The organism is Serratia sp. FGI94, from assembly GCF_000330865.1.
GTDB classification, from domain to species: domain Bacteria; phylum Pseudomonadota; class Gammaproteobacteria; order Enterobacterales; family Enterobacteriaceae; genus Serratia_B; species Serratia_B rubidaea.
In genome coordinates this window covers 3,434,017-4,356,762 of sequence record NC_020064.1, presented here as the reverse complement: position 1 = coordinate 4,356,762, position 922,746 = coordinate 3,434,017, and the positions used below count along the sequence as shown (strand labels likewise).

Genomic DNA, 922,746 nt, shown 5'->3' with positions numbered 1-922,746 from the left:
ACGCGCTACACAAGCCATGCCGTCGGCGTTAGGGTAAAGCCATCAGATAAAGCAGATAAAACGGCTTATTCAGCGCCGTTTTGTCACTCAATAATTAACGTCTGTATCCATGGGGTGACTGAAAAGTGAATGCAGGAGCAACTTCGGTAAAAACAGAACAGGCTGATATCGCGCAGGCGGCGGAAATTACCGCTCAGCTGCTGGCGGATATTACCGCGATGTTAAACGCAGAGAATATTTACACCAATGAGGTGCAACAGCAAATGCTGGAGTCGCACGTGCGTGCGATGGTCTTGCGATCTATTACCGGCGAGCCGCTGCCGGAGGTGGATAAATCTCTGTTTGATGAAATTTCCTCGCACTCGATGCAGCTGGCGCAGCGGGTGGTGGACCAATTAAAAACCTTGCCCGTCGAGGAAGCCTATTTGCTTTCCGTGCATTTCGAAGTGGCAAAAGATAATAACCAATAATTAATTACCAATGATTATCAATCAGGAGAATATTTCATGAGTCAAATTACCGTAGTGATCGGCGACCGTCTGGGAAAAGGGCAGAAAGTGGGCCAGGGCGTTGAAAATGCAGGCGGAAAAGCGGTGGTCATTCCCGGCGTGGCGGCGGATATGAAGCTGGGTGATGTGATGAAGGCGGAAAACGCGCAGCTGGGTATTTCGTTCTGCGGTAGCGGCGGTGCCGGTGCGATTACGGCGCAGACCAAATATGGTTATAAGGCAAAATACGGCATGCGTTCTATTGAAGAAGGCGTCACGGCGATTAACGAAGGCTGCAACGTACTGGGCTTCGGCTTTATGGACAAAGAAGAGCTGGGCCAGAAACTGGTGGAAGCCTATATCAAAAAACATGGCGCGGCATAATGAAGGAACAATATACCACCTCGGTCACCGTTGCGGGCAAAGGCGACACCAAGGCCAAAGCCTTTGCCGCCGCATTGGCAAGCGTACAGGGCGCGGTATTAAAGTCCACCAGTAATATTCTGCTGCGTATTGAACCGCAGGATGTCAGCGTATTAAGCGCGGAAGAAAAAATCACCAAAGAAAAGTTTCTGTTTTTCTTCCTGCCGCGGGAAAGAAAAAGCTATGCAGTGTCATTGGAAGTAACCATAAATGTGACGATCATCAACACTGAAAAGGTGGTCTTCACTACAAGATAAAAAACTGACAGATACCCGGAATGATTCATGTTACGGCGTTGTTGGCTTTAATTTGCAATTAATCGGGTATAAGTGGAGAGATAAACAGATGTTTCTCATAATCTTATTTAAGTCGATTATTATCGGCGGGCTGGTGGGCGTCGGCGTCGGTGCAGGCGCCGCGCGTATGTTCCATGCCCCGACGACACAGGGAATGGGTGCTTTCCGTACTTTAGGCGAGCTGAACTCTTGCGAGGGCGATCCGGCTTCGCACTTTTCATTTGGTTTGGGCTTCTTCTTTAACGCCTGGGCTTCCTCCGTGGCGGCCGGTGCCTTCACGCAGGATGTCGACCACCGCATTATTCCCAACTGGGGCGCCGCAGCGCTGATGATCAAAAACCGCAACGTGGCGGAAACGCTGCACGATCCGAAGAAAATGGCGATCGCCTGCGGCATCATCGGCATGATCGTGGTGGCCTTCCTGAACTCGACCGCCTCTGCGGTGCCGGCTGCGCTGCAGGTCACGGCGATCAAGGTGCTGGTGCCGGCGGCCAACCTGCTGGTCAACACCGTGATGCCGGTGATCTTCTGGCTGGCGGCGATCGACGCGGGCAAACGTTCCGGCTTCTGGGGCACCATTTTCGGTGGCCTGGCGCAGTTGATCATGGGTAACGCCGTACCGGGCCTGGTGCTGGGGATCCTGATCGGCAAGGGCGTGGAAGAGAGCGGCTGGAATAAAGTCACCAAAATCATGATGGCGACCATCGTGCTGCTGTTCGTGCTGAGCGGCTTCTTCCGCGGTTTCGATATGGAACTGCTCAAATCGTTCAGCCTCGGCGTGCCCGGCTGGCTGGATGCGATTCACAACGGCCTGAGCGGTAAATAAGGAGTGCAGTGATGGAAGAACAAGTCCAACAAAAAGGCTTCTGGTATGCCGACTGGTCGTTCCCGATTTTTGTCGGTCTGCTGTCCGCCGGCGTGTTTGCCGGGACGCATATGTATTACCTGTACGGTATCGGCGCGTTTAACGAAGTGGCGTTTGTCTCAATGCTGCGCGCCGGCATGGATACCGGCGTCTACGGCGCGGTGGCGGCGTTTGGCGCCAGCTTCCTGTTCGCGCGCATTATCGAAGGCTCGCTGGTGGGGATCCTCGATATCGGCGGCGCCATCCAGACCGGGGTAGGGCTGGGCGTACCGGCGCTGCTGCTGGGGGCCGGGTTCGTGTTCCCGGTGGCCAACTTTGCCGCATCGCTGGTGACCGGCCTGGTGATCGGCCTGGCGATTGGCTATCTGATTATTCTGGCGCGTAAATTCACCATTAATCAGAGCAATTCGACCTACGGCGCCGATGTGATGATGGGGGCGGGCAACTCCTCCGGCCGCTTCCTCGGGCCATTGATTATTCTGTCCGCCATGACCGCGTCGATTCCTATCGGCATCGGCTCTCTGCTTGGCGCTTTGCTGTTCTACATCTGGGGTAAACCAATCACCGGCGGCGCGATCCTCGGCGCCATGGTGCTGGGGGCGATTTTCCCGGTCGCCATTGCTTGACGTCCGGCTGTACCCGCAGCAAGACAACCAACGTATACCCTGGCCTCACGGCGCGTACTGCGGCGTGAGGTCGGCAGGGTATAAGGAGTAATGAAGTATGTATGACCTGATAATCCGACGCGCCAGACTGGCGGACGATACCCTGACGGACGTGGCGATCGCCGACGGCAAAATTGCCGCGGTCGGCCAGCTGCCGGCGGAGATGTCCGCCAGCCGCAGCTGGGATTTGGCGGGCAACTACCGTCTGAGCGCCGGCTGGATCGACGCCCATGTGCACTGCTACCCCTCCTCGCCGATCTATCACGATGAACCGGACCGCGTCGGTGTCGATAGCGGCGTCACCTCGGTGGTGGATGCCGGCAGTACCGGCAGCGACGACATTGATGAGTTCTATACGCTGACGCGCAGTACCAAAACCAACGTTTTCGCCTTCCTGAATATTTCGCGTATCGGCCTGCTGCGGCAAAACGAACTGGCCGATATGAGCGATATCAACAAGCAAGGGGTGAAGAGCGCCATCGAGCGTCACAGCGGCTTTGTCATCGGCATCAAGGCGCGGATGAGCAGCAGCGTGGTGGGGCCGAACGGCATCAAACCGCTGGTGCTGGCGAAAGAGATCCAGCAGGAAAACCAGCAGCTGCCGCTGATGGTGCACGTCGGCAACAACCCGCCGGATCTGGATGAGATTGCCGACCTGCTGACGCGTGGCGACATCATTACCCACTGTTATAACGGCAAACCGAACCGCATTCTGACGCCGGCGGGCACGCTGCGTGAGTCGGTCCAGCGCGCGCTGAAGCGCGGCGTGCTGCTGGACGTCGGCCACGGTACCGCCAGCTTCAGCTTCGAGGTGGCGCGCCAGGCGATTGCGCTGGGCCTGCTGCCGCACACCATCAGCTCGGATATCTATTGCCGCAACCGCATGGCCGGCCCGGTGCATAGTCTGGCGACGGTGATGTCCAAATTCTTCACCCTGGGCATGACGCTGCCGCAGGTGATCCATTGCGTGACGGAAAATGCCGCTTCGGCGCTGCGCCTGCAGAGTAAAGGGCAGATCAAACCGGGCTTCGACGCCGATTTAACCCTGTTTGAGGTGCGTCAGGGGCCGCAGGTATTTGCCGATTCTGAAGGGCAGTCCGCCGCGGGCGAACAATTGCTGGTTCCGCTGGCTGCGGTGGTGGCCGGGGAAGTCCTATTAACCGATGAAGGGAAGGCCGCTCATGTCTTCGATTTATGAAAAATATAATTTAAAACAGGTGATTAATACCTCCGGCCGCATGACGATTTTGGGCGTTTCCACGCCGAGCCAGACGGTGATCGATGCGGTGGATTACGGCCTGAACCACTACTTTGAAATTAAAGACCTGGTGGATAAAACCGGCGCGTATATCGCCAAGCTGCTGAACGCGGAGGATGCGGTGGTGGTGTCCTGCGCCTCGGCCGGCATCGCTCAGTCGGTGGCGGCGGTGATCGTACGCGACAACGCCAACCTGCTGGTGAACCTGCACTCGTCGCCGGTCAATGAACCGCGTGAGATCGTGCTGCCGCGCGGGCATAACGTCAACTTCGGCGCGCCGGTCGACACCATGGTCGCCTTGGGCGGCGGCAAGGTGGTGGAAGCAGGCTACGCCAACGAGTGTTCGCCGCAGCAGCTTGCCGCCAGCATTACGCCGCAGACGGCGGCGATCCTGTACGTCAAGTCGCACCACTGCGTGCAGAAGAGCATGCTGTCGGTCGAGCAGGCCGCCGAGGTGGCGCGCCGGCATAACCTGCCGCTGATCGTCGACGCCGCAGCCGAAGAGGATCTGACCAGCTACTACCAAATGGGCGCGGACCTGGTGATCTACAGCGGCGCGAAGGCGATCGAAGGGCCGACCAGCGGGCTGGTGATCGGCAGGAAACAGTACGTCGCCTGGGTAAAACAGCAGTCCGGCGGCATCGGCCGCGCGATGAAGGTCGGCAAAGAGGGCATTCTGGGGCTGACGCAGGCGATCGAAAGTTACCTGACGCAGGAAAAAACCAGCGGCGCGCAGATGGTTGAACGCATGTCGGCGTTTATCACCAACCTGAATACGCTGCACGGCGTCAGCGCGCAAACCGTCTGGGACAGCGCCGGCCGCGATATCGCCCGCGCGGAGATTACCTTTGACGAAGCCGCGATCGGCATCTCGACCACGGAGCTGGTGCAGGCGCTGAAGAACGGCGAGATCGCCATTTACTTCCGCGGCTACAAGGCCAACGAGGGCAAGATCGAAGTGGATGTGCGCAGCGTTGATGAAGCGCAGCTGATGACCGTATTTACCTGTATTAAACGTTTACTGGAGAAACAAGCATGAAGCTGAAGCCAAACTATTACCGTGACCGCGTTTGTCTCAACGTATTGGCGGGGTCGAAGGACAACGCGCAGGAAATCTACGACGCGGCGGAAGGGCACGTGCTGGTCGGTGTGCTCTCCAAGAACTATCCGGACGTCGCCAGCGCGGTGGCGGATATGCAGCGCTATGCGCGCCTGATCGACAATGCGCTGTCGGTGGGGCTGGGCGCCGGCGACCCTAAACAGTCGGCGATGGTCAGTCTGATTGCGCAGCAGGTGCAGCCGCAGCACGTCAACCAGGTGTTCACCGGCGTCGGCGCCAGCCGGGCGCTGCTGGGGCAAAATGACAGCGTGGTGAACGGCCTGGTGTCGCCGACCGGCCGCGTCGGTCAGGTGAAGATCTCGACCGGGCCGCTGAGCGCCACGGCGCCGGACGGTATCGTGCCGGTGGAAACCGCCATTGCGCTGCTGAAAGACATGGGCGGCAGCTCCATCAAGTATTTCCCGATGGGCGGCCTGAAGTGCAAGGACGAGTACCAGTATGTGGCGCAGGCCTGCGCCGAGCATGACTTCATGCTGGAGCCGACCGGCGGCATCGATCTGCAGAACTTTGAAGAGATCGTCGAGATTGCGCTGCGCGCCGGCGTGAAGCAGGTGATCCCGCACATTTACAGCTCGATCATTGATTCCGCCAGCGGTAATACCCGCCCGCAGGATGTGAAGACGCTGTTGGCGATGACCAAAAAGCTGGTGGGTTAAACCCCGGCGTAAAGACGGCGCCGCTGCGTGCGGCGCCCCGTATTAATGGGCGTGGTCGGCTGTGCCCCCTACCTGGATCAAGGATAAATATGCGAAACTGGGTTACCCTGCGAAGCGCTCCGTTACTGGGCGCAGTATCCCTGGCGCTGCTGGCGATGGCTAGCCCGGCGCTGCAAGCTGAGGACGCCATGACGACCACCTCATCCCGTTTTGCCTATATCGGCACCTACAATCCCAACGGCGAAGGCGTATACCGCTTGCGCGTTGACGCCGCCAGCGGCGCGCTGAGCGATAAAACGTTGGTCAGCACGCTGGCCAATCCCGCTCAGTTGACGGTCGACGCCCGCGGCAGGACGCTGTACGTCGCCAGCGAGGTCGGCACGGCGGATGACGGCAAGCACGGCACCATTGCCGCGCTGCGCATCAATGCCGAGGACGGCAGCCTGACGCCGCTCAATCAGGTGGATTCGCAGGGGGCGGGGCCGGTGTACCTTTCCCTGACGCCGAACGGCCACCATCTGCTGGTGGCCAACTACCAGAGCGGCAGCGTGGCGGTGTTCCCGGTGGATGCGCAAGGCCGGCTGGCGGCGGCCAGCTCGGTGCAACAGCAGCAGGGGCCGGCCGGCGCGGCCAAGCCGGCGGCGGCGGTGAACGGCAGCTTTGCCGTCAGCGATCATAACGGGCCGCATGCGCATATGATCGCCAGCGATCCGAGCGGCAAGTTTGTGTTTTCGACGGATCTGGGGCTGGATCGGATCTATCAGTGGCGTTTTGACGACGTCAGCGGCCGGCTGACGCCGAACGATCCGCCGTGGATCGCCGCCTCATCGGCCGGCGCGGGGCCGCGCCATTTCGTTTTCCATCCTGACGGCACCACGCTGCTGCTGGTGAACGAGGAGGCGTCCACGCTGACCAGCTACCGCTTTGACGCGCAGCGGGGCACGCTGAGCCAGCTGCATGCGGTATCGACGCTGCCGGCGGATTATCAGGGCACCAGCTTCGCCGCCGGGCTGGCGCTGAGCCGGGACGGCAATCACCTGTACGTCGCCAACCGGTTGCACAACAGCATCGCGCAGTTTAGCGTCGGCAAGGCGGGCGAGCTGACGCCGGTGGCGGAAACCTGGACGCGGGGCGATTACCCGCGCACGGTTACTCTGGATCCCAGCGGGCGCTATCTGTACGCGCTCAATCAGCGCAGCGACAACGTGACGCGCTTCGCCGTGGATCCGCACAGCGGCAAACTCAGTTTTATTGCAGGATATACGCCGGTGGGCAGCCCATCGCAGATGGTGTTTGCGCCGGCGACGCAGTAACTCTCTGGTCGGTTTAGCGCGACCCGCCTCGCGCTGGGGCGGGCGCTTAACATTGGAATGACAATGGTGAGATTTCCTTATCCTCGTTTAGCTTATCTGTTTGATGCGTTGCAATCGGAAACCCTGCCGCAGGATGAACTGGCGAAACGCCTGGCGGTTTCCACCCGGACGGTGCGTGCGGATATCACGGCACTGAATGATATTTTGGAAAAATACGGCGCCCGTTTTGTACACAGCCGCGGCGCGGGCTATCGGCTGCAGGTGGACGACGCCAAGTTGTTCAACGCGCTGCAGCTGCAGGAGCGCAGAAAGCATGTGACGCCGCGCAGCGCGCAGGAGCGCGTGCATGCCCTGCTGGTGCGTTTTCTGACCTCAGCGTTTTCTCTGAAGCTGGAAGATCTGGCCGATGAGTGGTTTGTCAGCCGCGGTACCCTGCAAAACGACATGGCTGAGGTGAGAGAGCGGCTGGCCGGTTACCAGCTAACCATTGAAACCAAACCGCGCTACGGCATGAAGCTGTTCGGCGCCGAAATGGCGATTCGCGCCTGCCTGACCGACCTGCTGTTCCAGCTGGATCAGGAGGACGCGGAAAATCCGCTGCTGAACAACGATATCCTGCTGCAGCCGCAGGTGGCGACCTTCGCCGGTCTGCTGCACCCGCTGCTGTCGCAATACAATGTCCGCCTGACGGACAAGGGTGAACAGTACCTGATTTTCTACTGCGCCGTGGCGCTCAAGCGCATCAGCGACGGTTATCCGCTGCCGGAGTTTGATGTGGAAGACGGCGATGAGGCGGTGCGCAAGGCGTCGACCTGGCTGGCGGGCGAGCTGAGCAAGGCCGCCGGTAAAGAGGTTTCGGCGGCCGAAGAGGCGTATCTGCGGGTGAATATCGCCGCGCGGCGGGTGCAGGAAGTGCGGCCGACCGAAATCAACGCCGACGATGAAGAAGCGCTGGTGGATTACATCCTGTCTTATATCAACACCCACTATAACTACAATCTGCAGGGCGATAAGCAGCTGCGCGCCGATCTGCTCACCCATATCAAGACCATGATCACCCGGGTGAAATACCAGATTAATATTCCCAATCCGCTGCTGACCAATATCAAGCAGCACTACCCGATGGCCTACGACGTGACGCTGGCGGCGGTCTCCAGCTGGGGAAAATATACTCCCTACACGCTGAGCGAGAACGAGATCGGCTATCTGGTGCTGCATATCGGCGTCGGGCTGGAGCGGCATTACAACATCGGCTATGAGCGTCATCCGCAGGTGATGCTGGTGTGCGACACCGGCAACTCGACGGTGCGTATGATTCAGGCGCAAATCGCCCGCAAGTATCCGCAGCTGGTGGTGACGCGCACCGTTTCGCTGCGCGATTACGAAATACTGCCGCATATCGACGAAGATTTTGTCATTTCCAACGCCCGCGTCAGCGAGAAGAACAAGCCGGTGGTGGTGATGTCGCCGTTCCCGACCGAGTATCAGCTGGAGCAGCTGGGCAAGCTGGTGCTGGTGGATCGCACCAAGCCGTATATGCTGGAAAAGTTCTTCGACGCCAACCACTTTATGGTGGTGAATGAACCGCTGACTCAGGAGCAGCTGTTCCGCAGGGTGTGCACGCAGCTGGAGCAGGAAGGCTATGTCGGCGAGGATTTTTATCCCTCGGTGGTTGAGCGTGAAGCCATCGTGTCCACCCTGCTCGGGGAAGGTATCGCCTTGCCGCACTCGCTGGGGCTGCTGGCGAAGAAAACCGTGGTGGTGACGCTGCTGGCGCCGCAGGGCATCGACTGGGGCGACGGCGAAATGGCGCACGTGATCTTCCTGCTGGCGATCAGCAAAAGCGACTATGAAGAGGCGATGGCGATTTATGAGCTGTTTGTCACCTTTGTCCGCGAGCGGTCGATGAGCCGGCTGCTGGGCAGCAGTGATTTCGCCAGCTTTAAGGCGGTGGCGCTGGATTGCCTGAGCCGGATATAAACCGGTTATTTCTGAGTGTCCGGCTTCACAGACGCGCCGTTTGCACATTGACCCGCGACCCTATGGTCTTAAAAATCAAAGGCTCTCTTTGCTGACAGGAGTCACAAGATGGCCGCTTTTTCCCTCCGGCCTGTTGAACCCGGTTACTGCGTTGTTGAAACGCCGGGTTCGTTAGCCTTTCAAGGACGTCTGCTGTTTGCCAACCCACGCAGCGCCGCCGCCCGTTATTTTATGCAGCTTAATGCCGATACGCCGTGGCTGAAGCCCGGGCAGATAGTGATTGTTGCCGATCCTGAGCATACACATCAGGATGCGTTGTTACGGCAGTTATATCAGGCAAAGCGGACGGTTAACCGGGCGATGGAGCCGATTAACGTTGAGCAGGCAGATTTCCTCCAGCGTCATTATGTCGCCATTGCGACCATACTTAACGGCACCAGCCGGGGAATGGGAATAGCCAGCGATGCCGGCAAGCAGTATTTTATGCGCATCGAAAAACTCCTTAAACAGATCGAGGCCAGCTACCAAAATCAGTTCCGGACTCAGGGGACGCTGATTGGCCAGCAGTTTTTTGTTGAAAGGCAGCGGCTGTTTAATGAGTTGAAAATCCTGCTGGATAAACCGATTTTTAGCCGGCTCACGCGCAACATCCTTAACCTGCGTCCCTATGAGAGCATCAAGCGTGCGCTGAACCTCTCCAGCCGTTCCATCGTGCATGAGTGGTCAACGGTGGGCGTTGGGGCAATAAAAGGCTACTCGAGCTACCTCGAGGGCGCCGGTAAGGCGGTAAAGTTTATGAAAGGTGCGGGCTGGATTGGTATAGCGCTCTCCGGAACCAGCACGACCAATGATATTTATCATGCTTGTACCCTTGGTCGTGAGAAGGAATGTGCGCGGGTGGCGTTAACAGGGTATGGTGCTTTTGGTGCGGGCACTGTCGGAGGAATATATGGCGGAGCCCTAGGAAGCTTGGTTGGTGTTGGAGTTTGTACGGCATTGGGGATTATCAGCGCTCCAGCAGGAGGGGCGGCCGGGTTGGCCTGTGCGATTATCGGTGGTACGGCAGGCGGTTTGGCAGGTGGTGGCACAGGGGAATATATCGGTGAGAAAGGTGGAGCTTTTGTTGCAGACATGCTTTTAAAGTAACAGAGGATAGGGCGTGATGAGCTTTTATTTGATGTTGATTGGCTCGGTGCTGGTATTTTCGGGCATTGGTTTTTTTATATTTATCATGCTGTACTTCGGCGTAACGAAAAAGAAATACGAAACAATCGTATCGGGCTACCTGTCCCGCGCTCTGCCGATGCCTGATGTTTATACCGTTTTTTATCATGGCGGTTTTTTCACCAGCTTTTTGCTGGTGAGATTTATGAGGCAGGTGTTACTAGGGAAAAAGATTGGGCTAGGTAAGAAAGGTTATTGGCTCCCCGCCGAGTCATATGACTATTTCAACACGTTGCCGAATGAGCTGATCGTCTGGATAAAAAAGTATTACATGCTGCATATCATCGAGCTGTCGATCATCATCTCTGGATCGCTCTTCATTTTGTTAGACAGCCTGTTAGGGGCTGTTGTACCCGGATATGCGGCATATTCCGGGTAAACGATCCAAAGGCGTGTCCGACGCTTAATCTTCGTCGAAGCCGGAATTAAACAGCGCGATCACCGCATCCAGTGCCTGCTGGGCCTGCGGTCCGCTGGCTTCGACTTCAATATGCCGGCCCTGGGCGGAGTCCAGCATCAGCAGCGCAATCACGCTGCTGGCCTCGGCTTCGGTGCCGCTGTCGTTACGCAGAATCACCTCGGCGTCAAAGCTCTGCACCAGTTCAAACAGCTTCATCGCCGGGCGGGCGTGCATGCCCAGCCGGTTCTTGATTTCTACCGTTTGTTTGATGGTCATTGCTTGCGTTTTTCCAGCGTGCGGTGACGCGACTGCACGTTCTTGCCGCGCGAGCGGAAATAGTCCGCCAGCTGCTCGGCCACGTACACCGAACGGTGTTTACCGCCGGTACAACCGATGGCGACCGTCAGATAGCTGCGGTTGTTAGTTTCCAGCATCGGCAGCCATTGTTCCAGGTAGCTGCGCGTCTGGTAGATAAAGTTATGCACTTCGGTATGGCGATCCAGGAATGACGCCACCGGCTTGTCCAGGCCGGTCATCGGGCGCAGCTTCGGATCCCAGTGCGGGTTCGGCAGGAAGCGGACGTCGAACACGTAATCGGCATCGATGGGAATGCCGTGTTTGAAGCCGAAGGACTCAAACACCATGGTCAGCTCACGTTCGCGTTTGCCCAGCAGGCGGGTGCGCAGCATCTCCGCCAGCTCATGCACCGACATTTCGGAGGTGTCGATAATCAGATCGGCGCGCGAGCGCAGCGGCTCCAGCAGGTCGCTTTCTTCATCGATAGCGCTTTCCAGCGACAGGTTTTTGCTCGACAGCGGGTGCAGGCGGCGGGTGTCGCTGTAACGGCGGATCAGCGTATTGCGGTCGGCGTCCAGGAACAGCAGTTGCGGGGAGAAGCTGTCCGGCAGTTGCGTCATCGCATATTCGAACACTTCCGGTGACTCCGGCATATTACGCACGTCGATGCTGACCGCGGCGGAGCTGTTGCGTTCCGCCAGCGTTTTGGCCAGCTCCGGCAGCAGCACCACGGGCAGGTTATCAACGCAGTAAAAACCCATATCTTCCAGCGCCCGCAAGGCGACGGATTTCCCTGAACCGGAACGGCCGCTGACAATCATCAGCACCATGTGGCAACTCCCCCTGGCATCTCAGCGGCGTTTATGCCGCCGTTGGAAATATAAGCCCGGCGACGGCCGGGATCCATGACAGACAAACAGTATCGTTATCGCCGGCGGAAGTCACGCCGGCAACCGCTTATTCCGTAATGATCTGATAAAGTTCTTCGTCGCTCTGCGCGGCGCGCAGGCGGCGGCAGACGGTTTTATCGGCCAGACGCTTGGCAACCAGCGACAGCGTGTGCAGATGGGTCTTGCACTGGTCGGCCGGCACCAGCAGGGCAAACAGCAGGTCGACCGGCTGGTTGTCGATGGCGTCGAAGGCGATAGGTTGGTCGAGACGGATAAACACGCCAACGGCCCGCAGTGTGTCCTCTTCCAGCTTGCCATGAGGGATCGCGATACCGTTGCCGATACCGGTACTGCCCATGCGTTCACGGGTGAGAACCGCGTCAAACACCACCTGCGGCGGCAGGTTGAGCTGTTTGGCTGCCAGTTCGCTGATAATTTCCAGAGCGCGTTTCTTGCTGTTGCAGTGTACGGAGCTTCTGGTGCACTCGATGTTGAGCACCGAGCTTAATTGCATTGTTTCGTCGTTCATCTCATCTTCACTTAAAATCACACGCTTAAGCTTGCTTAGCGCTGGTTTGGCGGCGGCGTTTGCCGCCAAACGCTGTGCGACGTCGTTGCTTAACGAGGCGATTTTTCGTCTGTTAAACCCTGATGGCTTATCGGCGCGTTATTCCGTGGAATAACACGCCGATGGCAGCCCGGTAGCGCGAAGGCTCCGTGCGGGCCGCTGCCGCGGACGGTAGCGGCCCAGATTGTCAGTGTTGCTTCAATTTGTCTTTATGTTTGTTCAATTGCCGCGCCAGTTTATCAATCAGGCAGTCAATTGCAGCATACATATCTTCTTTTTCCGAGGTGGCGTGCAACTCGCCTCCATTCACGTGCACCGTTGCTTCCGCAATCTGCTGCACTTTTTCCACGGTGAGCACGACATAAACCTGGTTAATGCGGTCGAAATACTGTTCGAGCTTGGCGAACTTGGTATTGACGAACTCACGCAACGGCTCGGTGATGTCGATGTGGTGTCCGGTAATGTTGAGCTGCATAATGTCTTCCTTCTCTATTGAGGTCAAACCAACTGTTTACGCTGGTTCGACGGCGGGATGGACAAAGACTCTCGGTACTTGGCGACGGTGCGCCGCGCCACCATGATGCCCTGATCGGCAAGCAGGGTGGCCAGTTTGCTGTCGCTAAGCGGTTTGGCGGGGTTTTCCGCCGCGATTAATTTCTTCACCAGCGCGCGGATCGCCGTGGAGGATGCCTCGCCGCCGCTGTCGGTGTTGACGTGGCTGGAGAAGAAATATTTCAGTTCGAAGATGCCGCGCGGGCTGTGCAGGAATTTCTGCGTGGTCACGCGTGAAATCGTCGATTCATGCATCTCCACGGCCTGGGCGATATCCGCCAGCACCATGGGCTTCATAAACTCTTCACCTTGTTCAAAGAACGCCTCCTGCTGCTCGACGATGCAGCGCGTCACCTTCAACAGCGTATCGTTACGGCTTTCCAGGCTTTTGATCAGCCATTTCGCTTCCTGCAGGTTACTGCGGATAAACTGGCCGTCGGCTTCGTTACGCGAGCTGTTGCCCAGAGCGGCATAGTGCTGGTTGATCTTCAGACGCGGAATGCTGTCGGCATTCAGTTCGACCGTCCAGCGGTTGTGCACCTTGCGCACCAGCACGTCGGGAATGACATATTCCGACTCGCCGGTATTGATCGACTGCCCCGGGCGCGGGTCGAGCGACTGAATCAGCAGCATCGCTTCTTTCAGTGTATCTTCTTTTAGCCGGGTTGATCGCATCAGGCTGCGAAAGTCGTGGTTGGCCAGCAGATCCAGGTGGTCGCTGATGATCAGCCGGGCTTCGGCGAGGAACGGCGTTTCTTTGGCGTATTGGGACAGCTGAATCAGCAAACAGTCGCGCAGATCGCGCGCCGCGACGCCGATCGGGTCGAAACGCTGCACCCGCTTGAGCACCGCTTCCACTTCATCCAGCGTAACGTCTTCAGCGCCGACGCTTTCCAGAATATCTTCCAGCGACACGGTGAGATAGCCGGTGTCGTCGACGGCGTCGACGATCGAGGTGGCGATGGCGGCGTCGGTATCGGAAAACGGCGTCAGATCCACCTGCCACATTAGGTAATCCTGCAGCGTCTGGGTGGTCTCCCCTTGGTAGACCGGCAGTTCGTCATCGCGGTAATCGGTGCCGGTGCCCGATGGCGTGCCGGCGGTGTAGATTTCATCCCAGGTGGCGTCCAGCGGCAGTTCGTCCGGCATATCCTTCTGCTCCAGCGCTTCGCGGGTATCCAGACCTTCGGTGTCAGCGCTTTCTTGCGCGTCGATCTCGTCGTGCGGGTCGGTTTGCTCAAGCAGCGGGTTGCTCTCTAACGCCAGTTGGATCTCTTGCTGAAGCTCAAGCGTAGACAGCTGCAGCAGGCGGATCGCCTGCTGCAGCTGGGGAGTCATCGCCAATTGTTGGCTGAGCCTGAGTTGCAAACCTTGCTTCATAATGTTCTTTCTATTTTTCCGTTAACCGCTGCGTATCGCTGACGCAGGGCATTACAGGCGGAATTCTTCGCCCAGATAAACGCGTTTCACCTGTTCATCGCTCAGAATCTCTTCCGGCGTGCCGTGGGCGATCAGTTGCCCCTGGCTGACAATATAGGCGCGTTCACAAACGTCCAGCGTTTCACGCACGTTGTGGTCGGTGATCAGCACGCCCAGGCCGCTGTCGCGCAGGTGCTCAATGATTTTTTTAATATCGATAACGGAAATCGGGTCAACCCCGGCGAACGGTTCGTCCAACAGGATGAATTTCGGGTTGGCGGCCAGCGCGCGGGCAATTTCGACGCGGCGGCGTTCACCGCCGGACAGCGCCTGGCCCAGGCTGTCGCGCAGATGGGTGATATGGAACTCCTCCATCAGCTCGTTGGCCCGGTCGGCGCGCTGTTCACTGCTCAGATCGTCGCGGATTTCCAGCACCGCCATCAGGTTGTCGTAGACGCTCAGGCGACGGAAGATCGAGGCTTCCTGCGGCAGATAGCCGATGCCGCGGCGCGCGCGGGCGTGCAACGGCAGGATGCTGATGTCTTCATCATCGATGACGATGCGTCCGGCGTCGCGCTGCACGATGCCGACCACCATGTAGAAGGTGGTGGTTTTACCCGCGCCGTTCGGCCCCAGCAGCCCGACGATTTCGCCGGAGTTCACTTTCAGGCTGACGTCTTCAACGACTTTACGGCCCTTGTAGGCTTTCGCCAGATTTTCTGCGATGAGTGTTGCCATAAGTGATTAGTTACTCTTCTGACCGTTTTTGTCCTGCAACTGCGACGGCACCAGCACGGTCTTCACGCGTTTGCCCTTGTCGCCGTATGCCTGCATTTGCTGCTGCTGCACCAGATAGGTGATGCGCTCGCCCTTCACGTTGCTGTCGAGCTGCTCCAGATAGGCGTTGCCGGTCAGGGTCACCAGCTGCGGCGCCACGTCGTAGCGCACTTTCAGCGAGTGTCCTTTTACCGGTTTGCCATTGTCCTGCATCTGGTAGAAGGTTACCGGCTTACCGAAGGCTTCGATATAGGTTTTGTTCTGATCGCCGCCCGGACGGGTGACCACCACTTTATCGGCCTTAATCTCGATGGTGCCCTGCTTGATCACCACGTTGCCGGTAAAGGTGCTGACGTTGCTCTGCATATCCAGAGACTGGTTCAGCGAGTCGATGCTCACCGGCTGATTGGCGTCAGACTTCAGCGCCAAGGCGGGGGCGCTGGCGGCCAAAACCAGGCTGCCGATCAACAGACTACGGAGTGGTTTTTTGTGTTTGAATTTCATAGTTGGTCTTAACCTTATCAATCAGCTCAGCGGTTTTGTCCCGCAGGTTCCCGCGCATTTTCATGCCGTTAGAATTAAAATTCGCGCCGTACAGCGTTACTTCGTCATCGGAGGACACATCCTGGGTCACCAGATTAACCTGAGCATTGTCCGTTTTGATTTTTTCCAGTTGCGAGGTGGTGGTCAGGCTGTTCACCTCGACGTGACCGTACAGATACAGCATCCGGTCTTTAGTCAGCTTGGCGCGGTCGGAACGTACCGACCAGGTGGCGACGGCGTTTTCGTTAAACAGCGTCATCACCGGCTGGGTAAACCAGCTCAGCTCTTCGGCGGTATAGTACTTGGCGCTTTCCGCCACCAGCTTATAGTTTAATTTACCGGCCGGGTTATAGACGACGGTGACCGTTTGCTGGCTCTGGTAAGTCGGATCCGCCGAGTTTACCGGCCCGGCCGTCGGTTCGTCATCGTAATCCGCCATATTCCAGCCGATCAGGGCCAGAACGATCAGCGCCAGTATAATGGTGATCCAGCGTTTGGTTTTGCTCATATCGACAGCCCTTTGGCGTCCTCCAGCTTGTTCTGAGCCAAAAGAATAATGTCGCACAGTTCACGCACCGCGCCGCGTCCGCCGGCGATGCGGGTGACGTAGTGGGCGCGCGGCGTCAGCAGCGGGTGGGCGTCCGCCACCGCCACGGCCAGGCCGACCCGCGCCATCACCGGCCAGTCGATCAGATCGTCGCCGATATAGGCCACCTGATCTGCCGACAGCGACAGTGTATCCAACAGTTCACGGAAGGCCAAAAGCTTATCGGACTGCCCCTGATACAGATAGCGGATGCCCAGGGTTTTTGCCCGGTCTTCCAGCAGTTTGGCGGAGCGTCCGGTGATAATGCCGACCTCAATGTCAGAGGTCTTCAGGCAGCGGATGCCGTAGCCGTCGCGCACGTTGAAGGCTTTCAGTTCTTCGCCGTTGTTGCCCATATAAATCAGGCCGTCCGACAGGACGCCGTCGACGTCGCAGATCAGCAGGCGGATTTTCCCGGCCCGCGCCATCACGTCTTGCGTTACCGGCCCGTAGCAGGTTTCAACCATACTCATTGATTTTCCTAATTATTCTGACAATAGCGCGGCGTTTCTCGCCGCCTGTCGCCGCTAAAAACTCACACCACGCCGGCGCGCAGCATGTCATGCATATGTACCACACCCAGCAGTTGGTCGCCATCCGCAACCAGCAGCGCGGTGATATGGCGCTGCTGCATCAGGTTCAGCGCGTCTACCGCCAGCGTATGCGGGCGCACGCGCACGCCGCCGCGCGTCATGACGTCGGCGATTTTGGCGCTGTTCAGATCGATGCCCAGATCGAAGATGCGGCGCAGGTCGCCGTCGGTGAAGATGCCGGCGATGTGCATCTGCTCATCGCAGATCACCGTCATCCCCAGATTTTTGCGGGTGATCTCCAGCAGGGCGTCGCGCAGCGTGGCGTCGGCGCTAACGTGCGGAATATCGTCGCCGCTGTGCATAATGTCGCTGACGCGCAGCAGCAGGCGGCGACCCAGCGCGCCGCCGGGGTGCGACAGCGCGAAATCTTCCGGCGTAAAGCCGCGCGCCTTTAGCAGCGCCACCGCCAGCGCATCGCCCATCACCAGGGTCGCCGTGGTGCTGGTGGTCGGCGCCAGGCCCAGCGGGCAGGCTTCCTGCGGCACCTTGATGCACAGGTGGATGTCCGCCGCCTTGCCCATTGAACTTTCCGGGTTGTTGGTCATGCAGATCATCGGGATCTGCTGGCGCTTGAGCACCGGGATCAGCGCCTGAATTTCACTGGATTCGCCGGAGTTGGAAATGGCAAGTACGATGTCCTGCGGCGTAACCATGCCGAGATCGCCATGGCTGGCTTCCGCCGGATGCACGAAGAATGAAGGGGTGCCGGTGCTGGCGAAGGTCGCGGCAATCTTACAGCCGATATGGCCGGATTTGCCCATGCCCATCACCACCACTTTACCGCTGCAGGCGGCGATTTTTTCGCAGGCGCGGGTAAAGTCGTCGTTGATGTAGCGGTCGAGCTGGGCCAGCCCGTCACGTTCGATCTGGAGCACTTCTTTACCGGCCTGTTGAAAATCAAAGCCAGGTTGCAACTCAATATTCGACATGCTTTTTCTCGTATTCTTAGCCAAAGGTAGCGAATGGGTTGAAAAACAGCAGCGCAAGATACGCAATAAAACCACATAATAACAGAGCGCCCGCCAGATGGCCGATGCGATGTTTGCGCCCGATGCACAGCGCGCTGAGCGCGAGGCTGGCCGCCAGCATCACCCAGTAGTCGCGCTGGAAGGCGGCCGGGTCGAGCCGGCTGGGCGACAGCAGGGCGGGCACGCCGAGCACGATCGCCATATTGAAAATATTCGAGCCGATAATACTGCCGATCGCCATGTCGTCTTCGCCTTTCAGCGCGCCGGCTATCGACGTGGCGAGCTCGGGCAGGCTGGTGCCGACGGCGATCAGCGTCAGGCCGACCGCCAGCTCGCTCATGCCGAAATAGTGGGCGATCACCGTGGCGTTATCGACCACCATCCGCGAGGCGAGCGGCAGGATAATAAATGCCAGCACCAGCCACAGCGTGGCGACGGTAGAATTGCCGTTCTGTGGCAGTTCGGCGAGCTGTTCCGTGGTCAGGCTGTCGCAGCCTTCGCGCTGGGCCAGTCGCGCTATTTTCAGCATCAGGGCGATAAAACCGGCGGCGGCGGCCAACAGCAGTACGCCGTCCAGCCGGCTGAGCTGGTTGTCCATCAACACCAGGCCGCATAATACTGTGACCGCCAACATCAGCGGCAGTTCGCGCCGCAGTACCTCCGAGCGGGCCGCCAGCGGGTGAATAAGCGCGGCAACCCCTAAAATCAGCAGGATATTGGTAATATTGGAGCCGATGACGTTACCGACCGCCATATCGCTCTGGCCGTTCAGCGCCGCGGTGACGGACACGAACAGCTCCGGCAGCGAGGTGCCGATGCCGACGATCGTCATGCCGATAATCAGCGGCGGCACGCCCAGCGAACGGGAGATCACCGCCGCGCCGTAAACCAGCCGGTCTGCGCCGTATACCAGTAAACACAAGCCAACGATAAATAATGTTATTGCGAGAAACATGCGAGTCCTTTGCGGGCACTATTCCCCAGACCTTCCACTGACGATCGCCGGCCAGCGCCGGAACGCAGGGCAGCGACGTGAAAGCGACAGGGGCCCGGTTCGTTGGTCTGACCTGGCCGTCATAACTGGCCTGCGCCGGTGGTGGGGCGCTATCGCCAATCTGTGTCGTTATTTTTCGTGATGTGACTAATTTTGACCCTGCGCAGCGTAAAAGTAAAACTAATGGCATCATTGGTAGGGAAATGGCGGTAAGTTTTTGTAAAAATGCGCCGTATGGCGCCCGGTAGATTATTATCAGCGGGTAGCAAAGCCCACACAGCCGTACAAGGATCCAATAACATGCACCAGCAGGCAGATAATCTGGTCGAAGTGCGCGGTATGACGTTCTCCCGCGGCGATCGGCTGATATTTGAAGACATCAACCTGACGGTTCCCCGTGGTAAAGTGACGGCGATTATGGGGCCGTCCGGCATCGGCAAGACCACCTTGCTGCGCCTGATCGGCGGGCAACTGGCGCCGGATAGCGGTGAAATCTGGTTCGACGGAGACAATATTCCCGCGCTGTCGCGGCATAAGCTGTACGATGCGCGCAAGAAGATGAGCATGCTGTTCCAGTCCGGGGCACTGTTTACCGATTTAACCGTGTTTGAGAACGTGGCCTTCCCGCTGCGCGAGCACAGCCAGCTGCCGGAGGCGCTGATTCGCACCACGGTGCTGATGAAGCTTGAGGCGGTGGGGCTGCGCGGCGCGGCGGATCTGATGCCGAACGAACTGTCCGGCGGCATGGCGCGGCGTGCGGCGCTGGCGCGGGCCATCGCGCTCGACCCGCAGCTGATCATGTTCGACGAACCGTTTGTCGGGCAGGATCCGATCACCATGGGCGTATTGGTGAAGCTGATTGATGAGCTGAACCACGCGCTGGGGATCACCTGCATTGTGGTATCGCACGATGTGCCGGAAGTGCTGAGCATTGCCGACTACGCTTATATCGTGGCGGAGCACCGCGTGATTGCCGAAGGAACCGCACCGCAGTTACAGAACAATCCTGATGCGCGCGTGCGCCAGTTCCTGGATGGTATTGCCGACGGGCCGGTGCCGTTTCGTTATCCGGCCGGTGATTACCAGGCCGCATTGTTAGGCTAAGGGAGTAGATATCCTCATGTTATTACAGGCGTTAGCGTCTCTTGGACGCCGTAGCATCAATATCAGCACCGCCTTCGGGCGCGCCGGTCTGATGCTGTGGGGCGCGCTTATCGGACGGCCAGAGCCACGCAGGCAGTGGCCGCTGCTGATCAAACAATTACACAGCGTCGGCGTACAGTCGCTGTTAATCATCATGGTTTCCGGGCTGTTTATCGGCATGGTGCTGGGTCTGCAGGGGTATCTGGTGCTGACCACCTACAGCGCCGAGGCGAGCCTCGGCATGATGGTGGCGCTGTCGCTGCTGCGTGAACTGGGGCCGGTGGTGACCGCGCTGCTGTTCGCCGGCCGCGCAGGCTCCGCGCTGACCGCAGAAATCGGCCTGATGAAGGCCACCGAACAGATCTCCAGCCTGGAAATGATGGCGGTCGACCCGCTGCGGCGCATTGTGGCGCCGCGTTTCTGGGCCGGGATGATCAGCATGCCGCTGCTGACGCTGATTTTCGTCGCCGTCGGCATCTGGGGCGGTTCGATGGTGGGCGTGGATTGGAAAGGCATCGACAGCGGCTTCTTCTGGTCGGCGATGCAGGGCGCCGTCGAATGGCGTCAGGATCTGCTGAACTGCGTGATCAAGAGCGTGGTATTTGCGATAACCGTGACCTGGATTGCTATCTTTAACGGTTATGATGCGGTGCCGACCTCTGAAGGGATTAGCCGGGCAACGACCAGAACGGTGGTACATTCGTCTCTGGCGGTGTTGGGATTGGATTTTGTGCTGACAGCACTGATGTTTGGGAATTGATTCGATGCAAACGAAGAAGAGTGAAATCTGGGTTGGGGTATTTATGCTGATCGCGCTGGCCGCCATCATCTTTATCTGCCTGCAGGTAGCCAATGTGAAATCCATCGGCAACGAGCCGACCTACCGTATCTACGCCACCTTCGATAATATTGGTGGCCTGAAGGCGCGTTCGCCGGTGAAGATTGGCGGGGTGGTGATCGGCCGCGTAGCGGATATCGAGCTGGATCCGAAAACCTATACGCCGCGCGTCGCATTGGATATTCAGGACAAATACAACCAGATCCCGGATACCAGTTCATTGGCGGTCCGCACGTCCGGCCTGCTGGGGGAACAATTTCTTGCCCTGAACGTCGGTTTTGAAGACCCGGAAATGGGCACCGCCATTCTTAAGGACGGCGGCACCATTCAGGACACGAAATCAGCGATGGTGCTGGAAGATCTGATCGGCCAGTTCCTGTATAAAAGCGGCGGTCAGGATGAAGCCAAGCCGGATGCAACTGCTGCACCGGCAGCCGCCCCGAGTCATTAAAAGAGGATACCTGCATGTTTAAACGTTTATTGATGGTTGCCCTGTTGGTGGTTGCACCGCTGGCGAGCGCGGCGGACCAGACCAACCCGTACAGCATGATGCAAGAGGCGGCGGAGAAGACCTTTACCCGTCTGAAAACCGAGCAGCCGAAAATCAAGCAGGATCCGAACTCTCTGCGCGCCATCGTGCATGAAGAGCTGATGCCGTACGTTCAGGTGAAATACGCCGGCGCGCTGGTGCTGGGCCGCTATTACAAAGAAGCGACGCCTGCGCAGCGTGAAGCCTACTTCACCGCGTTCCAGGCTTACCTGGAACAGGCGTACGGCCAGGCGCTGGCGCTGTACCACGGCCAGACCTACCAGATTGCACCGCAGCAGCCGCTGGGGGACGCCAACATCGTGGCGATTCGCGTCACCATTATCGATACCAACGGCCGTCCGCCGGTGCGCCTCGATTTCCAATGGCGTAAAAACAGCAAAACCGGCCACTGGCAGGCGTACGACATGATTGCCGAAGGCGTCAGCATGATCACCACCAAGCAGAACGAGTGGGCGTCAACGCTGCGCACCAAAGGCATCGACGGCCTGACCCAGCAGCTGCAGGCGGCGGCCAAACAGCCGATTACGCTGGATCAGAAACAGTAATGGCCGAGTCCCTGCGCTTTGACGATCAGCCGCAGACGCTGGTGCTGCACGGCGATCTGGACCGGGAAACGCTGCTGCCGCTGTGGCGGCAGCGCGCCGAGCTGCTGAAGGGAAAAACGGCGATTGACGTGGCGCAGCTGCGCCGCGTGGACTCCTCCGGTCTGGCGTTGCTGGTGCATCTGCGCGCCGAACAGTTGCATAACGGCGTGGAATTGAAAATTTCCGGCGCGACCGACCGCCTGAAAACGCTGATTGCCCTGTACAATCTGCAGGAGATAATGCCTGTCGAGACGCAGGGTTAGGCGCGATTTGGCGGTGCGACGGTAACAACATCTCTGAAAGCCCCTGTTCTGCAGGGGCTTTTTCTTTAGTTTAAGAAAGCGCCGTATTCCTCTAAGATATCAGGCTGATTATGATCCTTTGCTGCAGAACGGGATACCATGGAAAATAGCGAAATTAAAGACGTGCTGATGAACGCATTGGCGCTGGAAGAAGTACAGGTAACGGGCGACGGCAGCCACTTTCAGGTGATTGCGGTCGGTGAACTGTTCGGCGCCATGAGCCGCGTCAAACAGCAGCAGGCGATCTATGCGCCGCTGATGGAATACATTGCCGACAACCGTATTCATGCCCTGTCGATCAAGGCATACACCCCTGAAGAGTGGAAGCGGGATCGCAAACTCAATGGATTTTAAGGCTGCGGGCCTTTCGGGCCGGCAGCGTTGATACCCGGTAGACCAACGGCGCAGGTCAGGGAGCGCGACGGCGCGCCTGCGGGCGGCCAGTGTGCGGCGGCGTGGGTCGCGGGTATTGTGGACGAGACAACAGAGAGTCATTAGATGGATAAATTTCGAGTGCAGGGCCGTACCCGCCTGAGCGGGGAAGTGGCTATTTCCGGGGCGAAAAACGCCGCCCTGCCGATTCTGTTTGCCGCGTTGTTGGCAGAAGAGCCGGTTGAGTTACAGAATGTTCCCAAACTGAAAGACATCGATACCACCATCAAGCTGCTGAGCCAGCTGGGCGTGAAGATTGAACGCAACGGTTCGGTGTTTGTCGACGCCGGCAACGTCAACGAACTCTGCGCGCCTTACGATCTGGTGAAAACCATGCGTGCTTCCATCTGGGCGCTGGGCCCGCTGGTCGCCCGTTTCGGCTACGGCCAGGTTTCTCTGCCGGGCGGCTGCGCTATCGGCGCGCGTCCGGTCGATCTGCATATCACCGGCCTGGAACAGCTGGGCGCCGAGATCAAACTGGAAGAAGGCTATGTGAAAGCCTCCGTCGACGGCCGTCTGAAGGGCGCGCATATCGTGATGGACAAGGTGAGCGTGGGCGCCACCGTCACTATCATGAGCGCCGCCACGCTGGCGACGGGCACCACCGTGATTGAAAATGCTGCGCGCGAGCCGGAAATCGTCGATACCGCCGAGTTCCTGAATACGCTGGGGGCGAAAATCAGCGGTGCCGGCACCGACAAGATCACCATTGAGGGCGTTGAGCGCCTGGGCGGCGGCGTGTACCGCGTTCTGCCTGACCGTATCGAAACCGGCACCTTCCTGGTGGCGGCAGCGATCTCCGGCGGCAAGGTGCTGTGCCGCAATACCCGTCCTGATACGCTGGATGCGGTGCTGGCCAAGCTGCGTGAGGCCGGGGCGGACATCGAAGTCGGTGAGGATTGGATCAGCCTTGATATGCACGGCCAGCGGCCGAAGGCTATTACCGTGCGCACCGCGCCGCACCCGGGGTTCCCGACCGATATGCAGGCGCAGTTCAGTCTGCTGAACCTGGTGGCCGAAGGCACCGGCGTTATCACCGAAACCATCTTCGAAAACCGCTTTATGCACGTGCCGGAGCTGATCCGCATGGGCGCACACGCGGAAATCGAAAGCAACACGGTGATCTGCCACGGTGTTGAGCAGCTGTCCGGCGCGCAGGTGATGGCGACCGACCTGCGTGCGTCCGCCAGCCTGGTGCTGGCCGGCTGTATTGCTGACGGCGTGACCATCGTCGACCGTATTTATCATATCGATCGCGGTTATGAGCGGATCGAAGATAAACTGCGAGCGCTGGGCGCGAATATTGAGCGCGTAAAAGGCGAGTAAATAAAAAATGCATTACGCCTCCGCATGACGTAATGCATAATTATTGAATTTATTTATAAAAGTGCACCTTGCCAGGTGCACTTTTTATTAATAAGTATGGGCCTCTGAATTATTTACCCATCGTTTCGCGATAGCTTTGTGCATAATCGGCGACGGTATCACGATCGGTCAGAAGACCCATTGCGCCACCGACGAGTCCGCCGATAATGGGGGCAATGACAACGCCAACCAGTTGAGCGAAGGCGCCAAACATGATGCTGCCGCCGGTCGCGAATTTAGCCATGCCGGCGCCGCTGGCGATGCCGTCCATGATGCCCCAGATCATGCCATCGAATGTACCACCGCTGACGGTAGTCAGTTCTTTATTGTTTAATTCACGCATGTAATGTCCTTATATTTAAATATCAATAAATTTATTTTTTATATAGATACAGCTTTCCAAGTGTCGGGAAATAGGATTACTCTAGAAGTTGCGTGTTTAAAAATACAAGAGAATAAAAAACAAATAAATACTTCGGTATGAAAATAATGATTTATTTTTCACTAATAAAATTGAACTGAATATGTTTCTGTTTTGGTATTTATTAAATTTATTTAAATGAACGATAAACTTATTATGCTGCTGATTATCTTTAACATTTGCTACGCGGCGGTTGCCGCCGGCGGAAACTGAGGGGCGGCAAATGTGCTGCGCCGGCTGAGGTATCAGCCAGCGCTAATTGTTGTCTTCCGGGAACTCACCCACCGTCATTTGCAGCGTGATGCGTTTACCGTCACGCAGCACGATCACCGGGATGGTGGTGCCGGGGCGGATTTCCGCCACCTGATCCATGGTTTCCAGCACGGAGACCGCCGGCTTGTTATTGACGTTGATAATAATGTCGTTGATATGGAAATTGGCGTTGGCCGCCGGGCCGTTCGGCGTAATTTCGGTCACGATAATCCCCTGCAGGCGGTCGATACCGCTGTTAGAGGTGCGTAGCGGGATAATCTCTTTGCCCTGGATGCCGAAGTAGCCGCGAATGACGCGGCCGTCGCGGATCAGCTTATCCATAATCTTGCTGGCCAGCTCGGTGGGAATGGCGAAGCCCAGCCCCTCCGGCGTTTCCCCGTTGGTGACCTTGTCATAGGTCAGGGTGTTGATCCCCATCAGCTCGCCCAGCGAGTTTACCAGCGCGCCGCCGGAGTTGCCGCGGTTGATGGAGGCATCGGTTTGCAGGAAGGTTTGGCGGCCGGTGGTGCTCAGACTGATGCGTCCGGTGGCGCTGATAATCCCCTGAGTGACGGTCTGACCAAGGTTATACGGGTTGCCGATCGCCAGCACCACGTCGCCGATATGCGCGATACGCTTGGTGTTGATGGGAATGACCGGCAGATTGCCCGGGTCGATCTTCAGCACCGCCAGATCGGTCAGGCTGTCGGAGCCGACCAGCAGCGCTTCGTAGCGGCGGCCGTCCTGCAGCACCACGGTGATCTGTTGCGCATCCTTGATCACGTGGCGGTTGGTCAGGATATAGCCGTGGTCGTTCATGATAACGCCGGAACCGAGGGACAGCACATTGGGCGCGCCGTTCATGTTGCGGTTGTAGATATTGACCACCGCAGGCGCAGCGCGGCGCACCGCCTTGTTATAGCCGGCCGGGGTTTCGTCGGCGGTATTCTCCACTTTCTCTGCAAACAGTTGATTGGAATAACGCAGCACGGGAAGCGCTGCCAATAGCAGGCCGGCAACGATCAAACCAATAACAGCGGAACGCAAGAGCTTAGCAAACATGGAGTTTTAACAGATAAAATAAAGGATGAACGGAGAATAGCACGAGTTAACCGGGCACAGTATGGCACTGCCCCCGGTTTTTGTACAAATTAACGCATTAGCAGATAAATGGTTTCACCGCCGCGGACGATGTTCAGCGCCATGACCGGCGGCTTGGCCGCCAGAACTTTACGCAGCGCGGTAATGCTTTCGACGCGCTGGCGGTTGATGCCGATAATCACATCGCCTTTTTGCAGGCCCATCTGCGCCGCCGGCGTACCTTTGCCGACGTTGTCGATCTTCACGCCTTTCTCGCCGCCCGGCAGCGCGCCGTTGCTTAGCGCCGCGCCCTGCAGGGCCGGAGACAGGGTCTCAGCGCTGGTGGAGGCGGTTTCGCTGTTGTCCAGCGTGACGGCCACCTCTTGCTGCTTGCCGTCGCGCAGCAGGCCGATTTTGATGGTTTTGCCCGGCGCGGTGGTGCCGACCTTGGCGCGCAGTTCGGCAAAGCTGCCGATCGGCTTGCCGTCGACGGAGATCAGAATATCGCCGGCTTTGATACCGGCCTTGGCCGCGGCGGATTTCGGCAGCACTTCGCTGACGAAGGCACCGCGCTGCGCGTCGGTATTAAAGGCTTTGGCGATATCGGCGGTCATCTCGCTGCCCTTGATGCCGAGCAGGCCGCGTTTCACTTCGCCGAATTCGATCAGCTGCTGGCTCAGGTTCTGCGCCATATTGCTGGGGATGGCGAAGCCGATGCCGATATTGCCGCCGCCCGGCGCCAGAATGGCGGTGTTGATGCCGATCAGCTCACCGTTCAGGTTCACCAGCGCGCCGCCGGAGTTGCCGCGGTTAATCGAGGCGTCGGTCTGGATAAAGTTCTCCAGCCCTTCCAGGTTGAGGCCGCTGCGTCCCAGCGCGGAGATAATGCCGGAGGTGGCGGTTTGCCCCAGGCCGAACGGGTTGCCGACGGCAACGGCGAAGTCGCCGACGCGTAACTTATCGGAGTCGGCCATTTTCACCGCGCTCAGGTTCTTGGCGGTGATCTGCAGCAGCGCGATGTCGGTCTGTTCGTCGCGGCCCAGCAGCTTGGCGTCGAACTCGCGGCCGTCATTGAGCTGCACCTTGATTTTGTCGGCGTTGGCGATGACGTGGTTGTTGGTAAGGATATAGCCTTTGGCTGCGTCGATAATCACGCCCGAACCCAGGCCTTCAAACGGACGCGAACTTTGCTTCTGTGTAGGGAAATTAGGGCCGAAGAAATATTTGAACTCTTCCGGCAAACGTTGGCGCTGCACCTGAGTTCCTTCAATATGCACGCTGACCACGGCGGGTAAGACTTTTTCCAGCATCGGCGCCAGGCTCGGCAGCTGCTGCCCTTGAACGGCGGGCGGCAAGGCCGCGTTGGCTACCGGTACGGCGGTAAGCGTCAGGCCAACACTCATTGCTAATGCACTAAGAATTAACGACTTTTTTTTCATTGATAATAACTCTCTCATTACCTGCCGGTGAAATTAATTAACCACTAAAGGTAAGGTTAAGACCGTGAATTTACGTCAGAAGTTCACCGCCAACATCCATTTAAGGCTTTAGGATAGCGCAGGAATTGCATCGGGGGGAGGGGGGAAGGTCAAAAGCCCGCGCAAAATTTACGCGGGCTGAAAAACGACGGTTAGTCGCGGCGCGGCGCACCACGCAGCAGACCGGAAGCGCCTTCGGAGTAGTCGCGCGGCATTTCAACCGGCGCCTGATCGTTATCCGCTTCGGATTCGCTCAGACGATAGCGGAACGGATTCTCCTGCATCGGCAGGTCCGGCAGCAGGTTGTTGGAGCTTTTCGCCATATGCTGATAGAGCTGACGATAGTCGCGCGCCATGTTGTCCAGCAGTTCCGCACTGCGGGCAAAATGGCCGACCAGTTCCTGACGGTACTCTTCCAGCTCGGTTTTGCTTTTATCCAGTTCGTTTTGCAAAACCTGTTGTTGACGTAGTTTACGGTTACCAAAGCGCATCGCTACCGCACCGATGACGATACCGACCACCAAACCAATCAGCGCATACTCCCAGGTCATGATGACTCCTATTGTGACTTCGTTGTTCCGCAGGGATTTTTCACTTAATAATATCCACTATAACCGTTAACCTTGTCCGAGTGGAATCCTGAAGCGCTTTTACCTTGGCTTTTCCGGGGTTTTCAGCGGGCCGCAATGCGGGAAAATGTGGCGATAACCGGAAATCTGACCGGTAACGCGCGGCTAAAATGGGCTAAATAAATTCTTTATCCGCGCTGCGCGCCAGCGGGGGCGGACGGAGCGATTGCAGGGAACATTAGGCAACATGTATTCACCATCACCGTTAACACGTTACCAGCAGGCGCTGGACGCCGGCGACTATCAGCCCGATGAGGTGCAGCGCCGGGCGGTCAGCCAATTGGACGCCATTTATCAGCAATTGGTGCAACAGACGCCCGAGACGCCGGCGGCGGCCGGCGGTCTGCGCGGCACGCTCAGCCGCTGGCTGAGGAAAGACAGCCGCCCGGCGGCGCAGCGCCCGGTTCAGGGGCTGTATATGTGGGGCGGCGTCGGGCGCGGCAAAACCTGGCTGATGGATATGTTCTTCCACAGCCTGCCGGGGGATCGCAAACTGCGGCTGCACTTTCACCGCTTTATGCTGCGGGTGCACGAAGAGCTGGCGCAGCTGCAGGGGCAGGAAAACCCGTTGGAGATTGTCGCCGACGGCTTCAAGGCGCAGGCGGACGTGCTGTGCTTTGACGAGTTCTTTGTTTCCGACATCACCGACGCCATGCTGCTGGCGACGCTGCTGCAGGCGCTGTTCGCCCGCGGCATTACGCTGGTGGCTACCTCGAACATCCCGCCGGACGAGCTGTACCGTAACGGCCTGCAGCGCGCGCGCTTCCTGCCGGCCATCGATCTGATCAATGACTATTGCGACGTGATGAACGTGGACGCCGGCATTGACTATCGCCTGCGCACGCTGACCCAGGCGCACCTCTACCTGACGCCGCTGAATGCGCAGACCGGGCAGGCGCTGGACGATATCTTCGACAAGCTGGCGGGCAAGGGCGGCGACGCGGCGCCGGTGCTGGAGATCAATCACCGGCCGCTGCAGGCGCTGCGCGCGGCGGACGGCGTGCTGGCGGTGGATTTCCACACGCTGTGTGAAGAGGCGCGCAGCCAGCTGGACTACATTGCGCTGTCGCGCCTGTACCACAGCGTGATCCTGCATAACGTGCGGGTGATGGGGCCGTTGAAGGAGAGCACCGCGCGCCGTTTCCTGGCGCTGGTGGATGAGTTCTACGAGCGTCACGTCAAGCTGGTGATCGCCGCCGAGGCGCCGATGTTCGAGATTTACCAGGGCGAACGGCTGAAGTTTGAATACCAGCGCTGCCTGTCGCGCCTGCAGGAGATGCAGAGCGAAGAATACCTGAAGCTGCCGCACCTGCCGTGACACCCCGGCGGCCTCCGCGCGGCGGGGGCCTGTCCGGCGGCGCTAAAATGCATTTTTCCTGCAAAAACTGTTCGATCTTTGCGGGTGACTTCTCTATAATCTTGCGACCCCACGTTACAACAAAGTTTTTTTTCCCAAAAACTTTATAGTGCCGGCAATGGCTATTCGAAGGGGTAGGTTTGCTGGACTTGATGGTCGTGTGAGCCTCAACTGTTTTCGAGCGTTTGGGTGTTCACCAACGTGTAACTAATTATTGGGTAAGCTTTTAATGAAAACTTTTACAGCTAAACCAGAGACCGTAAAACGCGACTGGTACGTTGTTGATGCGAACGGTAAAACTTTGGGCCGTCTCGCTACTGAACTGGCTCGTCGTCTGCGCGGCAAGCATAAAGCGGAATACACCCCGCACGTTGATACCGGTGATTACATCATCGTTCTGAACGCTGACAAAGTTGCTGTAACCGGCAACAAGCGTAACGACAAGATGTACTACCACCACACCGGCCACATCGGTGGTATCAAAGAAGCGACCTTTGAAGAGATGATTGCCCGCCGTCCTGAGCGTGTGATTGAAATCGCGGTTAAAGGCATGCTGCCAAAGGGTCCGTTGGGTCGTGCAATGTTCCGTAAACTGAAAGTTTACGCGGGCACCGAGCACAATCACGCGGCACAGCAACCGCAAGTTCTGGACATTTAATCGGGATTAATGGCAATGGCTGAAAATCAATACTACGGCACTGGTCGCCGCAAAAGCTCCGCCGCTCGCGTCTTTATCAAGCCGGGCAACGGTAACATCGTTATCAACCAGCGCAGCCTGGAACAGTACTTCGGTCGCGAAACTGCCCGCATGGTAGTTCGTCAGCCGCTGGAACTGGTCGACATGGTTGGCAAACTGGATCTGTACATCACCGTTAAAGGTGGTGGCATCTCTGGTCAAGCTGGTGCTATCCGCCACGGTATCACCCGTGCGCTGATGGAATACGACGAGACTCTGCGTTCTGAACTGCGTAAAGCTGGCTTCGTCACTCGTGACGCGCGTCAGGTTGAACGTAAGAAAGTCGGTCTGCGTAAAGCACGCCGTCGTCCGCAGTTCTCCAAGCGTTAATTTTTTCTGCTGCGGCAGAACAAATTATGCGAAAAACCCGGTGTTTCACCGGGTTTTTTTATGCCTGCAATTCCCCTCTGCCGTAGAGAAATCTGCGCGCCGCCAGACAAATAGTGATGAAATCACCGCCCGCTCCCCACAAAACGGGCAAAATCTGGTAAACTATCATCCACTTTTGCGCCTGTTCGCCGAGCAGTTGCCGCCAGTTACCTCCGAGGCCGCTTTCCAGACCCAAGGTTACCTGCGTGCTGCTGGCCTGCGGTCAAGATCATTCAGGATAGCGGCCTGATATTCCCATGCGTTTTCACTTTGCCGGGGGCAAGGTGCACGCTGCGGGGCTAAGTTGGCTATTCGCAGTATTTTCTAGATAAAACTTGGAGGTTTTCATGGCTGTCGCTGCCAACAAACGTTCGGTAATGACGCTGTTTTCTGGCCCGACCGACATTTTTAGCCATCAAGTACGTATCGTACTGGCGGAAAAAGGTGTCAGCGTCGAGATTGAGCAGGTTGAACCGGATAACCTGCCGCAGGATTTGATCGACCTCAATCCTTACCAAACGGTGCCGACGCTGGTCGATCGCGAACTGACGCTGTATGAGTCCCGCATCATCATGGAATACCTGGACGAGCGCTTCCCGCATCCGCCGCTGATGCCGGTCTATCCGGTGGCGCGTGGTGAAAGCCGCCTGATGATGCTGCGCATCGAAAAGAACTGGTATTCGCTGATGTACAAGATCGAGCAGAGCAGCGGCCAGGAAGCTGAGTCTGCCCGTCGCCAACTGCGTGAAGAGCTGCTGGCCATCGCGCCGATCTTCGGTCAGGCGCCGTATTTCATGAGCGAAGAGTTCAGCCTGGTGGATTGCTACCTGGCGCCGCTGCTGTGGCGTCTGCCGCAGCTGGGCATTGAACTGAACGGTGCCGGCTCCAAAGAGCTGAAAGGCTATATGACCCGCGTCTTCGAACGTGATGCGTTCCTGGCCTCGCTGACCGAAGCCGAGCGCGAAATGCGCCTGCACACCCGGGGTTAACCATGGATATGTCGCAGATGACGCCGCGCCGCCCTTATCTGCTGCGGGCGTTTTATGACTGGCTGCTGGACAACCAGCTGACGCCGCATCTGGTGGTCGACGTAACGCGTCCGGACGTGCAGGTTCCCATGGAGTTCGCGCGCGATGGTCAGATCGTACTGAACATTGCGCCGCGCGCGGTCGGCAACCTGCAACTGGGCGACAACGAAGTGAGCTTTAACGCGCGCTTCGGCGGCGTACCGCGTCAGGTTCTGGTGCCGTTGGCCGCCGTGCTGGCGATTTACGCCCGTGAGAACGGTGCGGGAACCATGTTCGAACCGGAAGCCGCTTACGATGAAACCGACGGCGCTTTCGACGAGCTGGAGACGGTGCCTTCCGAAAGCCTGATGTCGGTCATCGACGGCGATCGTCCTGATAACGCTGACGATAACGATCCGGACGATGAGCCGCCGCAGCCGCCACGCGGCGGGCGCCCGGCGCTGCGCGTCGTGAAGTAACAGCAACAGGCCCGTAAGGGCCTGTTTTGATCTGTGCGCCGCGCGTCAGGCGGCACAGGCCGCCTTTTTCCCCTTTCCCCATCCTGTGGTACCATAATTCCGTTGTTACTGGCCGCTACGATTAATCATAATGGACGCTATGAACGCATTTGATCCGCAAGCCGAAGAGTCTTCAACCGTGATGGGCCGCAGTCTGCGCCGCCGTCCGCTGACGCGTAAAAAACTGTCGGAGATGGTGGAGGAAGAGCTGGAGCAGATGATTCGCCGCGGAGAGTTTGCTGAAGGAGAGTCGCTGCCCTCTGAGCGCGAGCTGATGGCGTTTTTTGACGTCGGCCGTCCGTCGGTGCGTGAAGCACTGGCCGCGCTGAAGCGTAAGGGCCTGGTGCAGATTAACAACGGCGAGCGCGCCCGCGTCTCGCGTCCCTCGGCGGATACCATTATCAGCGAGCTGTCCGGCGTCGCGAAGGATTTCCTTTCTCACCCCGGCGGCATTGCCCACTTTGAACAGCTGCGCCTGTTCTTTGAGTCCAGCCTGGTGCGCTATGCGGCGGAGCACGCGACGCCGGAGCAAATGGCGCAGCTGACGCAGGCGCTGGACATCAACAGCCGGTCACTGGATGACAATACGCTGTTTATCCGCTCCGACGTCGAGTTTCACCGCGTGCTGGCGGAAATCCCCGGCAACCCGATCTTTATGGCGATCCACGTTGCGCTGCTCGACTGGCTGATTGCGGCGCGGCCAAAGGTGCCCGAGCAGGAGCTGCATACGCACAATAACCGCAGCTATCAGCAGCATATTGCGATCGTCGAGGCGATCCGCCAGCGCGATCCTGACGCCGCCGATCGCGCGTTGCAGACCCACCTTAACAGCGTATCCGCAACCTGGCACGCCTTCGGCAACGACGCGCCGCCGCATAAGTAATCCCCGCCGTCACGCGTCCGTTTATCGCGATCCCAGGATTGCGATAACGATCGCAGTCGTTTCCGATCCCACTAGAAAATACCGATCAATAGGGTGAGGCAGATCGCACTATAAGCGTTCTGTATTGTATTGCTGCTTATTTAGTCTGGTATAACAGGTATAAAGGTAGGTGGTTGCATCATCAACAGAGGTCGTTATGACAAAAGAATTAGCAGGAGTAATGCCGGCGTTGCTGACGCCGTTCGACAACCAACAGCGGCTGGATAGCGAAAGCCTGCGCCGTCTGGTGCGGTTTAACATTGAGCAGGGGATTGACGGCCTGTATGTCGGCGGCTCTACCGGCGAGGCGTTTGTCCAGAGCCACGCGGAAAGAGAGCAGGTCCTGGAAGTGGTGGCGGAAGAGGCGCAGGGAAAGGTGAAGCTTATCGCCCACGTCGGCGCGATTAGCACGCAGGAGAGCCAACAGCTGGCAAACGCCGCACAGCGTTACGGCTATGACGCCGTCTCCGCCGTCACGCCGTTCTATTACCCGTTCAGTTTTGCGGAACATTGCGATCACTACCGGGCGGTCATCGATGCGGCCGAGGGGCTGCCGATGGTGGTTTACAACATTCCCGCGCTGAGCGGCGTCACGCTGACGCTGGATCAGATTGCAACCCTGGTCACACTGCCGGGCGTCAGCGCGCTGAAGCAAACCTCCGGCGATCTTTATCAGATGGAGCAGATCCGCCGGGCGCACCCCGAGCTGGTGTTGTACAACGGCTATGACGAGATCTTCGCTTCCGGACTGATGGCGGGGGCCGACGGCGGCATCGGCAGCACCTACAACATTATGGGCTGGCGCTATACGGGCATCGTACAGGCGCTGCAGCGGGGCGATATCGCCAGCGCGCGCCGGCTGCAGACGGCATGCAATACGGTTATCGATTTGCTGATTAAAACCGGCGTGTTCCGCGGGTTGAAAACCGTTCTGCACTATATGGACGTTGTTTCCGTGCCGCTATGCCGCAAACCTTTCGCGCCGGTTGATGAGCGCTACCTGCCGGCGCTGGCGGCGTTGGCGCAACAGCTGCAGCAGGAGCGGGAGCAGCTCGGCAACGGATGAGTCAAACCTGGCGGGCTTGCTCGCCGGGAGCTTGACGGCAACGATACCGTCAGCCGGAGCGGCCAGGGCGCCCCCCGGCGGTCGCCTGTCCAAGGCCCACAACGGGAGAGTGACATGAGCATCACAACCCGCAGCACCCCGTGGTACCGCCACCTCAACCGAGCGCAGTGGCGGGCGTTCTCCGCCGCCTGGTTGGGGTATTTACTCGATGGTTTTGATTTTGTGCTAATCGCCCTGGTCCTGACTGAAATTCAGGGCGAATTCGGTCTGACGACGGTTGAGGCGGCCAGCCTGATTTCAGCGGCGTTTATCTCGCGTTGGTTCGGCGGCCTGCTGCTGGGCGCAATGGGCGATCGCTACGGCCGTCGTCTGGCAATGGTCACCAGCATCGTGCTTTTTTCTCTGGGGACGCTGGCCTGCGGATTTGCGCCGGGTTACGCCACCATGTTTGTCGCGCGTCTGGTGATCGGGATGGGCATGGCGGGCGAATACGGCTCCAGCGCCACCTATGTGATTGAAAGCTGGCCGAAACATTTACGCAATAAGGCCAGCGGCTTTCTGATTTCCGGCTTTTCGGTCGGCGCGGTGGTCGCGGCGCAGGCCTACAGCCTGGTGGTGCCGCTCTGGGGTTGGCGGGCGCTGTTCTTTATCGGCATTTTGCCCATCATCTTCGCGCTGTGGCTGCGGAAAAATATCCCCGAGGCGGAAGATTGGCAGGAGCAACATGCGGGTAAAGCACCGGTGCGCACCATGGTGGATATGCTTTACCGCGGAGATCACCGCGTACTGAATATCATGATGACGGTCGTCGCTGCGCTGTCGCTGTGGTACTGCTTCGCCGGAGAACTGCGTACGGCCGGCGTGGTGGCAGCGCTGGGGCTGATATGCGCCGCGATTTTTATCAGCTTTATGGTACAAAGCAGCGGCAGGCGCTGGCCGACGGGCGTCATGCTGATGGTGGTGGTGCTGTTTGCATTTCTCTATTCATGGCCGATTCAGGCGCTGTTGCCAACCTACCTGAAAACCGAGCTGGCCTATGATCCGACAACGGTCGCCAGCGTGCTGTTCTTCAGCGGTTTTGGCGCGGCGGTGGGCTGCTGCGTCGGCGGCTTTCTCGGCGACTGGCTGGGCACCCGCAAAGCCTACGTGTATAGCCTTCTGGCTTCGCAGCTGCTGATTATTCCGGTGTTTGCGATTGGCGGCGCGAACGTATGGGTGCTGGGGCTGCTGCTGTTCTTCCAGCAGATGCTGGGGCAGGGGATTTCCGGCATTTTGCCCAAACTGATCGGCGGCTATTTCGATACCGACCAGCGGGCGGCAGGGCTGGGATTCACCTACAACGTCGGCGCGCTGGGCGGCGCCCTGGCGCCGGTGCTGGGTGCGCTGATCGGCCAGCGTCTGGATCTGGGCACCGCGCTGGGGTCGCTCTCCTTTGGGCTGACGTTTGTGGTGATTGCGCTGATTGGCCTGGATATGCCGTCCCGCGTACAGCGCTGGCTGCGTCCGGAAGCGCTGCGCACCCACGACGCTATCGACGGCCAACCGTTTAGCGGCGCGTTGCCACGGGGCGCGGAGAAACGGCTGGTCAAGACAAAGGGCGCCCGGCCGTGATGGCGGGTGATTGGCGTGACATAGGAGACGCTCCGTTGCCGGAACAACGACAGATTACCACGCTGGCGATCGATCTTGGCTGCACGAAGCTGGCCGCCGCCCTGGTGGATGAGCAATTACAGATCCGCCAGCGGTGCGAGCTGCCCACGCCGGCCAGCGATCGGCCGGATGCGTTACGGGCCGCGCTGCGGACCTTGGTACAGCCGCTGGCGGCGGATGCGCAGCGCGTCGCCATCGCTTCGACGGGTATTATCCGCGACGGCCTGTTGCAGGCGATCAACCCGCAGAATCTGGGCGGCCTGCTGCATTTCCCGCTGGTAGCGACGCTGGAGGCGTTGACCCGGCTGCCGACGCTGGCGATCAACGATGCGCAGGCGGCGGCGCTGGCGGAATATGCGCGGATGCCGGACGGCGGCGACATGGTGTTTATTACCGTCTCCACCGGCGTCGGCGGCGGGGTGGTGTGCCGCGGGGAGCTGCTGACCGGCGCCGGCGGTCTGGCGGGCCATCTGGGGCATACGTTGGCGGATCCGCACGGGCCGCGCTGCGGCTGCGGGCGTATCGGCTGCGTCGAAGCCATTGCCTCCGGCCGCGCGATCGCCGCGGCGGCGCAGGGCGATCTGGCGGGGTGCGATGCCAAAACCATTTTCGCCCGGGCGGCGGCGGGCCATCCGCAGGCCGACGCGCTGATTCAGCGCTCCGCCGCGGCGCTGGCGCGCATGATTGCGGATGTGAAAGCGACGACCGACTGCCGGCAGGTGGTGGTCGGCGGCAGCATCGGGTTGGCGCAGGGGTATCTGGCACGGGTGAGGGCGTGTCTGATGCAGCTGCCGTCGCCGTATCAGGTGACGCTGACGGCGGCTTATTACCGGCATGATGCCGGCCTGCTGGGGGCCGCGCTGGCGGCGCAGCGCCAGGGATAAAAAAAGCCGGACGGGCGTAGCGCCCCTCCGGCTTTTTGACAGCGCCATGCGGCGCCGGCGCTTACACTTCCAGGTAGTTCAGGATGCCGTCGGCGGCTTTGCGCCCTTCGGCAATCGCCGTCACCACCAGATCGGAACCGCGCACCGCATCGCCGCCGGCGAAGATTTTTGGGTTGCTGGTCTGGAAGGCGTTATCGCTGCCTTCCGGCGCCACGATGCGCCCCTGTTTGTCGAGCTGGACGTCGTGCGCCGCCAGCCAGTTCATCGCGTGCGGACGGAAGCCAAAGGCCATCACCACCGCATCGGCATCCAGCACGTGCTCGGATCCCGGCACCGGCTCTGCCGCCTGACGGCCGTTGGCGTCCGGCTCGCCGAGCTGGGTGCGCACCATTTTCACGCCGGCGACGCGCCCGGCGGCGTTCAGCTCAATGCTGAGCGGCTGCAGGTTGAACTGGAACTCGACGCCTTCCTCACGCGCGTTGGTCACCTCGCGCTTGGAGCCTGGCATATTCGCCTCGTCGCGACGGTAGGCGCAGGTCACCTGGGTGGCGCCCTGACGGATGGAGGTGCGTACGCAGTCCATCGCGGTATCGCCGCCGCCCAGCACCACCACGCGCTTGCCTTCCATGCTGACGTACGGCTCCTGCTCACTGCTCGGGTAGCCCATCAGCTGCTTGGTGTTGGCGATCAGGAACGGCAGGGCGTCATACACGCCCGGCGCTTCTTCGTTCTCCAGGCCGCCGCGCATTGACTGGTAGGTGCCGACGCCGAGGAACACCGCGTCGAACTCGTCGATCAATGCCTCCAGCGTGACGTCCTTGCCGATTTCCGTATTGAGCTGGAACTCGATGCCCATCTCGCTGAAGATTTCACGGCGCTTGATCATCACCTCTTTCTCCAGCTTGAACGCCGGGATGCCGAAGGTCAGCAGGCCGCCGATCTCCGGGTGACGATCGTAGACCACGGCTTGCACGCCGTTGCGGGTCAGCACGTCGGCACAGGCCAGGCCGGCCGGGCCGGCGCCGACGATCGCCACGCGCTTGCCGGTCGGCTGGACGTGCGACATATCCGGTTTCCAGCCCATTTCGATGGCTTTATCGTTGATATAGCGCTCGATATTGCCGATGGTCACCGCGCCGAACTCGTCGTTCAGCGTACAGGAGCCTTCACACAGGCGATCCTGCGGGCAGACGCGGCCGCACACTTCCGGCAGGCTGTTGGTCTGGTGCGCCAGATCCGCCGCCTCCATGATGCGGCCCTCGTTCGCCAGCTTCAGCCAGTTCGGGATGTAGTTGTGCACCGGGCACTTCCACTCGCAATACGGGTTGCCGCAGGACAGACAGCGGTCCGCCTGCGCTTCGGCCTGCGAATCCGAAAACGGTTCGTAGATCTCCACGAAATCGATTTTACGGATCTTCAGCGGTTTCTTCGGCGGATCAACGCGCTGCAGGTCGATAAATTGATAAACATTCTGACTCATTATGACCTACCTCTTACTGCGCCTGAACCCGCAGCTCGGCTGCGGAACGACTACGGTGACCCAACAATGCCTTCACATCGCTGGACTTTGGCTTGACCAGTGCGAACTTCGCCACCCAGGTCGGCCAGTTGGCCAGCATCTCTTCCGCGCGGGAAGAGCCGGTCGCCTGTACGTGCTCGGTGATCAGGCCGCGCAGGTGTTCTTCGTGAATTGCCAGCTGATCGACTTCCAGCACTTCCACCAGCTCCGGGTTGACGCGCTTGCGGAATTCGCCGTCCTCATCCAGCACATAGGCGAAGCCGCCCGTCATGCCGGCGCCGAAGTTGATGCCGGTTTTACCCAGCACGCAGACGATGCCGCCGGTCATGTATTCACAACCGTTATCGCCGATGCCTTCCACCACGGTGATGGCGCCGGAGTTACGCACGGCGAAACGCTCGCCGGCGCGGCCCGCGGCGAACAGCTTGCCGCCGGTAGCGCCGTACAGGCAGGTGTTGCCGATGATGCTGGCTTCATGGCTGCGGAAGGCGGAGCCCAGCGGCGGACGCACCGCGATGCTGCCGCCGGCCATGCCCTTGCCGACGTAGTCGTTGGCGTCGCCGGTCAGGGTCAGCTCTACGCCGCCGGCGTTCCAGACGCCGAAGCTCTGGCCCGCGGTGCCGGAGAAGTGCGCCTTGATCGGATCGGCGGCCATGCCCTGATCGCCGTGTACGCTGGCGATGGCGCCGGACAGGCTGGCGCCGACGGAACGGTCGGTATTGCGGATATCGAAGTAGAACGCCTTGCTATGCTTCTCTTCCACGTACGGCTGCGCCTGCGCCAGCAGCTCTTTGTTCAGCAAACCGTGGTCGAACGGCGGGTTGCTGCCTTCGGTGCAGTACAGCGCCTTGCCCGGATGCGGCGTGGCGGTCTGCAGCAGTGGCGACAGATCCAGCTTGTTCTGCTTGGCGGAAATGCCGTCCAGCTCGCTGAGGAACTCGGTGCGGCCAATCAGATCCACCAGTTGGCTGACGCCCAGCTGCGCCATAATCTCGCGGGTTTCACGCGCGATGAAATGGAAGTAGTTGGTGACGCGTTCCGGCAGGCCGTGATAGTGATCGCGACGCAGTTTTTCATCCTGGGTCGCCACGCCGGTCGCGCAGTTGTTCAGGTGGCAGATACGCAGGTATTTACAGCCCAGCGCCACCATCGGCCCGGTGCCGAAGCCGAAGCTTTCCGCCCCCAGAATCGCCGCCTTGACGATATCGACGCCGGTTTTCAGGCCGCCGTCCACCTGCAGGCGGATTTTATGACGCAGGCCGTTGGCCACCAGCGCCTGTTGGGTTTCCACCAGGCCCAGTTCCCACGGGCAGCCGGCATACTTCACCGACGTCAGCGGGCTGGCGCCGGTGCCGCCGTCATAGCCGGCGATGGTGATCAGATCAGCATAGGCTTTGGCAACGCCGGTGGCGATGGTGCCCACGCCCGGTTCGGAAACCAGCTTGACCGAGATCACCGCCTTCGGGTTCACCTGCTTGAGGTCGAAAATCAGCTGCGCCAAATCTTCAATCGAGTAGATATCGTGATGCGGCGGCGGCGAGATCAGCGTCACGCCCGGCACCGAATAACGCAGTTTGGCGATGTACGGGGTGACCTTATCACCCGGCAGCTGGCCGCCTTCGCCCGGCTTGGCGCCCTGAGCGACTTTAATCTGGATCACGTCGGCGTTCACCAGGTAGGCTGGGGTGACGCCGAAGCGCCCGGAGGCCACCTGCTTGATGCGCGAGACCTTGTTGGTGCCGTAACGTGCCGGGTCTTCGCCGCCTTCGCCGGAGTTGGAGAAGCCGCCGAGGCCGTTCATCGCCACCGCCAGCGACTCGTGCGCTTCCGGACTCAGGGCGCCGATCGACATCGCCGCAGTATCGAAGCGGGTAAACAGCGCTTCGGCCGGCTCGACCTGATCGACCGGAATCGGCTCGCCCTGCGGGGTAATCGCCAGCAGATCGCGCAGCGTGGCGACCGGGCGCTCGTTAACCAGTTTGGCGTAGCGCTGGTAGTCGGCATAGTCGCCGCTGTGCACCGCCTGCTGCAGGCTGTTGACCACGTCCGGGTTGTAGGCGTGGTATTCGCCGCCGTGGACGAACTTCAGCAGGCCGCCCTGATCCAGCGGCTTGCGCTTCAGCCAGGCGCGCTTGGAGAGGTTCTGCAGGTCCTGCTGGAAGTCGCTGAAGCTGGCGCCGTTGATGCGGCTGACCACGCCCTGGAAGCACAGGTCGGACAGATCGCGGTGCAGGCCAACGGCTTCAAACAGTTTGGAGCAGCGGTAAGAGGCGATGGTCGAGATGCCCATTTTGGACATGATCTTGTACAGCCCCTTGTTGATGCCGTTGCGGTAGTTCAGCATCACTTCGCGGTATGGTTTGTCGATGGTCTGGTTGTCCACCAGTTTGGCCAGCGTTTCATAGGCCAGGTACGGATAGATGGCGGTGGCGCCGAAGCCCAGCAGCACGGCGAAGTGGTGCGGGTCGCGCGCGCTGGCCGTTTCCACAATGATGTTGGCGTCGCAGCGCAGGCTCTTGTCCACCAGACGCGTCTGCACCGCGCCGACCGCCATCGGCGCCGGTACCGGCAGGCGGTTCGGGGCGATGGCACGGTCAGACAGCACCAGCAGCACCGCGCCGTCGCGTACTTTCTGTTCCGCCTCGTCGCACAGCGCGCGGATTTTCTGTTCCAGCTCCTGCTCGCCCGGGTCAAAGGTCAGGTCGAGCGTGTCGGCGCGATAGTATTCGCCTTCCAGCGTGGTGAGCTGTTTGAAGTCGGAGTACAGCAGAATCGGCGATTTGAAGCTCAGACGGTGCGCCTGACCTTCCGCTTCGCAGAACACGTTCATCTCGCGGCCGATGCTGGTGGCCAGCGACATTACGTGCGCCTCGCGCAGTGGGTCGATCGGCGGGTTGGTGACCTGCGCGAACTGCTGACGGAAATAGTCGTAGATAATGCGCGGACGGCTGGAGAGCACGGCGAACGGCGTATCGTCGCCCATCGAGCCGGTGGCTTCCTGGCCAATCTCACCCAGCACGCGGATCACCTGGTCCAGCTCTTCGCTGCTGTAGCCGAACTGCTTCTGGTAGGTCTCCAGCAGCGCATCGTCCAACTGACGGCTGCCCACCTGTTCTTCCGGCAGGTCTTCGAACGGCACCAGACGCTTGACGTTCTTCTCCATCCACTCTTTATACGGGTGGCGGCTCTTCAGGTCGTTATCGGTTTCGGCGGAGTGCAGGATGCGGCCGCTGCGGGTGTCGATCACCATCAGCTCGCCCGGGCCGACGCGGCCCTTTTCCACCACTTCGTCCGGCTGATAGTCCCAGATGCCGACTTCAGAGGCACAGGTGATCAGCTTGTCTTTGGTGATGACGTAGCGCGCCGGGCGCAGGCCGTTGCGGTCGAGGTTACAGGCGGCGTAGCGGCCGTCGGACATCACGATGCCCGCCGGGCCGTCCCACGGCTCCATATGCATGGAGTTAAAGTCGAAGAAGGCGCGCAGATCGCCATCCATCTCCGGGTTATTCTGCCAGGCCGGCGGCACCAGCAGGCGCATGGCGCGGATCAGATCCATGCCGCCCGCCAGCAGCAGCTCCAGCATATTGTCCATCGAGCTGGAGTCGGAGCCGGTTTCGTTAATGAACGGCGCGGCGGATTGCAGGTCCGGGATCAGCGGCGTCTGGAATTTATAGGTGCGCGCGCGCGCCCACTGGCGGTTGCCGGTAATGGTGTTGATCTCGCCGTTGTGCGCCAGATAGCGAAACGGTTGCGCCAGCGGCCAGCGCGGCACGGTATTGGTGGAGAAGCGCTGGTGGAACAGACAAATGGCGGATTCCAGACGCAGATCGGCCAGGTCGAGATAAAAACGCGGCAGATCGGCCGGCATGCACAGGCCTTTGTAGATGGTCACCAGGTTGGAGAAGCTGCAGACGTAGAAGCTGTCGTCCTGAATACGTTTTTCAATGCGGCGGCGGGCCACGAACAGGCGGCGCTCCAGATCACGCGGACGCCAGCCGGCCGGGGCATTGACAAAGATTTGTTCGATACGCGGCAGCGACGACAGGGCGATCTCGCCCAGCACGTCCGGGTTGGTCGGCACTTCGCGCCAGCCGACGATCGACAGCGTTTCATTCTGCAGTTCTTCTTCAACGATGCGGCGGCTGGCGCGGGCTTCTTCCTCGTTTTGGCTGAGGAACATCATGCCGACGGCATAGTTTTTGGCTAAACGCCAGCCGCGCTCTTCCGCAACCATCCGGAAGAAACGATCGGGCTTTTGCAATAACAGGCCACAGCCGTCGCCGGTCTTGCCGTCGGCAAGGATGGCGCCACGGTGTTGCATACGGGCCAGTGCGTGGATCGCGGTACGCACTACCTTGTGGCTAGGTTCGCCTTCTATGTGGGCGATCAGGCCGAAACCACAGTTGTCCCTCTCTTGGGATTTATCGTACAACATATCAGTGAACCTCCCCAGGCTCTGCATGACTCTCACAACCTACTGCGAGGGGGCTTCCCAACTTCAGGCGAACGCCGACGGCTTATCCCCCCATGAAAGACATCATGATGGTGAATAATCCAATCTGCTTTTGTGCCCTCCGTTAATGGCCTCTCGTGACGGTTATCACAAGTGGTGACTACTTGTTTTAAGAGGGAGTCTTTAAATTACTGCATAATTATGACGAGTCGTTTACCCGTCCAGAAAGCTTCCAGCGGACTTCCAACTTAATCCAGAAAGAATACGCAGGTCAAATATGGGCTTAAACCGCCTTTACATTCGCCTTTAGTGGTTTATATAACTGAAATATTTATATTTTTATGGGGATTTACTGGCGTGAGGGTGCGCTGATGCCGCCGAAGAAATGTGAGCTGTCTCACTATAGTGCAAGGTTCGAATCTCTGCACCATGCTAGTGCGGGCGCTAATATCAGAGCATTATGCTGATGTGTAAGGCTATTCCAATGTTTATCACTATTTTTCATCGTCTTGTCATATAGCGCTAAATAACTGCTAAGGAATTAGAAAAATTCATCGCGGGCGGGGTGATTTTATTTGCGTTTATAATGAATAGTTATGCCGAGGTGCGCCTTTGAGAAAAAGCGTTGATCTCTGTCATCGTGGGAAAAGTCGTTTCTTATTAGCATCGGCGGCTTTGAACACAGAGAACCATCCAGAATATGCAGTTGCCGCAATTAGTCAATATGTTTGGCGCCGATCTCCAGCGGCGCTACGGAGAAAAGATCCATAAACTGACGCTGCACGGCGGCTTCAGTTGCCCGAACCGCGACGGCACGCTGGGGCGCGGCGGCTGCACGTTTTGCAACGTGGCGTCGTTTGCCGATGAGCAGATGCAGCAACAGGGCATTGCCGAACAGCTGGCGGCGCAGGCGCAGAAAACGCAGCGTGCCAGGCGCTACCTGGCGTACTTTCAGGCGTATACCAGCACCTATGCCGAAGTAGAGCGGCTGCAGGCGCTGTACGGTCAGGCGCTGGCGCAGAGCGCGATGGTGGGGCTGTGCGTCGGCACCCGGCCGGACTGCGTGCCCGCCGCGGCGCTCGACCTGCTGGCCGGCTATCGCGACGCCGGCTATGAAGTCTGGCTGGAGCTGGGGCTGCAGAGCGCGCGCGATAAAACGCTGAAACGCATCAATCGGGGCCATGATTTCTGCTGTTATCAACAGACCGCCAGGCTGGCGCGCCAGCGGGGGCTGAAAGTGTGCTGTCACCTGATTGTCGGCCTGCCGGGCGAAACGCCGGCCGACCATTTGGCGACGCTGCGGGCGGTGGTCGACGGCGGCGTGGACGGCATTAAGCTGCATCCGCTGCATATCGTCAGCGGCAGCACGATGGCCCGTGCCTGGCGGGCCGGCCGGCTGGCGACGCTGACGCTGGACGAGTACGCCGCCAGCGCCGGTGAAATGATTCGCCATACGCCGCGAGAGGTGGTGTTCCACCGTATTTCGGCCAGCGCGCGTCCCCCGACGCTGCTGGCACCATTATGGTGCGCAAACCGCTGGAGCGGCATGCAGGCGGTCGGCGGCTATCTGCAGCGGCATGGCGGCCAGGGCTCGGCGCTGGACTTCGCCAATCATTACCATCCCTGAGCGCCGTTTTGCCGTCTTTTCCACACTTCCGCCGACGTAATCTCTGTTACGGGACGATTTGCGGTATGATTTAAGCCATATGTCTGTAGGGAGCCGTTCATGAAGCAAATCCGGGTGTTGGCCCAGTACTACGTTGATTTAATGGTGAAGCTGGGGCTGGTGCGCTTTTCGCTGCTGCTGGCTTCGGCGCTGGTGGTGCTGGCGATGGTGGTGCAGATGGCCGTGACTATGCTGCTGCGCGGCGAGGTCGAGAGCATCGACGTGGTGCGCTCTATCTTCTTTGGTCTGCTGATCACCCCGTGGGCGGTCTATTTCCTGTCGGTGGTGGTGGAGCAGCTGGAGGAGTCGCGTCAGCGGCTGGCGCGGCTGGTCGACAAGCTGGAGGAGATGCGCCATCGCGATCTGGAGCTGAACCAGCAGCTGAAAGACAACATCAGCCAGCTTAACCAGGAGATCGCCGACCGCATCAAGGCGGAAGAGGCGCGTCTGCAGGTGATGGACAAGCTGAAAGAGGAGATGGAACAGCGCGAACTGGCACAGGTCGAGCTGGGCCAACAGTCAGCCCTGCTGCGTTCGTTCCTCGATGCCTCACCGGATTTGGTGTATTACCGCAATGAAGACAAAGAGTTTTCCGGCTGCAACCGGGCGATGGAGCTGCTGACCGGCAAAAGCGAAAAGCAGCTGATTGGCCTGACGCCGAATGACGTGTATGAGCAGGACATTGCGGATAAAGTGATTGAAACCGATGAGAAAGTGTTCCGTCACAACGTTTCGCTGACCTACGAGCAGTGGCTGGTGTATCCAGACGGGCGTAAGGCCTGCTTTGAGTTGCGCAAGGTGCCGTTTTACGATCGGGTCGGCAAGCGTCACGGCCTGATGGGCTTCGGGCGCGATATTACCGAGCGTAAGCGCTATCAGGACGCGCTGGAGAACGCCAGCAGGGAGAAGACCACCTTTATCTCCACCATCAGCCACGAGCTGCGTACGCCGCTTAACGGCATCGTCGGCCTCAGCCGTATTCTGCTGGATACCGAGCTGAACGACGAACAGCTGAACTACCTGAAAACCATCCACGTCAGCGCGATTACCCTCGGCAACATTTTCAACGACATCATCGAGATGGACAAAATCGAGCGGCGCAAGGTGCAGCTGGATAACCAGCCGGTCGATTTCACCGGCTTCCTGGCGGATCTGGAAAACCTCTCCGGCCTGCTGGCGCAGCCGAAGGGGCTGCGCTTTGTGCTGGAGCCGCAGGCGCCGCTGCCGCAAAAAATCCTCACCGACGGCACGCGCCTGCGCCAGATCCTGTGGAACCTGATCGGCAACGCGGTGAAGTTTACCCAGCAGGGAAACATCACGGTGCGGGTGCGGCGTGAAGGGCAGGAGAAACTGGTGTTTGACGTGGCAGACTCCGGCATGGGCATTCCGCAGGATGAGCAGGACAAGATCTTCGCCATGTATTATCAGGTCAAGGACCAGCGCGGCGGCCGGCCGGCGACCGGCACCGGCATCGGCCTGGCGGTGTCCAAGCGGCTGGCGCAGAGCATGGGCGGCGACATCACCGTCAGCAGCCAGCCGGGCCACGGCTCCTGCTTTACGCTGACCATCAAGGCGCCGGCGCTGGAAGAAGCGGTGACGGAGGAGGAAAGCGAAGAGGCGCTGCCGCTGCCGGCGCTGCATATTCTGCTGGTGGAAGACATTGAGCTGAACGTTATCGTTGCGCGTTCGGTGCTGGAGAAACTGGGCAACAGCGTCGAGGTGGCGATGAACGGCCATGATGCGCTGGCGATGTTTGACCCGGACGAGTTTGACCTGGTGCTGCTGGATATCCAGCTGCCGGATATGACCGGGCTGGATATCGCCCGCGAGCTGCGCGAGCGCTATGCCGGGCAGGCGCTGCCGCCGCTGATTGCGCTGACCGCCAACGTGCTGAAAGACAAAAAAGAGTACCTGGAGGCGGGCATGGACGATGTCCTGAGCAAGCCGCTTTCGGTGCCGGCGTTGACCAAAATGATTCAGCACTACTGGGATCATCAACCCATTCATGCCACAAAGAAAACGGAGCACAACGCGATGCAGATTAACGAGTCGTTACTGGATACCGCCATGCTGGAGCAGTATATGGAGCTGGTGGGGCCGCAGCTGATTCATCAGAGTCTGGAGATGTTTGAGCAGATGATGCCGGGTTATCTGGCGGTGCTGGATTCCAACATGACGGCGCGCGATCAGAAAGGCATTGCCGAAGAGGGGCATAAAATCAAAGGCGCGGCGGGCTCGGTCGGTCTGCGTCATCTGCAACAGCTGGCGCAGCAGATTCAGACGCCAACGCTGCCGGCGTGGTGGGATAACGTGCAGGATTGGGTGGATGAGCTGAAGCAGGAGTGGCAGAACGACGTCGCGATGCTGCGCGCCTGGGTAGAGAATGCGGAAAAAAAATGACCCCGACCGAGGCCGGGGTGCGCGAATATTGCGCCAACACCAGGGAAAACGTGAACCTGCGTATTGGTTTTAAGTTTCTGCTTGCGCAGGTTGTAGAAAATTCTGAAGCCTCCGGGGAGGATTCCTATACATCATACAGCCAACAACATACCAAATGTAAGCGCTCTTGTTAGAAGATTCATTAAAATGTGTGATGTAGATTAGTGTTTGTCAACTTGGCGCACTAACTCATTGACAATATTGGTGAGGAGAACGGCGATGAAACAGGTTGGGGTAGTGCTCAGCGGTTGTGGAGTTTATGACGGTACGGAGATTCACGAGGCGGTGCTGACGTTGCTGGCGCTGGATCGCGCTGGGGCGCAGGCGGTGTGTTTTGCACCGGATAAACCTCAACTGCATGTAATTAATCATTTATCTGGGAATGAGACCGGTGAGCAGCGTAATGTGCTGGCGGAGTCGGCGCGGATTGCCAGAGGCCAGGTGCAGCCGCTTTCTGCCGCGCGCGCCGAGCAGTTGGATGCGTTGATCGTGCCGGGCGGTTTCGGCGCGGCCAAGAACCTGAGCAGCTTTGCCACACAGGGCGCCGAGTGTGAGGTGGATGACGATCTGGTGAGATTGACGCGGGAAATGCATAAGGCGAACAAACCAATTGGTTTTATGTGTATTGCCCCGGCGCTGCTGCCGAAGCTGCTTGACCAGCAGGTCAGGCTGACCATTGGTAACGATCCCGATCTCGGGGAAGTGATTGATACCATGGGCGGAGAACCGGTGATTTGTCCTGTTGACGATATTGTGGTCGACGGCGAACACAAAGTGGTGACCACGCCGGCGTATATGCTGGCGCAGTCCATCGGCGAAGCGGCCAGCGGAATTGATAAGCTGGTTTCACGCGTACTGGACCTGACCGAATGAGAAAAAAGGCGGCGCGCAGGTCGCTGTTATCTCTGCCGTGGCGCTGGTTGAAGCGCGGGGTGCTGACGCTGCTCGGCCTGTGGCTGGCCGGCATTGTGCTGTTTGCGTTCCTGCCGGTGCCGTTTTCCGCCGTGATGGCGGAGCGGCAGGTCAGCGCCTGGCTGCGCGGCGACTTTGGCTATGTGGCGCACTCCGACTGGGTGGCGATGAGCGAGATCTCACCCAATATGGCGCTGGCGGTGATGGCCGCCGAGGACCAGAAATTCCCGCAGCACTGGGGGTTCGACGTCTCCGCCATTGAGAAGGCGCTGGACCACAACGAGCGGCGTCCGGCGCGCATCCGCGGCGCTTCAACCCTGTCGCAGCAGACGGCGAAAAATCTGTTCCTGTGGGACGGGCGCAGCTGGCTGCGTAAAGGGCTGGAAGCGGGGCTGACCGGCGGTATTGAGCTGGTATGGAGCAAACGCCGCATTCTGACGGTGTATCTCAACATCGTGGAGCTGGGCGACGGCGTGTTTGGCGTTGAAGAGGCGTCGCAGCGTTACTTTAATAAGCCGGCCCGGCGTCTCAGCGCTTCCGAAGCGGCGCTGCTGGCGGCGGTATTGCCGAACCCGCACCGCTTCAAGGCCGATGCGCCGTCGGCGTACGTGATACAGCGTCAGCAGTGGATTTTGCGTCAGATGCGGCAGCTGGGCGGGGAAAGCTTCCTGAAGGCCAACCGGCTGGATTGAGCAGAGAGCGGGGCGAGGCGTTGGCCTCGCCCCGTGGGGCATTACTTCACGTAGGTAAAGGCGGTGGTGACGTGCTTGACGCCGCTCACCTGGCTGGCGATCTGCGCCGCCGACTGCCCTTCCTGTTCAGTCACCAGGCCGAGCAGGAACACTTCGCCGTTCTCGGTGGTGACTTTGACGTTGGAGGATTTGACCGTGTCGCTGGTCAGGATCTGCGAGCGCACCTTGGTGGTGATCCAGGTATCGGCAGACGCGGTGCTCAGGCTGACCGGCGTGCCCTGACGGATCTCGTTATACACCTCGGTAGCGCCTTCCACGCCCATGGCGATCTGCTTGGCGCGGGCGGACAGGTCAGGATTTGGCGCCTGGCCGGTCAGCAGCACCTTGCCCTGATAGGCGGTAGCCACCACGCGGGCGTCTTTCTTCAGTTGTTGATCCTTGCTCATCGCATTTTCGACCCGCGCTTCCAGCGTGCCGTCGTCAACCTGCGTACCAATGGTGCGCGGGTCGGTGGCGGTTTTGGTCGCCACCGCTGCGCTGCCGACCACCACGGCCGGTACGCAGCCTTGCAGCATCAGCGCGCCTAGCAGCACGGCGTAAACAGTATGAAGCTTCATTCGAACTCCTTAATCAATCGTCCTGGTGGGGAAACAGCGTATTATCAATCAGGTCGCATAGGCAGTTTACCGTCAGCATATGCATTTCCTGAATTCGTGAACTGCGGTGTGATGGAATACGGATTTCTACGTCCTGCTGGCCCAACAGGCCGGCCAGCTCCCCGCCGTCGTACCCCGTCAGCGCGACGATGGTCATATCGCGGGTGACTGCGGCTTCAACGGCCTTAACAATATCACGGCTATTGCCGCGGGTGGAAATTGCCAGCAGCACGTCGCCGGTCTGGCCGAGCGCGCGTACCTGCTTGGCGTACACTTCATCATGCAGACGATCGTTGGTGATAGCGGTCAGCACCACATTATCCGCGTTCAGGGCGATCGCCGGCAGGCTGGGGCGTTCGGTTTCGAAACGGTTAATCATGCTCGCCGCAAAATGCTGGGCGTTGGCGGCGGAGGTGCCGTTGCCGCAGCACAGGATCTTATTGCCGTTGAGCAGCGACTGCACCAGCGTCATCGCCGCCCGGGAAATGGCGTCCGGCAGCGCTTCCGCCGCCGCGATCTGGGTCTGAATGCTTTCGGTAAAACAGGTTTTGATTCTTTCTAACACGTTGTCATTATCCAGGCCGGCTGCACCGGCAACGTAGAACTTATCTCATCGGCTCATGCCCGCGCGCGGAGGTTTAATCCGCATTGAAGGCATTGGGTATCCATGCTAACTGGCTGCCGGTGAAGGCCAAAACGTCAAAACGGCAGGGCGACGTGTCGAAACTGGCGCCTCGCCCCGCCAGCCAGACGGCGGCGGCGTGCAACAGGCGCTGTTGCTTGCGATAGGTGACGCTGGCGGCGGCATCGCCAAAGGCGGCGTTGCGCCGGTAGCGAACCTCCACGAACACCCAGGTCTGGCCGTCGCGCATAATCAGATCGAGCTCGCCGCCGCGCACCGCCACGTTGGCGGCGACGAAGACGAGCCCGGCGCGTTCCAGATAGCGGCGGGCCTGTAATTCATAGCCCGCCCCCTTGGTGCGTTGGCTCAGGAGGCCGGAACGATCTGACCCTGACGATATTGCAGCCAAGGCAGCTTCCTGTTGATCACGCAGTTAGACGATGCGGTCAGCGCGCCGGTGGCACCGGACAGCTGGAACCCCGGCAGCTGACGCATTTCGGAGAAGTGGTTAGCCAACTGCCAGGCGTCCACGCCCATGGCGTACAGACGCATCAGGGAGTAGTCGTTGCGGAACTTGGCGCCGGCCTGACGCATCAGCTGCGGGTTGGCGCCGGCCATCATCGGGATATCGCTGAACTGCAGGCCTTCCATTTCCAGACGGAAGTCCGGGCCGGAGCCGGCCTGGTAGCTGCGTGAGCTGGCGTACAGCGACGGCTTGCCGCGACCGTTGATATTCATATCGATCATTGGCTTGATCAGCGTCAGCTGCGAGCGGTTGGCGACGATGTAAACCGCGTCGACCCGGCCGCCGGTGGCCGCCGGAATATCGCTCGGCGGCGCCGGGATGGTCAGGCCGGCGACGGTGACCGACTGCTGCGCTGGCGCGCTGGCGGCGACCGGGGTGCCGGACAGGCGGATGCCGGAGCGTACCGACTGACGCAGTTCATTCACGGAGCCAATGTTCTGCTGCAGCACGGTGCCGCCGCCCTGCTGTTGCCACTCTTCGGCAAAGGCTTTGGCGACGCGGTTGCCGAATGCGCCGTGCGGCACCAGCAGCAGCGGCTGGCGCTTCTGTTGTCCCCAGATATGGCGGGCGGCGTCGCGCGCCTCATCTTCCGGCGACAGGGCGAAGTAGCAGACGTTCGGGTTGTCGCGTGGCGTTTCCGGCTGGTTGAGCGCCAGCACGTTCAGCGTGGTGCTGGTGTTGGCCAACTGGTCGACGTTGTTTTTCAGCAGCGGGCCGACCACCAGGGTCGCGCCATCCTGCTGCGCCTGCGCCAGCAGGGCAGACAGCGGCTGGCTGGAGGTGTCATACACCTTAATCTGCGCGTTGCTCATCGGCGGCTGGGCCGGCGCCGGCGTTGCGGCCGGTGCGCTTGGCTGTGCGGTGCTGATTGGCGCGGCGGCGTCTTCCTGCGCCGGTGCCGAGGTGCTGACCGCGCCGTTGGCGTTGATATCGCCGGACTGCGTGTCAGGCGCGGTTACCGGCTGCTCGGCGCTGCCTCCGGCTGGCTGTGCTGGCGGCTGGGACGGAGCCGGGGCGCCGGCGGTGCCGTTCTTCGCCGCTTCAAAACCCTGCTGGATGGCGTCGGCAAACACCTTCGCCTGGCCGTTCATCGGCAGCAGCAGGGCAATGTTGGAGGTAGAGGCCTGGGTCAGGTTCAGCGCCTGGTTCAGCTGGGTCGGCAGCGACTTGGCGGCCGGGTTTTGCGGATAGCGGTTCTGCCAGTCCTTGATGCCGGCTTTCAGCATATCCGGATCCTGGCGGTTTTCCTGATAGACGCGCAGCAGATCCAGCCAGCCCTGCAGGACGTTTTCATCGGCGTTGATCACCAGGTTGTTCATATCCTGCGGCGTCAGTCCCAGCAGGGTTTTCCAAGTCTGGTCCAGATTATCCTGGTGCGCCTTGTCGTTCAGCAGCGGCTCCTGCGCAATATAGGCGCGGATCAGCGGCAGCGAGGCTTTGCCCTGGTTGGCGGCGATCTGCGCCTGATAGAAGCGCACGCGCTGGTTCGGCGACAGCGTGTTGTTGTCGATGCCGTTCAGCGTATTGCGCGCGGCGCTGAGATTTTTGCCTGCGATCTGCAGCTCGGCGTTCAGCAACTGGCGTTCTGTCTGCCGTTCGCCGCTCAGGTTCTGCGGCAGCGCGCCCAGCTGTTGGTTGGCCTGCGGCAGTTTCCCTTCGCGCAACAATGCGCGAATAGCAAGTAATTGCCAGTCAGCCTTGTTATCATCGCTGCTCTGCTGCATTTGCTGCAGATAGTAATCGGAGCTGGCGCTCGCCTCGTCCTGAATATTGGCGGGCGGAGTCTGCGGAGCCTGGCCTGGACAGCCTGCAAGCAGCAGGGTGGCCACGATAACAGGCATAAAACGCCCTGCTTTGGTACGAACGAATTTTGAGGAAAGCATACTGTATCCAGTGATGTTTTTTTCAAGATGCTCAATATTAAATCGGCAATCCGGATGAAACAATGAATCAACACCAACAATCAGTCATTTCTGCATCAACGCTGTACGTGGTGCCCACCCCGATCGGCAATTTGGGTGATATCACTCAACGCGCGTTAGCGGTGCTGGAAAGCGTTGATCTGATCGCGGCGGAAGACACGCGCCATACCGGATTGTTGCTGCAACACTTCGCGATTAACGCGCGGTTGTTTGCCCTGCACGACCATAATGAACAGCAAAAGGCTGACCAACTGCTGGCAAAACTGCAGGAAGGTCAAAGTATAGCCCTGGTTTCCGATGCCGGGACGCCGTTAATCAACGACCCTGGCTACCACCTGGTGCGGCGCTGCCGCGAAGCGGGCATCCGCGTGGTGCCGCTGCCGGGCGCCTGCGCCGCCACCACCGCGCTGTGCGCCGCCGGCGTCGCCTCGGACCGTTTCTGCTACGAAGGCTTCCTGCCGGCGAAAACCAAGGGGCGTAAGGATACGCTGCTGGCGCTGGCAGAGGAACCTCGCACGCTGATTTTCTATGAATCCACCCACCGCCTGCTGGACAGCCTGCAGGATATGGTGACGGTGTGGGGGCCGGATCGCTACGTGGTGCTGGCGCGCGAACTGACCAAAACCTGGGAGTCGATTTACGGCGCGCCGGTCGGCGAGCTGCTGGCCTGGGTGCAGGAAGACGAAGTGCGCCGGCGCGGTGAGATGGTGCTGATCGTCGAGGGGCACAAGGCGCAGGAGGATGCGCTGCCGCCGGAGGCGCTGCGCACGCTGGCGCTGCTGCACAAGGAGCTGCCGCTGAAGAAAGCGGCGGCGCTGGCGGCGGAAATCCACGGCGTGAAGAAGAATGCGTTGTATAAATACGCGCTCGAGCAACAGGAAGGGTGACAAATCGGACGTTATGTCCTATCATCCGCGCCGGAGTTGACCAGACAGTCGCCGCTTCACTGCCGTCCTCATTGGGGAGACAGGTGGAGGGGAGGAAAGTCCGGGCTCCATAGGGCAGGGTGCCAGGTAACGCCTGGGGGGCGCAAGCCTACGACTAGTGCAACAGAGAGCAAACCGCCGATGGCCCGCGCAAGCGGGATCAGGTAAGGGTGAAAGGGTGCGGTAAGAGCGCACCGCGCGGCTGGCAACAGTTCGTGGCACGGTAAACTCCACCCGGAGCAAGGCCAAATAGGGGTTCACATGGTACGGCCCGTACTGAACCCGGGTAGGCTGCTTGAGCCAGTGAGCGATTGCTGGCCTAGAGGAATGACTGTCCACGACAGAACCCGGCTTACCGGTCAACTCCACTCCTCTTCAGACAAACGGGCTGGCGCGATGCGTCAGCCCGTTTGCTTTTGTCACGCTAACGGCGCGTTCTCACCACCTGATAGCGACGGGTAAAGTACTCCACCGGCGCGCTCCAGACGTGCACCAGACGGGTGAACGGAAACAGCAGGAAGATGGTCATGCCGAGCACCAGATGGATGCGGAAGATCGGCGCGACGCCGTCCAGATGCGCCGAAGCGCCGCCCTGGAAGGTGACCACCGCCTGCGCCCAGCCCACCAGTTTCAGCATTTCGCTGCCGTCCATATGCTGGGCGGAGAAGGGAATGGTGGACAGCCCCAGCAGGCACTGAATCAGCAGAATGCTGAGGATCAGGATATCGGCGGTGCTGGAGGTGGCGCGGATGCGCGGATTAAACAGCCGGCGCACCAGCAGCATGATGCCGCCGACCAGCGTCAGCACGCCGCACACGCCGCCCAGCACCATCGCCAGCTGCTGTTTGACGGCGATCGGCAGGAACCAGGCGTACATCCAGTGCGGCGTCAGCATACCGAACAGGTGACCGAAAAAGATCCCCAGAATGCCGATATGAAACAGGTTGGAGGCCAGGCGCATGCCGCGTTTGTCCAGCATCTGGCTGGAGCCGGCGCGCCAGGTGTATTGCCCGTAGTCATAACGCAGCCAGCTGCCGAGCAAAAAGACCGTACCGCACAGGTAGGGATAGATGTCGTAAAAGAAGACGTTCAGAAACTGGATCATTTCGGGCCTCCTGAACCGACGTCGACATACTGCGGCGCGACGTCCTGGCTAAAGCGCCGTTGGTAACTCTGCTGCGGCGAGCTGTCGCAGGCGGCGCTGTTGTCGTCGATAAACTTCACCTGTTCTTCTTCCCACACCGCGTCCATCGCCTGCGGCGTATCGTCGCGCTCCTCCGCCGCCGCCTGACGGCTGGCGTTGTCGCTGCGCAGCGGACTGCCGGCCAGGGCCAGTAACGCGTCGAACAGCGGCTGCCATGCCGCGCCGCGCTGTTGCAGCCGGGCGCCGAGCAGCGCCAGAATCGGCGCGACGTTCTGCAGCCCTTCCTGCGCTTGCGCGGGGGGAAGAATGCTGAGGTATTCCAGATAGAGCGGCAGATAGTCCGGCAGCTCCCGGCGGGCCAGCTGCAGACCCTGCTGCTGGTATTGGCCCATCAGTTCCACCATCGCCTGGCCGCGGTCGCGGGATTCGGCGTGCACGTGCTCGAACAGCAGCAGTGAGGTGGTGCGCCCGCGGTCGAAGATCTCGCACCACTGCGCCTGCCGCTCCAGCAGCGGGGCGCTGAACAGCGTGCGGGTAAACGGCAGCAGCTCGGGCGCCCGTTGCTCGACCAGCGGGATGACCTCGTCGGCGGCAGCCCATAGATCGTCGTCCGGGTAGTCGATCAGCAGGCCGATGACTTTCAGGATTTGCATCACTTGCCCTCCGCCTTGTCCTGCACTTCGGTGATGTTGATGGCGTCAATGCGGCTGCTGTTGAACAGGTTGAACTTGGTGTCGGAGCCGTGGCAGCCGTCGCCGAAGGTAAAGCCGCAGCCGTTGCGTTCCGGGAAGGCGTCTTCGGCCATTTCCCGGTGGCTGGTGGGGATGACAAAGCGATCCTCATAGTTGGCGATCGCCAGGTAGCGGTACATCTCCTCCACCTGCTCGACGCTGAGGCCGACCTCCTCCAGCGCGCGGGTGTCCGTTACGCCTTCCACGGTTTGCGAGCGTTTGTAGTGGCGCATCGCCATCATGCGCTTCAGCGCGCGCAGCACCGGGCCGGTATCGCCGGCGCTGAGCAGGTTGGCCAGATACTGCACCGGGATACGCAGGCTCTCCACCGCCGGCAGAATATTGCCGTTGTGCGGCAGCGCGCCGGCGTCGGCCACCGATTGAATCGGCGACAGCGGCGGCACGTACCACACCATCGGCAGCGTGCGGTATTCCGGGTGCAGCGGCAGCGCCAGTTTCCAGTCCATCGCCATCTTATACACCGGCGACTTTTGCGCTGCCTCGATCACGTTTTGCGGGATCCCCTGCTTCAGCGCCTCTTCGATCACCGTCGGATCGTGCGGATCGAGGAACACTTCACACTGGCGCTCGTACAGATCGGTTTCATGCTCGGTGCTGGCCGCTTCTTCGATGCGGTCCGCGTCATACAGCAGCACGCCCAGATAGCGGATACGGCCGACGCAGGTCTCCGAACAGACGGTCGGCTGGCCGGATTCAATGCGCGGATAGCAGAAGATGCACTTCTCGGACTTGCCGCTTTTCCAGTTAAAGTAGATTTTCTTGTACGGGCAGCCGCTGATGCACAGCCGCCAGCCGCGGCACTTGTCCTGGTCGATCAGCACGATGCCGTCTTCTTCCCGCTTGTAGATCGCGCCGCTCGGGCAGGTGGCGACGCAGCTGGGGTTGAGGCAGTGCTCACACAGGCGCGGCAGGTACATCATGAAGGTGTTTTCAAACTCGCCGTACATCTCTTTCTGCATGGCCTCAAAGTTTTTATCGCGGGCGCGTTTTTCAAACTCGCCGCCGAGCAGCTCCTCCCAGTTGGGGCCCCACTCGATGTTGTCCATGCGTTTGCCGCTGATCAGCGAGCGCGGCCGGGCGGTGGGCTGATGCTTGCTTTCCGGCGCGCTGTGCAGGTGCTGATAGTCGTAGGTAAAAGGCTCATAGTAGTCGTCGATGCCGGGCAGGTTCGGGTTGGCGAAGATCTTGGACAGTACGCCGACGCGGCCGCCGAGGCGCGGCTCCAGCTTGCCGTTGATCTTTCGGATCCAGCCGCCCTGCCAGGTATCTTGATCCTCCCAGTTTTTCGGGTAGCCGATGCCCGGCTTGGTCTCCACGTTGTTAAACCACGCGTACTCCATCCCTTCGCGCCCGGTCCAGACGTTTTTACAGGTGACCGAGCAGGTATGGCAGCCGATGCATTTATCGAGATTGAGCACCATGCCCACTTGTGAACGTATTTTCATTTTTTCGGCTCCTGTACCTGATCGTGGCCTTCACCGTCCAGCCAGTTCACGTTTTTCATCTTGCGGATCATGATGAATTCGTCGCGGTTCGAGCCGACGGTGCCGTAATAGTTAAACCCGTAGGCCAACTGGGCGTAGCCGCCGATCATATGGGTGGGTTTGGGGCAGACGCGGGTGACGGAGTTGTGGATGCCGCCGCGCATGCCGGTCACCTCGGAGCCGGGGATATTCATAATGCGCTCCTGGGCGTGGTACATCATGGTCATGCCGGGCGGCACGCGCTGGCTGACCACCGCGCGGGCGGTCAGCGCGCCGTTGGCGTTGAAGGCCTCGATCCAGTCGTTATCCGCAATGCCCAGCTCGCGCGCGTCGGTTTCGCTCAGCCAGACGATCGGCCCGCCGCGCGACAGCGTCAGCATCAGCTGGTTTTCGCTGTAGGTGGAGTGGATGCCCCATTTCTGGTGCGGCGTCAGGAAGTTCAGCGCCTTTTCCGGGAAGCCGTTGGGCGGCACGGCGCGCATTTTGCTGACGCTCTGAGTATCGATCGGCGGCCGGTAGGCCACCAGGCTTTCGCCGAAGGCGCGCATCCACGGGTGATCCTGATACAGCTGCTGACGGCCGGACAGCGTTCGCCACGGGATCAGCTCATGGACGTTGGTGTAGCCGGCGTTATAGGAGACGTGCTCGCTCTCCAGCCCTGACCAGGTCGGGCTGGAGATGATTTTGCGCGGCTGCGCCTGAATATCGCGAAAGCGGATCTTCTCATCTTCTTTATTGAGCGCCAGATGGGTGTGATCGCGGCCGGTAAATTCGCCGAGCGCCTGCCAGGCCTTCACCGCCACCTGGCCGTTGGTTTCCGGCGCCAGCGTCAGGATCACCTCCGAAGCGTCGAGCGCGCTGTCGATCAGCGGCCGCCCCTTGGCCGGCCCGGCGGTTTTGGTGTAATTCAGCTTGCCGAGGAACGCCACCTCGTTCTGCGTCTCCCAACTGATGCCCTTGCCGCCGTTGCCGAGCTTATCCATCAGCGGGCCGAGCGAGGTAAAACGCTCATAGGTGGCGGGGTAGTCGCGCTCCACCGCCACGATATTCGGCGCGGTCTTGCCGGGGATCAGGTCGCATTCGCGATGGCGCCAGTCCTGAATGTCGAACGGCTGCGCCAGCTCCGCCGGGGAGTCGTGCTGCAGCGGCTGCAGCACCACATCGGTTTCCTGTCCCAGATGGCCGACGCAGGTTTCGGAAAACGCCTTGGCGATGCCTTTATAAATTTCCCAGTCGCTGCGCGATTCCCAGGCCGGATCGACCGCCGCCGACAGCGGATGAATAAACGGATGCATATCCGAGGTGTTCATATCGTCCTTTTCATACCAGGTGGCGGTCGGCAGCACGATATCGGAGAATAGGCAGGTGCTGGACATGCGGAAATCGAGGGTGACCAGCAGATCCAGCTTGCCTTCAATGGCCGCCTGCTGCCATTCGACCTCTTCCGGCTTCACGTCGGCGTCACCCAGCGCCTCGCCCTGAATGCCGCTGTCGGTGCCGAGCAGGTACTTCAACATATATTCGTGGCCCTTGCCGGACGACCCCAGCAGGTTGGAGCGCCAGACAAACAGGTTGCGCGGGTGGTTGCCGCCGCTGTCCGGCTGTTCGCAGGCGAAGCGGATATCGCCGCTTTGCAGCGCCTGCACGGTGTAGTCCACCGGAGAGGCGCCGACGGCGTCGGCCTGCGCCTTGATGCCGAGCGGGTTAACGTTCAGCTGCGGGGCGGAGGGCAGCCAGCCCATGCGTTCGGCGCGCACGTTGAAGTCAATCAGATGGCCGCTGAAGCGGCCGGCGTCGGCCAGCGGGGAGAGCAGCTCCTGCGCGGTCAGTTTTTCATAGCGCCACTGGCTGGCGTGGTTGTAGAAGAAAGAGGTGCTGTTCATCTGCCGCGGCGGGCGGTTCCAGTCCAGCGCAAACGCCAGCGGCAGCCAGCCGGTCTGCGGCCGCAGTTTCTCCTGCCCGACGTAGTGCGCCCAGCCGCCGCCGCTTTGCCCCACACAGCCGCAGAACACCAGCATATTGATCATGCCGCGGTAGTTCATGTCCATGTGGTACCAGTGGTTGACCCCGGCGCCGAGAATAATCATCGAGCGGCCGTGGGTCTTATGCGCGTTATCGGCGAACTCCCGGGCGATGCGCTCGATATGCTGCTGCGGCACGCCGGTGATCTGCTCGGCCCAGGCCGGGGTATAGGCTTTGACCTCCGAAAAATCCCGGGCGCAGTGGGGATCGCCCAGCCCGCGTTCCAGCCCGTAGTTGGCCAGCAGCAGGTCGTACACGCTGGCGACCCGCGCCTCGCCGCCGTCGGCCAGCGTCAGGCGTTTGACCGGCAGCTGATGCACCAGCACCGGCGTTTGCGGCACGCTGCGAAAGTGCGGGTTCTCATTGCCGCCGAAATAAGGGAATGCGACGCCGGCCACCTCATCGTGTTCGCCCAGCAGGGACAGCCGCAGCTCGGTTTCCGCGCCGGCCGCCAGCGGCTCCAGGTTCCATTTGCCTTTTTCACCCCAGCGGAAGCCAATGGAACCGTTCGGCGCCACCGGCTCACCCGCCTGGCTGAACGCCACCGTCTTCCACTCCGGGTTGTTGCTCTCCCCCAGGTTATCGACCAGATCGGCGGCGCGCAGCATGCGGCCCGGCGCGTAGCTGCCGTCTTCGCGCGGTTCCAGCAGCACCAGCATCGGCATATCGGTATAGCGCCGGCAGTAGTTGAGGAAATAGTCGCTGGGATTATCCAGGTGGAAGGCTTTTAAAATCACGTGCCCCATCGCCATGGCGAGCGCGCTGTCGGTGCCCTGTTTGGGCGCCAGCCACTGGTCGCACAGCTTGGCGACTTCAGAGTAGTCCGGCGTGATGGCGATGGTTTTTGCGCCCTTGTAGCGCACCTCGGTAAAGAAGTGCGCGTCCGGCGTGCGGGTCTGCGGCACGTTCGAGCCCCAGGCAATCAGGTAGCTGGAGTTGTACCAGTCGGCGGATTCCGGCACGTCGGTCTGCTCGCCCCAGGTCATCGGCGACGCCGGCGGCAGGTCGCAGTACCAGTCGTAAAAACTCAGGCAGGTGCCGCCGATCAGCGACAGATAGCGGGTGCCGGCGGCGTAGGAGACCATCGACATCGCCGGGATCGGCGAAAAGCCGGCCACGCGGTCCGGGCCGTAGTGTTTGATGGTCCAGACGTTGGCTGCGGCAATCAGCTGGTTCAGCTCGCGCCAGTTGGAGCGCACGAAGCCGCCGTGGCCGCGCGCCTGTTTGTAGCCGGCGGTTTTTTGCGGATCGCTTTGAATCGCGTCCCAGGCGGCGACCGGATCGCCGTGCTGCTGCAGGGCTTCGCGCCACAGCTCAATCAGGCGCTTGCGCACCAGCGGGTACTTCAGGCGGTTGGCGCTGTAGAGATACCAGGAGTAGCTGGCGCCGCGCGGGCAGCCGCGCGGTTCGTGGTTGGGCATATCGGGGCGGGTGCGCGGGTAGTCGGTCTGCTGGGTTTCCCAGGTCACCAGACCGTTTTTGACATAGATCTTCCAGCTGCAGGAGCCGGTGCAGTTGACCCCGTGGGTAGAGCGGACGATTTTGTCAAACTGCCAGCGCTGCCGGTAACTGTCCTCCCAGTCCCGGTTGGTGTTCATCTCCTGGCCGTGGCCGTCCGCAAACGTGTCGCCTTTTTGCTTAAAGTAGCGAAAGCGATCGAGTAGCTTACTCATGACATTTCTCCTGACAGGGCTGCTCACACCCTGTGGTTACACTGCTCACAGATTGCTGATAGGGCCCGCTGCAACGGGTCGATTATTTCTTGGCGGCTGAGCGGCGACCGTAAACCAGCCAGGTCACCAGCACGCAAACGATGTAAAACACCAAAAAGACTTTCATCGCGCCGACCGGCGAGCCGGTCATCGCCAGTGAGGTGCCGAAAGCTTTGGGGATAAAGAAGCCGCCGACGGCGCCGATGGCGGAGATAAAGCCCAGCGCGGCGGCGGTATCGGTCACCGCTTCGCGCTGCGCCTGCTCATCGCTGCCGCCGCGGGCCTTCACCCTGTCGAGGGTGATGCGGCGGAAGATCACGGCAATCATCTGGAAGGTGGAGCCGCTGCCCAGCCCGGCGGTGAGGAACAGCCCCATAAACACCAGATAGAACGCCAGGAAGCTGCCGGAACCGCTGCCCGGCAGGGTCAGGAACAGCAGGGCGGTAAACAGCGCCATAAAGATGAAGTTAATCAGGGTGACGCGCACGCCGCCCAGTTTGTCGGAGATCACGCCGCCCAGCGAACGCGCCAGCGCGCCGATAAACGGGCCGAAAAACGCCAGCTGCAGAATATCCACCTCGGGAAACTGCGTCTGGGCCAGCATGGCGAAGCCGGCGGAAAAACCGATAAACGAACCGAAGGTCGCCAGATACAGCAGCCCTAACAGCCACAGGTGCAGACGCTTTAACACCGGCAGCTGCTCGGCGATCGAGGCCTTGGAGCTGGCGATATCGTTCATGCCGACCCAGGCGGCCAGGGTGGCCGCCAGCAGCAGCGGCACCCAGATCCAGGCGGCGTTGGCCAGCCACAGCGTGGGGCCATCCTCCTGCGCGGCGCCCGGCACGCCAAGCAGGGCGAAAAGCGGCAGCAGGATCACCAGCGGCGCGATCATCTGCATCACGCTGACCCCTAGGTTGCCCAGGCCGCCGTTAATCCCCAGCGCGCTGCCCTGCCGGGCTTTAGGGAAGAAAAAGCTGATGTTGCCCATGCTGGAGGCAAAGTTGGCGCCGGCGAAGCCGCACAGCAGGGCGATAATAATAAACACCCAGTAAGGCGTGGCGGGGTGTTGAATGGCGATGCCGAGCGCGATGCAGGGGATCACCAGAATCACGGTGCTGATCACCGTCCAGTGGCGGCCGCCGAATATCGGCACCATAAACGAGTAGGGCACGCGCAGCAGCGCGCCGGAGAGCGAGGGCAGCGCGGTTAACAGAAAGAGCTGGTCGGTGGTAAAGTTAAAGCCCACCTTGTTCAGGTTGACGGCGACGGCGCTGAACAACATCCAGACGCAGAACGCCAGCAGCAGACAACAGACGGAAATTACCAGATTACGACGCGCAATGCCCTTACCTTTATTGTTCCAGAAAGCCTCATTCTCCGGCCGCCAGTCACGCAAAAGATAGGGATTATCTTTCTCAGTTTGTTGCGACATATGCCCTCACTAAATGGCTAACTTAATGAAAACAAGCTTGAATCTTAGAATTTGCCGACAGGCTATTTTTTGACCTGCGAAACAGGTTTTAGATTGAAGCGTAGATGAAGAATGCGGGTTATGTGGTATATCGACTTATTTAGTAAGGTTATGCATGTAAATTTTTGTAACCGTGGAAGGGGTGATAGCGGGCCGGGGGCGATGCGACGCACTGACGCGAAGCGTGATTTCACCGCCGGCGTTGGGTTATGGCCTTGATGTCGATTGGCAACATTGTTGCGTGGCAAGTTCAGAAACCACAGTCGCTCAGCCCCGGATGCTCGTCCGGGCGTCGGCCCTGCGGCCAGTAGAAGCGGCGTTCGGCGGCGGCTATCGGGCTGTCGTTAATGCAGGCGAAACGGGTGGTCATTAACCCCTGCGCATTAAATTCCCAGTTCTCATTGCCGTAGCTGCGATACCAGTTGCCGGAATCGTCATGCCACTCATAGGCGAAACGCACCGCAATTCTGTGCGCGTCAAACGCCCACAGCTCTTTGATCAGGCGATATTCCAGCTCTTTGTGCCATTTGCGCTGTAAAAACTGCACCACTTCATCACGCCCGTTGACGAACTCGGCGCGGTTGCGCCAGCGGGTGTCCGGCGCGTAGACCTGCGATACCCGCAGCGGATCGCGGCTGTTCCAGGCGTCTTCGGCCAGGCGGACTTTTTGCCGGGCGCTGTCCAGCGTAAAGGGCGGCAGTGGGGAACGGGTTTCCATCATCATTTCCTCGCGGTATGTAGACAGAGTTGTCTACATGCGCAGATTATCCGATGTAGACAGACCTGTCTACATATTGCGATAATATCCGCCAGGAGGCAGCCATGACCACAACCGATTTACGCAGCGCGCGCGAGCGCATTATTGAAACCGCCCACGACCTGTTCTACCGCGACGGCATCCGCGCCACCGGTATCGACCGGATTATCAAGCAGGCCGGGGTGACCAAAGTGACCTTTTATCGCCATTTTCCCGCCAAAAACGACCTGATCCTGGCGTTTTTACGCTACCGGCATCAGCGCTGGATCGGCTGGTTCCGTGAGACGCTGGCGCGGGAGATGACGAGCGGCGGCACGCTGGTGCAGGCGTTGCCCGCTACGCTGGCGCAGTGGTTCGCCACGGCGGATTTTCGCGGCTGTGCGTTTATCAATACGGCGGTGGAAATGGCTGACAGTCTGCCGGAGACGCTGGCGCTGGTGCGTGAGCATAAGCAGGATATGCGGCTGGCGATTGCCGCTTTTCTGCCGGGCGACCAGCAGGGCGCGCGTACGGCGCACAAACTGGCGTTGCTGGCCGACGGGGCGATAGTGATGGCGCAGCGCGGGGAAAACGGCGACGAGACGCTCTCTTTGCTGCGCGACTGTGTGGCGGACAGCCTGAGAGGTTAGGCGCAGGCGTCTGGCCGTTACTCCGGCAAATCAATCAGCAAGGCGCGCAGCGGCGTTGCGGCGCGCAGCGTGAGCCGGGTTTCGTTATGCACAAAAGCGCCGTCGCCGCAGGTCAGGTGCTGCGGCGCATGATGCTCGCCGTGGGCGGAGCAGGCGCCGTGGATTGACTGCAGGTAGGCGCGCGCGCCGTGCAGCGGCAGCGTCAGCGTTTCACCCGGCGGTAAATCCAGGTGATGGACCCATACCTGCTGGCGCAGATGCAGGCTGCCCTGCGCGCCGTCCGGCGAGGCCAGCAGCTGGTGCGGCTGCGGTTGCAGCGCTAGGCGCTGAATCCGCTCGTTGCTGCGTTCCGGGCAGGCGTCCAGCCACAGCTGCATGCGCGTCAGCGGCGTATCGGCGCCAAGATTCTGTTCGCCGTAGCTGACGCCGGCGTGCGCCGCCAGCAACAGGGCTTCGCCGGCGGCGGCGCGCACGCTGTTGCCGTCGTTATCGCGGTACTCGGCTTCCCCCTGCAGGATCAGGTTAATGATATCGACGTTGGGGTAGGCGCGCGGCTGCAGAGCGGCGCCCGGCGCCAGCACTTCCTGGTTCAGCACCCGCAGCGAGGCGTAGCCCATCAGTTTGGGGTCGAAGTAGTGTCCGAAAGAGAAGGTGTAGCGAGCCTGCAGCCAACCAAAGTCAGCTTGCCCGCATTGTTCTGCTGTTCTGCATGTAATCATGGCAATGGGCTCCCTAATTTCAATCTGTATACCCTAAATAATTCGAGTTGCAGGAAGGCGGCAAGAGAAGGAATCCCGATGAGCTGACTCGGGTCAGTGATTCGGGTGACTGAGCGCAGCCAACGCACCTGCAGCTTGAAGTATGATGGGTATAAATGGTAAGCATCTGGACGGCAGATTGTTAGCCAGTTAATCTGGTTGCCATATTCAAATTTCCTGACAGAGAGATGCAATGGCCAGAGATCGGGCGTTAACGCTTGAGGCGTTAAGGGTGATGGATGCCATCGATCGCCGCGGCAGTTTTGCCGCGGCGGCGGATGAGCTGGGCCGGGTGCCGTCGGCGCTCAGCTACACCATGCAAAAACTGGAAGAGGAGCTGGACGTGGTGCTGTTTGACCGCTCCGGACACCGCACCAAATTCACCAACGTCGGGCGCATGCTGCTGGAGCGCGGCCGGGTGCTGCTGGAAGCGGCCGATAAGCTGACCACCGACGCCGAAGCGCTGGCGCGCGGCTGGGAAACCCATATCACCATCGTCAGCGAGGCGCTGTCGCCGCCCAGCCTGCTGTTCCCGCTGGTCGACAAGCTGGCGCTGAAGGCCAATACCCAGGTGTCGATTTTCAGCGAGGTGCTGGCCGGCGCCTGGGAGCGTCTGGAACAGGGGCGGGCCGATATTGTGATCGCGCCGGATATGCACTTTCGCGCCTCGTCGGAAATCAACACCCGCAAGCTGTACAAGGTGATGAGCGTCTACGTGGCGGCGCCGGATCATCCGATCCATCAGGAGCCGGAGCCGCTGTCGGAAGCCACCCGGGTGAAATACCGCGGCATTGCGGTGGCGGACACCGCGCGCGAGCGCCCCGTGATTACCGTACAGCTGCTGGATAAGCAGCAGCGGCTGACCGTCAGCACTATCGAAGATAAGCGGCGGGCATTGCTGGCCGGCCTGGGGGTGGCGACCATGCCGTACGCCATGGTGGAAAAAGATATCGCAGAGGGGCGGCTGCGCGTGGTGGGGCCGGAATACAGCCGCGAGGCGGACATCATTATGGCCTGGCGGCGCGACAGCATGGGCGAGGCGAAAGCCTGGTTCCTGCGTGAAATCCCGCGACTGTTCGCACAGAAATAGTGAAAACCTCGCCGAGCGGCGAGGTTTTTTTATTAACGGAAACGCTGGTCGCGGCCGTGCGGCTCATTCAAATCCTGCGCCGGGCCGATGGAGATAATGCCGTACGGATTGATGGTGGCGTGACTGCGGTAATAGTGATGGCGGATATGCGCCATATCGACCGTCTCGTCGACGCCCGGCAGCTGATAAATATCGCGCAGGAAGCCGTACAGGTTCAGGTAGTCGCTGATGCGCCGCTTGTCGCACTTAAAGTGGGTGACATACACCGGGTCGAAACGCACCAGCGTGGTCCACAGGCGTAAGTCCGCCTCGGTCAGCCGGTCGCCGGTCAGATAGCGGTGCTGGCCGAGGATCTGCTCCAGCCGCTCCAGCGAAGCAAACACGCCGCTTACCGCCTCATCATACGCCTCCTGGCTGGTGGCGAAGCCGGCTTTGTAGACGCCGTTGTTGACCGTGTCGTAAATCCAGCCGTTCAGTTGATCAATTTTTTCGCGCAGCTCGGCCGGGTAATAGTCGCCGGCGCGTGCGCCGACGCCGTCAAAGGCGCTGTTGAACATGCGCAGGATGTCGGCGGACTCGTTGCTGACGATGGTCTGCCGTTGTTTATCCCACAGCACCGGTACGGTGACGCGGCCGCTGTAGTGCGGGTCGGCGCGCAGATAGAGCTGATACAGGAAGTCGGCGTGGTACAGCGGATCGCCGCTGGCGCCGGGGAAGTCGTCGGCGAAGGTCCAGCCGTTTTCCCGCATCAGCGGATTGACCACCGAAACCGGAATGATCTGCTCCAGCCCTTTCAGCTTGCGCATCAGCAGGGTGCGGTGCGCCCACGGGCAGGCGAGGGATACGTACAGGTGGTAGCGATCTTTTTCTGCATTAAAGCCGCCGTCGCCGTGTTCGCCGGGCTGTCCGTCGGCGGTGATCCAGTTGCGGAACTGGGAGGTGGAGCGCTTGAAGCGGCCGCCGGTGGATTTGGTGTCGTACCAGACGTCTTGCCAAACGCCGTCAACGAGTTGTCCCATGGGAGTCTCCTTCGTCTTGGATGACAGAGAGGGAGCCAGGCATGCCTGGCTCCCTTAAGGTTAGTTTACCACTTCTTGTTCAGCAGGCGGTCGATGCTGAAGGCGCCCGGTCCGGCGACCGCCAGTACGATATAACCGCCGGCGATGGTCAGGTTTTTCATAAACATCAGCTGGTTAACGCCATCTGCAAAGTTGGTGTGGAACAGCAGCGCGGTCAGGATGGTGAAGCCGGCGGTGAACAGCGCGGTAGTGCGCGTCAGGAAGCCGAACAGAATCGCCAGGCCGCCGCCAAACTCCAGCAGGATGGTCAACGGCAGCAGGAAGCCCGGTACGCCCATCGATTGCATGTACTGCTGAGTGCCGGCGTAAGCGTCGCCCATTTTGCCGTAGCCGGCGACGATAAACAGGATTGGCATCAGAATACGCGCCACCAACAAACCGGTATCTTCTAATTTTTTCATCATTCACTCCAAAAGTTTTTTTGCGCCACGCTGGCTGTGTTATGTCATCCGGCGGTGCGCATAGCGTTGTTCTGGCGCGCCGTCCGTTTCGATGGAATGAATGTTAATCGTGAAGCGTACACTTTGTTAGCAAGTAAAATTGCTATAATCTTTCAAAAATCATGAATATTTAGCGGGCTAACATTTTGAGATGAATATGCGGCGCAATGGCGCACGACGGCCGCCGCGAGCGGCAGCACGGAGTGCGGACAGGAAAGGGCGGACGGAAAGGATTAACGAGAGAGGGTTTTACGCAGCAGCCGCACGGTGCCCCAGGCGCTGAAGGCGCGACGCGACCAGCGGATCAGCTTGCCGGGGTGGCGCATGCCGTACAGGGCGACCGCGCCGGAGCCGAGCAGCAGGTACTTGCGCATGCCGAACAGGGTTTGATAACCACGGTCAATGTGTTCGGTTTTATCCAGCCACTGCGCGGCATTGTCGCCCAGGTCGGCGCGCTGCTGCTCGATCCGGTTAATCAGCTGCTGTTTTCTGACGGCCAGCGCCCGGCGGCGGCTCATTTTTTCCCCTCCAGCGCGGCGCGGTCCTGCTCCAGCTGTTTGCGCGTTTCGGCCAGCAGCGTGGTGCGCTTCACTTTCACCAGCGTCCAGATCACGCCCACCACGGCAAGAAACAGCAGCACGCCGGTCGTCGTGCCCAGTGCCATCACGCGGTAGGCCGGGTCGATCGCCCAGAACAGCAGGATCAGCAGGCTCATCAGGCCGAAAGCGGTGAACAGCAGAGTAATGCCCACCAGCAGCATCAGCTGAATCAGGTTGGCTTTTTCCTCTTCCAGCTCGACGACCGCCAGTTTCAGCCGTGACTCCACCATGCCAACCAGGATGGTGATAATGCGCTGGCCGATGTCCAGGACCCCTTTGGCGGGGCCCTGCGCACGGGATTGCTCGTGCTCGCCCATATTAACGACGCGCCAGCAGCACGCCCAGCACGACGCCGACCGCAGCGCCGATGCCGATGCCGGTCCACGGGTTGTCGCGCACATAGTCGTCAGCCTGGCCGGCGATCTGCTTGGTCTGGCTGGCCAGCTTGTCGCCGGCGTCGCCCAGGCGGGCGCGGGTGTCTTTCAGCGCGCCTTCCGCTTTGGAACGCAGCTTTTCCAGTTCAGCCTTCGGCTTATCGGTGGAAGAGTTAAGCACCTCTTCCAGGGTATCGGCTAAGGACTTCAGTTCAGCGCGTAAGTTTTCTGCATCTTTTGCCATTTCTCTAACTCCTTAACGTTAACTGCAAGATATCCCAACATAACGGATTTTTTGGCGGCAGCAAAGCGAACGGGTGGCGAATATCACTGTGGAAACGATTATTTTCCTATGAATATTCCGAACCCGGCGCCTGTCGCCGGTGAACATTATTATTCCGCCTGCGCCTGTTTCAGCTCGGCTTCAGCTTCCGCCAGCTTCTGCTGTTTTTTGGCGACTTTATCCAGCTTGCCGCTTTGCTGAGCCTCTTTCAGCTCCTGACGGCGCTCTGCAACTTTGTGCTGCTTTTCTGCAATTTTTTGCTGCCGTTCGGCCTGCAGGCCGGCGTCAGTGCAATGAGCCTGCACTTCACCCAGCGCGGTTTTCAGCCCGGCGACGCGTTGGCTGTTGCCGTGCTGAGTGGCGTAATCAATCTGCTGCTGAATCTCCTGCGCTTTGGCGGCGCAGCCGCCCCCAGCCGCCATCGAAAACGAGGCGAAGGCGAAGAGGGAGAGGGCTAAAGGGGCGGTATAGCGTAATTTCATCTGTCGGTTCCTTGTTAATGGGATGCATGGGGATGTATCCGTTTCCTGCTGGGCGATGGAGGATTACGCGGCTGCCATCGCCATTATTCAGCATAGTCACTAAATTGTCCGGATAGCAAAGATCCACGCTGAAATGTCAAACGATTGTTGATTAAATGAACAGCTGCGCGCCTATCCCAGATCCTGCGGCGTCCTGGTCAGTTTGCGTATCCAGTGGCTGGGGGCGGGGAGTTCGCTCAGCGCGATGCTGTAGCCGGGGGGCAGAATGGCCTGCAGCGTTTCCCGCGCCAGCAGCTGCTGCTGCGGGGAGTCCAGGCGGATCACCAGGCCATCGCCTTCCGGGGTAATGCTTTTAATACGGATGCCGCGCGCATCCAGACGCTGATAAACGTAGAAACCGTCCGGCAGCGACAGGCCTTGCTGGGTGGAGCGGATGCGCAGTTCGGTTTCGGTGCGCACCATGGCGGGCAGGAAAAATACGCACAGCGCCAGCAGGGCCAGCGCGACAATCAGTGCATACTGCCAGCGGGAACGCGGCGTGGTCACGCGCCGTTGCCCGTGTTTTGGCTGGCGCGCTTCTTACGCCACAGCACAATCAGCGAGCCGACCAGGCCGACCACCAGCAGCACCAGCGGCAGCATCATCAGGCAGAACATCAGCTGATCTTCGTATTTGCGGAACACCGGCGTTTTGCCGAGCGCAAAGCCGAGGCTGGTCAGGATCACCACCCACAGCAGGCCGCTCATCCAGTTGAAGAACTGGAAGCGGGCGTTGCTCAGGCCCGACAGGCCGGCGATGGTAGGCAGCAGCGTACGCACGAAGGCCAGAAAGCGGCCGACCAGCAGCGCCGACAGGCCGTGGCGGTGGAACAACTGGTGCGCGCGCTGGTGGTAGTGGGCGGGCAGGTGCGACAGCCAGCCCTGCACCGTGCGGGTATTGCCCAGCCACTTGCCCTGTATATAACTGACCCAGCAGCCCAGACTGGCGCCGACGGTGAGAATAAAGATGGTGAGCGGGAAGTTCATGGTGCCTTTGGCGATCAGTACGCCGACCAGAATCAACAGGCTGTCGCCGGGCAGGAAAGCGGCGGGCAGCAGGCCGTTTTCCAGAAACAGAATCATAAACAGCAGCACGTACAGCGTCCACACCAGCGAGGGGTTCGCCAGCGTTTCGAAGTCCTGCTGCCATAAGGCATCCAACAGTTGTTTAATGATGTCCATCCAGTGTTCCTAAAACGTCTTTGCCTGATTTCTCTTAGCGGCCTGATTACCGGAATGCCGGCGCCGCAGGTGAACGGTGAGGTGTTTTTGCTTGTGAGTGATTACCCTACCGGTCATGAGTGGTAAGTCAGCGTTCCTCGGTACAGCATGTTGCTCGCTTGCCAGCCGCCGACCCGGCTTTGCTGGTGGGAGGAGCGGAGCATCCAGTTAACCTGTTCGAGGCGGTTGGATGCCGGCGCCGTCTGGCGCGGATAGCGGCTCTCTCGCCGCGCCTCTGTTAAAGCATAGGCGGGGATCGGTGAAACAACAGAGAGCGAAGAGATGTAGCTGGACGTGTTGCGCGGCAGCAGCAGCGGCCATTTTTTTCCCGGCGCCTTACGGCGCAGGTCGGCCGGCGGGCGCAGCGCCTGCGGGTAGTCGTCCTGGGCGGTTGCGTTGTGGTTGGGTTGGGCGTTTGGCTGTGCCGGTTGCGTCGTATAGAGCTGCTGGCCGGAGACCGCGCCGGTCCAGCAAAAAAGAGCAATCAGCATGGCAAACAACCAGCGCATGAATTCGCGTTCCGCCCCCGCAGTAATAAGGCTAAAAAAAGTGGTCCGATTTTAGCAAAGCCGCCCGATCGGCAACAGGGAAATATCTGTTGCCGCCGGTGAATTATTACACGGGAAACGGCGCCGACGGCATTGATTCAGCGTATTTTACAATACCTGACATAAGGTAAGATTATTTGACCGCCGTCGACGATTTGTTGCCGCCGCTCGCGCTGTCCAGCTGCGGCAGCGGGTTCTCGGCAAACAGGTAGCGGTCAACGTTATATTCGAAGTCGTCGGTGGTGGCGTTGAACAGCATCTGCTTGGTGTTTTCCAGGTGCTGCCACATCGCCAGCTTGGCGGCGGCGGGATCCTTGCGCATCAACGCCTTGAGGATCTGGTCATGGTCGTCGCACCAGCTGTCGATCGAGCGATCGTCAATATGTTCGTGCAGCTTGATCCAGTAAGGGTTATGCACCCGCTGGCTCCACATTTTTTCGACGATGGTCGCCATCGCGGTGTTTTGCGTGGCGAGCGCGATCTGTACGTGGAATTTCAGGTCCCACTGCGAATCGCGGAAGCGATCTTCCCGCCGGGCGTTTTCCTGAATCTCCATCAGCTGCACGATATCCTGTTTGGTGACCTGGGTGGCGGCGAACTCGGCGATGTTGCTCTCAATCAGCTGACGCGCCTGCAGCAGCTCAAACGGCCCGACGCTGGCGAATTCGATGCTGTCCCCCGGCACCACCAGGTGCTTTTGCTGGTTGGAAATCACATGGATCCCGGAGCCTTTGCGCACTTCGACGTAGCCTTCCACTTCCAGCATGATAATCGCCTCGCGCACCACGGTGCGGCTGACGTTCATCTCTTCGGCGATATAGCGCTCCGCCGGCAGTTTGTCGCCGACCGGATAAACGCCGCCTTCAATGCGTTGTTTCAGTTCGGCGGCCAGTTGCTGATATAAGCGTCTGCTTTCGGTGAATTCCATAATGAGTGCTCTGCGCTAGGAAAGGCGGGTTGCCAACAGATTTGTTATACCACTTATCCGGTTTTGCCGCCAGTGAATGGCGGCGGGCCGCCCGGCGCTCGGACCGGGCGACGCGCGGGATCAACCGCCTGCGGCGGCGGTGTGCAGCGCTTCTTTTTCCCCGGCGGCGGCCGGGCGGTTTTGCAGCACCGTCCAGATAACGATGGCGCCCAAAATATCGAACACCGACAGGGCGGCGAACAGCGGGCTGAAGCCGAGCGTATCCGCCAGCGCGCCGACCACCAGCGCGAACAGGGTGCTGGCGGTCCAGGCGGCCATGCCGGTCAGGCCGTTGGCGGTCGCCACTTCGTTACGGCCGAAGACGTCGGAAGAGAGCGTGATCAACGCGCCGGACAGCGCCTGATGGGCAAAGCCGCCGACGCACAGCAGGGCAATGGCGACATACGGGCTGGAGAACAGGCCGATCATGCCGGGGCCGATCATCAGCAGCGCGCCAAGGGTCACCACCAGCTTGCGGGACACGATCAGATTCACCTTGAAATACTTCTGGAACAGCGGCGGCAGGTAGCCGCCGACGATACAGCCGAGATCGGCGAACAGCATCGGCATCCAGGCGAACATGGCGATTTCCTTCAGGTTAAAGCCGTAGGCTTTAAACATAAACAGCGGGATCCAGGCGTTGAAGGTGCCCCAGGCCGGCTCCGCCAGAAAGCGCGGCAGCGCGATGCCCCAGAACTGCCGGTTGCGGACGATCTGCCAGGCGGACATTTTTTTGGCGTTGCTGGTCTGGTGCTGGGCTTCCTGGCCGTCCAGGATGTAGCTGCGCTCCTCGGCGCTGAGTTTCTTCTGGTCTTTCGGATGCTTATAGAACAGCAGCCAGCAGATGGCCCAGATCAGGCTCAGGACGCCGGTGATGATAAACGCCATTTCCCAGCTGTGGGCGACGATGGCCCACACCACCAGCGGCGGTGCGATCATGCCGCCGATTGACGAGCCGACGTTAAAGTAGCCGACGGCGATCGAGCGCTCTTTGGCGGGAAACCACTCGCTGCTGGCCTTCAGCCCGGCGGGGATCATCGCCGCCTCCGCCATGCCGACCGCGCCGCGCGCCAGCGCCAGCCCGCCCCAGCTGTTGGCCAGCGCGGTGCCCATGCAGAACAGCGCCCATAAAATGGCGAACATCGCATAGCCCACTTTGGTGCCCAGCACGTCGAGCACGTAGCCGGCCACCGGCTGCATCACGGTATAGCAGGCGGAGTAGGCGGCGACGATATAGGAATATTGTTGGGTGGTGATATGTAAGGTGTCTTCCAGCGTCGGCGCGGCGACGGCAATCGCGTTGCGGGTCAGGTAACCCAGTACCGTGCCGATGGTCACCAGCCCGATCATGTACCAGCGTAACCCTTTGATTTTGCGCATGAGAAATCTCTCCCCGTCTTTAGCAATCGTCGCGCCCGTTGATGCTGCGCAACGTGGATAATGGTGATTTCCTGTCTGTCGTGGTGTAAGGCGTGTTCGGCTCGCCGGCGCTTTCCGCCGCGAGGTGAAGAGGCGAGACAATAACTTGTCATACAGATTTAAAAGTTGAGTGACATCACAAAAGTCATTATTCAGTTACGCAATAATATGAAGGCCATGCTGAGGTTTTTTTGCGATGAAACCCGCAGTTATCGCGCCTTGAAGCGCCTTTTTTACCGTAAGCATGGCGAAAAAAACCTGGACGCCGTAATTAATTGGTGTGATAACTTTTAAAGCAATGAGGCGACAAAAACCCGCTACGCAAGCTGAGGACCTGATATGGCCACGTTTTTAAGCGAAGATTTTTTACTGGATACGGAATTTGCCCGGCGTTTGTACCATGAGTATGCGGCGCAGCAGCCGATTTTTGACTATCACTGCCATCTGCCGCCGGCGCAGATTGCCGAGAACTATCGCTTCAAAAACCTGTATGACATCTGGCTGAAAGGCGACCACTACAAGTGGCGCGCCATGCGCACCAACGGCGTGGCGGAACGTCTTTGCACCGGCGACGCCGGCGATCGGGAAAAGTTTGACGCCTGGGCGGCGACCGTGCCGCATACCATCGGCAACCCGCTCTATCACTGGACGCACCTGGAACTGCGCCGGCCGTTCGGCATTACCGGCACCTTGCTGTCGCCGGCGACGGCGGACGATATCTGGCAGCGCGCCAACGAGCTGCTGACGCAGGATGCGTTCAGCGCGCGCGGGATCATGCAGCAGATGAACGTGAAAATGGTCGGCACCACCGACGATCCGATCGACGATCTGCGCCATCACCGGGCGATCGCCGAGGACGGCGGCTTTGATATCAAAGTGCTGCCGAGCTGGCGGCCGGACAGGGCGTTCAACATTGATGCGCCGGCCTTTAGCGATTACCTGCAGCGGCTGGCGGCCGCGGCGGACGTGGAGATCCGCCGCTTTGACGATTTACGCCAGGCGCTGAGCAAGCGGCTGGATCACTTTGCCGCGCACGGCTGCAAGGTGTCGGACCATGCGCTGGACGTGGTGGTGTACGCCGACGCCGACGAGGCGACGCTGGATGCGATCCTGAGCCGACGCCTCGACGGCGCGCAGCCGGATGAAACGCAGAGCGCGCAGTTCAAAACCGCCGTGCTGGTGTTTCTGGCGGCGGAGTATCAGCGCCGCGGCTGGGTGCAGCAGTATCACATCGGCGCGCTGCGTAATAACAACAGCCGGATGTTCGAGCGCATCGGCCCGGATATCGGCTTCGATTCGATCAACGATCGGCCGCTGGCGCAGCCGCTGTCGCGTTTGCTGGATGCCCAGGCGCGCCAGGGCGGGCTGCCGAAGACCATTTTGTACTGCCTGAACCCACGCGATAACGAAGTGATCGGCACCATGGTGGGCAACTTCCAGGGCGAGGGGACGCCGGGCAAGATGCAGTTCGGCTCCGGCTGGTGGTTTAACGACCAGAAGGATGGTATGCAGCGGCAGATGACCCAGCTGGCGCAGCTGGGCCTGCTGAGCCGCTTTGTCGGCATGCTGACCGACAGCCGCAGCTTCTTGTCTTATACCCGCCATGAATATTTCCGGCGCATTCTGTGCCAGATGATCGGGCGCTGGGTGGAAGACGGCGAGGCGCCGGCGGATCTGGCGCTGCTGGGGGAGATGGTGAAAAACATCAGCTTCGACAACGCCAAAAACTACTTCGCCATTGAACTGGCTTAACCGTCGCCTACAGGTGTCTTATGCAGAGCTTTATTAAGATTCATGCGCAGGACAACGTGGCGGTCGCCCTGCGCGATCTGGCCGCCGGGGAAACCCTGCAGTTGGATGAGGCGCGCTGCCTGACGCTGCCGCAGCCGGTGGCGCGCGGGCATAAGTTTGCGCTGACGCCGATCGCCGCCGGCGGAACCATCGTTAAATACGGTCTGCCGATCGGCCACGGGGTGGCGGCGATTGCGCCGGGGGAACATATTCACGCGCAGAACGCCAAAACCAACCTGAGCGATCTGGACGACTATCAGTATCAGCCGGACTTCCCGGCCGTGCCGCCGCAGGCGGCGGATCGCGAGGTGCAGATCTACCGCCGCGCCAACGGCGAGGTCGGCATCCGCAATGAGCTGTGGATCGTGCCGACCGTCGGCTGTGTCAACGGCATCGCCCGCCAGATCCAGCGACGTTTTCTGCAGGAAACCGCCGATGCCGAGGGCATTGACGGCGTCCATCTGTTCAGCCACCCGTTCGGTTGCTCCCAGCTGGGGCAGGACCATGAAAACACCCGCACCATGCTGCAGAATATGGTGCGCCATCCGAACGCCGGCGCGGTGCTGGTGATTGGCCTGGGCTGTGAAAACAACCAGGTCGATGCGTTTCGCGACACGCTGGGCGCGGTCGACGACGCGCGGGTACGCTTTATGGTATGCCAGCAGCAGGATGATGAAGTGGAGGCCGGGCTGGCGCAGCTGCATGCGCTGTACCGGACGATGCGCGCCGATCGCCGCCAGCCGGGCAGGCTCAGCGAGCTGAAGTTCGGCCTGGAGTGCGGCGGCTCCGACGGGCTGTCCGGCATTACCGCCAACCCGCTGCTGGGGCGTTTTTCGGACTATGTGATCGCCAACGGCGGCACCAGCGTGCTGACCGAAGTGCCGGAGATGTTCGGCGCCGAGCGCATTCTGATGAGCCGCTGCCGCGACAGACAGACCTTCGACAAGACCGTCGCTATGGTCAACGACTTCAAAAAATACTTTATCGCCCACCAGCAGCCGATTTATGAAAATCCGTCGCCGGGCAACAAGGCCGGCGGTATCACCACGCTGGAAGAAAAGTCGCTGGGCTGCACCCAGAAAGCGGGGCAGAGCCAGGTGGTGGACGTGCTGAAATATGGCGAGCGCCTGCGCCAGCCAGGGCTGAATCTGCTCAGCGCGCCGGGCAATGACGCGGTGGCGACCAGCGCGCTGGCCGGCGCCGGCTGCCATATGGTGTTGTTCAGCACCGGGCGCGGCACGCCGTATGGCGGCTTTGTGCCGACGGTGAAGCTGGCGACCAACAGCGAGCTGGCGGCGAAAAAGCCGCACTGGATTGATTTTGACGCCGGACGGCTGATTCACGGCATGCCGATGGAACAGCTGTTGACGCAGTTTGTCGATGAGATTGTCGCCATCGCCAACGGCAAGGCGGCGAAAAACGAGCTGAACGATTTCCGCGAGCTGGCGATCTTTAAGAGCGGCGTCACATTGTGAGTGCTGTCGGCCGAATGAATCAGGGGGCCGATATGGCCCCCTCAGACAGCTGACAAAGCCTGTTATTAGGGAGAGCGTGGCGATGGGGTCGTAGCGGCGTAAGCCGCCGGAGCGCCCCTCGTTACGCTAGGCCCGAGTATCTCGGATTTTCAGACAACTTTGTCATCAACTCCAGGGGGCCGATATGGCCCCCTGCTTGGCAGGTACTTCTGATGCCGCCGTTGTTTAGCGCATTTTCAGCGGGTCTTCGTCCGCCAGCCGCTGGTCTTCCGCCATACAGGCGGCGGCGGTGAACAGCACGTCGGTAGAGGAGTTCAGCGCGGTTTCCGCAGAGTCCTGCAGCACGCCGATAATAAAGCCGACCGCAACTACCTGCATGGCGATATCGTTCGGGATGCCGAACATATTGCACGCCAGCGGGATCAGCAGCAGCGAGCCGCCGGCCACGCCGGATGCGCCGCAGGCGCAGACCGCCGCGACCACGCTCAGCAGCAGCGCGGTCGGAATATCCACCGCAATGCCCAGCGTGTGCACCGCCGCCAGCGTCAGCACGGTGATGGTGATCGCCGCGCCGGCCATATTGATGGTGGCGCCGAGCGGAATGGAAACCGAATAGGTGTCTTCATTCAGATTCAGCTTTTTGCACATCTCCATATTCACCGGAATATTGGCCGCCGAGCTGCGGGTAAAGAAGGCGGTAACGCCGCTTTCGCGCAGGCAGGCGAATACCAGCGGATACGGGTTGCGGCGAATTTTCCAGTAGACGATCAGCGGGTTGAGCACCAGCGCCACCAGCAGCATACAGCCGATCAGCACCATCAGCAGCTGGGCATAGCCCCACAGCGCGTCGAAGCCGGTTTCCGCCAGCGTGGACGCCACCAGCCCGAAGATACCCAGCGGCGCACAGCGGATCACCGCCCGCACCACCAGCGTGACGGCGTGCGATGCATCGGTGATCAGCAATTTGGTAGTGTCGGCGGCGTGGCGCAGCGCTAACCCCAGGCCGATGGCCCAGGCCAGAATGCCGACGTAGTTGGCGTTGATCAGCGCGTCGAACGGGTTGGCCACCACGTTCATCAGCAGGCCTTTCAGCACCTCGGTGATGCCGCCCGGCGGGCTGATATCGACATTGCCGGTCACCAGCGCCAGATTGGACGGGAAGGCGAAGCTGAGCAGCACCGCCACCAGCGCGGCGGCGAAGGTGCCCAGCAGGTAAAGGAACAGGATCGGGCGGATATTGGTTTTCTGCCCCTGTTTATGGTTGGCGATCGATGCCATCACCAAAACCAGCACCAGTACGGGGGCTACCGCCTTCAGCGCGCCGACGAACAGCGCGCCGAGCAGGCCCACGGCCGAGGCGGCGGCGGGGGAGATGAATGCCAGCAGAATGCCGGCCACCAGGCCGACCAGAATTTGTTTAACCAGGCTGCCCTGTGTAATGCGTGTCAGTATTTTATGCATGATGCTTATTTAGCGTTTCCGCTTCCTGATGATGTTGCGTAATGGGTGCCGCGCCTCGGCAGGAACCGTGCCGGGCGAATTTTATGCGCACCTGTAACGAAGTGTGTTTGCTCTTTCAGTATTCAGTAAACGCGCGGGGTTGGGAAGTCTCTGATGTGAAATTCTGCGGGCGGATCAACTCTTGATAACATCCTGATTACATTTGTGTGATCGCAATAACATTTGGCGTTTAGCGCGATGAACAAACGATTATGGGGCGGAAAACCGCCCCGGGTAACAGATTATGGCGCCTTGCGCGCCAGCCGGTCGTTGCGATGGTTGACCCAGGCGTTAATCGCCAGCGTCAGCAGCAGGATGCCCGCCACCACGCCTAACGAAATGCCGATCGGAATATGGTAGAAATCGACGATCAGCATTTTGACGCCGATAAACACCAGAATCACCGACAGCCCGTACTTCAGCATCGAGAAGCGTTCGGCCACGTTGGCCAGCAGGAAGTACATGGCGCGCAGGCCCATAATGGCGAACAGGTTGGAGGTAAGGACGATAAACGGATCGGTGGTGACGGCGAAGATGGCCGGAATGCTGTCGACCGCGAAGATCACATCGCTCAGTTCCACCAGGATCAGCACCAGCACCAGCGGCGTGGCGAACAGCAGGCCGTTGCGGCGCACAAAGAAGCGCTCGCCTTCCAGGTTATCGGTCATGCGCAGGTGGCTGCGTAGCCACTTCACCAGCGGCTTGTCGCCGATAGCGCCGTCGTCCTCTTTCGCCAGCGCCATTTTGATACCGGTAAACAGCAGGAAAGCGCCGAACAGGTACAGCAGCCAGGCGAACTGGGCAATCAGCCAGCTGCCGGCAAAGATCATGACGGTGCGCAGCACAATCGCCCCCAGCACGCCGTAAATCAGCACGCGGCGCTGCAGGTTGGCCGGCACGGCAAAGTAGCTGAACAGCATCAGCCAGACAAAGACGTTATCCACCGCCAGCGCTTTTTCAATCAGATAGCCGGTGAGGAAGGCCAGCGCCTGCGTATCGGCCACGGCGCGGCCGGCGGTTTCGCTCAGGTAGTACCAGAAGCCGAGGTTGAACAGTAACGAGAGGGTGACCCACACCAGTGACCAGCAGGCGGCCTGCTTCATCGACATGGCATGCGAGCCTTTGCGGCCCTGCAGCAGTAAATCAATGGCGAGCATCACCACGATAACGGCGGCGAAGCTGCCCCATAACCACGGGGTGCCAACGGTATTCATCATTATGTATCCTTCAAAAACAAAAACGGCCAACGTCGGAAGGACGCCAGCCGCTCTGTGAACGCTGCAAGCAAACCTCGCCTTCCGGCAAGGTCTCACTTACAACGTCGATGAAGGTGTTACACCTTGACCATCGGGTTGCCCGGTAACCGGATGCTTGCGCATCGTAATGACGATTAACCGGCAATGAAGTTACTCCCCTTTGCTGACGTAAAAAGTAATGCAAAATGTGTCAGCGGTCAATGTCTAATCCTCATCCGGCCAATGCCTGCTGCGCGCCGAGGCTGACGACAAACCCCTGCAGCAGCAGCCTGCTGAACGGCGTATCGTCCACCTGCCGTTGTTTTTGCTGGTATTCCGCCTGCCGCACCGGCTCCATCTCGGCCAGCCAGTGCAGATAGTGGCGCATGATCGCCGCGTCGAACTCCGGGTGAAACTGGGTGGTCAGCGCATTATCACCATAGCGCAGGATCTGGTAGTCATCCTGCGTCGAGCGGGCCAGCACCTCGGCACCCGGCGGCGGCGTCAGCACGCTTTGCGCGTGGATCAGGTTGGCCTTGAAGCGCGGCGGCAGCGTCATCAGCCGGCGGTCGTTCGCGCCGGCCGGCAGCAGCTCAATCTCCAGCGTACCGACCTCCATCCCCTGCGGGTGATAGCCCACCTTGCCGCCGAGCGCATGGGCCAGCAGCTGGTGGCCGTAACACACGCCGAAAATCGGCAGGCGGATCGCCATCGCCTGACGCAGCCATGCGGCCGCCTGCTCGCTCCACGGCAGCCGCTCCGTCACCATCGCCGGCGAACCGGTGATCACCACGCCGCAGTAGTCAGCCGGCGCCGCCGGCCGCTCCCCGGCGGGCAGGTGGACGATCTGCACGCGTTCGGCGGCCATGCGCCCCTGCTGCATAAACATCTGTTCAAAATTGCTTTGCGCCTGGCGGATGGCGTCGGGCGCATCGCCGGTTTGCATCAGTAACAGCGGCTTCATGGTGTTTCTCCATCGGCGGGGAAGGCGACGCCGGTTTGCCGGCGGATTTCGCTCAGCAGGGCGGCGACGATACGTGAGTTTTCCAGCCCGGCATGCTCAACCTGACGTCGCGCCACCAGATCGGCAAAGACTTCGGCCTCATAGCGCATGGTGTTGTCATGCTGCGGCCGGCTCAGATCCTGCAGGCTGCCGCCACGCGGCAGCAGCGCCACGCCCTGGCACTCCGAGATTTTCTCGATCAGCAGCGCGCCGTCCTCACCCTGAATTTCACTGGCGAGCGCCGAGTCGCTGACTTTGGAGTGGCAGATCGTCACGTCAAAATCGCCGTAATTGAGGCAGACGGTGCCGTGGGCGTCCACGCCGCTATCCAGCAGGGCGGCGCTGGCGACCAGCGACTGCGGCGCGCCGAACAGCGCCACCGCGCTGGCCAGGCAGTAATAGCCGATATCCATGATCGAGCCGTTGGAGAACTGCGGGTTGAAGGTGTTCGGGTTCTCACCCGCCAGATAGCGCGGGTAGCGGGAGGAATACTGGCAGTAGTTGAACAACGCCTTGCGCAGCTTGCCGACCTGCGGCAGCGCCTGGCGCAGGGTGAGAAAGTTGGGCAGGTGGGCGCTTTTGAAAGCTTCGAACAGCACTACCTGCTGCTGCCGCGCGCAGGCCAGCAGCTGCTCCGCCTCCTGCAGATTGGAGGCCAGCGGCTTTTCGCAGATCACATGTTTGTGATGGCGCATAAACAGCAGCGCCTGCGGGCAGTGCAGCGAGTTCGGGCTGGCGATATACACGGCGTCAAAGGTATCGGACTGCGCCATCGCCGTCAGGTCGTCAAACAGCTGTTCAACCTGATAGGGCGCGCCGAAGCTTCTGGCCTGTTCCAAGCGGCGGGAATAGACGGCGGTCAACTGCATTTTGCCGCTTTGATGGGCGGCGTCGATAAAGCGTTCGGTAATCCAGTTGGTGCCGACGACGGCAAAACGAATCATAGCTAACTCCGGTGGCCTGATACTGATAAATCAGAGTATCACGCCGCCAGCAGAAGGCGAATATTTGTCAATAATACCTTAATTATCAATCATCAACGTACAGACCGCCGAACAGCGACAGATGGGTGAGATACAGCCGGGTGTCAAATTCCAACTGGTGATAGTCCGGCTCCATATGGCAGCACAGCTGATAAAATGCCTTGTTGTGATCTTTCTCTTTCAGGTGCGCCAGCTCATGCACCACGATCATGCGCAGGAAGGCTTCCGGCGCGGTCTTGAACACCGTCGCCACGCGGATTTCCGCCTTGGCCTTCAGCTTGCCGCCCTGCACGCGCGAGATGGCGGTATGCAGCCCCAGCGCGTGTTTCATGACGTGGATCTTGCCGTCGTACGCCACTTTGCTGATCGGCTGGGCGTTGCGCAGATAGTGGTTTTTAATCTCGGTGGTGAACTGGTACAGCGCCTTGTCGGTGGTGCAGCTGTGCACCTGCGGATAGCGCTGCAGCAGCACCTCTCCCAGACGCCGCTGCTGGATCAGCTGTTGTACCTGCGTTTGCAGATGGGCGGGGTAGCCTTGCAGATAGGTAAGTTCGGACATGGCGCGATAATCTTCAGTAGCCGTTCGGCCGGTTATTGTATGCGGTTTTTTCGCACAAATCCGGCAAAGGGCGGTGAATAGCAAAAAACATTTTACTGACGGACGTTTTTAGGGGATAAACAGCGCAAATTTATCAGTCAGGAGGGGCAATGAGCCAACTCGATCTGGGAACACAGCAACTTGAGCTGGAGCGTTATCCCCAACAAGAAGGCGCCGCGCCGCTGCAGGCGTGGGAAGCGGCGGATGAATATCTGCTGCAACAGGTGGAAAATCAGGACGTTGCCGGACGCCCGGTGCTGATTTTCAACGACAGCTTCGGCACGCTGGCCTGTGCGCTGCACGCCCTGCGGCCCTACAGCGTCAGCGATTCCTACATGAGCCAGCTGGCGACGCGCCACAATCTGGCGTTAAACGGGCTGGATGCGCAGCAGGTGACGCTGCTCGGCAGCCTGGATGAGCTGCCGGCCGCGCCGGCGCTGGTGTTGATCAAGATCCCGAAGGCGCTGGCGCTGTTGGAACAGCAGCTGCGCGCGCTGCGCAAGGTGGTCGGTCCGGATACCGTGATTATCGGCGGCGCCAAGGCGCGCGATATTCACACCTCGACGCTGCAGCTGTTTGAGCGCGTGCTGGGGCCGACCCGCACCAGCCTGGCGTGGAAAAAGGCGCGTCTGATTTACGGCCAGGTGGCGGACATCGTGCCGCCGGCGGCGGCGGAAACCACCAACTGGCAGCTGGACGGCAGCGAGATGCTGATCCACAACCACGCCAACGTGTTCTCCCGCGGCGGTCTGGATATCGGCGCGCGTCTGTTCCTGGAGCATCTGCCGAGCGATCTGGAGGGTGAGATTATCGACCTGGGCTGCGGCAACGGCGTGGTGGGTCTGAAAGCGCTGCTGCAGAACCCGCAGGCGCAGGTGACCTTTGTCGATGAATCCTATATGGCGGTGGCGTCGAGCGAACTGAACGTGCGCCATAACCTGCCGCAGGACGTGGAACGCTGCCGTTTCGTGGTCAACAATGCGCTGGCCGGGATGGAAGGCGGCAGCGCGCAGGCGGTGCTGTGCAATCCGCCGTTCCACCAGCAGCATGCGATTACCGATGAAACCGCCTGGCAGATGTTCCTCGACGCCAAGCGTTGCCTGAAGGTGGGCGGGGAACTGCTGATCGTCGGCAACCGCCATCTGGACTACTACCAGAAGCTGAAGCGCCTGTTCGGCAACTGCGTGACCGTGGCGTCCAACCAGAAGTTCCTGGTGCTGAAGTCGGTGAAAACCGGCGCGCGCCGCTACTAAGGCGCATTCAGGGGCGCAGCGCGCGCCCCTGACGGTTTACAGCGCCATCGCCAGTCGGGTGCCCTGCTCGATGGCGCGGCGCGCGTCCAGCTCGGCGGCCACGTCCGCGCCGCCAATCAGGTGGACGCTTTTCCCCATCGCCAGCAGCGGCTGCTGCAGTTCACGCCGCGGTTCCTGGCCGGCGCAGATCACAATGGTGTCCACCGGCAGGCAGCTGGCCTGTTCCTCACGCACGATATGCAGCCCTTCGTCGTCAATGCGCTGATACTGCACGCCGTTCAGCATTTTCACGCCGCGCATGCTCAGGCTGGCGCGGTGGATCCAGCCGGTGGTTTTACCCAGCCCTTCGCCCACTTTGCTGGTTTTACGCTGCAGCAGGAAAATCTGTCGCGCAGAGCGGGGGACGTCGGCGCCGTCCGGCGACAGGCCGCCGCGCTGGCGCAGCTGCGTATCGATGCCCCATTCATGATTAAACGCCTGCAGATGCAGGCTGCTGGATTCGCCGTTCTGGCTCAGGTACTCGGCGGTGTCGAAGCCGATGCCGCCGGCGCCGATAATCGCCACCCGCTGGCCGACGGGCTTTTTGTCGCGCAGCACGTCCAGATAGCTCAGCACCCGGGCGTTGTCGATTCCGGGGATCGCCGGCGTGCGCGGCACGATGCCGCAGGCCAGGATCACTTCGTCAAACTCCTGCAGATCCTGCGCCTCAACCTGGCGGCCGAGCCGCAATGTCACCTCGCGCAGCGTCAGCTGACGCTGAAAATAGCGCAGGGTTTCATGGAACTCCTCTTTGCCCGGGATCTGCTTGGCGATATTGAACTGGCCGCCGATAACCGGCGCGGCGTCAAACAGCGTCACCCGATGGCCGCGGCTGGCGGCGGTGACGGCGAAGGCCAGCCCGGCCGGGCCGGCACCCACCACCGCCAGACGTTTGGGGGATTGCGCCATCGTCAACGGCATTTCGCTCTCCCGGCAGGCGCGCGGGTTGACCAGACAGGAGGCCAGCTTGCCGTCGAAGATCTGATCGAGACAGGCCTGATTGCAGCCGATGCAGGTGTTGATCTCGTCGGCCCGTCCTTCGGCGGCCTTACGCACGAACTCGGCGTCGGCCAGAAACGGCCGCGCCATCGACACCATATCGGCGCAGCCGTCCGCCAGCACCTGTTCCGCCACCGCCGGATCGTTGATACGGTTGGTGGTAATCAGCGGAATGCCGACTTTACCCATCAGTTTGCGCGTTACCCAGCTGAAACCGGCGCGCGGCACCATGGTGGCGATGGTCGGGATCCGCGCCTCATGCCAGCCGATCCCGGTGTTGATGATCGTCGCGCCGGCCTGCTCGATCGCCTGCGCCAGCCGTTCGATCTCCTGCCAGTCGGAGCCGTCCTCCACCAGATCGAGCATCGATAGGCGGTAGATCAGAATGAATTCGCGCCCCACCGCCTGCCGTACGGCGCGCACGATCTCCACGGCGAAGCGCATGCGGTTGGTGAAGCTGCCGCCCCATTGATCGTCGCGCTGATTGGTGCGCGCGACCAGAAACTGGTTGATCAGATAGCCTTCGGAGCCCATCACCTCCACGCCGTCATAGCCGGCCTGTTGCGCCAGCGCGGCGCAGCGGGCGAAGTCGGCGATGGTCTGCTCGATCTCCTGCGGCGTCAGCGCGCTGGGGCGGAACGGATTGATCGGCGCCTGCAGCGCGGAGGGCGCAACGGGGTGCGGCTGATAGCTGTAGCGCCCGGCGTGCAGGATCTGCAGGGCGATCTTACCGCCCGCCTGGTGCACCGCCTCGGTGATGGTGCGGTGATGCGCCACCTGCTGCGGCTGCTCCAGCGTAGACGCGCCGCGGTACACCACGCCCTGCCGATTGGGCGCGATGCCGCCGGTGACGATCAGCGCGACGCCGGCCGCTGCGCGTTCGCCATAGAACGCCGCCATTCTCTGCGGCCCGTCGGGCAGTTCTTCCAGACCGGTATGCATCGATCCCATCAGCACCCGGTTTTTCAGGGTGGTGAAGCCAAGATCCAGCGGCGCCAGCAGGTGTGGGTATAAGCTCATTGCACTCTCCATGGTTTCTTCCCGAATCTTGGGCACGTTCGGCTGTTATTATTATGTCTGACCGCAAGTGGTCGGATGAGATAAATCTAGCCGCTGTCTTGCCGCTTGGGAATCCGCGTTGCGCTGAATGTGATAGCCGTCATGAATCTTCCTCCGTGTTTGCATATTGAACGGCAGATCGGTTAGCATTTGCGCGTTATTTATCCATTCTCTCTGCGGAGCCTTAACCAAAATGAACAATCACGCCTGTTGAATCCGGTCCCATGCTGAGCAGCCTTGCTGCCGGATGGGGTGCTATTGATTTCATTCAGGAGTGCCTATGGCTCATTTTGCGTCATCCCCTTATCTCGTTATTCATCAATTAACCTGTCGCTTTGCCGACGGTGAAACGCTGTTTGGCCCGTTAAACCTGAGCCTGGACCGCCGCCACTGTGCGCTGGTGGGGCGCAACGGCGTGGGCAAAAGCCGTCTGCTGCGCCTGCTGGCCGGGCGGGAGCCGCCGGCGGACGGCCATATCGAAACCCGCGGTCTGGTGGCCTGGGTGCAGCAGCAGTCGGCGGTAGAGCCCGGTGTTACGCTGGCGCAGTGGCTGGGCTACGGCGAGGTGTTCGCCGCGCTGGCGCGCGTAGCGTGCGGAGCGATGCTGGCTGAAGACGTCGAGCGGCTGGAAGGGCGCTGGGATCTGGCCGAACGGCTGCAGGCCGCGTTTGCCGAGGCCGGGCTGAGCGGCTGCCATGCGCAGCGCCCGGCCTGTGAACTCAGCGGCGGCGAACGTATGCGCGCGGCCTTGTGCGGCGCGCTGCTGTCCGGCGCGGATTTTCTGCTGCTGGACGAACCGAGCAATCATCTGGATGCGGCGGGGCGCGACTGGCTGTACCGCCAGCTGGCGCAGTGGCGCGGCGGCCTGCTGGTCGCCAGCCATGACCGGCAGCTGCTGATGCGCATGCAGCGCATCGTTGAACTGACGCCGGATGGCCTGCACAGCTACAGCGGCGACTACCAGGCGTTCTGCCGCCAGCGTGAACAGGAACGGCAGGCGGCGCGTCAGGCGCTGGATCATGCGGAACAAGCGCGTAAACGCGCTCGCGCCCGGCTGGTGAAAGAGCATGACGCCAGCCAGCGGCGCGCGGCGAAAACCCTGCGGGAGGTGGATAATCTGAATATCGCCTCTTTCGAGCGGGTGAAGTACAAAGGCGCCGCCAAAGAGAGCCTGGGCACGCTGCGCCGGCAGCATCAGCAGCAAAAAAGCGCGCTGGACAGCGCGGTGCATCAGGCGCAGCAGCGGGTCGAGACGGAAAATCCGGTGCTGTTCACCCTGCCGGGCAGCGCGTTGGCGGCGGGCAAACAGGTACTGACGCTGGAGCAGCTGCGCCTGCCGTTCAGCACGCTGCCGCCGCTGGACTGGCGGATGGACGGCCCGATGCGGGTGGCGGTCTGCGGGCCGAACGGCTGCGGCAAATCCACCCTGCTGCGCACCATTCTCGGCCAGCTGATGCCGAGCGACGGCCGCTGCCGGCTGGCGGTGAACGCCGCCTACCTGGACCAGACCCTGAGCCAGTTCGACCTGCGTCGTTCACTGATGGACCATCTGGCATTGGAACGGATGCCGATGGCGGCCGGGGAGCTGCGCACCCGGCTGGCGCAGCTGCAGCTGGGGGCCGAGCGCCTGACGCTGCCGCTGGCGATGCTGAGCGGCGGGGAGCGGCTGAAAGCGGCGCTGGCCTGCGCGCTGTGGCGCGAAAGCCCGCCGCAGCTGCTGGTGCTGGATGAGCCGACCAATCATCTGGATCTGGCGTCACTGCAGGCGATTGAGGCGGCGCTGCACGGCTATCCCGGTGCGCTGCTGGTGGTGTCCCACGATGAGGCGTTCCTGCAAGGGCTGGGGCTGACCCACCGGCTGCAGTGGCGGCCGCAGGGCTGGTTAGCGCAGGTTCTCTAGGATGCAGGCCAGCAACTGCTCAAACGCGGCGGCCATCTGCTCTTCCGGCACGCAGGCAAAGCCCATCAGCAGGCCGCGCCGGCGGGTCGGCAGCATGTAATAGCGCGACAGCGGGCGCACCAGCACGCCGCGCGCGCCGGCGGCGGCGGCAATCGCCACGTCGTCGGCGCTGTCCGGCAGGTTGAGGATCAGGTGCAGACCGGCGTTGTTATTGAATTCGCTCAGCGCCTGTTTACCCAGATGCTGTTCGATCAGCGCGGTGAGAAAGGCGCGCCGCCTGGCGTACAGCAGCCGCATGCGGCGAATGTGCGCGGTGTAGTGGCCTTCCTGAATAAACTGCGCCAGCGCCGCCTGGATCAGCAGGTGACCGCCGCGGTACAGCTCGGCGTGCGCGGTTTTCAGCGCCGCCGTCAGCGGCTTCGGCAGCACCACGTAACCGAGCCGCAGCGCCGGATACAGCGTTTTGCTGAAGGTGCCGATGTAGATCACCGGCGCGTCGGCCTCCAGCCCCTGCAGCGCGGGGATCGGCTGGCCGGAGAAGCGGAATTCGCTGTCGTAATCATCTTCGACGATCCAACCGCCGGTGTGGCGCGCCAGCGCCAGCAGACGCTGACGGCGCGCCAGGCTCAGCACCGACCCCAGCGGATACTGGTGCGACGGCGTGACGAACATCAGCCGCGGCGCGCCGCTGACCTGTTCCGGCGGCACGATGCCGGCCTCATCCACCGGCAGCGGCCGGATATCCAGGCTGTTCATGCGCAGAATATTGCGGATGCCCCAGTAGCCCGGTTCCTCAATCCACACTTCATCATCCGGGTTGCACAGCATGCGGGTGACCAAATCGATCGCCTGATGAATGCCTTCGGTAATCAAAATCTGTTCCGGCGAACAGCGCACCGAGCGGGCGACGCGCAGGTAATCCACCAGCGCCTGCTGCAGCTCCGGGCTGCCGCCCTGATTGCTGTAGGTCAGCCGCTGCGGCGCGGGGCGGCGGCTGATGCGCGCCTGAATCTTGCTGAACAGCTGGTGCGGGAAGGCGTTGACGTCCGGCACGCCGGGAATAAACGCGCCCCACTGTTTGGGGCTGGCGCTGGCGTGCAGCAGCAGCGCGTTGCCGCGCTGCGACAGTTCAACCGGACGTTGTTCGCCGTCGCTGCCGACAGGCGCGCTGGTAGTGGATAAACAGCTGTCCGGCACCGTTTCTGCGACGAATGTTCCACTTCCCTGACGAGAAAGCACATATCCTTCTGCCAGTAGTTGTTCATAAACGGTTAAAACCGTGTTACGTGAGAGGCTCAGTTCCTGCGCCAGATCGCGCGACGCCGGCAGGCGGCTGGAAGGCGGCAGGCTGCCGTCCAGAATGCTGGTGCGGATGGCGTTATACAGGCGTTTATGCAGCTTGTCATCGGGCTGTTCGCCGAGACGCTGCAGCAACAGATCGCCGCTGATTGAGCGCAATTGGATCCCTCAATTATTCGTAACTGGCACTCGATTATAGGGCCACATCCTGTGTAAATAAACGGCATTGTTTCAAGAATGTGAACAAACAGTTGAACGGCTATTGACCGGAGAGCAACCATGAAAAACGCAGAACTGAACCAACGTCGTCAGCAAGCCACGCCACGCGGGGTGGGAGTTATGTGTGGTTTTTACGCAGAGCGGGCGGAAAACGCCACCCTGTGGGATGTGGAAGGCAATCAAGTTATCGATTTTGCGGCCGGCATCGCGGTGCTGAACACCGGTCACCGTCATCCGAAAGTGCTGGCAGCGATTGAGCAACAGCTGCAGGCCTTTACCCATACCGCCTACCAGATCGTGCCGTATGAAAGCTACGTCTCACTGGCCGAGCGCATCAACCAGCGCGCGCCGATCGACGGGCCGTGTAAGACCGCCTTCTTCACCACCGGCGCCGAAGCGGTCGAAAACGCGGTGAAAATCGCCCGCGCTCATACCGGCCGTCCGGGCATTATCACCTTTGGCGGCGGCTTCCACGGCCGCACCTATATGACCATGGCGCTGACCGGCAAAGTGGCGCCGTACAAACTGGGCTTCGGGCCGTTCCCCGGCTCGGTGTTCCACGGCCAGTACCCGAACGCGCTGCACGGCATCAGCACGCAGGACGCGATGAACAGCCTGGAGCGCATCTTCAAGGCGGATATCGACCCGAAACAGGTGGCGGCGATCGTGCTGGAGCCGGTGCAGGGCGAGGGCGGCTTTAACGTTGCGCCGGCGGAGTTTATCCAGGCGCTGCGCACGCTGTGCGATGAGCACGGCATCCTGCTGGTGGCGGATGAAGTACAGACCGGCTTTGCCCGTACCGGCAAGCTGTTCGCCATGGAGCATTACGACAGCAAACCCGATCTGATCACCATGGCGAAAAGCCTGGCGGGCGGCATGCCGCTGTCGGCGGTGGCGGGCCGCGCCGAGGTGATGGACGCGCCGGCGCCGGGCGGGCTGGGCGGCACCTATGCCGGTAACCCGCTGGCGGTGGCCGCGGCGCATGCGGTCATGGACGTGATTGATGAAGAGCAGCTGTGCCAGCGCGCGCAGCGTCTGGGTCATCATCTGGTGGAGGTGCTGCAGCAGGCGCGCGCCAGCTGTCCGGCCATCGCCGAGATCCGCGCGCAGGGGTCGATGGTGGCGGTCGAGTTTAACGACCCCGCCAGCGGCCAGCCGTCGGCGGAATTCACCCGTCAGGTACAGCAAAAAGCCCTGCAGGAAGGCCTGCTGCTGCTGAGCTGCGGCGTACACGGCAACGTGATCCGCTTCCTGTACCCGCTGACCATTCCTGAAGAACAATTCACCAAGGCGCTGGGCATTCTTTCCCGCGCGTTGGCTGAATAAGGAGCGCATGATGATGAAACTGAGTAACCCCGAGCTGCTGCGCAGCCAGTGCCTGATCGACGGCGAGTGGTGTGCGGCGCAGAGCGGCAAGCGTGAAGCGGTGATCAACCCGGCGACCGGCGAAGAGCTGGCCACCATCCCGCTGCTCGGCAGCGCAGAGACCGAACGGGCGATTGACGCCGCCCAGCGCGCCCAGCAGAGCTGGAAGCAGCAGACCGCCAAACAGCGTGCGGCGCTGATGCTGGCCTGGGCGGAGCACATTATGGCGGCGCAGGAGGATCTGGCGCAGCTGATGACCGCCGAGCAGGGTAAATCGCTGGCGGAGGCGCGCGGCGAAGTGGCCTATGCGGCGTCGTTTATTACCTGGTTCGCCGAAGAGGCCAAACGGGTGGACGGCGCGGTCCTGCAGGCGCCGCAGGCGTCGCAGCGGCTGGTGGTGATCAAGCAGCCGATCGGCGTGTGCGCGGCCATCACCCCGTGGAATTTCCCGGCGGCGATGATTACCCGCAAGGCGGCGCCGGCGCTGGCGGCCGGCTGCAGCATGATCGTCAAACCAGCGGAACAAACGCCGCTGACCGCGCTGGCGCTGGGCAAGCTGGCGCAGGACGCCGGCATTCCGGCCGGCGTGCTGCAAATCGTCACCGGCGAAGCGGCGCAGGTCGGCAAGGTGCTGTGCGACAGCCCGGTGGTGCGCAAACTGAGCTTTACCGGCTCGACCGAAGTAGGGCGCATTCTGATGGCGCAGTGTGCGCCGACGATTAAAAAGCTGTCGTTGGAGCTGGGCGGTAACGCACCGGTGATCGTGTTTGACGACGCCGACCTGGATGCGGCGGTGGCCGGCATTATGGCCTCCAAATTCCGCAACAGCGGCCAGACCTGCGTTTGCGCCAACCGTATCTACGTGCAGGCCGGCATTTACGATCGCCTGGCGGCGAAACTGGTGACGGCGGTCGAAGGGCTGCAGGTGGGCGACGGCGCGGCGGAAGGCACCACGCAGGGGCCGCTGATCGATAAGGCGGCGGTGGAAAAAGTGCAGAGCCATATCGACGATGCGCTGATCAAGGGCGCGCAAATCGCCACCGGCGGCCAGCCGCACGCGCTGGGGAGAACCTACTTCCAGCCGACGGTGGTGACCGGCGTGACGCAGCAGATGCGCTTTGCCAGAGAGGAAACTTTCGGCCCGGTGGCGCCGCTGTTCCGCTTCCAGGATGAGGATGAGGCGGTGGCGATGGCCAACGATACCGAATTCGGTCTGGCGGCCTACGTCTTTACCCAGAACGCCGCGCGTCAGTGGCGGGTGCCGGAGGCGCTGGAATACGGCATGGTCGGCATCAATACCGGCCTGATATCCAACGAAGTGGCGCCGTTCGGCGGCGTGAAGCAGTCAGGGCTCGGACGCGAAGGATCGCGCTATGGCATTGAGGAATATCTGGAGCTGAAATACCTGTGTATCGACGTGAACGCGTAACCACCGGGAACTTAACCCCGCCCGGCGGCGCTGTTCGCCGGGCCGCAGAGGATGACTTATGCCTGCTGAAAACATCACATTCTCTCCGGCGCTTGCCGCCGGGGAGCGAGCATCTGCACCCGCCAAATCGCTGAGTTTCCTTGAGGGCGTGGCGATGATTGTCGGCACCAATATCGGCGCCGGCGTATTGTCGATAGCCTATGCCTCCAGCAAGGCCGGCTTTTTACCACTGCTGTTCTGGCTGGTGTTGGTGGGCTGTTTGACCACCATCACCATGCTGTACGTGGCCGAGTCCACGCTGCGCACCCGCACGCACCTGCAGCTGAGCGGCCTGGCCAAGCGCTATGTCGGCGGCTTTGGCTCCTGGCTGATGTTCGCCTCGGTCTGCGTCAACAGCATCGGCGCGCTGACCGCCTATATGACCGGCAGCGGTAAACTGCTGCAATCTTTGCTGGGGATCTCGCCGGCGATCGGCAGCCTGCTGTTTTTTATCCCGGCCGCCGGGGTGCTGTATCTTGGCCTGAAAGCCATCGGCCGTGGGGAGAAGTTTATCAGTATCGGCATGGTGGTGATGCTCAGCGTGCTGGTGATCGCCACGCTGCTCAAAGACACCACCCAGATGGGGCGCCTGCTGGAGGGCGACTGGCGTTTTATGGTGCCGGTATTCAACGTGGTGGTGTTCTGCTTCTCGGCGCAGTATATCGTGCCGGAAATGGCGCGCGGCTTTGCCGATAAGCCGGAGCAACTGCCGAAGGCGATTATCGTCGGCATGGCGACCACCTTTGTGCTGCTGGCGGCGGTGCCGCTGTCGGTGATTGCGCTCAGCGGCCTGGATAATATCTCCGATGTGGCCACTATCTCCTGGGGGCAGGCGCTGGGGCAGTGGGCGTTCTTCTCCGCCAATATCTTCGCGCTGTGCGCCATGCTGACCTCTTACTGGGGGCTGGGCGGTAGCTTCCTGACCAATATTTTCGACAAGTTCCGCCTGGGCAACGACGAACTGCCGCTGCGTCGTTTCGGTGTGCTGCTGCTGGTGGTGCTGCCGCCGTTCGTGCTGGCGTACAGCGGTTTTGTCTCATTTGTGAATGCGCTGTACTTTGCCGGCGTGTTCAGCGGCGTGGTGTTGTCGGTCATGCCGATGCTGATCTTGCGCGGCGCACGCAAACACGGCGATATGACGCCGCGCTGGCAGTGCAACTGGATCACTCATCCGCTGCTGCAGGCCAGCATTGTGCTGCTGTATCTGGCCAGCGCGGTGTATGCCATTGCCTCATTGCTGGGCTATCTGCCGGCGGGTTGGTAACAGACTCCCTCAAGTGGTGTGTTTTTTCTCTGGATTGAGAACGGCGGCGTCGTGGCCGCCGATTTTTTTATGATTTTCCCGCAGAGAGTGCCAGCCAGGCCTGCAGAGACGGATGCTGCCACTGTCGTTGCACATAGCGTTGCAGCGTGTCCGGCAGCGGGTCGCCATTCATGGCCAGGCGGTTGAGCATCAGCGCCAGATCGCTGTCGGCAATGCACCAGTCGCCAAACAGATTTTCCTGCCCGTGTGCCAGCAGCCCGCCGGCGACGGCGATCAGTTTTTCCGCCGCGGCCTGCCCGTCGGCCGACAGCGCCGGCCGTTTCTCACCGTTAAAAATCACCTCGGTCGGCCGTTCTGCGCGCAGCGGCGCCAGATCGCTGCGCAGCCAGGCCTGAACCTCACGCGCCTGCGCGCGCAGCCTGACGTCAGCCGGGTACAGCGGGGAGTGCGGGAACAGCTCTTCCAGATATTCATCAATGGCCGACGATTCGCACAGGGTAAAGCCGTCGTGCGTTAGCGCCGGTATCCTTTGGAGCGGGGAAATATCGGTATAGGCGGCATGCTGATGTTCACCCCGGGACAGATCGATCGGCTTGACGGCGAAGGGAATATTTTTCTCGTGCAGCGCGATAAATACCGACATGGCATAAGGGCTGAAAAAGTTGGCATCGGTATAAAGTACGGTGTCGGGTTGGCTCATGGTGGGTCCTGTGATGTTGTGAGTCGATATCCCGCATTAATGCCGAATAAATCATCATAAATCAATGACAAAAACTAATGACTCATTAGTGGTGTTTATGTATATGTTATTGTTACAGTTCGGTATTTCAGTCTGCTTCACAGAATTGGTTAATTTCCCTCACTAATCATTTACCCCCAGCTAAAAGTGCGCTAGAAGTTACGATAGGTTGTTTTTTATTCTGCCATCTTCCTTTGGGTTGTAGCTTATGTTGGATCGAATTCGCGCGCACACGCCTCTTGGCCCCGATGAACTGATGTTCTGGTCGCTGCAGGGCAGCGAACAGCTCAGTCGTCCCTATGTTTTTCAGGTTGATCTGCTTAGCCAGAACTTCCATATCGACCGGCGCTCGCTGCTCGGTCAGACCGTCACGCTGGAAATCCCCACGCAGAATCTGCTGACGCCCCGTTACCTGAATGGCAAGGTGACGGCGGCAGCGGTGCGCAGCGAGGAAATCAATGATACGCGCTATGCGGTTTATCAACTGAAACTGGAGCCGGATATCTGGCCGATGCTGCGTGACCGCAACTTCCGTATCTTCCAGCAGCAGACGGTGCCGGACATCGTCAAAACCCTGCTGGCGGAGCAGAGCGTCGCCTGCGAGGACCAGCTGACCGGCAGCTACCGTCAGTGGGAATACTGCGTGCAGTACCAGGAAAGCAGCTACAACTTTATCAGCCGGCTGATGGAGTTGGAGGGCATCTACTATTTCTGGCGCCATGAAATGGGCAAACAGACGCTGGTGTTGATGGATGCGCCCCAGCAGCATAAGCCGTTCGAAGGTTACGAAAGCATTCCCTATCACGTTACGCCTTCCGGCGGTAGTACCAGTGAAGAAGGCGTCAGCCGCTGGGCGGTCAACGATGTGGTCACGCCGGGGATTTACAGCATTGACGACTACGACTTCCGCAAACCGAACGCCTGGCTGTTCCAGGCGCGGCAGAACCCCGCCTCGCCGCAGCCGGGGCAGATTGACGTCTATGACTGGCCGGGGCGGTTTGTCGATCACCAGCACGGCGAATTTTACGCGCGCGTGCGTCAGGAGTCCTGGCAGGCGGAGCATCAGCAGATCAGCGCCACGGCGACGGCGCTGGGCATTGCGCCCGGGCACACGTTTACCCTGCGCAATGCGCCTTACGCCGCTGATAATGGCCAGTATCTGGTGACACAGGCGGAATATCACCTGCGAGAAAACCGCTACGCCAGCGGCGGAGAGAGCAGTGAGCACCGCATCGACTTCAACGTGATGCCGGCGGATGTGCCTTTCCGGCCGGAGCAATTGGCCGAGTGGCCGAAGACCTGCGGGCCGCAGACCGCCAAGGTGGTGGGGCCGAAGGGGGAATCGATCTGGACCGATAAATATGGCCGCATCAAGGTGAAGTTCCACTGGGATCGGCTGGCGGCGGGCGACGACACCAGCTCCTGCTGGGTACGTGTTTCCAGCGCCTGGGCCGGGCAGGGCTTCGGCGGCGTGCAGATCCCGCGCGTTAACGACGAGGTGGTGATCGACTTTATTAACGGCGATCCGGACCGGCCGATCGTGATCGGCCGCGTGTATAACGAAGCCAGCATGCCGCCGTGGGCGCTGCCGGCGGCCGCCACCCAGATGGGCTTTATGAGCCGCACCAAAGACGGCACGGCGGACAACGCCAACGCCCTGCGTTTTGAAGACAAGGCCGGTTCAGAACAGGTGTGGATCCAGGCCGAACGCAATATGGACACCAACGTTAAAAACGATGAGAGCCATACCATCGGCAGCAACCGCACCAAAACCGTCGGCGCCGATGAAACCAGCCATATCAAACAAAACCGCAGCAAAAATGTCGACGGCAATGAGACGGTGGCCATCGGCCAGAACCGCACCAAAACCATCAGCGGCAATGAGACCACCACCGTGAAGCAGAACCGCACTGAAACGGTGGAGGGCAGTGAAACCCTGACGGTGCAGCAGAGCCGCAATGAAACCATCACCGGCGATCATTCCGCCACGGTGAAAAGCAACCATACCTCGACGGTGGAAGGTAATCAGGTGATGACGGTCAATCAGGATCGCACTCGCACCGTGAACGGCAATGAGAAAGTCAGCGTGGTGAAAAACCGCGACGTGGTGGTGCAGGGCCACCAGACGCTGGGCATTACCGGCAACCGCACGGCATCGATTAGCGGCGATGAGAACAAGGTGATCACCAAGAAGCAGGATGTCAGCATCGGCAACGGTCGCAATATCGTGATCGCCGGCGGTGATACGCGTTATACCGACGGTGCGGTAAGCGACGGCGCGTCGCAAAGTTTCAATATCAGCGTGGGTGACTCTGCCGGCATCTCGATTTTGCCCGGCAGCATTGAGATTGTCGCCGGCGGCGCCAGCATCACCATCAACGGGAGCGGTGTTATGGTCAACGGCACCAAAATAGAACTCAATGCCTGAGCAGATATCCATGATGCAGAGCCATGCAAGAAACCCCACCGAGCAGTTGATGGCCCAGTTGGAAGGGCAGTGGCTGGAGGCCAGTGAAGATCCGGCTGCGCGCCTGTTTATCTGGCGGGTCAGGGCCAATGCCGAAAGTATCGTGCATGCGTTTATCGCGCTGCAGCAGCAGCCGCCGAGCGACTACAGCGCGCCGGACCTGTTTATCGGCTTTATGGCGCCGTTCGACACCGGCTACGGCTACAGCCGGGCGCTGGCGGATGAGCTGATAGAGCGTTACGAGGCCAGCGAAGACGCGCACGGTTGGGATTTTGAGTCCCGTTTACCGTGTTTTAGCGCTGCGCAATGGCAAACCTTACTCGGTGATTTTGCCGAGCATCACCGCGAGCAGTTGCGCTATGTGGTGGCGGTGATGACGCCGGAACATATCAGTGATGAGGCGGCGCTGCAGCGCTGGCTGCAGCAAAACGTCGAGCGCATTGCTGCCGGGGTGCGCGTGATGCTGATTGATACGCTGGAACAACCGACCTGGCAGGCGCTGCAGCAGGCATTTCCCCAGCGCGTACGGCTGATAACGCCGGATATTGACGGCATGTCACTGATGCAGCAAACCGCCAGCCAGCTCAGCGATCGTGATGGCGACCGCCTGCGCTGCCGGCAGTTTATGACCGATGCGGTGCTGCTGCTCGAGCGCGGCACGGCACAGCAGGTTGAGGCGCGAGCCGGAATGGCGCTGGCGATTGCGCGAAAAAAAGGATGGCTGGAGCAGCAGGTGGTGATGCACAACATCATTGGCGGCGGCTGGGTAAAGGGCAATGCCGCTGCTAAAGCGGTGGAGGAGTACAGTCTGGCACAGCAGGTTGCGCAGGGCATCGGCGATTCGTCACTGCGCGCCACGCTGCAGATGCAGAGCGCATTCGGCGAGGGCGGTGCCTGGTTCAGCGCCGGCGAGTATCAGAAGGCGGCCGGCGCCTATCGACTGGCGGCGGGGTTGGCGCACATGGCGGGCAACCGCATGCTAACTATTGAAGGGATGCGGATGGCGGGGCGCTGTTTGGTGCTGGGTGGTGAGGAGAGTCAGGCGATGGCGGACTATGCGCAGGCGATCCACGCCGCGCGGTCGTTGTCCGCCGAGGAGCGCGCGCAGACCACTTTGCCGCTGGCACTGCAGGATTTACTGCATATTCAGGATGATAAACGCGCCCAGGCGCTGGAGCACTGCGCCGAAGAGTATCAGCAGCGCAAGCAGCAGCTGATTTTACGTGCGGAGGGCGAGGTGGCGCAGCAGGGGGCAACGCCTCAGGCGGTGAAGCTGGCGGAGAACCGCCTGCAGCAGGGGCTGGAACAGAGCTTCCAGCAGGCGCGCAGCCAGCGTGAACAGCTGATCCTTGAAGGCTATCCCGGCTTTCGTCAGGCGATCGCCATCGGCCGTCAGTATTTGCATCTGCACTGGAACGGCCTGCCGGAGATCGCCCATCCGTTTGATGCGCCGACCGGCGAATGGTCGCACATGCCGCAAAGTATGGCGCTGTCGTCGGAAGATGCCGCCAGCGAGTTTATTCAGCAAAACGAAGGCAAGGAACAAGCATGAGGAAGGTAGTGATTATTGTGGCGATCACGCTGTTGGTGGTCGGTTTTATCAGTTTGTCGGACAGTGAGCTGGCTAACGAGGCGCGTAATTTCCTGCGCGCCTTGCTGCGGGCGCTGTTCTGACGTCGGAACCAGGGAAGGTATAGCCGATGCATTCCAGTTCGCACTTTGATCCTCAGTTGGGGATCGATATCCATACCTATCCGTTCGGACCGCTGCCGACGCCCCATATCGGCCTGGTGTTCGACGTCTTTGACTACATTCCGATTATCGGCACGACGGTGAACGTCAACGGTATCAAGCGCGCCAGCGCCGGCACCGGCGGCATGGCGGTGCATATCCCGATCGGTGGCGTGTGGCTGCCGCCGCTGCGCGCGCCGGGCGGCCCGCAGCTGGGGGATGACGAGCTGTTTATGGGCAGCCGCACGGTGCGGGCGGACGGTGAACCGTTCGCCCGCATCACCATGCCGGTGCTGAGCTGCAACATGCTCGGCATGATGCCGCCGTTCCGTCCGAAGCGCGCCGCCGAGCCCAAGCCGCTGTCGCTGATGATGCCACTGACCCTCAATCTGGCGATCCCCAGCCGGGTGATCGTCGGCGGGCCGCCTACCGTCAACGTGATGGCACTGCTGATGCGCGCCGGCCTGAGCGGCCTGGGCAAGGGACTGAAAAAGCTTAAAAAAAGCGCCGGCTACGGCAAGTTTATGAAGCAGTTTCAGGCGCTCCGCCAGAGGCTGTTTAAAAATATGGACTCCGGCTTCCTCAAGTGCAAGGTGCTGCGGGCCGAGCCGGTGGATATCCGCGACGGCAGCGTGGCGCTGGCGCAGCAGGATTTTTTACTGCCGGGGCGGCTGCCGCTCTCTTGGACGCGCAGCTACTCGTCGGCGGATATCGACGAAGCCGGTTACTGCGGCCACGGCTGGGCCACGCCGGCGGATATCACCCTGACGCGCGATGCGGGCGGGCTGATGCTGCTGATTCGCCCAGAGGGCATGACCGCCTTTGGCGACCTGCCGGCGCAGCCGGGGCGCGAGCACGCGGCGGTGGGCCTGCCGGACGGCGGGCAGCTGTGGTGGCAGCAGGAGGAACGGCAGCGCCGCTGGATCTACGAAGACAGCGACGGCGTGCATCATCATTTTGATGACGACGACGGCGACACGATGCCGCTGGCGGCGCTGGGCGACCGCAACGGCAACCGCTGGCAGTTTGTGCGCCGGCAGGGACAACTGACGCGGCTGATGGAGTACGCCGGTGAGGCAGTGACCGGGCGCGAGGTGCATGTCACCGTCGAGCACGGGCGCATCATCGCCATGCGCCTGTACGAGGCGGCCAATGACGCCTACTCGCCGCTGACCCGCTATGAGTATGACGGTGAGGGCCAGCTGGCGGCGCAGATTGATGCGCTGGGGGCGGCGCGGCGCTTCGGCTATCAGCGCCGGCGCATGACGCAGCACCAGGACCGCAACGGCCAGCGTTTTTATTACGACTACGACGCCGACTGGCGGGTGGTGCACGCCTGGGGCGACGGCGGGCTGTACGACTACCGCTTTGTCTATCACGATGTGCTCAATGAAGTGGCGGTCACCGACTCGCTCGGCCACACCTCGCATATCCGCTTCGACAGCGGCGGGCTGCCTATTAGCGAGATCGACCCGCTGGGCGGCAACACGGTGTTTACCTATGACGACCTCGGACGGCCGCTGAGCGTGACGCAGCCGGACGGGCGACGCTACCAGTGGGAGTATGACCCGCAGGGGCAAATCGCGGCGGAGATCGGGCCGGACGGCAGCCGGCTGAGCCTGGAGTATAACGCGCTGGCGCAGCCGGAGACGGTGATAGACGAGAACGGCGCGCAGTGGCGGATGGCGTACGATGCGCGGGGCAACCTGCTGTCGCAGAGCGATCCGACCGGGGTGACCCGGCGTTATCGCTATGATGCGACGGGGCAGCCGGAGGAGTATCTGGGGGCCGACGGCGAACGGCAGACGCTGGAATATGACCGCTACGGCTTCCCGCGGCGGGTGACGAGCAACCAGAGCGGGACGCTGCAGCTGCGCTTTGACGTGCGCGGCAACCTGCGGCTGAAAACCGATGCGCTGGGGCAGCAGACCCGCTATGAGTATGACGCGAAGGATCGGCTGACGGCGCAGCTGTCCGCCTCGGGGGCGCAGGTGGCGATCGACTACGACCGCGAAGATCAGCCGCTGTGCTACCGGGATGAGGCAGGGCGGGAGACGCGGCTGCGCTATAACGGCACCGGGATGGTGACGGAGTGCCGGACGGCGGACGGCGAGCGGGTGGCGTACCAGTATGACACCGAAGACCAGCTGACGGCGGTGGTGAACCCGCTGGGGCAGGCGTGGCGGCTGCAGCGCGACGCGCTGGGGCGGGTGACGGAGGAGCGTGACTACTGGGGGCAGGCGACCGGTTACCGCTGGGATGCGGGCGGCAGCCTGCTGCAGCGCACCGATGCGCTGGGGGGTACGCTGACGTACGCCTACGACCGGGCGGGACGGCTGCAGGAAAAACGCAGCGGCGGCACGCTGCTGACGCGCTACCGCTATGCGGCGGACGGGCAGCTGACGCAGTGCGAGAACCGCTGGCGGCAGCTGGCATGGCGCTACGACGCGGCGGGCCGGCTGTTGGCGGAGTCGCAGGACGGCTTTACGCTGCGGCACCACTACAATGACGCCGGGCAGCGTATTCTGCGTGAGAGCGACGGCGGACACCGGGTGGCGTTCAGCTGGAGCACGACGGGGCAACTGGCGGCGATAGGGCTGAATGACGATGCGCCGGTGGCGCTGGGCTATGACGCGGCGGGCCGGCTGTGCCGGGAGCAGCTCGGTGAAGGGCTGGTGCGGGAGCTGACGTATGACGGCGAGGGGCGGCTAACCGCCCAGCACACGCTGCAGGGTGAGCTGCCGCTGTTCTCGACCGGCTACCGCTACGACCTGCAGGGCAACCTGACGGCGCGGGAGGACAGCGGCTGGGGCACGGACCGCTACCAGTATGACGCGGTGGGACGGCTGCTGGCGCACGTCGACCCGGCGGAGCGGGTGCGGCGGTTTATGCACGACGCGGCGGGCAACCGGCTGGCGCTGACGGTGCGGGCGGTGAACGAGACGGCGGAAGGGTGGTTCCGCGAGGGCTGGCACAATGATACGCGCTACGTGTTTGACCGTGCGGGCAACCTGCGGCAGCGGCGCTATACTGACGGCAGCCGGCAGGATTTTGTCTGGGATGAGAGCCAGCAACTGGTGGCGGTGCACCAGGGCGAGTCGGTCACGCACTACGCCTACGACGGGCTGGGGCGACGGATAGGCAAGCAGACGGCGACGGAGAGCCGCTGGTTCTACTGGCAGGGCGACGCGCTGCTGGCGGAGGTGGCGGAGCCGGGCGGTGAGCCGCTGCGTCCGCTGGCGCTGTACGACGTGGCCGGTCGGCTGCAACGTGAGAAGCGGCAGGCGGCGCTCTTTAACAATCTGCGGGAATACGTCTACTACCCCGGGAGCTTCCGGCCGTTCGCGCTGCTGACGCAGCAGGAGGGGGGACGCAGTAGCTACCACTACCACTGTGACCCTAACGGCGCGCCGGTGCGGCTGACCGACGTGCAGGGCGGGCTGGTGTGGTCGGAACAATGCGGAGTCTGGGGCGAGCCGGGGGCGGTGCATGCAGACCGGGTGGCCAACCCGCTGCGCTTCCAGGGGCAGTACTTTGATGCGGAAACGGGGCTGCACTATAACCGCTACCGCTACTACGATCCGCAGATCGGGAGCTATATCAGTCAGGATCCAATAGGGCTGGCTGGGGGGAACAACCCGTATAGTTATGCGCCGAATTCTCTTAGCTGGATAGATCCTCTAGGGTTATCAGGGACAGGAGTACCGCATGGTTTTAAAAGTTTTGGACAATTTAAACAATTTGGCCAAGCATTACAGGCTGGAATGAGTAGATTAGGATATCCCGGCACTGTCTCATATATGCAAGGAAGTTCAGTGTCTGGTGTAAGCTTTTCTACAGGGCAACCTTTTGATGTTGGTCGTGTTAGTGATTTTGATGTTGCTATTTCACACCCAGAGCTATATCAGAGAGCAGAACAGTTAGGGATAGGAAAAGGTGGTCGAACTGGGCCAATTGATATGGGTAGTGATATGGCTAAGAAATTAGGTATTGATGATACTTTACAAAAATTGTCTAGAATGTCAGGTGGTAGACCTGTAAATGCTATGGTTTTTGAGTCTCCTGCTGAAGTCAAAGCGAAGGGGAAAGGAACTAGAATTCCTGGGCAATGTGGTGGGTGATAAATGAAAAAATTATACTTCCTAAAATACGGTAGTGATAAATCTAAAGAAGAAATAAGCGAATTACTGGATAATAAATGGGATATAACTTGCTCTGAACATGATAGCTCCTATTTTGGCGTATACCTCTCTTATTCTGGTCTTTATGCAGATAAATTAACTATCACGGATAATTATATCCTAGCATCCGAAGAATGGTTGGATGAGGAAAATAAGCACTTTAACACATTAGTAAAAGTATCTTTTATCAATGGGAAAAATGCTGACAAACTGAGCAGGTATAAATTTTTGAAAAGCTCGTTTAAACAGATGGATATACTATCGCTTATCAGTGATGAATGCCTTGAAGAAGAGTAATTAACATTAGATAAGTTGCCTGAAAGATCTCTCCTGGGTCTTTCAGGCTATATTTATTATTTTCTACGCCAACATATATTCTGTCGTACCTGAATCATCATCTTGTCGGGTATCACGCTAATCGCCAACGGTTTCCCGGTCAGGTCGATTCACGTAGACACATGCCGCATGCCAAGATAAATCATCCCATTAGAAGGGGTATTTTAAGAAAAAACTCAATTCATAAATTAGAACTGTATAAGGATAATGCACGAAAATAACTGGTATTCTATACCGCCAGTGTGGCAGTGCATCGACGACCGGAGATTTTTCCGGGACGTTATGATGCCGGCTGGAAAAATAGCGAGTAAGTGCCGATTGTCTGTGAGCTGAGTTTTTATCCTCGGCGGATATATGTTTACCGCCGCACATTTAATTTCATTAGGGATTTTTATGCGTTTATATCATCTGGCGTTAATACCTCTGCTGGTGATTACTGCCTGTAATCAATCAACGAGCCCCCCTTCCAGCGTACTCTCGACCGTACCCTATCAACGACAGGTGGTTGTTGATAACTCTCGGTTAGAAATATCTAAAAGTGCGCTGGAATACAATATCCATAAGATTCAGACGCTGCTTGGGGATAAAACAACGCTGTGCGCTATTTTAAAAGGTGATGCCTATGGTCACGATCTCTCGCTGGTCACGCCTGTCATGATTGAAAACAATGTCTCCTGCATTGGCGTTTCCAGCAATCGGGAGTTGAAAACCGTGCGTGAACTCGGCTTTAAGGGCCGTTTAATGCGGATGCGCAGTGCTAACGAGCAGGAAATGCGCCAGGCTATTGAGTATGATACGGAAGAGTTGGTAGGCAATCTGGATATGGCGAAACGCCTGGATGCTTTGGCCGCCCAGCAAGGTAAAACGTTGCGTATCCACCTGGCACTTAATTCTGGCGGCATGTCACGTAACGGGCTGGAGGTCAGTGCTCAGGCCGGCCTGGATGAAGCAAAAACGATTGCTCAATTACCGCACCTGAAGATTATCGGCATTATGTCGCATTATCCGCAAGAGGATGCGGCGGCGGTGCGCCAAGATCTTGCCCGTTTCAAGGTGCAGTCCCAACAAGTTCTCGCTATTACCGGTCTAAAACGCGATGAGGTGATGCTTCATGTCGCCAATACCTTCGCTACCCTTACCGTGCCGGAGTCCTGGCTTGATATGGTGCGCGTTGGCGGCGTGTTTTATGGCGACACCATTGCCAGTAATGATTATAAACGCGTGATGACGTTTAAGTCCTCGGTGGCTGCGGTTAACCATTATCCAAAGGGGAATACGGTGGGTTATGACCGTACTTATACACTCAAGCGCGATTCGGTATTGGCTAACATTCCTGTCGGCTACGCCGATGGTTACCGCCGGGTATTCAGTAATGCCGGCCATGTCCTGATTCATGGGCAGAAGGTGCCGGTGTTAGGTAAAACCTCAATGAATACCATTATGGTGGACGTAACGGATGTGAAAGGCGTGGTCTCCGGGGATGAGGTTGTGCTATTCGGCAAGCAAGCGGGAACGGAAATTACCGCTACTGAGGTCGAAGATATCAGCGGCGCGCTGTTCACCGAAATGTCAATTCTCTGGGGAGCCACCAATCAGCGGGTGCTGGTAGATTAATCGACGGTGGCCTGCGTCATTTTATTGCCACTGGAATACAGAACAACAAAAAAGCCACTCGTAGGAGTGGCTTAATTATATGATTTTAAAACTAAAATTTGGTGGCCCCTGTTGGGTTTGAACCAACGACCAAGCGATTATGAGTCGCCTGCTCTAACCACTGAGCTAAGGGGCCATGCGGCAAGGATTATACGGTAGGGGATAGCGCAGGTCTACAGGCAGAATGTTGTGTGGTGCTTTTATACACAGCTGTAGCCTGTTGTAATTACTGACGGATTTTGCGATAACCAACGCTATGACTTGCTAAGGACTGTCGACATTATGGAACTTTTGGCGCCCCATCTGCGGGTGGTGTTTTGCGGCATCAATCCCGGCCTTTCTTCTGCCCATCGTGGCTATCCGTTTGCCAATGCCAGCAACCGTTTCTGGAAGGTGATTCATCTGGCGGGATTTACCGCCCGTCAGCTGGCGCCGGAGGAGTGGCAGCAGCTGCAGGAGTACGGCTGCGGCATTACGGCGCTGGTCGCGCGCCCGACGGTGGCGGCCAGCGAGCTGGCGCGTGAGGAACTGCGCCGCGGCGGCGAGGCATTAAGCGATAAAATTCTGCGCTGTCAGCCGCGCGCGCTGGCGATCCTCGGTAAACAGGCGTTCAGCGATGCCTTCGGCATCCGTAAGGTGAGCTGGGGGCGGCAGGCGCTGACGATTGGCGATACCGAGGTGTGGGTGCTGCCCAATCCCAGCGGGCTTAACCGCGCGACGCTGGAGTCGCTGACGGACAGCTACCGCCAACTGGCGTCGGCGCTGGAAAACGGACAATAAAAAACCCCGGCATGCCGGGGTTTTTTTCATGGACCGATTAGTCGTCCAGGAAGCTGCGCAGCACTTCAGAGCGGCTCGGATGACGCAGCTTACGCAGCGCCTTCGCTTCGATCTGACGGATACGCTCGCGGGTAACGTCGAACTGTTTACCCACTTCTTCCAGCGTGTGGTCGGTGTTCATATCGATACCGAAACGCATACGCAGTACTTTCGCCTCACGCGCGGTCAGGCCGGCCAGCACGTCGTGCGTTGCGGAGCGCAGGCTTTCCGAGGTGGCGGAATCCAGCGGCAGCTCGAGGGTGGTATCCTCGATGAAATCGCCCAGATGTGAATCTTCATCATCACCGATCGGCGTTTCCATCGAGATCGGCTCTTTGGCGATCTTCAGCACTTTGCGGATCTTGTCTTCCGGCATCAGCATACGTTCAGCCAGCTCTTCCGGCGTCGGCTCGCGGCCCATTTCTTGCAGCATCTGGCGCGAAATACGGTTGAGCTTGTTGATGGTCTCAATCATATGCACCGGAATACGGATGGTGCGCGCCTGATCGGCGATGGAACGGGTGATCGCCTGACGGATCCACCAGGTGGCGTAGGTCGAGAACTTATAGCCGCGACGATATTCGAACTTGTCTACCGCTTTCATTAGGCCGATGTTGCCTTCCTGGATCAGATCGAGGAACTGCAGACCGCGGTTGGTGTATTTCTTGGCGATAGAAATAACCAGACGCAGGTTGGCCTCAACCATCTCTTTCTTGGCGCGGCGCGCCTTGGCTTCGCCGATGGACATGCGGCGGTTGATATCCTTGACCTGCTCGATGGTCAGACCGGTTTCTTCTTCGATCTGGCGCAGTTTCTGCAGGCTGCGCTGCACGTCTTCGGCGACGTCTTTCAGTTTTTCCGACCATGGCTTGGCCATTGCCAACGCGGCTTCAAACCAGGAATCGCTGGTTTCGTTGCCGGCGAACAGCGTGACGAAGTTTTTCTTCGGCATTTTGCACTGCTCAACGCACATCTTCATGATGATGCGTTCCTGGGTGCGTACGCGGTCCATCATGGTGCGCATGCTGTTGACCAGGAAGTCGAACTGCTTCGGTACCAGGCGGAACTGTTTGAAAACCTCAGACAGCTTCAGAATTTCTTCTGCGGACTTGGCATGGCTGCGGCCGTTGGCCTTGATCACCTGACGCGTCGCTTCGTACTGCTCGCGCAGTTCGGTGAACTTCTGACGGGCAACTTCCGGATCGATGCTGTTATCGTCTTCGGAATCGTCGTCTTCATCGTCCTCATCGTCGTCATCGTCCTGCTCTTCGGTCGACAGCTCGGAGCCGATATGGGTGGCGGTCGGCGCAAGGTCCTCTTCCGCGTTCGGATCGACGAAGCCGGTGATCAGATCGGACAGGCGAGATTCGCCCGCTTCAACGCGATCGTACTGTTCAAGCAGATAGGTGATGGCTTCCGGGTATTCGGCAACCGAGCACTGCACCTGGTTAATACCGTCTTCGATGCGTTTGGCGATGTCGATTTCGCCTTCGCGCGTCAGCAGTTCAACGGTACCCATTTCACGCATGTACATGCGTACCGGGTCAGTGGTGCGGCCAATCTCGGACTCAACGCTGGAGAGCACCTGAGCAGCCGCTTCTTCAGCATCCTCATCGGTGTTGTTTGAGTTTTCAGCAAGCAACAGGTCATCGGCGTCCGGCGCTTCTTCCATCACCTGGATGCCCATGTCGTTAATCATCTGGATGATGTCTTCGATCTGATCGGAGTCGACGATATCTTCCGGCAGATGGTCATTGACCTCAGCATAGGTCAGATAGCCTTGCTCCTTACCACGGGTGACAAGTAGCTTAAGCTGTGACTGCGGGTTTTGCTCCATAAGACGGTATCCACACTTCAGAGTATTTGGGTTGGTGTCGGTCGGCGAAACCGCCAACAATAGCATTTGGGGCGTTTTTGTTATTGCCGCGGCCCACTATGGCAGCATCTTGCAGGGCTTTGCCCTCGCTTTTAGCGGCACTTAAGCCGTTTGGTATTCAGTCTTTCTTCGCTAACGCCAGCTGCAATGACCACAGCTCCTGGCGCTCAGCGGCGTTCAGGCCGTGCGTTCTGTCACGGGCTATCAGCTCTTCCTGCCGCTGTTCCAGCACTGAGTCATAAAGATTCGTTAGCGTGTCAATAAAATGTTGTTCAACCATATCCTCAACGATCATATGGTTCCATGTGGCCAGCGTTTCAAGCTGCTGGCTGAATTTGTTGTCGCGATACAGCTCCAGAAGCTGTCCGGTGGTCAATCCCGGCTGCGACAAACAGGTTTGCACCAGTTCGACAAACAGCGGCAGCCCCGCCTGTTTGGTCTGCTCCAGCCCGTCCAGCGACGGCACCAGCGCGGCGAGCTGCGGATTTTGCACCAATAATCCTATCAGTATACGCATGGTTGTGCGTTTTAGCTGGGGCGCCTGATAAGTATTGGCGTTTTCAGCCTGTTTGGGCATTAATCTGTCGAGCTGGCTGTCGTCCAGCAGCCCCAGCTTGTTGCCGAGCTGCTGGCGCAGATACAGGCGCAGCGTTTCGCCGGGCACCTGGCTAATCAGCGGCAGCGCCAGCGCGCTCAGCTTGGTGCGTCCGTCCGGGCTGCTCAGGTCAACCTGCGGCAGCAGGGTTTCGAACAGGAAAGTGGAAAGCGGCTGCGCCTGCTCCATCCGCTGTTCGAAAGCCTCTTTACCTTCCTGGCGCACCAGCGTGTCCGGATCTTCACCGTCGGGTAAAAACATAAAGCGCAGCTGCCGTCCGTCGTTCAGGTAGGGCAGTGCGGTTTCCAGCGCGCGCCAGGCCGCTTCTCGGCCGGCCCGGTCGCCGTCATAGCAGCAGACCACGTTGTCGGTGGCGCGGAACATCAGCTGAATGTGTTCCGCCGTGGTCGAGGTGCCGAGCGAGGCGACGGCATAATCGATGCCGAACTGCGCCAGCGCCACCACGTCCATATAGCCTTCCACCACCAGCAGGCGCTGCAGCTGCTTGGGGTGGCTCTGCTGTGCTTCATACAGGCCGTACAGCTGACGACCTTTATGGAATACTTCGGTTTCCGGCGAGTTCAGGTACTTCGGCATGCCGTCGCCCAGTACGCGACCGCCGAAGGCGATCACCCGCCCGCGCTTGTCGCGGATCGGGAACATGACGCGTTCGCGGAAACGGTCGTAAGAACGCCCTTGATCGTTAGTCACCAACATGCCGGCATCGTTCAATGCGGTGCGGCCGTCGCGCTCGCGACCAAAGCGTTTTAATGCGTTATCCCAGCCGGCGGGGGCGAAACCGATGGCGAAATGGCGGATAACCTCGTCACTTAATCCGCGCTGCTGCAGGTAATCACGCGCCTGCTTGCCGTTCGGTTGCTGCAGTGACTGCTGATAGAACGTGCTGAGCTGTTCCATCAGTTGGTAAAGACTCTGCCGCTGATGGCGTTCGATCTGGCTTGGCCCGGTGCCGGCCTCGTAAGGCACTTCCAGCCCGTGCATGGTCGCCAGTTCCTCGATGGTTTCGACAAACTCGAGTCTGTCGTAATTCATCAGGAAATCGACGGCGTTGCCGTGCGCGCCACAGCCGAAACAGTGGTAAAACTGTTTTTCACCGTTCACGGTGAACGAGGGCGTTTTCTCGTGGTGGAACGGGCAGCACGCGTGGTAGTTCTTGCCCTGCTTCTTCAGCTTCACCCGGGCGTCGATCAGATCGACGATGTCGGTGCGCGCCAGCAAGTCATTGATAAATACACGCGGGATTCGTCCAGCCATAAGCCTCGGTTCGACTGCCTATAAACGAGAACAAGCCGCGCATTCCTTTCGGAAAGCACGGCCTTCGTATGCAACTACTCGGTCTGCGTGTTCTTGAGAAAGAAAAAAATCACGCGGCGGGGTTACCCCCGAAGGATTAATACAGACGAGTGCGGCGTGCGTTTTCGCGAGCCAGTTTCTTCGCGTGACGTTTCACAGCGGAAGCTTTAGCGCGCTTACGTTCGGTAGTTGGTTTTTCATAAAACTCACGACGACGAACTTCAGCTAAAACGCCTGCTTTTTCGCATGAACGCTTGAAACGACGCAGAGCAACGTCAAATGGCTCGTTTTCACGTACTTTAATTACCGGCATGTGCCTCTCACCTCAATAGAATTCGGTTTGCTGCTGGCCAAGCGCCAGCCTTTTCAAAATGGTGCGGAATTTTACTCCAACGGATGCTGCTTTGTAAAGCATCAAGTCAAAGAGAAAGCCGTCCGCCGGCGGGTGCTATCCGAATCAAGCTGCGCAATTTTGCGTCGGCCGCTGATTATAGACTAATCAGAAAAAATTGCCCGTTTTTAATTGCCGGCACATTTTTCGAGAGAATCAGCGACATAGCGGCGGGGCGTGGCTAAAGCGCGTGCGGCTGGCAGAAAATCGCGGCGATTGTGCTAAACTGGCGGCCGCACGTGAATGATGGGAAAGGTAATGCGAGTACTGGGTATAGAAACGTCCTGCGATGAAACCGGAATCGCAGTGTATGACGATCGGGCCGGTTTATTAGCCAATCAATTGTACAGCCAGGTGAAGCTGCATGCCGACTACGGCGGCGTGGTGCCGGAGCTGGCGTCACGCGATCACGTGCGCAAAACCGTGCCGCTGATTCAGGCGGCGTTAAAGGAAGCGAATCTGAGCGCGGCGGATATTGACGGCGTCGCCTATACCGCCGGCCCCGGCCTGGTGGGCGCGCTGCTGGTCGGCGCCACCATCGGGCGTGCGCTGGCGTTCGCCTGGAACGTGCCTGCGGTGCCGGTGCACCATATGGAAGGCCACCTGCTGGCGCCGATGCTGGAAGACAATCCGCCGGCGTTCCCGTTTGTGGCGCTGCTGGTGTCCGGCGGGCATACCCAGCTTATTAGCGTGACCGGCATCGGCGAATACACTCTGCTGGGCGAGTCGATTGACGACGCGGCGGGGGAAGCCTTCGATAAAACCGCCAAACTGTTGGGGCTGGACTATCCCGGCGGGCCGATGCTGTCGAAAATGGCGCAGCAGGGCCAGGCGGGGCGCTTTACCTTTCCGCGGCCGATGACCGACCGCCCGGGGCTGGACTTCAGCTTCTCCGGCCTGAAAACCTTTGCCGCCAATACCATTCGCGGCAACGGCGACGATGCGCAGACCCGCGCCGATATCGCCCGTGCGTTTGAGGACGCGGTGGTGGATACGCTGGCGATAAAATGCAAACGCGCGCTGGAGCAGACCGGCTTTAAACGCCTGGTGATGGCCGGCGGCGTCAGCGCCAACCGCACCCTGCGGGCGAAACTGGCCGAGATGATGCAAAAGCGCGGCGGTGAAGTGTTCTACGCCCGTCCGGAGTTCTGCACCGACAACGGTGCGATGATTGCCTATGCCGGCATGGTGCGGCTGAAAAACGGCGCCAACCCGGAACTGAGCGTATCGGTGCGGCCGCGCTGGCCGTTGGCGGAACTGCCGGCGGTATAAACCGCGGCGTTGCTGACAGATATTGCAAAACAGGGGCCGGATCATCCGGCCCCTGTTTATTGTGATTACTCTTCCGGCTTGTCGGCGTCCGCGGCATCGCCCTTGTTCTTGCGGAACTTTTTCCAGATTTTCCCTTCCTGCCCGCGCCACAGGCGCTGGATATTATCGTGGTGACGCATCAGGATCAGGCAGGAGAGCATCGCCACCGGGAAGGTGAACTGCGGTTTGAACCACCAGACGTAAAAGGGAGCAATCAGCGCGCTGACGATGGCTCCCAGCGAGGAGTAGCCGCTGAGCAGCACGGTCAGCAGCCAGGTGCCGGTCATCAGCCCGGTCAGGTCCCAGCCGATGGGCGCAATGGCACCGAAGGCGGTGGCGACGCCCTTGCCGCCGCGGAAATGGAAGAATACCGGATAGATATGACCCAGGCAGGCGGCGATCGCCGTCAGCCCCAGATAGAGTGGCGGTACGTTGAGCTTATACGCCAGCCACACCGGCAGCATCCCTTTCAAAATGTCGAATACCAGCACCGCTGCCGCTGCAACGCGGCCGCCGATGCGCAGGACGTTGGTCGCCCCGGGGTTTCCTGAGCCATGTTCGCGCGGATCTGGCAGCCTGGCGATCCGGCAAACCAGGATCGCGCTGGAGATGGAGCCACACAGATACGCGAAGATAATCATGCCAAGCGCGGTAGCACTCATAACGCGGTTCCGTTTAATAATGGTCGTTTTAATCTCAACATCTATGGATAATACGCATATTCCGCTGGAAGTGGTATCCGGCAAGGCCAAAAACAGAGAATGACGTGATGGATATCGTATTTATTGAGGAACTTACCGTAATCGCCACCATTGGCGTTTATGATTGGGAACAAACGATTCGCCAGAAACTGGTGTTCGATATCGAAATGGGCTGGGATAACCGCAAGGCGGCCGCCAGCGATGACGTCAACGACTGTTTGAGCTATGCCGATATCAGCGAAGCGGTGATTCAACACGTTGAATCCGGGCGCTTTGCGCTGGTAGAGCGTGTTGCTGAGGAAATATCCGAAATATTGCTCCAGCGCTTTAAATCCCCATGGGTCCGTATTAAGGTCAGCAAGCCGGGCGCGGTGGCGCAGGCCAGCCGGGTTGGCGTCGTGATCGAACGAGGCCGGCGTCCGGCGTGATAACTGTCATGCTGATGCAACGAAAGGCCATTAACGTGGTCTGAAACGCAGAATTGTTTTAGCGGCAATGTCTTAAGCACTGCCGCTTTTTTATGTTTATAGCGGAAGAATTGTGGGGTAAGCGCGCACATGGCGGACATGCATTCACTGTTTGTGGCATTTGTTCTTGGGGTCGTTGAGGGATTAACGGAGTTTCTGCCGGTGTCTTCAACCGGGCACATGATTATCGTGGGCGAGTGGCTGGGCTTTACCGGCGACAAGGCGAAAACCTTTGAAGTTATCATCCAGTTAGGGTCGATCCTGGCGGTGGTGGTGATGTTCTGGCGACGTCTGTTCGGCCTGATCGGCATCCATTTCGGCGGCAAGCCGGTGGCGCACGAGGGGCATACGCCGGGCCATCTGAAGCTGACCCACATTCTGCTGGCGATGGCGCCGGCAGTGGTGCTGGGGCTGCTGTTCCATGATGTGATTAAATCACTGTTCGAGCCGAAAAACGTGATGTATGCGTTGGTGATCGGCGGCGTACTGCTGCTGACGGCGGAATGGCTGAAGCCGAAAAAGCCGCGTGCGGTTGGGCTGGATGATATCACCCACCGTCAGGCGTTTATGATCGGCTGTTTCCAGTGTCTGGCGCTGTGGCCGGGCTTCTCGCGCTCCGGGGCGACCATCTCCGGCGGCATGCTGGTTGGCGTCAGCCGCTATGCGGCTTCCGAGTTCTCCTTTATCCTCGCGGTGCCGATGATGATTGGCGCCAGCGGGCTGGACCTGTACAAGAGCCTGCACTTCCTGACGTTGGCGGACCTGCCGATGTTTGCCGTCGGTTTTGTTACGGCTTTCTTGGTGGCACTGGTGGCGATTAAGACCTTCCTGACGCTGATTAAGCGCATCTCGTTTGTGCCGTTCGCCATTTACCGCTTTATCGTTGCGGCTGCGGTATACGTGGTATTCATGTAAGCCGCAGGTTGGTGATAGAATAATAAAAAAACCTGCATAGCGGGGTTTGAGGTTAATGACAAAGTGGTCTGAGAGTCCGAGATACTCGGGCCTAGCGTAACGAGGGGCACTATGGGACGCATCCCTGCGTCCCACCCTACGGGCCAGCCTGGCGGCTGTTCAAATTTGCTCCCGGCAAATTTGTCCGGCGGCTTACGCCGCTACGACCCCATCGCCACGCTCTCCCTAATAACAGGCTTTGTCAGCAGCCTGAAACCCCGCATCGCGGGGTTTTTTTATGGGGGCTACGGCTGGGGCTGCGCCGCTTTCCAGGTTGCTAGCGCCTGTCGGCGTCGGCGCTGCACTTCCTCACGAATCGCCGGGCCCTGCAGGCCGCTGGCCACCACCTCTTTCACCGATACGTCGCTGGCTATCCGGTAAGCCTCGCGCAGATAGTCGCCCTGCGGATACGGCTGTTCCTCAAAGCCGGTGCGGCCGCGCGCGTCGGCCTCGCTGGTCAGAATGATTTGCTCCAGCCGCTGCGGCTTGCGCCAGACGTCAATGGCGTCGAACAGCTTAAGCAGCGTTTCCGGTCGCAGTTTGTTTACCGTATGAATCAGATCGTGATATTCGGCCACCAGTTTGGCCAGATCGCGCAGCGGGTTCGGCACCCTCAGACGCTGGCACATGGCTTCGACCAGGCGCACGCCTGCCGGCCCGTGGCCGTGGTGATGCGGCCAGTATTCTTTGGGCGTCAGCCCCTTGCCCAGATCGTGACACAACGCGGCAAAGCGCACGTCCGTCTCCGGACTGAGCCGTGCGGCGATCGCCAGCGTCATCAGGGTATGGATGCCGGTGTCGATCTCCGGATGCCATTTCTCCGGCGCGGGTACGCCGAACAGCGCGTCGATCTCCGGGAACAGTACGCCCAGCGCATGGCAGTCGCGCAGCACCTGGAAGTACACCTGCGGGCTGCGGCTCTGCAGCGCTTTTTCCGTCTCTTTCCAGACGCGTTCGGCGGTCAGCGCCGCCAGTTCGCCGCTGTCGGCCATCTGGCGCATCAGCGCCGCGGTTTCCGGCGCAATGGTGAAGCCCAGGTGGGCAAAGCGGGCGGCAAAGCGCGCAACGCGCAGTACGCGCAGCGGGTCTTCGCCAAACGCCGCCGAAACGTGGCGCAGCACGCGGGCGTTGAGATCCTGCACGCCGTGATAAGGGTCGACCAGTTCGCCCTCGGTGGTTTGCGCAATGGCGTTGATGGTCAGATCGCGCCGCAGCAAATCCTCTTCCAGCGTCACATCGGGGGCGGCATAGCAGGTAAAACCGGTATAGCCGTGGCCGGATTTGCGCTCGGTGCGCGCCAGCGCGTATTCCTCATGGGTTTGCGGGTTGAGAAAGACCGGAAAATCTTTACCGACCTGCTGGTAGCCCTGCGCCAGCAACTGTTCCGGCGTCGCGCCGACCACCACCCAGTCGCGGTCGACCACCGGCAGTTCCAGCAGGCTGTCGCGCACCGCGCCGCCAACCAGGTAAATTTTCACTGTCGTACTCCTGCGGTTAATACATTCACTATCAGATTACATGAATTGATCGCGCGCTGCCGCGCCAATAAAAAAGGCCGCCGCGGCGACCTTTCAGGCTGCGATAAAACGTTAGTTCATCCAGCGGTTGTTATTTTTACGTCGCGGCAGCAGGTGCGGTAACAGCAGGCCGAGCAGCAGACCGATGCCGGCGACGCCGCCGCCGTACATAAACCACTGCAGGATAATGGTGCGCTGCTTGTCGTCAAGCTGCAGGTTGACCGCATTCACCTTCTTCTGGGCGACCTGCAGCTGATTTTTCAGCGCCTGGTTTTCTTCCTGCAGGCCGCTGATGGTGCTGTCGCTGGCGGCCACTTTCTGCTGCATTTCGGCCGTGCGCTGGTTCCAGCTATTATCAATATTAGCCAGCTTGTCCGTCAGGGTCTGCACCTGCTGCTCCAGCTCCGGCACGCGGGTGCGCAGGCTTGGCGTATTGCTGAGCTGGTCAAGCGGGATCCACACGCTGCGGCCTTTGGCATCGCGGATCTGTCCGTACTTGGTGCTGTCGTTTACGCTGAGCAGCGTGACTTCATCGCCGGCGTTCAGCGTGCCGACAATGCGGTATTGGTTGCCTGGGCCGCTGTGCACGTAGGTGTTCAGTTCATCGGAGATATAGCGTTTATCTTCGGCATGTGCGCCCCAAGTGATGCTGAAGCTCAGCAGGGCGAGGAAAATCAGGCGTAATTTCTGCATTTTTTTCATCGTTTCTGTATGAATTTATGGAACGATAGTAGAGATATCAGTCCGTTGACGCAACGGTAAAACCACAATGTTCACGTCAGAATTGTGACGGATTCCGCGGGTTGCGCATCGTTCTATAACATAACAGGTTTTTTCTGCACCCAACAGGGTTCAGATGCCGTGAATCGCGGTAAGATAATTATTACCGCACGTCGTCGGGCGGGGCAGGTTTGATGCCGCATCCGCCGTGAAGAGCGACGCGAATACGCAACTTATTGGTGCAAAAATCTTATGACCGTTGAAATTGAACTGAAATTTATTGCCACGCCGCAGGCGGTTGCCGCGCTGCCCGCGCAGATGGCGGCCTGGCCGCATCAACACAGCGCACCACAGCGGTTAACCAATATTTACTTTGAGAGCGCCGATAATTTCCTGCGCCGTCACGATATGGGGCTGCGCATCCGTGGTTTTGACGACCGCTATGAAATGACGCTGAAAACCGCGGGCACGGTGGTCGGCGGCTTGCACCAGCGGCCGGAATACAACGTCGCCATCGCTACGCCGGAACTGGCGCTGTCACAGCTGCCGGCGGACATTTGGCCGCAGGGCTGCGACGTCGCGGCGTTGCAGCAGCAGCTGCAGCCGCTGTTCCGCACCGACTTCGTGCGTGAAAAGTGGGTGGTTACTTACAACCAGAGCCTGATTGAGGTTGGCCTCGATCAGGGCGAGGTGCGGGCGGGCGAGCTGACGGAAGCCATTTGCGAAATCGAACTGGAGCTGCAGCAGGGCGAAACGCAGGACGTGCTGCTGCTGGCGGCCGAGCTGGCGCAACAGGGCGGGCTGCGTCAGGGCAGCCTGAGCAAGGCGGCGCGCGGCTATTATCTGGCGCAGGGCGCGACGGCGCGCGAGGCGCGCCCGCTGCCGGTATTACACGCGCCGGCCAAGGCCAGCGTAGAACAGGGCATGATCGCCGGTTTTGAACTGGCGCTCGACCATTGGCAGTATCACGAAGAGCTGTGGCTGCGCGGCGACGCCGCGGGGCGGCTGGCGATTGCGGATGCGCTGGTGCTGATACGCCAGGCGCTGGTGGTATTCGGCGGGCTGGTGCCGCGCAAGGCCAGCGCCGGCTTGCGCAGCCGCCTGTCCGAGCTGGAGCCGCTGTTGGATGCGGCGGACGCCGAGGCGCAGACGTTGTGCTACAGCCCGGCTTATCTGCAGTGTAAGTTGGCGCTCACATCGTGGTTGGTCAGCGGCGCCTGGCGCGCATTTATTGACGCCAAGGCGCAGGCCAAGCTGGACGGTTCCTTCAAGCGCTTTTGCGACATTATGCTGGGGCGCAGCGCCGCCGACCTGAAAGAGGGCTTTAGCCGTCCGCTGAGCGACGACGAGTTCCAGGAGCAGCTGCCGCGTCTGAAGCGCCAGCTGGCGGCCTTTACGCTGCTGTCCGGCGCCTATGCCGATGCGCTGTCCGAGCCTTATCTGAACGGCTGGCGCGAGCTGCTGGCGGCGCTGTCCGGGCGTCGTCAGGGCTGGTACGAAAGCTGCCGCAAGCAGGCTTTATCCCATGCGCCATTCTGGCTAAACGGCGCGGTTCGTTAATTATTCAGGCCTGTCGCCGGCGGGCCGTTATCAGGGGCATTCAGCATGTCGCCACTTTCAGTCGCATTACAGGCTCAGGCGCTGCAGGTTGTGCAGCGCTTTCAGGACGTTAACGGTAACGAGTGGGTGTTTGACGAGCGGGAGCAGCAGGCTCTGGCATCGAGCGATTTCATCAGCGATACGCTGCTGAATCATCCGGACTGGCTGACGACGCTGCGCCGGCAGCCGCCGACGGCCGAGGAGTACCAGCATTACGCCGCCTGGCTGCAGGACGCGCTGGAAGAGGTGAGTGATGAAGCGGCGCTGATGCGCGAGCTGCGCCTGTTCCGGCGGGAAACGCTGGTGCGCATCGCCTGGGCGCAGGCGCTGAACGTCTGCAGCACCGAACAGACCCTGCAGCAGTTGAGTGCGCTGGCGGAAACGCTGATCGTCAGCGCGCGCGACTGGCTGTATCAGACCTGCTGCCGCGAATGGGGCACGCCGTGCAATGCCGACGGCGTACCGCTGCCGCTGCTGGTGCTGGGCATGGGCAAGCTGGGCGGCGGCGAGCTGAATTTTTCATCCGACATCGACCTGATTTTCGCCTATCCGGAAAACGGCCAGACCGTGGGCGGCCGCCGCCAGCTGGATAACGCCCAGTTCTTTACCCGTCTTGGGCAGCGGCTGATCAAGGCGCTGGATCAGCACACCATTGACGGCTTCGTTTACCGGGTGGATATGCGCCTGCGCCCCTTCGGCGACAGCGGCCCGCTGGTGATGAGCTTTGCTGCGCTGGAGGATTACTACCAGGAGCAGGGGCGCGACTGGGAGCGCTACGCGATGGTTAAGGCGCGGCTGATGGGCGGCTTCGACGATCCTTACAGCGCCGAGCTGCGCGGCATGCTGCGGCCGTTTGTATTCCGCCGCTATATCGATTTCAGCGTTATTCAGTCGCTGCGCAATATGAAAGGCATGATCGCCCGCGAGGTGCGGCGGCGCGGGTTAACGGACAATATCAAGCTGGGCGCCGGCGGCATTCGCGAAATCGAGTTTATCACCCAGGTCTTCCAGCTGATTCGCGGCGGGCGCGAGCCTTCGCTGCAGGGGCGCTCACTGCTGCCGACGCTGCAGGCGATCGGGGAGCTGGGGCTGCTGCCGGAGTCGCAGATTGCGGAGCTGGGCGCCGGCTATCTGTTTTTACGCCGGCTGGAAAATCTGCTGCAGGCCATCGCCGACCAGCAAACCCAGACGCTGCCGCAGGATGCGCTCGACCAGGCGCGGCTGGCCTGGGGCATGGGGCTGGCCGACTGGCCGACGCTGCAGTCCCGGCTGGACGCGCATATGCGGGCGGTGAGGGCGGTGTTTGACGATCTGATTGGCGATGACGGCCCGGATGCGGAGGACGATCCGCAGTGCCAGCACTTCGCCGGCCTGTGGCTGGACGCGCTGGATGAACAGGAGATCGCACCGCTGACGCCGCACCTCGGCGAAGAAGAGCGCCGCATGATGCTGCGCAGCATCGCCGAATTTCGTCAGGACGTCGATAAACGCACCATCGGCCCGCGCGGCCGTGAGGTGCTGGATCAGCTGATGCCGCGTCTGCTGGCGGAAGTGTGCCCGCGCAGCGACGCGCCGACCGCGCTGGCGCGGCTGACCCAACTGCTGCTGAGCATTGTCACCCGTACCACCTATCTCGAGCTGCTGGTGGAGTATCAGGCGGCGCTGAGCCACCTGATCCGCCTGTGCGCCGCTTCGCCGATGGTGGCCAGCCAGCTGGCGCGCTACCCGCTGCTGCTGGACGAACTGCTTGATACCAACACGTTGTATCAGCCGGTGGCGCCGGATGCCTACCGCAGCGAACTGCGGCAGTATCTGTTGCGCGTGCCGGAGGAGGATGAAGAGCAGCGGCTGGAAGCGCTGCGCCAGTTCAAGCAGGCGCAGCAGCTGCGTATTGCCGCCGGCGATATCGCCGGCGCGCTGCCGGTAATGAAAGTGAGCGATCACTTAACTTACCTGGCGGAAGCGATTATTGACGCGGTGGTGCAGCAGGCGTGGAACGATATGGTGGCGCGCTATGGCCAGCCGACGCACCTGCACGAACGCGAAGGGCGCGGTTTTGCCGTGATCGGCTACGGCAAGCTGGGGGGCTGGGAGCTGGGCTACAGTTCCGACCTCGATCTGGTGTTCCTGCTGGATTGCCCGCCGGAGGTGATGACCGACGGCGCGCGCAGTATCGACGGCCGTCAGTTTTATCTGCGGCTGGCGCAGCGGGTGATGCACCTGTTCAGCACCCGCACCTCATCCGGCATTTTGTATGAGGTCGACGCGCGCCTGCGTCCTTCCGGCGCGGCCGGCATGCTGGTCAGCACCATCGAGGCCTTTGCCGAGTACCAGCGGCATGAAGCCTGGACCTGGGAGCACCAGGCGCTGGTGCGGGCGCGTATCGTGTACGGCGATACGGCGCTGCAGCAGCGCTTTGACGCCATTCGCCGCGATATTCTCTGTCAGCCGCGTGATGACGACACCCTGCGGCAGGAAGTGCGCGAGATGCGCGAGAAGATGCGCAGCCACCTTGCCAACAAGCGGCGCGAACTGTTTGATATCAAAACTGATGAAGGCGGTATTACCGATATCGAATTTATCGCGCAATATCTGGTCTTACGCTATGCCGCGGATGAGGCGCGCCTGACCCGTTGGTCGGACAACGTGCGGATTTTCGAGCTGATGGCCAATTACGACATCATGGCGGAAGACGAAGCCGCCGCGCTGACGCAGGCCTACGTCGCCATGCGCGATGAGATCCACCATCTGGCGCTGCAGGAGCACTCCGGCAAAGTCAGCAGTGAACGCTTCACCGCCGAGCGGGAGCAGGTGCGCGCCAGTTGGCATCGCTGGCTGGGCCAGCGGTAAGATTACCTTTATGCCGGTATTAGCCAGGTCTGTGATAATATCGGCGCCATTAAATTTATGACCTGTTTGGAGTTAACGGATGAAAGTTACGCTGCCTGATTTTCGCCGCGCCGGTGTGCTGGTGGTTGGCGATGTCATGTTGGATCGCTATTGGTATGGGCCGACCAGCCGTATTTCACCGGAAGCCCCGGTGCCGGTGGTCAAGGTAGATACGATTGAAGAGCGTCCCGGCGGTGCGGCTAACGTTGCGATGAACATCGCCTCGCTGGGCGCCAATTCGCGTCTGGTGGGCCTGACCGGCATCGATGACGCGGCGCGGGCGCTGAACGCCAAGCTGGATGAAGTCAACGTGCGCTGCGATTTTGTCTCGGTGCCGACGCATCCGACCATCACCAAACTGCGTATCCTGTCGCGTAACCAGCAGCTGATTCGCCTGGATTTTGAGGAAGGCTTCTCCAACGTGGATCCGCAGCCGATGCTGGAGCGCATCCAGCAGGCGCTGCCGCAGATTGGCGCGCTGGTGCTGTCCGATTACGCCAAGGGTGCGCTGAGCCAGGTACAGGGGATGATCCAACTGGCGCGGGCGGCCAAGGTGCCGGTGCTGATCGACCCGAAAGGCACGGATTTTGAACGTTACCGCGGCGCTACGCTGCTGACGCCGAACCTGTCCGAATTTGAAGCGGTCGTCGGCCATTGCAGCAGCGAAGAGCAGCTGGTGGAGCGCGGCATGCAGTTGGTGACGGACTTTGAACTGTCCGCGCTGCTGGTCACCCGCTCCGAGCACGGTATGACGCTGCTGCAGCCGGGACGCGAGCCGGTGCACCTGCCGACGCAGGCGCAGGAAGTGTTTGACGTCACCGGCGCCGGGGATACGGTGATCGGCGTGCTGGCCGCGGCGCTGGCCGCCGGCAATACGCTGGAAGAGTCCTGCTTCCTGGCGAACGCCGCCGCGGGCGTGGTGGTCGGCAAGCTGGGCACCTCGACCGTTGCGCCGATCGAGCTGGAAAACGCCATCCGCGGCCGGGCCGAAACCGGCTTTGGCGTGATGAACGAAGCACAGCTGAAAAAGGCGGTGGCGCAGGCGCGTCAGCGCGGTGAGAAAGTGGTGATGACCAACGGCATCTTCGACATTCTGCACGCCGGCCACGTCTCCTACCTGGCCAATGCGCGCAAGCTGGGCGACCGCCTGATCGTTGCGGTCAACAGCGACGCCTCCACCAAACGCCTGAAAGGGGAAGCGCGGCCGGTCAATGCGCTGGAAAACCGTATGGTGGTGCTGGGCGCGCTGGAAGCGGTCGATTGGGTGGTGCCGTTTGAAGAAGATACGCCGCAGCGGCTGATTGCCGACGTCCTGCCGGATCTGCTGGTGAAGGGTGGCGATTACAAGCCTGAAGAGATTGCCGGCAGTAAGGAAGTGTGGGCGAACGGCGGCGAAGTTAAGGTGCTGAACTTTGAAGACGGCCTGTCGACCACCAATATCATCAACGCGATCAAAGGCGGACGCGGCTAAATTGGCGGCGTAAGCGCGATATCGGGCGCGGGCATATCAGCCCGCTGAATACGGTGGTTGTCAGTGAGCGGACTGAAGCAGGAACTGGGGCTGGTGCAGGGCGTAGGGCTGCTGTCCACCTCGTTATTGGGCACCGGCGTGTTTGCGGTGCCGGCGCTGGCGGCGCAGCTGGCGCAGGGCGACAGCCTGTGGGCCTGGCCGCTGCTGATTGCGTTGGTGTTTCCCATCGCCATTGCCTTTGCGGCGTTAGGGCGGCATTTTCCCAGCGCCGGCGGCGCGGCGCACTTTGTCGCTATGGCGTTCGGTCCCCGGATGGGGAAGGTCACCGCCTGGCTGTTTTTGTCGGTGATCCCGGTCGGCCTGCCGGCCGCCTTACAGATCGCCGCCGGCTTCTGGCAGTCGACGCTGGGGTGGAGCGCCGGAGGCCTGCTGCTGGTCGAGGTCGCCACCCTGCTGCTTATCTGGCTGCTCGGCACGCGCAGCGCCGGCTCCAGCGCCAATATTCAGACGCTGATCGCCGTGCTGGTGGTGGCGCTGGTGGCCGCCATCTGGTGGAAAGGCGATATTGAGCCGGCCGAGATCCCGTGGCCGGCGCTCGGCGATGTCGCACCGGGTAATATGTTTCGCGCGTTGGCGGTGATGTTCTGGTGCTTTGTCGGGCTGGAGGCCTTTGCCCACCTGGCGACCGAGTTCCGTAACTCGGCACGCGATTTTCCGCGCGCGCTGCTGCTCGGCATGCTGCTGGCCGGCCTGGTGTATTGGGGCGGCACCGTGGCGGTGCTGCATTTCCATGCCTATGGCGAACATCAGGCGGCGGCGGCTTCGCTGCCGGGCATTGTGGTGCAGCTGTTCGGGCAACATGCGCTGTGGGTGGCCTGCATTATCGGCTACCTGGCCTGTTTCGCCAGCGTAAATATTTATACCCAGAGCTTTGCCAGGATGGTGTGGTCGCAGGCGCAGAGCAAACCGCATAGCGCCTTGGCCAGGCTGTCATCTGCACAGACGCCGGTTAACGCCCTCAGCCTGGTGGTGGGCTGCTGCCTGCTATTTACCTTGCTGATTTATATGCTGGATTTGCCGCTGGATACGCTGCTGGTCTACGCCAACGGTATTTTTGTGCTGATCTATCTGCTGTGCATGCTGGCGGGGTGCCGGCTGCTGGCGGGCCGTTCGCGGCTGATGGCGCTGGTGGGGGCGCTGCTGTGCGTGCTGCTGCTGGTGATTATCGGTTGGAAAAGCGCCTATGCGCTGGCGATGTTGGCGCTGATCTGGCTGCTGCTGCCGCGGCGGGTCAGGGTACGCGCGGAACAGTAAGGGGCTGAGCCAGGTCAGCCCGCTGTGATTCAGGCAAGCGCGGCGTCGGGCTTACTCTTCTTCCTGCTTCGGCGCGTCGGCCTGTTTGCCTTCCAAAGCGGCAATGCGCTGTTCCAGCAGCGCCAGCTTTTCGCGGGTGCGCAGCAGCACCTGGGTCTGTACGTCGAATTCTTCACGGTTCACCAGGTCCAGGCGACCTAACTGCGCCTGCAGAACCTGACGCACTTTCTTCTCTACGTCTTCCCCGAATTCGCGCACGCCTTTTGGCATGGATTCATGCACCTGACGTGCGATCTGTTCAATTTTTTTCGGGTCAATCATGGCGTATCCCTTTCAGAATGTAATGGCTGTTGTTTAGTGTAATGCGAGTTGCGCGCCGGATAAACCACTACCTGATGTTTACGTTGCGCTGCGTCACAGCGCTGCGGCTCATAGCTTGAAAGGTGCGGGTGATAGCGTTATAGTCGTTCTGCTTATTCTCAGGGCGGGGTGAAAGTCCCCACCGGCGGTAAATCACCTGTTACGGTGAAAGCCCGCGAGCGCTCAGCCAGCCTGTAAGGCCGGTTAGAGGTCAGCAGATCCGGTGTAATTCCGGGGCCGACGGTTATAGTCCGGATGGGAGAGAGTAACGGTATCTGCCGGGCATACGCCCGCTTGCGTTATTTTTGGCTATGGCAATATAGCCACTCCTCAAGATCGCCCTGGTTCTGGTAATCCATAAATTTAATGAGGTTTTTTTACCATGAATCAGACGCTACTTTCAGACTTCGGCACGCCGGTAGAACGCGTTGAACGCGCGCTGGATGCACTGCGCAACGGGCGCGGCGTAATGGTGCTTGATGATGAAAATCGTGAAAACGAAGGTGATATGATCTTCGCCGCAGAAACCATGACCGTTGAGCAGATGGCGCTGACCATTCGCCACGGCAGCGGCATTGTCTGCCTGTGCCTGACCGAAGAACGCCGTCAGCAGCTGGAGCTGCCGATGATGGTGACCAACAACTCCAGTCAGTTCCAGACCGCCTTCACCGTGACGATTGAAGCGGCGCAGGGCGTGACCACCGGCGTTTCCGCCGCTGACCGCCTGACCACCATCCGCGCGGCGATTGCCGATAACGCCAAGCCGAGCGATCTGAACCGTCCGGGCCACGTATTCCCGCTGCGCGCGCAGCCGGGCGGCGTACTGACCCGTCGCGGCCATACCGAAGCAACCATCGATCTGGTGGCGCTGGCGGGCCTCAAGCCGGCGGGCGTACTGTGCGAACTGACCAATGACGACGGCAGCATGGCGCATGCGCCGGAAGTGATTGAATTCGCCAAACAGCATGAGATGACCGTGCTGACGATTGAAGATCTGGTGGCCTACCGCCAGATGCACGAAAAGCAGGCGAGCTAAGGCGCGCTTTAGCGTTACCCGATGAAAAAAGGCTGAACTCTGTTCAGCCTTTTTTATTGCGCGGCGTTTAGCCCAGTCCGCCGCTTTGCAGCAGCGTCAGGCTAAAGCCCATCACCGCCATGCCGCACAGCACGCCATAGCTGGGGTTGTTGTGAGGATCGATCTTTTTCGCCAGCGGCATCAGCTCATCCACCGACAGCGCCACCATAATGCCGGCCACCGCCGCCATAATCGCCGCCATCATCACCGGCGAAATCAGCGGCCCCAGCAGCACAAAGGCCAGCAGCCCGCCGAGGATCTCCGCCAGGCCGGAAATTCCGGACCACAGCAGCGCCTTGGTTTTGGAACCGGTGGCGGCATACACCGGTCCGGCGACCGCCAGCCCTTCGGGAATATTGTGAATGGCGACGGCCAGGGCAATGCCCATCCCCAGCTCCAGATCGGCGCTGGCGGTGACAAAGGTGGCGATGCCTTCCGGGAAGTTATGCAGGCTGATGCCCAGCGTTAGCAAGATGGCGGTGCGTTTGAGATTGTGCGGTTTGATTGGTTGCTGCATCAGATCCTGTGGGTGCTGGTGCGGCAGCATGCGGTCGAGCGCAAAGTAGCCCAGCAGGCCCAGCATAAACATGCCGTAGCCAAGCATGGGCGACATGCCTGGCGTATGCAGCGCGGCGGGCAGCATTTCCATCAGTGAAATCAGCAGCATAATGCCGGCCGCGAAGCCGAGGGCAAAGGCCAGCAGCCGGTTGGACGGCTTCTGGCCGATAATGCCGAACAGCGCGCCCACAAAGGTGGCGCCGCCGGCCAGCAGGGTCAGAATCAACGGTACCGACATCGAGCGTCCTCTTTCGTATGCTAATGATAATTATTTATATTCAGATACTAACAGAGTAAAAGCATAAATCGAGCGGATTTGCCTGATTACTGGCATTGTTTTCACCGTTCAAATTTCTTGAATATCATCATCACGCTTACCCCACTGTGTCGGACAAATAAACGGCGTAAGGTAGTCGCATAACCTTGATGACTCCGTAAAGGGGGAAGTGATGACGATTTCTCGTATGCCGGCGCTGTTCCTGGGCCACGGCAGCCCGATGAACGTGCTGGAAGAAAACCGCTATACCGAAACCTGGCGCCGGCTGGGGGAAAGCCTGCCGCGTCCGCGGGCGATCGTGGCCGTTTCCGCCCATTGGTACACCCGCGGCACCGCGGTGACCGCGATGGAAAGGCCGAAAACCATTCACGACTTTGGCGGCTTCCCGCAGGCGCTGTTTGATACCCAGTATCCGGCACCCGGCTCACCGGAGCTGGCGGCCCGCCTGCAGCAGCTGCTGGCGCCGACGTCGGTGCTGGCGGATCGGGAGTCATGGGGGCTGGATCACGGCAGCTGGGGCGTGCTGATCAAGATGTATCCGCAGGCGGATATACCGGTGGTGCAGCTGAGCATCGACGGCACCCAGCCGGCGCAGCACCACTATGCGCTGGGGCGCAAGCTGGCGGCGCTGCGGGAACAGGGCGTGATGATTGTCGCCAGCGGCAACGTGGTGCACAACCTGCGCATGGCGCGCTGGCAGGGCGACGGCAGCCCGTATCCGTGGGCCGAATCGTTCAACCGCTACGTACGCGATAACCTGCGCTATCGGGGCGACGATCATCCGCTGGTGAACTTTATGCAGCATGAGGGCGCTGCGCTGTCGAACCCGACGCCGGAGCACTACCTGCCGCTGCTGTATGTGCTGGGCGCCTGGGACGGTACAGAGCCGATTAGCATACCGGTGGACGGTATCGAGATGGGGTCGCTCAGTATGCTGTCGGTGCAGGTCGGATAAAGCAAAAACGCCAGCGTTAAGCTGGCGTTGGCGTATGCAGGGCGGAGCCGGTTTAGCCCAAAATGATATGCGGGTAGAAGCGCGACAGATCCTGAGTAATCAGCTCGCGGTCTTCGCGCAGGCCGATACCGCAGGCCTGATCGTTGATCAGCCAACTGCCAATCAGCGTGTAGTTACCTTCAAACTGCGGCAGCGGGTGGAACTGCTGCACAATCATGCCTTCTTCACCGTAAGGACCGTCGACGTTGGCCACTTCCTGACCGTTCTGCACGATGCGGATATTGGCCCCCTCGCGGGAGAACAGCGGCTTGACCACGTAGTGATCCAGCGGCGGGTGCTCATCCTCGGCAAAATAGGCCGGCAGCAGGTTGGGATGGTTGGGGAACATCTCCCACAGCATCGGCAGCAGCGCCTTGTTGGAAAGGATGCTCTTCCAGGCCGGCTCCAGCCAGCGCACGCCGGCGTCCTCCAGCTTGGTGGAGAACATTTCGCGCAGCATAAACTCCCACGGATAGAGCTTGAACAGGTTGCCGATCACCTGGTTCTGCAGATCGGTAAACTGGCCCTTTTCCCCCAGGCCAATCTCTTCCATAAACAGGAACTCGGTGGGTACACCGGCTTCCTGCGCGCAGTCCTGCAGGTACTGCACCGTACCGCGATCCTCTTCGCTGTCCTGGCAGCAGGCCATATGCAGCAGGCCGAAGCCGTGATGCGCCTTCAGCTCGGCAAAGCGTTCGATCAGCTTTTCCTGCAGGCTGTTGTACTGATCCGCCTGCGGATCCAGCTTGCCGGCGTTGATCTGATCTTCCAGCCAGATCCATTGGAAGAACGCCGCTTCATACAGCGAGGTCGGCGTATCGGCGTTGTTTTCCAGCAACTTGGGCGGGTTAACGCCGTCATAGGCCAGATCGAGGCGTGAATAGAGCGACGGCGCGTTGGTGCGCCAGGCGCTGCGTACAAATTCCCAGGTATGCTTCGGAATGCGGAACTTGGCCATCAGCGCATCGCTGGCGACCACTTTTTCCACCACCTGCAGGCACATCTGGTGCAGCTCTTCGGTGACGCTTTCGATCTCTTCGATCTGCGCCAGCGTAAACTGGTAGTAGGCGTCTTCACGCCAGTATGGCTCGCCGTACATGGTGTGAAAATTAAAGCCGAACTCCGCCGCCTTGGCCTGCCAGTCCGGGCGCTCTGCAATGGTAATGCGTTTCATCGGTTAGCCACCCATGCTGCGGGAGGAGGTGCCGGAGGCCGCGCTGCGCTGCATGCTGGTCTGTTTGGCGACGGTTTCGCCAAAGCCGCCGCGCGTAATGGTGTTGGTGACGGCCGGTTTCGGCGCCATGGCGGTTTTCGGCACCGTCATGGTGCGGCCGCCGGCGGTGGCCGGGCCGTAGCTCTTGCCGGTGGCGTCAACGAACTTGCCGTTGGCCGGGCTGGCCGGGTTTTTCGAGGAGAACAGCGGCTGCTGCGCGAAGCCGGAACCGCCCATCAGGCGGCCCATCATATAGCCGGCCATCAGCGGCATCCAGAAGCTGCCGCTGCTTTGCGATTCTGCCGCCATACCGGCCTGGGCCGGCGCCTGCGTGCACTGCGCTTCGCCGAATTCGGCCACGCAGTCTTCACGGCTGGCGTACTTCGGCGCGGTTTTTTCCGCTTCTTTCAGCGCGTTGTTGTAGGCGGTGGTGCACTGTTCGCTCATGGACGGATTGGCGCGCGAGCAGTCGTCGGCGTTTTGATACAGCGAGACGGTCTCGTCGCTCTTTTCACAGCCGGCGAGCATAAATACGGCGCTGATGGCCAGCGCGACCGGCGCCATGCGGTAGCTGCGCCAAGACTTGCGGAACGTCTCTTGGTTGATGTTTTTGGTCCGTTTCATCGTGGTAAATCCCATCTCATGCGGGCTATGTTGCCCTTTCCCAGTAGTGGCGTAAGGATAGGGGAAAGCTGGTCAAAATTAAAGCTGAAACGCCGGTTCAAAATGCTATTTACGCAGCTATACACAAAATTGCCGGGTTGGTCGGCAACGGACGGAAATATGCGTCGTTTGTGCCGGTTCGTTCGCGGAAAGTCCGCGCCTCTTGTTCCATACTGAAACCTCGGCAGGCGCCAAAAGCGGCGTCATTTGAAGGAGGCCAAGGTGAAAAAGCTGATTAATCAGGTTGAATCGGTGCTGGAGGAGCAGTTGCTCGGACTGGGCGAGGCGCATCCGGAACTGCTGGTGCAGCGCGATCCGCTGTTTGTCTGCCGCGCAGACGGCCCGGTGACGGGCAAAGTGGCGCTGTTATCCGGCGGCGGCAGCGGCCATGAGCCGATGCACTGCGGCTTTGTCGGCGCAGGCATGCTGGACGGCGCCTGCCCGGGAGAAATTTTTACCTCGCCGACGCCGGACAAAATGTTCGCCTGCGGGCTGGCGATCGACGGCGGCGCCGGCGTGCTGCTGCTGGTCAAGAACTACACCGGCGACGTGCTGAATTTTGAGACCGCCACAGAACTGCTGCATGACAGCGGCGTGGCGGTGGCGACGGTGCTGGTGGATGACGATGTGGCGGTGAAGGACAGCCTGTTTACCGCCGGGCGGCGCGGCGTCGCCAATACGGTACTGCTGGAAAAGCTGCTCGGCGCGGCGGCGGCGCGTGGTGATTCGCTGGATGAACTGGTGACGCTGGGCCACCGGTTGAACAACCAGGGGCACTCCATCGGCATTGCGCTCGGCGCCTGCACCGTGCCGGCGGCCGGCAAGCCGTCGTTTACGCTGGCGGATAACGAGATGGAGTTCGGCGTCGGCATTCACGGCGAGCCGGGCATTGAGCGGCGGCCGTTCAGCGGTCTGAATCAGGCGGTGGATGCGATGTTTCATACCTTGCTGGATCACGGCCGCTACCAGCGCACGATCCGCGTCTGGGATCGGGTGCAGGGCGAGTGGCGGGAAGAGCTGCAGACCAAGCGGCCGTTGGCGCGCGGCGACCGGGTGATTGCGCTGGTGAATAACCTGGGGGCGACGCCGCTGTCGGAGCTGTACGGCGTCTATCACCGCCTGGCGGAGCGCTGTGCGGAAACCGGGCTGATTGTGGAGCGGAGCCTGGTCGGCGCCTACTGCACCTCGCTGGATATGCAGGGCGTCTCTATCACCCTGTTGAAGGTAGACGACGAAGCGCTGTCGCTGTGGGATGCGCCGGTCAATACGCCGGCGCTGCGTTGGGGTTGCTAAGGAGGAAGCATGGCGTTAACAAAACAGCAGCTGGTTGACTGGCTGATGCGCTGCAGCGAGATATTTCGTCGCGAGCGCGACTATTTGACCGAGCTGGATACGGCGATCGGTGATGCCGACCACGGCCTGAATATGAACCGCGGTTTCGAGCAGCTGGCGGCCAAACTGCCGTCGTTGGCGGAGCAGGATATCGGCGCAATATTGAAAAGCAGCGGCATGACGCTGTTGTCCAGCGTCGGCGGCGCCAGCGGCCCGCTGTTCGGCACCTTCTTTCTCCGCGCGGCGCAGGCGACGGCCGGTAAACAGAGCCTGGAACTGGCCGACCTGCAGCAGATGGTGCAGGCCGGCGCGGAGGGCGTGGCGGCGCGCGGTAAGGCGCAACCGGGTGATAAAACCCTGTGTGACGTCTGGCTGCCGGTGGCGGACAGCCTGAGCCAGTCGCTGGCGCACTCTCTGGACGTCAGGGAAGCGCTGCAGCAGGCCGCGCAGCGGGCGCAGCAGGCGGCGGAAAGCACCGTTCCCATGCAGGCGCGCAAAGGGCGGGCCAGCTATTTGGGAGAGCGCAGCATCGGTCATCAGGATCCCGGCGCGACCTCGGTGATGCTGATGATCCAGGCGCTGGCGGCAGCGGCGGAGTAAGCGGGAGGCGAGATGATCAATATCGTAGTGGTGTCGCACAGCGCGCTGTTGGCGCAGGGCGTGGAGGCATTGGCGCGGCAGATGATGCGCAGCGACGGCTGTCGGCTGGCGTTGGCGGCGGGCGTGGACGATGAGCAGAACCCGATCGGCACCGATGCGCTGCAGGTCATGGCGGCGATTGAGTCGGTGGCCGACGGCGACGGCATCGTGGTACTGATGGATCTGGGCAGCGCGCTGCTGAGTGCGGAAACCGCGCTGGAGCTGCTGGATCCCGCGCTGGCGGCCAAGGTAACGCTCTGCGCCGCGCCGCTGGTGGAGGGCACCTTGGCGGCGGTGGTGGCCGCCAATGCCGGCGGCGGGCTGGAGCAGGTGCTGGCGGAGGCGCGAGGGGCGCTGCAGGCCAAGCAGGCGCAGCTTGGCGAGACGGCGTCGGCGCTGAACGCGGCCGACCTGCCGCCGACACAGGGCAAAAGCGCCAGCTGGCGGGTGCAGAATGCCCACGGCCTGCACGCGCGTCCGGCGGCGCGCCTGGCGGAAGCGCTGGCGCATTTCGACGCTGAACTGGTGCTGGAGAAGGGCGGTCAGCGCATCGATCCGCGCAGCCTGAATCAGTTGGCGCTGCTGCAGGTGGGCCATGGTGACACCATCCGGCTGAGCGCCGACGGCCGGCAGGCCGATGAGGCGCTGGCGGCGTTTAACGCGCTGGCGCAGCAGCACTTCGGGGAAGCGGTTTCCGGTGAACAGCCGCTGTCGCTGCACGGGGTGCCGGTGGCGGAGAGCGTCAGCAGCGGGCCGATTCTGCAGTGGCGCAGCGTCTGGCCGACGCTGCCGGCGCGGCATACCGGCGTCGATGATATTTTGCATGAACAGCAGCGGCTGCGACAGGCCCTGCAGCAGACGCTCGGCGACCTGAACCGGCTGGCGGAGCGCACCGCGACGCTGATCGGCAAACCGCAGGCGGGGATATTCGGCGCGCACAGCATGCTGCTGGACGACCCGGATTTACAGCAGGCGGCCTATACGCGTATCGCCCAGCAATGTTGCAGCGCCGAGCAGGCGTGGCGGCAGGAGCTGGAGGCCGTTGCGGCGGATTATCGCGCGCTGGATGACGACTACCTGCGGGCGCGCGAGCTGGACGTGCGCGATATCCTGCGGCGCACCCTCAGCTATCTGCAGCAGCAGCCGATTGCGCCGATTACCCTGTCGGAGCCGGTGATCTTGGTGATGGACGAGATAATGCCGTCGGAGGTGGTGATGCTGGACCGGCGGCTGGTGCTGGGCATTTGTCTGAGCGGCGGTAATGCGCTGTCGCACAGCGCCATTCTGGCCAAGGCGATGGGGATGCCGATGGTGGTCGGCATGAGCGACTGCCTGACGCAGACCCGCAGCGGCCAGACGGCGATGCTGGATGCGGCGCGCGGCGTGCTGCAGCTGAGCGCATAAAAAAGGCGCGGCAGATGCCGCGCCCGGAGTACGTGTTGTCAGGCTGCGTCCGTCAGTTGCGGAACGGATTACGCGGCTGGCTGCCGGTTGCCGCTGCCGGAGCCGTAGGCTGCGGCGTTGCGCTGTTGACGCGGTTGGCCGGTGCCGGCGCGGTAACCTGCTGCATCGGCGCGTTGTCCTGATAGCCGTCGGCATAGGCGTCCTGGCCGCGGTTCTGCGGCGCGACCGCGTCCGGCGCGGTTGAAACCGGTTGGCCCAGCGCGCCGTTCAGCGTCAGCAGGTCATTCTGGTTCAGGGTGCCGAGCGCCGACTTGATGTTCAGCTGGTTGATCAGGTAGGTGTAGCGCGCGTCGGACAGCTGACGTTTGGCGTCATACAGCGTGGTGGTGGCGTCCAGCACGTCGACGATGGTGCGGGTGCCCACCTGGTAGCCGGCTTCCATCGCATCCAGTGAGCTCTGCGCCGAGATCACCGCCTGTTTGTAGGCGTTGATGCTGCTGATTGAGGCGTTGACGTTGTTGTACGAGGAGCGCACGGTCTGCACCACGGTGCGGTGCGAACTTTCCAGCTGCTCGCTGGCGCCGACGAAGCTGTATTGCGCCTGTTTCACCTGCGAGTTGGTGGCGCCGCCGCTGTAAATCGGCAGGTTAAAGCTGACACCGATTTTGTTCTGGCCGATGTCGGAATCAGGGCTGGTGTTGCGTGAGCCATTGTTTTTGGTATTGGTAATGCCGGTGGAGGCGCTCATATCAATGGTCGGCATGTAGCCGGTTTGCGCATATTTGATCTGCTCACGCGCCAGATCCTGGCTCAGACGCGCCGAGAGCAGGCTCAGGTTGCGCGCTTCCGCCTCTTTCAGCAGGTTGTTGACCGCTTCCGGCCGCGTGGTGGCGAAACGTTCGGTATTCAGCGAGGCCAGCTGCGGATAGAAGGTGCCGGTCACCTGGCGCAGCGCTTCCAGCGCGTTGTCCAGCGCGTTGCGGGCGTTGACTTCGCTTGCCAGCACGGTGTCGTAGTTGGAACGGGCGTTCTGCACGTCGGTGATCGCCACCAGGCCAACGTTAAAGCGCTGGGTGGTCTGATCCAGGGTGCGGTATACCGCGTCTTTCTGCGCCTGGGTGTAAGACAGGGTGTCAATCGCCTTCAGCACGTTGAAATAGGCGGTGGCGGTGTCGAGGATCAGCTTCTGCTCCGCGGTCTGGAAAGTCACGTCGGAGATGCCGGCGGTTTTTTCCTGCAGCGTCAGCGCGCGCCATTTGGACATATCGAAAATGGTCTGGGTCAGCGCCAGCGAGCCGCTGGTGGTGTCGGTATCAATGTTTCTGGAATCGCGGTAGCCGCTGCCGTAGGTGTAACCGGCGGTCAGCCCCAACTGCGGCAGCAACGGGCTGCGCGACTCGTTGATTTTTTCGAATGCGGCATCGCGGTCAGCGGCGGATTTGCGCAGATCCGGGTTACTTTCCCTCGCCTGTTTATAAACCTGCAGCAGGTTCTCTGCCTGGCTCATTGCACTGAAGCCGCCCAGGCTCAGTCCGATAAGAAGGGGGAGCAGTTTCTTCATTTGCATTCCTTGTTGTGCAGCAATATTGGTATGTTAGCGCTGACGATAGTCTAAATAGTTGTCAATTCTAGCAGAGTCCGCGCTGAGCATAAGGTGGCTGAACGTGCCATCCGGCGGATCTTTTCGCGTTTGACCTGCCCTGTGAGGCACCGGCCATCATGTCCGCGACCGTGACTCCTGTTATCATGGTCAATAATCTACCACAACGCGCGGCGGGGGAAAGTCTCGCCGCTTCTGTCATCAAAACTGTTTATTTCACCGGCATACTCACGCAGGAGAACCGCGTTTATGAGCAACTTACGGCCTACGCCCGTTACTTTCGACAAAAATGATGTAGAAATTATTGCACGGGACACGCTGTACCGTGGTTTTTTTTCACTCAATTTATACCGTTTTCGTCATAAATTGTTTAACGGCGGCGTGAGTGACGAGATTACGCGCGAGATTTTCGAACGTGGCCATGCGGCGGTGTTACTGCCTTACGATCCGCAGCGCGACGAAGTGGTGCTGATTGAACAACTGCGCATCGCCGCGGTCGATACCTCAGACTCGCCCTGGTTACTGGAAATGGTGGCGGGTATGATCGAAGACGGCGAAAGCGTGGAAGACGTGTGCCGCCGCGAGGCCGAAGAGGAGGCCGGCGTGACGGTCGGGCGCTGCAAGCCGGTGCTGAGCTATCTGGCCAGTCCGGGCGGCACCAGCGAGCGGCTGTCGATTATGGTCGGCGAAGTGGACGCCGCGACCGCCGAAGGCATTCATGGATTGAGTGAAGAAAATGAAGATATTCGTGTCCATGTGGTCAGCCGCGAACAGGCCTACCGCTGGGTGGAGGACGGTACGATTGATAATGCGGCGTCGGTGATTGCCCTGCAGTGGCTGGCGTTGCACCATGAATCGCTCAGAAAAGAGTGGGTCAACCCATGACAAAGCGCTATACCCCTGATTTCCCGGAAATGATGAGAGTGTGTGAAACCAATTTCGCGCAGCTGCGGCGTTTGCTGCCGCGCGACGACGCAACCGGGGAGACGGTGACTTATCAGGTGAACGGCGCCCGCTATCGGCTGACGATTGCGGAATCCACGCGTTACACGACGCTGGTGACGATTGAGCAGACCTTTCCGGCGGTCAGCTATTGGAGCCTGCCGGCGATGACGGTGCGGCTCTATCATGACGCGATGGTTGCGGAAGTGTGTGCCAGCCAGCAGATCTCTCGTTTTAAAGCGCGCTATGATTACCCGAATAAAAAGTTGCATCAACGCGACGAAAAGCATCAAATTAACCAGTTTCTTGCTGATTGGCTGCGCTACTGTTTAGCGCATGGTGCGATGGCGGTTCCTGTTGTGTGATACCCGAGCGACGGTAAGCACGCTTGAAGTATGACGGGTAGAGACAGACTGAGATAACAAAGGACACCATTTGGAGAGCCTGTTTAAACTGCCCGTGGCGAGTGGGGCCAAGGTCAGGATTTTACAAATAACCGATACCCACCTGTTTGCCGGCGAGCACGAGACCTTGCTGGGCATTAACACCTACCGCAGCTACCATGCGGTGCTGGACGCGGTGCGCGCCCAGCAGCGGGAGTTTGACCTGGTTGTCGCCACCGGTGACCTGGCGCAGGATCACACCCCCGAGGCATATCGGCACTTTGCGGACGGAATCTCGCAGCTGCCCGCGCCCTGCGTGTGGCTGCCGGGCAATCATGATTTCCAGCCGGCGATGGTCGACGCGCTGGCCGCCGCGGGCATTACCCCTTCCAAGCACGTGCTGCTGGGCGAGCACTGGCAGGTGATCCTGCTGGACAGCCAGGTGTTCGGCGTGCCGCACGGCGAGCTGAGCGAATACCAGCTGGAGTGGATGGAGCGCTGTCTGCAGGCCTACCCGGATCGCTACACCCTGCTGCTGTTACACCACCATCCGCTGCCTTCCGGCTGCACCTGGCTTGACCAGCACAGCCTGCGCAACCCGCATATGCTGGGCGCGGTGCTGCTGCGCTACCCGAAGGTCAACACGCTGCTGTGCGGGCATATCCACCAGGAGCTGGATCTGAGCTGGCAGGGACGGCGTCTGCTGGCGTCGCCGTCGACCTGCGTGCAATTCAAGCCGCACTGTACTAATTTTACCATCGACGATGTTTCTCCGGGCTGGCGCTATCTCGATCTGCTGCCTGACGGACGCGTGGAAACCCAGGTGTGCCGTCTGGACAACGATGATTTCCGCCCCGATATGGATTCGGACGGCTACTGATGTCAACGCTGCTTTACCTGCACGGTTTTAACAGTTCGCCGCAGTCGGCCAAGGCGTCGGCGTTTAAGGCGTGGCTGGCCGACCATCACCCGCAGATCGAAATGCTGGTGCCGCAGCTGCCGCCCTATCCGGCGGAGGCGGCCGAACTGCTGGAGGATCTGGTGATGGCGCGCGCCGGCAGCACGCTGGGCGTGGTCGGCTCTTCGCTGGGCGGTTATTACGCCACTTGGCTGTCGCAGTGTTTCGCGCTGCCGACGGTGGTGGTTAACCCGGCGGTGAAGCCGTTTGAATTGCTGATTGATTATCTCGGGCAAAACGAGAACCCCTACACCGGCCAGCAATATGTGTTAGAGTCTCGTCACGTTTACGATCTGAAAGTCATGCAGATCGATCCTCTGGAGTCGCCGGATTTAATCTGGCTGCTGCAGCAAACGGGCGATGAAATTCTCGATTACGGCCAGGCTGTCGCCTATTACACTGCCTGCCGGCAGACGGTGGAGTCGGGAGGAAACCACGCCTTCGTCGGTTTCGACCACTACTTCCCCCAGATTGTGGATTTTTTAGGGCTCGCCCCAAAATGACAGACGTTGTGGCCAGACGACAAACGTGATGGCTCCAGGCGCGAAGGGAAACATGCGGTCTGAGCAGGCCGTTCGGCGCCTTCCTTTAACCACGAAAATATAATCAACGATGACTCAATCCAGCTATAACGCTGATGCCATTGAAGTACTCAGCGGCCTAGAACCAGTGCGCCGTCGTCCCGGTATGTATACCGACACGCAGCGCCCGAACCACCTCGGCCAGGAGGTGATTGATAACAGCGTCGATGAAGCGTTGGCTGGCCATGCAAAACGCATTGACGTGATCCTGCACGCCGATCAATCGCTGGAGGTGATTGACGACGGCCGCGGCATGCCGGTGGATATCCACCCGGAAGAGGGCGTGCCGGCAGTAGAGCTGATCCTGTGCCGGCTACACGCCGGCGGTAAATTCTCCAGTAAAAACTACCAGTTTTCCGGCGGCCTGCACGGCGTGGGCATCTCGGTGGTCAACGCCCTGTCAAAACGGGTGGAAGTGACCGTCAAGCGCGGCGGCAACGTTTACGATATGGCGTTTGAAAACGGCGACAAGGTGCAGGACCTGACGGTCAGCGGCACCTGCGGCAAGCGCAATACCGGTACCCGCGTCCACTTCTGGCCGGACGAACAGTTTTTTGACAGCCCGCGCTTTTCCGTTTCGCGCCTCAGCCATCTGCTGAAAGCCAAGGCGGTGCTGTGCCCGGGCGTGGAAATCTACTTTACCGATAAGGTGAACAATACCGAGCAGCGCTGGTGCTACCAGGACGGCCTGACCGACTACCTGATGGAAGCGGTTAACGGGCTGATCACTTTGCCGGAAGCGCCGTTTGTCGGCACCTTCTCCGGCGACACCGAGGCGGTGGACTGGGCGCTGCTGTGGCTGCCGGAAGGCGGCGAACTGCTGACCGAAAGCTACGTCAACCTGATCCCGACCATGCAGGGCGGTACCCACGTTAACGGGCTGCGCCAAGGGCTGCTGGAGGCGATGCGTGAGTTTTGCGAATTCCGCAATATTCTGCCGCGCGGCGTCAAACTGTCGGCGGAAGACATCTGGGACCGCTGCGCCTACGTCTTGTCGGTGAAAATGCAGGATCCACAGTTCGCCGGCCAGACCAAAGAGCGCCTGTCGTCGCGCCAGTGCGCGGCGTTTGTCTCCGGCGTGGTGAAAGACGCCTTCAGCCTGTGGCTGAACCAGAACGTTCAGGCGGCGGAGCAGCTGGCGGAAATGGCGATTTCCAGCGCCCAGCGCCGCCTGCGTGCGGCGAAGAAAGTAGTGCGCAAGAAGCTGACCAGCGGCCCTGCGCTGCCGGGCAAACTGGCGGACTGCACCTCGCAGGATCTGAGCATGACCGAACTGTTCCTGGTGGAAGGGGACTCGGCGGGCGGCTCGGCCAAGCAGGCGCGCGACCGCGAGTATCAGGCGATCATGCCGCTGAAGGGGAAAATCCTCAACACCTGGGAAGTGTCGTCGGACGAAGTGCTGGCGTCGCAGGAGGTGCATGATATTTCGGTGGCGATCGGCATCGACCCGGACAGCGACGATCTCGGCCAGCTGCGCTACGGCAAAATCTGTATCCTGGCGGATGCGGACTCGGACGGCCTGCACATCGCCACGCTGCTGTGCGCGCTGTTTGTGCGTCACTTCCGCTCGCTGGTGCAGGGCGGCCACGTGTATGTCGCCATGCCGCCGCTGTACCGCATCGACCTCGGCAAGGAAGTGTATTACGCGCTGGATGAGGAAGAGAAGGCCGGCGTGTTGGAACAGCTGAAGCGTAAGAAGGGCAAGCCGAACGTCCAGCGCTTTAAAGGCCTGGGTGAAATGAACCCGCTGCAGCTGCGCGAAACCACGCTCGATCCGAACACCCGCCGTCTGGTGCAGTTGACGGTCGACGATAACGACGTGCAGCAGACGCTGGCGGTGATGGATATGCTGCTGGCCAAGAAGCGTTCGGAAGATCGCCGTAACTGGCTGCAGGATAAGGGCGATACCGCCGAGCTGTCGGTATGACAAACCAGATCTGCCGAATTGTGAACGGCTGATTTGTCGAGCAAGGATGCTCATGTAATGTTGGTTCTGGAAAGCCGACATATCGCTTGTTCTTCCCATCATATAATATGTTTTTGCCGCCATTAAGATCTGATGGCGGCCCCCCTCCTTAATCTATCCTGAAATCTCAATCTTACTCCTAAAATAGATAATTAATTTGTATATATAATGATTGTTATTCCTTTGTGTCATGGGGGAGTCAGAATGAATTTTTCTTGAGAGAGATTAGTTCATCGTAGCAGAAGTAATAATGCTGGATAGATAAATGAGTTTATTTTAATTTATTATCTTTATAGTTATTGGTTTCCTCCTAGAGGGCTGTTCTGTAAATATGTTGCATAACTATATTAACTTATTGATATTAAATTGGTTATTTGTTTTGGTGAGTTTTTGTTGAAATTTACTAAATCAAGCGTATTATGTGATTAGTTAATTTTTAATGTTATTTACTAAATTTATTGTTTTGGAGATACCAATATGTCTAGTCAAGCTTTTGTGGAGTTAGCCTTAAAAACCCTTTCGTGTAGCCAAAAAATTTTAGCAGAGAAACTCGGTGTCTCGCCCGCACAAATTAGCAAATGGAAGAAAGGGGAGTATATGTCTGATGATATGGAGAGGAAAATGCGGAAAATAACAGGAGTAGGGGAAGTTGAGCCTGATTTCGTTCTCTTGGCAGGCTCATTGGAAAATGCAAGGAAATGGGAAAAGACCATTAGTTATCTTGCTGAAATAGCGGAGGGCAATGCAGAGACAGGTTATGTGACGGAGCCATTAACCGATCCCTACGGTACATTATGCTCAAAGACCTTTAATGCCCTAAATGAAATGGGCATTGTTTTACCAGCTAAGTTCCCACAAGAACTGGATGTTGATTATGACGATCCAGACGGTTTTGATTGGGAATTACTTGAGGGAAATCAGCACTTTTATATTATTTATCAAATGTATAATTCTTTGAATGATGTTTATGGTTTTTATGCTGCATATGTTTCTGAGCTGATGGATGACCTCCATGAAGAATTGTATGACACCGATACTGGCAATATCGAACCATGTTTATTACTGTTGGCCTCAAGCAAAATAGAGGTAGGTAGTGCTTTCGCACCTAAATTCAAAGAGTTCAAGTATCGTATAACCTCTGATTATGAAAGATGGCTATCTATTGTCAAAAATGCCGCTTTTCGTGAGGGGTATCCATTAAAAACTGAGTTACTAGACTTGGCATTCGCTTCTCACGATACTTTAGGACATGAAGCTGAGGCGGAGAATCTGGGATTTAATAAAACACGTCTACATCCTGATGTGTATATGAATGAGTTGTTGGTAGGGATGAGAATGATTCATCAAGTTTTACCAGCAATTATGAAGAAATTGGGTATGGAAGATGAATTTAAGTTAGATACATCTGAGCTGCGTATATAGAACTAGATTCAACATCGTAATTTCATTTCCATAATGAAACCCCACCATGTCGTTTGTGCGTGATTAACCCAATCCAATGGATGGAAAATATATGGTAAGAGAGGAAGGTTTACGGGTTGCGCTTTCGCCTGTTCAACTGGCGGCGATCCTGTCAGACAGGAGTGTCACTGAAGGGGAAACCCTAAGCAATCGCCTATTTGGCGGCCTGGGGCTTGCCGGTGGTGTTGTTGAACTTATTGGTGCTGGGGCGATGTGTTATGTACCAGACCCCACGTTGTTAACAAAAGTCGGTTGCGTCATTGTTGGCACTCACAGTCTGGACAGCATCAAGGCTGCTTCTAATCAGATCATTACCGGTCAGCCGACAACTACTGATACTTACCAATCAGCTGTCGCACTGGCTAAAACCCTAGGGGCGGATGATGATACGGCTTACAATGTTGGGCTTACGGTCGATATTGCTGTGCCGTTGATGTTTGCGACAGCGATAAGCGCAGTACGTGTTGCCTCTGTGCGTATGGGCAAAATAAGGTTGATTGAGCACGAGTCAATGGCGGGAGGGAAGCCTGGTGGCCACACAATCGTTCGCCATGTAGGGTTATCCAAGGCAGCTTTGTTACAGCGGTTGGAGGAGACTAAATTCGGGCGTTTTCCTCCACGTTCTATCAGTTCATTTACGAATCTTACGATTGCTGAAAGAGCAATCTCAAGCGCTATGAACGCCAATCACACACTAATAAAAAATTGGGCTAAATACCCATTTCGTAATCTTGTCATAACTCATAGGGCTGCGAATCACGTGGGATATTACATACAGCGAGGTGCTTCTGAGGTTGTGAAAACCTCCAACCTTAAAGTTGTCATTGAGCATGGCTCTTTTAACGGTAAGCCTTACTACATACTTACCGCATACCCAATCCCCTAGGAGCGAACAATGAAAGATTATCCATTACTGGACAACCTCATGGGGGGATACTTTAATCAGGATGCAGACCTGATTACGGGTTCAACCGAACTGGAAGGAATGATTGATTATTACCTACAGGGGGCATCTAAGAATTTGCTGCGAAATTTAATCAGTGAAATGGACGATTTTCAAACAGCATATTCCGACGATCTGGACAAAGCGTTTTGCGAGCGCTATCCCGGAGATCTGGACATGTCGCCTGTCGGTGAATTTTTTGATGTTTTCCGGCGACGGATCCAGACAGTATTAGGGCAAGATTAATAAGCGTGAGCCTGCAAAAAGCCCGGCGCAGTGGCCGGGCTTGTTGATTACAGCGCTTCTTCCAGCACCTGGATATTCACATCCAGCACGCTGTCCTTGATGGTGGCGCGATGCCGATGCATATGCTCCATCTCAAGGTGTTTTTCCAGATGCGCGATGCTTTCCCATTTTTCCAGCATGAACACCGAATCCGGCAGCGACTGTTTCCACGGTACCTGCGCCTTGATATCGACCAGCGGCTGGTAGCCGCCGCAGCCCTCTTCCGCCAGCACTGACGGGATCAGCTTCTCAATGGCTTTCAATACCGTCTCACGGTGGCCCGGTTTGACTTTGATTTCTGCAATTACGGTGATCATGACAACCTCTTTAACAAACGTGCGAAGGGTAAGTTAAGCAAATGTTTTCGCCAGATGCTCGCGATATCGTGCGATATCGTTTTGAATATCCGGCTGTTTAATCACGTCGTTGCAGATAAAGGTCGGCAGCGCTTCCATCCCCAGGAACTCGTTGGCCTTATGGAAGTGCAGGTAAACGCCGTCCACGCCGATGCCGTGGAAGAACTGATCGGGGTCGGTAAAGGCGTCCAGCGGCGCGTTCCAGGTCAGGCTCAGCATGTGTTTTTTACCCTGCAGCAGGCCGCCGGAGCCATATTTTTTGCTGGCGTCCGAACGGGTGCGGCCGTCGCTGGCGTACAGCGAGCCGTGGCCGGCGGTAAACACTTCATCGATGTATTTTTTCAGGATCCAGGGTTCGCCCATCCACCAGCCGGGCATCTGGTAGATTACCGCGTCGGCCCACAGATATTTTTGCACTTCGGCGTCGATATCGTAACCTTGATCGACGACGGTCAGCTGGACGTCATGGCCGGCGTCACGCAGAAAAGAGGCGGCGACATCGGTCAGGGTGTCGTTCAGCTCGCCATTGGAGTGACCAAATTTTTTACCGGCGTTGATTAAAAGGATATGACTCATCGGGTTTCCTCTTGCGAATTGGCCCTGCGTCTTGTTCAGGCGGCGTGAACGCGCGGCATGAAACCGGTCAGGGGTGATAAAATGATGAAGAGAAGTTTACCCGCGCGCGCAGGTGAGAAAAATGCGCGCTGAGTCACATAACTTTTGCTGATTTGGCAATAATCCGCCGCTTAATGGCGGCCAACATCGCCCGCGATACCGACAATGCTGTGACAGCATACGGCCAGATAAGGTACTATCGCGGGCAACAAACGACGAGCAATCACGGGCACTGCTTTTTTTGTGAACGACAGTCCTTTGCCCCAATGTCTAGGGATTGCCATGCCACGGTCTGAGGATAATTGAGTAATGAGTGATCTGACTCATGACGGTGTAGAGCGTTTACCGCTGCACACATTCACTGAAAACGCCTATCTGAACTACTCCATGTACGTCATCATGGATCGGGCGCTACCGTATATTGGCGACGGCCTGAAGCCGGTCCAGCGCCGCATCATCTATGCGATGTCCGAACTGGGCCTGAGCAACAGCGCCAAATTCAAAAAATCCGCGCGTACCGTCGGCGACGTGCTGGGTAAATACCACCCGCACGGCGACAGCGCCTGTTATGAGGCGATGGTGTTGATGGCGCAGCCGTTTTCCTATCGTTACCCGCTGGTGGACGGCCAGGGGAACTGGGGCGCGCCGGACGATCCGAAATCTTTTGCGGCGATGCGTTATACCGAATCCCGCCTGTCGAAGTACGCCGAAGTGCTGCTGTCCGAACTGGGGCAGGGGACGGTGGACTGGATCCCCAACTTTGACGGTACGCTGCAGGAGCCGAAGATGCTGCCTGCGCGTCTGCCGAACATCCTGCTGAACGGCACCACCGGCATCGCGGTGGGTATGGCGACCGATATCCCGCCGCACAACGTGCGCGAAGTGGCCGCTGCCGCCGTGGCGCTGCTGGAGAAACCGGGCGCCTCGCTGGATGACCTGCTGGCGTTTGTTCAGGGGCCGGACTTCCCGACCGAAGCGGAAATCATCACCCCGCGCGACGAGATTCGTAAAATCTACCAGAACGGTCGCGGTTCGGTGCGGATGCGCGCGGTGTGGAAAAAAGAAGACGGCAGTGCGGTGATTACCGCACTGCCGCATCAGGTCTCCGGCGCCAAGGTGCTGGAGCAGATCGCCAGCCAGATGCGCGCCAAGAAGCTGCCGATGGTGGAAGACCTGCGCGACGAGTCGGACCATGAGAACCCGACGCGTCTGGTGATCGTGCCGCGCTCCAACCGGGTGGATCTGGAGCAGGTGATGAACCACCTGTTCGCCACCACCGACCTGGAGCGCAGCTACCGCGTCAATATGAATATGATTGGCCTGGACAACCGTCCGTCGGTGAAGGGGCTGGTGGAGATTATCACCGAATGGCTGGCCTACCGCCGTGATACGGTGCGCCGCCGTCTGAACCATCGCCTGGAAAAAGTGCTCAAGCGGCTGCACATTCTGGAAGGTTTGCTGGTTGCGTTCCTCAACATTGATGAAGTGATCCATATTATCCGCAGCGAAGATGAGCCGAAGCCGGTGCTGATGCAGCGTTTCGGCATCAGCGAGACGCAGGCGGAAGCGATCCTCGAACTGAAACTGCGCCATTTGGCGAAGCTGGAAGAGATGAAGATCCGCGGCGAGCAGGACGAGCTGGCGCAAGAGCGCGATCGCCTGCAGGCGCTGCTGGCGTCGGAGCGTAAGCTGAACACGCTGATCAAGAAAGAAATCCAGGCGGACGCGCAGACCTACGGCGACGACCGCCGTTCACCGCTGGCCGAGCGCGAGGAAGCCAAGGCGATGAGCGAGCACGATTTCGTGCCGTCCGAGCCGGTGACCATCGTGCTGTCGGAGATGGGCTGGGTGCGCAGCGCCAAGGGCCATGATATCGATCCTGCCGGCATGAACTATAAGGCGGGCGACAGTTTCCGCGCCGCCGCCCGCGGCAAGACCAACCAGCCGGTGGTGTTTATCGACTCCACCGGGCGCAGCTACGCGCTCGACCCGCTGACCCTGCCGTCGGCGCGCGGGCAGGGTGAACCGCTGACCGGTAAACTGACGCCGCCGCCGGGCGCGACCATTGAGCAGGTGCTGATGGCCGCGGATGACCAGAAACTGCTGATGGCCTCCGATGCCGGCTACGGCTTCGTGTGCACCTTCAACGACCTGGTGGCGCGCAACCGCGCCGGCAAAGCGATGATTACCCTGCCGGAGAACGCCAAGGCGCTGCCGCCGCTGGAAATTCACGGCGACGACGATATGCTGCTGTCGATTACCCAGGCGGGCCGCATGCTGATGTTCCCGGTGGCCGATTTGCCGCAGCTGTCGAAGGGCAAGGGCAACAAGATCGTCTCTATTCCGGCGGCGCAGGCGGCCGCGGGGGATGACAAGCTGACCTGGCTGTTTGTGCTGCCGCCGCAGACGTCGCTGACGCTGTACGTCGGCAAGCGCAAGCTGACGCTGCGCCCGGAGGATTTGCAGAAGTTCCGCGCCGAGCGCGGCCGGAAAGGCACGCTGCTGCCGCGCGGTCTGCAGCGTATCGATCGCGTGGAGGTGGATTTGCCGCAGCGCGCATCGGCCGGGGATAGCGAAGAGTAAGTTCGGCGGGTGCCGTTTCCCAGGCGGCGCCCGCATCATTCACCGCTTTCCGTATTTATTTTCAAATAATTAACATTTCTGCGTATAAATTTATTGTGCGGATGCCCGGCCGGCAGGAAAATAGCGACAAGGCCGGGTATCATCGCCAGCGGGCGTGATGCCCTGCGCGCAAATAAAAATGATGGAAGGTATCTGCGCAGCGAATCAGGCTGCGTCGGCAGTGTGCTAATGAGGTTGTTATGTTATTAATTTTGCGTGCCGTTTTCGTCACTCTGTTCTGTATTCTGGTGTGCATTTTCGGTTCCATCTACTGTTTGTTCAGCCCGCGTAATCCTCGCCACGTTGCGACGTTTGGCCACCTGTTCGGCCGCCTGTCGACGGTATTCGGCCTGAAGGTTGAGATCCGCAAGCCGGCCGATGCGGCGCAGTACGGCAAGTGCATCTATATTGCCAACCACCAGAACAACTACGATATGGTGACGGCGTCCAATATCGTGCAGCCGCGTACCGTGACGGTAGGGAAAAAAAGTCTGGTGTGGATCCCGTTTTTCGGCCAGCTGTATTGGCTGACCGGCAATCTGCTGATAGATCGGGATAACCGGGCCAAAGCGCACGGCACCATCGCTCAGGTGGTGGATCAGATTAAGAAAAAAGATATTTCCATTTGGATGTTTCCGGAAGGAACCCGCAGCCGCGGTCGTGGCCTGATGCCGTTCAAGACCGGCGCATTCCATGCGGCGATTGCCGCCGGCGTGCCGATCGTGCCGATTTGCGTGTCGAACACCAGCAATAAAATCAATCTTAACCGCCTGAACAACGGCGAGGTGATTGTCGAGATGCTGGAGCCGATCGATACCACTCAATACGGTAAGGATCAGGTGCGCGAGCTGGCGACCCACTGCCGCGAGCTGATGGCGGAGAAAATCGCCCGCCTGGATGAAGAAGTGGCGCAGCGCGAAGCCGCCAAAAAATAATACGCTTTCACCGACGGCGGTAATTTTTTAACGGCTTCAGGTCGTTAATGCCCGGCTTCCTGCTACGCTTAGTGGCACTATCCGCCGCCGGGCTTTTGCATACGGTTTAGCATTTGTTTTCATGGAGAAAATATGTCACTCAGTCGACGTCAGTTCATTCAGGCATCGGGTCTGGCGCTGTGCGCGGGAGCCGTGCCGCTGAGGGCTGAAGCGAGCGGAGCGCAAATCCCGTTACCGGTTCCCCCGCTGTTGGAGTCTCGTCGCGGCCAGCCGCTGTTTTTAACCCTGCAGCGCACGCACTGGCCGTTTATCGCCAACCGCAAGGCCTCCGCCTGGGGCATCAACGGCATGTACCTCGGGCCGACGGTGCGGGTATACAACGGCGACGACGTTAAACTGATTTACAGCAACCGTCTGGCGGAACCGGTGTCGATGACCGTCAGCGGTCTGCAGGTTCCGGGCACTCTGGTGGGCGGCGCGGCGCGTCTGATGTCGCCGGGGGTGGACTGGTCGCCGGTGCTGCCTATTCGTCAGGCGGCGGCCACCTGCTGGTATCACGCCAATACGCCGGAGCGCATGGCGCCGCAGGTTTACAACGGCCTGGCCGGCATGTGGCTGGTGGAAGATGAGGTCAGCAAATCGCTGCCGCTGCCTAACCACTACGGCGTGGATGATTTCCCGCTGATCGTGCAGGACAAGCGGCTGGATAACTTTGGTACGCCGGAATACAGCCCGCCGTCGCAGGGCGGCTTCGTCGGCGATACGCTGCTGGTGAACGGCGTGCAGAATCCGTACGTTGAGGTGTCTCGCGGCTGGGTGCGGCTGCGTTTGCTGAACGCCTCCAACGCGCGCCGCTATATGCTGCAGCTGAGCGACGGTCGTCCGCTGACGGTGATCGCCAGCGATCAGGGCTTTCTGCCTGCGCCGGTGGCGGTGCAGCAGCTCTCTCTGGCGCCAGGCGAACGGCGTGAGGTGCTGATCGATATGTCGAAAGGCGAAGAGGTGACGCTGAACGCCGGCGAGGCGGCGGGCATTATGGACCGTCTGCGCGGCCTGTTTGAGCCTTCCAGCCTGCTGGTGTCCACTCAGGTGCTGACGCTGAAGCCGACCGGCCTGCTGCCGCTGGTGACGGATAACCTGCCGATGCGCCTGCTGGCGGACCAGCTGTTGGACGGCAGCATCAGCCGCACGCGGGAGTTCCGTCTGGGTGATGACGTGGCGGGGATTAACGGTGCGGTGCGCGATGTGAACCGCGTCGATCTGCAGACCCAGCAGGACAGCTGGGAGCGCTGGGTGATCCGTGCCGATACGCCGCAGTCGTTCCATATTGAGGGCGTGCAGTTCCTGGTGAAGAGCGTGAACGGCGCGCAGCCGATGGTTGAGGACCGCGGCTGGAAGGATACCGTCTGGGTCGACGGCGAGGTGGAGCTGGTGGTGCACTTTACCCAGCCGTCCTACGATCACTTCCCGTTCCTGTATTACAGCCAGACGCTGGAGCTGGCCGACCGCGGCAGCGCCGGGCAGTTTGTGGCGCAGCCAGCAGGTTGATTAATGGTGTTATTGACATGGTTTTCTGTAGAGAGCCGTGTCACTGGAATTGCCGTAAACGTGCGGTATTTCTCTGTCACTGAGGTGAACGGCAATTGCAGGGGCCGTAGGCGCGGCCCCTGCACCCGCGCCCGCGCTTAGGCACGTTCTGCCCTTCGGGTACCCTCACGGCGTCACCGTCGCCGGGCGGGTCGGCTCTACAGGCATCCCTGCCTGTGCCGCCTCAACCGGACATCCCTGTCCGGTTGCCCCTGGCTCGGGTTCCTTGTTCGGCAGCCCGTGATGCGCGCTAAAGGTCAACACCCGAATCTGTAATTACCGGGCGAGTTGGCGTATGGTTTTGACGGTCTGATCGATATTTTTCGAGGTGGATGCAATATGGCTGGGAGCCGAGTTTTCGGCTCCTGAGTGAGTGGTTATCTCGCTTAAGCGAGATCTATCTGTGGATCATTAACGCATTGGCCTTATGCCTCCGGGAAGCGCTGGCGCAGCTGCGCCCAGTCCGGCGCGGCGTCGGCGCCGCGGCTGGCCACCACGCAGGCGGCGACACGGTTGGCCAAGTCAACGGCCTGCGGCAGCGGCCAGCCGGCGGAAAGGGCGGCCAACAGGCCGGCGCTGTGGGCATCGCCGGCGCCGATCGTGTCCACCACCTCCACCGGATAGGCGGCGATATGCTGCGGCGGGTGCTTGCCGTCACAGATCCAGGCGCCGTCGCTGTCGAGGCGGCAAATCAGGGTGAAATTGCGGGCGGCGGCGTAGCGCTGCGCCGCCTCGACCGGATCACCGTCGCCGCACAGGGTGGCGACCTCGTCGCGGTTGAGCGTCAGCAGGGTATGGCTGTCGCTCAGCATAGCGAAGAACTCCTCGCCGAGCAGGCCAACGCGCGGGCCGGCATCGATCAGCCGGTACTGGTCGTACGGCAGGCGGGTCAGCCATTCGCGTAGCGCGGCGCCCGGCTCGCCCACCAGCTCATAGCCGTTGGCGTAAACCAGCGTCTCCGGCGTCAGCGGCAGAGTCGCCAGCTGCGCCTTGTTCCACTGCGCTTCACAGCCGCTGACGGTGATAAAGGTTCTTTCGCCGTTCGGCTCGGCCAGCGCCAGACACCAGCCGTTATCCATCTGTCCGTGCCGCAGCAGCACCGGCAATCCCAGCGCCTGCATCGCTGCCTCTACGGCGGCGCCCCATTCGCCGTTGCCGACCGGCATACCGTTTACCACCGGCACGCCCAGCCGGCACAGCACGCGGGCGACGTTAAAGGCGCAGCCGCCAATCTGCCGCCCCTGCGGCCGGGCTTCGATATCTTCGCCGCTGACGGGCAGGCGCGGCAGCGTCATAACCAGATCGCCGACGGCAGCGCCCAGCACCAGCACCGGCGTGACTGCAGAAAATTCACTCATTTACTTACGTTCTCTGCCCGCGGCCAGAAACAGGCCGTAGGCGACAAGGCTAACCAGGAAGGAAACAAACAGCCCGAGGCTGGAATCCGCGAACAGGCCTTTGGCCAGCGGCCCGTCGATAAAGCCGCTTTTGGTGACCATCAGTCCGCTGAGGGCGCCGAGGAACCAGCAGCACAGCGGCACCGTACGCACGCCGCGATTCTGACCGTTCAGGCCGTACAGCGCGTTGCCGTCGTAGCCATGATGGCGGCGCAGGCGCAGGTAGTCGAGGATGAATATCGCTTCCCAGGCGGCCAGAAACACGCCGCAGAACACCAGGAAGGCGATAAACGGCCCCATAAAATCGCCGGAGACGAACAGTACATAGAGGGCGATGGCCAGCACCAGCAGCGCATCCAGCGATACCGCCAGCGACTGTTTGACCTTGACGCCGATGGTCAGCAGGTTAAGGCTGGCGGAGTAGAGGCTCAGCACCGCAATGGTGACGATGCCGGCGGTCGCCGTCAGCAGATAGGGGATCGCCATCCAGGTCGGCAGCACCGAGCCAATCAGGGCGATCGGGTTGGCCGAAGAGGCCAGATCGGGCAGCTGCACCGACAGCAGAATGCCGGTAAACATCAGCAGCACCAGCGGCAGGCAGGCGCCGCTCATCACCGCGGCGAAGATGCTTTTATTCGAGCTTTGCGGGCTTTGGTAGCGGCTGTAGTCCGCGCCGGCAATCGCCCAGCCGATGCCGGTGCCGGCGGCGATGATTGATACCGCCGGCAGGAAGCCGGTCAGCCAGCTGCCGGCGGGCAGCGCCAGCACGCGCTGCCATTCGGTGGTGAAGGCGATATACAGCACCACGACCAGCGTCATGCTGCCGAAGATGCGGCTGAACCAGGTCTGCAGCCAGACCACGGTGTTTTGTCCGAGCAGGCTGACGACGATGGTCAGGCCGCCGAACAGCAGCAGGCTGACGCCGGTCAGCAGCGGGCTTTCCGCCAGCCCCATCGCCTGGAACAGCGCCGCCAGCGTCAGCGTGCCGGTAATGACGTTCACCGCCTCCCAGCCCATCAGGTTGATCCAGCTGAAGGCGGTGGGGGCGATATTGCCTTTTAGGCCGAAGATGACCCGCGACAGCGTCAGCGTCGAAGTGCGGCCGCGTTTGCCGGCGAAGCTGGTATAGCCGACCAGCGCAAAGCTGGCGACGCCGACCAGCGCGGCAAGCACCGACTGAATAAACGACAGGCCGAAGCCGACGATCAGCGCGCCGTAAACCACGCCGAGGATGCCGATATTGGCCGCTGACCATACCCAAAACAGCTCGATGGGCTTACCGGTTTGCTCCGCCTCGGGCACCAGATCGATGCCGGTGCTTTCAACTTTCCATGTTTCACTGCGGTTTATGTCACTCATGCTGCAGATTTACCCTTGGTTGCGCAACGCCTCCAGAGCCGCTGCATATGGTTGAAAATCAATCTGATTCGCCTGGTTCAGTGTTTCAATCCATTGCGCCGGAAATGCTTCAATGCCGCGCAGCGCGCCGCAGATTGCCGTCGCCATCGCGCCGATGGTATCGGTATCACCGCCAAGGTTGGCGGCCAGCAGCGCACAACGCACCGGATCGCCGTCCGCCAGCTCGACCAGCGCCAGCGCGCAGGGAATGGACTCGATGGTGTCCATGCCGGCGCCGACGGTGTGGTAAAGCTCGGCCAGCGCCTCGCTGTCCGTCAGCGGGCGCACGCGTTCTGCCACGTCCAGCGCCCATTGAATGCGACGGCTCAGTGACGGGCTGAAGGTGGTGATCTGCTGTTGCTGCATCTGTTCCACCCGCGGCGGCAGCGCCTGTTTAATCGCGTGCCAGTCGTCGCCGTCGATGGCGCGGCTGACCGCCCAGGCAATCGCGAAGGCGCCGGCCACGGCGATATCAGATTTATGCGTCGGGCTACAGGCCAGACGCACGGCATCCATAAAGTAGCCTAAATCATTGGTGGATAACAGACATCCCAGCGGTGCGATGCGCATGGCGGCGCCGTTGGTTACGCCGTTGGCGGTGATTTCCGCGATAGGTTTACCGGCGCGGATGGCGTGCAGCGCGGCTTTGGAGGTGGGGCCGAGAATGTTTTTATTGAAGGCGTCGACCTGTTCTGCCCACAGCATGATGTGGTGGGCGATGCGTTCGGGTTCAATCTTGCCGTGAGCGGCGAGTAGCGCTTCCATCAGCGCTACTGCCTGCTGTGTGTCGTCGGTGTATTCGCCGGCGACAAACCCCGTCGCGGCAATATTCTCATCCGGGCCAGGCAGAAAGCGATCGATCCAACCAAAATAATCGCGTACCTGCCGTAGCGGCCACAGTTCCGACGGCATCCCCATCGCATCGCCAGCGGCTTGGCCATACAGCGCGCCAAGAATGGCGAGGTGAGGATTTTTTCTTATTGTCATGGGTATTCCCTGGTGTTGGTGCATGTTGAATTAAACACGTCAACGGTATCACCATAATGGCAAAATGGATCCAATGAAAGTCCATTACGCCAAAAATGTGATGCCAATCTAGATCCATTGCACAACTCTCGGCACAAATTTCCTGCAGCGACAGCAAAATATGATAAAAGCTATCGCCAGAGAGGGCGCCGATATTGAGAGAGCAGTCTGATGAGTGATTTTAATGTGTGGCTGCGTCAGCAGCTGGCGCAGGCGGTTGCCGCACCGCGCTATATGCAGTTGGCGGCCACGCTGGAGACGGCGATCAAACAGCGGGTGCTGGCCGCCGGCGATTTTCTGCCGCCCGAACGCCTGCTGGCCGAACAGCTGGCGGTGTCGCGGGTGACCGTCAGCAAAGCGCTGAAATTGTTGGAAGAGAAGGCGCTGATTTCACGCCAGCAGGGCGTGGGCACCCGGGTGGCGGTGTATATGGATTATTCGCTGTCGCAGGAGCAGGGCTTTACCGCTCAGGTGACGCGCAGCGGCGGTGCCGCCAGCAATCAGTGGCTGCTGCGTACCCGCGTGACGCCGCCGCCGGAGATTGCGCAGGCGTTAAATCTGGCCGAGCATGAGCCGGCGGTAAAGCTGCGCCGCCTGCGGCTGGTGGACGGCAACCCGGTCTCGCTGGAAACCACCTACATCCCGCCGCGTTTTTTGCCCGACCCCGAGCGGCTGGAGCATTCGCTCTACGCGCTGTGGCGCGAACGCGGCATCGTGCCGGAAGGGAAGCACTTCCTGCTGAAGGCGATCGCCTGCAGCGATGACGTCGCCGGGCTGCTTAACGTTGCCAGCGGCGCGCCGCTGCTGCAGGTGACGCAGACCAGCCGCAACGCGCAGGGCGAGGTGCTGGAGGTCAGTGAAGTACTGTGCCGCAGCGACGTGTACGAATTTGAAGTCAGCAGCTAGCGGGCCGGCGCGCAGAAATAACCCTGCTCTTTTTGCCGATAGTGCGTATAATCGCCGCCCGGCGATTAATTAACCTGCAAAAGAGCACTGTCGAATGAGCACCACCAGCCTGATCCAACCGGATCGCGAACTGTTTTCCTATAAGCCTTACTGGGCCGAATGTTACGGCACCGCACCGTTTTTACCGATGTCGCGCGAAGAGATGGATCAACTGGGCTGGGACAGCTGCGATGTAATTATTGTCAGCGGCGACGCTTACGTCGACCACCCCAGCTTCGGCATGGCGATTATCGGCCGCATGCTGGAAGCGCAGGGGTTCCGCGTCGGCATTATTGCCCAGCCGGACTGGAGCAATAAAGACGACTTTATGCGTCTTGGCAAACCGAACCTGTTTTTCGGCATTACCGCCGGCAATATGGATTCGATGATCAACCGCTATACCGCCGACCGTAAACTGCGTCACGACGACGCCTACACGCCGGGCAACGTCGGCGGCAAGCGCCCCGATCGCGCCACGCTGGTGTATACCCAGCGCTGTAAAGAAGCCTACAAGAACGTGCCGATCGTACTCGGCGGCATCGAGGCCAGCCTGCGCCGCATCGCCCACTATGATTACTGGTCGGATACCGTGCGCCGCTCGGTGCTGGTGGACTCCAAGGCCGATATGCTGATCTACGGCAACGGCGAGCGTCCGCTGGTGGAAGTGGCGCACCGCCTGGCCGCCGGCGAGAAGATCGCTGATATCCATGATATCCGCAACACCGCGGTGATGCGCAAGGCGCCGCTGCCGGGCTGGAGCGGGGTGGATTCCACCCGTCTGGATAAGCCGGGGCGTATTGAGCCGATCCCCAATCCTTACGGCGAAGACCTGCCCTGCGCCGACGGCGCCCAGCCGGAGCCGGAGGCCAAGCCGGTCACCGTGCGTGCCGCCAAGCCGAAGCCGTGGGAAAAAACCTATGTGCTGCTGCCGTCCTTTGAGAAGGTCAAGGCGGATAAAGTGCTGTACGCTCACGCTTCGCGCATTTTGCACCATGAAACCAACCCGGGCTGCGCCCGCGCCCTGATGCAGAAGCACGGCGACCGCTACGTGTGGATCAACCCGCCGGCGATCCCGCTGAAAACCGAAGAGATGGACAGCGTGTTCGCGCTGCCGTACCAGCGGGTGCCGCACCCGTCCTACGGCGAGGCGCGCATTCCGGCTTACGATATGATCCGTTTCTCGGTCAATATCATGCGCGGCTGCTACGGCGGCTGTTCGTTCTGCTCGATCACCGAGCACGAAGGGCGCATTATCCAGAGCCGTTCCGAAGATTCGATCATTCGCGAAATTGAAGAAATTCGCGACAAGGTACCGGGCTTTACCGGCGTGATCTCCGATCTGGGCGGCCCGACCGCCAATATGTATATGCTGCGCTGCACCAACCCGCGCGCCGAGCAGACCTGCCGCCGCGCCTCCTGCGTGTATCCGGAAATCTGCACCTATATGGATACCAACCACGAGCCGACCATCAAGCTGTACCGCCGCGCGCGTGAATTGGCAGGGGTGAAGAAGATCCTGATCGCCTCCGGGGTGCGTTACGATCTGGCGGTGGAAGATCCGCGCTATATCAAAGAGCTGGCCAGCCACCACGTGGGCGGCTATCTGAAGATTGCGCCGGAGCATACCGAAAGCGGGCCGTTGTCGAAGATGATGAAGCCCGGTATGGGCAGCTACGACCGTTTCAAACAGCTGTTCGACCACTACTCCAAGCAGGCCGGCAAAGAGCAGTACCTGATCCCGTACTTTATCTCCTCGCATCCCGGCACGCAGGACGAAGATATGGTCAATCTGGCGCTGTGGCTGAAGAAAAACCGCTTCCGTCTCGATCAGGTGCAGAACTTCTATCCGTCGCCGATGGCGAACTCCACCACCATGTATTACAGCGGTAAGAACCCGCTGGGCAAGGTGGGCTATAAGTCGGAAGAGGTGTTTATCCCGCGCGGCGATCGCCAGCGCCGCCTGCACAAGGCCCTGCTGCGCTATCACGATCCGGCCAACTGGCCGCTGATCCGCGGCGCGCTGGAAGATATGGGCCTGAAGCACCTGATCGGCAGCCGCCGTGACTGTCTGGTGCCGGCGCCGAGCATTGACGAGCAGCGCGAGAGCAAACGCCTGCAGCGCCGCACGCGCCCGGCGCTGACCAAGCACAGCGATATTCAGCGCCAGCGCTCACCGTCCAATAAGCCGCCGCGCAAGCCGATCCGCAGCGCTGGCGCCAAAGGCAAGGCGTAACCGCTGCTCGGCGCAGGCTAATGATGCCGGTCAGTGACTGACCGGCATTTTTTTCGCCGTATTACAGCCGGGCGTAGGCCGCTTCCACCTTCGCCAGGTAGCGCGGCGCCTGCGCCGACGGATGATGTTGGCGCACGTGCCACCAGAACGCCTCGGGAGACAGGCTGTTAATCATGCTGACCGCCTGGCGACGGTTGGCGGAAAAGGTGCGCAGCAGCGCGCCGGCGCCGTTGACGTAGGCCACTTCGGTGGCGTAGCGCAGCGTCACCGGGTTATCAATCCCCCGCAGCTGACGCTGCAGCGAAGCCAGATAGGCGGCGCCCAGATCGATATTGGTCTCCGGGTCGAGCAGGTCGTCATCGTCCGGGCAGCCGCTTTTCCCCTTAAACTGGTAGGCGTCGCAGCCGGCGGTGGAGGCCTTCAGCTGCATCAGGCCGACGGCGTTGGAGCGGCTGATCGCCGCCGGGTTAAAGCCGGACTCAACCTGAATCATCGCGGCGATCAGTTTGGCGTCGACGTCATACTCGTCGGCGGCGTCGGCGATGGCGCTATCAAAGCTGTGGCGGTCGTAGCTGGCGGATTTGTGCTTGCTGGAACAGCCGACGAGGATCAGTAGCGCCAGCGGGATGGCCAGGCGCGAGCAGGCGGCGATCGAAAATTTCATAGTGCTCCGTGCGGTGGGAAGGTTTCAGGCATTGATAGTGCCATCATCGCCGGCGGGCAGGCAAAGATTTTGACCAAAAGCGCTACGGCGCGCACGGGGTGGAAAAAGGCCCGCGCGCGGCGGGCCGGGGAGAGAGAGGTTCAGCGGGTGGCGGGATCCGGCCCCAGACGCTTGCCGCTGTCGAGTTTGGCAATCTGGCCCAGCTCATCCTTATCCAGCTTAAAGTCGAACACCGCAAAGTTTTCGCGGATGCGCGACGGCGTGACGGATTTCGGAATCACCACCAGGCCGTTATCCAGGTGCCAGCGCACCACGATCTGCGCCGGGGTTTTCTCATATTTTTCCGCCAGATGCTTGATCACCGCCTGGTCGAACACGCCTTCGCCGCCCTGCGCCAGCGGGCTCCAGGATTCGGTGGCGATATGATGCATGGCGTTCCAGGCGTGCAGCTGGCGCTGCTGCAGCAGCGGATGCAGCTCGACCTGGTTGATCACCGGCGTGACGCCGGTTTCATCCTGCAGGCGCTGCAGGTGCGGGATATTGAAGTTACAGACGCCGATGCTCTTCGTCAGGCCCTGTTCGCGCAGCTTGATCAGGCTGCGCCAAGCGTCGACATACCGATCCTGCGCCGGCCGCGGCCAGTGGATCAGGTACAGATCGACATAGTCCAGCCCCAGTTTTTTCAGGCTGGTCTCCAACGCGGCCTGCGGGTCACCCTGATCGTCATCCCACAGTTTAGTGGTGACAAACAGTTCACTGCGCGGTACCGAGGCTGACAGCAGCGCACTGCCGACGCCTTCCTCGTTTTTGTAAATAGCAGCGGTATCAATGGAGCGATAACCAACCTCCAGGGCTTTCGCCACGGCATTGGCTGTCTCTTCAATGCTCGCCTGCCAAACGCCGAGACCCAACTGCGGCATCAGATTACCGTCGTGGAGTTTGATGATGGGTTGCGTTGTCATGCGTATCTCCTTTTGACCTGATTGCCGACGTTAACCACGTCGGAAAGCTTGCTTTAATTTTAGACCCTGCGGCGCGGTTAACGTTGCAGCGCTTGAGCCTGGCCGCAGCGGTACGGCGTCGGGGTCGGTGGCGACTGTCAGGAGTGCCGAAGGTTAGCGGTGCGTCGGCGATCCTGCGGAACCTGCTGTCATGCGTCTCCTCCGGTAAATGCGCCAAATGGCGAAAACAGAACTGACGGAGGCGCCGTCGGCGCGGGGAAAAGCGCCCGGAACGTCCGGGCGCAGGCAATACGTTATTGTGAGGCCGGGCGGCCAATGGCTGGCGCCTATGGCGCCGCAAATTGATCGGCCCGGCCTATAAGACTAGCAGGAAATTGGCGGCGTGCGCTTAACGCGCCGCCTGATAGATGCGCTCGCTGACCTCGAGCGTGATGTCCTGATGCTCGCCCAGCGCGGTCATGCCGTGCTCACGCAGCTTTTCCAGCAGCGCGGGGATGCTGCTGCCGTCGAGCTGGTAGTCGGCCATCCGGGTCGGCACGCCCATTTTTTCGAAGAACTCGGCGGTGGCGGCAATGGCGGCGTCGATGCGCCGATCGTCATCACCGTCGCGCAGTCCCCAGACGCGCTCGGCGTACTGCAGCAGTTTGTCGCGTTTTTGCGCCTTTTTCTCCCGCAGCAGCGACGGCAGAACGATCGCCAGCGTCTGCGCGTGATCCAGGCCGTGCATCGCCGTCAGCTCGTGGCCGAGCATATGGGTCGCCCAGTCCTGCGGCACGCCGGCGCCGATCAGGCCGTTCAGCGCCATGGTGGCGCTCCACATCACGTTGGCGCGCACCGCATAATTTTCCGGTTCCGCCAGCGCGCGCGGGCCATCTTCCAGCAGCGTCAGCAGCAGGCCTTCGGCGAAGCGGTCCTGCACTTTAGCGTCGACCGGGTAGGTCAGATACTGCTCCAGCGTGTGCACAAAGGCGTCCACCACGCCGTTGGCGATCTGGCGCGGCGGCAGCGAATAGGTGACCTGCGGATCCAGCACGGCAAACTGCGGCTGCACCAGCGGCGAGAAGAAGTGCTGCTTGTCACCGCTGCTTTTGCGGGTGATCACCGCGCCGCTGTTGGATTCCGAACCGGTGGCCGGCAGGGTCAGTACGCAGCCCATCGGCACCGCGCGGGTGATTTCACTGCCTACGGTCTGCATGATGTGCCAGGCGTCCGGGGAGGCGCTGTAGTCCGCCGCGGCGGCGATAAATTTGGTGCCGTCCACCACGGAACCGCCGCCGACCGCCAGCAGGAAGTCAATCTTCTCGGCGCGCACCACGTCGACCGCCTTCATCAGCGTTTCAAAGGTCGGGTTCGGCTCAATGCCGCCGAACTCGCTGACGCTGCGCCCCTGCAGCGCGGCGTGCACCTGATCCAGGACGCCGTTTTTCTTCACGCTGCCGCCGCCGTAGGTAATCAGAATACGGGCGTCGGCCGGAATTTGTTGGCCCAGTTCGGCAATCTGGTCTTTACCGAACAGAATTTTGGTTGGGGTATGGAGAATAAAGTTTTGCATGGTTTACTTGTCCAGTTTAAAGCCTTGTTGCTGAATGGCCGGAAGCACATTCGGGAAATAGATATGCTGGTAATAGCTGGCGGTATTACGGCTCCAGTCGTCGCCGTCCGCGCGGCCGGTCTGCTGCCAGTAGTCGCTCAGCGTCTGGTTATAGGCCTTGATGGCGTCCGGCAGGGCTTCGCGCTGATAGCGCTCTTCATGACGGAAGCTGCCGATCGGCAGGCGCGGTTTCTGCTGCGCGCCCCGATCGACATGGCCGATCACCAGCCCGGCGACCGGGAAGGTCAGTTCCGGCAGCTGCAGCAGCTCGATCAGCGCCTGAGGATCGCGACGGATGCCGCCGATCGGCACGATGCCCAGCCCGTGCGAGCGGGCGGCGGTCATCAGCGCGCCGAGCGCGATGCCGACGTCGGTGCTGCCGGAAATCAGGCTCTCAATGCTCTGGTGCGCCGTTTGCTGCTGGCCGCCCATGGCGATGCCCAATCGGGTTTTGTGCATATCCAGCACCACGGTGATAAACACCGGCGCTTGGGCGATCCACGCCTGACCGCCGGCAATCTCGGCGATGCGCGCGCGCTGAACGGGGTCGCGGGTGACAACCAGCGAAACCTGCTGGGAGTTGACCGAGGTCGGTGCCAGATGGGCGGCGGCGATAATACTGTCGAGCACCTCATCGGCGATCGGCAGGTCGAGATAGCTGCGCTCGCTGCGGTGCGACGTCAGCAGGTCAATGGTCTGGTTCATGGTCAGGCTGCCTTATCCAACTCCGCTCCGGTTGGCAAAACGGCGTCGGCCGCGCCCTGAAGGGACGGAACGACGGTTGCTGGGCAGAGGGGAGCGTTTCAGATTGACGACGGGAGCGGCCTCTTGCCTAAAGCTGTAAGGAAGATGGCGCCCGCTAATTTGTGGGGACTATTGTCAGTGACAGGCAGCGGTATTAACAATGCACATTCCTGCCTGATGCTTGCCTATTTCTACAAAACGCTGTAGGAACGGGCGGCGTTTTATTATGCTTTATACCGCATGATTCTTCATCATATCGGAGGCAGCGTGAGCGACATTGACGAACTTCGGCGCCGGATGGCGCAGCAGGCGGCGCGCTTTGCCGTGGGCAACGGCTTTACGTCGTCGCCGGTGCCGCAGGTGGATATTCTGTATGCCGACCGGCACTACCCGCGCCAGCCGGTGATGTACGATCCCAGCATTGTGATTATTTTTCAGGGGCACAAGGTGGGCTACTGCGGCAGTAAGGTGTTCCGCTACGATCCGCGTAACTATCTGCTGATGACGCTGCCGCTGCCGTTTGAGTGTGAAACCTTCGCCAGCCCTGAACAGCCGCTGGTGGGGATTTCGGTGCGGATTGATACCCAGATGCTGCAGGATCTGCTGATCGATATCGGCGACGACGACTATCTGACGGCGCCGCACGGCGAGAGCTGCGGCATCAACTGCGCGTCGCAGCATGATGAGATGCTGTGCGCCACCGAGCGCCTGCTGGACGTGATGGAAAAACCGCTGGATGCGCGGGTGCTGGGGCCGCAGATCGTGCGTGAAATCCTCTATTACGTGCTGTGCGGCCGCAGCGGCGCGTCGCTGCAGGAACTGGTCAGCCGGCATACGCACTTCAGCCAAATCGCCAGGGCGCTGCGGCGTATTGAAAAGCAGTATGCGGAGAACCTGAGCGTGGAGGCGCTGGCCAGCGAGGTGAATATGAGCGTGTCGGCGTTTCACCATAACTTTAAGGCGGTGACCGACACCTCGCCGCTGCAGTACGTGAAATCCTACCGTCTGCATAAGGCGCGGCTGCTGATGCTGCATGATGGTCTGAAGGCCAGCACGGCGGCGATGCGGGTGGGTTATGAAAGCGCCTCGCAGTTCAGCCGCGAGTTTAAGCGTTTCTTCGGCGTCACGCCGAGCGATGAAGTGGCGCGGGTGCGGGATAACTACGCTGCCTGACGGCCGACGCGACGGCCGTCAGACGGAGGGTCAGGAAGCCCGGCGCTTTTTACGCCAGATCACCAGCATGGCGCCGATCAGCCCGAACACCAGCAGCGCCAGCGGCAGGATCATCAGGCCGGCCATCACCTGGTCCTCATAGCGTTTGACGAGGGGAATCTGGCTGAAGGCGAAGCCCAGCCCGACCACCGACACCACCCACAGCAGGGCGCTCAGCCAGTTGAAAAACTGAAAGCGGGTATTGCTCAGGCCGGAGATGCCCGCCATGGTCGGCAGCAGCGTGCGCACAAACGCCAGAAAGCGCCCCACCAGCAGCGCCGTCAGGCCGTGGCGGTGAAACAGCACGTGCGCGCGCTGGTGGTACTGCGCGGGCAGCTGCAGCAGCCATCCCTTGACCAGCCGGGTATGCCCCAGCCAGCGCCCCTGCAGATAGCTGAGCCAGCAGCCGAGGCTGGCGGCCAGCGTCAGAATCATCAGGGTGGGTACAAAGGACATCACGCCCTTGGCGATTAAGGCGCCCGCCAGCAGCAGCAGGCTGTCACCGGGCAGAAAAGACGCCGGCAGCAGGCCGTTTTCCAAAAACAGGGTGATAAAAAGCACCGTATAAACCACCCAAATCACGCTGGGATCGGCCAGAGCCGTAAAATCCTGTTGCCAAAGCGCGTGAACAATCTCTTTTAATACATCCATTTTCTGTCCCGTTGCGCCAGGTTCACCTTACTAAGCAAATATGATGCGGATTAGTGTACCCCGATTAGCGTAACCGGACATTAAATGACGCATAGAAATATGCTTGCGATGGATAATTTTCTCCATTATCCGGCAAATTTTTATCGGCTGCCGGCCTGCAGACGTTCAAAGCCCGCCGCCAGATCGTCGATCAGGTCCTGTACGCTTTCCAGGCCGATATGCAGCCGCACCAGCGTGCCGGAAAAGTCTACGCCGCCGGCCGGGCGGATCGCCTCCAGTTCTTCCGGCTGATTCGCCAGGATCAGGGACTCATAGCCGCCCCAGGAGTAGGCCATGGTGAAATGGCGAAAGTGGTCGAGATAGTCGGCCAGCTGCGTCTCGCTCAGGCGCTGCTTCAGGACAAAGGAGAACAGTCCGTTACAGCCGCTGAAGTCGCGCCGGTAAAATTCATGCCCTTTGCAGGCGGGCAGCGCCGGGTGGTTGACGCGGGCGACTTCCGGCCGCTCGGCCAGCCAGCGGGCGACGGCGATGCTGCTCTGCTCATGCTGTTTCAGTCGTACGCTCAGCGTGCGCAGGCCGCGGCTGGCCATATAGGCGGTATCGGCGTCCACCATCTGGCCCATCAGGTAAGAGTATTCACGCAGCTGTTCCCAGCAGCGGGCGTTGGCGACCGCGGTGCCAAGCATGTAATCGGAGTGGCCGATGATGTATTTGGTGCCGGCCTGAATGGAAATATCAATGTCAAACTCCAGCGCCTTGAACAGCACGCCGGCGGCCCAGGTGTTGTCGATCATAATGACAATCTCCGGATTCACCGCGCGTACGGCGCGCACGATGGCCGGAATATCCTGTATTTCCAGGGTGATCGACCCCGGCGACTCCAGGAACACCACGCGGGTGTTCGGCTGGATCAGCTCGGCGATGGCCTCGCCCAGCAGCGGATCGAAATAGGTGGTGGCGACATTCATCCGGCCGAGAATATGCGTGCAGAAATCCTGCGTGGGCTCATACACCGAGCCGGTCACCAGCACGTGGTCGCCGGCGCTGACGAACGACAAAATGGCGTTGGAGACCGCGGCGGCGCCGCAGGGATAGAGCACGCAGCCGGCGCCGCCCTCCAGCTCGGTCATCGCCTCCTGAAAGGCGAAGTGGGTCAGGGTGCCGCGGCGGCCGTAGTACAGTTCGCCGTGGGCGCGCTGCGCCGTGGCGTGCTTTTTATCGGCTACGCTGTTGAACACCAGCGAGGAGGCGCGCTGCGTCACCGGGTTGACCGCGCCTTGGGTGTAACGCTTGCTACGGCCGGCGCCGATCAGCGTGGTTTCGAGATTCTTGGACGTCATACGGCTTACCTGCTGGTTATGCATAGTGGAAACGGTGATGCGCACTACGTTAGCATGTTGGTAAATAGCCATCCAGACGTTTTTACTTCTGTTTTCGAAACTGGCCGTCATTCACTGGTTAACCGTCGCTGCGGCGAGTAATACGCTGCATTAGCGGATAAAAAAAGCCCGTTTCTCGGCAAACGGGCAAACAGGCAACGTGAAAAGGGCGGCAGAGACGCGGTTCAGCCGCCCATTACGCCAAACAGATGCGGCAGCCACAGTGAAAGGGCGGGAATATAGGTTACCAGCAGCAGCACCAGAAACAGCACGCAGTAAAACGGCAGCATGGCTTTGACCACCGCCTCGATTTTCTGCTTACTGACCGCGCTGGCGACGAACAGCACCGAGCCGACCGGCGGGGTGATCAGGCCGATGCCCAGATTGACCATCATGATCATGCCGAAATGCACCGGGTCGATGCCCAGCGCGTTGGTGACCGGCAGCAGTACCGGCGTCAGGATCAGGATCAGCGGCGCCATATCCATCAGCGTGCCGAGCGCCAGCAGCATGATATTGATGCAGATGAGAATGACGTATTTGTTGTGGGAAATGGCGGTGAAGAACTCGGTGATGCGCAGCGGCAGCTGCATATAGGTCATCACCGCGCCGAAGCAGGCGGCGAAGCCTATCAGGATCATCACGATGGTGACGGTTTTGATAGTGCGGTACATCAGGTTGGGCAGCTCAGACCAGCGGTAGTCGCGGTAGATAAACATGGTGACGAAGAACGCCCACAGGCAGGCTACCGCCGCGGATTCGGTGGCGGTAAAGATACCGGACATGATGCCGCCCATGATGATTACCACGGTCATCAGCCCCCACAGCGTATCGAGGCAGATTTTCAGCGCCTGACGCAGCGGGATGGCTTCCCCCTTCGGGTAGCCGCGTTTGTGGGCGAAGCCGACGCACATCACCATCAGCGAGACGCACAGCAGCAGTCCCGGCAGAATACCGGCGACGAACAGCGAGGCGATCGACACCGTACCGCCGGCGGCCAGCGAATAGATCACCGCGTTATGGCTGGGCGGGATCAGGATCGCCTGCACCGAACCGCTGGCGGTGACCGAGGCGGCGTAGTCGCGCGGGTAGCCCTTTTTCTCCATCTCCGGCACCATCACCGAGCCGATCGAGGCGGTATCCGCCACCGAAGAGCCGGAGATCGCGCCGAAGAAGGTGGAGGCGACAATATTGACCAGCGACAGGCCGCCGCGCACAAAGCCGACGAAGATATAGGCGAAGCTGACCAGCCGGCGGGCGATGCCGCCTTCCGCCATAATGGCGCCGGCCAGGATAAAGAACGGGATCGCCAGCAGGGAGAATTTGTTGACGCCGCTGGTCATCTGAATCATCAGCGCCTCCAGCGGCAGATCGATCCACAGCGCGCCGGCGATGGCGCTCAGCCCCACGGCGTAGGCCACCGGCACGCCGATGGCCAACAGCAGGGCGAGAGAGGCAAGCAGAATAAAGGCGTCCATAGCGCAGGCTCCGTCAGGTATTGCCGAGCATCACCAGTGCACGGTGGTGCTGCGGGCCGAAGAGTAACCGCTCAATCACGAACAGCAGCGTCACGGCTGAGCCAATCGGCAGCGGCAGATAGGCCTGGCCGGCGCTCAGCAGCGGGAACTCCGCCACCGGCTGCAGCCACAGCTGGCTGCACAGGCCGTAACCGTAATAGAGAATAAACAGGCAGATTACCGTCATCAGCAGGTCCGCCAGCCGGCCGCAGCAGCGCTGCCAGAACGGTGGCAGGCGGTCGGTCAGCATATTGACGGCGATATGCGCGCCGGCGCGGTAGCTAACGGCGGCGCCGATAAAGGTAAAGGTCACCATGCACAGGATGGCGATCGGCTCCGGCCAGGCCGCGCCCTCATTGAGCACGTAGCGGCTGAAGATGCCCACCGGTATTACGGTGACCATCACCAGCAGCGCCGCGCCGGCCAGCCACATAGCGAGGCGGTACAGCAGATCCATCGCCTGATGATAAGCGTGCGCCATCAGCAACCTCCGACCAAGCAGGAAAAAGGGCGGTTATTGCACCGCGTTAATGCGGGCGATCAGATCCTGATGCGCCTTGCCGTACTGGTCGCGCACCGGCTGGGTCATCTTGTAGAACGCTTCGCGGTCGATGTCGTGGAACTGCACGCCGCCGGCCTTCATTTTTTCCAGCGCCTGTTGGTTATAGGCGGCCCACAGGGTGCGCTGCTCGGCCTGCGCCTCTTTCGCCAGCTTGAGGATCAGCTGCTGGTCGGCCGGGGTCAGTTTGTCCCATTTGACTTTGGAGTAGAGGAACAGCTCGGGAATAATAAAGTGGCGGCTCAGGGTGTAGTTTTTGGTTACCGGCAGATAGTTGTGGGCGATAAAGGTCGGCGGGTTGTTCTCCGCGCCGTCGATAACGCCGGTCTGCAGGCCGCTGAACACCTCGCTGACCCCCATGCTGACGGCGTTGGCGCCCATGGCTTTCAGCGTCGCCAGCGCAATCGGGCTGCCCTGCACGCGGATTTTCATCCCCTGCAGATCCTGCGGCTTCACCACCGGCTTTTTGGTGATCAGATTGCGGGTGCCGGAATCCATCCAGCCGAGGAACACCAAACGCGAGGCGGGGTCGTTGGTGATCTTGTCGCCGATCTCCTTGCCGATCTCACCGTCCAGCACCTTATGCAGATGCGCTTCGTCGCGGAAGATGTACGGCAGGGTGAACACGTCGATCTCCGGCAGAATCGCCGCCACCGGCGCCATGGAGACGCGGATCATATCAATCGCGCCAATCTGCGCCTGTTCAATCATCTGCTTTTCATCGCCGAGCATGCCACCGGGGAAGGTTTTCAGCTCCAGGCGATCCTGCGTGGCGGCTTTCAGCTTGTCGCCCAGGTGTTGGACCGCAACGACATTGGGGTAGCCTTCCGGGTGGACGTCGGCGGCTTTGATTTGTTGCGCCAGTGCGGCCTGGCTGCACAGTAACGTGCAGAGCGAGAGGCACAAACCTGATAGGGCGTGGGGCAGTTTCATCGCAGATCTCCAGAGTGTCGGGCATCGGTTATTGTTTTTTCATCATCCCAGGCGCGCAGCGTGAACGGGAAAGGGGCGCTTCAGGCCGGGTTCGCGCTGCGTCAGTACAAAAGATAAACATAGTTGAAACCTGCTTGCTACATAATTGAAAAGCCGTTTTAAAAATAATTGATCGACGTCACTGTGAGGGGAAAAAAGCCCGCGCGTTTCGTGATGAGGTTAAAAAAAAGACTAAACGGTGACGGGGTTGTTGGCGTTTGCGCGGGTAAATGTTACACAGCGGCGGGCGATAGCGCTGCGGCTGGCGCGGGTTAACGGTTTTTTGGACCGGAGATGCGTTATTGAGTAAATAATAATGATAACTACTATCAATCCGTGATTGGTTTGATATGATCGCACGCTGAATTCTGTTTAATTTTGATCGGTAATGGTTGGAGGCGCAGCGTGAAAACGGCTGGCAAGACTATGAATCAAAGAGCCCGCGGCGCTGGCCGGGGACAGTGGGGCGCCGCATTCGGGCGCGGTTTGATCGCGTCCATGGTGCTGGTGGCCGGGCTGGCCGGCAGCGCGCAGGCCGCGCCGGAAACTCAGCCGGCTGCTACCGAGAGCGCCTCTGCGGCGGCAACGCCGGCGCCGTCCAGCGCTGCGCCGCAGTCCGTGACGCCGGTTAACCCGGCGCCGACCATTCAGCCGCCGGAAACACGCGGTATGGATCTGTCCGTCTGGGGCATGTATCAGCACGCCGATGCGGTGGTGAAAACCGTGATGATTGGTCTGGTGCTGGCATCGATCATCACCTGGACCATTTTGTTTGCCAAAGGCAGCGAGCTGACGCGCGCCAAGCGCCGCCTGCGCCGTGAGCATCAGCAGCTGGCCGAGGCCCGCTCGCTGGATGAAGCCAGCCAGATGGCACAGGGCTTCCAGCCGGAAAGCATCAGCGCCGTGTTGCTGAATGACGCGCAAAACGAGCTGGAGCTGTCGGCGGAATCCAACGACAACAACGGGATTAAAGAACGTGCCGGTTTCCGCTTTGAGCGCCGGGTGGCGGCCTACGGGCGTCAACTGGGCAAAGGCAACGGCTTCCTGGCCACCATCGGCGCGATTTCGCCGTTTGTCGGCCTGTTCGGCACCGTTTGGGGCATTATGAACAGCTTTATCGGCATCGCCCATTCGCAGACCACCAACCTGGCGGTGGTGGCCCCCGGCATCGCAGAAGCGCTGCTGGCTACCGCTCTGGGCCTGGTCGCCGCTATCCCGGCGGTGGTGATTTACAACATCTTTGCCCGCGTGATCGGCGGCCACCGCGCGCAGGTTGGCGACGTGGCGGCGCAGGTGCTGCTGCTGCTGAGCCGTGACCTGGATCTGGCGGCGACGGCGGAAGCCAAGCGCGCACAGCACGCACACCAGCTGCGGGCGGGGTGATCTATGGCGATGCGCTTAAATGAAGATTTGGACGACAGCGGCGAACTGCACGAAATCAACGTAACGCCGTTTATCGACGTTATGCTGGTGCTGTTGATCATCTTTATGGTGGCGGCGCCTCTGGCTACGGTGGATATCCGTGTCGATCTGCCGGCTTCGACGGCCAAGCCGCAGCCGCGCCCGGAAAAACCGGTGTTCCTGTCGGTGAAGGCTGACAAGCAGCTGTACGTCGGTGACCAGCCGGTGACGGCGGAGCAGCTGACCTCGGTGCTGGACAGCCGCACCCAGTCCAACAAGGAAACCACTATCTTCTTCCAGGCGGACAAGAGCGTGGATTACGCCACGCTGATGAGCGTGATGGATACGCTACGCAACGCCGGCTACCTGAAAGTGGGGCTGGTGGGGATGGAAGGGGCATCGAAGTAACGCACGTTCCCTGTTTGCTATCGGCAGGGGCGGGCGCTGTTCTCATTAACGGCCATCGGTCAGCGTAGTGCTGGTTTTTCGGTCGTTAACCGTCTGCAGATCTATGCTGCCTCGGTGACGCGACCGAGTCAGGGGCCGAAGACGCGGCCCCTGACCACCCGCGCCCCCGCCAGGCCAGGCGGTTGGCTGCGCCAACTGCCCTCACTCCCTCTCTGCGCATCACGGCCGGCTGCGACAAGCGTCCCTGCTTGTCTCGCCTAAAACCGCCGTCCATGGCGGTTTTGCCTATGCGCCGTTCCTGCGTTCGGCGCCTTCCATGGCGGTCAGCAGCGTGCACGCCTCGGCCATCTCATCGTCGGTGAAGTATCGCTGTCACAATCCTGAGGGAATGATTTCGGCGATGACCGATTCGGGTGACCTGTAGCCTGCCTAAGCGCGCGCATGCGCCGCCGCGCGGGCAACCTGCTCATCGCTGGGGCGTACGCCGGTATAGAGAACGAACTGTTCCAGCGCCTGCAGCGCAATCACCTCCGCGCCGGTAATTACCGCTTTGCCCTGCTGGCGGGCGTGGCGAATCAGCGGCGTCTCCGCCGGCAGCGCTACCACGTCAAACACCCGCTCGGCGGCGGCGATGCAGTCCGGCTCAAAGGCCAGCTGTTGCGCCTCTGCGCCGCCCGCCATGCCGATCGGCGTGACGTTAATCACCATCTGCGGCCGCAGGCTGCCCATCTCCGGCTGCCACGCATAGCCGTACTGCTGCGCCAGCGCCCGGCCGGCGCGCTCGTTACGCGCGATAATATGGCCGTTGCGCAGGCCGGCGTCGCGCAGCGCGGCGGTCACCGCTTTAGCCATGCCGCCGCTGCCGCGCAGGGCAAACGAGGTGGACGGTGCGACCTGATGCTGCGCCAGCAGTTTGGCAACGGCGATATAGTCGGTGTTGTAGGCGCGCAGCAGGCCGCCGTCGTTGACGATGGTGTTGACCGAATCGATGGCCGTGGCGGAGGGATCCAGCTCATCGAGGAACGGGATGCAGCTCTCTTTGAACGGCATGGACACCGCGCAGCCGCGGATGCCCAGCGCACGCACGCCGCCGACCGCCGCCTGAATATCCTGGGTGGTGAATGCCTTGTAGATAAAGTTCAGCCCCAGCTGCTGATACAGGTAGTTGTGAAAGCGGGTGCCGAAATTGCCGGGACGGCCGGCCAGCGACATGCACAGCTGGGTATCTTTGTTAATTTCTTGCAACATGGGCGCTCCGTAGTAATTAGCGTTGGCCAAGCAGCGTCAGCGAACCGGCGTGACGCCAGTGAATGCTGCCGGGCAGGTATAGGGCGTTGCGTTCCGGCGGACGCTCGTCGATCAGCTGCGTCGCCAGCTCGAAGCTGTGCTGCGCCAGCCCGCGACAGTCCTGCGCCACGGTGTCGATTTTCAGCGTCATGCAGTCGAACAGGTAGTGGTCGTCAAAGCTGCACAGGTGGATATCGCTGTCCATCAGCTGATGCTGGGTGAGATAGCGCAGCACCCCTTCCAACAGGCCGCAGGCGGCGGTAAACAGCGCCTTCGGCGGGCGGCCGAGGCGCGCGCACAGGCCGGCGATCATTTCATAGCCGGAGCTGGGGTGATAGTTGCCGCTGATGATCCACTCATCCCGGGCGCTGACGCCGGCGTTTTCCAGCCCCTGACGGAAGCCGGCCAGACGATCGCGCGTCGGCGACAGGCGCGGCTGGCCGCCAAGGAAATAGAACTCGTCAGGATGCTGCCGGGCGACCGTTTCCACCAGCTGCGCGGTCGATGACACCGAATCGGTGATCACCAGCGGCAGCGACGAACCGTTAATCACCCGGTCCATCTGCACCACCGGCAGGCTGGCGTTAATCTTCTGGTATTCCGCGTCGTTTAGCTGGCTGGAGGCGACGATCAGCCCGTCAACCTGGCGCCGCACCAGATTGTTCACCGCCATCATCTCCTGCGCCGGATTTTCATCCGAGCAGGCAATCAGCAGCTGCAGACCGGCCTCGCGGCACAGGGTTTCCAGTTCGCGGGCGATAACCGCAAAGCCGTAGTTGGTCATTTCCGGCACCACCAGCCCGAGGGTATGGCTGCGGGTCGAGCGCAGCGAGCGGGCGTGAATGCTGGGTTGGTAGTGGTGCTCGTTAGCCAGCGCCAGGATGCGATCGCGGGTATCGTCGGAGACGCGGTATTGCTTGCTGCGGCCATTAAGCACCAGGCTGGCGGTCGATTTCGACACGCCGGCCAGCCCGGCAATATCACTGATGGTTATGCGTTTATTCTTTTTCACTAACGGCATCTATGTTCATCGTAGGATGCCTTATTCTAACATGCATGGCCGCAGCGGCCAGTATTGCAGCGCCAGCGACGCGGCGCCGTGCAGCCGCAGGTCTGGCGGCGTTGCAGGGAAGTAGCGCGAGCTCATCACTGCGGCGCCGCGGTTGATAAAGATCTCCACGCTGGAGCGGTCAAACAGCAGCTGCAGCTCCCGGAGATCGCCACGCCAGTAGCGGTGCTCCGCCGCGCCGCTGTGCAGGTTAGTGCGCGTCAGCGTCAGTCGTTCGCCGTCCCAGGTCAGCTGCATGGCGTCGCCGAAGCCGGCGCGGAACGGGCCGTGCGGCGTTAACCACAGTTCGGCGCTGCCGAGCGCCAGCGGCGGCGCGTCGTCGGCCGCCCCCTGCCAGCGGGTCAGTTCCCCGCGCAGCTGCTGCAGTTCGGCGACCGGTTGCTGATACAGCCGGCCGTCGCGCAGCGTCAGCTCGCGCAGGCAGGTCATGGTGTGCAGCCAGCCGTAGCGCGTCGTCGGCTGCAGCTGCTCGTCCTGTTCCGGCACCCCCATCCAGCCCACCAGCAGCCGGCGGCCGTCTTCCGCCAGCGTGGTTTGCGGCGCATAAAACTCGAAGCCGGCGTCCAGCTCGTGAAAATCACCGTGGCTGAAGCGTGCCGCCGGGTAATCCAGCTCGCCGACGAAATAACCGGCCTGATAGACGTTGAGATAGCGCTCCGACTGCGCCGCCAGCCCCTGCGGGCAGCAAATCAGCACTTCGCGCCCGGCAAGGCGGAACAGATCCGGGCACTCCCACATATAGCCGAAGTCGCCCAGGCCGTTCAGGTGCGCGCCCGCGATCTCTCCCAGCAGTGTCCACTGACGCAGGTCAGCGGAGCGCAACAGCAGCACCTTGCCGCGATCCTGCAGGTCGCGCGCACCCAGCACCATGTACCAGCTCTGCTCATGGCGCCAGACCTTCGGGTCGCGCACGTGGCCGCTGTAGCCGTCGGGCAGCGGCAGCACCGGGCCGAGCTTGCGGTATTCGCCGCGCTCATCCTCCTGCGCCAGACATTGGTAGGCGGTGCGCGAACCGTCGGGGAATTTCACATTGCCGGTATAGACCAGCATGATCTTGCCGTCCGCCGCCACCGCCGAGCCGGAATAGCAGCCGTGGCTGTCGTAGCAGGCGTCGGGCAGCAGCGCCACCGGCTGGTGCTGCCAGTGCAGCAGATCGCGGGACTGCCAGTGGCCCCAGCATTTGCGGCCGTGGTCGCAGGCCAGCGGGTTCCACTGATAAAACAGGTGGTACACGCCGTTGTGCTGAATAAACCCGTTGGGATCGTTGAGCAGCCCGACGCTGGGCGCCAGGTGCCACAGCGGGCGGTGAGGATCGGCGGCGGCGCGCGTCTGGCCCTGCATCAGCGCCAGCGCGGTGTGTTTCATCAGGCTCAGCGCATCCATTATTTATCGTCCGTTTGGTATTTCAGCAGCAGGGAAAGGCCAAAGGCGCTGCCGAAGGCGATCGCCAGCCCGATGGCATAGCTGAGCAGCCCGCTGGCCTGTACGATGGCCATGCCGGGAATGGCGGTCAGGCCGACGGCGTTCATGCCGACGTGATTGGCGACCACCCAGGCGCCGCCGAGCGCGCCGCCGGCCAGCGCGGCGAGGAAGGGTTTGACAAAGCGCAGGTTGATGCCGAACAGCGCCGCCTCGGTGATGCCGAGCATGGCGGAGAAGCCGGAAGGCACCGCGATCGCCTTGATTTTGGCGTCGCGGGTTTTAAAGTACACCGCCAGACAGGCGCCGCCCTGCGCGATGTTGGCCATTGACCAGATCGGCAGCAGGAAGTTGACGCCGATATTTGGGTTGCCCAGCAGCCCGGCCTCGATGGCGTGGAAGCTGTGGTGGATGCCGGTGATGACGATCGCCGAATACAGGCCGCCGAACAGCAGCCCGGCCAGCCAGCCGGCGTGGGCGATCAGCGTGCTGAGCAGCAGCGAGATGCCGTCGCCGAGCGCGCGCCCCGCCGGGCCGATAAACAGCATGGCGACGAAGCCGGAGATAATCACCGTCAAGAACGGCGTCAGGATCAGATCGAGCGCATCAGGGATTGCTTTGCGCAGCTGCTTTTCCAGCGTGCTCATAAACCACACCGCCAGCAGCACCGGGAACACCGTGCCCTGATAGCCGATCATGGCGATCTCCAGCCCGAAGAAGTTCATGGTGGAGAAGCCCTCGGCCACGCCCCAGGCGTTGGTCAGCGCCGGATGGGTCAGAATGCCGCCCAGCGTGGCGCCGAGATAGGGGTTGCCGCCGAACTCACGCGCGGCGGTGAAGCCGATCAGGATCGGTAGAATGATAAACGCCGCCGAGCTGAACATATCGAGCATCACGAACAGCGCATTATCAGGGCTGGCCCAGCCGTAGGTTTTCATCATGCCGAGCAGCCCCATCAGCAGGCCGGAGGCGACGATGGCAGGGATGATCGGCACGAAAATATTCGACAACAGGCGGGCGATGCGCTGCAGCGGGTTGAGCTTTTTCGCCGCCAGATCGGCGGCTTCCGCTTTGCTGGATTCATTGACGTCCGCCGCCTTGATAAATTCGGCATGCACCTTGTTCACCAGGCCGGTGCCGAAAATCACCTGAATTTGTCCGGCGTTGCGGAAGCAGCCTTTCACCCCCTCCAGTTGCCCGATGGCGGCGGTATCGACCCGGCTGTCGTCCAGCAGCACCAGGCGCAGGCGCGTGGCGCAGTGAGCCGCGCTGGCGATATTGTCTTTCCCGCCGAGTAGCGGCAGCAGCGCCTGTGCGGTTGCGGTGACGTTCATGTGTTCTCCCTTTTAAATGCTAACAATGCCGCGCCGCAGCGCGGCCGGTGGTTCAGAAAAAGTATTTGAATCTGGCGCGCAGGCCGTAGCGTTTATCGTTATCGCCGTTGGCGATCTTATTGTCGGCGTCGGCCTCCAGCATGGAGGCATAGGCGCCGAGATACAGATTGAAGTTCGGCATCGCCATAACGTTGGGGATTTGGTATGACGCGTGAAGGGTGTGAATGTCGTAGCGCCCCGGCTCGCTAAGCGGGTTGTCGATCTGCGCCGCCATGCCGTCGGTGGAAAACTCTTTGATGGTATTGTGGGCGTAGATATAGCCCAGCTCGAAGCGGCGCCACAGTACGTTGGCGCCGGCGGAAAAATCCTGTTCGCCGGCGGCGTCCAGATAGGCGGCGCTGAGGTTGGCGACGATGCCGTTTTCGGCGTCGTCGGCCAGGTTGTTCCAGCTGAGCGTCATGCCGTAGCCGTTACGTTTGGACTGGTCGACCCACTGGCCGCGCGCGTCCTGATAGCCGTAGGCGTTGCTGACCACGTTGCTCTCCATCGCCAGCGCGGCGCTGAAGCGGTCTTTTTTCCAGGCGACAACCGGGCGCAGATAGGCAACATTCTTTTTGTTTTCCAGCGTGTTGCCGTGATAGCTGCTTTCCTGGAACAGCGAGGTGCCGTCCTCCACCAGGGTGTTGAGTTCGAAATACCAGTCGCCGGCGGTTTTGCTCAGCATCAGGTTGCCGCCGCTGCTGCTGCGGCCGCGCCCCTCTTTCATCATGTAGATATAGCCGAAGCCGTCGGCATACAGATCGTTGGCGGTATTGCCGGAATATTCGATAAAGGTGTCCTGATTGAGCGGGAACATATCGTAGGCTTCAAAACGGCCGATTTTGGCCTGCCAGTCCTGCTCCTTGCCGAAGAAGAACGCGGCGTCATCCAGGTTCATTTTACCGCTCATGTCCGCCAGCGGCTGGACGCGAAAGCCGGAGAAGCGGCCGTCCGGGTTGCGGCGGTAGCCGTCCAGCCCGACCAGAATGCGGCCGTTAATGTCCCAGCGCTCGTTATCGCCGGGCTTCCAGTTTTTGTTATCGCGGGTTTTCAGCGAGGTCAGCTGGCCGCTGCGGCTGGCGCCGTCGAGGTTGAATTCCACATCACCGTACAGTTTCAGATCGCTGAAGTGGCTGAGCTGGAGGCCGGTGGCCGTCGCAGCGGCGGCGGGCTGCGGCGCGGGGGCCGGCTGAGCGCGTTGCTGTTCGACGCGGGCGGTGCGTAGCTCCAGGCGCTGGGCCTGTTGTTCGGCGCGTTCACTACGCTGTTCCAGACGCTGCGCCCGCCGCTCGGCGTCAACGGCGCGTTTTTCCGCCTGCGTGGCCCGCCATTCCGCCTGCTGCAGGCGCTGTTCCAGCGCGCTGAGGCGGGCTTCGATGCTGTCGTTGGCGCTGACGGCCAGCGCGGGGGCGGTGATGAATAATCCTGTCGTTACAGCCAGATAGCGTAGGTTTTTCATGGTGTTCTATCATCCAGAAAGGTCATTATTATTGTTTGCTAAATTGCTAAACCGGTTTTTCTGGCGGAACGATAAGCGAGAACGCAAGCAGAAGGCAACGGAGTTGGCTAACCCGATTCAGCTATTGTGATCGAGTGCGCATTATTCGCGGAAACTGGGCGGGCTGGCGGCCCGCCCGTGAAGGTCAGGCAGGTTGTAACAGCAGCGTCGCCAGTTCATCGGCGTGCGGCAAGGCGGTCATTGCCCCTTTGGCGGTGGTCGCCAGCGCGCCGCAGGCCTGCGCCTGGGCAATCACGCCCGGCCACTCATCGGTCTGCGGCAGGCGGCCGAGCGCCGACAGCGCGGCCAGCAAACCGGCGACAAAGGCGTCGCCGGCGCCGGTGGTGTCCACCGGTACGACCGGCGTGGCCGGGAAGTGGCGCAGCTCACGGCCGTCATGGACGCAAACGCCGTCTCCGCCCTGCGTCACCAGCAGCAGGCGCAGCGGGAAGTGGGCGAGCATCCAGTCAATCGCGGCGTGCATCTCATTGAGGTGGCTGATAAAAAGCAGCTCGTCCAGTGAGATTTTCACCACGTCGGCCAGCAGCAGCGCCTGCATCAGGCAGGGGCGGAGTTCTTCCGGCAGCCGCCAGACGTCAGCGCGGATATTGGGATCGAAGCTGACCCAGCCGCCGGCGGCGCGGATACTGGCCATGGCCGCCAATGTGGTGCTGCGGCTCGGCTCCTGTGACAGGGCGATCGAACAGGCGTGCAGCCATTCACCGGCCTGGAAGGCCGGCAGATCGTCAGGTTGCAGAAACAGATCGGCGCTGGGGGTCACCATAAAGGTGAAGGAGCGTTCGCCGTCGCCGGTCAGATCCACCACCACGGTCGAGGTATGGTGCTCGGCGTCGGCGAACATCTGCGTGGTGTCGACCCCTTCGCTGTTCAGCACCTGGCGCAGAAAGGCGCCGAAGCTGTCGTCACCGACGCGGCCGATAAAGCCGCTGTCGCCGCCCAGCCGGGCGACGCCGACCGCGACGTTGGCCGGCGCGCCGCCGGGACACTTCAGATAACTGTTTGAATTTTCAGGAACCAGATCGACAACGGCGTCTCCCAGAACCCAGACTCGGTTTGCCATGTTTTACCCCGTTATTACTGTGGCTGATGGCGAGCTAAAATAGAAGAACCGGTTTAGCTATGCAACAGAAAAAATCGCCATGCTGTCGGTGCAGGCGGGAGGATAAAGCGTGCGGTATGGCGCCGTACCGGTGTGCCGACGGCGAGAAGGATGGTCATCACGGTGGATATTTTAGTGAGATAAAGAACGTTAAATTTTAAATTAATCAAGCAGCGTTTTGCTATGAGCAAGGGGAATTGATTATGCCATTGCTCGTCCGTTTATTGCGTTATTTTCCATCTTGATGTTTTATTTTTTTATAGCTTATAGATTAATGATTATGAATGGTGAGGCTGCAACCTAACGAGCATATTGGGTAATTATGTTACTCGTTGACTAAGCATTTTCTTTACGAGGGTTGGGGGTTTTCTTGTTTGTTGCATTAGCCGTTTTTTTTACCGCTTGTCCGCATGAAATCCGCGCGCTGATTGGCTATCATCCCATCGCTGACCCTTCAGGCTGGTAGGCGTTGGGGCGTGTGCGTGTCGCTATGGCCGTTCGCTATCTGCTTGAATAAATGGAAAGAGGGAATTAGTTAGGTAGCGAATGGTTATTTAAGGATGATGGAATGAAAAAATCAGCACTGATCGGCGCTATCGTTGTCGCTTTATCTACGCTTATGCCGGTACAGGCAGAACGCCACACCGTAATTTTTGATTATGCGCGCGCCCAGCTTGATAATTTCAGCGACCTGGACGGCATTAATATAAAATATCGTTATGAGTGGGGCACCGCCTTGAGTTTGATGAACTCTTTCAGCGCGTTGGGCGGCGATAACCACAGCGCGAACGGCGGTAAAACCGAGTTGCATTATTATGCCTACAGCGTGGGGCCTGCCTACTATCTGAATCGCTATATGGTGATTTACGGGCTGGTGGGGCTGAGCCACAGCAATGTGAAAAACTCCGCCGCCTGGGCGACGGAGCAAAACAATGGCAGAGCACACGGCAGCCGCGGCGCCAGCTCTGCATCGGCCTTTGCCTACGGCGCCGGCCTGCTGTTTACCCCCCGGGAAAATATTGTGCTGGACATCGGTTACGAAGGATCGCAGATCGATATCGGCGGCCTGAGCCGCGATGTGAATCTGTTTACCGTCGGCGTTGGCTATCGTTTCTGACCTTGAATCGCCGCCGGCACTTCAGGATTGGCCCATCAGCGGATCGCTGACGCTGTGCCGGCCGTTCTCAAGCCGTCCGGCCAGCCGGCGTAGCCAGCCCTGTTTATCCGTCAGGCTAATATCATACCAGCCGCCGCTGGCGCCGACGTCGAGTGACAATGCATGTGTTGCGCCGGCTGCCAGCGAAATACGTTGCGCTTCCCGGCTGCCGTAAGGGCAGCGCGCCAGCGTTATTTCCTGCGCCTGCGCGCCGGGGTTCAGCAGGGTCAGGCGCAGGCTGTCCGGCTGGCTCTCCAGCCGTACCTCCGCCTGTGAATGCTGCAGATTGCCGCGCAAAGCGCGGTGGAAACCGTTCGGTCCCAGCAGCCACAGATCGTAATCCCCGTTAACCTGCCATTCGTCGCTCAGCGCTTTACCCGCCTCAACGGTATAGCGGCGCGGTATCTCGTCCAGTCGCAGCCGGTCGTAAACGTGGAACACCGCGCCCTGGCTGCCACTATTGATCATATTCAGCGCCAGCAGCTGCTGGCGGGGGTAGCCGTTCGCTTCTACCTGCAGCTGATAGGGCAAAGCGCGCGACGGACGTGCCTGGCGTTTTTGTTGCGGCAGCTGCTGCCGTTCAGCGGCGGGCAGCGGCACCGGCGGCAGTTGCTCCTGGCGCTGACGCAGCGCGTCGGCGGCGTGGCGGCTGGTGGTGTGCAGCGTCGGCAGTGTTTCATGGTTGGGATCGACAAAGTTAAAGGCCGAGGTCAGATCGCCGCAGACCGTCCGCCGCCAGTCGCTGATATTGGGCTCCCGCACCTGAAAACGCTTTTCCAGAAATTGCAGCACCGAGGTATGGTCAAAGACTTGGGAGTTCACCCAGCCGCCGCGGCTCCACGGCGACAGCACCAGCATCGGCACCCGCGGGCCGGGGCCGTAAATGCCGGCGTCCGGCGGCGGCTGATCCGTGCTGCCCGGCGGCGCCGGGTGTTGGAAGATTTCCGTTTCAAAAGGCACGGTGGATTTACCGGCGAAGCTGCCGTCGCTGCGCAGCGACGGCGCTGACGGCGAAGGCAGGTGATCGAAAAAGCCGTCGTTTTCATCGTAGGTGACGAACAGCACGGTTTTACTCCATACCTCCGGCCGTTCGGTTAACGCATTGAGCACCTCCTGAGTAAACCAGCCGCCCTGTACCGGGCTGGAAGGGTCAGGGTGCTCGGAGTAGGCCGATGGCGCGATCAGCCAACTGACCTGCGGCAGCTTACCCTGCCGTACGTCGTTGCGGAACCCGGCCAGCATCGCCTCCAGATCGCCGTCGCCGCCGGCCGGCAGGGTATTGCCGTTGCCTTTATACAGCGGCGCGACGGCGTTGATGTGCTCGCTATACGGCACAAAGTCCCTGAACTCTTTCGGCGGATTGGCCGGGTTGCCGGCCCTGATGCTGGCGGCGCGGTACTGGCGGAAGCCGGCCAGCGGGTTATCGCCGAAGTTATCCGGCAGATACTGGTAGATTTTCCAGCTGACGTCGCTCTCTTCCAAACGTTCCGGGTAGGTCTTCCAGCGGTAGCCTTTGTCCTCGCTGCCGGGATGATCCCACTCGTTGAGCACCACGGCGCTGTTATCCGGGCCGGGGCCGTTGCTGCCGGTCCACAGAAATAGCCGGTTGGGGTTGGTGCCGGCGTGCATCGAGCAGTGATAGGCGTCGCACAGCGTAAAGGCATTGGCCAGCGCGAACTGAAACGGCAGCTCCGGCTCGCGGTAATAGCCCATGGAGGTCGGCGTTTTGTGGCTCGGCCAGGCGCTCATGCGGCCGTTATCCCAGGCGGCATGCGCATCGGGCCAGGTGTGCGGCGTACCGCTGACGCGCTGGGCGTTGCCGCGCTGCGCATCCAGATGATAGGGCAGCACCAGCCGCTCCGCTCCCTGCTGCTGCCACACGCTGCGGCCGTCCGGCAGCGGGATGGTAAAGCGGTCGCTAAAGCCGCGGACGCCGGGCAGCGTGCCAAAGTAGTGGTCGAAGGCGCGGTTTTCCTGCATCAGAATCACCACGTGCTCCACATCCTGAATGCTGCCGGTGCGGTTGTGGGCGGGGATCGCCAGCGCTTTGCGAATCGAGGCCGGCAGCAGCGAAAATGCCGAACCGACGGCCGCCGCCTGTAACAGTTTTCTGCGTGAAAGGGTGGGCATGCGTCAGTAGGCTCCCTGCAAGTGAACGGCCGGCGGCATCAGCTGTGCCGCCGTTGACTATCGGTAATAAGTTTAGCTTATCGGCTGATTAATAAAGGGAAGTGTTATTTTTATGACAACGCTGTGACGGTGCGCGGCCGCGCACCGTGCCGAGGGCGGTTAAAACGGCGCCAGCGTCTCCGGGTTGACCGGCTGCGCCTTGCCGCCGGATAGCATCACGATGCGCTCGGCGCTGCGGATGGTTTCCGGGCGGTGGGCGATGATGATGCGGGTGACCGACATATTGCGAATGGCGTCGTTAATCAGCATCTCTTTCTCCACATCCAGGTGGCTGGAGGCTTCATCCAGCACCAGGATCGACGGATTACGGTACAGCGCGCGCGCCAGCAGTACGCGCTGGTTCTGCCCGCCGGACAGCGACGAGCCCATGTCGCCCACCAGGCTCTGATAGGCCATCGGCATTTTCATAATATCATCATGAATCTGCGCGATTTTAGCCGCCTGCTCGATGCGTTCCTGGTCGGCTTCCTGGCTGAAGAAGCAGATATTATCGGCGATGGAGCCGGCGAACAGGATGTCATCCTGCATCACGCAGCCGATGCGCTCGCGGTATTGGTACAGCCCGACGTCCTGAATATCGACGCCGTCGATCAGAATGCGCCCGGACTCCGGCGTCAGCAGCCCCAGCAGCAGCTTGGCCAGCGTGGTTTTGCCCTGGCCGGACGGCCCGATCAGCGCCACGGACTCCCCGGACTTAATTTCGAACGAGCAGCTGTCCAGAATCATCGGCTCGGTTTCGGCATAGCGGAACGATACGTTGTCCAGCGTGATGGTCGGCGATGTCCGCACGATATTACCCGCGGTTTCTGCATCGTGGCGGCCGTCTTGTTCCTGTTCGGTCAGTACGATATCCGCCAGGCGCTCACCGTGTAGCCGCAGCATGCGGAAATCGATCCAGGCGTCCACCAGGCCGGAGCCGCGCGAGATAAACTGGTCGGCGAACGACATAAAACCGATCAGCATGCCGGCGGAGAAGTTGCCGTCCAGCACCTGCAGCGCGGCCAGCCACACCAGCGCGATACGCCCGATGCCGGCGATAATGCCGTGGATAGTGCTGAAGCTGATGCTCAGACGCTGCACGACGATATTTTTGTTGGTGGTTTCCACCAGCGCGTTGGCGTAGCTGCTGACGCGGATATCCTGACGGTTATTCAGCTTTAGGGTTTTGGCGCCGCGCACCGACTCCAGCAGAATCGACTGCGCTTTGGCGGCGGTGATGATGTGGTCTTCATTGGCGTTGCGAAACGGACGATAGGCGATCCAGCGGATGGCGGCATACAGCAGAAACTGCAGCACCACCACCGCGGCGAGCATCCTGTTATAGGTGAACAGCACGCCGAGCGTCACCACCGCCATGATGCCGTCCAGCACCGAGCTGATAAAGCGCGTCGTCAGCGTTTCCTGAATGGTGCTGACCGAGCCGAAGCGGGAAATAATATCGCCCACGTGGCGCGATTCGAAAAACGACAGCGGCAGCCCCAGCAGATGCGAGCAGACGTTGGTGGTCCACTGCACGTTCAGCAGGCTGGAGAACCAGGTCATCACCCAGGAGCGCAGGGCGGTGATCAGGTTCTGGAACAGGAAGACGAAAATAAAGCCGACGCTCAGCAGCGTCAGCAGATCGCGGTCGTCGGAGACCAGCACCTGATCCATCACCCACTGCATGTAGAACGGCGTAATCACGCCGAATACCTCCAGCGCCACGGATAGCAGCAATATCTGGGTTAACGCGGCACCGATGCCGGTGACGCTGCCGATCAGGCGGAGCATCGACAGCGACTGCTTCTCCACCGCCGGCTTGAACGACGCCGACGGCAGCAGCTCCAGCGCCACGCCGGTAAAGCTGCTGGACACTTCCTTCATCGACACCACGCGCACCCCGCTGGCGGGGTCGTGAATGACGATGGCGTTTTTCTTCACCTTTTTCAGTACCACAAAGTGGTTCAGGTTCCAGTGCAGAATGCAGGGGCGGCGCAGCTTGTTCAGCTCTTCAATCTCCAGGCGCAGCGCGCGGCCCGCCATGCCCAGGCTGCCGGCGACGCGCATCACGTCGGCCAGCGTGGCGCCTTTCATCGAGGTGGAGAAGCGGCGGCGCAGGCTGATCATGTCGATGTTGTATTTATAGTAATTGACCACCATCGCGACGCAGGCCAGGCCGCATTCGGCCGCCTGCGACTGCTGGATCACCGGCAACCGTCGGCCGAAGCCGAAGTGAAGGTTCTTTAAAAATTCCATTGGAAAAATATGACTCCCTGTTAACAAGCGCAGTGATTACAAGCGGTGGCCCAAAGCGTAGAGAGGCTCAAATACCCACTCGATGATCCGTCGCTTCTCAATCAAAAAATCCGCCTCCAGCTTGATGCCCGAGCGCAGCGCAACGTCCTTGCCGTACAGGTTGATGGATTGCTTGTCGAGTTCGACCACCACCTGATACAGCCGCTCATGCACGTTTGGGTCGCCGGTGATGGTCATTACTTCCTGCGGAGAGAGCGCGGCGGTTGATACCTCGACTACCCGCCCGCGCTGGACGCCGAATTTCTGATAGGGGTAGGCTTCATAGCGCAACATCACCTGCTGCCCCGGATTGATAAAGCCGATGGCGCGGCTGCTGACCATAACCCTGGCCTGCAGCCGGCTGCCCTGCGGCAGGATGTAGAGCAGCGGCTGGCCGCTGGCGACCACCTGGCCCTGTTTGACCAGCGTGGCGCCGATGGTGCCGGTTTCCGTCGCCTGGATGTAGACGGCGCGGTGCGACTCGTTCTCCGCCAAGGCGCGATCCACATCCGCCTGGCTGCGATCGATTTCATTCTGCCGCTTGGAGAGGGCGAGCGGTAGCTCCCGCAGCTGTTGGCGCAGGGCGATGATCTTCTGCTCCAGATCCATTACCAGCCGGTCGGCGTCCTGCAGCCGGGCGCCGACCTCCAGCACGGTGTTTTGCTGTTCATCCACCTGTTGATTAGAGGCGAAACCCTGGCTGCGCATCTGCTGCAGTTTATGCAGCTGATTGCTGGCCAGGTTCAGCTGCTGCTGACGCTTGACCTGCTGCTTTTTCAACAGCCCGATCTGCGACTCCAGCGAGCCGAGCTGCTTTTTCAGGCCGCTCATGGTCTCGGCGTGCATGCGGTGTTCGCTTTCCCGCTCGGACTGCAGCCGCTCATTTTGCAGCGTCAGCTGATCGTGCACGAACTGACGGGTTTGCCCCATGGCGGTGGACAGCTCTGAGGAAATGGTCATCAGCACGCTGTCCCTCTCGACCTCGCTGCCTTTTTCCACCTGCATGTCGGTGATGGTGCCGGCCACCGGCGCGGTAATGTTGTAAATGCCTTTGCTGGGCAGCAGGTTGCCCGTTGCGGTCTCTTTCCTGGTATAGCTGCCGAAGACGATAAACAAGACGATCAGCGTCACCAGACAGCTCGCCAGGGAGATGACCAGCCAGCGGTACGGCGGCGAATAGAGGGAAACGGTCCCCATGACCTTGTTGTTATTGGCATCCAGCGCTTCCTGGCGAAAAAGTGACTGTGTCATCCTGAATCCTGGCGAGAAGTTATTGCGAGCAGCTAATCTGCGCGATGGCGGTATGGCCGAGATCGCCGGTCGCCCTGGCCTGGGAAACCTTGGCCATCAGCAACTTGTAGCGCGCTTCGGCGTTGTTTTTTACCGCTTCGTAGTAACTTTGGTAGGCGTTCAGCTCATCCATTTTGGTGCGTAGCCCCAGCTTCTTGCCGGTGGCGGTAGAGCGGATTTTGTTCTGTTCCGAGCGGATCATCTGCTGGGTCGAGGTGACCAGCGAGCGGCTGTTGGCCACGTTCAGCAGGGCGTTGTGCAGCTCTTCCTTCACCTTCTGCTGGGCGTCGATCAGGCTGTAGCGCGTCTGCTCGCGGGTATAGATCGCCTCGCGCGACTGCGACATCTGCTGGCCGCCGCTGAAAATCGGTACCGAGACGGAGACGCCGAGATGGGTGTTGGTGCTTTTCGAGGTGGTGCCGAACATTTCGTCGAGCAGGTTGCTGTCTTCGGCCCGGCTCCAGTTGGTGCCGTACGAGGCCTGGAAGTTGACCGTCGGCAGATGGGCGCTGTGCGCCTGATAGACGCCGGTTTTGGCGATTTCCCACTGGGCGCGCGCGCTGCGGATCTGGCTGTTGTGAGCCAGGGCGCGCTGGTAGAGATCCTGCTCTTTCCCCGCCGGTGCCCCCTGCAGCAGGCAGGCGGCGCTGATTGGCGTGATGGCGTCGTGCTCCAGACCGGTCAGCCGGCGGTACTTGGTGGCGGCGGCGCTCAGATTATTGTGCGCCTCGATCTCTTTGGCGCGGAACAGATCGCGGTTGGCCTGTGCTTCATCGACGTCGACGCGGGTGGCGTTGCCCAGCGAGATCGCCAGCGTGGTTTGCTGCAGCTCGTTTTCGTAAACCTGCGTGGCCGCCCGCGCGGCCTGGTGCACTTCATTCTGGTACAGCACGCCGGCATAGGCTTCGGCGACGTCATAGGCCAGCGTCTCCTGCGCGCGCAGCAGGTCGATATCGGCGCCGTCGGCTATTGCCTTGCCGCGCAGATAGTCGGCGTATTTGGACAGATCGAACAGCGGCTGGTTGAGCGAGATGGCGTAATTATGGCGCGTCACCTTGGCAGCGTAGGTCGCCTTTGGTTGATCCTGTTGGTTGTAGCCGCCGCTTAACTGAATGGTCGGCAGCAGGCCGGCCAGGCCCTGACTGCTTTTTTCACCGCCTGCCAGCTGGCGGTACATCGCCGCCTGCAGTTCCGGGTTGACGGCGCCGGCGTTGCGGATCGCCTCCAGCAGGGTGGTGGCGTTAACGCCACAGGGGAATAGAGCGGCAGCCAGTAACAGCGGTTTAAGAGGGAGCAATCCTTTGATTGAATGCATATCGTAGCCCATGTTAATCATGCAGTCCCTGCATAGATTTAAGTAATCATCGAAGATATTCGTTCGAATGAGATAAATAGAGAAAATACGCGCCCTGGCATAAATGTATCGCCATGGGGTTTATGCAGAAATAAACGTGCGCTAATAGTATTGTTAATATTATTTATCAGATAAAACTATAAATATAACAAATAAGGTTTCAGCAATGCATTCATCACCTTTGATGGTGGCGAACTTGCTGGTTTTTTGTTTTATTTCAGTGTGTTCTATCTATTTTCTGCGCAGAGAATAATACTAAAAAAATAGCGCTGTCAATAACCCGCACTTTTAACGGTAAAATGCGGGTTATTTGTCAGAAATATCCATGTTTTTTATTCTTTTATATTTGTTTGATTTGTTGCTGGTTATGCTGTGGTATTGGTTTTTTCTTGTATTCATTCGGTATTTTTTAAGTGAAAAAGAGGTTTTTCGTCAGAGGGCTTCTCCCTGCCGGCGGCGCGACGTCCCAATCCCGCGGATCGTCCATCACGGACGGTGTTATCCGACTATAATTTCAGGAGTTAGTTGGGAAACTCGTCGATCACAAGGAGTCGCATATGTTGAATATAGGAAATGGTCATTTATCCGCGCTCGATCCGCAACGGGTGAAAAAGCAGCGCAGGCTGTTGCAGGTGCTCTCGCTGCTGTTGTTGGTGGCGGGGCTGTTCTGCTTGTTCAGCCCTTTCGCGTCTGGCGCAGCGCTTAGCGCGGTGATGGGGATCTTTTTACTGCTGAGCGGGATCGGGATGATTGTCGGCATGATCGTTAACCGAGCGCAAAATACCTGGCCGATGATCGGCGGTATCCTATTGGGCATCGCCTATCTGATTATCGGCTATGTGTTTATCACCCGTCCCGCCGTCGGCATTTTTACCATGGCGGTTTATCTGGCGGCGCTGTTTGCGCTGGGGGGCGTCTTCCGCCTGCTGGCCGGTTATCAGCTGCGCGCGATCCCGGGCAGTTGGATCCATTATGTGATTGGCGTGCTGGATCTGGCGATCGCCTGGATGCTGCTCAGCGCCGATGCGGCCACCTCGGTGATCCTGGTGACCACCATTGTCGGCATTGAAATGCTGTTCAGCGCCTTTGGCCTGTTTATGGTGACGCGACGCGTCCGCTGAGATCCCGCGGCCAGCGCCACCTTTCCGATACAAGACCGCAATGAGATGATAACGCTATGGAATTTAAGGACTATTATACCATTTTAGGCGTTAAGCCCGAAGATGACCTCAAGGCGATAAAAACTGCCTACCGCCGCCTGGCGCGTAAATACCATCCTGACGTCAGCAAAGAGCCGGACGCCGAGGCAAAGTTTAAGGAAGTCGCCGAAGCCTATGAGGTGCTGAAGGATGACGAGAGCCGCGCCGAATACGATCAGCTGCGTCTGCACCGCAACGATCCGCACTTTGGCCGGCAGGCGCAGCACAACGACAGTTACAACGCCGAAGACTTTTCCGACATCTTCTCTTCCATGTTCGGCGAACGGGCGCGGGCGCGCCAACAGCGCCAGCACCATGCCATGCGCGGGCAGAACCTGGAGATTGAAGTGGCGGTGTTCCTGGAGGACATTTTTGCCGAGCAGACGCGCACCATCAGCTATCACGTGCCGGTATACAACGTGTTTGGCCTGGTAGAACAGGAAATCCCGAAAACGCTCAACGTGAAAATACCGGCCGGGGTCAGGGAAGGGGAGCGCATCCGGCTGAAAGGGCAGGGATCGCCGGGGATCGACGGCGGCGCCGATGGCGATCTCTACCTGATCGTCCGCATCGCGCCGCATCCGCGGTTTGATATCGTCGGCGATAATCTGGAGGTCGTCCTGCCGCTGTCGCCGTGGGAAGCGGCGCTGGGGGCCAAAGTGCCCGTGCCGACCGTCCAGCAGCAGATTCTGCTGACCGTTCCCGCCGGCACGCAGAGCGGCCAGCGGCTGCGTATTAAAGGCAAAGGGCTGCCGGGCAAGGGGCAGAAAGCCGGCGGCGACCTGTATGCGGTGGTGAAAGTGGTAATGCCGCCGAAGCCGGACGAACGGAGCGCGGCGCTGTGGCAGCAGCTGGCGGAAGCGCAGTCGGATTTCGACCCGCGTAAAGAGTGGAGTAAGTAATATGGCCAATATCAATATCACCTTTACGGTGACGGAGTTTTGTCTGCACGCCGGCGTATCGCAGGATGAGCTGGTTGAAATCGTCGGGCTGGGGGTGATCGAGCCTTGTCGGCCGGCCGGCGATGAGTGGCTGTTTGACGATGGTGCGCTGGCGGCGTTTCACCGTGCGCAGCGGCTGCACCGCGAGCTGGCGCTGGATTGGCCGGGCATCGCGGTGGCGCTGACGCTGCTGGATGAGGTCGAACAGCTGCGCGGGGAGAACCGGCAGCTGCGCCAGCGGCTGGCGCGTTTTAGGGAAAACGTCTGACTCACCGCCGGCGCGCCGGCGGGTTGAACGCTTTATTCGTGGAAAATGGCGTGGCCGATCGCGTGCGCCTTCTCCAGGCAGCCCTCAGGGCTGCCCATCTCCGGCATCAGCAGCACTTCGCATGTCCGCAGCGGCGCGCCGCAATAATCGAAAATACCGTGCCCGATCTGGGTGTTAAAGGCGTCGGCGTAGCCGCGTTTGACGAAGGTCTGCTGATTAACCGCCCCCAACGCCACCAGATGCACCGGCAGGTGGGTCAGTTTTTTCACCACGCGCTCGCCGGAGGTATCGTCATAGGCCCAGCCGTTGGTAAATACCCGATCGATCCAGCCTTTCAGCAGGCCCGGCATGGACCACCAATAAACGGGGAACACCAGCACCAGCGCATCGGCGCGGTCGATGCGCGCCTGTTCGGCGAGCACGTCGGGCGGCACGGCGCCGGTTTGCTGAAATGCCGCCATATCTGCGGCGGAAAACGTCGGGTTGAAGCCTTCCTGCGTCAGGTCAGCGATTTCAACGCTGTGCGCCGGATCGGCCGCGGTGATGCCCTGGGCGATGGCGGCGGCGCTACCGTGCGTCAGGGAGTGCTGCAGAGGATGAGAGACCACGATCAGTGCATGCATGGGGAGACTCCTGTTGCCATTAAACGGGAACGGACGTAGTGTTGAGGGATTAACTTAACCTACCATTGGTAAGTTACCTTTAGTATATAGTGCCGTCGGCAGGAGAATCAGGGTATGTCTGCGCAGCGTCCGCGCCAGCGTTTATCGAGAGAACAGCGTCGCGCGCAACTGATCGACGCGGCGTGGAGTATCATCCGCGAACAGGGGACGCAAGCGCTGACTCTGGGCCATCTGGCTGAGCAGGCCGGCGTCACCAAGCCGGTGGTCTACGACCATTTCACCAACCGCTCCGGTCTGTTCGCCATACTGTATAAAGAGTTCGATCGTCGACAGACGGCGCTGATGGATGAAAATATTCGTCAGACTGAGCCGACGCTGGAGAAGCTGGCGGCGGTGATCGCCACATCCTACATTGATTGTGTGTTGCTGCAGGGGCGTGAGATGCCGAGCGTACTGGCGGCGCTGAGCGGCACGCCGGAGCTGGAGCAGATCCGACAGGAATACGCCGTCGGCTTTACGGAAAAATGCCGCGCGCTGTTTGTTCCGTTCTGTGACGGACAGCCGCTGCATGAGGCGGCGCTGCGGGGGATGCTCGGCGCGGCGGAGGGGCTGTCTTATGCCGTGGTGAACGGCGTAGTGAGCGAGCGGCAGGCCAAAGATGAGCTGTTGCAGGTGATTATCGCCATGGTGCAGCGCTCTGCCGGAAAGGGCGGAAAAGGATGAATAAGCCAACCAGGACCGCGCTGGTGGTGGCGACTCTGCCTGCCGTTCCGGCACTGGCCGAGGGGCTGTCCGGTATGGCGTGGTGCGCCTGCCTAACGAAAAATGTTAAAACGCGTGCTTGATACGGGGGGACCATGCGTGCTGTGATAGGTTGGTAGGGTGCCCGTTGACTGACGCCGCCTTACTCTTTTGGGATTAATCGGTCATGGAGATTGTGATGCGGAAATATGTTTTGCTGATGTGTGCACTGTTACTGTCGTTTTCTTCTTTGGCGATGTCTTCGGCGTCCTCGTTGCAAAAAAATAAGGACGCTGCCGCGGCTTATTGCGATGCGCAGTTCGCGGTGGTGAAAAGCGCCTGGTCGGAGACCAACGACGATGAGAATATTGCTCGCTCGATTGTTCAGCTGGAAGATAAAGGTTATCAGTTAGCGGATTTTGGTATTGATAAGGAAGAGTATTCGCGCGACTTGAAAACGGCGATTGCCGGAGTACGTGATAATAAATCTGCCTATCATAACCAACAGGAAGAATTTAATCGTGCGCTGGTTGCCCAGATTGAAGCCTGTAAGGTACAAGCAGAGCATCGGTTAAACAGCAAATAATATCATTGCTCCCTCTGAGCGCGCGATCTTATCGGGCGCTTTTTATTTTTCCTGATGGCTTTAGGTTGTTGCACGCCTGTTATTACAAGCATATATCAGCTGATATAAAAGGGTGAATTAACGTCGGGGTAGCCATTGCTCTAATCGACGTATTTAATATATGCCGACTCATTCGCCTATTATCTCGGCAGTTCTTGAATACCTTTCATTCATTTGAATATGTTAAGTCCCGATTTCGCTCATGCATTAATTTTATGTGTGCTGATGATCTGCGTTTATACGCCATAGCGTATCATCAGTCTGTTACCGGGGCCACGGCACATCACATCAAGCAAGATTTGGCTCTTGCGGTAGGACAGCGTGACTTTCGGCGGCGATTTCCAGCTCAGCCCTGCTCAGGATAAAACTGTCCTGAGCGGCTTGCCGGAAGGGGCTATTTTCATCAAAGATTAACATCGTCTTCATTGTGGTATTTACGTTACATTATTAATAAACCGGTAAATATGTCACTTCCTGTCTGTGACATACGGGAGACTATGCCGGCTCGCTGATTCTGACCACCACTTTGCCGAAAGCGCCGCTCTCCAGACGCGCCAGCGCCTGCGGCAGGGCATCCAGCGGATAGACACTGTCGATCACCGGTGCGAGGCCGCCGGCGTCGAAGGCGGCGCACATCTCGCTTAATGCCCGGCGATGGCCGGTGCCGATGCCATAAATCGTCAGATCCTTAAACAGAATCGGCTCCAGCGGTGACGATACGGTAAAGCCTTCCAGCGCGCCGATCAGGTGGATTTTCCCGCCGATGGCGCACATCGCCGCCGCCTGTCCCAGGTGCGCACCGCCCGCCAGCTCGAGCACGTGATCCACGCCGCGATCGGCGGTCAGCTGCAGAACGGCGTCGATCATGCCTTCTGCGTTGCGATCGATCACCGCATCGGCGCCCAGCCGTTTTACCGCCGCCATTTTGCCGGCGCTGGTGGCGACAAGGGGGCGGGCACCCAGCATATGGGCGATTTGCAGGCCGAACAGCGCCACGCCGCCGCTGCCTTCGATCAGCACGCTTTCCCCCGGCTGCAGTTTGCCGCGCTCCACCAGCGCAAACCAGGCGGTCAGCGCCGCGCAGGGCAGCGTGCTGGCGGCGTCATGGCTGAGCGAGGCGGGTTTCGCCACCAGCCAGTCTGCTTTCATCGCCACATATTCCGCCAGTACGCCGGGGTAAAAGCCGCCCAGAGTGCGGTAAGCCAGCTCGCGGGCGTTGCCGGGGCGCGCGCCGTCCAGCCATTCAGGCGCAAAGACTGAAATCACCTCATCCCCCGGCGTAAAGCGGCTGACCCGGCTGCCGGCCGCCACCACGCGGCCCGAGAGATCGGAGCCGGGGGTAAACGGAAAGCGCAGCGACAGGCCACGGCCACTGTCGATCACCCAATTATCGCGGTGGTTCAGGGCGACCGACATCACCTGCACCAGCACCTCATCCTCTGCGGGGCGGGGCATCGCCGCCGTTTGCAGCGCCAGCGACTGGCGCCCGAAGCCGTTCATTTCCCAACGTCGCATCGTGTTCATAAATGGTTATCTCCTCTGATAGCTGAGGCGTTTATTGTGTCGCAGGCGTAAAGGTGAATTAATACCCTATAATTCGCATGAACTGATGAATAGGGCACAACAGTATGAAAGGGGCCGATTATGCCGAGCTGGCCGTCTTTATGGCGGTGGCGAAAGAGCGAAGTTTCCGCCGGGCGGCGCAGCGACTGGGGCTGTCGCCGTCGGCGGCGAGCCATGCGATCCGTGCGCTGGAGCAGCGGCTGCACGTCAGGCTGTTTAACCGCACCACGCGCAGCGTCGCGCCGACGGAGGCCGGCGCACGGCTGATGGCGCAGCTGGAACCGGCGATGGCGGCGCTGGAAAGCGCGGTGCAGGGGGCGGGAGAAGCGCAACTGACGCCGCGCGGTACGCTGCGCATCAACATGCCGCGCCTGGCCGGCCATCTGGTGATGGTGCCGGCGATCGAGCGCTTTATGGTGCGCTATCCGGATATTCGGCTGGAGCTGCTGCTGGATGACAATCTGCAGGATATTGTCGCCGCGGGGTTCGACGCCGGCATTCGCGCCGGCGACCGGGTGCCGAGGGATATGATTGCGGTCAGGCTGACGGCGGATCTGCAGATGGTGGTGGTGGCCGCACCGGGCTGTTTTCAGACGCAACCGCCGCCGGCGACGCCGGATGAACTTGGCCGCCACCGCTGTATCAACTACCGCTGGAGCGGCAACGGCGCCCAGTATCGCTGGCGCCTCAGCCGCGCCGGCGAGAGTGTCGAGGTGGATATCGTGCCCTCCCTGACGGTTAACGATATCGATCTGCTGCTGGCCGCTGCCGAGCAGGGCGCGGGGCTGGCGCTGCTGGAGTCGCAGTGCGTAGCACCGGCGCTGCGTCGGGGTACGCTGGTGCGGGTGCTGCCACAGTGGTGTAAACCGGTGGCGGGGTTCCACCTGTATTACCCGCGCAACGGGTTTATGACGCCGCAGATGCGGGCGTTTGTTGATTTTATGCGGCTGGATACGGCGGCAGGAACGCGGCAAGAGTAGTGTGCATCACAAAACAGAATGAGTTGGCGTGATATATATAAGTGAAAGCTAAGCTCTGCCTCTGATGGCGAGCATAGACAGATCGTGAAGAATCTGGTGGTTTAATATAACAGCAAGGAGCGTAAAATGAGGAAGATAATCAGCACGGCGGTGGCACTGGGTCTACTCTGCGGTTCGCTGCCGGCCTATGCCGCGCAGACGCTGGAGCAGCAGCCGCAGCTGAAAATTATCAGCTATAACGCCTACTGGGGCATGAAGTCCGACACCTCGAAGGGGAAACAGAAGTTTGCCGAATGGGCCAGGCAACAGGATGCCGATATTATCGCCTGGCAGGAGATGAATCACTTTACTCGCGAAACGCTGGAAGCCTTTGCCCAGAGCTATGGTCACCGCTATGCGGTGCTGCTGAAAGAGCCGAAGGTGGTGGGCGACGATGAATTTTTCCCAACGGCAATCACCTCCAAATACCCGATCGTCAACGTGCGCAAGGTGGTGGATAACCTCTGGCACGGCGCGCTGTTTGCCGATGTGGGCCGCTATCACTTTGTCGTCACCCATATGAACCCGTTCCGCACCTCGCAGCGGATTGATGAGATGAACCTGATTCTGGACTCCATCAAATACGGCGCGGATCCGGACGGCAAATGGATCATCGCCGGCGATCTCAACTCGTTCTCACCGCTGGATAAAAGTGGCTATAACGAAAGCGAGATGGTGAAAGATCTGCAGGACAAAGAGGCCAAACGGCCGGTGCTGCACAATCTGGTGGACGGCAAGATGGACTACACCGTACAGCAAAATATCTTGTCGCGCGGCTTTATTGACGTGCTGAAGCAGAAGTATCCGGATACGTTCGTCGCCACCGCGCCGACGAAAATTTTCTACGATCAGGCCAAAACGCCGCTGCGCTATGACTATATTTACGTCTCGCCGGCGCTGAAGAACGACGTGGCGGAGGTCAAGGTACTGCGGGATGCGTTTACCGACCAATACTCGGATCACTATCCGGTGCAGATGATTATTAACAACCGTTAAGCGGGCCGATTCTCAGCGTTGGTAGCGGCGGGCGAAGCTATTGCCCGCCGTTGATGCTTGCCAAAACGTTTACGCCGCATGCCGCGCAGACTATTTTCCCGTCTGATTCCGGTCAGTCCCTCTGTTGTCTCCTCTCCACATTGTTATTCCGATTTCTATATGACGTAATAAATGACGACTATTATGCGACTCTGTGCGGCGCCAAAGGCGTGGCGGCGGAAAACTGGCGGCGGCGCGGCCGGCAGAAGCCGCTGTACACAGATAGAAAGCGCCTTTCCCCGGGTGAGGGATGCTATTATTGCCTTGGGAAACGGGCAATAACGGCGGCATAACGTCCGCTGACGTTTAATCCATGCCATAACACCGGCCACAGGATCGCTGCGGCCGGATACAAAGCGTTTGGTTACGCCATCCCCCCGCGGCGCTGCTTTTTCTGTGGCGCAGCCCCGTCCAATAAAAAAGAAATACTTTGCAAAAAAGGATTGACCTTGACGTTAGGTCAAGGTTGACGATGGAGTCCAACTTACGCAAGGAGCCATGTATGGATCCTTTACAGCTGCATATTCCGACGATGAAGTGCGGCGGCTGCGCCGCTTCGATCGCCAGCGTTGAGTCAGACTGAACAGCAAAAGGAGCGCCCTGCGCTATGGCGGGGCGCTGTAGTAGGAGGAGTTTGTTATGAGCACCCATTTGACGCCATCCCGATCCGGTGAGTCCACCGCGATCGATTTCCCCGTCGTCGGCATGAGCTGCGCCTCGTGCGTGGGGCGCGTGGAGCGTGCGCTCAAGGCCGTGCCCGGCGTCGTCGATGCCAGCGTTAACCTGGCGACCGAGCGCGCATTCGTCACCTTCAGCGGCGCGCCCGACGTGGCGGCGGCGGTGAAGGCGGTGAATGACGCGGGCTATACGGTAGAGCAGGAAACCATCAACCTGTCGGTGACCGGCATGACCTGCGCTTCGTGCGTGGGCCGGGTTGAACGCGCGCTGGCCGCGGTCAGCGGCGTCGAGCAGGCTACGGTTAACCTGGCCACCGAACGCGCGCAGGTGCAGGCCGCCGCCGGGGTGGATCCCCAGGCGCTGATCGCCGCCGTCGCGCAGGCGGGCTATGAGGCGCAGCCGATCGCCGCCGATAAGAGCGATACCGCCGATCAGGCGCTGCGTCAGGCGGCGGAACTGAGTTCGTTGAAAAAGGCGTTGCTGGTGGCCGTTTGCTTCGCGCTGCCGGTGTTCGTGCTGGAGATGGGCTCGCATCTGGTGCCGGGCATGCATGCCTTTATCGATCGCACCATTGGCACGCAGAACAGCGGGTACCTGCAGTTTGTGCTGACCTCGATCGTACTGTTCGGCCCCGGGCTGCGCTTCTTCCAGAAAGGCATTCCGGCCCTGCTGCGCGGCGCGCCCGATATGAACTCGCTGGTGGCGACCGGGGTCAGCGCCGCCTACGGCTATTCGCTGGTGGCCACCTTTGCGCCGCAGTGGCTGCCGGCCGGCACGGTCAACGTTTACTATGAAGCCGCCGCGGTGATCGTCGCGCTGATTCTGCTCGGACGCTACTTTGAAGCCCGCGCCAAGGGCAGTACCTCGGAGGCCATCAAGCGGCTGGTGGGGCTGCAGGCCAAAACCGCCCGCGTGCTGCGCGACGGCAAGGCGGCGGAGGTGGATATCGCCGAGGTCAAACGTGAGGACATTATTGAAGTTCGTCCCGGCGAGCGCATTCCGGTGGACGGTGAAGTGCTGGAGGGCGAAAGCTTTGTCGATGAGTCGATGATCAGCGGCGAGCCGGTGCCGGTTGAGAAAAAAAGCGGCGCCGAAGTGGTCGGCGGCACGGTCAACCAGAACGGCGCGCTGACGTTTAAGGCGACCAAAGTCGGCAGCGACACCATGCTGGCGCAAATTATCCGCATGGTGGAGCAGGCGCAGGGCGCCAAACTGCCGATCCAGGCGCTGGTGGACCGTATCACCATGTGGTTTGTGCCGGCGGTGATGAGCGTGGCGCTGCTGACGTTTCTGGTCTGGCTGTTCTTCGGGCCGTCGCCGGCGCTGTCGTTTGCGCTGGTGAATGCGGTGGTAGTGCTGATTATCGCCTGTCCGTGCGCCATGGGGCTGGCGACGCCGACCTCCATCATGGTGGGCACCGGACGCGCGGCGCAGCTGGGCGTGCTGTTCCGCAAAGGGGAGGCGCTGCAGTCGCTGCGTGATGCGGCGGTGGTGGCGGTGGATAAAACCGGCACCCTGACCAAAGGCCGCCCGGAGCTGACCGATCTGGTGCTGGCGCCCGGCTTTGAACGCGCGCAGGTGCTGGGGCTGGTGGCGACGGTGGAGGATAAATCGGAGCACCCGATCGCCCGCGCCATTGTCGATGCCGCACAGCATGAAAACCTGCCGCTGTCGACCATCACCCGCTTTGAGTCGGTCACCGGCTTTGGCGTGAACGCCGATATTGAAGGGATGACCATCGCGGTGGGCGCGGATCGCTATATGCAGCAGCTGGGGCTGGAGGTGGCGCAGATGGCGACAGACGCCGAGCGGCTGGGCGACGAGGGTAAAACGCCGCTGTACGTCGCCATCGACGGCCGGCTGGCGGCGATGATGGCGGTGGCCGACCCGATTAAGGACACCACCCTGCCGGCGATTAAGGCGCTGCACGAATTAGGGCTGAAGGTGGCGATGGTTACCGGCGATAACCGCCGCACCGCGCAGGCGATTGCCCGTCAGCTGGGGATTGATGAGGTGGTGGCCGAAGTGCTGCCGGACGGCAAAGTCGCGGCCATTGAGCGTCTGGCCGCCGAATATGGGCCGGTGGCCTACGTCGGCGACGGCATCAACGATGCGCCGGCGCTGGCCGCCGCGCACGTGGGCATCGCCATCGGCACCGGGACGGATATCGCCATTGAGGCCGCCGACGTGGTGCTGATGTCCGGCGATCTGGGCGGCGTTTCCAGCGCGATTGCGCTGTCGAAAGCCACGCTGGTGAATATCAAACAGAACCTGTTCTGGGCCTTCGCCTATAACGTGGCGTTGATTCCGGTGGCGGCGGGCGTTCTGTATCCGCTGAACGGCATGCTGCTGTCACCGGTGTTCGCCGCCAGCGCCATGGCGTTGTCCAGCGTATTCGTGGTGAGCAACGCGCTGCGGCTGCGCCGCTTTACGCCGCCGCTGCGGCAGGCGGAAGGGCTCTGAGCCTGAGGTAGTCAATGACCAAGGCACGCCGGCGACGGCGTGCCTTATTTTTTTCCGTCCCGCCTTACTGCACCAGATTATGGCTGATGGCGTACTTGACGATATCGGCATTGGCGCTGAAGCCCATCTTTTTCATCAACCGCGATTTATAGGTGCTGACGGTTTTATTGCTGATGGCCAGGGTATCGGCGATGGCGTTAATCGACTCGCCGTGGGCCAGCATAATCATTATCTGCCGTTCGCGCAGGGTCAGATTCTCGTGGGGCGCGCTGTTGCTCTGATACTGGGCGAAGACGATCTTCTGCGCCAGCTCATGGTCGATATAGCGCGCGCCGCCGGCGACGCTGCGGATGGCGTTCAGCAGCGCCTCCGGGTTGCGATCCTTGGTGATATAGCCCAGCGCGCCGTGTTCCAGCATGCGCTGGGCGATCTGCGGCTCATTAAACATGCTGAGCACCAGGATCTTCAGATCGGGGTGCTGACTGCTGATGCGGTTGATCAGATCTTCGCCGCTGATCCCCGGCATGGAAATATCCAGCAGCAGCAGATCGACGTCGCCGGCGCGCAGCCGTTCCAGCACCCGGCCGCCGTCCGCGGCTTCGGCGACCACCTTGATGCCGGCATCCAGCAGGAACAGCTGCTTCAGACCTTCGCGCATAATGGCGTGGTCTTCGGCAATCATTAAACGTATTGGCTGGGTCATGTCTTTCTCGCTTTATTATTTATCAAGATTTTGTCGGTTGAGCGGGAAGTTGAGCCGTACGCGGGTGCCTTCGCCCGGTTTGCTGTCGATGGTCAGCCAGCCCTGCAGCATTTCCGCCCGCTCCTTCATCCCCGGCAGTCCCCAGGCGTTGGAGCGCACGCGCTGCTGGTCGAAGCCGCGGCCGTTATCCACCACTTCGATCTCCAGCTTCTCGCCGCGCTGGCGCACAAAGATATAGACGCTGCTGGCCCTGGCATGGCGGGTGACGTTGGTCAGCGACTCCTGCACCACGCGGAAGGCGGCGGTGGTGCTAGGGTCGTCCAGCTGCAGCTTTTTCTCCGTGGTGGCGATCAGAATGCAGCGGCACTTCTGCTGGCGGTTAAACTCATCGCGCAGCCACTCCAGCGCCGGCAGCAGCCCCATATTGAGCATATTCGGCCGCAGCCGGGTGGAGACGTCGCGCACCACCTGAATGGTGCTGTCCACCAGATGCATCAGATTTTCCACCTGCAGGTGGACGGCGGCGTTATTTTCCGGCGACTGCATGCGGATCAGCGACAGCCCGACCCGCAGCGAGGTCAGGTGCTGGCCCAGCTCGTCATGGATTTCGCTGGCCAGGTATTTGCGCTCCGCCTCGCGCCGCGCTTCCTGATTGCGCGCCAGCAGGCGCAGCTGCTGGTGGGCGTCGCGCAGCTCTTTTTCCGCCAGCCGGATGCCGGTGATATCGCGGCCGATGGCCAGCACGCTCTCCAGTTCGCCCTCCAGATTAAACTCCGGCACGCTGCGCACGTGCAGCACGCGTTGCTGGCTCTGATGCTCCAGCGCGATCTCGCCGTCGGTAGGGGTGGAGCTGCTCATGGTATGGGCGATCAGGCGCAGCAGCTCCATGCCGGCGTTATGGTGCGGCACGCTTTCGGTCAGCTTCCAGCCGAATATCTGGCTTTCGCTGCGGTTAAACCAGCTCAGCACGCGCGGATTGACGTAAATACAGCGGAAGGAGAGATCGAAGCGCGCCACCATATCCGGCGAGTTCTCGACCAGCGCGCGGAACTGTTTCTCCCGCAGGTGCTGAATCGCCTCCTTTTTCTTCAGCTCGCGGACATCGCTGACGATGCACAGCGCATGCGGCCGGCCGCCGTGCTGATAGCGGCTGGAGCTGACCTGGACGGCGATGATCTCGCCGTTGCGATGCTGGTGCTGGGAGGTAAAGGTGATGCCCTCCGGGCGCATCGTCAGCTTCCACCACAGCGCGGCGACATCGCCGTCCGCCAGTTCAGGGGCAATGGCGGCAAAATTGCTGCTGAGCAGCGCTTTTTTGCTGTATCCCATCAGGTTACAGGCGCGTTCATTGACGTATTTTATGGTTAAATCCTGATCGAGCAGGTAAATAGCGTCGTGAATGCGGTTGAGCGCAATGGACGATAAGGATTCCGTTGCCGTCAGCGAGGGATCGAGCCAGTGGAAAAAACGCTGCAATAGATCATCTCCTTGTTATCGCGCCGTTGCCGTCATGGCGCCAGCGCGGCTAATGCCGTGTATTAACCGCAGAGTAACGTAGCATTTTCTGAAAAAATAGGATTGCTTTTTTCGTTTGCGCCGTTCCTTACGGCGCACGGCGGTTATTTATTTTAGTTCGGATTTTCATTATTTTTATTTGAACGTTATTTTTATCGGCTATTTTCCCTGGCGCATCGGCGGCAATCAGCGGAATACCTGGCTTTTCAGCGTTTCTCTGGCGCGCGACAGACGGGAGCGCACGGTGCCGATCGGGATATTCAGCTGCTGGGCGATATCCTGATAGCTGCCGTCATCGCCGATTAAAATCGTCAGCATATGTTTAATTTCTTCCGGCAGCCGGTCAATCGAGGTCAGGGCGGTGGTGAGCAGCCGCTGATGCTCGGTCAGCGCGCTCGGATCGTCGTCATGCAGCAGATTTTCCAGCACCTCATCATTCAACGTATCAAACAGATAACGGTGCTGCTGACGCTTGTAGTGGTTGCGGATCAGATTGATGGCGATGCCGAACATCCAGGTTTCCGGCAGTGAGGCGCCGGTAAATTTATGCCGGTTGCGCAGCACTTCCAGGCAGGTCATTTGCGCGATATCTTCCACATCCTCCGTACTGGCGACTCTCCTTCGAATGAAATTAATCAGCTTTTTGTTCGATTGCTTGAAAATACCTTCCCAGTCCACCGGTATATCTATGGCGTTGTTCGGCATTGCGCTGGCAGTGAATGAATTCATCATTTTTATTTCTCCTTAAATAAAATCGCAGTGAGTTCACTGTTAAATAGCAAGCGCTGTGCCACTCTTATTCCGCAAATAGCGTGTTGTTTTTATTTGCCTTTGTTTTTGTGTTCGGAATGTTCCGAGAAAAAAGCCGCAAAAAAACAAAAATAGTTGTGCAAGGATTGGCACTAATTTCATTTGGTTATTATTTGAATTTCCAATAACTCAATTCTTTTATTTTTTTCGGAACCTGAAGCCGGCCGGCGCCACAGAAAGAGGGTCATCTTGATGAGGAACCGGCAATGTTGAAATCCTCCAGTCTGGCGTTTACGCCAAACCCGCTGCGCGCCCTGATGAAGCAGGGAGAGGTCGGACAGAATAAAAACGGCGGCAAGGCCGCTGGCTATACCGCCGCGGGTGCGGCCAGCGCCGACGATATCAAGGAAGAAGCCGGACTGATGTTTGGCGAAAAGGCGGAAAGCAAGAAGAAGGCCGAGCAGCGTCGCCTGAACCAGCATCACGTGCGCCACCGCCACCTGCTGAATAAAATCGAACTGCACAAAATGTACGCGATGCTGGATGCGCGCGATGCCGGGCGTCAGCAGGCGTCGCTGCAGCGGCTGCGCGACGCCTTAAAGCGCAAGGCGGAAACCGACGAGCTGCTCGCCATGCTGGACGATGACCCGGCGCGCTGCGACCTGCTGCTGCGGGTGATGGAGCGCGAGGCGCGCAGCGACGGCGATGAAGAGCTGCGCCAGACGGTGGAGCAGCATCTGGAGACGCTGGAGCAACACCATGGCGAACGGCTGCGGGCCGGGCTGAATATTGCCGGGGCGATCGCCGAGCTGACCGACAACCCGCAGCACAAACAGAGCCTGCGGACTCTTTATTACGACAGCATCGTGCATCAGCAGTCGGCGATGGCGATGGTGGATCTGCTGCTGGGGCATTTTGCGCCGCAGGATTTCACCACCGGGCTGCGCACGCTGCAGCGCGCGCTGGCCGACGATATCGCCGCGCTGGCCTCGTCGATCGGCGCCGGCGCGCTGCGCCATATTCAGACCGGGCTGTTCGAGGCCGGTCAGGTCAATCACACCCTGGAAGAGAGCCGGACGCTGCTGGATCGCATGGCGGGCAAAATGGCGCTGGGCGACATGGATCACGTGGAGCTGGCGCGGCGGCTGCTGCATATCTGCCACAACGGTGCTTTTCAACAGGACTTCAGCCAGCTCGGGCACGACGTGGTGCCCGATGCGCAGCCGCGCCATCTCTCCATTTTCTTTAACGGCGTGCTGCCGCTGGTGCGCGATCTGCCGATCGGGCTGTGGAAAATCAAGGACGGACGCCAGACGGCGCTGAAACTGCTGGAGAACCATAATACGGCGCTGCTGAAGGACGAGCGTCGGCAGGCCAGACGCGAATCGAAGCGCTAAGGGAGCGTGATGAACAGCCTATTTGCCATCCTCAATAAAATTGCTATCAGCGCGATGCAGCGTTCGGAGATCGTCGGCGCGGCGTTTGCCCTGGCGCTGGTGTTTATGCTGATCGTCCCGCTGCCGCTGGGGCTGATCGACATGCTGATCGCCGTCAATATCTGCCTCTCCTCGCTGCTGATCGTACTGGCGATGTACCTGCCCAAGCCGCTGGCGTTCTCTACCTTTCCGGCGGTGCTGCTGCTGACCACCATGTTCCGGCTGGCGCTGTCGATCTCGGTGACCCGCCAGATCCTGATCCAGCAGGACGCCGGCCATATCGTTGAAGCGTTCGGCAACTTCGTGGTGGGCGGCAATCTGGCGGTGGGGATGGTGATGTTCCTGATCCTGACGGTGGTGAACTTCCTGGTGATCACCAAAGGATCGGAGCGCGTGGCGGAGGTGGCGGCGCGCTTCACGCTGGACGCCATGCCGGGCAAACAGATGTCGATCGACAGCGATCTGCGCGCCGGACTGATTGACGTGCACCAGGCGCGCAACCGCCGCAACGAGCTGGCGAAAGAGAGCCAGCTGTTCGGCGCGATGGACGGGGCGATGAAGTTTGTCAAAGGCGACGCCATCGCCGGGCTGGTGATCCTGTGCATCAACCTGATCGGTGGCTTCAGCATCGGCGTGCTGCAGCTGGATATGGCGCCCGGCGATGCGATGCATACCTACTCGATCCTGACCATCGGCGACGGCCTGATCGCCCAGATCCCGGCGCTGCTGATCTCCCTGACCGCCGGCATGATCATTACCCGCGTCTCTTCGGAGAGCGACAGCACGGAAACGCCGAACGTCGGCCGCGAGATCGCCGAGCAGCTCACCAGCCAGCCCAAGGCGTGGATCCTGGCGTCGATGGGGATGATCGGCTTTGCGCTGGTGCCCGGCATGCCGGGCGTGGTGTTCTCGCTGCTGGCGCTGATCACCCTCGGCGGCGGCGGTTTTCAGGTGTGGCGCGCGCGGCAGGAAATGCTGCTGGCGAAGCCGCAGATCGAAAACGAAGTGATCCCGCCGGAGCTGAACGGCCGCGAGGATCTGCGCCAGTTCAACCCAACGCGTCCCTGGCTGATCCAGTTCCACACCTCGCGCCGCGGCGCGGCGGAGACGCTGGATCTGGTGCAGGAGATCCGTCGGCTGCGCAACCGCATCGTTTACCACTTTGGTTTTACCCTGCCGGCGTTTGATATCGAATTTACCGATAAGCAGCCGGTCGATGAGTTCCGCTTCTCGGTGTACGAGATCCCGAAAGTGGTCGGCACCTTCGACAGCGCATTAACGGCGCTGGACGTGCGGCAGCTGGAGAGCCTGAGCGAGGCGGAGAGAGAAGGCGCCGTCCCCGGCGACGAGGCGCGCGGCGAAGAGGATTATCTGTGGCTGGCGGCGGGTCATCCGCTGCTGGCGCGTGAGGATCTGACGCGTCACAGCGCCGGCGAGCTGCTGCTGACGCGTATGGAAGACGCCATTCATGCCAGCAGCCCACACTTTATCGGCCTGCAGGAGACGCGGGCGCTGATGAGCTGGCTGGATGCCGAACAGCCGGAACTGGCTCAGGAGCTGCAGCGGGTGATGCCGCTGACGCGTTTTTCCGGCGTGCTGCAGAAATTGGTGGCGGAGCGCATTCCGCTGCGCTCCGTCCGCGCCATCGGCGAGGCGCTGATCGAACACGGCCAGCACGAGCGGGACGTCAACCTGCTGACGGAGCAGGTGCGCATCACGCTGAAAACCCACCTGTGCCACCAGTACGGCCAGCCTGACGGCATTCACGCCTGGCTGTTGACGCCGGAGCTGGAAGAGGCGCTGCGCGACAGCCTGCGCCAGACCCAGAACGACATCTTCTTCGCCCTGAGCCAGCAGCAGATCCAGCTGATTCATCAGGAGGTGAAGCAGGCCTACGCGCCGGGTCAGGACAAACAGGCGGTGCTGCTGGCGGCGCAGGATCTGCGCGGGCCGCTGCGGGCGCTGATTCAGGAGCGTTTCCACGCGGTGCCGGTGCTCTCTTTCGCCGAGCTGGAGCCGGCGCTGGCGGTTCAGGTGCTGGGGCGTCTCGACGTCGATCCGGCCTTCTATTCACTCACCCCCTGGGAGGATTAACGGATGTTTGAGCTGCGCGTACTGTCCGGCTACCACTGCGGCGCCGCCTTGCCCCTCAGCGGCGCGTCATGGCGCATCGGCGGCGATCCGCAGGCCGATCTGCGCCTCGACGGCGTGGACCTGGCCGGCCTGAGTTACCTCCTCGGCTGCGACGACGGGGTCTGGCGGCTGAGCACGGAGCCGGCCTCGCAGGAAACCTGGACGCTGGAGGCGGATACGCCGTTCCAGTTGGCCGACGTCTGGCTGTGTGTGGCGCGCGCTGAAACGCCGTGGCACGAGGCGGCGGCGCTGCCCGCGCCGGCTGAGACCAGCCCTGCGCCGCCGCCGGCCGCCCGTCGCCGGCTGTCCGGCGCGATGCGCGGCCTGGTGCTCGGGCTGTTCCTGCTGCTGAGCATTACGGTCGCCAGCTGGATCCTGCAGCCGACGATGGCGCAGACCTCCGCCGGCGAGGGGCGCACCGCCAGCTGGAACAGTGTGGAAGAGCTGCGCGCGCCGCTGCAGCAGCAGCTGCGAGAGCGCGAACTGATCAAACAGATCCGCATCAGCAAGCAGGGCGACGGCCTGCTGCTGAGCGGCGAATTAAGCAAGCCGCAGATGGCGGTGTTTGAACGCATGATGGCGCGCTTTTACGCGCACTATGGCGCGGCGGCGCCGGTGAAAAGCGCGGTGCGGCCGCAGGAGAAGAAACTGCCGTTTCGCATCGTGCAGGTCACCACCGGCCAGCGGGCCAATATCGTCACGGACGACGGCCAGCGGGTGTTTATCGGCGATGAGGTCGCCGGCCTGCGGCTGGCGGCGATCACCGACGATCGGATCGAATTCAGCGGCCGCGATCCGCTGACGGTGAAGTGGTGATGACGGAGATCGCCGGCGGGATCGCCGCCTGGGCCGATCGTCAGCGGCGGCGCCTGCAGGCGGCGGACGCGGTGACGGCCTACGGCCGGGTGACCGGCATCAGCGGCATCCTGCTGGAGTGCAGCCTGCCGCGCGCGCGCATCGGCGATCTGTGCCGCATCACGCGCGGTGAGCAGGAGAGCGTGCTGGCGGAGGTGGTGGGTTTTAACCCGCAGCATACGCTGCTGTCGGCGCTGGGGCCGCTGGACGGCATTGCCCGCGGCGCGCGGGTGACGCCGCTGTGGCTGCCGCACAGCATCAGCGTGTCCGAGGCGCTGCTCGGCAGCGTGCTGGACGGCTTCGGCCGGCCGCTGGATGAACAGAGCGTCGGCGCCTTTGCGCTGCCGGGGAGCGGCGTTGATACCGTGCCGGTGGTGAGCGACGCGCCGCCGCCGACCGCGCGTCCGCGCATTGCCCAGGCGCTGCCGACCGGCGTGCGCGCCATCGACGGTCTGTTGACCCTCGGCGTCGGCCAGCGGGTCGGCGTGTTTGCCGGCGCCGGCTGCGGCAAAACCACGCTGCTGGCGGAGCTGGCGCGCAATACCCCCTGTGACGCCATCGTTTTCGGCCTGATCGGCGAGCGCGGCCGCGAGCTGCGTGAGTTCCTCGACCATGAGCTGGATGAAGCGCTGCGCAGCCGCACGGTGCTGGTGTGCGCCACCTCGGATCGCAGCAGCATGGAGCGCGCCCGCGCGGCCTTTACCGCCACGGCGATTGCCGAAGCGTTCCGCGCGCAGGGAAAAAGCGTGCTGCTGATCCTCGACTCGCTGACCCGCTTCGCCCGCGCCCAGCGTGAAATCGGCCTGGCGCTGGGGGAGCCGCCGGGGCGCGGCGGGCTGCCGCCTTCGGTGTATACCCTGTTGCCGGGGCTGCTGGAGCGGGCGGGGCAGACCATGACGGGCAGCATCACCGCCCTGTATTCGGTGTTGATTGAAGCGGATTCGATGAACGACCCGGTGGCGGACGAAGTGCGCTCGCTGATCGACGGCCATATTGTGCTGACCCGCCGGCTGGCAGAGCGCGGCCACTATCCGGCCATCGACGTGCTGGCCAGCCTCAGCCGCACCATGAGCAACGTGGCGGAGCGGGAGCAGCTAACCGACGCCACCCGGTTGCGCCGCCTGATGTCGGCCTGGCAGCAGGTGGAGATGCTGATCCGGCTGGGGGAGTACGAGCCGGGGCACGACGCGATGACCGACGCCGCGGTGGAGGCGCAGGGCGCCATCAACGGTTTTTTACGCCAGGAGACGCGCGCCCCCTGCGCCTGGGAAGAGACTTTGCAGCAACTGACGGAGGTAAGCGGCTATGCGCCGGAACAGCAACATTGATCATGAGCCGCAGCCGGACGACGGCGATCGGGCGCTCGGCCAAGCGCTGGCGTTGATGCTGCCGATTCGCCGCCAGCGTCTGCAGCGCAGCGAGCGCCGCCAGCGGCGGGAAGAGCAGCAGCTCAGCGCCTGCCGGCGGCAGCTGCAGCAGACGCAGAGCCAGCTGGCGGCAACGCGGCAGGATTATCAGCGGCGGCGGGAACAGTTTGACCGGCGCTATCTGGGCCGGCAGCCGCTGGAGCGTCTGCAACACGGCCTTGATGGCGAACGCAGCGCGGCGGCGGCGGTGGAGGCGGGTCAGCAGCAGCTGCTGGCCAGCCAGCGGCGCAGCGAAGAGCAGCAGCAGAAACTGCAGGCGGCGCAGGCCGAGGCGCGTCGCCGCCAGCGCGAGCTGGAGAAGCTGGAGTGTCTGCTGCGGGAACAGGAGGAGGCGCCATGATCTCCCCGACGCAGCAGGAACACCGCGCTGCCCGCGAGCGCGCCAAACAGCGGGAACCGGAGCCGCAGCGCCCGGCGGCGCAGCGGCGTCAGGAAGCGGCGGCGCGTCAGCCGCATAGCGGGCACGCGCCGGCCGGCGACGGCCATCATCCGCTGCGTAAGGAACGCCCGGCGGGGAAAAGCCCCGCGCGTACGCCTGAACGCGGACGCGCGGCGGCCGAACGTCCGGCGCTCGCCGGGCTGCCCGCCGCCAGACGGGATGAAGAAACCGCCGCGGCGACGCCGGACGGCAACCTGTTCAGCATGCTGATGGATCGCGATGAGGCGTCCTTGCCCGGCGCGCTGCACGTTGCGCCGCACGCCGCCGCCACGCCGCATCCGGCGGCAACGCCGGCAAGCAGCGGCGCCGGCGCGCCGATGGCGCTGTGGCAGCCGCTGGAAAATGAGCTGGACCGGGCGCTGGTCAATCCGCCGGCCGGCCCGGTCTCCGTCACGCTGCTGCTGCCGCGCCTGGGGGATGTGGACGCCCGGCTGCAGGCGCTGCCGGCGGGCGGCTGGGACATTGCGCTGCGCTTTGCGCCGGCGGCGCTGGACGCGCTGGCGGCGCATGAAGAGCGCTGTCGCCACTCGCTGCGTCGCCGCCTGGCGTGCCGGGTGCGCCTGCGCTTTGAACAGCGGGGGGAGTGGGCATGAGTACGCCGCTGCGGCTGCGGCGGCAGAGCGCCGCCGATGCCTGGACGCGCGGCCTTATCGGCCATGGGCTGTGCCTGCCTTTTCAACTGGGCGACAACGCCGGCGAACTGCGTATCGGCCTGGACGCCGGCGGGCGGCGGGCGGCGGGCACGGCGCTGCGCTGTGCGGCCGGCCCGCTGTGGCTGAGCGAGGCGGAAGGCGTCTGCGGGCTGCTGTCCGACTGCCCGTCGCTGCCGACCGGCAACGATGAGGATCGCCTCTGGTATTGGCCGCTGTTCAGCCATGGGCTGAGCGCGCCGCTTCGCGCGCTGTTCGGCGAGCTGAGCGCCGCCGACGGCGAGCCGCCCGCCGGGGCGCTCAGCGTGCGGCTGACGGTGACGCTGGGCGAGCTACGGGCGCAGAGCGCGCTGACGGCGGCGCCCGAAGTGTTATCCGACCTGCTGGCGGCGCCGGGCTGGCAGAGTGAACAGAACGACGCGCTGGCGGCGCTGCCGCTGACCCTGCCGTTTTGCGTCGGCGCGCTGAGCTTATCCCTCGCCGAACTGGCGCGCCTGCGGCCTGATGATGTGCTGCTGCCGCGTGAGGACACTTTCACCCCGCACGGTGCGGGGACGCTGCGTTTCGCACATTTCCGCGCCCAGGGCGAACTGGTCGGCGCGGAAGGGCGAAGCACTGGTTTTTATCTTACCGATCTGGAGACAACATCCGTGACATTTCCCTACAACGATAACGAGACAGAAAGCGACGTACAGGACGAGAGCAGCGTGGAATGGAGCGCCGATTCAGAGCCGGCCGGCGTAACGCTCGATCCTCTACCGCTGGCGCTGACCGTGCGCTGTGGGCATCTGCACCTGACGGTGGGCGATCTGCAGCGTCTGGCGCCGGGCGCCACCATTATGGTGGAGCATGTCCAGCCCGGTGAAGCGCTGCTGTGTCACGGCGACTACCCGCTGGCGAAAGGCGAGCTGGTGGATGTGGAAGGGCGGCTGGGGCTGCAGATTACCCATATGCTGCCGGGCGGCGTCAACCCGCTGGGACAGGGGCACTGAGAGTATGGAAGCGCAGTCGCTTAATCCGATGATGCTGGCGCTGTTTCTCGGCGCGCTGTCGCTGGTGCCGATGCTGATGATCGTCTGCACCTGTTTTCTCAAAATTTCCATGGTGCTGCTGTTGACGCGCAACGCGATGGGCGTGCAGCAGGTGCCGCCCAATATGGCGCTGTACGGCATCGCCCTCGCCGCGACGCTGTTTGTGATGGCGCCGGTGTTTAACGATATGAGCCAGCGGCTCAAGGCGATGCCGCTCGACTTCAGCAATATGGAGCGGCTGGAGTACACCTTCGGCAACGGCGCCGAGCCGCTGAAGGCGTTTATGACGCGCAATACCGACCCGGACATTCTGACCCACCTGCAGGAGAACGGCGCGCGCATGTGGCCGAAAGAGATGGCGCAGTCGCTGACGCCGCAAAGCCCGCTGCTGGTGATCCCGGCGTTTGTGCTGTCGGAACTGCAAAACGGTTTCAAGATCGGCTTTCTGATCTTTATCCCCTTCCTGGTGATGGATCTGATCGTCTCCAACGTGCTGCTGGCGCTGGGGATGCAGATGGTGTCGCCGATGACGGTCTCGCTGCCGCTGAAGATCCTGCTGTTTGTGCTGGTCAGCGGCTGGACTCGGCTGCTGGACGGCCTGTTCTATAGCTATCTGTGAGGCGGCGATGGATATACTGAGCTTTTTTCGTCAGGCGATGCTGCTGGTGGTGCTGCTTTCCGCGCCGCCGCTGATCGTCGCGGTGCTGGTGGGGGTGATTACCTCGCTGCTGCAGGCGGCGATGCAGCTGCAGGATCAGACGCTGCCGTTCTGCCTGAAACTGGTGGCGGTCGGGGTGACGCTGGCGCTGACCGGGCGCTGGCTCGGGGTGGAGCTGCTGCAGCTGACACAGAACGCCTTCGCCATGATGTCGCGGGTCGGCGGCTGATGCTGTGGGGCGATCTGCTGGATCAGCTGTTCCAGTATCTGCTGGCGCTGCTGCTGGGCATGGCGCGTATTTTCCCCTGCGTGCTGCTGACGCCGATCTTCTCCTTTAATGTGATCAAAGGGGGGCCGCGCGCGGCGATCGTGGCGGCGCTGGCGCTGTTTATCGCGCCGGGGCTGCAGGCCGCCATCGCCGCCAACCCGCCGGAGCTGCTGACGCTGACGGCGCTGGGGCTGAAAGAGCTGATCCTCGGCGCGCTGCTCGGGCTGGTGCTGGGGCTGCCGTTCTGGATGATGGAGTCGGTGGGGGCGCTGTTTGACAACCAGCGCGGCGCGCTGATGGGCGGCCAGCTCAACCCGCTGCTGGGGCCGGACGTGACGCCGCTGGGCCACCTGATGCAGCAGTCGATGATTCTGCTGCTGATGGTGGGGCCGGGGCTGGGCACCATCACCCAGGTGCTGTGGGACAGCTACCGCCTGTGGCCGGCGCTGGCGTGGATGCCGCTGCCGGGCGAACAGGGCTGGGGCGTCTGGCTCGGCCTGGTGAAAACTACCTTTGTCGACATGGTGCTGTACGCCGGCCCGCTGGTGGCGCTGCTGCTGCTGATGGACTTTGCCGTCGGTATCATCAGCATCTACAGCCCGCAGATTCAGGCCACGGTGCTGACCATTCCGGTGAAGTGCCTGCTGGGGCTGCTGTTCTTCGTCCTGTACCTGCCGGTGCTCAACCATCTGGCGGGCGAGCGGCTGTTTGAGCTGCGCGATCTGAGCGCCATTCTCGGCACGCTGCTGCCGCCTGCGGAGGTCGGCCGATGAGTGAAAAAACCGAACAGGCCACGCCGCAGAAGCTGCAGGAGTCGCGTAAGAAGGGGCAGGTCGGCCAGAGTCAGGATATCCCGAAGCTGCTGATCTCCATCGGCATTCTGGAGGCGATCTTTGCGCTGGTGGAGGACGGCATGCAGCGGATGGAGTCGATGATGCTGCTGCCGCTGTTGCGCCTGCGCGACCCGTTCGGCCATGCGATGGAGGAGGTGCTCAGCGACTCTCTGCTGGTGCTGGCGCTGTTTTCCGCCATCGTCTGCAGTATCGCGTTGTTGCTGCGGGTGCTGGGGGGCTGGATCCAGTTCGGCCCGCTGTTTTCGGTGGAGGCGCTGCTGCCGAAGCCCGAATCGCTCAACCCGGTGAACCATTTCAAGAATATGTTCTCCGGCCGGCAGATGGCGCAGCTGCTGACCAGTATTATCAAGGCGGCCGCCATCGGTCTGGTGCTGTGGCTGTCGCTGGCGCCGGAGATGGGCAACCTGGCGCGTCTGGCCCAGAGCACGCTGGACGGTTTCTGGCACGGCGTGCTGCAGCTGTTTATCAGCTGCGCGCGCCGGGTGCTGCTGGTGCTGCTGGCGCTCAGCCTGATGGATTTCGGCGTGCAGCGTTTCTTTTTCCTCAAGCAGCAGCGGATGAGCCACGAAGATATCCGCAACGAATATAAGCAGAACGAAGGCGACCCGCATATGAAAGGGCACCGGCGTCAGGTGGCGCAGGATATCCTGAACGAAGAGCCGAGCGCGGCGCGCAACGTGGCGGTGGAAGAGGCCGACGTGCTGCTGGTCAACCCGACCCACTATGCGGTCGGGCTCTATTACCGTCCCGGCGAAACGCCGCTGCCGCGCCTGGTGTTCAAGGCGCACGGCGACGACGCGCACTATCTGGTGGATCAGGCGCAGCGCGCCCATATTCCGGTGGTGCGCTATATCTGGCTGACGCGCACCCTGTACCGCACCACGCCGGAAGGCAGCTGGATCCCGCGTGAGACGCTGAAGGCGGTGGCGCAGGTTTACCGCCTGCTGCGCGAACTGGAGGACAGCTATCTGAATGAGGTGATTGAACTGGAAGAGGAGCCGTTCCCGTAACGGCTTCGATATTGATAACAATGTCGTCTGATAGATCGAGATACTCGGGCCTAGCGTAACGAGGGGCGCTTCGGCGGCTAACGCCGCTACGACCCCATCGCCACGCTCTCCCTAATAACAAGCTAATCAGTTGTCTGAGGAGCCGTTCCCGTAACGGCTCCTGAGGACGGTCAGGCGACGGGGCGCAGGCGCTCCAGCAGATCCGGCATAAAGTCGCGCACCTGGTGGCCGCGTTCGATAAAATCGTTAAGCAGCAGGGCGAAGCCGGCGTGATCCAGCAGGCTCAGCGCACGGCGGTTGCACAGGCGCAGGTTGCCCGCCGGATCCAGCGCCAGCCAACTGCCGCCCATCGCGCCGATCTCAAAGTTCATCGTCAGCAGCGTCTGCAGCATGGTCGGCGTTTGCCAGGCCGGATCGGCGGGCAGAATCAGGCAGTGCAGCATCAGCACCTCGCCCGGCGGCGGCAACTCCAGTACCGCCAGTTCCCGGCCGCGTTCATCCTGCAGGGCGCAGACGCCGTTTTCCAGCTGCAGTTCGGTGTTCAGGCCCGCGCCGTAGCGGGCCAGCAGTTTTTGGATATAGTGCGTTTCCACGGGTCTCTCCTCGGTGTTATGCATCTTTCAACAGTCGCCCCTGCGCCCACGCCCGGTTCAGCGGTTCGCTTAACGACGCGTTCTGGCGGTCGGCGAGTTCGCCTTCCAGGCTGTAGCTCAGCGGCGTGTTTTGATCGACGCCGTAACTGAAGCCGATCTTGCCCAGCTTGCGCTCTTTCTCGATGCTGACGCTGCTGCCGCCGCCGATCAGAAAGCGCGGGGAGGTAATGCCGTCGCCCTTGGCCTTGCTTTCGACAAAGGCGATGGATTTGATGCGCATGTTGCTGCGATCCTGCAGCTGGCGCTCCAGATCCTGCCGCTGGATATTGCCGTGCAGCCAGTTCTCCACCAGCCGGCGACGGGCCTCGTCTTTCAGCTCCAGCGTCACCTCGGCCTTGGTGTCGGTGCTGAGCTGCATCTGGCGGATAAGCCCGGCGAGGCGCGGATCCTGCGTCATCATGGCGCCGATGCGGTTGGCGTTGCTGTTGGCGTGGTTGTCGTCCTGCATCTCAAAGCGGAAGGCATCATGGATCCAGTGCGGCAGGCTGTTGCTGTCCACCTTGGCCAGGTTGTTGTAGGTGGACTGATATTCCAGCGCGCCGGGCAACGGCACCTTGTTATCCATGGCCTCGCGCTGGTGGATCAGTTTCTGTAGATCGCGGATCGCCGCATGCTGGCTGTTGTTCAGCGTTTTGCCGCCGAGCAGATGAGAGCGGAAGTGCTCACTCAGTTCCGCCAGCCGGGCCTGCGGCGAACTGTCGCCGGCGCTGCCCTGCACCGCGCTCAGCTTCCGGCCGTCGGCCGGGCTGGTAAAGGCCTTGCCGAGGCTCTCCGCGATCTTGTCGATATGGGTGTGATCCAGCGTCTGCGGCTCCGCCAGCTCCATATTGATTTTCTTTTTGGTGCGGCCGTCAAAGGTGTAGCGCGCCGCCAGCGCGCTGGTCGCCATAATCGGCTCGCGCGCGTGCTCGGTTTTGCTGCTGACGCCGACGGGCACCATAATGCGGGCGTCCAGATTGCCCTGATTCAGGTAGCGCACCCGGTTATCGCTGCGGCTGACTTTGCTGCCTTCCGCGTTGTGCGCATCGCTGCGTTCGCGCTGGCCGTGAAGCAGGTTGGCGCCGGCCGACAGGCCGCCGCCGAGGCGGGCGCTGGCGACGTTGGTGGTCTCGCTTTTGTTGGTCATCGGCAGGCCGAGGCTGGCCTGCGCCGAGGCGTTGAGATCCAGGCTTAGGTTCCAGACGTTGCCGTTTTTCACCTTGTGGTCGATGGCCTTGTCCAGCATATCCATCGGCCTGAGCTGATTGGTGGTCAGCTGCTGCAGAAACTGCGGCAGCTCGTTATCGCTCAGGCTGAAGGTCATGCTGTTTTGCGACTGGCGCTGCAGGTTCAGCGGCAGCGACGCGCCGAAACGCACCACCGGCGACAGTTTGTGGTTGCCCTCCGGGCCGAAATCCAGACTGTCCTCATTCAGGTGGCCGGTCAGCACGTTGAAGCCGGCGGCGCCGAACACGTTCAGGCTGCCGCCGCCGTTGCGGGCGACGGTCACCGTCAGCCCGCTCTCCTCGCGGGTGAAGGCCAGGCTGTAGTCACGATCCAGATTAACCCGCGCGCCGACCGAACCGATAATCTGGTCGCCGGGAATGGTGACGCTGGAGACAAAGCCGCTGTGGCCGTTGCCGAAGGTCAGCGCCTCGCCGTTTTTCAGCGCCAGCAGCTCTTCGCCGAGCCGCTGCGTCAGCTCCTCACGGTTGCCGGTCTGGAACAGCGTACTGGCGGTGACGTAGGTGCCGTGGTGCTGCTTGGAGAAGGCCTTGACCGTTCTTTTCATGCCGTCGTAATAGGCTTCAAGCTGGCGGGTGTTCTGGAAGCCTTGATCGGAAAGTTTCTTTACCGGGTGCTGATCCCACTGTTCATCGCGCAGGTTGCGCACGGTGTTGCGCAGGGTGTTCAGGCGCTGCGGGTCGGACGCCGGGGCGGCCTGACAGTCGCTCAGCGCCTGATGCAGCTTTTCCTGCGTCAGCAGATCGAGAAACAGGCGTGATTTCAGCAGGCCGATATCGTCGTGATAGTCGCGTTCGTCCTTCAGGTGGTTGATCACCACGCCGTTATTCTCCATGGCGCTCAGGGTATGCAGCGCGTCCTGCGCCGACTGCGAGCGGTGGTTGCCCAGCAGGTGCCGTAGGGTGCCGGCCAGCTGCGGATCGCGCTGGCTGTGGCGGTTAAACTGGCCGCTGCGGGTGTGCAGCAGCGTTGTCGGGTTATCGATCACCCGGTTGTGCTCATCCACCACGCCGTAATGTTTGCCCACCGCGGCGCTGTGCAGGTTCAGGCTGCGCCCCAGCATCTCACTGAAGCCGGCGATCTCTTTATGCAACTGCTGGTGGCGGGCGTCGTCGCTCTGCGCCAGCCCCAGCGCGCTGAGGCGCGTCTCCAGCGTTGGCAGACTGTTGAGCTCGGTGCCGCTGTCTGCGGGCGCCGCCGGTTTGGCGGCGACCTTGGCGGTGATGTCGGCGGAGATCTGTTGCTGGGCCTGATAGCAGGGTTTGAGTCCCTCGCGGCCGCTGGCGCGGTGGATAATTTCGTTGCCGAGATTTTTCAGCGGACGCGGCATTTTGCCCTGGGGCTTAAACAAAAAGGCCTGCATGCGTTTTTTAAACGGGTTGTTCACCTGGCGGGTATTATTGCCGCCGGCGCCGAACACCTCGAACTCGCGTTTATAGGTGATGCCGGTGCCGGGGATACGGCCGCTTTTACCGCTGGCGCCCAGCCGGTCGAAGGTCTGCTGCGAGGCGTCGTTGCGGTAGGAGACGGGCGCCGCCTCATCGGTAGCTTGCCAGCTGCCGTTGTGCCAGGTGGCGGAGCGGCCGGCGTCGTCCGCCGCCACCAGGCGGCCTTGCGCATCGTTGTGCAGACTGGTCAGCGCGCCGAGATTCGGCGGCGGCGTCACCGGCTGCCAGGCGGCCGCCGCCTGACCCTGCTGCCAGTTGCCCGAGCGCAGCGCCGGCGGCAGCCAGCCGGCCGGCTCCAGGCAAAACAGCTGCCCGTTGCCGGTCAGGCCGAACAGCTGATGGCTGGCGTTGCCGGCCAGGTCTTTCAGCTTGCCGGCCGGCGTTTGGGCGTCGGGCAGGCCTTCACGTTTGATAGGGAGCGGCGGCATACGCTCGCGCCGCGCGCCGGGGATGATTTGGTGCAGTTGTACGCTGCCGTCTTCCCGCAGCGAGGCCAGACGTCCGTTGCCCAGCGCGGTGACGGTTTGGGTCTGGCTGTTCTTGTCCAGCCCGGTCAGGGCGAGGTCGGCCTCCACGCTGTTGCGCACCCGCGTCAGATGAAACAGGTTGCCCTGGAGTGAGGCCTTGTTGCCGGCCTGATTGATCTTCAGCGGTTTGACTTCGCCGTCCTCCACTTTATACGCCTGGCCATCCTGGCCGCGGATCAGGCGGTCGGCCTTTTCTTCGCTGGCCTCCCAGTGGCCGGTGACCTCATCGCGAAAGTGCACCTTGCCTTCAATCAGCGCCAGCTTGCCCAGCCGGCCCAGATCGACAACGTTGTGCGGCCGCGGCGTGCTGAGGCGCAACCCTTTCTGATAGTCCATCACCATGCTATCGGTCAGGTTCCAGCCGGGAGTGACGCCGGTGTCGCCCAGTTGGCAGCTGAATTCGTGATTGTGGCGGTTTTTCACCAGCGCGTGGATGCGATCGTCGCCGTCGTTCAGCAGCGCGGTCAGCTGTGCGTCAGGGTCGGAGAACAGATGGCGAATCTGGGTATCGCGGCCGTCCTGCTCCAGTTCCAGGGTCGGCGGCATGTCGCCGTCCGGCAGCGCGGCGCGATGCAGGCGACCGCCGTCGTCGAACGCCAGCAGTTCATTGCCGCGCAGGGCGATGGCGGCGGGGTAAAACGGTTGCGGTTCGCCGTTGCCTTCTCTATCCACCTGCAGCTGCAGCGGTCGGGGCGCGCCCTCCGCGCCCGCGGCGCGAAACAGCAATTGCTGCTCACCGGCGGCCTTGTCCGCCGTCAGCGCCAGCAGCGCGCCGTGGCGGTTGAGCGCATAGGCGGAGACTTTCTGGCTGAAGGTATGTTCGGTGCGGCCGCTGCTGAGGTTCAGCAGCCGTTTGTCGTCCTGCAGCGCAAACAGCTGGCCGTTGCCCTGGCGACTGAGCTGGCTGAAGGGTTTGGCGTCGATATCGTGCATCAGCTGCCATTCGGCGGAGGTATCGGGCGCATAGCGGTATAAACGATCGCCGTGCAGGCGCAGCGCCTGCTCACCCTGACCGGTGCGGTAGATGCCGGTGAGTTTTTCCCGCAGCGCCTGCGCCGGCTTGGCGACCGTCTTCGGTTCGTCGCCGCCCCAGCTGACGCTGCCGTTATGGCCGGCGACGGGCGTCTGCTGCTGCGGCACCGACAGCCGGTGGCTGAAGGCGGTAAACGCCAGCGGATCTTCGTGCAGATTAATCAGCCGGTTCTGCCGATCGAGCAGCATATGGCCGTGTTCAGTACCGTTGTCATGCCAGCGGTAGCGCTGGTTATTGGCGTTGAGGGTGTTTTCCAGCAGCGGGCCTAAGGCTTCGCCGGCGTCGATATTCAGCGTGCCGTCGTCCCGGCGGCTCAGCCCCGTCAGCTGGGCGGCGGGCGCCTGGGACTGCCACTGGTGCCGGGTGCTACGCTCCATCTGGCGACGCTGCGTCTGCCTTTGCGTCAGCGCCGCCTGCTCCTCCGGCGTAAGGGCCGGCGGCTCTTCGGTTGCGCCGCCGATGTCGCCGAGCCGGCTGTTGAGCTGCATCGCCCAGTCGCCGGCCTCTGAGGACAGCGCGCTCAGCTGCGGCGCGGCGTTCGGGCGCTGGCGCAGGCCGGCCGGCGAGCGGGACGTCGCAGGCAGCGGGGCGCGCTGCGTTGACGGGGCGGTGTTGCCGCGGACGGTGTTGCCGCTGCGGGCGGCGTTCTCGTCGCCGGTCCGCCGCACCCGATTGAACCAAGCGCCGATGCTGCCGCTGATGGACGTCGTCATAGCCTCTCCTTATCTCGATCTCGCAGATAGCCGCCGCGTGCGGAGGACGGGCCTCCGCCGCCGCCGTCAGGGGTTAACCTGCACCCGGGTATAGTCGGTCGGACCGTTGCGCAGGTCCGGCTGCCACCAGATGGTCAGGCTGTTGTCGCCGGACTGCGGCCGGCACTCGACGCTGGCGCAGCCAGGCGGCGCTTTCGGTGCGCAGGCGGCGAGCAGCATGGCCGCCAGCAGGGCGGCGATATAGCGGATAACCATAGTCTTCTCCTTAGCGGGCGCTGGCGATCAGGGAGGCGCGCCCCGGCCTGACCACGGCATTTTTTTCAAACGCGACGTACACCTCTACCGATTCGCCGGGGCGCAGCTGCGAATGCGGCCAGGCGGCGACGGCGAGGGTGCGGTCGCTGCGGCAGGCGGCTTCATCAAAGCGCCGGGTGACGTTGCTGGTATTGGTGATCACCCCGACGGCGATTTGCACCGAACGGTTGCCGTACCACTGGTGGCGCTGCGCATCGTTGCTGAAGCCGGACGGGATGCGGCACAGCGTGCTCAGGGTCTGGCCGCTGCCGCCGGCCGTCATGCCGCTGGGCTGACGGTTTTCCGCCAGATCGCGCATTGCGGACTCCAGCATGCCCTTCATGTCGGTGTACTTGTGACGGCGGTTGATCTCTCCCATGGCGCTGTTGAGCTGGTCGCGATTTTCGCTGGCGATATAGCGGGAAGGATCCACCTGATCGCCCACCAGGTGCGGCGTGATGATAAACAGCCGCTCGCGCTGCGAGGTTTCATGTTGCGAGGTGGTGAACAGTTTGCCGATCAGCGGAATGCTGCCGAGGATCGGGATGCGCCGCTCATGATCGCCGCTCTCTTTGGTGTGGAAGCCGCCCATCACCAGCGAGCGTTTTGCCTGCACCAGCGCCTGGGTGCTGATGGCACCGTTGCGGGTGCCTTCGGCGTCGCCGTCGTCGTTTTTATTCAGTTTGCCGTCCTCAACGTCGACGATCAGCTGCACCGACGAGGTGGCGCTGCTTTTCCCGCCGATGGCGCGCGGCGTCACGCGCAGGCTGGTGCCGGCGGTAACCGCCTGGATATCCGCCACCCGCTCGCCGATGGCGCGCACAAAGGCGGTGTCGCTGAAATCGATCACCGCCGGCTGGTTCTCCAGCGTCATAATGGACGGGTTGGCGATAATCGACGCGGTGCCTTCGCCCTCCAGCGCCTGAATATCGGCGAAGAAGCGGCGAAAATCGGTGACGAACAGCGTGCTGGGGCCGGAGAGCAGCGTCGAACCACCGGTAACGTTGCCGAACTGGCCGGCCCAGCTGCTCGACAGGCGCGCCATCTCGCTGCGGTCGATATCGACGATCAGCGCGTCGATCTCGATCAGTTTCTGCGGCACGTCGATCATGCTGACCAGCGACTGATAGGCGCTGCGGTACTCCGGCTTGTCACGCACCAGCAGGGCGTTGTTGCGCACGTCCGCCGAGACTTTGCCGGCCAGGTTGCCGAGCGGATTTTTATCGCCGGCGCGGCCGTGGCTGGTGCCGCGTCCCACCAGTTGGTTAAGGATCCCCTGCGACTGGGCGCGCATCTGATCCATCTCACTTTCGCCGCCCTGGCTGCTGTTCATGCCGCTGGCGCTCGGGCTGCTGCTTTGTCCCAGCAGCTCATTGAGGATGGTGGCCACCCCCGGCACCAGCAGGGTCTGGTCGCGGTATTTGATGTTGCGGTCGGCCACCGAGGCGTACTTCAGCGGGAACGACATCATCTCTTTGTTATCGTCCTTGGGCTTTTCCGATTTTTTGGTGAAGTCGGCGATCATGGCGACATATTCCGGCGGCCCGGTGACCAGCACCACGCCTTCGTCCGGCAGTTCGCCCCAGCCGAAGCGCGGGTCGAGCAGGCCGACGCCCTTCAGCGCCTGTTTGATATCCGGCGCCGCGTCGGGCGAGATTTCCAGCCGCCGCGATACCTGCGCCGACTGCGCGCTAACGTAGAGCGTGTCGTTATAGACAAACCATTGAAAACGGTATTCCAGCGCCAGCCGGTTCAGAAATGCCTCCGGGCTGCCGGAGCGCAGTTTGCCGGTAACGTTGGCTTCGGGCAGCGAGCTGTCGTACAGCGTCACGCCGAAGCTATCGGCAAAATCTTCCAGGATGATGCTCAGCGGCGTGTTGTCGGCGGAATAGGCGTAAGCGCCGTTCTTCCACTCGCCGGGCGTAGCGGCCTGTACGGTGCCGATGCCGGCGCACAGCAGCAGCGCCGCCAGCGCCAGACGTCGCAGATGGGGTATCGCGGGCAGGGTTAGCACCACTCCTTACTCCTTGCTGTCCATGGTTGAGATGGGTTCAGACGATAAAAAAACGGCAGCCTGGCGCTGCCGTGGGGGCCGTTAGTTAATGGCGTCGATAATGGCTTTACGCATACCGAACTTGAACTGCGTGTACTGCGAGCTGGCCCAACTGGTGTTGGACATGTCCTGCAGCTGGTTCTGGAAGGCGTACATATCGCTGAGGCTGTAAGGCTCGCCCGACATCTCTTTGGCGAACTGATAGGTCTCGTTGTGGCTACGGTTGGCGGTGCTGGCCAGGCGGCGTTGTAATAAATCGTCGGAATACATAACGGGCTCCTCGGGATGAAAGGTTCCTCGTTGAGTGGCGTGCGTGGTGCGGCGGTTCCATCCGCAAAAAAAATTCTTCAGCCGGCCTCGGCGTCCGCCGCGCCCAGCGCCTGACGCAGCGCCTGCCAGCTGATATGCAGTTCGCCCTGTTCGGTGGTCAGCAGCAGGGTGTCCGGCGGCAGCGCGTCGTCGACCGCCGGCTGCCAGCGCAGCTCCGGCCGCTGCGTCAGCCAGTGCGCCGCCGCGGCGTGCCGTTCGCTATGGCAGTACAGCGTGGCGGCGACGGCGGACGGCTGTTTGGCGCGCAGCTGCGTCAGCAGGATATCCAGCTGCCCGGCCGGCGGCACCTGGTCCAGCAGGCGGCCGAGCGCCTGCGCCAGCAGCGCGTCGGCGGCGTCGAGCAACTGCTGCTGCTCGGCGCGGCGCTGTTGCTGCCAGTCGCTAAACAGCGTCTGGGCCTGCTGCCAGAAGGTCTCCTGCGCGCCCGCCAGCACCGCGTCGCGCTCTGCTGCGGCCTGTTGGCGCAGCGCGTCGGCCTGCGCCCGGGCCTGGTCGAGCAGGGACTGCGCCTCGCGCTCGGCGTCGGCGATCAGCTGCTCGGCCTGACGGCTGACGGCCAGCGTGTCGCGGCCGAGCAGCACGGCCTGCGGCGCCGGCGGCTGACGCAGGGGAATTTTTCTAAGTTGCCACATACTGATGCTCCTCGCTGTTCTCCGCCAGCACGCGCTGACACTGCCACAGCGCCGCGTCCCACAGCGGCTGCAGCCGCCGTGGCTCCAGCGCCGGCGGCGACGGCGGACAGCGGCTGACGTCATCATGTTCAAACGCCATGCGCAGGCGCGGCCAGCAGTCGGGGTAGTGCGCCTGCAGCAGCGTCAGGCTGGCGATCGCCGGCGGCTGGCCGGCGGGCGGCGTCGGCAGCCAGCTTTCCGGGCGCAGCCCTTTGGCCAGCCGCCGGCACCAGATTTTCAGATCGCCGGGCAGCGCCGTCTCGCCGGTGCAGATTTCGGCGACCAGCGTCAGCAGCAGCGCGCGGGCGTCGGCGTTAAGGGCGAGCAGCGTCAGCAACTGCGGCTGCGGCCGGGGCAGCGGCGTATCCGTCACCCCAAGTCGCCGGCGCAGCGCCGCGCCGTGCACGCGCGCCAACGCGGCGGCCGGCGCGGGGAACGGCAGCGTTGGTCGCCAGCTGGGGTGCGCGTCGCGCCAGAAGCCGCTGTGCCACCAGTCGAGCCAGCGCAGCGTGACGTCGGCGTCACTCATGAGGCTTTGCCCGCGTTCGCCGTTGCGCCTTTTTTCGCCGTGCGCCGCAGCGCAACGATGCCGAGGCCGATCAGCAGCAGCAGGCTCAGCACGCTGAACAGCGTCTTCACCAGCGAATACTGGCCGGGCGTCAGGGCGAAGGGGCCGAGATTGACCACCGGCGTCTGGTCGCGCCAGGCCTTGGCCGGCACGAAGACGATCGCCAGATCTTTATCTTCCCGCCCCACCAGGCCGGGAATGCTGGTGGCCACCAGACGGCGGATGCGCGGTTCGATGCTGTCGGGATCCAGCGAGTCGGCGTATTTGATAAACACCGAGGCGGAGGCCGGCTGCACCGGCTCCCCCGGCGCGATGCGCTCCGGCAGCACCACGTGCACCCGGGCGACCACCACGCCGTCAATCTGCGACAGCGTCGATTCCACCTCCTGCGACAGGGCGTAGATATAGCGGGCGCGCTCCTCCATCGGGCTGGAGATAACGCCGCTCTTCTGAAACACTTCGCCCAGGTTGGTGCGCGCCTTGCGCGGCAGGCCGGCGGCGTCGAGGATGTTTACCGAGCGCTCGATATCCGCCGCGGCGACCAGCACGGAAACGCCGCTCTTCTCCACGCGCTTGTCGGCGGCGATATGGTAGTGGTTCAGCGCCGCGACGATGTCGTTGGCGTCGCTCTCGGACAGGTTGCTGTTGAGCACGGTTTCATCACCGCAGCCGCTCAGCAGCAGGGCGCACAGCGCCGCCAGCAGGTATTTCACCAGAGGTTGTCCCATAGCCGTTACTGTAGGTTAGTGAGTTTATCCAGGGTTTGCGTGCCCTTGGCGATGATCTTGGCGTTCATCAGGCTCTGAATGTAGTAATCGGACAGGGCGGCGTTGGCCTGGCTGAAATCCGTCGGGTTGCTGGAGCGGGAGGCAACCTCCAGGTTGCGGAACGCCTGCTGCTGCGCGCGCTGATTATCGCTGATGGCGCCGCCGAGGCCGCTGAGCAGGTTCTCCTGACCGTCGCCGGCCGGCGCATTGAGCGCGGCGCTGAAGGCGTGCATATCGTCCTGATTGGCGTCGGCGACGCCGTCGGCGGGAGTGGTGAGCGGAGCGCCGGCCAGTGATGGGCCGTTATGGGGTATTTTCATCGCAGATTCGCCTGTAACGAGGGGGAAAAGCAGGAGGACGCGGCTGCGCCCTCCCGGCGCGGCATCAGTACTGAATTTTGACCTGCGCGGCGGCAGAGCCCGCCTGAGCCGCACTGTCGGCGATGCCGTTGATGCGCTGGTTTTCCGCATCCAGTTTGGCCTTGTCGACCTGGTTTTGCTGCATTTCCGCCTGCACGCCCTGCATCTGGCTCATAAAGCTGCTGCCGCTGGTGGCGCCGGCCAGTTTGGTGAGTGCGCCGGCACCGCCGGTGATGCCGTTGGCCAGACCGGTGCCGATCGATGGTAATGACATAAATTTCATAACGTTTCCTCTCATATCATTGGATGATAATACGGGTACTTCGCTGATTGAGTGGCGGAGGAGAGGGGGCGGTTCCGGCGGCGAGCGATTTTTTTTCCGGCGACCCGCCGCACGACGGCGGCGTGGTTCGTCAGGCGTGTATATTGAGCTGCTTCAGGCGGTGGTAGAGCGTGCGGCGCGGGATGCCCAGTTCGTGCACCACGTCGTCGATGCGGTGGTCGTGGCGGTGCAGACAGTCGTGGATCAGGCTGCGTTCGATGCGTTTGAGACGCTCCTTCAGCAGCACCGCGCCGCTCTCCTGCGGCAGCGCCTGGTTGAGCGGCGGCAGGCCGAGGATAAAGCGTTCGGCCGCCGCCTTCAGCTCGCGCAGATTGCCGGGCCAGCAGTGCAGCAGCAGCGCCTCGTCCAGCGCGGTGCTGCGCGGCGGGTGCGGCATGCCGAGCCGCAGCGCCGACTCGATGGCAAAGCGGCGGAACAGCGGAATAATCAGTTCGGGGCGCGAGCGCAGCGTGGGCGTCTCCAGCTTGATGGTGTTCAGGCGGAAACAGAGATCGCGGCGGAAACGGCCCGCCTCCACCAGTTGCTCCAGCGGCGTCTGCGCGGCGACGATCACCCGCAGGTGCAGGCTGATGGGTTTGGTGCTGCCGAGGCGCGTAATGGTGCGGGTTTCCAGCACGCGCAGCAGTTTGGCCTGCACCGTCAGCGGCATGCTGTCGATTTCATCGAGGAACAAAATGCCGTTGTTCGCCGTTTCGAGATAGCCGGCGCGAGCGTGGCTGGCGCCGGTGTAGGCGCCGGCCTCAACGCCGAACAGCTCGCTTTCCGCCAGGCTTTCCGGGATGGCGCCGCAGTTAACGGGGACAAACGGCCCGTTGCCGCCTGACAGCTCATAGATGCGCCGGGCCAGCGTATCTTTGCCGGTGCCGGTTTCCCCTTCGAGCAGGACATCCACGTGCAGCGGGGCGACGATTTTGGTTAACTTATGCAGATAGCCGTGGATATCGTCGGGCGGCGGCGCGTCTGAGGCAGACGCGTGTGAGGCGTGACGTTCCCTGGCGCAATCGGCCGGTGCCCGCACGGGCATTCTGGAATCAACAGGCTTAACCATAACTTCTCCGATTATTCTAAACCAGCGCAGAGCCAGCAGGTTTACGCTGGTTTAATTGTTGAGCTTCCTGAATCTTTTTTGACGACGCAAGACTGACAAAACATTACAAAGTATTAGCGTTTGGTTACTTTCCTCTATTGCCTTCCCTGACAGCTATCAGTCCAGGATGATTGTTCAGTAGTCTTTTTCCTGCTTCTTGTAGTCTTTTCCCTACAGCGGTGCGGCAATGCCCGCTGGCGCGCCGCTTGTGCGCGCGTCCCCGCCACCACTGCGCTGTCAGATGAATTTTTTATGTCTGCGCCCTGCGTCACGTCGAAATCCGGCAAAGATGGAACCTGCGCGGCGGTAATGACACTCAGCTAGCGAGCCTCAGCCCGTTGAACGTCATAAATGTCAGGAAATTGTAAGTGTGTTCTGGCGGGGATAGCTCGATACTTTTGCGGAGTTAATGATTAACCGGAGGTCTTATGAACGCGAGGTTGACTGGCAGTATGGCTGGAGAACGGAACGTCCGCGCGCCCGTAACGGGCGGCGCCGGTTGGATGCAGAACAGAGGAGGGTAACCTGATGACACTCAATATATCCGGTTCAGGCGGCACCCCGCCGCTGGTGGGGCAGCTGATTGAAAACGCCAGTGAAAGCATAGAAAAACTTGAACAGGCCGTCTCGCTGTCGCAGCAAAACGGGGCGGTGAAATTCAGCAATGGCGGCAACGCGGAACTGATGCCGCAGATGACGGCGCGTGAGGGGGCGGCGCAGCCTGCGCAGCAGGACGGGCTGATGCAGAAACTGCTGATGCTGCTCGGCCTGCAGCAGCTGTTGGGCGGCGGCCAGACGCAGCCGGCCGAGCAGACGTCACGCCAGCCGGAAAACAGTGCGCCGGCCGGGCAGTCGTCGTCATCGGGCGGCGTGGGCGGCGTGATCCAACAGGTGATGCAGATGATGCAGCAGCTGATGCAGATGATCCAGCAGGTGATGGGCGGTAAAGGCGCGCAGGGCGCTGACGGCGTGCAGAACGGCCAGAATGGGCAGCCGGCAACGTCGGCCCGCAGCCAGCCGGAGGCGCCGGCATCCGGCGGGCAGTCTCAGGGCGGCGTGAACGGCCTGGTCCAGCAGCTGATGCAGATGATGCAGCAACTGATGCAGATCATGCAGCAGCTGGCGGGCGGCGGGCAGAAGAGCGCGACGTCGGGCGAGGGCGGCAATGCGGAGTCTAACAGCGCCGCTCAGCCGGCACAGCAGCAGGGCGGCAACATGCTGAGTAAACTGCTGGGGCCGTTGCTGCAGATGGTCGGGCTGGACGCGTTGATGTCGAAACTGGGCGGCACGCAGAACAACGGAGGCTAACGTTATGGTGAGCAATATCTCCGGCCAGGGGGTGTTTCCCCGTCAGGCCGGCCAATCGCTGGAGAACCCGGCAGAGGGCCTGAGTGAAACGCTGCAGACGCCGCAGCTGCGCATCGGGACGGTGAATTTCGGCAATGCGCCGGCGCAGCAGGCGGAGCAGCCGGAAGCGATGCCGCAGAGCGGCGGCCTGTTCCAGCAGTTGCTGATGCTGATCGGGCTGCAGTCGCTGCTGCAAAGCCCGCAGGCGGATATGTCGGCGATGTTTGGCGGTCAGGAAGGCGTCAGCGAGACGGAAAAGGACACCAGCGTGCCGCCGACCGATGACAACCTGCAGGGGCGGCCGGCTGGCGATACCCGCAGCGCGCAGGAGATTATCGACGCCAACCCGGTGCTGAAGAACCTCGGCGACCAGAAGGATATCAAGCGCGACGAGCTGAAAAAGCGCTTTGGCGACTGGACCGAGGATAACCCGGATCCGGCCAGCCGCGCCGACGCTGCTTACAATATGGCGCGGGTGCTGAACAGCATCAAGGGACTGAACAACCGCGAGGGCGGCTCGCGCGGCGATTTGGCGGACAACGGCAAGATTGACGGCATCACCAAAGACGGCGACGCCCGCCACGGCACCGAAGCCGGCGTACTGAAAGATATCGCCGAGCAGGGGCTGAAGGCCTTGCCGAGCAACGGTAATCTGCCGCAGACCAACGACAGCCACGTCCGGCTGGACGGCACCAACAAGGATAACTTCCAGTGGGCGATGGGCGAGATCGGCAAGGCGCTGTCCAATATTCCGATCCTGAAATCCGTGCTGGCGCCGATGTTCAACAATATGGGCGAAGCCCGTGGTCTGGGGGATGTGTTTACCGGCGCGCTGAAGGGGATTGGCGAAGGGGCGATGAGCGCCGCCCGCGGCCCGGTCGGCTGGGCGGTGACGGCCGCGACGGATACCGCGCAGATCGTGATAGATAATGTGAAAAATAAGAAATAAGTCGTTAAGGCACCGGGGAAAATGCCCCTGTACGGCAACGTGCAGGGGCTTTTTTGGGCGTGCGTCAGGCCGGCAGTTCGCCCTGACCGGTTTTGATGATATTGGCGAAGTTCAGCACCTTATCGACGTAGGTAGCGTCACCGGTGCCGGTTTTGGAGATATCGCTCAGATCGTTGAGGTTGACGTTGTTCGGGCCGGAATTGTAGGCGCGCAGCGCCGCGCCCATATTGCCGTCAAAGGCGTTCAGCTGCTCCTTCATGTACAGCGCGCCGGCCATAATGTTATCCCGAGGGCTGTTCGGGTCGGCGTCCGGCCCCAGCAGGTCGGGGTTTTTGCGCTGCAGATCGGCAAAGGTATTGCTGTTGACCTGCATCAGCCCGCTGTCCTGCAGGCCGTTGCCGCCGTTCACCGTGCTGGCGCCCAGGCTGCCGCGCGACTCCTGCCAGATTTGCGCCGCCAGCACCTCCGCCGGCACGCCGGTTTTATCGGCGGCATTCTGGATATCGTCTTGATACGGTTTCAGCGACTCAGGCAGATGCAGACTGCCGGACGCGCCGGAGGTGGACGTGGTGCTTTCCGTCGCGCCGCTTGCCGGTTGCTGGCTGGTTTGCTCCGGCGCGGTCTGCGGGGTAACGCCCGGCGTTGACGAGCTGCCCTGCTGCGGCGTCTGCGCGCCGCCGTTCTGGCCGTTGGACAGTAGCTGCTGCGCCAGCTGCATAAACTGCGGCATGATCTGGTTGAACAGCATTTGCAGCAGGGTGGTGGAAATGGCGCTTTGCAGCTGCTGCTGGATATCGCCGCCGCCGAGCAGGCTGTCCATGTCGGTGCCTTGGGCACCGCCGTAGCTGATCGGCAGCGGCGCGCCGCCGTCTGAGGCGTTGAGCACGGATTTCTGCGACAGATTGTCGCTCAGGTTACTGAAGTCTCCGTTCTGCCCGAAGGGCTGCGGGACCGGGTTGGATGATACAGAGAGCATCGGTGTCTCCTTGCTGCGGGTGGGTATCGTGGTTGAGTGGCCGCCGTGGGACGCGGGTTCCCGCCCGGCGGGGCGTCAGGCCTTGCCGAAGGTGACGTCCAGCGTCATGGCGTCGGTATGGCGCATCGGGTTCTGGCCCTCCGGCAGTCGGTCATCGTCCGGATGCATATAGGTCATGCCGGTGCCGAGCGTGTCGGTCATAAACTGGCCGCCCTTGCGCATGGTGTCGCTGGAGCCGTCGTAGTAGCCGGCAATGGTTTTATTGCCGGCGGAATCGGTGCTGACAATATCTGCCGGTGCGCGGTCGGCAATGCTCTGCCGATCGCCGATTTCAAATCCCTGATGGTCGGTGGCGTGGATGGCGGCGTTGCGGCCGTCGATATCGCTGGTATTGACGAAGCCGTTATAGAACTCCAGGCGGCTGGCGTCGTCCCGGTAGTTGCCGTCGGCGTCAGCCTGTTTCAGCAGGCCGGTAAAGTCGTTCTGATAACGCATCTGGCCGCTTTCCCCGGGCTTCAGGGTGATCTCGCCAACCAGCTGATTGTGCTGATCAAACTGGCCGATATTGATGTCGTGATCCTGCGTATTGGTGATATTGAAGGCGCGCGGCCCGCTGCCGGCCGACGGGCCGCCGGCTCCGTTGGTGGAAGATGACTGTGTCACCGGCGTGGCGGCGTGGTCGTTATTCAGCGCCGCTGCGTCGTTGCCGGATGAGGGCGAGGTTGCGGAGGCGTTGGTATTGTGCGGCGTCGTTTCCTGCGCGCCGCCGCTCTGGCCCTGCATCATTCGCGACAGCTCCGCCATCAGCTGGTTTATCAGCGTGCTGACCAGCTGGCTGAGGGGATCGTCGGGGTTGGATTGCCCGTCGGTCGGCGTCGACGAGGCGCCGGTCAGTGGCGCGCCGAAATTGACGCTGTGCCCGGAACCCGGCGTGGCGAACTGCACCGCGCCGCCGGAAGCGGCCTGCTGGGAGAAGTCGGCGGAGGTCCAGGCATCATCCGCGGCCGGAGCGCCCGGCCATCCCGTGCCTGGGCGGTAGAGGGAAGAGATGTCGACAGACATGATGAGATCCTCGGGTTGGTAAATAGCCATAGTGAGTGGCGGCAAACCGGGGGCGGGTTCCCTAGGCGGGTTGAAACTGTGGGGGATATCTCAGGGCGACGCCGTGTCGGCGGATAGGCGTGAGGCCGCAGAGCGTATCTGCGGCAGGATGGTTGCCGGGCCGATGCCGGTCGTGCGCTTAGGCGTTGATAAACTCGGCGATCGCCGCAGGCACGCTGGGGCGGCCGTTTTCCAGACAGGTGGCGACGAAGGTGGCGTCGGCGTAGACCTGGCCGTTAACCCGGATCTGCTGCACAAAGTTCACCCGGTTGCGCTTATCGTTTTTCGCCAGTTCGCAGGTGACTTCCATCTTGTCGCCCTTGGTCAGGCTTTTGCGAAAGCGCAGGCTGTATTCCAGCACCATATACAGCCGCCCCTGCTTAAATTCCTCTTCGATATCGATGCCCAGCGCCTCTTTCATAAAGGCGTGACGGGTCCATTCCATATAGAAGGGGTAGTAAAGGCCGTCAACCACGCCCTGAAAATCGATATGTTTTTCGTCAACGTCATAATTTTTTATGTACATGGAATAATCCCTTGGTGTTCGTGATGTTGGTAATTTTGCTCACAAATTAAATCACGATTGGGCATCGGCGTTAAGCAAACTTCACCTTATTTCATGCTATTGACGGTGACGGACAGGGGCTGTGCCAGCGCGGCGGAAAGCCGCGCGTCATACAAGGTAATGTGGGGCGTCAGCTTTTCTTCACAAACTCGGACTTCAGTTTCATCTGGCCGAAACCGTCAATTTTGCCGTCGACAGTGCGATCCTCTGTGAGCTGATGGGCGCTTTCTACGTAGGGTATCTCCCGTCAGGATGAGCAGCTAGTCATTAAGCGTGAGCGCTATGTATTGATATTATTTGTCGCCAGCCGATATTTTCGGTGGATTGCCAGCAGAAAACTCACCCATTATTTTTATATGTAACTTGCGCGTTAATTTTTATGTTCGCATGTGTCTGTGAGGAAAATCACCAATAAAGGATTTTTCTTGTATTTGCTGTTATTTGTCTAGGGTTTTTCCTGTAATCATTCTCAACTTGTCACTCTTTTATCATTCTGTGATATTTTCACTTCCATTTTCTGATTGTTTTTTGGAACGCTATGGCTCGCTGGTGCTTGGTTTGTCCCCTATTATGATTTTTACGAACGGGAAGTCGGGTACGTACCGGTAATATTTATTTTGTCAATTGGTTTTGTGAGTCTCATTTGTTTTTTAAATAAGTTGTCTGTATGGAATGGGCAGTGCGGATTTCCAAAATCATGCTGACGTTTTAGAACGCGATGTATTTGAAAACCTGTCTTAGTCAGGTGTGCATAACAATGGTTTCAGCGACCTGATGGGCCTTGGTTGACGGTTATGGACGGTAGTTTTGTCAACTATAACAATGTGGCGGGGAGTGCGTTGGGTTGGCGGTTGAGGGGATTTGAGCATGATTTCGGTCGCGACCTGCTGATGAGGGCTTCTTCCTGGCATACCGATGTGCGCATTTATTTGGTGAGTGTATTTACTATGATGCCAGAATGAATGTGGTCAATATTCGTTATCAGCGCGTAGGAGTAACGTATCGCCACGGCTGAAGGTCACCGTGCTTGATGGGATGCAGGCGCCATCATAATAAAAAATTATCCGTAATATAGTACGTATTCAACGTGATATTACTCTCCCGCAATCAATAAACATAGTGATTGCCCATTGGATTTAATGGACATTAATCCCGATAATATACCGAGAATGATTATGCAAAGTAAAAATATCTATGTGACGCAGCCCTATTTGCCGGACTTGAAAGAGTTTATCCCTTACATGGAAAGTATTTGGGACAATAAAATACTGACTAACGGTGGGCCGATGCATGAGCGTCTTGAAAAAGAATTATGCGATTACCTGGGGGTGAATGAGGTAGCGTTATTTAATAACGGAACGATCGCTCTCCTGACGGCGCTGCAGGCGTTAAGAATCACCGGTGAAGTGATTACTACACCCTACTCATTTGTCGCCACGGCACACTCGCTGTTGTGGAACGGCATAAAGCCTATTTTTGTTGATATTGACCCCGTTACGCTAAATATGGATCCGGATAGCATTGAGGCGGCGATCACTCCACAAACCACGGCCATTATGCCGGTGCACTGCTACGGTAATCCTTGCGATGTGGATAAGATTCAACGGATAGCGGATAATTATAATCTTCGGGTGATTTATGATGCTGCGCACGCTTTTGGCGTTAATGATGCGGGGGGCAGCGTGTTGCGTCACGGTGACCTGAGCACTATCAGCTTCCATGCGACAAAAGTGTTCAATACGTTTGAAGGCGGCGCAATTATCTGCCCGGATAAAAAGACCAAGACCCGGATTAATAATCTGAAGAACTTCGGCATTGTTGATGAAACTACCGTTGTTGCTCCGGGAATCAACGGAAAGATGAGTGAGATTAACGCCGCATTTGGGCTGCTGCAGCTCAAGCATGTTGATAGCGCGATTGCCAGAAGAAAAGAGATCGATATGTATTACCGGGAGGCGTTAGCCGGGGTTGACGGTATTACTCTTATTGCACCGACCGGACAGCTGCGCGCCAATTACTCATATTTTCCTATTTTGATTGAAGACGATTTCAGAATGGATCGTGAAGCACTATATAGCTTCCTGAAAGCGCGGGATATTTTCTCTCGTCGTTATTTTTTTCCGTTGATCAGCGAGTTCCCGATGTATCGAGGAATGCCGTCATCGGCCAAAGAGAATTTGCCGATGGCGAATAACGTGGCCAGGCGTGTGTTATGCCTTCCTATTTATCCAGACTTAAGTCATAGCGATCAGACGCGAATCATCTCATTAATCAAGGGGTAAAGGATGACAGGTTTAATCAATGGAGCGGATGAGCGGTATGGAAAATCAGCGTAAAATCGTCCATCTGTGTCCTGACGATAAGTTTATTGATAATGCTATCAGGATGTTTGAGGACGCGTTCCCGCAAGAGAATATTGTCTGCGTTTATACGAAAGGGCGTCCGGCTAACTATGTCAAAAACGGCATAGACTATCACGTTGGCGTGAAGGACGTCCTGTTGGGCATTAATAACGGTGTGATGAACCATGCCCGGATCGTGGTGGTTCACTCGCTGAGTAGCGCATGGTATCGGACTCTTGAGCGCTTGGCCAAAAATGTCCCCATTATATGGTTGGGCTGGGGGGCGGATTACTATGATATTATTTCTCCTCATTGCGGGATGCTGCTCGATCAAACCGCTGAGCTTGAAGGCAGAATACGGTCAGGGAAAAATAAAACGATTAAGGCGTATATTCAGCTGTTGTTTGATTCGAGGTACCGCAAGGTCAAGGTCATCGAGCGTATCAATTATTTTGTCCCGGTGATACCTAACGAGTACGACACGTTAAAATCAGCGAGGAAGTGGAGGGCGTTTCCTGCTCAGGCCGATTGGAACTACAGTCCTACTGGTCAGGAACTGGCGGATTATGTCAAGGCTCATGGCGTGGCAGAAGAAATGGGGCGCGATATCCTGCTCGGCAATAGTGCCACCAGTTCTAATAATCATATTGAAACATTTGATATTATTGAAGGTTTTAATTTCTCCGGGCGGAAGTTGGTGGTGCCGCTGAGCTACGGGGATGCGCAGTATGGACGTGAAATAAAGCATATTGGTGAGGCGCGCTTTGGTGAGGGGTTTGATGCGCTAATTGACTATATGCCCATTGATACTTACATGAAAAAGATAGCGCGATGCGGGTTTGTCGTTATGAACCACGTGCGGCAACAGGCCGTCGGTAATATTATCATTATGCTTTATATGGGGGCTAAAGTATTTCTGAGAGCCGAAAACCCGACGTATCGCTATTTCAAATCGATCGGCTTGACCCTGTTTTCTGTACAGGACATGGCAACAGATCCCTCTCATTTTGATACGCGGCTTACGTCAGAAGAGGTCATAAAAAATCGTATAATTCTCGACAGGTTTTGGTCAAATCATGCTTTGCTTGAAAAAACAAAGATATTGATAGCGACGGCTGCCGGCCCAGGGGCGATACGGTGAACGCTAAAAAAATCTCTGCATTTGCTGTGGGGCCCGTAGGCGCGGCGCTGCTTGGTGTTATCACACTGCCATTGATGACCTGGCTGTATTCTACGGAGGATATAGGGCGAATCGGCATACTCAATATTGCCATATCATTTGTCGTGCTGCTGTTTGGTTTAGGGTTGGATCAAGCTTATGTCAGGCAGTACCATGAGGAAACGGTGAAGCCCGCGTTGCTAAAACTATCTCTGCTTCCTGGGCTGCTGCTTTTGCTGGCGATCTTCATTCTTTTATTTTTTACCCCGTTAAGCTTGTCTTCCGTTCTCTTTGATCTTCATGACCCTGCGGTTGGCACGCTCTGTGCGTTGATACTGCTGGCGTGTTTTGTCTCTCGCTTTTTATCACTGGTTTTGCGCATGCAGGAACGAGGGGGGGCCTACTCTCTCAGCCAGGCGCTGCCGAAGTTAATGATATTGATGGTTATCGGCTACTTTTCGCTGGCGTATCGCCAGCATGACTTTATTCAGCTGATGCTGGCCAATACCGTTGGATACTGCAGCGTCTTATTGATTTTACTCTGGTCGACCAGGCATGACTGGCTGCCGGCGCTCAAAGAAAGGTTTGATTACGGCAAGTTGCTGGGGATGCTGAAGTTTGGGTTTCCTCTGATTTTAGGCAGCCTGGCATTTTGGGGAATAACCGCCATGGATCGCGTTTTCCTCAGGGCATTTTCGACTTTTGAGCAACTGGCGGTATTTACCGTTGCCGCCAGTTTCTCCAGCGCGGCAAGTATTGTACAGAGCGTGTTTTCTACCGTTTGGGCGCCGATGGTTTATAAAATTGCCGATGATAAAGCGCAGGGGATTAACCTGGTAAATACCGTCTCTAAATATATGCTGATGGTCGTTGTCACTTTTTTCTGTCTTGGAGGGCTTTTCTCCTGGGTTGTGGATTGGTTTTTGCCTGAAAACTATCGGGAAGTTAAATATATTGTTATCGCCTGCCTGGGGTTTCCACTGCTATATACCCTGTCTGAGGTGACCGTCGTCGGCATCGGCATTAGTCGCAGAACGGTGTATTCAATGCTGGCCTCATTGTTGGCCCTGCTGGCTAACTTAGGGGTCAATGCATATATGGTGCCCAGGTTTGGCGCGGCTGGCGCTGCTGTCAGTACGTGTTTTACCTTCTGGTTATTTTTAATCCTCCGGACCGAATTTTCTATCATTAGCTGGAATACATTCCCCAGAATGGAGATGTACCTGTTTAGCGGCTTGTGCGTGGTGGGCGCGTCTCTGGGCGCGCTGTTTGGCGATGCCATACGCAGCGAGTTGATTGGCTACTGGCTATTGTTGCTGGTTTTATTCATGGTCAGAAATTGGCGTCTTATGGTGACTACGGTGAAAAAATACCACCTGATTTAAATCAGCGTCGGGTTTATTGTCGGGAAGATGACATTCTTAACTTCCCTTGGTCGGGATAAGCTTTTGGATATGGACGTAAGCATAAAAATGAAGAGTCAGACTTATAATATTGCCGCTACAAGGAAGTTTGAATTTTATCACGCGCTTTATATTGAGAGCATGCTGGCGAAATTCTACGAAAGGGTATACTTCGCCGTCATTACGCTGCAGCTTATTTTAGGCATCGTGATCATTTTCATTGGCCATCAGTCGGGGGGGGCCGGTGTTTTGTTGCTTGCATTGGTCACAGTGATGATGGTCGTCAATCCACAGAGGAGATCGCTGAAGGCGAGACGCCGAGAAGCGCAGTATGTCGATATGATCGCCCTGATAGACACGTACAGTGATGATGAGCTAAGTGCCCATATTTGTGCGATTACCCGGGGCAACGCCTGTGGGCGAGGGCTGGTTGAAAAAGCTGCCTATCTGCAGGCCGCCCACTACTTCGGAGCCACGGAGCTTGCCGCTGACGTTAAGAGGCAGCTTGGCTGTACCGATAAACTGGTTGCGTCACTTGCCGGCGGGCTTCCTTTATAGGTAGCCCGCATAGCAGTTGGTCAATGTACGTATGCTAACGATGTTGTTATGCAATACCGATGTAAACCGGCCTTTTATGGCCGGTTTTTTTTCGTCTGTTCAGCGGCATATCGGTGATTTTTACAGTCGTTAGTTTTTCTTCACAAACTCGGACTTCAGTTTCATCTGGCCGAAACCGTCAATTTTGCAGTCGATATTGTGGTCGCCTTCCACCAGGCGGATGCTTTTCACGCGGGTGCCGATTTTCAGCGTGGATGAGCTGCCTTTCACCTTCAGGTCTTTAATCACCGTTACCGCATCGCCGTCGGCCAGCAGATTGCCGTTGGCGTCTTTCACTACCAGCGCATCGTTATCGGCTGCGGGTTCGGCGTCGTTCCATTCGTGCGCACATTCCGGGCAGACATACAGGCCGTTATCGACATAGGTGTATTCTGACTGACATTGCGGGCAGGCTGGGAGTTGCATAGTTATGGCCTCAATTTTGGTTAATAACAAGTCTAATCAAGATGTTAATCGGGGACTTCCCCTGCGCCGCCGCTATCGGGTTCGGCAGCGGGCGATAATGTGTCTGATGGTAACATTAAATGTGCATGACATTATAATGTTATTGGGATTATCATGCCCGATTGAAAGATAACCGAGAGCCAGACAACGTCATGACGGAACCGATCCGCCCGGCGGCGATTGCCCAGGTTTTACCGCACCGTTACCCCTTTCAACTGATCGATCTGGTGCTGTCGGATCCGCATGAAATGGCGCAGGGGCGGGTGAGAGCGCTGAAAAGTATCAGTGCCAACGATGCCTTACTGCAGGGCGGCGTGCTGACCGCGGGCTGTTTTCCTTCCGTATTGCTGCTGGAGGCGCTGGCGCAGGCGGCGGGGATGCTGGTTCATCATCGTCTGACGCTGCTGGAAGCGGGGCAGCCCTGTTATTTCGCCGCGATCCGGCGTGCGCACTTTTACGCAGCGGCCCGGGCCGGCGATCGCCTGCATTTGGATGTTCGTCTACTGCGCCAGCGCCGCAATATGGTGCGCTTTTCCGGCGTGGCGACGGTGGCGGGGAAGCGTCTCTGCGTGGCTGAATTTACCTGCGCCAGCTGATGGGCGCGTATTGTCAGGGGACCCCGTGACTCGCATTGTTGATGAGATTTTGCAAACGCTGCTGGACAGGGATCCGCCAGGGCAGGAGATTCACCGTGAGGTGGATGAATACGGCGATATTATCGTCACCGAACACAAGCAGTATCGCATGCTTCGTTTTGATGAGCTGTATGAGCAGAGCAAGGTGAGCATGCGCTCGCCCGCTTCGCCGATACATCACTATATCAAAGCGATGATGATGGCGATTACCTGGCGGGAAGAGGGCGACGTGCTGCTGCTGGGGTTGGGCGGCGGCAGCCTGCTGCGGGCGCTGCACGCTTACGATCCTGACCGGCGGCTTGATGTGGTGGAACTGCGCTCTCGCGTGCTCGCTGTAGCCCGCAGTTATTTCACGCTGCCGGAGGCCGGCTGCGTGAACTATCACATCGATGACGCCGGTCTCTATCTGCGGCGGGTGCCGACGCGCCGCTACGGGTTTATTTTTTCCGATCTCTATTCGGCGTTCAGCATGTCGCCGCAGCAGGGCACCGAGGCGTTTCTGGAACGCTGCCGCGACGCGCTATGCGACGGCGGCTGGCTGGTGCTCAACTATCTGGAAATGCCGCACAGTCAAACGCTGCTGTACCATGCCCTGTACCGGGTGTTTACCGACGTCTTTTTCTGCGAAACCGGCAGCGGCAACGTGGTGATCTACGCCAGTTACGCAACGAATGCCTACCGGCTGCAGGCGCTACAGACGCAGGCGCTGCGGCTGAGCCGCGACGGCGTGGCGGAGGTGGGCCATCTGGCGCGTTATCTGACGCGGCTGTAGTTTTCTGGCGAAGTTCGGCAGGGATGGTATTATAATTGGATTATCATAATCAGGATGGTAACACCATGGAAAAGAAGACCGCGCGTTTAACCGTTTTGATCGATCCGGAGAAGAAAAAAGCTCTGGAGACGCTCTGCCAGCAGCAAGATGTTACCCCCTCGCAGGTGGTCCGGCAACTGATCCGGGATTATCTGCAAAAACATCACGTTGACTACCCTTCCCAGACCTCTCAGGCCAATCCCAAGGTCGAGACGCGCTGATTGCCAGGGCAACTACGCCGATTGGCCGGGGACGTTGCGTCCGCCTGCCGCTGTCGGCGCCGTTGCCCCTTGTACACTGTCTGAATGTTCTTCTCAATCCGACATTGTCTTGGTGCCGTTAGGCATCTTCCCTGGTGGCCAGCGCCTCCGGCAGCGTTGAGTAGAAGGCGAGCCGGCCGTCAATCGGCCGTATGCGCGCCCGCGCCAGCGTTTTCAGCGGCTGGAAGGGAATATCCGTCACGATCAGCTGCTTACCCGGCGGCAACGCATCAATAAAGCGCTGCAGGGCGCTCAGCCCGCCAGCGTCCAGCACCGGCACCGCATCCCACTGCAGGATCACCGTCTGATACGCGTCGCTGCGCGCCAGCACCTCATCAAACACGCGTTCGGCGGCGGCAAAAAACAGCGGGCCGTTCACGCGCAGCACCAGCGCATCCGCATCGTCGCTGAGCGTGCTCAAGCGCGTCATCCGCGCGATGCGGCGCATAAACAGCAGCGAGGCCAGTACGATGCCGACGGTAATGGCGATCACCATATCGAACAGCACCGTCAGCGCCATGCACAGCAGCATCACGATAATGTCATCCTTGGGCGCCCGGCGTAGCAGATCGACCACCTTGTGGGCCTCGCTCATATTCCAGGCGACGAGCAGCAGCAGGGCGGCCATCGCGGCCAGCGGCAGAAAGGAGAGCCAGGGCGCCAGCAGCAGCAGGGCCAGCAGCACCAGCAGCGCGTGGATCACGGCGGCCAGCGGCGAGGTGGCGCCGGCGCGCACGTTGGCCGCCGAGCGGGCGATGGCGGCGGTGGCGGTAATGCCGCCAAAGAACGGCGCGATTAGGTTGCCCAGCCCCTGGCCGAGCAGCTCGCCGTTGGCGCTGTGTTTCTTGCCGGTCATGCCGTCCAGCACTACCGCGCACAGTAAGGATTCGATAGCGCCGAGCATCGCCATGGAGAAGGCGGCGGGAAGCAGGGCGGAAAGCGTCTGCCAGCTCAGCGTCATCGGCCGGCCGTCCGCCGCCGGCAGCGTCCACGGCAGCTGCAGCTGGGGTAAAATGGCGGGAATACCGGCGCCCTGGCTGCCGTCGGCCAGCTGATAGCTGAAGCTGGAGCCGATGGTGGCGACCTGATGGCCGGCCAGGCCAAGCAGCGCCATCACGGCGGCGCCGGCCGCCAACGCCGGCAGGTGGCCGGGCACGCGCAGCCCCAGCCGCGGCCAGACAATCAGCACCAGCAGCGTCACGGCGCCAATCAGCGTATCGCCGATATCCGCCGCGGGCAGCGCCTGCAGCAGGGCGCCCAGCTTATCCACATAGCCGGCCGGCAGCGCCGTAAGCGGCAGGCCGAAAAAATCCTTCACCTGCAGCGTGGCGATGGTGATGGCGATCCCCGAGGTGAAGCCGAGCGTAACCGGCAGCGGAATATACTCAATCAGACGGCCGACGCGGGTCAGCCCCATTATCACCAAAAATGCGCCGGAGAGCAGGGTGGCCAGCAGCAGGCCGGCCAGGCCGAACTGCTGCGCCACCGGATACAGGATCACCACGAAGGCGGCCGTCGGCCCCGAGACGCTGTAGCGCGAGCCGCCGGTGACGGCGATCACGATGCCGGCAACCGCCGAGGTGTATAAGCCGTACTGCGGCGGTACGCCGCTGGCGATAGCCAGCGCCATGGCCAGCGGAATAGCGATAATGCCGACGGTGATGCCGGCAATGGCGTCTTTCAGCAGGCGCTGTCGTGAATAGGGTTCCTGCCAGCAGGCGGCGATGAGGGCGCTGAAGGGGCGTACGCGGTTGATCTTGTGTGTATTCATCTCAGGTAATAGCCAAATCAAAAAATAAAACGACATGGCGGGCCGGATGGGGTCCGTCTCGGTTACAGGCGATCGGGTAAATATTCTCCACAATGAAATTAATGTGTTAATTTCATTATAATGTTATTTGCATATTATGCTGCTATCATCAACCTAAGCAGGGGTGAAGTAAAGCGTGAAGCTCGCTCTTGATGCCTATGGACAGGGTAAATACATCGCCAAGAGGGTCCGTTATTCCTAACTGAGGAAAATATATGGATTTTTTGCATGCGCAGTTACACCTGAAAATGGGCGACGTGGTGGAAGTGCATTGCGACCGTCCGTGCACCATCCTGCTGATGGATGATGCGGCGTTTGCGGGCTATACCCACGGGCAGCCGGGCCGTCACCACGGCGGCCATTGCGACGAACTGCCGGCGCGCTTCACCGCGCCTGCCGACGGCGTATGGCATGTCGTGATTGATGCGGGCCAGTTTAATTCCGCCCTCACCCACAGCATTAATATTTATCCGGTTAATTAGTCGTGCGCCTTCGCACCGCGAGGGCGCTTCCCTTTCCCGTTGTTCTGAGCGTCAGATAATGAAAATTGGTTACCTGTTCCCCGTGGCGATTATTATCGCCGCCGTTGTGTTACTGGCCTGGTTTATTCTCGGAGGGTATGCATTGCCGCAGCGCTGAGGCGGATTAACCCTGTAGGCGTGAGTCATATTACCCGCATGGAACATGATTGCCCGGCGGCTTAATCTATGGAAGGATGCGGCGCAACGTGCGGCAGGGCCGCTAACCGAGGGTGAACAATGGTAAATAGCGCGCTGTGGTACCGGGAATTTGGCACGCCGGAAGCGGTGCTCCGGCTGGAAAACGCGCCGCCGGCCGCGCTGACGGCGGGAAACGTGCGGGTCGCCATGCGGCTCGCGCCGGTGAACGCCTCCGATTTGATTCCGCTGAGCGGCGCTTACCGCCATCGCGTCGTGCCGCCGGCCGTCGCCGGCTATGAGGGCGTCGGCGTGGTGACGGAGACGACGCCGGGGGCGGAGCATCTGCTCGGCAGGCGGGTGCTGCCGCTGCGGGGCGAAGGCACCTGGCAGCGCGTGGTCAGCTGCCCGGCGGCGCTGGCGGTGCCGGTGCCGGACGCGATTACGGACCTGCAGGCATCCCGCGCCTATATCAATCCGCTGGCGGCGCTGCTGATGCTGGATTTGTATAACCCGGCGGGGCGGCGGGTGCTGCTGACCGCCGCCGGTTCCGACTGCGGCAGGCTGCTCGGCCAGTGGGCGCTGCAGCGCGGCGCGGCGGAGGTGGCGGGCATCTGTCGCTCCCCGGCGCATGCCGACACGCTGGCGGCCTGCGGCATTACCCCGGCGATGCAGAGCGAGCGGACGCGCATTGACCAGCTGGCCGCCGCGGCGGATATCGTGTTTGACGCCACCGGCGGCGCGCTGGCGCAGCAGCTGCTGGAGGCGATGCGGCCGGACGGGCTGTTTGTCTGTTACGGACTGCTTTCCGGGCAGCCGTTTACGCTGCAGCGGCGCTATCCAGCGGTGCGCTGGTTCCATATCCGCAACTGCCTGGCCGACATCGGCACGGCGCAGTGGCAGGCCCTGTTCGGGCGGATATGGCCGCTGCTGGCGCAAAGCCGCTGCGGCGGGGCGCGCATTTATCCGCTGGAGGAGTGGCGGGCGGCGCTGGCGCTGTACCGCCAGCCGGGGCGGCAGGTTAAGCCCGTGATGGATCTGCAGCCGTAAGATTCAGGCTGGCGAGCAGCTGCTCCTGCGCGGCCGCCAGCTGTTCGCGGTCGAGAAACGCCGTCGCCTGCAGCGGGAAAAACTGCAGCGAATGCAGGCCGATGCAGCCGAAGGCGGCGGTGAGATAGGGGGTGAGAAAATCCGGCTGTCTGGCGCGTTCGCCACTGAACACCCCGCCGGCGGCGATGGCGATATACACCGGCTTGTCTTGCAGCAGGCCGATCTTCTCACCGCCGGGGGCGCTGGCGATGGTGCGCCCCATGCGCAGCACCTGATCGAGCCACGCCTTCAGCACCGACGGCACGGTGAAATTGTTCATCGGCGTGCCCAACACCAGCGCGTCCGCCTGCTCCAGCTCCTGAATCAGGGTTTCCGATAGCTGCAGCGCGCCGTCCGCCGCCGGCGAACCGGGTGCGGCCAACGCGCTCGCGTAGTCGTCGCCGGCATGGGCTATCGGCGCCAGGCCCAGATCGCGACGCGTGACGCTAGCGTCAGGGTTGGCGGCCCGCAGCCGCGCCAGCAGGGCGGCGGAAAGCCGGCGGCTGTGCGAATCGCGCCGCGGGCTGCAGTCAATGTGCAATATATTCATCGTATCCTCTCCCATCGCGGGCGGCAGCGCCCGTTAATCAGCATAGTCGCTGCCGTTACTGACGCATGCCGATCGCCAGGCGGTTAAAGGCGCTCATCAGGGCGATGGCGAAGGTCAGATCGGAAATTTCCACCTCGCTGAAGTGCGCGCGCAGCGGTTCGAAGTCTTCGTCGGGCGCATGGGTGGTGTCCACATGCGTCAGCGACTCCGTCCAGGCCAGCGCGGCGCGTTCACGGTCGCTGAAGCGTTCGCTGACGCGCCAGCCCGCCAGCCCGTCCAGTTTGGCCTCCGCCATGCCGCCGGCGCGCAGCGCTTTGGCGTGCATCTCCAGACAAAAGGCGCAGCCGTTGATCTGCGACATGCGCAGCCAGACCAGCTCGATCAGCGCTTTGCCCAGCGGGCCTTTTTCCAGCGCGTTTTTGGTGGCGATCAACCCCTGATAGGCGTCGGGAGAAAGGGTGTTGTACGGCAGGCGTTTTGGTGCGCTCATGGCGGATCTCCTGATAAAAAGTTATCGCTTTATTGCGTAGCCGCTACTGTAAGCGGCTAATGGCCTATAACATAGGTGCAAGAACTGAATAAATTAATGGGACATCCGCGATGGATATACAGCAGCTGCGCCCTGACCAGCAGCACGACGCGCCACTCTACCTGCAGCTGTACCGGCGCTACCGCGAGGCGATTGCCGTCGGCAAGCTGCGCCCGGGGGACCGCGTGCCGTCGGTGCGCAGCCTCGCCAGCGAACTGAATCTGGCGCGCGGCACGGTAGAGACCGCCTATCAGATGCTGGTGAACGAAGGCTACTTTGTTGCACGCGGCGCGGCCGGCACCGTGGTGTCGCCGCGTCTGGGCAAGCTGGCCGAACCGCTGGCGGCCTCGGCGCCGCCGGCTGCCGCCTCGCCTCATCCGCACGCCGTCAGCGGCGATGCGCTGTCGTTCCAGATGGGGCTGCCGGCGCTGGACGCCTTTCCGCGCAAGGTGTGGGCGCGTCTGGCGGGGCGCTGTCTGCGCACGCTGGAGCTGCAGGCGATGTATTACCCCGATCCGGCGGGCTATGCGCCGCTGCGGCACGCCATCGCCGCCTATTTGGGCATTTCGCGCGGCATTGCCTGTTCGCATGAGCAGGTGTTTGTCACTGCCGGCTATCATGGCGCGCTGGAGCTGGTGCGCCATACCCTGCTGCGGGCGGACGACACAGGCTGGTTCGAGGACCCGGGTTACCTGTTTGCCAGGCAGTATCTGGAGCGCGCCGGCCTGCGGCTGGCGGCGGTGCCGGTGGATGAGGAGGGGCTGAACGTGGCCGCCGGTCGCCAATGCGCCGATGACGCGCGCTTCGCGGTAGTGACGCCGACCCACCAAAGCCCGACGGGCGTGGCGCTGTCGCTGCCGCGACGGCTGGAACTGCTGGAATGGGCGAGCCGCCGCCAGGCGTGGATTATTGAGGACGATTACGACAGCGAATTCCGCTACCACGGCCGGCCGCTGCCGGCGCTGAAAAGCCTGGACCGCGACGGGCGCGTGCTCTATACCGGCACCTTCAGCAAGGTGCTATTCCCCGGCCTGCGGCTGGCGTATCTGGTGGCGCCGGCCGGGCTGGTCAGCCGCTTTCGCGACAGCGTCAACCATCTGCCCGGCCCCGGCTCGATGCTGCCGCAGGCGATGGTGGCCGATTTTATGGCGCAGGGGCATTTTGGCCGCCACCTGCGTAAGATGCGCGCGCTGTACGCCGCCCGGCGTGGCTATCTGGTCGATGCTCTGCAGCAGATGCTGGGCGAACGCCTGCATATCCAGCAGCAGGCCGGCGGCATCCACGTCTTGGCGCATCTGCCGGCCGGGCAGGATGATAAGGCGTTAGTCGCTGCCGCCGGGGCCGACGGGCTGTCGCTGCAGGCGCTGAGCGACTGGCGCGCCGCGCCGGCGGCAGGCGGGCTGCTGATGGGCTTTGCCAACTTCGCCACGGCGGAGGAGGCGACGGCGGCGGTACGGCGTCTTAAGGCGGTGATGGCCGCGCAGGGATGCTGAAGACGTCAGTTATTCGTCGAGCCGCGCGCTAATCTGCGCCTTGGCGTAGCGGACAAAATCTTCGACCGCCGGCATGACCGCCGCCCAGTCCTGCGTCGCCAGTCCCAGATACTCCTGCCGCGCCACCTGCAGCGTGGCGGCATGTTCGGCGGGTAGCTGCGGTAGCAGCCAGGCCGCCGCTTCTTCCTTACCGGTGATGTCGCCGCTAACGACGCTGTACCAGATGCGCGCCAGCGTCAGGATGATATTGCGCTCATCGCCCTGCAGGTCCGCGGTTTCCCGCCACAGCGCCAGCGTATCCTGAAAGGTTTGCCGCAGGTCGCGCGGAGGTACGGGGGGATACAGTCGCGCCGCCTGGTCGCCAACCAGCGCCACGCTGGCGTGACGCGCCTTGGTTAGCAGAATGGCGATATCCGCGTCCAGCTGCGCCGGCTCATAGATCCCCGCCTCAATATCCTCGCGCTGCCATTCGCCGAACTGCAGCTCTCTGACCGGCGGGTAGCGCCACGGCACCAGCTGTGCATACACCAGCATGGTGACTTCCAGCGCCCGTCGGCCGTCCGCAGCGCCGGGGGGCGCGGACAGCGCCAGCAGTGCCGGCATCAGGCTTGCTCGCTGCGTGTTATCCAGCGGCGCGCGCAGCGTCACCAGCAGATCGAGATCGCTGTAGGGGCGCAGACCGCCCTCCAGGGCGGAGCCGTACAGATGGATCGCCAGCAGGTTGCGGCCGAGCCGGAGGGTGAGGAGGTCGACGACGGCGGTGATTTGTTGTCGGGCTGAGTCTGTCAGAGGCATTGTCATAGGCGACTCCTAGCGTGTCCGAGCTCGAGTGTAGCGCGATTTTTGCTGTGTACGTCACGGCTGCTTTGCTATGGCATCAGAAATTGTGGGATAGATTAGCAGAATATTTATAGCATTATTTTTATAAAAACTAATGCTATTTAATGAAAGGGATGAGTTATTACCTAATGGATATTTATAAATAAGCGTCTGTGGCGTTTGAAAATTTGTGCTCCGGTGGGGGGCGAGGATTGCGGGGTTAAAATGTCTGCTTTACCATATGAAATTGTATGGCATTTTTTTGAGTGTAAATTAAACGAGTTATTAGAAAAGGATTATTCAACGGATAGCATTCCGCCGGATATTTAAGGGTAAATAATATGAAAAAACTCTCCTCTTTGTTATTACTTTGCGTCGCCGTGATTTTTTCCTCCAATGCTACGGCGGGGCGCCAGGGCTGTGAAATTAAGAAAAGCAAAATTCGCACCCAGATGGCGTACGCTAAACGCTACGGCAACTATAACCGGCTGGCGGGGCTGGAGCGGGCGCTGGCGCGGGTCGAGGCCGCCTGTACTGACGGTTACAGCGGCGCCAGCTATCGCCTGGATGGCTATAGCGGAGCCAGCCGCCTTGACGGCTACAGCGGGGCCAGCGGCCGTCTGGATAACATCCGCGGTAAGGAAGACAAGGTAAAACGGCGCGAGCTGGAGCTGGACCGGGCGATCGCCGGCGGCGACATGGAAAAGGTGCGCAACAAGGCCCATAAGCTTAATGACGCTAAGCAGGAGCTGGCGGAAGCGCGGCGCTGGTAATCTGACCGTAGCAATAAGGCAGAAGGGTGGCCCCTTCTGCTTTTTTATCGCCCTTTAGCCGTTGGAATAGGCCACTCCGGCCCGTGCGCGGCGGTTGAGCAGCACCACCAGCAGCGCCAGCGCGGCAATGATCGCCCCCATCACCGGCACAAAGGCGTAGCCCAACCCGGCGGACACCACCGCGCCGCCGGCGGCCGCGCCCAGGGCGTTGCCGAGGTTAAACGCGCCGATATTGACCGACGAAGAGAGGCCGGGCGCTTCGCTGGCGACGCGCATCACGCGCATCTGCAGCGGCGGCACCACGCCGAAGGTGGCGATACCCCAGACCACCATGCCCAGCGCCGCGCCGATCTCACTGCGCGCCAGCAGCGGCATCAGCAGCATCACGGTCAGCAACAGCAGCAGAAAGCCCTTCAGCGTATTACTTTCCGAACGGTCGGCGAACTTGCCGCCGAGGTAGTTGCCGATCGAGAAGCCCACGCCGGTCAGCATCAGCATCAGGGTGACGAAGGTCGGCGTGGCGGCGGTCAGCGTGTGCAGCACCGGCGCAATATAGGTGTAGAGGGTAAACATCGCCCCGGCGCCCAGCACGGTGGTCAGCAGCGCGGTCAGCACCTGCGGGCGCAGCAGCACCGACAGCTCACGCTTCACGTCCGGGCGTTCACCCGCTTCCCCTTTCGGCAGTGAGAACCACAGCCCCAGCATGGCGATTACCCCCAGCCCCGCGGTAGCCAGGAACGACATGCGCCAGCCGATGGTGGCGCCGAGCCAGGTAGCGGCCGGCACGCCGCCGATATTGGCGATGGTCAGCCCCATAAACATGGTGGCGACGGCGCTGGCCTGTTTTTCTTTGGCGACCACGCTGGCGGCGACCACCGAACCGAGGCCGAAGAACGCGCCGTGGTTCATGCTGGTGATAATGCGCGACAGCATCAGCGTGGTGTAATCTGGCGCGATGCTCGATAACACGTTACCCAGGGTAAAAATCGCCATCAGGAACACCAGCGCGTTTCTGCGCGCCCGGTGGGACAGCAGCAGGGTCATCAGCGGTGCGCCGATCATCACCCCGACGGCGTAGGCGCTGATCAGCATCCCTGCTTTGGGTATCGAGACGTCCACTCCTTCGGCGATCACCGGCAGCAGCCCCATCGGGGAGAATTCGGTGGTGCCGATGCCGAACGCGCCCACCGCCAGCGCCAGCAAGGGATAATTAATTTTCATGTAGCAACTCCGTTAGCCGCTGCCAAAGCGCGGAAAGATAGTGAAAGTGACGAAAGTATGACATCGGTCACAGCAAAGATAAGCCGGCGGCGGGGGAAAAGATTTTTGCTGATTTGCGCACAATAAGGGGAAGGTGGGCGTGTTTTTGCAAAAGGAACCGGCGGCCCGGGCGGGCCGCCGTGGATAAGCGTTACGCCGCGAAGCCGCCGTCGATAGTCAGGCTGGCGCCGGTAATAAAGCCGGCTTCCGGGCCGGCCAGATAGGCGACAAAGCCGGCGATCTCGTCATCTTTGCCGTAGCGGTCGAGGGCCATCAGCTGTTTCAGCTGTGCGGCGAATTCGCCGTCGTCCGGATTCATATCGGTATCTACCGGGCCGGGCTGCACGTTATTGACGGTAATGCCGCGCGGGCCGAGATCGCGCGCCATGCCCTTGGTCAGGCCGACCAGCGCGGATTTACTCATGGCGTACGCCGCGCCACCGCCAAACGGCACGCGTTCAGCGTTGGTGCTGCCGATATGGATAATGCGGCCGCCGTCGTTCATATGGCGCGCCGCTTCCTGGCTGGCGATAAAGACGCTGCGCACGTTAACCGCCAGCATGCGGTCCAGATCGTCCTGCGGCAGATCTTCGATGCCGCCCATCGCAAACACCCCGGCGTTGTTCACCAGAATATCCAGCTTACCGAAGTGCTGCGCCGCCTGTTGTACCGCCCGGCGCAGCGCTTCGGCGTCGGCGCTGTCCGCCTTGATGGCCAGCGCCTTGCCACCGGCGGCGCTGATGGCGTCCACCACGGCGTTAGCCTTATCGGCAGAGGAGACGTAGGTCAGCGCCACCGCCGCGCCTTCGCGCGCCAGGCGCTGTGCGATAGCGGCGCCGATGCCGCGCGAACCGCCCTGAATAAAGGCAACCTTGTTTTGCAGAGGAAATGTTGTCGTCATGCTGTTTCTCCTTAAAGGGGTGAACCTACACACTGTGGGCCAGTATCGGAGATGTGCCGGGTGGGGAATGTTCAGAAAGAGCTATGCGGCGGGGCAGCTGCGTGGGGAGGCGCCTATCAGCTTTCCTTACGCCGCTCGGCCGTAGGTGTCTGCCTGTTATCAGCCTATCGTTTGAGGATCGTAATGTATTTATCTATCGCGAGGGGAATTATTCAGAACCTGCGATAGAAATGCTTGTCAGATAAATCCTGTTTAATAGCGGATCTGAGTGTTAAATCTGGCGTTTTTTTTGCCTTTTAAGTACTCCTTTGGATTTATTTTTTAGCAAAAAGTGCTATGTATTTTCTGTTTTTATGAGATGCTTGTATTTTTTATGAACGGTATGATTTTTCTGTGATTTTTATTTGATTAATATAATTTTCGGTATTTCTTATCGATTTTTCCTATGGAAAGTTCTTATTACTGATAGGATTTAACGATCGTATGGCAATGCATTGATTTGTTTTTTCATCGGTTTTGACGATTGGTTTTTATTTATTGATCGTTAAAGTTGATCGTTATTTTTTCGCACAGTATTATTTCCTGCAGGCGTTGAATGGAATAAAACCACACTGCTGTTTAACTTTAGAATGGTGTGGTTAATCTAAAGGGAATCAATAATGATATTTGTGTTTTAGCCTCTGTTTTCTCTCCGCAGCCCTGGCTCATGGTGTGCGTACGTTGGTTATTATTTTTTTTGACGCTGTGATTTATGCCGTTGCGGTTACACCAATCTCCCTGGGAATAATGTTGTCGGGGTGTTATTACGCGATAAGAATAAAGTCGCGAGTTCTCCCTTTGACAGAAATTAATGTAAAAAGCCAGCGTGTTGTTTTACTGGCGTGCGATGTTGTACCGACATCGCCAGAGTTAATGGTAATGCTCAATGGATAGGTTTTTAACGGAAGAAACCGGCGGAATTTATAAGGGCCGCCATACCACTCCTCTGAACGGTAATGACAACTATTATATTTACAGCCTGAGCCTGCTGCTGGAGGACCTGCTGGCGAATGAGGATGCGACAGAACGGCAGCTGCCCGCTATCTGGGTGCTGACCGGATTTCAGGATGTTTTATCCTATATCAAACAGATGAAGATAAATGAGGAGAATATCGTGATTGGCAATGAGCGACATTATCGCCTATTGTCCGGTATTCCCAGCATTGGAGAAATGTTTTTTATCCATGCTTCGCTGCCCGTCGCGGAGATCAAAGAGCACTTAAGGTTTGTGATCCGCCGTAAGGCGGATAGTAAAACGCTGTGTAACTATCGCTTTCACGATACACAGGCATTTTCCGCCGGGGCGAGAAAAACGATTAAACTGCTGCTCGAAGGGCTGCCGCCCTGGCGCGTGGCGCAAGAGTGCAACATTCATCACCGGGCCGTCAGCGTATATAAGCGCAACGTAATGCGGCGGCTGAACGTCAATAATACCCAGGAGCTGGTGATTAAGTGCCGACTGATGGAACTGCAGTGGTAGCATACCCGACGATGCAAAATAATGATGATAGCCATGCAGGCTTCAGACTGCTGACAAAGTTTGTTATTAGGGAGAGCGCGGCGATGGGGCTGTAGCGGCATAAGCCGCCTGACAAATTTGCCGGGAGCAAATTTGAACAATCGTCAGGTTGGCCCGTAGGGGGATGCAGGGATGCGTCCCATAACGCCCCTCGTTACGCTAGACCCGGGTACTCGGGCCTGCCATAAACCTCCGATGCACAGTAATCACACATTTCTTCATGGCTATCTACCGGGTGCCAATAAAAAGGCCGCCGATAGATCGACGGCCCGGTGTTTAGCCTTTACAGCGTTAGGAAGCGTTGGTTTCAGCCTGACGAAGCGCCTTGCGGCGCAGCCGCAGCTTTTTCACCAGATGGTGGGCTTCTTTGGTGCTGGCCACCGTCGGTGGGGAGCCGCGCAGCGGCTTCTTGGCCGTTTCGCGCAGCGTGAGCACGGTGATGATGCCGATTACCCCTGCGCCCATCATATAGTAGGCCGGCATCATGATATTGCCGGTGGTATCTACCAGCCAGGCGGTGATTAACGGCGTGGTGCCGCCAAACAGCGAGACCGACAGGTTAAAGCCGATGGCCAGCGCGCTGTAGCGCACGTCGGTGACGAATAGCGCGGGCAGCGTGGCCGGCATGGTGCCGCTAAAGCAGGAGTGCAGCACGCCCAGAATCACCAGGCCGCCAAACACCGCCAGCAGATTGCCGGAGGCCAGCAGCATAAAGGCGGGGATGGCGAGCAGGATCAGCCCGGCGGCGCCCAGCGCGATCACCGGACGGCGGCCGATGCGGTCGGTGGTATAACCCCAGAACAGCGTCAGCGGCATCATCACGAACATGATCACCATCACCAGCAGTAGGCTGCTGAGCTGCCCCAGCCCCAGAATGCCGCTGAGGTAGCTTGGCATATAGGAGGTCAGCATATAGTTGGACACGTTAAACAGCAGCACCAGTCCCACGCACTTCAAGATAGAGACGCGGTACTTCTTCAGCATCTGCAGCAGGCTGAGGCGCGGCTTGCTGTGCTCCAGCGCTTCCTGCTGCGCCATATGCTGCTGGAAGGCCGGCGTCTCTTCCAGCTTCAGGCGGAAGTAAAAGCCGATTAACCCCATCGGTGCGGCAATAAAGAACGGAATGCGCCAGCCCCAGTCCATCATCGCCTGCGCGGACAGTGCGGAGGTGAGGATGGTGACCAGGCTGGCGCCGAGCAGGTAGCCGCCGATGGTGCCGAACTCTAAAAAACTGCCCATAAAGCCGCGGCGTTTATCCGTCGAATATTCGGCGATAAAGGTGGCAGCGCCGGAGTATTCACCGCCGGTGGAGAAGCCCTGCAGCAGGCGGGCCAGCAACAGCAGCACCGGCGCCAAAATGCCGATGGAGGCGTAGCTGGGGATCAGGCCAATGCAGCAGGTGCCGATGGCCATCATGATCATGGTGATGGCCAGCACTTTCTGCCGGCCGATGCGGTCGCCCATCCGGCCGAACACAATACCGCCAATCGGGCGGATCAGGAAGGCGGCGGCGAAGGTGCCGAAGGAGGCGATCAGCTGCGCTGCCGTGCTGGCGTTAGGGAAAAACACTTTACCGATGACCAGCGCCAGGTAACTGTAAACGCCAAAATCAAACCATTCCATGGCATTGCCCAGCGCGGCGGCGCCGACGGCTCGTTTGAGCATATCACTATCAACAATAGTAATGTCGTCAACGGTCAATTCCGGCGACTTATTGTTGAGAGGGAGGTGCTCATTCGGTGGTGTGGTTGGGGAATGTTGGGAGGTCATATTTTCCTCAAAAAAGTTGCGTGATATTTATCGTATTTGTTGTCCTGATGTAAAATAAGAACATAAAACTAACGTAATAACGTTAGGTTGGGGATTATTCGGGGGCGCTACTCTAATATACCCGCAGCGATAATTGCAAGTTTCGCGGAAATATTCACTTTATCCAGGTGATAGTTTCTGTTGTTACTACAAAATGTGTCACGAGGTTTCATATTATCACCGTTTGTTGTGGTAATGTTTGATTTATCCTCCGCCAATGTCCCTGTTTGTTCTCAGGCTTTTTATTGTATTTTTTATTGCCTCGGCGGATGTGGCAAAAATGGTTTTTTTTATATTATTTTTATCGCGTCGCGGTTGTTTCTTTATAATATGACGTGCAGGCAGATATTCGCACGGCATAAAAGTGATATAATATTCCTGATTTATTTAGCGATTTTGTCCGGGAGTTTTATTATAATCGTCAATCTATCCGTCAGCCGTTGCAGAGCCTTATGCCCAATTCGCATAGCCCGTTAACCGATCCTCAGTTTGTTGCCGAATTACAGCAGCAGATGCTGCAGTTCGCTCGTCTGCAGCTTAATGATTTTCATCAGGCGGAGGACGTGGTGCAGGAAGCCTTTGAAGGTGCAATGAAAAACGCGGGTTCGTTTGCCGGCAGGGCGGCGTGGAAAAGCTGGGTGTTTGCGATTTTGCGCAATAAGATCGCCGATACGCTGCGTATGCGCTATCGCCAGGCGGAGGTTCAATCCGCCGATGAGGAAGATCGGCAAGACTTTGAGGCGCTGTTTGATGCGCAGGGGCACTGGCCGGCGGATGAACGGCCGCAGCGCTGGCATCAGCCGGACGAATCCTGCGAGCAGGCGCAGTTTTGGCAAATCTTCGAACTGTGCCTGACGCAGGTGCCGGCTAAAAACGCCCGGGCTTTTATGATGCGTGAATTTATCGGTCTGGAAACGCAGGAAATATGTCGTGAAATGGCGCTGTCAGTGACTAATCTTAACGTAGTGCTGTGGCGGGCGCGTATGCGCCTGCGGGAGTGTTTATCACAGCGTTGGTTTAGCCGTGAAGGAGGCGAACATGCTTAACTGCCACCGTGCGACCCGCCTGATGTCCCAGGCGCAGGATGCGCCGCTGCCGTTGACCCAGCGGGCGGCGCTGCGTTTCCATCTGCTGTTTTGCTCCGGCTGCCGCAATTTTCAGCGGCAGCTGGTCGATCTGCGCAGTATCACGTCGGCTTTCGCCCAGGGTAAAGATCGGTCGACCAAGCGCTAGGCCATGCGCTTCAGCGCCGGCGCAGCAGGCGGTCGAGCGACAGCCTGCCGCCGCCGTAGCTCATCAGATAGATCTGCGCGCTCATCCACATAATATGCACCGGCCAGGCGTCCGGGTAGACGAAAACCTGAATCACCAGCGTCATCACCCACAGCGCCAGCGCGGAAAAGCGCGTCGCCAGACCGAGCAGCAGCAGTAGCGGGAAAAGATGTTCCGCCACGGCGGCCAGGGTGGCCGCGATGGCCGGCGGCAGCAGCGGCAGCTGGTACTCGGTGGCGAACAGCGCCAGCGCACCGCTGGTCAGGTGCGGTATCCCCAGCCGCAGCGGCTCGCCGCCCAGGATGTCAATCGTCAGCCCTTCAACCTTACTCTGCCCCGACAGCCAGAACGTGGCGGCCAGCGCAAGACGCGCCAGCAGGCCGAGCAGGCTTTCCTGGACGATTTTCTGGCTCCTTGCCGCCAGCGTATGCAGTAATTCCATGTTATGTCTCCTGCCGGCCGGATACGCAGAGGATCAGGCCGTAATGATGTAAGCGCCGTAAGGCCGGACGGGCGTCAAACTGTGCATCTTGCGTTATCGCCGCCGCCAGCGCGTGCGTCAGGGGCCGTTCTGCCTGCAGCGCGCGAATAAAGTGCCGTTCCGCCGCGTCGATGGCGATCAGACGCACGTCATCCTGATGGCGAAACAGTAAAACCTGTTCGGGGCGCCAGGGATCCCACTCCGTCGGCGCGGGATCCTGCTGATGCGCCGCCCATAGGCTGAACACGGCAAACGGCGAGCTGAACAGGCGCAGCGAAGGATGCAGCCGCAGCGTGCTGTCGGCAGACAGCGTTGGCTCTGCGCCGCGCGCCGGCTCCCCATCCGCCGCGTGCAACGCTTCGATGCACAAGAGCTCAAGCTGCGTCAGGTCCGCCAGCCACGGCCACTCCGCCAGCGGCGGAAAGTCGGCCAGCCAGGCGGGCAGCCGCGCGCCGTAACCGGCCAGCACCGGCGACGTCGGCGGATGCTGGCGGATAAACTCGGCCGCCATGGCGCGGAAGAAGTCGTCGCCGACCTGCTGCACCAGCACCGGGCAGTTTTCCGCCAGCGCGTTAATCAGCGAGGCCATCACGTTGTTGCGGTAAACGGCAAAGCGGTAGGACGGATCGCTGCCGTTCCAGGTGGTTAACCCCGCCGGCGCGGCGCCGTCGCCGTCAAGCAGCGCCTGATACAGTGCGCGTTGCATCCTTCACCTCCGGTGTCATGAGCGCCTCCGCCTGACGCGCCTCGTCCAGCAACACCGCCAGCGGCGGCAGATTGCTGTCCCATTCGATCAGGGTCGCCACATTGCCGACCGCCGCCAGCGCGGCACGATACAGCTGCCAGACCGGCGCGGCGACGCGGCCGTCGTGGGAGTCAATCAGCAAGCGGTCGCCGGCGGCGTCCTGGTGTTCCGTATGGCCCGCCAGGTGAATCTCGCCCACCTGGTGCAGCGGCAGCTCGTGCAGCATGGCCAGCGGGTCGCGGTGGTGGTTGACGCCGCTGACGTAAAGGTTGTTGATGTCCAGCAGCAGGCCGCAGCCGCTGCGTTTTACCATCTCGCTGATAAAGGCGGTTTCACTCAGGGTGGAGGCGGCAAATTCAACGTAGGTGGCCGGATTTTCCAGTAAAATCGGCCGCCGCAGCGCATTCTGCACCTGATCGATATGCGCGCAGACCCGCGTCAGCGTGGCCTCGGTATAGGGCAGCGGCAGCAAATCGTTGAGAAAAAAGCCGTCATGCGTCGACCAGGCCAGATGTTCGGAGAACATCTGCGGTTGATAGCGTTCTACCAGCGCGGCGACGCATTGCAGGTGGTGGCGGTCGAGCGGCGCTTCAGCGCCGATCGACATCCCCACGCCGTGAATGGATAGCGGGTAGGCCTGACGGATGGCGCCGAGGGCCTGATGAAAGGGGCCGCCGGCTACCAGATAATTCTCCGCGTGGATTTCAAAAAAACCGACGTCGGGACGCTCGCGCAGGATCTGGCTGAAGTGCTCCGGCTTCAGGCCGACGCCGGCCCGCGGCGGAAGACCGCCCATCATGTTATGACCAGGCGCATCACACCTGACGGCAGGCGGGGTATAAATTGTCATCGTTATTGCTCCTGTTGATGGGCGGCGAGAGCCTGCTTACATCTCTTTAAACGCTTCCAACTGGCCAAAACCGGTCGACGATGTCGGCGATTTCATTTTTACGCAGCTGCCGGTGGGTACCAGCTTCCAGGCATTGCCCTGGTAGTCGGTTTTGGCCGTACCGGCGCAGGTGGTGCCGGCGCCCGCTTTACAGTCATTTTTGCCCTTCAGCGAGACGCCGTAACATTTCTCCATATTGCTGCCTTCGGCCGCCACGGCTGCGGTGCTTGCGGTGGCCAGCACGCTGCCTAACGCCAGCGCCAGCAGTGCGGTTGTAGTTGGCTTGTTCATTATTTCTTCCTCACGGTTGTAAAACGGATCGTTGTGTTGGCAGAAGCAAAATGGCTTCTGAGGAGTTAGTCGCAGCGGGCGCGGATTTCTTACAGAAAAAATTATTTTTTATTTAAAGTGACTGAATAACAGATGGTTGCGTTCTGTTTGCCGCGGGTGTAGCAATCATGCGGGGCGTAAAGAGGAGTGCGCCATGACATAAAAAAACCGCAGCCAGAGGCTGCGGTTGAGGTTAGCGGGACAACCGGGTGGTCTTTGCCTGCGGTGGATTACCAGCAGACAAAGCCGCCGTCGACCAGCAGATCGATACCGGTGCAGAATGAGGCGGCGTCGCTGGCCAGGAAAATGGCCGGGCCGGCCATCTCTTCCACGCGCGCCATGCGCTGCATTGGCGTCTGGCTTTCAAACGCCTGCGTCTGATGCACCATTTCCGGCCGGGTGTTCATCGGCGTGGCGGTATAGCCGGGGCTGATGCTGTTAACGCGGATATTTTTCGTCGTCCACTCCATGGCCAGGCTTTTGCTGAGGTGGATTACGCCGGCTTTGGCACAGTTGTAGTGCGCCTGCTCCAGACCGCGGTTGACGATAACGCCGGACATCGAGGCGATATTGATGATGGAACCGCCGCCGCCGGCGGCCATCAGTTCCGCTTCGGCTTTGCAGGCGTGCCAGACGCCGGTCAGGTTGATATCGATCACCCGCTGCCACTGCTCGGTGTCCATCTCCAGTGCCGGGTTGGCGTTGGCGATCCCGGCGGCGTTCACCGCCACGTCAAGGCGGCCATACTGTGACTTTACGCCGGCGATGGCGCTGCGCAGCGTATCGGGATCGCGTACGTCGCCGGTAAAGGCGACGGCGTGACCGCCGATAGCGTGAATATGCTGCACGGTCTCTGCCAGGCCGCCGTCTTCACGCAGGTCGAAACAGGCGACGTTAGCGCCTGCGCTGGCCAGGCCATAGGCGATAGTCTGGCCGATGCCGCTGCCGGCTCCGGTCACAAAGGCGGTGCGTCCCTGCAGGCTGAATAACTGTTGAGCGAAATCTTTGGTCACCATCGAATATTCTCCTCGCGTTTGGCGCTGTATGCGGACTGCGTCGTTGATAAGGTTTTCGGAACGGCAAAGCGTGCCTTTTCATCCCGGGCGACAAAACTGGTCAGGAAAATGCTGACGATGTACAGCCCAGCGAAGGCAAACAGCACCCCTTTGGCGCCGACGGTGGTGAACAGCAGCGCCACCAGCAGCGGGCCAACAAAGCTGGACAGCCCGGCGCCGAGGTTCAGCACCGACATCGCCGCGCCTTTTCTTTCCGGCTCCAGCGAGGGCACCAGCGCGGTGAGCGGGCAGAAGCCGGCAATCAGCGCGCCGTACAGGCTGCCCATCAGCAGCATGGCCATATAGTTGCCGCTGAACCAGATGGGCGCATAGGCCATGAAAATCATGGTGCAGGCGCAGCCGAAGCCGCCGAAAATTTGTACGGTGCGGCCCCAGCCAATGCGGTCGCCCACCACGCCCCAGATCAGATTAAAGGCGATGTTGACCGTAAAGGTCAGCGCCCAGACCTTTAACCACTGTTCGGTGGTAAAACCATGCTGCGAGAGGTAAATCGGGAAAAAGACCGGCAACGCAAACTGGGAGGTGGTGTTGATCAGCCTGACCAGGCCGCCGACGCCGACGCGGGGGTTTTCCTTGATAATCGAGATACCGCTGAGCAGGATAGCCAGCTGTTCGCCGACCGTCGTGCGTTCCCGCACCGTGCCTTTTACGCACATCAGAACGATCGCCGTACCGGCCAGCGCCCAGACAATGGCGCTCCACAGTACGCCGACGTGGCCGAGTACCGGGATCATCAGCGAGGCGTAGAAGTTGGCGACGATATACAGCCCGCCGGTAAACGCCAGGTAGAACCAGCCGACGGCGGTCGCCAAGGTTTTGGCCGGGTTGCGGTAGGTCACCCAGACCAGGAATGAGTAACAGAACAGCGGGTAGCCGAGGCCGCGGATACAGTAGGTCGGCACGATAATGGCGAAGTTCATGGTAGGCAGGGCCACCAGCAGGAACAGCACCTGGCCAACCAGCCAGAACATCGCGCCGATCAGCATGGTTTTACGCGGCCCCAGCGCTTCGGCCATCACGCCCGACAGCCATGCGCCGATCGCCACGGCAATGCCGTAGATGGCGATCAGCGTGGCGCTCTGCGGCATGCTCAGACCGCGTTCGATCAGATAGGGGGAGATCCAGGCCTGTTCAACGCCGTCGCCGACGATGAACAGCAGCACGCCGATTAAACCCCAGACCAGATCCGTTCTGAGGCCGAGTATCGTCCGCGGCTCTGAGTGAGCGGGTGTCATAAAGTACTCCGTAGGCAGGTAAGATTTATAGGAATTTTTAAGGGTTATGACATGATGAGGCCGCCATCGACATTGATGGTCTGGCCGGTAATATAAGAGGCGTCTTCCGAGGCCAGAAACATCACCAGCCCGGCGACGTCTTTAGGCTTGCCTGCGCGTTTTAACGGAATGCCTTCCACCCACTCCTGCATTAATTCGCCTTTGCCGTATTTTTTCTCCGGCGTGCTCAAGATCTCGCCCCAGACGCGGTCGTTATAATCCCACATCTCCGTTTCGATAATGCCGGGGCAAAACGCATTGACGGTAATATTGTGGGCGGCGAGTTCCAGCGCCAGACTTTGCGTAATGCCAATCACCCCCATTTTGCTGGCGGCGTAGTGCGGCGTATAAATAAAACCGACCCGTCCCTGTCCGGATGAGGTATTAATCAGGCAGCCTTTATTTTGCTTGACCATATATTTGGCCGCTTCCCGGCAGCACAGCCATACGCCGGTGGTGTTGACGTTAAGCACGCTGTCGAATTCTTTGCGCGTCATGGAATCGAAATGGTCGATGGTAATGATGCCAGCGTTCTGGATTGAGACGTCCACCGATCCGAAGGTGTCAAACGCCAGCTGGTAGAGCGCGGCAACCTGTTGTTCGTCGGTGACGTCGGCAACGAAGGGAACGATATTGCCGCGATAGCGCTGCGTTAGCCGCTCGGCCGTGGCGAGGATATCTGCCGAATAGTCGGAGATCACCAGATTGGCGCCGGCGGCGGCAAAGCGCTCGGCAATGCCTTCGCCAATACCGCGTGCGGCGCCGGTGATTACGATGGTCTGGTTGCTGAATGAATAGCTCATAACGTGGTCCTTCTGCTTCAGGGGGATCAAGATGCGTAGAGGGTGCGCTCTACCGCGCTCTGCCACTCGCGCCAGCGTTTTTGCAGGCGGCCGTGGCGTGCCATGTTGGGACGAAACTCGCCGTGTACCGGCAGGTAGTTTTTCAGTTCGTCATCGGTGATATGGGTAATGGCTTTGCGCGCCAGCAGGGCGGCGCCGATGGCCGAAAGTTCGGGGATATCGCTGCGCATAACCGGGCATCCCAGCAGATCGGCCTGGTACTGCATCAGCCAGTCGTTTTTGCTGGGGCCGCCGTCCACCATGAGCGCCGTCAGCGTGAAGTCATTATGTTGGCGCATGGCGGCGACCACGTCGGCAATCTGGTAGGCGACTGATTCCAGCGCTGCGCGAATCAGGTGCGCGCGTTTAACGCCGCGGCTTAGCCCGCAAATGACGCCTCTGGCGTGCTCGTTCCACCACGGCGCGCCTAGGCCGGTGAGTGCCGGTACGAAATACACCCCGAGGGTGGAATCCACCGAAGCCGGCAACGTATTCAGCTCATGGGCCAGCTCTGCGGCGGGCAGCTCACTTAAGCCGGTGCTGTCGGCCATCCAGGCGACGGCGTCGCCGGTGTGGGGAATATTGCCCTCCAGCCCGTAGACCAGCCGCTGCCCGTCATGCCAGGCGATGGTGGTGGCGAGCGACTGGATGTCGCATTGGGCGGAAGTCACCGGCGCCATGACGGACGAGCCGGTGCCGTAGGTGGCTTTGACGCAGCCGGGCTGTCCCAGTGCGTGGCCGAATAACGCGGCGTGCGAATCGCCGATCATTGCCATGATCGGAATACCGTCGGGAATGTCCGCCAGTCCTTTGGTATGGCCGAACAGGCCACTTGAGGGTTTGACCGCCGGCAGCGCGGCGGCGGGGATCTGGAAGATGGCCAGCATCTGTTCATCCCAGCCGCCGCTGTGCAGGTTCAGCAGCTGCGTGCGCGAGGCGTTGGAGTAATCGCAGTAAAAGGCTTCGCCCGCGGTCAGATGCCAGAGCAGCCAGCTGTCGATGGTGCCCAGGCAAATCTCGCCCTGCTCGGCGAGTGCAAAGCCGTTTGGCACCGACTCCAGCAGCCAGCGCATTTTAGAGCCGGAAAACAGCGGAGCAATGGGCAGACCGGTCGCCGCTTTAATCGGCTGCGCCTGATGATCGCGCCGCAGGCTGTCGCAAAAATCCGCGGTGCGCGAGCATTGCCAGGAGAGCGCCGCGCCGAGCGGTTTGCCGTTGCTGCGATACCAGCCGATGGCGGTTTCACGCTGATTGCTGATCGCCAGCGCGCAGACATGCTCCGCGCCGACGTGTGCCACCGCCTGCGCCAGCACGTTCAGCGAGGCTTCTACCAGCAATTCCCCCGACTGTTCTACCCAGCCTTCCCGCGGCGTCTGAATGGAGAGCGCCTGTGAAAACTTGGCGATGACCTGGCCGCATTCGTCCAGCGCGACGGCTTTGGCATTGGTGGTGCCTTCATCAAGCGCGATGATGACATTCTTTGTTGCCGACATAGAGTTTCTCCAAATAACGCAGAATTCAGGCGACGACCGGCATGGCGGAAAGCGGATCGCGTTGGCGCGGTCTGCGCCGGCAGGGCAAGGCATACGCCTTTTCTCTGCCACTTTGAATATATATTCAAGTATGACTATTTATTTAGTGCACGATAACCAAGTTGCTGAGGCTCAGCCACCGGCAAAGTCTGCAAATGTGCTTGCTATCACATTTCTAACGCGGCGCAGTGTGACGGGGAAAACGCAGGGGGATGGTTTATCTTTTTGATAAAAAGCTATTTTTTCGTGCCGCCTCCGAAGGTTTTGGGGCGGCGGTAGACACGTTAACCGAGCGGACTGGGGACAATCAGTCCGTGACCAGCATTCTGGAGGTGTGGTAATCGGTGATCAGCACATCGATATAACCGCCGTTCAGCGCGCCCTTGATGGCGGCGACTTTGTCGCGGCCGCCGGCCAGCGCGACGACGTTCGGGCATTTTTTCACTTTGTCGAGCGCCATGCCGATCACCGGATCTTCATCGTCGCTCAGCACCGGGGCGCCGTGCCGGTCAAAATAGTGCAGGCAGATATCGCCGACGGCGCCGCGCTTGGCCAACCGTGCCAGCATCTCCTCCTGATAGTAGTTACCGGAAGTTTTCAGCAGTTGGGACGGCTCCAGAATGCCGATACCGACGATGGCGACGTCGACATCATCAAAATGGGCAATCACTTCGGCGACATCGCTGCTGGCCATCAGGCGTGCTTTTTCATCCATCGAGCCTTCAATGCTCTGCGCCGGCAGTAGCCAGGCTTTGCAGTTGAGCTGCTGCGCCAGGGTCTGCGTCAGGATGGTGGCCTGCACGTTGCCGTTGGGCCCCACGCCGCCCAGCAGTTGGATAACGCCGTTCGCCTTCAGGTTCTGGGTGTGCACCTCATCCACCATGGCGCGGATGGTGCTGCTCCAGGAGGAGACGCCCACCAAATCGTTGGGCCGCAGGCGGGTTTCCATATAGTGAGCGGCGGCCGAGCCGATGGCGCGTTTCAGCACCGCGTCGGAAGCCTCTTCCGCAACGTCGACCACGATGGCCTGCTTAATGCCGTAACGCTCTTCAATGCCTTTTTCGATATTCAGAAAAATATTAGAGGGCTGAACAACGCTGATTTTGACCAGTCCCTCTTTTTGGCAGCGGGTGATGGCGCGTGAAACGAAAGATTGGGAAAGGGATAATGATTGTGCGATCTCAGACTGCTTGCGACCCTCCAGGTAGTAAAGCGTGGCAATCTTAACCAAGAGCCGTTGTTCATCCTGCTTAGCCATGTTGTTCCTCAACTATCAATTAGGTGCAATCAGTATGTTTTAGCCCGTCATCATACGCGAAAAAGTATGGACTTTAAGTGTGATGAAACTCTAATTTTTGCCAATGGTGTCGTACTGCGCTGGACAAACTTGCAGCGATGATCATACTATCATGAATATAAAATCATCGTTGAATATATATTCACGATGGCAGATATCCCGCTTTGTTAGTGAATGGGGGGCCTGTAGACGCAACGGTTTGGCAGGCTACCCCTCTTTTTTAGCCAGGCGGAATAAATATTCGTGAAGGAATAATAATTCGGAGGCGATTATGAACCCGTTCTCACTGTCAGTGTCGGAACTGGAAAGCAAAGCGCGTGCGGTACGACGCCATATTATCAACCTGAACGCCAACAGCCCCGCCGGCGGACATACCGGGGCCGATCTGTCACAGGTTGAACTGCTGACCGCGCTGTATTTCCGCATCCTGAACTGTGCGCCTGACCGCCTGGACGATCGGGATCGCGATATCTATATCCAGTCGAAGGGACATGCCGTCGGCTGCTACTACTGCGTGCTGGCGGAGGCGGGCTACTTCCCGCAACCTTGGCTGGCGACCTATCAGCATGCCAACTCACATCTGCCGGGCCATCCGGTGAAGCAGAAAACGCCGGGCATTGAATTGAACACAGGCGCGCTGGGGCACGGCTTCCCGGTGGCGGTGGGGCTGGCCATTGCCGCCAAGCGTGACAACAGCAAGCGCCGCATTTTCCTGATCACCGGCGACGGAGAACTGGCGGAAGGCAGCAACTGGGAGGCAGCGATGGCGGCGGCGCACTACAAGCTGGATAACCTGGTGGTGATTAACGATAAAAACGGGCTGCAGCTGGCCGGCGCCACCAAAGACATTATGAGCACCGATCCGCTGGATGAAAAATGGCGCGCTTTCGGGATGGAAGTCACCGAATGCCGGGGCAACGATATGGCTTCCGTGGTGGCGGCGCTGGAAAACTTGCCGCAAAACGGCAAGCCGCACGTGCTGATTGCGCACACCACCAAGGGCGCCGGCGTGTCATTTATTGCCGGCAAGCCGGAATGGCATCACCGGGTGCCGAAAGGCGATGAGATTACGCAGGCCATGGCCGAGCTGAGCGATCGGGCAGAAGAGGGGGTATAACGTGAGTAATGCAGAACATTTGGCGAACGTAATGGTGACGGCGTTTATTGATGCGGTCGATAACGGCGTCGATCTGGTGCCGGTGGTGGCGGACTCCACCTCGACGGCGAAAATCGCGCCGTTTATGCAACGCTTCCCCGATCGTCTGGTCAACGTCGGCATTGCCGAACAGACGCTGGTGGGGGCCGCGGCGGGGCTGGCGATGGCGGGGAAAATCGCCGTCACCTGTAATGCCGCGCCGTTCCTGGTCGCCCGGGCGAATGAGCAGGTGAAAGTCGACGTCTGCTACAACAATACCAATGTGAAGTTGTTCGGCCTTAATGCGGGCGCCAGCTATGGGCCGCTGGCGAGCACCCATCATGCCATCGACGATATCTCCGTGATGCGCGGCTTTGGCAATATCCAGATTTTCGCCCCTTCTTCACCGTTGGAATGCCGCCAGATCATCGACTATGCGCTGGAGCACGTCGGGCCGGTCTATATCCGGATGGACGGCAAAGCCCTGCCGGAGCTGCATGATGAGACCTACCGTTTCCAGCCGGGCGCCGTCGATGTGTTGCGCTCCGGGAGCGATGTGGCGCTGGTGGCGATGGGGTCTACGGTGCATGAGGCGATGGACGCGGCGGCCACCCTGGCGCAGCAGGGTGTCAGCGCGCAGGTGATCGGCGTACCGTCAATTCGCCCGCTGGACCGCGCTGCCCTGAGCGCTGCGCTGGGCACAATCCGCACGGTGATTACGGTCGAGGAACACAATGTGAACGGCGGCGTCGGCAGCATTGTGGCAGAAGTGCTGGCGGAATATGGTCATGGCGCACGGCTGCAACGTCTCGGCATTGCCGATGGTGAATACGCCATCGCCGCCGACCGTCAGGCAATGCGCGCGCACCATGGTCTGGATGCTGCTGGCATTGTCCGCCAGGCGCTGGCGTCGTTGCATCTATAACGGCCATTGCGCAGGTTTGCCGGCAGGGGGAGGTCACGTATGCATCCGCGACAGAGGAAAATTGTGCAGATGGTGGGCGAGCATGGCCGCCTCAGCGTCGGCGCGCTGGCGCAGGCCGTCGGCGTTTCTCTGGTCACCATCCGTCATGATTTGCAGGCGCTGCATCAGCGGGGGGAACTGTTTCGGGTGCATGGCGGCGCCGTGGCTTTGCAGAGCCATGCGCTCCGGGCCGGATTACAGCGGCGTTATGCCGCCAAACAGGGGATTGCCGGGTATGCCGCCTCGCTGGTGCGCGACGGCGATACGCTGTATCTCGACGGTTGCAGCATCAGCCTGGCGCTGATCGACGCGTTGCACGCCCGGTGCGGTCTCACCATCGTGACGACGCACCCCGATATTGCCGAGCGGCTGAAGCAGAGCGAGCATCAGGCGATGATCGTGGGCGACCTGCGGCAAACGCTAAATGATACGCGGGTCGGGACCTTTATCTGCCGCTGTCTCAGCCAGCTGCGGTTTCAACGCGCCTTTCTGGGTATCGGCGGCTGGCACTGGCAGCGCGGATTTACCGAGCCGGATCCGCAGAGCTGCGCAGTGAAAAATGTCGTCGCGGCGCACTCTGACGAAGTCGTGCTGCTGGCCGATTCGTCCAGGTTTGGCCGGGCGCATCCGCACGCGCTGGCGCCCGCCGACGCCGCCGTTACCCGGGTCATTACCGATACCAGGCTGTCGCCCAAATATCGGCAACATTTCGCCCGGCGAGCGATACGCCTGAACGTCATTAATGCGCAGGAGACCGTCTCAGGCGACTAGCACCCTGACGCCCAGCGCCTCGAACGCCTGCGCCTGCGACGGCGTGATGCCGCTGTCGGTAATCAGGTAATCGATCCTCGACCACTCGCAGGGTAAGGCGAACATGGAAACCTTATCAATCTTGCTGGAGTCGGCCACCACGTAGACCTCGCTGGCGGCGTTAATCATCGCCAGTTTCAGTTTGATATCCGTTTCACTGGGAAAACTCAGCCCCGAGCGCGGCGAGATGCAGGCGGTGGCGAGAAACAGTTTTTCCGCCAGCACGTTTTCGAAGAAACCGGCCGCCTTGTCGCCGGAGGTCGACAGCGTGGGGAACTTAAAGCTGCCGCCGGTCAGCAGGATATTGATCTCCGGCTCACCGCCCAGCGTCAGCGCGATGTTGACCGCGGTGGTGATGACCGACAGCCGCTTGATATGGGCCATATATTTGGTGATCGCGGTGGTGGTGGTGCCGGAATCGAAAATCACGGTGTCGCCGTTTTCGATATACCGCGCCGCCAGGCGGCCGATCGCATCTTTTTGCTCCAGATGGATCTGGCGTTCCAGCATCATCGCGCCGGTGTTTTGTTTCCCGGTCAACAGCGTGGCACCGCCGTGATAGCGCTGGACCAGCCCCCTTTGTTGCAGGGTGCGCAGGTCGGTACGGATGGTCGCTTCGGTCATGCCGAATGCCGCGGTGAGCGCTTTGACCGTGACCGTTCCGTCTTCCCGGACCATCTCGAGGATCTTCTCTCTGCGTAGCCGAACGTCAGCCAGCTGTTCACTTTTGCTTTTCAATCGAAAGTCACCTTTTTCGTGATTTAGGTTACCTGACGGCCCACAAACTACTTCAGATTTTAACCATATGGTGAGTCTAATGCGAGAAATACGCGTATGCACCATGCTTTCGTTCGAAAATATATTTTTGTTATGTGCATGAAATAATAGCGTAAGTTTATTTGCTAAATAGCCATATTTAGGTGGGTTTTATTGCTAATTGATTGTTATTAATGAATGTTTTTTGTTTTTACTGGCTTTTGTTTGAAATATGATCAAGTACACAAACAGAACAATATCGATCGCTTATATTTTTATTCGAAAATCAATGTGTATGAAAACGATAGTGTAGGGTTGAAAGATACGGCTGAAGCGGTTTGATTTCTCCGGGGAAAACGAGGTGATGAATCAACAGCGAGTGGTGAGGCCGGTGGGCAATAACCGACGGGGTAGCGGGGAAGGTTGTGACGAACCGCTGACGCCAATCACATAATAATGAGAGAGAGCCTGATGATGAATAAGAAACTGTTGTTATTAAGCATCGCTTCCGCCTATGTCTTTTCCGGCGCCGCGCTGGCCGCAGAAAAAGACACCATCATGATTCTGGTCAATTCACTGGATAACCCGTACTACGCCGCCGAGGCCAAAGGCGCCAATGAGAAAGCCAAAGCGCTGGGTTACAAGACCTCCGTGCTGTCGCACGGCGAAGACGTCAAAAAGCAGAATGAGCTGATCGATACCGCGATCGGTAAAAAGGTGCAGGGCATTATCCTGGATAACGCCGACTCGACCGCCAGCGTGGCGGCAATCAAAAAAGCCAAAGATGCCGGCATTCCGGTGGTGTTGATTAACCGGGAGATACCGGTTGACGATATCGCACTGGAGCAGATTACCCATAACAACTTCCAGGCCGGCTCCGAAGTGGCCAATGTGTTTGTCGAGGCGATGGGCGAAAAGGGCAAATATGCTGAGCTGACCTGCAACCTGGCGGATAACAACTGCGTGACCCGTTCCAAATCCTTCCACCAGGTGATCGACCAGTATCCGGATATGCAGAGCGTGGCGCGCCAGGACGCCAAAGGCACTCTGATTGACGGCAAGCGGGTGATGGACAGCATTTTGCAGGCTCATCCCGACGTGAAAGGCGTTATCTGTGGCAACGGCCCGGTGGCGCTGGGGGTTGTTGCGGCACTGCGCGCCGCCGGGCGCGACGACGTGGTAGTGGTCGGCATCGACGGCAGCAATGACGAACGTGACGCCGTCAAGGCCGGTGCGCTGAAGGCGACGGTGATGCTGCAGGCGCAGGCCATCGCGGCGCAAGGGGTCACCGATCTCGACAACTATATCCAGCACGGCAAACCGCCGGCCAAACAGCGGGTGATGTTCCGCGGCATTCTGATTACGCCGGAAAACGCACAGCAGGTGCAGGACTTCAACTTCAAATCTTAATGTGTTGCTGTCGCGCCCGTTGTGGCGGGCGCAGAGGAGAATGTGATGTTCACACGACTCGGGCCGGTAGTGCTGATTTTTCTGCTGGGTGGTTGCCGTATAGTTTCGCAGCAGGAACTGGCGGATTTAAAAAATCCGCCTAACCCGAAAATGGCGAATATTCCGCAAACGTGGCAACAGAAGTTGGTGCCGCAAATTGTTAATGACGCCAAAGCGGATAACGCTTTGCTTGCCGAACTGGCGGCGGCGAAAGATTTTGATGAAGCTTGCCAGCGCTATGGCTACCGCAGTCAGGCGGAAAACCCCTGCCTGTTCAGCGTCAGGCTGAGCGGCATCATCACCGACGTTAACAGCACGTCGCGCAGCGGAAAAATGACGCTGAAAACCACCGCCGGCAATGAGATCCGGGTACAGATCGGGCCGATTATCCGCGGCACTGACCTGCGTGACGCCTATAAAGGCGCAGGCTATCAGGATTTTAACGATCAGGTGCTGTTCGGCGATTACGGCCGGGCGATCAACCAGCAGGCGGCCGATATGATGCGCGATTTCAAACCGCAGGTCGGGGATCACGTCGAGGTGGTCGGCGTATTCAACAGCTGGGATCTGCCGGGCAAGATCGCCGAGGTGACCCCGGCCGCGATTACACGCCGCTAAGGAGGGAAGATGAGCGAGCAATTGGCGTACTCCGCCGCAGCGGATGTGATTATCGAGACCCGCGACGTATCCCGTCTGTACCCCGGGGTAACGGCGCTCGATCGGGTTAATTACCGGGTCTACCGCAACAGGGTCAATGTGCTAATCGGTGAAAACGGCGCCGGTAAATCAACCATGATGAAGCTGCTGGCGGGCGTGGAATCGCCCTCTTCCGGCGAAATTCTGCTGAACGGGGAAGCGGTGCTCCTGTCGTCAACGCACCAGGCGGAGCGACACGGCATCAGCATTATTTTCCAGGAGCTGAATCTGTTCCCCAATATGAATGTGATGGATAACATTTTTATCGGCAATGAGTTTTTCCAGCGGGGCGTGATTAATGAGAAGTACCAGTATGCGCTGGCCAAATCGCTGCTGGAGCGCCTTGAGCTGGATGTTGACCCTTATGCGCCGCTGGGTGAGCTGGGCATCGGTCATCAGCAACTGGTCGAGATTGCACGTGCGCTGTCCAAAGATACCCAGGTGCTGCTGATGGATGAGCCGACCAGCGCCCTGAGCCAGTCGGAAGTGAAAGTGCTGTTCAAGGTGATCGAACAGCTCAAGCGGCGCGGCGTCACCATTATCTATATCTCTCACCGGCTGGAAGAGTTGATGGAGATTGGCGATCACATCACCATTTTCCGCGACGGGCGCTTTATCAGCGAGCGTGAAGTCAGCGACGCCAGCGTGCCCTGGATCATTGAACAGATGGTGGGCGATAAGAAAAAACATTTTGACTACTCGCCTGCGCCGCAGCAAGAAACGGTGCTGCAGGTTGACGGTTTAACCGCGCTGCACCCGAACGGCGGCTATCGGCTGAATGATGTGACGTTTGCACTGCGTAAAGGCGAGGTGATCGGCATTTACGGCCTGCTGGGTGCCGGCAGAACGGAGCTGTTCAAGGGGTTGATCGGCATGCTGCCCTGTCAGCAGGGACGCGTAGCGCTACACGGCGAAGATATCAGCCGGCTTCGCTTCCAGGCGCGGTTAAAGAAGGGGATCGCGCTGGTGCCGGAAGACCGGCAGGGGGAAGGGGTGGTGCAACTGATGTCGATCAAAACCAATATGACGCTGTCTGATCTCAGCCTGAAGGGATTCCGGCGCGCCCTGCGGCCGCTGAGCCCGTCGCAGGAGCAGCATAACGTTGACGATATGGTGCGGCAGTTGGCGATCAAGGTGAGCGACAGCGAGCTGCCGATCACCTCGCTCAGCGGCGGCAATCAGCAAAAAGTGGTGCTGGGAAAGGCCTTGATGACCGGCCCCGAGGTGGTGCTGCTGGACGAGCCGACGCGCGGTATCGACGTCGGGGCGAAAACCGATGTGTATCACCTGATCGGCAAACTGGCGCACGAAGGGCTGGCGGTCATGTTCTCCTCGTCGGAACTGGATGAGGTGATGGCCCTGGCCGACCGTATTCTGGTGATGGCCGACGGACGTATTACCGCCGATCTGCCGCGCGCCGCCGTAACGCGGGAAAAATTAATCAGCGCTTCAACGCCGCATGACTGACGTCCGTCGGAGAGAAATTATGAGCCGTAAATATCTGATCTATATGTATCTGCTGAAGGCGCGCACCTTTATTGCGCTGCTGATCGTCATCGGGTTTTTCAGCGTGATGGTTCCGAACTTTCTGACCCCCTCGAACCTGCTGATCATGACGCAGCACGTGGCGATCACCGGCCTGCTGGCGATCGGCATGACGCTGGTGATTCTGACCGGCGGCATTGACCTGTCCGTCGGCGCCGTGGCGGGCATTTGCGGCATGGTGGCTGGCGCGCTGCTGACCAGCGGCGTACCGCTGTGGGGCGGCAATGTTCTGTTTTTAAACGTGCCGGAGGTGATTTTGACGGTTGCCGTATTCGGCTGCCTGCTCGGTCTGGTAAACGGCACGGTCATTACCCGTCTGGGCGTCGCGCCGTTTATCTGTACGCTGGGCATGATGTATGTGGCGCGCGGTGCGGCCCTGCTGTTTAACGACGGTGGCACTTACGCCAATCTGGTGGGGATGGCGCCGCTGGGCAATACCGGTTTTGCCACGCTGGGATCCGGCACCTTCCTGGGGGTGTATATCCCGATCTGGCTGATGCTGGCCTTTTTGCTGTTTGGCCTGTACCTGACGCGTAAAACTCCGCTCGGCCGCTATATTTATGCCGCGGGCGGCAATGAGTCCGCCGCCCGGTTGGCGGGGGTGCCGATCGTGAAGGTTAAGGTGTTTGTGTATGCCTTTTCCGGACTGTGTGCGGCACTGGTGGGGTTGATTATCGCGTCGCAACTGCAAACCGCCCACCCGATGACCGGCAATATGTTTGAAATGGATGCCATCGGTGCCACGGTGCTTGGCGGCACCGCGCTGGCGGGAGGGCGCGGTCGCGTATCGGGGTCGATCATCGGCGCTTTCGTGATCGTTTTCCTGGCGGATGGCATGGTGATGATGGGGGTGAGTGATTTTTGGCAGATGGTGATCAAGGGGCTGGTGATCGTCACTGCGGTGGTTATCGACCAGTTCCAGCAGAAGCTGCAAAGCAAGGTCGTGATGCTGCGCCGTCATGAACATAAACAGGCCATACCGCAGGCGGAAAGATCGCTATTGCGCTGAGCCGGAAGACAGTGCGGCGTTGCGGTCAGGGAGGCTGCAACGCCGTTTTTTCATCTGGCGATTGTCTCGCCAGTTATGGGCGCGCTTGAATACGATTCCGAGCCGCCGTTGCGCTCCGGCCATCTGCGCCGGTTTTTTCGTCCTGGCCGTTTGATTATCGATGGGGGATGGCGAATATCCCGGCGCTGCACACGGGATGGCAGACTGGGCTTTTGGTAAGAATTTCTTAAGCATAGAATTGCGGGCACTATAGTTTCCGACTATTCTGCTTAATCATTGTTAGCCGTCGGATTTATTGAAATATTATGTTTGGTGCGGAAAAAAGCCGTTTATTGCGTGCAAATCTGGAGCATTTGCTCCGTAGTAAAGGTGAAACGCAGGTTTCTATTAGTGAAAGCACCGGGCTTAACCGTACGACCCTGTTTAAGATATTGGACGGCCGCGTCACCAGCGTACAGAAACAGACGCTGCGTAAAATATCCGATTTTTTCGGCGTCACCATGTATGAGCTGCAGCATATCGATATTGCGACGGCGGAGAAAATCGATGCCAGTATTTCCGTTCACGGTAATATGAATGCGGCGGCGTTGCCCGTTATTCCTTTGACATCGCTGATCGAACAGGTAAACGCCGGGCGATCTGTCGGGGAGTTAACGCTCTCCTGGCCGTTAACCTACTATTACGGCCACGGGCCTAACTTGCTTGCCATATTGGTGGATAGCAATCCGCCGGAGCGTTATCGGTGCGGCGATACGCTGATTATTCGTAAAGGCGTTTATAAAAGCACCCATCTTAAGCTTCTTTTTAAGCGTGGTGCGGGTTTTTTTACCGATGCGCCGCCCTGTGTGGATGACATAGCGGCCGACATCACCGTATTAGGAGATATTCTTGAAGAACGTTATGGAAACTGAAGCTGAATATAAACTGATGGGGTTTGAACCCAATACGCATATGGCAAGGATCCTTATCCGCTCTTCAGGGAAGGTATTGAATATTCATGCTAACGATCTGGAGCGAAGTGAGATATCGCACAGCTTATCTGCACATGAAATAAAAGCGTTATACCGCCATATCTATATGGATGGGCTGGCGCCTAAAACCGAATACCAGGTAAAAGATCGCAACGACCGTTCCTGGAGCACCTATGCCGTTTTTGTGCTGGCGTTGGCTATCTTCTATCAGTTCAGCAATCTGGCGGCGATCAAGCCGGTGTATATCAGCTATTTCGATATCGTGGTGACGCCGGGCACGTTTATTTATCCCTTTACCTTTCTGGTCATTGACCTGCTCAATGAATTTTATGGTTTCCGCCTGGCCAAGCGGGCCATCCTGTACTCGGTGGCATCAAACGTGGTCATCACGCTGTTGTTATACTTATCCACCAAACTGCCGGTTATCCCGGGCTGGGCGCTTAATGAGGCGTATAATAACTTTATGATGCAGCTGTATGTTGTGCTGTTTGCCTCGACGATGGCGTTTATTACCTCTGAGCTATCCAACTCATGGATACTCTGCAAGGTGAAGGCCATGACCAACGCCCGCCACCTGTATCTGCGCATCTTCCTGAGCACCTTTGCGGCGTCCATTATCGACAGCTTTGTTTTCTGCCTGCTGGCCTTTTACGGCAAGATGGAGACCAGTGCGATCGTGAAAATGGCCATCATACAGATGATGATTAAGTCAGTTTACGCGGTGTTAAACGTGTTCCCGGCTTATTACGCACGTTTCCTTTATCGGAGATATATTCTTCATACGGAGTGAGGCTCTGCGTCCCCGCGACCTGGCGCGGCGTTGGCAGGCGATGCCTTCTCCTGCTGCTGGCTCAGGCTAACAACTACCTGCTGAACCCAATATTAAGAAAAGCGCGTGTATGACGGCGGTCTTTTACGCGCTGTATGCGCGTTTATCACCGCTGGCGCGCTGTGCGGCTGGGTGAAAGAAAATCATATTCATAAGAAAATCTGTTTTATTGTACGGATTTTGAATGCGTTTACCACATTGCCCTGCCTGCTTTCTCTAAGTGAATACATTGATAACTAAGTGTTTTCTGTTACCTTTCTTTATAAATCATCATTTTTATATTCATGTGTTGACTTTTCATGGTAAGGAAAACTACATTGTTATGAGAGGTGAAGACATCAAGGGTTATCCGTCGATAACCGGCTAGCGTAATACCAGGGGAAACACCGATAAAAGGGCGCGGAGCATATTACAGCCCTGTTATTCCAATAAAGTAATCTTGAATCATCCATTGGCGTGAGCGTTCTGCTCACGCGCTTTTCTTTTCCCAGACCGTCAGCGTCAACTGTGTTTAATAAGCCTTTCGCCGCCGCCCGTTCAGGCGCTATTATTTTGTCTCCCAGCCATCTCACCGCCATAAGGATTGCTTGCCGCTATGCCCGTGAATGTTGATCTGAACGGCCTGTACGCGTTTCGCGCGCTGGTCGAATACGGCAGTTTCCGCAGCGCCGCCGAGTCCATTTGCCTGTCCCAGTCGGCCCTGAGCCGCCGAATAGAAAAGCTGGAAGCGGCGCTGGGCGCCCGGTTGTTTGACCGCACCACCCGGCGCGTCACTCTGACGCTGTACGGGCAGACATTTGCCGAACGTTCCGATCGGCTGTTGGCGAATTTTGAAGAGGTGATGGCTGACGTCAGTCAGGTCAGCCAGGAGCGGACGGGGTTGGTGACGGTGGCGACGGTGCCTTCGGCAGCCTATTACTTTATGCCTGAGGTGATCCGGCGCTTTCAGACAAAGTACCCGCGCGTGCGGGTGAAACTTATCGACAGCAGCGTCGGCAACGTGATTGAGGCGGTGATGAACGGCCAGGCCGATTTCGGCATTTGCTTTTCCGGCCATCCGCTGCCGAATACGGAATTCTTACCGCTGGTGGAAGATGCCTATGTGGCCGCCTGCCGGCGCGACAGCCCGCTGGCCGTGAGCAACAGCCTGACCTGGAATGAGTTTTATCAGCAGGAGTATGTGGGGCTGGATAAAGTCTCCGGCAACCGTAACCTGCTCGATCAGGCGCTGGGGGAGATTATCCCGGCGCGTCCTAGCCTGTGCGAAACCCGGCATGTGACCACCCTGCTGGGGATGGTGGAAGCGGGCATCGGCATTGCCGCCGTGCCCGCCATGTCGATGCCGCCTTCAGAGCACTCCATCCTGATGCCGCTGCCGCTGACCGAACCGGCGGTCACGCGCACGGTCGGCCTGCTTAAGCGCAGCGGACGCATCCAGTCTTACGTCGCCGCGGAACTGGAACAGCTGATTACTGAACGGTATCACGCCGCTGAGCGGTCTGCGTCGTCGGAACCGATTTAAGCCCGGTCGCGGCAACGGTCTGCTGTGCCGCTGGCGAAGCGAGGAAATCCAGCAGCGCTTTGCCTTCCTGACGGTGTTCGGCATGGGCGGTTACCGCGCCGGCAAAGCGGGTGATGTACTGCACGTTGTCCGGCAGTTCACCGATAAAGGTCACGCCGGGCACCGGCAGCAGCTCGCTGACCTGCTGAAAACCGAGCGCGTATTTACCGCCCGCCACTTCGCCCGCCACCGGGACGCGCTCCACCTTATGCGCCTTATCTTTCATCTGCGCTTCAATCCCCAGCGTTTTAAACAGCCGGCTGCTGACGTAGCGGCCGCTGGCGCTGTCGGAATAGGCCACGGAACCGGCCTGCAGCAGGGTGGCGCGCAGCGCGTCGCGGCTGCTGATATCCGGCTTCGGCTGCCCCTGTTTGACCACCACGCCAATCGGCGAGTCGGCCAGCTCCACGCGGGAGCCAGGCTGCAGCCAGCGGCCTTTTTCCAGGTTTTTCAGCGCGTCGCCCACCATGATCACCACGTCGGTTTTTTCACCGCGCGCCAGCCGGTTAGGGATCGCCTGGGCGGATTGGCCCATTGAGGGGCCGGACACCAGAATGATCTTGTCGCCGCTCTGGGCTTCAAACTGCGGCGCCAGTTTTTCCAGCGCGGCTTTAAAACCGCCGGAAATCATCACGGTAACGTCTTTGGCCGCTGCGGCGGTGCTGAACGAGGAGAGCACCAGCGCGGCGAGCAGGGAAGGATAAATTTTATGCATGCGTAATCTTTGGCTCCGGGGTTAATGTGAGGTTTGTAGGGTTAAGCTGCGGCGGCGGTACAGGTACAGCGTCGCCAGCAGCGCACACACCGCGGCAAAGCTCATCCAGTAGCCCGGTGAGGCCTTATCTCCGGTGAACTCAATCAGCGCGGTGGAAATCACCGGCGTAAAGCCGCCGAATACCGCCGTCGCCAGGCTGTAAGCCAGGGAGAAGCCGGCAACTCGCACTTCCGTCGGCATAATTTCCGTCAGCGCCGGGATCATGGCGCCGTTGTACAGGCCGTAAATAAACGACAGCCACAGCAGGACGCTCAGCATCATGGCGAAGGTCGGGGTGGCGGCCAGCAGAGCCAGCGCCGGATAGGCGGTGGCCAGCGCCAGCAGCGTCATTGCCACCAGCACCGGTTTACGGCCGAAGCGGTCCGACAGCGCGCCGCCCACCGGCAGCCAGATGAAGTTGGAAATGGCGACCAGCAGCGTTACCAGCAGGCTGTCGGAGGCACTCAGCATCAGCACTTTTTTGCCGAAGGTCGGCGCATAGACGGTAATCAGATAAAACGCCGTGGTGGTCATCGCCACCATCAGCATACCGGCGATAACCACCTGCCAGTTGGCTAACAGCGTGCGGAACACCTGCCGCATCGCCAGATGGTTGCGGCGAGCGCTGAATTCCTCGGTTTCCTCCAGCTTACGGCGTAACACAAAGATAAACGGCACAATGGCGCAGCCCAGCAGGAACGGCATACGCCAGCCCCATTCGCGAATCGCGCTCTCTTCCAGCGCCGCATTCAGGGCAAAGCCGATGGCCGCCGCCACCATAATGGCGACCTGTTGGCTGCCTGACTGCCAACTGGTGTAAAAGCCTTTACGACCCGGGGTGGCGATTTCCGCCAGATATACCGAGACGCCGCCCAGCTCTGCGCCGGCGGAGAAGCCCTGCAGCAGACGGCCGATCAGCACCAGCAGCGGCGCCCACAGCCCGATGCTGTGGTAAGAGGGGATCAGTACGATCAGGAAGGTGCCGGCGGCCATGATCGACAGCGTAACGATCAGCCCCTTGCGTCGGCCGACTTTATCAATGTAGGCGCCCAGCACCACCGCGCCGATGGGGCGCATCAGAAAGCCGGCGCCGAAGACGGCGAAGGTCATCATCAGCGAGGCGAATTCACTGCTGGCCGGGAAGAAGGTATGGGCGATATAGGTGGCATAAAATCCGAACAGGAAAAAATCAAACTGCTCAAGAAAGTTGCCCGAGGTCACGCGCAGTATCGCACCGGCGCGCGCTCGCAGTGACATCGATGAGGTTGGTGAGTGCATGGTTGTCTCCAGTTTGTCAGTGACGCTTTTTGCTGCGCCTGTTCTGGAGACTGAATGAACGATGAGCAGTAAATAAGTGCAATTTATACATCCATTGATGCGTGGCGCTCATCAATGGATAAGAATGATAAAAATATGTTATTTTAACAATGGCTTAACCTTATGGCGTCAATAATCCGCCCGCCGGCGCGGGAATCGCCAGCTTGCGGTTTTGTGATGCAGTTCATAAGGATAATCAGGCCGTTGAGCGCCCCCCCCCTCAGCACATAGCGCGATAAGTTTCCGCCAGCGTGTCCAGCAACCGGGTAAAGGTTGCCTCGTCGCTAGCCGGTGCCATGATGGTTGCCCGCCACCAACGGCGATTATCGATGAAGGATGAGGCCAGGTGGAATTTTCCTTCCTGCATCAGCTTGTTGCGCACGGCAATATGTCGTCGGTCGCTGTCTGCGCCTGGTGGATCGGCGTAGCGGAAACAAACCAGGTTGCTTTCCGGTTCAGCGAGCGCCTCGAACTCATCCCGTTCGCCGAGCATTTGCCAGAAGCGACGCGCCGCCTGATGTCGGCTGCGAATATAGTCGGCCAGAGCGGTTTCCCCCCTGTGCGCCAGGTTCAGGAAGACTTTGAGGCCGAGCTCGGCTTTGGAGCCTTCGACGGTATAGTGCATCAGGTCCGGCCCAGGGCGAGCGTCGTCAAAGAACAGGTAGTCGGCGTTTTGCTGAAATGCCTGGCTTAAGTCGGCGCGGCGCAGGCGTTGGCGATAACCGCCATCACCGTACGTCCGGCGCGCTCAGGCAAAACCGCCATTGACGCGTACAACCTGCGCGTTTATCCAGCCGCCGCCGCTGCTGGCAAGGAATGCCACCGTATTGGCAATATCGGCCGGCGTACCGATACGCTCCAGCGGTGCCAGACTGGCTAGGGTATTCACCTGTTCTTCGGATTTTCCCTGTAGGAACAGTTCGGTGCCCGTCGGGCCGGGAGCGACCGCGTTGACGGTAACGTTGCGTCCGCGCAGTTCGTTCGCTAGCACGCGCACCAGACCTTCCATGCCTGCTTTTGAGGCGATGTATGGGCCGTAGGCGGGGAAAGATTTAGCCAGCACGCTGGAAGTCAGAGCGATAATACGGCCGCCTGCGCTGATATTTTCCGCGGCATGAGCCAGAATCAAAAAGCCGCCGCGCAGGTTGGTGTGGATGACTTTATCAAAATCATCAATTCCCGCCGGGGTGATTTTCGCCATCGGCATAATCCCCGCGTTGTGCACGACCACGTCCAGACGCTGGTGAAGCGCCAGGGTTTCACTGAACAGACGTTTGACATCAGCATCGTTGGCGACATCGGCCTGTATGGCGAGCGCTTTTCCGCCAGCATCAACAATATGCCGTACGGTTTCCTGCGCGCTGGCCGCATTGCCGGCATAATTGACGACAACGGTAAAGCCTTCCTCTGCCAGACGCTGCGCGATGGCGCGGCCGATACCGCGTGAGGCGCCGGTCACTAAGGCGATTCTTTCTTTCGTACTCATGGGCTTCTCCTGGGCGTTCCGTGGTATGTGGAGCGGTAAACCGCCTGTTCGTTATTTATCCTAGCGAAGCTGCTGGAGAGATAAATAGGGGATATTTGATAAGATAATTCCATATCGGTTAATAATCGGAGGGCGAATGGATAAGTTGGATACGCTGCGGCTGTTTATGCGTATTGTTGAACTGGGCAGCTTCAGTCAGGCGGCCGATCAGTCTGACATACCACGGGCGACGGCCAGCAACGCCATTAAAGCCCTGGAGGCGCGTTTGGCGTGTCGCCTGCTTGAGCGCACCACGCGCCATGTGCGCCCTTCGCGGGACGGGCTGATGTTTTATGAGCGCTGCGTCAATATCCTGGCGGAACTGGATGAGGCGGAGTCGTCGTTAAGCAATACCCTCTCGCGCCCCAAAGGCCTGCTGCGGATTGACCTGCAGGGCGCTCATGCCAGCCGGATCGTGCTGCCCAGACTGGATCGGTTTCATCAACGCTATCCGGATATTGAACTGGTTATCAGCAGCGGCGACCGGCTGGTCGATCTGGTGCGCGAAGGGATTGACTGCGTGGTACGCGCCGGCCATTTACAGGACTCTTCGCTGGTTGCCAGACGTCTGGCAACCATGCCCCAGGTGTTGTGCGCCAGCCCGGCCTACCTGCGTAAATACGGGACGCCGCAGCAGCCGGGTGAACTCAAACAACATTTTTGCGTTAACTTTTTCTCCACGGAAGGCGGAGCGAACTATCCTCTGGAACTGATCGTCGATCGGCAAATCATGCCGTTTCATTTACCCGGCCGGGTGGCGGTCAATGATTCGGAAAATTATGTAATTTGCGCCCGGCGCGGTCTGGGGCTGATACAGGTGCCGCGCTACCACGTTGAGGATGAACTGCGGGACGGCGCGCTGGTGGAGGTGCTGAGCGGATGGCCCGCCCCGGAGATGCCTGTTTCCGCGCTTTATCCCGGCCATCGCCAGCTTTCTCCCCGGGTGAGGGTCTTTATCGACTGGCTGGACCGCATTTACCAGGAGAAGTTTACGCCTGATTAACGCGGCGGTTATTGCGGTGAAATGTACGATTCGTCTTTTGCACCAATACCAGCCAGATTACGTCCCGATAAGATCGGAGTGGCCCCACGACAGTGCCGCCTACCCGCATAGGGGCCGTCCGCGTCTTAACCCCCTGTTTTTCATCCTGCATCATTCCCACGTATCGGCTCCTGACGCCGCCGCCCGCTTAGCCTGGCCACCGGAGGCGATCAATTTCCCTGATAAAAAATATTGCAAACTAAAACTACGATCAATATAGTCGCAGTTATTGGCGTTACCTAATCAGAACATAAATCGGCTTTGGCACCTGTGCGGTTGCCGGGGCTATCCAACGCCGTGTCTAACCCAGGAAAAAACTTATGACGACTCGTATTCTTGTGATTGGCGCCGGTTTTGCCGGCATGTGGAGCGCACTGGGCGCCATGCGCCTGCTGGAGCAGGAAGGGCGTACGGATGTGGAAGTGGCTCTGGTGGCGCCGGAACCGTTTCTGCATGTTCGCCCTCGCCTGTATGAAGAGCATCCGGAGGGGTTGAAAGCGCCGCTGCAGGCGCTGTTCCATACGGCCGGGGTACGCTTTATTCCCGGTCTGGTGAAAAATATTGATGTCGCCCGTCATGAAGTGAGCATCGCGCCAACCGGCGATGCCGGCGACCACTATTCTCTGGGCTATGACCGCTTGGTGCTGGCAGCTGGCAGCCGTCTGTTCTGCCCGCCAATTCCCGGCCTGCAGGAGCACGCCTTCAATGTGGATCAGATCGCCGATGCTGCCCGCCTGGAAGCGCATATCAAGTCGCTGGCCAATAAGCCTGCTGGCAGCGCACGCGATACCGTTGTGGTCGCGGGGGCCGGTTTTACCGGGCTGGAGATTGCTGCCGAACTACCGGCGCGTCTGCGTGAAACCCTCGGGCAGGACAGCGACGCGCAGGTGATTCTGGTTGATCGCAACGGCGCGGTTGGCGCAGGATTGGGGGAAGGCCCGCGTCCGGTGATCGTCACAGCGCTGACGGAACTGGGCGTCAGTTGGAAGGTGGGGGCGGGGGTGGCAGCAGTCAGCGAACAGGGCGTCACGCTGGAAAGCGGCGAATTTATCGCGGCCGCGACCGTGATCTGGACGGCCGGCGCTCGCGCCAGCGAACTTACCGCGCAAATACCGGCGGAACGCGATAACTTTGGCCGTCTGCATGTAGACCGCAACCTGAAGGTAAAAGGTCTGGATAACGTGTTCGCCACCGGCGACTGTGCGATGGCGGCTACCGATGATGAAGGGAATTACGCCATGATGTCCTGCCAGCATGCCAACTTCCTGGGACGTTCTGCAGGCCATAACGTGGCGGCGGATTTGTTGGCTGTGAAGCCTATCCCGTATTCACAGCCGAAGTATGTCACCTGTCTGGCGCTGGGGCCGTGGGGCGCCGTCTATACCGAAGGTTGGGAGCGGCAGGTGAAGCTGACGGGAGCAACGGCCGGCGCACTGAAGAAGCAAATCAACACCGTGTGGATCTACCCGCCGACGGGCAGCCGCGCTGACATACTGGCCGCGGCCGATCCTCAGCAGCAGATCCCGGACGTTATCGTGTAGTCCGCATGACGCTTTCCCGCAACAGGCGCGCTTCGGGAGCGCCTGATTGCTCCCTGCAGCAGCCGGTTGCTTTGTGGGAGAGCGCTTACTTCCCCCATCATCGGACGAGATAAACTATGCCTAGCAGGCTCAAAATATCTACCCGCCTCTTTCTGTTGATTGTTCTGACCGGCGCTTTCCTCGGGCAGTTCGACCTGTTTGTGGTTAACGTTGCTGCCCCTTCTGTTCAGCGCTCCCTGGCGCTCTCCGACGGTGGGCTGGAGTTGGTGGTTGCCGGCTACGCCTTTATGTTTGCGGCTTTGTTGATAACCGGAGGGCGCTTGGGCGACCTGTATGGGTATCAGCGCGTCTACGTGTTCGGCATGCTGGGTTTTTCGCTCACTACGCTGCTGTGCGCCCTGTCGCCGAACGGGGTGACGTTGATTATCGCCAGGCTGTTGCAGGGCGGGGCGGCGGGACTGATGATCCCACAGGTGCTGGCGTTGCTGACCACCGTCCTGCCGGCAGAAGAACGCACTCCGGCAATGGGCTGGTATGGCGCGGCGACGGGCCTTGGTTCGGTGCTCGGCCAATTTGCCGGCGGTGCGCTGGTGAGTTGGGACTTCGTTGCTTTGGGTTGGCGCTGGATATTCCTGGTGACGGTGCCGCTGGGCATGGTGATGGCCGGTATTGCCTGGCGTTATCTTCCACCCTGCGTCGGCAGTCGTCGGCGTAAATTCGACGTGCCGGGCACTTTAGGGTTGGCAAGCGCCTTTGGGCTGATGATCGGCGCCTTTTTGTTTTATGGTCATACCCGGGCGCTGATGGCGGCTGCGCTGTTGCTTTGCGCGGGCATGCTGATTCTTGTTGTCACGCTGTGTCATGAGCAACGGCTGATTCGTCAGGGAGGCGATCCCGTTGTCGATTTGCGTCTCTGCCGCGTTGCGTCGCTGTGGCGCGGCCTGCTCGCGGTTTGCCTCTTTATGCTGTATTTCTCCAGCTTTATTTTCCTGTTGACCAATGTGCTGCAGCGAGGTCTGATGCTGTCTCCGCTGCTGGCCGGGCTGGTTTTTGTCCCCTCGGGGTTGACGTTTATCTCCTCCTCCCTGTTCTTTCGCCGCTGGGCCGCCGCCCATCAGCGGCTGGCTATTCTCACCGGTTGTGGCGTGAGTGCGGTGGGGTTGCTGTTGGCGGCCTGGGGGACACTGTTTGTTGCTGCGCCGGTTTGGTTTCTGTTGGCCGCCGTGGTGATCACCGGCTGCGGAAACGGACTAATTTTACCGGTGCTGATAGGCTTCGCTTTGCGGCAGGTTCCGTCGGAACAGGCCGGGATGGGCAGCGCATTGCTCAGTAGCGCCCAGCAATTTGCTTCCGCACTGGGGATCAGCGCGTTTGGCACGCTGTTTTATCTGCTGTCTGCCTCACAGGGGCTGGTTCATGCCATGGGGTGGTGCGTTTTGATTCAGCTGGCGTGTATGGCGCTGGTGGCGCTGATTACCGGTAGCGGCAGGGCGGCGGCGCATCATCAGGCTGCCTGATACGCCGCCGAGATATGCCGCGCATAGCATTAACACGTCGGGGCGAGCGTTTGTCCCGGCGTGTTAATGTGGTTGTTGTTTCTCTTTGGTCATGCGCGCCGTTTTTCCCCCCGGCGATTTTCATTGCGCTCGGACAGCCATTGGATGATCCGTTCCCCGTAGGCCGGCGGCGTTTTTTCCGCGACCTGATGTGCCAGATCGTGCAGGGTGTGGCGTTTCAGCTCGTTACGCATCGCCTGTTCCGCCGCAAGCATTACCGCGTGTATTGAACACACGCCTTGCGTTGCCCAGCTTGGCGTTTCCTCGGTAAATAGCGCGCAGCGGCCGCGTATTTCACGGCAGTTGAACAGTGATTTTTCCCCGTCGATAGCGACAATAACGTCATGAACGCTGATTTGATTGGCCGGGCGCGCCAGCCTGAATCCCCCTTTGATACCTTCAGTTGCGGTGAGCAGCTTAGCTTTGGCGAGTTTGGTGAATAATTTAGCCAGAAATTCACCGGGCACCCCCTGAAGTTCCGCCAGGTCGCGGACGCTGGCCTCACTTGCCACGTCGTCCGAACGGGTAAGATAAAGCAGACAGTGCAGACCGTATTCCACCCCTGCGCTCATATAGGACATGCATTAACTCCGATTAAAATTATCGCCGTTAAAAGCTTATCACCGGCAACGGCGCAGGCGCAATGCTGTTGCCGAGACGTTGCCGGTGCTCACGTCAGCAATAGCGTCCGAGGAGCGAGGTTAACCCTGCGGGAAAGGGCCGCTCGCCACCGATTTACGCAGGATAAGCTCGCCTTCGAAGCTCGGCGGATGAGTGAGTTCACCGCCCTCCAGCATAAAGATCAGCTTATTCACCGTTTCCTGCATCATTTCGCGCATCGGCAGCCGGACGCTGGACAGCGCGGGGATAACCCAGGGCGCGGTGGGGGTGTCATCGAAACCAATAACGGAAACCTGTTCCGGGACGGCGATGCCTGCTTCGTGAAGCTGTGCCAGCGCGCCAATGGCCATGTTGTCGTTACTGGCGACCAGCGCGCTAAAAGCGACGCCGTCCTGCAGCAGAGATGCGACGGCTTGTGCACCGCAGGCGGGGGTCCACTTCCCTTCCCGGATGTGCGCCTGACGGGCCGGAATGCCGCACTGCGCCAGCGCCGCCTGATAGCCTGCCAGGCGATCGCGTCCGGTCGGAGAGTCCAGCGCGCCGGTAATAAACGCAATATCACGATGGCCCTGTTCGATCAGCCGGATAACGGCGTCACGGGCCGCACTGAGCTGGTCGGAATAGATGCAGTGGCTGGGATGCTTCCGCAGGCGCCGATTCAGCACCATCACCGGGACGCGCTGCTCATCGATAATGGCATCCATCTCATCAGGGGTGAGAAAACGGGGATAAATCATGATGGCGTCGCAGCGTAAATCCAGCAGATGCTGTAACGCCTCCCGCTCCTGGGCCGCACTGTGCTTTCCGTCCGCCAACAGCAGTCGCCGGCCGCAGGCCTCGGTCATTTGCGCCGCCTGGGAAAGCAGCTCGCTAAAGTAGCTGCCGTGATACAACGTATTGGTCATCACCAGGCCCAGGGTCTGAGATTTGCGGGTGGCAAGCTGCCTGGCCAGCAGGTTGGGGCGATAGCCGCTCTCTTCGATGGCCTTGAACACCCGTACTTTGGTCTCCTCGCCTACGTAGCCATTGCCGGATAATACCCGTGAGACGGTGGCTTTGGATACGCCCGCCCTTTTGGCCACCTCAAGCATGGTTGTCATCTGTTCCTTCCGTCCCGTATTGACTCACTGTGACAACAGTTTACTTCAGCGATCGCGTTTTTTCAGCTGTCCAGGCGTGCTGCCTCTTATGCCGTTAAGTGATTTGAGTCACAAAATTTTAACATGGGCAGTAAAAAATAATTGCCATGATTGTTTTATTTAAACACTATTTTGTGAAACCGGTTTCCTATGGCGTTTCATTCAACGATGGCGATGGGAGCATCGGGACTTCGCACATAGCCGTGCGCAACTGTACCCAAAATAAGCGTCTATCCCGTCAGGCTGTTTTGGCCGCCCGCCGTGCGTGGGCCGCAATACTCGCGCCTCATGGGACAGGCTCTAACAATGAGATAAGAGTTCATGGCAAAAAACTACGCGGCAGTATCCGATGCCATTCTGCAGGCACTGGGCGGCACCGACAATATTGAGGCGCTCACCCATTGCATGACGCGGCTGAGGTTTGTGGTGAAGGATCCGGCGCAGATCGACGGGCAGGCGCTACAGGTCATTGATGGCGTATTGGGCGTCGTCTGTGCCGACAGCCAGTGCCAGGTGATCATCGGTAACACGGTGGGGCAGGCGTATGCCGAAGTGATCAAACGGCTGCCGACGCTGGCCGCTCCGGGCGAAACGCCGACGGCCGCACCCGCACGCAGCGGCTTCAGTCTGCGACGTCTTGGTGCGGGTATCCTGGACGCGCTGATCGGCACCATGTCGCCGCTGATCCCGGCCATTATCGGCGCATCAATGGTCAAACTGCTGGCAATGATGCTGGAGATGGGCGGCGTGCTGGAAAAAGGCGCGTCGACGTTGATGATCCTCACTGCGATCGGTGATGGCGCCTTCTTTTTCCTGCCGGTGATGGTGGCGGCCTCGGCGGCGGTGAAGTTTAAAACCAACATGTCGCTGGCTATCGCCATCGCAGGGGTGCTCATTCACCCGAGCTTTATCGATCTGATGGCAAAAGCCGCCGCAGGGCAGCCGGTGGCGTTTATGGGCCTGCCGGTGACGGCGGTGAAATACACCTACACGGTGATTCCTGCGCTGTGTATGACCTGGATTTTGTCGTGGATCGAGCGGGGCATTGATCGCATTACCCCGGCGGTCACGAAAAACTTTCTGAAACCCATGTTGATCGTGTTGACGGCGGCGCCGATCGCCATTTTGCTGATTGGCCCGTTAGGGATCTGGATTGGCAGTGGGATTTCTGCGCTGGTGTATACCATTCATGGTTATTTGGGCTGGCTCTCCGTTGCCATTATGGGCGCGTTGTGGCCGCTGCTGGTGATGACCGGCATGCACCGGGTATTCACCCCCACCATTATTCAGACCATTGCCGAAACCGGAAAAGAGGGCATGGTGATGCCTTCCGAAATTGGCGCCAACCTGTCGCTGGGCGGCTCTTCACTGGCCGTTGCGGTGCGGACGAAAAACCCGGCGCTGCGGCAGACGGCGCTGGCCGCCGCCGCCTCTGCCATTGTTGCCGGCATTTCCGAACCGGCTTTGTACGGCGTGGCGGTGCGCCTGAAGCGCCCGCTGATCGCCTGTCTGATCAGCGGCTTTATCTGTGGCGCCGTGGCGGGCATCGGCGGCCTGGCCAGCCATTCCATGGCCTCTCCCGGTCTGTTCACCAGCGTGCAGTTTATCGAGCCCGGCAACCCGATGAGCATCGTCTGGATTGCGGGCATTATGCTGTTGTCGGTGGTGCTCTCTTTCGTTCTCACCCTGATGCTTGGCTTTGAGGATATCCCTGTGGAGCCTCGGCAGGAGCAGCAGGACAGCGCAACGCCCGTGCGTTCGGCGCAGGCAACTCACTAACGATTAACGAGGTATTGATTTGATGTCAGAAACGGCATTCCCGGACGATTTCTTGTGGGGCGGCGCCATTGCGGCGAACCAGGCGGAAGGCGCCTGGCAGGAAGGGGGGAAAGGGCTGGCGACGGTTGATATGTTGCCCCATGGTCCGCATCGTATGCCGATTAAACTGGGGCTGGAACGACGCACAGCGCTGCGTGACGATGAGTTTTACCCTGGTCACCAGGCCATCGATTTTTATCACCGCTATAAAGAGGATATCGCCTTGATGGCGGAGATGGGATTTCGGGTGTTCCGAACCTCCATCGCCTGGAGCCGCATCTACCCGAACGGTGATGAGAGTGCACCGAACGAGGCCGGCATCGCCTTTTACCGCGCGCTGTTTCAGGAGTGCAGGCGCTATAACATCGAGCCACTGGTGACGCTTTGCCACTTCGATGTGCCGATGCACCTGGTGACACAATACGGTTCGTGGCGCAGTCGTGACATGGTGACGTTCTTTACCCGCTATGCCCGCACCTGCTTTGAGGCCTTTAACGGCCTGGTGAAATACTGGCTGACGTTCAATGAGATCAACATTCTGCTGCACAGCCCGTTTTCCGGCGCCGGTCTGGCGTTCGAGGAGGGGGAAAACCCGGAACAGGTGAAGTATCAGGCGGCACACCATGAGTTGCTGGCGAGCGCTCTGGCCACCCGTATTGCCCACGAGGTCAATCCGGAAAATCAGGTCGGGTGTATGCTGGCGGGGGGCAATTTCTATCCATACTCATGCAAGCCGGAAGATGTCTGGGCGGCGCTGGAAAAAGATCGGGAAAATCTGTTTTTTATCGATGTGCAGGCGCGCGGCGCCTACCCGGCCTGGTCCGCGCGGATGTTCAAAGAAAAAGGCATCCGCGTGCGTATGGAGCCAGGTGATGAGGAGACTCTGCGTCATACCGTCGATTTTGTGTCATTCAGCTATTACGCTTCGCGCTGCGCCTCGGCCGATATGAACGACAACAACAGCAGTGCGGCGAACGTAGTGAAGTCGCTGAAGAACCCCTGGATTCAGCAAAGCGAGTGGGGCTGGGGCATCGATCCGCTGGGGCTGCGTATCACCATGAACATGATGTATGACCGCTACCAGAAGCCGCTGTTTCTGGTGGAAAACGGGCTGGGGGCGCGGGATGAGCCGGATGAGAAGGGGGAGATTAACGACGACTACCGCATCAGCTATCTGCGGGAGCATATTCGGGCTATGGCGCAGGCCATTGAAGATGGCGTACCGCTGCTGGGCTACACCAGCTGGGGCTGTATCGACCTGGTTTCTGCCTCGACCGGCGAAATGAGCAAGCGTTACGGTCTGGTGTATGTCGATCGTGACGATCGGGGGCGTGGCACTTTGGCGCGGCGGCGCAAGAAGTCATTCTGGTGGTATAAGCGGGTCATCGCCAGCAACGGGCGCGATCTGGACTGAACATGGCGCTCGGTAAGCGGTTTTTTATAAATGGGATGGGGAACTTCATGATGTTCACGTTGGCCACGTTTTTTATTAAATGAATGCGAACCTTTTTTATAGAACCGCATGGTGTTGCTGTTCCTAATTTATTCTATCGGCTATTTCTGCAGCAAACTTTGTCTTTTCCCACGTAATGCACACCTCCTTATGGGAGGCGTGCATTCACTCCTGTGCGGTAATCAGAGCGACTTCTGCGAGGCCAGCGGTTTTTGCGCCCGGCTTAAGCAGCCAATACAGCAGGCTGGCGACCAGCAGGGAGTTGAGCGTCGGCACGCCCCATTCGGTCGCTAGGCCAACTGCGCCACCTACGATGCTGACGACGATCGCCGGGTTTCTTCCGGCAGCCGGCCAGCACCAGATCCGGGCCTGATGAAAGCCAAAATGCCAGTACTCTTCTTCAGCATTATCCTCGTTTCAATTCTCAGGATTTTGCTTTCCAGGAACACCAGGCTTTTACTTGATGTCTATAGTTCGTCGTATACGTATAGGCTGCGCGCGTTTCTTCAGGTTGTGTTGGGAGGGATCTTCAGCTTGTGGTGTATTGATCTATCACACCTTATCAAAATCAAAAATAACCTTTCCCTTTTTAATACCGAACAATATCACGTTGTTTTTCGTACTTGTCAGTATTGAGTGTGAATTCGCTATGTGGATAATTTATAACCATCGTAGCAGGGGGGATGATGTTACCCACCGGCTAAAACGCATGTTGGAGTGAGGGAATAACGATGAACCATCTAGAGTATCTTGTTCCGGTCGACTCTACTTCTCCCGTGGCGCGCTGTACTTTGATTAAAAAACTTGGCGGTTATGGGTTTATCGAGTGTTCGCTACTGGTGAGTTTTCTACAGCTGTTTTGTAATGAAGATCTTGATGTGATTGAATTACAGTATATCAGGGATAAAGTTAGAGATTTCCTGGGTAAACATGATAATCAAAGCGATTATTTTTCTGTTCTGAGACAGATTTCCCAAGAAACTCATGATGCTATTACCCGTGTTATCAAAGTACCACTTTGAATATTCTTTATTCTGTCTTGTGGATGTCGGTGACTGTTCGCCGGGAAAATTATTCTCTTAATGGTCGTGCTACCATTTCTAAATGGGGCACTGCAACAGTCGGGAATGTAAGTTTCTACTGAATGATATAACAGAATACTTCTCAGCTATATGGGTTCCTCCTTGTTTATAATGTCTAAATTTAATCACCTGTCTATTTGTTAACTAAAGGTGAATTAGATATGCAACGTATCGTTGAGCGGTTTTATATTATTGTAATTATTTATTTTTCCATGTTATGTTCCATGCCCGTTTTAGCGAGCGGTATCCCCGTAGATGGTGATCCTCTTGCCACATTGAGAATACGTGTCTCAGCTACGGGATACGAGAATATTTCCCGCGACTCGCTCCCCGTGTGGATAGAAGTAACGGATGTTGAACACTCCCGTGAGGTGATTGTTCCGCCACCTCACTATACTTGCGCACCAGAAAATAAAAAATACCCTCAGATACTCTTGCACCCATTATCCCGGAAAGGAATGCATAATATGGGTGGAGGATGTCGAATTATCCCCTCGACCGGATTTTATAACGAGGTTAAGCGAGGATGTTCCGCGGTGCTAGTCTGATACTTGTTTGAGATGCTACCTACTAGGCTTTTATTAATATATTATTGCAGGGCTCGTCAGAGCCCTTTTTTGGATTTGACCCTATATATCCAGACGTTTTTTCTCTCTTATGATTGCGATAACTTCCTGTGTCTATATTCCCGTGGTGAGCGATATCCCAGCGCACTATGCGGATGATGTTCGTTGTAATGACTGAACGCCACCGCAGATTCATCACCGCTGTCTGGCTGTCCGGTTTTGGCATGATGCTGATGTAGTCCCGTTTTATCGTCTTCACGAAGCTTTCAGCTATGCCGTTACTTTCCGGGCTTCGCACTGCTGTCGTGCAAGGCTCCAGTCCCAGCAACTGTGCGAACGCCCGCGTTTCATGTGCCCTGTAGGCCGAACCGTTATCCGTCAGCCACTCCAGCGGCTCTGATGGCGGATGCTGCCCGAGGCGTTTTTCCACCGCATCCAGCACTACATCCTGTACTGTTTCTTTGTCATAGCCACCTGTGCCTGCTGTCCAGGCGATGATCTCCCGGTCACAGCAGTCCTTGCGAAGGTCACCGGAAGCTTTTCGCCATTGTCACAGCGGAACTCGAACCCGTCTGAGCACCAACGCCGGTTGCTCTGAGCCAGCGCCACGCGTCCTTGATGCGCCCGCTTCCGGTGCCTGTTTGCTGGCTTACGCTCAAGAAGCAGATGGTGGGTACTCATGCGAGACACCCGCTTCGCATTAACCACAGGCAGGCCGTCTCGCTCAGGCTCCCATCTCAGCAGCGCCCATACACGTCGATCCCCGTATGTTGGCTGAATGGCCACATAAATTATTTATACACTCTGAATGAGTTTAGTTATTTTGTTGTTATTTTGACTCCGTCAACTTGAGGTGAGCTGCCATTGCATTTATCGTCATAAGACCAACCAGTTACTTTATATTTCAAAATCATGGCTGTTTTTAATAAGTCATAAAAGGCCATGCCTTTTGGTCCATCATTTAAATTGTTATACCCTTGAATATAGCTTTTTTTTGTCAGTCCATCCTTTTCATATTCAAAAGAGATACAATTCCCTTTGTCTGGACACTCATCGCCACTATACCCTACATAACCAAGGCTGACGGATATTATCTTGGCGTCTGAGAAGCAAATGTTTTCCCCTGCTCCAGCATAAACGCTATTTATGGAGAAATAAAAAACAAAAAACATCATGGTTATAAAATGTTTCATCATAAATTCCTTATTAACATGGTAAAATGAGATATATTGTCAAAGTCACACCATATATTAAGACGTTCAGTGCTAAATGCTTCTCTACCAGGACGTGTCCAACCGACTCCCCTATTAAAACTTATAGACACTATCTGATGTAAGTATTGATAACCACCTTCTATTAATGGCAATAAATTTTAGTGGCTGAGAAAATATGCAGTTTAATTCGTTGTTTTCGCAAGATACATAATTGATGGTCACCTCTTTACTAACATTTTCATCTATCCAAGTATTAGGTATTTTAAATGATAGCTCGCCAGTATAGTCCTCTCTTTGGGATGGGGTTTTGTGTGAATGTACACCATTGAATTCAATGCGTACATCTTTTCCTGTAATGCCATTATATTTTACCGTGACAATGTTTAAGTCATCGTTAATAACAGGGGGGGGGAGGTTACCCTTTCCTTCGATTAGTAAAGAAAGTTTTTTTGATTGATCAATATGTAAATTCTCTTTTGTTACTGAAAATGAAACGTCTACAGAATGGCCTATATTACTTAAAATCTCCCTTCTGGGTATAATGAAACTCATTGGTTCTATTTCATTAACTTCTTTATAACTTGTGTTATAAGAATTACTTACCCCATCCCAATTAATGATAACTTTATCACCTTTAGTCATGCCTCCGTATACAGGAACAATGACCGTCAAATAATCAAGGTTATCATAATCAGATTGTTTAAGTATTTTACCATTTCCCCCAGAGGCCTCAGGAATATTAGGTAAATGCACCCTGGCTATTTGCTCCTCTGGATGCCAACTAAAAACTGATCCTATTTTATCATCCCAGGAGATCCTGATCACAGGAACAGTAGTTCCCGTTTGTTCCAAAAAATCACGTTGCATAAATTGAGCCCCAGACAAACCTTTCATATCCTCGTTACGTCCCCCAAAGACATAAAAAAATGACTCTATCGGTAGTTGCTTACCGATACCGGCAGGCCAAGTAGCGACTGAAAGTTCATTTTGTCTCCAGGCTATCAGCTGATCCTGTACATCCGTTAAACGGCGGGCTTTCAGGCTGGTGGCAAAAGCGTGAGTATCTGCGGCAAAAGAGCACTGGTGATGATAACGTTGTTGACTGGCTGGCGTTACAATATTGAAATGCGTTAACCATTGTTCTGCGGTGGTAATACCTTGAGATGCGCACTCACGGCTTTCTTCAGGGTAATCAGAGGCTGCACCACAACCATGATGAGAACGAATTTCGGTACCTGCATCATAGGGAAATGAACAGAGAATTTCCAAAGGATAGGGGGATGCAGCAGCATCTTGTCCGCTTTTAAGAGTGAACCCTTGGGTTCGAGAAGATTGTAACTGATTGATATCCAGGTCACTCCGGAAATATGAAAATGCTATTCCTCCACGCTGGACGGAGTCCGGACTTGCTTCCCACGCATGATAACGTGTACTAGCATTTGCAGCACGTATTACTATGCCGTTGCAAAACCAGGCGGGGTGGTCTCCACAAGTATCGGAAGTATCATAGAAACGTTTGTTCATGTCTGCCGCAATCTGTTCGCCAGCCATTTCTCCGTCAAAAGCTTTTGTTGTACCTGCGTGTATGAACAGCGCTATCACAAATAACTGTAGTGTTATTATTCTGTATCTATTTTTCCCCATAAGATATCATCCTTATTACAATGAAAATAATGCCATTGATCACTAGTTATTTAAATAAACTCAGGGTTGGGGTTTATGTGGTGGTGCTAATTGTCTGTTTGATGGTGTTGTGTTTTTTATCTTTTTTAAACTTGAAGCGAGTTATTTGGGTTTGTGTGTTATAAAATACCCCAAAGAATACCTTCAGCCAAAGTAACTCCTTCTTATTCTTGTGGCGGACGGTGGGATGAATTCCATTGATTTGTCTTTTTTAGGGTAAGTAAAAGTAAGTGGGAATGCAAATGAAGTGTGGTTATTTTAATTAAAATTAAGGTTTTTAAGGTAATTGCTTTCCTTATTCATAGTTAGGAAACTCAATCGCCCCTTTGTGAGTTTCCTAACCATGGGGTGTGGAGATAAAGAGCCGTATGTGGTGGTGCCTACCGCGTGTTAATGCGAAAAGATACCTGTTTTTGCTGTTTTTTTAAGCTAAAACCCATTTTTCAGGTGCACTTATCCAGTAACGGGGTCTGAAGCCATCGTTTTTTCGCCATCCGATGCAGCCTGTCAGAGGGCATTTTTGTAGCGAGTTTCCCCCCCCCACGGCGACGGCAAAACGCAACCGGCCTTTGCTCAGAATGCACTGGTACGGAGCTGTGTCCGGGAAGCCTTTCATCAGCACCGCAAAACCTGGCCGCTTCGGTTTTTTCCGTGCCATCATCTCCAGCGCGTCGTAGACCTTCGGCAGCAGCGTGCCTCGCTTGCGGTTGGCCGAGAAACCGTAATGGCGCACCATTTTAAAATGCCGCGCCGGGACATGGCTGACATATCTATGGGACTAGTTTATTAGGTATAACCTGGAGGTTGTTGACTTAACCCTTGAAACGATTGCGAAGCCACTTTCAACCGCTTCAAGGATTTAGAGTAGAGGCGTGTCATTTCCGTGTGAGTAGCTCCAGAGCTGAACGATCCGTATCCTGAGTTGGCGTCATTGGCGTATTATCAATGGACCAACCAGGAAAGAACAGGTCAATCGCCAGCGCTTCTAGCGCGGCGATTGGCGCATTATCATTATCGACCCACCCCAATAGCGGATAGCTCAGCAGTGGATTTCCGATGCCTAAGGTTGTCACGTTGGCAAAAATATCAATACAGCCCTGCCATTCCGTCGCCGCTCCATTTTGCGCGGTACTCTGAACGGATGTACATATGCCGACCGCCGCTGGAAACTCAACGCCGTAGTACTCTAATTTACCGGTAATCATGATGCTATCTCCTGTTAAAGGTGAAATAGAGGGTGAAGGTATTGGGGGAGTGTTGTTCGGCTTTTAACGCCATACCATCGTTGGTGATTTTCATTGTGGATACGGGGTTGACTGTGCTGTCGTAGATTTCTAGCCCGCGTGGTGATACCGCAACTTTGAAACTGGAGCAGAGGCCGTTTAACCCTGTAGGGCCAAACACCTGTACGTCGTAAACATCTTTCACGCCTGGCGCATTCCTGCTGCCAACATAGGCAAAGGTTCTGATTGTGCGGACTTGCCCGGGTGCAAAGGTTGCGGCGTATTCCGCGCCGTAGGTGCGATAGTTACGTGTAAATAGATTTGTACCGCTAGCAATATAGTCCGCCGTGCAGTCAAAGACTGAGCGATTCAGATGAGTATCCCGTAGCGTCAGCGCATCCCCGGAATGTACAAAGGCAGCGCCATTCATCGAATTAGTATGTGCCGTGAATGAGTTTTTGTAATTGATTGAGCAACTGTGTAGGGAGCTGCCGACGATGCCGCCCAAATAACCGCAGTCTATGTCCACTTTGGCAAAGGCGCTGTCATGAAAGTCCAGAATGATGTCAAAGAAGAAGTTTTCGCCCTGTTGTGCCGTTCGCACGACTGAGACAGTGCTTGACCAATTTCCGGATGTTAAGGTGTCCCCGGCTGCATAAGAACTCTTCGCGCGGGAAACATCTTTTTCTTCGATGATTAAAACCTTATGGACGCCGGAAGCCTGCGTATAAAATGCCAACACCTCGCCGGTTGCTGCTCCATTCGTGATTTTCGCACCGCGTTCTAAACCGTTTAGCGTCGAGCCGGAGAGTGTAACCTCTGACAGATGACGCCCGTTGAAGTCGGCATCCCCAGAAATTTGTGCGTATTGTGCGCCGTTCCGTAACAGATAGGCACCGTAACGCATCTTGGTCACGAATCCCACACAGAGTTTATGTCCCTCGGCGATCGGCGTATCTTTTCCCGTACCGCGGGCAAGGAACGCGCCGACATTGCCGTCATACCAGTATTTGCCATAGATAAAATTGGAAGCGGTTGGCCAATTTTGCTGACGGCAGTCATACACAATATTACAGCGTGTGGCTCGTCCTATGGTGATCTGCGAACCACCGCACCCTCGTCCTACCATTTCGATACCGTTGCAAACACCCTTGCCATCTAAAAAGCCGATGTCAATATTTAGCCCGACCATACAGCCTCCGTTCACGGAACCCAATGTAATGAGTGCCGGGGCAGACTTCCAGTCTTTATACTTGGGGATACTGTCGTGGGCGACGACCTTAGAGAGTCGGAGATCCAGCGCTTGTCCCCAGCCATCGACAATGAGCGGTGATTTAAACGCCATTGGCCTAAATGACCATAGTTTGTTAAAGCCGTTGTTGCGCGCGTAGTCATGGGCCGCTTGCGCTGCGGGCTGCCAGTCTCCGTCTTCGCTGACGAGGTGTTTGAAGTCTTCGATAAATATCAGATTATTCAGCTTTGCCTCAACGGTGCGCCCCTCTAATGCTGTACTGATGGCGTAGCCCATATACGAGGCGCCAGCGGGAGAGGCAAGCTCGCTGCGAAATGTCGGGATACTTATTTCTACCCACAACGTTGGCCCGAGCCCGCCGGTCGTCTCTGGCGATGAACCTGGCGGTATGACTTTAGGGTAGTCGCCACGCCAGGAGTAAAATGCCGGCGTGGCAGATGAATACATTACCTGGGAAGTGTTTTTGAGGGTGCAGCCAGCGTCAAAAGTACTTACCTGAGGCGTTTCTGATTTACTGAGTGCGTCAAGGATGGCGTAATGCGTCGGGTAACTTTTCTGACAACCGTCGGCAGAAAGTGATATATCTGCTGCTCCATTATTATTGATAAATTCATCGACATAATACCGTTTTGACGTGCGCCAAACATGAAAATACTGGCCGTTTAACGTTGCAGCCAGGCCTTCCTCTATAGTGTCAACGGCGTGTTCAAAGTAAAGTAGTTCGCGTAACTTTGCCAGGCTGGTTCCTCCATGGGTTTCAAACCCGTCGGAGAATAACCGGATAAAGGGAAAACGATCTGCGTCGTTAAGGTAATGGGCGGCTTCTTTTGCCGATGCTTTTACATCTTTCATGCGCAATCTCCTATATATTGAATGCGTTATTTATTTTCTATTTAGTGAATCTTATTGTATATACTTAACCTTTAGCATATGGTGGTGTTTTGCTATGCGTTATTTGGGGTTGATGGTGGATGGTATGGGGTAACTAAATTTTAGGTTAGCTTTTCGCGCTTTGCCTTTTTTTGTTTGGCTGTGAGTCTAGTGGTCGACGATTGGTTTTATTAGATTGGTGTTTTTTATTAATGTTTCTTGTGTGTTGGTTTTTTGTTGATTCTTCGTTTTCATCCGAAGGGTATGAATGATGACTGTCACATTATTGTATTTTCTGACTAGTCAGAATATTTTGATTTTTTTTATTTTTATTTTTTACTGATGTCTAATGAAAACAATGTGTTATGTTTTACGCTATCCCTGGCCGTTTTATAAAATGCTTACCCTTTTTAGATAAGAGAGCGACCAGTGCGGCGTTGACGATGGATGAACGGTATGGATAATCAGCTTTGGTCTTTTTTGTGTTGTTAATTTGTTTTTCCTGTAATAATAAAAATTAACCCGATAATGATTATTTATGGGGGTGTTGTTGTTTTTTTTGTGACGATTTATTTATGGGTTTATTTAACGGATTTTTCTTCTTATGGTATAGGAGAGTGTGTTGTGTACGATGCTGTTATGAGGCTGATTTCCCGCTATATTTGTATTTTCGTTATTTTTTCTTCTTTAGTGATTTGGTGTATTGCTGGAGGTTTATTATTCTTATTTTGTAAGTGGTGAATTGCTTCCTATGATTGAAGGTGACTTGAAACTCATTTTTAATGGTTTTTTGTATGGTTTGTTGCATTGAATTATTTTTGGTCTTGTTTTCCTTTTTAGATATTATCCTGTTTTAGCTTTCTAAGCCGAATGGTATTCTAGGTGGAACTACATTTAACGGATATTTTTGTTGTGCTTAACGGTGGTAAAAGCCATCATTCTGAAAATGTGGATAGGTATGGTTAATCAACTATACTTCATTCTGTATCAATGATGGGGGTGGGAATGAATAACTGGCGAAAAGGTCTTGGGTATTGGCTGGCATTTGTTGTCGTCTACTTTTCGTTGGCTATGATCAGTCTGGAGACCCGAGATCCATGGAGTTTGTCGAGTGCTGTCTGGCTTCCGGCAGGATTGGTTCTAGGGACGTTATGTTCTAGCCCGAGAATATACTGGCCAATATGGGGGGTGAGTGCAGGATTGTTGCATATATTCGCTAGTTTACATTATGGGCGAAGCATTGATATTGCTCTGGTTTTCGCTTTGGTTGACCTGGTTGTTATTTTTCCGTTAGCCATGGTATGGTATAGCATCCATCATTATTTTCGTCATTTTTCTTATCGCAGTGAGTCGGTAATTTTATTAACCGGTGTTTATGTTAGTAGTGTTCTTGGCGGGGTTTTTAGCACGTTAGCCTTGACGGTCATGAACTACCCTGTTGTTTTATCTCATTTCTTTACCTGGGCGTTGTCTAACGCTACAGGGTGTTTGTCCAGTGCGCCATTTTTTATTATTCACCGGTTCGTGAAAAAAGAGAAAATATCGTTCTCCCTGCTTAGGGTATTTTTTTTATCATTGGTTGCCGCCGTTTTTTTTCTACCGGGGGAGTTATTACAGAGTTACCTACTTAGCCAAGCCTTACTTTATTTAGTCTTAGGACTATCAGTCGTTTTTACGGCCTGGCTACCGCTGCGAATATTGTCAATATATTTTATGTTCTTGACGCTTTTGGTCAGTCTTTCGACATTATATGGTTATGGTCCCTTGGCAACCGGCGATCAGCAAGGGGTACAGGCATCACAACTTTATCTGTTGACGGTAATTACTTTGGGGCTGATCGTGGCGGCACGAGGTAAAGAATTCTTGTTGCTGAATACCAAAATGCGGCAGCAGTTAGCCCTGCTTGATAATGCACTGCATCAGCAACAGCCGGTGTTTTTCCAGCTGTCAGCCAATGCGACCAGACTTAGTTGGCTGTGCGGTACGCCTGTTTTTGGTATTCCGGTAGAACAAATACGAACTCTGCCGTTGTTGCTGGCACGAATACATCCGGAAGATCGCGCCGCATTCGCTGAATGTTTACTGTCTGCCGTGGACGGGCACTCCTGCATCAGGCAAAGCACCTTCCGCTTATTATTGCCGGATAGTTGCTACCATCGAGTCGGCTGTAACCTGCTTGAGACGGGGCCGTCAGTGGACACTCTTGGCCTATTCATGCTCTATACTTAATTTATCTTATTGTTTGAGGCTGTCCTGTGTATAAAAAGATTCTGATTGCTGACGATCATCCGGTGTTTCTGCTTGGGTTACGAGCGTTAATCACCTCAACCTTTAGCAACCGCTATACCATTAGCGGCGAGGCACAGAGCGTAGACCAGCTGTTGATGCTACTGGATCAGGACATACCGGACGTTCTGCTGACGGATTTTAATATGCCTGGCGAAAAACAGTCCGACGGATTACGGCTGATCTCGACGTTACGCCGTAAATTTCCGTCCTTGCCCATTGTCGTGGTTACGGTGCTGTCCAATCAGGGATTAATCAATTCCATTTTAGCTGCCGGCGTTTATGCCGTTATTAATAAACAAAGCTTGGCCGCGGAACTAACGCTTTGTCTTGATAAATTATTACAGGGAAAAAGTTATCAATCACCGGTTGTTGCTCAGGAGCATGCGCTTATGAGCCCGAGGGAGCTGGAAGTGGTGCGCTTGCTGGTCCAGGGACACAGTGTTAATCAAATTGCAGCGATGCTTTGTCGGACTAAACAGACGATCAGCGCCCAGAAAAAAAGTGCAATGAATAAAATTGGCGTAAGTTCAGATCTGGAACTTTTCGAATATCTACGCAATGTAGGTATGTAGCTGATGAGATTTATTGCGTTTTTGGCGTTATTTTTACCTGCTTTTGTGGCTGCTGACGATATCACCGTTGGCCTACTCGATGATAAGTTGCCTTACAGTGATTTTAACCTTTGGCAGCGGCCTGGGGGAGCATTGCCGGAGTTACTGGAGACGATGGAAACCCATGGCGCTTTGCATTTTTCATTGCAGCCTGCGGATAGTATAGGGCAATTGACGCAGCTGTTGCGTGAACATAAAGTTGCCATGGTACTGCCGCCGCCGCTGGTCATACCGCCTGACGGCATATTAGTCTCAAACCCGCTCCTGAGCCAGCATTGGGCTATCATTACGCGCAATAATCACCTGCCCTTAAGGCATTCAAGCCGGATCAACCTGAACCAACAGAGAATATTGCTGCTGCAAAACAGCCCGGTGCGTACGTCTTTAGAATCAGCCTGGCCTGATGCGGCTATAGAGGAAGCACCAACGATGAGTGAGGCACTGAAGCTGTTACATGCAGGCGCGGCAGATGGCATTGTCTGTGATGCCGCGCTAGCAGATATGCTGGTTCATAACCTGTATCCCACGCAGTTAAGCAGTGAATTACTGCCGGGCGTTCACAGTATTCAGACACTGTGGTTTGCTCCCGGTGAGGAGGCGTTACGGCAGAAGGTCAACCTGGTGATTGACAATTTGCCGCCGGGGTTGGCCGCATCGATCGTTACCCGCTGGTTATTGAGCGCGTCCCTGGATGATATACATCCGGGGACGTCTACCGACAGAGAGCTGTTTAATGCGCTCGTCGTTATCAGTTGCATCCTGTCTCTGTTTCTCAGCGCTTTTTTACTGGCTGAAATACTGCGCCGTCGGCGCGCCGAACGAGGGCTGCTTGATGCGTTGACTTACTGGCAAACATTACTGAACAGCATTCCGACCCCGCTTATTGTGCTTAACCCGCTGGGTGAAATTACTCATTGTAACCAGGCGCTCTTAAAATCTTTACAGCTGACAAGCAAGCAAGTTATCGGCAGCTCTCTGGAAACGATGTTGGCGCATAATCCGATCTCACCCGTAGTTAACCATCAAGAATGGATAACCGCGCTCAGCTCAATGAAACCACAGTTTTCAGATCGCACCATCCTTATCCAGGGTGAGGAGAAAGAGATAGTGCAGTGGCTGGCTGTATATAATGACAGCAGACTGATACCGCAGGGGTTGCTGCTCGGCTGGTATGATATCAGTGAGAGAAAGCGGCTGGAGCGTGAATTGGCGAAGGCATTACAGCAGGCTACGGATGTCAGCCGGGAGAAAAGCGACTTTCTTGCCCGGATGAGCCATGAAATCCGCTCGCCAATGAATGCAATTCTGGGGGTTCTGGAACTGGAGGGGGGAGCAGAAAAAGCCGCTGATTCTGCGTTGAATATTGCCTATGTGGCATCTCGACAGCTGTTGCAGATTGTTGGGGATGTGCTGGATCTTTCCAAGATAGAAGCGGGAGAAATGCAATTACAGGTACAAAACTGCGCGCTGTATCCGATGCTGGAGCAGATCGTTGAAACGTATATTACGCTCGCCGAGCAAAAGGGACTGCGCCTGGACTGCGATATTGAATCCGTGTGGCGGCATTATTATAGCGTTGATAGTGCGAAGTTAACGCAGATACTTAACAACCTCCTGAGCAATGCGATTAAATATACCGACCAGGGCTATGTCAGCCTTCAGGTTACCGTTATTGCTGAGGGGGAAGGGAGAGATACCCTGACCTTTAGGGTGGAAGATAGTGGTATTGGCATTGCGGCGGATAAACAGGAAAAAATTCTGCAGCCTTATATCCAATTAGATCATGCGTCGCCGGCGAGCACCGGGCTAGGACTGCCTATCTGTACACAGCTACTAAAATTGATGGGAAGTTCGTTGCATATACGCTCAGCGGCGGGAAAGGGATCCCGTTTCGCGTTTAGTTTGCTGCTGGACTGCATCGCGGAGCCGCCAGTGTCTGGCGGGAAAACGCCGGGAAACGATGTTGAGAATGCTTTGCGACTGTTGGTGGTCGATGATCAGCGGGCTAATCTGTCGGTTATGAAACTGCAGTTGGAAACGCTGGGGCACTGGGTGGTTACCTGCAATGATGGTAGAGAAGCTGAGCAACTGTTGCTCTCACAATCTTTTGATATCGTGCTTACGGATTGCCAAATGCCGGTTATGAACGGCTATCAGTTTACGGAAACTATCAGGGAACGTGAGAAAAACGGGGAGGATTATCAGGTTATTATCGGTTGTACCGCCAATGCCTTTAACGATGAGCAACGGCGCTGTCTGGAAGCCGGCATGGACGGAGTGCTTATCAAGCCGGTGACGTTGCAAGATTTACGTGCTTTGTTTGCCGAGCAGCAACAGGTCCGGTTGTGTCTGTCGGAAATTATTGCGATGGCGGGTCAGCAGTCGAACATTGTCATATCCGTACTGGATGAACTGCGGTGCAGCACCGAGCACGACCGCCAGCAGATACTGGAGTTGTCCCTTGAAGAACAGGATAAACTCGCCCAGGTTCTGCACCGGCAAAAGGGCAGCTTTGCTTTAGCCGGATTTCAGCCGGGCGTAATGGTTAGTCAACTGATGGAGCAAGCCTTACAGGTATACGATGAGCCGGCTCTCAGAATATTCAGGCTGCAGCTTAATGCATTGAGTTTACGCTTTATCTCCTTACTGGAGCGAGAACGTGGCAGAATTAATAAAGAATAATTTGCCGAGGTGCGTAGGGATGAAAGCCGAATGGCTGAGTGCTACACCACCGTGTCGTGCCGGATATCCTGTTTACCGCCTGCTCCCCCTGCATGAGGAATATTTTTGGGCGGCTGAAAAATACAGTAGTTTGGTGTACAGCAACCGGATAAAAGCAGCAAAGAAAATGATAATAACGTAAAGCGAAGGTTTTTCATTGAGGTATAGCCTATGCCTATGGGTAATGAAGCATGGTCGTGGGCGAAAAAAAGAGGGAGCAAAGACTATGTCAGGGATAGTAATGGGGAGATATATTCTGACTGGTCTGATTTTTAAGTTTTTAACCTGAAGTGATTATGGTGTAATTCATTGAAAATATAGTGTGTTTGGTGGTGGGTTCAATGATTTCTGCTCTTTGATATTAAAATGCAATGTTGTGGTCGTTGATGTTTGGTTTTAGTTTTACCGGATACTATTCTGAGGAGTTAATGTTGACTTAATTTGCAAGGGTCGTACTTGTAATATTTGTCTTACTTTAATTTATCATGAAGGAGTAACGGTGAAATATTCAATGAAAAGAGTCATTACACTCTTGGCCGTAGTTGTCATATTATTAAGTGGTTGCACATCATACAGACATGTTAAGCTGGAAAACCAGCCATTAAATAATGGCAGCTATTACCTGACGGAACCGCCTATCTATGCCGGTGACAAAATCAAATATCAGTTGATGAATGGCGAGAAGGGCGAGATGTCGGTCGTGCAGGTAACGCCGCAGAGCATCATTGGCAATAATCATGTGACGATTCCGTTGTCGCAGATTGATATGCTGGAAAAGCAAGAGGTATCGACAGCCAAAACCGGCGCAGCGGTTGGCGGTGGCGCTGTTGCTATCGGGGTTATTTTAACCGCCGTTTTGGCGGTGGGCCTGGCTACTGCGGTGAGCGGTTAGCAGAGAACCCATGCTGAAAGAGTATCCTACTATTTATTAAATAATTGTTTTATCTATCATTGTTGCGGCAACTCTGTGATTAAGGTGACGAACCATCTGAATACAGATGGGGAAAATGATCGTTGAGGAATAAGCTTAGTGAATAAGCTTATTCCCGATTTACTGTTATCGTTGTAAAATGATAATTCAGCGTTGTATATGTATATTTTTAGCATATCCGCCGGGGCTACAATAGAATGTGATTTTCAGACCCGTAGCCTGAGCGGTTAACAGTGCGGCATAGTCTGCTTTCCCCGCATCGCTATTGAGTGATCTTACCCAGCAATAGTGGACACGCGACTAAGTGAGTAAACTCTCAAGCAAGAGGTGACTCACATGACAAAACCAGCATCAACCACCAAAAAGCCACGCAAGCAACATACACCTGAATTCCGCGACGAAGCCCTGAAACTGGCTGAACGCATTGGTGTGGCCGCAGCCGCCCGCGAACTCAGCCTTTATGAGTCGCAAATTTACGCCTGGCGTAGCAAGCGGCAGCAACAGGCAACGTCCTCTGAACGTGAGAGCGAACTCGCCGCTGAGAATGCCCGCCTCAAACGCCAACTGGCTGAACGGGACGAGGAGCTGGCCATTCTCCAAAAGGCCGCGACATACTTCGCCAAGCGCCTGAAATGAAGTATGTCTTTATCGAAAAGCATCAGGCTGAGTTCAGTATCAAAGCCATGTGTCGGGTACTGCAAGTCGCCCGCAGTGGCTGGTATGCCTGGCGTCAGCGTCGTCACCAGATAAACCGACGTCAACGGTTCCGACTTGTCTGCGATGATGCGGTTCGACAGACCTTTGCCAAGGCAAAACAGCCTTATGGAGCGCCTCGTCTTGCTGATGAACTGCCGGAGTACAACATCAAGACTATCGCCGCCAGTCTACGTCGTCAGGGGCTGCGGGCGAAAGCCTCGCGCCGGTTCAGCCCGGTCAGTTACCGTGAGCATGGTCTGCCAGTATCCGATAATCTGTTAAAGCAGGACTTTTACGCCAGCGGCCCGAATCAGAAGTGGGTGGGTGACATCACGTATCTGCGCACCGATGAAGGCTGGCTGTATCTGGCGGTGGTGATTGACCTGTGGTCGCGGTCAGTCATTGGCTGGTCGATGTCGTCACGGATGACGGCACAGCTTGCCTGCGATGCACTGCAGATGGCCTTATGGCGGCGTAAACGCCCGGAAAATGTCATCGTGCACACAGACCGAGGTGGTCAGTACTGTTCAACGGATTACCAGAGCTTACTGAAACGGCATAATCTGCAGGGCAGTATGAGCGCTAAGGGCTGTTGTTACGACAATGCCTGTGCGGAAAGCTTCTTTCACTCACTGAAGGTGGAATATATCCACGGGGAGGACTTTGCCAGCCGGGAAATAATGCGAACGGCAGTGTTTAATTATATCGAGTGCGATTACAATCGCTGGCGTCGTCACAGTGCCTGTGGCGGTCTTAGCCCGGAACAGTTTGAAACCCAAAACCTCGCTTAGGGCCGTGTCCACATTACGTGGGTAGGATCAAGGTTCCCCTTCACCACAGTTTGCCACCACATTGTTATAGCTTGAAGTCAGCTGAGTGGCGATGGCCTGGCCGGCTGACTGTGAAACCTCTGCGCTTTTGCTTTCTGTTGTGTCCATTCCAGCCACACATGTTAAAGACGTTGCACTCAGGAATAATAAAGGGGAAAGAGTGAATAGGTGTTTATACATTATTTATGAACCTTTTGGTCAAGGTGCTTAATTGCTGTTTCATTGATGGCTGCTATACAGTAGATTCAATACTCTCTATATCTTGGGGGGGATTCTATAGATGATTATTTTTATAGTACAAGACTATTTTCTTAAAAGTATATTTTCATAAAACGATAACAGGGATTTTAATAAAATAAATATTAGTTATTGTTAAGGTGAGGTGACTTATTATTATTCATAACCATGACGTCAGAGATAAGAAAAGGAATGGCCCATTGAACTGGGAAAGCGGCGGAAAGCGATTCTTAAGGCCCCGTATGTTACTCGTGGTAAACCTAATCCATACGGGGCGAGCGATTGTGTGGTTTTCAGAGATTATCTTCGTTTACCAGCAGCATCACTTGTTGGGTAAACATTTTGACATAGTCGTTGGGATTGGTCGCTTTAAAACCATTATTGTTGATTCTATAGGTGCCCTTGACATAGAAGGTTGGGGTGCTTTGAACGGAAAAACGTTCTGCCATTTTCTCCTGTTGTTCAACCATGGCCCTGACGGAGAAACTCCTCCGCGCGTTTTCATACGCCTGCGGTGCAATACCAACAGTGACAAAAAGGTTCTTAATCGCGTCAAGGTTATCTATCGTACGATGTTGCTGAATGGCGATAAACAGTGGTTTTTCAATCTCGTCAGCGATCCCCATGGTTGTTGCAATAGCCCAGGCTTCCGTCAGCTCCTTCCCCATTTTCCCCATCGCACTGACGTGATATTTTTTAACCGTTACGCCTTCAGGCAACATATGGTTCAGACGTTTGCTAACCGGGTAGTTGTCAACAAACTGATAGCAAGGGGGGCAATAGAAAGAAAAGAATTCTACCACTTCGGGGGCCTCAGGAATCGTTTTGTCAAGGTGGGTATAGGCCGGCATCGCATTGACGTTGAGGATGGGGGCGAATGACAGAAAGAAGAATAAAATAGACTTTTTTAACATAAAAATTCACCTGTCGGTATGGTATGACAAGGAGGTGTAGTGATTCAGTTGCATCTCGTTTATCGGGTAATATTGATATGGTCATGCCTAGGCCATAAATATCTTCATGGGATTTACTGTGGACGATTAATTATGCTGGAAATAAACTGTTGTGATTATCATGGAAATAAATTCACTAGTATTCGATTACATTTTTATATTGGTCCTTTTATGAGTAATATACCGTATTAAATTTGGCGTATATATAGGACAAGTCAGAAAAGTGGTTTGTTTTTTTCACTGCCTGCCATTAACAATTTTCTGGTAAATGATAATTATTATGAATAATGTTTTTTATTATCAGCGTCTGCAGGTTAATTTCCTAAACGGCACTTAAACAAGAAAAAGTTTATAGGTTTCTTTTTTGGATATTTATCTTTTTTATTTTTGAAACAAACCCCTCAGGAATGCATGCTTTCTGCTGTAAAATATTCTTTTTATAACAGCATGATATGTGGCGTTTAATGGGGGATTATGCATCGTAACGTTCTCTTATAAACCTTAGAATACCTTAAGTTCATTGCCGGCGATCATTGCGTTGTTATCGATTATTTAGGTTGACGAAAAAAAAATGACGTGGATAATCCCTTCGCACAAGTCAATGATTATCTGATCATCGCTACCAGAACAATCTGTAAATGATGGTAACTATCTAGAAAGTTATCAGATCGGGGGATGATTGTTGATTACTCTTTAGTTAATCTAATATTTATAACATTAAAATCAGCCGCGTCATGCTTGAGTGATGCTGGAGCTGTAAGAGATTAACCACATTCCTCCACGCGGTGTGGGTTGCGCCTCGTTTTACCGCTAAAGGAGTGTGGTCACTATAAAATAGCGATTTGTCTTATACGGGTTAAGTTACCTCTCATTGGCTGGATATTATAGCCATAGTGGATATAGCTGGAATTATTAATCTTTTGTATATGACTTGTCTGAAAATATCATTGCAACCGCAAGGGGATTAGCCTTGTTTTGTAATGATGTACTGAATATTCTTAATACTGCGGCCATCAAGATGCAATGTTCTGATAAAAATGCTTTTTTAGAGAACGAAACTCTCTCACTGTCTCTGGAAAAAAGAGTGCTTTTTTTAAAGAAAGAGCGTGTAGCCATCTCACTTACTGTGTTACAAAGCAGAATGATGTTTTTTTTACTCTCTGATGTAACCAAGAAGAGCGAGCTTATTGAAAAGGTCTGGCCAGATAAGCATGTTGCTATCACGGACAATAATTATCATCAGCTCGTTTATCAATGTAGAGCGATTTTTACGGCACATGGACTTCCGGCCGAGGTTATCAGAACGGTGCATCGCCATGGTGTGATGTTCGACCTCACGATACTTGAAGAACATTATGTCGCCAAGGGGGGGCTGGTTGATAATTCAGAGGGTTCGGGGTTCTTAAAAGTAACAAAGAATAAGCTAATATATATGTGTGGCGGAGGAATAATCTTGCCATTCTTGATTCTTATATTCTCGGTTGCCGAATAGCATCGCCCCATGACGCGTCTTTATCAATAACGTGCGTCATAACGACCTTTCGCCCAGGGATCCAGGATGAATATAAAAATGAGAATTTATAGCATGGCTATTATTCTGAAAGAAAAAGTTAAAGAAATACACCTGTTTTTATTGGGTGGGGGTGTCGTTACGGGTATCGTTTTATTTTCTCTTTTGTGCCTGGATACCTGGGACTTGTTGAAGGATCAAAATGGGCGGCTTGTGCTGTCTGAAAATTCATTCGTCGAGGTTCCGTCAAATTTATTACAGGATAAGCTTGCACAGATCGCCAGACCGCGACGTTTGCCCGATGCGGATGATGGCAGAGAGCGTTTTATGGTCCGTCCGGGGGTGAGTGATGAGTTATTGTTGTTAGCTCCTAGGGCTACGTTGAGCGAGAAAGTAGTTGGGATATTATCCAGCACTCAGCAAACCCGTTGCATAGCTATTATAGAAAGTGACGGGGCACAAAAAAGTTATCAGGTAGGAGAAAAAATATCTGGTAAATCTACCATTTTACGGATCCTCTCCGATCGGGTCATCATTAATGATAATGGTTACTATGCATCGTTGATTCTTTGATCTTTATTTATTTTACTTTTCATTAATGCAATGAGCTACCGTCATGTATCGAATTGTTGTTTTGGTTTGTTTCTTTTTCGCTTGTTGCGGTTCTGCGCAGGCGGATAAATTTTCTGCTGACTTTCAGGGTGTTGATATCCATGAGTTTATCAATACCGTCAGCAGAAATTTAGGGAAAACAATCATTGTTGATCACACTGTGGAAGGCAAGGTTACGGTTCGTAGCTATGAACAGTTATCGCCTGAAGAGTATTATCAGTTTTTCCTGAACGTACTGGATGTATATGGTTACGCCGTTATCAGCATGCCTAAAAATGTACTGAAAGTTATTCCGGCGAAAGAAGGGAAGCGAGCAACCTTGACGCCGTTGAACGATGCCGCGGTAGGGGATGAGCTGGTGATGAAAATTGTCCCTTTGCACCATACTGCCGCCAAGGATGTGGCTCCCCTTATTCGTCAACTTAATGACAGCATTGGTGTAGGTAATGTCTCGCACTATGAAAACGGCAATGCCTTACTGATTACGGGACGTGCCGACGTGGTCAGAAAACTGAGTGACCTAACGAAGAGAATGGACGAGGATAATGCAACCGGTGTACTTACCATTCCTCTGGAGTATGCATCAGCAAAAGATGTTGCCCATATCGTCAATGAGCTATTGCATGGTGAGGGGCGCCATCGCAGTTCTCTTTCTGCGAACGGAAAGATCGTGCCGGACGAGCGGACAAATTCCGTATTGATTTCGGGGGACGAAACAACCCTGGATGAGTTGCAGGACATCATTGCCAGTCTTGATAAAGAGAAAACGTCTCACAATAGCACCAAAGTTGTCCATCTGAAGTACGCTAAGGCTCAGAGCCTGGTTGATGTGTTGACCGGTGTGAGCGTTGGTTTACAAAATGAACACCAGTCTGAGTCTGTTGCTCCGGTATCGATCGTAAAGAATGTCGTTATTAAAGCAGATGAACATACAAACTCGCTGATATTGAGTGCATCGGCCGATATTATGCGGGATTTAGAAGACGTTATTGCGCAGTTAGATGTGCGCCGTGCTCAGGTATTGGTCGAGGCGATTATTGTTGAAATGCTCGATGCTGATGGTATCAACTTCGGCATTCAGTGGGCAAACAAGCACGCCGGCGGCACCCAGTTCTCTTCAGCACAAACCCGTATCTCGTCGACCTTGGACAAAGGGATGGGCGATGTATTGAAAAATGCCAATGGTCTTGTCGCCGGGTTCTATAGTGGAAACTGGGCCGGATTACTGACGGCGATCAGCAGCAGGAGCCAAAATAATATCTTGGCCACCCCCAGTATCGTGACGCTGGACAACGAAGACGCCGAGTTTAGCGTTGGCCAGGACGTACCGATTCTAACCGGTTCACAGACCACTAACAGCGATAATGTGTTTAACACCGTGTCGAGAAAAACCGTTGGGATTAAGTTGAAGGTTAAGCCGCAAATTAATAAAGGGCAGTCCGTTCAGTTACAAATCCAGCAGGAGGTTTCCAGCGTTGCGGATAACAGTGCCGGGGATAGTAACAGTCTTGGGGCAACGTTTAATGTTAGAACGGTGAACAATTCGGTATTGGTGGATAGCGGTGAAACCGTTGTTGTCGGAGGCTTGCTTGACAAATCACAATCGAAAAACAAAAGTGGCGTACCTTTTTTAAGCGATATTCCGGTGTTAGGACATTTGTTTAGTTCTTCGGGGCACAAGGATAACAAACGTAATCTGGTATTGTTTATTCGCCCGACTATTATTCGTTCTGCCGATAGTTATTCACTGGAAAGCTATCGCAAGTCTCAGGATTTTAGCGATTCATTAGTGACGAAGAAAAAATGGAGTGATGCCTTGGATGATAAAATGGAGGATATTCGTTTATCTGAACAGTTTGTTTTCTTAAGGGCTAAAAAACAAATTGAATTGTTTTACGAGACAGCAAAATGACCGCTGGTTTACATATTCCGTTCAACTGGGCAAAACAGCATGGCGTCGTGATCTCTGAAGAGCCACAAGGGAAAACGCTGTGGGTTTCGGTGGAGGCAAATCCCCTTGCTATTGCTGAATTGGCGCGCTTAATTAAAACACGCTGCCGAATGGTAAAGCTGGAAAGCAGTGAGTTTGACAAGATGTTGCTGAGTACCTATCAAAAAGGTAGCGGCAATGCGCAAAAGATGATGGATGATCTTGGCACCGATCTGGATTTTTATTCCCTCGCGGAAGGGTTGCCTGAGCAGCAGGATTTATTGGATGAAAAGAATGATGCGCCGATAATTCGGCTCATCAACGCGATGTTCAGCGAGGCCATTAAGGAGCGAGCTTCTGATGTTCATATCGAGACGTATGAAAGTGAGCTGGTGATCCGCTTTCGAATTGACGGTGTGTTGAAGAAAGTTCTGACGCCACAGCGTCAACTGGCTTCCGTATTAGTATCGCGTATAAAGGTCATGTCAAAATTGGATATCGCGGAGAAGCGTGTTCCGCAAGACGGCCGAATTACGTTGAAAATTGCCGGGAGGGCGATTGACGTGAGGGTGTCTGTTATTCCCGTCAGCCATGGCGAAAGGGTGGTGATGCGTTTACTGGATAAAGACAGCGTCAGTCTGGAACTGAGCGATCTTAATATGCAGAAATTATTACTTACCGCGTTGACTCGTTTAATGAATGAGCCGCACGGTATTATTCTTGTTACCGGCCCGACCGGTTCCGGAAAAAGTACCACGCTTTATTCGTTGCTCAATGAGATCAATGATGATAATCGCAATATTATGACGATTGAGGACCCGGTTGAATTTGAACTTAGTGGTATATCGCAGACTCAGGTTAATCCCAAAGTAGAGATGACTTTTGCGAAGGGCTTGCGTGCGCTGCTGCGGCAGGATCCTGATGTGCTGTTAATTGGCGAGATTCGTGATAAAGAAACCGCGCAAATAGCGGTACAGGCGTCTCTGACCGGTCACCTGGTGCTTTCCACCCTGCATACGAATACGGCCGTTGGCGCGGTAACGCGGCTAAGGGATATGGGCGTAGAGCCTTTTCTCCTGGCGAGTTCTTTAAGCGGGATATTATCACAGCGCTTGGTACGTAAGCTGTGTGGTCAATGTCGGCAGCCCTATACGCTTGGTAATGAGGAATGCCGGTTGCTGGCATTACCGGCGGATAAGCAGTATACCGCATGGCATGCGGTGGGGTGTGAAGACTGTAACGGCAGGGGATATCGCGGTCGTCTCGCTATTCATGAGTTATTGCTGATCAATGATGATATACGAAAAGCAATATATACAAAAAATAGTGAACAGGCGATAGCGGCGTTATCTGCGGACTGGCCGACTTTGCGTCAGGATGGTGTCCGAAAGTTATTAGCAGGAGAGACCAGTTTCGAAGAGATCGTGCGCGTCACGGGGGACAGTGTCGATGGGCAGATTTAAGTATCGCGTCTGCGATCGTGCTGGAAGGGTCATTCGAGGTACCCTTGAGGCAGACTCATTGCGCGTGGCGCGCCAGCAACTGCGTGAAAAACAGCTTACCGTGCTGAGTATCACATCCGTCGGCGACGGCGCATTTTCCAGATTGCTGAATTATCGGCAGCGGGTGCGAATTAGCCATGGGGATTTGGTGCTGTTCACTCGGCAACTGGCGACATTAAGTGCTGCAGCGATGCCTCTGGAAGAGGCATTGTATGTGGTAGGGCGACAAACTGAAAAAAAGAAGGTCGCTAATCTTATCATGAAGGTCCGCATTAGGGTCATGGAAGGCTTTTCTTTGGCTCAGAGCATGAAGCAATATCCTAATATTTTCGATCGGCTATTTTGCGCGATGATTGAAGCTGGGGAAGCGACAGGCCAGCTTGCATCTCTTTTGTATCGGCTTGCCGAATACGTGGAACGACAAAAGAAGTTAAAGAATAAAATTATTCATGCCATCACCTATCCTATTGTATTAACTGTGGTTGCAATTAGCGTAGTCAGTTTGTTATTGACCATCGTCGTGCCTAAAGTTGTTGAGCAATTTATACATCTCAAACATGAGTTGCCGGTTACCACGCAGATTTTGATCGCCAGCAGTGATTTTCTTAAACATTGGGGGGGAGGGATTATTTTAATTATAATTTCTTTCAGCTTGATATTTAATCAATGGCTAAAAAAAAGTGCACGGCGCCTGGCATGGCATAAAACAATGCTCAGGATCCCAGTTGTTGGCTCTTTACAATTGACATTGAATACTGCGCATTACGCTAGCACGCTGAGTATTTTACATACCAGTTCGGTTCCGTTGCTTGAAAGTATGCGCATTAGTGCTTCTGTGTTGTCTAACGAATATGCACGTATGCAGCTTATTATGGCAATGGAAAGAGTCCGGGAAGGTGAATCTTTAAATAAGGCTTTGGAAAGCACGGCGCTTTTCTCACCGATGATGAAACATATGATTGCTTCCGGAGAGAGCAGCGGCGAGCTTGGTGACATGCTAAAACGGTCGGCGGAGATGCAGCAGGACGATCTTAACCAGAAGATAACGATGGCATTAAGCCTGTTTGAGCCGATGTTGGTGATAAGCATGGCAGGAATGGTGTTGTTTATTATTCTGGCGATAATGCAACCTATTCTTCAACTCAACTCTTTAATCTGATTTTTATATGGGGCTAACATGCGTTCAAAAACGTTGCAATTAATCAATCGCAAGCACGATGGCTTTACTCTGTTGGAGATTATGGTCGTTATTGTCATTCTTGGGTTGTTGGCCAGCTTTATCGTACCTAACCTTATGGGGAATAAAGATAAAGCTGATCGACAAAAGGCTAGTAGCGATCTTGTCGCTCTAGAGAATGCCTTGGATATGTACCGTCTTGATAATGGAAGATATCCCTCTGCAGAGCAGGGACTTAATGCACTAATAGAAAAGCCGTCCATACCGCCAGTGCCTGCACATTATCCGGAAGAGGGGTACTTGCGTTTCCTGCCTCAGGACCCATGGGGAAATGACTATCGTTTGATTGCGACGAAAAAAGGGCGGGTGCACGTTATCTCCGCCGGACCGGATGGTGAGTTTGATACTGCTGATGATATTTCCAATGTTAGCGAAAAGTAATTATCGCTCTGCAGGTTTTACGCTGCTTGAGCTAATGATGGTGCTTGTACTATTAGGAATAGCCAGTTCGCTGGTTATTGGGCGTTTTTTTTCGGCAGACGCCTCTATTTCACATACGGCTATTTATTTAAAGGACTCTCTTAAATATATGCAGGAGCAAGCTATTCAACAAGAGACGCTGTTTGGTCTGGTTGTCACGAAAACGGGTTGGCAGCCCGTAAAGTATTGTGGTGATAGTGCGACGGGTAACCATAAATGGTGTAAGGCTGGCAGTTTTTTTTCATTACCTGGCTCTGCCTTATTTGCCTTGGATGTTGAACGACAGACTATCACGTTACCTGAACAGATCGTAACGGGACAAACACCGCAATTGTGGTTCTTACCGGACGGTGAGGCGACGCTGTTCCGGTTATGTATAGCACGGCGTAATTGTGGGCAGTGCCTTAACGGCGGGGGCTTTATGTCTTTCGACAGCGGAGAGGAAATTTGTGAAAAGGAGTGAATGGCAACAAGGCATGACGCTGCTGGAAGTGATGGTGGCCATGGTTGTTTTCGCCGTTGGCTGTATGACTATTGCCCGTACTGTTGGGCAGCAAACCCATGGTGTGAGCATCATGGAAAAAAAAATTGTTGCCGGATGGGTGGCGGATAATCAATTGGCGCTCCTGACTATCAACAATATACGCCCGACGGCTTTTTGGAGTGAAGGGCAGGAGGACATGGTGGGGGGAAGGTGGTATTGGCGCTATCGCAGCCGTCAGACCACGGATTCAGACATGAGTGCCGTAGATGTTGAGGTTAGCGATAACCCTGCTTTCACACCTTCTATTTTACAGGTCAGAACATGGCTGCGGTAATGAGACGTTCGCGCAATGAACAGGGGTTCACGCTGCTTGAGGTGTTAATTGCCATCACTATTTTTTCTGCACTGACGTTGATGATGACTCAGATATCGCGCAGCGTTTTGTTCAGCCAAGGACGGATAACGATGAAAAGTGAAGATATCGCGCAGATTCAACTGGGCCTGACGCTGATTGAGCGTGATATCAGTCAGGCTCTGGTGCGGGCGTCGCTCGACAGAACGCAGCCCAATCTTGCGGATTTTCGAGTCGGTAAGCACCATTCCGATACGCTGGAATTGGTACGGCGCAACAGGATTAACCCTGGATTCATTCTGGCACGTTCTTCAATCGAGCGGGTCATGTATCGCGTTACGGAAGGCAAGCTGCAACGAGTTAGCACTTCTGATGTTGATACCACATTTGCTCAAGGACATGTGAGCACCCTTTTGCAGGGCGTGGCCCAATTTAAATTACGGTTCTGGTATCAAGGAAAATGGCAGGACGGCTGGTTTGCGGGGTCTGTGCTGCCAGTCGCCATTGAAGTGTCTCTGGATTTGCCGGCGTATGGGCATCTACGGCGGGTGATTGTTACCGGGGCGACGACATCATGAAGCATGAAGGTGGAATGGCATTGCTGATTGTGATGATGTTTCTGCTGTTGATGGCGGCGACCGCCGTTAGCGTCAACCATAGTTGGTATAACATGTTTACGCGCACTCACGTTCAGCTGTCCCGTACCCAGGCCAAATGGCATCTGTTCGGCGCGGAAGCATATGCGATTAAGTTGCTTGAAGACAGTCTGCGGGATGGAACTCGGGTGGCGCTTAATCAAAAATGGGCGCAGCCAGGCCTGAGTTTTTCTGCGGAAGATGCCCGGATTAAGATTGATTTTCATGATGCACAGGCGTGTTTTAATCTTAATACGCTCAGCCCTCCGCATGCCCCTGTAAAGGTTGATGATACTCATGCTCAGCCAGAAAATTCAGAGGTCGCCGCTGCCCGACAGAATATTTCATGGCAGGTTTTTAGCGCACTGTTGGCCAATGTTGGTTTTAATGTCGAAGAAACGAAACGGTTAAGTCACAGTATTGAACAGAGACTCTCACCCGGGATGACAGCATTCAGTGATATTTCTGAGTTACGGCCGTTACCGGGAATGACGCACGAGCGCTATATACGGATATTGCCATTTATTTGTGTATTACCAGAGAGAAAATCAACCATCAATATTAATTCTCTGGAGGGATCGCAACTTGCGTTATTACGTGCCATTTTCCTTAATAAGCCATCAGAAGGCGCAGTAAGAAGGCTACTTGATAGCCGGCCGCGCGAGGGATGGGAAGGCATTCACGATACGGCATTATTGAAAGCGAATGCCATGCCGCATCTTGAACTACCACCGCAAAGTGAACAGGTAATGAGTACACATAGCCAGTATTTCTTTGGCAGGTTTTCATCAGTGGGAGAGAAAGGAAGTTACGCGTTGTTTGGGCTTTATTATTATAAGGATAAGAAAATTAATGTTATTTACCATTATATAAAAAGCAGCGGCGGTGAATTATGAAAGATAATGATAACCTGTTGCTTATTTCACTTAGTGATTCACAGGAAAGCATACTCTGGTGCTGGGGGGATCCCATGCATGCGCATTATGCAAAAACAGGTGAGTGTTCTTCTGCGGACGACTTTCCGCAAGAGTTAGTGGGTTTTCCGGCCGTTGTGCTGCTGCCTTCGTTGAATATGGTATTACGGAGCGTAGAGTATCCGGGCAATCCGCGTTCGGTCAGCGCAGAAGCGTTGGCTTATCAATGTGAGGAAACGCTGTTGGAGACGGTAGATGACTTACATTGGGTCATACTGCGTCGCGAAGGCACATGCTATTTAATTGCCGGTTACCGGCATGAGGATATGATTCGTTGGCTGGAGAGACTGCCCTGCCTACAGCAGCAAATAATCTCTGTGTTGCCGGACGTTGTGGCTTTTCCTTGGAAGGGGGGACCTGCAGAGTATCGACTGCGGGGAGCGCGTCTGTTTTCTTCTGCCCCCGGGATTGGGTATAGCCTACCTTTATCTTGGGAAGAAGAAAGTACGGAGAGCGATGTCGGAGGTGCCAACAGCAGTGATGCCGACACGCTGTGGTATTGTGCGGGGGCGAACTTTTCACGATCGTCAACGCTGTTAAAAGGGGCCTTTGCAGCGCGCCCCCGCTGGCGACGTGCTGATTTTTGGCGCCGGTGGCTTCCCATTACGGCGTGTTTTCTGTTGTTGTCTACTCTCTTGCTCGCTACTTTCAATGTAACAATGCAGGTGACGCATAGTGAACAGCAGATCTCGAACATTTATACGCAACTCTTCTCCGATAAAAAATTACCGCAGCAGTCAGAAAAGTTTCTAGCGGACCTGGTCAGCAATATAAAAATACGGGCAACGCAACCTCAGTTCTTTTCTTTTGGCGAACAGTTACTGGAAGCGTTGCCGGGAAATAATCAGTATACGTTGATTTCCCTCCAGTTTAATAGAGAGCAGGCTGAGATTATCGCCACGGTAAAATCTGCCTTGCTACAGCCTGAGGAGCACATCAATGATTATGGTAATAAAGTTTTGGTTAAGAGTGCTCAGGGCGAGTCGCCTTTTGTTTTTACCCTTACGATAAGGGAGTCTGAGTGATGGCTGGATATTTCAATCATAAAAGGATGATCGCTGCAGCAGCAGTTTATCTACTTTTTTTGCTAGGTGCATCGTTATTATTGGGCTACCAAAATAGTCGGCTAAAGTCGGCAGAGAGTAACTTTAACATGCTGCAGAGAAATATCAGCGTATTGGGTAAAACCAGGCACTCTCTTGCTCTGACTATGAAAAGTGATGTCGATATCGAGACCTTAATAAGGAATACGGCCCTGAGCCATGGGGTGACCTTGCAAGACGTGATGTTTCGGGATGATGATATGGACATATCGCTGCCTGAGACGTCTTTCAGTTCCTTGATCGGCTGGCTTGCGGAGATGCAACGAGATTTTGGTATTGTTGTTAAAAACATACAGATAAAGGTAACGGCTGACGGAGATCGCGTGAAAGTGGACGCTCTTTGTCTTGATACGCTTGTGCGGAGGCATAATGATGTCGGCTGAGACGAGTGTTATCTGCTGGCATATTATGGCGGCATTACTGGGGGCGAGCATCGGCAGCTTCTTGAATGTAGTTATTTATCGCATTCCCTTGATGATAAAAAACCACGATAGGAAAGTTATCAATGAGTATCTTGGTGCGCATGGTGTCGTGAAGAAAGATAACGGCATTAATGACGATGCAATGAGTCTTATATGGCCACGCTCAAGCTGCCCGGCATGCAGGAGAAAAATAGCCTTTTATGACAATATTCCAATGATTAGCTGGTTGGTATTAGGAGGGCGCTGCCGGTATTGTGATGGCAAAATTAGCTGTCGCTATCCGATAATAGAAATGCTGATGATGCTCATTACATTGTGGTTGACCTGGACTCCTACGTTAGACCTTTCTTGGGTATTTTTATTGGCATTCAGTGCAATACTTATTGCTTTGGCCGTGATTGACTATGATCATCTTATTCTGCCAGATTGCTTAACCGGCACACTGCTATGGCTTGGCCTGTTGTGGCACTGCCTCTACCATGAGGTCAATCTTTCTCATGCCGTTATCGGTGTTGTCGTCGGATATTTATGTTTTTGGCTATTATGTCATACGTCAAAATATATTATGGGTAAAGATTGTCTGGGATATGGCGATCTGAAAATGCTGGCGGGATTAGGCGCTTGGTTTGGTTGGCAGTCTCTTCCTGACTTGATATTGATTGCTGCAAGCGTTTCAATTTTATGCCTGTTATTTCTGACTCAGGGGGAGAATTCCATTCGGGAAAAACAATGCCCATTTGGGCCGGGATTGGCATTGGCAGGGTTGGTTTTGATGGTTTGGCAGAATGTAGGGTAACGGGGAGGTTCCCCCTCCCCGGTTTATGGTGATTGTTTTTTCAACCGACACCGTTAAGAAAGCTGCCAATGTGCTTATTAAAGTAAGCGCATTTTTCTTCTGTTGGTGTTTTATCCTGTTTTAATCCTGAAAGAATAATCTCGGACTGTGCCTGAATGTTCTGCACGGCGGAACTGCCTGGCTTCCAGCCCTTTCGTTTTGCCTGTTCCAATGCCGAACTGACGAGCTGATTTTCATTAGGAATGTTTTTCTGCGCGCATACGTCTTTGAGGTAACCGCTTGCCGCCACTAGTGTTGCAAGCTGCTCCGTTTGCGACGTTGTTAATCCGACCTCTGGCTGCGTGGTGCTATTCATGGTGCAACCAGCAAGGAGGATAATGCTGAGCGGTAATAGATATTTTTTCATGTAGAATTTCCGGTTTGTCTTAACGATGTTGATTATAAAATACTTGTTCATATTTAACAATTTCACATATGTCTATTTATGGTTTTTAAGCCATTCCGTTTAACCTCTGTTTATTAGAAAGTATGAAATTCATAAAACTTAAGGTGCAGGAAATGGAATTGGCGATAATAATGTCGGCGTGGCGTCAGGTACGTTTGGAATTCGTCGATGGCTCCCGTATATAAACCTCTTTTAATTAATTGGATAACACTGTGAAACTAAAAAAGATTGCGTTAATGGTTGCAACTCTGGCGGTATCTTCAAGTGCTTTGGCTCATGGCTATATTGAGTTTCCCGAAAGTCGCGCGTTCAAATGCAAGTTGAACAAAAATTCAGAGTGCGGCTCGGTGCAATGGGAGCCACAGAGCGTTGAGCAAAAATCGGGGTTCCCAAATGCCCCAACGCCACCTGATGGCAAGCTGGCCAGCGGCGGCATCGCAAGCTTTTCTCCGTTGGATGTACAGAATGAGAACCGCTGGGCGAAAAACACTATTCGCGCCGGCAAGAACCAATTTAAATGGTTTCACACTGCGCCGCACAAAACAAATAACTGGCGTTACTATATTACCAAGAGCAACTGGGAACCTAATAAACCTTTGACCCGTGAATCTTTTGAGGCTAAGCCTTTCTGTCAGGTTGAGGGACACGGCGCGGCGCCACCAAAATCGATGACTCATGACTGTATCGTACCGGAGCGTAGTGGTTACCATGTCATTTATGGCGTCTGGGAAATTAACGATACGGTAAACAGTTTCTATCAGGTCGTAGATGTTAACTTTGCTGGCGGGGAGGTCGTTGATGAGTGGGGCACCCAATTGGCAGGGGCCTTCCCTGAACGCAACCTGAGCCAGGGCGACAAAGTGATTGTACGTTTCTTTGATGATAGCGGTGAGGTTCGCGACAAAGAAATTGAACTGACGATCGCCGATGACCAAAAAGGCAACCAGACACAATGGGTTTATGATCTGGCAGAGAAAATTAACGCCGTTCATAGCGATATCAGAGTTGGTGTTAAAAATAAAGAGGGAAAAATCACGCCTGAACATAATGTTGCCAATAAAATGTATGTAAAAAAAGGCAGCAAGCTGAAGAGCTTCGAGCTGAAATACGAGATCTCCGAGGTAACCGAGCGGGCTAATGTCAGTGGCCTGCAGGTCACTGAAATAAAAGACGGTAACGCTAATGTCAAATTCAACGTTAACGTTTCCGGCAGCGTAACGTTTGAAGCGCGTGTCCGTGATAATAGCGGCACTGAACTGGCTTATATTCGTGAAGACATTGCCGATGCAAACAAAAAGTTCAGCATCGATTTGAAAAATGTGAAGCCAGGCTGCCATTGGCTAAGTTATACCGTGGTGAACAAAGATAAGAAGACCGTCGCGCAGGATACGCTGCACCTGAAACTAACCAGTTCAGAGCATGGGAATGCCGGTGATTATGAATTCACCTTCCCGGAAGGTCTGAAGTCATATAAGGCAGGCACTAAAGTCCTGCAGCCAAAAGATAACAAGGTTTATGAATGTAAGGCGTTTCCGTTCAGCGGTTACTGCGTGCAATGGAGCAAAGGCGCAACGCACTTTGAACCTGGCGTAGGCAGCAACTGGCAGGATGCCTGGGTATTAAAAAATAATTTAAAATAAAATGTAATAGGCGGCCCTGACCGGGCCGCATTTTGAAGAGAACAAAAATGACGACAAAATTAAAGATGGCGCGTTACGATACTTTTAGCCGTATGCTGCATTGGGTGGTCGCCGTAGGGATTATTTACGCGATGATTGTGGGGTATGCCCTGCATTTTATCTCACACCCGACTGTCTTTGAGTTTTTCTCGGTGCTCAACATGTCTCTGGCTACGGTGGTGACAGTACTTATGGTTGTACGCTTTGTCTGGCGTTTCTTCCGGCCCTCTGTACCTTACGGCGGTAATATTGTTGGTTATAAGAAAGGTATCGTGGTCTTGCTGCATGAGATTTTCTATCTGATTATTTTTGTGGTTTTGATTAGCGGTTTTCTGATGTTGGAAAAAGGCTATGATTTTTTCGGCGTTATCCATATCCCGCAGCCGTTGGAAAATGCTGATGTTAATGCTTTCTTCTTTTTAGTTCATCGATATAGCTGTATCGCCTTGGGGGGGATGCTGGTGTTGCATGTCCTTGCCGTAGCCAAACATCAGCTCTTAGAAAAGAATTCAATTCTTTCAAGAATGCTATAGGAAGTAAGGTTTTATTGTGACGAAGAGCGACGTGTTTGGTCGTGGATTAATGGCTGGTTTCCTTAATTGGGTCAATTAACTCGACAGGCGCATGGCATGACTTGTTTTCCGTTTCGGAAAAATATGGTTGTAATAATCTTGGTTTACAGTGTTGCGGCTTCAGCGATAGCATTAACCCCTGCCGATTATTTAGTTGCGAATCGTTGTTGGTTGAATGAATTCAACGTCTATTTGAGTACATGGTAATGAGAATAAGCAAGAAAATATCTTTGGCTATGCTGGGGGCTGCTTCATGTTTTTTTTCCATCTCGGTGTTTGCTGATATGGAAACAACAAGCGAGTCTTTCTCAGTGAAGCTGGGAGCGACACGAGTTATTTACGATCCGGCATCGAATGGCGCAACGATTACCGTCGCTAACCCACAGGATTATCCCATCCTGCTGCAGTCTGTTGTACTGAGCGAAGACAAAAAGAGTAAGGCGCCTTTTATCGTCACGCCACCATTAATGCGTCTGGATGGGCTGCAGCAAAGCCGTTTACGTATTATCCGCACCGGTGGGGAATTTGCTACCGATCGGGAAAGCATGCAATGGTTTTGCGCAAAAGGCATTCCGCCAAAGGCCGATGACGTATGGGCTAAAGATCACCCATCATCGTCTGCTCAGGGCAGGGACAACGTTAGCGTTAAGGTGCAACTATCAATTAGTAATTGCATAAAACTGCAGATTCGTCCCTCTTCTGTCAAAGGGGGACCGGAAGAGGCTGCACAGCAGATTACCTGGTCGCTGAAAGGGAATAAATTAGAAGCGAAGAACGACTCACCTTTCTATATAAATCTGCTTTCATTGACAGTAGGGAATGTAAGGGTGAATGAGACGCCGTACATTCCTCCTTTTGGCACACATTCTTATACTCTGCCGCGAGGTCAATCAGGCAATGATGTTTCCTGGCAGATTGTTAATGATTATGGTGGCGAAAGCCGAGTTTATAAAGGTCAAGCAAACTAAGGTATTAGCTCATTCCATTTGTGTATTTACGAGTCCATTAATAAAATAAAAAAACGGGATTAAATATGTTAATGCACAGCCGTTGCCCATATTGCTTATAACGTTGGCATATAAAATTATGAAGTTAAAGAAAATTTTAAATTCAGGGTATGTGGCCGGCGTATTTTTAGCGTTTTTGCCATTCTCTTCCACGCATGCGCGCGTATGGTCTTTTGATACCACGCAGCTTGCAGGTGATGAACAGAATGTGGATATCGCTATTTTTGAACAGGGAGGGCAGTTGCCCGGCAAATATTTTATCGATATCGTGCTAAACGGTGTGCACGTTGACTCGCGTGAAATGATTTTTCATATGGAGAAAGATGCCGAGGGCGCGCCGGTGCTAAAAACCTGTTTAACGCGGGCGCAATTGATTAGTTACGGCGTAAATGTTGACGCCTATGCTGCCCTTTTTGCGCCGTCGGACAATATGTCTGATCAGTGCGCGCGCCTATCGGTTATTCCACAGGCTACCGAAGTTTTTCAGTTTAATAGTCAGCAGCTGCAGCTGAGTATTCCTCAGGTTGCCATGTTGCCAAAATTGCGCGGCATTGCGCCGCCGGTGCTTTGGGATGATGGTGCTCCGGCATTCCTGATGAATTATCAGACCAATGTTACCCGCTCTGACTATCGCGGAGATGGGCAGAAGCATAGTGATGCGCTGTTTGCCCGTGTTGATCCCGGCATCAATCTGGGGGCCTGGCGGCTGCGCAATATGACGACGTTTCAAAAATCGGGAAACCGCCCGGGGAAGTGGCAAACGGTGGAGTCCTGGGCCGAACGCGGCTTGTATGGATTGCAGAGCCGGCTGACGCTGGGTGAACGTTATACGCCGTCAGATATTTTCAACAGCGTCCCTTTTCGCGGTGGGATGCTAGGGTCGGACGATTTAATGGTGCCTTACAACCAAAGGGATTTTGCGCCGGTCGTGCGGGGGATTGCACGTACTCAGGCACGGATTGAGGTTCGTCAGGGCGGGTATGTCATCTACAGCAGCACGGTGGCGCCAGGTGCGTTTGCTCTTTCTGACCTGCCCGCCGGCAGCAATGGCGATCTTCAGGTCACGGTGTATGAAACGGACGGCCGGCCGCAGGTTTTTACCGTGCCCTGGAGCACACCGGCGATTGCATTACGCCAGGGATATCTGCGCTACAACCTGATGACAGGGCAGTACCACCCGGAAAACCGGGCGGTGAAGCAGGCTCCGGTCGTTCAGGCAACGGTCATGTATGGTTTGCCGTGGAATTTAACCGGCTACGGTGGGATGCAGTGGTCTGAACACTACCAGGGCGCGGCGCTGGGACTGGGGGTTTTACTTGGCGATCTGGGCGCGTTGTCGCTTGATGGGATGCAGGGGTATGGCGCAGAGCCTGAGGGTCGTCGTACGCAGGGGCAGACGTGGCGTTTTCGTTACAACAAAACGCTGGCGGCCACGAATACCGGTATTTCGCTGGCTAGTAGTCAATATTCCGCTTCTGGGGGCCACTCAATGAATGAGGTGCTTGACCGTTGGCAGGATAATGAATATGCCGCCGGCGGTCGTTTTCGCCGTTGGGACGATAGGCGCCGTAAAGCGCGGAGCGATGTGACAATTGGCCAGTCCTTCGACAATTTGGGATACCTGAACGTTAGCGCTTCACGTGAGAGTTACTGGGATAGCCCACAGACCAGAGATGAAGTGATGGCCTCTTGGAGCACGAGTGCCTGGGGGGTCAACTGGTCAGTCAACTGGACGCAACGCAAGCAGCCGGCCCGGGGGAATGCGGCATATGGGCGCCATTATCAGCGTGAACAGGAAGGCAGTTTATGGGTCAGCGTGCCATTGGAGCGCTGGACCGGCGGCAATGCCTACGCCACGTATCAGGCGCAGTCGAACAGCGATGGGCGTGTTCGTCATGAAGTGGGGCTGACCGGCAATGCCTTTGAACGGCAGCTTAACTGGAACGTGCGTCAGCAGCTTGAACAAGGCGGCGGCTACGATAGGCAAAATGGCGGGCTGGTTAATTTATCCTGGAACGGCGCTTACGGCGTGCTGAACGGCGGATACAGCTATAACAAAAACTCTCGCCAGAGTAATGCCGGTTTAGCGGGCGGGCTCGTTGTACATCAGCATGGTATTACCCTGGGGCAGCCTCTTGGGCGCACCACGGCGTTGGTTGCTGCGCCCGGCGTAGCCGGCGCATCGGTAGGCAGCTGGGCTGGCGTAAGGACCGATTCCCGTGGCTATGCGATGCAAACCGGCTTGACGCCTTATCAGGAAAATACCGTTGAACTGGATCCGCTTACCCTGCCGCAGGATGCGGAGGTACCGCAAACCGTCATGCGATTGGTACCGACGGAAGGCGCCGTTATCCCTGTCAGGTTTACGGCGCGTATCGGCGCCAGAGCGGTGGTTGCTTTACAGCAGTCGGATGGAAAATCGGTGCCATTTGGTGCGTTGGTGACGCTGGACGGAGAGCGTTCCACGGGCAGCGGCATTGTCGGCGAGGCCGGCCAGGTTTACCTAAGCGGCCTGCCTGATAGCGGTGAACTTGATGTGCGGTGGGGCGAGGGGAAACGGTGCCATGCGGCTTTCCAATTGCCGGAGAAAAAGGGCCCGGCCGGTATCTATAACTTACAGAGCCCGTGTCGTTGATCATTAGTTCGCCTTTCTACACGGAGAATCAAAGAGATGATGAAAGTTGTGGTTACCGGGCTGATGGCCGCTTGGCTGAGCTTATCAGCATTTGGCGTGCAGGCCGGTGCGAACGGTATCGACCTGAAGCTTTCCATGCAGCCGATTAATGAACGGCAGTTGAGTGACGGGCAGATTATTGGCAGCGGTCAGGTAACTTATCCGGGAGAACATCGCGGATTCCAGGTATGGCTAACGGCGGAAAAACAAAACGGCGCTGCGGAACGTTATATCTTGCGCGGCAGCAATAATAATGCTCATCGGATGTTTGTCAGGTTGGAGCGCCCTGAGTGGCATCCGGATGATATTGGTAAACAGGGCATCATTCTCTATACCGGTGAGGCAAGGGCTGATTTTAATATTGTGATTGATGGCGACCAGGCGGTCGCGGCGGATAACTATGCGGTGCCAGCCTTGGTAGGTGCGTTAAATTAATCATCCGTTTTTTGTTAAATAATCACATTGAATGACGTGGGTATATATTCCCTAGCGAAGTTTGGCGTGTTTATATCAATGTTAATTAGTGATTTCATTCTGTGTTGATAATTCGTTGACCAGAAAGGGAAATGTTCAGTTGACTATATTTAAATATAGAGGCTGAATCAAATTGTTTGGATTTAATTATAATTTAAACTTAATGGAGTTTATCATGAAAAAGAAATTGTTAGCTTGTCTGGTTCTGGCTATGGGGACGATGACCGGTGCAGCACATGCTCAATGGGCTACTACGGCTTCTGCGGTAGGACATGCCACGGTAACTGCAACTGCAACCTGGTCAATTGCAGAAAAGACTAAGGGCCAATGGAAGACTGATGGCTCATCGCAACAGGCTCTGGTGATGACAGTCAGCAATGATAATGCAGGCACCCCGGGTCGTTTCTCATTAGATACAGATGCCGCAAACCATGACGACAATGGCTGGTTTATCACAAAGAGTGATGATGCCACCAAAAAAATTAATCTTACGGTAGATGACACCAAGTTGGCATGGGATGCAGCCCGCCACAATTATAAGTATAGCGATAATGTCGCTAAAGGAAACAAGGTAACGCTCTCATTCACCCCTAAAGATGGGCAAACATTAGAGGCCGGAGAGTATGAAATGAAGATGAATCTTTTGGTTGAGCACCCATAAGTTCGTAAGTTAATTATCTGCGTGCGGATTTTCTCCGTGCGCAGTTTATTTTTTATTTTAACTTTTTATAAAGGGAGTTGTGCTGTTGCATGATGTCCTGTGGTTGAGGTGATGGAATGAAAGTTAATAATAAAATAATGCGTGATTGGATGGTTTTTATTACCGTCGTTGAGTCATGCAGTTTTTCTATTGCGGCAAAACAATTATATTGCAGCGTGGCTTCTGTGAGCAAGTCAGTAGCCAGGCTAGAGTATACGCTGGGGACGGTATTGCTTAGCCGTAATGCACACCGGGTAGAAGTGACCTCGGCCGGGGTCGTGACGTATAAGAGAGCCAAGGAAATACAGCAGATATATTATGAGCTTTCCTCGGAGGTCTGCATTCGTGATGCGAGCATCAAAGGGAGGATCCGTTTTTCGACCCCCTCTATATTATGTGAGCATGTGGCAAATCGTTGGGTCTATGATTACATGTGTAAGCATCGGGATGCTCATATCCATCTGCTTTCCCGGGATCGTACTGCCTTAACCGTTTCCTCTCCGGAATTTGATGATCTGGTGCTAAAAAGTGGTTTGATCAATTCACCTGATTTGGTCCATCAGGAACTACCGGCAATGCGATTTTTACTGTGCGCCAGCCCGGAGTATATAAAGGTGCATGGTGAAATAGACACGCCGGATGATCTTGCCAGACATTGGATCATGAAGGTTGATCATCCATTTTTAGACTACCCGCTTACATTGCACAATGAACGTGAAAGTTGCTCCCTGGGTATTGAGAACCATACGCAGTTGACATCTAATAACATTTCAAGCCTGCTTAAACTGACATTATCAGGTGCCGGCGTGTGTGTGGCCCTGCCCGAATGGCTGGTGATGAAATACGTAAGGAGGAATCAGCTAAACGTTATTTTACCTCAGTGGCATATACCTGAACTTCCTATCTATCTTGTCTGGCGATATCGAAAGAACTACTCAAACCTCTTTCTTGATTTCAAAAAAGAGATTGAGTTGAGATGGTCCTGTTTGTTGGTTGAGGGGGTTGACTGAAATTTTAATGAAAGTGTGAGTTATTATCTTGTTATTAATGGGGATTTCGAGATGAACCGTTCCAAGCTGTTTGAAAGGGAGTCAATATTTATTGTCCTGACAGATAACTTCTATCTATATGCCGGGTTGGCTGATTTAGCTGCTGGGAGAGAGGTTTTGCATATTGATCTTGGTGCGAGCAGCGGAATTCCCAATCTATCTTATAATAAGAACATTATTATATTAATTGATGGCCTGGTTTTTCTTAGTGGTAATTGGGTTGGATTTCATTCGCTTACTGGTAAATATCCCGCGGCCTCTATAGTTTGGTTGATCAGAGAAGAGACGGGACTCTTATTCCCCTGTGAGAGAGAGGGGGACATTTTATTGGCACAGAAGTCACGGCCCAATATTGTTAGTGTTTTCCTACAGCAAATAATAACGCTGCCTGAACTACTTCCGGGGGATTTAGATGTGGTGAGGCCATTTATATTGACCCCGACAGAAAAAGATATCCTCTTTAGCCTGCTTTATGGGGAGACAGTGTTACGCCTAGCAAGAGGTAGAAAAAAAACGCTTAAGACAATATATACCCACCAGAGGAGCATTGTGACTAAAAGCGGTTTTAAATCCGTCGAGTTTTTACGTCATGTAATATTTAACAATAAATCTATTTTTAATTCACAATGGTGGTGGAAGCATGTTTATAAAAGGTGATTCGTTTCCGTCGTTGTTGAAGGTTTTTATTTTTTATCCGTGATTGTTTTAATTTGCGAAAAGAGAAGTGTGTTAAGGTTAAGTATGTTTAAAGTTAATAAGTTATTCACCAGGAACGTTCTGGTACTGTCCTTTTTTTTAACGGTAGGGTTTGCATATGCATTTCCGGCGGCAGCGTCTCTTTCCGTGGAAGAAGCTGGTATGCAAACGGCTGCGGATATGAATCGGCGGTTTCTGGATACTCACGATACGTGCGGTGCAAATCCTGCCTGGTTTTGCAATGGCATTATGATTCGTGCGGCAAATGCTACGCCTTCCTACCATGCCTGGGATCCCAGTCCTTCATCACAGCGGCGCGGTGGCGTTTCGTTTAGCTACTTTCGCTCTGATCTTTATTCCACCCGGTTACAAGGTGCACGTACTCAGGGATTCACGATTAAGTCTGGCCAGGCAGGAGAACTGTCGGTTAATCCTCTTAAGGTGCTTTGCTCATTCCCTTATGATGCCGGAACCGGAGATAGAGGTGATAACGGCTGTGGTGGAAACAAATATTACTCGTTAGAGAGCAAAGCATGCTCCGCGCTGGGAATCACCACGGCCAAACAGTGGCTAGCTCACTTTTCCGACTCTCAATTGACGGGAGAAGAACCTTACCGCCATCAGTGCGGCTTTGCCGCTGATGCCGCCGAGAGTTTCGCCACCAGCCTTGTGGCGCGCCGCATTTCAAAACCGCAGGAGCAGTTGGTTGGTTGGAGCCAGAATGAACTGTCGATTGCAACCTGGAAGTCAGGCATTGCAGAACAATTGCCGCTCGAATCCTTTTTCTATATCCCGCAACCGAAAACTGTATCATCTGCAGCGCCGGCCGGTACTGATTTGAGCGGCCTTGCTGGCGCGCAGTTTATGCAGCGTGACTATTATCAACAAACAGGAATGATTATCCCGGTAATCCGAATGTCTCTGAGCAATCAGCCGCAGGATGTTTTTAGCTGGCGGGCAGAGGATCAGGCAATCTCAACGGGAAAAATTGTCGGGTTATTGCCTGATATTGCTGATATAGCGGGAGAGAAAAGCAAAACCATTACTAAGGCATATTATTATCGCCTGCCTTATTTAACGGTTTCTGTTCCACACTATGCAGGGATGGCTACTGGTGACGTTGTCAGCATACGTTGGACCGGCCCGAACCATACCTACATCTCGGAGGAAAAAACGATTGCCACGCCCGGAGTGATAACTTTCCAGATACCTCGGGTTGAAGTGATTGACAGTATTGGTCATACGGCCCAAATTTCTTTTGCCGCCAAGCAAGCCAACGGCATCGTTGAGCGCTCATCGGCCCTGCCTGTTCAGGTTGAGGGACAAGAACTTGATTTACCCCCGCCGGTTATCAGTAGTGATTTGCACGAGGTAAAGGTTAAGTTCAACGGGATGAACGCTTCCCACCGTATTTCCGTCCGTCTGGAAGGCGTAAAAACCCATGATACCTCCCGGCAACCCGGCTCGTTCTCTGAAGAGTTATTTTTCGATATACCGGAAGGTTGGGTGCAAGAAAACCATGGTAAAACGATATTGATTAACTATGCGGTAGGGGATGAGTGGGGAGGGAAATTTCAGTTCTCGCGGACTTTGAGGTTTGATATTCCTTAGCGAGAGGAGGCTGCTTTGACAGTAGTGCTACGTTAATGCACAGCTGCCGGAATCACAGTTGCAGATATCTAATAGTATAGCGCCAGGACTTGGGTAACCGGCGCTTTCCCTGTGTTGAACAACGCCTTGGCGTTGCTACACAGAAGAGGGAGGGAGACTCGGATATGGGGATTTTCAATTCACCCTGATTTTTCTAAACATTCATTGATTTCATGAGTATGGCGTAACGTGATGTCATTTAAGGTGGTGCGAATAGGCGTATTCCTGCCGCGATGCCACTTAGGCCAACGGGCATCACATTTGCTTAGGGGATTCATTGCGGTGATGCAAGGCGCCTTTTGAGTAACGGATTCGGGAAAATTCATCATCGGTGTTGACAAGGTGGTAACCAACTAGTAGGTTGGTTGTATTGCGCTCAGCCATGCACGCCCAAAGGCGGTCACTGCTGAGCATAGGTATTCAGTTAGCGAGTCAATATTTTATGAGCGTGGAACTTTCACCCCGAGCCACCGAAATCGCCGAGCATACCAAGCTTTTGCTGGCCGCCGGTGGCTATAATGGATTCAGCTATGCCGATTTGTCCAAACGTATCCAAATCGGCAAAGCCAGTATTCATCATCATTTCCCCACCAAGGCGGATTTGGTGCTTACCGTTGTGAAACAGCATCGTGAGCAGACGCGTAGCGCATTGACCGCTATGGCGCAGCAGATCGATGAGCCGCTTGCCTGCCTGACGGCCTACACCAACTACTGGGCGCAATGCATCCGCGAAGGCACGATGCCCATTTGTATTTGCGCCATGCTGGCCGCGGAATCCCCACTGTTACCCCCGGACATTGCCAATGAAGTCCATGACTATTTTGACGATCTGGCTGACTGGCTGGCTGTGGTTTTGGAGAAGGGCGCCTCGCGCGGGCAATTTCATCTGCATGGCAACAGCGCCTCTACTGAGGCGCAGGCCCTGATGGCTCTGGTGTATGGCGCGATGTTGTCAGCGCGGGCGACGCGTCAGCCGGAAGTATTTGGCACGGTAGTGAATGCTGCCATTCATCAGTTGACTGTTTGAATCAGGTCGCTCGGCCGCTTGAGTGCTGAGCGACTATTTTTTTACCCTGTCAATCAACCAACTAGTTGGTTGTTAGTCGAGAGTTTTCCTGGCGTGGCTTTCGACAGTTTGCTGCACAAACACGCCGATTGTTCGTGATGCGGTGTTCTCATCGCCAAGGAGAGCTGTATGTCTATCTCAATACTACGTAAATCTTTCATCAACGGTTTCATGGGCATTGCCCTTGTGACGTGCGGACTGAGTGCCGCGGCCGCGGCCAATACGGCCGATCACCCAGTGAATGTGCGCGGCACGGTGGTCTCACTTGCTGGCGATCGGCTGCAACTGAAATCACGCGAGGGCCAGGCACTGACGGTTACGCTCAATAAAGGGTGGGCGGCGTCCGCTGTGGTGAAAGCGAGCATCGGTGATATCAAGCCTGGCGACTTTGTGGGCATTGCCTCATTACCTGAGTCTGCCGGCGGTGACGGGGCTCTGGAAGTGCTGATTTTCCCGCCTGCGGCGAAGGGGACGGGAGAGGGCAGCTATGGCTGGGACCTGAAACCTAACAGCATGATGACCAATGCCACCGTCGGCGATGCCGTGAAGTCGGTGGACGGCAGTACGGTAACGGTCACCTATCATGGCAAAGAGAAGAAAATCGCCATCCCGAACGGTACGCCGGTGGTCACGCTGGTACCCGCTACGGCTGCGGACGTGAAACCTGGTACCGCCATTTTCAGCGTAGCCAAAAAGGATGCGCAGGGTATGTTGTCGACCAGCCAGGTGCTCGTAGGTAAAAACGGTGTTGTGCCCCCCATGTAACAGGCTCACTACATTGACCGGCTGGAATGCATGACCAGCCGGTAAGAGGCTTTTTCCATGAATATCTTTGATTTTATATCTGCCCGCGCAGCGGCTCGTTTTACGCCTCGTCACGTTATCCGGAGACATTCTCGGACCGTGCGCGTCACGCACTGGGTTAATGCGCTGTGCTTTTCGATCATGTTGCTCAGCGGGCTGCAGATTTTCAATGCGCATCCCAGACTCTATTGGGGGCAGTATGGCGCGGATACCGAGCATGCCCTGCTGGAAATAAGCACAAAACAACGCGAGGATGGCCTGAAAGGATTTTTGCGCATAGGGCCGCTCAGCATCGATACCACCGGCGTTCTGGGCGTCTCGACAGAAAAGGGGGCTGATGCGGCGCGGGCTTTTCCTGCCTGGCTGACCATTCCGTCTTACTACGATCTGGGCGCCGCCAGGAACTGGCATTTTCTGTTTGCCTGGTTGCTGGTGGTTAATGGCCTGATTTATTTGGCGCATGGATTCTGGCGCAATCATATTCGGCGGGAGCTATTTCTAGATCGCGATCAGCGGACGCTACGGCACCTATGGCGAGAAATCCGGGATCATGCACGTCTGCGGTTTGCCAAGGGTGACGAAGCCAGGCGCTATAATGCGTTGCAAAAAATCACCTATTCACTGGTTGCGCTGGTGCTTTTGCCTCTTATGGTGTTGACCGGGTTGACCATGTCGCCGGGTATTGATGCCGCCTTCCCATTCTTACCCGATCTGTTCGGTGGCCGGCAGTCGGCACGTACCTTACATTTTGTCACCGCCTCCTCGTTAGTGCTGTTTGTCATCGTGCACTTATTAATGGTTTTGTTGTCGGGGTTCTGGAACAACATGCGCTCGATGATCACGGGGAAATACAACATCGGTTACACAGGAGATAAGCCGTGAACAAGAGATTTTCCCGGCGGCAGGTGTTGACCGGCCTGCTTTCCGCTAGCGGCATATTGCTGCTCAATGGCTGCGACCGCGTGACGCAGAGCGGATCGTTTGGCGGCGTATTGCGCAACACTGAAAAGCTGACGATGGCGGCTCAGCGGCTACTGTCCGATCGTCAATCGCTGGCTCGGGAGTACAGCGTGGCCGACTTATCGCCGGTATTTCGCGCTAATGGTACTCAGGCACCTGACTCTGAAGAATATAATCGCTTGCTCGACAATAACTTTGCCGATTGGCGGTTGCAGGTTGATGGGTTAGTACAACAACCGCTCAGTCTGTCGCTTGCCGAGCTGAAGCATCTTCCGTCGCGCACGCAAATTACTCGGCACGATTGCGTCGAGGGGTGGAGCGCCATCGGACAGTGGCAGGGGGTTCCCCTGGGCCGGATATTGGATCTGGCTCGATTAAAACCCGGCGCCCGTTATGTCGTTTTTCACTGTGCGGATGAGCTGGAGGTCACCTTTGATGGCAGCGGCCGTTATTATGAAAGCATTGACCTGATTGATGCTTATCACCCGCAAACTATTCTCGCGTATGCCATGAATGGCAAGGATCTGCCGGTGGCACATGGTGCACCACTGCGGCTAAGGGTCGAAAGACAGCTTGGCTACAAACAGGCGAAGTATCTGATGCGGATCGAGGTGGTTTCCTCTTTCGACGCCTTATGGGGAGGACGAGGGGGCTATTGGGAAGATCGTGGTTATGAATGGTATGCGGGTATCTAAAGTTTTTGCGCCGGAAATATTAGACATATCGACCAGCATCCTGATTGACTGCTGTTCGGGTAATATAGAAATACAATTATGTGTTTTTATACTGAGCGTTGTTATCTGACGGATAAACGTAGCGCTATTTTAACTGCTTGAAATAAATTCTGATGTTTCATTATGAACGGTAAGTAAAAGGCACTTTAAGTGTTTTTTATGTTTTCTTTATATTCTTGTTGCTGAGGAAATAACATGGCTGTAGATATGTTCTTAAAAGTTGATGGCGTTAGCGGTGAATCGAAGGATGCTGGGCATTCTGGTTGTACTGACGTTCAATCATTTAATTGGGGAGCTAACCAGCCGGGGAATATGCACGTTGGCGGCGGTGGCGGTGCCGGCAAGGTGACATTTAAGGATTTAAACGTTCACGCCTTTATCGATAAAGCGACGCCTGCGATTATAGGGTACTGCGCCAGCGGTAAGCACGTTTCATCTGTAACTTTGACGGTGTGCAAGGCCGGTGGCCAGCAAATAGAATACGCAAAAGTTGAGTTGAAAGATGTGTTGGTTACCGGTGTGGACGTCAGCGGCGCCGGCAGCGCTGACGGTATTCCGGTTAATTACAGTTTCCAGGCGGCACAGGTAAAAATCCACTATTGGGAGCAAACCGAGAAAGGCGGGAAAGGCGCAGAAATCCAATCCGGTTGGAACATTAAAACCAATAAATTAATGTAAGGGGGCGGCGATGAATGGTGCTAACGGCCAGTTGATTTCCTCACCAAAGGATTTTTTAGAGGCAAATGTCATCGATAATATTAATTGGTTACAGGAGGCCGGGCGACCATCGGACTCGGTAAATAACCGATTGGTCACCATGGCGAACTCGCTGAAGGAGGCGAGTTTCGATCTGGTGCGAAGCGGTACCGGCAGCGGGTTAAATCGCTATGATTTCCGCCTGTGTACCGATCGTACAGATAACGACGTACCGATACGCGCATATTGGTGCCCGTTTATTCAGGGCAATGAATTACCGGGCTATGTGGATATACCACGGCACAACCCGCAATATCAGTTTTTATTTACGCCTGCGATGAATGGTTGCGCATTTTATGTGACGGCTTCACCAGAAAGTAAAGAGATGATCCGCGTTTATCACAACCAGCATCCCGACTCAGAATTGATCAAGGAAAAGATAGGTAGCGAGCCTATTTCTACCTTTTCATTCTCTGAGTACGGTACCGAGAGTAATCCAAACGCATTTAATTTGATGAGTTATCATAATGGCGAATGGAATTACATTAGCCAGCCGCAACAGTTTACGGTTGGCGCTCGCGGTTTTGGTGTCGAGTATCGAACCGGTGAGTCCGTGCGAATGCGGCCCGTTTTTTAAACGGCAGGCAATCAGTAGCATGAGCGGAAAATGTCACGCCATTTTGGAGAATGACCTGGCTAGTGGGCGTTTGAGACGGGCATTCTCTGCAGCGAGTTCGCTCTCACGTTCAGAAGGCACTGTCTGTTGTTGCTGCTTGCTGCGCCAGGCGTAAATCTGGGCCTCGTAAAGGGTGAGTTCGCGGGCGGCCCCGTTGCGGCCCGCGCCGCCGGGTTATTGGCGATAGCGGGTCAGGCCGCTGGCTTCCAGCTGGCGGATCGCCGCTACCCAGTGTTTTTGCGTGATTTCGTCGGTGCCGCTGCGAAAGCGGGCCGACTGCTCTTTGACCTTTTCGACCGCGGCGGGAGGCGCGTAGTGCACGTTGTCCCGTCCGCCGGCGAGCGCCGCTATCTGAATGTTACAGGCGCGCTCCAGGCCGTGCAGCTCGCGGAATGCGTGCTCAATAGTGACGCCGCCGGCTAACAGACCGTGGTTGCGTAAAATCATCACGTTGCTGTGGCCCAGATCGTTGACCAACCGCTGCTGTTCATCCAGATCGAGCGCGACGCCTTCGTATTCGTGATAGGTAATACGCGAATAATAGGCCAGCGCATGCTGCGAGAGCGGCAGCAGCCCGTCCTTCTGCGCCGATACCGCGGCGCCGTCTTTGGTGTGGGTGTGCAGCACGGCCTGCAGGTCGGGACGCGCGCGGTGTATGGCGCTGTGGATGACAAAACCCGCCTGATTGATGCCCAGCCCGGAGGGATCGGAAATAATGTTGCCGTCCAGATCGATTTTCACCAGGTTGGAGGCGGTGATTTCACTGAACAGCAGTCCGTAGGCGTTGATCAGGAAATGTTCTTGCGCACCCGGCACGCGCGCCGAGAAATGCGTGTAAATATGATCGGTCCAGTGATACAGCGCCGCCAGCTGGTAAGCGGCGGCCAGTTTAAGGCGTATCTGCCACTCTTCCTGGCTGACGCCCTGTGCGACTTCATCATTTCTGGCGGTTGGCGTAGACACCAAAGACATACATAGCTCCCATTAATTAACGGTAGGTTGATAAGCGTTGGCCGCGATCACCAGTCGATTCCCTGGCCCAGTATTTTCAGGATGTCTTGCCGGTGCTGGATCAGCAGCGGATCGTCACGGTGGCGCGGATAAGCCAGCGGCACCGTAAACTGCGCCAGGATCCGGCTCGGACGCGGCGACAGGACGATCACCCGATCGCTCAGCAGCAGCGCCTCTTCAACATCGTGCGTCACCAGCAGGCTGGTATAGCCCCGGCTTTGCCAAAGGTTAATCAGTTCGCGCTGCATACCGATGCGGGTCAGCGAGTCCAGTTTTCCCAGGGGTTCATCCAGCAACAGCAGGCGCGGTTCGTTGAGCAGGGCGCGTGCCAGCGCTGCGCGCTGCGCCATGCCGCCGGACAGCTGCCGGGGATAGGCATGGGCGAACTCACCCAGACCGATACGGCTAATCAGGCCGTCGGCCTTGTGCTCCTGACCGCCGAGCCTTTGCGCCTGCGGCCCGAGCAGCACGTTCTGTCGTACCGTCCGCCATGGGTAAAGCGTGGGATCCTGAAAAACCAGAATTCGCTCGGGGCTGGGGGCGTCAATCGGTTGAGCGTCGGCCAGCAGGCGGCCGCTTTGCCGCGCCTCCAGCCCGGCCAGCAGGCGCAGCAGGGTGGATTTCCCGCAGCCGGATGGCCCCAGCAAAGAGACGCTCTCGCCGGCGGCAATGCTAAGGCTGATGTTGTCCAGCACGGCGATGTCCCGGTTATCCAGGGCGAAGCTGTGGCTGACGTTCTGTACGTCTATCGTGATGCCCGCGCTGGTTATCTGCGCCTGGGCGGCCTGAGCTACCATTTCATCACTCCTTGTTGCCAGCTGAGCAGACGGTTGCGTACGAAAAACAGCAGGCTAATCAGCCCCGAACACAGAAAGGCCATCACGATCAGCGCGGCATACATATTCGGATAGGCGGCCCAGCCCTGCGCCCACTGTAAGTAAAAGCCGATGCCGGCTTTAACCCCGACCATTTCCGCGACGATCAGCACCGAGAACGAGGCCCCCAGCCCCATAAACACCCCGACAAAAACGTTAGGCAGGGCGGCGGGAATAGCCACGTGGAAAATCAAAAAGCGTTGGCTGGCGCCCAGGGTGCGCGCCACGTCGTAATAGGCCTTATCGATATTGGCGACGCCGGACCAGGTGAGCACGGTTACCGGAAACCAGGTTGCCAGTGCGATTAAAAACACGCTGGCGCCAAAGCTGCTGGGGAAGATAAACAGGCACAGCGGCAGCAGGGCGGTCGAAGGCACCGGCCCCAGCAGGCGCAGGATCGGATGCACCCAGTAGCCGATGCGTTGCGACCAGCCGATAGCCATGCCGCTGATAAAGCCGGCCAGGGTGCCAATCATCACCCCCAGCAATAATAACGACAGCGAGTGGTACAGGCTGTTGAGCAGCCGCGACCAGTCGGTGAGGTACACCTCAATCAATGCCTGCGGCGGGGCGAAAAACGGCAGCGGCAGCGCGCCGGTTTTCGCCGTAAGCAGCTCCCACAGGCTGAACAACAGCGGCAGTGCGATCAGCCATTGCCCGGCGCGCAGCAGGCCGCGCCCGCGCCGATGCCAGAGCCGGTAGCTGAGCGCCAGAACCAGCAGCGTGACGCCCAGCGCCAGCTGCAGCCCGCTCCAGGCCTGGCTGTACGGCCACGTGCGGCCGTGGTCAGGCCAGAAGGTGGTGATAAACCCGGCGGCCAGCCAGCATGCCGCCGCCAGCAGGCCGGTGAGCCAGAGCGGCCGCGCGGCGTTTTTTTCGCGTTTCTCGGCCCGGTCAAGCAAATACGTTGGCATAAATACTCTCGGCAAACTGGTGGGGATCGGTACTGGGCTTAATCACCTGCACCCGCTGTAAATCGCTGACGTATTGCGTCAGTTCGTTGACAAAGGCCGGCCCGACCGCGTGATGACCGTGCGCCTGGCCGTGGAGAATGCCGGCCACTTCTTTGACGTTGGTGTTCAGCGCGTGGGCCATAAACGCATCGGCCACGTTTTCGGGGTGTTCTGCCGCGTAGCTGTGGGCATCCAGCAGCGCCTGCGTCAACGCCGCCGCTACGGGCTGGCGATCGCGCGCCAGGGAGCCGCTGACGCCGACCACGCAGCAGCTGAGGTTGGCGTATTCGCCGCTCATATTGCTGGCCAGCAGCCGGTACTTACCGCTGTCCAGCAAGCGGTAGCTGAATGGCTCGCTGCCGCTGATGGCGGCGATCTCCTGTTTATCCAGCGCAACGCTCAGTAAATCCGCTGGGTAGACTTTCCACTGCACGTCGGCGATGGGATCGACGCCGTGGCGTTTGAGCAGGATGGCAAAGAAGTTCTTGTCGGGGCCGGCCATGTCGGTCACGCCGATCGTTTGGCCCTTCAGCGTGTCCAGACGGGTAAACGGACCGTCTTTGCTGGTCAGCAAATTCAGGCAGCCGCCGTGGGTGCCGGCGGTGAGTTTCACATCAAAACCCTGTTCCAGCGCCTTCAGCCAGCGCAGGGCCATACCGATGCCCGCATCGGCCTTGCCGGTGGCGATCGCTTCCAGGAGCAGGTCGGTCGAGCTGCCGAAATTGACGAACTCAACGTCCAAATTATATTTGCTGAAAAAGTGTTGCTGCTCCGCCACCGTGACGGGCGCGATGCACACCGCGCTCTGGTTAATGGCCAGCTTCAGCTTATACGGCGCGGGCAGGCGCAGCGCATGGCCCTCCGCCTGCGGCATGGCCGACATATCGTGGGCGAATAGTCTGGGCGAGATGCCGGCTAACAACGGCGCTGCCAGCAGGCCGCTGCTCAGACTGAGGAAGCGACGGCGTGAATACCGGACAGTGTGTTTCATGGCTGGTCTCCCTGCGGTTGTTGCGTCAACGGCGGTATGCCGAACCCCTGGTCAAAGGTGCGGGTAACGTCAAGCGGTTGCCGAATCAGCCCGTTAGCCAGATAAAAGTCGGCGGTGGCTTGCTGTTGGTGAATGGTGTGTTCATCAATCTGTTGCCAGCGTAGCCGGCGGCTGGCGAACTGTTCGCGCGCAATATCGGGCGGGAACCTGATGATTTTCCCCAGCGTTTCACCGTAGCTGTCGAGATTGGCGTAGGCCCAGCGCTCCGCCTTGGCCAGACGGTTGAGGTAATCCTGCAGAGCCTGGCGTTTGGCGCTGTCGCCGAGTGCGGCATCGGTGGCCGCCAGGAAGGTGTTGCCCGGCAGCAGGCCGGCGCCGCTGACCAGCACATGCCCTTGCCCGGTTTTTACCAGCTGGGTCGTGTAGGGTTCCCAGGTGGCCCAAGCGTCGACCGAGCCGCTGAGCAGGGCGATCTTGGCATCCACGGGGCCTAAAAAGACCAGCTGGACGTCCGCGGTGGTCAGGCCGGCCTGCTGCAGCGCCTTCAGCGCGACAAAGTGGCCGATGGAACCTTTACCGGTGGCGATGCGTTTACCTTTCAGATCCCGGCCGCCTTTTAGCGGCGAGTTTTCCCCGACCAGAACCGCCGTGCCCGCCGGGTTGCTTTTATCGACCGCAACGGCTTTCACCGGCGCGCCTTGCGCAAGAGCAAACAGCAACGGCGCATCGCCAATGATGCCGGCGTCAACCGCACCGGCGTTGAGCGCTTCGGCAAGCGGGGCGGCGGCTGGGAATTCGGCCCATTTGATCGCGTAAGGGAGGTTGCTGAGCGCGTTGGCCGCCTCCAGTTGTGAACGCATACCGCCTTTTTGATCGGCGATACGTAAGGTAACCCGCGTCTCGGCGGCCAGCGCCTGGCCGGCCAGTGCGAGCAGCAGTACAGCACCCAGAGTGTGTTTAAGACGCCACATAGTGATCCTTATCCTTCGGTGTAAAGTCAGTGCCCTGCGCGACGCCGGTCAAGGCCGCTTTGCCGGCGTTAACCCATGCGCTGTCGTTCTGCGGGGTATGTACCCGGCCGCACAGCACGTTGCGGTAGTGACGCTCCAGCGGGTTGTGGCGCGTCAGGCCGTGGTTACCGGTCAGCGCCAGCGCTTTGCCCACCGCATTGACGGCGTTTTCGGTGATGGTGATTTTCGCCAGATTGGCCTGTTCGGTGGTGAAGGCCTGCGCGGCCGCCTGACGCAGCAGGCTTTGGTTGACCAACAGCATTTCATCGATCTGCCCGACGTTTTCCTGCACGCGGGGCAGCGTGGCCAAAGGGACGCCGAGGCTGGCCGGCACGCGCTGCTGCAACCAGCCGAGCAGCCAGCGACGCGCCGTCTGGGCAATGCCGTCATAGATGGCCGCCAGCAGGGCCGTATGGGCATTGGCGGCGGTCCGGATCCGCGCCGTATTGGGCGCCGGCGGCTGACTGGCCGGATAAACGCTCACCGCATGGCTGAGCGGCACCTCAACGTTTCGCAGCACCACTTCATGGCTGCCGGTGGCGCGCATTCCCAGGTGGTTCCAGCTGGGGGTAATGGTGATGCCCGCGCTGCTGCGCGGCACCAGCCAGGTGCCGACCAACGGGGCAGCGTCATCGCTGCGCGCCCAGACCGCCAGCCAGCTCAACCCCTCAATGCCGGTGGTATAAAGCTTATGGCCATTGAGCCGCCAGCCCGCCGGCGTACGCGTCGCCACGGTGTGGGGCAGGCCGCCGCGCGTCGGGGAGCCGAGTTCCGGCTCTACCCGCAGGCTGTTGAGCAGCGCGCCGTGCCGCACCGCGCTGTGACTGACGGCGCAGCGCAGCGGCTCTGGCCAGTCGGCATCGGTAGCCAGGCGCAGGTGATGCAGATACTGCATGCAGACGATGAGCGCGGTTGAGGGTTCGCCCTGCGCGATGGCGCTGACCACCTGCTGCAGGACGGCAAGGCTGGCGCCCGCACCGCCGTAATCTGGCGCGCAAGCCAGCCCCAGCAGGCCATGCTGCTGCAGCCAGGCCAGATTGGCGTGCGGGAACGCGCCGCTGCGGTCAAGCTCGGCGGCCTGCTGCGCCAGCTGCGCGCGGATTTGTTCAAGCGGTGGGTGAATGTGCTGCTGCCCAAGCGACGGCGTAGAGCGGAGCGATGGCATGCGGAATCCCCTTGTCGTCAGGCGCTTTGTCTGGCGTCGCGCTGGGCGATTTTGGCTCGGGCGATCGGCAGCAGCTCTTTACCGTATTCCTCGGCATCGTTAAGCGGGTCGAAACCGCGAATCAGGAAATTATTCACCCCCAGATCGTAGTAATCGAGCAGGGCGTCGGCGACCTGCTCCGGGGTGCCCACCAGCGCGGTTGAGTTGTGCCCGCCGCCGTACAGTTTGGCGATGCCGGTCCACAGGCGTTTATCCACCACGTTGCCCTGCGCTGCGGTGGCCAACAGGCGTTGCGCGCCCACGCTGTTGGGCTTGTTTTTCGCCCCGACGCCGCGCTGCGCGACATGTTCTGTGGCGACGTGCAGGATCTCTTCCGCTTTTTCCCAGGCCTGTTTTTCTGTGGCGGCAATGATGGGCCGGAAGGAGACGCTGAAGTCGAGCTGGCGCTGGTGTTTGGCCGCTTCAGCCCGCACGCGCTGGATGGTTTCCTGGGTTTGCGCCAGCGATTCGCCCCACAGGGCAAAGACATTGGCGTGTTTGCCGGCGACGGCGATGGCCGCGTCTGACGAGCCGCCGAAAAAGATGGGGATATGCGGCGTCTGGAGCGGTTTGATGGCGGAAAAGGCCTGCTCGACCCGGTAGAAATCATTGTGGGCATCGAATGGCCGATCCCGGGTCCAGACCTGACGCACGATGTCTAAAAATGCATCGGTGCGGGCATAGCGTTGATCGTGATCGAGATAGTCGCCGTCGCGGCGCTGCTCTGCGTCATTGCCGCCGCTGATGATATGCACCGCCAGACGGCCGTTCAGCAGATGCTCCAGAGTGGCGAATTTGCGCGCCGCCAGGGTAGGGGCAACGAACCCCGGCCGGTGCGCCAGTAAGAATTTGATGTTCTGCGTCGACAGCCCGGCAAGCGCGGTGACCAAAAAACCGTCGGGTTGATCGGACCAGTGGCCGACCAGCAGCCGATCAAAGCCGGCAGCTTCATGAACTTGCGCAAAGCGGACAATATAGTCGCTGTCGAATATCGGGCCTGCCGGGGGGATGATTTCCGAAGACAGGCGGTGGCCGATCATGCCTAAAAATTGGACGCTCATTAGAACTCCTTGCCAGGATGCGTGATAGGGTTTGGCCGCTGCCTACGGATTGGCGATAAGCAGCGCTGTTTTTATACCCTATACGTAAGGTTCTAATGATCTAAATGCATTTTTATCATATCTTAATATGCATATAATTTATTATCAGGCTAACTCATTATTTTCATTCAATTAGTGCAACAGTTCCTGCACGATCTTCTCGGCAAAAAAAGTGGTGGGCTGCTGCAGGTTACCCAGCCCCCGGCTGCTGACCTGCCACAGCTGCACTTTCGGCTGGAAGTCGGCCAGCTCGAGCACGGCGATCTCATGCTGATACGGGCTGTGGGTTAACGCGGCTTTCGGCACCAGCCCCAGCCCCAGGCCTTGTGCGACCAGGCTGATTTGCAACTGTGCGCCTGCGGTTTCCACGTTGATTTTCAGCCCCAGGCTTTGCGACTGTAAATCGCGGGTTAGGCCGGCGCGCAGGCCGCAGCCGTCGGGGTTCAATATCCAGCCGTGGTGGGCGCAGTCGCTGAGGCGGGTGGCGCTGAGATTGAGGTGCTTACTGGCGATCACGACAACCTCCAGCGGGCACAGCGCTTTTGCCTCCAGGCTGTCATCGAAGGTTTGCTGCGCCGGCCCCATGGCGAGCAGGCTGTCCAGCTCAACGTTTTCCAGACGTTTGAGCAACTGCCCGCCCCAGCCGCACATGACCTGCGGGCGCAGCTGCGGGTAATGTTGGCCGAGGGCCGCCAGCGCCGGCTGCAAGGCAATTTCACTCAGACTTTGCGGGATCCCCAGCCGCAGCGGGCCGCTGGGCTCTGCATCCTGATTAAGTAAGCTTTCCAGCCGCTTGGTCTCACGTTTTATCGTCAGGCACTGTTCATACACGCGGCGGCCGATGGCGGTCAGTTTCAGCGGTTTGGTCTGGCGATCCAGCAGCGTGGCGCCCAGGCTTTGCTCAAAGCTTTGCAGGCGGCGGGTGATGGCGGACTGGCTGATGCCAAGGTGTTCCGCGGCCCGGTTCAGCGAAGCAAACTGCACCACTGCCAGCAGCGCATCAATATCGTCTGTACGCATGGGTTTCCTGTTTATGTGTATCTTGCATTTTAGTTTATCAAAAAAATGCATTTAGTTAATGTTTGGTTCTCTGTTAGCGTGCTAGGCAGGCCTCAGACAGGAAAGCCTTATGACAACGCCATTACCTTTAGACCGTTTACGTCAGTTCATCAAACATCTGGAGCAACTGCATCAGCAGCCGCTGAGCGATGCGGCGCGGCTGGCACAGGCAGCGCCGCGGCTGGCCGAGCTGGTGCGGCAGGATGACTGGTTGGCCGAAGAATACGCCGCGCCTCATCCTCAGCACTATCAGCAGTACCTGCTGCATATGGATGCCGAGCAGCGCTTTTCCATCGTCAGCTTCGTTTGGGGGCCGGGACAGATTACGCCGATCCATGACCACCGCGTGTGGGGGCTGATTGGCGTGCTGCGCGGCGCTGAAATTAACCAGCGCTACGTGCTGGACGCCCAGGGGACGCCCCGAGCCGCAGGCGACGCCGAGCGGTTAACCGTCGGCCAGGTGGCGAAGCTGTCCGAACAGGACGGGGATATTCACCAGGTCCGCAATGCGTTTAGCGATCGCGTTTCGATCAGTATTCATGTGTATGGCGGCAATATCGGCGCCGTCAGGCGTGCGGTGTATAGCGAAAGTGGCGTCGTGAAGCCCTTCGTTTCCGGCTACTCCAATACGCAACCGACTCATATCTTGGACTTTTCTAAGGACGTGTAAGTATGACTGCCTTTGTTTACCGTGATTTTCCCACGCTGCGCGCCGCGTTAGTGGCTGGTCAGGAACTGGCGTTGATCGATGTGCGTGAAGAAGCCGAGTTTGCGGCAAGCCACCCGCTGTTTGCGGTGAATATTCCGCTGAGCAAACTGGAGCTGGAAATCTATCGGCGTATTCCGCGCCGTACCACGCCGATCGTCGTCTATGACGCTGGCGAAGGGTTGGCTGAGCAGGCGGCAGGGCGATTGCGGCAGTTCGGCTACGACGATGTCGCCCTGCTGAGCGGCGGGCTAGCGGGCTGGCGTGCCGCCGGCGGTGAAATTTTTCAGGATGTGAATACGCCCAGCAAGGCGTTTGGCGAACTGGTGGAAAACCGCAGGAACACGCCATCGCTGACCGCAGAGCAGGTTAAGGCGCTTATCGATCGCCATGCCGATGTGGTCATCGTTGATGCGCGCCGCTTTGATGAGTATCAGACCATGAGCATCCCCACCAGCACCAGCGTGCCGGGCGCGGAGTTGGTGCTGAGGATCCATGCGCTGGCGCCGAATCCTGACACCCAGGTCATTGTTAACTGCGCCGGGCGTACGCGCAGCATTATCGGCACCCAGTCGCTGATTAATGCCGGCATCCCCAATCCGGTGGCGGCGTTACGCAACGGCACCATCGGCTGGGGACTGGCGGGGTTTGCGCTGGAACACCAGCAACAGCGTCGCTACCCGGATAGCGCGGATAATCTGGCGCAGGCCCGACAGCAGGCGCGGCGGGTAGCCGATGAGGCCGGCGTAAGGCGCATTGACCGTGAAACGCTGGCGTTATGGCAGCGGGATACGGCGCGCACCACCTACCTGTTTGATGTACGCAACCCCGAGGCGTATCGCGCCGGGCATGTGGCGGGCAGCCACAGTACGCCGGGCGGGCAGCTGGTGCAGGAGACGGATCACTATGCCAGCGTACGCGGCGCCCGCGTGGTGCTGGTGGACGATGACGGCGTGCGCGCCAATATGAGCGCTTCCTGGCTGGCGCAGATGGGCTGGGAGGTCGCGGTGTTAGACGGCCTGACTGCCGATGATTTTAGCGAGCGGGGCGATCCCGCCGCCGTGCTGCCGCCGGCGCCGCCGGCTGATGAAATCACTCCCGCGCAGCTGGCTGAACTGCTGGAGCAGCCGGGGACGGTGCTGTTGGACTTCACCACCAGCGCCAACTACGTGGCGCGCCATATTCCCGGCGCGCACTGGGTTATCCGATCGCGGCTGCCGTTGGCATTGGAAAACCTGCCGCCGGCCGAACGCTACGTGCTGACCTGCGGCAGCAGCCTGCTGGCGCGCTATGCGGTTCCGGAAGTGGCCGTGCTGACCGGCAAGCCGGTACGGTTGCTGGCCGGCGGAACGCAGGCGTGGATCGCCGAAGATCGGCCGCTGGTGAGCGGGGAAGATCGCCTGATCTCACCGCGGATCGATCGTTACCGCCGTCCGTACGAAGGGACGGACAACCCGCGTGAGGCGATGCAGGCGTATCTGGACTGGGAGTTCGGGCTGGTGGCGCAGCTGGAACGTGATGCCACGCATGGCTTTAACGTGCTCTGAATCATCAGGCAAGACATGGCCGGTAAAGAGGAACGGTAGGATGAAGGTTGCTGTGTTAATTCGGGCCGCGGGGCTGAGCGCCGCGCTGCTGATGACGTCGTTGGCGCACGGGGCGATCGGCGATGCCAGCTTGGTGCTGGGCGATCAGGCACGCGGGTTGCGCAGTCTGGTTGAGGCCGCCGGCGTGATGAAAGATGCGCCCTATCAGTATCGGTGGGCCAATTTCCAGGGGGCGGCGCCGCTGTTTGAGGCGCAGCGCGCAGACGCCGTAGATACCTCCTATGCCGGGGATCTGCCGATCTTAATGGCCGCGGCGGGCGGGGTGGATTTTAAGCTGATTCAGACCAACGTGGGTTATGCCCAGTCTAACGGGATTATCGTGCCCAAGGATTCACCGCTTCACAGCGTCCGCCAGTTGCAAGGGCAGACGGTGGTGGTGTCGTCGGCGCGCGGCAGCATTTCGCTAAATCTGCTGTATGCGGCGCTGCAAGAGGCCGGGCTACAGCGGGAAGATGTACAGATCCAGTTTGTGATGCCCACCGACGCCAGCGCGGCATTCAATACCGGCAGAGTCGCCGCCTGGGCGGTGTTTGATCCCTATCTGGGCGTTGCGGAGCAGAACGGTGCGCGCCTGTTGCGCGATGGTCAGGGATTAACGCCGTCGCTTGGCTTTTTGACCGCCACCACGCGCTCACTGGCCGACCCGGACAAGCGGGCGGCCATCAAAGACTTTGCCGAACGCGTCGCCAAGGCGCGGCAGTGGGCGCTCGACAACCCGGAAGAATACGCTAAGGTTTACGCGCGGCTGACGCGCCTGCCGCTCGACACCGCCCGACGCATTGCGAGCCGTACCTCCAAAGGCGTGCATAGCGTTAGTCAGCAGGATATCGACAGGCTGCAACCGGTGGCTGATTTGTTTTATCAGTTAAAGATATTACCGCGTCCTGTGCAGGTGAGCGCTTTGGTTGATCGGTCATTGAGATAATACGGCCGCCGTAGGCGATGTCTTCGGGGGGGCTGTCCGATGAAGAGCCTTCCCCGGAAATTTATATGGTATTTATTTATAGCTTCTTTTTTTACTAATAAAGAGTTAACTGACTCGGCCGGACTAATTAAGCTTATGTCTACAAATGACATTCTCTTGTCATTCTTTTATATTAGCTTGTACTGTGTTGTTTTTTGTTTGCTTATTTATATATTTGGTTTTTTATCGGTACGTTTAGGGCCTTTAAAGAGAGAGGGTAAAACCCTTAGTTTATTAGTTCGCTGGACGGATTATTTCTTTATTTATTTCATCGGTCATTTCTGCAGCGAACCCTGCATTTCCCCATATAATGCGCGCCTCCTCACGTGAGGCGTGCGTTCAAGACTTCGTCGGCATGAGATGTTTATGCGGCTGAATAACTGCCTGCTGTTTGCTCAGGAAAAACACGAGATTGCACAGTCTGCGGATTGTGAAGATGTTGTCAGGTTTTACTTTACGGTACAGCAGGGGATGGTGATCCTGGCCCGTGACGGGGGAACGAAGGCCCAGCTGGATAGTGTGGCTAAATCGGCGCTGCTGCTCTGGCCGGCGCTGACCGGTTCACGGACGTAGTTTTGCCCCGGTTGACCAACCTTAACCATGAGAAAGCCCTCAACTCGTTTCAACGGGAGGGGATTTGAGGGTGGGTCAGCCAGTGCTTTGAGTTTCTTTTTGTCCATAATTCTCCTATCTCCATAGCCAAAAACAACATAACAAAAACAATAAATTACACAGTTTTAATTACAGTCCCTATCAACCTGACGGCATGATGACTTGCATCCGTTTACCTTCAGCGGAATGTTGCTTTATGGTGCTGATGCCAAACGTTGCGCAGCTTTGATGACAGAGGCACGTCTTCTGGCGTGTTCTTCCTTGCTATCAGTACCTGTTAACATACGAGCAACCTGCGGAACAGCGGACCACCATCCTGCCAGGGCCAGCACCAAAAAAGCCAGGTGATCTGCCTCAATAGCTTGGGTAACGCAACCTTGTTGCTGTCCGTCGGCTACTGCTTTGATCTTGTATCCATAGTATTCGCGACGCTGCTCTTCGTCTGGAACTTCATCGCTGAACGTCAACCCCTCCCAGCGCATAAGCCGGCTCAACTCAGGGTGCTCAAGATGGTAATCGTAAACTCGTCCGGCATAATCGCCAATATTTTCGACCGCAAAGGATGTGACAGGTAATGCCGATGCTACTTTGGCCAACTCGCGCCGCAGTACGGCAGAAAACAGGGCGTATTTGTCGCCAAAGTAATTATAAATACGCTCCTTGTTAACGCCGGCCAGCTTGGCTACGCGTTCCAGGGTGGTGCCATCAGGGCCGAACCGGGCAAATTCGCTGGTAGCCGCATCCAGAATTTTACGTTTAGTTCCCTCAATATCCCACGCCATCTTTTGACTCTCTCATCTATTGGTTGTTGCCGCTGCGTAATCATACTATAGTCAAATCCAACTAAAACGTTGGAGTTTTAGTTTCATATTGAAAGGAGTCTGGAAGAATGAAGAATACTGTCCTTATTTGTGGACATGGTCCCGGCATATCTCATGCGCTTGCGCGCCGTTTTGGCAAGGCGGGTTATCCCGTTGCGTTGATTGCGCGCAATGCTCGGCGCCTCGCTGATGCGGTAGCAGAATTGACGTCTGAAGGCATTAACGCTCGAGCTTTCACTGCTGACTTGAGCAAGATCGATGCAATACGAAGCGCGATTATGGATGCACGTGAAATGCTGGGTCCTATTGGTATTTTGCACTGGAACGCTTTTCTTGATATTGAAGGCGACCTGTTGTCCACATTGCCTGAGGAGCTGAGCAAAAGCTTTTCGACCCGAGTTACCGGTTATATCACCGCAGTGCAAGAGTGCCTGGTCGACCTTACTGCTTCCAAGGGGGCTGTGCTCGCCACCAGCGGTATTATGGCGCTTGATACTCCGCAAATTAACGCTTTTGCCACTCAATACGCAGCACTCGCCATCGGCGTAGCCGCGCAACACAAGGCTACAAATCTTTTGGTACAGACTCTGGCACCGCATGGCATCTATGTCGGTGAGGTGATCGTCAATGGTTTTGTCACAGGGACACCGGGCAGCCATGGAGCAAGCTATACGATCGCTCCGGGGGATGTCGCTAAACAGTTTTGGGAACTCTATACCGCACGGCATATGCATTCCGTCGTTGTTGGGAAAACAGTGTCAATCACGGAGGCTGGATGCGATGACTGAACATACACAGGTTACTAGCCCGACGAATAATAGTTCAGGAGAAACTGCACACCTTACTCAAGCCTATTCGGCAAACGGGAAGGTTGTCGGACTGATGGTTGCGGTTGCGTTGCTGGTGTTGAGTCAGCTTTATCTGGCCATTCCTCTGTTGTCGTACGTCGGTCAGGCGTTCAGTCCGTCGACGCCGGGAGCGGTCACATTCGCTTTGGCCACCTGTTTTAGCCTGGCCTACGCCGGAGGGTTCCTGATCTGGGGGCCACTGTCCGATCAGTACGGCCGGCGTCCAGTGATTCTGATCGGACTAAGTGCACTATCCGTGAGCACCCTGGTATGCGCGATGGCGCCTTCGCTGCCATGGTTGGCAGGGTTGCGAATAATACAAGGGCTGGCAGCATCCAGTTTTGCTCCCGTAGCATTGGCCTATCTTGCCGAAGCCATGCCGGCGCGCCATCGGGCAACCGCCATTGGGGCAATGTCTACGTCTTTCCTCGTGGCTGGGATTTTTGGACAAGTGCTCGCCGGTTGGATGGCGTTAAGATGGGAATGGTTTTGGGTATTTCTGGCTACTGGGGCCAGTTTGATAATCATGATTCCATTTATTTCTATGATGGTAAAGGAACCGACACGTATTGCTGTTGATGGGCATCTCGGGCATCGCTTTGTCGCATTGGGTAAGCTGGTTGCACAACCCGCTATCCTGCTACTGTCATGCGCGCATATCATGCTGCTTTTGTCTTTCGTTGCGATGTATACGGCATTGGGACCGCATATGATGGGATTAGGGCTTGATCCAGCCAAGGTTATCATGCTGCGTTTGGTCGGACTGCCGGGAATGTTCATGGCATTGCTGGTCGGGCCGTTGGCTGTGCGGATCGGCATGCCGGGAGTTGCCAAAATGGGCTATTTGGTGGCTGCTGCAGGCTTGGCCCTTGAGGTTATTTTATCGCAATCTCTGGTCGGTATAGCGATGGGCAGCTTGATCTTTGTCACTGGTGTTGCTCTCGCGGTTCCGGCGATGATCACGCAGTTTGGTGAGTTGGCGGTACCGAACCGCGCCGGAGGCATGGCTCTTAATGGTTTTGTACTGTTTGTTGGCGCCAGCATTGGCCCGCTTATCGTGGCATGGGTGCCAGGTTTTACTGCGCTGTTGTTAGGGCTGACTGTAGCACTTTTATTGTCGATAGCGTGTATTGCCGGCAGCGCATCGCTTTCTGCGGCGAGAAGGAAGTCATAATGCGGTATTATTCCACTTAACTGATGATGACCCCATCGGGTTAAACCAGAATCCGTTTTGTCCGGTGGGGCACATATCAATACTGGGCGGTTATTAGGGTTGACCATTTTTTCCTTGCAGTCGTGATGAACCATATTATGGAAGAGTGATAGGTCACATAAGAGTAAGCGTTTTTGATAAAAACAAGTTTAAGGCCCGATTCAACCTATGAAAGATATTGAATTGCCTCTCAACACTATGGCTCACTCTTGGGGTAACACGTTTTACTATGATGATAATGAGAACCTTACAGAGACGGTAAGCCAAAAAAGTTCTTTTATTTCAGAATTGCGGGAGTTTCAGCTTCCTGGCTTCACTGGGATATGCATGCAGTGCAAGTTCGACGTTAAAAAGTATACTGACCGTTTGCTGGAGGTGCTTTTGGTAGAACATTCCTACACGTTATCACCTAAAACAACAGCAAAGCGGAAATCGGAGTTTATTGCAGGGCGCTATTTAGCCCATTTGGCTCTTTTAAGTTTAAATGCAGAGAATCTTTGGGTTGATGTTGGCGTGCATCGGGAGCCGATCTGGCCAACGGGGTTCCGAGGTTCTATCAGTCATGGAGATGATTTTGCAGTTTGTATCGTTTCAAAGAGTAGTTCTTTGATGAGAGTCGGTATAGATGTTGAAAACTATATCTCAGCGGATGTTTCAAGGGATGTTAGCCGATTGGTTATGAATAGTTCTGAGTTGGATTTCATCGGTGCAGCTACCAACCCAAACGTGATTGTGACGATTATATTCTCAGCCAAAGAAAGCCTTTTTAAAGCACTTTATCCAGAGGTTAATCAGAGATTTGGCTTTGAGGCTGCAACGGTAAAAACGTTAAATTTGGAAAAAGGAAGCTTTACTTTGGTGTTGAATAGAAGCCTTACGCCTGAATTGTTTGCGGGGCGTTGTTTTGATGGTGTTATGTTGCTTGATGGTTTGAAGGTGATTACGGCAATTTACACATGAAATAACCATTTAGAAAAGTACAGCCTGTCTTAACAGACTGTACTCAGAATGTTACCTATTTTTTTAATAGCGCTGTGATATGAGAAACTCCCATTGTTAAATTATGGTTTTTTCTTTATCGCTCTGTTTCAAATCGGAAATCTTGTTTTGCATACTCCTGATCGGCTAATTCTATCGCATCATTGACTGACATTAATGTAGGTAGAGACAATAACTCTGCGATGTTTATTAATCGTTCCGAAAATGAACCGCTAACTATGTGGTAAGGGATGTTCAACTCTTGAAGTGTCTCAAGCAGCATGTCATCACAATAGTCCCTAAAGTTTTGGTTCATAGGACGATGGCCATCTTTTTTCAACGGAAGTTCATTCTTTAAGTGAATGAAAATGTCGAATGTGTTTTTAACATGCTGTTTAAATGCATGTCCATACTGTTGTGTTACCTGATCAAAGAATGACATTTCTGGAGTGAGTTCCGCATGTGGTATCGGATCAAGATGACCTTCATAATTTGGGCTCATTCCATATTTTACCCGGGCTGCCGCATAGATCCATTCTTGTAATGAGGAACCATCAGAAACAAACTGTTCTGGAAGCAGTGCCTCGTGTACCGCTCGGCTGGTATGTCTCCGCATTGCCAACTGTAAAAATTCGGCTGGCGTACATTCAGCGAGTCGCTTCCCGGGTACCGCATCAGGAATAATTTCTCTGATTGTTTTAGCTAAAGTACGCGGTACGCCAGTTAAGTGGGCAAGAGCCATGACTGTTCGTGTTTTTCCTGATGAGTAGGTTCCCGATATAGAAATTTTCATTTTAATCCCCAGACTTTTTTTAAGAATTAATTGGCAGTAAATGACTCAGTGAACATTTAATCTTAATTCCCGCATATTCCCCTTCGGTGGAGACCTGACGCCATCTAAGGCTATCAATATTAAATAGTTGGGCGGCTGTTACTGTCGCCACCATGTTAGCCGTATCGGCAACGTTACGAGCTGGTGATGATGCGGATATTTCAGTTTGCAGCATCCAGAGGGTTTCACTGTCTGCTCTTGCAATATTATCAAGCTCATACATTAGAATTTGAGAAAGTTGAAGATGGCTAACAAAACAGTCAACAAAAGTTACCATTGGCTGCCAGGCCCCTTCTATCCCCACGGTGGGCTGGTTGCCGTCTGGTATAGTTAGTTTTACTTCACTGATAACTTGCTGGGTCGCGCGGTCATACCTTATGTTTGTCAGCCGTTGCCCCCGTACTTTAAATAAGTCACCGTAATACTTCTTCTGGGGAGCATCGAACAGAGTCGAAAGTGATGGATACACCGTATCCTGATAAGCTGCATCCTTATTAAGATGTTCAACTTCACAGCGAGCTAACATCTTTCCAATTTTGCATTCGAAAACGGAAGACAATACCTCTTCATTTTCTTTATCACCACTGGTCGTCTTCATTTTCATGACGACAGGAATGTTTTCAAGATCCTCCTGTGCAGATGTTCCTGCTTTAAGCTTTATATTTTTTATCCACGTTCTTGCATTTTCTGATGGACTGTATAAGTAGCATTGGCTGAGCATGACTTCACAAAATCTTGCGGTAAGAATAATGACATCCACGCTGCTCAGATGCGGTGTGAGATTGCCAGATTTTTTCTTAGACCAATCTACCGGGTATGTAACGCTGAGATCGGCAGTGAGTTTATGCTCATCACCTTGTTTTTTCTTGAAACTAACGGAAATATTTTCTATTTCGTAGCTAACCCTTCGGTATCCCATGCCGAAAAACCGATGTTCACCATCACCGAGATAGTCATCGATGTTTTCAATAACGTGATCAAAAGACATAATTTAGCCCTCAGTCTTTGTCGTGTTAATTGTTGTTTTAGGCGTTTTGTATGCGCTGATAACATCAGATACAACTTTGACTTCAGAAAAATGAAAATCTTTGCTAAAAGGTTCTGTACCAAACTTGTCGTTAAGCACCATTACTAGTCGTGCAAGCATCAAGGATGAGAAATTAAGTTCATTCGTTAAATCAGAGTGCTCGGTAACGATGATTTCATCATCAAATATATTTTCCTGATTACAGATAAAAGAAACTTCTTTTAATACGATATCCTTGGTGTTACTGGTTGCATTCAGCATGTTAAACCTCCATCTACAATGATGTTTTGACCCGTAATATTGACTGCATCATCCGAACAAAGAAATAGAGCAACATTACTAATGCTCGCAGCCGTTGATAATTGACCTAAAGGCGTTCTTTTCAATATTTGTTTGCGTCTTTCTTCGGATAAATATGAAACCATCTCACTATCAAAGAATCCAGGGACTAACGAGTTAACCCGTATTTTCGACGGTCCAAGTTCTCTGGCTAAACTTCTCATCATTCCATCGATGGCCGCTTTACAAGCGGAATAGATAGTGACACCTTTATGCCCTTTTACGGAATTGATCGAAGAGATATTGAGAATTGTACCCTCACCATTCTTCAACATGTCTTTCACACACTCACGAGTAAGTAACATTGGCGCAACGATATTAGTATTCAGCATGGAGTTTATCTTTTCATTCGATGAGAAAATAAATAACCCTTCTGCCAGTTCAGCTAGATTATTAATTAGAACATCAATCCTCCCAAACCTTTCTTTCACGTGGAATATGAACTCTGATATTTTAACATGATCATTAATATCTAGCTTTTCCCAGTAAAATCTTTCACTTTCAGCGGTTAGATTATTTTTTATAAAGCTGTTACTCTCTCGGCTAAAGCAGGCCACTTTACATCCCTTTTTTAGGAAAGCAGAAACCATGTGTTGACCTAAACCCCGGCTTCCTCCGCTTATGACTACAGTTTTATTATTCATTCTGTTACCTGAAATGCGCTTCTCTGTTTCTTGAATCGAGTTGAGTGATGTGGCTCTTTGGATATTTCAAATAACATGGGGATCTTATACTCTTCGAGATGTTCCTTGCAGTGTTTAAATAGTCGTGATCTCAAATCGTCATACTTCTCCGGCTTGCTCAGGTAAATAATGGCTTTTACACACTCCCCGGTAATTGGCGATGGACAACCAACAACGGTAACATCAGAAATATTATTGCTTTGCAGAAGTACATCCTCAACTTCTGCCGGATAGACTTTCTCACCACCGACATTGATTATTTCTGATTTTCTTCCCAATATTTTAATGTATTCACCGTTCATCTCCACAATATCTTGCGTATTAAAATAACCTTCGTTATCAAAAGGCGCGTCAGCATTCAGATAGCCAAGCATTGCGAAGTCGGATTTTATCCACAGAATATTTTCGATTACTTTGTAATCAAAACCAGAATTCCCAAGTTTTACCCATAGTTCGCTGTCATTTTTTGATTTTGTTGGAAGAATCCCCACCTCAGATAACCCATATGTTTGTTTTAATTTTACCTGTGGTAGTAACTTATTGAGTTTATTAAGAATAATTGGTGGCATTGGTTCTGTGCCGTAGGTTATCAGTTTTAATGAAGGGTAGTCTCCGCTTTCAATAATTCTGGAGATAAGAACCATATTCAAAAATGTAGGTGTTGTTGGCAGTACTTCTGCGTTCCATTTATAGATTGCTGAAAACACGCTTTCTGGCGTACGTTTATGAGGAATAACCAGCGCGCCTCCCTGGCTAATTGTATGAAGGAGCGTGTTTATTCCACCAATGTGGTCGATGGATAAAAATGAAATTGTTCTTCTGGCCAATTTCATTGGCTGATGTTTGTCTATCAGTTTGTCAAAATCCAGCACCGAGGCTTTGGGTTGTCCGGTAGTCCCCGAACTGAAGAGCACCAACCCTGAGCTATTATCGTTTAATAGTCTAAAATATAACGGGTGCTCTGGTTTTTGACCGGTGGTTTCCAGTCGGTAACTATCATTTTGCGTTTTTATTCTATATTTAACCTGCGCCGTAAGTATGTAACCATCCTTTCTTTTATCAGGAACGTCTCCAATAGGGACGATAATATTTTTGTTATTGATTAATGCTAATAGCATGGCGCAGCTATATAGCGTGAAATCGCCTTCAAGTGATACGATAGAACCCGGTTCAATGTTGTTTTCGTTCAGGAATGATAATGAAAGCCCCATCGTGTTATAGATGTCAGAGTACTTGAAGTCTTTATCATTATAAATCAACGCTAATTTATCATTTAGATCATGACAACGAGTTATCAACCAGTGCTTGTTCATAGGTGTACTCTCATTTTTGTATTTTCTGAATGTTACGTAAATAATTTACATTTCTATTGAACGAAACATTATGCTGTTAAAATAAACAGACATATTTGCCACTCATCAAAAATCAAATATCACTATAGATTCGGTGATATACTTATTTTTTATGATTGTAGTGGTTTAATTCCTTTTTGAATATTACCCATCAACTGGCATTGGATAATGTTTGCCAAAACGGATTATCCATGTTAGTTAATCAAGTACATTGAGTTTTTGTAAATGGCGAACCACAGCAAAATATTTCAATGATTGATGGTGGGACTCCCATCTATTATGTAAAAATTACAATTCAATCCATGTCATTTTGTTTCGCATTGTTACTTTAGGCTTTTTTACATATGATGACAATGGAAAAAAATTCCAAAAAAAAGAGGATAATGTCATGAGCGAGCATATAGTTGCTGCCATTGTCGGCAAGGGGGTGAGAGCTTTTGAATTGAGTTGCTTAATTGAAATTTTCCAAGAGATGAAACCACAACATGTTGAAAGCTGGTATCAGTTAAAAATTTGTTCTTTAGAAAAAGAACTGAATATCGCTGGTGGTATTACTATACAAAGATCTTATGACTTCGATGCCCTAAACGCTGCCAGTACTATAATCATTCTCTCTTGGCGAGATACGACCACTCCTCCACCAGAGTTTTTACTTTTTGCACTTAGGGAGGCGCATCATCGCGGTGCCAGAATATGCAGCATTTGTTCTGGAGCCTCGGTCCTGGCGGCGACGGGGTTGCTGACGAATAAAACAGCGATAACTCACTGGAACTGTAGTGAGTTGTTATCTAGCCAGTATCCTGATTTAAAAGTAGATGCAAAAAATCTTTATCACGAAGATGGGAACATATTAACGTCTGCGGGAGCTGGGACGATGCTGGACATCTTACTGCATATTGTCAGAGCTGATTTTGGCCCTGCTATTGCCAATGATATCGCGCAACGACTGTTGTTATCATCACATCGCGTAGGAACACAGAATCAGAAAAAACATCAACCGTTATCTGATATTCACGCTCAGGCAAATAATATTTCATTATTGTTAGAATGGCTGGAAGAGAACATCAGTATCCCTCATACAATCGAATCATTGGCACAAAGAATGTCGATGAGTATCAGTACATTTCAGCGCCATTTCCTTCTCAAAACAGGGATGACTGCAATCGATTGGATTATTAACCTGCGATTGAGACTGGCTAAAGAGTTGCTTATAACCAGTGACTTACCGTTAAAAAAGATAGCAGCAATGACAGGATTCAACACCATTGATAACTTTCGCTATCATTTCAGAAAGGAAGAGTCGACAACGCCCAAAAAATTCAGGGAAAGTCTCAATAAGTGAATTTAGGGGATGGCGTGTTGTGGCATGGTAGGGCGGTCGCGTTAGGGGGGAAGCCGGTTTATCAAACGGAGTTTGATGGTGAGTTCGTATCCCAGAAAGCGAAAAACCCGCCATAGGCTAACACCGATCGGTTAAGCAAAATAACGCCCTGAGGGTAGACGACAATAGCCTCATCAATTCTCTGATGGGGCTTTTTTTATGCTTTCGACCTGGCTTGACGATACGCATACCTGGGCTGAACCCGCTTCACCTTCCTGTTTTCAGTGTGCCATTCCCTTGAGTGAGTGTCTCAGGTACTTGATTTCACGAATAAAGCCAGTATTCGTAAACGTAAAATCCCTGCATAACCCGTGGTTTGGCCGGTGATGAGAATGTGTCGGATCCTGAACGTCGCCCGAGCCGGGCTCTGCGTGGCTGCATAATCCAGCCTCCAGACACGATCAAAGATAACCAGCGTCTGCTGACGCTTATTCGCGATGAGCGAAAGCGTATATGGTTATCGCCGGGTTCATGGCGATCTGGGAGAAATCGGTGAAACCTGCGGCAAAAATCGGGTGGGTCGTCTTATGCGACTGAGTCAAATTACGGACTGACGCTGAACGACGCGGACTTCTGTGAAGAGGTCTGCGTTACTGCCTTGCTGGCGGCCGGTTTACGGCCGTATGAGGCGATTAACGACCTGGCTGAGAAGTCGGCCAGGTAGAAAAGCTGTTGGTTAATACCCCTGAAGGTGCTCCGGAAGAGGCTAAAAATTTTCTGCTTTTGCTGGATAACAGACTCATTGGCGTTTGTTTCGTTTCTGGAAAACAGAACCAGTTTGGATTACGCTGGTTCATATTGCGAGCGACGCTATAAAAGTATGAAGCCGTCCTAGGAAGCAGCATGAAACCCACATTTAACCAGTTAATTAGTTTTTGTACCGTGGCTGAAGTTGGAAACATTTGCCGAGCCGCCGATAAACTCAATATTTCCCAGCCTCCGTTAAGTCGCCAGATAGCTCAGTTGGAAATTACCTTGGGCGCAAAGCTATTCAACCGGGATGCCAAAGGCGTAAATCTGACACTTGCCGGAGAACAATTTTTCGCTGATTCTCGCGCTATATTGGGGCTGTTACAGCAGGCTTGTAACAACGTACGGGCAGTTGAATCCGGACAGAAAGGTTTTTTGACGTTAGGCGCGACCATGTACGCAAGTTATAGTGTTGTGCCTCATGTTGCTATGCAGCACCGGGAAAAACACCCGGACATTGATTTGCAGTTTCAGGAGATGGTCCCTGCCGATTTAAATGCGGCTTTACAGGATGGCAGACTAGACGCCGCAATCAGTTTCTCAGAGTCTGCAACTCCGGGGATTGATTCAATGGTTCTTTTGCGTGAGCCGTTGATCGTTGCCCTTCCCGCCAACCATCCGCAGGTGCAAGCTGAGCATTTCAGCCTTGAATCACTGTCTGATGATCCATTTATCACCGTACCTCGGCATAGTGCGCCAATGCTCTATGATTCTATCCTGCATCAGTGCCTAAAAGCCGGGTTCAGCCCACAAATAGGCTTGGAGGCCTCTGTGCAACAAACTGTGATGAATTTCGTTGCCCATGGTGTGGGCGTAGCACTTATCCCGGCAAGTATGGAAAATGGGCAATTGCGGGGCGTGGCTTACCGGAGATTGGACAATGCCAGACAAGTTGAAAATGTGCTGATGTGGTCAACCAAAAACAAAAACCCTACATTGCCACGTTTTTTGAGCCTGTGCCGCGATATTCGAGATGATCTGGCCGTAGCACAGGCATAACAGACGCTGAATTAATGTTTGCTGATGATGACTTCAATCAGGTTTGGTTTACCACTGGCTAATGCTGCCTCAACGGCTGGGGCAATATCTCCAGCTCGGATAATTTTGCGAGTCTCCAGCCCCATAGATGCGCCCAATGCCTGATAATCGATTGCAGGGTTAACCAAATCCATGGCGATAAAGTGCTCTGTTTGCGCCGATGTATAATCTTCTTGTGAGCGCATAAAGTTTTTTAGCACATTATATTCCGTGTTGTTCATTACGATAAACGTGACGGGTAATTTCTCATGTGCCGCCGTCCATAGGGCTTGGGGAGAGTACATCGCCGCGCCATCCCCCACAAAGCACACTACAGGCGCTTTACCCAGCCCGAGCGAGTAGCCCACAGCCGCAGGCATGCCCCATCCCAAACCACCGCCGCGCAAGAAGGCGTACTGATCCGCATGACTGCTGTTAAGCGACTTGCGTAGCGAACCGCTGGTTGCTATGGCTTCATCAACAATTGCCACGTCTGGCCCGATAGCCCGAGCAGCTTCAAACGCTGCCACGAGTGGGGTGATCACTGCCGCTGATTGCTGCTCTTTGACGAGCGCTAACAGGGTTTCTTTGCTTGATTTGAATTCGTCAACAGCAGCCACAAAACGCTTATGATAATCACTGCGACGATCCGCCGTTGCTTTTTCCAATTCAGGTAGCAATACCGTCAGCGACGATTTAATGTCACCAACCACAGAGAGATCGCTGCTATAGGTACGTCCTAAGTCGCCCGCATCGGCTGATAATTGAAACACCCTGCAATGTTCAGGTACTGCTTGGCCTTCTGTGTAAAGAATGGTGATAAGTGACTTACCGCCGAGCGCAAAGATGGCATCATACTGGCTTAATGCCTTATTGATTTCCGTTGCTTTGGTGGACAGATTGCCTCGCCACAACGGATGTGCAGTAGGGTACGGAATGCGATTCGGCCAGGTCGAACCGTACACATCGGCAGCCAGCATTTCAGCCAGCGCGACAACTTCGCTGGCCGCTTCGCTTTGATAAATCTCATCGCCTGCAATCAGTGCAACTTTGCCTGGAGCGAATGCCGCTAATTTGCTGGCTAACCGTGGCAAAGAGCCCGCTACCGGGCTGTGGTCAATGGTTGAAGGCGCGCCAATCCCGATAGTACTGATAGCCTCCATGACATCCATTGGTAGTGAAAGGAAAACAGAGCCTTTTGGTGCGGCATCAGAATCGTGGAAAGCACGGCGAACCAACACCGGAAGTTGATCAACATGGGTCACTTCCTGGGACCATTTGGCGAACGTTTTACCCATGCCGACCAGATCGCCTAACAGTAGCGGATCGGTTGTCGTATGGCGTAAATCTTGCTGCCCTGCCGTCACCACGAGAGGTGTTTGTGAGCATTTGGCGTTTAGTAGATTCCCCATTCCGTGTCCCAAACCCCCCGCCGTATGCAGATTCAGGAAACCTGGCTTTTTTGCCGCCTGTGCATAGCCGTCCGCCATGGCTACCGCGCTGGCCTCCTGTAAAGCTAACACGTACTGGATTGATGGTTTTCTTAACAGTGCATCCATGAACGGTAGTTCGGTTGTGCCGGGATTGCCAAAAACATATTCAACGCCTTCACTTTCCAGCACCTCTAACAATACATCGCCGCCACGTCGCGCATTGACGTCCCGGACTTTGGTAAATGATTTGCTCATTGATTGAATACCTCTGCGTTGTTTATTTATTCGCCGTTAATGACGGGGGATTCAATATTAATGACTGCAGGATCATCTATTCCAATGCTATAAATAGCATTCCTCATACCCTTAAAGGTATGACCTACAGAGCTGTTTGACCTACAGAATTGACGTGCGTGAAGGGATGGTTAATCAACAATGCATTGAAATATAAATTGAATATCAGAAAAGAAGACTGTCGCGCTTTTGATATCAGACTCCCTGAACAATTCTCAATAATCGGGATGCTCAGAGCGCATTATCCCGTAGCCACGCTCTGCTAGGTGGCCAGGGGGTATCGCTGCAGCTACAAGTATTGGAAAGGCCATCCTGAAGGCTTGATGGAAAGCGGACTGTATTACGAAGCCAGGTTCTGGGGCTGCATAACATCAGTCATGGTTCAGTGGGAGATTTCCGGATGGGGCGGTGGCTTGTTAGAAGACTCATAAAAGAGCTGCCTGTTCGCCGATATGCCGGCATAAGGGAAAGTCTAATAGCATTACTCAGACATTTAGAACGTCGACGTATTCATTATCTATTATCTGGGAGTGAGACTCTCATGAGTTTTTTACGCAGTTTATCACTACATGTTTGGTTACTGTCATTGTGCATTTTAATTAAAATTACCCTTGCTCCGGTTAAGAGTGAATGTATTAAGCATGCATTTTTATAGTGGATAGCGTGTGTTGCATGTTTGTTGATTTACCATATCGTCGGTGTTTTTTCTCCCTGGAGGGCAATTCCTCCTGTGTTGAAGGGGCATTTATGGAAGGCATGCTTACCAATACAAAGATTTTGTATCTCTTTTTAGTTAGCTCCCCCAATAATTTCAATGCTATAAGAGACTCTCTACGGAAAATTTTTATCGACCGGTATCTGAAGTAGCCGTTCAGTCATTTTTTAGTCAAGAATAACCTTCTCACCGCTATTAAACCACTTGGTCTGAAAGGTTTTTGTTGGGGGATATTATGAGTCGGGGAATGCAGAAATTCTCATGGGATGATCTGAAAGTTGTTGTTGCCGTCGGCGAGTATGGCAACTTATCCCGTGCGTCGGATGCGCTGGCGATGAATCATTCGACGTTGTTTCGTCGTTTGGGAGCGATTGAATCTGCATTAGGGATATCGCTTTTTCTGCGTCGTCGTACGCAATATGTGCCAACGGTAGCCGGTGCTGAGTTGATATCACTAGGGCACCGTATTGATGATGATGTGACCGCGGTGATGCAAAATATCACGGAGGAAATACGCGGTTTCTCTGGTGAAATCAGAATAACGACATCGGATGCCTTGCTGAATGATTACCTTAACCCGCTGATAGCGTCATTTGCCAGCAGTAACCCTCAGATTTCGTTTCAGGTCTCCATTGGCAATGAGGCCATGAACCTGTTTGACGGTGGCGCTGATGTTGCTTTTCGGGCTACTTCCGGTGCACCAGAACACCTTTCAGGACGAAAAGTTGGCACGGCGGTATGGGCGGTATATGGCTTGAGTAGGCAGTGGAAAGATAAGGCGGTGACGTTGGAATGCCTCAAAGAACAGCGTTGGGCTTCTTTTAGTCACAGCATGTCCAAGCTCAAGGCATTTTCATGGATAGAGAACACGATCCCTGCACAGAACATCGTCTTTCGCGGCGACTCTGTTCTCAGTGTTGCCTCTGCGCTTTCAAGCGGCATTGGGATCGGTCTGCTGCCCTGCATGCATGGCGATCAGGCGCGCGGTTTGGTGCAGATCAGCCCCGTACTGAACGACATCAGTGAGGAACTCTGGTTTCTGGCCCATCCGGATGTCAGAAAGTCGGCGAAAATACGCGAGTTTATGAATCACTGCATTCAGTATATTACCGAGAACCGAAGCCGCATTTCTGGTATTGCGCCTTAAGGATGGGGGACAGGTACATCGCTGACAGGAAGTTATAAGTGTATGTATAGCTACTGTTGGGCCGCTTAGATAAGCGGCCCGTTATTTATAATAAACCGGTTTTGTCATCGCTCTGTCACAACTTTCTTTTTTGCAAACTGTATATTGCGTAATGGCACGGACAAATAGGTGGACGGTTATGTATAGTTTTTTGCGTCGCCAAGACGATATCGAATAAACGTAATCTTTGACCCAAATAATACAGGAAAGAGCAGATGACGATTAAAGCTACCCCACTGGCCGCAGAGAATTTATTAAGTCCGGAAAACCATGCGCTTATTTTGTTGGACCATCAGAGTCAGATGGCTTTTAATGTGAAAAACATTGATATCGGCCTGTTGCGACAAAATACTGCGATTCTGGCAGAAGCCGGAAAGGGATTTAATATCCCGACGCTGGTGTCTACGATTTCCCGCCATGACTTTGCCGGGCCTGTGTTCCCTGAAGTGTCTGACGTGTTCCCGGATGACTCTGATTATGTCAATCGTTCAACCTCTAACGCCTGGGAAGATCGCAACTTTGTCGAAGCGGTAAACAGCCTGGATCGTGACCGGTTGGTGTTTGCAGGCCTCTGGACCTCTGTCTGCTTGAACGGTCCGGTTCAGGCAGCTATTGAGCAAGGTTTTGACGTTTATATCGTGACTGACGCCAGCGGTGATATGAGCGTTGAGGCCCATGAGCGTGCGGTTGAGCGCATGATTCAGGCGGGGGCAAAACCTATCACCGCGTTGACTTACCTGCTGGAGCTGCAGCGTGATTGGGCGCGTACCGAGACTTACGATCTCACTACCACCATTAGTCTGAAGCACGGCGGTGCATTCGGCATCGGTATTCAATACAGCGCTGATATGGTTCACGGTCAGGAATAAGAGCGGTAACGCGTCAAAAGCAGGTTCCCTCGCCTGTGCGAAGGGGCCTGCTTTCTCGGATTTTCCCAGCAGGAACAGTCACCTCGGCGACGTCAGTCCGGAGGTCTTCGAACAGGTCTCATCGTGAGGACATAAATTGTCTACGGCCGTGGGGGTCAGTCCAGGCGATCAGGATATCTTCCACATCACGGTTTTGCAGATCGCTTAATACGGATAACCAGAAGTTAGCGCCTTCGCTTTCCGACAGATACAACCCAGAGCTTCTTTCAGAGCCAGCACGGTATAAACGGCTTTGCTCTGGTAGCGGCTATCCTCGCGGACTTTATAGTGAATGGCGTCCAGCCAGACAAAAGGATAAGCCTGCTACAGCGGGCGCTGCTGCCACTGTTTTAATTCAGGGATGACTTTATCCGTAACCGCGCTGATGGTGGCGGTGGATACACTGAAGGAAATAAATATGTTGCTCCGGGAGAGAGGGGGACGGTAATGATTCCAGATGAGGCTGTTTGCATATTAGAAGAGAAAACGGCCCTTCTCTGGATCGGACAAAGACCGGATGCAGCCCTGAAGTGGTGGATCCCTCAGTCAAGTAAACATGATGGAAATAGTGTCTATTGGAAATTGTAAATTTGTCAGGCAAGGGCACAGCGACCAGAGGGGTGAGTAACCGCTTAAGAGAAATGCTCAGACTGGGTGGAAGAAGCAGGGCGGTGGCGTCAGCGTTCAACACGTCCGGAAGTCACCCGAAATGCCAAAAAGCAAAAACCCGCCTTGTGAGCGGGTTCTTTAAATAGTGGTGCCCGGACTCGGAATCGAACCAAGGACACGGGGATTTTCAATCCCCTGCTCTACCGACTGAGCTATCCGGGCAACGGGGCGCATTAAACCGTAAAGGCCGGGAGCCGTCAACGGCTTTCTGCCGCAAAGCGTTTGGTTGCTCCATTTTTAGTCAATCCGTTGCAACCCGGCAGGATGTTCACAGGCTCTGCCGCCGCTGCCGTTCCCGCACTCTTTCCCCGTCTGACACCCGCTTTTCCCTCTTTTGCCGCCATCTGCCAGTTTTAACGAAAATTTAACCATTAATCATGTATTTCCTGTTGAGCAATGACTTTTTTGTGTCCAATGTCACTTTAATAACATTGAGTGCGTGATATGTTCCTATAATAACATTTTTATATGTATGACTATGCGCCCTGACAGGGCGGCATACAATTTCCCGGGGAAGAAATATGAAGTATCTCATTGGTATATTAAGCATTTTGGTTATTTATGCTTTAGCTGTCTTGGTGAGCAATAACCGTAAAAATATTCGCTACCGTCCGCTGGGTGTGATGTTGTTGTGCCAATTTGTTATGGCATTGTTACTGCTGAAGACGGACGCTGGCAATACCGGCATCGCCGCCGTGGCCGGGGTATTCGGCCATCTGCTGGCCTACGCCAATGAAGGCGTCAATTTTGTGTTCGGCGGCCTGCTGAATAAAGGAGAGATCTCGTTCTTCCTGTCGGTATTGCTGCCTATCGTGTTTATCTCCGCGCTGATCGGCATTTTGCAGCACTGGCGCATTCTGGGCTTTATCATCAAGTATATCGGCCTCGGGCTCAGCAAAATCAACGGCATGGGGCGTCTGGAATCCTATAACGCGGTGGCGTCGGCGATCCTCGGCCAGTCTGAAGTGTTTATCTCGGTGAAGAAACAGCTCGGCCTGCTGCCGGAGCATCGCCTGTATACGCTGTGCACCTCGGCGATGTCGACGGTCTCGATGTCGATTATCGGCGCCTATATGGTGATGCTGGAGCCGCGCTACGTGGTGACGGCGTTAATCCTGAACCTGTTCGGCGGCTTTATCATGGCGTCGCTGATCAACCCTTACCAGGTGAACCCGCAGGAAGACCTGCTGGAAGTCAGCGAAGGGGAAAAGCAGAGCTTCTTTGAAGTACTGAGCGAGTACATCCTCGACGGCTTTAAAGTGGCGGTGATCGTCGGCGCGATGCTGATCGGCTTTATCGCCTTAATCGCCATGGCCAACGCCATCTTCGCCGCGCTGTTCGGCATCTCTTTCCAGGATATTCTCGGCTACCTGTTCTCGCCGCTGGCGTTCCTGATCGGCGTACCGTGGCATGAGGCGGTGCAGGCCGGCAGCCTGATGGCGACCAAGATCGTCAGCAACGAATTTGTCGCGATGCTGAACTTCTCACAGGGCGACTTTAACTTCTCCGAGCGCACCGTGGCGATCATCTCGGTATTTATGGTGTCGTTCGCCAACTTTTCCTCCATCGGCATTATCGTCGGCGCGATCAAGGCGCTGGACAGTAAGCAGGGGAATACCGCGGCGCGCTTTGGTCTGAAATTGCTGTATGGCTCAACGCTGGTCAGCTTCTTGAATGCGACGGTGGTGGGGCTGCTGTTTTAACCCGGCCACATCGGGGCAGTTTGGCCGTCAGGCGGCCGATTTTTTACACACAGGGAAAGTAACATGAAACTATTAAAATCAGTCAGTAAAGTGACGTTATTAGCAGTGATGATATCCGGTGTCTGCCATGCCGCCACGGTGAATCTGCGGGTGATGGAAACCACGGATATGCACGGCAACATGATGGATTACGACTACTACAAGGATCGCGCCACGGCCCAGCACGGGCTGGTGCGCGCCGCCACGCTGATCGATGCGGCGCGAGCGGAAGTAGACAACAGCGTGCTGGTGGATAACGGCGACGTGATTCAGGGCAGCCCGATGGCCGACTATGCCGCGGCGCACCTGAAGAAAGGCGACGTGCACCCGGTTTATCAGGCGATGAACCGTCTGGACTACGTGGTGGGCAGCGTGGGTAACCACGAGTTCAACTACGGGCTGGATTACCTGCAGCAGGCACTGAGCGGCGCCAAATTCCCGTACATCAACGCCAACGTCTACCATGCCGACGGCGAGAAGCCGTACTTCAAACAGTATCTGATTGTCGATACGCCGGTGAAGGACAGCGAAGGCAAAACGCATAACCTGCGCATCGGCTATATCGGCTTTGTGCCGCCGCAGATTGCCCTGTGGGACCGCGCCCATCTGGAAGGCAAGGTGGTGGTGAAAGACATCACCGAAACGGCGAAGAAGCTGGTGCCGCAGATGCGTAAAGAGGGTGCCGACGTGGTCATCGCCATTGCCCACTCCGGTATTTCCGCCGATCCGTACAAAGCGCTGGCGGAAAACTCGACCTACTACCTGTCGCAGGTGCCAGGCATTAACGCCATCGCCTTTGGCCACTCCCACGGGGTATTCCCGAGCGCCAATTTTGCTGCGCTGCCGGGCGTGGATATCGCCAAGGGCACGGTAAACGGCGTGCCGGCCGTGATGCCGGGCCGCTGGGCCGATCATCTGGGGGTGATCGATCTGGTGCTGGAAGGTGAAGAGGGCAAATGGCAGGTGACGTCCGGCAAGGCTGAGGCGCGTCCTATCTATGACAGTAAGGCGGGTAAGTCGTTGGTGGCGGCGAAGCCGGAGTTGGTCGAGGCGCTGAAAAATGCCCACGACAGCACGCGTGAATACGTTAACAAGCCGATCGGCAAGCTGGCCGCCGGCATCGACTCCTACCTGGCCCTGGTGCAGGATACGGCGGCGATGCAGGTGATCCGCGATGCACAGCGCGCCTATGTGGAACGCATGATTCAGGGCGATCCGGATCTGGCCGATCTGCCAGTGCTGACCGCCGCCGCGCCGTTTAAAGTGGGTGGCCGCAAAAACGCGCCGGATGACTTTGTCGATATCGCCAAGGGCGATCTGAGCTTCCGCAACGCGGCACAGCTGTATCAATACGCCAACACCCTCGCCGCCGTGCGCGTGAAGGGCAAGGATGTGAAGCAGTGGCTGGAGTGTTCGGCGGGGATGTATAACCAGATCGACCCGAACAGCGAAGCGCCGCAGTCGCTGCTGAACTGGGACGGTTTCCGCGCCTACAACTTCGATATGTTCGATAAGCTCAGCTACCAGATCGATGTGACCAAGCCGGCGCGCTATGACGTTGACTGCAACCTGATCAACCCGCAGGCGCAGCGCATTGCCTCGGTCACCTACCAGGGCAAGCCGTTGGATGATAATGCCGAGTTCCTGGTGGCGGTGAATAACTACCGCGCCTTTACCGGCAAATTCCCCGGCACCGGGGACAAGAACGTGGTGATCAATGCGCCGGATGAAGTGCGTTCGATCATTGCCGACTATATCAATCGCCAAACCCAGCAGCACGGCCAGTATGCGCCGGTGGCGAAAAACGGCTGGAGCATTGCGCCGATCGCGTCGGAGAAAAAGCTGGATATCCGTATGGAAACTTCGCCTGATGAGCATGCCACGCAGCTTATCAAGCAGTCAGCGCAGCATCCGATGACCTATGTCGGCAAAGACGACATCGGCTTTGCCATTTATAAGGTTGACCTGCAGAGCCCTTCTGCGAATAAAAAATAATTTCGTACTCAAGGAATAAATAACACACAGGCTTTACCCGAATAGGTAAAGCCTGTAAACGCGCACCATCAACCGAGGGCGTGAGCCCTCTTTATTACTTAACTTCAATACCTGGGCCAAATAGAAAACGGAGCTTTTCTATGAAGAATAAAAAAATGGGATTCAAAAAGAATAATCTGTTAATGATGTTACCTCTGGCGGCACTGGCGGCTTTTAATGTCGATGCGGCGGAAAATAAAAAATTCGGCGGCGTTCTTGCCGGGTTCGTTGACGACAGCCATGCCGACCTCTCCTTCCGCCACGTATTTAAAAACCTGAGCACGGAAGATTACGGCTCGCGCTCCAACCAGACCGCATGGGGGCAGGGCATTACGTTGGATTACCAGTCGGGTTATATCAACGATATGCTCGGAATGGACGCGTCCTACTATGGCGTGGTCAAACTGGCCGCCAGCGATGACTTCTGGGGGCGCAGCGTGTTGTATAACGACGACGGCCGGGCGAAAGGTTTTAACAAGCTGGGGCAGCTGTATATGAAGGCGCGCCTGGGGGATGACGATACCTACCTGCGTCTCTACGGCGGCTGGCAGCAAATTAAAAAGTGGGGGGCGCTCAACAACTCTACCCGTGCCATTCCAAGCACCTATCTGGGCTGGCGTGGTGAAACCGGCAGCGGGCCGCTGCGCCTGCGCGGCGCCTATGTCACACGCTACAGCGACAGGGATTCCCCGGATAAAGTGCACTTCCGCACCGCCGATAAAAAGCAGATCAGCCAGATTGCAACCGGCGAGCTGAGCTATACGCAGCGTGAATACGGCGCCCGCTACTTCTTCGGTGAAAGCCATAACTATCTTCAGCGCCACGGCCTGGAGATTGACTGGCGGCCGGCGATGCTGGCGGATTACCGCGCCGTGCTCGGCACCCAGCTCTATATGAACCATGGCCTGCAGGACTGGACCAGCATGTCGCCGAGCAAGAAAACCTTTGACCGCGATGCCTACCATGCCGCGCTGTCGGTGAACTGGCAGGCCGGACGCTGGAAAAACAAGGCCGGCCTCTCCTATACGCGCGCGCATCTGTCCCAGGGACTGGGGCGTTTCGAATGGCACCTGGCGAAGCTCAGCCGCGGTACCTTTAATTCGATGGCCGACAGCTGGGGCAACGACTATGTCGGCAACAACGAAAAAATGGTGGCCTGGACCTTTGGCTACGCCGTCACGCCGGAAGTTGAAATGGGGATGGTGACCAACTACGGCTGGGGTATGAAGTACCAGGATCGCAGTATCCAACGCGGAGAAACCCTGGTGTATTCGCGCTGGACGCCGTCCGCGGTGAAAGATCTCAGCCTGCAGCTGTCCGGTGGGCCGTCCTGGAACTACCAAAGCCAGAACAACCGGCCGAAGCTGACCGCCGACGGTAAACCGATGCGGGCGCAGAACCACTCGATCGAACTGCAGGTCGATTACAAATTTAATCTGTTCTAACGTAACGCCTCCTGATTCAGCGCAGCGTGGTAAACTGCGCTGAATCAGCTACATAAATATACCCGTCATACTTCAAGCTGTGCGTTCAGTCACCCGAATCACTGACCTGAGTCAGCTCATCGGGACTCCTTCCCTTGCCGCCTTCCTGCCACTTGAATTATTTAGGGTATACGCAGCCTGAACGGTCGTTTGTTTTAACCTCATCGAATAATCAATAAGTGATATTTTCCCCTCTGACTGAGGCGCGTTTTCTGCCGTCTTGATGCGTATAAAAAAACGTGTAATCATTGCGCAAATTTTCACTGCCGCAGAGGATTACAGGTATGACGGGGTTTATGACGTCAGCGCGATTACGCGCCACACATCTGATGATATTTTGCGGTTTCCCGAGCGTTCCCCGCGACTACGCCGCCAGTTTCCCGCCGGCTATGCGGTAAGCCCATCTTTATGCCCGCTGTTAGGCATTATTAAAAATAGCGCTATCACGCTGATTTTACTGATGTCTATCGGTTGCTGCTGAAGCCAGTTCCCGATAACCTTGCGCCGCCTGTTTCGCGGCCGCCGGCGCCTGCGCGTCTGCGGGGCATCACAGGCGTTATTTACCGGGATAACTGCGGGTTATCTTGTCGGGTGCCGGCGGCACCGCCTCATCCTGCACCGTTTGAGAGCCAGCTCTATGAAAGAATTGAAAATCGCAACCAGCGCCAGTTTGGTCGCCAGCATTGAAACCCTGCGCCAGGTTGTACGCGTCGAACACACCGACTATACCGACGTGGCGGCGGTGGTGGTTTCCGTCGATGACGTGAGCGCCGGCATTTTGGCGCGCCTGCAGGCGACCGGGTTTAACATTCCGGCCTTTGTCGCGGTAGAGGGCGAAGAGCAGCTTTCGCCGGATTATCTGCCGCTGGTGACCGGCGTGTTCACCCTGAGCGGCGCCAGTAAGGCGTTTTATATGGCGCAGCTGGAAGCCGCCGCGGATGCCTATGAGCAGGCGCTGCTGCCGCCGTTTTTCAAAACGCTGAAAACCTATGTGGAAATGGAAAACGCCACCTTTGCCTGCCCAGGGCATCAGGGGGGCGAGTTTTTCCGCAAACATCCGGCCGGCCGCCAGTTCTATGACTTCTATGGCGAAACCCTGTTCCGTTCCGATATGTGCAACGCCGACGTGAAGCTGGGCGATTTGCTGATTCACGAAGGCTCGGCGAAGGATGCGCAAAAACACGCCGCGCGGGTGTTCAACGCTGATAAAACCTACTTTGTGCTTAACGGTACCTCCGCGGCCAACAAGGTGGTGACCAACGCGCTGCTGACGCGCGGCGATCTGGTGCTGTTCGATCGCAATAACCATAAGTCCAACCATCACGGCGCGCTGATTCAGGCGGGCGCCACGCCGGTCTATCTGGAGACCGCGCGCAATCCGTTTGGTTTTATCGGCGGCATCGACGCCCGCTGTTTTAACGAGGAATATTTACGCCAGCAAATCCGCGAGGCGGCGCCGGACAAGGCCGAGGCGGCGCGACCGTTCCGGCTGGCGATTATTCAGCTCGGTACTTACGACGGCACGATCTACAACGCCCGGCAGGTGATCGACACCATCGGCCACCTGTGCGATTACATTCTGTTTGATTCCGCCTGGGTGGGCTATGAAGGCTTTATCCCGATGCTGAAGGAGTGCTCGCCGCTGCTGCTGGAGCTGGACGAGCACGATCCGGGCATCTTCGTCACCCAGTCGGTGCACAAGCAGCAGGCGGGTTTTTCGCAGACGTCGCAAATCCACAAAAAAGACGACCATATCAAGGGGCAGAAGCGCCACTGCAACCATAAACACCTGAATAACGCTTTTATGCTGCACGCGTCGACCAGCCCGTTTTACCCGCTGTTCGCCGCGCTGGACGTCAATGCCAAAATGCACGCCGGCGAGGCGGGGCGACGCATATGGATGGACTGCGTACTGCTGGGGATTGAAACGCGCAAACAGCTGCTACAGCGCTGCAGCCAGCTGCGGCCGTTTATTCCGCCGCAGGTGGACGGGCAGCCGTGGCAGAGCTTCGACAGCGAGCATATCGCCGGCGACGCACGCTTCTTCACCTTTGAGCCGGACGCGGCCTGGCACGGCTTTGCCGGCTATGCGCAGGAGCAGTATCTGGTCGACCCGTGCAAGCTGCTGCTGACCACGCCGGGTATTGACGCCCAGACCGGACAGTACAGCGAGTTTGGCGTGCCGGCGGCGATTCTGGCCGACTTCCTGCGGGAAAACGGCATCGTGCCGGAAAAATGTGACCTCAACTCAATCCTGTTCCTGCTGACCCCGGCGGAAAACCCGGCCAAAATGGCGCTGCTGGTGGACAAGCTGGTGGAGTTTGAGCGCTACATTGAGCAGGATGCGCCGCTTAGCGAGGTGCTGCCGACGGTCTACCGCAAGCATGAACGCCGCTACCGCGACTACAGCATTCGTCAGCTGTGCCAGGAAATGCACGATCTGTATGTCAGCCATGACGTGAAACAGCTGCAAAAAGAGATGTTCCGTCAGGCGCACTTCCCGCCGGTGATGATGAACCCGCAGGACGCCAACGTGGAGTTTGTCCGCGATAACGTCGAACTGGTGCCGATTGCCCAGGCGGCGGGGCGCATTGCCGCCGAAGGGGCGTTGCCTTATCCGCCGGGCGTGCTGTGCGTAGTGCCGGGAGAAGTGTGGGGCGGTGCGGTACAGCGCTATTTCCTGGCGCTGGAAGAGGGGATTAACCGCCTGCCGGGCTTTTCGCCGGAGCTGCAGGGCGTGTATGTCGAGAAGAAAGACCACGGCTGGAAGCGGATCTTCGGTTACGTGGTCAAGCCGTAGTAACCGCCGCATGGCGTGAGGAAAAAACAGGGGCGCATTACGCCCCTGTTTGCGTTACTAACGGCGACGATAGCTCTTCTGGGCGGTGTTCACCTTCACCAGATAGCGCCGCGACTCGCTGGCCGGGTGCTTGGTGGTCAGGGTGGTGTACACATCGCCCGGCTGCATGTCGTTGATGACGTCAAACGCCTTGCTGCGGTTGCTGGAGAACACGCGCAGCACGCTGCCGGCGCCGCCGTTGTAGGCGGTGATCACCGCGTAGCGCCGCGAGGTCGGGTTCTTGATGCTGCCCAGATAGTTGTTCTGCAGAATCGCCAGATAGGCGGTGCCGGTATCGATATTGTTCGCCGGATCGAACAGGTAGCTGCGGCTTGGCTTGCCCCATTTGCCGTGCATCTGGAACACGTCCTTGCCGGCGGTGTGCTGCACCACCTGCATCAGGCCGAGCGCGTCGGAACCGCTGACCGCATACGGGTTAAAGCTGGATTCGGTCTGCATAATCGCCAGAATCAGCGACTCTTCCACGCCGTATTTCTCCGAGGCCTTACGTACCATCGGCAGGTACTTGTGCGCACGTTTGTCCAGGTGGTTCGGCACCAGCTGAATGGTGATCGAATAGATCACGTGCAGGCCGGAGGTGCGTTTTTGCAGCTTGTTCTGCACCAGATAGTCGGCGAAGTGCGCCGCGCGCCACTCCCAGCGGATCGGCTGGCCGTTGTTATCCACTACCTGGCCGTACAGGAACGGTTCCTTACTGATCTGGATATCGTTGGCGTCGGAGTAGAGATCGACCGAGCTCGGGTCGTCGCCCATCAGCAGGGTGGTGACGATCGCCTTGCGCAGGCTGGCGGCCGGATCGGTCGGCGAGATGGTTTCAAAGGTGATGGTGCCGGCATCAAAGTTGATGTGGCTGCGCGTCAGATACTGGTCGGTATATTTGACGTAATCCTTCGGCCCGGCGATCAGAACTTCGTTCAGACCCCAGATATTTTCGATGTTGTGGGCGAACTGGCCCATCAGAATGTCGAAGCCGTTGGTGTCTTTCACCCAGGCTTCGTTGAACTCATCGCTTTTTTTACCGGAACAGGAAATCAATAAAGGTGCTATCACTAGCAAAGCTAAAATTTTCTTCATCTTAAGCCGTATTTTGATGAATGTAATCGGGCATTGCAGGGGCCAGCGCCGGCCCCGAAACAGGTTATTCGCTCGGCGGCGTGTAGCCTTCGATGTGGACGTCGTGGCCCTCAAACAGGAAGCGCACCATCTCCGCCTCCAGCAGCTTGCGGTCGTCCGGGTTCATCATATTGAGCTTTTTCTCGTTGATCAGCATGGTCTGCTTCTTCATCCACTCGCCCCAGGCTTCTTTCGAGATTTCGTTGAAGATGCGTTTACCCAGCTCGCCCGGATACAGTTGGAAATCCTGTCCTTCGGCGTCGCGCTGCAGGTAGGTACAAAAAATGGTTCTGCTCATGCTAGTTCCTCATCGGTGGCGCTGTTGCCAAATAGATTCGATTGGGTCGGCGGCTGCTTGACCAGCTGTTGCAGCAGACGCTCAACAGGTGCGGCCAGCCCGACCGACGGCGGCTGCGCTAAGTTATACCAGAGACCGTCGCCTTCATCCATGGCGCCGCCGGCGTTGTCGAGCGGCAGCCACATCGGCACGATATCCAGATGGAAATGGCTGAAGGTATGGCGAAACGCCGTCAGCTGCTGCGCGTGCTCTGCGTTCAGACCCCGCTGCTGCAGCCAGAGTTCCATCTCCTGCCGGACGGCGAACTGCGGGAAACAGAACAGGCCGCCCCACAGGCCGACCACCGGACGCTGCTGCAGCCAGACGCGTTCGCCCTGTTGCAGCAGCAGGAAGTAGGCGGTTTTTTCCGGCAGCGTCTGCTTCGGCTTCTTGCCCGGATAGTTGGCCCAGCTGTGGTTGGCATAGGCGATGCAGCCGCTGCTGAGCGGGCACAGTTCGCACTTCGGCTTCGAACGGGTGCAGACCATCGCGCCGAGATCCATCATCGCCTGATTAAACTGGCCGACGCCCTGCGCCGGGGTGACCTCGCCGCTGAGCTGCCACAGGCGGTTTTCCACCGGCTTTTTACCCGGCCAGCCTTCTACCGCGTAGCAGCGCGCCAGCACGCGTTTGACGTTGCCGTCGAGGATCGGATAGTGCTGCCCGAGCGACAGCGATAAAATAGCGCCGGCGGTGGAGCGGCCGATGCCGGGCAGCGCGGCGATTTCTTCGAAGCTGGTCGGGAATTCGCCGCCGTGTTGTGCGACAATGGTCTGCGCCGCCTTGTGCAGATTACGCGCGCGCGCGTAGTAGCCAAGCCCGGTCCACAGGTGCAGCACTTCGTCCAGCGGCGCGGCGGCCAGCTGGCTGACGGTGGGAAAACGCGCCATAAATCGCTGAAAGTATGGAATGACGGTGGCAACCTGGGTCTGTTGCAACATCACCTCGGAGAGCCATACTTGATAGGGCGTTTTATCTAATTGCCACGGCAGCGTTTTGCGCCCGTAGCGTTGGTACCATTCAAGCACCTGGTGCGAGAACTGGCGGGCTTGCATCATAATCGGGTTTCGTATCAGACAGATATTGATGCGCGATTGCAGCATAGTGCGGTGGTGGTGTAAACCGGAACTTTCCGACGCTGACGCTATCCGCGTCCCCGGCGGCGGGAAAGATGCCGCACAGAGAAGATGAATACTTGCTAAACCGGACTATCTTTGCATAATGCGCCTTTCCCTAATTGGCAGCCAAACAGACAGAAAGCACTATGATTAATGACGTCATCTCCCCGGAATTCGATGAAAACGGCCGCGCCATGCGCCGCATCCGCAGTTTTGTGCGCCGCCAGGGGCGGCTGACTAAAGGCCAGCAGCACGCGCTGGACCACTACTGGCCGGTGATGGGCGTGGAATATCAGACGCAGTCTGTCGACCTGACCGCGCTGTTCGGCCGCGATGCGCCGGTGGTGCTGGAAATCGGTTTTGGCATGGGCGCCTCGCTGGTGACCATGGCGGGCAACAACCCGCAGCAGAACTTTTTAGGGATAGAAGTCCACTCGCCGGGCGTGGGCGCCTGCCTGGCCGACGCCCATGAGGCGGGGCTTAGCAACCTGCGCGTGATGTGTCATGACGCGGTGGAGGTGCTGGAGAATATGATCCCGGACGGCTCGCTGGAGATGGTGCAGCTGTTTTTCCCGGATCCGTGGCATAAGGCGCGCCATAATAAACGCCGCATCGTGCAGACGCCGTTTGTCGAGCTGGTGCTGCGCAAGCTGAAGGTCGGCGGCGTATTCCATATGGCCACCGACTGGCAACACTATGCGGAACATATGTTAGAGGTGATGAGCGGCGTGGAAGGCTACCGTAATCAGTCGGAAACCGGCGATTACGTCCCGCGTCCGGCATCGCGTCCGTTAACCAAATTTGAATTACGCGGCCAGCGTCTGGGACATGGCGTTTGGGATTTGATGTTTGAGAGGAAAGCATAATGGCTAAGAACCGCAGTCGTCGTTTACGTAAAAAGTTGCATATCGAAGAGTTTCAGGAACTGGGCTTCTCCGTCGCCTGGCGCTTTGCCGAAGGCACCGCGGTTGAGGATATCGACGCAACCCTGGACGCCTTTATTGATGAAGTGATCGAGCCTAACGGTCTGGCCTTTGACGGCAGCGGCTATCTGCAGTGGGAAGGTCTGATTTGCCTGCAGAAAATGGGGCACTGCACGGAAGAACACCGCGAGCTGGTGAAAAAATGGCTGGAAGCGCGCAATATGGCGGACGTGAAAGTCAGCGATCTGTTTGATATCTGGTGGGACTGATCGCCGGTTGTGAATAACGGAGCCGGCTGCGTCCGGCCCGTCATACCGCGGAATTGTCGGAAGGTGCCTGAGGGCGCCTTTCTTTATATCCGGAGAATAAAGAGTTGGTAACAGCATTGGATAACGCGCTGCTGGCGGAGATTCTGCAGCAGGTGCGTCCGTTGATCGGCGGCGGCAAGGTCGCTGACTATATTCCCGCGCTGGCGGAGGTGCCGGCGGATCGCTTGGGCATGGCCGTCTGCACCGTCGACGGCGCGCTGTATCAGGCCGGCGACGCGGCGGAACGCTTCTCCATCCAGTCGATTTCCAAAGTGCTGAGCCTGACGCTGGCGCTGACGCGTTATCAGGAGAGTGAGATCTGGCAGCGTGTGGGCAAAGAGCCTTCCGGCCTGCCGTTCAACTCGCTGCTGCAGCTGGAAATGGAGCAGGGCAAGCCGCGTAACCCGTTTATCAACCCGGGGGCGCTGGTGGTGTGTGATATGCTGCAGACTCGTCTGAGTGCGCCAAAGCAGCGGATGCTTGAAGTGGTGCGCCAGCTGGCCGGCGAAGACGACCTGGCCTATGACGCGCGCGTCGCCCGCTCCGAGTTTGAGCACTCCGACCGCAACGCGGCGATCGCCTATCTGATGAAGTCGTTCGGCAACTTCGAAAATGACGTGCTGACCGTGCTGCATACCTACTTTCACTACTGCGCGCTGCGCATGAGCTGCGTTGAGCTGGCGCGCAGCTTTGTCTATCTGGCCAATAACGGGCGCGATCTGCAGGGCAATACGGTGATCTCCCCGCTGCAGGCGCGGCAGATCAATGCGCTGATGATGACCAGCGGCATGTACGACGGCGCCGGCGAGTTTGCCTACCGGGTCGGTATGCCGGGCAAGTCAGGCGTCGGCGGTGGCATCGTGACGATCGTGCCCGACGAGATGGCGATTGTCGTCTGGTCGCCGGAGCTGGATGCTTCCGGCAACTCGCTGGCGGGAACTGCGGCGCTGGAACTGTTGTCTCAACGAATTGGTCGTTCGATTTTTTAGATCCCGCAGTTGGTTACCCGCCTGACGGGTATACGGTTGGAAGGGAGTCTCAGGAGAAATTATGTTGAAGAAAACCGCTTTGGCGCTATTGCTGTTTACCGCGGCGCAGGCGCACGCCGCCTACCAGTGCAATGTTAAACCTCAGGACGATGTGATTATCAGCCCGCAGAGCGTGCAGGTGGTGGGCGCCAGCGGCAATCTGCAGATCTCGCCGGACGGCGATGTGACCCGCGACGGCCAGGCGCTGACGCTGAGCGACAGCCAGCGCCAGCAGGCTTTCCGCTACCAGACGGCGCTGCGTAAAGAGCTGCCGTGGATCGATAACGGCGCGCTGCAGCACCTGGAAAAGGCGCGTGCGGCGCTGGACAAGGTGATCGTCAAGGAACTGGGCAGCGACAGCAACGTGCGTAACCGCCTGACCACCCTGAACGGCCAACTGAAGCAGCAGATGAACCGGATTATCGAACACCGCAGCGACGGCCTGGCGTTCCACCACAAGGCCATTGCGCAGGTGGAGCAGGACGGCCGCAATCTGGTGCAGCAGAGCATGGGCGGCGTCCTGCAGGACAGCCTGAACGAAATGGGCGTCAAGCAGGCGGCCAACAGCGGCGGCAACCCGCTGCAGGCGATTATGGGCAACCTGGGCGGCCTGCAGAAGGCGATTCAGAACGAGTGGAACAATCAGGAGCAGGACTTCCAGAACTTTGGTCATGACGTCTGCAACCGCGTCACGTCGCTGGAAGATCAGCGTAAGGCGCTGCTTGGTTCGTTAAAGTAGCTGGGCATGCATTGTGGTTAATGCGTTTGCCATATGGCGGGGCCGAGTGCGAAGCTAAGCTGTGGTTTATGCCTGAGGTGCGGCTGGCATATAACGACGGCTTTAGTGACAAGATGTTGAAAGTGCTGATGGCGGTAACGCAAGAGCATCAGGCCCTGTTTCTGGAGGCGTGGAATGACTATTTCGGCTAAAAATGTTCGCTTTGATGATGTTTCGATGTGGGTGGAACTCAGCGATGGCAGAACGCTTGGCGTGCCGTTGGTTTGGTTTCCTCGTCTGCAGAATGCGAGTTCTGCTGAACGGGAAGAGTATGAACTCAGCGCCAGAGGTATCCATTGGCCGTTACTGGATGAAGATATCTCAATTGCCGGATTGCTCAAGGGGCGGGGGGATATGACCCGCCGGCCCCACCATGCAGCCTGATAAAAAAGCGCCGGATTCGGCGCTTTTTTTATGGTTACTCGTCGGCTAAAAACAGCTCCAGCAGCGAGTTGAGGAACAGCTTGCCATGCTCGGTAATCTGCCAGCGGTCGGCATTTTCCGTCAGATAGCCTTGCGCCAGCGCCCGATCCAGCTGCGGGCGGATAACGCTTTCATCCAGTCCGGTATAGATGCGGAACTCGTCGCGCGGCGCGCTTTCCAGCAGCCGGAAGCGGTTCATAAAGAACTCGAACGGCCGGTCCGCCGCCGCCACCTCATGCTGCTTCGCCAGATAGTTGCCCTGCATAAAACCGCGCGGATGCTTGGTTTTCTCGGTGCGTACAATGCGTCCGTCGCTGAAGGTCAGCTTGCCGTGCGCGCCGCAGCCGATGCCCAGATAGTCGCCGAAGCGCCAGTAGTTCAGGTTGTGCCGGCATTGGTAGCCCGGCTTGGCGTAGGCCGAGGTTTCATACTGCTGGTAGCCGGCGGCGGTCAGCAGCTCGTGGCCCTGCTGAAAAATATCCCACAGCGCGTCGTCATCCGGCAGCGGCGGCGGACGCGAGCCGAACAGGGTATTCGGCTCAATAGTCAGCTGATACCACGACAGGTGCGGCGGATTCAGGGCGATGGCCTGGCGCAAATCATCCAGCGCTTCTTCCAGCGACTGGTTCGGCAGGCCGTGCATCAGATCCAGGTTAAAACTGCGCAGGCCGAGGCCGGTGGCCAGTTGCGCCGCGCGTTTGGCCTCTTCCGGCCCGTGGATACGGCCAAGGCGCTCCAGTTTCTCGCTGCTGAAACTCTGCACGCCGATGGAAATGCGGTTCACGCCGGCGCGCTGATAGCCGCTGAAGCGGTCGGCCTCAACGGTGCCGGGGTTGGCTTCCATGGTGATTTCGGCATCCTTGGCGACGGGTATGCGCGCCCGCACGCCGTCCAGCAGGTTTTGCATCGCCTCCGCGCTCAGCAGGCTGGGGGTGCCGCCGCCGATAAAGAGGGTGCTGACGGTACGGCCGCCGGTGAGCGGCAGGTCGGCATCCAGATCCGCCAGCAGATGGTCGACGTACTCCTGGTGCGGCACCTCGCCCTTCAGCGCATGCGAGTTAAAATCGCAATAGGGGCATTTCTGCACGCACCACGGAATATGGATGTACAGGCTGAGCGGCGGCAGTTGCACGGCATTACTGGGCATTGCGCATCGCTTCCAGCAGCAGTTTCAGCGCCTGACCGCGGTGCGACACGGCGATCTTCTCCTCGCGCGTCAGCTCGGCGGCGGTGCGCTGCAGCGCCGGCACGTAGAAGATCGGATCGTAACCGAAGCCGCCGCGTCCGGCGGAGGTGGTGGTGATCTCGCCGGCCCAGCTGCCGTGGAACACCAGCGGCGTCGGGTCGGCGGCGTGGCGCAGATAGACCAGCACGCAGTGGAAGCGGGCGCCGCGCTGCCCGGCGGGCACCGCCTGCATGGCGTCCAGCAGCTTGTCCAGGTTCTGCTGGTCGCTGGCGTCTTCGCCGGCGTAGCGGGCGGAATAGATGCCCGGCGCGCCGCCGAGCGCGTCCACCGCCAGACCGGAGTCATCGGCGATCGCCGGCAGGCCGGTGACCTGCGCCGCGTGGCGCGCCTTGAGAATGGCGTTTTCGATAAACGTCAGGCCGGTTTCCTCGGCGGACTCAACGCCCAGTTCGGTCTGCGCCACGATGTCGAGGCCGAAATCGGCCAGCAGCGCGGCAAGTTCGCGTACTTTGCCGGGGTTGCCGGTGGCAAGAACGACTTTTTGCATAGTAATACCTTGAAGCTTTAATCAATCAGCGCCGCAATAACCGGCGGGCGCTGTTGCGGATGAATAATGCGTAACTGTTTATGCCGCCCCAGCTCGCCTTTTTCGATAGTGATGTTGCTCTTCGCCACTTTGAACTGCTTGGCGAGAAACTTGACCAGATGGGCGTTGGCCTGGCCGTCCACCGGCGGCGCGGTGATGGCGACTTTTATTTCGTCGCCATGCAGGCCGATAATCTGGTCGCGGCTGGCCTTCGGCTGAATATACAGCCTGATGACCAGCCCGTCCGGCAGCAGGGTGACGGCGCTCACAGCAGGAACCAGATCTCGCCGAACAGATCCATGCCCAGGTAGTTGATGAGATACAGGATCAGAATCACCACCATCGCCGAGAAATCAATGCCGCCCATGGCCGGAATGATGCGGCGGATCGGCGCCATTAGCGGCTCGGTCAGCTGATACATCACGTAGTCAATCGGGCTGCGGCCCTGGCTGATCCAGCTCATCAGGGCGCGGATAATCATCACCCAGAAGATCAGGTAGCCGGCGGACTTCACCAGCGAAATCAGGCCGAACAGCAGATTATACGGGCTGAGCGCCATGGCACCGCCCTGAATCAGCAGCAGCAGCGGGTACTTGATGGTCATCAGCAGGAACGCCAGCAGCAGCGAGGCGCTGTCGATCGGGCCCAGCGAAGGCAGCACGCGACGCAGCGGACCGACCACCGGCTGGGTGATTTTCACCACGAACTGGGAAAACGGGTTGTAAAAATCGGTGCGCGCCCACTGCATCCAAATGCGCAGCAGCAGCACCATAACGTAAATATCAATAACGGTCTTGACCAGAAAAGTCAGCGTTAGCATTGCGTGGTTCGCTCCTTAATTAGAATGATTTTTCCATTTCCTGCGCACGGGAAACGGCCGCCTGCATCGCCTGAGCGACGGTTGCCGGCAGGTGTTGTTCGTTAAACACGCGCAGCGCTTCGGCGGTGGTGCCGCCTTTGGACGTCACCTGCTCGCGCAGGGTCGACAGCGATGTCTCCGGGTTGGCTTCCACCAGCGCCGCCGCGCCGCTGGCCGCCTGCTGCACCAGCTCGCGCGCCTGCTGACGGCTGAAGCCCATCTGCTCGGCGGCCTGCTGCATGGATTCCATAAACAGGAAGAAGTAGGCCGGCGCGCTGCCCGCGGCGGCAATCACGCCGTTAATGCCGTTCTCGTCGTCCACCCAGCAGACCTTGCCCACCGAGCCCATCAGCGCGCCGGTGAAGTCGCGATCCTGCTGGCTGACCTGCGGCGGCGCGTACAGGCCGCTCATGCCTTTTCCGACCAGCGACGGGGTGTTCGGCATAATGCGCACAATATTGAGCGACTGGCCGAGCAGGTGATAGAAACGCGCGACCTGAACGCCGGCGGCGATCGACAGCACCAGCTTGCCGTCAAAACTGACTTGGCCCTGCAGCGCCTGGCAGACGTCGGCCATCAGCTGCGGTTTGACCGCCAGCACCACCACATCGGCCGCCTGCGCGCAGGCGGCGTTGTCGGCGCTGCTGATAATGCCATAGTCGGCGGCCAATGCATCGCGATTGTGCGGCGACGGCGCGCAGACGCTAATCAGGTTGGCCGGATAACCGCCGCTGACCAGACCGGCGATGATAGCGCGCGCCATATTGCCGGCGCCAATAAAAGTAATCTTGCGGTGTTGCATATCGTTCCTCGTCTGTGCTGTCAGGCCTGCGAATAATCACGGGCGCCAAATATCGCGGTGCCGATGCGCACCAGGGTGCTGCCGGCGCTAATCGCCGCGGACATATCATCGGTCATGCCCATCGACAACGTATCCGCCTGCGGGTAGTGCTGCTGCAACTGCAAAAAGGCCTGCTGCATGCGGCCAAAGACCTCCCGCTGCCGCTGAGGATCCGTCTCCGGCGCCGGGATGGCCATCAGCCCGCGCAGCGTCAGGCGCGGCATGGCGGCGACGGCCTGCGCCAGCATCTCCAGTTCGTCCAGGCCGATGCCGGATTTGCTCTGCTCATCGCTGATGTTGATCTGGATTAACACGTTGAGCGGCGGCATGTCGGCCGGACGCTGATCGTTCAGCCGCTGGGCGATTTTCAGCCGGTCGACGGTATGACACCAGGCGAAGTGTTCGGCGACCAGGCGGCTTTTATTGGATTGCAGCGGGCCGATAAAGTGCCACTCCAGCGCGGCGCCCTGTGGCTGCGCGCTGAAATGCTGAATTTTTTCGACGCCTTCCTGCACGTAGTTTTCACCAAAGGCCCGCTGTCCGGCCTCAATGGCTTCTGCGAGCGCCGCCACAGGTTTGGTTTTACTGACGGCAAGCAGCGTCACCTCTTCCGGAGCGCGTGCGCAACTTTCGGCAGCGCGAGCAATACGGCTCCTGACATCCTGCAGATTCTGTTGGATAGTGCTCATTCTTGACCCGGGAGATAGATATGGATATCGATGAATTTGTGGCCCTTAGTGTAAAGCATAATGCTTCCGATCTGCACCTTTGTACCGGCCAACCGTTGATGATGCGCATCGATGGTGAACTTCAGCCGCTGGCGGGCGGCGCCGTTCTGCCCGCCGGGGCGGTGCAGCGGCTGTGCGCGGCGCTGCTTGACGAGCCTCAGCAGCGGCAATTACGGCGCGCCGGGCAGCTGGATTGCGCATTGACAACCGCGGGCGGCACGCGGCTGCGCGCCAACTTTTTTTATCAGCGCGCCGGCGTGTCGCTGGCGCTGCGCCGCATTGCGGAATGCTGTCCGACGCTGGAGCAGCTGCAGGCGCCGGCGATTATCCCGGCGCTCACCGAGCGGGAGGAGGGGCTGATTCTGGTCACGGGCGCGACCGGTAGCGGCAAATCCACCACGCTGGCGGCGATGATCGACCATATCAACCGTCATCAGCGGCGGCATATTCTGACGCTGGAAGATCCGATTGAGTTTATCCACCACAGCGTGCTGTCGCTGATTCAGCAGCGCGAGCTGGGGCGTGATACCTGCAGCTTCGACGCGGCGCTGAGTGCCGCACTGCGCGAAGATCCCGACGTGATCCTGGTCGGCGAGCTGCGCGACAGCCTCAGCATCCGGCTGGCGCTGACCGCCGCGGAAACCGGCCACCTGGTGCTGGCGACCCTGCACACCCGCAACGCGCCGCAGGCGGTTGAGCGGGTGATCGACGTCTTCCCGGCGGAGGAGAAAGCCTACGTGCGCGCCCAGCTGGCCAGCGGTTTGCAGGCGGTCATCGCGCAGAAATTACTGCGCAGGGCCGAAGGCGGCAGAACGGCGGTGTTTGAGATCCTGACGGCGACGCCGGCGGTAAGCAGCATGATCCGTGAAGGAAAAACGCATCAGCTGGCCAGCGTGCTGCAAAGCGGCGCACAGGCGGGTATGCAAACCTTTGCTCAGGGAATGCAGCAGCGTATTGCGCAGGGAATTTTATAATGACACAATCGCTGACGCGAGAATGATAATATGGATATTGTGGTTTTTTATTTGCAATTGGGCTGTTGCTGCTCCCCGGTGATTATTTAATCTCACGGGCGTATAGCCATGTGCGGATTACATACCCAATGAATAAGGATGTTTTTATGGATACCTGGCTGGTGGTTGACGATCATCCGGCAATCTGTTTCGCCGTCAAAACAATTCTGGCGCCATTAGGCGATAATGTAATTATAACGGCGAACGACGGCACCGAAGCGCTGGCAAAAATAAAAGAGCACCGGCCCTGCATGGTGATTCTGGATATCATGCTGCATAAAATGGACGGCCTGCAGGTTCTCCAGCGCATTCGCCAGTTGGACAGCGCCATCAAGGTGATTGTTTATACCGGCCTCCCGGCGGAGAACTACGCGGATCGGGCCATGCGCGCCGGCGCGCGCGGTTTTTTCCATAAAGATCGGGATATTAGCCAGCTGGTGCCGCTGTGCCAGCTGGTGCTGCAGGGCTACGCCTGTTTTCCTCACGATGCGGTGACGCCGCTGCTTGATACCTCGGTGCGAAATAATAATGCGCTGGCGCGCCTGTCCGATCGTGAATTAACGGTGCTGCGTTATTTGTCTGAGGGGCTGAGTAATAAGGAGATTGCCGACCGATTATTGCTGAGCAATAAAACTATCAGCACTTATAAGAGTCGTCTGATTGAAAAGTTCAATGGCAAATCCTTAGAGGAGGTTTATGCGCTATTGAATGAGCAGGGAAGCTCGGAAACTCATGGCTAAATATCTATTATTTTTTTTAGCGCTGTTTTCCGGCGGTGTTTATTCCGTCACGCTATCGCCAAGCCGGGAAATCAATTTGGTCAGCCGCGGGCAGCAGGTGCAATTGGCGGATCCCGATCTGAGCAGCGACGACTGGCTGTGGCTGCGGCGTAAACGGGTATTGGTCTTCGGCCTGGCGCCGCCAAACTACCCGCCGTTTGATATTACCAGCGGCGCTAATGATTATGGCGGCATCAATGCCGATTATCTCGGCATTCTCGCCTATAACCTCAATGTGCAAATCAAAGTGCGTTACTACGAAAATGACGCCGCCCTGCGGCAGGATCTGCTGAAAGGCGTGGTGGATATGGTCGGCAACGTGGCGGCGATGGGGGCAGAGGATCCCGGGCTGCGGCTGACCAGGGCCTATGTGCCGGCGGCGCCGGCGCTGGTGCTGCGCACCGACAGCCTGCTGCGCTTCCAGCCGCTGAAGGAGATTGCGATTGAGAGCCTGTACCGTAATAACCCGCGCATACTGCAGCGCTTCCCCGTTGCGCACTACCAGAGCCTGGACGTTCCCCGCCGCGCGCTGGAGGCGCTGTCTTTCAAGAACCTCGACGCTTTTATCGGCGATGCGACGGTCGCCCGCTATCTGATTAATCAGGGCAATCTGAACAACCTGCGCATTCAACTGCTGCCGCCGCAGGCGGTGCGCGGCTTTTCCTTCGGCCTGGCGCCGGACAACGTACGTCTGCAAAAAATCCTCGATGCGGTGCTGTCGATCATTCCCGAAAGCACGCAGGTGGAGATCCAGAGCCGCTGGAACGGCGGTATCCCGATGTCGCAGGGGGGAGAGCACCTGTTGCTGACTTCGCTGGAGCGCAAGTGGGTTGAGGATCATCCGCACGTGCGGGTGGTGGTCAACGGCGACTTTCCGCCGCTGAGCTTCTTCGACGTTCAGGGCGGCTTTCGCGGGCTGAGCGCCGATGTGATGGACGCCATCTCCGACCGGACCGGCCTGAAATTCGATATTATCCGCGCCCGCTCGCTCAAGGACTCGCTCAATGCGGTGCACGCCGGCAAGGCGGACGTGGTGGTGGGGCTGACGCTGGATTCCGTCTGGCCAAACGGCCTGATGACCACCCGCTCGTTTCTGATTAACTCCTGGGTTTTAGTCGGGCTGGCGAGCCAGAAGGCGCAGGGCGAGCCGCGGGTGATCGCGCTGGTGGACGGCCATCCGCTGAAGGCGTTTTTGCAGGAGCGTTACCCGGAAAGTCGTATTGTCGATGTGGACTCGCCACAGGCCGGCATTGACGCCGTCAAAAAACGCCGGGTGGAGGCGCTGGTGCTGCCGATGATTAGCGCGGATTTCTTTCTGGCGCATGAACAGCCGTCCGGGCTGCATATACTGGAGTCGCTGGATACCGAGCCGGCGCACTTCGTGATTGGCGTCGCCGGCACCGAATACCCGCTGGCGACCATTCTGGATAAGGCGCTGCTCAATATACCGCCAGAAGATATCCACGCCATGACCAGCAATTGGTACAACAATACCTACCTGCTTGAAGGGGCGCGCAGCAGCGGTAAGCGCTGGTGCCGCTACTATCCCGCGCTGCTGTTCGGCACCAGCCTGATGTTGATTCTGCTGGCTACGGCGTATTTCATCGGTCAGGTGCGCAATAAGCGGCAGCTGAGTCGGCGTTGTCAACTGGTGATGGACGCCGTGCCGTTGCCTATCTATATGACCAACCTACAGGGACAGATCGTGATGGCGAACGCCTCGTTTTACCGTGCGATCGACGCTACGGCGGAGCAGATTATCGGCACCTCGCTGGATGATATTCCGCTGGGGCTGCCCGGCGCGTCGGACATTGCGCTGACCGACGGCGAGAAAGGTAAAGGGATGTTCGTCACCCGCTATTTACAGAGGGGCGAGCAGCGCCACACCCTGCAGCAGTGGAATTCGCTGTGGATCACCGAGGGTCATCGGGCGGAGGGAAAAATCGGCGGTTGGTTCGACGTGACCGAACGCGACCGGCTGATCGAGCAGCTGCGTCAGGCAAAAGAGCATGCCGACCGCGCCAACCGCGCCAAAACTACCTTCCTGGCGACGATGAGCCATGAGATACGCACGCCGCTGAATGCCATTATCGGCATGCTGGAGCTGCTGCTGAACCGCCAGCCGGGCGATGAGCTGGCGGATATCGAACTGCTGGGCGTGGCTCATGAGTCGGCGCACTCATTGTTGACGCTGATCGGCGATATTCTGGATATTTCACGCATTGAGGCCGACCGTCTGGTGCTGCACCCGCAGCGCACCGACATCCGGCGGCTTATCGAGTCGATGGCCATGCTGTTTGACGGCCTCGCCCGGCAGAAAGGGCTGGATTTCAGGCTGGAGATCGATGCGGAAATTACCGGCGACGTATTGGTCGACCCGGTGCGCTTCAAGCAGGTGCTGTCGAATCTGGTGAGCAATGCGATCAAGTTTACCAGTCAAGGGCAAATCACGCTAAGCGCGGTGGTGGAGAAGGTCACCAAAGAGCATTTCGATCTGCGTCTGCAGGTTTCCGACACCGGTAAAGGCATCGACGCCCGCACGCTGAGGCGACTGTTCCAGCCGTTTACACAGGGGCAGAATGACGTTGGCGGCGCGGGGCTGGGCCTGTTCATCTGCCGTAAGCTGGTGGCAATGATGGGCGGTTTTATCAGCGTCAACAGCGAGGTCGGGCTGGGCAGCGAATTTACCGTGGCGCTCTCCGTGGCGCGCCTGCTGCAGGTGCAGGCGCCGCCGCCGAACGACAGAGCGCTCCCTAAGCCGGCGCGGTGTTTGCGGGTGCTGGTGGCGGAGGATCATCATGCCGGGCGTATGTTGTTGAGCCGGCAGTTGACGTATCTCGGCCACATCCCCACCGCGGCGGAGGATGGCGCACAGGCGCTGGCGCTGCTGGAGCAGGCGCATTTCGACCTGGTCATCACCGATTGCCAGATGCCGAATATGGACGGCTATAGCCTGAGCCGGCGGATACGGCTGAATGAGCGCGAGCGGCATCTGGCATCGTCAACCATCTGGGGGCTGACCGCCAACGCGCAGGAGAGCGCGCGCGAAGCGTGTCTGCGGGCCGGGATGGACGATTGCCTGTTTAAACCGGTCAATCTGGCGATGCTGCGCAAGAAACTGCAGCACCTGCCGGCGAAGGCGCCGGCGCATCAGGAGGATCTTCTCGCCAGGCTGCCGGCGGAGCTGCAGCAGCCGGCGGTGCTGCAGGAGTTTATTACCACGCTGCTGGGCTGCTTGCATGAGGATGGCGACCGGCTGCGTCAGGCTATACGCCGGCGGCCCGCGCCGTGGGATGAGATACAGGCGCTGGCGCATAAGCTGGCGGGCGCCGCGCGGCTGCTGCACGTCGAGGCGCTGGAGCAGGCGTGTCGGGCGCTGCAGCAGCATCGCGATATGGCGCTGGTTGAAGCGGTGCTGGATGAAGCGGCGCGGCTGGCCTCGCGGCTTGAGGGACTACAGGAGAATCATCCTTTCCTACAGCGTGATTAAGATGCCGTTGGCTTTTAAGGTAAGCGGCAAAACTCTAGACTTGTTGCGGACAGGAAGGGGGGCATCGGGCTCTCCGCGTCCATGTAATGTTTAAGGATAATATGATGAAAAAGATGACTAAAATGGCTGTTCTGCCAGTAGTTATGGCGCTGGGCGTCGGTTTCTCTTCCATGGCGTCAGCCGCTTATAACTGCGACGCGAAGCGTTCTGCAATCGAATATCAGATCCAGCAGGCGGAAAAATACGGCAACTACAACCGCGTAGCCGGCCTGAAGCGCGCGCTGAGCGAAGTCAATGCCCGCTGCTCCACCGGCAGCGCCGTGGCTGACGTGCAGAAGAAAGTCGAAAAGTTAGAGCGTAAGCTGATGGACAAGAAAGAAGACGTCCGTGATATCAAGGCCGATCTGCGCGAAGCCCAGGCGAAAGGTGATGCGAAGAAAGTGGCTAAATATCAGCGTAAGCTGCGTGAAAAGCAGGCTGAAGTGAAAGAAGTGGCCGCTGAACTGCGTCAGGCAAAGGCTGAGCTGGCGGCAGCACGTAAATAATCCGACCGACGGCGTTCGCGCACGGAAAGCGGCGAACAACCTGAGTGAGGAGCGAGGCGCTACTATTGCGCCTCTTTTTGGCGTTGAGAAAGCACCGCAACAGTGTGGTTGATACTCAAGGAACGAATGAAACCCGCCCTGCGTTTTACCTTACTGCCTTTGGCGTTCGCCACCACTTGCGCGCTGGCGGAAGTGAACAAGATTTACCTTATTTTTAACGATACCTATAAAGGCCGCGCGGCCATTGAGCTGGATGCGGCGGGCGCACCGTGCGTGACGCCGGGCCTGCTCAGCGAGTGGGGCGTGCGGCAAAGCCTGGCAGCCAGCCTGGCGACCACGCCCGGGGGCTGTATATCGCCTGACGAACCCGGCGTACAGCTGTTTTATGAGCCGATATCGCAGCTGCTGACGGTGGACGTTGCGCCGCGCATGGTCGGCGGCGGCGATATCAGCCACCGTTGGGACGATGGCGTCAACGCCGGTTTTATCGACTACCAGCTCAACTACGGCCATTATTCTGCCGAACGCTATCGGGACGCCGAACGGCGCTATAGCCTGTTTGCGGAGTGGAATACCGGGCTGAACCTGGGCGCCTGGCGCCTGCGTTACCAGCCGATCTACCAGAAAGACGCCTGGGGGCAGCCAAGCTGGCATACGGAAAAAGCGCTGGCCTACCGCGACCTGAAGGCCTGGCGTGCGTTGCTGAGCATCGGCGATAACCATACGCCGTCGACCCTGTTTGATAACGTGAAGTACCGCGGCATTCAGCTGGCGTCGGACGATCGGATGCTGCCGGAGAGCCTGCGGCAGTTTTCACCGTGGATCCGCGGCATGGCGCGCAGCAACGCGGAGATTAAGGTGCGGCAAAACGGCGAGGTGATTTATCAGACCTTTGTCTCCCCCGGCGCATTTATCCTCAAGGACGTTTACCCACCGGATCCCGATGGCGACATTACCGTTACCGTGCGTGAAAGCGACGGCACGGAAACCGAGCGCAAGCTGCCTTACTCGTCGATGCCGAATCTGGTGCACGGCGGCAGATTCCGCTACGACCTGACGCTGGGTAAATACCAGCCCTATTTTGGTATTGAACAGCAGCAGCCGCAGTTTGGCCAACTGTCCGTCAGCTACGGCCTGCCGGCGAAAACCACGCTGTACGGCGGCGTATTGCTGTCCGGACCGTATCGCAGCGCCGCCGTGGGCGTTGGCAAAAGCTTTAACCAGTGGGGGGCGCTGTCGGCGGATTACAACTACGCCGCCGCGCGCCAGCCGCGCCGCGGCGCCGACGATCGCGGCGGTATGTGGCGTCTGCGCTATGCCAGAACGATCCCGTCCTGGGAGTCCTCCGTCAGCCTGTTGGCGCAATACTACCCGCGGCAGCGTTACCGGACGTTTGGCGACGCGGTGGAGCAGCAGACGCTCTACTGGTGGGATTGGGAGGACGATCTGTTTATCGGCGACTTCGACGCCGAGAAAAAATACCGTCTGGAAGCGCGCTACAATCAGTACTTCTCCGAGTCGGACAGCCTGTATCTGACGCTGGCGCGTGAGGCAAAGCGCGGGCAGGACAAAGGCGAAACCAGCGTGGAGCTGGGGTACAGCGCAACCTGGGGCGAGGTGGACGTTAACCTGTATGCGGAATACAGCCGCAGGAATTACGGCAAAGAGCAGGGGCAGATTGGGCTGTCGTTTTCAGTGCCGCTGGGCAAGCTGGCGCTGCCGCGTATGAAGTTGAACTACGATCACCGGCTGGCGAAAAACGGCGCCGGCAGCCGGCGGGTCGGCGTCAGCGGCACGCTGCTGTCGGACTACAGCCTGAGTTACGATCTCAGTACCAGTCAGAGCCAGAGCGCCGGCAGCAGCCAGGATGCCAGCGCCAGCTATCAGTACAACGCCGGCTCGCTGCGCCTTGGCTACGCGCGCGGCCGCAACTATCGTCAGCAGAATATCGAGCTGGCCGGCAGCCTGATGGCGCACGCCGGCGGCGTGACCCTGGGGCAAACGCTGGGGGAAACCATGGCGATCGTACAGGTGCCCGGTGCGGCAGGCATCGGCATCGACAACCAGTACGGCGTCACCACCGACTGGCGCGGCTATGCGGTGGTCAGCACGCTGACCCCTTATCGGGTTAACCGGCTGTCGCTGGACACCTTCGAGCTGCCCGACGATGAAGAACTGCCGCAGCCGGAAATCGAGGTGGTGCCGACGGCGGGAGCCATCATGTTCAGCCGCTTCGCGCCGGCGCAGACGCTTACGCCCCCGGATGCTGCTCGAACCAGCTCTCCAGAATAACCACCGCCGAGGCGGAATCCACGCTGCCTTTATCCAGCGCGCGGAAGCCGCCGCGGTCAAACAGATGCGAGCGCGCTTCCACGGTGCTTAGACGCTCGTCATGCAGTTCCACCTTCACGCCGAAGCGGCCGTGCAGGCGGTTGGCGAACTTGCGCGCCCGGGCGGTCAGCGGCTGTTCGCTGCCGTCCATATTCAGCGGCAGGCCGACGATAACCAGATCCGGCTGCCACTCCTGCAGCATTTTTTCAATTTTCAGCCAGTCCGGCGTGCCGTCCTGCGCCTTAAACGCCGCCAGCGCACGCGCGGTGCCGGTAATTTCCTGGCCGATGGCCGCGCCGATGCTTTTGGTGCCGAAGTCAAAGGCGATGAGGGTGCGGTTGCTCATCAGGCGTGCCCTGCATGGTTGGCGATGCTGCGGATATCGACGCCGAGACGGTTGGCCGCCTCGCGCCAGCGGTTGGCGATCGGCGTATGGAACAGGATTTCGCTGTCGGCTTCCGCGGTCAGCCAGGCGTTTTCCAGCACTTCCTGCTCCAGCTGGCCTTTTTCCCAGCCGGCATAACCGAGGGCGACCAGCACTTCCTGCGGCTGCTCCGGCGTGCCCAGCGTCTCCAGCACGTCGCGGGAGGTGGTAATCATGGTCTCCGGCGAAATCTGAATGCTGGCGTCGAAGCCAGGCTGCGGCGTATGCAGAATAAAGCCGCGGTCGTCCGCCAGCGGGCCGCCGGCGTACACCGGCTTATCCAGGCTGATGGCCGGATCGCGATCGGCCGGCGCAATCTTCAGCTTCTCCAGCACGCTTTCCACCGTAAACTGCTCCACGGGTTTGTTGATCACCAAACCCATAGCGCCTTCTTCATTATGCTCGCAGATATAAATCACCGAGCGTTTGAAGCGGGGATCCTGCATGGTTGGCATGGCGATAAGAAAGTGGTGCTGTAAATTCATGTCGGTCTGTCGATTAGTGAGTAGGGTGGATAGTGGCGCCGCCGCACCGATATGGGCGGAAACGATGTGCAATCGGCAGCGCGGATACAATCGTCCGCGCTGCCGTCAGCTTAGCGCGTCGCCAGACGTTTTTCGATAGCATCCATCAACATACCGGTGATGGAGATCGGGAAGGCCGCTTCGATTTCACGCACGCAGGTCGGGCTGGTGACGTTGATTTCGGTCAGGCGGTCGCCGATAACGTCCAGGCCGACGAATACCAGGCCTTTTTCTTTCAGCGTCGGCGCGACGGTGCGGGCGATCTGCCAGTCGCTTTCGCTCAGCGGGCGTGCTTCGCCACGGCCGCCGGCGGCCAGATTGCCGCGGGTTTCCCCCTGCGCCGGAATACGCGCCAGGCAATAAGGCACCGGCTCGCCGTCGACCACCAGAATGCGCTTGTCGCCCTCTTTGATCGCCGGCAGGAAGTTCTGCGCCATGCAGAAGCGGCTGCCGTGTTCGGTCAGCGTTTCGATAATCACCGACAGGTTAGGGTCTTCCTGTTTCACGCGGAAAATCGAGGCGCCGCCCATGCCGTCCAGCGGCTTGAGGATGATATCGCCGTGCTGCTGGTGGAACTTGCGGATGTGCGCGGCGCTGCGGCTGACCAGCGTATCCGGCGTCAGCTCCGGGAACCAGGCGGTGAACAGCTTTTCATTACAGTCGCGCAGGCTCTGCGGTTTGTTGACGACCAGCGTGCCTTTAACCTCGGCGCGCTCCAGAATATAGGTCGCATAAATGTATTCGGTATCGAACGGCGGATCCTTACGCATCAGGATCACGTCCAGCTCCTGCAGCGCCAGATCCTGCTCGGCGCCGAAGCTGAACCACGCTTCCTTATCTTCCTTTACGCTCAGCACGCGCGTGCGGGCGCGGCCGTCGCCGGCATGCAGATAGAGGTCGTCCATCTCCATATAGTGCAGCTCCCAGCCGCGACGCTGCGCTTCCAGCAGCATGGCGAAGCTGGTGTCTTTCTTGATATTGATGGATGAGATCGGGTCCATCACTATGCCGAGCTTAATCATTGTGCTTTCTCCTTTAACCCAGATCGCCGAAACGTACCTGGAGGGCGGTAATTGCGGTGAGCGCGGTGGTTTCGGTACGCAGAACGCGTGGCCCCAGCAGGATATCGGTAAATCCGTGCCCCGAGGTCATGGCGATTTCATCGGCGGACAGGCCGCCTTCCGGCCCGATTAACAGGCGGACGTGGTTCACCGGCAGCGGCAGCGTATTGATGCTGTGGCTGGCGCGCGGGTGCAGATTCAGTTTCAGGCTGTCGTCCTGCTCGGCGCACCAGGCCTCCAGCGCCATGGCCGGGCGCACCTGTGGCACGCGGTTGCGGCCGCACTGCTCGCAGGCGGCGATGGCGATTTTCTGCCACTGCTGGAGTTTTTTCGCCAGCCGCTCGCCGGACAGCGAGACGCCGCAGCGCTCGGAAAACAGCGGCGTAATGGTGTTCGCGCCCAGCTCGATAGATTTCTGGATGGTGAATTCCATCTTGTCGCCGCGTGAGATCACCTGCCCGAGGTGCAGGTTCAGCGGCGATTCGCGATCTTCCAGCCGGCCTTCACCGACGCGCACCCGTACGCTTTTTTTATCCGCCTGAGTGATTTCGGCGTCGAACACCTGGTTGCTGCCGTCGAACAGCTGCAGCGCCTGGCCCTGACTCATGCGCAACACGCGCCCGACGTGGTTGGCCGCGTCTTCGCACAGGGCGACTTCCGAATGGGAACTCAGCGGTTCCGGGTGATAGATGCGAGGTATGCGCATAGTGACGTTCTAATCCTGACGAAATTCGCAGCCGTTAGCGCTGCGTCCTGAAAGACCAAGAGTATATACCCAAAGGCGGCCGAGCGGCAGCGGCGCCGTAGCCGCTGTCCTTATGCAGACTATTTAGCTTTTACGCTGCTGGCAAGCCTGCTGAATATACGGGTTATGATTTCCCTGTACCTTAGCGATGCGTGCCTCGCGGCGACATTCCCAGTCGCTGACCGGATACTGCCGGTCCCAGACCTCAAACAGCCGGGTCTGCTGGCGCGACAGGCGCAGCTGGTAGCGATCGCGCATATAGAAATAGGTGCGGGCGATGGCGCCGCGGGCGCGGGCCGGCGGTTCCGCCTGCTTGTGCTTGAAGTCGACCTTCATCGGACACTGGCCGTACTGGCCTTCACCGCCGCGCCACTGGCTGTACATAAAGTTATTGCGGTCGCCGTTCACTTCGCCAATCGCCGGCTGCAGGTTGTGCAGATCGGTTTCAATTTTACGGTATGCCGGATCCTTGTTGCAGTTTTTGCGCCCGCCGTCGCGCCAGCACTGCAGCTGGTGGCCGAACTGCCAGGCCGGCACCACGTGTTCCCACTCGATGCGGCCGGCGCGCTGGGCGTTTTTACGCGCCTGATAGCCGCAGCCGCTAAGATCGGGGACGCCTTTCTTGCCGTGCCACTGGATTTGGCAACCGCAGTAGAAGCTGCCGGGGGCGTCCTGATTGATTTTTACCGCTGCCGCTTTGGCCTGGGAGAAGTTGTTGATGCCATGCGCGTTCACCGCGCCAGAAAGGAAAACCATTGCGAACAAAATTTTGCGAAGCATATTCCAAAACAGCTCAAAATCGGAAAAGCACGCAGGGTAGCGGAAGTCACCGGCAGTGGCAAATCAGGCTAATTATTTGTTTCTTCGGCAGAGTTGCCGACGCGGGATTGCGGGGCGTTCCGGCCGCTGACGGAGAGCGGCGGCCGGAAGCAGGTTAGGATCTTGGGGGGCGTTCAGTCGCGTAATTCACGCGTTTCGCCGGTGGCGAACACCAGTTTCTCGCCGCAGCGGCGGCAGCGGTACTCGCTTTCACCGCGCTGGATGCGGTTATGGCGACGCACCGTCAGCTGATGCAGCTGGCAGCGGCACTGATAGGGGAAGGTTTTGCTCTGCACCGAGGCGATACCGAACTGATGGGTGCGGCTGGCCGGTGTCTGCAGCACCTCTTCCATCATCCGGCGCCATTCGCTGCCGTGCGGTGTCGCCGCCTGACCAAAACGGCGGTACACCAGCAGGTGCGCCAGTTCGTGCGGTACAACTTCATCAATAAACGCCTGCTTGTTTTCCATCAGCAGCACCGGGTTAAGGCGGATCTCCCAGTCTTGCAGCCAGGCGGTGCCGGCGCTGGTGCCGCGCTGTTGGTAAACGACCTTGGGTTCCGGGAAGTCTTCGGCAAAATGTTGCCGCGCCAGCTGCAGTTTTTCCCGCAGACAGCGCATCACTGCCTGTTGCAGTGCGATAGGGATTCTGATTTTGTTCATCGCCGTTAGCATACGACGCGGCGCGCGGGGCTGGCAATACGCCTCTGGCTGAAAAAAACGTATCGGTTTATGTAGGCGTACGTGCTTTTTTCATCACAATGCTAAGCCGATCGAGCGGTGCGGATTGTAATGAAGGTGTTAACTGCGGGATAATAAAACGTGCCAGATAAGTCTGTACCCGCAGTTCTCACAGGACGTGGTCGAAAAAGCTCAAACGGCGTAGCGCCCGCGATTCAGGGGCGTTTTGCGATTTAGCGCAATAACCGGCTACCTAAAAATAAGTAAGGTGTGGTGAGTTTTTTTGACGCAGCGACCCGAGTCATGCGCTGAAAGTGTGAATTTAACGCAGCTAATTGTTGCAAGTGAGAGATAAATGTCGAATAAACCGTTCCATTATCAAGATCCGTTTCCACTGAAAAAAGACGATACCGAATACTATCTGTTAAGCCGCGACCACGTTTCCGTCGCCGAATTTGAAGGGCAGGAAGTCCTGAAAGTTGCGCCGGAAGCCCTGACCCTCCTCGCCCAGCACGCCTTCCACGACGCATCCTTTATGCTGCGCCCGGCGCACCAGCAGCAGGTTGCCGATATCCTTGCCGACCCGGAAGCCAGTGAAAACGATAAGTACGTTGCGCTGCAATTTCTGCGTAACTCAGAAATCGCCGCCAAGGGTATTTTGCCTACCTGCCAGGATACCGGCACCGCGATCATCGTCGGTAAAAAAGGCCAGCGCGTCTGGACCGGCGGCGGCGATGAAGCGGCGCTGTCGCGCGGCGTGTACAACACCTATATCGAAGACAACCTGCGCTACTCGCAGAACGCCGCGCTGGATATGTACAAAGAGGTGAATACTGGCAGCAACCTGCCGGCGCAGATCGACCTTTACAGCGTCGACGGCGATGAATACAAATTCCTGTGCATCGCCAAGGGCGGCGGTTCCGCCAACAAAACCTATCTGTATCAGGAAACCAAGGCGCTGCTGTCGCCGGGCAAACTGAAAGATTACCTGGTGGACAAGATGCGCACCCTGGGCACTGCGGCCTGCCCGCCGTATCACGTGGCCTTCGTGATTGGCGGCACCTCCGCCGAGGCAACGCTGAAAACGGTCAAGCTGGCCTCCACCAAGTACTACGACGGCCTGCCGACCGAAGGTAACGAGCACGGCCAGGCGTTCCGCGACGTAGCGCTGGAAGAGGAACTGCTGAAAGAAGCGCAGAACCTGGGGCTGGGCGCGCAGTTCGGCGGTAAATACTTCGCCCACGATATCCGCGTGATCCGTCTGCCGCGTCACGGCGCGTCGTGCCCGGTCGGCATGGGGGTTTCCTGCTCCGCGGACCGCAATATCAAGGCGAAAATCAACCGCGACGGCATCTGGCTGGAGAAACTGGAGCACAACCCGGGCCGCTATATCCCGCAGGAACTGCGTCAGGCCGGGGAAGGGGAAGCGGTGAAAGTGGATCTGAACCGTCCGATGGCCGAGATCCTCAAGCAGCTGTCGCAATATCCGGTCTCCACCCGTCTGTCGCTGAGCGGCACCATTATCGTTGGCCGCGATATCGCGCACGCCAAGCTGAAAGAGCGTCTGGAGCGCGGCGAAGGGCTGCCGCAGTATGTGAAAGACCACCCGATTTATTACGCCGGCCCGGCCAAAACGCCGGACGGCTATGCATCGGGTTCGCTGGGGCCGACCACCGCCGGGCGGATGGACTCCTACGTGGATCTGCTGCAGTCTCACGGCGGCAGCATGATTATGCTGGCGAAGGGTAACCGCAGCCAGCAGGTGACCGACGCCTGTAACAAGCACGGTGGCTTCTACCTCGGCAGCATCGGCGGTCCGGCGGCGGTGCTGGCGCAGCAGAGCATCAAGAGTCTGGAATGCGTGGAATATCCGGAGCTGGGGATGGAAGCGATCTGGAAAATTGAAGTGGAAGACTTCCCGGCGTTTATCCTGGTGGATGACAAAGGCAATGACTTCTTCCAGAAGATTCAGAGCTCGCAGTGCACTCGCTGTGTGAAATAACGCGGCGGAAATAAAACGGGGACGGGCTGTGCGCCCGTCCCCGGATAAGTTTTCCCTACCAGGGCGCGACGAAGGTCGCGCCCTGGTCTGTTTTAGCGTGAGCCGATATCGCGCAGCGCTTTGCCGGACATCAGATTACGCTCGATATGCTCCAGCGAAATGTTTTTGGTTTCCGGAATCAGCACGATGGTCAGCACGATAAACAGCAGGTTCAGCGCGGCGTAGACCCAGAAGGTGTGCGCGCTGCCCAGGCTGTTCAGCATGGTCAGGAAGGTGGCGCCGACGATCATGTTGGCGATCCAGTTCACCGCCGTGGAGCAGGTGATGCCGAAATCGCGGCCTTTCAGCGGCTGAATCTCCGAGCACAGCACCCAGATCAGCGGGCCGGCGCTCATGGCGAAACCGACGATAAACATCAGCAGCATCAGGACGGCGAAGTACTGTGCGGCGGTGCTGGCGATGCCGATATTCATCATGGTGCCGAGCACGCCCATGCCGATCGCCATCACCAGGAAGCCCAGCTTCAGCGTCGGCTTGCGGCCCCAGCGGTCAACCAGACCGATGGCGATAAAGGTCGCCAGCACGTTGACCAGGCCGACGATCACGGTGCCCCACATTTGCTGCGAGGTACTGGCAAAGCCGGCCAGATCGAAGATTTTCGGCGCGTAGTACATGATGACGTTCATGCCGGTAAACTGCTGCATCACCTGCAGCAGAATGCCGAGGTATACCGCGCGGCGGAAATTCTTGTTGTCTTTGAACAGCGCCCAGCCGCTCTGTTTGATCTTCAGGCTTTCGCGGATCTCATCCAGTTCGGCCTTGGCCTGCGCCGTAGTATCACGCAGCATCTCCAGCACCTGGCGCGCCTCTTCATGCCGGCCGCGTGACGCCAGCCAGCGCGGGCTGCGCGGCAGGAAGATCACGCCGATCAGCAGCAGCAGCGCCGGGATGGTGATGATGCCGAGCATCCAGCGCCAGGCGCCGCTATAGCTGAACGCGGTATCCGACAGGTAAGCCGCCAGAATACCGATGGTGATCATCAGCTGGTACATGGAAATCATACTGCCGCGAATGCGCTCCGGGGCGATTTCCGACAGGTACAGCGGCGCGGTGAAGGAGGCGATGCCGACGGCCAGCCCCAGCAGCACGCGGGAAACTACCAGCACTTCGACGTTGGGGGCGAAGGCGGAACACAGTGAACCGATGACAAACAGCACGGCGCCGATCATCAGGCTGTATTTACGTCCCAGCCGGTAAGAGAGCCAGCCGCTGCCGACCGCGCCGACCGCGGCGCCGAACATCATGGAGCTGACCACCCATTCCTGCTGGTGGGCGGTGATTTGGAACTCATCGGCAAGAAACGGCAGCGCTCCGGCAATCACGCCGATATCGAGGCCGAATAGCAGACCCGCCAGTGCGGCGAGGAAGCAGACAAAGAAAGTCATCTGGGCATTTGACCGGCTTTTGCCTGTGGTTGTTACGGTACTCATAACGTCTCCAAAAGGGGAATATAAAACGCCGAATGGCTTTGAGGGTATGTTATTGATCACGGTGATTATTGAAAGTGCGCCGGATCACATTGATGTAATCGGTTACATTTTCAGCCGTTTTTAAGACGATTCTAACCACCGGGAAGGCATTTTGGAAAGCCATCATGGCCAAATAAGCGGCAGTGTCCTGATTGTAATCGTTTTCAGTCTGGCGGGCACGGGCGTGCGTCAGCGTCAAACGGGGGGCCGCCCCGTTGTTTCAGGCAGGATTATGCCACATCAGTGGCGGCGCCCGCCGCTGCGGGACGGATATTTTTTTGCTGCACGATATCGGCCATGACCGCCAGGGCGATTTCCGCCGGGGTTTTACTGCCGAGCGCCAGGCCGATCGGCGCATGGATGCGGCTTAGCTGCTGCGGATTAAATTCGGCAATGTCCTGCAGCCGCTGACGCCGTCGGGCGCTGTTCTGCTGCGAGCCCATAGCGCCGATATAAAACGCCGGGGTATGGATCGCCTCCATCAGCGTCAGATCGTCCACGCGCGGATCGTGGGTCAGGGCGACCACCGCGGTGTTGCCATGGCAGCCGCCTTCCTCAATAAATTTGGCCGGGAACTGTCGCACCAGCGTCACCGCCGGCGTTAACTGCGCGGCGAAGTTTTCCAGCGCGTCGGGGCGGTTTTCACACACCAGCACGTCAAAGCCCAGCGCGGCGGCGAATTCAGCGCAGTACAGGGCCACGCTCGACAGGCCGGCGATCAGCAGGCGCGGGGCGGCGGCGATATGCAGGACGATCTCCTCGCCGCGGCGTTCAACCCGGGTGGCGCTGGCAAAGGCGGTTTCTTGCAATGCGGTACAGGCGTACGGCAGCGTCAGGCGTTTGACCAGCGCGTGGTGGCCGTCCAGCGCCGCGGCCATCTGCGCCAGATAGCGCATGCTCTGTTCACCGGCCGGCAGGTACTCGATCAGCACGTCCAGCACGCCGCCGCAGGGCAGCGCCACGTTCGGTGTCAGGCCGCCTTCGCCGTAGCGCACCACCTGGCTGGCCGCCTGGTAGTCGCCGGCGGCGATGCGCTGCAGAAAATCCTCCTCCACGCAGCCGCCGGACAGCGATCCGCAGTAGCGTCCGTCGGCGCCGGCCGCCATCAGCGCGCCGGGAGCGCGTGGCGAAGAGCCATAGGTGGCCAGCACGGTGCACAGCCAGACCGGCTGCTGCTGCAGCCAGGACATGGCCTGACCGACGACGGTGATATCGAGATGTTGCATAGGCTATTCGTTGTCCGCTAGCTGAGAAGGGAGATCAATATCCGTGACGATGGCCGGGTTATCAACCGAAATCAGGTGCACCTCGCGGCCAAACAGCACGGAACGTCCACCGTCGTCGCCGCGCAGGGCGCATAGCGCGTTGCGCAACGCGGCGGAAAAGCCGACGGGATGCCCCGGACGGCCGTTAACGCAGGGGCGGGCGATCGCATGCTGCTGCAGCGCCGCCGCGGTCTGCCGGAATATCTCCGGCGGCACGAAGGGCATATCCGCCAGATGGATCAGCCAGCCGTCCCATTGCGGGCGGGCCGCCACGCCGGCGGCGATGGAGTCACCCAGGCCGTGGCTGTCCAGCAGCACCGTCTCGACCTGCTGTTCGGCACAGTGCCGGCGTACGCGCTGATTGTCCGGCCGGGTCACCACCACCAGCGGCAGGCCGCTGTCTTGCGCCTGTTGCAGCGTGCGGGCGAACAGGGTGCTTTCGCCCAAGGGCGCATTCAGTTTATTTCCACTGCCACCCGCCCGGATAAAGCGTTCACTGCGGCCGGCGGCGGCAATCACAATACCTGTCGTCATACCGATCACCTGCGTTTGCGTAACCACAACCGATTACCAAAACAGTAAAGATGTTAGGGGATCATTATGAGCAATTTTAACGCCTCATGGCGACGTTTTATCAACGGCGCGGTGGGGGCGGGGCCGCATCATGCCCTGTCCGCTGGCGGTTCGCCAAACAGCGGCATGCCCTGTTCATCCCACTCCAGGGTTTTGATGCGCGTATGGCGGTTAGGGTCGTACAGCGGATCGCCGTCGATTTCGGTGTAGTTGCGGGCGTGATATACCAGCACGTCGCTGCCGTCCTCATCCCGGGTAAAGCTGTTGTGGCCGGGGCCGAACTGGCGGTTGTCGTAGCTGGTGCGAAATACCGGCTGCGGTGATTTATGCCACTGCGTCGGGTCGGTCAGCTCGGCGTCGATGTCCGCCCACAGCAGCCCGAGGCAGTAATTCTCGTCGGTGGCGCTGGCGGAGTAGCTGATGAAGATCCGCCGCCCGTGGCGGATCACCGCAGGTCCCTCATTGACCCAAAACCCCCGCGTCTCCCACGGCAGTTCCGGTTTGCTGAGCATCACCGGCTCCCCCCGCAGCGTCCACGGGTTGGCCATCTCCGCCAGATAGAGGTTGGAGTTGCCGCGAATGGCCGGATCCTTCTGCGCCCATAAATAGTAGTGCCTGCCGCGATGATGAAAGTAGGTGGCGTCGAGGGAAAAAGTGTCGAGGTGGCTGTAAATGCGCCCTTTTTCCTGCCAGACGCCGGTGAGCGGATCGGCATCGCTGCACGCCAGCGCGAACATGCGGTGCTGGAACAGGCCGTCTTTGATCGCCGGGCTGTGGGCGGCGGCGAAATAGATGTACCAGACGCCGTCGATCATATGCAGCTCCGGCGCCCAGATCAGGGCGCTCATCGGCCCGCTGGCCGGCTTGCGCCAGATAACGTGCGGCGTGGCCTGCGCCAGGGCGCTCAGGCTGGCGGCGCGGCGCAGCTCCAGCCGGTCGTATTCCGGCACCGAGGCGATAAAGTAGTAGTTGCCGTCGCTATGAAGCAGGATAAAGGGATCGGCGCGTTGCGTAATCAGCGGATTGGGATAGGTTTTCATCGTGATCTCTCTTAGCTGTGCCGGGTTTCAAGCTGGCGCTCACGGTAGTCGGCCAGCTCCTGATAGTTGGCGCGGCGTTTGGCCAGGTCGCTCTGGATTTGCTGCATCAGGGTGCGATCCACCTTCAGCAGCCGCACCACGCCGGCGGTGATCAGGTAGCCGATGCCGGGGATAACGGTAAACAGCAGGACGATGCAGTCGAGCGCGCCGGCGCTCTGGCTGGCGGCATCGGCCTGGTAGCCGGACAGCGACATCAGGAAGCCGACCATCGCGCCGGCCACCGCCAGCCCCACTTTCAGGAAGAAGAGATTACCGGAGAAGCTGATGCCGGTGATGCGTTTGCCGGTTTTCCACTCGCCGTAATCATCGACGTCGGCCATCAGCGACCAGTGCAGCGGCGATGGGATTTGGTGCAGGATGTTCAGCAGGAAATAGGCCGCCACGATGCCCCAGGTCAGCTGCGGGTTGAGGAAATAGAAGGCGCAGGAGAACAGCGCCAGCGCAATGTTGGTCCAGAAGAACACCTGCAGTTTGCAGAAGCGGTCGGTGAGCGGCTTGGCCAGCGCGCTGCCGATCATCATGCCGACCACGCCGAGCGCGATAAACAGGCTGGCGAAGGACGATGACTGCTGCATGACATAGGTGACGTAGTACATGGTGGCCGCCATGCGGATAAAGCCGGGGCAGACGTTGCAGAAGGTCAGCAGCAGGATGCGTACCCACTGGTCGTTTTTCCAGACGTCTTTCAGATCGGCTTTTAACGCGTCGTTGGTCGGCACCGCCGGGCGGATGCGCTCCTTCACCGTGGCGAAGCAGAACAGAAACATAAACAGTGCGATCAGCGCCAGCACGCCCATCGCCATCTGGTAGCCGCGCGCCTTGTCAGCGCCGCCGAACCATTCGGCCAGCGGCAGCAGCGTCAGCGACAGCAGCAGGGTGGCGATGCCGACCATGATAAAACGGTATGACTGGCAGGAGACCCGCTCGTGCGGATCGGCGGTGATTACGCCGCCCAGCGAGCAGTAGGGAATATTAATGGCGGTATAGGTCAGCGACATCAGAAAATAGGTGGCGAAGGCGTAGATCACCTTGCTGTTATAGCTCCACTCGGGGGTCGTGAACATCAGCACGCTGAACAGCACGTAGGGCAGTGAGATCCACAGCAGCCAGGGGCGGAAGCGCCCCCAGCGGCTCTGGGTACGATCGGCGATCGCCCCCATAATCGGGTCGGTGACCGCGTCCAGTACCCGCACCGACAGCAGCAGAATGCCCACCAGCGCCGGCGTCAGGCCGAAGATATCGGTGTAAAAATAGTTGAGGAACAGCATGATGGCGCCGCCAATCATATTGCATCCGGCGTCCCCCATGCCGTAACCGATCTTTTCTTTTATCGAAAGGGCATTGCTCTTCATGGACATTTTCTCCGCGCTGACAGGATCGGACTCAATGATGATGATTATTGTCTTGCCCGGCGGGGGGCGGTCAGGAGCTGATGGTTATAGAGATGGACAAACCCGCCATGGCGGGAGAAGTGTGAGCTTGCTAGCAAACTTGACCGAGGAGGGGGAGTGGCAACGGCAAACAGCACGGCCGCAAACCGTGCTGTCGTTAGGATAAGGCCGCTTTCACTGGCTCACGATATGGGAGCTGCCGAGGCGGTGTCCCGGTTTGAAGGCGTATTCGCGGGACGACCAGGCGATGGCGAACGAGATGGCCAGCAGGATCAGCAGCGCCCAGGGAAAAGAGCGGGCTCCCCAGGACTCCAGCAGCATGCCGCCGATGATGCCGCCGCAGGCGATCGCCGAGTTCCAGGCCACCACGTTCATGGAGAGCGCCACGTCGGTGCCGTCTCCCGCCGCATCGGCAAGCGCGGTTTGCAACAGGGTTGCCGCGCCGCCGAAGGTAATGCCCCAGATGATCACGCCCAGATAAATGACGGCGGGGTCTTGCGCGCCGACGCCGAAGACCAGCGCGATCAGCGCGAAGGCCGCGAGGCTGGCCAGTACCGAGGTGCGCAGGTGGCGCTCCACCAGCCTGCCGATGAGCCAGATGCCGGCGAGCGCCGCCGCGCCGAAGGCGAACAGCACCAGATCGGTTCGGTCTGCCATGCCGGCCGGCGCGATAAACGGAGCGATGTAGGTATAGAGGATGTTATGCGCTAGCATCCAGGTGATCACCACCGCCAGAACCGGGCGTACCCCGGGCGTGAGAAAGACCCGGCGCAGCGGCATGCGCTCATGGGCCGGCTGACCGGCGTAGTCGGGGACTTTGACGTATACCCAGACGATCAGCAGCAGCGTCAGGGCCGACATGATCCAAAATGCGCTGCGCCAGCCGATAAGCGATCCCATAAAGGTGCCCAAAGGCACACCCAGAGAGAGGGCGATCGGGGTGCCCACCATGGCAATGGCCAGGGCGCGTCCCTGCTGATAAGGCGCGACCATCCGCCGGGCATAGCCGGCCAGCAGGCTCCAGGCCAGTCCGGCGGCAACGCCGGCAAAGAAGCGGGCGACCAGCGTGACGAGGTAATGGGTCGAGAGCGCCGTCGCAGAGTTGAAGAGCAGAAAGCCGACAATGGTCAGCAGCAGGACATTACGCCGCCGCCAGCCGCGGGTGGCAATCGTCAGCGGGATCGCCGCCAGCAGTGAGCCCAGCGCGTATGCCGTCACCATTTGTCCGGCCAGAGACGGGTTAACGCCGAGGCCCTGACTGATTTGCGGCAGCAGGCCGGCGGGCAACGTTTCGGTCACGATACAGATAAAGCCCGTCATGGCCAAAGCCAGCAGGGCGGCGACGGGCAGGCGAGCGGCGTTAACCGGTGTTGCCTGAGTGGATGAGTTATTCACGCAAAAGATCCTTTCGACGATGAGAAGTTTCCGGTCGCGCTGGGGCAGCCGGCGTCTGAAGCACATCGATATCTATACCGATCGGTACAAATGTAATCATCACCGTCGTCACATTGTCAATGAATTATATATCGATTAGTATATATATCGTGAAAGATAAGGAGTCAGCGATGGCGCAGATGGGACGTCCCCGCAGCTTCGATCGCCAACAGGCCATCGAGCAAGCGATGTACCTGTTCTGGGAACAGGGCTATGAATCAACCTCGCTCAGCCAGTTGAAGGCGAGCATCGGCGGCGGCATTTCCGCGCCGAGTTTCTATGCGGCTTTCGGGTCGAAAGAGGCATTATTCAAAGAGGCCGTGCAGTGTTATCTGGAGAGCTATGCGCGCGTTACGGCGTGCCTTTGGGATGACGCGCTGGCGCCGAGAGAGGCCGTTGAACGGGCGTTGCGCCAATCGACGACCATGCAGTGCGAACCGGGACATCCGAAGGGGTGCATGGTTGCTTTCGGCGCCATGAGCGCGCCGACGCCCGCGCATGCCGACGTGGCTAAACCGTTGGCGGAATCGCGTGCGCGGACGTACGCCGGATTTATCCGTTGCGTCGAACGCGCCATTGCCAGCGGCGAGCTTGCCGCAAGCGCCGATGCCCGGACGCTGGCGACCGTCTTTAACAGTTTTCTGCTCGGCGTCTCAATATCGGCGCGGGACGGCGTTGAGGTCTCGACCTTCCTGGGGGCAATTGCTGAAGTGATGAAAGTCTGGGACGCGCTGAGTAAGCAGACGTAGCGGGCGGGACAAGGTATGAGAGGAAGCAGGCCCGCATCGGCGGGCCTGCGGAGAATCAGCGTACGGTGCTGCCGAGCGCCCGCTGGCTGCGCTGCTTGATGGCGTAGCCTACCGCCAGCACTGCCACCCAGAGCGGGATCAGCAGCACGGAGATGCGAATGCCCGGCGTCAGATACATAATCACCAGAATACCGGCCATAAACAGCAGGCACAGGTAGTTACTCAGCGGATACCAGAACGCCTTGAACTTCGGCTCCACGCCTTCACGGCGTTTTGCCGCGCGGAACTTCAGGTGGGCCAGGCTGATCATCGCCCAGTTGATCACCAGCGCGGACACCACCAGCGCCATCAGCAGTTCAAACGCGCGCCCCGGCAGCAGATAGTTAATCAGCACGCAGAACGCGGTCGCCAGCGCCGAGACGCCGATAGCGACGACGGGCACGCCGCGGCCGTCTACCTTCAGCAGGCTTTTCGGCCCGTTACCCTGCTGAGCCAGGCCGTACAGCATGCGGCTGTTGCAGTAGACGCAGCTGTTATACACCGACAGCGCCGCCGTCAGCACCACGATGTTCAGCACCGTTGCCACCAGGTTGCTGTTCAGCGCGTGGAAAATCAGAACGAACGGACTGCCGCCTTCCACCACTTTGCCCCACGGGTAGAGGGAGAGCAGAATCGTCAGCGAACCGATATAGAAGATCAGGATGCGGTAGATCACCTGGTTGGTGGCCTTGGGAATGCTTTTGGCCGGGTTATCCGCCTCGGCGGCGGTGATGCCGACCAGCTCCAGGCCGCCGAAGGAGAACATGATCACCGCCATCGCCATCACCAGCCCGCTGATGTCGTTAGGGAAGAAGCCACCCTGCGCCCACAGGTTGGTGACCGTGGCCTCCGGGCCGCCCATGCCGCTCAGCAGCAGGTAGGCGCCGAAGACGATCATGCCGATAATCGCCACCACCTTGATAATGGCGAACCAGAACTCCAACTCGCCGTACACCTTGACGTTGGCCAGGTTGATGGCGTTGATCGCCAGGAAGAATACCGCGGCGGAGACCCAGGTGGGGATTTCCGGCCACCAGTACTGCACATAGATGCCGACCGCCGTCAGTTCGGCCATCGCCACCAGCACGTACAGCACCCAGTAGTTCCAACCGGAGGCGAAGCCGGCAAAGTTGCCCCAGTATTTGTAGGCGAAGTGGCTGAACGAGCCGGCCACCGGCTCTTCCACCACCATTTCACCCAGCTGGCGCATAATCAGAAAGGCGATAAAGCCGCCGATCGCGTAGCCCAGGATAACTGACGGGCCGGCCATTTTTATTGTTTGCGCGATGCCGAGAAATAACCCGGTGCCGATTGCGCCGCCTAAGGCGATAAGCTGAATATGGCGGTTTTTCAGCCCGCGTTTCAGCTGGTCGCCCTGTTGTTGACCATCCATCAGTGTTTACCCTCTGTCGTTGCAAATGCTCACACATTGTAAATGAGTGATTACGATGTCTGTATGTTTTTGTTTACGGCGTTATCGCTATTAATTAAACGGCGCCGCTACCGTTTCATGAAGAATAATGTTATGCGGAAAAGTTTGCATCTCCTTTGTTTTGCTGGTGATTAAGATTTCAGCAGTTTAGGCAACAAAATGCGGATTGTGTGATGAGAACGGCCGTTGTGTGCATGAAATAAGCAATAAATCACATAATTCGCAAAAAGATTGTTCTTACCTTCAACCGATGTCTCATCTTGCCGCTTCTCTGCGGCGGCTAACTCTTTATGGTCATAGCTATTCACCAAAGCGTCATAAACATGCAATAAATCTCCGGCATTGACGGTTCACTCTGGAGGGATAACGGTGTGCCTTAACGATGGAATGTGACCTGTGTCACATAAGGGGCTAAGGCGTTCGGGTAAAGCTTTGTAAATGGTATTACCACTGTAGGGGTAGCAGGCAGCGGCGGCGGGGGATTTCAGGTAGTAAAACGTGCGGGCCGTGCGGTTTTCGACTGGGGGCCATATGGACAGGAGGTGAATACTTTGTTACTTTACCGTCACGTTTGTGAAATTGGTATTACCAATTGACTTCGCGCTATTCGCAGAGAAAAAATCACCCATGGCCTATAGCAAAATCCGCCAGCCCAAGCTGTCAGACGTTATCGAGCAGCAGCTCGAATACCTGATACTCGAGGGTACGCTGCGCCCAGGCGAAAAGTTGCCTCCGGAGCGCGAATTGGCGAAACAGTTTGACGTTTCCCGCCCTTCTCTGAGAGAGGCAATCCAGCGCCTGGAAGCAAAGGGGCTGCTGTTGCGCCGTCAGGGCGGGGGAACCTTTGTGCAAACCAACCTCTGGCAAAGCTTCAGCGATCCGCTGGCTGAACTGCTGGCCGATCACCCTGAATCACAGTTCGACCTGCTCGAAACCCGTCATGCGCTCGAAGGCATCGCCGCCTATTACGCGGCGCTGCGCGGCACCGACGAGGATCTGGCGCGCATCCGCGATTGCCATATCGTGATTCAGCAGGCGCAGGACAGCGGCGATCTGGACGCCGAAGCCGACGCGGTCATGCAGTATCAGATTGCCGTTACCGAGGCGGCGCACAACGTTGTGTTGCTGCATTTGCTACGCTGCATGGGGCCGATGCTGGAACAGAACGTCCGACAGAACTTTGAATTGCTCTACTCGCGCCGTGAGATGTTGGCGAAAGTGAGCAGCCATCGCGCCGGGATTTTTGAGGCGATAGTGGCGCGCGAGCCGGAAAAAGCCCGCGAAGCCTCTCACCGCCACTTGGCGTTTATTGAGGAAATCTTGCTGGATCTCAGCCGGGAACATACCCGTCGTGAGCGATCGTTACGGCGACTCCAGCAACGCAAGGAGTAAGAGCGGTTCCCGGCTTGGGGTAACACCAGCCCAATATCAGGGATAAAGCTCGCAGTGCTTAGTTAAGTACTTTAGCGGCAACTAAACTGATGAGCCTGTCTTCGTGCGCTTTGCCGCAGAGCGCAGGAAGACAGGCTCCAAATAAACCATTAGACAGATAAGGAATACCACCATGTCAGAACGTTTAAACAATGACGTGGATCCGATCGAAACCCGCGACTGGCTGCAGGCGATCGAATCGGTCATCCGTGAAGAGGGTGTTGAGCGAGCTCAGTTTCTGATTGATCAGGTATTGGGTGAAGCCCGCAAAGGCGGCGTTAATGTAGCGGCCGGTTCCGCTGCTAACGATTACATCAACACCATCGCGGTGGAAGACGAGCCTGACTATCCGGGCAACCTGGATCTGGAACGCCGTATCCGCAGCGCGATCCGCTGGAACGCCGTGATGACCGTTCTGCGCGCTTCCAAGAAAGATCTGGAGCTGGGCGGCCACATGGCTTCCTTCCAGTCTTCCGCGACCTTCTATGAAGTCTGCTTTAACCATTTCTTCCGCGCACGCAACGCGAAAGATGGCGGCGATCTGGTGTACTTCCAGGGCCACATCTCTCCGGGCGTTTACGCGCGCGCCTTCCTTGAAGGCCGCCTGACCGAAGAGCAAATGAACAACTTCCGTCAGGAAGTGCACGGCAATGGCCTGTCTTCTTATCCGCATCCAAAACTGATGCCGGAATTCTGGCAGTTCCCGACCGTTTCCATGGGCCTTGGCCCGCTGAGCGCCATCTACCAGGCTAAATTCCTGAAGTATCTGGAACACCGCGGCCTGAAAGACACCTCTGCACAGACCGTTTACGCCTTCCTGGGCGACGGTGAAATGGATGAGCCGGAATCCAAAGGCGCCATCACCATCGCTACCCGTGAAAAACTGGACAACCTGGTATTCGTCATCAACTGCAACCTGCAGCGTCTGGACGGCCCGGTGACCGGCAACGGCAAAATCATCAACGAACTGGAAGGCATCTTCGCCGGCGCAGGCTGGCAGGTGCTGAAAGTGATCTGGGGCGGCCGCTGGGACGAACTGCTGCGTAAAGACACCAGCGGTAAACTGGTGCAGCTGATGAACGAAACCCTGGACGGCGACTACCAGACCTTTAAATCCAAAGACGGCGCTTACGTGCGCGAGCACTTCTTCGGCCGTTATCCGGAAACCGCCGCGCTGGTTGCCGACTGGAGCGACGAGCAGATCTGGGCGCTGAACCGCGGCGGCCACGATCCGAAGAAAGTCTTCGCCGCGCTGAAAAAAGCGCAGGACACCAAAGGCAAACCAACCGTTATCCTGGCTCACACCATCAAGGGTTACGGCATGGGCGACACCGCGGAAGGCAAGAACATCGCCCACCAGGTGAAGAAAATGAACATGGAAGGGGTGCATCACTTCCGCGATCGTTTCAACGTGCCGGTAGCCGATGCCGACATCGAAAAACTGCCGTACGTGACCTTCGAGAAAGATTCCGAAGAGTACAAATACCTGCACGAGCGCCGCGAGAAGCTGGAAGGCTACCTGCCGAGCCGTCAGCCTAACTTCAGCGAGAAGCTGGAGCTGCCTTCTCTGGAAGACTTCGGCCCGCTGCTGGAAGAGCAGAACAAAGAGATCTCCACCACCATCGCCTTTGTGCGCGCCCTGAACGTGATGCTGAAGAACAAGTCGATCAAAGATCGTCTGGTGCCGATCATCGCCGATGAAGCACGTACCTTCGGTATGGAAGGCCTGTTCCGCCAGATCGGTATCTACAGCCCGAACGGCCAGCAGTACACCCCGCAGGACCGTGAGCAGGTGGCTTACTACAAAGAAGACGAGAAAGGTCAGATTCTGCAGGAAGGGATCAACGAACTGGGCGCCGGCGCGTCCTGGCTGGCGGCTGCGACCTCTTACAGCACCAACGACCTGCCGATGATTCCGTTCTACATCTACTACTCGATGTTCGGCTTCCAGCGTATCGGCGATCTATGCTGGGCAGCGGGCGACCAACAGGCGCGCGGCTTCCTGATCGGCGGCACCTCCGGCCGCACCACGCTGAACGGCGAAGGTCTGCAGCACGAAGACGGCCACAGCCACATTCAGTCGCTGACCATCCCGAACTGTATCTCTTACGATCCGGCGTATGCTTACGAAGTGGCGGTCATCATGCATGACGGCCTGGTGCGTATGTACGGCGAAGCGCAGGAGAACGTTTACTACTACCTGACCACGCTGAACGAAAACTACCACATGCCGGCCATGCCGCAGGGCGCCGAAGAAGGCATCCGCAAGGGTATCTACAAGCTGGAAACCCTGGAAGGCAGCAAAGGCAAGGTACAGCTGATGGGTTCTGGCGCAATCCTGCGTCACGTGCGCGAAGCGGCGCAGATCCTGGCGAACGACTACGGCGTCGGCTCCGACGTGTTCAGCGTGACCTCGTTCACCGAACTGGCGCGCGACGGTCAGGACTGCGAACGCTGGAACATGCTGCACCCGACCGAAGAGCCGCGCGTGCCTTACGTGGCTCAGGTGCTGAGCGATGCGCCGGCGGTTGCGTCTACCGACTACATGAAACTGTTCGCCGAGCAGATCCGCAACTTTATCCCGGCCAGCGATTATCGCGTACTGGGCACCGATGGCTTCGGTCGTTCTGACAGCCGTGAGAACCTGCGTCACCACTTCGAAGTGGATGCATCTTACGTGGTGGTTGCGGCCCTGGGCGAGCTGGCTAAACGCGGTGAAATCGATAAGAAAGTGGTTGCCGAAGCGATCGCCAAATTCGATATCGATGCCGATAAAGTTAATCCGCGTCTGGCCTAAGAGGTAAAGAAGAATGTCTATTGAAATCAAAGTGCCGGATATCGGTGCAGATGAAGTCGAAATCACCGAAATTTTGGTGAAGGTCGGCGATAAGGTCGAGGCTGAGCAGTCGTTGATCACCGTGGAAGGCGACAAGGCCTCTATGGAAGTGCCATCGCCGCAGGCCGGCGTGGTGAAAGAGATCAAAGTGGCGGTCGGCGATAAAACCGAAACCGGCAAGCTGATCATGATCTTTGACGCGGAGGGCGCAGCGGCTGCTGCCCCGGCGCAGGAAGCCAAGCAGGAAGCGGCTCCGGCTGCGGCGCCTGCTGCTGCGGCGGCGAAAGAGGTTCAGGTACCGGATATCGGCGACGACGAAGTAGAAGTCACCGAGATCATGGTCAAGGTGGGCGACACCGTGACCGAAGAGCAGTCGCTGATCACCGTGGAAGGCGACAAGGCCTCCATGGAAGTGCCTGCGCCGTTTGCCGGCACCGTTAAAGAGATCAAAATCAACACCGGCGATAAAGTGAAGACCGGCTCGTTGATTATGGTATTCGAAGTGGCCGGCAGCGCGCCGGCAGCCGCTCCGGCTCAGGCTGCAGCACCGGCGGCCGCAGCGCCGGCGGCAGCGGCCGCCAAAGACGTGGCCGTGCCGGACATCGGCGGCGACGAAGTCGAAGTGACCGAAGTGATGGTGAAAGTGGGCGATAAAATCGCCGCTGAGCAGTCGCTGATCACCGTGGAAGGCGACAAGGCCTCGATGGAAGTGCCTGCGCCGTTTGCCGGCACCGTCAAAGAGATCAAAGTCAGCACCGGCGATAAAGTGAAAACCGGCTCGCTGATTATGGTGTTTGAGGTGGAAGGCGCTGCGCCAGCCGCCGCTCCGGCAGCCGCTGCGCCTGCGCCGGCTCCGGCCCAGCAGGAAACCAAGGCCGCTGCGCCGGCCGCGAAAGCGGAAGGTAAAAACGAATTCACCGAAAACGATGCCTACGTGCACGCGACGCCGGTTATCCGTCGTCTGGCGCGCGAGTTCGGCGTCAACCTGGCGAAGGTCAAGGGCACCGGTCGTAAAGGCCGCATCCTGCGCGAAGACGTTCAGGCCTACGTGAAAGACGCGGTGAAACGCGCCGAGTCCGCACCGGCTGCCGCTGCGGGCGGTGGTCTGCCGGGCATGCTGCCATGGCCGAAGGTGGACTTCAGCAAGTTCGGCGAGATCGAAGAAGTGGAAATGGGCCGTATCCAGAAGATCTCCGGCGCCAACCTGAGCCGTAACTGGGTGATGATCCCGCACGTTACGCACTTCGACAAAACCGATATCACCGAGCTGGAAGCGTTCCGCAAGCAGCAGAATGAAGAAGCGGCCAAGCGCAAGCTGGACGTGAAGTTCACCCCGGTGGTGTTCATCATGAAAGCGGTTGCCGCAGCGCTGGAGCAGATGCCGCGCTTCAACAGCTCGCTGTCTGAAGATGGCCAGAAGCTGACGCTGAAAAAATACATCAACATCGGCGTGGCGGTAGATACGCCAAACGGTCTGGTGGTTCCGGTGTTCAAGGATGTTAACAAGAAAGGCATCACTGAACTGTCCCGCGAACTGATGGCGATCTCCAAGAAAGCGCGCGACGGCAAGTTGACCGCCGGCGAAATGCAGGGCGGCTGCTTCACCATCTCCAGCCTGGGCGGTATCGGGACAACCCACTTTGCGCCGATCGTCAACGCGCCGGAAGTGGCTATCCTGGGCGTCTCCAAGTCTGCGATGGAGCCGGTCTGGAACGGTAAAGAGTTCATGCCGCGTCTGATGATGCCGATGTCGCTCTCCTTCGACCACCGTGTGATTGACGGTGCCGACGGTGCGCGCTTTATCACCATCATCAACAATATGCTGTCTGACATTCGCCGTCTGGTGATGTAAGGAAAAAAGGGCGCAGCATGCTGCGCCCTTATCGCTTCGGTAGCAGTTTTGTCGGTTTTTGCATGATTCGACAAGATTGTTGAGACACGGGTCACTTCGAACATGCTTTGCAGATTATTAACAATTCTGTAAACTGCTCGCGGTGTAAGCGTCCCGGTGGATGAAGGGCGTTATGAATTCGATTAAAAATATACCCTATAGATTTCACATGGCAGCCAGGCGGCAAATTTGTGAATTCCCAGGCTAAGTGGCTGGGGTGAGCGAATGAAGCCAACAACGCGTCCAGGTGAAAGATGATGGGTATAAAAATGACGTCTGACCCGCCGGACAATAAATTAAGAGGTCATGATGAGTACTGAAATAAAAACTCAGGTCGTGGTACTTGGGGCGGGCCCAGCGGGTTACTCTGCTGCCTTTCGTTGCGCTGACTTAGGTCTTGAAACCGTTCTGGTTGAACGTTATTCCACGCTGGGCGGGGTTTGCCTGAACGTGGGATGTATCCCTTCCAAAGCACTGCTGCACGTTGCCAAAGTGATTGAAGAAGCCAAAGCGCTGGCTGAACACGGCATCGTCTTCGGTGAGCCGAAAACCGACATCAACAAGATCCGTACCTGGAAAGAAAAAGTCATCACTCAGCTGACCGGTGGTCTGGCGGGTATGGCTAAAGGCCGTAAGGTGAAAGTGGTGAACGGTCTGGGCAAATTTACCGGCGCTAACACCCTGGTTGTTGAAGGCGAAAACGGCCCAACCACCATCAACTTCGATAACGCCATCATTGCCGCAGGTTCTCGTCCGATCCAACTGCCATTCATCCCTCATGATGACCCGCGCGTGTGGGACTCCACCGATGCGCTGGAGCTGAAAACCGTCCCAGAGCGCATGCTGGTGATGGGCGGCGGCATCATCGGTCTGGAAATGGGCACCGTTTACCACGCGCTGGGTTCCCAGATTGACGTGGTGGAAATGTTCGACCAGGTGATCCCGGCGGCGGATAAAGACGTGGTGAAAGTGTTCACCAAGCGTATCAGCAAACAGTTCAACCTGATGCTGGAAACCAAAGTGACCGCGGTAGAAGCCAAAGAAGATGGTATCTACGTCACGATGGAAGGCAAAAAAGCGCCGGCGGAACCACAGCGTTACGACGCGGTGCTGGTGGCTATCGGCCGTGTGCCGAACGGCAAACTGCTGGATGCTGACAAAGCGGGCGTGGCGGTTGACGAGCGCGGCTTTATCAACGTTGACAAGCAGCTGCGCACCAACGTGCCGAACATCTTCGCCATCGGCGATATCGTCGGTCAGCCGATGCTGGCGCACAAAGGCGTGCATGAAGGCCACGTTGCCGCAGAAGTTATCGCTGGTATGAAGCACTACTTCGATCCGAAAGTCATCCCATCCATCGCCTACACCGAACCGGAAGTAGCATGGGTAGGTCTGACCGAGAAAGAAGCGAAAGAGAAAGGCATCAGCTACGAAACCGCCACCTTCCCATGGGCGGCGTCCGGCCGTGCTATCGCTTCCGACTGTGCAGACGGCATGACCAAACTGATCTTCGACAAAGAAACCCACCGCGTTATCGGCGGGGCGATTGTCGGCACTAACGGCGGCGAGCTGCTGGGTGAAATCGGTCTGGCCATCGAGATGGGTTGTGATGCGGAAGACATCGCGCTGACCATCCACGCTCACCCGACCCTGCACGAATCGGTCGGCATGGCGGCTGAGATGTACGAAGGCAGCATCACCGACCTGCCTAACCCGAAAGCCAAGAAAAAGTAATTTTTCGGCTTAGACGGTTGATAAGCGGCTCCTGAAAAGGGGCCGTTTTTTATGGCGGTGATAAAAGGCCGCTCAGTGAGCGGCCAGTAGCTTACTTGTTCTGGACTATTACGTTCAGCGTCAGGCTGTTGCCGTTGACCGACCAACCGCCTTTATCAACCCCAAACGCCGCGCCCAGTACAATGAGCAGGATAAATAACGAACTCCTTTTCATTGCGCGATCCCTGTGGAACCACGACCACCGCGACTTCACCGGAAAAATCCCGGCGGAACAAGCGCTTTGTGACGCTCGCATCGCGGTTGTTGCAGCACTGTTCTCAAGCCCGGTGACCGGCTGCTAAACCGGCAGAACAGACCCGGAGAGATAGTAACGTGGAATCACCTTTTCCACATTCTTTCTGTTGATTTTTTAATCGTTATTGCGCAGAATGTCTCTGCTTTGTGGCGCTTGTATCGTACCTAATCGATGTAAGATTCCGTCCGGCGCCTGCTAACGTCGTACGGAACAAAGAAACCGCCTTAACGGCGGTTTTTTTGTTTTTGTCGCCGGCGTTTTTTCCGCTGTTCAAGCAGTAGTTATTGTAATAGTGTGGGCATTATGATGCGCCTGACGGGCGGGGCGCATCTGTCCGGCCGCCTTGTCCTGCCTGCATCGCAGCCGATTACTCTGTGCTCAACGATTCAGCAAAGATTTAATGTTGCTTTTATGTGAACGAATTAACAACCGATTCAAATCCTGATATGCTGGCTGGGCGGAACCGGGCACTGTACCTTACAGTCCAGGACATCGACAGCAGTGCCTCGTAATATCGCCGTGCGCTAAAAAACCCGGTTTGATAACAAATCCGGAGTCTCAGAGGCAGCAGCCGACAGCGCTGCCGCTTCAGCGACGCAAGGTATGGACGCCAGGCACAATAAATGACAATGAGAGCGAGGAGAAAGTCGTGCTAGAAGAATACCGTAAGCACGTGGCCGAGCGTGCTGCAGAGGGCATCGTCCCTAAGCCATTAGACGCATCACAAATGGCAGCGCTGGTCGAATCATTAAAGAATCCGCCGCAAGGCGAAGAAGAATTCCTGTTAGACCTGCTGATTAACCGTGTTCCACCAGGCGTCGACGAAGCCGCCTACGTCAAAGCAGGTTTCCTGGCAGCCATCGCCAAAGGCGAAGCCACCTCCCCCCTGATTACTCCGGAAAAGGCCGTTGAACTGCTGGGCACCATGCAGGGCGGCTACAACATTCATCCGCTGATCGAAGCGCTGGACAACGACAAACTGGCGCCTATTGCCGCCGAAGCGCTGTCTCACACACTGCTGATGTTTGATAACTTCTACGACGTGGAAGAGAAGGCCAAGGCGGGCAACGCCTACGCCAAGCAAATCATGCAGTCATGGGCCGATGCCGAATGGTACCTGTCCCGTCCGGAACTGGCAGAAAAACTCACCGTTACCGTCTTTAAGGTGACCGGCGAAACCAATACCGATGACCTGTCTCCGGCGCCGGACGCCTGGTCGCGCCCGGATATTCCGCTGCACGCGCTGGCAATGCTGAAAAACGAACGTGACGGCATCGTCCCGGATCAGCCGGGCAGCGTCGGCCCGATTAAACAGATCGAAGCGCTGAGCGAGAAAGGCTTCCCGCTGGCCTATGTTGGCGACGTCGTCGGCACCGGCTCTTCCCGTAAATCCGCCACCAACTCGGTGCTGTGGTTTATGGGCGACGATATCCCGCACGTGCCGAACAAGCGCGGCGGCGGCGTAGTGCTGGGCGGTAAAATCGCCCCGATCTTCTTTAACACCATGGAAGATGCCGGCGCATTGCCGATCGAAGTGGACGTGTCCGAGCTGAATATGGGCGATGTAATCGACATCTTCCCGTACAAAGGCGAAGTGCGTAACCACGAAACCGGCGAGCTGATCGCCAGCTTCGAACTGAAAACCGACGTGCTGCTGGACGAAGTGCGCGCCGGCGGCCGTATCCCGCTGATCATCGGCCGCGGCCTGACTACCAAGGCGCGCGAGTCGCTGGGGCTGCCGCACACCGACGTGTTCCGCGTTTCCAAGCCGGTTGCGGCCAGTGACCGCGGCTTCTCGCTGGCGCAGAAAATGGTTGGCCGCGCCTGCGGCGTAGCCGGCGTGCGTCCGGGCGAGTACTGCGAACCGAAGATGACCTCGGTCGGCTCTCAGGACACCACCGGCCCGATGACCCGCGACGAGCTGAAAGACCTGGCCTGCCTGGGCTTCTCGGCCGATCTGGTGATGCAGTCCTTCTGCCATACCGCCGCCTATCCGAAGCCGGTTGACGTGACCACCCACCATACGCTGCCGGACTTTATCATGAACCGCGGCGGCGTCTCGCTGCGCCCGGGCGACGGCATTATCCACTCATGGCTGAACCGCATGCTGCTGCCGGATACCGTCGGCACCGGTGGCGATTCCCACACCCGCTTCCCGATCGGCATCTCCTTCCCGGCCGGTTCCGGTCTGGTGGCGTTTGCCGCAGCGACCGGCGTTATGCCGCTGGATATGCCGGAGTCGGTGCTGGTGCGCTTCAAAGGTAAAATGAAGCCGGGCATCACGCTGCGCGATCTGGTGCACGCCATCCCTTACTATGCGATCCAGCAGGGCCTGCTGACCGTCGAGAAGAAAGGCAAGAAAAACATCTTCTCCGGCCGCATCCTGGAAATCGAAGGTCTGCCGGAGCTGAAGGTTGAACAGGCCTTCGAACTGGCGGATGCCTCCGCCGAGCGTTCCGCCGCCGGTTGTACCATCAAACTGGATAAAGCGCCGATCGAAGAGTACCTGAACTCCAACATCGTGCTGCTGAAATGGATGATCTCCGAAGGTTACGGCGACCGTCGTACGCTGGAGCGCCGTATTCAGGGCATGGAAAAATGGCTGGCGGATCCGCAGCTGCTGGAAGGCGACGCCGATGCGGAATACGCGGCGGTGATCGAGATCGACCTGGCGGAAATCGACCAGCCGATCCTGTGCGCGCCGAACGATCCGGACGATGCGCGTCTGCTGTCCGACGTGGCCAACAGCAAAATCGACGAAGTGTTTATCGGTTCCTGCATGACCAACATCGGCCACTTCCGTGCGGCGGGCAAGCTGCTGGATCAGCACAAAGGCCAGCTGCCGACCCGCCTGTGGGTGGCGCCGCCAACCAAGATGGATGCGGCTCAGCTGACCGAAGAGGGCTACTACAGCGTATTCGGCAAGAGCGGGGCGCGTATCGAGATCCCTGGCTGCTCGCTGTGTATGGGTAACCAGGCGCGCGTCGCCGACGGCGCGACGGTGGTGTCGACCTCAACCCGTAACTTCCCGAACCGTCTGGGTACCGGCGCCAATGTATATCTGGCATCGGCGGAGCTGGCGGCGGTGGCCTCACTGCTGGGGCGCTTACCGACGCCGGACGAGTATCAGACCTATATGGAGCAGGTGGATAAGAGCGCGGCCGATACTTACCGCTATCTGAACTTCAACCAGCTGGAGCAGTATACGGAAAAAGCCGACGGTGTGATCTTCCAGACCGCCGTGTAATTCCCGCACGCTGTGAAAACCCGAATCGGGGGAGCCGCCAGGCTCCCCCTTTTTTATGCCTGAAGTGTGACCCTTTCCGCATTTGGTATTTCCTAATCAATTGAATTTTAAAAGTTATTTTAAATCATTACTCTTAGGCTAACGGTGTCGCCGGGAGCTTGATTGATGGTAAATAGTTAGCGTCCTAACCTAATCCTGTCCGTAATTCTTACTGCGTGAAGCGTAAATCAATTAAACCGGGGAGGTTTAGCTATGTCGCTTTATCAACAGCCCGCACGCGTCTGGGATACCCGGCGTCAGGAGAAGCAGCGCCGGCTGGCCAGCGTGCAGGGGCAGGTGCAAGGAAAGGTGATCCCCACGGCGGATCTAACCGCGGCGCTGGAACGGCTGATCGTGCCGGGTGACCGCGTGGTGCTGGAAGGGAACAACCAGAAACAGGCGGATTTCCTTTCCCGCACTCTGGCGCAGGTCGACCCGTCAACCGTGCACGATCTGCATATGATTATGCCGAGCGTCGGCCGCGCTGAGCACCTGGATATCTTCGAAAAGGGCATCGCCCGCAAGCTGGATTTCGCCTTTTCCGGTACCCAGAGCCTGCGAATTTCTCAACTGCTGGAAGACGGTCAGCTGGAAATCGGCGCCATCCACACCTATATCGAGCTTTATTCGCGCCTGTATGTTGACCTGGTGCCGAACGTGGCGCTGGTGGCGGGCTTCAAGGCCGACCGGCAGGGCAACCTGTACACCGGCCCCAGCACCGAGGACACGCCGGCGCTGGTGGAGGCCGCTGCATTTAAAGACGGGATCGTCATCGCTCAGGTTAACGAACTGGTGGACGACGAAACCGACCTGCCGCGGGTCGATATTCCCGGCTCGTGGATCGATTTTGTGGTGGTGGCGGATCGGCCCTTCTTTATCGAACCGCTGTTCACCCGCGATCCGCGCCTGATCAAACCCGTCCACGTACTGATGGGCATGATGGCGATCAAGGGCATTTACGCCGAGCATCAGGTGCAGTCCCTCAACCACGGTATCGGCTTTAACACCGCCGCCATTGAATTATTGCTGCCGACCTACGGCGAACGCCTGGGGCTGAAAGGCAAAATCTGCAAGCACTGGACCCTGAACCCGCATCCGACCCTGATCCCGGCGATTGAAAGCGGCTGGGTGGAAACCGTGCACTGCTTCGGCGGTGAGCTGGGGATGGAGGATTACATCGCCGCGCGTCCGGATATCTTTTTCACCGGCCGCGACGGTTCGATGCGCTCCAACCGCGCATTCTGCCAGATGGCGGGCCAGTACGCGGTGGACATGTTTATCGGCTCCACGCTGCAGATTGACGCCATGGCGCACTCGTCCACCGTGACGCGCGGGCGGCTTTCCGGCTTCGGCGGCGCGCCGAATATGGGCCACGACCCGCACGGCCGCCGCCATGCCACTCCGGCCTGGCTGGATATGATCGAAGAGCCGGATCCGCTGGCGCGCGGCCGCAAACTGGTGGTGCAGATGGTGGAGACCTTCCAGGCCGGCGCGAAGCCGACCTTTGTCGAGAAGCTTGAGGCGATCGACGTCGCCGAAGAGGCCGGCATGCCGCTGGCGCCGGTGATGATTTATGGCGATGACGTCACCCACGTGTTGACCGAAGAGGGTATCGCCTACCTGTATCGCGCCCGCTCGCTGGAGGAGCGCCGGGCGATGGTCGCCGCGGTAGCCGGCATCACCGATATCGGGCTGGGCGTGGACGCCGCCAGGGTGGCGCAGCTGCGCCGCGAAGGCAAAGTGGCGTACCCGGAAGATATGGGCATCCGCCGCACCGAGGCCGACCGTTCGCTGCTGGCGGCGGGCAGCGTGGCCGATCTGGTGGACTGGTCCGGCGGCCTGTACAACCCGCCGGCTAAATTCCGGAGTTGGTGATGAAACTTTCCTCCTGCAGCAAGGCGGCGCAGGCCGATGCCCTTGCGCTGCGTCTGGCGGACGCCGCCACCCAGGCGCTGATCGACGAGGCGCGCCTCAGCCCGAAGCCGGGGCTGGTGGACGCGCGCGGCAGCGGCGCGCATCAGGATCTGACGCTGGCGTTGATGGAGCGCTCGGCCCTCAGCCTGCATGACACCTTTTATGCGCTGGCCATCGCCGGCTGGCAGCGTCCGGCGGATGGCGCACTGCGTCAGGAGATTGGTCGTATCGGCCGCGAGGGCGAGCGGCAGATGATGGCGGCGACCGGCGGGGTGAATACCCACCGCGGCGCCATCTGGGCGCTGGGGCTGCTGGTGACGGCGCTGGCGATGCGGGAGGGGCGCGCCGACGCGCGACAAACCTGCCTGCGGGCGGCGCAGCTGGCGCAGTTGGCGGACCCGGCCAGCCCGAAGTCGTTCAGCAAAGGGCTGCGCGCCTCGCGGCGTTACCGGGTGCCCGGCGCGCGGGAAGAGGCGCAGCAGGGGTTCCCGCACGTGATGCGTCTGGCGCTGCCGCAGCTGTGGCGCAGCCGGGCCGCCGGCGCCGATGAACAGGCGGCCCGGCTGGATGCGCTGATGGCGATCATGACCAGCCTGAGTGACACCTGCGTGCTGTCGCGCGGCGGCTGGCCGGCGCTGCAGGCGATGCGGCAGGGCGCGCAGGCGGTATTGCGCGCCGGCGGTTACCAGCGGCCGGCGGGGCGGGCGCAGCTGGCGCGGTTGGAGCAGCGGCTGCTGGCCTGCAACGCTTCGCCGGGCGGGGCGGCGGATCTACTGGCGGCGGCGCTGCTGCTCGATCGGGCGGCGGGCTGCTGAACATCTATTCGAGAGGACGTTATGGAACATATTGAATTGAGCTATCCGGCTACGGAGCACGTGGTCGGCCAGCGGTTGGCCGGCGTGGTCGGCTCCGGCGATATGGAAGCGCTGTTTGAGCCAGCGGCGGGTGACGTGCTGCGGGTGGTGATTAAAACCTCGGTCGACGGCAGCCAGCAGCGCTGGCGGCATCTGTTTGAGCGCCTGGCGGCGCTGCGCAGCCTGCCGGCGGGGCAGCTGGAGATTAACGATTTCGGCGCGACGCCGGGGGTGGCGCGTCTGCGGATTGAGCAGGTGTTTGAGGAGGCCGGCCATGCGTGAAGATCTCAGCTTTATTGAACTCAGCGCCCGTGAACGGGCGCGGCAATTACTCGACGACGGCAGCTTCCGCGAGCTGCTGGGGCCGTTTGAACGTATCACCTCGCCGTGGCTGGAGCCGCAAGGCATCGTCACCCAGGCGGATGACGGCATGGTGGTGGCCAAAGGCACCCTGAACGGTCAGCCGGCGGTGGTGGCGGCGGTTGAAGGGGCGTTTCAGGGCGGCAGCATGGGCGAAGTCTCCGGCGCCAAGATGGCGGCGGCGCTGGAGCTGGCGGCGGAGGATAACCGCAACGGCATTCCGACGCAGGCGGTGCTGCTGCTGGAAACCGGCGGCGTGCGTCTGCAGGAGGCCAATCTGGGGTTGGCGGCGATCGCCGATATTCACGCCGCCATCGCCGACCTGCGGCGCTATACCCCGGTGGTGGGCATTATCGCCGGCACCGTCGGCTGCTTCGGCGGCATGTCGATTGCCGCCGGCCTGTGCAGCTACCTGATCGTCACCCGCGAAGCGCGTCTGGGGCTTAACGGCCCGCAGGTGATTGAGCAGGAGGCGGGGATTGAGGAGTACGACTCCCGCGACCGGCCGTTTATCTGGAGCATGACCGGCGGCGACGTGCGCTACCGCAGCGGTTTCGCCGACGTGGAGGTGGAGGATGCGTTGCATCAGGTGCGCGCCGCGCTGCTGGCATGCCTGGCGCGCGGCGTGCCGGCGCGGCACCGCAGCGAACGCCATGACTATTACCTGCCGAAACTGACGCAGTTTGACAGCCGTCAGCAGGCGGACGCCGCCGTGGTGGCGCAACTTTTTGCACGGGAGGATCGTCCATGAGCACACAGACAACCAGCCGCGGTGACTATTGGTTCTCGCTGCTGACGCAGGGAGCCGCGGAGCGGCGCGGGCAGTGCGCCTCGGTCAGGGTGGCCGACGGCGACCTCGACGGCCAGGCGGCGCGTTTTATCGCCGTGGTGCCGGATGCCGATAACCACTACCCGCGCGCCGCGCGCGGCGAGGTGGGGCTGCTGGAGGGCTGGACGCTGGCGCAGGTGGTCAGCGAGGCGGTGGCGGCGGATCGGCATCAGACGCAAAAGCGCGCCATCGTGGCGATTATCGACGTGCCGAGCCAGGCCTACGGCCGCCGCGAAGAGGCGTTCGGCATTCATCAGGCGCTGGCCGGCGCGGCGGGCGCCTATGCCGCGGCGCGACTGGCCGGGCACCCGGTGATTGGGCTGATCGTCGGCAAGGCGATGTCGGGGGCGTTTTTGGCACACGGCTACCAGGCCAACCGGCTGATCGCCTTTAACGACGACGGCGTCATGATCCACGCCATGGGCAAGGCATCTGCCGCGCGCATTACGCTGCGTTCGGTCGAGGCGCTGGAGAAACTGGCCGCCACGATCCCGCCGATGGCTTACGACATCGGCCACTACGGTTCGCTGGGGTTGCTTGATCAACGGCTGGATATTCGCGATCCGCTGCAGGCGACGCTGCAGGAGCTGGCGCTGGTGCGCACGGCGGTGGTCAAGGCGATCGCGGACAGCCGGCGGCAGGGCTGCGGACTGGAAAACCGCCTGGGGGCGGACAATCGCCGCAGCTCCGCGCTGGTGCGCGAGCGTATGCGCGCCGAATGGTAACAGCGGCTTTCGTTAACGTCAGTTCGTCATAACCGGGCCGGAGAGGGGCAAGCCCTTTCCGGCTGATAACAACCAATCACTACCTTCATCTGCATCTTGGCTGCGGGCAACCCCCAAACCAGTAATAAGAAACACATCGCACCTGAACTGACTGAATTTTTTCTTTTTAACAGGTGATTTATGACTTACATCATTATTCATGCGCTGGCGCCGATCTTTGTCATCATGCTGCTGGGTTTTTACGCCGGCAAGACGAAAATGGTCGATAACCAGAATGTTTCTTTGCTCAATATCTTTGTGATGGATTTTGCGTTGCCCGCGGCGCTGTTCAGCGCCACCGTACAGACCCCGTGGCTGGGCATCGTGCAGCAGTCGCCGCTGATTGTGGTGCTGGTGTTGGCGATGTGGCTGACCTACGCGGCGATTTACGTTGTCAGCACCCGGCTGTTCCATAAGTCGCCGCAGGATGCGGCGGTGCTGACGCTGACCGTGGCGCTGCCCAACTATGCGGCGCTCGGCCTGCCGATCCTCGGCAGCGTGCTGGGTGAATCGCCGAGCACTTCGCTGTCGGTGGCGGTCTCCATTGCCTGCGGCTCGGTGTTGATGACGCCGTTCTGCCTGCTGATTCTGGAGCGGGAAAAAGCCCGCGCCGCTGGCGGCGAACAGCAGGCGGGGGCGCGCATGCTGCCGTTGTTGATGTGGCGCTCGGTGATTAAGCCGATCGTCTGGGGGCCGCTGCTGGGCGTGGTGCTGTCGGCCGTTGGCGTGCGGATGCCGGAGATGGTGCTGGCGGCCACCGCGGCGGCGCTGTTCCTGACCGGGGTGATTTTGTCGGCGCGCCGGCTGCAGATTAATGCCTCGGTGCTGCTGGCCAGCGTCACCAAGCTGCTGATCCAGCCGTTTATCGCCTGGGGCATCGTGCTGGCGCTGGGGTTGCACGGCAGCGTGGCGATCACCGCGATCCTGATGATTGCGCTGTCGGCGGGCTTCTTCGGCATCGTGTTCGGCAACCGCTTCGGCGTGCAGTCGCCGGATGCGGAAGCCACGCTACTGATAAGCTCGGTGCTGTGTATTCTGACGCTGCCGCTGTTTATCACCCTGACCGCCGGTCTGTAACGGAGGAAACCATGATACGTCCGCATGACCTGCTATGGACGGATAACGCCGACGCGCTGATCTTTCCCGGCGCCGCGCCGGCATGGGCAACGCGGCAGTGTGAACTGCCGCTGGTGGTGCGGCGCGATTTGCCGCGCGACGGCGCCATTCCGGTAGGCATCCGCGGCGCGACGCGCGCCCAGCGGGCGGCGGCCTGGCTGCCGCCTGCGGCGGTGCGCCGGCGGGTAACGCCGCAGGCGCTGGTAGCCGGGCTGTCGGCGGCGTCGCCCTTTGCCGATTTGCCGCCGGTGCGGGCGCTGCTGACGCTGGCGGCGCAGCCGTGGCGCTGGGCGTGGGGCGTGACCGGCAGCTGCGGCTATGCGCTGGCGACCGGCCTGCCGGTGATGCATGCGGACAGCGATCTGGACCTTACCGTGCGCTGCCCGCAGCCCGTCGATCGCGCGGCGCTGCAGGCGCTGGCGCAGCGGCTGCGTACGCTGCCGTGCCGGGTCGATATGCAGATTGAAACCCCTCACGGCGGCTTTGCGCTCAGCGAGTGGCTGCGCGACGGACGGGTACTGTTAAAAACCAACGGCGGCCCTTATCTGACCGATGCGCCATGGTCGGCGCTGCAGGAGTGATGATGAAGATTCTTTTTACCTTTCCTGGCCAGGGGTCGCAGACGCCGCAGATGTTGCACCAGCTGCCGGATACTGCCGTCAGCCGCGAACTGCTGACGCAGGCGCGTCAGACGTTGGGGGAGGATCCGCTGTCGCTGGACGGTGCGCAGGCGCTGCAAAAAACGCGTGCGGTGCAGCTTTGCCTGTTGATCGCCGGCGTCGCCTACGCCCGCGAGCTGGTGCAGCACGGCGTGACGGCCGACTTTGTCAGCGGCCTGTCGATCGGCGCGTTTCCGGCGGCGGTGGTGGCCGGCGCCTTGAGCTATGAGGACGCGCTGCGGCTGGTGGCGCTGCGCGGCGAGCTGATGGAGCAGGCCTATCCGCAGGGCTATGGTCTGGCGGCGCTGGTCGGTCTGCCGCAAAGCCGGGTGGAGGCGTTAATTGCGCAGGTGAACGGCGAGCGGTCGCCGCTATATCTGGCCAATATCAACGCCGACGACCAGATGGTGGTAGCCGGCAGCGATGAGGCGCTGAGCCGGGTGATGACGCTGGCGAAGCAGGCCGGCGTAGCCAGGGCCAGCCGTCTGGCGGTCAGCGTGCCGTCCCACTGTGCGCTGCTGGCGCAGCCGGCGGCCAGGCTGGCGGAGGCGATGCAGGCGGTGACGCTGCGGCGTCCGCGGGTGGCCTATCTGAGCGGCAGTAGCGGTCGGGTGCTGTGGCAGCCTGAGCGCATCGCCGACGATCTGGCCTATAACATGGCGCGCACCGTGCGTTGGCACGAGGCGATGCGGGCGGCGTATGAGCGCGAGGTGCGGCTGGCGATTGAGATGCCGCCGGGCGCGGTGCTCAGCGGCCTGACGCGCAAGGTGATGACCGCAGGGGAAGCGCTGTCCCGCTGCCAGCTGGGGCTGGCGGCGGTGGTCGGCATTGTCGAACGCTACCGCCGTCAGGCTTAGCGGGGTCGCTCTGCGCGGGCGTACATGCGGCTCTCCGCCGTCAGCGCCAGCAGGTTCGGGTCCTGCTGCTGATTGCGGTTAAGCACCAGTGCGATGGTCTGGCGCATCTGGTAGCGTTCGCACAGCGGCATCAGCCGCACCGTGTGTTCGTAAACCTTTTTCATCCGGCCGGGCAGCAGTGTATAGCCGACGCCGGCCTGCACCAGACTGAGCATCGAGAAGATATCGTTGACCCGGGTGACGATTTCCGGCTCAAAACCGGCAATCTGAAAGGCCTCGGTAAAGCCGTGATAGGTGGCGAACCCTTCGGTCAGCGAAACGAATTTCTGGCGGCGGAAATCCTGCAGGTCCGCCGGGCCGTCAACCACCAGTTCAGAGCTGGCGGGCGCGGCGAGAAAGATATCGTCTTTAAACAGCGGCTGGGTCTCAAAGCGCTGCGGGTCCACCTGGCTGTCGGAAACGGAGATCAGAATGGCGTCCAGCTGCTGCGTTTGCAGCTGCGCCAGCAGCGCGGCATTGGAGCCCATCGTCAGATTGATTTCCAGCTCCGGACGGCGCAGTTTCAGCCCCATAATCAGGCGCGGCACCGTTTCCAGCGTCAGCGAGTAGAGCGTGCCGAGCCGCAGGCGCTGCTGCCCGAAGCCGGCCTTCAGCCGCGTCTCCTCAATGCCTTTCTGGGTCAGCCCGACGATATCGCGGGCGTAGTCCGCCAGCGTATGGGCGGCGGGCAGCGGCTGCAGATTGCGTCCCTGATGAATAAACAGCGGGCAGCGGATGCCGGCCTCCAGCGTATGCAGCGCGCGGTGGACGCTGACGCTGCTCAGCGCCAGCCGTTCGGCGGCGCGGGCGATGTTTTCCGTCTCCATAAAGGCCAGAAAGATTTCCAGTTTTTTCAGGGTAATTTCACTGTCGATCATTGGCGCATCCCTTGGCTGTTCCAGCCCACCATCATAACAACAATCGCGGCGGGCGGCTTCCCATTGCCGCGCCAAGCCGCTATATTGCCCGCCGCAAAAAAGAGCTGAACTTTGCGAGCGCTCGCTGAAATCGGGGCCGAATAACGCTGTACACTTATCATATATAGGCCTGGGGAGGGCGCACGATGGATTACGAATTTCTGCGGGATGTGACCGGTCAGGTAATCGTCAGATTTTCTATGGGACATGAAGCCATCGGCCATTGGATCAATGAAGAGCTGAAAGGCGATCTGAATCTGCTGGACCGGATTGAGAACGGCGCGGCGCAGGTGAAGGGCAGCGAGCGTCAGTGGCAGCTGGAAGGCCATGAATATACGCTGCTGATGGATGGCGAAGAGGTGATGATCCGCGCCAATCAGCTGCTGTTTGAAGGCGACGAGATGGAGGAGGGGATGAACTATTACGATGAAGAGAGCCTCTCCTTCTGCGGCGTAGAGGATTTTCTGGCGGTGCTGCAGGCCTACCGGCACTTTATGCTGAACTACTGAGCCGGGCCGCTGCAGACCGGGCGGCGTTCGCCGCCCGCACACCTACTTTCGTGATTAAATAAAATCAAAAAATCATTCCTTGGTCGTGATAACTGCGATCGCGCTCTCTATTTTTTATAATTTGATTCAATATAATCATTGTGATTAAAATAAATCAAAAATGCGAGGGTGCGATGAAACTGAAAGCGGCAATAGAGAAGATCCCCGGCGGGATGATGGTCGTCCCGCTGGTGCTTGGCGCGCTGTTGAATACTTTTACACCAGAGGCTTTAGAGATCGGCGGTTTTACCACCGCGTTATTCAAAAACGGCGCCGCGCCGCTGATCGGCGCTTTCCTGCTGTGTATGGGGGCCGGCATCAGCTTTAAGGCGGCGCCGCAGGCGCTGCTGCAGGGCGGCACCATCACCCTGACCAAACTGCTGGTGGCAATGGCGCTGGGGTTGGGAGTGGAGCGGCTGTTTGGCGCCGACGGCGTCTTTGGCCTGACCGGCGTGGCGATTATCGCGGCGATGAGCAACTCCAACGGCGGCCTGTATGCGGCGCTGGTCGGCGAGTTCGGCAATGAGCGCGACGTCGGCGCCATCTCCATTCTGTCGCTCAACGACGGCCCCTTCTTCACCATGATCGCGCTGGGCGCCGCCGGGATGGCCAACATTCCGCTGATGGCGCTGGTTGCGGTGCTGGTGCCGCTGCTGGTGGGGATGCTGCTGGGCAACCTCGATGCGAACATGCGTGAATTCCTGACCAAAGGCGGCCCGGTATTGATCCCGTTCTTCGCCTTTGCCCTCGGCGCCGGCATCAATCTGGAGATGCTGCTGCAGGGCGGGCTGGCGGGCATTCTGCTCGGGGCATTGACCACCTTCGTCGGCGGTTTCTTCAACATCCGCGCCGATCGGCTGGTCGGCGGCTCCGGCATCGCCGGGGCGGCGGCCTCCAGCACGGCGGGCAATGCGGTGGCGACGCCGTTAGCGATAGCGCAGGCCGATCCTTCGCTGGCGTCGGTGGCCGCTGCGGCCGCGCCGCTGATTGCCGCCTCGGTGATCACCACGGCGATCCTGACGCCGATCCTCAGCTCCTGGGTGGCGAAGCGTAATGCGGCGGTGAAGGAGAAGGCGGTATGAAAATGATCGTGATTGCCGATGATTTTACCGGCGCCAGCGATACCGGCGTACAGCTGGCGAAAAAGGGCGCGCGTACCGACGTGCTGCTGAATGACCGGCAGCCGGCGCCGCGCCGCGGCGATGTGCTGGTGATCAATACCGAGAGCCGTGCGCTGCCGGCGGCGGAGGCGGCGCGCAAGGTCAGCGATGCGCTGCGCCCCTACTGTGGCGGTGAGCAGTCGCCGCAGGTGTACAAAAAGATTGATTCAACCTTCCGCGGCAACGTCGGCGCGGAAATTGCCGCGGCGATGCAGGCCAGCGGCGCACGGTTGGCGATCGTGGCGGCGGCGATCCCGGCCGCCGGCCGGGTGACGCGGGGCGGCGCATGCTGGGTGCACGGCGTGCCGCTGCTGGAGACCGAATTTGCCAGCGATCCGAAAACGCCGATCGTCTCGTCGCAGATTAACACCCTGATTGGCCAGCAAACCGATATCGCTATTTATGAACTGGATCTGGCGACGGTACGCGGCGCGGCGCTGGACGAGCGGCTGGCGCAGCTGGCGCGGCAGGGCGGCATTGTGGTGGCGGACGCTGAACTGGACGGCGATCTGGCGCTGCTGGCGCAGAGCATCGGCCGGCTTGCCACGCCGGTGCTGCTGGTCGGCGCCGCCGGCCTGGCCAATGCGCTGCCGTCGGCCTGGTATCTCAGCGAACGGCAGCGGCTGCCGGTGCTGGTGGTGGCCGGTTCGATGAGCGAGGCCACCCGCCGGCAGATTACCTTCGCCGAACAGGAGAAATCGCTGGGCATTATCGATATCGACGTGCGGGCATTGTTGTCGGCGCAGGGCGCGCAGGCCTGCGAGGAGATTGCGCAGCAGGCGGCGGCGATACTGCAGACGCATCGGCACTGCGTACTGCGCACCTGCCGCGACGGCGACGCGCGCCGGCAGGTGGAGCAGCTGTGTGCTGAGCTGGACGTCAGCCGCCAGCAACTGGGCGACCGCATCAGCCAGTCGCTGGGGGAGATGACGCTCGACATTATCAACCGTACGCGGATTGGCGGCCTGTTCCTGACCGGCGGCGATATTGCGATTGCCGTCGCCCGGGCGCTGGGGGCGGAAGGCTACCGTATTAACGGTGAAGTCGCGCCCTGCGTACCGTGCGGCACCTTTATCAACAGTGAGATTGACGACCTGCCGGTAATTACCAAAGCCGGCGGTTTTGGCGGCGAAACCACGCTGCGCGACGCGCTTTATTTTATTGAGGAGATGTACAGTGGCAAATAACACCATCGCGATTACCATGGGCGACCCGGCAGGCATCGGGCCGGAAATTATTATCAAGGCGTTGGCCGAGGGAGAATTGTCCGGCGCCCGCGCCGTGGTGGTCGGCTGTTTGGCCACGCTGCGGCGCATTCAGGCGCTGGGCATCACGCCGGCGGCGGAGCTGCGGCCGATAGAGACGGTGGCGCAGGCGCGTTTTGCGCCGGGAGTGATCAATGTGATCGACGAGCCGCTGGCGGATCCCGCCGCGCTGCAGGCGGGGAAAGTCCAGGCGCAGGCGGGGGATCTGGCCTACCGCTGCGTCAGACGCGCCACCGAACTGGCGCAGGCCGGCGAGGTGCAGGGCATCGCCACCGCGCCGCTGAACAAAGAGGCGCTGCATCTGGCGGGGCATATGTATCCCGGCCATACCGAGCTGCTGGCCACGCTGACCCACAGCCGCGATTACGCCATGGTGCTGTATACCGACAAACTGAAAGTGATCCACGTATCCACCCATATCGCCCTGCGTAAGTTCCTGGATACGCTGAGCGCCGAGCGGATCGAAACGGTGGTGTCGATGGCGGATACTTTCCTCAAGCGGGTGGGCTTTAGCCAGCCGCGCATCGCCGTCGCCGGCGTTAACCCGCACGCCGGGGAGAACGGCCTGTTTGGCGATGAAGAGATTAAGATCGTCAGCCCGGCGATTGCAGCGGCGAAGGCGCGCGGTATTGATGTCTACGGGCCTTGTCCGCCGGATACGGTCTTCCTGCAGGCTTACGAAGGCCAATACGATATGGTGGTGGCGATGTACCACGATCAGGGGCATATTCCGCTGAAACTTCTGGGCTTTTACGACGGAGTGAATATTACCGCCGGGCTGCCGTTTATCCGCACCTCCGCCGACCACGGTACGGCCTTTGATATTGCCTGGACAGGTAAAGCCAAGTCTGAGAGCATGGCGATCTCGATACAATTAGCCACGCAGCTTGCCTAATCAAGGGACTATGAAGCCACAACATCGTCTGGACCAGATTCTGGACTATTTAAAGGGCCATAATCTGGTCACGGTTGAACAGCTGGTTACGGCGATCGACGCATCGCCGGCCACCATTCGCCGCGACCTGATCAAACTGGACCAGCAGGGTGTGATCAACCGCAGCCACGGCGGCGTGGCGCTCAACCGCTTTATCCCCGCTCAGCCGACCACCAATGAGAAGCAGCTGCGCCATCTGCAGGAAAAGCGCGCTATTGCCCAGCAGGCGCTGGCGCTGATTAAGCCCGGCGATGCGGTGGTGCTGGACGCCGGCACTACCATGCTGGAACTGGCGCGCAACCTGACCCATCTGCCGCTGCGGGTGATTACCGCCGACCTGCGCATCGCCCTGCTGCTGTCGGAGTTTAAGCAGATTGAGGTCACTATTATCGGCGGCCGCATTGATGACAGCAGCCAGTCCTGCATCGGCGAGCACGGTCGCCGCCTGCTGCGCGGCGTCTATCCGGATATTGCCTTTATCAGCTGTAACTCCTGGAGCCTGGAAAAGGGCGTCACCACGCCGACGGAAGAGAAAGCCGGGCTGAAGCAGGATCTGGCGGCGAACGCGCGCCGACGGGTGTTGCTGGCGGACAGTAGCAAATACGGCGCCTATTCACTGTTTTGCGTGACGCCGCTGGCCGAATTGACCGATATCGTGACCGACGGCGCCCTGCCGGCGGAGGTGCAGCAGCAGTTAACGGCGCTGCCCGCGCAGCTGCATCTGGCCCAGTAGAGCGCAATGATGGCGGGCGTCATGCCCGTCCGACGTTATTGCCTTTCTGTTTCCTTTCCCCGCACTTTTACCGGCGGACAACGTGAGCTGCCCCCGGTTTAACGTTGATTTGTTTTGTATCCCTACCTTTTTTAGGTTACATCTTGTTAATAAATATAATGCTTATTGTTACAAGTATACGACGGTAGGGGGAAGGGATGGATTGGGTAATCGCGGGGTTGTCGGCCGTTAACGGCGTGGTATGGGGCGTCCCGATGCTGATCGGCATTCTGGGCATCGGTATATTTTTGCAGATTCGGCTCTCTTTTTTGCCGATTCGCCGGTTAGGCACCGGCTTTAAGCTGCTGTTCGAGCGCAATCACCACCGCGGCGACGGACAGATTTCACCGTTCAATGCGCTGATGACCGCGCTGTCCGCCACCATCGGCACCGGTAATATTGCCGGCGTCGCCACGGCGGTGGTGCTCGGCGGCCCCGGCGCGCTGTTCTGGATGTGGATCACCGCGCTGGTGGGCATGGCGACCAAATATTCCGAGGCGGTGTTGGCGGTGCGTTTTCGCGAAGTCGACGCGCGCGGACACTATGTCGGCGGGCCGATGTACTACATCAAGCACGGACTGGGTAAAAAGTGGATGTGGCTGGGAACGCTGTTCGCCTTTTTCGGCAGTATTGCCGGCTTTGGCATTGGCAATACCGTGCAGGCCAACTCGATTGCCGAGGCGCTGAACAGTAACTTCGGCGTCTCCCACGCGGTGACCGCCGGCGTGCTGGTGGTGCTGGTGGGCGCGGTGCTGATCGGCGGCATTAAGCGTATTGCCGACGTGGCGGGGAAACTGGTGCCGCTGATGACGGTGGGCTATTTTGGCGCCGGCATTATCGTGCTGGGGTTGAACGTGAGCGAGATCCCGGCCGCCTTCTCGCTGATTATCACGTCCGCCTTTACGCCGGTGGCGGCGCAGGGCGGCTTTGCCGGCGCGGCGGTCTGGGCGGCAATTCGCTTCGGGGTGGCGCGCGGCGTGTTCTCCAACGAGGCTGGTCTCGGCAGCGCACCGATCGCCCACGCGGCGGCCAAAACGCAGAACCCGATTCGTCAGGGGCTGATCGCCATGCTGGGCACCTTCATTGACACTATTATCGTGTGTTCCATCACCGGCCTGACCATTATTATCAGCGGTAAATGGATCAGCGGCGAGACGGGGGCGGCGCTGACCTCGACGGCCTTCTCATCCTCTCTGCCGGGGGGCAACTACATCGTGGCGGTGGCGCTGGCGATTTTCGCCTTTACCACCATTCTGGGCTGGAGCTTTTACGGTGAGAAGTGCATCCAGTATTTGTTCGGGCCGAAGATGATCGTACCGTTCCGCATTGCCTGGATCATTGCGCTGCCGATTGGCGCCACGCAGTCGCTGGAGTTTGTCTGGCTGCTGGCGGACACGCTGAATGCGATGATGGCTATCCCGAACCTGATTGCGCTGGCGCTATTAAGCCCGGTGGTGTACCGCCTGACGCGCGAACATATTCATGATGTGAACGCGCCCTCGGTTCAGGTTGACGGTACCAATCAGTAGCGGCGGGGGGACTCAAACCGCGGGGCAGCCTTGGCTGCCCCGCGTGGTTTACAGATGCGGAATATTCCGCCCGTAATAGATCTCCTGCATCTCTTTCCACAGCAGATCGGTAATCCGTTGTCGTTCTTCCTCGCTCAGCGCCTCGGGTTTGGCGTTGAACAGATAGTGCTTCAGATCGAAGTCTTTCAGCAGCATCTTGGTGTGGAAGATATTTTCCTGATAAACGTTCACATCCATCATGTGGTACAGCGCCTTCATATCCTCAGACATAAAGTTCTGGATCGAATTGATCTCATGATCGATATAGTGCTTTACGCCGTTGACGTCACGGGTGAAACCGCGCACGCGGTAATCCATGGTGACGATATCCGATTCCAGCTGGTGGATCAGATAGTTCAGCGCCTTCAGCGGGGAAATCACGCCGCAGGTTGAGACTTCAATGTCGGCGCGGAAGGTGCACAGACCGCCTTCCGGATGGCTCTCCGGGTAGGTGTGTACGCAGATATGGCTCTTGTCCAGGTGTGCCACCACCGTATTGGGCAGCGGGCCGGGGTGTTCCGAGGTATCAACGTCTTTCGGATCGACCGGTTCCTCGCTCACCAGAATGGTGACGCTGGCGCCTTGCGGCTCATAGTCCTGACGTGCGATGTTCAGAATGTTGGCGCCAATGATCGAGCAGGTCTCGCTGAGGATCTCGGTCAGGCGGTTGGCGTTGTACTGTTCGTCAATGTAGGCGATATAGCCGTCGCGGTCGTCCGCGGTTTTGGCGTAACAAATATCGTAAATACAAAAACTCAGGCTTTTGGTCAGGTTATTGAAGCCGTGCAGTTTCAGCTTTTGCAATTTGGTTCACCCCCTTTGTTTCTCTCGGGTCTAACGTGGAATGCGCTCATGCGCCGCTTATGCCGGTGATTCGGCCAGGGCGTTGAGCAGGTATTGCGGCAAGGCAAAGCTGCCGCCGTGGACCGCCGGATTGTAATAACGGCAGTGTAAACCGCTTTGGTTAAAGCGTTGTTGCAGCGTGGCGAGGTCAAGCTGACGCAGCGCCGGGTTCTGGCTGGCCCAGGCAAAGGTCATGATGCCGCCGTAGTAGGTCGGGATTGCCGCCTGGTAAAAGCTGACGTCCTGGAAATAGTGGCTTAACCGGGTGTGGCTGTTGACGGCCTCATCCTGCTGCAGGAAGCAGACGCCGTTCTGCGCGACGAAAATGCCGTTCTCATTCAGGCAGCGGGCGCAGCCTTCATAGAAGGCCGAGGTGAACAGGCTTTCACCGGGGCCGATCGGGTCGGTGCAGTCGGAGATAATCACGTCGAATTTTTCATCGGTCTGATTAACGAAGTTGACGCCGTCGTCGATCACCAGTTTGAAGCGCGGGTCGTCATAGGCGCCGGCATTGTGGTTTGGCAGGTACTGACGGCAGAACGCCACCACGCCGGCGTCGATTTCCACCATGGTGATCTGCTCAACGCCGCGGTGACGGCTGACTTCACGCAGCATGCCGCCGTCGCCGCCGCCGATAATCAGCACTTTCTTCGCCTGGCCGTGGGCCAGCAGCGGCACGTGGGTCATCATCTCGTGGTAGATGAACTCGTCGCGCTCGGTGGTCTGTACCACGCCGTCAAGCGCCATCACGCGCCCTAACACCGCGTTTTCAAAGATCACCAGATCCTGGTGCTCGGTTTTTTCACGGTACAGCTCTTTCTCTACCGTGAAGTACTGACCGAAGCTGTCGTGCAGCGTTTCATACCAAATTTCTTTTTGGGCCATGTCGGGATGCTCCGTAATAACAGCCATGAAAAATCGGCGCAACATAATAGCTAACTCTGCTACAGGTTGCACGGTGGAATTTCACACAATCGGCGGGAAAGGGACGAGCGGCGGCGTAGGGCCGGCCGCCTTTAGTTGGCGTAGGCCAGCAGGCTGAGGGAGTCGCGCGCCAGCGATTTGCACTTGGTTGGCGTAGGGATGGCAATGCCGCTGAGATCGCGGTAGCTGTCCTCGCCCAGCGCCTTCATATCGAAGTGGTCATAATTGCTGAGATCCCAGCGGTTCTGCTGGGCAAAATAGACGATGGCGCGCTTTACCTGCTCGTTAGGCAAGTCTTTGTAACCACAGTTGTTTTTTAGATAGACGAACACCGCAGTCAGATCCGCCAGGTCTTCCGCCTCTGATTCATTGAGCGCCAGGCTGGCGTTGGAAAAGCCCAGCGTACTCAGCAACAGTATCAATAAAGTGGTCTTTTTCATCGTGACAATGGGGCCGTTGGTTGTCTGCAGACGTTACCACACTTTTTCCTTTCCCACTCTACTTTCGTCCGCAGGGCGGCTTTACAGCCGATTCGGCCTGTGCGTATGATTTCTGTGCGTTTCGCAGGAGGATTAACACAAGGAGTGTATAACGATGACGGCATTAACTTTTCCCTGTACGGTGTTCGAAACCCAGAAACGGATGGATGACTATGGTGCGGCGGATATGCGCAGCGGTGACCTGACGTCCGGGCAGTTAAAGACGCAGTTTCGTTTGACGGACGTTTCCACCAGAGTAGACCCCTATACGCTAAGGCGCAGCGCCGCCTTTGGCGGCTGGTCGTCGATGTTCAGGCCGCCGGCTGCGGGTGCGCCGGTAGGGCGTCAGGAGTGCGCCCGGATACTGTTTGATGAGTTCCGGGAACTGTCAGCGACCTTTGCGCTGTATGGCCCGTATCGCCCTTTGATCGGCAGGATGATCAACCATATGCAGTACGGCAACGGCACGCCGTTTCGGGATGCGTTGTTAGACCAGGCGCTGAAGGCGCATATTCTTAATGATAAGACTGTAAATAGTTCATTATTAAAAGTAAGAAATGCTTTGGATGAAAATATCGATAGGGTTAATGGTTATTTTCCCAATGATAAGCTCTACAGGATAAGGGAAATTATTCTTGAGGGAAGGCTGCCCAAGTTCGATCGGTTGCAGGATAATTTTAACGGTATGGGGATAACCGTTCATGATACATGGGCAACGTACATTACTATAAAGTCGCTCCATATAGAGAATGGCGGCTATTGTGTCGCAGTGAACTACAAAGTACAGGATCACTTCGGTTTGGATACAGAGGATATTTTAAAGTTCAAGTTTAATCAGTTTCGTTTTTTTCGCATCTGGTTTGTACTGCAGCGCTATAACCAGTTTGGTTTTAAGCCGTTTATGACAAATATGGAAGCGGATGTAGAGTTGCGGGGGAGGTGGTGATGAAGGGGAAATGTAAGGTAACGTTTGTTGCTTTGGTTGTCGTCATACTGCTTGGATTATTGATATGGATATTGGTCCGTCCGGTAAAAATTGTTGCCGTACATAAAAAAGGGGAGTTTGCTTCTGTTTTAGTTGAAAACTTCCCGCTTAGCGACCGGGGGAAAATGAATTGGTGGCTCAAAAACCAAAAAACATTAACAGAGCAATATGGGATTCCTGCCCCGGCAAAAGATAGCTACTTTTATGTCACATTTTGGAAATTTGGTGACGGTTACAAAGAAGAGGGCAAGTACGATCGACTGTGCTTTGACGATATGAAACCGCCAAAGAACTGTATTGAAAAGGATGCGGTTTTCTCTGTCAGCCACAGCCGTAATCTGGGCACCGTTTTTACCACCTATGAAGGACGCTACAAACTGCAAGAAAACGGTGAGATTGTCGCATATAAGAGTACGTTTGAAGCCCGATGACGGGAGCGCGGGAGCCGGTGCCTGAATAACTTGACGTAACCTAACAAAACAAGACAAATCAAACTATTATTGAACTTGACCTTCCACCAAGGGGAGGGTTTACGCTGGCCGGATATTTTTATGTAACTGGAAAAGGGAGTCAGCTATGTTACGTCGTGATTTTATTAAATATACCGCCGCATTGGGCGCGGTCAGCGCATTGCCGCTCTGGAGTCGGGCCGCGTGGGCGGCCGATCTGCCCGCGCTGCCGATACCGCCGCTGTTGACGCCGGATGCGCAAGGCAAGCTGGCGCTGGCGCTGCAGACCGGCGAGATGAACTGGCTGCCGCAGGCGGCGACCAAAACCTGGGGCGTCAACGGCGCCCTGCTGGGGCCGGCGGTGCGTCTGCAACGCGGCAAAGCGGTGACGGTCGATATTAACAACCGGCTGCCGGAAGCCAGCACCGTTCACTGGCACGGGCTGGAGATCCCCGGCGATGTCGATGGCGGCCCGCAGGCGCTGATTGCGCCGGGCGCCACCCGCACCGTCCATTTCACCATCGACCAGCCGGCGGCCACCTGCTGGTTCCACCCGCATACGCACGGTAAAACCGGCCATCAGGTGATGATGGGGCTGGGCGGCCTGGTGCTGCTGGAAGATGAAGAGAGCAGCAAACTGTCGCTGCCGAAAACCTGGGGCAAGGATGATATCCCGGTGATTTTGCAGGACAAGCGGCTGGGCAAAGATGCGCAGATTGAGTATCAGCTCGATATTATGAGCGCGGCGGTGGGCTGGTTCGGCGACCGCATGTTCACCAACGGCGCGCAGTACCCGCAGCACGTCGCGCCGCGCGGCTGGCTGCGCCTGCGCTTTCTCAACGGCTGTAACGCGCGTTCGCTGCAGCTGGCCGCCAGCGATCGGCGGCCGCTGTACGTTATCGCCAGCGACGGCGGTTTCCTCGGCGAGCCGGTGAAGCTGACGGAACTGCCGATGCTGATGGGTGAACGTTTTGAAGTGCTGGTCGACACCAGCGACGGTAAACCGTTTGATATCGTCACGCTGCCGGTACAGCAGATGGGGATGACGCTGGCGCCGTTCGACCAGCCGCTGCCGGTGCTGCATATTCAGCCATCGCTGGCGCAGGGGATTAAATCGATGCCGGACAGCCTGGTGACACTGCCGCCGCTGCCTGCCGCCGCCACCGGCGCGCAGCAGCGTGAGTTCCGCCTGATGATGGATCCTAAACTGGATATGCTGGGGATGAAGGCGCTGATGGATCGCTACGGACATCAGGCGATGGCCGGCATGAGTATGGACCATGGCAGCATGGGGCACGGTGCGCCGGAGAGCGGCGGCCAGATGGCCGGCATGGACCACGGCAAGATGGCCGGGATGGATCACAGCAAAATGGCCGGGATGGATCACAGCAAAATGGATCACGGCAGCATGACCGGCATGGACCACGGTAAGATGAAGCACGGCGAGCAGCCGTATGATTTCAGCCACGGCAATACCATCAACGGCAAGGCGTTTGACATGAGCAAGCCGGTGTTCGCTGCCAAACGCGGGCAGTATGAGAAGTGGGTCATCTCCGGCGAAGGCGACATGATGCTGCATCCTTTCCATATTCACGGCACCCAGTTCCGTATTTTAAGCGAAAACGGCAAGCCGCCGGCGGCGCATCGCGCAGGCTGGAAGGATACGGTGCGGGTGGAAGGCGCGCGCAGCGAGGTGCTGGTGCAGTTTAACCATGAGGCCAGTGCGGAACATGCCTATATGGCGCACTGTCACCTGCTGGAGCATGAAGATACCGGCATGATGATGGGCTTTACCGTCGCCTAAGGGGAAAAATGGCAGGGCGGCGCGCTCGCGTCGCCTCTGCTGTCAGGCTATGCTAGAATCTGCGCCTTTCTTCCGGCAATAGACCTGAATACTATGAAACACACTGTAGAAGTAATGATTTCCGAGCAGGAAGTTAAGACCCGAATCGCCGAACTTGGCCGCCAGATCACCGAACATTACCGCGACAGCGGCAGCGATATGGTGCTGGTCGGGTTGCTGCGCGGCTCTTTCATGTTTATGGCGGATCTGTGCCGCACCATTGAGGTGTCGCACGAGGTCGATTTCATGACCGCCTCCAGCTACGGTAGCGGCATGTCCACCACCCGCGACGTGAAAATCCTCAAAGATCTTGATGAAGACATCCGCGGCAAAGACGTGCTGATCGTGGAAGACATCATCGATTCCGGCAATACGCTGAACAAAGTGCGCGAAATTCTGGCGCTGCGCGGCCCGAAATCACTGGCGATCTGTACGCTGCTGGATAAACCGGAGCGTCGTGAAGTTGAAGTGCCGGTCGAGTACGTAGGCTTTTCTATACCGGACGAGTTTGTGGTCGGCTACGGCATCGACTATGCCCAGCGCTATCGCCACCTGCCGTACGTCGGCAAAGTGGTGCTGCTCGACGAGTAAGCAAGATCGGGGGCGACGTGGTTAAACGCGCCCCCGCCAGTTCGGCGTGAGGTAGCAGCAGGCTTATGCCTGCGGCGGCTGTAAGCCTTTGCTCTGCAGCAGCGTCGAAATGCCTTTGCGGTAGCCCTGCTCCAGGCTTTCGCGGCTGGTGGCCGTGACCTCCAGATCGCGCAGGCGTCCGTCCTGAATGCCGTACACCCAGCCGTGAATCATCACTTTCTGGCCGCGCTGCCAGGCGGACTGCATGATGGTAGAGTGGCCCAGGTTATGCACCTGTTCGATCACGTTGATCTCGCACAGGGCGTTGAGACACTCTTCCTTGTCGAGTTTTTCCAGTTGCGGGCTATGCTTGTACCACAGATCGCGGATATGCAGCAGCCAGTTGTTGATCAGCCCCAGCTCCGGGTTTTCAACCGCCGCCTGCACGCCGCCGCAGCCCAGGTGGCCGCAGATAATGATATGTTCAACCTGCAGCACATCGACGGCGTACTGTACCACCGACAGGCAGTTAAGATCGGTGTGAATCACCAGGTTGGCCACGTTGCGGTGCACGAACAGTTCTCCCGGTTCCATTCCGGTCAGACGTTCGGCAGGCACGCGGCTGTCAGAACAGCCAATCCACAGAAAGCGCGGTTTTTGCGCCTGCGCCAGTCGTTCAAAGAATTCGGGGTCTTCCTGGTTGATGTTGGAGGACCACGCTTGGTTATTGGCAATTAGCCTTTCTATCTCTTTCATGACGGTTATGCACCTGTAATGAACACTTTGCGTAGGAGTAATATAGGGCAAGCGTCACAGTTTTGAAATCGGAACAGTGGAGTTAACCGCACGGATTCAACTCGGCAGGCGCGCCGTTGATGGTAAGATCGAAGTAATGATTCAATAACATCAGTCTCGAATACATGGTCATAGGGTACCCTTATCGCTTATGAATTATGCACTGGAATTAACACAGTTGACCAAGACCTACGCCGGCGGGGTCAAGGCGTTGCGCGGTATCGACCTGCGCGTCGAAGCCGGTGATTTCTATGCTTTGCTGGGGCCGAACGGCGCGGGCAAATCCACCACCATCGGGATTATCAGCTCGCTGGTGAATAAAACCTCCGGCAAGGTGCAGGTGTTTGGCTATGACACCGATAAAGACATCGTCAACGCCAAACGCCAGCTGGGGCTGGTGCCGCAGGAGTTCAACTTCAATCCGTTTGAAACCGTGATGCAGATTGTGGTCAACCAGGCGGGCTACTACGGCGTGACGCGGCGCGATGCGCTGTCGCGCGCGGAAAAATACCTGACGCAGCTGGATCTGTGGGAGAAGCGCAACGAGCGGGCGCGCATGTTGTCCGGCGGGATGAAGCGCCGCCTGATGATCGCCCGTGCGCTGATGCATCAGCCCAAGCTGCTGATCCTCGATGAGCCGACCGCCGGGGTGGATATTGAACTGCGCCGCTCCATGTGGGGCTTCCTGAAAGACCTCAATGCGCAGGGCACCACCATCATTCTGACGACCCACTATCTGGAAGAAGCGGAGATGCTGTGCCGCAATATCGGCATTATCCAGAACGGCGAGCTGGTGGAAAACACCTCAATGAAAGGGCTGTTGGCGAAGCTGAAGTCGGAGACCTTTATTCTCGATCTGGCGGCGAAAAGCCCGCTGCCGGCGCTGGACGGCTATCACAGCCGGCTGGTCGACACCTCAACGCTGGAAGTGGAAGTGATGCGCGAACAGGGGCTGAATGGCCTGTTCAGCCAGCTGAGCGCGCAGGGCGTGCAGGTGCTGAGCATGCGCAACAAGGCTAACCGGCTGGAAGAGCTGTTTGTCACCCTGGTTAATGGTAATGGAGAAAAAGCATGACACGTTTGTACTGGGTGGCATTGCAGAGCATCTGGGCGAAAGAAGTACACCGTTTTGCGCGTATCTGGGTGCAGACCCTGGTGCCGCCGGTGATCACCATGACGCTGTATTTTATCATCTTCGGTAATCTGATCGGTTCGCAGATCGGCAATATGCACGGCTTCACCTATATGCAGTTTATCGTGCCCGGCCTGATTATGATGGCGGTAATCACCAACTCTTACGCCAACGTCGCCTCATCGTTCTTCAGCGCCAAATTCCAGCGCAATATCGAAGAACTGCTGGTGGCGCCGGTGCCGACCCACGTGGTGATCGCCGGTTACGTCGGCGGCGGCGTGGCGCGCGGCATCTGCGTGGGCGTGCTGGTGACGGCGATCTCGTTGTTCTTCGTGCCGCTGCAGATCCATGCCTGGTGGGTGATTGCCGCCACGCTGCTGCTGACGGCGATTCTGTTCTCGCTGGGCGGCCTGCTCAACGCGGTCTTCGCCACCACCTTTGACGATATCAGCCTGATCCCGACCTTTGTGCTGACGCCGCTGACCTATCTGGGAGGCGTGTTCTACTCGCTGTCGCTGCTGCCGCCGTTCTGGCAGGCGGTGTCGAAGCTGAACCCGATCGTGTATATGATCAGCGGTTTCCGCTACGGCTTCCTTGGCGTGCACGACGTGCCGCTGACGCTGACCATGGCGGTGCTGCTGGCGTTTATCGCCGTGTTCTACCTGCTGGCCTGGTACCTGATCGAGCGCGGCCGCGGTCTGCGCACCTGATGGCCGTTCCCCCTCCCGCCGGCGTGTTGCGGGAGGGGGAAAGTCCGTTATCCCACCTTTTTCTCCCCCACTGTAAATCGTGCTATGCTGATGCACCCTCGACTTTTGGTCATTACGCACGGTTAAAACACTCTCATGCGGTTTCACATCAAGATAGCGGCAACGCTGGCCGGCGTGTTGACGTCGCTGCTGGCGCCGGCGGCGTCGGCCGGCCTGGTGTCGGCAGACAACGCGCTAAAATCCGGTTATATGGAAGCAAAACGCGACAGCGAGATCTATTCGCTGATCGGCGAACAGGTTATTCCGGTGGGCGAAGTGAAGGAAGGGCAGCTGGTGCAGGTCTTTCCGGCGGACGCGGAATATTATGAGCTGAAGTTCGGCCACGGCGTAGGGTTTATCGATAAGGACGACGTTGAGCGCCTTAACCGGGCGCAGGCGGAAAAGGTGAAAGATCCGCTGGGGGAGCTGAATAAGCCGCTGACCAACCAGAACCTGATCACCCGTCAGGCGATCAACGTCTACACCGCGGCGGATAACAAAAGCGAAATCTTCGGCATTCTGGAAGAGAACCTGCGCTATCCGATTATCGGCAGGCTGAAGGATCGGCTGAATAACACCTGGTATGAAATCAATCTCGGCGATCGGCTTGGCTACGTCAGTGAACTGGACTGCGAAGTCGATAACGGCATTCCGGTGCTGACCTATCACCACCTGCTGAAGAACGACGAGAACAAGCGTTTTCGCCACACCTCCACCACCACCTCGGACGTGGCCTTCAGCAATCAGATGACCTACCTGAAGCAGGCCGGCTACGACACCATTTCGCTCTATCAGCTGGAAGCCTATCTGAAGAACCGCATCAACCTGCCGGGTAAGGCGGTGGTGCTGACCTTCGACGACGGGCTGAAATCGGTGTATCGCTACGCCTATCCGGTGCTGAAGCAGTACGGTTTCCGCGCGACGGCGTTTATTGTCTCGTCGCGCATCAAGCGCCATCCGCAGAAGTGGAACCCGGATTCACTGCAGTTTATGAGCATTTCGGAGCTGAAGCAGCTGCAGGATGTGTTTGATATCCAGTCGCATACCCACTTCCTGCACCGCATCGACGGCTATAAGCGGCCGATCCTGCTGAGCCGCAGCCTGCACAATATCACGTTTGATTTTGAGCACTCCCGCCGCGCGCTGTCGCAGTTCAACCCGCATGTGCTGTATCTCTCCTACCCGTTCGGCGCCTATAACCAGAAGGCGGTGCAGGCGGCGGAAGACGCCGGTTTCCATCTGGCGGTGACGACGGTGCAGGGGAAGGTGAAGCCGGGCGACAACCCGTATAAGCTGAAGCGGCTGTATATTCTGCGCACCGACTCGATCCAGACGATGGCGGACCGCATCGCCAATAAGCCGGGTACGGTGGTGCAGTAACGCCGATAAAAAAGGGGCTGAACCCGGTTCAGCCCCTTGCCATGTTTTTCGACCGTCAGGCAACCTGTACCGGCACCGCTTTCGCTTTGCGCTGCAGCTGGTTGTCCCCTTCAAAGTAGGCGACTTTCGGGTGATGCTGGCGCGCATCGGCATCGCTCATCTGTACGTAAGAACAGATAATCAGCAGGTCGCCGACGCAGGCGCAGCGGGCGGCCGCGCCGTTGACGGAAATAATGCGCGAGCCGCGTTCGGCGGCGATGGCGTAGGTGGAAAAACGCTGACCGTTATCAACGTTATAAATATCGATAGCTTCATATTCCAGGATGCCGGCGGCATCCAGAAAATCCTGGTCGATGGCGCAGGAGCCTTCATAATGCAGGTCTGCCTGGGTGACCTTCACCCGGTGCAGTTTGCCTTGCAGCATAGTACGTATCATAGCGTTACCTTTCACAGGCGTGAGTTAAGTTCCGACAGCGAACCGCCATATCGTCACCGATCTCCTCGGGCTTGTCTACTTGGAAGGCCGGGGGAATGGTGACAACTGTGCAAAAAATAGTTACTCGGTCAGATCGACCTGCTGGTTATCAATCAGCCGGGCTTTGCCCAGCCAGGCGGCCATCAGCACTACCGCACGCCGGCTGTCGGCGCTGAGCGGCTGCAGGCTGTCGGCGTCGCGGATAAACAGCTCGTCCGGGGTGAAGCCGGCGTCGCGCAGCTGCTCGGCGGTCTGCGCCAGCAGTTCGTCAATCTGCCGCTCGCCGTTGCCCAGCCGCTCGGCCAGCGCCTTCATGATGCGGCTGAGCTGCGGCGCCTTCTTGCGTTCGTCCGCCGTCAGGTAGCCGTTGCGCGAGCTGAGCGCCAGACCGTCCTTGGCGCGCACGGTCGGCACGCCGACGATCTCGATGTCGTAGCCCATATCGGCCACCATTTTGCGGATCAGCGCCAGCTGCTGGTAATCCTTCTCGCCGAAGCAGGCCAGGTCCGGCTGCACCAGGTTGAACAGTTTGCTGACGATGGTTGATACCCCGCGGAAGTGGCCGGGACGGCTGGCGCCCTCCAGCATGGCGGAGATGCCGGGCACCTCAACGAAGGTCTGTTCGCCCAGACCCTGCGGATACACTTCCGCCGGCGCCGGCGCAAACACCAGATCGACGTTGTTGCGGGTCAGCTTCTCGCAGTCTTCTTGCAGGGTGCGCGGGTAGTTGGTCAGATCTTCCGGCCGGTCAAACTGCATCGGGTTGACGAAAATGCTGACCACCACGATATCGCCGCGGGCGCGGGCCTCGTCGATCAGCGTCATATGGCCGTCGTGCAGATTGCCCATGGTCGGCACCAGCGCGATGCGTTTCCCTTCCTGACGGTAGCGGCGAATATGCTGGCGCAGCAGCGGCAGGGTCTGAATAATTAACATGTTGGCTCCCGGTTCAATAGGGCTGACGCTTAGTTAAATGAGTGCTCGGCCGCAGGGTAAATCCCCTGTTCGACTTCCTGAATGTACTGTTGCACCGCGCTGCGCAGGTCGCCGCTCTGGGCGAGGAAGTTTTTGGCGAACTTCGGCGTGTGGCCGCCGGTGATGCCGAAGGCGTCGTGCATTACCAGGATCTGGCCGTCGGTGCCGTTGCCCGCGCCGATGCCGATCACCGGAATGGACAGCATGGCGGTGATTTTGCGCGCCAGCTCGGTCGGCACGCACTCCAGCACCAGCAGCTGAATGCCGGCCTGTTCCAGATTCTTCGCGTCTTCAATCAGCTGGTTGGCTGCCGCGTCATCACGGCCCTGCACCTTGTAGCCGCCGAAAATATTCACCGACTGCGGGGTCAGCCCCAGATGGCCGCACACCGGCACGGCGCGCTCCACCAGCATCTTCACCGTATCGCACAGCCAGCTGCCGCCTTCGATTTTGATCATGTTGGCGCCGGCGCGCATCACTTCCGCCGCGTTGGCGAAGGTCTGCTCCGGGGTGGCGTATCCCATAAACGGCAGGTCGGCCAGCAGCAGGCAGGCTGGCGCGCCGCGGCGTACGGCGCGGGTGTGGTAGGCGATGTCGGCCACGGTGACCGGCAGCGTGGAGTCGTGCCCCTGCAGCGTCATGCCCAGTGAGTCGCCGACCAGCATGAGTTTGATGCCCTGTTCTTCAAACAGTCTGGCGAAGCTGGCATCGTAGGCGGTCAGCGTCGCAAACTTGCGCTGCTCCTGTTTCCACTGGCGTAAGTGGGTCACGGTGGTGGGTTTCATCACAACGTCTCCTTGGTAGCGCCGCGTGGCGTGCACCGGCGCTGGCGGAAAAAAAGTGCTGTCATTCTACTGTAACCCTCCGGGGGTGGGTAGCGACGATAGTTATGGTTAAGATGTTCTTAAGAACCTTATGATGTAATAAGTCAATCTCGCTTTACAGATGCCCCGGCCCAGGCGAAAAAATGGCCACCCGCGGCGAAAATAAGGACGTGCATGAGAATTCTGCTGATTGAAGACGACAAGATTATCGGCGACGGCATCAAGGTCGGGCTGAGCCAGTTGGGCTTTACCCTCGACTGGTTTAGCGACGGCAAGCTCGGCAAACAGGCGCTGGGCAGCGCGCCCTATGATGCGGTGATCCTCGATCTCAGCCTGCCGGGCATCGACGGCCTCGATCTGCTGCGCGAATGGCGGCAGGCCGGCGAGGACGTGCCGGTGCTGATCCTGACCGCGCGCGATGCGTTGTCGCAGCGGGTAGACGGCTTGCAGAGCGGCGCCGACGACTACCTGTGCAAGCCGTTTGCGCTGGCGGAGGTGGCGGCGCGTCTGCAGGCGCTGATTCGCCGCCGTCACGGCCGGCTGAGCGCGCAGCTGACGCACGGCCGGCTGGTGTTCGACACCGCGGCGCGCAGCGTCACGCTGGACGGCGCGCTGGTGACGCTGACGCCGCGCGAGCTGGCGGTGCTGGAGCTGTTTTTACATAACAAGGGGCGGGTGCTGGCGCGGCCGCTGATTCAGGAAAAGCTGTACAGCTGGGACGATGAGGTGAGCAGTAACGCGGTGGAGGTGCATATCCACCACCTGCGCCGCAAGCTGGGCAACGGCTTTATCCGCACGGTGCACGGCGTGGGCTACACGCTGGGGGACGCCGAGTGAAGCGGCTGAGTCTGCGGCTGCGGCTGATTATCCTGTTCAGCCTGCTGGCGCTGCTGACCTGGGGCGTCGCCAGCGCGGTGGCGTGGAACATCACGCGCCACAATCTGAATAAGGTGTTCGATACCCAGCAGATGCTGTTCGCCAAACGGCTGGCGACGGCCAATCTCGGCGATATCTCAAGCGTCGGCAGCCTGCCGAAGACCAAAAAGCTGGTGCGCCACGGCAAGCGCGGCCAGCAGGATGACGACGCGCTGGCGTTCGCCATTTTTGACCGCCAGGGGCGCATGCTGCTGAACGACGGGGAAAACGGCGAGGATATCGTGTTTGACGCGCGGACGGACGGCTTTGTCGACGGCCGCCTGAAAGGGGATGACGACCGCTGGCGGCTGGTTTGGCTGACCAGCCCGGACGGCCGTCAGCGCATCGCCGTCGGCCAGGAGATGGAGTACCGGCAGGATATGGCCTGGGCGCTGGTGACCGGGCAGCTGACGCCGTGGCTGGCGACGCTGCCGCTGCTGATGCTGCTGATTGCCGTGGTGGTGGGGCGTGAGCTGCGTCCGCTGCGCAGCGTGGCGCAGGAGCTGCATCGCCGCGCGCCGGATGACGACGCGCCGCTTCAGGCGCACCGGGTGCCGAGCGAAGTGCGCCCGCTGGTGGACGCGCTCAACGCGCTGTTCGCCCGCATCGGCGCCATGCTGCAGCGCGAACGGCGCTTTACCTCCGATGCGGCGCATGAGCTGCGCAGCCCGTTGGCGGCGCTGCGGGTGCAGACCGAAGTGGTGCAGCTGGCCGGCGATAACGCTGAAGTGCGCGCCCCCGCGCTGGAGAAGCTGACCATCAGCATTGACCGCGCCACGCGGCTGGTGGACCAACTGCTGACGCTGTCGCGGCTGGATGCGCTGCCGGACCTGCACCAGCAGGAGCGCATCGACTGGCATCATCTGGTGACGGCGACGCTGGCCGAGCAGGAGCGCGATGCCCACCGCGCGGGGATGACGCTGCGCTATGAGGCGCAGGGCGCCCCGACGCCGCGGCCGGGGCAGGCGCTGCTGCTGTCGCTGCTGGTGCGTAATCTGGTGGATAATGCGCTGCGCTATACGCCGTCCGGCGGCACGGTGACCGTCACGTTAACGCCGCGCGCGCTGACGGTGGAGGACGACGGGCCGGGGGTGACGGACGAACATCTGGCGCGGCTGGGGGAACGTTTCTACCGGCCGCCGGGGCAGGAACCGACCGGCAGCGGGCTGGGGCTGTCGATTGTGCAGCGCATTGCGGCGCTGCATGGCTTACGGGTCAGTTTCGCCAACCGGCAGGAAGGGGGCTTTCAGGTTCGGGTGATGCTGTAGCGGCAGGGCGCCCGCGGCTAACAGGCGTCAGGCCGGCTGCCACAGCGTCATGCCGTTCATCGGCACGCGCTGCAGGCAGGCGGACAGCGGTTCGCCGTCCGGCAGAATCAGGTCGGGGGCGATCTCCGCCAACGGATAGAGCATGAACTCGCGTTGTTTCAGGCCGTAGTGCGGCACCGTCAGGCGCTCGCTGTCGATCACGCTGTCGCCGTACAGCAGCATATCGAGATCGAGCGTACGCGGTCCCCAGCGTTCATCCTTGCGCACCCGCCCCTGGTTGCGCTCAATTTCCTGCGTGTGATCGAGCAGCTGTTCGGCGGGCAGCTGCGTATCCAGCGCCGCCACGGCGTTAAGGAAGTCCGGCTGGTTCTGCGGCCCCAGCGGTTTGGTGCGGTAGAACGAAGAACAGGCGACCAGCCGGCTGCGCGGGAGATGCTCCAGCGCCTCCAGCGCGGCCTGAACCTGTTGCAGCGGCTGCGCCAGGTTGCTGCCCAGCGCGATATACACGCGGATCATTATGCCCCTTCTTTACGCGGCGCGCGGCGACGCGGCCGGCGCTGACGTGAGCGGCGCGGCGTCGGGTCTTCGCCCAGCGAACCGAGCATGGTTTTCTGGCTTGCCGGCGTTGCGTCCTGGAACTCGGCCCACCATTCGGCCAGACGCTGCATCTCCGGGTTGTTCTCCACCTGGGCGCGCAGCGCCAGCAGATCGTAAGCGGCGCGGAATTTCGGATGTTCCATCAGCTTGTGCGCGCGCTTGCCCTGACGACGCGACAGACGCAGCTGCAGCTGCCAGATATCGCGCACCAGCGTGGTGATGCGTTTCGGGATCGCCAGCGAGCGGCACTGCTCGTCCAGCACGTCGTTCATCGCCAGCGCGAAGGCGTCGTAATAGGCCAGGCCGCTCTCCTGTGCCAGCTTCTGCGCGTGCTCCAGCAGCGGATACCACAGCATGGCGGCGAACAGGAACGCCGGGTTGACGCGCATGTTGTTCTGCAGGCGATGATCGGTGTTCTTCAGCACCTGCACCAGGATACGCTCCATCGGCGTATTGTGGTTCGGCGTGAACTGACGGGCGATCAGCGGGAACAGCGGCTGGAACAGCTGGTATTCGCACAGTTTCAGGTAGGTCTGGAAACCGTAGCCGGACTGCAGCAGTTTCAGCGACTCTTCAAACAGGCGCGCCGGCGGAATATCGTGCAGCAGCGATGCCAGGCGCGGGAGCGGCTCGGCGGTTTCTTCGCTGATGGTCATATCCAGCTTGGCGGCGAAGCGCACCGCGCGCAGCATGCGCACCGGGTCTTCGCGGTAGCGGGTTTCCGGGTCGCCAATCAGGCGAATCACCCCCTGCTGCAGATCGCGCAGGCCGCCGACATAGTCGCGCAGGGCGAAGTCTGCCACGCCGTAATACAGGCTGTTGATGGTGAAGTCGCGACGCTGGGCGTCCTCTTCAATGGAGCCGAAGATATTGTCGCGCAGCAGCATGCCGCTCTGGGCCTGCTGCGAGGAGTTCTTGTCGTGCTCCGGATTCTGCTCGTGGTGGCCGCGGAAGGTGGCGACCTCGATGATTTCCGGCCCGAACATCACGTGCGCCAGACGGAAGCGGCGGCCGACCAGACGGCAGTTGCGGAACAGCTTGCGCACCTGCTCCGGCGTGGCGTTGGTGGTGATGTCGAAGTCTTTCGGTTTCTTACCCAGCAGCAGATCGCGCACGCCGCCGCCGACCAGATAGGCCTCAAAGCCGGACTTGTTCAGGCGGTACAGCACCTTCAGGGCGTTCTCGCTGATATCTTTGCGCGAAATGGCGTGCTGTTCGCGCGGGATAACGGTCATCGGACGCGTGCCCTCGGCTGCGGATGACGGTGCGCGTTTGCGCGGTGCAGGGCGACGGCCGGCGTGCTCCCGCCCTTTATCGGCAGAGCGCTGACGCGGCGCGGCGGGTTCCTGGGCCGCGGCCTGCTCTTCGCGAACCGGCGCTTTATCGTTGGCCGGCGCATCATCGCGGGCCGATTTGTCATCGCCGGTGAGTACCTTACGGCAAAAATTGGCTACTCGGGTAAAAATGGTACACCTCGATAGTGACGGATAAAAATGGCGCGCCCTTGCCGATGGCAAACCACAGCCGTATGGGGCCGCTGTGGTTTGACATCACTCAGGCTTATAAAAAAATAGCGGCTAATCATAGCTCACCATGGCGTCTTTGAGAATGCCGTTATGTTTTGCGGCAGGGCGAGGGCGGTCTGGCGCGGCACGTTCGCCAGCGTCCAGTGTTCGATGGCCCAGCTCAATAATAATGGCAGATCAAGATCTTGCCAGCTTTCCGGCAGCGGTTGACGCAGAAAATGCAGCGCGGCGATCAGCACCGGCCGCGGGTCGCCGTCCGGCAGCGGCGGGGCGTGATTTTGCTTCGACAGCTTCAGGCCGTGCTCCCCCAGCGCCAGCGGCAGGTGAACATAATCCGGCGTCGGCGCCTGCAGCTGACGGTACAGCGCCATTTGGCGCACCGTCGGCTCAATCAGGTCGGCGCCGCGCACGATCTCCGTCACGCCCTGAAAGTGGTCGTCAACGACCACCGCCAGATTATAGGCGAACAGGCCGTCGCGCCGGCGGATGATAAAATCCTCCTGCGCCAGCGCCGGGTCGGCGCACAGCTCACCCTGCAGGCCGTCGTGGAAGCGGTAGACCGGCGCGCTCTGGCGCAGGCGGATGGCGGCGTTCTGCGGGCCGAGCTGCCGTTCCCGGCAGTGGCCGTCGTACAGGCCGCCCGCCTGCTGAATGCGGCTGCGGGTGCAGGTGCAGTAATAGCTGAGCCCCTGGCGCTGCAGCCAGTCCAGCGTAGCGCGGTAGGCGTCGTGACGTTGGGATTGATAGAGCACCTGGCCGTCCCAGTGGAGGCCGTAGTGGTCGAGCGCGCGCAGAATGCGCTCGGCAGCGCCGGCGACTTCACGCGGCGGGTCGATATCTTCAATGCGAAGCAGCCACTGCCCGTGGCGGGAGCGGGCCTGCAGAAAACTGCCCAGGGCGGCGATCAGCGAACCGAAGTGCAGATCCCCGGAAGGAGAGGGGGCAAAACGCCCCACATAATGACTTTCTGGCATAATAACTCTGTGCGGCGCGCCGGTAAGGCACGCCGCGGGTAATAACGACTGAATCAGCCGGCCATCTGCTTTTCGCGGATCTCGGCCAGAGTTTTACAGTCGATGCACAAATCGGCCGTCGGACGCGCTTCAAGGCGGCGAATGCCAATCTCTACGCCGCAGGATTCGCAGAAGCCGAAATCATCGTCTTCCACTTTCTTCAGCGTTTTTTCGATCTTTTTGATCAGTTTGCGTTCACGATCGCGGTTACGCAACTCGAGGCTGAATTCCTCTTCCTGAGTGGCGCGGTCCGCGGGATCAGGAAAGTTTGCTGCCTCTTCCTGCATGTGCGACACAGTACGGTCTACTTCGTCCCTGAGCTGGTTGCGCCAAGCTTCAAGAATGCGCTTGAAATGCGACAGCTGGGCGTCGTTCATATACTCTTCGCCCGGCTTCTCTTGATACGGCTCCACCCCAGCGATGGCGAGAATGCTCAAGGACGAGGTTTTACGGTTTTGCCCTTCTTGCATGTTGCTTCTCCTACATACACACGCACTATCGAATCCCCAATGCGGGGGAAAAACAGGCCGCTATAAATAACAGATGGTGAGTAGGTTGGCAATTATTCCTGTCGCCCGCTTGACAATGGTGTGAAGGAAGGCGTATTTGGCGATCTAATCGTCGGCGGCCGATTTATTGGCAGCCTGACGCTTTAATCGATAAAAAACGGTAACTTATCGGTGAGACAAATACCGTCAGGTGATAATTTAGCCCCATAACACACCACTTCTACTCCCGCCTGCTGAACCTGCGCCAACAGTGCCGCATAATGCGCATCTATATGATGAGCCGGGGCGACTTGGTCAATACCGCTGTGCAACACGGCAAAGAACAATACCGCACGCTGCCCGCTTTCCACCACGTTTTGCAGTTCGCGCAGGTGCTTCTGACCCCTGAGCGTCACGGCGTCAGGAAAGTAACCACGCTGTTGTTGCAGTAACGTGACAGACTTAACTTCAATATAGCAGTTAACCCGGTTTTCTGCCTGTAATAACAAATCGATACGGCTGTTCTCGCTGCCGTACTTCACTTCGCCGCTGATTTTACTGTAACCAGATAATTCACTGATTAAATTATGTTCGATGGCTTCGCGCACCAGCGCGTTGGCGCGCAGGGTATTGACGCAGATCCAGTCCCCCTGTTGGGTATGGGTCAGCTCCCAGCTGTGGGCGTATTTGCGCTTGGGGTTGTCTGAGGTGGAATACCAGACGGTGTCGCCGGGGGTGGCGCAGCCGGTCATGGCGCCGGTATTGGCGCAGTGCAGGGTAAAGGTGTCGCCCTGCGGCGTGACGACGTCGGCCAGAAAGCGTTTGTAACGTTTAATCAGGGTGGCGGGTTGCAGCGGTGGCGTGAATTGCATGCGGTGTCTGTCCTAGCTGAGCGCCCACTGTTCCAGCGGGTGGTAACGGGTGCGGCCGTTGTCAAACGACGACTGATATAAGGAAAAATGCGTCACCGGCAGGTTCCAGCCCGGCGTTGACGGCGGCAGCGCCACCGGATGCACCGCAGCGCGCAGCAGGGTGATATGCGGGTGAAACGGCAGCGGGCTTTGATAGCAGCCGCTGCGCGCCGCCTGCGAGCGCAACATCTGCGCTAGCTGCAGCAGGCCGCGCGGCGCGCGCTTGCAGCCGAGCCAGACCACGCCGGGGCGCGGCCAGTGGCCGAGATCGTCGAGCTGCAGGCTGAAGCCGGGCTGGCTGATGCGTCCCGCCAGCCTTTTTAGCGCCGCTTCCTTCTGGCTGCTGACCTCGCCGAGAAACGCCAGCGTCAGGTGCAGGTTGGCGGCGGCGACCGGGCGACCGTCCTGCGGCGCGAAGGCGTCGGCGCGCCAGCGGATGACCTGCTGCTGCAGGCTGTCCGGCAAGGGCAGGGCAAAAAACAGACGGCGCGAACTGGACATGTTTCCTCGGTAACTGAATGAATCTCTGGGCGCAATGCTACAATGAGCGCCGTTGATTAACTACCCCGTGGAGTGTTTTGTGTCTTTATTGCCCGTCAGCCAGGTGCTGGATGAGTTGCTTGCCGCGCTGCACAGCGCGCCGCAGGTGTTGCTGCACGCGCCGACCGGCGCCGGTAAGTCCACCTGGCTGCCGCTGCAGATCCTGCGGCAGGCCAACCTGCCGGGGCGCATCATCATGCTGGAGCCGCGGCGTCTGGCGGCGAAAAACGTCGCCTACCGCCTGGCGCAGCAGCTGGGGGAAGAGCCGGGGCAAACCGTGGGCTACCGCATGCGCGCCGAAAGCAAAAGCGGGCCGGCGACGCGGCTGGAGGTGGTCACCGAAGGCATTCTGACCCGCATGCTGCAGCAGGATGCAGAGCTGCAGGGCGTCTCGCTGGTGATCCTGGATGAATTCCATGAGCGCAGCCTGCAGGCCGATCTGGCGTTGGCGCTGCTGCTGGACGTACAGCAGGGGCTGCGTGACGATCTGAAGCTGCTGATTATGTCGGCGACGCTGGATAATGCCCGGCTGTCGCAGCTGCTGCCGGTTGCGCCGGTGGTGGTGTCGCAGGGGCGCAGTTTCCCGGTGGCGCGTCACTATCAGCCGCTGGCCAGCCATCAGCGGCTGGAGGACGGCGTCGCCTCGGCGGTCAAGCGCCTGCTGGCGGAGCAGCCGGGATCGCTGCTGCTGTTTTTACCGGGCGTGGCGGAGATTTTGCGGGTGATGGAGCGGCTGCAGGGTGAGGTCGCCGGCGATGTCGACCTGTGCCCGTTGTACGGCGCGCTGCCGCTGGCGCAGCAGCAGCGGGCGATTCAGCCGGCCGCCGCCGGGCGGCGCAAAGTGGTGCTGGCGACCAATATTGCCGAAACCAGCCTGACGATTGAGGGCATCCGGCTGGTGGTGGACAGCGGCCTGGAGCGCACGGCGCGTTTTGACGCGCGCAACGGCCTGACGCGTCTGATTACCCAGCGCATCAGCCAGGCGTCGATGGTGCAGCGCGCCGGACGCGCCGGGCGCCTGGAAGAGGGCGTCTGCTGGCACCTGTGCGCCAAAGAGCAGGCCGAGCGCGCCGCCGAGTATGCCGAGCCGGAAATACTGCACAGCGATCTCAGCGGCTTCTGGCTGGAGCTGCTGCAGTGGGGCTGCGTTGACGCCGGCCAGCTGAGTTGGCTGGATCTGCCGCCGCCCGCGGCGCTGGCGGCAGCCCAGCGGCTGTTGCAGACGCTGGGGGCCGCCGATGAACAGGGCAAACTGACGGCGGAGGGACGCCGGATGGCGACGCTCGGCTGCGAACCGCGGCTGGCGGCGATGCTGTGCGCCGGCGCGGCGCTGGGGGAGGACGGCCTGGCGACCGCCGCCTTGCTGGCTGCGCTGTTGGAAGAGCCGCCGCGTAACGGGCAACTGGATATTGATTACTGGCTCAGCCGGCCGCAGCCGCACTGGCAACGGCGCGCGCGCCAGCTGGCGCAGCGCCTGAAGGGGCGCGACGGCCGCGTGGACGCCGAACTGGCGCCGCGGCTGCTGGCGCACGCCTTTGCCGATCGTATCGCCCAGCGGCGCGGGCAGGACGGCCGCTATCTGCTGGCGAACGGCATGGGCGCGGCGATGCATCAGGATGAGGCGCTGTCGCGTGCGCCGTGGCTGATCGTGCCGGCGCTGCTGCAGGGGGCGAACAGCCCGGACGCGCGTATTCTGCTGGCGCTGCCGCTGGACGTTGAAGAACTGGCGGCGCAGCTGCCGGAGATTGCGCAGCAGCGCACCGCGGTGGAGTGGGATGAAGAAAAAGGCACGCTGCGCGCCTGGCAGCGTCTGCAGATCGGCCGTCTGACGCTGCGCGCCCGACCGCTGGCGAAACCGGCGGACGACGAGCTGCAACAGGCGTTGGTGGACTGGGTGCGCGCTCAGGGCCTGGCGGTGCTGAACTGGGAGGGCGCCGCCGGCCAGCTGCGCGCGCGTCTGCAGTGCGCGCGGGAGTGGCTGCCGGAGGCCGACTGGCCAGCGGTGGACGATGAGGCGCTGCTGGCGGCACTGGAGCGGTGGCTGCTGCCGGCGCTCGGCGGCGTGCGCGATCTGCGCGGTCTGCGGCAGGTCAATCTCGCCGAGGCGCTGAGCAACCTGCTGGACTGGCAGCAGAAACAGCGGCTGGATAATGCGCTGCCCACTCATTACACTGTGCCGACCGGCAGCCGCCTGCCGATCCGCTATGAGGCCGGCAAGCCGCCGCTGCTGCCGGTGCGTCTGCAGGAGATGTTCGGCGAGCAGCGCAGCCCGATGCTGGCGGAGGGTCGCATCGCGGTGGTGCTTGAGTTACTCTCTCCGGCGCACCGGCCGCTGCAGATCACCGCCGACCTGGCGGCGTTCTGGCAGGGCGCCTACCGGGAAGTACAGAAAGAGATGAAGGGGCGCTACCCGAAGCACGTCTGGCCCGACGACCCGGCCAACGCGCTGCCGACGCGCCGCACCAAGAAGTATCAGTAGCTGAATTCGGATGTTTCTTCTGTTCAGTCGGCTGATGCGGGAACAGATTAAGCACAAACTTGAACGGCCATCCTGGCCGTGCAGCGTGGAGAGTGACAGCAATGGCCGGGGATGACCGCGAGCCCATCGGGCGCAAAGGGAAACCACCCAAGCGCAGCGCGCCGCGCAGGCCGCCGCGCCGTCGTCTGGAGGACGACGATGATGACTACCAAGCAAATAACTTTCAGGATGAGTATGACGATGATGAATATAACGACGAGGAAGAACGCATGCCGCGTAAGGTAAAGGCCGCGCCGCCTCGTAAGAAACGCCGTTGGCTCGGCTTGATGCTGAAAATCATACTGGTGATCGCCGTGCTGCTGGCCGGCTACGGCGTCTATCTGGATTCGCAGATCCGCAGCCGCATCGACGGCAAGGTCTGGCAGCTGCCGGCGGCGGTGTATGGCCGCATGGTCAACCTGGAACCCGGCATGCCGTACAGCAAAGGCGAAATGGTCAAGCTGCTGGAAGGCATGCAGTACCGCCAGGTCAGCCGGATGACGCGCCCGGGTGAATTTACCGTGAAGGGCAACAGCATTGAGATGCTGCGCCGTCCGTTTGACTTCCCGGACGGTAAAGAGGGGCAGATCCGCGCCCGTCTCGACTTCCAGAACGACCGCCTGGCGAAGATTGAAAACCTGGACAACCAGCGCAGCTTCGGCTTCTTCCGTCTGGACCCACGGCTGATCACCATGCTGCAGTCGCCGAACGGCGAGCAGCGCCTGTTCGTGCCGCGCAGCGGCTTCCCGGATCTGCTGGTGGACACGCTGATCGCCACCGAAGACCGCCACTTCTACGAGCATGACGGCATCAGCCCTTACTCGATCGGTCGTGCGCTGCTGGCCAACCTGACCGCCGGCCGTGCGGTGCAGGGCGGCAGTACTCTGACCCAGCAGCTGGTGAAAAACCTGTTCCTGACCAACGAGCGTTCGCTGTGGCGTAAGGCCAACGAAGCCTATATGGCGCTGCTGGTGGACTACCGCTACAGCAAAGACCGCATTCTGGAGCTGTACCTGAACGAGGTGTACCTCGGCCAGAGCGGCAGCGACCAGATCCGCGGCTTCCCGCTGGCCAGCCTGTACTACTTCGGCCGCCCGGTGGATGAGCTGAGCCTCGACCAGCAGGCGCTGCTGGTGGGGATGGTGAAAGGGGCGTCGCTGTACAACCCGTGGCGCAACCCGAAACTGGCGCTGGAGCGCCGCAACCTGGTGCTGAAACTGTTGCAGAACCAGGGCGTGATCGACGCGGAGCTGTATAACATGCTCAGCGCGCGTCCGCTGGGCGTTCAGCCGAAGGGCGGGGTGATTACGCCGCAGCCGGCCTTTATGCAGCTGGTGCGTCAGGAGCTGCAGAGCAAGCTGGGGGATAAGGTCAATGACCTGTCCGGCGTGAAGATCTTCACCACCCTGGATCCGGTGTCGCAGGACGCGGCGGAAAAAGCGGTTGAGGCCGGCGTGCCGGCGCTGCGCGCTGCGCGTCACGTGAAAGATCTGGAAGCGGCAATGGTGATTGTCGACCGCTTCAGCGGCGAAGTCCGCGCGATGGTCGGCGGCGCCGAGCCGCAGTTCGCCGGCTTTAACCGCGCGCTGCAGGCCCGCCGTCTGGTGGGGTCGCTGGCCAAGCCGCCGACCTACCTGACCGCGCTGTCTGAACCGGACAAATACCGCCTGAACACCTGGCTGGCGGATGCGCCGCTGTCGCTCAAACAGCCGAACGGCAGCGTCTGGCAGCCGAACAACTACGATCGCCGTTTCCGCGGCAAGGTGATGCTGGTGGATGCGTTGGCGCACTCGCTGAACGTGCCGACGGTGAATCTGGGGATGGCCGTCGGGCTGGATCAGATCAGCGCCACGCTGCAGCGTCTGGGCATTCCGAAGTCGGAGATTAATCCGGTGCCGTCCATGCTGCTGGGGGCCATCGGCCTGACGCCGATGGAAGTGGCGCAGGAGTACCAGACCATTGCCGGCGGCGGCAACCGCGCGCCGCTGTCCGCGGTACGTTCGGTGATTGCCGAGGACGGCAGCGTGCTGTACCGCAGCTTCCCGCAGGCGGAGCGCGTAGTGCCGGCGCAGGCGGCCTATCTGACGCTGTACGCCATGCAGCAGGGCGTTGCGCGCGGCACCTCGCGTTCGCTGTCGGTGAAGTTCCCTAACTACCACCTGGCGGCGAAAACCGGCACCACCAACGATCTGCGCGACAGCTGGTTTGCCGGCATCGACGGTAAAGAAGTGGCGATCGCCTGGGTCGGACGCGATAACAACGGCCCGGCCAAGCTGACCGGCGCCAACGGCGCGCTGACGCTGTACCGCCGCTACCTGGAAAACCAGACGCCGCTGCCGTTGCAGGTGCAGGCACCGGAAGGGATCAACCAGATGAGCATCGACTCCGACGGTAACTTCCTGTGCGGCGCAGGCGGCTGGCGCACCATTCCGGTGTGGACCGACAACCCGGACGGCCTGTGCCAGGCCAGCCAGGCCGCGCTGCAGCAGCAACAGCAACAACAGCAGCAGGAGCAGGAAGAGCAGAAAGGCTCTGACGGCGTTGCCGGCTGGATTAAGGATATGTTCGGCCAGTAAGGCCGGCGTGAACGGCGGCCGCGACAGGCGGTGCGCCGATGCTAAAAACCCGTAACGGACGTTGCGGGTTTTTTTTATTTTTCCGCCTAAGTTATTTCCATAGGGTTAACGGGGCTGAGTCAGCGGGCCGGCGTTGGCCGGCGCGCCGAAATGCGCTTGCAGTTAAACTTCCCTTCTGCATAAAATGCGACGCTTATAATAATTATTATCGTTTACATTCTTCATTCAAATACATCAGAGAAATTATCATGGCTACCAAGCGTCCATCTCCATCACCGACGGTGTTTAACCGTTTCCCCGTGCGCGGCAGCGCGCTGGCCATCGCCGCCGCGTTGGGCGCCCTGAGCCTGTCGGCGCAGGCCGCTGACGGGGCGAAAGAAGATACCCTGACCGTGGTCGGCAGCGGCAGCCAACAGCAGGAAAGCGCCTGGGGGCCGGTCGGCACCTATGCCGCCAAGCACAGCGCTACCGGCACCAAAACCGATACGCCGCTGGTGAAAACGCCGCAGTCGGTCTCGGTGGTGACGCGCGAAGAGATGGAGATGCGCCAGCCGGACACGGTGAAAAGCGCGCTGGGCTACACGCCGGGCGTGATGGTGGGCAACCGCGGCGCTTCCACCGCCTATGATTCGGTCAATATCCGCGGCTTCAGTTCGGTCGGCACCAATCTCTATCTGGACGGCCTCAAGCTGCAGGACGACAACTATTCGATTTATCAGGTCGATCCCTATTTCCTGGAGCGCGCCGAGGTGCTGCGCGGGCCGGTTTCCGTATTGTACGGCAAAAGCAACCCGGGCGGGCTGGTCTCGCTGGTCAGCAAACGGCCGACCGGCGAAGAGCTGCGGGAAGTGCAGTTCAAAATGGGCAGCGATAACCTGTTCCAGACCGGCTTTGATTTCGGCGGCACGCTGGATGACGACGGTGTTTACTCCTACCGCCTGACCGGGCTGGCGCGCAGCGAAGACCAGCAGCAGGTGGGGGAAAAATCCAAGCGTTACGCCATTGCGCCTTCCTTCAGCTGGCGGCCGGACGACCGCACCACCTTTACCCTGCTGAGCAGCTTCCAGGACGATCCGGACGTCGGCTACTACGGCTGGCTGCCGAAAGAAGGCACGGTGGAAAACGGCGTCAACGGCAAGCTGCCGACCAGCTTTAACGACGGCGAACCGGGTTACAACAACATCTCGCGCAAACAGCAGATGATCGGCTACAGCTTCGATCATGCCTTCAACGATGTGTGGAGCGTGCGGCAGAACCTGCGCTACACCAAGATGGACGTCGACTATCGCTCCATCTACGGCCTTGGCATCAGCGCGGCCAACCCGAGCGAGCTGACGCGCGGCGTGATGAATTCGAAAGAGCATATGTCCAGCTTTGCGGTCGATAGCCAGGCGCAGGCCAAATTCGCCACCGGCGATGTGGATCACACGCTGCTGATGGGCGTCGACTATATGCGCATGCGCAACGATATCGTGTATGAGTACGGCACCGCATCCAACCTGAGCGTGGTGGCGCCGAACTACGGCAACGACAGCTACACCATTACCGGCAGCGCCAATCAGGTGAACCGTCAGGAGCAGACCGGCCTCTATCTGCAGGATCAGGCCGAGTGGAACAACTGGGTGCTGACGCTGGGCGGCCGCTACGACTGGAGCCAGACCTCCACCACCAACCGCGCGGCGCAAAATACGCGCAGCGAGCAGAACGACAGCGAATTTACCGGCCGCGCCGGGCTGAACTATGTGTTCGACAACGGCATTGCGCCGTACTTCAGCTACAGCGAGTCGTTTGAACCTACTGCCGGCACCGATGCCTTCGGCAAGCCGTTTTCGCCGTCGAAGGGCAAACAGTACGAAACCGGGGTGAAGTACGCGCCGGCTAACCGGCCGATCACCGCCAGCGTGGCGCTGTACCAGCTGACCAAGACCAACAACAAGGTCGCCTTCCCGGATAACCCGGTGTTCAGCATTCAGGGCGGTGAAATCCGCTCCCGTGGGGTCGAGGTCGAAGCCAAGGCGGCGCTGTCGGCCAACGTCAACGTGCTGGGCTCGTACACCTATACCGACGCCGAGTACACCAAAGACACCACCAATCAGGGCCATACGCCGGCGGCGATTCCGAAGCATATGGCGTCGCTGTGGGCGGACTATACCTTCCATGAAACCGCGCTGAGCGGCCTGACGTTAGGCTCCGGCGTGCGCTATGTCGGTTCCAGCTACGGCGACGAAGCGAATACCTTCAAAGTTAAAGATTACACGGTGGTCGATGCGGCGGTGAAATACGATCTGGCACGATTCAACCTGCCGGGTTCATCCGTTGGCATTAATATCAACAACCTGTTTGATAAAGAGTACGTCTCCAGCTGCTTCAATACCTACGGTTGCTACTGGGGCGCGGAACGTCAGGTGGTTGCGACCGCAACTTTCCGTTTCTAACCGGACAACCCCGGCGCGGCCGCGCTGCGCCGGGTAAAAATAGGGCCTATGCAGGATAAACATCTTCTTCAACAGGCGACGTTCACGCTGGATAACGTGAGCTTCGCCGTTCCCGGCCGCATACTGCTGCAACCGCTGTCACTGACCTTTCCGCACGGGAAAGTCTGCGGGCTGATTGGCCATAACGGCTCCGGCAAATCCACCTTACTGAAAATTCTCGGCCGTCATCAGGCGGCGACCGGCGGTCAGGTGCTGCTGAACGAGACGCCGCTGGCGCAGTGGGACAGCAAGGCGTTCGCCCGCGAAGTGGCCTACCTGCCGCAGCAGCTGCCGGCCGCCGAGGGCATGACGGTGCGCGAGCTGGTGGCCATCGGCCGCTATCCGTGGCACGGCGCGCTGGGGCGTTTTTCCGCCGCCGACCGTCAGCACGTGGAAGAGGCGATCGCGCTGGTGGACTTAAAGCCGCTGGCCGGCCGGCTGGTGGACAGCCTGTCCGGCGGTGAGCGTCAGCGCGCCTGGCTGGCGATGCTGGTGGCGCAGGACAGCCGCTGCCTGCTGCTGGATGAACCGACCTCGGCGCTGGATATCGCCCATCAGGTCGAGGTGCTGGCGCTGATCCAGCGTCTGAGCCGCGAGCGTGGCCTGACGGTGATTGCGGTGCTGCACGATATCAATATGGCCGCCCGCTACTGCGACCACCTGGTGGCGCTGCGCGGCGGGGAGATGATCGCCCAGGGCGCGCCGCTGGAACTGATGCAGGGGCCGGTGCTGGAGCAAATCTACGGCATTCCGATGGGCACGCTGCCGCATCCGAGCGGCGGTTCACCGGTGAGCTTTGTTTACTGATGCAAGAGACTTCTTTTGACCCTTTCCGCCGCCGTCTGCTGACGGCGCTGGCGCTGTCGCCGCTGCTGAGCGCGCTGCCGGGCCGTGCGGCCGCACTGCCCGATCTGGGGCGCATCGTCGCGCTGGAATGGCTGCCGGCTGAACTGCTGCTGGCGCTGGGCGTAACGCCGCTGGCGGTGGCCGATATTCATAACTACAACCTGTGGGTGCGCGAGCCGGCGCTGCCGGCGACGGTGGTTGACGCCGGCCAGCGCACCGAACCCAACCTGGAGCTGCTGCAACAGCTGCAGCCGTCGCTGGTGCTGCTGTCGCAGGGCTATGGCCCGTCGCCGCAGCTGCTGGCGCCGATTGCGCCGACCATGGAGTTTGCCTTTAACGACGGCAGCGGCAAACCGCTGACCGTCGCCAAACGCTCACTGCGTCAGCTGGCGCAGCGGCTGGGATTGGAGAGCCGCGCCGAGCAGCATCTGCAGGACTTTGACGCTTTTCTCGGCGGCGCGCGCCAGCGCCTGCAGGCCTACACCCGCCAGCCGCTGCTGCTGTTCTCGCTGATCGATAACCGCCACGCGCTGGTGATCGGCCATCAGAGCCTGTTCCAGGAGGTGATGGACCAGCTCGGCATCGCCAACGCCTGGCGCGGGGAAACCAACTTCTGGGGCTCGGCGATCGTCGGTATCGAACGTTTGGCGACGGTGAAGAACGCGCGGGCGATCTACTTCGACCACGGTAATCAGCGGATGCTGGCGCAGGTGAGCGCGACGCCGCTGTGGCAGTCGCTGCCGTTTGTGCGTCAGCAGCAGCTGCGCCGGCTGCCGGCGGTCTGGCTGTACGGCGCCACACTGTCCGCGATGCGCTTTTGCCGGCTGCTGGAACAGGCACAGGAGGCGCGCGCATGAATAGCAGACGGCGTATTTTACCTATCGCGCTGCTGGCGTTGCTGGCGGCTGCAGCCGGCGGCCTGAGCCTGTTCAACCTGCTGCAGCAGCTGCCGCTGGCACAGTGGGAGCAGGCGCTGCGGGCGCCGGATATCGATAACGTGCAGCAGATGGTGTTCCATTACAGCCTGCTGCCGCGTCTGTGCATTGCGTTGCTGGCCGGCGCCGGCCTGGGGCTGGTGGGCGTGCTGTTCCAGCAGGTGCTGCGCAACCCGCTGGCCGAGCCGGCGACGCTCGGCGTTTCGGCCGGCGCGCAGCTGGGGCTAACCATCGCCACGCTGTGGATGCTGCCGGGCGGCGCGTTGACCGAACAGCTGGCCGCGATGGCCGGCGCGATCGTGGTCGGCGCGCTGGTGTTCGGCGTGGCCTGGGGCAAGCGGATGTCGCCGGTGACGCTGATCCTGGCCGGTCTGGTGCTGGGGCTGTACTGCGGTGCGGTCAGCAGTCTGCTGGCGCTGTTCAACTATGAGCAGCTGCAGGGACTATTCCTGTGGAGCACCGGCTCGCTGAACCAGCAGGACTGGAGCGCGGTGCAGTTTATCCTGCCGCGCCTGCTGCTGACGGCGCTGCTGGCCGCGCTGCTGATCCGTCCGCTGACCCTGCTGGGGCTGGATGACGGCGTGGCGTGCAATCTGGGGCTGGGGCTGGCATTCGCCCGCTTCAGCGCGCTGGCGCTGGCGATCGTGTTCAGCGCCATGTTGGTCAACGCGGTGGGGGTGATCGGCTTTATCGGCCTGTTCGCGCCGCTGATGGCGAAAATGCTGGGCGCGCGCCGGCTGGCGCACCGGATGATGCTGGCGCCGCTGCTGGGGGCGCTGCTGCTTTGGCTGACCGATCAGCTGATGGTCTGGCTGGCGCTGGTCTGGCGGGAAATTCCGACCGGCGCCGCTACCGCGCTGATTGGCGCGCCGCTGCTGCTGTGGCTGCTGCCGCGGCTGCGCAGCGCCGCCACGCCGCCGCCGATGAACCTGGGCGACCGGGTGCCGGCCGAGCGTCAGCATCTGCCGCGCTGGCTGCTGCTGGGCGGCGCGCTGCTGCTGGCCGGGCTGGCGGTGGCGCTGATGCTGGGGAAAAATGCCGCCGGCTGGCACTGGAGCGTCGGCGCGGAATTTGAGTCGCTGTGGCCGTGGCGCTGGCCGCGGGTGCTGTCGGCGCTGGCGGCGGGCGTGATGCTGGCGGTGGCGGGCACGCTGATTCAGAAGCTGACCGGCAACCCGATGGCCAGCCCGGAAGTGCTGGGCATCAGCTCCGGCGCGGCGTTCGGCGTGGTGGTGATGATGTTTATCGTACCGGGCGACGCCTTTGTCTGGCTGCTGCCGGCGGGCAGTCTGGGGGCAGCGCTGACGCTGTTGGTGATCACCGTGGTCGCCGGGCGCGGCGGCTTCTCGACCGAACGGATGCTGCTGGCGGGGATTGCGCTCAGCACCGCGTTTACCACCACCATCTATCTGCTGCTGGCCAGCGGCGACCCGCGCATGGGCGGCCTGCTGACCTGGATTTCCGGTTCGACCTATGCGGTGACCGCGGCGCAGGCGATACGCACCGCGCTGATTGCCGCGCTGCTGGTGCTGCTGGCGCCGCTGTGCCGCCGCTGGCTGACCATTCTGCCGCTGGGCGGCGCGACGGCGCGTTCGGTCGGCATTGCGTTGACGCCGGTGCGCCTGAGCATTCTGCTGCTGGCGGCGACGCTGACCGCGATGGCGACGCTGACCGTCGGTCCGCTCAGCTTTGTCGGCCTGATGGCGCCGCATATGGCGCGCATGCTGGGCTTCCGCCGCGCGCTGCCGCAGCTGCTGATCGCCGCGCTGCTGGGCGGCCTGCTGATGGTGTTTGCCGACTGGTGCGGGCGGATGGTGCTGTTCCCTTACCAAATCCCGGCCGGCCTGCTGGCGACCTTTATCGGCGCGCCGTACTTCGTCTATCTGCTGCGCAGGCAGACTTCGTAGCGGCTCCGCCGGATTCTCCTTAAGTGCCCGGCCTACCGTAATGCCGGGCACTTAAGGCTATCGATATTGTTTTCAAAGGGATATTTTACCTTTTTAGTCCGATCTTTCTCATACTCCCGTACGGTCAGCATTAGCCTTCTGGTCGGTTTTTTTTGTCAGGATAACGGTATACTGAGAGGCAATAGGAGGTGGTGATGTGGCGATAACTGAAGAAGCATTATTAAGGTCAGGTTTTACGGCGAAAGACATACGGAAACTCAGAAATAATAGCGCCAACTATGGCTCAACCATGGATGTCATAGTTTCAGGCTTGGCAAACCGATTTTTGATCAATGTGTGGGTAACATTGGGTGTTTTTGCTGTCTGTCTGATAGCCTTGGTCCTGGGTTCCGTTGGCAGTGCTTTATCAGGCGTAGTTGCCGGCTTATTTGTCTTGTTAATCGGCTGGTTCACTGTCCCTGCTGGTCTGGCGTATAAGTCATGGCGTTTCAGAAAACAGACTCACGAGCAATTTATTCGTTGAGTATCGGTATCGGTGGCTTGCTGCTAATAGCCGAATTTGTTCCAAAAAATCCTTTGTCGTTGTTCCCCATAGCTCTGGTAATACATCGTTCCCTATCGAGCACTGAATTCCTCATCAAGCGACTCTGGGTATGCCTCTTCAAATTCGACGATATCCGTGCTCAAGGTATCGATCTTCGATGATGGGTTGTCTTGAAGATAGAAGCTCATAACGCCGGGAAGGGTTGTCGCCCCTGTGATTTCGTAGCTATCCTGCCCGAAATAAATTTGTATCAGATGTTCGAGTGCGGAAAGTTACCCATGATCTTTACGCAAAGTTTGAATGACTTTTTCGAGGAACGTCCGGGTGGAGTACCCCCATGCTGTTGGAGAAAATTCCCCTTCAGCTAGATTTATAAAGGCAAACTCAAGTTGCGTATCATCCGGGTATAAACCCAGAAACATTTGGGCTTCATGCACTGTTTTTTGCACAGTCATAACATTTTCGATGTCCCTATAAGACTCAAGAATCTCCTCTACGGACTCCCCGAATAAATCGCAATCTTGTCCGAAAAAAACACGGACCAGAGTACCAAGGTTAGGTGTTTGAGGTGCCATACATTCCCTTATCTGATAATTGGATAGGCGGTCAAAATGTAATAGGGTTTACCGTTGTACACTTTTGCCTAGGCGTTATAAATCGTGAGGTTAGGTTAACACTGGGCTATTCCCTAAATCGGCGACAGGATACGTAAAGGGAAGAGATCAAGGTCAAAACTGCCAGTAAAGCGGCTCGCCAAACGCCTCCACATAGTGATCGATCACCGCCCTGACGTTCAGCGGCGGGCGGCGGGCGTGCGGATAGATGGCGGCGATCTGCTGCGGCTCGGTTTTTATCGCCGTCTCAAACTCCGGCAGCAGTCTGACCAGCTCGCCGTTTTGCAGCCGATCGCCCATCAGCCAGTCGGGAAACAGCACCAGCCCCATGCCGCCCAGCGCGGCGACCAGCAGCGTTTCCGCATTGTTGGAGGTTAACAGCGGGGAGAGCGGGTAGTGCACCCAGGCGTCGCCGGGCGCGCGGAACAGCCAGCGGTTCGGCCCGGACGAGCCGCGATACACCAGACAGCGGTGGCGGCTGAGATCCGCCGGGCTGTGCGGCGCGCCGTAGCGGCGCAGGTAGGCCGGTGAGGCGGCGAGGTAGTAGCGCTGCTCGCCAAACACGCGGGCGTGGAAGGAGGAGTCCGTCAGCGTGCCGATGCGGAAGATGACGTCCGCGGCGTCGCGGTGCGGGTCGATATAGTCGTCGGTCTGCACAAGATCGATCAGCAGGCGGGGATAGCGGGCGGCCAGCGCGGGCAGGGCGGGCGCCACGTGGCGCTGGCCGAAGAACACCGGCGTATTGATGCGCACCAGCCCGGACGGCTCCAGCGCCCGCTCCTGCAGCTCTTTGCGCGCCTCGTCGAGCTGTTCGGTCATGCTGCGCGCATAGTCGATAAACAGCCGCCCGGACTCGGTCGGCATCACCGCGCGCGTATTGCGGTAAAACAGCTGCTGCCCCAGCGCGTCTTCCAACTGATGAATGATGCGCGAAACCTTGGAGGCCGAAATGCCGCGCCGCCGCGCGACAGCGGAGAAGTTCTGCGCGTCGAAGACCTCGATAAAAATCTTTAATGCGCTGACGTTAATCGCGTCGCTATCCAGCATTGATGCAAATCCTGCAAAGGTGTTTAACAGATTATACCGTTTTTCTTCATTTTCCGCCGCTGTAAGCTTCTCCGCCTGATTCATCGGAGAGCATTTGCTATGCAACTTTTACTGATTTTACTGGTTATCGCGGGCGGGATGGGCCTGTCGGTGGAGGCGGGCCTGCTGGGGCCGCTGGGCGGCGAGGTCGGCGATCTGTGGGCGACTTTCAGCATCTTTGGCGTCGGCGCCGCGCTGACGTTTCTGCTGATGCTGTTTTTCAGCCCGCGCAACAGCCCGTCGTTTTTTGCCCAGCCGGGCTGGCAACTGCTGGGCGGCGTGCTGGGGCCGGTTTATGTGGTGATCCTGACCGTGGCGACGCCCGCTATCGGCGTTGCGCTGACCATGATCGGCGTTCTGGCCGGGCAGGTTTTCAAAAGCCTGATTATCGACCACTTCGGCCTGCTGGGGACGCCGCACCGCAAAATAGACGCCAGACGCCTTCTCGCGCTGGTTTTCATCATCGCCGCGCTGGCGCTGGTCGCACAGGGTTAAGGGGGACGACATGACGATATTGATGATTCTGCTGGCGGTGGTCGGCGGCGCGATGCTGAGCATTCAGGCGGCGATCAACGGCCAGCTGGGCAGCAAGGTGGGCGTGTTCCGCAGCGCCTTTCTGACCTTTTCCGTCGGCGCGTTGATTACCGCGCTGCTGATTTTCTTCTTTGAACCCAAGCAGGCGGTCAGCCTGCTGGATGTGCCGAAATGGCAGCTGCTGGGCGCGCTGTTCGGCGTGCCTTACATTGTGATTATGGTGTTGGCGGTGCAGCGCATCGGCACGGCGGTAGCGACGGTGGCGGTGATTTTCGGCCAGCTGACGATGAGCATGCTGATCGACAACTTCGGCTGGCTGGGCAATGCCGCCATGGGCTTCTCCGCCAGCCGGCTGGGGGCGATTGTCTGTCTGGCGATTGCGCTGGGCTTTATCTACGCCAGCAGCCGGACGAAATCGGCGTAAGGGACGATGGCAGGATAAAAAAAGGCCGGGCATGATGCCCGGCCTTTGAGGTTGATAACAAAGTGGTCTGAGAGTCCGAGATACTCGGGCCTAGCGTAACGAGGGGCACTCTGGCGGCTTACGCCGCTACGACCCCATCGCCACGCTCTCCCTAATAACAGGCTTTGTCAGCAGTCTGAAAGGCCGGGCATGATGCCCGGCCTTGCTGTTTGGCGCTGATTTATTTCAGGCCGGCGGCGTCGCGCAGCAGGGCGGCCTTGTCGGTCGCTTCCCACGGGAAGTGTTCACGGCCGAAGTGGCCGTAGGCTGCGGTTTCGCGGTAGATAGGCTTGAGCAGATCCATCATCTGAATCAGGCCGTACGGACGCAGGTCAAAGAACTCGCGCACCAGCAGGGTCAGCTGCTCGGTCGGCACTTTCTCGGTACCGAAGGTTTCCACCATGATGGAGGTCGGCTCCGCCACGCCGATGGCGTAGGAAACCTGGATTTCGCAGCGGTCGGCCAGGCCGGCGGCAACGATGTTTTTCGCCACGTAGCGTGCGGCGTAAGCGGCGGAACGGTCAACTTTGGACGGATCCTTACCGGAGAAAGCGCCGCCGCCGTGGCGCGCCATGCCGCCGTAGGTATCAACGATGATTTTACGTCCGGTCAGGCCGCAGTCGCCCATCGGGCCGCCGATAACGAAACGGCCGGTCGGGTTGATGTGGTACTTGGTGCCGGCGCTCAGCCACTCGGCAGGCAGAACCGGCTTGATGATCTCTTCCATCACCGCTTCTTGCAGATCTTTTTGCGCGATCTCTTCAGAGTGCTGGGTGGACAGCACCACCGCGTCGATGCCGACGATTTTACCGTCGTCATACTGGAAGGTAACCTGGCTTTTCGCATCCGGACGCAGCCACGGCAGGGTGCCGTTTTTACGCACTTCGGACTGGCGCTGCACCAGACGGTGCGCATAGGTAACCGGCGCCGGCATCAGCACGTCGGTTTCGTTGGTAGCATAGCCAAACATCAGGCCCTGATCGCCAGCACCCTGTTCCAGCGGATCGGTGCGGTCCACGCCCTGATTGATATCCGGCGACTGTTTGCCAATCGCGCTCAGCACCGCGCAGGAGTTGGCGTCGAAGCCCATATCGGAGTGCACGTAGCCGATGTCGCGTACGGTGTTGCGGGTGATCTCTTCGATATCGACCCAGGCGCTGGTGGTGATTTCACCGCCAACTAACACCATGCCGGTTTTCACGTAGGTTTCACAGGCAACGCGGGCTTTCGGATCCTGCTCCAGGATGGCGTCGAGTACGGCATCGGAGATCTGGTCGGCAATTTTATCAGGATGTCCTTCGGAAACGGATTCAGACGTGAAGAGGTGTTTAGCCATTGTATTCTTTACCTTGCATAAGACGGGTGGAAATTACTGCACAGCGCTGGAGATCCGGGCATCGAAGCGAAGGGTCTTCCGCTGATGGCGCGAGATGCATCCTGCAACGCCCCTCAGGCAAAGCCGTTAAGCAGTTTTTTCGGTTAACCAGTATATCCCTTCGTCTTCCACTCAGGCGGCGTCGTTGGCAGCCCGTTGACGTTCATCAGGTATATAGATGGATTAACATCTGGACGTCTATTTTAGGTTATGCTTTAGCCGGATTGCCAGTATTTTTTTGTCGTTTATCACTTTTCCGCCGCCGCACTGACGCCATTTTCATCGCTTGAAACAGTTTGCGGCAAATTTTCATTTTGCATTTTGCCCGGGTTATCGGTATAAACTGCGCGCACGGCTCATTTGCTGGCCAATACGGCGACAGAAGTTGTAAAGGTCTGTGAATCCGCTGCAGGCGTCCCGACGGACGCTGCCGCTTCATAGAACGGTCACGTTCTTACACTACTATTTAGAGGTCTGGTCGTTCTGCGGAACGACGCGCGTGGAGGTGGTTGGATTAATGATCCGTTGTCTACCGGCTGTTGGTTCCCGACAGCAGTGCCAGTCCGGCACCAATTCTTCAGTTATCTCCCGTCTTTTCTCTATATCACCTACCCGGTGTGATAAACACCTGGGCGCTACTCAGGATTCTCGGGCCGGCTAAACCCGCCTGACCGACGTTGCCGTCAGGCTGCGCCGGGCCGGCTGGTATTTCGCTCGTCTGAAGCACTGAACAAGGGTAGCCTGCAGCCTTCCTGTGGGATGTTTCTTGGCCTGATTCACGAGGTTTGAACAGGGTGTCTTACAATTATAGCGTTAACCAACCGATCGCCGGACGCGAACGGCCGGCCGATATGCCGCCGCCGCGCCAGGCTGGGTTGTTCTCGCGGGATGTAGCTGCGATAGTGGCTGACTACGTCGTCAGAACGGGAAGTGAGGCAAATTAATGTCTGATGATCGACTAAATAACCGCGCGTCAGCAGCGGGTGAACCAGTTTCTTTGCGCTCCATGCAGGAGGTTGCCATGAATGATCGTAACGCCAGCAAGATGCTGCGTACCTATAACGTCGCCTATTGGGGCAATAACTATTATGACGTCAATGAGCGCGGCCATATCAGCGTGTGCCCGGACCCGGACGTTCCCGGTGCGCGCGTCGATCTTGCTGAACTGGTAAAAGAGCGTCAGAAAGAGGGGCAGCGCCTGCCGGCGCTGTTCTGCTTCCCGCAGATCCTGCAGCATCGCCTGCGTTCGATTAACGCCGCCTTTAAACGGGCGCGCGAGTCGTTCGGCTATCAGGGCGGCTATTTCCTAGTGTATCCGATCAAGGTCAACCAGCACCGGCGCGTGATCGAATCGCTGGTCAACTCCGGCGAACCGCTGGGGCTGGAAGCCGGCTCCAAGGCGGAGCTGATGGCGGTGCTGGCGCATGCCGGCATGACCCGTTCGGTGATTGTCTGTAACGGTTATAAAGACCGTGAATATATTCGTCTGGCGCTGATCGGCGAAAAACTGGGGCACAAGGTGTACCTGGTGATCGAGAAGATGTCGGAAATCAATCTGGTGCTGGAAGAGGCGGAACGCCTGAACGTGGTGCCGCGCCTGGGGGTGCGTGCGCGTCTGGCCTCCCAGGGCTCCGGCAAATGGCAGTCCAGCGGCGGCGAAAAGTCCAAGTTCGGCCTGGCGGCGGTGCAGGTGCTGAAGCTGGTGGAAACCCTGCGCGAGGCGGGGCGTCTGGACAGCCTGCAGCTGCTGCACTTCCACCTCGGGTCGCAGCTGGCCAACATCCGCGATATCGCCACCGGCGTGCGCGAGTCGGCGCGTTTTTACGTTGAACTGCACAAACTGGGCGTCAATATCCAGTGCTTCGACGTGGGCGGCGGCCTGGGGGTCGATTACGAAGGCACCCGTTCGCAGTCCGACTGCTCGGTCAACTATGGCCTGAACGAATACGCCAATAACGTGATCTGGGGCATCGGCGATGCCTGTAATGAGCACGGCCTGCCGCACCCGACGGTGATCACCGAATCCGGCCGCGCGGTCACCGCGCACCATACGGTGCTGGTGTCCAACGTGATCGGCGTGGAACGCAACGAATTCAGCGAGCCGGAGCCGCCGGTGGCGGACGCGCCGCGCGCGCTGGAAAGCATGTGGGAAACCTGGCAGGAGATGAACGAGCCGGAAAACCGCCGCTCGCTGCGCGAATGGCTGCACGACAGCCAGATGGACCTGCACGACGTACACACCCAATACGCGCACGGCATGCTGGATCTGACCAAGCGCGCCTGGGCGGAGCAGCTGTATCTGAACATCTGCAACAAGATCCAGCAGCAGCTCGACCCGAGCAACCGCGCCCACCGGCCGATTATCGATGAGCTGCAGGAGCGGATGGCGGACAAGTTCTACGTCAACTTCTCGCTGTTCCAGTCGATGCCGGACGCCTGGGGGATCGACCAGCTGTTCCCGGTGCTGCCGCTGGAGGGGCTGGATCAGCCGCCGGAAGGGCGTGCGGTGCTGTTGGACATCACCTGCGATTCGGACGGCACCATCGATCATTACGTTGACGGCGACGGCGTGGCGACCACCATGCCGATGCCGCCGTACGATCCGGAGAACCCGCCGGTGCTGGGCTTCTTTATGGTCGGCGCCTATCAGGAAATCCTGGGGAATATGCACAACCTGTTCGGCGACACCGCCTCGGTTGACGTGTATATCTTCCCGGACGGCACCATTGAAACCGAGCAGTCCGACGACGGCGATACCGTGGCCGATATGCTGCAGTATGTGCAGCTGGACCCGACGGCGCTGCTGGCCAAATTCCGCGATCAGGTGAAAGAGACCGACCTGGACAATGCGCTGCAGGCGCAGTTCCTGGAAGAGTTCGAAGCCGGCCTGTACGGTTATACTTATCTGGAAGACGAGTAATGCTGCGGCGCGGATGGCGTCATCCGCGCCGACTTGAAGCCTGAGGCAAATCAGGCGATAATTCAGGCCATCAGCAGCGCTGAAAAGAACGTTTAAATAAATCCCTTCCTCGTCGGGCTAACGACGCGGAAGGGATTTTTTTTTGTTGGGCCTGTGACGTTGCGCCGCGGGCGAAATGTTGAACGATGAGGATTTACTATGAGCACCTTAGGTCATCAGTCCGATACTTCTTTAGTGTCCAATGCCTTTGGTTTCCTGCGCTTTCCGCTGAATTTTATGCCGTATGACAGCGATGCGGAGTGGGTGATCACCGGCATTCCCTTCGATATGGCGACCTCCGGCCGCGCCGGCGGGCGTCACGGGCCGGCGGCGATCCGCCAGGTGTCCACCAACCTGGCCTGGGAAGGCAACCGCTGGCCGTGGAGTTTTGACCTGCGTGACCGGCTGAACGTCGTTGACTGCGGCGATATCGTGTTCAACTTCGGCGATGCGCAGGATATGAGCGATAAGCTGCAGGCTCACGCCGAGAAACTGCTGCAGGCCGGCAAGCGCATGCTCTCCTTCGGCGGCGACCATTTTGTCACGCTGCCGCTGCTGCGCGCGCACGCCAAGCACTTTGGCAAGATGGCGCTGGTGCACTTTGATGCGCACACCGACACCTACGCCAACGGCAGCAAGTTTGACCACGGCACCATGTTCTATCATGCGCCGAACGAAGGCCTGATCGATCCGCATCACTCGGTGCAGATCGGCATCCGCACCGAATTCGACCATGATAACGGCTTTACCGTGCTGGATGCGGCGCAGGTGAACGATCGCGGCGTGGACGATCTGCTGACCCAGATCAAACAGATCGTCGGCGATATGCCGGTATACCTGACCTTCGACATCGACTGCCTGGATCCGGCCTTTGCGCCCGGCACCGGCACGCCGGTGATCGGCGGTCTGACCTCCGATCGCGCGCTGAAGCTGCTGCGCGGCATGCAGACGCTGAACATCGTCGGCATGGACGTGGTGGAAGTGGCGCCGGCCTACGATCGGTCGGAAATCACCGCGCTGGCCGCGGCGACGCTGGCGCTGGAAATGCTGTACCTGCAAGCGGCGAAAAAGCAGGCGTAAGCGAGAGTTGTGTAAACCCCGGCCTTGCCAGAGGCCGGGGTTTTTATGGAGACAGATATGCTGGCCAAACCCTCTGTACGTCTGAACAAATATATTAGCGAAAGCGGGATCTGCTCGCGTCGCGATGCCGATCGTTATATCGAACAAGGTAATGTTTTTATTAATGGCAAGCGTGTGGCGCTGGGCGATCGGGTATTTCCGGGAGACGTGGTCAAGGTTAACGGCCAGCTCATCGAACCGCGTAGCGAAGACAACCTGGTCTTCATTGCGCTGAACAAACCGGTAGGCATTGTCTGCACCACGGAAAGCGGCGAAAAAGACAACATTACCGATTTTGTGAATCACAGTACGCGTATTTTCCCGATCGGGCGATTAGATAAAGACTCGCAGGGGCTGATATTCCTGACTAACCACGGCGATCTGGTGAACAAGATCCTGCGGGCCGGTAACGAGCACGAAAAAGAGTATCTGGTGACGGTCAATAAACCGGTCACCGATGAATTTATCCGCGGTTTAGCGGCGGGCGTACCGATGCTGGGTACGGTGACCAAAAAATGCAAGGTGAAGAAAGTCTCCGCCTCGGTGTTTCGCATCGTGCTGGTGCAGGGGTTAAACCGCCAGATCCGTCGTATGTGTGAACATTTTGGCTATGAGGTCACCAAGCTGGAGCGCACCCGCATTATGAACGTCGGGCTGGCCGGCTTACCGCTGGGAGACTGGCGGGAATTGACGGATGACGAACTGATCGCGTTGTTCAAACTGATTGAGGATTCCTCGTCGGAAGCCAAACCGGCGAGCCGAAAGCCGGCGGTCAACAAGGCTAAAAAAGCCAGTAAACCCGCCGAAGCGCCGGTCGGGCGCAAGCGGTTCACCCAGCCGGGCCGTAAAAAGAAAGGGCGTTAACGGCAGTGCTGCGCTGCCGGCAAATCCATCCGGCGGCGTAGCCGCTACTTTCAGCCGTCTGGAGGCGTCCGCCCTTTATCGTCGGCCGCCGGGATGAACGGCTGCGCGATTAGAGGAAACGCCTTTAAGATCCGCGGCTTCGTTGCTTACGGGCGCTGCAGCAGCGCCCGGGCCTGGCGCATTTTGCCCAGCAGCACGCCGCCCGCCAGCAGCGTGACCAGCTGTGAGGCGATCAGCACCGCAAACCCGGACGACACCGTGCCCTGAGCGGCCATCACCCATCCCATCAGCAGCGGAATAAAGGCGGAAAACAGATTGCCGATTCCGTTGATAATGCCATAGGCGCTGCCGACCGCCTGCGGCCTGGCGTAGTGCTGCAGCAGCGTCGGGATCGCCGCGCCCTGCAGGCCCCAGCAGGCGTTGGCCGCCAGCAGGAAAAAGGCGATCCAGCCGGTCTGGCCGCTGTTCATCAGCCCGGCAACGCACAGCGCGGTGGCGCCGCCGCCGATGACGAAGATCAGCGGCGCCTGCTGCGGACGCATCCGGTCGAGCAGCGCACCGCCGAGGTATTTCGCCCCGATGCTGACGATAAACGGCAGCGACGCCATGGCTCCCATCTGCTTCAGCGAAAAGCCTTTTTCATCGATCAGGTAGGCCGGCAGCCAGGCGCTGGAGCCCCACAGATAGCTGAGGGTGGCGATCTCCACCAGCATAATCCAGCCGAGCATCGGCGTATGCCAGGCGTCGCTGAAGGTGCGCCAGACGCGCGCCAGCACCGGCGATGCGTCACGCGGCGGCGGCGTGTTGTGCGCCGGACGGATAAACGCGCGGATCAGCCACAGCCCGGCCAGCAGATTGAAACCCGCCAGTAAATAAAACGACATCGCCCAGCCGAAGTGGGCCATCAGAAAGCCGATCAGCGGAAAGCCGATCGCCAGCCCGAGCGAGACGCCGAGCGCGCTGACGGCGTTGGGCTTGCCCAGCTCATTGGCGGCAAAGTGGTCGCTGATATACATGGTTTTCAGCGAAAACAGCGGCCCTTCGCTGACGCCGAGCAGGGCGCGCACCAGCAGCAGCCACAGGACACTGCCCGCCAGCGGCGAGGCGGCGGTCAGCAGCGCCCACAGCAGCACGCTGAGCGTCAGCGCGCGGCGGTAGCCCATCAGCGTTTCCAGAAACGGCGTCAGCAGCAGCGCCGCCAGGCCGTAGCCGAGCAGAAAGGCGGTCATCAGCGTGCCCTGCTGCAGCCGGCTCTCCCCGAGGCCGAAGTGGTGCAAAAACGCCGGGTTGACCACCATCACGGCGATATTTACCCGGTCGATATAGGCGATCACGATCAAAAACAGCAGGGCGAACACGCCGTACCAGCGCTGACGAGCATTCACAAAGCACTCCTTAACACGGTGATAAACCTGTACGGCGGGCGAACGGGCGTTCGCCGGGCCTGAAGGCGGGATTATGGACCTGAATGTTAAATTATTGTTTCGATAAACACGCCTCTCACGGCGAGAGAAAACTTTTACGCCGCTTGTCATGCAAAAATCAACGCGTTTTTGCATATAAATTCACGATGTAATGCATAAATACCATCGTATTTTCATATCGGTGCATTTTTTCGTGATCTCCTCCGCATTTGTAATCTTTAAACAACCTTTTATTAACAATTGTCGCCTTGCTCCCTTGACGAAACATTCGCCAGTTTTATAGTGGGCGTATTAAATAAGAAACTGAGTTTCATATATGAAACAAAGAGATAGAGGGTTTTAGCAATGAGCTGGAAGAACGTGTGCGAAGTGTCTCAGGTTAAAGAAGATTTCCCTTACTCGGCGACGGTAGACGGCAAAGAGATCGGGGTGTATCTGATCGACGGGCAATATTACGCGCTGGAAGATGTCTGCCCGCACGCCTACGCCTTGCTCAGCCAGGGGTTTGTCGACGACGGCAAAGTGGAGTGCCCGCTGCATGAAGCGCTGTTCGACGTACGCACCGGCCAGTGCCTGCGCGAACCGGGCGGCCGCGATCTGCAAACCTTTGCCACCCGCGTGATTGACAACCAAATCCAGATCACCGTCATCGAGGAGGAGTAATTGATGCAACACATTACCGATTTCAACCCGTGGCTGCCGGACACCCAGCAGGTGATCCCGGCGCGCGAGGGCGGCAACGGGCAGATCCATCAGCCGGGCCACTATCAGAATGTGATCTGGCAGACGCGCGCCCGCGTGCCGGACGGCTTTGAAACCGCGCTGGTCGCCGCGCTGGAGGAGATCTTCGACGGCGGCGCCACAGAGCTGGATCAGATCGTCAGCGCGCTGAATCAGCGCCGGCTGTTCGATCGCAACGGCCAGCCGTGGAACGAAGCGGCGTTCCGCGAATTCCTTCACGTTAACGGTTTCTGAGCAGCACTGGGAGAAGACAATGACAGCAAACACAACATCCTCCGCGCAGACTTTACAGAACTACCTTGACCAGGGCTTACGCGGCATGTGGTATCCGGTGCTGGCCAGCTGGGAAGTGGGCAACAACCCGGTCGGCATCACCCGGCTAGAGCAGCAAATCGTCCTGTGGCGCGACGCGCAGGGCGCAATCCACGCGCTGGAAGACCGCTGCCCGCACCGCGGCGCGCGGCTGTCGATGGGCTGGAACCTCGGCGATCGCATCGCCTGCTGGTATCACGGCGTTGAAGTGGGCGGCGACGGCGAAGTGAAAGACGTGCCGGCGGTGGACCGCTGCCCGCTGGTGGGGCAGAAATGCCTGCGTTCCTATCCGGCGCAGGAGGCTCACGGCGCGGTGTTCCTCTACTTCGGCGTCACCGCCGACGAAGCGCCGCCGGAACTGATCTTCCCGCAGGAGCTGGCCGATGAAGCGGCTTACAGCAACTTCCTGTGCACCGCCAGCTGGGACTGCAATTATCAGTATGCGTTGGAAAACGTGATGGACCCGATGCACGGCACCTATCTGCACTCTTCGTCGCACTCGATGGCGGAAGGCGACCGCAAGGCGGATATGGCCCTGGAGCCGACCGACAGCGGCTTTATCTTCAAGAAAAACGGCCAGATCGGCGTCAACTTCGACTGGGTGGAGTTCGGCAACAGCGGCGCCTACTGGATGCGCCTGTCGATCCCGTACAAACAGCGCTTCGGGCCGGGCGGCCACTTCTGGATCATCGGCATGGTGGTGCCGGAAGACAAGGATCACTGCCGGGTATTCTTCTGGCGTATCCGCAAGGTGAAGGACTGGCAGCGCGATCTGTGGCGCTTTATGTACCGCAACCGTCTGGAGGCGCTGCACTGGGACGTGCTTGAGCAGGATCGCATCGTGCTGGAGAACATGGCGCCGAACGCCCGCAGCCGCGAATACCTCTACCAGCACGACGTCGGGCTGTCGCGCCTGCGCCGCATGATGCAAAAAGAGGCGCAAAAACAGTTGGCGATGCTGAGCGAGCTGGAGGCGGCGCAGTGAGCGGCCTGCTGGCGGACAAACGCATCGTGGTCACCGGCGCGGCGCGCGGCCTTGGCCGCAGCTTCGCCGCGGCGATCGCCGAGGCCGGCGGCCGGGTGGTGATGTGCGACATCCTGGCGGACGAGCTGCAGAGCGCGGCGGCAGCGCTGCGCGAGCAGGGCGTGCAGGTTGAAACGCAGACCATCGATCTGGCGTCGCCGGACTCGATTCGCAACGCCTTCAGCGCCATTGGCGCAGGCGGCGCGATCGACGGTCTGGTGAATAACGCCGCGCTGGCGACCGGCGTCGGCGGCAAAACCATGATGGAATACGATATCGAGCTGTGGGACCGCGTGATGCAGGTCAACGTGCGCGGCACCTGGCTGGTCAGCCAGGCGGCAGTGCCGCTGCTGGCGCAGCGGCCGCACGCCAAGATCGTCAACGTGGCGTCCGACACCGCGCTGTGGGGCGCGCCGCGCCTGATGGCCTACGTGGCCAGCAAGGGGGCGCTGATTGCGATGACGCGTTCGATGGCGCGCGAGCTGGGCGAACAGAACATCTGCGTCAACGCCATCGCACCGGGCCTGACGCGGGTGGAGGCCACCGAATATGTACCGGCGGAGCGCCACCAGCTGTACGAGCAGGGGCGGGCGCTGAGCGGAGCGCAACACCCGGATGATGTGACCGGCAGCGTGCTGTATCTGCTGTCGCCGCTGGCGAACTTCGTCACCGGTCAACTGCTGCCGGTGAACGGCGGTTTCGTATTCAACTGACCGCCCGACGGCGAGAAGAAGGAACAGAGCATGGCGGATGAACAAACGTGTAAATATCTGATCCCCGGACTGGATCGCGGTCTGCAGCTGCTGCTGGCGTTTGGCGAGCAGCACAAGGAGATGACCTTTGCGGAGCTGCACCGTCTGGTCGCCATGCCGAAGGCGACCGCCTACCGGGTGGTGCAGACGCTGGAGCATCTGGGCTTTCTGGAGCGCAACCCGCGCACCAACACCTTCTCGCTGGGCATCAAGGTGCTGCGGCTGGGGTTTGAGTATATCGCCTCGCTGGACGTGGCGCAGGTCGGGCAGCCGGTGATCGAGCAGCTGCGCGATCGCAGCCAGTGCAGCAGCCACCTGGCGATCCGTGACGGACGCGATGTGATCTATATCGCCCGCGTCAGCGCCGCCGGTTCGCAGATCAATCAGGTCAGCGTCGGCACGCGCCTGCCGGTGCATCAGACCTCGCTGGGACGCATGCTGCTGACCCGCACCACGCGCGAGGAATTCGAAGGTCTCTATCCGCAGCAGAGCCTGCCGGGCAGCGGGCCGGGCACGCCGGCTGACCGCGAGGCGCTGTGGCAGATGGTGCAGCAGGATAAGGCGCGCGGCTATGTGATCGGCGAATCGTTTTTCCGCCACGGCATTTCCTCGATCGTCTACCCGATCTTTAACCGCGATCTGCAGGTGGAGGCGGTGGTCAGCATTATGGTGCCGTTCGATCAGATCCCGGCCGAGGATCGCGAGCGGCTGCGGATGGAGGTGCGCGACGCCGCCGGGAAGATTTCCGACTTCCTTGGCGCGCCGCCGCGAGCCGAGGTCGGCTAGCACTATTTTCATGTGCGGCGGGCCGATGCCCGCCCACGGGTTTTCCCAACGGCAAGGTTTAGCGACCGCGTGAGGCGCCTGAAAACGGGCGTCGGGGAACGATCATGCCTGAAACAGGCGTTTCAGAGAACGTGAGGCACAAACAATGAGCGTGATTGGCATCGAACAGCTGGAATTTGGCGTTGAAGATCTGCCAAAGTGCGAGAAATTTATGCGGGACTTCGGCCTGCAGGCGGCGGCGGATCGGCCGTCGGCATTTACCACCCTGAGCGGCGCCGGCGTGCAGCTGCGTCCGCTGGACGACGATGAGCTGCCGCCGGCGTTCGAAGGCGGCTCGACCCTGCGCCGCATGACCTGGGGCGTGGCCGGCCCGGCGGAGCTGGCGGAACTGGCAACGCGGCTGGCGCAGGCGCCGGGCTTTCAGCGTCTGGGCGAGACGCTGGAGTGCCGCGATCCCAACGGCATGACGCTGCGCTTTGTGGTCAGCCGTCAGCGCGAGGTGACGCTGCCGGTCACGCCGATCAATCAGTGGGGCGACGTGCGCCGCATCGACCAGCCCAGCCCGGTCTATGAACAGGCGCAGCCGATCAATATCGGCCACGTGGTGTTCTTTGTCGACGACCTGGCGGCCACCGAACGCTTTTACCGCGAGGCGCTGGGATTTCAGGTGTCCGATCGCTATATCGATCGCGCGGTGTTCCTGCGCACCCAGGCGCGCGGCGGCCACCATAACCTGTTCCTGCTAAAGCTGCCGAACCGCCCGCGCGGGCTGAACCACGTGGCGTTCACCGTGCGCGATATTCATGAAGTGATCGGCGGCGGTCTGGCGATGAATAAAGAACAGTGGAGCACCTTTATCGGCCCCGGCCGCCATCCGATCTCCTCGGCCTACTTCTGGTACGTCAACAGCCCGACCGGCGGCGCGTTCGAGTACTACACCAATGACGATTTCCTGACGGAGAACTGGCAGCCGCGCGAGCTGGAGCATTCGCTGGTGTCGTTTACCGAATGGGCGGTGGAGGGCGGCATCGACCACGACACCCGCCGCCAGCATAAACCGGCGGAGGCGCTATGAGTCAACCGATTTCCGCAGGCATCGTTATCGTCGGCGGCGGTCAGGCCGGCGGCTGGGCGGCGAAAACGCTGCGCGACCGCGGCTACGACGGCACCCTGTCGGTGGTGAGCGATGAACCCTACGATTTTTATGAGCGCCCGCCGCTCTCCAAGGCGGCGCTGCTGGACGATAAGGCGCCGCTCAGCCGCCTGTTCAGCGCCGAGACGGTGGCGGCGCTGGAGATTGACTGGTATCGCCCGCTGCGCGCCGAGCGCGTGGACGCCGCGGCTCAAACGCTGCAGCTCAGCGACGGGCGGCAGCTGCATTTTGACCAGCTGCTGCTGGCCACCGGCGGCCGGCCGCGCCTGCCGGACGCCAGCTGGGCCGACTGCCCGCAGGTGATGACCCTGCGCTCCTGGGACGATGCCGCGCGCCTGCGTCAGGGGCTGTTGCGCAGCCGCCGGCTGGCGATTGTCGGCGGCGGCTGGATCGGGCTAGAGATTGCCGCGTCGGCGCGCAGGCTCGGCGTCGAGGTGACGGTGTTTGAACGCCAGCCCGCGCTGTGCATGCGCAGCGTCGGCGCGGCGGTGTCACAGGCGCTGCTGGCGCTGCATCAGCAGCAGGGCGTGACGCTGCACTGCGACTGCGGCGATATCCGCCTGGAAACGCGCGGCGATGAGGCGTGGATCGCCAGCGCCGTCAGCGCGGCGCAGCCGTTCGATCTGGTGATGGTCGGCATCGGCGTAGAGCTGAATCTGGCGCTGGCGCACAGCGCCGGGCTGCAGCTGGACGGCGGCGGCATCGTGGTCGACGGCCAGGGACGCACCAGCCATCCGGCGATCTTCGCCGCCGGCGACGTGGCGCGCCATCCGACGCTGGGGCTGTGTCTGCAGTCCTGGGCCTACGCGCAGAATCAGGCCATCAGCACCGCCGGCGCGATGCTTGATGCCGACGCGCCGGCCTACGACGACGTCGCCTGGCTGTGGTCGGATCAATATGACGCCAATATCCAGATCCTCGGCGTGCCGATCGGCGGCGTGCATCAGGTGACGCGGCGCACGCCGCAGTCGCAGGTATTTTTCACCCTGAATGCTGACCGGCAGCTGGTGCAGATGGTGGCGTTTAACGACGCGCGCGCCATCAAACTGGGTAAGCGCTGGCTGGCCAGCGGACGGGTACTGGATCCGGCGCAGCTGGCGGATGCGGAATTTTCTCTGATGGCGTTGAAGTAATCCCGGCGGCTTGCAGGCAGCGCCTGTAAGCGCCAGAGGATAACGCCCAAGCGACGGGAGCGTTTCATGACTCTGCAACACATCGACGCCCGCGACGGCCGGGTGGGGGAGGCCGTTGTCGAAAATCAGCCGCAACGGGTGCGCTGGTCGGTGCCTATCGCGCTGTTTGCCTGCGTACTGCTGGCGTTTTTCGACAAGATCAGCATTGCGGCGCTGTTTTCCGACGCCGGTTTCCAGCAGGCGCTGGGCATCAGCTTTGACCCGACGCGTCTCGGGCTGCTGATGAGCGCCTTTCTGTTTTCCTACGGCTTCTCCTCGATGCTGCTGAGCGGCATCGGCGACCGGCTGAACCCGGTGCGGGTGCTGATCGGCATGATGGTGGTCTGGGCGGTGCTGATGGTGATGATGGGCTTTACCCGCTCGTATCACACCATGATGACGCTGCGCATTCTGCTCGGCATTGCCGAAGGGCCGCTGCTGCCGATGGCCTACGCCATTATCCGCCAGGCGTTCCCGCAGCGCCTGCAGGCGCGGGCCACCATGCTGTGGCTGCTGGGCACGCCGCTCGGCGCGGCGCTGGGCTTCCCGGTGACGCTGTTTATTCTCAACACCTTTCACTGGCAGGCGACCTTCTTCTTTATGGCGTTGCTGACGCTGCCGGTGATGCTGCTGGTGCTGTTCGGCCTGCGTCATCTGAAGGTGCAGCGGACGGCGCAGGGGAACCAGACCACGCCGGCCGAGCGCAAACAGCACCGGCAACAGCTGCTGCGCAGCCCGCACTTCTGGATGATCTGCCTGTTTAATATCGCGTTTCTGACCTACCTGTGGGGCATGAACGGCTGGCTGCCGAGCTATCTGATCGAGGGGAAAGGCATCCATCTGGAACACGCCGGCTACCTCTCCTCGCTGCCGTTTATCGCCATGCTGCTGGGGGAAGTGCTGGGGGCCTGGCTGTCGGACAAGCTCGACCGCCGCGCGCTGGCCTGCTTCCTGTCGCTGGCGGGGGCCGGCGTGGGGCTGGCGGCGGTGCTGCAGCTGTCGGGCACCTACAGCGTGATTGCCGCCATGGCGCTCAGCACCTTTATGTGGGGCGCCGGGGCGCCCAACATCTTTGCCCTGCTGGCCAAGGCCACCAGCAGCCAGGTGAGCGCCACCGCCGGCGGCATTTTCAACGGCCTGGGGAATTTTGCCGGCGCGCTGGCGCCGGTGCTGATGGGGGCGCTGATCGCCGCCAGCGGCAATATGGACAGCGGCCTGCTGTTTTTGGTGGTGACGGCCTTCGTCGGCTGCATCATTTTGCTGCCGCTGCTGAAGAAATACTGAGTTTGCCAAATCAATTGAGGAGTGAAAACCATGTCTCAGGTTGACAACAAAGCCGGCGTCAAGCCGCAGGATATCGCGATGGCGGACTGGGTGGAATCACGCATCGCCCGTTTTGAAGGCCGCAAGTATGACTGGAACGCGCTGAAGTTTCAGGCGGATTTCGATCCGAAATACCGCCGCGCGCAGATGCGCTACATCGGCACCGGCGCCACCGGCGTGGCGAGCGACACCAATACCGTGCCGGCCGGCAACTTCACCTTCTCCACCATGGTGCTGCCGTCGAAGTGCGAAGGGCCGCTGCACCTGCATAACGACGTGGAGGAGGTGTTCTTTATGCTGAAAGGCACCATCACGCTGATGATTCAGGACGGCGAGGAGTATTACGAGACGGTGCTGAAGGAGCGCGACCTGATTTCGGTGCCGGCGGGTATTTACCGCGGGCTGTTCAACCACGGCGAGGAAGAGGCGCTGATGTGCGTGATGCTCGGCACCGCCAAGCCGGAGATCCCGACCTATCCGGCGGATCACCCGCTGTCCAGCGTGAAGCGCAACGGATGAATACGCTGCCGGAACGCCAACAGGCGGTCTGCGGCGGCCAGCGGCTGAGCTGGCGCGAGGCCGGTCAGGGGCGGCCGGTGCTGCTGCTGCACGGCATCAGCTCCGGTTCCGCCTCGTGGCTGAAGCAGTTTGCCGACGCGCAATTGCTGGACGGCCACCGGCTGATCGCCTGGGATGCGCCGGGCTACGGCGCCAGCGACGCGCTGGCGAGCGCCGAACCGTTGGCCGCCGATTACGCCGGCGCGCTGGCGGCGCTGGTCAGCCATCTGGGCCTGCATCAGCCGCTGCTGGTGGGGCATTCACTCGGCGCGCTGATGGGCAGCGCCTATGCCGCAGCCTGTCCTGACGGCCTCTGCGGTCTGGCGCTGGCTGACCCGGCGCAGGGCTATGCAACGGCCGATGCGCAGAAGCGCCGCCAGGTGTTCGAACAGCGCCGGCAGATGATGCACACGCTGGGACCGCAGGGCTACGGGGAACAGCGCGCTGCGGCACTGCTGCGCGCCGACGCCGACCCGCAGGATATCGCCTGGGTGCGCCGCGGCATGCAGCAGCTGCATCCGGACGGTTTCCTCAGCGCCGCCTGGATGCTGGCCAACGACGATATCAACGGCTATCTGGCGCGCTATCGCGGCCCGCTGCAGGTGTGGTGCGGCGAACAGGACGCCATTACGCCGCCGGCGGCGGCAGAGGCGCTGGCCGCGCGGCAGGATGCGCCGCTGCACCTGATCGCCGCCGCCGGGCACGCCAGCTATCTTGACGCGCCGGCGAGCTTTAACCGCCTTGTGCGGGACTTTACGGGAGCAATTCAACCATGAATTTCCAGATTGAAAACCGGGTGGCGGTGGTGACCGGCGGCTCGTCGGGCATCGGTTTTGAAACCCTGCGGCTGCTGCTGGCGGAAGGGGCCAGGGTGGCGTTCTGCGGCCGCAGCCAGGACAAGCTTGACGGCGCGCTGGCGCAGCTGCAGGCCGAGTTTCCGCAGGCGCAGATCCTGGCGCAGCGCTGCGACGTGCTGGATCCCGAGCAGGTGGCGCAGTTTGCCGGACAGGTCGAGGCGCGCTTCGGCGGCGTGGATATGCTGATCAATAACGCCGGGCAGGGGTACGTCGCCCATTTTGAGCAGACGCCGCGCACGGCCTGGCTGCACGAGGCCGAACTGAAACTGTTTGGCGTGATTAACCCGCTGCAGGCGTTTCTGCCGGCGCTGGAGCGCTCGGATATCGCCTCGATTACCTGCGTCAACTCGCTGCTGGCGCTGCAGCCGGAAGAGCACATGATCGCCACCTCGGCGGCGCGCGCTGCGCTGCTCAATATGACGCTGACGCTGTCGAAAGAGCTGGTGGACAAGGGCATCCGCGTGAACTCCATCCTGTTGGGGATGGTGGAGTCGGGCCAGTGGCGACGCCGCTTTGCCGAGCGCAGCGACCGTGAGCAAAGCTGGGAATCCTGGACGGCGGCGATTGCCGAGCGGCGCGGCATCCCGATGAAACGGCTGGGCAAGCCGCAGGAGCCGGCGCGCGCGCTGCTGTTTCTGGCCTCGCCGATGGCGTCGTTCACCACCGGCGCGGCGCTGGATGTGTCCGGCGGCTTCAACCGCCATCTGTAAGCCGGGAGCAGAACTGATGAAGAAAATCATGATGATTGGCTACGGCGCGATGGCGAAGGAAGTGTTGTCCCGCCTGCCGGAAGGGGTAGAACCCGGCTGGATCGTGGCGCGCGAGCCGCATCATGCGGCGATTGCCGCCGCGTTCGGCGGCCGGGTGCAGGCGCTGAGCGATCCGCGCGACTGCGACGGCCGGCCCGATCTGGTGCTGGAGTGCGCCAGCCAGCAGGCGGTCGCCGAATTTGGCGAAGCGGTGGTGCAGCGCGGCTGGACGCTGGCGGTGATTTCCACCGGCGCGCTGGCGGACGCCGGGCTGCAGCAGCGCATTCAGCAGGCCAGCCGCGACCATCACGGCCGCGTCTGGGTGCTGTCCGGCGCGGTGGCGGGCATGGACGGGCTGGCGTCGGCGCGGGAAGGCGGGCTGAGCTGCGTCACCTATCAGGCCAGCAAAAGCCCGGCCAGCTGGCGCGGCAGCCCGGCGGAAACCCTGATCGACCTTGATGCGGTCAGCGAGGCGCAGGTGTTCTTCGAAGGCAGCGCGCGTGAAGCGGCCAGGCTGTTCCCGGCCAACGCCAACGTGGCGGCCACCATTGCGCTGCACGGGCTGGGGATGGATGAGACGCGGGTGCGCCTGCAGGTGGATCCGCATACCCGGCGCAATACGCACCGGCTGCAGGCGCAGGGCGCCTTCGGCGAATTTCAGATTGAATTAAGCGGCACGCCGCTGGCCAGCAACCCGAAAACCTCGACGCTGGCGGCGCTGAGTGCGGTGCAGGCCTGCCGCCGTCTGCTGGACGGCGAACTGACGGCATAAAGGGGAATAACAGTATGGCGATACAAAAGATTTTTCTGGCCGGGCGCTGGTGTGAAGGGCGCGGCGAGCCGATGCGCTCCACCTTTCCGGCCGACGGTTCGCTGAACGCCGAACTGCGCGCCGCCGACGTGAACGACGTTAATGAGGCGGTCGAGGCGGCGGAGCGCGCCTGGCGCGACCCGCAGTGGTGCGGACTGGTGCCGCATCAGCGCGCGGCGGTGTTATATCGCGTCAGCGATCTGATTAATCAACAGCTGGAGACGCTGGCGCAGCTGCAGACGCGCGACAACGGCAAGCCGCTGGCGGAAACCCGCGGCCTGGTGGCCAGCGCGGCGGCCACCGCGCGCTATTTCGCCGCCGCCTGCGAAGTGCTGGAAGGGGAACTGCCCACCCAGCGCAATAGTGAAGTGATGACGCTGAGCCAGTACCAGCCGCTGGGGGTGATCGCCGCCATTACGCCGTGGAACTCGCCGATCGCCAGCGAAATGCAAAAGGTGGCGCCGGCGCTGGCGGCCGGCAACGCGGTGATCCTGAAGCCGGCGGAGGCCACGCCGCTGATGGCGCTGAAGCTGGCGGAGCTGTTTGAACAGGCGGGGCTGCCCGCCGGCTTGCTCAGCGTGCTGCCGGGCAAAGGCTCGGTGATTGGCGAAGCGTTGGCGCGCCACCCGCTGGTGAAAAAGATTTCCTTTACCGGCGGCACCGGCACCGGTCGCCATCTGGCGCATATCGCCGCCGAGAAGCTGATCCCCACGTCGCTGGAGCTGGGGGGCAAGTCGCCGACCATCGTGCTGGAGGACGCCGATCTGGAGCAGGCGGCGCGCGGCATCTGCTACGGCATTTTCAGCTCGGCCGGCCAGGCGTGCATCGCCGGCTCCCGGCTGTTTGTGCACCGTTCGCTGTATCAGCCGCTGTTGACGCGCCTGTGTGAGCTGGCGGGCGGGCTGCGCCTTGGCGATCCGCGGCAGCCGGGCGTGCATATGGGGCCGCTGATAAATGACAAACATCGACAGAGCGTGGCGGCGTACGTGGCGCTGGCGCGTCAGGAGGGCGGCCGGGTGCTGATCGGCGGCGAAGCGCCGGCGGATCCGCAGCTGGCGGACGGCAGCTATTACCTGCCGACCATTATCGACGGATTGAGCAACGACGCGCGGGTCTGCCAGGAGGAGATCTTCGGGCCGGTGCTGGTGGCGATGCCGTTCGACGATGAACAGCAGCTGATCGCCATGGCCAACGATTCGGTCTACGGCCTGGCTGCCGGCATCTGGAGCCGCGATTTCCCGCGCGCCATGGCGCTGGCGGAGCAGCTGGAGACCGGCACCGTCTGGGTCAACACCTACAAGACATTCTCGATTTCCACGCCGTTCGGCGGCGTTAAGCAAAGCGGCCTGGGACGGGAAAAAGGGCTGCACGGCATCAAGGCCTATATGCAACAGAAAAGCCTGTATCTGGCGCTGACCCATCAGGTAAACCGCTGGAGCGACTGAGCGCGGCGCGCGACCTATCCCTACGCATTAATATGATAAGAAGGCAGATGATGAGCGATAAAATAACGGTTGGTGAGGCGATAGCCCGGACTCTGGAGCAATACGCGGTGTCGGCGATGTACGGCATCATCTCGATTCATAATTTGCCGATCGCCGATGCCGTCGGGCAGCGCGGGGCAATCCGCTTTGTGCCGGCGCGCGGCGAGGCGGGCGCGGTGACGATGGCCGACGCCCACGGCCGTTTTTCCGGCCTCGGGGTGGCGCTGACCAGCACCGGCGCCGGCGCGGGCAACGCGGTGGGGGCGATGATTGAAGCGCTGAACGCCAATACGCCGCTGCTGCACATCACCGGCCAGGTGGAAAAGGCGTATCTGGATGCCGACGCCGGTTTTATTCACGAAACCAAAGATCAGATGGGCTTCCTGCGCGCCTGTGCAAAACGCGCCTATCGGGTCAACAGCGCCGAGCAGGCGGTGGCGGTGATCCAGCGGGCGATTCAGGAGGCGCAGACCGCACCCTGCGGCCCGGTGGCGGTAGAGATCCCGATTGATATCCAGAGCAGCCTGGTCTCCAGCGCGGTGCTGACGCCGGCCGTTGCGCCACCGGCCTTGCCGGCGGCGGATGCGGCGGCGGTGGAGCGTTTGTACCTGCGTCTGAAGGCCGCCAAACGGCCGCTGCTGTGGCTGGGCGGCGGTGCGCTGGGCTGCGCGGCGGCGGTGCAGCGGCTGGCGGACGCCGGCGTGGCGGTGATGTCCAGCACCCACGGCCGCGGCATTCTGCCGGACAGCCATCCGCGCAGCCTGCGTGCTTTTCATAACTCGCCGAGCGTGGAGCAGATCCTGAACCGCTGCGACCTGACGCTGGTGGCCGGTTCACGCCTGCGCAGCAACGAAACCCGCACCTGGACGCTGCCGCTGCCGCGCCCGCTGGTGCAGATAGATATCGACCCGGCGGCGGCCAACCGCAACTATCTGGCGGATGAGCAGGTAAACGGCGACTGCGGCGCGCTGCTGACGGCGCTGGCGGCGCGCTTTACGCCGGGTGAGAAGGTCGATGCCGAGTGGGACGCCGACATTGCCGCCGCGGTGCAGCAGGCGGAACAGGCGCTGCGCGAGCAGTCCGGCGAATATGCCAAGCTCAGCGACGCCATCGCCGCCGCCCTGCCGGATGACGGTCTGCTGGTGCGCGATATCACCGTTTCCGGCAGCGTGTGGGGCAGCCGACTGTTCCGCGCGCTGGCGCCGCGGTGCAATATCCACTCGCTGGCCGGCGCCATCGGTATGGGGCTGCCGATGGCGATCGGCACGGCGATCGCCAACCCGCAGCGTAAGGTGGTGGGGCTGGTGGGTGACGGCGGGCTGGCGCTGGGGCTGGGGGAGCTGGCGACCATGGCGCAGGAGCAGGCCAATATCACGCTGCTGATCATGAACGACGGCGGCTACGGCGTGATGCGCGGTATTCAGGACAAGTACTTCGCCGGCCGTCAGTATTACAACGAGCTGCACACTCCGGCATTCGCCCAGGTGGCGGAGGCGATGGGGCTGAAGGCCTGGAAGATAGACAGCGCCGCACAGTTCGGCGGGGTGCTGGCGGAGGCGATCAACTACCCGGGGCCGTCGGTGGTGGAAGTGGATATGAAACAGGTCGGGCCGTTAACCTTTGCCGGGCCGCCGCAAAAGACGCTGTACTGAGTAAGCGCCGGGGACGGTCTGCCGTCCCTGTTGGCGTGATACGCATGGGGTGAACGCCTCCGGGAACCGCTGCGCATTTTTGTCCACTTAACGCCAGTGTGATGACTAACGCTATCGTTTAAGGAGATAACCATGCTTAACGTTTCCAATACCACCAGCGCGGCGCGTAACGCCGCGCTGTCCGCCACTGCCGCCGCCGGCGCACAATTTACCGAGGTCGCCGCCTTAGGGCAGAAGATCGGCGAAGGCAGCCAAAAGGATGTGTTCCACTCGCTGCAAAACGCCAATCACTGTGTTTGTTTGTTCCGTCCCGGTACCACAGGGGTACAGTCCGCCGAACAGGTCGCGCAAAACGAGCAGGCTGCCACCCATAAGCTGAAAGAATTGGGGTTCCCGGTGGTGGACGTGCATGGATTGGTTTCCCATAACGGGCAGTTTGGCCTGAGTAAAGAGTTTATTCGTCAGGCCATTGATGCTGCTGATATCACCCAGGGTAAACAGGAATTACCCGAGGAGAAAGGTTTCAATAAAAACGTGGAACAGGACTGCAACGATATTATTAAGCAGTTAAAAAGCCACAATTTGCATATCGATGATTTGCAGTTTCTGATCGATGAAAACGGCAGGGTGCGGATTAACGATCCGCGCAAGATAGAGTCTTCATCGCCGGAGAAAAGTATTGCGAAGGTAAAAGAGTTGAAAGGGTTTGCGGTGAATAATCTCTTGAGCGACAGCGAGTAATCTTGGTCGTGAACGGGGGCCGCAGCCCCCGTCAATAGTACGATTACTTGCCTTCGGCGGCGATGCGATCGCGGATATGCTGCGCGCGCGCTTCGGAAGACGGGTGATCGTCAAACATGCTGCTCTGACGTCCGGCTTCCATCTTGGCCAGTTTTTCGAAGCTGGTGACCAGCCCGTTCGGGTTGATGCCGCGCTTCTTCAGCAGATCGAACGAGTAGTCGTCCGCTTCGCTCTCCTGCTTCTGGGAGAACTGGGCGCTGACCAGCTTCTCGCCGATATCCGCCAGCTGCGACTGCGACAGCGAGCCGATGATGCCGCCGGTCGAGGCCGCCGCGGTGCGCAGCGCGACCGTGCCGTACGCCACCTGCATCGCCTTGCGGGTGTGGCCCAGCGCTACGTGGCCCATCTCATGGCCCAGCACGCCTTCCACTTCGTTGTCGTTCATCATGTCCATCAGGCCGCTGTAAACGCGGATACAGCCGTTGGCCATCGCCCAGGCGTTGACGTCTTTGGTGACGTACACCTTGTAGTTGGCCGGAGTGCCGTCGATATTATCGCCCAGCGCCGCCGCGATTTTATTCAGACGTTTGGCGTAGGTGCTGTTGGCCGGCGCGATTTTCGCCTTGCTGTCCATTTCGACGCAGGATTTATCACTTAACGCTTTGACATCATCGTTGCTCAGGGTCGCCGCCTGGAACGCCTGCGCGCCGGATTGCATCAGGGTGTTGGGGTCGAGGTTTTGGCAACCGCTGACCAGCGTTGCAATACCTAATGCAATCAAAGAGGTACGGATCTTCATAAAGCCATCTTCCTGTGATAGTAACAAGGTTATTTATACTATTGAGCTGAAACAATTTCGCTCGCAACAGCCTAGTGTACGACACTCGACGGCAAAATAGTGTTATTCCGAAAAACGGGCCAATCGTGCTAATAAGTTGTGAACTCGCTCTCATTTACTATTAGGGATTGCCGGATTCATGCCGAGTCTGAGAAAATGCCAAGCTTGACTGCTTTTTTCATCCGACTTGGAGTAAAACATGTCCTCTCGTAAAGAGCTTGCCAACGCCATCCGCGCCCTCAGCATGGATGCCGTACAAAAAGCAAAATCCGGTCACCCGGGCGCCCCAATGGGTATGGCCGATATCGCCGAAGTCCTGTGGCGCGACTACCTCAGCCACAACCCCACCAACCCGCACTGGGCCGACCGCGACCGCTTCGTCCTCTCCAACGGCCATGGCTCCATGTTGATTTACAGCCTCCTGCATCTCACCGGCTACGACCTGCCGATGCGCGAGCTGGAAAACTTCCGTCAGCTGCACTCCAAAACCCCGGGCCACCCTGAGTACGGCTACACCGCCGGCGTCGAGACCACCACCGGTCCTCTCGGCCAGGGCATCGCCAACGCCGTCGGCTTCGCCATCGCCGAACGCACCCTGGCCGCCCAGTTCAACCGTCCCGGCCATGACATTGTCGACCACAACACCTACGTCTTTATGGGCGACGGCTGCATGATGGAAGGCATCTCCCACGAAGTCTGCTCCCTGGCCGGCACCCTCAAGCTCGGCAAGCTGACCGCCTTCTACGATGACAACGGCATCTCCATCGACGGCCACGTCGACGGCTGGTTCACCGACGACACCGCCAAGCGCTTTGAAGCCTACGGCTGGCACGTGGTGCGCGGCGTGGACGGCCACGACGCCGACGCCATCAAGGCGGCGGTTGAGGAAGCCCGCAAGGTCACCGACAAGCCGTCCCTGCTGATGTGCAAGACCGTTATCGGCTTCGGCTCGCCGAACAAGGCCGGCACCCACGATTCCCACGGCGCGCCGCTGGGCGAGGCCGAAGTGGCCGCCACCCGCGAGCAGCTGGGCTGGCACTACCCGCCGTTTGAAATCCCGCAGGACATCTACGCCCAGTGGGACGCCAAAGAGGCCGGTCAGGCGCGTGAAGCCGCCTGGAACGACAAGTTCGCCGCCTACGCGCAGGCCTTCCCGGAACTGGCCGCCGAGTTCACCCGCCGCATGAGCGGCGAGCTGCCGGCCGACTGGCAGGCGCAGGCCAAGGCCTACGTCGAGCAGCTGCAGGCCAACCCGGCCAACATCGCCAGCCGCAAGGCGTCGCAGAACGCGCTGGAAGCCTTCGGCAAACTGCTGCCGGAATTCCTCGGCGGCTCCGCCGACCTGGCGCCGAGCAACCTGACCATGTGGTCCGGCTCCAAACCGCTGAACGAAGACCCGGCGGGCAACTACATCCACTACGGCGTGCGCGAGTTCGGCATGACCGCCATCACCAACGGCATCGCGCTGCACGGCGGCTTCCTGCCGTACTCGGCGACCTTCCTGATGTTTGTGGAATACGCGCGTAACGCGGTGCGCATGGCGGCGCTGATGAAGCAGCGCAACGTGTTCGTCTACACCCACGACTCCATCGGTCTGGGCGAAGACGGTCCGACCCACCAGCCGGTGGAGCAGCTGGCCAGCCTGCGCGTCACGCCGAACATGAGCACCTGGCGTCCGTGCGACCAGGTGGAGTCGGCGATTGCCTGGCAGTACGCCATCGAGCGCAACGACGGCCCGACGGCGCTGATTTTCTCGCGTCAGAACCTGGCGCAGCAGCCGCGCAGCGCAGAGCAGCTGGCGAACGTGTATCGCGGCGCCTACGTGCTGCAGGACTGCGACGGCACGCCGGACGTTATCCTGATTGCCACCGGCTCGGAAGTGGAGCTGGCGGTCGAGGCGGCGGGTCAGCTGACCGCAGCGGGCCGCAAGGCGCGCGTGGTGTCGATGCCGTCAACCGACGCGTTCGACAAGCAGGATGCGGCCTACCGCGAAGCGGTGCTGCCGGCGGCGGTAACGGCGCGGGTGGCGATTGAAGCGGGCATTGCGGACTACTGGCTGAAGTACACCGGCCTGAACGGCGCGGTGGTGGGCATGACCACCTTCGGCGAGTCGGCACCGGCGGACCAGCTGTTCAAGGAATTCGGCTTCACCGTGGAGAATGTGGTGGCGCAGGCTCAGGCGCTGCTGAAGTAACCGGCGGCTAGCGGCCATCATAAACGGCCCAGGCAACCAGGGCCAATGCCGGTCAGTGAAAGCTGACCGGCTTTTTTATGCGCGCTTCACGTGCCGGGCTATTACACGCCGTTATGTTTATGTCATGATTGACCGGATGTGACATCCATACGTCTGTAGATGAGGGAACTATGAAAAAAACAGTTGTTGCGCTATCTGCGCTTTTCCTGGCCGCACCGGTGTTTGCCAACACGGTTACCCATGCATCCGATGAGGCCGTAGCTGAAGCGCATAAAGGTGCTAACACGGCAAAAGAGACGTTGCATCAGGCGCAGAATAAAGGCGAAGCGCTGAGATCTGAGCATGCAGCGGAAGGGAAAAGTGACACCATGAGCCACAAGGTGAGTGAGAAATCTCAGGAAACCTGGCACAAGGCCAAAGAAGGCACAGAAAAGGGGTGGAACAGTACCAAAGAAGGCGCCGAGAAAGGCTGGAATAAGACGAAGGAAGGTACCGGCAAGGCCTGGGACAAGACCAAAGACGTGTCTGAAAAAACCTGGGATAAAACCAAAGAAGGCGCCGAGAAAGGCTGGAATAAAACGAAGGAAGGCACTGGCAAGGCCTGGGACAGAACCAAAGCCGGGTCTGAAAAAACCTGGGATAAAACCAAAGAAGGCGCCGAGAAAGGTTGGGATAAAACCAAGCAGGGCGCTGAAGAGCTGAAGAAAAAAGTGACCGAATAATCATACCGATTCGGAACATTAACAGCCCACGCGATGCGTGGGCTGTCGCGTTTATAGCATCCGCCAGACAAAACCCGCTTTCAACATCGTCTGGCGATGAGCGCTGCTGCTGGAAACGGCGGTATTTTTTAACTCAATAAACGGCGCCAGGCTGGGGGTAAGCCGGTAGCTGACTTGCAGTTTTCCTTCCACGTCTTCCCGGTGGCCGCGATACAGCGGCTGATTGCTTTTCTTATATTTAACGCCGTAATTCAGCGTTACCCCGGCTATTTTATCGCCGTTCATTAACTGCCAGATTTGCGTCTGCTTACGTGCTTTTCCCGTGGTTCTTTTTATTTCATAGCGATACATCAGCGACAGCTTTTGATGTTTCGTATAGTGGTAGCTCAATTTCAGCTGCGGCTTATATTTACGGGAGTTGGCTTTTCTGCTCCAGCCCATCTCCGGCGTGACGTCCAGTAATGAATACGGCTGAAATTTCTGCTTCAAATGATATTTTAATTCATCGTGGCCGCCGTGGCGCCATGCGGCGCTCCCTGATTCCCGGGCCGCGCGTTTATATTCCAGACCGGCGCCGAAGCCGCCGGAAAAGCCATGGCTGATGCCCAGGCTCTCCTTATGGATCTTATCGACATCGGCAACCTCATGGTAATACTTCAGTTCCAGCGCATAAGCGTGATGGACCGCACCGCTCAAGCACAGCAGCAGCGAAATAAGATATTTCATGATGGATGAGCTCCGCGCCGCGGTATTGCGGCGAAGCGGCCCGCAGGGAAAGGGTTCCGCTGCGGGCGTTTAGTCAGCGGTGATTACCACTCAGAGTGCCAGCCGATGTCTGGCAGCGCGTCTGAATCGATAGCCTTATGCATATGTGCCAGGCTGGAGGACAGCGGGCAGAGCGTACCCACGTCGGTGGTGCGGCACCCCGGGGCGCGGTATTCGGTTTTCAGCAGCGGATGCTTTGGCCCCGGCGGCGTCAGGTTGCGGAGCTGATCCAGGCTCTGGGACTGGAACAGAATACGGATATAGCGCTGTCCGCTGTCGTTGTCGCGCCAGCGTTCGAATACCAGGCTGCCGGCCGGCGGAATATTGCCCTGAGGGTAGTTTCCCTGCTGCCAGTTAAAGCCCAGCAGAGTCCGCAGAAACGCAATATTGGTGTCATGGGCCACAATCAGCAGCCAGCGCGCTTCAGGCGGCCCTTTCGGGTCACGTTTGCCGGGCTGTAGCGCCAGCGCGATCTGGTTGAGCAGCACCGAGCCGCCGCGCCGGGCTACCAGCGGAATATCATTGGTCAGGCTGTACCGCAGGGTGAGCAGCGGCATCAGAGCGGCGACCTCAGTGGCGTTGCGGGCATGTCCAAAAGCGACCTGCTCCGGCGGTAGATTTTCGCTCCAGGCCAGGCGAATAGTCTCGGCCATATTCGACAGGACATTCAGCCCCTGAATCGCGACCTTGCCGTTGGCGCTGACCTGCGGCGTCCAGGGCTCATCGAATACCGGACAGTGGTCTCCGGCGCAGACCGCCTGCTTCAGGCGGGCGATATCACCGGCATAGCGCTGTTTTAACCGCTCGGGAGAGCCCTTCATCGCCTGGTCGATAGCGGCCTTGGCCTGCTGCGGATCCAGCGTGACCAATCCCATTTTCAGCGCGTGGAACAGCGGGTCGTGCTCGCCTTTCAGACCGTGAATCGTGACACCGCAGCCGGGGAACGCGCCGTCGGTCAATGCCCTGGCGGTAGCGCGGGTACGTTGCAGCGGGCTGGCCCAGACATAGAGATCGCCCGGAGCGGGGCATCCCGCCGGCAACAGGCCGTGCTGGCGCCAGTTCTCCGCTTCGGCCTGGCCTTTCAGCAGAGCGGCGGCATAGCCGTGACCGGTGAGCTCGCCGTCCCGGTTGTACCAGACCGGCCAGGCGCGCCCGCTCCCGGCCTCCATGGCGCTGCGGTTGCCCGCCGTTGGGGGACGAACTCCGTGGCGGCTGACTTCCACGACTTTTTCCAGCGTCCAAGAGGAGGCGGCCAGCGCGCTGTTGATGGAAATGGCAGCAAAGAACAGCCCCGCCAGTAATTTACGTAATATAAACATGTTGTTGTCCTTATTGATGAGAAGTCGACCTGAATCAGTCGCTGACGGAGTGCCTGAGACTGTTGCGTCGGATAACAATAGCGGCGGTGATACAGGACATTGATAACGTCGCGCTATTTCGGTGGCGATTTCCGTGGGCAATTCTATGGTCGTATGTCGTTTTCTTAGTATTGCACACGTGTGCATAATCGGGGTAAAAAAAATGCCCGACCGGCGGAAGGCAGTATGGGCATATTTCCGACCCGGTTCTGTGATCCTTACCAAATAAAATAAATATTCTTTTGGTTGTGAAAACAAAATAATAATTCCAGTTGGTGGCGTGCAGTCAACCGAACGGGAATTACTTTCTTAACCGATGGGTGTCGATCGTCGCTTATACTCCGGGTAAGCAGTGATACGGTTTCAGAGGCCGGTTGTTCCACATTCTGGCGCTGGGGAGCAACGGCTGGGCGGCATATCCGGCCGCGGAGGGGGGAAGTCGGCGTAACGGGGTATCAATAGCATGACGCTTATGATTTCCAGGACTGAAAACCGAAAAACTTTTGTCATCGAATAAAGCTGTTCTATCTGACGGGCCGGAGCCGTTGCAGATATTCCGCCAGCTGTCGTCAAACTCCGATGGGGTGGTGCGTCGCTAGTCTGAAGGCGCCGTTGCGGCGCCTTCAGACTGCTGACAAAGCCTGTTATTAGGGAAAGCGTGGCGATGGGGTCGTAGCGGCGTAAGCCGCCGGAGCGCCCCTCGTTACGCTAGGCCCGGGTATCTCGGGTCATAAGACGACGTTGTCATCAACCTCAAGACGCCGTTGCGGCGCCTTTTTCATGCTATGGCAGGGCCGCTCAGGCTTTGGATGGCTCCAGCTGGGTCAGCTTCTGTACGTTCAGGCTGGCCAGTTTACCGTCCAGCACCGCCAGGAAGTCATCGTGATAGCTCATCGCCACGTGCTCTTTCAGTGCCTGCTCGGAGACCCAGCGCTCAATAAACACGAAAGAGGTCTGGCCCTGATTCTGCAGATCGCGCACGTCGGGGATTTCGCGTGTTTCATGCAGGTCGTACTGCAGGCAGCCCGGCTCATTATGAGTTTGCGGCACCATGTTTCTGGCTGCCGTTCTGACGGCATCAACATATTCCGGTCGCGGGGTCAGGGTGGCGACAATCTTAACTTCACTCATTATTAGCTCCTTGTAGATGCCCGTAAATGTAAGGCGCGTGGGAAAAGGCAGAAGAAAAACGGATCGGCGGCAGGCGGTTGCTAGTGGGCAAAAGTGTGCGCCAGATCATTTTATTACCGCAAAGTGCCCGCGAGTTGCCGGACAAGGTGTCGGATCTGTTCCTTTTCAAAAAACTTTGGTTTATGCTCGGCTGAAGCGTTTCAGTTGGTGTGAACGGCCGCTGAAAATCACGCAGTGAGCGGTTATCTTTACGTATTCAGTTGGCGAATAGTATTACGCGGTGATTCACAGCAGGCGGTTCGCTAAAGTATTCTATACAGATTAGCAGGATAACTCGTCAGCGCCACCCGCAATCCGGCGAATAAGTCTGGAAGGGTGGGCCATTTAGCAGGAACAAGCATGACCATCCGCATAGCGATAAACGGCTTTGGCCGCATTGGCCGCAGCGTTTTACGCGCACTGTATGAATCAGGACGACGCGCCGAAATTTCCGTGGTGGCAATCAATGAGCTGGCGCATGCCGAAGGGATGGCTCACCTGCTGAAATATGACTCCAGCCACGGGCGCTTTGCCTGGGACGTGCGGCAGGAGTGCGACGTGCTGACGGTGGGCGACGACGCGATTCGCCTGCTGCATCAGCCGGCGCTGGAGCAGCTGCCGTGGGGCGAGCTGGGCGTGGACGTGGTGCTGGACTGCAGCGGCGTGTACGGCAGCCGTCAGGACGGCGAAGCCCATTTGGCGGCCGGCGCGAAGAAAGTGCTGTTCGCTCATCCCGGCGGCAACGATCTGGACGCCACCGTGGTGTTTGGCGTCAATCATCAGACGCTGCGGGCGGAACATCGCATCGTTTCCAATGCGTCCTGCACCACCAACTGCATTATTCCGGTGATCAAGCTGCTGGACGATGCCTACAGTATTGAATCCGGCACGGTCACCACTATTCACTCGTCGATGAACGATCAGCCGGTGATCGACGCCTATCATACGGATCTGCGCCGGACGCGTGCGGCGAGCCAGTCGATCATTCCGGTCGATACCAAACTGGCCGCCGGCATCACCCGTATTTTTCCGCAGTTCTGCGACCGTTTTGAGGCGATCTCGGTGCGGGTGCCGACCATTAATGTGACGGCTATCGATCTGAGCGTCAGCGTGAGTTCGCAGGTGAAGGTGGCAGAGGTCAACCAGCTGCTGCAAAAGGCCGCACGGGGATCATTTCGTGGTATAGTTGACTATACGGAACTACCATTAGTCTCGATTGATTTTAACCATGACCCGCACAGCGCCATCGTCGACGGCACGCAGACGCGGGTCAGCGGACAGCACCTGATCAAGACCCTGGTCTGGTGCGATAACGAATGGGGCTTTGCCAACCGGATGTTGGATACCACCCGGGCAATGGCCGCAAGCGGTTTCTAGTACGGTGGCGCCGTTGGGGCGCGGCCGTGTAAACCCGCAGAATTCCAGGCGACAGGTCTGAAAGAGGCGGGGATAGGCAACTTTTAAGAGAATCAACCAAGAGGGTTCACCATGTCTGTAATTAAGATGTCCGATCTGGATCTGGCAGGAAAACGCGTTCTTATCCGTTCTGACCTGAACGTACCAGTGAAAGACGGTAAAGTGACTTCCGACGCGCGTATCCGCGCTTCCCTGCCGACGATCGAAGCTGCGCTGAAGCAGGGCGCGCGCGTGATGGTAACGTCCCACCTGGGTCGTCCTACCGAAGGCGAGTACAACGAAGAATTCTCTCTGCTGCCTGTCGTCAACTACCTGAAAGATCATCTGAGCAACCCGGTGCGTCTGGCGAAAGACTACCTGGACGGCGTTGACGTTGCCGAAGGCGAGCTGGTGGTGCTGGAGAACGTGCGCTTTAACAAAGGCGAGAAAAAGGACGACGAAACCCTGTCTAAAAAATATGCGGCGCTGTGCGACGTGTATGTGATGGACGCCTTCGGCACCGCGCACCGCGCGCAGGCCTCCACCCACGGCGTGGGCAAGTTCGCGCCGGTCGCCTGTGCCGGTCCTCTGCTGTCCGCCGAGCTGGAAGCGCTGGGCAAGGCGCTGGGCAACCCGGCCCGTCCGATGGTTGCCATCGTCGGCGGCTCCAAGGTTTCCACCAAACTGACCGTGCTGGACTCCCTGTCTAAAATCGCCGATCAGCTGATCGTTGGCGGCGGCATCGCCAACACCTTCGTGGCGGCGCAGGGCAACAACGTCGGCCAGTCTCTGTATGAGCCTGATCTGATCGACAACGCCAAGAAACTGCTGGAAACCTGCGACATCCCGGTGCCGACCGACGTGCGCGTGGCCACCGAGTTCTCTGAAACCGCGACGGCGACGGTTAAGCAGGCCAATGAAATTCAAGACAACGAGCAAATTCTGGATATGGGCGACGTTTCAGCCGAGCGTCTGGCCGTTATCCTGAAGAACGCCAAAACCATTCTGTGGAATGGCCCGGTTGGCGTGTTCGAGTTCCCTAACTTCCGTAAGGGGACCGAAATCGTGGCGCGCGCCATTGCAGACAGCGATGCATTCTCCATCGCTGGCGGCGGCGACACCCTGGCGGCGATTGACCTGTTTGATATCGCCGACAAAATTTCCTACATCTCCACCGGCGGCGGTGCATTCCTGGAATTTGTTGAAGGGAAACAGCTGCCGGCGGTAGTGATGCTGGAAGAGCGAGCTAAGCAGTAATTCTGACAACGGGGGGCGCAAGCCGCCCGTTTGTTTTATTCCGCGCCGGTTGCGGCTCGGAGTAGCAACGATTTACATCCATCTACCTGATGACTCTTGTCCGGACGCCCGGCGTGCGGACGGGGAAAGAAGGTACAACGGCAGACGAAACGGGACAAAGTAACATGTCTAAAATTTTTGATTTCGTAAAACCGGGTGTCATCACTGGCGATGACGTTCAGAAAGTCTTTGCAGTCGCTAAAGAGAACAACTTTGCGCTGCCGGCGGTAAACTGCGTCGGCTCCGATTCTATCAACGCAGTACTGGAAGCCGCGGCTAAAGTACGTGCGCCGGTGATCGTGCAGTTCTCCAACGGCGGCGCCGCGTTTATCGCTGGCAAGGGCCTGAAGACTGACGTTCCTCAGGGCGCGGCGATTCTGGGCGCAATCTCTGGTGCTTACCATGTGCATCAGATGGCTGAACATTACGGCGTGCCGGTTATCCTGCATACCGACCACTGTGCGAAAAAACTGCTGCCATGGATCGATGGCCTACTGGACGCCGGTGAAAAACACTTTGCCGCCACCGGCAAACCGTTGTTCTCTTCCCATATGATCGACCTGTCTGAAGAGTCGCTGGAAGAAAACATCGAGATCTGCTCCAAGTATCTGGCGCGCATGGCCAAAATCGGCATGACCCTGGAAATTGAACTGGGCTGCACCGGCGGCGAAGAAGACGGCGTGGACAACAGCCATATGGACGCCTCTGCGCTGTACACCCAGCCGGAAGACGTGGCTTACGCGTACGAAAAACTGCACGCCATCAGCCCGCGCTTCACCATCGCTGCTTCGTTCGGCAACGTACACGGCGTGTACAAGCCGGGCAACGTCAAGCTGACGCCAACCATCCTGCGTGATTCTCAGAAATTCGTTTCCGAGAAATTCAACCTGCCGCACAACAGCCTGGACTTCGTGTTCCACGGCGGCTCCGGCTCCAGCGACGCAGAGATCAAAGAGTCCGTCAGCTACGGCGTGATCAAGATGAACATCGATACCGATACCCAATGGGCGACCTGGGACGGCATCCTGCAGTACTACAAAGAAAACGAAGCTTATCTGCAAAGCCAGCTGGGTAACCCGAAAGGCGCCGATCAGCCGAACAAGAAATATTACGACCCACGTGTCTGGCTGCGCGCTGCACAGTCAAGCATGGTGACGCGTCTGGAACAGGCCTTCAAGGATCTGAACGCGATCGACGTTCTGTAATCCCCCGGCCGGTGCGGCGCGCCGTACCCGTTGCCTGATGCTGACAAGGCTCCCCTGGCGGGAGCCTTTATTTTTTGGGGCCTATCCGATATTTTTGCCCAACTTTTGCTGGCAGAGTTGGCAACGCGCACCATTGTTGGTTACCCTTACGCGGTGGTTTCCGCATCGGTCAATGCGATGTATTTTTGCGATTTCTCCCGCTGGGAGCTTGTTTAATTAGGACGTTAGAATGGAAGATCTCAACGTAGTAAACGGTATTAATAATGCCAGCAGCTGGCTGGTAAAAAATCAGGATCTGCTGATTCAGTATGCGGTGAATATCGTCGCCGCTATCGCGATTCTGATCGTAGGGATGATCGTTGCCCGTGTGGTCAGCAATGCGCTGAACCGGGTGATGAAACTGCGTGGTATTGACGCTACGGTGTCCGACTTCCTGTCGGCGATGGCGCGTTACGCCATTCTGGCCTTTACCATTATCGCGGTGCTGGGACGCGTCGGCGTGCAGACCACCTCGGTAATCGCCGTACTGGGCGCCGCCGGCCTGGCGGTGGGTCTGGCGCTGCAGGGCTCGCTGTCCAACTTTGCCGCTGGCGTTTTGCTGGTGGCATTCCGTCCGCTGCGCGCCGGTGAATACGTCGACCTTGGCGGCATTGCCGGCACCGTCGATCAGGTGCAGATTTTCTCCACCACGCTGCGTACTGCGGATAACAAAACGATTGTGGTGCCAAACGGTAAAATCATTGCCGGCAACATTATCAACTACTCGCGCGAGCCGAACCGCCGCGTAGATATCGTGGTGGGCGTGGCCTATAACGCCGATATCGACGTGGTGAAAAAGGTGCTGGGCGACGTGATCGCCGCCGATAAGCGCATCATGCACGATAAAGGCGTGACCGTTCGTCTGACCGAAATGGCGCCGTCTTCCCTGAACTTCGTCACCCGTTCCTGGACCACCAACGCGCAGTACTGGGACGTGTATTTCGATCTGATGGAAAACTTCAAGCGCGCGCTGGATGCCAACAATATCGGCATTCCGTTCCCGCAGATGGATGTTCATCTGTATCGTACCGAAGGCGCATCCGCCAAAGCGGAATAACGCCGCCAGGGGCCGTCAGGCCCCTTTTTTTATCCTCCCGCCCGATCATTAATCTTGTTAATGGTGAATTAGAATTATCAATTTCACCTAATAATGACTTCCTCGTATGATGCGCCCGGTCAATCGACGTATCGGATGAGGAGTTATCATGTTTGCCGTTTTTCTCCAGGGTTTTGCCCTGAGCGCCGCGATGATTTTGCCGTTAGGGCCGCAGAATGTGTTTGTGATGAATCAGGGGATTCGCCGACAGAATCACCTGCTGGTGGCGTCGCTGTGCGCGCTCAGCGATATCGCGCTGATCTGCGCCGGGATTTTTGGCGGCAGCGCGCTGCTGCACCGCTCCTCGCTGTTGCTGATGCTGGTGACCTGGGGCGGCGTCGCCTTTCTGCTATGGTACGGTTGGGGGGCGTTCCGCGCCGCCTTTAATCGTGATGTCGCCGAGGTCAGCGTGAGCGAGCTGGCGCAGAGCCGCTGGCGCATTATTGTCAGCATGTTGGCGGTCACCTGGCTGAATCCGCACGTCTATCTGGATACCTTTGTGGTGTTGGGCAGTTTGGGCAGCCAGTTTGCGCCGGAAGTGCGTTCCTGGTTCGCCTTCGGTGCGGTCAGCGCGTCCGTGGTCTGGTTTTACGTGCTGGCGTTGCTGGCGGCCTGGTTATCGCCGTATTTGAAAGCGCCGCTGGCCCAGAGAATCATCAATATTCTGGTGGGGCTGGTGATGTGGGCCATCGCCGTGCAGCTGGCCTGGAATGGCATGCAATAGAGCGCTCAACGGGGGCAGGATCATAATTTGGCACTAATCTGAATCAAAAAAACCGGACGATATGCTAGGGTTGATGGCAAGGATCTGATTGTTGATGCCGGACGACGGTCGCGTAAATGAAAGTAAATTGCCTTTCGTCGCGCTGAAAGATCGGCATGAATAAGCAGGAATCAGAACAGCCTGTCATTTAAGGAGACACTGTGAAGCTAAAAGCATTGGCTATGGCCGCAATGGTTGGATTAGGAACGTTACCGATGGCGCTGCAGGCGGCGGAAGTGCCGGAAGGGCCGCACGTGGTGACCTCCGGGACGGCCAGCGTCGACGCCACCCCGGATATCGCCACCCTGGCGATTGAAGTCAGCGTATCCTCCAAGGATGCGTCGCAGGCAAAAAAACAGGTTGATGAGCGCGTTGCGCAGTATTTCGATTTCCTGCAGAAAAACGGCATTGAGAAAAAAGACATCAGCGCCGCCAACCTGCGCACGCAGCCGGAATACGATTACCTGAAGAGCGGCGAGTCGGTGCTGAAAGGCTATCGCGCGGTGCGTCAGGTGCAGGTGACGCTGCGCAAGCTGGATAAACTGAACGAGCTGCTGGACGGCGCGCTGAAGTCCGGCCTGAATGAGATCCGCGCGGTGGAATTGGGGGTCGCGAATCCGGACGAGTACCGGCAGAAGGCCCGCCAGCAGGCGATTGAGAACGCTACCCAGCAGGCGGCGTCGCTGGCCCAGGGCTTTAAGGCCAAGCTGGGGCCGGTGTACAGCATCCGCTACCACGTTGCCAACTACCAGCCGATGCCGGTTGCCCGCATGTATAAGGCCGCCAGCGCCGCGCCGGAAACCAGCGCCGCGCAGACCTATGAGCAGCAGAGCATCCATTTTGACGATCAGGTTGACGTGGTGTTTGAACTGCAGCGCGGCGGCGCGCAGTAAGCCGCAGACAGTACAGCAGGGCGCCGGTAACGGCGCCTTTTTTAATCCTGGCGCAGCACCTGGCGGCCGTGCTCCAGCAGGGCGTCGGTTACTTTGCGCATCATGCGGCTTTCCGGCGCGAAGCGGTGCCAGAACAGCATCCGGCGCTGGAACAGCCCCGGGGTCAAATCGATCAGTTCGCCGGACGCCAGCTCCTTCTCGATCTGCAGGTGCGGGATCATACAGCAGGTAGTACCCTGACGCGCCAGCTGCACAAAGGCCTCCGACGAGTTAACGATATGGCAGGGCACGCTGCCCGGCGAGAGATCGAAGTTTTGCTGCAGGAAGGCCTGATGCATGTCGTCCAGATGGTCGAAGGCGACGGCCGGCGCTTTCAGCAGCGCCGAGCGGGTGACGCCGTTCGGGAAGTAGCGTTCGGCAAAGCCCGGCGAGGCGACGAACAGATAGTCCAGCGCGCCCAGTTGATCGACCAGGCAGCTGGGCAGCGGCTGCGGTTGAATACTGACCGCGCCGACCACTTCGCCGCGGCGCAGGCGCTCTTGGGTGCGGGTTTCATCTTCCACCTGCAGGTTCAGACGAATAGGCGAGTCGGCCAGCACCGGCTTTAGCGCCGGCAGCAGCCAGGTCGCCAGACTGTCGGCGTTGACCGCCAGCGACAGCAGCAGCGGCGTATCGACGCCGGTATCGTTGCCCAGCCACTCCTCTTCCAGCAGTTCCACCTGGTGCAGCAGCGCCAGCAATTTCTGCCCCTGCTCGGTGGGGCGCGGCGGCACGGTGCGGACCAACAGCGGCTGGCCAAACAGGTTTTCCAGCTGTTTGATGCGTTGAGATACCGCCGATTGGGTGATGCAAAGTTTTTGTGCCGCGCGTTCGAAGCCGCGTTCACGGATCACCGCGTCCAGCGCTTGTAGCGTTCTGTAGTCTGGGCGTTTCATCGGAGAGATATCCCTTAATGTAAATGGTTTCTGGCACTATACCTTAAATAGCGCCGCTTGCATCACTGCGGTCTGGCGTGCACGGGCCACAATTTGCGATCCATACCTGCATGCAGCGGAGCGATTTACCCTATAATACGCATACGTTTTCGTATATAGGCAATGGAAAATAGCATGACGCAGGATGAACTGAAAAAAGCGGTAGGCTGGGCGGCGCTGGAATACGTGAAGCCGGGCACCATCGTCGGCGTGGGCACCGGGTCGACCGCCGCTCACTTTATTGACGCGCTGGGCTCTATCAAGGATCAAATTGAGGGCGCGGTGTCCAGCTCCGATGCCTCTACCGCCAAGCTGAAAAGCCTCGGCATTCACGTATTCGACAGCAACGAAGTGGATTCGCTGGATATCTACGTTGACGGCGCGGACGAAATCAACGGCCATATGCAGATGATCAAGGGCGGCGGCGCAGCGCTGACGCGGGAAAAAATCATTGCCGCCATCGCCCGCAAGTTTATCTGCATTGTGGATGCCTCCAAACAGGTAGACGTGCTGGGCAAGTTTCCGCTGCCGGTCGAGGTGATCCCGATGGCGCGTTCCTACGTGGCGCGCGAGCTGGTGAAGCTGGGCGGCCTGCCGGAGTATCGTCAGAACGTGGTCACCGATAACGGCAACGTGATCCTCGACGTGCATAACCTGAGCATCACCGACGCGGTAGCGCTGGAGAACAAGATTAACGGCATCGCCGGCGTGGTCACCGTCGGGCTGTTCGCCAACCGCGGCGCCGATGTGGCGCTGGTCGGCACCGCAGACGGCGTCAAAGTGGTCGAATAACGTTTGGCCGCAGATACGGGCTGCGCCGTCCGGCGTGGCCCGTTGCCGGCATAATTTTCGGTAGAAAATATCTTTTCTTTAATCCGGCCAATTTGGTGACATATATCACATTTTTGTCATAACCTCGGTTAAGCTGCTGCCAAATTCTGCCTGCATGGCATTTTCAACCAGAATCCGCTGCCTGAACTGCCCCTTGCGCCACGGGCTGAGCAATCGTTTGTATTGCCGCCCGCGTTATTTTTGCTATGTTGGTGGTCGAGCTGTTTTATCTCTTCCCGTCATCCGGCTGCCGGCAAGGTGAAAACCCTGCGGGGCGCCTGCGAGCGGAAGAGGGAACAGCCGCTTCTGAAGTCTGAACATAGGGTCGGGTAAATGGCAAAAGTATCATTGGAGAAAGACAGGATTAAATTCCTGTTAGTGGAAGGGGTTCATCAAAGCACGGTGGATAATCTGCGCGCTGCCGGTTATACCAACATTGAATATCACAAAGGTGCGTTAGACACCGAGTCACTCAAGGCATCGATCCGCGATGCGCATTTCATCGGCATTCGATCGCGCACGCATCTGAGCGAAGAAATCTTCGCCGCGGCCGAGAAGCTGGTGGCGGTAGGCTGCTTCTGCATCGGCACCAACCAGGTGGATTTGAAAGCGGCGACCAAACGCGGCATCCCGGTGTTTAACGCACCTTTCTCCAATACCCGATCCGTTGCCGAAATGGTGCTGGGCGAGCTGCTGCTGATGCTGCGCGGCGTCCCGTCGGCCAACGCCAAGGCGCACCGCGGCGTGTGGAACAAACTGGCCGTAGGCTCGTACGAGGCGCGTGGCAAGAAATTGGGCATCATCGGCTACGGCCATATCGGCACCCAGCTGGGCATTCTGGCCGAAGGGCTGGGGATGAAGGTGTTCTTCTACGATATTGAGAACAAACTGCCGCTCGGCAACGCGCAGCAGGTGCGTCATCTGTCCGACCTGTTGAATATGAGCGACGTCGTCACCCTGCACGTGCCGGAAACGCCATCGACCAAGAACATGATGGGCAAGGACGAGATGGCGCTGATGAAGCCTGGCTCGATCCTGATCAACGCCTCCCGCGGCACCGTCGTCGATATTCCGGCACTGTGCGAAGCCCTGTCCAGCAAGCACCTGGCGGGCGCGGCAATTGACGTGTTCCCGGAAGAGCCGGCGACCAACAGCGATCCGTTCAATTCGCCGCTGTGCGAGTTTGACAATGTGATCCTGACGCCGCATATCGGCGGTTCCACGCAGGAAGCGCAGGAAAACATCGGCGATGAAGTGGCCGGCAAACTGGCGAAGTATTCTGATAACGGCTCTACGCTGTCAGCGGTTAACTTCCCGGAAGTGTCGCTGCCGGCGCACAGCCCGAACGCCAGCCGCCTGCTGCATATCCATGAAAACCGCCCCGGCGTGTTGACCCAGATTAACCAGATCTTTGCCGAAGAGGGCGTCAACATCGCCGCGCAGTATCTGCAGACCGGCCCGGAAATTGGTTATGTGGTGATTGATATCGAAGCGGAAACCGAACGCGCCGACGCAGCGCTGCAGCGGATGAAGGCCATTGCCGGCACCATTCGCGCCCGCCTGCTGTTCTGATTCGCGTTTCAGCGCTGATAAAAAGGCCGGGCTTGTCCCGGCCTTTTGCTATTGGGCGATTTGCCAGGCCCAGACTTTGGACGGGGTGACGATCTCCGGCAGCGGAATATCCCAGTGTTCGCTCGGGATGCTCTCCACCTGCTGACAGTCGTGCGCCAGCCCGATCGGATAGGGGCCGCCGTGCTGCCACTGCTGCAGCGTACGGTCATAGAAGCCGCCGCCCATACCCAGACGCTGTCCCCGAGCGTCGAACGCCACCAACGGCGCCAGAATGACCGCCAGCTGCGAGGTGGGCAGCACGTTACGCACGTCCAGTTCAGGTTCGAGAATATTAAAGCGGTTGGGACGCAGCACGCTGCCGGCGTGATAGTGCAAAAACAGCAGATTCCCCGGGCTGAACGGGTGCAGCACCGGCAGGTAAACCCGTTTCCCCATGTGCCACAGGCGCTCGATCAGCGGGCGGGTGTCCAGCTCGCCGTCAAAAGAGAGAAACGCCGCGACGCTGTCGGCGGCAACAATGCGCGGATGGGCGGCGATGCGCTCGGCGGTCTGCTCGGCGAAAAGCTGCTGTTGCTGAGCGGAAAGCGCACGGCGTCGCTGACGGATTTGCTGACGGATAGCCTGTCGCTGCTGGGCGAACTGAGGTTGGAAATGCATCATGGGCATGATCGCATGGCGCGTTAAAGGCCGCGTAAACCTGAGAAAAGGGGGAATCTCCGAGATGCCGTCGCAGGCTGTAACCCTTGAACCCGAGGTTCAAGGTGAACGTACCGTCGCAATCTTAAGGCTTCTCGACAAGCGAGCATGCTCACCGATCGCGGAGCAATACATTCTGTTTGTACTAAATATCGGCTCAGGGGACTGGCCCGCTGGCAAACATCTCAGAGAAATTTTTTACTCATTGCCAAACCGTTAGCGTTCAGCAACTTACGTTATTCGAATTGTGCATCATCCTGACGGTCAGAGATGCGACCTTGTTCAAGCAGCGCCTGTTCAATGGTCTGTTGCAGCATACGGATGCGCTGTTCCATATTGGCCGCATAATCACGAGTTTTCAAGCGTTCTTGCGCAAGTTCGTGACAAACATTCAACGCGGCAATGAAAACCAGCTGTTCAGTATTTGTGACTCTAGTGCGAACTTTGAGATCTTGCAACCGCTGGTTAAGATCGTCTGCCGCCATGTTCAACGCATCTTGTTGTTCTGGCGGGCAATTCACCCTTAACGAACGGCCAAAAATTTGAATATCTACTGGTTGTGCAGACATGCCACCTTCCTGCCTAAATTTCGCGCCGGCTCCGGTCTATCGAAGCGGGGCGCCACTATATATACCTCGGCACCAAGATACAACCCCTTAAAACCCGGCATCTTATCCCGTGGTTATTCAGTAACCTGATGATAATCTACTGTGCGTTGCGGCGGCAGTCAAAAAAATAGCCAGACCGCGGCGAACGTTGCCATCATCCCGGCCAACCCTGACACAGACGGATTGCCACCGGCCACTGAAGGGGCGTGCTTATCTGGTATAACCACGGACCTTGGTGGTAGCATAACACGAACTTATCCTGCCAACGATGACGAATACGCATGTCTATACAGAATACACAGCCAAATTACTTCACTTTGTCCGCCGCGCTGAACCAGCAGGCGGTGGCGTTAACCGCGGCGGAAATGCACGGTTTAATCAGCGGTTTGCTGTGCGGCGGCAACAATGACGCCAGCTGGCGCACGCTGGTGCACGACCTGACCAATGAAGGCGTGGCGTTCCCGCAGGCGCTGAGCCAGCCGCTGCAGCAGGTGTACGATCAGATCCGCGAAACGCTGGCCGATGACGAATTTATGTTCCAGCTGATGCTGCCTGAAGGCGAGGCGGTCACGGTGTTCGAACGCGCCGATGCGCTGTCCGGCTGGGTTAACCACTTCCTGCTGGGCCTCGGCATGATGCAGCCGAAGCTGGCACAGGTGAAGGATGAAGTGGGCGAGGCGATTGACGACCTGCGCAGCATCGCGCAGCTGGGCTACGACGAAGACGAAGACCAGGAAGAGCTGGAGCAGTCGCTGGAAGAAGTGGCGGAATACGTCCGTATGGCGGCGATCCTCTGCTATAACGAGTTCAACCGCCGCCAGCCGACCGCGGTGGAAAACGTCAAACCTACGCTGCACTAAAATTCGTATCGACCGTGCGCTTCGGCCGACTTGATTTCAGGAGAAGGACATGACTCAGCAGGAATTTCAGAACCGCCGCCAGGCGCTGTTGGCGAAAATGGCGCCGGGCAGCGCGGCGGTGATCTTTGCCGCGCCGGAAGCCACGCGCAGCGCAGATTCAGAATATCCTTACCGTCAGAACAGTGATTTTTGGTATCTGACCGGTTTTAACGAACCGGAAGCGGTGTTGATTCTGATTAAGAGCGACGAAACGCACAGCCACAGCGTCCTGTTCAACCGGGTGCGCGATCTGACGGCGGAAATCTGGTTCGGCCGCCGTCTGGGGCAGGAGGCGGCGCCCGCCAGGCTGGGCGTGGACCGCGCGCTGCCGTTCGATGAAATTCATGAGCAGTTGCATCTGCTGCTTAACGGTCTGGATGTGGTGTACCACGCGCAGGGCGAATACGCCTATGCGGACCAGATCCTCTACGCCGCGCTGGATAAGCTGCGCAAAGGCTTCCGCCAGAACTTCCAGGCGCCGGCCACCGTGACCGACTGGCGGCCGTGGCTGCACGACCTGCGGCTGTTTAAATCGGCCGAAGAGCTGGCGGTGATGCGCCGCGCCGGGGAAATCAGCGCGCTGGCGCACACCCGCGCGATGGAAAAATGCCGCCCGGGCATGTTCGAATACCAGCTGGAAGCGGAGATTCACCACGAATTTACCCGCCTCGGCGCCCGCTATCCGTCGTACAACACCATCGTTGGCAGCGGTGAAAACGCCTGCATTTTGCATTACACCGAAAACGAAAGTGAGATGCGCGACGGCGATCTGGTGCTGATCGACGCCGGCTGTGAGTACCAGGGCTATGCGGGCGATATTACCCGCACCTTCCCGGTCAACGGCAGGTTCAGCGAGCCGCAGCGCGCGGTGTATGACATTGTGCTGGCCTCCCTCAACAAGGCGCTGACGCTGTTCAGACCCGGCACCAGCATCGGCGAAGTGAATGCGGAAGTGGTGCGCATTATGGTCACCGGACTGGTGGAGCTGGGCGTGATGAAAGGCGACGTCGAGCAGCTGATCGCCGAACAGGCGCACCGCCAGTTCTTTATGCACGGCCTGAGCCACTGGCTGGGGCTGGATGTGCACGACGTCGGCCATTACGGTTCGCCGAACCGCGATCGGCTGCTGGAGCCGGGCATGGTGCTGACGGTGGAGCCGGGGCTGTATATCGCGCCGGACGCCGACGTGCCGGAGGCCTACCGCGGCATCGGCATCCGTATCGAGGACGATATCGTGATTACGCCGGACGGCAATGAGAACCTGACCGCCAGCGTGGTGAAAGACGCCGATGCGATCGAAGCGTTGATGGCGGCGGCAAGATAAGATGAGCGTAATTATCGTTGGCGGCGGGATGGCCGGAGCGACGCTGGCGTTGGCGCTGTCGTCGCTGACGCAGGGCCGGGTGCGCATTGACGTGGTTGAAGCCACGCGGCCGGGCGACCGGATGCATCCGGGATTTGACGCACGCGCCATTGCGCTGGCGCAGGGCACCTGCCAGCAGCTCAGCCGCATCGGCGTCTGGCCTGCGCTGCGCGACTGCGCGACGGCGATTTCTCAGGTGCACGTCAGCGACCGCGGCCATGCCGGCTTCGTCAATCTGTCGGCACAGGACTATCAGGTCGAGGCGCTGGGGCAGGTGATCGAACTGTACGACGCCGGCCAGCGGCTGTTTGGCCTGCTGGAAAAAGCGCCGGGCGTGACGCTGCACTGTCCGGCCAAGGTGGTCGACGTGACGCGCAGCCGCGAGCAGGCCGTGGTGCAGCTGGACAACGGGCAGCGCCTGAGCGGCCAGCTGCTGGTCGCCGCGGACGGATCGCGTTCCGCGCTGGCGCGCGCCTGCAACGTGCAGTGGCGGCAGCAGGACTACCCGCAGTTCGCCACCATCGCCAACGTCACCAGCGAGCAGGATCCGCAGGGGCGCGCCTTTGAGCGTTTTACCCGTCACGGGCCGCTGGCGCTGCTGCCGATGTCGCAGGGGCGCAGTTCGCTGGTCTGGTGTCACGACCGCGACGATCGCGAGCGGGTGGATGCCTGGGACGACGCGCGTTTTCTGCAGGCGCTGCAGCAGGCGTTCGGCTGGCGTCTGGGGCGGATGCTGCAGGTCGGCAAGCGCCACAGCTATCCGCTGAGCCTGCTGACCGCGCAGCAGCACGTATCTCACCGGCTGGCGCTGGTGGGCAATGCGGCGCAGACGCTGCACCCGATCGCCGGGCAGGGCTTCAACCTGGGCCTGCGCGACGTGATGTCGCTGGCGGAAACCGTGGCGCAAGCGGCGCAGGCCGGTGAAGATCTCGGCGCCTATGCGGTGCTCGGCCGCTACCAGCGGCGACGTCAGCAGGACCAGCAGGCGACCATCGGCGTGACCGACGGCCTGATCAAACTGTTCGCCAACCGCTATGCGCCGCTGGTGGTTGGGCGTAATCTGGGCTTGATGGCGATGGAACATTTACCCGTGGTGCGCGATGCCTTCGCCAAACGCACCCTGGGCTGGGTCGAGCGCTAGGCTGACGCCCGCGATGCCGCTCCCCATTATTTAAGGCGTTTTTAAGGAATCAGCAGCATGCAATCATTCGATGTGGTTATCGCCGGCGGCGGTATGGTGGGGCTGGCGCTGGCCTGCGGCCTGCAGGGCAGCGGCCTGCGCGTGGCGGTGCTGGAGCACCGTCAGCCGGAGCAGGGCGTTCCGGAGCAGCTGGCGCTGCGCGTTTCCGCCATCAACGCGGCCAGCGAACGTCTGCTGCAACAGATTGGCGTCTGGGACGATATTCTGCAGCTGCGCGCCAGCGCCTACAATGCGATGGAAGTGTGGGACCGCGACAGCTTCGGTAAAATCGCCTTCCGCGGCGATGAGTGCGGCTTCAGCCATCTGGGCCATATTGTAGAAAACAACGTGATTCAGCAGGCGCTGTGGCGCAAGGCGCAGACGCTGTCGGACGTGACGCTGCTGACGCCGGCGGCGTTAAAACAGGTCGCCTGGGGCGAGAACGACGCCTTTATCACGCTGGAGGACGGCCGTATGCTGAGTGCGCGGCTGGTGGTGGGCGCCGACGGCGCCAACTCCTGGCTGCGTCAGCACGCCGATATTCCGCTTACCTTCTGGGACTACCGCCACAGCGCGCTGGTCGCCACCATCCGTACCGAAGAGCCACATCTGGCCACGGCGCGTCAGGTGTTTCACGGTGACGGCATTCTGGCCTTCCTGCCGTTTGGTGACCCGCACCTGTGTTCGATCGTCTGGTCAGTGGCGCCGGAAGAGGCCGAGCGGCTCAGCCAGCTGTCGCCGGAGGCGTTTAACCGCGAGCTGAGCATGACCTTTGATATGCGTCTGGGACGCTGCACGCTGGAAAGCGAGCGTCTGACCTTCCCGCTGACCGGACGCTATGCCCGCAACTTTGCCGGCCACCGTCTGGCGCTGGTGGGGGACGCGGCGCACACCGTACACCCGCTGGCCGGGCAGGGCGTCAATCTGGGCTTTATGGACGCCGCAGAGCTGATTGCGGAGCTGAAGCGCCTGCAGCGGCAGGGCAAGGATATCGGCCAGCACCTGTATCTGCGGCGTTATGAACGCCGGCGTAAACACGGCGCGGCGGTGATGCTGGCCAGCATGCAGGGGTTCCGCGAACTGTTTGACGGCAATAACCCGGCCAAAAAGCTGCTGCGCGACGTTGGCCTGCGGCTGGCCGACAGCCTGCCGGGCGTCAAGCCGAAGCTGGTGCGTCAGGCAATGGGGCTGAACGATCTGCCGGAGTGGCTGGCTTAGCGTTGCTTCGTCAGAGAGTGTGATTCACACGGGGGCGCTACCACGGCGCCCCTGTTTTTTATGCTTTCAGCCATCAATTTTCCTTATATTACCCTTCATTTGAAATAATCTAATTTAACGCCCGACAACCCATTAGTTTTTGTAATCCGGTGAAGAGGAATCACAGGCCATAACTCCTTCTGTTACAGCGTATTTGTTATATAACATCGGACATTTGCCGCTTTAATTGTTAATTTTGTGCCTTAAGACGCATTTTTCCAGTGAAAAACTCTGCACACTAGCGCGACATTTTCCCTGCCGCACAGCGCGCCGGGCCTATTTTAACTTATGGTTAAAAACGACGTTCGGTGATAAGTTCGGGTAAAGGGTATCGTTTGCGTCGTGCTGATGGGCGCCGTTTTCGCCCCGGTCTCGCACGGCATTTTAACCCCGGAACAGAGTCAGCCTGCCGCAGCGCGGCCGGGTGATGACGGGGACATGGTGAAAAGAGGGATAAGATGGCAAAGCAAACCCCACTGTATGAGCAGCACGTGGCATGCGGCGCTCGCATGGTCGATTTTCATGGTTGGATGATGCCGCTGCATTACGGCTCGCAGATTGATGAGCACCACGCCGTGCGTCAGGACGCCGGCATGTTCGATGTCTCCCACATGACCATCGTCGATTTGCACGGCGCCCGCACCCGGGAGTTCCTGCGCTATCTGCTGGCGAACGACGTTGCCAAACTCACCCAGCCCGGCAAAGCGCTGTACAGCGGCATGCTGAATGCCTCCGGCGGCGTGATTGACGATCTGATCGTGTACTTCCTGACGGAAGACTATTTCCGTCTGGTGGTGAACTCCGCCACGCGCGATAAGGATCTGGCGTGGATTGAGCAGCACGCGGCGCCGTATGGCGTAGAGCTGCGGGTGCGCGACGACCTGGCGCTGATCGCGGTGCAGGGGCCGCAGGCCAAAGAGCGCGCCGGCACTTTGCTGAGCGCCGAACAACAGCAGGCGGTGGCCGGCATGAAACCGTTCTTCGGCGTACAGGCCGGCGAGCTGTTTATCGCCACCACCGGCTATACCGGTGAAGCGGGCTATGAGATCGCCCTGCCGCAAGAGCAGGCGGCCGACTTCTGGCAGCGTCTGCTGGCAGCGGGCGTGAAGCCGGCCGGCCTCGGCGCGCGCGACACGCTGCGCCTGGAAGCCGGGATGAACCTCTATGGCCAGGAGATGGATGAAGGCGTATCGCCGCTGGCGGCCAATATGGGCTGGACCATCGCCTGGGAGCCGCAGGACCGTCAATTTATCGGCCGCGACGCGCTGGAGCAGCAGCGCGAGCAGGGCACCGAACAACTGGTCGGATTGGTGATGACGGAAAAGGGCGTATTACGTAATGAGCTGCCGGTGCGTTTCACCGATGAAGCCGGCCAGACGCAGGAAGGGGCGATCACCAGCGGCTCGTTCTCACCGACGCTGGGCTTCAGCATTGCGCTGGCGCGGGTGCCGGCCGGCATCGGCGAGCAGGCCATCGTGCAGATCCGCAACCGTGAAATGCCGGTGAAGGTCACCAAACCCGGTTTTGTACGTGCCGGTAAGTCACTGATTGATTAATTACTTTTTGATTTTATTTTGAAGGAGTCGCGGGCGATGAGCAATGTACCAACTGAACTGAAATACGCTACCTCTCACGAGTGGGTGCGCAGCGAAGGTAATGGCGAATATGTGGTGGGCATCACCGAGCATGCGCAAGAGCTGCTGGGGGATATGGTGTTTGTCGATCTGCCGGAAGTCGGCGCCACCGTTGCCGCCGGCGACGACTGCGCGGTGGCGGAGTCGGTGAAAGCCGCGTCCGACATCTATGCGCCAATCAGCGGTGAAATCATCGCGGTGAATGAAGAGCTGGACGGCTCGCCGGAGCTGGTTAACAGCGATGCCTATGGCGACGGCTGGCTGTTCCGCATCAAGGCTTCTGACGAAGCGGAACTCAGCAAACTGCTGGATGCCGCCGGCTATCAGAAGTCCATCGACGAGTAATGGTTACCACGCCCCGTACGCCGACGCGCCGGGGCGTTTTAGTTGTTAAGGCTACATCCCGTACCACGCAAGCATTCAGGAATTTGTCGCAATGACTCAGACACTCAGCCAACTTGAACACAGCGAAGCGTTCATTGAACGCCATATCGGCTCTTCTGCACAGCAGCAGCAAGAGATGCTGGAGGCGGTGGGCGCACGCTCGCTCAGCGCGCTGATCCAACAGATTGTGCCGGCAGACATTCAGCTGCCGGGGCCGCCGCCGGTTGGCGATGCGGTGACTGAACATCAGGCGCTGGCCGAACTGAAGGCGATCGCCGGCCAGAACCAGCGCTACAAATCCTATATCGGCATGGGCTACAGCTCGGTGCTGACGCCGCCGGTGATCCTGCGCAACATGCTGGAAAACCCGGGCTGGTACACCGCCTATACGCCGTATCAGCCGGAAGTGTCGCAGGGGCGTCTGGAAGCGCTGCTGAATTTCCAGACCGTGACGCTGGATCTGACCGGTCTGGATCTGGCCTCCGCTTCGCTGCTGGATGAAGCGACCGCCGCCGCCGAAGCGATGGCGCTGGCCAAGCGCGCCAGCAAGCTGAAAGGCGCCAACCGTTTCTTCGTCGCTGACGATGTGCATCCGCAGACGCTGGATGTGGTGCGCACCCGCGCCGAAACCTTCAACTTTGACGTGATCGTCGATAAAGCGGAAAAAGTGCTGGAGCTGGACGGCGTATTCGGCGTACTGCTGCAGCAGGTGGGCACCACCGGCGAACTGCACGACTACAGCGCGCTGCTGGCCGAGCTGAAATCCCGCAAGATTATTACCAGCGTGGCGGCCGACTTTATGGCGCTGGTGCTGCTGACCGCGCCGGGCAAGCAGGGCGCCGACGTGGTGTTCGGCTCCGCGCAGCGCTTCGGCGTGCCGATGGGCTACGGCGGCCCGCACGCGGCCTTCTTCGCCTGCCGCGATGAGTTCAAACGTTCGATGCCGGGCCGGATTATCGGCGTTTCCCGCGATGTTGCCGGCAATACCGCGCTGCGCATGGCGATGCAGACCCGCGAACAGCATATCCGCCGTGAAAAGGCCAACTCCAATATTTGCACCTCGCAGGTGCTGCTGGCCAATATCGCCAGCCTGTATGCGGTGTATCACGGCCCGCAGGGGCTGAAGCGCATCGCCGAGCGTATTCACCGCCTGACCGATATCCTGGCCGCCGGACTGCAGCAGGCCGGTCTGCAGCTGCGTCATGACAGCTGGTTCGATACCCTGACGGTAGAGGTCAAAGACAAGGCGGCGGTGCTGGAGCGCGCCCTGAGCTTCGGGCTGAACTTGCGCACCGACATTCACGGCGCGGTCGGCATCACGCTGGATGAAGCCACCTCGCGTGAAGACGTACAGACGCTGTTTGCGGTGCTGGCCGGCGACGGCCACGGGCTGGATATCGACGCGCTGGACGCGGCGGTCAGCGCGGCGAGCGCCTCCATTCCTGCGCCGATGCTGCGTCAGGAACCGATTCTCACCCACCCGGTGTTCAACAGCTATCACAGCGAAACCGAAATGATGCGCTATATGCATCGTCTGGAGCGTAAGGATCTGGCGCTGAACCAGGCAATGATCCCGCTGGGCTCCTGCACCATGAAGCTGAACGCCGCGGCGGAAATGATTCCGATCACCTGGCCTGAATTCTCCGATATGCACCCGTTCTGCCCGCCGGAGCAGGCGACCGGCTACCAGATGATGATTGGTCAGCTGTCCCAGTGGCTGGTGCAGTTGACCGGCTATGACGCGGTCTGCATGCAGCCTAACTCCGGCGCGCAGGGCGAATATGCCGGTCTGCTGGCGATTCGCCGCTACCACGAAAGCCGCAATGAGGCGGGGCGTCACGTCTGCCTGATCCCAAGTTCGGCGCATGGCACTAACCCGGCCTCCGCCCAGATGGCGGGCATGAGCGTGGTGGTGGTGGCCTGCGACAAAAACGGCAACATCGATCTGCACGATCTGCGGGTCAAGGCCGAACAGGCGGGCGCGGAGCTGTCGTGCATCATGGTGACCTACCCGTCCACCCACGGCGTGTATGAAGAAACCATCCGCGAAGTGTGCCAGATCGTGCATCAGTTCGGCGGCCAGGTGTACCTGGACGGCGCCAACATGAACGCTCAGGTCGGCATCACTACGCCGGGCTATATCGGCGCGGACGTTTCCCACCTCAACCTGCATAAAACCTTCTGCATTCCGCACGGCGGCGGCGGCCCGGGCATGGGGCCGATCGGCGTGAAAGCGCACCTGGCGCCGTTTGTTCCCGGCCACAGCGTGGTGCAGATTGACGGCGTAACCACCCAGCAGGGCGCGGTGTCCGCCGCGCCGTTCGGCAGCGCGTCGATTCTGCCGATCAGCTGGATGTACATCCGCATGATGGGCGCGGAAGGCCTGAAGCAGGCCAGCCAGGTGGCGATCCTCAACGCCAACTATATCGCCACCCGTCTGAAGGATGCGTATCCGATTCTGTATACCGGCCGCGACCACCGCGTGGCGCACGAATGCATTCTGGATATTCGTCCGCTGAAAGAAGAGACCGGCATCAGCGAGATGGATATTGCCAAACGTCTGATCGACTACGGCTTCCACGCGCCGACCATGTCGTTCCCGGTTGCGGGCACGCTGATGGTTGAACCGACGGAGTCGGAGAGCAAGGTGGAGCTGGACCGCTTTATCGACGCGCTGCTGTCGATCCGCGCGGAGATGGAGAGCGTGAAGCAGGGCGCATGGCCGCTGGACGACAACCCGCTGGTGAATGCGCCGCACGTGCAGGCCGAGCTGGTGGGCGACTGGCAGCATGCCTACAGCCGCGAGCTGGCGGTGTTCCCGTCCGCGGCGGTGCGTGAGAACAAATACTGGCCGACCGTGAAGCGTCTGGATGACGTTTACGGCGACCGCAACCTGTTCTGCTCCTGCGTGCCGATCGGCGAATATCAGTAACGCGTAGGCGAAGAGTGACACCCCAGGGACACCGCATTATACGGTGTCCCTTTTTTATTGGCGGCGTTCAGCAGTCGCAGACCAGATGGATATCCTCCGGCTCGCGGGCGAACAGCTCGGCATCGGGTTCGGCAAGCAGGCGACATCCCTGCGCCAGATAAAAATCGACGGTGCGCTTATTGGGGATGGAAGAAACGTACAGCCCGGCGGCGCCATGCTGCTGCAACTGCTGCAGGCAGTGCCGAAACAGCATTTTCCCCAATCCCTGACCGCGCCGCTCGGCGCTGACGTAGAAGAACAGCAGCTGGCGTAAATTTTGTTCCGGCCCGCGCGGCACGCTGTCCAGCGCCGCCGCTGCGACGATGATCTCCCGATCGAACAGGGCGAAGAAGCTGCCGCCGCGGTCAAAGCTCTCTTCATGCAGCGGCGTGTAGACTTCACGATCGTGCGGATCCCAGCCGCGGACGTCGTAGTAGTCGGCGTAGGCCTGCAGTTGTCCGTTCTGCAGCCGGTACAGCGTGGTAATTTCTTCACGGCGGTCAATCTGCCAGAGTAGCTCAAGCTGATCCCGCGCCAGCGTTATGGGCGTCGTCATGTCACGTTACTCTTATTGGGGCGGTTGCGTATCACCGCCTGACCAGCGGCTATGCATCGTGCAGCAGCGCGCTGCGGAAGGAGAGGATATGTGCCTGCGCCGCGCTTTCCGCCGCGTCCGCGTCCTGCTGCGCCAGCGCGGCGATAATCGCCCGGTGTTCGTCGATCACTTCCTGCATATGGCCCTGCCGGGAGAGCGAGGTCGCCCAGAAGCGCTGGGCGCGCGCGTGCAGCACGCTGAGAATATCCGCCAGCATGGCGTTGCCGGCGATCTGCGCCAGTGCCTGATGGAATTCATGATCCAGCGTCATCATGCGTACCCGATCGCGCGCCTGGCAGGCGGCGTCGATCTGCCGGTTGATCGCCTCCAGCCCGGCGATCTGCGATGCGCTGGCGCGCTTGCTGGCCAGCCGCATGCACAGCAGCTCATTGGCCAGCCGCACCTCGATCAGCTCCAGCGCATCGTCGATCGACAGCGGCGCCACCATCACGCCTTTACGCGGGATCACCTGCAGTAATCCCTCATTCGCCAGCCGATGGATCGCCTGATTGATCGGCGTGCGCCCCATTGCCAGATCGTCCATCACCTGCGCCGTATTCAGATATTCGCCGGGCTTGTAGCTCAGCGTCACCAGCGCCTGTTTAAAGCGGCGATAGGCCAGTTCGTTCTGCGACAGGCCGGCTTCCTCTACCGTCGGGAATTCCCGGCGCTCTGCGTCAACGGTCTTCACACTTTGCTCCTGCAACCAGAAAGTTTTTAGACATAGTACACAAAAACATGGCACGGAAATCGCTTATTTAGCAACTGAAGATATAGTGAAATTTCACTGTTATTTAACACCAAGGAAACAGATGCCATGCAACTAACCTTCACTTTACCTGAATCAGCGGGGGCTGAGGCGCTGAATGTGGCGATCGATCATCTGGTGATCGCCGGCTGGACCGGACGCGACCACGAGGCCATTTTGCACCACATCAGGGAGCTGGCGGCGCTGGGCGTGCCCCAGCCGAGTGCAATCCCGCTGTTTTATCGCGTGGCGGCCAACCAGCTTAGCCAGAGCGCCAGCGTCGAGGTGGTCGGCGGCGCCAGCTCCGGCGAAGCCGAACCGCTGATCTTTATCCACCGCGGTGAGCTGTACGTGTCGCTGGCCTCCGATCACACCGACCGTCAGCTGGAGGCGCACAGCGTTGCGCTGTCGAAGCAGCTGTGCGTCAAGCCGGTCGCCACGGCGGCCTGGCCGTTGCATGAGGTGGCGGAACACTGGGACAGCTTAATTCTGCGCGCCTGGATCTATGAGGAGGGGGAGTTCCGCCTCTACCAACAGGGCACGCTGGCCGGCCTGCGCACGCCGGGGGATTTGCTCGAGCGCTATCTGGGCGGCATGCAGACGCCGGAATGCCTGACGATGCCGCAGCCGCCGGAAGGGTTGGCGATGACCTGCGGCACCCTGGCGGCGATTGGCGGCATCCGCCCGGCGGCGGAGTTCCGTATGGAGCTGGTGGACGAGGTATTGGGGCGCACCATCAGTCACGCTTATCGCAGCATTGAATTACCGGTGGTGGCGTGATGGAAAACTGGACATTACGCCAGGCCGCTGCCGCGCTGGCCTGCGGCGATGTGACGTCTGAACGGCTGACCGCCGCCGCGCTGGCGCGGATTGACGATCCGCAAGGGGAAGGGGCGCGCGCGTTTATCAGCGTCTATCACGACTGGGCGCGCCGGCAGGCGCGGGATGCTGACCGCCGGCGTGCGGCCGGGCAGCATCTCTCCGCACTGGACGGCGTGCCGGTGTCGGTGAAAGACCTGTTCGACGTGGCGGGCGAAGCCACCCGCGGCGGTTCACGGGCGCTGGCGCACGCGCCGGCGGCGCAGCGTCATGCGGCGGTGGTGCAGCGGCTGCTGCAGGCCGGCGCGGTGGTGATCGGTAAAACCAATATGACCGAATTCGCCTATTCCGGCCTGGGCATTAACCCGCACTACGGCACGCCGGCCAACCCGTGGCGACGCCAGGAGCGGCGCATTCCCGGCGGCTCTTCATCCGGCGCGGCGGTGGCGGTCAGTGACGGCATGGGCTTTGGCGCGATTGGCAGCGATACCGGCGGTTCGGTGCGCATTCCGGCGGCGTTCTGCGGCCTGACCGGCTATAAGCCCAGCGCCAGCCGCATCGATATGGCGGGCGTACAGCCGCTGTCACCGTCGCTGGACTCCGTCGGCGTGATTGCCCACGGCCTGGAGGACTGCATCGCGCTGGACGCACTGATTGCGCAGCAGCCGCTGCAGCCGCTCGCCCGGCCGCTGGCGCAGGCGCGTTTTGCGCTGCCGCAGACGCTGGCGCTGGATGATCTGGACGCGGCGGTATCCACGGCGTTTCAGCGTGCGCTGCGTCAGCTGAGGCAGGCGGGCGCGCAGATTGACGCCCTGCCTTGCGACGAGTTTGCCGAACTGGCGGCGATCAACGCCAGCGGCGGCTTTACCGCGCTGGAGTCCTGGCAGTGGCATCAGACGCTGATTGCCGAGCAGGCGGCGGCTTACGACCCGCGGGTGCTGTCGCGCATCCGTCGCGGCGCGGCGCTGGGCGACGAGGACGGCAACCGGCTGCGGGAGCAGCGGCGCGACTGGCAGCGGCGGGTGACGGCGTCGCTGCAGGGCTACCATGCGCTGCTGATGCCCAGCGTGCCGTTTGTCGCGCCGACCATCGCCGAGCTGGAGGCGGACGAGGCGCTCTATTTCCGTATCAACGGCGCTGCGCTGCGCAATCCCTCCATCATCAATTTCCTGGACGGCTGCGCCGTGTCGCTGCCGATTCAGCCGCCGGGCGAGGCGCCGGTGGGGCTGATGGTCGCCGGCCTGACGCAGCAGGATGAAGCGCTGCTGGGCTGGGCGCTGTCCATTGAGCGCTGCCTGGCCGGCGCATAACCTTCGGCGGGCGCGCCCGCCTCATCAATGAGCTAATAGGAGAGTCCCATGACCGGAACCCCGAACGGAATGCTGTTTGTCGCCACCGACGTTGCCGCGCAGGATGAGGCGGAGTTCAACCGCTGGTATGACCGTGAACACGTAGAGGAACGGGTGCGCATCGACGGCTTTTTAAGCGGCGCGCGCTATCAGGCGCTGCAGGGCGGGCGCAAATATCTGGGCCTGTATAAAACCGTCTCGCTCGACAGTTTTACCTCGCCGGCCTATCACGCGGCGTTCACCCGGCAAACGCCGTGGTCGGTGGCCAGCCTGGACAAAATGGTGAACCCGATGCGGCGGGTCTGCGCCGTGCAGGCAGTGACCGGCTTCGGCAGCGGCAGCCATCTTGGCGTGATCGCGCTGCCGACGGCCGACGCCGCGGCGTTAACGCAGCGCGTCCGCCAGCTCGGTGAGGCGCTGTCCGCCGAGGCGGGTTTTGTCTGCAGCAGCCTGCTGCTGCCGGATGCGGCGCTCAGTACGCCGCTGCCGAAAGAAGCGCCCGATAACCGCACGCTGTCGCCGATGCTGCTGATTGAGAGCAGCAGCGCCGCGGCCGGCGAACGTCTTAACGCGCTGGCCTGTCAGCGGCTGGATATCGCCGCAGAGTCCGCATTGCGCTACGCCCTTGGCTGGCAACTCACCGCACAGGAGCTGAAATCATGAACACTTCAACCACCGATGCGCCGCTGGATAACGCGGCCCAGCGCAGCGAGAGCGCGCCGAACACCGGCAAACTGGCGGCGGCCAGCTCCATCGGCACCGCGCTGGAATGGTACGACTTCACCGTTTACAACATTATGGCGGCGCTGATTTTTAATCACGTTTTCTTCCCCTCCTTTGACCCGCTGGTGGGCACCATCCTGGCGTTTTCCACCTATGCGGTCGGCTATGTTTCGCGGCCGATCGGCGGCATGGTGTTCGGCCACCTGGGCGACGTGCTCGGCCGGCGCTTTGTGCTGGTCACCACGCTGCTGATTATGGGCGGCACCACCGCGCTGATGGGCATGCTGCCCGGCTATGCCAGCTGGGGCATCTGGAGCCCGCTGCTGCTTGTGACGCTGCGCTTTATTCAGGGTATCGCGCTGGGCGGCGAATGGGCCGGCGCGGTGCTGCTGGCGATGGAGCACGGCAAACCGCAGCAGCGCGGACGCAACGCGTCGTTCGCCCAGGTCGGCCCCTCCTGCGGAACGCTGGTGGGCACCGGGTTTATCACCGTGGTGACGTTGGCGATGTCGGCGGAGGATTTCCAACAGTGGGGCTGGCGCATTCCATTCCTGCTGAGTCTGGCGCTGGTGGCGTTCGGCCTGTGGCTGCGGCGCGGCGTGGGCGAGACGCCGGCGTTTCTGCAATTGGCGGCGAACCGCGATGTGACGCATGCGCCGCTGCGTGAGGTCTTCAGCCACCATAAACGTCCGCTGCTGATTGCCGGCGGCTCACGCATCGGCTCCGACGTGCTGTACGCGCTGGTGGTGGTGTTTACGCTGACCTATGTTACGACGGTGTTGAACCTGCCGCGGCCGCTGGCGCTGGCCGCCACCATGTTAGGCGCGGTGGGCAACGCGATAACGGTGCCGCTGTTCGGCGCGCTGTCCGACCGTCTGGGTCGCCGGCCGGTGTATATCGGCGGCGCGCTGGCGGGGGTCGTCTGGGCCTTTGCGTTCTTCGTGCTGCTGGACAGCACCCAGCCGGTGCTGATCTGTCTGGCGGTGGTGGTGGGGCTGCTGATCCATGCGGCGATGTACGGCCCGCAGGCGGCGTTTGTCACCGAACAGTTTCCGACGCGCGTGCGCTATGCCGGCTCGTCGCTGGCCTACACGCTGGCGGGGATTGTCGGCGGCGGCTTTGCGCCGCTGATTATCACGTCGCTGTACAAATCGTATGACAGCACGCTGGCGATCTCGGCCTATGTAACGCTGACGCTGTTGATCACCCTGTGGGCGGTGTGGGCGGCCAGGGAGACCGCCCATAAGCCGCTGTAATGCCGACGCCGGGCGCAGGTCCGGCGCGTTATTACTTCAGCCAGCCTTTGCGCTGCGCGTCCTGCAGGTGGTGCAGCAGGTGTTGCCACAGCTCCGGATAGACCTCGGCAATCATCTCGTTGCGCGACAGCACCTGCTCCAGCGAGATGCCGTTCTCCACCCAGCTTTGCCCCTCATTATGCAGGTTCATCAGCATCGGCATGGTGCGATCCAGCACCAGCGCAAAGCGCGCGTCGGCGGTTTCGGCATCTTCATATTCCTGCCATAAAGCGGTGAAATACTCGCGCTGTGGCTCCGGCAGCATGCCGAACAGGCGACGCGCGGCGGCGACTTCCTGATCGTGCACGGCGGCGCGGGCCGCCAGGTCGTACACCAGCACGTCGCCGGCGTCGATTTCAACGATGTCATGCAGCAGCGCCATCTGGATGACGCGCTGGATATCAACGTCCTTGCCGGCGTAAGGCGCCAGGCTCATGGCGGCGATGGCGAAGTGCCAGCTGTGCTCGGCGGAGTTTTCCTGACGCTGGGTGCCCAGCACCTTGGTGCGGCGCTGAACGCTTTTGAGTTTGTCGATTTCCATCAGGAACCGGATGACTTCGGTCATGGCGCCAAATTCTAATGCGGGTACGGCAGATGACATGGTACAGCCTCGGTGTAGGTGACGTTAAAACCCAGCGATTGTAGACCAGCGTCGGGGGGATTTCGATATTTTCAGCATGTTACAAGCGTTCACATTTTTATTTTAGCGTACACGTGTACACTGGAATTATTCTCAGTTAAGCTGCTTTTGCGTTAATTGCGAGCAATGCAGACGTTTTTGAGGGCTGGAATATTATGGGTAAAACGGACGTGGCGAAAGCCGGGACGCAGGCGGAAAATACGGCGAAATCAGCCTATCCATGGGCGGAAGAGATCGCCAACAGCGTCAGTCACGGCATTGGTTTGGTCTTTGGCATCGTCGGCCTGGTGCTGCTGCTTGGCCAGGCGATCGACACCGGCGCCGGCGCGACGGCGATCACCAGCTATAGCCTGTACGGCGGCAGCATGATCCTGCTGTACCTGGCCTCAACGCTGTACCACGCCATTCCTCATCAGAAGGCCAAACACTGGCTGAAAAAATTTGACCACTGTGCGATTTACCTGCTGATTGCCGGCACCTATACGCCTTTTCTGCTGGTGGGGCTGGGGTCGCCGCTGGCGCGCGGGTTGATGGCGGTTATCTGGGGCATGGCGCTGCTCGGCGTGCTGTTCAAGCTGGCGTTCGCCCACCGCTTTGAGGCGCTGTCGCTGGTGACCTATCTGACCATGGGCTGGCTGTCGCTGATCGTTATCTACCAGTTGGCGACGCGGCTGGATATCGGCGGCGTGACGCTGCTGGCGGTCGGCGGGGTGGTGTACAGCCTGGGGGTGATTTTTTACGCTTCCAAGCGCTGGCGCTTCGGGCATGCCATCTGGCACGCCTTCGTGCTGGGTGGCAGCGTGTGCCACTTTATGGCGATTTATCTGTACGTCTGAGGTGGTTTGCCGCCCGGCCGCGCGCACTGAGCAACGCGGCCGGGCGGGCGAGGATTACTTCTCTTCGACCAGCGAGTAAGGCAGCGGCATGATGCTGAGCTCGCCGCCGGCATCCTCGCGCAGCCGCAGCGTGCTGTCCGCCTCCAGGTCGTTATTCAGCACTGCCTGCACCCACAGCGTACCGTCGGCCAGTTGGCTGGCGGCCAGCACGGTGCCGGTACGGCGCCAGTTCTCCCCCAGCTGCAGTTCCAGATCGTCCGCCGCGGCCGGCACCCGGCTGCCTTTCCCCGCCAGCCAGTACAGCGCGCGCTTGTTGGCGCCGCGGAACTTGGCGCGCGCCACCATTTCCTGACCGGTATAGCAGCCTTTGCTGAAGCTGATGCCGTCCAGCGCCTGCAGGTTGGTGGCCTGTGGGATCAGCTGCGCGCTGGTGGCCGCGTCGATAATCGGATAGCCGGCTTCGATATCCAGCGTCAGCCACTGACGGCTGTCGTTTTGTTCGGCCTGCTGCTGCAGGCGGCTGACCAGCCGTTCGGCGACCGCCGCGCTGGTGACCAGCAGAAAGCGCTCCGCCGGCTGGCTGAAGTGCAGCAGCGTGGTGTCGCCGTCCTGCGCCACCGGATGCTGTGCATCGGGCAGCTGGCTGAAGACGTCCGCCAGCGCGGCGCGCGCCTGGAAGCCGGCCACGCCGAGCAGCACCGCGTCGTTATCGGCGGCGATGGTCACTTTTGAGAACACCGCATATTTTTTGATCTCCGCCAGCTGGCTGTCCAGCAGGCTGCGGCGCTCCAGATAGGCGAAGCCCTCACCGCGCCGGAACAGGCGCAGGTTGCTCCACATTTTTCCCTTGGCGTCGCAGTGCGCGCAGAGAACGTGCTGGTCGTCCGCCAGCGCCTCAACGTCGGCGGTAACCTGCCCCTGCAGGTATTTCACCGTGTCGGGGCCATTCATCGTCACCAGCGCCCAGTCTTCCAGCGAAATCAGCGTCAATGGCAGATGGGAAGAGGCGGAAGGCTGACGAGGTGGAAAAGGAGTCGTGAACGTCATAGTCGGTTCCTGATTTACGTTATATCCGGCCGGGTTCACCGTGGTGGCCGTCGCATGATGCCGGATATCCAGCGTGCCTGAAAGAGTCGTTCCTCCATGGTAAAAGAGGGCGCAGGCTTTGCAAACAGTTATTCCGCCGCAGCGCTTTTTTTGACATTTCGCGCTAACATTCTTCCCGCCGTGTATGTCAAATTGTTACTCTATACGTTTATGGCTCATGCTACCCTTGCACGTCGTTCGTGAGCCGACGGAATTATATTGCGCGTGTGTTGCCATACGGTGTGTCGGTTGAACCCTATGCTGGCTTTGCCACGCTGAACAGAGGTTGGTCATAACAACATGGATATTAATAACAAAGCGCGTATTCACTGGGCTTGCCGCCGGGGAATGCGTGAACTGGACATCTCCATCATGCCGTTTTTCGAGCATGAGTACGATTCATTGAGCGACGACGACAAGGCGCTGTTCGTGCGTCTGTTGCAGTGCGACGATCCTGACCTGTTTAACTGGCTGATGAATCATGGCGCCCCGCAGGACGCCGAACTGCAGAGAATGGTGACGCTGATCCAGACGCGAAATAAAGATCGTGGCCCAGTGGCGATGTGATGTCCGCATCTCCTGGCGTACTCAGCTTGTCTCGTTGTTGGCGCATGGCGCGCTGATACTGCTGATTCTGATCTCGCCGTGGCCGGAGAGTTACGACCCGATCTGGCTGCTGCTGCTGACGCTGGTGGTTTTCGAATGTATTCGCAGTCAGACGCGTATTGCTTCGCGTCAGGGAGAGCTGCGTCTGCTTTCCGCGCCGCAGCGGGTAATTTGGCAGGGCAAGGAGTGGCGGCTGGCCCGCCGCCCCTGGATGCTGCGCTGCGGTATGCTGCTGACGCTGCAGGCGAGCGGCAAACGCAAACGCCGCCGGCTGTGGCTGGCGTCGGACTGTATCAGCAGCGCCGAGTGGCGGCAGTTGTGCCAGCGGATGCAGCTGGCCGAGGATGAGTCTGAAGGCTAGGTTCGGGGGGCGCAGAGGCGCCCCTCGACGGTTACAATAGCGGTTCCATCTCCAACAGGATCTGTTCGCACCATTGCTGCAGACGATCTTCGCTCATCTCATACTGGTTGACATCATCCAGCGCCAGGCCGACGAAGCGTTTGCCGTCGGCGGCCAGCGGTTTCGGGCTGGTGAATTCAAAACCGTCGGTCGGCCAGAAGCCGATAAACTGTACGCCGAGCGGTTTCAGGTGATCGTGCAGCATGCCCAGCGCGTCGAGGAACCATTCGCCGTAGCCGAACTGGTCGCCCATGCCGTACATGGCGACGATTTTACCTTTCAGATCGAGCGTGGCGAGTTGCGGCCAGACCGCTTCCCAGTCCTCCTGCAGCTCGCCGAAATCCCAGGTCGGGATGCCGAGAATCAGTACGGAATAGTCTTCCATCAGCGTGGGGGAGACGTCTTTCAGATTATGCAGGTCGACCAGATCCTCACCCAGAATTTCACGGATTTTTTCCGCCGCCATTTCGGTGTAGCAGGTGCTGGAGCCGTAAAACAGACCAATCTTCATGTTTAAACCGTTATGTTGCCGTTCATGGAATTGCAACCAGTGTACCATAAGGCATAATGCCGCAGGTTGAATCAAATTAAGAGGGGTTGGCGTGCAACGGCAGGAGAATGCGCTGGTTGAGCAATTTTTAGATGCGCTGTGGCTGGAACGTAATCTGGCTGAGAATACGCTCGCCTCTTATCGTCTGGATCTGCAGGCGCTGACGGCCTGGCTGGCCGGGCGCGGCCGCACCCTGCTGGACGCCGAGGCGCTGGACCTGCAGGCGTTTCTGGCCGAGCGGGTGGAAGGCGGCTATAAGGCGAGCAGCTCCGCGCGGCTGCTGAGCGCCATGCGGCGGCTGTTCCAATATCTGTACCGGGAAAAGCAGCGTGCCGACGACCCGACCGCGCAGCTGGCCTCGCCCAAGCTGCCGCAGCGCCTGCCGAAGGACCTGAGCGAGGCGCAGGTCGATGCGCTGCTGCAGGCGCCGTGCGTCGATCAGCCGCTGGAGCTGCGCGACAAGGCGATGCTGGAAGTGCTGTACGCCACCGGCCTGCGGGTGTCCGAACTGGTCGGCCTGAGCATCAGCGACGTCAGCCTGCGCCAGGGCGTGGTGCGGGTGATCGGCAAGGGCGACAAAGAGCGGCTGGTGCCGTTGGGCGAAGAGGCGGTGTACTGGATCGAAAATTATCTTGAACACGGCCGGCCGTGGCTGGTGAACGGGCAGGCGCTCGACGTGCTGTTCCCCAGCCAACGCTGCAAGCAAATGACCCGGCAGACCTTCTGGCATCGTATCAAACACTATGCGATCCTGGCCGGCATCGATAGCGAACGTCTGTCTCCGCACGTGTTGCGCCACGCGTTCGCCACCCATCTGCTGAACCATGGCGCAGATTTACGTGTCGTACAAATGTTGCTGGGGCATAGCGACCTCTCCACGACGCAAATTTACACGCATGTAGCAACCGAACGACTGAAACAGCTACATCAACAGCATCACCCGCGCGCCTGAGGCACCGGGTTCGAAAGGAATGGAAGAATGAAAAAAGGTTTAATGCTGCTCTCCCTGCTGGTGGCTTCGGTGACCGGTTCCGCACATGCCGACGATGCGGCGATCAAATCGGCGCTGGGCAGCCTGGGCATCAAACAGGCTGACGTTCAACCCTCTCCGGTGGCGGGGCTGAAAACCGTGCTGACCGACAGCGGCGTGCTGTACGTCTCTGAAGACGGTAAGCACGTGCTGCAGGGGCCGCTGTATGACGTCAGCGGCAAAGAGCCGGTAAACGTGACCAATAAGCTGCTGGGCGGCAAGCTGGACGCGCTGAAAGACCAGATGATCGTCTACAAGGCGGCGAAGGAAAAACACGTGATCACCGTGTTTACCGACATCACCTGCGGCTACTGCCACAAGCTGCATCAGCAGATGAAAGAGTATAACGATCTGGGCATCACCGTGCGTTACCTGGCGTTCCCGCGTCAGGGGCTGAATTCCCAGGCGGAAAAAGACATGCAGTCTATCTGGTGCACCGCCGATAAGGCCAAGGCGTTTGACGCGGCGATGAAGGGCGACGCGGTGTCGCCGGCGACCTGCAAAACCGATATCAGCAAACATTATGAGCTGGGCGTGCAGTTCGGCATCCAGGGGACGCCGGCCATCATCCTGCAGAACGGCATGGTGATCCCGGGCTATCAGGGGCCGAAAGAGATGGCGGCGATGCTGGACGCGCATCAGGCCGCGCTGCAAGCCGGCGGTTAATGGCCGGTGAGTATGATTAAAACCCAATTACGCCGCCGTGAGGCGGTGGGCGACGTGCAGCTTTCCGCTCAGCTGCACCCTTTGCTGCGCCGGCTGTATGCGCTGCGCGGGGTCAGCGAAGAGCGGGAACTGGAACGCAGCGTCAAAGGCATGCTGCCGTGGCAACAGCTGGACGGCATCGACGCGGCGGTGGATATTCTGCAGCAGGCGCTGGCGGACGGCCGGCGCATTATGATCGTCGGCGACTTTGACGCCGACGGCGCCACCAGCACCGCGCTGACGGCGCTGGCGCTGCGCAGCATGGGCGGTGGCGACGTGCAGTATCTGGTGCCGAACCGCTTTGAGGACGGCTACGGCCTGAGCCCGGAAGTGGTGGAGCAGGCGGCGGCGCGCGGCGCCGAGCTGATCGTCACCGTGGATAACGGCATCTCTTCCCATGCCGGCGTTGAGGTGGCGCATGCCAAAGGCATGCAGGTGCTGGTGACCGATCACCACCTGCCGGGCGAGACGCTGCCGGCGGCCGAGGCGATCGTCAACCCCAACCTGCGCGGCTGTGCGTTTCCGTCGAAGGCGCTGGCCGGCGTCGGCGTCGCGTTCTATCTGATGCTGGCGCTGCGCGCCCGGCTGCGCGACAGCGGCTGGTTCGAACAGCGCGCGCTGGCGATGCCGAATCTGGCCGAACTGCTGGATCTGGTGGCGTTAGGCACCGTGGCCGACGTGGTGCCGCTCGATGCCAATAACCGTATTCTGGTGTATCAGGGGCTTAACCGCATTCGCGCCGGCAAGTGTCGGCCCGGCATCCGCGCGCTGCTGGAGGTGGCCAACCGCGAGGCGCGCAACCTGGCGGCCAACGATCTGGGCTTTGCCCTCGGGCCGCGGCTGAATGCGGCGGGGCGACTGGACGACATGTCGATCGGCGTGGCGCTGCTGCTGAGCGATGACATTGCGCAGGCGCGCATGCTGGCTAACGATCTGGACGCGCTGAACCAAACGCGCCGCGAGATAGAGCAGGGCATGCAGGTTGAAGCGCTGCAGCTGTGCGACCAGTTGGAGCGCAGCAGCACGGCTCTGCCTTACGGCCTGGCGATGTACCATCCGGAGTGGCATCAGGGCGTGGTCGGCATTTTGGCCTCGCGCATCAAAGAGCGTTTTCACCGCCCGGTGATCGCGTTCGCGCCGGCGGGCGACGGCATTCTGAAAGGCTCCGGCCGCTCGATTGCCGGCCTGCATATGCGTGATGCGCTGGAGCGGCTGGACACGCTGAACCCCGGACTGATGATGAAGTTCGGCGGACACGCGATGGCCGCCGGCCTGTCGCTGGAAGAGGCGCGCTTTGACGAGTTTCGTCAGCGCTTTGGCGAACTGGTGGGCGAGTGGCTCGATCCGGCGATGCTGGAGGGCGTAATCTGGTCCGACGGTGAACTGGCAATGCAGGAGCTGACGCTGGAAACGGCGGAGCTGCTGCGCGAAGGCGGGCCGTGGGGGCAGGCGTTCCCGGAGCCGACGTTCGACGGCAAGTTCCGCATTCTGCAGCAGCGGCTGGTGGGCGAGAAGCACCTCAAGCTGATGGTGGAGCCGCTGGGCGGCGGCCCGCTGCTGGACGGCATTGCGTTCAACGTGGACACCACGCTGTGGCCGGACAGCAGCGTGCGCGAAGTCGAGCTGGCTTATAAGCTGGACGTCAACGAATTCCGCGGCAACCGCAGCGTGCAGCTGCTGATTCAGCACCTGTGGCCGCGCTGAGGCGCAGCAAAAGATAACATCCAGGGGCGCCGCACGGCGCCCTTATTTTTCCCTGGATAAACGCTATAAACTGTGGTCTGGATCCGTTAGAATTAACGGTTCTATGGCGATTGGGTCGCCTATATTCTCTCTGGTTCACGCCGCATTGCGCCGGCTCCCTTGCCGGGGGATATACAACCTCTAACGAAAGAACGCGAAAAACCATGTTTGAAATTAATCCGGTAAAAAACCGTATTCAGGACCTGTCTGAGCGTACCGCCGTTCTTAGGGGGTATCTTTGACTATGATGCCAAGAAAGAACGCCTGGAAGAAGTAAACGCCGAGCTGGAGCAGCCAGACGTGTGGAATGAGCCTGAGCGCGCACAGGCGCTGGGTAAAGAGCGCTCGGCGCTCGAAGCCATCGTTGAGACCATCGACGGCCTGCAACAGGGTGAGGAAGACGTCCTCGGCCTGCTGGAGCTGGCGGTGGAAGCCGACGATGAAGAAACCTTTAACGAAGCCGTGGTTGAGCTTGATCAACTGATCGTCAAGCTGGAACAACTAGAATTTCGTCGTATGTTCTCCGGCGAATACGACAGCGCCGACTGCTACCTGGACATTCAGGCCGGGTCGGGCGGTACTGAGGCGCAGGACTGGGCCAGCATGCTGCTGCGCATGTACCTGCGCTGGGCCGAGGACAAGGGCTTTAAAACAGAAATTATCGAAGAGTCTGACGGTGACGTCGCGGGGATCAAGTCCGCTACCATCAAGATTATCGGCGACTACGCCTTTGGCTGGTTGCGTACTGAAACCGGCGTTCACCGCCTGGTGCGCAAGAGCCCGTTCGATTCCGGCGGCCGTCGCCACACCTCGTTCAGTTCGGTGTTTGTTTACCCGGAAGTGGACGACAATATTGATATCGAAATCAATCCGGCGGATCTGCGCATCGACGTTTACCGCGCTTCCGGCGCGGGCGGCCAGCACGTGAACAAAACCGAGTCTGCGGTGCGTATTACCCACCTGCCGACCAACATCGTGGTGCAGTGCCAGAACGACCGCTCACAGCATAAAAACAAGGATCAGGCATTCAAACAGCTGAGGGCGAAGCTGTATGAATTCGAGATGCAGAAGAAAAATGCTGATAAGCAGGCGATGGAAGACAACAAGTCCGATATCGGTTGGGGCAGCCAAATCCGCTCTTATGTGCTGGATGACTCCCGGATCAAGGATTTGCGCACCAGCGTAGAAACGCGTAACACGCAGGCCGTATTGGATGGCGACCTGGATAAATTCATTGAGGCAAGTTTGAAAGCCGGGTTATGAGGAACAAAAATGTCTGAGCAACAACCACAGAGCGCCGATCAGGCGTCGGATCTCAATAACGAGCTGCAGTCACGCCGTGAAAAACTGGCGGCGCTGCGCGAGAACGGCATTGCGTTCCCGAATGATTTCCGTCGTGACACCACGTCCGACAAGCTGCACGCAGCATATGATGATAAAGACAACGAAGAGCTGGAAGCGCTGGGCGTAGAAGTGACCGTCGCCGGGCGTATGATGACCCGCCGCATTATGGGCAAAGCCTCTTTCGTCACGCTGCAGGACGTTGGCGGCCGCATTCAGCTGTACGTCGCGCGCGACGATCTGGCGGAAGGCGTGTACAACGAACAGTTCAAGAAGTGGGACCTGGGCGATATTCTCGGCGCGCGCGGCAAGCTGTTTAAAACCAAAACCGGCGAGCTGTCGATTCACTGCACCGAGCTGCGTCTGCTGACCAAGGCGCTGCGCCCGCTGCCAGACAAGTTCCACGGCCTGGCCGATCAGGAAACCCGCTATCGTCAGCGCTACCTGGATCTGATTGCCAACGAAGAATCACGTCACACCTTCAAGGTGCGTTCCCGCATCATGTCCGGCATCCGCAACTTTATGGTGGGCCGCGACTTTATGGAAGTGGAAACCCCGATGATGCAGGTGATCCCAGGCGGCGCGTCCGCGCGTCCGTTTATTACTCACCACAATGCGCTGGACATCGATATGTACCTGCGTATTGCGCCGGAGCTGTATCTGAAGCGTCTGGTGGTTGGTGGTTTTGAGCGCGTGTTCGAGATCAACCGCAACTTCCGTAACGAAGGCGTATCGCCGCGTCACAACCCAGAGTTCACCATGATGGAACTCTATATGGCGTACGCGGATTACAAAGATCTGATTGAGCTGACCGAGTCGCTGTTCCGCACGCTGGCGCAGGACGTACTGGGCACCACCAAGGTGCCGTACGGCGATGAAGAGTTCGACTTCGGCAAGCCATTCGAAAAACTGACCATGCGCGAGGCGATCAAGAAGTATCGTCCTGAAACCGACATGGCGGACCTGGATGACTTCGACAAGGCGAAGGCGATTGCCGAGTCTATCGGCATCAAGGTAGAGAAGAGTTGGGGTCTGGGCCGCATAGTGACCGAGATCTTTGAAGAGACGGCGGAAAGCCATCTGATTCAACCAACCTTCATCACCGAATACCCGGCGGAAGTTTCCCCGCTGGCGCGTCGTAACGATGAGAACCCGGAAATTACCGACCGCTTTGAGTTCTTCATCGGCGGCCGTGAAATCGGTAACGGCTTCTCCGAGCTGAATGATGCGGAAGACCAGGCGCAGCGCTTTGCTGACCAGGTTGCCGCGAAGGATGCCGGCGATGACGAAGCGATGTTCTACGACGAAGACTACGTGACCTCTCTGGAACACGGCCTGCCGCCGACGGCTGGCCTGGGCATCGGTATCGACCGTATGGTTATGCTGTTCACCAACAGCCATACCATCCGCGATGTTATCCTGTTCCCGGCGATGCGTCCGACTGCCAAGTAACCGACAGCCACCTTGATCAACCGGTGCGGGCAACCGCGCCGGTTTTTTTACGCCCAACGATAACTAACCGCTTAAAACATCGGCAGTTATGCGTTAACTCCGCTTGCCCGCCGCCCAGAAGCGGTTATAATGCCAAACGCACACCTAAGCGGGTGTAGTTCAATGGTAGAACGGCAGCTTCCCAAGCTGCATACGAGGGTTCGATTCCCTTCACCCGCTCCAATCTCCTGATAAATCAACAAGTTATGATTTATCAGTTAGTTATGTTGCCCCGCTTTAGCAGGTACAACTTAAACTACCCATTGTTCTACGCCCGCACCTGTCGCGTGATTGGTCTGTGGTACAAGGGAGCATATCATCACGCTGGCGGTGGTTCCAAGTTCTTACCGCGACAGTACAACAACGAACAAAAAGCCGCATACCTGGCATAACTCCCGAACAGACTGATCATACGCATTTAAGCCCGATGTGCGGCCTTATGGCTGCGTAAACAGGTGAATAGTGGTAATGCCCCGGTAGCTACAGATCCGGCTCTGCCAGCGCTTCGCTCACGCTCCGAAAGGTACACGAGCACCCTGATAAGGTGTGATCTCTCTGAACATTGATGTAGTCGCCTAACGGCTCCGCTTGTTGCTTGTACCACTAACGGGGCTTTATGGCTGCTATTGTCTGAAATCTGAAACATTGCACAAACATCATGTGGATTGCTGTAAAGTTCATCAGTATGATTATGTGTGCCATTGCCAGTTAAGAAATGCGGAGAGGACAATATGGATGTTACTGATGAGGCTTTGTTGAGTTCTGGCTTTACACCATCGGATTTGAAGAAGATAAAGAACAACGTTGAAAGCTATGGTGGAACGTTGGGGAATGCAATCAGGGACCTGGCCAGGCGATTTATTCTTGCCGTGTGGGTTGTATCCGGTTGCCTTGCTGTATTCATTTTTCTTGTGATGTTCGCATCTGAGCAGAGTGTTTTCTCTGGTGCTATTGGCCTTTCTTGTGGCGCAGCGGTTGCAATTTTTATACAACCGCCTGTACTTGCTTATAAATCTTGGCGATTCTGTAGAGCGAACAAATCTTAATTAGTACTGTTATCAGTAGCCAGAAGATCAAAAATGACTTTCGCTTTGACACCATATCCAGCGATTTTCATCGTTAGCTTAGGCTTGCTCATTGTGTCAACTTTTCGGTAGTAATCACGCGGCAGCCAACGGAATAATCGCCAAGCTCCGGGTTTCCTTGCTAAGCTGAAGATACTATAGACACTCGCCCCTAGAGTCACCGTATTATAAAGAGCTAATCCATTTTTTGGGCTGAACCCCATAAATTGTGCGGTCTCCATTGCGCCATCAGCAAAAATTCCTTCCGACTTGGATTGTTCACCATAGCGAAGATGGCTTGCTTCTTTTGTTATACCGTTAATACCATCAACAAATAAAACTGCTCCTGCAAGAACTCCAACAGGGGTCATAGTGGACATCATAACCATCCCACCAAATAATGCTGCTCCAGATACCACTATATGGATTGCCGAAATCACGTATCCGACGATTTTATTGTTTTCCCTGACAAACTCGACCTTTGCATAAAGTTGGGCGGCCCTGGTTCTTAACAAGCGTTCTTGTTCTTGCAGATTATCTGTTTCGGCACGCAGATTTTTGATGCATATAATGCATTCTTCATCGGTTTTGGCCCGTCGTGCCGTTTCAAATTCTTTCTCTACGACCTGCCTTATCTCTTCGACAAAATTGATACGTGTTATCCCATCTTGCAAATAGAATGCTGATAACCGATTTGCAGTTTCGACGAGTTTCCGGGCTTCCAGATTTACCATGGTATCTGACCATGTTCTGTTCCAGCCCCTGTTGAGCAGCGCAATATCCATTAAAGACTCCTTCCCAAAATGTGTCTGGTCATTTTACGTGCAATAAGGTCGAAGACAACAGGAAATACTTTCACAACCCGCCCCCGTGGGTGTCCCGTTGCATTATCCTTCCAGTTTACATTCTCCTGTTCAAAATATCCCCGGCTCTGTTGGTGATCTGTTAGACCGCCAGCCCAGACCCTCCGCAAGGAACCAGAATGTTCACAAAATATCCAACAGCCGACACCCCTAGCAATGCACTTCACTACTTCATCCCATAGGCCATCACAACAGGGAAAACTTGCCACAACAGAGCATTTTGCTGTTCGTTTTCTGCTCTATTTAACATAATGGTTCTTATAGGTACTTGACTGGAATGGTCAGGTATTGCTTTTCGGAGCGTTGATGCGAAGCTGGGTACACGACAGCGATTTCATCAACAGAAGGAAAGCATTCGGGAGGATTTGAGGTTAGTTATCTTGTTCAAGGATTTTGGATGATTTTGTCTGGTCATCCCACAACTTCAGGTTTCAGGCCTTTGATTCTGCCAGCGTATCAAACGCCATAAAAGCACATTTTTCTGTTTACCAGCAGACACAAAGCCACTACAGCGACGTTACCACAACGGGTTGAAGGTTTGCCATCACCTAGCGAAATTCTCTCGTCCCAGCGGCCACAGATGCGTACCTTTTTCCACACCAGCGTATGCATTCTCACCTATCCCTTCTACGCTTCACCAGAAGCGCTACAGCGCGTCATCTCCACACAATTGTAACACTGACAAACCGATCGCACAGCGCCCCGCTGAGAGGCTCTCACAGGCCCAGGAATGGAGGGTTTTTCGTTGTTTTTGCTAAGAAAATTTAATTTTTCGGTTTGAGAGGGCGGACCGGTGATGGTGTAAATAGACCCGCTTTAGTTCCACACACTTTTTGAGATCCCGGCCAAGTAACACTGTTGGCGGTATTCCTCCGGCGTCAGGTTGTTCAGTGATTCATGCGGGCGTTCACAGTTATATTCTGACAACCATCGCTCCGTGATTTCACGCACTTCATTCAGTGTTCTAAACAGATAAAAATCGAGTATTTCTGTGCGATATGTCCGGTTAAAGCGTTCAATGAATGCGTTCTGCGTCGGTTTACCCGGTTGGATAAATTCCAGTTTTACCGTGTGTTTCTCTGCCCATTCAGCCAGTGCCAGCGAGATGAATTCCGGACCATTATCCATGCGAAGCATTACGGGATATCCCCGGTTTGCTGCGATCCTGTCGAGGACACGAACCACTCGTTGAGCTGGTAAATTAAGGTCTATTTCGATCGACAACGCCTCGCGATTAAAGTCATCAACGACGTTGAACGTACGAAAACGACGACCGCAAATCAGGGCATCATGCATGAAGTCAACAGACCAGCTCTGGTTTAACGCTTCAGGCGTAGCAAGCGGCGATGGATTACGTACCGGTAGACGCTGCTTGCCTTTGCGACGAAAATTTAGCTTCAGCAGACAGTAAATACGGTGGATCCTTTTATGATTCCACGGGTATCCTTGCCTCCGCAGCACCTGAAACAATTTTGGAAAACCATATCGTGGATACCGTTCAGCGGCAGCCTGCAATGCGGAAATAACAGGTTCGTCACGCGTAGTATTCGGACGATAATGATAAACCGTTCTGCTCAGGTTCAGGCTCCGACAGGCCTGACGGATACTGAGTCCGAACGCCGTTATCAGATGAGTGACCAGCTCACGCTTAAAGGCTGGTTTCAAAGCTTTTTTTCGATAACGTCTTTCAATGCCCGGTTCTCAAGGCTGATGTCAGCAAACATTTGCTTGAGACGCCTGTTTTCGTCTTCAAGATCCTTTATCTTTTTAATATCAGAGGCTTCCATACCACCGTATTTAGATTTCCAATTGTAGTAGGTCGCTTCAGAGATACCGACCTCGCGGCAGACATCCTTAACAGTTCGTCCGGCTTCAACCGACTTAATCACAGCGATGATCTGATGCTCAGTAAAACGGGCTTTACGCATAACGATCTCCTTCGTTGGCAGAATGAGTATGCCGGAAGATCTCTAAATGTGAATGGTTCGATTATGCGGGATACTTATACAATCACCGTTAACCCGCTAGCGGGTACATTTGGGGCTGACCATTTGGCCCCACCGTGAAGAATTGCCCATACCATCGCTGTTGGCGATTTGGCTATAGCCAAACCTACACGGCAGGTGATAGAGGGCGAGGCAAAGAAGAGGTGATTACTATGAAAATTCAATTCCAGACGAACAACGGTTTCCCATTGCTGACTGTCGCAGACGAGCGCGTTTTAGATTTTCTGAACGTTAGCGCCCTTTGTCGGTTCCTGAAGATTCCGCGCTCCTCGTTCATGATGGACGTTGAGCAAAGCGGGCTTGAGAAGGCAATCAGTGAAGCGCTGTTGAAGTTGAGAAAGAATAAAGCATGAAAGCCGGGATTAATCCCGGCTTTTTTGTAGCTTTTCGACGCTGATTAGTGCGGTTAATGGATCTTCCGGAGATAGAGCTTCATGTAATCCGGCATCATATACAGTATGAACACTAGCGGTAAGACAAATGCCGTTTGTAACATCCCACGCTTCCAGATCATTACATTTTGAGAAAGGCTTAATGTGACATGCTTCAAGAGCATATTGCGTCCCAGTCGCCTGGCACTTGTAACCCGCAAGGGCTTTGACGGCAGTGGCCCATTTTGACTGCTGAATACGTTGCTTCGCCATTGCCTCTTTTGTCTTCTCTGAGGCTGGCATTTCAAATATTTCTAATACTTCCGGTATTAATTTCCCGCAGCAAACGTCCCTAGCTGAATCCTCATTTATCGCTTGAAGATGGATATTTCCCATCAATGTTGATTCAAGGAAATTTGAAGAGTACCAACGCTCATTGGAGGATTGCAGCACACACCAAAAACCATCACGCCTGCCGAAATTACTACTCAGATATAAGCTGATCCAGTCTCCATTAGGATAACGAAGCCGAACAAATCCATGATATCTAAAAGCCGTCATGCCAGATTCCATATCATTGACTGGGTCAGTGACTTTTTGGTTGTATAAATCGATCATCCTCTCTGGGCGCTTGCCATAATAAAAAGTATGTGCCACTGGTTACCTCCCTGATCTGACTTCGCTATATTATACCTTCGTAACCGACCAGTTCGACATACCCTGATAGCTCCCTCATCCCCGCGCCTTTGCTGTAGGTTCTGAATGCTTCGGTTTTCGCTTTCTGTTCGGTGTGTCCAGTGATAGCACCGATCCGTTGTTCTGGCACTCCTGCACGGTCTAAGCAGGTGATGAACATTCCGCGTAAGCTGTGGAAACATTGCCGATCTGTAGCTGTTGGCAAAACGCTATCACGCAGCCGGGTGAACTTTTGGCTGTACCACGGACCCCGCTTGCCATCCTTCCGAATGATGTTATTAGACTGAGCCAGAAGATACTCTCCGCTGTTATTTGCCAGATGCTTATCAACAATCTCCATCAGTAGCGAGTGGATCGGAACATACCGCACTCCGGCTACAGTCTTGGACTTGCTGACAAAGAAACATCTGGCACCCTCCAACATTACAATTTCATCCCGCTTGATGCTGGCGATCTCATCAAGTCGCATTCCAGAGTACAGGGCGATCAAAATGACATCACGTATAACGTCATCGGCTTCTCTGACAAGGGCTTGCAATTGTTCAGGTTCAAATGGCTGATAGCTCTCTATCGTGCGCCGGGCTTCAAGGTTGTGACCGTGAAACGGATTGCTGTCTGGTATCGCGTCGTAGCGGCGTTTGGCGAACTCGTACAGACTCCCCAAAGAGGTTAGCCAGTTCTGCACGGTCTGAGGTGCCGCTTTTTTCTGTTGGTCTTCGATGAAATCAGTAACGGTTCTGCGTCCGATCTTGTTCAACCCAATATCAACTTTACCGATACTCTGAAGAAAAACTTCTACGGCTCTCGCGGATTTGCTGAGTGTGGAAAATGCCCGACGTTCACTATAAACCGTCATGTATTCATCACGTATGACTGCCAGCGTTGGGATCGGAGATACTGCTACAGGCGTGCTCTTGGCTTGTTTTATCGTGGAATGGAGTGTGGTGATCGCATTTTGGATGCGAATGTCTTCGCGGTCAGGGTTCAGTAGAGCTTTCAGATTGTTGAACTCAATCAACATGTGATTTCTGAAGTGGCGAACCTTAAGAATGTCTTTTGTCCCAGTGGATTTTCGCCAGGCTCGTTTATTGTCGAACAGATGACGCATGTACGCAGGTACAAGGACCTGAAAGATCCATACGCCCGAATGACTTTGAAAAAGATACTGATTGTTCTTGATAGACATGATTTTGATCCTCTAAAATCACGCCATCAGGTACAGCCATATGTACAATGTCGGGATGGAGTAACGAGAGCTTCCCAAGCTCTATACGAGGGTTCGATTCCCTTCACCCGCCCCATGCCTTCTCAACAAATAATTCTACGTATAATCATTAAATTAGCTAAGGCTTCCTTGTTAATTACGCTGATATTTAACGTACGACCTCACCGATTTTTTAACGCTCCGGATAGCCTTTCACTTTTCTCTATTAATAGCAGCCTGAACGAATGCGTAGGTGTTACGAGGCAATCCATTTTGGGGCTTACCATGTTGAAGTCCGTGGCTCTGTTTGTCGCCTGCTTTGTGGTGTCATACGCTGAACATAGCCAAAGAAACGGGCGCATAGCGCCCTGGATAGACGTTGCCAGAACTCGCTTCCATGGCGCCTCAAATCCCGCTGAACCAGTTATAGCCCTGATCCTCCCAATAGCCGCCGGGGTTGGTGTCGCTGACGAAAATGGCGGCGATATGCTTGGCGTTTTTAAATCCCAGCTTGGTGGGCACCCGTAACCTCAGGGGGTAGCCGTATTCCGCCGGCAGCGCCTTACCGGCAAAATCCAGCGCCAGAATGGTTTGCGGATGCAGCGCGGTGGCCATATCGATGCTGGAGTAGTAGCGGTCCGCGCATTTAAAACCGACGTAACGTGCATTGAGATCGGCGCCGACATGCTGCAGAAAAACGCGCAGCGGCACGCCGCCCCACTGGCCAATCGCGCTCCAGCCCTCAATACAGATTAAGCGGGTGATCTGGCTCTGCTGCGGCAGGCGCTGCAGTTGCTTCAGGGTCCACGGCGCCGTTTTCGCCACCTTGCCGGAGACTTCCAGCTGATAGCCGCTCAAATCGACTTCCGGCACGTTGTATTCCGGGTAGTAGGCGTTAAACGGAAAGGGATGCGTGATCTGATCAGGGCGATAGGTCTGCGCCAGGCGCTGCCCGCTGAACAGCCAGGACTGGACCCGATCGTTCCAGCGAGACATCGCCCACAGCACTTTATCGACCTGGTCGCCGTCTTGCAGATTACAGCCGGTCAACATCGCCACGCCGCCCAGAGTTAAGCCGGAGCGCAGCAGCAGCCGGCGCTGCAGATTCACCAGCTGTTTTTTCTGATCCGGTTCCAGCGTCGGTGCGCGGGGCGACGATTTTTTATCCTTCACGTTTACCTCCTGACAGCATGGCCCACAGCGTGCGCGGTACGATAATCACCATCAGCAGGTGAATGATGACAAACAGCCCGACCGCCGCCATGGCGAAAAAGTGCACATAGCGCGCGGTGTCAAAACCGCCGAACAGCGCCACCAGCCAAGAGAGCTGCACCGGCTTCCAGATCGCCAGCCCGGAGAGCACCAGCAACAGGCCAAGTAGCAGAACGCCGAGATACATCAACTTTTGAATCGCATTGTATTTGCCGTGGCGGTGTTGCAGCCGCAGCGTCAGCGTCAGCCAGATATCCCGCCGCAGCGCGCTCAGGCGCAGCGGCAGCAGGTCGTGACGAAAGTGACCGCTGAACAGGCTCCACAGCAGATAGCACAGGCCGTTGAGCGCCAGCAGCCACATCAGCGCCAGATGCCAGCCGATGGCGCCGCCCAGCCAGCCGCCCAGCGTGATGGCGGGCGGAAAGCGGAAGTCGAACAGCGGCGAGGCGTTGTAGATTTCCCAGCCGCTCATAAACATGCATGTCATGGCGAACAGATTAACCCAGTGGGTGATTCTGACCGGCCAACGATGCACCGGTCGCGACAGTGAGTCTTTCATCGCGGCCTCCCGTATTACATCGGCGGCACGGTACCGTCTTTACCGGCAGAAATGCGCGTGGCGACGCGTTCACCTTTGTCGTCAGCGGCAGAGAACAGCACGATATGCGTGCCGGGCTTCAGCAGGCTGCGATCGCCGGGATCGAGCGTCACAATCGGCGTACCGTCCGGCACGATGACGGTTTTCTGCTGGTTGTTGTAATTGACCGTCAGGGTGCGGCCGTTGGCGTTCACCAATTTACCGACGGTGCCGTTGGTCATGGTATCGACTTTGCCATCGGCGGATTGCCAAGCGGAGTGGCCCTCACCGGAACCGCGCAGGCTGGCGGCGAAGACGTGCACCTCCAGCGCTTTCAAACTGCCGTCGGCCTGCGGGACGGCGGCGGTGCCAATAAAGCTGTCGGGCTTGATATCGGCGGTTGACCCTTTCGATACGCTCAGCACTTTGGTCTGGTCGTTGAGTTTTACGCTGACTTTTTCCCCTTTACGGTCGGTCAGCTGCAGGCTGTTATCGGAAACCTGATCGATAGTGCCGCGCAGCGGGGCGATGACTTTGCCGGGCATTTGGGCGGCGGCGATGCCGCTGCACATCAGCAGGCTGGACAGCAGTAAACCGGCAATACGACGTTGAGTAAGCATAATGTTCTCCTGTGGTTGATTGCCGATTAAGCATGGTTGAAGGATTGGGACAGCACCATGTCTGTTTGATGACATTAATGTCATCAAGTCACCCGGTGGAAACTGCTAATCTGTTGGCAGGCGGAATGAGGTGGCGAGAATGCGCATATTAGTGGTTGAAGACGATACCAGCACCGGCGACTACCTGAAAAAGGGGCTGGGAGAGGCCGGATACGGCGTTGATCTGGCACGCAACGGCACCGATGGTCTGTTCCGGGCGTTGGAGCATGGCTACGACGCCATCGTGCTGGACGTGATGCTGCCTGGGATTGATGGCTGGCAGATTATTGAGGTGTTGCGCAAGAAAAGCGACGTGCCGATTCTGTTCCTGACGGCGCGCGACGGGGTGCAGGACCGGATCCACGGTCTTGAGTTGGGCGCCGACGATTATCTGGTCAAACCGTTTTCCTTTACCGAACTGGTGCTGCGCCTGCGAACGCTGCTGCGTCGCGGCACGGTGCGTGAGTCCGATCACTACGCGATTGCCGACCTGCACATCGATGTGCTGCGGCGCAAAGTAACACGCCAGGAAACGCTGATTCCGCTGACCAATAAAGAGTTTATGCTGCTGCATCTGCTGGCGCGGCGGGAGGGGGAAGTGCTGTCGCGCACCATGATTGCCTCTCAGGTCTGGGATATGAATTTTGACAGCGACACCAACGTGGTGGATGTCGCCATCAAGCGACTACGCGCCAAAATCGACCGGCCGTTTGCGACCAAGCTGATTCATACCGTGCGCGGTATCGGCTACGTCTGTGAGGCGCGCCCGTGAGCGCGCTGGCCGAGCGCTGGCGGACGATGTCGCTGACGGTGCGCAGCGCCATCCTGTTCGCCGTGGTGGCGGCGCTGGTGGTCAGCGCCGCCGGCAGCTACCTGTATGGCGCGATGCGCCAGGAAATGGTTAATCGCAGCGATATGCAGGTGACCGGACGCATCGACTATTACCGCAAACTGTTGAGCCAGCGTTTTCTGGTGGAGCGGCTGGTCGCCAATACCGGGCTGTTTGAAAACATGCTGGGTAATGAGCAGGACGTGTTGATCTTCCAACTGCAGGGGAAAAAACCGTTAATCAACGTAAACCCGGGCAGGCTGACGCTGCCGCCGGTGGTGCCGACGTCGGTCGGCCAGCCGCAGCGACTGGCGGCGGTGCGCGGCGGAGAGACGTCGCAGGGCGTGCCGATCCGGCTGGCATCGGCGCTGGTGCAGTTGGAGGACGGCAGCGTCCTGCAGATCTCCGTCGCCCATGTGATGGCCAACGAGCAGAAAATGCTGGCGCGCTATCTGTGGCGCGTGCTGGCGGCGGTGGGGATGGCCTTCGTGCTGATTGCGCTGCTGGGATATTGGGTGATGCGGCGTGAGCTGCGGCCGTTAAGACGCATGGCGGCGCAGGCGGCGGCGATTGCGCCCAGCACGCTGTCAACCCGGCTGAGCGAGCAGGGCGCGCCGCAGGAACTGCAGCAGCTGATTGCGTCATTCAACGCCATGCTCGACCGGCTGAACGAAGGCTACCAGCGCCTGACGCAGTTTTCCGCCGATCTGGCGCATGAGATCCGCACGCCGGTAGGGGCGTTGATGGGGCAGTGCCAGGTGGCGCTTTACCAGTCCCGCAGCGTTGAAGAGTATGAAACCCTGCTCTCCACCAATATGGAGGAGCTGGAGCGCATCTCGCGCATGGTGGAGAATATTCTGTTTCTGGCCCGTGCCGGCAATGCGCACTCTGCGCTGAATTACCGTACGCTGGATATAGCGGCGGAGCTGCAGCGGGTGGCCGATTACTTCGAAGGCCTGGCGGAAGAGCGCGGTATTCATCTGGCGTGTCAGGGAGGCGGCCGGCTGTGGGCTGACGCCATGCTGTTTCAGCGGGCGCTGAGCAATCTGGTTGCCAACGCGGTGCGTTATGCCGATGAGAATAGCCACATCATACTGTGGGCCGGTACGGAGGGCGACGCGCAGGTGGTGCGGGTAATCAATCAGGGGCCGCCCATTGACGCCGCGCACCTGGATAAACTGTTCGATCGCTTCTACCGCGCCGATGCCGCACGCAGCAGCCAGGCCAGCGGGCTAGGCCTGTCCATTGTGCGCGCCATTATGACGCTGCATGACGGCGAGGCCCGCGCCCAATGTATCCCGCAGTCGCCTGCTGCCCGCATCGTTTTCAGCCTGATCTTTCCGGCCCAGGCGCAGAGACAGGCGTGACGGGTAAGGGGATATTTCCCCCTTGGGTGTAAAGCGGCGTCTTAAGCCCTGAGTTCTTCGTAAGACACCATAACGTGTTCGCGGAAGGCGGGGCGTTCCGTCAGCCGATCGTAGTAGCTGCGCAGGTTGGGCAGTGGTTGTCGGTCGATGTCTATATCGTAGTAACGATACAGCACGTGCCCGAATTGGATATCTGCGGCGGAAAATGTGTCGCCAGCCAAAAACGTCTGGCCTGCGAGGCGCTGTTCGGCAATCATCAGTTTGTTCTCAAAGGCCTGCAGCGCCTGGCCGATCGCGGCGGGATCGCGTTCAGCCGCGGGCGTACGCACCACGCGCCAAAAGATTGGCGCGGTAAACAGCAGCGCCACGTTAAGTTTTGACCATTCCATCCAGCGGTCTACATGGGTTCTGGCGATTAAGTCGGCGGGCCAGAATTCGTCCGGCGCATAACGGTTTGCCAGGTAGCGCAGGATGGCGCCGGTTTCCCACAGCGGCGGGAGGTCGCCATCCCGGAGTACGGGGATGGTGCGGTTCGGGTTCAGCGCATAAAATTCGTCGCTGTCCGTGCCGCCGAATCGGTGTCCGACGTCATGTCTTTGATACGGTAAACCCAGCTCGCCAATGCACCACATAAGCGCCTGTACATTGGATGAGCTCTTTCTTCCCCAAACTTCCAGCATGAATCTGTCCTTCTTGCCAATTGATGTACGCTAAAGGAAGCGCCCCATTAGAAAAGTCGAAAATAGAGTGATGGCGGGAAAGCCCGCTTTTTGACTGCCTGTTTTCAGGTGTTAACATAGACGGTTATTATGCATCTTGCGTATACCATTATTGACATACGGCTGATTGAGGAAAGGTTTTGAGCAGAGGGAACATATCTGCGGTGTGGCGCCGTTTGGCGGTGTGTCTGACGCTTGGCCTGTTGCTGGCGGGCTGTTCAGGCAAAAATAACTACAACCGTGATTATGATAAATTGCCTAAAGGCAGCTACAGCGGCAGCACCTATACCGTCCAGCGCGGTGATACGCTGTATTACATTGCCTGGATTACCGGCAATGACGTCAGTACGCTGGCGCGCACCAACAATATCCGTCCGCCTTATAGCCTGGCAGTCGGACAAAAATTAAGAGTCAGCCCCGGCGCGACGGCAAAAAGCAGCGGCCGCAAATCCGGCGGCCGCACCTCCGGCAGTGTGCTGACGAAAAGCACGCCGCCGCCGGGCGTCTCGCGCTGCTGGCGCTGGCCGACCGACGGCAGGATCGTCGCCCGTTTCTCCACCACTGACGGCGGGAACAAGGGCATCGATATTGCGGGCCGTCGCGGCCAGCCGGTGTATGCCAGTTCCAAGGGCAAGGTGGTGTATGTCGGCAACCAGCTGCGTGGCTACGGCAATCTGATCATGATTAAGCACGGTGAAGATTTTATCTCGGCCTATGCGCATAACGACACCACGCTGGTGCGTAACGGACAGGATGTGAAAGCCGGACAGAAAATTGCCACCATGGGCAGCAGCGGCGCCAATTCCGTTCGCCTGCATTTCCAGATTCGCTATCGCGCGACGGCGCTGGATCCGCTGCGCTATTTACCGCCGCAGGGGCGTGCTCCTTCCTGTTGAACAACGGGGCCGGCGTTTGCCGGCCCCGTCTGCTTTACAGCGCTTTAACCAGCGAATCACGGGTGATTTCGCCGATGGTTTTGGCGCCGGTCAGCGTCATCGCTACCCGCATCTCTTTATCAATCAGATCCAGCAGGTTCGCGACCCCGGCTTCGCCGGCTGCCGCCAGCGCATACACGAAGGCGCGCCCCAGCAATACGCTATCGGCGCCCAGTGCAATCATCCGCACCACGTCCAGCCCATTGCGGATGCCGGAATCGGTCAGAATGGTGATATCACCTTTGACCGCGTCGGCAATTGCCGGCAGGGCGCGGGCGGTGGACAGCACGCCGTCCAGCTGGCGGCCGCCGTGGTTGGAAACCACAATGCCGTCGGCACCGAAGCGCACGGCGTCTTTGGCGTCTTCAGGATCCAGAATGCCTTTAATGATCATCGGCCCCTGCCAGAACTCGCGGATCCACTCCAGATCTTTCCAGGAAATTGACGGATCGAAGTTGGCGCCGAGCCAGCCGATATAGTCCTCAAGGCTGGTTGGCGTACCGCGATAGGCCGATACGTTGCCGAGATCGTGCGGTTTGCCGTTAATGCCGACGTCCCATGCCCATTGCGGATGGGTCATCGCCTGCAGGATACGGCGCATGGCGGCGTTCGGGCCGCTCATGCCGGAGTGCGCATCGCGATAGCGGGCGCCGGGCACCGGCATATCGACGGTGAAGACCAGCGTTTTCACCCCGGCTGCCTGTGCGCGTTCCAGCGCGTTGCGCATAAAGCCGCGGTCTTTCAGCACATACAGCTGAAACCACATGGGGCGGTTGATGGCCGGCGCGACTTCTTCGATCGGACAGACCGAGACGGTCGACAGCGTGAAGGGAATGCCCTTGTTGGCGGCCGCGCGCGCCGCCTGTACTTCACCGCGCCGCGCGTACATGCCGGTCAGGCCGACGGGTGCCAGTGCTACCGGCATCGCCAGCTTTTCGCCGAACAGGGTGGTTTCCAGACTCAGTTCGGACATATTGCGCAGCACGCGCTGGCGCAGGGCGATATCGGCCAGATCCGCCGTATTGCGCTGCAGCGTGTGCTCAGCATAGGCTCCGCCATCAATGTAGTGGAACAGAAAAGGCGGAAGTTTTGCCTGTGCTGCGGCCCGGTAGTCGGTTGAAGCGGAGATGATCATAATGCGTCCTTTACTTTATCGTTAACTTAAACTTACTGTGCTTCGCTCAGAATGCCAGTATCAGCGCCATGCCGGCGGCGATCGCGCCATAGGCCAGCATGGGCAGTACGGTTTTTCTGATGATCTTGCCCTCGGCCTGGGTAATGCCGAGGATTGAGCAGACGGCGATGATATTGTTCAGGCAAATCATATTGCCCATCGCGCCGCCTACGGACTGCAATGCCAGCGTCAGGTTGACGTTCAAACCGCTGCTGACGGCGATGGAGTGCTGAATACCTCCGAACGTCAGGTTGGAAACGGTATTTGAGCCGGAGAAGAACGAGCCGAGCGCGCCGAGAAAGGCGGAAAACAGCAGCCAGCTGGCGCCGGTGGCGTCGGCCAGCGCCCGGCCGATAATCATTACCGGCGCGTTGTCTCCGCCCAGCATCAACAGATTGACCATGATCAGCGCGCCGAGCAGCGCGATAAACGGCTTGCCGATGCTGCGGGTGGTTGCGCCGAAGATTTGGCGCACCTGCGGTCTGCTTAACCTGAACAGCGGAATGGCGAGTAACACCACCAGCAGAAAAGGGATCAGCGCCGGTACGTACAGCGTTTTATAGCTGGCCTGGGCGCTGGTGCCCAACACCTGCTGCAGTTCGATTATCAGCGCCTTGCTGATGCTGAGTTCTCCAAGCCAGCCTAGGCTGCCCTGCCACAGCAGGACGGTGCTGTTTAGCAGGGATTTCAGCCCCAGTTGGTGAATGCGCGTGACGATCAGAATCACGATCAGCAGCAACGTCGGCGTCATGGCTTTCAGCACCTGGCCAAAAGGCACCGGCTGGGCGTTGGACGGGGTTCTGTCGCGCGTCAGGCCGATATTGGCGCGGGCCAGCAGCACCGATAACGTCAGGCCGATAGCGCCGCCCAGCAGCGCCGGAAACTCGTAGTTAACCTGCGCCAGCAGCAGGTACGGCAGCGTACAGCTGAGCACGCTCAGCAGAATAAACGACAGGTTCTGACGGATCTGCTGCCAGGAAACGATAAAGCGCAGTGCCAAAATCGGAATGATCAGTCCGGCGACGGTATGGATCAACGCGGTTTGGCGGCCGATTTCCAGCAGGTCGGCGTCGCTCAACCCCAGGTTGGCAAAGCCGAACCAGGTTGGCGTGCCGACGGCGCCGAAAGAGACTGGCACCGAGTTCATGACCAGCGTCAGGATAGCGACGCGCAGCGGGTTAAACCCCAGCCCAACCAGGATTGGCGCGGCGATGGCGGCCGGCGTGCCGAAGCCGCTGGCGCCCTCAATCATAAAGGCAAATGCCCAGCCGATAATCATCAGTTGGGCGACAGGGTTGGGGCTGATATTTTCCAGCCAGTTGCGCACCACGTTTTCCGCCCCGCTGATTTGCATCAGTTTATTGAGCAAAATGGCGCCGGCGATAATGGTGATCGGGGTGAAAACCGCCACCAGCGCGGTAATCACATTGGCATGTAATAGCAGTAAATCACCGTTGAACCACAACAGCTGTAAGGCATAGACCACTAGGGCGGTTAACGGCAGAGCGATATAAGCGGGGGCGCCTTGGTGTTTCGTCATCATCCATATCAATAAGATGATCGGAGCGATACTGAAAAACAGGGACATAGGATCCTCAGCGGTTATTATTTTTATGCGGTAGGGTGACCGGAAAACGTCAATATCTGCGACGACATTATTCTAATCACAACATTATTCGATGTTCTATGTTGCATTTTTGCAACATTTGCGAAGCAGGCGCGTCAGGCAGTTAAGAGTGGAGGGGAAAGGAAAAAGAGGTGCTATTTATCTTGTTTTAAATCATTGAGTTAATGCGTTGTTTTGTGTGATAAACGCGCGGAATCACATTTATTAGGCGTTAATTAGCCATAGATTATCGCCTAAAATCGCCTAATCAAACGCCCGTTTGCGACATCAAGGCGGGAAATAACGTGACGGTCTTCAAAAATAATGACTGATTTTTTTATAGCTGCTAATGATATGTTCGATCAGCAGACGGGTTTTCAACGGTAAATTACGCGTGTAGGGGTACACGGCATAGACGCCGAGCACCTTTCCGCAGTGACCGGCTAATATTTCCACCAGCTTTCCATCCTGCAAATCTTCATACACCATGCAGCGGGGAACCATCGCGATGCCATGGCCGGCGATCACCGCTTTGCGAATGGCGCGGGCGTTATTGGCGGACAGATTGCCGTTAACCTGTAGTTCCTGGATAGCATCGTGGCCCGGCTGTTTGACCAGCCAGTTGGCGGTGCCGCTTTCCTGATAGGTATAGGTCAGACAGTTATGCGCCAGCAGATCGGCAGTGGTCTGCGGCTGCGGATGCTGTTTGAGATAAGCAGATGAACAGACGATCACCCAGCGCGAATCCAGAATATGCCTGGCGATCAGGCTGGAGTCGGGCATGGTGCCGGTGCGTATCGCTAAATCGATGCCTTCGTTGACCAGGTCGACAAAGCGATTTTCCAGCCGCATTTCAACCTTGAGCTCGGGATGTAACGCGCAAAATTCGGCGACGCTTTCACTGAGTAACAGTTCGCCGGAAATGGTGGGCACCGACATTCGTATCGTGCCGGTCAGCGCTTCACTTTTTTCACTGACGGCATACAGCGCCTCCTGCATTTGCGTGCTCAGGTTTTTGGCATGGCGGTATAGCATTGCGCCGCTTTCGGTTGGCGTCAGGCTGCGGGTAGTGCGGTACAGCAGACGGGCGCCGAGCGATTTTTCCAACTTGCCGATCCGTTTACTGATGACCGAACTGGTGATACCGGCGCTTTCCGCCGCTTTGCTGAATGAGCCGCAATCGACGATAAGCGCGAAGAGTATCAGATCGTTGGCGTATTCATGAGTTGGCAACATAGCGGCCGGCTTTCCTGTATTAATGCAGTGGCGGATAGTGTACGGGCTGACGACGGGGAAACAAACCGTTACGGAGAGGTTTTAGTCGGGTTGCATGTGCGACTGGTCGGATCAGATCTAATCCTAAAATTTGCAGGGATTTCATAAGAATCATCCTTGTTTGTTTTATATGTAATATGTAGCTATAAATATATGCATAGTTTTCTTCTTATCCTTTTTACGGGTTTTCATTAAGAAAAATCCCGTAGTGGCGCCATGTCAAAGTAGATTTTGGTGCAATGGTTAGATGAAAATCTTATTGATATACGTATTCCTGATGGTTATTATTCTTTTAACTTTCATACACCAATGATTCCATAAATAGGAAGCTGCATTTTAATAAGTGTGGGCTATTTTCACGTATATTAAAAATAATCATCCCTCTCAGGATGAAGTAATGGTAAGTTTGTAGCAGTTAAACATAAGGATATAGTAATGAAAAAAGTAACTCTGCCGGTAGCGGAAGTGGTGATTGGCGGGACGTGCAAAAAGGATTGCACGGATAGTTATGAGTGGATTGGTACTCGCCCAAACCGGGTATGCAACTTGGTTCGCACCTGTACTGATAAGTATGGCAAGGTGCATCAGACATCTCTGCCGGTCGCTGACGGTGAATGCCGCCCAGGTGGTTGATTTCCGTTAATTGATAATTCATGTGAATTAATATCAGGGAATAATATTTATACGGATGCGATATAATTTGTCGCATCCGGTTTTTGTATTGTAGGATGTTAGAGTACACGGACGGGCTATTTTTTTTGACCATATCCTGCTCCTTCTTTGTAAAATGACGGAAATTAGCTAATTCCAGGATGAATAATCATGTTTAAAAATCCGCTGGCACTGATTGTATATACGTTGTTTATTATTGTTATTTCTTCGCTGATTACTACAGCATATATCCACTATTTTGTTTTAGGTGGGCAAAATGATGATATTCCGGCGTTGACGTCGATCGGTGACGAGCGGATTAAAAACAGCCCGATAAAAGAGGACAATGCCATTGTCGAGATTTTCTCTTATGGCTGTCACTACTGCGCAAGTAATGAAGACAACGTTAAAAATCTTGAGTCGCAACTGCCGCCTGGCAGCAAGCTGGTTCGTCTGCATATCGGCAATCAGCAAAACAGTGGACTGTCCGCCTATGCGCCGCTGTTCGCCACGCTGTCTGTGATGGGGCTGGAAGAAAAATACCGCGAAAGCGCCTACCAGGCGATTATCAAAGAGCGCCAGGATCTCAGCGACCCGGCACAGTTGGGGCAATGGCTGCTGGATAATGGCATCGACCGAACTGACTATCGCAGCGCCAGCCAGTCGCAGGAGACCAAGGACCTGCTGGCCTATATGACGGCGGTTAGCGAGTACCATCAGGTAAATGCCACCCCGAGCTTTATCGTCAATAAAAAATGGCTGGCTCAGCAGGATAGCGATTTCCCTACCTTTAGCAAAAAGCTGCTGTCACTGCTGAAAAACGATAGCCCGCAGGAACCGTAATGCGTTTCTTTGCGGTATGGGTTTACCTGAGCGCCTGTAACCTGTGGGACCGAGCGATCGGCCAATGGCATCGGCTGCTTTGGCTGCGCGGCCGGTTACTGTGTCTGATGCTACGGCATACCGATTACCGTCTGGCATTGGCGGTGAGCGAGGCAAGCCGCTGGCTGCCGTTTGTTAATCGCGGGCTGCGGGGACGTGCGGCGGTGGCGCGCGCCAATCAGCGCTCCCTGCTAGGCGACGGGCCGCAGGTGGACTTTATTCGTCAGATGCGTCGCCGGCAGGTGCTGGAGCTGGCGGCGACCTATGGGCGTAATCGCCAACTGCTGGCGCAGATGGCATCTTGCAGCGCCCAACTGAATCAGATTGTCGCACCGCTGCATGCCGCCGGTTCCCCGGTGATACTGGCACCGCTACACATGGTTTCCGACATTCTGGCCGGGATGGTGGGCGGCGAAGTATCCCCCGGTAAAGCGACGGTGATCGTATCATCCGGCGCCGAGGTGTATCAGGAACAGGCGCGCAGGCAGGGCGGCGTTAATCTGGATTACTGTTCGATTCATGATGATAACCGTGCTATTGCCGGCAACCTGACGTCTGCACTGATGGAAGCGGCCGACAACCAGAGAAATATCATTATTTTTCCTGATATTACGCCAGATTATACGGCAACCGCCAACCGAGCCAGAACGGCAAAGCTGCCTTGCCGATTGTTTGACCGTCCTGCCAACGTGCATAGCGGCGTGGTGCGTTTGGCGCGCGCACTGTCCGCCAGCGTGGTGTTTTATTACCTCTATTACGACCGCGGCATCAGGATTCATATCTTTCCACCGGTAAAAGCCGGTGCACTATCGCAGGCGTTGCCGGAGGTTATTGAAACCGCGCTGCGGCAGCGCCCTGAAGCCTGGATGCTCTGGCATGCGCATTCGTTGTTTTTTATCAATGAATAACCTGGAACTGTAAAAAGAGATCATGGAAAAGATAATCCCGACGCAGGTGTTTCAAAGCGAAACTAACGAATGCGGCCTGGCCTGTATTGCGATGCTGGCGGAAACACAGGGTATTGATGCGCCATTGGAAGAGTTGCGTACGCGTTTCCCAGCTTCCCAGCACGGGATGTCGCTGGCGACCTTAACCACCATCCTCGGCGAGCTGGCAATTCCTGCCTATCCGGTCTCCTTTGAGCATCAGGAACTGGCAGAACTGCCGCTGCCGGCAATTTTACACTACGGCGCCAGCCATTACGTTTTGTTGGCCTATCGTAAGGGCAATCACGTCTGCGTGATGAACCCGGCGATCGGGCAGCAGCTATTGCCGCTGGAGGCGCTCAAACAGGAAATCAGCGGTTATGCGCTGGTGCTGGATCATGAAACGCAGCCGGATGCCGCCGCGCTGGCCGGCGTGAAGCGCAGCCAGCGTTTCAGCGCGCTGGAGTGTATGAGCATGCGGGAAACTTCACGCCTGCCGGGCATTTACCGCCTGATGACGCTGGCGTTTCTGATTTCTCTGACGCTGTTTATCATGCCGGTGATGGTCAGCAGCGCGATTAATGACGTCTTTTCGAGCGCCGGTGAGACCGATTTCCCCTATTTTTACTACCTGCTGGCGTTTGTTATCTCCACCTCGTTGGCCTTTGGCGTAAGGCTGATTACCGAACGCTTTATCAAACGGTTCGTGGTGCTCAACAGCGTGGCCGGTTTTTCCCGGCTGTTAGCCAACTCGTTAAACTTTTTTGATAAACGTGCGCCCGGCGAAATATTCAGTCGCTTTGCCAACTGGCAGTCGGCCGCCGGGCAAAAGATAGAGCTGGATAACGGCCTGCGTACTGACTGGATCGTCGGGGCGATCGCGCTGGGGGTGATGTGCTATATGAGCCCGCTACTGGCGCTGGTGTCCGTCGTCGGCGTGACGATGATGGGGCTGGTTAGCGTATGGGCCATTTACCGCGACCGTTACTATACCCAGCAGCTACAGGAAAAAAGCGCTGAACAAAGCGATTTTATTCTGGAAACCATCCAGGGGTTCTCCACCATCAAATCTGCCGGGCTGGCCAGCCTGCGCAAAGGCGCGTTTGCCCAGTATGCGTTGTCGCTGTTTACCTGCCGGCAAAAGCAGAAAATCTATGAGCAGATCAAGGGCAGTATCTATCAGCTGATCGGCAGCCTGGAGATGGTGTTTTTCATGTTGCTGGCGCTGCCTTTGCTGAAAAGCGGCGCACTGAGCCTGGGGGAGTTTTTCGCCTATAGCTTCGTGCGTGAGATTTTTACCTCCTACATCACCAAAATCTTCTTCGCCATTTTACAAAAAAACCAGCTGCACGTGATCGACAAACGCGCGCGCGACCTGTTTCCTACAGGTGCAGATGCCGCAGAGACTGCGTCGATGCCGGCGGCCGTACCGCCGTTTTCCCGTAGCCTGGTTTACTACAATCTTGTATTCGCCTATGACGCCCAGCAACCGGTGTTGCAAGGCATGTCATTTTCGCTGCGGCGGGGGGAAAACGTTGCCATTGTCGGCGAATCTGGCGCCGGTAAAAGTACGCTGCTGAAAGTGATGTGCGGCCTGATGCCGCCGCAGCAGGGCGAGATCGCCGTTGACGACGAACCGATTGATTACCGTCAGGCGCACGCGCTATTTTTCCTGCAAAGTCAGGAGGATATCCTGTTTAATGCCTCCGTGTTGCAAAATATCACGTTGTTTGATGAAGGCTTTGATGAAAGCCGGAGAGCGCGTATCGAGCACTCTTTACGCGGCCTTAATCTGGAACCGGCGATTGCCAGGCTGCCGGGCGGCATGAACGCGCTGATTCGTGAAAGCCACGCCGGGTTGTCGCTGGGGCAGCGTCAGCGCCTGCTGCTGGCGCGCGCCATGTACAGCAATCGGCCGATTCTGGTACTGGATGAACCTACCGCCAACCTGGATGAAGAGACGGCGCAGCAGGTGATGGACACCTTGCTGACGCACTGTCGGGAACAGGGCAAAACCCTGATTACGGTCACCCACAGTGAAAGCGTGCTGCCGAAGTTTGATCGGGTTTATCGGATAGCGGAAGGCCGGATCGCGGCGCTGACACCATCAACGGCGCGCCCGATGCCGTCAGCGACGTTGTGTGGCGAGGTCTGCTGATGCTGGTACGAAAAAATCGCAAAGCCGCTCTTGTTTTGCTGCTGTTACTGGCGTTGGCTATCGCCGCGGTTGTCAGTTTCTCTATGCGTGGCTCGGCAGAACAAACGTCGATGCCGACCGCCGCCGTCAGCCGAGGGGATATTGAAAAAACCGTGCTGGCGACCGGTATTCTGAAGCCGTCTCTGCAGGTTAACGTCGGCGCACAGGTCAATGGCCAGCTGACCCGGCTATATGTCAAGCAGGGGGACCGCGTGACTAAAGGCCAGCTGCTTGCCGAAATTGATCCGACGCTGCAGGAAAATGAAGTACGTAAGTCACAAGCGCAGCTGCAAAGCGCGGTCGCGCAGAAGCAGGCATCGGAAGCGAGCCTGCAGCAGTATCAGCTGGAGTTAAAGCGCCAACGCCAGTTGGATCGCGAGGGCGCCGGGGTGAAAAGCGATCTGGAAAAAGCGCAGGCGCAGTATTCCACCCAGATTGCCCAGGTGCGGATGAACGAAGCGCAAATCGTGCAAATGGAAATGGCGTTGGAGACGGCCAGGGCTAATCTGGGCTATACCCGCATTCTGGCGCCTATTGATGGCGAAGTGCTGGGGATTGTCACCAAAGAGGGGCAGACGATAGTGTCGTCGCAGAGCGCGCCGACGATTCTGGTGCTGGCGAATGCCGACACCATGACGGTGCATACCCGCATCTCTGAAACCGATATTTTGAAAGTACGCGTCGGGCAACCGCTGTGGTTCTACGTGGTGGCCGATCCCAAACGTCGCTATGACAGCGTGATGGGTTCAATTCAGGAAGCGCCGAATGAGGCGCTGCGGGAAGACAGCCCGGCCTCTTCTTCCAGTCAGCAGCCGACGGCGGTGTACTACAACGGCGTATTTGCCATTGCCAACCTTGAGCGTCAGCTGCGTACGTCGATGACCGCACAGGTGTTTATCATCACCGCTCAGGAGAAAAATGTCTTGCGGATCCCGCTGGCGGCGCTGGGGCAACCGCAGGGGAGAGAGCGTTATCAGGTACAGGTCAAGCGGGGGGCGACACTTGAAGCGCGCACGATCGTCACCGGTATCAGCGATCGGCAGTTCATTGAAGTGAAGAGCGGACTGAAAGAAGGGGAAAACGTGGTACTGACGCAGATAGCAGGGGGGCAATAATGGCCGCCGCGGAACCTATCATTGCGTTAAATAATATCTCACGCTATTTCTCGTCAGGTCCAGAGACCGTTGCGGTGCTGAAAAATATTTCGCTGACGATTAATGCGGGGGAAATGGTGGCGATCGTCGGCGCCTCAGGCTCTGGCAAATCGACCCTGATGAATATTATCGGCTGTCTGGATAATCCGACGTCGGGCGAAATGCGTATCAAATCAGTCTCTACGCAGTCGGCCAGCGGCGAACAGCTGGCACAGTTGCGCAGCCAGTACATCGGTTTTATCTTTCAGCGTTATCACCTGATGCCTTATCTGAACGCCGCGGAGAATGTGGCGATTCCTGCGCTGTATACCGCGATGCCGGCGGGCGAACGTCAGACGCGTGCCGAGTATTTGTTGCAGCGGCTTGGACTGCCGCATCGCATGGCGTACAAGCCTGCTCAGCTTTCCGGCGGTCAGCAGCAGCGGGTCAGCGTTGCCCGGGCTTTGATGAACGGTGCGGAAATTATTCTGGCCGATGAGCCGACGGGGGCGCTGGACCGTAGCAGCGGGCAGGAGCTGATGGAAATATTGCATTCGCTGCACCAGAGTGGCCATACCATCATCATCGTGACCCACGATCGCGACGTTGCCAGACAGGCACAGCGCATTATTGAGATCAGCGACGGTGAAATTATTGCCGACCGTCTGAATGATAGCGCTACTCAAAGCGCTAAGCCGCAGACGCTGCCTGCGGCAACGGCAACCGGTCGCGCTCCCTTGTGGCAAGGCGTACGCGAGGCCGTGCGCATGGCCTGGCGCTCGCTGTTGGGCCACCGGGTGCGTGCTTTTTTATCGATGCTCGGCATCATTATCGGCATCTCATCGGTAGTATCCGCCATCGCCGTGGGAGAAGGCGCGCGGCAGAGCATTCTGGATAAGATCAGCCAACTGGGCACCAGCACCATGGAGATACGGCCCGGTCTGGGTTGGGATAAGCCGCGCCCCGATTTTGAACGTTCTCTGACGATAGACGATGTAGAGATGTTGGCGAAACAGCCTTACATCGACGCCATTTCGCCGCAGGTCAACAAATATATCAGCATTATCCGTGGAGGAAAGCAGGTGATGACATCGCTTTCCGGCGTCAGCGAGGACTATTTTCACGTGCAGGGAGTGACGCTGCTCAGCGGTAATGCATTAACCAGGCACGATCTCGACGAACGCGAGCCGGTGGTGATTATTGATGCCGAATTGGCGAAAACCCTGTTCCCAGACGGTGAGCAGCCGCTGGGCGCGATCGTGCAAATCGGCGGCACGCCGTTTCGCGTCAGTGGCGTTGCGATGAAGAAAGGGGCGCTTATGGGGGGGCGACTTAACGCCTGGGTGCCGTATACCTCTCTGCAGGAGCGCCTGGCGGGGGACGCACCGCTGGAGTCCATCTCACTGCGTGTGGTCGACGGCTATGCGCTGGCGCAGGCGCAAAAAGACGTAGAGTTGCAGCTGGAGATGTTCCACGGTCGTCGTGACTTCTTCACGCAAACCAACGATCAGATGACGCAGACCATTCAACAGGCGTCTGACTCCATGCAGCTGCTGATCACCGCGATTGCCGGTATTTCTCTGCTGGTCGGCGGGGTTGGCGTGATGAATATCATGCTGGTGTCCGTGACCGAACGGACGCATGAAATCGGCATTCGCCTCTCGGTCGGTGCCCGTCCGCTGGACATCATGCGCCAGTTTTTAATTGAAGCGATGGTGATCTGCACATTGGGGGGGATGGTCGGCATCGCCGGCGCGATGTTGGCGGGCATTATGTTCTCCTGGTTTACCGATGAGTTCACCATGCTCTTTACCTGGCCGCCGATTGCGTTGGCCTGCAGTTTCTCTGCGCTGATCGGGCTGGGATTCGGCTTTTTCCCCGCGCGCAATGCGGCGCGGCTTCACCCTACGGAGGCGCTGGCGCGCGAATGAGACAGAGAAAAACCTTGGCGCTGTTGGGTTGTTTGATGATGTCTGGCTGCGGCACGCTGGTGAAGAGCGAATATCAGCAGCCGCAGGTATCGGTTCCGGCACAGTGGCGTACGGAGGTTACCGGGCCGGCTTATTTGGCCGGTAGTGAACGGTGGTGGGATAGCTTCAACGATCCGCAGCTTTCACGGTTAATCACACACGTGTTAAGCAGCAATAACGATCTGGCGAGGGCAGGGTTGCAGTTGCAGCAGGCGCGTCTGGAAGCCGGGTTGAGCAATACCAATTTGACGCCGGATGTGGCGCTGAGCGGCGGCGCCAGCAATAGCAAGAATGTGCGCGGCGGCGGTACCAGCGAAAATTACCACGGCTCATTGAGCCTGAGTTATGAACTGGATTTGTGGGGGAAACTGGCACGTACGCGCGAACAGGCGGCCTGGCTGGTGCAGGCTACCGAGCAGGATCGCCAGAACGTCGCGCTGACGCTGATTGGCAATGCTGCTGATTATTATTGGAAAATTTCCAAGCTTAATCAACAGGTTGATACACAACAACGGTTGATGGACAACGCGCGGGAAACGTTCCGTCTGGTGCAGGCCCGCCATGTCGCCGGTGCCGCCAGTCAAATAGAACTTTTACAGGCGCGCCAATCCGTGATCGATCGGGATAATCAGCAACAAAGTCTGCAGCAGCAGCGTGAGGCGGCGCGCAACGCTCTGGCTATTTTATTCAATAATTCGCCGGATATGCGTCAGCCGGAGCGTCGTGGGCTGGATGCTGAGCAGGAGGTGCCGATCGCCGCCAGCGTACCGCTGGCCGTTATCGGCCGCAGGCCGGACGTGCAGGGAGCGGAAAGGCGCCTGCGTGCCGCACTGGCCGGCTCTGATGTCGCGCGGCTTAATTTTTATCCATCGCTGTCTTTGACGGCCTCGCTGAGCGCCGGCAGCACCCTATTTAAGCAGTGGTTCAGTCAGCCAGTCAGAGCCTTGGGCAGCAGCGTAGCGTTACCTTTCGTCCAGTGGAACACCATGAGGCTAACGGCGGAAAAAGCCAAACTTGATGTACAACAGCAGATCATTGCGTTTCGCAGCGCGGTGTATAACGCGCTTTCTGACGTGGATAACGCCATGGCGCAGCGGTTGAGCTATCAGCAGCAGAAACGACGCCTGCAGGAAAACCTGCGGCTCAGCCGGCAACGACTGACGCTGGCCGAGAGCCAATACCGCGCCGGTGCGGTGTCATTGCAGACATTGTTTGATGCGCAGGATGCCTGCTTGAGCAGTGAAAACAGCCTGGCGGAAATGCAATACAACTACCTGAACGCCACGATGAAATTATGGTTGGCATTGGGGGGCGCAGTGGATAAGGACGAAAGGACAGAGGGAAATGCTCATGAATAATATGTCTTCGCCACGTCGGGTGGTGGTTACTGGTTATGGCGCGGTAACGCCGCTGGGAGAGAATGCGCAGCAGAGTTGGGCGGCAATAATGGATCAGCGTCTGGGCTATCAATATCACGATCGCTCCGTCGCAGGGATTCAGTCGCGCTTCTTTGGGCTGGTTGCGTCAGAGCCCGATCTGAAGTCTGTACCGGCGGCGATTCGCCGTCGCCTGCCGCGCTTTGCGCGTTTGGCGCTCGGGGCGGCCAAAGAAGCCGTCGAGATGGCCTTTCAGGGCGCTGTGCCCGTTGATTACTACGATCCGCTGGAGTGTGGCGCGATTATCGGCAGCGGTTGGGCCGGACAGGATGAAAGTTACGACAATTTTGATATGTATCAGCGTAGCGGGTTAGGGTCGCCCTTTGCCTGTTTCCTTTCCATGCCAAACGTTGCGACCGCCGCCTGCAGTTTGCTGTGGGGACTGCGCGGCTATCAGAATACGCCGAGCGCCGCCTGCGCGACCGGTACTATCGCTATCGGCGATGCGTTTGAGGCGATCCGTTCTGGGCGTGCCACCATGATGCTGGCGGGGGCCGGTGAATCGCTGCGTTCCGATCCGGCGGTGTGGGATATTGATGTGCTGCGCGCTTTGGCGCGTGAGCAGCAGGATGCCGCCAAAGCCTGCTGCCCGTTCAGCCTGGACCGTAACGGGTTTGTGCTATCGGAGGGGGCGGCGGTGCTGTGCCTGGAAGAGCGAGACGCCGCACTGGCACGCGGCGCAGTGATTCTCGGCGAGATAAAGGGCTACGGCAACTATTCCGACGCGTTTGATTTTACCGCGCCGGCCGACGATAAGGTCGCCCGGGTAAAGACTATCCAGCGGGCGTTGGCGCAGGCCGGCATTGGCGTACATGCCGTGGATTACATCAATGCGCACGGAACATCGACGCCGCTGAACGATCTGAATGAGACCGAGGCGATCAAACTGGCCTTTGGTAAAGCAGCTTATACCACGCCACTATCGAGCACCAAGTCATATTCCGGCCACCTGATTGCAGCCGCCGGCAGCTTTGAATCAATTATCTGCTTGCAGGCAATGGAACATCAGCTGATGCCGGCGACCTGTAACCTGAAAAAGCCCGATCCAGCCTGCGATCTGGATTACATCAGCGAAGGCCACCGAGCAGCGACGCTGCACAATACGCTAAACCTGAGCTTCGGCTTTGGCGGCGCCAATGCGGCACTGGTGATCGGCAGGGGGAACGATGCGGTTTAACTATACGCGTAACGATGCGGAGCAGTGGGCGGCATTTTCCGGTGACTACAACCCGATACATTTTGACCTGCAATGGGCGCGTAAGCTTGGCAGTGAACGGCTGACGGTGCACGGCATGCGCGCCATGCTGGATATGAAGCAGGCCCTTAGCGAGGCGTTGCGGCCAGCGTCGTCGGATGCGCATTTTTTCCGCTTTAGCGCCCGGTTGCGGCAGCCGGTACGCTGCGATCTTGATTATCGCCTGGATATTGCCACTACGGAACATCAGGCAAGCGGCAGACTGTTGGATGAGTGCAACAATGAGAACTGTTTCAGCGCTAAATTGCTCCCTGCCGCTTCGTTTGACATTACGGATGCTGCTGCTCCTATCCAGCGCCTGGAGCGGCGGGATGTCGAGGTGCTTGGCCGACGTTTTCCGGGGGATCCGCTGCTGCAGTGGAGCTTTTTGGACGCGCTGTTGTTCCAACGTGTTGTGTCATCGGCGCAAATCCTGTCGGCAATAAAACAACGATTGCCGGCAATGCAGGCGCGAACGCTGATTGATGTGTTTGCACAACTGTCGGTGGTGCAAACACATCATGACGTGCATTTTAAGGCCGGTTTGTTGACGCCCGGCACACTGCATTGCCTTGAGGATACTTTGTCTTATGCCATCTCACCGCCGCTGATTGTCGGTGATAGCGACAGCGGGCTGGCGGTACGAATCGACGTGCAGTGCTGGACGCCGCACGGTCCGTTATTGGCAAGCGCGATAACGTTAAAAACGGCGAGTTATGTACAACGGCAAGACCACATAAAAGATATTGATAAATAAGGATATAATCATGGAAAAATATCAACAAGTTTATGACACCCTGTGCGAGATGATTTGTGATGCTAAAGATCTGGATGCGTCTCAGCTTTCTCCTGAAATGCCGCTGCCCCAGCTGAAACTGGACAGTCTGGACTATGTTGAAATGATGGTGTTGGCGAAGCGGGAGTTCGGCGTCACGCTAAACGCGGAAATGTTTATTGAGCACCCCAATATGACGTTGGGCGAGCTGTGCCACGTGCTGGCCGAGCAGAAAAAGTAAGCCGATGGATAACTGGGTATTAGTGACCGGCGGCAGTCGGGGAATTGGCCGCGCGCTGGTGGAAGCGCTGGCTCAGCGCTGGAATGTTGTTTTTACCTGGCGTAACGACGAGCAGGCCAGCCACGAGGTGGTTGCCGCCTGCGCCGGCTTACCCGGCTGGGTGGCAGGGTATCAGTGTGATGGCAGTAAACAGGATGATGTCGAGCGTTTGGCGCCTGAATTACTGGTGCGTTATGGCGCGCCCTACGCGGTGATTCATAACGCCGGCGTTACGTTGGATGGATTACATATTCAGCAACGTGGTGATACCTGGCGTCAGGTCATAGAAACCAACCTTAATGCGGTATTCTACTGGAATAAGCATCTGTTACCGGCAATGATGTCGCAGGGGGAGGGCGCACTGTTGCTGATGTCCTCGGTCAGCGCGATTAAAGGCAATGTCGGACAAACCGCCTACGGAGCCAGTAAAGCCGCGATGGTGGGGTTGGGACGCTCTTTGGCGCAGGAACTGGGACGTTTTGGTATTCGCGTCAATTGCCTGCTACCGGGGATTATCGACAGTGATATGACGCGCAACATGCCGCCGGAAGCATTAAAAGCGCTGCGTCAACAAGTGCCGCTGCGACGGCTGGGGGCCGCGCAGGAGGTTGCTGCCGCGGCGACGTTTATGATCGGTGCCGAGAGCCGCTATATGACGGGGCAAACGCTGGTACTTGATGGCGGGCTGACTGCCTGACGTAATCTACTTTCTTGATGATCGAGTGAAAGGAACAAGCCTGTCTTGTTCCTTTTTTATCTGCATTAACCCCAATAGCAATTATTAATGATACTGGTGTTAACGTTGGTCACTATTTCTGCGATATATCGGCGTCTAACCGGAATTTTCAATAACTATAGTGAATGTAATACGGCGATTATGTGCACTTCTATTTGGTTCTGGCTAAGATTTTTCTATTTTTTGCCGAGGTGGCGCCGTCTACTTATGGTTGCTTACCCTAATTGACGATAGGAAAAAACACGCTCGGTTTCTGTTTTTTATTGATTTGTATTGCGAGTTTTCTAGTTTAGGCGACCTTTTATCTCACGCTGTTTTTAATAACCATCAAGTTCACCTTTTGAGAGAGTATCAGTTGTTGATCTGGCAATAAAAAACACCTTTATTGCTTGATAATTGTTCGCCTGGCAAGTTGGGATGGATATGACTGTTACCTGAGAGCAAATCCGTTATACTCCGCACAGGATTGAGGACCTATCCTTTTAGGTGGAGTAACGGCTCCAAACATTAGTTGTGGACATAAAGAGGGAATTAATACATCCACATTTTCTTTGTGAGAAACAATGAGGCACTATGAAAAACCGCAAACATCTGACCCCATCCGAGGTAGAGAAATTGCTTGAGGCAACACTGAAAGGTAAGAACCCGGAGAGAGATTATTGCTTGATTTGGATGTGTTTTATTCATGGGTGCCGCGTCAGTGAGATCAACAGTTGGCGGTTGTCAGACATCGATCTGGAAGGGGGGAATATCTATATCCATCGTTTAAAAAATGGTTTTTCGACCATTCATCCAGTATATGTGCGTGAAAGAAAATGTTTGCAGCGCTGGCTGGCGAAGAGAAAAAACTATCGCGGCGCAGACAGTGAATGGCTATTTCTTTCCAATCGAGGTTCCCGGCTTTCTCGTCAGAGGATCTACTGGTTGATTAGAAATTACAGTCAGGCGGCAAATCTTGAAGTTAATGCGCATCCTCATATGCTGCGTCATGGCTGCGGATATGCATTGGCCGATCGCGGTATTGATACGCGTTTGATTCAGGATTATCTCGGACATAGAAATATTCAGAATACTGTATTATATACAGCGAGTAATGCTAGGAGGTTTAAAGAGGTTTGGTAACTAGGAGGTAACTAAATATTACTAATGAGTCATTTTGAACTAAATTGCAACATACTCTAAATTCGCCCCCAAATAATGTCAACACTCGTAATGGCAGAATTCACCACCCTGTGAAAAATCCTTTTTGAACATTGTGTTATCTGAGATTTTTCCGCTCTCCCCAGCCAAGGGCAAGCAAAGATTCCTCCCGATAAATCACACAGAAAAATCCCAACAAAGAGCGCTCTGTTATTTTTGTGGTTTTTAAATCTAATTTAACTCAATTTCTCAGTTTAAAATTCCAGTTTTATTTTGTTTTATATGATTTATTGGGGTTAAATTCTGAATGAGTCATTTTAGTTCAAAATGAATCGTTTGGTTGGAAAAGTTAACACTGCCCAAACTTACGGCTGAGGTGGCTTCCGCGGTTCATGAACTAAATTCAAGGAATGGCGTAACGTTACGCCAGGAATATTCAAATGCATATCAATGCATTAATTTCTAAAGGAAAGGAAGTATGAAAAAGAATCTGCTCGCTGTTGCTGTGTTGGCCGCATCTGCGTTTTCCACCGCTGCTCTGGCTGCTGATGGTCAGGTTAACTTCACCGGCTCTATTACCGATGTAGCTTGTGAAATCGATGCGAACTCCAAGAACCAGACTGTTAACATGGGCAAGATCGCCACAACTGCGTTTGTTGGCGCAGGCTCAACTGACAAAGTCACCGCAGGCGACAGACGCTTCAGCCTGATTCTGAAAAACTGCCCGGCTTCTGTAACGGCCGCCGCCGTACGCTTCGGCGGTAAAATGGTTCCTGGCGCCGACGGTGTACTGGCACTGACCGATGCCACTGATATGGCTGAAGGTGTTGGTATTCAGATTACCGATGAGCACAACAACGTGATCAACCTGGGTCTGGACTCTGCCGTATTCCCTCTGGTTAGCACCGCAGACAACAAACTGAACTTTATGGCGAGCTACTACGCGCTGGCGAACAAGGTAACCCCTGGTTCCGCTAACGCTGTAGCACAGTTCACCATCGTGTATCAGTAAGGTTTTAACCGCCTGAAATTTGGCTCAGGTGGCGTAAATCCAGCCAGGGTAGTTCAGGCTGCCCTGGTTGTTTTCTTCACGGTTTAACCAAGCAGGCAATACGAATGAAAGTTTGGCAGAGTGCGCTGGTCGCAGCGCTATTGATGACTATGGGGGCTCAGGCCCAGGCTGGTGTGATCATCGGTGGGACGCGCGTGGTATACGACGGTGGGAAAAAAGAATCCTCTCTGAGCATCAGCAATCCAGACAAGGTGCCGTATTTGGTTCAGTCTTGGATTGATGCCGGCGAAAACAGCGCCGTTAAGGCACCGTTCGTGATTACTCCTCCTTTATTCCGTCTGGACGATGGACAAAATAATATCCTGCGCATAGTGCGAGCCGGTGGTGCGTTGCCGGAAGATAAAGAGTCTTTGTATTGGGTCAATATCAAATCGATCCCTTCCGCACCGAAACAGGATAATACGCTGCAAATTGCGGTGAAAACGCGTATCAAGCTGATTTACCGGCCACGGGGTCTGGAGGGAACGCTGAATGATGCCGCGCAAAAGGTGTCATGGCAGCGTAATGGCAATGCCTTGCAGGTTTCCAATCCCTCGCCTTATTACCTCACTTTTTTTGACGTTAAAGTCAATGGTGTAGCGGTAAAAGACGCCACGATGGTTGCTCCGCGTTCCAGTGCGCGTTTCACCTTGCCGTCAGGTAATTCCGGCGGTGCATTGACTTGGAAAATTATTAACGACTTTGGTGGGGCCAGTAAAGCGTTCACGGCCAATTTATAAGGCACTTTGACCGTCTTTACATAAATATCCTTGGGCACAGGCAGTGCCGGGGAAGGACGCGACTGCCGGCGAGTCGGCATCGCTGAAAAATGGAGTTATAAGGATGAATAACCCGAAGCGTAGCAGCCCTCGAGGGTTCAGACAAACCCAGCTGGCTTGGTTGATCTCTTGCCAAGTAGCGATGTTGATGGGCTTTTCCGGCTTGGCGCAAGCACGTGACTACTTTAACCCCGCGCTGCTGGAAATTGATAATCCTGACCAACGAGGCGTTGATTTGTCGGTGTTCGAGGCAGGTGATACCCAGGCACCTGGGAAATATCGCGTGGATATTTATGTCAACCGCGAAATGGTGGAGACTCGCGATATAGATTTCTTTCTGAGCCGGGATCGTAGTGGTCGGAACAGCTTGCAGCCATGCTTGGATAGTGAACTGTTGGAAGCCTTGGGAGTGCGCGTTGATGCCATTCCTGCCATTACATCCGGGGGGAAATGCGTTGATATCGCTCAGGTGATTCCTCAGGCCTCATCGACTTTTCGTTTCAACCAACAGCGTCTGGAATTAAGTATTCCTCAGGCCGCCCTTAAAATACGGGCGCGTGGTTACGTTTCACCGAAAAAATGGAATTCTGGCATACCAGCATTGCTGGCTAACTATAGTTTCAGCGGCGCGAATAATAAAGCACGGCGTGGCGACGGCCGTGACAGTGACAGTTATTATCTGAACCTGCGTTCCGGGCTTAATCTGGGAGCGTGGCGTTTACGGAACTATTCTACCTGGAACCGCGATAGCAATGGCGAGAAGCAGTGGCGTTCCATTAATACCTATCTACAGCGCGATATTATTGCGTTAAAAAGTCGCCTTACCCTTGGCGATAGCAGTTCGTCGAGCGATGTATTCGACAGCATGCCGTTTCGCGGCGCCCAGTTGGCTTCTGATGATGATATGCTGCCAGACAGCATGAAAGGCTATGCGCCAGTGGTGCGTGGTATTGCCAAAAGCAACGCGCAGGTCACCATCCGACAAAACGGCTATGTGATCTATCAGAGCTATGTGTCGCCAGGACCGTTTGAAATTAACGACCTGTACCCGACATCGGGGAGTGGTGACTTAAAGGTCACGATCAAGGAAGCAGACGGCAGCGAACAGAATATAACGGTGCCGTTTGCCTCGGTGCCGGTACTGCAGCGTGAAGGGCGCTTCAAATACAACATCGCCAGCGGCCAGTTCCGCTCTAACCTTAATGACGTAGACAAGCGGCCATTCACCCAGGCGACAGGCATTTATGGCCTACCGTGGGGAGCGACGCTCTACGGGGGTATTCAGGCTGCCAGTAAATATCAGGCGTTGGCATTGGGCTGGGGGCAGAACCTCGGTCTGTTAGGGGCCTTGTCAGCTGATGTGACGCAGGCATGGACCAAACCAGAGTTGCAGCCAAAAGAGCATGGTCAATCATGGCGTCTGCGCTACGGTAAGAGCTTTGCCGAAACGGGCACCAGCTTCAGCCTGGCAAGCTACCGCTATTCGACCAAAGGTTTCTACACCATGCAGGAAGCGTTGGAAACCTATACCAACGGTGCGTCGATCCGCTTCCCATTGCATAAGAAGAGCCGCTCTGAGCTCACCATGAACCAGAACCTGTGGGAAGGTGCCGGCGCGTTGTCGTTGAGCCTAATGAACGAAGAGTTCTGGAACGACAGTCGTCGCAGCCAGTCTGCCAGCGTGGGTTACAACAACAGTTGGTCTGGCGTCAGCTACGGGCTGTATTACACCTATGCCAAGAATGGTTATAACAGCGATGGCTACCGCACCAATAACGAAGACCATATTGTGGCCTTCAACGTCAGCGTGCCGCTCAGCCGTTGGTTGCCGGGGGCTAACGCAACCTATAGCGTTAACAGCAGCCGCAACGGCAATACTTCGAACCGGGTTGGGTTACATGGTACCGCATTGGAAAGGCGTAACCTGAGTTATAGCATCAGTCAGGGCTATACCAGTCAGGGGCAAGGGGCCAGTGGTAATGCCAACGTTGATTATCGCGGCGGCTTGGGGCAGGCAAGCGTAGGCTATGGCTACGATCGTGATATGCAGCGCCTGAGCTATGGTCTGCAGGGCGGTATTGTGCTGCATGAAAATGGTCTGACGCTGTCCCAGCCGTTGGGTGACACCATTGCATTGGTCAAAGCGCCGGGCGCGAAAGGCGTTCGCATTCAAAACCAGACGGGTGTAAGTACCGACTGGCGGGGGTACGCCATAGTGCCGTATCAGTCGCCGTACCGCCGCAACAATATCAACTTGGATACCACGACGCTGCCGGACGATGTCGATATTGCATTAACCAGTCAGTCGGTAGTGCCAACGCGTGGAGCCGTAGTACGCGCGGAATTTAAAGCCAATATCGGCCAACGCGTGTTGATGACGCTGTTGCGTCAAGGTGGTGCTGCGGTGCCGTTTGGCGCTACCGTCACCGATTTGCTCAACCCAGATAACAGTGCCGCAATCGTCGGCGATAGTGGTCAGGTGTACCTGTCCGGTCTGACGGATAGCGGCAAGCTGAATGTGAAATGGGGCAACGGAGCCTCGCAGCAGTGTCAGGTGACTTACAGCTTGGGGGCCCCTGTGCAGAATTCCACGATCCGTACGGCTAACGCTCAGTGCTTATAAGGTTATAGCTATGACATTTATTGAACTGTTTAAAAGATTACCCATTATTTCCGGATTGGCTATTTTGGGTATCGGCGCAGCTTCTCAGGCGTTGGCCGCACCGATGCCGGGAACTTGTGTAAACACTAAAGGGACGAAAGAATTTTATTTTCCTTTTGATGCGAAATATACCGATCCGGAAAACAACAGGCCAGGTGTGATTATTCATGATGCCTCGAAAGGAAATTGGAATTTATATGAAGGATATATTGCGGAGTGCGGTTGTAATGAGATGATTGAAGCGTACTTTACTGCTGAATCGTTGTTGCCTGTGCTTGATAAGGCGGTGGATGGCTGGACGTACTATGTATTAAATAATTATTTGTCTGTGGCTAGTGCGGTAGATATTGCTGGTGATAGGAATGAAAGGCTTAAGGTTCCATTTTCTAATGAATCAAACAATATGCCAGTGAAGTATAAAGTGGCTTGTAATTCACCAAAAAATGAGTATGACAGTGGGGCTACTGGTCAGGTTAATCTGATGTTTCGCCGGCCATTTGTTGGCGTCCAGGTGATTCCACTGACTCCTCTGCTTGAGATTTATATGTCATCGACTTCTGGCGTGAAGAGTCCGCAGCCGGTAGCGCGCGTTTCCATGAGCGGTACGGTAACCGTGCCGCAGAACTGTGAAATCAGTCCGCAGCCGGTGGTCATTAACTTCGGTGAAATCATGTCGGCCAGATTTAAAGATAAGGGGAAGATGCCGAAAGATTTCACTCCGTATCATCAAGAGTTAACGCTGGCATGCCGAAATATTTCAGATGGGGTCAAAGTCAGCCTTTCATTTAATGGGGAAGCTGACGCCACTGAGTTGGATGCGTTAAAAAGCGATAATGAATCGATAGCCGTTAAGATCGAAGATGCAGAAAGGAATGTTGTTGCGCCAAATGGCGGTCAGCTCCCCGTAGTCATGAACTATGCAGAGCAAACCGGAAAAACGGAAATGACGCTTTATCCGGTTAATACCACGAATAAACTGCCAGAAGTTGGGGTGTTTAACTCGACGGCAACGATCCGGGTTGAGATTGAATAAGTCTTCATAGGTGTAGTTAAGCTGTGTGTTGTAAGTGTTTTATAAGGATATTACTAATGAAGGAACTCAAATTGAACGTAATTAAAGGTAGCATCGCGGCATTACTGACCGCTGCGTTGGGGATGAGCCATGCTGCACTGGCGGATACCCAGTTAAATATTACTGGTACCATCAAGGCTTCACCGTGTAATGTGGTTAACGATACCGGCAGCGGCATCTCGGTAAACTTGGGTGATAACATCCAGGCGGCGACGTTGGGGCAGGCGAATACTTTTACCGAGTGGAAACCTTTCCAACTGATTCTGGAGGATTGCCCGACAACCACCACATCCGTCACGGCATCATTTAGCGGCACGCCATCGGAGGAAAGTGCTAATTTGTATAAAAACACCGGCGAGGCAAAAAGCGTGCAAATTGATTTGCAAGATGCTACCGGTGGTACCGGTTTGGGCAACGGCAAGAGTCTGAAGCAGACCATCGTGAACAATGCCACGACTTATAACCTGCAGGCTCGTGCCTACTCTACTGCAGGTAGCGCAACGCCTGGTTCTATCGTGGGTACGGTCATGGTTGCCTTCACCTACGAGTAATAAACCTTACCTCATAATCAAAGCCCCTCCGAATGCCGAGGGGCTTTATTAGAGCGTTATATGGTGAGGTATATTAAGTGGAATTAATCATGCTGTTATCATTTTTTCTGTTTCCGTTTATCAGCATGTTCTCTTTTTATATGCATGCAAGACTGATGGCAAAAAGAACAATTTACTCCGTCAGGATGATTATTAATAGTTAGTGCTATTTCTGTTGCATCTGTAAATGTGTAATAGATCGATCCCACAAGGAACAGGGAGGATTGCTATGACGATGGCTCATTCTTATCAACGGGGGAGCGCCCACTCGCCTGGCATCAATGGAAAAAGCGAACAGGGTGTTATTGTGATGGAAGCCTGTCCGATGACGGCCCTCGGCATGCGTAATATTCTTGCGCAGTCCTGTACACAGCCAGAAAATATCAATCATGTTAATAATCTAGCTGCCATTCCCAATTTGATGCGCAGCCAGCCGACCTCATTGTTGATCATGGAATTGTGTGGCGAGTCTGAATCCGTATTAGACGGGTTGCGCTTGATCTCGCTGTGTCTGGAACACTGGCCCTCAACGGCGATCGTTGTTTGCACCGCGCTTGATGATCCGCGGGTATTGCAGTTGCTCACCGTCTCAGGTGTCAAAGGGTTAGTGCTGAAACAGGAGCCGGCCATTGCGTTGGCGCAGTGTGTTCAGCAGGTATTGGCTGGACGTCGTAGCTATAGCCATAAGGTACGTCAGCTACTGGCTAATCAGTCCATCGGCGGTAAGGCGCTTACTGCGCGCGAGCTGGATGTACTGACATATTTATTCTCTGGTAAAAGCGTCACTGCCGCAGCGTTGATGATGCACCGTGATGTGAGGACCGTCAGTACACATAAGCGCAATGCCATGCTGAAATTGGGGTTTCACAATGATGGTGAGCTCTTTCTGCAAGGGAAATGGATGGCGAAAACCGGTCCGGTATTTGCCTGCTGATTCTTCAATGGCGGAAAATTTTTCTCGAATGGGTTATGCAAGTTATTGAGACAGGAGGTCTATATGCAGCCTTTAACGCCCAATTCTACCACTATCGCCTTAATGGACCGCTGCCCGTTAACATTAGTCGGGTTATCGAGTTTCATTGAAGGTCTTAATGCTCCAAGTCAGATAGTTGTGCAGGAAACCAGCATGTCGGCGGTTTCTGAAGCACTGCTGTATCAACCTACAGACATCCTTATTACCGAACTGAGTGGGTTGAATGAGACAATTGCCGAGGGACGGAAAAAATTATTAGAACTATGTGTGCAACTTCCGTCGCTGAGGGTCATTGTATATACCCGTTGTCAAGCTGGTGACGAGTTAAAGGCGCTGTTGGAGCAGGTTAATGTTAGTGTGATCGCCCGTGATGATACATTGCCTCAGGTTGGTGAATTCTTTACTCGTGTTTTTGATGGAGAACGCGTGCTGAGTCCATTAATAGGCGCTTGCCTGGCGCGCAATGACAGCGAAGAAATTTACAACCTGCACCATTTAACACGTTGTGAAAACGATGTATTGACCTTTTTATTTAATGGCATGAGCCTACGTCAGATCGCGGAACTGCAGAGACGCAGTATTAAAACGATCAGCGCGCACAAGTGTAACGCCATGCGTAAATTACAGGTGAAAAATGACAGCGAACTGTTTTCGCTCAAGAAAAATATCACTCAGCAGTTTGTTGTGAGTGAGTAATGGTATCGGCAGCGTTTGTAATAGTCGTTGATTACTTGGCGTAGTGGTTATTTGCCTTTCACGGATAAGGATATGACGGTAGACAGCCAATCAATATCGCGCATTGCACTATTCGTCTCCTGCCAGTTAACCGCTTACGGGCTTGAGCTGTTGTTGACACGTGGTTTGTCACAGAAGCGAGAGTTTTTGCATTTAGGTTCTCTGTCCGGCGCTTGTCGGCGGTTATTACAGCATGCCGATATGCTGATTATCTCTTTCAGCATGCGGCAGTCAGATTGGCATGCACGTTTACTGATGCTGGAGGCGCTGCGTAACCTCCGGCCGAAAATGCCGATTGTGGTCATCATTGATGGTTATATCCCATTTTTATTACAGCAGCTGAATGCCTTGCATATTAACGGGATTGTCAGCCAACATGATTCATTAAATGAAATTAATGATGTATTGGCGCAAATATGTGTTGAGAGAGCCTCTGAACACCACGGTTTGAAAAGCACCTTGGCAGTCCAGTTGGACGCCAGTGCGTTATCCCAACGACTCAGCATGTCGGAACTACAGGCGCTCTGTTATTTGCTTAACGGTCATTCATTGCAGCAAACGGCCTTGAAGATGCGACGTAATAAAAAGGCGATCGTCGCGCTGAAAAATAAAGCTATGCGCAAACTGGGAATCAGGCATAGCGCTGAACTGGTTGCGATGCGTGACATGTTGGAAAAACAGTATCGTCAACGGTTGCCGCTGTTCAAATTGTGTATTGATAGCCGAACGTAATGGTGAGCCGCTAGAGCGTCAACGAACGGATCGATTGATAAACAGTAAAAACAAGGTTGCCGCCGCTAATGATGGCATAGGCCAAGGAAGCAACTACAGGTCGCTCTCTAGTGAGAAAGGAAAAGGTAATAAATAGTGAAACATTTGCAGATAACCAATGGACGTGCGCGTTTGCTGATCGGCGTCATGATGGCGGGGAGCCTGTTGCTTACCGGGTGTCAGAGTAAAAAACCACGCAGCCTGGTATCTCCACCTGTGATGGTTACGCCTACGCCGGCCCCTGTAGCCTCATCGCCGCCGCCAGAAAAGAAAGAGAACCGCATTAGCCTGTGTCAGAGTGAACTGGCGTCGCTGAAAAAGGTGAATCCTAAAGCCTATGCGTTGCGCAAAGCCTATTTTGACAGTCTGCTGAATAGCGTGTCGGTGTATGGCGCCGTGCGCGGTGATGTTAATGCCCTGACTAAGGATACGCTCGATGCACTGTATAAATACAAAACGAACCAGGCCTGTTCGATGATTGAGCGTGATGTGCTTGATGCGTTGATCCGTAAAGGGGAGAGCGTGAAGTGAATCAGGGGATTAAGTATGGCTTTTTGTTTGCCCTGACGTTGCCGTTTGGCGCCGGGGCAGCGAACAGCTTCAGTGATGAGCAAACGTTACAGTCGCTGGATGCCATCACCCGCAGAGTTGACGATGCGCCAGCGCTCTTACTACTGACGCCTGCTCAATTGGAGGCCATTGATTCGCCACCGGAACAGAAACAGCAAGTCAGAAGTAGTAACCAGTTGGATAAGCGAGCGGCGAAGCAAAACGCCGCTTCTTTACGAGAGTTGAAGTCGCAGCAGGCGAAAATCAATCAGCTTAACGCCGCGTTGGCTAAACAGGGCAGAGAGCTCAAAAAGCTGCGTGAGGCTGCACGGGTGGATGGTGATTCACGTGCTGAAGTGGATCGCCTGAAAAAATCATTGCAGGAAAGCTTACAAAAAACGGAAAACATGCAGCAGCAGTTGTCGGCAATGAATACGGCGAAAAGTGACAAGCTGCAGGATAGCGCCAGGTTACGGCAATCACTGGAGAAGAGTCAGCAACAAAGTTCAGAGTTACAGAAACAGGTTGCTGCGTTGACCATTGCACAGGATGAGCGGCTCAAACAGCATAAATCTATGCAGGCGATGCTGGATGAAAGCCAAAAGCATGCTGAGGAGTTGCAAAAGCGGTTGGTGGCGATAACCGAGCAGCGAAAACGTAAGGATAAAGGTCATGCGGTGTTGCAAAGTGCTTTGGAGGAAAGCAAAAAGCACGGCGCGGAGTTACAAAAACAGCTGATGACTCTGATATCCCAAGGTAAGACAAAAGAAAAAGATGCCGAGGTATTGCAGAAGGCATTGAATGAAAGCATCAAGGGACGCGAAGAGCTGCAAAAACAGCTGACGGCGCTGGTTGCACAAGGCAAGACGAAAGATAAAGATGTCGCCACGCTGCAAGGCGCGCTGGAAGAGAGCAAAAAAAGTGGCGCCGAACTGCAAAAACAGCTGACGGCGCTGGTTGCGCAAGGCAAGACGAAAGATAAAGACGTCGCCACGTTGCAAGGCGCGCTGGAAGAGAGCAAAAAAAGTGGCGCCGAGCTGCAAAAACAGCTGACGGCGCTGGTTGCACAAGGCAAGACGAAAGATAAAGATGTCGCCACGCTGCAAGGCGCGCTGGAAGAGAGCAAAAAAAGTGGCGCCGAACTGCAAAAACAGCTGACGGCGCTGGTTGCGCAAGGCAAGACGAAAGATAAAGACGTCGCCACGCTGCAAGGCGCGCTGGAAGAGAGCAAAAAAAGTGGCGCCGAACTGCAAAAACAGCTGACGGCGCTGGCGGCGCAAGGCAAGACGAAAGATAAAGACGTCGCCACGCTGCAAGGCGCACTGGAAGAGAGCAAGAAAAATGGCGTTGAGCTGCAGAAACAGCTGACGACGCTGGTGTCCCAGGCTAAGGGACAAGAAAAAGAACATGCTGTGCTACAGCAGGAGTTGGCTGTGCTGAAGAAAGAGCGAGTCGCTCGCAAAGATGTCGTGGCTCCGCCGAAAACGGCTAACGAGATCCGCGATTATGCAATCGGCAGTTCGTTGGGCAATGACGTGCTAGCGTTGTTGCAAGAGAAGATCGCTCAGGGGATCAAAATCAATGAGCGAATGGCGTTTTCCGGCGTTCAGGATGCTTTGGTCGGCCAGAACAAGCTGGCACAGGACAAAATCGCTAAAGCGCTCTATGAAACAGAAGTGGCGCTGAATGAGAAGGAGAAGAAGCTAAAAGCGGAAACTGAACGACAAGGTCTGCGCTATGTTGAACAGTTCAGGAAGAATAAGAGCGTCAAGAAATCCTCAAGCGGCTTCTATTACCGGATCGATTACCTTGGCGCCGGGAAGATAGGCAACAGTGATACGGTCGCCGTCGTTGTGAAGGAAAGCCTGACCAACGGCAAAGTGATTAAAGATATGGATATTGCTGGCACCTCTATTTCACAGCCGCTAAGCAGTTATCCAGTTATGTTCCGTGATGCCATTAAGCAATTACAAAATCATGGCACGATGACAATGGTGGTACCGCCTGAACTGGCATATGGCGATAAGGGGCTGGCTCCGGATATTCCTCCGGGATCTACCATGGTTTATAACATCAGGATCCTTGATGTATTGCCAGCAGACAGTGCAGCCGGCAATAAAAAATAGCGTTTATCGCTAGAGTAATAATGTGGGCGCGTTGAGGGTAGGCTTAGATATGTATGACCCGAAAGCGCTCAACATTACTCGCGGTATAAATGACAGTGTTTTGGATATTTCGATGCCCGAGGTAATCTTGAATTAACCGGGTATCGACGCCTTTATCCGCCAGGGCAAAGCCGCAGGAGTGGCGCAGCATATGCGGATGTACCTGAACGCTGATGCCGGCGAGTTGGCCATAGGTTTTCATCAGGCGGTAAAGCTGTTGGCGTGATATCTGTCCGCCATGGCGTGACAAGAACAGCCATGGACTGTCGGCCTCTAGGTAGTGTGGGCGCTGTCTGAGCCATTGTTTGATCGCCAGGCGTTCTCGGATCTGAATCGGGTGTTGAACGGAAAAGCCGTTTTTCAGCCGGGCAACGTGCAGGCGGTTGGTATTAAGATCAATGTCTTCTAACCGCAAGCCGCGCAGTTCACTAACGCGTAAACCGTGGATAAAACACATGAGTAGCATGCAACGATCGCGGGCAGAATTGGGGCCGTGGGGAACTGCATCTATCATTTGCTCGACTTCTATATGAGTGAGGTATTTGCGTTTTTTCATACTCTTCCTTGATGAAAACAAGGAAACCATCATGGTTTCCTTGTGACTGAATTAAAACACTCAGACCATTTGCCAGGCAAATAAATAATAAGTCATGTAAATAGGAATTATCTGCAAAAATCGGTTTGCGGGCTGGGTGGGAGAATGCCATGGAGGTGAATTTAATGTGAGAAAAAATAGCAAATGAGATCATAATTTGATCAGGGTCGATCTGTTTTTAATATGGTGATATTTGGACTGGCGGCTATTAATTTTTGAAAGAATGTATGGTTTTTTATACGTTTGTTAATTGTTGTTTTATTTTTGTGATATTTTTTGTTTGGCGACCTTTCTCTTTTTCCACCCTAAAACTCTAATATTTAACTCGCTATTTATTGGTTTGTCTATTATTCATGAGTGAATACTTATGACATGAGTTCATGCACGATTTTATGACTCTGAAAGCGGCTGGCGAGCGGGCCGCGGAAACAACGGTGGACTTCCCACGCTGCGTCATGGCGATGAGAATTATTATTGCTATCACTCCCATGCCGATTACAATGCCAGCCATTGCATTTTTTTTAGAGGTGACTCATGGAGTTGCTACGGGTGGTGTATCACCAGTATCGTTGGCCCTTTCTGGCGGTGATGGCCCTGACGCTGGCCAGTGCCGCATTGGGGATCGGCATTATTGCCTTTATCAATCAACACTTAATGGCGGCTGCGGCCGAGAGTCCATTGGCGATATTGCCGCAGTTTCTTGCTCTGTTGGGTGTTCTGATGGCGGTCACCTTGGGGTCACAGTTAGCGTTGACCACGCTGGGTCACCATTTTGTCTATCGTTTGCGCGGTCGCTTGGTGAAAAGTATTCTGGATACCGATATCGAGCGTATTGAACATCTGGGTAGCGCCTCTTTACTCGCTAGCTTATCCAGCGATATTCGCAACGTCACCATGGCTTTCGTGCGTTTGCCGGAGTTGGTGCAGGGCGTTGTGTTGACGATTGGCTGTGCGGCCTACCTGGGGTGGCTTTCGCCGCCGATGCTGGCGGTGACGGCCGTTTGGGTCGCGGTCACCATTTTGGTCAGCTGGCTGTTGGTTTCTCGTGTATACAAACATTTAACCCAGGTGCGTGAAGCGGAAGAACAGCTGTACCAGGATTATCAGTCGGCGATCGACGGTCGGAAGGAGTTAGCGTTGAATCGCGACCGTGCGCAGCGCCTGTATCAGCAGACTTATCGGGCTAACTCCGATGAATATCGGCACCACATTATTCGCGCGGATACGTTTCATCTCAGCGCGGTGAACTGGTCGAATATTATGATGCTCGGCGCTATCGGACTGGTGTTCTTTATGGCCAACGGCCTGGGATGGTCAGATACGGCAGTTGCCGCGACCTATTCGTTGACGTTGCTGTTTTTACGTACGCCATTGCTGCAGGCGGTGGGGGCTTTCCCGATGCTGCTTGGCGCCGAAGTGGCGTTTAAAAAAGTAAAATCGCTCAAGCTGGCAGAGTATCAGCCCGACTTCCCGCAGACGGTCGCCATGCCTTGGCAAACGCTGGAGCTGCGTGATGTGTCATTCCACTATGCGGCGGGTGAACAGGCGCAGGGGTTTGCCGTTGGTCCGTTGAATCTGACGCTTACCCGCGGAGAGCTGGTGTTTTTGATCGGCGGCAACGGTAGCGGCAAGTCGACGTTGGCGAAGCTGTTGACCGGGCTTTATCAGCCGGTCAGCGGGCAGATCCTCATTGACGGCGTGGCGCTGCAGCCGGCGGATCGCGATAATTATCGGCGTCTGTTCTCCGCCATTTTTACCGACTTTTATCAGTTCGATCGGTTACAGGGCGTGGACGGCGGGGAGCCGGATGCGGAACTGGTGGCAAGCTGGCTGGAAAAGCTCAATATGCAGGACAAACTGGAGTTTGACGGCGTACGCGTCACCAATCCTCAGCTTTCGCAGGGGCAGCGTAAGCGCTTGGCGCTACTGCTGGCGGTGGCGGAGCAGCGGGATATTTTGCTGCTTGATGAGTGGGCGGCCGATCAGGATCCGCAGTTCCGGCGAATCTTTTATCGGGAACTGCTGCCGGCATTACGCGCGTTGGGTAAAACGGTGTTTGCCATCAGCCATGACGATCACTATTTTGAACATGCCGATCGGCTGTTAGAGATGCGTAACGGCAAGCTCAGCGAACTGACTGGCAGCGAGCGTGAACGCGCCAGTCGGGATTCCGTGGCGCAAATCGACTGATTGCCTCTTCCCGGCGCCCAGTGTGCGCCGGGTTAGGCGCACATTTCTCTTCCCCGCATTGCTTTCCCGCCATAGTAGAATTCGTGATTAATAAATATCAATAGGGAATAACGGCTTTATCTATAGTTTTAAGCAATCGATGATTTGTTCGTAATTAGTGTAATCTATAGCCGATAAACTATTAAACAGGTATGGGTAGGCGCGTTGAACGCGTTTGCCATGTGCCTACGCAGTGGTAATTTATATTGGGCTACGGCCGTGTAGTGAATGACTGGATTTTTTCTGTTTAGGGAAGAGCAATGGATAAGAAAAAAATTGAGACGGAGAAGCCGTGCGTGCGCCGCAATAAAACGAAAATTCCGCCGTCGTGGCAGTTAAATGAGGCGCAGCGTGAGTTTATTGAAGATCTCTGGCAGGACGATGCGCCGGAATCGGAGCCCCCTCGTCCGGCACAAAAGGATGCCCTTTAGCGAATTGTAACGCCGGCCGACTGCCTGGCAGCCGTCCGGTTTAATTTGGTTTCTGTTACAACCCCTTGTTCGCCCGCCTTTCTGACCGGGTATAACCCTCAGCCTGCTTTAGGCAATGAGTCTGGTGCGATCCTGGCCGGGCTTTCCGACTGATGACTAAGTCGCCAACAGGTTTGGTGATACTTTGCCACGCTGTTGCGGTGCGCGACGCTGATCAGTGTGACATCCGGCAGGGCTGCAACCAGGCGCTCATACATCAGCTGTTCGGTTTCGTCGTCCAGCGCGCTGGTGGCCTCATCAAGGAATAAGATATCCGGTCGGGTGAGTATGGCGCGTGCGAAGGCCAGGCGTTGCTGTTCACCGGGGGAAAGGCGCTGGCTCCAGTTGTTGGCCGTATCCAGCCAGCGTTGCAAATGTTGCAGACGGCAGCTTTCCAGCGCGGCCAGCAGTTGTTCGTCGTGATACGTGTCTGCTGGGAGCGGATAGCTTAGCGCTTCCCGCAGCGTGCCGATGGGCATATAGCTGCGCTGCGGCAGGAACAGGGCACGCAATGAGGCATCGCGACGGATACTGCCCGCGCCGTAAGGCCAGATACCGGCGATGGCGCGCAGCAGCGTAGATTTACCACCGCCGGAAGGGCCGGCGATCAGTACGCGTTCACCGCGCTGCAGCGTTAACGAGACATCCTGTACCAGCGGTTGTCCGTCCGGCAGCTGCAGGCTGAGGCGGTTGAGCGCCAGCGGATGGGCGTCGTCGTCCTCCAGAACAATGCCGCGGGGTTGGTGATGCGCCTGTTCTACGGCGGCGTTAAAGCCGGCCAGACGGTTAACGCAGGCTTTCCAGGTGGCCAAGTCGTTAAAGGCGTCGATAAACCATGACAGCGCCCCTTGTACCTGCCCAAAGGCCGAGGCGATTTGCATCAGTCCCCCCATTTGAATAGCGCCGGAAAAATAGCGCGGCGCGGCAACCAGTAACGGGAAGATAATGGCGAACTGGCCGTAAAAGTTGCTGGCGATGTTCAGGCGACGGGTGACGCGCATAATGGACCACCAGTTATTGCGGATGGTGGCGAAACGTTCGCCCAACTGTTGTGCTTCCTGCTTTTCCCCCTGATACAGCGCAATGGCGTCGTGGTTTTCCCTGATGCGGATCAGGCCGAAACGAAAGTTTGCTTCATAACGTTCCTGGTCAAAGCCCAATCGCACCAGCGGTTTGCCGACCCAGCCGATAATCAGCGATCCCAGCAACGCATACAGCAGGGCAAACCACACCATATAGCCCGGCAGCGTAAAGGCGTGTCCGTACAGTGAGAAACTTAACGGCCCGCTGACGTGCCACAAAATACTGACGAAGGAGAAGAGCGTCACCAGGCTGGACAACAACCCTAACGACAGCGAGAGCGTATTGCGCGTCAGGACATTAAGATCTTCGGCAATACGCTGGTCCGGGTTATCGACCAGCTGTTGCTGTTCGCTGTGGTAATAGGCCTGATGCGCCAGCCACTTACTCATAAACTTTTCCGTCATCCAACTACGCCAGCGCATCTGCAATCCTTGCGTCAGATACACTTTAAACACCGCCAACACGATAAAGATCAGCGCCAGATAGGTAAAACGCCACAGCTGCTGTTTGAATACCGGATAGTTTTTATTCTGCAGCGCATCATAGAACACCTGATTCCACTGATTGATCAGTACGCTGATGTAAACCAGCCCCAGCGACAGCGCGACAATGGCGATAAGCATCAGCCAGGCGCGCCCCTTTTCCTCGGAAACCCAAAACGGTTTAATCAGTTGCCAGACGGCATGTTTTTGTGTGCTGTTCATAAGTTCTCGCCGTGAAAAACATGAGCAACAGCATCGCCAAGCCGGGGACAACAAGCAAATCGCCAGTTGTAAGCAGGTTTAACACCCTCTAATCATAAGGAATATCAGGCTGAACCGTGAAGGGTGAAGCCGGCGGTCCAGCCGGTTATACTGGCGGAAATTTGAAACGGACCCTGGGAAGGAAGAGGTATGAGGGCATTGTTGCCGCCGCTACTGGCCTGTGGCGCTTTGGCAAGCTGGCCGGCGCTGGCGCAGATTGATGAACCGGATATTCACGCCGATTGCCAGAAGGTAGCCGGCTATGCCGAACTGGGCCGCAGCGCTTATCAGAGCGGCGACTATATGAAGGCGGCAGGAATTTTTCGCGATCAGGCGGCCTGGAGCGAATTTTGCGGCTTCAGCGAGCGCGCGACGGCGACGGCGTATAACAACGTGGCGCTGGCGCTGATGCGCGCCGGACAATTGCTGAAGGCGCGCGCCTATCTGCTGTTGGCGCCGGACGACGATAAATCACGGCACAATATGGCGTTGCTGGAACAGCGGCTGGCGCAACAGCCGCCGGCGACCGGCCCAGCCGGCGTTTATTGGCGGTATGCCGGCCGCGGCGTCTGGAGCGAAGTGACGGTGGTTGTGCACGGCGAACAGTGGCAAATCGACTATGCCGGTTACTACATGCCGGGTATGGGGCTGTATTACGGCCCCAATATGGGCGAGTTTGCCGATGTGTTGCCGATCGAGGACGGGAAAGCGCTGTACCATCAGGATGACGAGGATGATGAATCGGCCTGTGACGTGAGCATTGCCTTTAGCGACGATGCCGTGGAACTGGATTCTCAGGGCGACTGCGGTTTTGGCCACAACGTTCAGGCGGCAGGGCGTTTTATCCGGGTCGAGTAAAACGCCGCGCCGCCTTACGCTAAGGCGGCGGCGCTGCTCAGCATAGCTTTCCAGCCCGCAACGTTGTCCAGATAGTTGCCTGCCGCGATGGTATGCAGATCGCCGTTGCTGTCCTGCAGGGCGAAGGTCGGGAACCCCTGGCCGTGTACTTTGGCGAGAAAGGCCCGGCTTTCGGCGATATGCTGAGCGGTGGGGGCGCCGCGGTTAAAGCGCATCTCGGCAATAAACGGCGCCGAAGGCAGCCCCAGTTCGCGCGCCAGCGCCTCCAGCACCGGTAAATCCGCGATGCGCCGTCCTTCCTGGTAGTGCGCCCGTTGAATCAGGTGCAGCATATCCAGCCCCCGGCCAGCCAGGTGTTGCGCCGCGAGGATGGCGGTTGTCGGCGGTTCGGAATCCATGATCGCCGTGTTGTCGCACAGCAAGCCGTTAAAGTAGGCTTCACCGAAACTCTGTCCGGTGAGTTCGGCGATGCGTTTATCCTGTGGAATGACGTAGCTGCGCCACTCCGGGGTGATTTGACGGCGGTTGCCGCCGGTCAGCATGCCGCCGCCGTGCAGGGCGATCGCCAGGCCGGGAATGGTCTGCGCCGCTTTGACCAGCGGGGTAGCGCCGTAGCACCAGCCGCACAGCGGATCATAGACGTAATGCAGCGTGACGTTGCTCATGGGAACCTCTTCTGTTATCGGTGCTGCGTCGGGCAAACGACGCAGCATACCGGCTGTGTGTTTCAGCGGCGCATTATTGCGGCCATTTCATCTCGCCTTTCAGCACCTTGGCGCTCAGCTCCAGGCTGGAAACGTCTTTCAGCGTCGGGTAGTGTTTCTCCATCGCCGCCACCAGCTGTTTGGCGTCCTTAGCCTGCGGCAGTTCGGCTTCCAGCACTTTCAGGTAGTTCTGGGTAAAGGTGACGGATTCCAGCGTTTGCGCCGCGCCGGGCAGGTAATGTCCCGGGACGACCCGCTGCGGCTGCAGCGTTTGAATGCTGGCCAGCGTTTGCTGCCAGTGCGCGCGCGATTCAACGCTCTGGTTATCGGCAATCCACGGGTGGATATTGTTGCCGGCGACGGCCACGCCGCCCACGACGGCTTTCAGCGCCGGGATCCACACATAGGTGCGCGCCGGCGTCGGGCCGTTCAGGCCTTTCACCTCAACCTGTTGACCGTCGATGGTGAAGCTGTCGCCCGTAAGCGGCTGCGGCACGATCACCTGGGTCGGCGCATTCTCTTTCAGAATAGGGCCCCAATAGGCGACTTTGCCGTCTTTGGTGGCATTGATTTCTTTAATGGTGCCCGGCGTAGCAATAATTTTTGCGTCGGGGAACGCGGCCTTAATCACGTCCAGACCGAAATAGAAGTCCGGATCGGAGTGGCTGATATAGACGGTGGTCAGTTTTTTTCCGGTCGCCTTGATTTTCTCCACCAGCTGCTGCGCATCGTTGCGCTGGAACTGGGCATCGATCAGCGCCACTTCATGCTGGCCGCTGATGATTTCAGAAGAAACCGGGAACACGCTATTTTCACCGGGGTTGTAAACTTCCATTGTCAACGCGTCTGCGGCGTTGGCATAGGTGCTGACGGCGGCGATGCTGGTCAGCGTCAGAGCGATAAGTGATTTCTTAAACATTGTCGGGGTTTCCTGTCGGTTTTAACGTTGCACAGATGTTAGGTTGCATGAATCGAAGAAAAAACCGGATAATGTGCAATTATTGGTTGCATTAATCGGACGAATCATGGATCGCATTACCGCCGCTGAGGTTTTTGTCGCCATTGTCGAACGTGGCAGCATGATTGCTGCCGCAGAGGCGCTGGATATGTCGCGCGCCATGGTGACGCGCTATCTGGCGCAGATGGAGCAGTGGGCGGGGGCGCGTCTGTTGCACCGCACCACGCGCAAACTCAGCCTGACCGATGCGGGTGAACGCACGCTGGAACGCTGTCGCCAGATGCTGGCGGTCGCCGGGGAGATCGATCTGGTTGAGGCGGAAGCCAACGTGGAGTTGCGCGGTCTGCTGCGTATCACCTGTTCGCAATCGTTGGGGCAAACCACGCTGGCGGCGGCGGTGACGCACTATCTGCGGCGTTATCCCCAGGTGGCGGTCGATTTGCAGATGAACAACCGGGCGGTCAATCTGGTGGAGGAGCGTATCGATTTGGCGCTGCGTATCACCAATGAGCTGGATCCGAACCTGATCGCCCGGCCGCTATCGCGCTGCGCCTCGGTGGTTTGCGCGACGCCCGCCTATCTGGCGGCGCATGGAACGCCGCGCCAGCCGCAGGATCTGGCGTTGCACAATTGCCTGACCTACTCCTATTTCGGCAAAAGCCTGTGGCATTTTGAACATCGGGGCGTGCAGTCGGCGGTGGCGGTCAGCGGCAACCTGAGCGCCAACGAATCGGTGGTACTGCTGGCCGGCACCCTGCAGGGAGCCGGTATTTCATTACAGCCTTACTACTCCGCGGCGCCGCTGCTGGCCAGCGGCGAGCTGGTGGAACTGATGCCGGAGTATCAGCCGCAGTCGATGGGGATTTATGGTATTTACACTTCGCGTCGCCAGCTGCCGGCAACCTTGCGCACCATGCTGGATTTCCTGGTGGAGTGGTTTGCCAGCGATGAGAAGTGGCTGGCGACCCTGCGCGACTAGTATGCCGTCCGTGTAACATATCGTCACAGTTTTCATCGCCAGGTCATTCAAGCGCTTAGCGCACGAACGTCGGCTTTTTATGCGCGCCGGACGACCCGCGCTGGTTTTTCGCCAGCGCGGCATGGTATTTCTATAGCGTGCAAATGGCTATTTATTCTTAATAATTATAAGGTTATATCCTTTATTTAGCCCGGTTTCACACCTCTATCACCCTTATTGACGGGCGGCCCTTCAGGTCGACCGCGTTTGTTATTGTTTGTCTCTGGTCCACGGCGTCAGACGCCGGGACGGTTTAAGATTGGGAGCGTAATACATGCCTGTTTCTCTGCTGGCGCTGGCACTGAGTGCCTTTGCTATCGGCACCACCGAGTTTGTCATTATGGGGCTGTTGCCCGACGTGGCGGGCGATCTGCAGGTTTCCATTCCCGCAGCGGGGTGGTTAATCAGCGGCTATGCCCTCGGCGTGGCGATCGGCGCGCCGATTATGGCGCTGCTGACCGCAAGCCTGCCGCGTAAAAAGACGCTGCTGCTGCTGATGGCGATTTTTATTGTCGGCAACGTGATGTGCGCATTGGGCTATAGCTACGGCTTCCTGATGCTGGCGCGCATTATCACCGCCCTGTGTCACGGCGCCTTCTTCGGCATCGGCGCGGTGGTGGCCGCCAATCTGGTGGCTCCTAACCGCCGGGCTTCAGCGGTGGCCCTGATGTTTACCGGCCTGACGCTGGCCAACGTGCTGGGCGTGCCGCTTGGCACCGCGTTAGGGCAGGCGCTGGGCTGGCGTTCCACCTTCTGGGCGGTGGCGTTGATCGGCGTCGCCTCCCTGCTGGCGCTGTACAGCAAGTTACCGACGGTGAAGGATGAAGCGCCGACCGAGCTGAAAAAAGAGCTGGCGGCGTTACGCGGCGCCGGCGTCTGGCTGTCGCTGTTGATGACGGTGGCCTTTGCGGCCTCAATGTTTACGCTGTTCACCTATATCGCGCCGCTGTTGACCGAGGTCACCGGCGTATCGCCGCAGGGCGTCAGCTGGACCCTGCTGCTGATGGGCGTCGGCCTGACGCTGGGTAATATTTTGGGCGGCCGTCTGGCGGACTGGCGGCTGGGGGTGACGCTGGCGGGGATCTTCCTGGCGATTGCGCTGTTTGCCGCACTGTTCAGCTGGACCAGTGGGGCGCTGATCCCGGCGGAGATTACGTTGTTCCTGTGGGCTGCCGCCTCGTTTGCCGCGGTGCCGGCGCTGCAGATCAACGTGGTGACCTACGGCAAGAAAGCGCCGAACCTGATCTCCACCCTGAATATCGCCGCCTTTAACCTGGGCAACGCGCTGGGCGCCTGGCTGGGCGGCCTGGTGATTGCCCGGGGACTGGGGTTGACGGCGGTGCCATTGGCGGCGGCGGCCATGGCGCTGACGGGGCTGCTGCTGTGCCTGATTACCTTTGGCCGGGCGCGTCGCCGGGCTGCCGTGCAATAACCGCCGCCAGACGGGCGGGGAAAGACGCCGCCTGCTGGTGTAAATGTTCGGCGAAGGCGGTGACCAGCGCCGAGGAGGGGCGGTGCAGCGGCCGGATCAGGCTGACGGTGAACGGCACCTCGATGCTGAACGGACGCAGCTCCACGCCGCCGGCGGCGGCATAGTCCAGCGCGGTCAGCGGGTTGACGATGGAAAGGCCGACTCCGGCCTGCACCATGGCGCAGACCGAGGCCGCGCTGTGGGTCTCCATCACCATGCGGCGGTTGACCTGCCGCTCGCTGAACAGCGCGTCCAGCAGCTGCCGGTAGCTGTCGGTATTCGACAGGCTGATAAAATTCTCGCCGCTGAAGTCCTGCGGTGTGAGTTGCTCCCTGGCCAGCAGCGGATGCCCGCTCGGCAGTACGCAGACCTCATTCAGCGTCATCAGCGGAATACGCTCCGTACCGGCCGGCGTCAGCGTATTTTCGGTCAGGCCCAGATCGTGGCGCTGCGCCGACAGCCACTCTTCCAGCAGCGGCGACTCCTGCGGCACCACGCTGAAGCTGACGTCCGGATAGCGTGCGAGAAACGGTTGGCACACCGCCGGCAGCAGCGACTGTGAAAATACCGGCAGGCAGGCAATGGAAAGCTGCGCCTGATGAAACTGGCGAATGCCGTCCGCCGCGGTTTTAATGCGTTCCAGGCCGTAATAGGAGCGCTGCACCTCTTCAAACAGCCGTAATCCCTCAACGGTCGCCACCAGACGCCCCCGAACCCGATCGAACAGCCGCAGCTGCACCCGCTTTTCAAAGCGCGCCAGCTCGCGGCTGACGGTGGGCTGCGAGGTGTGCAGCAGCGCCGCCGCTTCGGTGAGATTGCCGGTGGTCATCACCACATGGAAGATTTCAATCTGGCGCAGGCTAATGGCGGACATGGCTTCTCCGATGCGGGCTGAGGCGTAAAGCCATATCATAAATGAATAGACTGCCGCCAAATAGATATTTTTCTCCCGGAGCGGTCTGCGGCACAATGGCGCCAACAGAATCAATAATGACTTGGGAACCACCGCCATGCCACGCGCTTTACATGACACCACCACCGCGTTGAACGCCGCCAACTTACTCACGCTGCCGGCCCGCTTCGGTTGCCCGGTTTGGGCCTACGACGCGCAGATCATCCGTGAACGTATCGCCCAGCTGCGTCATTTTGACGTGATTCGCTTCGCGCAGAAGGCCTGCTCGAATATCCATATTCTGCGCCTGATGCGCGAGCAGGGCGTTCGGGTGGACTCGGTATCGCTGGGGGAAATTGAACGTGCGCTGCACGCCGGTTATCAGCCGGGCGGGGAAGAGATTGTCTTTACCGCCGATGTGCTGGATCAGGCGACGCTGGCGCGCGTCTGCGAACTGAACGTGCCGGTAAACGCCGGCTCAATCGACATGCTGGAGCAACTGGGGCAGCACGGCGACGGGCATCCGGTGTGGCTGCGCATCAACCCGGGCTTTGGTCATGGCCATAGTCAGAAAACCAATACCGGCGGTGAAAACAGCAAGCACGGCATTTGGTATGCCGATTTACCGCGGGCGGTGGAGGTGATTCAGCGGCACGGTCTGCAGCTGCTGGGCGTGCATATGCATATCGGCTCCGGCGTGGACTATCAGCATCTGGAGCGGGTGTGCGACGCCATGGTGCAGCAGGTGATGGCACTGGGGATGGATATCCAGGCGATTTCCGCCGGCGGCGGCCTGTCGATTCCGTATCAGGCCGGCGAAGAGGCGATCGATACCGAACACTATTTCGGCCTGTGGAACGGCGCGCGCGAGCGCATTGCCGCCCATCTGGGACATCCGGTGAAACTGGAGATCGAGCCGGGGCGCTTCCTGATGGCCGAGGCGGGCGTATTGGTGGCCGAAGTGCGGGCGGTCAAAGATATGGGCAGCCGTCACTTTGTGCTGGTGGACGCCGGGTTTAACGACCTGATGCGGCCGGCGATGTACGGCAGCTACCACCATATTTCACTGCTGCCTGCCGACGGGCGCGCTACCGACGGCCAGCCGCTGTGCGATACGGTGATTGCCGGGCCGCTGTGCGAATCCGGCGATGTATTTACCCAGCAGGCGGGCGGCGGGGTGGAAACCCGGTCGCTGCCGCCGGTGCGGGTGGGAGACTATCTGGTGTTCCACGATACCGGCGCTTACGGCTCTTCCATGTCCTCCAACTACAACAGCCGGCCGCTGCTGCCGGAGGTGCTGTTTGATCAGGGCGAGGCGCGGCTGATTCGCCGCCGGCAGACCATTGAGGAACTGATCGCGCTGGAACAGGTGTAACCCCGGCGCGGGCGCCCGCTACGCGGCATAGGGGCCGGGCGCCACCGACTCGCGCAGCTTCAGTTCGCCGGTAAACGGCGTCAGAGGCCGCACCTCCTCGCCGTTCAGCAGCCGCAACGCCTGGGCGATGGCGGCTTCAATCATCATATCGATCGGCAGATAGACGGTAGAGAGCGCCGGCTGTAGGTAGGCGGCGCTCGGCTCGTCGTCGAATCCAAAAATAGACACGTCCTGCGGCAGACGCTTGCCGGCCTGGCACAACGCCTTCATTGCGCCGATCGCCATATCATCGTTGCTGGCAAACAGTGCGCTGAAGGCGGCATTGGCCGCCAGCAGCGTCTTGCAGCCGTGGTACCCGCTGGGCACGCTGCTGTCGCCGTGCGCCACCCGCGCCGGGTCAAAGGCAATCTGATGATGCGCCAGCGCCTGCCGGTAGCCCGCCAGCCGCGCCTGGGCGGTCGGCGTGTCAATCGGCCCGGTAATGCAGGCGATGTCCCGGTGGCCCTGAGCAATCAGATAGTTAACCGCATCGAACGCCGCCTGCTGCTGCTCGAAGAATACGCAGCGCTCGCGCGCCTGGGGCAAATCGCGGTTGATCACCATCAGCGGCACCGGCAGGCGTTCAAACAGCGCCATCAGCGCCGCCTCGTCGGTAAAGCGGGTGTAGAGAATAATGGCGTCGCAGCGGCGGTCGGCCAGCAGTTGCACCGCCTGCAGCTCATCCTCCGGCGTATCGTGACCGTCGGTCACCACCAGATGCTTGCCGCTGGCTTCAATCTGCTTGGCAGCCTGACGCAACAGCCGGCCGAAATAGGGCCCGTCGAAATTGGATACCACCAGGCCGATGCTGTTGGAGCTTTTGTTAGCCAGCGACTGGGCGAGGAAGTTCGGCCGGTAGCCCAATTCATCCATCGCTTTGAACACCGCTTCCCGGGTGCTCTTTTTCACCTGTCCGGTGCCATTTAACACGCGCGATACCGTGGCTTTTGACACGCCCGCGCGAATGGATACGTCCAACATGGTGATCATGACCGGCTAACCTCTGTCTGCAAACGTCCGCTGTGGAAATGCTGGCAGTCTAGCATAGCCGCCGGCCAAGGGCAGCGCGCAGCTTCACGCCTGATGCGCGAACACTTCCTGGCGCAGCAGCACGATCTCCTGCGCCAGATCGTGACACAGCATGGCGGTCATCAGATGATCCTGCGCGTGCACCAGGATCAGATTCACCGGGATCTTGCCGGCGCCTTCATCCAGGCCGATCAGCTGCGTCTGTACGGCATGCGCCGCGCGGGAGGCGGCCTGCGATGCCGCCAGCGCCTCCTCCGCCTGCGGCCACTGTCGCTGGCGGGCCGCCTGAATCGCCGTCATGGCGTGAGATCGCGCTTCACCCGCGTTGATCAATAGCTCCATCACCGTCTGTTCCAGATCTATGCTCATTATATGCTCACCGGTATGCCAAAATTGGTTTTTTCATCATATTGGAATTCCAATATTGACTTGTGAGAGTGCGATCACAGAAAAATAATCCAGTTAACCTATTTTTTGGTATGCCAAATCGCGATAGACGCGGTACGCGAATCGGTCATCTGAGCAAGCACAACACAATAGGGGCGTGTCATGTCATTTCGGGACCGGCTTATAGACTCTCTGGGAGCCTTTGCCAATAAATTCAACAGTTACAGATACATAATGGCTATCAAGGCATCGTTTATTACGCTGATGCCGGTAATTATCGTCGGCGCTTTTTCGGTGCTGATCTCGAATATGGTGATGGATCCCAAGAATGGCCTGGCGAGTTTCGCCATGTTCTCATTCCTGGCGGATCTGAAGCCGATCATGAGCAGCATCAACTACGCCACGCTGAGCTTTCTCAATATCGGCGCGGTGTTTTTGATTGGCATTGAGCTGGGCAAAATCAACGGCTCGCGCTCGTTGTTTCCGGGGCTGCTGGCGGTCATCTGCTTTATCGCCGTTACGCCGACCACCGTCGAGCTGATGGTGAACGACCAGATGCAGCTGGTGAAAGACGTGCTGGCCAAGCAGTTCTCCGATACCCGCAGTCTGTTCCTCGGCATGTTTATCGCCATTTTATCCGTGGAGATCTATTCCCGGCTGGAAAGGCTCGATCGCCTGAAGATCAAAATGCCGGAAAGCGTACCGCCTAACGTCTCCGCCTCTTTCTCGGCGCTGATCCCGGCGATTATCACCGTGGTGGCGGTCGCCTCGCTGGGCTTTATCTTCCACCGCATTACCGGCATTTATCTGTATGACGCCGTTTATCAGGTGGTACAGCGTCCGCTGGAGACGGTGGTGCAGAGCCTGCCGGGGATCCTGATCCTGATGTTTGTCGCCCAGCTGTTCTGGGTGATCGGCATTCACGGCAATCAGATGGTGAAGCCGATCCGCGAGCCGCTACTGCTGGGCGCCATCATGGTCAATATGACCGCCTTCGAACAGGGGAAAGAGATCCCGAATATCATCACCATGCCGTTCTGGGACGTCTATATGAGCATCGGCGGTTCCGGCATTACGCTGGGGCTGCTGTTTGCGGTGATGATCGCCACCCGGCGCAAAGAGATGCGTGAAATCAGCAAGCTGTCGCTGGGGCCGAGCTTCTTCAACATCAACGAGCCGGTGATCTTCGGCATGCCGATCATGCTCAATCCGATCCTGGCGATCCCCTTCATTATCACGCCGCTGATCACCGGCACTATCGGCTACTTCGCCACCAGTATCGGCTTTGCCGGCAAGGCGGTGGTGATGGTGCCGTGGACCACGCCGCCGATTGTCAACGCCTGGCTGTCCACCGCCGGCTCGATGGGGGCGGTGGTCACCCAGCTGATCTGCATCGTGGTCGCCACGATTATCTATCTGCCGTTTGTCAAAGTGGCCGCCCGCCGCGCGGAACAGGCCGAGCAACCCGTTATTCAGAACGCATGAGGTGAGCAATGAGTCAGATTTCCATGGAGATACCCCAGGACTTTATTCTCGGCGCGGCGGCTTCCGCCTGGCAGACCGAGGGCTGGAGCGGTAAAAAACAGGGGCAGGACTCTTACCTCGATCTGTGGTACCGGCACGATCGCCACGTCTGGCATAACGGCTATGGCCCGGCGGTGGCGACGGACTTTATCAACCGCTACCGTGAAGACGTGGCGCTGATGAAGCGCAGCGGCGTCGGTCACTATCGCACCTCCATCAACTGGTCGCGGTTTCTGACCGACTACGAACAGGGCGTGGTGGATGAAGAGTATGCCGGCTATATCGACGCGCTGCTTGATGAGATGAAGCAGCAGGGCATCGAGCCGATGTTGTGCCTGGAGCACTATGAGCTGCCGGGCTACCTGTTGGAAAAATATGACGGCTGGAGCGCCAAACGGGTGGTGGAGCTGTTCGTGCTGTACGCCCGGCGGGTGTTCGAACGCTTTGGCGGCAAGGTGACGCGCTGGTTTACCTTTAACGAGCCGGTGGTGGTGCAGACGCGGGTTTACCTCGATGCCATCCGCTGGCCGTATGAACAGAACACCGGCAAGTGGATGCAGTGGAACCACCATAAAAACCTGGCGACCGCCAAGGTGGTGCAATGTTTCCGCCAGATGGGCTGCGCCGGCAGCATCGGCGTGATCCTCAACCCCGAGGTTACCTACGCCCGCTCCGGCGCGCCGCACGACCGGCGCGCCGCAGAGCGGTACGATCTGTTCTATAACCGGGTGTTCCTCGATCCGGCGATTCACGGCGCCTATCCGGCCGAACTGCTGAGCCTGCTGCGGCAGCACGAGGTCAGCGTAGACTGGACGGCGGAGGAGATGGCGATAATCCGCGACAACACCGTGGATGAGGTAGGCATCAATCTTTACTATCCGCACCGGGTAAAGGCCCCGAGCCGTGCATGGTGCAGCGCCACGCCGTTTCATCCGGCGATGTACTACGAGCACTTTGAACTGCCGGGACGGCGGATGAACCGTTCGCGCGGCTGGGAAATTTACCCGCGCATCGTGTACGACATGGCGCTGCGCCTGCGCGATGAGTACGGCAACATTCCATGGTTTATCTCGGAAAACGGCATGGGCATTGAGCACGAAGAACAATTCAAAAATGCCGAAGGAGAGATTCAGGACGATTACCGCATCGAATTTATCCGCGAGCATATTTACTGGGCGCTGAAGGCGCGTGAGGAAGGGGCAAACTGTCAGGGCTATATGCTGTGGGCCTTTACGGACAACGTTTCGCCGATGAACGCCTTTAAAAACCGCTACGGCCTGATAGAGATAGAATTGCACAACCAGCGCAACCGGCGGCAGAAAAAGTCGGCGCACTGGTTCCGCGCGCTGAGTGAGAGCCGTCGCCTGAGTTTCACCCTCGATGATGAAAACCGATAAGGAGTGCCCCATGAAACGTATCGTACTGGCCTGCTCGGCAGGCATGTCCACCTCGCTGGTGGTCACCAAGATGGAAAAAGAGGCGCAGGCGCGCGGGCTGGAACTGAAAATTTATGCTATCCCTGAGCAGAACCTGCGTGATGAGCTGCAAAGTTACGCCGGCGATATTATGGCGGTGCTGCTGGGGCCGCAGGTGCGCTTCAAACTGGCGGAAAATAAAAAGCTCACCGATGCCTATCAGATCCCGCTGGCGGTGATCGACTCTGTGGCGTATGGCACGTTAAACGGCGCAAAAGTACTCGATCAGGCGCTGGGTTTGGTAGACTAATCTGATTGTGAACCTACACAGGCCAGATACCCCGCCGCCGGCGGGGTACGGCATGGACAGACGTTTTTCAGGGTGAAACGGTGGATAAAGTCGTGATTCCGCAGGAAAAAAAGCAGTATCAGGAAATTGGCCGGGACCTGCGGCAGAAAATTCAGCAGGGCCATTTCGCCATCGGTACGCGCCTGCCCCCGGAGCGCAATATTGCCGAAACCTACGGCGTCAGCCGTACTATCGTGCGTGAAGCGCTGTTAATGCTGGAGCTGGAAGGGACGGTGGATATACGCCAAAGCTCCGGCGTGTATGTCATACGCATTCCCAACGAAAGCGTGGAGGAGGACGATCCTATCCTGCACGGCGAGGTCGGGCCGTTTGAAATGCTGCAGGCGCGCCAGCTGCTGGAAAGCAATATCGCCGCCTTTGCCGCCAAAATGGCCACCAAAACGGATATTGAAAACCTGCGCCGCACGCTGGAGCAGGAGCAGCGCGCCATCGTCGCCAATGATGAAAGCGGCGACAACGACAAGATGTTCCACCTGTTGATTGCCGGCGCCACGCAGAATCAGATGCTGTTGGATACGGTAAAAAGCCTCTGGCAGCGGCGGGAGGCCAGCCCGCTGTGGCAGCAGCTGCACAGCCGCATCGCCACCAAAGGCTACCGGCTGAAGTGGCTGGCGGATCACCAGAATATTTTGGCCGCGCTGCGTCGCCGCGACGTGATGGGCTCCTACCAGGCGATGTGGCAGCATATGGAAAACATCAAAGGCACGCTGATGGAGCTTTCCGACGTCGATGCGCCGGAATTTGACGGCTACCTGTTTGAATCGGTGCCGATCTTCCAGGGCAAGCTGGTGTAATTCGGCGCTCAGCGCTGGCCTGGGCCGGCGACGGAGTGACGTCGCACCAGCGTCGGGCTGAACATATTGGTGACTTCCGGCAGCGGCTGGCCGTTGGCCAACGCCAGCGCCAGCTCCGCCGCCTGCGTCGCCATGGCGACTACCGGGTAGTGGATGGTGGTCAGTCTGGGGCGCAGATAGCGGGAAATCAGCACGTCATCAAAGCCGATCAATGACATCTGGCCCGGCACGTCGATGCTGTTATCGCTCAGCACCGACAGCGCGCCGGCGGCGACCGGGTCGTTATAACAGGTGACGGCGGTAAATTTTTTGCCGCGGCCGAGCAGTTCGGTCATCGCCTGCTCGCCGCCGATCTCATCCGGCTCGCCATAGGCAATCAGCTTCTCATCCACCGCAATGCCGTGTTCCCGCAGCGCGTCCAGATAGCCCTGCAGGCGGTCGGCAGCGTCGGAAATCTGGTGGGTGGAGCAGATAATGGCGATGCGCTGGTGGCCCTGCTGAATCAGATGCCGGGTGGCCAGCCAGGCGCCGTGGCGGTCGTCCAGCGCGACGCAGCGCGGCTCAAACCCCGGCAGCGTACGGTTAATCAGCACCATGCCGGGGATCTGCCGCATCCAGCCGCCCAGTTCGTCATCGGTCAGCTTTTTGGCATGCACCACCAGCGCAGCGCAGCGGTGGCGCACCAGTTGTTCAATCGCCTGGCGCTCTTTTTCCGCCTCATGGTAACCGTTGCCAATCAGTAGAAAATTATGCGTGGCATACGCCACCTGTTCGACGGCCTTCACCATGGCGCCGAAGAACGGATCCGACACGTCGGACACCACCAGACCCAGGGTCTCGGTCGACTGCTGGGCCAGTGCGCGGGCGTTGGCGTTCGGGTGATACTGCAGCTGTTCCATGGCGGCCCGTACCGCGTTGCGTGAGGTTTCGCTGGCTTTGGGAGAGTGGTTTATTACGCGAGACACCGTGGCTACGGAAACACCCGCCAGCCTGGCAACATCCTTTATCGTAGCCATATTTGCTTCAACTTATTCCTAGGGTAATCGCTTACATTCCCCAGTCTTGCGGAAAACCGGGCGGGCTGCAAGTTGTTGCCGGCGTATCTGTGGCGTCACCAACAGTTATTTAGCTTGTCCATGTCGTTGGCGGCGGAAAAGGGGGGATTTATTCTTGGGCGCGACGCGACGGCAGTGTTATTTTAAGGCCATCATTGGTTACCTGAGTACATCATGCCGATTAAACGTTATCCGCAACTTGCACACTGGGGGGCGTATACCGCCGTGGTGGACGATGGGCGGCTGATCCGCTGTGAGCCTTTCGCCGCCGATCCGCACCCTTCGCCGATGCTGGACGCGATTGTTCCGATGACCTATTCGCCGACGCGCATCCGCAAGCCGGCGGTGCGGCGTTCATGGCTGCAAAAGCGCGAGGGCAGCGACCGCACGCTGCGCGGGCGTGAGGACTTCGTCGAGGTCGACTGGGAGATGGCGCTCGATCTGGTGGCGGAGGAGAACCGCCGGGTGCGCGATCGCTACGGCGCGTCGGGCCTGTTTTGCGGCTCTTACGGCTGGTCTTCCGCCGGACGGCTGCACCACGCCAGTTCGCAGCTGCGCCGCTTTTACTTCGCCGGCGGCGGCGGGGTTGACCAGATGGGCAACTACAGCTGGGGCGCGGCGCAGTTCTTTCTGCCGTATGTGATCGGCAACTTTGCGCCGCTGACCGGGCAGGCGACCAGCTGGCCGAACGTGGTGGAGCACTGCGAAATATTCCTGGCGTTCGGCGGCCTGGCATTGAAAAACGCTCAGGCATCCTTCGGCGGCGCGGCAGAGCATTCGTTAAGGGGATGGCTGGAGAAGCTGGCGGCCAAAGGCACGCCAATCATCAGCATCAGCCCGACGCGCGACGATACCCCGGCCTTTGTTAACGCCGAGTGGATCCCGATTCGCCCCAACACCGACGTGGCGCTGATGTTGGCGCTAGGCTACGAGATTCAGCGCAGCGGGGCGCTGGATAACGACTTTCTGGCCAGCCACTGCGTGGGCTATCCGCAGCTGGCGGATTATCTGCACGGCGCGAGCGACGGCGTGGCCAAAACGCCGCAGTGGGCGAGTGCGATCACCGGCATTCCGGCCGCGCGGATTGAGCGTCTGGCGCAGCAGCTTGGCGGCGCGCGCAGCTTTCTGACCTGCTCCTATTCGGTACAGCGCGCCCATCGCGGCGAGCAGCCCTACTGGATGATGATCGCCCTGTCGGCGATGCTGGGGCAGATTGGCCTGCCGGGCGGCGGCTTCTCCTTCGGCTACGGCGCGATGAACGGCGTGGGCAACCCGCGCCTGAACACGCCGGCCCCCAGCCTGCCGGTCGGCGCCAACCCGGCCGGGCTGGCGATACCGGTGGCGCGTATCTGCGATATGCTGCTGCAGCCGGGCGAGCCTTATACGTTTTGCGGCGAAACACGCGAGTATCCGGATATCCACCTGGTGCACTGGGCCGGCGGCAACCCGTTCCATCATCACCAGCAGCTGAACCGGCTGGTGGCCGGCTGGCAAAAACCGGATACGGTGATCGTGCAGGACATCTGGTGGACCGCCGCGGCGAAAATGGCGGATATCGTGCTGCCGGCGACCAGCGCGCTGGAACGTAACGATATCGGCGGATCGGCGCGCGATCCCTATATTCTGGCGATGCATCAGGCGATTGCGCCGCAGCATCAGGCGCGCAATGATTTTGATATTTTCGCCGATCTGGCGGATCGCCTCGGCTATCGCCGCCAGTTTACCGAGGATCGCAGCGAGCGGCAGTGGATTGAGCATATCTATCAGCGCTGCGGACAGGCGCAGGAGCAGGCCGGCGTCGCATGGCCGACGTTTGAGGCGTTCTGGCGCCAGGGCCATGTGAAGCTGCCGCCGCCGGAGCAGGACGCGGTGTTTCTGGACGCGTTCCGCGCCGATCCGCAGGCGCATGCGCTGCAAACGCCCAGCGGCAAAATCGAGCTGTTCAGTGAAAAAATCGCCGGCTATCGCTACGACGACTTTGCACCGCATCCGCAGTGGCAGCCGCCGGTCGAATGGCTGGGGGCCGAACAGACGAAGCAGTGGCCGCTGCATCTGATTACCGTTCAACCGGCCGATCGGCTACACAGCCAGTTAGATCCGTCGCCGCAGGCGCAGGCCAATAAAACCGCCGGGCGCGAAACTCTGCTGATGCATCCGCACGATGCGGCGCAGCGCGCGCTTGCCGACGGCGCAGCGGTGAAGGTGATCAATGAGCGCGGCGGCTGTCTGGCCGGGGTGCGGATCACGGACGGCGTGACGCCCGGCGTGGTGGTGATGGCGACCGGCGCCTGGTTCGATCCGGGCTTCGGCGCGGAGCGCCATGAGCTGGAACAGGCCGGCAACCCGAATGTGCTGACGCTGGATATCGGCACCTCGCCGCTGACGCAGGGGCCGAACGCCATGAGCTGTCTGGTGGAGGTCTGCGCGCTGTAGGCTTCAGCGGGGAAGGCAGAGAATTCACGGCGTTATTAATCAGGATAACCAGAAATTTACAGCTGGTTTCATTTCGAGCATAACTCTTGCGATTCCCCGGTAGTTTCTTAATCGGCACCTCTCTAAAGTAGGTGATCCCAGAGGTATTGATTGGTGAGAAATCAACATACTCGGTATGTTGAAACCATTTTCAATTGCACCAACCTACGCGGATGCGTAGGTTTTTTTTTGCCTGTCGTATAGTATTCTTTCCCTTACAACGTGTTATGCCGCCCAATGACTGGGGGATAACGTACAAACGCTTATCTGGCTTCGTTGCCGGAATGCTACAGGGAGAGTCGTATGTTTATGTCCGCTATGCGCGCGCTGTTTCGCCTGCTGTTTCGCGTGCGCGTTGAAGGGGATGCCCGGCATCTTAATCAGCAGAAGCTGCTGATTACCCCCAACCACGTCTCATTTTTGGATGGCGTGCTGTTGGCGCTGTTTTTGCCGATCAAGCCGGTATTTGCCGTCTATTCCAGCGTCTCCGACAGCTGGTTTATGCGTTGGCTGAAGCCCTACATCGATTTCGTCTTCCTCGACCCGACCAAGCCGATGGCGGTCAAGCATCTGGTGCGCGAAGTGCAGCAGGGCCGGCCGATCGTGGTCTTTCCCGAAGGGCGCATTACCGTTACCGGTTCCCTGATGAAAGTCTATGACGGCGCGGCGTTTATCGCCGCGAAGTCCGGGGCGACGGTGGTGCCGATCCGCATTGACGGGCCGGAGTTCAGCCCGTTTGGCCGCATGAAAGGGATCTTTAAGCTGCGCGCCTTCCCGCAGATTACCCTGCATATTCTGCCGCCGACGCTGTTGCCGATGCCGGAGGCGCCGCGCGCCCGTGAGCGCCGCGAGCTGGCGGGCGACCATCTGTATCAGATCATGCTGCAGGCGCGCATGGCGACCCGTCAGCCGCAGACGCTGTTCGGCGCGCTGTTGGCGGCGCAAAAGCGTTACGGCGCCGGCAAACCCTGCATTGAAGATATTGCCTTTAAGGAAGACAACTACCGCACGCTGATTAAAAAATCTCTGGGCGTCAGCCGTATCCTGCAGCGGTTTACCGCCGAAGGCGAGCATGTCGGCATGCTGTTGCCGAACGCTACCATTACCGCCGCGGCGATCTTTGGCGCTTCGCTGCGCCGGCGTATCCCGGCGATGCTGAACTACACCGCCGGCTCCAACGGCCTGAAAAGCGCGATGACCGCGGCGACCATTAAAACCATCGTTACCTCGCGCCAGTTTTTGGAAAAGGGCAAGCTGACCCACTTACCGGAGCAGGTGCCGGAGGCCAACTGGGTCTATCTGGAAGATCTGAAAGATACCGTCACGCTGGAGGATAAGCTGTGGATCCTGCGCCATCTGCTGCAGCCGCAGCGCGCCATGCTGCCGCAGCAGGCCGATGACGCCGCGCTGGTGCTGTTTACCTCCGGCTCGGAAGGCCATCCGAAGGGCGTGGTGCACTCGCACGCCAGCCTGCTGGCCAACGTGGAGCAGATCCGCACCATTGCCGACTTTACGCCGCGCGACCGCTTCATGTCATCGCTGCCGCTGTTCCATTCATTCGGCCTGACGGTCGGGCTATTGACGCCGCTGATGACCGGCAGCCGGGTATTTCTGTACCCCAGCCCGCTGCACTACCGCGTGGTGCCGGAACTGGTGTATGACCTTAACTGCACCGTGCTGTTCGGCACCGCGACCTTCCTGAACAACTACGCCCGCTTTGCGCATCCGTACGATTTCGCCCGCGTACGTTACGTGGTGGCCGGGGCGGAAAAACTGGCGGAGAGCACCAAGCAGATTTATCAGGACAAATACGGCATCCGCATTCTGGAAGGGTACGGCGTGACCGAGTGTGCGCCGGTGGTGTCGATTAACGTACCGCTGGCGACCAAGGTGGGCACCGTCGGGCGCATTATGCCGCAGATGGAGGCGCGTTTGATGCCGGTGGCCGGCATTGAGGAAGGTGGACGCCTGCAGCTGCGCGGGCCAAACATCATGAAGGGCTACCTGCGCGTTGAACGTCCGGGCGAGCTGGAGCCGCCTGCCGCCGAAGATGAAAACGGCATTTTGCAGCCGGGCTGGTACGATACCGGCGATATCGTCACGCTGGACGCACAGGGTTACTGCACCATTCGCGGCCGGGTGAAGCGTTTTGCCAAGCTGGCCGGCGAGATGATTTCGCTGGAGATTGTCGAGCAGCTGGCGCTGCGGGCATCGCCGGACGGCCATCATGCCGCCACGGTGAAAAGCGACAGCAGCAAAGGCGAGGCCCTGGTGCTGTACACCACCGACAGCGAACTGACTCGCGATGCCTTGCTGCGCGTTGCGCGTGAGCAGGGCACGCCGGAGCTGGCGGTGCCGCGAGATATCCGCTGGCTCAAGGCGCTGCCGGTGCTCGGCAGTGGCAAACCGGACTACGTTACCCTGCGTAAGATGGCCGAACAGCCGGAGAGTGCATCATGAGCCAGACGTTGAGCGACAACGCGCCGCTGCTGTCGCGCGGCATGATCGCGGTGATTTGCGCCCAGTTTTTATCGGCATTTGGCGACAATGCGCTGCTGTTTGCCACGCTGGCGCTGATTAAACAGCAGCTCTACCCCGACTGGAGTCAACCGATCCTGCAGATGGCGTTTGTGGCGACCTACATCATACTGGCGCCGTTTGTTGGTCAGTTTGCCGACAGTTTTTCCAAGGGGAGGGTGATGATGGTGGCCAACGCGCTGAAGCTGGCGGGCGCGCTGGCTATCTGCCTGGGGCTGAACCCGTTCCTGGGCTACACCCTGGTGGGGATCGGTGCAGCGGCCTATTCGCCGGCTAAATATGGCATCCTGGGCGAAATCACCAGCGGCGAAAAACTGGTCAAAGCCAACGGCTTGATGGAGGCCTCAACCATCGCCGCGATCCTGATAGGCTCGGTGGCCGGCGGCGTGCTGGCGGACTGGCATATCCTGATCGCGCTGGCGGTCTGTGCGCTGGTGTATGCGGCTGCGGTGGTGGCCAACCTGTATATCCCGCGGCTGTCGGCGGCGCGGCCGGCGCAGTCGTGGCATCCCCGCGCCATGACGCGCAGCTTTTTTGCCGCCTGCGTCACCCTGTGGCGCGACGGCCAAACGCGCTTCTCACTGATCGGCACCAGCCTGTTCTGGGGCGCCGGGGTGACGCTGCGCTTCCTGCTGGTGTTGTGGGTGCCGGTCGCCCTGGGCATTGTCGATAACGCTACGCCGACGCTGCTCAATGCGATGGTGGCGGTGGGCATCGTGGTCGGGGCCGGCGTGGCGGCGCGCTTCGTCACGCTGGAGACGGTCAAACGCTGCATGCCTGCCGGCGTGTTAATCGGCGTCGCGGTGGCGTTTTTCGCGCTGCAGACCAGCATGCTCAATGCCTATGCGCTGCTGCTGGTTATCGGGATGCTGGGCGGCTTCTTTGTGGTACCGCTGAATGCGCTGCTGCAGGAGCGCGGTAAACACTCCGTCGGCGCTGGTAATGCGATTGCGGTGCAGAACCTCGGAGAAAACGCTGCGATGCTGCTGATGCTGGGCCTGTATTCGCTGGTGGTGAAAATCGGCGTGCCGGTGGTGGGCGTCGGGCTTGGTTTCGGCGTGGTGTTTGCGCTGGCGATCGGCGTGCTGTGGTTCTCCCAGCGGCGGAGCAAATAAAAAATAGGGCGCGGCATTAACGCCGCGCCCTGAAGCAATAACCTGTTGACCAGAATATTTTAGAGGGGTTATGGGCCGGCGCTATATTTAGCGTCAGGCGCCAGCGATGCGATCGCACAAATGCAGCAGGCGACCCATGACACCAACCTGACGTGGTTAAATACCGCAAGCTGCTAGCCCGCGTTTGATTATACGAGCGGTTAACCCCTTGTCCAGTAAGCAGGATTAAATACAAGAGCATTCTATATTGGTAAGGGGTTTATTTCCTGCTGGATATCAGTGTCAGGTATCTATTTATTTAAAATCTGCGAGCCGGCTATATTTTATCAGCATCGGTGATAAATAGCGGGACAGTATTTATATCCCGCTCTGGTGCAGGGTATTAAGGCGCCGGAATGGTGAAGCGGCTGTGAATATCTTCCAGCTGCTGCAGCACCTCTTCATTGAGCGTCAGATTAAAACTGTCGATATTGGTTTTTAACTGCTCAAGCGTCGTTGCGCCTAATAGCGTGCTGGCGACAAATGGCTGCTGCCTGACAAAGGCCAGCGCCATTTGCGACGGATCCAGACCGTGCTTTTTCGCCAGCGCGACGTATTCGGCAATCGCCCGCTGTGCCTGTGGCGAAGAGTAGCGGGTAAAGCGGCTGAACAACGTGTTGCGCGCCCCTGCAGGCTGGGCGCCGTTCAGATATTTGCCGCTCAGCGTGCCGAAGGCCAGGCTGGAGTAGGCCAACAGTTCCACGCCTTCAAATTGGCTGATTTCCGCCAGGCCAATCTCAAAACTACGGTTGAGCAGGCTGTATGGGTTCTGAATGGAGACCATGCGCGGCAGCTCATGTTTTTCCGCCAGGTGCAGATAGCGCATGACGCCGTACGGCGTTTCATTGGAGACGCCGATATAGCGTATCTTGCCGGCGCGCACCTGCTCATTGAGCGCTTCCAGCGTTTCCAGCAGCGTGACCGTCGCCATCTCATCACTGTACTGATAGTTCAGCTTGCCGAAGTAGTTGGCGCTGCGCTGCGGCCAGTGCAGCTGATACAAATCGAGATAGTCGGTATTGAGACGCTTCAGGCTGTCGTCCAGCGCGGCGCGGATGTTTTTACGATCCAGCGCCTGCTGCGGACGGATAGCGCTGTCGTTATTGCGCGTTGGGCCGGCGACTTTACTGGCCAGCACGATTTTTTCGCGGTTGCCGCGCGCCTTGATCCAGCTGCCGATATAGCGTTCGGTCAGCCCCTGGGTTTCCGGACGCGGCGGTACCGGGTACATCTCGGCGGTGTCTATCAGGTTGATGCCCGCTTCCAGGGCGTAATCCAGCTGTGCGTGCGCATCGGCTTCGCTGTTTTGTTCGCCAAAGGTCATCGTGCCCAGTCCCAGCACGCTCACTTCTAAAGAACTGTGGGGAATTCGGTGGTATTGCATTAACGGCCTTCCTTAACTGATTTAGCGCGACGGGCGGCGCCCGGTGATACTGCTGCCGGCTCGTTTTGACGCCGGTAAGGCTATCGATACCTTGCTCGACTATAACCAAGCTGAATGGATGGCGAAAGGGGATTTATGCGACGGGAGAAGAGCAGGCTACCGCGGGGAGCGATAGCCCTGGCTGAGTGCGATCAGCGCTCGATAACCTGAGAAACCTGGTCGCCGTTGATCTGACGGCTGTTGCCTTTTTCATCTTTATAGCTGATAAGGCCGGTATCTTTATCGATCTCGGGCTTGCCCTGGGTCAGAATCATATTGCCGTCTTTGGTCGCCATCACGTAGTCGCTGGAGCAACCGGTTAAGCCAATCGCCATTGCCAGCGCGGCGGCGGCCATTACCCACTTTTTCATGCTGCAGATCCTCAATAGGAAAGAATATTTTATAAGATTAGCAAATTACAGCCGGGAACTTGTCTCAGATAACTCTTATCTACCAGAGGATAAAGAAGAAAGGCGCTAACGAAGCGCCTTTTATTGCTTATTCTGCGTTGGTCGATTTTTTGCCGCGCATCAGGTTGAGCGCTTCGACCGACATGGAGAAGAACATGGCGAAGTAGATATAGCCTTTCGGCACGTGCACTTGGAAGCTTTCCAGCATCAGGGTAAAGCCGACCAGGATCAGAAACGCCAGCGCCAGCATTTTCACCGACGGGTGGCGGTCGACAAACTCGCCGATGGGCCGGGCGGCGAACATCATCACGCCGACGGCGATCACCACGGCAGCCATCATGATAAACAGGTGGTCGGACAAACCGACGGCGGTAATCACCGAATCCAGGCTGAAGATTATATCCAGCAGCATAATCTGCACGATGGCGCCGAAGAAGCTGTGCACCTTGGTGTGGTGCTCCTCTTCCGTGCCTTCAATGGTTTCGTGGATCTCTTTACTGGCCTTCCAAATCAGGAACAGCCCGCCGAGCAGCAGAATCAAATCTCTGGCGGAGATGTCATGGCCCATCACGTTGAATAATGGATGAGTGAGGCGAATCACCCAGGCGATGGACGCCAGCAGGGCCAGACGCATTATCATGGCGGCCGCCAGCCCCATTCTGCGCGCTTTGTTCTGCTGCGCCTTCGGCAGCTTCGCCACCACCAGAGACAGGAAGATGATGTTATCGATACCCAAAACGATCTCAAGTATGGTCAGCGTACCTAGCGCCAACCAGGCATTGGGATCCATAATCCACTCAAACATTGCCCAGCACACCTTAAAAAATTCAAAGGGGAAAATTATACGCGTTTATTGGCGCGGGGGCACCGTTGACTAAACGCAAATTAAACAAAAGCGAATTATATTAAGAAATGTCTTGCCAATAACGCCGCGGTGAAGCCTTTTTTCAGATAGAAGCCGCGCGGCAGCGTCATGATCGGCTGCCCCTGCTCGCCGATGGCTTCGGTCAGCGCCTTACTGTTGGCGGCTTTGGGGCGCAGCTGCAGCACTTCGCCGTGGCGCGCGGTGATGCGCTCGACGTGGCCGAGCACGATCAAATCCATCAGCTCCTCCCAATCGCGCCGCAGCATCTCATCTTCTTCTTCACTCGGACTCCACAGCAATGGCGAGCCGATACGCCGCTGTGCCAGCGGGATCTGCCGTTCACCCTCCACAGGGATCCACAGTACCCGCGCCAGCTTGTGGCGCACATGGCTGCTCTGCCAGGTGACGCCGCTGTTGCCGGTCAGCGGCGCGACGCAGACAAAGGTGGTTTCCAGCGGTTTGCCGGCGGCGTCGATGGGGATGGTTTTCAGCTCGATGCCCAGTTCGGGAAAATCCTGCTCCGGCTTGCTGCCGGCCATGGCGCCGAGATACAGCTCCAACAGCATGCCGACCCAGCCTTTATCGCGCTTCAGGTTTGCCGGGATGGCAATCTGCGCCCGGGCGGCCAGTTCGCCAAGAGGGAACCCTGCCAGGCGCTGGGCGCGTTCCAGCAGCTGTTGTTCGTTTTCCGGTGGAGGCGGCAGAGGGGATAAAAACGCCATAAATTACAGCCTGTTTCTGGTGGTTAAAAAATGCACGGCATTTGCTCACAACCCTCCAGCTAAAAGGTGGGTTGGGGAAAACAATAATAGTAGCATGATTTTACATGGTTTTTTCTGCCGACGGCCGGAAGGAAAGCATTTGTTTTTCCGCTTGTGCACCTGAAGCCACCGACAATAAACAGGATCTTACACCTATTTATCCACAGATTTATGGGATAACCCAAATTTTTCATGATTACTGGTTCGATCTACAGCCTTGACGGCGGGCGAATTTTGCGAATTTGTCCGATTTGTGCGTAACTGGGACGAATAATCTGTGGATAAAAACGGCGTTGGTGGATCTTTCGCCAAGGTAAGATCCTGACCGTGCACAGATCACATTTTCCCCCTGTACATAACTGGCGAAAACGATTTACTATACTGTTTTTAAAGTTAAAAAATAAAATCCCTCGTCCGGGGTTTTTCGTGCGGCGTTGAGTTTTACCGGCTTATTCCTTGAGTTCTTCACACACCTATCCACAGAAAAAGTGAATAAAACCGGCCAAAAACCGCGTCCCATGTTTATAACTTTGCCAATATCTGTGAGTTATCCCAATGTTATCCGGCGCGCAGAGCCGTAAAGCAGTGGTTTACCGCCTGTAGCTTGTGTGAAACAATCAGAGCATCTTTGCGAATTTAGCTTATCGAGGTAGTCCGGTGATCGATGATGATGGCTACCGCCCGAATGTTGGTATCGTAATCTGTAATCGTCAGGGGCAGGTCCTGTGGGCCCGCCGTTACGGTCAGCACTCCTGGCAGTTTCCCCAAGGTGGGATTAACCCTGGCGAAACCGCGGAACAGGCGATGTACCGTGAGCTGTTCGAAGAAGTGGGGTTGAGTAAAAAGGATGTGCGCATCCTGGCCTCGACCCGCAACTGGTTGCGCTATAAATTGCCAAAACGTTTGGTGCGTTGGGACACAAAGCCGGTTTGTATCGGCCAAAAACAGAAATGGTTTCTGTTGCAGTTAATGTGCAGTGACGCGGATATCAATATGCAGCGCAGCAGTACGCCGGAGTTTGACGGCTGGCGTTGGGTGAGCTTCTGGTATCCGGTCCGCCAGGTGGTGTCGTTCAAACGGGACGTGTACCGCCGGGTCATGAAAGAATTCGCCGCTACCGTGATGCCGCTGCAACAGCCGTCAGCACCGCGGCAGGCGCCCGCTTATCGCCGAAAGAGAGGTTAACTCAAGCAGACTATGCTCACGCGCTTGCGAGAAATTGTTGAGAAGGTGGCCGCGGCGGCCAGTCTGACCGATGCGCTGGATATTTTGGTCAACGAAACCTGTCTGGCGATGGATACCGAAGTCTGCTCTATCTATCTGGCGGATAACGATCGTCAATGCTATTACCTGATGGCGACGCGCGGGCTGAAAAAACCGCGCGGGCGCACCATCGCTCTGGCCTTCGATGAAGGAGTCGTGGGGCTGGTGGGCAGCCGGGCGGAGCTGATCAACCTGGCGGATGCGCAAAGCCACCCCAGCTTTAAATATATTCCGCAGGTTAAAGAGGAGCATTTTCGCTCCTTCCTGGGCGTGCCGATTATCCACCGCCGCCAGCTGTTCGGCGTGCTGGTGGTGCAGCAGCGCGACCTGCGGCAGTTTAACGAAAGCGAAGAGTCTTTCATGGTCACCCTGGCCACGCAGATGGCCGGGATCCTCTCGCAGTCGCAGCTTAATGCGCTGTTTGGCCGCTACCGGCAGACGCGCATCCGCGCGCTGGCGGCCTCGCCGGGCGTGGCGGTTGCCGAAGGGTGGCAGGACAGCAGCCAGCCTTCGCTCGACCAGGTGTTTAAAGCCTCGACGCTGGATACCGTCAGCGAACGTGAGCGCCTGACGCTGGCGCTGGAAGAGGCCGGCGCGGAGTTTCGCCGCTTCAGCAAGCGCTTTGCCGCCAGCGCGCAGAAAGAGAGCGCGGCAATCTTCGACCTCTATTCTCACCTGTTAAACGACGCACGTTTGAAGCGCGAACTGTTTGCCGAAATCGACGCCGGCTCGGTGGCGGAGTGGGCGGTTAAACAGGTGATCGAGGTGTTCGCCGCCCAGTTTGCCGCGTTGCAAGACACCTACATGCGTGAACGCGCCAGCGATTTACGCGCGCTCGGCCAGCGGCTGCTGTTCCATCTCGACGATACCACGCAGGGCGCGACCCAGTGGCCGCAGCGCTTTGTGCTGGTGGCCGACGAGCTGACGGCCACGCTGCTGGCGGAAGTCCCGCCGGACCGGCTGGCCGGGGTGGTGGTGCGCGACGGCGCCGCCAACTCCCACGCGGCGATTCTGGTGCGCGCCATGGGCGTGCCGACGGTGATGGGGGCGGATATTCAGCCCTCGCTGCTCAACCGCCGGATGCTGATTGTCGACGGTTATCGCGGCGAGCTGCTGGTCGATCCCGAACCGGTACTGCTGCAAGAGTACCAGCGGCTGATTGATGAGGAGCTGGCGCTAAGCAAACTGGCGGAAGACGACGTCGAGCAGCCGGCGCAGCTGAAAAGCGGCGAACGGATCCAGGTGCTGCTCAACGCCGGTTTAAGCCCGGAGCACGAACAGCTACTGGGCGGGCGCGTCGACGGCGTCGGCCTGTACCGCACGGAAATTCCCTTTATGCTGCAAAGCGGCTTCCCGTCGGAAGAAGAGCAGGTGGCGCAGTATCAGGGTATGTTGCAACTGTATCCGACTAAGCCCGCGACGCTGCGCACCCTGGATATCGGCGCGGACAAGCAGCTGCCCTATATGCCGATCAGCGAGGAGAACCCCTGCCTGGGCTGGCGCGGCATCCGCGTGACGCTCGATCAGCCGGAGATCTTCTTGATCCAGGTGCGGGCGATGCTGCGCGCCAATGCCGGCACCGGCAACCTGGGGATCCTGCTGCCGATGGTCACCAGCCTGGATGAGATCGACGAAGCCAAAAGCTTGATCGAGCGCGCCGGGCATGAGGTGGAAGAGATGCTGGGCTATGCGATCCCCAAACCGCGCATCGGCGTGATGCTGGAAGTGCCGTCGATGATCTTCCTGATCCCGCAGCTAGCCGAGCGCGTTGATTTCATTTCGGTCGGCACCAACGATTTAACCCAGTACCTGCTGGCGGTAGACCGCAACAACACCCGCGTGGCATCGCTGTACGACAGCCTGCACCCCTCCATGCTGCGGGTGCTGCAGACGATCGTCGAACAGGGCGAGGCCGCCGGATTACAGGTCAGCCTGTGCGGCGAGCTGGCCGGCGACCCGATCGGCGCGCTGCTGCTGGTGGGGATGGGCTATCGCCACCTCAGTATGAACGGGCGCAGCGTGGCGCGTATCAAATACCTGCTGCGGCATATCGAGCTGGCGGACGCGCAGCGCCTGACGCAGCAGGTGCTGCGCGCCTCGCTGACCAATGAGGTGCGCCACCTGGCCGCGACCTTTATGGAACAGCAGAATATGGGCGGCCTGGTGCGCGGCGGGCGCTGAATCGCATTCAGACTGATTTTTTTACAGAACTTTTCCCTGCGGCCCTCCCCGGGCGTCGTTAAGCTTATGTTATGATGCGGACCTTCCTCGGTGCGCCGCGGAAAGGACCCATCTAGCGATGTAGACCCAAGATTATTCAGGTTGCCGCCGGTCGGCAACGGACTGCGACCCCGTTGGGGAAGAATAATAGACGAGTTGTGGTGATAGATGAGCAATAGCTATCTGAGATTTCCTGAGTTTGATCCGGTGCTTTTTTCCATCGGCCCGGTCTCCCTGCACTGGTACGGCCTGATGTACCTGGTTGGCTTTGTCTTTGCCATGTGGCTGGCGATTCGCCGGGCTAACAAGCCGGGCAGCGGCTGGACGAAAGACGAAGTGGAAAACCTGCTGTATGCCGGTTTCCTCGGCGTATTCGTCGGCGGCCGCGTAGGGTATGTCCTGTTCTACAACCTGCCGTTATTCCTTGAGAACCCGCTCTATCTGTTCAAAGTCTGGGACGGCGGCATGTCATTCCACGGCGGCCTGATGGGTGTGATTCTGGTGATGTTCTGGTTTGCGCGGCGTACGAAGCGCACGTTCTTCCAGGTCTCTGATTTTATTGCCCCGCTGATTCCCTTCGGCCTCGGCACCGGCCGGCTCGGCAACTTTATCAACGGCGAACTGTGGGGCCGCGTGACGACGGATACGCCATGGGCGATGCTGTTCCCCGGCTCGCGCAGCGAAGATATCGCCATTGCCGCCGCCGACCCGGGCAAGTGGCTGCCGCTGTTGAACCAGTACGGCGTGCTGCCGCGCCACCCGTCGCAGCTGTATGAACTGCTGCTGGAAGGCGTGGTGCTGTTTATCATTCTTAACCTGTTTATTCGCAAATCGCGGCCGATGGGCGCGGTGTCCGGCCTGTTCCTCATCGGTTACGGCGCATTCCGCATTATTGTGGAGTCGTTCCGCCAGCCGGATGCACAGCTGGGGCTGTTTGACGGCGTTATCAGCATGGGGCAGATTCTGTCGATCCCGATGGTGTTGGCCGGTATTATTATGATGATCTGGGCGTACCGCCGTCGCCCGCAGCAACAAACTTCGTGAGGAAACATGAAACAGTATCTGGATTTAATGAAAAAAGTGCTCGACGAGGGCACCCCAAAAGCAGACCGCACCGGCACCGGCACGTTGTCGATTTTCGGTCACCAGATGCGTTTCAATTTGCAGGAAGGCTTCCCGTTGGTGACCACCAAGAAGTGTCACCTGCGCTCGATTATTCATGAGCTGCTGTGGTTCCTGAAAGGGGACACCAACATCGCCTATCTGCGTGAAAACAAGGTTACCATTTGGGATGAGTGGGCCGATGAAAACGGCGACCTGGGCCCGGTTTACGGTCAGCAGTGGCGCGCCTGGGGCGCAGCGGACGGTCGTCAGATCGACCAACTGAGCAAGGTGCTGCAGCAGCTGAAACAGGATCCGGATTCACGCCGTATCATCGTCTCCGCCTGGAACGTCGGTGAACTGGACCAGATGGCGCTGGCGCCTTGCCATGCGTTTTTCCAGTTCTACGTGGCGGACGGCAAACTGTCCTGTCAGCTCTATCAGCGCTCTTGCGACGTCTTCCTCGGCCTGCCGTTCAATATCGCCAGCTATGCGCTGCTGGTGCATATGATGGCGCAGCAGTGCGATCTGGAAGTGGGCGACTTTGTTTGGACCGGCGGCGACACGCACCTGTACAGCAACCATATGGAGCAGACCCAGCTGCAACTGACCCGCGAGCCGCGTCCGCTGCCGAAGCTGGTGATTAAACGTAAGCCGGACTCGCTGTTCGACTACCGTTTCGAAGACTTTGAAATTGAAGGTTACGACCCGCATCCGGCGATCAAGGCGCCGGTGGCGATCTGATATCAAACGACGTTTCTTTCAGGGCGCAACTTTGGTTGCGCCCTTTTTCGTTGTCGCCCGCGCCCGCTTGCGACCCCGCTGAACGTTGCGTATAACGCCGCATTTTTCCTGTATCTCTTCATCATTTACTTTTTTGTTTGCGCGCCGTTTTCCAGGCGGTAACCGAGACGCTGTTATCGTCCATTTTGGCGATTACACTCGTCGCCATGAACGATAACTTTCACCACGGCGTCAGCCGGCAGCGCGGTATCACGTTGATGGAGCTGCTGCTGGCGGTTCTGATTAGCGCGATGCTGAGCGGCTGGGGCGTCAGTCACTGGCGGCAGCACCAACAGGCACTGCGGCTGGAACAGGCCGCCCAGCAGCTGCTGGTGTTTCTGCAGCGCCTGCAGGCCGACGCCAACTGGCGCAACCGCACCGCCTTGCTGTGGTTTAAACCGTACGGGCGCTGGTGCCTGGGCAGCGGCGCGGAACCGGCTGACTGCCGGCAGCCGGCAAGATGGCGCTTCACGCCGCCGAGCGATGATATCCGGCTGCTCGACTTCACCCGTAAGGAGCTGGGCTTTTACGGGGTGCGCAACAGCGCGCAGGCCGGGCATATCCGCCTGGGCAACGACGCCGGCCAATTGCAGGTGGTGCTTTCCGCCCAGGGACGCCTGCGCATTTGCAGCGTGGGGAGCGCGCTGCGCGGGATCCGCGCATGCTGACGTCGTCGCGCGGCTTTACCCTGCCAGAGGTGCTGCTGGCTATGGCGGCGGGCAGCCTGATTATGCTGGCGGCGACGAAGGTCTATCCCGCGCTGCGTCAGCAAAGCGCGGCGTTTCTCGGTGCCTATCAGCTGGAGCTAAGGCTGCGGCAGGCGGCGTTCGGCATTGAAAAAGATCTGCGCCGCGCGGGGTTTTGCGCCGGAAGGTGCGCCGGGCGGCCGCTGACCATCGCCCGGCATGCCGGGGAGGCGGCCGACAGCTGCGTTATCGTCGCCTATGACCTGAACCGCAACGGCCGCTGGGAAACGGCGGGCGACGAGGCGGAGAAGTTCGGCTACCGCCTGCGCGCGGGCCGGCTTGAGCGGCAGCGCGGCGTCAGCCAATGCAACGGCGGCGGCTGGGAAAACCTGTTTGAGCGCGACGAAGTGCGTATTGAAACCTTCAGCATTCATCTGCTGCCGGGTAACCACGGCCGGCGCCTGCTGCGCCTGACGCTGAGCGGCCGCTCGGCGAGCGCGGCGGGGCATATGCGTTTAATACGGTGGGATATCAACGTGGAGGCGCCGTCATCGTGAATGGAGCAGATTATCAACGGGGCAGCGTGCTGGCGGCGGTGATGCTGGTATTGCTGATGGGCTTGTTGCTGCTGGGTGCTCAGCAAAAACAGCTCGATAGCGCGCTGTTGCTGGCGGTGGAACAGCGGCGTTATCTGCAGGCGTACAATCAGGCGTCGTCGGCGCTGAACTGGGGGCTGACGCAGTCCTGGCCGCCCGCGTTGCTGGATGCCGGCGTCTGGCGCTGTCAGCGGCAATTTTCGGCGGGGCTGCAGGCCTGCGTCAAGCGCGCTTCCCGGCCGGGCGTTATACTGCTGCGCGGGCTGGGGGAGATGCCTGCGGCGGAACCGCTCTGGCTGTATCAGCTGGCCACGCCGGACGCGCATGGGCGGCTGCGGGTGGAGCCGGGCGGCTGGTTGGACTTTTGCCCGGAAAAGGACGCGGCGGCCTGTGTGGACTAACAACGTCGGCGGGGAAGCTCGTCATCAGCAGGGCTTCAGCCTGCCGGAAGTATTAATTGCGGCGCTGTTATTCTCGGTGTCGCTGCTCGGCCTGTTACAATACCATCAGGTATTATTACAGGGGCTGCAGCGGCAATGGCAGTATCGGCAGGCCTGGTCGCTGGCCCATCAGCAGCTGGAGCGGCTGGCCGCCGGCAGCGACGTCGACGACGCGATGGCGCCCGGCTGGCGGCGCGAGTTGCAGCCCGGTGAGGCAGACGGCGCCTGTCGGCAGTTCACGGTCACGATAACAACGCCGCTGCGTCAACAGGCCCGGCTCAGCCGCTGGTATTGCGGTGACGACTAACCCGGCGCGTATAGGATTTTCAAGGAGCCTCATGTTTACGGTTTATCATTCCAATCAGCTGGACGTGCTGAAAACGCTGACCAGCGTCCTGATCGCCAGAGAACCGTTGGCCGACCCTTTCCAGCAGGAGGTGGTGTTGGTACAAAGCCCGGGGATGGCGCAATGGCTGCAGATGCAGCTGGCCGAGCAGTTCGGGATTGCCGCCAATATCGAGTTTCCGCTGCCGGCGACCTTTATCTGGGAAATGTTCACCCGCGTGCTGCCGGGCATCCCGAAAGAGAGCGCCTTCAGTAAGGACGCCATGACCTGGAAGCTGATGTGGCTGCTGCCCGAGATGCTGACGCAGCCCGAATTTGCCCCGCTGCAGCACTATCTGACCGACGACGGCGATAAGCGCAAAATCCACCAGCTTGCCGGACGCGTGGCCGACCTGTTTGACCAGTATTTGGTGTACCGGCCACAGTGGCTGGAAAGCTGGCAGCGCGGCGAATTGGTCGCCGAGCTGCCCGAGGCGCAGCAGTGGCAGGCGCCGCTGTGGGCGCGGCTGGTGCAGTATACCCAGGAGCTGGGGCAGCCGGAGTGGCACCGCGCCAACCTGTATCGCCGCTTTATCGCCACGCTGGAACAGGCGCAGCAGTGCCCGCCGGGGCTGCCGAAGCGGGTATTCATTTGCGGCATTTCGGCGCTGCCGCCGGTCTATCTGGAGGCGTTGCAGGCGCTGGGCAGACATATTGATATTCACCTGATGTTCACCAACCCGTGCCGCTACTACTGGGGCGATATTCAGGACTACGCGTTTCTGGCGCGCTTGCAAAGCCGCAAGCGGCGTCGCCACCATCAGGCGCAGGAGCAGGGACTATTCCGCGATCCCGAGCAGGCGGCACAGCTGTTTGACGCCGAAGGGGGGCAGCAATTGAGCAACCCGCTGCTGGCGTCATGGGGCAAACTGGGGCGCGATCACCTGTATCTGTTGGCGCAGATGGAGAGCCTGCAGGAGGTTGACGCCTTTGTCGATATCCCGGCGGACAATCTGCTGCATGGCATACAGCGCGATATGCTGGAACTGGAGGATTGCGCGGTGATCGGCACCACGCCGGACACCTTTGAACGCAGCGACGGCAAACGCCCGCTTGACCCCGACGACCGCTCGCTGAGCCTGCACGCCTGCCATAGCCCGCAGCGCGAGGTGGAGGTGCTGCACGACCAGCTGCTGGCGATGCTGGCGGACGATCCGCAGCTTACCGCGCGCGATATTATCGTGATGGTTGCCGATATCGACAGTTATACGCCGTATATTCAGGCGGTGTTCGGCAATGCGCCGGCTGACCGCTACCTGCCGTTCGCCATTTCCGACCGCAAGGCGCGTCAGGCGCATCCTGCGCTGCAGGCCTTTATTTCTCTGCTTGATTTACCGCAGAGCCGCTTTACCTCTGAACAGGTGCTGTTGCTACTGGAGGTGCCAGTGCTGGCCGCGCGCTTCGCTATTCAGGAGGAGGGGCTACGCCTGCTGCGCCGCTGGGTGGCAGAGTCCGGCGTGCGCTGGGGGCTGGATGACGATAACGTGCGCGAGCTGGCGCTACCGACCACCGGTCAACACACCTGGCGTTTTGGCATCACCCGTATGCTGCTGGGCTATGCCATGGACAGCAACGTCGGCGACTGGCAGGGGGTGCTGCCGTACGACGAGTCCAGCGGACTGGCGGCGGAGCTGGCCGGCCAGTTGGCGGAACTGCTGACGCAGCTTGCCCAGTGGCGTCAGCGCCTCAGTGAAACGCGCACCCTGGCGGAATGGGCGCCGCTGTGCCGCCAACTGCTGGAGAGCTTTTTTGCCGCCGATGGCGACACGGAAGCCGCGCTGGCGCTGATAGAAAAGCAGTGGCACCAGGTGTTGGAGCACGGCACCAATGCCCGCTATCCCGACGCGGTGCCGCTGAGCCTGCTGCGTGACGAGCTGGCGGCGCGTCTTGATCAGGAGCGGATCAGTCAGCGCTTTCTGGCCGGGCAGATCAACTTCTGCACGCTGATGCCGATGCGTTCTATCCCGTTCAAAGTGGTGTGCCTGCTCGGCATGAACGACGGCGTTTATCCGCGTACGCTGCCGCCGCTGGGGTTTGACCTGATGGCGCAGCAGGTAAAACGCGGCGATCGCAGCCGCCGCGACGACGACCGCTATCTGTTCCTGGAAGCCATTTTATCCGCGCAGGAAAAGCTGTATATCAGCTTTATCGGCCGCTCGATTCAGGACAACAGCGAACGTTACCCGTCGGTGCTGGTGACGGAGTTGTTGGAGTATCTGCAGCAGAGCTACTGCCTGCCGGGGGACGAAGCGCTGGATGTGGACGCCAGCGCGCGTCGGGTTAGCGAACATTTACTTCGCTGGCATGCCCGGATGCCGTTCGCGGCGGAAAATTTCATACCGGACAGCGAGGCGCAAAGCTACGCCGCCGAATGGCTGCCGGCCGCCGACGGGCGCGGCCAGGCGCACCCTGAGTTCAATCAGCCGCTGCCGGCCGAACTCCGCGTTGAGATCGCGCTGGATGAGCTGCTGCGCTTCTACCGTCACCCAATCCGCGCATTCTTCCAGCAGCGCCTGGGCGTGAGCTTTGTGTTGGAAGAAACCGAGCTGCCGGATGAAGAGCCGTTTACGCTGGATAACCTCAGCCGCTATCAGTACAACAATCAGCTGCTGAATGCGCTGATTGACGGCGACGATGCGGCGAAGCTGTATCAGCGCATCAGGGCCTCCGGTGGTTTGCCCTACGGCGCCTTCGGCGAGATTTATTGGCAGAAGCAGCAGGAAGAGATGGAGGAGCTGGCGGCTCAGGTGCGTGAGGAGCGTCGGGAGAGCGGCAGCCTGGAACTGGATATCAGCGTGGCGGGCGTGCATATCGGCGGCTGGCTGCATCAGGTACAGGAGGATGGCCTGCTGCGCTGGCGGCCGGCTGCCCTGTCGGCGGTGGACGGCATTCTGCTGTGGCTGGAGCATCTGCTGTATTGCAGCGCGGGCGGCCAGGGTGAAAGCCGCATGCTGGGGCGCAAGAATTCGGTCTGGCGCTTTGCCGCCCTGCCGGCGGACGCGGCGCAGGCGCAGCTGGCGGAGCTGGTGGCCGGCTATCAGCGCGGTCTGTGCCAGCCGCTGATGCTGCTCAATAAGAGCGGCTGGGCCTGGTTAAACCAGTGCTATCAGCCGGAAAATCAGGCGATTGACTGGAGCGAAGAGGCGCAGGCCAAAGCGCGCGCTAAACTGCTGCAGGCCTGGCAGGGCGACCAGCGCATTCCCGGCGAAGGGGAGGACCCTTATGTTCAGCGGGTGCTGCGCCAGCTGGATAATGAGGCTCTGGCGCAAATTTTAGCGGAAACAGAACGTTACCTGCTGCCGGTCGCCAGACATAATCTGGGATAATGGGCCCGGGTGGTGCACCGTGGCGGGAGGTGGTAAAACTAGGTCTCGCCGTAGGTGAATAGCGGGTTTTAGCGTGACAGTAAGTACTTACCGGGGAGCTGTCGCTACGGCGTATTGTGACGCGTCGACCTGCCCGGTATGACATTTTTGTTGTTTTTTGATCGGCCTTGCCGGCGTCCTGGAACGGACGCAGCGGGGCGGAAATAGGGGTTTAATTTGGATATGCGCAGACGTTGGGCCCGCCTTTGCGGGGTAATGTTGTTGGTAGTATTCTGGGCGCCGTCAGGCTGGGCCGGGCAGGGATGGCAGCCGCTGGCGGAGAAAATCCATAAAAGCGAGCACGATCCGCGCCATTACCAGGCCATCAAGCTGACGAACGGCATGACGGTGCTGCTGGTCTCTGATGAGCAGGCGCCTAAGTCGCTGGCCGCGCTGGCCCTGCCGGTCGGTTCTCTGGAAGATCCTGACAGCCAGCTGGGGTTGGCGCACTATCTGGAACATATGGTGCTGATGGGCTCCAAACGCTATCCGGATCCGGAAAACCTGTCCGAATACCTCAAAAAACACGGCGGCAGCCACAATGCCAGCACCGCGTCGTACCGCACCGCCTACTATCTGGAGGTGGAAAACGATGCGCTGGAGCCGGCGGTGGACCGCATGGCCGATGCGATAGCCGAACCGCTGCTGGACCCCGGCAATGCGGATAAAGAGCGCAACGCGGTGAATGCCGAGCTGACCATGGCGCGTTCGCGTGATGGCATGCGTATGGCGCAGGTCGGGGCGGAAACGCTGAACCCGGCGCATCCGAGCGCGCGCTTTTCCGGCGGCAACCTCGATACGCTGAAGGATAAACCCGGCAGCAAGCTGCATGAGGCGCTGACGAGCTTCTATCAACGCTATTACTCCGCCAATCTGATGGTCGGGGTGCTCTACAGCAACCAGCCGCTGCCGCAGCTGGCTGCGCTGGCGGCGAAGACCTTCGGCCGGGTGCCGGATCATCAGGCTGACGTTGCGCCGATTACCGTACCGGCGGTGACCAAAGCGCAGCAGGGCATCATCATCAATTACGTGCCGGCGCAGCCGCGCAAGCAGCTGAAGGTCGAGTTCCGTATCGATAACAACAGCGCGGCTTTCCGCAGCAAGACCGATACCTATATCAGCTACCTGATCGGCAACCGCAGCAAAAATACGCTGTCTGACTGGCTGCAGCAGCAGGGACTGGCCGATGCCATTAACGCGGGCGCCGATCCGATGGTGGATCGCAACGGCGGGGTGTTTGTCATCAGCGTGTCGCTGACGGATAAAGGCCTGGCGCAGCGTGACCAGGTGGTGGCCGCGATCTTTAACTACCTGAACATGCTGCGTCAGCAGGGCGTCAAAAAAAGCTACTTTGATGAAATTGCGCACGTGTTAAATCTGGATTTCCGCTACCCGTCGATTACCCGCGATATGGACTATATCGAGTGGCTGGTGGATACCATGCTGCGCGTGCCGGTCGAACATACGCTGGATGCGCCTTATCTGGCGGACCGTTACGACCCTGACGCCATTAAACGGCGTCTGGATGAAATGACGCCGCAAAACGCCCGCGTGTGGTTTATCAGCCCGAACGAGCCGCATAACAAAACGGCGTACTTTGTCGATGCGCCGTATCAGGTGAATAAAATCACCCCGCAGCGTTTTGAACAGTGGCAGCGCCTGGGACAGGGGATTTCGCTGTCGCTGCCGGCGCTGAACCCGTATATCCCGGATGACTTTACCCTCACCGCGCCGTCGCACCGCTTTACCCAGCCGGAAGTGGTGGTGAATCAGCCGGGGCTGCGCGTGCTGTATATGCCGAGCCGCTATTTTGCTGATGAGCCGAAGGCCGACGTAACCGTCGCTTTCCGCAACGCTGAAACCATGAATTCGGCGCGCAATCAGGTGTTGTTCTCGCTGACGGATTACCTGGCCGGTATCGCGCTGGATCAGCTGAGCTATCAGGCTTCGGTCGGGGGCCTGAGTTTCAGCACCTCGCCGAGCAACGGCCTGCAGTTTAACGCCAACGGCTTTACCCAGCGCCTGCCGCAGCTGCTGACGTCGCTGATTGAAGGCTACGCCGGCTTTACGCCGACCCAGGCGCAGTTGGATCAGGCCAAGTCCTGGTATCTGCAGCAGCTGGATGCCGCCGAAAAAGGCAAAGCCTTCGAACTGGCGATCCAGCCGATTCAGATGGTGTCGCGCGTGCCCTATTCGGAACGCAGCGAACGGCGTGAAGTGCTGAAAAACCTGACGCTGAAAGACGTGCTCGCCTACCGCGACGGCCTGCTGAAAAACGCCACGCCGGAAATGCTGGTGGTGGGCAATATGAGCAAGCCTCAGGTTGACCAGCTGGCGTCCGCGCTGAAGCAGAGCCTCGCCTGCCGCGGCGTGACATGGTGGCACGGGGAAAATGTCCGCGTTGATAAAAAACAGCTGGCGAATCTGCAGCGCGCCGGCAGTAGCACCGACTCGGCGCTGGCGGCGGTCTATATCCCAACCGGATATGATGAAATCAGCGGCATGGCGCACAGCTCACTGCTGGGACAGATCATTCAGCCCTGGTTCTATAGCCAGCTGCGCACCCAGGAACAGCTGGGGTATGCGGTGTTTGCCTTCCCGATGTCGGTCGGGCGGCAGTGGGGCGTCGGTTTCCTGCTGCAGAGCAACAGCAAACAGCCGGACTACCTCTATCAGCGCTATCAGGACTTCTATCCGAAGGCGGAAAAACGGCTGCGCGCGATGAGCGCTGCGGACTTTGCCCAGTATCAGCAGGCGCTGATTAATGAACTGAAACAGCGGCCGCAAACGCTGAGCGAGGAGGCAGGGCGCTTTAGCAATGACTTCGAGCGCGGTAATTTTGCCTTTGACACGCGTCAGAAGCTGATCGCACAGATAGAGCAACTGACGCCGGCCAAGCTGGCGGACTTCTTCCATCAGGCGGTGATGCAGCCGCAGGGGCTGGCGGTGCTGTCTCAGGTCAGCGGCAGCAGCCAGGGCAAAGCCGATTATGCGGCGCCGCAGGGCTGGACCGCTTATCCGAATGCGTCCGCGCTGCAACAGACCATGCCGCGTCAGGTGGTTAAACCATGACGACGCTGACTCCGCAAACGCTCGATCCGTTAACGCTGCCGCTTTACGGCGAACGGCTGATTGAAGCCTCGGCGGGGACCGGTAAGACCTTCACCATTGGCGCGCTGTATTTGCGCCTGCTGTTGGGGTTGGGTAAGCAGGCGGCGTTTTCGCGCCCGCTGACGGTAGAGGAAATTTTGGTGGTGACCTTTACCGAGGCCGCTACCGAAGAGCTGCGCGGCCGTATCCGCAGCAATATTCACGGGTTGCGCATCGCCTGCATTCGCGGGCGGGAGCACTGCGACAATCCGCTGTTTGCCGCGCTGATGGCGGAGATTGACGATCTGTCGGACGCGGCGGCGCAGCTGCTGGCCGCCGAGCGGCAAATGGATGAGGCGGCGATCTATACCATCCACGGTTTTTGTCAGCGCATGCTGACCCAGAACGCCTTTGAGTCCGGCATTTTGTTTGAACAAACGTTGGTGCAGGACGAGCTGCCGCTGCGCCGGCAGGCCTGCGCCGACTTTTGGCGTCGCCATTGCTATCCGCTGCCGCTGGACGTTGCGCGCGCGGTCAGCCAAGAGTGGAGCGGGCCGGAAGCTTTGCTGAGCGATCTGTCCGCCTATCTGCACGGCGAGGCGCCGACGCTGCGTCAGCCGCCACAGCAGGATGAAACGCTGCTGGCGCGCCACCAGAAGATTGTGGTGCGCATTGACGCTATCAAGGCGCAATGGATCGCGGCGGCGGCTGACCTGCACGACCTTATCAGCAGCTCCGGCGTCGATAAGCGCAGTTACAGCAGCAAACACTTGCCCAACTGGTTACACAAGGTCGGCGAGTGGGCCGGGCAGGAGACGCTGGATTATCAGCTGCCGAAAGAGCTGGAAAAGTTCCGCCAGTCGACGCTGCTGGAGAAAACCAAGAAGGGCGAGGCGCCGCGTCATACCCTGTTTGACGCCGTCGACGGCCTGTTTGCCGAACCGCTGACGCTGCGCGATCTGGTGATGGCGCGCGCGCTGAGCGAGATCCGTACCTCAATTCAGCAGGAAAAACGCCAGCGCGCCGAGCTGGGGTTTGACGATCTGTTGAGCCGGCTGGACGGCGCGCTGCAGAGCGCCGGCGGCGATCGGCTGGCGCAGGCGATACGTCAGCGTTATCCGGTGGCGATGATCGATGAGTTTCAGGATACCGATCCGCAGCAGTACCGCATTTTCCATAAGTTATATGTCGGTCAGGCGGAGTGCGGACTGCTGCTGATTGGTGATCCCAAACAGGCGATTTATGCGTTCCGCGGCGCGGACATTTTCACCTATATGCGCGCACGTTCTGAGGTAAGCGCACACTATACGCTGGAGACCAACTGGCGCTCTTCGCCGACGATGGTCGGCAGCGTCAACCGGCTGTTCTCGCGGCTGGAAAAACCGTTCCTGTTCGGTGAGATCCCGTTTATTGAGGTGGCGGCGGCGGATAAAAACCATCAGCTGGCGTTTGAACTGCATAACCGGCCCCAGGCCGCCATGCACTTCTGGCTGCAGCCGGGCGACGGCGTGGGAGTAAGTGACTACCAACAGCAGATGGCGCGGCTGTGCGCGACGCAAATCCGCGACTGGCTGAACGCCGGGCAGCGCGGGGAGGCCTGGCTGGCGGACGGCGACAGGCGGCGGCCGGTGCAGGCGTCAGATATCACCATTCTGGTGCGCAGCCGGGCGGAGGCGGCGCTGGTGCGCGATGCGCTCAGCCTGCTGGCGCTCCCTTCGGTCTACCTGTCGAATCGCGACAGCGTGTTCGATACGCCGGAGGCTAAGGATCTGCTGTGGCTGCTGCAGGCGGTGCTGGCGCCGGAGCAGGAGCGTACGTTGCGTAGCGCGATGGCGACCGGCCTGCTGGGGCTGGATGCGCCGACGCTGGACGCCCTGAACCATAACGAGCGGGCGTGGGACGCGCTGGTTGATGAGTTTGACCAATACCGCACGCTGTGGCTGCGGCGCGGCGTGCTGCCGATGCTGCGCGAGGTGATGACGCAGCGGCACCTGGCGGAAAACCTGCTGGCCAGCCCCGGCGGTGAGCGGCGGCTAACCGATGTGATGCATCTGGGCGAACTGCTGCAGGAGGCGTCGGCGCAGCTCGACAGCGAGCATGCGCTGGTGCGCTGGCTGGCGCAGCAGATCGCCCAGCCGAACAGCCAGTCGGACAACCAGCAGCTGCGTCTGGAAAGCGATCGCCACCTGGTGCAGGTGATGACGATTCACAAGTCGAAAGGGCTGGAGTATCCGCTGGTCTGGCTGCCGTTTGTCGGCAACTATCGCCAACAGCAGCAGGTGTTGTATCACGATCGTCACAGCTTCAAGGCCCTGCTGGATCTGAATGCCGATGAAGAGAGCATCGCCTGGGCGGAGGAAGAGCGGCTGGCGGAGGATTTGCGCCTGCTGTACGTCGCGCTGACGCGTTCGGTGTACCACTGCAGCATCGGCATTGCACCGCTTATTCAGGGCACGCGTAAGAAGCAGGGAGAGACCGATTTACATCGTAGTGCGCTGGGATATCTGGTGCAGGGCGGTCAGGCGGGGGACGCTGCCTGTTTGCAGAGCTGTCTGCAGCAGCTGGCCGATGAAAGCATTGCGCTCTCGCTGCTTGAGACGCTTGATGAGCAGCCCTGGCAGCCGCAAAGCGTGAGGGCGGAGCAGCTGGCGGCCAGACAGGTCAGCCGGCAGATGCAGGATTTCTGGCGGGTAACCAGCTATACCGGCCTGCAGCAACACGGCGCCGGGCTGATGCAGGATTTGCTGCCGCGGCTGGACGTCGACGCCGCGGGTGAGCAGGCGGTTGAAAGTGAGCCATCACTGACTCCGCATACCTTTCCGCGCGGCGCCGCGCCGGGCACCTTCCTGCACAGCCTGTTTGAGACGCTGGATTTTACCCAGCCGCTGGATCCCGCCTGGTTGGCGGAGCAGTTGCAGCTGAACGGCTATGACGCATATTGGCAGCCGGTGCTGCAGACGTGGATGGAGACGCTGCTGCACACCGTGCTGAATGACAGCGGCGTTACGCTGGCGCAGCTGACGCCGCAGGCGAAACAGGCGGAACTGCAGTTTTATCTGCCGATCGGCCAACTGCTGCAGGCCACGCAGCTGGATGCGTTGGTGAAGCGCTACGATCCGCTGTCGGCGCGCTGTCCGGCGCTGGATTTTCAACGGGTGCAGGGGATGCTGAAAGGCTTTATCGACCTGATTTTCTGCTGGCAGGGGAAATATTACCTGCTCGACTATAAGTCCAACTGGCTGGGGGACGACAGCAGCGCCTATACGCAGCCGGCGATGGCGCAGGCGATGGCGGAACACCGTTATGACCTGCAGTATCAGCTGTATACCCTGGCGCTGCATCGCTATCTGCGTCACCGTCTGGCGGACTATGACTATCAGCGTCATTTTGGCGGCGTGATTTATCTGTTTTTGCGCGGCGTCGACGGTCAGCATCCCGGCAACGGCATCTTTGCCTGCCGGCCCGCCGCCGAACTGGTTGAGGGCATGGATCGGCTGTTCAGCGGCGACGATAACCCGGGAGACTCTGAAGCATGATGCAGCTACTACAACAGGCGGTCGCGCTTGGCGTGTTGCGTCCGTTGGACGTGCAGTTCGCCCAGGTGGTCGCCGGGCCGGAACGGCCGGATATGTTGCTGGCGGCGGCCTGCCTCAGCGCGGAAGCCGGTGCCGGCCACGTCTGTCTGCAGCTGGAGCAACTGCTGCCGGAGACATTATTCGGCGCCCGCCAGCCTGAGCTGGCGCAGGCGGTCTGGCAGGCCGCCGGTCAGCCGGACGTTGAGGCGTGGCGAGCCCTGCTGCTGTCGTCATCGGCGGTCAGCGACGGCAGCTTGCCGACGCCGCTGGTGCTGCAGCAGCAGCGTCTCTACCTGCAGCGCATGTGGCAAAGCGAAGGCGAGGTGGCGGACTTTATCGGCAGTGACGATACGCCACAGCCTATCGATCCGCAGCGTTTACGGCCGATCCTGGATCGCCTGTTTGGCGAGGCGGAAGCGACGCCGGACTGGCAGAAAATCGCCGCCGCCGTTGCCGCTACGCGGCGCATTGCGGTGATTTCCGGCGGGCCGGGCACCGGCAAAACCACCACGGTGGCGAAACTGCTGGCGGCGCTGGTGCAGCTGGCCGATGGTGAACGGCTGCGCATTCAGCTCGCCGCGCCGACCGGGAAAGCGGCGGCGCGCCTGACCGAATCGCTCGGCAGCGCCAGCCGCCGGCTGGGGCTGACGCAGCAGCAGCTGAGCCTGTTTCCTTCCGAAGCCGCCACGCTGCACCGCCTGCTGGGCGCGCAGCCGAACAGCCAGCGCATGCGTTACCATCGCGGTAACCCGCTGCATCTGGACGTGCTGGTGGTGGATGAGGCGTCGATGGTGGATTTACCGATGATGGCGCGGCTGATCGCCGCCTTGCCCGCACATGCCAGAGTGATTTTCCTTGGCGACCGCGATCAGCTGGCCTCGGTGGAGGCGGGCGCGGTGCTGGGGGATATTTGCCGCTTTGCCGAGCAGGGCTACAGCGAGGCGCGTGCGGCGCAGCTCAGCCAGCTGACCGGCTGTGCGCTGCAGGGGCAGCCGGCGCAGGCGGCTGCGGCGGTGCGCGATAGCCTGTGTTTGCTGCGTAAAAGCTACCGTTTTGACGCCAACTCGGGCATTGGACAGCTGGCGTTCGCGGTTAACGCCGGCGATGTCCGGGGCGCGCGTGCGGCGCTGGACGGGCGTTTTGGCGACGTGGCCGGCTATCCGCTGGCGGAGACGGCGGACTATCAGGCGCTGCTGGATGCCTGCGTGGCGGGCTATCGCGATTACCTGACGCAGGTGGCCGCCGGCGTTGATGCGCAGCAGGTGCTGGATGCATTCGGACGTTTTCAGGTGCTGTGCGCCCTGCGGGAAGGACCGTTCGGCGTCAGCGGGCTGAATGAACGCATTGAAACCGGCCTGCAGCGCGCCGGATTGATCCGGCGTGCGTCCGGCGCCGCGGGGCGTTGGTATCGGGGGCGTCCGGTGATGATCGGCCGCAACGACAGCGCGCTGGGGCTGTTTAACGGCGATATCGGCATTGCCTTGCCGGATGCGGCAGGGGAATTGCGCGTTCACTTTCAACTGCCGGACGGCAGCATCAAATCGGTGCAGCCAAGCCGCTTACCGGCGCATGAAACCGCCTATGCGATGACGGTGCACAAGTCGCAGGGATCGGAGTTTGACCATACGGTGCTGGTGCTGCCCAACCATTATCTGCCGGTGCTGACGCGGGAACTGGTGTATACCGCCATTACCCGCGCGCGTCAGCGGCTGTCGCTGTACGCTGCCGATAAGGTTTTGATGAGCGCCATACGTACGCCGACGCAGCGCCGCAGCGGGCTGGCCGAACGCCTGCTGCTGGCGAGCGATGAACAGGGGCGCTAACCGCGCCCCTTAACGGTTTACAGGTCGGCCAGCAGGATTTTTGAGCGGCGCTGATAGTTGTACAGCGCCTGTTTCTGCATCGGCAGTACGTCCACCTCCGCTGGCGTGAAGCCGCGCTCCTGGAACCAGTGAATGCTGCGGGTGGTGAGCACGAACAGTTTTTGCAGCCCCATCTGCCGCGCTTGGCTTTCCACCCGCTGCAGCAGCATTTCGCCGCGCGATGAGCTGCGGTAATCCGGATGCACCGCCACGCAGGCCATCTCGCCAATCTTCTCTTCCGGGAAGGGGTAGAGGGCCGCACAGGCGATGGTCAGGTTATCGCGCTCAATAATGGTGAACTTGTCGATTTCCATCTCCAACTGCTCGCGTGAGCGGCGCACCAGAATACCCTGCTGTTCCAGCGGGCGAATCAGCTCGAGAATGCCGCCGATATCATTGATGGTCGCCCGCCGCACCTGCTCGGCGCTTTCCATCACGATCTGCGTACCGATACCGTCGCGGGAGAACAGTTCCTGCACCAGCGCGCCGTCTTCCTGATAGCTGATCAGGTGGCAGCGCCGCACGCCGCTGCGGCAGGCTTTGACCGCGCCGCGCAGGAAACGAACGGTGCCGGAGTGGTAGTCGCCGTTCTCCTCCAGTGCATCAAGACGTTTCTGCGCATCGTTGGGGAACAACTCGGAGATGATTTCGCCCTCGGCATCGGTCACCCCCTGCGAAGAACAAAAGCCGATCATCTTTTCCGCTTTCAGCTTGCTGGCCAGTTGGGTCGCCACCTCTTCAGAGGTCAGGTTGAAACTTTCACCGGTGACGGAGACCGCCACCGGGCCGATCAGCACGATGGCGCCGCTGTCCAATTGGCGGTGAATGGCCTCTTCATCAATACGGCGGATACGTCCGCTGTGGTGGTAGTCCACGCCGTCATCAATGCCCAGCGGCTGGGCGATAATAAAGTTGCCGCTGACCACGTTGATATGCGCGCCCTGCAGTGGCGTATTGTTCAGGCTCATCGACAGCCGGGCGGTGATATCCAGCTGCAACAGGCCAGCCGCCTGTTTGACCAGCTCCAGCGTTGGCGCATCGGTCACGCGGGTATGCTTGTGATAAGTCGGCTCGAGATGATGCAGCGCCAGATTGGCGTCAATCTGCGGACGCGCGCCGTAGACCACCACCAGGCGAATGCCCAGGCTGTGCAGCAACCCGATATCGTTGACGATATTAGTAAAGTTTTCATGCTCAATCGCCTCGCCACCGAGCATCACGACGAATGTCTTGCCGCGGTGGGCGTTGATATAGGGAACTGAGTGACGGAATCCTTGAACCAGCTCTGTACTACGTTCCTTCACGGCAAACCTCATGTGAATATTTATACGGTATTTTTGTATTTTTATTCCTTTCTGCCGCCGATGGCAAGGGGGAATTTGCGTTGTTTTCCCCGCTAACACTGTTAAATCGTTAATAAATTGAAAACCCATAAAAAGATTTTCTGATGACAGCGACGAATGGATTCGTTAAAGTTTTCGCCATTGTCTCTATTTTGCTGTTTTTTTAGTCTACTGCTATTGGTTGGAGCCGCATGTCAAACGATAATCACAATCTGGGTCGCCGTCGTCTGTTGCAGGGGGTTACCGCAACCTGGTTGCTGAGCGTGAGCCGTGTCGGTTTTGCCGCGTCATCGCATGTCATTGCGGTGCGCGTCTGGCCTTCATCTACCTATACGCGCGTGACGCTCGAGTCCAACGTGGCGCTGAAGTACAAACAGTTTGCGCTGACCAATCCCGACCGGATTGTGGTGGATATCGAAGGCGTACAGTTGAACAGCGTGCTGAAAGGCATTGCCTCGCAGGTGCAAAACAGCGACCCCAACCTGAAGCAGGCGCGCGTCGGCCAGTTTGATAAAGACACCGTACGTCTGGTGCTGGAGCTGAAGCAAAGCGTCAGCCCGCACATGTTCACCCTGGCGCCGGTCGCGGAATACCGCAACCGTCTGGTGCTGGATATGTATCCCAGTAAGCCGGCGCCGGGGGATGATGAATATGATCCGCTGTTGGCATTGCTGGAAGATTACAACAAGGGCGATCTGGAACGGACGCTGCCGGCGCCGGCGCAAGCGCCACAAACCGGCAAGGCGGGGCGTGACCGGCCGATCGTCATTATGCTCGATCCGGGGCACGGCGGTGAGGATCCCGGCGCGATCGGCAAGTACAAAACGCGCGAGAAAGATATCGTGCTGCAGATTGCCCGCCGCCTGAGAACGATGATCAAGCGCGAACCGAATATGAAAGTCTTTATGACGCGCAATGAAGACGTCTTTATTCCGCTGAAGGTGCGGGTGGCAAAAGCGCGCAAGCAGCGCGCCGATCTGTTTGTCTCCATCCACGCCGATGCCTTTACCAACCGCGCGGCGCGCGGCTCGTCGGTGTTTGCGCTGTCGACCAAAGGGGCGACCAGCGCCGCGGCGCGCTATCTGGCGCAGACGCAGAACGAATCAGATCAGATTGGCGGCGTCAGTAAAAGCGGCGATCGCTACCTGGACCACACCATGTTCGATCTGGTGCAGACGGCGACCATCAATGACAGCCTGAAGTTTGGCAAGGAAGTGCTTAATCGGATGGGCGGCATCAACCGGCTGCATAAGAACCGTGTCGATCAGGCCGGCTTTGCGGTGCTGAAGGCGCCGGACATTCCTTCCATTCTGGTGGAGACGGCATTTATCAGCAACGTGGAAGAAGAGCGTAAGCTGCGTACCAGCCGTTTTCAGCAGCAGATTGCGGAATCCATACTGGCAGGCATCAAGGCTTATTTCTCCAACGGCGGGGCGAGACGCTAACGGGAAAGCAGGGCGCTGGGCTGCGGCCCGGCGTGATGGTTTTGGCGTTTTGCGGATTTCAGATACAAAAAAACACCCCTGAGGGTGCCGATTGTCATCAATGAATTTTGGTTGCGGGGGCCGGATTCGAACCGACGACCTTCGGGTTATGAGCCCGACGAGCTACCAGGCTGCTCCACCCCGCGTCCGTCTTGATGCTTGTGCGTTGTCTGTCGTTTGGTTGCGGGGGCCGGATTTGAACCGACGACCTTCGGGTTATGAGCCCGACGAGCTACCAGGCTGCTCCACCCCGCGTCCGTTTAACGCATCTTTCTCGAACCCAACCCATAATAAGATGCCGCTGGTACAGCATCGGTTGGTTGCGGGGGCCGGATTTGAACCGACGACCTTCGGGTTATGAGCCCGACGAGCTACCAGGCTGCTCCACCCCGCGTCCGATGGATGCGCACTATACTCTCCATGCGTTATGTTGCAACCCCTTTTTGCAGATAATCGGCCTAAAGCCGTTTTTTGGCTTATTTAGTCCGCACATTGCTTTCTTTTTCATCACCCTGCGCGCTGAGGGATTTTTTATTGGCAGCGATTCCTTTCTCCCAAGGGGTTTGTTATCTTTCGCCGGTATCCCCTTTATTTTTCAAGCTGCAGATGCGCGATGGGGCGGTCCGCCGTCTGCACCTCGAAATGTCTTGGGTGAAAATCACACCTGTTTTTTAAGAGAGCGCGCGATGAAAGGACGTTGGGGTAAATACCTGCTGGGCGGGTTAGTGATAGCAATCTTGGCGGGCTGTTCGTCAAAGCCGACCGACCGGGGTCAGCAATATAAAGACGGGCAGCTGGAGCAGCCGCTGGCGCTGGTGAATCAGCCGAACACCCGCGGCGTGCCGATGAACGGCAATGATTACGCCAACCAGCTGCTGGAGATCCAATACGCGTCTCCTTCTTTATTCAGCCGTAACAGCAACACCTACCAGGCGGTAAAGAGCTGGATGGCCTCCGGCGCCGATACCCGCCAGCTTAGCCAGTTTGGCCTCAGCGCCTACCAGATGGAAGGGGCGGACAACTACGGCAACGTACAGTTTACCGGTTACTACACGCCGGTGGTGCAGGCGCGCGCCACCCCGCAGGGCGAGTTCCGCTATCCGCTGTACCGCATGCCGCCGAAGCGCGGCCGTCTGCCGAGCCGCGCGGGCATTTATAACGGCGCGTTGGATGACCGTTACATCATCGCCTACAGCAACTCGCTGATGGACAACTTTATGATGGAAGTGCAGGGCAGCGGCTATGTCGACTTCGGCAACGGTCAGCCGCTGGTGTTCTTCGGCTACGGCGGCAAAAACGGCCATGCTTACCGCAGCATCGGCCGGGTGCTGATCGATCGGGGCGAGGTGGCCAAGGCGGATATGTCGATGCAGGCGATCCGCAAGTGGGCGGACAGCCACAGCGAGGCGGAAGTGCGTGAACTGCTGGAGCAGAACCCGTCCTTTGTCTTCTTCCGTCCGGAATCCTTTGCGCCGGTGAAAGGTGCCAGCGCGGTGCCGCTGATCGCCAAGGCGTCGGTGGCATCTGACCGCTCGCTGATTCCTGCCGGCACCACGCTGCTGGCGGAAGTGCCGCTGCTGGACAACAAGGGTAAATTCACGGGAAAATATGAGATGCGCCTGATGGTGGCGCTGGACGTCGGCGGCGCGATTAAAGGCCAACACTTTGATATCTACCAGGGGATTGGGCCGGACGCCGGCCACGCGGCCGGTTTTTACAACCACTATGGCCGGGTGTGGGTATTGAAGGGCGGCAGCGGCGCGCCACTGTTCAGCGCCTATCAGCCGAAGGTCAATCAGAGCGGGGGCCTGCTGGCGACGCGTTAATGGTTAACGTTCGTCGTCGCTAACCCGCAAGGGCCGGATTTTCCGGCCCTTATCATTTGCATAATTAAGGTAATTAAAGCGTTATGAGCACACCCTATTCAGAAGCCTATCTGCAGCGTTTTGGCGGTACGGCGCGTTTGTACGGCCAGCAGGCGTTGGCGCTGTTCGCCCGGGCGCACGTCTGCGTGATTGGCATTGGCGGCGTGGGCTCATGGGCGGCGGAGGCGCTGGCGCGCACCGGCATCGGCGCCATTACCCTGATTGATATGGATGATGTCTGCGTCACCAATACCAACCGCCAGATCCACGCGCTGCGCGGCCACGTGGGCCAGTCGAAGACGGAAGTGATGGCCGAGCGTATTCTGGCGATTAACCCGGAGTGCCGGGTAACCTGCATCGACGATTTTATTACGCCGGATAACGTGGCGGAGCTGCTGGACAACGACTTTAGCTATGTGATCGACGCCATCGACAGCGTGCGGCCTAAGGCGGCGCTGCTGGCCTACTGCCGCCGCTTCAAGATCCCGGTCGTGACCACCGGCGGCGCCGGCGGGCAAATCGATCCGACGCGCATTGAGGTAGCGGATCTGGCCAAGACCATTCAGGATCCGCTGGCGGCCAAGCTGCGCGAGCGTCTCAAACACGATTTCAACGTGGTGAAAAACAGCAAGGGCAAACTGGGCATCGACTGCGTCTTTTCCAGCGAAGCGCTGGTGTATCCGCAGCCGGACGGTTCGGTGTGCGCGTCGCGCAGCACCGCGGAAGGGCCGAAGCGGATGGACTGCAGCGCCGGCTTCGGCGCGGCGACCATGGTCACCGCGACCTTTGGCTTTGTCGCCGTTTCCCATGCGTTGAAAAAGATGATGGCGAAAGCCGCCCGTCAGGCATAATGCGCGGCAATGTCTTTGACCGCCGCGGCCAGCGCTTCCAGACCGCTGGCGCGGGTGGCGCTGAGCTGGGCGCGCAGCCCCAGGCTGTCGAACAGCGCCAGGGGATCGGCGTCCAGCAGCTGCTGCGGAGTTTGTCCTTCCACGGCGGTTAACAACACCGCCAGCAGGCCGCGTACAATGCGGCCTTCGCTGTCGCCGTAAAAATGCAGGCGATGGTCGTCAAGCAACTGATGCCCTAACCAGACGCGGTTTTCACAGCCGCTTAGCTCTATCTCCGTGCTGCGCAGCGTTTCCGGCAGCGCAGGCAGCTGTTTCGCCAGCATCACGAGCTGGCGATAGCGGTCTTCCCACTGTTTCAGCGCGCCGAATTTTTCTGTCAGGGCCGCAGCGGTAATGTCGCGGCCGAAGGGATGGGGGGCAAGCATAGCGTCTCCGAAATAGCTGTATCTCAATCCGCCAGCAGGTCGACGGCATTCACCATGGCGTCGACCAGTCTGTCGACGTCTTCCGGCGTATTATAAGGGGCGAACGATGCGCGCAGAGTGCCGCTGACGCCCAGCGCCGCCATCAGGGGTTGCGCGCAGTGCTGCCCGGCGCGTAGCGCGATACCTTGTTCCGCCAGCAGCGTGACGATATCGCTGTGATGAATACCGGCGATATCGAATGCCAGCAGGCTGGAGCCGGAACAGCGGAAACTGCGAAAGCCCGTCAGCTGCGCCAGCCGATGCTCGGCGTCGTCGGTTAACTGCCGGGCGTAGGCTTCCGCCGCCGGCAGATCCTGCTCCTCCAGCCAGCTCAGCGCCGCGCCCAGACCCAGTACGCCGGCGATATTCGGCGTGCCGGCCTCAAAGCAGTAAGGCGGTTTTTGCGCGATAAAGCCGTCGAACGAGGCCTGGGTCAGCATTTTTCCGCCGCCTTGCCACGGTGCCATCTGCGCCAGCAGCTCGCTTTTGCCGTACAGCACGCCGATGCCGGTCGGGCCATACAGCTTATGGCCGGAAAAGGCGTAAAAGTCGATGTTTAACCGCCGCACGTCCGCCGGACAGTGCACGATGCCCTGAGCGCCGTCGATCATGACTTTGGCGCCGACGCCGTGCGCCAGTGCGATCGCCTGCGCCAGCTCCGGACAGCCGCCGGTAACGTTGGACATCTGCCCCAGCGCCAGCAGCCGGGTTTGCGCTGTCAGCAGCGCCGGCAGCTGTGTGAGGTCGGGCAGCCGGTCGGTCCCCAGCGGCAGTTTTATCACGCGGGCGCCGGTCTGTTGTGCGACCATCAGCCAGGGAATCAGGTTGGCATGATGCTCCGCCTCGCTGACGATGATCTCATCGCCGGGCTGCAGGCGCGGGCGCGCATAGCTTTGCGCCACCAGATTAATTGCCTCGGTGGTGCCGCGCGTCCAGACAATCTCTTCGGCAGCGGCGTTAATCAGTGCTGCCGCCTGATGCCGCGTCTGTTCAAAGCGGGCGGTGAGATCCTGAGCCGCCTTATGCTGGCTGCGGTGTACGGTGGCCGCATCGCTGCTGTAAAACTGCTGGGTGGCGGTAATCACCGCCTGCGGCTTCAGCGCGGTGGCGGCGCTGTCCAGATAAACGCCGGGCTGCGCCACTGCGGGAAACTGGCGGCGGAAAACTGAGGGATTAAACGACGACATAGTGGATTATCATTGGTCGGAACACCTGCCGATCCTGTCCTATTTTGCCGCGACTGACAAGTCCATTGCGGCGCTTGCCTGGCATTCCGGTGTGAGTTTGTTATGCTGTTTCTACGGGTGCGCAACCTTGCCTTTAGGTATCTAAAGGTCTTTTACAGCATTTTTATCTACAAGGAGTCCAAGATGAAGAAGACGGCCGCAGTTATCTCTGCTCTGATGTTGACGTTCACGTTGGCTGCCTGTTCCAGTAACTATGTGATGCACACCAACGACGGGCGAACCATCGTCGCCGACGGCAAGCCGCAGGTTGATGAAGATACTGGGATGATCAGCTACAAAGATGCCAACGGCGTCGAACAGCAGATTAACCGTGCCGACGTGAAAGAGCTGGCGGAAACCGACCAGTAAACGTCAGGCAAAAAAAAGCACCGCAATGTTTGCGGTGCTGCATAAATCACTATGGACAGACAGGGTAAATGTACAGGAAGTGAAAAAACAGTAGCTTAGCTACCATGTCCAGAATCGCCGGACAATTTGCAAACACAACATCACAACCACAAGCCAAAAGTTCATCGGCGTCCTCGACACCCAATCCCTTTTCGTTCCGGCCCGGGAAGTGCCGCCACTATAGGTATTTGCTGGCGTCTGCTCAACGGACAATTTATAATGCATCGGATAAAAAAAACTAATGAAATAAGCGCGTGGGAAGCGAGCTGACGCGCGTCTGTCAACGCAACCTGCTTTTAGGGTTGATTGTGTTGTAAGTTTGTTACACAAAAGTAGCTAATTAATGTCTAAACGTTTACCGCCCCTTAATGCACTGCGGGTGTTTGATGCGGCAGCCCGCCATCTCAGTTTCACCAAAGCGGCAGAAGAGCTTTTCGTCACCCAGGCTGCGGTGAGCCACCAGATCAAGTCTCTGGAGGATTTCCTCGGCCTTAAACTGTTTCGCCGGCGCAACCGTTCCCTGCTGCTGACCGAAGAGGGGCAGAGTTATTATCTGGATATCAAAGAGATATTCTCCTCGATCAATGAAGCGACGCGTAAGCTGCAGGCGCGCAGCGCCAAGGGTGCATTAACGGTCAGTTTGCCGCCGAGTTTTGCCATTCAGTGGCTGGTGCCGCGCCTGTCTGGCTTTAACTCAGCTTATCCGGGGATTGATGTTCGTATACAAGCCGTTGACCGGGAAGAGGATAAACTGGCCGACGACGTTGACGTCGCCATTTTCTATGGCCGCGGCAACTGGCCGGGGCTGCGCGCGGAGCGCCTGTATGCCGAATATCTGCTGCCGGTGTGTTCCCCCAGCCTGCTGACCGGCGAGCGCGCGTTAAAATCGCCGGAGGATCTGGCTAATCATACGCTGCTGCACGATACTTCACGCCGCGACTGGCTGGCCTATACCCGGCAACTGGGGCTGCAGCATATTAATGTGCAGCAGGGGCCGATTTTCAGCCATAGCGCGATGGTGGTGCAGGCGGCGGTGCACGGGCAGGGCATTGCGTTGGTGAACAACGTGATTGCGCAGACGGAAATCGAAGCGGGCAGGCTGGTATGTCCGTTTAATGATGTTCTGGTCAGTAAAAACGCTTTTTATCTGGTATGTCATGACAGCCAGGCAGAACTGGGTAAAATAGCCGCCTTTCGCCAATGGATCCTGGCGCGTGCTGCCAGCGAGCAGGAAAAATATCGTTTCCGCTATGAACAATAAACCGGCGGCCTCAGGCGGCCGGTTACCGACTAAAGGTAAATAACGATGAGCAGTCGTTCGATGCTGATTTTTGCCGCGATCAGCGGCTTTGTATTTGTTGCTTTGGGAGCGTTTGGCGCGCACGTGCTGAGCGGCACGCTGGGCGCCAATGAAATGGCGTGGATCCGCACCGGGCTGGATTATCAGGGGGTGCATACCCTGGCGGTGCTGGCGTTAGCGGTGGCGATGCAGCGCCGCGTCAGTCTGTGGTTTTACTGGAGCGGGGCGCTGCTGGCGCTCGGCACCGTGTTGTTTAGCGGCAGCCTGTATTGTCTGGCGCTGTCGCACCTGAAGGTCTGGGTCTATATCACGCCGGTCGGCGGCGTGTGTTTCCTGATCGGTTGGGCATTGATGTTGATTGGCGCTTTGCGTCTGAGGAAAAAGGCCGAGCGCCATGAATAAAGTTGCATTGTACTGCCGCCCTGGGTTTGAAAAAGAGTGCGCGGCAGAAATTACGGATAAAGCGTCTCAGCTGGAGATTTTCGGCTTTGCCCGGGTGAAAGAGAACAGCGGCTACGTGCTGTTTGAGTGCTATCAGCCGGACGATGCCGACCGGCTGGCGAAAGAAATTCCTTTCCGCGAGCTGATTTTTGCCCGCCAGCTGATTGTCGTCGGTGAACTGCTGCGCGATCTGCCGCCGGAAGACCGCGTGTCGCCGATTGTCGGCATGCTGATCGGCGTCGTCGATCGCGGCGGCGAGCTGCGGGTCGAAGTGGCGGACACCAACGAAAGCAAAGAGCTGATGAAGTTCTGCCGCAAGCTGACGGTGCCGCTGCGCGCCGCGATGCGCGAGCAGAAAGTGCTGATGGCGCGTGAAAACCCGTCGCGGCCGGTGGTGCACGTGTTCTTTATCGCGCCGGGCTGCTGCTATGTGGGTTACTCCTACAGCAACAATAACTCGCCGTTCTATATGGGGATTCCGCGGCTGAAGTTCCCGGCCGACGCGCCAAGCCGCTCAACCCTGAAGCTGGAAGAGGCGTTCCACGTGTTTATTCCCGCCGATGAGTGGGATGAGCGCCTGGCCAGCGGCATGCATGCGGTGGATCTGGGCGCCTGTCCCGGCGGCTGGACCTACCAATTGGTGAAGCGCAGCATGATGGTGCATGCGGTGGATAACGGCCCGATGGCGCCTAGCCTGATGGATACCGGCCAGGTGACTCATCATCGCGCCGACGGTTTTAAATTTGAGCCGAACAGCAGCAAAATTTACTGGCTGGTGTGCGATATGGTGGAGAAGCCGGCGAAGGTCACCAGCCTGATGATTCAGTGGCTGGTCAAAGGCTGGTGCCGCGAGGCCATTTTCAACCTGAAGCTGCCGATGAAGAAGCGCTACGAAGAGGTCGCGCAGAATCTGCAGAGCATCCGGGAAGCGCTGGGCGCGGCCGGCATCAGTGCGGATGTGCATGCCAAACAGCTGTATCACGATCGCGAGGAAATCACGGTGCACGTGCGCCGCATGTGGTCCGCGGTGCCGGGGCGCCGCGACGAGCGGGATTGATGCGATAAGGGCGCTGCTTGCAGCGCCCTTAGTTTATCGGCAGCCGCAGCTGTTGCAGGTTGCCGTCCAGCGTCAGGTCGGTGCGCAGCGTGGCGATCTGCTTGCTGACGTAGGCCATTTCACGGTGCTGCTCCAGCTTATTGCGCCACTTTTCCGGTACTGCCGCCAACTGCTGATACAGCGTATCCAGATCCGTCGCCTGCAGCAGCAGCTGCACGGCGGTTTTCGGCCCGATGCCGGCGACGCCGGGGATCTTGCTGCTGCTGATGCCGACCAGCCCCCAGTAATCCGTCAGCTGTTGCGGCGCCACGCCAAACTCTTTCTGCACGAAGGGCAGATCCAGCCAGCGTTTTTGAAAATAGTCGCGGATCTGCACCTGCGGCGCCAGCAGTTGGCAGTAGCCTTTATCGGTCGAGACGATGGTCACCTGGTGGCCGCCGCCGGAAACCTTAGCGGCCAGCGTCGCCGCCAGGTCGTCCGCTTCGTTGCCGGGGGAGTGCCAGCAGGCGACTCCCAGGCCGGTAAACGCCTCGCGCAGCTGCGGCATTTCCTGCTGCAGGTTGTCCGGCATGGGCGACCGGCCGGCCTTGTAGTCCGGCAACAGCTGGTGACGCCAGCTGTCACCCCGGTCGTCTTCGTCAAAGACCGCCACCGCGTGGGTCGGCGCGCTGTGCTGAATCAGCTGCACCAGCGCATGGCGGCAGGCGTCAACGCACGGCGAGCCTTGCACGGCGTGAATGCGGCGAATCAGGTTCAGGGCGTCGACGATCAGTAAATGTATGGCCATGGTGATTTAGGTCGTAAAAAGGCAGGGCGGCCTGTCGCCGCCCCGCGGTTGGTCAGGTAATGATTTCATAGCAGGGCACATAGGCGCTGCCCGGCAGCTTCATGCGGTGCTGGGCAACAAAACCCTGCAGCAGCTGGTCCATCTGCTTCATCATTTGCGGATCGCCATGCAGCTTGTACGGGCCGAACTGCTCAATGGCGTGAATGCCGTTCTCTTTCACGTTGCCGGCGACGATGCCGGAAAACGCGCGGCGCAGCGCGGCGGCCAGCTCTTCTGGCGGCTGCTGCGGCGACAGGTTGAGGTTGGCCATATTCTCATGGGTCGGCTCAAACGGCAGCTGCAGATCCGGGGCGATGCGCATCGACCAGTTAAAGCTGTAGGCGTCGCCGGTATTGCGGCGGTTTTCTTTCACCAGCGGCATCGCCTTTTTCATCTGGCGCGCCACTTCCGCCGGGTCGTCGATGATAATGGTGTAGTGGCGGCGCGCCGCGTCGCCGAGGGTATTCATGATGAACTCATCCAGTACCCGGAAGTAGTCGGCGCTCTCTTTCGGCCCGGTGAGGATCAGCGGCAGCACCTGCTCGCTGTTTTCCGGGTTCATCAGGATGCCCAGCAGGTACAGCAGCTCTTCCGCCGTGCCGACGCCGCCCGGGAAAATAATGATGCCGTGCGCGATACGCACGAAGGCTTCCAGACGCTTTTCGATATCCGGCATGATCACCAGTTCGTTGACCAGCGGGTTCGGCGGCTCGGCGGCGATGATGGACGGTTCGGTCATGCCGATAAAGCGGCTGTTGCGGTAGCGCTGCTGGGCGTGGCCGACCGCCGCGCCCTTCATCGGCGCCTCCATGGCGCCCGGGCCGCAGCCGGTGCAGATATTCAGTTCGCGCAGGCCCAGCTCGCTGCCGACTTTACGCGCATACAGGTATTCGTTCTGATTGATCGAGTGGCCGCCCCAGCACACCACCATATTGGGGTCTTCGTCCAGATGCAGCGTGCGCGCATTGCGCAGAATCGAGAACACCAGGTTGGTGATATGGACGGAGTTTTCCAGATTCAGGTGCTGGAAGCGTCCGGCGCTGGCGATTTGCCCGTGTACGAACAGAATATCGCGCAACACCGCGAACAGGTTGGCCTGCAGGGAGCGGATGATGCGTCCGTCGACAAAGGCGTCTTCCGGCGGGTTGACCAACTCGAGTTTTACGCCGCGTTCACGGCGCAGTACGTTGATATCAAACGTCTCATAGCGCGACAGCAGCTGCTTGCTGTTGTCGGTCTGGCTGCCGGAGTTCAGCACCGCCAGCGAACAGTTACGGAATAAACGATACAGGTCGCTGCTGGCGGTACGCTTCAGCATGTCGACTTCCAGCTGCGACAGCAAATCCATTGAGCCAAGCGGGCTGATATGTGTAATCAAGGTAACTCCTTTGCACCCATGGCGGGGCGGTAGTAATCCATACGGCAGGACCGTCTCTCGGTATGGCGACCCCGCTTGCACACGCTGCGGTGAATAACGCCTGTCTGCTCTGCGGCCCCGTAATACGTGCGGGCGCCGAGATTTAACCTTACCGCCGTCCCCTGATTTTTACCAATGCAAACCTGCTATTAGCTCAGTTGTTGAGCAATGCTTCGCATTATTGGCGCGCCAGGCGGCCGTGCGTCGGCGCAAAATCGGTATTGCTGCGCCATGGGTTGATATCCAGGCCGCCGCGGCGGGTATAGCGCGCATAGACCGAGAGGCGCTCAGGCTGACAAAAACGCATGATGTCGTTGAAAATGCGCTCCACGCACTGTTCATGGAACTCATTATGATGGCGGAAAGAGACTAAATAGCGCAGCAACGCTTCGCGGTTAATCTGCGCGCCGCGATAGGCGATCTGTACCGAACCCCAGTCGGGCTGGTTGGTGATCAGGCAATTGGACTTCAGCAGATGGCTGACCAGCGTTTCCTCCACCACCGGGCTGCCTGCCGCCGCGTCCTGCAGGTAGTCGGCGTTGAACTGATAGTCATCGATGCTGATGTCCTGCTGGTCGAGGTTTTCGCCCTGCAGTTGCGCGATGGGGCGTCCTTCAATTTCATCCAGACGGAACAGTTTCACCGTCACCTCGCCCTGTGCGCAGGCCGCCAGATCGCGCAGCAGCGTGCAGCGCACCGCCTCCCAGTTCTCAAAACGGGTCTGGTTAAAGCTGTTGAGATAGAGCTTGAAGCTCTTGGACTCGATCAGGTTCAGACTGAAGGCGTCGAGGCTGATTTCGCCCACCGCCACCTGCGGCAGCCCTTTGGCGTTGAGCCAGGAGAGTTCGTACAGCGTCCAGATATCCGCGCCGTGAAACGGCAGGCTGTCAGGATAGAGCCCCAGCGGCTCGCGGTTCATGCTGCGCGGCACCGGCTGCAGCAGCGCCGCGTCGTACTGGTCGTGGTAAGCGGTGGGTTTACCGAGCGTCAGCCCTGATAATGCCTGATGATTTTGATAGGAGGACATCTGCTGTCACCTTACTCCGGTTAGTGCTGAAAATTGCGTTGCAGCCGCGATAACGCGCTTAACGCCGCGTCGCTGCAAGCAAGTATGCAAGGTTATGGGTACAATGGCCGTCAGTTTACCGTATGCGAGAGAAAATATGGACCATGATGTTACCCACGCTTTGCGTGAATTTACGCAGCGCTATGTGGCGCTCTGGCAGCAGCAGCGTGGCCATGCGCCGGCCAGCCGCGAACTGTACGGCGTGCCCTCACCGTGTGTGGTGGAAAATCGCGATGAAGAGGTGCTGTGGTTGCCGCAGCCGTTTACGCCTGCGGCGACGCTGGAAAAGGTGGAAACCGCGCTGGAGCTGCGGCTGCAGCCGGATATTCACGCCTTTTATACGCAGCAATACGCCGGCGATATGGGCGCGCAGTTCGGCGAGCATCGCCTCAGTCTGCTGCAGGTATGGAGCGAGGAGGATTTTATCCGCCTGCAGGAAAACCTGATTGGCCATCTGGTGACGCAAAAACGTCTGAAGCTGTCGCCGACGCTGTTCCTGGCGACGACGGAATCGGAGATGGAAATGGTGTCGCTGTGCAATATCAGCGGTAATGTGGTGCTGGAACAGTTTGGCAGCGACCGGCGTACGCTGCTGGCGGCGACGCTGGGCAATTTCCTCGATGCGCTGCGTCCGGTGGCCGATAATTGAGCCAAAGGCCAAAAGGTTTGTGAGAGATCTCGCACAAGGCTTGTGCGAGATCGCTTTTAATTTATCGGCGCCTAACGGCAAAAATTGATTTATTACAATATTTATCAGTTGTTTATCGAAACGGTAAAAACTAACGCGTAACGCCTTTTTGTACTTTTGTCTCACAATCCCTTGTGGCGAGAAAGGAATTAAGCGATCTTATACATGCCGAATGGAAGGCGGCTGGAGTCGGAAGCTGCGGGATGATGCAAACTTCTGGATGAAGAAGCGGATGCGCCCACTGAAGGGCGGCGGATGGCGTCAGGGCGATGCGCAGGATGTTTCAGGAAAGAAACCAGGGACACCTCCAGGACGGAGATTGAGAGCCGGTACGGGATGGCCGGTGGGTCAGGGAGACCGAGGACCGCGTCAGGACGATGCTAGTTAAAGGATAGGCATGGACGTTGGGTCAGGATGGCCACAGGAAAAGTTTTCAGGGATTGAGCAGGGAGCATTCCGTGTAGCGGGAAAGCTATAAAACGAACCGGGGGCACTGTTAATACAGTGCCCCCAACTTTTTGCCCGTCTTAAATGTTTAGCCGATCGCTCCCAGCGTATCCCCCTGGCCCTGCTTCTTCGGCAGCAGAAACAGCGTGGCGTAGATATCCAGCAGGTAAATGGCGGCCAACAGGCTGATGGCCGCGGTGAAGGAGACCTGCGTTACCAGCGCGCCAATCACCAGCGGCCCCAGTCCGCCAACGCCGCGTCCCAGATTAAACAGAATATTTTGCGCCGTGGCCCGCGCCTGCGTCGGGTAGATGTCTGAAATCAGCGCGCCGTAGCCGCCAATCATGCCGTTGACGAACAGCCCCATCACCGCGCCGGCCAGCAGCATCCAGGTCGGGTCGCTGAGCTGCGCGTAACACACCACCATCACCACCGCGCCCAGCTGATAAGCAATGAAGATCTTCCAGCGGGCAAAGCGGTCTGCCAGTACGCCGAACAGCCAGATGCCGAAGGTCATGCCGACCACTGTTACCGCCGTCCAGATGCCGGATTTGGTCAGGGAGAAGCCGAAGTTGCTTGCCAGATAGGTGGGCATCCAGATCATCAGGCCGTAGTAGCCGAAATTCTGCACCGAGCAGAGAATAAAAATGCCCACGCTGGCGCGCCCGGTGGCGCGATCCTTAAACAGCAGCCCGAGACGCTGGCGAAAAGATAGCGCAGGCGCGGCGCTTTTTTGCCGCACGAACGCTTCCGGCTCCCCCAGCGTGCGGCGGATCAGGAAGGAGGCCAGCGCCGGCACCAGGCCGACCAGGAACATGCCGCGCCAGCCGATGTGCGTCAGCAGCAGCGGCGTCAGAAAGGCCGCAGCCAGCACGCCAAGCTGCCAGCCCATGCCGACGTAGGCGGAGGCGCGGTTGCGTTTTTCCGCCGGCCAGGCTTCGGCGATCAGCGCCATGCCGATGCCGAATTCACCGCCCAGCCCGACGCCCGCCAGCGTGCGATAGGCCAGCAGATCCCAATAGCCGACCGCCAGCGCGCACAGGCCGGTAAACAGTGAAAACATCAAAATGGTGACGGTAAGGATGCGGATACGGCCGAAGCGGTCGCTGAGGTGGCCGAAAATCACGCCGCCCAATACCGCACCGACCAGCGTCCAGGTGACCAGCGAGCCGGATTCGGCAGAGGTGAGGTGCAGCTCGGCGGCGATAACCGGCAGCATAAAGCCCAGAATAAGCAGATCGAAACCGTCCATGGCGTAGCCGGTCACCGAAGCCAGCATGGCTTTACCGGGCGTTGCGTGTTGCTTTACAGCTGAAGTTGCGCTCATGTGTATCATCTTGTTTATTGGTTTACTTGATGGATATTGTGCCGCGCACGCCGCATCGTCACCAGCGCAAAATCTGTCGCGTCGATGGAATTTGGGCTATAACCGGTTAAATGCTATGCTCTGCCGCCTTTCAGCCCGCGCGCTGAGTTTTATCGCTTTGAACGATCGGAAATGCAGATGACTATACATAACCAGGTTCGCCTGTACTTGCAGGCTATCGAACAATCCATGCGCGATCTGGCGTTGTGGCAGGCTACGCCGCCGGCGCCTGAGGCGTTTAACAGTAGCGAACCGTTTTGCATTGACAGCATGCAGGCGGAGGAGTGGCTGCAGTGGGTGATGCTGCCGCGCATGTACGCGCTGCTGGACGCCAATGCGCCGCTGCCGACGCGCTTTGCCATCACGCCTTATTTTGAAGAGGCGCTGAAAGACAAGGAGCCGGGCTGTCTGCCGCTGTTGGTGGTGCTGCAGCGCCTGGACGACCTACTGAACCAAGAGCCGCAGTAATGCTGGAAATTCTTTATCAGGACGAGCATCTGGTGGCGGTGAATAAACCCGCCGGCTGGCTGGTGCACCGCAGCTGGCTGGACCGCCATGAGAGTGTATTTGTCATGCAGACGGTGCGCGATCAGATCGGCCAGCATGTCTTTACCGTTCACCGGCTCGATCGGCCGACGTCCGGCGTGCTGCTGATGGCGCTGTCCAGCGAGGTCGCCCATCTGTTGTCACAGCAGTTTGAACAGCATCAGGTGCAGAAAACCTACCATGCGGTGGTGCGCGGTTTTGTCAACGACGCGGCGACGCTGGATTATCAGCTGACGCAGAAGCGGGACAAGATCGCCGATAAATTTTCTGATGCGGATAAAGCGCCGCAGCCGGCGCTGACCCACTATCGGCCACTGGCGCAGGTGGAAATGCCGGTGGCGATCGGGCGCTATGACAGCGCGCGCTACACGCTGATGGAGCTGCAGCCGGAGACCGGTCGTAAACATCAGCTGCGGCGCCATATGACGCACCTGCGCCACCCGATCATCGGCGACAGCAAGCATGGCGATCTGCGGCAGAACCGCGGTATGGCGCAGCACTTTTCCTGCCCGCGTCTGATGCTGCACGCCAGCCATCTGCGGCTTAATCACCCGGTAAGCGGGCAGCCGCTGCAGATTTCCGCCCGCTGGGACCAGACCTGGCAGGGGGTAATGTCACAGTTTGGCTGGCTGGAGCTTGTCCCTGAGCTTGTCAGGGTTGAGTTTCCGGCGGCTTACGGTCAAGCTAGCTAAGAATTTTTTCAGAGCATTAAGGGAGTTGTAAGCATGGCTCAGGTCGGTATTTTCGTCGGCACGGTATACGGTAATGCGTTGTTGGTGGCGGAAGAAGCGGAAACCATCCTTGTCGAGCAGGGGCACGAGGTCAAACTGTTCGAAGAGGGGACGCTGGAAGAGTGGCAGGCCTATCGTCAGCACTATGCGCTGGTGGTGACCTCGACCACCGGGCAGGGCGATTTGCCGGACAGCATCGCGCCGCTGTTCGCGGCGATTCGCGATCGGGTCGGCTATCAGCCGGAGCTACGCTACGGAGTGATTGCGCTGGGCGACAGCAGCTATGACAACTTCTGCGGCGCCGGTCGGGCGTTTGATGCGCTGCTGCAGGAGCAGGGTGCGACGCGCGTGGGAGAGAGGCTGGAAATTGACGCCATGGAGCAGCCGGAACCTGAAGTGGCGTCCTGCCCGTGGGTGGAGCAGTGGGCGGCGCTGCTGAAGTAAAGCCTGCAGGGCGCGATAACCGCGCCCTGATGATTATTTGCCGCGGGTCAGCTTTTCCAGATCGGCCTCAATCTCGGCAATCTTGTGCGACACCACGCCTTCCAGATGACGCAGGTCTTCGAGGATTTTGCGTTTCAGATCGACTTCCACCTGATCGCGCTGGCACAGCTGATCCAGCTCATCGATCACATAGCGCAGGTTGGGGTTTATCTCGTGGATTTCTTTGTAACCCTGGCCGGCGTTGTCGGCCACCACGGTTTTACGCTGACGCGGATATTTGAATTTCACGCTTTTGGCAAAGAACTCGCCTTTATCCTTGCGGAAATAGATCTTGAGGATGTCGTTATTGGCCTCTTGCCGCAGGCTATAACGATCGATATCTTCCGGTTGATTAATACCCAAGCTTTTCAAATTATCGTACATACGTCGCCCCTAGTAATAAGTGTTATTCCACGTTAGTGAGGATGCCCGCGGTGCTTCAGATAAAAAAATAGCGGGTGAATCACCCGCTATTTAGCTTAGTCGATGGTGCGTAATAACTCATTAATGCCGACTTTGCCGCGCGTTTTGGCGTCCACTTTTTTGACGATCACCGCACAGTACAGGCTGTAGGTGCCATCTTTGGACGGCAGGTTGCCGGAGACCACGACGGAACCCGCCGGGACGCGGCCGTAGTGGATTTCGCCGGTTTCGCGGTCGTAAATGCGGGTGCTCTGGCCGAGGTAAACGCCCATGGAGATCACCGAGCCTTCTTCCACGATCACCCCTTCAACCACTTCGGAACGCGCGCCGATAAAGCAGTTGTCTTCGATGATGGTCGGGTTGGCCTGCAGCGGCTCCAGCACGCCGCCGATGCCGACGCCGCCGGACAGGTGAACGTTCTTGCCGATCTGCGCGCAGGAACCGACGGTGGCCCAGGTATCGACCATGGTGCCTTCGTCAACGTAGGCGCCGATATTGACGTAGGACGGCATTAGCACGGTGTTGCGTGCGATAAATGCGCCCTGGCGCACGGTGGCCGGCGGCACGACGCGGAAGCCTTCTTTCTGGAAGCGCGCTTCGTCATAGTCGGCGAACTTCATCGGCACCTTGTCGTAATAACGGGTTTCAGCCCCGTCCATCACCTTGTTGTCATTGATGCGGAAAGAGAGCAGCACGGCTTTTTTCAGCCACTGATGGGTTACCCACTGGCCGTCAATCTTTTCGGCGACGCGCAGGGCGCCGCTGTCCAGCAGGGCGATGGCCTGGTTTACCGCTTCGCGCGTTACGGTGTCCACGCTCGTCGGGGTAATGTCCGCGCGACGTTCAAAGGCGCTCTCGATAACGTTCTGTAGTTGCTGCATTCTGTTCTCGTCCTGATAATGTTTAGCTAAAAGATACTTGTTTACCCAAAAGATTTCGAGTGGCGGCTAGGCGGCAACCGCACGAATCCCCAGGAGCTTACGTCAGTAAGTGACTGGGGTGAGTAAGGGCAGCCAACAACGCTGCCGCTTGAAAGATGAAGGGTATATCACATTTTATCGTTTGGATTGAGTGCCTCTGTCAACCGTTGTTCCAACTTTCTGCGCGTTTGGGCGTTTAAAGCGCGCCGATCGCCGTCGGCCAGAATAAATAAATCCTCAACCCGCTCGCCGATGGTGGAAATGCGCGCGCCGTGCAGGGACAACCCCATATCGGCAAACACTTCGCCGACGCGCGCCAGCAGGCCGGGCTGATCCAGCGCGGTCAGCTCCAGATAGCTGCGCCGGTCGGTATGGGTCGGCAGAAAATTGGCCTCCGTCGGTACGCTGAAGTGGCGCAGCTTGGACGACGGCCGACGTACCCGCGGCGGCTGATAGTCGCGCTGGGTGATCGCCTGCAGCAGCGCCTGACGAATGGCGTTGTGGCGATCCTGCGCCAGCGGGCTGCCGTCCGGCTCCAGAACGATAAAGGTGTCCATCGCCATTCCGTCGCGGTTGGTGAAGATCTGCGCGTCGTGCACGCTCAGGTTGCGGCGGTCCATCTCGCCGGCGACGGCGGCGAACAGATACGGCCGGTCCGGGCTCCAGATAAAGATCTCGGTGCCGCCGCGCGTCGCCTGCCGGCTGACCAGCACCAGCGGTTTGGTGGAGTCGTGGGCCAGCAGGTGGCGGGCGTGCCAGGCCAGCTGATTGGGGGAGTGGCGCAGGAAGTAGTCGGCGCGGCAGCGGCTCCAGATACGGTGCAGCGCCTCTTCGTCGATATTGTCCATGCGCAGCAGCGCCAGCGCCTGTAAACGGTGGTGACGCACGCGTTCGCGCAGGTCCGGGCTGTTTTGCATGCCGCGGCGCAGCTGCTTTTCCGTGGCGAAGTAGAGTTCGCGCAACAGGCTCTGTTTCCAGCTGTTCCACAGCGTTTCGTTGGTGGCGCAAATATCCGCCACCGTCAGGCAGACCAGGTAGCGCAGCCGCGTTTCGCTCTGCACTTCGGCGCTGAACTGTTGGATCACCGTCGGGTCCTGAATGTCGCGCCGCTGGGCGGTGACCGACATCAGCAGGTGGCAGCGCACCAGCCAGGCGACCAGCTGGGTTTCCCGCGAGTTGAGGCCGTGCAGCGCGGCGAACTCCACCACATCTTCCGCCCCCAGAATGGAGTGGTCGCCGCCGCGTCCCTTGGCGATATCGTGGAACAGCGCGGCGATCAGCAGCAGCTCAGGGTGGGGCAGCCGCGGATAGAGTTCGACGCACAGCGGGTGGCGCGGCCGGGTCTCTTCATCGGCGAAGCTTTCCAGCTTCTGCAGCACGCGGATGGTGTGTTCATCCACGGTATAGGCGTGGAACAGGTCGAACTGCATCTGGCCAACGATTTTGCCCCACTGCGGCATATAGGCCCACAGCACGCTGTGGCGGTGCATCGGCAGCAGGGCGCGCGCCACCGCGCCCGGGTGGCGCAGAATCGCCATAAACAGCTCGCGGGCTTCGGGAATGGTGCACAGCGGCTGTTTCAGATGGCGGCGCGCATGGCGCAGCTGGCGTACGGTGGTGGAGTAGATGCCGCGGATGTCGCGGTTGCGCACCATCAGATAGAACATGCGCATGATGGCCTGCGGCTGGCGCTCAAACAGCGTCTCGTCACGCAGATCGATCAGATCGCCGCGCAGCTGGAAATCATCGTTCAGCGGGCGCGGTTTCTCCGTGGCGTCCAGCGCCAGAATCGCTTCATCAAACAGCTGCAGCAGCATGTTGTTCAGTTCGCTGACGCGGCGCGTTACGCGGTAGAAATCCTTCATCATGTGCTCGACCGGCTCATTGCCGTCGCCTTTATAGCGCAGCCGCTGCGCCACGCTGAGCTGACGGTCGAACAACAGGCGGTTGTCATAGCGCGTCAGCTCCAGATGCAGCGCGAAGCGGATGCGCCACAGCAGGCTCTGGCACTCGTTCAGCTCATTGCGCTCCGCCTGCGTCAGAAAGCCGAAGCCGACCATTTCATCCAGCGAGGTGGCGCCGAAGTGGCGCCGCGCCACCCACAGCAAGGTATGGATATCGCGCAGGCCGCCGGGGCTGCTTTTGATATCCGGCTCCAGGTTGTAGCTGGTGCCGTGGTAGCGCTGGTGGCGCTCCTGCTGCTCCTCAATCTTGGCGTGGAAAAAGTCGGGGGAGGGCCAGAAGCCGTCGCTGAAAATGTGTTTTTGCATCTGTAGGAACAGCGCCACGTCGCCGCAGATCATCCGCGATTCGATCAGGTTGGTGGCCACGGTCAGATCGGCCAGCCCTTCCAGCAGGCACTCTTCCAGCGTGCGGACGCTGTGGCCGACCTCCAGCTTCAGATCCCACAGCAGGGTGATAAATTCGCCGACCCGCGCCGCCTGCGGCTCGCTCAGCCGCTGCTGGCTGAGCACCAGCACGTCGATGTCCGATAAAGGATGCAGCTCGCCGCGGCCATAGCCGCCCACCGCCACCAGCGCGGTTTCGGCAGCCTGCTCAAAGCCGTAAAAGCGCCACAGGCGGCGCAGCAGGCGGTCGACGAACTCACTGCGCGCCGCCACCAGGCTTTCGGCGCTGGCGCCGGCGTCAAAGGAAGTCGCCAGCCAGTCCTGAAACTGTTCCAGCCGCTGCTTCAGCGCGCCGCACTCCAGATCGTCGTCGCCATAGGTATCGGGAGAGGCGGGCGGCGTCAGCTGCGCGACGGCCGGCGGGGCAGGTGCACGAAAATCTTCAGACATGGGATGACCTATAAAAAAGGCCGGCAAAAGCCGGCCTGTGTAATGCGTTTAGCGTACGGCGCTGCCGCCGCGCTTACATGTCATGCGTAATGATGTTGGGGATGGTGTCATCCTTGCGCAACGTCATTATCTCGCAGCCGTTTTCAGTCACCACAATAGTATGCTCATACTGCGCCGACAAGCTGCGATCTTTGGTTTTTACCGTCCAGCCGTCTTTCATGGTGCGGATGCGGTAGTCGCCGGCGTTAACCATCGGCTCGATGGTGAAGGCCATGCCCGCCTGCAGCACCACGCCGCCGTCATCGGCGTCATAATGCAGCACCTGCGGCTCTTCGTGGAACACTTCGCCGATGCCGTGCCCGCAGTACTCACGCACGACGGAGAATTTCTCGGCTTCCACAAACTGTTGGATAGCCTTGCCCAGCGTGCGCAGGCGGATGCCCGGCTTGACCATTTTCAGCGCCAGGTACAGGCTTTCCTGCGTGATGCGGCACAGGCGCTCGCCCAGAATCGTCGGTTTGCCCACCAGGAACATCTTGGAGGTGTCGCCGTGCCAGCCGTCTTTAATTACGGTGACGTCGATGTTGACGATATCGCCGTCTTTCAGCACTTTGTCATCGCTTGGGATGCCGTGGCACACCACTTCGTTCACCGAGATGCAGACGGATTTCGGGAAGCCGTGATAGCCCAGGCAGGCGGAGATCGCCTGCTGCTTTTCCGTGATGTATTCGTGACAGATACGGTCCAGCTCACCGGTGGTGACGCCGGGTTTGACGTAAGGCTCGATAATTTCCAGCACTTCGGCGGCCAGGCGGCCGGCTACGCGCATTTTTTGGATGTCATCAGCGTTTTTGATTGAGATTGCCATGAAATTCGTCCGAAGGTGTCGAGCTTGCCGACAATTAAGAAGATAGAAGCAGTCTGCTATGGTATCAGCCCGCCGGAGGGCTGCCAAATTTGATTTGCGCGCGCGGGCGGCGTTAAGGGGTTATACTGCAACAAAAGTTGGAGTCAGCGGCGGGTTTATGGTATAAAGCGCGCCGGCGATCCGCGACTTGCGTCCAAAAGACGTTGGAGCGGTGAGGCTGAAACTACTTAACTGCACTCAATTGTGTAAATAACACACACGTATCGGCACATGCGCCGGGGTGCCTCAGGTGAGAATCTCGCTCTGGGGTCGGCGTTATGGGATACGTGGAGGCATAACCCCAATCTAATCTATAGAGGTTTAATCATGGCAACTGTTTCCATGCGCGACATGCTCCAGGCCGGTGTACACTTCGGTCACCAGACCCGTTACTGGAACCCGAAAATGAAGCCATTCATCTTCGGCGCTCGTAACAAGGTTCACATCATCAACCTGGAAAAAACCGTACCAATGTTCAACGACGCTCTGGCTGAGCTGAGCAAGATCTCTGCCCGTAAAGGCAAGATCCTGTTTGTTGGTACCAAGCGCGCAGCAAGCGAAGCGGTAAAAGACGCTGCCAACAACTGCGACCAGTTCTTCGTGAACCATCGCTGGTTGGGCGGTATGCTGACTAACTGGAAAACCGTTCGTCAGTCCATCAAACGTTTGAAAGATCTGGAAACCCAGTCTCAAGACGGCACCTTCGACAAGCTGACCAAAAAAGAAGCGCTGATGCGTACCCGTGAACTGCAGAAGTTGGAAAACTCTCTGGGCGGTATCAAGGATATGGGCGGTCTGCCAGACGCTCTGTTCGTTATCGATGCCGATCACGAACACATCGCGATCAAAGAAGCCAACAACCTGGGTATCCCGGTATTCTCTATCGTTGATACCAACTCCGATCCAGACGGCGTTGACTTCATCATCCCTGGTAACGACGACGCAATCCGTGCAGTAAACCTGTACCTGACCGCCGTTGCTGCCGCAGTACGTGAAGGTCGCTCTCAAGATCTGGCCGTTCAGGCGGAAGAAGGCTTGGTAGAAGCTGAATAATAAGGCAAGCTCGACATCGAGCCCTTATTAACCAGGTATTGACATATGTTGGTTAGGGGGGCCTTAAAGGCCCCCTTTGCTTATCTGAATGAGAACCCTGTCCGATAGGTTCCGCGTTGTTGCCCGGCGCGACGGCGCGAAAGATATCGGGTAAATCTCCGAGTGGGATAACCGAGGAATTTAAAAATGGCTGATATTACCGCTGCCCTGGTAAAAGAACTGCGCGAGCGTACTGGCGCTGGCATGATGGATTGCAAAAAGGCGCTGGTTGAATCCAACGGCGACATCGAGCTGGCCATCGAGAACATGCGTAAGTCTGGTGCGATCAAAGCAGCGAAAAAAGCAGGCAACGTAGCTGCTGACGGCGTGATCAAAACCAAAATCGAAGGCAACTACGGCGTGATTCTGGAAGTTAACTGCCAGACTGACTTCGTTGCCAAAGATGGCGGTTTCCAGGCATTCGCTGACAAAGTGCTGGACGCGGCCGTTGCCGGTAAAGTGACTGACGTCGACGTACTGAAAGCGCAGTTCGAAGAAGAGCGCGTTGCGCTGGTGGCGAAAATTGGTGAAAACATCAATATCCGTCGCGTAGCCGTACTGGAAGGCGACGTGCTGGGCAGCTACCTGCACGGCGCACGTATCGGCGTTCTGGTTTCCGCTAAAGGCGCTGACGAAGAACTGGTTAAGCAGATCGCAATGCACGTTGCGGCCAGCAAGCCTGAGTTCGTGAAGCCTGAAGACGTTTCTGCCGAAGTGGTGGAAAAAGAGTATCAGGTTCAGCTGGACATCGCCATGCAGTCTGGCAAGCCGAAAGAAATCGCAGAGAAAATGGTTGAAGGCCGCATGAAGAAATTCACCGGCGAAGTTTCTCTGACCGGTCAGCCTTTCGTTATCGAGCCAAGCAAATCTGTTGGTCAGGTGCTGAAAGAGCACAACGCTGACGTGATTAACTTCATCCGCTTCGAAGTGGGCGAAGGCATCGAGAAAGTTGAAGCTGACTTTGCTGCTGAAGTTGCAGCAATGAGCAAGCAGTCTTAATGACTGTTAATGGAACCGCCGTCTGGCGGTTCCATTTTATATCCGCCGTATTTCAGGCCGCGCGCAGGGCGTCTTTTTCCTGCAGCCTGAATTATTTAGGATATATCTTTATCCAGATCCAGCCAGATTTACTCCGATGGCGGGCCCTGCCGGGTTATACTCTGCGCAGGCGCATTTCATCGGCCGAAACCCCCAATACTATTACTGCTGCTTAGGACAGAATAACCATGGCAACCAATGCAAAACCCGTATATCAGCGTATCCTGCTCAAACTGAGTGGCGAAGCCCTGCAAGGCGCAGAAGGTTTTGGTATCGACGCGAGCGTTTTGGATCGCATGGCTCAGGAAGTGAAAGAGCTGGTCGAGCTGGGCATTCAGGTCGGTGTAGTTATTGGCGGTGGCAACCTGTTCCGCGGCGCGGGCCTGGCGCAAGCCGGGATGAACCGCGTAGTGGGCGACCACATGGGAATGCTGGCTACCGTGATGAACGGCCTGGCTATGCGTGATGCACTGCACCGTGCCTATGTGAACGCCCGCCTGATGTCGGCTATCCCGCTCAATGGCGTATGTGATAACTACAGTTGGGCGGAGGCGATCAGCCTGCTGCGCAACAACCGCGTAGTGATTTTCTCCGCCGGTACCGGCAACCCGTTCTTCACCACCGACTCCGCCGCCTGCCTGCGCGGGATCGAAATTGAAGCGGATGTGGTATTGAAAGCCACCAAAGTGGATGGTGTATACTCCGCCGATCCGGTGAAAAACCCGGACGCTACGCTGTATGAACAGTTAACCTATCAGGACGTGCTGGAACGTGAACTGAAAGTCATGGACCTGGCCGCGTTTACGCTGGCGCGTGACCATGGCCTGCCGATCCGCGTGTTCAATATGAACAAGCCGGGCGCGCTGCGCCGCGTCGTGATGGGTGAGAACGAAGGTACATTGATCGGCAAGTAATTGCTGCTCGATACTGATTAAGCGGAGCGGGTGGCGACGTGCGCGCCTGCTCCCGGCAAGTAAAATTCACGGGCTATAATAAGCCTGCCAAGTAACCCGTTTCCAAAGGTTCGCAACGTGATTAATGACATCAGAAAAGATGCTGACGCACGCATGGAAAAAAGCGTCGAAGCATTCAAAAACCAAATCAGCAAAATCCGCACTGGCCGCGCGTCGCCAAGCATTCTTGACGGCATCATGGTGGAATACTACGGCGCTGCCACCCCGCTGCGTCAGCTGGCCAACATCACGGTGGAAGATTCCCGCACGCTGAAAATCAACGTGTTTGACCGCTCTCTGAGCCAGGCGGTGGAAAAAGCCATCATGTCCTCTGACCTGGGTCTGAACCCGTCTTCCGCCGGTTCCGACATCCGCGTTCCGCTGCCGCCGCTGACCGAAGAGCGCCGTAAGGATCTGATCAAGATCGTACGCGGTGAAGCCGAACAGGGCCGCGTGTCCGTGCGCAACGTGCGTCGCGACGCCAACGACAAGGTCAAGGCGCTGCTGAAAGACAAGGAAATCAGCGAAGACGAAGAACGTCGTTCACAAGACGACATTCAGAAAATGACCGATGCCTACATCAAGCTGGTCGACGCCGCTCTGGCGGAGAAAGAAAAAGAGCTGATGGAATTCTAATCGGCTTTGCGCTGAACAAAGCGTCGCTTAGGCGGCGCTTTATTTTTTGCAGCGCAGATCTCGTTTTATCGTACTGAAAGATCGTGGACATCCGGTGCGTAAGGTTTCACACTGGAGCACCATCGATCTTATCAGACAGTTACTCAGAGCGAACTCATGAAGCAACTGACTATTCTTGGCTCCACCGGTTCCGTCGGCACCAGCACGCTGGCCGTTGTGCGGGAAAATCCTGAACGTTTCGCCGTGAAGGCGCTGGTTGCCGGCCGCAATGCGGCGGTGATGGCGCAGCAGTGCCTGGAATTCCGCCCGGCCTATGCGGCGATGGCGGATGAAGCCGCCGCCGGCCAGCTGCGTACGTTGCTGGCGGAGCAGGGCGTGGCGACCGAGGTGCTGGCGGGCGAACAGGCCGCCTGCGAGCTGGCGGCGCTGGATGACGTCGATCAGGTGACTGCGGCCATCGTCGGCGCCGCCGGGCTGCTGCCGACGCTGGCGGCGATCCGCGCCGGCAAGCAGGTGCTGCTGGCGAACAAAGAGTCGCTGGTGACCTGCGGACGTCTGTTTATGGACGCGGTACGGCAGAGTCAGGCGCAGCTTTTACCGCTCGATAGCGAGCATAACGCGATTTTTCAGAGTTTACCTGAGAGTATTCAGCGCCAGTTGGGATACTCTTCACTGGAAGATCATGGTGTTTCGCGCATTGTATTGACCGGTTCCGGCGGCCCGTTCCGTACCACGCCGCTGGAACAGTTCGCCGCGATGACGCCGGATCAGGCGTGTGCCCATCCCAACTGGTCGATGGGGCGCAAGATCTCGGTGGATTCCGCCACCATGATGAATAAAGGTCTGGAATATATTGAGGCCCGCTGGCTGTTTAATGCCTCGGCCGAACAAATGGAAGTGATTCTGCACCCGCAGTCGGTCATCCACTCGATGGTGCGCTATGCCGACGGCAGCGTACTGGCGCAGCTGGGCACGCCGGATATGCGTACGCCAATCGCCCACGCGATGGCCTATCCGCAGCGCGTGAACTCCGGCGTTGCCGCGCTGGACTTCTGCCGCATTGGCGCGTTGACCTTCTCCGAGCCTGAGCGTGAGCGTTATCCTTGTCTGCACCTGGCCATCGCGGCCTTTGATGCGGGCCAGGCGGCGACCACCGCGCTCAATGCCGCCAATGAAGTGGCGGTGGCCGCCTTCTTGCAGGCGCAGATTCGCTTTACCGATATCGCGGCGGTGAACCAAAAAGTTGTCGAACGGCTGTCGTTGCAGGAACCGACCTGCGTTGACGCGGTCTTAGATATCGATCGCCAGGCGCGTGCGCTTGCCGCTGAGGTGGTGAAGACGCAGTACGCCTGAGCCCGCGATATTGTCTGATTTTGTTCGTAAATTGCGCGCGCCGCTCCGGGCCTGTTTGTTCAGGCTTCGCTGAGGTGATATAGTCTGCGCCACCTGTCAGCGGTTATACCGTTGAATAATGGCCTGATTGGTATGTCGAATACCTATTCGTTCCAGACGATGTCTGGGCTATCAGGACGTGCAGACGAAAAAGCCGTGTCGGGCACACGGCTTTTTTTGCGCGCAAGGGCCTGAAGTTCCGGAAAGGCTGTTGTGTTTCTATCGAGGAAATAAGTACGAGTTATGTCGTCCGCAAATCAACAAGAAGCTAATCCGTCCATTTCAGGGCCACGTCACGTTGCCATCATTATGGACGGTAACGGACGTTGGGCTAAACGTCAGGGCAAGTTGCGCGTCTTCGGTCATAAAGCAGGGGTGAAATCGGTGCGCAGGGCCGTCAGCTTTGCCGCCAGCCATCATCTGGATGCGCTCACGCTTTATGCCTTCAGCAGTGAGAACTGGAATCGTCCGGCGCAGGAGGTCTCCGCACTGATGGAGCTTTTTGTGCGTGCTCTGGACAGTGAAGTGAAAAGCCTGCACAAACATAACGTCAGGTTGCGCGTAATTGGCGATGTCAGCCGGTTCAGCGCACGTCTGCAGGAGCGTATCCGTCGCTCTGAGCAGCTGACTGAAAATAACGATGGCCTGACGCTCAACATCGCTGCCAACTACGGCGGCCGTTGGGATATCATGCAGGGAGTAAAGACGTTGGCCGAGCAAGTGCAGGAAGGTTTGCTGCGCCCGGACCAAATCAGTGAAGAGTTGCTGAGTGAACAGGTCTGCATGAGCGATCTGGCGCCGGTGGATCTGGTGATCCGCACCGGCGGTGAACACCGTATCAGCAATTTCTTACTGTGGCAGATTGCTTATGCCGAGCTTTACTTTACTGATGTACTCTGGCCTGATTTTGATGAACTTGTCTTTGAAGGTGCGCTGAATGCATTTGCACAACGTGAGCGTCGCTTCGGGGGAACAACACCTATCGGCGCCAATGCGTCCTAGGGGGAACATTTGCTGAAGTATCGCCTCATAACTGCTCTGATTTTAATACCGATCGTTATTGCAGCACTGTTTTTGCTGCCTCCGGTGGGATTCGCCCTGGTAACGCTGGTAGTGTGCATGTTAGCTGCGTGGGAGTGGGGCCAACTGGCCGGTTTTGCTTCCCGTTCTCAACGTATCTGGTTGGCGATACTCTGCGGCTTTTTGCTGGCGCTGATGATGCTGAGCGTACCGGCCTATCATCAGTCGGTCCACCTGCTGCAGGTGGGCGGGCCGCTGTGGATGTCGCTCGGATGGTGGCTGGCGGCGCTGCTGCTGGTGCTGTTTTATCCGGGCTCCGCGGGGCTGTGGCGTAATTCGCGCCCGCTGCGGCTGGTGTTCGGCATCCTGACCATCGTGCCGTTCTTCTGGGGCATGCTGGCGCTGCGTCAGTTCGGCTATGAGCAAAACCATTTTACCGGCGCCTGGTGGCTGCTGTATGTGATGCTGCTGGTCTGGGGCGCGGATTCCGGCGCCTATGTCTTCGGCAAGCTGTTCGGCAAGCACAAGCTGGCGCCGAAGGTCTCGCCAGGGAAAACCTGGGAAGGCCTGATCGGCGGTCTGGTGACCTCGGCGCTGATCTCCTGGCTGTTCGGCCGCTATGCGCCGCTGAACGTGGTGCCGGCGACCCTGCTGGTCTGCTCGGTGACCGCCGCGCTGGCCTCGGTGCTGGGCGACCTCACCGAGAGCATGTTCAAACGGGAAGCGGGCATCAAGGACAGCGGCCATCTGATTCCGGGACATGGCGGGATACTGGATCGTATCGACAGCCTGACCGCCGCCGTGCCGGTATTTGCCTGTTTGATGCTGTTAGTGTTTTAATCCGTCCGTGACGGGGAGTGTAGGGATGATGTTCAGCGTGCTCTGGAACCTGGTAGCGTTTATTATTGCACTCGGTATATTGATTACCGTGCATGAGTTCGGGCACTTTTGGGTGGCCCGCCGCTGCGGCGTCCGCGTTGAACGCTTCTCTATCGGCTTTGGCCGCGCCCTGTGGCGCCGCACCGACCGTCACGGCACCGAATTTGTTATCGCGCTGATTCCGCTGGGCGGCTATGTCAAAATGCTGGATGAGCGCGTGGAGACGGTGGCGCCCGAGCTGCGTCACCGGGCCTTTAACAATAAGACCGTCTGGCAGCGCGCCGCCATCGTCAGCGCCGGGCCAATCGCCAACTTCCTGTTCGCCGTGGTTGCCTACTGGCTGGTGTTTATCATCGGCGTCCCTAGTTTTCGTCCGGTTATTGGCGAAATATCACCACAATCTATCGCCGCTCAGGCGCAAATTTCACCCGGAATGGAACTAAAGTCCGTTGGCGGTATCGAAACGCCTGATTGGGAAGCTGTTCGTCTGGCGCTGGTGACCAAGATTGGCGATGACAAAACCGAGGTGGGCATTGCGCCTTTCGGCTCATCGCAGGTGGTGAATAAAACCCTGGATTTGCGCCAGTGGAAGTTTGAGCCAGACAAGCAGGATCCGGTGGTGTCGCTGGGGATGATCCCCCGCGGGCCGCAGATTGAATCAGTGCTGGCGCAGGTGCAATCCGGTTCGGCAGCGCAAAAAGCGGGTTTGCAAGCCGGGGACAGGATCGTTAAAGTCGATGGTCAGCCTTTGGGTCGTTGGCAGACGTTGGTGAAACGCATTCACGACGGCCCGGGGCAGGCGCTGGCTTTAGAGATTGAAAGAAACGGCGCGCCGCTGTCGTTAACGCTGGTTCCGGACAGCAAAACGGCGGAAGGCCAACGTATCGGCTTTGCCGGCATTATTCCGAAAGTGTTGCCGCTGCCGGATGAGTACAAGACGATTCGTCAGTTTGGACCGTTCTCGGCGCTGTATCAGGCCGGGGACAAGACCTGGCAAATCATGCGCCTAACGGTCAGCATGCTGGGTAAATTAATCACCGGTGATGTGAAGTTGAACAACCTGAGCGGCCCGATTTCTATTGCACAGGGCGCCGGGGCTTCAGCCGGGGTCGGGTTTGTGTACTACTTGATGTTCCTGGCGTTGATTAGCGTCAACCTTGGGATCATCAACCTGTTCCCATTACCGGTGTTAGATGGTGGGCACCTCCTCTTCCTGGCGATAGAAAAGCTGAAGGGCGGCCCGGTATCCGAGCGAGTACAGGACTACAGCTACCGCATAGGCTCGATTTTGCTGGTGCTGTTAATGGGTCTTGCACTTTTCAATGATTTTTCTCGCCTGTAAGGGCGGGGATAGGTTAGGAAGAACGCATAACAACGATGGCGATGAAAAAGTTGCTCATAGCGTCGCTGCTGTTTGGCAGCGCCACCGTATACGGTGCAGACGGGTTCGTGGTGAAAGACATTCATTTCGAAGGCCTGCAGCGGGTCGCCGTCGGTGCGGCGTTACTCAACATGCCGGTTCGCGTAGGCGATACCGTCACTGACGATGACATCAGTAATACCATTCGTGCCTTGTTTGCCACCGGCAACTTCGAGGACGTGCGCGTACTGCGCGATGGTAATACGTTGATCGTGCAGGTTAAGGAACGTCCTACCATTGCCAGCATCACTTTCTCCGGCAACAAGTCGGTGAAAGATGACATGCTCAAGCAAAACCTGGAAGCCTCCGGCGTCCGGGTCGGCGAAGCGCTCGACCGCACCACGATCTCCAGTATTGAAAAAGGTCTGGAAGACTTCTACTACAGCGTCGGTAAGTACAGCGCCTCGGTGAAAGCCGTGGTGACGCCGCTGCCGCGCAACCGTGTCGACCTGAAGCTGGTGTTCACGGAAGGGGTTTCCGCAAAAATTCAACAGATCAACATCGTCGGCAACCATGCCTTCACCAACGATGAACTGATTTCACGCTTCCAACTGCGTGATGAGGTGCCGTGGTGGAACGTGGTCGGCGATCGTAAATACCAGAAGCAGAAACTGGCGGGCGACCTTGAGACCCTGCGCAGCTTCTATTTGGACCGCGGCTATGCGCGTTTCAACATTGATTCGACGCAGGTCAGCCTGACGCCGGACAAGAAAGGCATCTACATCACCATCAATATCACCGAAGGCGATCAGTACAAGCTTTCCGACGTGGTGGTGAACGGCAACCTGGCGGGCCATTCGGCCGAAGTCGCCCAACTGACCAAGATTGAGCCGGGCGAACTGTACAACGGCAGCAAAGTGACCAAGATGGAAGACAACATCAAGAAGATGTTGGGCCGTTATGGTTACGCTTACCCGCGCGTACAGACCCAACCGGAAATCAACGACGCGGATAAAACCGTCAAGCTGCACGTCAACATCGACGCGGGCAACCGTTTCTACGTGCGCCGCGTCAAGTTCGAAGGCAACGACACCAGTAAAGATTCCGTACTGCGCCGCGAAATGCGTCAGATGGAAGGGGCGTGGCTGGGCAACGATCAGGTTGAGCAGGGCAAAGAGCGTCTGAACCGCCTGGGCTACTTCGAGACCGTGGACGTTGAAACGCAGCGCGTGCCGGGCACCGCCGATCAGGTTGACGTTACCTATAAGGTGAAAGAGCGCAACACCGGTACCTTCAACTTCGGCGTCGGTTACGGCACGGAAAGCGGCGTCAGCTTCCAGGTCGGCGTTCAGCAGGACAACTGGTTGGGCACCGGCTACTCGGTGGGCGTCAGCGGCACCAAGAACGACTATCAGACCTATGCGGAGCTGTCAGCCACCAACCCTTACTTCACCGTTGACGGTGTGAGTCTGGGCGGTCGTATCTTCTATAACGACTTTAAGGCCGACGACGCGGATCTGTCTGACTATACCAACAGCAGCTACGGCATCGACGGTACGCTGGGCTTCCCGATCAACGAGAACAACTCGCTGCGCGCCGGCCTGGGCTATGTGCACAACAGCCTGTCCGACATGCAGCCGCAGATCGCCATGTGGCGTTACCTGAACTCGATGGGGCAGGATCCGAACACCATGGATCGCGCCAGCTACAAGGCGGATGACTTCACGCTGAACCTGGGCTGGACCTATAACAACCTTGACCGTGGTTACTTCCCGACCTCCGGTAACCGCACCACCCTGAATGGTAAAATCACCATTCCTGGCTCTGACAACGAATACTACAAAGTGACGTTGGACAGCGTACAGTACGTGCCGATCAACGACGATCGCACTTGGGTGCTGTTGGGCCGTGGCCGTCTGGGCTATGCCGACGGTCTGGGCGGTAAGGAAATGCCGTTCTATGAGAACTTCTATGCCGGCGGCTCCAGCTCCGTGCGTGGCTTCCAGTCCAATACCATTGGTCCGAAGGCGGTGTACTACAATTCCAACTCCTACAGCTGCAGCAACGGCACCAAGCTGTGCGGCTCTGACGATGCGGTCGGCGGTAACGCCATGGCGGTCGCCAGTATGGAGCTGATTACGCCTACGCCGTTTATCAGCGAGAAATATGCCAACTCGGTACGCACCTCGCTGTTCGTCGATGCGGGTACCGTGTGGGATACCAACTGGGAGAAGAGCCAGACCGCAGGGTATGACATTCCGGATTACAGCAAGCCAGGCAATATTCGCGTGTCTGCCGGTATTGCTCTACAGTGGATGTCACCGCTGGGGCCGTTGGTGTTCTCTTACGCCAACCCGCTTAAGGATTACGAAGGCGATAAATCCGAGCAGTTCCAGTTTAATATTGGTAAGACCTGGTAACGGTTTTACCTCTGCGTAAAACGTTGCTAAGAATCGCAATGGTCAGACTGTCGAAACGGCAGAGGGAGAAAAGTCTCATTGTTTCGTGAGATAAGTCTGGCAGATTGTGTATTTCACGTGTCGAATGACACAAACGGTGATGGTAAGGAGTTTATAGTGAAAAAGTGGTTGTGTGCCGCAGGCCTCGGTTTAGCAATGGCTGCTTCAGCGAGCGTTCAGGCTGCTGACAGTATTGCTGTCGTTAACGTTTCCAGCATTTTCCAACAGTTGCCAGCTCGTGAGACCGTGGCGAAACAACTGGAAAACGAATTCAAAGGCCGTGCAAGTGAACTCCAGAACATGGAACGCAGCCTGCAGACTAAAATGCAGAAACTGCAGCGTGACGGCTCTACGATGAAGGCAAGCGAGCGCAGCAAGCTGGAAAAAGACGTGATGGCGCAGCGCGAGCAGTTCTCCAAGAAAGCCCAGTCTTTCGAGCAGGACAATCGCCGTCGTCAGATGGAAGAGCGTAACAAGATCCTGAGCCGTATTCAGGATGCAGTGAAAACTGTTGCCAGCAAAGAAGGTTATGACGTGGTGATCGACGCCAACGCCGTAGCTTACGCAGGTTCTTCCAAAGACATTACTGCTGATGTGCTGAAACAGGTTAAATAACACATGCCTTCAATTCGACTGGCTGATTTAGCGCAGCAGTTGGATGCACAATTGCACGGTGATGGCGATCTCGTCATCACCGGCATTGCTTCTATGCATTCCGCACAAACTGGCCAAATTACCTTTTTGTCCAACAGCCGCTATCAACAGCAGCTGTCTTCCTGTCAGGCCAGCGCCGTGGTGCTGACCGAAGCAGATTTACCACACTGCCGCAGCGCGGCGCTGGTGGTGAAGAATCCCTACCTGACCTACGCGCGCATGGCGCAGCTGATGGACACCACGCCGGCACCGGCTCAGGATATCGCGCCGAGCGCGGTCATCTCCCCTGAGGCGCAGCTTGGGCAAAACGTGGCCGTCGGCGCCAATGCGGTGATCGAGTCAGGCGCCGTGCTCGGCGATAACGTGGTTATCGGTCCGGGCTGTTTTATCGGCAAGAATGCTCGCTTGGGCGCCGGTACGCGCTTATGGGCCAACGTCACCGTGTACCATGAGGTTGAAATCGGCCAAGGCTGCCTGATTCAGTCGGGTACGGTGATCGGCGCAGACGGTTTCGGCTACGCCAACGAGCGCGGCAACTGGGTGAAGATCCCCCAGCTGGGCACGGTGATCATCGGCGATCGCGTCGAGATTGGCGCCTGCACCACCATTGACCGCGGCGCGCTGGATAACACTCTGATCGGAAATGGTGTTATCATCGACAACCAATGCCAAATTGCGCATAACGTGGTGATTGGTGAAAATACCGCCGTTGCCGGCGGCGTTATCATGGCCGGCAGTCTGAAGATTGGCCGCTATTGCCAGATCGGCGGCGCCAGTGTGATCAACGGTCACATGGAGATTGCCGATCAGGTGGTGGTCACGGGAATGGGAATGGTTATGCGACCAATCACCGAACCTGGGGTATACTCTTCGGGTATTCCGTTACAACCCAACAAAGCCTGGCGTAAAACCGCCGCGTTGGTGATGAATATCGATGAGATCAGCAAGCGTTTGAAAGCTGTCGAACGAAAAGTCGGTAAAGACGACGATTCCCAATAAGCTTGCCCGCTGCATCACGGCGTATTCAGTCCCAAAATGAAATACTGCAGGCAATATCGTGCACGTATAGGGAAGCGAAGTGCAAAATAAAGATGCAGCTTGCAGGATGATGGGTATAATCACCGCCGCCCGCCTAACTGGGTAGAAAAACGAAACGCGTTGGCCGCTCGCGGCTAAAAGCGCAAAGAGTTGTGAATTTGCGGCCTGCCTGATGATCTCCTTTTGGGGTCAACGCAGGCCGTGTTGTTGATGCCATCAGTTTTTAGAGACAGGAAGAGTATTTTGACTACTGACACTCATACTCTAGATATTGCAGAAATTTTGGAATTGCTCCCTCATCGTTACCCATTCTTGCTGGTTGACCGTGTACTTGAGTTTGAAGAGCATAAATATCTGCGTGCGGTAAAAAACGTTTCCGTTAACGAACCGTTTTTCCAGGGCCACTTCCCTGGCAAGCCGATTTTCCCAGGCGTATTGATCCTGGAAGCCATGGCGCAGGCCACCGGCATTCTGGCGTTTAAAAGCGTCGGCAAGCTGGAGCCGGGCGAGCTGTACTATTTTGCCGGTATTGACGAAGCGCGCTTTAAGCGTCCGGTCGTGCCTGGCGATCAGATGATTATGGAAGTTACTTTCGAGAAAACTCGTCGTGGCCTGACGCGCTTTAAAGGCGTGGCGACCGTCGACGGTAAAATTGTCTGCGAAGCAACCATGATGTGTGCCCGCAGCCGGGAGGCATAATCCGTGATAGACCAAACCGCCTTTATCCACCCAAGCGCGATTGTTGAAGACGGTGCCGTTATCGGCGCCGGAGCGCACATTGGCCCATTCTGTTACGTCGGCTCCCAGGTGGAAATCGGCGAAGGCACGGTGCTTAAATCCCACGTCGTGGTCAATGGCATTACCAAAATTGGCCGCGAAAACCAGATTTATCAGTTCGCCTCCATCGGCGAAGTGAACCAGGATCTGAAATATGCGGGCGAGCCGACGCGTGTTGAAATCGGCGATCGCAACCGCATTCGCGAGAGCGTGACCATTCACCGCGGTACGGCGCAGGGCACCAACGTGACCAAGGTCGGCAACGATAACCTGCTGATGGTTAATGTGCACGTGGCTCACGACTGCGTGGTGGGGAACGCCTGCATACTGGCCAACAATGCCACCTTGGCGGGCCACGTGGAGATCGACGACCATGCGATCATCGGCGGTATGACGGCTATTCACCAGTTCTGCATTATCGGCGCGCACGTCATGGTTGGCGGCTGCTCCGGCGTTGCGCAGGACGTGCCGCCTTTCGTTATTGCCCAGGGCAACCACGCCACACCGTTCGGCGTGAACGCCGTTGGCCTGAAGCGTCGCGGCTTCGATAAGGATGAAATGCAGGCGATTCGCAACGCCTACAAAATCCTGTATCGCAGCGAAAAAACGCTGGACGAAGCCAAGGCGGAAATCGAAGCGCTGGCGCAGCAACAGCCGGTGGTTCAGCAGTTCCTCGATTTCTTTGCGCGTTCCACCCGCGGCATTATTCGCTGAGTTATGTCAACACGTCCATTGACTATCGGACTGGTCGCCGGCGAGACCTCCGGCGATATTCTTGGCGCCGGATTGATTCGCGCGCTGAAGGCCCGTCACCCGGACGCGCGCTTTGTCGGCGTCGCCGGCCCGCTGATGCAGGCCGAGGGGTGCGAAGCCTGGTATGAGATGGAGGAGCTGGCGGTGATGGGCGTGGTGGAAGTGCTGGAGCGCTTGCCCCGCCTGTTGAAGATTCGCAAGGATCTGACCCGCCGCTTCAGCGAACTGGCGCCTGACGTGTTTGTCGGCATCGATGCGCCAGACTTCAACATCACGCTGGAAGGCCGCCTGAAACAGCGCGGTATCCGCACCATTCACTATGTCAGCCCGTCCGTCTGGGCCTGGCGTCAAAAGCGCGTTTTCAAAATTGGCAAGGCGACCGACCTGGTGTTGGCGTTTCTCCCTTTTGAAAAGGCGTTTTACGATCGTTTCAACGTTCCCTGCCGTTTTATCGGCCATACCATGGCCGATGCGATGCCGCTGCAGCCGGACAGGCTGGCCGCGCGCGCCGCACTGGGCATTGCGCCCGACGCGCGCTGCCTGGCGCTGCTGCCCGGCAGCCGCGGTGCGGAAGTGGAGATGCTGAGCGCCGATTTTCTGCAGACCGCGCAGCTGTTGCGCACCCGCTACCCGGATCTCGAGGTGGTGGTGCCGCTGGTGAACGCCAAGCGACGCGAGCAGTTCGAGCGCATCAAGGCGCAGGTCGCGCCGGACCTTCCCGCCCACCTGCTGGACGGTAAAGCGCGCGAGGCGATGATCGCCAGCGATGCGGCGCTGCTGGCTTCCGGCACCGCCGCGCTGGAGTGCATGCTGGCCAAGTGCCCGATGGTGGTGGGCTATCGCATGAAGCCGTTCACCTTCTGGCTGGCGCAGCGGCTGGTGAAAACGCCGTACGTTTCGCTGCCGAATCTGCTGGCGGGGCGTGAAATCGTCACCGAACTGCTGCAGCATGACTGCGTGCCGGACAAACTGGCCGCGGCGCTGCTGCCGCTGCTGGAAGAGAGCCCGCAGGCGGAGCAGTTGAAACAAACTTTCCTTGAACTGCATCAGAGCATCCGTTGCGGTGCCGACGAACAGGCCGCTCAGGCTGTGTTGGAGCTGGCAAACAAATGACCGAAGCCTTTATCTATCCCGACGCCCGGCTGATCGCCGGCGTGGACGAAGTCGGGCGCGGCCCGCTGGTCGGTGCGGTGGTTACCGCGGCGGTGATCCTTGATCCGGCGCAGCCGATCGCCGGTCTGGCCGACTCGAAAAAGCTCAGCGAAAAGCGCCGGCTGGCGCTGTATGATGAGATCCTCGCCAAGGCGCTCTCCTGGAGCCTGGGGCGCGCCGAGCCGGAGGAGATTGACCGTCTGAACATTCTGCATGCCACGATGCTGGCGATGCAGCGGGCGGTGGCCGGGTTGCATATTGAGCCGGATATGGTTTTAATCGACGGTAACCGTTGCCCGGCATTGCCGATGCGTGCGCAGGCGGTGGTGAAGGGCGACAGCCGCGTGGCGGAAATCAGCGCGGCGTCGATTCTGGCGAAGGTGACGCGCGACCGTGAAATGACCGAGCTGGATCGCGCCTTCCCGGAATATGGCTTTGCCCAGCATAAAGGCTATCCGACCGCTTTCCATCTTGAGCGGCTGGCCGCGCTGGGCGCCACCGAACATCATCGCCGCAGCTTTGCCCCGGTAAGACGGGCGCTGGAGCTGTAATCTGCAGGCCGAACCTGGCCTACAATACGCTGGAGTTAACCCGGGTTCAGCCTGCTGAGCCCCCCATTTTGGTATCTGGATATGGCCGAACCTCGTTTTATTCACCTGCGCGTTCACAGCGATTACTCCATGATAGATGGGCTCGCCAAGACCGGTCCGTTGGTGAAGCGGGCCGCGGCGCTGGCGATGCCGGCGCTGGCCATCACCGACTTTACCAACCTGTGCGGCCTGGTGAAGTTTTACGGCACGGCGCACGGCGCCGGGGTAAAGCCGATCATCGGTGCGGATTTCCACGTGCAGAGCGAAGTGCTGGGCGATGAGCTGGCCGAGCTGACCGCCCTGGCGGCGAACAACGCCGGCTATCAAAACCTGACGCTGTTGATTTCCCGCGCTTACCAGCGCGGCTACGGCGCGGCAGGCCCGATTATCGATCGCGACTGGCTGATCGAACACCGCGAAGGGCTGATTCTGCTGTCCGGCGCGCGCATGGGCGACGTGGGCAAGTTTATGCTGCGCGGCAATCAGGCGCAGGTCGATCAGTGCCTGGAGTTTTATCAGCAGTATTTCCCCGACAGTTACTACCTGGAGCTGATCCGCACCGGACGCCCGGATGAGGAGAACTACCTGCACGCGGCGGTGGCGCTGGCGGCCGAACGCGGTCTGCCGGTGGTGGCTACCAACGACGTACGCTTCCTGGTGGAAGATGACTTTGACGCGCATGAGATTCGCGTCGCCATCCACGACGGTTTTACCCTCGACGATCCCAAACGTCCGCGCAACTATAGCGTGCAGCAGTATATGCGCAGCGAAGATGAGATGTGCGAGCTGTTCGCCGATATCCCCGAGGCGCTGATCAACAGCGTCGAAATCGCCAAGCGCTGTAACGTCACCATTCGCCTCGGCGAGTATTTCCTGCCGCAGTTCCCGACCGGTGAGATGACCACGGAAGACTTCCTGGTTGCCAAATCGCGCGAGGGGCTGGAAGAGCGCCTCGAGTTCCTGTATCCGGACCCGGAGGAGCGCGCCCGGCGGCGGCCGGAATATGACGAACGTCTGGATATCGAGCTGAAAGTCATCAACCAGATGGGCTTCCCCGGCTACTTCCTGATCGTGATGGAGTTTATCCAGTGGTCGAAGGATAACGACGTGCCGGTAGGACCGGGGCGCGGTTCCGGCGCCGGCTCGCTGGTGGCCTATGCGCTGAAAATCACCGATCTGGATCCGCTGGAGTTCGACCTGCTGTTCGAACGTTTCCTGAACCCGGAACGCGTCTCGATGCCCGACTTCGACGTCGATTTCTGTATGGAAAAACGCGACCGGGTGATTGAGCACGTGGCGGACATGTACGGCCGCGAGGCGGTATCGCAGATTATTACCTTCGGCACCATGGCGGCGAAAGCGGTTATCCGCGACGTGGGCCGCGTGCTGGGGCATCCGTACGGCTTTGTCGACCGCATCTCCAAGCTGGTGCCGCCAGACCCGGGCATGACGCTGGAGAAAGCCTTCGCCGCCGAGCCGCAGCTGCCGGAAATCTACGAGGCGGACGAAGAGGTCAAGGCGCTGATCGACATGGCGCGCAAGCTGGAAGGCGTCACCCGTAACGCCGGTAAACACGCCGGGGGCGTGGTGATCGCGCCGACCAAGATTACCGACTTCGCGCCGCTGTACTGCGACGCCGAAGGGCATCACCCGGTGACCCAGTTCGACAAGAACGACGTGGAATACGCCGGGCTGGTGAAGTTCGACTTCCTGGGGCTGCGTACCCTGACCATCATCGACTGGGCGCTGGAGATGATCAACGCCCGGCGCGCCAAGAGCGGTGAGCCGCCGATCGATATCGCGGCGATCCCGCTCGACGACAAGAAAAGCTTCGACATGCTGCAGCGCTCGGAAACCACGGCGGTGTTCCAGCTTGAATCGCGCGGCATGAAAGACCTGATCAAACGTCTGAAGCCCGACTGCTTCGAAGATATGATCGCACTGGTGGCACTGTTCCGTCCGGGGCCGCTGCAGTCTGGCATGGTGGATAACTTTATCGACCGTAAGCACGGCCGTGAAGAGATCTCCTACCCGGATATCCAGTGGCAGCATGAGTCGCTCAAACCGGTGCTGGAGCCGACCTACGGCATTATCCTGTATCAGGAACAGGTAATGCAGATTGCCCAGGTGCTGGCCGGCTATACGCTGGGCGGCGCAGACATGCTGCGCCGTGCGATGGGTAAGAAAAAGCCGGAAGAGATGGCGAAACAGCGCTCGGTGTTTGAAGAGGGCGCTAAGAGCATCGGCGTCGACGGCGAACTGTCGATGAAAATCTTTGACCTGGTGGAAAAATTCGCCGGTTACGGCTTTAACAAATCCCACTCCGCCGCCTATGCGCTGGTGTCTTACCAGACGCTGTGGCTGAAGGCGCACTATCCGGCCGAGTTTATGGCGGCGGTAATGACCGCCGATATGGACAACACCGACAAGGTGGTCGGCCTGGTGGACGAGTGCTGGCGCATGGGGCTGAAGATCTTGCCGCCGGACATCAACAGCGGCCTGTACCACTTCCACGTCAACGATGACGGCGAGATCGTTTACGGCATCGGCGCAATTAAAGGGGTGGGCGAAGGGCCGATTGAGGCTATTATTGAAGCACGCAACAGCGGCGAGCAGGGCTATTTTAAAGATCTGTTCGACCTGTGTGCGCGTTCGGATATCAAAAAGCTTAACCGGCGAATTCTGGAAAAGCTGATTATGTCCGGCGCTTTCGACCGGCTGGGGCCGCACCGTGCCGCGCTGATGAACTCGCTGCCTGACGCGTTGAAGGCGGCGGATCAGCATGCCAAGGCCGAGGCTATCGGCCAGGTGGATATGTTTGGCGTACTGGCGGAAGCGCCGGAGCAGGTGGAGCAATCCTACGCCAACGTAGCGCCGTGGCAGGAGCAGGTGGTGCTGGACGGCGAGCGGGAAACGCTGGGGCTGTACCTGACCGGCCACCCGATAACCCAGTATCTGAAGGAGATCGAACGTTACGCCGGCGGCATGCGTTTGAAAGATATGCACCCGACGGACCGGGGCAAAATGACTACCGCCGTCGGGCTGGTGGTCGCCGCGCGCGTTATGGTCACCAAGCGCGGTAATCGCATCGGTATTTGCACCCTGGATGACCGCTCCGGACGTCTGGAGGTGATGTTATTTACCGACGCGTTAGAAAAATACCAGCATTTGTTGGAAAAAGACCGTATCCTGATTGCCAGTGGACAGGTCAGCTTTGATGACTTTAGCGGTGGGCTTAAAATGACCGCCCGCGAGCTAATGGACATCAGTGAAGCCCGTGAAAAATATGCGCGCGGGCTTGCTATCTCGCTGACGGACAGGCAAATTGATGACCAGCTTTTGAACCGTCTCCGCCAGTCGTTGGAACCGCATCGATCGGGGACGATTCCAGTGCATCTGTACTATCAACGGATCGACGCTCGCGCCAAGCTGCGTTTTGGCGCAACCTGGCGAGTGACGCCCACGGACCGCTTGTTGATAGACTTACGGACTTTGGTCGGTAATGAACAGGTGGAACTGGAATTTGACTAATATAGGAATGCTATGAGTCTGAATTTTCTTGATTTTGAACAGCCGATTGCAGAGCTGGAAGCGAAAATTGACTCGCTGACTGCCGTCAGCCGTCAAGACGAAAAATTAGATATTAATCTGGACGAAGAAGTTCAGCGCCTGCGTGAGAAGAGCGTTGAGCTGACGCGCAAGATTTTCTCCGATCTTGGGGCCTGGCAAGTTGCTCAACTGGCACGCCACCCGCGCCGTCCTTATACCCTGGATTATATCGAACATATCTTTACCGATTTTGAAGAGCTGGCGGGCGATCGCGCCTATGCCGATGATAAAGCCATTGTCGGCGGCATCGCGCGTCTGGACGGCCGTCCGGTGATGATCATCGGCCACCAGAAAGGCCGTGAGACGAAGGAAAAGATTCGTCGCAACTTCGGCATGCCGGCGCCGGAAGGCTACCGTAAGGCGCTGCGCCTGATGGAAATGGCCTCGCGCTTCAACATGCCGATCATCACCTTTATCGATACCCCGGGCGCCTATCCGGGCGTGGGTGCGGAAGAGCGTGGCCAGTCGGAAGCCATCGCCCGCAACCTGCGTGAGATGTCACGCCTCAACGTGCCGGTGATCTGTACGGTTATCGGCGAAGGCGGTTCCGGCGGCGCGCTGGCGATCGGCGTGGGCGACAAAGTGAATATGCTGCAGTACAGCACCTATTCGGTGATCTCACCGGAAGGCTGCGCTTCTATTCTGTGGAAGAGCGCGGATAAAGCGCCGATTGCCGCTGAGGCTATGGGCATCACCGCGCCGCGTCTGAAAGAGCTGCAGCTGATCGACTCGGTGATCCCGGAGCCGCTGGGCGGCGCCCACCGCGACGTGCCGGCGATTGCCGAATCGCTGAAGGCGCAGCTGCTGGCGGATCTGACCGATCTGGACGGGCTGAACAAAGAAGAGCTGCTTAACCGCCGCTATCAGCGTCTGATGAACTACGGCTACTGCTGATCCGTTTGTCGACAAGAAACCGCCTGCGGGCGGTTTTTTTATGCCTGCGATTTACCGCGCCGCTCTTCCTCCGCCAGGGCGTTTTCAGCCGTTTCCCCGTTGACGTCGGCCATGGCGGCCGATATGTTGCCAACGGTCTGAATAGAAGGAGAAAACCATGCTGGCACTACGTCAGGTACACCATATTGCGATTATCGCGTCCGATTATGCTGCCAGTAAGCGTTTTTACTGCGATATTCTGGGTTTCACGCTGCAGGAGGAGTATTACCGCGCGGAGCGTGATTCCTGGAAGGGCGATCTGACGCTGAACGGCCAGTACGTGATTGAGCTGTTTTCTTTTCCGTCGCCGCCGGCGCGGGTCAGCCGCCCGGAAGCCTGCGGCCTGCGCCATCTGGCGTTCAGCGTCGACGATATTGAGCTGGCGGTGGCGCAGCTGCAGGCCGCCGGCGTGGCCTGTGAACCGGTGCGGGTTGATCCTTACACCGAGTCGCGCTTCACATTCTTCAGCGATCCGGATGGCTTGCCGCTAGAATTATATGAACAATGAATGCTTAATCGGCGCGTAATGGCTCAGGTTGCGGGCTGAATATGCTATTATCGCGCGCCTGCCTTGGGTTCTCTTTGAGTTATTTCCGCCATGCAACAGCCTGTTTTTCGCGTTGGAGAGTGGCTGGTCACGCCGGCTGACAACCAAATCAGCCGTGACGGGCGTCAGAAGACGCTGGAGCCACGCTTAATCGATATGCTGTTCTATTTCGCCCGGCACCCGGATGTGGTGCTGAGTCGGGATGAACTGATCGAAAATGTCTGGAAACGTAATATCGTCACCAACCATGTGGTGACGCAGAGCATTTCTGAGCTGCGTAAGTACCTGAAAGACGGCGATGAGCAGAGCCCGGAATATATCATCACGGTGCCAAAACGCGGCTATAAGCTGGCGGCGCCGGTGATATGGTGCAGCGCCACCGCAGAGACGCCGTCGGCATCGCCGCAGGTGGCGGTGATTATGCATGAGCCGGAAGATGGCGATGAGGACGATGATGCGCCGGCCTATGTACCGCCGCCGTCGACGGCACCCAAGGCGTCTGAACGCGCCGGCCGGCGGTTTTATCAGCGCTCGCCGTTCTGGGTATGGCTGTGCTTCCTGACGGCGCTCAGCGCCTGCGTGGCGTTTGTCGGCGTAGCCACGCTGTCATCGCGGGTGCCGGTGGCCAGCATGCCGATGCTGCTCAACCCGCGGGATATCGATATCCGCATTCAGGGCGGCAACAGCTGTAGCAATTGGATGCCGCAGCTCTCCTACGTGGTGGGCATCAGCGAACTGATTGCCGATTCACTCAATACCTACTCCACCTTCCTGGTGCATGATCAGACCAACTATAACTACGCGGGGCCGAGCAGTTCCGGCAAGTCGCTGACCATCGAGTTCGTCAACCAGCGGCACTATCGCGCCCAGCAATGCTTCCTATCCGTTCGGCTGGTGGATAACGCCGACAGTTCCATCATGCTGGATAAGCGCTATTTTCTTACCAAGGACAATCAGCGCACCATTCTGCTGGACCTGTTGGGCAATATGTCCGCCGTGCTGAAACAGCCGTGGCCGTCGCAGCTGCTGACGCGCCTGGATAAGCTGTTGCCGAAACAGGGGCCGGCGCTGCAGCAGTTCTATCAGGCGCACCAGCTGTTGATTCAGGGCGATATGGCGTCGCTGACCCGCGCCAGCGCGCTGCTGGACGAACTGATGCAGAGCGCACCTGATTTTCTGTACATCGCCGCGGAAAAAACGCTGGTCGACTTATTACGTAACTCTTACCAGCCGTTCGACAGCGAGCAACTGGCTCAGCTGCAGCGCGAGATCAAGCAGTTGGCGTCAGTGCCGGAATTACAGGGCAGCCCGATTCTGCAGCAGATCTATACCGTAGAGGCGTTAGGGCAGGGGCGGGTTGATGAGGCGCACCGGGCAATAAATAAAGCGATCGATGTGCAGATGTCATGGCTGAATTATGTTCTGCTGGGTAAGGTGTATGAAATGCAGGGGCAGAACCATTTGGCTGCCGACTCTTATATTACCGCATTTAATTTACGCCCCGGTGAAAATACGCTGCACTGGATTCATAACGGCATATTCCAGACCTCGGTCAGCGCCGTGGTGCCCTATCTGAATAACTATACGCAACAATAAATAACGTTTACTGGCCGCACCGCGCATGAAGATTGGCGGTGTGGTTTTTTTTGTTGGTTATTATATCTATTTTGTTAACGTTATGATGGGTTTTATTGATGTGAAAATTGGCTTTAATTAACAATTGGTCTGGGCTAATTGTCTGTTTTGTTGGGGTGTTTATCTTTTCTTGACCCCTTGATATGTTAACCAAAAACCTCAGGTTATCATTTGTATGATCATGAGCGTAATATCACTTTATCTTTAGGACTTTATTCCCTTGCCTGTTTAACATCCTGAGCATCAAGTCAGGCGGCGCCGTCCGTTATTTCCATGCTGACTTATAAAAAATAACACTCAGGAGAAACTAACCATGGCTTCATCCAAGAAAATTGGGCTTATTGCCTGTACCGGCGTAGTCGCCGGTAATATGATGGGGAGCGGGATTGCATTATTACCCGCGAACCTGGCTAGCCTCGGCGGTATCGCCATATGGGGATGGGTAATCTCTATTATTGGCGCCATGTCTTTAGCCTATGTCTATGCCCGCCTCGCCACCAAAAATCCACAGGAAGGCGGCCCCATTGCCTACGCAGGGGAAATTTCTCCGGCGTTTGGCTTCCAAACCGGCGTGCTTTATTACCATGCCAACTGGATTGGTAATTTAGCCATCGGCATTACCGCCGTTTCTTACCTTTCCACCTTCTTCCCCGCCCTGAATAACCCGATTCCGGCAGGCATCGCCTGTATCGCCATTGTTTGGGTCTTTACCTTTGTGAATATGCTTGGCGGTACCTGGGTCAGCCGTCTGACCACCATTGGGCTGGTACTGGTGCTGATCCCGGTAATTGTGACCGCCGTTGCCGGCTGGCATTGGTTTGACATCGCCACCTATCACGCCAACTGGAACACCTCCGGCACCACCGACAGCCATGCGGTGATTAAAAGTATCCTGCTGTGCCTGTGGGCCTTTATCGGGGTGGAATCCGCCGCCGTCAGCACCGGCATGGTGAAAAATCCAAAACGCACCGTGCCGCTGGCCACCATGCTGGGCACCGCGTTGGCCGGCATTATCTACATCGCCGCGACGCAGGTGATGAGCGGTATGTTCCCCGCCAGCCAAATGGCCGCCAGCGGCGCGCCGTTCGCCGTCAGCGCCTCCGCCATTATGGGCAACTGGGCCGCACCGATGGTGTCCGCCTTTACCGCGTTCGCCTGCCTGACCTCGCTGGGGTCGTGGATGATGCTGGTGAGCCAGGCCGGGGTGCGCGCCGCCCATGACGGCAACTTCCCGAAAGTGTACGGCGAGCTGGATAAAAACGGTATTCCGAAAAAAGGCCTGCTGTTGGCCAGCTGCAAAATGACCGCGCTGATGGTGTTGATCACCGTGATGAGCTCCAGCGGCGGCAAGGCATCCGACCTGTTTGCCGAACTGACCGGTATCGCGGTGCTGCTGACCATGCTGCCTTACTTCTACTCCTGCGTGGATTTGATCCGCTTTGAAGGCGTTAACGTACGCAACCTGCTGAGCCTGATTGCTTCCGTCTGCGGCTGTGGCTTCTGCTTTATCGCGCTGATGGGCGCCAACTCCTTCGAACTGTCCGGCACCTTTATCGTCAGCCTGATCATCCTGATGTTCTACGCCCGGAAAATGAACACCCGTCAGGTCGCCAAACAGGCGGCTATCGAAGACAGCACCGCGGCGAAAGCACACTAAGCCGCACTCGCTAACCTACTGATCTTTATCCAGTCCTTTTCCTGCCGACCTGTCTGCCGTGACGGGAAGGGGCTGGCTTTGCCAGGAGAAATACTATGAACGTTATTGCCATCATGAATCACATGGGCGTCTACTTCAAAGAAGAGCCGATCCGTGAGCTGCATCAGGCGCTGGAAACGCTGGGCTTCCGCCTGGTTTACCCCAACGACCGCGCCGATCTGCTGAAGCTGATTGAAAACAACGCCCGCCTGTGCGGCGTCATCTTCGACTGGGACAAATACAACCTGGAACTGTGTGAAGAAATCAGCCAGCTCAATGAATATATGCCGCTGTATGCCTTCGCCAACACCTATTCGACGCTGGACGTCAGCCTGAACGATCTGCGTATGCAGGTGCGCTTCTTCGAGTATGCGTTAGGCGCAGCGCAGGACATCGCCGCCAAGATCAAGCAGAACACCGATGAGTATATCGACCGCATTATGCCGCCGCTGACCAAGGCGCTGTTCAAATACGTCCGCGAAGGGAAGTACACCTTCTGCACGCCGGGCCATATGGGCGGCACCGCCTTCCAGAAAAGCCCGGTCGGCAGCCTGTTCTATGATTTCTTCGGCCCGAACACCATGAAGTCCGACATTTCGATTTCCGTTTCGGAGCTGGGATCGCTGCTGGATCACTCCGGCCCGCATAAAGAAGCGGAAGAGTATATTTCCCGCGTCTTCAACGCCGAGCGCAGTTTTATGGTGACCAATGGCACCTCAACGGCGAACAAAATCGTCGGCATGTACTCCGCACCGGCGGGCAGCACGGTGCTGATTGACCGTAACTGTCACAAATCGCTGACGCACCTGATGATGATGAGCGACATTACGCCTATCTACTTCCGTCCGACCCGTAACGCCTACGGTATTCTCGGCGGTATTCCGCAGAGCGAGTTCAGCCGCGCCACCATCGCCAAACGGGTGAAAGATACGCCGAACGCCAGCTGGCCGGTGCATGCGGTCATCACCAACTCCACCTATGACGGCCTGCTGTACAACACCGACTTTATCAAGAACACGCTGGACGTGAAGTCGATTCACTTTGACTCCGCCTGGGTGCCTTACACCAACTTCCACCCGATTTATCAAGGTAAATGCGGGATGAGCGGCGACCGCGTGGAAGGCAAGGTGATTTATGAAACCCAGTCCACCCACAAACTGCTGGCGGCATTCTCGCAGGCGTCGATGATTCATGTGAAAGGCGATATCAACGAAGAGACCTTCAACGAAGCCTACATGATGCATACCACCACCTCGCCGCACTATGGCATCGTGGCGTCCACCGAAACCGCGGCGGCGATGATGAAAGGCAATGCCGGTAAGCGCCTGATTGAAGGTTCCGTTGAGCGTGCGATCAAGTTCCGTAAAGAGATCAAGCGGCTGAAAGTCGAGTCCGACGGCTGGTTCTTCGACGTCTGGCAGCCTGAGCATATCGACGAGGCCGAATGCTGGCCGCTGCGTTCCGACAGCGCCTGGCACGGTTTCAAAAACATCGATAACGAACATATGTACCTCGACCCGATCAAGGTCACCATCCTGACGCCGGGGATGAGCAAAGAGGGTGAGATGCAGCCGTTCGGTATTCCTGCCAGCATCGTGGCGAAATATCTGGATGAGCACGGCATTATCGTTGAAAAAACCGGGCCGTATAACCTGCTGTTCCTGTTCAGCATCGGTATCGATAAAACCAAGGCGCTGAGCCTGCTGCGCGCCCTGACCGAATTCAAACGCGCGTTTGACCTGAACCTGCGGGTGAAAAACATGCTGCCATCGCTGTATCAGGAAGCACCTGAGTTTTATGAAGAGATGCGCATTCAGGATCTGGCGCAGAATATTCACCGCCTGGTTGAGCAGCACAATCTGCCGGATCTGATGTACCGCGCGTTTGAAGTGTTGCCAAGCATGGTGATGAACCCGTATCAGGCCTTCCAGAAAGAGCTGCACGGCGAGGTGGAAGAGGTGTACCTGGAGGAGATGATCGGCAAGGTGAATGCCAACATGATCCTGCCATACCCACCGGGCGTACCGCTGGTGATGCCGGGCGAGATGCTGACCGAAGAGAGCCGTCCGGTCCTGGAGTTCCTGCAGATGCTGTGCGAAATCGGCGCGCATTATCCGGGCTTTGAGACCGATATCCACGGCGCCTACCGTCAGGCGGACGGGCGTTACACCGTGAAGGTGCTGAAAAACGAGAAATAAGCGTAATCAGTCATTGGGAGGCGTTCGCGCCTCCCTCTATTTTTCGGCCTCCGACTGATGGGAGACACCTATGCAAACACCCACACAGCCGCGCGCAATCTACTATGTCGTAGCGATACAAATTTGGGAATATTTCAGCTTTTACGGCATGCGTGCGTTACTTATTCTCTATCTTACCCACCAACTCGGCTATTCCGATGCCCGCGCCATCGGGCTGTACAGCGCCTACGCTTCTCTGGTTTATGTAACCCCCATTTTCGGTGGTTGGCTGGCCGACCGCCTGTTAGGCAACCGCGCAGCGGTGACCGCTGGCGCGCTGTTAATGACGCTCGGCCATGTGGTGCTGGGCTTTAGCGGCGCGTCCAGCCAGTCGCTGTACCTGGCGCTGGCGATCATTATCTGCGGCTACGGCCTGTTTAAATCGAACATCAGCTGTCTGCTGGGGGAGCTGTATCAGCCGCATGACGCCCGGCGCGAAGGCGGGTTCTCGCTGCTGTACGCCGCCGGCAATGTCGGCTCGATACTGGCGCCGATCGCCTGCGGGCTGACGGCGGAGCGCTACGGCTGGCATATCGGCTTTGCGCTGGCGGGGATCGGCATGTTTGCCGGCCTGACCATCTTCCTGTGCGGCGGACGCCATTTTCACGGCGTGCGCGGCGTCAATCTGGTCCAGCTGCGCGCCGTCAGGCTGGGCGTGCCGAACTGGGGCTGGCTGGCGGCGGCGTTGCTGCTGGCCCCGCTGTTTTTCACCCTGTTGCTGCTTTATGACCTGTCCGGCTATCTGCTGATGCTGGTCTGCTCGGCGGCGGCAGCGTGGCTGGCGCGCATCCTCTGGCGGGCGGAAGCCGCCCAGCGGCGGGCGCTGTGGCAAATTATCAGCCTAATGCTGCTGGGGACGCTGTTCTGGGCGTTTGCGCAGCAGGGCGGTAGCTCTATCAGCCTGTTTATCGACCGCTTCGTTGACCGGCGCTGGTTTGACTGGACGGTGCCGACCGCGCTTTTCCAGTCGGTCAACGCGCTGGCGGTGATGCTGGGCGGCGTGGCGCTGGCCTGGCTGGCGGGCAGCGGCGAAACGGGCCGCCGTGTGCTGCGTATCTGGTGCAAGTTCGCTTTTGGCCTGTTGCTGATCGGCTGCGGCTTTATGCTGATGGCGATCAATGCGCGGCTGGGGCAGTTAGGCAAACAGAGTTCGATGGGCATGATGATCGCCGGGCTGGCGCTGATGGGGGCGGCCGAACTGTTTATCGATCCGGTGGCGATGGCACAGATCACCCGCTTGAATATCCCCGGCGTCACCGGCGTGCTGACCGGCATTTATATGCTGGCAACCGGCGCGGTGGCGAACTATCTGGCGGGCGTGATTGCCAACCACACCGTGGAGCAGCAGACCAGCGGCGCCGCCGTGCAGGCCTATACGCACTTTTTCGCGCAGGTGGGCTGGTGGGCCGGCGGCAGCGCCTGCGTGGTGATTGTGCTGCTGGGCGGCTGGTGGCTGGTGGCGCGTCGCCAAACGCGGGCGGTTAATGCTTGATTGATAATGGCCGGCGGGGTTACCTTGCAGCCATGTCGAGACGATAGAACCTATTCATGGACACCAATCAATTGATCGCCCGGCTGGCGGAACGGCTGGGAGAGCGCCGGCAGCTGCTGCTGGCCTTCAGCGGCGGGCTGGATTCCAGCGTGCTGCTGCACCTGCTGGTGCAGCTGCGCCGTCAGCGTCCTGAATTGCAGCTGCGCGCGCTGCATGTGCATCACGGCCTCAGTGCGTTTGCCGACCGCTGGGTGGCGCACTGCCGGCAGCAGTGCGAGGCATGGCAGGTGCCGCTGACGGTGCGCCGGGTGCAGCTTGACCCGCGCGACGGCGGCATTGAAGCGGCGGCGCGCGATGCCCGCTACCAGGCGCTGCGGACGGCGCTGCAGCCGGATGAATGCTTGCTGACCGCCCAGCACCTGGATGACCAGTGCGAAACCTTTCTGCTGGCGCTCAAGCGCGGCAGCGGCCCGGCCGGACTGTCGGCGATGGCCGCCTGCGGCGCGCTGGGGGAGCATACGCTGCTGCGTCCGTTGCTCGGCGTCAGCCGTCAGCAGCTGGAGCACTATGCCCGGCGGCATACCCTGAGCTGGATTGACGACGACAGCAATCAGGACGCGCGTTTCGACCGCAACTTTTTACGTTTGCAGATCCTGCCGCTGTTGCAGCAGCGCTGGCCGCACTTTGCCGAAGCGACGGCGCGTAGCGCCAGCCTGTGCGCCGAGCAAGAACAGCTGCTGGACGAGCTGCTGGCGGAACAGTTACAGACGCTGCAGGACGATGCGCGTTCGCTGGCGATCGACGGCCTGAGCGTTTGCTCCGCCGCGCGCCGCTTTGCCCTGTTGCGCCGCTGGATCGCGGGGTTTGCGGTCAGCATGCCGGCGCGGGAACAGCTGCAGCGGGTGTGGGACGAGGTGGCGCTGGCGCGCCGCGACGCCGAGCCGCAGCTGCATCTGGGAGGCTACCAGATCCGCCGCTTCCGCCAGCGGCTGTACCTGCTGCCGCCGCTGGCGGATTTGCACGACCAGCGCCTGGCCTGGACGGGGGAGACGCCGCTGACCCTGCCGGACGGCCTGGGCGTGCTTAGCCGCGAGGGCGGGACGGATCGCGTGTGTGCGCCGCTGCCGCAGCAGCGCGTCAGCGTGCGCTTCGGCGTCAGCGGTACGCTGCGCATCGTCGGACGTGCGCATTCGCGTGCGGCGAAAAAACTGTGGCAGGAGCTGGGTATTCCGCCCTGGCAGCGTGAACGTATCCCTTTACTCTATTATGATGAGCAGTTGATTGCCGCGCCCGGCGTGTTTATCACCGAGGCGGGGCGGCCGCAGCCGGAACGGGCGTTCTGGTCGCTGCGGTGGCAGAAAACTTAAGTCCCAATAGAGGAACGGCAATGAAATTTGTGAGCGTTGTTATTGCAGCCGCCGGGCTGTTCTGCCTGCCGGCGCTGGCCGCGGGCGATGCGGCGGCAGGCAAGAATAAATCCGCCAGCTGTCTGGCCTGCCACGGCGCGGCGGGCAAGGTGTCGGTGCCGATGTACCCGAATCTGGCCGGACAAAATGCTCTGTACCTTGAGCAGGCGCTCAAGGCGTATCAGAGCGGCGACCGCTCCGGCGGTCAGGCCGAGGTGATGAAGGCGTATGTCTCCGGCCTGTCGGATGCGGATATTGCGGACCTGGCGGCGTATTACGCCAGTCTGAAGCCTTAAAGGACGACGAGGGCAGCCGTCCGGCTGCCCTGTAAAACGAAGGGGCGGGTGCTCAGTCGGAAAGGCTGACGACGACGGTGCCGATTTCCGGATGACTGAAACTGCTGATGTGGTCCAGGCGCAGATCGCGCTGCTGGCCGTTCTGTTCGATGGTTAAATATTCAACACGCTTTTTTTGCAGCATATCGACGGCTTTGGCTTCGAACGCTTCGCCATCGCGTAACTCCAGCTTCAGAATAAGTTTATGCTGACAGGCGAGTTCCAGGTTGTCGTAATCATCGCAATTGATGGGTTGGTACTCATCATTCATCAACATAGTCGCTCACCAATAAGTTAGCGGCGGCAAAGGCCGCCTGTTCCCGAACGGAGGACGGCAGTGCGCCGTTGGCGGCCACATCGTCCAATGCCTTCAGTACACAGGTTAGTGCATCAGGCACGTAGCCAAGATCTCCGCTGCCGATCCCGGCGTAAAAACGTCGTACTAACTCACAGTATTGTTGCACAATTTCCTCCCTTAAGAACCGCAGAGCCATCAATAGTGCTAATGCGATGGCGCGCAGGTTTGCGGAGTTTGTCGATCCCCAACGACTATAGCACGCTGTTATTAAGTTATCAGCACCCCCGATTAGCGCGGCTGTGCCCCAGCTTTCCCTGCGTAAGCGGATGAAATCAAGTACACTGTGCGCTGGAAATAATGAGGTTACTCATGGCACTGAAAGCAACAATTTATAAAGCCACGGTTAATATCGCGGATATGGATAGGCACTTCTATCACGACGCCGCGCTTACCCTTGCGCAACACCCCTCGGAAACGGAACAGCGCATGATGCTGCGCCTGCTGGCGTGGATTTGCCATGCCGATGAACGCCTGACGTTTACCAAGGGATTAAGCGCCGATGATGAGCCGGAGCTCTGGCAGCGCAACGATCACAACGGTCTGGAGCTGTGGATCGAACTGGGGTTGCCGGACGAGAAGCGGCTGAAAAAGGCCTGCAACCAGTCGCCGCGCGTGGTGCTGTATGCCTACGGCGAGCGCGCGGCACAGGTGTGGTGGCAGTCGATGCAGAACAGGACGGCCGGCTACCGCAACCTCAGCGTGCGTTTTTTAAATGATGAACAGCTGGCCCGGTTGGCGGCGCTGGCCAGCCGCAATATGACGCTGCAGGCAACGCTGCAGGAGGGAACTATTTGGTTGTCCGACGCTCAGAGTAGTCTGGAAATCCAGTTTGCCGAGTGGCAACGGGCCGGAGAGTAAAGCGTGCTGGCGCTATCGCGAAACGTCGCCATTGCGGACCATGAGATCGTGCTGACGGCCATCCGCGCACAGGGCGCGGGCGGCCAGCATGTGAACAAAGCCTCAACGGCAATTCATTTGCGCTTTGACATCCGGGCCTCCAGCCTGCCAGAGTATTATAAAGAAAGATTACTGGCTTTTACGCATCATCTGATTACCAGCGAAGGGGTGGTGGTGATCAAGGCGCAGGAATACCGCAGCCAGGAGCTGAATCGCGAAGCGGCGTTGGCGCGCCTGGTGGCACTGATTCATCAGGCGATGGTGGTGGAAAAAACGCGCCGGCCGACCCGGCCAAGCAAAGGCTCACAGCGGCGCCGCGTGGAAAGCAAAGTACGTAAAGGCGCAACCAAAGCGCTACGAGGGAAGGTTCGTCCCTGACATCTATCATCGAGATAAGAAGCACAGTAGGAGAAAAACTGTGAAAAAAATAACTATTGCCCTGTTATTAGCCGCAGGGACGCTGTCATTGTTCGGTTGTAATAATCATTATCAGCCCAAGGAGCAGGCGCTGCAGCCCATGAAGCAGAGCTACCAGGGCGTATTGCCGTGTGCCGACTGTGAAGGCCTGGACACCTCGCTGTTCCTGGATGAAGACGGCACTTTTGTGCTGCAGGAAACCTACCGCGGCAGCCGTGACGGCGATAAAACCTTTGCCAACTACGGCAAATGGGCGCGTACGGCGGACAAGCTGGTGCTGACCGACAGCAACGGCGATAAGCGCTATTTCCATCCGGTGGGGAAAAACCTGGAGATGCTGGACCAAAGCGGCGCGCCGATTGACTCCAAGCTGAACTATCAGCTGCAGCCGGTAGAGAAAGCGCTGCCGAAGACGCCGATGGCGCTGCGCGGCAGCTACACCTATATGGCGGATGCGGCCGTGTTCAAAGACTGTGCGACCGGTAAAACCTTCCCGGTGGATAACAACCTGGCGCTGGAGCGCGGTTACGCCAATAGCGGCGTGGAAGGCGGCGAGCCGGTATTCCTGATGCTCAGTGGCCACTTCAGCGTACAGCCGTCGATGGAAGAGGGAATGATGGAGAAGGCGCTGGTGCCGGACGGCAACATCAAGTTTGATAAGGCCAAGAGCTGCGACAACTGAGCGCGGCAATAGCCAAACGATAAAAACCCCGTCACGGTGTGACGGGGTTTTTTATTACCTGTCAGAATGCACTGGCGGGTTTTTCTGCTCAAAACACCCTGCGTTACAGGGTGTTTTATCTAGCGCTGGATGCAATCAGCGTTTTATCTGCTCAACCAGATAGGCAACGATATCGCCGGTCTTGAGCATTTGCTTTTCACCGCCGCGGCGGTTCTTGTACTCGATCTCATCGTTGTCCAGGTTGCGGTCGCCGATGACGATAGAGTGCGGGACGCCAATCAGTTCCATATCGGCGAACATCACGCCCGGACGCTCTTTACGGTCATCGAGGATCACGTCGATGCCGTGGCTGCGCAGCTCGGCGTACAGCTTCTCCGCCAGCTCCTGCACGCGGAACGACTTGTGCATGTTCATTGGCAGAATCGCCACCTGGAACGGCGCGATAGCGTCAGGCCAGATAATACCGCGCTCGTCGTGGTTCTGTTCGATAGCTGCCGCCACCACGCGCGTGACGCCGATGCCGTAGCAGCCCATGGTCAGCACCTGGTTACGGCCGTCTTCACCCTGTACGGTCGCTTTCATGGCTTCCGAGTATTTGCTGCCCAGTTGGAAGATGTGGCCCACTTCGATGCCGCGTTTGATCAGCAGCGTGCCCTGACCATCCGGGCTGGCGTCGCCTTCAACCACGTTGCGGATATCGGCCACCTGCGGCAGCGGCAGATCGCGCTCCCAGTTGATGCCGAAGTAGTGTTTGTCTTCGATATTGGCGCCGGCGCCAAAATCGCTCATTGCCGCCACGCTGCGGTCGATAACCACCGGCACCGGCATGTTGAGCGGGCCAAGCGAACCAGGGCCGGCGCCCACGATGGCGCGAATCTCATCTTCGGTGGCGAAAGTCAGCGGCGTTGCCACCTGCGGCAGTTTCTCCGCCTTGATTTCGTTCAGCGCGTGGTCGCCGCGCACCAGCAGGGCAACCAGCGGGTGTTTGCTCTCTTCGCTGGCGCGCACCAGTAGCGTTTTCACGGTTTTTTCCACCGGCAGCTGGAATTGTTCAACCAGCTCGGCGATGGTTTTGGCGTTTGGCGTATCGACAATGCGTAGCTCTTCCGTGGCGGCCGCGCGCGGCTGTGCCGGCGCAACGGCTTCGGCCAGCTCGATGTTAGCGGCAAAATCGGACACGGTGGAGAAGACGATATCGTCTTCACCGCTGTCGGCCAGCACCTGGAATTCGTGAGAGGCGCTGCCGCCGATGGAGCCGGTATCCGCCAGCACCGGACGGAAATCCAGCCCCATGCGGGTGAAGATCTTGCTATAGGCTTCATACATGGCGTCATAGGTCGCCTGCAGTGATTCCTGCGTGGTATGGAACGAATAGGCGTCCTTCATCAGGAATTCACGGGAGCGCATTACGCCGAAACGCGGGCGTACTTCATCGCGGAATTTGGTCTGAATCTGGAAGAAGTTCAGCGGCAGCTGCTTGTAGGAGCTGATTTCATTGCGAATCAGATCGGTAATCACTTCTTCATGCGTAGGGCCGAGCACGAACGGACGCTCGCCGCGATCGACGAAGCGCAACAATTCCGGGCCGTACTGCTCCCAGCGGCCGCTTTCCTGCCACAGATCCGCGGGTTGAACCACCGGCATGGAAACTTCGATCGCATTGGCGTTGTTCATTTCTTCGCGAACGATGTTTTCAACTTTTTTCAGAACCCGCAGGCCGGTCGGCAGCCAGGTGTAAAGACCGGAGGCCAGCTTGCGAATCATCCCGGCGCGCAGCATCAGCTGGTGGCTGATCACTTCGGCATCGGCAGGGGTCTCCTTCAGGGTGGAGAGCATATATTGGCTAGTACGCATGGTGTTTTTGTTCCGTTAGAACTGCAAATTGCAACGGGCTGCCGGCAAGGCGGCCAAAATTGTCAAAAGTGGTTTAGTTTAACAGCGTGAGACGGTTGCCAAAAGAGAGCGGGACGAATTTTAACGCGGCTCCAGCGACAGCACCTCGGTCATGCCGGCGACGACCCGCCAGCGCACGTTGAAGTCCAGCAGCCAGACGGCGTAATCCCGTTCGGCGTCTTCCCCTTTACGGTAGGCCGGACGCGGGTCCTGTGCCAGTACCTGAGTAATGAAACGACGCAGCTGAGGGTAGCGCGTTTGCTGCTGTTGCAGCTGCTGTTCCGCCAGCGGTGAAAAGCTGACGGGCATATCCGCCGCCGGCGCCGCCTGGGCAAAGCCGGCGATGGCCTGCGGCTGGCTTTCGGCAAACGGCAGGTAGGGTTTGATATCCACTACCGGCGTACCGTCCACCAGATCCAGACTGCCGAGCTCCAGCACCACCTCTCCGCCCTGAATGCGCACTTTTTTCAGCTCGACCAGCGACATGCCGATCGGGTTGGGGCGGAAGGTCGAACGGGTGGCGAAGACGCCCATGCGGGCATTGCCGCCGAGACGCGGCGGCCGTACGGTGGGGCGCCAGCCGCCATCCATGGTTTGGTGGAAAATAAACATCACCCACAGATGGCTGAACGCCTCCAGGCCGCGTACGGCTTCGGCCTGATTGTAAGGCGGCAGCAACAGTAACTCCCCGCCGCCGTCTTCTACCAGCCCAGGCTGCCTGGGAACGGCGAACTTTTCTTTATACGGCGAGCGGATAGTCCCGATCTGGTTGACAACAAATTCGCTCATTTGGACGAAACGTTAAGTGCAGATCCCTGGCAGACGGCCTGCTGGTAGCAGCCGGCGACGCCTTTGACGATTTGGCAGTCGTGCAGCAGTACGGCGTTGGCCTTCATATAGGAGGCGCGGATTTGCATACGTTTACGTGCGGTCGTCATGTTCGGCGGGGAATCCTGGATGGTGGTCTGGCAGGATTCGCCGGAGACTTCACCCAGATCGCGGAATGGCTTGCCGACCAGCTCTTCAGCGCTTTTATACAGTTTTACCGGCGCTGGACGGGGGGCAGGCGTAGGCTTGCTTGACGTGGTGGTCGTGGGTTTGCTGGTACTGTTTGTCGGGGTTGATTCGGTATGCAGCATGGAGCAGCCGCTAAGCGCAAGCGCTAACAAACAGAGAGGTAAAGCACGCATAGAGATTCCTCTGCCTTTTCATAAAAGTGGCGCTATTGAAGCAATCTATGGTGGAAATAACAAGACGGGCCGCAGCCCGTCTTGCAATTATAGGAACAAAATAGCCTTAAGATTACGAGCTATCCGATGTAATTCCACCGCTTACAGCGCGGAATTACCAGCCTTTCACCGCGCCGCCGTTGAAGATCTTGTTTGCGGCTTCGTTGACTTCGTCGGACTGATAGGCCTGAACGAATTTTTTCACGTTTTCCGCATCCTTGTTGTTTTCACGCGCAACCAGCAGGTTGACGTAAGGCGAGTCTTTGCCTTCAACAAACAGACCGTCTTTGGCCGGGGTCAGACCAATCTGGCTGGCGTAAGTGGTGTTGATCACCGCCAGCGCGATTTGCTGGTCGTCCAGCGAACGCGGCAGCTGCGGCGCTTCCAGCTCAACCAGCTTCAGATTTTTCGGGTTCTCAGTGACGTCCAGAATGGTCGGCAGCAGGCCCACGCCGTCTTTCAGTTTGATCAGCCCTTCGGACTGCAGCAGCAGCAGAGAGCGGCCCAGGTTGGTCGGGTCGTTCGGCAGCGCGATTTGCGAGCCAGGCTGCAGTTCGCTCAGCGATTTGATTTTCTTCGAGTAACCGGCAATAGGGTAGACGAAGGTATTGCCGACCGGCACCAGTTTGTAACCGCGGTCTTTGATCTGCTGATCCAGATACGGCTTGTGCTGGAAGGCGTTGACGTCGATATCGCCTTTGCTCAGCGCTTCGTTCGGCAGGACGTAGTCGTTGAAGGTCACCAGCTCGACGTCAAGGCCGTATTTGTCTTTCGCCACTTTCTGCGCGACTTCCGCCACCTGCTGTTCTGCGCCGACGATCACGCCGACCTTGATATGGTTTGGATCTTTTTCGTCCTGACCGCAGCCAGCCAGAGCCAGAGAGCCGATCAGTGCGCCGATTGCCGCGATGGATTTAAATTTTAACGACATATCCCTTCCTCTTAATAGACTCGCATACAAAGATGCTGTGCGCGTTGCTGTGAAACTTATTTATGGGTAACGGCTTTGACAATGCGATCGCCGCAGAACTGGATCAGATACACCAGGATCACCAGTAATACTAATACGGTATTCATTACCGTGGCGTTATATCCGATATAACCATACTGATAACCGATCTGTCCCAGACCGCCGGCGCCGACGGCGCCGCCCATGGCGGAGTAGCCCACCAGGGTGATCAGCGTGATGGTCGCGGCGTTAACCAGACCCGGCAGCGCTTCCGGCAGCAGGACTTTCTTAATGATCTGCAGCGGCGTGGCGCCCATGGCGCGCGCGGCTTCCACCAGGCCGGACGGGATCTCCAGCAGGGCGTTTTCCACCATACGGGCGATAAACGGTGCCGCGCCGACGGTCAGCGGCACAATCGCCGCCTGCAGGCCGATGGAGGTGCCGACGATCATCCGGGTGAAAGGAATCATCCAGACCAGCAAAATAATAAACGGAATGGAACGGAAAATATTCACCAGCGCGGACAGCACTTTATACAGCGCCGGGTTGGCGATAATTTGCCCCGGGCGGGTGACATACAGCAGCACGCCGACGGGCAGGCCGATGATAAACCCGAAGAAGCCGGAGACAAAGGTCATCATGACGGTTTCCCACACGCCACGCGCCATTAACCACATCATTGCCTCAGACATAACCCAGAACCTCTACTTTGACCTGATTTTCTTGCAGGAATTTAATGGTCGCCAGTGCGTCTTCATCGCTGCCGTGCAGCTCTGCCAGCATCACACCGAATTTTACTCCGCCCGCATAATCCATCTGCGCGCTGATAATATTGTTATTGACGTTAAAGCGACGCGCGGCTTCGGACAGCAGCGGCGCATCCACCGACTGGCCGGTAAACTCCAGGCGCAGCAGGGGTTGACGGTCGCCGCTGCGTTCCGGGCTCAGGCGCTCGGCGTAATCGTCAGGAATATCCAGATGCAGCGTGGACTGAATAAACTGCTGCGCCAGCGGTGTTTTCGGGTGTGAGAACACTTCGCTGACGCTGTCTTTTTCAATTAGCTGGCCCTGGCTTATCACGGCGACCTGATCGCAGATGCGTTTCACCACGTCCATTTCGTGAGTGATCAGCAGGATGGTCAGCCCCAGACGGCGGTTAATGTCTTTCAGCAGTTCCAGAATGGAACGGGTGGTGGCCGGGTCCAGGGCGCTGGTGGCTTCGTCGCACAGCAGCACTTTAGGCTGGCTGGCCAGCGCACGGGCGATCGCCACGCGCTGTTTTTGGCCGCCGGACAGGTTGGCCGGGTAGGCGTCGTGCTTATCGGCCAGGCCGACCAGCTCCAGCAGCTCGCCGACGCGCTTTTTGATGTCGGCGCGCGGGGTGTTATCCAGCTCCAGCGGCAGCGCAACGTTGCCGAAAACGGTGCGGGACGAAAGTAAGTTGAAGTGCTGGAAAATCATGCCGATCTGGCGGCGTGCGCGCGTCAGTTCACTTTCTGACAGGGCGGTGAGATCCTGGCCGTCTACCAGAACCTGGCCTGATGTCGGGCGCTCAAGCATATTGGCGCAGCGGATAAGCGTACTTTTACCGGCTCCTGATGCGCCGATAACGCCGTAAATCTGCCCGGCAGGGACGTGGAGGGTCACGTCGGAGAGCGCGTTAATGGTACGCGAGCCCTGCTGGAACACTTTGGTAATGTTAGAGAGTTTAATCATATTCTTCTTATTTTAGCGTGGTTGCCCGTGGCTAGATAAAAGTAAACCTTGGCGTGGCACCAAGGTATGCTCAGATGTTAAGGCGTCTAGACGTCCAAGTCAACGGGGACGCTTTCACCGGCGTTCTCAGCATGGGGTAAAACATGCGATACTGTCCGCGTTTTCAGGCCCTCAGGAGCAAACCGGTGACACAAAGCGTTCCAGCTATTTTTTTAGATCGTGACGGCACGATCAATGTCGACCATGGCTATGTCCATGAAATCGATGACTTCCAATTTATTGATGGTGTGATCGATGCATGCCGTGAATTGAAAAACATGGGCTTTGCGCTGGTGTTGGTAACCAATCAGTCGGGCATTGCGCGCGGGATGTTCAGCGAAGATCAGTTTATGTACCTCACCGAATGGATGGACTGGTCGCTGGCCGATCGCGGCGTCGATTTCGACGGCATCTATTTCTGCCCGCACCACCCGGAGGCGGTGGTTGAAGAGCTGCGCCAGGTGTGCGACTGCCGTAAACCGCAGCCGGGCATGCTGCTGCAGGCGCAGCAGGAACTGAATATCGATATGGCCGCTTCTTATATGGTGGGCGATAAACTGGAAGATATGCAGGCCGCCGCCGCCGCGGGCGTAGGCACTAAAGTTCTGGTCCGTACCGGTAAAGCGGTAACGGCGGAAGGGGAGCAACAGGCCGATTGGGTGTTAAACAGCCTGGCTGAGCTGCCGCAGGCGATAAAACAGCGGGTTTAATCGGCGTTATGGCGTAATAGTGAGCGGTTGAGAAAAAAGTGAATATTAATCCTTGTCATTCTGAATCGCCTCCCTATAATGCGCCTCCATCGACACGGAACATGTGAACAACTTCACAGAGTATCCGGGGCCGACAGAGAAAAAATCCTGAAAAAACGGGTTGACTCTGAAAGAGGAAAGCGTAATATACGCCACCTCGAGTTAGCAAGCGAAAACGCGTAACTCACTGCTCTTTAACAATTTATCAGACAATCTGTGTGGGCACTCACAAGACGATATCCAGCATCTTCGGATGCAAAAAAATATCAAGTCTTGAAGAGTGACTAACTGAAGTAAAATTCATGCAGTAAATCTTTGAGCAACAGCTATTAACTTAGCGAATCAAGCTTTTAATTGAAGAGTTTGATCATGGCTCAGATTGAACGCTGGCGGCAGGCCTAACACATGCAAGTCGAGCGGCAGCGGGAGGAAGCTTGCTTCCTCGCCGGCGAGCGGCGGACGGGTGAGTAATGTCTGGGGATCTGCCCGATGGAGGGGGATAACCACTGGAAACGGTGGCTAATACCGCATAACGTCGCAAGACCAAAGTGGGGGACCTTCGGGCCTCACACCATCGGATGAACCCAGATGGGATTAGCTAGTAGGTGGGGTAATGGCTCACCTAGGCGACGATCCCTAGCTGGTCTGAGAGGATGACCAGCCACACTGGAACTGAGACACGGTCCAGACTCCTACGGGAGGCAGCAGTGGGGAATATTGCACAATGGGCGCAAGCCTGATGCAGCCATGCCGCGTGTGTGAAGAAGGCCTTCGGGTTGTAAAGCACTTTCAGCGAGGAGGAAGGTGGTGAACTTAATACGTTCATCAATTGACGTTACTCGCAGAAGAAGCACCGGCTAACTCCGTGCCAGCAGCCGCGGTAATACGGAGGGTGCAAGCGTTAATCGGAATTACTGGGCGTAAAGCGCACGCAGGCGGTTTGTTAAGTCAGATGTGAAATCCCCGAGCTTAACTTGGGAACTGCATTTGAAACTGGCAAGCTAGAGTCTCGTAGAGGGGGGTAGAATTCCAGGTGTAGCGGTGAAATGCGTAGAGATCTGGAGGAATACCGGTGGCGAAGGCGGCCCCCTGGACGAAGACTGACGCTCAGGTGCGAAAGCGTGGGGAGCAAACAGGATTAGATACCCTGGTAGTCCACGCCGTAAACGATGTCGATTTGGAGGTTGTGCCCTTGAGGCGTGGCTTCCGGAGCTAACGCGTTAAATCGACCGCCTGGGGAGTACGGCCGCAAGGTTAAAACTCAAATGAATTGACGGGGGCCCGCACAAGCGGTGGAGCATGTGGTTTAATTCGATGCAACGCGAAGAACCTTACCTACTCTTGACATCCAGAGAACTTTCCAGAGATGGATTGGTGCCTTCGGGAACTCTGAGACAGGTGCTGCATGGCTGTCGTCAGCTCGTGTTGTGAAATGTTGGGTTAAGTCCCGCAACGAGCGCAACCCTTATCCTTTGTTGCCAGCGGTTAGGCCGGGAACTCAAAGGAGACTGCCAGTGATAAACTGGAGGAAGGTGGGGATGACGTCAAGTCATCATGGCCCTTACGAGTAGGGCTACACACGTGCTACAATGGCGTATACAAAGAGAAGCGAACCTGCGAAGGCAAGCGGACCTCATAAAGTACGTCGTAGTCCGGATTGGAGTCTGCAACTCGACTCCATGAAGTCGGAATCGCTAGTAATCGTAGATCAGAATGCTACGGTGAATACGTTCCCGGGCCTTGTACACACCGCCCGTCACACCATGGGAGTGGGTTGCAAAAGAAGTAGGTAGCTTAACCTTCGGGAGGGCGCTTACCACTTTGTGATTCATGACTGGGGTGAAGTCGTAACAAGGTAACCGTAGGGGAACCTGCGGTTGGATCACCTCCTTACCGAAAGATATCCTGACTGTGCAGTGTCCACACAGATTGTCTGATGAAAAAGTAACGAGCAGAAATACCTTTATAGGCTTGTAGCTCAGGTGGTTAGAGCGCACCCCTGATAAGGGTGAGGTCGGTGGTTCAAGTCCACTCAGGCCTACCACTTCTCTCCTATGCTGCGTTATGGCGCCGCTCGCATATTTCAATATGCGTCGCGACACCACGCCTTGCCTAGAAGAGAAGTAGTAAACCGAAGGTCTCTGTCAGTGACTGTATGGGGCTATAGCTCAGCTGGGAGAGCGCCTGCCTTGCACGCAGGAGGTCAGCGGTTCGATCCCGCTTAGCTCCACCATATAAGTCCGAATATCAATACTTCAGAGTATACTGGCGACAGTATGCTGCGAAGTATTTTGCTCTTTAACAATCTGGAACAAGCTGAAAATTGAAACATGACGGCTGAAACTTGTCCCTCCGTAGAAGTAGTGGGATGAGGAGTAACCTGTCATAGAGTCTCTCAAATGTTTGCAACGCGAAGTGAAACATCTTCGGGTTGTGAGGTTAAGTGACTAAGCGTACACGGTGGATGCCTAGGCAGTCAGAGGCGATGAAGGGCGTGCTAATCTGCGAAAAGCGTCGGTAAGGTGATATGAACCGTTATAACCGACGATACCCGAATGGGGAAACCCAGTGTGTTTCGACACACTATCCTGTCATGAATACATAGTGGCAGGAGGCGAACCGGGGGAACTGAAACATCTAAGTACCCCGAGGAAAAGAAATCAACCGAGATTCCCCCAGTAGCGGCGAGCGAACGGGGAAGAGCCCAGAACCTGAATCGGCTTGTGTGTCAGTGGAAGCGTCTGGAAAGTCGCACAGTAAAGGGTGATAGTCCCGTACACGAAGATGCACAGGTCGTGAGTTCGATGAGTAGGGCGGGACACGTGTTATCCTGTCTGAATATGGGGGGACCATCCTCCAAGGCTAAATACTCCTGACTGACCGATAGTGAACCAGTACCGTGAGGGAAAGGCGAAAAGAACCCCGGCGAGGGGAGTGAAATAGAACCTGAAACCGTGTACGTACAAGCAGTGGGAGCACCTTCGTGGTGTGACTGCGTACCTTTTGTATAATGGGTCAGCGACTTATATTTTGTAGCAAGGTTAACCGAATAGGGGAGCCGTAGGGAAACCGAGTCTTAACTGGGCGTCTAGTTGCAAGGTATAGACCCGAAACCCGGTGATCTAGCCATGGGCAGGTTGAAGGTTGGGTAACACTAACTGGAGGACCGAACCGACTAATGTTGAAAAATTAGCGGATGACTTGTGGCTGGGGGTGAAAGGCCAATCAAACCGGGAGATAGCTGGTTCTCCCCGAAAGCTATTTAGGTAGCGCCTCGTGAACTCATCTTCGGGGGTAGAGCACTGTTTCGGCTAGGGGGCCATCCCGGCTTACCAAACCGATGCAAACTCCGAATACCGAAGAATGTTATCACGGGAGACACACGGCGGGTGCTAACGTCCGTCGTGAAGAGGGAAACAACCCAGACCGCCAGCTAAGGTCCCAAAGTCATGGTTAAGTGGGAAACGATGTGGGAAGGCACAGACAGCCAGGATGTTGGCTTAGAAGCAGCCATCATTTAAAGAAAGCGTAATAGCTCACTGGTCGAGTCGGCCTGCGCGGAAGATGTAACGGGGCTAAACCATGCACCGAAGCTGCGGCAGCGACGCTTAGGCGTTGTTGGGTAGGGGAGCGTTCTGTAAGCCGTTGAAGGTGGCCTGCGAGGGTTGCTGGAGGTATCAGAAGTGCGAATGCTGACATAAGTAACGATAAAGCGGGTGAAAAACCCGCTCGCCGGAAGACCAAGGGTTCCTGTCCAACGTTAATCGGGGCAGGGTGAGTCGACCCCTAAGGCGAGGCTGAAAAGCGTAGTCGATGGGAAACAGGTTAATATTCCTGTACTTGGTGTTACTGCGAAGGGGGGACGGAGAAGGCTAGGCTAGCCGAGCGACGGTTGTCTCGGTTTAAGCGTGTAGGGGGGTGTTCCTGGTAAATCCGGAACGCTGTTAACCCTGAGGCGTGATGACGATGCACTACGGTGCAGAAGTAGTTGATGCCAAGCTTCCAGGAAAAGCCTCTAAGCTCCAGGTAACATCAAATCGTACCCCAAACCGACACAGGTGGTCAGGTAGAGAATACCAAGGCGCTTGAGAGAACTCGGGTGAAGGAACTAGGCAAAATGGTGCCGTAACTTCGGGAGAAGGCACGCTGGCGCGTAGGTGAAGTCCCTTGCGGATGGAGCTGAAGCCAGTCGCAGATACCAGCTGGCTGCAACTGTTTAATAAAAACACAGCACTGTGCAAACACGAAAGTGGACGTATACGGTGTGACGCCTGCCCGGTGCCGGAAGGTTAATTGATGGGGTTATCCGTAAGGAGAAGCTCTTGATCGAAGCCCCGGTAAACGGCGGCCGTAACTATAACGGTCCTAAGGTAGCGAAATTCCTTGTCGGGTAAGTTCCGACCTGCACGAATGGCGTAATGATGGCCAGGCTGTCTCCACCCGAGACTCAGTGAAATTGAACTCGCTGTGAAGATGCAGTGTACCCGCGGCAAGACGGAAAGACCCCGTGAACCTTTACTATAGCTTGACACTGAACATTGAGCCTTGATGTGTAGGATAGGTGGGAGGCTTTGAAGTGTGGACGCCAGTCTGCATGGAGCCATCCTTGAAATACCACCCTTTAATGTTTGATGTTCTAACTCGGCCCCATAATCTGGGGTGAGGACAGTGTCTGGTGGGTAGTTTGACTGGGGCGGTCTCCTCCCAAAGAGTAACGGAGGAGCACGAAGGTTAGCTAATCACGGTCGGACATCGTGAGGTTAGTGCAAAGGCATAAGCTAGCTTGACTGCGAGAGTGACGGCTCGAGCAGGTGCGAAAGCAGGTCTTAGTGATCCGGTGGTTCTGAATGGAAGGGCCATCGCTCAACGGATAAAAGGTACTCCGGGGATAACAGGCTGATACCGCCCAAGAGTTCATATCGACGGCGGTGTTTGGCACCTCGATGTCGGCTCATCACATCCTGGGGCTGAAGTAGGTCCCAAGGGTATGGCTGTTCGCCATTTAAAGTGGTACGCGAGCTGGGTTTAGAACGTCGTGAGACAGTTCGGTCCCTATCTGCCGTGGGCGTTGGAAGATTGAGAGGGGTTGCTCCTAGTACGAGAGGACCGGAGTGAACGCACCACTGGTGTTCGGGTTGTCATGCCAATGGCACTGCCCGGTAGCTAAGTGCGGAAAAGATAAGCGCTGAAAGCATCTAAGCGCGAAACTTGCCTCAAGATGAGTCTTCCCTGGGACTTCGAGTCCCCTGAAGGAACGTTTAAGACTAAGACGTTGATAGGCTGGGTGTGTAAGTGCAGCGATGCATTGAGCTAACCAGTACTAATGAACCGTGAGGCTTAACCTTACAACACCGAAGGTGTTTTAGAGAGATTGGTTGATATTTTCAGTGAAGTTCCGAGATTGGTTCTGATGGCTACGAGGTAGCGGTCGGGATGAAACAGAATTTGCCTGGCGGCAATAGCGCGGTGGTCCCACCTGACCCCATGCCGAACTCAGAAGTGAAACGCCGTAGCGCCGATGGTAGTGTGGGGTCTCCCCATGCGAGAGTAGGACACTGCCAGGCATCAAATAAAGTAAAAAGCCTCATGCGAAAGCATGAGGCTTTTTGCGTTTGGTCGGAAAAATAAAGTTTGCTGATAGTTCCTGAGCTAAGAGTGCACCTGTAGCAACGCACTGTAACAGTGCGTGACTTTCATCCTACTGTTTAATGCCCATCACAAAAATCCCGCGAATATTCTTCGCCTGCTATCCACTAACTTGTTAATTTATTGTAAACAACAAAGTAACAATATGCAGGGTGCCAAAACATTGGCTTGGAGAACAGATAATGACTGAAACAACTTCATCACTCGGGGATGCCGCTACGTTAGAGGCTCAGGATAAGAAAATACGCATCTTTGCCATTGTCGGCGCTTCATCGGGAAACCTGGTGGAGTGGTTTGATTTTTACGTTTATTCCTTCTGCTCGATCTATTTTGCCGCTGCCTTTTTTCCGGCGGGCAACAGTACCACCCAGCTGCTGCAAACCGCCGGCATCTTTGCCGCCGGCTTTTTTATGCGGCCAATCGGCGGCTGGCTGTTCGGCTATATCGCCGATAAGCACGGCCGTAAGAACTCAATGCTGATTTCTGTCTGCATGATGTGCGCAGGGTCGCTGGTGATCGCCTGCCTGCCCACTTACGCCGCGATCGGCAACTTGGCGCCGGTGCTATTGCTGGTTGCACGCTTGTTCCAGGGGCTGTCGGTCGGCGGCGAATACGGCACCAGCGCGACCTATATGAGTGAAGTGGCGGTGAAAGGCAAACGTGGTTTTTACGCCTCTTTCCAATATGTCACGCTGATCGGCGGCCAGCTGTTGGCGTTGCTGGTTTTGGTCGTGCTGCAGCAAATCCTGTCTCATGCCGAGTTAGTGGCCTGGGGCTGGCGCATCCCGTTTGCGTTAGGGGCGGTACTGGCGGTGGTGGCGCTCTATCTGCGCCGCTCGCTGAACGAAACCTCTGACGCTTCAACCCGTAATCATCAGGATGCCGGCTCGCTGCGCGGGCTGTGGAAAAACCGTAAGGCGTTTGTGATGGTGCTGGGCTTTACCGCGGCAGGGTCGTTGACGTTCTATACCTTCACCACCTATATGCAGAAATATCTGGTTAATACCGCCGGTATGGACGCCAAGCTGGCCAGCGGCATTATGACGGCGGCGCTGTTCGTCTTTATGCTGCTGCAGCCGGTGGCCGGGGCGCTGTCGGATAAGATCGGTCGTCGTAACTCGATGTTGATCTTCTCTACGCTGGCGACGCTGTTGACGGTGCCGATTCTGTTTACCTTGAAAAACGTCTCCAGCCCCTATGCCGCCTTTGGCTTGATTGTGGTTGCTCTGGTGATCATCAGCTTTTATACCTCGATCAGCGGCCTGCTGAAGGCGGAAATGTTCCCGCCTGAGGTACGGGCGTTAGGCGTAGGGCTGTCTTATGCGGTGGCGAATGCAATGTTCGGCGGCTCGGCGGAATACGTCGCGCTGTCGCTGAAGTCGTTCGGTATCGAAAACGCCTTCTTTTGGTATGTGTCCGGCATGAGCCTGCTGGCGCTACTGGTCTCGCTGAGGCTGCACCGTAAAGGGAAAGAGATTCAGCTGTAAGTCAGCGGGCGGCGTGGTACAGGCTATAGCCTGCCGCCGCGCCGGCAACGTCCCAGGCAAAATCCTTCCAGCTCCAACCGGTGCCGCCTTCGCGGCTGTCATACAGCTCTTTGGCGGCGCCGATGCTGATGGCGAACATCAGGCCGAAAGTGCGGCTGTGAGGCTCGCTCCAGTTCTGATGGTCTCCATAGGCGCTGCCGGCGGCGGCCAGCGCCGCGGAGCCGATAAAATGCTGAGCTTTGTCCTTGCCGGTCCAGCTGTCGTTGGCCAGGTGGCTGCAGCCGCCGGTGAATAACAGTGGAATAAGTAGGCAGAGATGTAATACACGCATAATGAAAACGTCCTGTCGTCATGGCGTACAAAAACCCCGGCATGTGCCGGGGCCTGGAAAGGTAATTATAGCGGAATCAGAGTATACGGCTAATCAACCGGTCGATGCGGATACGGCGTAACCGGCGGATCAGCTTACGGACTTTGACCGGGTACTGCTGAATGCTTTCCAATTCCTGATAGTGGCCGACCACGGTGGTATGGGTGCGGATGCATTCCAGCTCTTGGGCGCGCTGCTCACGCATTTCCTGGTTAGGGTCATGGATCAGAATGGCGTTTTCCAAATCCAGCCGCCAGGCGCGCGGGTTGAGGTTATTACCGGTGAGCAGCTGCCACTCGTCATCGACCCACATGCCTTTCAGGTGATAGCTGTTATCGCCGTCTTTCCACAGGCGAACGATTAGCTGGCCGGTATCGACATAGCGCTGCAGGCGGGTGATAAAGCGGCGCAGGTTGATTTCATACAGGTACGGCAGCGCGCCGATAATCTTGAACGGCTGATCCTGTGGAATATAGAAGTCGTTGGCGGTTTTGTCGCCGACGATAATTTCCACCTGTTTGCCCTGGCGCAGCAGATAAATGATATTGCGCACCAGCAGCGCCGGCAGATTGAAGTAAGGGGTGCACAGGGTCAGCTTTTGATCGGTGCAGGCCATCAGGTGATGGATGGTCTTGTTCAGCACGCTTTGCTTGCCCAGCCCGACCAGCGGCGTAACAGCCAGCTCATCGTTGCCCGCGTTGCCGCTGAAGCGGTAGCCGTCGTGGCGCAGGGCAAGGCGAAACTGCCGCGTTTCGTTTTTGATTTCCGGGCTTTTCGGGCGATCGCAGCGGTCCAGGCGCTGCACGGCGCCGGCGGTCAACAGATGCTGCCTGATGTAATCGACCATCGCGTTGGCCAGCGCAGCGTTGTTAAGCAGTTGGTAACGATCGTAACGGTATTTATCGTGCTGATGCAGATAGACATCGTTGATGCTGGCGCCGCTGTAGATGACGGTATCGTCAACGATAAAGCCTTTAAGGTGCAGAACGCCCAGTGCTTCACGGGTATTCACTGGCACGCCGTATACCGGCACGCTGAGGTCCGGGTGCTGCTGCGCCATGGCGCAGTACCAGTCGGCGTTGGTATTGGCCGCGGCGGCGCCGATACGGCCGCGCTGTGCGCGATGCCAGTCCACCAATACGCATATTTCCAGTTCAGGGCGCAGCTGCTTTGCCTGATACAGCGCGTTGAGAATATCACGGCCGGCATCGTCGTGCTCAAGATACAGGGCGACCAGATAGATGCGCTGCGTGGCGCTGGCGATCGCATCAAGTAAGGCGGTGCGGTAATCCGACGGTGCGTATAGCGTACGAACATCAGCTACCGACTGGGGAATTTTGGGCAGTTGTGCAAGGTGTTGTTGATGTTTGCTACGTTTGAATTTTGACAACATCACAGTGCGCTTCTTCTCTCATGATTAGATGGCCGGAACGCCACATGCAGACAACATAAAATCGAACAAGTGGTCGATAATACCATTAGTTGCCCCGATTGTGCGTATGTTTTGGCATTAAATGGTGGATTTGTAACGTGTTGCGACATAGCTCACCCCGGTTTGCCGGGCTTGAGCGGCAACGTCAGATTCACGACGCCGTCTTCCAGCTGCACGTCCACCATAAAGCCCAGCTTCTCCGCCAGCGCTACCATACCGCGGTTATTGGGCATGGTGATACCGCTCAGGCGCTGCAGACCGCGGCTGCGGGCATAGCCGATCATCTTTTCCAGCAGTTGACGACCCAGCCCCAATCCTTTCAGATCGGAGCGCACCAGGACGGCGAATTCGGCGTCGGTATTGTCCGGGTCGGACAGCGCGCGCGTGACGCCGATAATCTGCGCATCCTCGGCGACCGCGACAAACGCCATTTCACGATCGTAGTCGATTTGCGTCATATTGGCTAAGTCATCATGACTAAACTCATTGATCTCACTGAAATATCGGTAATAAAGATCTTCTTTGGTCACGCGGTCGATAAAGTGCTTCAGCGCCGGTTCATCTTCCGGCAGGATCGGCCGGAACAGGCAGTGCGCGCCGTTCTTCAGCGTGATGTTCTCTTCCAACTCCTGCGGATAGGGGCGGATGGCCAGCCGCGCCTGCGGGTCGCCGCTGAACGGCGCCAGCTGCATCGACACGTCCAGCAGCGTAAATTCGCTGCCGGTTGCCAGCACCGGATGAATATCCAGCCGGGCGATCTCCGGGCAGTCGAGGATCAGGTTGGATACCTGCACCAGCAGCCGGCTGAGGCCGGGAATATCCAGCGGGCGCAGGGCGCTGCGACCGCGGATCTTGCCGCCTTTTACCGCCTGCAGCACCAGATAGCGCGCTAGCGCCATATTGAGCGGCGGCAGGGCGACGGCGGCCTGATGCTCCTGTCGCCACTCTACGCCGCCTTCACCCAGCATAATCAGCGGGCCGAAGATCGGATCCTGTTCAACGGCGATCCGCAGCTCCTGCGCCCCGGCGCGGTTCGCCATGCTCTGGACCAGCAGGCCGTGGATGCGCGCCTGCGGATAGGTGCGCTTGACGCGGTCGAGAATCGCGTCGGCGGCGCGCTGCACCTCGGTGGCGGTGCGCAGATAGAGCATGACCCCCTGAACCTCGGATTTGTGCGGAATATCCGGCGAGCGCAGCTTCAGCGCCACCGGGTAGCCGATCTGCTCGGCGATATGCACCGCTTCGGCGCTGTCGCCGGCAATCCAGGTTGGCAGCGTGCTGAGGCCGTAAGCCTGTAGGATCGGCTGCACCTCATGGGTATCCAGCTGGCTGGCGCCCTCGGCCAGCGCCTGATGAATCAGCTGGTGCGCGGCGGCGGTATTGGCGGTCAGGCCGACCGGCAGGGCCGGGGTTTCCTTCAGCTGTTTCTGATTGCGGCGGTACTCCACCATATGCATAAAGGCGGTCACGGCCCCTTCCGGCGTGCGGTAGGTGGGGATCCCGGCGTCGGTGAACAGCCGGCGGGCTTCCTGCGAGGAGTATTCGCCGCACCAGTTGGTCAGCAGGGTAATGCGCTTGCCGCGCGGGTGCCGGCGAATCGCCGCGACCAGCTGTTCCGCGGTGGCGGTGCCGGGCGCGGCGGCGCTGGGGGCGTGAATCAGCAGCAGCGCGTCGTAATCGTTGCTGTCCAGCAGCACCTGCAGCGCCGCCAGATAGCGTTCCGGCGTGGCGTCGTCATGCAGATCGAGCGGGTTGTTCAGCGCAATAAAGTCCGGCAGCGCTGCGGCGAGCTGCTGCTGCGTCTCTTCACTCAGCACGGCCGGTTTGCCGTTGCGCGCCAACAATTGGTCGAGCGCCATCGCCGCCGGCGCGGCGCCGTTGCTGAGAATCATCAGGCGCTCGCCGCGCAGCGGGTGCATATGGCTGAGGGTTTCCACCGCCGAGAACAGCTCGTGGGTATCCTGCACGCGCAGCAGGCCGGCGCGCTGGATAGCGGCGTCGTAGGCGGCGTCCAGCCCTTGCTGGCCGTTCAGCAGGCGCTGGGCCTGCTGGCTGCGGCCGCTTTTGATCACCAGAATCGGCTTATTGCGGGAAGCGCTGCGCGAGGCCGACAGGAAACGGCGCGCATCGTGAATATTCTCCAGGTACAGCAAAATGGCGCTGGTTTTGGCGTCGCGCGCCAGGAAGTCCAGCAGATCGTCGACGTCGATATCCTGGCTGTCTCCCAGTGCGACAAAGTAGGAAAAGCCGACTTCGCGCTGCTGCGCCCAGTCGAGAATGGTATTGGCGACGGCGGCGGACTGAGAAATAAACGCCAGCCGGCCCGGCAGGATCGGCACCGGCGAGAAACTGGCGTTGATGCCTTGCCACGGCGCCAGCAGGCCAAGGCTGTTCGGCCCCAGCAGGCGTATGGCGTAACGCTGGGCGCAGGCCTTCAGCTCGGCGAACTGTGCCGGCTGGGCGGAAAGAATAATCACCGCTTTGCAGCCGCGTTCGCCCAGCGCTGCCAGCAGCGCCAGATTGCGTGAGTCGTGAGTACAGAGTATCGCCAGGTCGGGGGCGATCGGCAGGCTGGCGACGTCGGCATAGGCCATCACGCCGCATACCGCTTTATAGCGCGGCGTCACCGGTAAAATCGGCCCGCTGAAGCCGCCGGCGAGCAGATTGTGCATCATCAGGTGGCCCGAGCGCCCCGGCCGTTGCGACGCGCCCAGCACGGCGATGGATTTGGGACGTAATAGCGCTTCCAGGCCTCGCTGACTCATAACCTCACTCCTTTAACGGCAACGTTGTCGCCTGATTTTAGGCGTTTTATGGCGATGTTGCTGTGATCGATGCCGCTGGACGCGTAGGTTTGCCGGCCAGATAGCGCTGGCGGAAATAGCGAAAGTGCTGGCTCAGGCCGATTGCGGCCGCGTCGTCGCCCGCCTGCAGCAGCAGCGCGGCGGCAACTTCGGCGGTGCAGTGCTGCTCGGCGCGGCTGGCCTCGCGCAGCTGATAGTCGGATGCGGCGGCGACGTCCAGTGAAAAGACCGGGAACTGATTCAGGTAAGGGCTTTTGCGGAACATTTTACGGGCTTCCGACCAGGTGCCGTCGAGCATGATAAACAGCGGCGGCTTGCCGCCCGTCGGCAGCTGGCTGTAGACCGGCCGTCCGGCATCGGCGTAAGAGGCGGGAAACACCACGTACGGCTGACGGTTCGGATCGCCGATCGCCGCCAGCAGCGCCGGATCGACCTCGGTGCGCGACCAGAGAAACGCCTGGGTGTCCGGCAGGATATCGGCGATCAGCCGGCCGGTATTGCTAGGCTTGAGCGGTTCGGCGCCGAACATGATCAGGCAGAAACGGCTGGCGGCAGACTGGGGGTTAATGGTCTCGCACAGGCAGTTTTTCTGCGGCAGCAGGCAGCCCTGGCAGCGGGCCACGCGGCAGCCGCGCGCCAGAAAAGGGCGGGTGGCGCGATCCAGGCGAAGCTGGCGCAGGCGAAGTACGGCATTGTCGGTCATAGCGATCCTGGGTAGGCCGGAACACGGCGGCGTCCGGGGCAAAAACCGCTATTGTAACGCAGAAAGCGTCAGGGTGGGATGGGCGCCGCCGCCCGTGACGGACGGCGCGGCGGCGGGTTTTGCGTTACACTGATTCATCAAGCCAGTTGTCAAACGGCGCTTTAGGCATGGCGCCGTTTAGCATATCCACCATTTTCCCCTCGCGGAACAGCATGATGGTCGGGATGCTGCGGATGCGGAAGCGCGCGCTGAGTTCAGGCTCGGCCTCGGTATTGACCTTGACGAAACGGACTTTGCCCGCCCGCTCGGCGGCGACGTCTTCGAAAATGGGCGCAAAGTTGAGGCAGGGGCCGCACCATGGCGCCCAGAAATCGACCACCACCGGCAGGCTGTCCTGCAGTAATTTGTCCAGCGTCTCGGCGGTGGCGTTGATCACCTCGCCATCGAATAATTCATGGCCGCAGCGGCCGCATTTGGCGCCGTCGCTCAGACGGTCTTCCGGGACGCGGTTGGTGGCGTTACAAGCGGAGCAAACTGTATTCATGGGAACCTCGGGTACGGGTAGCTGACATGGCGCGCAAGCGTTGCGGCAATGTTTCGTTAATGCTGTTTATTATCGGCAAAAGCGTCTTGGTGAACAAAGAGGTTTGTTCAATGAATGTAATAGCCCGGATCTTATTCGTCCAAGTTGGTGGCTTAGCAGACCGACATCAGGTAATCTTCGCGCCTGCGCGTTGGTGGAGAAGACAATGAACGACTCATTTAGTGGCAAAAACGGCAAAGTTAAAGTGATGTACGTCCGCGGTGACGAAGACGGCGGCGACGATCGTAACAACAAACGTCCGGCAGGCAAAGGCCGTCCGGCGGACAAGTCGCGCTCTGGGCGCGGCGCTCAGGATAACAAGGCGCGCAGCGGCGATCGCGGCGGGCGTCGTCCGGCACGTGCGGAAGGGCGCGGCGGCAATGATTCGCCGTGGAAAACCGTATCGCGCGGCCCGGATGCGGAGCCGGCGTTCGACCATGGCGGCATCAGCGGTAAAAGCTTTATCGACCCGGAACAGCTGCGCCGCCAGCGTGCGGAAGAAACGCGGGTATATGGCGAGAATGCCTGTCAGGCGCTGTTCGCCAGCCGTCCTGACGCCATCGTGCGCGCCTGGTTCGTGCAGTCGGTGACGCCGCGCTTCCGCGAGGCGCTGCGCTGGATGGCGGCCAACCGCAAGGCTTACCACGTGGTGGATGAAGCGGAGCTGGCGAAAGCGTCCGGCACCGAGCACCACGGCGGCGTCTGTTTCCTGATCAAAAAGCGTCAGGGGCTGGATGCGACCACTTACCTGAAGACGGCGCCGGCCAGCGACTGCGTGCTGGCGCTGGAGGCGGTGGGCAACCCGCATAACCTGGGGGCGATCATGCGCTCCTGCGCGCACTTCGGCGTGAACGGCGTGCTGCTGCAGGATCCGGCGCTGCTGGAGTCCGGCGCGGCGGTGCGTACCGCAGAAGGCGGCGCGGAGCATATCAAGGCGATCAATGCCGACGATTTCCTCTCGGTGCTGGATACCTTCCGCCGGGCGGGCTACACCATCGTCACCACATCCAGCCATAAAGGCGTGGCGTTGGCGCAGGCCAAACTGCCGGCCAAAATGGTGCTGGTGCTGGGCCAGGAGCGCGACGGCCTGAGCGACGGCGCCTGGCAGCAGGGGGACATGAACGTCTCCATCGGCGGCACCGGCAAGGTGGAGAGCCTGAACGTCTCGGTCGCGACCGGCATTCTGCTGGCCGACTGGTGGCGTCAGAATCAGGCGTAATGGTCAGTTTGCGGTAAAAGAAACGGGCGCCTCAGGCGCCCGTTTTTTATTGGAAAATCAGTGGGCGCCGTCGCCGCCCCCGCCGCTGGAACTGAACGGCGGTTTGGCGAACCACACCAGCGCCAGCAGGATCAGGAACACCCCGGCCGACAGCCAGAAGATTTCGTTGGCCGAGATAATCAACCCCTGCGCGGTAATCTGCTGGGCGATATATCCCGAAGCCTGCTGCTGAGTCATACCCAACTGCTCAAGCTGACGGTACATCTCCTGCGACTGCGGGTTGTAAGGGTTCACAAACTCCGTCAGCTGCGAGTGGTGCATCGACTCGCGCTGCGTCCACAGCGTGGTGGTGATCGAGGTGCCGATCGAGCCGGCCAGCGTACGCACAAAGTTCGACAGGCTCGACGCCGCCGCCATGCGTTCCGGCGGCAGGCCGGACAGGGTAATCGTCGTCAGCGGCATAAAGAAGCAGGCGATGGCGAAGCCCTGAACGAACTGCGGCCAGGCGGACGCGCCGAAATCCATACCCGGTTCAAAGGTATAGGCGCGCCAGTAGAAGCACACGGCATACATGATAAAGCTGAAGGTCACCAGCCGGCGCATATCCAGCCGGTGACCGAACTTACCGATCAGCGGCGACAACAACACCGGAATCAGGCCGACCGGCGCCGAGGCCAGACCGGCCCAGGTGGCGGTGTAGCCGTACACCTCCTGCAACAGCTGCGGCAACAGGACGATAGCGCCGAAGTAGAGCATATAGGCCAGGCTGATGCACAGCACGCCGATGGTAAAGTTGCGCGACTTGAACAGCGACAGATCCACCACCGGGTGGTCGTCCGTCAGCTCCCAGACCACCAGGAACAGCAGCGCCACCACCGCTACCACCGTCAGGGTGATGATTTCGGTGGAGTTGAACCAGTCCAACTCTTTGCCCTGATCCAGCATCACCTGCAGCGAACCGATGCCCACCACCAGCAGAATCAGGCCGATGGTGTCTATCGGCTTGATCTCGGTTTTGGTTTCACGGCCACGCAGCGTCGCCAGCGCGGCGAAAATCACAAACAGTCCGATAGGAATGTTGATGAAGAAGATCCAGCCCCAGTGATAGTTGTCGCTGATGTAACCGCCGAGGATCGGACCGAAAATCGGCGCGACGATCACCGTCATCGACCAGAGCGCCAGCGCCATGGCTCGCTTCGCCGGCGGATAGTTATTCAGCAGCAGGCTCTGGGACAGCGGGATCAGCGGGCCGGCCACCAGCCCCTGGATCACGCGGAAGAAGATCAGCATGCCCAGGCTGTTGGAGATGCCGCACAGCCAGGAGGCAATGGCGAACAGCGCGGTGGACCACAGGAACAGCTTCACTTCGCCGAAGCGCTTCGCCAGCCAGCCGGTAATCGGGATCGAGATGGCATTCGCCACCCCGAACGAGGTGATAACCCAGGTGCCCTGCGAGTTGGATGACCCGAGGTTACCGGCAATGGTCGGTATTGCCACGTTGGCAATGGTGGAGTCCAGCACCTGCATAAAGGTCGCCATGGCGAGCGCGACCGTCATCCAGGCAAGCTGGGCCCCCTCAAGCGGTTTTTGTGCTGCCAAGGTAGCCTCCCGCTCGCTTAACCGGCGTTAGCATGGATAACATCGGCGATCATCTGGTTGACCGGCGCCAGCTGCAGCGTCAGCGCATCGCTCTGATAGCGCGGCTTGTCGTTGACCACGTTGGCCAGCATACGGCCGTTGAGGTCGCTGGTATCGACGTTCACCAGCGTAGACAGCCCGATGCGCAGCGGATGATCGGCAACCTGTTTGGCATCCAGTTCGATACGTACCGGCAGGCGCTGCACCACTTTAATCCAGTTGCCGGTGGCGTTCTGCGCCGGCAGCAGGGAGAAGGCGCTGCCGGTGCCCATATCGATGCCGACCACTTTGCCGTGGTACACCACGTCATCGCCGTAGACATCGCTGACCACGGTCGCCGGCTGGCCGATGCGCATATTGGCGATCTGCGTTTCTTTAAAGTTGGCGTCGACCCAGACGTGATCGGCCGGCACCACCGCCATCAGCGGCGAACCGGCGGCGATTTGCGCGCCGACCTGCACGCTGCGGCGTGAGACATAGCCGGTGATCGGGCTGACCACGCGGGTACGCTGCAGCGCCAGCCAGGCGTCGCGCATCTGCGCGGCGGCCTGTTGTACTGCCGGCTGCTGTTCCAGCGGCGTATTGAGCACCATCGCCTGGTTGGCGTTGTATTGCTGCACGGCCACTTCCAGCGCGGCTTTGGCGCTGGCGACGGCGTCGCGTGCGTGTTGCAGCTCTTCACGACCGATGGCATCGACGCTGCCCAGCACCACGCGGCGCTTGAGGTCGTTCTCCGCCTTGCTCAGGTCAGATTTGCGCAGGGCGATATTGGCCTGATATTGCTTGCTGTTGATGATCAGCTGGTGGGTCTGGCGTACGCTGTTGGCAAGCCCGGTTTTCGCCCGCTCGAACGCCTGTTCGGCATCGGTCGGGTCCAGCGTCAGCAGCACGTCGCCCTGTTTGACGTAGTCGGTATTATCAAAATTGATGCGCGTTACGCTGCCGCCGACCTGGGACATAATCTGCACCTGGTTGCCCGCCACGTAGGCATCGTCGGTTTCCTGATGATGACGCAGCACCAGGAACCAGTACGCTAAATAAGCCACCCCAATAACAATAAAAATCACCGTCAGCAGAAGCAGCCAAAATTTACGCTGTTTCTTTTTGCCTGTCGGTTGCTGCGGGGTTTGTGTCTCCGCATTTGTGCTCATGGTTTTCTCCACGTTTTTCCTTGCTGGTTCAGGCGACGACGCACGCCGGCCGCCGTGATACCGCTTTAATTATTTTGGCTAGCGTTATTATGCTTTTTTATCCGCGACCGCCGGGGCCTGATAGCCGCCGCCCAGTGCGCGGATCAACCCTATCTTCGCCTGCATCATATTGCTGCTGGCGCTGAGCTCAGTCAGTTGCTGCTGGATCAGCTGCGTCTGACTGGATAACAGATCGTCACGCCCGATAATCCCTGCCCGGTAACGGGCGTTGGCGACCTGATAAACCTGCTGCATCGACTGCGAGGCCGAGGAGGCCTGCTGCAGCTGCTGGGCGGTGCTTTGCTGAACCGTAATGGCGTCAGCGGTTTCCTGCAGCGCATTGAGGATGGTCTGGTTGTAGGATTCCACCGCCTGATCATAGAGGGCGGACTCTTCACCCAGCTTGCTGCGCAGCGCGCCGGCGTGGAAGATCGGCAGCGAAATCGCCGGGGCGATATTCCACGCCTGGCTGGCGGCTTCGAACAGGTTCGGGCTGGTGCCGCCGACGTTGGTGGTGGTCAGGCCGGCAAAGGCGGAAATCGACAGACTCGGGTAAAACTCTTTACGGGCCGCGGCGACGCGCTGGTTATAGGATTCCACCAGTTGACGCTGGGCCGCGATGTCCGGGCGTTTACCCAGCAGGTCAGCGGTCAGTTCGCCTTTCGGCGCCAGCAGCGAATCGGCCGGCAGTTTCACCGGACGCAAATGCTGCATCGCATTCGGGCCTTGGCCGCTCAAGGCTGCCAGCTGGTGTTTTAACTGCTCGATCTGCGACTGCAGCTGCAGAATCTGCTGTTTGGCTGCGTCGGACTGCGCTTTGGTCTGTTGCGGTACGTCGACGCCGGTCATCCCGGCCTGATATTGCCGCTGGCGCAGCTGCGTCAGGCGGTCGTTGTTCGTCACTTCCTGTTGCAGCAGCGTTTCCTGCGCGTAGTAGTTCTGCAGCAGGTAGTAGGCCGAGGCCACGGAGCTGGTCAGCGTCAGCGCCGCCTGTTCCTGCTCGGCGCGCGCGGCGTCAACCTGCGCCTTGGCGGCGTTGACCTGATTGCGGTACTTGCCCCACCAGTCAAATTCGTAGGCCAGGTTCAGGCCGAGTGAGTTGGAGCTGGAGTAAATGGGCTTTTGGGGATAGCCCAGGCCTGAGTTGACGTTCTGCGGGGTGCGCTGGCGGGTGGTGCCGGCGTTGAGGTCCAGGTTCGGGCCATTGGCGGCGCTGGCTTCGCCCATCACGCTGCGCGCCTCACGCACGCGTGCGGCGGCCTGCTTGAGCGACGGCGAGTTTTGCAGCGCCTGAGTCATCAGGCTATCGAGCTGCGGGTCGTTGAGGGCGCGCCACCACTGCGGGCTGATGGCCAGCGAGCTGACCTTCGGCTGCGCCAGCTGCAGGTTTTGCGGATCCATCAGGGTAGACTGCGGAGCTATATTATCGGTAGAGGCGCACCCTGCCAGCAGCAAAACGGCGAACAGCGGGGTGAGTCTCCAATTTAATGGGGATCGCATAAATTTGGTTACCTGAACAGATAATGAAGAATTAGGATAACTGTTCTGTGACTTCCATTTGATCCAGACGTGCCAGTAGCTTGCGCGTCAGCTGTTCCAGCTGGCGTTGCTCGTCGTCATTGAGTGTGGACCAAAGGAAATGCAGACATTTGTGCTGCGGCGGCAGCAGTTGCGCCAGGAATTCGGTGCCTTTTGGCGTCAAGTGCAGATGCAGACAGCGGCGGTCGTTGTCGCTTTCCTTACGTTCAATCCACCCGCGTTTTTCCAGCTCATCGGCGATGCGCGTCGCATTGGTGCGCGAAGAGCCGAGTGCGGAGCTGAGCTCCGAAGGCTGAATGCTGTGGTTTTCCTGCGCATCCAGCGTAATCAGCGCCATAAACAATGTTTCGTTTATCCCTTGGGCCTTCAGCATTTTGTTGCGATTTTCCAGCAGCTTGCTCTGCATATGCATGCACAGCCGCGTCAGCAGAATTTCCTGATAGGGAAAGTCCTTCTGACGTTTGGCGCGGAAATTCAACATGTGTTCTATGGGAGTAAACGAGTTTTCCATCATTTAGGGGCCTCATTAATTACGTTTGGTATAGTAACGACAGTGATTAATAATGTAAATCTTCAGCTTGGTGAATAATTTAACAATTTGTGTCATTCATTCGCCGTGATTGCGCCATTAATCGCCACATTGCGTATGGTTATGTGAGGGGGCGCACATCATGCCCCACTCCCTCAACCCAAAATAATAAGTGTTTTTAAAGTAATGCCAAACGCCAGCGCGCCTATCAGCGTAGCGTAAATAATGCTTTTTGTGCGGTAGAAGCACAGCGCCAAGGCGGTAAAACCGGCCAGCGTCGGCACGAGTCTGGCGTGATCGCGCATCACCTCCGGGGTGCTGGAAACCACCAGCAGCGCGCAGATGGAGGCGATGCCGATGCTGTCGAGCAGCAGGGCGATTTTGCCGCGCGGCATGCCCGGCCGTTGGCGCGCCGGGGCGAGCCGCAGGGGCAGATAACGGAACAGATAATTCGCGACGCCCACCACCAGACCGATAAGTAACACATCAGCGTTCATCGACGTTCTCCGCTGTCGCCGGCGTTAACAGCGCCGCCAGGCAGCCGGCGCCGATGCCGCTGAGAATCGCCGCCGGAATGGAAAAACACAGCAGCCCCAGCAGCGCGCCTGCCAGTGACGCGGCGACGATCGCGCTTTGCGGGCGGGTGAAGGCGGCCAGCAGGAAGCTGAGAAACAGCGCGGGCAACATAAAGGAGAGGGAGGCTTCGATAACCGGGAACTGCTCCAGCGGGCCATTGCCGAACAGGGCGCCTAACGCCGTGCCCGCCACCCAGGAGAGCCATGAGCTGAGCGCGATGCCAAGCATCCAGTTCTCACTCCAGCTACGGCGGTTGCGGATCAGTCTGGCGCTGGCGGCGGCGAACACCTCATCGGTCAGGCCGAACGCCCACAGGGCGGTTTTTCCTGGCGACAGGCGGGCGTTAATGCGGTGGCGCAGCGCCGGCCCGTAGAGAATATGGCGGATATCCATCGCCATCACCGTCAGGGCGGAGACCCACAGCGACATCCCGGCGCTGAGCAGCGCGGTGATAACAAACTGGCTGGCGCCGGCATAGATGATGCAGGAGAAAAACAGGCTTTCCAGCGGCGAGAACCCCAGTTTTACGGCGCTGAGGCCAAAGGCGAACGCCACCGGCAGGTAGCCGATAACGATCGGCAGGCTGTCAAAAATGCCATTGGCGAAAGTAGAACGTACGGCGGAAGGCGTCAGGTTCTCGGAAGCTTGGCTTTGCATGTTGTCGGCGGCACAGAATAGGAGACCAATAGTTTATCTCCAGAACATTACCAGAGAGTGAGTAATGTTTATACCCTGTGCCGCTAATAAATTTCACTCGTTATTGTTTTCTTGCTAATCAGATTTTGACTGCCACTGCGGGTCGTGCCGCTGGCCGCGCCACCAGATCAACAGGCTGACGACGCACAGCGCGACGCCGACGGCGGCAACGCCGTACCAACCCGCATGTTGATAGGCGGAGGCCGACAGCAGCGACCCCAGCGCGCCGCCGATAAAATAGCTGGTCATATAGCCGGCGGTCAGACGGTTGCGCGCGTCGGGCATCACGCGGTAAATCACGCTCTGGTTGGTGACGTGCACCGCCTGCACCGCCAGGTCCAGAATAATGATGCCGATTAATAGTGCCCACAGTGATTGTTTAGCCAAAGCGATGGGTATCCAGGATAACAGCAGCAGGATCAGGCCGGCGCTGGTGGTGAACCCGGCCCGGCCTTTATCGGTCTGCTGACCGGCGTGGGAGGCGGCCAGCGCGCCGGCGGCGCCAACCAGACCGAACAGACCGATAACCCCCTCGGAATAGCCGAACGGCGGCGCGGCCAGCAGAAACGCCATCGACGTCCACAGTACGCTGAAATTGGCAAATGACAGTGCGCCGAGCAGGGCGCGGGTGCGCAGCAGCGGCGTGGTGCCGAACAGCACGAAGATTGACTTCAGCAGCTGCGGGTAATTCAGCCCGCTGTGCTGTTTATAGCGCGGCAGCGCGCGCCACAGGATCAGCGCCATCACGATCATCAGCGCGCTGGCAACCCAGTAAATGGTGCGCCAGCCGCCGATGGAGGCCAGCGCGCCGGCAACGGTGCGCGCCAGCAGAATACCGAGCAGCAGGCCGCTCATAATGATGCCGACGGTTTTACCGCGCTTTTCCGGATGCGCCAGCGTCGCCGCCAGCGGCACCAGAATTTGCGCCACCACGGAAAACAGCCCGGTGAGCGCGGTGCCGAGGATCATCACCGCCAGCGTGCTGGAGGTGGCGGTGATCAGCATGCCGCCGGCGGCCAGCAGCGTCATAAAGACGATCAGGCCGCGCCGTTCGAACATATCGCCGAGCGGCACCAGGAACAGCAGGCCGACGGCATAGCCCAGCTGGGCGGCGGTGACGATAAAGCCGGCCTGATTCACCGACAGGTTAAACTGATGGGCGATGGTTTCCAGCAGCGGCTGGGCGTAGTAGTTACTGGCGACGGCCAGACCGGTCGCGATGGCGATCAGTGCGGTCAGCGCCGGGCTGAGCCCCGGATGTTCTGTTGTTGTTTTCATCGTATGTCAGATAACTGGAAAAAGTGCGCAGAGTATCGGGCAGGAAAGCTGACAAATCCAATGTATAATTTTCATTTTATTTATCTCATTTCGCGATAGATGCCATGAACCTGAAACAGATCCGTTATGCGCTGGCGGTGGCGGAGGAGCAGAGTTTTACCCGCGCCGCCCAGCGCTGCCATACCGTCCAGTCGGCCCTCAGCCACCAGATTGCCAAACTGGAGGAGGAGCTGGGCTGCGCGCTGTTTGAGCGTACCTCGCGCCGGGTGTCGCTGACCTCGGCCGGACGCGCGTTTATCCTGCCGGCGCAGCGGCTGCTGTCGGCCCGCCAGACGCTGGTGGATGAGGTGGTGTCGGCCAGCGGCACGCTGTCCGGTACGCTGACGATTGGCACCATCTCAACACTGAATGCGATAGATCTGACGGAAAAGTTGGCCGCCTTTCATCGCCACCATCCGGCGGTCAATATTCGCCTGTACGTCGGCATCAGCGAGCTGCTGCTGGAGAACATTCGCCAGCAGCAGACCGACGTGGCGTTTGTCGGCCTCTGGCCGGGAGACAAGGATATGCTGCCGGTCTCGCACCGTCTGCTGACTGATGAGCGGCTGGTGGCGCTGGTATCGCCTCGTCATGCGCTGGCCGGCTGCCGGCAGGTGACGCTGCAGGCGCTGGCGGACGTGCCGCTGGTGGACTTTTACAGCGGTACCGGCGCCCGGCGGCAGACCGATCGCGCCTTTCAGGCCGCCGGCGTCAGGCGGCACGTTAGCTTTGAGATCGACCATATTGAATGGCTGGAGAATCTGGTGCGCAGCGGCCTGGCGACCGGCATCGTGCCGATTTCCACCGCACAGCGCCTGAGCGGGCTGGTGGCGGTGCCGATTAAGGATGGCCCGCGGCGGCAGGTGTACTGCGCCTGGCAGCAGCCGCTGTCCCGGGCGGCGGAACGTTTTTTACAGTTTAGCGGCCTGGGGCCGGCGGAGGGGTAGGAAGCGGCCCTCCCGCCGGGGAGAGGGCCGTGGTGAGGGGTTACTTCTTCGCGGCGGCCTGTTCGGCGGTTTTCACCCAGCCGTCAAAGGTCGCCTGGTGGGCCTTGATCCAGCCGTTAACGTGATTTTCGATATCGGCTTCAGACGCCTGGCCTTCGTGCATACGCAGGTTTTGGGCGTTGATATCGGCAATCGGCAGTTTCATGGTGGCGAACAGCTTGGCGGCCGCCGGGTTCTTCTCTGCCCACTGCTTGTTGGCGGCAATGCGCATGGTATTGACCGGGAAGCCGTAGTTGGCGCCGTTAGGCAGTTTGGTGTCGACGTTCTTCTGTTCGCCCGGCAGGGAGGAGAACGGCACCTGCAGCCAGACCACATCGCGGCCCGGCACCAGCACGTCGCTTACCCAGTACGGCGTCCAGGTGTAGTACAGGATCGGCTTGCCTTCCTTGAAGCGGGTGATGGTGTCGGCGATCATCGCCGCGTAGTTACCCTGGTTGTGCGTCACGGTTTTTTCCAGGCCGTAGGCACCCAGATGGTGGTTAATCACCGCTTCGCAGCCCCAGCCCGGCGTACAGCCGGTCATATCGGCCTTGCCGTCGCCGTTGGTGTCGAACAGCTTGGCGATTTTCGGATCTTTCAACTGCTCGACATTGGTGATGTGGTATTTGTCGGCGGTTTTCTTGTCGATCAGGTACCCCTGCGCGGCGCCGCTGACGTACACCCCTTCGCGGTAGAATTTGGCATCGCCGCCGGCGGCCTTGTACTGATCGGCGTGCAGCGGATCCCAGTTGACGGCGAGGAAGGTGGCGTCGCCGGAGGCGATCGAGGTATAGGCGACGTTGTAGTCGACTTCACGCGGTGGTTTAACGTCGTAGCCCAGTTTTTCCAGCGCCTTGCTGACCAGCAGGGTCTGGAAGGTCTCTTCTGAAATGGTGCTCTGCACCGGTTGTACCGAGATACCTTTTCCTGGCAAATCAGCAGCGGAAGCAACCTGTGAACCAATCAGTGTGGTAAGGGCGATAGCCCAGATTCCTGTAGTGCGCATAGTCTTTCCTCTGTGTTTGATGTTGTGGCGTGGTGGCCCGCCGGAACGCTGCCGGCGGGAAAACTTCTCAGGCTTTTTTCATAAAGGGCCGGGTCAGCAGACCGACGGGGCCGTGGGTATACCAGCGGCCCGCGCTTTTGCTGCGGCTGTCGCGCCCCAGCGACTGGGTGAGGCGGTCGAGGATGATGGCCAGAATCACGATGCCGACGCCGCCGACGGCGGCCAGGCCCATATCGAGGCGGCCGATGCCGCGCAGCACCATCTGCCCCAGACCGCCGACGGCGATCATCGAGGCGATCACCACCATCGACAGGGCCAGCATCAGCGTCTGGTTAACCCCGGCCATAATGGTCGGCATCGCCAGCGGCAGCTGTACTTTGAACAGCAGCTGGCGCGGGCTGGAGCCGAATGACTCCGCCGCCTCGATCAGATCTTCCGGCACCTGATTGATCCCGAGGATCGTCAGGCGCACGATCGGCGGCAGGGCGAAGATAATGGTCACCACTACGCCCGGCACGTTACCGATGCCGAACAGCATGACGATCGGCACCAGATAGACGAACGCCGGCGTGGTCTGCATGGCGTCGAGCAGCGGCCGGATGATTTTGGCGGCGTGCCTGCTGCGCGCCAGCCAGATACCCAGCGGCAGGCCGATAACGATGCAGAAGAACAGCGCCGTCAGCACCAGCGCCAGCGTGACCATCGCCTGCGACCAGGCGCCGATTGCGCCGATGGCGATCAGCGACACCAGCGTGGCGGCGCCCATGCCGAGGCCGGACAGCTGCCAGGCGATCAGCGAGAACAGGATAATGGCGATCGGCGCCGGCATGCCCAGTAGCAGCTGTTGGAAACCGCTCAGGATAAAATCGACCGGCACGCGGATGCCCTGAAACAGCGGGCGGAAATGCAGCACCAGCCAGTCGATGCCCTGTGTGACCCAGGAGTCGAACGGCACCCAGGCCTTGTGGAACGGGTCAAGCAGGTTGAAATGCTCCGGCTGGGCCGGTGCGCTGTTCAGCCAGTCCGCACCGCCCTGAGCGGCCTGCTGTCCGGCGTCGTGTGCCGCGGGCGGCGGGTTGGCGGACCAGGCGTCGGCGCCGTGGCCGGCCGGCGCCTGGGCGGGCGCATCGCCGGCGGAGCCGCCGGTTGACCAGGGATCGCCGCTGCCGCCTGCGGGGGCGTCATGCGCCGGGGGATTGTGTGCCGGCGCGTCATGAGCCGGTGCGTTTTGCGCCGGGGCGTCCGGCTGTTCAGAGGCGCTTGCCCATGGATCCTGGTTTTTATCATCACTCATTCGCTGGGCCCTCTTTATCTAAAGCCTGCAGCAGCATGGCTTTGGAGATGATTCCGATATAGGTGTGCTCGTCGTCGATAACCGGTACGGCGCAGGGCGCCTGCGCCACCAGCGAAATCAGTTCGCTGAGCGGCATATCGGCGGCGACCGGCGCCGGAGCCTCCAGCAGCGCGTCATCGAGGCTCTGATTGGCCTCCAGCGCTTTTTCCAGCGAATCTATCGACACCACGCCGACAAACTTCTGTCCGCGGTCGAGCACATAGCCATAGCCGCGGTCTTCGTCGCGCAGCAGACGCAGCGCCGAACGCGGGCCGAAACCGGGGGTCTTGCGAATCAGGGTGACCGGACGGCGCTGGGCGATATCTTTCGCGCTGAAGACGTGGCTGATATCGACGCCGCGGAAGAAGGTGCGGACATAGTCGTTGGCCGGATTATTGAGAATTTCATCCGGCGTGCCGACCTGAATCACTTCGCCGCCCTGCATAATGGCGATGCGATCGCCAATGCGCATGGCTTCATCCAGATCGTGGGAAATAAAGACGATGGTGCGCTGATGTTTGGCCTGCAATTTCACCAGCTCATCCTGCATCTCGGTGCGAATTAACGGATCGAGCGCCGAGAAGGCTTCGTCCATCAGTAATATATCCGGATTATTCGCCATGGCGCGGGCCAGGCCGACGCGCTGGCGCATACCGCCGGACAGTTCATCCGGGTAGGAGTGGGCATAATTTTCCAGCCCGACCTGGCGCAGCGCCTCCAGCGCTTTTTGCTGCCGTTCCTGCAGCGGAATACCGGCCAGTTCCATGCCGAAGGCCGTATTATTGATGACATTCAGGTGCGGCATCAGCGCAAATGACTGGAACACCATGCTGATTTTATTTCTGCGTACCGTGCGCAGCGCAGACTCCGATATTTTTGCAATATCTTCGCCGTCGATGCGTACTTCGCCGCGGGTCGGGGTGATCAGACGATTGAGAAGGCGTACCAGGGTTGACTTCCCTGAGCCGGAAAGCCCCATGATGACGAAGATTTCGCCTTCTTCAATGGCCAGATTGGCATTTTTCACGCCAAGTGAAAGTCCGGTTTTTTCAAACAACTGGTCTTTGCTGAACCCTTTGTCTATCAGCTTAAATGCGCGATCCGGATGTTCACCGAATATTTTATATAGATTCTTGACTTCTATTTTAATTGACATGCAATGTGCTGTTTCCTCTGGTTTATTTCAAACGATAAAGAACTTCCTAATACGAAAATAATAGTGCTTCATACCCTAACACAGTGAGCATTTGAGACAAGTCTCAATGTTATAAATGCCTGGAACGGCGGTTTACATCAGGCATTATCTTGGCTATGGTAGAATTGCCAATGATTAAAATTATTGGCGGTGATGGCAAAATATTCCACTGCAGAGGGCGGATTTTCTGATAAATATCCGCAGCCTGCGGATGAAGGGTGTGGCGATATTTATCAGGAAAAAACTGACCTGCATTAAGGCTATTTTTTCGCGCTGAATGGCGGCGCGGCGGGTAAATTTCCGCTCGGCGGAAATAATAAAAAACCCGGCGGATGGCCGGGTGAAATTCATCAGTATTCAACAACAGACGTCGACATCGAGGGGATATCGCCGGGGCAGTGTAACCGGCGACTGTGACAGCCTGATGTCAGGCTACGCCTTGCGGTACAAGCGTCTGGGATGGCCGATATTGCCGTACACCATCTCAACCCGAACGAACTGCGTACTGACGCAGTACTCCAGATAGCGGCGCGCGGTGGTTTTGCTGATGCCGGCCTGTTCGACGATATCTTCGACCGCATGGGCATAATCTGGCCGGCGCAGAAACAGCGCCTGCACCAGTTCCAGCGTATTGGGTTCAATGCCCTTGGCGCTCGGCTCGGTGGAGAACTGCTTGGACTGCAGGTTGTACAGGGCGTCGACGTTGCTCTGGTCGATCACTTTAAAGGTGCGCTGGGTCTGCACAAACTGCATAAAACGCTCCAGCGAGTTGCGCAGCCGTTTATACGACAGCGGTTTGATAATGTAATCAAAGGCGCCGTTACGAATGGCCTGGCTGCAGGTGTGCATATCGCTGGCGGCGGTGATAAAGATCACCGAGCAGCCGGGATTTTTAACCGCCGGCTCTTCCATCAGATCAATGCCTTGCCCGTCCGGCAGGTAATTGTCCAGCAGGATCAGGCGCGGCCGCTGCGCGTTGACCTTGGCCCGCGCCTCGCTCAGGGTGGCGGCATAGGCGACGACGCGCAGGTTAAAATTCTTTTCGATAAACTCTGCATGCAGCGTTGCCAGCTGCGGTTCATCTTCGACGATCAAAACGTCCAGTGCTTCAGGTTGCATGCTTCGGGTGCCCGTTCGTTATCAATGCTTGGGGATAAACAGGGAAAAAATGGCGCCGTGCGGCTCATTGTCCGACACTTCGATACTGCCGTGCGCCTGGGCGACATAGCTGGCGACCAGGTGCAGGCCGATGCCGTGATCGCCGTGCGGTTTGGTGGATACGCCCTGGTCAAACAGCGTCTCGCGTATCTGCGCCGCGATGCCGCTGCCGTGGTCGGCGACCTCAATCACCAGCTCATTGCCGTTATCGTTGATATAGAGTTCTACCGCGTCGTGCGGCGCAGCGCAATGCAGGGTTGCTTCCACCGCGTTATCCAGCAGGTTGCCGATAATCGACATCAGTTCGGTTTCATTCAGCGCGGCCGGTATCTGGCGCAGCTGGCAGGCGGGGTCGAAACGCAGCTCTACGCCTTTCTCCCGCGCGCCGGCGTATTTGCCCAGCAGCAGGCCGCACAGTGCGGCGGAACTGAAACGCTGCGAAATAAAGTCGAGGATCTCCTGCGCGCCTTCCGACTGGGCCTCGACGTAGCGTATTGCTTCATCATAGCGCTGCATATGCAGCAGCCCGGCGAGGGTGGCGGTCCAGTTAAGCTGCTCGTGGCGCATGATGCGCAGGCTGTCGGCGTAGCGCTTCACCTGGCTGAGCTGGCTGCTCAGCGTATTGATGTCATTTTTATCGCGGAAGCTGATGACCCAGCCCTGCAGGCGATCGTCCTGCATGATGCGCACCCGGTTGGCGATTACCCGGACGTGGTTAAAACGGCAGACTTCGTCGTGGCAATCCTGGGCGAGCTGCGCCGGGCTGAAGAAATCCGGCTGCGCCTGGATCACCTCGGCGATATCGCGTCCCATCAGGCTGCCGGCCGGCTGACGCAGATCCAGCAGCTCGCGCGCGGCGTGGTTGATGGTGATGATCTTCTGCTGGGGATCGATGGCGATCACCCCTTCATAAATGGCTTCCAGCAGCGCCTTTTGTTGGCGCACCAGCAGGGCGATATCCTGCGGCTCCAGCCAGAACATCTGCCGTTTAAGATTTTTAGACAGCAGCCAGGAGAAAATAAACAGCGCGATCAGCAGCAGAATAATCGAACCGATAATTTGCGTCAGGGTGCGCGCATTTAAATTATCGATATGTGATTTAAGGTAGCCGACCGAAACAATACCGATCACCTGATTATTGTCATCGACGATCGGTGCTTTACTGCGTAATGAAATTCCGATGCCGCCTTTGCGAATGGAAATAATACTTTTACCTTCCAGCACCTCTTTATTATCGCCGCCGACCATTGCCGTGCCGTAACGGCCGGGATATTCGGAATGATACAGATGGCGCGCGTGGCGATCGCCGATCACAATATAACTGGCGTCGCTGCTGGCGCGGATCTTTTTCAGCAGGGCGGCGATGGCGTGGGGATCCTGCCGCTGCACCGCCTGCGACAGCGAGGGGATCAGGGCGATTTCGCGGGCCTGCACCTGCGCCCGCGCGCCCAGATCGCGGTGCAGCTGGGCGTCCAGCTGGTAATAGGTATAGGCGCCGATCAGCGTCAGCAGCAGGCAGGAAAACGCAACCAGACACAGAAACAGTTTGATTTGAAATGAGAGTTTTCTACGCATGGCGGCCGTCGTTCGGGAAGCTGATTGGGTGCTTACCCTATCACGAGATGCGTCGTAAGGCGTATTGCGTTCGATCAAGTTGTGATCGTCGCCGCCGCTTTATACTTGCCGCGGTGAATTCGGCGCTATTGTTTATAATTCAGTAAAGTTTAAATTAAATTATCTTTGAAACCATTAACACCACGCCGAATTTGACATAATCTGAATAAACACCATAGAAACCATAACCACCATTAAAAACCCTTTTTATCTTTGAACAGAATCACAGCGAATAATCTGTTGCATTATCTATGATGGCTGAACAAACCAATAAGAGGCCAGATTATGAGCACAACTGATGATTCTTATCTCGTTGCCAGCGATAAGACCGCAGACGTTCCGCTGCGGGAAAAGTGGTGGCGGATTTTGGACAATTACAAAATAGGCATTATTCCGCTGCCGTTCTTTTTGCTGGCCGGCGGGCTTATTTTGCTCGACTGTCTGGCGGGTAAGCTGCCCAGCGATATCGTGGTGATGGTGGCGACGCTGGCCTTTTTTGGTTTTGCCTGCGGCGAGTTCGGCAAGCGCCTGCCGCTGGTGGGGAAAATGGGGGCGGCGGCGATCTGCGCGACCTTTATCCCTTCCGCGCTGGTGCATTACGGTCTGCTGCCGGACGTGGTGGTGGAGTCGACCACCAAATTCTATAAGTCGACCAATATTCTTTATCTCTATATCTGCTGCATTATCGTCGGCAGTATTATGAGCATGAACCGCCAGGTGCTGATTCAGGGCTTCCTGCGCATTTTTGTACCGATGCTATGCGGCGAGATCGTCGGCATGCTGGTGGGGATGGGCGTCGGCATGGCGCTGGGGCTGGAGCCGTTCCAGATCTTCTTCTTCCTGATCCTGCCGATCATGGCCGGCGGCGTCGGCGAAGGGGCGATCCCGCTGTCGATGGGCTACGCGACGATCCTGCATATGGAACAGGGCGTGGCGCTGGGGCGCATTCTGCCGATCGTTATGCTCGGCAGCCTGACGGCGATCATTATGGCCGGCCTGCTGAACCAGCTGGGCAAGCGCTATCCGCACCTGACCGGCGAAGGCAGCCTGATGCCGAGCAAGGCGGGCGACGGCGAAATGTCGGCGGTGGAAAAAGTCAGCGGTAAGGTCGACGTCAGCACCCTGGCCTGCGGCGCGCTGCTGGCTATTCTGCTGTATATGGTAGGAATGTTGCTGCACCGTATGATTGGCCTGCCGGCGCCGGTCGGCATGCTGTTTGCCGCGGTGGCGGTCAAATTGGCGCACGGCGTGTCGCCGCGGATTCAGGAAGGCTCGCAGGTGGTGTACAAGTTTTTCCGCACCGCGGTGACCTACCCGATTCTGTTCGCCGTCGGCGTGGCGATTACCCCGTGGCAGGAGCTGGTGGACGCCTTTACCCTGCAAAATCTGATCGTGATCGTCTGCACCGTCGGCGCGCTGGTGGGCACCGGCTTCCTGGTCGGTAAGAAAATCGGCATGCACCCGATCGATGTCGCCATCGTTTCCTGCTGCCAGAGCGGGCAGGGCGGCACCGGCGACGTGGCGATCCTGACGGCGGGCAACCGCATGTCGCTGATGCCGTTTGCCCAGATCGCCACCCGCATCGGCGGCGCGATCAACGTCTCCCTTTCTCTGCTGGTGTTGTCGCACTTCTTTGCCTGAGGCTATTCCTTAGTTTGTTCTTTGCCTTGCCCCGTCCCCACGGGGCTTTTTTTTTAGCTGCTTAAAACGCCCAGTCTTCATCCTCGGTGATCACCGCCTTGCCAATCACGTACGACGACCCCGAACCGGAGAAGAAGTCGTGGTTCTCATCGGCGTTGGGCGAGAGCGCCGACAGAATCGCCGGGTTGACCTCCGCCATGGCGGCCGGGAACAGCGCCTCGTAGCCGAGGTTCATCAGCGCCTTGTTGGCGTTGTAGTGCAGGAAGGTTTTTACCTCTTCGGTCCAGCCCACCTCGTCGTACAGCTCTTCGGTGTAGTGCACTTCGTTTTCGTACAGATCCTGCAGCAGGTCGAAGGCGAAGCGCTTCACCTGCTGACGGCGGACGGCGTCGACCCGCTCCAGCCCTTTCTGGAATTTATAGCCGATGTAGTAACCATGCACCGCCTCATCGCGGATGATCAGACGGATCAGATCGGCGGTATTGGTCAGCTTGGCGCGGCTGGACCAGTACATCGGCAGATAAAAGCCGGAGTAGAACAGGAAGGATTCCAGAAACACGCTGGCGACCTTTTTCAGCAGCGGATCGTCGCTGCGGTAGTGCGCCAGGATGATATCGGCCTTTTTCTGCAGCGCGCGGTTCTCTTCGCTCCAGCGGTAAGCCTCATCGACGTCGCGGGTCTGGCACAGCGTGGAAAAAATCGAGCTGTAGGAGCGCGCGTGCACCGCTTCCATAAAGCTGATATTGGAATAGACCGCCTCCTCGTGCGGGGTGAGGGCATCGCCGATCAGCATCGGCGCGCCGACGGTGTTCTGAATGGTGTCCAGCAGCGTCAGACCGGTGAAGACGCGGATGGTCAACTGTTGCTCCTTCGCCGTCAGCGTGCCCCAGGAGGGTATGTCGTTCGACAGCGGCACCTTCTCCGGCAGCCAGAAATTGGCGGTCAGCCGGTTCCACACTTCCAGATCTTTATCGTCTTCGATTTTATTCCAGTTGATCGCCTGGACTCTCTGCAGTTTCATCATGTTCCTCACAGTGCGCAGGACACGCAGCCCTGAACTTCGGTGCCTTCCAGCGCCATCTGACGCAGACGGATGTAATAGATGGTCTTGATGCCTTTGCGCCAGGCGTAGATCTGCGCCCGGTTGATGTCGCGGGTGGTGGCGCTGTCGCGGAAGAACAGCGTCAGCGACAGCCCCTGGTCGACATGCTGGCTGGCGGCGGCGTAGGTATCGATGATTTTTTCCGGGCCGATGTCGTAGGCATCCTGGTAATACTCCACATTGTCATTGGTCATATAGGGCGCCGGGTAATAGACGCGGCCGATCTTGCCTTCCTTGCGGATCTCGATGCGCGAGACGATCGGGTGGATGCTGGAGGTGGAGTTGTTGATATAGGAAATCGACCCGGTCGGCGGCACCGCCTGCAGGTTTTGGTTGTACAAACCGTGCAGCATCACCGACTGGCGCAGCGCCTGCCAGTCCGCCTGCGTCGGGATGGCGACCCCCGCGTCGGCAAACAGTGCGCTTACCCGCTCGGTCTGCGGCAGCCACTGACGGTCGATATATTTGCTGAAGTACTCGCCGCTGGCATAGGCCGATTGTTCAAAGCCGCCGAAGCTGCATTGGCGCTCGATCGCCAGCCGATTGGAGGCGCGCAGGGCGTGGTAGGCGACGCAGTAAAAATAGATATTGGTGAAGTCGATCCCCTCCGGCGAGCCGTAGAAGATGCGCTCGCGCGCCAGATAGCCGTGCAGGTTCATCTGGCCGAGGCCAATGGCGCGTGAGGCGCGGTTGCCTTCGGCAATGGAGGGCACGGCGCTGATATCGCTCATCTCGGCCACCGCGGTCAGCGCGCGGATGGCGGTTTCCACCGTGTTGCCGAAGTCCGGCGCGTCCATGGTTTTGGCGATGTTCAGCGAGCCCAGATTGCAGGAGATATCCTTGCCGATCTGCTGATAGCTGAGGTCGGCGTGGTAATGGCTGGCGCGGTTGACCTGCAGGATCTCCGAACACAGGTTGCTCATATTGATGCGGCCGGCAATCGGGTTGGCGCGGTTCACCGTATCTTCAAACATAATATAGGGATAACCGGACTCAAACTGAATTTCCGCCAGCAGCTGGAAGAACTCACGCGCGTTGATGCGCGACTTGCGGATGTGCTTGTCGTCCACCATTTCCCGGTATTTTTCGCTGACGCTGAGTTCCGACAGCGGCATGCCGTACACCCGTTCGACGTCATACGGCGAGAACAGGTACATCTCTTCATTGTTTTTCGCCAGCTCGAAGGTGATGTCCGGGATCACTACGCCGAGGGACAGCGTCTTGATACGGATTTTTTCGTCGGCATTTTCGCGCTTGGTGTCCAGGAAGCGCAGAATGTCCGGATGGTGGGCGTGCAGATACACCGCGCCGGCGCCCTGTCTGGCGCCCAGCTGATTGGCGTAGGAGAAGGCGTCCTCCAGCATCTTCATGATCGGGATCACTCCGGACGACTGGTTCTCAATCCGCTTGATCGGCGCGCCGGCTTCGCGGATGTTGCTCAGCAAAAAGGCCACGCCGCCGCCGCGCTTCGACAGCTGCAGCGCGGAATTCACCGCCCGGCCGATCGACTCCATATTGTCTTCGATGCGCAGCAGGAAACAGGAAACCAGCTCGCCGCGCTGTTTTTTACCACTGTTGAGGAAGGTGGGCGTCGCCGGCTGAAAACGTCCGGCGATCATCTCTTCCACCAGATTCTGCGCCAGCGTGGTGTCGCCGGCCGCCAGCGTCAGCGCCACCATGCATACCCGGTCCTCATAGCGCTCCAGGTAGCGTTTACCGTCGAAGGTCTTCAGCGTATAGCCGGTGTAATACTTAAAGGCGCCGAGGAAGGTGGCAAAGCGGAACTTCTTGGCATAGGCCTGCTTGAACAGCTGCTTGATAAACGGGAATTCATACTGCGTCAGCACCTGTGGCTCGTAATAGCCTTCATCCACCAGATAGCGCAGCTTCTCCGCCAGATTGTGGAAAAACACCGTGTTCTGGTTCACGTGCTGCAAGAAATAGTGGCGCGCCGCCTGTTTATCCCGCTCAAACTGGATGCGCCCCTCGGCGTCGTAAAGATTGAGCATGGCGTTGAGCGCGTGGTAGTCCAGCGTCTCAGCGCCGGGTCGGATCAATTCTGTCGTTGCCAAAATGCGGTTACTCCCTGTCGTACGTTTGCAACGTCTTGTGCGGTGCCGAGCAGTTCAAAGCGGTAGAGAAAAGGCACCTGACATTTTTGGGCGATAATCTCGCCGGCGATGCCATACGCTGCGCCGAAGTTGGTGTTGCCGGCGGCGATGACGCCGCGCAGATAAGCACGATTGTGCGGATCGTTGAGAAAGCGGATCACCTGGATCGGTACCGCGCCGGTGGCGCTGCCGCCGCCATAGCTGGGTACGACCAAAATGTAGGGTTGATCCAGCTGCAGCTTTTCGCGGCTGCCGGCGATGGGAATGCGGATCGCCGGCAGCCCAAGTTTTTCAACAAACCTGTGCGTGTTCTCCGAACTGCTGGAGAAATAGACCAGTGGGTTCATCAACCTGGCTCACGATGCCGCGGCGTGAAGCAGTGCGCCGATCTTGTCGGGGCGAAAACCCGACCAGTGATCGTCGCCGGCAACGATCACCGGAACCTGCTGGTAGCCTAATGATTTGACATGGTTGAGCGCTTGCCGATCCTGAGTGAGATCGACCACCTGATAGGCAATTCCCTGCTTATCGAATGCGCGATAGGTTGCGTTGCACTGGACGCAGTCCGGTTTACTGTAAATAATAATACTCATGATTCGCATTTACCTTTTGGTCTGAAGGAAAGGCGGTAAAGTCAGAAAGCGCAAGCGGGTTTGGCATTTCCTGACGCGTCATCAACCCGTACGCTGTCCCCGTGGTTGATGTTTAAGATACTAGATATTGATCTAAATTTTATCAACCACGCTATATATGGTGTTTTGTCGGGTTTTGGTCTGAGGCCGCGCCGGGGCTGGATCGGTGGTGGAAAATTTTTTTATGGCGGTAAACGCAGGGGGCATCCGGCTGGCTTGGCGCTGAGCCGGCGGTGTTACGGAGGGATGAAAGTAAGCGGCCCGCGGTTTCCCGCGGGCCAGACGCACATCTGTTTTATCTTTATGACTGCAAGGGGTGTTAACGCCGGGCCGGCAGCGCGTCGGGCGTGATGCCCACGTTCTGCCAAGGTTTGTCATGCACATATTCATCAGCACATCTTGATAGTGTAGACCATTTTTTCAGCTGCGCATCGGCAAGTGTGACAGTCAGCGTCCGCGGGTTTGTACATTTGGTTACTCAAGGAAACCAATCACTCACGGAAAGGCGACGGTGCTTCTTCTAGTATCTGCTGCAACGGCCCACGGGGGCTTACCGAAGAACGTACTGAGGAATGTAATGATGAAAAAATTATTAGCTCTGGCTGTTGCGGCAACGATGGGTCTGTCTTCCGTTGCTTTCGCGGCTGAAACCGCGGCTGCGCCGGCAACCGCTGCTGCACCTGCGACCGCTGCCGCACCGGCAGCTGCTGCGACCAAAGCGCCGGCAAAAACCAGCCACAAGAAAACTCACCACAAGAAAGCGCATAAAAAAGCCGCAGAGCAGAAAGCTCAGGCTGCAAAAGCGAAAAAACACGCTAAAAAAGCCCCGGCGCAAAAAGCGCAGGCCGCTAAAAAACATCACAAAAAAGCCGGCAAAGGCAAGAAAGCCGCTTGAATAACTGATGGTAATGCCAGACGCCAGGCGTCTGGCTGATTAAGTCTGATCCCGACACCCGGTCCCCCCCGGGTGTTTTTTTAGGGCCGCCGGTCATGATAAATCGCTATCTGTTGGCGCTGATCTGCAGCGTACTTACCCTGTGCGGGCTGCTGGTGGCCTGGTGGCTGTTTCTGAACCACTTTTTGTAAGCACCACTGCCGTTTGTCGGCGCTCGTTTGCCCTGGCAGATCCCGCATAACTTTCCCGCTCGCTGCGCCGCCAAACGCCTGTCTGGCATGGCAGAAGGCTGCGCCATGCCGCCATAAACCGTACGTCAAGAATAGTCTGAAACCCCCGCGTAGAGGGCGAAAAATTATTGTTTCAGCCAATGATTCCGGTAAGGTCGCACGGCAGTCAGGAATGAGAGGAGAAAGCGATGTATTTACGGCCGGATGAAGTGGCTAAGGTGTTGGAGAGTGCCGGCTTCAAGTGCGACTCGATGAGTGACCAGGCTTACGGTTACCGTAAGGATGAGCACTATGTGTATGTGAACCGGGAAGCCCGGATGGGCAGAACCGCGCTGGTGATACACCCGGCGTTAAAAGAGCGCAGCCGCTATTTTGCGACGCCGGCGTCGCCGGTGCGCGCCAGCGAGCAATACCTTGAATTCCCGCTGGACGTCAGCGGCCAGCGTTACGGCATTCCCCACGGTTTCAGCTCGCGCGAAGCGCTGACCCGCTACCTCTACAGCATGTTTCTGTAATTCCGGCGCTGCGGGTTGCGTTGCGCCGCTAATCAGCCGTTGGCTACCGCGTCCAGATTAAAGCGCGCATTATAGGCGCGGCGGAACTGCGCCAGTTCAAACGCATCCAGATCCAGCTCGGCAAAGTAAAACAGGGCGGATTCCGTGTATTCCGCGTTCAGCTCCGGCGACAGGCCGGCGCGGATCAGCATATCGCGCCACTGGGCGAGCTGGACGTCGTCCGCCTCCTTGATAAAGGCGACGTAGATAAACAGCAGGTAGGCGGCCCGGTGCATCTCTTCGGTATAGCCATTATTCAGCATACGAATAAACGCCTGGCTGTTGCGAGCGCCCATCTCTTGCATCATCGACTCAATCAGCATGGGTTTGACCCGCAGCCACTGGGCCAGCGAGTCAACGGCCTTGCGGGTGTCGGACGTCAGGATCCGGTAGCCGGCGATAAATACGACGATCAGGACAGCGATGATAATCCACGTCATGGCGGTAGTTTCTACTCAGTGATGACCTGAGGCGCCGGGGTGGCGCCCGTCGTCTTAGTGTTGTTCGCCGCTGAAGTTCCCTGCGGCCTGCTGCTGATTTTGCAGATGGTGGTTGAACGTGGCGGCGTCTTTCGCCAGCGCGTCCAGATGTGCGCCCAGCATTTTGATCTGTTTTACCAGCGCATGCTGCTGCGGAACGGAAGTGGCGGTGCTCAGTTTACGCGCCAGTTGCTCATTTTGCGCATGCAGCACGGCCTCACGCCGTTTGGCTTCCTCCAGCAGCGCCATTTCACGCTGTTTGGATTCTTCCAGCTGTTGTTGCAGAGCGTCATAGCTTTGTTGCCATTCGCGGTGCTGCCTTTCGAAGCTGGCCTGCAACTCATTCATTGCATTTTGAAACTGGATTTCCAGCTCGCGCATAGTCATGGTCTTCTTCCCTTTGCGGCACTCAGTAGTCTGTCTGCAGTATAACGAAAAGCGCGCGCAAGCTCACCCGTTGCGAACAAATGCAGACAAACTCCCGGTGTGCATCCGGAACTTGCAACCTGGCGGCAGGGTCTTACAATCAACCCAATCCCCCGCAGCACAAGGAGCCACAGGTCGTTTCCGGTATCAATCCCCCAAGTGAGTGGCAGCGAGATGAGCAACGAAGATAAAGGCTTTTTTGAGCAGGCGATGGCGGACGTCATCCCGTTATCCGGGCGGCAGCAAACGCTGTATCTGCAACCGCAGTCCCAGGTCGATAAGCGCGCACGGCGCGACGCGCTGGCGCAGTCAGAGGAAAACCCGCTCAGCAGCGATTTTTTGACGATTATTCCCGGCGATGAGCCGCTCGAATACAAACGGGAAGGCATTCAGCAGGGCGTGCTGGATAAGCTGCGCAGCGGACGCTACGCGCCGCAGGCCAGTCTGCACCTGCTGAGGCGGCCGGTGGAGGCCTGCCGGCAGGAGCTGTACCGGTTTATCATGCTGGCGGAAAAACAGAACCTGCGTTCGCTGCTGATCGTGCATGGTCGTGGGCGTGATGATGAGAGCCATGCCAACATTGTGCGCAGCTACGTCGCCAAGTGGCTGGCGCAGCTGGAGCAGGTGCAGGCCTTTTGCCGCGCGCTGCCGCGTGACGGCGGCGAGGGCGCCTGCTATGTGACGCTGCGTAAATCCGCGGCGGCCAAAGCGGACAATTTCGAGCGTCACGCCAAGCGCAGCCGCTAACGTCGTGCGCTCAGGCTGACTGTAGATTGGCGATTTCCAGCAGGTTGTTATCCGGATCGCGCAGGTACAGCGAAAGCAGGGGGCCAATCGCGCCGGTGCGCTCTACCGGTCCCTCCTCAATGATGACGCCGAGGTCGTCCAGCTCTGCGATCACCTCGGCGAGCGGGGTGGAGGTAATAAAACACAGGTCGGCCGAACCGGCCGTGGGGCGGTGGGCCTTTGGTTCAAACTCATGCCCCTGCCGGTGCAGATTGATTTTTTGCTGGCCGAAGCGCAGGGCCTTGCGGTCGCCGCGAAAGGTGATGATGTCAAAGCCCAGTACCTGCTGGTAAAACTGACAGCTGCGTTCAATATCCGCCACCGTTAACACCAGGTGGTCCAGTCGTTCTATTTTCATGATTATCCGTATGGTCGCCCAGGGCGGCCGATGACGCAGGGCGTGTTAATCGGCCGCGGTGAACATTATTTACCGAACAGTTTATGGTCCAGCGAGTAGCGTCCGGCGCCGGTGACCGCCAGCAGCAACAATCCGCCGATAATGCTGACGTTTTTAAAGAAGTTAATCTCGTTGCCCATCATTTCCGCCCCCGTCATCTGCCAGAACGGATGGCCGATAAAGGCGGTGCCCAGCACGTACAGGGCGAACAGCAGCGCGATAGGGCGGGTAAAGATCCCGACGATCAGCGCGATGCCAAACAGGAACTCCACTACCACGGCGATAATGGCCGCCAGATAGGGCATCGGGGTGCCGTAACCTTCCATGGAGGTGACGGTTGCGCCGAAGTTGGTCAGTTTCATCCAGCCGAAAATGATAAACAGGATCATCAACAATATTCTGGCCAGCAGAATAACGCCGTCTTTTGAACTTTCACCCATTGCTAACTCCTTAGCCTTTGATAAACGTATGTTGTGTTGCTGCTTAAAGCGTAGACCATGTATCGCGGAATTCGAGGCATGGCGCGGGCTGAAGGTTGGCAGAGGGGGGGATATGGCGCACGGGCCTTTCGGGGGAGGCGGCCTCCCCGAAAACGGCAGTGTTGAAAGAAGGTAAGGTGGGAAAAGAAAGGGTTAACGCGCTTTCTGAGCGGCCAGAATGAAAATCATCGGGCGCTCTTGTTCTTCATCCAGCGCCGGGTTGTCACGGATTTGCTGCGCGGACGGCCCCCACTCATTCAGGTAATTGATGGTGAAACCTTGCTGCACCAGCATATTCAGGTAGCTGCCCAGCATGCGATGCTGCTTGATCACGCCCTCCGCCAACCAGTTGGAAATGCGCTGCCCTTCATGCTGATAACCGTTGACCGGCCAGGATTTTTGCCCGTCTTCGGCCACCAGCCAGCCCTGCTGCCGCGGCGCGGTGTAGATGGGATGCTCCGCGGTGAAAATAAACCGGCCGCCGGGCCGCAGCGCCTGAAAAACGCGGCTGAACAACGCCGGTAGATCAACGATGTAGTGCAGCGTCAGCGAGCTGTAAACCAGATCGGCGTGCGCCGTCGGCAGTTGAACCGTTTCCAGATCCTGCTGCTGATAGCGGATAGCGGCGTCGTCAGTCATGGATTGCGCTTTCTCAAGCATCTTGTGTGACAGATCGATACCCAGCACCTCATCGGCCCCTTGCTCGCGGGCATAGCGGCAGAACCAGCCGTAGCCGCAGCCCAGATCGATGACGTTTTTTCCCAGCAGCGCCGGCAGGATCTCGCGAATGCTGGCCCATTCCGGCGCGCCGTTGAGGCCGTGCTGCGAGCGGCTGAGCTGCGCGTAACCGTCAAAGAAGCGCTGATTGTCGTAGATATTTTGTGACATGGAGACTCCAATTGTCAGGTTTAACACTGATTTATTTGATGTATAAATCGTCTGCCATAGTAAGGAGACATAAGACTTTTTTCCAGTGTGGTTAATCACGGGACGATTGCCATGTCCGGCTGAAATTTATATAACAGCCGTTGCGCTAATATTGGATTTCACCTTACAGACAGGATGGTTTATGCCGTTGTTTTACCGTCGTTTTTATCGAGTTTTTCTGGTATTGCTGCTGGGCCTGTGTGCGACGGCGCCCGCAGCCGCCAGGCCGGATTTGGATCGCCGGATTGGCGTTACGGTGGCGGACAGCGGGACGCCTGACTATGCCTTCAGCGACTTTCGTCTGGCGTCGGCGGATGGTGAACGCCATTACCGCATTCGCATCGCCAAGCCCAAACAGGCCGTGCCGGCCTCCGGCTATCCGGCAATCTATTTCCTGGATGGTAACGCCGTTTTGATGCAGCTGAACGCCGGACTGCTGAAGCGGCTGGCGCAGGCGGAGCATCCGCCGCTGCTGGTGATGCTGTCGTACGATAACGATCTGCGTATCGATGCGGCGGGGCGCGCCTATGATTATACGCCGGCGCTGCCCGCCGGGCTGCGCGGCCACCCGGAGCAGATGCGCCACTGGCGCAGCGGCGGCGCCGATGCGTTTGCGACCTTGCTTGAGCAACGCATCAAGCCGCAGGTGGCGGCGCGCGTCGCTGTGGATCCGCAGCGGCAAACGCTGTGGGGGCACTCATACGGCGCGCTGTTTGTGCTGCATACGCTGTTCCAGCGCCCACAGTCGTTCCAGCACTACATTGCCGTAGAGCCTTCGCTGTGGTGGGGAAAGGGGGAGATTCTTCAGGAGGCGCAGGAATTTATGCGCCGGCCGCCGGCGTTGCACGCCCGTCTGCAGCTGTGGGTGGGGCAGCAGGATCTGCAGACGCAGCCACACCCGGATGCGCGCTCATCGCAGTCGGCCGATGCTGCGCGTCAGCTGGCGCAGCGCCTGAATGCGCTGTCGGGCCTGCAGGCTGATTATCGTCAGTGGCCGGGGCAAAGTCATGGCGCGATGCTCAATACCGCCATCCTTCCGGCGCTGGAGGCGGTGGCAACCGGTCGATAACCGATAAGAGGGCAATAAAAAGCCCGCAGGCTGAGCTGCGGGCTTTTTTACTAGCGGTCAGAAGACCGGGTGGAGCGTTAGGCGATGGTCAGGTCGGCCGGTGCGGCGCTGGCTACGCCGTTAACGCTGACATCGGTGTAATGCAGGCTGTTAACCAGAGACTGGTGGTTCTGGTTAGTCAGGTAGATCACGCTGTCGGAATTATCGAGCGTACCGTTGTCGTTGTTATCGATGATGACATAGCTGGCGTCTTTGCCGCCGTCGAATGCCACCGAGGCGATACCGACTTTGGAGGTCAGCGAGTTGCTGTTGCCCAGACCCAGAATGCCGCCCAGCAGTCCGACGACGCCGTTGGTCAGGCCGCCAACCAGAGAGCCCAGCAGGCCGTCCATCACGTCAGCGGAGCGCAGACCGTAATCCGCCACCGAGCTGCCGGCCGCGCCGGAGAGGTGTACGCCGGAGGTGGTGTCAACGATGCTGTCTTTAGTGCTGTTGAAGTCGGTAATGGTGATACCGGCTTTGGTGGTGCTGCTCTTCAGCTCATAGGTGTTGTGGCCAGCGCCGCCGGTTACGGTGGTGTTGGCGGCTACGCTGAAGGTGTCGTCAGCGCCGGTGCCGGTCACTTTCATCTGGTAACCGTTCAGGCCCAGCGTGTTCAGCAGCGGGGTCAGCAGCGCGGTGGTGACGGAGCTCAGCGGCAGAATGTTCAGCAGCTGCACCAGGATGCCGTCGCCGGTACCGCCGTGCGCGGAATCCAGGTTGATGCCGCCGGTGTTGCTGGAGGCGTCAATGGTGCGCACGTTGCTGTAACCGCTGCCCAGCGTCAGATCCAGGTTGTGGTCGCCGGTCACTTTCAGGGTTTGTACCTGAGAGTTGGTGCCCACCAGATCCAGGATGTTGCTGAAGTCGCCCTTACCGCCGGAGGCGATATTGACGTTGGTCAGCGAGGTGCCGCCCAGCGCGCTGCTGCTGCTCGACAGGCTCAGGGAGCCGGCATCGATGTCTTTGCTGCTGGTGGCGTTGAAGTTGATGTCGAATTTGTTGGTGGCGTTTTGACGCAGACCGATGCTCAGGTTGCTGTCAGCGCCGGCGTTGCCGGTAACGCTCAGCGCAGCGGCAGTGCCGCCGCTGGCGTTGATCACTTTGACGTTGTCTGCTTTGCCGGACAGTTCAAAACCTTGCGAGCCCAGGTTGGTGGCTTTTGCCCCCTGGGTGACGCTGCCGCCGCTGGTGCCTTCCACGGTGGCGGTGCCGTTCAGCAGGCCAAAGTCAAAGGTGTGATCGCCGGTTGCTACCGCTTTGCCGTTCAGCGTACCGCCTGATTTACCGACGTAGCCCGCCAGATCGATTTTTTCGAAATTGCTGAACTTGTCGGCGTTGCTGGTGATGGTGCTGCTGCGGATGCCCAGCACGTTGCTGGTGGTGGCAACGGATTTGGTGATGAAGTTGGCGGAAATGGTGTCCGTGCCGTCGCCGCCGTTGGCGCTGATTTTGCTGGATACGCTGTTGGCGCCGCTGGTGGCGTTGCCGGCCCAGATCAGTGAGTCATTGCCTTTACCCAGGTTAAAGGTGCCGGAACCATTGGCGATATTGGCGCTGGCGGATACGTTGACGGTATCGTTGCCGGAGCCGCCGTTCAGAATGACATTGGCGTTGTTCAGCGCGATGTTGACGCCGCTGTTGGCGCCGTTATCGGACAGGTTGACCGTTGCTGCGGCGCTGCCGCTGATGGTCAGTGCGCTCAGATTGTCGGCGAATTTCAGGTTCACGCTGCCGGCTTTATCCGCGTTGAGCTGTACCTGTTTCAGGATTGCGGTTTCCGCATTGGTCAGCTGGTGGCTGCTGCCGGTGTTGACCGTGCCGGTCGCGTTGCCGCCGCCTTCGCTGACGCTCAGGCTGGCTGCGGTTTTATACAGCAGGTTTTCACCGATGCGCGCTTCGAAGGCGTGCTGTTGAGTGATGGTGGTATCGTTGGTTGAGGTGGAGTCGCGCAGGTCGCTGATGATGGATTCAATGATGGTCTGCTTATTCGGCAGCGAGGTGTAAGCTGCCAGTTGCCCGGCGGTTGCCGCCACGCCGTGTACGATGGTGTACACGTGCTGGGCTAATTCGGTGCCGTCGAGCTGGCCAACGGTACGTTGGAACTCAGGGTAGTCCAGCAGCGTTTTGGTCAGGTAGTTGATGCTGGTGCCTTTGGCCAGCGCTTTACTCCAGGCTTCCAGCGACAGTGAGAATACGCCGCGGTCGGCAATGCCCAGCGCCAGCGAAACGGCGTCTTCCTGGTGACTCAGAGATGGCATGGTGGAGGCATCGCGATACAGCAGTTTATCAATGCTGTTTTCGAAAGTTGCCTGTTTGGCCAGGGTGGCGCTATCAAAACCGTCATAAGTCAGCAGGTTATCAACCAGCGTGGCCAGCGCCTGAGCGGTAGAGCCGGTTCCCAGCAGTTGGGTGACCTGAGCGGCTGATGGCGTTTCACCATAAGCACGGGCATACACCTGCGAGATGATCTGTTCGCTACTTTGGCCTGCGTACAGCTGTTGTCCTTTCGCTGAGTTCAGGAAGTCTGAGGCTAACGCGGCGACCGTTTTTGCTCCGCTTTCCAACTGGTTGGCGTAGTAGTTAAACGCGTCGTTGGTCGTGGTGGCAGTCCCCAGAATCGAATAGTAAATAGACGCAGCTTGTTGCTGTGATGGTAATACGGAAGCCATAAGGGCATCACCTCATATCAGTTCAAATGGATACGAATTGTTGTGACATTTGCAACTTTTCGACGTATCTCTCCCCCTGAGATATTGCATGTCCCCAGAACACAAAAGAATCAGCAGGGCGAGTAATAAGCGACAATTGACGCATTGAGGGCATCATTGGCACCCTGTAAAAGAAAGTTCAACGAATGCAAGCTGTCAACGTTGGTTTCAGAATAAGAGAAATTTTCTCTTGTAATCGTCGCTGACAATAGAAGAGGGAAATTTTGTTTTGGTGAAAAAATAACGGGAATAATTAAGAAAAACGCCAGAGCAGAAAAACAACTGGTAAGATGAGTTACTTGTGTGACGTTTCTATTGCGAAAATACTTCATTACTGAGTAAATCTCTTATTTTTTATTATGCATTTATTGTTATGTTATTGTTTTTATTGTGTTTGTTTTGCGTCGGTTAGCGCGATGGATATGGTGTGAATAATATTTATGCGAAGGGGTTGAAACTGATGAGGTTGATGTCTTAAACATCCCTCTCTCAGGTGTGGTTATTGGCGGTTTTGACGTGGGAAGGATATTTTTTCTCTGGGTTTTTAGCGCATGATATATCACCGCGCTATATTCCTGCTTCATCTATATGGATATTTAAATAATTGTTTTTATTTTTTTGATTCTTATAAAAAACAATGTGAGATTAATCCTAATGTGATATTTGCTGCGCGTATGCATTTTGGTGAAAAATAAGACTGCAAATGCGTCTTGTTATCATCAATATCGAGGAGGGATCTGAACGGCGCTAAAAAAGAAAAAACCCGCAAAGGATCTTTGCGGGTTGGTGCTACTTGCCTTGGACGAGCGGGCTTCTCTTGCAGCGTGCCTTAGGCAATGGCCAGATCGGCCGCTGGTGCATTAGCGATGCCGTTAACGCTTACTTCCGTGTAATGCAGGCTATCGAGCAGCGACTGGTGGTCCTGATTGGTCAGGTAGATCACGCTGTCAGAGCTGTCGAGCGTGCCGTTGTCGTTGTTATCGATAATGATATAGCTGGCGTCTTTACCGCCGTCGAATGCCACCGAAGCAACGCCGACCTTCGAGGTCAGTGAGTTGCTGCTGCCCAGACCCAGGATACCGCCCAGCAGACCGACCACGCCGTTGGTCAGGCCGCCAATCAGGGATCCCAGCAGGCCGTCCATGATATCGGCAGAGCGGATGCCATAGTCCGCCACCGAACTGCCGGCCGCGCCGGAGAGGGTGACGCCGGAGGCGCTGTCGATGATGCTGTCTTTGGCGCTGTTGAAGTCGGTGATGGTCACCCCGGCCTGGCTGGTGCTGCCTTTCAGCTCATAGGTATTGCTGCCGGCGCCGCCGGTAACCGTCGTGTTGGCGGCAATGTTGAAGGTGTCGTCGGCAGCGGTGCCGGTCACTTTCAACTGATAGCCGTTCAGGCCCAGCGTGTTCAGCAGCGGGGTCAGCAAACCGGTGGTGATGGCGCTCAGCGGCAGGATGTTCAGCAACTGCACCAGAATACCGTCGCCGGTGCCGCCGTGCGCAGAGTCTAAATCAATACCGGCGGTGTTGCTGGAGGCATCGATAGTCCGCACGTTGCTGTAACCGCTGCCCAGCGTCAGATCCAGTTGATGATCGCCGGAAACGTTCAGCGTCTGCACCTGGGAGTTGGTGCCGATCAGCTTCAGAATATTGCTGAAGTCGCCCTGACCGCCCGAAGCGATATTCACCGTACCGAGCGCGGTGCCGCCAAGGGTGCTGCTACTGCTGATCAGGCTCAGGGAGCCGGCATCGATATTCTGCGTGCCGACGGCATCAAAGCTGATATCGAACTTGTTGGTGGCGTTTTGGCGGAAAGCGATTTCCAGGTTGCTGTCGGCGCCGGCGTTGCCGGTAACGCTCAGGGCTGCGGCCGTACCGCCGGCGGCGTTGATCACTTTGACGTTATCCGCCTTGCCGGACAGGGCGAAACCTTGTGAGCCGAGGTTGGTGCCCTGAGCCGCCTGAGTGATGGTGCCGCCGTTGGTGCCTTCTACGGTAGCGGTGCCGTTCAGAATACCGAAGTCAAAGGTATTCGAACCGGTGGTGACCGCCTGACCGTTCAGCGTGCCGGTAGATTTACCGATATAGCCCGCCAGATCGATCTTTTCAAAGTTGCTGAAGTTGTTGGCGTTGCTGGTAACGGTGCTGCTGCGGATCCCCAGCACGTTGCTGGTAGTGGCAACGGATTTGGTGATGAAGTTGGCGGACAGCGTATCCGTGCCGTCACCGCCGTTGGCAGTGAAGTTACTGGACACGCTGTTGGCGCCGGTGGTGGCGTTGCCGGCCCAGGTCAGCGCATCGTTGCCTTTGCCCAGGTTAAAGGTGCCGGTGCCGCTGGCCACGTTAGCGCTGGAAGAGAGATTAATGGTCTCATTGCCAGAGCCGGCGTTCAGCGTGATATTGGCATTGTGGACGGCGATGGCGGTGTCGCCGCGAGCGCCGTTGTCAGACAGGTTCACTGTGGCTGCCGCGCTGCCGTTGATGGTCAGATCGCTGAGTTTATCGGCAAACGTCAGATCTACCGTGCCGGCCGCGTCGGCTTCCAGCTGTACGGTTTTCAGTACGGCGGTTTCGGCATTGCTCAGCTGGTGGCTGGTCTGCGTATTCACCGTGCCGGTTGCGTTGCCGCCGCCATCGGTGACGCTCAGTTTGGCTGCGGTTTTATACAGCAGATTTTCCCCGATCAGCGCTTCAAACGCGTGTTGCTGGGTCAGGCTGGCATCGTCTGTGGCGGTAGAGGTACGCAGGTCGTTGATAATAGCTTCAATAATACTTTGCTTGTCTGCCAGGGCGCCGTAGGTGGCCAGCTGTTCCGCCGTAGGGGCGATGCCGTGCAGCGTGGTGAACACCTGGGTGATCAGTTCGCTGCCTTCCAACTGACCGACGGTACGTTGGAATTCAGGGTAATTCAGCAGCGTTTTGGTCAGATAGTTAATGCTGGTGCCGTTATCCAGCGCTTTGCTCCAGGCTTCCAGAGACAGGGAGTAAATACCACGGTCGGCAATGCTCAAGGCCAGAGAGACGGCTTGTTCCCTGAGTTCCAGCGAGGCCAGGTTATCGGCGTCGCGGTACAGCAGATGGTTTACGCCGCTTTCAAAGTCTTGCTGTTTCGCCAGCGTGGAATCATCAAAACCCTGATAATTCAGCAGGCCGTCAACCAGGCTTGCCAGCGCCTGTTCTACCGAGCCGCCAAGCAGCAACTGTGTGACCTGTTCCGCCGTTGGCGTTTCACCGTACACGCGCGCATATACCTGTGAGACGATTTGCTCATTGGTTTGGCCTGCGTACAGCTGTTGTCCTGCGGCTGAGTTGATAAACTCGGCGGCCAGGCTTTCTACGGTTTTAGCGCCGCTTTCCAACTGGATGGCATAGCTATTGAAGGCATCATGCGCCAGCGTATTTGACCCCAGGATTGAGTAGTAAATGGAAGCAGCTTGTTGCTGTGATGGTAAAGAAGCCATAAGGATGTTACCTCATAAGTTCAAAAGGATACGAAATATCTTGTGACACTTTTAACTTCGGGCGCGTAGCTTCCCCAGAGAGGCAGGAGACTCTCAGAGAATAATGGCAATGGGGAGCAACGGGTGATTGCGGCACCGTGGTAACTGCGCCGTTTTCACCTGTATAAAAGAAAGTTCAACTAATAAAAACTGTCAATGTTTACATTAAGAAATATTTTGTTAACACCATTTTTTGAAGGGGGAGGACTGGTTTTTACTATTTTAAAGTCCATGGTTTGCAGGTTTTTATTGTGGGTTTGATTTGTTATTCAGGCTGATAGTTTTATGTTTTCGTGCTTCTCTATGTTTGTTTTTTATTTTAATGCGTTGATTTTTAATGTTTTTTCTGTGTTTTTGTGTGGTTGGTGTTGTTTGTTTCTTCTAGTTATTATTTAATTTTTAATGATTTGCTGTTTTTTACCATAAAATACTCTCGTCTCATTTTGTTTACGTTTCCTGTACTTCTTTCATTTACAAATTGGTGTTTTTGATAAAATAAGTTAACCCCGCGGTGGTTTTTATCTTTATTTTATGGGGTATATATCATCGTAAAATAAATTAGCATGCCTTCTTTAAATGGGAAAATAATCCATTGCTTTATGAGTAATTACAGAAAATCAATATCAGATTAGTCTTATTTTAATGATGTAGGGTGTCGACTAGCGCTGTGGAGGTGGTTGGTTTACAAAGAGTTGCGTGGATATGCGCTAGACGGGAAAAAGGGGAGGTAAGATGCAAGAGTTGATGATTACAGGGGAGGAGTTAGGGAAGGTGCCGGTGAGGAAGCGGACACTGTAAGATAGGGGGGCTTCCGTGATGGGCTGGTACTGTGGGATGGGGCCTACATACGCCCTCGGTGCCGCTGATAGTGATTTTCACGCTGTATGGCGGTTATTGCTGCGTATACCATCGCCGTTGCGGCGCTAAACAGCCGGACCCCGAGACTTGAGAAAGTGCGGGCTTTATGCCATTACAAAGCATTTGCCTGCATATCTGCAGCCTCTTTTCCTGTTTATGCTGCCGAAGCGACTGTGTATGGTGTGGGGGCTGAAGGCAATGTCGAGCGGTGAAGAAAACGGGAAGGGAAAGGGGGCTTCGGTTGGGCCGATTGAGACGACGTGGTGGCTTTGGCGTATATCGAGGTTCCGGATTTTTTGGGAAGGGGAAATCATTGTGACTTGCGTCAACAGAAATTGACGGCGGATAGAAAAGCTGGGTGGCATTGGGTAGTATTTGCTCAAAATGGACGAGTATAGGGAGATCATATGGCCATTAAGCAATTTTCTTTCTGGTAAATCGCTGATTTGCGGGTTGAAGGGGTTGGTATGATGCATGGAGGATACTCTATCATGCTGACTATCAAGGATATGAATACAAGCGATGGTAGGAGGAATGTTCATATATCTGCAACCGGAAGAACCAATGCAGCTAAAGTTGCAGGGAGCGGGAAAGTTCTTTTCTGGTGCAATGTTTTGAATAGTATAGATAATAAAAAATATACACTGAATAGAAAACCAAATGAAATGTGGGTTGTGGGAATGGATGATGTTTATATAGGTGATGTAAGTTTCTTTATCCCGAAGGATACATATTTCACGCCATCAATACATATGGAGTGCGGTTATATTTATGCTGATTATACAGGACAGGTTGTTCCTATGCCGCGCAGCATGAGTCGAGAAATAAAATTAACAAAGTTTCACCTGTGAGGTTTCAATGAGGATTAAAACTTCTTTGGTTGCTTTTCTGATGATTCTAATCCCAATAGCTGCTGTAGCCGCTAACGGAATAGAATATCAAGATAAAGCGACAGAGGACGCGGCTAACCTGGTAACTAAGTATACGCTTTCTGGTGACGAGGAAAGGGGGAAGTATCTAAAACAGTTGGAGAAAATGACTGCTAAGCACCCAGGGAATAACAATGTCAGGAACATGTATGCAAACATATTAATTGCTGAGAGAAATTACCCCATGGGATTAGAGCAATTAAAAATAATAAATAAAGATAATCCCAAGCCCGGTTCAAAACTGACAGAGTGTATGCTGATGGAAAAAACGGGTGAAAGTGCTGGTGGCTGCTATCAGGGCGTCGTGTCGCTATTCGAAGAGAGCCATACAGAAGATGACAACTATATTATAGCCCTTTACTTGTCTGGCAACCCTAAATTTGAAGCTGAGAAAAATAAGCTGATGGATTCAGGAAGACTAACGGAAGAGGAGAAAAATATATTGTCATTGAGCAGGGATGAGTTGATAGGCTCCGTGCTGCCTTGAGGCTGGTGCTTAGCTTACAGTTTTTATGTCTCGGCTTTTTTGACATGCTGCGGTAGAGTCTGTGGGGATGAAAAGGTTTTGTAAGCTTTGCTAAGACGACGGCAGCTGCACGGTGATTAAGTGAGTAGGGGGTACCTTGGTCGAACTTATTCACATCATTAAATTTGATGCGGAACTTTACAATGACGAACGCTGAAAGCGGCTATCCATCCCTTTCTTTGCTTATCGATTTTTTGCGTGACTTTACCCGGGATCGCCGTACGCCAATCACTGCGCAGACATATCTTGAAGAAGATCTTGGCATTACCGGCGATGATGGTGCGGAGCTTTTAGAGGAGGTTGCACTGAGGTTTGGTGTGGTCTTGCATACGGACGAGGACGGTTATCAGACCACGTTCGGTTTGGGAGATAACGAGTATCTTTTTCATTCAGAAGGGTTTGACCCACTTTGTATCGGTAGGTTGATAGGTTGGCTGCGTAATAAACCCCGTCCTGTTATTCGCGATCTGTCAGTGGGGGAGTTGCACCGTGCCTTGGTTGCGGCACAGAGGAAAAAACGAGGGAATATCAGCGTGGAGTCGTAAAGTATCACATACTGTTGATGTTATATCTATAATAGTGGTTTTTTATAGGAGATAGCCGATGAGGCACGTTGCTTACCATCTCTTAGGTTTTTATTCTATTTCAGAATGAATTCGGCGATTACCCAAAATATTAGAGAGACATAAAACAGCCGCTCCGCTGATATGGTTATGAGGATGAGTCTTCGTACCCATGCGAGAGTAGTTTCACCCTGTGATGTCAGGAATTGATAAGGCTTGGCATCTAAATATTCTTTATGCCCAATAAGTATTTTTTTTCCTGTTAGTAATTTCTTATAGAACGTAACTATCGTTGGGACACCGATAAAACCAAGTTCTTTGAATAGCGATATTCTTGCCGGTACTCTTAGGCCTTGCTTGGCATAGTCAGCGAGCAAGGTGTAGTATTTGGGGCGTATCATCGCATAGTAAATGGCGCTGCATAGGAAGAGCAGCAAGCTTAATATTAATGTTACAGCGCCTAACAGCATCATGGTTTGATACATAAGTGAAGATACCTATTCAATAATAACATTGCCAATTGCGCCACCGAAACCCTTGCCCATTTTTTCGCCAATATAACCGCCTGCAATGCCTCCGGCTAGGGCTCCAGTGCCTAAACAGACAGCAAGTCCTACCCCACCGGTAGCTAAACCAGCCCCGATACATAATGATTCTGCCGCTGCAGCACCTAATTGTCCACCACTCCTGGCACCGAAGGTTGACGCACCAAATCCCATGTAATTTACAAGCATAGCTTTCTTACATTCATTCTCACGCCCGTTCATACAGGCGAGGACTACATCATTGGTTGTCATCATTAATCCTAAAACAAAGGTAATGTAACCACCTGACTTGAATATCTTTGCAGCTTTGGTAGACGCTTCAAGACGTTCAGCATACCCTTTTATGGCAGCCAGCTGCCCCTGCGGTTGTCCATTGATGAACAATAGAGCGAGTTGAAAGGCCTAGTGCACGAGACAGCTTTAGATAAGGTTGCATCTTGATTGTTGTAGGGACTATTTTGTTTAATACTGGACGACTGATGAGAGCTTTCAATTCAGAAAATAGTATTGTGCGTTGAGTGAAAAACTGCTGACTTCCTATCTTCCCTGTGCTTTTGAATTCGTCTTGATAAAGTTTCTCTATCTTCTTGAGAGTTGTATTTATTTGTTCAAAGTATCTGGTTCCATACTCTGTGGTATACTCGATACCCTTTGATGAGAGAGCTAGAATCTTATCGATGCGGTCATGATTTTCGGCTAAGAACAATGCAGTATCGCCATCTATAAACCTCATCGAATCATTAACTTTGTTTTTAGCTCTTCGCAAGTGCTGAAGTTGTATCGTTTGATTTGAATTCTCAGGACTGGCAATAATCATCATTTGACCGGGTACAACGTAAGGAGTATCCGTATTCAATTTAATGAATAAACGTGCTGCATCGGTATCTCTACGACGGAATAGGCTTTTGGCTTGATCTACAATGGTGCCTGGGAAGGTGGCGATACAGTAACCGGGGTCAGTAGTGGTGGGCATTTTTCTTCCTTGATAGTTTGATTTGTTAGCAATAGAACTAGCTACATTGCTCGTAAACGACTCCTGATATTACAATGTATTAAATGAACAAAAATGCATCAACATCTGCGATATGTATACCGATAATTTTGTGATTTATGACACAAAAAAGCCCGCGAGCTGAGCTTGCGGGCTTTTTCGTCATTATCACCGGGTCTATCTGGTATCACCGGTGACCTATTTGGGCTGGGGGAGTCTGAATTGGTTGTGTAACTTGTTGTTTAATAGCTTGTAATCTTCAATTCAATCTTCAATTTGGTCCCATCGTTGGTCCTAAAAGAAAATGTCAGGTTTTTTATAGGGGAGGGGAGGTTAAAGCAGGAGTCTCTTCATCTGTGAGATTAGCATTTTGCTTTCCTTTAGTCTGCTCTGTATTTAAGCATTTATTTCACGTTAGTTTTTAGCAAGCCAGTAGAGCGCCTTGCTCGCAAAATATCCACTACGGAAATATACGGGGTTTGTTCTTGCCACGAAAATCCCTTTCGGTCGATACGGACAAGCCCGTATTTTTCGACAAGAAAGTTCACCGCATCGCTGAGCGATACTCCAGCATCAATATGCTCTCGTATGGCGGTTTCATTACTGAACGGAGTGTCATTCAGCGTCAGGCCATAGTGCTGCGATAACAGATGAGTCAGCAGCCGTTGCCAGGTTTCAACGGGTGACTGGCAGGGCTGAGTCGCCCGTGTCGGGTGTGATGATATGGTTTGCATGATGTTTGCTCTGTGAGTTTAAGAAGATAAGCGGGGATTTACTGCGGCTCAGTTTGCTCAGGATAGATAGCAATGTAGACATAACCACAGGAGCCTAGTGTATCGGCTTCGCAGGTGAGCCCATTGTGGTAAAGCGTGACGCAGTGCGGGTGGCGAGGGTTAAGCTCTCCACTGGTCAGCATCAGCTCAAGTTGCTTCATCATTAACGGAAATGCCTGGTCAAGGCGCATTGAAAAATCGACGGCAAATGCCCCGCTAAATCCTGCGCGGTCAGAGAGAAAATGCAGTCGGTTGCCCTCCTGTACCAGACGGGCACCAAAACAGGGGGGTAACAGCACGTTTAAGTCCCCACAACTGGCATGCGGGATTCTCCGGCTTGGTACCGGATTCGGAGTGATTGTTCATTATTGTTCCTGATAAAAGGGAAGGATTAATTGAGAGTGACGCTACGAAGAATCACATAGGGACCATTGCGGTCCTGACGACGTTCAGCAAACACGGCCAGAACACCACGTATGTCCTGAACTTCCCGGCCAGCATAATGGCAGATACTGCCAGACCATTTATATTTGCCGGTGCAGAAGCGAAACAGCCGGGAGTCTGAATGGTGTCGGTACAAAGCCATCGCCTGGCGTTTACTGATGATTTTCATATCCACCCTCGCTCCGCGAACGACACAATGCCATCTGAACCGACGACCAGATGATCAAGCGTGTTCACATCAACCAGTGCCAGGGCTTCTTTAAGCCTACCGGTAATGTTGCGATCGCATTGGCTGGGCTCCGGGTCGCCGGATGGATGGTTATGCGCCAGTACGACAGCTGCAGCATTGAAACGAAGCGCCGACTTCACCACCTCACGGGAATGAACCTGCACATGGTTTACCGAACCGGCAAACAGCGTTTCACTCTCCAGTAAACGATGCTGATTATCGAGATAGAGCACCATAAACACTTCCCGCTCCTGTCTGGCCAGTTGTAACCGGAGCCAGTCACGGGCTGCAGTACTTGAGGTAAAGGCTATACCGGGCTGACGCAGATATTTATCCAGCAGGTTGATTGCGCGGCGAATGGTCCGCTGGGCGTATGGTGTCAGTCCGGAAGTCGTAGGGAGTAAACAGCCATGCTGAGCCATGACCGACACCGGCAAGAGTTCAGGCTGCGATAACAGTGGGGATATTGCGGTACTCATGTTCGGCTTTCCTCAGTCAATGAGATGCATAATGGCGGTGCACTCTGGATGGCTCAGCGCGAAGTCTCGTAAGCGATAATAATGCTCAGTCATCGCATCGCATTCGGTACGGCACGCGTGATGGCTGTATGCCATCAGGCAAGCGACTATCCCCGCAGCTTCGTCAGTAAGTTCCGCACCGTTGCCGTTCATACTGTTGAACAATGTCCACTTCTCATCGTGCTCTGCCTCAGGAACCATAAAAGCGCCACCGTTACTGAGCGTCGAGAAGTTCCAGATACCACCGTGATAATCGGTACATAGTCGATCCATCCAGGCAAAGATTTGGGGCTCAAGGGTTATCCACTGTGGGATGGAGCCAAAGTGCTTCGGCCAGAAGCCTATACGTAAGTCGTCAGGGACCACTGAGGCCGCAATAGCTGTCTGCTCAGCGAGCTGAATGTTTTGTGTGTTCATTAAACTTTCTCCTTATGCCGGAACGGTTGTTTAACGCCCGAAAAACTCGAGCATGTTTTCTGCCATAACCCACAGGGCGCGGTTGAGCTTCATATCGCCATCAATACCGGTAACAGCCCGGGTGCGGCTGCTTTTCCCCTGTGCGGTTCGCCCTGACAGACCACCTTTCATCAGGTTCTCCTGCACGCGCTGATAAACGGTCCACAGGTCATCGCTGTAGTCCTCCCGACGACGCGGGGTCAGCAACTGCGATACCGTGACCGGCTGGTGGTCCTCACCAAAGCGATACTTCAGTGCGGCATTCGCCATTGCGTGTTGGGCTGGTGTAGGCAGCACCAGTGACTGCATTGCATCGCGTTTCTCATCCACCCGGTCAAAGACCCCGAGCACTTCGTAAGCCCCTTCAATTACCTTCTCGACGACATTACCTTTATGCGGTACCCGCACTTCCCCGAATGACTGGCCACAGACCAAACCATTAGTACAGACGCCACGAAACAGTCCCGGTAGCATCTGGTAGCTCGACGAACCGTCATGGCTGTTGAGAAGAATGATTTCCGGCACCTGATGCCCGGTAAGTTGTCCGGCTCGACGCAGACGCAACATATGCTTGGTGTGCTCCCGCTTGCTCTGGTCGCGAACCTTCGTCTGGCAGGCAAAGAACGGCTCAAAGCCTTCCCGCTGCAGGCTTTCGAGGATGTTGATGGTCGGGATGTAGGTGTAACGGTCTGAACGAGATTCATGCTTGTCACTCCCGAAAACGCTTGGGACATGACTCATCAGCTCTTCGTGGGTCAGAGGTCGGTCTCGGCGTATCTGGTTTATACGGCCAAAGCGGCTGGCTAATCTCATGGGTATCTCCTTTGAATGGGCATAAAAAACCACTCCGAAGAGTGGTTCTGGATTGAGGGAAAGTATTCAGTGCTGGGGCGGGGTTTGTTCCTGCTGTCCTGCTGCTTTATCGTCAGGTAACGCAGGCGAATTGTCGCTGTAGGCCCGAAGACGCTGTATTCGCCTCAGAATCATGGGCTTGCCGTACTGGAGGTATCGAAGACACCATTCGCACGTAGCGATCCTCTGGATGGGCAGCGGTAAGTGCCGGTAGACTTTGCTGCATACTGATAACACAAAGACATCATCATTGAGTGTGTCCTCTGCAACGGCGCAGAGTCCGTTGATAGCAGCGCGTTGCAGCCAGCCTCGATATTTCTTCAGCGATTGAGTTTTAGGCGCAGATAAAGACCGCTTTCCTGACAACGAATTTTTCAGGCAAGGGTGGCGAGTTTTTTTATAAGGCGTATCAGGCTGAGTGTGGTCAGCGTGGCCCCGAGCGTCTGGCATACAACCGATTTGCTTCGCAGCAGCGTGAGTCCGGTGACACTGAAAACAACGGGCCAGGTCAGATCCAGCGGTTGCTCTTCTGGCACGGTATCGTCCGGCGATTTTGCGTTTTTCATTGGTAAGTCCATAAGATGTCCGGCATCGCAGGAAGCGTATACCGGACAGGGTGAGTGATTAGGGAAGATCTGCGGAGGCTATTTCCTGAGAAGCGTTAGTGGGGCCACTGTAAACGCCGACGTATTCATTTTGGGTAAAGATGATGACTGCATTGGTCTTTGGATCAAACGTGCACCCATTGAGTCCTGCAATTACAGCGCTTTTCCCTGAGCTTGTGTTTTTCACAATGAGCTTGCTGTCGGCGCAGTTACTGGATTTAACAAAATTCACCACATAACCGTCCTGCTCTGCGACGGTTTCCGCAGGCGTTGGTTTTGGCTCAGGATAACGTTCTTTCTGCCCACCTACGCGCTCGCGGCTGTAAGGAACATATTGCACCGAGTCATTACGCAAGGTTGGCGGGTCGTTGTTCATGCTCAGGTAAACAGGGCAATCAGCAGCGCCCACGACACAGCTATTACTGAAAATAGTGCGAGACGGCCAGCCTTTAGTGCCAATGTAGGCCGCACCGGTTTCATCCAGGCAGTAGGTTTCCTCCCATGCATAATTTTTATTCTGGCCCGGCATGGTGCGGGGGGTGATGAGGCAAGTCAGGGCTTTTACAGGCTTTCCGTCGTAGCGGATAAAGTTCTGTTCAAGCGGTGAGGCGGCATACAGCAAGGGAGATATATTTGCCGCCGCAGCCATATTTTGCGCCTCAGCGTTGAAACCGGCTTTATTGTTGAGTTTGACGCTGACTGCCTCATTGTTCATATCACGCAGCATTTCACCGCCGTTTTCCGTCAGAAAGAAGGTGTACCGCTCAGGGTGAATATGCCCCTGGATAGTGATGGCAAAGCTAAGTGCCGGGAACAAAAGGATCGGGAGTAAAACCAGGCGTGAGAGTAATGTCGACATAAAGACATCCTTATTCATTATTGTTAACGATACGGGTGAATTTGTAGTTGGAGAGGGGATTAATGGCTAATGCAGTCTTCCCAGGTCAGGTCCTGCAACGCGTCATGCAGCCCAACTGCTTTAAAGGGGTGAGATGACGGCTCGTTCATCTGGGTGACTTCAATTTGACCATCATCATTTGTATTTTTAAGCGCCATAAAGGCCGCCTCGCCAGGCTGGTAATGCACTGCGTTGATATTCAGTCCCACCGTTTTTTGTCCGTCGTCGGGCGTTTCCGCATGAGCTTTATCTGGTGCGCTGTAACCCACGACCAGCTGCTTGTCTCGGCAGGTCAGAGTCAGGCGTTCACCTGCGCTGTTGTCGGTGTTAAGTTCAAACTCCATCACATTGATAGTGCCAAACCAGCTACCCCAATGTTGCTCCCGGCCCATGGCGTCCGAAGCGGTGCTGAACAGCGTGGCACTCAAGAACAGTGCAGAGGTTATCTTCAACATAAAAAAATCCTTACTGAGTGTTTTATAAGATAAAAATGGCCTTTGAGCTTTGTCTGAGGCTATCCAATCGTATGCATTTGGCAGGGGATGGGATAATCGTTAATACAGATCGGTTTGCTGAAATTGATCGCCATTATCTATCGTTAAAGCGATCAATAAGCATAAATTGATAGTTTTGATCTATCACAATTTGAGTATCGATCGGTGTCGCAGATCAACAAGATACAGCCCGGAAATAGAGAGCAGTCCCGGTTCGTTTGAGTGATATAGGTATGAAATTTTTTGCGATATGTTTTTATCGAGACATTATTAATTAATCGCTTTGATGCAGGCTGTAATTAGTGTATTCAGATGATTTAACTTCGGACCAAATATGGACTATATTATGTAAGTTAATTGAAGTTTTTAGATGCTTTCTTCTTCTATTGTAAATTTAACATGCAGAAGAATATCTGTGGTTGATTGGTATTAAAATAATAAAGAAGTACTGTATTTAGTATTATAACAATCTATATCACACTTCCATGGCAATGATACTAAATATAAATAATTTTAATGAATTACATATCCAGTCCATCGTAATGAGATGATTAACATCAGGAGCTAATCGTGAAAACATTCATCAGTCCTTTTGGACTAAGCAATCAGCATCATATGGATCGTATTCGTGAAACACTTGATAAGTCTTTACATGAATACCCAAGGACGTTTGTGTTAAATATCATACTAAGATTGCCTGATGAGAATTATGAACATTACAAGGCAGACCCTAAATTGATAACCCGATTTATTGAATCTTTAAAATCTCAGATTGAGCATACGCAGAAACGTAAAGCCGCAGAGGGTAAACGTATTCGCTCCTGTAATGTTCGTTATGCCTGGTCGAGAGAGTTTGGTGAAGAAAAGGGCAAGAAGCATTACCATGTGGCATTGATGCTGAATAACGATGTGTACTGTAATGCGGGTACCTATTATCCCATACAAGGTCTGTATATCCATAATCTGGCATTAATGATTATGGAAGCCTGGGTGAGAACGCTGTGTCTCAATGTCACGCCTGACTATCAAAAGTATTACCCATTGGTACATTTTGTTAAGGAAGGAGATTTCAGGCTGGATAAGAAGGGTAAAAACTTTGAGTACTATTACAGTCAACTGGATCGCAGTTTGTCCTACTTAACGAAGCTCGCCACGAAAGACAGTTCTGATGGCATGCGTAATTTTGGTTGCAGTCAGTCCTGATTATTTCTGGCATGGATAGGCTGTGATTTGAAAGAGGCTGTAGCGACGTTGTAGCGATTTTATTCGTTGCAAAATGTTAGCATGCGCACGCTGCAATCTGTTGTAGCAGGCCTGTAGCGATTTAAATGTCCTAGCCAGTGATGGGTGATAATTAAGCAATTTGGTGTGTTTTCACTGCGGATATCTTTCAAAATGCCGCTACAACTCGCTACTGTAGCGATTGTAGCGGAGCTAAAACTGACCACCGGAAACTTTTTCAAAAGAAAAAGGCTCGTTGATACTAGAGGATCACGAGCCCTTGAATACGAGTTATTGATAACAATTACGCATCATTGCGAAACAATGAGAATCAGCGTCAGCAGTACGATTGAGAACTGCTAGCTAATCTGGTCAGTATCTTGTTGTGGAGGTAAATAGTGATGTACATTATGTTCTGCAATAGGGGCATAGTGCCCATTGGGCATACGCCAGGTAATATATACCGCCGAATGCGGCGGAGATTTGTGGATGTAGATAAATTCACCGGTGTTCATAATGTAATTCAAAAGTGGCTCCAGCTTATCACTTCGGCGAAACTTGTTCGGGCCATATTTAATAACGTCATTCTTTTTGAACGGCAAACCATTGTTGGATGCGAATTTATGACGGATCCATTGGGTGAGTTCCTGTACGTCTTGCAGGAATTTGTAGTGTGGAGTGAACTGATAAAACCACTCTGCAGTATGACTAAGATACCATTCCATGATAGCCGCTGCTCGATGAAGAGAATCCAGAGAAATAGTCTCATCATCCTGATTAACGAAGTAGTGAAGCGATGCAGCGATGCGCAAAGTATTCCCACTCGCTTTCATTACCATCGGCTTAATGAATGACCATGACGAGTCAGCCATTGTTCTTGAAATCCACTCATCGTGTTTACCTTCCCAATATGCAACCGCGTCAGGTGAGAGTTTGAGTGTTTTCTTCTTTATTTCAGCGGACCAAATAAGTTCTTTTTGTTTTGCCAGCAATGCAGTAATCCGGTTATGAAAAGCGCGTAAAGCCTCCTCATCACGGGAAAATGTATCCTGGCGGTAACGATAGCTCATGCCTCCGGAAGGATACTGATTGTTGGATGGAATGCAGGCAAACAGGAAGCGAGATAAGAAACCACTGTCTAATGCTTCAGTACCATGTTTTTTCATATAACTGAGAAAAAGAGATGGCTGCAACATGAGCGATACCGTCAGTGTTGGTTTGAAACTACAGGGCTCGCGATTGCTGCGCTTATAATCATAAACCCCTCCATCCCATGCCTCGTTACAGAATGCCTGCTGAGCGATATTGCAATGCTCGAAAAAGCGACTTCCTTCTTCAGACCGTACAAAAGCGCTCGGATATACGCTCAATCCATCAAGCAGAGCCGCAAGCGAGGTATCGTTGTATACAAGGATTGGCATAATCGGTTGAACGGGTTTGCGAGCGATATGTTGCTGTAACCTCGCCTGGATTTCCTCAGGATTGTCATCCTTTTTGATTGCGGTGCGGAGTTTGCTTTCCAGAGCCTGCAATTCTGGTTTCCAGACGGCAAAATCACGTCCATAGGTGGCCAGTCTTTCCTGGTATTCCTGCGCCAGTTCAGCCTTCAATGCATCATAGGGTTTCATAACCAGTTTGCTGAGGGTCGTTTTTCCTGAACCCGATTCACCAAGTGTCATAAAGTAAAGTGCTGTCGGCTCTGATGAGCCGTGATTGTTATTGAAAACCTCAATCAGTGACTGGCAACTGTTTGAGATGGCAGCTAATACCGTGCTGGCTGCTAACACGGCTGAATACTTACTGCCATCCTGAAGATAGCGAATAACATCTTGTAAGGCTTGCGGGAAGGCAGTGATTGGAAAGGACGATTCCTCTGACTGGCTTACCAGCTGCGAGAGAGTCGTAATTGGGTTGTACGTCATATTGCTTATCCTGAGTTTATGTCGTGGAACACCACTGATGCCCTCACCCCGCAGGATTAGGGCATACAGTTGAGGTGGATTATGGGGGCGTCGGTGAAAACACCTCGCCTTGTGAAACGAGAGGTGGGGTCTATGCAGCTCTGCGCTGGAGAACCCATTCATCCAGCTCGGACTCGAGCCAGCCGACAGATTGCTTACCGAGAGGGTAAGGCTTCGGGAACGCCGGATCGTGGCGTGGGGAATTGGTATTAAGCCAGTCGTAGATGGTCGATCTGGCAATGCCGAGTTTGTTCACGACTGCGGGAATACGCAGTATTTTTACATTAGATGCGGACATAGTAGGTTGCTCCTTTCTGGATTCGTCGGGACTGGAGCAAATCTAATGGTCGAACTTTTGTGAGGGTACGTCGCTACTTGCCGGGATTCGTGCTATTTCAGCTTTGTGGGAACCGGATCATGGTAATTCATTGATATATAGATATTTTATATATTTATTCTGACCAAACTTTTTTATTGATGAAGATTTAGCCATGCGTTATTTTAATAGACACTATTTAACCATTTTTGATGGCTATTGCACATAAGAAACCATGAGCAGCAAACGATACTCAGAAGAGTTCAAGGCCGAGGCAGTCGCGCAGGTGATTGAAGGCAAACAGCCTGTCCCTGCAACGGCAGCAAAATTAGGCATTACAACGCACAGCCTTTATGCGTGGATAAAAAAGGCTGGCACGTCTCCTTCGCCCGCACAGTCTGATGAGGAAATTCGCCGACTCAGGAAGGCACTCAAACGCGTTACTGATGAGCGCGATGCCTTAAAAAAAGCAGCGGCGTACTTCATAGCCCGGCCAGAGTGAAGTACGCTTTTATTCGTGAAAATGCTGTTAACTGGCCTGTTCGCGTCCAGGCCCGACTGCTCGGCATACATCCCAGTGGCTATTATGCCTGGCTGAAGCAGCCCGACATTGCTCCAGCACCGAGAGAGCACAGGCTATATGTACAGGTCCGTCAGCTATGGCTTGATTCGGGGAAAGAGTATGGCTACCGGCGAATCTACGAGGACCTGCGTGATTCAGGGGAGAAATGCACCTTAGGCCGTGTTCGCGTGGTGCTGAAGAGCATCAAAAGCGATGTGCGATCAGGTGGCTACAAAACCACTCGCCCGGCAAATAAACCTCAGACACTCGATGCTACCCACCCACCTCTACCAAATTTACGCTGGGTTGTAGGAACATCAGCCCTCACTACACAAGAAGGAATAATTAATCTGACGATACTCGTCGATCTGTTCTCTGGTCGAATAATCTGCTGGGCCTTGTATGACGGCGATGCCAGAGAATCTCAGCTGCAGATAGTACCTTCATTCTTGCTGGGTAAGCAGGTGCCGCAAAAACTGGTGGTTCATTTCGACAATGGCGCAAATTATACCCACCAGGAATGGCGACGGGCGTTGAGACTTACTGACCCGAAGAGACGGATCAGAAGGAGGGGGTCTTATCAGGAACAGCGCCACACGGGATGCTTTTTTCTGTGGCTTCTTGCTGAAAAGATCAACGATGTTGTTTTTGCAACAAACAGAGAACTCCAGCTCAAGCTGTTCGACTTCATTGAAGAATTCAACAGTCGGCAGAGACCAGACAGTTTGCTTAATCCGCTTCAGTACTGTATCCCTGATATTCTTTATGGCGGAATTACACTCTGATATCAAAGATATCAGGTTTAAGCCGGGTGCATAATGAACCGCTTTGTACTCATGAATTTGAGATAACGGGAAGGAGTGTGCTGTAAATGGAAAGTCATGTTGCAATTAATTTTGAAGAAGATTTTCAGGGCTTTTGCCGGAAGTTTGAACAGAGATTAAAACAGACCAACGAACGAGATGGCTTGACCGCGGTTCAGATTCATTCTGTGGTTGCTGCAGGGGAAAAGTGGGCTTCTGAATTCTTCCAGAAGTATGGAGAGAACGAAATCGAGAGCCATTATGATGCCGCTCTTACTCATGAGTTCGAGCAACTGTGTCTGCAGGCCGACTGTGACAGAACGATGACGGGCAGTACTAATATTGCCACCGGCCTGCATACTCTCGGGCAGGCTTTCTGGGAAATGGGCAGAGTAAGGGAAGCCTGCAGATTCCTTGCTATCGCTTGTGGTTATCTGGAACTGAATAAAGATATCTCGATCTTCTATAACCTTTCGTTGGTTACTGCTGAAAACAAAAAAAGAGATCAACGTAAGATCAAAGCGAGGAAAGGTGGGGTCTCTAAAGCCCATAAACTTGAGCCCGTTCGTCGAAAAGTGATGGAGCTTCTTGAAACTACCGGTAGGCCTCCAAATGGGTGGGCGACGAAGGAGCTAGCGTTCAAAGCGATTGATGAGCCATTGCGGCAATTCATTGAGACACATGGTATCAAGCTTGATGTCAGCGAACTTCGAGTACGAGTCTTACGCTGGTCTCGTGAGCACGATGGTATTAGAGGTTCCTTCGAGAAAGTAATCATTAGAGAAAAAAATGAAAAATAGCTGCTGGCCAATGCAATAAACTATAAGTATAATTTTCAAACATATTGATTTTAATGTGTTTTTATAGGGGGCTTGAGGGGGATATTCGTTAGCTTAAGGATACTCAAGGGGAGCACATGTGAAGTTGGGAAATATCTTTCAAATTGAACCCTTTTAGCTAGATTATTAACAGCGAAAATTGTTGTAAGCAGGGTAACGTGAACCTGAGGGCGGTAGCGTTCTTTGAGGAGGGGAACGATTGCTCAGAATTGGTATAGAAAGCCATTTCTGAATAATTACTTGAAAGTAAAAATTATAAGCCAGTTATTCTTCAGTATTGATAACGCTAGATTAGTCAAATTCTGAAATGAATTTTTTTTCAGTGTAGAATTGATGCGTGTTACTTAAATTGTTTTTATAGGATAATTAATTTTTTTCTTTGCATATTGCAATAAGACTATCATTTAAATTGCTTTATGTTCTCTAATAAAATATCTATAACTTGTATCGCATGATGATAAAATAACCTCCATTCATTAATTGGTGACAATATGAGTAAGAAAATAAAAAAAATAGATAAGCTATCTATAATATTTAATGCCGCAGATAAAAGACGAACAAGACGGAAAATGTTTTCCAGGATGAATGAGGGTTTGAATAGGAGGATGACTGTAATAAGTTATTTTGATGAGATGACTGCTGCTGAGATTTATTTAAATCATAAAAGAATAAAAGTAAATGGTTATTTTTCAAACTTACCACTCATTCAAAAGAAAAATGAGATTGAGGGTTTTTATACTAATATTGTGCCACCTACAACGCTTGATAAAAGTATTTCCTATATACTGGCATCTATAATGGAAAATATTAATGAATTAAATTTTTTCCTAGAAAAGGAAAAGGAAATAACTTGGCTCGTTTTAAACTCTGATTATGCAAAAGCTAAAGAAATAGCCAATGAGATTTATATAAGATTCGGGCATTCAATATGGCACTATACTTTGAATAGCACAATTGCAGATCTGGAAGATGATTATGAAAGTAAAAAAGAACTTCTTGATACTGTTTATGACAGTAAAAATGAGTACTTTAAATACATAATAAGGAATGTTAGTTCTAGGCATGATAAAACGGGCGCATTTCTGCAAAATATTGACTCATTCAAAGGGTCACTTGAAACGCTTCCAAAAAATATTTCGGAGCATTTAATATACAAGCTTACGCCATTAGATTATAACTATGAATATGATTTTGAAATCATAATGAACGAGGAAAAAAATACTTGTATCATCGATGCATATAAATCACTTGTTAAATATCTATTGCATCGTACGCACCATAATTATAATGAAATGGAAGCGCTGCCCTCAAGGATTGTTTCTTTTCTTTCTAAAAATACTGACTGTCCAATTTCGAAGCAGCTTTCGAAAGCTTATAATAATAATTCCATATGGGATATAAATGAAGAGGATTATGAAATTCTCGATAATTATACTTTAGGAAATTATGAAGCCGTCTGTGAGAATATTGATCAGTGGCCTGAATTATTGAGTATTTTCCCATTTTATGAAATTTATACAAAAAGTTTAGTGCGAACCAACAAGAACTTTACAAATGCTGGGCCCAATTTAATTGATGTTAGTCAAGCATTGAGTTCGATTTATAAGAAAGATAGAGATTATGTTAAAAGTTATAACCATCTACTATCTTTATGTTTTTCATTTGAAGATCTTCCATGGTTTGTTTCATTATCCTTACTTGTATTACAAGAGGATCGGTTTTCAGAGGGAGTGAATAATATAAAGGCTGTACATAATCTTATATCACCACTAGATTCCCCTCAAAAATCGATTTACCTTAATGAGAGACAAGCAAGTGATTTAATAAATAGCGCATTAACTAGAAACCCCAATTCATCTTCTTTAGAGCTTTATAGGAAAATAAGAAATAACGAAATTATTAACGACGATGCTTTAAGAGATAAGTTAAGAAGAGATAAGTATAATGCGATGATCTATATGAGGAAAAAGGATTATCCAGCAGCGATTGCGTTACTTAGTTCAACTTCATGTGAAATAGACAGACTAACTGAAAATGAATATTCTGAACTACTTGGCAAATGTTATCTATTTAGTGCTTCTATAGCTGATGCAGTTAAGTTTGCTATGAATAAAATTATTAAAAATAGGTCGCTAATTCCATTGTTTAATGTAACGGAAATTTGTGACAGGATTAAAGAGGAAATAAATGCATTAAACGATATTCATGTCCCAAATTTCTTAAGTATTTACACTAGATATATAGGTGATGAATTTAAACCTATTCTTCGTTATGGTTTAGAAAATTTCTTTATAAAAAATAATTTAAAGTCCTTAGATGAGTTATTCTTGAAAAAAGATTTGTTTAATAAGGAACAGCTGAATTATTTTCTGGAGTTTGTCTGTGTCCCTGATCTCATGAAGCTTACCTTGCTATTTTACGGCACAAAAAAAACTGAGACGAACAGAATTAAAATATGTAGTTATTTAATGGAGAATAATAAGAGTGAAGCTATTTCAGAGGAATTGAAAACATTAGCAAAAAGCCAAGTTCTTAATATTGCATCAAAACAAGTAGATCACAGTAAAATTTTTGCTGATACAAGTAAGCTTAAAACACAAGATAACAGCGGATTAAACGAACTTTATAATCAATTTTTAAATCTGAAAGCTAAGGATTATTCAGATAATGAAGTCGAAATGTTCTTGAAAAACCTCGTCGAAGTGGTTTTGAAACCTAAAGAAAAATTTGATGAATCGCTCATCCTGAAGGACTTTAGTGGTGTCTATGTTATTGGTCAAAGTAATAACGAAAAGAATGATTTATTTGAAAAGTTATTGATTAGAATTAGAGATGAATTCGTATTTGGAACGAATGGGCTGAATATCAATCTTAGTACAAGAATACGACATGGTCACTTCCCATCAACTTTAAGGAAAAGTTTGCTTGAAGAAAATCTAATTACAACGCAAATTAAAAGCAACTCAGAATTTAAAGCAAATGAATACTGGATGTCTAATCTTAAATTTAATTCAGAAGTTGACTATGAAAATGCTAACAATGCATTTAAAAATTTCTCAAAAGAATTTGAATCTATTATATCCGAAGCCAATGTTGAGTGGTTTCAGGTCAAAGTTTTTAATGAATCCTTCAATAAACTCATTGATAGCGAACTAAAAAGTAAGCGACATGCACTTTTTGATTTTAGTCTATCAGTTGTAGAGTTGTATTATATTCAAACTGTCTATGCGTCGTATAACTCATATTCTGATTTTATTAGAACAATAATTGAATGGTTTTGGAAAAAAACAGATTATAATTTAATAAATATTAGGGGGAAAATTAACACTACTTTACGGATGAGGGTATTTGATGCAATTAAGTCATTACAGCAAGGTATCCATGAAATTATTAAAGATGAAACAGTAACTCATGAATTTAATAATGCAATTGGACGATGTAAAGAATCAATGAATGTAAATATAGAAACTATATCCAGCTGGTTTATGCGTAGTGAACAAAGTGAAATAGCTCCTTATGATTTTGACACTCTAATAGAAATATCAAGAAGAGCGGCTGATATCACAGTCAAATCTTTTATGCCAGTAGTTCCTAAATTGAAAGGCCGGACTTTAAGCTCTTTTGTAGATGTTTTATATATGATGTTTGAAAATGCAAAAACCAAATCTCTTCTCAAAAAGGATGAAGTCAATATAAATATTTCATTATTACATCTGGATAATGACAATGTTGAACTGACTATATCGAATAGTTGTAAGGAGATTAGTGATATAGAACAGGAAAACATAAATCTCGATGAGTACAGGCAGAAATATTTAAGTTATATTAATTATCTTACTTTTGCGCAAGGTGAGGGGAATACAGGTTTAATTAAAATAGCTAAGATTCTTAATCAAGATTTGGATCTTAACCACACAATGAAAATCGGCTACACTAGTAAAGATACATTTGAGATAAAGTTTACTTTTTATGATTTCAGTAAGGTGACTGATAATGCGTATATTGATTGTTGAAGATGAATCGAGAAAATATGAACAACTCAGTCATGTAATAAAGTCTGTGTTTCCCTTAGCTAATATCATTAGCAGCGAGTCTCTTCTTTCAGCTATTTTTAATATAGCTGATAATGATATCTACGATTTGGCTATATTAGATATGAGCATGCCAAACTACGACATATCTGATGAAGAACCTACAGGAGGGGATTCTGAGAGTTTTGCTGGGAGAGAACTAATGTTTCAAATGAAGCTTAGAGAAAAACTTTGTCCTATTATTGTAGTTACTCAATACCAATCATTTGAAAAAGGATTAAGAGATCTAAATGATTTGGACGCTGAATTTAAGAGGGAGTTTCCTGAATGTTATTTAGGATGTGTTTATTATAATGCAGCAGTGGATGGATGGGTAGAAAAGCTCAAAGATTATCTCTATAACTATATGAGTAAAAAATGACATGAACATTTTGATTGTTGATGATTCTTACGAAAAGGTCCAAATTATAGCGGGAGGTATTAAATCTGCTGGCCTTAGTTCAGATGTTATTACACATTGTAGTAATTCCAGTGATGCTTTAAAAAAAATGTCAGAAGTAAAGTTTGACATCCTGTTTTTAGATGTACAATTACCTAGTGCGTTAGGCGAGTCAATTGAAGAAGATGGTGGTGTGAATTTATTAGAGATGGTGGGTGTACATGAATCAATAAATAAGCCTACTCATATTGTTGCAATTACATCGCATATATCTTCTTACGAGAAGCATAAAACTTTTTTTTATGAGAAAGGATGGGTCATCCTTTGTTCAGAACTATCAAAGGAAATAATCAAGAAAATAATTGTTGAGAGATTGACAACAAAAAATGCTGATTTAGTCAATATTGATATAGTAATCATTACTGCATTAGAACATACTGAACTTCAATCTGTTTTAGAACATCCAGCAAATTGGCAAATTATGATGTTTCCTAACGATCCCAGTATTTATCATGTCGGGGAGATCATTCTTCATCAAGGATTAAAGAAACGTATATTAGCTGTATCAGCACCTCGTATGGGGTTGGTCTCATCCTCAGCAATGACTACAAAGATACAATTAAAATTTAATCCTGATTATATTTTTATGGTTGGAATTTGTGCGGGGGTGGAAGGTAAAACAAATCTTGGCGATATTATAGTAGCTGATCCTGTATGGGATTGGGGTAGCGGAAAATCAACAAAAGTCGATGGGGTTTCATCGCATTTACCATCTCCACATCAAATTAGTCTTGACGCAAAGCTTCGCTCTAAGTTGATGCGGTTAAGTATGGAAAGGAAATATTTAAATGAGATATATGATAATTTTATTCTCGCAAAAAGACCTGAGCATGAATTACAATTGATTGTCGGGCCGATGGCTTCTGGAGCGTCAGTAATTGAAGATGTAGATATAGTAAAAAAAATAAAAAGTAGTAATCGGGATGTTATAGCGGTTGAGATGGAAGCCTATGGTGTCATGGCTAGCGTTAACATAGCGGCTGAGTTACCTGCTAAAGTAATTGTGATAAAATCTGTTTGTGACTTTGCTAATTTGCACAAAAACAATGATTGGCAAAAATATGCGGCTTATACAAGTACTGCCTTTACTTTCAATTTTATAAAAAACGATCTTTTTGTATGATTTAAAAATGCCGCTTATTATCGCGGCAATATTTTATTTTGTTAAAGAAATAATGATTGGTATGAAAATAAACACCAGTCCTATATTTCCTACGAATATAAATGCTATCCTAAAACACTTACCATATGACCAGTTTGAGAATGCGGACGAATTCAAATTTTTATCATTTTTATCTTTTGTTAAAATTCTGAAGTGTGGGTTTTGGAAATTGCTTTCAAATAAATGCAGTGCAGCTTCAGAATTTTTGATTAACATCGAGACTCTATGATCAAGTTTCCAAAATATAAAGCTAATGAAAATCATAAAAAAACCGAGAATAGAGCATAAATATAAGTATTTCCCTTCTTGTTGAAGAGAAAAACCTATCCCAGCAGCCAATAAACCTGTAATGGCTATATAAAAATTAAACACCGCAATACGCTGTTGTGCATGCAACTCAAAATAACGCCATGCATGTTCACTAGCTGCTTTATCAAAGTCTGTCATAATACACCTTCGAGTGGTTAATAATTAGGATATGGTGTGGTTAATGTACGGAATATATTTTTATCCGGTTTGATGGTTGATCATAGTGATCTACTATATGGTTTTAAATTGCATGTAATATAACATTTTTCCTATGTTTTGAAAAGGGCTTGACAAGTTCTAATGTTGGCGCTGCATTATTAGTAACCATTTTATTTATTAGTTGCGTAATTTTTGTGACTGTTGATGAAAATATTTAAATTAATGGGTTCTCAAAAAGTAAGTGCCAGATTTTTTTTATTTTTGTGAAAAAGCCAAATGCATATCAATTAAGCATTCATAAAAATAAAGGTTGATATAAAAAGATATACTTAATTAAGACCTCCCAAGTTATGATTTACTTTTTTGATCATAAAACGAACCTCATTCCTTTTATTCCAGGTTCAATTTGACTTTCATTGTCTGCTGCCATTACAAAATCAGCCCACCACTGCATCATCGGTCGCCGTTGCTCAAGGTAATCACTGCGGTTGTAAGCGCGACGTACCTCATTTTTGTCTACATGCGCCAGTGCTGCTTCAATGACATCAGAAGGAAATCCTTCCTCATTGAGTGCCGTACTAGCGATAGAACGTAAACCGTGTGATACGAGAACGCCCCCTAAGCCAGCACGCTTAAGGGCTGCATTCACTGTCTGGCTGTTCATCGGCTGGGTAGGCTTAATGCGACTGGGAAAGATAAATTCTCGGTCACCACTGAGTGACTTCATCATTTCCAGAATAGAGAGAGCCTCATTGGATAGTGGAACCGTATGGTCCCGGTTCATCTTCATTCGGGCTGCTGGAATTTTCCATTCGCTAGTATCAAAATCGATCTCATCCCAGCGAGCTTCAGCGGCTTCGGCAGGGCGGGTGATGGTGAGAAGCTGCCACATAAACAGGCATCTTGTGGACAGGCTGATACTTGCCATCCGCATCGTCTTCATTAATAGTGGAAGTTGCCCCGGGTGGATGCTTGGCATGTTTTTCTTTTGCGGTTTCTCGAATGCTTTCCCGATGTTTACGCTGGGAACCGCATCAATCAGGCCCGTGTTCTGCGCATAAATCATGACTTCATTAATACGCTGACAAAGGCGGCGAACAGTCTCTAATGCCCCTCTAGCCTGAACCGGCTGAACTGCTTTAACCAGAGTATGAGCCTTAATCTCAGTGACACTGATATCACCGATTGCAGGGAAAACATCTCTCTCAAGCGAGCGCCAGATATCGTCGGCATAGTCCTCTGTTACGCTGGTTTTCTTCACATTCCACCAACGCTCGGCAACTAACAGGAAAGTGTTGGTTTTAGCCTCTTGAGAATTTCTTACCTGTTCTTTCTGATGTTCCTGAGGATCAATGTCTTTCGCCAACAAAACTCGAGATTCAGCTCTGAGTTTACGCGCATCAGAAAGTGAGACGGCAGGGTAGGCACCAAAGCTCTGTTTGGTTCGCTGCTTTGTCAGTGGTCGATAGTAACGGAACTGCCAGAGCTTGCTACCGCTGGACTTGATTAGCAGAGTAAGCCCGTCACCATCATACAACTGGTAATCGGCATCTTTAGGTTTGGCGGCTTTGATTTCCGTATCTGTTAACGGCTTGGTTTTTCTTGCCATGGGGAGTCTCCATGCGTTTAGGCCCAACGAAAACAATAGAGCTTTTCGTTGGGCCTATCAATGGGCCTAAAAGGTTCGGATTTAATTAGTTCTCTTCGGACTTCGCGGGACAAATTGAGGGCACAAAAAAGCCCGCAGGGCTTGCGCCATGCGGGCTCTTAGGACTTCATCGGATGACTCTGGTAATCACCGATGGAGAATTTTGGTGGAGCTGGGGGGATTTGAACCCCCGTCCGAAATTACTACACCGTCGGCACTACATGCTTAGTCCAATCTTTACATTCGCCGGCCAGCTGCGGATGGACACGCTACTGACAAACTAGCCTGATTGGATTTAACGCTTCAGCCCCAGGCAGGACGTCCACGCGATCTCTTTTGGGTTTGACCTCTCTTGATCCCCGTCCTAAGAGCGGAGGCTAGGGAGAGAGGGCTCTGAGCAGGTTATTAAGCTGCTAAAGCGTAGTTTTCGTCGTTTGCGACTATTTTTTTGCGGCTTTTTACGAGGCCAACCGCCCCTCGGCATGCTCCTTGGGCTTCGCAAATCCCGTCGAATCCAGAATCAGCCCCAAGTAACTGTCAGGCAGTATATCAGAAGTTTACGCTGCTATGCCAGCGGCTTAACGATTTGCGTTCTTCATGATACGGGCTTTCGCCGTCTGCCATTCGCGATCTTTGATGTTATCGCGCTTGTCGTGCTCTTTTTTACCTTTGGCAACGCCGATTTTCAGCTTGCTCCAGGCATTTTTCCAGTACATGGAAAGGGCGACGACGGTGTAACCGTCACGGTTGACGCGGCCAAGCAGCGAGTCCAGCTCGCGTTTTTTCAGCAGCAGTTTACGGGAGCGCGTTGGGTCGCATACCACATGTGATGAGGCCACGTTCAGCGGCGTGATGGTGGCGCCGAACAGATAGGCTTCACCGTCACGGAACATCACGTAGCTGTCACTGATATTGGCTTTGCCAGCACGCAGTGATTTTACTTCCCACCCTTGCAGAGACAGGCCGGCCTCAAGCTCTTCTTCAATGAAGTACTCGTAGCGGGCGCGCTTGTTCTGCGCAATGGTGGCTGAGCCGGGTTTGTATGCTTTTTTCTTTTTCATAAGGTGCTCATTATACTGGATGCCGCGGTGAAAGAAATCCTTTCGCGTTCAACGGATGCGCAAATTTTTGCGTTGGCGGGCGGCGGCCCGCGTAGCAGATTTTTTGTCTGACGCCAGATAAATGTTATTATCTGTGCGATTTATGTTGCTCAGGAAATGATATGCCCCAGATTAGTCGATCTGCGCTGGTGCCGTTTAGCGCTGCGCAGATGTACCAGTTGGTCAACGATGTTCACGCCTATCCCGAGTTCTTGCCGGGCTGCACCGGCAGCCGGGTGCTGAATGCGACGGACAGTGAAATGACCGCCGCCGTGGACGTTGCCAAAGCTGGTATCAGCAAAACTTTTACAACGCGTAACACGCTGCAGGATAACCATCGTATCAACATGCAACTGGTCGATGGCCCGTTCCGCAAGCTGATGGGCGGCTGGCAGTTTACGCCGCTCAGCCCGGAGGCGTGCAAGGTTGAACTGCATCTGGACTTTGAGTTCACCAATAAACTGATCGAACTGGCGTTCGGCAAGGTGTTTAAAGAGCTGGCCAGCAATATGGTGCAGGCTTTTACCCAGCGCGCCAAAGAGGTTTACAGTGTCTGAGATCCGCGTAGAGGTGGTTTACGCGCTGCCGGAACGCCAGTATCTGCGCCAGGTCAAGCTGGCGGCGGGCAGTACGGTCGAACAGGCGGTCGTGGCCTCCGGGCTGCTGGAGCTGCGCAAGGATATCGATTTGGCGACCAACAAGGTCGGCATCTATAGCCGTCCGGCTAAGCTGGGTGATGTGCTGAATGATGGCGACCGGGTGGAAATTTACCGGCCGCTGATTGCCGACCCGAAAGAATTGCGTCGGCAACGCGCGGAGAAAGCAAAAAAATAAGGCGCTGAGAGCGCCTTATTTTTTGAACCTCACCTGCCGAGTTGCAGCCTGTGACTGTCATACAAGATTAACCGCCTCTTGCATGGGCCGGCGGGCGGCCCGCAATTACTTGCCGGTCAGCGCCGGTTTGTTCTGAATATCCGTCAACACGCCGGCGCTGTCGAAGGTCAGGGTCAGCGTTTGCTGGGTGATCTTCTCATGGCCAGGCTGTTGGCGGAACACGTAGAACCAGGTCTGCGTGCCAAACGGGTCTTGCAGCATTGGCGTACCCAGAGTGTAAGCAACCTGCTGCTGAGTCATGCCTTTGTGGATTTTGCCCACGTCGGCGGCCGTCAGGTAGTTCCCCTGATTGATATCAGGGCGATAAACGATTTTTTCGAAAGTCGAGCAGCCTGCAGTCAGCATCACAAGAACCACAGCGGCAGCAGTCAGCATTTTACAGCGCATAGTAATCATATTCCTTTAGGGCATAGGATGCCGATGATAATAGACCTTGCAGCAGTTGGAAACCTTTATACCCTTCAACTTTCAAGCGGCTGCGGCGACAGCCGCGCATGCCTGCTCTGCGGGGCGGAACTTCGCCGCCCTTCAGGCCCGTCGGGCGGACGCTATGCAGCAAGTTGAAATCATTCAGGTTTACAGTGCTACATTCAGACCGCGGGAATATGAAAAAGTTGAGTTTTTTACGCGGCCAGCAGCTCTTTTGCGTTAGCCAGCGTATTCCGCGTGACTTCGCTGCCGCCCAGCAGGCGCGCCAGTTCCTGCAGACGCGCGCGTTTACCCAGCGGCGACATCTGCGTTTCCGTCGCGGTGCCGTCGGTCTGTTTGCTGACGAAGAAGTGCTGATGCCCGCAGCCGGCGACCTGCGGCAGGTGGGTCACGCACATCACCTGGGTGGACTCGCCTAGCTGGCGCAGCAGGCGACCGACGATGGCGGCGGTCGGGCCGCTGATGCCGACGTCTACCTCATCGAAAATCAGCGCCGGCGTCTCCATTTTACGCGCGGTGATCACCTGAATCGCCAGCGCGATGCGCGACAGCTCGCCGCCGGAGGCGACCTTCGCCAGCGCCTGCAGCGGCTGGCCGGGGTTGGTGGACACGCAAAATTCAACGCGGCTTGCCCCTTCGGCGCCCAGATGTTCCGGCTCGAAGTGCACGTCGATACTGAACTGGCCGTGCGGCATCGACAGCGCGTGCATGCTGTCGGTAATCAGCAGGGTGAGTTCCGCAGCATAGTGCTGCCGCTGCTGATGCAGACGTTCCGCCAGCGCCATGGCCTGCTGATGGTGCTGGGTTACCGCGTCGTTCAGCTGTTGGTGGTCGCTTTCATACTGGGCCAGCAGTTCCTGCTCTTCCAGCAGTTGCTGATGCAGGGTCGGCAGCTCTTCCGGCGTGACATGGTGTTTGCGCGCCAGAGCGATCTGGCGTGAAATGCGCTGTTCCAGTTCATACAGGCGGTTGGGGTCAAGATCCATACGTTCGGCGTAGTGACGCAGTTCGTCGCCGGCCTCGCTGATTTGAATCGACGCCTCTTCCAGCATATCCAGCAGGCCGCTCAGTTTGTCATCCATGCCGATCAGCTCCAGCAGCAGGTGTTTGACGCTGTGCAGCTGGCTCAGCATGTTGTGCTCGTCGCTGTCGGCCAGCAGCTGCAGCGCCTGCTGGCTGAGCGTCAGCAGCTGGCCGCTGTTGGCCAGGCGTTTATACTCGATGTCGATCTGCTCAAACTCGCCGCTCTGCGGCGCGAACTCGTTCAGCTCTTTCAACTGGTACTGCAGCAGCTGCTTGCGCGCTTCGCGTTCGATGGACTGCTGCTGATGGTGCGCCAGCTCGCGGCAGCTCTGGTGCCAGCGCTGGTAGGCCTGACGCATCTCCGCCATCAGCGCCGCTTCGCCGGCGTAGGCGTCCAGCAGTGATTTTTGGTGGTCCGGCTTCAGCAGCAGCTGATGCGCATGCTGGCCGTGGATTTGAATCAGACGCTGGCCCAGCTCCCGCAGCTGCGACAGCGGGACGGAGGTGCCGTTGATAAAGCCGCGCGAACGAGCGTCGGCGCCGATCGTCCGGCGCAGCAGGCATTCGTTGCCGTCGTCCAGATGGTTTTGCTCCAGCCACTCGCGGGCGGAAGGGGTGTCGGCCAGGGAGAAGCGTGCGCACAGGTCGGCGCGGGAGGCGCCCAGCCGGACCGCGTTGCCGTCGGCCCGGTTGCCCAGACACAGCCCCAGGGCATCAATCGCAATCGACTTACCGGCGCCGGTTTCACCGGTAATCGCCGTCATACCCGGTTGAAAGTCGATCTCCAACTCACGAACGATAGCAAAATTGCTGATGGTTAATTGCGACAGCATGGGAACCTTCCTGTGTATAAACACATAACTGTAATTTCATACAGTATAAACTGGTTTTATATACAGTAAAGTAGCTGAGCAAGATTTTAGAACAATTTTTTGGACCAGCCGAGTTTGGTGCTTAACGTATTGAAATAGTTGTAATCCTTTGGGTGAATAAGATTCAGATGGAAATCACTGCGGCGAATGAGCACTTCTTCTCCCTCCTGGATCGGCAGGGCGATCTGGCTGTCGCAGCTGATCTCCAGATCGCTGCTGACGTGGGAAAACTTCAGCCGAATGGTGCTGTCGCCGTTGATCACCAGCGGACGGGCTGAGAGGGTGTGCGGGAACATCGGCACCAGCGCGATGGCCTCCAGCGACGGCGTCAGTATCGGGCCGCCGGCGGACAGCGAATAGGCGGTGGAACCGGTCGGCGTGGCGATAATCAGGCCGTCGGAACGTTGGGAAAAGGCGAAGCGGTCGTCAATATACACTTCGAACTCGATCATATGCGCCACTTTGCCGGGGTGCAGCACCACTTCATTGATGGCGGTGCTGATGCGGCTAGGCTGCTGCCCGCGCTGGACGATGGCTTCCAGCAGGAAGCGTCGCTCGTTGATGTATTCGCCTTCCAGCACGTCGGCCAGCTGCTGCAGGGCATTATCCGGGTCCAGATCGGTCAGGAAGCCGAGGTTGCCGCGGTTGACGCCGATGACCTTAATCTCGTAACGCGCCAGCACCCGCGCCGCGCCGAGCATATTGCCGTCGCCGCCGACTACCACCGCCAGGTCAGCCTGCTGGCCGATCTCCGCCAGGCTGCCGGTCACGGCTTCTTTCAACCCCAGGTCCTTGGCGATTTGCTGTTCAACCATCACGTTATACCCGCGGGCGACCAGCCAGTGGAACAACATCTCGTGCGTTGCCAGCGCCGATGGGTGACGCGGGTGGCCAACAATGCCAATGCAGTTAAATTTTTTATTCATTGTTGCGTTTTCCCTCACCGGGGCCAGATTATGTCTTACATTGTGACCGGTTGACTTGAAACCCCGGTTTTGATCCCCATAATAAGCCAAGTTGCGGGATTAATGCTAAAACGCGGAGATATTCATGAGTAGTAAAGAACACAAGACGCCAAACGAGCAAGTCTCGGAAGAAATGGAACACGCTCAGCACGAAGACGTGCAGCAGGAAGCAGGTGTCGATCTGCGTGATGCGCGCATTGCCGAGCTGGAGGCCCAACTGGCGGACGCTCAGCAACGCGAGCGCGAAAGCCTGCTGCGTGCCAAGGCTGAAGTAGAAAACATTCGTCGTCGTACCGAGCAGGATATTGAAAAGGCGCATAAATTCGCCCTGGAGAAATTCTCTTCCGATCTGCTGCCGGTGATCGACAACCTGGAACGCGGGCTGGAGCTGGCGGACCGCAATAATCCGGAATTGACGGCGATGGTTGAAGGTATCGAACTGACGCTGAAGTCCTTGCTGGACGTGGTGCGCAAATACGGTATCGAAATCGTCGGCGACGTAAACGTGCCGTTCAACCCGGATGTGCACCAGGCGATGAGCCTGATGGAGTCTGCTGACCATGAGCCTAACCAGGTGATGATGGTGATGCAGAAAGGCTACACGCTCAACGGCCGTCTGCTGCGCCCGGCGATGGTGGCCGTTTCCAAATAATCGTTGCATAGCGTTATGCAATAGATAAAGAAAAGGCACCTTAGGGTGCCTTTTTGCCGTCTGGCTTACTGCTGCGGTAAATGCGGCATCCAGTCGATCGACGTCAGCCCCTGCTGCTCCAGCAGTTGGTTGGCCTGCGAGAAGTGCCGGCAGCCAAAGAAGCCGCGGTGGGCGGAAAGCGGCGACGGATGCGGCGCTTTCAGCACGTGATGACGCTGACGGTCGATAAAGTTGCCCTTTTTCTGCGCGTGCGATCCCCACAGCAAAAAGACGACGCCTTCACGGTTCTCATTCAGCGCGGCGATCACCTTGTCGGTAAATGTTTCCCAGCCCAGATTGGCGTGCGAGTGTGCGCGTCCCCTTTCCACCGTCAGCACGGTGTTGAGCAGCAGTACGCCCTGTTCCGCCCAGCTTTGCAGGCAGCCGTGATCGGGGCGCTCGAAGCCCGGAATATCTGTTGTCAGCTCTTTATACATGTTCACCAGCGACGGCGGCGCCGGCACGCCGGGCAGCACGGAAAATGACAGCCCGTGCGCCTGATTCGGACCGTGGTAGGGATCCTGACCGAGGATCACTACCTTAACGTCGGCCAGTTCGGTGAAGCGAAAGGCGTTAAACACGTCTTTTTGCGGTGGATAGATGGTTTTGCCGGCCTGACGCTCATTGGCAACAAAGGCGAGCGTGTCGACAAAATAGGGTTGCTCTTTCTCCTTGCCAATAACGTCATGCCAGGTGAGGGGAGTGGACATTAACGCTCTCCTTTGTTTTTGTTAGTCATTCATATCGGGCATAGCTTACCGTTTAGCTTTACGGAGCGAAACCCGCATTTAACATTCCCTGTCGCCCTGCGGCGGCATCGGTATGAATTGTAGTTTTTGTTGAAAATTTACAAAAATAATTGCGACTTTCAGTTGGGCAAATCTTGATGTAAAACATAAATTTACCCATTTTTAGCATGGGGGCTTTTTACGGAAATTGATTTTAATCAAGGAATTGCCGAGGTCTGACTGGTATACAGAACGATAAATGGTTGATGGCTCAAACCTTATTTGGTTCATCAATGACATCGTTTTTCGCCCTTGTACGGAGGCAATAACATGATTACCGGTATTCAAATTACCAAAGCAAACAATCAGGCGCTGGTGAACTCTTTCTGGCTGCTGGATAACGAAAAATCAGAAGCGCGCTGCGTGTGCGCCAAAGCCGACTATGCCGAAGACCAGATCGTGCCGGTCAGCGAACTGGGCGCCATCGAGTATCGTGAAGTCCCGATGGAAATGCAGCCAACCGTGCGCGTTGAAGGCGGTCAGCACCTGAACGTTAACGTTCTGCGTCGCGAAACGCTGGAAGACGCCGTGAAGCATCCGGAAAAGTACCCGCAGCTGACCATCCGCGTTTCCGGCTATGCGGTGCGCTTTAACTCACTGACGCCGGAACAGCAGCGTGACGTGATTGCACGTACCTTTACCGAAAGCCTGTAATTAGAGGCGCGGGTTTAGCGGGGGAGCTTAGGCTCCCCTTTTTTATGCCCGTGACCCGTCCTAAATAACGTTGACACATTTTACTCACGTACAGAGGAAAATGTGATGAACCAGTATGTTAAACGCACACAACGCGATTACTCTCTATCCTTTAAGTTAGCCGTTGTCGAACAGGTCGAAAAAGGTGAAATGACTTGTCGTCAGGCCGCAGACCGTTATGGTATCCAAGGCAACGCAACCGTCATGAACTGGCTGCGCAAATACGGTCAACTTGACTGGCGGACTTCTCCTTCCCCCCAAAAGTGCGGAGGCAACATGCCCAAACTTCCCCTGACGCCCGAACAGCGAATTAAAGAACTTGAGCAGCAACTGGCTGAATCTGAAGTCAAAGCCCAGTTCTTCGAAGCCGTCGTCAAAGTGATGAATACCGACTTTGGTGCTACGCTGACAAAAAAGCAGTTAACCGCCTTATCGCGCAAACACAAGTACCGGGACTCACAGTAACGCGGGCCTGCCGATGGATGGGCATCAGCCGACAAGCGTGGTATCAGTCTCTGCAGCGAGAGGCAGGCAGAGAGGAGCAGGCCCGGCATCTCGTCGCACAGGTAACGGCTATCCGCTTGCATCAGCCCCGACTGGGGACGCGTAAGTTGCATCACCTGTTGCGGCAACGCCCGGAACCGGCGTTGCATGTGGGCCGCGACCGGCTGTTCAGTATCCTGCGCTGCGCGCGGTTACTGGTGATGCCTAAACGGGCATATCACAAGACGACGCACAGCCATCATCGTTTTTATCGCCATCCCAACCTGCTGAAAGCAGGAGACAATCAAGTAATAGCCAGCCGTCCGGAACAGGTGTGGGTGGCGGATATCACCTACCTGCCGCTGAGGACGGGAACGGCGTATGTCAGCCTGATAACGGATGCCTGGTCGAGAAAAATCGTGGGGTATCATGTACATGACAGTCTGCATACCCGACACGTCGCCTGCGCGTTCAAAATGGCGCTGGCCGGCAGACGCACGACGTTGCCGCTGGTGCACCACTCGGATAGGGGTATCCAGTACTGTTCGCAGGAATATCAGGCGTTACATCAAAGGTATGGTGTCACTTGCTCGATGACGGACGGGTATGACTGTTACCAGAATGCGCTGGCGGAACGGGTAAATGGGATACTTAAAACGGAATATCTGCTCGGCAGGCCAGAAGACATCGTACAGGCAAAAAAGATGGTCAGGGAGTCGGTGAACATCTACAACACACAGCGGCCGCACCTGTCGCTGAAATACAAAACGCCCGATGAGGTTCATCGGGCGTTATCCGGCTGAAAAGTGTCAACCTATATCAGGACTAGTCACCGGCAATCAGAATTTAGAGCGGGATCACACTCTGGCATTACAGAACTGCTCCGACCTGCCGATAGCTAATCTGGCGCTGGCACTCAGCGCGATGACTGAACTATCGACAAGGAGTCGGCATGAGCATGTCTTTAAGCTTTACCTCGGCGGCGTTGCCTGCCGTATCCCTGCCAGTGGTTCCCGAGCGGAGCGCGACAGTCCCGGCTTCGGCGGAGCCTGCCGCAGCCGAGCGGTTGCCCACGGCGGCACAGGCGTCAACGTCGTTACAGAGCCGGCAAACGCAGCAACTGCTGCATTCGCTGGTCAATGACGTCGCCGTGGCCGCCGCGCCGGCCAAGAGCGGACTGACGCGCGGGCAGGCGCCGCAGCAGGGGGATTATACGCTGGCGCTGCTGGCGAAGGACGTTTACAGCCTGGACGGGCAGGGGGCAGAAAATTTCAGCCGTCTGAGCGATGCGGCGTTGCTGAGCGCCGGTATTGAGCCTGCCGGCCTGCACGATACGGCATCGGGCTTTCAGGCGGGCATCTATCATGACGGGCAACAGTATGTGTTGGCCTTTGCCGGCACCAATGACTGGCGCGACTGGTTAAGCAATGTGCGCCAGGCGACGGGTTACGATGACGTGCAGTACAATCAGGCGGTATCCCTGGCGAAAAGCGCCAAAGCGGCGTTTGGCGAGCAGCTGGTGATTAGCGGGCACTCACTGGGGGGCGGGCTGGCGGCCACGGCCGCATTGGCCACCGGTACGCCGGCGGTCACCTTTAACGCCGCCGGCGTATCCGATCATACCCTGAACCGCTTTGGCATCGATCCGGCAGCCGCCAGACAGGATGCGGAAGCCGGCGGTATTCGCCGCTACAGCGAGCAATATGACATGCTGACGTCAACGCAGGAATCGACATCGCTGATCCCGAACGCTATCGGCCATCACATCATTCTGGAAAATAATGATACGTTAAGCGGTATTGACGACTGGCGGCCGAGCAAGCATCTGGAACGCAGCCTTGCCGCGCATGGCATCGATAAGGTGATTAATTCAATGATGGAACAAAAACCGTGGGAGACACAGGCCAATGCCTGACAGAGTACGCTGGCCGATATTACTGATGTTATTGATATCGTTAGCGGTATGGGCGTTGTCGGGCAGGGCCGGGGAGCAGCAGATGAATCAGCAAACGACGCCGTTTAACGGTCTGGACAGCCAGCCGCTGGCGCTGGCGGTGGCCGCTGGCGATACGGCGCGCATCGCCGCTCTGGCGACGCCGCAGGCGCTTGGCGAGCGCGGTGAACAGGGTATTACGCAGCTGCAGTGGGCGATCTTACGTCAGCAGCCGGGCAGCGTGCAGGCTCTGCTGGACGCTGGTGCCGACGTGGCGCAAACCGGCATGGACGGCAACAGCGCGCTGCATATTGCGGCGATGGTGGCGGATGCCGGTTATCTGGCGCAACTGCTGGCGCAGCAGCCGTCGGTGATTGATGTGCGCAATGCCGTCAGCGGCGCCACGCCGCTGGCCGCCGCGGTGCTGGCTGGCCGGCCGACGCAGGTGCGTCAATTGCTTGATGCCGCCGCTGACAGTCGCCTGGCCGACCGGGTCGGCGATACGCCGCTGCATATCGCCGCCAGAATCAATGCGCCGCAGGTGGCGCTGATGCTGTTGCAAAACGGCGCGGACGCCGCGGCGGTTAACCAGCAGGGGCTGACGTTCCAGGCCTATTTCGCCCAGACGCCGCGGCATCTGCAGAATGATGCCATGCGTCAGGCGCGTCAGCAGCTGGATGACTGGCTGCAGGCGCACCGGCTGGCGGTGCGCTATCGCGTATCCTGAGGAGATAAAAAAACCGCCGGAAGGCGGTTTTTTATATGGCGTTATTCGCCGTCGGCTGCCGGAGTGCCTTTCGGCTGGCGGCGTTTACCGACGTTTTTCGCCTCGCGGTGGCGAACTTTCACCTTGGCTTTCTCTTTGCTTTTGGCTTTGTTCTTATCAGCCGCACGCTTGGCCAGCACTTTCTTGGACGGCTTGCCGTTGCTCTTTTCGCTTGGCACGCGGGTTTTCGGCCGCAGCTCGTCAATCACCCGCGCCTTCAGCGGTTCATTCAGATAGCGGCCGACCTTGCCCAGCAGCAGGTGGTCGTGGGCCTCAACCAGAGAAATTGCGGTACCTTTACGGCCGGCGCGGCCGGTGCGGCCGATACGGTGCAGATAGGTATCGGCGGTGCGCGGCATATCAAAGTTGAACACGTGGGTGATGTCCAGAATGTCCAGACCGCGGGCGGCGACGTCGGTGGCGATCAGCACGTTGACGCGGCCGTCCATCATGCGTTTCACCGCTTCGTTACGCTTGGCCTGCACCATTTCGCCTTCCAGATAGCAGGTGTTGATGCCCGCTTCCCGCAGCCAGGTGGCCAGCTCATGCACGCGCTCGCGCTTGCGCACGAAAATGACCGACTTCTGCACATCCGGCTGCTGCAGCAGATGGATCAGCAGGGCGGTTTTATGCTGCACGTCGTCAGCGCGGTAGTACCACTGCAGAATTTTTTTACGCTCGCGGCGGGAAGGGTCGGCTTCGACTTCCACCGGCTCGTTCAGAATGCGCTCTGCGAATTCGCGGATGGCTTCGCCTTCCAGCGTGGCGGAGAACAGCAGGGTCTGGTTGCGCCAGCGCGTTTCGGCGGAGATGGTTTCAATATCCTGGGCGAAGCCCATGTCCAGCATGCGGTCGGCTTCATCCAGGATCAGCGTTTCCACCGCGCGGCAGTCGAAGTTCTCTTCTTTAATATACTGCAGCAGGCGGCCGGTGGTGGCGACCACCAGATCCTGGTTTTCGCTGAAGACTTCCGCGTGGTTCATATAGGCCACGCCGCCGGTAATGGTGGCGATATCCAGTGAGGTATGGGCCGCCAGCTCACGCGCCTGATCGGCGACCTGCATCGCCAGTTCGCGCGTCGGGGTCAGGATTAACACGCGCGGCGGGCCGGACTTCTTGCGAGGGAAGTCCAACAGATGCTGCAGCACGGGCAGCAGGAAGGCGGCGGTCTTACCGGTACCGGTCGGCGCCGAACCCAAGACGTCGCGCCCGTCCATCGCCGGTGGGATGGCTTCGGCCTGAATAGCGGTCGGGCGGTCGTAGCCTTTATCACGCAGGGCGTTGATCAGGCGTTCATCGAGATCGAGTTCGGAAAAATTGGTTGCTGTCATGGTCTACCTCTACTTGGGGCGCCGATTATAGACGGGTTGGCCGCCGGGTTCATCCTTTTTAAGGCCGGAACGCTTTCACCACCCCGCAGATTGCCTTATGCTACGCCGGTTTTCCAGCCAGGTGCCTATCGTGAACAGTCAGTCAAAAGCCAGTTTCAAACCGCGCCGCGGCGGTTTTACCTTCAAGCAGTTTTTTGTCGCGCACGATCGCTGCGCCATGAAAGTCGGCACCGACGGCGTGCTGCTCGGCGCCTGGGCGCCGGTGAAGGCGGTCCGGCGGGCGCTGGATATCGGCTGCGGCAGCGGACTGATCGCGCTGATGCTGGCGCAGCGTACCGCGGATGAGGTGCAGATTGACGCGGTTGAACTGGACGCCGCCGCCGCCGCGCAGGCGCATGACAATGCGGATGCGTCGCCGTGGCCGCAGCGTATTTGCGTACACCAGCAGGATATTGAGCCGTTTTCCCGCCAACAGACCGCAGCTTACGATCTGATTGTCAGCAATCCGCCCTATTTCGCCCCGGCGGTAGCCTGCCGTGACCGGGCGCGCGATGCGGCGCGCTATACCGAAACGCTGACCCATGACGTGCTGCTTGACTGCGCCGAACGGCTGTTACAGCCCGACGGCACGCTGTGCGTGGTGCTGCCATATGAGATTGGCGAGGCCTTTGCCGCCGATGCGCAGCAGCGCGGCTGGCATCTGGCGCAGCGGGTGAACGTCAGCGACCGGGCGGATACTGTGCGCCACCGCATATTGCTGGCGCTGACGCGCACGCCGCAGGCGTGTGTCGAGAGCGATCTGGCCATCAAGCAGGCGGATGGCGACTACAGCCCGCCGTTCCGCCGTCTGATCGCTGATTTTTACCTGTTTTACTAAGGCTGCAGAATGGTCGGACGCGCTTCCGGCAGCTGTTCCGGATAGTCCAGCGTGTAGTGCAGGCCGCGGCTCTCCTTGCGCGCCATGGCGCTGCGCACCATCAGCTCGGCCACCTGCACCAGATTGCGCAGCTCCAGCAGATTGTTGGAGATGCGGAAATTGGCGTAATACTCGTCAATTTCCTGCTGCAGCGTGTTGATGCGGCGCAGTGCGCGCTCCAGCCGTTTGGTGGTGCGGACGATGCCGACGTAGTCCCACATAAACAGCCGCAGCTCGTGCCAGTTATGCTGGATCACCACGCGTTCGTCCGAATCATCCACCCGGCTTTCATCCCACTGCGGCAGCGTGCTGGCCAGCTTGATGGCCGGCAGGCGGCGCACAATATCCTCGGCGGCGGACCAGCCGTACACCAGGCACTCCAGCAGCGAATTTGAGGCCATGCGGTTGGCGCCGTGCAGCCCGGTATAGCTCACCTCGCCGATGGCGTACAGCCCGTCAAGGTCGGTACGGCCGTGCTGGTCGACCATCACGCCGCCGCAGGTATAATGCGCCGCCGGTACGATTGGGATCGGCTGTTTGGTCAGGTCAAAGCCCAGCGTCAGCAGCTTGTCATGGATCATCGGGAAGTGTTGGATGATAAATTCGGCCGGCTTATGGCTGATATCCAGATACATGCAGTCGGCGCCGAGGCGCTTCATTTCATGATCGATAGCGCGGGCGACAATATCGCGCGGCGCCAGTTCGCCCCGCGGGTCGAAGTCCGGCATAAAGCGGCTGCCGTCCGGGTGCAGCAGATGGGCGCCTTCGCCGCGCAGCGCTTCGGTCAGCAAAAAGTTGCGCGCCTGCGGGTGGAACAGGCAGGTGGGGTGGAACTGGTTAAACTCCAGGTTGGCGACCCGGCAGCCGGCGCGCCAGGCCATGGCGATGCCGTCGCCGGAGGAGATGTCCGGGTTGGTGGTGTACTGGTACACCTTGGCGGCGCCGCCGGTTGCCAGCACCACGGTTTTGGCGCGGTGCGTCTCCACCCGCTCCAGCTCGCGGTTCCAGACGTAGGCGCCCACCACGCGGCGGGTGCCGGGCAGGCCGATTTTGCTGGAGGTGATCAGGTCGACGGCGTTGCGGCGCTCCATGACGCAAATATTCGGATGGGCGCTTGCTTTCCCCACCAGTGTGGTCTCTACTTCCTTACCGGTGGCGTCTGCGGCGTGCAGAATGCGGCGGTGGCTGTGGCCGCCTTCGCGCGTCAGGTGATAGCGCTCCTCGCCCTGGGCGTTGGTTTCGGTATCAAACAGCACGCCCTGATCGATTAGCCACTGGACGCAGTGGCGCGCGTTGCCGGCGATAAACTCGACCGCCTCTTTATCACACAGCCCCGCGCCGGCAATCAGCGTATCGTCAACGTGCGACGCAATGCTGTCCGTTTCATCAAACACCGCGGCGATGCCGCCCTGGGCATAAAAGGTGGCGCCTTCGTTGAGCGGGCCTTTGCTCAGCACGGTGACCTTACCGTGTTGCGCCAGCCGCAGAGCCAGTGACAGGCCCGCAGCGCCGCTGCCGACGATCAGTACATCGCTAACATATTCAGAAGATGGTTGCATAACGTATGATGTGTGCAGAAGAAGAGTGAAAATCATGTTAGCCTAATTGTCCGGGCAAATGCCACGGATAGGGCGACATCAACAGAAAAAACAATGGCCGTATGGAACTTTGATTTCCATATGAACTCCAAGCGAGTGCTTGCTCAGGAAAAATGTATGGCTGGCAGTACAATTTCACGCGTGGAGACAGATTTGGGGAGAATTTACCTCGGATGAGCGAGCAGTTAACGGATCAGGTGCTGGTTGAACGGGTCCAGAAGGGCGATCAGAAGGCGTTTAACTTACTGGTGGTGCGCTACCAGCATAAAGTGGCGAGCCTGGTTTCCCGCTATGTGCCGCAGGGCGATGTGCCCGATGTGGTGCAGGAGTCGTTTATTAAAGCCTATCGCGCGCTGGAGTCTTTCCGCGGCGACAGCGCTTTTTACACCTGGTTATATCGAATCGCTGTGAATACAGCAAAAAATTACCTGGTTGCTCAGGGGCGGCGTCCGCCGGCAAGCGATGTGGACGCCAACGACGCTGAAAACTATGAAAGCGCCGGTGCATTGAAAGAAATTTCGAACCCTGAGAACTTAATGTTGTCAGAAGAGTTGAGACAGATAGTTTTCCGTACCATTGAGTCGCTCCCTGAGGATCTGCGTATGGCGATCACCTTGCGGGAGTTGGATGGCCTAAGCTACGAAGAAATAGCCGCCATCATGGATTGCCCGGTCGGGACCGTACGCTCGCGTATTTTCCGCGCTCGGGAGGCTATCGATAATAAAGTTCAACCGCTGATTCAGCGTTAGCGATGGCGGATACAGGAAGGGTATTTAGGCATGCAGAAAGAAAAACTTTCCGCTCTGATGGATGGTGAGTCGCTCGATAACGAACTGCTGAGCTCTTTATCGCAGGATCGGGCGCTTCAACAAAGCTGGCAGAGCTATCACCTGATACGTGACACGCTTCGGGGTGATGTAGGACAAGTAATTCATCTCGATATCGCCGAACGTGTTGCTGCTGCACTGGAGAAAGAGCCTGCTCGCCTGGTTCCTTCCGCGGTGCCTGAATCTCAGCCGCAGCCGGAAACCTGGCAGAAAATGCCTTTCTGGCACAAAGTGCGCCCGTGGGCCAGCCAGCTGACTCAGGTCGGGGTTGCCGCCTGCGTCTCTCTGGCGGTGATCGTCGGCGTTCAGCACTACAATCAGCCTGATGCCACGCAGCCGGGCTCTTCGGAAGCACCGGCGTTCAATACGCTGCCGATTATGGGCCAGCCGTCTCCGGTAAGCCTGGGCGTACCGGCAGACAGTTTCTCAACCGGCAGCGGCCAACAGCAGCAGGTTCAGGAACAGCGTAAACGTATCAATGCGATGCTGCAGGACTATGAACTGCAACGCCGCTTGCATTCAAACCAGTTGCAACTTGATCAAGGCACGCCGCAGCAGGCCGCCGTTCAGGTTCCAGGCACCCAGTCTTTAGGAATGCAGCAGCAGTAATGAAGCAACTTTGGTTCTCCGTTTGTCTATTGACGGGCAGCCTGCTCTACTCAAATACCGCCCCGGCGCAGACCGCGTCCGGGGCGTTGTTGCAACAGATGAGCAGCGCCAGCCGTTCACTCAATTACGAGCTTGCCTATATCAGCATCACCAAGCAGGGGATAGAGTCGTTACGCTATCGCCATGCTCTGGTTGAGCAGCAGGCGCTCGGTCAGCTATTGCATATGGACGGCCCGCGCCGTGAAGTGCTGCAGCGCGGCGACGGCATCAGTTATTTCGAGCCGGGTCTGGAGCCGTTTACCCTGTCGGGCGATCATATTGTTGATGCGCTGCCTTCCATCGTGTACGCCGACTTTACCCGTCTGGCAAAATACTATGATTTTATCTCCGTCGGCCGCACGCGGATTTCCGATCGCCCTTGCGAGGTGATTCGCGTGGTGGCGCGCGACGGTTCGCGCTACAGCTATATTGTCTGGATGGATGAAGAGACCAAACTGCCGCTGCGGGTGGATCTGCTTGACCGCAACGGCGAAACGCTGGAACAGTACCGGGTGATTTCGTTCACCGTGGGCGAAGAGGTGCAGAATGCGCTGAGCGGACTGCTGAAAGCCTCATTGCCGCCGCTGATTTCCCTGCCGGCGCAGGACAATGTTAAACTTGGCTGGGATACGGTCTGGTTACCGGCCGGAGTCAGCGAAGTGGCGCGCAATCGCCGCAAATTGCCGAACGTTTCCGTGCCGGTAGAGACGCGGTTATACAGCGACGGCCTGTTCAGCTTCTCGGTCAACGTCAGCCCGGCGGGCAGCGGCGTTGGCACGCAGCTCTACCGCCAGGGGCGGCGGACGATTCAGACCGAATTGCGCAACGGCAAAGAGATTACCATCGTCGGCGAAGTGCCGCCGTCAACCGCCAAGCGTATTGCTGACGGTATTTCCTTCAGGGGATCGTCGAAATGATGAAAGAGTGGGCCACGGTTGTTTCGTGGCAACAGGGCGTCGCGCTGCTGCGCTGCGAGCCGAAAGCGGGCTGCGGCAGCTGTAAGGCCCGTTCGGGCTGCGGTACGCGCGCGCTGAACGAGCTGGTGCCGGAGACCGAGCATCAGCTGCGGGTGCAGATTGAACAACCGCTGGAGCCGGGGCAACGGGTCGAAGTGGGCATTACCGAAGGCAGCTTGCTGCGCTCGGCGATGCTGGTCTATCTGACGCCGCTGCTGGGTATGATGCTCGGCGGCGGTGCGCTGCAGCTGTGGCTGGCGACGGACGGCGCGGCGGCGCTGGGCGCGCTGTTCGGCGGCGTGGGCGCCTTTTTGCTGGCGCGTAAATTGGCCCACCGTCTCGGTGAGCAGGACGCCTACCAGCCGGTAGTGTTACAAATTGGCCTGCCTCCTACCGCGCTGCGTCTGCAGCCGGAATCCCCCCTGTCTGATTAAATTACTGACCGCGTCATCGCCGGGTTACGGTAGGCGGGGATGCGGTTGTTAATCATATGCTCCAGCAACGCAATAAACAGATCGGCGCTCAGCAGTGAAAAGTAGCACAGCGTGGCCAGCGTCTGGCCCTGCGCGTCACGCAGGCGGATCTCGCCGTGTTGCGGCTGACTGTCCAGCGAGTGAACCTGCGCAATATCGATGCTGCCCTGCGGCGTGACCAGCGTTTTGGCGCTTAGCCGCAGCGTTTGGCCCGGCAGGCGATGCGGTTTGCCGCCGAGCAGCCAGGTGAGCCAGCGGCCCCGGCCGGTAAGGTAGTGAAAGGGCAGTTCTTCGCCCTGATACAGCGCATTGAGGGCGACCGGCCCGCGCAGGAGGATTTGCTGGCTGATGATGGTGTCGCGCAGCGCCCAGGCGTGGGACACGTTGCTGTATACCGTGCACCAGGGTTGATCGGCGGCGGTACGGAACGCCATGGCTTCACACAGGCCGCCGCACAGGTTGCCCAGCAGCGGCACGCCGCGGGTGCGGTAGACATCGACGATTTTCTCAAACGGGATAAAGCGTTCCTGATGGTTATGGCTGTTGAACACTCTGACGCCGTGTTCATACAGGCGATAGGTCTGCGTGGGGCGCAGGAAATGACGCAGCGCCAGCAGGATACACGCCAGTAAGATGGTTACCGCGCCGGTTTGCAGCAAGGTCAGGATGCCGTGCTCTTCCATATTGCTCATCAGCGGCAGCATTAACAGCGCGCCGCCGATGGTTAACAGCAGCGCCGCCGCTGCCAGAATGCCCCAATTGACCTTTGAAAAATCGTGCCGGCTCAGCATCTGCCCTTTATCGATCATACGCACCTTCCAATCAACCTACAGAGATATGCTGGTGAACTCCGGTGGGCTTGCCGATGTAGCGCCCTGATTTCATCATTTTATGCGGAGCTCACCTCCTTTCTATCGAGGCGCGGGCGTCAGGTATATGGGTTTTTTCCTAAAGGGCGGCGACCGATAATTAGCTGATATTCAGCCTGTTTTTTCGAGGGTTTAAGAGTGCGTTGATTGCGCGGCGGCGCATTATGTATTAGGGGCAGGCGCAGCGTGCGTTTTTACCGATCTTTCCCCGCCCCGGCAAAATGTTTTTCCGATTAACATTTGTTTTCATCCACGGCTAGCCCCGGCCCCATTAAACAGCGCATAATAGAATGTTTTCGCTGCAGCGATCGCTAGGTTTTCGCTGTTACGGCATGTAGAATGCAGCGATTCAGGCGAAAGACGGCCTAACCCAACTCACTGTCGCTTTAGGTCCATGCGGGTTTCCATAGGCGAGTAATTCAGAAATACCAAGGCAGAAAAACTTTTATAATGAAGCATATACGAAATTTCTCCATTATTGCCCATATTGACCACGGTAAGTCGACGCTGTCGGACCGTATTATCCAGATTTGCGGCGGCTTGACCGATCGTGAAATGGCCGCACAGGTGCTGGACTCCATGGAACTGGAGCGCGAACGCGGCATCACCATCAAGGCGCAGAGCGTCACGCTGGATTATAAGGCGCCCGATGGTGAAACCTATCAGCTGAACTTTATCGATACCCCGGGCCACGTCGACTTCTCGTACGAAGTCTCCCGCTCGCTGGCTGCCTGTGAAGGTGCGCTGCTGGTGGTGGACGCCGGCCAGGGCGTAGAAGCGCAGACGCTGGCCAACTGCTATACCGCCATTGAAATGGATCTGGAAGTGGTGCCGGTGCTGAACAAAATCGACCTGCCGGCCGCCGATCCGGATCGCGCAGCGCAGGAGATTGAGGATATCGTCGGCATTGACGCCGCTGATGCGGTGCGCTGCTCCGCGAAGACCGGCGTCGGCGTGCCGGAAGTGCTGGAGCGCTTGGTGCGCGACATCCCGCCGCCGGAAGGCGATCCAGAGGCGCCGCTGCAGGCGCTGATCATCGACTCCTGGTTCGATAACTATCTTGGCGTGGTCTCGCTGGTGCGGATTAAAAACGGCACCATGCGTAAAGGCGACAAGATCAAGGTGATGAGCACCGGCCAGGTTTACAACGCCGACCGTCTGGGGATTTTCACCCCGAAACGCGTCGACCGCGACGTGCTGAACTGCGGCGAAGTCGGCTGGCTGGTCTGCGCGATTAAAGACATCCTGGGCGCGCCGGTGGGCGATACCCTGACCACCGCGCGTCAACCGGCGGAAAAAGCGCTGCCGGGCTTCAAAAAAGTGAAGCCGCAGGTTTATGCCGGGCTGTTCCCGATAAGCTCCGATGACTATGAAGCCTTCCGCGATGCGCTGGGCAAACTGAGCCTGAACGATGCCTCGCTGTTCTACGAGCCGGAAAGCTCCAGCGCGCTGGGCTTCGGTTTCCGCTGCGGCTTCCTCGGCCTGCTGCATATGGAGATCATTCAGGAGCGTCTGGAGCGTGAGTACGATCTGGATCTGATCACCACCGCGCCGACGGTAGTCTACGAAGTGGAAACCACCGGCGGTGAAACGGTGTATGTCGACAGCCCGTCCAAACTGCCGCCGCTCAACAATATCGCCGAGCTGCGCGAACCGATCGCCGAATGTCATATGCTGATGCCGCAGGAGTACCTGGGCAACGTGATTACGCTGTGCGTGGAAAAACGCGGCGTGCAGACCAATATGGTGTATCACGGCAATCAGGTGGCGCTGACCTATGAGATTCCGATGGCGGAAGTGGTGCTCGACTTCTTCGACCGCCTGAAGTCTACCTCGCGCGGCTACGCGTCGCTGGATTACAACTTCAAACGCTTCCAGGCGTCCGACATGGTGCGCGTCGACGTGCTGATCAACAGCGAGCGCGTGGACGCGCTGGCGCTGATTACCCACCGCGACAATGCGCAGTACCGCGGCCGCGATCTGGTGGAGAAGATGAAGGATCTGATCCCGCGCCAGCAGTTCGATATCGCCATTCAGGCGGCTATCGGCACGCATATCATCGCGCGTTCAACGGTGAAACAGCTGCGTAAGAACGTTCTGGCCAAGTGCTACGGCGGCGACGTCAGCCGTAAGAAAAAGCTGTTGCAGAAACAGAAAGACGGTAAGAAACGCATGAAGCAGGTCGGCAACGTTGAGCTGCCGCAGGAAGCGTTCCTGGCCATTCTGCACGTGGGTAAAGACGGTAAGTAAGAGCGAAGGCTCGATAACAAGGGAGTTTGCATGGCGAATATGTTTGCCTTGATCCTGGCGATTGCCACGTTGGTGACCGGGATCATCTGGTGCCTGGAACGCTTTAAGTGGGCGCCGGCTCGCCGGGCGAAAATTGCGGCGGTAAATGAACAGACCGACGGCACGCTGGATGACAAGACGCTGGCGAAAGTCGCCAAGCAGCCGGGCTGGGTAGAAACCGGCGCCTCGGTCTTCCCGGTGCTGCTGCTGGTCTTCGTGGTGCGCTCGTTTGTTTACGAGCCGTTCCAGATTCCATCCGGTTCGATGATGCCGACGCTGTTGATCGGTGATTTTATTCTGGTGGAAAAGTACGCTTACGGGATTAAGGATCCGATCACCCAGACCACGCTGATCGAAACCGGCCATCCGAAGCGCGGCGATATTGCGGTATTTAAATATCCGCTCAATCCCAAGCTGGATTATATCAAGCGCGTTGTCGGTCTGCCGGGCGATAAGGTCAGCTACGATCCGGTGAATAAGCGCGTAACGGTACAGCCGGCGTGCGATAATGGCCAGTCCTGCGATAAAGCCCTGGCGGTCACCTATAATCAGGCGGCGCCGAGCGATTTCGTGCAGATGTTCAGCCGCAGCGGCATGGGTGAGGCCAGCAACGGCTTCTACAATATTCCGCTGAACGACAGCGTGCCGCAGGGCGGTATCCGCCTGCGTGAGCGTAACGAAACGCTGGGCGACGTGACGCACCGGGTGCTGACCGTGCCGGGGACGCAGGATCAGGTTGGTGCCTATTACCAGCAGCCCGGCAATCAGCTGGCCGAGTGGGTGGTGCCGGCCGGTCATTATTTCATGATGGGCGATAACCGCGATAACAGCGCCGACAGCCGTTATTGGGGCTTCGTACCGGAGAAGAACCTGGTAGGTAAAGCCACGGCAATCTGGATGAGTTTTGAAAAGCAGGAAGGTGAGTGGCCGACCGGCGTCAGATTAAGCCGTATTGGCGGTATTCACTAATTGCTATTTCTCCCCGTTCTGCCGGCGTCGTATTAATTTAATGCGGCTGAAGCAGGGCGGGGAGATAAACGCAGCATTCTGTTGCCGCTCGTTGTAGAATATCAGGCGATAAAAGTTGGTTCTGTTTGGAGCCACTGCAAACGAAACAGCTTTGGAAAGCAGGTCTGTTCCGTATGCTGTAAAGTTTTTGACGCATTCTTGATCTATTGGTAACTCATGAATCCCATCGTAATTAACAGGCTGCAGCGCAAGCTGGGCTACACTTTTCAACAGCAAGAACTTTTGCTGCAGGCGCTGACTCACCGCAGCGCCAGCAGTAAACATAATGAACGTCTTGAGTTCCTGGGCGACTCTATTTTGAGTTTTGTCATCGCCAATGCGCTCTATCACCGTTTTCCTCGCGTTGACGAGGGGGATATGAGCCGCATGCGCGCCACGCTGGTGCGCGGCAATACGCTGGCGGAGATGGCGCGCGAGTTTGACCTGGGCGAATGTCTGCGCCTGGGGCCCGGCGAACTGAAAAGCGGCGGTTTCCGCCGTGAGTCGATTCTGGCCGATACGGTGGAAGCCCTGATTGGCGGCGTCTTCCTGGACAGCGATATTCAGACCGTCGAACGGTTGATTCTTGATTGGTATCGCAGCCGGCTGGATGAAATCAGCCCGGGCGACAAGCAGAAAGACCCGAAAACCCGTTTGCAGGAGTTTCTGCAGGGGCGTCATCTGCCGTTGCCTTCTTATCTGGTGGTGCAGGTTCGCGGTGAAGCGCACGACCAGGAGTTTACCATCCACTGTCAGGTGAGTGGTTTGAGCGAACCGGTGGTAGGCACCGGCTCAAGCCGCCGTAAAGCCGAGCAGGCGGCAGCGGAACAAGCGCTGAAAAAGCTGGAGCTTGAATGAGCGAAGAAACACAATACTGCGGATTTATCGCGATCGTTGGGCGTCCCAACGTGGGCAAATCCACGTTGCTGAACCAACTGCTGGGGCAAAAAGTCTCCATTACCTCGCGTAAGCCGCAGACCACGCGTCACCGCATTATGGGTATCGACACCGAGGGGCCTTATCAGGCGATCTACGTGGATACCCCGGGGCTGCACATCGAGGAAAAGCGCGCCATCAACCGCCTGATGAACCGTGCGGCCAGCAGCTCAATCGGCGACGTAGAGCTGGTGATCTTCGTGGTGGAAGGCACCAACTGGACCGACGACGATGAGATGGTGCTGAACAAACTGCGCAGCCTGAAGTGTCCGGTGCTGCTGGCGATCAACAAGGTCGACAACGTTACTGACAAATCCAAACTGCTGCCGCATATTGCGTTCCTCAGCCAGCAGATGAACTTCCTCGACGTGGTGCCGATCTCCGCCGAGAAAGGGATGAATGTCGACACCATCGCCGGCATTGTGCGCAAGCTGCTGCCGGAAGCGGAGCACCACTTCCCGGAAGATTACATCACCGACCGTTCCCAGCGTTTTATGGCTTCGGAAATCATCCGTGAAAAACTGATGCGCTTCCTGGGTGAAGAGCTGCCTTATTCGGTGACCGTTGAGATTGAGCAATTCGTTGCCAACGATCGCGGCGGCTATGACGTGCACGGCCTGATCCTGGTTGAGCGCGAAGGCCAGAAGAAAATGGTGATCGGCAACAAGGGCGCGAAGATTAAAACCATCGGTATTGAAGCCCGTCAGGACATGGAACAGATGTTTGAGGCCAAGGTGCATCTGGAGCTGTGGGTGAAGGTTAAATCCGGCTGGGCGGACGACGAACGTGCGCTGCGCAGCCTGGGCTATGTTGACGACCTGAAGTAACCGCCGATGGACGGCTGGGAGCGCGCTTTCGTCCTGCATGGGCGACCGTACAGTGAAACCAGCCTGATGCTGGATCTGTTTACCGAAGGTCACGGGCGGGTGCGGTTGCTGGCCAAAGGCGCGCGCAGCCGCCGTTCCAACCTGAAGGGCTGTCTGCAGCCCTTTACTCCTCTGCTGGTCCGCTGGGGCGGGCGTGGCGAAGTCAAAACGCTGCGCAACGCCGAAGCGGTCTCTCTCGGTTTACCTCTCAGCGGCATGATGCTGTACAGCGGCCTGTACGTTAACGAGCTGCTGTCGCGCGTGCTGGAGCAGGAAGCCAACTATTCGGTGCTGTTCTTTGATTATCTGCAGTGTCTGCAGACGCTGGCGGCGTCGGACGGTTCGCCGGAACATGCGCTGCGGCAGTTTGAGCTGGCGCTGCTGCATCATCTGGGTTACGGGGTGGATTTTCTGCACTGCGCCGGCAGCGGCGAAGCGGTCGACGACGGCATGACCTACCGCTATCGTGAAGAAAAAGGCTTTATCGCCAGCCTGGTGGTGGACCACTACAGCTTTACCGGCCGCGAGCTGCGCGCGTTGGCCGAGCGTCAGTTCCCGGATGCCGACACCCTGCGCGCCGCCAAACGGTTTACCCGCATTGCGCTGAAACCCTACCTTGGCGGCAAGCCGCTGAAAAGCCGCGAGCTGTTTCGTCAGTTCGTCCGTAAGCAACCGCATACGCCGGTTGACGACGCCTGACGTCCTTTCTGCTTTTGCCACTTTCTCCCCGGGTGTAAACTGCGGGAACGAAAATTTCACTCTAAGAGGTTGTCATGGCTGATTTGCTGCTTGGCGTTAACATCGATCATATCGCCACCTTGCGTAACGCGCGCGGAACCCAATATCCCGATCCGGTACAGGCGGCGTTCACGGCGGAACAGGCCGGTGCGGACGGCATCACGGTGCATCTGCGTGAGGATCGTCGCCACATCACCGATCGCGACGTGCGTATTTTGCGCCAGACCATCCAGACGCGGATGAATCTGGAAATGGCCGTGACCGACGAGATGCTGGCTATCGCCTGCGAGCTGCAGCCGCAGTTCTGTTGCCTGGTGCCGGAAAAGCGTGAGGAAGTGACCACCGAAGGCGGGCTGGACGTCGCCGGCCAGCTGGACAAAATGACGCTGGCGGTTGAGCGCCTGACGCAGGCGGGCATTCAGGTTTCGCTGTTTATCGACCCGGATCATCGCCAGATTGATGCGGCGGTAGCGGTGGGCGCGCCGTACATTGAGATTCACACCGGCGCCTATGCGGAAGCGCAGGGCGAGCTGGCGGTGGAGGCGGAACTGCTGCGCATCGCGCAGGCGGCCCGCTATGCGGCGGAAAAGGGTCTGAAGGTCAATGCTGGTCACGGCTTGACCTATCACAACGTACAGCCGATCGCGGCGCTGCCGGAAATGCATGAGCTGAATATCGGCCACGCCATTATCGGGCAGGCGGTGATGAGCGGCTTGGCGTCAGCGGTTGCCGAGATGAAGCTGCTGATGCGGGAAGCGCGTCGCTAATGGCGGTACTTGGCCTTGGCACCGATATTGTAGAAATCGCACGCATTGAGGCGGTGGTTGAGCGCAGCGGCGATCGGCTGGCGCGACGCGTGCTGAACGCGGCCGAATGGGCGCTCTATCAGCAGCATCAGCAGCCGGTGCGTTTTCTGGCCAAGCGCTTTGCCGTCAAAGAAGCGGCGGCCAAGGCGTTCGGCACCGGCATTCGCAACGGGTTGGCGTTCAATCAGTTTGAAGTGTTTAACGACGGATTGGGCAAACCGAATATTCGCCTGCATGAGCGGGCCGCGGAGCTGGCGCAGGAGATGGGGGTGACGAACATCCACGTTTCACTGGCCGATGAGCGTCGTTACGCCTGCGCGACGGTGATTATCGAAAGCTGATAGCGTTGATGATAGACGGACGCCGCCGGGCGCAGCGTCCGTGAATTACAGCCTGTCGGCGTGGTGCAGCACCACGAATTTATCCCACAGCTGTTCCTGGCTTTCCGTATGCTGCGGATCGACCACGATGGTGTTATCAATCGGGCATACCTGCTGACAGGTGGGCGTATCATAGTGGCCGACGCATTCGGTGCAGCGCTCGGTATCAATCTGGTAGATGTCCGCGCCCATTGAGATGGCCTGATTCGGGCATTCGGGTTCACACATATCGCAGTTGATGCACCGCTTTGTTATTAGTAAAGCCATATCAATCACTTACGTATTTATTCTATTATAATCATGCGGTTAGAGATATTTTTTATTCCGCACTATCTGTGTATTTACACAGTGTTCCGAACATTGAAAAACCATGTTCAGCAACACAGAATGGCAACACACTCTTTTTAGCCTTCAGATTTGACCCCATGTGTGAGCTTAACGCTGATGGCTTCTGATACAAGGAAATATCAATGCCGCGCACTGTAACACAGATGCATGATAACCCCAAAAATGATGAGTTCTTAGCCGCATCAGCGATGGGTTCAGCGGCGGCTTGGCTGTTTACTACAGCGTGTTGTCCAGCGATGAAATGTTGGAAGCGCTAAATGATATGCGCGACGCGACGGTTGATAAGGGCATCCCGATGCCGTGATGCACCAACAAGCCGGGAGGGAACCCGGCCATTTACAGTGATAAACAACAATGCGAAGTGAAAATATTAACGTAATTGCAACCAGTCAGGAAGGTATATCAATATTCCACCCAAGCATACTAGACCAAACCAAGTTATAAAAAGGTAAAAGTACCTTTTTATCCACTGTGTATCCTTTTTCTTAAATGAAGCGATGAAATTATAAGGTTCATCTCCAAGGAATTCGGTGCGAGAAAGCCGGATTCGTTTGTGAGTCAATAATTGCCAGAAAAAATAAGTGACTGATACACTTCCAAAAAAACCTGAGGAAGATGCTAATATATCAAATTGTTTCATGAAGAAACCATGAGATCTATATTGTGAGATAAGATTGTCATAGCGTTTTTTTATAATGGCGAAGTAAATTAGGCTGATGAAAAAACACAGCAGGCCAGAGTAAGTCATTAGAACGCCGGTATATCTGAGAATATCGCCCATAATTTCCTAACTTATTTCACTAAAATATCGGCCATTAAACTGCCCGCTTTCTGACCAAGGGCTTCACCCGCAGTGGCCCCTCCATATGCTCCGAGGCCGCTTCCGACGATCGCGCATGCTAATGCTGCCGTCCCCCCTGTCGCAATACCAGCAGCAACGCAAATCCCACCAACAGCCCACGAGCCAGCCATTCCACCTCCAATCCCTCCAGCGGTACCAAGAGAAAATTTTGAATAATCCTGTATAGCTACTCGGGTACATTCGCTTTCACGTCCAGTGGAACAGGCATGGTACACATCATTGGTTGTGCTGGCTGCTGATATTGCCAGGCCCACCCATCCAGCATTCCAGCAGGGCCATAGTAATAACATTTCCATCTTACAAATCAGGGAGCGCGCAGAAGCTATTCTGCCGCCGCGCACTTTACCATAAAACCGTTTTCATTCTGGTTGTTTTTTGTCCTTTTCGGCGATTTTTATCGACGAGATCAAGCTTATTCCTACTGGCGCGGTATGGTGGTTGCTTTACCTGCACGGAGGTTGCGCCGGGCGCGGATAGCGACTGTGTATGGTCTAAAAGGCGACGCTAAATCAGGATGGCCTTTCTATCCGGAGCCGTGTATATCCGGATAGCTTTTAAAGGGCGTTTTATGCATGATAAGGCTTTCATGTGCCATGTATGGCGATATATATCAGTGATTGATATAAATGGAGTTTATTTGTGAAAAATGAATGCTTTAATCCCGGTTATTATCATGAAGACGAACTCAGAGAGTGTGGGTTTAAGTCGGTAGGGAAAAATGTGTTAGTCGCTAAGAATTGCACCATAGTCGGCGTTGGAAATATCTCATTGGGGGACAGTGTCAGAATTGACGGTTTCTCGACAATTATTGCGGCCGGTGATGGTTTTCTTGATATCGGTTCTTATGTCCATATTGGCGGCTATGCTGCAATTTTCGCTGGCGCCGGCGTTATTATGCGTGATTTTTCCGGCATATCGCAATCGGTAAAACTTTACTCAAAAAGTGATGACTATAGCGGCAGGTTTATGACCAACCCTACCGTACCCGCCGAGCTTACGGGCGTCGTCTCCGGAACGATTGTACTGGAGCGGCATGTGATTGTTGGTGCTCAATCTATTGTCATGCCGGGGATCACCTTGGCGGAAGGAACGTCAGTCGGCGCCAACTCATTGGTGATGAAAAATACCGAAGAGTGGACGATGTATTTTGGCTCGCCGGCCAAGAGAATTAAAAACAGGAAAAGGAATCCGCTGGAATTAGAGAAACAATTACGCTGAATACGCGGCGGGGTGTTTTTATACATAGCTCTCCCGGCATGCCTCCTCATGTTGTTATGTCGGGAGAGACGCGCCAGAATGATTTTTCCGAGGCGACAATCACCACTACCGGCTTCTGTACTGCGGATAGAGGCAGTGATTAATAAATATAGTTTATTTAAACCAGTTTTTTCATTAACTGTTCGCTATGTTTAATTCGCACCCGGGCATGATCCAAATCATGCTGGATTAACGCCATAAACAGCAAATCGGTGAGGGCGTATTGGGCGGTGCTGGAGGAAATGGCGGCGCTGCGGGTGCTTGGTTCTTCGGCAATAGTGTACAGGCAGTGGTCCGCACGCTGTTGCAGGCTGTTGGGGGAAAAGCAGGTGAGCGCCAGAACCTGTGCGCCGGCCGCTTTGGCTTCGTCGGCGGCCAGGTTGATCTCACGCCGCTCCCCGCTAAAGGAGAGCGCAACCAGCAAGTCTTGCGGGTCCAGCGCCTGCACCGCGGCCAGCTGCGCATGCATATCGGCTTCAGCCACCGCCATCACGCCGATTTTCAGCAGCTTGAAAGAGAAGTCTTTGGCCACCAGGCCCGAGGCGCCGATTCCCATCAGGAACACCCGCCGCGCGCCGCGCAGCATGGTTAGCGCCTGATACAGGCGTTCCTCACTGTTAATGTCCAGCGTTGCTCGCAATGCCGCCTGTTTTTCCAGCAGCAGTTTTTCGCCGACGGTTTTAAGCGTATCGCTGCTGAGAATGCGATTATGCACGGTCACCACCGGCTCCGACTGCGGCTGCGCCAGCGTTTCACTCAGCGCCAGCTTCAGCGCCGGGAAGCCTTTATACCCCATCTTTTGCGCAAACTTGACCACGCTGGACTGGCTGACGCCGGCCACCTGGGCCAGTTTTTGCGAACTCAGATGGCGAGCCTCTTCGGCGTTGTGCAGCAGATAATCCGCCAGTTTGCGATCGTTCTGCGCCAATGCAGGATACATTTGACGAATGCGAAGAAGAGTGCTCATGCCGTTATTCCTAATAGTGCCCGTGGGGGAGATGTTGCCATAACGGCGCGCTGGCGCGCAGTAAAAATTTTTGTGAGCGCGCCGGTATAAACTAGCAAATAGTGCTCGCTTTGTTGAATTAAATATTCAAATATTGGTGTGTGTTTTTGAATTAAAAATTCCAGAGGCTACCCCATGAATTTAGGCGCACTAGTATCCGAAACCCGCAACCCAGAGACGATGACGTTGGATGAGATGTCGACGCTGGAGATGGTGACCTGTTTTAACCGTGAAGACCGGAAAGTGCCGCAGGCGATTGCGGCGGTACTGCCGGAGATCGCCCAGGCGGTTGATTTGGCGGCCGCGGCGCTGCGGGCCGGCGGCCGGCTGATTTATCTGGGCGCGGGCACCAGCGGTCGACTGGGCGTGCTGGACGCGTCTGAATGTCCGCCAACCTTCGGCGTGCCGCATGGCGTGGTGGTGGGGCTGATCGCCGGCGGTCCGGAGGCGATGTTCAAAGCGGTGGAAGGGGCGGAAGATGACGCGGCGCTGGGGGAGCGTGACCTGCAGGGTCTGGCGTTAACACCGGTTGACATGGTGGTCGGGCTGGCGGCGTCCGGCCGTACGCCTTATGTGATCGGCGCATTGCGCTATGCGCGCCAGCTGGGTTGCCCGACGGTGGCGATCTCCTGTAATCCCGGTTCGCCGATCGCTGAGGAAGCACAGGTGGCGATTTCCCCGGTGGTCGGCCCGGAGGCTCTGACCGGCTCGACCCGCATGAAGTCCGGCACGGCGCAAAAGCTGGTGCTGAACATGATCTCAACCGGTGCGATGGTCAAATGGGGCAAGGTGTACCAGAACCTGATGGTGGACGTGAAGGCGACCAACGTGAAGCTGGTGGACCGCGCCTGCCGCATCGTCGTCGAGGCGACCGGCGCGGAACGCAGTCAGGCTGAAGCTGCGCTGGCGCAGACTGATTTCGAAGTGAAGCCGGCGATTCTGATGCTGTTGGCCGGGGTCAGCGCCGAAGAGGCGCAGCGGCGTTTACAGGTGCACCACGGCTACCTGCGTGCGGCGTTGGCGGATTAATGGCTCATTGAGGTGATCAATGGATAAGACGGCGGCACTGGCCCGGCAAATTTTGGCGGGCGTCGGCGGCGAGGGGAATATCCTCAAGCTGGAAAACTGTATGACGCGGGTGCGCGTCGAAGTCAGCGATGAACAGCGGCTCGAACTGCCCCAGCTGCAACGGCTGGAGGGCATCAAGGGGTATATCAAGCAGGGCGAGCAGCACCAGTTTATCGTTGGGCCGGGCGCCGCCGCCAAGGTGGTGGATGAGATGCGCACCTTGCTGAGCGAGCCGGAGGCGGGCGCCGACGTCGGCGATAAGATTGCCGAAAATAAAGCCGCCGCCAAAGCCAAATATGCCGCGCCAATGAGCGGGGTGCTGAAAAAACTGGCTAATATCTTTATACCGCTGATACCGGCGTTTATCGCTTCCGGCCTGATTACCGGCATTATTAATCTCCTGAAGCGGCCGGATATTGCCGGCGATATCGCCCTGAATTACCCGAATATACTTGGACTGCTGGCGATCTTCGGCGGTGCGGTGTTCACTATTATGAATATTCTGGTTGGCGTTAACGCCGCGCGGGTGTTCGGCGGTTCGCAGGCGATGGGCGGGGTGATGGCCGGCATTCTTTCCAGCCCGCAGCTGGCGCACATCACCCTGTTCGGCGAAGCGCTGCAGCCAGGGCGCGGTGGGGTGATCGCCGTGCTGCTGGTGGTGGCGCTGATGTGCTGGCTGGAAAAACGCTTGCGCCGGCTGCTGCCGGAGTCGGTTGAGCTGATTTTAAATCCGCTGCTGACCACGTTGATTACCGCGTCGCTGGCGATTGTGCTGCTGCAGCCGCTGGGCGGCTATATTTCCGATGCAATAACCCACGGCGCCAACCTGGCGATAGACAAGGGTGGGCTGCTGGTGGGCGCGCTGCTGTCCGGCCTGTTTTTGCCGTTAGTGCTGTCCGGGCTGCATCAGGGGCTGGTGCCGATCCACGTTGAGCTGGTGCAGGCGCACGGCGCCAATCCGCTGCTGCCGATTTTAGCGATGGCGGGCGTGGGGCAGGTTGGCGCCACCCTCGCCGTGCTGCTGAAAACCCGTAACGCACGGCTGAAAAAGGTGATTAAGGGCGCGCTGCCGGTCGGTATTCTCGGCATTGGCGAGCCGCTGATTTTCGGCGTAACGCTGCCGCTGGGCAAACCGTTTATCGGCGCCTGCCTTGGTGGTGCGGTCGGCGGCGCGCTGATCAGCTACTGGAAGGTGGCGACGGTGATTACCTTTGGCCTTTCCGGGCTGCCTTTGGCGCTGACCATCGTCTCGGGCAAGGTGATGTTGTATCTGGCCGGGATGCTGATTACGATTGTAGCAGGGTTTATTTTCACCTGGATTATGGGGTTTAACGATCCTGAGGAGTAGCGTTTGAGTGACCAACCACGCCAGAAGACCGAAGAGTCGCGCCGCATCGTGTTCTTCGATCTGGATGGCACCCTGCATCAGGAAGATATGTTTGGCAGCTTCTTGCGCTTTTTATTGCGGCACCTGCCGCTGAATCTTGTTTTGGTGATCCCGCTGCTGCCGTTAGTGGGGGCGGTGATGCTGATCGCCGGGCGTGCGGCGCGCTGGCCGATGAGCCTGCTGCTGTGGGCGATCACCTTTGGCCATTCGGAGGCGCGGCTGCGGGCGCTGGAAGCGCGTTTCGTCAGCTATTTTCGCGCCAAGGTGACCGCATTTCCGGTGGTGCAGATGCGGCTGCGTCAGTACCTCGACGCGCATGATGCGCAGGTGTGGCTGATTACCGGCTCTCCGGAAAGGCTGGTGGAACAGGTATATCAGGATTCGCGGTTTTTGCCGCGCGTGCGGCTGATCGGCAGCCGGATGAGCCGCCGCTATGGCGGCTGGGTGCTGGAGATGCGCTGTCTGGGGGCGCAAAAGGTGGTGCAGCTGGAGCAGCGCATCGGCGCGCCGTTAAAACTGTACAGCGGCTACAGCGACAGCAAGCAGGACAACCCGCTGCTGTTCTTCTGCGAGCATCGCTGGCGGGTCAGTAAGGAAGGCGAGCTGCAGCAGCTGGAATAACGGAAAAGGGCAGGATGTGAATCCTGCCCTCTTTGTTTGAGCCGGGAAGCGAATGCCGCCCGACGCGGAGTTTTACATTGCCGCTTTAAAGATGGCGACAATCTGCTCGTGGCTGGCCTGAATCGGGTTAGTGAAGCCGCAGGCGTCTTTCAGCGCGTTGGCCGCCAGCGTATCGAAGTCTTCCTCTTTTACCTGCAGATCGCGCAGCCCGGCCGGGATGCCGACATCCTGCGCCAGCTTGCGGATGGCTGCGATACAGGCCGCCGCGCCCTGACTGTCGTTCAGATTGCTGACTTCCAGCCCCATCGCCACGGCGACGTCTTTCAGGCGGCCGGCGGCGACGGAGGCGTTGAACTCCTGCACGTGCGGCAGCAGCACCGCATTGCAGACGCCGTGCGGCAGGTTATAGAAACCGCCCAGCTGGTGCGCCATGGCGTGCACGTAGCCCAGCGAGGCGTTGTTGAACGCCATGCCGGCCAGGAACTGGGCGTAAGCCATATCTTCACGCGCCTGCATATTCTTGCCGTCGTTCACCGCATCGCGCAGCGAGGCCATAATCATGGTTACCGCCTTCAGCGCGCAGGCGTCGGTGATCGGGTTGGCGGCGCTGGAAACGTAAGCCTCGATGGCGTGCGTCAGCGCATCCATGCCGGTAGCCGCCGTCAGCCCTTTCGGCATGCCGGCCATCAGGTGCGGATCGTTAACGGACAGGATCGGCGTCACGTGCTTGTCGACAATCGCCATTTTGATATGGCGCACTTCGTCGGTAATGATGCAGAAACGGGTCATTTCCGATGCGGTGCCGGCGGTGGTGTTAATCGCCACCATCGGCAGCTGCGGCTTGGCGGAGCGGTCAACCCCTTCATAATCTTTGATATCGCCGCCGTTGGTGGCGACCAGCGCGATGCCTTTGGCGCAGTCGTGCGGAGAGCCGCCGCCAAGAGAGATGACGCAGTCGCACTGATGCTCGCGCAACAGCGCCAGCCCTTGTTCAACGTTGCTGGTGGTTGGGTTGGGGTGAGTGCCGTCGTACACGCAGCTTTGGATATCCTGCGCGGCAAGCAGCTGTTGCACCTGCGCCACCACGCCGATGTCGTTCAACACCCGGTCGGTGACGATCAGGGCATGGCGCAGGCCTTGCTCTTGCATGGTTTTCGCCGCCTCTTCCAGGCAGCCGGAGCCAATCATGTTGACGGAAGGAATATAAAATGTTGCAGCAGCCATTGTGCGCTCCTTGAAGTTATTGATTTTATAGCTACTACGTTACGCCGTCCGGGCTGCGGGAGTTATGATCTACCACAATGATTTGGCGAATAAAGCGCGTGCGCCGGGAAAAAGGACGGATGAAACCACGCCGCTGCGGACTGTCCGGCGACAAAAGAAGAGCGGGAATCGGCTACTGTGTATAATGCCCGCCGCAAAGCGCACGAGGAGCGAGATAATGAGCGAATATAATGATGATTACTGGATGCGCCAGGCGCTAACGCTGGCCCAGCGTGCGCAGGAAGAGGGCGAGGTGCCGGTAGGAGCGCTGCTGGTGCTGGACAATCAGGTCATCGGCGAGGGCTGGAACCGGCCGATCGGCCGCCACGATCCCACCGCCCACGCAGAGATTATGGCGCTGCGGCAGGGCGGCACGGTGCTGCAGAACTACCGTCTGCTGAATGCGACGCTGTACGTGACGCTGGAACCGTGCGTGATGTGCGCGGGCGCGATGGTGCACAGCCGCATCCGGCGTCTGGTGTACGGCGCGTCGGATGAAAAGACCGGCGCGGCGGGCTCGCTGGTGGATATTCTGCGCCATCCGGGGATGAATCATCAGGTGGAGATCACCGCCGGCGTGCTGGCGGAAGAGTGCGCCGCGACGTTGAGTAACTTTTTCCGCCTGCGGCGTGAACAGAAAAAGGCGCTGAAGCTGGCGCAGCGTGCGGCCGGCGCGGCGGATTAGTCGAGGCTGAGCGCCAGCTTGGCCGGCACCGCCGGGTAGCTCTGCATCATGGCGGCCTGCGTCTGCCGTTCCTGCTCGGCTTTTTTCTCTTTCTCCTGCAGGTATCCCACCAGGCTGACCTGATAGCGGCGGATGTTTTCTACGTAGTTATAGGCTTCCCGTCCGCGCGCATAGCCGTAGGTCAGCTGCGGGTAGTAGCGCTTCTGGCTGAGCATCGGCAGGCGCTGCTTTACATCGACCCAGCTGTCCGGATTGCCGCTTTGCATTTTGGTCAGCTTGCGCGCATCGAGCATATGCCCCCAGCCGATGTTATAGGCCGCCAGCGCAAACCAGATCCGTTCGTCCTCCGGTACCGTTGCCGGTATTTTCGCCATCAGGCGCTGCAGATAGAGCGCACCACCCTGAATACTCTCCTCCGGATCGAGGCGATCGTTCACCCCAAGCCCGTCGGCAGTGGCGCGGGTCAGCATCATCAGGCCGCGCACGCCGGTCGGCGAGGTTGCCAGCGGGTTCCAGTGCGACTCCTGGTAGGCGATCGCCGCCAGCAGACGCCAGTCAAACGCCGTGGCGTATTTCTGGAACAGCGGCTGGTAGGTGGGCAGCACGGAGTCGATCGCCGACAGGAAGGTCTTGGTGTCCACATAGTCGAAGCTGCCGACATGGCCGAGGTATTTCTCTTCCAGGCGCGCCAGCGTGCCGTCTTCCACCATTTGGCTGTAGAAGTCCAGCATGGCGGCGTACAGGCTGTCGTCGCTGCTGCGTTTCAGGTACCAGGTGACCGGCTCCTCGTCGGCGACGTCGAAAGCCACCGCCAGCTGCGGATGGATGCGCTGCAGCAGCGCGATGCTGACCGAGTCGCCGATGGTGTAATCCAGTTTCCCGGCGGCCACCTGTTCCAACAGCTCGCGCGAGGTCAGATCGCTGGAGGATTCCCACTGCAGGTCGGGGAATTTGTCGTGTTTCAGCTGCTTCAGGGTGCTGACGTGGGCGGAGCCGGAGGCCACCGCCAGTTTGCCTTTTATATCGGCGAAGGTTTTCGGCCGCGCGCTGCCCAGCCGGTATACCAGCTGCTGAGACACGGAGTAGTAGGCCGGGCCGGTGCGGGCGCGGCTCAGACGCTCCTGATTGTAAATCAGGCCGGCGGCCAGAATATCGGCGCCGTTGTCATCGAGATCGTCAAACAGATCGTTAATGTTCTGATGTGGCAAAACGACCAGTTTCACGCCCAGGTAATTGGCGAAGCGTTTCGCCAATTCATAGTCCAGGCCGCTCGGGCCTTTGGGCGTTGTGAAATAGGTTAACGGCGAGTTGAGCGTACTGATGCGCAGCTCTCCCCGGGATATGATCTCTTCGAGTTGCCCGCCCTGTCCGCTGCGCCAGGGGATGTTCGGCCAGAGCGCGAGAGCCAGAAGCACGGCGATAACGCCGATGAGAATGTAGTTTAGCTTTTGGTGTTTCAAATAGTTATCTCGCGGCGACGCCTGTCTGCATCGGCCGGAAAGCATTTATTAGTATGGGGATATCGACAGTATTCGCGGGCATTTTGCGTAACAAAACGCCAGTGTGCAACTTTATTGACACAATATGACAATCAGACGGCAGAATTAGGAATTATCAAGAATCGCCACGCAAACGGTTTCGTCGGCGGCGCGGATTCTCTATAATGGCGCGCGTTTTCCCCTGTTGCGCCCAATGAAGCGCTGAAACCAGCTGCTTCGAAGACGAGAGAACTTTGATTATGGAAATACTGCGTGGTTCGCCCGCTTTGTCGGCTTTTCGTATTACCAAACTGCTGTCCCGCTGTCAGGACGCACAACTTCCGGTCAGTGATATCTATGCCGAGTACGTCCACTTTGCCGATGTTAGCGCACCGCTAAGTGCCGAAGAACACGCCAAACTTCAGCGGTTGCTCAAGTATGGTCCCTCTCTCGCCGAACATGCCCCGACAGGCCGCCTGCTGCTGGTGACGCCGCGTCCGGGCACCATTTCCCCGTGGTCCTCCAAGGCGACCGATATTGCCCATAACTGCGGCCTGACGCAGGTACTGCGTCTGGAGCGCGGCCTGGCGTTTTACATCAGCGCGCCGACGCTGGACGAGGCGCAGTGGCAACGGCTGGCCGCGCTGCTGCACGACCGCATGATGGAAACGGTATTTGACGATCTGCAGCAGGCACAGCAGCTGTTTGCCCATCATCAGCCGGCCCCTTACCAGACGGTGGACGTTCTGGGTGAAGGGCGCGGCGCGCTGGAGCAGGCCAACCTCAAGCTTGGCCTGGCGCTGGCGCAGGATGAAATTGACTACCTGCTGAACGCCTTTACCGGTTTGGGGCGCAACCCGACGGATATCGAACTGTATATGTTTGCGCAGGCCAACTCTGAGCACTGCCGCCATAAAATTTTCAACGCCGACTGGGTGATTGACGGCGAGCAGCAGCCGAAATCGCTGTTCAAAATGATTAAGAACACCTTTGAACAGACGCCGGATCACGTGCTGTCGGCCTATAAAGACAACGCCGCGGTGATGGAAGGTTCGCAGGTCGGCCGCTTCTTCGCCGCGCCGGGCAGCGACCGCTACGATTACCATCAGGAAGACGCGCATATCCTGATGAAGGTGGAAACCCATAACCACCCGACCGCCATCTCGCCATGGCCGGGCGCCGCAACCGGCTCCGGCGGCGAGATCCGCGACGAGGGCGCTACCGGACGCGGGGCGAAGCCGAAGGCCGGTCTGGTGGGCTTCTCGGTCTCCAACCTGCGCATCCCGGGCTTTGAACAGCCGTGGGAGCAGGACTTCGGCAAGCCGGAGCGCATCGTGACCGCGCTGGACATCATGACCGAAGGCCCGCTGGGCGGCGCGGCGTTTAACAACGAATTCGGCCGTCCGGCGCTGCTCGGCTACTTCCGTACTTATGAAGAGCAGGTCAACAGCCATAACGGCGTCGAGCTGCGCGGCTACCATAAGCCGATTATGCTGGCCGGCGGCATCGGCAACATCCGCGCCGACCACGTGCAAAAAGGTGAAATCACCGTCGGCGCCAAGCTGGTGGTGCTGGGCGGCCCGGCGATGAATATCGGCCTGGGCGGCGGCGCGGCGTCTTCCATGGCCTCCGGCCAGTCTGACGCCGATCTGGACTTTGCCTCGGTACAGCGCGACAACCCGGAAATGGAGCGTCGCTGTCAGGAAGTGATCGACCGCTGCTGGCAGCTCGGCGCGGAAAACCCGATTCTGTTTATTCACGACGTCGGCGCCGGCGGTTTGTCCAACGCCATGCCGGAGCTGGTCAGCGACGGCGGCCGCGGCGGTCGTTTTGAACTGCGCGACATCCTGAACGATGAGCCGGGCATGAGCCCGCTGGAAGTGTGGTGTAACGAATCGCAGGAGCGCTACGTGCTGGCGGTGGCGCCGGAACAGCTGGCGCAGTTTGATGAAATCTGCCGCCGCGAGCGCGCGCCGTACGCGGTGATCGGCGAGGCGACCGAAGAGCAGCACCTGACGCTGAACGATGCGCATTTCGACAACCAGCCGATCGATATGCCGCTGGACGTGCTGCTGGGCAAAACGCCGAAGATGACGCGCGACGTCACCCGGCTGCAGGCGCAGGGCGAGCCGGTGGCGCGCGAGGCGATGACGCTGGCGGACGCGGTGAAGCGCGTGCTGCACCTGCCGACCGTGGCGGAAAAAACCTTCCTGATCACCATCGGCGACCGCACCGTCACCGGCATGGTGGCGCGTGACCAGATGGTCGGCCCATGGCAGATCCCGGTTGCCGACTGCGCGGTGACCACCGCCAGCCTCGACAGCTACTACGGTGAAGCAATGTCGATCGGCGAACGCGCGCCGGTGGCGCTGCTGGACTTTGCCGCTTCCGGTCGTCTGGCGGTCGGTGAAGCGCTGACCAATATGGCGGCGACGGAAATCGGTTCGCTCAAACGCGTGAAGCTGTCCGCCAACTGGATGGCCGCGGCGGGCCACCCGGGCGAAGACGCCGGCCTGTATGCGGCGGTGAAAGCGGTGGGCGAGGAACTGTGTCCGGCGCTGGGCATCACCATCCCGGTGGGTAAAGACTCGATGTCGATGAAAACCCGCTGGCAGGAAGGCGACGAACAGCGCGAGATGACCTCGCCGCTGTCGCTGGTGATCACCGCCTTTGCCCGCGTGGAAGACGTGCGCCACACCGTGACGCCGCAGCTGCGCACCGACAAAGGTGAGACTGAACTGCTGCTGATTGACCTGGGCAACGGCCACAATGCGCTGGGCGCGACCGCGCTGGCGCAGGTGTATCGTCAACTCGGCGACAAGCCGGCGGACGTGCGCAATGTTGAACAGCTGGCGGGCTTCTTTAACGCCATGCAGCAACTGGTGGCCGAGCGTGCGCTGCTGGCATACCACGACCGTTCCGACGGCGGCCTGCTGGTGACGCTGGCGGAAATGGCCTTTGCCGGCCACTGCGGCGTGGAGGCGGATATTCAGGCGCTGGGGGCGGATACGCTGGCGGCGCTGTTTAACGAAGAGCTGGGGGCGGTGATTCAGGTCAGCGCCGACCGGGTCGAGGCGGTGCTGCAGGCGTTTGCACAGCATGGTCTGGTGGATAACGTGCACCGCATCGGCCGCGTGCTGCAGGGCGATCGCTTTGCGATCAACAGCGGCGGGCAGCCGGTATACAGCGAAAGCCGCAGCACCCTGCGCACCTGGTGGGCGGAAACTACCTGGCAGATGCAGCGCCTGCGCGATAACCCGTCCTGCGCCGATCAGGAGCATCAGGCCAAACAGAACGACAGCGATCCGGGGCTGAACGTCAAACTGACCTTTGCGCCGGACGAGGACATCGCCGCGCCTTATATTGCCCGCGGCGCGCGTCCGAAGGTGGCGGTGCTGCGTGAGCAGGGCGTCAACTCGCACGTAGAGATGGCGGCAGCGTTCCACCGCGCCGGCTTTGACGCGGTCGACGTGCACATGAGCGATCTGCTGTCCGGGCGTCGCGGCCTGCAGGACTTCCACACGCTGGTGGCCTGCGGCGGCTTCTCGTACGGCGACGTGCTGGGCGCCGGTGAAGGCTGGGCGAAGTCCATTCTGTTTAACGATCGGGTGCGCGATGAGTTCACCGCGTTCTTCCATCGTCCGCAGACGCTGGCGCTGGGCGTGTGTAACGGCTGCCAGATGTTGTCCAACCTGCGCGACCTGATCCCGGGCGCCGAACACTGGCCGCGCTTTGTCCGCAACCTGTCGGACCGTTTTGAAGCGCGCTTCAGCCTGGTGGAAGTGGCGGCCAGCCCGTCGCTGTTTATGCAGGATATGGCCGGTTCGCGGATGCCGATTGCGGTTTCACACGGCGAAGGCCATGTGGAAGTGCGTGACGCGGCCCATCTGGCGGCGCTGGAGAGCCATAATCTGGTGGCGTTGCGCTTCGTGGATAACGCCGGTCAGGTGACGGAGAACTACCCGGCCAACCCGAACGGCTCGCCAAACGGCATCACCGCGGTGACCAGCGCCAGCGGGCGTGCGACGGTGATGATGCCGCACCCTGAACGCGTATTCCGTACCGTCAGCAACTCCTGGCACCCGGAAGAGTGGGGCGAGGACAGCCCGTGGATGCGGATGTTCCGCAACGCCCGTCGCCAGCTGGGCTAACGGGACTTTTCAGGTCGGGCCGCAGCAGGCCCGGCCGGTGCGAGATAAAGGGAACGGTGACGTTCCCTTTTTTAATTCATTGAATTTAGATGTTTTTATCGGACGTGTCGGTACTTTGCGACAGTTGTGATTTGCGCTGTCGCTAAAAGGTGACATTTAACCTGTTGATTTATAATGGTCATGGTTAAATTCACTTAAGGTGTCGGGTTTTGGCGACGGCATGGCGAAGAAAGCAGCGACCGTAAGGCGACGATGTTCGGATTGAAAATAGACAATAAAAATTAAATTAAAATAAAATCAATATATTAAAAATATTATTGAAAAGTTGGCATGATGTGTGCATTATTATCTGCAGTTGCTCATTCAACTTTTTATGACGGCGCCGCCAGAGGGCGGACAACCTGCCTCATAAGCCTCCGAATGATGCCAAAGAAATGGTGCCTATCGTCCAACCAAACCGATAATTGCCGCTGACGCGACTTTATCAAGCATCGGGCGACACGTGGAGTGAGGCACCGCCTGTATCCAACTGTGATGAGCCTTTTCATCAATTCCGGATACATTAGGATGCTATTCGTCCCGTTCGATGCCAGCGTTCGCGCTACATCACCCAGGGGACGAGGCCAACGGGCATCCACATCTTCCTTGCGCTGGGGCGTCATGCCCCAACGTCAATTCTCAGCCTCCTTTGCGCCCACTTTCTCCCGTCATTATTCGCTTAAACCGCATACCCGGTAAAACTTCGCAACCGATTCCGGCGTTCAGGCTTTTCTCTTGCTGAAGACTCGGTTAGCATCAGGGCAGATAAGGGACAATGAGATGATTTCGTTGAAAAGATGGCGTTTATTCCCCCGCTCGCTGCGCCAGCTGGTGCTGATGGCGTTTCTGCTGGTGCTGCTGCCGTTGCTGGTGCTGGCTTATCAGGCCTACCAGAGTCTCGATCATCTCAGCGCGCAGGCGGCTGACATCAACCGGACGACATTGGTGGATGCGCGCCGCAGCGAGGCGATGACCAGCGTCGCGCTGGAGATGGAGCGCAGCTATCGTCAGTACTGCGTGCTGGTCGACCCCACGCTGGGGCGGCTGTATCAGAATCAGCGGAAGCAATATTCGCAAATGCTCGACGCGCATGCCCCGATCCTGCCCGATGAACGCTATTATCAAACCCTGCGTCAGCTGTTAACGCAGCTGGCGACTATCCAATGCCAGAGCAGCGGTCCGGACAAAGAGGCCTCGGGCCTGCTGGAGTCCTTCTCCAGTTCCAATGCGGAAATGGTGCAGGCGACGCGGGCGGTGGTGTTTTCCCGCGGCCAGCAGCTGCAGCAGGCGATTGCCGAGCGGGGCCAGTATTTCGGTTGGCAGGCGCTGCTGCTGTTTCTGGTCAGCGTGCTGCTGGTGGTGCTGTTTACCCGGATGATTATCGGGCCGGTCAAGGCGATCGAACGGATGATTAACCGGCTGGGGGAAGGGCGGGCGCTCGGCTCCGCCGCTACCTTTAAAGGACCGCGCGAGCTGCGCTCTTTGGCGCAGCGTATTATCTGGCTGAGTGAGCGCCTGGCCTGGCTGGAGTCTCAGCGCCATGAGTTCCTGCGCCATATTTCTCACGAGCTGAAAACGCCGCTCGCCAGCATGCGTGAAGGCACCGAGCTGCTGGCGGACGAGGTGGCCGGCCCGTTGACCGCTGACCAGAAAGAGGTGGTGACGATCCTCGACCAGAGCAGCCGCCATCTGCAGCAGCTGATCGAGCAGCTGCTGGACTATAACCGCAAGCTGGCCGACGGCCCGTCGGAGCATGAGGCGGTGGCGCTGACGGAGATGGTGGAGCAGGTGGTGGCCGCGCACAGCCTGCCGGCCAGAGCCAAGTTGATTCGCACCGATATCACGCTGGAGGCGAAAAACTGCTGGGCAGAGCCTACGCTATTAATGCGCGTGCTGGATAATCTCTATTCCAATGCGGTGCACTATGGCAAGGAATCCGGTAACATTTGGATTCGCAGCCGTCAGGCTGGGCAACGGGTGCAGATTGACGTCGCCAACACCGGCACGCCGATACCCGAGGCCGAACGCGCCATGATTTTCGAGCCCTTTTTCCAGGGGAGTCATCAGCGAAAAGGGGCGGTAAAAGGAAGCGGACTGGGACTGAGCATCGCCCACGACTGCATCCGCCGGATGCGCGGAGAACTGCAGTTGGTTGACGTCGACGATGCTGATGTCTGCTTCCGTATTGAATTGCCATTAACCGCCGAGAACGAATAAATAATGTATACATGGTCTAAACGCGCTCGTTTACCGCAGACCGAACCTTCAACGCGCGCGCAACAGCGCGCTTTGCTCGGCAAACGTCCGCTCTCTTTATTGGGCACGCTGCTTTTTGTTCCGCTGTTGCTGGCCGGCTGCGCCGATCGTGCCGTCAGCGGCGGCTTGGGACAGCAGCCGCAGGAGGCGGTGCCGGACGCCAAGGTGGTGGATTACCATATTGCGCCTTGCGACACCCTGTGGCAGTTGGACGGTAAAGACGCGCTGGATAATTCTCTGTACTGGCTGCGCGCCATGGACTGCGCCGAACGTATCGGCTCCACGCAGGCGCGCGCGCAGGTAAGCACGCTGCCGGCCGACGGCTGGGACGGCGTTTTCAAACAAAGCATTCTGCTCGGCAGCGCCGAGCCAACGCCGGCGGAGCGTCGTCAGATGCTCGAGCGGCTCAACGGCTACCGTCTGGATTTCCCAAGCTCTCTGCGTCCGTTGCTGCAGCTGTGGCGTCAGCAGCAACAGCAGCAGGTAGCGCTGGCCGAGGAGCGTCTGCGCTACCAGCGCCTGCAGGAAAACAGCGACAATCAGGTCGATGCGCTGCGCCAAAGCCAGGCGCGGCTGCAGAAACAGCTGCAGGAAACTTCGCGTAAGTTGGAGAACCTGACGGACATTGAGCGCCGTCTCTCCTCGCGCAAGCAGCTGCAAGGGGAACTGCCGGACAATGGCGCAGCGCAGGGCAAAGCGGGTAACGGCGCCGCGCACAATGCGGCGGAGCCGGAAAGCCAGCCGGCACGAGGCACCGCGATCCCCGTCGAGCCGGAAGATACTTACGCGCCCCCTGAGGCCAATAAGGAGTCCGACGCGCAATGACAGCACGAAAAGCGGCCAATTTACTTCTGGTCGATGACGATCCCAGCCTGCTGAAGCTGCTGGGCATGCGTCTGACCAGCGAAGGTTTCCACGTGACGACCGCCGAAAGCGGGCAGGAAGCGCTGCGCCTGCTGGCGCGCGAGCAGATCGATCTGGTGATCAGCGACCTGCGTATGGATGAGATGGACGGCATGGCGCTGTTTGCCGAAATACAGAAGCGTCAGCCCGGCATGCCGGTGATTATCCTGACCGCGCACGGCTCCATTCCGGACGCCGTGGCGGCGACCCAGCAGGGGGTCTTCAGCTTCCTGACCAAACCGGTCGATCGCGATGCGTTATACAAGGCGATTGACGAAGCGCTGTCGCTGTCGGCGCCGGCGGGCGATGACAGCTGGCGTGAAGATATTGTCACCCGCAGCCCGGCGATGCTGCGTCTGCTGGAGCAGGCGAATATGGTGGCGCAGTCAGACGTCAGCGTGCTGATTAACGGCCAGAGCGGCACCGGTAAAGAGGTGTTGGCGCAGGCGATCCACCGCGCCAGCCCGCGCGCCAAGAAAGCCTTTATCGCCATTAACTGCGGCGCGCTGCCGGAGCAGCTGCTGGAGTCGGAGCTGTTCGGCCATGCCAAAGGCGCCTTTACCGGCGCGGTGAGCAGCCGTGAGGGGCTGTTCCAGGCGGCGGCGGGCGGCACGCTGTTTCTTGATGAGATCGGCGATATGCCGCTGTCGCTGCAGGTCAAGCTGCTGCGCGTGCTGCAGGAGCGCAAGGTGCGGCCGCTGGGCAGCAACCGCGATCTGGATATCGACGTGCGCATCATCTCGGCGACCCACCGCGATCTGCCGAAGGCGATGGCGAAAAACGAATTCCGTGAGGATCTGTACTATCGCCTGAACGTGGTGAACCTGAAGATCCCGGCGCTGAACGAGCGCGCCGAAGATATTCCGTTGCTGGCCAACCATCTGCTGCGCGAGTCGGCCAAACGGCATAAGCCCTTTGTCCGCAGCTTCTCCACCGATGCGATGAAGCGTCTGATGACCGCCAGCTGGCCGGGCAACGTGCGTCAGTTGGTGAACGTGATCGAACAGTGCGTGGCGCTGACCTCGGCGCCGGTGATCGGCGAAGCGCTGGTTGAACAGGCGCTGGAGGGGGAAAACACCGCGCTGCCGACCTTTGCCGAGGCGCGCAACCAGTTTGAGCTGCACTACCTGCGCAAACTGCTGCAGATCACCAAGGGCAATGTGACGCAGGCGGCGCGCATGGCGGGCCGCAACCGCACCGAGTTTTATAAGCTGTTGTCGCGCCACGAGCTGGACGCCAACGACTTTAAAGAATGATACTTTCCTGAACCTGCCCGGGCAGGTTCGCAACCGACTAAGCGGGCGTGATTCCTCCAGCCGGCGTTGCAAACGACGCGCTGATGGGGAGACACTCCGGTTTGTGATGCATGGCAGAGCATAAAGTTATGAGCAGATCACTTTCCATTGCGTTGGCCCAGCTGAATTTGCTGGTGGGCGACATTGAAGGCAACAGCGAACGCATGTTGCAAATCGTGCAGGAGCAGCAGAAGGCGGGAGCCGATCTGGTCATGTTCACCGAGCTGGCGCTGTCCGGCTATCCGCCGGAAGACCTCCTGTACCGCGATGACTTTTATCAGCGCTGCGACGTGCAGCTGGGCCGCCTGCAGCAGGCGTCCGGCGACGTGGCGATTCTGGTCGGCCACCCGTGGCGCGAAGCGGGCAAACTGTACAATGCCCTGTCGCTGTTTGCGGAAGGTAAACTGCAGGCGCGTTACTTCAAGCAGCAGCTGCCCAACTACGGCGTTTTTGATGAAAAGCGCTACTTCCATGAAGGCGATGCCAGCTGCATCGTTGAGCTGAAAGGCTACCGTCTGGGGCTGTTGATTTGCGAGGATCTGTGGTTCCCGCAGCCGATCGACGCGCTGAAAGCCGCCGGCGCGGAGATCGTCCTGTCGATCAACGCCTCGCCGTATAACCGTGAGAAGCCGTATATCCGCAAAACGCTGATGGCCGGCCACTGCCGCCGCACCGATCTGCCGCTGGTGTATCTGAACCAGATCGGCGGTCAGGATGAGCTGATTTTCGACGGCTGTTCGAAGGTGTTTGACGCATCCGGCAATATGACGCACCGCCTGGCGGCCTTTGCCGAGCAGGTTACCCTGCTGCGCTTCAACGAGCTGGAGGTCGAGCCGATGACCGCGCCGGCCGCCGAACTGCCTCAGCTGGCGCAGATTTACGAGGCGCTGGTGCTGGCGGTGCGCGACTATGTGAATAAGAACGGCTTCCAGGGTGCGGTGCTCGGCCTGTCCGGCGGTATCGACTCGGCGCTGACGCTGGCGATTGCCGTTGACGCGCTCGGCAAAGAAAAAGTGCAGGCGCTGATGATGCCGTTCCGCTATACCGCCGATATCAGTATCGCCGACGCGAAAGAAGAGGCGGAGATTCTGGGCGTGGAGTTTGACGTGGTGTCCATCGAGCCGATGTTCGACGCCTTTATGGGGCAGCTGGCGCCGATGTTTGCCGGCACCGAGCGCGACACCACCGAAGAGAACCTGCAGGCGCGCTGCCGCGGCGTGGTGCTGATGGCGCTGTCCAACAAGCGCCGCAGCATCGTGCTCACCACCGGCAACAAGAGCGAGATGGCGGTGGGCTATGCGACGCTGTACGGCGATATGGCCGGCGGTTTCGACGTGCTGAAAGACGTGCCGAAAACGCTGGTGTTTAAACTGTCGGAGTACCGTAATACCGTCTCCTATGTGATTCCGCAGCGGGTGATTGACCGTCCGCCGTCGGCGGAGCTGGCGCCGGATCAGGTCGATCAGGACAGCCTGCCGCCGTATGACATTCTGGATGCGATTCTGGAAGGCTATGTCGAACACGATAAGTCGGTGGCCGATCTGGTGGCGGCCGGTTTTGACGAGGCGGTGGTGCGCAAGGTGATCCGTCTGGTGGATATCAACGAATATAAACGACGTCAGGCCGCCGTCGGGCCGCGTATTACCGCCCGCAACTTCGGCAAGGACCGTCGCTATCCGATCACATCCGGCTTTGGCCGCAAAAATTGGTAATTAAGGAACAGACATGAAGAAGATTGACGCGATTATCAAGCCGTTCAAACTGGATGACGTGCGTGAAGCGCTGGCGGAAGTCGGCATTACCGGGATGACCGTCACCGAGGTTAAAGGCTTTGGCCGCCAGAAGGGGCATACCGAGCTGTACCGCGGCGCGGAGTATATGGTCGACTTTCTGCCGAAGGTGAAAATTGAGATTGTGGTGGCCGACGATATCGTCGACACCTGCGTGGAAACCATTATGCAGACCGCGCAGACCGGCAAGATTGGCGACGGCAAGATCTTCGTCTTTGACGTGGCGCGCGTGGTGCGAATCCGCACCGGCGAGCAGGACGAAGAGGCGATTTAAACGATGCGCCGGGCAGGGGAGCCTGCCCGGCGGCGAGCCTTACAGGACTTTATGCGGGCCGAAGCATTCGTAATGCATGCGTTCGGCGTCGACGCCCATCTCCAGCAGCTGTTTGGCGACAAACTGCATAAAGCCGACCGGGCCACAGAAGTAGTAGTGCATCTGCGGATTGACCAGCGTAGCGCGCAGCGCGCCGAGATCCATCAGACCGCTGGACTGATAGTCACGGCCTGCCACATCGTCCTGGCCCGGTTCACGGTACCAGACGTGACGGCTGAGGTTCGGCATCTCGGCGGCGATGGCCGCCACCTCATCGGCAAAGGCGTGCACCTGGCCGTTTTCCGCTGCGTGCAGCCAGTGCACCTCGGCCTGATGTTGCCCGGCGTGCAGCGTGTTGAGCATGCCCAGCATCGGCGTCTGACCAACGCCGGCGGAGATCAGCGCCACCGGCGTGTTCGGTGTGACGTCGAGGAAGAAGTCGCCGTGCGGCGGCGCGATATCGATGACGTCGCCTTCCTGCGCTTTCTGGTGCAGGTAGTTGGACACCAGGCCGCGATCCTCGCGCTTGACCGCAATGCGGTAATATTCGCCGTTAGGGGCGGCGGTCAGGGAGTATTGCCGGATCTCCTGATGCTCCAGGCCCTCGTCCTTGATATACACCGCCAGATACTGTCCCGGCTTAAAGTCGACCACCTTGCCGCCGTCCACCGGCGCCAGAATAAAGCTGCTGATGATCTCGCTCTGCGGCTGTTTCTTCACAATGCGGAACGCGCGGCGATCGCGCCAGCCGCCGTCGCCGTCGGCGCTCTCCTGATAGATTTGCCCTTCACGCTGGATAAACACGTTGGCCAATACGCCGTAGGCTTTGCCCCAGGCGTCCAGTACCTCCTGACCCGGGCTGAACATCTCATCCAGCGTCGCCAGCAGGTGGGTGCCGACGATCTGGTATTGCTCCGGCTGGATATTGAAGCTGGTGTGTTTTTGCGCGATGCGCTCCACCGCCGGCAGCAGCGCCGCCAGGTTTTCCAGATTGCCGGCATAGGCGCAGATGGCGTCGAACAGCGCCTGCCGCTGGTCGCCGTTACGCTGGTTGCTCATGTTGAAAATATCTTTCAGCTCGGGATTGTGGGTAAACATGCGGTCGTAGAAATGGGCGGTCAGTTTGGGGCCGGTCGCCGCCAACAGAGGAATGGTAGATTTGACGGTGGCGATGGTTTGTTGGTCCAGCATGGTCATACTCCTGTATATGTCCGGCCTGCATCGGGGATCAGGCGGGTCATCAGTTTACCCCCACGGTGCTCCCTGTTTTTGCCGGGGCGTGGGGCAGCCTTATAATGCATCTTTTAATGTTGTATTTTAAATGCATCTTATAGGCTTCTTAACAGGTTGTAAATACCCGCTTTTTTGTTGCGTGTTTGTTAACTGGCGATCCGCCTCACAGAACATGAAAAAAGCGCATCGGGCTGATGAGAAAATATCCGTTGAAATGCGGGAAGCGTAAATGGATTAAAGCCTTGCACAGCCTCAAGCCAATCGTTTGCGTAAAAACCTCTGTCAAGGCCTATCCTCAATGGGGGAAAACAGTTTACACTGTGGCTCACAACCCAATACGGGTGATTTTAAGTTAGCTGATTGAGTCGGGAGATGCCGGATGTTAAAGCGTGAAATGAACATTGCAGATTACGATGCCGAACTGTGGCGCGCAATGGAACAGGAAGTCGTTCGTCAGGAAGAGCACATCGAACTGATTGCCTCTGAAAACTACACCAGCCCGCGCGTGATGCAGGCTCAGGGCTCCCAGTTGACCAACAAATACGCAGAAGGCTATCCGGGCAAGCGTTATTACGGTGGTTGCGAATATGTGGATATCGTCGAGCAGCTGGCGATTGACCGCGCGAAGGCGCTGTTCGGCGCCGACTACGCCAACGTGCAGCCGCACTCCGGCTCCCAGGCCAACTTCGCCGTGTACACCGCGCTGCTGCAGCCGGGCGACACCATCCTGGGGATGAACCTGGCGCACGGCGGCCACCTGACTCACGGCTCTCCGGTTAACCTGTCCGGCAAACTGTACAACGTGGTGCCTTACGGCATCGACGAGCAAGGCCAAATCGACTATGACGACCTGGCTCAGCAGGCGCAGACCCACAAGCCGAAAATGATCATCGGCGGTTTCTCCGCTTACTCCGGCGTGGTTGACTGGGCCAAAATGCGTGAAATTGCCGACAGCATCGGTGCCTACCTGTTCGTCGATATGGCGCACGTGGCCGGCCTGATTGCCGCAGGCGTCTACCCGAACCCGGTTCCTCATGCGCACATCGTTACCACCACCACCCACAAAACGCTGGCCGGTCCGCGCGGCGGCCTGATCCTGGCGAAGGGCGGCGACGAAGAGCTGTATAAAAAACTGAACTCCGCCGTGTTCCCGGGCGGCCAGGGCGGCCCGCTGATGCACGTGATCGCCGGTAAAGCGGTGGCGCTGAAAGAAGCGATGGAGCCAGAGTTCAAGGCTTATCAGCAGCAGGTGGCAAAAAACGCCAAGGCGATGGTGGAAGTGGTGCTGGAGCGCGGTTACAAAGTGGTTTCCGGCGGTACGCACAACCACCTGTTCCTGCTGGATCTGGTAGACAAAAACCTGACCGGTAAAGAAGCAGACGCCGCGCTGGGCCGTGCCAACATCACCGTCAACAAAAACAGCGTACCGAACGATCCGAAGAGCCCGTTCGTTACCTCCGGCATCCGTATCGGCACCCCGGCGGTTACCCGTCGCGGCTTCAAGGAAGCTGAAGTGCGCGAGCTGGCCGGCTGGATCTGCGACGTGCTGGACAACATCAATGACGAAGCCGTTATCGAACGCACCAAACAGAAAGTGCTGGATATCTGCGCCCGTCTGCCGGTTTACGCGTAACCCGCGTTGCCGCACCCTGAAAAAACCCGCTGCGGCGGGTTTTTTTACGCCTGCTGCCGGGCAAAGTGTGAGGTATTTGGCACTATCACCTTATAGGTCGTAAGCGTTATTGCGGGCCGGTGTGAGCTCTGTCAAAGTATCGTCCACACACCGGAGGGAACATGGTTCTGCAATCAACACGCTGGCTGGCGCTCAGCTATTTCACCTACTTCTTTTCTTACGGCATTTATCTCCCGTTCTGGAGCGTCTGGCTTAAAGGCGAAGGGCTGGAGCCTGATGTCATCGGTATTTTACTGGGCGCCGGTCTGGTGGCGCGCTTTCTCGGCAGCCTGCTGATTGCGCCACGGGTAAAAGATCCCGCCAATCTGGTGACGGCGCTGCGCATTCTGGCGCTGCTGACGCTGGCCTTCGCCGTCGGCTTCTGTTTTGGCAACGCCTGGGGCTGGCTGATGTTGGTTATTGCCGGCTTTAACCTGTTCTTCTCGCCGCTGGTGCCGCTGACCGACGCGTTGGCCGGCACCTGGCAAAAGCAGATTACGCTGGACTACGGCCGGGTGCGGCTGTGGGGGTCGCTGGCGTTTGTGATTGGCTCCGCGCTGACCGGCCAACTGGTGGCGGCCTGGGGGCATAGCGCCGTTTTATACTGTCTGCTCGCCAGCCTGCTGGCGATGCTGCTGGGCATGCTGCTGAAACCGACGGTGATGCCGCAGGGGGAAGCGCGTGTGCAGAACCAGCCGCAGCGCTCGTGGCGTGAACTGCTGACGGAAGGGCCGGTCTGGCGCTTTCTGCTGTGCGTGACGCTGCTGCAGGGCGCGCATGCCGGCTATTACAGCTTTGCGTCGATTTACTGGCAGGAGTCCGGCTATTCGGCCGCCGCGATCGGCTATTTCTGGTCGCTGGGGGTGGTGGCCGAGGTGATCATTTTCGCCAGCAGCAGCGTACTGTTCCGGCGCTGGAACGCGCGCAGTCTGCTGCTGCTGTCGGCCTGCTGCGGCGTGCTGCGCTGGGGATTGATGGGGGCCACTACCGAACTGGGATGGCTGTTGCTGGTGCAGATCCTGCACTGTGGCACCTTTACCGTCTGCCATCTGGCGGCGATGCGCTTTATCAGCGGACGCAGCGGACCGGACGTGATCCGCCTGCAGTCGGTCTACTCCGGCCTGGCGATGGGCGGCGGTATCGCGGTGATGACGGTGGTTGCCGGCTTCCTGTTTGAACACTGGCAGGGCGGCGTGTTCTGGGTGATGGCGGCGCTTGTGCTGCCGGCGCTGTTTATCCGGCCGCCGGCGGTCAGCGCAGCGCGTTAAGGGGTTTCCAGCAGCGCGCGCAGGGTCTTGCGCTGCCCGCGCGCCAGCGGCAGTTCGGTGTAGATCAGCGGCGGCTGCGTTGCCTGCATCGGCGTTGCGTAAGGGGTGATCACCAGCGTGACGTCCTGCGGCGCGCCGGAGCGCAGAAAGTCGCGCAGCGGCTGATATTTGATATTGAGCGGCAGCAGCGTCAGTTCACGCAGCTGATACTCCAGCTCCTCCTCCAGCTGCGGATTGTCCAGCGTCAGCAGCAGCACCTGTTTTTCCTGCAGGGCGTTGCCCTGCATCAGCCAGGCGCCGAAGCTTATCGCCACCAGGCCGGCTTCTTCGCGCGAAAAGGCAATGCCATACTCCTGCTCAAACGGCTCCAGCGCCTGCTGCGTGGTGCGCATCAGCCGCGGATATTTACGCACCACCTCTTCCAGCAGCATATTATCGATGCCGATAGCAAAGTGGCAGCGTTCCACCGCCGGCGCCAGATGGGCGAACAGGTGGGTGATCAGATCCGCCCGGCTGCTGAAGTTCATGCCGGAAAGCTGCTGGAAGTGCTCAACCATCCGTTCGATCGCCGCCATCAAACGTAAGTCTTCGTCGGAGTGGTCGCTCTCATAGCTGTGGTTTTTCAGCAGGGTGAACATCAGCACCAGAAAGTCCTGCTCATCGGCATGGGACGGCCGGCCGGACAGCGCCAGTAGCAGCGGGTAAAGCCGGGCGGCGGCCTGTTGCTCCGGCTTCTGATGCAGCCAGGCGCGCTGAGCGTCAGTAAACGACGGGTGGCGCTGCCGGCGGATTTCCCACAGGCAGTAGCAGAGATAGGGCGGCAGGAACAGACGGATGCGTTCCTCAATCGGCTGTTTCAGCGTGGCGACGCAGCGCTCCAGTTCGAGCTGCAATCGGGCCGCCTGCTCGCTGTCGAGGGTCAGCGCCTGATGCAGCCGCGGGCTGAAGGTCTCTTCCACAAACTGCGGGCAGCAGCGCAGCGCCCGCCGTAGCCAATGAATCAGGCAGAGGCGTTGATTCAGCGTGCTCCCGGTCAGCTGGTAGCCCTCTTCGGGGCTTCCGGCGATCGCCAAGTGGTGGAATCGCTGGATTTCACTGTTCACCTCGGCGATATCCTGCCGGGCGGTGGGGAGGTCGACGCCGTTGATTTGGCTGATAGTCTCCAGTTTTACTGTGGGCGGCGGTGTATACAGCAGCAACAGCAGGCGGCAGCGCCGCTGTTGACTGGAGAGCTCAGGCACGGGGGAGGTGTCCAGGCTCATAGGGGTATCCGGCAGATCACATTGATATGGGTTTAAGCATAGCAAAAGGTGTTAAAGCGGCGCGGTTCTGGCATCTGGTTTTACTTCGGCTTATAACTTTCGTCACAATTCTGGCGGGGTGCGATGCTGATTTTGCCATTTATTGTGTTATGTTATAACAAATTTACGGGTTGAAATGATGAAGCTAAGAGATTTACTGGTCGGTTTGGCGGCGTGGTATAGCCTGGATGCGGCGGCGCATCCGCACAGTTTCATCGATATGAACACCACCTTCGTGGTGCAGGAACGGCAGCTGGTCGGCTTGAAAATGGTGTGGGTGATGGACGAAATGACCTCGGCGGACCTGCTGTATGATGCGCAGAATGCCAAAAGCGACTCGGAAACCTGGAAGAAGCTGGCGGCGCAGGTGATGGCCAACGTGTTGGGCCAGCACTACTTTACCGATATCTACCGCGACGGCAAACCGGTGAAATACACCAATCTGCCGCCGGAATACCGGCTTTCCCGTCAGGGCCACAAGGCGGTGCTGGAGTTTATCCTGCCGCTGGCGCACCCGCAGCCGCTGGCGGGGAAACCGTTCAGCATCTCCACCTACGATCCTACCTACTTTGTCGACATGAGCTATCAGGCTTCCTCCGCGATTCATCTGCCGGCCGAGATGGCGCAGCAGTGCCGCTTCGAGCTGTTTACCCCCAAGCCGGACGCCTCGCTGCAGGCGTATGCGCTGTCGCTGGATAAAAACGATTCGCCGGGAGAAGACCTGCAGCTTGGCCAACAGTTTGCCCAACGGATTACTTTACAATGTCACTGAACCTCGGGACTTCGTCGCTTGGCCGCCGTCACTGGGCTGTCAGCCTGTGGCCATTACTGTTGCTGCTGTTGGCGCTGGCGGCCGGCGCGCAGCTGGTCTGGCACTACTGGCCGCAAATCATGCTGCAGAGCGTGGCGTGGCAGAAAACGCTGAACCAGCAGCTGGCGGCGCTGCTGCAGCAGGTGAAGGCCGATCCGCAGCGCGCCGGAATAACGCTGATGCTGTTCAGCCTGAGCTACGGCGTGCTGCACGCGCTGGGGCCGGGCCATGGCAAGGTGGTGATCTCAACCTATCTGGCAACGCACCCGACGCGGCTGAAAAGCAGCCTGAGGCTGACCTTCGCCGCCTCGCTGCTGCAGGGGCTGGTGGCGGTAGCGCTGGTGGCGCTGCTGCTGGGCGTGCTGCAGCTGTCGTCGCGTCAGCTGCATCAAAGCAGCTTCTGGCTTGAGCAGGGCAGTTACCTGCTGGTGGTGCTGCTGGGCGCACTGCTGAGCTGGCGGGCGCTGCGCCGTCTGGCCGCCGCGCTGAAGGCGCTGAAACCGGCGCCGGCGCTGCGTATCCAGCGTCTGCAGCCGCTGGCTGACGATCACGTGCACAGCGCGCACTGCGGCTGCGGTCATCGTCATTTACCCAGCGACAGCGAACTGCAGGCCGGCGGCGACTGGCGCACGCGGGCGGCGATCGTGCTGGCGATGGGCATCCGCCCCTGTTCCGGCGCGATTCTGGTGCTGCTGTTTTCCAAGGTGCTGGGCGTGTTTGCCTGGGGCGTGGCGTCAGCGCTGGCGATGGCGCTGGGCACTTCGGTGACGATTTCACTGCTGGCGCTGTTGGTGCATTACGGCCGCCGGCTGGCGGAGCGCATCAGCGTGTCGCGCGCGTCGGCACATTGGCAGGCGGTGGCGTGGGGATCGCTGGCGTTGCTGGGAGGCGTGCTGCTGCTGTTCGCCGGCGTCATGCTTTACCTCAGCGCGCAGCCGGAGTTCAGCGGCGGGGCGCGGCCTTTCTCGCGTTAAGGCGGCAGATATAACAAGGGCGAGGCATTAGCCTCGCCCTTGTTGGTGCTGACAGCGATTAACGTTTCAGCGCTTCGCTCAGCTCTTCGCGCATGGTGCCCAGCAGCGCTTTAACGACGCGCGGGTTACCGGCGACCACGTTGCCGGAGCTGAAGTAGTTGTGACCGCCGACGAAGTCGGTGACCACGCCGCCGGCTTCACGCACCAGCAGCTCGCCCGCGGCGAAGTCCCACGGCTTCAGGCCGATTTCGAAGAAACCGTCAACGCGGCCGGCGGCCACGTAGGCCAGATCCAGCGCGGCGGAGCCGGTGCGGCGGAAGTCGGCGCACTGGGTGAACAGTTTACCCACCAGGTTGATATAGGCCGGCGCGTGCTGCTTCGCCTTGAACGGGAAGCCGGTGGCCAGAATGGTGCCGTCGAGATCTTTGGCGCTGGTGCCGCGCAGACGGTAGCCGTTGAGCTGTGCGCCCTGACCGCGGGTAGCGGTGAATAGTTCGTTGCGCATTGGATCGTAAACCACCGCCACTTCGGTGCGGCCTTTGATGCGCACGGCGATAGAGACGGAGAAGTGTGGGAAGCGTTTGATAAAGTTGGCGGTGCCATCCAGCGGATCGATCACCCATTGTACATCGCGATCTTCGCCAATCAGCTCGCCGCGTTCTTCACTGATGATAGTGTGTTGCGGGTAAGACTTGCGGATGACGTCGATGATCAGATGCTCTGCATCGCGATCGACGTTAGTGACGAAATCGTTACTCCCTTTTTGGCTCGCTTCTACAGCGTCCGGAGTTTCGTAGTTTTTGGCAATCAGGTTACCGGCCTTGCGCGCAGCGCGCACGGCGATAGTCAGCATCGGATGCATGGGTATCTTCCACTAGGATGTTAAAGAACAGGAAACGGCGCGGAGTATAGCAGGTGTTCTGCCAAATGCCTAACCTCTTCACGGGTTAAATTGCAGACAGGCGTAACGCGCATGCCATTAAGTTGTCTCCTGTGATAGGATACTGCGATTTCCGACACCGCTCAGAGTTTGTATGCTGCACAATATCCGCATTGTTCTGGTTGAGACCTCTCATACTGGCAATATGGGCTCAACGGCCCGAGCCATGAAAACCATGGGTTTAACCAACCTGTATCTGGTCAATCCGCTGGTAAAACCTGATTCTCAGGCCATCGCGCTGGCCGCCGGCGCCAGCGATGTTATCGGCAACGCCACCATTGTTGACACCTTTGACGAAGCGATCGCCGGCTGCGGCCTGGTGGTGGGTACCAGCGCGCGCTCGCGCACCTTGCCCTGGCCGATGCTTGAACCGCGCGAATGCGGCGTGCAGGCGGTGAAAGAGGGCGAACAGGCGCCGGTGGCGCTGGTGTTTGGCCGTGAACGCGTCGGCCTGACCAACGACGAACTGCAAAAATGCCACTACCACGTGGCGATCCCGGCCAACCCGGATTACAGCTCGCTGAACCTGGCGATGGCGGTGCAGATCCTCGCCTACGAGGTGCGCGTCGCCTATCTTGACCGCCAGCAGGCGGATGCGCCGGCGCAGCCTGAAGAAGAGGCTTATCCGCTGGTGGATGATATTGAGCGTTTCTATCAGCATCTGGAACAGACGCTGCAGCGCAGCGGGTTTATCCGCCCGACGCATCCCGGCCAGGTGATGAACCGCCTGCGCCGCCTGTTTACCCGCGCGCGCCCGGAAGCGCAGGAGCTGAACATTCTGCGCGGTATGCTGACGTCGATAGATAAGCTTGGTAAATGATTGAAAAGTCAGTGTTCGTTATTATTAATATCAAAACGTGCTAATACTTGAGTGAATTACTCGGTTAAATAGTTGACTGGATTACTAGGGAATGTCAGACTTTCCGCTATGTTTGACCAACAGGTAACCATTGACTATGAGACTGACATCCAAAGGCCGTTATGCCGTAACCGCTATGCTTGACGTGGCATTGCACTCCCAGGAAGGGCCCGTACCATTGGCTGATATTTCAGAGCGACAAGGAATCTCGCTCTCTTATCTGGAGCAATTATTTTCCCGTCTGCGTAAGAACGGTTTGGTAGCCAGCGTGCGCGGCCCGGGTGGTGGTTATCTGCTGGGCAAAGACGCCGGCGAGATTGCCGTCGGCGCGGTGATTACCGCCGTTGATGAATCGGTTGACGCCACCCGCTGTCAGGGGAAAGAAGGCTGCCAGGGCGGTGACCGCTGCCTGACGCACACCCTGTGGCGCGACCTGAGCGAGCGCATCAGCGGTTTCCTGAACGGCATTACGCTGGCTGAACTGGTCAACAATCAGGAAGTGCTGGATGTCGCCGACCGTCAGAATAATGACACGCGTCGTTCCGCCAACGGCCGCCAGGAAGAGACGATCATCAACGTTAATCTGCGCGCATAAGCAGCTGACGAATACTTGAGCATTTTGTTTTTGGAAGTGATGTACGGAGCACAAGAGCAATGAAATTACCGATTTATCTGGATTATTCAGCAACGACGCCGGTTGATCCGCGCGTTGCTGAAAAAATGATGCAGTTTTTGACCCTGGACGGCACCTTCGGTAACCCGGCTTCCCGTTCCCACCGTTTCGGTTGGCAGGCTGAGGAAGCGGTAGATATCGCCCGCAATCAGATTGCTGAACTGGTGGGCGCCGATCCGCGTGAAATCGTGTTTACTTCAGGGGCGACCGAATCCGACAACCTGGCGATTAAAGGCGCTGCCAATTTCTATCAGAAAAAAGGCAAGCACATCATCACCAGCAAAACCGAACACAAAGCCGTGCTGGACACCTGCCGTCAGCTGGAGCGCGAAGGGTTTGACGTCACCTACCTGGCGCCGCAGAGCAACGGCATCATCGACCTCAAAGAGCTTGAGGCGGCGATGCGCGATGACACCATTCTGGTGTCCATCATGCACGTGAACAACGAAATCGGCGTGGTGCAGGATATCGCCACCATCGGCGAAATGTGCCGTGCGCGCGGCATCATCTACCACGTTGATGCTACCCAGAGCGTGGGCAAACTGCCTATCGATCTGAGCCAGCTGAAAGTGGACCTGATGTCCTTCTCCGGCCACAAAATCTACGGGCCAAAAGGCATCGGCGCGCTGTACGTACGCCGCAAGCCGCGCATCCGTATCGAAGCGCAGATCCACGGCGGCGGCCACGAGCGCGGCATGCGTTCCGGCACCCTGCCTGTGCACCAGATCGTCGGCATGGGCGAAGCGTACCGCATCGCCAAAGAAGAGATGGAGAGCGAGATGGCGCGCCTGCGCACGCTGCGCGACCGTCTGTGGAACGGCGTGAAGGACATGGAAGAAGTGTACCTGAACGGCGACCTGGAGCAGGGCGCGCCGAACATCCTGAACGTCAGCTTCAACTATGTTGAAGGTGAATCGCTGATTATGGCGCTGAAAGACCTGGCCGTTTCCTCCGGCTCAGCCTGTACCTCCGCCAGCCTGGAGCCATCCTACGTGCTGCGCGCGCTGGGAATGAGCGATGAATTGGCGCACAGTTCGATCCGTTTCTCGCTGGGGCGTTTCACCACCGAAGAAGAGATCGACTACACCATCGATCTGGTTCGCAAGTCTATCGGCCGTCTGCGCGATCTTTCTCCGCTGTGGGAAATGTTCAAGCAGGGCGTAGACATCAACAGCATCGAATGGGCACATCATTAATTCTCAGGATTCAGGAGCAAGGTCATGGCTTACAGCGAAAAAGTAATCGATCACTACGAAAACCCGCGTAACGTAGGTTCTTTCGACAATGAAGATCCGAGCGTCGGCAGCGGCATGGTCGGCGCGCCGGCCTGCGGCGACGTGATGAAGCTGCAGATCAAGGTGAACGACGCCGGCATCATCGAAGATGCGCGTTTCAAAACCTACGGCTGCGGTTCCGCCATCGCCTCCAGCTCGCTGGTGACCGAATGGATGAAGGGCAAGTCGCTGGATCAGGCGGAAGCCATCAAAAACACCGAAATTGCGGAAGAACTGGAACTGCCACCGGTAAAAATCCACTGTTCTATCCTGGCGGAAGACGCGATCAAAGCGGCGATTGCTGATTATAAAAGCAAGCACGACGCCAAGTAATTTCAGGTAGGGGCGTAGCATGCTGCATGCTGCGCCCGCGTTTATTGGGACGCTGTCTGGCGTCCCGGGGCCGGTCCGCTCCCCGACGCCGGTTTGCCAGATGCAGGGGATATTGAGTGTGAGGTTGTTATGTCGATTACTATGAGCGACAGCGCTGCGCAACGCGTTCAGGCGTTCCTGAATAACCGCGGCAAAGGTCTCGGCCTGCGCCTTGGGGTTCGCACCTCCGGCTGTTCCGGGATGGCGTACGTGCTGGAATTTGTTGACGATGTGAATGACGACGACGTTATTTTCGAAGACAAAGGCGTTAAGGTGATCATTGACGGCAAGAGCCTGGTCTACCTTGACGGCACCGAACTTGATTTCGTTAAGGAAGGCCTGAACGAAGGCTTCAAGTTCAACAACCCGAATGTCTCAAGCGAGTGCGGCTGCGGCGAAAGTTTCAACGTCTGATAGCCCGTCGTGTTCTTCCGCAGAGGCCTTGCGGATGGATGAGATGCCCCCCGCACGGCGCGGGGGACCCGAAACCCTCACGATAACGCCCAGAGCACGCTATGGATTACTTTACTTTATTCGGGCTGCCAGTTCGCTATCCCGTGGACGGCAGCCTGCTTGCATCCCGCTTTCAGGATCTGCAACGCCAATTCCATCCCGACCGCTTTGCCAGCCAGCCGGAGCGCGAGCGCCTGATGGCGCTGCAGCAGGCGGCGACCATTAATGAAGCCTACCAGACCCTCAAGCACCCGTTAAAACGCGCCGAGTATATGTTATCGTTGCACGGCTTTGACCTGGGTAATGAACAGCATACCCTGCGCGATACGGCGTTCCTGATGGAACAGCTGGAGCTGCGCGAAGAGCTTGACGCCATTGAGCGTAAGGCGGATGACGCCGCGTTGACGGCCTTTGGTGAACGCCTCGCCGTCGCCGTCAGGCAGCGCAGCGCCCAGATGGTGCAGCAGTTGGACGACGAACAGTGGACCGACGCCGCCGATACCGTGCGCAAACTGCGCTTTTTGGACAAACTCCAGCAACAGGTTGAACAACTCGAAGAAAAACTGCTGGGTTTTGAGTGATTTTTTTAATTCTGGAAGCTCGACATGGCCTTATTACAAATCAGTGAGCCCGGCTTAAGCGCCGCGCCACACCAGCGTCGTCTGGCGGCCGGCATCGATCTGGGCACCACCAACTCGCTGGTCGCCACGGTGCGCAGCGGGCAGGCTGAAACGCTGCCCGACGCCGAAGGGCGTCACCTGCTGCCGTCGGTGGTGCACTACGGCGAGCAGACTACGCAGGTCGGCGTCGCCGCGCGCGCGCAGGCGGTGCAGGATCCGGCCAACACCATCAGCTCGGTCAAACGCATGATGGGCCGCTCCCTGGCCGACGTACAGCAACGCTATCCGAACCTGCCTTATCAGTTCCAGGCCAGCGAAAACGGCCTGCCGATGATCGCCACCGCTGCCGGGCTGCTTAACCCGGTTAGCGTGTCCGCCGATATCCTCAAGGCGCTGTCCGCCCGGGCGCAGCAGGCGCTGGACGGCGAACTGGACGGCGTGGTGATCACCGTTCCCGCTTATTTTGATGACGCGCAGCGTCAGGGCACCAAGGACGCCGCGCGTCTGGCGGGCCTGCACGTGCTGCGCCTGCTGAACGAGCCGACCGCCGCGGCCATCGCCTACGGGCTGGACTCCGGCCAGGAAGGCACCATCGCCGTGTACGATTTGGGCGGCGGCACCTTTGATATTTCTATTTTGCGCCTCAGCCGCGGCGTGTTCGAAGTGCTGGCCACCGGCGGCGACTCCGCGCTGGGCGGCGATGACTTCGACCACCTGCTGGCCGACTGGCTGCGCGAACAGGCCGGCGTGGCCGACCGCAGCGATCACGGCCTGCAGCGTCAGCTGCTGGATGCCGCAATCCAGGCCAAAATCGCGCTGAGCGACGCCGAGTCCGTGACGGTGAACGTCGCCGGCTGGCAGGGCGACGTGACGCGCGAGCAGTTCAACGCCCTGATCGCCACGCTGGTCAAACGCACGCTGATGGCCTGCCGCCGCGCGCTGAAAGACGCCGGCGTCAGCGCGGAAGAGGTGCAGGACGTGGTGATGGTGGGCGGCTCTACCCGCGTACCGCTGGTGCGTGAGCAGGTCGGCGCCTTCTTTGGCCGCACGCCGCTGACGTCGATCGACCCGGACAAAGTGGTTGCCATCGGCGCGGCCGTTCAGGCCGATATCCTGGTGGGCAACAAGCCGGACAGCGAAATGCTGCTGCTGGACGTGATCCCGCTGTCGCTGGGGCTGGAAACCATGGGCGGTCTGGTGGAGAAAGTCATCCCGCGCAACACCACCATTCCGGTGGCGCGCGCGCAGGAGTTCACCACCTTTAAAGACGGCCAGAGCGCGATGATGATCCACGTGCTGCAGGGCGAGCGCGAGCTGGTGCAGGACTGCCGTTCGCTGGCTCGCTTTACGCTGCGCGGCCTGCCGCCGCTACCGGCGGGCGGGGCGCATATCCGCGTCACCTTCCAGGTGGATGCGGACGGCCTGCTGAGCGTGACCGCGATGGAGAAATCCACCGGCGTCGAGGCGTCGATTCAGGTGAAACCTTCCTACGGCTTGTCGGATGACGAAATCGCCGGAATGATCAAAGATTCGATGGCCCACGCGCAGAGCGACGTCGGTGCGCGCATGCTGGCGGAGCAGCGGGTGGAAGCCGCCCGCGTGCTGGAAAGCCTGCAGGGCGCGCTGGCGAGCGATGCGGCACTGCTGGAGGCGCAAGAGCGCCAGGCCATCGACGCCGCCGTGGCCGCCTTGCAACAGGCGGTACAGGGCGATAAGCCGGCGGCCATTGAAGCCGCAATAAAAACATTAGATGCGACTACGCAAGATTTTGCCGCGCGCCGTATGGATGCTTCCATTCGACGGGCGCTGGCTGGCCATTCTGTGGATGAGGTTTAACCATGCCTAAAGTTGTTTTCCTGCCCCATCAGGACTTATGCCCGGAAGGGGCGGTATTGGACGCGGAACAAGGGGAAACCATCCTCGATGTTGCGCTGCGCAACGGGATTGATATCGAGCACGCCTGTGAAAAATCCTGCGCCTGCACCACCTGTCACTGCATCGTGCGTGAAGGCTTTGACTCGCTGGAAGAGAGCAGCGAGCTGGAAGACGACATGCTGGACAAAGCCTGGGGGCTGGAGCCGGAAAGCCGTCTGAGCTGCCAGGCGCGCGTCGCGGACGACGATCTGGTGGTGGAGATGCCGCGCTATACCGTTAACCACGCGCGCGAGCACTAATTGTTAGCCGTCAGCCTGAACGGGAGATCATAATGGGACTGAAATGGACCGACAGCCGCGAGATCGGCGAAGCCCTGTACGATGCCTATCCGGACACCGATCCGAAAACCGTGCGTTTTACCGATATGCATCAGTGGATTTGCGAGCTGGAAGAGTTTGATGACGATCCGCAGGCTTCCAACGAGAAAATACTGGAAGCGATTTTGCTGGTCTGGTTAGATGAAGCAGACTAGCGACTAATAGCGTAACGGGCTGCCATGGGCGGCCCGTTTATTTTGTATCCGACCGATAAAAACGAATCTACCCTCAATAATTCGGGTGACCGGGCGCTGCCAACACCGCCGTCACCTGAAGTTATGACGGGCATAAAGCATATACGGAGTAGGCTATGACGACTGAAACCATGCAGATTACCCTGTCCCACCAGCCCGCCGATGCGCGCTGGGGCGAAAAAGCCCTGCTGAGCACCAACAATGACGGCATCACCATTCACCTGACCGGCAACGGCAAACTGGGCGCAATTCAGCGCGCGGCGCGTAAAATCGACGGCCAGGGCATCCGTCAGGTGACGCTGGCCGGCGAAGGCTGGGGCCTGGAGCAAAGCTGGGCGTTTTGGCAGGGGTTCCGCGGGCCGAAGGGCCAGCGCAGCGTTGAATGGCCGCAGCTGTCCGCTGACGACCGCCAGGAGCTGGACCGCCGCCTGAAGATCGTCGACTGGGTGCGCGACACCATCAACATGCCGGCGGAGGATCTGGGGCCGGAGCAGCTGGCGACCCGCGCCGTCGACCTGATGTGCGACGTCGGCTGCGATGCGGTCAGTTACCGCATTATCAAAGGCGAAGATCTGCGCGAGCAGAACTATGCCGGCATCCATACCGTCGGCCGCGGCTCTTCGCGTCCGCCGGTGCTGTTGGCGCTGGACTACAACCCGGGCGGCAATCCGGACGCGCCGGTATTCGCCTGCCTGGTCGGCAAAGGCATCACCTTTGACACCGGCGGCTACAGCCTGAAGCAGAGCGCCTTTATGGATTCGATGAAGGCCGATATGGGCGGCGCGGCCACGGCGACCGGCGCGCTGGCGCTGGCGGCGGCGCGCGGTCTCGACAAGCGGGTGAAGCTCTACCTGTGCTGCGCGGACAATATGGTCAGCGGCAACGCCTTCAAGCTGGGGGATATCATCCGCTATCGCAACGGTAAAACCGTCGAGGTGATGAATACCGACGCCGAAGGGCGCCTGGTGCTGGCCGACGGCCTGATCGACGCCTCCGAACAGCAGCCGGAACTGATTATCGACTGCGCCACCCTGACCGGCGCGGCGAAAACCGCGCTGGGCAATGACTACCACGCGCTGTTCAGCTTCGACGACGCGCTGGCGCAGGATCTGCTCAGCAGCGCGCAGGAAGAGCACGAGCCGTTCTGGCGTCTGCCGCTGGCGGAGTTCCACCGCAGCCAGCTGCCGTCCAACTTTGCCGAGCTGAACAACATCGCCGGCGCGGCCTACAGCGCCGGCGCCAGCACCGCGGCGGCCTTCCTGTCGCACTTTGTCACGCGCTATCAGCAGGGCTGGCTGCACATCGACTGCTCCGCCACCTACCGCAAAGGCGCGGTGGATCAGTGGTCTGCCGGCGCGACCGGGCTGGGCGTGCGCGCCGTCGCCAACCTGCTGCTGAGCAAAGCGAAATAACGCTGAACATATCGTTAATAGATGTAAGGGGCCGGAGCGTTGGCCCCTTAATAATTGGAGTTGGTCATGAGTTCCCACCATCACGATACCGTCGCCGCTGACGACAATGAACTGGAGCGCCTGCTGAAGCTGGCGGTCAGCGAGGCGGCGCACCGGCCGGCATTTTTCCGCGAGCTGCTGGAGTCCACCGTTTATATTCTCGGCGACGGCGAGCAGGTGCAGCAAGAAGGCAATATTACGCTGGATGCCGATACGCCGGTGAACATTCAGCACTGGGAAAAGCAGGACGGCAGCAGCGTGGTGCCGTTCTTCTCGTCGCTGCGTCTGCTGCAGCAGGCGGTGGAGGACGAACAGCCGTTTATCGCCATGCCGGCGCGGGTGCTGTTTGAAATCACCCAGGGCGCCGAGCTGTTCCTGAACCCGAAGGCCGAGTACGGCAAAGAGTTTTACCCGGAAGAAGTGGCGATGCTGCTGGTAAACGGCGGGGTGAGCAAGCCGGTTGAACACTATATCGACAAGGATTCGCAAATCCTGCTCGGCCAGCCGGAGGTGTATCCGGCGGCGATGGTGGATGCGCTGACCACGCTGTTCAGCCAGCGTAAGCCGGTGCGCCGGGCGTTTCTGGCGCTGATGCACGATCGCGCGCTGGATGAGAAACCCAACCTGCTGGTAGGGGTGGAAGTGGACGGCGATGCGGCCGAGATCGACGCGCTGATTCAGGAGGCGGGTAGCGTTGCCAGCGAGGCGCTGGCGGATGATGAACCGGTTGACTTCTGCCTGGTGTCGGAAAAAGAGCGCGGCGTCAGCCACTATCTGATCGCCCATACCCAGCCGTTCTATCAGCGGCGCTGGGGCAGCTGGCTGCGCAATATCATTCCTTCCACCGATACCAGCCAATAACGGCGCAGCGTGACGCGCCTGCGGGCTTTGGCGGCGAAATCGACGCCGGCGCTAATATTTTTTTAAAGAAATGTTGGTTTTCCCGTAGGCAAGCGTTAATAGCGCACATATAATTTGCGCCACTTGAACAAGGCCGGCGGATTTTTTCTGAGTCCGGCCGTATTAGGAAGTCAGACTGAGGCCATTATGACCGTAGAACGTACCTTTTCCATCGTTAAACCAAACTCCGTAGCCAACAACGACATCGGCGCTATCTATGCGCGTTTCGAGCGTGCGGGTTTCAAAATCATCGCCGCTAAAATGCTGAAGCTGAGCCGTGAGCAAGCTGAAGGCTTCTACGCTGAGCACAAAGGCCGTCCATTCTTCGATGGTCTGGTTGAGTTCATGACCTCTGGCCCAATCATGGTGCAGGTTCTGGAAGCGGAAAACGCTATCCAGCGCAACCGCGACATCATGGGCGCAACCAACCCGGACAACGCGCTGGCCGGCACCCTGCGTGCTGACTTCGCTGACAGCTTCACCGCTAACGCGGTGCACGGTTCCGACTCCCCGGAATCTGCTGCGCGTGAAATCGCTTACTTCTTCAACGACAGCGAAATCTGCCCGCGTTGATAGCGTTGGTTTCTTCCGACGAAAGATCATATTCACCGGCTGAAACAATAAAAATGCCCTGAATGCGTTCCCGTCGTGGAAACTCGCTACTAAAATTTGTACAATGCCGCGCCCTGGATGAGTCAACTTGTCCAGGGCGTGTTTTATCCCGCCAGAGTCCGCCGCCCAGAAAGCGCCGGCAGGGATAACAACACACTTCGCCCATTCTTGTTCCCGAGAGGGAGCCAGCCATAACGTGTAATAACGAGGCTAAAGATCATTATGTTAGAACCCATCGCGTCCGAGCACACCGTGTCTGAAAATAATTCTATGCAAGATCAATCCGTTAAAACGGAGCAACCGGCTGCCGCCAAAATTAACCTGCTGGACCTGAACCGTCAGCAGATGCGTGAGTTTTTCGCCTCGCTGGGGGAGAAACCGTTCCGCGCCGACCAGGTCATGAAGTGGATCTATCACTACTGCTGCGATGACTTCGAGCAGATGACCGATATCAATAAGGTGCTGCGCGGCAAACTGCAGCAGATTGCCGAAATTCGCGCGCCGGAAGTGGCCGAAGAGCAGCGCTCGAGCGATGGCACCATCAAGTGGGCGATCAAAGTCGGCGACCAGCAGGTCGAAACCGTCTATATCCCGGAAGCCGACCGCGCGACGCTGTGCGTCTCCTCGCAGGTAGGCTGCGCCCTGGAGTGTAAATTCTGTTCCACCGCGCAGCAGGGCTTTAACCGCAACCTGCGCGTATCGGAAATTATCGGCCAGGTGTGGCGCGCGGCGAAAATCATCGGCGCGCAGAAGGTTACCGGCCAGCGTCCGATCACCAACGTGGTGATGATGGGCATGGGCGAGCCGCTGCTCAACCTGACCAACGTGGTGCCGGCGATGGAAATCATGCTTGACGATTTCGGCTTCGGCCTGTCGAAGCGCCGCGTTACGCTGTCGACCTCCGGCGTGGTGCCGGCGCTGGACAAGCTGGGCGACATGATCGACGTGGCGCTGGCGATCTCGCTGCACGCGCCGAACGACGCGGTGCGCGATGAGATCGTGCCGATTAACCGCAAATACAACATCGAAGCCTTCCTGGCCGGGGTGCGCCGCTATCTGGCGAAGTCCAACGCCAACCAGGGGCGGGTGACGGTGGAGTACGTGATGCTGGATCACGTCAACGACAGCACCGACGACGCGCATCAGCTGGCGGAAGTGCTGAAGGATACGCCGTGCAAGATTAACCTGATCCCATGGAACCCGTTCCCGGGCGCGCCGTATGGCCGCAGCTCCAACAGCCGGGTCGATCGTTTTTCCAAAGTGTTGATGGAATACGGCTTTACGACTATTGTTCGTAAAACCCGCGGCGATGATATCGACGCGGCCTGCGGCCAGCTGGCGGGCGAGGTGATTGACCGCACCAAGCGCACGCTGAAAAAGAAAATGGCCGGGGAACCTATCAAGGTGCAGACGGTCTGAAATCTATAGGAAGATTTTAGTTATCTAACAGCCTGTTATGTAAACAGCAATCCCTCAGGCGATCGGGTAACATCGTACAAGGAGTTTAAACGGCATGAAGCTGAAACCCTGGGGATGGTTGTTGACGGCAGGCCTGTTGGCCGGCTGCGCCGGCTCCGCGCCGGACAACCCGGCGGCGGCGCAGACGCGTTTGCAGCTGGGTTTGGCGTATCTGCAGCAGGGCAACCTGGAGGCGGCGCGCAAAAATCTGGCGAAGGCGGCGGACGCCGCGCCGCAGGATTACCGGACCCAACTGGGAATGGCGCTGTACCAGCAGCGCGTCGGCGCGTCCGACGCCGCGCGGCAACGCTATCAGCAGGCGCTGAAACTGGCGCCGGGCAATGGTAGCGTCTTGAATAATTACGGTGCGTTTCTTTGCAGTTTAGGGCAGTATGTAGAGGCGCAACAGCAGTTTAGCGCAGCGGCATCAGCCGCCGATTACGGCCGGTTCGCCGACAGTCTGGAGAACGCGGGTTACTGTTTTTTCCAGGCGGGTCAGTACGATCGGGCGCGGCCGCTGCTGATCAAGGCCTTAAAGGCTGAACCGGATAAAGGTTCGCCGCTGTTGGTCGAGGCTGAAAAGCAATTTGGTGCGGGGAAACGTGCGCAGTCGCAGTTTCTATTGGATGTTTATCAGCACGTTCTGCCGGCCAGTGCCGACAGTTTATGGTTACAGATTCGTTTCGCCGCGTTAGCCGGCCGCCAGGACAGCGTTCAGCGTTATGGCAGGCAGTTGGCGCGAAGTTTTCCACAATCCAAACAGTACCAGCAGTTCTTAGCCGATGAATACTGAAGCCTCCCAAGACAAAACCGTATCCATGACGACAGGCGAGCGTCTGCGTCAGGCCCGAGAGCAGCTCGGGCTGAGTCAGCAGGCCGTTGCAGAACGCCTGTGTCTCAAAATGTCGACCGTACGCGATATCGAAGCGGACAACCTGTCGGACGATCTGGCTTCGACCTTCGTGCGCGGTTACATCCGCTCTTACGCCAAGCTGGTGCATGTGCCGGAAGATGAGCTGTTGCCGGCGATGGCCAAACAGGCGCCGGTAAAAATGGCCAAGGTGGCGCCGATGCAAAGTTTTTCATTGGGCAAGCGGCGCAAAAAGCGCGACGGCTGGCTGATGAGCTTTACCTGGCTGATCCTGTTTGTGGTGGTCGGTCTGACCGGCGCCTGGTGGTGGCAAAACCACAAGGCGCAGCAGGATGAGATCGCCAACATGGCCAACCAGTCGTCGGCGCAGCTGTCGCAGCAGAGCGAAGGCCAGTCGGTGCCGCTGACGGACAATAATGCCGATACGCAGACGCCGGCGGCGGATGCCGGTTCGGCGCCAGCGCCGGCCGATAGCACGGCAGCTGCGCCTGCGGCCTCCGCACCGGCGGCGGGCGGCGATGCTGCCGCACAGCAGCAGCCTACGGTAGTGGCGCCAAGCCAGGCCAGCATCCCTGATGCCGCGCGGGCCGACAACGGCGCGTCCCTGCCGACCGGCGATGCCGCGGTTGCCGCACCGGCGGTCGATCCGAATGCGCTGGTGATGGATTTTTCCGCCGATTGCTGGTTGCAGGTGACCGACGCCAGCGGTAAAACGTTGTTCAGCGGCATGCAGAAAAGCGGCGGCAAGCTGAACCTGACCGGTACAGCGCCTTATAAACTGACCATCGGCGCGCCGGCGGCAGTACAGATTCAATATCAAGGTAAACCGGTAGATTTAAGCCGGTTTGTGAAGTCAAACCGTGTTGCCCGTCTGACCGTTGCCGCGCAGTGATTGCGCGGCTGGCGTCTTGAGTGATGAGCAGCAATGGAGAAGAGTAAGTGATGCATAACCAAGCACCCATTAACCGTCGCAAATCAACACGCATTTACGTCGGCAAGGTGCCCATTGGCGACGGCGCGCCGATTGCGGTGCAGTCGATGACCAATACCCGTACTACCGATGTCGCAGCCACGGTTAACCAGATCAAGTCGTTGGAACGCGTCGGCGTTGATATCGTCCGCGTTTCCGTACCGACCATGGACGCCGCCGAGGCGTTCAAGCAGATCAAGCAGCAGGTCAACGTGCCGCTGGTGGCGGACATTCACTTCGATTACCGCATCGCCCTGCAGGTGGCCGAATACGGCGTTGACTGCCTGCGCATCAACCCCGGCAATATCGGCAACGAATCGCGCATTCGCTCGGTGGTTGACTGCGCGCGCGATAAAAACATCCCGATTCGTATCGGCGTCAACGGCGGTTCGCTGGAAAAAGATCTGCAGGAAAAGTACGGCGAACCCACGCCGGAAGCGCTGCTGGAATCCGCGATGCGCCACGTCGATATTCTCGACCGTCTCAACTTCGACCAGTTCAAGGTCAGCGTGAAAGCCTCCGACGTTTTCCTGGCGGTGCAGTCGTACCGTCTGCTGGCCGCGCGTATCGATCAGCCGCTGCATCTGGGCATTACCGAGGCCGGCGGCGCGCGCAGCGGGTCGGTGAAATCGGCTATCGGCCTGGGGCTGCTGCTGTCGGAAGGCATCGGCGATACGCTGCGCATCTCGCTGGCGGCGGATCCGGTGGAAGAGGTGAAGGTCGGCTTCGATATTCTGAAATCGCTGCGCATCCGTTCACGCGGCATCAACTTTATCGCCTGCCCGACCTGCTCGCGTCAGGAGTTTGACGTTATCGGTACGGTCAACGCGCTGGAGCAGCGCCTGGAAGATATCATCACGCCGATGGACGTCTCGATCATCGGCTGCGTGGTGAACGGCCCGGGCGAGGCGCTGGTTTCGACCATGGGCGTGACCGGCGGCCACAAGAAAAGCGGTTTCTACGAAGACGGCGTACGCCAGAAAGAGCGCTTTGACAATGAGCAGATGATTGACCAGCTGGAAGCCAAAATCCGTGCCAAAGCGGCGATGATGGATGAAAGCAAGCGCATCACGGTCAACATGCTGGAAAAGTAAGCACTATTGCCGGGCAGGCCTGATGTCTGCCCCCCAGATGAACCCGGGGGCGCTTGCGCATTGAATCGCGCAGGCGAAAGTCCCTATAATCGGGTTCATTTTTATATAAAACGAACAGAGAACTCACGTGGCAAAGAACATTCAAGCCATTCGCGGCATGAACGATTACCTGCCGGCAGAAACGGCATTATGGCAGCGTATTGAGAGCACCCTGAAGCAGGTGCTGGGCAGCTACGGTTACAGCGAAATCCGGTTGCCGATTGTAGAGCAGACCCCGTTGTTTAAACGCGCCATCGGTGAAGTGACCGACGTCGTGGAAAAGGAGATGTATACCTTCGACGACCGCAACGGCGAAAGCCTGACGCTGCGCCCTGAAGGGACGGCGGGTTGCGTACGCGCCGGCATCCAACATGGTCTGCTGTACAATCAGGAACAGCGTCTGTGGTATATCGGCCCGATGTTCCGTTACGAACGTCCGCAGAAAGGCCGCTATCGTCAGTTCCATCAGCTGGGCGCCGAGGTGTTCGGCCTGCAGGGGCCGGATATCGACGCCGAACTGATCCTGCTGACCGCACGCTGGTGGAAAGCGCTGGGCATCGCCGAGCACGTTAAGCTGGAGCTGAACTCCATCGGTTCGCTCGAGGCGCGCGCCAACTACCGCGATGCGCTGGTGGCGTTCCTGGAGCAGCACGTCGAGGTGCTGGATGAAGACTGCAAGCGCCGTATGTACAGCAACCCGCTGCGGGTGCTGGACTCGAAGAATCCGGACGTGCAGGCGCTGCTGAACGACGCGCCGCGCCTGTCCGAGTACTTGGATGACGAGTCGAAGACCCATTTCGACGGCCTGTGTGAACTTTTAACCGCCGCCGGTATCCCATATAGCGTTAATGAGCGTCTGGTGCGCGGCCTGGATTACTACAACCGCACGGTGTTTGAGTGGGTCACCACCAGCCTGGGCGCGCAGGGCACCGTGTGCGCCGGCGGCCGTTACGACGGCCTGGTCGAGCAACTGGGCGGCCGCGCCACGCCGGCGGTCGGCTTCGCCATGGGGCTGGAGCGTCTGGTGCTGCTGGTGCAGGCGGTGAACCCGGAATTCCAGCCCGATCCGACGGTGGATATCTATGTTATCTCCTCCGGCGCGGGCGCGCAGAGCGCGGCGATGCGTCTGGCGGAGCAGGTGCGCGACGCCGCACCGCAGCTGAAATTAATGACTAACTACGGCGGCGGCAACTTCAAGAAGCAAATCACCCGCGCGGATAAATGGGGCGCTCGCGTGGCGCTGATCCTGGGTGAAGACGAAGTGGCGCAGCAGCAGGTGGTGGTGAAAGACCTGCGTAGTGGTGAACAAGAAACGCTGGCGCAAAGCGAACTCGCGGCGAAGCTGGCTTTGATGTTAGGTTAAGGAGAAGGACACCGTGGAAGTCTATACCACCGAAAACGAACAGGTTGACGCTCTCCGCCGCTTCTTTGCCGAAAACGGCAAGGCGCTGGCGGTTGGCGTGGTGCTTGGCATTGGTGCCCTGGTTGGCTGGCGTCTCTGGCAGAGTCATCAGGACTCCAATATGCTGGCTGCCTCCCAGTCTTATCAGCAGACCAGCGAAGCGCTGGCTGCCGGCAAATCGGGCGACGTCGCCGCTGCGGAGCAGTTTATTCAGGCGAACGGCAACAGCTACGGCGTGATGGCGGCGCTGGAGCTGGCGAAGCATTTCGTTGAACAAAAAGATTTTGCGAAAGCGGAACAGCAACTGGTATTGGCGCAGGGGAAAGCGAAAGAAGACAACCTGTTGTCAGTGGTTAACCTGCGTTTGGCGCGCGTCCAACTGCAGGAAAAAAAGCTGGATGAAGCGCTGAAAACGCTGGATGGCGTCAAGGGCGAAGGCTGGGCGGCGATGCTGGCGGATATCCGCGGCGACGTACTGCTGGCGAAAGGCGACGCCAAAGGCGCGCGTGAAGCCTACAGCAAAGGTCTTGAATCCAATCCTTCTCAGGCTCAGCAGGCGCTGCTGCGCATGAAATTGAATAACTTGTCCAGCTAAGGGGAATTCCCAATGCAATTGCGTAAAACACTCTTGGTCGGGCTGGTTTCCGCCGCCCTGCTGAGCGGTTGTTCGCTGTTCAACAGCGAAGAAGACGTGGTCACCATGTCTCCGCTGCCAAAAGTTGAAAATCAGTTTACTCCGAGCAAAACCTGGAGCACTTCGGTTGGCGACGGCATTGGCGAATACTATTCGCACCTGCGTCCAGCCTATCAGGACGGCACCGTGTATGCTGCTGACCGTCATGGCATTGTGAAGGCGCTGGACGCCGACAGCGGTAAAGAAAAGTGGAAGGTTGACCTGTCCGAGAAAACCGGCTTCTTCTCAAGCAACCGTTCAGCCCTGCTGTCCGGCGGCGTGACGGTTGCCGGCTCCAACGCCTATGTGGGCAGTGAGAAGGCGGTGGTTTACGCGCTGAACACCTCTGACGGCACGCTGGCCTGGCAGGCCAAGGCCGCCGGTGAAGTGTTGTCCCGTCCGGTGGTGAGCGACGGCATGGTGCTGGTGCACACCAGCAACGGCCAGCTGCAGGCGTTTAACGAAGCCGACGGCGCGGTGAAGTGGACCGTTAACCTGGATATGCCGGCGCTGTCTCTGCGCGGCGAATCCGCACCGTCCACCGCCTACGGCGCGGCGATTGTTGGCGGCGATAACGGCCGCGTCAACGCCGTACTGATGCAGCAGGGCCAGCTGATCTGGCAGCAGCGTATTTCCCAGCCGAGCGGCGCGACGGAAATCGATCGTCTTAACGACGTCGACACCACGCCGGTGATCGTTGACGGCGTTGTCTACGCATTGGGGTATAATGGCAACCTGGCGGCGCTGGATCTGCGCTCCGGCCAGATTATGTGGAAGCGCGAGCTGGGCTCAGTGAGCGACTTTATCGTTGATGCCGGCCGTATCTATATGGTTGACCAAAACGACCGCGTGATCGCCCTGAGCACCGAAGGCGGCGTGACCGTCTGGACGCAGAGCGAGCTGCTGCACCGTAACCTGACGCCGCCGGCGATGTATAATGGTTATCTGGTGGTGGGCGATTCCGAAGGCTATCTGCACTGGATCAACACTACCGACGGCCGTTTCGTCGCTCAGCAGAAAGTGGACAGCTCCGGCTTCCTGTCTGCGCCGATGGTGGCGGGCGAGAAGCTGGTGGTGCAGGCCAAGGGCGGCGAGGTTTACGCATTTACCCGCTGAGCCCGGTAGCTCCGGCTCTGAGACCCGCAGGCCAGGGCGTCATCGCCTGACGCCGTGCGGGCACAACGGCTCCTGAAACGTTCAGGGGCCGTTTCGTATTTTTATAAGCTGCGCTGCCGGTGTCCATCCGTAGCGTGGTAACGCATTGATAATTTAAGTAATAGAGGCTTCAACAATGATACCTGTCGTCGCGCTGGTCGGGCGCCCGAATGTGGGTAAATCCACCTTGTTTAACCGTTTGACACGTACGCGCGATGCGCTGGTGGCGGATTTCCCCGGGCTCACGCGTGACCGCAAGTATGGTCGTGCCGAAGTAGAGGGCAACGAATTTATCATCATCGATACCGGCGGCATTGACGGTACCGAAGATGGCGTCGAAACCCATATGGCCGGCCAGTCGCTGCTGGCGATTGAAGAAGCGGATATCGTGCTGTTTATGGTGGATGCGCGCGCCGGGCTGATGCCGGCCGATCAGGGCATTGCCCAGCATCTGCGCAGCCGTCAGAAGGCGACCTTCCTGGTGGCCAACAAAACCGACGGCATCGACCCGGATATGGCCAGCGCCGATTTCTATGCGCTGGGTCTGGGCGAGGTATACCCTATCGCCGCCTCACACGGCCGTGGCGTCACGCAGCTGATTGAACACGTGCTGGTGCCGTTTGTGCCGGAAAAAGAGCAGGAAGTCGAGCTCAGCGAAGAAGAGGCCAACGCCGCCTACTGGGCGGAGCAGAACGGCGAGCTGGAAGAAGAGGGCATTCCGGCTGACGAGGAAGAAGACTTTAACCCGCAGGATCTGCCGATCAAGCTGGCGATTGTCGGCCGGCCGAACGTCGGCAAATCCACGCTGACCAACCGTATCCTCGGTGAAGAGCGCGTGGTGGTGTACGACATGCCGGGCACCACCCGCGACAGCATCTACATTCCGATGGTGCGCGATGAGCGGGAATATGTGCTGATCGATACCGCCGGCGTGCGTAAGCGCGGCAAGGTGACGGAAACCGTTGAGAAGTTCTCGGTGATCAAAACGCTGCAGGCGATCGAAGACGCCAACGTGGTGCTGCTGGTGATCGATGCGCGCGAAGGCATCTCCGATCAGGATCTGTCGCTGCTCGGCTTTATCCTCAACAGCGGTCGCTCGCTGGTGATTGCAGTCAACAAGTGGGACGGCATGAGCGAAGAGGATCGCGAGCACGTCAAAGAGATGCTCGACCTGCGTCTGGGCTTCGTTGACTTTGCCCGCGTGCACTTTATTTCTGCGCTGCACGGCAGCGGCGTCGGCAACCTGTTTGAGTCGGTGCAGGAAGCGTACGAGTGCGCCACGCGCCGCGTTAATACCTCGCTGCTAACCAAAATCATGAATATGGCGGCGGACGACCACCAGCCGCCGCTGGTGCGCGGCCGTCGCGTGAAGCTGAAGTACGCCCACGCCGGCGGTTACAACCCGCCGATCGTGGTGATCCACGGCAACCAGGTGACCGATCTGTCGGACTCCTATAAGCGTTACCTGATGAACTACTTCCGCCGCTCGCTGAACGTGATGGGGACGCCGATCCGCATCCAGTTCAAAGAGGGGGAGAACCCGTTTGCCGGCAAACGCAACACGCTGACGCCGACCCAGATGCGCAAGCGCAAACGCTTGATGAGCCATCTGAAGAAAGGCAAAAAATAAACCGGATATACCTAAACCAAGAGGTATGGCGGAGAGAACAGGGCGCGGCGTTGACTGCGCCCTTTTTTATTTAGCCAAAATCGTTTTATTATCTGAGCATTATTGTTGCCGCATTAAGTCTGAAGGAACACCATGTCCTGGGAAACCTGGAATTTCGCATTCAGCGTTACCGTACCGAATTTACTGATGATGCTGCTGGGCGTGTTCCTGCGCCAGCGGCGACTGATGGACGACCGTTTTATCGACGGCACCAGCAAACTGGTGTTCAACCTGGCGCTGCCGTGCCTGCTGTTTTTCAGCATTGCCACCAACCATCCGCACATTCTGGCTAACCTGCCGCTGGTGATGTACGGCGCGCTGGGCACCGTCGCCACCTTCCTGATGTTGGAGATCGCCGCGAAGTGGCTGGTGAAAGAGCCGCGTGAGCGCGGCGTCTTTGTGCAGGGCGGCTTCCGCGCTAATACCGCCATCGTCGGCCTGGCCTACGCGATGACCGCCTACGGCGAAGAGGGCGTGGCGCTGGGTTCGCTGTACCTGACGGTCACCGTGATTTTGTTCAACGTGCTGTCGGTGTTCACCCTGACGCGCAGCCTGCAGGGCGGGCCGGATAAGAAAGTCAGCCATCTGTCCCTGCTGCGCGGCATCGTCACCAATCCGCTGATTATCGGCCTGGTGTGCGGGCTGGCGTATGCGCAGACCGGGCTGGGCATCCCGCAGGTGCTTGTGCAGACCGGCGGCTATATCTCCGGCCTGTCGCTGCCGCTGGCGCTGCTGTGCACCGGCGCCAGTCTCGATCTGCGGGCGATGTTCCGCTCCTCCAACGTGGCGGCGCTCTCCTCAGCGGCCAAGCTGTTTGTGGTGCCGATGCTGATGACGCTGGGCGGCTGGCTGTGCGGCTTTGAGGGCGCGGCGCTGGGGATTATTTTCCTGTTTTCCGCCACGCCGACCGCCTCCGGCAGTTACGTGATGACGCGGGCGATGGGCGGCAATGCGACGCTGGCGGCCAATATTATCGCCATCACCACCGTCGGCTCTTTCTTCACTACCGCGCTGGGGATTTACTTCTTACGTTCCTGGGGCGCAATCTGACAGGAGAAAACGGATGGACGCACTGTGTCCCGATTGCGATCAGCCGATGACATGGGTGAACGGTCACTTTCATTGCCAGGGTTGCCGGCGCGACTACCGGCAACTGGCGGACTGCCCGGAGTGCGGGCAGCCGCTGCAGGAGCTGAAGGCCTGCGGTGCGGTGGATTACCTGTGCCAGCACGGCCACGGGCTGATTAGCAAAAAGCGCGTGCGCTTTCGCTATCTGCCGTTGGACTGAGACGCTGGCGCCGCGCGGCTATTTATCCACCTGGCCGGTCTCCCACAGATCGACCAGCGCCTGCGGCGCCTCGCTTTCCGGGATCAGCAGCACGATCTGGCTGCTGCCGACCCGATCGGCGTAATCGATCTGCACGCGAAAGTAGCGTTGGTCGCCGCAGCCGGGAGAGTCGGGCTGTCCTTCCTCGCGGGCGTAGGGCAGCGACTGATTGAGCAACTGCTCGAGACGCGCGCATTCATCCGGCGAGATATCGGCGATAACGATGCGCCGCAGCCCGGCCAGCTTGGGGATAAAGGCAAAGCCGCCTTCCCGGGCCAGCTCAATCACCGTTCCCTGGCTGAGCGCCGGCAGCGGACGCATTACTCCACCCCCACTTGCCGCCAGGCTGCCTGTACTTTATCCGCCACCTGTTGGCTAAAGCGTTGGCCGGCGTGTTTCACGGTCAGCCTGGCGAAGGTGGCGAAGTCGGCATCCTGCGGCAACGCTTTGTCGCACAGCGTGTCGTACCACACCACGCCGGCCTGTTCCCAGGCGTAGCCGCCCAGGGCGCTGGCCGCCAGATAAAACGCGCGGTTGGGAATGCCGGAGTTGAGGTGTACGCCGCCGTTATCCTCTTTGGTGTCGATATAGTCCTGCATGCTGGCGGGCTGCGGGTCCTTGCCCAGCAGCGGATCGTCATAGGCGGTGCCGGGGGCGGACATCGAGCGCAGCCCCTTGCCGTTGATGCCCTTGGCCAGCAGGCCTTCACCGATCAGCCAGTCGGCCTGGTCGGCGGTCTGCTTCAGATGGAACTGTTTGACCATGGAGCCGAAGACGTCGGACAGCGACTCATTCAGCGCGCCGGCCTGCTGAAAATAGACCAGCCCGGCTTCGCTTTCGGTGACGCCATGCGCCAGTTCGTGGCCGACGACGTCAATGGCGATGGTGAAGCGGTTAAAGATTTCACCGTCACCATCGCCGAATACCATCTGCTGGCCGTTCCAGAAGGCGTTCTGGTATTCGCGGCCGTAATGCACGCTGCCGGTCAGCACCAACCCCTGGTTGTCCAGCGAGTTGCGCTTAAAGGCCTGCCAGAAGAAGTCGTAGGTGACGCCGAGGTAGTCGTAGGCTTCGTCCACCGCCACGTCATGATTGCTGGGTTGCCCCTCTTTGCGCACCGCCTTGCCCGGCAGCTGGGTGCCGTTTTGCGCGTCATAGATATCGCGCATCACGCTGCCGGCGGTGGCGCTCTGGCTGCCGGCGGCGCGCAGCGGCATATTGCCGAGCAGGCTCTGTACGTGGTTCAGCGTATGCTGGGCGCAGTCGCGCTGCGGTACGCTGCCGTGTTCAACGATCCGTCGCAGGATGTAAGGCGGAATAACGGAACGAGCAAGCAGGTCAGACATTATGGCTCTCCTTAGGCTGTCGCGCCTGTTAACGCATCAGATGCACGCCATTAAGTGTAGTTCACGCGTCGTAGAGCTTGTGATGGTAAGTGCTCACCGCCGGCGTCGCCTGCTGCGCGTTGAGGCGCTTGACCGATTCGCGGATCGCCAGCCGTCCCTGCAGCAGCTGGTTACAGACCGGGGCGTCCGGCCGCAGCATGCGCCGCTGCAGCAGCTGGATGGCTTCAAAGCCCAGCTCGTCGCGCGGCACGTGCAGCGACGTCAGCGGCACATCGTGGATTTCCGCCAGATTAAAACCATCCATGCTCATCACGGACATATCGTTGGGTACGCTGAAGCCGAGCCGCTGCAGGGCGTTCACCGCGCCGACCGCCATATAGTCGCCGCCGGCCAGCACCGCCGTCGGCAGCGCGTCGCGGTCGCCGAGCTGGCCGATAAACGTTGTGAGCGCCTGCTCGGCCTCCGCGCTGCCAAAGCCGGAGGTGGTGACCAACTGCCGGCTTTCATCGAACGGCATATGCTGCTGCAGATACGCCTGGCGAATACCGGCCAGCCGCAGCTCCATGGTGTGGCGGCGCAGACACTGCAGGTGCAGGATGCGCTGGTGGCCCTGCTGCAGCAGATAGCCGGCGGAAAATTCGCCGATGCGCTGGTGGTCGGGAGAGATGCTGTCGAGCCGCATGCTGCGGTCGCTGCAGTTGATTAATACGCAGGGCTTATGCAGGTCGGCGGCCAGCGCGTGGATATGCTCATCGTCGATGCCGATAATCAGCGCCGCCTGGGTTTGCGCCTCATTCATCTTGCTGAGGAACAGCGCCCCGTCGCTGTGCGTCTCTTCCAGCGCGCAGTAGCGGATCCGGACCTCGTGCTGCGCCAGCGCGGCGATAATCCCCTGAATCACCCGGTAGTAAAAAATATCGGTGCGCACGTCAAACGCGCGCTGCGGCGCAAACACCATCACGCTGTTGAGCATCAGCCGTCCGCTGGAAATCGCCTGCAGAATGCCGTTGCGCTCGGCGCACTCCAGCACCTTCTGCCGCGCGCTGCTGCTGGTATTGGCCTTGCCCGCCAATACCCGGGAAACCGTACTGATCGACAGACCGGTTTGGCGGGCAATTTCCTGCACTTTCAGCTTTCCGTTCATTTTGTGATCCCGTTCAAATCGCGTGATGAAAATTTTTTCATCACGGCGGATTAGCGTATTTACTGGCGTTACCGACCTGCAGCGCCGTTGTTACTTAATGTATGAGAATTTTTGCAAAAAACCACGTTTCTCTCCTTACCGCGGGCCGATAGTCTGATCTGGTTCACCAATTTGCCCGAGTTATCAGGCCAATTTGGCGGTTTTACTGCACCGGAATGTCGTAGCAGGGCGGGGTTTGTACGCCGCTGTTAATCCCTCCGAATAACACATGTACCCATAAATAAGGCTGAGGTGACATAACCGACGCCGCGGAGCAGAGAAGATGAGTGTTGAGATAAACCAGGAAGCCGTACACAGCGGACGGCGCAAGTTCAAATCGTTACGCTGGTGGATGCTGGCGCTGTTTCTGTTGGGGGTAACGGTCAACTACATTACCCGCAACTCGCTGGGCATTTTGGCGCCGGAGCTGAAAACCAGCCTGAATATGACCACCGAGCAGTATTCCTGGGTGGTCGCCGCTTTCCAACTGGCATACACCCTGTTCCAGCCGCTGTGCGGCTGGCTGATTGACGTGATTGGCCTGAAGATGGGCTTCCTGATTTGCGCCAGCGTCTGGGCGCTGGTCTGTATGCTGCACGCCGGCGCGGGCAGCTGGCTGCAGCTGGCGATCCTGCGTTTCTTTATGGGCGCATCGGAAGCCGCCGCCACGCCGGCCAACGCCAAGGCGATCTCCGACTGGTTCCCGAAAAAAGAGCGGCCGATCGCCGCCGGCTGGGCCGGGGTGGGTTTCTCCATCGGCGCGATGCTGGCGCCGCCGATTATCGTGGTGGCCCATGTTTCGTTCGGCTGGCAGGGGGCGTTTCTGTTCTCCGGCGCGCTGGCGATGGTCTGGGTGTTGCTGTGGTGGCGCTTCTACCATGCACCGCAGCAGCACCCTAATCTGAGCCAGCAGGAGCTGGCGCTGATCGGCGCGGACAATGAGCCTGAACTGGCGCGCCTGCCGTTCTTTAAATCCCTCAAGCTGCTGGCCAGAAACAAAAAATTCTACGGCATCGCCATTCCGGCCTTTCTCGCCGAGCCGGCCTGGGCGGTTTTCAGCTTCTGGGTGCCGCTGTATCTGGCCAGCGAACGCGGTATGGACCTGAAGCAGATCGCCATGTTCGCCTGGCTGCCGTTCTTGGCGGCGGATATCGGCAGCGTCGCCAGCGGCTATCTCACCGCGCTGTACCGCAAATGGTTCGGCTGCACGCGCGTGAATTCGGTGGTCGCCAGTTCGGTGACCGGCGCTTTCATGATGGTGTCGCTGGCGTTTGTGGCGATCACCAAAGATCCCTATCTGGCGATCCTGCTGATTTCGATCGGCGGCTTCGGCCACCAGGTGATCTCCTGCATGCTGAGCGCGCTGGTGGTGGAGTCGTTCGACAAAAACCAGGTGGCGACGGTTAACGGCATGCGCGGCTCCAGCGCCTGGATCGCCAGCTTCCTGTTTACGCTGCTGATCGGCGCGGTGTCCGACACCGTCGGCTTCGGCCCGCTGTTTGTGGCGATGGGCTTTTTCGACCTGATCGGCGCGCTGTTCCTGATTGCCCTGATTGCCGAACGCGGCAAGAAAAAAACACTTAACCCGTAAGATGGATGCCTATGAAAACGCTAAAGAACTGGACCCTGGCCGGCCAATATGACGACCGCATCGAACTGCTGGTGGATGGACAGCACCTGTTTTGCCTCTACGTACTGGAAGAGGATCTGTTCCGCGTATTGCTGCAACGCAACGGCGAGCTGGCGCTGGACCGCACCTGGAGCATTGCGCCGCAGCAGGATGTGCCGTGGGAAGGGCGCGACCGCCTCAGCGTGGCGGGCTTTGGCCTGCCGGGCTACCGTCTGGAACAGCATGACCAGCGGCTGGTGGTGGCCAGCGCCGCGCTGCGGGTGACGGTGCACCAGCCATTGTGGCTGGAGTGGGAGTATTGCGGCGCCGACGGGCAGTGGCATCCGCTGGCGGCGGACCGGCCGACCAGCGCCTATCTGTTGAATGCGCACGGCGACGGCGTGGCGCACTATCAGCGCCGCTTCGGCGGCGAGCGCTACTACGGCCTGGGGGAAAAATCCGGCGATCTGGAGCGCAGCGGCCGCCGCTTTGAGATGCGCAACCTGGACGCCATGGGCTACAACGCCGCCAGCACCGATCCGCTGTATAAGCACATTCCCTTTACCATCACCCGGCGCGAGGACGTCAGCTTCGGCCTGTTCTACGACAACCTGAGCAGCTGCTGGCTGGATCTGGGCAATGAGCTGGATAACTACCATCCGGCCTACCGCCGCTATCAGGCGGAGGCGGGGGATCTGGATTATTACCTGTTCCTCGGGCCGCAGGTGCTGGACGTAACCAAAGCGTTGCTGCGCCTGACCGGTAAAACCCACTTCGGGCCGAAGTGGAGCCTGGGCTACAGCGGCTCCACCATGCATTACACCGATGCGCCGGATGCGCAGCAGCAGCTGCAGCAGTTTATCGCTCTGTGCCGCCAGCATGAGATCCCCTGCGACTCGTTCCAGCTCTCCTCCGGCTACACCTCGATTAACGATAAACGCTATGTGTTCAACTGGAACTACGACAAGGTGCCGCAGCCTCAGGCGCTGAGCGCGGCGTTTCATCAGGCGGGACTGAAGCTGGCGGCGAATATCAAACCCTGCCTGCTGCAGGACCACCCGCAGTACGCCGCGGTGGCGGAGCAGGGGCTGTTTATCCGCGATTCGCAAAGCGACGCGCCTGAACGCTCAAGCTTCTGGGATGACGAAGGCTCGCACCTCGATTTTACCAACCCGGCGACGGTGCGCTGGTGGCAGCAGGGCGTGACGCAGCAGCTGTTGGAGGTGGGCATTGATTCTACCTGGAACGACAACAACGAATACGAAGTGTGGGACGGTGAAGCGCGCTGCCACGGGTTTGGCCGGCCGATCGCCATCAAGCATATCCGCCCGGTGATGCCGTTGCTGATGATGCGCGCCTCGATGGAGGCCCAGCAGCGCTTTGCGCCCGGCCTGCGGCCGTACCTGATCTCCCGCTCCGGCTGCGCCGGCATGCAGCGCTATGTGCAGACCTGGAGCGGCGATAACCGCACCAGCTGGCAGACGCTGCGCTACAACATCCGCATGGGCCTGGGGATGAGCCTGTCCGGCCTGTATAACGTCGGCCATGACGTCGGCGGCTTCTCCGGCGACAAGCCGGACGCCGAGCTGCTGGTGCGCTGGGTGCAGAACGGCGTGATGCATCCGCGCTTTACCATCCACTCCTGGAACGACGACGCCACGGTGAATGAACCCTGGATGTACCCGGCGGCGACGCCGATGATCCGCCAGGCGATCAACCTGCGCTATCAGCTGATGCCGTATCTGTATACGCTGTTGTGGCAGGCCTGCGCCGAAGATGAGCCGATGTTGCGGCCGACCTTCCTGGATCATGAGCAGGACAGCCGCGTCTGGTGTGAGAACGACGACTTTATGCTGGGACGCGATCTGCTGGTGGCCAGCGTGGTGGAGCCGGAGCAGCGTGAGCGTACGGTGTACCTGCCGGATAATCAGGCGGGCTGGTACTGCTTCTACAGCGGGCAGTGGTTCAGCGGCGGGCAGAGCGTAACGTTGCCGGCGCCGCTGGAGCGTCTGCCGCTGCTGGTGCGGGCCGGCGCCGCTCTGCCGCTTTCGCGCCGTCTGGCGCACGTTGACGTGGCGGCGGATGACCAGCGAGAACTCAAGCTGTTCCCGCGGCAGCAGGGGGAAAGCTCGGGGCTGCTGTATGAAGACGACGGCGAGAGCGACGCCTGGCGGCAGGGCGGCGCGCTGTGGTTGCGCTGGCGCATGCGCTGCGACGCGCAGCGCATTACGCTGACGGTGAGTCGCGAAGGGGATTTCCGTCCGGCGTGGCGGCAGCTGGCGGTGACGCTGCCGGCGGCGGAAACGCGCGAACTGTGGATCAACGGCGAGCGGGCGAGCGGTTATACGCTGGACTAAATAAAACGGGCGCCGTGACGGCGCCCGCTGATGACTATTCCGCCGCGCGCTTCTTGCGCGGCTTTTTCACCTTACTGATGGTTTTCACTTCGCTTTCCAGCCAGCCGTCCTGCAGACGGGTTTTCAGGATCTCGCCCACCTGCGCCTGTTTGGTGGTTTTCAGCACTTCGCCGCGCGGGGTTTGCGTCACGCTGTAGCCGCGCGCCAGCGTTGCCAGCGGGCTGACCGCTTCCAGCTGGCTGCAGGCGACGCCGAAGCGCTGACGGTAGCCGTTCAACTGACGCTCCAGCGCCTGCTGCAGCCGGTATTCCTGCTGCTGAATGCGCTGCTGGCTGCGGTGAATGCGCCCCAGCGGCTGCACCTGATTCAGGCGCTGCTGCAGGCGTTCGCTGCGGCGTTCGCTGTGGCGCAGCTGATGCTGCATGCCTTCTTCCAGCCGGCGTTGCAGCTTGAACAGCAGCGTCTGCTGACGCGCCAGCCGCAGGTGCGGATGCTGTTGCTGCAGGCGGTGGTGCAGGCGGCTGAACTGCTGCTGGCGCTGCGCCAGATAGTAGTCCATCGCCATTTCCAGCCGCTGCTGCTGCGACTGCAGCTGGCGCAGCAGCTCCAGCTGATTGCGGCTGACCAGTTCGGCGGCGGCGGAAGGGGTCGGGGCGCGCAGGTCGGCGACGAAGTCGGCGATGGTAACGTCGGTTTCATGGCCGACGGCGCTGACTACCGGAATATGACTGGCGAAGATTGCCCGCGCCACGCGTTCGTCGTTAAAGCTCCACAGATCTTCCAGCGAGCCGCCGCCGCGGCCGACGATCAGCACGTCGCACTCATCGCGTCGGTTGGCGGCTTCAATCGCCCGGACGATTTGCAGCGGCGCGTCCGCGCCCTGCACTGAGGTGGGGTAGATGACGATCGGCAGCGACGGATCGCGGCGCTGCAGCACCTGCAGAATATCGTGCAGCGCGGCGCCGCTGGCGGAGGTGATCACGCCAAGGCGTTTGGCCGGGCTGGGCAGCGGCTGTTTAAACTGCTGGTCGAACAGCCCTTCGGCCGCCAGCTGCTGCTTGAGCTGTTCAAACTGCTGCTGCAGCAGGCCGTCGCCCGCCGGCTGCATGTTTTCGGCGATCAGCTGATAGTCGCCGCGCGGCTCATACAGCGTGATGCTGGCGCGCACCAGCACCTGCTGGCCGTTTTGCGGGCGGAAATTGACGCGGCGGTTGCTGTTGCGGAACATCGCGCAGCGTACCTGCGCGCGGTCATCTTTCAGCGTGAAATACCAGTGGCCGGAAGCGGGCTGGGAGAAGTTTGAGATCTCGGCGGAGAGCCAAATCTGCCCCATCTCCATTTCCAGGAGCTGTTTAACCGTCTGATTCAGGCGGCTTACGGTAAAAATGGACGGTGCGGTAGGTAGCGACATGTGACCCAGATCAAATTTCAAAACAACCACTTAATTGACTGATACTACATGCCTCAAACAGCTAATCAAGAGTTTTTGTAAGAAAGTGCTGGAGGCAACCGATTCCGCTCTGTATAATGCCGCGGCAATATTTTATCTTTTCCGCATCCACCCTGGTGAGATATTGCCCATGCTACGTATCGCTAAAGAAGCTCTGACGTTTGACGACGTTCTCCTGGTTCCAGCCCACTCTACCGTTCTGCCGAACACCGCAGAATTAGGCACTCAGCTGACCAAAACTATCCGCCTGAATATCCCTATGCTGTCCGCAGCGATGGATACCGTCACCGAATCCGGCCTGGCTATCGCGCTGGCGCAGGAAGGCGGCCTTGGCTTCATCCACAAAAACATGTCTATTGAGCGTCAGGCTGAAGAAGTCAGCCGCGTGAAGAAACATGAAAGCGGCGTAGTGACCGACCCGCAGACCGTAACCCCGTCCACCACGCTGAAAGAAGTCAAAGAACTGACCGAACGCAACGGCTTTGCCGGCTACCCGGTCGTGACCGAAGACAATGAGCTGGTCGGCATCATCACCGGCCGCGACGTGCGCTTTGTCACCGACCTGAACCAGCCGGTGACCGCGGTTATGACGCCGAAAGATCGTCTGGTGACGGTGAAAGAGGGCGAAGCGCGTGAAGTGGTGCTGCAAAAAATGCACGAGAAGCGCGTTGAGAAAGCGCTGGTGGTTGACGAAAGTTTCCACCTGCTCGGCATGATCACCGTAAAAGATTTCCAGAAAGCCGAGCGTAAGCCTAACGCCTGTAAAGATGAGCAGGGTCGCCTGCGCGTCGGCGCGGCGGTCGGCGCCGGCGCCGGCAACGAAGAGCGCATTGACGCGCTGGTCGCGGCAGGCGTTGACGTACTGCTGATCGACTCCTCCCACGGCCACTCCGAAGGCGTGCTGCAGCGCATTCGCGAAACCCGCGCCAAATATCCGGATCTGCAAATCGTCGGCGGCAACGTCGCGACCGCAGCCGGCGCCAAAGCGCTGGTTGAAGCCGGCGTCAGCGCGGTGAAAGTGGGCATCGGCCCTGGCTCTATCTGCACCACCCGTATCGTGACCGGCGTCGGCGTGCCGCAAATCACCGCCATCTCCGATGCGGTTGCCGCGCTGGAAGGCACCGGCATCCCGGTTATCGCCGACGGCGGCATCCGCTTCTCCGGCGATATCGCCAAGGCGATCGCGGCGGGCGCAGCCTGCGTGATGGTCGGCTCCATGCTGGCGGGCACCGAAGAATCTCCGGGTGAAATCGAGCTGTATCAGGGCCGTTCATTCAAGTCCTACCGCGGTATGGGCTCGCTGGGCGCGATGTCCAAAGGCTCTTCTGACCGTTACTTCCAGACCGACAACGCGGCGGACAAACTGGTGCCGGAAGGCATCGAAGGCCGCGTGGCGTACAAAGGCATGCTGAAGGCCATCGTACACCAGCAGATGGGCGGCCTGCGCTCCTGCATGGGTCTGACCGGCTGCGGCACCATCGACGAACTGCGCACCAAGGCGGAATTCGTGCGCATCAGCGGCGCCGGCATCCAGGAAAGCCACGTGCACGATGTGACCATCACCAAAGAGTCGCCAAACTACCGTATGGGCTAACCCACGGCAGAGATGTTTATGCGTAGCGGCGTGGCGCGCCACGTCGCTGGCCCCGCAGAGCGGGGCCATCACCACGCGCTTATTGTTGTTTTTTCTCCTTTTGTTGCTGGAATTCGCCTCACATGACACAAAATATTCATAAGCATCGCATTCTTATTCTGGACTTCGGTTCGCAGTACACCCAACTGGTAGCCCGTCGCGTGCGCGAAATCGGCGTTTACTGTGAACTGTGGGCCTGGGACGTCAGCGAAGAGCAGATCCGCGAATTCAACCCGAGCGGCATCATCCTGTCCGGCGGCCCGGAAAGCACCACCGAACACAACAGCCCGCGCGCGCCGGAATACGTCTTCAACGCCGGCGTGCCGGTGCTGGGCGTGTGCTACGGCATGCAGACCATGGCGATGCAGCTGGGCGGCCAGGTACAGGGCTCCAGCGAGCGTGAGTTCGGCTATGCGCAGGTGGAAGTGACCACCGAAAGCGCGCTGATCCGCGACATCGAAGACGCCATCAGCCCGGCAGGCAAACCGCTGCTGGACGTGTGGATGAGCCACGGCGACAAAGTCACCGCCATCCCGTCTGATTTTGTCACCGTCGCCAGCACCGACACCTGCCCGTTCGCCATTATGGCCAACGAAGAAAAACGCTTCTACGGCGTGCAGTTCCACCCGGAAGTGACCCACACCCGCCAGGGCCAGCGCATGCTGGAACGTTTTGTCCTGGATATCTGCCAGTGTGAAGCGCTGTGGACCCCGGCCACTATCATCGAAGATGCGGTTGAACGCATTCGCGAGCAGGTGGGTGAAGACCAGGTGATCCTCGGCCTGTCCGGCGGCGTGGACTCTTCCGTTACCGCGATGCTGCTGCACCGCGCCATCGGCAAGCGCCTGACCTGCGTCTTCGTTGACAACGGCCTGCTGCGCCTGAACGAAGCCAAGCAGGTGATGGAGATGTTCGGCGACCACTTCGGTCTGAACATCGTTCATGTGGAAGGCGAGCAGCGCTTCCTGGACGCGCTGAAAGGCGAGAACGATCCAGAAGCGAAGCGTAAAATCATCGGCCGCGTGTTCGTTGAAGTGTTCGACGAAGAAGCGCTGAAGCTGGACGATGTGAAATGGCTGGCGCAGGGCACCATCTACCCTGACGTGATCGAATCCGCCGCTTCCGCCACCGGCAAAGCGCACGTGATCAAGTCGCACCACAACGTGGGCGGCCTGCCGAAAGAGATGAAGATGGGTCTGGTTGAACCGCTGCGTGAGCTGTTCAAAGACGAAGTGCGCAAGATCGGTCTGGAGCTGGGCCTGCCGTACGACATGCTGTACCGTCACCCGTTCCCGGGGCCGGGTCTGGGCGTGCGCGTGCTGGGCGAAGTGAAGAAAGAGTACTGCGATCTGCTGCGCCGCGCCGACGCCATCTTTATCGAAGAGCTGCATAAAGCTGACCTGTACAACAAGGTCAGCCAGGCGTTCACCGTGTTCCTGCCGGTGCGCTCCGTCGGCGTGATGGGCGACGGCCGTAAGTACGACTGGGTTGTTTCGCTGCGTGCGGTGGAAACCATCGACTTTATGACCGCGCACTGGGCGCACCTGCCATATGAGTTCCTCGGCCGCGTCTCCAACCGCATCATCAACGAAGTAGACGGCATCTCCCGCGTGGTGTACGACATCAGCGGCAAGCCGCCGGCGACGATTGAGTGGGAATAATTCCGCGCTGATATCGCCCGTTTGATGGCATACAGATAAGACTAAGCCCGCTTAATAGCGGGCTTTTTTGTGTCTGGTAATGATTGGCAAATTTTAGCATCGCCAAGCACCATTTTTTTTATGGCATAGTTATTGGTATTACTAGTACTTGATACCATGTTGCCATTAAGACATGAATCATGGTATTGAATATATTCAACGGATTGATTTTAATTGTTTTTTTTCATATGAAACTAATGTTTTTTAGTATGATATTTTGAGCGGAGAACGACGGAAACTATGCTTATCGATACCAAGCTACGCAATCTCAAGCCTCAGGATAAACTTTACAAAATTAATTATCGCGATGGCTTGTATGTAGCGGTTTCTCTCTGCTAGAGAGATCTCATTTCGCATAACGACTCAATCCACGGTAGGCAAGAGGCAATTACTATTGGTCGATATGATGTCACCGGTCGGGGACGTCGAAAGCATATGGCGGCCAGGTCAGCAACTGAGAAATTTGAGAGGGGATATGGTAGCTTGGTATGTTACGGTTAAGGAGAAACTATGGACTTGTTTTCTAGGCGACAGGGATACTCTATCTGATGAGCACAGCACGTAACAGTGAGAACAAAGTCCGGTTGTTCATCGGAGAGCGGATTGAGCACATCTCGGATCGCGAGGTTTTGGCCACCGTTTGTGATGTTCTAGAAAAGGGCACCGAGTGGGCTTACATATTCGCTAACTTTAACGTGAATGGGCGTCAGGTTGATGTCGCGGTTTTTTCCGCCACCATTACGCTTGTTATTGAAGCCAAGGGATATACACAGCCCATTAAGGGAGGGGTGAACGGCAGTTGGACCCAAATTGGATCGTACGGTAGTCGAAAGCTACGCAACGGGTACACTCAAGCTTTGGATGCTAAGAATGCGTTACGTGATGCAATATCCGAGCTATTTGGTGCACTTTCCGGCTATCCCAACGCTTTGCTAGCTATTGTGCCAGCGATTCCATCAGGCTCCTCGTTACCACTGAGTGATTTCAAGGTAGCTACTGGCGGGTTGGATGCGATCGCGGTTGCTCTCCGTGCGATGTCAGGATCCTTGCTGAGTAAAGAGCAATGCCAAGCACTCGCAGCTCATTTGAACCTTGAACGCGTATCGGGAAGGGATGCGGCAATTCATGAAACTGTGCTGTTATCAGAGCGAATAGTGTCAAGCTATGAGTCTGCTTTTTTGGAGTTTCATAGACCAACCGGTACACTGCTAGTAGAGGACCAATACCACCTTGATGACAAACTGATCTCAGCATCTATGATTCTAGAGATGGTTCTGTCGTCGCAATCTGCGCTTCTGATCAGGGGACCGTCAGGATGTGGAAAGTCCTTGCTGAGTGCTCGCATCGCTACGGAATGTATCCAAGTCGGTGTGCTTCCTATCCACATCCAAGGTAAAGACTTCGAGGGAAAGCTTCAGAAGATAATTGACGTTGAGCTTAGACTACTTGGCACTTCCGTACGCGATTTACTAAGAGCAAGTCGTTTCCTCGTAAGGCATATTGTCCTGTTTCTCGACGGCTACAACGAATGCCCAGAACCTTTGCGAATGACTTTGACACGAAGTCTCCAAGCGTTTTCACTACGCTACGGTGCGGGTATTGTCATCACCTCACAAGGCACCTTGGCTAGACAAGAGCTTCTGCCAGTTGAAGCGATTTTAGTCAGTCCGCCGCAACTCGCATTGAAGTTACAGCTCGCAAAACTTAACCAAGAAGATGAAAACTTCACAAACTGCCAAGCTCTCCTTGAGATTGCTCTCTCAGGGCTTGAAGCTGAACTCATTGGGCAAGCTGCTGCATCACTGCCTGCCGGGGCAAGTACGTTTGTTCTATTCGACACGGTTGCCCGGATGCGCCTCGGCAATTTTGCAACTTCGGGAATTCGGGCTCTTTCCGGGTTTGCAGAGGAACTAATTTCTCAAACTGCGTTTAGTATGTCTATTCGAGAGTTTGATCGATTTTGCGATGCGACAAACGTGACAAACATGACGCGGGACGCGGTCCTTAAGTCGCGGCTTGTATTACAGCGCGGTGACAGACTCAGTTTTTCTCATGAAATGTTTTTCTATGCTTTCATGGCGGAGTCTGTGGTTCGCATAGCATGCAAAGATTCTGAGCGTGTGCAAGCTTTTCTGCGCTCTCCGCGATTTCATGGTTCTAAGGCTCTTATTCTCGGCGCGATGGAGGACGATTCGACGTTAAGGGATATTTTGGAGAAGACCACTGATCGGGACATCCTGGAGTCTTGCGTCCGAGGAGAGTGTGGAGAGACCGCAGGAAGTATCATGAAAGTAAAGCTCGACGTGCTACTCGCCGAAATGATCGCAGAGGCTTCTGAACTGCGCTTCCTACTGAATGACGAAGGATGGTTTGGCTGTTCGATTGAGGCTGGCGTTTCTCGGTCAACCCTCTCGAAGTTTGAAGTTTTTCTTCCTGCCATTGGTTGGTTTCTAATGCAGGGAGTTTACTTAGAACAAATCATGGCGGCGTGTCGCGTCATGGACGGGAAAATTGCCGAAGCCAATCGGGATCTCTATAAGGAAGCAAGGGACAAAAATGTGCCACTTCGGCACGCGACATTTGGCCAAGCCTATGTGTTCGATCACAAGATTGCGCTTTCGCGGCTTGTGTCCTTTATCCATAGTGGTGGCTTACGCCACACTCAAGGGAGAGAGCTTGGTGACGCTCTAAATAAATCATGGAATGAAGCGAGCACGTATAGCGAATTCTACGTCCTTCTCGGAATCACTAGGTTCACGGAGCAAGCATCATGGGCTGCGTCATGTGTATTGGATCTCCTTGAGCGTCTGAAAAGCTTGCCTTATCACCTCCAGCTAGCCGCGGTAGACTTTTGTGCCCACTTGCGAAATGTGGATGATGCAGTCAAGGCAAAGATGATCGCGGTGCTTAAGGACTCAGCTAACAAATTGGGCTTGTTTATGAATTCCATTATTCTCGATGCACTGAAGGGGTTGGGCGGACTAGACGACGAAGAAGAAAACTACAGAACAGTGGTCTTAGAGGAGATCGAAAGTGTGTTCTCCGAGTCGGGACCACAGGCCGATACGGAAGCATGGAATATCTTTTCTCGACAATTTGATCATCCGCATGAGAGCATTTATTGGGAAGAGGTAAACAATCTCGCTAGCGATCAGAAGCGGCAGTTTCTCTTCAAGGCACTCAAAGGGGCGAGCACCGATTATGTTTCCTTTGTCGGTATTTTGATTCATCAGCTCGCAGATTTCGGTGATCCAGCAGTTTCTGAGGCTATTGAACCATGGCTTAGGTTGCCAGCCAAAAGGTATGTCATCCCACAAGATACAGTCGAGGTATTTTTCGCAGCGCATGAAGCGATGGGGATTTTGGGGCTCCCACTTCCTGCTACAGTAGCATCGTCTATCGATATCGATGAAACTGTGCGAGCCTGTGGGGAATTAGCTTACTGGGCTTGCCGGTTGAGCCATCGTGAACTTGAGTCCTCACCCCAGACTCTCGGTGCGCGGACTACGTTGTTGGCTTACTCCGCTTCGGCAAGTGCTGGAGCACTTTGGTCTTCAACATCTCGAATGTTGTCTTCGGATAGTGCAAGAACTCATGTTGCAAAGAGCTATCCAAACACCGCCCTAGCTGTTTGCCGCGATGCACTAATCAATCGCGGGGTGCAGAAGACATACCACGAACACGGATTGAGGAATGATTTGGCGTGCATTGCTTCCTTTTCTATTCAAGTGATTGGGCAGTTTGGGGGCACCGACGACTTGCAATATTTACGCAGTATTTGCGACGATGAGGGGCTGGGTCATGCAGCACTCGACGCGATCAGGAAAATTGAAGAGCGCGTCCGTTACCGAAAATAAATGCATCAGCGGGGATATTCATGTTCATAGGAGCTTATTATCTCCGGCACTGAGTCTCTCAGACCTTTCTATTGACTGTTGGTTAATACGAAGCTCCGATAATGTTATTGCATGGTAGCTGTCCAAAATTTATCTCTCTGAGGATGACTGAATGGGCTGAGAAACATGCAGTAAGGTTGGACTTATCAGTCTGGGGAAACCAACGCAAAATGCTTCCATGGAGCGTTCTAACCGAATATACCGTATAGAAGCACTCGATTTTTATCTGTTCAGAACACTGAATGAAGTGCGTGAAATCACTGGAAATGGATTTCATAATATAACTGTAAATTCCCGAACGAACAAATGAATAATATTAAACAGAAGGAATGACGCCAACAGAATTATTTAGCCGGAAAGGGCATGGAACTAAAATGGGGCTATTCACAGACGGAACTACGGGGAATCCGAAGCCAGCCAGAGTTAGGAGAAGAATGGGAGGGGGATGTTAATGCAAGAGTTAGAGTATAGGGTGCCTTACAGCCTAGACAATTTGATTACTAAAATCGCTCAAGAGGGTTATACAAAGGATAACTTCTGCCTTTATACCAAAGAGTATGAGGCAGCAGCTACTCCCGGACTGACATGCTATCTTGAGCGTTATCCGGATGTGAGCGATGATGATGAAGAAGTGTATCCTGACTATGTAGAGCAAAATGAGTTGGAGCTGTTTTTTTATGGTGACCAATTTATGGATGTGCTCAGAAGTGCGCTGAATCAAAAACCTAATGCAACTGTGGATGATATTATCTCGGGGGTGAATTATTACTTGGATAATGATACATTTATCACGTTTTCATAGGTATAAAATTTCATAATCCAGTAAAGACCGTTTTGCTGCCTTTCTGACCATGTCGTAGCACCCTGTGTGGATTCTATCCATGCAGGTGCACGCCATGAAAAATCTCTCTCTCTGCTGCCCGAAATCAGTATTAAGCAGAAAACCGTCACCTTCACGCCTCTTCTTGAACATAGTTTTGCCCCGGCTGGTGGCTGGTTTTCATTATCCTGTATTTCCCCGGCTGAGTACTCAATTACGTTATCTCACTTTGTGATTAATAGAATGCTCAAATGTGAACCATATCTCAAAAAATACGGCCATCTATTTAACGTGTTAATAGCCATATCGGGCGTTCATTTTTCGGTGGAAACCGAGGCAATTAAACAATGTGCTGCTTTTTCAGGCCAGGTTCAGCGACAGTGGGCATGGCCAGTGAGTTGCCAATCGCCCCGTTGGCTATAGGCCTATATAAGGCCTTTGTCACCGTGCTCACGGAAATAAAAAAACATAATTAATAAGTACAAAAACGTAATAGATCACCAGCCGTAATCTGTGTCAGAAAGTATTCCGCGTTCACAAAATAGGCAGGAGATGTGATAAAAATGAGTGAAAACATAATGCAAAGTCAGCACGATGAGTATCATAAACTAACGCGTGGAGAACGCATTGGTTATGGGCTGGGTGACTTTGCCCAAAATCTTGTTTTTGGGACAATAGGCGGTTTTCTTGCTCTACACATGTTGACTGTTAATGCAATCAGCACCGCAGCCGCGGGGTTTATATTTCTTTTTGTCAGAATTCTCAATGTGTTTTGGGACCCGATGGTCGGGACTTTTGTTGATAAAAGGAGTTCAGCGTCCGGGAAATACCGTCCCTGGCTGCTAAGAGCCGGTATTCCACTTGTGATTCTCTCCGCCTTGCTGTTCGCACCTATTCCTGAAGTGCGTGGATCCGTGCCTTTTGCCTTCGTCGTTTATCTGGCCCTGGATTTGGTTTATTCGGTGGTAAATATTCCGTATGGTTCTCTTAATGCTTCATTAACCAGAGATCCTGCGTCAATCGATAAGCTGACGAGTACGCGCATGATGCTGGCTAATAGCGCCAACCTTCTTGTCTATACCTTATTTCCCATGTTCGTACAAATGGCGGCCCCCAAAGATCGCAGCATCAAGGATACCGGGCTTTTCGGGCTTAAGCTGGAACTGGGAAACTATACCGATCCGTCAGCCAGCTACGCGTGGTTTGGCGTTTATTCTGTGTATATGATCGTCGGGGCGGCGGCGCTTTTCCTGTGTTATAAATTAACCAAAGAACGCGTTGTCGCTACGGTAGAGCAATCTGCCAATGTAAAAGCGACGGATTTATTCCTTGAACTCAAAAATAACCGGCCGCTTGTCATTCTCGGCGTGTTTTTTATGCTGGCCTTTACCTTCATGTTTTTCATGAACACGGTTAATGGTTTTTTCAATCAGTTTGTTGTCGGCCATTCGGAATGGATGGGCGCCGTTGGTCTTGTCGCCTCAATTCCAGGTATTTTATTCCCGATTTTTTGGCCAAGACTCAAGAAAATATTGGGTAAAAAAGGATTCTTCCACCTTTTCCTTGGCATGTTTATCGTGGGGGAATTGCTGACATACATCTGGTCACTCGATGGCATGCATGATGAACTCTGGCTGGCTTATATCGCAACATTTATTAAACAGTGGGGGTTAACGTCGGCGACCGGCTTTATGTGGGCGCTTGTCCCAGAGGTTATTGCGTATGGCGAATTAAAATCAGGCAAGCGAAACGCCGCAATTATTAATGCCATTATGGGGCTTTTTTTCAAAGTCGGCTTTACTCTTGGCGGTGCCATTCCGCTTTGGCTGCTGGCCGCTTATGGCTTTAACGAAGTCGCTGCCCAACAAGATGCAAACGCTATCGCTGGAATCAATATGACGGCGATTTGGATCCCGATAGCGCTAGCCTTTGTGTCGATGATCATTATTCAATGCTATCCCATCTCAGATAAAAACATCACGGATATCAACCGTCAGCTCGATGAAATACGCATATAATTAAATCATTGATAAATAAACTAAATTTATTTAAAAAAGGTAAAGCCCTATGTCACTGATTCAAAACCCTATATTGCCTGGATTTAATGCAGACCCAAGTATTATCCGCGTCGAGGACACTTACTATATCGCAAATTCGACCTTTGAGTGGTTCCCCGGCGTTCGTTTACATGCGTCAAAAGACCTGGAGCACTGGCGTCTTCTGCCGAGTCCGTTGTCAACAACGGCGCTTTTGCAGATGAAAGGGAACCCTTCATCAGGTGGGATCTGGGCTCCGGCTCTCTCTTATGCCGATGGCAAATTCTGGTTGGTTTATACGGATGTGAAAGTCACCGAGGGCGCCTTTAAAGACATGACCAACTACCTGACCACCGCAACGGATATCCGTGGTCCATGGACCGATCCCATCAAACTGAATGGCGTCGGTTTTGATGCTTCGCTTTTCCATGACGATGATGGCCGTAAATACCTGGTGCAACAAACCTGGGACCACCGAGAGTACCGCCACCCTTTTAACGGCATTACGTTAACTGAATTTGATGCCGATACGCTGAAATTAAAACCAGAAACGGCGCGCACCATTTATCGGGGCACTGCGGTTGCGCTGGTTGAAGGGCCACACCTCTACAAACTGAATGGATACTATTATCTTTTTGCCGCTCAGGGAGGAACCGTCTTTACCCACCAGGAGGTTGTTGCGCGTTCAACCAGCCTGGACGCCGACAGCTTTGTAACGGCTCCGGGGGAGGTCTTCTTAACCAACGTAGATACGCCGGACAGCTATATCCAAAAACAGGGCCACGGCAGTCTGGTGTCAACCCCCGAAGGTGAATGGTATTACGCCTCACTCTGCGCGCGCCCCTGGAACCATGCCGGTGAGTCTGTCTACGATCCGCGCGGGTGGTCAACGCTTGGCCGGGAAACGTCGATTCAAAAAGTTTATTGGGATGAAGAGGGTTGGCCACGTATTGAGGGCGGCCACGGAGGAAAAACCTTTGTCGAAGGGCCAAAAGGTGCCGTTGGTAGCCAAAGCGCAAAGGATCATAGTCAGCAAGATGATTTTAAATCGTCGGCGCTCGATCTCAATTGGAATACGCTCCGCGTTCCGTTCACCGAAAAAATGGGTACAACAGGCGACGGAAAATTGACGTTAATCGGGCAGGGTTCTTTAGCGAATACTCATGACCTGTCGCTTATTGCCCGGCGCTGGCAGGCTTTCTATTTTGATGCGCAGGTTAAAGTTAAATTCAATCCATTTAATTACCAGCAAATGGCAGGCTTGACGAATTACTATAACGATCGTCACTGGAGCTTTGTATTCATTACCTGGAATGAAATTAATGGTGCGGTTATCGAGGTAAGTGAGAATAATCGTGGTAAATATACCTCGTATCTGAAAGAGGATGCCATAAAAATTCCGGAAGGTAGCGAGTATGTCTGGTTCCGCACAAAAGTAAGAAAGGAAAGTTATACCTATGAGTATAGCTTTGATGGGATTAACTTCACTGAGATTCCGGTCACCCTGGATGCCGCTGTTCTTTCTGACGACTATGTATTGCAAAGCTATGGCGGGTTCTTTACCGGTGCGTTTGTCGGCCTGGCGGTCGTAGACTACTCCGGCTATGCCGCCAGCGCAGAGTTTTATAATTTCTCCTATCAGGAACATGGTGATTCGTTAATGGCAAATGGCAGTTATAGCTGGGAAGCCAGTGAATCACGCTTTAATTAAAGGCTAAAGTTGTAATTAAGATAATAAGTACAGCGTCAGTCGGGGGCTAATTCATCCCTGACTGATTATGCGCACCTTCTGTGAAATTAATGCGGGTGCTGGCAGCGAAGTGTCCGATAGATACCTTACCGACCTGTTAACTGTTGGTATGACGTGATCACGTCCGTCAATATCTGATTGTTCTGACTATGGAGGATATTATTACGCCGATGTTATCACTGTACCTCTGAGAAATAAAAATAAAATCAACTTGTTTTGGTGGCGTCATTTCTATTGGCACCAGAGCGGGATGGTTATTTTCTTAAAATATAATGAATTTGAGATAGCCATGAAAACTGTAAATAAAATCCCTTTAGCTATGGCGGCTATCGCCGCGCTGTGCCCTGTTTCCGTACTGGCGCAGGAATTCACCCAGGAACAGATTGACGCCATCGTGGCTAAAGCGGTCGATAAAGCATTGGCCGAACGGCAGGTGAAAATTGACGCCGCAGCCGATAAAAAGATTGATGTCATTACCACCCCGCAGACCACCGCGGCCTCGCCGGACTTGGCGATTCCATTCGGCCTTAAGTTCAGCGGCTATGCCCGCTATGGCGCCCACTTCCAGACCGGCGATCAGAAATATGTCGGCGTCGACGGTTCTTATAACGGCGCCTCGGCGATCGGCCGTCTGGGTAACGAAAGCAACGGCGGTGAATTCCAGATAAGCAAAGCCTTCAAAAGCGCCCAAGGGGCGATCTGGGATATTAACGTCATGTTTGACCACTGGAGTGACGAAGTGAACCTGAAAAAGGCCTACGTGGGCGTCACTAACGTGCTCGAATCGAACCCGAATGCCTACCTCTGGGCCGGCCGGGACTTCCACCAACGTCCGCAACAGGGGATCAACGATTACTTCTGGATGAACCACGACGGCCAGGGGGCCGGGGTGAAGAACTTTGATATTGGCGGCGTACAGTTTGACGTGGCGGCGGTGTCGCAGGTGAAATCCTGTAGCCCGGAAGTGATGGCCGATGAGACGAATCCATCACGCATCACCTGCACGGGCAGCTCCGATACCGGCGATAACGGCCACTACGCGCTGACCACCAAAACCCACGGCATCAAGGCCGGGCCGATCGACGTTGAAGTGTACGCCAACTACGGCTTTGACTCGAAAGCGGTGGATAGCGACGAGCGACTCAAGGCCTGGCAGGGGGGACTGGTACTGAGCCATACCAACGACAGCGGGGTGAACAAGCTCATACTGCGCTACTCCGACAACGCGGATAACAGCGTCTACAGCAAGACCGACGATCTGACCACCGTCTACGCCAGCTTTGAGGGGAGCCATAAATTTACCCAGCAGGCGCAGGTCGAATATCTGCTGGCCTTCCATGATTATGATAACGGCAAGGACAACACCGACAACCGTAAAAACTATGGCGCCATCGTACGGCCGATGTACTTCTGGAACGACGTGCACTCCACCTGGCTGGAAGCAGGCTACCAGCGCGTAGACTACGATCGGGGCGGGGATAACAAGGGCTGGAAGCTGACGCTGTCGCAGAATATTGCCATTGGCATGGGGCCGGAGTTCCGTCCGATGTTACGTTTCTACGTCACCGGCGGTCAGGTGGAGAACGAGCATACCGCCAAAGTTAATGGCACCAGCAACGAACGCTTGGATTCACTGAACGTTGGCGGCATGTTTGAGGCGTGGTTCTAAGTTGGCAGGATAGCCTCCCAAGGAAGGGCTTTGACTTCTCGTCAACGTACGCTGCTCCTCTTCTGCCAATAACGAATGCCGGCCCCGGGCCGGTTTTTTAAATTCTCAGCCTTAAAGATCGGCTATAGCCCCTGCGGGCATCACTTGCCGTTCGCCCCATAACGCCGCGTTGCCCACCAGAATAGCAGCGCCAGCAGGCTGACCGCGGCGCCGAGCAGGCATACGCCCTGCCAGCCGGCGTAGGCGTAGGTCGCCGTGGTGCCGATAGCCCCCAGGCCGCTGCCGAGCGCGTAAAACAGCATATAGAGGCCGACCAGCCGGCTGTGGGCTTCGGGGCGGGTACGGAAAATCATGCTTTGGTTGGTGACGTGCAGCGCCTGTCCCCCCAAATCGAGCAGTACAATGCCGATCATCAATGCGCCCAGCGACCATGGCATCAGCGACAGCGGCCACCAGGCCAGCAGCAGCGCCGCAAGCGCCGCCGCGCTGGTGCGTTGGGCATATCCCCGGTCGGCCCAGTGCCCGGCCCGTGCGGCAGCCAGCGCCCCCACGACGCCCGCCAGGCCAAAGGCGCCGATGGCGGTGTGCGAGAAGTTATAGGGCGGGGCGCTTAACGGCAGCACCAGCGCGCTCCAGAAGATATTGAACGCGGCAAACATCAGCAGCGCCAGCATGCCGCGCACCTGCAACACTTTTTCCTGCCGCAGCAGCGCCAACATTGAAGCGAGCAGGCTCAGGTAGCGCATCTTGTGCGGCGCGACCGGCAGGCGGGGCAGCCGCTGCCAGAGCGGCAGTGCGATCGCCAGCATCAGCACTGCGGCGCACAGGTAGACGCCGCGCCAGCCCGCCAGATCGCTGATGCCGCCGGCAAACACCCGCGCCAGCAACAGGCCGATAAACACGCCGCTTTGCGCCGCGCCAACCACGCGCCCTTGCTCATGGGGCGCAGCGGCGCTTGCCGCATAGGCAATCAGGCCCTGGGTCATCGCGGTGCCCAGCAGGCCCACGGCGAGCATGCCGGCCAGCAGGGCGGGGGCGGAACGCGCCAGACCCACCGCGACCAGCGCAGCCGCAAGGGCAAACAGCTGTATGGCGATCAGACGGCGGCGATCGCTCCGATCTCCCAGCGGCACCAGCAACAGCAGGGCCAGGGCGCAGCCGAGTTGGGTGGCGGTGATCACGCCGCCGACGGCCGCCTGGCCGATGCCGAAGTCCAGCGCCAGCGCGTCGAGCAGCGGCTGGGCGTAATAGACGTTCGCCACGCTCAGCCCGCTGGCGACGGCGAACAACCACACCAGACTGCCGGGCATCTTCACCGGCTGAGTCAGCGCGTTGTCCGGTGGTAACGGTGAGGCAACAGAACTCTTCATAGCAACGCCCTTGCAATCTGGTTGCAAAAAGAAACTGATTGAATGCTAAGTCAGGCAGTTTTAAAATGCAACCAGAAAACCAACGGCCGCTGAGGAGGCGCTATGCCATCGCGTAAACCAATGCATGATGAACCCTGTCCGGTAGCACGCTGCGTCGATCTGATCGGCGATCGCTGGTCGCTGCTGATCGTTCGCGACGCCTTTGACGGCCTGCGCCGCTTCGGCGACTTTCAACGCAGTCTGGGGATGGCGCGGAATATTCTCTCCGACCGGCTACGCAAGCTGGTTGATGCCGGCGTGCTTGCCCTGCAGGGCGCTTCGGACGGTTCGGCGTATCAGGAGTATGTGCTGACGGACAAGGGGGAAAGCCTGTTTCCCGTCGTGGTGGCGCTGCGCCAGTGGGGGGAGCGGCATCTGTTCGAACGCGGCGAGCGGCACTCGCTGCTGATTGATAAGCACACCGGCGAACCGGTTCCTTTAATGGCCCCGACCGGGCGGGACGGCGGCGTGCTGGCGGCCAATGCGACTGAGGTGCGCAAGGTAACGTGAAACCGGGGGATATCTCGGTTTCTCTGCGGGAGGCCGTTAGTTTGTGAAGATCCTGTGTGGCTTATACCCCGCCGCACAGGTCGGTAAAACTGCCGGTGACGAACGAGGCTTCATCGCTCAGCAGCCACAAAATGGCATAGGCGACTTCTTCCGGCGTGCCGCCCCGTTGCATCGGGAAGTTTTTGGCAATCCGGTCCACCCGCTGCGCCTCGCCGCCGTCGGCATGGATATCGGTGTAAATGCCGCCCGGACGCACGCAGTTGACGCGGATGCCGTCAGCGGCGACCTCTTTCGACAGGCCGGTGGTGAAGGTATCGACGGCGCCTTTCGACGCGGCATAGTCAACGTATTCAAAGGGGGAACCGCTTTTCGCTGCGCCGGATGACACGTTGACGATGGCGCCTCCGCGCCCCCCGCGGGACAGCGACATGCGTTTGATCGCCTCGCGCGAGCAGTAAAAATGGCTCATGACGTTGGTCAGCAGCACCTGTTGGAAGCGCTCGCCGTCCATATCAATCATCGCCATTTTTTGCTTCAGGATGCCGACGTTATTGACCAGATGGGTAATGGCGCCCAACTGGCGGTCGATATCGTCAAACATGGCGATGACCTGACGCTCATCGGAGACATCGGCGCGGATGGCGATGCATTTCCCGCCCTGGTTTAAAATTTGATCGCGAACGTTAACTGCGGATTTTTCATCGTTTAAATAGTTCAAACAGATCGAATAACCCCGTTCTGCCGCCAATAATGCCGTTGCAGCGCCAATACCGCGCCCTGAGCCCGTTATCAATAATACGTTATCGTTTATCATCATCCTGTCTGGTGCCTTATATTAGGAATAAAAAACAGAAGGTTAATTGCAAACAAATAAGAAAATACGGCGCTGTTAATATATAGCCGTCCTTGCGGAATAAATCGAGTTTTTGCGGCGCGGTTCAGACGGCGACCGACCGGGCAGAGTACGGCGACTGGTCGAAATTTGGGGAGCAGCAGCTGCTTAACACGCCGGTGCCGGGAAGCGCATAAGCGGCGTATCGCTTGCCGTCCGGCATCGGTTAATTCAGCCCGCGATAGCGCGGGCTTTTTTATTGCCGCCACGGCGGCATGCTATGCGGCGCCAAAGCGTTCGATCACCTCCGGCAGCGCAATATGGCCGCTGCAAGCGCCGTTGCCGGGCTGCATGTCGCCGCTTTCCAGTGCGGTGGCATAGATCACCGCAGGATCGGCCTCAAGGCGGCTTCTCAGCGCGGCCAGCTTCGGCCAGCGCGTTGATGCGGCTACCTGGTGAATATCGAGCCAGCGGGCGACGCCGATCAGAATCGCGTCCGCCAGCGTCGGACGATCCGCGAGCAGAAAAGGCATCTCACCGATCATCGCCTCGAGCTGGTCGTGACGCTTGATCACGGACTCGCGGCCCCATGTCTGCAGCACATCCTTCATCACCGGGTTGGGCGGGGACATCTCCATCGCCGCCCAGAGCGGGCTAAAGGCGGCGGTGAAGCCGGTGTTGATAAACGCCATCAGCTGGTGCATACGGCCGGCGGTGGGCGACTGCGGGTCAAAGCTGATGCGGCGCGCGCTGTCCCGCGCCACCAGCCAGGCGGCGATCGCCAGGTTTTCCGTCAGCACTTCTCCTTGTTCGGTGATCAGCGCCGGCGTCTCCACCCGCGGGTTAAGGCGCTGATAGGCCGGCTCGCGCATTTCGCCTAACATATCGACGCGGCACAGTTGGTACGGGCGGCCCAGCCATTCAAACGCAGCGACAAGCCCCATAGAACTTCCCGCCGGGAAGCCGTATAGCAGAATTGGTTCCATACTTAGGTTCTCCAGGATTGAGAGTGATGGCGCTGCGCAGCGATGTGTTACTGTAGCAGCCGGTTGCCGTAAGTAAATTACGCACTTTTTTGTTACCACGAGCCCCGATATGAAAGACCTGATTTCCCGTTGCCCGATAGAAGAAGTGATGCAGGTTCTCAGCGGCCGCTGGCCGACGTTGCTGATCTACTACCTGCAGCATGGTTCCAGACGCTTTAACCAGCTGCGTCGGGATAACCCGACGATCTCGCACAAGATGCTGACGTTGGAACTGCGCAAGCTGGAGGATGCCGGCATCGTTCATCGCACGGAATTTGCGGGCTACCCGCGGCGTGTCGACTACGCGCTGACCCCGGCAGGGGAGCAGTTGGTGCCGCTGATTGATGCGCTGGGAGCGTGGTGGGAAGAGACGGATAGCGGTGAAAAAGAAGGGCTGGGCGAGCCGGATTCAGCCGCATAACGGCGGCTTCCTTAGATTAAGATAAGTTAACATCATCAATTTTAAGCTTGATGCGCGTTAATTAACGGGATCGTATTTATCAGGCGGCATTACAGCGCCGCCTGCGCTTCAGAAGATTTGTCAGCTCTTACTCACGCGCTACGGCTTTCTGCCTGCCGGGGATCAACGTGAGCAGCGCCAGCGCGACGGGGAGCAGCGATCCCCACAATACCGCATTCCAGCCAAACAGATTCAGCAGCGCGCCGGAGGAGAAGGAGCCGACGATCATCACGCCAAACACCACGAAATCATTCAGCGACTGCACCTGGGTTTTCTCTTCCGGGCGGTGAAAATCAATGATCTTTGTCGACGCGCCGGTAAAGCCGAAGTTCCAGCCGATACCCAGCAGGATCAGGGAAAGCCAGTAATGGGCAATCTCGGTGCCGCTCAGCCCGACGACCACGGACAGCCCGGTCATCAGCAGTCCCGCGGCGGCCACAGGCATCGCCCCGAAGCGGTTAATCAGCCGGCCGGTAAAAAAACCGGGGCCGAACATGGCAATAACGTGCCATTGAATGCCCAGATTGGCCGCCTGCTGAGAGATGCCGTGCATATGCATTGAGAGCGGCGCGGCCGTCATCAGGAAATTCATGATCATATAGGTGACGGCGCCGCTGAATACCGTGCGCAGAAAGCCGGGCTGGCGCACAATTTCCCGCAATGGGCGGCCGCCGCTTTTGGCGGCGGCAACCGGCTCGGCGGCTTTGACGCCTGTCAGTACCCAGGCGGAGAGCGCAGCGACCAGCGCCTGCGCAACGTAGGTGATGGCAAAGGTGTGGGGAGGCCAGAGATCCATGGTGCTGGTGACCAGCATCGGGCCGATAACGCCGGCCGCGACGCCGCCGCCCATCACCAGCGACAGCGCCCGCGCGCGCCGTGCTTTATCCACGCCGTCCGTCGCGGCGAAGCGGAATGACAGCGCCACTGCGGCGTAGGCGCCACCTAAAAAGGCGGCGAGGCAGAACAGGGCGAATGAGCCGATAACGACCGCCAGCGCGGCAGCCAGGCCGGTGACCATCCCGGCGCCGGTACCGGCCATAAAGGCCGCCTTGCGGCCATATTTGCGCGCCAGCACGCCAAACGGCAGGATACAGGCCGCCATCCCCAGCACGAACATGGTGATGGGGAAGGTGGCAAGGGAAGCGTCCGGCGCGATGGCGTTGCCGACAATCGCGCCGGTGGCGTAAAACACCACCGAGTTCGCGCCGGCCAGCGCCTGAGCCGTCGCCAGGCGCAGGATATTGCGCTGCTGGTCCTTGAGCGGCAATGTGCTCTCTGTCTGCATAAGGTTACCTTTCCTGGTTGATTGTCGGCGTGTTCCGGTGCGCACGCGCTTTATTTTCAGTTTCCACTAAAAATCGGCTTGTCGCACGCATTATCAGCCATACTTCGGCCGGCAGCGAAGTATGGCCGGGTTCTTTGAGCCAGGATGTTTATCCCAAGGAAAAAGGAGCCCGTTATGTTTGCCATTACCATCAACACCAACGCGTCCGCAGCGTTATTTTCCCTTACCGGTGGGGAGCGACATCATGACTGACTTTGATAACGCCACGCTGCTGCTGAGCGGCGCGGTTTTCCTGCTGGCCGGGCTGGTGAAAGGCGTGACCGGCATGGGGCTGCCGACCGTGGCGATGGGGCTGCTGGGCGCGCTGATCTCGCCGGTCGCCGCGGCGGGCATGCTGTTGCTGCCCTCATTGGTGACGAATATCTTTCAGTTGGCAGGCGGCGGCAATACGGCGGCGCTGCTGCGCCGGCTGTGGCCGATGCTGTTGATGGTGACGCTGGCCACGCTCTGTACCAGCGGCTGGATCGCGGCAGGCAACAGTAGCCGCACGCAGCTGGCGTTAGGCGTGGCGCTGATTATTTATGGCTTATGGACCCTGTCAGGACGCATTTATGCCGTCTCCGCCCGCGGGGAGAAATATTTTTCGCCGTTTGTCGGGCTGGTCACCGGCATGCTGACCGGCGGCACCGGGGTTTTTGTTATGCCGGCGGTACCCTGGCTGCAGGCGTTGGGGCTGGAAAAAGATGAGCTGGTGCAGGCGCTGGGCATCTCTTTTACCTGCTCGACGCTGGCGCTGGCGGCGGGGCTATGGTGGCACGGCGCCTTCCAGGCCGGTTCGCTGGGAGCGTCGACGCTGGCGGTGCTGCCGGCGTTGGTGGGGCTGTTTGCCGGGCAGAAGCTGCGCCGGGTGATCTCACCGCTGCTGTTCCGCCGCTGTTTTCTGCTTTGCCTGATCGTGCTGGGCGTGGAAATGACGCTGCGGGCGCTCTGAATATGGCCGTTCTGCCGCGTTTATACCCGCAGATAGTCCGCCAGGCTGCGGGTGTCGTCGGGGTTGACCCGGCGTGCCAGAACCGGGTCGAAAAACAGCGTATTACCCTGCGGATCGCTGAGTTTTAACACGGTATGGTTTTGCAGTTCGAATCTGGCATTTGGCTTCACGCCGGGAATGTCCGGGCTGTCGCCCATGGCGATGGACAGCGGCGTATCAATGGTATGCAGCTCAACCTGATGGTGGCCGGCGCTGTTTGCCAGCGTCTGAAACAGTTTGCTGATGGAGGCCGCGTCGGCCTGCTGTTCAAGCGCAATATCATAAATATCGCGCTGGCTTTCAGCCGGGTTGAAGCGGACGGTCTGGCTGCGTTTATTTTCGTCCGCTAATTTTTGCAGCAGGCTCAGGGTGCTCTCTTTGCCGTGGGTATGTTTGAACAACGGGGCGAACGCCCGCTGGATGTGTTGGCCCGCCTCCTGCTGTTTGGCCTCCAGCCCCGGTTCAGGGAAGGTGCTGATGCCCGCCCTCATCAGCGCATCCATAATGCCGCGGCCATACACGGCGGTTTCCTGCGGATGGCGCGCGCGAATATGGGCGGTTTCGTCGTTGGTGAGGGTGGCGGTGTTCAGGTAGTTTTCCATGCTGTCGCTGCGAAACGGGTTAACCGCACGGCCCAGCAACGGATCGAAATAGCTGCTGTTGCCGTGCTCATCGCTGATTTTTAACACCGCGTGTTCGGTCAGACGATGATGTTCGCCAGGCTGGCCGGCCGACGGCACGCTGAGATTGCCGGCGACGGGGAAGGCGTGGGTCTGCGCCTTAAAGCCCGCCGCCTGCGCCATGACCAGGTAGAAGCGGCAGGCTGCTTTGGCATCGCCGCGTTTTTCCTGCATGGCGGCCAGCAGACTGCCCGGAAATGCCGGGTCGAAGCGGAAGGTTGCGGTTTTTTTGTCTTCCGCATGGAGTTTATGCAGCAGCTCCGCGGCGCTTTTTTCCTGCCCCGTTACGTGTTTGAACAGCGGCGCCATATTGCGCTGGAAGGTCTGGCCCATTCTTGTGGCGTTGGCGGCGTCGTGCGGGTAGGCGACCCCGCCTTCCCGCATCAGCCCGTCGAACACCTTGCGGCCAAACGCTTCCCGTGCAGCGCCAGCTTCCGGGTCCGGCCGCGTCAGTTCTTCTACCGGCTCGTTATCTTCGGCGATTGCCGGCCGTGAGGCGTGGGACGCGGCGCCGTTTGCTGCGGCAGCGGCTGGTTGGGGAGAAGAGGATTGCAGACGCTGTGCTGACGGCGCGTCTGCCGTCGGGCGGCTTAGGGGCGCTGGCGCTGTTTTTGCCGGGGGGGCCGTCGGGGAAGCGTCCTCCTGCGCAGCGGTCGTTGTTGCATTGGCAGACGGCGGCGTTGTTTTGGCGTCCGTCGGCCGTTGCGGCTCAGCGTCGCCGGTCGGCGCCGGATGGCTGATGCAGGCGGGATCCTGCGTGCCGAGCTGACGCACTATCTCATCCACCACAATATTCAACAGCTCAACCAGCGGCCCGCGCGGATGGGGTTTGCCATGCAGGCTCTCATGCTGCGGCAGTCCGGTCAGCCCTTCAAGCAGCGCGTGCAGCAGGGCGCGCCGCTTGCTCAACGGCTGTTGCCCCTGTTCGCTGGCGTAGCCGGGCGGGGTGCCGTTTAACACCTCAAGCAGCAGTTTCAGCCCCAGCGTCTTGGCGGAGGGTTGATGCGCCGGCGTGGTGGCGGCAGCCTGTGGATTGATCTGCCAGTGAGGGGCATGGCCGCCGAATCTGACCTCGTCGCGATAGGCGTGGTTAAACGCCGCGCGGAAGGTGGCGCTGTGGGCGTAGGCCTCCTGCAGGCCGTGGGTTACCGTATGGTGCAATGCGCGCAGCGCGTTATTGCCCTGCTTGACGGCGGAGAGAAACATGTCCGGCAGTTCACCGGGGCGGAACTTGTGCGTTGCGTCGCCGAGTTTGGCTGAGAACGCGTGGCGCAGCGGGCTTGGCTGAGTAAACTGCCGCATCATCGCCTGAGAATGTGTGCTTAGCAGTTGGTCGTGCGCGCGTCCCGCCATCTGGGACAGGCCGGCGAGGCCATGGCGCTGGTGGTGCAAAGTCTGACTGATGCCTCTTACCGCCGCGCCAAGCAGCGCAGGATTTAACCCGACCATAAATTGCCCTCCGTTCGCTCCGCCCACGTTTCATTATTGCTATCATAGTGAGTAATCATTGCGTGGGGAGGGTTCCCTCATGGCGAAGATTTATAACGGATGGCAATAATATCGAAGCGGTGCTGCGTGAAGGGGAATTGCGGGCCAAGCAACTACCTGGCGGCGCTGTGCAGCAGATAATAGGCGTCGTCGCCTTCTCCTCCCTGGCTGACAATATGCCAGCCGTGCCGCCGGTAAAACAGCAGGGCAGGCTCGTTCCGGATCAGGCATTTTAACGCGCCGGTGGTGCGGAAGGTGGATTCTGCCTGCTTGAGCAGGGCGCTGCCGACGCCGCGCGTTTGCTGAGCCGGATCCACAAACAGGTTGTGGATGAAATCGTCCGCCCGGTAAATGGAAACAAAGCCCAGCGGTATACCATTCTCTTCGGCCACCCAAATCTCTTCCCCCAGCGTGGCGCGATCAAAATCTTTCGACTGGTAATGGCGGGTATCCCGCCAATGAAAGGCGGTTTTACGTGCGGCCAAATATAAGCGGCGCAGAGAGGGACGATCGGATTCTTGATATGGCCGTATTTGCATCATGTTCCCTCGGTGGCGGAGGCGCGGAAATCGAGTAGCGTCGACACCTGAGTATGCCGGAATATCATGCCGTTGGCGAGAGAGAGAAAAAAGAGCAAATATAACTATTTGCTCTTTAAATAAGGCGCGTTACCGGGCGATGAGCACAGTGCTGCCGGCCCGGTTGATATTGGCGACGTTACTTGGTGTAACGACCTTCCCAGAAACCACGGACAAGGTTAAATACGCCGTCGGTGAAGATTTTGCCTACGCCTTTGGCCGCATTGGTGATGCTGTCGAGGATGGATTCGGCCCCCTGAGTGATGGAACCCACAACGCCACCCAAGATACCGCCAAAGATACCGTCAAGACCGACGATACCACCTGATACTTCATTGACTTCAACGTTAGATAATTCTCTCATGGTTTGTCCTTAAACATTAAATGAGGTAGATAAAAAAGCTGGGATAATTACGGCTTTGGAATGAGAGACGCACATTCATTCAGCTCAACGGGCTTGCTGGAGGAGGTGACGTTGCCGAATTTGTCAACGCAACCTACGCTCTGGTAGCAGGTCGGCCCTTGGGAGGACGGGGAAAGACTATGGCTTACGGTACATCCCCAAGCGCCGCCAATAACGCTCATTGCTTTATCTTGCACTAATTTTTGCATAGCTCTTAGTTATCCTTGTCAGGCAGTGAATAATTAGCGGCGAGCGGCTTCGCTTGGCGCGTCTGGCGCCGGTTGGTTAGGCTGGCTTGGGCGGAAAGCGTTGACGAGTTTGTCCAGGAAACCCATGCCCAGACCTACGGCGGTACCGATAGAATTGGCGATATTACCGACGATATTGCCTGCGATACCGGTCAGGGTATCAACGCCTGCGTTGATGATATTGCTGATAATACCACCGAAAATACCGCCGGAAACCGCTTCAACTTCAACGTTAGATAATTCTCTCATGATAAATTCCTTTTTTATTAAAAATAAAAGGCTATGTATAGTCTATAAATACAACAGCTGCACTTTGGCGAGAACGGCCAAAGCGTTATTTAATATTACCCTCTTTTTTTATCTTATAAATACTGTTTACAACGTTTTGTTAGTTTTAAGGATAATTCTTGAAGGTATAAAATAAGCTATCAGAATTTATCCTAATTTTATCTTTATTATATTTATTTTGGTGATGAATTAAATATTATTATCGGGATTAGTGCCAGGTTATCTGGCGAAAAATGTCCTGAAAGCGTCATGTATACGTAGCTGAAAGATTTGAATCCCGAGCGGGGCGGAGTATGATGTGGCCGCAGTCGCTATCCTTGCGGGATAGTCTGCGGAGACTCGGGGTGCCCTTCATGAGGTGTGAAGGCTGAGAAATACCCGTATTACCTGATCTGGATAATACCAGCGTAGGGAAGTCTTGGCGTCCTGACCGGCGCCCGCCTTCTTTAACGCCGGTTGGGAGAACTATGATTGCTCGACCTGATGAATTGCCCGGCGCAACGGCCGCGGCCAGCTTACAGCTGCTCAAACAACATTCCCCGCTGATTCACTGCCTGACCAACGACGTGGTGCAAACGCTGACGGCCAACGTCTTGCTGGCGCTGGGCGCGTCGCCGGCGATGGTGGTTGAACCGTCCGAAGCGGCGCAGTTCAGCCGTCTGGCCGATGGCGTGCTGATCAATATCGGCACCCTGACCGCCGCCCGCGCGGAGTCAATGCTGGCGGCGGTGGAAGCTGCCAATCAGGCCGCGACGCCCTGGGTGCTGGACCCGGTGGCGGTCGGCGGGCTGACCTTTCGCACCGAGTTTGCCAACCGGCTGTTGGCGCTGCGGCCGGCGGCAATCCGCGGCAACGCGTCGGAAATCATGGCGCTGAGCGGGCTGCAGGCTTCGGGGCGCGGTGTCGATAGTACGGTGGATTCCCTGAGCGCACTGCCGGCGGCGCAGCAGCTGGCGCAGCGCAGCGGCGCGGTTGTGGCGGTTACCGGCGCTACCGACTATATCACCGACGGCCGGCGCAGCTGGGCGGTCAGCGGCGGCGATCCGCTGATGACGCGGGTGGTGGGCACCGGCTGCGCATTATCGGCGGTGGTGGTGGCATTTTGCAGCCTGCCGGGCGAGCGGTTGGAGCACGTCGCCGCCGCCTGCCGGGTGATGGCGCACTGCGGCGGGGTGGCCAGCAGGCAGGCCGGCGGACCGGGCAGTTTTACTCCCGCGTTTCTCGACGCGCTGTACCATTGGCAGGGGGAAGCGTGATGCTGAAACGTATTAACGCATTGACCATTGCCGGCACCGACCCGAGCGGCGGCGCCGGCATTCAGGCGGATCTGAAGGTGTTCTCGGCGCTCGGCGCCTACGGCACCAGCGTGATCACCGCGCTGGTGGCGCAGAACACGCGCGGCGTGCAGTCGGTGTATCAGATTGAGCCGGCGTTTGTTGCCGCGCAGCTGGATTCCGTGCTGAGCGACGTGCGTATCGACAGCGTGAAAATCGGCATGCTGGCCAATGCTGACATCGTACAGGCGGTCGCCGAGCGCTTGCGGCATTATCAGCCGCCGTTTGTGGTGTTGGATACGGTGATGCTGGCGAAAAGCGGTGATCCGCTGCTGGCGCCGGAGGCGGTGGCGTCGATCCGGCGTGAGCTGCTGCCGCAGGTGTCGCTGATCACGCCCAACCTGCCGGAAGCGGCGGCGCTGCTGGATTGCCCGCCGGCGGACAATGAGCAGCAGATGCGCGAACAGGGAAGGGCGCTGCTGGCGATGGGCTGCCAGGCGGTGCTGATGAAGGGCGGCCATCTCAGTGAAGACGAAAGCCCGGACTGGCTGTTCAGCCGCGGCGCGGAGCAGCGCTTTAGCGCGCCGCGCATCGCCACGCGCCATACGCACGGCACCGGTTGCACCCTGTCTGCGGCGCTGGCCGCCTTGCGTCCGCGTTACGACGACTGGCCGCAGACGGTGGCGGCGGCGAAGGATTATCTGCAGCGCGCGCTGCAGCAGGCGGACAGCCTGGAGGTCGGCCAAGGCATCGGTCCGGTGCACCATTTTCATGCCTGGTGGTGAGCCAACTTTTTCGCCTTGCCGTGGTCTGAAGAGATCCACGCCTTTATTGATTCTCGAAGGGAGAATGACCATGACAGGAATGCATACACTTCGTTATACGCTATTGGGCGCACTGCTGGCCGTCAGCGCCGGCAGCATTGCCCAGCAGGTGGTGACCACGGCGGATCTGGTGCAGCAGCCGGGTTACCAGAGCAGCTGGCAGCAAATGGTAAAGGGCCAGGCGCGGCTGCCGGGCTGGGCGCGTAAAGGCAGCGGCACCTCGACGCCGGCGGAAACGGTCAGTTGGCAGGGGCAGCAGTATCAGGTGGGCAATATCTGCAAGCCTCACGACTGCGGCAATAACTTTTTGATCGTTGCCTTCAAGGCGGACAAGTCGCAGGCCTGGGGCGTACGGGTTGAAGTGGAAGACCGGCCGGAAGCGGTGGCACACCCGAAAAAGTACGCCAAATACCAGTGGCTCGGCAAGCCGGACAGCAATATGCAGGCGCTGCTGCGCCAGCAGTTTGAAAACAGCCCGGACTGGCAGTAAGCGTAATTTGCAGGGACGGGCGCGCCCGTCCCCTGATGGTCAGCCGATGCCGGCCTGATGCAGGTCGTGCAGGTTAAGCGCGCCGACCAGCTCCCCCTCGACATTCACCACCGGCGCGGCGCTGATATGCTGTTCGTGCAGCGCTTCCAGCGCTTCTCCCGCGCGCCACTGTTCCGGCAGGCGATAGCCGGGGCGGGTAATCGCCGGGCTTAGCGGATCCTCCAGCGTGTTTCCCTGCACCAGCCAGCGGCGCAGGTCGCCGTCGGTGAAGACGCCCACCACCTTCTGCCGTTCGTCGCACACCGCCACCAGTCCCAACCCGGTGCGGCTTAGTTCCAGCATTGCCGCCATCACGTCGGCACTTTCCTGTACCTTCGGCAGCCGGTCGCCGGTGCGCATCAGATGGTGTACGCGGTTGAGCAGGCGCGCGCCGAGGCTGCCGCCCGGGTGTGAGCGGGCGAAGTCTTCGGCGTTGAAGCCGCGCTGGCGCATCAGCGCCATCGCCAATGCGTCGCCGATCATCAGGGTGTTGACCGCGCTGGAGGTCGGCGCCAGCCCCATCGGGCAGGCTTCACGTTCGACGCTGATATCCAGCACGCAGGCGGCGGCCTGCGCCAGCGGCGAGGCGTTGCCGCCGGTAATGGCGATCACCGGGATCCGGCTTTCGGCCAGCAGTGGCAGGATCAGATCCAGCTCTTTGGCGCGGCCGGAGTAGGAAATAAAGATCATCACGTCGTTCGGGCCGATCATGCCGAGATCGCCGTGCAGCGCTTCCGCCGGATGCAGGAAGAAGGCGGGCGTCCCGGTGCTGGCCAGCGAGGCGGCGATCTTCTTGCCGATATGGCCGGATTTGCCGATGCCGGAAATCACCGCCTTGCCGCGGCAGTTCAGCAGCAGTTCGCAGGCGCGGACAAAGTTGTCGTCCAGCCGCGCCAGCAGGCGTTGCGCTTCGGCCAGTTCAATCTCCAGCGTTTCACGGGCGAAGGTGAGCAGGGTGCTCGCGTTATCCATCAGTTTCTCCTGCTGAATGAATCAAGGCGGAAATATAGTGTGGTTTGGCGGATGAAACACGCGATACGCCGATTTTTTTTAAACGGATCACAGTTTGCCGCACGGCGGCGGGAGGCGGAGATAATGAAGCCGGGCGGGGCTGCCCGGCTTGTGCGGCGGCGTCAGGCGATGGTGACGCTGTCGTCGAGATAGGTATCCTGCACGGCGTTAATCAGCGCCACGCCGTCTTTCATCGATTTCTTAAAGGCCTTACGCCCCAGAATCAGCCCCATACCGCCGGCGCGTTTGTTGATCACCGCGGTGCGCACCGATTCCTGCAGGTCATTTTCTCCGGCGGCGCCGCCGGAGTTAATCAGACCGGCGCGGCCCATATAGCAGTTGGCCAGTTGATAGCGCACCAGATCGATCGGGTGGTCGCTGGTCAACTGGTCGTATACCCGGTCGTCGGTATAGCCGAAGTTGACGGCGCGGTAGCCGCCGTTATTTTCCGCCATTTTCTGTTTGACGATATCGGCGCCGATGGTGGCGGCGATATGGTTGGCCTGGCCGGTCAGATCGGCGCTGGAGTGGTAGTCGACGCCGTCTTTCTTGAACGCCGGATTGCGCAGATAGGCCCACAGTACGGTGACCATGCCCAGTTCGTGCGCGCGCTCAAAGGCGGCGGCGATCTCCTCAATCTGGCGGCGCGACTGTTCGGAGCCGAAATAGATGGTGGCGCCGACCGCTACCGCACCCATCTCGAACGCCTGTTCAACGCTGGCGTACAGCGTCTGGTCGTACTGGGTCGGATAGCTGAGGGTTTCGTTGTGGTTCAGTTTGACCAGGAACGGAATCTTGTGCGCATAGCGGCGCGATACCGCCGCCAGCACGCCGTAGGTGGAGGCGACGCAGTTGCAGCCGGCTTCGATCGCCAGTTCGACGATGTTTTTCGGGTCGAAATAGAGCGGGTTGGCGGCGAACGAGGCGCCGGCCGAGTGCTCAATGCCTTGGTCCACCGGCAGAATGGACAGATAGCCGGTACCGGCCAGCCGGCCGTGGTTGAACAGGGTCTGCATCGAACGCAGCACGCCGTTGGGGCGGTTATTATCGATCATCACCCGGTCGACGAAGTCGCCGCCGGGCAGGTACAGATTCTCTGCGGGGATGGTGGTACAGCGGTGTTGCAACAGGTCTTCCGCTTCCTTACCTAACAACTGCGCAATATCAGTCATGGTGAACTCCCGTTAAAGCTAATCCCTGGGCCGGAAAGTCGTGCTGATGGTCACCGGCGTCGCGAAAAGCGGTGATTGAAACTGTAAGAACGATACTACTGAACTTGCATCGTCAGGGAGAAACAATAGATGCGATTGAGAGGAAATGCCATTTACGTGGCTCACGCGGCGGGGGCGTGCGCCCCCGGAATTATTCGACCTCGAACCAGCTGCTGTTTTGCAGGGCGATCGGCGTGATGGAGTAAATCATCTCCTGCAGATGGTCGTGGACGGCGCGTTCGGCGGCGTCCGGATCGTGCGCCTTCAGCGCGTCGAAAATGCGGTAGTGCTGCTGGATCAGCGTTTCCGGCGGCGACACTTCGCTCAGGCTGAGAAAACGCACCCGATCCATGGTGGCCTTGATGGTTTCAATGGTTTCCCAGGCCAGCGGACAGTTGGCGATCTGCGTCAGCAGGCGGTGGAACTCATCGTCCAGCAGCAGGAACTCCCGCGTCTGTCCGCCGTTGGCCGCCAGCGCCTGACGCTGCAGATTATGCTCCAGCAGCGCCAGCTGCGGCGGCGTAATGCCGGCGGCGACCCGGCGCACGATGGCGCACTCCACCGCCTGACGGATAAAGCGCCCGTCCGCGACGCGCTTGGCGGAAATTTTCATCACAAAGGTGCCGCGCTGCGGCAGTATCTGCACCAGTCCCGCCTCGGCCAGTTTGATAAAGGCCTCGCGCACCGGCTGGCGCGACACGCTGAAACGGCTGGAAATCTCCTTTTCCGACAGCAGCGTGCCCGGCGCAATGGTGCAGTCGACGATATCCTGCCGCAGGAAGCGGTAGATTTGCTGATTCACCGGCAAGGTATTGGTAAGGCTGTAGTTTTCAGACATGGCACGATCGGTTATCTGCAATGATTCACATGCCACCATACTAGCATCAAGCGGCGGTAAAAAATGCCCCTCCGGCGAGTGGTTTTTTATCTGAAATAGATGATGCGACAAAATGTTGCATTTTGCACCGTTGTGCGATAATTTGCTCTTTCTGCATAGAGGTATAAGAGGGTGAAGACTATGGCTACAAGTATTCGTTTAGACGACGACTTCGTTAGCGATGTTAAGGTCCATGCGGAAGCTTCAAGTCGAAGCGTGCCAAAACAGATTGAGCACTGGGCGAGAATCGGCCGTATTGCCGAAGACAACCCAGATCTGACATACCGCTTCATACTTGAAATTTTGCTGGCGAAAAGCGAGGTCGAAAACAACAAGGTATCGCGCTATGTCAGAAGAACAGAACGAAAAAAAGATTGAGGTCTATCAGACCCGTCGTTTCGCCAAGGCTCTGGATAAACTCTCTGAAGCGCTACAGGCTATCGTTGAAGATGAAATCGATACGATCGTTGCAAACCCGACCATTGGTGAGCAAAAGAGAGGGGATTTATCATTCCTGCGCGTGCACAAATTTCAGCTGAACAATCGCTTAACTCTGCTGGGCTATAGCTGGGTAGAAGATAAGCTGGAGCTTTACCTATTAAGCGTGGGGCCTCATGAGAACTTCTACCAGCAGCAAAAACAGCACCGTAAAGCGGACTTAACGCTTATCGGATGACGACATCAAAGCCCCGGGCGATACCCGGGGCTTTTTTTTACCGGTACTCCTTACGCATCCTGGCTAAGCGCGATGAGCAGGCGGCCGTTAATGGCGCCAGTCCTGATACTCCTGCTGTCGCCGCCGCGGGGCGGTTTCCGGCATCAGCCACAGGCCGACGGCGGAGATCACGCCCAGCACCATCATATAGCCCGCCAGACCGTAATAGTGGCCGCCGGTCATCTGCAGGATTTTTACCGCCAGCAGGCCGAGAATGCCGCTGCCGACCAGTGAGCCAATCTGCCAGATCAGCGCGATGCCGCTGCAGCGCACGCGGGTTGGAAACAGCTCCGGGAAGTACGACGCCTGCGGGGCGTAGCACATACTGTGGCCGAGGGTCAGCACCACGATCATCGCCAGCTGGGTCAGCCAGAAGTTATCGACGTTAAGCAGCATAAAGAACGGCACGATGCACACCACCTGCAGCAGCGCGCCGGCGATGTAGACCGGTTTGCGCCCCAGCCGGTCGGACAGATGCCCCATCAGCGGGATGGCGAAAATCTCCAGCACCACCGCGACGATCATCGTTTCCAGCAGAATGCTTTCGCTCAGCTGGTTGGCCTTGCCGTAGGCCAGCACGATCACCGTGAACATGGCGAACGCGCAGGCTTCGATCAGTTTGGCGCACACGCCTTTGCCGATCAGGCCCGGATAGGCGCGCGCGACTTCCACCACCGGCCGGCTCTCCACCGCCTTGGTGGCGCGGATCTGGGTGAATACCGGCGACTCGTCGATCTTCAGGCGGATAAACAGCCCGACGATCACCAGCAGCAGGCTGAGCAGAAACGGGATGCGCCAGCCCCACGCCAGCATCTGCTCCGGCGACAGCAGGGCGGTCAGCAGGGCGAACAGGGCGGAGGGCAGCAAAAAGCCGGCCGGCGCGCCGATCTGCACCCAGCTGGCGTAGAAGCCGCGCCGCCGGGGCGGGGCGTATTCGGCGGTCATCAGCACAGCGCCGGCCTGTTCACCGCCGACGCCGAAGCCCTGCAGCACGCGGATCAGGATCAGGGCGATCGGTGCCCAGATGCCGATCTTGTCGTAGGTGGGCAGCAGGCCGATGCAGAAGGTGCCGAGGCCGACGATCAGAATGGTGATCACCAGCGCCTTTTTGCGGCCGACCTTATCGCCGATATGGCCGAAGACAATGCCGCCCAGCGGACGCGCCAGAAAGCCGACCGCGTAGGTGGCGAAGGCCGCCAGCGTGCCGACCAGCGGATCGGCGCTGGGGAAGAACAGCTGGCCGAAAAACAGCACCGCGGCGGTGCCGTAGGCGAAAAAGTCATAGTATTCCGCCGCCGTGCCGATGGCGGAGGCGCTGGCTACGCGTTTTAACAGCGGTTGCGGGTCGTCGGCGTCGACGCCGTGCGTGGTGGTGGTCATCAGGTGCTCCAGTACGCTAGGGTCAGTGGGCGGACGGCGCTGCAGGGCGCCGTTCTCTTTTTTAAGGTTTTAAGATGTGCGGCTGCGCCAGCGGGCGCGGTGCGCGCACCACCAGCAGCACCAGCAGCGCGCCGAGCGCGGCGATGCCGCCGGCCAGAATAAAGGCGCTGTCGAATTTGCCGGTGTGCTGCACGATGTAGCCGGTGACGATCGGGCCGACAATGCCGGAGACGCTGCCGACCAGATGAATAAAGCCGCTGGCGCCGCCGACGCGGGAGGCATGCACCACGTCCTGAATGATCGCCCAGTAGATGGCGCCGGTGATATACAGGAAGAAGATCGACACCGACATCAGCAGCACCACCGGCATCACGCTGCTGACGGTGCCCGCCAGCGCCACGCACGCGGCGGCGGCCAGCAGGCTGACCACCAGCACAATCTTGCGCGACAGCAGCAGCTTGCCGGTGAGGTTGAAGATCTTGTCGGAAATGTAGCCGCCGAGCGCCAGGCCGACAAAGCCGACGATCCACGGGATCACCGTGGTCAGGCTCATCTCTTTGATATTCAGGCCATGCGCCTGCACCAGATAGGCGGGGAACCAGCTGAGGAAGAAAAACAGGATGTAGTTGTAGCAGAAGAAGGCGAAGGCGGTCGCCAGAATGATCGGCTGTTTCAGGTAGTAGCCCAGACCGTGCGCGTCGGCGCTGAGCGCCTCTTCCGGGTGGTGGGCTGCGGCTTTCTGCGTGTTGACCAGCGCCCGCTCTTCCTCACTGACGCGTTTGCTTTTCTCCGGGCTGTCCGCCGCGATAAAGAACCAGACCAGCATCCAGACGATGCCGACCGAACAGATAATCAGAAAGGCCGGCCGCCAGCCGAACGCCAGCGCCAGGTAGCCGACGATCGGCCCCGCTACCGCGCCGCCCAGCGGCGAGCCGGCGCTGAGCAGTCCCATGGCGGTCGCCGCCTGCTTCTTCGGGAACCAGCCGTTGATCATCTTGTTGGCGGAGGCGCAGATCGGGCCTTCCGCCATGCCAAACAGCACGCGCAGGATCAGCATTGAGTAAAAGCCGTTGGCGAAGGCCGTCATGCCGCAGAAGATGGACCACAGCCCGACCGCCAGCCCCATCACCAGCGTCGGGCCGAACCTGTCCACCGCCAGGCCGCCGACGAAGTTGAAGATCGCGTAGCCGAAGAAGAAGCTGCCGAAGATGATGCCGAACTGTTCGGCGTTAAGCAGCAGATCCTGCTCGATCATCGGTACGGTGATCGACAGCGCCACCCGATCGAGATAGTTGATCATGTAGACCAGAAACAGCAGGAGTACGAGGGTCCAGCGTAAGTTCTTAACCATGGCAAACACTCCACTTGGTGTCGTTTTAATCGTGTGCGTTGTGGTCCATTTCGGTATGTCGGGCATTATCAGCCGAACTGCAGCAGTACCTTGCAGCAGGTTTGGCGATCGTGTTCAAACAGGTGCAGCGCCGCTTCTACGTCGTCTGCCGCCACGCTGTGGGTGATCAGCCGCTCCGGCGCGATACGCCCCTCGGCCATCCACTCAATCACCTGCGGGAAGCGGGCGCTGTTGAGGCGCGAAGAGAAGATCGACAGCTCTTTACTGGTGATGCTCTGCTGGTTGATTACGCACGGCTCGGCGGAAAACCCCATAATGCCGATGCGCGCCGCCGGCGACGCCAGCTCGATGGCCTGCGGCAGAATATCGGGGTGGCAGGCGGCGTCGATAATCAGCGTCGGGCGGATACCGCGCTGCGCCAGCACCTCCGCCAGCGGCGTCTGCTGGTTATTGACCACCTCATCGGCGCCGTTGGCGAACGCCATCTCCAGCCGCGCGGCGATGCGGTCGGCGACAATCACCTGACGGACGCCGTACACGCCTTTCAGCACCTGAATGGCCGTCAGCCCCATCGGCCCCGCGCCGTAGATCAGCGCTACGTCGCGCGCGGTCGGCTGCAGGTGGGCGGTGATATTGGCGGCGATGGTGAACGGCTCCACCATCGCCGCCTGCCGGTCGCTGAGCGTGTCGGGGATGCGGTAGGCGTTGGCGGCCGGCACGCAGCTGAAATCGCTGAAGCCGCCGTCGCGGTGGACGCCAATCACCTGCAGCTGATGGCAGACGTTCGGCCGGCCAACCGAGCAGGGGTAGCAGTGGCCGCAGCTGACCACCGGATCAACCGTCACGCGCTCGCCGATGCGGGCGGCATCGACGTTTGCGCCGACGGCGTCAATCACACCGCAGAATTCGTGGCCGATCACCCGCGGATAACGGGCGAACGGATTATGGCCGTGATAGATATGCACGTCGGAACCGCAGATGCCGGCGAGCCTGACCCTGACCCGCACTTCGTCGTCGGCGGGCTGCGGCAGCGGGCGCTGGGCCAGCGTCAGGTGGCCCGGCTGTTCAATCACTACGCTTTTCATGCTGATGCTCTCCGTTACCAGTTCCACAGGGTGCCGTCTTCCAGCCGTGCGACCGGCAGATAGGCCGGATCGTAGGGGTATTTGGCCGCCAGCTTTTCGTCGAATTCAATGCCGATGCCCGGCTGGTCGCCCGGGTGCATATAGCCGTTGTCGAAGCGCCAGCTGTGGGGGAACACCTCCAGCATCTGCGCCGAATAGCCCATATACTCCTGCACGCCGAAGTTTGGCACCCACAGGTCAAAGTGCAGCGCCGCCGCCATGCAGACCGGCGACAGGTCGGAAGGGCCGTGTGAACCGGTGCGCACCTGATACAGCGAGGCGAAATCGGCGATGCGCCGCATGCCGGTGATGCCGCCGGCGTGGGTGAGCGTGGTGCGGATATAGTCGATCAGCTGCTCTTCAATCAGCTGCTTGCAGTCCCAGATGCTGTTGAACACTTCGCCGACGGCGATCGGCGTCACGGTGTGCTGGCGGATCAGCCGGAAACAGGCCTGATTTTCCGCCGGCGTCGGATCTTCCATCCAGAACAGGCGGTATGGCTCGACGCTTTTGCCGAAGCGGGCGGCCTCGATCGGTGTCAGGCGGTGGTGCATGTCATGCAGCAGATGCTGGTCGAAGCCAAACCTGTCGCGCACTGCTTCGAACAGCTTCGGGGTGAAATCGAGGTACTTCTCTGTCGACCACAGCTGCTCTTCCGGCCAGTGGCCCTTGGTGGCCGGCTCATAGGCCTGGCCCTTGCCTTTCGCCATACCGTAGGTGGTTTTCATGCCCGGCACGCCGCACTGTACGCGGATCGCCTTAAAGCCCATCTCCTGGTGACGGGCATAGTCGTCCAGCACTTCGTCGATGCTGTGGCCGGTGGTGTGGCAATAGACCATCACGCCGCTGCGCGACGCGCCGCCGAGCAGCTGGTACAGCGGCATCCCGGCCGCCTTGGCCTTGATGTCCCACAGCGCCATATCGATGGCGGAAATGGCCGACATGGTCACCGGGCCGCGGCGCCAGTAGGCGCCCTTGTAGAAGAACTGCCAGATATCTTCGATCCGCTGCGCATCGCGGCCGATCAGCTGCGGGCACAGGTGGTCACGCAGATAGGAGGCGACCGACAGTTCGCGGCCGTTGAGCGTGGCGTCTCCCAGCCCGGTAATCCCGGCGTCGGTGGTGATTTTCAGGGTGACGAAATTCCTGCCGGGGCAGGTGACAAACACTTCGGCATTGATAATTTTCATCGCGTGCGCTTTCCGTTATTCAGGCTGTATGATGGGCGAACATATGCCATGAACTAACTACCATACAAGTATGAATTGCGCATTTTGCGGGCGGCGATCACATTTCATCGCGGTGCAGATACAGCGGAAAAGAAAGGGAAGGGCGAAGCAGATCGCCCTTCAGAGGGGGGTTAGCCGAGTAGTTGGCAGTTAGGCGGTAGGCGGCACAAGATGGCGTCCGGCAGCACCTCAATGCGGAAATGTTTACCCTTCAGCGGCTCGCCGTCGAGGTTAAACGTCATCTCATGCGGCGCGTCGATCTCCAGCCAGGGCAGCGCGGCGCTGATGATGTTTTTGTTGTCGTCCTCGTTGAACAGGCTGGCGACCAGCGCCGGCAGCAGCTCGCCGGCGATCAGCAGGCGCAGCTGCAGCAGGCCGTCGTTGATCAGCGCATCCGGGCACAGCTGCTGGCCGCCGCCCGCCTGTTTGCCGTTGCCGATGCCGATCACCAGCGCCTCGCCGCGCCAGGTGAAGTCCGGCCCGCGGATTTCACAGCGGTCGGCCTTCAGGCTCTCCATGCGCAGCAGGCCGTGGATAAAGTAGGAGACGCCGCCCAGCGCCGCCTTGAGCTTTTCCGGCGTTTCGGTGGTGATGCGCGTGCCGAAGCCGCCGGTGGCCATATTGATAAAATAACGTTCGCCGTTGACGCAGGCCAGGTCGATCGGCACCGCGCGTCCTTTAATCGCCAGATTCAGCGCCTGTTCTGGCACCAGTGGGATATTACAGGCGGTGGCGAAGTCGTTGGCGGTGCCGAGCGGCAGAATGCCGAGAACCGGACGCTGTCCGGCCGGCATCTGCGCCAGCGCTGCGGCCACTTCGTTGATGGTGCCGTCGCCGCCGCCGGCGATCAGCGTGCCGACGCCCAGCTGCAGCGCCTCTTTCACGTAGCGGGCGGCGTCGCCGCCTTCCCAGGTGACGCGCACGTGCAGAATATCGCCTGCGTCCCGCAGTTTTTGCACCGCGGCGCGCACCAGCTCATCGCCGGCGCCTTTACCGTTAATGATTAGTAATGTTGGCGCGTGTTGACTCATCTCTGTTGTCCTGCCTTGCTGAAATCCGTTGGTTATCAACGATAGACTACTGGCAATGTGGAAGCCATAAGAATATTCAGTTAAGGATATCGAATAGTAAAACGCATTTTCCGGCTTTATCGTGCGTCGCAGGGATATTGTTTTTTTGCGTCCTAAATGTGTGGGCGATATATGACTTAATCATACCTGAATATATATTTTTACTGCCGGTTGTTTTAGTGGTGAATATAAAAAAGTGAATAAAAGGAAACGCGATATTAAACGTCGTAGCGGGCGCAAAAGAAAAAGCCAGCCCAAGGGAGATTGGGCCGGCCAAGGAGGTGGTTCCTAGTATTGCTATGCAAATATTCTCGTTCTTTATTTTAGCGGTTTGATAGTAACGAACTTTTCCGCCGATTGGTGTGATCCAATTCTAATATTTGCACATGTCTGACTTTTATTTGGCGCGCTTCCCCTCCGGTTTAGGACTTTTCCCGCAAATGGAGGGGGATATTGCCATTCAGCGCTGGCGTATCGCGCGCGTTATTTTTCCGCTACGTCGTTTGCCTGCGGTAAATTACGAATCAGCAGGGCGTAGCTGAGGTCGACGTCCGGCGGGATCGGCAGATACACCAGGTGGCCGTTGCCCGGCGCCACCGTTATCGCCTCGTCTTTTTTATTGCGCATCTCCGCCAGCGTAAACTGGATGTTGCCGCCCGGCGTCATCAGCTCCACGCTGTCGCCGCAGGAGAATTTGTTTTTCACATCAACCTCCGCCCAGCCGTCGCGACGTACGCCGGTGAACTCGCCGACGAACTGCTGCCGCTCGGAAACGGAAGAGCCATAGTCGTAGTTCTGATGCGCGTCGTGGGTGTGGCGGCGCAGGAAGCCTTCGGTATAGCCGCGGTGCGCCAGGCCCTCCAGCGTGGTGAGCAGGCTGGCGTCGAACGGTTTGCCGGCGGCGGCGTCGTCGATGGCGCGGCGGTAGACCTGTGCGGTGCGGGCGCAGTAGTAGAAGGACTTGGTGCGTCCTTCAATTTTCAGCGAATGCACGCCGAGCTGCGTCAGACGCTCCACGTGCTGAATGGCGCGCAGATCCTTGGAGTTCATGATGTAGGTGCCGTGCTCGTCTTCGAAGGCGCTCATATATTCGCCCGGCTTCTGCGCCTCGGACAGCATAAACACCTTGTCGGTCGGCGCGCCGATGCCGAGCGTCGGCTCCACGGTCTGCACCGCAATCGGCTCATGCAGATGCACGATGTTGCCGGCGTCGTCCTCTTTGCCCTCTTCGGCCTTGTACTGCCAGCGGCAGGCGTTGGTGCAGGTGCCCTGATTCGGGTCGCGCTTGTTGATATAGCCGGACAGCAGACAGCGGCCGGAGTAGGCCATGCACAGCGCGCCGTGCACGAAGACTTCCAGCTCCATCTCCGGCACCTGGCTGCGGATTTCGGCGATCTCATCCAGCGACAGCTCGCGCGACAGGATGACGCGCGTCAGCCCCATCTGATGCCAGAACTTCACCGTGGCCCAGTTCACCGCGTTGGCCTGCACCGACAGGTGGATCGCCATCTGCGGGAAGGCCTCGCGCACCAGCATAATCAGGCCGGGGTCGGACATGATCAGCGCGTCCGGGCCCATATCCACCACCGGCTTCAGGTCGCGCAGGAAGGTTTTCAGCTTGGCGTTGTGCGGCGCGATGTTGACCACCACATAGAATTTTTTGCCCAGCGCGTGCGCCTCGTTGATGCCCTGCGCCAGGTTCTCGTGGTTGAATTCGTTATTGCGCACCCGCAGGCTGTAGCGCGGCTGGCCGGCGTAAACCGCATCGGCGCCGTAGGCGAAGGCGTAACGCATATTTTTCAGCGTGCCGGCCGGGGAGAGGAGTTCCGGTGTAAACATAGTGATTCTCAATCTGATTTCAAGTCAGCGGCGCGCCACCTGATGGCGCGGCGAAAGCGGGGATTGTAGCGGCAGCGCGCGTGGAAATCAGCAAGTAACCGGAGTTTTTTCGGGGGAATTGATTTATATCATGGTGAGACGCGCAGCGCGGACGCTGCGCGGGGGAAATCAGCCGGCGCTGAGATCGCGCACGTCGGTGGTCGGGCCGTTTTTAATCACCGACTGAATGCCGTTTTTCGCGGCACTGTCGGAGCTGTACATCTGGCTGGTGCCGATCACCTGATGGTTCTTGGCCTTCAGCACGAAGTAGGGCTTGCCGTTGCTGCTGACTTTGCTTTCATACTGCGCTTCATGCGGAGAGTTGGTCTGCACCGAGGCGATGCCGTTTTCCGCCGACGCCTTGCTGGTGTACATCTCACTGGAAAGAATAATTTCGCCGTTGCTGGCCTTTAACGTGAAGTGAAACTGTCCGTTGCTGCTGGATTTTTTTAATTCATAGTGGCCGTTTGCCATGGGTCCTTCTCCTGTAGGTTCAGACATACGAGTAGCCGCCGTCTCTCAGCGGCGGCGCAGGGCCGCTGCTGAAAGCTGCTGCTACTAAGTGTAGCCAAAGCCTTGAATGTCGGAGCGTTGACGTCGCGCAAAACACGCCGGGCGGCGACGCGCGCGGCTCACAGGCCGTTTACCAACCGGCAGGGTTCGGCCTCCCAGCGGTAGCCGACGCCGTAGACGGAGCGGATAAACGCCTTGTCGCCGTCGAGCAGCTCCAGCTTGCGGCGCAGATTTTTAATATGGCTGTCGATGGTGCGGTCGGTCACCACCCGGTAGTCGTCGTAGAGGTTGTTCAGCAGCTGCTCGCGCGAGAACACATTGCCCGGCTGGCTGGCCAGGGTTTTCAGCAGGCGGAACTCCGCCGGCGTCAGATCCAGCATCTGGCCCTGATAGCTGGCCTGAAAGCGCGGCTCGTCGATATGCAGCAGCGCGTCGTCCTGCCCCTGCTCGCCGGGGCGCTGGCAGCGCCGCAAAATGGTTTTCACCCGCGCCACCACTTCCCGCGGGCTGTACGGCTTGCAGATGTAGTCGTCCGCGCCGATCTCCAGCCCCAGCAGGCGGTCGATCTCTTCAATTTTCGCCGTCACCATCATCACGGGGATATCGCTGAAGCGGCGCAGCTCGCGGCAGACCGTCAGGCCGTCGCTGCCCGGCAGCATCAGGTCCAGTAGGATCAGCGCCGGCGGCTGCTGTTGCACCGCCGGCACCACCTCGCTGCCGTTGGTCAGCCAGCGGGTGGTGTAACCGGCGGCCTGCAGATAATCCACCAGCAGCTGGCCCAGTTTGGGTTCGTCTTCCACAATCATGATCTGTAACGGTTGGTTGAGCGTTTCCATCAGGGTGCCTTGTTCTTTACTGGGGAGCTGGGATAAGGGAATTCTAGCGCAATGCGCACCCCGCCCAAAGGCGAGTGCTGTGCATAAATGCGTCCGCCGTGGGCTTCAGCGATATTCTGGCAGATCGACAGCCCCAGCCCGGAGCCGCCGCTGGCGCGGTTGCGCGAGCCTTCGGTGCGGTAGAAGCGTTCAAGGATGCGCGGCAGCTGATCGTCATGCACGCCGGGGGCGCTGTCCTGCCAGTACAGCAGCAGGCTGCCGGGCTTCACTTCGGCGCCGATCTCCAGCGTGCCGCCGGCGTCGGTATAGCGCAGGCTGTTTTCCAGCAGATTGTTAAACAGCTGGTGGAGGCGGTCCGGGTCGCCGAACAGCGGCGCGCGCTCCGGCAGGTGGGTGACGATCTGCAGCCCCTTGGCGTGGAAGCGCTCACGGAAGGCGGCGACCGACACCTGCAGCAGATGGACGCAGTCCACCTGCGATTTGCGGTAGGCCAGCGCGCCGAGGTCGGACAGCGACAGCTGGTGTAAATCATCCACCAGTTTGGTCAGCGTGGCGACTTCCGCCTGCAGCGAGCCGAGCGAATCCGGCGTCGGCTGGCGCACGCCGTCCTGCAGCGCCTCCAGTTCGCCGCGCAGCACCGCCAGCGGGGTGCGCAGCTCGTGGGAGACGTCGGCCATAAACGCCCGGCGCATGCGTTCGTTTTTTTCCAGCGAGGTGGCGAGCTGGTTAAAGTCCTGCGCCAGCCGCCCCAGTTCATCCTGGCTGCTGACCGCGACGCGGGCGCTGAAATCGCCGGCCGCCAGCCGGTGGGTGCCGGCCACCAGACGCTTGACCGGTGCCAGCAGGCCGCGCGACATCAGCAGCGTGGCGGCGGCGGCCAGCAGCGCCGACAGCGCGGCAATCAGCCAGCTGGTGCGTTTTTGCTGACGGTCGAAGTTGATGTCGGCGTTGCGCGTCAGCCGCTCCGGCGGCGTGGCGATCACCCAGCCGACGATCTGGTTGTTATAGCGGATCGGCTGCCGGGTGCCCTCTTTGGGAAGCGGGCCGCCGTGGCCCACCAGGCGGCGGAACTGGCTGTCAACCACCCAAAACTGCGTGCGCCAGCCCTTCGGCGGCAGGTTATGGCTGCTGTCGCTGCTCTGCTCAAACGAACGCATAATCTGGTACACCACCCGATCGTTGTTGCGCAGAAACGCCCAGTTGCCGTGGCGGCTGTACTGATCTTCCAGCGCGTCGCTCAGCATGGCGATGCGCTGCTCGTTGCTGTGCTTGATGTAGTCGATAAAGCCGCGTTCAAAGCTGAGGCGCACGCCCCAGTGCATGGTGAGCAGCACCAGCATACAGGTGGCGAAGATGGCCAGGAACAGCTTGCCGGTAATGCCTATTTTCATTCAATCCTCGTTGCGCGTGTCTGGCGCGCGGTTCTGGGTTTACGGCGCTGCGCTACTCCGGCAGCGGCTGCAGTTTCTTGCCGCGGCGCAGGCGCGTCTGCAGGCGGTCGAAATAGAGATAGACCACCGGCGTGGTGTACAGCGTCAGCAGCTGGCTCATCAACAGCCCGCCGGCGATGGTGATCCCCAGCGGCTGACGCAGCTCTGCGCCGTCGCCGCTGGTCACCACCAGCGGCAGCGCGCCGAACAGCGCCGCCAGCGTGGTCATCATGATCGGCCTAAAACGCAGCAGGCTGGCCTGGAAAATCGCCTCGCGCGCGCTGATGCCGCCTTGGCGCTGCGCGTCGAGCGCAAAGTCGACCATCATGATGGCATTCTTTTTCACGATGCCGATCAGCAGCATGATGCCGATCAGCGCAATCAGGCTGAAGGCCGCGCCGAACAGCTCCAGCGCCAGCAGCGCGCCCACCCCGGCGGAGGGCAGGGTGGAGAGAATGGTCAGCGGGTGAATATAGCTCTCATACAGCACGCCGAGCACGATATACACCGTGGCGATCGCCGCCAGGATCAGGAACAGCTGCGAGCGCAGCGTCTCCTGATACAGCTGCGCAGTGCCGGCGAAGGCGCCGCGCACCGTCGGCGGTACGCCTAGCCCGGTCATCGCGCGCTCGATGGCCGCGGTGGCGTCGGACAGGCTGCCGCCGTCCGGCAGGTTGAACGAGATGGTCGACGCCGCCGTCAGGCCCTGATGGTTGACCGACAGCGGCGCGTTGACCGGCCGCCAGCTGGCGAAGTAGGAGAGCGGGATGGCCTTGCCCTCTTTGTTGATCACAAACATTTTCTCCAGCGCGCTGACGTCCTGGGTATATGGCGGTGCGACCTCCATCACCACCTTGTACTGGTTGAGCGGCTGATAGATGGTGGAGATCTGCCGCTGACCGAAGGCGTTGTTCAGCAGGTTATTGGCGTCGCTGACGGAAATGCCGAGGCGCGCCATGGTTTCGCGGTCGTAGACCAGATCCAGCTCCGAGCCTTTGTCCTGCTGATCGGAGTTTACGTCCGCCAGCGCCGGCAGTTTCGCCAGCGCGGCGCGGATCTTCGGCTCCCATTCGCGCAGCGCGCCGAGATCGTCCGCCAGCAGCGTGTACTGGTAGCTGGCGTTGGCCTGACGGCCGCCGGCGCGGATATCCTGCACCGCCATCAGGAACAGGTTGGCGCCCGGCTCTTTCGCCAGCTTGCCGCGCAGGCGGGCGATCACCTGCTGGGCGCTGCTGCTGCGTTCGGAGAGCGGCTTCAGCGAGATAAACATCGAGCCGGAGTTGGTGCGTGAACCGCCGGTAAAGCCGGTGACGTTATCCACGTCCGGGTCTTCACGCACGATTTTCATAAAGTCTTCCAGCTTGCTGCGCATCGCCTGGAAGGAGATGCTCTGGTCCGCCTGAATAAAGCCCATCAGCCGGCCGGTGTCCTGCTCGGGGAAAAAGGTTTTCGGGATGCTGACGTACAGCCAGACGTTGAGGGCGATGGTGGCGAGAAACAGCGCCAGCACCCAGCGCGCATGGCCCAGCACCCAGTTGAGCGAACGGCCGTAGCCCTGCTGCAGCGCGTTGAGCAGGCGGCCGAAGCCGCGCGTGCGGCGCTGGGCGCGCACCGGCTGGTAGCGCAGCAGATAGGCGCACATCATCGGCGTCAGCGTCAGCGAGATAATCAGCGACAGGCCGATGGATACCGACAGCGTGACGGCGAACTCGCGGAACAGCCGGCCGGGCAGCCCCTCCATCAGCAGCAGCGGAATAAACACCGCCACCAGCGACACGCTCATCGACAGCACGGTAAAGCCGACCTCACGGGCCCCCTGCAGCGCGGCGTTGATCGGCCTGACGCCGGCTTCAACGTGGCGCGAAATATTCTCCAGCACCACGATGGCGTCATCCACCACAAAGCCGGTGGCGACGGTCAGCGCCATCAGCGACAGGTTGTTCAGGCTGAAGCCGCACAGGTACATGGCGGCGAAGGTGCCGATCAGCGACACCGGCACCGCCACCGCCGGGATCAGCGTGGCGCGTCCGGAGCGCAGGAAGATAAACACCACCAGAATCACCAGCGCGATGGCGATCGCCAGCGACTGTTCCACCTCCGCCAGCGAGGCGCGGATGGTCGGCGAGCGATCCTGCGCGATATTCAGTTGGATCGACGCCGGGATATTCTCCTGCAGATCCGGCAGTTCGGCGCGGATGCGGTCGATGGTGGCGATAATATTGGCGTCCGGCGCACGGCTGACGGTCATGATGATCGCCGGTTTGGCGTTGGTCATGCCGGCGTTGCGCACGTTCTGCACCGAGTCTTTCACCTCGGCCACGTCGCCGAGGCGCACCGCCGAGCCGTTGTTGTAGTGAACGATCAGCGGTTGATAGTCGGCGGCGGTTTTCAGCTCGTCGTTGGTCTGCAGTTGCCAGCGCTGCTGCGGATTTTCCAGCGCGCCCTGCGGCTTGCGCACGTTGGCGCTGCTGATGGCCTGGCGCACGCTGTCGAGCGACACCCCCTGATTGAACAGCGCGCCGGGATTGAGTTCGACCCGCACCGCCGGCAGCGAGCTGCCGCCCACCGACACGTCGCCGACCCCTTCGGTCTGGGCGATGCGCTGCGCCAGCTGGGTGGAGGCGAAATCATACAGCTGCCCCTGACTGTAGGTGTCGGAGGTCAGCGTCAGGATCATGATCGGCGCGTCGGACGGATTGACCTTGCGATAGCTTGGCCGGCTCGGCATGCCGCTCGGCAACAGGCTCTGCGCCGCGTTAATCGCCGCCTGCACGTCGCGCGCCGCGCCGTTGATATCGCGATCCAGATCGAACTGCAAAATCACGCGGCTGCTGCCGAGCGAGCTCATCGAGGTCATTTCATTCACCCCGGCGATGCGCCCCAGCGCGCGCTCCAGCGGCGTCGCCACCGACGAGGCCATGGTCTCCGGCGAGGCGCCGGGCAGCGAGGCGCTGACCACGATCACCGGAAAATCAACCTGCGGCAGCGGCGAGACCGGCAGCAGGCGAAAGCCCATCACGCCGGCGATGGCGATCGCCAGCGTCAGCAGGGTGGTGGCCACCGGGCGATGAATAAACAGCGCAAAGAATCTCACGGCAGCTCCTGCGCGTCTGGCCGGCGGCGGGTGTTGCGCGCCAGTTTGTCAAACAGCAGGTAGATCACCGGGGTGGTGAACAGCGTCAGGATCTGGCTCATCACCAGGCCGCCCACCATGCAGACCCCCAGCGGCTGACGCAGCTCCGCGCCGACGCCGGTGCTGAGCATCAGCGGCAGCGCGCCGAGCAGCGCCGCCAGCGTGGTCATCAGGATCGGCCGAAAGCGCAGCAGGCAGGCCTGATAGATGGCGTCGTACGGCGTCATGCCCTGTTCGCGCTCCGCCGCCAGCGCAAAGTCGATCATCATGATGGCGTTTTTCTTCACGATGCCGATCAGCAAAATAATGCCGATGATGGCGATCACATCCAGGTCGTTGCCGGCCATCATCAGCGCCAGCAGCGCGCCGACGCCGGCGGTCGGCAGCGTCGACAGGATGGTTACCGGGTGGATAAAGCTTTCATACAGCACGCCGAGCACGATATACATCGCCACGATCGCCGCCAGAATCAGCCACAGCGTGCTGCCGAGCGCCGCCTGGAACGCCAGCGTCGCGCCCTGGAAGCGGGTGCTGATATCTTTCGGCAGGTTGAGGCGCGCCTCCGCCTGGGTAATGGCGTCCACCGCCTCACCGAGCGAGTAGCCGTCGGCGACGTTAAACGACACCGTCGCCGACGGGAACTGGTCGAGATGGTTGACCGACAGCGGGCCGAAGCGCTCTTCTACCCTGGCGATGCTGCGCAGCGGCACCATGGCGCCGTCGCTGCCGGCCAGCCGGATATCGTCCAGCGCCGCCAGGCCAGGAGTCTGGCTGACGTCGTGCTCCAGCACCACGCGGTACTGGTTGGCCTGGGTGTAGATGGTGGAGATCAGTCGCTGGCCGAAGGCGTTGTACAGCGCGTTATCGACATCGCTCATGCTGACGCCGAGGCGCGCGGCCGAATCGCGGTCGACGTTGACGTAGGCCACCAGCCCGCGGTCGAGCCAGTCGCTGGTGACGTCGGCCAGCTGCGGCGCCTGCTTCAGTTCGTTCATCAGCTGCGGCACCCACAGGCTCAGCTCATCCAGCGACATCGCCTGCAGCGTCACCTGATACTGGGTGCGGCTCACCTGGGTGTCGATGGTCAGATCCTGCACCGGCTGCAGGTAGAGCTTCACGCCGGGGATGTTGGCCGTTTGCTGCTGCAGGCGGCTGATTACCGCCGGGATCCGTTCGCTGCGCTCGCTGAGCGGCTTCAGATTGATCTGCAGCCGGCCGCTGTTGAGCGTGGCGTTGCTGCCGTCGATGCCGACGAAGGAGGTCAGGCTTTCGACCGCCGGATCCTTGAGGATTTGCGCGGCGACCTGTTGCTGACGCTCGGCCATATTGCTGAAGGAGACGCTCTGCGGCGCCTCCAGCGTGCCCTGAATAATGCCGTTGTCCTGTACCGGGAAGAAGCCTTTCGGGATCAGCAGGTACAGCAGCACCGTCAGCGCCAGGGTGGCGCACGCCACCCCCAGCGTCAGCCACGGGTGGTTCAGCACGCTTTTCAGCCATACGCCGTAACGGGCGATCACCCGTTCGAAAAAGCGTTCGCTGGCGGCGGAGAAGCGGTTCTGTTTACGCAGCGACTCGTGGCTCAGCATGCGCGCGCACATCATCGGCGTCAGCGTCAGCGACACCACGGCGGAGATCAGAATTGCCACCGCCAGCGTGACGGCGAACTCGCGGAACAGGCGGCCGACGATATCGCCCATAAACAGCAGCGGGATCAGCACCGCCACCAGCGAGAAAGTGAGGGAGATAATGGTAAAGCCGATCTCACCGGCGCCTTTCAGCGCGGCGTCCAGCGGCTTCTCGCCTTTTTCGATATAGCGCGAGATATTTTCGATCACCACGATGGCGTCATCGACCACAAACCCGGTGGCGATGGTCAGCGCCATCAGCGTCAGGTTATTGACGGAAAAACCGAGGAAATACATGGCGGCGAAGGTGCCGACCAGCGATAGCGGCACCGCCACGCTGGGGATAATGGTGGCCGGCACGTTGCGCAGGAAGACGTAAATCACCATCACCACCAAGGCGATGGCCAGCAGCAGCTCGGACTGCACGTCGCTGACCGAGGCGCGGATGGTGGTGGTGCGGTCGGTCAGCACTTTCACGTCCACCGATTTCGGCAGGCTTTTCACCAGCGTCGGCAGCATCTCGCGAATGCTGTCGGCGGTGGTGATCACGTTCACTCCCGGCTGGCGCTGAATATTCAGCACGATGGCCTGATCCTTATTGGCCCAGGCCGCCAGTTTGCTGTTCTCGGCGCCCTGTTCGACGGTGGCGATATCCCGCAGGCGGATCGCCGCGCCGTCTTTGTAGGCGACGATCAGCTGGCGGTAGTCGTCGGCGGATTTCATCTGGTCGTTGGCCGACAGCGTGACCGAGCGGGTAGGGCCGTCCAGGCTGCCTTTGGCGGAGTTGACGTTGGCGTTGCTGATGGCGCTGCGCACCGTTTCGCTGTCCAGCCCGTAGGCCGCCACCGCCGCGGCGTTCAGCTTGACACGCACCGCCGGGCGCTGCCCGCCGGACAGGGTGACCAGCCCGACGCCGGTGACCTGCGAAATTTTCTGCGCGACGCGGGTTTCCACCATATCTTCCACCTGGGTCATCGGCATGGCGCTGGAAGTGACCGCCAGCGTCATGATCGGCGGGTCGGCCGGGTTGACCTTGCTGTAGATCGGCGGGTAGGGCAGGTCGTTCGGCAGCAGGTTGCTGGCCGAGTTAATGGCCGCTTGCACCTCCTGCTCGGCAACGTCGAGCGGCAGCTCCAGCTGGAACTGCAGCGTCACCACCGACGCGCCGCCGGAGCTTTGCGACGACATCTGTTTCAGCCCGGACATCTGGCCGAACTGCCGCTCCAGCGGCGCGGTGATCGCCGAGGTCACCACGTCGGGGCTGGCGCCGGGATACAGCGTCACCACCTGAATGGTGGGGTAATCCACTTCCGGCAGGGCGGACACCGGCAGCGCGCGGTAACCGATAATGCCCGCCAGCAGGATGGCCACCATAAAGAGCGTGGTGGCGACCGGACGCAGGATAAACAGGCGGGACGGCCCGCCGTTAGCCTTATGCGGCGTCGGCTGCATCAGGATTTCCCCTGAACTTGCGGCTGGCGGCGCGGCGTTGCGGCCGCCGGCGCTTCCTGCGGCGTCAGCACTTCAACCTGAATGCCGTCGGTCAGGCGGTCGATGCCGTCGGTGACCACCCGGTCGCCGGCGCTCAGGCCGGCGGTGACCACCACCTGACTGCTGTCCTGTACGCCGGTGGTGATGCGGTGTTTGCTGACGGTGTTGTCATCCCCCAGCGTCCAGACGAAGTTGCCCTCATTGTCCATCTGCAGCGCCGCGGTCGGGATTACCACCGCGTTGTGCAGGGTGTCCACCTTCAGCCGCGCGTTGACGAACTGATTGGGGAACAGCGCGTCGTCCTGATTGTTAAAGCGCGCCTTGAGTTTGATGGTGCCGGTGGCGGTATCGATCTGGTTATCCAGGCTCAGCAGGCTGCCGGTCGCCAGCTGCTGTGAATTGGTGCGGTCCCAGGCTTCGACCGCCACCGCGCCGGCTTTCTGCGCTTTGAGCAGATCGGCGATATTGCCTTCCGGCAGGGTAAACACCACATCGATCGGCCGGGTCTGGGTGATCACCAGCAGCGGCGTGCTGCTGCCGCTGGTGATGTAGTTGCCGACGTCAACCTGCTTGAGCCCCACGCGGCCGTCGATCGGCGCGGTGATGCGGCTATAGGTGATCTGCAGTTTGGCGCTGTCCACCGCGCCCTGGTCGGCCTTGATCGCCCCTTCGGTCTGGCGTACCAGAGCCCGCTGCGCGTCCAGTTCCTGGCGGGAGATCAGATTGGTTTTCACCAACTGCTGATAGCGTGCCAAATCCTGTCTGGCGTTGGCCAGCGTCGCCTGGTCTTTCGCCAGTTGGCCTTCGGCCTGCGTCAGCTGTACCTGGAATGGACGCGGGTCGATCTCCGCCAGCAGATCGCCGGCTTTTACCTGTTGGCCTTCGGTGAAGTGAATGGCCATCAGCTGCCCGTCGACCCGGCTGGTGACGGTGACGGTATTCGCCGCGCTGGCGGTGCCGAGGCCGGACAGGTAGCGCGGCACGGTCTGCTGCATGGCGGTCGCCGCCTGTACCGGCGACATCGGCATCTTGCGCCGGCCGCCGTTACTCGCCTGTTTGCCGGCCGCCTGACGGGCGGATGGCAGCGGTTCAACGGGGGCGGCGGCGAAGAAGTGTCGCCAAATCAACACGGCGGCGATAACCAGCAGCGCGAGAATGGCAAGGCGCAGGATCAGGGAGCGGCGTTGAGGTTTTGCATTCATGACGATGAAAATACTCCAAAGGCGGGCAACAAGCCGAAAGGCCAACTTCTTATAGGATACTAGTTTACCGGCCGCAACCGGGATAAAAATGGAGGAAAAATGGAGGAATCGTCAGTTTTCCATGAAGAGTATGCGGTTTTCCCCGGTTTTGCCGATGCGTGGCGCGACTGAAGCGCCTTCCGGGCGAGGGTTGGTCATGTGGTGACGGAAATTCGGGCCGGGCTAATGAAGCTGAAAGCGAGCTCCGTCAGCCCGTCTGCGCCTGCCACTGCTGCCGGCTCAGCCGGTACACAATGTGTTTGCGCAGGCGGTGGCCCGGCGGCAGGCGCGGATGCTCAAAATACTCGTCGGCGCAATGCATGCCGATGCGCTCCATCACCCGGCGCGAGGGGAGATTGACGGTGGCGGTAAACGACACCACTTCCGGCAGTTGCAGCTGGGTAAACGCATGATGCAGCGCCGCGCGCGCGGCTTCGCTGGCGAAGCCTTGCCCCCAGTGGGCGGCGGCCAGACGCCAGCCGATCTCCACGCACGGAGCCAGCGGCAGGTCGTCGCCGACCTGCGCCAGGCCGACAAAGCCGATAAAGGGGGCGATGCCCGGCCGCTCGACGGCCCATAATCCCCAGCCGTGCTGCTGCATAAACCGGCGGAACGTGGCGGCCTGCGCCCTGCTGGCCTCCGCCGACAGCGGCGCGGGGAAGTAGCGCATCACCTGCGGGTCGGCGTTCAGCGCGGCGAAGGCGGGCAGATCGTCATCGCGCCAGGCGCGCAGGCGTAAACGTTCGGTATTCAGCGTGACGACTGGCATCGTGGTTACCTCTGTAAGGGGCGCGACGCTGGCGTCGCGCCCGAAGGCTGGCGTTAACGGAACAGCGTCTGCGCCCAGCGCGCCAGCCCGGCGGTGACCGAGCCGAAGTCATTGCCGCCGACAATCGGAATGCCGGGCAGCTGTTGCTGCAGCGCCGCGCGCAGCAGCGGCGAACGGGCGCTGCCGCCGGTCAGGTAGATCACGTCCGGCTGCGTCTGGCTGGTGGCCAGCGCGGCGGTGACCTGCTCCTGAATACGCTGCAGCGGTTGGGATATCGCGTCCGCCAGCTGTCCCTGGCTGATGATCTCCGCCAGCTCCGGCTGGACAAACGCCAGCGGCACGCGGGTGGTTTCCTCGCCGGAGAGGGCGATTTTACTCTCTTCCGCCGCGCGCACCAGCCGGTAACTCAGGCGCTGACGATACACCTGCAGCAGACGCCGCACCTTTTCCGGCTCCGCCGCATCGCGAATCAGATCGTTTAGCAGCCTGGCGTTGGCGCTGCTGTAAAACTCATTCTGCGCCGGCACGTCGTTGGTGGCGACCGCATTCCAGTATGGCAGCGCCGGCAGGGCGATGCCTTTTTCAGTTTCGCCGCCCATGCCGAACAGCGGCATCAGCTGCTTGAACGCCAGCATAATATCCAGATCGTTGCCGCCGACGCGGCAGCCGCTGTGGCCGATCAGGCTCTGCTGGCGCTCGGCGCTGTCGCGCCACTGCGGCCCCATCAGCAGCACCGAGCAGTCGGTGGTGCCGCCGCCGATATCGACCACCAGCACGGTTTTCTCTTCCTGCAGCGTGGCTTCAAAATCCAGACCGGCGGCCACCGGCTCAAACTGGAACTCAATCTGTTTAAAACCGGCGCGCTGGGCGGCGCGCAGCAGGATGCCCTGCGCCTGGCGGTTGGCCTCTTCGCCGCCGGTGCCCTGGAAGTTGATCGGCCGGCCGATCACCGTCTGCTCGATCTGCTGCTGCAGCACGCCTTCCGCCTGCCGTTTGATATGGAACATCATGGCGCAGACCAGGTCTTCGAACAGGGCGATTTGCTGCGCCTTCAGCCCGTTGGCACCGAGGAATGATTTCGGCGAGCGGACGAAGTACACCTCTTCCGGGTCCTCAACGTACTGCGCCAGCGCCTGCAGGCCGAACTGCAGGCTGTCGGCGTTGACCGGAATATCCTCTTCGCGGTTGAAGCTGACGGCGCGGCGTAGCAGCTGCTGATTTTCTTCGCTGCCGGTCGGCACCTGCCAGTGGCGATGCAGACATTCGCTGACCGCCTCGCGGCTCGGCGCGCACAGCATCGACGGCAGATACGGTTCGTTGTTTTCCAGCGCCAGCAGTTCCGGGCCGTTTTCCCGCATTACCGCAACGGAACAGTTGGCCGTTCCGTAGTCAAATCCTATAAACATTTTCGTTCCCCATGCCAATGAAGGGGGGCGACTTTACCCGAGAGAGGGCGTCCGGGCAATGCAGCGCGTGCCGGACGGCGAAAATTTTAGCGATGGCGGTAAGGAGATGCTTAACTAAGCCTATCTTGATGTCCGAATTCCGCACGTCAGTCCGCAGCCCGAGCGCCATAATGATGAAAAAACTGACACCGAGCGTAGCCATGAGTGAACACCAGGCGTTATATGCCGCGCTGAGCGCGCGGGACCGCAAATTTGACGGCCGTTTCTTTGTCGGCGTTTCGTCGACCGGCATCTACTGCCGGCCGGTGTGCAGCGCCCGCACGCCGAAAAGCGAGAACTGCAGCTTCTACCCGAGCGCCGCCGCCGCCGAACTGGCGGGCTTTCGCCCCTGCCTGAAGTGTCGGCCGGAGCTGGCGCCGGGCCTGGCGCTGATCGATCTGGGCAACCGCTATGCGCAGGTGGCGGTGCAGCTGATTGAGCAGGGCTACCTGTCCGAGCACGGCTGCGAGGCGCTGGCGGCGCGGCTGGGCATTTCCGATCGCCATCTGCGGCGCATTTTTGCCGAGCAGTTCGGCGCCTCGCCCATCGACTATGCGCAGTCGCACCGGCTGCTGCAGGCCAAGCGCCTGCTGGCGGACACCGATATGCCGCTCAGCGAGGTGGCGTTCGCCGCGGGGTTCGGCAGCCTGCGGCGCTTTAACGAGCTGTTTAAGCAGCGCTACCGCCTGAGCCCGTCGGCGCTGCGCGACAGCAGCGGCCGGCAGACACGCGCCGCCGCCGGCGGGCTGGTGTTTCATCTGGGCTATCGCCCGCCGTACGACTGGCCGCGCATGTTGAGTTTTTTGCAGGCGCGTGCGGTCAGCGGCGTGGAGAGCGTCGAGGACGGGCGCTATTACCGCTCGATGGCGGTGACGCTCGGCGGCGAGACGCATCAGGGCTGGGTCAGCGTGCTGCCGGAAACGGCGCGCGACCGGGTGCGGGTGGAGATTGCGCCGTCGCTGAGCCGGGTGACCACCGAGGTGCTGCGACGCATACGCCAGCTGTTCGATCTGGACGCGGCGCCGGACATTATCGCCGCCGCGCTAGGCTCGCTGGTGACCGACCCCGGCCTGCGGCTGCCCGGCTGCGTCAACAGCTTTGAGCAGGCAACGCGCGCGGTGCTGGGGCAGCTGGTCAGCGTAAAAATGGCGGCGGTATTCGCCGGGCGGATGGCGGAGCGCTGGGGGACGCCGCTGGCGCAGCCGCACGCCGGCATTACCCATGTGTTTCCGCAGGCCGGGCAGATTGCCGCGCTGCAGCCGGAAATGCTGCGGCCGCTCGGCATTCAGCTCAAGCGGGCCGCGGCGCTGATCGCCCTGGCGCGCGCGCTGGAAGAGGGGCGGCTGGCGCTGGATAACGTGCTGGATATTGAGCAGGGCATCCGGGCGCTGACCGCGCTGCCGGGCATCGGCGACTGGACGGCGAACTATATTGCGATGCGCGCCTGGAGCTGGCCGGACGTGTTTCTAAGCGGCGACTACCTGATTAAGCAGCGCTTTGCCGGCATGACGCCGCGGCAGATTGAGCGCTATGCCGAACGCTGGCGGCCGTGGCGCTCTTACGCCACCTTGCATCTGTGGCATCACGACGGCTGGCTGCCGGAGGCATAAACAGACGGGCCGGCGCAGGCCGGCCCGGAAGGTTACAGCAGGAACAGGCTGGCGAGGCCGAGGAAGATGAAAAAGCCGCCGGTGTCGGTCAGGGCGGTGATCAACACGCTGGAGCCGACCGCCGGGTCGCGTCCCAGCTTCAGCATCACCATCGGGATCACCACGCCCATCAGCGCGGCGACCAGCAGGTTGAGGATCATCGCCAGCGTCATCACGCCGCCCAGCGCCCAGTCGTCGTACAGCAAATAGGTCACCAGCCCCATAATGCCGCCCCAGACTACGCCGTTGATGATCGCCACCCCCAGCTCTCTGAGCAGCAGGCGGGAAATATTGCCTTCTTCAATCTGGTGCAGCGCCAGCGCGCGCACGATCATGGTAATGGTCTGGTTACCGGTATTGCCGCCGATGCCGGCGACGATCGGCATCAGCGCGGCCAGCGCCACCAGCTGTGAGATGGTGTGCTCAAACAGGCCGATCACCCGCGAGGCGATAAAGGCGGTGCACAGATTGATGGCCAGCCACGCCCAGCGAGTTTTTACCGCCTTGCTGACCGGTGCGAACACGTCCTCTTCCGGGCTCAGGCCCCCCATGCGGCGCAGGTTGTTGTCGCTCTCTTCATTGACCACGTCGACGATCTCTTCGATGGTCAGACGCCCCATCAGTTTGCCCTGTGCGTCGATCACCGGGGCGCTGATCAGGTCGTAGCGTTCAAACGCGCCGGCCGCCGCTTCGGCCTTGTCTTCCGGCTGGAAGCTGGTGGGTTCGCTGTCCATCACGCTGGCGACCTGCGTTTGCGGATCGTTCAGCAGCACCGCCGTTAGCGGCAGTTCGCCGAGCAGGGTGTTTTTACGGTCGGTGACAAAGATTTTATCGGTGGCGTCCGGAATGGTTTTGCGCTGGCGCAAAAAGCGGTGCACCGTGCCCAGCGTTACGTCGGGCCGTACCGTGATCAGCTCAAAGTCCATCATCCAGCCGACGGTCTCTTTGCCATAGTGCATCATCTCGCGCACCTGCGCGCGCTGCTCCGGCTCCAGCGAGGTCAGCAGGCGCCCCATCAGGTTGCGCGGCAGGAACTGCGCCAGATAGGCCTGTTCGTCGATATCCAGCGTTTTGATCGCCTTGAGCAGGTCTTTATCACTCATTTCTTCGATCAGGCTGTCCCATACCGGCTCGGCGACTTCCACCAGCGTTTGGCCGCGGCGCGGCGGATCCACCAGCCGCCACAGCGCCAGACGTTCATCCTGCGGCAGCGCTTCCAGCAGGTCGGCGAGGTCGGCGGCGTGCATCTCTTCCACCAGCGCGCGAATTTCGGCGGTCTGGTCCATCAGCGCCTGCTGGCTGAGCGGCCGATCGTCATCCGGCCGGCCGAGAATGCCGTCGATCAGCGCTTTGTTGTTCAGTAACAGGGATAGGATGTGCTGACGGTGTTCAGCCACCTTTTTGACATTATGTGTTGCGGCAGACATGGTATTCCTTAACGCTTGGCACGCAGAGCTCCTGAGTCATAACTTGTACAAGATAGAACATCACAGAGTATGGCGTCATTTTTATGATAGGGACGATGCGCGGCCAGGAATGGGTAAAGCGTCTGTGGGCAGACGGCTTACCCATTCGGCGGCCCGCGCGGTTACGGCGCTTCAGAGGCGCTGTCCCGGGATGAATTAAGCGGTTGACTGACGTGCTGTTCCTGAGCGGACAGCTTTTTTTCCTGATGGTGGGGAATGGCGGCGATGGCGGTATACAGCAACCGGCCTATCAAAATGATAAAACTTACCAGCAGCACGATTTTGGTCATTTGTCCGGTGGTTCTTTTACGCATAGTGGGTCCGCAGGTCTCGGTTCCTTATGGCGCAGCCGGTGGCCATGCCCGTTATTTCCCCTTGGGTGAACTAATTTTAGTGGCGGCCGGCAAAACTTGTCCATGTATTTCACCGGAAAGAAAAATTATCCCGTCGTGCGTTGAATGTTGGTTTGATTTTATCCGGCGGCACACGGCGATTTTTTTATCGCATCAATGTTATGATTATTTTTAACCGGCAATCAGCTGTTAATTGATGTAAATCAATTTTCAACCCGGCGTAGCGCATAGAATTCGTGACCAGCTGTAAAATTTGCTGATTTTTTCATCATTATTACCCTGGCCATTGGAGATGAGCGGACGCCGCTTACTGACAGGCCGCTAAAGTCTGGATGATAAATAGCTTCGCGCGTCGGCGAAGATACTCACTTCATAATGATTAAATTGAAACTCTGGAATAAGTTACGCCACCGTTGGTGGGGCCAGCCTCTGGTGTGGAGCCTGGTGTTTATCCCGCTGGCCGGCTGGCTCTCCCCGCACATTATGCTGCCGGAAGGAAAGGTGTATCTGGTCTATCTGCCGCTGGCGGTGTGTATTTCGCTGTTGATGGTGTACGACTGGATGGCGATCCCCGGCATTGTCGTTGCCATCATGATCCGTTACAGCGTCCGGCTGGGGCCGGAAATCGGCATCATCATGACGCTGCTGTATCTGTTCTGTCTCGGCGTCTGCTGGCTGGGCTACCGCTGTCAGACGCAGCGCGACTGGTGTGCACGCATTAACGTACTGGGATTTACGCCGCCGCGGTTGATCTGGCTGCTGGCGTTTCCGCCGCTGCTGTTTATCCTCAGCCTGCAGTTGATGATTGGCATGGGGCTGCTGCCGGACGAGATGGGTATGGTGTTCGGCAGAGCCAATCTGATGCATACGCTGGTAAATTTCCACGCGCTGCTGATCGCCGGCCTCTCTTCCACACCGCTGTTCTATTTTGTGCTGCGGGTGCTGAATAATCCGCGTTTTCTGCGGACGCTGCGGTGCCGCTTCCGTCTGGAAGTCGCGCCGGGGGTGAAAACCGGCGAGACGTTGCTCTGGCTGCTGCTGCTGACCGGCATGGTGTTTGCGCTGTGCTATCCCACCGGCGTCGGGCAGAAGGAGTTTTGGATCGACTACAGCCTGACGCTGCTGCTGCCGCTGATGCTGTACGGTGCGGTGCGCTTCGGCTATCACCTTAACTGCATTGCCTGGTCGGTTGCGCTGCTGGCGCTGTTTTTCAACTATCGCAGCTATGTGCGGGTGGACGGACGCCTGCACGATCTGGCCGTCGTTTCCTCGATGATGCTGGTATTTACCCTCAGCGTATTCCTGCTGTCGGCGATCAATTCTCGCCAGCTGGCGCTGTTCGCCAAAATGAAGCGCGCCTCGCTGCAGGATCCGATGGTCGGCCTGCCGAACCTGCGCGCCCTGAAGCGGGATTTGGCGCTGGCGCCGCGTTCGACGCTGTGCTTCCTGCGCATTGCCGAACTGGACCTGCTGAGCCGTCATTACGGCATGCAATTGCGCATTCGCTTCAAACAGCATCTGGCCAGCACCCTGCGTAAGGGGTTGGCGGCGGACGAAGACGTGTATCAGCTGCCGGGCTACGATCTGGTGCTGCGGCTGAACGGCTACGATGACGAGGCCAAAGTGGCGGAGGTGCACGCTACGCTGGAGAACTTCCGACTGGTCTGGAACGGGCTACCGATTCACCCGCCGCTGGGCGTCAGCTACTGCGGCATCGCCGGGGAAGTGGAGCACCTGCATCTGCTGCTCGGGGAGCTGAGCTCGCTGGCCGATCTGTCGCTGACCAGTGGTGAGCCGGAGAGCATCCGCAACGATCGTCAGGACGTGCAGAACGCGGTGAAACACAAGGTGCGTCTGCTGCACCGGGTGCAGCGGGCGCTGGACGGCGACGGCTTTATCCTGATGGCGCAGCCGATCCACGGTGTGCGCGGCGACAGCTACCATGAAATCCTGCTGCGCCTGCCTGATGACAAGGGCGGTGCGTTGTCGCCGAACGAATTTTTGCCGGTGGTGCATGAGTTCGGCCTGGCGTATCAGCTGGACCTGTGGGTGTTGAATAACACGCTGAAGTTTATGGATCGCCATCGTGATACGCTGCCGAGTGCGCGCTTTGCGGTGAATATCTCGCCGCCGACGCTGTGCCGCCCGACGCTGAGCCGCGATGTGCGGCAGGCGCTGCAGCAGTATGCGATTGAACCGTACCAGCTGATTCTGGAAATTACCGAGTCGCACCTGATGCAGGACATTCACTATGCGGCCACCACCCTGCGTGAGCTGCGTGAACTGGGCTGCCGCATTGCGATAGACGACTTCGGCACCGGCTATGCCAGCTATAACCGCCTGCGGATGCTGGAGGTGGATACGCTGAAAATTGACGGCAGCTTCGTGCGTAATATGCTGAACGATCCGGTGGATCACCAGATTATCGCGTCCATCTGCAAGGTGGCGTTAATGAAGCGGTTACATATCGTAGCGGAATATGTGGAAAGCGAAGAGCAGCAGATGGCGCTGCGGGCGCTGGGGGTTGACTATATGCAGGGCTACCATATCGGCCAGCCGGTACCGCTGACCTCGCTGGCGGCCGGCACGCAGGCCGAGGCGTGACGGCAGGCGGCCCTTCGCGCAGGCGAAGGGCCGCCGCTGAGTGTGGCATCAGGCGAGGCGCTGCTCGTCCTGCTGCGCGTCTTCTTCCTCAATGATCAGCTTCCAGCCGACGACATCTTTCCAGTACTCCTGCTCGCGCTCCAGATCCAGCTGCACCAGCGTATTCTGCGTCAGATAGCCGGCCGGGAAGCGCAGCGTCCAGTGATTATCATCGGTAATCAGACGCAAGGTTTCCGGCGTGGTGGTGGACTGACGCTGGTTGTTCAGCAGCGCGCTCAGGCGCAGGAGCTGTATCAGCGGCAGATAGTGCTTCTTCTTGAACAGATTCAGGCGCGGCAGCTCTTCCAGCTTGATGGCTTTACGGTGGAAGCGCACCAGCGCCGCCAGCAGCAGCTGCTGTTCCTGATTAAAGCCCGGCAGGTTGGTGTTTTGCAGAATATAGGCGGAGTGCCGGTGCATGGCGCTGTGGTTGATGCTCAGCCCGACCTCGTGCAGCATAGCGGCCCATTTCAGCAGCGCTTCCAGCTGCGGGTTGACCAGCTTGGTGTTTTGCGCCATCCACTGGGCGTACAGCAGTTCGGTGGTCGCCAGCACCCGGCTGGCCTGATCGCGATCGATATTGTAGTGCTCGGCCAGGCTTTTGGCGGTGCGGCTGCGGATATCCTGATGGCGGAAACGGCCCTCCATCTCGTACAGCACCCCTTCGCGCAGCGCGCCGTCGGACAGGCGTAAATCGCGGATCGCCAGCGCGTCGAACACGCCGCATAAAATGGCCAGCCCCGGCACAAACACCGCCTGACGCTCCTCCGACAGCCCCGGCAGGCTGAGGGCGCTGAAGTTCTTGAACTGCAGCACCTGTTCGCTCAGCATTTCCAGCCGCTCGAGGGTGATCAGACCGTCCTTTTCTCCCATCGCCACCAGTACTTCGTGCGCTGCCTTAATCGAGCCGGAGGCGCCCAGCGCGTATTGCCAGCCCTGAATGCGGTATTGCCAGGCCAGGGTTTCCAGCTTTTGCGCCGCCGCCAGCCGGGCGCGGCGGAAATTGGTGCGGTTGATTTCGCCGTCAGGGAAAAAGATATGGGCGAAGCTGACGCAGCCCATGCGGCGGCTTTCCGCCAGCAGAGGTTCAAAATCTTCGCCGATCACCAGCTCGGTGGAACCGCCGCCGATGTCGATCACCAGCTTGCGACCCTTTTCCGGCTGGGTGTGTTCCACGCCCATAAAGATCAGGCGCGCCTCTTCCTGCCCGGAGATGATCTCGATCGGGTAGGGGATCACCTCGGCGGCGCGCTTGAGAAAGGCTTCGGCATTCACCGCCTGACGCAGCGTATGCGTCCCGACGATGGTGACGTTTTCCGCCGGGAAACCCTGCAGCCGTTCGGCAAACAGGGCCAGGCAGGCCAGACCGCGTTCTATTGCTTCTTCACTGAGCACATTGTTGGCATCCAGGCCGTCGGCAAGGTGAACCCGCTGTTTTAAGCGGCCCAATACCTGCAGGGCGCCGTTGACGACGCGGGCTATCACCATATGGAAACTGTTCGAGCCGAGGTCGATGGCGGCGATTTCCAATGGCTTATGAGTGGCGGTGTTGTTTAGCGGCATAGTTGCTGGCCTAATTTCCTGGTTGTTCCAGAGCTTTTAAATAGTCGTAAATGGCAATTTGCGAACGTACTTTACGGCGGTTGCCGCGCGGTACGTACTGGTTGCTCAGCTCTTTATCAATATAACGGGCTTTGACGGTGTCGCTGAACTGGATCGCCAGAATATCCAGCACGCGCTGTTTCAGCGCCGGATCCAGCAGCGGCGTCGCCACTTCGATACGGTAATCTATATTGCGGGTCATCCAGTCGGCGGACGACAGGAAGACCTTGATGTCACCTTGGTTTTCGAAAACGTAAACGCGATCGTGTTCCAGATAGCGGTCGACGATGCTGATGGCCTGAATATTGTCGCTGATCCCCGGCAGATTGGGAATCAGCGAGCACATGCCGCGCACCAGCAGGCGCACCTTCACGCCGGCGCCGGAAGCGGTATATAACCGATCCACCAGCCCTTTATCCACCAGATTATTCAATTTCAGCGTAATGCCGGCCGGCTTGCCCGCCAGCGCGCTGGCGATTTCATGGTCGATCAGGTCGTACAGCATGCGGCGCGAGTTCTGCGGCGATACCATCAGATAGTCAAAATGCACCGGACGGTAGGGGTTTTCAATAAAGTTGAACACCCGGCGTACTTCGTTGGTGATGCGCGCATCGGCGGTCAGCAGGGAGTAGTCGGTGTACACCCGCGCGGTTTTTTCGTTGAAGTTGCCGGTGCCGATATGGGCGTAGCGCACAATAGCGTCGCCTTCGCGGCGCGAAATCAAAAACAGCTTGGCGTGGATCTTCAGGCCGGGGGCGGAGAAGATCACGTGCACGCCGGCCTCCGTCAGGCGTTTGGCCCAGTGAATGTTGGCCTCTTCGTCGAAGCGCGCCTGCAGTTCGACCACCACCGTCACTTTCTTGCCGTTATGCGCCGCGTGGATCATGGATTCGATAATGCGCGAATCTTTCGCCACCCGGTAAATATTGATTTTTATCGCCAGCACGCTGGGGTCGAACGACGCCTGACGCAGCCACTCCAGCACGTGCTCGAAGGTGTGGTACGGGTAGTACAGCAGCACGTCTTGTTCCCGGATGGCGTCGAAGCCGTTGCGGAACCGGTCGAACCAGATATGGCGCAGACGCGGCAGCGGCCGGTTGACCAGGTTGCTTTTGCCGACGTTGGGGAAGCTGATAAAGTCTTTGAAGTTGTGATAGCGGCCGCCGGCGATCACCGAATCGTAGTTGGAGATACCCAGCTTTTCGCGCAGCAGCTCCACCATTTTATTCGGCATATCGCGCTGGTATACAAAGCGCACCGGCTCGGCGGTCAGGCGCTGCTTCAGGCTGGAGGACATCAGTTCCAGCAGGCTGGATTCCATTTCCGTCACCAGATCGTATTCCGCATCGCGCGTCATCTTCATCGAATAGGCGTTGAGCGCATCGTAGTCGAAAAAGCCCTTGAAGATGTCATCCAGGCAGTAGCGCAGAATGTTATCCAGCAGGATCATCGGCTTGCGGCGACGCGGCGCTTCCGGCGGCAGGTTGACGAAGCGCGGCACCTTGTCGGACGGGATCTCCAGCAGCGCATAGTCGATATGGCTGCCGCGGATAATTTCCACCGCCAGATAGGTGTAGTCGTCCTTCAGAAACTGCACCAGATTGGTGTCGTGATTGATCAGGATCGGCGTGATGTGCTGGCGCAGATGCTGCCTGAAGTATTGACGCAGCCAGATTTGCTGATTCTCGGAGACCTGGCGCTCATTGATCAGAAAGATTTGATTGCGCGCCATTTCCAGCAGTAAATCATTATACAGGGTGTCGAATTCCTGGTCGGTTTTTAACACCTTGGTCTGGATTTTCTTCAGCAAATGACGCGAGGCGCCGGCAGAGCCTTGCTCTTCGCTGATCAGGATGCGCCGTTTCAGGTCGGCAAAGCGGACTTTGTAAAACTCGTCGAGATTATTGGAGTAAATGCCGAGGAAGCGCATGCGCTCAATCAGCGGATTGCTCTTATCTGCGGCTTCCTGCAACACGCGCTCATTAAAGGACAACCAGCTTAGTTCTTTTTCGATGTAGAGCTTTTCCTGACCCATTATTACTCCGGTTAAATCATGGGAAAAATCGAATGGCATTCCCCTATACCGGCCCAGGCCGCCTGCTGAGGAGGCGGGTGAGAGGCACCGTCGCCCGTCGCTCACGCTGCCTGAATGCCGCTCTAATGTCCTACAACATTATTGCGAGAGATTGACAGTAATGTCCAACAGATCTGCCGGCCGGCGGCGGTAAACTTTGTCATGCAAACGACATTAATCTGACATAAGATGCCCGGTTATCTTTTGGCGTAAGCCCGGCCTGCAACAAAGACAGAGACAGATGGTACAGACAACGGCAAATCAACTTCCCCGCGATCGGCGGCGCGCGCGCATTGACCGTGGCGTGCGGGCCATGGTGACCGTCAGCGGCCTGCTGGTGCTGATGATGCTGATGTTAATTTTCGTCTACTTGCTGTTCGCCGTACTGCCGCTGTTTAAGCCGGCCTCCGTCGACGCCTCGCCGCCGTTGACACTGAACCATGCGTCGCCGGCCTTGGCGATCGGCATGGACGTTCAGCAGCGGGTGGGTTACCGCATTGACCGGCAGGGCGAAGGGCAGTTTTACCGGTTGACGGCACGACAGGGGCAGGCGGCCGGTACGCTGTTGACCAGCCAGCGGCTGCTGCCGGCGCCGACGCTGCTGGCCCGGGCGGTCGGCGCGCGCGATCTGTTTGCGCTGGCGCAGGCCGACGGGCGTTTTATTATCGCGCAGGCGGATTTCGCCGCTGCGCCGCAGGAAAAACCGCACTGGAGCTTGCCGCTGGGCGCGCAGCCGCAGGCCCTGCTGCCGCATGCCGGCGCACTGAAGCAGCTGGCGCTGACGCCGGCGCGCGAGGCCGGAGCGTATCTGGTGGCGGCGGTGACCGAGCGGCGACAGCTGCTGTTGGCTCGGGTGGCGGCGCGGCAGCCGGCCGCGGTCAGCGCCATCGCGCTGAGCGACGACGTGCAGCAACTGGTGCTGGCGCCGGATGGCCGCCAGCTCTATCTGCTGAGCGGCAGCCGGCTGGCGCGCTATCAAATCGACGGGACGCAGCTGCGGCTGCAGGAAACGCAAATGCTCGGTGAGCAGGCGCCTTACCGCCTGACGGCGCTGCCGGGCGGCAGCGCGCTGATTGTGCATGCCGCCGACGGCACGCTGCAGGAGTGGTTCGACGTGGAGAAAAACCAGCGCTGGCGCCTGACCTCGGCGCAGCAGTTCACGCCGCAGCCGGCTGCGGACGCCGCGGTGATCGCCGAGCCGTTCCGCCGGGTATTCGCCGCGCTGCAGCCGGACGGTGCGTTTGCGCTCTATTCCAGCATCCAGTCCCGGCCTCTGCTGGACGCCCGGCTGGCTGCCGGCGTACAACAGGCGGCGTTTGCGCCGCGCGGCGATGGCCTGCTGCTGGAGACCGCGCAGGGCTGGCAGCAATACCGGCTGAATAATGATTACCCTGACGTGACCTGGCGCTCGCTGTGGCGGAAGGTTTGGTACGAGAACTACCCGCAGCCGGCGCTGGTGTGGCAGTCCACCTCCGGGGAGGACAGCTATCAGGCCAAGTTCAGTCTGATGCCGGTGATTTTCGGCACGCTGAAGGCCGCCGGTTACGCCATGCTGTTTGCCATACCGTTGGCGCTGGGCGGCGCGGTCTATACGGCCTGCTTTATGTCGCCGGCGCTGCGGCGGCTGGTGAAACCGGCGATTGAGGTGATGGGCGCGCTGCCGACGGTGGTCATCGGGCTGGTGGCGGGCATCTGGCTGGCACCGGTTATCGAACGTCATTTACTGGCGATACTGGCGTTGCCGCTGTTGCTGGCCGGCGCGGTGTTGCTGTGCGGCATAGCGCAGCAGCGCTGGCGGCCGGGTCGGCAGCGTCCGGGCGGCGATTTACTGCTGCTATTGCCGGCGCTGGCCCTGACCGTCTGGCTGGCGATGGCCGTCGGCCCTTGGCTGGAGACGCTGCTGTTTGGCCAGCCGATGCACTTCTGGCTGGGGGACGACTTCGACCAGCGCAATACGCTGGTGGTCGGCGTGGCAATGGGTTTTGCGCTGGTGCCGGTGATTTTCTCGCTGGCGGAGGATGCGCTGTTCAGCGTGCCGACCTCGCTCACCCAAGGCTCGCTGGCGCTGGGCGCCACGCCGTGGCAGACGGTGGCGCGGGTGACGCTGCCGGCCGCCAGCGCCGGTATTTTCTCGGCGCTGATGATAGGTTTCGGCAGGGCGGTGGGGGAAACCATGATCGTGCTGATGGCCACCGGCAATACGCCGATCGTCGACGGCAGCCTGTTCCAGGGGCTGCGCGCGCTGGCGGCGAATATCGCCATTGAAATGCCGGAGGCGGTATTTGCCAGCAGCCACTATCGGGTGCTGTTCCTGACCGCGCTGGTATTGTTCGTGTTTACCTTTATCGTCAATACGCTGGCCGAGGCGATCCGTCAGCGCCTGCGCGAGCGCTATAGCCAGAATCAGGAGGCGCCATGAGAGCCTGGTTAAAATCGGGTTCCCCGTGGGTATGGCTGACCGCCGGCTCGGTCAGCGTCAGCCTGCTGGCGCTGCTCGGCATCTTGTTGCTGCTGGCGGGGCAGGGGATGCGCTACTTTTGGCCCAGCCCGGTCTATCAGTTTGAGCTGAATCAGGCGGCGGCCGGCCCGGTCACGCTGATTGGCGAGCTGTATCAGCAGCAGACGATTTCACGTCAGCAGCTGCTGGAGGCGGGCGTGACGCCGCCGGGCGACGCGGCGCAACTCACCCGTTACCTGATTAAGGTCGGCAACCGCGAAAGTGAAGGGCAGGATTTTCGTACGCTGCTGGCCAGCGATGTTCGTCGCCAGAGCGCGCCGCGCGACCTGCTGGTATTGGAGCGCAACAGCAACGGCACCGCCTACGGTTTTCTGGCCGGCCTGCTGGAGGACGGCCAGCCGCTGACCGGGCGCGATCTGAATCAGGCGCTGCAGCAGCGGCTGCCGCAAATTGCGGCGCTGTCGCGGCAGGCGCATGATATTCAGATTCACCAGATGGCGCGGATTAATGAGCAGTTTGCGGCGCTGAATTTGCGTGAGAAAAAGCTCCGGCGCGACCAGCGTTTTGATGCCCGCGCCCAGGCGCAGATGAAGGCCGAGCGGCTGGAGTTGCAGCGCCAGTACCGTCAGATGGCGGAGCAGCTGGACGGGCTGAACCGCGATCGTCAGCGCGATGCGCTGCTGCTGCGGGATATGCGCGGTCAGGTGCATACCATCCCCCTGAGCCAGATACGCGATGCCTGGTTCCCCAATGCGATGTCCCTGGGCCAGAAGGTAGTGCACTGGGGCGAGCAGGTGAAGAAGTTTCTGAGCGACAGCCCGCGTGAGGCCAATACCGAGGGCGGCGTGTTCCCGGCGATTTTCGGCACCGTGCTGATGGTGGTGCTGATGTCGGTGGTGGTGATGCCGTTCGGGGTGATCGCCGCCGTCTATCTGCATGAGTATGCCGGCAAGAACCTGCTGACGCGGCTGATCCGCATTGCGGTGGTTAACCTGGCCGGGGTGCCGTCGATCGTCTACGGCGTATTTGGCCTGGGCTTTTTTGTCTATCTGATCGGCGGCAGCATCGACCGGCTGTTTTATGCCGAATCTCTGCCTAACCCGACCTTCGGCACCCCCGGCGTGCTGTGGGCCGCGCTGACGCTGGCGTTGCTGACGCTGCCGGTGGTGATTGTCTCGACCGAAGAGGGCCTGTCGCGCATACCGGCCACGCTGCGCCAAGGCTCGCTGGCGCTGGGGGCCTGCCGGGCCGAAACCCTATGGCGCATTGTGCTGCCGATGGCGGCGCCGGCCATGATGACCGGCCTGATTCTGGCAATTGCGCGTGCGGCGGGTGAAACCGCGCCGCTGATGCTGGTCGGCGTGGTGAAGTCGGCGCCGGTGCTGCCGGTGGACGATATTTTTCCGTATTTGCACCTGGAACGTAAGTTTATGCACCTGAGCTTCCAGATTTACGATATGGCATTCCAAAGCCCCAGCGTCGAGGCGGCCAGGCCGCTGGTGTTCGCTACCGCCTTCCTGTTGGTGGCGATCGTCGTCGGGCTGAATCTGACGGCGATGGGCATCCGCCATTCGCTCAGGGAGCGTTACCGGGTATGGGAGCAGTAACAGTGAGAACGAGTATGGGGACCGCTTCATGGGATTAAAAACGCCGGGCAGTTTGCCCAGGCTGGATGTGCAGCAGCTTGGCGACCGGGATACGGCGCTGGCGGCTGACGGACTGCAGCTGTTTTACGGCGACAAACAGGTGCTGCATGATATTTCGCTGCGTATTCCGAAGCACCGGGTCACGGCGCTGATCGGCCCCTCCGGCTGCGGTAAATCCACGCTGCTGCGCTGCTTTAATCGCATGAACGATCTGGCGGACAACTGCCGCATAGACGGCGAACTGCAGCTGAACGGCGAACGAATTTCCGGCGCGGAGATTGACGTGGCGGCGCTGCGGCGGCGGGTGGGGATGGTGTTCCAGCGTCCCAATCCGTTCCCGAAATCGATCTATGAAAACGTGGTGTACGGCCTGCGCCTGCAGGGGATCCGCGAACGGCGGGTGCTGGACGAGGCGGTGGAGCGTTCGCTGCGCGCGGCGGCGCTGTGGCATGAAGTGAAAGACCGGCTGCGGGAAAACGCCCTGCGGCTGTCCAGCGGCCAGCAGCAGCGGCTGGTGATTGCCCGCGCCATCGCCATCGAGCCGGAAGTGCTGCTGCTCGATGAGCCGACTTCGGCGCTGGATCCGATCTCCACCCTGACCATCGAAGAGCTGATTTCGACGCTGAAGCAGCGCTACACGGTGGTGCTGGTGACGCACAATATGCAGCAGGCGGCGCGCGTTTCGGACTATACGGCGTTTATCCACCAGGGACGCCTGGTGGAATATAACGATACCGACGCTATTTTTACCTCGCCCCGCCAGCGGCGGACGGAGGATTACATCACGGGCCGCTACGGCTGAGGCTACTTGGCCTGCTGCGGTTCCGGTAGCTGCGGGGCGTGGTGTGCCGTTTTCAGCGCCGTCACTTTGCCGGCGCCGGCGGTCGTTTGCGGCATCAGCTGTGACTGCCCGACAAACACGCCACCTTTCTCAATGGAAAATTCGTCGGTAAAAATGTCGCCGCGCATATGGCCCTTCGGCTGGATGGTCAGGCTGTCGGCATGGCAGCTGCCCTCAACGGAGCCGTTGATCATAATATGCTGGGCGTGAATTTCGCCTTTTACCTGGCCGGTTGGTTCGATGCGCACCTGGTGGGAGCAGGTCAGGCTACCTTCGAGCACCCCTTCGACAATAATATTGCCCTGGCCTTCGATGGTGCCGGTCAACTGGGTGCCCTGTGAGATAAAGGTGTCCTTGATAGCCTTGGCCGGTTTGGCGCTTTCCATCAGTTCCGATAATGGAGGCGGAACGGCGACGGCCTTGAGCGGCTCTTTCATTTCAGAGTGCGAAGACCTGGTGTCGTCCGGTTTTCTACCGCGCTTTTCTGTGGGGTTTTTCTTGGATTTATTAAATATCTGCATGGGGCACTTCCTGTATATGCTATATATCGCTTGAATAATAAGTAATGAACAAAAGACGGCTGCCGTCACCAATATCGGATTCATCTTGTTATTTAAGAGAATATCCCGAGATAACCAGATAATGATTAACAGTGCCCATAGAATCCAGACATACCAAAGTATATTGTATTTTCGCATCTTTCCTGATTAAGATAATCCATGCTTAAGTCATGTTTATTAATAGGCGGCAACAGCGTACGGCAAACACGATGTTGTCATTATCATTGATAGCGGTCAATAATGAATCATACCCGACATCGGCGGATGATTCACGGATATTACGGGCTGTTATTGTCGTTGGCGATTTATTGCCGATATCCATTGTATTAAATATCGAGTATCGGCAATAGTGAGATTTTATTTAACTAAATTTTCTGCTTTGGGCGCGGTTTTGAACTTTGCCAGATATTGCGGTTGGAAAATGCACATGCGCAACACGGTGCGGTACTCGCCGTTGACAAAGAACTCGTCAATCAGTTCCCCCTCGACCTCGAAGCCTAGTTTGCTGTAGATGTGGATCGCCTTGGGGTTTTCCTTGTCGACGATCAGATACAGCTTATACAGGTTCAGGACGGAGAAGCCGTAGTCCATTGCCAACTTGGCGGCGGTGCTGGCATAGCCTTTGCCCTGATGCGTCGGGTCGATAATAATCTGGAACTCCGCCCGACGGTGAATATGATCGATTTCCACCAGTTCGACCAGGCCGACCTTCGCCCCTTCGTGCTCGATGATAAAGCGCCGCTCGCTTTGGTCGTGAATATGTTTATCGTACAGGTCGGACAGTTCGACAAAGGCCTCATACGGCTCTTCGAACCAGTAGCGCATTACGCTGGCGTTATTGTCCATCTGATGGACGAAGGTTAAATCATCCCGCTCCAGTGGGCGCAAGCGGACGCTGGCGGAACCAGACATGTGTATTCTCCTATGTGACTGACATACGGGAAAGTATAACGCCGTGCCGGGAGGGAGAGGGAAAAAAAACGGCGCCGCAGGGCGCCGTTGAGGATTGGTTGAGGAAACGCGCGCTCAGTCGGCGGCGTGTCCCTGCTCGGGCAGGCGCTCGCCGTCCAGCCAGGCGGCGTTGTCGCGCATCGCCAGACGGCCGTCGATGAACCAGCTGACCGCCAGCGGATAGATGGTGTGCTCCTGCGCCAGCACCCGCTCTACCACCTCGTCTTCCTCGTCGCCGGGGAAGATGGGCACCTTGGCCTGCAGAATGACCGGTCCGCCGTCGAGCTGCTCGGTAACGAAGTGCACCGAGGTGCCATGTTCGTCATCGCCGTTGTCAATCGCCTGACGGTGGGTGTGCAGACCCGGATATTTCGGCAGCAGAGAGGGGTGGATATTCAGCATCCGGCCGGCATAACGCTGGACGAACGGCGCGCTGAGAATGCGCATATAGCCGGCCAGCACCACCAGATCCGGTTGGTACTGGTCGATGGCGTCCGCCAGCGTGTCGTCAAACGCCTGACGGTCGGCAAAGGTTTTGGCATCCAGCGCGTGGGCGGCGATGCCCGCCGCCTCGGCGCGTTGCAGGCCATAGGCCTGCGCCTTGTTGCTGAATACCGCGACGATCTCGGCGGCGATCCGCCCCTGCTGGCAGGCGTCGATCAGCGCCTGGAGATTACTCCCCTGGCCGGAGATCAACACCACAATCTTTTTCATCACTGAATGACCACTTGCTGTTCGTCAGAAGATGCAGTGAGTTTACCGATTTTCCAGGCTTTTTCACCTGCCGCGTTCAGCAGGGCGATAGCGGCTTCCACTTCGCTTTCCGGCAGGGCGATCAGCATGCCGACGCCGCAGTTAAAGGTGCGGTACATTTCGTGGCGGCTGACGTTGCCCGCCTGCTGCAGCCAGTTGAACACCGCCGGCCACTGCCAGCTGGATTCATCAATCACCGCCTGGATGCCTGCCGGCAGTACGCGTGGGATATTTTCCCAGAAGCCGCCGCCGGTCAGGTGGGCGATGGCGTGCACGTCGCGGTTGGCGATCAGTTCCAGCACCGACTTAACGTAGATTTTGGTCGGCGCCAGCAGGTGATCGGCCAGCGGTTTGCCGTCCAACTGGGTGGTGGTCGGGTCGGTGTTGCTGACTTCCAGGATTTTACGCACCAGCGAGTAGCCGTTGGAATGCGGGCCGGAAGCGCCCAGCGCGATCAGCGCGTCGCCGGCCTGAACTTTGCTGCCGTCGAGGATTTCAGACTTCTCGACCACGCCGACGCAGAAGCCGGCCACGTCGTAGTCGTCGCCGTGGTACATGCCTGGCATTTCAGCGGTTTCGCCGCCCACCAGCGCGCAGCCGGACTGTTTACAGCCCTCGGCGATGCCGGTGATAACGCTGGCGGCGGTGTCGACGTCCAGCTTGCCGGTGGCGTAGTAGTCCAGGAAGAACAGCGGCTCTGCGCCTTGCACCACCAGGTCGTTGACGCACATGGCCACCAGGTCGATGCCGATGGTGTCGTGACGCTGCAGATCCATGGCCAGACGCAGTTTGGTGCCCACGCCGTCAGTGCCGGAAACCAGCACCGGTTCGCGGTATTTCTGCGGTAACGCGCACAGCGCGCCGAAACCGCCCAATCCTCCCATGACTTCCGGGCGACGGGTCTGTTTTACTACACCTTTGATACGGTCTACCAATGCATTGCCAGCATCGATATCGACACCTGCGTCTTTATAGCTGAGAGAGGTTTTGTCGGTCACTGCGCGATCCCCACGACGGTTTGCGGATTGAAAAACGGGGTTTCCGGCCTTTACTTCCGGAACCCGGCGCGGCAATTCTAACAGTGCAGGCAAACGTTTGCGAGCGGCTTGTGAGGCCGATCTACATTTTCATCCCTATACTGATAATCATACTTTTGTTGATCCCGATCGGGCTATTGTGGGTGGCGCAGGGGGGAAAAGGCGGTATAATCCCGCGATTTTTTTGGCCGTCAACCACCTTAATAGGAGAAAAATGATGAAGATCGTTGAGGTGAAACACCCGCTGGTAAAACACAAGCTTGGCCTGATGCGCGATCACGAAATCAGCACCAAACGCTTTCGTGAGCTTGCTTCAGAAGTGGGTAGTCTGTTGACCTATGAAGCGACCGCCGATCTGGCTACCGAGACGGTGACGATTGAAGGCTGGTGCGGGCCGGTTGAAGTTGAACAGATTAAAGGGAAAAAGATTACCGTCGTGCCAATTCTGCGCGCCGGCCTCGGCATGATGGAAGGGGTGCTGGAGCACGTGCCTAGCGCGCGCATCAGCGTGGTCGGCGTTTATCGCGACGAAGAAACTCTGGAGCCGGTGCCGTATTTCCAGAAGCTGGTGTCCAATATTGAAGAGCGCATGGCGCTGGTGGTTGACCCGATGCTGGCGACCGGCGGTTCGATGATCGCCACGATCGACCTGCTGAAGAAAGCCGGCTGCAGCAGCATCAAGGTGCTGGTCCTGGTGGCGGCGCCGGAAGGGATCAAGGCGCTGGAAAAAGCGCACCCTGACGTTGAGCTGTATACCGCGTCCATCGATCAGTGCCTGAATGAGCACGGTTACATCGTACCGGGTCTGGGCGACGCCGGTGACAAGATATTTGGTACCAAGTAACAGATTAGCCGACTTAGCGAGTCGGCTTTTTTATGCGCCCAGTCCTGCACGCGACGCCGTTGCCGTGCGGGCCATTGCGCATAGAACGCTGGGCTTGCATCATGTATAACGACCAAGAGGAACCCCCATGACCCGTCGCGCCATTGGCGTCAGCGAGCGGCCGCCGCTGCTGCAGACCATCCCGCTCAGCCTCCAGCATCTGTTCGCCATGTTTGGCGCTACCGTGCTGGTGCCCATTTTGTTTAACATCAACCCGGCGACGGTGCTGCTGTTTAACGGCGTCGGCACGCTGCTATACCTGTTTATCTGTAAAGGTAAGATCCCGGCCTATCTGGGCTCCAGCTTTGCCTTTATTTCGCCGGTGCTGCTGCTGTTGCCGTTGGGCTATGAACTGGCGCTCGGCGGCTTTATCGTCTGCGGCCTGCTGTTTTGTCTGGTGGCGCTGATCGTCAAGAAAGCTGGCACCGGCTGGCTGGACGTGATGTTCCCGCCGGCGGCGATGGGGGCGATCGTAGCGGTGATCGGCCTGGAGCTGGCGGGCGTGGCGGCCAATATGGCGGGTCTGCTGCCGGCCGACGGCGCGGCGGTGGACGGCACCACCATCACCATTGCGCTGGTAACGCTGGGCGTTACCATCCTCGGCTCGGTGCTGTTCCGCGGTTTTCTGGCGATTATCCCGATTCTGATCGGCGTGCTGGCCGGTTATGCACTGTCGTTCTTTATGGGCGTGGTCGATCTGACGCCGATTCGCGAAGCGCACTGGTTCGCGCTGCCCACCTTCTATACGCCGCGCTTTGAGTGGTTCGCCATCTTCACCATTCTGCCGGCGGCGCTGGTAGTGATTGCCGAACACGTGGGGCATTTGGTGGTTACCGCCAATATTGTTAAAAAGGATCTGATCCGCGAGCCGGGCCTGCACCGTTCGATGTTCGCCAACGGCATCTCCACGGTGATTTCCGGCTTCTTTGGCTCGACGCCGAACACCACCTACGGCGAGAACATCGGCGTGATGGCGATTACCAAGGTTTACAGCACCTGGGTGATCGGCGGCGCGGCAATTCTGGCGATCCTGCTCTCCTGCGTTGGTAAGCTGGCGGCGGCGATTCAGGCGGTGCCGGTGCCGGTGATGGGCGGCGTCTCGCTGCTGCTGTACGGCGTGATCGGCGCATCGGGCATCCGCGTGCTGATTGACTCGAAGGTGGATTACAACAAGGCGCAGAACCTGATCCTGACGGCGGTGATCCTGATTATCGGCGTCAGCGGCGCTAAGGTGCATATCGGCGCGGCGGAGCTGAAGGGTATGGCGCTGGCGACCATCGTCGGCATCGGTCTGAGCCTGCTGTTTAAGCTGATCAGCCTGTTCCGTAAGGAAGAAGAGGTGATCGACGCCGAAGAGGGGCTCGAGCAGAAATAGTGCGCCATCCGGCGTTGAAGTGACAAAAGGGCGACGCGTCGCCCTTTTGCCTTGATGGCCTGTGTTTATTGCAGTTCCTGCTGGCTGACGACAATCCAGTTTTTATCGGCGGTCGCCGGTTGGCCCAGCGCCTGCTGCTGCTTGACTGCCTGCTGTTGCAACAGCTGCAGTTTTTGCTGGGTTTCTGCTTTACGGCCAATCCATAACTTTTTACCGTGCTGCGGATCGGTGCTGTTCAGCAGCATATAGGTATCGGAATACAGCGTATCGCCGCCGACCAGAATCGGTTTTCTCCACTGGTCGATATAGCCCAGAATGCTGCCGGCTTTGCCTTCAAACCAGGTCATCGGGTTGACGATATACGGGGTAATGGTCAGCTGCTGGTTGTTTTCCGGTGCGTAGTCGCCCGCTTTGATCTGTTTGCGCGCGGTGGTGAGTTCGCCGGTTTGCGTATTGCGCAGCAGCGTGTTGACGCCGATGACGTTTTGCGGTTTGACGTTATAACCATATTTGGGATTACTGGCGACCATGCGCACCAGCTCTTCGTGCGCCGCGCTCATAATATACACCTCAATACCGTTTTCCTGCAGCCTGGCAAACAGTTGCTGCATGCCTTTCATCACGCGCGGCGGTTCAACGCTGCCGTTATGCAGCGTATTGTCCTTGATATATTTAACCGGTATTTTTTCTTTCAAAGCCATCAGTTCATCAACCTGCTGGCTAAGCTCTTGCAGCGTAAAACCGGCGAATATCTGCGCCGCCCAAGGGTAGCAGATTAAATCATCGACTTCACACAGGCGGTGATAGTAGCTGTACAAGCTTTCCTTTTCGCCCAGGCTGTCATTGAACGGGATCAATACCAAGGAGGCCGGGATATTTTCCCGATTCAGCAGGCCCTTATTTTCCAGGTACGGGATAAGCGACTCTTCCAGATCGTTTTTATAGGTGGTGTTGTCCATATCAAATACGGCGAAGTCGCCTTTATTCGCTCGCTCGGCAATCAGCGTATTCAATTCCTGTGCCTGTTCTTGCGGCCAGGCGGTTAATTCCGTGGCATTTGCCATCAGGCAGGATAGCCCGGTGAATAATACTGCGGTGATTCCCATTGTTTTTCTAATGCCAAACATTAATTTATCCTCTGTTGTTATTTTTCCCACGCTGATTATAAATAATCATCCGTTAAAAAAATGGGGGGAGGTCGCATTTTGGCCAATATAAAACGATGACCATCAATATAATATTTCCTGTTAAATACTATAGGTGCGAAGTTTGGTTTTCAATTTATGGGATGTGAATTTATCGTTGCGGGTAATTGGAGGCGCCGCACGCCGCGGACGTTATTTTGCAGCGGCCGGCCGGTGGCGTAAGCGGCTAACGAGCACGAGATAGCGGTTAAAAAAACGGCGTGGGCAGGCGCCGATGGCGTTGTTATCAACGTCAGTTCAACTGTACGCGTTTTCTATGTTAAACTGATGCCGTTTTCCTGCCAGTTTTGGTTGAGGTGCTTCTGAATACGCCGGCACAGCTTTCACTGCCACTTTATCTTCCCGATGATGAAACGTTCGCCAGTTTTTATCCGGGGGAGAATCCGTCCCTGTTAGCTGCGATCCAGTCTGCCGTTAGTCAGGAACACGGTAGCTATATCTATTTCTGGTCGCGCGAGGGCGGCGGACGCAGCCATCTGCTGCATGCGGCCTGCGCCGAGATGTCGCAGCGCGGAGAGGCGGCAGGCTATGTGCCGCTCGACAAGCGCGCCTATTTCGTGCCGGAAGTGCTGGACGGCATGGAGCAGCTGGCGCTGGTCTGTATCGACAACATCGAATGCATCGCCGGCGATGAAGAGTGGGAAATGGCCATCTTCAACCTCTATAACCGCATTCTGGAAACCGGCCGCACCCGGCTGTTTATCACCGGCGACCGTCCGCCGCGCCAGCTGAACCTGCAGCTGCCGGATCTGGCGTCGCGTCTGGACTGGGGGCAGATCTATAAGCTGCAGCCGCTGTCGGACGATGAGAAGCTGCAGGCGCTGCAGCTGCGCGCCAAACTGCGCGGTTTCGAGCTGCCGGAGGACGTGGGCCGTTTCCTGCTTAAGCGGCTGGATCGCGAGATGCGTACGCTGTTTATGACGCTGGATCAGCTCGATCGCGCGTCGATCACCGCCCAGCGCAAGCTGACCATTCCGTTCGTCAAAGAGATCCTCGGTTTATAACGGGGCCGCGCGCCGGCCCCGCATTCCTTACAGAATATCCAGCACCTGCTCCGGCGGGCGGCCGATGCGCGCTTGCTGGCCTTTTACCACGATCGGGCGCTCGATCAGTTTCGGGTTTGCCACCATCGCCTGCAGCAGCTGCTGTTCGCTCAGGCCGTCGTCCGCCAGATTCAGTGTTTTGTAGAGTTCTTCTTTTTTGCGCATCAGTTCGCGGGCGGAGCTGAAGCCCAGCTGTTGCAGCAGCGTGGCCAGCTGTTCAGCCGAGGGCGGGGTGTCCAGGTACAGCACCACCTCGGGCTGGACGCCGTGCTGTTCCAGCAGGGCCAGCGTTTCACGGCTTTTGGAGCAACGCGGGTTGTGGTAAATGGTGACGTTTTTCATCTGTTTCTTCCTTAAAAATCAGCTGCGCTGGTATTGACGGAACCGTTGCTGCAGCTGACGGAGTTGATCGATACGCGCATCATAGCGCGCCTGTTTCAGGCTGCCGAGTTTTTGCAGGGCGCTGGCGTTGCTCAGCAGGCCGATGGCCTGATCGAGCCGCCCCCCCAGCGCCAGGCTTTCGGCGCGGGCGGACAGCTCTTCGTCGCGCAGCCCCTGCGCCGCACTGGCCTGCGCCAGCAGGTCCCAGCCGTTGGGATCGTCGGGGTGGGCGAAGGTATAGCGGTTGAGTATTTTCGACGCCTGCGCCGGCTGGCCGCCTTCGACATAGGCATTGGCCAGATTCAACTGCAGTACCGGATTGTTGCTCTGCGCCGCGTTGGCGGCCTGCAGGCGGGAAATCGCCTGGGCGGCGCGTTTTTGTCCCAGATCGATATCGGTCATCAGATCCAGGAACCAGACGTTATCGCGATCTTTATCCAGCAGCGGCTGGATCAGCCGGCGCGCGGCGTCGTACTTTTTCGCCTCGTAGAACAGGATGGCGCGCCCGTATTTGGCGGCGGTTTGCTGGCGCACGTTGCCTTTTTCGTAGGCGCCGAGCACGTCTTCCGTCAGGCCATAGCCCGCAGAGCTGTACATGCCGAGCGCGCGCACTTTCGCCATATAGTAGTCCTGAGTGGACTGGGTAATGCGGCGCGCCATTTGGTTGGCGCGGTTGCGGGCGTCGGAAAGGCGGCTGTCCGGCAGCGGGTGCGTCAGCAGCATTTCCGGCGGTTTGGAGGCATAGCGCGACTGATCGGCCAGTTTCTGCAGGAAGTCCGGCATCGCTTCCGGATCGAAACCGGCGCGCTGCAGCACCTGAATGCCGATACGGTCGGCCTCCTGCTCGTTGGATTGGGTAAAGCTGATCATTCCCTGTTGGGTGCCGGCCATGGTGCCGCTCAGCGCCGCCATGCCCATGGTCGGGTTGGCCATCGCCAGCAGAATGGAGCCGAGCGCGCCGACCCAGGTCAGTGGGGCGTTGCGCTGCTGGTCTTCCATCGCGCGCGCCAGGTGGCGTTGCGTGACGTGCGAGATTTCGTGCGCCAGCACCGATGCAAGCTGGCTCTCATTGTCGGTTTCACGGAACAGCGCCGTGTGCAGCACCACGTTGCCGCCGAAGAAGGCGAAGGCGTTGATTTCGTCGTTGCGCACCAGGAAGAAATGGAACGGCGTACGCACGGAGTAGGCGTTAGCCACCAGCCGGTTGCCCAGTTGGTTGATGTAGGTGCTTAACAGCGGGTCATTGACCAGCGGCGCGCTGGCGCGCAGCTGACGGACATAAAAATCGCCCATCGCCATTTCCTGACCGATGCTCAGGGTGCCGCCGGCGGTGGTGCCCATATCCGGCAGCTGATCCTGACTGGCCGCCATGGCGGGGGGCAGGGCGCTCGCGTTGAGCGTGCCGAGCAGCAGAACGGCGATCGCTTGTTTGGTCAACCGGGTGGTCATAGTCAGGGGTATCCCTCGTCATATCGTAGTAACTAGGACGTTTATCGGGCGCAAGAGTTCGGCCTCTTGCGCACAGAGTTCTTCTTCCGTGCCGAACTCTCCAGTACAATCAGCGCGCAGGTGAGTCAGCTCACAAAAATAGCGGCAGAGCGCGCGGCGCTGACCCATCTCATCATAGACAGCCGCCGGCCGCAATGAAACCTTTGCCCGAGGAAATCCGGGCTAAGATTGTGTTACAACAAGCATTCTGTTTTCCCGCTGCGTTGCTACGGAACGGCAGCCAACGATCCTCTGTTATGGAATCAAGGAGCAATCTCTGATGCTGGATATGTTATTACAATGGTACCGGCGCCGTTTCACCGACCCGCAGGCGATAGCCCTGCTGGCGATCCTGGTGGCCGGATTCTGCATCCTCTATTTTCTGCATGGTATTCTGACGCCGCTGCTGGTGGCGATTGTGCTGGCCTATCTGCTGGAGTGGCCGACCGCGCGTCTGCAGCGCATCGGCTGTTCCCGCAGCTGGGCGGCGAGCCTGATGCTGCTGGTGTTTGCCGGTATTGCCATGCTGCTGGTGTTCGTGGTGGCGCCGACCGCCTGGCAGCAGGGCATGAACCTGATGACCGATCTGCCGGGCATGGTGAATCAGTTCTACAACTTTGCGGCGACGCTGCCGAAGCGCTACCCGGCGCTGGTGGACGCCGGCATCATCGATATGATGGCGGAGAACCTGCGCAGCCGGCTGTCCGGCGTCGGCGAGTCGGTGGTCAAGTTCTCGCTGGCATCGCTGGTGGGGCTGCTGACGCTGGCGATTTATCTGATTCTGGTGCCGATGATGATGTTCTTTCTACTCAAGGATAAAGAGCAGCTGCTGAACGGCGTGCGGCGCATCCTGCCGCGCGACCGCGGGCTGGCCGGTCAGGTGTGGGCGGAGATGAACCAGCAGATCACCAACTATATCCGCGGCAAGGTGCTGGAGATGGTGATCGTCGGCGTGGCGACCTATCTGGTGTTCCTGGTGCTGGGCATGCGTTATTCGCTGCTGCTGGCGGTGCTGGTCGGTTTCTCGGTGCTGATCCCCTATATTGGCGCGGTGCTGGTCACCATTCCAGTGGTGGTGGTGGCGATGTTCCAGTGGGGCGTCGGCGCGGATTTCTGGACGCTGATTATCGCCTATCTGGTGGTGCAGGGGTTGGACGGCAACCTGCTGGTGCCGATTCTGTTCTCGGAGGCGGTCAACCTACACCCGCTGCTGATTATTTTGGCGGTGATTATTTTCGGCGGGCTGTGGGGGTTCTGGGGGGTATTCTTCGCCATCCCGCTGGCGACTCTGGTGAAAGCGGTGATCCACGCCTGGCCGGATGAGATGCTGGTCGAGCGCGACGGCGAATAAGCCTGCAAAAGCAAAGGCCCCGGAAACGGGGCCTTTGGCGTTATCAGCGCAGCGCTCTTCAGTGCGCCTGCAGATACTCCAGCACGATATCGTGGTGGTTGGTGGTCTTGAAGCTGTCAAACACCTTCTCCACCTTGCCGTCCGCACCGATCAGGAAGCTGATGCGGTGGATACCGTCATAGGTTTTCCCCATAAAGGTTTTTTCGCCCCACACGCCGAACTGCTCGGCAACCTGATGGTTTTCATCAGACAGCAGGGTAAAGTTCAGCAGCTCTTTTTCGGCAAAGCGGGACAGCTTTTCCGGCTTGTCGGTGCTGATGCCCAGCACTTCAACGCCGGACTGCTTCAGCTGATCCATATTGTCGCGCAGACCGCAGGCCTGCACGGTGCAACCGGGCGTCATGGCCTTCGGATAGAAATAAACCAACACCTTCTGTCCCTGGAAGTCGGCCAAACTAATTTCCTCACCGTCCTGGTCAGGCAAACTAAATTTCGGCGCTGTATCACCGGCTTTCAATGGGCTCATCACTACTCTCCATCTCTCTCATCATGCTGTGGATAGTTCACGACGTTAATACTGCCTTGTGCATTCAATTCTGTACATAGGCGATGGAAGGCTTGCTCAATATTTAACGCATCCGCTTTGCCGGGACTGTGCGCGGTAATCTGAATATACAGCTGTGGCGGCCGATCGCCCTCGGCCGGCTGGGTGCGCGACACCAGCTCGGCGATATTCATCTGGCTGGAGTCGAACAGATCGGTAAAGCGTTCGATGATATGCGGCGAATCCTGCACCTCCACCTGCACCCAGACCGTGGCCGGCATCGGCGGGCGTTCGTGCGCATTGGTGCGTTTCATCACAATCAGCAGCTCAAGTTCGGCCCCTTTCTGCGGCAGGGTCGACTCGATCAGCGTAATGGCGTTCCAACTGCCGGACAGCAGCATAATAAAGGTGAATTCCTCGCCCAACATGGCCAGACGGCTATCTTCGATATTGCACCCGCAGCTACTGACGTGGCGGGTGATAGTGTTGACGATACCGGTGCGGTCGGCGCCGAGAGCGGTAATCACCAGATAGTGTTCAGCGGGCTGTGGCGACATGGGGCTTCCTGTTGTGCTCAATGGAATACGCGGGGGATGGCCTCCGCCGGCGAAGACAGCACCGCGTATTTTGGGTATACCATGGTAAACACAAAAAAAACCGCCTGCCAAGCGCTTACAACGCCGTTGTTTGCTTGCTTTTGGTTAGGCAGCAAAAGTACCATGGGTGACTTGTTTGTGGAGGGGACGGCCAATGTTTACGGGAAGTATAGTTGCACTGGTTACGCCGATGGACGACGCGGGTGCCGTCGATCGTGCGAGCCTAAAAAAACTGATTGATTACCATGTTGCCGCCGGGACGTCGGCGATTGTTTCCGTCGGGACGACTGGCGAGTCGGCAACGCTTGCCCATGATGAGCATGTGGACGTGGTCCTGCAGACGCTGGAGCTGGCCGACGGCCGCATTCCGGTGATCGCCGGCACCGGCGCCAACGCCACCGCCGAGGCGATCGCCCTGACCCAGCGCTTCAACGGCACCGGCGTCGCGGGCTGCCTGACGGTGACGCCGTATTACAACAAACCAACGCAGGAAGGGCTGTTCCAGCACTTCAAGGCGATTGCCGCAAGCACCGATCTGCCGCAAATTCTGTATAACGTACCGTCTCGCACCGGCTGCGATATGCTGCCGGCGACCGTGGCGCGGCTGGCCAAAATTAAAAATATTGTCGCAATTAAAGAGGCGACGGGGAACTTAAGCCGCGTTAGCCAGATCCAACTGCTGGTTGATGATGAAGATTTCATTCTGCTGAGCGGCGACGACGCCAGCGGGCTGGACTTTATGCAACTGGGCGGCAAAGGGGTAATCTCCGTGACGGCCAACATCGCCGCGCGTGAGATGGCGCAGCTTTGCCGGCTGGCCGCGCAGGGCGATTTCGCCGCCGCGCGCCGTTTGAACCAGCGCCTGATGCCGCTGCATCAGGACCTGTTTGTCGAAGCGAACCCGATTCCGGTGAAGTGGGCCTGCAAGGCGCTTGGCCTGATTGCCAACGACACCATGCGTCTGCCGATGACGCCGCTGGCCGACGCCGCCCGCCCGATTGTTGAGCGTGCGCTGAAAAGCGCCGGTTTGCTTGAACCCTGAGCGCGTGATGCCGCGGTAACGACGCCGCGGCGAGGGTGCACAGGATGAAACTCTTAAAGGAAATTTGATGGCTTATTCATTGCAAAAGTCGACGGTGGCAAAAGTTGTCGGTATCTCCCTGGTGATGATGCTGGCGGCCTGTTCCAGCGATCAGCGTTACAAACGTCAGGTTAGCGGCGACGAGGCCTATCTCGACGCGGCGCCGCTCAAAGCGCTGAGCGCGCCGGCCGGCATGATCCTGCCGGTGCAAAATGGCAACTACGATGTGCCGCAGACCGCCGCCAAAGGCCAGGTCGGCAAGCAGCTGGACATTCGTCCGCCGGTGCAGCCGCTGGCCCTGCTGAGCGGTTCACGCGCGCAGTACGCCGGCGACAGCGGTACGCTGCTGCTGGAAAGCAGCCCGCAGAACCAGAACCTGTGGTCGCGCGTCGTCAGCCAGCTGCAGGCGAAGAACATCAGCATCGCTTCTCGTCAGGACGCCGGTCAGACGCTGACCACCGACTGGGTGAAGTGGAACCGCCTGGATGAAGACAACCAGTACGAAGGCCGCTATCAGATTAGCGTCCAGCAGCAGGGTTACCAGCAGGCGCTGGTGGTGAAAACCGTCGGCCTGCAGCAGCAGGGTAAAACCGAACAGGTAACCGACCCGTCTGAAGTGCAGCGCTACAACGGCATGATGATGAACACTCTGGTGGAAGGGCTGGATAAACAGGACAGCCTGACCAACGCCCAGACCGCCAACCGTGCCGGCGCGCTTGACGTGCAAAGCGGCGCTGACGATACCGGCTTGCCGGTGCTGATCGTGCGTGCGCCGTACACCGTGGTGTGGGACCGCCTGCCGCCGGCGCTGGAAAAAGTCGGCATGAGCGTGGGCGACCGCAGCCGTCCACAGGGCACCGTGGCCGTGACCTACAAATCCCTGAGCAGCAGCGACTGGGATGCGCTGGGCGTGAAGGATCCGGAGCTGACCGAAGGCGATTACAAGCTGCAGGTCGGGGATCTGAACAACCGCACCAGCCTGCAGTTTATTGCCAACAAAGGGAAACCGCTGACCCAGTCGCAGAACGACGCGCTGGTTGCGGTATTCCAGTCTGCGTTTAGTCAAACCAGCGCAAAATAATCAAAAAGGGGCCGTGGCCCCTTTTTGTTTTGCACAGACGGTATCGTTTGCGTCGGAGTTTTGGCACAATAGAAGCCCGTGCGTTGAAGCATTTTTTTAGAACTATTCTTTATTGGAGTAAGTAAGATGCAAAAGCTAGCTGAGTTGTATCGCGGCAAGGCAAAAACGGTCTACACCACTGAAAATCCGGATCTGCTGGTGCTGGAATTCCGTAACGATACGTCAGCACTGGATGGTCAGCGCATTGAGCAATTCGATCGCAAAGGGATGGTGAACAACAAGTTCAACCACTTTATCATGAGCAAGCTGGAAGAAGCCGGTATCCCGACGCAGATGGAACGTCTGCTGTCCGATAACGAAGTGTTGGTGAAAAAGCTGGATATGGTGCCGGTCGAATGCGTTATCCGCAACCGCGCCGCCGGTTCACTGGTGAAGCGCCTGGGCATTGAAGAGGGCCTGGAGCTGAACCCGCCGCTGTTCGACCTGTTCCTGAAAAATGATGCGATGCACGACCCGATGGTCAACGAATCCTACTGCGAAACCTTCGGCTGGGTCGGCAAGGAACATCTGGCGCGTATGCGCGAGCTGAGCTACCGCGCCAACGAGGTGCTGAGCAAGCTGTTTGACGACGCCGGCCTGATCCTGGTGGACTTCAAGCTGGAGTTCGGCCTGTTCAACGGCGAAGTGGTGCTGGGCGACGAGTTCTCGCCGGACGGCAGCCGCCTGTGGGACAAAAATACCCTCGATAAAATGGACAAGGACCGCTTCCGCCAGAGCCTGGGTGGCCTGATCGAAGCCTATGAAGAAGTTGCGCGCCGCATCGGCGTAACGCTGGATTAATTACCTGCGCTAACGGGACGCGGCACGCGCGTCCCGTCATTTCAGCCCCATTTCCGGAAAAATTCTGCATTTCCCTCCGCCGCAAACCTTTATACTGTAGTCACTGACAGGACAGGCGATGCCGCGTTCGCTATTGCGGCCAGCCGTCTGATTACCTACGATTATTAAAAAATTCATCTGGAGTTTACTTATGCGTTGGCAAGGGCGTCGGGAAAGTGACAATGTTGAGGATCGTCGCGGGCAGTCTTCAGGTCTGGGCGGCGGCGGCGGTTTCCGCCCGCCGATCCGCGGCAAGGGCGGCATTGTGCTGCTGGTGGTGGTGCTGGTCGCCGGGTACTACGGCATTGATCTGTCGCCGCTGCTGACCGGCGGCGATGTGACGCCGCAAACCCAGCAGCAGAGCGCCAGCATCAGCCCGAAAGATGATGAGCTGGCGAAGTTCACCTCGGTGGTGCTGGCCTCTACCGAAGATAACTGGAAAGAAGTGTTCCAGCGGATGAACAAAACCTACCAGCCGCCGAAGCTGGTGATGTACCGCGGCGTCACCGCTACCCGCTGTGGCACCGGCCAGTCGGCGATGGGGCCGTTTTACTGCCCGGGCGACAGAACGGTATATATCGACCTGTCATTCTACCAGGATATGAAAGATAAGCTGGGCGCCGGCGGTGACTTCGCCCAGGCGTATGTGGTCGCGCACGAAGTGGGCCACCACGTGCAGAATCTGCTGGGTATTGAGCCTAAGGTGCGTCAGATGCAGCAGGGCGCCAGCCAGAAAGAGGTTAACCGCCTGTCGGTGAAAATGGAGCTGCAGGCCGACTGCTTCGCCGGCGTGTGGGGCAAGTACGCCGAGAAACAGCAGATGCTGGAAGAGGGCGACCTGCAGGCGGCACTGAATGCGGCGCAGGCGATCGGCGATGACCGTCTGCAGCAGCAGAGCCAGGGGCGGGTGGTGCCGGACAGCTTCACCCACGGCACCTCCGAACAGCGTTACACCTGGTTTAAACAGGGCTTTGACAGCGGCGACCCGAACACCTGCAACACCTTCGCCAGCCGCTGAACACGCGCTTTTTATGTTGACCGAGATGCCGGCGCGCTTGCGCCGGCATTTTTATATCCGGGCTGAATAGTTATGTTACCGACAATGCAACAGCGCATGCAGCGGCAGGGCATCCGCCGGCTGCTGGTGTTAAGCGGCGACGCCGCCTGGTGCCGTCAGCAGGCGCAACGGCTGATGGCCGCCATGCCCGGCGACTGGCCGTGGTGCGGCGGCGAAGCGCCGCACGGCGCGCAGGCGCTGAACAGCGGCGAGGTGCGCGGCCTGTTGGGGCAGGAGCGGCTGCATGCGGTGTTTGACGCCGGCGACGGGCTGGACGTGGAGGCGTTGGCGCAGCTGGCCGGTGTACTGCGCGCCGGCAGTTGGCTGCTGCTGCTGACGCCGCCTTGGCAGACGTGGCCGCAGCACCGGGATGCCGACAGCCTGCGCTGGAGCGACAGCCCGCAGCCAATCGCCACGCCGCATTTTATCGCGCATCTGCAGCAGCGGCTGACGGCGGATGCCGAAGTCAGCATCTGGCAACAGGGTCAGCCGTTGCAGCTGGCGCCGCTGCCGGCGCGGCCGGACTGGCAGGCGCCGGACGGTTCCCCCACCGGGGAGCAGCAGGCGCTGCTGACGCAGCTGCTGGCGGGTGAGCGCGGCATTTGGGTGTTGACCGCGCCGCGCGGCCGCGGCAAGTCAACGCTGGCGGGCATGCTGGTGCAGCGCTCAGCGCTGAACTGCTGGATCACCGGCCCCAGCCGCGCGGCGACCGAGGTTGCCGGCCGCTGGGCGGAAGACAAGGCGCAGTTCTGGGCGCCGGATGCGTTGCTGGCGCACTGTCGGCAGTCAGACAGCGCGCTGGCCGACTGGCTGCTGGTTGACGAGGCGGCGGCGATCCCCGCGCCGCTGCTGCAGCAGCTGATCGCCTATTTCCCGCGGGTATTGCTGACCACCACGGTGCAGGGCTATGAAGGCACCGGCCGCGGCTTTCTGCTGAAATTTTGCGCCTCGCTGCCGCAGTGGCAGGACCTGAGCCTGCAACAGCCGATGCGCTGGGCGGCGGGCGACGCGCTGGAGCGGATTATCGATGACGCGCTGCTGTTTAATGAACTGCCGCCATGGCAGGCGGCCGGCCAGACGATGGACTACCGTCCGCTGACGCAGCGGCAGCTGTGCGGCGATGATGCGCTGCTGCAACGCTTTTACGCCCTGCTGACCAGCGCGCACTACCGTACGTCGCCGCTTGACCTGCGGCGGTTGATGGATGCACCGGATATGCAGTTTGCCGCCGCCGTGCAGGCGGACGGCGAGGTGGCGGGGGCGCTATGGCTGACGGAAGAGGGCGGCTTGCCCGCGGAGCTGGCTCACGAGGTATGGGCCGGCCGCCGCCGGCCGCGCGGCAATCTGGTGGCGCAGTCGCTGGCGGCGCACGGCGGACAGTGGTGGGCGCCGACCCTGCGTTCCCGCCGCGTGACCCGCGTGGCGGTGCTGCCGGCGCTGCGTCGGCAGGGCATCGCCCGCCGGCTGATTGAGCAGCAGCGACAGCAGGCGCAGGGGCTGGATTACCTGTCCGTCAGTTTTGGTTACACCGAGCCGCTGTGGCGTTTCTGGCAGAGCTGCGGCTTTGAGCTGGTGCGCATCGGCAGCCGGCCGGAAGCCAGCAGCGGCTGCTATAGCGTGATGGCGCTGCTACCGCTCAGCGATCAGGGCGAGCTGCTGTGTCAGGCGGCGCGCAAGCACCTAGCGCGTGACTGGCGCTGGCTGCAGCAGCGCATCGCGCTGACGCTGGAGATCCCCGGCGACGACGGCGATCCGCAGCTCAATGAAGACGACTGGCGCGAACTGGCGGGGTTTGCCTTCGCCCATCGGCCGCTGGAGGCCAGCTTAGGCGCGCTGCAGCGTCTGCTGCTGCACAGCGCGTTGCCGCTGCCGGCGCTGCGTGCGCACTTACAGCAGCTATTGCCAGTGATGCAGTGCGTGGCGCAGTGCCGCGTCAGCGGTCAGAAGGCGTTGCTGCGCCTGTGGCGGCAGGAGGCCGGGCAGGCGCTGTCGCAGCTGGATGAGCAGCATTGCCGCCGCTGGCGTGAATGGAGCGCCGCCCGGCCATAAATAAACAGGGCGCCGTCTGGGCGCCCTGCGGTTATTTCTTTTTCTTTGGCCAGTCGTCTTCGTCGTCCCACTGTGCGTTGTTATCACGGTGCGGCGGCAGTTCGGGTTTTTCGGCCAGGTACTTTTTGACGTCAACGCGGCGCAGTTCCTTAATGCCGCTGACGACCATTCCCACCAGTACCAGGAGGATCACCCACCAGTAATCTGCTAACCAATGCATATTTACACCTTTCCTTCTGCGCGTATAAAACGCGAAAATATTGCCGGCAGATGCTGCGTCAGCCATTCGCTGCCGGCCACGTCCTTATCCTGCCAGGCCGCCAGCAGCAGCGCCGGCGTCAACAGATGTTCCGCCTGCTGCGCCAGCGGACGGTAGCTCAGGTGCCAGGGTTCAACCGCCACGCCGTCGCCGTCTTCAGTAAACGGGCGATAAAAGCCGAACTCGGCCATATGCGCCGTCAGCCACTGGTTCAGCGGCGCGAAGTAGCCGCCTTCCTCATATTCCCACGGCTCCAGCTGCAGCTTCTGACCCGCCGGCAGCAGCGTAGGATCGTAAATATCCAGATCGCTGCCCCAGTGGTGGCGGCTGGCGCCCGGCAGCGCCGACCAGCGCAGAATGGCGGTGCAGCGCTCCTCCGCCGACAGCGGCCCGACGTCTATCGGACAGCTGTCATGATCTAAGACTGGTCGCTCGCCGCGAAATTTGCCATTCCAGATCGCCAGCTGCCGGTCGAAATCGCGGAAGGTGCTGGCGGGCTGCAGGTCAAATCCCGCCTGCGCGGCGGCCTGCTGCATGGCGAGAAAGGCCTGCGCCGCCTGCGGCTGCAGGCGGTGGTTGCCGACCAGCGGCGTCAGATGCTCGGTTGAGCGTCCGGTTAGCATTTCCGGGGTGATCATGCGATCAGTTGCTCCATAATGCGCTGATACATCCGGCTGAGCTGCTGCAGATCGGCGGCGTTCACGCATTCGTTGATTTTGTGGATGGTGGCGTTGACCGGCCCCAGTTCCACCACCTGCGCGCCCATCTGGGCGATAAAGCGCCCGTCGGAGGTGCCGCCGGTGGTCAGCAGCTGCGGCGTCAGCTCGGCATAATATTCAACGGCGTTGACCACCGCATCCACCAGCGCGCCGCGCGGGGTGAGGAACGGCTGGCCGGAAAGACGCCATTCAATACTGTAGTTTAGCTGATGACGCTCCAATAGCTCTTCGACCCGCTGTTTGATGAGGGCGTCGGTCAGTTCGGTGCTGAAACGGAAATTAAACTGGACAAACAGTTCACCGGGGATGACGTTGTTGCTGCCGGTGCCGGCCTGGATATTGGCGATCTGCATGCTGGTCGGCGGGAAGTAGTCGTTGCCGCGGTCCCATTCGATGCTCACCAGCTCATTCAGCGCCGGCATGGCGCGGTGCACCGGGTTGTCCGCCAGATGCGGATAGGCGACGTGGCCCTGTACGCCGTGAATATGCAGGTTGGCGGTGATGGAGCCGCGACGGCCGTTTTTCACCACATCGCCGACGCGGTCGGTGCTGGACGGCTCGCCGACCAGGCAGTAGTCCAGACGTTCGTTGCGCGCCATCAGCGCTTCAACCACTTTTACCGTGCCGTGGGTGGCGCTGGCCTCTTCGTCAGAGGTGATGAGAAACGCCAGCCGTCCCCGATGGTCAGGGTTAGCGGCGACGAAGCGCTCGGCCGCGACCACCATCGCCGCCAGCGAACCTTTCATATCGGCCGCGCCGCGGCCGTACAGCATGCCGCCGCGGATGGTCGGCTCAAACGGCGGGTTGTCCCAGCGGCTTTCATCACCGCTCGGCACCACGTCGGTATGGCCGGCAAACGCCAGCGTTTCGCCTTCACCGCGCCAGGCCCAGAAATTTTGCGTATCTTCGAAATCCATCTGCTCGACGGTAAAGCCGATAGCCGTCAGGCGCTCAATCAGCATCGCCTGGCAGCCTTCGTCATGCGGGCTGAGGGAAGGGCGGCGGATTAACTGTTGCGCCAGATCGATTACGGGGCAAATCATGCGGTTACCTCGGCAATAAATTGTTGGTACTGCTCGGCCTTAAAGCCCAGCAGCGCGTGGCCGTTGCCGTCGTCCAGCAGCGGACGTTTGATGATGGCCGGCTGCGCCAGCATCAGGGCGATGGCCGCATCGGCGTTGTCGCAGGCGTTGCGCTGCGCGTCGTCCAGCTTGCGCCAGGTGGTGCCGCGGGTGTTCAGCAGCGGCTGCCAGCCCAGCAGCTCGACAAAACCGCGCAGCTGCTGTTCGCTCAGCCCGTCCGCGCGATAGTCGTGAAATTGGTACGCCACGCCCTGTTCTTCCAGCCAGCGGCGCGCTTTTTTAATGGTGTCGCAGTTTTTGATGCCGTACATGGTCAACGTCATGGTGTTGTGCCCTTTTTTTGCCACGAAACACCGGGAATAACCGGTGAAAAAACCGCCGTCGGCGGTAAAGCGAGAATTAGCGTTCAGCATGCCGAAAAAAGGCGGTGAGTTCCACCGTACAATGCTCTGAAAGGCGCAGAATACGTGAAAAAAACGCCGTGGACGCCGGCCGGGAAAATTTTGCTAATCCCGCCGGCAAGGTGATTAAAAAGATGAATAATCAGGCTCAGCGCACGTAGCCATTATCCTGCAGCCGGCTGAGCGCCGCGCCTTCGGCAAACACCATGCCGGTGGTCAGATCGTGGAAGCCGTACTTTTTATAGAAGGCCAGTTTGTCGGGTACGGCGTAGATAAATATTTTGCCGAGCGGCGCCAGGTCGTCCATGATGCGGTCCATCAGCTGCCGGCCGTAGCCGCGGCCCTGAAAATCCGGGTGGATCGCCACGTCGGCCAGATAGGCCACTGAAATGCGGTCGCTGATGGCGTGGGCGGTGGCAATCAGCTCGCCGTCCAGGTAGCCCCAGTAGCAAAACGCATTGTTGTGGTAGATCTGCTCGGTCAGCTGCGGGTCGCGTTTGCCCAGCCCGGCGGCTTCCAGCAGGGCCGCCAGACGCGTCCAGTCAACGCGATAGCGCAGTTGGTCGGTGACGATTTCCATGGATGCTCCTTAATGTGCGGTAACGGTGTTGCTGTTGTTCAGTATGCACACAGGAAAATAAAACGGCAGCGAAAATCGCTGCCGTTTCTTTAAGGATTAGCCGTCGCTATGCTCCGCCGGCGGCAGGAGTTTTTGCCGGCCGGGGAAGCGGCGCCGCACCAGCACAAAGAACAGCGGCACAAAGTAAATCGCCAGCAGGGTGGCGGAGATCATCCCGCCCATTACCCCGGTGCCGACCGCATGCTGGCTGCTGGAGCCGGCGCCCTGGCTGGTGGCCATCGGCAGCACGCCGAAGATAAAGGCCAGCGAGGTCATCAGGATCGGGCGCAGACGCATGCGCGCGGCCTCCAGCGTGGCGGCGGTCAGCTCTTTACCCTGCTGATGCAGCTCATTGGCGAACTCGACAATCAGAATCGCGTTCTTGGCGGACAGCCCGATAATCGTCAGCAGGCCGACCTGGAAGTACACGTCGTTTTCCAGCCCGCGCAGCCAGGTGGCGGCTACGGCGCCGATTACCCCCAGCGGCACCACCAGCATCACGGAGAACGGAATTGACCAGCTCTCGTACAGCGCCGCCAGACACAGGAACACCACCAGCAGGGAGATGGCGTACAGCGCCGGCGCCTGCGCGCCGGACAGCCGCTCCTGATAGGACATGGCGGTCCACTCCAGGCCGAAGCCGTTCGGCAGCTGCTTGACCAGCCGCTCCATTTCATCCATCGCGGTGCCGCTGCTGACGCCGTCGGCCGCTTCGCCGACGATCTCTACCGACGCGCTGCCGTTGTAGCGCTCCAGCCGCGGCGAACCGTATTCCCAGTGGCTGGTGGCGAAGGCCGAGAAGGGCACCATGCTGCCGCTGCTGTTGCGCACATACCATTTATTGATGTCTTCCGGCAGCATGCGGAATTTCGCCGCCGCCTGCACATACACTTTTTTCACCCGGCCGCGGTCGACGAAGTCGTTGACGTAGCTGGAGCCCCAGGCGGTGGAGAGCGTGTTGTTGATGTCATCCACGTTTACCCCCAGCGCCTGCGCCTTGCGCTGGTCGATATCGATCTGTAGCTGCGGGCTGTCGTCCAGACCGTTGTGGCGCACGCGCGACAGCAGCGGGCTTTCCGCCGTCAGCTGCAGCAGCTGGTCGCGGGCGGCCATCAGCTTGACGTGCCCGAGGCCGCCATGGTCTTCTAGCTGCATGTCAAAGCCGGATGAGCTGCCCATGCCGCTGATGGCGGGCGGGCTGCTGGCGATCACCCGCGCCTCTTTGATGTTTTTGAAGGCGTCGCTGGCACGGGCGATAATATCGAAGGCCGACTCGCCGGCGCCGCGCTGATCCCAGTCTTTCAGGCGCACAAACAGCCGTGCCACGTTCTGGCCGTTGCCGCCGGGGCCGGCGCCGATAATGGCGAATACCGACAGCACGTCGTTTTTCTCCGCCGTCAGCAGGTAGTTTTCCACTTTTTCCACCACCTTGCTGGTTTGCTGCTGGGTAGAGCCGGTCGGCAGCTGCACCTGCACGGTGAAGATGCCGCGGTCCTCCAGCGGCAGGAAAGAGGTCGGCAGCTTGATAAACAGCAGCGCCAGACCGCCCAGCAGCAGCAGATAAATCAGCAGGTAGCGCACGCCGTGGTGCAGCACACGCGCCACGCCGCGCTCATAGCGCAGGGTGTTGCGGTTGAACATGCGGTTGAACCAGCCGAAGAAGCCGCGCTTACCGTGGTGGTGGCCTTTGGCGATCGGCTGGAGCAGCGTGGCGCACAGCGCCGGGGTCAGGATCATCGCCACCAGCACCGACAGCACCATGGAAGAGACGATGGTAATGGAGAACTGGCGGTAGATGGCGCCGGTGGTGCCGCCGAAGAACGCCATCGGGATAAATACCGCCGACAGCACCAGCGCGATGCCGACCAGCGCGCTCTGGATCTGCCCCATTGATTTGCGCGTGGCCTCGCGCGGCGGCAGGCCCTCTTCGCTCATCACGCGTTCCACGTTTTCCACCACCACGATGGCGTCATCCACCAGCAGGCCGATCGCCAGCACCATGGCGAACATGGTGAGGGTATTGATGCTGAAACCGCAGGCGGAGAGGATGGCAAAGGTGCCGAGCAGCACCACCGGTACGGCGATGGTCGGGATCAGCGTCGCGCGGAAGTTCTGCATAAACAGGTACATCACCAGGAACACCAGCAGCACCGCTTCCAGCAGGGTTTTCACCACGTCGTGGATCGAGGCCTTGACGAACGGGGTGGTTTCATAGGCCACCTTGGCCTCCAGCCCGCGCGGGAAATACTGCGACAGCTCGTCGATTTTGGCTTTCACCAGCTCATCGGTCTGCAGTTCGTTGGCGCCGGAGGCGAGCTTGATATTCATCCCCGCCGCCGGCATGCCGTTGTAGCGGCTGAGGTAGTCGTAGTTTTCGCCGCCTAGCTCAATGGTGGCGACGTTGCCGAGGGTCACCAGCGAGCCGTCCTGATTGACGCGCAGGGTGATGTCGCGGAACTGCTGCGGCGTCTGCAGCTGCGACTGGGCGTTGATGGTGGCGTTCAGCGCCTGCTTGTCGACCGACGGCGTGCCGCCGACCTGGCCGACGGCCACCTGGGCATTCTGCGATTTGATGGCGTTGACCACGTCGGTGGTGGTCAGGGCGTAGCTGTTGAGCTTGTCGGGATCGAGCCAGATGCGCATGGCGTACTGCGAGCCGTACACGTCCATGCTGCCGACGCCGTTGATGCGGCTGAGCGGGTCCTGCAGGTTGGAGACGATATAGTCGGCGATGTCCTGCTTATCCATACTGCCGTCGGTGGAGACAAAGGCCACCATCATCAGCGTGGTGTCGCCGGATTTGGAGACCGTCACCCCCTGCTGCTGCACCGCCTGCGGCAGCCGCTTGACCGCGGCCTGCAGCTGGTTCTGCACCTGCTGCATCGCCTCGTTGGGGTCGGTGCCGGCCTCAAAGGTCAGGGTTACCGTGGCGCGACCGGTGTTGGTGCTCTGCGACGACATATACATCATATTGTCGAGGCCGGTCATATTCTGTTCGATAATTTGCGTAACGGTATTTTCCAGCGTCTGGGCGGAGGCGCCGGGGTAGTTCGCACTGATGCGCACGTTAGGCGGCGCCAGATTAGGGTACTGTTCCACCGGTAATGAATAAATCGCCAAGGCGCCGGTGAGGCAAAGAATGATTGCCAGCACCCAGGCGAAAATGGGGCGATCAATAAAAAAATTGGCCATACAGTGCGAACCTCGTTATGAGTTGTTCTATCTTTATTACGCACCAACGTTGCGTTATATCAGAGCCTGGGAAGGATCCCGAGGCTATTGCACTTTACTCGGGATGGGCAGGGAAAGCGTGGAGAAAAAAAGGAGATAGTGTAAAAAACGGTAGTTAGCGAACGTTCTGCACCGGAGATTACGCCGGATGCGGAAAAATTCCCCCGACGCTGGAGCAAACCATGGAATTAAACCCGGTATTCGCCCGCCGCTTGTACTTATGCTGGCTGATCGACCACAGCGAGCGTCCCAATGTACCCAAACTGATGGCGCTGACCGGCTGGCCGCGCCGGACGCTGCAGGACGTGCTGAAAGCCTTGCCCGGACTCGGCGTAGAGCTGCAGTTTGTGCAGCAGGGCGTGCGCAACAACGATGGTTACTATCGGCTGGAAAGCTGGGGGCCGCTGAATAAAGGCTGGGTTCATCAGCACCATCAGGCCCTGCTTGACGCCATCGCCTGATGGGCCGCGGCCCGCCGCATTACTGACTTTTGTGCTCCAGGTACATCACCGTGGCGGCGACGCGCGAACGGACATCCAGCTTGCGCAGCATATTGCGGATATGCACCTTCACCGTCTCTTCGGAAATATGCAGCTGCGCCGCCACCTCTTTGTTTGACATGCCGCGCGCCACTTCCTGCAGCACGTCCAGCTCGCGTTCGGTCAGTTCGGCGAACGGGTTGTGCTGTTCGCTGCGTGAGGCGAGGTAGCCGGCGATCGCCTCGCTGATCACATTGTTGCCTTCCGCCGCCGCGCGGATATCTTCCAGCAGCTGTTCCGGCTCGCTGTCTTTGAGCAGATAGCCGTCCGCGCCGGCGTCGATCAGGGCGTACACGTCGCTGCGCGCGTCCGATACCGTCAGCACCACGATGCGCGCGTCGACGCCGTCGTCACGCAGTGCCTTCAGCGTATCCAGCCCGGACAGCCCTTTCATGTTCAAATCCAGCAGGATGATGTCCGGCTGTTTCTGCGCCGCCAGCGCAATGGCCTCGTTGCCGTTGCTGGCTTCAGCGACGGTACTGAACTGCGGATCCAGCCCCAGCAGCTGTTTGATGCCGCGTCGCATCAGCGGATGGTCGTCGACGATCATTACCTTATAATTTTGCATCACCATGAAATGGCTCCCTGTCAGGTGTCAAGCCGCGCCGCTATGAGTATCGGCACGATAGGGCTGAATCTTATAAAAATAGAAGTTTTTGGCGCCTGGCGCGCCTTTTTACCGTCAGGCGGTTAATTATGCCGGAAAAGACAAACTGACTTCCGTCCCGCTCTGTTGACCACGGGCAATGCGTAATGTTCCGCCAAGGCGGGCGGCGCGCTCGTTCATGATATTCAGCCCGTAATGGCCTTCCGGCTCATCGAGGCTGGCAATGCCGCAGCCGTTGTCGGTAATAGTGATCTGGTTATCGCCGTCTGCGGCTTTACCGCAGCGGATAACGATATCCTGCGCATCGGCGTGCTTAATTGCGTTGAGCACCGCTTCACGCACGATCTGCAGCGCGTGCACCTGCTGCTGTGCATTCAGCGCCTGCGAAGGCAGCTCACAGTGTAACTGAATCCGCGCCTGGGTCAGAACTTTTAATGGTGCCAGCAGCTGCTGCAGCGCGGTGTTCAGGTCGGCGTCCTGAATACTCAGGCGGAAGGTGGCCAGCAGCTCGCGCAGCTGACGGTTGGCGTCGGCCAGCGCCTGGTCGAAGTCGTCGATGATGCTTTGCGCCTGTGACGGGCCGGCGGGCAGGGTGCGCTTCAACAGCGTCATCTGAATGCGCAGAAACGCCAGCGCCTGCGCCAGCGAGTCGTGCAGTTCGCGGGCGATGGTGGCGCGCTCCTCCATCAGCAAAAACTGCATATGCTGCTTTTGCGTACGGTTGAAGTAGAGGCCGCGGCCGAGCATATTCGCCACGCTTTGCATCAGGTGCGGGTTGGCCGCCTGTTGGCGCGGCTGCCAGCAGAGCTGCCCCAGCGGCTGCTGCTCCTGGCTGATGGTCAGCCGCTGCCACTCGGCATCCTCCTGCGGGACGCCGCTGCTCAGCTGCCAGGGGCTCTGCCCGTCCTGCACGTTGAGCCGCAGGCAGCGGAGCTGTTCGCTCTGGCGCACGATATGCAGCACTTTTTCAAAGGCGTGGCGGTCGATCTGGCCGCTGCTCAGCGCTTGTGAACAGCCGTACATCACCTCCAGCGATTTATTGGCCTGCTGCAGACGTTCGGTCTTCTCCTGCACCTTGTGCTCCAGCGAGCGGTACAGGCGGGAGAGTTCGTCGGACATGGCGGTAAACGCCTGCGACAGCACGCCCAGCTCGTTCGGCAGCGTTACGTCCAGCGGCGCGTGGTTAAAGTCGCGTTGCTGAATCTGCTGGCTGGCCGCCACCAGTTGCCTGAGCGGCGCCACCACCTGTTTGCGCATCAGGCGGATACAAAACAGCACCAGCGCGATAATGGTGATATAGCCGAGCACGCTGAACGCGGCGACGATCGCCAGTTTGATTTCCGAATAGCGCTGCAGCGCCAGCACGAAGTGGTCGATCTGGTTGACGTAATCGACCACGCTGGCCTGATACGCCGGCGCGCGGCCGGCGCGGATATGCTGCTCCAGCGGTTGCCAGGTCTGCTGCAGCGCCCGGTATTTATCGCGCACGTCGGCCGGTACGTAAAAGCGGCTGAGCTTTTGCAGCGCCGGCGCCTGCAGCGACTGATGATAGTGGCGTAGATGCTGCGGCAGCGCCGCGCTGTTCTGCGTCAGGTCATACGCCAGGCGGTAGCTCTGCATGCGCAGCGAACCGGCGATATTCACCGCTTCGGCGTCGCGCAGGCTGTCGGCGACGGTGGTCAGCGCCAGGCCGGTGGAAAGAACCGACAGGGCGACAATGACGATCAGGGCCTTGGCCAGGCTGCGGGTGACGGAGCGTTTAACAAGCAAACACGGATCCTTTTCGGCTAAGCCCGTGGATTGTAGGGAAATATACCCTGAATACTTCGAGTGGCAGGAGGGCGGCAAGGGAAGGAATCCCGCTGAGCTTACGCCGGTCAGTGATTCAGGTGACTGAGCGAAGCCAACGCGCCTGCAGCTTAAAGTATGGCGGGTATAGATATATTTTATTTATATTAAAGCCTATGCATTGCTCGAGTCGATAAAAAGCCCCGTCTTGCCGGATGATTCCCCATATCCGAACGCCTTCTTTCGCTTCTCATTCCTGCCGGCGCTCCCCCCTTCGGTAGTAGCCGGGCGCGCCTACGCTAACAGCCCGTCGGCGGGTTGCTAAACAATATTCCGCACTTATTTGACCTGGCGCAACGAACCCCGCTGTTTACCCCTTTCGGGTGATTATAACCCCCTGTGATTAATCCTATTTTTACCCTGCCAAAAAAACATAGTGATTATAAGGATAAGCAGCATGGCTGGACTGTCGCGGCGCGGATTGCTCAGCGGACAATGGCGTCGTCCCTCCGGTGCACAGCGTCCGCCCTGGGCGCGTGAGGAAGCCCCGTTTATCGCCGGCTGCAGCCGCTGTCACGTCTGTATCGACGCCTGTGAAACCGGCGTGCTGGTCGCCGGCAGCGGCGGCTATCCGGAAATCGATTTTTCCCGTGCGGAGTGCAGTTTTTGCCGCCGCTGCGTCGACGCCTGTGAAGCGGGCGCGTTTGACGCCGCGGCGGACAGGCCGTGGCGGCTGCAGCCGGACGTTGCAACGCGCTGTCTGGCGCTGCAGGGCGTAGAGTGCCGCAGCTGTCAGGACAGCTGCGATAGCGGGGCGATCCGCTTTCGACCGCGCCTGGGCGGCATTGCGCAGCCCGTGCTGACGGCGGCGGTCTGCAGCGGCTGCGGTGCCTGTGTCGCCCCTTGTCCGACCGGCGCCATGGCGCTAACCCGGAGTGAACATCATGAATAACGAATGGCACGTCAGCGGTCTGCTGGTGCAGGCCCGTCCGGCGGCGTTTTCGCAGCTGGTTCCCGCGCTGTTGGCGATCCCGGAGACCGAAATAGCGGCGCAGGATCGCGAACAGGGCAAGCTGGCGGTGGTGATGCAGGCGGCGCACTCGCGCGCGCTGCTGGAAAAAATTGAGTCGGCGCGCAATCTGGAAGGCGTGCTGGCGGTGTCGCTGGTTTATCACCAGCAGGATGAGCAAGGTGAGGTAATGCCATGAAACTCAGTCGTCGAGACTTCATGAAAGCCAATGCCGCAGCGGCAGCCGCCGCGGCGGCCGGGTTGACCATTCCGACGGTGGCGCAGGCGGTGGTTGGCGGTGCGGAAGAGATTAAATGGGACAAGGCGCCCTGTCGCTTCTGCGGTACGGGCTGCGGGGTGCTGGTCGGCACGCAGAACGGCCGCATCGTCGCCTCGCAGGGCGATCCGGACGCGCCGGTCAACCGCGGGCTGAACTGCATCAAAGGCTATTTCCTGCCCAAGATCATGTACGGCAAAGATCGCCTGACGCAGCCGTTGCTGCGCATGAAGAACGGTCAGTACGATAAGCAGGGTGAATTTGCGCCGGTGAGCTGGGAGCGCGCCTTCGATGTGATGGCGGAGAAGTTCAAAGACGCGCTGCGCGCCAAAGGGCCGGAAGCGGTAGGCATGTTCGGCTCCGGCCAGTGGACCATCTGGGAAGGTTACGCCGCCGCCAAGCTGTTCAAGGCGGGGCTGCGCACTAATAACCTCGATCCGAACGCGCGCCACTGCATGGCCTCCGCGGTGGTGGGCTTTATGCGCACCTTCGGCATGGATGAGCCGATGGGCTGTTACGATGATATTGAGCAGGCCGACGCCTTTGTGCTGTGGGGTTCCAATATGGCGGAGATGCACCCGATTCTGTGGTCGCGCATCACCAACCGCCGTCTGAGCAGCGAGCGGGTCAACGTCTCGGTGCTGTCCACCTTCGAACACCGCAGCTTCGAGTTGGCGGATAACGGCATGGTGTTTGCGCCGCAAACCGATCTGGCGATCATGAACTACATCGCCAACTACATTATTCAAAACGACGCCGTCGACCAGGATTTCCTGGCGCGCCACGTCAATATCCGCCAGGGGGCGACCGATATCGGCTACGGCCTGCGTCCGACCCACCCGCTGGAGAAAGCCGCCAAGAACCCGGGCAGCGACGCGTCGGAGCCGATGAGCTTTGAGGCGTTCAAAGCGTTTGTCGCCGACTATACGCTGGAGAAAACCGCCGCGCTGAGCGGCGTGCCGCAGGATCAGCTGGAAGCGCTGGCGAAGCTGTATGCCGACCCGAACGTCAAGGTGGTGTCCTACTGGACGATGGGCTTTAACCAGCATACCCGCGGCGTATGGGCCAATAACCTGTGTTACAACCTGCACCTGTTGACCGGCAAGATCTCCAAGCCCGGCTGCGGTCCCTTCTCCCTGACCGGCCAGCCTTCCGCCTGCGGCACCGCCCGCGAGGTCGGCACCTTTGCCCACCGTCTGCCGGCCGATATGGTGGTGACCAACGAGGCGCACCGCAAGATTGCCGAGGAAAAATGGCGGCTGCCGGCCGGCACCATTCCGGCCAAAGTGGGGCTGCACGCGGTGGCGCAGGACCGGGCGTTGAAAGACGGCACGCTCAATGCCTACTGGGTGATGTGCAACAACAACATGCAGGCCGGCCCGAACATTAATGAAGAGCGGATGCCGGGCTGGCGCGACGCGCGCAACTTTGTGGTGGTGTCCGATCCTTATCCGACGGTCAGCGCGCTGGCGGCGGATCTGATCCTGCCGACCGCGATGTGGGTGGAGAAAGAGGGGGCCTACGGCAACGCCGAGCGGCGCACGCAGTTCTGGCGCCAGCAGGTGCGCGCGCCGGGCGAGGCGAAATCCGACCTGTGGCAGCTGGTGGAGTTCTCCAAGCGCTTCACGGTGGAAGAAGTCTGGTCGGAGGCGCTGCTGGCGCAAAGCCCGCAGCTGCGCGGAAAAACGCTGTACGACGTGCTGTATGCCAACGGCAGCGTCGACCGCTTCACGCTGGAGGAGATCCCGGACGATCAACTGAACGACGAGGCGCGCGCCTGCGGCTTTTATATTCAGAAAGGGCTGTTTGAAGAGTACGCAAGCTTTGGCCGCGGCCACGGCCACGATCTGGCGGCGTTCGATATGTATCACCAGGCGCGCGGCCTGCGCTGGCCGGTGGTTGACGGCAAGGAAACCCTGTGGCGCTACCGTGAAGGCACGGACCCTTACGTGAAAGCGGGCGAGTCGGTGCGTTTCTACGGCAAACCGGACGGCAAAGCGGTGATTTTCGCGCTGCCTTATGAGCCGGCGGCGGAAAGCCCGGATGAAGAATACGACCTGTGGCTGTCGACCGGCCGCGTGCTGGAGCACTGGCACACCGGTTCGATGACCCGTCGTGTGCCGGAACTGCACCGCGCCTTCCCGGAGGCGGTGCTGTTTATTCACCCGCTGGATGCCAAGAGCCGCAATCTGCGGCGCGGCGATAAGGTGAAAGTGCTGTCGCGCCGCGGCGAAGTGCTCAGCACGGTGGAAACCCGCGGGCGCAACCGTCCGCCGAAGGGGCTGGTGTATATGCCGTTCTTCGATGCGGCGCAGCTGGTGAACAACTTGACGCTGGACGCCACCGATCCGTTATCCAAGGAAACCGACTTCAAGAAGTGCGCGGTCAAACTGGAGAAGGCGTAAGGGCTGCCTATGAGCCGGCAACGAGACAAAGCCCCGGCGCGTCGCCGCTTCCTGCGGGATGCGGCGCGCAGCGCCGCCGGGCTGGCAGGGATTGCGGCGCTGCTGGGGTTACAGCAGCGTCAGTCGCAGGCGCGCGACGGTCTGGCGCTGCGTCCGCCGGGGGCGCTGGCGGAAGGGGATTTTGTCAACGCCTGCATCCGCTGCGGCCAATGCGTGCAGGCCTGTCCGTATCAGACGCTGAAGCTGGCGACCTTGCTGTCGCCGCTGGCGGCGGGCACGCCGTACTTTGTCGCGCGCGACGTGCCCTGTGAAATGTGTGAAGACATTCCCTGCGTGGCGGCCTGCCCGAGCGGCGCGCTCGATCCGCAACTGAGCGATATCGATCAGGCGCGGATGGGGCTGGCGGTGCTGCTGGATCATGAAAACTGCCTTAACTGGCAGGGGCTGCGCTGCGATGTCTGCTACCGCGTCTGTCCACAGATTGACGCCGCCATCACGCTGGAGCTGCAGCGCAACCCGCGCACCGGCAAGCATGCGCTGTTTTTACCGACGGTGCACAGCGATGCCTGCACCGGCTGCGGCAAGTGCGAGCAGGCCTGCGTGCTGGAGGAGGCGGCGATTAAGGTGCTGCCGCTGTCGCTGGCGCGCGGTCAACTGGGCGGCCACTACCGCTGGGGCTGGCAGGAGAAACAGCGCGCCGGCCAGGCGCTGGTGCCGGAAGGCGGCCAGCTGCCGGCGCACGGCGTCGGGGAGGGGAAATAATGGCGAATCCGGTTGCTCAGGCCGGCCGCGATGCACGTCTGCGTCACGGCTGGTGGCGCAGTCACCGCTTTTTGATCCTGCGGCGCTGCAGCCAGCTGCTGATTTTACTGATGTTTCTGTCCGGCCCGCTGTGGGGCGTGTGGATCCTGCGCGGCAACTACAGCGCCAGCCTGCTGCTTGACACCGTGCCGCTCACCGATCCGCTGATGATGCTGGAAAGCCTGCTGGCCGGGCAGTGGCCGGCCTGGCTGGCCTGGGTCGGCGCGGCGGTGGTGCTGACGTACGCCCTGATCGGCAACCGGGTGTTCTGCGGCTGGGTATGCCCGCTGAATCCGCTGACCGATCTGGCGGCCTGGCTGCGGCGACGGCTGGGACTGCGCCAGTCCGCCACGCTGTCGCGCCGGCTGCGTTACGGCATTTTGCTGATGGTGCTGGTAGGCAGCGCGCTCAGCGGCAGCCTGCTGTGGGAGTGGGTCAACCCGGTGGCGCTCACCGGGCGCGGCCTGATTCACGGCGCCGCCGGCGATGCCGTCGGTTGGCTGCGCGGGCTGGCAGTGGCGTTTGGCGCCGGCGTCTGGCTGCTGCTGGCGCTGTTTCTGTTCGACCTGCTGGTGGTGGAGCACGGCTGGTGCGGCCACCTGTGCCCGGTCGGCGCGATGTACGGCGTGATTGGCAGCCAGGGCGTCATGCAGATCAGCGCGCAGCGGCGGGAGCAATGCACCCGCTGTATGGACTGTTTCCACGTCTGCCCTGAGGCGCAGATCCTGCGCGAGCCGCTGTTGTCGCCCGACGCCCCGCCGCAGGTAGCCAGCGATGCCTGCATCGCCTGCGGGCGCTGCATCGATGTCTGCGCGGAAAACGTATTCACAATAACAAGCAAATTTCATTCTTCGGGAGCCAAAAAATGAACAGCACCGTACTGAAAAAGCGCGGGGCCCTGTGGGCGGCGCTGATGTCTCTGGCCGTGGCCGGTTTCGCCTTTGCCGCCGGCGATGTCGATCTCAGCCAGTCGCCGGAGGTCTCCGCCACCGCCGAAGGGCAGATCACCATGCCCAAGCAGCAAGAGCGCATGGCGCTTAACTATGTCAATCAGCCGCCGATGATCCCGCACAGCATCGACGGCTATCAGGTGAGTAAAAATACCAACCGCTGTCTGCAGTGCCACGGCGTTGAGCATTACCGCACCACCGGCGCGCCGCGCATCAGCCCGACGCACTTTATCGACAGCGACGGCAAGGTGCGTGGCGACGTCGCGCCACGTCGCTATTTCTGCCTGCAGTGCCATGTGCCGCAAACCGACGCGGCGCCGATTGTCGGCAACAACTTTGAGCCGTTGCCCGGCTTTGGCAAATAACCGGAGGAACTATGGCCGAACATAATACCGATAAGAAACCGGGGCCGATCCGCCGTCTGTGGCAGTGGTGGCGCAGGCCGAGCCGGCTGGCGCTGGGCACTTTGCTGCTGCTGGGCTTTGTCGCCGGGATCCTGTTCTGGGGCGGTTTCAACACCGGGATGGAGGTGGCGAACACCGAGCAGTTCTGCATCAGCTGCCATGAAATGCGTGAAAACGTGTATGAAGAGTATATGGAGACCGTGCACTACAATAACCGCAGCGGGGTGCGCGCCACCTGTCCGGATTGCCACGTGCCGCATGAGTGGGGGCCGAAAATGCTGCGTAAGCTGAAGGCCAGTAAGGAGCTGTACGCCAAGATATTCGGCCTGATCGATACGCCGCAGAAGTTTGAAAGCCACCGTCTGGCGATGGCGAGCAACGAGTGGGCGCGTATGAAAGCCAATAATTCGCAGGAGTGCCGCAACTGCCATAACTTCGACTATATGGATTTCACCGCGCAAAAAACCGTGGCGGCCAAAATGCATGACAAGGCGATTAGCGAAGGGAAAACCTGTATCGACTGCCATAAGGGCATCGCCCATAAACTGCCGGATATGCGCGAGGTGCCAAACGGTTTTTAAGCGCTTTATCGTGCTGAACCCCGCTTAGGCGGGGTTTTTTATGAGGCGTTTTTTGCTACCGTAGCGACGTGAAATTTTGCAGCAATGAAAAGTGACCAAAGAAGGGTGTATGTCCGCAATAATAGGGAATGTAAAAAAAGAACTGTTAGCCGACAGTTGGTCGGTGCTTAATAAATATACTTTTGATTTACAGCGTAAAAACGGCGGCGTCGTTCAGCAGGTGCGGGAAGTGTATGACCGCGGCAACGGCGCGACGATTTTGTTATACAACCGGGAGAAGGGCAGCGTTGTGCTGATTAATCAGTTCCGCATGCCAACCTACGTCAACGGCAATGAGAGCGGTATGCTGCTGGAAGCCTGCGCCGGCCTGTTGGAGGGAGATGCGCCGGAATACTGCGTGCGTCGTGAAGCGATGGAAGAAACCGGTTTTCAGGTGGATAAGGCGCAAAAGGTATTTGAGGCCTATATGTCACCGGGCGGCGTGACCGAGATCGTCCATTTCTTTATCGCTGAATATCGTGACGAACAGCGCCGTACGGTCGGCGGCGGTATTGAGGATGAGGATATTGAGGTGGTCGAGCTGCCGTTTAGTGAAGCCATCGCCATGATCGCCGACGGCCGTATCAAGGACGGCAAGACCATTATGCTGCTGCAGTATCTGCAACTGCATAAGCTGATGTAAGGCACGTTTGCCGGTAACGAAAAAGGCGCCGCGAGGGCGCCTTTATTATGGCTATAATCCGCCGGTTACTTCAGCAGCGCCTGAGCCTGCGCCACCACGTTCTCCACGGTGAAGCCGAACTCCTTGAACAGCTGGTCCGCCGGTGCCGACTCGCCGAAGGTGGTCATGCCCACCACCGCGCCGTTCAGGCCGGTGTACTTCAGCCAGTAGTCCGCAATGCCCGCTTCAATCGCCACCCGCGCCGTTACCGCCGCCGGCAGCACCGCTTCGCGGTAGGCCGCATCCTGCTTGTCGAACGCGTCGGTTGACGGCATCGACACCACGCGCGCCTTGCGGCCCGCCGCGCTCAGCTGACCCGCCGCCTCGACCGCCAGCTCCACTTCCGAGCCGGTGGCAATCAGGATAACGTCCGGCGTGCCGTCGCAGTCCTGCAGCACGTAGGCGCCGCGATACACGTTCGCCAGCTGCTCTGCGCTGCGCGGCTGCTGCGCCAGGTTCTGACGCGAGAAAATCAGCGCCGTCGGGCCGTCGTTGCGCTCGATGGCGTACTGCCAGGCAATCGCCGACTCTACCTGGTCGCACGGACGCCAGGTGCTCATGTTCGGCGTGACGCGCAGGCTGGCCAGCTGCTCCACCGGCTGGTGGGTCGGGCCGTCTTCGCCCAGACCGATGGAGTCGTGGGTGT

The 922,746-nt window shown here is 58.3% G+C and carries 840 protein-coding genes, 8 tRNA genes, 3 rRNA genes, 3 other RNA genes, 12 pseudogenes and 2 riboswitches (1 of these 868 only partly in view); of the genes and pseudogenes, 497 read left to right on the top strand and 369 right to left on the bottom strand.

The features are described 5' to 3' along the window. The first annotated feature begins 125 nt into the window (after positions 1-125). From D781_RS19855 to D781_RS19800, 12 genes are all read left to right on the top strand, one after another. Entirely contained in the window at positions 126-470 is a 345-nt protein-coding gene (locus tag D781_RS19855; RefSeq protein WP_015962024.1) for a PRD domain-containing protein, read from the top strand. 36 nt (positions 471-506) lie between these two features. Beyond that, the gene (locus tag D781_RS19850) at positions 507-872 is read left to right on the top strand and encodes a glycine-rich SFCGS family protein (RefSeq protein ID WP_015962023.1); all 366 of its coding nucleotides are present in this window, start codon (positions 507-509) and stop codon (positions 870-872) included. Then, positions 872-1,168 carry a DUF4312 family protein gene (locus D781_RS19845; RefSeq protein WP_015962022.1) on the top strand — a complete coding sequence of 99 codons (297 nt, stop codon included), beginning with the start codon at positions 872-874 and terminating at the stop codon, positions 1,166-1,168. The genes D781_RS19850 and D781_RS19845 overlap by 1 nt, the downstream gene beginning before the upstream one ends. 88 nt (positions 1,169-1,256) lie before the next feature. Continuing rightward, entirely contained in the window at positions 1,257-2,033 is a 777-nt protein-coding gene (locus D781_RS19840) for a DUF4311 domain-containing protein (protein ID WP_015962021.1), read from the top strand. Positions 2,034-2,044: 11 nt separating this feature from the next. Next, positions 2,045-2,698 carry a DUF4310 family protein gene (locus D781_RS19835; protein WP_015962020.1) on the top strand — a complete coding sequence of 218 codons (654 nt, stop codon included), beginning with the start codon at positions 2,045-2,047 and terminating at the stop codon, positions 2,696-2,698. Between the two features lie 97 nt (positions 2,699-2,795). Then, positions 2,796-3,935 (top strand): amidohydrolase/deacetylase family metallohydrolase, encoded by a 1,140-nt coding sequence (locus D781_RS19830; RefSeq protein WP_015962019.1) that lies wholly within the window; start codon positions 2,796-2,798, stop codon positions 3,933-3,935. Next, positions 3,919-5,034, top strand: a complete 1,116-nt coding sequence (locus tag D781_RS19825; protein ID WP_015962018.1) for a DgaE family pyridoxal phosphate-dependent ammonia lyase — start codon at positions 3,919-3,921, stop codon at positions 5,032-5,034. Before D781_RS19830 ends, D781_RS19825 begins: the two co-directional genes overlap by 17 nt. Continuing rightward, complete coding sequence (locus tag D781_RS19820; RefSeq protein ID WP_015962017.1) at positions 5,031-5,771, top strand: KDGP aldolase family protein; 741 nt, start codon at positions 5,031-5,033, stop codon at positions 5,769-5,771. Before D781_RS19825 ends, D781_RS19820 begins: the two co-directional genes overlap by 4 nt. Positions 5,772-5,860: 89 nt before the next feature. Continuing rightward, positions 5,861-7,084, top strand: coding sequence for a lactonase family protein (locus tag D781_RS19815; protein ID WP_015962016.1), 1,224 nt, complete (start codon positions 5,861-5,863; stop codon positions 7,082-7,084). A gap of 63 nt (positions 7,085-7,147) precedes the next feature. Continuing rightward, complete coding sequence (locus D781_RS19810; RefSeq protein WP_015962015.1) at positions 7,148-9,064, top strand: PRD domain-containing protein; 1,917 nt, start codon at positions 7,148-7,150, stop codon at positions 9,062-9,064. Between the two features lie 108 nt (positions 9,065-9,172). After that, positions 9,173-10,210 (top strand): hypothetical protein, encoded by a 1,038-nt coding sequence (locus D781_RS19805; protein WP_015962014.1) that lies wholly within the window; start codon positions 9,173-9,175, stop codon positions 10,208-10,210. A gap of 16 nt (positions 10,211-10,226) precedes the next feature. Beyond that, positions 10,227-10,667 (top strand): hypothetical protein, encoded by a 441-nt coding sequence (locus D781_RS19800; RefSeq protein ID WP_015962013.1) that lies wholly within the window; start codon positions 10,227-10,229, stop codon positions 10,665-10,667. Positions 10,668-10,691: 24 nt separating this feature from the next. Here D781_RS19800 and npr read toward each other — a convergent pair whose 3' ends face one another. The 11 genes from npr to D781_RS19745 form a co-directional block, all read right to left on the bottom strand. Continuing rightward, positions 10,692-10,964, bottom strand: a complete 273-nt coding sequence (gene npr, locus D781_RS19795) for a PTS phosphocarrier protein NPr (protein ID WP_015962012.1) — start codon at positions 10,962-10,964, stop codon at positions 10,692-10,694. Then, positions 10,961-11,815 (bottom strand): RNase adapter RapZ, encoded by an 855-nt coding sequence (rapZ, locus tag D781_RS19790; protein WP_015962011.1) that lies wholly within the window; start codon positions 11,813-11,815, stop codon positions 10,961-10,963. The genes npr and rapZ overlap by 4 nt, the downstream gene beginning before the upstream one ends. A 127-nt stretch (positions 11,816-11,942) precedes the next feature. Continuing rightward, positions 11,943-12,404 (bottom strand): PTS IIA-like nitrogen regulatory protein PtsN, encoded by a 462-nt coding sequence (gene ptsN / locus D781_RS19785; RefSeq protein ID WP_102024988.1) that lies wholly within the window; start codon positions 12,402-12,404, stop codon positions 11,943-11,945. A gap of 226 nt (positions 12,405-12,630) precedes the next feature. Further along, positions 12,631-12,918 (bottom strand): ribosome hibernation promoting factor, encoded by a 288-nt coding sequence (gene hpf, locus D781_RS19780; RefSeq protein ID WP_015962009.1) that lies wholly within the window; start codon positions 12,916-12,918, stop codon positions 12,631-12,633. A gap of 23 nt (positions 12,919-12,941) precedes the next feature. Next, the gene (gene rpoN / locus D781_RS19775; RefSeq protein ID WP_015962008.1) at positions 12,942-14,375 is read right to left on the bottom strand and encodes an RNA polymerase factor sigma-54; all 1,434 of its coding nucleotides are present in this window, start codon (positions 14,373-14,375) and stop codon (positions 12,942-12,944) included. Between the two features lie 51 nt (positions 14,376-14,426). Continuing rightward, on the bottom strand, positions 14,427-15,152 hold the full coding sequence (gene lptB, locus D781_RS19770; protein ID WP_015962007.1) for an LPS export ABC transporter ATP-binding protein: 726 nt from the start codon (positions 15,150-15,152) through the stop codon (positions 14,427-14,429). A gap of 6 nt (positions 15,153-15,158) precedes the next feature. Further along, positions 15,159-15,695, bottom strand: coding sequence for a lipopolysaccharide ABC transporter substrate-binding protein LptA (gene lptA / locus D781_RS19765; RefSeq protein WP_015962006.1), 537 nt, complete (start codon positions 15,693-15,695; stop codon positions 15,159-15,161). Continuing rightward, positions 15,664-16,242: an LPS export ABC transporter periplasmic protein LptC gene (gene lptC, locus D781_RS19760; protein ID WP_015962005.1), complete on the bottom strand. Its 579-nt coding sequence runs from the start codon at positions 16,240-16,242 to the stop codon at positions 15,664-15,666. Before lptC ends, lptA begins: the two co-directional genes overlap by 32 nt. After that, positions 16,239-16,793 carry a 3-deoxy-manno-octulosonate-8-phosphatase KdsC gene (gene kdsC, locus D781_RS19755; RefSeq protein ID WP_015962004.1) on the bottom strand — a complete coding sequence of 185 codons (555 nt, stop codon included), beginning with the start codon at positions 16,791-16,793 and terminating at the stop codon, positions 16,239-16,241. Before kdsC ends, lptC begins: the two co-directional genes overlap by 4 nt. A 62-nt stretch (positions 16,794-16,855) precedes the next feature. Further along, on the bottom strand, positions 16,856-17,842 hold the full coding sequence (gene kdsD / locus D781_RS19750) for an arabinose-5-phosphate isomerase KdsD (protein ID WP_015962003.1): 987 nt from the start codon (positions 17,840-17,842) through the stop codon (positions 16,856-16,858). A gap of 16 nt (positions 17,843-17,858) precedes the next feature. Next, entirely contained in the window at positions 17,859-18,836 is a 978-nt protein-coding gene (locus tag D781_RS19745) for a calcium/sodium antiporter (RefSeq protein WP_015962002.1), read from the bottom strand. A gap of 339 nt (positions 18,837-19,175) precedes the next feature. On the opposite strand from D781_RS19745, the gene mlaF reads away from it, so the two are divergent. The 7 genes from mlaF to murA all read left to right on the top strand — a co-directional run bounded on the left by mlaF (position 19,176) and on the right by murA (position 24,050). Continuing rightward, positions 19,176-19,979: a phospholipid ABC transporter ATP-binding protein MlaF gene (gene mlaF, locus D781_RS19740; RefSeq protein ID WP_015962001.1), complete on the top strand. Its 804-nt coding sequence runs from the start codon at positions 19,176-19,178 to the stop codon at positions 19,977-19,979. Between the two features lie 16 nt (positions 19,980-19,995). Continuing rightward, complete coding sequence (mlaE, locus tag D781_RS19735) at positions 19,996-20,778, top strand: lipid asymmetry maintenance ABC transporter permease subunit MlaE (RefSeq protein WP_015962000.1); 783 nt, start codon at positions 19,996-19,998, stop codon at positions 20,776-20,778. A 4-nt stretch (positions 20,779-20,782) separates the two neighbouring features. Continuing rightward, the gene (mlaD, locus tag D781_RS19730) at positions 20,783-21,307 is read left to right on the top strand and encodes an outer membrane lipid asymmetry maintenance protein MlaD (RefSeq protein ID WP_015961999.1); all 525 of its coding nucleotides are present in this window, start codon (positions 20,783-20,785) and stop codon (positions 21,305-21,307) included. Between the two features lie 14 nt (positions 21,308-21,321). Then, a complete protein-coding gene (gene mlaC / locus D781_RS19725; RefSeq protein WP_015961998.1) occupies positions 21,322-21,951 on the top strand; it encodes a phospholipid-binding protein MlaC in 630 nt (209 codons plus the stop codon). After that, positions 21,951-22,253, top strand: coding sequence for a lipid asymmetry maintenance protein MlaB (gene mlaB / locus D781_RS19720; RefSeq protein WP_015961997.1), 303 nt, complete (start codon positions 21,951-21,953; stop codon positions 22,251-22,253). Before mlaC ends, mlaB begins: the two co-directional genes overlap by 1 nt. Positions 22,254-22,391: 138 nt before the next feature. Continuing rightward, positions 22,392-22,646, top strand: coding sequence for a BolA family iron metabolism protein IbaG (gene ibaG / locus D781_RS19715; RefSeq protein ID WP_015961996.1), 255 nt, complete (start codon positions 22,392-22,394; stop codon positions 22,644-22,646). A gap of 144 nt (positions 22,647-22,790) precedes the next feature. Next, a complete protein-coding gene (gene murA, locus D781_RS19710; protein WP_015961995.1) occupies positions 22,791-24,050 on the top strand; it encodes a UDP-N-acetylglucosamine 1-carboxyvinyltransferase in 1,260 nt (419 codons plus the stop codon). 109 nt (positions 24,051-24,159) lie between these two features. On the opposite strand, the gene D781_RS19705 is transcribed toward murA, so the two are convergent. The 4 genes from D781_RS19705 to zapG all read right to left on the bottom strand — a co-directional run bounded on the left by D781_RS19705 (position 24,160) and on the right by zapG (position 27,871). Further along, positions 24,160-24,432 carry a bacteriocin gene (locus tag D781_RS19705; RefSeq protein ID WP_015961994.1) on the bottom strand — a complete coding sequence of 91 codons (273 nt, stop codon included), beginning with the start codon at positions 24,430-24,432 and terminating at the stop codon, positions 24,160-24,162. A 333-nt stretch (positions 24,433-24,765) separates the two neighbouring features. After that, positions 24,766-25,824 carry an outer membrane-stress sensor serine endopeptidase DegS gene (gene degS, locus D781_RS19700; RefSeq protein WP_015961993.1) on the bottom strand — a complete coding sequence of 353 codons (1,059 nt, stop codon included), beginning with the start codon at positions 25,822-25,824 and terminating at the stop codon, positions 24,766-24,768. A gap of 89 nt (positions 25,825-25,913) precedes the next feature. Beyond that, positions 25,914-27,281 (bottom strand): serine endoprotease DegQ, encoded by a 1,368-nt coding sequence (degQ, locus tag D781_RS19695; RefSeq protein WP_015961992.1) that lies wholly within the window; start codon positions 27,279-27,281, stop codon positions 25,914-25,916. Positions 27,282-27,472: 191 nt separating this feature from the next. After that, positions 27,473-27,871, bottom strand: a complete 399-nt coding sequence (zapG, locus tag D781_RS19690) for a Z-ring associated protein ZapG (protein ID WP_015961991.1) — start codon at positions 27,869-27,871, stop codon at positions 27,473-27,475. A 265-nt stretch (positions 27,872-28,136) separates the two neighbouring features. Between zapG and zapE the strand changes: the two genes are divergently transcribed. From zapE to rpsI, 3 genes are all read left to right on the top strand, one after another. Further along, positions 28,137-29,267 (top strand): cell division protein ZapE, encoded by a 1,131-nt coding sequence (gene zapE, locus D781_RS19685; RefSeq protein WP_041411914.1) that lies wholly within the window; start codon positions 28,137-28,139, stop codon positions 29,265-29,267. A 268-nt stretch (positions 29,268-29,535) separates the two neighbouring features. After that, positions 29,536-29,964 (top strand): 50S ribosomal protein L13, encoded by a 429-nt coding sequence (gene rplM, locus D781_RS19680; RefSeq protein ID WP_015961989.1) that lies wholly within the window; start codon positions 29,536-29,538, stop codon positions 29,962-29,964. A gap of 15 nt (positions 29,965-29,979) precedes the next feature. Then, positions 29,980-30,372: a 30S ribosomal protein S9 gene (rpsI, locus tag D781_RS19675; protein ID WP_004937080.1), complete on the top strand. Its 393-nt coding sequence runs from the start codon at positions 29,980-29,982 to the stop codon at positions 30,370-30,372. A gap of 58 nt (positions 30,373-30,430) precedes the next feature. Here the strand turns inward: rpsI and D781_RS23920 are convergent, their stop codons facing one another. Then, positions 30,431-30,607, bottom strand: a complete 177-nt coding sequence (locus tag D781_RS23920; protein ID WP_158497492.1) for a hypothetical protein — start codon at positions 30,605-30,607, stop codon at positions 30,431-30,433. A 151-nt stretch (positions 30,608-30,758) separates the two neighbouring features. Here D781_RS23920 and sspA point away from each other — a divergent pair, with 151 nt between their 5' ends. From sspA to D781_RS19645, 6 genes are all read left to right on the top strand, one after another. Further along, positions 30,759-31,400: a stringent starvation protein SspA gene (gene sspA / locus D781_RS19670; protein WP_015961988.1), complete on the top strand. Its 642-nt coding sequence runs from the start codon at positions 30,759-30,761 to the stop codon at positions 31,398-31,400. A gap of 2 nt (positions 31,401-31,402) precedes the next feature. After that, positions 31,403-31,897, top strand: a complete 495-nt coding sequence (sspB, locus tag D781_RS19665) for a ClpXP protease specificity-enhancing factor (protein WP_041411913.1) — start codon at positions 31,403-31,405, stop codon at positions 31,895-31,897. 130 nt (positions 31,898-32,027) lie between these two features. After that, a complete protein-coding gene (nanR, locus tag D781_RS19660) occupies positions 32,028-32,819 on the top strand; it encodes a transcriptional regulator NanR (protein WP_071823860.1) in 792 nt (263 codons plus the stop codon). A gap of 196 nt (positions 32,820-33,015) precedes the next feature. Further along, positions 33,016-33,924, top strand: coding sequence for an N-acetylneuraminate lyase (gene nanA / locus D781_RS19655; RefSeq protein WP_015961985.1), 909 nt, complete (start codon positions 33,016-33,018; stop codon positions 33,922-33,924). Between the two features lie 114 nt (positions 33,925-34,038). After that, complete coding sequence (locus D781_RS19650) at positions 34,039-35,535, top strand: MFS transporter (RefSeq protein ID WP_015961984.1); 1,497 nt, start codon at positions 34,039-34,041, stop codon at positions 35,533-35,535. Between the two features lie 53 nt (positions 35,536-35,588). Continuing rightward, positions 35,589-36,458, top strand: coding sequence for an N-acetylmannosamine kinase (locus tag D781_RS19645; RefSeq protein WP_041412249.1), 870 nt, complete (start codon positions 35,589-35,591; stop codon positions 36,456-36,458). A 61-nt stretch (positions 36,459-36,519) separates the two neighbouring features. Here D781_RS19645 and D781_RS19640 read toward each other — a convergent pair whose 3' ends face one another. Together D781_RS19640 and gltB are read right to left on the bottom strand one after the other, a co-directional pair. Continuing rightward, positions 36,520-37,938 (bottom strand): glutamate synthase small subunit, encoded by a 1,419-nt coding sequence (locus D781_RS19640; protein ID WP_015961982.1) that lies wholly within the window; start codon positions 37,936-37,938, stop codon positions 36,520-36,522. Between the two features lie 13 nt (positions 37,939-37,951). Further along, a complete protein-coding gene (gene gltB / locus D781_RS19635) occupies positions 37,952-42,412 on the bottom strand; it encodes a glutamate synthase large subunit (protein WP_015961981.1) in 4,461 nt (1,486 codons plus the stop codon). A gap of 718 nt (positions 42,413-43,130) precedes the next feature. Here gltB and D781_RS19630 point away from each other — a divergent pair. The 4 genes from D781_RS19630 (at position 43,131) to mtgA (ending at position 48,139) form a co-directional block, all read left to right on the top strand. Then, on the top strand, positions 43,131-44,057 hold the full coding sequence (locus D781_RS19630; protein WP_015961980.1) for a TIGR01212 family radical SAM protein: 927 nt from the start codon (positions 43,131-43,133) through the stop codon (positions 44,055-44,057). A gap of 99 nt (positions 44,058-44,156) precedes the next feature. Next, positions 44,157-46,496: an aerobic respiration two-component sensor histidine kinase ArcB gene (gene arcB, locus D781_RS19625; RefSeq protein WP_015961979.1), complete on the top strand. Its 2,340-nt coding sequence runs from the start codon at positions 44,157-44,159 to the stop codon at positions 46,494-46,496. A gap of 258 nt (positions 46,497-46,754) precedes the next feature. Then, a complete protein-coding gene (gene elbB / locus D781_RS19620; RefSeq protein ID WP_015961978.1) occupies positions 46,755-47,408 on the top strand; it encodes an isoprenoid biosynthesis glyoxalase ElbB in 654 nt (217 codons plus the stop codon). Next, a complete protein-coding gene (mtgA, locus tag D781_RS19615; protein ID WP_015961977.1) occupies positions 47,405-48,139 on the top strand; it encodes a monofunctional biosynthetic peptidoglycan transglycosylase in 735 nt (244 codons plus the stop codon). Before elbB ends, mtgA begins: the two co-directional genes overlap by 4 nt. A 41-nt stretch (positions 48,140-48,180) precedes the next feature. Here mtgA and dolP read toward each other — a convergent pair whose 3' ends face one another. From dolP to D781_RS19595, 4 genes are all read right to left on the bottom strand, one after another. Then, positions 48,181-48,756: a division/outer membrane stress-associated lipid-binding lipoprotein gene (dolP, locus tag D781_RS19610; RefSeq protein ID WP_015961976.1), complete on the bottom strand. Its 576-nt coding sequence runs from the start codon at positions 48,754-48,756 to the stop codon at positions 48,181-48,183. Between the two features lie 13 nt (positions 48,757-48,769). Beyond that, complete coding sequence (gene diaA, locus D781_RS19605; protein ID WP_015961975.1) at positions 48,770-49,360, bottom strand: DnaA initiator-associating protein DiaA; 591 nt, start codon at positions 49,358-49,360, stop codon at positions 48,770-48,772. A 73-nt stretch (positions 49,361-49,433) separates the two neighbouring features. After that, positions 49,434-49,787, bottom strand: a complete 354-nt coding sequence (locus D781_RS19600; RefSeq protein ID WP_199557174.1) for a YraN family protein — start codon at positions 49,785-49,787, stop codon at positions 49,434-49,436. Then, positions 49,784-51,826 (bottom strand): penicillin-binding protein activator, encoded by a 2,043-nt coding sequence (locus D781_RS19595; RefSeq protein ID WP_015961973.1) that lies wholly within the window; start codon positions 51,824-51,826, stop codon positions 49,784-49,786. The genes D781_RS19600 and D781_RS19595 overlap by 4 nt, the downstream gene beginning before the upstream one ends. A gap of 62 nt (positions 51,827-51,888) precedes the next feature. Here D781_RS19595 and rsmI point away from each other — a divergent pair, with 62 nt between their 5' ends. After that, positions 51,889-52,752, top strand: a complete 864-nt coding sequence (rsmI, locus tag D781_RS19590) for a 16S rRNA (cytidine(1402)-2'-O)-methyltransferase (RefSeq protein WP_015961972.1) — start codon at positions 51,889-51,891, stop codon at positions 52,750-52,752. A gap of 32 nt (positions 52,753-52,784) precedes the next feature. Further along, positions 52,785-53,162: RNase P RNA component class A (gene rnpB / locus D781_RS22350), an RNA gene on the top strand. Positions 53,163-53,215: 53 nt separating this feature from the next. Here the strand turns inward: rnpB and narI are convergent. The 6 genes from narI to D781_RS19560 all read right to left on the bottom strand — a co-directional run bounded on the left by narI (position 53,216) and on the right by D781_RS19560 (position 62,094). Continuing rightward, positions 53,216-53,896, bottom strand: a complete 681-nt coding sequence (gene narI / locus D781_RS19585; protein ID WP_015961971.1) for a respiratory nitrate reductase subunit gamma — start codon at positions 53,894-53,896, stop codon at positions 53,216-53,218. Continuing rightward, complete coding sequence (gene narJ, locus D781_RS19580; protein WP_015961970.1) at positions 53,893-54,588, bottom strand: nitrate reductase molybdenum cofactor assembly chaperone; 696 nt, start codon at positions 54,586-54,588, stop codon at positions 53,893-53,895. Before narJ ends, narI begins: the two co-directional genes overlap by 4 nt. Then, positions 54,588-56,132, bottom strand: a complete 1,545-nt coding sequence (gene narH / locus D781_RS19575; protein ID WP_015961969.1) for a nitrate reductase subunit beta — start codon at positions 56,130-56,132, stop codon at positions 54,588-54,590. Before narH ends, narJ begins: the two co-directional genes overlap by 1 nt. After that, positions 56,129-59,866: a nitrate reductase subunit alpha gene (locus tag D781_RS19570; protein ID WP_015961968.1), complete on the bottom strand. Its 3,738-nt coding sequence runs from the start codon at positions 59,864-59,866 to the stop codon at positions 56,129-56,131. Before D781_RS19570 ends, narH begins: the two co-directional genes overlap by 4 nt. Positions 59,867-59,948: 82 nt before the next feature. Beyond that, the gene (gene narU / locus D781_RS19565; protein WP_015961967.1) at positions 59,949-61,337 is read right to left on the bottom strand and encodes a nitrate/nitrite transporter NarU; all 1,389 of its coding nucleotides are present in this window, start codon (positions 61,335-61,337) and stop codon (positions 59,949-59,951) included. Positions 61,338-61,626: 289 nt separating this feature from the next. After that, entirely contained in the window at positions 61,627-62,094 is a 468-nt protein-coding gene (locus tag D781_RS19560; protein WP_080062383.1) for a nuclear transport factor 2 family protein, read from the bottom strand. Between the two features lie 104 nt (positions 62,095-62,198). Here D781_RS19560 and D781_RS19555 point away from each other — a divergent pair, with 104 nt between their 5' ends. Beyond that, on the top strand, positions 62,199-62,762 hold the full coding sequence (locus D781_RS19555) for a TetR/AcrR family transcriptional regulator (protein ID WP_015961965.1): 564 nt from the start codon (positions 62,199-62,201) through the stop codon (positions 62,760-62,762). A gap of 17 nt (positions 62,763-62,779) precedes the next feature. On the opposite strand, the gene D781_RS19550 is transcribed toward D781_RS19555, so the two are convergent. Next, positions 62,780-63,481: a pirin family protein gene (locus D781_RS19550; RefSeq protein ID WP_015961964.1), complete on the bottom strand. Its 702-nt coding sequence runs from the start codon at positions 63,479-63,481 to the stop codon at positions 62,780-62,782. A gap of 232 nt (positions 63,482-63,713) precedes the next feature. On the opposite strand from D781_RS19550, the gene D781_RS19545 reads away from it, so the two are divergent. Further along, positions 63,714-64,610 carry a LysR family transcriptional regulator gene (locus D781_RS19545; RefSeq protein WP_015961962.1) on the top strand — a complete coding sequence of 299 codons (897 nt, stop codon included), beginning with the start codon at positions 63,714-63,716 and terminating at the stop codon, positions 64,608-64,610. A 32-nt stretch (positions 64,611-64,642) separates the two neighbouring features. On the opposite strand, the gene D781_RS19540 is transcribed toward D781_RS19545, so the two are convergent. The 11 genes from D781_RS19540 to D781_RS19490 form a co-directional block, all read right to left on the bottom strand. Next, a complete protein-coding gene (locus D781_RS19540) occupies positions 64,643-65,629 on the bottom strand; it encodes a glutathione S-transferase family protein (protein WP_015961961.1) in 987 nt (328 codons plus the stop codon). Between the two features lie 65 nt (positions 65,630-65,694). Further along, complete coding sequence (locus D781_RS19535; RefSeq protein WP_015961960.1) at positions 65,695-66,090, bottom strand: DoxX family protein; 396 nt, start codon at positions 66,088-66,090, stop codon at positions 65,695-65,697. Positions 66,091-66,362: 272 nt separating this feature from the next. Further along, a complete protein-coding gene (locus D781_RS19530) occupies positions 66,363-66,647 on the bottom strand; it encodes a YqjK-like family protein (protein ID WP_015961959.1) in 285 nt (94 codons plus the stop codon). Then, complete coding sequence (locus D781_RS19525) at positions 66,644-67,045, bottom strand: phage holin family protein (RefSeq protein WP_015961958.1); 402 nt, start codon at positions 67,043-67,045, stop codon at positions 66,644-66,646. Before D781_RS19525 ends, D781_RS19530 begins: the two co-directional genes overlap by 4 nt. A gap of 1 nt (position 67,046) precedes the next feature. Further along, positions 67,047-67,346, bottom strand: coding sequence for a YqjD family protein (locus D781_RS19520; protein ID WP_015961957.1), 300 nt, complete (start codon positions 67,344-67,346; stop codon positions 67,047-67,049). A 149-nt stretch (positions 67,347-67,495) separates the two neighbouring features. Further along, the gene (locus tag D781_RS19515) at positions 67,496-67,867 is read right to left on the bottom strand and encodes a DUF1090 domain-containing protein (RefSeq protein ID WP_015961956.1); all 372 of its coding nucleotides are present in this window, start codon (positions 67,865-67,867) and stop codon (positions 67,496-67,498) included. Positions 67,868-68,038: 171 nt separating this feature from the next. Next, a complete protein-coding gene (gene mzrA, locus D781_RS19510) occupies positions 68,039-68,413 on the bottom strand; it encodes an EnvZ/OmpR regulon moderator MzrA (protein ID WP_015961955.1) in 375 nt (124 codons plus the stop codon). Next, the gene (locus D781_RS19505; RefSeq protein WP_015961954.1) at positions 68,410-69,087 is read right to left on the bottom strand and encodes a DedA family protein; all 678 of its coding nucleotides are present in this window, start codon (positions 69,085-69,087) and stop codon (positions 68,410-68,412) included. The genes mzrA and D781_RS19505 overlap by 4 nt, the downstream gene beginning before the upstream one ends. Positions 69,088-69,200: 113 nt before the next feature. Next, a complete protein-coding gene (locus tag D781_RS19500) occupies positions 69,201-69,635 on the bottom strand; it encodes a hypothetical protein (protein WP_015961953.1) in 435 nt (144 codons plus the stop codon). A 172-nt stretch (positions 69,636-69,807) separates the two neighbouring features. After that, positions 69,808-70,602: a transcriptional regulator ExuR gene (gene exuR, locus D781_RS19495; protein WP_015961952.1), complete on the bottom strand. Its 795-nt coding sequence runs from the start codon at positions 70,600-70,602 to the stop codon at positions 69,808-69,810. Between the two features lie 120 nt (positions 70,603-70,722). Continuing rightward, the gene (locus D781_RS19490; protein ID WP_015961951.1) at positions 70,723-72,021 is read right to left on the bottom strand and encodes an MFS transporter; all 1,299 of its coding nucleotides are present in this window, start codon (positions 72,019-72,021) and stop codon (positions 70,723-70,725) included. 378 nt (positions 72,022-72,399) lie between these two features. On the opposite strand from D781_RS19490, the gene uxaC reads away from it, so the two are divergent. Further along, positions 72,400-73,812: a glucuronate isomerase gene (gene uxaC / locus D781_RS19485; protein WP_015961950.1), complete on the top strand. Its 1,413-nt coding sequence runs from the start codon at positions 72,400-72,402 to the stop codon at positions 73,810-73,812. A gap of 20 nt (positions 73,813-73,832) precedes the next feature. Beyond that, a complete protein-coding gene (locus D781_RS19480; protein WP_015961949.1) occupies positions 73,833-75,326 on the top strand; it encodes an altronate dehydratase family protein in 1,494 nt (497 codons plus the stop codon). A 225-nt stretch (positions 75,327-75,551) separates the two neighbouring features. On the opposite strand, the gene sstT is transcribed toward D781_RS19480, so the two are convergent. From sstT to D781_RS19455, 5 genes are all read right to left on the bottom strand, one after another. Then, on the bottom strand, positions 75,552-76,787 hold the full coding sequence (gene sstT, locus D781_RS19475) for a serine/threonine transporter SstT (RefSeq protein ID WP_015961948.1): 1,236 nt from the start codon (positions 76,785-76,787) through the stop codon (positions 75,552-75,554). Between the two features lie 281 nt (positions 76,788-77,068). Continuing rightward, a complete protein-coding gene (locus D781_RS19470; protein ID WP_015961947.1) occupies positions 77,069-78,043 on the bottom strand; it encodes a TerC family protein in 975 nt (324 codons plus the stop codon). 250 nt (positions 78,044-78,293) lie between these two features. Continuing rightward, positions 78,294-79,025, bottom strand: a complete 732-nt coding sequence (locus tag D781_RS19465; protein WP_015961946.1) for a glutamine amidotransferase — start codon at positions 79,023-79,025, stop codon at positions 78,294-78,296. Beyond that, entirely contained in the window at positions 79,022-80,008 is a 987-nt protein-coding gene (locus D781_RS19460) for a Gfo/Idh/MocA family oxidoreductase (protein ID WP_015961945.1), read from the bottom strand. The genes D781_RS19465 and D781_RS19460 overlap by 4 nt, the downstream gene beginning before the upstream one ends. Positions 80,009-80,093: 85 nt before the next feature. Continuing rightward, the gene (locus D781_RS19455) at positions 80,094-80,642 is read right to left on the bottom strand and encodes a M48 family metallopeptidase (RefSeq protein ID WP_326002829.1); all 549 of its coding nucleotides are present in this window, start codon (positions 80,640-80,642) and stop codon (positions 80,094-80,096) included. A 113-nt stretch (positions 80,643-80,755) separates the two neighbouring features. Between D781_RS19455 and rlmG the strand changes: the two genes are divergently transcribed. Then, positions 80,756-81,898, top strand: a complete 1,143-nt coding sequence (gene rlmG, locus D781_RS19450) for a 23S rRNA (guanine(1835)-N(2))-methyltransferase RlmG (protein WP_015961943.1) — start codon at positions 80,756-80,758, stop codon at positions 81,896-81,898. Positions 81,899-81,934: 36 nt separating this feature from the next. On the opposite strand, the gene D781_RS19445 is transcribed toward rlmG, so the two are convergent. Continuing rightward, a complete protein-coding gene (locus tag D781_RS19445; RefSeq protein ID WP_015961942.1) occupies positions 81,935-83,956 on the bottom strand; it encodes an NADPH-dependent 2,4-dienoyl-CoA reductase in 2,022 nt (673 codons plus the stop codon). 319 nt (positions 83,957-84,275) lie between these two features. Between D781_RS19445 and D781_RS19440 the strand changes: the two genes are divergently transcribed. After that, a complete protein-coding gene (locus D781_RS19440) occupies positions 84,276-85,895 on the top strand; it encodes an ABC-F family ATP-binding cassette domain-containing protein (RefSeq protein WP_015961941.1) in 1,620 nt (539 codons plus the stop codon). On the opposite strand, the gene D781_RS19435 is transcribed toward D781_RS19440, so the two are convergent. Further along, positions 85,878-87,353 (bottom strand): PLP-dependent aminotransferase family protein, encoded by a 1,476-nt coding sequence (locus tag D781_RS19435; RefSeq protein ID WP_015961940.1) that lies wholly within the window; start codon positions 87,351-87,353, stop codon positions 85,878-85,880. The two genes, D781_RS19440 and D781_RS19435, sit on opposite strands and share 18 nt — an antisense overlap. A gap of 120 nt (positions 87,354-87,473) precedes the next feature. Here D781_RS19435 and D781_RS19430 point away from each other — a divergent pair, with 120 nt between their 5' ends. Genes D781_RS19430 through D781_RS19420 form a run of 3 tightly spaced genes read left to right on the top strand, consistent with a single transcriptional unit; the run spans position 87,474 to position 91,510 of the window. Beyond that, entirely contained in the window at positions 87,474-88,739 is a 1,266-nt protein-coding gene (locus tag D781_RS19430) for a 4-aminobutyrate--2-oxoglutarate transaminase (protein ID WP_015961939.1), read from the top strand. Between the two features lie 13 nt (positions 88,740-88,752). Then, positions 88,753-90,207, top strand: coding sequence for an NAD-dependent succinate-semialdehyde dehydrogenase (locus D781_RS19425; protein WP_015961938.1), 1,455 nt, complete (start codon positions 88,753-88,755; stop codon positions 90,205-90,207). Positions 90,208-90,265: 58 nt separating this feature from the next. After that, entirely contained in the window at positions 90,266-91,510 is a 1,245-nt protein-coding gene (locus tag D781_RS19420) for an amino acid permease (protein WP_015961937.1), read from the top strand. Positions 91,511-91,577: 67 nt separating this feature from the next. Here the strand turns inward: D781_RS19420 and yfcF are convergent, their stop codons facing one another. Further along, positions 91,578-92,210 (bottom strand): glutathione transferase, encoded by a 633-nt coding sequence (gene yfcF, locus D781_RS19415; RefSeq protein WP_015961936.1) that lies wholly within the window; start codon positions 92,208-92,210, stop codon positions 91,578-91,580. Between the two features lie 247 nt (positions 92,211-92,457). Between yfcF and tssI the strand changes: the two genes are divergently transcribed. The 6 genes from tssI (at position 92,458) to alr (ending at position 102,578) form a co-directional block, all read left to right on the top strand. Beyond that, complete coding sequence (gene tssI, locus D781_RS19410; protein ID WP_015961935.1) at positions 92,458-94,677, top strand: type VI secretion system tip protein TssI/VgrG; 2,220 nt, start codon at positions 92,458-92,460, stop codon at positions 94,675-94,677. 10 nt (positions 94,678-94,687) lie between these two features. Continuing rightward, complete coding sequence (locus tag D781_RS19405) at positions 94,688-96,268, top strand: hypothetical protein (protein WP_015961934.1); 1,581 nt, start codon at positions 94,688-94,690, stop codon at positions 96,266-96,268. Further along, the gene (locus D781_RS24305; protein ID WP_015961933.1) at positions 96,265-96,390 is read left to right on the top strand and encodes a hypothetical protein; all 126 of its coding nucleotides are present in this window, start codon (positions 96,265-96,267) and stop codon (positions 96,388-96,390) included. The genes D781_RS19405 and D781_RS24305 overlap by 4 nt, the downstream gene beginning before the upstream one ends. Before the next feature lie 26 nt (positions 96,391-96,416). Next, positions 96,417-100,568 carry an RHS repeat-associated core domain-containing protein gene (locus D781_RS19400; RefSeq protein ID WP_015961932.1) on the top strand — a complete coding sequence of 1,384 codons (4,152 nt, stop codon included), beginning with the start codon at positions 96,417-96,419 and terminating at the stop codon, positions 100,566-100,568. A 3-nt stretch (positions 100,569-100,571) separates the two neighbouring features. Beyond that, a complete protein-coding gene (locus D781_RS19395; RefSeq protein WP_015961931.1) occupies positions 100,572-100,925 on the top strand; it encodes a hypothetical protein in 354 nt (117 codons plus the stop codon). 426 nt (positions 100,926-101,351) lie between these two features. Further along, positions 101,352-102,578, top strand: coding sequence for an alanine racemase (gene alr, locus D781_RS19390; protein ID WP_199557173.1), 1,227 nt, complete (start codon positions 101,352-101,354; stop codon positions 102,576-102,578). Positions 102,579-102,677: 99 nt separating this feature from the next. On the opposite strand, the gene D781_RS19385 is transcribed toward alr, so the two are convergent. Further along, positions 102,678-102,753, bottom strand: a tRNA-Ile gene (locus D781_RS19385). A 146-nt stretch (positions 102,754-102,899) separates the two neighbouring features. Here D781_RS19385 and mug point away from each other — a divergent pair. Next, positions 102,900-103,397: a G/U mismatch-specific DNA glycosylase gene (gene mug / locus D781_RS19380; RefSeq protein ID WP_015961929.1), complete on the top strand. Its 498-nt coding sequence runs from the start codon at positions 102,900-102,902 to the stop codon at positions 103,395-103,397. 37 nt (positions 103,398-103,434) lie between these two features. On the opposite strand, the gene rpoD is transcribed toward mug, so the two are convergent. From rpoD to rpsU, 3 genes are all read right to left on the bottom strand, one after another. Beyond that, a complete protein-coding gene (gene rpoD, locus D781_RS19375) occupies positions 103,435-105,273 on the bottom strand; it encodes an RNA polymerase sigma factor RpoD (RefSeq protein ID WP_041411910.1) in 1,839 nt (612 codons plus the stop codon). 157 nt (positions 105,274-105,430) lie between these two features. Next, positions 105,431-107,182: a DNA primase gene (gene dnaG, locus D781_RS19370; RefSeq protein WP_015961927.1), complete on the bottom strand. Its 1,752-nt coding sequence runs from the start codon at positions 107,180-107,182 to the stop codon at positions 105,431-105,433. 136 nt (positions 107,183-107,318) lie between these two features. Then, positions 107,319-107,534: a 30S ribosomal protein S21 gene (gene rpsU, locus D781_RS23080; protein ID WP_001144069.1), complete on the bottom strand. Its 216-nt coding sequence runs from the start codon at positions 107,532-107,534 to the stop codon at positions 107,319-107,321. Positions 107,535-107,870: 336 nt separating this feature from the next. On the opposite strand from rpsU, the gene tsaD reads away from it, so the two are divergent. Continuing rightward, the gene (tsaD, locus tag D781_RS19365) at positions 107,871-108,884 is read left to right on the top strand and encodes a tRNA (adenosine(37)-N6)-threonylcarbamoyltransferase complex transferase subunit TsaD (RefSeq protein ID WP_015674033.1); all 1,014 of its coding nucleotides are present in this window, start codon (positions 107,871-107,873) and stop codon (positions 108,882-108,884) included. Between the two features lie 65 nt (positions 108,885-108,949). Here tsaD and plsY read toward each other — a convergent pair whose 3' ends face one another. Continuing rightward, a complete protein-coding gene (gene plsY / locus D781_RS19360; protein WP_015674032.1) occupies positions 108,950-109,585 on the bottom strand; it encodes a glycerol-3-phosphate 1-O-acyltransferase PlsY in 636 nt (211 codons plus the stop codon). Positions 109,586-109,692: 107 nt separating this feature from the next. Between plsY and folB the strand changes: the two genes are divergently transcribed. Further along, on the top strand, positions 109,693-110,052 hold the full coding sequence (gene folB / locus D781_RS19355; protein WP_015674031.1) for a bifunctional dihydroneopterin aldolase/7,8-dihydroneopterin epimerase: 360 nt from the start codon (positions 109,693-109,695) through the stop codon (positions 110,050-110,052). Between the two features lie 129 nt (positions 110,053-110,181). Beyond that, on the top strand, positions 110,182-111,006 hold the full coding sequence (gene bacA, locus D781_RS19350) for an undecaprenyl-diphosphate phosphatase (RefSeq protein WP_015674030.1): 825 nt from the start codon (positions 110,182-110,184) through the stop codon (positions 111,004-111,006). Positions 111,007-111,290: 284 nt separating this feature from the next. Here bacA and D781_RS19345 read toward each other — a convergent pair whose 3' ends face one another. Continuing rightward, entirely contained in the window at positions 111,291-112,523 is a 1,233-nt protein-coding gene (locus tag D781_RS19345) for a multifunctional CCA addition/repair protein (RefSeq protein WP_015674029.1), read from the bottom strand. A gap of 111 nt (positions 112,524-112,634) precedes the next feature. Beyond that, the gene (locus D781_RS19340) at positions 112,635-113,255 is read right to left on the bottom strand and encodes a TIGR04211 family SH3 domain-containing protein (RefSeq protein WP_041412247.1); all 621 of its coding nucleotides are present in this window, start codon (positions 113,253-113,255) and stop codon (positions 112,635-112,637) included. A gap of 279 nt (positions 113,256-113,534) precedes the next feature. Between D781_RS19340 and D781_RS19335 the strand changes: the two genes are divergently transcribed. From D781_RS19335 to yjeH, 4 genes are all read left to right on the top strand, one after another. Then, a complete protein-coding gene (locus D781_RS19335; protein WP_015674027.1) occupies positions 113,535-114,842 on the top strand; it encodes an inorganic triphosphatase in 1,308 nt (435 codons plus the stop codon). 45 nt (positions 114,843-114,887) lie between these two features. Continuing rightward, on the top strand, positions 114,888-117,731 hold the full coding sequence (gene glnE / locus D781_RS19330; RefSeq protein WP_015674026.1) for a bifunctional [glutamate--ammonia ligase]-adenylyl-L-tyrosine phosphorylase/[glutamate--ammonia-ligase] adenylyltransferase: 2,844 nt from the start codon (positions 114,888-114,890) through the stop codon (positions 117,729-117,731). A 79-nt stretch (positions 117,732-117,810) separates the two neighbouring features. Next, positions 117,811-119,241 carry a bifunctional D-glycero-beta-D-manno-heptose-7-phosphate kinase/D-glycero-beta-D-manno-heptose 1-phosphate adenylyltransferase HldE gene (hldE, locus tag D781_RS19325; protein WP_015674025.1) on the top strand — a complete coding sequence of 477 codons (1,431 nt, stop codon included), beginning with the start codon at positions 117,811-117,813 and terminating at the stop codon, positions 119,239-119,241. Positions 119,242-119,304: 63 nt separating this feature from the next. Then, positions 119,305-120,555 (top strand): L-methionine/branched-chain amino acid transporter, encoded by a 1,251-nt coding sequence (gene yjeH / locus D781_RS19320; protein ID WP_015674024.1) that lies wholly within the window; start codon positions 119,305-119,307, stop codon positions 120,553-120,555. A 51-nt stretch (positions 120,556-120,606) separates the two neighbouring features. On the opposite strand, the gene ubiK is transcribed toward yjeH, so the two are convergent. Continuing rightward, positions 120,607-120,876 (bottom strand): ubiquinone biosynthesis accessory factor UbiK, encoded by a 270-nt coding sequence (gene ubiK, locus D781_RS19315; protein WP_015674023.1) that lies wholly within the window; start codon positions 120,874-120,876, stop codon positions 120,607-120,609. Between the two features lie 150 nt (positions 120,877-121,026). Continuing rightward, a riboswitch (FMN riboswitch) is annotated at positions 121,027-121,186 on the top strand. A gap of 111 nt (positions 121,187-121,297) precedes the next feature. Between ubiK and ribB the strand changes: the two genes are divergently transcribed. After that, the gene (ribB, locus tag D781_RS19310) at positions 121,298-121,951 is read left to right on the top strand and encodes a 3,4-dihydroxy-2-butanone-4-phosphate synthase (protein WP_015674022.1); all 654 of its coding nucleotides are present in this window, start codon (positions 121,298-121,300) and stop codon (positions 121,949-121,951) included. Positions 121,952-122,018: 67 nt separating this feature from the next. Here ribB and zupT read toward each other — a convergent pair whose 3' ends face one another. Continuing rightward, entirely contained in the window at positions 122,019-122,786 is a 768-nt protein-coding gene (gene zupT / locus D781_RS19305; protein WP_015674021.1) for a zinc transporter ZupT, read from the bottom strand. Positions 122,787-122,997: 211 nt separating this feature from the next. Here zupT and ygiD point away from each other — a divergent pair, with 211 nt between their 5' ends. Further along, on the top strand, positions 122,998-123,780 hold the full coding sequence (gene ygiD, locus D781_RS19300; protein ID WP_015674020.1) for a 4,5-DOPA dioxygenase extradiol: 783 nt from the start codon (positions 122,998-123,000) through the stop codon (positions 123,778-123,780). Positions 123,781-123,832: 52 nt separating this feature from the next. Here ygiD and D781_RS19295 read toward each other — a convergent pair whose 3' ends face one another. Continuing rightward, entirely contained in the window at positions 123,833-124,993 is a 1,161-nt protein-coding gene (locus tag D781_RS19295; protein ID WP_015674019.1) for a glutathionylspermidine synthase family protein, read from the bottom strand. Between the two features lie 3 nt (positions 124,994-124,996). Then, entirely contained in the window at positions 124,997-125,656 is a 660-nt protein-coding gene (locus D781_RS19290) for a DUF1190 family protein (RefSeq protein ID WP_015674018.1), read from the bottom strand. Between the two features lie 261 nt (positions 125,657-125,917). On the opposite strand from D781_RS19290, the gene dhaK reads away from it, so the two are divergent. From dhaK to dhaM, 3 genes are read left to right on the top strand one after another with little or no spacing between them, the layout of a single operon-like run. Next, positions 125,918-126,988: a dihydroxyacetone kinase subunit DhaK gene (gene dhaK / locus D781_RS19285; RefSeq protein WP_015674017.1), complete on the top strand. Its 1,071-nt coding sequence runs from the start codon at positions 125,918-125,920 to the stop codon at positions 126,986-126,988. A gap of 9 nt (positions 126,989-126,997) precedes the next feature. Beyond that, the gene (gene dhaL, locus D781_RS19280) at positions 126,998-127,627 is read left to right on the top strand and encodes a dihydroxyacetone kinase subunit DhaL (RefSeq protein WP_015674016.1); all 630 of its coding nucleotides are present in this window, start codon (positions 126,998-127,000) and stop codon (positions 127,625-127,627) included. A gap of 12 nt (positions 127,628-127,639) precedes the next feature. After that, positions 127,640-129,070, top strand: a complete 1,431-nt coding sequence (gene dhaM / locus D781_RS19275; RefSeq protein WP_015674015.1) for a dihydroxyacetone kinase phosphoryl donor subunit DhaM — start codon at positions 127,640-127,642, stop codon at positions 129,068-129,070. A 52-nt stretch (positions 129,071-129,122) separates the two neighbouring features. On the opposite strand, the gene tolC is transcribed toward dhaM, so the two are convergent. Continuing rightward, positions 129,123-130,631 (bottom strand): outer membrane channel protein TolC, encoded by a 1,509-nt coding sequence (tolC, locus tag D781_RS19270; RefSeq protein WP_015674014.1) that lies wholly within the window; start codon positions 130,629-130,631, stop codon positions 129,123-129,125. Positions 130,632-130,789: 158 nt separating this feature from the next. On the opposite strand from tolC, the gene D781_RS24050 reads away from it, so the two are divergent. The 9 genes from D781_RS24050 (at position 130,790) to D781_RS19230 (ending at position 138,150) form a co-directional block, all read left to right on the top strand. Then, complete coding sequence (locus tag D781_RS24050) at positions 130,790-130,963, top strand: hypothetical protein (protein ID WP_199557179.1); 174 nt, start codon at positions 130,790-130,792, stop codon at positions 130,961-130,963. Continuing rightward, positions 130,920-131,555 (top strand): ADP-ribose diphosphatase, encoded by a 636-nt coding sequence (gene nudF, locus D781_RS19265; protein WP_015674013.1) that lies wholly within the window; start codon positions 130,920-130,922, stop codon positions 131,553-131,555. The genes D781_RS24050 and nudF overlap by 44 nt, the downstream gene beginning before the upstream one ends. Beyond that, positions 131,552-131,977: a DUF1249 family protein gene (locus tag D781_RS19260; RefSeq protein WP_015674012.1), complete on the top strand. Its 426-nt coding sequence runs from the start codon at positions 131,552-131,554 to the stop codon at positions 131,975-131,977. The genes nudF and D781_RS19260 overlap by 4 nt, the downstream gene beginning before the upstream one ends. A 70-nt stretch (positions 131,978-132,047) precedes the next feature. After that, positions 132,048-132,875, top strand: coding sequence for a 3',5'-cyclic-AMP phosphodiesterase (gene cpdA, locus D781_RS19255; protein ID WP_015674011.1), 828 nt, complete (start codon positions 132,048-132,050; stop codon positions 132,873-132,875). Continuing rightward, complete coding sequence (yqiA, locus tag D781_RS19250; RefSeq protein ID WP_015674010.1) at positions 132,875-133,456, top strand: esterase YqiA; 582 nt, start codon at positions 132,875-132,877, stop codon at positions 133,454-133,456. Before cpdA ends, yqiA begins: the two co-directional genes overlap by 1 nt. Positions 133,457-133,565: 109 nt before the next feature. Then, complete coding sequence (gene parE / locus D781_RS19245) at positions 133,566-135,461, top strand: DNA topoisomerase IV subunit B (RefSeq protein ID WP_015674009.1); 1,896 nt, start codon at positions 133,566-133,568, stop codon at positions 135,459-135,461. Positions 135,462-135,977: 516 nt separating this feature from the next. After that, entirely contained in the window at positions 135,978-136,922 is a 945-nt protein-coding gene (locus D781_RS19240) for a helix-turn-helix transcriptional regulator (RefSeq protein ID WP_015674008.1), read from the top strand. A 91-nt stretch (positions 136,923-137,013) separates the two neighbouring features. Then, positions 137,014-137,847, top strand: coding sequence for an RNase A-like domain-containing protein (locus D781_RS19235; protein ID WP_015674007.1), 834 nt, complete (start codon positions 137,014-137,016; stop codon positions 137,845-137,847). Positions 137,848-137,856: 9 nt separating this feature from the next. Next, positions 137,857-138,150, top strand: a complete 294-nt coding sequence (locus D781_RS19230) for a contact-dependent growth inhibition system immunity protein (protein ID WP_015674006.1) — start codon at positions 137,857-137,859, stop codon at positions 138,148-138,150. A gap of 47 nt (positions 138,151-138,197) precedes the next feature. Here the strand turns inward: D781_RS19230 and D781_RS19225 are convergent, their stop codons facing one another. Both D781_RS19225 and D781_RS19220 read right to left on the bottom strand, forming a co-directional pair. Further along, a complete protein-coding gene (locus D781_RS19225) occupies positions 138,198-138,506 on the bottom strand; it encodes a putative quinol monooxygenase (protein ID WP_015674005.1) in 309 nt (102 codons plus the stop codon). 33 nt (positions 138,507-138,539) lie between these two features. Then, entirely contained in the window at positions 138,540-139,121 is a 582-nt protein-coding gene (locus D781_RS19220) for an NAD(P)H-dependent oxidoreductase (RefSeq protein WP_015674004.1), read from the bottom strand. A gap of 348 nt (positions 139,122-139,469) precedes the next feature. Between D781_RS19220 and parC the strand changes: the two genes are divergently transcribed. The 3 genes from parC (at position 139,470) to ftsP (ending at position 144,265) form a co-directional block, all read left to right on the top strand. Further along, positions 139,470-141,743 (top strand): DNA topoisomerase IV subunit A, encoded by a 2,274-nt coding sequence (parC, locus tag D781_RS19215; RefSeq protein ID WP_015674003.1) that lies wholly within the window; start codon positions 139,470-139,472, stop codon positions 141,741-141,743. 239 nt (positions 141,744-141,982) lie between these two features. Then, positions 141,983-142,717 (top strand): 1-acylglycerol-3-phosphate O-acyltransferase, encoded by a 735-nt coding sequence (locus tag D781_RS19210; RefSeq protein ID WP_015674002.1) that lies wholly within the window; start codon positions 141,983-141,985, stop codon positions 142,715-142,717. Between the two features lie 132 nt (positions 142,718-142,849). Continuing rightward, entirely contained in the window at positions 142,850-144,265 is a 1,416-nt protein-coding gene (gene ftsP / locus D781_RS19205) for a cell division protein FtsP (protein ID WP_015674001.1), read from the top strand. A gap of 464 nt (positions 144,266-144,729) precedes the next feature. Here ftsP and D781_RS19200 read toward each other — a convergent pair whose 3' ends face one another. From D781_RS19200 to D781_RS19190, 3 genes are read right to left on the bottom strand one after another with little or no spacing between them, the layout of a single operon-like run. Beyond that, positions 144,730-145,662, bottom strand: coding sequence for a PfkB family carbohydrate kinase (locus D781_RS19200; RefSeq protein WP_015674000.1), 933 nt, complete (start codon positions 145,660-145,662; stop codon positions 144,730-144,732). Next, a complete protein-coding gene (locus tag D781_RS19195) occupies positions 145,663-147,060 on the bottom strand; it encodes a cytosine permease (protein ID WP_015673999.1) in 1,398 nt (465 codons plus the stop codon). Between the two features lie 9 nt (positions 147,061-147,069). Beyond that, positions 147,070-148,086, bottom strand: a complete 1,017-nt coding sequence (locus D781_RS19190; protein ID WP_015673998.1) for an ADP-ribosylglycohydrolase family protein — start codon at positions 148,084-148,086, stop codon at positions 147,070-147,072. Positions 148,087-148,296: 210 nt separating this feature from the next. On the opposite strand from D781_RS19190, the gene D781_RS19185 reads away from it, so the two are divergent. Continuing rightward, positions 148,297-149,031: a GntR family transcriptional regulator gene (locus D781_RS19185; protein ID WP_015673997.1), complete on the top strand. Its 735-nt coding sequence runs from the start codon at positions 148,297-148,299 to the stop codon at positions 149,029-149,031. Positions 149,032-149,125: 94 nt separating this feature from the next. Next, a complete protein-coding gene (locus tag D781_RS19180) occupies positions 149,126-151,303 on the top strand; it encodes a YgiQ family radical SAM protein (RefSeq protein ID WP_015673996.1) in 2,178 nt (725 codons plus the stop codon). Between the two features lie 61 nt (positions 151,304-151,364). On the opposite strand, the gene D781_RS19175 is transcribed toward D781_RS19180, so the two are convergent. From D781_RS19175 to D781_RS19160, 4 genes are all read right to left on the bottom strand, one after another. Beyond that, the gene (locus D781_RS19175) at positions 151,365-151,967 is read right to left on the bottom strand and encodes a transglycosylase SLT domain-containing protein (RefSeq protein WP_015673995.1); all 603 of its coding nucleotides are present in this window, start codon (positions 151,965-151,967) and stop codon (positions 151,365-151,367) included. 140 nt (positions 151,968-152,107) lie between these two features. Beyond that, a complete protein-coding gene (gene dkgA, locus D781_RS19170; RefSeq protein ID WP_015673994.1) occupies positions 152,108-152,929 on the bottom strand; it encodes a 2,5-didehydrogluconate reductase DkgA in 822 nt (273 codons plus the stop codon). Between the two features lie 388 nt (positions 152,930-153,317). Beyond that, positions 153,318-154,481, bottom strand: coding sequence for an alcohol dehydrogenase (gene yqhD / locus D781_RS19165; protein WP_015673993.1), 1,164 nt, complete (start codon positions 154,479-154,481; stop codon positions 153,318-153,320). A gap of 3 nt (positions 154,482-154,484) precedes the next feature. Continuing rightward, the gene (locus D781_RS19160; protein WP_015673992.1) at positions 154,485-155,225 is read right to left on the bottom strand and encodes an NADPH-dependent oxidoreductase; all 741 of its coding nucleotides are present in this window, start codon (positions 155,223-155,225) and stop codon (positions 154,485-154,487) included. A gap of 306 nt (positions 155,226-155,531) precedes the next feature. Between D781_RS19160 and D781_RS19155 the strand changes: the two genes are divergently transcribed. Next, on the top strand, positions 155,532-156,437 hold the full coding sequence (locus tag D781_RS19155) for an AraC family transcriptional regulator (protein ID WP_015673991.1): 906 nt from the start codon (positions 155,532-155,534) through the stop codon (positions 156,435-156,437). Between the two features lie 30 nt (positions 156,438-156,467). Here D781_RS19155 and D781_RS19150 read toward each other — a convergent pair whose 3' ends face one another. From D781_RS19150 to D781_RS19130, 5 genes are all read right to left on the bottom strand, one after another. Next, positions 156,468-157,127: a DedA family protein gene (locus D781_RS19150; RefSeq protein ID WP_015673990.1), complete on the bottom strand. Its 660-nt coding sequence runs from the start codon at positions 157,125-157,127 to the stop codon at positions 156,468-156,470. A 140-nt stretch (positions 157,128-157,267) separates the two neighbouring features. Beyond that, a complete protein-coding gene (gene metC, locus D781_RS19145; protein WP_041412244.1) occupies positions 157,268-158,467 on the bottom strand; it encodes a cystathionine beta-lyase in 1,200 nt (399 codons plus the stop codon). Between the two features lie 224 nt (positions 158,468-158,691). Then, positions 158,692-159,984: a TRAP transporter large permease gene (locus D781_RS19140; protein WP_015673988.1), complete on the bottom strand. Its 1,293-nt coding sequence runs from the start codon at positions 159,982-159,984 to the stop codon at positions 158,692-158,694. 13 nt (positions 159,985-159,997) lie between these two features. Continuing rightward, entirely contained in the window at positions 159,998-160,504 is a 507-nt protein-coding gene (locus D781_RS19135) for a TRAP transporter small permease (RefSeq protein WP_015673987.1), read from the bottom strand. A gap of 33 nt (positions 160,505-160,537) precedes the next feature. Next, positions 160,538-161,515: a TRAP transporter substrate-binding protein gene (locus D781_RS19130; RefSeq protein ID WP_015673986.1), complete on the bottom strand. Its 978-nt coding sequence runs from the start codon at positions 161,513-161,515 to the stop codon at positions 160,538-160,540. 444 nt (positions 161,516-161,959) lie between these two features. On the opposite strand from D781_RS19130, the gene exbB reads away from it, so the two are divergent. Next, complete coding sequence (gene exbB, locus D781_RS19125) at positions 161,960-162,937, top strand: tol-pal system-associated acyl-CoA thioesterase (protein WP_015673985.1); 978 nt, start codon at positions 161,960-161,962, stop codon at positions 162,935-162,937. Between the two features lie 3 nt (positions 162,938-162,940). After that, the gene (gene exbD, locus D781_RS19120) at positions 162,941-163,363 is read left to right on the top strand and encodes a TonB system transport protein ExbD (RefSeq protein ID WP_015673984.1); all 423 of its coding nucleotides are present in this window, start codon (positions 162,941-162,943) and stop codon (positions 163,361-163,363) included. 429 nt (positions 163,364-163,792) lie between these two features. Here the strand turns inward: exbD and D781_RS19115 are convergent, their stop codons facing one another. From D781_RS19115 to D781_RS19090, 6 genes are all read right to left on the bottom strand, one after another. Further along, the gene (locus D781_RS19115) at positions 163,793-164,611 is read right to left on the bottom strand and encodes a shikimate 5-dehydrogenase (RefSeq protein ID WP_015673983.1); all 819 of its coding nucleotides are present in this window, start codon (positions 164,609-164,611) and stop codon (positions 163,793-163,795) included. 16 nt (positions 164,612-164,627) lie between these two features. Beyond that, positions 164,628-165,671, bottom strand: a complete 1,044-nt coding sequence (locus tag D781_RS19110) for a LacI family DNA-binding transcriptional regulator (protein WP_015673982.1) — start codon at positions 165,669-165,671, stop codon at positions 164,628-164,630. Positions 165,672-165,692: 21 nt separating this feature from the next. After that, a complete protein-coding gene (locus D781_RS19105) occupies positions 165,693-167,102 on the bottom strand; it encodes a sucrose-6-phosphate hydrolase (RefSeq protein ID WP_015673981.1) in 1,410 nt (469 codons plus the stop codon). Continuing rightward, on the bottom strand, positions 167,102-168,472 hold the full coding sequence (locus tag D781_RS19100) for a sucrose-specific PTS transporter subunit IIBC (RefSeq protein ID WP_015673980.1): 1,371 nt from the start codon (positions 168,470-168,472) through the stop codon (positions 167,102-167,104). The genes D781_RS19105 and D781_RS19100 overlap by 1 nt, the downstream gene beginning before the upstream one ends. Positions 168,473-168,524: 52 nt before the next feature. Then, complete coding sequence (locus tag D781_RS19095) at positions 168,525-169,970, bottom strand: carbohydrate porin (protein WP_015673979.1); 1,446 nt, start codon at positions 169,968-169,970, stop codon at positions 168,525-168,527. Between the two features lie 184 nt (positions 169,971-170,154). Then, positions 170,155-171,090 (bottom strand): aminoimidazole riboside kinase, encoded by a 936-nt coding sequence (locus D781_RS19090; RefSeq protein WP_015673978.1) that lies wholly within the window; start codon positions 171,088-171,090, stop codon positions 170,155-170,157. 607 nt (positions 171,091-171,697) lie between these two features. Between D781_RS19090 and D781_RS19085 the strand changes: the two genes are divergently transcribed. Next, positions 171,698-172,246 (top strand): Ail/Lom family outer membrane beta-barrel protein, encoded by a 549-nt coding sequence (locus D781_RS19085; protein WP_015673977.1) that lies wholly within the window; start codon positions 171,698-171,700, stop codon positions 172,244-172,246. Between the two features lie 21 nt (positions 172,247-172,267). On the opposite strand, the gene D781_RS19080 is transcribed toward D781_RS19085, so the two are convergent. From D781_RS19080 to D781_RS19065, 4 genes are all read right to left on the bottom strand, one after another. After that, the gene (locus D781_RS19080; RefSeq protein ID WP_015673976.1) at positions 172,268-174,415 is read right to left on the bottom strand and encodes a phospholipase C, phosphocholine-specific; all 2,148 of its coding nucleotides are present in this window, start codon (positions 174,413-174,415) and stop codon (positions 172,268-172,270) included. 159 nt (positions 174,416-174,574) lie between these two features. Next, positions 174,575-176,710 carry a peptidase domain-containing ABC transporter gene (locus tag D781_RS19075; RefSeq protein ID WP_015673975.1) on the bottom strand — a complete coding sequence of 712 codons (2,136 nt, stop codon included), beginning with the start codon at positions 176,708-176,710 and terminating at the stop codon, positions 174,575-174,577. Between the two features lie 36 nt (positions 176,711-176,746). After that, positions 176,747-178,000: an HlyD family efflux transporter periplasmic adaptor subunit gene (locus D781_RS19070; RefSeq protein WP_015673974.1), complete on the bottom strand. Its 1,254-nt coding sequence runs from the start codon at positions 177,998-178,000 to the stop codon at positions 176,747-176,749. A 19-nt stretch (positions 178,001-178,019) separates the two neighbouring features. Continuing rightward, the gene (locus D781_RS19065; RefSeq protein WP_158497491.1) at positions 178,020-179,354 is read right to left on the bottom strand and encodes a TolC family outer membrane protein; all 1,335 of its coding nucleotides are present in this window, start codon (positions 179,352-179,354) and stop codon (positions 178,020-178,022) included. A 596-nt stretch (positions 179,355-179,950) separates the two neighbouring features. Here D781_RS19065 and D781_RS19060 point away from each other — a divergent pair. From D781_RS19060 to cbpM, 3 genes are read left to right on the top strand one after another with little or no spacing between them, the layout of a single operon-like run. Continuing rightward, on the top strand, positions 179,951-180,514 hold the full coding sequence (locus tag D781_RS19060) for an HdeD family acid-resistance protein (RefSeq protein WP_015673972.1): 564 nt from the start codon (positions 179,951-179,953) through the stop codon (positions 180,512-180,514). Between the two features lie 56 nt (positions 180,515-180,570). Then, entirely contained in the window at positions 180,571-181,494 is a 924-nt protein-coding gene (gene cbpA, locus D781_RS19055) for a curved DNA-binding protein (RefSeq protein ID WP_015673971.1), read from the top strand. A 1-nt stretch (position 181,495) separates the two neighbouring features. Beyond that, positions 181,496-181,801, top strand: coding sequence for a chaperone modulator CbpM (gene cbpM / locus D781_RS19050; protein WP_015673970.1), 306 nt, complete (start codon positions 181,496-181,498; stop codon positions 181,799-181,801). A 32-nt stretch (positions 181,802-181,833) separates the two neighbouring features. Here the strand turns inward: cbpM and D781_RS19045 are convergent, their stop codons facing one another. Beyond that, positions 181,834-182,424: an NAD(P)H-dependent oxidoreductase gene (locus tag D781_RS19045; protein ID WP_015673969.1), complete on the bottom strand. Its 591-nt coding sequence runs from the start codon at positions 182,422-182,424 to the stop codon at positions 181,834-181,836. 114 nt (positions 182,425-182,538) lie between these two features. Here D781_RS19045 and D781_RS19040 point away from each other — a divergent pair, with 114 nt between their 5' ends. Further along, positions 182,539-183,147, top strand: coding sequence for a TetR/AcrR family transcriptional regulator (locus tag D781_RS19040; protein WP_015673968.1), 609 nt, complete (start codon positions 182,539-182,541; stop codon positions 183,145-183,147). Positions 183,148-183,364: 217 nt separating this feature from the next. Then, the gene (locus D781_RS19035) at positions 183,365-183,751 is read left to right on the top strand and encodes a hypothetical protein (protein WP_015673967.1); all 387 of its coding nucleotides are present in this window, start codon (positions 183,365-183,367) and stop codon (positions 183,749-183,751) included. Between the two features lie 534 nt (positions 183,752-184,285). Here the strand turns inward: D781_RS19035 and D781_RS19030 are convergent. After that, positions 184,286-185,314: an NAD(P)-dependent alcohol dehydrogenase gene (locus tag D781_RS19030; protein ID WP_015673966.1), complete on the bottom strand. Its 1,029-nt coding sequence runs from the start codon at positions 185,312-185,314 to the stop codon at positions 184,286-184,288. A 104-nt stretch (positions 185,315-185,418) separates the two neighbouring features. Here D781_RS19030 and D781_RS19025 point away from each other — a divergent pair, with 104 nt between their 5' ends. From D781_RS19025 to D781_RS19015, 3 genes are all read left to right on the top strand, one after another. Beyond that, on the top strand, positions 185,419-186,333 hold the full coding sequence (locus D781_RS19025; protein ID WP_015673965.1) for a LysR family transcriptional regulator: 915 nt from the start codon (positions 185,419-185,421) through the stop codon (positions 186,331-186,333). A gap of 126 nt (positions 186,334-186,459) precedes the next feature. Then, positions 186,460-187,368: an endonuclease/exonuclease/phosphatase family protein gene (locus tag D781_RS19020; RefSeq protein WP_015673964.1), complete on the top strand. Its 909-nt coding sequence runs from the start codon at positions 186,460-186,462 to the stop codon at positions 187,366-187,368. Between the two features lie 678 nt (positions 187,369-188,046). Beyond that, complete coding sequence (locus D781_RS19015; protein ID WP_015673963.1) at positions 188,047-190,548, top strand: heavy metal translocating P-type ATPase; 2,502 nt, start codon at positions 188,047-188,049, stop codon at positions 190,546-190,548. 64 nt (positions 190,549-190,612) lie between these two features. Here the strand turns inward: D781_RS19015 and D781_RS19010 are convergent, their stop codons facing one another. The 3 genes from D781_RS19010 to D781_RS19000 form a co-directional block, all read right to left on the bottom strand. Beyond that, on the bottom strand, positions 190,613-191,251 hold the full coding sequence (locus tag D781_RS19010) for a response regulator transcription factor (protein WP_015673962.1): 639 nt from the start codon (positions 191,249-191,251) through the stop codon (positions 190,613-190,615). Positions 191,252-191,266: 15 nt separating this feature from the next. Further along, positions 191,267-192,727, bottom strand: coding sequence for a PAS domain S-box protein (locus D781_RS19005; protein WP_015673961.1), 1,461 nt, complete (start codon positions 192,725-192,727; stop codon positions 191,267-191,269). Positions 192,728-192,952: 225 nt separating this feature from the next. Further along, entirely contained in the window at positions 192,953-193,498 is a 546-nt protein-coding gene (locus D781_RS19000; RefSeq protein WP_015673960.1) for a sigma-70 family RNA polymerase sigma factor, read from the bottom strand. A 284-nt stretch (positions 193,499-193,782) separates the two neighbouring features. Here D781_RS19000 and sctW point away from each other — a divergent pair, with 284 nt between their 5' ends. From sctW to sctU, 11 genes are read left to right on the top strand one after another with little or no spacing between them, the layout of a single operon-like run. Further along, positions 193,783-194,913, top strand: a complete 1,131-nt coding sequence (sctW, locus tag D781_RS18995; RefSeq protein ID WP_015673959.1) for a type III secretion system gatekeeper subunit SctW — start codon at positions 193,783-193,785, stop codon at positions 194,911-194,913. Positions 194,914-194,922: 9 nt separating this feature from the next. After that, positions 194,923-197,046, top strand: a complete 2,124-nt coding sequence (gene sctV, locus D781_RS18990; RefSeq protein WP_015673958.1) for a type III secretion system export apparatus subunit SctV — start codon at positions 194,923-194,925, stop codon at positions 197,044-197,046. Positions 197,047-197,049: 3 nt separating this feature from the next. Further along, on the top strand, positions 197,050-197,901 hold the full coding sequence (locus tag D781_RS18985) for an EscD/YscD/HrpQ family type III secretion system periplasmic domain-containing protein (RefSeq protein WP_015673957.1): 852 nt from the start codon (positions 197,050-197,052) through the stop codon (positions 197,899-197,901). Further along, positions 197,895-199,268 carry a type III secretion system ATPase SctN gene (sctN, locus tag D781_RS18980; RefSeq protein WP_041411904.1) on the top strand — a complete coding sequence of 458 codons (1,374 nt, stop codon included), beginning with the start codon at positions 197,895-197,897 and terminating at the stop codon, positions 199,266-199,268. Before D781_RS18985 ends, sctN begins: the two co-directional genes overlap by 7 nt. After that, entirely contained in the window at positions 199,246-199,707 is a 462-nt protein-coding gene (locus D781_RS18975) for a hypothetical protein (protein ID WP_015673955.1), read from the top strand. The genes sctN and D781_RS18975 overlap by 23 nt, the downstream gene beginning before the upstream one ends. Further along, positions 199,704-200,399 carry a type III secretion system HrpP C-terminal domain-containing protein gene (locus D781_RS22325; RefSeq protein ID WP_015673954.1) on the top strand — a complete coding sequence of 232 codons (696 nt, stop codon included), beginning with the start codon at positions 199,704-199,706 and terminating at the stop codon, positions 200,397-200,399. The genes D781_RS18975 and D781_RS22325 overlap by 4 nt, the downstream gene beginning before the upstream one ends. After that, the gene (gene sctQ / locus D781_RS18965; RefSeq protein WP_015673953.1) at positions 200,396-201,448 is read left to right on the top strand and encodes a type III secretion system cytoplasmic ring protein SctQ; all 1,053 of its coding nucleotides are present in this window, start codon (positions 200,396-200,398) and stop codon (positions 201,446-201,448) included. The genes D781_RS22325 and sctQ overlap by 4 nt, the downstream gene beginning before the upstream one ends. A 4-nt stretch (positions 201,449-201,452) precedes the next feature. Further along, positions 201,453-202,106, top strand: a complete 654-nt coding sequence (sctR, locus tag D781_RS18960) for a type III secretion system export apparatus subunit SctR (RefSeq protein WP_015673952.1) — start codon at positions 201,453-201,455, stop codon at positions 202,104-202,106. Between the two features lie 7 nt (positions 202,107-202,113). Beyond that, on the top strand, positions 202,114-202,374 hold the full coding sequence (gene sctS / locus D781_RS18955; RefSeq protein ID WP_015673951.1) for a type III secretion system export apparatus subunit SctS: 261 nt from the start codon (positions 202,114-202,116) through the stop codon (positions 202,372-202,374). After that, on the top strand, positions 202,374-203,186 hold the full coding sequence (gene sctT / locus D781_RS18950) for a type III secretion system export apparatus subunit SctT (protein WP_015673950.1): 813 nt from the start codon (positions 202,374-202,376) through the stop codon (positions 203,184-203,186). Before sctS ends, sctT begins: the two co-directional genes overlap by 1 nt. Next, positions 203,183-204,277, top strand: a complete 1,095-nt coding sequence (gene sctU, locus D781_RS18945) for a type III secretion system export apparatus subunit SctU (protein WP_015673949.1) — start codon at positions 203,183-203,185, stop codon at positions 204,275-204,277. Before sctT ends, sctU begins: the two co-directional genes overlap by 4 nt. 170 nt (positions 204,278-204,447) lie before the next feature. On the opposite strand, the gene D781_RS18940 is transcribed toward sctU, so the two are convergent. From D781_RS18940 to D781_RS18890, 11 genes are all read right to left on the bottom strand, one after another. Further along, on the bottom strand, positions 204,448-204,870 hold the full coding sequence (locus D781_RS18940; protein ID WP_015673948.1) for a type III secretion system chaperone: 423 nt from the start codon (positions 204,868-204,870) through the stop codon (positions 204,448-204,450). A 16-nt stretch (positions 204,871-204,886) separates the two neighbouring features. Continuing rightward, positions 204,887-209,875, bottom strand: a complete 4,989-nt coding sequence (locus D781_RS18935) for an AvrE-family type 3 secretion system effector (protein ID WP_015673947.1) — start codon at positions 209,873-209,875, stop codon at positions 204,887-204,889. A gap of 66 nt (positions 209,876-209,941) precedes the next feature. Then, positions 209,942-210,130 (bottom strand): HrpT family type III secretion system protein, encoded by a 189-nt coding sequence (gene hrpT, locus D781_RS18930; protein WP_015673946.1) that lies wholly within the window; start codon positions 210,128-210,130, stop codon positions 209,942-209,944. 10 nt (positions 210,131-210,140) lie between these two features. Next, on the bottom strand, positions 210,141-212,186 hold the full coding sequence (gene sctC, locus D781_RS18925; protein ID WP_015673945.1) for a type III secretion system outer membrane ring subunit SctC: 2,046 nt from the start codon (positions 212,184-212,186) through the stop codon (positions 210,141-210,143). Between the two features lie 78 nt (positions 212,187-212,264). Further along, entirely contained in the window at positions 212,265-212,492 is a 228-nt protein-coding gene (locus D781_RS18920; RefSeq protein WP_015673944.1) for an HrpF protein, read from the bottom strand. Between the two features lie 77 nt (positions 212,493-212,569). After that, the gene (gene sctL / locus D781_RS18915; protein WP_015673943.1) at positions 212,570-213,184 is read right to left on the bottom strand and encodes a type III secretion system stator protein SctL; all 615 of its coding nucleotides are present in this window, start codon (positions 213,182-213,184) and stop codon (positions 212,570-212,572) included. Continuing rightward, positions 213,171-213,752: a hypothetical protein gene (locus D781_RS23915; RefSeq protein ID WP_015673942.1), complete on the bottom strand. Its 582-nt coding sequence runs from the start codon at positions 213,750-213,752 to the stop codon at positions 213,171-213,173. The genes sctL and D781_RS23915 overlap by 14 nt, the downstream gene beginning before the upstream one ends. Then, the gene (gene sctJ, locus D781_RS18905; protein WP_015673941.1) at positions 213,749-214,519 is read right to left on the bottom strand and encodes a type III secretion inner membrane ring lipoprotein SctJ; all 771 of its coding nucleotides are present in this window, start codon (positions 214,517-214,519) and stop codon (positions 213,749-213,751) included. Before sctJ ends, D781_RS23915 begins: the two co-directional genes overlap by 4 nt. A gap of 5 nt (positions 214,520-214,524) precedes the next feature. Further along, positions 214,525-214,878 (bottom strand): EscI/YscI/HrpB family type III secretion system inner rod protein, encoded by a 354-nt coding sequence (locus tag D781_RS18900; protein WP_015673940.1) that lies wholly within the window; start codon positions 214,876-214,878, stop codon positions 214,525-214,527. Positions 214,879-214,942: 64 nt separating this feature from the next. Beyond that, complete coding sequence (locus D781_RS18895) at positions 214,943-215,200, bottom strand: hypothetical protein (protein WP_015673939.1); 258 nt, start codon at positions 215,198-215,200, stop codon at positions 214,943-214,945. Positions 215,201-215,330: 130 nt separating this feature from the next. Beyond that, positions 215,331-216,284, bottom strand: a complete 954-nt coding sequence (locus tag D781_RS18890; protein ID WP_041411900.1) for a sigma 54-interacting transcriptional regulator — start codon at positions 216,282-216,284, stop codon at positions 215,331-215,333. 591 nt (positions 216,285-216,875) lie between these two features. Between D781_RS18890 and D781_RS22320 the strand changes: the two genes are divergently transcribed. Next, a complete protein-coding gene (locus D781_RS22320) occupies positions 216,876-217,655 on the top strand; it encodes a hypothetical protein (protein WP_015673937.1) in 780 nt (259 codons plus the stop codon). Between the two features lie 4 nt (positions 217,656-217,659). Further along, positions 217,660-218,643, top strand: a complete 984-nt coding sequence (locus D781_RS18880; protein ID WP_015673936.1) for a hypothetical protein — start codon at positions 217,660-217,662, stop codon at positions 218,641-218,643. A 64-nt stretch (positions 218,644-218,707) separates the two neighbouring features. On the opposite strand, the gene D781_RS22315 is transcribed toward D781_RS18880, so the two are convergent. From D781_RS22315 to D781_RS23275, 4 genes and pseudogenes are all read right to left on the bottom strand, one after another. Beyond that, positions 218,708-219,619, bottom strand: a complete 912-nt coding sequence (locus D781_RS22315; RefSeq protein WP_015673935.1) for a transglycosylase SLT domain-containing protein — start codon at positions 219,617-219,619, stop codon at positions 218,708-218,710. A 75-nt stretch (positions 219,620-219,694) separates the two neighbouring features. After that, on the bottom strand, positions 219,695-220,681 hold the full coding sequence (locus D781_RS18870; RefSeq protein WP_015673934.1) for a hypothetical protein: 987 nt from the start codon (positions 220,679-220,681) through the stop codon (positions 219,695-219,697). Between the two features lie 178 nt (positions 220,682-220,859). Next, entirely contained in the window at positions 220,860-221,246 is a 387-nt protein-coding gene (locus tag D781_RS18865; protein ID WP_015673933.1) for an acyl-CoA thioesterase, read from the bottom strand. 169 nt (positions 221,247-221,415) lie between these two features. Beyond that, positions 221,416-221,502, bottom strand: a pseudogene (locus tag D781_RS23275) (PhnA domain-containing protein); the annotation flags it as partial. 958 nt (positions 221,503-222,460) lie between these two features. Here D781_RS23275 and D781_RS18860 point away from each other — a divergent pair. From D781_RS18860 to D781_RS18845, 4 genes are all read left to right on the top strand, one after another. Further along, the gene (locus D781_RS18860) at positions 222,461-223,567 is read left to right on the top strand and encodes a DegT/DnrJ/EryC1/StrS family aminotransferase (protein ID WP_015673932.1); all 1,107 of its coding nucleotides are present in this window, start codon (positions 222,461-222,463) and stop codon (positions 223,565-223,567) included. 28 nt (positions 223,568-223,595) lie between these two features. After that, positions 223,596-224,768, top strand: a complete 1,173-nt coding sequence (locus tag D781_RS18855) for a TDP-N-acetylfucosamine:lipid II N-acetylfucosaminyltransferase (RefSeq protein WP_158497490.1) — start codon at positions 223,596-223,598, stop codon at positions 224,766-224,768. Further along, a complete protein-coding gene (locus D781_RS18850) occupies positions 224,765-226,171 on the top strand; it encodes an oligosaccharide flippase family protein (protein WP_015673930.1) in 1,407 nt (468 codons plus the stop codon). The genes D781_RS18855 and D781_RS18850 overlap by 4 nt, the downstream gene beginning before the upstream one ends. Positions 226,172-226,234: 63 nt before the next feature. Then, complete coding sequence (locus D781_RS18845; protein ID WP_124014465.1) at positions 226,235-226,747, top strand: hypothetical protein; 513 nt, start codon at positions 226,235-226,237, stop codon at positions 226,745-226,747. A gap of 129 nt (positions 226,748-226,876) precedes the next feature. On the opposite strand, the gene D781_RS18840 is transcribed toward D781_RS18845, so the two are convergent. After that, on the bottom strand, positions 226,877-227,212 hold the full coding sequence (locus tag D781_RS18840; protein ID WP_015673928.1) for a zinc ribbon domain-containing protein YjdM: 336 nt from the start codon (positions 227,210-227,212) through the stop codon (positions 226,877-226,879). A 191-nt stretch (positions 227,213-227,403) separates the two neighbouring features. Between D781_RS18840 and D781_RS18835 the strand changes: the two genes are divergently transcribed. From D781_RS18835 to D781_RS18825, 3 genes are all read left to right on the top strand, one after another. After that, complete coding sequence (locus D781_RS18835) at positions 227,404-227,847, top strand: 3-hydroxymyristoyl/3-hydroxydecanoyl-(acyl carrier protein) dehydratase (protein ID WP_015673927.1); 444 nt, start codon at positions 227,404-227,406, stop codon at positions 227,845-227,847. A gap of 25 nt (positions 227,848-227,872) precedes the next feature. Next, the gene (locus tag D781_RS18830; RefSeq protein WP_015673926.1) at positions 227,873-228,658 is read left to right on the top strand and encodes a fused MFS/spermidine synthase; all 786 of its coding nucleotides are present in this window, start codon (positions 227,873-227,875) and stop codon (positions 228,656-228,658) included. 65 nt (positions 228,659-228,723) lie between these two features. Then, on the top strand, positions 228,724-228,918 hold the full coding sequence (locus tag D781_RS18825; protein WP_015673925.1) for a ribbon-helix-helix protein, CopG family: 195 nt from the start codon (positions 228,724-228,726) through the stop codon (positions 228,916-228,918). Between the two features lie 118 nt (positions 228,919-229,036). Here the strand turns inward: D781_RS18825 and dauA are convergent, their stop codons facing one another. Further along, positions 229,037-230,728, bottom strand: a complete 1,692-nt coding sequence (gene dauA, locus D781_RS18820; protein WP_015673924.1) for a C4-dicarboxylic acid transporter DauA — start codon at positions 230,726-230,728, stop codon at positions 229,037-229,039. Between the two features lie 254 nt (positions 230,729-230,982). Here dauA and D781_RS18815 point away from each other — a divergent pair, with 254 nt between their 5' ends. The 3 genes from D781_RS18815 (at position 230,983) to D781_RS18805 (ending at position 232,473) form a co-directional block, all read left to right on the top strand. Next, positions 230,983-231,249 carry a DUF1883 domain-containing protein gene (locus D781_RS18815; protein ID WP_015673923.1) on the top strand — a complete coding sequence of 89 codons (267 nt, stop codon included), beginning with the start codon at positions 230,983-230,985 and terminating at the stop codon, positions 231,247-231,249. 58 nt (positions 231,250-231,307) lie between these two features. Then, a complete protein-coding gene (locus D781_RS23805) occupies positions 231,308-231,406 on the top strand; it encodes a YoaK family small membrane protein (protein ID WP_015673922.1) in 99 nt (32 codons plus the stop codon). 119 nt (positions 231,407-231,525) lie between these two features. Further along, a complete protein-coding gene (locus D781_RS18805) occupies positions 231,526-232,473 on the top strand; it encodes a zinc-dependent alcohol dehydrogenase family protein (protein ID WP_015673921.1) in 948 nt (315 codons plus the stop codon). On the opposite strand, the gene D781_RS18800 is transcribed toward D781_RS18805, so the two are convergent. Both D781_RS18800 and D781_RS18795 read right to left on the bottom strand, forming a co-directional pair. Next, positions 232,445-233,062 (bottom strand): NAD(P)H-dependent oxidoreductase, encoded by a 618-nt coding sequence (locus tag D781_RS18800; protein WP_015673920.1) that lies wholly within the window; start codon positions 233,060-233,062, stop codon positions 232,445-232,447. The genes D781_RS18805 and D781_RS18800 overlap by 29 nt on opposite strands. Before the next feature lie 55 nt (positions 233,063-233,117). After that, entirely contained in the window at positions 233,118-233,552 is a 435-nt protein-coding gene (locus tag D781_RS18795; RefSeq protein WP_015673919.1) for a carboxymuconolactone decarboxylase family protein, read from the bottom strand. A 110-nt stretch (positions 233,553-233,662) separates the two neighbouring features. Here D781_RS18795 and D781_RS18790 point away from each other — a divergent pair, with 110 nt between their 5' ends. Next, positions 233,663-235,084: a PLP-dependent aminotransferase family protein gene (locus D781_RS18790; protein WP_015673918.1), complete on the top strand. Its 1,422-nt coding sequence runs from the start codon at positions 233,663-233,665 to the stop codon at positions 235,082-235,084. A gap of 9 nt (positions 235,085-235,093) precedes the next feature. Here D781_RS18790 and D781_RS18785 read toward each other — a convergent pair whose 3' ends face one another. Then, positions 235,094-235,885 carry an aminoglycoside nucleotidyltransferase gene (locus D781_RS18785; protein WP_015673917.1) on the bottom strand — a complete coding sequence of 264 codons (792 nt, stop codon included), beginning with the start codon at positions 235,883-235,885 and terminating at the stop codon, positions 235,094-235,096. A gap of 359 nt (positions 235,886-236,244) precedes the next feature. On the opposite strand from D781_RS18785, the gene D781_RS18780 reads away from it, so the two are divergent. Next, a complete protein-coding gene (locus D781_RS18780) occupies positions 236,245-236,676 on the top strand; it encodes a DUF1090 domain-containing protein (protein WP_015673916.1) in 432 nt (143 codons plus the stop codon). A 54-nt stretch (positions 236,677-236,730) separates the two neighbouring features. On the opposite strand, the gene D781_RS18775 is transcribed toward D781_RS18780, so the two are convergent. After that, positions 236,731-237,897 (bottom strand): MFS transporter, encoded by a 1,167-nt coding sequence (locus D781_RS18775; RefSeq protein WP_015673915.1) that lies wholly within the window; start codon positions 237,895-237,897, stop codon positions 236,731-236,733. Positions 237,898-238,087: 190 nt separating this feature from the next. Continuing rightward, the gene (locus D781_RS18770; protein ID WP_015673914.1) at positions 238,088-238,837 is read right to left on the bottom strand and encodes a 3-oxoacyl-ACP reductase family protein; all 750 of its coding nucleotides are present in this window, start codon (positions 238,835-238,837) and stop codon (positions 238,088-238,090) included. 925 nt (positions 238,838-239,762) lie between these two features. Between D781_RS18770 and D781_RS18765 the strand changes: the two genes are divergently transcribed. Then, entirely contained in the window at positions 239,763-240,356 is a 594-nt protein-coding gene (locus D781_RS18765; protein ID WP_015673913.1) for a LuxR C-terminal-related transcriptional regulator, read from the top strand. A gap of 330 nt (positions 240,357-240,686) precedes the next feature. Here D781_RS18765 and proP read toward each other — a convergent pair whose 3' ends face one another. Next, positions 240,687-242,165 (bottom strand): glycine betaine/L-proline transporter ProP, encoded by a 1,479-nt coding sequence (gene proP / locus D781_RS18760; RefSeq protein WP_015673912.1) that lies wholly within the window; start codon positions 242,163-242,165, stop codon positions 240,687-240,689. A gap of 491 nt (positions 242,166-242,656) precedes the next feature. Here proP and D781_RS18755 point away from each other — a divergent pair, with 491 nt between their 5' ends. Continuing rightward, a complete protein-coding gene (locus tag D781_RS18755) occupies positions 242,657-243,250 on the top strand; it encodes an RNA polymerase factor sigma-70 (protein ID WP_015673911.1) in 594 nt (197 codons plus the stop codon). Beyond that, positions 243,243-243,437, top strand: a complete 195-nt coding sequence (locus D781_RS18750; RefSeq protein ID WP_015673910.1) for a zf-HC2 domain-containing protein — start codon at positions 243,243-243,245, stop codon at positions 243,435-243,437. The genes D781_RS18755 and D781_RS18750 overlap by 8 nt, the downstream gene beginning before the upstream one ends. A gap of 10 nt (positions 243,438-243,447) precedes the next feature. On the opposite strand, the gene D781_RS18745 is transcribed toward D781_RS18750, so the two are convergent. The 9 genes from D781_RS18745 to D781_RS18705 form a co-directional block, all read right to left on the bottom strand. Further along, on the bottom strand, positions 243,448-243,918 hold the full coding sequence (locus D781_RS18745; RefSeq protein WP_015673909.1) for a DoxX family membrane protein: 471 nt from the start codon (positions 243,916-243,918) through the stop codon (positions 243,448-243,450). Position 243,919: 1 nt separating this feature from the next. Then, entirely contained in the window at positions 243,920-244,663 is a 744-nt protein-coding gene (locus tag D781_RS18740) for a DNA-binding domain-containing protein (RefSeq protein WP_015673908.1), read from the bottom strand. After that, complete coding sequence (locus D781_RS18735) at positions 244,632-245,501, bottom strand: DUF692 domain-containing protein (RefSeq protein ID WP_233494104.1); 870 nt, start codon at positions 245,499-245,501, stop codon at positions 244,632-244,634. Before D781_RS18735 ends, D781_RS18740 begins: the two co-directional genes overlap by 32 nt. A gap of 87 nt (positions 245,502-245,588) precedes the next feature. Further along, a complete protein-coding gene (locus D781_RS18730; protein ID WP_015673906.1) occupies positions 245,589-245,882 on the bottom strand; it encodes a DUF2282 domain-containing protein in 294 nt (97 codons plus the stop codon). A 269-nt stretch (positions 245,883-246,151) separates the two neighbouring features. Beyond that, entirely contained in the window at positions 246,152-246,937 is a 786-nt protein-coding gene (locus tag D781_RS18725) for an SDR family oxidoreductase (RefSeq protein WP_015673905.1), read from the bottom strand. Continuing rightward, the gene (locus D781_RS18720) at positions 246,931-248,232 is read right to left on the bottom strand and encodes an MFS transporter (RefSeq protein WP_015673904.1); all 1,302 of its coding nucleotides are present in this window, start codon (positions 248,230-248,232) and stop codon (positions 246,931-246,933) included. Before D781_RS18720 ends, D781_RS18725 begins: the two co-directional genes overlap by 7 nt. 44 nt (positions 248,233-248,276) lie before the next feature. Further along, positions 248,277-249,074, bottom strand: a complete 798-nt coding sequence (locus D781_RS18715) for a glucose 1-dehydrogenase (RefSeq protein ID WP_015673903.1) — start codon at positions 249,072-249,074, stop codon at positions 248,277-248,279. A 26-nt stretch (positions 249,075-249,100) separates the two neighbouring features. Next, a complete protein-coding gene (locus D781_RS18710) occupies positions 249,101-250,606 on the bottom strand; it encodes an FGGY-family carbohydrate kinase (protein WP_015673902.1) in 1,506 nt (501 codons plus the stop codon). A 346-nt stretch (positions 250,607-250,952) separates the two neighbouring features. After that, positions 250,953-251,903 (bottom strand): sugar-binding transcriptional regulator, encoded by a 951-nt coding sequence (locus D781_RS18705; RefSeq protein ID WP_015673901.1) that lies wholly within the window; start codon positions 251,901-251,903, stop codon positions 250,953-250,955. A 310-nt stretch (positions 251,904-252,213) separates the two neighbouring features. Here D781_RS18705 and D781_RS18700 point away from each other — a divergent pair, with 310 nt between their 5' ends. Genes D781_RS18700 through D781_RS18690 form a run of 3 tightly spaced genes read left to right on the top strand, consistent with a single transcriptional unit; the run spans position 252,214 to position 254,812 of the window. Then, on the top strand, positions 252,214-253,059 hold the full coding sequence (locus tag D781_RS18700) for a transketolase (protein ID WP_015673900.1): 846 nt from the start codon (positions 252,214-252,216) through the stop codon (positions 253,057-253,059). Between the two features lies 1 nt (position 253,060). Continuing rightward, entirely contained in the window at positions 253,061-254,002 is a 942-nt protein-coding gene (locus tag D781_RS18695; protein WP_015673899.1) for a transketolase C-terminal domain-containing protein, read from the top strand. A 39-nt stretch (positions 254,003-254,041) separates the two neighbouring features. Beyond that, on the top strand, positions 254,042-254,812 hold the full coding sequence (locus tag D781_RS18690) for a DeoR/GlpR family DNA-binding transcription regulator (RefSeq protein WP_015673898.1): 771 nt from the start codon (positions 254,042-254,044) through the stop codon (positions 254,810-254,812). Here D781_RS18690 and D781_RS18685 read toward each other — a convergent pair. Further along, on the bottom strand, positions 254,801-255,589 hold the full coding sequence (locus D781_RS18685) for a DeoR/GlpR family DNA-binding transcription regulator (RefSeq protein WP_015673897.1): 789 nt from the start codon (positions 255,587-255,589) through the stop codon (positions 254,801-254,803). The genes D781_RS18690 and D781_RS18685 overlap by 12 nt on opposite strands. 492 nt (positions 255,590-256,081) lie before the next feature. Between D781_RS18685 and D781_RS18680 the strand changes: the two genes are divergently transcribed. The 7 genes from D781_RS18680 (at position 256,082) to D781_RS18650 (ending at position 263,628) form a co-directional block, all read left to right on the top strand. Next, a complete protein-coding gene (locus tag D781_RS18680; RefSeq protein WP_041412223.1) occupies positions 256,082-257,017 on the top strand; it encodes a D-ribose ABC transporter substrate-binding protein in 936 nt (311 codons plus the stop codon). 45 nt (positions 257,018-257,062) lie between these two features. Beyond that, positions 257,063-257,674, top strand: a complete 612-nt coding sequence (locus D781_RS18675; protein ID WP_015673895.1) for a DUF2291 domain-containing protein — start codon at positions 257,063-257,065, stop codon at positions 257,672-257,674. A 9-nt stretch (positions 257,675-257,683) separates the two neighbouring features. Further along, on the top strand, positions 257,684-259,219 hold the full coding sequence (locus tag D781_RS18670; RefSeq protein WP_015673894.1) for a sugar ABC transporter ATP-binding protein: 1,536 nt from the start codon (positions 257,684-257,686) through the stop codon (positions 259,217-259,219). A 19-nt stretch (positions 259,220-259,238) separates the two neighbouring features. Beyond that, positions 259,239-260,306 carry an ABC transporter permease gene (locus D781_RS18665; protein ID WP_015673893.1) on the top strand — a complete coding sequence of 356 codons (1,068 nt, stop codon included), beginning with the start codon at positions 259,239-259,241 and terminating at the stop codon, positions 260,304-260,306. Between the two features lie 305 nt (positions 260,307-260,611). After that, a complete protein-coding gene (locus D781_RS18660; protein WP_015673892.1) occupies positions 260,612-261,217 on the top strand; it encodes a helix-turn-helix transcriptional regulator in 606 nt (201 codons plus the stop codon). After that, positions 261,207-262,067 carry a queuosine precursor transporter gene (locus D781_RS18655; protein ID WP_041411897.1) on the top strand — a complete coding sequence of 287 codons (861 nt, stop codon included), beginning with the start codon at positions 261,207-261,209 and terminating at the stop codon, positions 262,065-262,067. Before D781_RS18660 ends, D781_RS18655 begins: the two co-directional genes overlap by 11 nt. A gap of 634 nt (positions 262,068-262,701) precedes the next feature. Continuing rightward, positions 262,702-263,628 carry a LysR family transcriptional regulator gene (locus tag D781_RS18650; RefSeq protein WP_015673890.1) on the top strand — a complete coding sequence of 309 codons (927 nt, stop codon included), beginning with the start codon at positions 262,702-262,704 and terminating at the stop codon, positions 263,626-263,628. Here the strand turns inward: D781_RS18650 and D781_RS18645 are convergent. The 4 genes from D781_RS18645 to D781_RS18630 form a co-directional block, all read right to left on the bottom strand. Continuing rightward, complete coding sequence (locus D781_RS18645) at positions 263,576-264,382, bottom strand: substrate-binding domain-containing protein (protein ID WP_015673889.1); 807 nt, start codon at positions 264,380-264,382, stop codon at positions 263,576-263,578. The two genes, D781_RS18650 and D781_RS18645, sit on opposite strands and share 53 nt — an antisense overlap. Before the next feature lie 21 nt (positions 264,383-264,403). Then, positions 264,404-265,699: an MFS transporter gene (locus D781_RS18640; RefSeq protein WP_015673888.1), complete on the bottom strand. Its 1,296-nt coding sequence runs from the start codon at positions 265,697-265,699 to the stop codon at positions 264,404-264,406. A 259-nt stretch (positions 265,700-265,958) separates the two neighbouring features. Beyond that, positions 265,959-266,447, bottom strand: a complete 489-nt coding sequence (locus tag D781_RS18635) for a pyridoxal-dependent decarboxylase (protein ID WP_080062369.1) — start codon at positions 266,445-266,447, stop codon at positions 265,959-265,961. A 39-nt stretch (positions 266,448-266,486) separates the two neighbouring features. Continuing rightward, entirely contained in the window at positions 266,487-267,224 is a 738-nt protein-coding gene (locus tag D781_RS18630) for an SDR family oxidoreductase (protein WP_015673887.1), read from the bottom strand. Positions 267,225-267,360: 136 nt separating this feature from the next. On the opposite strand from D781_RS18630, the gene D781_RS18625 reads away from it, so the two are divergent. The 3 genes from D781_RS18625 to D781_RS18615 all read left to right on the top strand — a co-directional run bounded on the left by D781_RS18625 (position 267,361) and on the right by D781_RS18615 (position 271,363). After that, entirely contained in the window at positions 267,361-268,266 is a 906-nt protein-coding gene (locus D781_RS18625) for a LysR family transcriptional regulator (RefSeq protein ID WP_015673886.1), read from the top strand. A gap of 359 nt (positions 268,267-268,625) precedes the next feature. Continuing rightward, positions 268,626-269,846 (top strand): FAD-dependent oxidoreductase, encoded by a 1,221-nt coding sequence (locus D781_RS18620; protein WP_015673885.1) that lies wholly within the window; start codon positions 268,626-268,628, stop codon positions 269,844-269,846. Between the two features lie 116 nt (positions 269,847-269,962). After that, complete coding sequence (locus tag D781_RS18615; RefSeq protein ID WP_015673884.1) at positions 269,963-271,363, top strand: MFS transporter; 1,401 nt, start codon at positions 269,963-269,965, stop codon at positions 271,361-271,363. Positions 271,364-271,452: 89 nt separating this feature from the next. Here the strand turns inward: D781_RS18615 and D781_RS18610 are convergent, their stop codons facing one another. Then, the gene (locus D781_RS18610; RefSeq protein WP_015673883.1) at positions 271,453-271,983 is read right to left on the bottom strand and encodes an Rrf2 family transcriptional regulator; all 531 of its coding nucleotides are present in this window, start codon (positions 271,981-271,983) and stop codon (positions 271,453-271,455) included. Between the two features lie 120 nt (positions 271,984-272,103). After that, positions 272,104-273,123, bottom strand: coding sequence for a LacI family DNA-binding transcriptional regulator (locus tag D781_RS18605; protein WP_015673882.1), 1,020 nt, complete (start codon positions 273,121-273,123; stop codon positions 272,104-272,106). A 360-nt stretch (positions 273,124-273,483) separates the two neighbouring features. Between D781_RS18605 and ascF the strand changes: the two genes are divergently transcribed. Together ascF and D781_RS18595 are read left to right on the top strand one after the other, a co-directional pair. Further along, complete coding sequence (gene ascF / locus D781_RS18600; RefSeq protein WP_015673881.1) at positions 273,484-274,941, top strand: PTS cellobiose/arbutin/salicin transporter subunit IIBC; 1,458 nt, start codon at positions 273,484-273,486, stop codon at positions 274,939-274,941. 22 nt (positions 274,942-274,963) lie between these two features. Then, entirely contained in the window at positions 274,964-276,394 is a 1,431-nt protein-coding gene (locus tag D781_RS18595; RefSeq protein ID WP_015673880.1) for a 6-phospho-beta-glucosidase, read from the top strand. 221 nt (positions 276,395-276,615) lie between these two features. Here D781_RS18595 and D781_RS24255 read toward each other — a convergent pair. Next, positions 276,616-276,763: pseudogene (locus D781_RS24255) on the bottom strand (cytosine permease); the annotation flags it as partial. Positions 276,764-277,164: 401 nt separating this feature from the next. Here D781_RS24255 and D781_RS23765 point away from each other — a divergent pair. Further along, positions 277,165-277,455: a hypothetical protein gene (locus tag D781_RS23765; RefSeq protein ID WP_015673879.1), complete on the top strand. Its 291-nt coding sequence runs from the start codon at positions 277,165-277,167 to the stop codon at positions 277,453-277,455. Positions 277,456-278,170: 715 nt separating this feature from the next. On the opposite strand, the pseudogene D781_RS18585 reads toward D781_RS23765, so the two are convergent. The 6 genes and pseudogenes from D781_RS18585 to D781_RS18560 all read right to left on the bottom strand — a co-directional run. Beyond that, a pseudogene (locus D781_RS18585) lies at positions 278,171-278,867 on the bottom strand (IS3 family transposase); the annotation flags it as partial. Positions 278,868-278,899: 32 nt separating this feature from the next. Then, positions 278,900-279,277: a hypothetical protein gene (locus D781_RS18580; protein ID WP_124014463.1), complete on the bottom strand. Its 378-nt coding sequence runs from the start codon at positions 279,275-279,277 to the stop codon at positions 278,900-278,902. Positions 279,278-279,388: 111 nt separating this feature from the next. Beyond that, positions 279,389-280,939: a hypothetical protein gene (locus D781_RS23760; RefSeq protein WP_015673877.1), complete on the bottom strand. Its 1,551-nt coding sequence runs from the start codon at positions 280,937-280,939 to the stop codon at positions 279,389-279,391. Between the two features lie 463 nt (positions 280,940-281,402). Next, the gene (locus D781_RS18570; protein WP_041411892.1) at positions 281,403-281,714 is read right to left on the bottom strand and encodes a hypothetical protein; all 312 of its coding nucleotides are present in this window, start codon (positions 281,712-281,714) and stop codon (positions 281,403-281,405) included. Positions 281,715-281,853: 139 nt separating this feature from the next. After that, a complete protein-coding gene (locus D781_RS18565; RefSeq protein WP_015673876.1) occupies positions 281,854-282,183 on the bottom strand; it encodes a hypothetical protein in 330 nt (109 codons plus the stop codon). A 4-nt stretch (positions 282,184-282,187) separates the two neighbouring features. Beyond that, the gene (locus D781_RS18560) at positions 282,188-284,305 is read right to left on the bottom strand and encodes a hypothetical protein (RefSeq protein WP_015673875.1); all 2,118 of its coding nucleotides are present in this window, start codon (positions 284,303-284,305) and stop codon (positions 282,188-282,190) included. Positions 284,306-285,328: 1,023 nt separating this feature from the next. On the opposite strand from D781_RS18560, the gene D781_RS18555 reads away from it, so the two are divergent. From D781_RS18555 to D781_RS18530, 6 genes are all read left to right on the top strand, one after another. Then, entirely contained in the window at positions 285,329-286,552 is a 1,224-nt protein-coding gene (locus D781_RS18555) for an MASE1 domain-containing protein (protein ID WP_015673874.1), read from the top strand. A gap of 26 nt (positions 286,553-286,578) precedes the next feature. Continuing rightward, positions 286,579-287,184: a response regulator transcription factor gene (locus D781_RS18550; RefSeq protein ID WP_015673873.1), complete on the top strand. Its 606-nt coding sequence runs from the start codon at positions 286,579-286,581 to the stop codon at positions 287,182-287,184. 3 nt (positions 287,185-287,187) lie between these two features. Next, entirely contained in the window at positions 287,188-289,905 is a 2,718-nt protein-coding gene (locus D781_RS18545) for a response regulator (protein ID WP_080062368.1), read from the top strand. A gap of 19 nt (positions 289,906-289,924) precedes the next feature. Further along, complete coding sequence (locus D781_RS23910; RefSeq protein WP_158497489.1) at positions 289,925-290,086, top strand: hypothetical protein; 162 nt, start codon at positions 289,925-289,927, stop codon at positions 290,084-290,086. Between the two features lie 357 nt (positions 290,087-290,443). Further along, positions 290,444-290,836, top strand: coding sequence for a hypothetical protein (locus D781_RS18540; RefSeq protein WP_015673871.1), 393 nt, complete (start codon positions 290,444-290,446; stop codon positions 290,834-290,836). 375 nt (positions 290,837-291,211) lie between these two features. After that, positions 291,212-292,362, top strand: a protein-coding gene (locus D781_RS18530) for an IS3 family transposase (RefSeq protein WP_102024985.1) whose coding sequence is annotated in 2 segments (ribosomal slippage) — positions 291,212-291,470 and positions 291,470-292,362 — 1,152 coding nt in all. Because the reading frame shifts where the segments join, the coding sequence is not laid out codon by codon here. 569 nt (positions 292,363-292,931) lie between these two features. Here D781_RS18530 and D781_RS18525 read toward each other — a convergent pair. Continuing rightward, positions 292,932-293,552 (bottom strand): DsbA family protein, encoded by a 621-nt coding sequence (locus D781_RS18525; RefSeq protein ID WP_015673868.1) that lies wholly within the window; start codon positions 293,550-293,552, stop codon positions 292,932-292,934. 970 nt (positions 293,553-294,522) lie between these two features. Here D781_RS18525 and D781_RS18520 point away from each other — a divergent pair. The 13 genes from D781_RS18520 to D781_RS18460 all read left to right on the top strand — a co-directional run bounded on the left by D781_RS18520 (position 294,523) and on the right by D781_RS18460 (position 305,568). Then, positions 294,523-295,083, top strand: coding sequence for a helix-turn-helix domain-containing protein (locus D781_RS18520; protein ID WP_124014462.1), 561 nt, complete (start codon positions 294,523-294,525; stop codon positions 295,081-295,083). A 93-nt stretch (positions 295,084-295,176) separates the two neighbouring features. After that, entirely contained in the window at positions 295,177-295,674 is a 498-nt protein-coding gene (locus tag D781_RS22310) for a type II secretion system protein N (RefSeq protein ID WP_158497488.1), read from the top strand. 43 nt (positions 295,675-295,717) lie between these two features. After that, positions 295,718-297,625, top strand: coding sequence for a type II secretion system secretin GspD (gene gspD, locus D781_RS18510; protein ID WP_015673865.1), 1,908 nt, complete (start codon positions 295,718-295,720; stop codon positions 297,623-297,625). Next, positions 297,622-299,106 carry a type II secretion system ATPase GspE gene (gene gspE / locus D781_RS18505; RefSeq protein WP_015673864.1) on the top strand — a complete coding sequence of 495 codons (1,485 nt, stop codon included), beginning with the start codon at positions 297,622-297,624 and terminating at the stop codon, positions 299,104-299,106. Before gspD ends, gspE begins: the two co-directional genes overlap by 4 nt. Further along, positions 299,093-300,304, top strand: a complete 1,212-nt coding sequence (gene gspF / locus D781_RS18500; protein WP_015673863.1) for a type II secretion system inner membrane protein GspF — start codon at positions 299,093-299,095, stop codon at positions 300,302-300,304. Before gspE ends, gspF begins: the two co-directional genes overlap by 14 nt. Positions 300,305-300,322: 18 nt before the next feature. Then, on the top strand, positions 300,323-300,763 hold the full coding sequence (gene gspG / locus D781_RS18495; RefSeq protein ID WP_015673862.1) for a type II secretion system major pseudopilin GspG: 441 nt from the start codon (positions 300,323-300,325) through the stop codon (positions 300,761-300,763). After that, on the top strand, positions 300,747-301,265 hold the full coding sequence (locus tag D781_RS18490; protein ID WP_071823856.1) for a prepilin-type N-terminal cleavage/methylation domain-containing protein: 519 nt from the start codon (positions 300,747-300,749) through the stop codon (positions 301,263-301,265). The genes gspG and D781_RS18490 overlap by 17 nt, the downstream gene beginning before the upstream one ends. 13 nt (positions 301,266-301,278) lie before the next feature. Beyond that, positions 301,279-301,620, top strand: a complete 342-nt coding sequence (gspI, locus tag D781_RS18485) for a type II secretion system minor pseudopilin GspI (RefSeq protein WP_041411889.1) — start codon at positions 301,279-301,281, stop codon at positions 301,618-301,620. Then, positions 301,608-302,216, top strand: a complete 609-nt coding sequence (gene gspJ / locus D781_RS18480; protein ID WP_015673859.1) for a type II secretion system minor pseudopilin GspJ — start codon at positions 301,608-301,610, stop codon at positions 302,214-302,216. The genes gspI and gspJ overlap by 13 nt, the downstream gene beginning before the upstream one ends. Continuing rightward, positions 302,213-303,169, top strand: a complete 957-nt coding sequence (gspK, locus tag D781_RS18475; protein ID WP_015673858.1) for a type II secretion system minor pseudopilin GspK — start codon at positions 302,213-302,215, stop codon at positions 303,167-303,169. The genes gspJ and gspK overlap by 4 nt, the downstream gene beginning before the upstream one ends. After that, positions 303,166-304,272: a type II secretion system protein GspL gene (gene gspL / locus D781_RS18470; protein ID WP_015673857.1), complete on the top strand. Its 1,107-nt coding sequence runs from the start codon at positions 303,166-303,168 to the stop codon at positions 304,270-304,272. The genes gspK and gspL overlap by 4 nt, the downstream gene beginning before the upstream one ends. Further along, complete coding sequence (gene gspM, locus D781_RS18465) at positions 304,272-304,733, top strand: type II secretion system protein GspM (RefSeq protein ID WP_041411887.1); 462 nt, start codon at positions 304,272-304,274, stop codon at positions 304,731-304,733. The genes gspL and gspM overlap by 1 nt, the downstream gene beginning before the upstream one ends. Further along, on the top strand, positions 304,720-305,568 hold the full coding sequence (locus tag D781_RS18460) for an A24 family peptidase (RefSeq protein WP_015673855.1): 849 nt from the start codon (positions 304,720-304,722) through the stop codon (positions 305,566-305,568). Before gspM ends, D781_RS18460 begins: the two co-directional genes overlap by 14 nt. A gap of 40 nt (positions 305,569-305,608) precedes the next feature. Here the strand turns inward: D781_RS18460 and D781_RS22305 are convergent, their stop codons facing one another. Further along, on the bottom strand, positions 305,609-305,974 hold the full coding sequence (locus tag D781_RS22305) for a PulS/OutS family lipoprotein (RefSeq protein WP_015673854.1): 366 nt from the start codon (positions 305,972-305,974) through the stop codon (positions 305,609-305,611). A gap of 251 nt (positions 305,975-306,225) precedes the next feature. Here D781_RS22305 and gbpA point away from each other — a divergent pair, with 251 nt between their 5' ends. From gbpA to D781_RS18385, 15 genes are all read left to right on the top strand, one after another. After that, the gene (gbpA, locus tag D781_RS18450) at positions 306,226-307,653 is read left to right on the top strand and encodes an N-acetylglucosamine-binding protein GbpA (RefSeq protein WP_015673853.1); all 1,428 of its coding nucleotides are present in this window, start codon (positions 306,226-306,228) and stop codon (positions 307,651-307,653) included. A gap of 47 nt (positions 307,654-307,700) precedes the next feature. Next, the gene (locus tag D781_RS18445; protein ID WP_015673852.1) at positions 307,701-308,225 is read left to right on the top strand and encodes a cytochrome b/b6 domain-containing protein; all 525 of its coding nucleotides are present in this window, start codon (positions 307,701-307,703) and stop codon (positions 308,223-308,225) included. 275 nt (positions 308,226-308,500) lie between these two features. Continuing rightward, positions 308,501-309,232, top strand: coding sequence for a fimbria/pilus periplasmic chaperone (locus D781_RS23070; RefSeq protein WP_233494145.1), 732 nt, complete (start codon positions 308,501-308,503; stop codon positions 309,230-309,232). Between the two features lie 118 nt (positions 309,233-309,350). Then, complete coding sequence (locus D781_RS18440) at positions 309,351-311,906, top strand: fimbria/pilus outer membrane usher protein (protein WP_015673850.1); 2,556 nt, start codon at positions 309,351-309,353, stop codon at positions 311,904-311,906. A 36-nt stretch (positions 311,907-311,942) separates the two neighbouring features. Then, a complete protein-coding gene (afaD, locus tag D781_RS18435; RefSeq protein ID WP_015673849.1) occupies positions 311,943-312,380 on the top strand; it encodes an AfaD family invasin in 438 nt (145 codons plus the stop codon). 214 nt (positions 312,381-312,594) lie between these two features. After that, positions 312,595-313,080, top strand: a complete 486-nt coding sequence (locus tag D781_RS18430; protein WP_041411885.1) for a hypothetical protein — start codon at positions 312,595-312,597, stop codon at positions 313,078-313,080. Positions 313,081-313,196: 116 nt separating this feature from the next. After that, positions 313,197-314,129 carry a LysR family transcriptional regulator gene (locus D781_RS18425; RefSeq protein ID WP_015673847.1) on the top strand — a complete coding sequence of 311 codons (933 nt, stop codon included), beginning with the start codon at positions 313,197-313,199 and terminating at the stop codon, positions 314,127-314,129. A 51-nt stretch (positions 314,130-314,180) separates the two neighbouring features. Next, entirely contained in the window at positions 314,181-314,825 is a 645-nt protein-coding gene (locus D781_RS18420) for a DNA-binding protein with HTH domain (RefSeq protein WP_015673846.1), read from the top strand. A gap of 84 nt (positions 314,826-314,909) precedes the next feature. Then, positions 314,910-316,475 (top strand): hypothetical protein, encoded by a 1,566-nt coding sequence (locus D781_RS18415; RefSeq protein ID WP_015673845.1) that lies wholly within the window; start codon positions 314,910-314,912, stop codon positions 316,473-316,475. Between the two features lie 481 nt (positions 316,476-316,956). Beyond that, entirely contained in the window at positions 316,957-317,541 is a 585-nt protein-coding gene (locus tag D781_RS18410) for a TetR/AcrR family transcriptional regulator (protein ID WP_015673844.1), read from the top strand. 168 nt (positions 317,542-317,709) lie between these two features. Beyond that, entirely contained in the window at positions 317,710-318,345 is a 636-nt protein-coding gene (locus tag D781_RS18405) for a hypothetical protein (protein WP_015673843.1), read from the top strand. A 57-nt stretch (positions 318,346-318,402) separates the two neighbouring features. Further along, entirely contained in the window at positions 318,403-319,266 is an 864-nt protein-coding gene (locus D781_RS18400; protein ID WP_015673842.1) for a cytochrome b/b6 domain-containing protein, read from the top strand. Next, positions 319,263-320,039: a molybdopterin-binding protein gene (locus tag D781_RS18395; RefSeq protein WP_015673841.1), complete on the top strand. Its 777-nt coding sequence runs from the start codon at positions 319,263-319,265 to the stop codon at positions 320,037-320,039. The genes D781_RS18400 and D781_RS18395 overlap by 4 nt, the downstream gene beginning before the upstream one ends. Before the next feature lie 234 nt (positions 320,040-320,273). Beyond that, the gene (locus tag D781_RS18390) at positions 320,274-320,756 is read left to right on the top strand and encodes a type VI secretion system tube protein Hcp (RefSeq protein ID WP_015673840.1); all 483 of its coding nucleotides are present in this window, start codon (positions 320,274-320,276) and stop codon (positions 320,754-320,756) included. Between the two features lie 10 nt (positions 320,757-320,766). Beyond that, a complete protein-coding gene (locus D781_RS18385) occupies positions 320,767-321,411 on the top strand; it encodes a hypothetical protein (RefSeq protein ID WP_015673839.1) in 645 nt (214 codons plus the stop codon). A 57-nt stretch (positions 321,412-321,468) separates the two neighbouring features. On the opposite strand, the pseudogene D781_RS23500 reads toward D781_RS18385, so the two are convergent. The 9 genes and pseudogenes from D781_RS23500 to D781_RS18345 form a co-directional block, all read right to left on the bottom strand. Beyond that, positions 321,469-321,600, bottom strand: a pseudogene (locus D781_RS23500) (transposase); the annotation flags it as partial. A 24-nt stretch (positions 321,601-321,624) separates the two neighbouring features. After that, positions 321,625-322,422: a class II aldolase/adducin family protein gene (locus D781_RS18380; RefSeq protein ID WP_015673838.1), complete on the bottom strand. Its 798-nt coding sequence runs from the start codon at positions 322,420-322,422 to the stop codon at positions 321,625-321,627. Positions 322,423-322,469: 47 nt separating this feature from the next. Then, complete coding sequence (locus D781_RS18375; protein WP_015673837.1) at positions 322,470-323,258, bottom strand: ATP-binding cassette domain-containing protein; 789 nt, start codon at positions 323,256-323,258, stop codon at positions 322,470-322,472. Next, the gene (locus D781_RS18370; RefSeq protein WP_015673836.1) at positions 323,252-324,250 is read right to left on the bottom strand and encodes an ABC transporter permease subunit; all 999 of its coding nucleotides are present in this window, start codon (positions 324,248-324,250) and stop codon (positions 323,252-323,254) included. The genes D781_RS18375 and D781_RS18370 overlap by 7 nt, the downstream gene beginning before the upstream one ends. After that, the gene (locus D781_RS18365) at positions 324,231-325,280 is read right to left on the bottom strand and encodes an ABC transporter substrate-binding protein (RefSeq protein ID WP_015673835.1); all 1,050 of its coding nucleotides are present in this window, start codon (positions 325,278-325,280) and stop codon (positions 324,231-324,233) included. The genes D781_RS18370 and D781_RS18365 overlap by 20 nt, the downstream gene beginning before the upstream one ends. Next, positions 325,277-326,251, bottom strand: a complete 975-nt coding sequence (locus tag D781_RS18360) for an ABC transporter substrate-binding protein (RefSeq protein WP_015673834.1) — start codon at positions 326,249-326,251, stop codon at positions 325,277-325,279. Before D781_RS18360 ends, D781_RS18365 begins: the two co-directional genes overlap by 4 nt. Continuing rightward, positions 326,238-327,455 (bottom strand): acyl-CoA dehydrogenase family protein, encoded by a 1,218-nt coding sequence (locus D781_RS18355; protein ID WP_015673833.1) that lies wholly within the window; start codon positions 327,453-327,455, stop codon positions 326,238-326,240. The genes D781_RS18360 and D781_RS18355 overlap by 14 nt, the downstream gene beginning before the upstream one ends. 17 nt (positions 327,456-327,472) lie before the next feature. Further along, positions 327,473-328,555 (bottom strand): LLM class flavin-dependent oxidoreductase, encoded by a 1,083-nt coding sequence (locus D781_RS18350; RefSeq protein WP_015673832.1) that lies wholly within the window; start codon positions 328,553-328,555, stop codon positions 327,473-327,475. A 171-nt stretch (positions 328,556-328,726) separates the two neighbouring features. Beyond that, the gene (locus D781_RS18345; RefSeq protein WP_015673831.1) at positions 328,727-329,614 is read right to left on the bottom strand and encodes a LysR family transcriptional regulator; all 888 of its coding nucleotides are present in this window, start codon (positions 329,612-329,614) and stop codon (positions 328,727-328,729) included. A gap of 109 nt (positions 329,615-329,723) precedes the next feature. Between D781_RS18345 and D781_RS18340 the strand changes: the two genes are divergently transcribed. Genes D781_RS18340 through D781_RS18325 form a run of 5 tightly spaced genes read left to right on the top strand, consistent with a single transcriptional unit; the run spans position 329,724 to position 333,503 of the window. Beyond that, complete coding sequence (locus D781_RS18340; protein ID WP_015673830.1) at positions 329,724-330,323, top strand: hypothetical protein; 600 nt, start codon at positions 329,724-329,726, stop codon at positions 330,321-330,323. Positions 330,324-330,325: 2 nt separating this feature from the next. Further along, entirely contained in the window at positions 330,326-331,906 is a 1,581-nt protein-coding gene (locus D781_RS18335; protein ID WP_015673829.1) for a rhodanese homology domain-containing protein, read from the top strand. A gap of 52 nt (positions 331,907-331,958) precedes the next feature. After that, positions 331,959-332,891, top strand: a complete 933-nt coding sequence (locus D781_RS18330; RefSeq protein ID WP_233494103.1) for an ABC transporter substrate-binding protein — start codon at positions 331,959-331,961, stop codon at positions 332,889-332,891. Positions 332,892-332,930: 39 nt separating this feature from the next. Further along, positions 332,931-333,260, top strand: coding sequence for a colicin immunity protein Cui (gene cui, locus D781_RS23755; protein WP_071823855.1), 330 nt, complete (start codon positions 332,931-332,933; stop codon positions 333,258-333,260). A 36-nt stretch (positions 333,261-333,296) separates the two neighbouring features. Then, complete coding sequence (locus D781_RS18325) at positions 333,297-333,503, top strand: hypothetical protein (RefSeq protein WP_124014460.1); 207 nt, start codon at positions 333,297-333,299, stop codon at positions 333,501-333,503. A gap of 233 nt (positions 333,504-333,736) precedes the next feature. On the opposite strand, the gene D781_RS18320 is transcribed toward D781_RS18325, so the two are convergent. Continuing rightward, positions 333,737-334,324 carry a TetR family transcriptional regulator gene (locus D781_RS18320; protein ID WP_015673827.1) on the bottom strand — a complete coding sequence of 196 codons (588 nt, stop codon included), beginning with the start codon at positions 334,322-334,324 and terminating at the stop codon, positions 333,737-333,739. Between the two features lie 107 nt (positions 334,325-334,431). Here D781_RS18320 and D781_RS18315 point away from each other — a divergent pair, with 107 nt between their 5' ends. The 3 genes from D781_RS18315 (at position 334,432) to D781_RS18305 (ending at position 337,384) form a co-directional block, all read left to right on the top strand. Continuing rightward, complete coding sequence (locus tag D781_RS18315; RefSeq protein WP_015673826.1) at positions 334,432-335,151, top strand: SDR family NAD(P)-dependent oxidoreductase; 720 nt, start codon at positions 334,432-334,434, stop codon at positions 335,149-335,151. Then, the gene (locus tag D781_RS18310) at positions 335,144-336,385 is read left to right on the top strand and encodes an MFS transporter (RefSeq protein ID WP_015673825.1); all 1,242 of its coding nucleotides are present in this window, start codon (positions 335,144-335,146) and stop codon (positions 336,383-336,385) included. Before D781_RS18315 ends, D781_RS18310 begins: the two co-directional genes overlap by 8 nt. Before the next feature lie 207 nt (positions 336,386-336,592). Beyond that, complete coding sequence (locus tag D781_RS18305; protein WP_015673824.1) at positions 336,593-337,384, top strand: 4'-phosphopantetheinyl transferase superfamily protein; 792 nt, start codon at positions 336,593-336,595, stop codon at positions 337,382-337,384. 115 nt (positions 337,385-337,499) lie between these two features. On the opposite strand, the gene D781_RS18300 is transcribed toward D781_RS18305, so the two are convergent. The 5 genes from D781_RS18300 to D781_RS18285 are packed head-to-tail and all read right to left on the bottom strand — an operon-like array spanning position 337,500 to position 341,596. Beyond that, positions 337,500-338,195 (bottom strand): AAA family ATPase, encoded by a 696-nt coding sequence (locus tag D781_RS18300; protein WP_015673823.1) that lies wholly within the window; start codon positions 338,193-338,195, stop codon positions 337,500-337,502. 19 nt (positions 338,196-338,214) lie between these two features. Continuing rightward, positions 338,215-339,222, bottom strand: a complete 1,008-nt coding sequence (locus D781_RS18295) for an AvrD family protein (RefSeq protein WP_015673822.1) — start codon at positions 339,220-339,222, stop codon at positions 338,215-338,217. 3 nt (positions 339,223-339,225) lie between these two features. Further along, entirely contained in the window at positions 339,226-339,522 is a 297-nt protein-coding gene (locus tag D781_RS18290; RefSeq protein WP_015673821.1) for a hypothetical protein, read from the bottom strand. Beyond that, the gene (locus D781_RS23055) at positions 339,516-340,244 is read right to left on the bottom strand and encodes an SDR family oxidoreductase (RefSeq protein WP_015673820.1); all 729 of its coding nucleotides are present in this window, start codon (positions 340,242-340,244) and stop codon (positions 339,516-339,518) included. The genes D781_RS18290 and D781_RS23055 overlap by 7 nt, the downstream gene beginning before the upstream one ends. Then, positions 340,241-341,596 (bottom strand): fatty acid--CoA ligase family protein, encoded by a 1,356-nt coding sequence (locus tag D781_RS18285; protein WP_015673819.1) that lies wholly within the window; start codon positions 341,594-341,596, stop codon positions 340,241-340,243. Before D781_RS18285 ends, D781_RS23055 begins: the two co-directional genes overlap by 4 nt. A 427-nt stretch (positions 341,597-342,023) precedes the next feature. Here D781_RS18285 and D781_RS18280 point away from each other — a divergent pair, with 427 nt between their 5' ends. The 5 genes and pseudogenes from D781_RS18280 to D781_RS18275 all read left to right on the top strand — a co-directional run bounded on the left by D781_RS18280 (position 342,024) and on the right by D781_RS18275 (position 344,765). Further along, positions 342,024-342,977 (top strand): helix-turn-helix domain-containing protein, encoded by a 954-nt coding sequence (locus D781_RS18280; RefSeq protein WP_015673818.1) that lies wholly within the window; start codon positions 342,024-342,026, stop codon positions 342,975-342,977. A 198-nt stretch (positions 342,978-343,175) separates the two neighbouring features. Then, a pseudogene (locus D781_RS23495) lies at positions 343,176-343,321 on the top strand (IS4 family transposase); the annotation flags it as partial. 9 nt (positions 343,322-343,330) lie between these two features. Further along, a pseudogene (locus D781_RS23050) lies at positions 343,331-343,561 on the top strand (IS3 family transposase); the annotation flags it as partial. Further along, on the top strand, positions 343,516-343,680 hold the full coding sequence (locus tag D781_RS23750) for a TA system toxin CbtA family protein (protein WP_124014475.1): 165 nt from the start codon (positions 343,516-343,518) through the stop codon (positions 343,678-343,680). The pseudogene D781_RS23050 and the gene D781_RS23750, both read left to right, overlap by 46 nt. Before the next feature lie 179 nt (positions 343,681-343,859). Next, positions 343,860-344,765, top strand: coding sequence for a LysR family transcriptional regulator (locus tag D781_RS18275; protein ID WP_015673817.1), 906 nt, complete (start codon positions 343,860-343,862; stop codon positions 344,763-344,765). An 11-nt stretch (positions 344,766-344,776) separates the two neighbouring features. On the opposite strand, the gene D781_RS18270 is transcribed toward D781_RS18275, so the two are convergent. After that, positions 344,777-346,471: a thiamine pyrophosphate-binding protein gene (locus D781_RS18270; RefSeq protein WP_015673816.1), complete on the bottom strand. Its 1,695-nt coding sequence runs from the start codon at positions 346,469-346,471 to the stop codon at positions 344,777-344,779. Positions 346,472-346,656: 185 nt separating this feature from the next. Here D781_RS18270 and D781_RS24250 point away from each other — a divergent pair. From D781_RS24250 to D781_RS18260, 3 genes and pseudogenes are all read left to right on the top strand, one after another. Next, positions 346,657-346,949 (top strand): annotated as a pseudogene (locus tag D781_RS24250) (IS3 family transposase); the annotation flags it as partial. Positions 346,950-347,472: 523 nt separating this feature from the next. Beyond that, the gene (locus D781_RS18265) at positions 347,473-348,372 is read left to right on the top strand and encodes a LysR family transcriptional regulator (protein ID WP_015673815.1); all 900 of its coding nucleotides are present in this window, start codon (positions 347,473-347,475) and stop codon (positions 348,370-348,372) included. Between the two features lie 254 nt (positions 348,373-348,626). After that, positions 348,627-349,280, top strand: a complete 654-nt coding sequence (locus tag D781_RS18260; protein WP_015673814.1) for an isochorismatase family protein — start codon at positions 348,627-348,629, stop codon at positions 349,278-349,280. Between the two features lie 163 nt (positions 349,281-349,443). On the opposite strand, the pseudogene D781_RS23045 reads toward D781_RS18260, so the two are convergent. Both D781_RS23045 and D781_RS18255 read right to left on the bottom strand, forming a co-directional pair. Beyond that, a pseudogene (locus tag D781_RS23045) lies at positions 349,444-349,724 on the bottom strand (transposase); the annotation flags it as partial. A gap of 350 nt (positions 349,725-350,074) precedes the next feature. Then, positions 350,075-350,150 (bottom strand) — tRNA-Phe (locus D781_RS18255). Positions 350,151-350,509: 359 nt separating this feature from the next. Here D781_RS18255 and D781_RS18250 point away from each other — a divergent pair. From D781_RS18250 to speF, 4 genes are all read left to right on the top strand, one after another. Beyond that, positions 350,510-351,691, top strand: coding sequence for a NupC/NupG family nucleoside CNT transporter (locus tag D781_RS18250; RefSeq protein ID WP_015673813.1), 1,182 nt, complete (start codon positions 350,510-350,512; stop codon positions 351,689-351,691). A 63-nt stretch (positions 351,692-351,754) separates the two neighbouring features. Continuing rightward, a complete protein-coding gene (locus D781_RS18245; RefSeq protein ID WP_015673812.1) occupies positions 351,755-353,725 on the top strand; it encodes a bifunctional 2',3'-cyclic-nucleotide 2'-phosphodiesterase/3'-nucleotidase in 1,971 nt (656 codons plus the stop codon). A gap of 182 nt (positions 353,726-353,907) precedes the next feature. Next, a complete protein-coding gene (locus D781_RS18240; RefSeq protein ID WP_233494102.1) occupies positions 353,908-355,209 on the top strand; it encodes an OprD family outer membrane porin in 1,302 nt (433 codons plus the stop codon). Positions 355,210-355,885: 676 nt separating this feature from the next. Continuing rightward, on the top strand, positions 355,886-358,048 hold the full coding sequence (gene speF, locus D781_RS18235) for an ornithine decarboxylase SpeF (protein WP_015673810.1): 2,163 nt from the start codon (positions 355,886-355,888) through the stop codon (positions 358,046-358,048). A gap of 57 nt (positions 358,049-358,105) precedes the next feature. Here the strand turns inward: speF and mltC are convergent, their stop codons facing one another. The 3 genes from mltC to mutY all read right to left on the bottom strand — a co-directional run bounded on the left by mltC (position 358,106) and on the right by mutY (position 360,616). After that, entirely contained in the window at positions 358,106-359,182 is a 1,077-nt protein-coding gene (mltC, locus tag D781_RS18230) for a membrane-bound lytic murein transglycosylase MltC (RefSeq protein WP_015673809.1), read from the bottom strand. A gap of 64 nt (positions 359,183-359,246) precedes the next feature. Next, on the bottom strand, positions 359,247-359,519 hold the full coding sequence (locus tag D781_RS18225) for an oxidative damage protection protein (RefSeq protein WP_015673808.1): 273 nt from the start codon (positions 359,517-359,519) through the stop codon (positions 359,247-359,249). Beyond that, positions 359,516-360,616, bottom strand: a complete 1,101-nt coding sequence (mutY, locus tag D781_RS18220; RefSeq protein WP_199557138.1) for an A/G-specific adenine glycosylase — start codon at positions 360,614-360,616, stop codon at positions 359,516-359,518. Before mutY ends, D781_RS18225 begins: the two co-directional genes overlap by 4 nt. A 206-nt stretch (positions 360,617-360,822) precedes the next feature. On the opposite strand from mutY, the gene trmB reads away from it, so the two are divergent. From trmB to D781_RS23035, 6 genes are all read left to right on the top strand, one after another. Next, positions 360,823-361,542 (top strand): tRNA (guanosine(46)-N7)-methyltransferase TrmB, encoded by a 720-nt coding sequence (gene trmB, locus D781_RS18215; RefSeq protein ID WP_015673806.1) that lies wholly within the window; start codon positions 360,823-360,825, stop codon positions 361,540-361,542. Beyond that, positions 361,542-361,868, top strand: a complete 327-nt coding sequence (locus tag D781_RS18210; RefSeq protein ID WP_015673805.1) for a YggL family protein — start codon at positions 361,542-361,544, stop codon at positions 361,866-361,868. Before trmB ends, D781_RS18210 begins: the two co-directional genes overlap by 1 nt. A 104-nt stretch (positions 361,869-361,972) precedes the next feature. Then, positions 361,973-362,896 (top strand): glutaminase B, encoded by a 924-nt coding sequence (glsB, locus tag D781_RS18205; RefSeq protein ID WP_015673804.1) that lies wholly within the window; start codon positions 361,973-361,975, stop codon positions 362,894-362,896. 61 nt (positions 362,897-362,957) lie between these two features. Next, the gene (locus D781_RS18200) at positions 362,958-363,674 is read left to right on the top strand and encodes a DUF2884 domain-containing protein (RefSeq protein ID WP_015673803.1); all 717 of its coding nucleotides are present in this window, start codon (positions 362,958-362,960) and stop codon (positions 363,672-363,674) included. Between the two features lie 20 nt (positions 363,675-363,694). Next, the gene (locus tag D781_RS23270; protein WP_080062367.1) at positions 363,695-363,865 is read left to right on the top strand and encodes a DUF4160 domain-containing protein; all 171 of its coding nucleotides are present in this window, start codon (positions 363,695-363,697) and stop codon (positions 363,863-363,865) included. After that, positions 363,849-364,097 (top strand): DUF2442 domain-containing protein, encoded by a 249-nt coding sequence (locus D781_RS23035; protein WP_015673801.1) that lies wholly within the window; start codon positions 363,849-363,851, stop codon positions 364,095-364,097. Before D781_RS23270 ends, D781_RS23035 begins: the two co-directional genes overlap by 17 nt. 34 nt (positions 364,098-364,131) lie before the next feature. Here D781_RS23035 and hemW read toward each other — a convergent pair whose 3' ends face one another. The 6 genes from hemW to D781_RS18170 are packed head-to-tail and all read right to left on the bottom strand — an operon-like array spanning position 364,132 to position 368,297. Continuing rightward, positions 364,132-365,283: a radical SAM family heme chaperone HemW gene (hemW, locus tag D781_RS18195; RefSeq protein ID WP_015673800.1), complete on the bottom strand. Its 1,152-nt coding sequence runs from the start codon at positions 365,281-365,283 to the stop codon at positions 364,132-364,134. After that, the gene (locus tag D781_RS18190) at positions 365,273-365,869 is read right to left on the bottom strand and encodes an XTP/dITP diphosphatase (RefSeq protein WP_015673799.1); all 597 of its coding nucleotides are present in this window, start codon (positions 365,867-365,869) and stop codon (positions 365,273-365,275) included. The genes hemW and D781_RS18190 overlap by 11 nt, the downstream gene beginning before the upstream one ends. A 17-nt stretch (positions 365,870-365,886) precedes the next feature. Then, positions 365,887-366,177: a DUF167 family protein YggU gene (yggU, locus tag D781_RS18185; RefSeq protein WP_015673798.1), complete on the bottom strand. Its 291-nt coding sequence runs from the start codon at positions 366,175-366,177 to the stop codon at positions 365,887-365,889. After that, on the bottom strand, positions 366,174-366,728 hold the full coding sequence (locus tag D781_RS18180) for a YggT family protein (protein WP_015673797.1): 555 nt from the start codon (positions 366,726-366,728) through the stop codon (positions 366,174-366,176). Before D781_RS18180 ends, yggU begins: the two co-directional genes overlap by 4 nt. Before the next feature lie 19 nt (positions 366,729-366,747). Next, on the bottom strand, positions 366,748-367,569 hold the full coding sequence (gene proC / locus D781_RS18175) for a pyrroline-5-carboxylate reductase (RefSeq protein ID WP_015673796.1): 822 nt from the start codon (positions 367,567-367,569) through the stop codon (positions 366,748-366,750). A 20-nt stretch (positions 367,570-367,589) separates the two neighbouring features. Then, on the bottom strand, positions 367,590-368,297 hold the full coding sequence (locus D781_RS18170) for a YggS family pyridoxal phosphate-dependent enzyme (protein ID WP_015673795.1): 708 nt from the start codon (positions 368,295-368,297) through the stop codon (positions 367,590-367,592). A 20-nt stretch (positions 368,298-368,317) separates the two neighbouring features. On the opposite strand from D781_RS18170, the gene D781_RS18165 reads away from it, so the two are divergent. From D781_RS18165 to D781_RS18145, 5 genes are all read left to right on the top strand, one after another. After that, entirely contained in the window at positions 368,318-369,310 is a 993-nt protein-coding gene (locus tag D781_RS18165) for a type IV pilus twitching motility protein PilT (protein ID WP_015673794.1), read from the top strand. A gap of 146 nt (positions 369,311-369,456) precedes the next feature. After that, positions 369,457-370,089 (top strand): response regulator transcription factor, encoded by a 633-nt coding sequence (locus tag D781_RS24320; RefSeq protein ID WP_015673793.1) that lies wholly within the window; start codon positions 369,457-369,459, stop codon positions 370,087-370,089. Then, entirely contained in the window at positions 370,082-373,618 is a 3,537-nt protein-coding gene (locus D781_RS18155) for a transporter substrate-binding domain-containing protein (protein ID WP_015673792.1), read from the top strand. The genes D781_RS24320 and D781_RS18155 overlap by 8 nt, the downstream gene beginning before the upstream one ends. 122 nt (positions 373,619-373,740) lie before the next feature. Further along, entirely contained in the window at positions 373,741-374,163 is a 423-nt protein-coding gene (locus D781_RS18150; protein WP_233494101.1) for a DUF1090 domain-containing protein, read from the top strand. Positions 374,164-374,289: 126 nt separating this feature from the next. Next, positions 374,290-376,455: a fimbria/pilus outer membrane usher protein gene (locus tag D781_RS18145; RefSeq protein WP_015673790.1), complete on the top strand. Its 2,166-nt coding sequence runs from the start codon at positions 374,290-374,292 to the stop codon at positions 376,453-376,455. On the opposite strand, the gene ruvX is transcribed toward D781_RS18145, so the two are convergent. The 6 genes from ruvX to D781_RS18115 all read right to left on the bottom strand — a co-directional run bounded on the left by ruvX (position 376,415) and on the right by D781_RS18115 (position 380,729). Then, positions 376,415-376,840 (bottom strand): Holliday junction resolvase RuvX, encoded by a 426-nt coding sequence (gene ruvX, locus D781_RS18140; RefSeq protein ID WP_015673789.1) that lies wholly within the window; start codon positions 376,838-376,840, stop codon positions 376,415-376,417. The two genes, D781_RS18145 and ruvX, sit on opposite strands and share 41 nt — an antisense overlap. Then, the gene (locus D781_RS18135) at positions 376,840-377,403 is read right to left on the bottom strand and encodes a YqgE/AlgH family protein (RefSeq protein ID WP_015673788.1); all 564 of its coding nucleotides are present in this window, start codon (positions 377,401-377,403) and stop codon (positions 376,840-376,842) included. The genes ruvX and D781_RS18135 overlap by 1 nt, the downstream gene beginning before the upstream one ends. 110 nt (positions 377,404-377,513) lie before the next feature. After that, on the bottom strand, positions 377,514-378,464 hold the full coding sequence (gene gshB / locus D781_RS18130; protein WP_015673787.1) for a glutathione synthase: 951 nt from the start codon (positions 378,462-378,464) through the stop codon (positions 377,514-377,516). A 13-nt stretch (positions 378,465-378,477) separates the two neighbouring features. Continuing rightward, positions 378,478-379,209, bottom strand: coding sequence for a 16S rRNA (uracil(1498)-N(3))-methyltransferase (gene rsmE / locus D781_RS18125; protein ID WP_015673786.1), 732 nt, complete (start codon positions 379,207-379,209; stop codon positions 378,478-378,480). A gap of 123 nt (positions 379,210-379,332) precedes the next feature. Continuing rightward, entirely contained in the window at positions 379,333-380,028 is a 696-nt protein-coding gene (gene endA, locus D781_RS18120) for a deoxyribonuclease I (RefSeq protein WP_015673785.1), read from the bottom strand. A gap of 173 nt (positions 380,029-380,201) precedes the next feature. Further along, positions 380,202-380,729 carry a SprT family zinc-dependent metalloprotease gene (locus D781_RS18115; RefSeq protein WP_015673784.1) on the bottom strand — a complete coding sequence of 176 codons (528 nt, stop codon included), beginning with the start codon at positions 380,727-380,729 and terminating at the stop codon, positions 380,202-380,204. A 373-nt stretch (positions 380,730-381,102) separates the two neighbouring features. Between D781_RS18115 and fumA the strand changes: the two genes are divergently transcribed. Continuing rightward, positions 381,103-382,749, top strand: a complete 1,647-nt coding sequence (gene fumA / locus D781_RS18110; protein WP_015673783.1) for a class I fumarate hydratase FumA — start codon at positions 381,103-381,105, stop codon at positions 382,747-382,749. Between the two features lie 92 nt (positions 382,750-382,841). Here fumA and D781_RS18105 read toward each other — a convergent pair whose 3' ends face one another. The 7 genes from D781_RS18105 to D781_RS18075 form a co-directional block, all read right to left on the bottom strand. Continuing rightward, the gene (locus D781_RS18105) at positions 382,842-384,239 is read right to left on the bottom strand and encodes a sugar porter family MFS transporter (RefSeq protein ID WP_015673782.1); all 1,398 of its coding nucleotides are present in this window, start codon (positions 384,237-384,239) and stop codon (positions 382,842-382,844) included. A 49-nt stretch (positions 384,240-384,288) separates the two neighbouring features. After that, positions 384,289-384,477, bottom strand: a complete 189-nt coding sequence (locus D781_RS18100) for a hypothetical protein (protein WP_041411877.1) — start codon at positions 384,475-384,477, stop codon at positions 384,289-384,291. 31 nt (positions 384,478-384,508) lie between these two features. Beyond that, positions 384,509-385,504 carry an XdhC family protein gene (locus D781_RS18095; protein WP_015673781.1) on the bottom strand — a complete coding sequence of 332 codons (996 nt, stop codon included), beginning with the start codon at positions 385,502-385,504 and terminating at the stop codon, positions 384,509-384,511. A 3-nt stretch (positions 385,505-385,507) separates the two neighbouring features. Then, positions 385,508-386,077 (bottom strand): nucleotidyltransferase family protein, encoded by a 570-nt coding sequence (locus D781_RS18090; RefSeq protein ID WP_015673780.1) that lies wholly within the window; start codon positions 386,075-386,077, stop codon positions 385,508-385,510. Positions 386,078-386,205: 128 nt separating this feature from the next. After that, entirely contained in the window at positions 386,206-387,156 is a 951-nt protein-coding gene (locus D781_RS18085; RefSeq protein WP_015673779.1) for a family 43 glycosylhydrolase, read from the bottom strand. An 11-nt stretch (positions 387,157-387,167) separates the two neighbouring features. Next, positions 387,168-388,568: an MFS transporter gene (locus D781_RS18080; protein ID WP_015673778.1), complete on the bottom strand. Its 1,401-nt coding sequence runs from the start codon at positions 388,566-388,568 to the stop codon at positions 387,168-387,170. A gap of 213 nt (positions 388,569-388,781) precedes the next feature. Further along, on the bottom strand, positions 388,782-389,927 hold the full coding sequence (locus D781_RS18075) for an MFS transporter (protein WP_233494143.1): 1,146 nt from the start codon (positions 389,925-389,927) through the stop codon (positions 388,782-388,784). A 245-nt stretch (positions 389,928-390,172) separates the two neighbouring features. Between D781_RS18075 and D781_RS18070 the strand changes: the two genes are divergently transcribed. Further along, positions 390,173-390,790 (top strand): TetR/AcrR family transcriptional regulator, encoded by a 618-nt coding sequence (locus D781_RS18070; protein WP_015673776.1) that lies wholly within the window; start codon positions 390,173-390,175, stop codon positions 390,788-390,790. Between the two features lie 55 nt (positions 390,791-390,845). On the opposite strand, the gene D781_RS18065 is transcribed toward D781_RS18070, so the two are convergent. Further along, the gene (locus D781_RS18065) at positions 390,846-392,222 is read right to left on the bottom strand and encodes an amino acid permease (RefSeq protein WP_015673775.1); all 1,377 of its coding nucleotides are present in this window, start codon (positions 392,220-392,222) and stop codon (positions 390,846-390,848) included. A 666-nt stretch (positions 392,223-392,888) separates the two neighbouring features. Here D781_RS18065 and pdhR point away from each other — a divergent pair. The 4 genes from pdhR (at position 392,889) to lpdA (ending at position 400,153) form a co-directional block, all read left to right on the top strand. Continuing rightward, complete coding sequence (gene pdhR / locus D781_RS18060) at positions 392,889-393,653, top strand: pyruvate dehydrogenase complex transcriptional repressor PdhR (protein ID WP_015673774.1); 765 nt, start codon at positions 392,889-392,891, stop codon at positions 393,651-393,653. A gap of 172 nt (positions 393,654-393,825) precedes the next feature. Continuing rightward, positions 393,826-396,489, top strand: coding sequence for a pyruvate dehydrogenase (acetyl-transferring), homodimeric type (aceE, locus tag D781_RS18055; RefSeq protein WP_015673773.1), 2,664 nt, complete (start codon positions 393,826-393,828; stop codon positions 396,487-396,489). Positions 396,490-396,502: 13 nt separating this feature from the next. Further along, positions 396,503-398,380: a pyruvate dehydrogenase complex dihydrolipoyllysine-residue acetyltransferase gene (aceF, locus tag D781_RS18050; RefSeq protein ID WP_015673772.1), complete on the top strand. Its 1,878-nt coding sequence runs from the start codon at positions 396,503-396,505 to the stop codon at positions 398,378-398,380. Between the two features lie 348 nt (positions 398,381-398,728). Further along, complete coding sequence (gene lpdA, locus D781_RS18045; RefSeq protein WP_015673771.1) at positions 398,729-400,153, top strand: dihydrolipoyl dehydrogenase; 1,425 nt, start codon at positions 398,729-398,731, stop codon at positions 400,151-400,153. A 91-nt stretch (positions 400,154-400,244) separates the two neighbouring features. Here the strand turns inward: lpdA and D781_RS24300 are convergent, their stop codons facing one another. Further along, a complete protein-coding gene (locus D781_RS24300) occupies positions 400,245-400,367 on the bottom strand; it encodes a hypothetical protein (protein ID WP_255265501.1) in 123 nt (40 codons plus the stop codon). Positions 400,368-401,097: 730 nt separating this feature from the next. Here D781_RS24300 and acnB point away from each other — a divergent pair. The 6 genes from acnB (at position 401,098) to mdcE (ending at position 408,416) form a co-directional block, all read left to right on the top strand. Further along, positions 401,098-403,695, top strand: a complete 2,598-nt coding sequence (acnB, locus tag D781_RS18040) for a bifunctional aconitate hydratase 2/2-methylisocitrate dehydratase (protein ID WP_015673770.1) — start codon at positions 401,098-401,100, stop codon at positions 403,693-403,695. Between the two features lie 252 nt (positions 403,696-403,947). Then, positions 403,948-405,609: a malonate decarboxylase subunit alpha gene (mdcA, locus tag D781_RS18035; protein WP_015673769.1), complete on the top strand. Its 1,662-nt coding sequence runs from the start codon at positions 403,948-403,950 to the stop codon at positions 405,607-405,609. Next, entirely contained in the window at positions 405,609-406,463 is an 855-nt protein-coding gene (locus D781_RS18030) for a triphosphoribosyl-dephospho-CoA synthase (RefSeq protein WP_015673768.1), read from the top strand. The genes mdcA and D781_RS18030 overlap by 1 nt, the downstream gene beginning before the upstream one ends. A gap of 21 nt (positions 406,464-406,484) precedes the next feature. After that, the gene (gene mdcC, locus D781_RS18025; protein WP_015673767.1) at positions 406,485-406,784 is read left to right on the top strand and encodes a malonate decarboxylase acyl carrier protein; all 300 of its coding nucleotides are present in this window, start codon (positions 406,485-406,487) and stop codon (positions 406,782-406,784) included. Further along, the gene (locus D781_RS18020; protein WP_015673766.1) at positions 406,777-407,613 is read left to right on the top strand and encodes a biotin-independent malonate decarboxylase subunit beta; all 837 of its coding nucleotides are present in this window, start codon (positions 406,777-406,779) and stop codon (positions 407,611-407,613) included. The genes mdcC and D781_RS18020 overlap by 8 nt, the downstream gene beginning before the upstream one ends. After that, positions 407,610-408,416, top strand: coding sequence for a biotin-independent malonate decarboxylase subunit gamma (gene mdcE / locus D781_RS18015; protein WP_015673765.1), 807 nt, complete (start codon positions 407,610-407,612; stop codon positions 408,414-408,416). Before D781_RS18020 ends, mdcE begins: the two co-directional genes overlap by 4 nt. 18 nt (positions 408,417-408,434) lie before the next feature. Here mdcE and D781_RS23745 read toward each other — a convergent pair whose 3' ends face one another. Next, positions 408,435-408,617 carry a hypothetical protein gene (locus D781_RS23745; protein WP_124014459.1) on the bottom strand — a complete coding sequence of 61 codons (183 nt, stop codon included), beginning with the start codon at positions 408,615-408,617 and terminating at the stop codon, positions 408,435-408,437. On the opposite strand from D781_RS23745, the gene D781_RS18010 reads away from it, so the two are divergent. The 3 genes from D781_RS18010 to mdcH are packed head-to-tail and all read left to right on the top strand — an operon-like array spanning position 408,597 to position 411,087. Then, positions 408,597-409,532 carry an AEC family transporter gene (locus D781_RS18010; RefSeq protein WP_015673764.1) on the top strand — a complete coding sequence of 312 codons (936 nt, stop codon included), beginning with the start codon at positions 408,597-408,599 and terminating at the stop codon, positions 409,530-409,532. The two genes, D781_RS23745 and D781_RS18010, sit on opposite strands and share 21 nt — an antisense overlap. An 11-nt stretch (positions 409,533-409,543) precedes the next feature. Continuing rightward, positions 409,544-410,152, top strand: coding sequence for a malonate decarboxylase holo-ACP synthase (locus D781_RS18005; protein WP_015673763.1), 609 nt, complete (start codon positions 409,544-409,546; stop codon positions 410,150-410,152). A gap of 2 nt (positions 410,153-410,154) precedes the next feature. Then, the gene (gene mdcH, locus D781_RS18000; protein WP_015673762.1) at positions 410,155-411,087 is read left to right on the top strand and encodes a malonate decarboxylase subunit epsilon; all 933 of its coding nucleotides are present in this window, start codon (positions 410,155-410,157) and stop codon (positions 411,085-411,087) included. On the opposite strand, the gene D781_RS17995 is transcribed toward mdcH, so the two are convergent. After that, a complete protein-coding gene (locus D781_RS17995; protein ID WP_015673761.1) occupies positions 411,084-412,004 on the bottom strand; it encodes a LysR family transcriptional regulator in 921 nt (306 codons plus the stop codon). The two genes, mdcH and D781_RS17995, sit on opposite strands and share 4 nt — an antisense overlap. Before the next feature lie 185 nt (positions 412,005-412,189). Between D781_RS17995 and yacL the strand changes: the two genes are divergently transcribed. The 6 genes from yacL (at position 412,190) to D781_RS17965 (ending at position 418,251) form a co-directional block, all read left to right on the top strand. After that, positions 412,190-412,552, top strand: a complete 363-nt coding sequence (gene yacL, locus D781_RS17990; protein ID WP_015673760.1) for a protein YacL — start codon at positions 412,190-412,192, stop codon at positions 412,550-412,552. Positions 412,553-412,725: 173 nt separating this feature from the next. After that, positions 412,726-413,673: a 2-keto-3-deoxygluconate permease 1 gene (locus D781_RS17985; protein ID WP_015673759.1), complete on the top strand. Its 948-nt coding sequence runs from the start codon at positions 412,726-412,728 to the stop codon at positions 413,671-413,673. Further along, on the top strand, positions 413,670-414,938 hold the full coding sequence (locus D781_RS17980) for a four-carbon acid sugar kinase family protein (protein WP_015673758.1): 1,269 nt from the start codon (positions 413,670-413,672) through the stop codon (positions 414,936-414,938). Before D781_RS17985 ends, D781_RS17980 begins: the two co-directional genes overlap by 4 nt. Further along, complete coding sequence (locus D781_RS17975; RefSeq protein WP_015673757.1) at positions 414,928-415,911, top strand: D-threonate 4-phosphate dehydrogenase; 984 nt, start codon at positions 414,928-414,930, stop codon at positions 415,909-415,911. Before D781_RS17980 ends, D781_RS17975 begins: the two co-directional genes overlap by 11 nt. A 10-nt stretch (positions 415,912-415,921) precedes the next feature. Next, entirely contained in the window at positions 415,922-416,683 is a 762-nt protein-coding gene (locus tag D781_RS17970; protein ID WP_015673756.1) for a DeoR/GlpR family DNA-binding transcription regulator, read from the top strand. A 197-nt stretch (positions 416,684-416,880) separates the two neighbouring features. Further along, complete coding sequence (locus D781_RS17965) at positions 416,881-418,251, top strand: sodium:alanine symporter family protein (RefSeq protein ID WP_015673755.1); 1,371 nt, start codon at positions 416,881-416,883, stop codon at positions 418,249-418,251. Positions 418,252-418,299: 48 nt separating this feature from the next. Here D781_RS17965 and speD read toward each other — a convergent pair whose 3' ends face one another. The 3 genes from speD to D781_RS17950 form a co-directional block, all read right to left on the bottom strand. Further along, a complete protein-coding gene (gene speD / locus D781_RS17960; protein ID WP_015673754.1) occupies positions 418,300-419,094 on the bottom strand; it encodes an adenosylmethionine decarboxylase in 795 nt (264 codons plus the stop codon). A 57-nt stretch (positions 419,095-419,151) separates the two neighbouring features. Next, the gene (speE, locus tag D781_RS17955; protein ID WP_015673753.1) at positions 419,152-420,018 is read right to left on the bottom strand and encodes a polyamine aminopropyltransferase; all 867 of its coding nucleotides are present in this window, start codon (positions 420,016-420,018) and stop codon (positions 419,152-419,154) included. 131 nt (positions 420,019-420,149) lie between these two features. After that, positions 420,150-420,497: a YacC family pilotin-like protein gene (locus D781_RS17950; protein WP_015673752.1), complete on the bottom strand. Its 348-nt coding sequence runs from the start codon at positions 420,495-420,497 to the stop codon at positions 420,150-420,152. Positions 420,498-420,651: 154 nt separating this feature from the next. On the opposite strand from D781_RS17950, the gene D781_RS17945 reads away from it, so the two are divergent. From D781_RS17945 to hpt, 4 genes are all read left to right on the top strand, one after another. Further along, complete coding sequence (locus D781_RS17945) at positions 420,652-421,482, top strand: DUF3289 family protein (RefSeq protein WP_015673751.1); 831 nt, start codon at positions 420,652-420,654, stop codon at positions 421,480-421,482. Further along, positions 421,482-421,952 (top strand): DUF943 family protein, encoded by a 471-nt coding sequence (locus tag D781_RS17940; protein WP_015673750.1) that lies wholly within the window; start codon positions 421,482-421,484, stop codon positions 421,950-421,952. Before D781_RS17945 ends, D781_RS17940 begins: the two co-directional genes overlap by 1 nt. Positions 421,953-422,097: 145 nt before the next feature. Further along, positions 422,098-423,774 (top strand): multicopper oxidase CueO, encoded by a 1,677-nt coding sequence (gene cueO, locus D781_RS17935; protein ID WP_015673749.1) that lies wholly within the window; start codon positions 422,098-422,100, stop codon positions 423,772-423,774. Between the two features lie 93 nt (positions 423,775-423,867). Next, entirely contained in the window at positions 423,868-424,404 is a 537-nt protein-coding gene (hpt, locus tag D781_RS17930) for a hypoxanthine phosphoribosyltransferase (RefSeq protein WP_015673748.1), read from the top strand. Positions 424,405-424,467: 63 nt separating this feature from the next. On the opposite strand, the gene can is transcribed toward hpt, so the two are convergent. Continuing rightward, positions 424,468-425,139 (bottom strand): carbonate dehydratase, encoded by a 672-nt coding sequence (gene can / locus D781_RS17925; protein ID WP_015673747.1) that lies wholly within the window; start codon positions 425,137-425,139, stop codon positions 424,468-424,470. Positions 425,140-425,329: 190 nt separating this feature from the next. Between can and D781_RS17920 the strand changes: the two genes are divergently transcribed. The 3 genes from D781_RS17920 (at position 425,330) to D781_RS17910 (ending at position 428,439) form a co-directional block, all read left to right on the top strand. Further along, a complete protein-coding gene (locus D781_RS17920; protein ID WP_015673745.1) occupies positions 425,330-426,253 on the top strand; it encodes an ABC transporter ATP-binding protein in 924 nt (307 codons plus the stop codon). After that, positions 426,250-427,020 carry an ABC transporter permease gene (locus D781_RS17915; protein WP_015673744.1) on the top strand — a complete coding sequence of 257 codons (771 nt, stop codon included), beginning with the start codon at positions 426,250-426,252 and terminating at the stop codon, positions 427,018-427,020. Before D781_RS17920 ends, D781_RS17915 begins: the two co-directional genes overlap by 4 nt. Positions 427,021-427,155: 135 nt before the next feature. Beyond that, entirely contained in the window at positions 427,156-428,439 is a 1,284-nt protein-coding gene (locus D781_RS17910; protein WP_015673743.1) for a polysaccharide deacetylase family protein, read from the top strand. A 55-nt stretch (positions 428,440-428,494) separates the two neighbouring features. Here D781_RS17910 and panD read toward each other — a convergent pair whose 3' ends face one another. From panD to panB, 3 genes are all read right to left on the bottom strand, one after another. Next, on the bottom strand, positions 428,495-428,875 hold the full coding sequence (gene panD / locus D781_RS17905) for an aspartate 1-decarboxylase (RefSeq protein ID WP_015673742.1): 381 nt from the start codon (positions 428,873-428,875) through the stop codon (positions 428,495-428,497). A 120-nt stretch (positions 428,876-428,995) separates the two neighbouring features. Continuing rightward, positions 428,996-429,850: a pantoate--beta-alanine ligase gene (gene panC, locus D781_RS17900; protein WP_015673741.1), complete on the bottom strand. Its 855-nt coding sequence runs from the start codon at positions 429,848-429,850 to the stop codon at positions 428,996-428,998. Positions 429,851-429,879: 29 nt separating this feature from the next. After that, positions 429,880-430,674, bottom strand: coding sequence for a 3-methyl-2-oxobutanoate hydroxymethyltransferase (gene panB, locus D781_RS17895; protein WP_015673740.1), 795 nt, complete (start codon positions 430,672-430,674; stop codon positions 429,880-429,882). Between the two features lie 213 nt (positions 430,675-430,887). Between panB and qseB the strand changes: the two genes are divergently transcribed. Both qseB and qseC read left to right on the top strand, forming a co-directional pair. Beyond that, on the top strand, positions 430,888-431,550 hold the full coding sequence (gene qseB, locus D781_RS17890) for a quorum sensing response regulator transcription factor QseB (RefSeq protein WP_015673739.1): 663 nt from the start codon (positions 430,888-430,890) through the stop codon (positions 431,548-431,550). Beyond that, positions 431,547-432,896: a quorum sensing histidine kinase QseC gene (qseC, locus tag D781_RS17885; protein ID WP_015673738.1), complete on the top strand. Its 1,350-nt coding sequence runs from the start codon at positions 431,547-431,549 to the stop codon at positions 432,894-432,896. The genes qseB and qseC overlap by 4 nt, the downstream gene beginning before the upstream one ends. A gap of 27 nt (positions 432,897-432,923) precedes the next feature. On the opposite strand, the gene folK is transcribed toward qseC, so the two are convergent. The 6 genes from folK to thpR all read right to left on the bottom strand — a co-directional run bounded on the left by folK (position 432,924) and on the right by thpR (position 437,932). Further along, positions 432,924-433,412 carry a 2-amino-4-hydroxy-6-hydroxymethyldihydropteridine diphosphokinase gene (gene folK / locus D781_RS17880; protein WP_015673737.1) on the bottom strand — a complete coding sequence of 163 codons (489 nt, stop codon included), beginning with the start codon at positions 433,410-433,412 and terminating at the stop codon, positions 432,924-432,926. Beyond that, positions 433,412-435,010: a polynucleotide adenylyltransferase PcnB gene (gene pcnB, locus D781_RS17875; RefSeq protein ID WP_015673736.1), complete on the bottom strand. Its 1,599-nt coding sequence runs from the start codon at positions 435,008-435,010 to the stop codon at positions 433,412-433,414. Before pcnB ends, folK begins: the two co-directional genes overlap by 1 nt. A 71-nt stretch (positions 435,011-435,081) precedes the next feature. Further along, positions 435,082-435,993, bottom strand: coding sequence for a tRNA glutamyl-Q(34) synthetase GluQRS (gene gluQRS / locus D781_RS17870; protein ID WP_015673735.1), 912 nt, complete (start codon positions 435,991-435,993; stop codon positions 435,082-435,084). A gap of 53 nt (positions 435,994-436,046) precedes the next feature. Next, positions 436,047-436,502 carry an RNA polymerase-binding protein DksA gene (gene dksA / locus D781_RS17865; RefSeq protein ID WP_015673734.1) on the bottom strand — a complete coding sequence of 152 codons (456 nt, stop codon included), beginning with the start codon at positions 436,500-436,502 and terminating at the stop codon, positions 436,047-436,049. 182 nt (positions 436,503-436,684) lie between these two features. Beyond that, on the bottom strand, positions 436,685-437,392 hold the full coding sequence (gene sfsA / locus D781_RS17860; RefSeq protein ID WP_015673733.1) for a DNA/RNA nuclease SfsA: 708 nt from the start codon (positions 437,390-437,392) through the stop codon (positions 436,685-436,687). A 12-nt stretch (positions 437,393-437,404) separates the two neighbouring features. After that, positions 437,405-437,932, bottom strand: a complete 528-nt coding sequence (gene thpR, locus D781_RS17855) for an RNA 2',3'-cyclic phosphodiesterase (protein WP_015673732.1) — start codon at positions 437,930-437,932, stop codon at positions 437,405-437,407. Between the two features lie 79 nt (positions 437,933-438,011). On the opposite strand from thpR, the gene hrpB reads away from it, so the two are divergent. The 7 genes from hrpB to D781_RS23740 all read left to right on the top strand — a co-directional run bounded on the left by hrpB (position 438,012) and on the right by D781_RS23740 (position 449,750). Then, entirely contained in the window at positions 438,012-440,450 is a 2,439-nt protein-coding gene (gene hrpB / locus D781_RS17850; protein ID WP_015673731.1) for an ATP-dependent helicase HrpB, read from the top strand. A gap of 101 nt (positions 440,451-440,551) precedes the next feature. Beyond that, positions 440,552-443,065: a bifunctional glycosyl transferase/transpeptidase gene (gene mrcB, locus D781_RS17845; protein WP_015673730.1), complete on the top strand. Its 2,514-nt coding sequence runs from the start codon at positions 440,552-440,554 to the stop codon at positions 443,063-443,065. A 248-nt stretch (positions 443,066-443,313) separates the two neighbouring features. Beyond that, on the top strand, positions 443,314-445,500 hold the full coding sequence (fhuA, locus tag D781_RS17840; RefSeq protein WP_015673729.1) for a ferrichrome porin FhuA: 2,187 nt from the start codon (positions 443,314-443,316) through the stop codon (positions 445,498-445,500). Between the two features lie 48 nt (positions 445,501-445,548). After that, on the top strand, positions 445,549-446,346 hold the full coding sequence (gene fhuC / locus D781_RS17835; protein WP_015673728.1) for a Fe3+-hydroxamate ABC transporter ATP-binding protein FhuC: 798 nt from the start codon (positions 445,549-445,551) through the stop codon (positions 446,344-446,346). Continuing rightward, positions 446,346-447,242 carry a Fe(3+)-hydroxamate ABC transporter substrate-binding protein FhuD gene (fhuD, locus tag D781_RS17830; protein ID WP_015673727.1) on the top strand — a complete coding sequence of 299 codons (897 nt, stop codon included), beginning with the start codon at positions 446,346-446,348 and terminating at the stop codon, positions 447,240-447,242. The genes fhuC and fhuD overlap by 1 nt, the downstream gene beginning before the upstream one ends. Beyond that, entirely contained in the window at positions 447,239-449,227 is a 1,989-nt protein-coding gene (fhuB, locus tag D781_RS17825) for a Fe(3+)-hydroxamate ABC transporter permease FhuB (protein ID WP_015673726.1), read from the top strand. The genes fhuD and fhuB overlap by 4 nt, the downstream gene beginning before the upstream one ends. A 196-nt stretch (positions 449,228-449,423) precedes the next feature. Beyond that, positions 449,424-449,750: a hypothetical protein gene (locus D781_RS23740; RefSeq protein ID WP_071823854.1), complete on the top strand. Its 327-nt coding sequence runs from the start codon at positions 449,424-449,426 to the stop codon at positions 449,748-449,750. A 92-nt stretch (positions 449,751-449,842) separates the two neighbouring features. On the opposite strand, the gene D781_RS24235 is transcribed toward D781_RS23740, so the two are convergent. The 3 genes from D781_RS24235 to D781_RS17815 form a co-directional block, all read right to left on the bottom strand. Continuing rightward, positions 449,843-449,989, bottom strand: a complete 147-nt coding sequence (locus D781_RS24235; RefSeq protein WP_233494142.1) for a hypothetical protein — start codon at positions 449,987-449,989, stop codon at positions 449,843-449,845. 54 nt (positions 449,990-450,043) lie between these two features. Beyond that, entirely contained in the window at positions 450,044-450,346 is a 303-nt protein-coding gene (locus tag D781_RS17820; protein ID WP_015673725.1) for a contact-dependent growth inhibition system immunity protein, read from the bottom strand. A 153-nt stretch (positions 450,347-450,499) separates the two neighbouring features. After that, positions 450,500-451,432, bottom strand: coding sequence for a LysR family transcriptional regulator (locus tag D781_RS17815; protein WP_015673724.1), 933 nt, complete (start codon positions 451,430-451,432; stop codon positions 450,500-450,502). A gap of 99 nt (positions 451,433-451,531) precedes the next feature. Here D781_RS17815 and D781_RS17810 point away from each other — a divergent pair, with 99 nt between their 5' ends. After that, on the top strand, positions 451,532-451,966 hold the full coding sequence (locus D781_RS17810; protein WP_015673723.1) for a DMT family transporter: 435 nt from the start codon (positions 451,532-451,534) through the stop codon (positions 451,964-451,966). 10 nt (positions 451,967-451,976) lie between these two features. Continuing rightward, the gene (locus tag D781_RS17805; RefSeq protein WP_015673722.1) at positions 451,977-452,429 is read left to right on the top strand and encodes a DMT family transporter; all 453 of its coding nucleotides are present in this window, start codon (positions 451,977-451,979) and stop codon (positions 452,427-452,429) included. 220 nt (positions 452,430-452,649) lie between these two features. Here the strand turns inward: D781_RS17805 and metK are convergent, their stop codons facing one another. Next, complete coding sequence (metK, locus tag D781_RS17800; RefSeq protein WP_015673721.1) at positions 452,650-453,804, bottom strand: methionine adenosyltransferase; 1,155 nt, start codon at positions 453,802-453,804, stop codon at positions 452,650-452,652. Between the two features lie 982 nt (positions 453,805-454,786). On the opposite strand from metK, the gene speA reads away from it, so the two are divergent. From speA to rluF, 3 genes are all read left to right on the top strand, one after another. Further along, positions 454,787-456,763 carry a biosynthetic arginine decarboxylase gene (gene speA, locus D781_RS17795; protein WP_015673720.1) on the top strand — a complete coding sequence of 659 codons (1,977 nt, stop codon included), beginning with the start codon at positions 454,787-454,789 and terminating at the stop codon, positions 456,761-456,763. A 198-nt stretch (positions 456,764-456,961) separates the two neighbouring features. Further along, the gene (gene speB / locus D781_RS17790; protein WP_015673719.1) at positions 456,962-457,882 is read left to right on the top strand and encodes an agmatinase; all 921 of its coding nucleotides are present in this window, start codon (positions 456,962-456,964) and stop codon (positions 457,880-457,882) included. Positions 457,883-457,939: 57 nt separating this feature from the next. Further along, on the top strand, positions 457,940-458,785 hold the full coding sequence (gene rluF, locus D781_RS17785) for a 23S rRNA pseudouridine(2604) synthase RluF (protein WP_015673718.1): 846 nt from the start codon (positions 457,940-457,942) through the stop codon (positions 458,783-458,785). Between the two features lie 146 nt (positions 458,786-458,931). Here the strand turns inward: rluF and D781_RS17780 are convergent, their stop codons facing one another. After that, positions 458,932-460,170 (bottom strand): MFS transporter, encoded by a 1,239-nt coding sequence (locus D781_RS17780; RefSeq protein ID WP_015673717.1) that lies wholly within the window; start codon positions 460,168-460,170, stop codon positions 458,932-458,934. 384 nt (positions 460,171-460,554) lie between these two features. On the opposite strand from D781_RS17780, the gene D781_RS17775 reads away from it, so the two are divergent. The 15 genes from D781_RS17775 (at position 460,555) to hopBF1 (ending at position 474,324) form a co-directional block, all read left to right on the top strand. Further along, positions 460,555-460,872 carry a non-heme iron oxygenase ferredoxin subunit gene (locus D781_RS17775; protein WP_015673716.1) on the top strand — a complete coding sequence of 106 codons (318 nt, stop codon included), beginning with the start codon at positions 460,555-460,557 and terminating at the stop codon, positions 460,870-460,872. A 3-nt stretch (positions 460,873-460,875) separates the two neighbouring features. Then, positions 460,876-461,184: a recombinase-like helix-turn-helix domain-containing protein gene (locus tag D781_RS17770; RefSeq protein ID WP_015673715.1), complete on the top strand. Its 309-nt coding sequence runs from the start codon at positions 460,876-460,878 to the stop codon at positions 461,182-461,184. Between the two features lie 19 nt (positions 461,185-461,203). Further along, positions 461,204-462,247: an aromatic ring-hydroxylating dioxygenase subunit alpha gene (locus D781_RS17765; protein ID WP_015673714.1), complete on the top strand. Its 1,044-nt coding sequence runs from the start codon at positions 461,204-461,206 to the stop codon at positions 462,245-462,247. After that, the gene (locus D781_RS17760) at positions 462,244-462,999 is read left to right on the top strand and encodes an SDR family oxidoreductase (RefSeq protein ID WP_015673713.1); all 756 of its coding nucleotides are present in this window, start codon (positions 462,244-462,246) and stop codon (positions 462,997-462,999) included. The genes D781_RS17765 and D781_RS17760 overlap by 4 nt, the downstream gene beginning before the upstream one ends. A 30-nt stretch (positions 463,000-463,029) precedes the next feature. Continuing rightward, positions 463,030-463,824 (top strand): IclR family transcriptional regulator, encoded by a 795-nt coding sequence (locus tag D781_RS17755; protein WP_015673712.1) that lies wholly within the window; start codon positions 463,030-463,032, stop codon positions 463,822-463,824. 145 nt (positions 463,825-463,969) lie between these two features. Further along, the gene (locus tag D781_RS17750; protein WP_015673711.1) at positions 463,970-464,899 is read left to right on the top strand and encodes a VOC family protein; all 930 of its coding nucleotides are present in this window, start codon (positions 463,970-463,972) and stop codon (positions 464,897-464,899) included. After that, positions 464,896-466,110 carry an FAD-dependent oxidoreductase gene (locus tag D781_RS17745; protein ID WP_015673710.1) on the top strand — a complete coding sequence of 405 codons (1,215 nt, stop codon included), beginning with the start codon at positions 464,896-464,898 and terminating at the stop codon, positions 466,108-466,110. The genes D781_RS17750 and D781_RS17745 overlap by 4 nt, the downstream gene beginning before the upstream one ends. Positions 466,111-466,176: 66 nt before the next feature. Beyond that, complete coding sequence (locus D781_RS17740; RefSeq protein ID WP_015673709.1) at positions 466,177-467,433, top strand: MFS transporter; 1,257 nt, start codon at positions 466,177-466,179, stop codon at positions 467,431-467,433. A gap of 30 nt (positions 467,434-467,463) precedes the next feature. Further along, a complete protein-coding gene (locus tag D781_RS17735; protein ID WP_015673708.1) occupies positions 467,464-467,991 on the top strand; it encodes a cupin domain-containing protein in 528 nt (175 codons plus the stop codon). Continuing rightward, on the top strand, positions 467,988-468,806 hold the full coding sequence (locus D781_RS17730; protein ID WP_015673707.1) for an alpha/beta hydrolase: 819 nt from the start codon (positions 467,988-467,990) through the stop codon (positions 468,804-468,806). Before D781_RS17735 ends, D781_RS17730 begins: the two co-directional genes overlap by 4 nt. Further along, positions 468,803-469,597 carry an SDR family oxidoreductase gene (locus D781_RS17725; protein ID WP_015673706.1) on the top strand — a complete coding sequence of 265 codons (795 nt, stop codon included), beginning with the start codon at positions 468,803-468,805 and terminating at the stop codon, positions 469,595-469,597. Before D781_RS17730 ends, D781_RS17725 begins: the two co-directional genes overlap by 4 nt. Positions 469,598-469,613: 16 nt before the next feature. Continuing rightward, positions 469,614-470,408: an aspartate dehydrogenase gene (locus D781_RS17720; protein WP_015673705.1), complete on the top strand. Its 795-nt coding sequence runs from the start codon at positions 469,614-469,616 to the stop codon at positions 470,406-470,408. 14 nt (positions 470,409-470,422) lie between these two features. Beyond that, positions 470,423-471,892, top strand: coding sequence for an aldehyde dehydrogenase (locus D781_RS17715; RefSeq protein ID WP_015673704.1), 1,470 nt, complete (start codon positions 470,423-470,425; stop codon positions 471,890-471,892). Positions 471,893-471,942: 50 nt separating this feature from the next. Next, the gene (locus D781_RS17710) at positions 471,943-473,583 is read left to right on the top strand and encodes a thiamine pyrophosphate-binding protein (RefSeq protein WP_015673703.1); all 1,641 of its coding nucleotides are present in this window, start codon (positions 471,943-471,945) and stop codon (positions 473,581-473,583) included. A gap of 132 nt (positions 473,584-473,715) precedes the next feature. Beyond that, positions 473,716-474,324, top strand: a complete 609-nt coding sequence (gene hopBF1, locus D781_RS17705) for a T3SS effector protein kinase HopBF1 (protein ID WP_015673702.1) — start codon at positions 473,716-473,718, stop codon at positions 474,322-474,324. A 43-nt stretch (positions 474,325-474,367) separates the two neighbouring features. On the opposite strand, the gene D781_RS17700 is transcribed toward hopBF1, so the two are convergent. Next, complete coding sequence (locus D781_RS17700; RefSeq protein ID WP_015673701.1) at positions 474,368-475,123, bottom strand: M48 family metallopeptidase; 756 nt, start codon at positions 475,121-475,123, stop codon at positions 474,368-474,370. Positions 475,124-475,361: 238 nt separating this feature from the next. Between D781_RS17700 and tkt (D781_RS17695) the strand changes: the two genes are divergently transcribed. Next, positions 475,362-477,356, top strand: coding sequence for a transketolase (gene tkt / locus D781_RS17695; RefSeq protein ID WP_015673700.1), 1,995 nt, complete (start codon positions 475,362-475,364; stop codon positions 477,354-477,356). A 170-nt stretch (positions 477,357-477,526) separates the two neighbouring features. Next, complete coding sequence (locus D781_RS17690; RefSeq protein WP_015673699.1) at positions 477,527-478,078, top strand: hypothetical protein; 552 nt, start codon at positions 477,527-477,529, stop codon at positions 478,076-478,078. A 51-nt stretch (positions 478,079-478,129) separates the two neighbouring features. Here the strand turns inward: D781_RS17690 and D781_RS17685 are convergent, their stop codons facing one another. From D781_RS17685 to D781_RS17675, 3 genes are all read right to left on the bottom strand, one after another. Further along, complete coding sequence (locus D781_RS17685; protein ID WP_015673698.1) at positions 478,130-478,804, bottom strand: oligogalacturonate porin; 675 nt, start codon at positions 478,802-478,804, stop codon at positions 478,130-478,132. A gap of 83 nt (positions 478,805-478,887) precedes the next feature. Beyond that, positions 478,888-480,162: a histidine-type phosphatase gene (locus tag D781_RS17680; RefSeq protein ID WP_015673697.1), complete on the bottom strand. Its 1,275-nt coding sequence runs from the start codon at positions 480,160-480,162 to the stop codon at positions 478,888-478,890. Positions 480,163-480,999: 837 nt separating this feature from the next. Further along, positions 481,000-481,332 (bottom strand): putative quinol monooxygenase, encoded by a 333-nt coding sequence (locus tag D781_RS17675; protein WP_015673696.1) that lies wholly within the window; start codon positions 481,330-481,332, stop codon positions 481,000-481,002. A 399-nt stretch (positions 481,333-481,731) separates the two neighbouring features. Between D781_RS17675 and epd the strand changes: the two genes are divergently transcribed. The 7 genes from epd (at position 481,732) to D781_RS17645 (ending at position 488,058) form a co-directional block, all read left to right on the top strand. Beyond that, positions 481,732-482,748, top strand: a complete 1,017-nt coding sequence (gene epd, locus D781_RS17670) for an erythrose-4-phosphate dehydrogenase (protein ID WP_015673695.1) — start codon at positions 481,732-481,734, stop codon at positions 482,746-482,748. 111 nt (positions 482,749-482,859) lie between these two features. Then, positions 482,860-484,023 carry a phosphoglycerate kinase gene (gene pgk, locus D781_RS17665; RefSeq protein ID WP_015673694.1) on the top strand — a complete coding sequence of 388 codons (1,164 nt, stop codon included), beginning with the start codon at positions 482,860-482,862 and terminating at the stop codon, positions 484,021-484,023. A gap of 164 nt (positions 484,024-484,187) precedes the next feature. Further along, positions 484,188-485,267: a class II fructose-bisphosphate aldolase gene (gene fbaA, locus D781_RS17660; RefSeq protein ID WP_015673693.1), complete on the top strand. Its 1,080-nt coding sequence runs from the start codon at positions 484,188-484,190 to the stop codon at positions 485,265-485,267. 30 nt (positions 485,268-485,297) lie between these two features. After that, complete coding sequence (locus tag D781_RS23735) at positions 485,298-485,483, top strand: hypothetical protein (RefSeq protein WP_124014458.1); 186 nt, start codon at positions 485,298-485,300, stop codon at positions 485,481-485,483. 13 nt (positions 485,484-485,496) lie between these two features. Beyond that, positions 485,497-486,363, top strand: a complete 867-nt coding sequence (mscS, locus tag D781_RS17655; protein ID WP_015673692.1) for a small-conductance mechanosensitive channel MscS — start codon at positions 485,497-485,499, stop codon at positions 486,361-486,363. A gap of 148 nt (positions 486,364-486,511) precedes the next feature. After that, positions 486,512-487,126 (top strand): arginine exporter ArgO, encoded by a 615-nt coding sequence (gene argO, locus D781_RS17650; protein ID WP_015673691.1) that lies wholly within the window; start codon positions 486,512-486,514, stop codon positions 487,124-487,126. A gap of 200 nt (positions 487,127-487,326) precedes the next feature. Further along, positions 487,327-488,058 (top strand): oxidative stress defense protein, encoded by a 732-nt coding sequence (locus tag D781_RS17645; RefSeq protein WP_015673690.1) that lies wholly within the window; start codon positions 487,327-487,329, stop codon positions 488,056-488,058. Between the two features lie 41 nt (positions 488,059-488,099). Here the strand turns inward: D781_RS17645 and D781_RS17640 are convergent, their stop codons facing one another. Beyond that, positions 488,100-488,993 carry a LysR family transcriptional regulator ArgP gene (locus D781_RS17640; RefSeq protein WP_015673689.1) on the bottom strand — a complete coding sequence of 298 codons (894 nt, stop codon included), beginning with the start codon at positions 488,991-488,993 and terminating at the stop codon, positions 488,100-488,102. Positions 488,994-489,167: 174 nt separating this feature from the next. Here D781_RS17640 and rpiA point away from each other — a divergent pair, with 174 nt between their 5' ends. Together rpiA and serA are read left to right on the top strand one after the other, a co-directional pair. After that, the gene (gene rpiA, locus D781_RS17635; RefSeq protein WP_015673688.1) at positions 489,168-489,824 is read left to right on the top strand and encodes a ribose-5-phosphate isomerase RpiA; all 657 of its coding nucleotides are present in this window, start codon (positions 489,168-489,170) and stop codon (positions 489,822-489,824) included. Positions 489,825-490,196: 372 nt separating this feature from the next. Beyond that, entirely contained in the window at positions 490,197-491,435 is a 1,239-nt protein-coding gene (gene serA, locus D781_RS17630; protein ID WP_015673687.1) for a phosphoglycerate dehydrogenase, read from the top strand. A gap of 48 nt (positions 491,436-491,483) precedes the next feature. Here the strand turns inward: serA and D781_RS17625 are convergent, their stop codons facing one another. The 3 genes from D781_RS17625 to zapA all read right to left on the bottom strand — a co-directional run bounded on the left by D781_RS17625 (position 491,484) and on the right by zapA (position 492,700). After that, complete coding sequence (locus tag D781_RS17625) at positions 491,484-492,092, bottom strand: 5-formyltetrahydrofolate cyclo-ligase (protein ID WP_041412197.1); 609 nt, start codon at positions 492,090-492,092, stop codon at positions 491,484-491,486. A 52-nt stretch (positions 492,093-492,144) separates the two neighbouring features. Beyond that, positions 492,145-492,326: non-coding RNA, 6S RNA (gene ssrS, locus D781_RS23020), on the bottom strand. A 41-nt stretch (positions 492,327-492,367) separates the two neighbouring features. Further along, the gene (gene zapA, locus D781_RS17615; protein ID WP_015673685.1) at positions 492,368-492,700 is read right to left on the bottom strand and encodes a cell division protein ZapA; all 333 of its coding nucleotides are present in this window, start codon (positions 492,698-492,700) and stop codon (positions 492,368-492,370) included. Between the two features lie 320 nt (positions 492,701-493,020). Between zapA and D781_RS17610 the strand changes: the two genes are divergently transcribed. The 7 genes from D781_RS17610 (at position 493,021) to gcvP (ending at position 502,388) form a co-directional block, all read left to right on the top strand. Beyond that, positions 493,021-493,599 (top strand): YecA family protein, encoded by a 579-nt coding sequence (locus D781_RS17610; protein ID WP_015673684.1) that lies wholly within the window; start codon positions 493,021-493,023, stop codon positions 493,597-493,599. Between the two features lie 49 nt (positions 493,600-493,648). Continuing rightward, on the top strand, positions 493,649-494,962 hold the full coding sequence (pepP, locus tag D781_RS17605; protein WP_015673683.1) for a Xaa-Pro aminopeptidase: 1,314 nt from the start codon (positions 493,649-493,651) through the stop codon (positions 494,960-494,962). 1 nt (position 494,963) lies between these two features. Next, positions 494,964-496,142 carry a 2-octaprenyl-6-methoxyphenyl hydroxylase gene (ubiH, locus tag D781_RS17600; protein WP_041411869.1) on the top strand — a complete coding sequence of 393 codons (1,179 nt, stop codon included), beginning with the start codon at positions 494,964-494,966 and terminating at the stop codon, positions 496,140-496,142. A gap of 57 nt (positions 496,143-496,199) precedes the next feature. Continuing rightward, positions 496,200-497,399, top strand: a complete 1,200-nt coding sequence (gene ubiI / locus D781_RS17595) for an FAD-dependent 2-octaprenylphenol hydroxylase (protein ID WP_015673681.1) — start codon at positions 496,200-496,202, stop codon at positions 497,397-497,399. Positions 497,400-497,896: 497 nt separating this feature from the next. Then, a complete protein-coding gene (gene gcvT / locus D781_RS17590; RefSeq protein ID WP_015673680.1) occupies positions 497,897-498,994 on the top strand; it encodes a glycine cleavage system aminomethyltransferase GcvT in 1,098 nt (365 codons plus the stop codon). Between the two features lie 36 nt (positions 498,995-499,030). Beyond that, positions 499,031-499,417 (top strand): glycine cleavage system protein GcvH, encoded by a 387-nt coding sequence (gene gcvH, locus D781_RS17585; RefSeq protein WP_015673679.1) that lies wholly within the window; start codon positions 499,031-499,033, stop codon positions 499,415-499,417. 91 nt (positions 499,418-499,508) lie between these two features. Further along, complete coding sequence (gene gcvP, locus D781_RS17580) at positions 499,509-502,388, top strand: aminomethyl-transferring glycine dehydrogenase (protein ID WP_015673678.1); 2,880 nt, start codon at positions 499,509-499,511, stop codon at positions 502,386-502,388. A 67-nt stretch (positions 502,389-502,455) separates the two neighbouring features. On the opposite strand, the gene D781_RS17575 is transcribed toward gcvP, so the two are convergent. Both D781_RS17575 and D781_RS17570 read right to left on the bottom strand, forming a co-directional pair. Beyond that, positions 502,456-502,983, bottom strand: a complete 528-nt coding sequence (locus tag D781_RS17575; RefSeq protein WP_015673677.1) for a GNAT family N-acetyltransferase — start codon at positions 502,981-502,983, stop codon at positions 502,456-502,458. Positions 502,984-503,032: 49 nt separating this feature from the next. After that, a complete protein-coding gene (locus D781_RS17570) occupies positions 503,033-503,713 on the bottom strand; it encodes a GntR family transcriptional regulator (RefSeq protein ID WP_015673676.1) in 681 nt (226 codons plus the stop codon). A gap of 126 nt (positions 503,714-503,839) precedes the next feature. On the opposite strand from D781_RS17570, the gene D781_RS17565 reads away from it, so the two are divergent. From D781_RS17565 to D781_RS17550, 4 genes are read left to right on the top strand one after another with little or no spacing between them, the layout of a single operon-like run. Beyond that, on the top strand, positions 503,840-504,550 hold the full coding sequence (locus D781_RS17565; protein WP_015673675.1) for a DUF2848 domain-containing protein: 711 nt from the start codon (positions 503,840-503,842) through the stop codon (positions 504,548-504,550). After that, positions 504,550-505,899: an amidase gene (locus tag D781_RS17560; RefSeq protein ID WP_015673674.1), complete on the top strand. Its 1,350-nt coding sequence runs from the start codon at positions 504,550-504,552 to the stop codon at positions 505,897-505,899. Before D781_RS17565 ends, D781_RS17560 begins: the two co-directional genes overlap by 1 nt. 48 nt (positions 505,900-505,947) lie before the next feature. Next, positions 505,948-506,601 (top strand): DUF4286 family protein, encoded by a 654-nt coding sequence (locus D781_RS17555; RefSeq protein WP_015673673.1) that lies wholly within the window; start codon positions 505,948-505,950, stop codon positions 506,599-506,601. Next, a complete protein-coding gene (locus tag D781_RS17550; RefSeq protein WP_015673672.1) occupies positions 506,598-507,917 on the top strand; it encodes an MFS transporter in 1,320 nt (439 codons plus the stop codon). Before D781_RS17555 ends, D781_RS17550 begins: the two co-directional genes overlap by 4 nt. A 31-nt stretch (positions 507,918-507,948) precedes the next feature. Here the strand turns inward: D781_RS17550 and D781_RS17545 are convergent, their stop codons facing one another. Further along, positions 507,949-508,557, bottom strand: coding sequence for an HD domain-containing protein (locus tag D781_RS17545; protein WP_015673671.1), 609 nt, complete (start codon positions 508,555-508,557; stop codon positions 507,949-507,951). 194 nt (positions 508,558-508,751) lie between these two features. Here D781_RS17545 and D781_RS17540 point away from each other — a divergent pair, with 194 nt between their 5' ends. Further along, the gene (locus D781_RS17540) at positions 508,752-509,432 is read left to right on the top strand and encodes a hemolysin III family protein (protein WP_015673670.1); all 681 of its coding nucleotides are present in this window, start codon (positions 508,752-508,754) and stop codon (positions 509,430-509,432) included. Positions 509,433-509,486: 54 nt separating this feature from the next. On the opposite strand, the gene ygfZ is transcribed toward D781_RS17540, so the two are convergent. Then, positions 509,487-510,479, bottom strand: coding sequence for a tRNA-modifying protein YgfZ (ygfZ, locus tag D781_RS17535; RefSeq protein WP_015673669.1), 993 nt, complete (start codon positions 510,477-510,479; stop codon positions 509,487-509,489). A gap of 339 nt (positions 510,480-510,818) precedes the next feature. Between ygfZ and sdhE the strand changes: the two genes are divergently transcribed. Together sdhE and D781_RS17525 are read left to right on the top strand one after the other, a co-directional pair. After that, a complete protein-coding gene (sdhE, locus tag D781_RS17530; RefSeq protein WP_015673668.1) occupies positions 510,819-511,085 on the top strand; it encodes an FAD assembly factor SdhE in 267 nt (88 codons plus the stop codon). Beyond that, a complete protein-coding gene (locus tag D781_RS17525; protein ID WP_015673667.1) occupies positions 511,066-511,485 on the top strand; it encodes a protein YgfX in 420 nt (139 codons plus the stop codon). The genes sdhE and D781_RS17525 overlap by 20 nt, the downstream gene beginning before the upstream one ends. Positions 511,486-511,516: 31 nt before the next feature. Here D781_RS17525 and fldB read toward each other — a convergent pair whose 3' ends face one another. Beyond that, positions 511,517-512,035 (bottom strand): flavodoxin FldB, encoded by a 519-nt coding sequence (gene fldB / locus D781_RS17520; protein WP_041411867.1) that lies wholly within the window; start codon positions 512,033-512,035, stop codon positions 511,517-511,519. A gap of 91 nt (positions 512,036-512,126) precedes the next feature. Here fldB and xerD point away from each other — a divergent pair, with 91 nt between their 5' ends. The 7 genes from xerD (at position 512,127) to D781_RS23015 (ending at position 519,430) form a co-directional block, all read left to right on the top strand. After that, positions 512,127-513,026 carry a site-specific tyrosine recombinase XerD gene (gene xerD / locus D781_RS17515; protein WP_015673665.1) on the top strand — a complete coding sequence of 300 codons (900 nt, stop codon included), beginning with the start codon at positions 512,127-512,129 and terminating at the stop codon, positions 513,024-513,026. A 27-nt stretch (positions 513,027-513,053) separates the two neighbouring features. Continuing rightward, entirely contained in the window at positions 513,054-513,770 is a 717-nt protein-coding gene (gene dsbC / locus D781_RS17510) for a bifunctional protein-disulfide isomerase/oxidoreductase DsbC (RefSeq protein ID WP_015673664.1), read from the top strand. A 12-nt stretch (positions 513,771-513,782) separates the two neighbouring features. Beyond that, positions 513,783-515,513: a single-stranded-DNA-specific exonuclease RecJ gene (gene recJ / locus D781_RS17505; protein ID WP_015673663.1), complete on the top strand. Its 1,731-nt coding sequence runs from the start codon at positions 513,783-513,785 to the stop codon at positions 515,511-515,513. Between the two features lie 203 nt (positions 515,514-515,716). Next, a protein-coding gene (gene prfB, locus D781_RS17500) for a peptide chain release factor 2 (protein WP_015673662.1) occupies positions 515,717-516,815 on the top strand; the annotation gives its coding sequence in 2 pieces (ribosomal slippage) (positions 515,717-515,791 and positions 515,793-516,815; 1,098 coding nt in all). 9 nt (positions 516,816-516,824) lie between these two features. Then, positions 516,825-518,345 carry a lysine--tRNA ligase gene (gene lysS / locus D781_RS17495; protein WP_015673661.1) on the top strand — a complete coding sequence of 507 codons (1,521 nt, stop codon included), beginning with the start codon at positions 516,825-516,827 and terminating at the stop codon, positions 518,343-518,345. A gap of 148 nt (positions 518,346-518,493) precedes the next feature. Beyond that, positions 518,494-518,567: transfer RNA gene (locus tag D781_RS17490), tRNA-Gly, on the top strand. Positions 518,568-519,115: 548 nt separating this feature from the next. Further along, the gene (locus tag D781_RS23015) at positions 519,116-519,430 is read left to right on the top strand and encodes a hypothetical protein (protein WP_015673660.1); all 315 of its coding nucleotides are present in this window, start codon (positions 519,116-519,118) and stop codon (positions 519,428-519,430) included. Here D781_RS23015 and D781_RS17485 read toward each other — a convergent pair. Beyond that, positions 519,427-520,233 (bottom strand): DUF4225 domain-containing protein, encoded by an 807-nt coding sequence (locus tag D781_RS17485; RefSeq protein WP_015673659.1) that lies wholly within the window; start codon positions 520,231-520,233, stop codon positions 519,427-519,429. The genes D781_RS23015 and D781_RS17485 overlap by 4 nt on opposite strands. Positions 520,234-521,127: 894 nt before the next feature. Continuing rightward, positions 521,128-522,239 (bottom strand): IS3 family transposase gene (locus D781_RS23010; protein ID WP_102024942.1). Its coding sequence is split into 2 segments (ribosomal slippage): positions 521,128-521,978 and positions 521,978-522,239, totalling 1,113 coding nucleotides; the frame shifts between segments, so codons are not numbered across the junction. 230 nt (positions 522,240-522,469) lie between these two features. Between D781_RS23010 and D781_RS17470 the strand changes: the two genes are divergently transcribed. Then, positions 522,470-522,670 (top strand): hypothetical protein, encoded by a 201-nt coding sequence (locus tag D781_RS17470; RefSeq protein WP_015673658.1) that lies wholly within the window; start codon positions 522,470-522,472, stop codon positions 522,668-522,670. A 9-nt stretch (positions 522,671-522,679) separates the two neighbouring features. On the opposite strand, the gene D781_RS23005 is transcribed toward D781_RS17470, so the two are convergent. The 5 genes from D781_RS23005 to D781_RS17450 form a co-directional block, all read right to left on the bottom strand. Beyond that, the gene (locus D781_RS23005) at positions 522,680-523,345 is read right to left on the bottom strand and encodes an HNH endonuclease signature motif containing protein (RefSeq protein ID WP_015673657.1); all 666 of its coding nucleotides are present in this window, start codon (positions 523,343-523,345) and stop codon (positions 522,680-522,682) included. 25 nt (positions 523,346-523,370) lie between these two features. After that, a complete protein-coding gene (locus tag D781_RS17465; RefSeq protein ID WP_015673656.1) occupies positions 523,371-524,570 on the bottom strand; it encodes a tyrosine-type recombinase/integrase in 1,200 nt (399 codons plus the stop codon). A 423-nt stretch (positions 524,571-524,993) separates the two neighbouring features. Next, on the bottom strand, positions 524,994-525,761 hold the full coding sequence (locus D781_RS17460) for a molybdopterin-dependent oxidoreductase (RefSeq protein WP_015673655.1): 768 nt from the start codon (positions 525,759-525,761) through the stop codon (positions 524,994-524,996). Then, on the bottom strand, positions 525,751-526,359 hold the full coding sequence (locus D781_RS17455; RefSeq protein ID WP_015673654.1) for a cytochrome b/b6 domain-containing protein: 609 nt from the start codon (positions 526,357-526,359) through the stop codon (positions 525,751-525,753). The genes D781_RS17460 and D781_RS17455 overlap by 11 nt, the downstream gene beginning before the upstream one ends. A 14-nt stretch (positions 526,360-526,373) precedes the next feature. Continuing rightward, entirely contained in the window at positions 526,374-526,997 is a 624-nt protein-coding gene (locus D781_RS17450; RefSeq protein ID WP_015673653.1) for a DUF5666 domain-containing protein, read from the bottom strand. Positions 526,998-527,136: 139 nt separating this feature from the next. On the opposite strand from D781_RS17450, the gene D781_RS17445 reads away from it, so the two are divergent. Together D781_RS17445 and D781_RS17440 are read left to right on the top strand one after the other, a co-directional pair. After that, the gene (locus tag D781_RS17445; RefSeq protein ID WP_015673652.1) at positions 527,137-527,808 is read left to right on the top strand and encodes a heavy metal response regulator transcription factor; all 672 of its coding nucleotides are present in this window, start codon (positions 527,137-527,139) and stop codon (positions 527,806-527,808) included. Continuing rightward, positions 527,805-529,232: a heavy metal sensor histidine kinase gene (locus D781_RS17440; RefSeq protein ID WP_015673651.1), complete on the top strand. Its 1,428-nt coding sequence runs from the start codon at positions 527,805-527,807 to the stop codon at positions 529,230-529,232. The genes D781_RS17445 and D781_RS17440 overlap by 4 nt, the downstream gene beginning before the upstream one ends. A gap of 41 nt (positions 529,233-529,273) precedes the next feature. On the opposite strand, the gene D781_RS17435 is transcribed toward D781_RS17440, so the two are convergent. Beyond that, positions 529,274-529,912, bottom strand: a complete 639-nt coding sequence (locus D781_RS17435) for a glutathione S-transferase family protein (protein WP_015673650.1) — start codon at positions 529,910-529,912, stop codon at positions 529,274-529,276. 179 nt (positions 529,913-530,091) lie between these two features. Between D781_RS17435 and actS the strand changes: the two genes are divergently transcribed. Beyond that, entirely contained in the window at positions 530,092-530,847 is a 756-nt protein-coding gene (actS, locus tag D781_RS17430) for an amidase activator ActS (RefSeq protein WP_015673649.1), read from the top strand. Positions 530,848-530,881: 34 nt separating this feature from the next. On the opposite strand, the gene lldD is transcribed toward actS, so the two are convergent. The 3 genes from lldD to D781_RS17415 all read right to left on the bottom strand — a co-directional run bounded on the left by lldD (position 530,882) and on the right by D781_RS17415 (position 534,902). Next, positions 530,882-532,021, bottom strand: a complete 1,140-nt coding sequence (gene lldD / locus D781_RS17425; RefSeq protein ID WP_015673648.1) for an FMN-dependent L-lactate dehydrogenase LldD — start codon at positions 532,019-532,021, stop codon at positions 530,882-530,884. A gap of 46 nt (positions 532,022-532,067) precedes the next feature. Further along, positions 532,068-533,648, bottom strand: a complete 1,581-nt coding sequence (locus D781_RS17420; RefSeq protein ID WP_015673647.1) for an L-lactate permease — start codon at positions 533,646-533,648, stop codon at positions 532,068-532,070. A gap of 333 nt (positions 533,649-533,981) precedes the next feature. Beyond that, positions 533,982-534,902 carry a LysR family transcriptional regulator gene (locus tag D781_RS17415; RefSeq protein ID WP_015673646.1) on the bottom strand — a complete coding sequence of 307 codons (921 nt, stop codon included), beginning with the start codon at positions 534,900-534,902 and terminating at the stop codon, positions 533,982-533,984. 474 nt (positions 534,903-535,376) lie between these two features. Here D781_RS17415 and D781_RS23000 point away from each other — a divergent pair, with 474 nt between their 5' ends. The 22 genes from D781_RS23000 to D781_RS17315 all read left to right on the top strand — a co-directional run bounded on the left by D781_RS23000 (position 535,377) and on the right by D781_RS17315 (position 559,609). Then, complete coding sequence (locus D781_RS23000) at positions 535,377-535,574, top strand: DUF4762 family protein (protein WP_015673645.1); 198 nt, start codon at positions 535,377-535,379, stop codon at positions 535,572-535,574. A gap of 189 nt (positions 535,575-535,763) precedes the next feature. After that, positions 535,764-536,435 (top strand): DsbA family protein, encoded by a 672-nt coding sequence (locus D781_RS17410; protein ID WP_015673644.1) that lies wholly within the window; start codon positions 535,764-535,766, stop codon positions 536,433-536,435. Then, the gene (locus D781_RS17405; protein WP_015673643.1) at positions 536,435-537,382 is read left to right on the top strand and encodes a hypothetical protein; all 948 of its coding nucleotides are present in this window, start codon (positions 536,435-536,437) and stop codon (positions 537,380-537,382) included. The genes D781_RS17410 and D781_RS17405 overlap by 1 nt, the downstream gene beginning before the upstream one ends. A 22-nt stretch (positions 537,383-537,404) precedes the next feature. Beyond that, on the top strand, positions 537,405-539,558 hold the full coding sequence (locus D781_RS17400; protein WP_015673642.1) for an ATP-binding cassette domain-containing protein: 2,154 nt from the start codon (positions 537,405-537,407) through the stop codon (positions 539,556-539,558). Then, positions 539,555-540,712, top strand: coding sequence for an efflux RND transporter periplasmic adaptor subunit (locus tag D781_RS17395; RefSeq protein ID WP_041412195.1), 1,158 nt, complete (start codon positions 539,555-539,557; stop codon positions 540,710-540,712). Before D781_RS17400 ends, D781_RS17395 begins: the two co-directional genes overlap by 4 nt. Beyond that, positions 540,712-542,661, top strand: a complete 1,950-nt coding sequence (locus tag D781_RS17390; protein WP_015673640.1) for an ABC transporter permease — start codon at positions 540,712-540,714, stop codon at positions 542,659-542,661. The genes D781_RS17395 and D781_RS17390 overlap by 1 nt, the downstream gene beginning before the upstream one ends. Continuing rightward, positions 542,658-544,058 carry an efflux transporter outer membrane subunit gene (locus D781_RS17385; protein WP_015673639.1) on the top strand — a complete coding sequence of 467 codons (1,401 nt, stop codon included), beginning with the start codon at positions 542,658-542,660 and terminating at the stop codon, positions 544,056-544,058. The genes D781_RS17390 and D781_RS17385 overlap by 4 nt, the downstream gene beginning before the upstream one ends. Further along, complete coding sequence (locus tag D781_RS17380; RefSeq protein ID WP_015673638.1) at positions 544,051-545,313, top strand: beta-ketoacyl-[acyl-carrier-protein] synthase family protein; 1,263 nt, start codon at positions 544,051-544,053, stop codon at positions 545,311-545,313. Before D781_RS17385 ends, D781_RS17380 begins: the two co-directional genes overlap by 8 nt. Then, a complete protein-coding gene (locus tag D781_RS17375) occupies positions 545,303-546,127 on the top strand; it encodes a MaoC/PaaZ C-terminal domain-containing protein (RefSeq protein ID WP_015673637.1) in 825 nt (274 codons plus the stop codon). The genes D781_RS17380 and D781_RS17375 overlap by 11 nt, the downstream gene beginning before the upstream one ends. 10 nt (positions 546,128-546,137) lie before the next feature. Next, positions 546,138-546,386 (top strand): acyl carrier protein, encoded by a 249-nt coding sequence (locus tag D781_RS17370; RefSeq protein ID WP_015673636.1) that lies wholly within the window; start codon positions 546,138-546,140, stop codon positions 546,384-546,386. 4 nt (positions 546,387-546,390) lie between these two features. Beyond that, complete coding sequence (locus D781_RS17365) at positions 546,391-547,122, top strand: SDR family oxidoreductase (protein WP_015673635.1); 732 nt, start codon at positions 546,391-546,393, stop codon at positions 547,120-547,122. Positions 547,123-547,734: 612 nt separating this feature from the next. Next, positions 547,735-548,283, top strand: coding sequence for a tyrosine-type DNA invertase (locus tag D781_RS22995; RefSeq protein ID WP_015673634.1), 549 nt, complete (start codon positions 547,735-547,737; stop codon positions 548,281-548,283). Positions 548,284-548,779: 496 nt separating this feature from the next. Then, positions 548,780-549,313: a fimbrial protein gene (locus D781_RS17360; protein ID WP_015673633.1), complete on the top strand. Its 534-nt coding sequence runs from the start codon at positions 548,780-548,782 to the stop codon at positions 549,311-549,313. 104 nt (positions 549,314-549,417) lie between these two features. Next, positions 549,418-550,092: a molecular chaperone gene (locus D781_RS17355; RefSeq protein ID WP_015673632.1), complete on the top strand. Its 675-nt coding sequence runs from the start codon at positions 549,418-549,420 to the stop codon at positions 550,090-550,092. Between the two features lie 103 nt (positions 550,093-550,195). Further along, complete coding sequence (locus D781_RS17350) at positions 550,196-552,754, top strand: fimbria/pilus outer membrane usher protein (protein WP_015673631.1); 2,559 nt, start codon at positions 550,196-550,198, stop codon at positions 552,752-552,754. A 10-nt stretch (positions 552,755-552,764) separates the two neighbouring features. After that, on the top strand, positions 552,765-553,826 hold the full coding sequence (locus D781_RS17345; RefSeq protein ID WP_015673630.1) for a fimbrial protein: 1,062 nt from the start codon (positions 552,765-552,767) through the stop codon (positions 553,824-553,826). 56 nt (positions 553,827-553,882) lie between these two features. After that, entirely contained in the window at positions 553,883-554,416 is a 534-nt protein-coding gene (locus D781_RS17340; protein WP_015673629.1) for a fimbrial protein, read from the top strand. Between the two features lie 268 nt (positions 554,417-554,684). Next, positions 554,685-555,389 (top strand): response regulator transcription factor, encoded by a 705-nt coding sequence (locus D781_RS17335; RefSeq protein ID WP_015673627.1) that lies wholly within the window; start codon positions 554,685-554,687, stop codon positions 555,387-555,389. A gap of 63 nt (positions 555,390-555,452) precedes the next feature. Beyond that, positions 555,453-556,124 carry a response regulator transcription factor gene (locus D781_RS17330; RefSeq protein ID WP_015673626.1) on the top strand — a complete coding sequence of 224 codons (672 nt, stop codon included), beginning with the start codon at positions 555,453-555,455 and terminating at the stop codon, positions 556,122-556,124. 72 nt (positions 556,125-556,196) lie between these two features. Further along, positions 556,197-556,895 carry a chemotaxis protein CheY gene (locus tag D781_RS17325; protein ID WP_015673625.1) on the top strand — a complete coding sequence of 233 codons (699 nt, stop codon included), beginning with the start codon at positions 556,197-556,199 and terminating at the stop codon, positions 556,893-556,895. 135 nt (positions 556,896-557,030) lie between these two features. Beyond that, entirely contained in the window at positions 557,031-557,465 is a 435-nt protein-coding gene (locus D781_RS17320) for a hypothetical protein (protein WP_015673624.1), read from the top strand. Continuing rightward, positions 557,462-559,609 carry an FKBP-type peptidyl-prolyl cis-trans isomerase N-terminal domain-containing protein gene (locus D781_RS17315; protein WP_015673623.1) on the top strand — a complete coding sequence of 716 codons (2,148 nt, stop codon included), beginning with the start codon at positions 557,462-557,464 and terminating at the stop codon, positions 559,607-559,609. The genes D781_RS17320 and D781_RS17315 overlap by 4 nt, the downstream gene beginning before the upstream one ends. Positions 559,610-559,652: 43 nt before the next feature. On the opposite strand, the gene D781_RS17310 is transcribed toward D781_RS17315, so the two are convergent. Beyond that, positions 559,653-560,204 (bottom strand): tyrosine-type DNA invertase, encoded by a 552-nt coding sequence (locus D781_RS17310; protein WP_015673622.1) that lies wholly within the window; start codon positions 560,202-560,204, stop codon positions 559,653-559,655. A 573-nt stretch (positions 560,205-560,777) separates the two neighbouring features. Between D781_RS17310 and D781_RS17305 the strand changes: the two genes are divergently transcribed. Continuing rightward, the gene (locus D781_RS17305) at positions 560,778-562,433 is read left to right on the top strand and encodes a multidrug ABC transporter permease/ATP-binding protein (RefSeq protein ID WP_015673621.1); all 1,656 of its coding nucleotides are present in this window, start codon (positions 560,778-560,780) and stop codon (positions 562,431-562,433) included. Between the two features lie 299 nt (positions 562,434-562,732). Next, positions 562,733-562,903 (top strand): hypothetical protein, encoded by a 171-nt coding sequence (locus D781_RS24040; RefSeq protein WP_015673620.1) that lies wholly within the window; start codon positions 562,733-562,735, stop codon positions 562,901-562,903. 98 nt (positions 562,904-563,001) lie between these two features. Here the strand turns inward: D781_RS24040 and D781_RS17300 are convergent, their stop codons facing one another. Then, entirely contained in the window at positions 563,002-564,729 is a 1,728-nt protein-coding gene (locus D781_RS17300; protein WP_015673619.1) for an ABC transporter ATP-binding protein/permease, read from the bottom strand. 189 nt (positions 564,730-564,918) lie between these two features. On the opposite strand from D781_RS17300, the gene D781_RS17295 reads away from it, so the two are divergent. Then, positions 564,919-565,626: a hypothetical protein gene (locus tag D781_RS17295; protein ID WP_015673618.1), complete on the top strand. Its 708-nt coding sequence runs from the start codon at positions 564,919-564,921 to the stop codon at positions 565,624-565,626. 14 nt (positions 565,627-565,640) lie between these two features. On the opposite strand, the gene D781_RS17290 is transcribed toward D781_RS17295, so the two are convergent. Together D781_RS17290 and D781_RS17285 are read right to left on the bottom strand one after the other, a co-directional pair. Continuing rightward, complete coding sequence (locus D781_RS17290; protein WP_015673617.1) at positions 565,641-566,291, bottom strand: DsbA family protein; 651 nt, start codon at positions 566,289-566,291, stop codon at positions 565,641-565,643. Between the two features lie 73 nt (positions 566,292-566,364). After that, the gene (locus D781_RS17285) at positions 566,365-567,249 is read right to left on the bottom strand and encodes an MBL fold metallo-hydrolase (protein ID WP_015673616.1); all 885 of its coding nucleotides are present in this window, start codon (positions 567,247-567,249) and stop codon (positions 566,365-566,367) included. Positions 567,250-567,355: 106 nt separating this feature from the next. Between D781_RS17285 and D781_RS17280 the strand changes: the two genes are divergently transcribed. Then, positions 567,356-568,267, top strand: a complete 912-nt coding sequence (locus D781_RS17280) for a LysR family transcriptional regulator (protein ID WP_015673615.1) — start codon at positions 567,356-567,358, stop codon at positions 568,265-568,267. Between the two features lie 313 nt (positions 568,268-568,580). Further along, the gene (locus D781_RS17275) at positions 568,581-569,738 is read left to right on the top strand and encodes an MFS transporter (RefSeq protein ID WP_015673614.1); all 1,158 of its coding nucleotides are present in this window, start codon (positions 568,581-568,583) and stop codon (positions 569,736-569,738) included. Here D781_RS17275 and D781_RS17270 read toward each other — a convergent pair. Further along, positions 569,698-570,651: a LysR family transcriptional regulator gene (locus D781_RS17270; RefSeq protein WP_015673613.1), complete on the bottom strand. Its 954-nt coding sequence runs from the start codon at positions 570,649-570,651 to the stop codon at positions 569,698-569,700. The two genes, D781_RS17275 and D781_RS17270, sit on opposite strands and share 41 nt — an antisense overlap. Positions 570,652-570,787: 136 nt before the next feature. On the opposite strand from D781_RS17270, the gene lysA reads away from it, so the two are divergent. Then, a complete protein-coding gene (lysA, locus tag D781_RS17265; RefSeq protein WP_015673612.1) occupies positions 570,788-572,044 on the top strand; it encodes a diaminopimelate decarboxylase in 1,257 nt (418 codons plus the stop codon). Between the two features lie 18 nt (positions 572,045-572,062). Here lysA and D781_RS17260 read toward each other — a convergent pair whose 3' ends face one another. Beyond that, positions 572,063-573,073 (bottom strand): LacI family DNA-binding transcriptional regulator, encoded by a 1,011-nt coding sequence (locus D781_RS17260; protein WP_015673611.1) that lies wholly within the window; start codon positions 573,071-573,073, stop codon positions 572,063-572,065. Positions 573,074-573,157: 84 nt separating this feature from the next. Next, on the bottom strand, positions 573,158-573,481 hold the full coding sequence (locus D781_RS17255) for a PTS lactose/cellobiose transporter subunit IIA (protein WP_015673610.1): 324 nt from the start codon (positions 573,479-573,481) through the stop codon (positions 573,158-573,160). A 180-nt stretch (positions 573,482-573,661) separates the two neighbouring features. On the opposite strand from D781_RS17255, the gene D781_RS17250 reads away from it, so the two are divergent. The 4 genes from D781_RS17250 to D781_RS17235 all read left to right on the top strand — a co-directional run bounded on the left by D781_RS17250 (position 573,662) and on the right by D781_RS17235 (position 577,602). Continuing rightward, entirely contained in the window at positions 573,662-574,984 is a 1,323-nt protein-coding gene (locus D781_RS17250; protein ID WP_015673609.1) for a PTS transporter subunit EIIC, read from the top strand. Between the two features lie 8 nt (positions 574,985-574,992). Then, complete coding sequence (locus D781_RS17245; RefSeq protein ID WP_015673608.1) at positions 574,993-576,420, top strand: glycoside hydrolase family 1 protein; 1,428 nt, start codon at positions 574,993-574,995, stop codon at positions 576,418-576,420. 10 nt (positions 576,421-576,430) lie between these two features. Beyond that, positions 576,431-576,748, top strand: a complete 318-nt coding sequence (locus tag D781_RS17240) for a PTS sugar transporter subunit IIB (protein WP_015673607.1) — start codon at positions 576,431-576,433, stop codon at positions 576,746-576,748. Positions 576,749-576,828: 80 nt separating this feature from the next. Continuing rightward, complete coding sequence (locus D781_RS17235; protein WP_015673606.1) at positions 576,829-577,602, top strand: FCD domain-containing protein; 774 nt, start codon at positions 576,829-576,831, stop codon at positions 577,600-577,602. A gap of 8 nt (positions 577,603-577,610) precedes the next feature. Here the strand turns inward: D781_RS17235 and galR are convergent, their stop codons facing one another. Then, positions 577,611-578,618, bottom strand: coding sequence for an HTH-type transcriptional regulator GalR (galR, locus tag D781_RS17230; protein ID WP_015673605.1), 1,008 nt, complete (start codon positions 578,616-578,618; stop codon positions 577,611-577,613). 213 nt (positions 578,619-578,831) lie between these two features. Here galR and D781_RS17225 point away from each other — a divergent pair, with 213 nt between their 5' ends. The 3 genes from D781_RS17225 to lplT all read left to right on the top strand — a co-directional run bounded on the left by D781_RS17225 (position 578,832) and on the right by lplT (position 584,782). After that, positions 578,832-581,090 (top strand): molybdopterin guanine dinucleotide-containing S/N-oxide reductase, encoded by a 2,259-nt coding sequence (locus D781_RS17225; protein ID WP_015673604.1) that lies wholly within the window; start codon positions 578,832-578,834, stop codon positions 581,088-581,090. Between the two features lie 342 nt (positions 581,091-581,432). Beyond that, a complete protein-coding gene (gene aas, locus D781_RS17220) occupies positions 581,433-583,589 on the top strand; it encodes a bifunctional acyl-ACP--phospholipid O-acyltransferase/long-chain-fatty-acid--ACP ligase (protein ID WP_015673603.1) in 2,157 nt (718 codons plus the stop codon). Continuing rightward, positions 583,586-584,782 carry a lysophospholipid transporter LplT gene (gene lplT / locus D781_RS17215; RefSeq protein ID WP_015673602.1) on the top strand — a complete coding sequence of 399 codons (1,197 nt, stop codon included), beginning with the start codon at positions 583,586-583,588 and terminating at the stop codon, positions 584,780-584,782. The genes aas and lplT overlap by 4 nt, the downstream gene beginning before the upstream one ends. A 382-nt stretch (positions 584,783-585,164) precedes the next feature. Here the strand turns inward: lplT and D781_RS17210 are convergent, their stop codons facing one another. The 4 genes from D781_RS17210 to mutH form a co-directional block, all read right to left on the bottom strand. Continuing rightward, the gene (locus D781_RS17210; RefSeq protein ID WP_015673601.1) at positions 585,165-586,205 is read right to left on the bottom strand and encodes an NADP(H)-dependent aldo-keto reductase; all 1,041 of its coding nucleotides are present in this window, start codon (positions 586,203-586,205) and stop codon (positions 585,165-585,167) included. 191 nt (positions 586,206-586,396) lie between these two features. Further along, entirely contained in the window at positions 586,397-586,615 is a 219-nt protein-coding gene (locus tag D781_RS17205; RefSeq protein ID WP_015673600.1) for a YgdI/YgdR family lipoprotein, read from the bottom strand. 127 nt (positions 586,616-586,742) lie between these two features. Continuing rightward, positions 586,743-587,459, bottom strand: coding sequence for a TerC family protein (locus D781_RS17200; protein ID WP_041411863.1), 717 nt, complete (start codon positions 587,457-587,459; stop codon positions 586,743-586,745). A gap of 95 nt (positions 587,460-587,554) precedes the next feature. After that, positions 587,555-588,241, bottom strand: coding sequence for a DNA mismatch repair endonuclease MutH (mutH, locus tag D781_RS17195; RefSeq protein ID WP_015673598.1), 687 nt, complete (start codon positions 588,239-588,241; stop codon positions 587,555-587,557). Positions 588,242-588,937: 696 nt separating this feature from the next. On the opposite strand from mutH, the gene rppH reads away from it, so the two are divergent. The 12 genes from rppH to recD all read left to right on the top strand — a co-directional run bounded on the left by rppH (position 588,938) and on the right by recD (position 607,606). Beyond that, complete coding sequence (gene rppH / locus D781_RS17190) at positions 588,938-589,465, top strand: RNA pyrophosphohydrolase (RefSeq protein WP_015673597.1); 528 nt, start codon at positions 588,938-588,940, stop codon at positions 589,463-589,465. Between the two features lie 12 nt (positions 589,466-589,477). Continuing rightward, positions 589,478-591,724 (top strand): phosphoenolpyruvate--protein phosphotransferase, encoded by a 2,247-nt coding sequence (gene ptsP / locus D781_RS17185; protein ID WP_015673596.1) that lies wholly within the window; start codon positions 589,478-589,480, stop codon positions 591,722-591,724. Positions 591,725-591,931: 207 nt separating this feature from the next. Continuing rightward, entirely contained in the window at positions 591,932-592,807 is an 876-nt protein-coding gene (lgt, locus tag D781_RS17180) for a prolipoprotein diacylglyceryl transferase (protein WP_015673595.1), read from the top strand. 6 nt (positions 592,808-592,813) lie between these two features. After that, the gene (gene thyA, locus D781_RS17175; RefSeq protein WP_015673594.1) at positions 592,814-593,608 is read left to right on the top strand and encodes a thymidylate synthase; all 795 of its coding nucleotides are present in this window, start codon (positions 592,814-592,816) and stop codon (positions 593,606-593,608) included. A 206-nt stretch (positions 593,609-593,814) separates the two neighbouring features. Continuing rightward, positions 593,815-594,315 carry a prepilin peptidase-dependent protein gene (locus D781_RS17170; protein ID WP_015673593.1) on the top strand — a complete coding sequence of 167 codons (501 nt, stop codon included), beginning with the start codon at positions 593,815-593,817 and terminating at the stop codon, positions 594,313-594,315. After that, positions 594,309-594,890 (top strand): prepilin peptidase-dependent protein, encoded by a 582-nt coding sequence (locus D781_RS17165; RefSeq protein ID WP_015673592.1) that lies wholly within the window; start codon positions 594,309-594,311, stop codon positions 594,888-594,890. The genes D781_RS17170 and D781_RS17165 overlap by 7 nt, the downstream gene beginning before the upstream one ends. Positions 594,891-594,931: 41 nt before the next feature. After that, positions 594,932-595,330, top strand: coding sequence for a YgdB family protein (locus D781_RS17160; protein WP_051032634.1), 399 nt, complete (start codon positions 594,932-594,934; stop codon positions 595,328-595,330). After that, positions 595,320-595,676: a prepilin-type N-terminal cleavage/methylation domain-containing protein gene (locus D781_RS17155; RefSeq protein WP_015673590.1), complete on the top strand. Its 357-nt coding sequence runs from the start codon at positions 595,320-595,322 to the stop codon at positions 595,674-595,676. Before D781_RS17160 ends, D781_RS17155 begins: the two co-directional genes overlap by 11 nt. A gap of 31 nt (positions 595,677-595,707) precedes the next feature. Next, on the top strand, positions 595,708-599,079 hold the full coding sequence (recC, locus tag D781_RS17150) for an exodeoxyribonuclease V subunit gamma (protein WP_015673589.1): 3,372 nt from the start codon (positions 595,708-595,710) through the stop codon (positions 599,077-599,079). 222 nt (positions 599,080-599,301) lie between these two features. After that, positions 599,302-602,190: a pitrilysin gene (gene ptrA, locus D781_RS17145; protein ID WP_041412192.1), complete on the top strand. Its 2,889-nt coding sequence runs from the start codon at positions 599,302-599,304 to the stop codon at positions 602,188-602,190. Next, positions 602,187-605,744 carry an exodeoxyribonuclease V subunit beta gene (recB, locus tag D781_RS17140; protein ID WP_015673587.1) on the top strand — a complete coding sequence of 1,186 codons (3,558 nt, stop codon included), beginning with the start codon at positions 602,187-602,189 and terminating at the stop codon, positions 605,742-605,744. Before ptrA ends, recB begins: the two co-directional genes overlap by 4 nt. Continuing rightward, a complete protein-coding gene (gene recD, locus D781_RS17135) occupies positions 605,741-607,606 on the top strand; it encodes an exodeoxyribonuclease V subunit alpha (RefSeq protein ID WP_015673586.1) in 1,866 nt (621 codons plus the stop codon). The genes recB and recD overlap by 4 nt, the downstream gene beginning before the upstream one ends. A 17-nt stretch (positions 607,607-607,623) precedes the next feature. Here recD and argA read toward each other — a convergent pair whose 3' ends face one another. Then, on the bottom strand, positions 607,624-608,961 hold the full coding sequence (gene argA, locus D781_RS17130) for an amino-acid N-acetyltransferase (RefSeq protein ID WP_161805810.1): 1,338 nt from the start codon (positions 608,959-608,961) through the stop codon (positions 607,624-607,626). Between the two features lie 218 nt (positions 608,962-609,179). Between argA and amiC the strand changes: the two genes are divergently transcribed. Beyond that, the gene (amiC, locus tag D781_RS17125; protein WP_015673584.1) at positions 609,180-610,433 is read left to right on the top strand and encodes an N-acetylmuramoyl-L-alanine amidase AmiC; all 1,254 of its coding nucleotides are present in this window, start codon (positions 609,180-609,182) and stop codon (positions 610,431-610,433) included. Positions 610,434-610,541: 108 nt separating this feature from the next. On the opposite strand, the gene D781_RS17120 is transcribed toward amiC, so the two are convergent. The 3 genes from D781_RS17120 to D781_RS17110 all read right to left on the bottom strand — a co-directional run bounded on the left by D781_RS17120 (position 610,542) and on the right by D781_RS17110 (position 610,866). Continuing rightward, positions 610,542-610,618 (bottom strand) — tRNA-Met (locus D781_RS17120). 32 nt (positions 610,619-610,650) lie between these two features. Then, positions 610,651-610,727, bottom strand: a tRNA-Met gene (locus tag D781_RS17115). A 62-nt stretch (positions 610,728-610,789) separates the two neighbouring features. Then, positions 610,790-610,866, bottom strand: a tRNA-Met gene (locus tag D781_RS17110). 292 nt (positions 610,867-611,158) lie between these two features. Between D781_RS17110 and mltA the strand changes: the two genes are divergently transcribed. Together mltA and tcdA are read left to right on the top strand one after the other, a co-directional pair. After that, a complete protein-coding gene (mltA, locus tag D781_RS17105) occupies positions 611,159-612,298 on the top strand; it encodes a murein transglycosylase A (protein WP_015673583.1) in 1,140 nt (379 codons plus the stop codon). An 83-nt stretch (positions 612,299-612,381) separates the two neighbouring features. Further along, complete coding sequence (gene tcdA, locus D781_RS17100; protein WP_015673582.1) at positions 612,382-613,188, top strand: tRNA cyclic N6-threonylcarbamoyladenosine(37) synthase TcdA; 807 nt, start codon at positions 612,382-612,384, stop codon at positions 613,186-613,188. Here tcdA and csdE read toward each other — a convergent pair. Together csdE and csdA are read right to left on the bottom strand one after the other, a co-directional pair. Further along, positions 613,179-613,613 carry a cysteine desulfurase sulfur acceptor subunit CsdE gene (gene csdE, locus D781_RS17095; protein ID WP_015673581.1) on the bottom strand — a complete coding sequence of 145 codons (435 nt, stop codon included), beginning with the start codon at positions 613,611-613,613 and terminating at the stop codon, positions 613,179-613,181. The genes tcdA and csdE overlap by 10 nt on opposite strands. A 23-nt stretch (positions 613,614-613,636) precedes the next feature. Then, on the bottom strand, positions 613,637-614,839 hold the full coding sequence (gene csdA / locus D781_RS17090) for a cysteine desulfurase CsdA (protein WP_015673580.1): 1,203 nt from the start codon (positions 614,837-614,839) through the stop codon (positions 613,637-613,639). A gap of 183 nt (positions 614,840-615,022) precedes the next feature. Between csdA and D781_RS17085 the strand changes: the two genes are divergently transcribed. The 4 genes from D781_RS17085 to rlmM all read left to right on the top strand — a co-directional run bounded on the left by D781_RS17085 (position 615,023) and on the right by rlmM (position 618,084). Further along, the gene (locus tag D781_RS17085) at positions 615,023-615,247 is read left to right on the top strand and encodes a YgdI/YgdR family lipoprotein (RefSeq protein ID WP_041411862.1); all 225 of its coding nucleotides are present in this window, start codon (positions 615,023-615,025) and stop codon (positions 615,245-615,247) included. A gap of 382 nt (positions 615,248-615,629) precedes the next feature. Then, the gene (locus D781_RS17080; protein WP_015673578.1) at positions 615,630-616,547 is read left to right on the top strand and encodes a transcriptional regulator GcvA; all 918 of its coding nucleotides are present in this window, start codon (positions 615,630-615,632) and stop codon (positions 616,545-616,547) included. A gap of 45 nt (positions 616,548-616,592) precedes the next feature. Then, a complete protein-coding gene (locus tag D781_RS17075) occupies positions 616,593-616,988 on the top strand; it encodes a DUF423 domain-containing protein (protein WP_099050025.1) in 396 nt (131 codons plus the stop codon). Then, positions 616,981-618,084: a 23S rRNA (cytidine(2498)-2'-O)-methyltransferase RlmM gene (gene rlmM, locus D781_RS17070; protein WP_015673576.1), complete on the top strand. Its 1,104-nt coding sequence runs from the start codon at positions 616,981-616,983 to the stop codon at positions 618,082-618,084. The genes D781_RS17075 and rlmM overlap by 8 nt, the downstream gene beginning before the upstream one ends. 28 nt (positions 618,085-618,112) lie before the next feature. On the opposite strand, the gene xni is transcribed toward rlmM, so the two are convergent. From xni to queF, 3 genes are all read right to left on the bottom strand, one after another. After that, positions 618,113-618,871, bottom strand: a complete 759-nt coding sequence (gene xni / locus D781_RS17065; protein ID WP_015673575.1) for a flap endonuclease Xni — start codon at positions 618,869-618,871, stop codon at positions 618,113-618,115. A 52-nt stretch (positions 618,872-618,923) separates the two neighbouring features. Next, complete coding sequence (gene ppnN / locus D781_RS17060) at positions 618,924-620,288, bottom strand: nucleotide 5'-monophosphate nucleosidase PpnN (protein WP_015673574.1); 1,365 nt, start codon at positions 620,286-620,288, stop codon at positions 618,924-618,926. A 217-nt stretch (positions 620,289-620,505) separates the two neighbouring features. Further along, on the bottom strand, positions 620,506-621,354 hold the full coding sequence (gene queF / locus D781_RS17055; RefSeq protein ID WP_015673573.1) for an NADPH-dependent 7-cyano-7-deazaguanine reductase QueF: 849 nt from the start codon (positions 621,352-621,354) through the stop codon (positions 620,506-620,508). A gap of 136 nt (positions 621,355-621,490) precedes the next feature. Between queF and syd the strand changes: the two genes are divergently transcribed. Then, positions 621,491-622,042 carry a SecY-interacting protein gene (syd, locus tag D781_RS17050; RefSeq protein ID WP_015673572.1) on the top strand — a complete coding sequence of 184 codons (552 nt, stop codon included), beginning with the start codon at positions 621,491-621,493 and terminating at the stop codon, positions 622,040-622,042. A 574-nt stretch (positions 622,043-622,616) separates the two neighbouring features. Here the strand turns inward: syd and D781_RS17045 are convergent. Further along, on the bottom strand, positions 622,617-623,855 hold the full coding sequence (locus tag D781_RS17045; RefSeq protein ID WP_015673571.1) for an MFS transporter: 1,239 nt from the start codon (positions 623,853-623,855) through the stop codon (positions 622,617-622,619). Between the two features lie 177 nt (positions 623,856-624,032). Here D781_RS17045 and D781_RS17040 point away from each other — a divergent pair, with 177 nt between their 5' ends. The 3 genes from D781_RS17040 to D781_RS17030 are packed head-to-tail and all read left to right on the top strand — an operon-like array spanning position 624,033 to position 625,615. Further along, entirely contained in the window at positions 624,033-624,362 is a 330-nt protein-coding gene (locus D781_RS17040) for a YqcC family protein (protein ID WP_015673570.1), read from the top strand. Then, the gene (gene truC / locus D781_RS17035) at positions 624,362-625,132 is read left to right on the top strand and encodes a tRNA pseudouridine(65) synthase TruC (RefSeq protein ID WP_015673569.1); all 771 of its coding nucleotides are present in this window, start codon (positions 624,362-624,364) and stop codon (positions 625,130-625,132) included. The genes D781_RS17040 and truC overlap by 1 nt, the downstream gene beginning before the upstream one ends. 33 nt (positions 625,133-625,165) lie before the next feature. Next, positions 625,166-625,615: a flavodoxin gene (locus tag D781_RS17030; RefSeq protein ID WP_015673568.1), complete on the top strand. Its 450-nt coding sequence runs from the start codon at positions 625,166-625,168 to the stop codon at positions 625,613-625,615. A gap of 33 nt (positions 625,616-625,648) precedes the next feature. On the opposite strand, the gene D781_RS17025 is transcribed toward D781_RS17030, so the two are convergent. The 4 genes from D781_RS17025 to map all read right to left on the bottom strand — a co-directional run bounded on the left by D781_RS17025 (position 625,649) and on the right by map (position 630,663). Next, positions 625,649-626,038: a DUF3461 family protein gene (locus D781_RS17025; protein WP_015673567.1), complete on the bottom strand. Its 390-nt coding sequence runs from the start codon at positions 626,036-626,038 to the stop codon at positions 625,649-625,651. A 95-nt stretch (positions 626,039-626,133) separates the two neighbouring features. Continuing rightward, positions 626,134-626,958, bottom strand: coding sequence for a 2,3,4,5-tetrahydropyridine-2,6-dicarboxylate N-succinyltransferase (gene dapD / locus D781_RS17020; protein WP_015673566.1), 825 nt, complete (start codon positions 626,956-626,958; stop codon positions 626,134-626,136). A gap of 167 nt (positions 626,959-627,125) precedes the next feature. Further along, positions 627,126-629,795: a bifunctional uridylyltransferase/uridylyl-removing protein GlnD gene (gene glnD / locus D781_RS17015; RefSeq protein ID WP_015673565.1), complete on the bottom strand. Its 2,670-nt coding sequence runs from the start codon at positions 629,793-629,795 to the stop codon at positions 627,126-627,128. Positions 629,796-629,868: 73 nt separating this feature from the next. Next, positions 629,869-630,663, bottom strand: coding sequence for a type I methionyl aminopeptidase (map, locus tag D781_RS17010; RefSeq protein WP_015673564.1), 795 nt, complete (start codon positions 630,661-630,663; stop codon positions 629,869-629,871). Positions 630,664-631,029: 366 nt separating this feature from the next. Here map and rpsB point away from each other — a divergent pair, with 366 nt between their 5' ends. From rpsB to D781_RS16890, 24 genes are all read left to right on the top strand, one after another. Beyond that, positions 631,030-631,755: a 30S ribosomal protein S2 gene (rpsB, locus tag D781_RS17005; protein ID WP_015673563.1), complete on the top strand. Its 726-nt coding sequence runs from the start codon at positions 631,030-631,032 to the stop codon at positions 631,753-631,755. A 186-nt stretch (positions 631,756-631,941) separates the two neighbouring features. After that, positions 631,942-632,793: a translation elongation factor Ts gene (gene tsf, locus D781_RS17000; protein WP_015673562.1), complete on the top strand. Its 852-nt coding sequence runs from the start codon at positions 631,942-631,944 to the stop codon at positions 632,791-632,793. Between the two features lie 227 nt (positions 632,794-633,020). Further along, a complete protein-coding gene (gene pyrH, locus D781_RS16995; RefSeq protein WP_004959220.1) occupies positions 633,021-633,746 on the top strand; it encodes a UMP kinase in 726 nt (241 codons plus the stop codon). Between the two features lie 117 nt (positions 633,747-633,863). Then, on the top strand, positions 633,864-634,421 hold the full coding sequence (gene frr, locus D781_RS16990; protein WP_015673561.1) for a ribosome recycling factor: 558 nt from the start codon (positions 633,864-633,866) through the stop codon (positions 634,419-634,421). A 156-nt stretch (positions 634,422-634,577) separates the two neighbouring features. Beyond that, the gene (gene ispC, locus D781_RS16985) at positions 634,578-635,774 is read left to right on the top strand and encodes a 1-deoxy-D-xylulose-5-phosphate reductoisomerase (RefSeq protein ID WP_015673560.1); all 1,197 of its coding nucleotides are present in this window, start codon (positions 634,578-634,580) and stop codon (positions 635,772-635,774) included. A gap of 282 nt (positions 635,775-636,056) precedes the next feature. Continuing rightward, positions 636,057-636,815 carry a (2E,6E)-farnesyl-diphosphate-specific ditrans,polycis-undecaprenyl-diphosphate synthase gene (ispU, locus tag D781_RS16980; protein ID WP_015673559.1) on the top strand — a complete coding sequence of 253 codons (759 nt, stop codon included), beginning with the start codon at positions 636,057-636,059 and terminating at the stop codon, positions 636,813-636,815. A gap of 9 nt (positions 636,816-636,824) precedes the next feature. After that, the gene (cdsA, locus tag D781_RS16975; protein WP_015673558.1) at positions 636,825-637,673 is read left to right on the top strand and encodes a phosphatidate cytidylyltransferase; all 849 of its coding nucleotides are present in this window, start codon (positions 636,825-636,827) and stop codon (positions 637,671-637,673) included. Between the two features lie 28 nt (positions 637,674-637,701). Next, positions 637,702-639,054 (top strand): sigma E protease regulator RseP, encoded by a 1,353-nt coding sequence (gene rseP / locus D781_RS16970; RefSeq protein ID WP_041412191.1) that lies wholly within the window; start codon positions 637,702-637,704, stop codon positions 639,052-639,054. A 35-nt stretch (positions 639,055-639,089) separates the two neighbouring features. Beyond that, a complete protein-coding gene (gene bamA / locus D781_RS16965) occupies positions 639,090-641,492 on the top strand; it encodes an outer membrane protein assembly factor BamA (RefSeq protein WP_015673556.1) in 2,403 nt (800 codons plus the stop codon). Between the two features lie 156 nt (positions 641,493-641,648). Next, positions 641,649-642,146: a molecular chaperone Skp gene (skp, locus tag D781_RS16960; protein WP_015673555.1), complete on the top strand. Its 498-nt coding sequence runs from the start codon at positions 641,649-641,651 to the stop codon at positions 642,144-642,146. A 3-nt stretch (positions 642,147-642,149) separates the two neighbouring features. Next, the gene (lpxD, locus tag D781_RS16955) at positions 642,150-643,184 is read left to right on the top strand and encodes a UDP-3-O-(3-hydroxymyristoyl)glucosamine N-acyltransferase (protein ID WP_015673554.1); all 1,035 of its coding nucleotides are present in this window, start codon (positions 642,150-642,152) and stop codon (positions 643,182-643,184) included. Between the two features lie 282 nt (positions 643,185-643,466). After that, on the top strand, positions 643,467-643,922 hold the full coding sequence (fabZ, locus tag D781_RS16950) for a 3-hydroxyacyl-ACP dehydratase FabZ (RefSeq protein ID WP_015673553.1): 456 nt from the start codon (positions 643,467-643,469) through the stop codon (positions 643,920-643,922). Positions 643,923-643,925: 3 nt separating this feature from the next. Continuing rightward, entirely contained in the window at positions 643,926-644,714 is a 789-nt protein-coding gene (gene lpxA, locus D781_RS16945) for an acyl-ACP--UDP-N-acetylglucosamine O-acyltransferase (RefSeq protein WP_015673552.1), read from the top strand. 3 nt (positions 644,715-644,717) lie between these two features. Further along, on the top strand, positions 644,718-645,866 hold the full coding sequence (lpxB, locus tag D781_RS16940; RefSeq protein ID WP_015673551.1) for a lipid-A-disaccharide synthase: 1,149 nt from the start codon (positions 644,718-644,720) through the stop codon (positions 645,864-645,866). Beyond that, positions 645,863-646,456 carry a ribonuclease HII gene (gene rnhB, locus D781_RS16935; RefSeq protein WP_015673550.1) on the top strand — a complete coding sequence of 198 codons (594 nt, stop codon included), beginning with the start codon at positions 645,863-645,865 and terminating at the stop codon, positions 646,454-646,456. The genes lpxB and rnhB overlap by 4 nt, the downstream gene beginning before the upstream one ends. Before the next feature lie 81 nt (positions 646,457-646,537). Then, positions 646,538-650,026 (top strand): DNA polymerase III subunit alpha, encoded by a 3,489-nt coding sequence (dnaE, locus tag D781_RS16930; RefSeq protein ID WP_015673549.1) that lies wholly within the window; start codon positions 646,538-646,540, stop codon positions 650,024-650,026. Between the two features lie 12 nt (positions 650,027-650,038). Next, positions 650,039-650,998: an acetyl-CoA carboxylase carboxyl transferase subunit alpha gene (gene accA, locus D781_RS16925; protein ID WP_015673548.1), complete on the top strand. Its 960-nt coding sequence runs from the start codon at positions 650,039-650,041 to the stop codon at positions 650,996-650,998. A 157-nt stretch (positions 650,999-651,155) separates the two neighbouring features. After that, a complete protein-coding gene (locus D781_RS16920; protein ID WP_015673547.1) occupies positions 651,156-651,545 on the top strand; it encodes a VOC family protein in 390 nt (129 codons plus the stop codon). Positions 651,546-651,635: 90 nt separating this feature from the next. Further along, positions 651,636-653,180, top strand: a complete 1,545-nt coding sequence (gene cadC, locus D781_RS16915; protein WP_015673546.1) for a lysine decarboxylation/transport transcriptional activator CadC — start codon at positions 651,636-651,638, stop codon at positions 653,178-653,180. 352 nt (positions 653,181-653,532) lie between these two features. Next, positions 653,533-654,876 carry a cadaverine/lysine antiporter gene (gene cadB / locus D781_RS16910; RefSeq protein WP_015673545.1) on the top strand — a complete coding sequence of 448 codons (1,344 nt, stop codon included), beginning with the start codon at positions 653,533-653,535 and terminating at the stop codon, positions 654,874-654,876. Positions 654,877-654,971: 95 nt separating this feature from the next. Further along, positions 654,972-657,113 carry a lysine decarboxylase CadA gene (gene cadA, locus D781_RS16905; protein ID WP_015673544.1) on the top strand — a complete coding sequence of 714 codons (2,142 nt, stop codon included), beginning with the start codon at positions 654,972-654,974 and terminating at the stop codon, positions 657,111-657,113. 70 nt (positions 657,114-657,183) lie between these two features. Next, positions 657,184-658,644, top strand: coding sequence for a dipeptide permease DtpD (gene dtpD / locus D781_RS16900; RefSeq protein ID WP_015673543.1), 1,461 nt, complete (start codon positions 657,184-657,186; stop codon positions 658,642-658,644). 56 nt (positions 658,645-658,700) lie between these two features. Next, the gene (gene tilS / locus D781_RS16895) at positions 658,701-660,011 is read left to right on the top strand and encodes a tRNA lysidine(34) synthetase TilS (RefSeq protein WP_015673542.1); all 1,311 of its coding nucleotides are present in this window, start codon (positions 658,701-658,703) and stop codon (positions 660,009-660,011) included. 20 nt (positions 660,012-660,031) lie between these two features. Further along, complete coding sequence (locus D781_RS16890; protein ID WP_015673541.1) at positions 660,032-660,346, top strand: cytochrome c; 315 nt, start codon at positions 660,032-660,034, stop codon at positions 660,344-660,346. 52 nt (positions 660,347-660,398) lie between these two features. On the opposite strand, the gene rof is transcribed toward D781_RS16890, so the two are convergent. Together rof and D781_RS16880 are read right to left on the bottom strand one after the other, a co-directional pair. Continuing rightward, positions 660,399-660,662, bottom strand: coding sequence for a Rho-binding antiterminator (rof, locus tag D781_RS16885; protein WP_015673540.1), 264 nt, complete (start codon positions 660,660-660,662; stop codon positions 660,399-660,401). Then, complete coding sequence (locus D781_RS16880) at positions 660,649-660,849, bottom strand: YaeP family protein (protein WP_015673539.1); 201 nt, start codon at positions 660,847-660,849, stop codon at positions 660,649-660,651. Before D781_RS16880 ends, rof begins: the two co-directional genes overlap by 14 nt. Before the next feature lie 203 nt (positions 660,850-661,052). Between D781_RS16880 and D781_RS16875 the strand changes: the two genes are divergently transcribed. From D781_RS16875 to nlpE, 3 genes are read left to right on the top strand one after another with little or no spacing between them, the layout of a single operon-like run. Then, entirely contained in the window at positions 661,053-661,601 is a 549-nt protein-coding gene (locus D781_RS16875) for a YaeQ family protein (RefSeq protein ID WP_015673538.1), read from the top strand. A 3-nt stretch (positions 661,602-661,604) separates the two neighbouring features. Then, positions 661,605-662,018, top strand: coding sequence for an alternative ribosome rescue aminoacyl-tRNA hydrolase ArfB (arfB, locus tag D781_RS16870; protein WP_015673537.1), 414 nt, complete (start codon positions 661,605-661,607; stop codon positions 662,016-662,018). A gap of 40 nt (positions 662,019-662,058) precedes the next feature. Next, complete coding sequence (nlpE, locus tag D781_RS16865) at positions 662,059-662,739, top strand: envelope stress response activation lipoprotein NlpE (RefSeq protein ID WP_015673536.1); 681 nt, start codon at positions 662,059-662,061, stop codon at positions 662,737-662,739. 135 nt (positions 662,740-662,874) lie between these two features. Here the strand turns inward: nlpE and proS are convergent, their stop codons facing one another. From proS to metN, 6 genes are all read right to left on the bottom strand, one after another. Beyond that, the gene (gene proS, locus D781_RS16860; protein ID WP_015673535.1) at positions 662,875-664,593 is read right to left on the bottom strand and encodes a proline--tRNA ligase; all 1,719 of its coding nucleotides are present in this window, start codon (positions 664,591-664,593) and stop codon (positions 662,875-662,877) included. A 120-nt stretch (positions 664,594-664,713) separates the two neighbouring features. Next, positions 664,714-665,421: a tRNA (N6-threonylcarbamoyladenosine(37)-N6)-methyltransferase TrmO gene (tsaA, locus tag D781_RS16855; RefSeq protein ID WP_015673534.1), complete on the bottom strand. Its 708-nt coding sequence runs from the start codon at positions 665,419-665,421 to the stop codon at positions 664,714-664,716. After that, positions 665,418-665,822, bottom strand: coding sequence for an Rcs stress response system protein RcsF (gene rcsF, locus D781_RS16850; protein ID WP_015673533.1), 405 nt, complete (start codon positions 665,820-665,822; stop codon positions 665,418-665,420). The genes tsaA and rcsF overlap by 4 nt, the downstream gene beginning before the upstream one ends. Before the next feature lie 154 nt (positions 665,823-665,976). Beyond that, entirely contained in the window at positions 665,977-666,792 is an 816-nt protein-coding gene (locus tag D781_RS16845) for a MetQ/NlpA family lipoprotein (RefSeq protein ID WP_015673532.1), read from the bottom strand. A 56-nt stretch (positions 666,793-666,848) separates the two neighbouring features. Further along, positions 666,849-667,502 carry a methionine ABC transporter permease MetI gene (locus D781_RS16840; RefSeq protein WP_015673531.1) on the bottom strand — a complete coding sequence of 218 codons (654 nt, stop codon included), beginning with the start codon at positions 667,500-667,502 and terminating at the stop codon, positions 666,849-666,851. Continuing rightward, the gene (metN, locus tag D781_RS16835) at positions 667,495-668,526 is read right to left on the bottom strand and encodes a methionine ABC transporter ATP-binding protein MetN (RefSeq protein ID WP_015673530.1); all 1,032 of its coding nucleotides are present in this window, start codon (positions 668,524-668,526) and stop codon (positions 667,495-667,497) included. The genes D781_RS16840 and metN overlap by 8 nt, the downstream gene beginning before the upstream one ends. 185 nt (positions 668,527-668,711) lie before the next feature. Between metN and gmhB the strand changes: the two genes are divergently transcribed. The 7 genes from gmhB (at position 668,712) to D781_RS16800 (ending at position 676,447) form a co-directional block, all read left to right on the top strand. Further along, the gene (gene gmhB / locus D781_RS16830; RefSeq protein WP_015673529.1) at positions 668,712-669,275 is read left to right on the top strand and encodes a D-glycero-beta-D-manno-heptose 1,7-bisphosphate 7-phosphatase; all 564 of its coding nucleotides are present in this window, start codon (positions 668,712-668,714) and stop codon (positions 669,273-669,275) included. Positions 669,276-669,665: 390 nt separating this feature from the next. Next, positions 669,666-671,207, top strand: a 16S ribosomal RNA gene (locus D781_RS16825). A 74-nt stretch (positions 671,208-671,281) separates the two neighbouring features. Beyond that, positions 671,282-671,358: transfer RNA gene (locus D781_RS16820), tRNA-Ile, on the top strand. A 113-nt stretch (positions 671,359-671,471) separates the two neighbouring features. Further along, positions 671,472-671,547: transfer RNA gene (locus D781_RS16815), tRNA-Ala, on the top strand. A gap of 204 nt (positions 671,548-671,751) precedes the next feature. Then, positions 671,752-674,659, top strand: a 23S ribosomal RNA gene (locus tag D781_RS16810). 103 nt (positions 674,660-674,762) lie between these two features. Continuing rightward, positions 674,763-674,878: ribosomal RNA gene (gene rrf / locus D781_RS16805) — 5S ribosomal RNA — on the top strand. The 16S, 23S and 5S rRNA genes sit together here with 2 tRNA genes alongside, the layout of an rRNA operon. Before the next feature lie 264 nt (positions 674,879-675,142). After that, positions 675,143-676,447 (top strand): MFS family transporter, encoded by a 1,305-nt coding sequence (locus D781_RS16800; protein WP_015673528.1) that lies wholly within the window; start codon positions 675,143-675,145, stop codon positions 676,445-676,447. Between the two features lies 1 nt (position 676,448). On the opposite strand, the gene D781_RS16795 is transcribed toward D781_RS16800, so the two are convergent. The 5 genes from D781_RS16795 to trxC all read right to left on the bottom strand — a co-directional run bounded on the left by D781_RS16795 (position 676,449) and on the right by trxC (position 682,300). After that, a complete protein-coding gene (locus tag D781_RS16795; RefSeq protein WP_015673527.1) occupies positions 676,449-676,778 on the bottom strand; it encodes a YfiM family lipoprotein in 330 nt (109 codons plus the stop codon). Between the two features lie 76 nt (positions 676,779-676,854). Next, positions 676,855-678,210 carry a CDP-diacylglycerol--serine O-phosphatidyltransferase gene (gene pssA / locus D781_RS16790; protein ID WP_015673526.1) on the bottom strand — a complete coding sequence of 452 codons (1,356 nt, stop codon included), beginning with the start codon at positions 678,208-678,210 and terminating at the stop codon, positions 676,855-676,857. A 152-nt stretch (positions 678,211-678,362) separates the two neighbouring features. Beyond that, a complete protein-coding gene (locus D781_RS16785; RefSeq protein ID WP_015673525.1) occupies positions 678,363-681,014 on the bottom strand; it encodes a bifunctional acetate--CoA ligase family protein/GNAT family N-acetyltransferase in 2,652 nt (883 codons plus the stop codon). Between the two features lie 46 nt (positions 681,015-681,060). After that, positions 681,061-681,756, bottom strand: coding sequence for a tRNA-uridine aminocarboxypropyltransferase (locus D781_RS16780; protein WP_015673524.1), 696 nt, complete (start codon positions 681,754-681,756; stop codon positions 681,061-681,063). Positions 681,757-681,880: 124 nt separating this feature from the next. Next, the gene (trxC, locus tag D781_RS16775; protein WP_015673523.1) at positions 681,881-682,300 is read right to left on the bottom strand and encodes a thioredoxin TrxC; all 420 of its coding nucleotides are present in this window, start codon (positions 682,298-682,300) and stop codon (positions 681,881-681,883) included. 205 nt (positions 682,301-682,505) lie between these two features. Here trxC and D781_RS16770 point away from each other — a divergent pair, with 205 nt between their 5' ends. Further along, positions 682,506-683,558 (top strand): tRNA/rRNA methyltransferase, encoded by a 1,053-nt coding sequence (locus D781_RS16770; protein WP_015673522.1) that lies wholly within the window; start codon positions 682,506-682,508, stop codon positions 683,556-683,558. A 57-nt stretch (positions 683,559-683,615) separates the two neighbouring features. Here the strand turns inward: D781_RS16770 and emrB are convergent, their stop codons facing one another. From emrB to D781_RS16735, 7 genes are all read right to left on the bottom strand, one after another. Next, positions 683,616-685,157 carry a multidrug efflux MFS transporter permease subunit EmrB gene (gene emrB / locus D781_RS16765; RefSeq protein ID WP_015673521.1) on the bottom strand — a complete coding sequence of 514 codons (1,542 nt, stop codon included), beginning with the start codon at positions 685,155-685,157 and terminating at the stop codon, positions 683,616-683,618. Between the two features lie 17 nt (positions 685,158-685,174). Further along, complete coding sequence (emrA, locus tag D781_RS16760; protein WP_015673520.1) at positions 685,175-686,347, bottom strand: multidrug efflux MFS transporter periplasmic adaptor subunit EmrA; 1,173 nt, start codon at positions 686,345-686,347, stop codon at positions 685,175-685,177. 87 nt (positions 686,348-686,434) lie between these two features. Next, positions 686,435-687,886 (bottom strand): efflux transporter outer membrane subunit, encoded by a 1,452-nt coding sequence (locus tag D781_RS16755; protein WP_015673519.1) that lies wholly within the window; start codon positions 687,884-687,886, stop codon positions 686,435-686,437. Between the two features lie 31 nt (positions 687,887-687,917). Further along, entirely contained in the window at positions 687,918-688,436 is a 519-nt protein-coding gene (mprA, locus tag D781_RS16750; RefSeq protein WP_041412188.1) for a transcriptional repressor MprA, read from the bottom strand. Positions 688,437-688,609: 173 nt separating this feature from the next. After that, complete coding sequence (gene ygaH, locus D781_RS16745; protein WP_015673517.1) at positions 688,610-688,951, bottom strand: L-valine transporter subunit YgaH; 342 nt, start codon at positions 688,949-688,951, stop codon at positions 688,610-688,612. Next, the gene (locus D781_RS16740) at positions 688,941-689,687 is read right to left on the bottom strand and encodes an AzlC family ABC transporter permease (RefSeq protein WP_015673516.1); all 747 of its coding nucleotides are present in this window, start codon (positions 689,685-689,687) and stop codon (positions 688,941-688,943) included. Before D781_RS16740 ends, ygaH begins: the two co-directional genes overlap by 11 nt. A gap of 114 nt (positions 689,688-689,801) precedes the next feature. After that, entirely contained in the window at positions 689,802-691,004 is a 1,203-nt protein-coding gene (locus tag D781_RS16735) for an MFS transporter (RefSeq protein WP_015673515.1), read from the bottom strand. Positions 691,005-691,108: 104 nt separating this feature from the next. Here D781_RS16735 and D781_RS16730 point away from each other — a divergent pair, with 104 nt between their 5' ends. After that, positions 691,109-691,990, top strand: a complete 882-nt coding sequence (locus D781_RS16730; RefSeq protein WP_015673514.1) for a LysR family transcriptional regulator — start codon at positions 691,109-691,111, stop codon at positions 691,988-691,990. A gap of 40 nt (positions 691,991-692,030) precedes the next feature. Here D781_RS16730 and proX read toward each other — a convergent pair whose 3' ends face one another. The 6 genes from proX to D781_RS16700 all read right to left on the bottom strand — a co-directional run bounded on the left by proX (position 692,031) and on the right by D781_RS16700 (position 698,296). Next, positions 692,031-693,035 (bottom strand): glycine betaine/L-proline ABC transporter substrate-binding protein ProX, encoded by a 1,005-nt coding sequence (proX, locus tag D781_RS16725; RefSeq protein ID WP_015673513.1) that lies wholly within the window; start codon positions 693,033-693,035, stop codon positions 692,031-692,033. Positions 693,036-693,102: 67 nt separating this feature from the next. Further along, positions 693,103-694,329 (bottom strand): glycine betaine/L-proline ABC transporter permease ProW, encoded by a 1,227-nt coding sequence (proW, locus tag D781_RS16720; RefSeq protein ID WP_015673512.1) that lies wholly within the window; start codon positions 694,327-694,329, stop codon positions 693,103-693,105. Next, complete coding sequence (proV, locus tag D781_RS16715; protein ID WP_015673511.1) at positions 694,322-695,524, bottom strand: glycine betaine/L-proline ABC transporter ATP-binding protein ProV; 1,203 nt, start codon at positions 695,522-695,524, stop codon at positions 694,322-694,324. The genes proW and proV overlap by 8 nt, the downstream gene beginning before the upstream one ends. Before the next feature lie 109 nt (positions 695,525-695,633). Next, on the bottom strand, positions 695,634-695,924 hold the full coding sequence (locus tag D781_RS16710; RefSeq protein WP_124014457.1) for a hypothetical protein: 291 nt from the start codon (positions 695,922-695,924) through the stop codon (positions 695,634-695,636). Between the two features lie 71 nt (positions 695,925-695,995). Beyond that, entirely contained in the window at positions 695,996-696,682 is a 687-nt protein-coding gene (locus tag D781_RS16705) for a response regulator (RefSeq protein ID WP_015673510.1), read from the bottom strand. Positions 696,683-696,703: 21 nt separating this feature from the next. Then, positions 696,704-698,296 (bottom strand): sensor histidine kinase, encoded by a 1,593-nt coding sequence (locus D781_RS16700; protein WP_015673509.1) that lies wholly within the window; start codon positions 698,294-698,296, stop codon positions 696,704-696,706. A gap of 324 nt (positions 698,297-698,620) precedes the next feature. Here D781_RS16700 and D781_RS16695 point away from each other — a divergent pair, with 324 nt between their 5' ends. Beyond that, the gene (locus D781_RS16695) at positions 698,621-699,976 is read left to right on the top strand and encodes a 2-hydroxycarboxylate transporter family protein (protein ID WP_015673508.1); all 1,356 of its coding nucleotides are present in this window, start codon (positions 698,621-698,623) and stop codon (positions 699,974-699,976) included. 61 nt (positions 699,977-700,037) lie between these two features. Here the strand turns inward: D781_RS16695 and nrdF are convergent, their stop codons facing one another. From nrdF to nrdH, 4 genes are read right to left on the bottom strand one after another with little or no spacing between them, the layout of a single operon-like run. Further along, a complete protein-coding gene (gene nrdF, locus D781_RS16690) occupies positions 700,038-701,000 on the bottom strand; it encodes a class 1b ribonucleoside-diphosphate reductase subunit beta (RefSeq protein WP_071823851.1) in 963 nt (320 codons plus the stop codon). Positions 701,001-701,005: 5 nt separating this feature from the next. Further along, positions 701,006-703,150: a class 1b ribonucleoside-diphosphate reductase subunit alpha gene (gene nrdE, locus D781_RS16685; RefSeq protein WP_015673506.1), complete on the bottom strand. Its 2,145-nt coding sequence runs from the start codon at positions 703,148-703,150 to the stop codon at positions 701,006-701,008. Then, a complete protein-coding gene (nrdI, locus tag D781_RS16680) occupies positions 703,132-703,536 on the bottom strand; it encodes a class Ib ribonucleoside-diphosphate reductase assembly flavoprotein NrdI (RefSeq protein WP_015673505.1) in 405 nt (134 codons plus the stop codon). Before nrdI ends, nrdE begins: the two co-directional genes overlap by 19 nt. Before the next feature lie 9 nt (positions 703,537-703,545). Continuing rightward, entirely contained in the window at positions 703,546-703,782 is a 237-nt protein-coding gene (gene nrdH / locus D781_RS16675) for a glutaredoxin-like protein NrdH (protein WP_015673504.1), read from the bottom strand. A 619-nt stretch (positions 703,783-704,401) separates the two neighbouring features. Between nrdH and asr the strand changes: the two genes are divergently transcribed. Both asr and D781_RS16665 read left to right on the top strand, forming a co-directional pair. Then, a complete protein-coding gene (gene asr, locus D781_RS16670; protein ID WP_041412187.1) occupies positions 704,402-704,716 on the top strand; it encodes an acid resistance repetitive basic protein Asr in 315 nt (104 codons plus the stop codon). Positions 704,717-705,134: 418 nt separating this feature from the next. Beyond that, positions 705,135-705,461, top strand: coding sequence for a DUF2002 family protein (locus D781_RS16665; RefSeq protein WP_015673502.1), 327 nt, complete (start codon positions 705,135-705,137; stop codon positions 705,459-705,461). Between the two features lie 32 nt (positions 705,462-705,493). Here the strand turns inward: D781_RS16665 and D781_RS16660 are convergent, their stop codons facing one another. Together D781_RS16660 and D781_RS16655 are read right to left on the bottom strand one after the other, a co-directional pair. After that, a complete protein-coding gene (locus tag D781_RS16660) occupies positions 705,494-705,940 on the bottom strand; it encodes a DUF1198 family protein (protein ID WP_015673501.1) in 447 nt (148 codons plus the stop codon). Positions 705,941-705,994: 54 nt separating this feature from the next. Beyond that, entirely contained in the window at positions 705,995-706,366 is a 372-nt protein-coding gene (locus D781_RS16655; RefSeq protein ID WP_015673500.1) for an MbeD/MobD family mobilization/exclusion protein, read from the bottom strand. A gap of 213 nt (positions 706,367-706,579) precedes the next feature. Between D781_RS16655 and smrA the strand changes: the two genes are divergently transcribed. Beyond that, entirely contained in the window at positions 706,580-707,152 is a 573-nt protein-coding gene (gene smrA, locus D781_RS16650) for a DNA endonuclease SmrA (RefSeq protein WP_015673499.1), read from the top strand. Positions 707,153-707,162: 10 nt separating this feature from the next. Here the strand turns inward: smrA and D781_RS16645 are convergent, their stop codons facing one another. The 3 genes from D781_RS16645 to D781_RS16635 all read right to left on the bottom strand — a co-directional run bounded on the left by D781_RS16645 (position 707,163) and on the right by D781_RS16635 (position 708,955). Then, positions 707,163-707,549 carry a VOC family protein gene (locus tag D781_RS16645; protein ID WP_015673498.1) on the bottom strand — a complete coding sequence of 129 codons (387 nt, stop codon included), beginning with the start codon at positions 707,547-707,549 and terminating at the stop codon, positions 707,163-707,165. A gap of 65 nt (positions 707,550-707,614) precedes the next feature. Then, positions 707,615-708,028: a DoxX family protein gene (locus tag D781_RS16640; RefSeq protein ID WP_015673497.1), complete on the bottom strand. Its 414-nt coding sequence runs from the start codon at positions 708,026-708,028 to the stop codon at positions 707,615-707,617. A gap of 192 nt (positions 708,029-708,220) precedes the next feature. Continuing rightward, the gene (locus tag D781_RS16635) at positions 708,221-708,955 is read right to left on the bottom strand and encodes a class I SAM-dependent methyltransferase (RefSeq protein WP_015673496.1); all 735 of its coding nucleotides are present in this window, start codon (positions 708,953-708,955) and stop codon (positions 708,221-708,223) included. A gap of 181 nt (positions 708,956-709,136) precedes the next feature. Here D781_RS16635 and D781_RS16630 point away from each other — a divergent pair, with 181 nt between their 5' ends. Next, positions 709,137-710,063 (top strand): alpha/beta hydrolase-fold protein, encoded by a 927-nt coding sequence (locus D781_RS16630; RefSeq protein WP_015673495.1) that lies wholly within the window; start codon positions 709,137-709,139, stop codon positions 710,061-710,063. Between the two features lie 77 nt (positions 710,064-710,140). On the opposite strand, the gene D781_RS16625 is transcribed toward D781_RS16630, so the two are convergent. After that, the gene (locus tag D781_RS16625) at positions 710,141-712,774 is read right to left on the bottom strand and encodes a hypothetical protein (protein WP_015673494.1); all 2,634 of its coding nucleotides are present in this window, start codon (positions 712,772-712,774) and stop codon (positions 710,141-710,143) included. 868 nt (positions 712,775-713,642) lie between these two features. Then, a complete protein-coding gene (locus D781_RS16620; RefSeq protein WP_015673493.1) occupies positions 713,643-716,273 on the bottom strand; it encodes a hypothetical protein in 2,631 nt (876 codons plus the stop codon). A 1,388-nt stretch (positions 716,274-717,661) separates the two neighbouring features. On the opposite strand from D781_RS16620, the gene D781_RS23730 reads away from it, so the two are divergent. The 3 genes from D781_RS23730 to D781_RS16610 all read left to right on the top strand — a co-directional run bounded on the left by D781_RS23730 (position 717,662) and on the right by D781_RS16610 (position 719,170). Continuing rightward, a complete protein-coding gene (locus tag D781_RS23730) occupies positions 717,662-718,021 on the top strand; it encodes a hypothetical protein (protein ID WP_124014456.1) in 360 nt (119 codons plus the stop codon). A gap of 7 nt (positions 718,022-718,028) precedes the next feature. Next, positions 718,029-718,586 (top strand): hypothetical protein, encoded by a 558-nt coding sequence (locus D781_RS16615; protein ID WP_015673492.1) that lies wholly within the window; start codon positions 718,029-718,031, stop codon positions 718,584-718,586. A gap of 182 nt (positions 718,587-718,768) precedes the next feature. Beyond that, a complete protein-coding gene (locus D781_RS16610; protein WP_015673491.1) occupies positions 718,769-719,170 on the top strand; it encodes a hypothetical protein in 402 nt (133 codons plus the stop codon). Between the two features lie 95 nt (positions 719,171-719,265). On the opposite strand, the gene D781_RS16605 is transcribed toward D781_RS16610, so the two are convergent. The 12 genes and pseudogenes from D781_RS16605 to D781_RS16560 form a co-directional block, all read right to left on the bottom strand. Further along, on the bottom strand, positions 719,266-719,673 hold the full coding sequence (locus tag D781_RS16605) for a hypothetical protein (RefSeq protein WP_041411858.1): 408 nt from the start codon (positions 719,671-719,673) through the stop codon (positions 719,266-719,268). Between the two features lie 12 nt (positions 719,674-719,685). Next, positions 719,686-719,988 carry a hypothetical protein gene (locus tag D781_RS23725; protein ID WP_158497487.1) on the bottom strand — a complete coding sequence of 101 codons (303 nt, stop codon included), beginning with the start codon at positions 719,986-719,988 and terminating at the stop codon, positions 719,686-719,688. Positions 719,989-720,061: 73 nt separating this feature from the next. After that, a complete protein-coding gene (locus D781_RS23265; RefSeq protein ID WP_051032600.1) occupies positions 720,062-720,706 on the bottom strand; it encodes a hypothetical protein in 645 nt (214 codons plus the stop codon). 422 nt (positions 720,707-721,128) lie between these two features. Next, positions 721,129-721,458: a TA system toxin CbtA family protein gene (locus D781_RS22980; RefSeq protein WP_015673490.1), complete on the bottom strand. Its 330-nt coding sequence runs from the start codon at positions 721,456-721,458 to the stop codon at positions 721,129-721,131. A gap of 38 nt (positions 721,459-721,496) precedes the next feature. Then, a pseudogene (locus D781_RS16595) lies at positions 721,497-721,863 on the bottom strand (type IV toxin-antitoxin system YeeU family antitoxin). Between the two features lie 25 nt (positions 721,864-721,888). Further along, complete coding sequence (locus D781_RS22975) at positions 721,889-722,110, bottom strand: DUF987 family protein (RefSeq protein ID WP_015673489.1); 222 nt, start codon at positions 722,108-722,110, stop codon at positions 721,889-721,891. Continuing rightward, positions 722,107-722,649, bottom strand: coding sequence for a DNA repair protein RadC (gene radC / locus D781_RS16585; RefSeq protein WP_015673488.1), 543 nt, complete (start codon positions 722,647-722,649; stop codon positions 722,107-722,109). Before radC ends, D781_RS22975 begins: the two co-directional genes overlap by 4 nt. 12 nt (positions 722,650-722,661) lie before the next feature. After that, the gene (locus D781_RS16580) at positions 722,662-723,105 is read right to left on the bottom strand and encodes an antirestriction protein (RefSeq protein ID WP_015673487.1); all 444 of its coding nucleotides are present in this window, start codon (positions 723,103-723,105) and stop codon (positions 722,662-722,664) included. 30 nt (positions 723,106-723,135) lie between these two features. Beyond that, entirely contained in the window at positions 723,136-723,957 is an 822-nt protein-coding gene (locus tag D781_RS16575) for a DUF932 domain-containing protein (RefSeq protein WP_015673486.1), read from the bottom strand. 413 nt (positions 723,958-724,370) lie between these two features. Beyond that, positions 724,371-724,562, bottom strand: coding sequence for a hypothetical protein (locus D781_RS16570; RefSeq protein ID WP_041412185.1), 192 nt, complete (start codon positions 724,560-724,562; stop codon positions 724,371-724,373). A 58-nt stretch (positions 724,563-724,620) separates the two neighbouring features. Then, positions 724,621-725,460: a hypothetical protein gene (locus tag D781_RS16565; RefSeq protein ID WP_015673484.1), complete on the bottom strand. Its 840-nt coding sequence runs from the start codon at positions 725,458-725,460 to the stop codon at positions 724,621-724,623. Between the two features lie 59 nt (positions 725,461-725,519). Further along, the gene (locus tag D781_RS16560; protein ID WP_015673483.1) at positions 725,520-725,954 is read right to left on the bottom strand and encodes a hypothetical protein; all 435 of its coding nucleotides are present in this window, start codon (positions 725,952-725,954) and stop codon (positions 725,520-725,522) included. Positions 725,955-726,563: 609 nt separating this feature from the next. On the opposite strand from D781_RS16560, the gene D781_RS16555 reads away from it, so the two are divergent. Further along, positions 726,564-727,196, top strand: a complete 633-nt coding sequence (locus D781_RS16555; protein WP_015673482.1) for an inovirus Gp2 family protein — start codon at positions 726,564-726,566, stop codon at positions 727,194-727,196. 377 nt (positions 727,197-727,573) lie between these two features. Here the strand turns inward: D781_RS16555 and D781_RS16550 are convergent, their stop codons facing one another. Beyond that, positions 727,574-729,136 (bottom strand): YfjI family protein, encoded by a 1,563-nt coding sequence (locus tag D781_RS16550; RefSeq protein WP_015673481.1) that lies wholly within the window; start codon positions 729,134-729,136, stop codon positions 727,574-727,576. 130 nt (positions 729,137-729,266) lie between these two features. Then, positions 729,267-729,473 (bottom strand): AlpA family phage regulatory protein, encoded by a 207-nt coding sequence (locus D781_RS16545; RefSeq protein WP_015673480.1) that lies wholly within the window; start codon positions 729,471-729,473, stop codon positions 729,267-729,269. 253 nt (positions 729,474-729,726) lie between these two features. Between D781_RS16545 and D781_RS16540 the strand changes: the two genes are divergently transcribed. The 6 genes from D781_RS16540 to D781_RS22965 all read left to right on the top strand — a co-directional run bounded on the left by D781_RS16540 (position 729,727) and on the right by D781_RS22965 (position 737,348). Next, positions 729,727-729,993: an IS3 family transposase gene (locus D781_RS16540; RefSeq protein ID WP_041411855.1), complete on the top strand. Its 267-nt coding sequence runs from the start codon at positions 729,727-729,729 to the stop codon at positions 729,991-729,993. Then, complete coding sequence (locus D781_RS16535; RefSeq protein WP_041411854.1) at positions 729,990-730,838, top strand: hypothetical protein; 849 nt, start codon at positions 729,990-729,992, stop codon at positions 730,836-730,838. Before D781_RS16540 ends, D781_RS16535 begins: the two co-directional genes overlap by 4 nt. 86 nt (positions 730,839-730,924) lie before the next feature. After that, a complete protein-coding gene (locus D781_RS16530; protein ID WP_015673478.1) occupies positions 730,925-731,656 on the top strand; it encodes a hypothetical protein in 732 nt (243 codons plus the stop codon). 530 nt (positions 731,657-732,186) lie between these two features. Continuing rightward, complete coding sequence (locus D781_RS23720; protein WP_015673477.1) at positions 732,187-735,708, top strand: hypothetical protein; 3,522 nt, start codon at positions 732,187-732,189, stop codon at positions 735,706-735,708. Further along, the gene (locus tag D781_RS22970; RefSeq protein WP_015673476.1) at positions 735,689-736,147 is read left to right on the top strand and encodes a response regulator; all 459 of its coding nucleotides are present in this window, start codon (positions 735,689-735,691) and stop codon (positions 736,145-736,147) included. Before D781_RS23720 ends, D781_RS22970 begins: the two co-directional genes overlap by 20 nt. A 1-nt stretch (position 736,148) precedes the next feature. Continuing rightward, positions 736,149-737,348: a response regulator gene (locus tag D781_RS22965; RefSeq protein ID WP_015673475.1), complete on the top strand. Its 1,200-nt coding sequence runs from the start codon at positions 736,149-736,151 to the stop codon at positions 737,346-737,348. A 33-nt stretch (positions 737,349-737,381) separates the two neighbouring features. On the opposite strand, the gene D781_RS22960 is transcribed toward D781_RS22965, so the two are convergent. The 4 genes from D781_RS22960 to smpB form a co-directional block, all read right to left on the bottom strand. Further along, positions 737,382-737,834 (bottom strand): hypothetical protein, encoded by a 453-nt coding sequence (locus tag D781_RS22960; RefSeq protein ID WP_071823849.1) that lies wholly within the window; start codon positions 737,832-737,834, stop codon positions 737,382-737,384. 388 nt (positions 737,835-738,222) lie between these two features. Then, complete coding sequence (locus tag D781_RS16510; protein WP_015673474.1) at positions 738,223-739,464, bottom strand: integrase; 1,242 nt, start codon at positions 739,462-739,464, stop codon at positions 738,223-738,225. 203 nt (positions 739,465-739,667) lie between these two features. After that, positions 739,668-740,031: a transfer-messenger RNA gene (gene ssrA, locus D781_RS22345) on the bottom strand. 50 nt (positions 740,032-740,081) lie between these two features. After that, complete coding sequence (gene smpB / locus D781_RS16505) at positions 740,082-740,564, bottom strand: SsrA-binding protein SmpB (protein WP_015673473.1); 483 nt, start codon at positions 740,562-740,564, stop codon at positions 740,082-740,084. Positions 740,565-740,725: 161 nt separating this feature from the next. Between smpB and D781_RS16500 the strand changes: the two genes are divergently transcribed. Both D781_RS16500 and D781_RS16495 read left to right on the top strand, forming a co-directional pair. Next, the gene (locus tag D781_RS16500; RefSeq protein ID WP_015673472.1) at positions 740,726-741,160 is read left to right on the top strand and encodes a type II toxin-antitoxin system RatA family toxin; all 435 of its coding nucleotides are present in this window, start codon (positions 740,726-740,728) and stop codon (positions 741,158-741,160) included. Continuing rightward, complete coding sequence (locus D781_RS16495) at positions 741,153-741,437, top strand: RnfH family protein (RefSeq protein WP_015673471.1); 285 nt, start codon at positions 741,153-741,155, stop codon at positions 741,435-741,437. The genes D781_RS16500 and D781_RS16495 overlap by 8 nt, the downstream gene beginning before the upstream one ends. A gap of 105 nt (positions 741,438-741,542) precedes the next feature. On the opposite strand, the gene bamE is transcribed toward D781_RS16495, so the two are convergent. From bamE to nadK, 3 genes are all read right to left on the bottom strand, one after another. Then, positions 741,543-741,884 (bottom strand): outer membrane protein assembly factor BamE, encoded by a 342-nt coding sequence (gene bamE, locus D781_RS16490; protein WP_015673470.1) that lies wholly within the window; start codon positions 741,882-741,884, stop codon positions 741,543-741,545. A gap of 236 nt (positions 741,885-742,120) precedes the next feature. After that, the gene (gene recN, locus D781_RS16485) at positions 742,121-743,782 is read right to left on the bottom strand and encodes a DNA repair protein RecN (RefSeq protein ID WP_015673469.1); all 1,662 of its coding nucleotides are present in this window, start codon (positions 743,780-743,782) and stop codon (positions 742,121-742,123) included. 86 nt (positions 743,783-743,868) lie between these two features. Continuing rightward, complete coding sequence (gene nadK / locus D781_RS16480) at positions 743,869-744,747, bottom strand: NAD(+) kinase (RefSeq protein ID WP_015673468.1); 879 nt, start codon at positions 744,745-744,747, stop codon at positions 743,869-743,871. Between the two features lie 124 nt (positions 744,748-744,871). On the opposite strand from nadK, the gene grpE reads away from it, so the two are divergent. Next, positions 744,872-745,438 (top strand): nucleotide exchange factor GrpE, encoded by a 567-nt coding sequence (grpE, locus tag D781_RS16475; RefSeq protein WP_015673467.1) that lies wholly within the window; start codon positions 744,872-744,874, stop codon positions 745,436-745,438. Between the two features lie 65 nt (positions 745,439-745,503). Here grpE and ung read toward each other — a convergent pair whose 3' ends face one another. Continuing rightward, complete coding sequence (ung, locus tag D781_RS16470; RefSeq protein WP_015673466.1) at positions 745,504-746,187, bottom strand: uracil-DNA glycosylase; 684 nt, start codon at positions 746,185-746,187, stop codon at positions 745,504-745,506. 348 nt (positions 746,188-746,535) lie between these two features. Between ung and grcA the strand changes: the two genes are divergently transcribed. From grcA to D781_RS16445, 4 genes and pseudogenes are all read left to right on the top strand, one after another. Further along, positions 746,536-746,919, top strand: a complete 384-nt coding sequence (gene grcA, locus D781_RS16465) for an autonomous glycyl radical cofactor GrcA (RefSeq protein ID WP_015673465.1) — start codon at positions 746,536-746,538, stop codon at positions 746,917-746,919. Positions 746,920-747,024: 105 nt separating this feature from the next. After that, a pseudogene (locus D781_RS16455) lies at positions 747,025-748,270 on the top strand (IS3 family transposase). A 123-nt stretch (positions 748,271-748,393) separates the two neighbouring features. Next, positions 748,394-749,356: a DUF2974 domain-containing protein gene (locus D781_RS16450; protein WP_015673464.1), complete on the top strand. Its 963-nt coding sequence runs from the start codon at positions 748,394-748,396 to the stop codon at positions 749,354-749,356. A gap of 82 nt (positions 749,357-749,438) precedes the next feature. After that, the gene (locus D781_RS16445) at positions 749,439-750,101 is read left to right on the top strand and encodes an ankyrin repeat domain-containing protein (protein ID WP_343228818.1); all 663 of its coding nucleotides are present in this window, start codon (positions 749,439-749,441) and stop codon (positions 750,099-750,101) included. A gap of 41 nt (positions 750,102-750,142) precedes the next feature. Here D781_RS16445 and srmB read toward each other — a convergent pair whose 3' ends face one another. Beyond that, positions 750,143-751,471 carry an ATP-dependent RNA helicase SrmB gene (gene srmB / locus D781_RS16440; protein WP_015673462.1) on the bottom strand — a complete coding sequence of 443 codons (1,329 nt, stop codon included), beginning with the start codon at positions 751,469-751,471 and terminating at the stop codon, positions 750,143-750,145. 97 nt (positions 751,472-751,568) lie between these two features. Here srmB and D781_RS16435 point away from each other — a divergent pair, with 97 nt between their 5' ends. Further along, positions 751,569-752,348, top strand: coding sequence for a methyltransferase (locus D781_RS16435; RefSeq protein ID WP_015673461.1), 780 nt, complete (start codon positions 751,569-751,571; stop codon positions 752,346-752,348). Here D781_RS16435 and nadB read toward each other — a convergent pair. Further along, complete coding sequence (gene nadB / locus D781_RS16430) at positions 752,345-753,946, bottom strand: L-aspartate oxidase (protein ID WP_199557137.1); 1,602 nt, start codon at positions 753,944-753,946, stop codon at positions 752,345-752,347. The two genes, D781_RS16435 and nadB, sit on opposite strands and share 4 nt — an antisense overlap. Before the next feature lie 212 nt (positions 753,947-754,158). Between nadB and rpoE the strand changes: the two genes are divergently transcribed. Genes rpoE through rseC form a run of 4 tightly spaced genes read left to right on the top strand, consistent with a single transcriptional unit; the run spans position 754,159 to position 756,850 of the window. After that, the gene (gene rpoE / locus D781_RS16425; RefSeq protein ID WP_015673459.1) at positions 754,159-754,734 is read left to right on the top strand and encodes an RNA polymerase sigma factor RpoE; all 576 of its coding nucleotides are present in this window, start codon (positions 754,159-754,161) and stop codon (positions 754,732-754,734) included. 30 nt (positions 754,735-754,764) lie between these two features. Next, on the top strand, positions 754,765-755,421 hold the full coding sequence (rseA, locus tag D781_RS16420; protein ID WP_015673458.1) for an anti-sigma-E factor RseA: 657 nt from the start codon (positions 754,765-754,767) through the stop codon (positions 755,419-755,421). Then, entirely contained in the window at positions 755,421-756,377 is a 957-nt protein-coding gene (gene rseB, locus D781_RS16415; protein ID WP_015673457.1) for a sigma-E factor regulatory protein RseB, read from the top strand. Before rseA ends, rseB begins: the two co-directional genes overlap by 1 nt. Beyond that, a complete protein-coding gene (gene rseC / locus D781_RS16410; protein ID WP_015673456.1) occupies positions 756,374-756,850 on the top strand; it encodes a SoxR-reducing system protein RseC in 477 nt (158 codons plus the stop codon). The genes rseB and rseC overlap by 4 nt, the downstream gene beginning before the upstream one ends. On the opposite strand, the gene D781_RS16405 is transcribed toward rseC, so the two are convergent. Beyond that, a complete protein-coding gene (locus D781_RS16405; protein ID WP_015673455.1) occupies positions 756,847-757,698 on the bottom strand; it encodes a hypothetical protein in 852 nt (283 codons plus the stop codon). The two genes, rseC and D781_RS16405, sit on opposite strands and share 4 nt — an antisense overlap. A 510-nt stretch (positions 757,699-758,208) precedes the next feature. On the opposite strand from D781_RS16405, the gene lepA reads away from it, so the two are divergent. The 7 genes from lepA to acpS all read left to right on the top strand — a co-directional run bounded on the left by lepA (position 758,209) and on the right by acpS (position 764,742). Then, on the top strand, positions 758,209-760,008 hold the full coding sequence (lepA, locus tag D781_RS16400; RefSeq protein WP_015673454.1) for a translation elongation factor 4: 1,800 nt from the start codon (positions 758,209-758,211) through the stop codon (positions 760,006-760,008). A gap of 30 nt (positions 760,009-760,038) precedes the next feature. Continuing rightward, positions 760,039-761,016 carry a signal peptidase I gene (lepB, locus tag D781_RS16395; protein WP_015673453.1) on the top strand — a complete coding sequence of 326 codons (978 nt, stop codon included), beginning with the start codon at positions 760,039-760,041 and terminating at the stop codon, positions 761,014-761,016. A 216-nt stretch (positions 761,017-761,232) separates the two neighbouring features. After that, on the top strand, positions 761,233-761,913 hold the full coding sequence (rnc, locus tag D781_RS16390) for a ribonuclease III (protein WP_004929158.1): 681 nt from the start codon (positions 761,233-761,235) through the stop codon (positions 761,911-761,913). Continuing rightward, complete coding sequence (gene era, locus D781_RS16385) at positions 761,910-762,818, top strand: GTPase Era (protein ID WP_015673452.1); 909 nt, start codon at positions 761,910-761,912, stop codon at positions 762,816-762,818. The genes rnc and era overlap by 4 nt, the downstream gene beginning before the upstream one ends. A gap of 6 nt (positions 762,819-762,824) precedes the next feature. Then, the gene (gene recO, locus D781_RS16380) at positions 762,825-763,556 is read left to right on the top strand and encodes a DNA repair protein RecO (RefSeq protein ID WP_015673451.1); all 732 of its coding nucleotides are present in this window, start codon (positions 762,825-762,827) and stop codon (positions 763,554-763,556) included. A 74-nt stretch (positions 763,557-763,630) separates the two neighbouring features. After that, a complete protein-coding gene (pdxJ, locus tag D781_RS16375; protein ID WP_015673450.1) occupies positions 763,631-764,362 on the top strand; it encodes a pyridoxine 5'-phosphate synthase in 732 nt (243 codons plus the stop codon). Beyond that, positions 764,362-764,742 (top strand): holo-ACP synthase, encoded by a 381-nt coding sequence (gene acpS, locus D781_RS16370; protein ID WP_015673449.1) that lies wholly within the window; start codon positions 764,362-764,364, stop codon positions 764,740-764,742. The genes pdxJ and acpS overlap by 1 nt, the downstream gene beginning before the upstream one ends. Positions 764,743-764,787: 45 nt before the next feature. On the opposite strand, the gene D781_RS16365 is transcribed toward acpS, so the two are convergent. Beyond that, positions 764,788-765,048 carry a YfhL family 4Fe-4S dicluster ferredoxin gene (locus D781_RS16365; RefSeq protein WP_015673448.1) on the bottom strand — a complete coding sequence of 87 codons (261 nt, stop codon included), beginning with the start codon at positions 765,046-765,048 and terminating at the stop codon, positions 764,788-764,790. Positions 765,049-766,630: 1,582 nt separating this feature from the next. Here D781_RS16365 and D781_RS16360 point away from each other — a divergent pair. Then, complete coding sequence (locus tag D781_RS16360; protein ID WP_015673447.1) at positions 766,631-767,209, top strand: acyltransferase; 579 nt, start codon at positions 766,631-766,633, stop codon at positions 767,207-767,209. A 157-nt stretch (positions 767,210-767,366) separates the two neighbouring features. Here D781_RS16360 and D781_RS16355 read toward each other — a convergent pair whose 3' ends face one another. After that, entirely contained in the window at positions 767,367-768,215 is an 849-nt protein-coding gene (locus D781_RS16355) for a MurR/RpiR family transcriptional regulator (RefSeq protein WP_015673446.1), read from the bottom strand. Positions 768,216-768,389: 174 nt separating this feature from the next. Between D781_RS16355 and murQ the strand changes: the two genes are divergently transcribed. The 3 genes from murQ to yfhb are packed head-to-tail and all read left to right on the top strand — an operon-like array spanning position 768,390 to position 771,330. Continuing rightward, positions 768,390-769,283 (top strand): N-acetylmuramic acid 6-phosphate etherase, encoded by an 894-nt coding sequence (gene murQ / locus D781_RS16350; protein WP_015673445.1) that lies wholly within the window; start codon positions 768,390-768,392, stop codon positions 769,281-769,283. 19 nt (positions 769,284-769,302) lie between these two features. Continuing rightward, complete coding sequence (locus D781_RS16345) at positions 769,303-770,670, top strand: PTS transporter subunit EIIC (RefSeq protein WP_015673444.1); 1,368 nt, start codon at positions 769,303-769,305, stop codon at positions 770,668-770,670. 3 nt (positions 770,671-770,673) lie between these two features. Then, the gene (yfhb, locus tag D781_RS16340) at positions 770,674-771,330 is read left to right on the top strand and encodes a phosphatidylglycerophosphatase C (protein ID WP_015673443.1); all 657 of its coding nucleotides are present in this window, start codon (positions 770,674-770,676) and stop codon (positions 771,328-771,330) included. A 72-nt stretch (positions 771,331-771,402) separates the two neighbouring features. Here yfhb and yiaY read toward each other — a convergent pair whose 3' ends face one another. Then, positions 771,403-772,554, bottom strand: coding sequence for an L-threonine dehydrogenase (gene yiaY, locus D781_RS16335; protein ID WP_015673442.1), 1,152 nt, complete (start codon positions 772,552-772,554; stop codon positions 771,403-771,405). Between the two features lie 217 nt (positions 772,555-772,771). Between yiaY and tadA the strand changes: the two genes are divergently transcribed. Beyond that, positions 772,772-773,278: a tRNA adenosine(34) deaminase TadA gene (tadA, locus tag D781_RS16330; RefSeq protein WP_015673441.1), complete on the top strand. Its 507-nt coding sequence runs from the start codon at positions 772,772-772,774 to the stop codon at positions 773,276-773,278. Here tadA and mltF read toward each other — a convergent pair. Further along, positions 773,275-774,738, bottom strand: a complete 1,464-nt coding sequence (mltF, locus tag D781_RS16325; RefSeq protein WP_041411850.1) for a membrane-bound lytic murein transglycosylase MltF — start codon at positions 774,736-774,738, stop codon at positions 773,275-773,277. The two genes, tadA and mltF, sit on opposite strands and share 4 nt — an antisense overlap. A 275-nt stretch (positions 774,739-775,013) precedes the next feature. Between mltF and purL the strand changes: the two genes are divergently transcribed. The 6 genes from purL to glnB all read left to right on the top strand — a co-directional run bounded on the left by purL (position 775,014) and on the right by glnB (position 785,464). Next, complete coding sequence (gene purL, locus D781_RS16320; protein WP_199557169.1) at positions 775,014-778,907, top strand: phosphoribosylformylglycinamidine synthase; 3,894 nt, start codon at positions 775,014-775,016, stop codon at positions 778,905-778,907. 819 nt (positions 778,908-779,726) lie between these two features. Continuing rightward, a complete protein-coding gene (locus D781_RS16315) occupies positions 779,727-781,163 on the top strand; it encodes a HAMP domain-containing sensor histidine kinase (protein ID WP_015673438.1) in 1,437 nt (478 codons plus the stop codon). Positions 781,164-781,166: 3 nt separating this feature from the next. Continuing rightward, the gene (gene qseG / locus D781_RS16310) at positions 781,167-782,027 is read left to right on the top strand and encodes a two-component system QseEF-associated lipoprotein QseG (RefSeq protein ID WP_015673437.1); all 861 of its coding nucleotides are present in this window, start codon (positions 781,167-781,169) and stop codon (positions 782,025-782,027) included. Next, complete coding sequence (gene glrR, locus D781_RS16305; protein ID WP_015673436.1) at positions 782,024-783,361, top strand: two-component system response regulator GlrR; 1,338 nt, start codon at positions 782,024-782,026, stop codon at positions 783,359-783,361. The genes qseG and glrR overlap by 4 nt, the downstream gene beginning before the upstream one ends. Before the next feature lie 128 nt (positions 783,362-783,489). Beyond that, entirely contained in the window at positions 783,490-785,112 is a 1,623-nt protein-coding gene (locus tag D781_RS16300) for an NAD+ synthase (RefSeq protein WP_015673435.1), read from the top strand. Positions 785,113-785,125: 13 nt separating this feature from the next. After that, complete coding sequence (gene glnB, locus D781_RS16295; RefSeq protein ID WP_004847623.1) at positions 785,126-785,464, top strand: nitrogen regulatory protein P-II; 339 nt, start codon at positions 785,126-785,128, stop codon at positions 785,462-785,464. A gap of 39 nt (positions 785,465-785,503) precedes the next feature. On the opposite strand, the gene hmpA is transcribed toward glnB, so the two are convergent. Next, entirely contained in the window at positions 785,504-786,694 is a 1,191-nt protein-coding gene (gene hmpA, locus D781_RS16290) for an NO-inducible flavohemoprotein (protein WP_015673434.1), read from the bottom strand. 421 nt (positions 786,695-787,115) lie between these two features. Here hmpA and glyA point away from each other — a divergent pair, with 421 nt between their 5' ends. Together glyA and D781_RS16280 are read left to right on the top strand one after the other, a co-directional pair. Then, complete coding sequence (glyA, locus tag D781_RS16285; RefSeq protein WP_015673433.1) at positions 787,116-788,369, top strand: serine hydroxymethyltransferase; 1,254 nt, start codon at positions 787,116-787,118, stop codon at positions 788,367-788,369. 161 nt (positions 788,370-788,530) lie between these two features. Beyond that, the gene (locus tag D781_RS16280) at positions 788,531-789,676 is read left to right on the top strand and encodes a 3-phenylpropionate MFS transporter (protein ID WP_015673432.1); all 1,146 of its coding nucleotides are present in this window, start codon (positions 788,531-788,533) and stop codon (positions 789,674-789,676) included. Here the strand turns inward: D781_RS16280 and csiE are convergent. Further along, entirely contained in the window at positions 789,673-790,938 is a 1,266-nt protein-coding gene (gene csiE / locus D781_RS16275; protein ID WP_015673431.1) for a stationary phase inducible protein CsiE, read from the bottom strand. The genes D781_RS16280 and csiE overlap by 4 nt on opposite strands. A 175-nt stretch (positions 790,939-791,113) precedes the next feature. Between csiE and D781_RS16270 the strand changes: the two genes are divergently transcribed. Both D781_RS16270 and D781_RS16265 read left to right on the top strand, forming a co-directional pair. Next, positions 791,114-791,749, top strand: coding sequence for a DUF1007 family protein (locus D781_RS16270; protein ID WP_015673430.1), 636 nt, complete (start codon positions 791,114-791,116; stop codon positions 791,747-791,749). Continuing rightward, positions 791,740-792,762, top strand: coding sequence for a nickel/cobalt transporter (locus D781_RS16265; protein ID WP_015673429.1), 1,023 nt, complete (start codon positions 791,740-791,742; stop codon positions 792,760-792,762). The genes D781_RS16270 and D781_RS16265 overlap by 10 nt, the downstream gene beginning before the upstream one ends. A 58-nt stretch (positions 792,763-792,820) precedes the next feature. Here D781_RS16265 and suhB read toward each other — a convergent pair whose 3' ends face one another. Continuing rightward, entirely contained in the window at positions 792,821-793,624 is an 804-nt protein-coding gene (gene suhB, locus D781_RS16260) for an inositol-1-monophosphatase (RefSeq protein ID WP_015673428.1), read from the bottom strand. A 172-nt stretch (positions 793,625-793,796) separates the two neighbouring features. On the opposite strand from suhB, the gene trmJ reads away from it, so the two are divergent. The 22 genes from trmJ to D781_RS16150 all read left to right on the top strand — a co-directional run bounded on the left by trmJ (position 793,797) and on the right by D781_RS16150 (position 813,981). Next, positions 793,797-794,522, top strand: a complete 726-nt coding sequence (trmJ, locus tag D781_RS16255) for a tRNA (cytosine(32)/uridine(32)-2'-O)-methyltransferase TrmJ (protein WP_015673427.1) — start codon at positions 793,797-793,799, stop codon at positions 794,520-794,522. A gap of 136 nt (positions 794,523-794,658) precedes the next feature. Further along, positions 794,659-795,156 (top strand): Fe-S cluster assembly transcriptional regulator IscR, encoded by a 498-nt coding sequence (gene iscR, locus D781_RS16250; protein WP_015673426.1) that lies wholly within the window; start codon positions 794,659-794,661, stop codon positions 795,154-795,156. A gap of 59 nt (positions 795,157-795,215) precedes the next feature. Next, entirely contained in the window at positions 795,216-796,430 is a 1,215-nt protein-coding gene (iscS, locus tag D781_RS16245; protein ID WP_015673425.1) for a cysteine desulfurase, read from the top strand. 24 nt (positions 796,431-796,454) lie between these two features. Continuing rightward, the gene (gene iscU, locus D781_RS16240) at positions 796,455-796,841 is read left to right on the top strand and encodes a Fe-S cluster assembly scaffold IscU (RefSeq protein WP_015673424.1); all 387 of its coding nucleotides are present in this window, start codon (positions 796,455-796,457) and stop codon (positions 796,839-796,841) included. A gap of 129 nt (positions 796,842-796,970) precedes the next feature. Beyond that, positions 796,971-797,294, top strand: a complete 324-nt coding sequence (gene iscA, locus D781_RS16235; protein WP_015673423.1) for an iron-sulfur cluster assembly protein IscA — start codon at positions 796,971-796,973, stop codon at positions 797,292-797,294. Between the two features lie 101 nt (positions 797,295-797,395). Further along, positions 797,396-797,914 (top strand): co-chaperone HscB, encoded by a 519-nt coding sequence (hscB, locus tag D781_RS16230; protein ID WP_015673422.1) that lies wholly within the window; start codon positions 797,396-797,398, stop codon positions 797,912-797,914. A gap of 24 nt (positions 797,915-797,938) precedes the next feature. Then, positions 797,939-799,789 (top strand): Fe-S protein assembly chaperone HscA, encoded by a 1,851-nt coding sequence (hscA, locus tag D781_RS16225; RefSeq protein ID WP_015673421.1) that lies wholly within the window; start codon positions 797,939-797,941, stop codon positions 799,787-799,789. 2 nt (positions 799,790-799,791) lie between these two features. Next, a complete protein-coding gene (gene fdx, locus D781_RS16220) occupies positions 799,792-800,127 on the top strand; it encodes an ISC system 2Fe-2S type ferredoxin (protein WP_015673420.1) in 336 nt (111 codons plus the stop codon). Positions 800,128-800,159: 32 nt separating this feature from the next. Next, positions 800,160-800,360, top strand: coding sequence for a Fe-S cluster assembly protein IscX (iscX, locus tag D781_RS16215; RefSeq protein WP_015673419.1), 201 nt, complete (start codon positions 800,160-800,162; stop codon positions 800,358-800,360). A gap of 155 nt (positions 800,361-800,515) precedes the next feature. Continuing rightward, the gene (gene pepB / locus D781_RS16210) at positions 800,516-801,811 is read left to right on the top strand and encodes an aminopeptidase PepB (protein WP_015673418.1); all 1,296 of its coding nucleotides are present in this window, start codon (positions 800,516-800,518) and stop codon (positions 801,809-801,811) included. 66 nt (positions 801,812-801,877) lie between these two features. Next, positions 801,878-802,711 carry an enhanced serine sensitivity protein SseB gene (gene sseB, locus D781_RS16205; RefSeq protein WP_015673417.1) on the top strand — a complete coding sequence of 278 codons (834 nt, stop codon included), beginning with the start codon at positions 801,878-801,880 and terminating at the stop codon, positions 802,709-802,711. 186 nt (positions 802,712-802,897) lie between these two features. Next, positions 802,898-803,323 carry a nucleoside-diphosphate kinase gene (gene ndk, locus D781_RS16200; RefSeq protein ID WP_015673416.1) on the top strand — a complete coding sequence of 142 codons (426 nt, stop codon included), beginning with the start codon at positions 802,898-802,900 and terminating at the stop codon, positions 803,321-803,323. Between the two features lie 261 nt (positions 803,324-803,584). Further along, a complete protein-coding gene (locus D781_RS16195) occupies positions 803,585-804,781 on the top strand; it encodes a bifunctional tRNA (adenosine(37)-C2)-methyltransferase TrmG/ribosomal RNA large subunit methyltransferase RlmN (RefSeq protein WP_015673415.1) in 1,197 nt (398 codons plus the stop codon). Positions 804,782-804,875: 94 nt separating this feature from the next. Further along, entirely contained in the window at positions 804,876-805,613 is a 738-nt protein-coding gene (gene pilW / locus D781_RS16190) for a type IV pilus biogenesis/stability protein PilW (RefSeq protein ID WP_015673414.1), read from the top strand. Next, entirely contained in the window at positions 805,603-806,583 is a 981-nt protein-coding gene (gene rodZ, locus D781_RS16185; protein WP_015673413.1) for a cytoskeleton protein RodZ, read from the top strand. Before pilW ends, rodZ begins: the two co-directional genes overlap by 11 nt. A gap of 50 nt (positions 806,584-806,633) precedes the next feature. Beyond that, positions 806,634-807,755, top strand: coding sequence for a flavodoxin-dependent (E)-4-hydroxy-3-methylbut-2-enyl-diphosphate synthase (ispG, locus tag D781_RS16180; protein ID WP_015673412.1), 1,122 nt, complete (start codon positions 806,634-806,636; stop codon positions 807,753-807,755). A 127-nt stretch (positions 807,756-807,882) separates the two neighbouring features. Then, positions 807,883-809,157, top strand: a complete 1,275-nt coding sequence (gene hisS, locus D781_RS16175) for a histidine--tRNA ligase (protein ID WP_015673411.1) — start codon at positions 807,883-807,885, stop codon at positions 809,155-809,157. A gap of 13 nt (positions 809,158-809,170) precedes the next feature. Then, positions 809,171-809,791, top strand: coding sequence for a YfgM family protein (locus D781_RS16170; protein ID WP_015673410.1), 621 nt, complete (start codon positions 809,171-809,173; stop codon positions 809,789-809,791). Positions 809,792-809,803: 12 nt separating this feature from the next. Further along, positions 809,804-810,985 carry an outer membrane protein assembly factor BamB gene (gene bamB, locus D781_RS16165; RefSeq protein WP_015673409.1) on the top strand — a complete coding sequence of 394 codons (1,182 nt, stop codon included), beginning with the start codon at positions 809,804-809,806 and terminating at the stop codon, positions 810,983-810,985. Between the two features lie 175 nt (positions 810,986-811,160). Further along, positions 811,161-812,654 carry a ribosome biogenesis GTPase Der gene (gene der, locus D781_RS16160; RefSeq protein ID WP_015673408.1) on the top strand — a complete coding sequence of 498 codons (1,494 nt, stop codon included), beginning with the start codon at positions 811,161-811,163 and terminating at the stop codon, positions 812,652-812,654. A gap of 132 nt (positions 812,655-812,786) precedes the next feature. Then, positions 812,787-813,743: an AEC family transporter gene (locus D781_RS16155; RefSeq protein WP_015673407.1), complete on the top strand. Its 957-nt coding sequence runs from the start codon at positions 812,787-812,789 to the stop codon at positions 813,741-813,743. A 13-nt stretch (positions 813,744-813,756) separates the two neighbouring features. Then, positions 813,757-813,981, top strand: coding sequence for a zinc ribbon domain-containing protein (locus tag D781_RS16150; protein WP_015673406.1), 225 nt, complete (start codon positions 813,757-813,759; stop codon positions 813,979-813,981). A gap of 18 nt (positions 813,982-813,999) precedes the next feature. Here the strand turns inward: D781_RS16150 and D781_RS16145 are convergent, their stop codons facing one another. The 3 genes from D781_RS16145 to D781_RS16135 all read right to left on the bottom strand — a co-directional run bounded on the left by D781_RS16145 (position 814,000) and on the right by D781_RS16135 (position 816,510). Next, positions 814,000-814,341 (bottom strand): protealysin inhibitor emfourin, encoded by a 342-nt coding sequence (locus tag D781_RS16145; protein WP_015673405.1) that lies wholly within the window; start codon positions 814,339-814,341, stop codon positions 814,000-814,002. Continuing rightward, positions 814,341-815,366 (bottom strand): M4 family metallopeptidase, encoded by a 1,026-nt coding sequence (locus D781_RS16140; protein ID WP_015673404.1) that lies wholly within the window; start codon positions 815,364-815,366, stop codon positions 814,341-814,343. Before D781_RS16140 ends, D781_RS16145 begins: the two co-directional genes overlap by 1 nt. 61 nt (positions 815,367-815,427) lie before the next feature. Continuing rightward, the gene (locus D781_RS16135; protein WP_015673403.1) at positions 815,428-816,510 is read right to left on the bottom strand and encodes a LacI family DNA-binding transcriptional regulator; all 1,083 of its coding nucleotides are present in this window, start codon (positions 816,508-816,510) and stop codon (positions 815,428-815,430) included. A gap of 322 nt (positions 816,511-816,832) precedes the next feature. Here D781_RS16135 and D781_RS16130 point away from each other — a divergent pair, with 322 nt between their 5' ends. Both D781_RS16130 and D781_RS16125 read left to right on the top strand, forming a co-directional pair. Next, positions 816,833-818,140 carry an MFS transporter gene (locus D781_RS16130; RefSeq protein WP_015673402.1) on the top strand — a complete coding sequence of 436 codons (1,308 nt, stop codon included), beginning with the start codon at positions 816,833-816,835 and terminating at the stop codon, positions 818,138-818,140. Positions 818,141-818,151: 11 nt separating this feature from the next. Next, the gene (locus D781_RS16125) at positions 818,152-820,515 is read left to right on the top strand and encodes a glycoside hydrolase family 31 protein (RefSeq protein WP_015673401.1); all 2,364 of its coding nucleotides are present in this window, start codon (positions 818,152-818,154) and stop codon (positions 820,513-820,515) included. A 34-nt stretch (positions 820,516-820,549) separates the two neighbouring features. Here D781_RS16125 and xseA read toward each other — a convergent pair whose 3' ends face one another. Next, positions 820,550-821,926 (bottom strand): exodeoxyribonuclease VII large subunit, encoded by a 1,377-nt coding sequence (gene xseA / locus D781_RS16120; protein ID WP_015673400.1) that lies wholly within the window; start codon positions 821,924-821,926, stop codon positions 820,550-820,552. Positions 821,927-822,095: 169 nt separating this feature from the next. Between xseA and guaB the strand changes: the two genes are divergently transcribed. The 9 genes and pseudogenes from guaB to D781_RS16085 all read left to right on the top strand — a co-directional run bounded on the left by guaB (position 822,096) and on the right by D781_RS16085 (position 835,469). Beyond that, entirely contained in the window at positions 822,096-823,559 is a 1,464-nt protein-coding gene (gene guaB / locus D781_RS16115) for an IMP dehydrogenase (RefSeq protein ID WP_015673399.1), read from the top strand. Positions 823,560-823,681: 122 nt separating this feature from the next. Beyond that, the gene (gene guaA / locus D781_RS16110) at positions 823,682-825,259 is read left to right on the top strand and encodes a glutamine-hydrolyzing GMP synthase (protein WP_015673398.1); all 1,578 of its coding nucleotides are present in this window, start codon (positions 823,682-823,684) and stop codon (positions 825,257-825,259) included. 279 nt (positions 825,260-825,538) lie between these two features. Further along, positions 825,539-825,715, top strand: a pseudogene (locus D781_RS24230) (integrase); the annotation flags it as partial. Between the two features lie 131 nt (positions 825,716-825,846). After that, positions 825,847-829,155: an NERD domain-containing protein gene (locus D781_RS23255; protein ID WP_015673397.1), complete on the top strand. Its 3,309-nt coding sequence runs from the start codon at positions 825,847-825,849 to the stop codon at positions 829,153-829,155. Between the two features lie 116 nt (positions 829,156-829,271). Then, positions 829,272-829,527: pseudogene (locus D781_RS24225) on the top strand (integrase core domain-containing protein); the annotation flags it as partial. Positions 829,528-829,645: 118 nt separating this feature from the next. Then, the gene (locus D781_RS16100; RefSeq protein ID WP_015673396.1) at positions 829,646-829,996 is read left to right on the top strand and encodes a hypothetical protein; all 351 of its coding nucleotides are present in this window, start codon (positions 829,646-829,648) and stop codon (positions 829,994-829,996) included. 596 nt (positions 829,997-830,592) lie between these two features. Beyond that, the gene (locus tag D781_RS16095) at positions 830,593-832,032 is read left to right on the top strand and encodes an MFS transporter (protein WP_199557168.1); all 1,440 of its coding nucleotides are present in this window, start codon (positions 830,593-830,595) and stop codon (positions 832,030-832,032) included. Between the two features lie 49 nt (positions 832,033-832,081). Next, positions 832,082-833,761, top strand: coding sequence for a glycoside hydrolase family 43 protein (locus D781_RS16090; RefSeq protein ID WP_015673394.1), 1,680 nt, complete (start codon positions 832,082-832,084; stop codon positions 833,759-833,761). 328 nt (positions 833,762-834,089) lie between these two features. After that, positions 834,090-835,469: a carbohydrate porin gene (locus tag D781_RS16085; RefSeq protein WP_015673393.1), complete on the top strand. Its 1,380-nt coding sequence runs from the start codon at positions 834,090-834,092 to the stop codon at positions 835,467-835,469. A 140-nt stretch (positions 835,470-835,609) separates the two neighbouring features. On the opposite strand, the gene D781_RS16080 is transcribed toward D781_RS16085, so the two are convergent. Beyond that, positions 835,610-836,839, bottom strand: a complete 1,230-nt coding sequence (locus tag D781_RS16080; protein ID WP_015673392.1) for an MFS transporter — start codon at positions 836,837-836,839, stop codon at positions 835,610-835,612. A 102-nt stretch (positions 836,840-836,941) separates the two neighbouring features. On the opposite strand from D781_RS16080, the gene D781_RS16075 reads away from it, so the two are divergent. Next, on the top strand, positions 836,942-837,388 hold the full coding sequence (locus tag D781_RS16075) for a helix-turn-helix domain-containing protein (RefSeq protein ID WP_015673391.1): 447 nt from the start codon (positions 836,942-836,944) through the stop codon (positions 837,386-837,388). A gap of 61 nt (positions 837,389-837,449) precedes the next feature. Here the strand turns inward: D781_RS16075 and D781_RS16070 are convergent, their stop codons facing one another. Both D781_RS16070 and D781_RS16065 read right to left on the bottom strand, forming a co-directional pair. After that, a complete protein-coding gene (locus D781_RS16070; protein WP_041412181.1) occupies positions 837,450-838,202 on the bottom strand; it encodes an SDR family oxidoreductase in 753 nt (250 codons plus the stop codon). 296 nt (positions 838,203-838,498) lie between these two features. Continuing rightward, positions 838,499-839,206 (bottom strand): glutathione S-transferase family protein, encoded by a 708-nt coding sequence (locus D781_RS16065; protein ID WP_015673389.1) that lies wholly within the window; start codon positions 839,204-839,206, stop codon positions 838,499-838,501. A gap of 109 nt (positions 839,207-839,315) precedes the next feature. On the opposite strand from D781_RS16065, the gene D781_RS16060 reads away from it, so the two are divergent. Further along, a complete protein-coding gene (locus D781_RS16060; protein ID WP_015673388.1) occupies positions 839,316-839,666 on the top strand; it encodes a helix-turn-helix domain-containing protein in 351 nt (116 codons plus the stop codon). Positions 839,667-839,793: 127 nt separating this feature from the next. Here the strand turns inward: D781_RS16060 and D781_RS16055 are convergent, their stop codons facing one another. Next, positions 839,794-840,990 (bottom strand): MFS transporter, encoded by a 1,197-nt coding sequence (locus D781_RS16055; RefSeq protein ID WP_015673387.1) that lies wholly within the window; start codon positions 840,988-840,990, stop codon positions 839,794-839,796. Between the two features lie 244 nt (positions 840,991-841,234). Between D781_RS16055 and D781_RS16050 the strand changes: the two genes are divergently transcribed. Beyond that, positions 841,235-841,981, top strand: a complete 747-nt coding sequence (locus tag D781_RS16050) for a sulfite exporter TauE/SafE family protein (protein ID WP_015673386.1) — start codon at positions 841,235-841,237, stop codon at positions 841,979-841,981. A 20-nt stretch (positions 841,982-842,001) separates the two neighbouring features. Here the strand turns inward: D781_RS16050 and D781_RS16045 are convergent, their stop codons facing one another. From D781_RS16045 to D781_RS16030, 4 genes are all read right to left on the bottom strand, one after another. Further along, positions 842,002-844,149: a PipA/GogA/GtgA family type III secretion system effector gene (locus D781_RS16045; RefSeq protein ID WP_015673385.1), complete on the bottom strand. Its 2,148-nt coding sequence runs from the start codon at positions 844,147-844,149 to the stop codon at positions 842,002-842,004. Positions 844,150-844,301: 152 nt separating this feature from the next. After that, positions 844,302-844,727: a GNAT family N-acetyltransferase gene (locus D781_RS16040; protein WP_015673384.1), complete on the bottom strand. Its 426-nt coding sequence runs from the start codon at positions 844,725-844,727 to the stop codon at positions 844,302-844,304. A 178-nt stretch (positions 844,728-844,905) separates the two neighbouring features. Beyond that, positions 844,906-845,130 (bottom strand): hypothetical protein, encoded by a 225-nt coding sequence (locus D781_RS23715; RefSeq protein WP_015673383.1) that lies wholly within the window; start codon positions 845,128-845,130, stop codon positions 844,906-844,908. 281 nt (positions 845,131-845,411) lie between these two features. Beyond that, positions 845,412-845,666, bottom strand: a complete 255-nt coding sequence (locus tag D781_RS16030) for a hypothetical protein (protein WP_015673381.1) — start codon at positions 845,664-845,666, stop codon at positions 845,412-845,414. A 369-nt stretch (positions 845,667-846,035) separates the two neighbouring features. Then, positions 846,036-846,136: riboswitch (TPP riboswitch) on the top strand. A 36-nt stretch (positions 846,137-846,172) separates the two neighbouring features. Here D781_RS16030 and thiM point away from each other — a divergent pair. The 3 genes from thiM (at position 846,173) to D781_RS16015 (ending at position 848,293) form a co-directional block, all read left to right on the top strand. Then, positions 846,173-846,961, top strand: a complete 789-nt coding sequence (thiM, locus tag D781_RS16025) for a hydroxyethylthiazole kinase (protein ID WP_015673380.1) — start codon at positions 846,173-846,175, stop codon at positions 846,959-846,961. Between the two features lie 2 nt (positions 846,962-846,963). Continuing rightward, on the top strand, positions 846,964-847,764 hold the full coding sequence (gene thiD / locus D781_RS16020) for a bifunctional hydroxymethylpyrimidine kinase/phosphomethylpyrimidine kinase (RefSeq protein ID WP_041412180.1): 801 nt from the start codon (positions 846,964-846,966) through the stop codon (positions 847,762-847,764). A 70-nt stretch (positions 847,765-847,834) separates the two neighbouring features. After that, positions 847,835-848,293, top strand: coding sequence for an inhibitor of vertebrate lysozyme family protein (locus D781_RS16015; protein WP_015673378.1), 459 nt, complete (start codon positions 847,835-847,837; stop codon positions 848,291-848,293). A gap of 39 nt (positions 848,294-848,332) precedes the next feature. Here the strand turns inward: D781_RS16015 and gutQ are convergent, their stop codons facing one another. The 3 genes from gutQ to D781_RS16000 form a co-directional block, all read right to left on the bottom strand. After that, positions 848,333-849,304: an arabinose-5-phosphate isomerase GutQ gene (gutQ, locus tag D781_RS16010; protein WP_015673377.1), complete on the bottom strand. Its 972-nt coding sequence runs from the start codon at positions 849,302-849,304 to the stop codon at positions 848,333-848,335. 161 nt (positions 849,305-849,465) lie between these two features. Beyond that, a complete protein-coding gene (gene fbaB, locus D781_RS16005; protein ID WP_015673376.1) occupies positions 849,466-850,515 on the bottom strand; it encodes a class I fructose-bisphosphate aldolase in 1,050 nt (349 codons plus the stop codon). A gap of 190 nt (positions 850,516-850,705) precedes the next feature. Next, complete coding sequence (locus D781_RS16000) at positions 850,706-851,392, bottom strand: GntR family transcriptional regulator (RefSeq protein WP_015673375.1); 687 nt, start codon at positions 851,390-851,392, stop codon at positions 850,706-850,708. Positions 851,393-851,572: 180 nt separating this feature from the next. Between D781_RS16000 and D781_RS22945 the strand changes: the two genes are divergently transcribed. Both D781_RS22945 and D781_RS15995 read left to right on the top strand, forming a co-directional pair. Next, positions 851,573-851,809: a ParD-like family protein gene (locus tag D781_RS22945; protein WP_015673374.1), complete on the top strand. Its 237-nt coding sequence runs from the start codon at positions 851,573-851,575 to the stop codon at positions 851,807-851,809. Beyond that, the gene (locus D781_RS15995) at positions 851,778-852,107 is read left to right on the top strand and encodes a type II toxin-antitoxin system RelE/ParE family toxin (protein WP_015673373.1); all 330 of its coding nucleotides are present in this window, start codon (positions 851,778-851,780) and stop codon (positions 852,105-852,107) included. The genes D781_RS22945 and D781_RS15995 overlap by 32 nt, the downstream gene beginning before the upstream one ends. Positions 852,108-852,194: 87 nt before the next feature. Here the strand turns inward: D781_RS15995 and D781_RS15990 are convergent, their stop codons facing one another. The 14 genes from D781_RS15990 to yegD all read right to left on the bottom strand — a co-directional run bounded on the left by D781_RS15990 (position 852,195) and on the right by yegD (position 872,622). Beyond that, on the bottom strand, positions 852,195-853,526 hold the full coding sequence (locus D781_RS15990; RefSeq protein WP_015673372.1) for an MFS transporter: 1,332 nt from the start codon (positions 853,524-853,526) through the stop codon (positions 852,195-852,197). A gap of 61 nt (positions 853,527-853,587) precedes the next feature. Next, entirely contained in the window at positions 853,588-854,877 is a 1,290-nt protein-coding gene (locus tag D781_RS15985) for an MFS transporter (RefSeq protein ID WP_015673371.1), read from the bottom strand. 68 nt (positions 854,878-854,945) lie between these two features. Then, a complete protein-coding gene (locus D781_RS15980; RefSeq protein ID WP_015673370.1) occupies positions 854,946-855,962 on the bottom strand; it encodes a Zn-dependent oxidoreductase in 1,017 nt (338 codons plus the stop codon). Between the two features lie 14 nt (positions 855,963-855,976). After that, positions 855,977-857,191, bottom strand: a complete 1,215-nt coding sequence (manD, locus tag D781_RS15975) for a D-mannonate dehydratase ManD (RefSeq protein WP_015673369.1) — start codon at positions 857,189-857,191, stop codon at positions 855,977-855,979. A gap of 170 nt (positions 857,192-857,361) precedes the next feature. Next, positions 857,362-858,261, bottom strand: coding sequence for a lipid kinase YegS (gene yegS, locus D781_RS15970; protein WP_015673368.1), 900 nt, complete (start codon positions 858,259-858,261; stop codon positions 857,362-857,364). 522 nt (positions 858,262-858,783) lie between these two features. Continuing rightward, the gene (gene yegQ, locus D781_RS15965) at positions 858,784-860,139 is read right to left on the bottom strand and encodes a tRNA 5-hydroxyuridine modification protein YegQ (RefSeq protein ID WP_015673367.1); all 1,356 of its coding nucleotides are present in this window, start codon (positions 860,137-860,139) and stop codon (positions 858,784-858,786) included. A gap of 168 nt (positions 860,140-860,307) precedes the next feature. Then, on the bottom strand, positions 860,308-860,652 hold the full coding sequence (locus D781_RS15960; protein WP_015673366.1) for a YegP family protein: 345 nt from the start codon (positions 860,650-860,652) through the stop codon (positions 860,308-860,310). A gap of 158 nt (positions 860,653-860,810) precedes the next feature. Next, the gene (gene baeR, locus D781_RS15955; RefSeq protein ID WP_015673365.1) at positions 860,811-861,527 is read right to left on the bottom strand and encodes a two-component system response regulator BaeR; all 717 of its coding nucleotides are present in this window, start codon (positions 861,525-861,527) and stop codon (positions 860,811-860,813) included. Next, positions 861,527-862,918, bottom strand: coding sequence for a two-component system sensor histidine kinase BaeS (gene baeS / locus D781_RS15950; RefSeq protein ID WP_015673364.1), 1,392 nt, complete (start codon positions 862,916-862,918; stop codon positions 861,527-861,529). Before baeS ends, baeR begins: the two co-directional genes overlap by 1 nt. Before the next feature lie 52 nt (positions 862,919-862,970). After that, a complete protein-coding gene (gene mdtC / locus D781_RS15945) occupies positions 862,971-866,051 on the bottom strand; it encodes a multidrug efflux RND transporter permease subunit MdtC (RefSeq protein ID WP_015673363.1) in 3,081 nt (1,026 codons plus the stop codon). Next, positions 866,048-869,167: an MdtB/MuxB family multidrug efflux RND transporter permease subunit gene (locus D781_RS15940; RefSeq protein ID WP_015673362.1), complete on the bottom strand. Its 3,120-nt coding sequence runs from the start codon at positions 869,165-869,167 to the stop codon at positions 866,048-866,050. Before D781_RS15940 ends, mdtC begins: the two co-directional genes overlap by 4 nt. Next, positions 869,167-870,408 carry an MdtA/MuxA family multidrug efflux RND transporter periplasmic adaptor subunit gene (locus D781_RS15935; protein WP_015673361.1) on the bottom strand — a complete coding sequence of 414 codons (1,242 nt, stop codon included), beginning with the start codon at positions 870,406-870,408 and terminating at the stop codon, positions 869,167-869,169. The genes D781_RS15940 and D781_RS15935 overlap by 1 nt, the downstream gene beginning before the upstream one ends. 247 nt (positions 870,409-870,655) lie before the next feature. Next, positions 870,656-871,216, bottom strand: coding sequence for a GNAT family N-acetyltransferase (locus tag D781_RS15930; protein WP_015673360.1), 561 nt, complete (start codon positions 871,214-871,216; stop codon positions 870,656-870,658). Between the two features lie 53 nt (positions 871,217-871,269). Beyond that, positions 871,270-872,622: a molecular chaperone gene (yegD, locus tag D781_RS15925; protein WP_015673359.1), complete on the bottom strand. Its 1,353-nt coding sequence runs from the start codon at positions 872,620-872,622 to the stop codon at positions 871,270-871,272. Positions 872,623-872,792: 170 nt separating this feature from the next. Between yegD and alkA the strand changes: the two genes are divergently transcribed. Next, entirely contained in the window at positions 872,793-874,271 is a 1,479-nt protein-coding gene (gene alkA / locus D781_RS15915) for a DNA-3-methyladenine glycosylase 2 (RefSeq protein ID WP_015673358.1), read from the top strand. A 32-nt stretch (positions 874,272-874,303) separates the two neighbouring features. Here the strand turns inward: alkA and mgtE are convergent, their stop codons facing one another. Both mgtE and D781_RS15905 read right to left on the bottom strand, forming a co-directional pair. Then, entirely contained in the window at positions 874,304-875,737 is a 1,434-nt protein-coding gene (mgtE, locus tag D781_RS15910; RefSeq protein WP_015673357.1) for a magnesium transporter, read from the bottom strand. 161 nt (positions 875,738-875,898) lie between these two features. Further along, positions 875,899-876,090, bottom strand: a complete 192-nt coding sequence (locus tag D781_RS15905) for a YfgG family protein (RefSeq protein WP_015673356.1) — start codon at positions 876,088-876,090, stop codon at positions 875,899-875,901. Between the two features lie 414 nt (positions 876,091-876,504). On the opposite strand from D781_RS15905, the gene D781_RS15900 reads away from it, so the two are divergent. Beyond that, positions 876,505-878,733, top strand: a complete 2,229-nt coding sequence (locus D781_RS15900; protein ID WP_015673355.1) for an EAL domain-containing protein — start codon at positions 876,505-876,507, stop codon at positions 878,731-878,733. A gap of 48 nt (positions 878,734-878,781) precedes the next feature. Here D781_RS15900 and ppx read toward each other — a convergent pair whose 3' ends face one another. Continuing rightward, a complete protein-coding gene (ppx, locus tag D781_RS15895) occupies positions 878,782-880,335 on the bottom strand; it encodes an exopolyphosphatase (RefSeq protein WP_015673354.1) in 1,554 nt (517 codons plus the stop codon). Between the two features lie 10 nt (positions 880,336-880,345). Then, positions 880,346-882,409 carry a polyphosphate kinase 1 gene (gene ppk1, locus D781_RS15890; protein WP_015673353.1) on the bottom strand — a complete coding sequence of 688 codons (2,064 nt, stop codon included), beginning with the start codon at positions 882,407-882,409 and terminating at the stop codon, positions 880,346-880,348. A gap of 280 nt (positions 882,410-882,689) precedes the next feature. Between ppk1 and D781_RS15885 the strand changes: the two genes are divergently transcribed. Genes D781_RS15885 through pstB form a run of 3 tightly spaced genes read left to right on the top strand, consistent with a single transcriptional unit; the run spans position 882,690 to position 887,354 of the window. After that, entirely contained in the window at positions 882,690-884,867 is a 2,178-nt protein-coding gene (locus tag D781_RS15885; protein WP_015673352.1) for an ABC transporter permease subunit, read from the top strand. Next, positions 884,864-886,513 (top strand): phosphate ABC transporter permease PstA, encoded by a 1,650-nt coding sequence (pstA, locus tag D781_RS15880; protein WP_015673351.1) that lies wholly within the window; start codon positions 884,864-884,866, stop codon positions 886,511-886,513. The genes D781_RS15885 and pstA overlap by 4 nt, the downstream gene beginning before the upstream one ends. A gap of 28 nt (positions 886,514-886,541) precedes the next feature. Then, the gene (pstB, locus tag D781_RS15875; protein WP_015673350.1) at positions 886,542-887,354 is read left to right on the top strand and encodes a phosphate ABC transporter ATP-binding protein PstB; all 813 of its coding nucleotides are present in this window, start codon (positions 886,542-886,544) and stop codon (positions 887,352-887,354) included. 2 nt (positions 887,355-887,356) lie between these two features. Here pstB and D781_RS23900 read toward each other — a convergent pair whose 3' ends face one another. From D781_RS23900 to purM, 4 genes are all read right to left on the bottom strand, one after another. Beyond that, positions 887,357-887,779, bottom strand: a complete 423-nt coding sequence (locus tag D781_RS23900; RefSeq protein WP_158497486.1) for a polymer-forming cytoskeletal protein — start codon at positions 887,777-887,779, stop codon at positions 887,357-887,359. 531 nt (positions 887,780-888,310) lie between these two features. Beyond that, a complete protein-coding gene (speG, locus tag D781_RS15865) occupies positions 888,311-888,865 on the bottom strand; it encodes a spermidine N1-acetyltransferase (protein WP_015673348.1) in 555 nt (184 codons plus the stop codon). A 114-nt stretch (positions 888,866-888,979) separates the two neighbouring features. Next, positions 888,980-889,618, bottom strand: coding sequence for a phosphoribosylglycinamide formyltransferase (gene purN / locus D781_RS15860; RefSeq protein ID WP_015673347.1), 639 nt, complete (start codon positions 889,616-889,618; stop codon positions 888,980-888,982). Further along, positions 889,618-890,655 (bottom strand): phosphoribosylformylglycinamidine cyclo-ligase, encoded by a 1,038-nt coding sequence (purM, locus tag D781_RS15855; RefSeq protein WP_015673346.1) that lies wholly within the window; start codon positions 890,653-890,655, stop codon positions 889,618-889,620. Before purM ends, purN begins: the two co-directional genes overlap by 1 nt. Before the next feature lie 256 nt (positions 890,656-890,911). Between purM and upp the strand changes: the two genes are divergently transcribed. Both upp and uraA read left to right on the top strand, forming a co-directional pair. Further along, entirely contained in the window at positions 890,912-891,538 is a 627-nt protein-coding gene (gene upp / locus D781_RS15850) for a uracil phosphoribosyltransferase (protein ID WP_015673345.1), read from the top strand. A 127-nt stretch (positions 891,539-891,665) separates the two neighbouring features. Next, positions 891,666-892,952, top strand: coding sequence for a uracil permease (gene uraA, locus D781_RS15845; protein ID WP_015673344.1), 1,287 nt, complete (start codon positions 891,666-891,668; stop codon positions 892,950-892,952). Positions 892,953-893,017: 65 nt separating this feature from the next. Here the strand turns inward: uraA and D781_RS15840 are convergent, their stop codons facing one another. Further along, a complete protein-coding gene (locus tag D781_RS15840) occupies positions 893,018-894,016 on the bottom strand; it encodes a haloacid dehalogenase-like hydrolase (protein WP_233494098.1) in 999 nt (332 codons plus the stop codon). A 437-nt stretch (positions 894,017-894,453) separates the two neighbouring features. On the opposite strand from D781_RS15840, the gene hda reads away from it, so the two are divergent. Then, positions 894,454-895,161 (top strand): DnaA inactivator Hda, encoded by a 708-nt coding sequence (gene hda, locus D781_RS15835; protein ID WP_015673342.1) that lies wholly within the window; start codon positions 894,454-894,456, stop codon positions 895,159-895,161. A 27-nt stretch (positions 895,162-895,188) separates the two neighbouring features. Here the strand turns inward: hda and arsC are convergent, their stop codons facing one another. Together arsC and D781_RS15825 are read right to left on the bottom strand one after the other, a co-directional pair. After that, entirely contained in the window at positions 895,189-895,542 is a 354-nt protein-coding gene (gene arsC, locus D781_RS15830) for an arsenate reductase (glutaredoxin) (RefSeq protein WP_015673341.1), read from the bottom strand. Positions 895,543-895,560: 18 nt separating this feature from the next. Next, the gene (locus D781_RS15825) at positions 895,561-897,030 is read right to left on the bottom strand and encodes a M48 family metallopeptidase (protein WP_015673340.1); all 1,470 of its coding nucleotides are present in this window, start codon (positions 897,028-897,030) and stop codon (positions 895,561-895,563) included. Between the two features lie 319 nt (positions 897,031-897,349). On the opposite strand from D781_RS15825, the gene D781_RS15820 reads away from it, so the two are divergent. Then, positions 897,350-898,420 carry an AI-2E family transporter gene (locus D781_RS15820; RefSeq protein WP_015673339.1) on the top strand — a complete coding sequence of 357 codons (1,071 nt, stop codon included), beginning with the start codon at positions 897,350-897,352 and terminating at the stop codon, positions 898,418-898,420. 58 nt (positions 898,421-898,478) lie between these two features. Here D781_RS15820 and bcp read toward each other — a convergent pair whose 3' ends face one another. Together bcp and D781_RS15810 are read right to left on the bottom strand one after the other, a co-directional pair. Continuing rightward, entirely contained in the window at positions 898,479-898,946 is a 468-nt protein-coding gene (gene bcp / locus D781_RS15815) for a thioredoxin-dependent thiol peroxidase (protein ID WP_015673338.1), read from the bottom strand. Positions 898,947-898,948: 2 nt separating this feature from the next. Next, positions 898,949-899,521 carry a glycine cleavage system transcriptional repressor gene (locus D781_RS15810; RefSeq protein WP_015673337.1) on the bottom strand — a complete coding sequence of 191 codons (573 nt, stop codon included), beginning with the start codon at positions 899,519-899,521 and terminating at the stop codon, positions 898,949-898,951. Positions 899,522-899,714: 193 nt separating this feature from the next. Here D781_RS15810 and dapA point away from each other — a divergent pair, with 193 nt between their 5' ends. The 5 genes from dapA (at position 899,715) to D781_RS15785 (ending at position 905,707) form a co-directional block, all read left to right on the top strand. Then, positions 899,715-900,602 carry a 4-hydroxy-tetrahydrodipicolinate synthase gene (gene dapA / locus D781_RS15805; protein WP_015673336.1) on the top strand — a complete coding sequence of 296 codons (888 nt, stop codon included), beginning with the start codon at positions 899,715-899,717 and terminating at the stop codon, positions 900,600-900,602. 67 nt (positions 900,603-900,669) lie between these two features. Continuing rightward, positions 900,670-901,722, top strand: a complete 1,053-nt coding sequence (gene bamC / locus D781_RS15800) for an outer membrane protein assembly factor BamC (RefSeq protein WP_015673335.1) — start codon at positions 900,670-900,672, stop codon at positions 901,720-901,722. Positions 901,723-901,848: 126 nt separating this feature from the next. Beyond that, entirely contained in the window at positions 901,849-902,562 is a 714-nt protein-coding gene (gene purC, locus D781_RS15795; protein ID WP_015673334.1) for a phosphoribosylaminoimidazolesuccinocarboxamide synthase, read from the top strand. Between the two features lie 190 nt (positions 902,563-902,752). Next, positions 902,753-903,619 (top strand): neutral zinc metallopeptidase, encoded by an 867-nt coding sequence (locus tag D781_RS15790; protein WP_015673333.1) that lies wholly within the window; start codon positions 902,753-902,755, stop codon positions 903,617-903,619. A 72-nt stretch (positions 903,620-903,691) separates the two neighbouring features. Continuing rightward, positions 903,692-905,707: a GNAT family N-acetyltransferase gene (locus D781_RS15785; protein ID WP_041411844.1), complete on the top strand. Its 2,016-nt coding sequence runs from the start codon at positions 903,692-903,694 to the stop codon at positions 905,705-905,707. Between the two features lie 31 nt (positions 905,708-905,738). Here D781_RS15785 and D781_RS15780 read toward each other — a convergent pair whose 3' ends face one another. From D781_RS15780 to acrD, 6 genes are all read right to left on the bottom strand, one after another. Next, entirely contained in the window at positions 905,739-905,927 is a 189-nt protein-coding gene (locus D781_RS15780) for a YpfN family protein (protein ID WP_015673331.1), read from the bottom strand. A 2-nt stretch (positions 905,928-905,929) separates the two neighbouring features. Next, entirely contained in the window at positions 905,930-906,604 is a 675-nt protein-coding gene (locus D781_RS15775) for a M15 family metallopeptidase (protein ID WP_015673330.1), read from the bottom strand. Further along, positions 906,601-907,728: a succinyl-diaminopimelate desuccinylase gene (gene dapE, locus D781_RS15770; RefSeq protein ID WP_015673329.1), complete on the bottom strand. Its 1,128-nt coding sequence runs from the start codon at positions 907,726-907,728 to the stop codon at positions 906,601-906,603. Before dapE ends, D781_RS15775 begins: the two co-directional genes overlap by 4 nt. Next, positions 907,725-908,090, bottom strand: a complete 366-nt coding sequence (locus tag D781_RS15765) for an ArsC family reductase (protein ID WP_015673328.1) — start codon at positions 908,088-908,090, stop codon at positions 907,725-907,727. The genes dapE and D781_RS15765 overlap by 4 nt, the downstream gene beginning before the upstream one ends. 226 nt (positions 908,091-908,316) lie before the next feature. Continuing rightward, positions 908,317-908,748: a GNAT family N-acetyltransferase gene (locus D781_RS15760; RefSeq protein WP_015673327.1), complete on the bottom strand. Its 432-nt coding sequence runs from the start codon at positions 908,746-908,748 to the stop codon at positions 908,317-908,319. Positions 908,749-908,844: 96 nt separating this feature from the next. Further along, positions 908,845-911,979, bottom strand: coding sequence for a multidrug efflux RND transporter permease AcrD (gene acrD, locus D781_RS15755; protein WP_015673326.1), 3,135 nt, complete (start codon positions 911,977-911,979; stop codon positions 908,845-908,847). 221 nt (positions 911,980-912,200) lie between these two features. On the opposite strand from acrD, the gene D781_RS15750 reads away from it, so the two are divergent. Next, entirely contained in the window at positions 912,201-912,479 is a 279-nt protein-coding gene (locus D781_RS15750) for a winged helix-turn-helix domain-containing protein (protein ID WP_015673325.1), read from the top strand. A 19-nt stretch (positions 912,480-912,498) separates the two neighbouring features. Here D781_RS15750 and narL read toward each other — a convergent pair whose 3' ends face one another. Further along, entirely contained in the window at positions 912,499-913,131 is a 633-nt protein-coding gene (narL, locus tag D781_RS15745; protein WP_015673324.1) for a two-component system response regulator NarL, read from the bottom strand. A 120-nt stretch (positions 913,132-913,251) separates the two neighbouring features. Then, entirely contained in the window at positions 913,252-914,934 is a 1,683-nt protein-coding gene (gene narQ / locus D781_RS15740; protein WP_015673323.1) for a nitrate/nitrite two-component system sensor histidine kinase NarQ, read from the bottom strand. A 475-nt stretch (positions 914,935-915,409) separates the two neighbouring features. Here narQ and napF point away from each other — a divergent pair, with 475 nt between their 5' ends. From napF to nudK, 8 genes are all read left to right on the top strand, one after another. Continuing rightward, positions 915,410-915,904: a ferredoxin-type protein NapF gene (gene napF / locus D781_RS15735; RefSeq protein ID WP_015673322.1), complete on the top strand. Its 495-nt coding sequence runs from the start codon at positions 915,410-915,412 to the stop codon at positions 915,902-915,904. Beyond that, positions 915,894-916,160 carry a chaperone NapD gene (gene napD / locus D781_RS15730; protein ID WP_171020799.1) on the top strand — a complete coding sequence of 89 codons (267 nt, stop codon included), beginning with the start codon at positions 915,894-915,896 and terminating at the stop codon, positions 916,158-916,160. Before napF ends, napD begins: the two co-directional genes overlap by 11 nt. Then, on the top strand, positions 916,157-918,643 hold the full coding sequence (napA, locus tag D781_RS15725; protein ID WP_015673320.1) for a nitrate reductase catalytic subunit NapA: 2,487 nt from the start codon (positions 916,157-916,159) through the stop codon (positions 918,641-918,643). Before napD ends, napA begins: the two co-directional genes overlap by 4 nt. 9 nt (positions 918,644-918,652) lie before the next feature. After that, positions 918,653-919,405 (top strand): ferredoxin-type protein NapG, encoded by a 753-nt coding sequence (gene napG, locus D781_RS15720; RefSeq protein WP_015673319.1) that lies wholly within the window; start codon positions 918,653-918,655, stop codon positions 919,403-919,405. Beyond that, positions 919,405-920,313 (top strand): quinol dehydrogenase ferredoxin subunit NapH, encoded by a 909-nt coding sequence (gene napH, locus D781_RS15715; protein WP_015673318.1) that lies wholly within the window; start codon positions 919,405-919,407, stop codon positions 920,311-920,313. Before napG ends, napH begins: the two co-directional genes overlap by 1 nt. Continuing rightward, positions 920,310-920,759 carry a nitrate reductase cytochrome c-type subunit gene (gene napB, locus D781_RS15710; RefSeq protein ID WP_015673317.1) on the top strand — a complete coding sequence of 150 codons (450 nt, stop codon included), beginning with the start codon at positions 920,310-920,312 and terminating at the stop codon, positions 920,757-920,759. The genes napH and napB overlap by 4 nt, the downstream gene beginning before the upstream one ends. An 11-nt stretch (positions 920,760-920,770) precedes the next feature. Continuing rightward, on the top strand, positions 920,771-921,379 hold the full coding sequence (napC, locus tag D781_RS15705) for a cytochrome c-type protein NapC (protein WP_015673316.1): 609 nt from the start codon (positions 920,771-920,773) through the stop codon (positions 921,377-921,379). 109 nt (positions 921,380-921,488) lie between these two features. Next, entirely contained in the window at positions 921,489-922,061 is a 573-nt protein-coding gene (gene nudK / locus D781_RS15700) for a GDP-mannose pyrophosphatase NudK (protein ID WP_015673315.1), read from the top strand. 65 nt (positions 922,062-922,126) lie between these two features. Here the strand turns inward: nudK and tkt (D781_RS15695) are convergent, their stop codons facing one another. Next, positions 922,127-922,746: the 3' portion of a transketolase gene (tkt, locus tag D781_RS15695; RefSeq protein ID WP_015673314.1), read on the bottom strand. Its footprint extends 1,375 nt past the window's final position; 620 of the gene's 1,995 nt are visible here — the last part of the coding sequence; the start codon falls outside the window, past its right edge; the stop codon is at positions 922,127-922,129.

Excerpts from the sequence above, each read along its gene's own strand:
- D781_RS19850 (WP_015962023.1), top strand. The coding sequence starts at position 507 with ATGAGTCAAATTACCGTAGTGATCGGCGACCGTCTGGGAAAAGGGCAG.
- D781_RS19845 (WP_015962022.1), top strand. The coding sequence starts at position 872 with ATGAAGGAACAATATACCACCTCGGTCACCGTTGCGGGCAAAGGCGAC.
- D781_RS19840 (WP_015962021.1), top strand. The coding sequence starts at position 1,257 with ATGTTTCTCATAATCTTATTTAAGTCGATTATTATCGGCGGGCTGGTG.
- D781_RS19835 (WP_015962020.1), top strand. The coding sequence starts at position 2,045 with ATGGAAGAACAAGTCCAACAAAAAGGCTTCTGGTATGCCGACTGGTCG.
- D781_RS19830 (WP_015962019.1), top strand. The coding sequence starts at position 2,796 with ATGTATGACCTGATAATCCGACGCGCCAGACTGGCGGACGATACCCTG.
- D781_RS19825 (WP_015962018.1), top strand. The coding sequence starts at position 3,919 with ATGTCTTCGATTTATGAAAAATATAATTTAAAACAGGTGATTAATACC.
- D781_RS19820 (WP_015962017.1), top strand. The coding sequence starts at position 5,031 with ATGAAGCTGAAGCCAAACTATTACCGTGACCGCGTTTGTCTCAACGTA.
- D781_RS19815 (WP_015962016.1), top strand. The coding sequence starts at position 5,861 with ATGCGAAACTGGGTTACCCTGCGAAGCGCTCCGTTACTGGGCGCAGTA.
- D781_RS19810 (WP_015962015.1), top strand. The coding sequence starts at position 7,148 with ATGGTGAGATTTCCTTATCCTCGTTTAGCTTATCTGTTTGATGCGTTG.
- D781_RS19805 (WP_015962014.1), top strand. The coding sequence starts at position 9,173 with ATGGCCGCTTTTTCCCTCCGGCCTGTTGAACCCGGTTACTGCGTTGTT.
- D781_RS19800 (WP_015962013.1), top strand. The coding sequence starts at position 10,227 with ATGAGCTTTTATTTGATGTTGATTGGCTCGGTGCTGGTATTTTCGGGC.
- npr (WP_015962012.1), bottom strand. The coding sequence starts at position 10,964 with ATGACCATCAAACAAACGGTAGAAATCAAGAACCGGCTGGGCATGCAC.
- rapZ (WP_015962011.1), bottom strand. The coding sequence starts at position 11,815 with ATGGTGCTGATGATTGTCAGCGGCCGTTCCGGTTCAGGGAAATCCGTC.
- ptsN (WP_102024988.1), bottom strand. The coding sequence starts at position 12,404 with ATGAACGACGAAACAATGCAATTAAGCTCGGTGCTCAACATCGAGTGC.
- hpf (WP_015962009.1), bottom strand. The coding sequence starts at position 12,918 with ATGCAGCTCAACATTACCGGACACCACATCGACATCACCGAGCCGTTG.
- rpoN (WP_015962008.1), bottom strand. The coding sequence starts at position 14,375 with ATGAAGCAAGGTTTGCAACTCAGGCTCAGCCAACAATTGGCGATGACT.
- lptB (WP_015962007.1), bottom strand. The coding sequence starts at position 15,152 with ATGGCAACACTCATCGCAGAAAATCTGGCGAAAGCCTACAAGGGCCGT.
- lptA (WP_015962006.1), bottom strand. The coding sequence starts at position 15,695 with ATGAAATTCAAACACAAAAAACCACTCCGTAGTCTGTTGATCGGCAGC.
- lptC (WP_015962005.1), bottom strand. The coding sequence starts at position 16,242 with ATGAGCAAAACCAAACGCTGGATCACCATTATACTGGCGCTGATCGTT.
- kdsC (WP_015962004.1), bottom strand. The coding sequence starts at position 16,793 with ATGAGTATGGTTGAAACCTGCTACGGGCCGGTAACGCAAGACGTGATG.
- kdsD (WP_015962003.1), bottom strand. The coding sequence starts at position 17,842 with ATGTCGAATATTGAGTTGCAACCTGGCTTTGATTTTCAACAGGCCGGT.
- D781_RS19745 (WP_015962002.1), bottom strand. The coding sequence starts at position 18,836 with ATGTTTCTCGCAATAACATTATTTATCGTTGGCTTGTGTTTACTGGTA.
- mlaF (WP_015962001.1), top strand. The coding sequence starts at position 19,176 with ATGCACCAGCAGGCAGATAATCTGGTCGAAGTGCGCGGTATGACGTTC.
- mlaE (WP_015962000.1), top strand. The coding sequence starts at position 19,996 with ATGTTATTACAGGCGTTAGCGTCTCTTGGACGCCGTAGCATCAATATC.
- mlaD (WP_015961999.1), top strand. The coding sequence starts at position 20,783 with ATGCAAACGAAGAAGAGTGAAATCTGGGTTGGGGTATTTATGCTGATC.
- mlaC (WP_015961998.1), top strand. The coding sequence starts at position 21,322 with ATGTTTAAACGTTTATTGATGGTTGCCCTGTTGGTGGTTGCACCGCTG.
- mlaB (WP_015961997.1), top strand. The coding sequence starts at position 21,951 with ATGGCCGAGTCCCTGCGCTTTGACGATCAGCCGCAGACGCTGGTGCTG.
- ibaG (WP_015961996.1), top strand. The coding sequence starts at position 22,392 with ATGGAAAATAGCGAAATTAAAGACGTGCTGATGAACGCATTGGCGCTG.
- murA (WP_015961995.1), top strand. The coding sequence starts at position 22,791 with ATGGATAAATTTCGAGTGCAGGGCCGTACCCGCCTGAGCGGGGAAGTG.
- D781_RS19705 (WP_015961994.1), bottom strand. The coding sequence starts at position 24,432 with ATGCGTGAATTAAACAATAAAGAACTGACTACCGTCAGCGGTGGTACA.
- degS (WP_015961993.1), bottom strand. The coding sequence starts at position 25,824 with ATGTTTGCTAAGCTCTTGCGTTCCGCTGTTATTGGTTTGATCGTTGCC.
- degQ (WP_015961992.1), bottom strand. The coding sequence starts at position 27,281 with ATGAAAAAAAAGTCGTTAATTCTTAGTGCATTAGCAATGAGTGTTGGC.
- zapG (WP_015961991.1), bottom strand. The coding sequence starts at position 27,871 with ATGACCTGGGAGTATGCGCTGATTGGTTTGGTGGTCGGTATCGTCATC.
- zapE (WP_041411914.1), top strand. The coding sequence starts at position 28,137 with ATGTATTCACCATCACCGTTAACACGTTACCAGCAGGCGCTGGACGCC.
- rplM (WP_015961989.1), top strand. The coding sequence starts at position 29,536 with ATGAAAACTTTTACAGCTAAACCAGAGACCGTAAAACGCGACTGGTAC.
- rpsI (WP_004937080.1), top strand. The coding sequence starts at position 29,980 with ATGGCTGAAAATCAATACTACGGCACTGGTCGCCGCAAAAGCTCCGCC.
- sspA (WP_015961988.1), top strand. The coding sequence starts at position 30,759 with ATGGCTGTCGCTGCCAACAAACGTTCGGTAATGACGCTGTTTTCTGGC.
- sspB (WP_041411913.1), top strand. The coding sequence starts at position 31,403 with ATGGATATGTCGCAGATGACGCCGCGCCGCCCTTATCTGCTGCGGGCG.
- nanR (WP_071823860.1), top strand. The coding sequence starts at position 32,028 with ATGGACGCTATGAACGCATTTGATCCGCAAGCCGAAGAGTCTTCAACC.
- nanA (WP_015961985.1), top strand. The coding sequence starts at position 33,016 with ATGACAAAAGAATTAGCAGGAGTAATGCCGGCGTTGCTGACGCCGTTC.
- D781_RS19650 (WP_015961984.1), top strand. The coding sequence starts at position 34,039 with ATGAGCATCACAACCCGCAGCACCCCGTGGTACCGCCACCTCAACCGA.
- D781_RS19640 (WP_015961982.1), bottom strand. The coding sequence starts at position 37,938 with ATGAGTCAGAATGTTTATCAATTTATCGACCTGCAGCGCGTTGATCCG.
- gltB (WP_015961981.1), bottom strand. The coding sequence starts at position 42,412 with ATGTTGTACGATAAATCCCAAGAGAGGGACAACTGTGGTTTCGGCCTG.
- D781_RS19630 (WP_015961980.1), top strand. The coding sequence starts at position 43,131 with ATGCAGTTGCCGCAATTAGTCAATATGTTTGGCGCCGATCTCCAGCGG.
- arcB (WP_015961979.1), top strand. The coding sequence starts at position 44,157 with ATGAAGCAAATCCGGGTGTTGGCCCAGTACTACGTTGATTTAATGGTG.
- elbB (WP_015961978.1), top strand. The coding sequence starts at position 46,755 with ATGAAACAGGTTGGGGTAGTGCTCAGCGGTTGTGGAGTTTATGACGGT.
- mtgA (WP_015961977.1), top strand. The coding sequence starts at position 47,405 with ATGAGAAAAAAGGCGGCGCGCAGGTCGCTGTTATCTCTGCCGTGGCGC.
- dolP (WP_015961976.1), bottom strand. The coding sequence starts at position 48,756 with ATGAAGCTTCATACTGTTTACGCCGTGCTGCTAGGCGCGCTGATGCTG.
- D781_RS19595 (WP_015961973.1), bottom strand. The coding sequence starts at position 51,826 with ATGCTTTCCTCAAAATTCGTTCGTACCAAAGCAGGGCGTTTTATGCCT.
- rsmI (WP_015961972.1), top strand. The coding sequence starts at position 51,889 with ATGAATCAACACCAACAATCAGTCATTTCTGCATCAACGCTGTACGTG.
- narI (WP_015961971.1), bottom strand. The coding sequence starts at position 53,896 with ATGATCCAGTTTCTGAACGTCTTCTTTTACGACATCTATCCCTACCTG.
- narJ (WP_015961970.1), bottom strand. The coding sequence starts at position 54,588 with ATGCAAATCCTGAAAGTCATCGGCCTGCTGATCGACTACCCGGACGAC.
- narH (WP_015961969.1), bottom strand. The coding sequence starts at position 56,132 with ATGAAAATACGTTCACAAGTGGGCATGGTGCTCAATCTCGATAAATGC.
- D781_RS19570 (WP_015961968.1), bottom strand. The coding sequence starts at position 59,866 with ATGAGTAAGCTACTCGATCGCTTTCGCTACTTTAAGCAAAAAGGCGAC.
- narU (WP_015961967.1), bottom strand. The coding sequence starts at position 61,337 with ATGTCGCAACAAACTGAGAAAGATAATCCCTATCTTTTGCGTGACTGG.
- D781_RS19560 (WP_080062383.1), bottom strand. The coding sequence starts at position 62,094 with ATGGAAACCCGTTCCCCACTGCCGCCCTTTACGCTGGACAGCGCCCGG.
- D781_RS19555 (WP_015961965.1), top strand. The coding sequence starts at position 62,199 with ATGACCACAACCGATTTACGCAGCGCGCGCGAGCGCATTATTGAAACC.
- D781_RS19550 (WP_015961964.1), bottom strand. The coding sequence starts at position 63,481 with ATGATTACATGCAGAACAGCAGAACAATGCGGGCAAGCTGACTTTGGT.
- D781_RS19545 (WP_015961962.1), top strand. The coding sequence starts at position 63,714 with ATGGCCAGAGATCGGGCGTTAACGCTTGAGGCGTTAAGGGTGATGGAT.
- D781_RS19540 (WP_015961961.1), bottom strand. The coding sequence starts at position 65,629 with ATGGGACAACTCGTTGACGGCGTTTGGCAAGACGTCTGGTACGACACC.
- D781_RS19535 (WP_015961960.1), bottom strand. The coding sequence starts at position 66,090 with ATGAAAAAATTAGAAGATACCGGTTTGTTGGTGGCGCGTATTCTGATG.
- D781_RS19530 (WP_015961959.1), bottom strand. The coding sequence starts at position 66,647 with ATGAGCCGCCGCCGGGCGCTGGCCGTCAGAAAACAGCAGCTGATTAAC.
- D781_RS19525 (WP_015961958.1), bottom strand. The coding sequence starts at position 67,045 with ATGGGCGAGCACGAGCAATCCCGTGCGCAGGGCCCCGCCAAAGGGGTC.
- D781_RS19520 (WP_015961957.1), bottom strand. The coding sequence starts at position 67,346 with ATGGCAAAAGATGCAGAAAACTTACGCGCTGAACTGAAGTCCTTAGCC.
- D781_RS19515 (WP_015961956.1), bottom strand. The coding sequence starts at position 67,867 with ATGAAATTACGCTATACCGCCCCTTTAGCCCTCTCCCTCTTCGCCTTC.
- D781_RS19505 (WP_015961954.1), bottom strand. The coding sequence starts at position 69,087 with ATGGACATCATTAAACAACTGTTGGATGCCTTATGGCAGCAGGACTTC.
- D781_RS19500 (WP_015961953.1), bottom strand. The coding sequence starts at position 69,635 with ATGCGCTGGTTGTTTGCCATGCTGATTGCTCTTTTTTGCTGGACCGGC.
- exuR (WP_015961952.1), bottom strand. The coding sequence starts at position 70,602 with ATGGAATTCACCGAAAGCAGACGCTTATATCAGCAACTGGCCGCCGAA.
- D781_RS19490 (WP_015961951.1), bottom strand. The coding sequence starts at position 72,021 with ATGCGCAAAATCAAAGGGTTACGCTGGTACATGATCGGGCTGGTGACC.
- uxaC (WP_015961950.1), top strand. The coding sequence starts at position 72,400 with ATGGCCACGTTTTTAAGCGAAGATTTTTTACTGGATACGGAATTTGCC.
- D781_RS19480 (WP_015961949.1), top strand. The coding sequence starts at position 73,833 with ATGCAGAGCTTTATTAAGATTCATGCGCAGGACAACGTGGCGGTCGCC.
- sstT (WP_015961948.1), bottom strand. The coding sequence starts at position 76,787 with ATGCATAAAATACTGACACGCATTACACAGGGCAGCCTGGTTAAACAA.
- D781_RS19470 (WP_015961947.1), bottom strand. The coding sequence starts at position 78,043 with ATGATGAATACCGTTGGCACCCCGTGGTTATGGGGCAGCTTCGCCGCC.
- D781_RS19465 (WP_015961946.1), bottom strand. The coding sequence starts at position 79,025 with ATGAAGCCGCTGTTACTGATGCAAACCGGCGATGCGCCCGACGCCATC.
- D781_RS19460 (WP_015961945.1), bottom strand. The coding sequence starts at position 80,008 with ATGATTCGTTTTGCCGTCGTCGGCACCAACTGGATTACCGAACGCTTT.
- rlmG (WP_015961943.1), top strand. The coding sequence starts at position 80,756 with ATGAGCCAACTCGATCTGGGAACACAGCAACTTGAGCTGGAGCGTTAT.
- D781_RS19445 (WP_015961942.1), bottom strand. The coding sequence starts at position 83,956 with ATGAGCTTATACCCACACCTGCTGGCGCCGCTGGATCTTGGCTTCACC.
- D781_RS19440 (WP_015961941.1), top strand. The coding sequence starts at position 84,276 with ATGGCTCATTTTGCGTCATCCCCTTATCTCGTTATTCATCAATTAACC.
- D781_RS19430 (WP_015961939.1), top strand. The coding sequence starts at position 87,474 with ATGAAAAACGCAGAACTGAACCAACGTCGTCAGCAAGCCACGCCACGC.
- D781_RS19425 (WP_015961938.1), top strand. The coding sequence starts at position 88,753 with ATGAAACTGAGTAACCCCGAGCTGCTGCGCAGCCAGTGCCTGATCGAC.
- D781_RS19420 (WP_015961937.1), top strand. The coding sequence starts at position 90,266 with ATGCCTGCTGAAAACATCACATTCTCTCCGGCGCTTGCCGCCGGGGAG.
- yfcF (WP_015961936.1), bottom strand. The coding sequence starts at position 92,210 with ATGAGCCAACCCGACACCGTACTTTATACCGATGCCAACTTTTTCAGC.
- tssI (WP_015961935.1), top strand. The coding sequence starts at position 92,458 with ATGTTGGATCGAATTCGCGCGCACACGCCTCTTGGCCCCGATGAACTG.
- D781_RS19405 (WP_015961934.1), top strand. The coding sequence starts at position 94,688 with ATGATGCAGAGCCATGCAAGAAACCCCACCGAGCAGTTGATGGCCCAG.
- D781_RS24305 (WP_015961933.1), top strand. The coding sequence starts at position 96,265 with ATGAGGAAGGTAGTGATTATTGTGGCGATCACGCTGTTGGTGGTCGGT.
- D781_RS19400 (WP_015961932.1), top strand. The coding sequence starts at position 96,417 with ATGCATTCCAGTTCGCACTTTGATCCTCAGTTGGGGATCGATATCCAT.
- D781_RS19395 (WP_015961931.1), top strand. The coding sequence starts at position 100,572 with ATGAAAAAATTATACTTCCTAAAATACGGTAGTGATAAATCTAAAGAA.
- mug (WP_015961929.1), top strand. The coding sequence starts at position 102,900 with ATGGAACTTTTGGCGCCCCATCTGCGGGTGGTGTTTTGCGGCATCAAT.
- rpoD (WP_041411910.1), bottom strand. The coding sequence starts at position 105,273 with ATGGAGCAAAACCCGCAGTCACAGCTTAAGCTACTTGTCACCCGTGGT.
- dnaG (WP_015961927.1), bottom strand. The coding sequence starts at position 107,182 with ATGGCTGGACGAATCCCGCGTGTATTTATCAATGACTTGCTGGCGCGC.
- rpsU (WP_001144069.1), bottom strand. The coding sequence starts at position 107,534 with ATGCCGGTAATTAAAGTACGTGAAAACGAGCCATTTGACGTTGCTCTG.
- tsaD (WP_015674033.1), top strand. The coding sequence starts at position 107,871 with ATGCGAGTACTGGGTATAGAAACGTCCTGCGATGAAACCGGAATCGCA.
- plsY (WP_015674032.1), bottom strand. The coding sequence starts at position 109,585 with ATGAGTGCTACCGCGCTTGGCATGATTATCTTCGCGTATCTGTGTGGC.
- folB (WP_015674031.1), top strand. The coding sequence starts at position 109,693 with ATGGATATCGTATTTATTGAGGAACTTACCGTAATCGCCACCATTGGC.
- bacA (WP_015674030.1), top strand. The coding sequence starts at position 110,182 with ATGGCGGACATGCATTCACTGTTTGTGGCATTTGTTCTTGGGGTCGTT.
- D781_RS19340 (WP_041412247.1), bottom strand. The coding sequence starts at position 113,255 with ATGCAGAAATTACGCCTGATTTTCCTCGCCCTGCTGAGCTTCAGCATC.
- D781_RS19335 (WP_015674027.1), top strand. The coding sequence starts at position 113,535 with ATGACCGTTGAAATTGAACTGAAATTTATTGCCACGCCGCAGGCGGTT.
- glnE (WP_015674026.1), top strand. The coding sequence starts at position 114,888 with ATGTCGCCACTTTCAGTCGCATTACAGGCTCAGGCGCTGCAGGTTGTG.
- hldE (WP_015674025.1), top strand. The coding sequence starts at position 117,811 with ATGAAAGTTACGCTGCCTGATTTTCGCCGCGCCGGTGTGCTGGTGGTT.
- ubiK (WP_015674023.1), bottom strand. The coding sequence starts at position 120,876 with ATGATTGACCCGAAAAAAATTGAACAGATCGCACGTCAGGTGCATGAA.
- ribB (WP_015674022.1), top strand. The coding sequence starts at position 121,298 with ATGAATCAGACGCTACTTTCAGACTTCGGCACGCCGGTAGAACGCGTT.
- zupT (WP_015674021.1), bottom strand. The coding sequence starts at position 122,786 with ATGTCGGTACCGTTGATTCTGACCCTGCTGGCCGGCGGCGCCACCTTT.
- ygiD (WP_015674020.1), top strand. The coding sequence starts at position 122,998 with ATGACGATTTCTCGTATGCCGGCGCTGTTCCTGGGCCACGGCAGCCCG.
- D781_RS19295 (WP_015674019.1), bottom strand. The coding sequence starts at position 124,993 with ATGAAACGCATTACCATTGCAGAGCGCCCGGACTGGCAGGCCAAGGCG.
- D781_RS19290 (WP_015674018.1), bottom strand. The coding sequence starts at position 125,656 with ATGAAACGGACCAAAAACATCAACCAAGAGACGTTCCGCAAGTCTTGG.
- dhaL (WP_015674016.1), top strand. The coding sequence starts at position 126,998 with ATGGCGTTAACAAAACAGCAGCTGGTTGACTGGCTGATGCGCTGCAGC.
- dhaM (WP_015674015.1), top strand. The coding sequence starts at position 127,640 with ATGATCAATATCGTAGTGGTGTCGCACAGCGCGCTGTTGGCGCAGGGC.
- tolC (WP_015674014.1), bottom strand. The coding sequence starts at position 130,631 with ATGAAGAAACTGCTCCCCCTTCTTATCGGACTGAGCCTGGGCGGCTTC.
- D781_RS24050 (WP_199557179.1), top strand. The coding sequence starts at position 130,790 with ATGTCCGCGACCGTGACTCCTGTTATCATGGTCAATAATCTACCACAA.
- nudF (WP_015674013.1), top strand. The coding sequence starts at position 130,920 with ATGAGCAACTTACGGCCTACGCCCGTTACTTTCGACAAAAATGATGTA.
- D781_RS19260 (WP_015674012.1), top strand. The coding sequence starts at position 131,552 with ATGACAAAGCGCTATACCCCTGATTTCCCGGAAATGATGAGAGTGTGT.
- yqiA (WP_015674010.1), top strand. The coding sequence starts at position 132,875 with ATGTCAACGCTGCTTTACCTGCACGGTTTTAACAGTTCGCCGCAGTCG.
- parE (WP_015674009.1), top strand. The coding sequence starts at position 133,566 with ATGACTCAATCCAGCTATAACGCTGATGCCATTGAAGTACTCAGCGGC.
- D781_RS19240 (WP_015674008.1), top strand. The coding sequence starts at position 135,978 with ATGTCTAGTCAAGCTTTTGTGGAGTTAGCCTTAAAAACCCTTTCGTGT.
- D781_RS19235 (WP_015674007.1), top strand. The coding sequence starts at position 137,014 with ATGGTAAGAGAGGAAGGTTTACGGGTTGCGCTTTCGCCTGTTCAACTG.
- D781_RS19230 (WP_015674006.1), top strand. The coding sequence starts at position 137,857 with ATGAAAGATTATCCATTACTGGACAACCTCATGGGGGGATACTTTAAT.
- D781_RS19225 (WP_015674005.1), bottom strand. The coding sequence starts at position 138,506 with ATGATCACCGTAATTGCAGAAATCAAAGTCAAACCGGGCCACCGTGAG.
- D781_RS19220 (WP_015674004.1), bottom strand. The coding sequence starts at position 139,121 with ATGAGTCATATCCTTTTAATCAACGCCGGTAAAAAATTTGGTCACTCC.
- parC (WP_015674003.1), top strand. The coding sequence starts at position 139,470 with ATGAGTGATCTGACTCATGACGGTGTAGAGCGTTTACCGCTGCACACA.
- D781_RS19210 (WP_015674002.1), top strand. The coding sequence starts at position 141,983 with ATGTTATTAATTTTGCGTGCCGTTTTCGTCACTCTGTTCTGTATTCTG.
- ftsP (WP_015674001.1), top strand. The coding sequence starts at position 142,850 with ATGTCACTCAGTCGACGTCAGTTCATTCAGGCATCGGGTCTGGCGCTG.
- D781_RS19200 (WP_015674000.1), bottom strand. The coding sequence starts at position 145,662 with ATGAGTGAATTTTCTGCAGTCACGCCGGTGCTGGTGCTGGGCGCTGCC.
- D781_RS19195 (WP_015673999.1), bottom strand. The coding sequence starts at position 147,060 with ATGAGTGACATAAACCGCAGTGAAACATGGAAAGTTGAAAGCACCGGC.
- D781_RS19190 (WP_015673998.1), bottom strand. The coding sequence starts at position 148,086 with ATGACAATAAGAAAAAATCCTCACCTCGCCATTCTTGGCGCGCTGTAT.
- D781_RS19185 (WP_015673997.1), top strand. The coding sequence starts at position 148,297 with ATGAGTGATTTTAATGTGTGGCTGCGTCAGCAGCTGGCGCAGGCGGTT.
- D781_RS19180 (WP_015673996.1), top strand. The coding sequence starts at position 149,126 with ATGAGCACCACCAGCCTGATCCAACCGGATCGCGAACTGTTTTCCTAT.
- D781_RS19175 (WP_015673995.1), bottom strand. The coding sequence starts at position 151,967 with ATGAAATTTTCGATCGCCGCCTGCTCGCGCCTGGCCATCCCGCTGGCG.
- dkgA (WP_015673994.1), bottom strand. The coding sequence starts at position 152,929 with ATGACAACGCAACCCATCATCAAACTCCACGACGGTAATCTGATGCCG.
- yqhD (WP_015673993.1), bottom strand. The coding sequence starts at position 154,481 with ATGCAAAACTTTATTCTCCATACCCCAACCAAAATTCTGTTCGGTAAA.
- D781_RS19160 (WP_015673992.1), bottom strand. The coding sequence starts at position 155,225 with ATGAACCAGACCATTGACCTGCTGACGTCGCACCGCAGCGAGCGCAGC.
- D781_RS19150 (WP_015673990.1), bottom strand. The coding sequence starts at position 157,127 with ATGGATGTATTAAAAGAGATTGTTCACGCGCTTTGGCAACAGGATTTT.
- metC (WP_041412244.1), bottom strand. The coding sequence starts at position 158,467 with ATGACGTCCAAGAATCTCGAAACCACGCTGATCGGCGCCGGCCGTAGC.
- D781_RS19140 (WP_015673988.1), bottom strand. The coding sequence starts at position 159,984 with ATGGACGCCTTTATTCTGCTTGCCTCTCTCGCCCTGCTGTTGGCCATC.
- D781_RS19135 (WP_015673987.1), bottom strand. The coding sequence starts at position 160,504 with ATGGCGCACGCTTATCATCAGGCGATGGATCTGCTGTACCGCCTCGCT.
- D781_RS19130 (WP_015673986.1), bottom strand. The coding sequence starts at position 161,515 with ATGAAACTGCCCCACGCCCTATCAGGTTTGTGCCTCTCGCTCTGCACG.
- exbD (WP_015673984.1), top strand. The coding sequence starts at position 162,941 with ATGGCGATGCGCTTAAATGAAGATTTGGACGACAGCGGCGAACTGCAC.
- D781_RS19115 (WP_015673983.1), bottom strand. The coding sequence starts at position 164,611 with ATGTTGCAAGAAATTAACAAAGATACCCAGCTGTGCATGTCGCTGGCC.
- D781_RS19110 (WP_015673982.1), bottom strand. The coding sequence starts at position 165,671 with ATGCCGTTAGTGAAAAAGAATAAACGCATAACCATCAGTGATATTGCC.
- D781_RS19105 (WP_015673981.1), bottom strand. The coding sequence starts at position 167,102 with ATGGATGCGCTGAGCCTGATGAAACACACCGCGCTGGCGCTGATGCAG.
- D781_RS19100 (WP_015673980.1), bottom strand. The coding sequence starts at position 168,472 with ATGAACGTCACCGCAACCGCACAGGCGCTGCTGCCGCTACTCGGCGGG.
- D781_RS19095 (WP_015673979.1), bottom strand. The coding sequence starts at position 169,970 with ATGAAAAACCTACGCTATCTGGCTGTAACGACAGGATTATTCATCACC.
- D781_RS19090 (WP_015673978.1), bottom strand. The coding sequence starts at position 171,090 with ATGGCAAACCGAGTCTGGGTTCTGGGAGACGCCGTTGTCGATCTGGTT.
- D781_RS19085 (WP_015673977.1), top strand. The coding sequence starts at position 171,698 with ATGAAAAAATCAGCACTGATCGGCGCTATCGTTGTCGCTTTATCTACG.
- D781_RS19080 (WP_015673976.1), bottom strand. The coding sequence starts at position 174,415 with ATGCCCACCCTTTCACGCAGAAAACTGTTACAGGCGGCGGCCGTCGGT.
- D781_RS19075 (WP_015673975.1), bottom strand. The coding sequence starts at position 176,710 with ATGGAATTTTTAAAGAACCTTCACTTCGGCTTCGGCCGACGGTTGCCG.
- D781_RS19070 (WP_015673974.1), bottom strand. The coding sequence starts at position 178,000 with ATGACACAGTCACTTTTTCGCCAGGAAGCGCTGGATGCCAATAACAAC.
- D781_RS19065 (WP_158497491.1), bottom strand. The coding sequence starts at position 179,354 with ATGCATTCAATCAAAGGATTGCTCCCTCTTAAACCGCTGTTACTGGCT.
- D781_RS19060 (WP_015673972.1), top strand. The coding sequence starts at position 179,951 with ATGTTGAATATAGGAAATGGTCATTTATCCGCGCTCGATCCGCAACGG.
- cbpA (WP_015673971.1), top strand. The coding sequence starts at position 180,571 with ATGGAATTTAAGGACTATTATACCATTTTAGGCGTTAAGCCCGAAGAT.
- cbpM (WP_015673970.1), top strand. The coding sequence starts at position 181,496 with ATGGCCAATATCAATATCACCTTTACGGTGACGGAGTTTTGTCTGCAC.
- D781_RS19045 (WP_015673969.1), bottom strand. The coding sequence starts at position 182,424 with ATGCATGCACTGATCGTGGTCTCTCATCCTCTGCAGCACTCCCTGACG.
- D781_RS19040 (WP_015673968.1), top strand. The coding sequence starts at position 182,539 with ATGTCTGCGCAGCGTCCGCGCCAGCGTTTATCGAGAGAACAGCGTCGC.
- D781_RS19035 (WP_015673967.1), top strand. The coding sequence starts at position 183,365 with ATGCGGAAATATGTTTTGCTGATGTGTGCACTGTTACTGTCGTTTTCT.
- D781_RS19030 (WP_015673966.1), bottom strand. The coding sequence starts at position 185,314 with ATGAACACGATGCGACGTTGGGAAATGAACGGCTTCGGGCGCCAGTCG.
- D781_RS19025 (WP_015673965.1), top strand. The coding sequence starts at position 185,419 with ATGAAAGGGGCCGATTATGCCGAGCTGGCCGTCTTTATGGCGGTGGCG.
- D781_RS19020 (WP_015673964.1), top strand. The coding sequence starts at position 186,460 with ATGAGGAAGATAATCAGCACGGCGGTGGCACTGGGTCTACTCTGCGGT.
- D781_RS19015 (WP_015673963.1), top strand. The coding sequence starts at position 188,047 with ATGAGCACCCATTTGACGCCATCCCGATCCGGTGAGTCCACCGCGATC.
- D781_RS19010 (WP_015673962.1), bottom strand. The coding sequence starts at position 191,251 with ATGACCCAGCCAATACGTTTAATGATTGCCGAAGACCACGCCATTATG.
- D781_RS19000 (WP_015673960.1), bottom strand. The coding sequence starts at position 193,498 with ATGATGAATTCATTCACTGCCAGCGCAATGCCGAACAACGCCATAGAT.
- sctW (WP_015673959.1), top strand. The coding sequence starts at position 193,783 with ATGTTGAAATCCTCCAGTCTGGCGTTTACGCCAAACCCGCTGCGCGCC.
- sctV (WP_015673958.1), top strand. The coding sequence starts at position 194,923 with ATGAACAGCCTATTTGCCATCCTCAATAAAATTGCTATCAGCGCGATG.
- D781_RS18985 (WP_015673957.1), top strand. The coding sequence starts at position 197,050 with ATGTTTGAGCTGCGCGTACTGTCCGGCTACCACTGCGGCGCCGCCTTG.
- D781_RS18975 (WP_015673955.1), top strand. The coding sequence starts at position 199,246 with ATGCGCCGGAACAGCAACATTGATCATGAGCCGCAGCCGGACGACGGC.
- D781_RS22325 (WP_015673954.1), top strand. The coding sequence starts at position 199,704 with ATGATCTCCCCGACGCAGCAGGAACACCGCGCTGCCCGCGAGCGCGCC.
- sctQ (WP_015673953.1), top strand. The coding sequence starts at position 200,396 with ATGAGTACGCCGCTGCGGCTGCGGCGGCAGAGCGCCGCCGATGCCTGG.
- sctR (WP_015673952.1), top strand. The coding sequence starts at position 201,453 with ATGGAAGCGCAGTCGCTTAATCCGATGATGCTGGCGCTGTTTCTCGGC.
- sctS (WP_015673951.1), top strand. The coding sequence starts at position 202,114 with ATGGATATACTGAGCTTTTTTCGTCAGGCGATGCTGCTGGTGGTGCTG.
- sctT (WP_015673950.1), top strand. The coding sequence starts at position 202,374 with ATGCTGTGGGGCGATCTGCTGGATCAGCTGTTCCAGTATCTGCTGGCG.
- sctU (WP_015673949.1), top strand. The coding sequence starts at position 203,183 with ATGAGTGAAAAAACCGAACAGGCCACGCCGCAGAAGCTGCAGGAGTCG.
- D781_RS18935 (WP_015673947.1), bottom strand. The coding sequence starts at position 209,875 with ATGACGACGTCCATCAGCGGCAGCATCGGCGCTTGGTTCAATCGGGTG.
- hrpT (WP_015673946.1), bottom strand. The coding sequence starts at position 210,130 with ATGGTTATCCGCTATATCGCCGCCCTGCTGGCGGCCATGCTGCTCGCC.
- D781_RS18920 (WP_015673944.1), bottom strand. The coding sequence starts at position 212,492 with ATGTATTCCGACGATTTATTACAACGCCGCCTGGCCAGCACCGCCAAC.
- sctL (WP_015673943.1), bottom strand. The coding sequence starts at position 213,184 with ATGTGGCAACTTAGAAAAATTCCCCTGCGTCAGCCGCCGGCGCCGCAG.
- D781_RS23915 (WP_015673942.1), bottom strand. The coding sequence starts at position 213,752 with ATGAGTGACGCCGACGTCACGCTGCGCTGGCTCGACTGGTGGCACAGC.
- sctJ (WP_015673941.1), bottom strand. The coding sequence starts at position 214,519 with ATGGGACAACCTCTGGTGAAATACCTGCTGGCGGCGCTGTGCGCCCTG.
- D781_RS18900 (WP_015673940.1), bottom strand. The coding sequence starts at position 214,878 with ATGAAAATACCCCATAACGGCCCATCACTGGCCGGCGCTCCGCTCACC.
- D781_RS18895 (WP_015673939.1), bottom strand. The coding sequence starts at position 215,200 with ATGAAATTTATGTCATTACCATCGATCGGCACCGGTCTGGCCAACGGC.
- D781_RS18890 (WP_041411900.1), bottom strand. The coding sequence starts at position 216,284 with ATGCCCGTGCGGGCACCGGCCGATTGCGCCAGGGAACGTCACGCCTCA.
- D781_RS22320 (WP_015673937.1), top strand. The coding sequence starts at position 216,876 with ATGACACTCAATATATCCGGTTCAGGCGGCACCCCGCCGCTGGTGGGG.
- D781_RS18880 (WP_015673936.1), top strand. The coding sequence starts at position 217,660 with ATGGTGAGCAATATCTCCGGCCAGGGGGTGTTTCCCCGTCAGGCCGGC.
- D781_RS22315 (WP_015673935.1), bottom strand. The coding sequence starts at position 219,619 with ATGCTCTCTGTATCATCCAACCCGGTCCCGCAGCCCTTCGGGCAGAAC.
- D781_RS18870 (WP_015673934.1), bottom strand. The coding sequence starts at position 220,681 with ATGTCTGTCGACATCTCTTCCCTCTACCGCCCAGGCACGGGATGGCCG.
- D781_RS18865 (WP_015673933.1), bottom strand. The coding sequence starts at position 221,246 with ATGTACATAAAAAATTATGACGTTGACGAAAAACATATCGATTTTCAG.
- D781_RS18860 (WP_015673932.1), top strand. The coding sequence starts at position 222,461 with ATGCAAAGTAAAAATATCTATGTGACGCAGCCCTATTTGCCGGACTTG.
- D781_RS18855 (WP_158497490.1), top strand. The coding sequence starts at position 223,596 with ATGAGCGGTATGGAAAATCAGCGTAAAATCGTCCATCTGTGTCCTGAC.
- D781_RS18840 (WP_015673928.1), bottom strand. The coding sequence starts at position 227,212 with ATGCAACTCCCAGCCTGCCCGCAATGTCAGTCAGAATACACCTATGTC.
- D781_RS18835 (WP_015673927.1), top strand. The coding sequence starts at position 227,404 with ATGACGGAACCGATCCGCCCGGCGGCGATTGCCCAGGTTTTACCGCAC.
- D781_RS18825 (WP_015673925.1), top strand. The coding sequence starts at position 228,724 with ATGGAAAAGAAGACCGCGCGTTTAACCGTTTTGATCGATCCGGAGAAG.
- dauA (WP_015673924.1), bottom strand. The coding sequence starts at position 230,728 with ATGAATACACACAAGATCAACCGCGTACGCCCCTTCAGCGCCCTCATC.
- D781_RS18815 (WP_015673923.1), top strand. The coding sequence starts at position 230,983 with ATGGATTTTTTGCATGCGCAGTTACACCTGAAAATGGGCGACGTGGTG.
- D781_RS23805 (WP_015673922.1), top strand. The coding sequence starts at position 231,308 with ATGAAAATTGGTTACCTGTTCCCCGTGGCGATTATTATCGCCGCCGTT.
- D781_RS18805 (WP_015673921.1), top strand. The coding sequence starts at position 231,526 with ATGGTAAATAGCGCGCTGTGGTACCGGGAATTTGGCACGCCGGAAGCG.
- D781_RS18800 (WP_015673920.1), bottom strand. The coding sequence starts at position 233,062 with ATGAATATATTGCACATTGACTGCAGCCCGCGGCGCGATTCGCACAGC.
- D781_RS18795 (WP_015673919.1), bottom strand. The coding sequence starts at position 233,552 with ATGAGCGCACCAAAACGCCTGCCGTACAACACCCTTTCTCCCGACGCC.
- D781_RS18790 (WP_015673918.1), top strand. The coding sequence starts at position 233,663 with ATGGATATACAGCAGCTGCGCCCTGACCAGCAGCACGACGCGCCACTC.
- D781_RS18785 (WP_015673917.1), bottom strand. The coding sequence starts at position 235,885 with ATGACAATGCCTCTGACAGACTCAGCCCGACAACAAATCACCGCCGTC.
- D781_RS18780 (WP_015673916.1), top strand. The coding sequence starts at position 236,245 with ATGAAAAAACTCTCCTCTTTGTTATTACTTTGCGTCGCCGTGATTTTT.
- D781_RS18775 (WP_015673915.1), bottom strand. The coding sequence starts at position 237,897 with ATGAAAATTAATTATCCCTTGCTGGCGCTGGCGGTGGGCGCGTTCGGC.
- D781_RS18770 (WP_015673914.1), bottom strand. The coding sequence starts at position 238,837 with ATGACGACAACATTTCCTCTGCAAAACAAGGTTGCCTTTATTCAGGGC.
- D781_RS18765 (WP_015673913.1), top strand. The coding sequence starts at position 239,763 with ATGGATAGGTTTTTAACGGAAGAAACCGGCGGAATTTATAAGGGCCGC.
- proP (WP_015673912.1), bottom strand. The coding sequence starts at position 242,165 with ATGACCTCCCAACATTCCCCAACCACACCACCGAATGAGCACCTCCCT.
- D781_RS18755 (WP_015673911.1), top strand. The coding sequence starts at position 242,657 with ATGCCCAATTCGCATAGCCCGTTAACCGATCCTCAGTTTGTTGCCGAA.
- D781_RS18750 (WP_015673910.1), top strand. The coding sequence starts at position 243,243 with ATGCTTAACTGCCACCGTGCGACCCGCCTGATGTCCCAGGCGCAGGAT.
- D781_RS18745 (WP_015673909.1), bottom strand. The coding sequence starts at position 243,918 with ATGGAATTACTGCATACGCTGGCGGCAAGGAGCCAGAAAATCGTCCAG.
- D781_RS18740 (WP_015673908.1), bottom strand. The coding sequence starts at position 244,663 with ATGCAACGCGCACTGTATCAGGCGCTGCTTGACGGCGACGGCGCCGCG.
- D781_RS18735 (WP_233494104.1), bottom strand. The coding sequence starts at position 245,501 with ATGATGGGCGGTCTTCCGCCGCGGGCCGGCGTCGGCCTGAAGCCGGAG.
- D781_RS18730 (WP_015673906.1), bottom strand. The coding sequence starts at position 245,882 with ATGAACAAGCCAACTACAACCGCACTGCTGGCGCTGGCGTTAGGCAGC.
- D781_RS18725 (WP_015673905.1), bottom strand. The coding sequence starts at position 246,937 with ATGGTGACCAAAGATTTCGCTCAACAGTTATTCAGCCTGCAGGGACGC.
- D781_RS18720 (WP_015673904.1), bottom strand. The coding sequence starts at position 248,232 with ATGACACCCGCTCACTCAGAGCCGCGGACGATACTCGGCCTCAGAACG.
- D781_RS18715 (WP_015673903.1), bottom strand. The coding sequence starts at position 249,074 with ATGAGCTATTCATTCAGCAACCAGACCATCGTAATCACCGGCGCCGCA.
- D781_RS18710 (WP_015673902.1), bottom strand. The coding sequence starts at position 250,606 with ATGTCGGCAACAAAGAATGTCATCATCGCGCTTGATGAAGGCACCACC.
- D781_RS18705 (WP_015673901.1), bottom strand. The coding sequence starts at position 251,903 with ATGGCTAAGCAGGATGAACAACGGCTCTTGGTTAAGATTGCCACGCTT.
- D781_RS18700 (WP_015673900.1), top strand. The coding sequence starts at position 252,214 with ATGAACCCGTTCTCACTGTCAGTGTCGGAACTGGAAAGCAAAGCGCGT.
- D781_RS18690 (WP_015673898.1), top strand. The coding sequence starts at position 254,042 with ATGCATCCGCGACAGAGGAAAATTGTGCAGATGGTGGGCGAGCATGGC.
- D781_RS18680 (WP_041412223.1), top strand. The coding sequence starts at position 256,082 with ATGAATAAGAAACTGTTGTTATTAAGCATCGCTTCCGCCTATGTCTTT.
- D781_RS18675 (WP_015673895.1), top strand. The coding sequence starts at position 257,063 with ATGTTCACACGACTCGGGCCGGTAGTGCTGATTTTTCTGCTGGGTGGT.
- D781_RS18670 (WP_015673894.1), top strand. The coding sequence starts at position 257,684 with ATGAGCGAGCAATTGGCGTACTCCGCCGCAGCGGATGTGATTATCGAG.
- D781_RS18665 (WP_015673893.1), top strand. The coding sequence starts at position 259,239 with ATGAGCCGTAAATATCTGATCTATATGTATCTGCTGAAGGCGCGCACC.
- D781_RS18660 (WP_015673892.1), top strand. The coding sequence starts at position 260,612 with ATGTTTGGTGCGGAAAAAAGCCGTTTATTGCGTGCAAATCTGGAGCAT.
- D781_RS18655 (WP_041411897.1), top strand. The coding sequence starts at position 261,207 with ATGGAAACTGAAGCTGAATATAAACTGATGGGGTTTGAACCCAATACG.
- D781_RS18650 (WP_015673890.1), top strand. The coding sequence starts at position 262,702 with ATGCCCGTGAATGTTGATCTGAACGGCCTGTACGCGTTTCGCGCGCTG.
- D781_RS18645 (WP_015673889.1), bottom strand. The coding sequence starts at position 264,382 with ATGCATAAAATTTATCCTTCCCTGCTCGCCGCGCTGGTGCTCTCCTCG.
- D781_RS18640 (WP_015673888.1), bottom strand. The coding sequence starts at position 265,699 with ATGCACTCACCAACCTCATCGATGTCACTGCGAGCGCGCGCCGGTGCG.
- D781_RS18630 (WP_015673887.1), bottom strand. The coding sequence starts at position 267,224 with ATGAGTACGAAAGAAAGAATCGCCTTAGTGACCGGCGCCTCACGCGGT.
- D781_RS18625 (WP_015673886.1), top strand. The coding sequence starts at position 267,361 with ATGGATAAGTTGGATACGCTGCGGCTGTTTATGCGTATTGTTGAACTG.
- D781_RS18620 (WP_015673885.1), top strand. The coding sequence starts at position 268,626 with ATGACGACTCGTATTCTTGTGATTGGCGCCGGTTTTGCCGGCATGTGG.
- D781_RS18615 (WP_015673884.1), top strand. The coding sequence starts at position 269,963 with ATGCCTAGCAGGCTCAAAATATCTACCCGCCTCTTTCTGTTGATTGTT.
- D781_RS18610 (WP_015673883.1), bottom strand. The coding sequence starts at position 271,983 with ATGTCCTATATGAGCGCAGGGGTGGAATACGGTCTGCACTGTCTGCTT.
- D781_RS18605 (WP_015673882.1), bottom strand. The coding sequence starts at position 273,123 with ATGACAACCATGCTTGAGGTGGCCAAAAGGGCGGGCGTATCCAAAGCC.
- ascF (WP_015673881.1), top strand. The coding sequence starts at position 273,484 with ATGGCAAAAAACTACGCGGCAGTATCCGATGCCATTCTGCAGGCACTG.
- D781_RS18595 (WP_015673880.1), top strand. The coding sequence starts at position 274,964 with ATGTCAGAAACGGCATTCCCGGACGATTTCTTGTGGGGCGGCGCCATT.
- D781_RS23765 (WP_015673879.1), top strand. The coding sequence starts at position 277,165 with ATGAACCATCTAGAGTATCTTGTTCCGGTCGACTCTACTTCTCCCGTG.
- D781_RS18580 (WP_124014463.1), bottom strand. The coding sequence starts at position 279,277 with ATGATGAAACATTTTATAACCATGATGTTTTTTGTTTTTTATTTCTCC.
- D781_RS23760 (WP_015673877.1), bottom strand. The coding sequence starts at position 280,939 with ATGGGGAAAAATAGATACAGAATAATAACACTACAGTTATTTGTGATA.
- D781_RS18570 (WP_041411892.1), bottom strand. The coding sequence starts at position 281,714 with ATGGTGCGCCATTACGGTTTCTCGGCCAACCGCAAGCGAGGCACGCTG.
- D781_RS18565 (WP_015673876.1), bottom strand. The coding sequence starts at position 282,183 with ATGATTACCGGTAAATTAGAGTACTACGGCGTTGAGTTTCCAGCGGCG.
- D781_RS18560 (WP_015673875.1), bottom strand. The coding sequence starts at position 284,305 with ATGAAAGATGTAAAAGCATCGGCAAAAGAAGCCGCCCATTACCTTAAC.
- D781_RS18555 (WP_015673874.1), top strand. The coding sequence starts at position 285,329 with ATGAATAACTGGCGAAAAGGTCTTGGGTATTGGCTGGCATTTGTTGTC.
- D781_RS18545 (WP_080062368.1), top strand. The coding sequence starts at position 287,188 with ATGAGATTTATTGCGTTTTTGGCGTTATTTTTACCTGCTTTTGTGGCT.
- D781_RS23910 (WP_158497489.1), top strand. The coding sequence starts at position 289,925 with ATGAAAGCCGAATGGCTGAGTGCTACACCACCGTGTCGTGCCGGATAT.
- D781_RS18525 (WP_015673868.1), bottom strand. The coding sequence starts at position 293,552 with ATGTTAAAAAAGTCTATTTTATTCTTCTTTCTGTCATTCGCCCCCATC.
- D781_RS22310 (WP_158497488.1), top strand. The coding sequence starts at position 295,177 with ATGGCTATTATTCTGAAAGAAAAAGTTAAAGAAATACACCTGTTTTTA.
- gspD (WP_015673865.1), top strand. The coding sequence starts at position 295,718 with ATGTATCGAATTGTTGTTTTGGTTTGTTTCTTTTTCGCTTGTTGCGGT.
- gspE (WP_015673864.1), top strand. The coding sequence starts at position 297,622 with ATGACCGCTGGTTTACATATTCCGTTCAACTGGGCAAAACAGCATGGC.
- gspF (WP_015673863.1), top strand. The coding sequence starts at position 299,093 with ATGGGCAGATTTAAGTATCGCGTCTGCGATCGTGCTGGAAGGGTCATT.
- gspG (WP_015673862.1), top strand. The coding sequence starts at position 300,323 with ATGCGTTCAAAAACGTTGCAATTAATCAATCGCAAGCACGATGGCTTT.
- D781_RS18490 (WP_071823856.1), top strand. The coding sequence starts at position 300,747 with ATGTTAGCGAAAAGTAATTATCGCTCTGCAGGTTTTACGCTGCTTGAG.
- gspI (WP_041411889.1), top strand. The coding sequence starts at position 301,279 with ATGACGCTGCTGGAAGTGATGGTGGCCATGGTTGTTTTCGCCGTTGGC.
- gspJ (WP_015673859.1), top strand. The coding sequence starts at position 301,608 with ATGGCTGCGGTAATGAGACGTTCGCGCAATGAACAGGGGTTCACGCTG.
- gspK (WP_015673858.1), top strand. The coding sequence starts at position 302,213 with ATGAAGCATGAAGGTGGAATGGCATTGCTGATTGTGATGATGTTTCTG.
- gspL (WP_015673857.1), top strand. The coding sequence starts at position 303,166 with ATGAAAGATAATGATAACCTGTTGCTTATTTCACTTAGTGATTCACAG.
- gspM (WP_041411887.1), top strand. The coding sequence starts at position 304,272 with ATGGCTGGATATTTCAATCATAAAAGGATGATCGCTGCAGCAGCAGTT.
- D781_RS18460 (WP_015673855.1), top strand. The coding sequence starts at position 304,720 with ATGATGTCGGCTGAGACGAGTGTTATCTGCTGGCATATTATGGCGGCA.
- D781_RS22305 (WP_015673854.1), bottom strand. The coding sequence starts at position 305,974 with ATGAAAAAATATCTATTACCGCTCAGCATTATCCTCCTTGCTGGTTGC.
- D781_RS18445 (WP_015673852.1), top strand. The coding sequence starts at position 307,701 with ATGACGACAAAATTAAAGATGGCGCGTTACGATACTTTTAGCCGTATG.
- D781_RS23070 (WP_233494145.1), top strand. The coding sequence starts at position 308,501 with ATGCTGGGGGCTGCTTCATGTTTTTTTTCCATCTCGGTGTTTGCTGAT.
- D781_RS18440 (WP_015673850.1), top strand. The coding sequence starts at position 309,351 with ATGAAGTTAAAGAAAATTTTAAATTCAGGGTATGTGGCCGGCGTATTT.
- afaD (WP_015673849.1), top strand. The coding sequence starts at position 311,943 with ATGATGAAAGTTGTGGTTACCGGGCTGATGGCCGCTTGGCTGAGCTTA.
- D781_RS18430 (WP_041411885.1), top strand. The coding sequence starts at position 312,595 with ATGAAAAAGAAATTGTTAGCTTGTCTGGTTCTGGCTATGGGGACGATG.
- D781_RS18425 (WP_015673847.1), top strand. The coding sequence starts at position 313,197 with ATGAAAGTTAATAATAAAATAATGCGTGATTGGATGGTTTTTATTACC.
- D781_RS18420 (WP_015673846.1), top strand. The coding sequence starts at position 314,181 with ATGAACCGTTCCAAGCTGTTTGAAAGGGAGTCAATATTTATTGTCCTG.
- D781_RS18415 (WP_015673845.1), top strand. The coding sequence starts at position 314,910 with ATGTTTAAAGTTAATAAGTTATTCACCAGGAACGTTCTGGTACTGTCC.
- D781_RS18410 (WP_015673844.1), top strand. The coding sequence starts at position 316,957 with ATGAGCGTGGAACTTTCACCCCGAGCCACCGAAATCGCCGAGCATACC.
- D781_RS18405 (WP_015673843.1), top strand. The coding sequence starts at position 317,710 with ATGTCTATCTCAATACTACGTAAATCTTTCATCAACGGTTTCATGGGC.
- D781_RS18400 (WP_015673842.1), top strand. The coding sequence starts at position 318,403 with ATGAATATCTTTGATTTTATATCTGCCCGCGCAGCGGCTCGTTTTACG.
- D781_RS18390 (WP_015673840.1), top strand. The coding sequence starts at position 320,274 with ATGGCTGTAGATATGTTCTTAAAAGTTGATGGCGTTAGCGGTGAATCG.
- D781_RS18385 (WP_015673839.1), top strand. The coding sequence starts at position 320,767 with ATGAATGGTGCTAACGGCCAGTTGATTTCCTCACCAAAGGATTTTTTA.
- D781_RS18380 (WP_015673838.1), bottom strand. The coding sequence starts at position 322,422 with ATGTCTTTGGTGTCTACGCCAACCGCCAGAAATGATGAAGTCGCACAG.
- D781_RS18375 (WP_015673837.1), bottom strand. The coding sequence starts at position 323,258 with ATGGTAGCTCAGGCCGCCCAGGCGCAGATAACCAGCGCGGGCATCACG.
- D781_RS18370 (WP_015673836.1), bottom strand. The coding sequence starts at position 324,250 with ATGCCAACGTATTTGCTTGACCGGGCCGAGAAACGCGAAAAAAACGCC.
- D781_RS18365 (WP_015673835.1), bottom strand. The coding sequence starts at position 325,280 with ATGAAACACACTGTCCGGTATTCACGCCGTCGCTTCCTCAGTCTGAGC.
- D781_RS18360 (WP_015673834.1), bottom strand. The coding sequence starts at position 326,251 with ATGTGGCGTCTTAAACACACTCTGGGTGCTGTACTGCTGCTCGCACTG.
- D781_RS18355 (WP_015673833.1), bottom strand. The coding sequence starts at position 327,455 with ATGCCATCGCTCCGCTCTACGCCGTCGCTTGGGCAGCAGCACATTCAC.
- D781_RS18350 (WP_015673832.1), bottom strand. The coding sequence starts at position 328,555 with ATGAGCGTCCAATTTTTAGGCATGATCGGCCACCGCCTGTCTTCGGAA.
- D781_RS18345 (WP_015673831.1), bottom strand. The coding sequence starts at position 329,614 with ATGCGTACAGACGATATTGATGCGCTGCTGGCAGTGGTGCAGTTTGCT.
- D781_RS18340 (WP_015673830.1), top strand. The coding sequence starts at position 329,724 with ATGACAACGCCATTACCTTTAGACCGTTTACGTCAGTTCATCAAACAT.
- D781_RS18335 (WP_015673829.1), top strand. The coding sequence starts at position 330,326 with ATGACTGCCTTTGTTTACCGTGATTTTCCCACGCTGCGCGCCGCGTTA.
- cui (WP_071823855.1), top strand. The coding sequence starts at position 332,931 with ATGAAGAGCCTTCCCCGGAAATTTATATGGTATTTATTTATAGCTTCT.
- D781_RS18325 (WP_124014460.1), top strand. The coding sequence starts at position 333,297 with ATGCGGCTGAATAACTGCCTGCTGTTTGCTCAGGAAAAACACGAGATT.
- D781_RS18320 (WP_015673827.1), bottom strand. The coding sequence starts at position 334,324 with ATGGCGTGGGATATTGAGGGAACTAAACGTAAAATTCTGGATGCGGCT.
- D781_RS18315 (WP_015673826.1), top strand. The coding sequence starts at position 334,432 with ATGAAGAATACTGTCCTTATTTGTGGACATGGTCCCGGCATATCTCAT.
- D781_RS18310 (WP_015673825.1), top strand. The coding sequence starts at position 335,144 with ATGACTGAACATACACAGGTTACTAGCCCGACGAATAATAGTTCAGGA.
- D781_RS18305 (WP_015673824.1), top strand. The coding sequence starts at position 336,593 with ATGAAAGATATTGAATTGCCTCTCAACACTATGGCTCACTCTTGGGGT.
- D781_RS18300 (WP_015673823.1), bottom strand. The coding sequence starts at position 338,195 with ATGAAAATTTCTATATCGGGAACCTACTCATCAGGAAAAACACGAACA.
- D781_RS18295 (WP_015673822.1), bottom strand. The coding sequence starts at position 339,222 with ATGTCTTTTGATCACGTTATTGAAAACATCGATGACTATCTCGGTGAT.
- D781_RS18290 (WP_015673821.1), bottom strand. The coding sequence starts at position 339,522 with ATGCTGAATGCAACCAGTAACACCAAGGATATCGTATTAAAAGAAGTT.
- D781_RS23055 (WP_015673820.1), bottom strand. The coding sequence starts at position 340,244 with ATGAATAATAAAACTGTAGTCATAAGCGGAGGAAGCCGGGGTTTAGGT.
- D781_RS18285 (WP_015673819.1), bottom strand. The coding sequence starts at position 341,596 with ATGAACAAGCACTGGTTGATAACTCGTTGTCATGATCTAAATGATAAA.
- D781_RS18280 (WP_015673818.1), top strand. The coding sequence starts at position 342,024 with ATGAGCGAGCATATAGTTGCTGCCATTGTCGGCAAGGGGGTGAGAGCT.
- D781_RS18275 (WP_015673817.1), top strand. The coding sequence starts at position 343,860 with ATGAAACCCACATTTAACCAGTTAATTAGTTTTTGTACCGTGGCTGAA.
- D781_RS18270 (WP_015673816.1), bottom strand. The coding sequence starts at position 346,471 with ATGAGCAAATCATTTACCAAAGTCCGGGACGTCAATGCGCGACGTGGC.
- D781_RS18265 (WP_015673815.1), top strand. The coding sequence starts at position 347,473 with ATGCAGAAATTCTCATGGGATGATCTGAAAGTTGTTGTTGCCGTCGGC.
- D781_RS18260 (WP_015673814.1), top strand. The coding sequence starts at position 348,627 with ATGACGATTAAAGCTACCCCACTGGCCGCAGAGAATTTATTAAGTCCG.
- D781_RS18250 (WP_015673813.1), top strand. The coding sequence starts at position 350,510 with ATGAAGTATCTCATTGGTATATTAAGCATTTTGGTTATTTATGCTTTA.
- D781_RS18245 (WP_015673812.1), top strand. The coding sequence starts at position 351,755 with ATGAAACTATTAAAATCAGTCAGTAAAGTGACGTTATTAGCAGTGATG.
- D781_RS18240 (WP_233494102.1), top strand. The coding sequence starts at position 353,908 with ATGATGTTACCTCTGGCGGCACTGGCGGCTTTTAATGTCGATGCGGCG.
- speF (WP_015673810.1), top strand. The coding sequence starts at position 355,886 with ATGAAAGAATTGAAAATCGCAACCAGCGCCAGTTTGGTCGCCAGCATT.
- mltC (WP_015673809.1), bottom strand. The coding sequence starts at position 359,182 with ATGAAGAAAATTTTAGCTTTGCTAGTGATAGCACCTTTATTGATTTCC.
- D781_RS18225 (WP_015673808.1), bottom strand. The coding sequence starts at position 359,519 with ATGAGCAGAACCATTTTTTGTACCTACCTGCAGCGCGACGCCGAAGGA.
- mutY (WP_199557138.1), bottom strand. The coding sequence starts at position 360,616 with ATGATGCAAGCCCGCCAGTTCTCGCACCAGGTGCTTGAATGGTACCAA.
- trmB (WP_015673806.1), top strand. The coding sequence starts at position 360,823 with ATGATTAATGACGTCATCTCCCCGGAATTCGATGAAAACGGCCGCGCC.
- D781_RS18210 (WP_015673805.1), top strand. The coding sequence starts at position 361,542 with ATGGCTAAGAACCGCAGTCGTCGTTTACGTAAAAAGTTGCATATCGAA.
- D781_RS18200 (WP_015673803.1), top strand. The coding sequence starts at position 362,958 with ATGTTGAAGAAAACCGCTTTGGCGCTATTGCTGTTTACCGCGGCGCAG.
- D781_RS23270 (WP_080062367.1), top strand. The coding sequence starts at position 363,695 with ATGCGTTTGCCATATGGCGGGGCCGAGTGCGAAGCTAAGCTGTGGTTT.
- D781_RS23035 (WP_015673801.1), top strand. The coding sequence starts at position 363,849 with ATGACTATTTCGGCTAAAAATGTTCGCTTTGATGATGTTTCGATGTGG.
- hemW (WP_015673800.1), bottom strand. The coding sequence starts at position 365,283 with ATGCCCAGTAATGCCGTGCAACTGCCGCCGCTCAGCCTGTACATCCAT.
- D781_RS18190 (WP_015673799.1), bottom strand. The coding sequence starts at position 365,869 with ATGCAAAAAGTCGTTCTTGCCACCGGCAACCCCGGCAAAGTACGCGAA.
- D781_RS18180 (WP_015673797.1), bottom strand. The coding sequence starts at position 366,728 with ATGCTAACGCTGACTTTTCTGGTCAAGACCGTTATTGATATTTACGTT.
- proC (WP_015673796.1), bottom strand. The coding sequence starts at position 367,569 with ATGCAACACCGCAAGATTACTTTTATTGGCGCCGGCAATATGGCGCGC.
- D781_RS18170 (WP_015673795.1), bottom strand. The coding sequence starts at position 368,297 with ATGAGCACTATCCAACAGAATCTGCAGGATGTCAGGAGCCGTATTGCT.
- D781_RS18165 (WP_015673794.1), top strand. The coding sequence starts at position 368,318 with ATGGATATCGATGAATTTGTGGCCCTTAGTGTAAAGCATAATGCTTCC.
- D781_RS24320 (WP_015673793.1), top strand. The coding sequence starts at position 369,457 with ATGGATACCTGGCTGGTGGTTGACGATCATCCGGCAATCTGTTTCGCC.
- D781_RS18155 (WP_015673792.1), top strand. The coding sequence starts at position 370,082 with ATGGCTAAATATCTATTATTTTTTTTAGCGCTGTTTTCCGGCGGTGTT.
- D781_RS18150 (WP_233494101.1), top strand. The coding sequence starts at position 373,741 with ATGGCTGTTCTGCCAGTAGTTATGGCGCTGGGCGTCGGTTTCTCTTCC.
- D781_RS18145 (WP_015673790.1), top strand. The coding sequence starts at position 374,290 with ATGAAACCCGCCCTGCGTTTTACCTTACTGCCTTTGGCGTTCGCCACC.
- ruvX (WP_015673789.1), bottom strand. The coding sequence starts at position 376,840 with ATGAGCAACCGCACCCTCATCGCCTTTGACTTCGGCACCAAAAGCATC.
- D781_RS18135 (WP_015673788.1), bottom strand. The coding sequence starts at position 377,403 with ATGAATTTACAGCACCACTTTCTTATCGCCATGCCAACCATGCAGGAT.
- gshB (WP_015673787.1), bottom strand. The coding sequence starts at position 378,464 with ATGATTAAGCTCGGCATAGTGATGGACCCGATCTCATCCATCAATATC.
- rsmE (WP_015673786.1), bottom strand. The coding sequence starts at position 379,209 with ATGCGCATACCTCGCATCTATCACCCGGAACCGCTGAGTTCCCATTCG.
- endA (WP_015673785.1), bottom strand. The coding sequence starts at position 380,028 with ATGCTTCGCAAAATTTTGTTCGCAATGGTTTTCCTTTCTGGCGCGGTG.
- D781_RS18115 (WP_015673784.1), bottom strand. The coding sequence starts at position 380,729 with ATGAACAAAATCAGAATCCCTATCGCACTGCAACAGGCAGTGATGCGC.
- fumA (WP_015673783.1), top strand. The coding sequence starts at position 381,103 with ATGTCGAATAAACCGTTCCATTATCAAGATCCGTTTCCACTGAAAAAA.
- D781_RS18105 (WP_015673782.1), bottom strand. The coding sequence starts at position 384,239 with ATGAGTACCGTAACAACCACAGGCAAAAGCCGGTCAAATGCCCAGATG.
- D781_RS18095 (WP_015673781.1), bottom strand. The coding sequence starts at position 385,504 with ATGCAACATCTCGATATCACCGTCGTCGGTCAGGCCATGTCCTGGCTG.
- D781_RS18090 (WP_015673780.1), bottom strand. The coding sequence starts at position 386,077 with ATGACGACAGGTATTGTGATTGCCGCCGCCGGCCGCAGTGAACGCTTT.
- D781_RS18085 (WP_015673779.1), bottom strand. The coding sequence starts at position 387,156 with ATGAAAACCTATCCCAATCCGCTGATTACGCAACGCGCCGATCCCTTT.
- D781_RS18080 (WP_015673778.1), bottom strand. The coding sequence starts at position 388,568 with ATGAAGAGCAATGCCCTTTCGATAAAAGAAAAGATCGGTTACGGCATG.
- D781_RS18075 (WP_233494143.1), bottom strand. The coding sequence starts at position 389,927 with ATGACGGGCTTTATCTGTATCGTGACCGAAACGTTGCCCGCCGGCCTG.
- D781_RS18070 (WP_015673776.1), top strand. The coding sequence starts at position 390,173 with ATGGCGCAGATGGGACGTCCCCGCAGCTTCGATCGCCAACAGGCCATC.
- D781_RS18065 (WP_015673775.1), bottom strand. The coding sequence starts at position 392,222 with ATGGATGGTCAACAACAGGGCGACCAGCTGAAACGCGGGCTGAAAAAC.
- pdhR (WP_015673774.1), top strand. The coding sequence starts at position 392,889 with ATGGCCTATAGCAAAATCCGCCAGCCCAAGCTGTCAGACGTTATCGAG.
- aceE (WP_015673773.1), top strand. The coding sequence starts at position 393,826 with ATGTCAGAACGTTTAAACAATGACGTGGATCCGATCGAAACCCGCGAC.
- aceF (WP_015673772.1), top strand. The coding sequence starts at position 396,503 with ATGTCTATTGAAATCAAAGTGCCGGATATCGGTGCAGATGAAGTCGAA.
- lpdA (WP_015673771.1), top strand. The coding sequence starts at position 398,729 with ATGAGTACTGAAATAAAAACTCAGGTCGTGGTACTTGGGGCGGGCCCA.
- D781_RS24300 (WP_255265501.1), bottom strand. The coding sequence starts at position 400,367 with ATGAAAAGGAGTTCGTTATTTATCCTGCTCATTGTACTGGGCGCGGCG.
- mdcA (WP_015673769.1), top strand. The coding sequence starts at position 403,948 with ATGTCGCTTTATCAACAGCCCGCACGCGTCTGGGATACCCGGCGTCAG.
- D781_RS18030 (WP_015673768.1), top strand. The coding sequence starts at position 405,609 with ATGAAACTTTCCTCCTGCAGCAAGGCGGCGCAGGCCGATGCCCTTGCG.
- mdcC (WP_015673767.1), top strand. The coding sequence starts at position 406,485 with ATGGAACATATTGAATTGAGCTATCCGGCTACGGAGCACGTGGTCGGC.
- D781_RS18020 (WP_015673766.1), top strand. The coding sequence starts at position 406,777 with ATGCGTGAAGATCTCAGCTTTATTGAACTCAGCGCCCGTGAACGGGCG.
- mdcE (WP_015673765.1), top strand. The coding sequence starts at position 407,610 with ATGAGCACACAGACAACCAGCCGCGGTGACTATTGGTTCTCGCTGCTG.
- D781_RS18010 (WP_015673764.1), top strand. The coding sequence starts at position 408,597 with ATGACTTACATCATTATTCATGCGCTGGCGCCGATCTTTGTCATCATG.
- D781_RS23745 (WP_124014459.1), bottom strand. The coding sequence starts at position 408,617 with ATGAATAATGATGTAAGTCATAAATCACCTGTTAAAAAGAAAAAATTC.
- D781_RS18005 (WP_015673763.1), top strand. The coding sequence starts at position 409,544 with ATGATACGTCCGCATGACCTGCTATGGACGGATAACGCCGACGCGCTG.
- mdcH (WP_015673762.1), top strand. The coding sequence starts at position 410,155 with ATGAAGATTCTTTTTACCTTTCCTGGCCAGGGGTCGCAGACGCCGCAG.
- D781_RS17995 (WP_015673761.1), bottom strand. The coding sequence starts at position 412,004 with ATGATCGACAGTGAAATTACCCTGAAAAAACTGGAAATCTTTCTGGCC.
- yacL (WP_015673760.1), top strand. The coding sequence starts at position 412,190 with ATGGATTACGAATTTCTGCGGGATGTGACCGGTCAGGTAATCGTCAGA.
- D781_RS17985 (WP_015673759.1), top strand. The coding sequence starts at position 412,726 with ATGAAACTGAAAGCGGCAATAGAGAAGATCCCCGGCGGGATGATGGTC.
- D781_RS17980 (WP_015673758.1), top strand. The coding sequence starts at position 413,670 with ATGAAAATGATCGTGATTGCCGATGATTTTACCGGCGCCAGCGATACC.
- D781_RS17970 (WP_015673756.1), top strand. The coding sequence starts at position 415,922 with ATGAAGCCACAACATCGTCTGGACCAGATTCTGGACTATTTAAAGGGC.
- D781_RS17965 (WP_015673755.1), top strand. The coding sequence starts at position 416,881 with ATGGATTGGGTAATCGCGGGGTTGTCGGCCGTTAACGGCGTGGTATGG.
- speE (WP_015673753.1), bottom strand. The coding sequence starts at position 420,018 with ATGGCCCAAAAAGAAATTTGGTATGAAACGCTGCACGACAGCTTCGGT.
- D781_RS17950 (WP_015673752.1), bottom strand. The coding sequence starts at position 420,497 with ATGAAAAAGACCACTTTATTGATACTGTTGCTGAGTACGCTGGGCTTT.
- D781_RS17945 (WP_015673751.1), top strand. The coding sequence starts at position 420,652 with ATGACGGCATTAACTTTTCCCTGTACGGTGTTCGAAACCCAGAAACGG.
- D781_RS17940 (WP_015673750.1), top strand. The coding sequence starts at position 421,482 with ATGAAGGGGAAATGTAAGGTAACGTTTGTTGCTTTGGTTGTCGTCATA.
- cueO (WP_015673749.1), top strand. The coding sequence starts at position 422,098 with ATGTTACGTCGTGATTTTATTAAATATACCGCCGCATTGGGCGCGGTC.
- hpt (WP_015673748.1), top strand. The coding sequence starts at position 423,868 with ATGAAACACACTGTAGAAGTAATGATTTCCGAGCAGGAAGTTAAGACC.
- can (WP_015673747.1), bottom strand. The coding sequence starts at position 425,139 with ATGAAAGAGATAGAAAGGCTAATTGCCAATAACCAAGCGTGGTCCTCC.
- D781_RS17920 (WP_015673745.1), top strand. The coding sequence starts at position 425,330 with ATGAATTATGCACTGGAATTAACACAGTTGACCAAGACCTACGCCGGC.
- D781_RS17915 (WP_015673744.1), top strand. The coding sequence starts at position 426,250 with ATGACACGTTTGTACTGGGTGGCATTGCAGAGCATCTGGGCGAAAGAA.
- D781_RS17910 (WP_015673743.1), top strand. The coding sequence starts at position 427,156 with ATGCGGTTTCACATCAAGATAGCGGCAACGCTGGCCGGCGTGTTGACG.
- panD (WP_015673742.1), bottom strand. The coding sequence starts at position 428,875 with ATGATACGTACTATGCTGCAAGGCAAACTGCACCGGGTGAAGGTCACC.
- panC (WP_015673741.1), bottom strand. The coding sequence starts at position 429,850 with ATGTTAATTATTCAGACCCTGCCGCTGCTGCGCCAGCATATTCGCCGC.
- panB (WP_015673740.1), bottom strand. The coding sequence starts at position 430,674 with ATGAAACCCACCACCGTGACCCACTTACGCCAGTGGAAACAGGAGCAG.
- qseB (WP_015673739.1), top strand. The coding sequence starts at position 430,888 with ATGAGAATTCTGCTGATTGAAGACGACAAGATTATCGGCGACGGCATC.
- folK (WP_015673737.1), bottom strand. The coding sequence starts at position 433,412 with ATGATCCGCGTGTATATCGCGCTGGGCAGCAACCTGGCGCAGCCGCTG.
- gluQRS (WP_015673735.1), bottom strand. The coding sequence starts at position 435,993 with ATGCCAGAAAGTCATTATGTGGGGCGTTTTGCCCCCTCTCCTTCCGGG.
- dksA (WP_015673734.1), bottom strand. The coding sequence starts at position 436,502 with ATGCAAGAAGGGCAAAACCGTAAAACCTCGTCCTTGAGCATTCTCGCC.
- sfsA (WP_015673733.1), bottom strand. The coding sequence starts at position 437,392 with ATGCAATTCACGCCACCGCTGCAACCCGCCACCCTGATTAAACGTTAC.
- thpR (WP_015673732.1), bottom strand. The coding sequence starts at position 437,932 with ATGTCCAGTTCGCGCCGTCTGTTTTTTGCCCTGCCCTTGCCGGACAGC.
- mrcB (WP_015673730.1), top strand. The coding sequence starts at position 440,552 with ATGGCCGGGGATGACCGCGAGCCCATCGGGCGCAAAGGGAAACCACCC.
- fhuA (WP_015673729.1), top strand. The coding sequence starts at position 443,314 with ATGGCTACCAAGCGTCCATCTCCATCACCGACGGTGTTTAACCGTTTC.
- fhuC (WP_015673728.1), top strand. The coding sequence starts at position 445,549 with ATGCAGGATAAACATCTTCTTCAACAGGCGACGTTCACGCTGGATAAC.
- fhuD (WP_015673727.1), top strand. The coding sequence starts at position 446,346 with ATGCAAGAGACTTCTTTTGACCCTTTCCGCCGCCGTCTGCTGACGGCG.
- fhuB (WP_015673726.1), top strand. The coding sequence starts at position 447,239 with ATGAATAGCAGACGGCGTATTTTACCTATCGCGCTGCTGGCGTTGCTG.
- D781_RS17820 (WP_015673725.1), bottom strand. The coding sequence starts at position 450,346 with ATGGCACCTCAAACACCTAACCTTGGTACTCTGGTCCGTGTTTTTTTC.
- D781_RS17815 (WP_015673724.1), bottom strand. The coding sequence starts at position 451,432 with ATGCTGGATAGCGACGCGATTAACGTCAGCGCATTAAAGATTTTTATC.
- D781_RS17810 (WP_015673723.1), top strand. The coding sequence starts at position 451,532 with ATGCAACTTTTACTGATTTTACTGGTTATCGCGGGCGGGATGGGCCTG.
- D781_RS17805 (WP_015673722.1), top strand. The coding sequence starts at position 451,977 with ATGACGATATTGATGATTCTGCTGGCGGTGGTCGGCGGCGCGATGCTG.
- metK (WP_015673721.1), bottom strand. The coding sequence starts at position 453,804 with ATGGCTAAACACCTCTTCACGTCTGAATCCGTTTCCGAAGGACATCCT.
- speA (WP_015673720.1), top strand. The coding sequence starts at position 454,787 with ATGTCTGATGATCGACTAAATAACCGCGCGTCAGCAGCGGGTGAACCA.
- speB (WP_015673719.1), top strand. The coding sequence starts at position 456,962 with ATGAGCACCTTAGGTCATCAGTCCGATACTTCTTTAGTGTCCAATGCC.
- rluF (WP_015673718.1), top strand. The coding sequence starts at position 457,940 with ATGCTGGCCAAACCCTCTGTACGTCTGAACAAATATATTAGCGAAAGC.
- D781_RS17775 (WP_015673716.1), top strand. The coding sequence starts at position 460,555 with ATGAGCTGGAAGAACGTGTGCGAAGTGTCTCAGGTTAAAGAAGATTTC.
- D781_RS17770 (WP_015673715.1), top strand. The coding sequence starts at position 460,876 with ATGCAACACATTACCGATTTCAACCCGTGGCTGCCGGACACCCAGCAG.
- D781_RS17765 (WP_015673714.1), top strand. The coding sequence starts at position 461,204 with ATGACAGCAAACACAACATCCTCCGCGCAGACTTTACAGAACTACCTT.
- D781_RS17755 (WP_015673712.1), top strand. The coding sequence starts at position 463,030 with ATGGCGGATGAACAAACGTGTAAATATCTGATCCCCGGACTGGATCGC.
- D781_RS17750 (WP_015673711.1), top strand. The coding sequence starts at position 463,970 with ATGAGCGTGATTGGCATCGAACAGCTGGAATTTGGCGTTGAAGATCTG.
- D781_RS17745 (WP_015673710.1), top strand. The coding sequence starts at position 464,896 with ATGAGTCAACCGATTTCCGCAGGCATCGTTATCGTCGGCGGCGGTCAG.
- D781_RS17740 (WP_015673709.1), top strand. The coding sequence starts at position 466,177 with ATGACTCTGCAACACATCGACGCCCGCGACGGCCGGGTGGGGGAGGCC.
- D781_RS17735 (WP_015673708.1), top strand. The coding sequence starts at position 467,464 with ATGTCTCAGGTTGACAACAAAGCCGGCGTCAAGCCGCAGGATATCGCG.
- D781_RS17730 (WP_015673707.1), top strand. The coding sequence starts at position 467,988 with ATGAATACGCTGCCGGAACGCCAACAGGCGGTCTGCGGCGGCCAGCGG.
- D781_RS17725 (WP_015673706.1), top strand. The coding sequence starts at position 468,803 with ATGAATTTCCAGATTGAAAACCGGGTGGCGGTGGTGACCGGCGGCTCG.
- D781_RS17720 (WP_015673705.1), top strand. The coding sequence starts at position 469,614 with ATGAAGAAAATCATGATGATTGGCTACGGCGCGATGGCGAAGGAAGTG.
- D781_RS17715 (WP_015673704.1), top strand. The coding sequence starts at position 470,423 with ATGGCGATACAAAAGATTTTTCTGGCCGGGCGCTGGTGTGAAGGGCGC.
- D781_RS17710 (WP_015673703.1), top strand. The coding sequence starts at position 471,943 with ATGAGCGATAAAATAACGGTTGGTGAGGCGATAGCCCGGACTCTGGAG.
- hopBF1 (WP_015673702.1), top strand. The coding sequence starts at position 473,716 with ATGCTTAACGTTTCCAATACCACCAGCGCGGCGCGTAACGCCGCGCTG.
- D781_RS17700 (WP_015673701.1), bottom strand. The coding sequence starts at position 475,123 with ATGAAGATCCGTACCTCTTTGATTGCATTAGGTATTGCAACGCTGGTC.
- tkt (WP_015673700.1), top strand. The coding sequence starts at position 475,362 with ATGTCCTCTCGTAAAGAGCTTGCCAACGCCATCCGCGCCCTCAGCATG.
- D781_RS17690 (WP_015673699.1), top strand. The coding sequence starts at position 477,527 with ATGAAAAAAACAGTTGTTGCGCTATCTGCGCTTTTCCTGGCCGCACCG.
- D781_RS17685 (WP_015673698.1), bottom strand. The coding sequence starts at position 478,804 with ATGAAATATCTTATTTCGCTGCTGCTGTGCTTGAGCGGTGCGGTCCAT.
- D781_RS17680 (WP_015673697.1), bottom strand. The coding sequence starts at position 480,162 with ATGTTTATATTACGTAAATTACTGGCGGGGCTGTTCTTTGCTGCCATT.
- D781_RS17675 (WP_015673696.1), bottom strand. The coding sequence starts at position 481,332 with ATGAGTGAAGTTAAGATTGTCGCCACCCTGACCCCGCGACCGGAATAT.
- epd (WP_015673695.1), top strand. The coding sequence starts at position 481,732 with ATGACCATCCGCATAGCGATAAACGGCTTTGGCCGCATTGGCCGCAGC.
- pgk (WP_015673694.1), top strand. The coding sequence starts at position 482,860 with ATGTCTGTAATTAAGATGTCCGATCTGGATCTGGCAGGAAAACGCGTT.
- fbaA (WP_015673693.1), top strand. The coding sequence starts at position 484,188 with ATGTCTAAAATTTTTGATTTCGTAAAACCGGGTGTCATCACTGGCGAT.
- mscS (WP_015673692.1), top strand. The coding sequence starts at position 485,497 with ATGGAAGATCTCAACGTAGTAAACGGTATTAATAATGCCAGCAGCTGG.
- argO (WP_015673691.1), top strand. The coding sequence starts at position 486,512 with ATGTTTGCCGTTTTTCTCCAGGGTTTTGCCCTGAGCGCCGCGATGATT.
- D781_RS17640 (WP_015673689.1), bottom strand. The coding sequence starts at position 488,993 with ATGAAACGCCCAGACTACAGAACGCTACAAGCGCTGGACGCGGTGATC.
- rpiA (WP_015673688.1), top strand. The coding sequence starts at position 489,168 with ATGACGCAGGATGAACTGAAAAAAGCGGTAGGCTGGGCGGCGCTGGAA.
- serA (WP_015673687.1), top strand. The coding sequence starts at position 490,197 with ATGGCAAAAGTATCATTGGAGAAAGACAGGATTAAATTCCTGTTAGTG.
- D781_RS17625 (WP_041412197.1), bottom strand. The coding sequence starts at position 492,092 with ATGCATTTCCAACCTCAGTTCGCCCAGCAGCGACAGGCTATCCGTCAG.
- zapA (WP_015673685.1), bottom strand. The coding sequence starts at position 492,700 with ATGTCTGCACAACCAGTAGATATTCAAATTTTTGGCCGTTCGTTAAGG.
- D781_RS17610 (WP_015673684.1), top strand. The coding sequence starts at position 493,021 with ATGTCTATACAGAATACACAGCCAAATTACTTCACTTTGTCCGCCGCG.
- pepP (WP_015673683.1), top strand. The coding sequence starts at position 493,649 with ATGACTCAGCAGGAATTTCAGAACCGCCGCCAGGCGCTGTTGGCGAAA.
- ubiH (WP_041411869.1), top strand. The coding sequence starts at position 494,964 with ATGAGCGTAATTATCGTTGGCGGCGGGATGGCCGGAGCGACGCTGGCG.
- ubiI (WP_015673681.1), top strand. The coding sequence starts at position 496,200 with ATGCAATCATTCGATGTGGTTATCGCCGGCGGCGGTATGGTGGGGCTG.
- gcvT (WP_015673680.1), top strand. The coding sequence starts at position 497,897 with ATGGCAAAGCAAACCCCACTGTATGAGCAGCACGTGGCATGCGGCGCT.
- gcvH (WP_015673679.1), top strand. The coding sequence starts at position 499,031 with ATGAGCAATGTACCAACTGAACTGAAATACGCTACCTCTCACGAGTGG.
- gcvP (WP_015673678.1), top strand. The coding sequence starts at position 499,509 with ATGACTCAGACACTCAGCCAACTTGAACACAGCGAAGCGTTCATTGAA.
- D781_RS17575 (WP_015673677.1), bottom strand. The coding sequence starts at position 502,983 with ATGACGACGCCCATAACGCTGGCGCGGGATCAGCTTGAGCTACTCTGG.
- D781_RS17565 (WP_015673675.1), top strand. The coding sequence starts at position 503,840 with ATGCAACTAACCTTCACTTTACCTGAATCAGCGGGGGCTGAGGCGCTG.
- D781_RS17560 (WP_015673674.1), top strand. The coding sequence starts at position 504,550 with ATGGAAAACTGGACATTACGCCAGGCCGCTGCCGCGCTGGCCTGCGGC.
- D781_RS17555 (WP_015673673.1), top strand. The coding sequence starts at position 505,948 with ATGACCGGAACCCCGAACGGAATGCTGTTTGTCGCCACCGACGTTGCC.
- D781_RS17550 (WP_015673672.1), top strand. The coding sequence starts at position 506,598 with ATGAACACTTCAACCACCGATGCGCCGCTGGATAACGCGGCCCAGCGC.
- D781_RS17545 (WP_015673671.1), bottom strand. The coding sequence starts at position 508,557 with ATGTCATCTGCCGTACCCGCATTAGAATTTGGCGCCATGACCGAAGTC.
- D781_RS17540 (WP_015673670.1), top strand. The coding sequence starts at position 508,752 with ATGGGTAAAACGGACGTGGCGAAAGCCGGGACGCAGGCGGAAAATACG.
- ygfZ (WP_015673669.1), bottom strand. The coding sequence starts at position 510,479 with ATGACGTTCACGACTCCTTTTCCACCTCGTCAGCCTTCCGCCTCTTCC.
- sdhE (WP_015673668.1), top strand. The coding sequence starts at position 510,819 with ATGGATATTAATAACAAAGCGCGTATTCACTGGGCTTGCCGCCGGGGA.
- fldB (WP_041411867.1), bottom strand. The coding sequence starts at position 512,035 with ATGAAGATTGGTCTGTTTTACGGCTCCAGCACCTGCTACACCGAAATG.
- dsbC (WP_015673664.1), top strand. The coding sequence starts at position 513,054 with ATGAAAAAAGGTTTAATGCTGCTCTCCCTGCTGGTGGCTTCGGTGACC.
- recJ (WP_015673663.1), top strand. The coding sequence starts at position 513,783 with ATGATTAAAACCCAATTACGCCGCCGTGAGGCGGTGGGCGACGTGCAG.
- lysS (WP_015673661.1), top strand. The coding sequence starts at position 516,825 with ATGTCTGAGCAACAACCACAGAGCGCCGATCAGGCGTCGGATCTCAAT.
- D781_RS23015 (WP_015673660.1), top strand. The coding sequence starts at position 519,116 with ATGGATGTTACTGATGAGGCTTTGTTGAGTTCTGGCTTTACACCATCG.
- D781_RS17485 (WP_015673659.1), bottom strand. The coding sequence starts at position 520,233 with ATGGATATTGCGCTGCTCAACAGGGGCTGGAACAGAACATGGTCAGAT.
- D781_RS17470 (WP_015673658.1), top strand. The coding sequence starts at position 522,470 with ATGAAAATTCAATTCCAGACGAACAACGGTTTCCCATTGCTGACTGTC.
- D781_RS17465 (WP_015673656.1), bottom strand. The coding sequence starts at position 524,570 with ATGTCTATCAAGAACAATCAGTATCTTTTTCAAAGTCATTCGGGCGTA.
- D781_RS17455 (WP_015673654.1), bottom strand. The coding sequence starts at position 526,359 with ATGAAAGACTCACTGTCGCGACCGGTGCATCGTTGGCCGGTCAGAATC.
- D781_RS17450 (WP_015673653.1), bottom strand. The coding sequence starts at position 526,997 with ATGCTTACTCAACGTCGTATTGCCGGTTTACTGCTGTCCAGCCTGCTG.
- D781_RS17445 (WP_015673652.1), top strand. The coding sequence starts at position 527,137 with ATGCGCATATTAGTGGTTGAAGACGATACCAGCACCGGCGACTACCTG.
- D781_RS17435 (WP_015673650.1), bottom strand. The coding sequence starts at position 529,912 with ATGCTGGAAGTTTGGGGAAGAAAGAGCTCATCCAATGTACAGGCGCTT.
- lldD (WP_015673648.1), bottom strand. The coding sequence starts at position 532,021 with ATGATCATCTCCGCTTCAACCGACTACCGGGCCGCAGCACAGGCAAAA.
- D781_RS17420 (WP_015673647.1), bottom strand. The coding sequence starts at position 533,648 with ATGTCCCTGTTTTTCAGTATCGCTCCGATCATCTTATTGATATGGATG.
- D781_RS17415 (WP_015673646.1), bottom strand. The coding sequence starts at position 534,902 with ATGTTGCCAACTCATGAATACGCCAACGATCTGATACTCTTCGCGCTT.
- D781_RS23000 (WP_015673645.1), top strand. The coding sequence starts at position 535,377 with ATGAAAAAAGTAACTCTGCCGGTAGCGGAAGTGGTGATTGGCGGGACG.
- D781_RS17410 (WP_015673644.1), top strand. The coding sequence starts at position 535,764 with ATGTTTAAAAATCCGCTGGCACTGATTGTATATACGTTGTTTATTATT.
- D781_RS17405 (WP_015673643.1), top strand. The coding sequence starts at position 536,435 with ATGCGTTTCTTTGCGGTATGGGTTTACCTGAGCGCCTGTAACCTGTGG.
- D781_RS17400 (WP_015673642.1), top strand. The coding sequence starts at position 537,405 with ATGGAAAAGATAATCCCGACGCAGGTGTTTCAAAGCGAAACTAACGAA.
- D781_RS17390 (WP_015673640.1), top strand. The coding sequence starts at position 540,712 with ATGGCCGCCGCGGAACCTATCATTGCGTTAAATAATATCTCACGCTAT.
- D781_RS17385 (WP_015673639.1), top strand. The coding sequence starts at position 542,658 with ATGAGACAGAGAAAAACCTTGGCGCTGTTGGGTTGTTTGATGATGTCT.
- D781_RS17380 (WP_015673638.1), top strand. The coding sequence starts at position 544,051 with ATGAATAATATGTCTTCGCCACGTCGGGTGGTGGTTACTGGTTATGGC.
- D781_RS17375 (WP_015673637.1), top strand. The coding sequence starts at position 545,303 with ATGCGGTTTAACTATACGCGTAACGATGCGGAGCAGTGGGCGGCATTT.
- D781_RS17370 (WP_015673636.1), top strand. The coding sequence starts at position 546,138 with ATGGAAAAATATCAACAAGTTTATGACACCCTGTGCGAGATGATTTGT.
- D781_RS17365 (WP_015673635.1), top strand. The coding sequence starts at position 546,391 with ATGGATAACTGGGTATTAGTGACCGGCGGCAGTCGGGGAATTGGCCGC.
- D781_RS22995 (WP_015673634.1), top strand. The coding sequence starts at position 547,735 with ATGAAAAACCGCAAACATCTGACCCCATCCGAGGTAGAGAAATTGCTT.
- D781_RS17360 (WP_015673633.1), top strand. The coding sequence starts at position 548,780 with ATGAAAAAGAATCTGCTCGCTGTTGCTGTGTTGGCCGCATCTGCGTTT.
- D781_RS17355 (WP_015673632.1), top strand. The coding sequence starts at position 549,418 with ATGAAAGTTTGGCAGAGTGCGCTGGTCGCAGCGCTATTGATGACTATG.
- D781_RS17350 (WP_015673631.1), top strand. The coding sequence starts at position 550,196 with ATGAATAACCCGAAGCGTAGCAGCCCTCGAGGGTTCAGACAAACCCAG.
- D781_RS17345 (WP_015673630.1), top strand. The coding sequence starts at position 552,765 with ATGACATTTATTGAACTGTTTAAAAGATTACCCATTATTTCCGGATTG.
- D781_RS17340 (WP_015673629.1), top strand. The coding sequence starts at position 553,883 with ATGAAGGAACTCAAATTGAACGTAATTAAAGGTAGCATCGCGGCATTA.
- D781_RS17335 (WP_015673627.1), top strand. The coding sequence starts at position 554,685 with ATGACGATGGCTCATTCTTATCAACGGGGGAGCGCCCACTCGCCTGGC.
- D781_RS17330 (WP_015673626.1), top strand. The coding sequence starts at position 555,453 with ATGCAGCCTTTAACGCCCAATTCTACCACTATCGCCTTAATGGACCGC.
- D781_RS17325 (WP_015673625.1), top strand. The coding sequence starts at position 556,197 with ATGACGGTAGACAGCCAATCAATATCGCGCATTGCACTATTCGTCTCC.
- D781_RS17310 (WP_015673622.1), bottom strand. The coding sequence starts at position 560,204 with ATGAAAAAACGCAAATACCTCACTCATATAGAAGTCGAGCAAATGATA.
- D781_RS17305 (WP_015673621.1), top strand. The coding sequence starts at position 560,778 with ATGGAGTTGCTACGGGTGGTGTATCACCAGTATCGTTGGCCCTTTCTG.
- D781_RS24040 (WP_015673620.1), top strand. The coding sequence starts at position 562,733 with ATGGATAAGAAAAAAATTGAGACGGAGAAGCCGTGCGTGCGCCGCAAT.
- D781_RS17300 (WP_015673619.1), bottom strand. The coding sequence starts at position 564,729 with ATGAACAGCACACAAAAACATGCCGTCTGGCAACTGATTAAACCGTTT.
- D781_RS17295 (WP_015673618.1), top strand. The coding sequence starts at position 564,919 with ATGAGGGCATTGTTGCCGCCGCTACTGGCCTGTGGCGCTTTGGCAAGC.
- D781_RS17290 (WP_015673617.1), bottom strand. The coding sequence starts at position 566,291 with ATGAGCAACGTCACGCTGCATTACGTCTATGATCCGCTGTGCGGCTGG.
- D781_RS17285 (WP_015673616.1), bottom strand. The coding sequence starts at position 567,249 with ATGTTTAAGAAATCACTTATCGCTCTGACGCTGACCAGCATCGCCGCC.
- D781_RS17280 (WP_015673615.1), top strand. The coding sequence starts at position 567,356 with ATGGATCGCATTACCGCCGCTGAGGTTTTTGTCGCCATTGTCGAACGT.
- D781_RS17275 (WP_015673614.1), top strand. The coding sequence starts at position 568,581 with ATGCCTGTTTCTCTGCTGGCGCTGGCACTGAGTGCCTTTGCTATCGGC.
- D781_RS17270 (WP_015673613.1), bottom strand. The coding sequence starts at position 570,651 with ATGTCCGCCATTAGCCTGCGCCAGATTGAAATCTTCCATGTGGTGATG.
- lysA (WP_015673612.1), top strand. The coding sequence starts at position 570,788 with ATGCCACGCGCTTTACATGACACCACCACCGCGTTGAACGCCGCCAAC.
- D781_RS17260 (WP_015673611.1), bottom strand. The coding sequence starts at position 573,073 with ATGATCACCATGTTGGACGTATCCATTCGCGCGGGCGTGTCAAAAGCC.
- D781_RS17255 (WP_015673610.1), bottom strand. The coding sequence starts at position 573,481 with ATGAGCATAGATCTGGAACAGACGGTGATGGAGCTATTGATCAACGCG.
- D781_RS17250 (WP_015673609.1), top strand. The coding sequence starts at position 573,662 with ATGTCATTTCGGGACCGGCTTATAGACTCTCTGGGAGCCTTTGCCAAT.
- D781_RS17245 (WP_015673608.1), top strand. The coding sequence starts at position 574,993 with ATGAGTCAGATTTCCATGGAGATACCCCAGGACTTTATTCTCGGCGCG.
- D781_RS17240 (WP_015673607.1), top strand. The coding sequence starts at position 576,431 with ATGAAACGTATCGTACTGGCCTGCTCGGCAGGCATGTCCACCTCGCTG.
- galR (WP_015673605.1), bottom strand. The coding sequence starts at position 578,618 with ATGGCTACGATAAAGGATGTTGCCAGGCTGGCGGGTGTTTCCGTAGCC.
- D781_RS17225 (WP_015673604.1), top strand. The coding sequence starts at position 578,832 with ATGCCGATTAAACGTTATCCGCAACTTGCACACTGGGGGGCGTATACC.
- aas (WP_015673603.1), top strand. The coding sequence starts at position 581,433 with ATGTTTATGTCCGCTATGCGCGCGCTGTTTCGCCTGCTGTTTCGCGTG.
- lplT (WP_015673602.1), top strand. The coding sequence starts at position 583,586 with ATGAGCCAGACGTTGAGCGACAACGCGCCGCTGCTGTCGCGCGGCATG.
- D781_RS17210 (WP_015673601.1), bottom strand. The coding sequence starts at position 586,205 with ATGCAATACCACCGAATTCCCCACAGTTCTTTAGAAGTGAGCGTGCTG.
- D781_RS17205 (WP_015673600.1), bottom strand. The coding sequence starts at position 586,615 with ATGAAAAAGTGGGTAATGGCCGCCGCCGCGCTGGCAATGGCGATTGGC.
- D781_RS17200 (WP_041411863.1), bottom strand. The coding sequence starts at position 587,459 with ATGTTTGAGTGGATTATGGATCCCAATGCCTGGTTGGCGCTAGGTACG.
- mutH (WP_015673598.1), bottom strand. The coding sequence starts at position 588,241 with ATGGCGTTTTTATCCCCTCTGCCGCCTCCACCGGAAAACGAACAACAG.
- ptsP (WP_015673596.1), top strand. The coding sequence starts at position 589,478 with ATGCTCACGCGCTTGCGAGAAATTGTTGAGAAGGTGGCCGCGGCGGCC.
- lgt (WP_015673595.1), top strand. The coding sequence starts at position 591,932 with ATGAGCAATAGCTATCTGAGATTTCCTGAGTTTGATCCGGTGCTTTTT.
- thyA (WP_015673594.1), top strand. The coding sequence starts at position 592,814 with ATGAAACAGTATCTGGATTTAATGAAAAAAGTGCTCGACGAGGGCACC.
- D781_RS17170 (WP_015673593.1), top strand. The coding sequence starts at position 593,815 with ATGAACGATAACTTTCACCACGGCGTCAGCCGGCAGCGCGGTATCACG.
- D781_RS17165 (WP_015673592.1), top strand. The coding sequence starts at position 594,309 with ATGCTGACGTCGTCGCGCGGCTTTACCCTGCCAGAGGTGCTGCTGGCT.
- D781_RS17160 (WP_051032634.1), top strand. The coding sequence starts at position 594,932 with ATGCTGGTATTGCTGATGGGCTTGTTGCTGCTGGGTGCTCAGCAAAAA.
- recC (WP_015673589.1), top strand. The coding sequence starts at position 595,708 with ATGTTTACGGTTTATCATTCCAATCAGCTGGACGTGCTGAAAACGCTG.
- ptrA (WP_041412192.1), top strand. The coding sequence starts at position 599,302 with ATGCGCAGACGTTGGGCCCGCCTTTGCGGGGTAATGTTGTTGGTAGTA.
- recB (WP_015673587.1), top strand. The coding sequence starts at position 602,187 with ATGACGACGCTGACTCCGCAAACGCTCGATCCGTTAACGCTGCCGCTT.
- recD (WP_015673586.1), top strand. The coding sequence starts at position 605,741 with ATGATGCAGCTACTACAACAGGCGGTCGCGCTTGGCGTGTTGCGTCCG.
- argA (WP_161805810.1), bottom strand. The coding sequence starts at position 608,961 with ATGAGGTTTGCCGTGAAGGAACGTAGTACAGAGCTGGTTCAAGGATTC.
- amiC (WP_015673584.1), top strand. The coding sequence starts at position 609,180 with ATGTCAAACGATAATCACAATCTGGGTCGCCGTCGTCTGTTGCAGGGG.
- mltA (WP_015673583.1), top strand. The coding sequence starts at position 611,159 with ATGAAAGGACGTTGGGGTAAATACCTGCTGGGCGGGTTAGTGATAGCA.
- tcdA (WP_015673582.1), top strand. The coding sequence starts at position 612,382 with ATGAGCACACCCTATTCAGAAGCCTATCTGCAGCGTTTTGGCGGTACG.
- csdE (WP_015673581.1), bottom strand. The coding sequence starts at position 613,613 with ATGCTTGCCCCCCATCCCTTCGGCCGCGACATTACCGCTGCGGCCCTG.
- csdA (WP_015673580.1), bottom strand. The coding sequence starts at position 614,839 with ATGTCGTCGTTTAATCCCTCAGTTTTCCGCCGCCAGTTTCCCGCAGTG.
- D781_RS17085 (WP_041411862.1), top strand. The coding sequence starts at position 615,023 with ATGAAGAAGACGGCCGCAGTTATCTCTGCTCTGATGTTGACGTTCACG.
- D781_RS17080 (WP_015673578.1), top strand. The coding sequence starts at position 615,630 with ATGTCTAAACGTTTACCGCCCCTTAATGCACTGCGGGTGTTTGATGCG.
- D781_RS17075 (WP_099050025.1), top strand. The coding sequence starts at position 616,593 with ATGAGCAGTCGTTCGATGCTGATTTTTGCCGCGATCAGCGGCTTTGTA.
- rlmM (WP_015673576.1), top strand. The coding sequence starts at position 616,981 with ATGAATAAAGTTGCATTGTACTGCCGCCCTGGGTTTGAAAAAGAGTGC.
- xni (WP_015673575.1), bottom strand. The coding sequence starts at position 618,871 with ATGGCCATACATTTACTGATCGTCGACGCCCTGAACCTGATTCGCCGC.
- queF (WP_015673573.1), bottom strand. The coding sequence starts at position 621,354 with ATGTCCTCCTATCAAAATCATCAGGCATTATCAGGGCTGACGCTCGGT.
- syd (WP_015673572.1), top strand. The coding sequence starts at position 621,491 with ATGGACCATGATGTTACCCACGCTTTGCGTGAATTTACGCAGCGCTAT.
- D781_RS17045 (WP_015673571.1), bottom strand. The coding sequence starts at position 623,855 with ATGAGCGCAACTTCAGCTGTAAAGCAACACGCAACGCCCGGTAAAGCC.
- D781_RS17040 (WP_015673570.1), top strand. The coding sequence starts at position 624,033 with ATGACTATACATAACCAGGTTCGCCTGTACTTGCAGGCTATCGAACAA.
- truC (WP_015673569.1), top strand. The coding sequence starts at position 624,362 with ATGCTGGAAATTCTTTATCAGGACGAGCATCTGGTGGCGGTGAATAAA.
- D781_RS17030 (WP_015673568.1), top strand. The coding sequence starts at position 625,166 with ATGGCTCAGGTCGGTATTTTCGTCGGCACGGTATACGGTAATGCGTTG.
- D781_RS17025 (WP_015673567.1), bottom strand. The coding sequence starts at position 626,038 with ATGTACGATAATTTGAAAAGCTTGGGTATTAATCAACCGGAAGATATC.
- dapD (WP_015673566.1), bottom strand. The coding sequence starts at position 626,958 with ATGCAGCAACTACAGAACGTTATCGAGAGCGCCTTTGAACGTCGCGCG.
- glnD (WP_015673565.1), bottom strand. The coding sequence starts at position 629,795 with ATGTCTGAAGATTTTCGTGCACCTGCCCCGCCGGCCGTCGCGCAGCTG.
- map (WP_015673564.1), bottom strand. The coding sequence starts at position 630,663 with ATGGCAATCTCAATCAAAAACGCTGATGACATCCAAAAAATGCGCGTA.
- rpsB (WP_015673563.1), top strand. The coding sequence starts at position 631,030 with ATGGCAACTGTTTCCATGCGCGACATGCTCCAGGCCGGTGTACACTTC.
- tsf (WP_015673562.1), top strand. The coding sequence starts at position 631,942 with ATGGCTGATATTACCGCTGCCCTGGTAAAAGAACTGCGCGAGCGTACT.
- pyrH (WP_004959220.1), top strand. The coding sequence starts at position 633,021 with ATGGCAACCAATGCAAAACCCGTATATCAGCGTATCCTGCTCAAACTG.
- ispC (WP_015673560.1), top strand. The coding sequence starts at position 634,578 with ATGAAGCAACTGACTATTCTTGGCTCCACCGGTTCCGTCGGCACCAGC.
- ispU (WP_015673559.1), top strand. The coding sequence starts at position 636,057 with ATGTCGTCCGCAAATCAACAAGAAGCTAATCCGTCCATTTCAGGGCCA.
- rseP (WP_041412191.1), top strand. The coding sequence starts at position 637,702 with ATGTTCAGCGTGCTCTGGAACCTGGTAGCGTTTATTATTGCACTCGGT.
- bamA (WP_015673556.1), top strand. The coding sequence starts at position 639,090 with ATGGCGATGAAAAAGTTGCTCATAGCGTCGCTGCTGTTTGGCAGCGCC.
- lpxD (WP_015673554.1), top strand. The coding sequence starts at position 642,150 with ATGCCTTCAATTCGACTGGCTGATTTAGCGCAGCAGTTGGATGCACAA.
- lpxB (WP_015673551.1), top strand. The coding sequence starts at position 644,718 with ATGTCAACACGTCCATTGACTATCGGACTGGTCGCCGGCGAGACCTCC.
- rnhB (WP_015673550.1), top strand. The coding sequence starts at position 645,863 with ATGACCGAAGCCTTTATCTATCCCGACGCCCGGCTGATCGCCGGCGTG.
- dnaE (WP_015673549.1), top strand. The coding sequence starts at position 646,538 with ATGGCCGAACCTCGTTTTATTCACCTGCGCGTTCACAGCGATTACTCC.
- accA (WP_015673548.1), top strand. The coding sequence starts at position 650,039 with ATGAGTCTGAATTTTCTTGATTTTGAACAGCCGATTGCAGAGCTGGAA.
- D781_RS16920 (WP_015673547.1), top strand. The coding sequence starts at position 651,156 with ATGCTGGCACTACGTCAGGTACACCATATTGCGATTATCGCGTCCGAT.
- cadC (WP_015673546.1), top strand. The coding sequence starts at position 651,636 with ATGCAACAGCCTGTTTTTCGCGTTGGAGAGTGGCTGGTCACGCCGGCT.
- cadB (WP_015673545.1), top strand. The coding sequence starts at position 653,533 with ATGGCTTCATCCAAGAAAATTGGGCTTATTGCCTGTACCGGCGTAGTC.
- cadA (WP_015673544.1), top strand. The coding sequence starts at position 654,972 with ATGAACGTTATTGCCATCATGAATCACATGGGCGTCTACTTCAAAGAA.
- dtpD (WP_015673543.1), top strand. The coding sequence starts at position 657,184 with ATGCAAACACCCACACAGCCGCGCGCAATCTACTATGTCGTAGCGATA.
- tilS (WP_015673542.1), top strand. The coding sequence starts at position 658,701 with ATGGACACCAATCAATTGATCGCCCGGCTGGCGGAACGGCTGGGAGAG.
- D781_RS16890 (WP_015673541.1), top strand. The coding sequence starts at position 660,032 with ATGAAATTTGTGAGCGTTGTTATTGCAGCCGCCGGGCTGTTCTGCCTG.
- rof (WP_015673540.1), bottom strand. The coding sequence starts at position 660,662 with ATGTTGATGAATGATGAGTACCAACCCATCAATTGCGATGATTACGAC.
- D781_RS16875 (WP_015673538.1), top strand. The coding sequence starts at position 661,053 with ATGGCACTGAAAGCAACAATTTATAAAGCCACGGTTAATATCGCGGAT.
- proS (WP_015673535.1), bottom strand. The coding sequence starts at position 664,593 with ATGCGTACTAGCCAATATATGCTCTCCACCCTGAAGGAGACCCCTGCC.
- tsaA (WP_015673534.1), bottom strand. The coding sequence starts at position 665,421 with ATGAGCGAATTTGTTGTCAACCAGATCGGGACTATCCGCTCGCCGTAT.
- rcsF (WP_015673533.1), bottom strand. The coding sequence starts at position 665,822 with ATGCGTGCTTTACCTCTCTGTTTGTTAGCGCTTGCGCTTAGCGGCTGC.
- D781_RS16845 (WP_015673532.1), bottom strand. The coding sequence starts at position 666,792 with ATGTCGTTAAAATTTAAATCCATCGCGGCAATCGGCGCACTGATCGGC.
- D781_RS16840 (WP_015673531.1), bottom strand. The coding sequence starts at position 667,502 with ATGTCTGAGGCAATGATGTGGTTAATGGCGCGTGGCGTGTGGGAAACC.
- metN (WP_015673530.1), bottom strand. The coding sequence starts at position 668,526 with ATGATTAAACTCTCTAACATTACCAAAGTGTTCCAGCAGGGCTCGCGT.
- D781_RS16800 (WP_015673528.1), top strand. The coding sequence starts at position 675,143 with ATGACTGAAACAACTTCATCACTCGGGGATGCCGCTACGTTAGAGGCT.
- D781_RS16795 (WP_015673527.1), bottom strand. The coding sequence starts at position 676,778 with ATGCGTGTATTACATCTCTGCCTACTTATTCCACTGTTATTCACCGGC.
- pssA (WP_015673526.1), bottom strand. The coding sequence starts at position 678,210 with ATGTTGTCAAAATTCAAACGTAGCAAACATCAACAACACCTTGCACAA.
- D781_RS16785 (WP_015673525.1), bottom strand. The coding sequence starts at position 681,014 with ATGAGTCAGCGAGGCCTGGAAGCGCTATTACGTCCCAAATCCATCGCC.
- D781_RS16780 (WP_015673524.1), bottom strand. The coding sequence starts at position 681,756 with ATGACCGACAATGCCGTACTTCGCCTGCGCCAGCTTCGCCTGGATCGC.
- trxC (WP_015673523.1), bottom strand. The coding sequence starts at position 682,300 with ATGAATACAGTTTGCTCCGCTTGTAACGCCACCAACCGCGTCCCGGAA.
- D781_RS16770 (WP_015673522.1), top strand. The coding sequence starts at position 682,506 with ATGAACGACTCATTTAGTGGCAAAAACGGCAAAGTTAAAGTGATGTAC.
- emrA (WP_015673520.1), bottom strand. The coding sequence starts at position 686,347 with ATGAGCACAAATGCGGAGACACAAACCCCGCAGCAACCGACAGGCAAA.
- D781_RS16755 (WP_015673519.1), bottom strand. The coding sequence starts at position 687,886 with ATGCGATCCCCATTAAATTGGAGACTCACCCCGCTGTTCGCCGTTTTG.
- mprA (WP_041412188.1), bottom strand. The coding sequence starts at position 688,436 with ATGGAAAACTCGTTTACTCCCATAGAACACATGTTGAATTTCCGCGCC.
- ygaH (WP_015673517.1), bottom strand. The coding sequence starts at position 688,951 with ATGAACGCTGATGTGTTACTTATCGGTCTGGTGGTGGGCGTCGCGAAT.
- D781_RS16740 (WP_015673516.1), bottom strand. The coding sequence starts at position 689,687 with ATGCAAAGCCAAGCTTCCGAGAACCTGACGCCTTCCGCCGTACGTTCT.
- D781_RS16735 (WP_015673515.1), bottom strand. The coding sequence starts at position 691,004 with ATGAAAACAACAACAGAACATCCGGGGCTCAGCCCGGCGCTGACCGCA.
- D781_RS16730 (WP_015673514.1), top strand. The coding sequence starts at position 691,109 with ATGAACCTGAAACAGATCCGTTATGCGCTGGCGGTGGCGGAGGAGCAG.
- proX (WP_015673513.1), bottom strand. The coding sequence starts at position 693,035 with ATGCGCACTACAGGAATCTGGGCTATCGCCCTTACCACACTGATTGGT.
- proW (WP_015673512.1), bottom strand. The coding sequence starts at position 694,329 with ATGAGTGATGATAAAAACCAGGATCCATGGGCAAGCGCCTCTGAACAG.
- proV (WP_015673511.1), bottom strand. The coding sequence starts at position 695,524 with ATGTCAATTAAAATAGAAGTCAAGAATCTATATAAAATATTCGGTGAA.
- D781_RS16705 (WP_015673510.1), bottom strand. The coding sequence starts at position 696,682 with ATGCAACCTGAAGCACTGGACGTTTTGATCGTCGAAGATGAACCGCAG.
- D781_RS16700 (WP_015673509.1), bottom strand. The coding sequence starts at position 698,296 with ATGCGTAGAAAACTCTCATTTCAAATCAAACTGTTTCTGTGTCTGGTT.
- D781_RS16695 (WP_015673508.1), top strand. The coding sequence starts at position 698,621 with ATGAGCACAACTGATGATTCTTATCTCGTTGCCAGCGATAAGACCGCA.
- nrdF (WP_071823851.1), bottom strand. The coding sequence starts at position 701,000 with ATGATGAAACTGCAGAGAGTCCAGGCGATCAACTGGAATAAAATCGAA.
- nrdI (WP_015673505.1), bottom strand. The coding sequence starts at position 703,536 with ATGAACCCACTGGTCTATTTCTCCAGCAGTTCGGAGAACACGCACAGG.
- nrdH (WP_015673504.1), bottom strand. The coding sequence starts at position 703,782 with ATGAGTATTATTATTTACAGTAAACCGGACTGCGTCCAGTGCAACGCA.
- asr (WP_041412187.1), top strand. The coding sequence starts at position 704,402 with ATGAAAAAATTATTAGCTCTGGCTGTTGCGGCAACGATGGGTCTGTCT.
- D781_RS16665 (WP_015673502.1), top strand. The coding sequence starts at position 705,135 with ATGTATTTACGGCCGGATGAAGTGGCTAAGGTGTTGGAGAGTGCCGGC.
- D781_RS16660 (WP_015673501.1), bottom strand. The coding sequence starts at position 705,940 with ATGACGTGGATTATCATCGCTGTCCTGATCGTCGTATTTATCGCCGGC.
- D781_RS16655 (WP_015673500.1), bottom strand. The coding sequence starts at position 706,366 with ATGACTATGCGCGAGCTGGAAATCCAGTTTCAAAATGCAATGAATGAG.
- smrA (WP_015673499.1), top strand. The coding sequence starts at position 706,580 with ATGAGCAACGAAGATAAAGGCTTTTTTGAGCAGGCGATGGCGGACGTC.
- D781_RS16645 (WP_015673498.1), bottom strand. The coding sequence starts at position 707,549 with ATGAAAATAGAACGACTGGACCACCTGGTGTTAACGGTGGCGGATATT.
- D781_RS16640 (WP_015673497.1), bottom strand. The coding sequence starts at position 708,028 with ATGGGTGAAAGTTCAAAAGACGGCGTTATTCTGCTGGCCAGAATATTG.
- D781_RS16635 (WP_015673496.1), bottom strand. The coding sequence starts at position 708,955 with ATGTCACAAAATATCTACGACAATCAGCGCTTCTTTGACGGTTACGCG.
- D781_RS16630 (WP_015673495.1), top strand. The coding sequence starts at position 709,137 with ATGCCGTTGTTTTACCGTCGTTTTTATCGAGTTTTTCTGGTATTGCTG.
- D781_RS16625 (WP_015673494.1), bottom strand. The coding sequence starts at position 712,774 with ATGGCTTCCGTATTACCATCACAGCAACAAGCTGCGTCTATTTACTAT.
- D781_RS16620 (WP_015673493.1), bottom strand. The coding sequence starts at position 716,273 with ATGGCTTCTTTACCATCACAGCAACAAGCTGCTTCCATTTACTACTCA.
- D781_RS23730 (WP_124014456.1), top strand. The coding sequence starts at position 717,662 with ATGCTGACTATCAAGGATATGAATACAAGCGATGGTAGGAGGAATGTT.
- D781_RS16615 (WP_015673492.1), top strand. The coding sequence starts at position 718,029 with ATGAGGATTAAAACTTCTTTGGTTGCTTTTCTGATGATTCTAATCCCA.
- D781_RS16610 (WP_015673491.1), top strand. The coding sequence starts at position 718,769 with ATGACGAACGCTGAAAGCGGCTATCCATCCCTTTCTTTGCTTATCGAT.
- D781_RS16605 (WP_041411858.1), bottom strand. The coding sequence starts at position 719,673 with ATGTATCAAACCATGATGCTGTTAGGCGCTGTAACATTAATATTAAGC.
- D781_RS23725 (WP_158497487.1), bottom strand. The coding sequence starts at position 719,988 with ATGATGACAACCAATGATGTAGTCCTCGCCTGTATGAACGGGCGTGAG.
- D781_RS23265 (WP_051032600.1), bottom strand. The coding sequence starts at position 720,706 with ATGCCCACCACTACTGACCCCGGTTACTGTATCGCCACCTTCCCAGGC.
- D781_RS22980 (WP_015673490.1), bottom strand. The coding sequence starts at position 721,458 with ATGCAAACCATATCATCACACCCGACACGGGCGACTCAGCCCTGCCAG.
- D781_RS22975 (WP_015673489.1), bottom strand. The coding sequence starts at position 722,110 with ATGAAAATCATCAGTAAACGCCAGGCGATGGCTTTGTACCGACACCAT.
- radC (WP_015673488.1), bottom strand. The coding sequence starts at position 722,649 with ATGAGTACCGCAATATCCCCACTGTTATCGCAGCCTGAACTCTTGCCG.
- D781_RS16580 (WP_015673487.1), bottom strand. The coding sequence starts at position 723,105 with ATGAACACACAAAACATTCAGCTCGCTGAGCAGACAGCTATTGCGGCC.
- D781_RS16575 (WP_015673486.1), bottom strand. The coding sequence starts at position 723,957 with ATGAGATTAGCCAGCCGCTTTGGCCGTATAAACCAGATACGCCGAGAC.
- D781_RS16570 (WP_041412185.1), bottom strand. The coding sequence starts at position 724,562 with ATGAAAAACGCAAAATCGCCGGACGATACCGTGCCAGAAGAGCAACCG.
- D781_RS16565 (WP_015673484.1), bottom strand. The coding sequence starts at position 725,460 with ATGTCGACATTACTCTCACGCCTGGTTTTACTCCCGATCCTTTTGTTC.
- D781_RS16560 (WP_015673483.1), bottom strand. The coding sequence starts at position 725,954 with ATGTTGAAGATAACCTCTGCACTGTTCTTGAGTGCCACGCTGTTCAGC.
- D781_RS16550 (WP_015673481.1), bottom strand. The coding sequence starts at position 729,136 with ATGACGTACAACCCAATTACGACTCTCTCGCAGCTGGTAAGCCAGTCA.
- D781_RS16545 (WP_015673480.1), bottom strand. The coding sequence starts at position 729,473 with ATGTCCGCATCTAATGTAAAAATACTGCGTATTCCCGCAGTCGTGAAC.
- D781_RS16540 (WP_041411855.1), top strand. The coding sequence starts at position 729,727 with ATGAGCAGCAAACGATACTCAGAAGAGTTCAAGGCCGAGGCAGTCGCG.
- D781_RS16530 (WP_015673478.1), top strand. The coding sequence starts at position 730,925 with ATGGAAAGTCATGTTGCAATTAATTTTGAAGAAGATTTTCAGGGCTTT.
- D781_RS23720 (WP_015673477.1), top strand. The coding sequence starts at position 732,187 with ATGAGTAAGAAAATAAAAAAAATAGATAAGCTATCTATAATATTTAAT.
- D781_RS22970 (WP_015673476.1), top strand. The coding sequence starts at position 735,689 with ATGCGTATATTGATTGTTGAAGATGAATCGAGAAAATATGAACAACTC.
- D781_RS22965 (WP_015673475.1), top strand. The coding sequence starts at position 736,149 with ATGAACATTTTGATTGTTGATGATTCTTACGAAAAGGTCCAAATTATA.
- D781_RS22960 (WP_071823849.1), bottom strand. The coding sequence starts at position 737,834 with ATGACAGACTTTGATAAAGCAGCTAGTGAACATGCATGGCGTTATTTT.
- D781_RS16510 (WP_015673474.1), bottom strand. The coding sequence starts at position 739,464 with ATGGCAAGAAAAACCAAGCCGTTAACAGATACGGAAATCAAAGCCGCC.
- smpB (WP_015673473.1), bottom strand. The coding sequence starts at position 740,564 with ATGAAAAAGAAAAAAGCATACAAACCCGGCTCAGCCACCATTGCGCAG.
- D781_RS16500 (WP_015673472.1), top strand. The coding sequence starts at position 740,726 with ATGCCCCAGATTAGTCGATCTGCGCTGGTGCCGTTTAGCGCTGCGCAG.
- bamE (WP_015673470.1), bottom strand. The coding sequence starts at position 741,884 with ATGCGCTGTAAAATGCTGACTGCTGCCGCTGTGGTTCTTGTGATGCTG.
- recN (WP_015673469.1), bottom strand. The coding sequence starts at position 743,782 with ATGCTGTCGCAATTAACCATCAGCAATTTTGCTATCGTTCGTGAGTTG.
- nadK (WP_015673468.1), bottom strand. The coding sequence starts at position 744,747 with ATGAATAAAAAATTTAACTGCATTGGCATTGTTGGCCACCCGCGTCAC.
- grpE (WP_015673467.1), top strand. The coding sequence starts at position 744,872 with ATGAGTAGTAAAGAACACAAGACGCCAAACGAGCAAGTCTCGGAAGAA.
- ung (WP_015673466.1), bottom strand. The coding sequence starts at position 746,187 with ATGTCCACTCCCCTCACCTGGCATGACGTTATTGGCAAGGAGAAAGAG.
- grcA (WP_015673465.1), top strand. The coding sequence starts at position 746,536 with ATGATTACCGGTATTCAAATTACCAAAGCAAACAATCAGGCGCTGGTG.
- D781_RS16450 (WP_015673464.1), top strand. The coding sequence starts at position 748,394 with ATGAGCATGTCTTTAAGCTTTACCTCGGCGGCGTTGCCTGCCGTATCC.
- D781_RS16445 (WP_343228818.1), top strand. The coding sequence starts at position 749,439 with ATGAATCAGCAAACGACGCCGTTTAACGGTCTGGACAGCCAGCCGCTG.
- srmB (WP_015673462.1), bottom strand. The coding sequence starts at position 751,471 with ATGACAGCAACCAATTTTTCCGAACTCGATCTCGATGAACGCCTGATC.
- D781_RS16435 (WP_015673461.1), top strand. The coding sequence starts at position 751,569 with ATGCTACGCCGGTTTTCCAGCCAGGTGCCTATCGTGAACAGTCAGTCA.
- nadB (WP_199557137.1), bottom strand. The coding sequence starts at position 753,946 with ATGCAACCATCTTCTGAATATGTTAGCGATGTACTGATCGTCGGCAGC.
- rpoE (WP_015673459.1), top strand. The coding sequence starts at position 754,159 with ATGAGCGAGCAGTTAACGGATCAGGTGCTGGTTGAACGGGTCCAGAAG.
- rseA (WP_015673458.1), top strand. The coding sequence starts at position 754,765 with ATGCAGAAAGAAAAACTTTCCGCTCTGATGGATGGTGAGTCGCTCGAT.
- rseB (WP_015673457.1), top strand. The coding sequence starts at position 755,421 with ATGAAGCAACTTTGGTTCTCCGTTTGTCTATTGACGGGCAGCCTGCTC.
- rseC (WP_015673456.1), top strand. The coding sequence starts at position 756,374 with ATGATGAAAGAGTGGGCCACGGTTGTTTCGTGGCAACAGGGCGTCGCG.
- D781_RS16405 (WP_015673455.1), bottom strand. The coding sequence starts at position 757,698 with ATGATCGATAAAGGGCAGATGCTGAGCCGGCACGATTTTTCAAAGGTC.
- lepA (WP_015673454.1), top strand. The coding sequence starts at position 758,209 with ATGAAGCATATACGAAATTTCTCCATTATTGCCCATATTGACCACGGT.
- lepB (WP_015673453.1), top strand. The coding sequence starts at position 760,039 with ATGGCGAATATGTTTGCCTTGATCCTGGCGATTGCCACGTTGGTGACC.
- rnc (WP_004929158.1), top strand. The coding sequence starts at position 761,233 with ATGAATCCCATCGTAATTAACAGGCTGCAGCGCAAGCTGGGCTACACT.
- era (WP_015673452.1), top strand. The coding sequence starts at position 761,910 with ATGAGCGAAGAAACACAATACTGCGGATTTATCGCGATCGTTGGGCGT.
- recO (WP_015673451.1), top strand. The coding sequence starts at position 762,825 with ATGGACGGCTGGGAGCGCGCTTTCGTCCTGCATGGGCGACCGTACAGT.
- pdxJ (WP_015673450.1), top strand. The coding sequence starts at position 763,631 with ATGGCTGATTTGCTGCTTGGCGTTAACATCGATCATATCGCCACCTTG.
- acpS (WP_015673449.1), top strand. The coding sequence starts at position 764,362 with ATGGCGGTACTTGGCCTTGGCACCGATATTGTAGAAATCGCACGCATT.
- D781_RS16365 (WP_015673448.1), bottom strand. The coding sequence starts at position 765,048 with ATGGCTTTACTAATAACAAAGCGGTGCATCAACTGCGATATGTGTGAA.
- D781_RS16355 (WP_015673446.1), bottom strand. The coding sequence starts at position 768,215 with ATGAGCACTCTTCTTCGCATTCGTCAAATGTATCCTGCATTGGCGCAG.
- murQ (WP_015673445.1), top strand. The coding sequence starts at position 768,390 with ATGAATTTAGGCGCACTAGTATCCGAAACCCGCAACCCAGAGACGATG.
- D781_RS16345 (WP_015673444.1), top strand. The coding sequence starts at position 769,303 with ATGGATAAGACGGCGGCACTGGCCCGGCAAATTTTGGCGGGCGTCGGC.
- yiaY (WP_015673442.1), bottom strand. The coding sequence starts at position 772,554 with ATGGCTGCTGCAACATTTTATATTCCTTCCGTCAACATGATTGGCTCC.
- tadA (WP_015673441.1), top strand. The coding sequence starts at position 772,772 with ATGAGCGAATATAATGATGATTACTGGATGCGCCAGGCGCTAACGCTG.
- D781_RS16315 (WP_015673438.1), top strand. The coding sequence starts at position 779,727 with ATGATTTCGTTGAAAAGATGGCGTTTATTCCCCCGCTCGCTGCGCCAG.
- qseG (WP_015673437.1), top strand. The coding sequence starts at position 781,167 with ATGTATACATGGTCTAAACGCGCTCGTTTACCGCAGACCGAACCTTCA.
- glrR (WP_015673436.1), top strand. The coding sequence starts at position 782,024 with ATGACAGCACGAAAAGCGGCCAATTTACTTCTGGTCGATGACGATCCC.
- D781_RS16300 (WP_015673435.1), top strand. The coding sequence starts at position 783,490 with ATGAGCAGATCACTTTCCATTGCGTTGGCCCAGCTGAATTTGCTGGTG.
- glnB (WP_004847623.1), top strand. The coding sequence starts at position 785,126 with ATGAAGAAGATTGACGCGATTATCAAGCCGTTCAAACTGGATGACGTG.
- hmpA (WP_015673434.1), bottom strand. The coding sequence starts at position 786,694 with ATGCTGGACCAACAAACCATCGCCACCGTCAAATCTACCATTCCTCTG.
- glyA (WP_015673433.1), top strand. The coding sequence starts at position 787,116 with ATGTTAAAGCGTGAAATGAACATTGCAGATTACGATGCCGAACTGTGG.
- D781_RS16280 (WP_015673432.1), top strand. The coding sequence starts at position 788,531 with ATGGTTCTGCAATCAACACGCTGGCTGGCGCTCAGCTATTTCACCTAC.
- csiE (WP_015673431.1), bottom strand. The coding sequence starts at position 790,938 with ATGAGCCTGGACACCTCCCCCGTGCCTGAGCTCTCCAGTCAACAGCGG.
- D781_RS16270 (WP_015673430.1), top strand. The coding sequence starts at position 791,114 with ATGATGAAGCTAAGAGATTTACTGGTCGGTTTGGCGGCGTGGTATAGC.
- D781_RS16265 (WP_015673429.1), top strand. The coding sequence starts at position 791,740 with ATGTCACTGAACCTCGGGACTTCGTCGCTTGGCCGCCGTCACTGGGCT.
- suhB (WP_015673428.1), bottom strand. The coding sequence starts at position 793,624 with ATGCATCCGATGCTGACTATCGCCGTGCGCGCTGCGCGCAAGGCCGGT.
- trmJ (WP_015673427.1), top strand. The coding sequence starts at position 793,797 with ATGCTGCACAATATCCGCATTGTTCTGGTTGAGACCTCTCATACTGGC.
- iscR (WP_015673426.1), top strand. The coding sequence starts at position 794,659 with ATGAGACTGACATCCAAAGGCCGTTATGCCGTAACCGCTATGCTTGAC.
- iscS (WP_015673425.1), top strand. The coding sequence starts at position 795,216 with ATGAAATTACCGATTTATCTGGATTATTCAGCAACGACGCCGGTTGAT.
- iscU (WP_015673424.1), top strand. The coding sequence starts at position 796,455 with ATGGCTTACAGCGAAAAAGTAATCGATCACTACGAAAACCCGCGTAAC.
- iscA (WP_015673423.1), top strand. The coding sequence starts at position 796,971 with ATGTCGATTACTATGAGCGACAGCGCTGCGCAACGCGTTCAGGCGTTC.
- hscB (WP_015673422.1), top strand. The coding sequence starts at position 797,396 with ATGGATTACTTTACTTTATTCGGGCTGCCAGTTCGCTATCCCGTGGAC.
- hscA (WP_015673421.1), top strand. The coding sequence starts at position 797,939 with ATGGCCTTATTACAAATCAGTGAGCCCGGCTTAAGCGCCGCGCCACAC.
- fdx (WP_015673420.1), top strand. The coding sequence starts at position 799,792 with ATGCCTAAAGTTGTTTTCCTGCCCCATCAGGACTTATGCCCGGAAGGG.
- iscX (WP_015673419.1), top strand. The coding sequence starts at position 800,160 with ATGGGACTGAAATGGACCGACAGCCGCGAGATCGGCGAAGCCCTGTAC.
- pepB (WP_015673418.1), top strand. The coding sequence starts at position 800,516 with ATGACGACTGAAACCATGCAGATTACCCTGTCCCACCAGCCCGCCGAT.
- sseB (WP_015673417.1), top strand. The coding sequence starts at position 801,878 with ATGAGTTCCCACCATCACGATACCGTCGCCGCTGACGACAATGAACTG.
- ndk (WP_015673416.1), top strand. The coding sequence starts at position 802,898 with ATGACCGTAGAACGTACCTTTTCCATCGTTAAACCAAACTCCGTAGCC.
- D781_RS16195 (WP_015673415.1), top strand. The coding sequence starts at position 803,585 with ATGTTAGAACCCATCGCGTCCGAGCACACCGTGTCTGAAAATAATTCT.
- pilW (WP_015673414.1), top strand. The coding sequence starts at position 804,876 with ATGAAGCTGAAACCCTGGGGATGGTTGTTGACGGCAGGCCTGTTGGCC.
- rodZ (WP_015673413.1), top strand. The coding sequence starts at position 805,603 with ATGAATACTGAAGCCTCCCAAGACAAAACCGTATCCATGACGACAGGC.
- ispG (WP_015673412.1), top strand. The coding sequence starts at position 806,634 with ATGCATAACCAAGCACCCATTAACCGTCGCAAATCAACACGCATTTAC.
- bamB (WP_015673409.1), top strand. The coding sequence starts at position 809,804 with ATGCAATTGCGTAAAACACTCTTGGTCGGGCTGGTTTCCGCCGCCCTG.
- der (WP_015673408.1), top strand. The coding sequence starts at position 811,161 with ATGATACCTGTCGTCGCGCTGGTCGGGCGCCCGAATGTGGGTAAATCC.
- D781_RS16155 (WP_015673407.1), top strand. The coding sequence starts at position 812,787 with ATGTCCTGGGAAACCTGGAATTTCGCATTCAGCGTTACCGTACCGAAT.
- D781_RS16150 (WP_015673406.1), top strand. The coding sequence starts at position 813,757 with ATGGACGCACTGTGTCCCGATTGCGATCAGCCGATGACATGGGTGAAC.
- D781_RS16145 (WP_015673405.1), bottom strand. The coding sequence starts at position 814,341 with ATGCGTCCGCTGCCGGCGCTCAGCCAGGGAACGGTGATTGAGCTGGCC.
- D781_RS16140 (WP_015673404.1), bottom strand. The coding sequence starts at position 815,366 with ATGTCTGACCTGCTTGCTCGTTCCGTTATTCCGCCTTACATCCTGCGA.
- D781_RS16135 (WP_015673403.1), bottom strand. The coding sequence starts at position 816,510 with ATGAACGGAAAGCTGAAAGTGCAGGAAATTGCCCGCCAAACCGGTCTG.
- D781_RS16130 (WP_015673402.1), top strand. The coding sequence starts at position 816,833 with ATGAGTGTTGAGATAAACCAGGAAGCCGTACACAGCGGACGGCGCAAG.
- D781_RS16125 (WP_015673401.1), top strand. The coding sequence starts at position 818,152 with ATGAAAACGCTAAAGAACTGGACCCTGGCCGGCCAATATGACGACCGC.
- xseA (WP_015673400.1), bottom strand. The coding sequence starts at position 821,926 with ATGTCGCTACCTACCGCACCGTCCATTTTTACCGTAAGCCGCCTGAAT.
- guaB (WP_015673399.1), top strand. The coding sequence starts at position 822,096 with ATGCTACGTATCGCTAAAGAAGCTCTGACGTTTGACGACGTTCTCCTG.
- guaA (WP_015673398.1), top strand. The coding sequence starts at position 823,682 with ATGACACAAAATATTCATAAGCATCGCATTCTTATTCTGGACTTCGGT.
- D781_RS23255 (WP_015673397.1), top strand. The coding sequence starts at position 825,847 with ATGAGCACAGCACGTAACAGTGAGAACAAAGTCCGGTTGTTCATCGGA.
- D781_RS16100 (WP_015673396.1), top strand. The coding sequence starts at position 829,646 with ATGCAAGAGTTAGAGTATAGGGTGCCTTACAGCCTAGACAATTTGATT.
- D781_RS16095 (WP_199557168.1), top strand. The coding sequence starts at position 830,593 with ATGCAAAGTCAGCACGATGAGTATCATAAACTAACGCGTGGAGAACGC.
- D781_RS16090 (WP_015673394.1), top strand. The coding sequence starts at position 832,082 with ATGTCACTGATTCAAAACCCTATATTGCCTGGATTTAATGCAGACCCA.
- D781_RS16085 (WP_015673393.1), top strand. The coding sequence starts at position 834,090 with ATGAAAACTGTAAATAAAATCCCTTTAGCTATGGCGGCTATCGCCGCG.
- D781_RS16080 (WP_015673392.1), bottom strand. The coding sequence starts at position 836,839 with ATGAAGAGTTCTGTTGCCTCACCGTTACCACCGGACAACGCGCTGACT.
- D781_RS16075 (WP_015673391.1), top strand. The coding sequence starts at position 836,942 with ATGCCATCGCGTAAACCAATGCATGATGAACCCTGTCCGGTAGCACGC.
- D781_RS16070 (WP_041412181.1), bottom strand. The coding sequence starts at position 838,202 with ATGATAAACGATAACGTATTATTGATAACGGGCTCAGGGCGCGGTATT.
- D781_RS16065 (WP_015673389.1), bottom strand. The coding sequence starts at position 839,206 with ATGGAACCAATTCTGCTATACGGCTTCCCGGCGGGAAGTTCTATGGGG.
- D781_RS16060 (WP_015673388.1), top strand. The coding sequence starts at position 839,316 with ATGAAAGACCTGATTTCCCGTTGCCCGATAGAAGAAGTGATGCAGGTT.
- D781_RS16055 (WP_015673387.1), bottom strand. The coding sequence starts at position 840,990 with ATGCAGACAGAGAGCACATTGCCGCTCAAGGACCAGCAGCGCAATATC.
- D781_RS16050 (WP_015673386.1), top strand. The coding sequence starts at position 841,235 with ATGACTGACTTTGATAACGCCACGCTGCTGCTGAGCGGCGCGGTTTTC.
- D781_RS16045 (WP_015673385.1), bottom strand. The coding sequence starts at position 844,149 with ATGGTCGGGTTAAATCCTGCGCTGCTTGGCGCGGCGGTAAGAGGCATC.
- D781_RS16040 (WP_015673384.1), bottom strand. The coding sequence starts at position 844,727 with ATGCAAATACGGCCATATCAAGAATCCGATCGTCCCTCTCTGCGCCGC.
- D781_RS23715 (WP_015673383.1), bottom strand. The coding sequence starts at position 845,130 with ATGAGAGAATTATCTAACGTTGAAGTCAATGAAGTATCAGGTGGTATC.
- D781_RS16030 (WP_015673381.1), bottom strand. The coding sequence starts at position 845,666 with ATGAGAGAATTATCTAACGTTGAAGTTGAAGCGGTTTCCGGCGGTATT.
- thiM (WP_015673380.1), top strand. The coding sequence starts at position 846,173 with ATGATTGCTCGACCTGATGAATTGCCCGGCGCAACGGCCGCGGCCAGC.
- D781_RS16015 (WP_015673378.1), top strand. The coding sequence starts at position 847,835 with ATGACAGGAATGCATACACTTCGTTATACGCTATTGGGCGCACTGCTG.
- gutQ (WP_015673377.1), bottom strand. The coding sequence starts at position 849,304 with ATGGATAACGCGAGCACCCTGCTCACCTTCGCCCGTGAAACGCTGGAG.
- fbaB (WP_015673376.1), bottom strand. The coding sequence starts at position 850,515 with ATGACTGATATTGCGCAGTTGTTAGGTAAGGAAGCGGAAGACCTGTTG.
- D781_RS16000 (WP_015673375.1), bottom strand. The coding sequence starts at position 851,392 with ATGTCTGAAAACTACAGCCTTACCAATACCTTGCCGGTGAATCAGCAA.
- D781_RS22945 (WP_015673374.1), top strand. The coding sequence starts at position 851,573 with ATGGCTACAAGTATTCGTTTAGACGACGACTTCGTTAGCGATGTTAAG.
- D781_RS15995 (WP_015673373.1), top strand. The coding sequence starts at position 851,778 with ATGTCAGAAGAACAGAACGAAAAAAAGATTGAGGTCTATCAGACCCGT.
- D781_RS15990 (WP_015673372.1), bottom strand. The coding sequence starts at position 853,526 with ATGACCACCACCACGCACGGCGTCGACGCCGACGACCCGCAACCGCTG.
- D781_RS15985 (WP_015673371.1), bottom strand. The coding sequence starts at position 854,877 with ATGGTTAAGAACTTACGCTGGACCCTCGTACTCCTGCTGTTTCTGGTC.
- D781_RS15980 (WP_015673370.1), bottom strand. The coding sequence starts at position 855,962 with ATGAAAAGCGTAGTGATTGAACAGCCGGGCCACCTGACGCTGGCCCAG.
- manD (WP_015673369.1), bottom strand. The coding sequence starts at position 857,191 with ATGAAAATTATCAATGCCGAAGTGTTTGTCACCTGCCCCGGCAGGAAT.
- yegS (WP_015673368.1), bottom strand. The coding sequence starts at position 858,261 with ATGAGTCAACACGCGCCAACATTACTAATCATTAACGGTAAAGGCGCC.
- yegQ (WP_015673367.1), bottom strand. The coding sequence starts at position 860,139 with ATGTTTACACCGGAACTCCTCTCCCCGGCCGGCACGCTGAAAAATATG.
- D781_RS15960 (WP_015673366.1), bottom strand. The coding sequence starts at position 860,652 with ATGGCAAACGGCCACTATGAATTAAAAAAATCCAGCAGCAACGGACAG.
- baeR (WP_015673365.1), bottom strand. The coding sequence starts at position 861,527 with ATGGAAACGCTCAACCAACCGTTACAGATCATGATTGTGGAAGACGAA.
- baeS (WP_015673364.1), bottom strand. The coding sequence starts at position 862,918 with ATGAAAATAGGCATTACCGGCAAGCTGTTCCTGGCCATCTTCGCCACC.
- D781_RS15940 (WP_015673362.1), bottom strand. The coding sequence starts at position 869,167 with ATGCAGCCGACGCCGCATAAGGCTAACGGCGGGCCGTCCCGCCTGTTT.
- D781_RS15935 (WP_015673361.1), bottom strand. The coding sequence starts at position 870,408 with ATGAATGCAAAACCTCAACGCCGCTCCCTGATCCTGCGCCTTGCCATT.
- D781_RS15930 (WP_015673360.1), bottom strand. The coding sequence starts at position 871,216 with ATGCCAGTCGTCACGCTGAATACCGAACGTTTACGCCTGCGCGCCTGG.
- yegD (WP_015673359.1), bottom strand. The coding sequence starts at position 872,622 with ATGTTTATAGGATTTGACTACGGAACGGCCAACTGTTCCGTTGCGGTA.
- alkA (WP_015673358.1), top strand. The coding sequence starts at position 872,793 with ATGATGAAAAAACTGACACCGAGCGTAGCCATGAGTGAACACCAGGCG.
- mgtE (WP_015673357.1), bottom strand. The coding sequence starts at position 875,737 with ATGTCTGCCGCAACACATAATGTCAAAAAGGTGGCTGAACACCGTCAG.
- D781_RS15905 (WP_015673356.1), bottom strand. The coding sequence starts at position 876,090 with ATGCGTAAAAGAACCACCGGACAAATGACCAAAATCGTGCTGCTGGTA.
- D781_RS15900 (WP_015673355.1), top strand. The coding sequence starts at position 876,505 with ATGATTAAATTGAAACTCTGGAATAAGTTACGCCACCGTTGGTGGGGC.
- ppx (WP_015673354.1), bottom strand. The coding sequence starts at position 880,335 with ATGCCGCTAAACAACACCGCCACTCATAAGCCATTGGAAATCGCCGCC.
- ppk1 (WP_015673353.1), bottom strand. The coding sequence starts at position 882,409 with ATGGGTCAGGAAAAGCTCTACATCGAAAAAGAACTAAGCTGGTTGTCC.
- D781_RS15885 (WP_015673352.1), top strand. The coding sequence starts at position 882,690 with ATGGTACAGACAACGGCAAATCAACTTCCCCGCGATCGGCGGCGCGCG.
- pstA (WP_015673351.1), top strand. The coding sequence starts at position 884,864 with ATGAGAGCCTGGTTAAAATCGGGTTCCCCGTGGGTATGGCTGACCGCC.
- pstB (WP_015673350.1), top strand. The coding sequence starts at position 886,542 with ATGGGATTAAAAACGCCGGGCAGTTTGCCCAGGCTGGATGTGCAGCAG.
- D781_RS23900 (WP_158497486.1), bottom strand. The coding sequence starts at position 887,779 with ATGGAAAGCGCCAAACCGGCCAAGGCTATCAAGGACACCTTTATCTCA.
- speG (WP_015673348.1), bottom strand. The coding sequence starts at position 888,865 with ATGTCTGGTTCCGCCAGCGTCCGCTTGCGCCCACTGGAGCGGGATGAT.
- purN (WP_015673347.1), bottom strand. The coding sequence starts at position 889,618 with ATGAAAAAGATTGTGGTGTTGATCTCCGGCCAGGGGAGTAATCTCCAG.
- upp (WP_015673345.1), top strand. The coding sequence starts at position 890,912 with ATGAAGATCGTTGAGGTGAAACACCCGCTGGTAAAACACAAGCTTGGC.
- uraA (WP_015673344.1), top strand. The coding sequence starts at position 891,666 with ATGACCCGTCGCGCCATTGGCGTCAGCGAGCGGCCGCCGCTGCTGCAG.
- D781_RS15840 (WP_233494098.1), bottom strand. The coding sequence starts at position 894,016 with ATGGCAAATGCCACGGAATTAACCGCCTGGCCGCAAGAACAGGCACAG.
- arsC (WP_015673341.1), bottom strand. The coding sequence starts at position 895,542 with ATGAAAAACGTCACCATTTACCACAACCCGCGTTGCTCCAAAAGCCGT.
- D781_RS15825 (WP_015673340.1), bottom strand. The coding sequence starts at position 897,030 with ATGACCACCCGGTTGACCAAACAAGCGATCGCCGTTCTGCTGCTCGGC.
- D781_RS15820 (WP_015673339.1), top strand. The coding sequence starts at position 897,350 with ATGCTGGATATGTTATTACAATGGTACCGGCGCCGTTTCACCGACCCG.
- bcp (WP_015673338.1), bottom strand. The coding sequence starts at position 898,946 with ATGAGCCCATTGAAAGCCGGTGATACAGCGCCGAAATTTAGTTTGCCT.
- D781_RS15810 (WP_015673337.1), bottom strand. The coding sequence starts at position 899,521 with ATGTCGCCACAGCCCGCTGAACACTATCTGGTGATTACCGCTCTCGGC.
- dapA (WP_015673336.1), top strand. The coding sequence starts at position 899,715 with ATGTTTACGGGAAGTATAGTTGCACTGGTTACGCCGATGGACGACGCG.
- bamC (WP_015673335.1), top strand. The coding sequence starts at position 900,670 with ATGGCTTATTCATTGCAAAAGTCGACGGTGGCAAAAGTTGTCGGTATC.
- purC (WP_015673334.1), top strand. The coding sequence starts at position 901,849 with ATGCAAAAGCTAGCTGAGTTGTATCGCGGCAAGGCAAAAACGGTCTAC.
- D781_RS15790 (WP_015673333.1), top strand. The coding sequence starts at position 902,753 with ATGCGTTGGCAAGGGCGTCGGGAAAGTGACAATGTTGAGGATCGTCGC.
- D781_RS15785 (WP_041411844.1), top strand. The coding sequence starts at position 903,692 with ATGTTACCGACAATGCAACAGCGCATGCAGCGGCAGGGCATCCGCCGG.
- D781_RS15780 (WP_015673331.1), bottom strand. The coding sequence starts at position 905,927 with ATGCATTGGTTAGCAGATTACTGGTGGGTGATCCTCCTGGTACTGGTG.
- D781_RS15775 (WP_015673330.1), bottom strand. The coding sequence starts at position 906,604 with ATGATCACCCCGGAAATGCTAACCGGACGCTCAACCGAGCATCTGACG.
- dapE (WP_015673329.1), bottom strand. The coding sequence starts at position 907,728 with ATGATTTGCCCCGTAATCGATCTGGCGCAACAGTTAATCCGCCGCCCT.
- D781_RS15765 (WP_015673328.1), bottom strand. The coding sequence starts at position 908,090 with ATGACGTTGACCATGTACGGCATCAAAAACTGCGACACCATTAAAAAA.
- D781_RS15760 (WP_015673327.1), bottom strand. The coding sequence starts at position 908,748 with ATGGAAATCGTCACCGACCAACTGCGCTATCGCGTTGACTGGACGCGT.
- acrD (WP_015673326.1), bottom strand. The coding sequence starts at position 911,979 with ATGGCCAATTTTTTTATTGATCGCCCCATTTTCGCCTGGGTGCTGGCA.
- D781_RS15750 (WP_015673325.1), top strand. The coding sequence starts at position 912,201 with ATGGAATTAAACCCGGTATTCGCCCGCCGCTTGTACTTATGCTGGCTG.
- narL (WP_015673324.1), bottom strand. The coding sequence starts at position 913,131 with ATGGTGATGCAAAATTATAAGGTAATGATCGTCGACGACCATCCGCTG.
- napF (WP_015673322.1), top strand. The coding sequence starts at position 915,410 with ATGGCTGGACTGTCGCGGCGCGGATTGCTCAGCGGACAATGGCGTCGT.
- napA (WP_015673320.1), top strand. The coding sequence starts at position 916,157 with ATGAAACTCAGTCGTCGAGACTTCATGAAAGCCAATGCCGCAGCGGCA.
- napG (WP_015673319.1), top strand. The coding sequence starts at position 918,653 with ATGAGCCGGCAACGAGACAAAGCCCCGGCGCGTCGCCGCTTCCTGCGG.
- napH (WP_015673318.1), top strand. The coding sequence starts at position 919,405 with ATGGCGAATCCGGTTGCTCAGGCCGGCCGCGATGCACGTCTGCGTCAC.
- napB (WP_015673317.1), top strand. The coding sequence starts at position 920,310 with ATGAACAGCACCGTACTGAAAAAGCGCGGGGCCCTGTGGGCGGCGCTG.
- napC (WP_015673316.1), top strand. The coding sequence starts at position 920,771 with ATGGCCGAACATAATACCGATAAGAAACCGGGGCCGATCCGCCGTCTG.
- nudK (WP_015673315.1), top strand. The coding sequence starts at position 921,489 with ATGTCCGCAATAATAGGGAATGTAAAAAAAGAACTGTTAGCCGACAGT.